Raw genomic sequence first — 922,746 nt, 5'->3', positions numbered from 1 at the left:
GCTCGCAGGCGTTCTGGGCGCGCGGGCCGGAGGCGCAGACGATCAGGATCTCGCCGTCCCTCGCCGCTTCGCGGAGGGAGGGCAGGGCCGAACGCACGCGGTTCAGGGGGATGTTCTGGGCGCCGGGGAGGTGGCCGGAGGCGTACTCCGCGGGGGTGCGGACGTCGATCACCGTGAACTCGTGCAGGCGGGCGCTCGCCTCGGCGGGGGGCAGGGTGTGGGTCATGGCTGTTTCCCTTCGTGGTCGACCTCCGTCCCAAAAGGGACGTACAGTACCCCTAGGGGTATCCGTGGAGGAGTGATCGTGGAGCTTGAGCTTGCGGGTGCGGAGCTGAAGGCCGTACTGAACCGGCTGCGCCGCGCACAGGGACAGATCTCCGGTGTGATCCGGATGATCGAGGAGGGACGGGACTGCGAGGACGTCGTCACGCAACTCGCCGCCGCCTCACGCGCCCTCGACCGGGCCGGGTTCGCGATCATCGCCACCGGGCTCCAGCAGTGCGTGGCGGACATCGAGTCCGGGCGGAAGACCGGTGAGGACACCGAGGCGATGCGCGCCCGGCTGGAGAAGCTGTTCCTGTCGCTGGCGTGAGGGCGTCACCATGCCGCCTCCGCGAGCATGAGTGCCGCCACCAGCAGCAGGACCGCCGCGAACGTGCGTTGGAGGGTCTGGGCCCTGATCCTCGTCGCCAGGCGTCCGCCGTCCCAGGCGGCCAGGATCGCGGCGGCGGTGAAGGGCGCCACCACGGACCAGTCCAGGCCGGTCAGTGTGTCCGCGCGGGTGGTGAGGGCGGCGAGTGAGTTGACGGTGATGACCAGCAGGCTGGTGCCCACCGCCGTCCGCATCCGCAGCCCCAGGACCCCGACCAGCGCGGGTACGGCGAGGAAGCCGCCGCCGACGCCGAGCAGGCCGGTGACGCCGCCGAGGCCCGCGCCCGCGCCCGCCGCCGGGAGCGGGCGGACCCGCGCCTCGGTGGTCGTCCGGGCGCGCAGCATCCGCAGGGCCGCCGCCCCGGCGAGCAGGGCGAAGCCCGCCGTCAGCAGCTCCCCGGGGACGCGGGCCGCGAGCGCGCCGCCCAGCATCGCCGGGACGATCCCGGCCGCCGCGAACAGCAGCCCCGTACGCCAGCGGACGTGGCCGTCGCGGGCGTGTGCGGTGAGCGCGGTGACGGAGGTGAGGGTGACGATGACCAGGCTCGCGGTGGTCGCCGCGACCGGGGTGAAGCCGAGCAGGTAGATCAGGGCGGGGACGGCCAGCACGCTGCCGCCGCCCCCGAGCGCGCCGAGCGCCAGGCCGATCACGGCCCCGGCGGTCAGGGCGAGGAGCAGCACACTCACGCGACGGCGCCGTTCCCGCCGTGGGCGTCCACCACCGGCAGCCCGGCCGCCGCCCAGTCCACCATGCCGCCGATCACGTCGACGGCGTGCGCGCCCCGGGCGGCGAGGATCTCCGCCGCGTGCTGGGAGCGGTGGCCGGAGCGGCAGACCACCAGCAGGGGGCGGGCCTGCGCGGCGGCGGGCAGCGGCGCGCCCGCGGTGAGGGCGGAGAGGGGGAGGTGGACGGCCGCGGGGGCGTGGCCCGCCCGCCATTCGGGGAGTTCGCGGACGTCCAGGAGTACGGCGTCGGTGGCCGTCGCCAGCCGGTCCGCCTCGCGGGCGGTGACCCGGCCGGGGGTCGGGGGCGTCATGTCGTCAGCCCCGCCCGCACCGCGGCGTCGAAGGAGTCGTCCACCGCGACGACGTCCCGTCCGGCGGCGTCCAGGAGTGAGGCGGCGATCGCCGCGCGCGTCCCGCCCGCGCAGTGCACCCACACCTCACCGGCCGGTATCTCACCGATGCGCTGGTGGAGGGTGTGCAGGGGGATGGAGAGCGACCCCGCGACGTGTCCGGCGGCGCGTTCGGAGGCGCGGCGGACGTCGAGGACGGTCACGTCGCCCGCGGTCGCCAGGTCGGCGAACGTCGCGCGGCGGAAGGCGGCCGGGGTCTCGCCGGGCCGCAGCCAGTCGGCGGGGGCGCCGGTCGCCGCGGCGGCGGGGCGGTCGATGCCGACCCGGGCCAGCTCGCGCTGCGCGGCGGCCACCTGCTCCGGGGACTCCGCGAGCAGCGTGACCGGCTTGCCCCACGGGATCAGCCAGGCGAGGTAGGTGGCGAGCTGGCCCTCCGCCTCGAAGTTGAGGGAGCCCGCGACATGGCCCTCCGCGAACGCGACGCGGTGGCGCAGGTCGACTACCCACTCCCCCGCCGCCAGCCGGGCGGCGATCTCGTCGGCGTCCGCGACGGCGGGCGGGGTGAGGTCGACGGGCGCGGGGCCCGCGGCGTTGGCGGGGCCCATGTGGGCGTAGTAGGCGGGGATGTCGTCGAGGGCGGCGAGGAGGTCCGCGACGAAGGTGTCCACGTCGCGGGTGAGGGCGTCGTTGGACGTCCTCTCCTTGCCGATGGTCGTGGCGTCCCCCTCGGCCTGGGTGGCGGAGCAGAAGCTGCCGAAGCCGTGCGTGGGCAGGACCGCCGTCTCCTCCGGCAGCTCGGCGGCGAGCCGGTGCGCGGAGGCGTGCTGGGCGCGCGCCAGGTGCTCGGTGAGCCGGGGTTCGACGAGGTCGGGGCGGCCGACGGTGCCGATGAGCAGGGAGCCGCCGGTGAAGACGGCGACGGCCGTGCCGTCCTCCTCCAGGACGTAGGAGGTGTGGTGCGGGGTGTGGCCGGGGGTGGCCAGGGCGCGCAGGGTGAGCGCGGTGTCGATCTCCGTGCGGTCGCCGTCGTGGACGGGCGTGCGGGCGAAGGAGACCCGGGCCCCGGCGGGGACCAGGTAGGCGGCGCCGGTGATCCGGGCGAGGTCGAGGCCGCCGGTGACGTAGTCGTTGTGGACGTGGGTCTCGACGACGTGGGTGATCCGCACGCCGCGGCGGGTGGCCGCCGCCAGCACCTGGTCGATGTCGCGGGGCGGGTCGACGGCGACGGCCGTGCGCGCGCCGCCCGCGAGGTAGCTCCGGTTGCCGAGGCCCGACACCTCGATCGTGTCGACGAAGAACACGAGGCACTCCCTTCCGTGGAGAATTACCCCAGGGGGTATGTACTCGACGGTAGCAGAGTACCCCCGGGGGTATCCAAACGGTCAGGGAGGCCCCTTCCACGGGCCTCGGGTGGGTTACCCCACGCGCTCCCAGCCCCGGCGCGGCGCCCGCGCCCCTAGCCGCGTGTCGCGGCTGCGATAGACGATGTACGGCCTGGTCAGGTAGCCGACCGGCGCGGTGAGCATGTGCACGAGCCGGGTGAACGGCCAGAACGCGAACAGCAGCAGGGCGCTGACGGCGTGGAGCTGGAACAGGACCGGGGCGCCGGTCATGCGGTCCGGCTCGGGCTGGAAGGCGAAAATCGAGCGGAACCAGAGCGAGATGGTCTCGCGGTAGTCGTAGCCCCCGCCGACGATGTTCGCGGCGACGGTCGCCGCCAGCCCGAGGCCGATGGTGACCACCAGCGAGAGGTACATCGCCTTGTCGTTGCGGGTGGTCGCGGAGAACACCGGGCCCACGGTTCGGCGGCGGTAGACGAGGATCGCGGCGCCGCCGAGCGTGCACACACCCGCGACGGTGCCGAGGGCGACGGCGACGACGTGGTACGCGTCCTCACCGACCCCGGCCGCCTCCGTCCAGCTCTTGGGGATGAGCAGGCCCACGACGTGGCCGACGAGCACGACGAGGATGCCGAAGTGGAACAGCGGGCTGCCGATCCGCAGCAGCCGGTTCTCGTAGAGCTGGGAGGAGCGGGTGGTCCAGCCGAACTTGTCGTAGCGGTAGCGCCAGACGTGGCCGAGCACGAAGACCGCGAGGGACACGTACGGCAGCACCACCCACAGCAGGACCCCGCCGGTCCCGGTCTCCGCCGCCGTCGTCATCGTCATCGTCAGGGTCGGTGGGGTCATCGCGGGCCTCCCGGAAAGACGGGGTCGGGCAGGAACAGCGGGGCGGACCCGGCCCCCGGGTACGCGGCCAGGCCGACCTGTTCCTCCGGTGGGCCCTCGGCGGCCAGTCGGGCCAGGGCCGCGCGGTCGTCGCCCTTCAGGGCGGGCAGGGTCGCGGCGACGGAGGTGAGGACGGCGGCCCACGGGGAGCCGTCGTCCGTGAGCGCGAGGCGCAGCAGTTCCAGGCCCGCGCGGTGTTCGGTGAGGAGCCGGTGGCCGGTGGCGGGTTCGGCGGCGGCGAACTCCAGGACCACGGCGAGGTGGTCGGGGAGTTCGTCGTCGGCCAGCCGCCAGCCCGCGTCGGCGTAGGTCCGCTTCAGCCGGAGCAGGGCGAGGCCGCGCTTGCGGGTGTCGCCGTGGCCGTAGTACGTGAGGTACGGGCAGCAGCGCTTGCGGTGGTCGAAGGTGGCGACGTAGGCGGCGGCCAGGTCGTCGGGCGGGGTGCGTTCGGCGTCCGTGAGGAAGGCGCGCAGGGGGTCGGCGACCGGGGCGGGCAGGGTGTCGGCGGCGCGGCGGGCCAGGGCGAGGCGGGCCGGGTGGTCGTCGTCGGGGTAGGCCAGCAGCAGGGACTGGGTCTGCCAGGCGTGGGGGGGCCAGCTCTCCGGGCCGCCCGGGTTCCTCCGCCACCTCATGGCGACTCCTTCTCCTCGTCCGGGCCGGGTGGGAACAGGCCCGGTGGTGAGCCCTTGCCGTCCCAGTTGAGGAGGTTGACGCGGGTCTCCTTGTCGACGGGCGCGGCGGGCGTCTCGGAGGTCTGGCGGTCGCGCAGGGCGCGGAAGTTCTCCACCGCGATGGGCGCCGCGCCCCCGGACGCCTCCCCGAAGGGCCCTGAGCCGCCCATGCCGGGGCCGCCCTCGTAGTCGAGGCTGCACTCGGTGGCCAGTTCCTCCAGGCGGTGCGCCTGTTCGGCGTGGGCGGGCGGGATGACGTACCGCTCGTCGTACTTGGCGAGGGCCAGCAGCCGGTACATGTCGTAGAGCTGTTCGCCGGTCATGCCGACGGCCTCGGGGATGGTGTCGTCGGGTTCCCGGCCGAGGTTGATGTCGCGCAGGTAGGAGCGCATGGCGGCGAGGCGGCGCAGCACCGTGTCGACGGGGACCGGGTCCCCGGCGGTGAAGAGCTGGGCGAGGTAGTCGACGGGGATGCGCAGGGCGTCGACGGCGGCGAAGAGGTTGCCGTGGTCCTCGGCGTCGTGGCCGGTGTCGCGCACGGCGTCGACGACCGGGGAGAGCGGCGGGATGTACCAGACCATGGGCAGCGTGCGGTACTCCGGGTGCAGCGGCAGCGCCACCTTGTAGGTGTTGATCAGGGCGTGGACCGGGGAGCGCTGGGCGGCCTCGATCCAGTCCCGGGGGATGCCGGAGCGTTCGGCGGCCTCGATCACGTCGGGGGCGTGCGGGTCGAGGAGGACGCGCCGCTGGGCCTCGTACAGGTCGGTGTCGTCGGGGGTGGTGGCGGCCTCCAGCACCCGGTCGGCGTCGTAGAGGACGAGGCCGATGTAGCGCAGGCGGCCGACGCAGGTCTCGGAGCAGACGGTGGGCAGGCCGACCTCGACGCGCGGGAAGCAGAAGGTGCACTTCTCGGCCTTGCCGGTGCGGTGGTTGAAGTAGACCTTCTTGTACGGGCAGCCGGTGACGCACATCCGCCAGCCCCGGCAGCGGTCCTGGTCGACGAGGACGATGCCGTCCTCCTCGCGCTTGTAGATGGCGCCGGAGGGGCAGGAGGCCGCGCAGGACGGGTTGAGGCAGTGCTCGCAGATGCGCGGCAGGTAGAACATGAAGGTCTGCTCGAACTCGAACCTGATCTTCTCCGAGACGTCGCGGAGCAGGACGTCCTTGTCGCCGTGGTCGGCGGAGCCGCCGAGGCTGTCGTCCCAGTTCGCGGACCAGGAGATCTTCATGTCCTTGCCGGAGATCAGGGACTTGGGCCGGGCGACGGGGGTGTGGTCCTGGAGCGGGGCGTTGGTGAGGGTCTCGTAGTCGTAGGTCCAGGGCTCGTAGTAGGCGTCCAGGGGCGGGAGCTTGGGGTTGGAGAAGATCTGGACCAGCTTCTTGAACCGGCCGCCCGCCTTCAGGGTGAGGCGGCCGTTCCTGTTCAGCTCCCAGCCGCCCTTCCACTGCTCCTGGTCCTCGTAGCGGCGGGGGTAGCCCTGACCGGGGCGGGTCTCGACGTTGTTGAACCAGACGTACTCGACTCCGGTGCGGTTGGTCCACGCCTGTTTGCAGGTGACCGAGCAGGTGTGGCAGCCGATGCACTTGTCGAGGTTCATCACCATCGCCATCTGGGCCATGACGCGCATCAGTACGTCACCTCCTGGTTCGTACGGCGCCGGATGACGGTCACCTCGTCGCGCTGGTTGCCGGTCGGGCCCAGGTAGTTGAAGGCGTACGACAACTGCGCGTAGCCGCCGATGAGGTGGCTCGGTTTGATGAGGAGCCGGGTGAGGGAGTTGTGGATGCCGCCGCGCCTGCCGGTGGTCTCGGTGCGGGGGACGTCGATGAGGCGGTCCTGGGCGTGGTGCATGTAGACGGTGCCCTCGGGCATCCGGTGCGAGACGACGGCGCGGGCGGCGACGACACCGTTGCGGTTGACGGCCTCGATCCAGTCGTTGTCGTGGACGCCGATCTTCGCGGCGTCCTGGGTGGACATCCAGATCGTGGGGCCGCCCCGGGACAGCGACAGCATGAACAGGTTGTCCTGGTACTCGGAGTGGATGGACCACTTGTTGTGCGGGGTGAGGTAGCGCACGGTCACGCCGAGTTCGCCGGTGTCCCCGACGCGTGGTTCGCCGAAGAGGGCGTCCATGTGCAGCGGAGGGCGGTAGACGGGGAGCTGTTCGCCGAGGGCGGCCATCCAGTCGTGGTCGAGGTAGAAGTGCTGGCGGCCGGTGAGGGTGTGCCAGGGCTTGGCGCGCTCGACGTTGACGGTGAACGGGGAGTAGCGGCGGCCCCCGGTCTCCGAACCCGACCACTCCGGTGAGGTGATCACCGGTACGGGCGCGGCCTGGGTGTCCGCGAAGGTGATCCGCTTGCCCTCGTGCTCGGCGGCGAGGTCGGCCAACCGGGTGCCGGTGCGGGCCTCCAGGGTGTGGAAGCCCTGGGTGGCGAGGTGCCCGTTGGTGGTGCCGGACAGGGCGAGGATCGCCTCGCAGACCTGGGTGTCCCGGGCGATCGACGGGCGCCCGGCGTTGACCCGGCCGCGTGCGGTGCCGTTCTTGTGGCGCAGGTACTCCAGCTCGCGGTCGAGCTTGAAGGTGACGCCCTTGGTGGTGGCGCCGAGGGTGTCGAGGAGCGGGCCGAGGGCGGCCATCTTCTCGGCCACGGCGCCGTAGTCGCGTTCGACGGTGACCAGCTTGGGCAGGGTGCGGCCGGGCTCGGGTTCGCACTCGCCCGTCTTCCAGTCGCGGACCCTGCCGTGCGGGGTGGCGAGTTCGTCGGGGGTGTCGTGCAGCAGCGGCGCGGCGACGACGTCGGTGCGGGTGCCGAGGTGGTCGGCGGCCTGGCGGCTGAACTCGGCGGCGAGGGTGTGGAAGGCGTCGAAGTCGGTGCGGGTCTGCCAGGGCGGGGGGATCGCCGGGTTGAAGGCGTGCACGTAGGGGTGCATGTCGGTGGAGGACAGGTCGTGCTTCTCGTACCAGGTCGCGGCCGGGAGGACGACGTCGGAGTAGACGGTGGTGCTGGTCATCCGGAAGTCGAGGGTGAGCAGCAGGTCGAGCTTGCCGACCGGGGCCTCCTCGTGCCAGACCACGTCCCGGGGGCGGGCGTCGGGGGGCGCCTCGGTGGCGCGCAGGTTGGAGTCGGTGCCGAGGAGGTGGCGCAGGAAGTACTCGTTGCCCTTGGCGGAGGAGCCCAGCAGGTTGGCCCGCCACACGGTCAGCACGCGCGGGAAGTTGGCGGGGTCGTCGGGGTCCTCGGCGGCGAACCTGAGGGTGCCCGACTTCAGCTCGTCGACGATGTGGTCGGGGACGCTCTTGCCGCGTTCGGCCGCCTCGGTGGCGAGGTCGAGCGGGTTGCGGTCGAAGGTCGGGTACGACGGCATCCAGCCGAGCCGCGCCGACTGGGCGATGACGTCGGCGGTGGCCTTCCCGGCGAACGGGCCGCCGCCGTCGCCGGGCCGGGCGGCGAGGGTGTTGGCGGAGAACGGGTCGTAGCGGAACTGGTCGCTGTGCAGGTACCAGTACGCCGTCTGGATCATCTGCCGGGCCGGGCGGTTCCAGTCGGCGGCGGTCGCGATCGCGGAGTAGCCGGTGATCGGGCGGACCTTCTCCTGGCCGACGTAGTGCGCCCAGCCGCCGCCGTTGACGCCCTGGCAGCCGGTGAGGGTGGTCAGGGTGAGGAAGGCGCGGTAGATGGTGTCGGAGTGGAACCAGTGGTTGGTGCCCGCGCCCATGATGATCATCGAACGGCCGCGGGACTCCTCGGCGTTCGCCGCGAACTCCCGCGCGATGCGGGCCGCCTTCGCCGCCGGGACGCCGGTGAGGGCCTCCTGCCAGGCGGGGGTGCAGAGCTCGGAGGCGTCCTCGTACGAGGCGGGCCATTGGCCGGGGAGGCCCGGGCGTGCGACACCGTACTGGGCCAGCAGCAGGTCGTAGACGGTGGTCACCAGGCGCCCGCCGACCCGACGCACCGGCACCCCGCGCAGGGTGCGGTCCGCGGTGCCGTCCGGGGCGTCGAAGCGGGGCAGTTCCACGGCGACCGGCGCCTCGGTGGAGCCCTCGGCCGACAGCAGCGGGTCGGTCGTGCCCAGGTCGAGGTTCCACTTCCCGGCGCCCGCGTCGGAGAAGCGGTCGCCGAGCGTGCCGTTGGGGACGACGGGCGCGCCGGTGGCCGCGTCGAGCAGGACGGTACGGAACTCGGCGTGCTCCTCGCCGCCCCCGAGGTCGGCGGCGGTGAGGAACTTGCCCGGCGTGTAGGTGCCCGGCTCGCGTTCGTCGAGGGTGACGAGGAAGGGCAGGTCGGTGAAGCGCTTGACGTAGTCCGTGAAGTACGGGGTGGCGCGGTCGACGAAGAACTCCTTGAGGACGACGTGCCCCATCGCCATCGCCAGCGCCCCGTCGGTGCCGGGCTGCGCGGGCAGCCACTCGTCGGCGAACTTCACGTTGTCGGCGTAGTCGGGGCTGACCGCGATCACCTTCTGGCCCCGGTAGCGGGCCTCCGCCATCCAGTGCGCGTCGGGGGTGCGGGTCACCGGCAGGTTGGAGCCCCACATGATCAGGTAGCCCGCGTCCCACCAGTCGCCCGACTCCGGTACGTCGGTCTGGTCGCCGAACACCTGCGGGGAGGCGACGGGGAGGTCGGCGTACCAGTCGTAGAACGACAGCATCACGCCGCCGAGCAGGGAGTAGAAGCGGGCGCCCGCCGCGTGCGACACCATCGACATCGCCGGGATCGGGGAGAAGCCCGCCAGCCGGTCCGGGCCGTGCTCCTTGATGGTGTGCACGTGCGCGGCGGCGACGAGTTCGACGGCCTCCTCCCAGCTCGCGCGGACCAGGCCGCCCTTGCCGCGCACCGACTTGTAGCGGCGGGCGCGCTCCGGGTCGGAGACGATGTCCGCCCAGGCCGCCACCGGGTCACCGAGGCGCTGCTTCGCCTCGCGGTACAGGCGCAGCAGCTCGCCGCGCACGTACGGGTAGCGGACCCGGGTCGGTGAGTAGGTGTACCAGGAGAACGCCGCCCCGCGCGGGCAGCCCCGCGGCTCGTACTCGGGGCGGTCCGGGCCGACGGAGGGGTAGTCGGTCTGCTGGGCCTCCCAGGTGATGATGCCGTCCTTGACGTACACCTTCCACGAGCAGGAGCCGGTGCAGTTCACGCCGTGCGTGGAGCGGACCACCTTGTCGTGCGACCAGCGGTCCCGGTAGAAGTCGTCGGCCTGCCGTCCGCCGCGCTTGCGCAGGGTGCGCAGGTCCTCGGAGACCTCCGCCCTACTGAAGAACCGGCGGGAGCGGACCAGGGCCTCCGCGAGTTCGCCGTCCATGCCCGCTCGTCGTTCGCCCGCCGCAGGTCCGGTCTCCGTGGCCACGGTGCCACCCCTTCCCGGGCCTGCACGGCCCTGTCGACACGGGGGTCACACCATCCGTACCCCGTCGGCCGGGGGCCCGCACGGCAGACGCGTCCGCCCGGCGCGGGGGTCGCGCCGGGCGGACGGGAAGCCGGGAGGGGAGAGCGGGGCTCAGGGGGAGGGCTGCGGTACGGCGCTGCCCACGCGGGCGCGGACCGCCTCCACCGCCTCCCACTGCTCGGGGTCCAGGAACGCCAGGGCGGCGGGGAAGACGCCGTCCTGCTCCTTGAGGATGTGCTCGCGCAGCAGGTTGAGGGTGTCGATCAGCCGTCCCGGCCAGGTCGGGTCGGCGAGGAACGGCCCCTCCGCCTCGGCCAGCACCGCCTCGACGCGGCGGTGCTCGGCCTCCAGGGCGGCGATCTGCTCGGGGAACTCGGCGGCCATCGCCGGGAACAGGCCGCCCTCCTCCACCTGCGTGTGCGGCACCAGGACCTCGGTGATGCGCCGGGCCAGCTCCGCCATGCGCGCGATGTGACCGTCCCGGTGGGCGTCACGCACCTGGGCGATGAGCCCGACGACCGTCTCGTGCTCCTGGGTGAGTTCGTCGATCGTGGTCAGGGACTGGCAGCCGCAGTACTCGCACATGGTGTGGGTCTCCCCCGGGTCTCGGCGGGTTTCAGTGGGACTGGACGGGCACCTGGCGCCGGGCGACGGCCTGCCGCACCCCGGTGCAGGTGAAGGCGAGCGCCGCCGCCGCGACCGCGGCCAGCAGCAGCAGGCCGATCGCGTAGCTGCTGAGGGCCCCGTACAGGGCGCCCATCACCAGCGGCGGTACGAAGCCGCCCAGGCCGCCCGCGGCGCCGACGACACCGGTGACCGAGCCGACCTTGTTCGCCGGGGCGAGCAGGGCGACCAGCGCGAACACGGCGCCGCTGGCCGCGCCGAGCGCGGCGGCCATGGTGAGGAAGGCGATCGTGCCGACCGGGGCGAGGGACGGGGTGAGGGACTGGATTAGGGCTCCGACGACCACCACGGCCAGCGAGCCGCCGAGCACCCGTACGGCGCCCACGCGGTCCGACAGCCAGCCGCCGACCGGCCGCATGGCGACCGCGAGGAGCACGAACCCGGCCATGCGGTTGGCGGCGTCCGCCTGCTCCAGGCTGTAGCCGGTCTTCAGGTAGGTGGGCAGGTAGACGGAGAAGGCGACGTACCCGCCGAACGCGACCGCGTACAGCGCGGCAGCCTGCCAGGTCACCCCGAGGTGCAGGGTGGCACCGAGGCGGCTGGTCAGCGGCTCGGTGGGCACGGCGCGGCCGGGAGCGTCCCGCAGCAGCAGCGCGGAGACCACCGCGAACACCGCGAGGACGGCGGCCGTGATCAGGAACGGGGTGGACATGCCGTGCGCGTCGACCAGCTTCACCGTGGACAGGGCGCTGATCGCGGTGCCGCCCATGCCGACGCCGAAGATGCCGATCGCCAGACCGCGCCGCTCGGGCGGGAACCAGGCGCTGACCATGGGCACGCCGACGGCGAAGGCGGTGCCGCCGATGCCGAGGAAGAAGCCGCCCACCAGGAGCGCGGCCAGCGAGTCGTGACCGGCGAGGCCGAGGAAGAGGACGGGGACGATGGTGACCGCGGACACGATCGGGAACATCACCCGGCCGCCGAAGCGGTCGGTCAGCGCGCCGACCGGTATCCGGCCGAGCGAGCCGACGATCACGGGCACCGCCACCAGGAGCGACTGCTCGAACGAGGAGAGGTCGAGGGACTCCTTGAAGCGCGGGCCGAGGGGGCTGAGCAGCGCCCAGGCCCAGAAGTTGACGGCGAAACCGACCGTGGCGAGGGTCAGCATCAGCCAGGCCTGCCGGGACACGGCCCCTGCCGGTGCCTCGCTCTGCTGTACAGACGGCTGGAGCATCCGTCCGTTCCTTCCTGTTCGAGTGGACGTCCCCGAGTGCGGGTGCCGGGGCCGCGGGCCCCCCGGTGGCGTGGTGCTCACCGGTGACCCTCAGCCAATATCGGCGCCGCGGTGGTCCGCCCGGGTGGGCCTAACGGTCCTAATCGGCGGGCCCGGCGGTCCCGGGTTGCCGGGACGCTTTCCGGGGTCCGCGTCACCCCGCCCGGGGCGACCGAAACGTCGCGGCCCGGGTCGGGCGGATCAGGGCCGTTGGGCCCTAACGCCGGGAGGGCCCCACGAGGGATGGTGGGGGGATGTTCGGCAACAACCGCTTCCGCGCTCTCGACCAGCAGGAGTGTCTGCGTCTGCTGGCCAAGGCCCCGGTGGGCCGCATCGTCTACACCCGGCAGGCACTGCCCGCGGTGCTCCCCGTCAACTTCGCCCTGGACACCGACGGCTCCGTGGTGCTGCGCACCGCGCCGGACTCCGACCTCGTGCGGGCCGTGGACGGCGTGGTGGTGGCGTTCGAGGTCGACGACTTCGACGCCGAGGCGCAGACCGGCTGGAGCGTCGTCGTCACCGGCCGTGCCAGCGTGGTCACGGACCCCGCGGAACACGAACGTCTGGTGCGCACGGGGCCCCGCTCCTGGGTGGCCGACCGGAACGGGATCTTCCTCCGCGTGGAGCCGGGGCTCGTCACGGGGCGGGAGATCGCCGGGGTGGTGGACGGCGGGGCGGAGGGGGACTGAGCCATTGCCGGGGGGGGAGGGACGGACGGGGGCGGGAGCGGGAGCCGCCCCCGTCCGGCGTTCCCGCTCCGGGCGGGTCCGTCCGGCGTTCCCGCTCCGGGAGCGTCCGTACGGCGTTCCTACTCCGGGAGCGTGGGGGGCGTCGGGTCCGGCATGTCGGGCTGGGGTTCCGCGCGGGGGGTGGGGGCGCCCTCGGGGCCGTAGCCGAAGCGGATGACGCCGTGCGGGGCGCAGCGGCGCTGCGGGAGGCGGGCTCCGGCGCGCAGGTCGGACCACTCCATCGCCTGGTGCAGCATCGAGGTGCGCACGCCGTGCGCGGTCGCCGTCAGCAGGACCCGCTCCAGGCCCTGCCCGGCGCGCAGCCAGTCCTCCGCGCGGTCCCGCGGGGTCCACAGCAGGCCGAGCTGGACGTGCCGCTCGAAGGGCAGCGCGGGCAGCCGCAGGGAGCGCAGCGGGCCGGTGAAGTCCCGCATCGGCATCCGTCCGGCCCGGTCCTGCGGGCCGAGGGCGGTGACGGGGATGCCGTAGTGCTGGTCGGGGTCGGGGGCGGTGATCCAGGTGCGGGCCTCGGCGGCGCGCTCGGGCAGGGTGCGGTTGCGGGCCTCGGCCGCGGCGGTGAGCCGCAGCAGCCTGCGGGTGCCGCTGATGTCGGGGAAGTAAAGCCGGGCGCCCTCGGCCCGGGCGGCGGCGGCCATGTCCATCACGACCGGCTCGGGCACCGGGCGGCCGGTGAACGGCAGCCTGCTGGTGTGCCGCCGGGCGATGGCCGGGTACAGCCCCGTGTAGTCGGGCGGGCCCTCCACGGCGGTGGCGAGCTGCACGGTCGCCAGCAGGTCGGGGTCCCGGTGGTCGGGCAGCAGCCGGACCAGCGGCTCCCAGCCGAGGTGGGCGACGGCGACCCGGAGGTTGAAGACGGCGGCGCCCACGGACAGGTACTGGGCGCGCCGGTCGGGGTCGATCAGCGGCAGCGCCCGCCGTCGGTCGACGCGCACCGTGACGGTCCGGGTGTGCGGCTCCATGCCGAACCGCCACGGCTGGGTGTTGTGGATCGACGGCGCCGCCACGGCCGCGGCCAGCAGCGTCTCCAGCACGGTGGCGTCTATCTCCCGGGTCTGCATGGTGACTCCCTAGCTCTGTCCTTCGGCCTCAAGGGTCCGCTGCGGGCCCTCTTTGGTGCGAGGGCCGTCCGGCCCCGGCTCGGGGCCCTGAGGGCCGGGATCGGGGCCGGGGTACCGGGCTCGGGTCCGCCTCACGTCGCGGGCAGCGCCGTCGCCAGGAGTACGACGCCCAGGGAGCCCACGAGGGACGCCACCGCAAGCGCCTTGGCCAGCTCGGGGCGGCCCTTGGCGTGGGCGAGGCCGTGCGCCGCGGCGGCGAGCATGACGAGGACGAACAGGGCGAGTTTGGTGGCGAGGGTGCGGCCGTAGCCGGGGTCGGCGAGGGAGGACCAGGTGACGCCCTTGTGGACGGCCATGGCCCAGCCGGTGCCGAGCTGTACGGGCAGGAAGAGGGCGCCGGTCAGGATGCCGAACCGGCGGCCCGCCTCCGCGGTGAAGCGGTCCTTCGCCTCGGGGGCGAGGGTGCGGCGGGCCAGCGGCAGGATCACCAGGGACAGCGCGAGCTGCCCGCCGACCCACAGGGCGGCCCCGGCGACGTGCAGGAACCGCACCACCGACCACCAGGTGACGGTGTCCATCACCCGCTCACCTCCACGACGCCGTGCGCGCCGGACTCGGCGTGGCGCATGTCGTGGTCGACGAAGGAGTAGTGGCCCGCCTCGGGGAACGTGGTCTCCACGAAGCCGCCCTGCGCGGGGGCCAGGTCGAGGACCTGCGCGCCGCCGGGCTGGTCGGGCTCCAGCAGGTAGGCGCCCTCCTTGTAGACGGTGTCGAAGACCGTGCCGACGACGTGGAACGCGATGCCGTCGCTGGGCCCCGCGGACACCACCCAGAAGCGTGCCCGCTCCCCCGCCCGCACCTTCAGCGGCTGCTTGGCGTACTGCGCGGCGACGCCGTTGAACGCCCACGCGTCCGGCGTGCCGTCGCGCATCTTCCCCACCTGGGCGGTGGAGCCGGGGGTGCCCAGGTACAGCTCGGAGGAGACGAGGACGTACTCGTGGTCGACCTCGGCCAGGTCCGGCGGGGCGATGACGACGGCGCCGTACATGCCGTTGCCGATGTGCTGGAGCATCGGGGCGGTGGAGCAGTGGTAGAGCCAGGCGCCCGCCCGTTCGGCGCGGAACCGGTAGACGAGGCTCTCGCCGGGCTGGAGGGTGCGCATCGGCCCGTCGGGGGCGAGGGACCCGGCGTGGAAGTCGATGCCGTGGCCCATGCCCGCGTCGTCGTTGACGAGGGTCACCTCGAACACGTCCCCGACCCTGCCGCGCAGGGTGGGGCCGGGTGCGGTGCCGCCGAAGGTCCACATCTGCTGGGTGACGCCGGGCGCGACCTCGACGTCGGTGTGCGCGGCGCGCAGGGTGACGCGGTGGACGGTGCCGCCGGGCGCGGGGGCGAGTTCCGCGTCGCGGGCCGCCAGCCGCCGGTGAAGTCGGCGGCGAGGTCCGGGCCGGTGCCGCTGTCCGCCATGGCGGCGTGTCCGTCGGCGTGCCCGGCGCTCCCCCCGCCGTCGTCCTTCACCACGATGTCCAGGGTCATCCCGGCCGCGCGGTGGCCCGGCAGGGTGCACCACGCCTGCCGGTCGGCGGTGACCGGGCCGAGGTCGAGGGTGCGGGACTGGCCGCGGGAGAGCAGCGGGGTGCCGGGGCCGTCCTCGACCTTGAGGTCGTGGCGCTGGGCGTCGTCGTTGCTGACCTTCAGGCGCAGGGCGGTGCCCGCGGTGACCTCGACACGGCTGGGCCGTACACGCATGGCGGCCAGGGTGACCTCGACGGTGCGGGTGGCGGTGGTGCCGCCGTGGCCCGCGCCCGCCGCGACGGACGGGGTGCCGCCGACGCCGCCGCTGTTGGCGACCACGACCGCCAGCACGGTCAGCACCGCCCCGGCCGCCGTGCCCAGCAGCACCGGCAGCCGCGTGGCCGTCGCCGTCGCCGACCGTCCGGCGCCCCGTGCCGCGCGGACCAGGACCGTCGCGGTGAGGGCGACGAACGCGCCGCCCGCGACGGCCGCGAGGACCAGCCCCGCCGGGCCGAACGGGCCGGGCAGCACCAGCAGGGCGACGCCCGCGTTGAGCGCCGTCAGCCGCAGCGGCCAGCCCCGTTCCAACACCGCCCGCAGCGGGCCGCGGTCCTGGGGGCCGGAGCCGAGCACGACCGGCAGGAGCTGGGTGAGCGCGCCGATGAGCACCTGGGCGACGAAGCCGACGAGCAGCGCCGGGACGAGGTCCCCCACGCCGTCCTGCGCCTCGGCGAGCGGCTGTGCGGCCAGGACGCCCGCGTCGGCGACGACGCCCACGCAGAGCCAGCCGACGGACGCGGCCAGCGTCCAGGCCGCCGCCGCGGAGACGGGGTCACGGCCCCGTAGCGTACGGGCGAACAGGTCGACGGCGACGGCCAGTCCGGCGGCGTACCCGGCGATCCCGGCCACCGCCGCCCAGCGCCAGCCGACCGCCAGCGCGACGACGGCGACGAGGAGACCGGCGCCGGTGAGGACCAGCACGCGCCGGACGACCCGGGGGGTGTGCTCGGCCATCCGGACGCCCAGCACGGTCGGCCAGAGCATGAACAGGGTGCCGAGGACGGGCAGGCCGATCCAGCCGAGCAGGGTGAGGTGCACATGGGCCAGCCGCAGCCCGGCGTACGTGCCGGTCCCGGCGTGCCCGGAGGCCAGCAGCCAGCCCAGGACCGCCCCGCCGAGCAGGGCCACGGTGGCGGCCCGGTAGAAGCCGACGACGGGCGCGAGCCGTCCGCCGAGCGCGCCGCGGCCCATCCGCGCCAGCACCACCAGGTGGGCGGTGACGGCGGCGACGAGCAGCGCGCAGGCGGCGCCGGTGAGCACCGGCAGGTCGGCCCAGACGCCGGTGAGGAGTCCGGCGACGGCGGTGTTGACGGCGGCGAGCCGGGCGGTGCTCCAGCGTGCGTCGGGGTACGGGGCGTGCAGCAGCGCGGTGGCGAAGTGCTCGCTCCAGATGACGAGGGCGGTGGTGGCGGCGCCGAGCAGGAACAGGTGGACGGCCAGCCAGCGGGCGATCGGCAGGTGCGGCTGGGCGAGGGCGGCGACCAGGGCCAGCGCCAGCCAGGCCACGACGAGGACGTGGGCGCGCAGGTGGCGGGCCTTCACGCCGGTCGGCCCGAACCCGCCCCCGCGGGCGGGCGGTGGTGCCAGGTCGAGGGGCTTGCCGGTCACTTCGCTCCTTGTGGGGGCGGCGGGCCAGCGGCCAGTACGGCGGCCAGCTCCCGCTGGTGGGGGAAGCTCCCGGGGCGGTAGCCGCACCAGGGCTCCTCGGCGTAGGGGTCGCCGGTGACGCCGTAGGCGCGGGACCGGGAGCCGCCGCAGACCCGGCGGAACTCGCACGCCCCGCACCTGCCACCGAGCCGGTCGGCGTCCCGCAGCCCGGTGAACAGCTCCGAGGTGCGGTAGATCTCCGGCAGCGGGGTGCGGCGGACGTTGCCCGCGCCCAGCGGGAGGAAGCCGCTGGGGTGGACGGTGCCGGTGTGCGAGACGAAGACGAAGCCGCGTCCGGCGTTGACGTCCAGCGGGGGCCTGCGGGCGCGCCGCCCTCCGCTGTCGAGGCCGAGGTCGGCGGCGCGCCACCGCAACTCCCGGTAGAGGGAGCCGAGTCCGAGCGCGCTCACGTGGTCCTCGCCGAGGTCGGTGAGGATCTTCCGCTGGAGGGCGACACGGCGGAAGTGGTGCGCCTCGGTGGTCTTGGCGGGGACGGTCAGGCCGACGTCGTAGACGAAGTTGAGGACGTCCTCGGCCTCCTGCGGGGTGAGCACGCCGAGTTGGCGGCCCCGGCCGGTGGGCACCAGGAAGAAGGCGCTCCACAGCATCGCGCCGTGTTCGTGGACGAGGCGGACGACGTCGGGCAGGTCGCGCAGGTTGCGCCGGTTGACGGTGGTGTTGATCTGCACCTTCATGCCGAGCGCGCGGGCGGCGTCCCAGGCGTCCAGGGTCCAGCGGTAGACGCCGGGCACGCCGCGGAAGCCGTCGTGGAGTGCGGCGGTGGAGCCGTCGAGGCTGAGGGAGAGGCCGACGGCGCCCGCCTCGTGCACCTCGCGCAGGCGTTCCGGGGTGAGGGTGGGCGTGCCGGACGGGGAGACGGCGACACGGACGCCCGCCTGCTCGCCGTACCCGATGAGTTCGAGGAGGTCGGGCCGCTGGAACGGGTCGCCGCCGGTGATGACGAAGATCGGGGCGGGGTGTCCGAACGCGGCGACCTGGTGGAGCAGGTCCTTGGCGGCGGCGGTGTCCAGCTCGCGCGGGTCGCGGTCGGGGACGGCCTCGGCGCGGCAGTGCAGACAGGCCAGCGGGCAGGCCCGGGTGGACTCCCAGATGACGATGAACGGCTTCTCGGCGACGTCCTGGTGCTGGCGGCGGATCGCCCGGACGGCGTTCACCGGTGCCACCGCGTGACCTGGGTGCGGGGGGTGTGTCCGGCCGCCCGGGAGGCCGGGCAGACGAGGTGGGCGGCCGGACGGTGACCGGCCCGGAGCCGGTACGGCGCCCGTCGCGGGGAGTGTCGGGGCAGACAGCCGCAGGGGCGCGGGTTGCGGTCGTACACGGAAAGGCTCCTCCGGGTCGGTCGTGGATCAGCCTCCGCCATGGGAGGCACACGGCGCGGCGGCCGATGAGCCCTCGGCGCTGGGCCGAAGGTCCCTCATCGGCCGCCGGGTGTGCTGGGCGGGCATGAGCCGGTGGGTGGGCGGGCGCGGACCGCTGTGGGCGGATCAAACGCGGGGTGGGCGCAGGGCCTTCGCCGTGGCCAGTGCCGCTGCGGCGTGGGCCGGTGGGTGGGCGGGCGCGGACCGCTGTGGGCGGATCAAACGCGGGGTGGGCGCAGGGCCTTCGCCGTGGCCAGTGCCGCCGCGGCGTGGGCCGGTGGGTGGGCGGGCGCGGACCGCTGTGGGCGGATCAGGCGCGGGGTGGGCGCAGGGCCTTCGCGGTGGCCAGGGTCGCCGCGCCGAGGCCGGTCAGGGCGGCGCCCAGGCCCGCGACCAGGGTGGTGATCTCCCACGCCTGGTAGGCGGAGAGCAGGGAGGCGCGCAGGGTCTCGCCCATGAACGCGGTCTGCCGCAGCCTGGTCAGCTTCTCGTCGTCGCCGCCGGTGGCGTGGAGTTCCTCGGTCACCTCGGCGTAGGTGCGGCCACCGGTCGCCTTGGCGACATGGTCCTTGATCAGCTCGGCGTAGGCGTGCGCCTGCGGTCCTGTCTCCACGGCCACGCCCGCGTACCGGCTCAGGTGGGCGGGCAGCCCGTGGAGCGGGAACGTGATCTTCTGGGCGGCGAGTTCGCCGCGGATCTCCCTGCGTCCGCCGCTGGCGCGCCACAGCATCACAGGACCGGCGGCGAGCAGTCCCGCGCCGACCGCGGTGGCCAGCACGCCGCTCCGGCCCCGGGCGGCGCTCATGACGTCACCTCCACGACACCGAGCGCGGCCCGGTGGGTGAACCGCAGCCGCCAGGACTCGGGGCCGCGCTCCAGGTACTCGGTGGCGAACACGCCGGGACGGCGCTCCTCCAACTGCGCGAGCAGCGGCAGCGGGTCGTGGGAGGCGACCAGCACCAGGGCGGCGTCCACGGGCAGGGTGTCCAGGGTGCGGAAGACGGTGGCGTGGCGGACGGCGTGCGGGACGGTCCGTACGTCGAGTTCGGGGTCGCCGGTCTCCCGCGCGCCGCAGCCGCAGCCGCCGCAGCCGTCCTGGTTGGTGGGGTCGTCGGTCATGTCCTCGGCTTTCGTGCGGGGGGCGGCGACCGTGGGGGCGCCGGATGGCGCGGTACGTTCCTGAACGTCCGCGAGCAGTGCGGGCAGCGGGACGTCCGGGGCCGCCGCGAGCAGCGGCAGGACCAGGCCGTTCTCCTTCGCCAGGTGTTCCTCGAAGAGGACCTGGAGCGCGCGGGCCTCGGCGGCGGCGAGGGCGAGGTCGCCGGAGTCGCGCAGCGCCTCGACCAGCGCGGCCAGACAGCGGTCCTCGCCGACGAGTCCCTCGATCAGCAGCCGGGTGTCGGGCAGCCGCCGGGCGACCGGGTAGAGCACGGCCTCCTTGGCCGCCGTGTGCGGCAGCAGCTCACGGTCGCAGAAGGCGACGAGCCCGGCGTGCAGCCGCTCGGCGGCGACGTGGTCGCGGCCGGTGGCGGTGAGCAGCAGCGCGACGCGTCCGGCCAGTTCCCCGGCCAGGCGCGCGTGGTGGGCCTCGGCGGCCTCCAGGGCCGTGGCGTCCTCGGGGGCCGACGCGAGGGTCAGTGCGCTCATCGAGGTCGTCTCCAGTGGGTCACGGCCGGTGCGGACCGGCCGGTGGCGGGGTTTTGTCCGCCACGCCCCGGAGGGAACCGGCGGCTGCGGCCGGGGCGGGCCAGGCGCCGGGGTGGGGCGTGGCGGACGGGTGTCCGGCCGTGTCAGTCGGGGGGCCGGACGGTGACCGTGCCGGGGGCGCGCCCCGCGGGCCGCGGCCCCGGGCAGAGAAGACGGGGCCCGGCGGCCGTGCGGCGGTCGTGGCGTCAGCTCCCGGCCGGTCGTGAACAGTCTCGTCGTACGGCGGTGGCGGGGGCGTGGGCCGGACGGTCCCCGCGTCCGCGCCCACCGGTCCCCGGGTGGCGGGGCGGACAGGGTCCAACGGCGGGGCGGGTGGGGCTGGTCGGCCCAAGCGGGGGTGTGGGGTGGCTGTCCTAGCGTCGCGTCCCATGGACTACGGCAGCCTGCCCCTTCTTCCCGGTCTGCGCGCGCGGCGACTGTTCCGCGGCGGCGGGCGGGCGCTGCGATGTCGCGTCCGCTCGGGTGGCGTTCTGTAGGCGCCCGTTCTCTTCACTGCCTCTCGCTGAGCGGCACCGCATGGGCGCGGCCCGGCTGCGCTGGCGCCGCGGGTGGGTCGCGCACCCGGCGCTGACAGGGTGCCGCTGCGCCCACCCTCCCCCAAGCTCTCGACTTCGCTCGAGCAGGGGGGACCCCCATCGCCCCAGCGGCACGACTGCCCGCAGCTAGGGGAACTGGCGGGCCCCTTACCCGCAGAAGGACGCGTATGTTGCTCGAAGATCTTCGGACCGCCTGTGCCAAGGACCCGGCGTTGCGGGGGGCGCGGCGGGTCGAGGTGTTGTTGTACCCGGGGCTGTGGGCCATCTGGTCGCACCGGGTCGCGCACCGGCTGCACCGGCTCGGACTGCCGTTCCTGCCGCGGCTGCTGTCGCAGACCGTCCGCTCGCTGACCGGCATCGAGATCCACCCGGGCGCGGTGATCGGCCGCCGCTGCTTCATCGACCACGGCATGGGCGTGGTGATCGGCGAGACGGCCGTTGTCGGCGACGACGTGATGCTGTACCACCGCGTCACCCTCGGCGGCACCGGCTGGTGGACGGACACCCCCACCGCGCGCCGTCACCCCAGCGTCGGGGACCGCGTCGTGCTCGGCGTCGGCGCCACCGTCCTCGGCCCCGTGCACATCGGCCACGACACGCTCGTCGGCGCCCACTCCCTCGTCCTGCGGGACGTCCCGGCGCACTCCACGGTCCGCTCCCCGCTGGCCACCCACCGACCGAAGCACCCACCGCACCTGAGCAGAAGGACTGACCATGACCTCGATACACCCCTCCGTGACCGCGTTGATCGGCCGCACCCCCCTGGTGGAGCTGCGCCGCTTCGGTGAGGGCCTCCCGGCGCGGCTGGTGGCCAAGCTGGAGTCCGCGAACCCGGGTGGCAGCGTCAAGGACCGGATCGCGCTGGCGATGATCGAGGACGCCCGGGACAGCGGCGCCCTCCGCCCCGGTCAGCGGATCGTCGAGCCGACCAGCGGCAACACCGGCATCGGCCTGGCGATGGTGGCCGCCGCGCTGGGCCACCCGGTGATGTTCACGATGCCGGAGAGCATGAGCGTGGAGCGGCGGGCGCTGCTGCGGGCGTACGGCGCGGACCTGGTCCTCACCCCGGCCGCGGCGGGGATGCGCGGGGCCGTCGAGCGGGCCGCCGAGATGGCGGAGGCCAACGGCTGGTTCATGCCGCAGCAGTTCCGCAACCCGGCCAACCCCGACGCCCACCGCCGCACCACCGCCCAGGAGATCTGGCAGGACACCGAGGGCCGGGTCGACGTCCTGGTGGCCGGGGTCGGCACCGGCGGCACGGTCACCGGCGTCGGGCAGGTGCTGAAGGAGAAGAAGCCGGAGGTGACCGTCGTCGCCGTGGAACCGGCGGAGTCGGCCGTGCTGTCGGGCGGCGACCCGGGCCCGCACCGCATCCAGGGCCTCGGCGCCGGGTTCGTCCCGGACGTCCTGGACACCTCCGTATACGACGCGGTCAGACGGGTCTCCCTCACCCAGGCCCAGGAGGCGGCCCGTCGGCTGGCCCGCACCGAGGGCGTCCTCGCCGGGGTGTCCGGTGGCGCCGCCCTGCACGCCGCCGCCGCCGTCGCCCGCGATCCCCGGCACGAGGGGGCCCTGATCGTCGTCGTCCTGCCGGACACCGGCGAGCGGTACCTCAGCACCGACCTGTACGCGTGAGGCGTGCCCCGTGTGAGCACCCTCACTGCCGAAGGCCCGGAGGACCCCTTCTCCGGGCCCGGGTTCGGGCCGGTAGGTCGCCCGACCAGGGACCTTCGGCCCCAGTTCAGAAACATCGCCGCAACCTACGGTCTTGCCTCATGGAGAACGACCAGAACGCTCGGCCGAAGCAGTCGCGCGTCGACCAGGACTGGCCGCTGGCGGCCCGGCGGCTGCTGACCCGTCGTGAGACGTCGGCCGACGGCCGCGCGGTGTTCGGTGAGAACGACGGCAAGTGGGAGGGTTTCTACCGCGACCGGTGGGCCCACGACAAGGTGGTGCGCTCCACGCACGGCGTGAACTGCACCGGCTCCTGCTCGTGGATGGTGTACGTCAAGGACGGGATCATCACCTGGGAGCACCAGGCCACCGACTACCCGTCGATCGGCTCGGACTGTCCCGAGTACGAGCCGCGCGGCTGCCCGCGCGGGGCGTCGTTCTCCTGGTACACCTACTCCCCCAGCCGGGTCCGCTACCCCTATGTGCGCGGCGCCCTGCTGAAGCTGTGGCGGGAGGCCCGCCGCAGGCTGGGCGACCCGGTCGCGGCGTGGGCGGAGATCACCGGGGACCCGGCGAAGGCGCGGGCGTACAAGCGGGCCCGCGGCAAGGGCGGCCTGGTGCGCGCCGACTGGGACGAGGTGTCCGAGATGGTCGCCGCCGCCCATGTGCACACGGTGAAGGAGTACGGGCCCGACCGCGTCGCGGGGTTCTCCCCGATCCCGGCGATGTCGATGGCGTCGTTCGCGTCGGGCGCCCGGTTCATGTCGCTGATCGGCGGCACCCTGCTGTCGTTCTACGACTGGTACGCGGACCTCCCGATCGCCTCCCCGCAGGTCTTCGGCGACCAGACGGACGTGCCGGAGGCCGCGGACTGGTGGAACGCGGGCTACCTGATCATGTGGGGCTCCAACATCCCGGTGACCCGCACGCCCGACGCGCACTTCCTCACCGAGACCCGCTACAACGGCACGAAGATCGTCGCCGTCAGCCCCGACTACGCCGACAACGTCAAGCACGCCGACGAGTGGATGGCCCCGCACCCGGGCACGGACGGCGCGCTGGCGATGGCGATGGGCCATGTGATCCTCAGGGAGTTCCTGGTCGACCGGGAGGTGCCGTACTTCCGCGAGTACCTGCGGAAGTTCACGGACGCGCCGTTCCTGGTCGCGCTGAAGAAGCGCGGCGACGGGCACGTGCCCGACGGCTTCCTGACGGCGGCCGACCTGGGCCGCGACGAGGAGCACGCCGACTCCAAGACCGTCCTGCTGGACTCGGTCACGGGTGAGCCCGTGGTGCCCAACGGCTCCCTCGGCCACCGGTGGGAGAAGGCCGAGCAGGGCCGCTGGAACCTCGACCTCGGCGACACCGTGCCGGAGCTGAGCCTGCTGGAGCGGGCCGAGGAGACCGTCGAGGTGACCCTGCCGCGCTTCGACGAGGGCGCCACCGAGGGCGGCTCCACGATGGTGCGCGGGGTGCCCGTGCGCCGGGTCGGCGGGCGGCTGGTGACGACCGTCTTCGACCTGATGCTGGCGCAGTACGGCGTCGTACGGCCGGGCCTGCCCGGCGTGTGGCCGACGTCGTACGACGACGCCTCGCAGCCGTACACCCCGGCCTGGCAGGAGACCATCACCTCCGTGCCCGCCGAGCAGGCGGCGCGGATCGGGCGGGAGTTCGCGCGCAACGCGGAGCGGACCAACGGGCGGTCGATGATCGCGCTGGGCGCGGGCACCAACCACTGGTTCCACTCCGACACCATCTACCGGGCGTTCCTGGCGCTGGTGACGATGACCGGCTGCCAGGGCGTCAACGGCGGCGGCTGGGCGCACTACGTCGGCCAGGAGAAGATCCGTCCGATCACCGGACTCCAGCACCTGGCGTTCGCCTTCGACTGGCAGCGGCCGACCCGGCACATGGCGGGCACCTCCTACTGGTACCTCAACACCGACCAGTGGCGGTACGAGGCGTTCGGGCCCGACGAGCTGGCGTCGCCGCTGGGCGAGGGCCGGTTCGCGGGCAAGGCGACCGCCGACGTGCTGGCACAGGCGGTCCGGCTCGGCTGGACGCCGGGCCAGCCGGGCTTCAACCGCAACCCGCTCGACCTCACCGACGAGGCGGCCGAGAAGGGCAAGAGCGTTCCCGAGCACATCGTCGACGAGCTGAAGTCGGGGAACCTGAAGTTCGCCGCCGAGGACCCCGACGACCCCGCCAACTTCCCGCGGGTGCTGACCGTGTGGCGGGCCAACCTGCTGGGCTCGTCCGGCAAGGGCAACGAGTACTTCCTGCGCCACCTGCTCGGCACCGACGCCGCCGTCCGCTCCGCGGAGACCCCGCCCGAGGGGCGCCCGCAGGACGTGGTGTGGCGGGACGAGGCGCCCGAGGGCAAGCTCGACCTGCTGGTCACCATGGACTTCCGGATGACGTCGACCAGCCTGATGTCCGACGTGGTCCTCCCGGCGGCCACCTGGTACGAGAAGGACGACCTGTCCTCCACGGACATGCACCCCTTCGTGCACGCCTTCACCCCGGCCATCGCGCCGCCCTGGCGCCCGCACCGACTACGACACCTTCCTCACCATCGCCGACCGGTTCAGCGAGCTGGCCGCCGACCACCTCGGCACCCGCACCGACGTCCTCGCCGTGCCGCTGCTGCACGACACCCCCGACGAACTCGCCCAGCCGGGCGGTGTCGTACGGGACTGGAAGACCGGCGAGTGCGAGCCCATCCCCGGCAAGACCATGCCGAAGCTCGTCGTCATCGAGCGGGACTACGCCGCCGTCGCGCAGAAGATCCGCGCCGTCGGCCCGCTGCTCGACAAGCTCGGCACGACCACCAAGGGCGTCACCGTCCACCCGGACAAGGAGATCGAGGAGCTGCGCCACCGCAACGGCACCGTCCGCGACGGCATCGCCGCCGGACGCCCGTCGCTGGCGACCGCCACCCACATGTGCGAGGCGATCCTCGCCCTGTCCGGCACCACCAACGGGCGCCTGGCCACCGAGGGCTTCCGGGAGCTGGAGCGGCAGACCGGCAGCGAGGGCCTGGTGGAACTCGCCGCCGAGCGGGAGGCCGAGCGGATCACCTTCGCCGACACCCGCACCCAGCCCAGGGCCGTCATGACGTCGTACGAGTGGTCGGGCTCGGAGACCGGGGGCCGCCGCTACTCGCCCTTCGTGATCAACGTCGAGCACCTCAAGCCCTGGCACACGCTCACCGGACGGCAGCACTTCTACGTGCAGCACGACTGGATCACCGAGCTGGGCGAGCAGCTGCCCGTCTACCGGCCGCCGCTCAACACGCCCCGGCACTACGGCGACGAGCAGCTCCACGACCGGGACCGGGCGGAGGTCACCGTCCGCTACCTGACCCCGCACTCGAAGTGGTCCATCCACTCGAACTACCAGGACAACAAGTACATGCTCGACCTGTCCCGGGGCGGCCCCACGATCTGGATGTCCGTCGAGGACGCCGAGAAGGTCGGCGTCAGGGACAACGAGTGGATCGAGGCGTACAACCGCAACGGCGTCGTCGCGGCGCGGGCCGTGGTCACGCACCGGATGCCCGAGGGCACGGTGTACATGTACCACGCCCAGGACCGCAACGTGAACGTGCCGAAGACCGAGGTCAGCGGCAGGCGCGGCGGCATCCACAACTCGCTGACGCGGCTGCTCCTCAAGCCCACTCACCTCGCGGGCGGCTACGCCCAGTTCACCTACGCCTTCAACTACTACGGCCCGACCGGAAACCAGCGAGACGAGGTCACGGTCATCCGTCGCCGCTCGCAGGACGTGGAGTACTGACATGCGCGTCATGGCTCAGATCGCCATGGTGATGAACCTCGACAAGTGCATCGGCTGCCACACCTGCTCGGTCACCTGCAAGCAGACGTGGACCAACCGCACCGGCGTCGAGTACGCCTGGTTCAACAACGTGGAGACCAAACCCGGCGTGGGCTACCCGCGCCGCTACGAGGACCAGGACCAGTGGAAGGGCGGCTGGACGCTGGACAAGAAGGGCCGTCTGGTCCTGCGCTCCGGCGGCCGGGTACGGCGCCTGCTGTCGCTGTTCTCCAACCCCGACCTGCCCTCCCTCGAGGACTACTACGAGCCGGTCACCTACGACTACGACAACCTCGTCAACGCCCCCGCGGGCAAGGACGTCCCCGTCGCCCGCCCGCGCTCCGTCCTCACCGGCAAGCCCACCGCGATCACCTGGGGCGCCAACTGGGAGGACGGCCTGGGCGGCGCGCCCGAGAACGCGGGCGGCGACCCGAACCTCAGCGGTGAGTGGGCGCAGAAGGTCAAGTTCGAGTTCGAGCAGACCTTCCTGTTCCACCTGCCCCGGCTGTGCGAGCACTGCCTCAACCCGGCGTGCGTGTCCGCGTGCCCGTCCGGCGCGATGTACAAGCGGGTCGAGGACGGCATCGTCCTGGTCGACCAGGACAAGTGCCGCGGCTGGCGGATGTGCGTGACGGCGTGCCCGTACAAGAAGGTGTACGTCAACCACGCCACCGGCAAGGCCGAGAAGTGCACGTTCTGCTTCCCGCGCATCGAGGCCGGACAGCCGACGGTGTGCTCGGAGACCTGCGTCGGACGGCTGCGCTACCTCGGCCTGCTCCTCTACGACGCCGACCGGGTGGGCGAGGCGGCGGCGACGCCGGACGAGAAGGACCTGCTGGACGCCCAGCGGAACGTCTTCCTCGACCCGTTCGACCCCGAGGTGATCGCCGCGGCCCGGGAGTCCGGCATCCCCGAGGACTGGCTGGACGCGGCCCGCCGCTCCCCGGTGTACGCGCTGGTGTCGAAGTACAAGGTCGCGCTGCCGCTGCACCCGGAGTACCGCACCCTGCCGATGGTCTGGTACGTGCCGCCGCTCTCGCCCGTCCTGGACGCGGTGACCAGCGCGGGCGGCAACCAGGACGACCCGGACCACGTGTTCGCGGCGGTCACCCGGCTGCGCATCCCGCTGGAGTACCTGGCGGAGCTGTTCACCGCCGGGGACACCGACGTCGTGGGCGGGGTGCTGATGAAGCTGACGGCGCTGCGCTCCTTCATGCGGGAGCGGACCCTCGGTGAGCCCGGCGACGAGACCGTCGTCAAGGCGGTCGGGATGACCGCCCGGGAGGCGGAGGACCTGCACCGGTTGCTCGCCGTCGCCAAGTACGAGGACCGGTACGTCGTCCCGGCCGCGCACAAGGAGGACGCGGCGGCGCTGTCCGCGATGGAGGACCGCTGCCCGGTGGAGACGTCCGGCGACCCGCAGCCCACCGACGGCCGCCGGGTGATGCTCGGCATCCCGACCCTGCGCCGCGCCTCGACCGGAGGGAACCCGTGACCCCGCTGCCGACCACCGTGCCCGGGATCGTCCGCACCCGCGTGAAGGCGGCCCTGCGCCGCCCGCACCGGGACGCCGCCCCGCTCCCCCCCGAGCAGGAGGAGACCCGCGCCCTGCTGCTGCGGCTGATGTCGCTGCTGCTCCAGTACCCCGACGACGCGCTGGCCGCCGCCCGCCCGGTGCTGACGGCCACCGTCGAGGCGCTGCCGCCGTCCCAGGCCGCGACGGAACTCGCCGAGTTCCTGCGCTGGTTCACCGGGGAGGAGCCGGACGCGCTGGAGCGGCACTACGTCGAGATGTTCGACCTGCGCCGCAAGAGCAGCCTCTACCTGACGTACTACCTGCACGGCGACACCCGCCGCCGTGGCATGGCGCTGCTCACCCTGGCCCAGCGGTACCGCGCCACCGGCTGGGACACCGACGGCGGCGAGCTGCCCGACCACCTGCCGGTGGTCCTTGAGTACGCCGCGCTGGCCGGGCCGCGCGCCGGTGAGGCGCCGCTGCGGCAGCACCGGCGCGGCATCGAGCTGATCCACCGGGCGCTGACCGACACGGACTCGCCGTACCGGCACGTCCTCGGCGCGCTGGTCTCGCTGCTGCCGCCGCCCACCGAGGCGGACCTCGCGGCGGTCGCCGAGCTGGCCGCGCAGGGCCCGCCGAACGAGGACGTCGGCCTGGACCCGTACGGGATGGGCGAGTTCGCGCCGCCGGACGCGTTCGTGCCGCCGGAGCAGGCCCCGCCGACCCTGATGCCGCCCCTGACGCCCCTGACGCCCCCGTCGCCCCCGACACCCTCGTCGTCCCCGTCGTCCCTGGAAGGCCCTCGATGAGCGCCGCAGAAACCGCCACCCTCTCCGCCGCCAGCGGCGCCGACCTGCTGCTGTGGGTCGCGGTGCCCTACATCTGCCTGGCCGTGTTCGCGGTCGGGCACGTGTGGCGCTACCGGCAGGACCAGTTCGGCTGGACCTCCCGCACCACCCAGCTCCTCGAACACCGCTGGCTGCGCTTCGGCAGCCCGCTGTTCCACATCGGCGCGTTCATGGTGATCGCCGGTCACGTGGTGGGCCTCGCCGTCCCCGCGTCCTGGACGGAGGCGGTCGGCATCACCGAGCACGCCTACCACACCACCGCCGTCTGGGCGGGCTCGGTCGCCGGGGTCGCGATGGTGGCCGGGCTCGGAATGCTCTGCGCACGCCGCCTGCTGACCCCGCGGATCCGCCTCGGCACCGACCGCAGCGACAAGCTCCTCTTCCCCCTCCTCTCGGCGACCGTGCTGCTCGGCATCACCGCGACCGCCGCGCACAACGTGTTCGGCGGGGGCTACGACTACCGCTCCACCGTCTCCGTCTGGTTCCGTGGCCTGTTCACGCTCCAGCCGCAGCCGGAGGCCATCGCGGGCGCGCCGCTGCTGTTCCAACTGCACGCGCTGACGGCGTGCCTGCTCTTCGCGGCCTGGCCGTTCACCCGACTCGTGCACGTGTGGAGCGCGCCGGTCGGCTACCTGGCCCGCCCGTACGTCGTCTACCGGCGCCGGGCGAGCACCCAGGGCACCACCCCGAACAGCCCTTCGCGAGCACGGCAGCACGGCCGCGCCGCATGAGAGCGCCGGGCGCCGCCGGGCCGGGGCGGCGCGTCGGCTGGCTGATGACGGTCACGGGCCTGATCGGCTGGCTGGCGTCGCTCCGGCTCACCATCGACGACTGGCGCGTGCTGCGGGACCCCGCCTACCACCCGTCCTGCGACATCAACCCGGTGATCGGCTGCGGCACGGCGATGGCCAGCCCGCAGGGCAACCTGCTCGGCTTCCCCAACATGCTGCTGGGCCTGGCCGCGTTCGCCGTGGTCGCCGCGCTGGGCGTGGCGGTGGTGACGGGGTCGCGGCTGCACCGGGCGCTGTGGCTGGCGCTGAACGCCGGGGCGCTGGCCGGGGTGGTCTTCGTGCACTGGCTGATCTGGCAGTCGCTGTACTCCCTGAACCGCCTGTGCCCGTACTGCGCGCTGGTGTGGGTCGTCACCATCGCCCTGTTCTGGTACCTGACCCTGTTCAACTTCCGGGACCGCGTGGGCGCGGTCGTCCGGGAGAGCCACTGGCTGATCCTGGCGGGCTGGTACGGCGTGATCGTGGTCCTCGTCGGCACCCGCTTCTGGACGTACTGGAGCAGTCTGCTGTGACCCGCGCCCCGACCCTGCCGACGCACGCGCCGGACACCGCGCCGGGGCCCGGCGGCACGCCGCTGACCCGCTGGCTCCTCGACGCCCTCGCCCCCGGCCCGGCCGACCGGGTGGTGGAACTGGGGGCGGGCCTGGGCACCACGGCCCGCCTCACGCTGGCCCGCCGTCCGGCCGCGTACACCGGGGTGGACCGGGACCCGGCGGCGGTGGCGGCGCTGAGCACGCTCACCACGGCCGGGCGGGCGGGGGTGCGGGCGGTCCGGTCGGACGTGACGGCGACGGGCCAGCCGTCCGGCTGGGCCACGGTCGTCTACGGCGAGGGCGCGCTGACGCCCCGGCCGGAGCGTGCCCGCCACCAGATCGTCCGCGAGGCCCACCGCCTCCTCGACCCGGCCACGGGCCGCTACGGCATCCACGAGCCGTGTCTGCTCCCCGACGGCCTCGACGCGGCGCTGGCCGCCGGGGTCGCCACCGGACTCGGCGCCCGCCTCCTGACCCCGGCCGGGTGGGCGGCGCTGCTGGCGGCGGAGGGCTTCACGGTCACCGCTCGGCACACCGCCCCGCTGCGGCCGAGGGTGCGGACGCGGGCGGTGTTGCGCCGTCACCGCGCCCGCCTGGGCGCCGTCGCCCTGGTCGCCGTACCCGCGCGCTGAGCTGACGGTGGGTCAGCTGCGGCTGAGGGTGACGTCCTGCTGCTGGCGGGCGTGGATGCGGGGCAGCGGGAGGCCCGTGTCCGTGGTCAGTTCGACGAGGGTGGCCTCGACGGTGGCGGTGCCCGGTTGGAAGGTCTTGTTCGAGGGCTGGCCGGTGTTGGTCCAGCGGCGCAGGGTGCCGTCGCAGACGGCGTGGCTGCCGTTGATGCCGTACCGGACCTCGTCGGTGCCCTGGCGCAGGGCGGAGCTGACGAAGACGGGGCCGGTGCCCGCGGTGCAGCGGTAGGTGCCGGTGAGGGTGACCGTGCCGTCGGCGGCGACCCGGGCGGCGGTGTCGACGGTGACCGTCTCGGAGGGGGCGGCGGAGACGGGGGCCGCGAGCAGGAGTGTCGCGGCGGCCGTGGCGAGCACGGCGGGTACGGCGCGGGCGGCGCGTAGGGGCATCGGGGGTCCTCCTGGGGTGGGGGAAGGGCGAGGGGGCTTCCACTGGTACCTCCCGCCCGCGCCGACCGCCGTGACCGTCACCCCTTCGGTGGCGAGTCCCGCGCCACCGGGCCCTACGGCAGCACCGCGAAGCCGTCGAGTTCCACCAGCGCCGCCGTGTCCCACAGGCGGACGACCTCCACGACCGCCATCGCCGGGTAGTCCCGGCCCGCCAGCTCCCGCCAGACGCGGCCGAGGTCGGCGGCGTGGGCGCGGTAGGCGGCGAGGTCGGTGGTGTAGACGGTGACGCGGGCCAGGTCGGCGGGCGTGCCGCCGGTGGCGCGCAGGGCGGTGAGGAGGTTGGCGAGGGCCCGCCGGAACTGCTCCGGGAGCGTCGCGCCGACGATCTCGCCGTGCTCGTCGAGCGCGGTCTGGCCCGCCAGGAAGGCGACGCGGCCTCCGGTGGCGACGACGGCGTGGGAGAAGCCCGTCGGCGGGGACAGGCCGGGCGGGTTGACGCGTTCGGCGGTCACTGTTCCTCCCGTTGGCTGGCGTACAGGTGACGGGCGATGATGTCGCGCTGGACCTCGCTCGCGCCCTCGTAGATGCGCGGGGCGCGGACCTCCCGGTAGAGGTGTTCGAGGAGGTGGCCGCGGCGCAGGGCGCGGGCGCCGTGCAGTTGGACGGCGGTGTCGACGACGTACTGGGCGGTCTCGGTGGCGAGGAGTTTCGCCATGGCGGCGCGGCGTGGCACGTCGGCGGCGCCCTCGTCGTACGCCGTCGCCGCCGCGTACACCAGCAGGCGGGCCGCCTCGGTGCGCAGGGCCATCTCGGCGACCTGGTGGGCCACCGCCTGGAGGTCGCTGAGGGTGCCGCCGAACGCCCCGCGGCGGGCGGTGTGGGCGACGGTCGCGTCGAGGGCGGCCTGCGCCATGCCGACGGCGAAGGCGCCGACGCTGGGGCGGAACAGGTTGAGGGTGCCCATCGCCACCCGGAAGCCGCGGTCGGGCTCGCCGAGGACGTCGGCGGCGGTGACCGGTACGGCGTCGAAGCGCAGGGTGCCGATGGGGTGCGGGGAGAGCATGTCGAGGGGGGTGCCGGTCAGGCCGAGGCGGTCGGCGGGGACGAGGAAGGCCGTTACGCCGCGGGCTCCGGCGTCGGGGGTGGTGCGGGCGAAGACGGTGTAGACGTCGGCCTCGGGGGCGTTGGAGATCCAGCACTTGTCGCCGTCGAGACGCCAGCGGCCGGGGCCGTCCGGTGCCGCGCGCAGCGCCAGGGCCGCCGCGTCGGAGCCCGCGTCCGGTTCGGTGAGGGCGAAGGCCGCGACCGCCGTGCCCGCGCTCACCTCGGGGAGCCAGCGGGCGCGTTGGGCGGCGGTGCCGTGGGCGTGCACCGGGTGGGCGCCCAGTCCCTGGAGGGCGAGGGCGGTCTCCGCCGCGGCGCAGACCCGGGCGAGGGACTCCCGCATCAGGCAGAGGTCGAGCGCGCCGGACGTGAAGAGCCGGGCGAGCAGCCCCTGTCGGCCGAGTTCGGTGAGGAGCGGGCGGTTGACGCGGCCGGGTTCGCCGTCGTCGACGAGGGGGCGCAGGTGGCGTTCGGCGAGGGCGCGCAGTTCGGCGCACCAGCGGACCTGGTCGGGGTCGAGCGAGAACGCGGACACTGCGAACTCCGTCCTCCCGCGAAGCGGGTTCCTACGGCCATCCGTACGCGGGTGGCGCGGTCTCGCGACCCGGCGCTCGGGCGGGCCGCCCGCACCGCGCACACCGCCCGTTCCGCCCGTCGGTTCCGCCGAACCGTTCGTACAACGGGCCTCCCCGACCGTATCGCGCTCCGTTGACTGTCGTCACCAACGCGCTACGCTCCAGTTGACCCCACGCCGCCCACCCGAGGGGGCGCACCCCATGGCCGGTCCCACCCGTTCCGCCCACGTCGACACCTTCGCGCGGGACCACCTCCCGCCCCCCGACCAGTGGCCCCGCCTCCACTTCGACCTGCCGGAACTGCGCTACCCGGAGCGGCTGAACTGCGCCGCCGAGCTGCTGGCGGGCGCCCCGCCCGACCGCCCCGCCTTCCGCACCCCCGCCGGTCCGACCTGGACCTACGGCGACCTGCGCGCCCGCGTCGACCGGCTCGCCCATGTCCTCACCGACGAACTGGGCGTCGTACCCGGCAACCGGGTGCTGCTGCGCGGCCCGACCACGCCGTGGCTGGCGGCGTGCTGGCTGGCCGTGCTGAAGGCGGGCGCGGTCGCGGTGACCGTGCTGGCCCAGCAGCGCCCCGGCGAGCTGCGCACGATCTGCGAGCTGGCCCGGGTCCGGCACGCCGTGTGCGACAGCCGCTTCGTCGACGACCTCGCCAAGGCGGAGGTGCCGGACCTGCGGATCGCCACCTACGGCGGCGACGGCCCCGACGACCTGCTCAACCAGGCCGTGCCGACGGCGCCGTACCGGGCCGTCGACACCGCCGCCGACGACGTCGCGCTGATCGCGTTCACCTCCGGCACCACCGGCCGCCCCAAGGGGTGCGCGCACTTCCACCGGGACGTCCTCGCGATCGCCGACACCTTCTCCCGGCACGTCCTCAGACCCCGCGCGGACGACGTGTTCGCGGGCAGCCCGCCGCTCGGGTTCACCTTCGGGCTCGGCGGGCTGGTCGTCTTCCCGCTGCGGGCCGGGGCCAGCGCGCTGCTGCTCGAACAGGCCGGTCCCGACCGGCTGTTGCCCGCGATCGCCGAGCACCGGGTCTCCGTGCTGTTCACCGCGCCCACCGCGTACCGGGCGATGCTCGGCGCACTCGACGGCCACGACCTGACGTCCCTGCGCCGCTGCGTCTCGACGGGCGAGAACCTGCCCGCCGCCACCTGGCACGCCTGGCACGAGCGCACCGGGCTGCGGATCATCAACGGCATCGGCGCCACCGAACTGCTGCACATCTTCGTCTCCGCCGCCGACGAGCGCATCCGCCCCGGCACCACGGGCCTGCCCGTCCCCGGCTGGCAGGCGCGCGTGCAGGACGCCGACGGGCACCCCGTGCCGGACGGGGAGCCCGGACTGCTGGCGGTGCGCGGGCCGGTCGGCTGCCGCTACCTCGCCGACCCCCGGCAGCGGGAGTACGTCCGCGACGGCTGGAACATCACCGGCGACACCTACGTCCGGGAACCCGACGGCTACTTCCGCTACGTCGCTCGCGCCGACGACATGATCATCTCGGCCGGGTACAACATCGCCGGTCCCGAGGTCGAGGACGCGCTGCTGCGCCACCCCGACGTCGTCGAGGCGGCGGTCGTCGGCCGACCCGACGAGGCCCGTGGCACGGCGGTCGTGGCGTACGTCGTCGTCCGGGACGGCGCACCGCGCGACGGCGACGCGCTGCGCGCCTTCGTCAAGGCGGAGCTGGCGCCGTACAAGTGCCCGCGCGAGGTCGTCTTCCTGGACGCGCTGCCCCGCACCGCCACCGGCAAGCTCCAGCGGTTCCTGCTGCGCACCCCGGATGACCAGCGGTGATCCGGACGTCAGGGCACACGCCGTAAGATGATCAACGTGTCCGACCACCCTGCTCCTCGGTCTCTCATCGTCACGCTCTACGGCGCCTACGGCCGGTTCCTGCCCGGCCCGATGCCCGTGGCGGAGCTGATCCGCCTGCTGGCGGCGGTGGGCGTGGACGCGCCCTCGGTCCGCTCCTCGGTCTCCCGCCTCAAGCGGCGCGGCCTGCTGGCACCCGCCCGCACCGCCCAGGACACCGCCGGGTACGAACTCTCCGCCGAGGCCCGGCAGTTGCTCGACGACGGCGACCGGCGCATCTACGCCACCGCCCCCGCGGACGACGAGGGCTGGGTGCTCGCCGTGTTCTCCGTGCCGGAGTCGGAGCGGCAGAAGCGGCACGTCCTGCGCTCCCGGCTGGCCGGGCTCGGCTTCGGCACCGCCGCGCCGGGCGTGTGGATCGCGCCCGCCCGGCTGCACGACGAGACCCGGCACACCCTGGAGCGGCTGCGCCTGGACGCCTACGTCGACCTGTTCCGCGGCGAGCACCTCGGCTTCACGCCGACCGTGGAGGCCGTCGCCCGCTGGTGGGACCTGGCCGCGATCGCCAAGCAGCACGAGGCGTTCCTCGACCGGCACGCGCCCGTGCGGGACGCCTGGCGGCGGCGGGCCGACACCCCGCCCGAGGACGCCTACCGCGACTACCTCCTCGCCCTCGACGCCTGGCGCCACCTCCCCTACGCCGACCCCGGCCTCCCGGCGCACCTGCTCCCCGCCGACTGGCCCGGCGCCCGCTCGGCCGCCGTCTTCCGGGAGCTGCACGAGCGGCTGCGGCACGCGGGGGCCCGGTTCGCCGGACTGTGACCCTGCCGACCTCAGTCCGGGCGGTCGGCGAGCGTCAGGCGGGGCTTGGGGGCGTCCGTGCGGCCGGTGCGGGGCGGGCGGCTGCCCGCGCGGTACGGGGCGGGCCAGACGGCGCCCGGACCCTCGTAGCCCTGCTCGGCCGCCGCGTGCAGGGTCCAGTGCGGGTCGTACAGGTGCGGGCGGGCGAGGGCGCACAGGTCGGCGCGTCCGGCGAGGACCAGGGAGTTGACGTCGTCCCAGGACGAGATCGCCCCGACCGCGATCACCGGGACGCCCGCCTCGTGCCGGATGCGGTCGGCGTACGGCGTCTGGTACGAGCGGCCGAACTCCGGGCGTTCGCCGGTGACGACCTGCCCGGTGGACACGTCGATCGCGTCGGCGCCGTGCGCGGCGAAGGCGCGGGCGACGGCGACGGACTCCGCCGCCGTCGTGCCGCCCTCGGCCCAGTCGGTGGCGGAGATCCGCACCGTCATCGGCCGGTCCTCGGGCCACACCGCGCGTACGGCGTCGAAGACCTCCAGCGGGAAGCGGAGCCGCCGCTCCAGTGAGCCGCCGTAGGCGTCGGTGCGGCGGTTGGTCAGCGGGGAGAGGAACCCGGAGAGCAGGTAGCCGTGCGCGCAGTGCAGCTCCAGCAGGTCGAACCCGGCGCGGGCGGCCCGGCGCGCGGCGGCGGCGAACTCCTCGCGCAGGTCGGTGAGCTGGGCGCGGGTCAGCTCGCGCGGGGTCTGGCTGTCCGGCCGGTACGGCAGCGGTGAGGCGGCGACCAGCGGCCAGTTGCCGTCGTCGAGGGGCTCGTCCATGCCCTCCCACATCAGCTTGGTGGAGCCCTTGCGTCCGGAGTGGCCGAGCTGGACGCCGATGGCCGTGCCCGGGGCGTGGGTGTGCGCGAAGTCGGTGATCCGCCGCCACGCCTCCGTCTGGCGGCCGTTCCACAGTCCGGCGCAGCCCGGGGTGATCCTGCCGTGCGCGCTGACGCACACCATCTCCGTCATCACCAGCCCGGCGCCGCCGAGGGCGCGGGCGCCGAGGTGGGCGAGGTGGAAGTCGCCGGGCACGCCGTCGACGGCCGAGTACATGTCCATGGGTGAGACGACGACCCGGTTGCGCAGGGTCAGGCCGCGCAGCCGGAACGGCGTGAACATCGGGGGCGTGCCGGGCGGGCAGCCGAAGGCGCGCTCCACGGACTCCGTGAAGCGGGCGTCGCGGAGCCTGAGGTTGTCGTGGGTGACGCGGCGGCTGCGGGTGAGCAGGTTGAACGCGAACTGCCGGGGCGGCTGGTCGACGTACCGGGCCAGGTCCTCGAACCACTCCAGGCTGGCGCGGGCGGCCCGCTGGGTGGAGGCGACGACGGGGCGGCGTTCGGCCTCGTAGGCGGCGAGCGCGTCGGCCGTCGTCGGCTGCTCCTGGAGGCAGGCGGCGAGCGCGAGGGCGTCCTCGACGGCGAGTTTGGTGCCGGAGCCGATGGAGAAGTGCGCGGTGTGGGCGGCGTCGCCCAGCAGGACGACGTTGCCGTGCGACCAGCGGTCGTTGACGACCGTGCGGAACGTCGTCCACGCCGAGGTGCCGACGCGCAGCGGGTGCCCTTCGAGGGCGTCGGCGAAGATCTTGGCGCAGCGGTCGACGGACTCCTGGACGCCGAGTTCCGCCAGGCCCGAGGCCCGCCAGACCTCCTCGCGCATCTCGACGATCACCGTGGAGGCGTCGGGGGCGTAGGGGTAGCCGTGCAGTTGGAGGACGCCGTGGTCGGTCTCCGCGATGTCGAAGCGGAACGCGTCGAACGGGAAGTCCGTGGCGAGCCAGATGTAGCGGCAGCGGTGCGGGGTGACCCGCGGCCCGAAGGCGTCGGCGTACGCCTCGCGGGTGCCGCTGTGCACGCCGTCGGCGGCGATGACGAGGTCGTGGGTCTCGGCCAGCCAGGTCGGGTACGGGGCCTCGGAGCGGAAGCGGAGGTCCACGCCGAGGGCGTGGCAGCGGTCCTGGAGGACCTTGAGGAGACGGTGTCGGCCCAGGGCGGCGAAGCCGTGGCCGCCGGAGGTGTGGTGGGTGCGGCGGTGGGTGACGTGGATGTCGTCCCAGCGGGTGAAGTGGGGCTGGAGGGCGTCGTGGACGGCGGGGTCGGCGTGTTCGATGCCGCCGAGGGTCTCGTCGGAGAGGACGACTCCGAAGCCGAAGGTGTCGGTGGGGGCGTCGCGTTCCCAGAGGGTGACGTGGCGGGTCGGGTCGAGTCGTTTCAGGAGGGCGGCGGCGTAGAGGCCGCCTGGGCCGCCGCCGATGACCGCTGTGCGGTGCGGGGTGGGCATCCCTACCGTCCCTGCCACTTGGGAGGGCGTTTCTCCTTGAACGCCCGGTGGAACTCCGCGTAGTCGTCGCCGTTCATCAGCAGCGCCTGGGTTGCCGCGTCCAGTTCGATCGCCGTCGCCAGCGGCATGTCCAGTTCCGCCGTCAGGAGGGCCTTCGTCTGGGCGTACGCCAGGGCCGGGCCCTGGGCCAGGCGGTGGGCCAGGGCCCGGGCACTCTCGTCGGCCCGGCCCTCCTGCGTCAGTTCGCTGATCAGGCCGATGCGCTCGGCCTCGGGGGCGTGCACCGGTTCGCCCAGCATCAGCAGGCGGGTGGCGTGGCCCAGGCCGACGACCCTCGGCAGGAGGTACGCCGCGCCCATGTCGCCGCCGGAGAGGCCGACGCGGGTGAAGAGGAACGTGAACCGGGCGGTGGGGTCGGCCACCCGGAAGTCGGCGGCGAGGGCGAGGACCGCCCCGGCGCCCGCCGCGATCCCGTGCACGGCGGCGATCACCGGGAACGGGCACTCCCGTACCGCGCGGACGACCTGCCCGGTCATGCGGTTGAAGTCGAGGAGCTGGGCGGTGTCCATGGCGAGGGTGGCGCCGATGATCTCGTCCACGTCGCCGCCGGAGCAGAAGCCGCGGCCCTCCCCGGCCAGCACCAGGGCGCGCACGGCCCGCTCCCGGGACAGCTCGGTGAGCAGGTCGCGCAGGTCGGCGTAGGCGCCGAAGGTGAGCGCGTTGAGCTTGTCGGGGCGGGCGAGGGTGACCGTGGCGACGGAGTCGGTGTGGTCGACGCGCAGGTGTTGCCAGCGGGGGGTGGGGGTGGCGGAGCCGGTGAAGGGACTCATGGCCTCTGCTCCTCGGAGTTGCCTGCTCCCTGAAGTTATCACCGGTTCGTGACTGTCGTCACGAGGGCGCGATACAGCCATTGTGCGGGGACAGCGGCCCGGCTTGTCACAACGTCACCGGACGTCAATAACGCCGTAACAGCGGGACCGGCCGGGCGAGGGCGGGCGTTCACCGGGGTAAGCCGCCGGGTGCGGGGCGCCCGTCGGGCGGTCAGGGCGACGGGCCCCGTACCATTCATCACGTTGAAGGCAAGGCGACACCCTGACCACGCCCTGCCGCCATGATCGGACCGCACCGTGCACGAACACCCCGCCGCCTCGGCCTCCTGGCGCATCGCACTGCCGCACACCGCGGCGGCGGTGCCGGTGGCCCGCGCCCTGGTCCGCACCGCGCTGACCGAGCTGGAGCACGGCGCCGACCGGGACACCGCCGAACTGCTGACGGCGGAGCTGGTGGCGAACGCCGTGGAGCACACCACAGGCGGGTCCCCGATAGAGCTGGTGGTCGAGCTGCTGCCGACCGGCTGCCAGGTGGAGGTGCACGACCCGGACCCGGCGCCGCCCGGCGACCTCACCCGGCCCTCCGGTGGCACCCCCGACCCCTGGCAGGAGCACGGGCGCGGGCTGCTGCTGATCCGCACCCTCAGCGCCTCCTGCGGGCACCGCCCCACCGGCAGCGGCAAGGCGGTGTGGTTCCGGCTGCCCGTCGTACCGCGGCAGCGGACGCGGCCCGCGTAGCGCCGGGGCCGCTCAGGCGAGCGTCGCGACCAGCAGGGCCTTGATGGTGTGCAGGCGGTTCTCCGCCTCGTCGAAGACGACCGAGTGGGCCGACTCGAAGACCTCGTCGGTGACCTCCAGGGAGTCCAGGCCGTGGGTCTCGAAGATCTCGCGGCCCACCTTGGTGCCGAGGTCGTGGAAGGCGGGCAGGCAGTGCAGGAACTTCACGCCGGGGTTGCCGGTGGCCCGCAGGACGTCCATCGTGACGGCGTACGGCGCGAGGGCGGTGATGCGCTCGTCCCAGACCTCCTTCGGCTCCCCCATGGACACCCACACGTCGGTGGCGACGAAGTCGGCGCCGCGCACGCCCTCGGCGACGTCCTCGGTGAGGGTGATCCGGGCGCCGCTGCCCTCGGCCAGCTCGCGGGCGCGGTCGACGATCTCCTGGGCGGGCCAGTACGACTTCGGGGCGACGATCCGGACGTCCATGCCGAGCAGGGCGCCGGTGACCAGGTAGGAGTTGCCCATGTTGAAGCGGGCGTCGCCGAGGTAGGCGAAGGCGACCTCGGGCAGCGGCTTGGCGGTGTGCTCGGTCATGGTGAGGACGTCGGCGAGCATCTGCGTGGGGTGCCAGTCGTCGGTGAGGCCGTTGTAGACCGGCACGCCCGCGTGGGCCGCCAGCTCCTCCACGGCCGACTGCTCGTCGCCCCGATACTGGATGGCGTCGAACATCCGGCCGAGGACGCGGGCGGTGTCCTTCACCGACTCCTTGTGGCCGAGCTGGGAGCCGGAGGGGTCGAGGTAGGTGGTGGAGGCGCCCTGGTCGGCGGCGGCGACCTCGAACGCGCAGCGGGTGCGGGTCGAGGTCTTGGCGAAGATGAGGGCGATGTTCCTGCCGCTGAGGTACCGCGTCTCCGTCCCGGCCTTCTTGGCGGCCTTCAGCTCGGCGGCCAGCTCGATCAGGCCGCGCAGCTCCTGCCCGGTGAAGTCCAGCTCCTTGAGGAAGTGGCGGCCGGTGAGGGCGGTCGGGACTGTCGCCATGAGAGGGCTCCGAGGGGGCGGGGGTGCAGTGACCTTGGAAGTCTATACGCACATCAGCATTTATATACAGCAGCAGGTGCGGTGCGGGCCGACCTCACACGGCGGCCCGCTCCACCGGGCAGCTCATGCAGCGCGGGCCGCCCCGGCCCCGGCCCAGTTCGCTGCCGGGGATCTCTATCACCTCGATGCCCTGCTTGCGCAGGTGCGTGTTCGTGGTGGCGTTGCGCTCGTAGGCGATGACGACGCCCGGCTCGACGGCGAGCACGTTGCAGCCGTCGTCCCACTGCTCCCGCTCGGCCGCGTGCACGTCCTGGGTGGCGGTCAGCACCCGGATCTCGCTCAGGCCGAGCGCGGCGGCGATCGCCCGGTGCATGTGCTCCGGTGGATGGTCGGTGACCTTCAGCTCCTTGTCCCCGGCGCCCGGCTCGATCGTGTAGGAGCGGAGCATCCCGAGCCCCGCGTACTGGGTGAAGACATCGCCGTCGACCATCGTCATCACTGTGTCCAGGTGCATCAGCGCCCGCCGCTTGGGCATGTCCAGCGCGACGATCGTGCGCGCGGAGCCCGCCGCGAACAGCTTGTGCGCGAGCATCTCCACGGCCTGCGGGGTGGTCCGCTCGCTCATGCCGATGAGGACGGCGCCGTTGCCGATGACCAGGACGTCCCCGCCCTCGATGGTGGAGGGGTAGTCGGCCTGCCCCTGTGACCAGAGGTGGAAGGTCTCCTCGCGGAACAGCGGGTGGTGCCGGTAGATCGCCTCGAAGTGCACCGTCTCGCGCTGCCGGGCGGGCCAGCGCATCGCGTTGATGGAGACGCCGTCGTAGATCCAGGCGGAGGTGTCCCGGGTGAACAGGTGGTTGGGCAGCGGGTCCAGCAGGAAGTCGTCCAGCTCCATGACGTGGAAGCGCACCGACACCGGCTCCGTGTGGCCCTCCAGGAATTCCCGCTTGGTCATCCCGCCGACCAGCGCCTCGGCCAGCTCCCGGGCGTCCAGGGCGTCGAAGGCGGCGCGCAGGTGCGCCGTGGCGAGCGGCCCGTACTCCTTCTCGTCGAAGACCCGGTCCAGGACCAGCGCACGCGCCGCGGGGACGGCCAGCGTCTCGGTGAGCAGGTCGCCGAAGAGGTGCACGGTGACACCGCGGTCGCGCAGGACGTCCGCGAACCCGTCGTGCTCCGCGCGCGCCCGCCGCACCCACAGCACGTCGTCGAAGAGCAGGGCGTCCTTGTTGCTGGGGGTGAGCCGCTTCAGCTCCAGGTCGGGTCGGTGCAGGATGACGCGGCGCAGCCGCCCGGCCTCGGAGTCCACATGGAATGCCATGCCTCCATCCTGACCAATCGGTCGCCTGTTCACCCCTGTATCGGGAGAGACCCGCTGTACCGGAAGGGGCCCGCGCCCCTCGGGCGCATCGGGGTCCGGGCCGCGCACGCCGCGGCCCGGTGACCGGCACGGCCCGCGGACCGTGCTCCCCGTGCCCCTGACGCAGTCCGCGTACGACGGTCAGTGAGACGTCACAGCGGGCCCCCGCCGCTCCTAGGCTCGGGGGGACGGACCGGGCGAGGTGCACGACGACGAGGGGAACCGGGTGGGTTCTGACGCGCTGATCAGCCATTTCGTGGGGGCCGCCGCCGTGGTCCTGGTGGCGGCCCACGCGGGCGGCTGGCTGGCCCGGCGGCTGCGGCAGCCGTACATCGTGGGCCAGTTGACGGCGGGCATCGCGCTCGGCCCGACCCTGCTCGGCACCCTGGCGCCCGGCGCGTACGACGCCCTGTTCCCCGCGGAGATCGGTCCGGCGCTGACCGGGTTCGCGCAGTTCTCGCTGGTGGTGTTCCTGTTCGCGGTCGGCTACGAACTGGACCTGCGGCTCCTCGGCGACCGGGCGCGTACGGCGGTGGGGGTCGCGCTGGCCGCGTTCCTGGTGCCGATGGCGGTGGGCGGCGGCTGCGCGCTGCTGTTCTCCGACTGGCTGCACGGGCTGGGGATGCCCCGGGAGCTGTCGCCGTCGATGGTGGTGTTCGCCGGGGTCGCGCTGTCGATCACGGCGGTGCCGGTGCTGACGGCGATCGTGCGGGAGAACGGGCTGGCGCCGACCGTGCCCGGCGTGGTCGCGGTCTCCGCCGCGGGGCTGCTGGACGTCATCGGCTGGACCGTGCTCGCCGGGACGCTGCTCGACGGGGGCGGCGGTGAGGGTGAGGGGCTCGGGTGGGCGGCGCGGGCGGGGCTCGCCGCCGGGTTCACGGCCCTGATGCTGCTGCTCGCCCGGCCGGTGCTGCGATGGCTGCTGTGGCGGCCCCGGGTGGACCCGTCGCTGCGGCTGGCGCTGCTGATCGGGTTCGCGCTCGGCTCGGCGTGGGTGACCCACTCGCTGGGCCTGCACGTCATCTTCGGCGCCCTGCTCGCGGGTGTCGTCACCCCCCGCGAGCAGGGCGGCACCCTGGACCCGGACCTCGTCCGGCCGCTGCACGAGGTGGGGCAACTGCTGCTGCCGTTCTTCTTCGTGCTGTCCGGGCAGTCCGTCGTGCTCACCGGGATCGACGGCGCCGGGTGGGCCACCCTCGCCGTGGTGACGGTGCTGGCGGTGGTGACCAAGGTGGGCAGCGGTACGGCCGCCGCCCGGCTCGGCGGGCTCGACCGGCATGACGCGCGGACCGTGGGGGTGCTGCTCAGCGCCCGCGGGCTGACCGAGCTGATCGCCCTCAACGCGGGCCTGCACGCGGGCCTGCTGAGCACCCCCCTCTACACGGTGCTGGTGTTCATGGCGCTCACCACCACGCTCCTCACCCAGCCCCTGCTCCACCTGGTCCGGCACCTCGCCGACCGCGACCGGCCGCTGACGGAACCGCACCCCGCGCACGCCCGCTCCCTGCCCAGCCAGCCCACGTCACGGACGCGGGCCGACTGAACGGACGCGGGGTCACGGCCGGGGGCGACCGGCCCCGGCTCCGGCGTCACAGCCGGGGGTCGACCGGCTCCGACTCCAGGGCGAGCACCCCGAACACCGCCTCGTGGACCCGCCACAGCGGCTCGCCCTCCGCCAGCCGGTCCAGGGCCTCCAGACCGAGGGCGTACTCGCGGACGGCGAGGGACCGCTTGTGGTTCAGGAACCGCTTGCGCAGGCGCTCGAGGTGGTCGGGGCGGGTGTACTCGGGGCCGTAGATGATCCGCAGGTACTCGCGGCCCCGGCACTTCACGCCGGGCTGCACGAGGCGGCCCTCCGGGGTGCGGACCAGCGCGCCGAGCGGCTTGACGACCATGCCCTCACCGCCCCGGCCGGTCATCTCCAGCCACCAGTCGACCCCGGCCGCCACCGACTGAGGGTCGCCGGTGTCGACGTACAGCCGCCGGGTGGTCTGGAGCAGACCGGTGCCGTCGTGCTCGACGAGGCGGTCGAGGAGCGCGAGCTGCTCGTCGTGCGGGAGGGCGGCGAGGCTGCGGCCCCGTACGGCGAGGATCTGGAACGGGGCCAGGCGGACGCCGTCCAGGCCGTCCGTCGTCCAGCAGTAGCGGCGGTACGCCTCGGTGAACGCGGTCGCCGCGTCCGCCCGCTCCCGCTGCCGGGCCAGCAGCCCGGCCACGTCGACGCCCCGCGCGGCGGCGCCCTCCAGCGCGGCCAGCGCGCCGGGGAACACCGCGCCGGACGCGGCGCCCACGGCGGCGTACTGCGACCGCAGCAGCCCGGACGCCTTCAGCGACCACGGCATCAGCTCCGCGTCGAGCAGCAGCCAGTCCGTGTCCAGCTCCTCCCACAGCCCGGCCTCGCCGACCGCCGTGCGGAGGCGGCCGAGGATCTCCTCGGTGACGGAGTCGTCGTCGAAGAACGGGCGCCCGGTGCGGGTGTAGAGGGACCCGCTGGGGCCGCCGTCCACGCCGAACCGCCGGGCCGCCGTCGCCGCGTCCCGGCACACCAGGGCCACCGCCCGCGAGCCCATGTGCTTCTCCTCGCACACGACCCGCGCGACCCCGTCCGCCGCGTACTGCGCGAACGCCTCCGCCGGGTGCTCCAGATAGCCGTCGACGTGCGAGGTCGGCGTGGGCGCCATGGTCGGCGGGAGGTACGGCAGCAGCCGCGGGTCGACCGCGAACCGGCTCATCACCTCAAGGGCCGCCGCCGCGTTCTCCTCCCGGATCGCCACCCGGCCCTGGTGCCGGGTCTCCACCACCCGGCGCCCGTGCACGTCCGCCAGGTCCAGCGGCCGTCCGTCGTGCCCGCCGGGCGCCTCCGCGCGCAGCGGCCTCACCGGCTCGTACCAGACCCGCTCGGCCGGTACGTCGACCAGCTCCCGCTCCGGCCAGCGCAGCGCGGTCAGCTTGCCGCCGAAGACGGCGCCGGTGTCCAGGCAGATGGTGTTGTTCAGCCAGCTCGCCTCCGGGACGGGCGTGTGCCCGTAGACCACGGCGGCGCGGCCCCGGTACTCCTCCGCCCACGGGTAGCGCACCGGCAGCCCGAACTCGTCGGTCTCGCCGGTGGTGTCGCCGTACAGGGCGTGGCTGCGGACCCGGCCCGAGGTGCGGCCGTGGTACCGCTCGGGCAGCCCGGCGTGGCAGACGACGAGGCGTCCGCCGTCCAGGACGTAGTGGCTGACGAGCCCGTCGATGAACTCCCGCACCTCGGCGCGGAACTCCTCGCTCTCCCCTTCCATCTGCGCGATGGTCTCGGCGAGCCCGTGGGTGTGCTGGACGTTGCGGCCCTTGAGGAAGCGGCCGTACTTGTTCTCGTGGTTGCCGGGCACGCACAGCGCGTTGCCCGACTTCACCATGGCCATCACGCGGCGCAGCACGCCGGGGCTGTCCGGACCGCGGTCGACGAGGTCACCGACGAAGACGGCGGTGCGGCCGTCCGGGTGCACGCCGTCGGTGTAGCCGAGCTTGCCGAGCAGCGCCTCCAGTTCGGACGCGCAGCCGTGGATGTCGCCGATGATGTCGAACGGGCCGGTGAGGTGGGTCAGGTCGTTGAACCGCTTCTCGGTGACGACGGTGGCGTGCTCGACCTCCTCGACGCCGCGCAGGACGTGCACCTTGCGGAAGCCCTCGCGCTCCAGGCCGCGTATCGAGCGGCGCAGTTCGCGGATGTGGCGCTGGATGACCCGGCGCGGCATGTCGGCGCGGTCGGTGCGGGCCGCGTTGCGCTCGGCGCACACCTGCTCGGGCACGTCGAGGACGACGGCGATGGGCAGCACGTCGTACCGCCGGGCCAGCTCGACGAGCTGGCGCCGGGAGTCCTGCTGCACGCTGGTGGCGTCGACGACGGTACGGCGACCGGCGGCGAGGCGCTTGCCCGCGATGTAGTGCAGCACGTCGAAGGCGTCCCTGGTCGCGCCCTGGTCGTTCTCGTCGTCGGAGACCAGGCCCCGGCAGAAGTCCGAGGAGATCACCTCGGTGGGCTTGAAGTGCCTGCGGGCGAAGGTGGACTTGCCGGAGCCGGAGGCGCCGACGAGCACCACGAGGGAGAGGTCGGTGACGGGCAGGACACGCCCCTCGGTGCGGTTCTCGCTCACGCTGCCTTCGCCTCCTTCGTGATCGTCTCGACGGTGAACACGGCCATCTGGGTGGGCGGGCCCACCTCGGGGTCGTCGGGGCCGACGGGCTGGAACGCGACGGCGTACCCGTGCCGGGCCGCGACCGCCTCGGCCCAGGCGCGGAACTCGGCGCGGGTCCACTCGAAGCGGTGGTCGCGGTGCCGGACGTGTCCGGCCGGGAGGGACTCCCAGCGGACGTTGTACTCGACGTTCGGGGTGGTCACGAGGACCGTGCGGGGGCGGGCCGCGCCGAACACCGCGTACTCCAGAGCGGGCAGCCGGGGCGGGTCGAGGTGCTCGACGACCTCGCTCAGCACGGCGGCGTCGTAACCCTTGAGGCGGCTGTCGGTGTAGGCGAGCGAGCCCTGGAACAGCCGTACGCGGGCGGCCTGCCGCTCCCCCATGCGGTCCAGCCTCAGCCGCCGGGAGGCGATGGTCAGCGCCCGCATCGACACGTCCACGCCGACGATCTCGGTGAACCGGGCGTCCTTCAGCAGCGCCTGCACCAACTGCCCCTGGCCGCAGCCCAGGTCGAGGACGCGGGCGGCGCCACAGGCGTGCAGCGCGGCGACGATGGCGTCCCGGCGCCGCACGGCGAGCGGCGTCGGCTTCTCCTCCGTCTCGGTCTCCGCCTCGACGGCGTTGTCGATCTCCGCGACGTCGGTGTCGTCGGTCTCGGCAAGCCGCACCAGCTCAAGCCGCTCCATCGCCTCCCGGGTCAGCGACCAGCGCCGGGACAGGTACCGGCTGGTGATCAGCTTCTGCTCCGGGTGGCCCGGCAGCCAGCCCTCGCCCGCCCGCAGCAGCTTGTCGACCTCGTCGGGCGCGACCCAGTAGTGCTTGGCGTCGTCGAGGACCGGCAGCAGCACGTACAGGTGCCGCAGCGCCTCCGCGAGGGTCAGCTCCGCCGACTCCAGGGTCAGGCTGACGTACCGCGAGTCCCCCCACTCCGGGAACGCGGTGTCCAGCGGCACCGGCTCGACGGTCACCGCCCAGCCGAGCGGCTCGAACAGCCGCCGTACGAGGTCCACGCCGCCGCGGGCGGGCAGCGCGGGCACCTCCACGCGCAGCGGCAGCGGCTCGGCGGCGCGCTCCGGGCGGGCCTTGCACACGCCGCGCAGCGCGCTGGAGAAGACGGCGCTGAGCGCCACCGCGAGCAGCGAGGAGGCCGCGTACGGGCGGTCGTTGACGTACTGCGCGAGCGCCGCGTCGGGCGCGCCGCCGCGGCCCTTGCCCTTGCCGCGCCTGACCAGCGCCACCGCGTCCACGTCCAGCAGCAGCGCCGCGGTGCAGCGTTCGGCGCGCGCCTCGGGGTAGAGGACGTGCGCCGTGCCGTAGGAGGTGGAGAACGCCTGCGCCCGATCGGGGTGCTTGTGCAGCAGGAAGCCGAGGTCGGTGGCGGGGCGTTCGGGGGTGCCGGTGGTGGTGAGGGTCAGGAACATGTGCTCGAGTGTTCCAGAGCCGGGGGCGGTGACCACCTGGTTTTTCCGGTGGTCACCGCCCCCGCCGGGTCAGCTCAACTGCGACTGGACCTGGGCGGAGATCAGCTCCAGGTGGTCCAGGTCGGACAGGTCGAGGAGCTGGAGGTAGATCCGCTGGGAGCCGGCCTCGGCGTAGCGGCCGATCTTGTCGACGACCTCGGCGGGGGTGCCCGCGAGGCCGTTGGCCTTCAGCTCGTCGACCTCGCGGCCGATCACGGCGGCGCGGCGGGCGACCTCCTGGTCGTCCTTGCCGACGCAGACGACGAGGGCGTTGGAGTACACCAGGTCGTCGCCCTTGCGGCCCGCCTTCTCCGCCGCCGCCCGGACCCGGCCGAACTGCCGCTCGGAGTCCTCGACCGAGGCGAAGGGCATGTTGAACTCGTCGGCGTACTGGCCCGCGAGGCGGGGCGTGCGGGTGGCGCCGTGGCCGCCGATCAGGACCGGGACCTTGCGCTGGGCGGGCTTGGGCAGCGCGGGCGAGTCGGTGAGGTCGTAGTGGGTGCCGTGGAAGTCGAAGGTCTTGCCCGGCTCGGTCGCCCACAGCCCGGTGACGATCGCGAGCTGCTCCTCCAGGCGGGCGAACTTCTCCTTCGGGAAGGGGATGCCGTACGCCGTGTGCTCCTCCTCGAACCAGCCCGCGCCGATGCCGAGTTCGACCCGGCCGCCGGACATCTGGTCGACCTGCGCGACCTGGATGGCGAGGACGCCGGGCAGCCGGAAGGTGGCGGCCGTCATCAGCGTGCCGAGCCGGATGCGCCGGGTCTCGCGGGCGAGCCCGGCGAGGGTGATCCAGGCGTCGGTGGGGCCGGGGAGGCCGTCCACGGACCCCATCCTCAGATAGTGGTCGCTGCGGAAGAAGGCGTCGAAGCCGAGGTCCTCGGTGGCCTTCGCCACGGTGAGCAGGGTGTCGTAGGTCGCGCCTTGCTGGGGTTCGGTGAAGATGCGGAGATCCATACCCCCATCCTGCACGCTGGCTCAGCTCATCTCCGGTTCCGGGGTCGTCTCCGGTGCGCAGGTCGGCTCGCCCTCGGGCGGGGTGGGCGTCGGGCTCGGTGACGGCGTGGCGCAGTCCGTGGGGTCGGCGGTCGTCGGGTCCGGGGTCGGCTCGGTGCTCGGGTCGGGGCTCGGATCGGGCGAGTCGGTGGGGTCCGGGGTGGGTGAGGGCGAGTCGCTCGGGGAGCCGGACGGGTCGGGCGTCGGGTCGGGCGAGCCACCGGACGGCGACGGCGTCGGGGACGTCGTGGGGGTGTGGGAGGGTGCCGGGGGCCTGGGCCCGGACGACGGGCTGGGGTCGGGTCCGACGACGATGCCGCCGCCCCCGCCGCCGGGTGCCTCGTCGACCGGCCGGGTCGCCGGGGTGGTGCCGCCCGCGCCGGGGGACGTCGGGATGACGCCCTTGCCGTCCGGGACGGGGTGCACGCCGCCGCGGTAGAACTCCAGCCAGTAGCGGACCAGTCGGAGGTAGGACTCGGAGTAGTTGTAGCTGAGGATCGCCCGGTCCAGGTCGGCGGCCCGGCCGAGGTTCCGGTCGCCCGCGCACAGGTAGTGTCCGGCGGCCAGCGCGGCGTCGAAGACGTTGTTCGGGTCGGCGCGGCCGTCGCCGTTGCCGTCGGTGCCCCAGTGGGCCCAGGTCGACGGCAGGAACTGCATCGGGCCCACCGCCCTGTCGTACACCGTGTCGCCGTCGTGGACGCCGCCGTCGGTGTCCAGGATCAGCGCGAAGCCGTCGCCGTTGAGGGCGGGGCCGGTGATCCGGCCGAGGGTGGTGCCGTGGCGGTCGACGGCGCCGCCGCGTGCCTGTCCCGACTCCACCTTCCCGATCGCGGCGAGCAGTTCCCAGGGCAGCGCGCAGCGCGGGTCGGTGCGGGCCACGGAGCGTTCCGCGGCGCGGTAGGCGCGCAGCACGGTGCCGGGGATGCCGGACTCGGCGCGGACGCGTTCCGCCTGGGCGGGGCGCGGCGGTAACTCCGGGGTGACCAGAGGCGGTAGTTCGGTGTGGTACGAGGAGTCGCCGGGCGGGTCGAGTTCGGCGAGCGGGATGTCCACCGCGGGGGCGGCGGGTTCGTCGTCGGCGGTCGGGCGGGCCTCGTGGCGCTGGGCCGGGTTCGGGGCCTGGGAGGCGGTGAGGGCGGCCACCGCGGCCACAGCGACGGCGGTGGTCCGCAGGCCCTGCCGCGTGCGGGCGTTGAGGCGTCGGGGGCGGGGTGCGGGCATGGCGGGCGGTCCCTCCTGGGTGCGGGCGGCTGTTGTCGCGGTCTCAGCGGCCGAAGGTGTCGATGCCGGAGACCAGCCAGCGGCCGTCGCGCCGTACGACGTCCACGGCGAGCATCGCTCCGGCGTACGTGCCGTCGTCGCTGGCCTTCTTCGTCTTGTCCCCGGCGGTGCTGACGCTGCTCTGGTCGGCGAAGACCAGCACCCGGGCGCGGTCGCCGTCGATGCGCTCGACGGCGCTGTCCGTGACGGTGGTGGTGATGACCGCCTTCTGCCGTGCGGCGTTGGCGCGGACGTCCCCGAGCAGGGCCTCGTGCTGGGCGACGGCCCCGCCGGTCAGCAGGTCCCGGGCGGCCTTCTCGAACGCGGCGGGGTGGGCGTGGTCGTAGGAGAACAGCGAGGCGACGGCCTTCGCGGTCTGGCCCTTGATCTCGCTGGTGCGGGCGATGTCGGTGAGCGCGGTGTTGCGTGCCGCCGGGTCGTCGCGCAGCGCCTCGGCGCGCCCGTGCGCCCAGCCCGCGAAGCCGCCGAGGAGCAGGGTGAGGAGGCAGAGCAGGGCGGGGAGGGGGACTCGGCGGGGGCGACGGGGGCGGCGGCGGTCCTCGGCCTTCGGGATGGAGGGGGGCGTGGGGGTGTCCGCTGGAGCCGGGGAGTCCACGCGATCGGCGGCGTCCGTGGGCTGCGGGCGGACCGCCTCGCGGGCCTGGCGGCGGCGACGGCTGTTGATGTGGTGGCGGGTGGTCGTCGGCATCGGTGTCGTCCTCTCCTGCGGTGGCCGGGTCAGCTGGCCGGGGTGCCGCCGACGGGGGCCTGCCCCAGGGCGCTGAGCTTCCAGTGGTCGCCGGTGCGGGTGAGTTCGCCGAGCAGACGGCTGTCCTTGTCGGTGCTCGGGCCGTCCGGCGCCTTGACGGTCACCCGCAGGGCGACGAGGACCCGGGCGCGGCCCGCCCGGTCGTCGAGTTCGGTGACGGCGCCGGAGAGCACCTTGGCCGTGGTGACCGTCTTCGCGGCCTTCACCTGGCTGGCGAACTCGTCGCGTCCCTCGACCAGTTGGTCATGGAGGTCGCCGGTCGTGGACGACTCCCAGAGGTCCAGGCCGTGGTCCAGGTCGCGGTGGTCGAGGGTGTTGAGGTTCTGGACGGCCTGCTCCCCGGCGGCGAGGGCGCGGTCGCGCTGGGTGGCGTAGGCCGTGGAGTCGTCGTGGGCGGCGGCGTACCAGTCCCAGCCCGCCCAGGCGGCGAAGCCGCCCGCGACGAGGGTGAGGGCGAGGGCGGCGGCGGACACCGCGCGGCGCGTACGGCTCATGGGGCTGTCTCCTCTCCCGGGCGTGGACGGGGTCAGCGGGGTGTGATGTCGACGATGTGCCACTCGTCCTGCTCCCATCGCGCGGTCACCGTGAGCTGGGCCGCGGCGGCGGTGGGCTTGTCCTCGCCGCGGCGGGAGATCTGGTCGAGGAAGACCAGGAGGCGGGCGCTGTCGCCGTCGAGTTCGATGACGCCGGTGCGGACGGGCTGGGTGCTGAGGGTGACGCCCTGCCGGGCGACGTCCTCGCGGACGCGGTCGATCAGCGCGGCGTACTGGCGTGCCGCCCGCCCGCCGAGGACGTCCCGCGCCGAGCGCTCCGTCGTCGCGAGCCCGTCCGGCGTGTACGAGAACACCCGCGCGAGCGCGCTGCCGACGTCCCCCTCGACCCGGGTCGTGGCCTCGGCGTCGGTCAGCGCGGTGTTCCGCGCGGAGGGGTCGGTACGGAGGTCGTGGGCGGCGTGGAAGAACCAGCCCCCGGCGACCAGCAGCACGGCACAGACCACCGCGACGGCGGCCACGCGGACCCGGTGCCGGGGGGTGCGGCGGGGCGGGTCGGCGTCGTCGGCGGCCTCGGGTACGCCGGTCGCCTCGGGAGCGCCGGTCGCCTCGGGAGCGTCGGGGACGTCGGACTGCTCGGCGGTGGCGGCCTCGTCGGGGGTCTCGACGGCGTCAGGCGCGTCGGACGACCCGGCGGCGTCAGGCGCCGTCGGCTCCTCGTCCGTGGCCCGTGGTCGTCTGCCGCGCAGCAAGTGGGCCATCAGCCGTCCTCCCCCTCCTCGACGCGGGCCAGTGGTATCGCGCTCAGGGCCTTGACCTTCCAGTCGTCCTCGGCGGTGCGGGTCAGGACGGCCTCCAGGCGTTTGCGGTCCGTCGTCGGGGACTTGGCGCCGGGGCGGGTGACCTCCACGCGGACGGTGGCGATCAGCTTGGCGGTGCCCGCGCGGTCGTCGAGGGCGGTGATCGCGGCCTCGGTGACGGTGCCCCGGGCGGACGCGCCCGCCGTCGGCTTCGTGCGGGCCAGTTCGTCGCGGAGCGGTCCGGTGGCGGCGGCGCGCCAGGCGCGGACGCCCGCGCGGGCGGTCTCCGCGGTGGAGGCGTCGAGGGTGTTGAGTACGGCGAGCCGCTCCCGCCCGTCGGCCAGCGCCTCGTCGCGGGCGTGGCCGTAGGCGAGGGAGTCGTCGCCGCGGGCCTGGGCGTAGGTCCACGCGCCGGTCCCGCAGAAGCCGAGCGCGAGGACGAGGGCCGCGGCGGTGAGGAGGCGGGGCCGGTTCATCGGGCGTCCTCCCGGAGCGTGGGGGCGCAGGGGTCCGGCGAGTCGGGCTCGGCGACGCGCGGAGGGAGTCCGGTCATCGGGCGTCCCCCCGCCCCGTGGGAGAGAGCAGGTCCGCCAGGTCCGGGCGTGCGGTGTCGCCCGTGCCGGGCAGGGCCAGCGCCCCCGGCAGGCCGCCGGACCCGGCGCTGGTGGTGGCCGTCGTGGCGCCGGACGGGAGGGACCCGGGGCGGGCCGGTTCCGGGACCGGGCCGCCCTTGGGCGCGTGGGCCGAGCCGCGGACGTTGACGCCGCTGGAGGCCGGGGCCGTGCAGGACGCCGCCGTGTTGAGGGCGGGCGTCGTGCCGAGGTCGAGGCCGTTGCGGTAGCGGGTGGCCTCGTAGCCGGACGTGCAGGGCAGCGGGTCGAAGAAGGTGACCGCGAGGCCGAGGTTCATCCGGCCGCCGTCCACGGCGGTGGACCCGGCGGAGATGGCCGCCGGGTAGGTGACGAGGAGTTCCTCCAGGCCGCGCTGGCGGGTGACGGCGACCTCGGAGGTGGTGAGCAGGTTGGCGAGGACGACGCCGAGGCTGGGGTCGAGGTCCCGCAGCAGGCCGCTGACCTGGGTGGCCGCGCCGGGGGTGACGGTGAGCAGGCGGCGCAGGTCGGCGTCGGAGCCCTTGAGGGTGCGGGCGAGTTCCGCGGCGCCGTCGGCGAAGCCGCGGATGGCGTCGGCCTCCTCGGCCTGGGTGCGCAGCACCGTCTCGCCGTCGGTGAGCAGCCGGGTGGTGGACGGCAGCGCCCGGTCCGCGGCGTCGACGAAGTCGCTGCCGCTGTCGAGGAGGACCTGGAGGTCGTCGCCGTGGCCCTCGAAGGCCTTGCCGAGTTCGTCGACGACCGTGCGCAGGTCGTCCAGGGGTACGGACTCGGTGAGGGCGTTGACGCTGGTGAGGACGTCGGTGACGGGCGCCGGGACCTCGGTGTCGGGGCGTTCGATGCGGGAGCCGTCCGCGAGGTAGGGGCCGGTGTCGCTGGCGGGGCGCAGGTCGATGTACTGCTCGCCGACCGCGGACAGTCCGGCGACGACGGCCCGGGTGTCTGCGGGGATGTCCGGCGCGGACTTCCTGATGCGCAGGTGGGCCACGACGCCGTCCGCGGTGAGGTCGATGGGGCCGACCCGGCCGACGGAGACGCCCCGGTACGTGACGTCGGAGTGGGTGAACAGGCCGCCGGTGGTGGGGAGTTCGACGTCGACCGTGTAGTAGTCGGAGACCCCGACGTAGCGGCCCAGGTCGGCGTAGCGGATGCCGACGAAGCCGAGGACGAGGACGGCGATGACGAGGAAGGCGAGGTTCTTCAGCCGGATCGCGAGGGTGATCACTGGGCCGCTCCCTCCGTCGCGGGCAGGGGCAGCGGGTCCGCCGTCGTCGCCGTCCGCGTCTCCGTGCCGTCGCCGTCGCCGGGGACGAGCGGCGGGATGACCTGGGTGCCGGGCACGGCGGTCATGTTCAGGTACACGTTGAGGTAGTCGCCCTTCACCCCGTTGAGCACCTCGTCGGTGAACGGGTAGGTGACCAGCGCCTGGAGGGAGTCCGGCAGGTCGGTGCCCGCGTCGGCGAGGGCCTTCAGGGTGGGGGCGAGGGCCTTGAGGTCCGCGACCATGTCGTCCTTGCTCGCGTCGACGGTGGTGACGGCGACGTCGGAGAGGGTGTCGAGGGAGCGCAGCATGGTCAGCAGGGAGCCGCGCTGTTCGTGCAGGGTCTTCAGGCCCGGTGAGAGCCCGGTGAGGACGGTGCGTACGTCGTCGTCGCGTCCGGCGAGGGTGGCGGAGAGCCGGTTGACGGCGTCGAGGGCGTCGGTGATGTCGCCGCGGTGCTCGTCGAGGTCGGAGACGAGTTCCTCGACCCGGCGCAGGGTGGAGCGGACCTGGGGTTCGCGTCCGCCGAGCGCGGCGTTGAGTTCGTGGGTGATGGTCTTGAGCTGGTTGACGCCGCCACCGTTGAGGAGCATCGACAGCGCCCCGAAGACCTCCTCGACCTCGGTGTTGCGGCCGGTGCGGGAGACGGGGATGACGCTGCCGTCGGAGAGGCGGGCTGTGGTGGTCGTCTTGGCGGGGGCGACGAGCTGGACGTACTTCTCGCCGAGCAGGCTGGACTGTTCGAGGCGGGCCCCGGCGTCGGCGGGCAGCGTCACATCGCCGTTGATCTTGAGGGTGACGCGGGCGGTCCAGTCGTCGTCGAGGCGGATGTCGGTCACCCGGCCCACGGCGACGTCGTTGACCTTCACGGCGGCGTGCGGGACGAGGCTGAGGGCATCGTCGAGTTCGGCGGTGACGGTGTAGGGGTGGGAGCCGAGGTCGGCGCCGCCGGGCAGCGGCAGGTCCTCCAGGCCGTCGAAGCGCGGCGGGGAGAGGGAGAACGCGCCCACCGCCAGGGTGAAGCCGAGGCCGAGGGCGAGCAGTCCGCCGAGTCCGGCGCCCACGCCCAGCGCACCGCGTTGGAGCAGTCTCACCGCGTCTCCTCCCCGGCCACCGGCAGCGGCAGCAGCGGTCCGCCGACGCTGATCTCGTTGAGGTTGGCGCGGCCGTCGATCCGGCCGGTGCCGAGGTCGTAGGCGCCGACGAGGTTGTCCGCGGCGAGCGGGGCGGTGTCGAGGGTCTCCGCGAGGGAGGCGCGCTGCCTGACGAGGGTCTGGGTGATGGGCACGAGGCGGTCGACGTTGTCCTTGAGTTCGCCGCGGTTGTCCTGGATGAAGGTCTTCACCTGGCCGAGGGCGGTGCCGAGTTCGTCGAGGGCGCCCGCGAGGTCGTCCTTGTTGTCCGCGAAGAAGGAGACGACGGTGTCGAGGCGTTCCTGCGCGGTGCGTACGTCGTCGTCCTTGTCCTTGAGCATGGTGGTGAAGGTCTGGAGCTGGCTGAGGGTGGTGAACAGGTCGTCGCTGGAGCCGTCGAGGGTGCGGGCGGCCTTGCCGAACTGCTCGACGCTGTCCCCGATGGCCTCGCCGTTGCCGTCGAGGTTGGCGGCGCCGGTGGTGAGCAGGTCGGACAGGGCGCCGGTGGAGTTGGCGCCGTCGGGGCCGAGGGCCTCGCTGAGGTCGATGAGGGAGGCGTAGAGCTGGTCGATCTCGACGGGGGTGCGGTTGCGGGAGGCGGGCAGCACGGCGCCGTCGGCGAGGGCGGGCCCGGACCGGTAGGCGGGGGTGAGCTGCACGAACCGGTCGGCGACGACGCTGGGGGCGACCACGACGGCGCGCGCTCCCTTGGGCACCCGTACGCCGTCGTCGAGGGCGAGGTCGACGCGGACGCGGGTGCCCTGCGGGTCCACCGACTCGACCTCTCCTACCTTGACGCCGAGGACGCGCAGGTCGGAGCCCGCGTAGATGCCGGTGGCGCGGTCGAAGTAGGCGGTCAGGCGCAGCCCGGGGTCGTCGAGGGCGCGGGCCGTGGCCAGTCCGGCGGCGACCACGGCGAGGGCGATCACGGCCGCGAGGAGCCTGCGGCGCTGGGTCATCGCTCACCTCCCGGCGAGGACTTGGGCGGAATGCATCCGTTCTCCGGCTGGGACCGCGCGGGCAGGTAGTCGCGGGGGACGACCCCGCACAGGTAGCTGTCGAACCAGTGGCCGTTGCCGACGGTGTTGCCGACGAGGCGGTAGTAGGGCCCGGCGAGGGCGAGGGTCCGGTCGAGCTGCTTGGTGTTCTTCTGGAGCACCTTGGTGACCCGGCCGAGCGCCTTGAGGGTGGGTTTGAGCTGGGCGTCGTTGTCCTCGACGAGGCCGCTGAGTTCGGTGCCGAGGTCGCGGCTGCCCTCCAGGAGGGCCTTGATGGCGTCGCGGCGGTCCTCCAGTTCGCCGAGCAGGGAGCCGCCGTCCTCGATGAGGGTCTCGAAGCTGGACTTCTGGTCCTTCAGGGTGCGGGTGAACTGGTTGCCGCCGCGCAGCAGCCGGGAGAGTTCGCGGTCGCGCCTGGAGACCGACTTCGACAGGTCGGACAGGCCGGTGGCGGCCTTGCGGACGTGCGGCGGGGAGTCCGCGAAGGTCTCCGAGATGGTCTCGAAGCTCTCCGCCATCTTCTGCGTGTCGAGGGCGTCGACGGTGCCGCTGAGGTCCTGGAACGCCTGGGTGACGTCGTACGGGGAGGTGGTGCGGGTCAGCGGGATGCGGGTGCCGGGGTCCTGGCGGGCGGTGCCGAGCGGGTCGAGGGCGAGGTACTTGTCGCCGAGGAGGGTCTTGATGGCGATGGCGGCGGTGGTGCGGTCCCCGATCCAGGCGTCCTCCACCTCGAAGGTGACCTTGACCCGGTCGCCGTCGAGGGAGACGCCGGTGACCTCACCGACCTTGACCCCGGCGACGCGCACCTCGTCGCCCGCGTCGAGCCCGGCGGCCTCGGAGAAGTCGGCGCTGTAGGCGGTGCCGCCGCCGAGCAGGGGCAGTCGTCCGGCGTTGTAGACGGCGACGGTGAGCAGGCCCAGCAGGAGCAGGCCGACGAGCGCGACGTGGACCGGGTTGCGTTCGCGGACGGGCTTGAGGCGTCTCATGCGCCGCACCTCGCTTCGGTGACCGCGATGCCGGTGGGCGGCCGGGAGCCGTCGGAGGTGGTCACGCCGTCCACCCGGGCCTCGCAGAGGTAGAGGTTGAACCAGGAGCCGTAGGACGACAGCCGGGCCAGGGCGGTCAGCTTGGCGGGGGTCCTGGCGAGGAAGTCCTCTATCTGCGGCGTGGCGTCACCGAGGTGGTCGGAGAGGCGGCCGAGTTCGCGGATGTCCTTCTTCAGGGGTTCCCGGCCGTCCTGGAGGAGGTCGGCGGTGACGGTGGTCAGGTCGCCCATGGCCTCCACGGCGCGGCCGAGGGGTTCGCGGTCCTCGTTGAAGCCGCTGACGAGCTTCTGGAGGGTGTCCACGAGGTCGTCGAAGTCGGCCTCGCGGTCGTTGAGGGTGGTCAGCACGGTGTTGAGGTTCTCCACCACCTCTCCGATGACCTCGTCCTTGGCGGCGACGGTGGTGGAGAGGGAGCCGATGTGCCGGATGAGGCTGTCGACGGTGGTGCCCTCGCCCTGGAGGACCCGCACGATGGAGCCCGCGAGGTCGTTGACCTCCTTCGGGTCGAGCCCCTCGAACAGCGGCTTGAAGCCGTTGAAGAGCAGGGTGAGGTCGAGGGCGGGCGCGGTGCGGTCCAGCGGGATGGTGTCGCCGCCGTGCAGGGTGCCGGTGAGGTCGCCGGTGCCGCGGTCGAGGGCGATGTAGCGCTGGCCGACCATGTTGAGGTACTTCACGGCGGCGGTGGTGGAGCGGGGCAGCGCCCGGTCCTCGCGGACGGTGAAGGTGACCTGCGCGAGCCGCCGGTCGACCACGCGGACGTCGGTGACCTCGCCGACCTCGACGCCGGAGATGCGGACGCTGTCGCCGTCGGTGACGCCGGTGGCGTCGCTGAAGACGGCCCGGTAGGTGAGGGTGTCGTCGCCGACGCCGGTGCCGGAGACGCTCAGCGCGAGGACGGTGGTGGCGAGCGCGGTGACCACCAGGAAGGCGAGCGACTTGAGCACCGGGCCGGTGAGCGGGCGGCGGCGGGTGTGCGGGTCGCGGCGGGGGCTCATCGCAGGGTCACCTCCGTGCCGCGCAGGGTGGGTCCGGCGAGCAGGCTGCTCCAGTCGGGCAGGTCGGCGTCCGGGCTCGCGGGGGCGAGGAGTTCGTTGACGAGGTCGTTCTCCTGCGGTGAGTTGGCCGGTCCGAGGTCCTGGTCGCCGGTGGCGGGGGCCTCGGCGGCGGGCCGGGCGGGCACGCCGAGGTAGGGCACGGGGTAGCAGCGCGGTCCGCCGGTGGCGTCGTACACCGGGGTGTCGCGGCCGGGGCGGTAGGCGCCGCGGGAGGTCACGGTGGTGACGTCGACGCGCAGCCCGGGGCGGTCGGTGCCCTTGCCGAGCGCCTTGTCCATCTTGGGGACGAACTCGGCGAGGGTGCGCAGCGTGCAGGGGAACGCGGAGGAGTACTCGGCGAGGAGTTCGAGGGTGGGGCGGGAGGCGGCGCTGAGGCGGATGATGTTGTCCTTGTTCTGCCGCAGGAAGGCGGTGGTGTCCTCGGCGGCCGTGGTGGTGGTGCCGAGGGTGGCGGCGAGGTCGCCGTCCTTCTCCGCGAGGGTGCCGCTGGTGGTGGTGAGGTCGGTGAGGGCGGTGAGGACCTCGGGGGCGGCGTCGGCGTAGAGGTGGCTGACCTTCACGAGTTCTTTCAGGTCGCGGTTGAGGGTGGGCAGTTGGGGGTTGAACTTCTTCAGGTGCGCGTCGAGTCGGGTGAGGGTGGCGCCGAGGTCGTCGCCGCGTCCTTCGAGGGCCTGGGAGACGGCGGAGAGGGTCGCGGCGAGCTTCTGCGGCTGCACGGCGGTGAGCGTGGGCAGCACGTTGTCGAGGACCTGCTGGAGTTCCACGGCGTTGGCGGACCGGTCCTGCGGGATGACGGTCCCGGCGGTGAGCGTCTCGCCGGACGCCCCGCCAGTGGGTACGAGGGCCACGAACCGCTCTCCGAACAGGGTGGTCGGCAGCATCTGGGCGCGCACGTCGGCGGGGATGTCGTCGAGGGAGCCGGGCTTCATGGCGAGGGTGAGGCGGGCGCCGTCGGGGGTGGCGTCGATCTCGCGGACCTCGCCGACGACGACGCCGCGCAGCTTCACCTCGGCGCCCAGGTGCATCTCGTTGCCGACGCTGCCGGTCTCGACGACGACCGGCGCGGAGTCGGTGAACTCCTTGTCGTAGACGGCGACGGCCAGCCACACCAGCAGGGCGAGGACCAGCCAGAACGCCACTCCGGCGAGCCGCCGGTTCACGGTCGCGGCACCGCGCATCTCAGCCCGCCACCTTCACGGTCGTGGTGGCGCCCCACAGCGCCAGCGACAGGAAGAAGTCGGTGACGCTGATCAGCACGATCGCGTTGCGCACCGACCGGCCCACGGCGACGCCGACCCCGGCCGGGCCGCCGGTGGCGCGGTAGCCGTAGTAGCAGTGGGCGACGATCACCATCACGCTGAAGAGGAACACCTTCAGTACGGACAGCAGGACGTCCGTGGGTGACAGGAACAGGTTGAAGTAGTGGTCGTAGGTGCCCGCGGACTGGCCGTTGAACCAGACGGTGACGTACCGGGAGGCCAGGAAGGACGACAGCAGCCCGATCGCGTACAGCGGGATGATGGCGACGACCCCGGCGATGATGCGGGTGGTGACGAGGTAGGGCATCGAGTGGACGCCCATCCCCTCCAGGGCGTCGACCTCCTCGTTGATGCGCATCGCGCCGAGCTGCGCGGTGAACCCCGCGCCGACGGTGGCGGACAGGGCGAGCCCGGCGACCAGCGGGGCGATCTCGCGGGTGTTGAAGTAGGCGGAGACGAACCCGGTGAACGCGGCGGTGCCGATCTGGTCGAGGGCGGCGTACCCCTGGAGTCCGACGACGGTGCCGGTGAACAGGGTCATCGCGACCATCACGCCGATGGTGCCGCCGACGACGCCGAGGCCGCCGGTGCCGAACGCGACCTCCGCGAGGAGGCGCTGCACCTCCCTGAGGTAGCGGTGCAGGGTGCGCGGCACCCAGAGCAGGGCGCGGGTGTAGAACAGGAGCTGGTCGCCGGAGCGGTCCAGCCAGACGAGCGGGGAGGCCACCGGCCTCAGCCTCCCTTCGGCGGGACGATCTGGAGGTAGACGCTCGTCATCACCATGTTGACGAAGAAGAGCAGCAGGAAGGTGATGACGACGGACTGGTTGACGGCGTCGCCGACGCCCTTGGGCCCGCCGCGCGGGTTGAGTCCGCGGTACGCGGCGACCAGGCCCGCGAGGAACCCGAAGACGAGCGCCTTGAGTTCGCTGACGTACAGGTCGGGCAGCTGGGCGAGGGCGGAGAAGCTGGACAGGTAGGCGCCGGGGGTGCCGTCCTGGAGGAAGATGTTGAAGAAGTACCCGCCGAGGATGCCCACCACCGAGACCAGCCCGTTGAGCAGCACGGCCACGCCCATGGTGGCCAGCACCCGCGGTACGACGAGGCGCTGCACCGGCGAGATGCCCATGACCTCCATGGCGTCGAGCTCCTCGCGGATCTTGCGGGAGCCGAGGTCGGCGCAGATCGCGGAGCCGCCCGCGCCCGCGATCAGCAGGGCGACGATGAGCGGGCTGGCCTGCTGGACGACGGCGAGGACGCTGGCGCCGCCGGTGAAGGACTGCGCGCCGAGCTGCTGGGTGAGCGAGCCGACCTGGAGGGCGATGACCGCGCCGAACGGGATGGAGACGAGGGCGGCGGGCAGGATGGTGACGCTGGCGATGAACCAGAACTGCTCGATGAACTCCCGGAACTGGAACGGCCGTCGGAAGATGCCCCGGGCCACCTCGGCGGCGAGCGCGAAGAGGTGACCGGTCTCCCGCAGCGCGGCGGTGATCATGCGCCGCTCCCGGCCGTGGGCAGCGGCGCGGTGGGGTGGGCGGCGTAGGACTGCCGGATGGCCTCCTGGGCGGCGGGCGGCAGGGTGTCGATCATGCCCCTGACCCGCTCCCGGTGGCGGGCGACGGCACGGCGCGGCGGCAGGCCCTCGGAGGGCTCCAACTGCGGGACGATCACGCGGGGCCGCGCCTTGACGAGGGTGGCGGGACCGGCGGCCTCGGCGGCGAGGGTGGCGGCGTCCTTCTCCTCGGACATCCCGATCGGGCCCTCGCGGCAGCCGTCGAGGAACTGCGCCACCACCGGCTCGTCGCTGGTCAGCAGCGCCTCACGGGGGCCGAAGGTGACCAGTTCGCGCCGGAAGAGCATCCCCATGTTGTCGGGGACCTGGGCGGCGATGTCGAGGTTGTGGGTGACGATCAGCATCGTCGCGTCGGTGCGCGCGTTCAGGTCGATCAGCAGTTGGGAGAGGTAGGCGGTGCGCACCGGGTCGAGCCCGGAGTCGGGTTCGTCGCAGAGGATGATCTGCGGGTCGAGGACCAGGGCGCGGGCGAGGCCGCCCGCTTGCGCATCCCGCCGCTGATCTCGCCGGGCAGCTTGCCCTCGGCGCCGAGCAGCCCGACGACCTCGATCCGCTCCATGACGATGCGGCGGATCTCGGACTCCTTCTTGCGGGTGTGCTCGCGCAGCGGAAAGGCGATGTTGTCGAAGACGGACATGGACCCGAAAAGGGCGCCGTCCTGGAACATGAGCCCGAATACCTTACGGGTCTCGTAAATGTCGCGGGCAGGGCTGTTCACCATGTCGACGCCATTGATGAGAACCCGGCCGTGCTGTGGTTTGAGCAGCCCGATGAGCGATTTCAGAAACACCGTCTTTCCGGTGCCGGACGGGCCCAGCATGACGCTGACCTCGCCGGGTGGCAGGGTGAGGGACACATCCCTCCAGATCGTCTGCTTGCCGAAGGACATGGTCAGCCCCTCGACCGCCACTTCGATTCCCACATCACCTCCAAAAAGGGTGCGTCGGCGTGCACGCGGAGCGCACGTTAAGCCGGTGCGCGGTGCACTGACAACAGGCCGGACCACACATTCGAGCCACCGTCGCGCTCTTTGTCACCGAGCAGACAAACAGCGCCCCGGCACTTGTCTCCCCGGTCACAGACCGGACGGGGCCTGACACCCGGACGCTACGGCTGAGTAACCTAGGCAGGCAAGAGCGGGTTCCGAGTTTTCCCTCGAAAATCGCCGGACGCCCGTGAACCTGTCACCGCGAACCCAAATCGGGGACCCGGTTTTGTCATCCAGTGCGAAAGTCGCGACGGCCGGTACCGGACGCCCGGAACCCCCGCCCTTAGCACCGGTCTGACTAAAGCCCGGCGCGGATCGCTCACCTGCGGGACAGGATTCTTACCCCGTACAAAGAATCATGGTCGGCGGCATTGTTCGGCTAAGTTTCCCGCAAGTAACGTCCCTGTTCGTCGGCCGGAGTTTTCCGCGCCGTGGACCTCTGCCCTCAATCCACAAGGAGAGTCCCCGAACCATGAAGAAAACCACGCAAAGAATCGCCGTCGTGGCGGGCGCGGGTGCGGCCGCGTTCGGTATGGCCGTCGCCCCGTCCTCCGCGGTGGCGTCCACCGTCTGGACCGTCACGCCGTCCCCGGCCAGCTTCACGGCACCCAACAGCGGCAACATCGTCATGACGGCCGGTATCCCGATGACGTGTACGACGTCGACGGCGTCCGGCACGATGCAGAGCGCCACGGGCAACCCCGCGACGGTCGCCACCATCAGCGCCATCAACTTCGGCACCGCCGCCCAGCCGTGCACCAGCGTCCTGGGCAACGTGACCACGGTGGCGACCCTGCCCTGGACCATCAAGGCGGTGGACTACAACGCCTCGACCGGGGTGACCACCGGCTACGTCGACAACATCTCGGCGAAGGTGACCGCCGGGACCTGCTCGTTCACCGTGACCGGCAAGGCGTCCGGCACCTACACCAACTCCACCGGCATCCTCGCGGTCAGCAGCGTCTCCGGTGAACTGTCCGTCTCCGCGCCCTCCGGTTGCGGCACGGTCGTCACCACCGCCACCAAGCCCATCTTCAAGGGCAACTACGCGGTCAAGGTGACCGGCACCACCACCATCCCGAAGGTGGTGGGCTCCAACCCTCCGTGATCGTAGCCCTCGCCAGCAACGCCCGGCCGGTGCCACCGGCCGGGCGCACGCGAGTTGCCCGCGCGTGCCCCACGACCGCCCGCGCGGACCGCCCGACGACCCAGCGGAGTACTCCATGACAGACCCTCGCCGCGCCCCGCGCCGCCCCGCCCGCGGCCGGGCGCGGAACGCGGTGGTCGCCGCGTTCGTGGTGCTGGCGGCCACCCTGCCCGCCCAGGCCCTCGCCGCGCAGTCGCAGCCGGTCGACGCCGCGCTGCCCTACGTCTGCGCCCTGCCGTCGGGTCAGCAGCCCGCCACCGTACGGGTCACGGCCGCGTTCCCCGCCCAGGTGGCGCCGGGTGAGCCGGTCCAGCCGACGGACGTCACCACCACCGTGGAACTGCCCGAGCAGGCGGCGGCCGACCTCGCCGCGCTCGGCGCGGCCAGCGCCCAGGCGGCGACCCGGCTCGACATCGGCGTGGCCCAGCGCGACACCACCGCCCAGGCGACCTGGCGGGGGACCGCCGAGCCGGTCACCGTGCCACCGTCCGGCCCGCTGACCCTGACCGCGACGGGCGACGTGGCCACGGTCACCGCGAACGGCGCGGGCGACCTGACCTTCACCGCCGGGAGCCTCACCCTCGACCTGGCCCCGGCCACCGCCGACGGCACCCCCACCGAGCCCGCCGCGGTCACCGTGGAGTGCGCCCTCGCCGAGGACGCCCCGGACGGCGGACGGCTGGCCACCGTGGCCGTCGGCACCGCGCCGGGCACCGGCACGGAGTCACCCAGCGGGACGCCGTCCGCCTCCCCCTCCGCCTCCGAGGCTCCCGAGGAGGAGGAACGGCAGGGCAACCGCGCCCCCGAGATCACCGAGACCGCGCCGGGCGGCGCGACGTCCACCGCCGAGGGGCCGACCTGCAAGTACGACGAGGCGCACCCCGCCACGCCGTCCTCGATGGTCGCGTACATCACCGGCTACTCCAACGTGCGCAAGCTCAAGGGCGCGTCCCTCATCCCGTTGTCGTGCACCATGCTCGAACAGGGCGAGCTGAACCTGGACTTCCTGCCCGACTTCTCCGGCGCCAAGCTCAGCCAGAAGTCCACGGGCGAGCTGTACGACGAGGGGCGCCAGCGCATCGGGCCCTTCAAGTCGACCTTCCTGACCTTCGACTTCACGCCGACGACGGCCACGATGGTGCTGGAGCAGACCGGCCCGATCACCATCGACTCGTCGGGGTTCTACGACTTCCTGCAGAACTTCATCAGCCTGGACACCTACGTCCGGGTGCCGGTGGTCCTCCGGGTCACCGCGCTGGAGGTGAACGGCACCCCGCTGGACGTCGGCCCCGACTGCCGTACCCGGGAAGAGCTCACGTCCGAGGAGCCGGACCCGGAGCAGCACCCCGGCAAGCACGTGGTGCTGTACGGCCGCGGCGAGCAGATCGGCGGCGAGGTCGCCACCGGCTATCTGCTGTCCTCCGGCGGCCCGCTGACCGGTGAGTTCGCCATCCCCGCGTTCACCGGCTGCACGGCGGGCGGCGAGAACCTCGACCGGCTGCTCACCGCCTCGGTCTCCGGCCCCGGCAACTACATCAAGCTGATCCAGGGCCAGACCTGCGCCCCGCTGGTGCCGAACCCGAACGAGTGCACCGAGGACCTCCAGCCCCGGATCGTCCCCAAGCCCGAACGCTGATCCGCTCCGCCCGCCCCCTCTCCTCCGGTCTCCTCCTTTCCCCTCCTTTCCCCTCCGACGACACGGAAGGCCACCACCCATGAACCGCACCGCCCTCGGCGCCCGACTCGCCACCGTCACCGCCCTCGGCACCGCCCTCACCGCCTTCGCCGCCACCGGCACCGCGACCGCCGCGGTCACGCCGAACGGCGCGTGGGCGCCGTTCACCCGCTGCCCCGTGGACGCCCCGGCGATGCTGGCCGCGGACGGCCTGGTGAAGACCCCGCAGTGCGTGGTCGCGTCCTCGCCCAGCGGCTCCATCAAGCTGGGCAACACCGTCGTCACCACCGGGAAGACCAACCTCCAGATGGGCGTGGTGCAGAACGACGACGGCACCAGCACCGTCATCGCCCCGTCCGGCGGCGCGCTCGTCGCGGACTCCGCGACCGTCCCCGGCGGACTGCTCGGGCTGATGTGCCCGAGCGACATCCCCTTCGTCACGGCCATCTGCGACCAGCTCACCAACAGCACGCTCAACAAGATCACCGCCACGGTGGAGTCCGTGGGCACGCCGTACGCGTTCAACCAGACCGCGGGCATCGTCACCGGCGAGCCGATCGTCGCCATACCGGTGCGGATCCACCTGGAGAACCCGTTCCTGGGCAGCAACTGCTACATCGGCACCCGCAGCGCGCCGATCGTGCTGCGCCCGCAGAACCTCACCTTCCCCGACTTCGGCATCTCCTTCTTCAACGGGGACGGCACCGCCGCCGACGACGGGGCGCTGACCCGGATCGAGCTGACCGGGTCCACCCAGAACGACAGCACCTTCGCGGTGCCCGGCGCGAGCGGCTGCGGCCTCGGGCTGCTGGGGCTGATCGACGCGGCCGTCAACGCCAAGACGGGCCTGCCCTCCGCCGCCGGGAAGAACAGCCTGACCCTCAACAACAGCCAGACCTACCTGGCCGGTCTGACGGCCCCCGGCACGGTCGCGCCGAACGCGGGCAAGGTGCTCTCCCAGGCATGGCACTCGGCCGTCGACTAATGGCCGCCCACGGGCGATTCTCAGCCGTCCCCGCAGTCCCGTCCCGTCCCTCCGCACCGAAATGTGCACAAGCTGTGTACGGGGAAAAGAAGTTGTTTTAACTTCATCAGCCCAGACAGGCAGCACCTGACGGCCGGTCGTGTGCCGCCGCCCACCGCGGTGGGCGGCGGCACACGGCCGGTTCCCCCCATCACGGGCGCAACGGAGAGCAAGGGGCACCTCATGTCTTCCATCACGCACCCGCCGGAGGTCGGTGAACCTATCGGGCCCCTCCCCAAGGAGTTCGCCGCCCTGATGAGACCGGAGTTACCCGGCCTCATCAAGGAGATCCGCACCGAGGTCACCCGGGCCTACCCCGTCTACGGCCGACTACTGAACGGCCCCAACTCGGGCGCCATCCGCCAGGGCGTGGAGCAGGCGTTGTCCGCCTTCGTCGACCGGGTCGCGGAGCCCGGCAAGAGTTCCGCCCTCCGCGACCAGCTCCTGCGCAAGTTCGGCCGCGTCGAAGCCTATGAGGGGCGCGAACTGGACACCCTCCAGGGGGCGTTCCGGCTCGGCGCGCGGATCGCGCTGCGCCGCGCCAAGGCGGTGGGCCAGCAGTACCAGCTCTCCCCCACCCTCGTCCTCGCCTTCGCGGACGCGCTGTTCGCCTACGTCGAGGAGTTGGAGGCGGTCTCCCGGGAGGGCTACGTGGAGGTGCTGTCACGGGCCAACTCGGAGGTGTCCGCGCAGCGCAGACGGCTGCTGCACCTCATCCTCGCCGCGCCGCCGCTGCCGCACGAGCTGCCCCGGCTCTGTGAGACCGCGGCCTGGGAGTTACCGGCCGAGGTCACCATGGTCGCCCTGCGCACGCCGGTGCCGGAGCACCTGGAGGCCGGGCTGGCCGGGGACGTCCTCGTGGACCTCGACGTCCCGCACCCGCACCTGCTGATCCCGGGCGCGCTGACCCCGGAGCGGCTGACGATGCTCCAGGCGGCGCTGTCCGGCACCCACGCCGCGGTGGGCCTGACGGTGCCGCTGACGCAGGCCGCCGACTCCATCCGCTGGGCGCGCCGGGTGCTCCAGCTCGTCGACGAGGGCGCGGTGGCCGACGCGCCCCTGGTCCGCTGCGAGGACCACCTGGTCACCATCTGGCTGCTGTCCGACGCGCCCCTGGTCTCCCAGCTCGCCGCCCGCGAACTGGCCCCGCTGGACGGGATGCCCGCCAGCCGCCGGGACCGGCTGGTGGAGACCCTGCGCGTGCACGTCTCCACCCGGGCACCGGCCGAGCAGGTCGGTGAGATGCTCGGCGTCCACGCCCAGACCGTGCGCTACCGCCTGCGCAACCTCGACGCCCACCTCGGCGACCGCCTGGCCGACCCGGACCACCGCTTCGCCCTGGAGGCGGCCCTGCGCGCCCTGCACCTCCAGAGCGGCGGCCCGGCGCCCCGCCGCCGCACCTAGGGCCTGTCGTTTGGATCATGCCGCAGACGCGGGGTCTGGCACGCACGTCTGCCGCGTTGTCGTCGGTTGCCGACGCTCCGCGTCGCCGCCCTCCTCCGCCTTGCAGCCGCACGCACCAGACCCCGCTCACCGGCACTGATCATCCACCGCCGATGCCCTGCGACCTGATCCAAACGACAGGCCCTAGGGCCGCCCACCGGGTCCACCGCGCGCCGCCGCGAGCGGGGGGACAGGAACCGGCCGCCGCCCGCGGCCGGTCGTCGTCATCCCGCCTCCCGCTCCGACAGCGCCTGCTGCCGTAACGCCTGCTCGCGGTCGGCGAGTTTGCTGAGCATCTCCACGACGCGGTCGCGGGACTCGTCCGCGGCGTCGATGGCCTCCATGCACTGCCAGTACGTGCCCTCGTCGGGCGCGGCGCAGGTGATGCCGACCAGGGCGATACCGACCTCGCCGAGCAGTCCGCCGAGGCGCAGCAGGGTCTGCCGGGCGTCGCCCAGCTCGGTGAGCTGGGCGGCGCGCAGTTCGCCGGGGGCCAGTTCGGGGGTGTCGAGCACGCCGCAGCCGCGGCCCGCCAGTTCGGTCAGGCCGAGGGCCTCGCCGCGCAGCTCGGGCGGGCCCGTGACCGCGAGGCGGCTGCCTATGGCCTGGGCCAGCGCCTGCGCCTGCCACACCTCCGTGAGGATGTGCGGCACCTCGCCGCTGCCCGCCAGGGCACGTCTGCTCGTCACGATGAGCCGCACCGCGTCCATGCGCTCGCCCCGTCGTCATGACACGCTCCCGCGCGTCCGCCCGAACTCCCTTGTTCACTACCCAGCGTGAGGGTGCTTGAGTCCAAATACCAGAGGAAGGCGGAAAATTATGGACAACAATTCGGACCCAGAGCCGATTTTCGATACGGAGAGTGAGAGTGGAGCCCATCGTTCCACCGGTTGTCGCCGTCCCGTCGCCCGCCCGTCACGTCGCTTCGGGCCCGCCACCGCCCGGCACCGGGAACCGCCGTTCGTTCCGCTCGATCTTCGCGGCGAGGGCGGCCAGCGGGTCGACGCCGAGGGTGGCGCAGAGCTGGAGCAGATAGGCGAGGACGTCCGCCACCTCGTCCGTGACCCGGTGCGCCGTACCGGGGTCGGACATCACCCGGGCCGACTCCTCCGGCGTCAGCCACTGGAAGATCTCCAGCAGTTCGGAGGCTTCCACGCTGAGCGCGGCGGCCAGGTTCTTGGGCGTGTGGTACGGCTGCCAGTCGCGGGCGGCGGCGAACTCGACCAGCCTGCGCTGGAGTCCCGCCACGTCAAGGGGTTCGGTCACGGCGTCAGGTGTACACCGCGGCCTCCCCTCACACCCCCGGCACCCCCACCCCCCGCATCAGCCCCTGCACCTCCGTGCCGGGCGGGGTGAGCAGGAAGACGTTCCGGTCCACCCGGTGCATCCCGCTGGACAGCCCGAAGACCACGCCGGTGCTGAAGTCGAGGACGCGCTTGGCGACCTCGGTCTCGGCACTGGAGAGGTCGAGGAGCACCGGGATGCCGGACATCAGCGTCTCGGCGACCTCCCGGGCGTCCGCGAAGACGTTGACCCGCAGCACGACGAACCGCCGCCGCGCCTCCGTCTCCGCCTCCGGGTGGGCGCGGTGGTCCACCGCGGACGGCCAGGCGTCCCGGCCGCGCAGCGGAACGACCTGGGCGAGCCCCTCCCACTGTTCATCGGTGACGTCGTGGCGTGGCACCGGCTCCCCCGATCTGACTCGCGCTCATCTCCTGCACCAGCCAATTCTTACGCCAAGTCACCCGTTCGGCCCAACAGCGACACGGTGTGCGACCGGCCACGGCCCAGGACAACCCGGCCTCCGGGCCACCTGTACGGAGTAATCCCGGGGCCGCCGTCCCGGCTACGCCCCCCGGGTGACCGTACCGGCCCCGCCCCCGGCGCTGGCGGACGGAAACCGGAGCCGCGACCTCTTACGGAGTCATGACGTGCCGGGCGCGGCCCTGCGGTCCGGCCGGGTCGCGGATCTAGCGTGGCCGTATGCGTGTACTGGTCACCGGCGGTGCCGGGTTCATCGGGTCCCATGTGGTGGAGGAACTGACGGCGCGCGGGCACGAACCCGTCGTCTACGACGTGCGGGCGGACGCCCGGTCCGACGTGCGCGACGGCGCCGCGGTCGCCCGCGCCCTGGCCGGGGTGGACGCGGTGTGCCACCAGGCCGCCATGGTCGGCCTCGGCACCGGCTTCGGTGACGCCCCGGACTACGTCTCCCACAACGACCTCGGCACCGCCGTCCTGCTCGCCGCGATGGCGGACGCGGGGGTACGGCGGCTGGTCCTCGCCGGGTCGATGGTGGTGTACGGCGAGGGCCGCTACGACTGCCCCCGGCACGGCCTGGTGCGGCCGGTCCGCGCGCCGTGGCCGACCTGGACGGCGGCCGGTTCGAGCCGCGCTGCCCCGCCTGCGGCGCCGACCTGACGCCCGGTCTGGTCGCGGAGGACGCCCCGGTCGACCCGCGCAACGTGTACGCCACCACCAAGCTGGCGCAGGAGCACCTGGCCGCCGCGTGGGCCCGCTCCACGGGCGGCGCGGCGGTGTCGCTGCGCTACCACAACGTGTACGGCCCGCGGATGCCCCGCGACACCCCGTACGCCGGGGTCGCCTCCTTCTTCCGCTCCGCGCTGGCCCGCGGCGAGGCCCCCCGCGTCTACGAGGACGGACGCCAGCGCCGGGACTTCGTGCACGTACGGGACATCGCGGCGGCGGGCGCGACCGCGCTGGAGGCCGACCTGCCGCCCGGCGCGCTGACCGCGTACAACACCGGCAGCGGCGAGCCGCACACCGTCGGGGAGATGGCGGCGGCGCTGGCCGCCGCGTGCGGTGGGCCCGCGCCCGTCGTCACCGGCGAGTACCGGCTCGGCGACGTCCGGCACATCACCGCCGACTCCGCGCGGCTCCGCGCCGAGCTGGGCTGGAAGCCGGAGGTCGGCTTCGAGGAGGGGATGCGCGAGTTCGCCCGCGCCGGGATGGCCGGGGAGCGGCGGTGAGCGCCGACGTCGACGTGGTCCTGCCCTGCCTGGACGAGGCCGACGCGCTGCCCTGGGTGCTGGAGCGCGTCCCCGCCGGGTGGCGGGCGCTGGTCGTGGACAACGGCTCCACCGACGGCTCCGCCCAGATCGCCCGCGAGCTGGGCGCGACGGTCGTCCACGAGTCCCGGCGCGGCTTCGGCGCCGCCTGCCACGCCGGGCTGACGGCGGCCACCGCCGAGATCGTCTGCTTCTGCGACTGCGACGCCTCCCTCGACCCGGGCCTGCTGGTGCCGTTCGTCGCGGAGGTCCGCGCGGGCGCCGCCGACCTGGTGCTCGGACGGCGCCGTCCCCAGGGCCGGGGCGCCTGGCCCGCGCACGCCCGCGCCGGGAACCTCGCCCTGTCCCGGATGCTGCGCCGCCGCACCGGGCTGCGCCTGCACGACCTCGGCCCGCTGCGCGCGGCCCGCCGTACGGAGCTGCTCGGCCTCGACCTCACCGACCGGCGCAGCGGCTACCCGCTCCAGATGGTGGTGCGGGCCGCCGACGCGGGCTGGCGGGTCACCGAGCACGACGTGCCGTACCTGCCGCGCACCGGCGCGTCCAAGGTGACCGGCACCTGGCGCGGCACCTGGCAGGCGGTGCGCGACATGAGCCGGGTGCTGGCCGAACCGCCCGCGGCACGACCCCTGACCACCACCCGGGAAGGCACAGCCAGTTGAGCACGTTGCTCGTCATCGCCAAGGAGCCGCGGCCCGGCCGGGTGAAGACCCGGCTGACGCCGCCGTTCATCCCCGAGGAGGCGGCGACGCTCGCCGCGGCGGCCCTCGCGGACACCCTGGCCGCCGTCGCCGCCACGCCCGCCACCCGGCGGGTCCTGGTCCTCGACGGGGCGCCGGGGCCGTGGCTGCCGCCCGGCTTCGACGTCGTACCGCAGGTGGCGGGCGGCCTGGACGAGCGGCTGGCCGCGGCCTTCGCCGGGTGCGACGGCGGCCCGGCCCTGCTGGTCGGCATGGACACCCCGCAGGTCACCCCGGACCTCCTCACCGTGGACTTCGCGGACTGCGACGCCTACTTCGGGGCCGCGGAGGACGGCGGCTTCTGGGCGCTCGGCCTGGCCGCCCCCGACCCCGCGCTGCTGCGGGGCGTGCCCATGTCGACGCCGGTGACGGGGGCCGTGCAGCGGGCGCGGCTGACGGACGCGGGGCTGCGGGTGCGGGAGCTGCCGCGGCTGCGGGACGTCGACACCGCCGCCGACGCCCGGGCGGTCGCCGCCGCCGCGCCGGGGAGCCGCTTCGCCGCGACGCTGGCCCGGCTGACCGCCGCGACCGCGACGACCGTGCCGACCGTGCCGACCGTCCGATGAGTACGGCCCACGACCTCACCGAGGAGCGCGCGGCCACCGCCTGGGACACCGCCCCGGCCCCCTGGCAGACCGGGGACCCCTACTCCGAGGCGCTGCGCGCCGGACGGGGGCCGCTGTTCCTTGAGCGGTCGGACGGCTGGCTGCTGCCGCTGGACGTGGAGCGGTGGTGCGCCGCCGCCGACCCGGTGGACCTGGCCGTCCTGGACCGCTGCGAGGGCGCCGTGCTCGACGTGGGCTGCGGGCCTGGGCGGCTGGTGGCGGCGCTGGTCGCCCGGCGGCGCCGCACCCTGGGCATCGACGTCAGCGAGGCCGCCGTCGCGCACACCGTCCGGCACGGCGGCCGGGCGCTGCGCCGCTCGGTCTTCGAGCCGCTGCCCGGCGAGGGCGGCTGGGACACGGCCCTCCTCATGGACGGCAACGTCGGCATAGGCGGCGACCCGCGCGCCCTGCTGGAACGCCTCGCCGCACTCCTCGCCCCCGGCGGCCTGCTGATCGCCGAGACCGCGCCCGTCGACATCGACGAACGCGTCCACGTCCAGGTCGTCCAACTGGCCGCCGCCCACCGCATCGCGGGCACCCCGTTCCCGTGGGCCCGGCTCGGCACCCCGGCCCTCCTCCGGCACGCCGACGCGACGGGCTGGCACGCCGTCGACCAGTGGTCGGACGGGGGGCGCCGCTTCGTCGCGCTGCGCACGTGAGGGGCGCGGCGCCCAGGGGGACGCTGCGCACGCGGGAGGCGCTGCGCACGCGGGCGCCGCGCACGCGGGGCGCCACGCATCCGGAGCGCCGCACACACGGAAGGCGCCGCACATCCGGGGCGCCGCACACACGGAAAGCGCCGCGCACCCGGGAATCCAGCGCTCGGCCAGGGGTTCAGCACCCGGCCAGGGATCCAGCACCCGGCCGGGGATCCAGCACCCGGCCAGGGATCCAGCACCCGGCCAGGGATCCAGCACCCGGCCGGGGTTCAGCGCCCCGCCGGAGGCCGCGCCGCCCTCGCCGCCCGCCGTAGCCGCCACACGAACAGCAGCGCCGACGCGGCGAACAGCGCGGCGCTGACCAGCAGCCACCGGCCGAGGAAGCCGTCGGCGGACATGCCGGTGGCGGCGTGGTAGCGGGCGTCGACCCGCCCGGTGATCAGCGGGAACCACACGAGCAGCAGCAGCGCGGAGAACGCCGCCGGAACCCGCACGTACGCCGTCCACTCCCGGCGCGCGCCCGCGCCGAACGCCCGTACCACCGCCCGGTCCGCCGTCGCGTACAGCGGCAGCAGCACCAGGTCGTGCAGGAGCGCCGCGCCCACGAACCACAGCAGCACCTGGAACCAGTCGCCCTCCAGCAGCCGTACGCCCGCGTACCCGGCGAGGGCGAAGGAGCAGGCCAGCAGAAGAATCCGCAGCGGGCTGCCCACCGGCAGCGGTGATGTCACCCGGACGCGCATGTCAGTCTCCTTCACAGGTCCCCGAACTCCAGCCGCCCCACCCACTTGGTGTTGAGCACCCCCGGCGCCGCCGGGACGATGATCCGCGCCGGGAAGCCGTGGTCGGGCGTGAGCGGCTCCCCGTTGACGTCCAGGGCGAGCAGCGACCGCCCGTCACGGACCTGGTTGGCACGGAGCGCGGCCTTCCGGAACGCCCCCGTGCGTTGCAGCGACTCCACCAGCACGTCGGGCGCCCGGTCGGGATCGTCGTAGCCGACGAGCGCCGCGAGGTCCCGCAGCCGTACGCCCCGCCACCACTGGTCGGACGTCGACCAGCCCTCCACGCACGCGATGGGCAGCGACGAGCTGTGCAGCGGCAGCCGGAGGAGGTCGGCGCGGGCGAGCCGGACCGTGCCGGTGGGTCCGGTGACGACCAGCCGCCAGGCGTCCTCGGTGGTCTCGGCCGGGCGGACGCCCCGGGACGCGGCCGTCTTGTTGATCTGGAAGCCGCCGGGACCGCCGCCCGGCTCCGGCCCGCCGTGCGGGGCGAGCAGGGCGGTCTGCCGCAGCGGCCCGTCGAAGGAGCGCCCCGCGCTGGTGACGAACAGCAGCGCCGAGCCACCGCCGACGAACCACAGCGCCCCGCGCCGCGACACGGTCGCCGGATCGGGCGCCGGAGCCACCAACGGGGCCTCCGCCTCCGCCGCCTCCGCCGCGTCCTCACCCTCCGCCGCCCCCTCCCGCATCCGGCGCAGATTGCGCAGCGCCAGCGGCAGCTTCAGCGCGACGTGCGCGAGGAACGCGGAGAGGAACACCCACGCCCCGTAGAAGTGCAGCGGGTAGAACGACCCGGGGAAGACGTAGTCCAACTGGACGTTGAGCACCCCGGTCACGAACTCGAACAGCGCCCCGCCGACGAGCAGCAGCAGCGACAGCCGCTCCAGCGCGTGGGCGAGCGACCGCACCGGGGGCAGCGCGAACAGCCGCGGGATGACGGACCACAGCTTGGCCAGCAGCACCGGGACCAGGGTGATCCCGAGCGTGACGTGGACGCCCTGGTTGAGCCGGTACAGCCAGTGCGGACTGGTCGGCCAGGAGAACAGGTAGAACCCCAGCAGCCCCTTGTCCGGCGTCTTGTCGTTGACCGGCGACAGGTTCGGGTTGTAGGCCGCGTACGACAGCAACCCGGTCAGCAGGAGCACCGAGATCCCGGCGAGCAGGACCACGCCGAGCACCGCGGTGAACCGGGTGCCGCGGACGGGGCTGCGCCAGAAGGCGGGGTTGGAGGGAGGAAACGGAGACCGTGCCATGCCCTGACCGTAGGCCCGCTCCGGCCGGGTCGGCGGCCCGTGACCGATGACGAAACGCTGACGTCCGCCGCGCGTACCAGCCGGTCCCGGGCGCGGCGGCCTAGCGTTCCGGTGTGACCCGCACTTCGCTCGGCCCCGAGACCGACCAGCGCACCCCGCCCGCCGCGCGCCGCGCGCCCGACCTGCTCGCGGCGGTGGCGGCGGTCGCGCTGTTCGTCGCGGCGGTCCTCGTCGGCCGCCACATCGAGGACACGTACCACACGCTGTCCGTCAACTGGCCGCCCCTGCTCGCCTCCTGGGACCCGCACCTCGGCCCCGGCACCCCGGCCGCGCTGCTGGTGGCGGTCGCGGTGGTGGCGTACGGCCCCACACTGGCCGCCCGGCTGCCGTGGCGGGCGCTGCTCGCCACGGCGTGGGCGACGGCGCTGGCGTGGACGTTCTCTCTCGCCCTGGTCGACGGCTGGCACCGCGGCGTCGCCCGCCGCCTGACCACCCGTTACGAGTACCTCCAGGTCATCGACCGGTTCCACGACATCCCCGCGGCCCTGGCCACCTTCACCGACCACATCCTCATCCAGCCCGGCACGGACCACTGGCCCGCCCACATCGCCGGGCACCCCCCGGCGGCGACGGTCACCTTCGTGCTCTTGGACCGGATCGGGCTGCGCGGCGGCGGCTGGGCGGGCGTGTGGTGCGTCACCGGCGGCACGACCGCCGTCCTCGCGGTGCTGGTCGCGGTGCGGGCGCTGGCCGGGGAGCGGCTGGCGCGGCGGGCGGCGCCGTTCCTGGTGCTGGCGCCGGGCGCGGTGTGGATGGGCACCTCGGCGGACGCCTACTTCGCGGCGGTGGCCGCCTGGTCGGTGGCGCTGCTGGCGCTGGCGGCGACCGCGCCGACGGCGGGGCGCAGGCGGGCGGCGCTGTTCGGCTCCGGCCTGCTGTTCGGCCTGACCTGCTACCTCTCCTACGGCCTCACGCTGGGCGCGGTGATCCTCGCGGGCGTCGTGCTCGTCACCCGGGACCGGGTGCGGGAGCTGCTCGCGGGGGCGCCGTTCCTGCTGGCGGGTCTGGTGGTCGTACCGACGGTGTTCACGCTCTACGGCTTCGACTACTGGGAGGCGTACCACCTCCTCGTCGACCGCTACAACCAGGGCGCGGGGGGCTTCCGCCCGTACGGCTACTGGGTCTGGGCCAACCTCGCCTGCACGGTCCTGGTGGTCGGCCTCGCCACGGTCGCGGGCCTGCGCCGCACCGGCGTGACGCTGCTGCGCCAGGGCGGGCCGCTGAAGTCGTCCCCGGCCGTGCCGGAGGTACGGCTGGCGCTGCTGGTGTGCGCGGCGCTGCTCGCGCTGCTGATCGCCGACCTGTCCGGCATGAGCAAGGCGGAGACGGAGCGGATCTGGCTGCCGTTCGCCGTGTGGCTGCTGCCCGCGTGCGCCTTCCTGCCCCGGCCGCGGCTCTGGCTCCCGGCGCAGGCGGTGGTGGCGCTGCTGGTCAACCACCTGTTGCGGACGGGGTGGTGAGGTGCGTGAACGTACCGCCCCCTACAGGTTCCCTGATGACACCATCAGAACTGGGATGCCCCACCACCCGGCGACTAGACTCACGGCATGACCGCGCAGTCCAGCCGTGAGACCACGTCCGCCGCGCCCCGGAACCGGTTCGAGCGCCGCCGCGCCGAGACCAGGCGGGCGCTGGTGCGCGCGGCGCGGCAGATCCTCGCGGAGACCGGTGACACCAGCGCGAGCATCCAGACCATCGCCGAGCGCGCGGACGTCGGCTTCGGCTCGTTCTACAACCACTTCGTCTCCAAGACGGAGCTGTTCGACGCGGCGGTCACGGACGCCCTGGAGGAGTTCGGCCGCGCCTTCGACGAGCGGCTGGACGGCATCGACGACCCGGCGGAGCTGGTCGCCGCCGGTTTCCGGCTCAGCGCCCGGATGGCGGACTCGCACCCGGAGCTGATGCGCGTCCTGCGCCACCGCGGCCTCGGCCACATCCACTCCGGCACCGGGCTCGCCCCGCGCGCCCTGCGCGACCTGGAACGCGGCACCGCGACCGGCCGCTTCACGCCCGTCGACGCCACCGTGGCACTGTCCGCGATGGGCGGTTCGCTGCTCTCCCTGGTGGAGCTGCGGTTCGCCCGCCCCGACCTGGACGGCGACGAGACGGCGGCCCGGATGGCCGAACTGGTCCTGCGGATGCTGGGCGTCGCCGCACCCGAGGCCCACGAGGTGGCACGCCGCCCGCTGCCCGGACCGGTCGGGTAGCGGGCGGATCAGCCGCGCACCAGGGCGGAATGGCCGGTCTCGGCCATGAACATGACCAGAACTGGTTGCCCGAGACACCCTTCCGGAGCATTACTTGGCCAGCCACACATTGAGTGCTACGGTCTTTATGTGGCTGGCCACCTACTAACGGTCGGCCGCCGCTCTCCGCACGGAGACGACCATGAACCGGAAGGAAGAGACCATGAAGGCCATCGCCTTTGACCACTTCGGCGGCACCGACGTCCTGCACGAGACGGACCTCGACATCCCCCAGCCCGGCCCCGGCCAGGTCCGCGTCCGGGTCCGCGCCGTCGGCGTCAACCCGGTGGACGGCAAGATCCGCTCCGGCGCGCTGACGGCGATCTTCCCCGTGCCGCTGCCCGCCGTCCCCGGCGGCGAGATCGCCGGGGTGGTCGACGCGGTGGGCGAAGGGGTCGACGGACTGAAGGCCGGTGACGAGGTGCTGGGCTGGTCCGACACCGGCGCCTACGCCGAGTACGCCCTCGCCGACGCCACCGCCCTCGCCCCGAAGCCCGCCGCCCTCGACTGGACGCACGCCGTCACGCTGCCGGTGGCGAGCGACGCCGCCGACCGGGTGCTCGACCTGCTGCACGTCGGCGCCGGGGACACCCTGCTGATCCACGGCGCGGCCGGGGCGGTCGGCACGGTCACCGTGCAGCTCGCCGTCGCCCGCGGCGCCCGTGTCATCGGCACCGCGGGGCCCGCCAACCAGGAGTACCTCACCGCGCTGGGCGCCACCGCGACGACGTACGGCGAGGGCCTGGTCGAGCGGGTCAGGGCGCTCGCCCCCGAGGGCGTGGACGCCGTGTACGACGCGGCCGGGAAGGGCGCCCTGGAGGACTCCATCACCCTGCGCGGCTCCACCGACCGCATCGTCACCACCGCCGACTTCCGCGCCGCCGAGCTGGGCGTCGTCTTCGCCGAGGGCCCGCAGCGCCGCTCCGGCGCCCGACTCGCGGAGCTGGCCGAGCTGGCCGCCGCGGGCGAGCTGACCACCACCGTCGGCGCCGTCTTCCCGCTCGCCCGCGCGGCCGAGGCCCAGCGGGTCAGCGACGCCGGACACGGCCGCGGCAAGCTCGTGCTCACGGTCGCCTGACCACCCCCTCCCCACCCCGACTCCCCCAGGAGAACCCCGTGCTCAACGCCCTGTGGACCCCGACGGCCCTCGGTGACATCGCCCTCCCGCACCGGCTGGTCATGGCCCCCATGACCCGCGACCGCTCCACCCCGGAGGGCGTGCCGACCGAGATGAACGCCGAGTACTACGCCCAGCGTGCCTCGCACGCGCTGATCATCACCGAGGGCACCCAGCCCTCCCCGGACGGCCAGGGGTACCTCCTCACCCCCGGCCTGCACTCGGCGGAGCAGGTCGCCGGGTGGCGCAAGGTCACCGACGCGGTGCACGCGGCGGGCGGACGGATCGTCGTCCAGCTCATGCACGTGGGCCGGATCGCGCACCCCGACAACACCCCGCACGGGCGGCAGCCGGTCGCCCCGTCCGCCGTCCGCCCCGCGGGCACCATGTTCACCGCGTCCGGCCCGCGGGAGATGCCGACGCCGCGCGCCCTGACCACCGCCGAGGTCACCGCGACGGTCGAGGACTTCCGCCGGGCCGCCGCGGCGGCGATGGACGCCGGGGCCGACGGCGTGGAGATCCACGGCGCCAACGGCTACCTCGTCCACCAGTTCCTGGCCAGCAACACCAACCACCGCACCGACCGCTACGGCGGCGCGCTGGAGAACCGCGTCCGCTTCGCCGTGGAGGTCGCGTCGGCGGTCGCCGACGAGATCGGCGCCGGACGCACCGGCATCCGCCTCTCCCCCGGCAACACCTACAACGACATCCAGGAGGACGACACCGACACCCTGTACCCCACACTGGTCCGCGAGCTGGCCCCCCTCGGCCTCGGCTACCTGCACCTGCTGCACTCGGGCGGCGGCGACGAACTGCTCGACACCCTGCGCGGCCTGTGGCCCGGCGCGCTGGTCCTCAACCGGGCGGGCGCCGACATCCCGACGCGCGCGAAGGACGTCGCTCAGGGCCGCGCCGACGTCGTGTCGGTCGGCGCGCTGGCCCTGGCCAACCCGGACCTGGTCGGGCGGGTACGCTCCGGAGCGCCGCTGAACACGCCCGACCCCGCCACGTTCTACGGCGGCGGGGCGGCCGGATACACCGACTACCCCACCCACTCCGGTTGAGGAACCACAGATGACCGCCGTACCCCCGACCCCGAACACGGCGCGCGACGGACGGCTCAGCTACGCCGTCTTCCAGCTCGCCCGCGTCCACCGCGCCCAGGCCGCCGCCATGCTCCGCGAGATGGAGCTGCACCCGGGGCAGGAGCTGCTGCTCATGCAGCTTTTCGACCGGGACGGCCAGACCCAGTCCGAACTCCTCGACAGCGTCGGCCTCGACCACTCCACGGTCTCCAAGTCGCTGCGCCGGATGCAGGACGCGGGCCTGCTCACCCGGGAACCGGCCGCGCACGACCGGCGGGTGATGGTCGTCCACCTCACGGAGAAGGGCCGCGCCCTGCGGGAGCCGATCGCGGCGATGTGGCGGACGCTGGAGGAGGCGTCCGTGCAGGGCCTGACGGCGGACGAGATCGAGACGTTCATCCGCATCGCGCGGAACATGGCGGGGGCGCTGGGCGCGCCGGGCGGCGGCACGGACCGCGCCTGAACGGCGTGCCCCGCACCGATCACCGGGATTTCGCACCATAGTGGGCGATATGAGCACGGATGCCACCGACACCGATCAGGCCCCTCCCGGTCCTCCGCCCGGCGCCCCGGAGTCCGACGCTCCGGACCTCGCCCTCGTCGGCATCGGGATGGCCGCCGTCGTGGGGGTCGTCCTGTGGGCGTGGATCGGGGACGACTCCTTCGACGACGTGTCGTCGTCGAGCCTGACCTGGGTGCTGGACAACTTCGGCTGGCTGTTCGTGGTGGCGGCGGACGTGTTCCTGGTCCTGTGCCTGGTCATCGCGTTCAGCCGGTTCGGCCGCATCCGGCTCGGCAAGGACGACGCGGAGCCGGAGTTCGGGAACCTCGCCTGGATCGCGATGATGTTCAGCGCGGGCATGGGCATCGGCCTGATGTTCTACGGCGTCGGGGAGCCGCTCACCCACTTCCTGACGCCGCCCCCGGCGAGCGGGGCACGGCCGGAGACGCCCGACGCGGCCCGTACGGCGATGGAGTACTCGTTCTTCCACTGGACGCTCACCCCCTGGGCGATCTACGGCATCGCGGGGCTCGCCCTGGCCTACGCCGGTTTCCGCAAGGGCCGCGGCAACCGGCTCAGCGCGGCGTTCGTCCCGCTGCTGGGCGCCCGGCGGGCGGCGGGCTGGCCGGGCAGGGTGATCGACCTGCTGGCGGTCTTCGCCACGGTCTTCGGCACCGCGACCAGCCTGGGCCTGGGCGCGCTCCAGGTGGCGGAGGGCCTGGACATCACGGCCGACATCGACGCGACCCGCACCTCCGAACTCGTCATCATCGCGGCCCTGTCGGCGGCGTTCGTGGTGTCGGCGTTCTCGGGCCTGCACCGCGGCATCAAGTGGCTCTCCACGCTGAACATCGTGCTCGCGGCGGCCCTGATGGTGTTCGTCTTCCTCCTCGGCCCCACGGTCTACGTCCTCGACACGATCCCGGCCTCGGTCGGCGGCTACCTCGACAACCTCCTCCCGATGGCGAGCCGCACCGGCGCCTTCTCCGACCACGAGTGGCTGGGCGCCTGGACGATCTTCTACTGGGCGTGGTGGCTGTCCTGGGCGCCCTTCGTGGGCACGTTCATCTCCCGCATCTCGCACGGCCGGACGATCCGCGAGTTCCTCATCGGCGTGCTGCTGGTGCCGAGCGGCGCGACGGTCATCTGGTTCTGCGTGATGGGCGGCACCGCGCTGCGGTTCCAGTCCACCGGCGAGGCGGACCTCGCGGGCGCCGTCGAGAACGGGGCCGAGGCGTCCCTGTTCGCGATGCTGGACGCGCTGCCGATCGGCACGGTGACGTCGTACGTGGCGATGGTCCTCGTCATGACCTACTTCATCACCAGCGCCGACTCGGCGTCCCTGGTGATGGGCTCCCTCACCAGCCGGGGCGCGCTGCACCCCCCGTCCTGGCTGGTCGTCATGTGGGGCGTCCTGATGGCGGCGGTGGCGGCGGTCCTGCTGGTGGTGGGCGGCCTGAACTCCCTCCAGACGGCGACGATCCTGGTCGCCCTCCCCTTCGTGGCCGTGATGCTGGTCCTGTGCTGGGCCCTCCTCCGCGAGCTCCGCGAGGACCCCGGCGCGGGCCCGGCCCGCCACCAGGCCCTCCACGGCCTCCGCGATGTCGTCCGCACGATGGTCGGCGACGCGGTCTCCGAACGCTCGGCCCGCCACCACCGCCTCCGCCGAGCGGCCCAGACCCGGAGGGACACGGACGGGGAGCTGTGACGGCCCGCACCTTCCACGAGCGTCGCCGCACCCCGTCTCAGGTCGCCTTTTCCCGGGCCACCGTGTACGCAGTGGGGCCGGTAAGCCCTGTCTCCGTGCCGTCGTTCATGTCCAGGACCTCGAACCCGGCGCTCTCCGCGTAGCGTTCCAGTTCCCGAGGGAACAGGACACGCCTGCGGATCTCGTCTCGGGCCTCGTCGCCCGAGGGGAACACCCAGTGCCGGTGCGTGGTGTTGATCTGGGTCCGCAGGTCCCATGTGTGGCAAACGGTGACGGTCGCAGGTCCCGTCGGGGTGTCGACCGTAGCGGTGGTCGGCTCGGTCCGGGCGATCGGGGCGACGGGGGAACAGAGCACGAGCAGCGCGCCCGGCCGGGCATGGGCGGCGAAGGTGGCGAAGACCCGGCCGATCTCCTCGTTGTCGTGCACGTAGGCGAGGCTGTTGCCCACACAGGTCACGACGTCCATGCGCGTGCCGAGCCGTACCGTGCGCATGTCGCCGGTACGGATGTCCAGCCACGGCCGGGCTTGGTGCGCGTAGTCGACCATGCCAGGCTGGAGGTCCACACCGACGCACTCGAAGCGCTGGGCCAGGATCTCCAGGTCACGGCCGGTACCGCATCCGAAGTCGACCAGGGTCCGGGCGTCCGGCCGGTGCCGCTCGATCAGGGTCTGGCACATCTCGGCGCCGGTGCTGTCGGACTGGACGGCGTCGTAGAGTGCCGGGTCGCGGTACAGGAGGTTGGTGGCTTCCACGGGCTCGGCTTCCGTGTCGGGGCTGGTCACGTGAGGCTTCGCAGCCCGACCTCCAAGGCGAGTACGTCGCACAGCAGATCGGGGACGACCGGCGTTGAGTCGGCATCCCTGCGCACCTGGGCGAGAGCCTTGCCGTCAAGGTAGCCGAGGTCCACCAGGATGGACTCCTTCACCATGTCGTCCAGGACGGGCAGACCGTAGGATCGCAGTCCCTCCTCCAGGACGGCCAGGAAGTTCTCCGGGTGGGTCGGCGCGGCCACCCACCCGGGTAGCCCGGCCCGTCTGATCCGTTCGCGGAACAGCTTCTTGCCGCGCTTGTACTCGTGCGGTAGCTGCTCCATGAACCGCACGATCCGTGGGTGCGCGAGCGGGCTCACGGGCCAGATTCCGGCCCGGAGGAATCCGGGGTTGTGCATCCCGAACGCCATCAGTGTCGGTACGGGCAGCACCGGAATAGGCGCCAGGTGCTCGTTGACCTCGGCAAGTGCTCGGATTGCTTCGTCGCCGAGCCACGGCACGGATTCCGGCGTCGGCAGTTCGGCCTGTGTCCTGGAGTGGTGGGCGTTGATCTCGTCCCCACCGCTGCCCGTGAACATGACCTCGCACCGCCGGGCGGCTGCCTGCTCGCGCACCACATCGAACGCCTCCTGGTAGAAGGCTCCCGCCGGATCGTGCGGATGGCCCAGGTCGCGCACGCCTCCGGCACAGAAGGGTGGGTGCTGCATGGCGGGGGTGGCCGTGTCGCGGAAGCCGCAGTGCTCCACAAGAGCCCGACGCCGCTCGTACTGCTGCCTGCCGGTGCTCCCGCCCACCAACAGGCCGAAGCTGTGGACCTCGGGGAAGCGGGCTGCTTTCACGGCCAGCGCGACGTTCCCGGAGTCCGCGCCGCCGGACAGCTCAACACCCACGCGTCCGGTTGCCGTCGGCGCCTGGTGAATGACGTCGGCCAGTAACTCGTCCAGAGCCATGAGCGGGTCCACGCCGGGCCGCAGCGTGCGTGACACAAGCACGTGTTCAGCGGGGTCGGGGTAGTGGATAGTGAGTCCCGAAGGGGTGAACGAGGCTGTTGCCCGTTCAGTGAGGCGGTGGACACCTGCGAAGAGCGTCTCGGACGTGTAGCGGTGCCGCCTCGTCAGCGTGCGGGCGACAACACGCGGCACCAAGCGGTCGGCCCGCAGATGCGGTCGCAGTTGTGTCAGGTCCCACGAGGCGTGCAGCTCGCCGGTCTCCTCTGCCAGATAGAGCGGGGCAGTGCCGAAGGCACCCGCCGACAGACGGACTTCCCCCGGCTCCATGGTGAGTGCGACGAAGTCGGCCTCGTCCCCCTTGCACTCCTTCACGCGAATCCGTACGCGTGGTGCCTGGTCGTCGTTGACCTCCACGACCAACGTGGACACGTTCGCCGGCTCGATCCAGCTCTTTCCGTTGACCCAACGACTCCCGTCTGATCTCCACTTGGGCTCCTGGAAATCGGCCAGACGCAGACACATCGACAGCATGTCATCCCTTTCCATGTCGCGTGACGGGGCGAGGCCGTACGCGGCCCCGCCCCGCCTGGTGTCAGCCCTGGATCACTTGCTGCAGTGGTCGCCGTTGTTGTCGCCGCCGCCCGGCATCTTGTCGAGCAGCGTGGCCTCGACGGCCGGGACGCCGGTGATCAGGTCGCCGGTGAACAGCTCATCCACGTTCATCGTTTTCTCCCTTACGGTTCTTAGTGGACTCCGCGGCTGATACTGCGGAGTTGGCCCTGTCCCGCTCCCGGGCCCTTGCGACGAAGGCAGCCGGACAGGGGTTCGGTGGGTGAGGGTGCGGCGGCCACGCCTAGGACGAAGCCGACGAGGACTCGCCGCTACCTGCAGCCCGCTGCCTCTACGTAACCGCACGGACACGATCAGCAGCACCGTTGCCGTAGCGTCAGGACTTGAAAGCCTTGAAAGTCCTCAAGAACACGTGGAGTTGAGATATGGCGAAGCGTGCACCGAACGCGGCGCTCGGGCGCCTGCTCGCCGAGAGCCGTTGGACTCACCGCCAGTTCGCGCGGACGGTGAACCGCGTCGGCACCGAGACCGGAATCCCCCTGCGCTACGACGAGTCGGCGGTGAGCCACTGGCTCGGCGGCACCGTCCCGCGCGGTGCGGTGCGCGCGTGCATCCTCGAAGCCCTCTCCCGCCGCCTCGGCCGCCCCGTCACCCATGCCGAGGCCGGGCTGCCCGTTCCACGGGATCGCTCCTCCACGGCTGTGGATACCGTGGAAGGGGTGATCGACCTGGGGAGGCTGGATATGGACCCGTCCCGCCGCAGTGTCCTGGGCGTCGGCCTGTTCTCCATGGCCGTCACTATTCCCGGCTGGCCTGATGTGGTCGGACGTGCCGAAGCCGTCCAGTCCGGCCGCACAGCACGCATCGGCATGAACGAAGTGGACATGGTCGTCGCCATGACCGAGCGCGTCTCGGAACTGGACGATGAGTTCGGCGGCCGTCACGCACGTCCCATGGCAGCCTCGTTCCTGGTCAACACCGTGGCCTCCTACCTGCGCGCCGACGCACCCGAGGACGTGCGCAAGGCAATGCTGTCCGCCGCCTCGGACCTGCTCTACCTGACCGGCTACATGGCCGTGGACGAAGGGCTGCACGGCCTCGCGCAGCGCTACTACGTCAAGGCCCTGGAGCTGGCGGGCGCTGCCGAGGACCACCTGACGTACTGCACCACCCTGCGCGGCATGAGCGTCCAGGCAGTCGACCTCCGTCACAGGGCGAAGGCCATGGAACTGGCCGACGCCGCTGCCGCAGCCTCTCCGAAAGCCGGTCCTCGGATGCTGGCCTTTCTCGTCGGCCAGCAGGCGCACGCCGCCGCACAGACAGGCGACCGGGCGGGAGCGCTGCGCTACATCCGCCAGGCCGAGGCGGCCATGGACCGTGCCGAGTCACGCGGCAGGACGTTCGGCTCGTATGACCCATCCTCGCTCAACTACCATGTCAGCCAGGTACGTTACGAACTCGGAGACAAGGCCGGAGCCGTCGACGCCATGCAACAGGCGGACCGGCTCCGCCCCAGCGCGTACCAGCGCACACGAGTACACCGCCGCGGTCTGCTGGCCGAGCGGCAACTGGAACTCGGCCACCTAGAAGCAGCGTGCGCCACCTGGCACCAAGCCCTCGACGAATACCCCAAGGTGCAGTCCGGCCGCGCCGACGACCGCGTGAAGACGATGCTCCGTCTTCTGCGCCCCTATCTGAAGAACGCGACGGCGCTCGGCTTGTACGACCGAGCACGGACGATCGCGTCGCCTTCGCTAATGACCTGATCCCGGTCGAACGGCGGAAGCCCAGAGTGACTCGCCTGCCACTCCGCTTGCTTCAGGACGTCGTGCACATCAGGCCATCTAGTCAGCAGTTCCCCCCGGCAGGGACCACGTCAGGGCTCGCGAGGAGGTCGCTGGTGTCGCCCTCGGCAAGGTGGTCGAAGATCTCCGCAGGGTCCCCGACCCCGTGCTTCCGGAAGCCGAAGTCGCTGCTCACTGGTCATCCTCAGCGTGGGTGAGACGGTTGATCACTTCGGGGACCGTGAAGTCCCAGCCCGTCAGGCGCTGCCCGGTCCAGTTGATGCCCACCCGGAAGTCGCCCTTCGCCAGATCCGGCAGAGCTGCGCTTCGCCAGTGGTCCAGTGGCATGGGGACGGCATGGAACCGCGGACCCCACAGTTGGGCGGCGCGGTGTGCGCGGGCCTCCGACGACCAGTAGGGGAAGGCTGGGCGCCCGGAGCTTGAGGGTGGGGTCGGGCTGCCGTCGTCGTCTCGGACCCACCAGACGATGCGCGTCTGAACGACCTCACGGAAGAAGGCCGTGGCCTGGGCCCCGCTGGTGCTCACCCCGAATTCCTCTCGCTCGTGCCTACTTGGGCTTCACGCACCATCGACATCAGCGAGGCGTGTGTCTCGGCGTCGGCGGTGGCTATCAGGCCGTGGGCTGACGTGCTCAGTGGGGCGCCGGTGGAACGGTGGGTCCAGGTTGACGTCCACCAAGCGGGTCGCGGGGGTGGGCGCCAGCAGTGAGTCGGCGGCGTCGTCCTGGCGTAGCCACGCCCGCTCGCCGTCGGTGAAGAAGATCTCGCCGGTGAACGGGTCGGCCACGGCCGCCGCGCCGCCGCGCAGGGCCACGTTGACGGCCACCAGCATGGTGCCGACGGCGTAGTTCAGCGTGCCGCACAAGGGGTCCACCAACCACTGGCGTACGGCGTCGGCGGCGCCCCGTTGGCCGCCTTCCTCGCCGAGCACCGCGTCATGGGGCCGTGCGGCGCGGAGGACGCCGAGGATCCTCTCCTCGGCGTCCAGGTCCGCGGCGGTGGCGAAGTCACCCGCGCCCTTGTCGACGCGGGTGACGTTCTGGCCGTACAGGGCACGGACCGCGTATGCGTTGGTCACGCCGTGCAGACTATCGAGGCGAGCCGGGGCACCGGTCGGCCGAGGCCGCCGCCCTGTCGCCCCGTCAGGGGGTTCGTGAGGGAGTCGCGGCCCTCAGGTGCCGGGTGAAGAACTGGTTCGCGGCCTCCCCGGCGTGCTGGGGGACGCCGGAGTGGCCGCCCATGTTGGCGTGCAGGGTCTTCTCCGCTGACCCGAAGGCGTCGAACAGGTCCAGGGCCGCCTGTCGGTCGTTCCCCTCGTCGTCCCACTGGAGCAGGACGTGTAGCGGGATGGTGACCTGGCGGGCCTCCTCGAACATGACGCGCGGCACGAGGCTCCCCGCGAAGAGACCGGCGGCGGCGATACGCGGCTCCACCACCGCCAGCCGGATACCGACGGAGATGATCCCGCCCGAGTACCCGACAGGACCGTCGATCTCGGGCAGTGACAGCAGGGCGTCCAGCGTGGCCCGCCACTCTGGGACCGCCCTCTCCACGAGCGGGAGGACGAGGGCGTCAACGATCTCGTCGCTGACCTGCTCCCCCGCCTCCATCACCCGGCGCAGGTCGGCGCGCGCCTGCTCCAGCGCGGGCCAACGGGGTCGGTCACCGCTCCCGGGGAGTTCGATGGTGGCGGTGGCCATCCCCTCCGCCGCGGCGGACCGCGCCCTCGCCACCAGCCGCGGGTACATCCTGCGCAGGCCGAGCGGAGGGTGCCCGAGGAGGATCAGCGGGACCGGTGCGGCGGCGGTGACGGACGGGGGCGTCCATACGACGCCGGGGATCTCGCCGAGGCTGAACTCCCGTTCCCGGGTGCCGTCGTCGAGCTGCTGTTCAGAGGTGAAGTACATGGTCGTACCTTTCGGGAGGCTCAGATACGGCGCTCCCGGACGACGACCTATCGCCCGACCGTGACTCCAGAGGAGAGCACCCAGGTGAATACGTTCACGGGTACCACCTCCTCGCTCTCTCGCACGGCCACCCGGAAGGTAGCAGGGGCGGGTACGCCCCCGCCAACGGATTTATCAGCCCCCGGCCGCGAACCTCACGAAACGGGTCCACCCGTCGCGCCGGACGGCGAGGGTAGGTCGGGCTATGTCCTTGGAATCGCGTACGTGGACCGCCTCTTCGGTGACAGCGATCTCGACGCAGTCGTCACCCTGGGTGCCGCTAAAGCTGGACTTGAACCAAGCGAGTTCCCTTGCGCTCACAGCTCTCCTCGCAGTCGCTCCAATAGGCCCCACGATTCTTTGGGGTTCAGGGCCTGCGAGCGCAGTCTGTCATAGCGCTGGTAGAGGAGGCTCACCTCTTTCGGGGCAGAGATCAGTCGTCCGTTCTGCTGCCCTTCGGAGTACGCCAGCCGCTTGCGCTCCGGCGTCTCCAGCAGTCGCATGGGACCGTCCAGGCATCCGTGGAACTCGCTGTCCAACGGCATCACTTGCAGCGCTACGTTGCGCAGGGTGCTCAGGTCCAGCACATGGTCGAACAGGCCCCTCATCACCTGCACTCCACCAAGCCGTCGCCGAAAGACGTGCTCCTCGACAATGAAGCTGAACGGCACGTCATGACGTTCGTACAACGCCTTCTGCCGTTCCATCCGCGCGGCGACCTGCGCTTCCACCTGGTCCTCCGTCAGCAGAGGAATGCTGTTGTCGAACACAGCCCGCGCGTAGCCCTCCGACTGCAAGAGCCCCGGTACCAACCGGCACTCGTACGTGCACAGGCTCGCCGCCGTACGCTCGCGGCGCGCCCACTCTCGGAACCACGTGGCCAGCCCCACCTCCCCCCGCGCCATATGACGCGCCGCCTTCCGCAGCGCCCCCGTGTTCCCAGTCGCCTCCTCTGCCCGCTCCACGAAGTCGTCGTCCGGCATCCGCCGCCCCAACTCCACGGACTCCACCGTGTGTTTGGAGAACCGGACCCGTTGGCCGAACTCCACCCTGCTGAGCCCTGCGTGTTCCCTCAGGGCCTGGACGACGGCCCCAAAGGTCCGCAGACTGTTCGACGGGTCGGGCTCGCCGCCGTTCTCGTGCTCGTTCGCGTCGCTGTACGCCATGCACCCAGCGTGACGACCCGATCGCCGTACTGTCCACCGATCGTGCCCGTACGCTGACGCAGCGTACGGGGCGTGCTCCTGGTGCACACCCCCGCGCGCCCGTCACCGTGGTCACATGACGTCGATCACCCCCCAACTGCCGACGACCGTGCGCGTGTTCGGCCAGCTCCTGTCCTCCACCCGTCGTGGCGCCCGCCTGGCGCGGCTGCTCGCCGTGGCGCAGCTCCAGGCGTGGGAGGTGTCACCCAGTGTCACTGACCGCGCGGCGCAGATCGTGGCCGAACTCGCCGCCAACGCGGCCCTGCACGGCCGGGTCAGGGGGCGGGACTTCAAGCTTGTCCTGGCGCTGGACCCTCGGGCGGGTGCGCTGCGGATCGCCGTCAGTGACGCGCGGGGTGAGGCGCTCCCGGTGGCGGCGGAGGAGGGGCCGCCGGGTGAGGCCGAGTCCGGGCGTGGGCTGTGCATCGTCACGGCGCTGGCCGACCGCTGGGGCACCCAGCCGTACGGGTGCGGCGGGAAGACCGTGTGGGCGGAGCTGGAGACCGCGCGCGCCTGAGAGGGCAACCATTCGGTCGGCTCGGTGGTCTTGTCATCGATCACGTGGGTGATCGCACTGACGAGGAGACCATCATCACCGCCATACGCAAGACCCTGACCGCCACCGCAGTCGTCGGCGCCGTCCTGGCGGGTACGGCCGCCTGCGGCACCGTGGAGCAGCTCACCGCCGGGCAGCAGCTCGACGCGGCGTTCGAGAAGCTCGGCAAGGAGAAGTCGCTCTCCGTCGAGCTGGACCTCGACACGGACGAGCGGAGCCTGAAGGCGCTGGACGCCTCGTCGGACCCGGAGCCCGGCGACGAGCTTCCCGACGAGGTCGCCGAGCTGCTCAGTGGCGTGAAGATCAGTTTCACCGTGCAGTCGAAGAAACCGCTCGACGTGTCCGAGGAGAAGGACTACGTCGGGATGGCCTTCAAGGTCAGCGCCGCGGACGGCGACCTCGTCGAGTACCGGATCATCGGGGACGACCTCTACATCCGGACCGACGCCGAGGCGCTCAGCGAGACGATGGGCTTCCCCCTGCCGTCGCCGGACGACCTGCCCCCGGAGGCGGACGGGCTGAAGAAGGCGCTCTCGGGTGAGTGGGTGACGCTCGACGGCAAGGAGATGGAGGACGCCACCGCGGGCCTCGGCGACGGCGAGGACGAGCCCTCGGCGGAACCCTCCCTGGACGCCAGGACGCAGAAGAAGCTGGTGAAGGCGCTCCGTTCGACCATCGCCCGCGAGGTGGAGTTCCGGACGTCCGACGGCGACGACGGCGCCGAGCACGTCACCGCGACCGCGCCGTTCCGCACGCTGCTCACGGAGCTGGTGGAGGAGATCGAGCCGCTCGCGGACAAGTTCCCGCCCGGCATGGAGCTGCCCACCGCCGACGACCTCAAGGACGCCCCGAACACCAAGGTCACCGCCGACTTCGCCCTCAACGACGGCGAGCTGACCGAGGTCCACGTCGACCTCGCCAAGCTGGCCGAGAACGCGAAGGTGAAGAAGCTGGGGCTCAAGGTGCGCTTCGAGGACGGCGGGACGGTCACCGCCCCGAGCGGCGCCACCGAGCTGGACGTCGAGGACCTGCTCGGCGGCTTCGCGGGCGCGATGATGGGCGCCGAGGACTTCTAGACCAGCGGATTCCTACATCAGACGGGGGCGCGGCCATGCTGCGAGTGACGGACGTGCACAAGTCGTACGGTCGCGGCCCCGGCGCCGTCCACGCGCTGCGGGGCGTCTCCTTCGAGGTGCCCCGCGGGGAACTCGTCGCCCTCAAGGGGCGTTCCGGCTCCGGCAAGACCACCCTGCTGAACATCGTCGGCGGTCTGGACGAGCCGGACGACGGCACCGTCACCGTCGAGGGGCAGCGGCTGCGGGACCTCGGGGAGGACGAACTGCTCGCGCTGCGCCGGGAGCGGATCGGGTTCGTGTTCCAGTCGTTCGGGCTCATCCCCATCCTCACGGCGGCCGAGAACGTGGGCGTGCCGCTGCGGCTGCGCGGCGCTGACCCGCGGGAGCGGCGGGAGCGGGTGGAACTGCTGCTGGCGCTGGTCGGGCTGGCCGAGCACGGCGCGCAGCGGCCCGGTGAGCTGTCGGGCGGGCAGCGGCAGCGCGTCGCCATCGCCCGCGCGCTGGCCAACAGCCCCGACATCCTCATCGCGGACGAGCCGACCGGGCAACTGGACGCGGAGACCGGGCACTCCGTGATGGAGCTGCTGCGGGCCGTCGTCCGCAGTGAGCGGATCACCGCGCTGGTGGCCACGCACGACACCAACCTCCTCGACCTCGCCGACCGCGTCCTGGAGCTGCGGGACGGCGAGATCAGCGAAGGGTCCTAGGAGTCCTGGGCGTCGTCCGGGCGGACCGTGATGTGGTCCGGCTCCAGCTCCAGGGCGACCCGGTCGCGCATCCCCAGCGCCCTGATGTACTCGGCGGGGAGCTGGAGTCGGCCCGCCCGGTCGAGCATCGCGTACTCGCGGGCGACCAGGTTCTCCTGGCCGGTGGCGGAGTCGACCTCGCTGCGGCGCAGCACCTCCGTGGACGTCCGGCCGTCCCGGATGGCGACCGTGCGGCGCACCTCGCCCGCCACGGACTGGTCGTGGGTGACGATCACGATGGTGGTGCCCAGCTCCTCGTTGACCGTGCGGAACGCGGTGAAGACCTGTTCCGCGGTGTGGGAGTCGAGTTCGCCGGTCGGCTCGTCCGCGAGCAGGACCGCCGGGCCGTTCGCGAGGGCGACCGCGAGGGCGACGCGCTGCTGCTGGCCGCCGGAGAGCTGGTGCGGGCGGCGGTCCCGGCAGTCCGCGACCTCCAGGAGGGTGAGGAGTTCCAGGGCGCGTTCGGCGCGGGCCCGGCGTCCGCCGCGGGAGCGGGCGAGTTGCAGGGGCAGGGCGACGTTCTGCGCGGCGGTCAGGTAGGGCAGGAGGTTGCGGGCGGTCTGCTGCCAGACGAAGCCGACGGTCTCGCGGCGGTAGGCGAGGCGTTCCCTGGCGGACATCGCGAACAGGTCGTGCCCGGCGACCCGGGCGGCGCCCGCCGTGGGCCGGTCCAGTCCGGCCAGGATGTTCATCAGCGTGGACTTGCCGCTGCCCGAGGCGCCGACCAGCGCCATCAGCTCCCCCTCCCGGACGAGGAGGTCGAGCCCTTGCAGCGCCTGCACCTCCACACCGTCGGCGGAGAAGATCCGTACCAGCCGGTCGCAGGTGATCAGGGCGTCGTGGCCGTAGACGGCGGCGTCGCGCGCGGCCAGGGCGCGGTCGGCGAGTTCGTCGAGGGTGGGACTGCTCGTCATCGGCTGCTCCAGGCTCGTAGTTCGGCGGGTGCGCGGTCTAGTCGTCGCCCAGGCGCAGTTCGCGTACCGAGCCGCGGCGGCTCGTCCACCAGGCCTGCGCGGCGGGTACGCCGACCGCCAGCAGCAGCACGGTGAGCGCCGGGACGGCCAGGGACAGCGGGTCGGTGCGCAGGACGGCGCCTTCCAGGGCGGACGGGGAGGCGAGGGCGATGGTCGTGAGGTCGACGCCGGGTGACAGCAGGTGGATGGCGGCCCAGCCGGTCAGGACGCCGCCCGCCGTGGCGAGGAACGCCTGCGGGAGGGCCGTCAGGATGAGCAGGCGGCGGCCCTGGGCGCGGGTCATGCCCATGGTGCGCAACCGGGCGAGCAGCGCGCGGCGTTCGGGCGCGGTGCGCAGCACGGTCAGCAGCAGGGCGAGGAGCGCGTACCCGGCGCTCGCGGCGACGGCGGCGCCGTACACGCGTTCCGCGCCGGACTGGAGCGGTGAGTCGGCGTGCCGTCCGCGTTCCTCGGCGCGCAGCCGGACGGCGGCCCCGGAGTCCTTCGCCGTCGCGCGCAGGGCGTGGGCGTCGATGCCGTCGCCGGTCAGCAGCAGGGTCGTCGTACGGGCCGCGGGGCGGGGCAGGGCGGCGCGGTCCACGAGGAGGAAGGCGTCGCCGGTGACGGCCGGGGTGCGGTCGCGGACCAGGGTGATCCGTACGGTGATCGAGGTGCCGTCCGGGAGTTGGACGGCGTAGGGGCCGGTGCCGTACTCCTCGGCAACGCTTGGGGAGGCCAGTGCGGGCAGGGGGCCGTCGCCCCGGTGCTTCAGGTCCGGCGCGTCGAAGGGGCCGAGGGCCGTGCGGTGGGCGAGGCGGGCGTAGGCGTCGGGGTCGATCCCGGCGAGCGGGACCGGCTGGGTGCTCTGCTGCGGGCGCGCCTCGTAGGTGACGCTCGCCTCCGTCGCGCCGCGCACGCCGGGGAGTCGGCGGGCGCGGTCGGGCAGGGACGGCGGGAGTGTGCCGGTGGTGGTCTCGACGCGGGCGTCCGCGCCGACGGCGAGCAGCGCGGCCTGGTCGCGGGCCGCGGTGACCCCGGCCAGGACCGAGCCGCCGAACGCGGCGGTGGTCAGGGCGGTGAGCAGGGCGAGCAGCGGCAGTACGGCGAAGCCGGGGGCGCGGGCGGCGTGGGCGACGGCGAGGGGCAGCACCAGGCCGCGCGTCCGGGCCGTCGCCCCGCTCAGCGCCCGGAGCGGCAGGGGGTGCAGGCGTACGAGGAGCAGGGCCGCGACGACGCCCGTCAGGACCGGCGCGGCGGCGACCAGGCCGGTGCTGCCGGAGCCCTGGCGGCGCAGGGCGACGACCGCGCCCGTCGCGATCACCAGCACGGTCAGTTCCGCCACCGTCCGGCGCCGGGACGGGCGGGCGGTGGCGAGGTCGGCGCGGGCGTCGTGCAGCCGTACCGCGCGGTGTGCCACGGCGGCGCGCAGCGGGAGCGCGGCGCAGGCGAGGAGGGTGACGGCGAGGGCGGCGGCGACGGCGGGCGCGGTGCGGGCGCCGGGCAGGACGAGCAGCGCGGCGGCCAGTCCGAGGGCGCCGGACGGCACGGCCACCGCCGCCGTCTCCGCCAGCAGCCGGGCGGCGAGGCCGGGCAGGGCGGCGCCGCGGGCCCGCAGCAGGGCCAGTTCCGCGCGGCGGCGGTCGGCGGCCACGCCACCGGCCATGGCCAGCACGATCACGGCGAGGCTGCCGGTCCCCACGGCGGCGAGCAGCAGCAACGGCTGGATGCCGGAGCGGAGTTGGGCGTGGGAGGCGAGGACCTCGTCGAGTGACGTCTCGGTCTCCAGGCGCTCGTCCACCGCCGTCCGCAGGGCCTGCGCTCCCGGGCCCGACTCCAGGGCGGCCACGGCGGACTCAAGGCCGTCGAGGTCGTGGCCGTGCAGGGCGGCGGTGTCGGGGGCGACGTGCCAGTAGCGCTGGGAGTGGCCGGGGGTGCCGAGGAGGGCGGGGCCCGCGTCGGGGGCGAGGAGCAGGCCGCCGGTCCAGAACACGTCCGTGGGCGCGCTGCCGGGCAGGCGGCTCAGGGCGGGGGCGCGCAGCAGCGGCAGCGTCGACCAGTAGGCGCCCTCGGGGTCGCGTGGGGCGACGATGCCGGTGATGCGGACGGCGAGCGGGCCGCGGGCCCAGCCGGGGACGTGGACCACCGAGCCCACCCGGGCGTGCAGGGCGCGGGCGGTGTCCGTGGTGACGGCGGCCTCGACGCGCGCCGTCGCCGCGGTGACCGGCTCGCCGTGGGTGCTCGGAAGTCGGCCCGCGGTGAGGCGGGCGTGGGCGGCCAGGTCCTGCTGGGCGGCGAGCATCAGTTGGGCGGGCAGCCCGGCGGGCCGGGGCAGCCACGGGGCGGACACCTTCAGGTTGACGGTCGTGCGGACGCCGTACGCGGACTGCGCGCGGTCGGGTACCAGCGGCGCCCGTACGGCGGCGAGCACCTCGGCCCGCGCGGCGGCCAGCGGGGCGGGGCGCAGCGCGGCCTCCGCCGCCTCGATCGACTCCGGCCCGGACAGCGGGGTCTGCAACCGCACGGTCGTCCGGTCGGGCTGGGCCTGCTCGACGGCCCGGCGCAGCCCCGCGTCGTCGTACCGGTCGACGGCGCGCGGGCAGGCGGCGGCGAGCGCGGCGGTCACCGCGACCAGCAGCGCGAGCGCGACGGACGTACCGGCGAAGGCCCGCAGCCGGGCGACTGTGGATGATGTGGTCACCGTGTCACCTCGTCCCTGAGGGTCGCCACGGGTCTGGCCCGGCGCAGGGCGAGGGCCACGGTCACGAGGGCGGGCCCGGCGGCGAGGGCGGCCAGCAGCACGACCAGCCGGGCGGGCGGGAGGTGGACCAGCACGGGTGGGAGCGGCCGGGTGGCCTCCCCGGTCAGGACGACGAGGGGGACCAGGGCGTGGGTCAGTACCGTGCCGAGGGCGGTGCCGACGAGCAGCGCCAGGGCGACCAGCACGCCGTGCTCCACGGCGACCAGCCGGGCCAGCCGTCGGCGCGGCGTGCCGAGGGCGCGCAGCACGGCGAACTCGCCGTCCCTGGCCCGGATCGCGCCCGCGGCGCTCACCGCGAAGCCGAGCGAGGCGAAGAGCACCGTGACGCCCGCCGCGGCGAGCAGCGCGGTCTCGGGGGCCGCTCCGAAGGGGTCGGCGCTGAGTCGCGCCGCGATCTCGTCGCGTACGACGACCTGTTCCGGGTCGACGTCGGGCAGCGCCCGCACGGCTGCCGCGGCGGCGCCGGGTTCGGCCGTGCGCAGCCACCACTCGGTGGGCGTCAGACCGGTCCCGTAGCGGGCGCGCAGCACCTGGTTGACGGCGCGCAGGTCGACCAGCAGGGCCCCGCCGTCCTCGGCGGTGGTCTCGGTCGTGGGCAGGGCGCTCGCGGTGCGGACGAGGCGTACGGGTACGGGGTGGCCGTCGAGCCGTACTTCCACGCGCTGGCCCACGCGGGCGCCCGACGCGGTGAGGAACCGGTCGGTGGCGACGGCGACGACCTCGGGCGCCGGGGGCCGCGCGACCTCCAGCCGCACCGCGACCGGCGTGGCGGGCCACGGGGCCTCCGGTGGCAGGTAGCCGGTGCCGTACGTCAGCGTGACGGGCGCCGTCGAGGTGAGCCGGGGCCGGGTCGGGCGGGCGCTGCCGTCCGGGGACACGGCGGCGTCGTCGGCCTCGACGGCGGTCGTCCACCGCGTCGGCAGCGCCACCCGCTGGTTGTCGCCGTCGGCCGTCGTGGCCGTGAGCGGGCCGAGGACCAGGCGGTGGCGGTGGGCGCGGCCGGTCGGCTGCGGGGTGCTGAGCCTGATGCCGGTGAGGGCCAACGCGCCCTGTCCGCCGCCTAGTTCGGGGGTGAGGGGGTGCGGGTGGCCGTCGGTGGGGAGGCGTCCGGCGGGCAGTTCGTAGGAGATGCCGTACCGGTCCCGCACGGTGAGGGTGACGTCGACGCCGGGGCTGGCGTCGGGGTCGGTGCTGTGGAGGGTGGCGGTGAGGGTGAGGCGGGTGGTGTGCGCGGGGATGTCACCGCGGGGGAGTTTCACGGGCCGCGCGAGCCCGCCGACCAGCGGACCGTCCGTCAGGTCGCCGCGCGCCAGGACCGTGCCCTCGGCGGCCTCCGCCGTGTCGAGCGCCAGGACGGTCGCGGTGCGGCCACCGGAGAGCGGGACCGTGCCCCGTACCGCCGGGGCGACGGCGTCGACGTGCGGGAGGTCGGCGTAGACGTCGGTACGGCCGACCCCGCCGCGCCCGGCCGTCAGGACGCGCACCTGCGCGCCCGCGCGGAAGTCGGCCTGGTCGTCCTGCGAGCGGTGCCAGGAGGCGCCCTGCCCGATGGCCACCACGCCCAGCGCCACGGAGATGACGAGCAGCAGCACCGGCCCCGCGCCGCGCATCGGGCGGCGGCTGAACTGCCAGCCGACCATGGCGCCGGTCAGCCCGCGCCCCCGGTCCAGGAGCCGTTCGGCGACGCGGGCCAGCAGGGGCAGCAGCCGCAGCACCAGGACCGTCCCGGCGAGCAGCACCAGGGCGGGCGCCACCACCAGCAGCGGGTCGACGCCGAGGACGCCGTCGCGGTCGGCGGTGACGGCGCCGGAGCGCTGGCTGCCGAGCAGCCAGAAGGCGACCCCGGCGACGGCGAGCAGCCCGACGTCCGCCCCGGCGCGCAACGGCGCGGGCAGCGCGGCGGCCCGCGCGCCGACGGTGAGCGACGCGCGCAGCGCCGGTACGGCCACGGCGACCGCGCAGAGTACGGCGACCCCCGCGGCGACCGCCCACACCTCGGGTCGGCCGCCGCCGGGCACCTCGACGCGCACGCCGGTGCGGCCCAGCGCGCCCTGCCCGGCCAGCAGCCGCGTCAACGGCCCGGACAGCGGCGGCGCGAGGAGGACCGCCGGTACGGAGATCAGCAGCGCCTCCAGCGCGGCCAGCCCCGCCAGCCGGGCCCGGGTGGCGCCGCGGGCCCGCAGCAGCGCGGTCTCGGCGGCGCGTTCGGAGCTGAGCAGCCGTGCGACCAACAGCAGGGCGCAGCCCGCGAGCAGCACGAGCTGCACGGCGACGATCAGCAGGCTGGACCGGGTGACGACGAGGGAGCGTTCGATCCGGTCCAGCACCGCGGGCAGCGCGGTCGTACCGACGGTCATCCCGCTGAGCACGGGCCGCTCGCGCAGCTCCGCGCTCCCCACGCGGACGGCCTCCCGCAGCGCGCCGATCCGCTCCGTCGGCAGCGCCGAGTAGTCCGCCGTCACCAGCCACCCCGACGCGCCGACGCTCACCCGTCCCGACCCGGGCACCCCGGGCGCGGTGAGCAGCGGCCCGTACGTCGTGAAGCCGGACGCCTTGACCCCACGGCCCCCGAGATCGTCCAACTGCCAGTAACCGGACCGGACATCGACAGGCTCGTAGACCCCCGTGACCAGGACACGCACCGCGGGCCCGTCCAGCCGGTCGGCGACGGTCAGCCGGTCGCCGGTCGCCAGCCCGAGCCGCCGCGCGGCGACGCGCGGCAGCGCGACCTCGACGGTCGAGCCGTCGGCCTCCCGCGGGAACCGTCCGGCGACGATGCGCACCTGGGTGCGGTCGAGGGCGGCGAAGTAGGTGAGGTCGGGGTTCCCGTCATCCGACCGCGACGACCCGCCCGGCAGGGCGTAGGGCCCGGACCGCAGCAGGGTCCGTACCCGCAGGGGCAACCCGTCGAAGACGGTACGGGCCCCGTCCCGCACGGCCTCGTCGGCGGCCTTCCGCTGCCCGCCCTCCACATCGGCCTTGACCACCAACGCGGCCTCGGCCGCCGTACGCCGCTCGGCGAGCGACCGCCGCAGCGCCGCATCCCCGACCGCGCCCGAGTAGGCGGTGAGCACGGCCAGCACGGACGTCGTCAGCAACACGGTGAGCAGCGCGGCCCCGACCAGCGCGCGGTACACCCACCCCCGCAGCCCGACGAACCGCAACACCCCCGCCACCACAGCCCGTTCCCCCACCAACGCCCCCGTTTCCCCCTGCCGCGCAGGAGGGCATTGTAGGGCGGGGGTACGACACACGAACGCGAGTGCGATCAGGTGGTACGGCAACTGTACGTCCGCCGGAGAACCACGAGCAGGCCGCCGGGCGTCTGTCCTACGGTGCCATCAGTGACCGAGGGTGAGGGAGGGGCCGTGGAGCGGGCGGGGACGGTTCTGGCCGAGCGGATCGCGGAGCGCAGGGCGGGGGTGGGCGATCCTCGGGCGTTGGTGGGTGAGATGCGGCGGGCGGTGCTGTTGGTGCCGGTCGTGGGCGGCGGGTTGTGGTCGGCGCACGAGGGTGGGGTGCGGTGGATCTGCGGGTTCACGGACGAGAGGGCACTGGCGCGGTTCGCGGTGCTGCACGGCCCCGGCGACCAGCCCATGGAGTACGCGGCGTTGCTGGGTGCGCGGATCGTGGACGAGATCGTGCCGTCGCTGGGTGAGCCCGCGGGTCTGGCGGTGGATATCGCGTCGGAGGGTGGGTCGATGTTCTTCCCGCCGGTGGTGGGGATCGTGCCGGATGCGGTGGCGGTGGACGCGGGGGAGGCGAGCGGTCGTGGGTGAGGACGGGGTGGACCTGAAGCTCGGCCGGGAGGCGGTGGCGAAGTTCACGCAGGGCGTGGGCGCGGTCATCGACCAGCTCGGGGACCTGGGCGGGGCGACCGGGTCGGTGATGGGCAAGGGGTTCTCGGAGCTGTCGATGACGGGGATGGAGGCCGGGCATCACGGTCTGTCGGTGGACTTCGAGGACTTCTGCGAGCGCTGGGAGTGGGGGGTTCGGGCCCTGGTCGCGGACGCGAGCGCCCTCTCGAACCGGCTGGGGTTGGCGGCGGGTACGCAGTGGGAGCACGACCAGTACGTGGCGGGCGCGTTGAAGGTCGGCGTCAACTCGGTGATGGGCGGTAACCCGCACGCGTCGGAGGAGGAGATCGCCCAGCAGGACTGGGGCGACGTCTTCACTCCCGACTACCTCAACCCGGACTACAGCCGGGAGTCGTTCGAGCAGTCGGGCCGGGACATCGAGCAGACGTGGAAGGACACCGGCCGCACCCTGATGACCGAGGGGCAGGGCGGCAGGCAGGCGGACCTGATGAACAACGCCCTCGGCATCTCCGACGACCAGTGGAACCAGGCGTTGGACGACACCTTCGGCCCGTCCCCCGAGGAACGCGCCTCCCAGCAGGAAGGTAACTAGCCATGGGTCTGGGCGACATCATCAGTGACATCACCCCGGACTCGGTGGAGAACGCCGTCGAGGACGGGGTGGAGTGGGTCGGCAACCGTGTCGAGGATGCCGGGAACTGGACCGCCGACCGCCTGGAGGACGTCGGCTGGGAGTCCGGTGCGGACTGGGTGCGTGAGCAGTCTCGCTCGGTCGCCAACCGGATGGGCGCCGAGGTCGAGGAGATGGACCTCGGCCAGACCGACGACAAGACCAAACTCATCTACGGCAGCCCCTCCAAAATCCGCTCCACCGCCAGCAAACTGCGTGCCTTCCAGACGGCGTTCGACGGCGCGGGCGAGGGCCTCAAAGCCATGGACTCCTCCCGCCTGAAAGGCGAGACCGCCGAGGCCCTGCGCACCGCCGTGCGCACCCAGCCGCCGAAGTGGTTCACCGGCGCGGACGCCTGCGAGGCGGCGGCGGGCGCGCTGGAAGCCTTCGCGGACACCGTCACCTGGGCGCAAGGCCAGGCCCAGCTCGCGATCGACAAGTGGAAGGAAGGCGTCAAAGCCTCCGAGGACGCCGCCGACGCGCACCGCAAGAAGGTCGACGACTACAACAGCGCCGTCGACCGCTACAACGCTCTACCGGCGGACAAACGCGACCCCGCCAGCCTGCCCCCGAAACCGGCCGCGACCTTCACCGACCCGGGCAAGAAGCTGATGCAGGACGCGCAGGACCTTCTTACCGAGGCCCGCAAGCAGCGCAACACGGCAGCCGAGACGGCCCGGTCGGCGGTGCGCGCGGCCCGCGACAAGGCCCCCGCGAAACCCTCCTACGCCCAGCAGCTCCGTGACGGCCTCAGCGAGGGCCAGATCATGGGCGACCACGTCGGCGGCGGCGTCATCAAGGGCACCGCCGGACTGCTGAACTTCGTGCGCAGCGTCAACCCGATGGACCCCTACAACCTCACCCACCCCGCCGAATACGCCACGTCTCTCAACAGTCTGGCCGCCGGACTCGTCGTCGCCGCCAACGACCCCGTCGGCACCGGCAAACAAATGGTCACCGACTTCATGAAAGACCCCGCCGAAGGCTTCGGCCGCCTGCTGCCGGACGTGGCGCTGACGGTGGCCACGGGCGGGGGCGGCGCCGCGGTGAAGGGCGTACGCATCGCCGAGGAGGCCGCCGACGCCGCCCGCCTGCGCCGCCTCGTCGACGACGCCCCCGACGGCACCCACAACCGCCCCGATCCCCACCGCACCACCGACGGCACCGACCCCGTCGACCTCGCCTCGGGCCGCATGTTCCTGCCCCAGACGGACGTGGTGATCCCCGGCATCCTCCCCCTGACCTTCACCCGCCGCACCGAATCCGGCTGCCTGGCTGGCCGTTTCATGGGCGCGTCCTGGACCACCACCGCCGACGAACGCCTGACCATCGACCCCGTCGGCGTCCTCCACATCACCGCCGACGGCCTCCTGATCCCGTATCCGCACCCGGTCCCCGGCGCCCCCACGGCTCATGGCCGCACCCTGCTGTCCCGCACCCCGGACGGCGACTACACCCTCACCGACGAAGACACCGGCCTGACCCGCCACTTCACTCCCCCACCCGGCACCGAACCGGGCGCGGACGGCACCGCCTGGCTGACGTCGATCACGGACCGCAACGGCCACACGATCACCCTCGACCGCACCGACGACGGCACCCCCCTGGCCCTGACCCACTCGTCAGGCACACAGCTGAAACTCACCACCACGGACGGCCTGATCACGGCCCTGCTGCTGACCGGCGCGGGCGAGGCGAGCACCGACCTCCCCCTGATGTCGTACGGCTACACCGACGGCAACCTCACCACGGTCACCAAACCCTCCGGCGCCACGACCCGCTTCACCTACGACGACCGCCGCCGCGTCACCTCCTGGACCGACTCCAACCACAGCCGCTACGACTACGCCTACGACGACCAGGACCGCGTCATCGCCGAAGGCGGCGAAGCGGGCCACATCCAGATCACCCTCACCTACTCCGACCCCCACCCCGACACAGGCCACCGCACCACCACCCTCACCACCCCCGACGGCCACACCACCCACCACCTCATCGACCACCACAGCCGCGTCATCGCCACCACCAACCCACTCGGCCACACCACCCGCACCACCTACGACACCCACGGCAACCCCCTCACCCACACCGACCCCCTCGGCCACACCACCACGCACACCTACGACGACGACGGCCGACTGATCCGCGTCACACGTCCCGACGGGACCGAACTACGCATCACACGCGGCCTCTTCGGACTGCCGACACAGGTCGTGGCACCGGACGGCGCCCGCACCACCTACACCTACGACGAACGCGGCAACCGCACCGCGGTCACCGACCCGGCCGGGCACACCACCCACTACACGTACGACGTCCACGGCCGCCCGACCTCCGTCACCGACGCCCTCGGGAACACGACGGTCGTGGTGAGTGACGCGGCGGGACTGCCCGTGGAGGTCACCGACCCGGTGGGTGCCGTCACGCGTACGGAGCGCGACCCCTTGGGCCGCCCTGTGCGCATCACGGACCCGCTGGGCGCGGTCACCCGCCTCACCTGGACCCCCGACGGGGAACTCGCCCGCCGCGCGGGCCCCGACGGCGCCACCGAGTCCTGGACCTACGACGGCGAGGGCAACTGCCTCACCCACACCGACCCGGTCGGCGGGGTGACCCACTTCGAGTACACCCACTTCGACCTGCTGGCCGCCCGCACCGGGCCCGACGGTGCCCGCCACGAGTTCGCACACGACCCATACCTGCGGCTGACCCGCGTCACCGACCCGCAGGGCCTCGCCTGGGCCTACGAGTACGACGCGGCCGGTCGGCTCGTCGCCGAGACCGACTTCGACGGCCGTACCCTCAGCTACCGCTACGACGCCGCAGGGCAGCTCACCACCCGCGTCGACGCCCTCGGCGGAATAGTCTCCTTCGAGCGCGACCAGCTCGGGCGGGTGGTCCGCAAGGACGCCAGCGGGAAGGTGACGACCTACGCCTATGACAAGGCGGGACGTCTGCTGGAGGCGGTCGGCCCGGACAGCGATCTGCGCTACCAGTACGACCGCCGCGGAAACGTGAAGACCGAACTGGTCGACGGCCGCCCACTCACCCACACCTACGACGTCCTCGGCCGCCGCACCCGCCGCACCACCCCCACCGGCCATGTCACCACCTACGCCTACGGGACCGACGGAACACCACACCGCCTGACCACCGGCCGTCAGCACGTCGACTTCACCCACGACGCCGTCGGCCGCGAACTCGCCCGCGTCCTCGGCGACGCCCTCACCGTGTCCTCCACCTGGGACGCGGCCGGACGGCTCACCGGTCAGGACATCACCGCCCAAGCAGGCTCCGTCAACAGCCGCGCCTACACCTACCGCGCCGACGGCCACCTGCTCGCCGTCACCGACCGCGCGTCGGGCACCCGCACGTTCGACCTCGACCCGGTCGGCCGGGTCACCGCGGTCCACGCGTCCGGCTGGACCGAGCGCTACGTCCACGACGCGAGCGGCAACCAGACCGCGGCGTCCTGGCCCGCCTCCCACCCGGGCCACGAAGCCACCGGGCCCCGGACGTACGACGGCACCACCCTCACCCGCGCCGGAGGCGTCCGCTACGAGCACGACGCCCTCGGCCGCATCGTCCTGCGCCAGAAGACCCGCCTGTCCCGCAAACCCGACACCTGGCGCTACGAGTGGGACACGGAGAACCGCCTCACCGCCGTCACCACCCCGGACGGAACCCGCTGGCGGTACCGCTACGACCCGTTGGGCCGCCGCACCGCCAAACAACGCCTGGCGCCCGACGGCGAAAACGTCGCCGAGGAGGTCCGCTTCACCTGGGACGGCCCGACCCTGTGCGAACAGACCAGCCACCAGCCGGACTCCCCGCACACCGTCGCCCTCACCTGGGACCACCGCGACCACGTGCCGCTCACCCAGACCGAACGCATCCTCACGGCCGACGACCGCCAGGCGGAGATCGACCGGCGGTTCTTCGCCATCGCCACCGACCTCGTCGGCACCCCCACCGAACTCGTCGACGAGACGGGCGACATCGCGTGGCGTACCCGCGCCACCCTGTGGGGAACGACCGCCTGGCCCCGGGACAGCAGCGCCTACACCCCACTCCGCTTCCCCGGCCAGTACTACGACCCCGAGACCGGCCTCCACTACAACTACTTCCGCCACTACGACCCCGAGACGGCGCGCTACGCCTCCCCCGACCCGTTGGGTCTTACCCCCGCGCCCAATCCGGTAACGTACGTCGACAATCCGCTGACCTGGAGTGATCCTCTCGGCCTGAGTCCGTATCCACCGCAACAGACGGTCGTCCAGACCCCCGAGGTGGTCGCACCGAAACCCCTCAAGCCGCATCAGGTCATGGACGAGTGGGAGAGGTTCCTCGGTGAGGGTCCGTACACGAACACCCATCCCCGCACCGGCCTGCCGGACCCGGACCGTCTGGTCTCCGCCGACGGCCAACGCAGTATCCGCATGGGGCCGCACGAGATGAACAGCAAGCCGACCAAGTTCCACTTCCACATGGAGACCTGGACATTCATCTCACCCTCGAACACCTGGATCGTGGACAACACCATGGTCCGCGTACCTCTGGGACTGAAGTAATGCGCATCGAGATCCTGAGCCTCCTCGACACCCGCGCACCGGGTATCACGTTCCGCAGTCCACTCGGACAAGCCTGGGCACAATGGTCGGGCACCGAAAGGCCGGGCGCCGGAGACATCGCGAACGTCGAGTTCGACATCCCTGACGAAGTCGGCAACTGGGCCCCGGCGGACGGCCCAGACACCCTGCACTCGCACGCACCAGAGGAACCTGTACGGATCAGAGGCGTCGTCACCAGCACCGACGAGGACGACCCCGTGGTGGCGGTCCGCTGCGGCACCGACATCCTCCTGGTGGAGTTCCCGCCCGCCCACAAGCCCCCACTCGGCGCCCGCATCGAGTTCACGACACCCCGCATCAACGCCTATCCCTACTCGCTCTGAGTCGCCTATGTCAGTGACTTCCTGGAACTCCGCGAGCGGCGGCTGGTGCGAAGCCAGCGAGCGGGTCCACTCGTCGTGGCGTCGGCTCTTCAACGGTGACTGGCGGGGGCCTCGGGTGGACGGTCCGTGCCCGGTCTGTTCGGCTGCCTCGCTGCACCGTTGGTACGTCCTGGAAAGCGGCCGGACGGTTGTCCGAGGAGGGCGTCGGTTCCTTGGGCATGGTCGTCTGTGGGAGTGGTGCGGCACGTGCCGTACCTTCGAGCACTGTCCGGACGCACTGGTCCCGGACTGGTGGGTGACGCCCTACGAGGTCGCGGCGGACGAACTGCGCTACGACCCCGGGCCGATCGAAGGGGCGCGGAGCGGTCAGGTGGTGGTCCCGGTGCCCGTCAGCACGCAGATCGACGCCGCGCTGGCCCGGCCATCGCGGTCGGCTGCCGTACCGTCGGCGCCCCGCGATTCCTCGTCACGGATCTCACCCACACTCCCGGTACGACCTCCCCACTGCCCGCCGACGCGGACTGCACGGGCATACGGCCGCCCGTGGTGCTGCGTACGCCCGGGTCGGAGGGAGTCGTCCTCTTCCTCGCGGAGGGCTACGCGCTGATCACCGGGACCACCGTGTTCATGACGGCAGCCGTCAGCGAGGGCGTGGACACCGCACGCGCACGGTTCGGCCGGTACGCGCGCACCCTTGGCGAGCGGCACCCCGCGCTGACGGCCGTGGCGTCCGCGCACCCGCCCCGGTACCGCGCCTGGTCCCACCCCGGCGAGGCCGATCCGGACAGCGGGGTGGCCCGGCAACTGGCGTTGCTGGGCGCGTTCGTCGACGGGGCGTGCGGAGCGGCGGAGTTCGCGCGGGGCTGGTGGGAAGCGAGGCGGGTCTCCCAGGCGAACGGGGAGCGGGCCCGGGGCGCGCTCGGTGATCTGCTGGACGAAGTGTTCAGGACTCTTGAGGACTACTCAGTCGACCCTGACCTCGCCGAACCCGGCGATCTCGACGACACCGGGCTCCGGACCGCCGTACGCGCGGTCTGGGCTGGAAGGAAGGGGACGGAGTGACGGCGACGACCATGAGGCTGGCGTTCGACGGTGGCTGGACCGCGACGGTCACGGGTGAACCGCTGTCTTTCACGCCCCGTTTCACGGGCACTTCCGTGGACCTCGCTCACCACGCGGACGTGAGGGAACGCGAGCGGTTCGTGGCGGCCACGTTCGGCAGCCAGCACTGGCTGTGGGACGACCCCGACGTCCTCCGGTTCGACCCGGACACCCGGAACCTGGTCGGGGCCGAGTTCCAGATGCCATACGTCTCCGCGTACGCCGACGAAACCATCCCCCACCTTCCCGTCCTGCCCGAGACACGTCCCGGAGGACTCCGCGCGGACGAGGTTCGCGACTTCCGGCACGAGATGTGCATGGTGCTGTGTCGCGCGCCTGGCGACACCGCACTGGCCTGCCTGCGCGACCTCGACGTCCTCGACGAGCCGCTGGATGCCCGTATCGGCATCGCGCCCGACGTGGCCCTCCTCGTCCAGGGCGGGGCCGTCGTCGGCTGGAGCCTCACCGACCCCGCCCGATACCTGACGCTGCCGTACTCCACGCCGAGCGGTACTCCCCCGTCCGCCACCACCAGGCGGCTCCTCAGTGCGGGCAGGCGGAGGACCCGCACCGGGTGGATGCCCTGCGCTCCCTTGTCGCCGACCTCGTTGAGGACTACGCGCGCCTCTGAGTGAGGGCCATGCGCCGAGCGCCCCGCGCCGACCCCGCGCAACCGTGAACACGCCGGGCGTGGAGTCAAGGCTTCCGCGCGCCATAACCGATCAGTCACCCAGTCTCAAGCCGCAACACAATTTCCACACATCCCCTCTCCACGGTGGCCCCCGATGGTCTAGATTGACCGTGCTTCGGGCGTTCGGACCAGACCGACCGTTAATGATCTTTAGGTCCGCGTCACACGAAGCCAGATGGGGGGCGGGGGCCCTCCAGGGGGAGAGGGGAAGGGGGCGGTGCTGCGCGGTTCGGGAGGCGGGGGCCTTCCGGGGGGAGCGAACAGGGTGCAGCGGAATGCGTCGTACCACTGGGGACCTGGGGGGGTTCTGTGCGGCAAGGGGGAACAGTCAGCCCGTTTCCGTCCGCGAACGGACGTCTGGGGAACGGGAGAACGAGCCAGCCCGCGAACGACTGGGAGCAGCGGTACCGCCGTACCGTGGTGATCAGCGACACCGTCGCCACCGCCTTCGTGGTGGCGGGGATCGGGAACTTCTTCGGCGTGCGGGACGCGGCCAACTGGCATGAGAAGTGGGGCATCCTCGCCTTCGGCACCGAGGTGCTGGTGCTGGGCTCGCTCGCCGTGAGCCGGGCGTGGGCCCCGGCCGTGCTCGGGCAGGGGGCCGAGGAGTTCCGTCGGCTCGGGCGGTCGCTGTTCATGGCGGTCGTCGTGCTGGCGCTCGGCGGGATCGCCCTGACCTCGCGCAACATCAAGCTCTGGATCTTCGTGGCGATCCCGGCGATCGCGCTGGTCACCATGGCGGCCCGGTATGTGCTGCGGCTGCGGCTGCACAAGCAGCGCAAGGCGGGGCGGTGTCTGAGACCCGTGCTCGCGGCGGGGAGTCCGGCGACCGTGCGGGACCTCATCAGCCGGACGCGGAAGTTCCCCCATCTGGGGTGGCGGGTGGACGCCGTGTGCACGACCGGGGGGCTCGGGCTCGACGGGGGGCGGCTGGACGGGGTGCCCGTCGTGGGGCGGCTCGCCGATGTCGCGCTGCACGTGCGGCGGGACGGGTACCGGGTCGTCGCCGTGACGCCCGATCCGCACTGGTCGCCCGACCGGTTGCAGCGGCTCGCCTGGAACCTGGAGGGCAGCGACGCCGAGATGGTCGTGGCGCCGGTGCTGATGGAGGTGGCCGGACCCCGGCTGCACGTCGACGCCGTGCTCGGGATACCGCTGCTGCGGGTCAGTATGCCGACGTTCACCGGGGGGCGCCGGGCCGTCAAGGGGGTCGTGGACCGGCTGGGCGCGGCGCTGCTGCTGCTGTTCTTCGCGCCGTTGATGGTGTGCGTCGGGCTGCTCGTCATGATGGACAGCCGGGGCGGGATGTTCTACCGCCAGCGCCGGGTCGGCAAGGACGGCCGCGAGTTCACCATGCTGAAGTTCCGCACCATGGTCGTCGGCGCCGACCGGACCGTGCCGAGCTGGCCGAACTCAACGAGGGCGCCGGGCCGATGTTCAAGCTCCGCCGGGACCCCCGGGTCACCCGGGTCGGCGGGGTGCTGCGCCGGTACTCGATCGACGAACTGCCGCAGCTTTTCAACGTACTCACCGGGTCGATGTCGCTCGTCGGGCCACGGCCCCCGTTACCGGAGGAGTGCGCCGCCTACGACCCGGACATCCGGCGGCGGCTGCTGGTCAAGCCCGGACTGACCGGACTGTGGCAGATCAGCGGACGCAGCGACCTGTCCTGGGAGGAGGCGGTCCGCCTGGACCTCCGCTACGTGGAGGACTGGTCGCTCGCCCTGGACACCGTCATCTTGTGGAAGACGCTGCGGGCGGTGCTCTACGGGCAGGGGGCCTACTGATGTGCCGACTGATACGCCGACAGCCGCCAATCAAGGGTCCCGTGCGGACCGCAGGCCGTCCCGGCCTGGTGTGGGGGAGGAACGGGTCATGAAGGTCAGCGTTTTCGGGCTCGGCTACGTGGGCTGCGTGTCAGCCGCGTGCCTGGCCAGCATGGGGCACGACGTCGTCGGGGTGGACGTCAACCAGGTGAAGGTCGACCTGGTCAACGACGGCAAGGCCCCGGTCGTCGAGGAGCGGATCGGTGAGCTGATCGCCGACGTCGTGCGGAGCGGCGCCCTGGTCGCCACCACCGACGTCCGGGAGGCCATCGCGGCGAGCGAGGTGTCGCTGGTCTGCGTGGGGACGCCGTCCGAGCCCAACGGGAGCCTGTGCACTACTTATCTGGAGCGGGTCACCGAGGAGATCGGGGCCGCGCTCGCCGAACGGGGCGGTCGGCACACCGTGGTGTACCGGAGCACCATGCTGCCGGGGACCTGCCTCAACCTGCTGGTGCCGATCCTGGAGAAGGCCGTCGGCGGCACCGCCGGGGTGGAGTTCGGGGTCGCCGTCAACCCGGAGTTCCTGCGCGAGGGCACCAGCGTGCGGGACTTCTTCGACCCGCCGAAGACCGTCATCGGGGAGCTGGACCCGGCCAGCGGCGACACCGTCCTCGCGCTGTACGAGGGGCTGCCCGGCGAGGTGTTCCGGGTGCCCGTGCCGACCGCCGAGGCGATCAAGTACGCCGACAACGCCTTCCACGGGCTGAAGATCGGCTTCGCCAACGAGCTGGGCGCGGTGTACCAGGCGCTCGGCGTGGACTCGCACCAGGTGATGGACGTCTTCCTCGCCGACCGCAAGCTCAACATCAGCCCCGCCTACCTGCGGCCCGGGTTCGCCTTCGGCGGCTCCTGCCTGCCCAAGGACCTGCGCAGCCTGGTGCACGCCGCGCGGCGGGCCGACGTGTCGGTGCCGATCCTGTCGCACGTGCTGCCCTCCAACGCCGACCACCTCCAGCGCGCGGTGGAGCTGGTGGAGCGCACCGGCAAGCGCCGGGCGGGGCTGTTCGGGCTGTCCTTCAAACCCGGCACCGACGACCTCCGTGAGAGCCCGCTCGTCGAGCTGGCCGAACGGCTCTTCGGCAAGGGGTACGACCTGAAGATCTACGACGCCAACGTGAGCCTGTCCCGGCTGCTCGGCGCCAACCGCGAGTACATCGAGACCCGGCTGCCGCACCTCGCGCAGCTCCTCGCGGACTCCGTCGAGGAGGTGCTCGACCACGCCGAGGTGTGCCTGGTCGGCACCAGGGACCCGGCCGTGGTGTCGGCGCTGCCGCACGGCGGCACCCCGGTGATCGTCGATCTCGTCCGCCTCCCCGACGCCGAGGCGCGCCGGGCCGAACCGGGATACATGGGCCTTGCCTGGTAAAACGCACAGCGACGTCCGTCGGCAACGACGCGCGCTGATCCTCGTGGAGAACCTCTCCGTGCCGTTCGACCGGCGCGTCTGGCAGGAGTGCACCACCCTGCGCGACGCCGGTTGGGAGGTGCACGTCATCTGCCCCCGGGGCACCAAGCGGGACACCGAGGCGGAGGCGGAGATCGACGGGGTGCGCATCCACCGGTACCCGTTACACGCGGCGACCGGCGGACCGGCGGGCTACCTGCGCGAGTACGGGGCGGCGCTGTGGCACACGGCGCGGCTGGCCCGCAAGGTCGGACCGGTCGACGTGGTGCACGCCTGCAACCCGCCCGACCTGCTGTTCCTGCCCGCCCTGTGGCTGAAGCGGCACGGCGCGCGGTTCGTGTTCGACCAGCACGACCTGGTGCCCGAGCTGTACCTGTCCCGGTTCGACCGCGGCGAGGACCTGCTCTACCGCGCCGTGTGCGCGCTGGAGCGGCGCACCTACCGGGCGGCGGACGTCGTCCTGGCGACGAACGAGAGCTACCGGGACGTCGCGGTGCGCCGCGGCGGGCGGCGGCCCGAGGACGTCTTCGTGGTGCGCAGCGCGCCCGACACCGACCGGTTCCACCCGGTGCCGCCGGAGCCGGAGCTGAAGGGCGGCAAGCCCCATCTGCTCTGCTACCTGGGCGTGATGGGCCCGCAGGACGGCGTGGACTACGCGCTGCGGGCGCTGGCGAAGCTGCGCGACGAGGTCGGGCGGACCGACTGGCACGCGGTGTTCGTCGGCGGCGGCGACACCTTCGACGCGATGGTGGAGCTGGCGGAGCGGCTCGGCCTGGCGGACCAGGTGCGGTTCACGGGGCGGGTGTCGGACGCCGACCTGGCGCGCTACCTGTCCACAGCGGACGTGTGCCTCTCCCCCGACCCGCGCAACCCGCTCAACGACGTGTCGACGATGAACAAGGTCCTGGAGTACATGGTGATGGGGCGGCCGATCGTGTCGTTCGAGCTGAAGGAGGCGCGGGTCTCCGCGGGTGACGCCGCCGTCTACGCGCCCGCGAACGACGAGTCCGAGTTCGCCAGGCTGATCGCGGTGCTCCTGGACGACCCGGACAGACGGGCCCGGATGGGCGAGATCGGCCAGCAGCGGATCGGCGGGGAGCTGTCCTGGCGGAACTCGCAGAAGGCGCTGCTCGCCGCGTACGAGGCCGCCACGGGCGACCAGGGTGACCACCGGGGCCGCGACCTGGACCGGAAACGGCACCGGGGGCGTACGGGGCGGAGGTCGCGTCCTTGAGCGATGACACCATACGCCTCGCCACCATAGGACGGATCCTGCGGCGGCGCTGGCGGCTGCTCGCCGTGCTCACCGTGCTGGGCGGCCTGGTCGGCTACGGCGTCTCCGAGCTGTTCCCGCCGCGCTACACCACGTCCGCGTCGGTCCTGCTGCCGGGGGCGTGGGAGGAGCGTGAGCTGCTCACCCAGGCGGAGGTGGCGCGGAGTTCGGTGGTGCTGGACCGCGCCGCGGACACCCTCGGCTGGGCCGGGGTCAGCGGCAGCGACCTGCGGGACCGGGTGACCGCCAAGGCCGCCGACGGCAACATCATCAAGATCTCCGGCCGGGCCGACACCCCGGAGCAGGCGCAGCGCCTCTCCGACGTGGTGGCCCAGCAGTTCGTCGCCTTCGCCGCGCGGATCGCGGGCGACGACCCCGACTCCGAGGCGTCCGTGCGGCCCGAGGAACTGCGCCAGCTCGTGGTGCGGACCAGCCGCCGCATCAGCGACCTGGCCAACGCCGCCGACCCCGGGCAGACCGTGGAGAGCGTGCAGGCCCGCACCGAGCTGGAGAAGTTGCGCACCACGCTCCAGGAGGCGGTCGACAAGCTGGAGGACGTCGACCCGGCGAGCAGCAAGGCCAACATGGTCGTGATGGGGCCCGCGGCCCGCCCGTCCGGCGAGGCGCCGCCGACCCGGACGCAGCTCATCGTCGCCGGGGCGCTGCTGTCCCTGCTGCTCACGGTCATCGGGCACCTCACCGCCGCGCGGATGAGCCGCCGACTGCGCACCGAACCGGAGATCGCCGCGGCGCTGGGCACGGTGCCGCTGGGCATCGTCGACGTACCGGACGAGCCGGGCGCGCGGCGGGCGAAGGACGGCGGCGCGCGGGCCCGCGTCCGGCGGCTGCTGGGCCTGGACGTCCGGTGGGACACCCCGGCCCCGCGCACCTCGGGCGACGAGGCGAGCCGCCGGGTCCGCTACCGGCGGGTGTGCGCCCGCGTCCGCGACCAACTGCCCGCTCCGCGGCGGCTGCTGGTCGTCGTACCGGACGGCGACGACACCGCCCGGGAGGCGGCGGGGCAACTCGCCGCCGAGGCCGGGAGCGACCCGGCGCTGCGGGTGGTGGGGGTCCCGACCGCCCAGCCCCTGGTGCCGGACCGCGATGACGAGTCCGGCGTCCTGGTCGTGCTCAGCGCGGGCCAGTGGACCGCCGTCGACCTCACCGGCATCGCCGAGGCGTGCGCGGACGCCGGGCACGAGGTCGTCGGCGTCGTCGTCGCGGGCACGGTCCGCGCGGCCCGGCCGACGCGGGCCTCGGGCCGCCCCCGGCACACCGCCGCACGGGCGCTCGCGGCGAGCGGCGACACGAGGGGAGGCGCCCGGTGATGACCGGTACGACGACGGGGACGACGCCGGAGCCGACATCCGCGACGCCCCTGCTCGACCTGCACGGCCTGGTGGTGTCGGTGCGCCGACGGCGCCGCCTGTGGGCGTCGGTGGCGCTGCTCGGGCTGCTCGTCGGCGTGGCGGTGGCGGTGCTGCTGCCGCCCGCGCCGACCGCGGTGACCAAGGTGCTGGTCGCCCACCAGGAGGACCAGCCGAACGACCCCGGCACGCTGATCCGCACCGACGTGGCGCTGCTGCACACCACGCGGATCGCGGACGCCGCCCTGCGGTCCCTCGACGAGTCCGGGACGCGGCCCGAGGACTTCATGGAGGAGTACGAGGGTCTCGGGCTGACCAACAACCTGCTCCAGATCACCGTCACCGGGGACAGCGACGCGGAGGCGGTGGCCCGCGCCCGGGCGATCGCGGACGCGTTCGTCGCGGACCACGTGCGGCGGATCAGGCAGGCCGCAAGCGCCGAGGCCAAGACGCTGCTGGAGCAGCGGGACCGGATGCGGGAGGAACTCGCCCAGGTCAACGAGGCGATCGGGGACGGCTCGACACCGCTGAACGACCCGAAGGCGTCGGCGGACATGGAGTCCCTGTTCGCCCGCCGGGCCGAACTCACCTCACGCATCACCGACTTCGACCAGCGGGCCGCCGAGGCCCGGGTCGGCACGCCGCAGCTCATCGCGGGCACGCAGATCGTGGACGAGCCGCGCGCGCTGACGAACTCCGTGCCGCGCAACGCCGCGACCAACGGCGCGATCGGCTGCGTCCTCGGCCTGTTCGTGGGGCTGGCGCTGGCTGCGGTCGGCACGGTGGTCGCGGACCGGCCGGTGCTGCGCCGGGACATCGCGGCGCACCTGGGCGCGTCCGTCATCGCCGAACTTCCGCCGCGCTCGGGGAAGTTGTGGCGGCGCCGCAGGACGCGCACGGCGCGCACCCGGCTCACCACGACGCTGGCCCGCGCGGTGCGGGGCTCGGTGGAGCCGGTGTCGCTGCTGGAGCTGGGCTGCGCCCGCGCCACCAGCGGGATCGCCCTCGACCTCGCCGGGGCGCTGGCGGCGGACGGGCCGGTGGCCGTCGTCGACGGGCTGCCGGGACCGCACCTGGCCCGGTACCGCCCCAAGCCGGGCGGGCCGACCGTGGTCAGCGGTGAGCGGGCGGCGAGCGTGGCGCAGGACATCAGGATCGGCGTCGGCTCGGTGGCGCCCGGCACCGCCTGGACCGACCTGCGGTACCTCGGCACCCAGACGGTGCTGGTGGTGCGCGCCGGGCACGGCAGCGCCGCCTGGCTGCACACCGTGGCCCGGCAGCTCGCCGACCAGCGGATACCGGTGCTCGGCGTGGTGCTGATCGACCCCGACCCACGGGACCGGACCGACGGCACCCTGTGGGACGGGCTGCACACCGCGCTGCGCGGCCACAGCGAGTGGCTGGCCCGGCAGAACGGGACCGGACGACGGCGTACGGAGCGACAGCCGATGTGGGCGGCCGGGGTCCCGGACAGCGACCAGGAGGCGCGGTAGGACATGTGTGGCATCGCAGGCACGTACCGGTGGCCGGACGGCAAGGCCGTCACCGACCGGCTCACCGACACCCTCGCCCACCGCGGCCCGGACGGCGCGGGCCGGTACAGCCATCCCGTGGGCGACGGCGAGGTGCACCTGGGGCACCGGCGGCTGGCCATCATCGACCTGTCGGAGACCGGCGCCCAGCCGATGGTCTCCGACGGCCTGGTCCTGACGTACAACGGCGAGCTGTACAACGCGCCCGAACTGCGGGCCGAGCTGGCGGCGGCCGGGGTGCGCTTCCGCGGGACCTCCGACACGGAGGTGCTGCTTGAGGCGTGGCGGCGCTGGGGCACGGACTGCCTGCCCCGGCTGCGCGGCATGTTCGCGTTCGGCGTCTTCGACGAGCGCACCGGTGAGCTGGTGCTCGCCCGGGACCAGCTCGGCGTCAAGCCGCTGTTCCTGCTCAGGCGCGGGCAGGGCGTGGTGTTCGCCTCGGAGCTGAAGGCGCTCGCCGCGGTGACCGGCGGGTCCCTTGAGGTGGACCACGCGGCGCTGGTGGCGTCGCTGCTGTACTACTGGGTGCCGGACTCGCGGTGCGCCTTCCGGGAGGCGGAGAAGCTGCCGCCGGGGAGCTGGCTGCGGCTGCGGCCGGACGGGCAGGTGGAGCGCGGGCGGTACTGGGACCTGCGGGACGTCGCCGCCGAGGGCCGCGAGCGGGCGCTGAGCGGGGACCTGCCGGACATCGCCGCCGTCGTGGAGGAGTCGACGCGGGCGCACCTGCTGTCCGACGTGCCCGTGGCGACGTTCCTGTCCGGCGGGCTCGACTCCAGCTACCTGACGGCGCTCGCCGCCCGCGACCGGCCCGGGATCTCCGCGTACACCATCGGGTTCCGCGCCGAGGACGCCCGGTTCGAGGCGATGCCGGACGACCTGCGCTACGCCCGGCAGGTCGCGGAGCGCTTCGGCGTCGACCTGAAGGAGATCGAGATCGCGCCGAACGTGCTCGACCTGCTGCCGGAGATGACGTACCACCTGGACGAGCCGATCGGTGACCCGGCCGCGATCAACACGTTCCTGATCTGCTCGGCCGCCCGGGAGGCCGGGGTGAAGGTGATGCTGTCGGGGATGGGCGCGGACGAGCTGTTCGCCGGGTACCGCAAGCACCTGGCCAACCTGCTCGCGCTGCGCTACCAGCGCGTCCCGCGGCCCCTGCGGCGCGGGCTGCACGCGGCGGTGGACCGGCTGCCGGTGGCGTCGGCGCGCCGCGGGTACCGGTCGGTGCGGTTCGCGAAGCGGTTCCTGTCCTTCGCGGACCTGCCGGAGGAGACCGCGTTCCGGCGCAGCTACACCATGTACGACCGCGGTGAGCTGCTCGGCCTGCTCAACCCGGACCTGGCGGGGACGGTGGAGGACGTGCTGACCGAGCACGCGGACGTCTACCGGGACAACGCCCTCGACGACTTCGTCAACCGGATGTGCCTGGCCGACGCGCGGCTGTTCCTGCCGGGGCTGAACCTCACCTACACCGACCGGTCGAGCATGGCCGCGTCGACGGAGGTGCGGGTGCCGTACGTGGACGTCGAGGTGGTCAGGGCGGCGTTCGCGGTGCCCGGGGACCGCAAGATCGTCGGGCGGCAGGGCAAGGCCGTGCTGAAGGAGGCGGCGACGTCCGTGCTGCCCCGGGAGATCGTCTACCGGCCCAAGGGCCTGTTCAGCGCCCCGCTGCGGGCGTGGATGAGCCGGGACCTGGCGCCCCTGGTGCGCGAGGTGGTCGAGGACGGTGTCCTGGTCAGCTCCGGGCTGCTGCGCCGGGACGCCCTCAAGCGGCTCGTCGCCGAGGACGCCGCCGGGCAGGCGGACTTCTCCAAGCACCTCTGGCACGTGCTGACCCTCGAGTACTGGTACCGCGGCGCGACCTCCGGGTCCGGCCAGAACGCTCACTTGGCTGCGTAGGAAATTAGGGGACTTCGGTGAAACAGGTCGTACAGAACTACAAGAGCGGCGAGCTGGCGCTGCTCGACGTGCCGGTGCCGGGGTGCAAGCCGGGCGGGGTGCTGGTGCGCAGCGCCTACTCGCTGATCTCCACGGGCACCGAGCTGATGAAGGTGTCCGAGGCGGGCATGTCGATGCTGGGCAAGGCCCGCTCCAGGCCGGACCAGGTGGCCAAGGTGCTCCAGAGCGTCGCCACCAACGGGGTGCCCGCCACGTACCGCAAGGTGATGGGCAAGCTGGACTCGTACACGCCGCTCGGCTACTCGCTGTGCGGGGTGGTCGAGCAGGTCGGCGCCGGCATCGAGGACGTGGCCGTGGGCGACCTGGTGGCGTGCGCGGGCAACGAGCACGCCCTGCACGCCGAGCTGAACTGGGTGCCGAAGAACCTCTACGCGCGCGTGCCGGAGGGTCTCGCGCCCCGGCACGCGGCCTTCGGCACGGTCGGCTCGATCGCGTTGCAGGGCGTCCGCCAAGGTGAGCCGCGGCTCGGTGAGGTGGCGCTGGTCATCGGGCTCGGGCTGATCGGGCAGTTGGTGACGCAGTTGCTGACCGCCTCGGGCGTCCGGGTCGTCGGCGTCGACCCGGACCCGGCGCGCTGCGAACTGGCCGAGCGGCTGGGCGCGGTGGCCTGCGGTGACCCCGCCTCGTCGGCGGTGGCGGGCGCGGTCGCGGACCTCACCGACGGGCACGGCGTGGACCAGACGTACCTGGCGGCCGGTGGCGGCAGCAACCAGCCGGTGGAGCTGGCGGCGAAGCTGAGCCGGGACCGGGGCCGGGTCGTCGACATCGGCAAGTGCCGTCTGGACCTGCCGTGGAACGCGTACTACGAGAAGGAGCTGGACGTCCGCTTCTCCCGCAGCTACGGCCCCGGTCGCTACGACCCGGAGTACGAACTCCAGGGGCGGGACTACCCGATCGGCTACGTCCGCTGGACCGAGCGCCGCAACCTGGCCTGCTTCCTCGACCTCGTCGCCCGCGGCCGGGTCGACGTGGAGCCGCTGATCTCGCACGTCGCGGACTTCGACGACGCGGTGGAGACGTACCAGAACCTGAAGGACGGCGGTCTGAAGGCCGTGGCGGTGCTGTTCCGGTACCCCGACGTCAAGGAGTCCGACCACCAGGAGGCGCCGTCCGTGGCCGTGCCCGCGGTGGCCGTCAAGCGGGCCCCGGCGCGTGCCGTCGCCGGGCCGGTGCGGCTCGCGTTCGTCGGCGCCGGGAACTACGCGACGTCGATGCTGCTGCCGCACCTGACGGGGCGCGAGGGCGTCGAGCTGTCGACGGTCGTCACCACGACGGCGCTGTCCGGAGCCAACGCCCAGCGGAAGTTCGGCTTCGGCGGGGCGACCACCGACCTGGACGCCGTCCTCGGGGACGACTCCGTCGACGCGGTGTTCGTGGTCACCCGGCACAGCTCCCACGCCGAGCTGACCCGCAGGGCGCTGCTCGCGGGCAAGACGGTGTTCGTGGAGAAGCCGCTGGCGCTCACCGAGGACGAGCTGGCCGGGGTCCTGAAGGCGGTCGAGGAGTCCGGCAACGACCGGCTCCAGGTGGGCTTCAACCGGCGGTTCGCGCCGCTGCTGACGGAGGCGAGGAAGCGGTTCGGCGCCCGGTCCGGTCCGGCGAACCTGCGCTACCTGGTCAACGCGGGCCGCCTGGAGCACGGGAGCTGGTACCTCCAGCAGGGCACCGAGGGCTCCCGGTTCGCGGGCGAGGGCGGGCACTTCATCGACACCGCGAGCTGGCTCCTGGGCGCCGACCCGGAGTCGGTGTACGCGGTCACCACGCCCGGCGACGAGGACCTCCAGGTCGTGCTGCGCTACCCGGGCGGCTCCACCGCCACCCTCAGCTACGTCACCAGCGGGCCGTCCGCGTTCCCGAAGGAGACCCTCGACCTGGTCGCGGACGGGCGGGCGCTGCGCCTCGACGACTTCGTGCGCGCCTCGGTGTACGGGCGGAAGCGGTGGGTCAGTTCCCGGCTGCCCAAGGCCCGGGACAAGGGGCAGAAGGCCGAGCTGGACGCGTTCCTGACGGCGGTGCGCACCGGTGGGCCGATGCCGGTGCCGCTGGCGTCGCTGGTCGCCACCACGGCGGCCACCCTCGCCGTGCGGGCCAGCCTGGCCAGCGGGGCGCCGGTGACGCTGGCGGGCCCGCGATGACGATGGGCGCGGGCTGGTACCTGCGGCGCCTGGCGGCGATGGGCCCGCGGGAGGTCGGCGGCCGGGTCGGGGACGCGGTGCGCCGACGGCGGTGGCGGTCGGCGCGGCCGGACGTCCCGGCGGTGACCGGCGCCCGCTTCACCGCCGTACTGCCCGCGGGGACGCTCGCCGCGGTGCCGCCGGACGCCGCGAAGCGGCTGGTCGCCGAGGCGGACCGGCTGCTCGCCGGGCACGCCGAGTTCTTCGGCGTGGCCCGCGCCGACCTGGCCGACCCCGACTGGTCGTACGACCCGAAGACCGGGCGGCGGACACCGGACGGGTACGCCTTCGACGTGCCGTACCGGGACGAGGAGACGGTCGGGGACATCAAGCAGATCTGGGAGCTGTCCCGGCACCAGTACCTGACCGTGCTCGCCGCCGCCTACGCGGTCACCGGGAACGAGCGGTACGCCGAGCGGGTGGCGGCGCACCTGCGGTCGTGGTGGGCGGCGAACCCGCCGCTGCGCGGGGCGCACTGGACCAGCGGCATCGAGCTGGGCATCCGGCTGCTGTCGTGGGTGTGGGTGCGGCGGCTGCTCGACGGCTGGCCCGGCGCGGGCGCGCTGTTCGAGGAGAACCCGGTGGCGTGGCGGCAGGTCTGGCACCACCAGCGGTGGCTGGCCGCGTTCCCGTCCCGGGGGTCGTCGGCGAACAACCACGTCATCGCGGAGACGGCGGGGCAGTCCGCGGCGGCGTGCGCGTTCGGGTGGTTCCCGGAGTCGGCGCGGTGGCGGGACGACGCGCTGCGGTCGCTGGCGCGGCAGTTGGACGCCAACACCTTCGGCTCGGGGCTGAACCGGGAGCTGGCGACCGAGTACCACGGGCTGGTGCTGGAGCTGGGCCTGGCGGCGGTCGCGGAGGCGGACGCGGCCGGGGTGCCGGTGCCGGTGGCGCTGCGGGGGACGCTGCTGCGGATGACGGACGCGCTCGCCGCCGTCGTCGACAACCGGCTGCGCCCGCCGCGCCAGGGCGACGCGGACGACGGGCACGGGCTGGTCGTGGACGGCGCGGGCACCGACCGCTGGGGCTCGCTGCTGGCCACCGGGGACGCCGTGTTCGGCCGCCTGGACTGGTGGCCCGCGGTGACCGGCACCGATGTGCGCACCGGGCTGCTGGCCGCGCTGATCACGCCGACGGAGCTGTCCGTGCCGCGTCCGGCGCGACGGCCGGGGCACTTCGCGGACGCCGGGATGACGATCCTGCGCGGACCCGGCGACGTGTGGTGCCGCTGCGACGGCGGGCCGCACGGGTTCCTGTCCATCGCCGCGCACGCGCACGCCGACGCGCTGTCGGTCGAGGTGCGGCAGGACGGCGTCGACATCCTCGCGGACCCGGGGACGTACTGCTACCACGGGCAGCCGGAGTGGCGGCGGTACTTCCGCTCCACCCTCGGCCACAACACCCTGGAGCTGGACGGCACCGACCAGTCGGTGTCCGGTGGCCCGTTCCTGTGGACCCGGCACGCGGTCAGCCGCGTCCTGACCGCGGACGACACGCGCTGGTCCGCCGAGCACGACGGCTACCGGCCGACGACGCACCGCCGCCAGGTGGAGCTGACGGCGGCGGGCCGCGAGCTGCGGGTGGTCGACGAGGTGCGCGGCGGCCCGCGCCGGGCCGTACGGCTGGCGTTCCACCTGGGGCCCACGGTCAGCGCGGAGCTGACGGGGCACCGGGCGCGGCTCACCTGGAGCCGGGACGGCGAGGACCGCTCCGCGACCCTCGACCTGCCCGAGCGGCTCGACTGGCGGGCGCACCGCGGCGAGACCGCGCCGCCGCTGGGCTGGTACTCCCCCGGCTTCGGCCGCAGGGAGCCCGCCACCACGCTGGTCGGCACCGGCTTCGCGGACGGGGCCGAGGAGTTCACCACCGTGCTCGGGTTCGGCGACTAGGCAGGCGACGGCCAAGAGACGAGACGGCCAAGGCAAGAGACGGCCAGGGAAGAGAGGGGAGGGAAGGCGTGGGGACCAAGTGGCGGGGTTGGGCGGTGCCCGTGGTGCCGCTGGCGCTGGTGCTGCTGGCGGTGACCGGCTGCGAGGACTCGTCGTCGGGTCCGCGGGCGAAGCCGACCGCCGCGCCGTCCCCGTCGGTGGCCCGGGTGTGCGACGAGCCCGCCGCCGGACCGGCGAAGGCGCCCGCGGGCGCGGTGCCGGTGGACCCCGACGTCCCCGGTGACCTGGCCGCGAAGACCAGGAGCAACCCGCCGTACACCACGTTCTGGCTCCGCCCCGGCACCCACCGCCTCGACCCGGACCGCTACGCCCAGGTCGTCCCGAAGCGGGGGAACACCTACCTCGGCGCGCCCGGCGCGGTCCTCGACGGCCGCAGGACCAACCAGTACGCGTTCGGCGGCACCGCGCCGGGCGTCACCCTCCGCTACCTGACGGTGCAGGGGTTCGTCGCGCCGCACAACGAGGGCGTGGTCAACCACGACTCCGCCGACGGCTGGGTGATCGAGCACACGACGATCCAGCACAACTCCGGCGCCGGTCTGATGGCCGGGGCCCGTCAGCAGATCCGCGCCAACTGCCTGCGCGGCAACGGGCAGTACGCCATCAACGCGTACAAGGGCGCTGGCCCCCTCACCGGTCTGGTGGTCGAGGGCAACGAGATCGTCGGCAACAACACCGGCGACTGGGAGCGGCGGCGGCCGGGCTGCGGCTGCACCGGGGGCGCCAAGTTCTGGGCCGTCGACGGCGCCGACATCCGCGGCAACTGGGTGCACGACAACCGCGGGGCCGGGCTGTGGGCGGACACCAACAACAACGACTTCCGCATCGAGGGCAACGTGCTGGAGGACAACGACGGCGCCGCGCTGATCTACGAGACCAGCTACAACGCGGTCATCCGGAGGAACACCATCCGGCGCAACAACTGGGTGGAGGGCCGCCGGTACGCCGACAAGGGCGACAACTTCCCCTTCGCGACGGTGTACGTGTCCGAGTCCGGCGGCGAGCCCCGCGTCCCGGCCCGCACGGACCGGATCGAGGTCTACCGGAACGTGCTGGAGAACAACTGGTCCGGGATCACCCTGTGGGAGAACGCCGACCGGTTCTGCAACAGCCCCGCCAACACGTCCTCCGGCGCCTGCACGTTACTCGTGAAGGACACCACCCGCTGCGCCCAGCCGGGCATCGGGACGCAGCCGCTGTACGCCGACTGCCGGTGGCGCACCCAGCGCGTGGACGTCCACCACAACCGCTTCGTCCTGGACAAGTCCGTCGTCGACTGCGCGGTGAAGTGCGACCGCATGGCGGTGCTGGCGAACTACGGCACCTACCCGGACTGGTCGCCGTACCAGGGCGACACGGTGGCCCAGGCGATCACGCGCGGGCAGCACAACCGCTGGCACCACAACGTCTACGTCGGCCCGTGGAAGTTCGTCGTCCAGGACCCGAGCCGCATCCTCGACCCCTGGCAGTGGCAGGGGCCGCCGTACGAGCAGGACGCGGGGAGCACCTTCCGCGCCCGGGGCGGGGGCTGACATGGCCGCTGACCGGCACCCGAAGGTCGTCGGGGCGGTGTGGGGGCTGCTCGTCCTCAACACGCTCGGCTCGGCGGGCGCGAAGACCATCGTGCCGCTGCCCCGCTCCCTGATCCAGATGGTCACCATGGGCTCCCTGGTCGCCGCGTTCGCGCTGGCCCTCGCGGTCAACCCGCGGCTGCGCATCCGGCCCAGCGCCTACGTGCTGCTGCTGACGCTGCTGCTGGTGCCGAGCCTGATCTCCAGCGTGGGCCTGGACTCCGGGTTCGGCGCGCTGTTCCGGTGCTTCCGGCTGGCCCTGTTCGTCGGCACGCTGTGGCTGCTCAGCCGCTGGTGGGACGGCGGTCTGACGTTCGTACGGCACCACATCCGGATGTACTACGCGGTGCTCGGGTCGGTCGCGGCGGGCCTGGCGATCTCGCCGGGGGCCGCGCTGCCCGACCTGTACGGGGGGCGGCTGGTCGGCGCGCTGTGGCCGCTGACGCCGCCGCAGATCGGCCAGTACGCCGCGGTGATCACCGGGCTGACGGCGCTGCTGCTGCTCGGCCGCCGCACCGACCGGGTCAGCGCGACGGTGGTGATCGTGCCCTCGCTGGTGCTGCTGGCGCTGACGCACACCCGCACGGCGACGGTCGGGCTGCTCGTCGGGCTGACGCTGGCGGTGTTCTCGCTGGTGCTGACCAGCGCCGCCGCGCGCCGGTTCTTCGTGGCGGCGGTGGTCTCCGCGACGGTGGTCGCGGTCGCGTTCGGCTCGCTGCTCCAGGCGTGGTTCCTGCGCGGGCAGAGCCAGGAGAACTTCACCAGCCTCACCGGCCGGGCCAAGGTCTGGGACGCGCTGCTGGCGGCGCCCCGCACCACGTCGGAGTACCTGTTCGGGGCGGGCCTGGGCGACAAGTCGTTCGGCGGGCTGCCGATCGACAACAGCTGGCTCGCCGTCTACCACGAGCAGGGACTGACCGGCGTCACCCTGGTCGCGGCGGCGCTCCTCGTCCTGGGCGCGGTGGCGCTGCTGCGTCCGCCGTCCCTGGCGCGGGCCTGCGCGATCTTCCTGATCAGCTACTGCGGGATCGCGTCGTACACGGAGGCCGGTCTCGGCGACGCCTCGCCGTACCTGCTGCACCTGGCGGTGGCCGCGTCGCTGCTCGCGGCGCCCACCGCGGACACCGCCCCGGCGACGCCCGAGGCCACCACCCGGCGCCGCGCACCGCGCTGGGCCCGCAGATCGGAGCTGACCTGACCATGCACGTGCTCGTGGTGCACAACCGCTACGCCTCGGCGCAGCCGAGCGGGGAGAACAAGGTCGTCGACCAGGAGGTGGCGCTGCTGCGGGAGGGCGGCCACCGGGTCGGCGTGTTCGAGCGGCGCAGCGACGACATCGCCGCCCGCTCCCTGCCGGGCAAGGCCGCGCTGCCGCTGCTGGTGCCGTGGAACCCTGCGGTGCGCCGGCAGTTGGCGGCGCGGCTGCGCGCGGAGCGGCCGGACGTGGTGCACGTGCACAACGTCTTCCCGCTGCTGTCGCCCGCGGTGCTGGCCGCCTGCGCCGACGCCGGGGTGCCCGCGGTGGCGACGCTGCACAACTACACGCAGGTCTGCCCGCCGGGCACGCTCCAGCGGGACGGGCGGCCGTGCTCGGAGTGCGTCGGCGGGTCGCCGCTGCCCGCCGTACGGCACGGCTGCTACCGCGACTCGCGGCTGGCGACGGTGCCGCTGGCGGTGAGCCTGTCGGTGAACCGGCGGCGCTGGTGGAGTGGCGTGACCCGGTTCCTGTGCATCTCGGCGGCGCAGCGGGAGGTCCTGGTGCGCTCCGGGATGCCACGGGAACGGCTGGCGGTGAAGCACAACTTCGTCCCCGACCCCGACGCCCGCCGCACCGGCCCCGGGGAGCACCTGCTGTACCTGGGCCGCCTCGCGGAGACCAAGGGCGTGCGGCTGCTGATGGCCGCGTGGGACGAACTCGCCGCGGCCGGTGGGGTCGGCGTGCCGCTGGTGATCGCCGGGACGGGGCCGCTGGAGCGGGAGGTGACCGCGTGGGCGGCGGGCCGCGACGACGTGCGGTACGTGGGCCTGTACGACCCCGCCCAGTGCCGCGCGGCCATCGCGCGGTCGGTCGCCGTGGTGGCTCCCTCGACGTGGCTGGAGGCGTTCGGGCTGGTGGTCGTGGAGGCGATGGCGGCCGGGGTGCCGGTCGTCGCCGCCGGGCACGGCGCCTTCGTCGAACTGGTCGAGGAGGGCGTGACCGGGCTGCTGCACCGGCCCGGCGAGCCCGCCTCGCTGGCGTCCAGCCTGCGCCGGATCAGCGCGGATCCGGCGCGTAACCGGGAGATGGGTGAGGCGGCCCGGCGCCGTTACGAGCAGGACTTCAGCCCGGCCGTCGGGCTGGAGCGCCTGGTGGACGAGTACCGCACCGCGATCAAGACCAATGGGGGGACTTAGATGTCACGATGCCGACTCTGCGGCTCGGCGGCGCTGGTGAGCGTCGTCGATCTGGGGGCGACGCCACCGTGTGAGAGCTTTCTCGCCGCGGACCAGCTCGACCAGCCGGAACCGGCGTACCCGCTGCACCTGAGGGTGTGCACCGACTGCTGGCTGGCGCAGTTGCCGCCGCTGATCACCCCGGAGGAGACGTTCAAGGAGTACGCGTACTTCTCGTCGTACTCGACGTCCTGGGTGGAGCACGCGCGGGTGTTCGTCGAGGACGCCGTGGCGCGGCTGGGCCTCGGGTCCGACGCGTTCGTGGTGGAGGTGGCGAGCAACGACGGGTACCTGCTGCGGCACGTGGTGGACCGGGGCATCCGCTGCCTGGGCGTGGAGCCGTCGGTGAACGTCGGCGCCGCGGCCCGCGACGCCGGGGTGCCGACGCTCACGGAGTTCCTGAGCCCGGACACCGGCGCCGCCGTGCGCGCCGAGCACGGCCCGGCTGACCTGGTGGTCGCCAACAACGTGTACGCGCACATCCCGGACGTGGTCGGCTTCACGCGGGGGCTGCGCGCCCTGGTCGCCGACGACGGCTGGGTCTCGGTCGAGGTGCAGCACCTGCTGACGCTGATCGAGGAGAACCAGTACGACACGATCTACCACGAGCACTTCCAGTACTACACGGTCGCCTCCGCGAGCCGGGCGCTGGCCAGCGGCGGACTCGCCCTGGTGGACGTGGAACTGCTGCCCACGCACGGCGGCTCGATCCGGCTGTGGGCCCGCCCGGCCGAGGTGGCCGGGGAGCCGACGGCGCGCGTCACCGACGTCCTGGCGCGGGAGAAGGCGGCCGGTCTTGAGGAGCTGTCCGGGTACACCGAGTTCGGCGCCCGGGTCGCGAAGGTGCGCCGGGACCTGCTGAAGTTCCTCATCGGGGCCGCCGAGCGCGGCGAGACGGTCGTCGGCTACGGCGCCCCGGGCAAGGGCAACACCCTGCTCAACCACTGCGGCATCCGCCCCGACCTGCTGGCGTACACGGTCGACCGGAACCCGTACAAGCACGGCAGGTTCACCCCCGGCACCCGCATCCCGATCCTGCCGCCCGAGCGGATCGCCGCCGACCGGCCGGACTACGTCCTCGTTCTGCCCTGGAACCTGCGGGCCGAACTGGTCGAGCAGCTCTCCTACGTGGGCGAGTGGGGCGGCCGACTCGTCTTCCCCATCCCGGAACTGAGCATTGTCGAGGTCAACTGATGAAGGTCGTCCTGTTCTGCGGCGGTTACGGGATGCGGATGCGCAACGGCACCGCCGACGACGTGCCCAAGCCGATGGCGATGGTCGGTCCGCGCCCGCTGATCTGGCACGTGATGCGCTACTACGCGCACTTCGGGCACACCGAGTTCATCCTGTGCCTGGGCTACGGCGCCCACCACATCAAGAACTTCTTCCTCAACTACGAGGAGACGACGTCCAACGACTTCGTGCTGCGCCGGGGTCAGACGGAGCTGCTGTCCACGGACATCTCCGACTGGACGATCACGTTCGCGCAGACCGGCATCGAGTCCCCCATCGGGGAGCGGCTGCGCCGGGTGCGGCACCACCTCGACGGTGACGAGATGTTCCTCGCCAACTACGCGGACGTGCTCACCGACGCCCCGCTGCCCGCGATGATCGAGAACTTCGCGCGGCGGGACGCGGGCGCGTCGATGATGGTGGTGCCGCCGCAGTCGTCGTTCCACTGCGTGGACCTCGGCGACGACGGCCTGGTCGGCGGGATCACCGCGGTGAGCGAGCTGCCGCTGTGGGAGAACGGCGGCTACTTCGTGCTCCGCCAGGAGGTCTTCGACCACATACCGCAGGACGGCGACCTGGTCGCGGACGGCTGCGGCCAGCTCGCCAAGCGCGGCCGGCTGCTGGCCTACCAGCACCGCGGCTTCTGGAAGCCGACCGACACCGTGAAGGAGCGGGCCGCGCTGGACGCCGCCTACGCCCGCGGTGACCGGCCGTGGGCCGTGTGGGAGCGGGACGGCGCCGCCGTGGGGACGGCGTGATCGGGCTCGGCGCCGGGCGCCTGGACCGGGTCGCCGCGGTGGGCGCGCACTGCGACGACATCGCCATCGGCGCGGGCGGCACTCTGCTGACGCTGTGTCAGGCGCGGCCGGGCCTGCGCGTCGACGCGCTGGTGCTGTCCGGCGGGGGCGGCGAACGGGAGCGGGAGGAGCGGGCCGCGCTCGCCGCGTTCTGCCCCGACGCCGACCTGCGGCTGACGGTGCTCAAGCTGCCGGACGGGCGGCTGCCCGCGCACTGGGAGGAGGCCAAGACGGCGGTCGAGGAGCTGCGCGAGCGCACCGACCCCGACCTGCTGCTGGCCCCGCGCACCGACGACGCGCACCAGGACCACCGCGGCCTGGCGAAGCTGGTGACGACCGCGTTCCGGGACCACCTCGTCCTCGGCTACGAGATCGTCAAGTGGGACGGCGACCTCGGCCGCCCCACGGCGTACCAGCCGCTGGCCCCGGAGACCGCCGAGCGGAAGGTGCGGCTGCTCCAGGAGCACTACCCCTCGCAGCGGCACCGGCCCTGGTACGACCGGGAGGCGTTCCTCGGGCTCGCCCGCATCCGCGGCATCGAGTGCCACGCCCGGTACGCCGAGGCGTTCGCCGTCACCAAACTCACTCTAAACCTGGGGGATTGAACCTTGCGCGTACTGCTGACCGGCCACCAGGGCTACCTGGGCACCGTGATGGCCCCGGTCCTCACCGCCGCCGGACACGAGGTCGTCGGCCTCGACTCCGGCCTGTTCGCCGACTGCGTCCTCGGCCCCATGCCCGCCGACCCGCCCGGCCACCGCGTCGACCTGCGCGACGTCACCACCGAGCACCTCGCCGGGGTGGACGCCGTGATCCACCTGGCGGCGCTGTCCAACGACCCGCTGGGCGCGCTGGCGCCCGACCTCACCTACGACATCAACCACCACGCGTCCGTGCGGCTCGCCCGGCTGGCCCGGGACGCCGGGGTGGAGCGGTTCCTGTACGCGTCGACGTGCTCGGTGTACGGCGCCGCGGGCGGTGACGAGCTGGTCGGCGAGGACGCCCCGCTGCGCCCGGTGACGCCGTACGCGGAGTCGAAGGTGCGGGTGGAGGACGACCTGCACCAGCTCGCGGACGGCGACTTCAGCCCCGTCTACCTGCGCAACGCCACCGCGTTCGGCTACTCGCCGCGGCTGCGCGCCGACATCGTGCTGAACAACCTCGTCGGGCACGCGCTGCTCTCCGGTGAGGTGCTGGTGCTCTCCGACGGCACGCCGTGGCGTCCGCTGGTGCACGCCGCGGACATCGCCCGCGCGTTCGCCGCCGCGCTGGTGGCGCCCCGGCGTGACGTGCACGACCGGGCGTTCAACATCGGCAGCGAGGCCAACAACGTCACCGTCGCGGAGATCGCCGAGCAGGTCGCGGAGGCGGTGTCCGGGTCCAAGGTGCGGATCACCGGGGAGAACGGCGCCGACCCGCGGTCGTACCGGGTGGACTTCTCCCGGTTCCGCGAGGCGGTTCCCGGCTACGACTGCGAGTGGACGGTGCGGCGGGGCGCCCTCGAACTCGCGGACGCCTACCGCGCGCACGGGCTCACCCAGGAGGACTTCGACCGGCGCTTCACCCGGCTCGCCGTGCTGCGCGCCGCCTCCGACGCCGGGACCGTCGACGACACCCTGCGGTGGCGCCGGTGACCGCGCCGGGCGAGGCCATGTACGCGCTGGTGGAGCGGCTGTACCCGCTGTGCCGCAGCATCACGGGCGACGGGGTGCGGGCCACCCTCGGCATCGTCGGCGAGTACCTCCCGCTGGACGTGCACGAGGTGCCGACCGGCACCCAGGTGCTGGACTGGACGGTGCCGCAGGAGTGGAACATCCGGGACGCGTACGTCGCGGACGCCGACGGCAACCGCGTCGTCGACTTCCGGGCGTCCAGCCTGCACGTCCTCGGCTACAGCGTGCCGGTGGACCGGACCATGCCCCTGGCCGAGCTGCGTCCGCACCTGCACACCCTGCCGGAGCACCCGTCGTGGGTGCCGTACCGCACCAGCTACTACCAGCCGGAGTGGGGGTTCTGCCTGGCGCAGGAGACCCTGGACGCGCTGCCGGACGGCGACTACGCGGTCCGCGTCGACTCCACGCTCGCCGACGGCCACCTCACCTACGCCGAGCACGTGGTCCCCGGGCAGGTCCCGGACGAGGTGATCGTCTCCTGCCACGTCTGCCACCCGTCGCTGGCCAACGACAACCTCGCCGGGATCGCGGTGGCGACGCACCTGGCGCGCTGGCTGGCGGACCAACGGCCCTACTACACCTACCGGTTCCTGTTCGCGCCCGGCACCATCGGGGCGATCACCTGGCTGGCCCGCAACGCGGAGCGGATCGACCGGGTCAGGCACGGCCTGGTGCTGGCCTGCGCCGGGGACCCGGGCCAGCTCACGTACAAGAAGAGCAGGCGCGGCGACGCGGAGATCGACCGGGTGCTGGCGCACGTCCTGGCCGCCTCCGAACGCCCGCACGAAATTCGGGAGTTCACGCCGTACGGCTACGACGAGCGGCAGTTCTGTTCCCCCGGGTTCGACCTCGGCGTGGGCTCGCTCAGCCGGACCCCGTACGCGGGCTACCCCGAGTACCACACCTCGGCGGACGACCTCGGCTTCGTCACCCCGGCGGCGCTGGCCGACACGCTCGCCGTCTGCCGGGAGGCGTTCGGCGTCCTGGACCGCAACCGGCGCTACGTCAACCTCAGCCCGTACGGGGAGCCGCAGTTGGGCCGCCGGGGACTGTACGACTCGCTCGGCGGGCGCAGCGACGCCAAGGAGGCCCAGATGGCGATGTTGTGGGTGCTCAGCCTCTCCGACGGCGAGCACACGCTGCTGGACGTGGCCGAGCGGGCCGGGCTGCCGTTCGACACCGTCGCCGCCGCGGCCGACGCCCTGCACGACGCCGGGCTGATCAAGGCATGACGCCGGTGACCGCCGAAGGGGGGAAGGCGACGCGTCCGGCCGGGTCCGCCCGGCGGGCCGTCGTCGGCCGCCTGTCCTGGGGACTGGCCGACCAGGCGGCGTCCAGCCTGACCAACTTCGCCGTGGGCATCTACGTGGCCCGCTCGCTGGGGCTGACCGCGTTCGGCGCGTTCAGCCTGGCCTGGGTGACGTACGGCGTGGTGCTCAGCGTCTCCCGGGGGCTCGCCACCGACCCGCTCGTGGTGCGCTTCAGCGGGGTGCCGGAGGGCTCCTGGCGTCCGGCGGTGGCCCGTTCCTCGGGCACCGCGCTCGGCGTCGGCGGCGCCGTCGGCGCGGGCTGCCTCGTCGCCGGGCTCGCGGTCGGCGGCCCGGTGGGCGACGCGTTCGCCTGCCTCGGCGTGGTGCTGCCGGGGCTGATGCTCCAGGACGCCTGGCGGTACGCGTTCTTCGCCGCCGGAGCCGGGCGCAAGGCGTTCGTCAACGACGTGGTGTGGGGCGTCGGACTGGTCCCGGCCATGGTGGTGGCGGACCGGGTCGGCACCGTCGCCGCGTTCGTGCTGGCCTGGGGCGCCTCCGCCGCGGTCGCCGCGCTGTACGGCGGCGTCCAGTCCGGGATCAGGCCCCGGCTGACCGGCGCGCGCGCCTGGGTCCGCGACCACCGCGACCTCGGCTACCGCTACCTCGTCGAGAACACCTGCGTCAGCGGCGCGAGCCAGCTGCGCGCCTACGGGCTCGGCGTGATCGTCGGGGTCGGCGCGGTGGGCGCGGTGCGCGGCGCCGAACTGCTGCTCGGCCCATTCCTGGCCATACTGATGGGGCTCTCGCTGGTCACCGTCGCGGAGGCGGCGCGGGTGCTGCGCCGGTCCCCGCACCGCCTGGGCGCGTTCTGCCTCCTGCTCGGCGGCGGGCAGGCCGTCGCCGCGCTGCTGTGGGGCGCGGCGCTGCTGCTGATGCCGGACCGGCTCGGTGAGCTGGTGCTCGGCGGCGACGTCTGGCCGTCCGCCGCCGACCTGATCCTCCCGGCCACCCTCGGGGTCGCGGGCGCCGGGCTCGGCACCGGCGCGGCGGCCGGACTGCGCGCGCTCGGCGCGGCCCGGCGCAGCCTGCGCGCCCAGTTGTTCAACTCCGCCTGCTACGTCGGCGGCGGCCTCGGCGGGGCGGCCGTGGGCGGCGTGGTCGGCTCGGCGTGGGGCGTCGCCGCCGCCACCGTCGGCGGCTCGGCCGTGTGGTGGCTGCACCTGCGGTCCGGCCTGCGCGAGCACCACCCCAACCCTTCCGAAGTGAGGACGTCATGACCGCCCACCCCAGGCTGAGCATCGGCCTGCCCGTCTACAACGGCGAGGAGTACCTCGCCGAGTCCCTCGACGCGCTGCTCGGGCAGACCTACGAGGACTTCGAGCTGGTCATCTCCGACAACGCCTCGACCGACGGGACCGAGGACATCTGCCGCCGGTACGCCGCGAAGGACTCCCGTATCCGGTACCTCAGGCTGCCGAAGAACATCGGCGCCGCCCCCAACCACAACTACGTCTTCACCGAGTGCCGTGGCGAGCTGTTCAAGTGGGCCTCGCACGACGACCTGTACGCCCGCGACCTGCTGCGCCGCTGCGTGGAGGCGCTCGACGAGCGTCCCGAGGTGATCCTCGCCCACGCCGAGCAGGCGGTCATCGACGGCGACGGACGGGTGAAGGTGCCGTACGCGTACACGCTCGCCACCGACTCCCCGCACGCGCCGGAGCGGTTCCGCAGCCTGCTGTTCGAGCCCGGCGGCGACGACTTCTACGGCGTGATGCGCGCGGACATGCTGCGCAGGGTGCGCCCGCACGACAGCTTCCACCACGCCGACCGCGTCTTCGTCGCGGAGATCACCCTGCACGGGCCGTTCCACCAGGTGCCGGAGCTGCTGTACTTCCGCCGCGACCACCCCACCCGCGCCGAGCGGGCCAACCCCTCCAAGCGCTCCCGGTGCGTCAACCTGGACCCGCGCCGCGCGGGCCCGCTGCACCCGACGCCGCGGCTGCTCGCCGAGTACGTGTGGGGGTTCGTGTCGGCGGTCCGGCGGGCGCCGCTGTCCCCGGCCGACCGGCGCGCCTGCTACCGCCACCTGGCGGCGTGGGCGACGAGCCGGGTCCGGCCGGGCGCGGGCGAGCGGGTCGAGGACCGCGCCCCGGTCGACCCGGCCAGGTTCGACGTCTCCGTCGACGCCCTGGTGGCGGGCCGCGAGGGGAGGCACGCGTGAGTTCGCCCGTGCGCGTCGGGGTGTTCGGGCTGCTCGGCTCCGGCAACCTCGGCAACGACGGGTCGCTGGAGGCCGTCCTCGGCTACCTGCGGGACGCGCACCCGGACGCGGTGGTGGACGCGCTGTGCGGCGGACCCGAGGCGGTCACCGCGCGGTACGGCATCCCCGCGACGCGGCTGCACTGGTACCGCGGGGAGTACCGCACGGCGTCCCGCGCGGGCGCGATCGTGGGCAAGGGCCTCGGCAAGCTCGTCGACGTCTTCCGCACCGCGGCCTGGGTGCGGAGGCACGACGTGGTGATCGTGCCGGGCATGGGCGTCCTGGAGGCCACGCTGCCGCTGCGGCCCTGGGGGTTCCCGTACGCGCTGTTCCTGCTCTGCGCGAGCGGGCGGCTGCTCGGCACCCGGGTGGCGCTGGTCAGCGTCGGCGCCGCCCGGATCGGCAACCGGTCGACGCGGGCCCTGGTGCGCTGGTCGGCGCGGCTGGCCGCGTACCGGTCCTACCGCGACGAGCTGTCCCGGGACGCGATGCGGGCGATGGGCGTCGACACCGCCCGCGACGAGGTCTACCCGGACCTGGCGTTCGCGCTGCCCACGCCGGACGCGCCCGAGCCCCGCCCCGGCGCTGTCTGCCTGGGTGTCATGGACTTCCACGGCGGCGACGACGACCGCGCCCGCGCCGCCGAGATCCACCGCCGCTACCTCGACGGCACGACCGCGTTCGTGCGCGCGCTGGTCGCGGAGGGCAGGCCGGTACGGCTGCTCACCGGGGACGGCTGCGACGCCCCGGTGGTCGCCGCGATCCGCGCCGCGGTGGACTCGCCGCTGGTCACCGCCGCCGAGGCGGGCTCGCTCGCCGACCTGATGCGGGAGACGGCGGCGGCCGACACCGTCGTCGCCACCCGGTACCACAACCTGGTCTGCGCGCTGAAGACCGGCACCCCCACGCTCGCCCTCAGCTACGCCGCGAAGAGCGACGCGCTCATGGCGCGGATGGGCCTGGCCGAGTTCCGCCACCCGGCCCGCGAGGTCGACGCCGACCGGCTCCTGGAGCGGTTCCGGGAGCTGGAGAAGCGGGCACCGGAGCTGCGCCGGACCCTCGCCGAGCGGAACGCGGCCACCACCCGGCACCTGGAGCGGCAGTTCGCCGCGCTCACGGCGGCGCTGTTCCCGGCGCCCGACACCACCCCGCGGGAGACGTCATGAAGGCCACCGAAGTCCCGGCGATCGACGGGGCCTACCTGTTCGAGCCGACGCCGTACGCCGACGAACGCGGCTTCTTCTCCCGCACCTTCGACGCCGAGGTGGTCCGCTCGGTGGGCCTCGACCCGGACGCCTTCGTGCAGGACAGCGTCTCCCGGTCGGCGCGCGGCGTGCTGCGCGGGCTGCACCTGCGGTCCGGCGCGGGCGAGGCCAAGCTGGTGCGGTGCTCGTACGGGCGGATCTTCGACGTCGTGGTGGACCTGCGGCCCGACTCCCCGACGTACCTGGGCCGGGCGTTCTTCGAGCTGTCCGACGCGACCCAGCGCAGCGTCTACATCCCGGCCGGGTGCGCGCACGGCTTCCAGGCGCTGACCGAGCCCGCCGACACCTCGTACCGGATCGACCGCCCGCACGACCCGGCCGAGGACGTGACCATCGCCTACGACGACCCGGACCTCGCCATCCCCTGGCCGCTGCCGGTGACGTCGGCGTCCCAGCGGGACCGGGAGGCGCCGAGCCTCGCCGCCGTCCTGAAGCGGCTGGACCTGGAACAGACGGAAAGGTAAGTCGGCATGGACACCGAAGAGTTCTCGCTCCCCCGGTCGCGGGCGGCGAACGAGCGGCTGCACGCCCTGGTCCCCGGCGGCGCGCACACCTACGCCAAGGGCGACGACCAGTACCCCGAGGGCCTGGCCCCGGTCATCAGCCACGGCCGGGGCGCCCACGTGTGGGACGTCGACGGCAACCGGTACGTCGAGTACGGCTCCGGGCTGCGGTCGGTCAGCCTCGGCCACGCCCACCCGCGGGTGAGCGAGGCGGTGCGGCGCGAACTCGACCGCGGCGGCAACTTCGTCCGGCCGTCCCTGCTGGAGGTCGAGGCCGCGGAACGCTTCCTGGCGACGGTGCCGACCGCGGAGATGGTGAAGTTCGCGAAGAACGGCTCCGACGCGACGACCGCGGCGGTGCGGCTGGCCCGCGCCGTAACCGGACGCGCCAAGGTGGCCCTCTGCGCCGACCACCCGTTCTTCTCGACCGACGACTGGTTCATCGGGACGACGCCGATGGACGCCGGTATCCCGGACACCGGCCTCACGGTGACGTTCCCGTACGGCGACCTGGCCGCCACGGAGGAGCTGCTCACCCGGCACGAGGGTGAGATCGCCTGCCTGATCCTGGAGGCCGCCACCCACACCGAGCCGCCGCCCGGCTATCTGGCGGGGCTGCGGGCGCTGGCCGACCGGCACGGCTGCGTCCTGGTCTTCGACGAGATGATCACCGGTTTCCGCTGGTCGGAGGCGGGCGCGCAGGGGCTGTACGGCGTCACGCCCGACCTGTCGACGTTCGGGAAGGCGCTGGGCAACGGGTTCGCGGTCTCCGCGCTGGCCGGGCGCCGGGAGCTGATGGAGCGGGGCGGGCTGCGGCACTCCGGCGACCGGGTGTTCCTGCTGTCGACGACGCACGGCGCGGAGACGCACGCGCTGGCCGCCGCGATGGCCGTGCAGGCCACCTACGTCGAGGAGGGCGTCACGGCGCGGCTGCACGCCCTCGGGGAGCGGCTGGCGGCCGGGGTGCGGGACGCGGCGGCCAGCATGGGCGTCGATGAGCACGTCGTCGTCCGGGACCGGGCCAGCAACCTGGTCTTCGCCACCCTCGACGAGCGGGGGCGGCCGTCGCAGGAGTACCGCACCCTGTTCCTGCGCCGCCTGTTGACCGGCGGGGTGCTGGCGCCGTCGTTCGTGGTGAGCGCCGCGCTCACCGAGGCCGACATCGACCACACCGTGGACGTGGTGGCCCAGGCGTGCGCGGTGTACCGCAAGGCCCTGGACGCGGCGGACCCGACGCCGTGGCTGGGCGGACGCCCGGTGAAGCCGGTGTTCCGGCGCCGGGCCTGACGTACCGTCAGCCGCGCTGGCGCCGACCGGTGTCCGCGAGCCGGTCGACGCACCACGCCGACGCCGGTACCAGCGCGAGCGCGGTGCACCAGCCGCCGAGGACGTCGGTCGGGTAGTGCGCGCCGAGGACGACCTGCGCCCAGCCCATGGCGGCCCCGGCGGCCACTCCCGCGCCGAGCACGAGCGCCGCCCCCGCGGCCCCGCCGAGGCCGAGCCGCCCGGCCGCGAGCAGCGCCAGCGTGAGGGCGACGGCGGTGAGGAAGGCGGTGTGCCCGCTCGGGTACGACAGGTTGTCGGCGCCGTGGATGGTGCGCCCCACCAGGTGCTTCAGCCCCGTCGCCGCGCCCACCGCCAGGGTGACGGCGACGACGAGGAGCACCGCGGCGCGCGGACGCCGCAGCAGCAGGCAACCGGCCCCGGCGACGGCGACCAGCGCCGCCGCGCCCACGGGCTCCCCGAGGAAGTCGACGGCGCGCGCGACGTCCCGCCACGGCGACGGCACCCCCTCAAGCGCCGACCAGACCCGCTCGTCCACCCTGCCCGCCTCGCCGTCGCCCGCGTACCGCCCCCCGAGCAGGGCGACCACCAGCGCGGCGAGGACCGCGACCGGCCCCAGCCACGCCCGCAACGCCGGGGACAGCACCGCGGGCCGCACGGCACCCGCCCGTAAGTCGCTGACCATGCGGCCACCCTAACGTCGGTCAGCGCGGCCCGGCCGCCCACGCTCACCCCTCGGACGGCACCCCGACCATCCGCCCACCCACCCGCGCGGCCGCCTCACCGCGGGGCGGCGCCGAGCCGTCGGAGAGCGGGGGCGGTCGAGCGGCATGTGACCGGCGTCTTCATGAAGCTGGGGCTCAGTCAGACGGCGACCGGGCGGCACCGGCGGGTCCTGGCGGTGCTGCGGTACCTCGGGCAGTAGGCGCGGCCCGTCTCAGGAACCGGCGGCGGGCGCGAACAGGCCCCGCAGGTCGGCGTCGAAGAGCCTGTCCTTGGCGACGAAGGACCTGATCCCGGCCCTCTCCAGCTCCTCCGGCGACCAGAACGACTTGTCGGTGGAGGTCAGTACGATCCGTGGCGGGTCGTCCTCCTCGGCCAGTCGGCGCGCCACGGTCAGTCCGTCCTGGTCGGGCAGGTGCAGGTCGAGCAGCAGCCCGTCGGGACGGTGGGTCCGCACCGCGGCCAGGGCCGAGGCGCCGTCCTCGGACTCCGCCACGACACGCAGGCCCCGCGCCGCCAGCAGCATCGCGGCGACGCGGCGGAACCCGGGGTCGTCGTCGACGACGACGATGTTGATGCACATGCCCCCAGGATGCCGAACCCTTTCGCGGCCGGACCATAGGGGGAGCCCTACGGTTTGCCGTAGCGCGTGCCGTAGGCGCCCCCACCGGGTCACTTGCCGAGGTGGGCGGTGAAGTGGTCGGCGAGTTTGTCGACGGCCTGGTCGACGTACTCGCGCTTGTCGTAGAGGTCGACGTGGCTGGCGCCGGGGATCCGGTACAGCTCCGCGGGGCCGGTGGCCGCCCGGTGCGCCTCGACCGCCATCCAGGCGGTCACCGCGCGCTCGCCGATGATCTGGAGGACGGGGCGCGGGCCGATCAGGGGGACGGCGCGGAAGACGTCGCTGGCGGCCATCTTGTCGACGCTGTCCCAGGTCAGGAACTTCGCGGAGCGCTCGTGGTAGCCGCGGGCACCGCAGTAGTACTCCCAGCCCTCGACGCCGTGCTCGCCGCCCAGGGCGCCCGCCTCCTCGGCGGTCTCGGGGAACATCGTCAGCACCCCGGGGTCCTCGCCGCGCGCGGCGCGGGTGCGGGCCTGGGCGGCGGCGTCCAGGAGGGCCTGGAAGACGGCCGGGTCCTGGGAGCCGTCGGCGCCGAAGCGGAACTGGCGGGCGGGCTCGGCGGTGGAGACGGTCGCGACGGCCCGGACGCGGTGGTCGCCGCCGGTCGCCGCCAGCGAGTAGCCACCGGAGGCGCAGACGCCGAGCAGGCCAATGCGGTCGGGGTCGACCTCCGCGCGGGTGGTGAGGTAGGAGACGGCGGCCTTGAAGTCCTCGACGCGCTGGGCGGGGTCCTCGAGCCCACGGAGGTCTGCTCCTTCACCCCGGTGCCGGGGTGTCCCACCACCAGCGCCGGACGGGGGCCGACGGCCGGGCCGTCGGGGACGTAGAGGTGGGCGGCGATCTCGATACCGGCGCTGTCGAAGCCGACGCGGGTCCTGGCCATGGGAAACACTCCTCAGGAAAGGTGACGTACGGGGTGTGGAGCGCCCGGTCTCCGCCGGGCACACCTCCACCATCCGGTGTCCGTCCCGTCCGCGGGAGAGACAGGTTTCTGCCTGGGAAAGAACCTTCCCCCTCACACCTGTGCGGAGGTCCGCCGATGACTTAGGTCAACCGGTGACGGCACCCGACCGTCAACTGACCGATGTGCGGGTGCCGTTCGCAAGGCGCGTTCCGCGCCCGAGTCCGTGCCCCCGCTGTCCCTGGACGTCGATCAGTTGCTCGACGAGTTCACGCCGCTGCCGATCCGCGCGGAGTTCCGCTTCGACCCGGCCACTCCCGCGGTGATCACCGTCGAGTTCCTGGCGGAGCGCGGGCCGGGCGTCAGCTGGCGCATCGGCCGGGAACTCCTGCACGGCGGCCTGACGGCGATGAGCGGCTGCGGCGACGTAAGGATGTGGCCCGCGCTGCCCAACCCTCGCAGTAGGCCGGGACGCCGGAGACCGAGCCGCCCAGGACGCCGGTGCCGGTGAGGGTGCCGCCTTCCTGGCTGGCCGCGGTCACCGACTCGACCCTGGTCCCGGTCGGCGCCTCCACCGACGGCGCCGAGCAGGAGGGCGGGGTGGTGGCGGAGGCGCCCTGCGTCTGCGCCGAGGCGGTCGGCAGACACACGGCGGCGGCGAGCGGCACACCCGCGGCGAGGACAGTCAGCAGTCGTCTCATGATTTCCCATCCAGAGGAGAAGTAGGTGTGCGGCAGACACATGGCGGCACACGTGTGCGGCGCTCGCGCCGTCACCGGTTTGACTGGTGACGATCCTTGCATGGGGCCATGGGGCTGTTCAACGACGCCTGAGAGCGGTCAACCGCCGTCAGTCGAGGCGGGTGTTAGCCTGGGGAAGACGTTGACCGTCGATCGAGGAGTCACAGACGTGGTGGGTGAAGACGACATCTCCGGATGAGATCCGGAGCTGACGGCCACCGGCGCGCACAGAGGCGCTGCCGAGGTGGTCGGGCTCGTCGTACCCGCTTCCCCCACGTCTGCCCAGGGCAGAGGTCCAAGCTCTGCCCTCGTCATCTCCGAGGTCACCTCACATGTCCCACGCCGCGATCGTCTGCTCCCACCTCACCTTCGCCTGGCCCGACGACACCCCGGTCTTCCACGACCTGTCCTTCACCGTGCCCACCGGCCGCACCGGCCTGGTCGCGCCCAACGGCTCCGGCAAGTCCACCCTGCTCAGGCTGATCGCCGGTGAACTGCGGCCCACCACCGGCTCGGTCTCCGTCACCGGCACCCTCGGCTACCTGCCGCAGAGCCTCCCCCTGACCGGCGACCTCACCGTCGCCGAGGTGCTCGGGGTCGCCGAGGTGATCCGCGCGCTGGACGCCGTGGAGTCCGGCGACGTCGACGAGAAGCACTTCGCCACCATCGGCGACGACTGGGACATCGAGGAGCGCACCCGCGCCCAGCTCGACCGCCTCGGCCTGACCGACCTCACCCTGGACCGCCGCCTGGGCACCCTCAGCGGCGGCCAGGTCGTCTCCCTCGGCCTCGCCGCCCAACTGCTCAGGCGCCCCGACGTCCTGCTGCTCGACGAGCCCACCAACAACCTCGACGCCGACGCCCGGCACCAGCTCTACGACGTGCTCACCGACTTCACCGGCTGTCTGCTGCTGGTCAGCCACGACCGCGCGCTGCTCGACCGCATGGAACGCGTCGCGGAACTCGGCAGCGACGAACTCCGCCTCTACGGCGGCGACTTCACCGCCTACGAGGAGGCCGTGCGCGCCGAGCGGGAGGTCGCGGAGAAGAACGTCCGCAACGCCGAGCAGGAGCTGAAGCGGGAGAAGCGGGAGGCGCAGCAGGCCCGCGAACGCGCCGAGCGCCGGATGAGCAACGCCTCCAGGAACCTCAAGAACGCCGGACTGCCCAAGATCTTCGCGGGCACCATGAAGCGCGGCGCGCAGGAGGCCGCGGGCAGGTCCGGCACCCTGCACGGCGCCCGCGTCAGCGAGGCCAGGGCCCGCCTGGACGAGGCCGGGCGCGCCCTGCGCGACGAGCAGCGCCTCACCCTGGAACTGCCCGACACCCAGGTGCCCGCCGGACGCAACCTGTTCCTCGGCACGGGGATGCGGGTCCGGCTCGGGGACCGGGACGTCTTCGCCCCGGCCGGGATCGACCTGACCGTCCGCGGCCCCGAACGCATCGCGCTGACCGGGCCCAACGGCGCGGGCAAGACCACCCTGATGCGGCTGGTCACCGGCGACCTCACCCCGTACGCCGGGGAGGTCAGGCGCAACGACGGGCGGATCGCCTACCTCTCGCAGCGCCTGGACCTGCTGGACCTGGACCGCAGCGTCGCGGAGAACTTCGCCGCGTACGCCCCCGAGCGGCCCGAGGCGGAGCGCATGAACCTGCTCGCCCGCTTCCTCTTCCGGGGCGCCCGCGCCCACCTGCCGGTCGGGGTGCTCTCCGGCGGCGAACGGCTGCGCGCCACCCTGGCCTGCGTGCTGTGCGCCGAACCGGCCCCGCACCTGCTGCTGCTCGACGAGCCGACCAACAACCTCGACCTGGTCAGCGCGGGCCAACTGGAGAGCGCGCTCAACTCCTACCGGGGCGCCTTCATGGTGGTCAGCCACGACGAGCGGTTCCTCGCCGAGATCGGGGTGAACCGCTGGCTGCGCCTGGCGGACGGCACACTCCAGGAGACGGGGGCGCCCGAGGTGTGAGCCGGTGACGTGTGCCCTGGCCCGCGTCCGAGGCGCCCGGCGCCCGGCGGGCCGTCCACCGCTCACCTCCTGGGGAACACCCGTGTCCGCACTGATCGCTCACGACGTCGTCCGCGCCCCGGGCGGCCGTCGCGTCCTCGACGGCGTCTCCCTGACCGCCGCCCCCGGCCACCGCATCGGCCTGATCGGGGAGAACGGCGTCGGCAAGTCCACCCTGCTGCGCGTCCTCGCGGGCGTCGACCAGCCCGACGCGGGCACCGTCACCCGCCCCGCCGACCTGGGCTTCCTCCACCAGGAGCTGCCGTACGACGCCCAGGCCACCCTCGCGGCGGTGCTGGACGAGGCGCTGCGCGAGGCCCGCGAGGACCTCGCCGAACTGGACCGGCTCGGCGCTGAGCTGGCCCGCGCCCCGGAGGACCCCGGCCTCCTCGACGCCTACGGCAGGCGCCTGGAGCTGGCCCAGCACCGCGAGTCCTGGGACGCCGACCGCCGCGCCGCCCTCGTCCTGGAGGGCCTCGGCCTCGGCGCCCTCGGGCCCGGACGCACCCTCGGTTCGCTCTCCGGCGGCCAGTGCGGCCGTCTCGCCCTGGCCGCCCTGCTCGTACGCCGTCCCGCGGCGCTGCTGCTGGACGAGCCGACCAACCACCTCGACGACGGCGCCGCCGCCTTCCTGGAGGAACAGCTCCGCGCCCTGCCCGGCACGGTGGTCGTCGCCAGCCATGACCGGGCGTTCCTCGACGCCGTCTGCACCGACCTGATCGACCTCGACCCGGCCGCCGACGGGCCGGTCCGGTACGGCGGCGGCTACAGCGCGTACCTGGCGGAGCAGGCCGCCGAGCGGGAGCGCTGGGAGCGGCGGTACGCCGAGGAGCAGCGGGAGCTGGCCGAGCTGCGGCAGGCGGCGGGGGTGACGGCGCACCGGGTCGCGCCGGACCGGGGCCGTACCGACAACGAGAAGATGGGCTACGGCCACCGGGCCGGGCGGGTGCAGCGGCAGGTCTCCCGCCGGGTCCGCGACGCCACCCGCAGGCTCACGGAACTGGAGCGCGTCCAGGTCGCCGAGCCGCCGCGCCCGCTGCGGTTCGCGGCCGGTGACCTGGCCGCGCCCGGCGAGGACGACCAGCGGCCCCTGGTCTTACTGGCCGACGTGCGGGTGCCGGGGCGGCTGGCGCTGGACGGCCTGGAGATCCCGTCGGCCGACCGGCTGCTGGTCACGGGCGGCAACGGCGCGGGCAAGTCGACGCTGCTCGCCGTGCTCGCCGGGCGGCTCCCGGCCGAGGGCGTGGTGCGTCGGCGGCGTCGGCTGACGGTGGGGCTGCTCACCCAGGACACCGTGTTCGCCCGCCCCGACCGCACGGTCCGCGACACCTACGAGCGGTCGCTCGGCGCCGAGCGCGCGGAGAAGGTGCCGCTGGCCTCGCTCGGCCTGCTGCCCGGGGCGGACCTGGACAGACCGGTCGGCCACCTGTCGGTTGGGCAGCGGCGCCGACTGGCGCTGGCCCTCCTGGTCGCCCGTCCGCCCCAGCTCCTGCTGCTCGACGAGCCCACGAACCACCTCTCGCCGCGCCTGTGCGACGAACTGGAGGCGGCCCTCGGACCGGGCGGCCCCGGCGCGATCGTCGTCGCCAGCCACGACCGCTGGCTGCGCCGCCGCTGGCAGGGGCGTGAGGTCCGGCTGGGGCTCTGACATCGGGTGAGGCCGGTGACCGTCCTTGCGCCCGCCACGAGTCACCTGTCAAGATGGTGATGTGAATCTTGACCATGTCTTCGTGTGCGGGCACCCGGCTCTCGACTTCGCGGCCACACTCCGGGCCCGGCGTTCGACCCGGTTCGAGATGTTCGTGACCCCGGAGCGGCTGAACGCCTGGTACCTGGAGTCCGGTCTGGTGGACACCATCACCGACGGCGGCGAGGACGACGTCCGCGAGGCGACGACCGTGCGCGAGGCGATCTACCGGCTCGTCACCGACCGTCGGCTGGGCGAGGAGTTCGACACCGCCGCACTCGATGTGCTGAACTCCGCCGCGCGCGGGACGCCGGTGACCCCCCAGCTCACCCCGGCCGGGCGCCACACGGAGGCGACGCCCGCCGAGGCGCTGGCGACGGTCGCCCGGCAGGCCGTGGAACTGCTCAGCGGCCCGGACGTGCCGCTGATGAAGGAGTGCGGCAACCCCGAGTGCACCCGGGTCTACATCGACCGCTCCCGGGGTATGCGGCGCCAGTGGTGCGGCATGGAGTCCTGCGGCAACAAGATCAAGGCGGCGGCGTACCGCGCCCGCAAGAAGTCCGCGCCCGCCACCGCCACCCGCTGACACCCTCGGACGGGTGCGCACACACCTACGTGGGTACCATGCGCACACGTCATCCATAGCGAGGGAGTGACCGGTTGTGACCAGCCAATCCGCCGCCACACTCCGGGCGCGGTACGTGGCACAGGCCGCGGCGGACCTGGAGGAGAACCGTCGGCGTCAGCGGGAGCTGGCGGAGCGGATCACCGCGCTGAAGCAGGAGGAGGCCCTCCTGTCGGACATCATCACCCTCGCCGAGCGGTACGAGGATGCCGCGGACCCCTCCCGGCCGCCCGAGCAGTCCCAGGACGAGCCGGACATGCCGAAGGCGGGCGCGAAGACGAAGTCGCGCCCGCCGCTGCTCGGTGACCTGCTGACGGAACTGCTGGCCCAGTACGAGGAACCCCGGCTGGCGAAGGAGCTGCGGGACGAACTCCTTCAGAAGCACCCGGACCGCAACCCCACCCCTCAGGTGGTGCGCAACACCCTGGAGTCCCTGGTCGCCAAGGGCCGCGTCCAACGCCACAAGCAGCAGCGCTCGGTCCTGTACACCGTGACGCCGTCGTAGGGGACGGTCACAGGAAGTCGTAGGGGACGGTCACAGGAAACGGGAGGCCGACGGGCCGTACCCCGAGAACACCACGCTCTCCGCCCAGTTCCACCAGCGCCACAGGGAGACGTGTGCCATGGCTCAGGCCGCCGCGCTGGCGTCGATGGTGACCGGGATGTTGCCGCGCGTGGCCTTGGAGTAGGGGCAGATCTGGTGGGCGGCCTCGGCGAGTTCCCGGGCGGTGGCCTGGTCGACGCCGCCGAGGACGGGACTGAGGACTGCGGCGAGGGAGAACTCGCCGTCGTCGCCGTGGGTGAGGGTGATCTCCGCGGTGATGCTGGTGCTGGTGAGCCGGACCTCACGGAGGGCGGCGGCGCGGCGCAGGGCGCCGAGGAAACAGGCGGCCCAGCCAGCGGCCAGGAGTTGCTCGGGGTTGGTCGCCGTACCGGCGCCGCCGAACTCCTTGGGGATGGCGAGGCCGGTCTCCAACAGGCCGTCCGAGGAACGGACGTGACCGCCGTTCCGGCCTTCCCCGTCGACGTCGACAACTGCCGTGTAGCTGACTGCCATGGCCGTACTCCCCATCTGTTCTGATCTTTCGTCACCGGTTCAGGTGGTGATGAAATCATGACGGCGCGACACGTCACCAGTCAAGGCGGTGACGGATGGGTATGCGGGGAGGAGTGTGTGATCCACGCCACCAGACGGGAGTGCATAGCGGGGTGGGGGCCAGCGTCTTTGTAGTAGGTGCAGGGGGCGTGTGCGCGGCGGCGGAGGACAAGGGGTCGACTCGATGGGGCGGTTGCCGACCGATGAGTTCGACCGGTTCGTGGCGGCACGCTGGTCGGCGCTGCTCCATCTGGCGCGGCTGCTCACGGGGGGCGACCGGCACCGGGCGGAGGACCTGCTCCAGGAGGCGCTGGTCAAGCTGTGGTTCGCCTGGCCGAGGGTGGCGGGGCAGGCGCCCGAGGCGTATGTGCGGCGGGTGCTGGTCCGGGCCGCGGCCCGGTCGGCGCGCCGACGCTGGTGGGGCGAGCAGCCGGTGGGGCAGTTGCCCGAGCCGCCCGGCGTGGACGACGAGGCCGCCGACGTGGCCGAACGCACCCGCCTTGAGGCCGTGTTGGCGCTACTGTCGGCGCGGCAGCGGGCCGCGGTGGTGCTGCGGTACTACCAGGACCTGCCCGAGCGGCAGGTGGCGCAGGCGCTGGGACGCCCAGTGGGGACGGCCCGCTCGCTCACGGCGCGGGGCGTGGCGCGGCTGCGGCAGCTGATGGCCGAGCCGGGCGATCCGGTCGGGCCGACCGAGGCGGTCGGACACGGCGACGCGCTCCAGCCCGTCGAGCCGGTTGAGTGAAGAGGGAGCCATGGATCACTTCGAGCGGGAGCTGAGCCGCCTGATGCGGGACGGCCAGCGGGAAGCGCCCTACGAGGAGCGGCACCGGGCCCGCCTGCGGGCCGGTGTCCGGGCCCGGCGGCGGGCGCGGCGGGTGTGGATGGCCACCGGCTCCGTGCTGACCGCCGCCGGGGTCGCCGTCGGACTGCTGCTGGCGGCGGGGCCGTTCGCGCAGGGCGGCTCCGGCGGTCCGCGGCCCCGCCCGGTCACCTCGACCGAGTCGGCCCCGATGCCGTCGACCGTCCGCCCCGGCGCCTCGGCCCAGGGTGTGCCGCTGCCGACACCCGCCTCCCGCGCGGCGGGCTGACGCCGTGGGTCCTCACACGTCCGCGTGCGGGCGGCTGGCGCGCTGGTCGGGGTGGGGCGGGCCGCTGCTGGTGGCGCTGCTCGCGGGGGTGCTGCGGTTCTGGCGGCTGGGCAGTCCACGGGCGGTGGTGTTCGACGAGACGTACTACGCCAAGGACGCCTGGGCCATGCTGCGGCTCGGCTACGAGGGCACCTGGCCGGACCGGAAGGTCGCCGACCCGCAGCTCCTGGCCGACCCGCAGGTGACGTCCCTCTCCGACACCGGGGCCTTCGTCGCACACCCGCCGACGGGCAAGTGGGTCATCGCCGTGGGTGAGTGGGCGTTCGGCCTCAACCCGTTCGGCTGGCGTGTCATGACGGCACTGCTCGGCACGCTGTCGGTGCTGATGCTGTGCCGCGTCGGACGCCGTCTGTTCCGCTCGACGCCGCTGGGCTGTCTGGCCGGGCTGCTGCTCGCGCTGGACGGGCTGCACCTGGTGATGAGCCGCGTCGCCCTGCTCGATCTCGTCGTGATGTTCTTCGCGCTGGCCGCGTTCGGCTGTCTGCTCGTCGACCGGGACGCCGTGCGGTCCGGCTCACGGCGGCCCTCCCGGTCGGCACGGACGGCCGGGTGCGCCCGGACGCGCACACCGGCGACCACGCCGGGACAGGTGTGCGGCCCTGGCGGCTCGCGGCCGGTGTCTGCCTGGGGCTGGCGGCCTCGACCAAGTGGAACGGCCTGTACTTCCTCGCCTTCTTCGTGGCGCTCACCCTGCTCTGGGACGTCGGCGCCCGGCGGGTGGCGGGCGCGTACCGGCCGTGGCGCGCGGTGCTGCGCCGGGACGCCGCCTGGTCGGTGACCTCCCTCGTCCCGGTCGCCGCCGTGACGTACCTGGCGACCTGGACGGGCTGGTTCCGCTCCGACGGCGGCTACGGGCGGCACTGGGCCGACGGCCGCGGCGGCACCTGGGCGTGGGTCCCGGCGCCACTGCGGAGCCTGTGGCACTACGAGCACGCGGTGTACGACTTCAACGTGGGGCTGCACACGCCGCACACGTATGAGTCGAACCCCTGGAGCTGGCTGGTCCTCGGCCGCCCCGTGCTGTTCCACTACGCGTCACCGCCGCCCGGCGTGGACGGCTGCCGCTCGACGGCCGACTGCTCGCAGACGATCCTCGCGCTGGGCACACCGGCGCTGTGGTGGTCGGCGTGCTGCGCGCTCGTCTACCTGCTCCACCGGTGGGCGCTGCGCCGCGACTGGCGCTCCGGTGCCGTCCTGTGCGGGGTGGGCGCCGGTTACCTGCCCTGGTTCCTGTACCAGGACCGTACGGTCTTCTCGTTCTACGCGGTCGTCTTCGTGCCGTACCTGTGCCTGGCCGTCACGGTGCTGCTGGGCGCGCTGTGGGGTTCGCCGCGCGCGTCGAGGGGACGGCGGGTGGGCGGTGCGCTGGCGGCGAGCGGGCTGGTGCTGCTGATCGCCTGGAACTTCGTCCACTTCTTCCCGCTGTACACCGGGCAGACGGTTCCGTACGCCGACTGGCACGCCAGGATGTGGCTCGACACCTGGGTGTGAGCGGTCTAGAGGCCCAGGTCGAGGGCGAGGCAGGAATAGAACTTCCACGAACCCGCGGGGTCGTACGACGCGTTCGCCCCGCCGGAGGGGGTGGCCTCGACGCCTTCGGTCATGTCCTCGAAGCGTATGCGCTCGGGGAGCGCGCCGAACCGCGCGTGCCGTACCGCCGCTTCGACGGCTTCCGTGCCGGGCCCCTCGTTCATGACCTTGCTGTTCATGACCGTGCTCCACTTCTTCGCTCGTGGACGGCGTCTCGTCGTCTGGGACGGCCTTCAGCATGACCCCTCTCGCGTCACCTGTCAAGCCGGTGACGCTCAGACGGTGATGGTCTGGTACTCGGTGTAGGTGCCGAGGCCGACCGCGCCGTACTCGCGGCCGACGCCGCTGGCCTTGAAGCCGCCGAACGGGCCGTCGAAGGCGACGGGGGCGCCGTTGACCGTGACGGTGCCGGTGCGGACGCGCCGGGCGACGGCGAGGGCGTGCTCCTCGTCGGCGGACCAGACGCCGCCGGAGAGGCCGTACTCGGAGTCGTTGGCGATGCGGACGGCGTCGTCCTCGTCGTCGTAGGGGATGACCACCAGGACCGGGCCGAAGATCTCCTCCTGCGCGATCCGCATGGAGTTGTCGACGTCGGCGAAGACCGTGGGGGTGACGTAGTTGCCCTTCTCCAGGCCCTCGGGGATCTGTGGGCCGCCGGTGACCAGGCGGGCGCCCTCCTCGATGCCGAGCCGGATGTAGTGGCGTACCCGGTCCTGCTGGTCGGGGCGGATCATCGGGCCGACGAAGGTGTCGGGGTCGCTCGGGTCGCCGACCTTGAGCGACTCCACCAGCGTCCTGAGTCCGGCCACGACCTCCTCGTACCGGCCGCGCGGCGCGAGGATGCGGGTCTGGGCGATGCAGGACTCGCCGTTGTTGAGCAGGGAGCCGAACTTCAGGCCCGCCACGGCCCGTTCGAGGTCGGCGTCCGGCAGGATGATCGCGGCGGACTTGCCGCCCAGCTCCAGGCTGACCCGCTTGAGCCGCTCGCCCGCGATCGCGGCGATCCGGCGCCCGGCCCGGGTGGAGCCGGTGAAGGCGATCTTGTCGACCTCCGGGTGCGAGACCAGGTACTCACTGGTCTCCCGGTCCGCGGGCAGCACGCTGACCACGCCCTCGGGAAGACCGACCCGCTCCAGCAGCCCGGCCAGGAAGCCCATGCTGAGCGAGTTCTCCGGGGACACCTTCAGGATCACGGAGTTACCGGCGAGCAGGGCCGGGATGATCTTCGAAGTGGCCGAGGAGAAGGGCGAGTTCCACGGGATGACGGCGGCGACGACACCGACCGCCTCGCGGCGCACCACGCTGCGCACCGGGGACGCCGGGTCGGAGGGGGCGAGCGTCTCCTCCCAGGGGAACTCCTCGGCCGCCTTCAGATAGGCGTTGGCCTGCCGGGTGAGACCGGGCTGACCGGCACGGGTGAACCAGCCCGCCGAGCCGTTCTCCAGCGAGATCAACTGGGCGATCCGCTCGGCGTCCTCCTCGCGCAGCGCGTTGAACCGGCGCAGCGTGGCGACGCGTTCCGCGGGCGGGGTCAGGCGCCACGCGCCCGCCTCGAAGGATTCCCGCGCCGCGGCGACCGCGCGGTCGACGTCCGCTGGCCGGGCCTGTGCGGCGCGGCCGACCACGGACCGGTCGTGCGGCGAGGCGATGTCGAGCAGCCCGGGGTCGCTCGGCTCGGTCCAGGCGCCTCCGATGAAGAGCCGGTCGTAGGTGATCATGCGGTGTTTCTCCTTCTCCATAACTGTCACTTTAATGTAGCACTTCACTCAACTATTCGCTCACTCTTGTGTGAGATCCACCGCATCCAGGTCCCTGATACCGAGAAACGCGAGCCACTCACACATAAGCTCAGGGCGTGCACACATGTGACGGGTCGCTCATGACGATGGTCGGCCGGGATGGCGAACTGGGCGTGCTGGCTGGGTTCGTGACGGCGGATCATGGGCAGTCCCTCGTCCTCAAGGGGGAGACGGGTGTCGGCAAGAGCGCCCTGCTCGACCATGTCGCCCAGCTCGCGGCGCGGTCCGGGCACATGGTCGTCCGGGCCGCGGGCATCGAGGCGGAGACCGGGCTCCCGTTCGCCGGTCTGCACCAACTGCTGTACTCCCTGCTGCCCTCCGTCGACGGCCTGGACCAGGTGCACCGCACCGTGTTCGCCACGGCCTTCGGGCGCAGCGAGGGGAAGCCCCCGTCGGTGATGTCGCTCGGCATCGCCGTCCTCGACCTGCTGTCCCTGGCCTCCTCGGCGCAGCCGCTGCTGCTGGTCCTCGACGACGGCCACTGGCTGGACGCCGCCAGCGTCGCGGTGCTCGGCTTCGTGGGGCGCCGTCTCACCGGCGGCTCGGTGCGGCTGGTGGTGGCGCTGCGCTCCGACGTCGCCTCGGACTTCGACACCGCCGCCCTGCCGGAACTCCCGGTCCCCGCCCTGTCGGACGCGGCGGCGGCGCAGTTGCTCGACCGGCGCCGCCCGGAGCTGGCGGCGCCCGGCCGCCGACTCGTGCTCGACCAGGCCCGGGGGAACCCCCTGGCCCTCCTCGAACTGCCCGCCCCGCCCGGCGCCGGGCAACCGGACCTCACGACCGCCGGGGCCCTCGGGCTGCGCGATGCCGCGCTGCCCCTGCCCCGGCGCCTCCAGCAGGTCTACGGCACACGTATCAGGCGGCTCGACGCCCAGGTCCGCGCGGAGCTGCTGCGCGGCGCCCTCGACGGTGCCGGTACGGCGCCCGGTACGGCGTCCGCCTCCCGCTCGGCGCGCTACCTGATGCGCGACGCCGACGAGGCGGTCACGGCCGGGCTGCTGGACGTCGACCCGCTCACCGGCGACTTCGTCTTCCGGCACCCGCTGGTGCGGTCCACCGTGGTGCAGACGGCCACCCCCAACGAGCGGCGCGCCGCCCACGCGGACCTGGCCCGCCTGCACCGCGACGACGTCGAGCGGCGGGCCACCCATCTCGCGGCCTCCACGGTCGACCCGGACGAGGAGGTGGCGGCGGCACTGGAAGCGGCGGCCACGTCCGCGACCCGGCGGGGCGGCGCCGCGGCGGCGGTCGCCTGGCTGACCCGCGCCGCGGAGCTGAGCGAGGGACAGGAGGACCGCTCCCGCAGGCTGGCCGACGCGGCCTTCGTCGCCGGGCACGCGGGCCTGTCCGACCAGGCGCAGCGGCTGGTCCGCTCCGACCGGGCGCCGGGCGCGGACGAGTCCCCCGCCTCCGTGGTCACCACCGCCTACCTGGCGCTGTTCGAGGAGGGCGACGTACGGCACTCGCACCGGCAGGTGACGGCGGCGATCGAGAAGCTGCACGCGGACGCGCCGCGGCGGGCGTCCACGACGCTCACCCGCCTGGTGAACCTGCTGCTCGCCATCGACCAGTACGCCAGCGACCCGGCCCAGTGGGAGGAGACCCGCGCGCTGCTGGACGCGCTGGGCGAGCTGGTTCCGGCGCGCTCGCTGATCTACCGCGACGCGTGGGGCGACGTCGTGCGGCACGGCGCCGGGGTGGCGGAGCGGGTGGACCGCGAGTTCACCGGCCTTCCGGACCTGGACCCCTGGGACATCACCCGGCTGGGGGTCGCCGCCTACCACGTGGACACCCTCGGCCGGTACCGGCCGTACCTCCAGCGCACCGGCCCGCCCCCGCGGCGTCGGCTTCCTCACCCACGTCACCGACACCATCGGCACCACCGCCGCCCTGGCCGAGGGCGACTACGAGGCGGCCTACCTGCACGCCATCGGCATCACACCGCCCGGCACCCTCACCCCGTACAACCACCAGGCCCCGCGGACCCTCCTCGACCTGACCGAGGCGGCCCTCCACACCGGACGCACCCACCAGGCGCACACCCACGCCCAGGCCGCCCACACCCACGGCCTGCACCGCCTCTCCCCCCGCCTCGACCTCCTCACCCACGCCGCCCTCGCGCTCACCACCTCCGACCCCGCGCACCACCAGCGCACCCAGGACCACCCCGCCGCCGCCACCCACCCCTACGAGACCGCCCGCATCCAACTCGCCCGCGCCACCCACCAACCGCACACCCCGGCCACCCGCCAGCACCTCACCGAGGCCCTCCGGACCTTCGAACGGCTCGGGGCGACCCCGTGGGCCGAGCGCACCCGGGCCGAACTCGGCGCCACCCGCGCGACCGGCGCCACCGGTCAGCCGACCCCGCACACCGCCCTCACCTGGCAGGAACGCCGCATCGCCGAACTCGCCGCCACCGGCCTCACCAACAAGGAGATAGGTGAACGCACCCGCCTGTCCCCCCGCACGGTCAGCTCACACCTGTACCGCGTGTTCCCCAAGCTCGGCATCACCTCGCGCGCCGCGCTCCGCGACGCGCTCGCCAGGGCTCAGTCGAATGACTGACCCCCAGGGCGCGTGACACATGTGCCCCGCCCTCCGCAGCCGACCGTCACATGACTGATGTGTCCGGTTTCGTGACGGACGAGAGTGTGGTCCGTCAACGGAATCGGAGACTCACCGCGGAGGGCTTCACATGATCAACAGGCGTACCTTCAGCAAGGCCGTCGGCCTGGGCACCGGCGCGGCGGCGGTCGCGCTGTCCGGCCTGCCGACCCACGCGTCTGCCGCGACCGGCGCCACCGGTCAGCCGACCGGCGCGCCCACCGGGTTCGGCACGCTCAAGCAGGTCAAGGCGGGGGTCCTGGACGTCGGTTACGCGGAGGCCGGTCCCGCGCACGGCCCGGTCGTCATCCTGCTGCACGGCTGGCCGTACGACATCCACAGCTACGTCGACGTCGCGCCGCTCCTCGCCGAACGGGGGTACCGCGTCCTCGTCCCCTACCTGCGCGGGCACGGCGGCACCCGCTTCCTGTCCCTGCACACCCCCCGCACCGCCGAGCAGTCCGCCATCGCGCTGGACGTCCTCGCGTTCATGGACGCGCTGAAGGTCGACAAGGCCGTCCTCGCCGGTTTCGACTGGGGTTCACGGACCGCCGACATCATCGCCGCCCTGTGGCCGGAGCGGGTCACGGCCCTGGTGTCGACCGGCGGTTACCTCATCACCCACCGCAAGGCGCAGTTGGAGCCCGCCGCTCCGGGCGTCGAGCACAACTGGTGGTACCAGTGGTACTTCGCCACCGACCGCGGGGTGAAGGCCATGGAGAACGTCGACGAGCGGATCGCCCTGTGCCGCTACACGTGGACGCTCGTCTCCCCCGACTGGGACTTCTCCGACGCAACCTTCGCGCGCACCGCCGAGGCGTTCACCAACCCCGACTACGCGGCGATCGTCCTCTACAACTACCGCTGGCGCATCAGCCTGATCGAGGGTGACCGGCGCTTCGACCGCTACGAGCGGCAACTGGCCGCCCAGCCGCCCATCGGCGTCCCCACCGTCACCCTCGACCCCGCCCTCGACCCGTTCACCGCGCCGGGCGACGGCGCCTCCTACCGCGGCCACTTCACGGGCCCGTACCTGCACCGCACGATCGCGGACATCGGCCACAACCTGCCGCAGGAGGCACCCGGCGCCTTCGCCCAGGCGGTGGTCGACGCGGCCCACCTCGCCAGCGTCGACCACGCCGACCGCTTCTGATCAGACCGTGTCGCGCTTGGGCAGGCGCCAGTTCGGGCGCGGGAAGTGGCAGGTGTAGCCGTCCGGGTAGCGCTGGAGGTAGTCCTGGTGCTCCGGCTCGGCCTCCCAGAACGGCCCGGCGGGCACCACCTCGGTCACCACCGGCCCCGGCCACAGCCCGGAGGCGTCGACGTCGGCGATGGTGTCCTCGGCGACGCGGCGCTGCTCGTCGTCGTAGTAGAAGATGGCGGAGCGGTAGCTGAGGCCGATGTCGTTGCCCTGCCGGTTCCTCGTGCTCGGGTCGTGGATCTGGAAGAAGTACTCCAGGATCGTGCGGTAGTCGGTCACCTTGGGGTCGTAGGTGATCTCGATCGACTCGGCGTGCCTGCCGTGGTCGCGGTAGGTGGCGTTGGGCTTGTCGTCGTCGCCGCTGTAACCCACCCGGGTGTGGGTCACCCCGGGCAGCGCCCGGATCAGCTCCTGCATACCCCAGAAGCAGCCGCCCGCCAGCAGCGCCTTCTCCTCGACGTCGCTCATGGCACCTCACCTTTCACTTCGCGTCGTTCGCGCAGGTCTCCAGGCTCGCACGTCAGCGGCCCGAGCAGCACACGACTCCACCCTCGTCACCGTATTGACAGGTGACGAGGCTCCTGCAAGATTCGTCACCGGCCAGAACCGTCACCAGTCAGACAAGTGACGATGGCCGGTAAGACCGGAACACCGTACGAACCGAGAACATTCCTGATCCTGGAAGGGTCTGTCGTGGTGAGCATCAAGGGTGGCCGCGGGCGGCTGCTGACGGGCGTGGTCGCGACGGCCACGGCGGGGCTCGCGCTCGGTGCGTTCGCCCTCAGCGGCACGGCCACCGGCGCGACCGGGGCGGCGGACGCCAGCAAGCACGTCAGGCCCACCGTCGTCCTGGAGCACGGCGCCTTCGCCGACGGCTCCAGTTGGAACGGCGTCATCGCCGACCTGCGCGCCGACGGCTACCCGGTCGTCGCCGCCTTCCTGCCCGCGCCGGGCGAGAGCGCCCTGGAGCTGACCAACAAGTACCCGGGCTCCACCCTCCCCGGCACCCTCGACCCGGTCACCTACCAGCAGGCCGACGGCTCCACCGCCACCGACCTCTACATCCGGCAGGACGAGTTCCCCCACCAGTTCGCCGCCGACGTCCCGGCCGCGCAGGCCGCCCTGATGGCCGCCGAACAGCGCCCCATCGCCCGGTCCGCGCTGGAGGAGAAGGCCACGACCGCCGCCTGGAAGACCATCCCGAGCTGGGACGTCATCACCACCGCGGACCTCAACGTCCCCCCGGCCGTACAGCGCTTCATGGCCCGGCGGGCGCCCGCCCACACCACCGAGGTCGCCGCCTCCCACTCGGTCGCCGTCTCCCACCCGCACCTGGTGGTAGACGTGATCGAACGCGCGGCCCGCGCGACCGTCCGCTAGCGCACCGGAGGGCGGCGGGCGACGACCTGGCCCCCGCCGCCCCGGCCCCACCGGCACCTCGCACACGTCCGCGCGCCGCAGGAGAATCGACGTCATGAGCCCGACAGCACCCGACCCCCATGCCCTCGGCGCCTTCCTCCGGGCCCGCCGGGCACAACTGGACCCACGGGAGTGCGGCCTGCCCGCCGCGGACTCCCCCCGCCGGGTGGCCGGGCTGCGCCGTGAGGAGGTCGCCCAGCTCGCCGCCATCAGCGTCGACTACTACACCCGCCTCGAACAGGGCCGCGTCCGCGCCTCCGCCCCGGTCCTCGCCACCCTCACCCGCGCCCTCCGCCTCGACGACGACCAACAGCGGTACCTCTACGAACTCGCCCACCGCACCCACGACCTCCCCCACCGACGCCCCACCCCGCAACGCGTACGGCCCGCCATGCGCCGCCTCCTCGACCAGCTCAAGCACACCCCCGCCCTCGTCCTCGGCAAACGCCTCGACGTCCTGGCCTGGAACCCCACCGCCACCGCCCTCTACACCGACTTCGCCGCCCTCCCCGCCGACCACCGCAACTACCTGCGCCTGATGTTCACCGACCCGGCGATCCGCGGACTGCACCGGGAGTGGGCGCATGACGCCCGGGACGCGGTGGCCGCGCTGCGGATGGAGGCGGCGGCCGACCCCGACGACCCGGACCTCGCCCGTCTGGTGGGCGACCTGGCCTTCCAGGACCCAGACTTCCGCACCTGGTGGGCCGAGCACCACGTCAACAGCGCGACGTACGGCACCAAGCGGTACCGCCACCCCCTGGTCGGCGACCTCACTCTGGACTGCGACACCTGGTCCGGCGACGACGGCTCCGGCCAGCGCCTGATGGTCCTGACCGCCGCCCCCGGCACCCCCTCGCACGACGCCCTGCGCATCCTCACGTCCTGGACGGCGCGGCGCCCGCAACCGGGTCCGGACCCGGACGCGCGAGTGGACCCGGACCCGGCACGGAGCACGCACCGCTAGCGTCGCCTACGAGGTCAGGCGGCGCGGGCGTCCTCCCTGACGGGCGCGGCACCGGAGTGCCCGGCACCGGTCCCCCGCGCGGGCCGCAGGAAGAGGGCGAGGACGACACCGACGGCGAGGGCGGGCGCGATCCACAGGTATCCCGTGGCCGTGGCGTGGGCGAAGGCGTCGAGGGCGGTGTCGCGCAGGGCGCCGGGCAGTCGGCCGACGGTGTCGGGACGGCTGGCGTCGAAGCCGCCGTCGGTCGGCAGGGCGTGGGTGCGGTCGGCGAAGCCGGTGTTGAGGAGGGTGCCGAAGACGGCGACCCCGAAGGCGGCGCCGATGGAGCGGGCGAAGGTGACGACGGCGCTGGCGGCGCCGAGGTCGGCGGTGGGCACGCTGTTCTGGACGGTGGTCAGCACGACCATCGGCACCATGCCGACGCCGACGCCGGTGAGCAGGAAGTAGCCGCTCAGGACGAGGGTGCCGGTGCCCGCCCCGATGGTGCCGAGCAGGAGCAGCCCGGCGAGGTTGGCGGCCAGCCCGGCCAGCAGGATCGCCCGCAGCCGGTCGGCGTGCGCGGCCCAGCGTCCGGCCAGCGACTGGCTGACGACCAGCCCGGCGACCAGCGGCAGCATGTGGACGCCGGAGAGGGTGGCCGAGACGCCGCGCACGATCTGGAGGTAGGTCGGCAGGTAGACCAGGACGGCGAACATCGCGGCGTTGGCGAGGAACCCGATCAGCGACGAGAACACCACGGTCCGGGAGCCGAACATCGCGGGCGGCAGGACCGGGGCGGCGGCGCGCCGCTCGACCGGCACCAGCAGCACGGCCAGCGCGACGGTGGCGACGACCAGGGTGACGATGGCCGGTGAGCCCCAGCCCCAGCGCTCACCGAAGGACGTGACGAGGACCAGCCCGGTGGCGAGGGCGGCCAGCAGGGTGGCACCGAGGTAGTCGATACGTGTCTGGGTGCCCCGGGTGTTCCGGTCGGCGGAGGGCAGCGCCCGCGCGGCGATCACCAGGGCGACGGCGCCGACCGGCAGGTTGACCAGGAACGCCCACCGCCAGGACAACTGGTCGGTGAAGACGCCGCCGAGCAGCGGGCCGACGATGCTGGCGACGCCGTAGACCGAGCCGAACATGCCCTGGTACCGGCCGCGTTCGCGCGGGGTGACGAGGTCACCGACGAGGGCAAAGGTCAGCACGATCATGCCGCCGCCGCCCACGCCCTGGAGCACCCGGGCGCCGATCAGTTCGGGCAGGTCCCGGGCGAGGCCGCAGGCCACGGAGGCGACCAGGAAGACCGAGGTGGAGGCGAGGTAGAGCCGCTTGCGGCCGAACATGTCACCGAGCTTGCCCCACAGCGGGGTGACCGCCGTCGACGCGAGCAGGTAGGCGGCGCTGACCCACGCGATGTCGTCGAACCCGTGCAGGTCCTCGGCGATCCGGGGCAGCGCGGTCGAGACGATCGTCTGGTCCAGGGCGGCGAGGAGGACCGCCAGGACCAGCGCGCTCATCGCGGCGGCGACACCCCCCGCCCTGGCTGAGGAGGAGTTGTCTACCTTGGACATCGAAGGACACCTTCCTAGAGGACTCATAAGCCTGGCGCTATCCGATTTAACTGTCACACAATCGTAGCGCTTACAGTTCAGTCTTCTACTCCCCCGAGACGCTAGATGTCTCAGGCATCACACTGCACGGCTAGATCCGCGGTTAGAATCGGTGCGGTGAGAGCTGACGCAGCGCGCAATCTGGAAGCCGTCCTGACCACCGGCGCACGTATGCTCGCCGCCGACCCCGGCGCGAGCATCGCGAGCATCGCCGCCGAGGCAGGCGTCGACCGGCGCACCGTCTACCGACGCTTCTCCTCCCGCGAGGAACTCCTCGCGGCCATCTACGAAGCCCGCCTCACCGCGATCGAGGCCGCCATCGCCGACGCCCGGCTACGCGAGGCCCCCGTCGCCGTCGCCCTGCACCGCTACGTCGAGAACATCATCGCCGTCAACCGCACCTGGCCCGTCGACCTCGCCCGGATGCTCGCCGACGAGAGCGTCCACGCCCGTCGGGACGCGGCCATCGCGGAGGTCGACGCCTTCCTGGGGCGCGCCACCGACGAGGGGCTCCTGCGCCCCGGCCTCCCGGAGGGCTGGGCGAGCGCGCTGCTGCCCCAGCTCATGCACCTGGTCTCCCGGCAACTCCCCGAGCTGAGCGCGGGCCGGGCGGCGGACGTCGTGGTCGACACCCTGCTCAACGGCCTCGGGGCGGCGTAGCCCTCCTATACGTGTCCCTGGCCCGTCGGGCACATGTGCCGGTGCCGGTGCGGATGTGCGGGGTACACGCCGAGGACACGTACCTCGGTGGAGAAGAACCGCAGTTCGTGCAGGGCGAGGGCGACGCGTCCGTCGTCGGGGTGGCCCTCGATCTCGACGTAGAAGCGGCTGGCGCCCAGCCCGGCGCCCATCTGGTAGCTCTCGATCTTGGTGAGGTTCACACCGCTGCTGGCGAACCCGCCGAGCGCCTTGTAGAGGGCGCTGGGGATGTTGCGGACACTGAAGAACAGGCTCGTCATCGTCGGTTCCGCGCTGTGCGGGGCCAGGACGGCGTCCCGGGAGAGGACGACGAACCGCGTGGTGTTGTCCGGGTCGTCCTCGACCCCGGCGCGCAGCACGTCCAGGCCGTACAGCCCGGCCGCGGCGGGCGGGGCGAGCGCCGCGTGCCGCGGGTCGCCCAACTCGGCCACCTCGCGCGCCGCCCCGGCGGTGTCGTCGCTGACGAGGGTGCGCCAGCCGCCCTCCCGCAGCACCTTCCGGCACTGCCCCAGCGCGTGCACATGACTGCGGACGCACTCCACCTGCTCGAAGGTGGCCCCGGGCACGCCCATCAGGTCGAACCGGATGGCGAGGAAGTACTCGGCGACGATGAACAGCCCCGACTCGGGCAGCAGGTGGTGTACGTCGGCCACGCGTCCGGCCGCGGAGTTGTCGACCGGGATCACGGCGACGTCGGCGTCGCCGAGCGTCACGGCGTCCAGGGCCTGCTCGAAGCTCGTGCAGGGTACGCCGTCGGCCTCGGGGTAGAGGGCGCGCGCGGCGGTGGCGGAGTTGGATCCGGGTTCACCCTGGTATGCGGCGGTCGTCACCGTGGTTCAGCCTTCCTGGCGCGGATGCGGGTCCTGTGGCGGGCAGCAGAGGCTCCGTCGCGTACCGCACCGGCTGAAGTATCGACGAAGACCACACCATCACGCACACCGCGACCAGGGGACGGACGTACCCCCTAGGTGTGGTGGGCGCGGTCCGCGAACGGCTTGAGGTCGGTGACGGCGGTGGAGTCGCCGTACTGCTTGTAGACGGCGCGCGTGGCGGAGTCGGGCACCAGCAGGTCCTCCTGCCCGGAGACCAGCAGCAGCGGACCGCGGTCGGCGTTGCGGACGTCGACCGGGAGCCGGGGAGGGCGTCCCGCGCCCGCGTCGCCGAGGTCGGTGAGGAGGGTGCGGGGCGCGGGGACGGCGTAACGCTCGAAGAGCCGGGCCGACTCCCGCGCCGTGGAGGTGTTGGCGATGACGGCGTGGAACCGCTCGGGGGACAGGGACACCAGTCGCCCGGCGGCGTCCTGCTCGCCGCCAGGAGTCCACGACCGGCCACCGCCGAGGGGGGGCGGGGGCGATGGCGACGGCGGCCCGGCCGATGTCGGCGGTGATGAGGTGCTGCGCGATGAGCCCGCCGACGGAGTGCCCGACGATCACGGGCGCCGTGTCAAAGGCCCTGACGATCCCGGCGTAGTGCTCCGCCAGCTCGTCCAGACGGAGCCCCGCGAACGCCCCGCCCGACGGCTCCGCCTCCCCGGGCCAGCCGGGCGTGAACGCGCGGAACCCCCGACTGGCGAAGCGCTCCGCCCAGGTCTCCCAGGACAGCGCGCGCAGCCAGGCACCGTGAATGAAGACGACGGGGGCGTGGTTCACAGGGGGGGCTCCTCCGAGCATGACGACCATCCGGCTACGGCACGCCGACGACCGCTTCAGGTTCGTGGAGCGGCGGGCCGGGGGCGACAGTCGAATGACTTAACACTTCAAGGCCCACGACCCGCTGTCCGGCCCTGCCCTACCCGGGATCGAGCACGGGCCGCACCGGAAGCCCACCGTTCTTCTCGCAGCGCAGCTCTTTGGCCATCGCCTGGGAGAAGGAGTGGGCGACGGTCACGTAGGCGTCTTTCAAGGCTTCGACATCACCCTCGGGCACCTTCGGCATACTCCAACGCTCGACGCCTATGAGGGTGTGGGCCGTTTTCCTCGCAGTGGGAAGCCTGTCGCTGCGGCACGCAAAGTGGACGGACGCCTTGTCCGCCGCCACCAAGGTCCGCTCCCCCATCTTCAGCACAGTGAACCTCGGGCCCAGAGCGCCCGTCGGAGGACCGTCGCCCACGCCCCAGGTGATGATGATCTGGACCCGCGGCGAACCGGACGTGAAGATACGGCAGGCAATGTCACGGCCCACGGTGGTTCGTGGCCACGTCTCGACCAGGTCTGAAGCGGTCTGCGCGACGGTGTACTTCTCCTCCGACGCCTCGAACCGCGACGACCCCGCGATCACCTCCAGCGCTTTGGACGCCTCGGCGGAAACAGCCTTGCCGCCGCAGAGTTCAGTCCCTGCCACGTCCTTGTCGGCCGGGGCTTCGTCGTCCCCTCCACAGCCGGTGGCCCCGAGAAGCAACGAGCCGACCACGACCGCAGCGAGGCGTCCGCAGCGTGCCGATCTACGCCTGATCACTGTTCGCATCCTTACGCTTCCTCGGCCATTCACTGACCTCAGCCGGTCTCCGGTCGGTTGCCCTGCTGATTCTCCCGGTCGTTACCGGTCCCGTACCCGTCCAGCATGGCTGAGTGCAGGTCCTCCCAGAGCGTGCTGCTGCGGCCCACGCCGTGCCGCTCTGTGAACTCCTCCATAGGGGCCTCGGCCATGCTCTCCCCGGCGGCGAAGACCCTCCTCCTTTCCGTGTCGGTGAGTTCCTCGATCTCCTCCTTGTGCTTCTCCACCGAGCTACCGGAGATGTCACCCACCATCTGGCCGATAACCTGCTCGGCCGCACCGCTGGCGGTGTCGGTCGCCAGCGGGATGAGCACCGCCGCCGTACCCACCGCAGCCGTCGCGGGCAGAAAGGCGACGCCCGCCGCGAGGCCCGCCGTGGCCCCGAACTCGACCCAGCCCGCCCGCTTGGCCACCGCCTTCTCATAATCCTCGTGGACCTTGAGGTTCGTCGCCTCGACCTGGTCGGCCCGCGACTGGTCGAGCATCCCCTGCACCTCGGCGCCCACCCGCACGGCCGCCCGCGCGGCGCCCTCCTGGATGCGCCCGTCCGGGCCTACTGTCCCCTCCAGCACGCTGCGGGTGTACGCCTGCTCCGCGGTCGAGAGCGTCGCATACGCGTCCGGGTGCTGGCCCAGGGTGCTGAGGAAGCCCCGGACGACGCTCCGCCCGTTCCCGTCCACGGTGTCCCCGAAGGTGAGGTGCCCGTCCACGTTCCACACTGGGGCGAACACGCTGCCCGTATGGTTCTTTTCCAGCGCCCAGTTGATGTCGTCGACATACCCGGCGCCCATGACGCCCAGGCTGTCGGCCATCGCCTCGTGGTGCTCCTTGAGCAGGCCCGGGTCGGCGGCGTACTTCTCCATGACCTGCCGCATGACGGCGGCGTTGTCCGCGTCCCGCACCATGTCGGCGTCCGGGTGCCCGGCCGGGTAGCCGAGGGTCGCCGCCTCCAGGGCGTGGCCGAGGGCGTCGGGCATCTGGTTGAGGGACGCCTCCAGCTCGTTCTGGTCGAGGGTATTGACGTCGGGGAAGGACTCCCACTCCTCGTTGGTGAAGAAGTCGAGGTAGTTGTTGATCGCCTCCCCGTACTTGTTCTTTCCGAGGTCGGCCGTGGCCTCGTAATTGACCGTTCCGTCCTCGTTGCACGCGGTCGGCGCGTCGGTGAAGAACTTCTTCGCCGCTTCCGGGCTGTTGCCGAGCGCTTCCAGCATGGCGATGGCCGGGTCATAGCCAGCCCCGTTGACGCCGGAGGGGTTGTACGGGTTCTTGAACGAACTGTTCACCACCTTGTTCCCGGCGAACAGGTCCGGCTGCTTCTGGTGCAGTTGCGCCACGTGCTGGGCGATCGGGTTGAGGAACTTGGCGTCGTAGTTCCCGTACCGCATGATTCCGCCGAGCAGTTGGTACCCGAACGGCCCGCCGTATTCGTGCTTGGCCAGCGGAATGTGCTCCGTACCCAGCCTGCGGAGTTCCGGCCCCCACTTGGCGGTGAACTCCTTGTCGTGTGAGGCGGTGGCCAGATTCAGGCCCAGGTTCTTCTGGAGTTCCTGGACATCCTTGAGTCGCTGCGCGTCGAGCTTGCCCAGGTCGTACGTGTCCGTGGAGAGCTGACCGAAGAACGCGAGCGACTTCTCGGGGCCGAGCTTCTCGTAGAAGCCCTTGGCGAACTCCATCGACGAACTGTTGTCCTTCAACAGATCGTTGAGTTGCCGAAGCTCCACGTGTGTGAGGTCCCGGCCCTTGGCCGCGAGAGCGGCGGCGCGGGCGGCCTCCTCCTGGTCCAGCTTCGTGTACTTCGGGGCGCTGAAGTCCTTGCGGTCGGTGACGTTGGCCTCAAGGGCGTTCTTGAGGGCGAGGTCGGCGTCGTTGCAGTTGTCGACGATGAGGTCGATCCTCTTCTGCCACGCCGCGATGTTCCGCCTCTCCTCCCGCAGGAGGTCGTTGTAGTCGGGGTCGCGCCGCGCCTCGGGGACCTCGGACAGCGGCTTCAGCGCCGTGACCCTGCCCTTGCCGTCCACGCGGACACCGGCCGCGTGCGCCTCGTGGTCCCGGATGCTGACCAGGTCGTCCCTGGCCTTCTTGATGGCCGCGTAGCCCTCTTCCAGGATCAGCCTCACGCCCTTGGCCTCGGCGGCGGCGTCCGCGAACTCCTTGGCCGTCTTGCCGATGAACGCCTTGGTGACGCCTGCGTTGACGCCCTCCCAGGACGCCTTGTCCGCCTTCGCCCTCATCCCGTCGGTGGCATCCGTGGCGAGTGTGTCCAGCTTCCGCGCCATGTCCGACCAGTCGTCGACGGCGGCCTTCAGCTTCGCCACCGGGGCGTCGATCAAGTCCTCGTACCTCAGCACGTCGAGCGCTTCCCCCTAGCCCTGCTCCATGTAGCCCTGTTTCAGTAGCCCTACTTCATGTATTCCGTGAGCACGGAGATCCGCGTCAGGTGCCCCTCGATCTTCGCCTCGTCCTTGGCGTGCTGGGCCTTGCTGAAATCGAGGTGGTTCGAGATCTGCGCGCAGGCGTCCAGCAGGGTCCTCAGGTGGGTCTGCCAGTAGTCATGCACCTTCAGCACGGCTGCCCCGCTCACGAAGTTCCCGTTGGTCAACGCCGTCGCCGCGTCGAACGTGGCGGGCCGGGCCATGTCGCCCTCCTTCGCCAACCGTCCGAGCAGGTCGTAGGCGTCATTGCCGATGGCGCCGAGGTCGTCCCGGTTGACGACCAGATCCCTCCCGTCGCCACCGCCTCCCTCGGCAGGGACGCTGTTGAGCCGCGTGGAGGTACGCTCGGCCGCCGCCGTGCGCAGCGCGGCCCACTCTTGCTCGAAGGTCATGAACTCCCTCACTCCCGCCCTCCGTCGGCCACGGCACGGCCTTCGCCGTACCCGCGGCAGGAACAGTGACTTTAGGGAAGAGCAACGCGCGGACGAGGGTTTCCAGCCATGCGGCAGCCCTTGAGCCGGGATGTTAATGACATCCATTTTCATGTATCGTCTGTCCCGCTCACCGATCACCCCCACCCGGAGGCCCCCATGGCCGTACCCAAAGGCAAGATGTCGCGCAGCAACACCCGGCACCGGCGCGCGCAGTGGAAGGCGGTCGCGCCGCAGCTCGTGTCGGTGACGGTGGACGGTGTGCCGCATCTGGTTCCGCAGCGGCTGGCCAAGGCGTACGAGCGTGGTCTGCTGCGGCCCGAGGGCTGATGGCGTCCTCGCCGCGCGGTGGCGAGGCGGCGCTGTCGGGCACCATGGAGCAGGGGCAGGAGCACTGTCACGGCGCCCTGCCCCTCTCCTCCGGCGCGGGGCCCGCTGAGCCGGGCCCGGTCGCGTGAGTCAGGCGTGCTTGTTCGTCACCCCGGCCGAGTCGAACGTGGCCATCTCGCGCAGCGCCCGCACCCCCGCCTGCACCAGCGGCAGGGCCAGCAGCGCACCGGTGCCCTCGCCGAGCCGTAGCCCCAGGTCGACCAGGGGGCGCAGGCCGAGGTGGTGCAGGGCGACGGTGTGGCCGGGTTCGACCGAGCGGTGTCCCGCCACGCACGCGGCCACGGCGTCCGGTGACAGCGCCGCCGCCACCAGGGCCGCCGACGAGGCGATCACCCCGTCCAGGATCACCGGCACCCGGCGCGCGGCGGCGCCCAGCACGAACCCGGCGAGCGCCGCGTGTTCGAGGCCGCCGACCGCCGCCACCACCCCCAACGGGTCCCGTGGGTCCGGCTGGTGCAGATCGAGGGCCGCGCGCACCACGCCCACCTTGCGCCGGCGCGCCGCCGCGTCGATCCCCGCCCCGTGACCGGTCACCTCGTCCGGGTCCACGCCCGTGAACGCGGCGATCAGCGCCGCCGAGGCCGTGGTGTTGGCGATGCCCATGTCGCCGGTGAGCAGGCACCGGCAGCCGTCGTCGACGAGTTCCCAGGCCACGCCGATGCCGACCTCCACCGCGCGGACCGCCTCCTCACGTGTCATCGCCGGTACGCGGGTCATGTCCGCGGTGCCCGCCCGGACCCGGCGTCGTAGCAGCCCGTCCGGGGTCGGGTCCGGGACCGGCAGGTCCGTCGCGACGCCCACGTCCACCACGACCACCCTCGCCCCCGCCTGGGCGGCCAGCGCGTTCACGGCGGCGCCGCTGGCCAGGAAGTTGGCGACCATCTGCGCCGTCACCTCCTGCGGCCAGACGCTCACGCCCTGGGCGTGGACCCCGTGGTCGGCGGCGAAGACGGCCACCGCGGCGGGCGTCGGCATCGGCGGCGGACAACTGCCCGCCACGCCCGCGAGCTGGACCGACACCTCCTCCAACAGGCCGAGCGAGCCGGGCGGCTTGGTCAGACGGTTCTGGCGGTCCCGGGCCGCCGCGAGGGCGCCCGGGTCCGCGGGGGTGATGGCGGCCAGCGCGCGTTCCAGCCACGAACCAACCGCAAGAGCAGAGGCAGAGGCAAAGGCAAAGGCAGCAGGGCCGCTAGAAGGGTCCGAGCCAGTCGAAGGCACCACGAAGGCAGTCCTTACTCTCTCGGCGGTTCTCCACGCCGCCGTGCACGAGCCGCACCCCGGGCAGGCAGCGCCCGGCTACGGGACGGCCGGAATATCCTGGCTCCCGGCTCTCGGCACCCCGCGCGTACGGCAGGGTTACCGGCGTCGGCTCCCGGCCTTCCCAGCCGCCGGTTCACACCGGCCGCCAGTGGCCATCAGCGGGAGACGGCTCCCCGGTCACAGTGGCGGGCCCGCCCCGGACTTGGACCCTCAGGTCCGCACCGGCGTTCCTCCGCATCCGTCCCCGGCATCCTGCCACACTCCGCCACCAGCCCCCACCACGGCTTTCAGGTACCGGTGTAGCGCCCCGGCCGGTGGTTGAGGGCGAGGACGGTGTTGAGGACGACCGCCCCGGCGACGGACAGCGGCACCTTCAGCGGCGGTACGACCGCCAGGGACGCGACCACGATGACGACGTCCAGGGCCATCTGCACGTATCCGGCCCGCAGACCGAACCGTTCCTGCGCGACCAGCGCGAGGATGTTGAAGCCGCCGAGGCTGGACCGGTGCCGGAAGAGGACGAGCAGCCCCACCCCGGCGAGCAGGTTCCCGGCGAGCGCGGCGTAGACCGGGTCGACGGCGAGTTCGGTGATCTCGGCGGGGTGGAGCGAGGCCATCAGGGAGACGACGCCGACCGAGAGCGCCGTACGGATCGTGAAGCTCCAGCCCTTGCGCCGGACGGCGAGCGCGAAGAAGGGCAGGTTCACGGCGAGGAAGACCACCCCGAACGGCACGTCGACCGCGTAGCTGAGCAGCAGCGCCAGCCCCGCGGTGCCGCCCGTGACGGTCCCGCTGGCCTGGAGGAGGAAGAGCCCGAGCGAGGCGAGGAAGGTGCCGGTGAGGATGCCCAGTACGTCCTCGACCACCCCGTGCTTCGTCGACGTGACGGCCGGAGCGGTGCGGTCGGCGGGCCGCCTGGGCCACCCCCACTGCCCCACGGCCCTCGTCGGTGTCTCCGGACTGCTCATGGGTCTCCAGCGGTTCACGTCACGGTCGGCCGGTTCGGGGGCGGCCCCCTGACCAGCCCCGGGCCGGTCCCACGCCAGCATGGCGATGCCGAACACCCACCCGCCTGGGCCGAACAGGCACGGCAGTAGGGCCCACCGGCCCCTGTCGCCACTCCTACGTCACCAGCGCCGACCCCTAAGTCACCGCGCCCCCACCTCCCGCACCCCCACCAGACCAGGATGGCGTCGGCGCAACTCCCGCTCCAGGCGCCGGTGCAGCGTGAGCCAGGCGGCGGGACAGCCGTGGCAGGCACCCGCGAGGCGGACGGTCACGACGCCCCCGTCCACGCCGACCAGTTCGATGCCGCCCCCGTGCGACCGGGCGAAGTCCCCCACGGCCCCGGCAAGAACCTCACGGACCGCACCGCGCAGCCGTACGTCATCGTCACGAGCGCCGTCGGTACCACCACCCCCGGCCACCCACCCCCCGGGATCGGCCAACGCGGCGTGCAGCGCCGTACGAACCGGGGCGACCTCCGTACCCCAACCACGCCCCGCACCCAGGCAGGTGACCACCGCCCCGGGCTCCACCACGACCCGGCCCAGCGTCCCGTCGGCCAGCAGCGCGGCCAGCGGCCCGGGAACCCCGGCCGGTACGCCGGTGCACGGCAGTGTCCCGGCGGGGATGATCCAGCGCAGCGCCTCGGGCTCACCCGGAACCCGCTGCGGGTGAAGGGGAATCACGCTCTCCTCACCCGCCCCCCAGCAGAACGGTCACCGTCCGGGCCAGGAAGGCCATCAGCCAGGCCAGCGCCGTGAGGTAGGCGAGGGCGATCCCCGGCCACTTCCACGTCCCGGTCTCGCGGCGCAGGACCGCCACCGTGGCCATGCACTGGAGGGCGTACACGAAGTAGACCAGCAGCGCGGCGATGGTGGGCGCGGTGAAGACCGGTTCCCCGGCGTGCGGCCCGTCGGCGTACGTCATGGTCCGCAGCGCCCGCGCCGGGTCCTCCGGGTCCTCGGCCGCCGCGACCTGCCCCAGGGTGGCGACGAAGGTCTCGCGGGCGCCCTGCGCGGACAGGACGCCGATGTTGATCCGCCAGTCGAAGCCGAGCGGCTCGAAGACGGGGGAGACGGAGCGGCCCAGGTCGGCGGCGTAGCTGTGGTCGACGGAGTACGCGGACACGGCGACGGGGTCGTCGGGGTCGACGCCCGCCGCGCGGAGCTGCGCGGCGGAGTGCAGCGGCAGGTTCAGCAGCAGCCACAGGACGACGGTGGTGGTGACGATGACGGTGGAGCACTTGCGCAGGAAGGCACGCGCGGACGACCACACCGCCACCAGCACCGCGCGCGGGGCGGGCAGTCGGTAGGGCGGCATCTCCATGTAGAACGGCACCGTCTGGCCGCGCCGGTCGCCGAGCCTCTTGAACACCCAGGCGGCCAGCAGCGCGGACACGGCGCCGAGCAGGTACAGGCCGAACATGACCAGGCCCTGCGCGCCGAACGGGCCGACCCGCCCGGACGGGTCGACGAGCAGCCCGATGAGCAGGACGTAGACCGGCAGCCGCGCCGAGCAGGTCATCAGCGGGGCGGCCATCATGGTGGCGAGGCGGTCCCTGGCCGAGGGCAGGGTGCGGGTGGCCATGATGCCGGGGATCGCGCAGGCGAAGGACGACAGCAGCGCCACGAACGCCCGCCCCTCCAGCCCGAACCGCCCCATCACCCGGTCCATCAGGAACGCCGCGCGGGCCAGGTAGCCGACGCCCTCCAGCAGGGCGAGGAGCAGGAACAGCAGCACGATCTGCGGTACGAAGACCACGACCCCGCCGACGCCGCCGATCAGGGCGTCGCCCAGCAGCCCGGCCAGCCAGGCGGGCCCGACGTGCTCGGCGACCAGGCCGGACAGCCGTACGAAGAGCGCCTCGACGGCGTCCTGGAGCGGGGCGGCCACGGTGAAGACCGTCTGGAAGAACAGCACCATCACCGCGAGGAACGTCACCGTCCCCCACACCGGGTGCAGCAGGACGGCGTCCACGCGCCGGGTGACCTTGTGCCGTTCCGGGGCGCGGTAGTCGGCGAAGGCCAGCACCGACCGCACCCAGGCGTCCCGTTCCCCCGGGTCGGTGGGCGGCGCCACGACCGGCGCCGTCCAGGCACGCCACTGGGCGAGCCGCTCCCGCAGCCGCTCGATGCCGTACCCCCGGTGGCCGACGACCGCCACCGTCGGCACACCGAGCGCCTGGCCCAAAGCGTCCACGTCCACCCGCCCCTGACGGCGCGCCAGTTCGTCGACGAACGTCACCACCACGCAGGTCGGCAGCCCACGGGCCAGCACCTGGGCGACGAAGGCGAGGGACCGCTGGAGTGTGGTGGCGTCCACGACGACGAGTACGGCGTCCGGGCGCGGCGTCCCCTCCAGGCGGCCCTCCAGCACGTCGACCGTGATCCGCTCGTCCGGGCTGACCGGCTCCAGGCCGTAGGTGCCCGGCAGATCCTCGACGAGGTACCTGCGCCCGCCCGCCCGGCAGCTTCCGACGAACCGGGCGACGGTCACGCCGGGGTAGTTGCCGGTCTTGGCGCGCAGCCCCGTCAGCCCGTTGAAGACGCTGGTCTTGCCCGCGTTGGGGCTGCCGACGAGGGCGATCCGCTCGACCTCGGCATCCTCGGCGCCTTCGGCCAGGGCCGTCCCGGCGGCGGCGTCCGGGGCGGGCTCGTGGCACCCCCCGCTCACGCTCCCGCCTCCGTGACGCGCACCCACGCGGACTGCGCCCGCCGCAGGCACACCTCGTAGTCCTGGACCCGGTAGACGACCGGGTCGCGCAGCGGGGCCCGCCGTACGACCTCCACCACCGCGCCGGGAACGAACCCGAGGTCGGCCAACCGGCGCGCCACGGTGGGCGCCTGCGCGCCCACGACCTCCGTCACCGTGGCCCGGGCCCCCGGCGCCAGGTCGGCCAGGGAAAGCGCCCCACGTGCCCCACGTGCCGCGACGGAGACCGTCCGGGCACCGGCCTCGCCACATTCCGGCTCCACGCTGCTCATCTGCCGCCTCTCCCACCACCACAAGTGATGGTGAGGCTAGCCTTGCCTTACTTCCCGAGCATGGGCACCTCGGCCCCACCCGCAGGACCAAAGACCCCTCCCGGACCTGCCACCGCCCGGACTCAAGGCCCACTAGAAACGGGACGCGGGATCACGCACGTCCCCTTGTTTTCAGGTGCATGTCAAGGGAAAGTTCCTCCAGCGCCACGCTACGCGCATAGCGTCACCCTCCGTTCGGCACGCAACTCCCTACGACCGTAGGGCCGTTCCCCCCAAGGCCACGCACCGCGACCCGGTGCACCCACGTGAGGAGTCCCATGCCCCGCACCGCGCTCAAGGGTCTGGTCGCCGCCGCCGTCACCTCGGCGACCATCTTCGCCACCGCCTCCACCGCCACGGCCGTCCCCGCCGACAAGGCCCAGGTCCTCGCCAGTTGGACCCAGACCACCGCCACCAGCTACAACGCCTGGGCCTCGGCCGAGGCCAACCGCTCCGCCTGGTCGGCGTACGCCTTCAACTGGTCCACCGACTACTGCAGCACCTCCCCCGACAACCCCTTCGGGTTCCCCTTCGCCAAGGCCTGCCAGCGCCATGACTTCGGCTACCGCAACTACAAGGAGATGGGCACCTTCTCCGCCAACAAGTCGCGCGTCGACAGCGCCTTCTACGAGGATCTCAAGCGCGTGTGCTCCCGGTACTCCGGCGCCACCCTGACCTCGTGCAACAGCACGGCGTGGACGTACTACCAGGCCGTACGCGCCTTCGGCTGAGGCGGGACGCGGACTCCCCCGCGTCACCCCCCACCGCCTCCGCCGCCCTCCCCACCCTCCCCGCCCTCCCTGGGGCTCGCTCCCCCACCTCCCCCCACCGTCACCTGGAGGCCCGTTGAGTAACGGCCCGTCCCGCCGCGCCGCGCTGCTCGCCGCAACCGGCTGCGCGCTGGTCCTGCCCGTCGTCCACCCCGCCACCGCGACCGCCCAGACCGACCCCGCCCCCGCGCCGCCGCGCGTGCCGCGCCCGGCCACCCACTCCCGGCACCCCGCCGCCCAGTACGCCCCCGAAGCGGCCCGCAGCGCGCACGCGGAACCCCTCAACGCCACGGTCGGCTGCGCCGTGGGCCAGGGGGAACGCGACTGATGGCCACCTTCGTCACCCGCGCCCAGTGGGGCGCCCGCGCGCCGCTGGAGGTGAGCGACAACATCACCCCCGCCCAGGGCGGCGTCGTCGTGCACCACGTCGACGCGGTCCGGGTCGCCCGGACCAACCACGCGGACTGCGCCGCCCAGGTGCGCGGCATCCAGAACCACCACATGGACACCCGCGGCTGGTCGGACATCGCCTACAGCCACCTCGCCTGCGTCCACGGCTACCTCTTCCAGGGCCGGGGCGAGTACGTCCGTACCGCCGCCCAGGGCACCACCCAGGGCAACGACGACTGGTACGCGGTGTGCGCGCTCACCGGCGGCACCTCCACCAACTACGACACCATCACCGCGCAGCTCATCGACGCCATCCGGTACGGCGTCAACCGGCTGCGGGTGTCGGGCGGAGCGGCCCGCGCCATCACCGGGCACCGCGACCACCACGCGACGGAGTGCCCCGGCGCCCTGTACGCGCGCGTGCTCAGCGGCGAGGTGAACCCCGGCGGCGGCCCGCTGCCGTACCCCGGGGTGAGCTTCCGGCAGCCGCCGACGTTCGTGCACGCGAGCGTGGCGACCTGGCAGTACCGGATGAACACCCGGTTCGGGTACACCCTGTCCGTGGACGGCCAGTACGGACCCGGCTCCGACGCCGCGTGCCGCGACTTCCAGGCCGACCGGGGCCTGACGGTGGACGGCGTCGTCGGCCCCCACACCTGGGGGGCGGCCTTCGCCTGACCGCTACCGGGCGACCACCCGCAGGGTCCCGGCCGTCCCGTCCGCCGCGTCGGGGAGGAACATGCCCGCTGCCGCCCCACTCGTCAGGTACTCCACGACCGGGGTGGTGATGACCTCACCGGGCACCACGACGGGCACCCCCGGCGGGTAGGGACTGATCATCTCGGCGGCGACGCGCCCGACGGCCTCCCGGGCCGGAACGTGCTCCGCGGCGGCGAAGAAGGCGTCGCGCGGGAGCATCGCCTGCTCCAGCTCCAGCTCGGGCGGTTCGGGAAGCCGTACGGGAGGCCGGGTCTCCAGCTCGTCGGCGTGCTTGACGAGACGCGTCAGGGAGTCGACGAACAGGCTCTCCGTCCGCTCGTCGTCGGCGTGGGTGACCTGTCCGTTGACGCGGCAGGTGTCGGAGGCGCCGAAGTCGACGTGGCAGTGGGCGCGCAGCCACTCGGCGGCCTGCATTCCGCTGATGCCCAGTTCCCGTACGTCCACGGAGATCTTCAGCGGGTCCAGCTCCGCCGCCATGCCCTCGTCGACGACCTCTGGGCCCATCACGCGCAGTCCGGGCAGGTCGGTGACGGCCTCGCGGATGCGTGCGGCGCGGCGCAGGGCCGCGTCCAGCAGGTCGTGGCCCTGCTCGACCATCTGGCGGCGCCAGCCGTCGAGGGTGGCGTACACCAGGGACGAGGAGCTGGTGGTGCCCAGCAGGTCCTCGCGCTGTTTGAGCACCTCCGGGGAGACCCGGTCCCCCTGGAGGTGGAACACGGAACTCTGCTCGATCGCCCCGCCCATCTTGTGCACGCTGGTGACGACCAGATCGGCGCCGACGTCCATGCCCCACGCCGGAAGCCCGGAGTGGAAGGGCAGGTGCGCCCCCCACGCCTCGTCGACGATCAGCGGCACGTCCAGCTCGTGGCAGACCTCGGCGACCCCGCGGATGTCCGCGCACGTGCCCCAGTCGGTGGGCGTGATCAGCAGCATCCCCTTGGCGTCCGGGTGCGCCCGCAGGGCACGTCGTACGTCGTCGGGCTCGGGCGGGTGCGCCAGGTGCCGCTGACGGTCGAACTTCGCGTGCACCCACACCGGTTGCACCCCGGCCACGATCACGGCGGAGACCACGGACTTGTGGGCGTTGCGCGAGATGAGCAGCTTCTCCCCCGGCCCCGCCACCGCCAGCATCGCGGTCTTCACCGACAGGGAGCTGCCGCAGGTGGAGAAGAACGTCCGGTCGGCGCCGACCGCGTCCGCCATCAGCTCCTCGGCCTGGGTGAGGACCCCTTGTGACTCACGGCGGTCGTCCAGCCCGTTGAGGGAGAGGACGTCCGAGGCGAACACCCCCTCGCCGACGACGTCGACCACCCGGGGATCGGCTCCCCGCCCCTGCTTGTGCCCGGGAGGCCCGTACACCACGTCACCACGGCGCCGGAACTCCTGGAGCGCCTCCAGCACAGGGACACGCGAGTGGTCCATCGCTGCTCTCCTCACTGACGGTCGTCGTCACACCCACAGGCTGGAGGCACCGAGTACCCACTCACGCCCCCGCTCAACGGTGCGCTCCGGCCCGGTGGACCGTGAGGTCGCCGTAGGCGCGCAGGGCGGCGGCCAAGCCCTCCGGTGCGTCGCGCAGCGTGGCATTGAGGAAGGCCAGGGACGCGGCGCTGGTGACGCGCGGTCCCTCGGTACGGCCCCGGGCGCCCACGAGCGACTCCACGGGCGGCAGGTGCAGCGGCGCGTCGGTGAACGTGAGGTGTGCCGCGCCGGGGACGCTGAGCCGGTAACTGGTGGCACCGCTCAGGGAGAGCACTCGGGTGAGGCGGGGCAGGTAGTCGGGATCGATGTCCGTCCGGACGTCCTGGGTCAGCGCCAGCACCGGTTGCGGGAACCGCGTCGGGGCGGGGCCGTGCGGGAAGCCGTCCAGGTCGATGACGGCGTCGAACCGGTCGTCCTGACGGGCCGCCAGCAAGGCGGCGGCCCCGCCGAGGGAGTGCCCGGTGGCGGCGACCCGCCCGGTGTCCATCCGCCCACCCACCGGCCCGGGTATCTCGCCCCGCGCGACGCGCTCCAACTGCCCGAGGACGAAGCTCAGATCGGCGGCCCTGACCGCGGTCCACCGGGCCGCCAGCTCCTCGTCCCGGTCGGCGTCACCCGTGGCGGCGACCTTCGTCCGGACGGTCCGCCCGTCGGCGAGGACGACGGCCGCGGAGTCGTAGGGATGGTCCAGGGCCGCGACGACGTAGCCATGACTGGCGAGTTCCTGCGCCCACGCCGAGTTCTGGGTGCGCACCCCGCCCAGCCCCGGGGAGAAGAGCACCACCGGGAACCGCCCGCCGCCGTCGGCCACCGGCGCGTCGACCACGGCGTGGGTACGGGCCCGGGTCAGGCCGTCGAGCAGGAACCCGGGTACGCCGAGGTAGTCGGCAAGCCCGTCGGCCACGATCCCCGCCTCCCGGTCGGTACGCCCGAGATAGACGGCACCCCGCGCGTCCGCCGGACTCTTCCGCGCCGGGTACCACACCTGCACGACGACGGTCCGCCGGTCACTCTCCTCCGGGGTCGCCCCCTCGGACCGAGCAGCGTCGGTCCACTGCACCACGCTGGTACCCACGGCGAACTCCCCGGACGGCTCCGGAAACACCGGCACGGGCAGCGCCCAGGCGCCGACCGGACCGACGGCGATGAGACACAGACACCCCACCGAAGCGGGCAGGGCCACCCACCACCGACTCCTGCGCGGCGCCCGCCCCCGCCGCGCCCGCACCTCACCCGCGACGGCGAACGGCACGACGAGCCCGGCCCCCACCAGCACGGGCACCATCTGCCACCGCAACGCCGTCCCCACCAGCACGACACCGGACAACACCACGAGCACCGACGCCCCGGACCCGACGGGCCGACGCACCCGCCGCGGCAGCCAGCGCGCGGCGACGAGCGCGACACCACTCGCCACCACCACGACCTCCAACCAGGACATCCCCACACCCGCCCCTGTCTCGACCACAGGGCCATGCTCGGCGCCCGCCCACCGCTCCCACATCAAACCCAGGTCGCGACCGCGTGCTACCTGAGGCTGACGAGCCGCGCCATGTTCGAGGACTCCTCCCCGACTTCGTCAATGACGTCAAGGAGCTGCCGGTCGAGAGGGCACTCACCTGAGCCGAGGGCCACCGACCGGCCGGGACAGTCCGAGGGACCCGAGGAGGGCCAGGGCCTGGGCGGAGGGGCTGCCCGGTTCCGCGTGGTAGATGACCAGTTGCTGGCCCGGAGCGTCACGGACGTCGAAGGACTGGTAGGTGAGGGAGAGGGGGCCGACGTCCGGGTGGAGGAGTCGCTTGGCGTCCTGGGTCTTGCCGCGCACACTGTGCCGCGCCCACAGCCGCCGGAACTCGGCGCTGTGCTCGGTCAGCGTGTCCACGAGGTCGCGCAGCCGCGGGTGCTCGGGGTCGAAGCCGCTCGCCTGGCGCAGGTTGGCGACGGCGGCCTGCGCGGCCCGGTCCCAGTCCTGGAAGAACTGCCGTCCGGCCGGGTCGAGGAAGGTCATGCGGGCCAGGTTGTCCGCGGGGGTGAAGGGCGCGTACAGCGCGTCGGCCAGCGCGTTGGCGGCCAGCAGGTCGAGGGTGCGGCTCATCACGAACGCCGGGGTGTGCGGGTAGCCGTCCATGAGCTGGCGCAGCGCGGGACTGACCCGTCCGGTGGTGTGGAGGGACCCCCGGACGTCCGGTGACACCCCGGCGAGGCGGTGCAGGTGGTCGCGGGCGTCCGGGTCGAGCAGCAGGGCCCGGCTGAGCGCGTCCAGCACCTGGGGCGAGGGGTGGCGTTCCCTGCCCTGCTCCAGCCGGGTGTAGTAGTCGGCGTTGACACCGGCCAGGACGGCGACCTCCTCACGGCGCAGTCCGGCGACCCTGCGCACACCGTGGCTCGCCATGTTGACGTCCTCCGGCAGCAGGCGGGCGCGGCACGCGCGCAGGAACTCGCCGAGGTGGTTGTCGTCCATGCCTCCAGGCTAGGCAGTGGCCGCCCGCGCTGCCTGGGTGTGTCGCACCCAGCCGGAGAGCACCCTGGTACCCCCTCGCTGACCTGCGCAGACTCGGTCGGGCAAGACCCCCGTACCCACCGAGGAAGACACTGCGATGACAGACGAGACACGGAACGATCGCGACCGCCGCAACGCCGACGTGGTCGGCGTGTGGGTGACCGCGGACGGGCACATCCGGCAGGAGCTGCTGCCGGACGGCCGCTACGACGAGGCCCGGGGGAACCGGCGCAGCGCGTACACCGGCCGGTACACGGTGACCGGCGACCACCTCGACTACGTCGACGACACCGGCTTCACGGCCACGGGCGACATCCGCGACGGCGTGCTCTACCACGAACACCTCGTGCTCTACCGCGAGGACCGGACGGAGAAGCCCTGATGCGGAAGCGCAACGGCATCCTCGCCCCCAAGCCCACGGAGCGGCCGGGGTTCGCAGAGCGCACGGGGCCTGCGGAGCCCACGAAGCCCACGGAGCCCGCCGCGGCCGGGTCCGCCGCGGGGGCCTCCCCGTCACCCGGCGCCCTGGCCCTGCTGGTGCTGTGCGCGGCCCACTTCATGGACGCCATCGACCTGTCCGACGTGGGCGTGGCCCTGCCCGCGATCCAGCGTGACCTGGGCATGGCCTCGGGCTCCCTGCAGTGGGTGGTGTCCGCCTACGCCCTCGGCTACGGCGGGTTCCTCCTCCTGGGCGGCCGGGTCGCCGATCTCTTCGGCCGACGCCGGGCCTTCCTGACCGCGACCGCCGTCTTCGGCGCGGTGAGCGTGCTGGGTGCGCTCGCCCCGACCGGTGATCTCCTGATCGCGGCACGCCTGGTGAAGGGGATCGCCGCGGGCTTCCTGGCCCCGGCGGCCCTCTCCCTGATCACCACCAACTGGCCGGAAGGCGCCCGGCGAGGCCGTGCCCTCGGCTGGTACGCCACCGCCGGTGCCTGCGGCTTCGTCGGCGGACTCGTCCTCGGTGGCGTCCTGACCGAGCTGTCGTGGCGGCTGGTCTTCGCGCTCCCGGTCCCCATCGCCGTGGGCGCGCTGCTCGCGGGACGGCGCCTGCTCCCGGCGGACCCCCGAGGCAACACCCGCGAGAGGCTCGACGTCCCCGGCGCCTTGACGGCCACGGCCGCGCTACTGCTCCTGGTCTACGCCCTCACCCAGGCCCCGGCACACGGCTGGCTGTCCGCCCGCACCCTCGTCCTCCTCGCCACCGCGACCGCCGTCCTCACGCTGTTCGTCCGGATCGAGTCACGCACGCGCAGGCCCTTGGTCCCGCTCCCCTTCCTCACCCGGCGCGCGACCGCGGGCGCCAACCTGACGATCTTCGCCATGTGGGGCGCGTACACGTCGTTCGCGTTCCTCGCGACGCTCTACCTGCAGAACGTACTGGACTGGACGCCGCTCCAGACCGCGGGCGCCTTCGTCCCCCTGGGCCTCGCCAACGGTGCGCTGGCGCCGTTCGCGGGGCGGCTCGCCGCCCGGTTCGGCGTGCACAGGATGATCACCGCCGGGATGCTGCTCCTCGCGCTGTCCTACGGGCTGTTCTTCCGGATCGGCCCCGACAGCCCGTTCCTCACCGTGGTCCTGCCCGTCATGGTCGTCAACGGCATCGGCACCGCGGCGACCTTCCCCGCGCTGAACATGAGCGCGGTGACCGGGGTGCCCGACCGGGACCAGGGCCTGGCGGGGGCCGTCCTCAACACCTTCATGCAGATCGGCGGCGCCGTCGTCCTCGCCCTGGTCACCGCGGTCGTCGAGGCCGGACGGCGGGGGGACGGGGCTGATCCCCTGGCGGGCTACGCCCTGGGTACCGGCGTCATCGTCGCCACCGTACTCGCGGGCCTGGCCGCCGCCGTCCTCATCCGACCCCGGTCCTGATCCCCTGGAGAGCACCGAATGACATCGACACCCGCGTCCACCGAACCCACCAAAGCCGCCGAGTTCGCCGGGAAGACGGCCCTCGTCACCGGCGCCGCACGCGGCATCGGCAAGGAGACCGTCGCCCTCCTCCACGCCCGGGGCGCGCACGTCGTCGCCCTCGACGCCCGTCCCGAGATCGCCCTGCTGGCCGCCGAGTTGCCCGGAGTCGTCACAGTGACCGGAGACGTCACCGCGGAAGAGACCGCCACCCGTGCGGTCGGGACCGCCGTCGACGCCTTCGGCGGGCTCGACATCCTGGTCAACAACGCGGGACGCACCCTGAACAAGCCCGTCACGCACACCACCGCCCAGGACTGGGACAGCGTGATGGACGTCAACGCCCGCGGCGCCTTCCTCTTCGCCCGCGAGGCGTTCCGGGCCATGGAGGGGAACGGCGGAGGCGCCATCGTCAGTACCGGTTCGTACGCGTCCACCGTCGGCCTGCCCCAAGGGATCGCCTACAGCGCGTCGAAGGGTGCCCTCGCCCAACTGACCAAGGTGCTGGCGCTGGAGGGCGGCCCGCTGGGCATCCGCGCCAACCTCGTCGCCGCGGGCGTCGTCGAGACGGACTTCCTCGACACCTTCCGCCCCGACAGCCGCGCCTACCTCGCGTCCTTCGCGAACGCCCACCCCCTGGGCAGGGTGGCGCAGCCCCACGAGATCGCGGAGGTCCTGTGCTTCCTGGCCTCCCCACGGTCCGCCTTCGTCACGGGCGCCGTACTCGCCGCGGACGGCGGCTTCACAGCGGCCTGACCGGCCACGGCGTACCACTCGACGGGACTGTGTGGATAGGGCGACCCGACGGTGTCCCTGGGAATCTGTCCCTTACTGTGGGTTCTCCGAGCTCCGCGCCGACGAGGCCAAGGACTTCCGGCACGAATCATCGACAAAGGGTGGCGCAGGATCACCACCGGCTGTCGCGCGGTGGGAGCCTCGTACCTTCTCGCCACGAGCCTCGGGGACGCTCCCGCCACGACATCCCGGCTTCCCGCCGACGCGGACTGCACGGGCATCCGCCCACCGGTCGTCCTGCGCACGCCCGACCTCCAGGGAGTCGTCCTCCTTTCCCGAGGAGGGCTACGCACTGATCGCGGGAAGTACCGCTTTCATGGCCTCGGCCGTCAGCGAGGGCGCGGACACGGCACGCGCACGCTTCGGCCGTTACGCACGCACTCTCCTCGAACGCGCGCGACAGCACAGCAACTCGCGCTGGTGGAGGCGTTCGCCGAGGGGACGTGCGCCGCACCGGACTTCGCCCATGGCTGGTGGGACGCCCGCCGGACCTCCCAGACGCCACACGGGAGACGCCACCGGACGCGTCGGTGCGGGCCCGGCAGGTGCGCTGGCCGTCATAGGTCACGACTGAGTGGCGCCGTCAGGCCGGTACGTCGGGCGAGTTGCCCGTCAGTCCCAAACGCAGGAAAACCGCAGCTCACAGACCCTTCGCGGCAGGCTCCAGAATCGCCACGCACTCCACGTGATGCGTCATCGGGAAGAGATCGAAAACCCGCAACACCCGCACCCGATACCCCCCCTCCCGGAAATACCCCAGATCCCGAGCCAACGCCGCCGGATCGCACGCCACGTACGCGATCCGGCGCGCCCCGAGCGACGCCAGGTGTGCCACCGTCGACCGTCCGGCGCCGGAGCGGGGTGGGTCGAGGACGATCAGGTCGACCTCGGTGATGCCGGTGCGGGGGAGGACGGATTCCACCTTGCCCTGTTCCACCCGGACCCGGGGGAAGTCGGCCAGGTTGTGCCGGGCGTCCTCGACCGCGCGCTTGCCGGACTCGATGCCGAGGACCGCGCCCGTCTCGCCGACCCGGTCGGCCAGGGCGCCCGCGAAGAGGCCGACCCCGCAGTACAGGTCGAGGGCCATCTCGCCCTTGCGCGGCAGCAGGCCCTGCATGACCGCGGTGACGAGGGTGTCGGCGGCCTTCGGGTGGACCTGCCAGAAGCCGCCGCTGCCGACCCGGTAGGTACGGCCGTCGGCGCGCTCGCGCACGAAGGGGCGGCCGTGGACGCGGTGCACGCCGCCGTCCTTCTCACCGACCCGCATCACCGACACCGGCCGGTCCAGGGAGACGATCGGCAGCCTCGCCCCCGGTCGCGGCGTGAGGATCACCTGTCGGTCCTGGGAGCCGGTCGCCGCGATCGCCTCCACGGAGGCCATGCCGGTCCAGTCCCGCCGCTCGATGCCCAGCTCGCTGACGCCCGCCGCGGCGATCATGCAGTGGTCGATCGGCTCGACCTCGTGCGAGCGGTGGCGGCGCAGGCCCGCGCGTCCGGCGGCGTCCACGGCGTACTGCACGCGCGTGCGCCACTGCGGGACCTCTCCGGCGGGCAGCTTGTCGCCCTCGGCGGGCATCACCGTGCCGTCCCACCCGGCCTCCTCGGGCGTGAGCCCGGCGAGCCGCCGCAGTTGCTCGGCGACGACCTCGCCCTTCAGGCGGCGCTGGGCGCCCGGCTTGGCGTGCTGCCAGTCGCAGCCGCCGCAGCGCCCGGGACCGGCGTACGGGCACGGCGCCTCGATGCGGTCCTTGGACGCCGACAGAACGGAGACCGCGTCGGCGCGCAGGAAGCGCGCGCCCTCCTCGCCCTCCGTGACCCGGGCCACGACCCGCTCACCGGGCAGGGCGTGCCGGACGAAGAGGACCTGGCCCTCCTCGGTACGGGCGATGCAGTGCCCGCCGTGCGCGACGGGCCCGACCTCGACCTCGAACTCGGTCCCCACCAGCGACCCCGCCTGCGATTTCTTCGGTTCTGCCTGCATGGCGAGCGTGCTCCAGACGGGGGGAGAGTACGTAGTGGACAACAGCCCACCAGTCTACGTGTTCGGCGCGCCCTCAGTTCCCGCGGTCCTTCGGCGGCGGCCCGGCCGGTCCCCGCCGTACCGAACCCGGCGCGTTCCACTCCTGCCGCTTGCGGGCGCGCTTCTTCGCCGCCTCCGAGGACGCGAGCTGGTACGGCACCGAGGTCACCATCACCCCGGGCGTGAACAGCAGCCGTCCCTTCAGCCGCAGGGCGCTCTGGTTGTGCAGCAGGTGCTCGTACCAGTGGCCGACGACGTACTCGGGGATGATCACGGAGACCGCGTCGCGCGGCGACTCACGGCGGATGCCACGGACGTACTCGACGACCGGGCGGGTGATCTCCCGGTAGGGCGAGTCCAGGACCTTCAGCGGTACGTCGATCCCGCGCCGTTCCCACTCCTCGCGCAGCGCCTTGGTCTCGGCGGCGTCCACGTTGACGCTGAGCGCCTCCAGGGTGTCCGAGCGCATCAGCTTGGCGTAGGCGAGGGCGCGCAGCGCGGGCCGGTGGATCTTGGAGATCAGGACGACCGAGTGGACGCGCGAGGGGCGCAGGCTGTCGTCGCTGGGGCCCTCGGGGGCGGCGAGTTCGCTGGAGACCAGGTCGTAGTGGCGGCGGATCGCGGTCATGGTGACGTAGAAGATCACCATGCCGAGCAGGGCCACCCAGGCGCCGTGCGAGAACTTCGTGATCAGGACGACGATCAGGACCAGGCCGGTGAAGAAGGCGCCGAAGGCGTTGATCGCGCGGGAGCGGTACATGTGGCGGCGCTTGGCCTGGTCACGCTCGGTGGTGAGGTGGCGGTTCCAGTGCCGGACCATGCCGATCTGGCTGAGCGTGAAGGAGACGAACACGCCGACGATGTAGAGCTGGATCAGGCGCGTGGAGTCGGCGCCGTAGATCCACACCAGCAGCGCGGCGGCCCCGGCCAGCAGCACGATGCCGTTGGAGAAGGCGAGCCGGTCGCCGCGGGTGTGCAGTTGGCGGGGCAGGTAGCGGTCCTGGGCGAGGATCGAGCCGAGCACCGGGAAGCCGTTGTAGGCGGTGTTCGCGGCGAGGAACAGCACCAGCGCGGTGGCCGCCGCCAGCAGCACGAAGAAGAAGCTGCCCTTGCCGAAGACGGCCTCGGCGACCTGGGTGATCACCGGGTTCTGCACGTAGTCGGCGCCGACCGGGACGCCGTTGGAGAGCAGGTCGTGGGCGGGGTTCTCGGCCATCCGCACATCGGTGGCGAGGGCGAGGCCGATGATGCCGCAGAACATCGTCACCGCGAACAGGCCCATCAGCGCCAGGGTGTTCGCGGCGTTCTTCGACTTGGGCTTGCGGAAGGCGGGCACGCCGTTGGAGATCGCCTCGACGCCGGTGAGGGCCGCGCAGCCGGAGGAGAAGGCGCGCAGCAGCAGGAAGACCAGCGCGAAGCCCGCGAGGCCCTGGTGCTCGGGTTCGATCTCCAGGTCGGCCGTCGGTGCCTTCATGGTGTCGCCGAGCACCAGTCCCCGGAAGGCGCCCCAGGCGATCAGCAGGAAGACGCCGCTGACGAAGACGTACGTCGGGATCGCGAACAGCTTGCCGGACTCCTTGACCCCGCGCAGGTTCATCAGGGTCAGCAGCACGATCACCGCCAGCGCCGAGAACACCTTGTGCTCGACGATGAAGGGGACGGCGGAGCCGAGGTTCTCGATGCCGGAGGAGATGGAGACGGCGACGGTCAGGACGTAGTCGACGAGCAGGGCGCTGGCGACGGTGAGGCCCGCCTTGGGCCCGAGGTTGGTGTTGGCCACCTCGTAGTCGCCGCCGCCGCTGGGGTAGGCGTGCACGTTCTGCCGGTACGACGCGACCACCGTGAACATCAGCACGACGACCGCGACGGCGATCCAGGGGCTGAAGTGGTAGGCCGACACGCCCGCGATGGACAGGACCAGCAGCACCTCGCCGGGCGCGTAGGCCACGGAGGACAGCGGGTCGGAGGCGAAGACGGGGAGTGCGATGCGCTTCGGCAGGAGCGTTTCGCCCAGCCGGTCGCTGCGCAGTGCGCGCCCGATGAGGATCCGTTTGGGCACGTCGGTCAGTTTGGACACAACAGAGGATCGTAAGCCTTCGAACAGGCTGCCGCCCACCGCCCCGCCCTCATCTGCCTCACGAGTGAAATCGCGTTCGGTCATGGCTGCGGATTCCACGCATCCCGCGCCAATCATGCCTATATGACAAAACGCTCCCCGGTTCCGAACAGAAACGCTCCCCCGCCCTGCCCCCACCACTCACCCCCGGAGGTCGTCCATGTCCGTCCCCGCAGAGCTGATCGGCGCCGCCGCCTCCCTCGTCGGCCTCGGCGTCCTGACGCTGTTCAGCGTGCTGAGCATCAGCCGCCGCTGAGCAGGGCGGACCGTGCACGGGGGTCCCCGGGGCGGACCGCGCGTGTGTAGCTTGGGCGGCGGTCTGAGACCCTGTTGACAGGTCTGGACAGGTCTGGGGCCAGGTCGACAACTCTTGACACCGGAAGGACGGTCGTGCACATCGTCATCATGGGCTGCGGCAGAGTGGGTTCCGCTCTCGCCCAGACCCTGGAGCAGCAGGGGCACACGGTCGCCGTGATCGACCAGGACCCCACCGCCTTCCGACGACTGGGTTCCTCGTTCGGCGGGCGCCGGGTCACCGGCGTCGGCTTCGACCAGGACACCCTGCGTGAGGCGGGCATCGAGGAGGCGGGCGCCTTCGCCGCCGTCTCCAGCGGCGACAACTCCAACATCATCGCGGCCCGGGTGGCGCGCGAGATGTTCGGCGTGGAGAACGTCGCGGCCCGCATCTACGACCCCCGGCGCGCCGAGGTCTACCAGCGGCTCGGCATCCCCACCGTGGCGACCGTCCGCTGGACGGCCGACCAGATGCTGCGCAGGCTGCTCCCCTCGGGCGCGGAGCCGCTGTGGCGCGATCCCACCGGCGGGGTGCAACTCGCCGAGGTGCACGCCTCGGCGGCCTGGGTCGGCCACAAGATCAGCAGGTTGCAGGAGGAGACGGGCGTCCGGGTGGCGTTCCTGACCCGGCTCGGTGAGGCGGTCCTGCCCACCTCGCAGACGGTGTTGCAGGAGGGGGACCTGGTGCACGTGATGATGCGCTCGGACGAGGTCGAGAAGGTCGAGGCGTCCTTCGCCGAGGGTCCGAAGGAGGGCGGTCACTGATGCGTGTCGCCATTGCCGGGGCCGGTGCGGTCGGCCGGTCGATCGCCGGTGAGCTGCTGGAGAACGGCCATGAGGTCCTCCTCGTCGACAAGGCGCCGACCGCGATCTCGGTCGAGCGCGTCCCGCAGGCGGAGTGGCTGCTCGCCGACGCCTGTGAGATCACCTCGCTGGACGAGGCGGCGCTGCAGCGCTGCAACGTCGTGATCGCCGCGACCGGCGACGACAAGGTGAACCTGGTCGTCTCGCTGCTCGCCAAGACGGAGTACGGCGTTCCGCGGGTCGTCGCCCGGGTGAACAACCCCAAGAACGAGTGGCTGTTCAACGAGTCGTGGGGCGTGGACGTCGCCGTCTCCACCCCGCGGCTGATGTCGGCCCTGGTGGAGGAGGCGGTGAGCGTCGGCGACCTGGTCCGGCTGCTGCGCTTCAGCCACGGCGACGCCAACCTGGTGGAGCTGACGCTGCCGGAGGAGTCGGCGCTGGCGGGCACCCGGGTCGGTGAGGTGGAGTGGCCCGAGGACACCTCGCTGGTCACCATCATCCGCGGCACGCGCGTGCTCACGCCGTCCCCGGAGGACTCCCTGGAGGCGGGCGACGAGCTGCTGTTCGTCGCGGCGCAGGCCCGGGAGGAGCAGTTGGAGGACCTGCTGTCGGTCCGCAGGGCGGACGCGCCGAGCTGAGCCTGGTCGCGGGTACGGCGGTGGGGTGCCGGGAGATCTCCGGGCACCCCACCGCCGTACTCATGAGGCTCGGGTACCCCACCGCCGTACTCATGAGGCTCGGGCACCCCACCGCCGTACTCACGACGCCTCCTGGCGTCAGCCGGTCATCCGGCGCTACTCGGCCGAGGCCGACCTCGCCGCGGCCTCCCGCGCCTTCTCCTCCGCCTCCATCTCCGCGAACACGTCGATCGGCGCGGGCGCCTTCGCCAGGAAGACCCAGGTCAGCCAGACGGCGAGCAGGAACGGCGGGATCTTCAGGGCGACCAGGACCCAGCCGAGCTGGGTGGTGTCGGCCCACCAGTACAGCGGGAAGAGGATCGCGCACTTGGCGAGCAGGATCAGGCCCCAGGCGTAGCTGGCCTTGGCGTACGCCTTCTTGCGGCCGGGGTTGCGGGTGCGCCAGGAGAGGTTCTCCTTGAAGACCGGGCCGAGGATCAGCCCGATCAGCGGGACCCCGCACAGGGTCGTGACGATGTACGCGAGGCCGAGGCCCAGCGTGTACAGCATCCCCGGCAGGTAGAAGTCCTTGGCGTTGCCGGTCATCATCGCGAAGACGACGCCGAAGGCCACGCCGAAGACGCCGCTGAAGGCGTGCTTGACGGTGTCCTTCATGGCCAGCCGGACGACCACCAGCAGCAGGGACACCGCGAGCGCGGCGATGGCCGAGGCGTGCAGGTCCTTGTTGATGGTGTAGATGGTCACGAAGAGCAGACCGGGCAGCACCGTCTCGGCCGTGCCCCGGATCCCGCCGAACGCCTCGAACAGGGCGGCCTCGGTCACCGCCCTGGAGTCATGCGCGCCGCCAGCGGCGTCTTCGGTGGCTTCGGTCGGCTTGTCCAACGACGTCACCGGCTACTCCCGTCCGAGGGGTCGGAGTTCGTACTTGGGATTGAACAGCACCCGGCGGCCCCGGCTCATCGAGATCCGGCCGGACGCTATCAGTTTGCGCCCTGGTTCTATCCCGTTGATGGAGCGGCGGCCGAGCCACACCACATCCAGCGCGGCGGAGCCGTCGAACAACTCGGCCTCCAGTGCCGGGACACCCGCGCGCGGCCGCAGGGTGACCGTGCGCAAGGTACCAGTAACGGTGACGATCTGCCGGTCGTGGCAGTCGCCGATGCGCGTACAGCCCGCGGTGTCGGCGTCCTCCCGCAGTTCCTCGGACTCCAGGTCCTCCTGCGACGAGGAGAGCCGGTCGAGCATACGCCGGAACCGGCCCACCGGCTTGTCGGAACGAGGAACAGCACTCATGTATGAAGCCTACCGGGGTGTACCGAGACGTACGTACCCCCTGGACTACCGTTCGAATCGGTAGCCCATGCCCGGTTCCGTGATGAAGTGCTTCGGGTGCGAGGGGTCGGCCTCCAGCTTGCGCCGCAGTTGTGCCATGTAGACCCGCAGGTAGTTCGTCTCCGTCCCGTACGACGGCCCCCACACCTCCTGGAGCAGTTGCCGCTGGCTGACCAGGCGTCCGGTGTTGCGCACCAGCACCTCCAGCAGGTGCCACTCGGTGGGGGTCAGCCGTACGTCCCTGCCGTCGCGGTGGACCTTCTTCGCGGCCAGGTCGACGGTGAACCCGTCGGTCTGGACCAGCACCTCGTCCTCGCCGCCGCCGGTCGGCTCGGCGCGGCGGACGGCGGCCCGCAGCCGGGCCAGCAGCTCGTCCATGCCGAAGGGCTTGGTGACGTAGTCGTCGGCCCCGGCGTCGAGTGCCTGGACCTTCTCGTCCGAGGAGTGCCGGGCGGACAGCACCAGGATCGGCACCCGGGTCCAGCCGCGCAGCCCGCGGATCACCTCGACGCCGTCCATGTCGGGCAGCCCCAGGTCGAGGACGACCACGTCGGGGTGGCGGGCGGCGGCGAGCCGCAGGGCGGTGGCCCCGTCGTGGGCGGCGTCGACGTCGTACCTGCGTGCCTTGAGGTTGATCACCAGCGCCCGCACGATCTGCGGCTCGTCGTCGACGACGAGCACCCTCGTCGGGGTCCGCTCGGGTCCCCCGGAGGAGGTCACCATGGAGTCCGCCTTTCTGCGGGTACGGGGGGAACGGGCGCGCTCTCCGCGGGTTCGGGGGGAACGGGCACGGGCCGGTCTCCCGCCGCGCGGAGCGTGAGCACCATGGTCAGTCCGCCGCCGGGGGTGTCCTCGGCGTTGAGGGTGCCGCCCATGGCCTCGGCGAAGCCGCGGGCGACCGCGAGGCCGAGGCCGACGCCGTTGCCGCGCGGGACGTCGCCGTGGCGCTGGAAGGGTTCGAAGATGCGGTCCCTCGCCTCCTCCGGGACGCCGGGGCCGCGGTCCACCACCCGCAGCTCCACCCGGTCCGCGATGGCGCTGGCGGAGACCAGCACGGGCGAGCCGTCGGGACTGTACTTGACGGCGTTCTCCACGACGTTGGCGACCGACCGCTCCAGCAGCCCGGCGTCGACGGCGACCATCGGCAGCGTCTCGGGGACGTCGAGCCGCACGCTGTCCTCGGGCACGCCGCCCAGCGCCACCGGCACCACCTCGTCGAGGTCGGTGGGGCGGATGGTCGGCGCGACCGTGCCGGTCTGGAGGCGGGACATGTCGAGCAGGTTGCCCACCAGGTGGTCGAGCCGGTCGGCGCCCTCCTCGATGCCCGCGAGCAGCTCCGCCTGGTCCTCCTCCGACCAGGCCACGTCGTCGGAGCGCAGGCTCGACACGGCGGCCTTGATCCCGGCCAGCGGGGTGCGCAGGTCATGGCTCACGGCGGCCAGCAGCGCCGTGCGGATGCGGTTGCCCTCGGCCAGCGCGCGGGCCTGGTCGGCCTCGGCCTTGAGCCGTCGGCGGTCCAGGACGACGACGGCCTGCGCGGCGAACGCGGCCAGCACCCGGCGGTCCTCCGCGGGCAGCACCCGGCCGGTCAGCGCCAGCGCCATCTGCCCGCCGACCGGCATGTCCACGTCGGCGTCCTCGGGCCGGTCCAGCGGCGGCCCCTCGCCCGCGCGGCCCACGCAGGTCCACGGCTGGAGGTCGTCGGCCCGTTCGAGGAGGGCCGCCGACTCCATGCCGAAGGTCTCCCTGACCCGTTCGAGCACCGCCTCCAGGCTGGTCTCGCCGCGCAGCACGTTGCCCGCGAGGAAGGAGAGGATCTCCGACTCGGCGCGCAGCCGGGCCGCCTGGTGGGTGCGCCGGGCGGCGAGGTCGACCACCGACGCCACCGACACCGCGACCGCCACGAAGATCACGATGGCGACGATGTTGCGCGGGTCGGAGATGAGGAAGCGGTGCTCGGGGTGGGTGAAGAAGAAGTTCAGCAGCAGCGAGCCCAGGGCTGCGGAGGCCAGCGCCGGGAGCAGCCCGCCGAGCAGCGCCGCCGCCACCACGAGGGTGAGGTACAGCAGCACGTTGTTGGCGAAGCCGAGGTCGAGGGCGTTCAGCACCACGGTGAGCAGGGCCGGGGCCACCAGCCCGACCAGCCACCCCCACACCGTCCGGTCCCGGCCGAGCCGCGCGCCCCGGGCGACGGGCAGTCCGCGGCCCTTGGCGGCCTCCTCGTGGGTGACGATGTGCACGTCCAGGTCGGGTCCGGACTCGCGGGCGACGGTGGCGCCGACGCCCGGTCCGAAGACGTACTGCCAGCCGGTGCGGCGCGAGGAGCCCAGCACGATCTGGGTGGCGTTCACCCCGCGCGCGAACGCCAGCAGCGCCGCGGGTATGTCGTCGCCGACGACGTGGTGGAAGGTGCCGCCGAGGTCCTCCACCAGGGTGCGCTGGACGGCGAGTTCCTTCGGTGAGGCGCTGGTCAGGCCGTCGCTGCGGGCTATGTAGACGGCGAGCACCTCACCCCCGGCGCCCTTCTCGGCCAGCCGGACCGCGCGCCGGATCAGGGTGCGGCCCTCCGGACCGCCGGTCAGCCCCACGACGATCCGCTCCCGGGAGCCCCAGATCCGCGACACCTGGTGGTCGGCGCGGTACCGCTGGAGGTACTCGTCGACGCGGTCGGCCACCCACAGCAGCGCCAGCTCGCGCAGGGCGGTGAGGTTGCCGGGCCGGAAGTAGTTGGACAGGGCGGCGTCGATCCTGTCGGGCTGGTAGACGTTGCCGTGCGCCATCCGGCGGCGCAGCGCCTCGGGCGACATGTCGACCAGCTCGATCTGGTCGGCGCGGCGCACGATCTCGTCCGGCACGGTCTCGCGCTGCCGCACCCCGGTGATCGACTCCACGACGTCGCCGAGTGACTCCAGGTGCTGGATGTTGACGGTGGAGACGACGTCGATCCCGGCCGCGAGCAGTTCCTGCACGTCCTGCCACCGCTTGGCGTTGCGGGAGCCGGGCACGTTGGTGTGCGCCAGCTCGTCCACCAGCGCCACCCGGGGCCGCCGGGCCAGCACGGCGTCCACGTCCATCTCGGCGAAGACCGCGCCGCGGTGGGTCAGCTCCCGGCGCGGGACCTGCTCCAGGCCGTGCAGCAGCACCTCGGTGCGGGCGCGGCCGTGGTGCTCGACGAACGCCACCACGCAGTCCGTGCCCCGCTCGACGCGGCGGTGCGCCTCGGAGAGCATCGCGTAGGTCTTGCCCACGCCCGGTGCCGCGCCGAGGTAGATCCGTAGCTTGCCGCGTGCCATGGCCCCAATTGTCCGTGTCTCGTTCCCTGTCGCTGACGCGGTATCGAGATTACGACCCATGTTCGGGACATATCGGACGGGCGCGGGGCGGGCGGGCGACTTTGACGCGCCCCTGACGCGCGCCCCGGCGCACACGTCAACGCACACTCCGACGCACACGTCAGGGGCCGCACCCTCTCGGGACGCTGTTGGTTTATTCGGCCCCTCGCGTGACGTCGGTCCCCACGACCCGGTTGTGGTCGTGGGGACCGACGTTTTTGCACGGGGGTGGGTGTCGATGTCGCTGCGGCCGAAGGGTCCGGGGGAGATTCCGGCGGAGACGGTGCGGGTGGCCCGTGCCGCGTTTCCGAAGGGCAGCCTGGCGATCCGGGTGCGGGACGAGTTGGGGCCGATGTTCCACGACGAGGACTTCGCGGATCTGTTTGCCTCACGCGGCCGGCCTGCCTGGTCTCCGGCCAGGCTGGCGCTGGTGTCGGTGCTCCAGTTCGTGGAGGGGCTGACCGACCGCCAGGCCGCGGAGGCGGTGCGGGCGCGGATCGACTTCAAGTACGCGCTCGGGCTTCAACTCGATGATCCCGGCTTTGATTTCTCGGTGCTGTCGGAGTTCAGGGACCGGTTGGCCGGGGCTGACGGCGGGCGCCGGGTCATGGACGGTGTGCTGGTCGCAGCCCGCGAGAAAGGGCTGCTCAAGAGCGCGGGCCGGGCCCGGACCGACTCCTCGCACGTGCTGTCGTCGGCGCGTGAGCTGTGCTGGCTGGAGCAAGTGGCCGAGACGCTGCGTGCGGCGCTGAACGCCCTCGCGCAGGCAGCTCCGGACTGGCTGACCGAGATCGCTGAGCCGAACTGGTTCCGTCACTACGCCACCAGGGCCGAGGATTCCCGGTTCCCCAAGGCCCGCGCGAAGCGGGACGAGGTGGGGTCACGGATCGGCCGGGATGGGACACGCCTGTTGGAAGCGGTCTTCGCTGCCGATGCCCCCGCAGAACTCCGCGCACTCGACGAGGTGGAGTTTCTGCGCCGGGTCTGGGTCCAGCACTTCCACCGGGTGGGCGGCGAGGTGACGCGCAGGGGCCCAAAAGACCGGCCGCCGGGCACGACGCGCCTGGTCAACCCCTATGACCCGGAGGCTCGTGTCGGCGTCAAACGGGACACCATGTGGGACGGATACAAGGTCCACCTCACCGAGACCTGCGGCGAGGTGGACGTTCCGAACCTGGTCACCAACGTGGCCACCACCGTGGCAACCGTCGCGGACAACGCGATGAACGAGGAGATCCACGCCTCCCTCGCCGCCCGGGACTGCCTGCCCGGCGAGCACTGGGTGGATGCCGGCTACCCCACCGCCGCCCACGTCCTCGCCGCCCGCACCCGGCACGGCGTCGAGCTGCACGGGCCACTGGCCGGCAACACCTCGTCCCAGGCCAAGGGCGCTTTCGGGCTGGACGCGTTCGCCGTCGACTGGGAACACCAGCAGGTGACCTGCCCAGGTGGTGCCACCGCCACGGACTGGTATCCCCGCAACGACTCCAAGGGCCTGCCGGTCATCCGCGTCAGGTTCCCCGCGAGCCGCTGCGGCCCCTGTCCCCACCTAAGCTCCTGCGTCAGCTCGGCCACCGGCCGCCGCCGGGAACTCATGCTGCGGCAACAGCAAGCTCAGCACGACGCCATCCGGCACATCCGCGCCGAACAGCAGACCGATGCGTGGAAAGAGCGCTACAAGATCCGGGCCGGGGTCGAAGGCACCATCTCACAGGCCGTCGGGCGTTGCGGCCTGCGCAGATCCCGCTACCGGGGCCTGGCAAAGACCAGCCTCCAGCACCAGCTCACCGGAGCCGCCCTCAACCTCGCCCGCATCGACGCCCACCTCACCGACACACCACGAGCCCGCACCCGCACCAGCCACTTCGCAGCACTGTGCCCCGCCGAGCTGACGCTCGACGGGGCACAAGCAGGGGCCGAATAAACCAACAGCGTCCCTCTCGGGTACGGCCCCTGTGCGACGTACGACGGTGGTGTACGCGTGCTCAGCGGACCTCGGTGATCTCCGGGCCGCGCTGGAGCTGGCCCATGCCGCCGGAGAAGCGGGAGGACGCCTGGTCCTCCTGTTGGACGCCCTCGGGGACCATCTGGGCGTCGTTCGGCAGCTTCAGGACGATCGGGTCGCGGGGCGCCATGGGGCCCTCGCCGCGGACCACGACCGTGTCGCGGAAGATCTGCTCAAGGAGCCCGGCCGCCTGCGGCTGCACCGCGCCCTGGCCGGAGATCACCCCGCGCAGGAACCAGCGGGGGCCGTCCACGCCGACGAACCGCACGACCTGGAAGCCGCCCGTGCCGTCCGGCAGCTTCACCGGCACCTGGGCGCGCAGCTCCCAGCCCAGCGGGCCCTCGACCTCGTCGATGATGCCGCCCTGCTGGGTGATGCCGGAGGCGATCTCCTCGCGGACCTCGCCCCAGATGCCCTCGCGCTTGGGAGCGGCGAACGCCTGGAGCTGGATGGCGCTGTCCCGCAGCACGACGGTCGCCGCGACGATCGCGTCACCGGCGACCTCGACCCGCAGCTCCATGCCGTCGACACCCGGCACGAACAGCCCGCCGAGGTCGACCCGGCCCTCGCCGGGCTCGCGCACCTCGGTGCTGTCCCAGGGCCCGTCGGGCCGGGGCTCCGGCTCCAGCCGCACCCGCTCGCGCTCGCCCTCGCCCGCCTCAGTGCCGACTCCGTCGACGACCTGCTCGGCCTCGCTCGCCGCGTCCGCCGCGCCGTCAGCGGAGCCCTTCTTCTTGCGACGTCCGAACACGTCACTGTCCTTCCCGGTCGGATACGACCGAAGCGTATCGATACCCACCCGCCTGGCCGCCCTCGGCGGCCCGACCGTTAGTACTGCTCTTACCTGCGGCCTCACCGGACCTACCGGACACACCCGTCCCACGGGGCGCGCCGGTCTCACCGGTCACGGCGGCATGGCCGCCGGTGGACCCGAAGCCCCCCTCGGCCCGCGCCGAGCCGGGAAGCTCCGCCACCTCCTGGAAGCGGACCCTCTCGACCTGCTGGACGACCAGTTGGGCAATCCGGTCGAAGCGCTCGAACCGCACGGACTCGCGCGGGTCGAGATTCACCACGATCACCTTGATCTCCCCACGGTACCCGGCATCAACCGTCCCCGGGGCATTCACCAGGGCCACACCGCAGCGGGCGGCGAGGCCCGACCGCGGGTGCACGAAGGCCGCGTACCCCTCCGGCAGCGCGACAGACAACCCGGTCGGCAGGACGGCCCGCTCCCCCGGCGCCAGTTCGCGTGCCTCGGTGGTGCGCAGGTCGGCCCCCGCGTCCCCCGGGTGCGCGTACGACGGCAGCGGTACGTCCGGGTCGACGCGCCGGATCAGCACGTCCACGGGGTCGCGGCTCACGGGTTCACCTCGAAGGCGCGGGCCCGCCTGACCTGGTCCGGGTCGTCCATGGCGGCGCGGATCTCCTCGGTGCGGCCGTGGTCGATGAAGTGGTCCACCTTGACCTCGATGAAGAGGGCGTCCGCGCGCACGGCCACGGGGCCGTCGGGGCCGCCGACGCGTCCGGTGGCGGTCGAGTAGATCTTCCGCCCGGCCACGGCGGTCACCTCGGCGGCCAGGTGCAGGGTGGTGCCGACGGGCACCGGCCGGACGAAGTCCGTCTCCAGCCGTCCGGTCACGGCGATCGTGCGCAGCAGCCAGTTCAGCGAGCCGAGGGTCTCGTCCAGGGCGCTGGCGAGCACCCCGCCGTGCGCGAGGCCGGGGGCGCCCTGGTGGGCGGGCCGCACGGTGAACTCGGCGGTGATCGACACGCCTTCACCGGCCCGCGCCGCCAGGTGCAGCCCGTGCGGCTGGTCGCCGCCGCAGCCGAAGCACTGGCCGTAGTGCGCGCCGAGGAGTTCGCCGGGGGCGGGGGCGTCGGGGTGCCGTACCGGCGCGACGGCGTCGGCCGGGGGCTGAAGAGCTGCGGAAGTACCACTCACAGGCGCAGACCTTACCCGCGCGTCGGCGATTCCCGGACACCGTGTCAAGCTAGGCCGTATGCAGCTCTCGGCCACCCCGTACGAAGAACGTCTCACCGCGCCCCGCTCCTGGTGGCTGATCAGTGTCCTGGTGGGGCTGTCCCTGGCGCTGATCCTGCTGCCGTTCGGCACGCTGCCGATGCTGGGCGGCCTCGCGGGCGGTACGGCGGTGGCGGCGACGATGGCCAGTTCGTACGGCTCGGTGCGGATCCGGGTGGTGGGCGGCTCGCTGATCGCGGGCGACGCGAAGATCCCGGTGGCGGCGCTGGGCGAGGCGGAGGTGCTGGACGCGGAGGAGGCGCGCGCCTGGCGCACGCACAAGGCGGACACCCGCGCCTTCCTGCTGCTGCGCGCCTACATCCCCACGGCGCTGCGGGTGGTGGTCACGGACCCCGAGGACCCGACGCCGTACCTGTACCTGTCGACCCGGGAGCCGGAGCGGCTGGCGGCGGCGCTGGCGGCGGCGAGGACGGCCGCCGCGTAGGGACCTGCGGGCGGCGCCGTCAGGGCCGCCGGTCTCCGGCCGCGTCGGGGGCGCCCTCGACGCTCAGCGGGTCGGCGGGGCGCTCCAGCGGGGGCAGCGCGGGCAGTTCGTCCCACGGCACCTGCATCTTCCGCAGCTCCCCCCGGATGCGCTCCGCGAGCTTCCTGGTGTCGCGGCGGTTCATCACCGCGCCGACCGCGGCGCCCACCAGGAACGGCATCAGGTTCGGCATGTTGCGGACCATGCGCTTCATGATCTGCTGCCGCAGTTCCCGTCTCATCTGCCCGCCGAGCGCGGTGTTGACGGAGGCGGGTTTCAGTACGTCGATCTCCCGCTCACCGGCCCAGGATCTGAGGTAGGCGGTGCTGCGGTCCTTGAGGTTGCCCAGTGGCCGGACGCCGTAGACCTCGTGGAGTTCCGCGATCAGCTTCAGCTCGACCGCGGCCACGCCGGTGATCTCGGCGGCCAGTTCGGTCGGCATCGCGGGCGGCACCGGCAGCATGGCCGCGGCGCCGACGCCCGCGCCGACCGTCGCCGACGCGTTCACCGCGCCCGCCACGAGCTTGTCGGCGAGTTCCTCGGGGCCGAGCCCGGGGAACTGCTTGCGCAGGGTCGCGAGGTCCCGTACGGGGATCCGCGGGGCGTTGTCGATGATCCGGTCGGTGAGGTGGGCCAGGCCCGCCCGCGCCCGGTCCGAGCCCCTGCGGACGCCTTCCTGGGCCAGTTGTCTGGCCCTGCCCCGGACCGCCGCCGCCCTTCTGCGGGCGACGGGTGCGGGCCGGGAGGCCGGTACCGGGGTGTGGCCCCCGTCTCCGGCCGGTTCGAGCGAGGCTGATCCCGCGGGTGGGATGCCCGCCGTGGATGAGCCCCGCTCGTCGTCACGCACGCCGTGAGGGCCGTCAGGCGGCCCCGAGTCCGCTCCCCGGGTGGGGGAACGGCGCTTCCAAGGTGGGGTCGAGCCAGTCACGGCCGACCCCGCCTCAGTCGCAGTCGCGGCAGATCGGCTGGCCGTTCTTCTCCCGGGCCAGTTGGCTGCGGTGGTGCACCAGGAAGCAGCTCATGCAGGTGAACTCGTCCTGCTGCTTGGGCAGCACCCTGACGGCCAGTTCCTCGTTCGAGAGGTCGGCGCCGGGCAGTTCCATGCCTTCGGCCGCTTCGAACTCGTCGACGTCGACGGTCGAGGCTGACTTGTCGTTTCGCCGAGCCTTCAGCTCTTCGAGGCTGTCCGAGTCGACGTCGTCGTCGGTCTTGCGTGGAGTGTCGTAATCGGTTGCCATGTCGCTCTCCCCCTCCGGGTGTCTGCGGTGTCTCCAGCGCACGTAACGCGTGAGAGGCCGGACTTGTGCCCGACCCGAGGCGGAGATTTTGCCTCACATCAAGGTCTGTTACTCAATCGACACCCAACCGGACTCCTCATGAGTGATCGGCTTGGATGGCGATCGGGACCGTACACGGTCCGAAGCGTGCACTACAAAGGGGTCTCACCGGGTACTTCCCGTGATCAAGCCACCGGAAAACCCGGATTTTCCCGGCTTTCCACCGCCCCGCATGATCACGGAGAGTAGATGGCCGGAAAATCGCCCCTGTGATCGATCACACACCACGTAGCAGACCGAGTGCCCAGAAAATTCCGCGCAAAGCGAACATCCTCGGTGTGTCCCGGGTGTGCGGCGAAAGGATCTCAGACCGGGAGGGTGACCCGCATCTCCAGCCCACCTCCCTCACGCGGCCGGGCGTAGATGTGGCCGCCGTGCGCCCGCGCCACCGACCGCACGATGGACAGCCCGAGCCCCACACCCTTGTCGCTGCCGGTGCGCTCGGTGCGCAGCCGCCGGAACGGCTCGAAGAGGTTGTCGATCTCGTACGCCGGGACGACCGGCCCCGTGTTGGACACCACGAGGACCGCGTGACCGGCCTGGACGTCCGTGGTGACCTCCACCCAGCCGCCCTCGGGGACGTTGTACCGCACGGCGTTCTGGACGAGGTTCAGCGCGATCCGCTCCAGCAGCACGCCGTTGCCCCGGACCACCGCGGGCTTCCGCTCGCCGTGGATCCGCACGCCCTTGGCCTCCGCCTCGGCGCGCACCTGGTCGACGGCCTGCCCGGCGACCTCGGCGAGGTCGACCGGCTTGCGCTCCACGATCTGGTTGTCGCTGCGGGCGAGCAGCAGCAGCCCCTCGACGAGTTGCTCGCTGCGCTCGTTGGTGGCCAGCAGCGTCTTGCCCAGTTGCTGGAGTTCCACCGGCGCGTCCGGGTCCGACAGGTGTACTTCCAGGAGGGTGCGGTTGATCGCCAGCGGGGTGCGCAGCTCGTGCGAGGCGTTGCCGACGAAGCGCTGCTGCGCCGTGAACGCCCGCTGGAGCCGCTCCAGCATGTCGTCGAAGGTGTCGGCCAGTTCCTTCAGCTCGTCGTCCGGGCCGTCCAGCTCGATCCGCCGGGACAGGTCGGACCCGGCCACCGCGCGGGCGGTGCGGGTGATCCTGCCGAGCGGCGAGAGCACGCGCCCGGCCATGGCGTACCCGAAGGCGAACGCGATCACCGCCAGGCCCAGCAGGGCCAGCAGGGAGCGGCTGAGGAGGTTGTCCAGGGCGGCCTGGCGCTGGTGGTCGATGCAGTCGCTGATCGCCTGGTTGAACTGGTCCAGCGGGATGCTGCTGACGTTGTTGATGGCCGGGCAGGCGTCACTCGTGACGCTGATCTCCTTGGCGCCGATGATCTTGAACGCGGGCTCGTTCCCCGTGTTCAGCGCCTGCGCCGCGAGCAGGTAGATGATCGACAGCAGCAGGATCCCGGCGATCAGGAACATGCCGCCGTACAGCAGCGTGAGCCTTATCCGGATGGTGGGGCGCAGCCAGGGCGGCTGGACGGGCCGCCTGGGGTCCCAGGTGGGCTTCGGGGGCGCCTGGGGCGGCGCCGGGGTGGCTGCCACGGGGCATCAGATCCGGTAGCCGGAGCCGGGCACCGTGACGATCACCGGCGGCTCGCCCAGCTTGCGGCGCAGGGTCATCACCGTCACCCGGACCACGTTGGTGAACGGGTCGGTGTTCTCGTCCCACGCCTTCTCCAGGAGCTGCTCGGCCGAGACGACCGCGCCCTCGCTGCGCATCAGGACCTCCAGGACGGCGAACTCCTTCGGCGCGAGCTGGACCTCCTTGCCGTCCCGGAAGACCTCGCGGCGGTTCGGGTCGAGCTTGATCCCGGCCCGCTCCAGCACGGGCGGCAGCGGGACGCTCGTACGGCGGCCCAGGGCGCGCACGCGGGCGGTCAGCTCGCTGAACGCGAAGGGCTTGGGGAGGTAGTCGTCGGCGCCGATCTCCAGCCCCTCGACCCGGTCGCTGACGTCGCCGGACGCCGTCAGCATCAGCACGCGCGTGGGCATACCCAGCTCGACGATCTTGCGGCAGACGTCGTCGCCGTGCACCAGGGGGAGGTCGCGGTCGAGGACGACCACGTCGTAGTCGTTGACGCCGATGCGCTCCAGGGCGGCCGCACCGTCGTACACGACGTCGACGGCCATGGCCTCCCGGCGCAGTCCGGTGGCCACCGCATCGGCGAGCAGTTGCTCGTCCTCGACGACGAGTACGCGCACGTCGCTGGTCCTTCCTCGTGTCCACCCGCGTAGCTCCAGGGCGCGCGCGGGCAGGGCTTCTCGGGGTGTGTTGCCTCCATCCTGCCCTTTTCGGCCATAAGTCGGCTGTAAGGCGGGAGATCCGCCCGCGGGGAGGTGCGCGGGGCGGATCGCGGGGCGCGCGGGAATGCCGGATTTTCTCCCTCGGTTGAGGTTTCCGCGGGAGGGAGTGGGGGGAGGACGCTTTACACCCCGCGATCACGCTCTGCTTGTACCGCAACACCATGCGGTACGCCGCGGCCGCTTCGCAGAGTGGGCGTGGGTGTCCGGCACCGTCGCCGCCCGGCTGGGCAGCGCTGGGCACCTACGGGAGACGTGATCGCCCCTTCCGAACGGCACACCCCCGTGCCATCGACCCACGACCCAGGACGAGGGGGCGCAGCATGGACGCATTCACGGCAGGACTTCTGCAGCGCATAAGGGCGACCGAGTCGGATCTGACGCGGGCTCGTGACGAAGGCGACGACTTCCTCGTCGAGGTGGAGCAGGGCGAGCTGGACGACCTCCGCCGCCTGGCCGCCGAGCACGGCGTGGAGGTCAGCGTCTTCAACGCGTGACCAGCGTTCCTTCAGGAGAAGGCGGGCCCCCGGCGAATCCAGCGCCGGGGGCCCGCTCCTCGTTCCTGTGCCGTCCGGTTCAGTCGTGCCAGGCGCCCAGGTCCTCCAGGAGCCGCTGGAGGGGTTCGAAGACGCCCGGGGTCGCCGCCACCGTCAGGTCCCAGGAGGGGCGCTCTCCGGGGCGGCCACCGGTCAGGGCGCCCGCCTCGCGGGCGATGAGGTCACCGGCCGCCAGGTCCCACGGGTGCAGGCCGCGCTCGTAGTAGCCGTCGAGGCGGCCCGCGGCCAGGTCGCACAGGTCGGCGGCGGCCGAGCCGCCGCGGCGGATGTCGCGCAACTGGGGGACCAGCTCCCGGGCGACCTCGGCCTGGTGGTCGCGGACCTTGGTGACGTAGTTGAAGCCGGTGGAGACCAGCGCCTGGTCCAGGGGCGGTGCCGGACGGCAGGTCAGCCTGCGCTCGCCGGTCCAGGCGCCGGTGGCGCGGGCGCCGCCGCCGAGGACGGCGGAGAAGGTCTCCCCGCGCATCGGCAGGGCGACCACGCCGACGACCGTCTCCCCGTGGTGCTCGGCCGCGATGGAGACGGCCCAGGTCGGCAGCCCGTAGAGGTAGTTCACGGTGCCGTCGAGCGGGTCGATCACCCAGCGGACGCCGGAGGTGCCCTCGGTGGCGGCGCCCTCCTCGCCGAGGAAGCCGTCGTCGGGGCGGTGGCCGGAGATCAGGTCGGTGATCAGCTTCTCGGCGGCGATGTCCATCTCGGTCACGACGTCGATCGGGCTGGACTTGGTGGCGGCGACCGCGAGGTCGGCCGGGCGGCCGTCCCGCAGCAGCGCGCCCGCGCGGCGGGCCGCCTCATGGGCGAGCCCCAGCAGTTCGGCGTGGAGGGGGTCGGTCATGGGGCTCCTCATGCGTAGGGACTGTCGGCGCCCGCGGCGGCGGGCCGGGGGGCGCGGGCCGGGCAGCAGCCGACGGGGCAGACGTCGTGGCTGGCGCCGAGGGCGCCGAGGGCGCACGGGGTGGTCCGCTGGCCGCTCTCGGTGGCGGCGCGCTCCAGGACCAGCTCGCGGACGGCGGCGGCGAAGCGGGGGTCGGCGCCGACGGTGGCCGAGCGGCGCACCGGCAGGCCCAGCTCCGCCGCCTTGGCGGTGGCCTCGGTGTCGAGGTCGTAGAGGACCTCCATGTGGTCGGAGACGAAGCCGATGGGGGCCATGACGACCGCCGGGACCCCGGCCGCGTGCCGCTCCTCCAGGTGGTCGCAGATGTCGGGCTCCAGCCACGGGACGTGCGGGGCGCCGGAGCGGGACTGGTAGACGAGCCGCCAGGGGTGGTCGACGCCGGTGCGCTCGCGGACGGCGTCGGCGATCAGGCGGGCGACGTCCAGGTGCTGGCGCACGTACGCCCCGCCGTCGCCGTGGCCCTCCACCGGGCCGGAGGTGTCGGCGGCGCTGTCCGGGATGGAGTGGGTCGAGAAGGCGATGTGGGCGCCGTCGCGGACCTCTTCGGGGAGGTCGGCCAGGGAGCGCAGGACGCCCTCGATCATGGGCTCGACGAAGCCGGGGTGGTTGAAGTAGTGCCGCAGCTTGTCGACCTTCGGCAGGTCGAGGCCCTCCGACTCCAGTTGGGCGAGGGCGTCGGCGAGGTTCTCCCGGTACTGGCGGCAGCCGGAGTAGGAGGCGTAGGCGCTGGTCGCCAGGACGAGGACCCGGTGGTGGCCGTCGCGGACGATGTCGCGCAGGGTGTCCGTCAGGTACGGGGCCCAGTTGCGGTTGCCCCAGTAGACCGGCAGGTCCAGGCCGTGGTCGGCGAAGTCCTTGCGCAGGGCCTCCAGCAGGGCGCGGTTCTGGTCGTTGATCGGGCTGACCCCGCCGAACTGGAAGTAGTGCTGGCCGACTTCCTTGAGTCGTTCCTTGGGGATGCCCCGCCCCCGCGTCACGTTCTCCAGGAACGGGACCACGTCGTCGGGTCCCTCCGGGCCGCCGAAGGAGAGCAGGAGGAGGGCGTCATAGGGAGTGGCGTCGGGGGTGGCGTCGAGCACGTCAGGCATGGCACCGATCCTGCCACCCGCCGCTGACAGCCGGACAACGGCGGGGTGGCCGATGCGGTCGCCGCTGGCCCGAACGGGTGCGTTAGGGTTGCCTAACTCGTAAGCTGTATCGGCCACGGTCGCGCCTTACCGACGCTTGCTCAGCGCTCGCTGACGCGGGTGCCGCCGCGGCACCGCGAACGAGCCGCCCCTTCACCGCCGTACCGCCGACTCCTCGGCCGCGGCGCGGACCCACCGGAGACTTCCGTGCCCAGCCCCTATCGCGCCCTGTTCGCCGCCCCCGGCGCCAAGGCGTTCGCCACCGCCGGGTTCCTCGGGCGGATGCCGCTGTCGATGATGGGCATCGGCGTGGTCACGATGGTCTCCCAGCTCACCGGGGAGTACGGCCTCGCGGGCGCGCTGTCGGCCACCATCGCGCTGTCGGCGGCGGTCGCGGGCCCGCAGGTGTCGCGGCTCGTCGACCAGTACGGGCAGCGGCGGGTGCTGCGCCCGGCCACCCTGTTCTCGCTGGCCGCGGCGGCCGTGCTGCTGTTCGCCGCGCACTACGCGTGGCCGGAGTGGGTGCTGTTCGCGGCCTGCGTCGGCATCGGGTGCGTGCCGAGCGTCGGCGCGATGGTCCGGGCCCGCTGGGCCGCGCTCTACCGGGGCACCCCGCAACTGCACACCGCGTACTCCCTCGAGTCCGTGATCGACGAGGTGTGCTTCATCTTCGGGCCGATCATCTCCATCGGGCTGTCGACCGCGTGGTTCCCCGAGGCCGGGCCGCTGCTGGCGGCCTGCTTCCTGGCGGTCGGCGTCTTCTGGCTGACCGCGCAGCGCGCCACCGAGCCGGAGCCGCACCCGCGCGAGCGGCACGGCGGCGCGGGCGGCGGCAGCGCGTTGCGCTCCCGGGGCCTGCGGGTGCTGGTGACGACGTTCGTGGCCACCGGGGCGATCTTCGGCGCCGTCGACGTGGTCACCGTCGCCTTCGCCGAGGAGCAGGGGCACAAGGGCGCCGCGAGCGTCGTCCTCGCGGTGTACGCGGCGGGCTCCTGCGTGGCAGGGGCCGTCTTCGGGCTGCTGCACGTCAAGGGTGCGCCGGAACGCCGGTGGCTGCTGGGTGTCTGTGCGATGGGCGTGAGTATGATCCCCCTCCTACTGGTCGGAAACTTGCCGTTTCTGGCCGTGGCGCTCTTCGTCGCGGGTCTCGCCATCGCTCCCACGATGATCACCACGATGTCCCTCATCGAAGAGCACGTACCACGCGCGCAACTGACCGAGGGCATGACCTGGGTGAGCACCGGACTCGCGGTGGGGGTCGCGGTCGGCTCCTCGGTGGCTGGCTGGGTGATCGACGCCGCTGGCGCGCGCGCCGGGTACGGGGTTCCGGCGGTGTCCGGGGCCGTCGCGGTCGCGGTCGGTTTCCTCGGTTACCGCCGGCTGCGCAGGCCGGCCCCAGGGCGGGGAGGCACCGTTGAGCACCACACTGAGCGGGAAGAGCGGCACCTGGCGTAACTGGGGCGGCAACGTGACCGCCCGTCCCGCGCGGGAGGTCACGCCCGCCTCCGTGGACGAGCTGGCCGACGCGGTGCGCCGGGCCGCCGAGGACGGGCTCACCGTGAAGGCCGTGGGGACGGGGCACTCCTTCACGTCCATAGCGGCCACCGACGGTGTGTTGATACGCCCTCAACTGTTGACCGGCATACGCCACATTGACCGTACGGCCATGACGGTCACCGTGGAGGCGGGCACCCCGCTCAAGAGGCTCAACACCGCCCTGGCCCGCGAGGGGCTGTCGCTGACCAACATGGGCGACATCATGGAGCAGACGGTCTCCGGCGCCGTCAGCACGGGCACGCACGGCACCGGCCGGGACTCCGCGTCCATCGCCGCGCAGATCAGGGGCCTTGAGCTGGTGACCGCCGACGGTACGGTGCTCACCTGCTCGGCGGAGGAGAACCCCGAGGTGTTCGCCGCCGCGCGCGTCGGCCTCGGCGCCCTCGGCGTCGTCACCGCGATCACCTTCGCCGTGGAGCCGGTCTTCCTGCTCACCGCCCGCGAGGAGCCGATGCCGTTCGCCCGGGTCCTCGCCGACTTCGACCAACTCTGGGCCGAGAACGAGCACTTCGAGTTCTACTGGTTCCCGCACACCGACCGGTGCAGCACCAAGCGCAACAACCGCAGCGCGGGCCCGGAGCAGCCCGTGGGCCGGTTCAGCGGCTGGCTGGAGGAGGAGTTCCTCTCCAACGGGGTGTGGCAGGTGGCCAATCTGGTCGGCCGCGGCGTCCCCGCCGCCATCCCCGGCATCGCCCGGATCGCCAGTCGCGCGTGGTCCGCGCGGACGTACACCGACATCCCCTACAAGGTCTTCACCTCGCCGCGCCGGGTGCGTTTCGTGGAGATGGAGTACGCCCTCCCGCGCGCGGCGGTGACGGACGCGCTGCGTGAACTGAAGTCCATGATCGAGCGGTCGGGGCTGCGGGTCAGCTTCCCGGTGGAGGTGCGCACCGCGCCCGCCGACGACATCACCCTGTCCACCGCCTCCGGCCGCGACAGCGCCTACATCGCCGTGCACCTGTTCAAGGGGACGCCCTACCGGGCCTACTTCACCGCCGCCGAGCGCATCTTCACCGCGCACGGGGGACGGCCGCACTGGGGCAAGGTGCACACGCGCGACGCGGAGTACTTCGCCGAGGTGTACCCCCGGTTCGGGGAGTTCACGGCGCTGCGGGACCGGCTGGACCCGGACCGGCGGTTCCAGAACGCCTACTTGAGGCGGGTGCTGGGGGCGTAGACCCGCGTAGACCCGCGTAGCCCGGTGGGTTCCGGTGGCGGTGACGGAAAGGCGGGAAGTCGGGAAACGTCCCCGGATCGCGTGAAGTACGCCACTTCCTTGATCGGGAAACCCGGCGAACACCGGCCCTTGTCAGAAGTTGGGCGGCGTGCCAATCCACGCACGTGGCCCGAATGGAGTACTGTTGCGAGCCCTGGGCCCGGACTCCCGCCAGGCTGTCCGGATCCATCAAGGACCGCCAGGAGGGGGCTTGTTGCACAGGGTGACGGAGTTGGTCACTTAGCGTTGCGAATAGGTAACCGTGCCATAACGGCGATCCAGGGCCCGCGCCCGACACGCCGGGCAACTCGGCAAGGTTGTGGCAGGCTGCACCCGGGCAGGCCACACTCGACTAGCGGAAGCAGCGACGCACGTGACGTCGGCAGGCACCACCCGGGAGGTCCCCATGCCCGAACTGCGTGTCGTGGCCGTCTCCAATGACGGCACACGGCTGGTGCTGAAGGCTGCGGACTCAACGGAGTACACGCTTCCGATTGACGAACGGCTCCGCGCCGCCGTGCGCGGCGACCGTCCCCGCCTCGGCCAGATCGAGATCGAGGTGGAGAGCCATCTCCGCCCCCGTGACATCCAGGCGCGTATACGCGCGGGTGCGACCGCGGAAGAGGTCGCCCAGATGGCGGGCATCCCCGTCGACCGCGTACGCCGCTTCGAGGGCCCCGTGCTCGCCGAGCGCGCCTTCATGGCCGAGCGGGCCCGCAAGACCCCGGTCCGCCGCCCCGGCGAGAACTCCGGTCCGCTGCTCGGCGAGGCCGTCCAGGAGCGGCTGCTGCTGCGCGGCGCCGAGAAGGACACCGTCCAGTGGGACTCCTGGCGCCGCGACGACGGCACCTGGGAGGTCCTGCTGGTCTACCGGGTCGCGGGCGAACCGCACTCGGCGAGCTGGACGTACGACCCGCCCCGGCGGCTCGTCCAGGCCGTCGACGACGAGGCGCGCGCGCTGATCGGCGAGTCCGACGACCTCGGCGCCCCGGAGCCCAGCTTTCCGTTCGTGCCACGCATCGCCCGGCTCCCGCGCGAGCGGACGCTGGACCGCGGCGCCGACCGCGAGCGGCCGAGCCTGCCCCCGCCGCCCGACCCCGTCGAGGAGCCCGGCGCGGCCGAACGGGACTCGCTGACCAGCCTGCTGGAGGCGGTGCCGAGCTTCCGCGGCGACCTGGTGGTGCCCGAGCGGCCCGCGCCGGAGCCCGTCGAGGAGCCGGAGGAGGAGCCCGCCGCGGAGGAACCCGCGGCGCCCGCGGCCTCGGCCGGTGCCGGATCGGCGTACGCGGACGTCCTCATGCCGCGCTCCGTCGGCAGCCACCGGGACCGGCTCATCGGCTCCACCGACCGCCAGGCCGAGGCGGACGGCGTCCGTCCGGGCCGCCGGGCGGCGGTGCCTAGCTGGGACGAGATCGTCTTCGGCACGCGGCGCAAGAAGCAGGAGTAGCGCGGGTGCGTGGGGTGGCACGGACTACCCCACGCACGCCGCCTCACGCGCGCCGCCCCACGCAGGCCACCTCGCGCGCCGCCCCCTACTGCGGATCCGCCCCCACGGCCACCGGCCGCTCCGGGTCCGAGGACCACTCCGACCACGAACCGACGTACAGCGCCGCCGGAATCCCCGCCACCGCCAGCGCCAGCGCCTCGTGGGCGGCGGAGACGCCCGAGCCGCAGTACACGCCGACCGCCGTGCCGTCGGTGGCGCCGAGGGCCTTGAAGCGGTCCCGCAACTCCTCCCTGGGGAGGAAGCGGCCGTCCGGGCCGACGTTCTCGGTGGTGGGCGCCGACACCGCGCCCGGGATGTGCCCGCCGACCCGGTCGATGGGCTCCACGTCACCCCGGTAGCGCTCCCCCGCGCGCGCGTCCAGCAGCACCCCGGTGCGGGCCAGCGCGGCGGCGCCGTCCGCGTCGAGGAGACCCTCCGACGCCGGAACCGGCTCGAAGTCGCCCTCCGGAGGCGACGGCTCACGCGTCGACAGCTCCCCCTGCCACGCGGGCAACCCGCCGTCCAGGACCCGCACGTCCGGGTGACCCGTCCAGCGCAACAGCCACCACGCGCGGGCCGCCGCCCAGCCCTGCCCGCCGTCGTAGACGACGACCGGCCGCCCGGCCGTCACGCCCGCGCGGCGCATCGCGGCACCGAACTGAGCCAGATCCGGCAGCGGGTGCCGACCCGCCGCACCCGGCGCCGAGGCCAGCTCCCGGTCCAGGTCGACGAAGACGGCGCCCGGAACATGCCCGGTCAGGTACTCGGCGTGGCCGTCGAAGGGCGGCGCCCCGGCCGACTTGGCCAGAGAGAGCTGCCAGCGGACGTCGAGCAGTACTGGCGGGTTCTCGCCCGCCAGGTCGCTCGCGAGTTCGGATGCGGAGATGATGGCGTTCATGGCCACCATCCTCGCGCACGGGGTGGCCGCATCGTCCGTGTCCGGCTACTCTGCCCGCCGGGCAGGTCTGGTCACCACGCGTACGGGATCGGGCACGTGCTGTGCAACAGGCCGACATCCGCAATCGCGCGTCAAGCGAAAAGCGGTCGCAGAACGGGCGCGGCGAGAGGCACGGCACGGGGACGGGCCGCGGCGGCGCGCCCGGAGCGCGTGACGCCGCGCGTGGTGCGAGCATCGGCACGGGGGTCGAAGGGCGGAAGCGACGCGGTCACCGCGAGGGGCCGAGAAGAGAGTGACGATGACCGAGGCACGGGGGCCGGTGGGCCGCAGCGGCGAAGCGCGCGCCCCGTACGCGCCCGGCACACCCTGCTGGGTGAGTCTGATGGTGCACGGGATGGCCACCACCCAGGAGTTCTACGGCGCCCTGTTCGGCTGGGAGTTCAGGCCGGGCCCCCGGCAACTCGGCCCGTACGTACGGGCGCTGCTGGACGGCCGGGAGGTGGCGGGCATCGGCCAGCTCCCGCCCGACCGGCACCTGCCCGTCGCCTGGACGCCCTACCTCGCCACGGACGACGCCGACCGGACCGCCGACCAGGTCCGGCTGTGCGGCGGCACCCTCGGTGTGGGCCCGCTGGACGCCGCCGACGACGGGCGGCTGGCGATCGGCTCCGACCCGTCCGGCGCGGTCTTCGGCGTCTGGCAGGCGGTGGCCCTGCCGGGCACGGCCGTCAGCGGCGTGCCCGGGACGCCGGTCTGGAACGAGCTGCTCACCTTCGAGACGGTCGGCGTCGCCAAGTTCTACGAGTCCGTCTTCGGCTACGACGAGGAGGCGGTCGTCTCCGCCGACTACGACTACGTCACCCTCCTCGTCGACGGCCGCCCCGTCGCCGGGATCCACGGCGTGGGCAACACCCTGCCGCGGGACCGGGGGCCGCACTGGGTGACGTACTTCGAGGTCGAGGACCTGGAGGAGGCGCTGTCCCGGGTCATCGACCTGGGCGGCCACGTCATCGCCCCGGCCCGCGACGGCGAGCACGGCCGGGTGGCCACCGTCTCCTGCCCGGAGGGCGCCCGCTTCGCGCTGCTGCGGCCGTCGTCGCGCTAGCCGGGCGGTACCGGCAGCACGTCCGGGGAGAGGGTGGCCGCGCGGGCGGTCGCCGCGGTCATGCGGCGGCGGTGGTGGCGGCGGCACAGCACCTCGTAGCCGACGGCGTCGGACTGGTTGACGTCCCCGACGACCACCTGGGCGCCCTCGACGACCATCTCGCCGCCTATCGTGCGGGCGTTGTGCGTGGCCCGCGCGCCGCACCAGCACAGCGCCTCGACCTGGAGCACCTCCACCCGGTCGGCCAGCTCCACCAGCCGCTGGGAACCGGGGAAGAGCTTGCTGCGGAAGTCGGTCGTGATGCCGAAGGCGTACACGTCCAGACCGAGGTCGTCGACGACCCGCGCGAGCTGGTCGATCTGCTCCGGCGCTAGGAACTGCGCCTCGTCCGCGATCACGTAGTCCGCGCGCCCGCCCTGCGAGAGGTGGTCGACGAGGTAGGCGTACAGGTCCATGCCGTCCTCGATCTCCACCGCGTCGGTGACCAGGCCGAGCCGGGAGGACAGTTTGCCCTCGCCCGCGCGGTCGTCCCGGGTGAAGATCATGCCCGCCAGGCCCCGCGCGGAGCGGTTGTGCTCTATCTGGAGCGCCAGCGTCGACTTCCCGCAGTCCATGGTTCCGGAGAAGAAGACCAGCTCGGGCATGGGGGGTTGGGCACCTTTCGGCGGTGGAGGTCGGAGCGGGTGGGCGTCAGGAGCGTACTTCGAGCAGCGGGACGAGCTGCTCGGCGGGGGTCATCGAACCGTGGTTGCCGACCATGGCCGACTCCTTGGGCTCCCGCTCCGAGGCGACGATGAGCACGTCGTCCCGGGCCGCCGCGACGACGTCGCCGATGCGTGCGTACACCCGCTCGTCGATCCGCGGGCCGAACCAGCCCGCCGCGATCGCCTCGTCCCGCGAGGCCACCCAGAACTGCTCCCCGAGCACCTCGCGCCAGCAGGTCAGCACGTCGTCGTGGGCGCCCGGCACGGCGTACACGTGCCGCGCCCGGCCCTCGCCGCCGAGCAGGGCGACCCCGGCGCGCAGCTCCCAGTCGGTGTCGAAGTCGATCCGGTGCTCCTCGTCGAACGGCACGTCGATCATGCCGTGGTCGGCGGTGACGTAGAGCGCGCTGCGCGGCGGGAGCTGCTCGGCCAGCCGCTGCACGAGCCGGTCGACGTACATGAGCTGGCCGCGCCAGGTGTCGGAGTCGACGCCGAAGCGGTGGCCCGCGCCGTCCACCTCGGCGTAGTACGTGTAGACGAGGGCGCGGTCGCCCGCGGCGAGCTGCTCGGCCGCGAGGTCCACGCGGTCCTCGCCGGACAGCCGCCCGTGGAACGTTCCGCCACTGAGCGCGACCTTGGTCAGCGGGGTGTTCTCGAAGGCGGGCGAGGAGACCTGCGCGGCGTGCACCCCGGCGTCGTGCGCGCGCTGGAACACGGTCGGGTACGGCTGCCAGGGGCGCGGCGGGGTGTAGGGCTGCCAGCGGAGCTGGTTCATCAGCTCGCCGGTGTCCGGGTTGCGCACGGTGTAGCCGGGCAGGCCGTGCGCGCCCGGCGGCAGCCCGGTGCCGACGGAGGCGAGGGACGTCGCGGTGGTCGCGGGGTAGCCGGTGGTCAGGGGGCGGCCGGTGCCGCCGCGCGAGCTGGCGAGCAGGGAGGTCATGAAGGGCGCCTCCTGCGGGTGCGCCCGCAACTGCTCCCAGCCGAGGCCGTCGATCAGGAAGACGCAGGCCCGGTCGGCGGGGGTCAGCTCCGGGATCGCCGCGGTGGCGCCGGGGACGCCCATGCCCGCGGCCAGGGTGGGCAGCAGGTCCGCGAGGGAGCCGCTGCCGTACTCGGGGCGCGGCGCGGAGTCGACGGGCAGGGGCTCGGGGTGCTCGGAGTGGTGCTCCCAGGCGGTGGGGTGGGCCATCAGCGGGTGATGTCCGCGGTCGCCTCGGAGATGGCCTGCGCGAAGACGAGCGCCTGGCGCACCGTCTCCGGGCCGTCCCCGGCCTCGCTGACGCGCAGGCTGAGGTCGTCGGCCGTGGAGTTGCCCGTGTAGCCGTGGTCGGCCTCGCAGTTGGGGTCGCCGCAGGCGGCGGGCTCCAGGTCGATGCGGGAGACGGCCCCCCAGCCGATGGTCAGCACGACCTCGCGCGGGAGCGTGCCCGGCTTGTACGACTCCGGGTTGGCGACGACGCGGCTGACCACGACGGACGAGATCCGGCCGAGCTTCACGGACTCCGTGGAGGTGGTGGCGTACGGCGTCGGGGAGGTGCTGTCGGCGGCCTGCTCGTCGGTGTGGCTGACGATGAAGCGGTTGGCCGTGAGGACCAGCACGGTCACGTGCCGCCGCACCTCGTTCTGGTCGAACGTCGTCTCCTGGTGGACCAGGTACGACCGCACGGGCTCACCACCCACGGCGGCCTCCACCGCCTCGGCCACGAGGGCCGGGTAGTAGCCACTGCGCTCGATCGCCGCGCGCAGCCCCTGGGTCGTCGTACTGGTCTTGGCCATGCCGTCCATCCTACGGGGGCCCACTGACTGCGAGGCACCGCTCGCGCGCATGGGTCGGGACCCTGTCAAGACGCCGGGAGGGTGCGCGCGTGTCGGTGCCTCCGGAGGGGCGCGCGTCAGTACGTCGGGGTTCCGCGGGCGTCAGTACACCGGGAGGGTGCGCGGGCCGAGGTCGTCGCGGGCGGGGGGCGGGGCGAGACGGACCGAGGCGCCGAGGACGCTCAGGCCGTCGGGGGCGACGACGACGGGTTCGAGGGTGACGGCGACGACCTCAGGGTGGTCGTCGACCAGCCGGGAGACCCGCAGCAGCAGCTCCTCCAGCGCGGGGGTGTCCACGGGCGCCGAGCCGCGCCAGCCGAACAGCAGGGGCGCCGTCCTGATCGACCTGACCAGCGAGGTCGCCTCCCGGTCGGTGACCGGGATCAGCCGGTGCGCCATGTCCCCGAGCAGTTGGGAGGCGGCTCCGGCGAGCCCGAACGACAGTACGGCACCGGCGGCCGGGTCGATCACGGCCCGTACGACGGTGTCGACCCCGCGCGGGGCCATGCCCTGGACCACCGGGCGCAGCTCCTCCGCCTTGCCGAACAGCCCCGTCAACTCGGCGTACGCCCGGCGCAGTTGCTCCTCGTCCGCGAGGTCGAGGCGGACGCCGCCGAGGTCGGCGCGGTGGCGCAGGTGCGGGGCGGTGGCCTTGAGGGCGACGGGGTAGCCGACGGCGTGCGCGGCGGCCACGGCCTCCTCGGGGGTGGCGGCGGGCAGCGCGCGGTGCACGTCGACGCCGTACCGCCCGAGCAGCGCGTACGTCTCCTCGGCGCCCAGGGTCAGGCCCTGCCCCCGCGCGAGCAGACCGCCGATCAGCTTCGCGGCGCCCTTCTCGTCGATGTCCTCGAACTCGGGCACCCGCCCGGGGTCGGCGGCCTCCCGCCGCCACTGCGCGTACTTCACGGCCTCGGCGAGGGCGCGGACGGCACGCTCGGCGGCGGGGTAGGCGGGGATGAGGTGGGAGTCGGTTTCCAGCTCCGTCGCGGGCAGTCGTTCCGCGGGGCGGACCGCGTGGGCACCGCCCTCGACGCCGGGTGCCTTGGTGCCGACGTCACCGCCCTTGCCCACCTGCGGAGCCGTACTCGTCGCCGCCGACAGCGCCTCCGCCAGCCCGCCCAACTCCACGTGCACCACCAGCACCGGCTTCGTCGGCACCGCCGCCACCGCCGCCCGCAGCGCCTCCGCCAGCGCCGCGTCCTCCGTGGACGTCTCCCCGATCGCCGGGATCGCCGTCACGACGACGGCGTCACACGTGTCGTCCGCCAGCGCCCGCGCCAGCGCCGCCCCGAAGTCCTCCGGCGTCGCCTGGGTCGTCAGGTCCAGCGGCGGGTGCGGGCGCAGCCCTTCGGCGAGGCAGGCGTCGTACGTCAGCAGCCCCAGCGACTCCGAGTTGCCGAGGATCGCCACCCGGGGCCCGCCGGGGAGCGGCTGCCGCGCGAGCAGCAGCCCGGCGTCGACCAGCTCGGTGATGGTGTCGACGCGGATCACCCCGGCCTGCCGGAGCAGCGCGGACACCGTGGCGTGCGGCAGCCGGGTGGCGCGTACGGCGTGGCCCTGGGGCGCGGCCCCGCGGTGGCGGGCGCCCTGCACGACGACGAGCGGTTTCGCCGCCGCCGTACGCCGGGCGAGGCGGGTGAACTTGCGGGGGTTGCCGATGGACTCCAGGTACATCAGGGCGACGTCGGTCTCCGGGTCGTCGTACCAGAACTGGAGGACGTCGTTGCCGGAGACGTCGGCGCGGTTGCCGGAGGAGATGAACGTCGAGACACCTGAGACGCCGGTCACGCCGGTGACGCCGCCGCCGCGCCGGTGCAGCCGGGACAGCAGGGCGATGCCGATGGCGCCGGACTGGGCGAACAGGCCGATGCGGCCTGGGCGGGGCATCTCGGGGGCGAGGGAGGCGTTGAGGCGTACGTCCGACGCCGTGTTGATGACGCCGAAGGCGTTGGGGCCGATGATGCGCATCCCGTACGCGCGCGCGTGGCGGACGAGTTCGCGCTGCCGTTCGCGTCCGTCGGGGCCGCTCTCGGCGTATCCGGCGGAGATCACGACGAGGCCCTGCACCCCGTGTTCGCCGCACTCGGTGACGACCTCGGGGACGTGTTCGGCGGGCACGGCGACGACGGCGAGGTCGACGTGGTCGGCGATGTCGCGGACGGAGCGGTGGGCCGGTACCCCGTCGACGTCCTGCCAGGTCTCGTCGAAGGCGCGGTTCACGGCGTAGAGGCGGCCGGTGTACCCGGCGTCCTTGATGTTGCGCAGGAGGCTGCGGCCGACCCCGCCGGGGGTGCGTCCGGCGCCGATGACGGCGACCGAGCCGGGCAGCAGCAGCCGTCGTACGGACCGCGCCTCGGCGCGCTGCTCGCGCGCGTACTGCACGGCGAGTGAGCGGTCGGTGGGTTCGAGGTCCAGCTCCAGGCGGACGACGCCGTCCTCGAAGCTGCGCTTCTGGGTGTACCCGGCGTCCGTGAACACCTTGATCATCTTGGTGTTGGCGGGGAGCACCTCGGCGGCGAACCGGCGGATGCCGCGCTCGCGCGCGACGGCGGCGATGTGTTCCAGGAGGGCGGAGGCGACGCCCCGGCCCTGGTGGGCGTCCTGGACGAGGAAGGCGACCTCGGCCTCGTCGGCGGGGGTGGAGGCGGGCGTCCCGTCGGGGCCGATGCGGTCGTAGCGTACGGTGGCGATGAACTCGCCTCCGATGGTGGCGGCGAGTCCCACCCGGTCCACGAAGTCGTGGTGCGTGAAGCGGTGGACGTCCTTGGCGGACAGGCGCGGGTAGGGCGCGAAGAAGCGGTAGTACTTCGACTCGTCCGAGACCTGCTCGTAGAAGCTGACCAGGCGCTCGGCGTCATCAACGGTGATGGGCCGTACGCGCGCGGTGCCGCCGTCGCGCAGCACCACGTCGGCCTCCCAGTGAGCTGGGTACTCCTGCCGGTCCGCCGAGTTCTGCATGGGCCCCAGCGTACGGCTCGCGTCTGACAACGGCGCGGGGCAGTCTGTGGGGGGCGTCAGCCGGTCCGAGGCCGCGGTCCGGCGTCACCGGAAGGGGCGGGCACGGTTCCGTTCCGGACATGCTTCACGTTGTGGGACACTGGTCTAGACAACCCTGAACACGAAGGGCAGCATCACATGGCTGAGCGCCGCGTCAACGTCGGCTGGGCCGAGGGCCTCCACGCCCGCCCCGCCTCCATCTTCGTCCGAGCCGCCACGGCCGCAGGCGTCCCGATGACGATCGCCAAGGCCGGGGCACCCCCGTCAACGCGGCCTCCATGCTGGCCGTCCTGGGTCTGGGCGCGCAGGGCGGCGAGGAGATCGTCCTCGCGTCCGACGCCGAGGGCGCGGACGCCGCTCTCGACCGGCTGGCCAAGCTGGTCGCCGAGGGCCTGGAAGAGCTGCCCGAGACGGTCTGACCGGCGCTCGACAGCACGCGGTGGAGCCGCGTCGCCCATTCCGGGCGGCGCGGCTCCACCGTTTTTTCCAGTCTCCACGTTTTCGTGCCCGCATTTACCCATGGGCGATAATTAACGCGCACGTTCACGGTCGGAAAAGGGCAGCAGAAAGAGCCCCCACCGAATATCCCCTCTTTGTATACGGCGCCCGTGTTAATGCCGCAGGCTCGGCATGTTTACGGGATGTTGCGAAGTCCTCACACGTTCCGCGCGGTCGGCGCCCACGGTGAAGCGCAGCCGGTGCGCGCCGGTCGCGCGCTCGGTGTGCAGGGCGGTGAGCGCACGCGCGCGTTCCGCGTCGCCGCGCGCCACCGCGTCCACGATGGCGCCGTGCTCCGCCCAGGACTCCACCGGCCCGGCGGGCACCTCCACGGTGTACATCCAGGCGATCTTGTGCCGCAACTGGGTCAGCATGGCGATCAGGGCGGGGCTGCCGGACGCCTGGGCGAGCGTCTCGTGGAACCAGCCGCCCAGGGAGCGCAGATCGTCGCTGTTGCCCCGCCTGGCCCGCTCCTGGCCCAGCCTGACCAGCCCGCGCAGCACCTTCAGATGGGCCTCGGTGCGCCGCTGGGCGGCCCGGGAGGCGGCGAGCGGCTCCAGGAGCATCCGCATCTCCAGCAGGTCGGAGGCCTCCTGCTCGGTCGGCTCGGCGACGCACGCGCCCGCGTGCCGCCGGGTCACCACGAAGCCCTCCGCCTCCAGGGTGCGCAGGGCCTCCCGGACGGGGACGCGGGAGACGCCGTAGCGGCGGGCGAGCAGTTCCTCGGTGAGCCGGCTGCCGCGCTCGTAGACACCCGCGACGATGTCGTCCCGGATCGCCGTGCACACCGAGTGCGCCGGAATACGCATGACCGACCTCCGTCTTAATCCCCGTGAAACGTCGACGATTGACGTGTGTTCAGTGACTCTATTGCAATGAGCCGGAATTTCCGACGGCGGCCTGGAAACCATGGATATTTTTTGGACAAACGAGCCCCTGAAACACCGAAAGCCCCGGCTCGTGGGCCGGGGCGGGGTGGGTGGGCCGAAGCCTGGCGGTGCCTGGCGGTGCCTGGTGGTGCTACACGCTCACGCCGTGCGCGCGCAGGTACGCGAGCGGGTCGATGTCCGTGCCGTAGTCGGCGGACGTGCGCGCCTCGAAGTGCAGGTGCGGTCCGGTGACGTTGCCGGTGGCGCCGGACAGGGCGATCTGCTGCCCCGGGGTGACCGTCTGGCCCACCGAGACGGCGATGGACGACAGGTGGCCGTACTGGGTGTACGTGCCGTCCACCATCTTGATCACTACTTGATTGCCGTACGCCCCGGCCCAGCCCGCCTCGACGACGGTGCCGGAGCCGACCGCGTGCACGGCGGTGCCGCTGGCGGCGTGGAAGTCGATGCCGGTGTGGCTGCCGGAGGACCACAGGGCGCCGCCGGAGCGGTAGCCGGTGGAGACATAGGAGCCGGAGATCGGCGACACGTAGGTGTTCAGGCGCTTGCGCTCGGCCTCGCGGGCGGCGCGCTCCTTGGCCGCGCGGGCCTTCTTGGCCGCGGCGGCGGCCTGCTCGCGCGCGGCCTCCTGCGCCTCGCGCTTGGCCTCGGCGAGTTCGGCGGCCTGCTGCTGCGCGGCGGCCTGGGCGTCCACCCGCTGGGCCACGGTGTCGTTGATGCTGACGACGGGGGTGAGCCCGGTCTGCTGCGCGACGGGCTCGGCGGCGAGGGCCGGGGCGGCGGCCAGGGTGCCGACGACGCCGGTGGTGGTGAGGGCCGCGACGCCCGCCGCGTGGGCGGTGGTGCGCTTGGTGCGGCCGGTACGGCGGTGCTTCCCGACGGGGCGGGTGAACGCCATGGAGTGGCTGGTCCTTTCCTTCCCTCTCGCCTACCGGGTTAGCTGACGGGTTCGGAGCAGGAAGGTCTCCTACGGGCCCCCTCGCGGCACGCGCGGGCGTCCGATTCACCCCAGGGACTGTGTGGTTGGGTCCCCGGCTCCCCTGGCTCGCGCCGTACGGGGACTCGGCGATGACTGTCCGGTGCCGCGGGCGCGGCGCACTGCCTGACGGACAGCCCGGATGACGCTAAGCGGGACGGCTTTCAATTCCCAAACAGAACCCGGTTTTTGTAGCGCATCCCACAGGGCAGACAGCCAGTCTTCCTACGAAAACGGGCATAAGCCGGGTATAGAGGAGCCCTGGTGACGGATCGGTCACCAGGGCTCCCACGCGCGCGTGCCGCTACTCGGCGGACACGACGGTGACTTCGCCGATGCCGAGCGCCGCGACGGGCTCCCTGATCTGCGCCGCGTCGCCCACGAGGACCGTCACGAGGCGATCCACCGGGAAGGCGTTCACGACCGCCGCGGTGGCCTCCACCGTGCCGGTCGCGGCGAGCTGCCGGTACAGCGTGGCCTGGTAGTCGTCGGGCAGGTGCTGCTCGACCTGGTCGGCCAGGGTGCTCGCGACGGCCGCCGCGGTCTCGTACTTCAGCGGGGCCACCCCGACGAGGTTCTGCACGGCGACGTCCCGCTCGGCGTCGGTCAGCCCACCCTCGGCGAGGGTGCGCAGCACCGTCCACAGGTCCTGGAGCGCGGGGCCGGTGTTGGGCGTGTCGACCGAGCCGCTGATGGCGAGCATCGCGGCGCCGGTGCCGTCGGGGGCGGAGCGCAGCACCTGGCTGAACGCCCGTACGCCGTAGGTGTACCCCTTCTCCTCGCGCAGGACGCGGTCCAGGCGGGAGGTGAGGGTGCCGCCCAGGCAGTACGTGCCGAGCACCTGCGCGGGCCAGACGCGGTCGTGCCGGTCGGGGCCGACGCGGCCGAGCAGCAACTGCGTCTGGACGGCGCCGGGGCGGTCCACGATGACGACGCGGCCGGTGTCGTCGGCGGTCACCGGGGGCGCCTGGCGGGGCTTGGCCGGGGCGCCGGTCCAGGCGCCGAGGGTGTCGCCGAGCAGGGCGTCCAGGTCGATGCCGGTGAGGTCACCGACGACGACCGCCGTGGCGGTGGCGGGGCGGACGTGCCGCTCGTAGAAGGCGCGTACGGCCGCGGAGTCGATGGCGGCGACGGTCTCCTCGGTGCCCTGGCGCGGGCGCGACATGCGCGAGTCGGCCGGGAACAGCTCCTTGGACAGCTCCTTGGCGGCCCGCCGGGAGGGGTTGGCCAGCTCGTGCGGGATCTCGTCGAGCCGGTTGCGCACCAGCCGCTCGACCTCGCTGTCGGCGAACGCGGGCGCCCGCAGCGCGTCGGCGAGCAGGCCGAGGCCCTTGGCCAGGCGGGAGGCGGGGACCTCCAGGCTGAGCCGGACGCCGGGGTGGTCGGCGTGCGAGTCGAGGGTGGCGCCGCAGCGCTCCAACTCGGCGGCGAACTCCTCCGCGGAGTGCTTGTCGGTGCCCTCGGAGAACGCCCGCGCCATGATGGTGGCGACGCCGTCCAGACCGGCGGGCTCGGCGTCCAGCGGCGCGTGCAGCAGCACCTCGACGGCGACGACCTGCTGGCCGGGGCGGTGGCAGCGCAGCACCGTCAGGCCGTTGCCGAGGGTCCCGCGCGTGGGCGCCGGGAACGCCCACGGCTTGGGCTCACCGGCCTGCGGCTGGGGGTGGAACTCCATGGTGGCCAGCTCGGTCACTGGGCCGCCTCCTCGGTCTCGTCGGCTTCGGTGTCGTCGGTGTCGGTCTCCGCCGGGGCGACGGGCTCGTAGACGAGCACCGCGCGGTTGTCGGGGCGCAGGCGGGCCTTGGCGACCTCCTGTACCTCCTCGGCCGTCACGTCCAGGACGCGCTGTACGGCGGTCAGGGCGAGCTGCGGGTCCCCGAACAGCACCGCGTACCGGCACAGTTCGTCGGCGCGGCCCGCGACCGTGCCGAGCCGGTCCAGCCACTCGCGCTCGAGCTGGGCCTGGGCGCGCTCCATCTCCTCGGCGGTGGGGCCCTCGGCGGCGAACCGCGCGAGTTCCTCGTCGATGGCGGCCTCGATGACGGGCACCTCGACGTCGCCGGAGGTCTTCACGTCCAGCCAGCCGAGCGAGGGCGCCCCGGCCAGCCGCAGCAGCCCGAACCCGGCCGCGACGGCCGTACGGTCGCGGCGCACCAGCCGGTTGTAGAGGCGGGAGGACTCGCCGCCGCCGAGGACGGTCAGCGCCAGGTCGGCGGCGTCGCACGCGCGCGTGCCGTCGTGCGGCAGCCGGTAGGCGGCCATCAGGGCGCGCGCCGGGACCTCCTCCTCGACGACCTCGCGGAGCTGCTCACCGATGATGTCGGGCAGCGTGCCCTCGCGCGGGGTGGGCTTGCCGTCGTGGGCGGGGATGGAGCCGAAGTACTTCTCGATCCACGCGAGCGTCCGCTCGGGGTCGATGTCGCCGACGACGGACAGCACCGCGTTGTTCGGCGCGTAGTACGTGCGGAAGAACGCGCGCGCGTCCTCAAGGGTCGCCGCGTCCAGGTCGGCCATCGAGCCGATCGGGGTGTGGTGGTAGGGGTGGCCCTCCGGGTAGGCGAGGGCGGTCAGCCTCTCGAAGGCGGTGCCGTAGGGCACGTTGTCGTAGCGCTGGCGGCGTTCGTTCTTCACGACGTCGCGCTGGTTCTCCATGGACTCCTCGTCCAGGGCGGCCAGCAGCGAGCCCATGCGGTCCGCCTCCAGCCACAGGGCGAGTTCCAACTGGTGCGCGGGCATCGTCTCGAAGTAGTTGGTGCGCTCGAAGCTGGTGGTCCCGTTGAGCGAACCGCCCGCGCCCTGCACCAGTTCGAAGTGGCCGTTGCCCTTGACCTGGGCGGAGCCCTGGAACATCAGGTGCTCGAAGAGGTGAGCCAGGCCCGTGCGCTCCTTGACCTCGTGGCGGGAGCCGACGTCGTACCAGAGGCACACCGCCGCGACCGGGGTCAGGTGGTCCTCGGAGAGCACCACGCGCAGGCCGTTGGCCAGGCGGTGCTCGGTCGCTGTCAGGCCGCCGGAGCCTGCCTCGGCTGTGGCCGTGTGACCCATGGGCATGTACGTCCCTTCGATCGCTGACGCGGTCCTTCGACCGCGGATTTCCTGCCGTCCTGCCACTGTATGCAAGCGCGCGGACCAGCGGTGAAGTTCCCGCGGGGCGTACGCCGACAGCGAGATCCCGTAGCCTCTCGACAGGCCACGGCGGCAGGCCCGCCGCCGGGCCGTCCGCTTGGGGCCGGGCGGCAGGAGCGTCCGCCCCGTCCGGTGTTGTCAGTGCCGCGGTCCACAATGGTCCGCGTCAGATCCGTTCCACGCTTCAGCACGAGCGAGCCGACGGGGGGGCGAGCGTGAGGCGCCCCCCGCAGGCGAGCGACCAGAAAAGAGGAGCCAGGCAGCGATGGCCCGCCGTAGCACGAAGACCCCGCCGCCCGACGACCCGTACGAGGAGAAGATCCTCGACATCGACGTCGTCGACGAGATGCAGGGCTCCTTCCTTGAGTACGCCTACTCGGTCATCTACTCCCGAGCCCTGCCCGACGCCCGTGACGGCCTCAAGCCGGTGCACCGGCGCATCGTCTACCAGATGAACGAGATGGGCCTGCGCCCCGACCGCGGCTACGTGAAGTGCGCGCGCGTCGTCGGCGAGGTCATGGGCAAGCTGCACCCGCACGGCGACTCCTCGATCTACGACGCCCTGGTGCGCATGGCGCAGCCGTTCTCCATGCGGGTCCCGCTGGTCGACGGCCACGGCAACTTCGGCTCCCTGGGCAACGACGACCCGCCCGCCGCCATGCGGTACACCGAGTGCCGGATGACCGAGGCCACCGGTCTGATGACGGAGTCGATCGACGAGGACACCGTCGACTTCGCCCCGAACTACGACGGCCAGGAGCAGGAGCCGGTGGCGCTGCCCGCCGCCTTCCCGAACCTCCTGGTCAACGGCGCCTCCGGGATCGCGGTCGGCATGGCCACCAACATGCCGCCGCACAACCTGCGCGAGGTCATCGCCGCCGCCCGCCACCTGATCCGCTACCCGAACGCCGACCTCGACGCCCTGATGCGGCACATCCCGGGCCCCGACCTGCCCACCGGCGGCCGGATCGTCGGCCTGCCGGGCATCCGGGACGCCTACGAGACCGGCCGCGGCACCTTCAAGATCCGCGCGACGGTCTCCGTGGAGGACGTCACCGCGCGCCGCAAGGGCCTGGTCGTCACCGAGCTGCCGTTCACGGTCGGCCCGGAGAAGGTGATCGCCAAGATCAAGGACCTGGTCGGCTCGAAGAAGCTCCAGGGCATCGCCGACGTCAAGGACCTCACCGACCGCGAGCACGGCCTGCGTCTTGTCATCGAGATCAAGAACGGTTTCGTGCCGGAGGCCGTGCTGGAGCAGCTCTACAAGCTGACGCCGATGGAGGAGTCCTTCGGCATCAACAACGTCGCGCTCGTCGACGGGCAGCCCCTCACGCTCGGCCTGAAGGAGCTGCTGGAGGTCTACCTCGACCACCGCTTCGAGGTCGTGCGGCGCCGCTCCGAGTACCGCCGCGGCAAGCGCCGCGACCGCCTGCACCTGGTCGAGGGCCTGCTCACCGCCCTGGTGGACATCGACGAGGTCATCCGGCTGATCCGCTCCAGCGACAACAGCGCGCAGGCCAAGGAGCGCCTGATGGGCCGCTTCGGGCTGAGCGACGTCCAGACGCAGTACATCCTGGACACGCCGCTGCGCCGTCTCACCAAGTACGACCGGATCGAGCTGGAGGCGGAGAAGGACCGGCTGACCTCGGAGATCGAGGAGCTGACCCGCATCCTGGAGTCGGACGCGGAGCTGCGCAAGCTGGTCTCCAACGAACTGGCCACGGTCGCGAAGAAGTTCGGCACCGACCGGCGTACGGTCCTGCTGGAGTCCGCGGGCGTCCCGGCCGCCGCCGTACCGCTCCAGGTCGCGGACGACCCGTGCCGGGTGCTGCTGTCGTCAACGGGCCTGCTCGCGCGTACGGCGAACGGCGAGCCCTTCGCGGCTGACCCGAAGGCCCGGCGCGTCAAGCACGACGTGATCATCTCCGCCGTCCCGGCGACGGCGCGCGGGGAGATCGGCGCGGTCACGTCGACGGGCCGCCTCCTCCGCCTGAACGTGATCGACCTCCCCCAGTTGCCGGAGACGCCCTCCGCGCCGAACCTCGCGGGCGGCGCGCCGCTGGCGGAGTTCGTCTCCCTGACCGACGGCGAGAGCGTGGTCTGCCTGACCACGCTCGACGAGTCCTCCCCCGGCCTCGCCATCGGCACCGAGCAGGGCGTCGTCAAGCGGGTCGTCCCGGACTACCCGGCCAACAAGGACGAGCTGGAGGTCATCACCCTCAAGGAGGGCGACCGGATCGTCGGCGCGGTGGAGCTGCGCACCGGCGACGAGGACCTGGTCTTCATCACGGACGACGCCCAGTTGCTGCGCTACCAGGCGTCGCAGGTCCGTCCGCAGGGCCGTCCGGCCGGTGGCATGGCGGGCATCAAGCTCGCGGAGGGCGCGCGGGTCATCTCGTTCACGGCGGTGGACCCGGCGGTGGACGCCGTGGTGTTCACGGTCGCGGGCTCGCGCGGCACGCTCGACGACTCCGTCCAGACGACGGCCAAGCTGACCCCGTTCGACCAGTACCCGCGCAAGGGCCGCGCCACGGGCGGCGTGCGCTGCCAGCGCTTCCTGAAGGGCGAGGACTGCCTCGCCCTGGCCTGGGCGGGCCCGGTCCCGGCCCTCGCCGCCCAGAGAAACGGCACCCCGGCCGACCTCCCGGAGCTGGACCCGCGCCGCGACGGCTCGGGCGTGTCCCTGCCGAAGACGGTGGCGGCGGTGGCGGGCCCGGTCTAGGAGCGCTCGGACGCCTCCGGTACGGCCGCTTCCGGTACGGCCGCTTCCGGTACGTAGCGCAGGACGCCCCACATGCCGTGCTCGTCGGCGGTGTGCGGGGCGTCGCTCTGGCAGGCCCGCAGTTCCTTCTCCAGGGCGTCGGCGTCGATCCCGGCCCCGATGAGCACGAGCTGACTGAGCCGCGCCTCACCGGCGCCCCACGCCTCCGGGTAGAACCGCAGGAACCTCCCCACGGCGTGCACGGCGTACCGGTTGCGCGCGTCGTGGGCGCCGAAGTCGACGTACCCCTTGATCCGGTACAGCCCGTCGGGACGGCTGTCGAGAAAGCTCATCAACCGCCGAGGATCGAGGGCCACCTCGGAAACGAACGACAAACTGTCGTACCCACAGTGCAGATGCCCGAGGTGCCCGTCCTCACTGCCCTCTTCCCGCAGATCATCGAAGGACAACTGCCCGACGCGCTCCGCGCTCGGACGGCAGTCGAAGAGGAACTCCGGGTCGATACGACCGTAGGAAGCCGGAACCACGGCGGCCCCGTCCGCGAGCGACCGCACGAGCTGGAGCACCCGCTCTCCCCCGTCCTCCGCCCGGTCGACCTTGTTGACCACGACGAGATCGGCGAGCGCCAGATGCCGGTCGATCCCGGGGTGCCGCGCGCGGGTGTCGTCGAACTCGGCCGCGTCCACGACCTCGACCAGACCGCCGTAGACGACCCGGGGGCTCTCACTGGCCAGCACCATCCGCACCAGCTCCTGCGGCTCGGCGAGCCCACTGGCCTCGATCACCACGACGTCGATCCCCAGCTCGGGCCGGGTCAGCCGCTCCAGATAGGCGTCCAGCTCACTCACGTCGACGGCACAGCACAGACACCCGTTGCCGAGGGACACGGTCGAGTCCCCGAGCACCCCGGCCACCGCCATGGCGTCGATCTCGACCGCCCCGAAGTCGTTGACGAGGGCGCCGATCCGGCTGCCGCCGCTGCGGTGCAGCAGGTGGTTGAGCAACGTCGTCTTCCCTGAGCCCAGGAACCCGGCGAGCACCACGACCGGGATCTGCTGCGGACTCGGCTCCTGCGCCACCGTGCGACCTCTCTCATGCCCACCTACGAAAAGGGAATGCCGCCCAGGATACGAGGCTCAAGAATCACTCAACAGTGAACGATTGTTAGCGCCCCGCGCGGGGCAGAGGACTCGGCAAGACGCCGGAGTGTGCGACCCTTGCTTCCCTCCGTGCGCCTCCTCTCCGCCTCCCTGCCGATCAGAGCCGCTCGGCACCCTGGAGGTGGCAAGCGCCGCCCATCGCTCGCCGGTCCCCGTCAGCCCACCCGCATTCGACGACCGGCAGATGGCCGCCTGAATCGGGGGTTGACATGGCCACACGAAAGAAGACCGCGGAGAGGTTCGGCTCCGCCGCAGCCGGTCTGCTGATCGCCGCTGCCGGGATCACGGTCGCCGCACGTCAGCGGCGGCTCGACGCCCACCGTCTCCAGATGCGCCGACTGGAACTGGAGGAGCTGGCGATCCGGCGCAAGGCCCTGGCCCACCAGCAGCGTATGCAGTGGGAGCTGCTGTCCAGGGCGCTCGACGACCCTTCCCTGGCGGAGGTGATAGACACCTACGACGAGAGCATCCCGGCGGAGCGGCGTCGGCAGTTCTTCTACGCCAACGTCTGGTACATCCACCTCTACCACCTCCACCGCGCGGGGCTGTTGGACCGGGAGGAGATGTACCGGCATCTGCGGGAGTTCTTCCAGAGCCCCATCTTCCGCGAGTACTGGGAGGCGTCACGGCACATGCGCGCGTCGCTCAACGAGACCTCGGTGGAGGCGCAGTTGGGCAAGATGGTCGACGGTCTCGTCAGCGACCTGGACGAAGCCGACTCGGATGAGTGGTGGGTGGTCGGAACACCGCCGACGGACTGACCGCGCGACCCGCCGACCGCCAGCTCAAGCCCTCAGGTCAACAGACGGATATCAGCGACTCGAACGGGGGTTTCTCCCCCGTTCAGCCACTCAGAACACACCTGCACCGATACCCTTTTCTCGCCACCACCGTAACTGTTTGTGGCTGACCAGTCTGCCTGTGGGGTTCAACCTGCATTCCTGTCTGTAAGGATCGGTACCTTTGAAGATCGTGCGCCGCATCGGTGTGCCTCCCAGCGCCCGAGGCAGTAACTCAGGATCCACCTGCCCGGACGTCTTCGAGCTGAGCGACGGAAACTTCGCCGTGATCGGCACCGAGGCCACCGAGGCGCTGGAGGGTGAGCTACCCGCCGACGCCGCCCGCGCTGACTACGAGCGCATCGTCATCGTCAGCCGGGAGACCCTGATCCGCGCCAAGGCGGACATCCCCGACGCCTGACGCCCCGCACGAGCACGCGTCCACCCAGACCGTCCGTCACTCACGCCTCCGGCCTCCATCACCGTTGACCGAGCCGGACGGCCGACCCGCGAGCACCCGGCACCCCGTCCCTGCTCGACGCCCCCGATGCGGCCTGGCGCCAGAACGGCACCAGGCCACACGCATGTCCGCAGGGCGTGCGCCGCGGTCGGCGCCTCAGACCACCTCAGGCACCTTCACCGGCACCCGCGGCCCCACATACCGCGCCGCCGGGCGGATGATCTTGGAGTCCTCCGCCTGCTCCAGCACATTGGCGCTCCACCCCACCATGCGCCCCGCCGCGAACGTCGGGGTGAACATCTCGCGCGGGAGGCCGCAGAGTTCCATGACCAGGCCCGCGTAGAACTCGACGTTGGTGTGGAGTTCACGGCCGGGCTTCAGTTCGGCGAGGATCGCCTCGACGCGGCGTTCCACCTCGACGGCGAAGTCGACGCGAGGACCGCCGAAGTCCTGGGCGATCTCCCGGAGCATCCGGGAGCGGGGGTCCTCGGTGCGGTAGACGGCGTGGCCGAAACCCATGATGCGGTCACCGGCAAGGACGCGGTCACGCACCCACGGGTCGATGCGGTCGGGGGTACCGATGGCGTCGAGGGTGTCGAGGGCCCGGCTGGGGGCGCCGCCATGCAGGGGGCCGGACAGCGCGCCCACCGCCCCCGCGAGGCAGGCGGCCACGTCGGCGCCGGTGGAGGCGATCACGCGGGCCGTGAAGGTTGATGCGTTGAACCCGTGGTCAATGGTGGAGATCAAGTATTGCTCGATGGCCCGGGCCCGCCGGGCGTCGGGTTCCTCGCCCGTCAACATGTAGAGGTAGTTCGCCGCGTACGACAGGTCCTCGCGCGGTTCGACCGGGTCGAGGCCCTGGCCGAGCCGGTGCAGCGCGGTGAGCAGGGTGGGTACGGCCGCGGTTACGGTGACCGTGTCCGCCCGGCGGCGGTCCGCGTCGATGTCGTAGACCGGCTGGAAGCCGTGCGCCGCGCCGAGAAGCGACAGCGCGGTGCGCATCCCGGCGAGGGGGCCGGAGCCGCCCCCGGCCGCCGCGATGGCGGGTAGCGCGGCCCGGACCCCGGCGGGCAGCTCGCGTAGCGCCGCGGTCTCGGCGGCGAAGGCGGCGGAGCGGGCGGCGTCCGGCAGTTCGCCGTGGACCAGCAGGTGCCAGACGTCCTCGAAGCCTCGGGTGCGGGCGAGTTCGACGGCCGAGTACTGGCGGTAGTGGTAGAAGCCCTCCCGTCCCCGGACGTCACCGATCTGGGTCTCGGCGACGACGACCCCCGCGAGTCCGCGCGGTACGTCGACGAGGGTGGTTTTGGACCTGTTGACGGACATGATTTCCTCCCTGCACTTGATTCGACTGTCCATGGTTGACTTATTCTCTGTCAATATTGATTGAGTCAACATGAAGGGAGGGCTTATACGGTGGTCTCCATGCGCGATCAAGAACCCGGGCCCGGCCATCCGGAGCGGCGGCTGAGCACCAAGGAGGCCGCCGAACGGCTCGGGGTGAAGCCCGAGACCGTCTACGCGTACGTCAGTCGCGGCCAGCTCAGCAGCAGACGTGCGCCCGGCGGGCGGGGCAGCACCTTCGACGCGGCCGAGGTCGAGACGCTCGCGCGGCGCAACAGGCGGGATGGCGGGGCGGGACCGGGCGGTTCAGGCGGTCCGGGCGGTTCGGCCGGTTCCGGTGGTGAACTCGCGGTGCGTACCCGGATCACCCTCATCGACAAGGACCGGTACTACTTCCGCGGCGTCGACGCGACCGAACTCGCCACCCGGCACTCCTACGAGGAGGTCGCCGAGTGGCTGTGGACGGGCAGGCTGCGGCCCGGCGCCACCTTCACCGCCCCGGAGACCGCCGTCGCCGTGGCCCGCCGCGCGGTCGACGCGCTGCCCGAACACACCACACCCACCGACCGGTTGCGGGTCGCCGCGATCGCCGCCGCTGCCGCCGACCCGCTGCGCTTCGACCTGTCGGAGGAGGCCGTGCTCGGCACCGCGCGCGTGCTCATCCCCACGCTCGTCGCGGCGCTGCCACCGGTGCGGCTCACCCACCGCGACGAGGGCCCGCTGGCGCACCGCCTGTGGGGGCGGCTCAGCGGACGCCCGGCCGACGAGGCGTCCCTGCGCGTCCTGGACACCGCCCTCGGCCTGCTCGGCGACCACGACCTGGCCGCCTCGACACTCGCGGTGCGCGTCGCGGCGTCGGCCCGCTCGCACGCCTACGCCGCCGTCTCCGCCGGGCTCGGCGTGATCGAGGGACCGCTGCACGGCGCGGCCAGCGGACTCGCGCACCGGCTGCTGCTCGACGTACTGGACCACGGCGACGCGGCACCCGTGATCGCCGAGGAGTTGCGGGCCGGACGCCGCATCCCCGGACTCGGCCACCGGCTCTACCCCGGCGAGGACCCACGCGCGCGTGCCCTGTTCGCCCTCCTGGACGACCTGCCCCACGCCGCGCCCGCGCTCGCCGCGGCCCGCGACATCGAGGCCACCGCCGCCCGCCACCACCCGCTGCACGCCAACGTGGACCTCGCGCTCGCCGTCCTCACCGCCTCCAGCGGGATGCCCGCCACGGCAGGCGAGACGATCTTCGCCGTGGCCCGTACCGCGGGGTGGATCGCCCACGCCCTGGAGGAGTACGGCGAGCGCCCCCTGCGGATGCGGCCCAGCGGGCAGTACGTGGGACCGCGGCCACCGCAAACCATGCCTTAACCGGGCGGGAGCGGGAAACCGGGAACTGGACACGGAGGCATCAGGAAGTCACTCCCGAACAACTCAGGTTAGGCTCACCTCTGTGAGTACGTGCGCGACTGACTCCCGCGACCTCGACGAGCCCGTTTCCGGCACCGCGGCCACGGCGACCACCTGGCTGCTGCTGGAACAGCCCGGCCCGTGGGGTCCGCGAGCGCTCACCTCCAGCCATCTGGACCCCGCGCTCGGCCGCGCCCTCGAAGCCGCCGCCAAGGGCACGGGCGTACGCGTGGCGCTCATCCGCCGCCCCGGCCGCCACGCCGACCCCGGCACCCCCGCCGTACGCCAGGTGTACGCGGCGCACACCCGGCCCGGCGACGCGTGGCTGCGCTCCGCCACGACGACCGACCCGCGCGAGCTGCTCGACATCGACTTCGCCGCCCTGGGCAGGGGCGAGCACCGCACCTTCGACCGGGCCCTTGAGGGCCGCCCCCACACCGGCGACCCGCTCGCGCTGGTGTGCACCAACGGCAGGCGCGACCGCTGCTGCGCCCTGCTCGGCCGCCCGCTGGCCGCCGAACTCGCCACGTCCGGGGTGCCGGGGGTGTGGGAGGTCACCCACCTGGGCGGGCACCGGTTCGCGCCGACGGTGCTCGTGCTGCCGTACGGGTACGCCTACGGGCGCGCGGAGGCGCACACCGTCAAGGAGGCCCTGCACGGCGTCCGGGAGGGCCGGATCGTGCTGGAGGGGTGCCGGGGCAGTTCCGCGTGGGAGCGGCCCGGCCAGGCGGCCGAGCTGGCCGTGCGGACGGCGGCGGCCGAGTACGCGGCGGGCGCGCTGAGCGTCGTACGCACCGAGAGCGTCGTACGGCCGGACGGCGCGGCGCCGCGCTGGGTGGTGACCGTGGCGCACGTCGACGGGCGGCACTGGCGCGTCCTGGTCGCCCAGGGGGCGTCCCTGCCGCCGCGTCCGGAGAGCTGCGGCACGTCGGTGCTTGGCGCGCCCGCGCGGATGGACGTGCTCTCGGTCCGCGAGCTGGCACCGGCGGCGCTCGCCTGCTGACAGCCGCCTGCTGACGGCCGGGCGCGCGGAACCGTTCGTTCAGGGATCCGCGCCACATCCTCTTCGACCACGCGCGGGCAGCACGTACCGTCAATGCCTATGAGCCGCACCACCGCCGTACGCCGCCTGCGCCTCGGTCTGCCGCGCCGGGTGTTCTCGCAGGTGCTGCTGATGCAGGTGGCGATCGCCGCGGGGGTCGCGGTGCTCGCGACCGGGCTGTTCCTCGCGCCCCTCAGCGACCAGCTCGACGACCAGGCCATGCGCCGCGCCCTGGCCATAGCCCAGACCACCGCGGCCCAGCCACGGCTCGCCGAGGAGGTCGCGAGCACCCCGCCGACCGCCGACGGGCCGGTGCAGCGCGAGGCGGAGCGGATCCGCAGGGCCACCCGGGCCGAGTACGTCGTCGTGATGGACACGCGGGGCGTGCGCTGGTCGCACACCGAGCCCGCGCGGATCGGCGGGCACGTCTCGACCGACCCCGGCCAGGCGCTCGCCGGGCGGGAGGTCATGCAGATCGACGAGGGCACCCTCGGCCGCACCGCCCGCGGCAAGGTGCCGCTGCGGGACGGCGACGGCGCCATCGTCGGAGCGGTCTCGGTCGGCATCGCCTACGACAGCGTGCGCGCCCGGCTGATCCACGCGATCCCCGAGCTGCTGGCGTACGCCGGGGGCGCGCTCGCGGTCGGCGCGCTCGCGGCCTGGCTGATCTCCCGCCGGGTGCAGCGGCAGACCCGTGACCTGGCCTTCTCCGATATCGCGGGGCTCCTCGCGGAGCGCGAGGCGATGCTGCACGGCATCCGGGAGGGCGTGGTGGCCCTGGACCGCGACGGCAGGGTCCGGCTGCTCAACGACGAGGCGCAACGTTTGCTCAGCCTCGGGGAGGAGGCCCTGGGCCGCTCCCCGGAGGAGGCGCTCGGCACCGGACGCACCGCTGACGTGCTGACCGGGCGGGTGACCGGCACCGACCTGCTCACCGTGCGCGGCCAGCGCGTCCTGGTCGCCAACCGGATGCCCACCGACGACGGCGGCGCCGTCGTCACCCTGCGCGACCGCACCGAGCTGGAGCAACTCGGCCGGGAACTGGACTCCACGCGCGGGCTGATCGACGCCCTGCGCGCCCAGGACCACGAGCACGCCAACCGGATGCACACCCTCCTCGGGCTGCTGGAGCTGGAGATGTACGACGACGCCGCCGAGTTCGTCGGGGAGGTGGTCGGCGCGCACCGGGCGACGGCGGAGGAGGTCGCCGAGCGAATCGGGGACCCGCTGCTCGCCGCGCTGCTGGTGGGCAAGGCCACCGTCGCGGCGGAGCGCGGGGTCGCGCTGCGCGTGTCGGACCGCACCCGGCTGCCGGACCGGCTGGTCGACCCACGCGGGCTGGTCACGATCGTCGGCAACCTGGTGGACAACGCCCTCGACGCCGTGGCGGGCACACCGCACGCGCGCGTGGAGGCCGAGTTGTGCACCGAGGGTCGTACGGCCGTCCTGACGGTGCGGGACACCGGGCCCGGGGTTCCGGCCGGGCAGCGGGAGGCGATCTTCACGGAGGGGTGGTCCACGAAGCGGTCGCCCGCGCACCGGGAGCGCGGTCTCGGACTGTCCCTGGTGCGCAGGCTCGCCGAGCGGCAGGGCGGCACCGTGACGGTGGGCGCGGCGGACGGTGGGGGCGCCGAGTTCACCGTCGTCCTGCCGGAAGCCCTGGCCGAGCCGGGCCCTGAACCCGTGCTCGCCGTACCGTCGACTGGCCCTGGGGCCGCCGAGGAGGAGTCGGGATGATCGAGGTCCTGGTCGTGGACGACGACGTCAGGGTCGCGCGGGTCAACGCCGCGTACGTCGGGAAGGTGCCCGGGTTCCGGGTCGCCGCTCAGGCGCACAGCGCGGCGGAGGCGCTGCGGAAGCTGGCCGAGCTGCCGCGCGTGGACCTGGTCCTCATGGACCACTACCTGCCGGACGGGACCGGTCTCGGGGCCGTCCAGGAGATGCGACGGCGCGGCCACCAGACCGACGTGATCATGGTGACGGCGGCCCGGGACGTGGCGACCGTACAGGCGGCGATGCGGTACGGGGCGCTCCAGTACCTGGTCAAGCCGTTCGCGTTCGCGGGGCTGCGGGCCAAGCTGGAGGCGTACGCGCGGCTGCGCCGGACCCTCGACGGCGGTGGCGAGGCCGAGCAGGCGGAGGTGGACCGCATCTTCGGCGCCCTGGCCGCGCCCACCGAGCCCGGACTGCCCAAGGGGCACTCCCCCACCACCGCCGAACTGGTCCGGCAGTCGCTGATGCACGCCGACGGCCCGCTGTCCGCCCAGGAGATCGCCGAACGCACGGGGGTGAGCCGCCAGACCGCCCAGCGCTATCTGAAGCTCCTGGAGCGCACGGGACGGGCCACGCTGACCCTGAAGTACGGCGACGCGGGCCGCCCGGAACACCGTTACGTGTGGGCGACCCGCGCCTGAGGGCACGGCCCCGGGGGCGGGGGGAAGGAACCGTGCCCTCCTTCCCTACGGATGCCGGGCCACTGTTTCTCGCGTTCCGGGAGTGCGAGTTCTCGCGCTGCGGGGGTCGGAGTGCTCGCGCTGCGGGGGTCGGAGCGCTCACGCTGCGGGGGTCGGAGTGCTCGCGCTCCGGCGTTCGGGTCCGCACTTCGCTACGCCGCCCCCGCCCCCGTCAGCGACCGCACCTCCGTCTCCGCGTGCTTGGCCTCGTCGGGCGCCTCCGTCGAGGTGACCGTGCCGAGCCAGCCCGCCGCGAAGCCCAGCGGGATCGAGACCAGGCCGGGGTTCTGGAGCGGGAAGAGCTGGAAGTCGAGCCCCGGGAAGAGCGCGTCGGGGCTGCCCGACACCACCGGTGACAGGACGACGAGCAGGACGGCCGGGACGAGCCCGCCGTAGACGGCCCAGACGGCGCCCCGGGTGGTGAAGCCGCGCCAGAACAGCGAGTAGAGCAGCACGGGCAGGTTGGCGGACGCGGCGACGGCGAAGGCGAGGCCGACCAGGAAGGCGACGTTCAGGTCCCGGGCGAGCAGCCCGAGGCCGATGGCGACGACTCCGACGCCGACCGCGGCGACCCGGGCGACGGCGACCTCGCTGCGGGGCTCGGACCGGCGGCGCCGCAGGGACGCGTACAGGTCGTGGGCGACGGAGGCGGAGGAGGCGAGGGTGATCCCGGCGACCACGGCGAGGATGGTGGCGAAGGCGACGGCGGCGACCACCGCGAAGAGAACCGTTCCGCCGGTGGAATCCGCGCCTCCGCCCAGGTCGAGCGCCAGCAGCGGAACCGCCGTGTTCCCGGCCACGTTGGAGCCGCGCACCGTCTCTGGACCGACGATCGCGGCGGCGCCGAAGCCGAGGACGATCGTCATCAGGTAGAAGCCGCCGATCAGCCCGATCGCCCAGACCACCGAGCGCCGAGCGGCCCGCGCGGTCGGCACGGTGTAGAAGCGCGACAGGATGTGCGGCAGCCCGGCGGTGCCCAGCACCAGCGCCAGTCCGAGGCTGATGAAGTCGAAGCGGGCGGTCCAGTCCCCGCCGTAGCGCAGCCCGGGCGCCAGGAACGCCGAGCCGTGCCCGCTGCGCTCGGCCGCCGTGGTGAGCAGCCGGTTGATGTCGCCGTGGAACCGCGCCAGGACGAGCGCCGTCAACGCGATGGTGCCGCCGATCAGCAGCACCGCCTTCACGATCTGAATCCAGGTGGTGGCCCGCATCCCTCCCCACGACACATAGATCACCATGAGCGCGCCGACGCCGATCACGGTCCAGGTCCGTGCCGCGTCGCTGCTCCCGCCCAGCAGCAGCGCGACCAGGCTGCCCGCGCCCACCATCTGCGCCACCAGATACAGAACGGACACGGTCACCGAGGAAGTTCCCGCCGCGATCCGCACCGGCCGCTCCCGCATCCGCGCGGCGACGACGTCGGCGAGGGTGAACCGGCCGCAGTTGCGCACCAGTTCCGCGACCAGGAACAGCACGACCAGCCAGGCCACCAGGAAGCCCACCGAGTACAGCATCCCGTCGTAGCCGTAGAGGGCGATGAGCCCGGAGATGCCGAGGAAGGAGGCGGCGGACATGTAGTCGCCCGCGATGGCAAAACCATTCTCCAAGGGGGTGAAGAGGCGTCCCCCGGCGTAGAACTCCTCCGCGGAGCCGTGCCGGTCGCGGCTCACCCAGGTGGTGATCCCGAGGGTGACGGCGACGAACGCGCTGAACAGCAGCAGCGCCAGCGTCTGGTGATCGCCCGTCACGCCGCACCGCCGCGTGCGTCCGCCGCGTCCCGCGCGTCCCGGGTCAGTTCCTGGGTGTCCCAGCGCAGTTCGAGCGCGGCCCGGTCCCGGCGCAGCCGCGCGTGCCGCGCGTAGGCCCAGGTCAGCAGGAAGGTGGTGAGGAACTGGCCGAGCCCGGCCAGCATCGCCACGTTCACCGCGCCGACCACGGGCCGGGCCATCAGGCCGGGCGCGGTGGTGGCGGTCACGACGTAGGCCACGTACCAGACGAGGAAACCGGCGACCGCGGGCACCACGAACCGCCGGTACCGGCCGCGTACTTCCTGGAAGGCCGCGCTGCGCCACACCTCGACGTAGACATCGGCCGCGGTGTCCCGCGCGCCTCCCGCGCGGGCGGGCGGCACGGACGCGGCCGGTACGTGCGTCCCACTCGTCTCGCCCCAGCCGGAGGCGAGCGCGTCATACCAGGGATCGCCGTACCTAGCGTTGCTTGAGTGCATGTCCAAGCATGGACAGACTGGGAAGATCCCTGACTCTTCTTCCTCCCGCTCTCACCCCATCAGGTGACGAGGCGAGAGCGGGGCGGGAAGCGGGGTTGCGGGCGCGGTCACGCGTCGATACGGGACCGGTCCAACGTCGCCGCCGAGTTGGAGATGAACTCCTTGCGCGGGGCGACCTCGTTGCCCATCAGCAGGTCGAAGACGCCCTCGGCGGACTCCAGGTCGGAGAGGTTGATCCGGCGCAGGGTGCGGTGGCGGGGGTCCATGGTCGTCTCGGCGAGCTGGTCGGCGTCCATCTCGCCGAGGCCCTTGTAGCGCTGGATGGAGTCCTTGTAGCGGATGCCCTTGCTCTGGAACTCCATGAGCTTGTCGCGCAGTTCCCGGTCGGAGTACGTGTAGACGTACTTGTCCTGGCCCTTCTTGGGCTGGATGATCTCGATCCGGTGCAGCGGCGGCACCGCGGCGAAGACCCGGCCCGCCTCGACCATGGGCCGCATGTAGCGGTGGAACAGCGTCAGCAGCAGGGTGCGGATGTGGGAGCCGTCCACATCGGCGTCGGTCATCATGATGATCTTGCCGTAGCGGGCCGCGTCGATGTCGAAGGTGCGGCCCGAGCCCGCTCCTATGACCTGGATGATCGCGCCGCACTCGGCGTTCTTGAGCATGTCCGTCACGGACGACTTCTGGACGTTGAGGATCTTGCCGCGGATCGGCAGCAGCGCCTGGAACTCGGAGTTCCGGGCCAGCTTGGCGGTGCCGAGCGCGGAGTCGCCCTCGACGATGAACAACTCGCTGCGCTCGACGTCGTCACTGCGGCAGTCGGCGAGCTTGGCGGGCAGGGAGGAGGACTCCAGGGCCGTCTTGCGGCGCTGGGCGTCCTTGTGCTGGCGGGCCGCGATGCGCGTGCGGGCGGCGGCGACCACCTTCTCCATGACCACGCGGGCCTGCTGGGCGGCGTCCCGCTTGGTGGCCGTCAGGAACGCCTTCAGTTCCTTGGTGATCACGGTGTTCACGATCCGGCGGGCCGCCGAGGTGCCGAGCACCTCCTTGGTCTGCCCCTCGAACTGCGGCTCGGCCAGCCGGACGGTGACGACCGCGGTGAGGCCCTCCAGGGCGTCGTCCTTGACGATGTCGTCCTCGGCGACGCGCAGCAGCTTCTTGGCGCGCAGCACCTCGTTCATCGTCTTGGCGACGGCCTGCTCGAAGCCCGCGACGTGGGTGCCGCCCTTGGGCGTGGCGATGATGTTGACGAAGGAGCGGAGCGTGGTGTCGTAGCCGGTGCCCCAGCGCAGCGCCACGTCGACGCCCAGCTCGCGCGTGACCTCGGTGGGCGTCATCTGGCCGTGCTCGTCGAGGACGGGGACGGTCTCCTTGAAGGTGCCCTGTCCGGAGAAGCGGAGGACGTCGCAGATCGCCTTGTCGGTGGCCAGGTACTCGCAGAACTCGCTGATGCCGCCGTCGAAGCGGAAGGACTCCTCGCCCTTGCTGCCGCCCTCGCCGAGGCCGTACTCGTCACGGACGACGATGGTGAGGCCGGGGACCAGGAAGGCGGTCTGGCGGGCGCGCTGGTGGAGGTTCTCCAGGGAGAGCTTGGCGTCCTTGAGGAAGATCTGGCGGTCGGCCCAGTAGCGCACGCGCGTGCCGGTGCGGGTCTTGGGGATCTTCTTGGCCTTGCGCAGGCCGCTCTTGGCCTCGAACTTCGCGTCCGGGCCGAGCGCGGCGAAGGCACCGGGCACGCCGCGCCGGAAGCTGATCGCGTGGGTGTGCCCACCGCGGTCGACCTCGACGTCGAGGCGGGCGGAGAGGGCGTTGACCACGGAGGCGCCGACGCCGTGCAGACCGCCGGAGGCGGCGTAGGAGCCGCCGCCGAACTTGCCGCCCGCGTGCAGCTTGGTCATGACGACCTCGACGCCGGAGAGGCCGGTCTTGGGCTCGACGTCGACCGGGATGCCGCGGCCGTTGTCCCGGACCTCCACCGAGCCGTCGTCGTGCAGGACGACCTCGATGTGGTCGCAGTACCCCCCGAGGGCCTCGTCGACGGAGTTGTCGATGATCTCCCAGAGGCAGTGCATCAGGCCTCGACTGTCCGTCGAGCCGATGTACATTCCCGGGCGCTTGCGGACGGCCTCCAGCCCTTCCAGGACGAGCAGGTGCCGCGCGGTGTAGTTGGAACCGTCCCGGTCTGCTCCTGCCAGCAGCGCTGTGGACGGCACGGACGTCTCGGCGGTCACGCGGTTCGCTCCTCGCTGAATTTCAGGTGAGGCCCTGGTGGGTACGGGCCCGGCTTCGGTCGCCGCTCAGAGGGTACCGAGCCCTGGTAGAGCCGTTGTAACGCCACCCTCGTCTGCGGTTTCAGCCTAGTGCACCATCGCATACCTGTTCGATCCCTCGATGGGGTGAAGTACATATCACGTTCCCTTCGAGGCATGAACCATTTAGGCTCCGGGCACGTCCTCATGAACAAACCGGCAACCCAGCCGGGAGGACCGATGATGACCGACAGCGCGAAACCGTAAGACACACAGACACGTAATACGGCACATTCGCCGCCAACCGGCAGCAGACGGCCGGCCTCGGAAAGATTTTTCGAGGAAAAGCCCCGAGCGGGAACGTTTTGGGCCTGGTTGGATGTTGACCCTGGTACGACAGCTCGTCGAGCTAGAGAAGAGGCGACGTGACTACTGTTCTGACCCCCGCGAGCCCGCTGACGGCCGCTGACCGCTGCGACCGCTGCGGCGCACAGGCGTACGTGCGCGTCGTCCTGCTCAGCGGCGGAGAGCTGCTCTTCTGCGCCCACCACGGCCGCAAGTTCGAGCCGGAACTCAAGAAGATCGCCGCTGAGATACAGGACGAGACGGAGCGGCTGACGACCGTTCCGGCTTCCGCTTCGGAAGAAGAGCGCTGACACCTCGGATCAACGACGAGCCGATCTGGCACAGGCCGGAGTGCGGGCGGCCCCCCTGCCCTCAGGGGTGGCCGCCCGTCCTCGTGTCCGTGTCCGTGGGCTCCGGTCAGGCCCCGTCGCGCGGCGCCCGCGCCGTCGTGCCCCAGCCCAGCTTGGTGAGCACGTCGGACACCCTCGTGTAGACCCCGGGGCTGCCGGACCGCCCGCAGCCGCTCCCCCAGGACACCAGCCCCACCAGCCGCCCCCGCGCGACCAGCGGCCCGCCGCTGTCGCCCTGGCAGGCGTCCCGCCCGCCCAGCACCTCACCGGCGCACAACATGCTCTCCGCCCGGTACTCCCCGTCGCCCCCGCCCGGGTAGGCGCGCTCGCACAGGGCGTCCGACAGCACGTGCAGCCGTGCCCCCCGCAGTCCGGTGGCGTAGTCCCCGGTGCCGCTGGTGTCCCCCCAGCCGTAGACGACGGCCGCCGTGCCGGGTTCGTAGGCGGGGTCGCCCGCGGGCGCCATCTGGATGGCCGAGTTCTCCGGCAGTGACTCGGCGAGGCTGAGCACCGCAAAGTCCCCGGCGTTGCTGTCACGGTCGTAGTCCGGGTTCACCCACGCGTCCTGGACGGCTATCTCCCGCCCTTCCCGCGCGCGCAGGTCCGTGCGGCCCGCGATGACCTTGAGGTCGCGCACCTGCTCCACGGGGCCGCTCAGCACCTCCTCGTCCAGGCAGTGGGCCGCCGTGAGCACGGTGGTCGGGCCGACCGCCACCCCGTCGCAGAACTGACCCGCCCGCGTACCCCCGAACCGGTCACGGCTGGACAGGGCCACCGTCCAGGGGCTCTGGGAGACGTCCACGGGGAATCCGCCGATGACGATGCTGTCGGCGGCGGCGGGGGCGGCGGAGACCAGTGGCAGCACGGCCGCGGCAGCGGCCAGGACCAGCGGTCGGGACAGTGCCCGGACAACAGACCGACGCATACAAGCTCCTCACTCTGGGGCGGTCATGGAACACCCAGAGTGATCCACCTGGCGGCACCCCGCACCCCGCGCGGGCACGCGGAAGGCCCGGTTCCCACTCGGGGAACCGGGCCTTCACCGTCGTACCGCAGGGGCGGCGCGACCTAGTCGAGGTAGTCGCGCAGCACCTGGGAGCGGGACGGGTGACGCAGCTTCGACATGGTCTTGGACTCGATCTGGCGGATGCGCTCACGCGTGACGCCGTAGACCTTGCCGATCTCGTCGAGGGTCTTCGGCTGACCGTCGGTGAGGCCGAAGCGCATGGAGACGACGCCCGCCTCGCGCTCCGAGAGGGTGTCCAGGACCGAGTGCAGTTGCTCCTGGAGGAGGGTGAAGCTGACCGCGTCGGCCGGGACGACGGCCTCGGAGTCCTCGATGAGGTCACCGAACTCGCTGTCGCCGTCCTCACCGAGCGGGGTGTGCAGGGAGATGGGCTCGCGGCCGTACTTCTGCACCTCGATGACCTTCTCCGGGGTCATGTCGAGTTCCTTGGCCAGCTCCTCCGGGGTGGGCTCGCGGCCCAGGTCCTGGAGCATCTGGCGCTGCACACGCGCGAGCTTGTTGATGACCTCGACCATGTGCACCGGGATACGGATGGTGCGGGCCTGGTCGGCCATGGCGCGGGTGATCGCCTGACGGATCCACCAGGTGGCGTACGTGGAGAACTTGTAGCCCTTGGTGTAGTCGAACTTCTCCACCGCGCGGATGAGACCGAGGTTGCCCTCCTGGATGAGGTCCAGGAAGAGCATCCCGCGGCCGGTGTAGCGCTTGGCCAGGGAGACCACCAGGCGGAGGTTGGCCTCCAGCAGGTGGTTCTTGGCGCGGCGGCCGTCCTCGGCGATGATCTCCAGCTCGCGCTTGAGCTTCGGCGCCAGCTTGTCGGAGTTGGCGAGCTTGTCCTCGGCGAAGAGACCGGCCTCGATGCGCTTGGCCAGCTCGACCTCCTGCTCTGCGTTGAGCAGGGGGACCTTGCCGATCTGCTTGAGGTAGTCCTTGACCGGGTCGGCGGTGGCACCGGCGGCGGCGACCTGCTGGGCGGGGGCGTCGTCCTCGTCCTCGTCGGAGAGCACGAAGCCCGCGTTCTCGGTGCCCTCGGGCTCGTCGCCCGCCTTGGGCTCCTCCAGCACCTCTTCTTCGACCAGCTCGGCGTCGTCCTTCTTGGCGGCCGTCTTCTTCGCGGTCGTCTTCTTGGCGACGGTCTTCTTAGTGGCCGCCTTCTTGGCGGTCGTCTTCTTCGCGGCGGCCTTCTTGGCGGGCGCGGTCTCCTCGGCGGACTCGGCGACTGCGGGGTCGGACTGTGCGGCCGGGGCGGCGGTGCTGGCGGTGGCCTTCCTCGCGGACACCGTCTTCGCCGCGACCGTCTTGGTGGCGGTGCGCTTGGCCGGACTCTTCGCTGCGACGCTCTTTCGGGTGCGCTTGGGCTCCGCGGCACTGACCATCAGCGTCACACCCTCTTCCTCGAGGATCTGGTTGAGGCTGCGCAGTACGTTCTTCCACTGAGTGGCCGGAATCTGGTCAGCTTCGAAGGCCCGACGCACGTCATCGCCGGCGATCTGCCCCTCAGCCTTTCCCCGCTCAATGAGCGCCATGACAGAGACGGACTCGGCGATCTCCGGCGGGAGCGTACGGGATGTGCTGGCCGACACGAACAACCTCTCGGAACGTTGGAAAACGACTTCCGGCCCCGTCCATTGCGGACAGGAGCCGACCACCGGCTTGGGGATGGGCCGACGGCGCGGGCGGGGCCGGGGAAGATGCACAGCGCCTTGTACGGCGTCCGTATTCCCTCCGCGGCTGTCACCTCTTAGGTCATCGCGCTGCCTCCACGAGCGTTACGCCCATTCCGCGTGGCCCGAGTCACACCCCGTAAGCACTCAAAAACGGTCAGACACGGGCAGATGGTTTCACCCTTGTACGACCATTGTCCGCCAGGCCGCCCGATTGGCCGCTGTTCCCGATCGACCGCTGCCCCCGATCGCCGACGGTCGCTCGCGCCGTCGGACCCCGCAGGTCGGGAGGATCCCTGCGGGGTCCGGCGGAAGGGGGCGCCAGCCGGGCGGTGGCGCAGGAGGAGGAACGCCTCCCGACCGTGGCGCCCCCGCGGGATGCCGGTCAGCGCCCGCACGGAATGCGGTCAGGGTCCGCGGCGCCCGCGCGAGAGGCGGTCAGCGAGGTTCGGGGCGGCAGCCGCCAGTGCTCGGGAAGGCGGCCGTCGGCGCTCGCGCGGGAGGACGGGATGCGGGCCGACGCTCGCGCGGGACGCCGGTCAGTGCTCGCGCGGCGCGGGCACCACGCGCTCCACCTCAGGATGGACGGTGAGCAGTTGCCGCATGGCGGCCTCGGCGCCCGCGCCGTCGCTCGCGGCGAGGGCGTCGACGATCCTGGCGTGGTGCGCCAGCGAGGTCTCGTTCGGCCGGTCACAGCCCGTGACCGGGCCGCCGGAGACCTGGAGGGCCGCGGAGACGATCCCGGAGAGGTGCTCCAACATGCGGTTGCCCGCGATCTGGATCAGCAGCGAATGGAACTCGGCGTCGGCGCGGGAGAAGGTGAGCGCGTCACCCTGCCCCATGGCGTGGCCCATGATCCCGACCATGTCGGAGAGCCGCTGCTGGACGTCCTCCCGGCCGTGCCCGGCGGCCAGCCGCGCGGCGAGCGGTTCGATGGTCCACCGCAGCTCGCTCAGCTCACGGCGCTGGTCGTCGCGCTGCGGCCCGAAGGCCCGCCATTCGATGATGTCCGGATCAAGGAGGTTCCAGTCGCTGACGGGGCGCACGCGCGTGCCGACGTTCGGACGGGCGCTGACGAGGCCCTTGGCCTCCAGGACGCGGAGCGACTCACGGACGACGGTGCGGGAGACCTCGAAGCGCTGGCCGATCTCTTCGGGCACCAGCGGACGGTCGGCACCCAGGTCGCCGGAAACGATCATCTGGCCGAGTTGTTGAACGAGTTGGCCGTGCAGGCCGCGGCCACGGCTGCCCGTGGCGCGCCGTCCCGCGCGGCCCAGCTCGGGGTCGGCGCCCTCCCACGCGGGGACTCCGACGCGGTCGACGGCCGGGGCCTCGGCGTAGGGGTAGCGGTCGATTTCGCCCGGACCGGAGAGACCGGAGTCAGCGGAGCGGGCGGAGGTCATCATGGTGTGCGCAAGGGTACTCACGCATCCTTTGTCGGCGCCGTCTCCAACTCCCTTGAGGTCTTTGGTGAAAAGCACACGAAAGGGTGATCGCTCACTTCGTCCCAATTGACGCCTTATCGGAAAGAAATGGGCGTTCCCTGGGGAGTTGCGCACAGCCCACGACCGGAAGGGGGCGAACCGCGGTCACCGGACCCTGCTCCGCAGGGTCGTGAGCAGATACGCGCAGAGCAGCGCGGTCAGCGACAACGTCAGTGCGCTGCCCACGGGTTGGGCGACCATCCGCGCCAGCGCTGCCAGGTACCGCTCCCCGCCGAACGGCCACTGCGACAGGAGCACCTCCCGGAACCGCACCGGCCACCCCGTCGCGGCCCGAACGGACGGCCCCTCCAGAACCCTGTGTACGACGGGTACGACGAGCACCGGCACACCGACCACCGCCGCCAGCCCCGCGGTCGTGGACCGGAACACCCCCGCGGCCAGCACCCCCGACCAGGCACACCCCACGACCAACCCCACCCAACCGGCACCCAGCGGAAGCCAGTCAGCGGGAACCTCCGCCAGCTCCCGTCCGTAGAACAGGTAGAGCACCTCGGCGTCGCAGCCCACGGTGAGGACGGCCAGGGTCAGCGCGGTGACCGCGGCCACGAGGAGCTTCGCGACCAGCAGCCCCAGCCTGCGGGGCACGGTGCCGCGATCCGCCGCCAGCGCGGGGTGGCGGAACTCGTCACCGAAGGCCAGCGCGCCCAGCAGCCCCGCCCCGAGCGCCGCGGGCGGCAACGGCAGTTCCCGAGGCCACGCCGCCAGCAGACGCGGCTGCGGGGTGTGCCCGACCCGCGCGAGCACCACGGCGGTGACGGCGGACACGACGAGTACGGCGGCCCCCGTGAGAAACCCGGTACTGATCCCGAGGGCCCGCCGTACCTCGTACCGCAGGGGGCGCAGGGGGCTGGGGGCGGGGCGCACGGAGATGGGGGGCGGGAGAGCGGGGAGGGCGGGGGAGGCTTCGAGGGGGCGGCTCTGGGGGGCGGGGGCGGGGTGGGGAGGGGGGAGGGAGGGGCGGGGGGATCTTCGGGAAGTGGCTCAGAGGCGAGGGGGCGAGGCTCCTGCGGCTGCTGTGTGCCCGCGGCGGCGTCCTTCCCGGCACCGGGACCCATGTCCCCAATCTCGTCGGCGAGTTGGTGTACGAGGATGCCGTGCCGGAACGCGGTCTCGCCGACGTCGGCGCAGCTACCGCCGTACACGGAGAGGCGGTTGCCGCCCTCGCGTACGACCTCGACCGAACGGTGCGTGGTGCGGGCCTCCTTGGTCAGCAGGGCGGCGAGACGGGCGGCGTGCGGGCTGCGTACGGCGACCCGAGGGCGCAGTCTGGTGCGCGCGAAGTCGGTGGCGTCCTGGTCGGCGACGAGTCGGCCGTGGTCCAGCGTCACGATCCGGTCGGCGGTGCGGGCGGCCTCCTTCGGGTCGGCCGTGGTGAACAGGACCGTGCCGCCCTGGGCGGCGTGCGCGCGGAGCGTGCTGTGCAGCCAGCGGCTCTCGCGGGCGGAGAGCCCGTCGGCCGGTTCGTCGAGGACGAGGGTGTGCGGGTCGGCCAGCAGCGCGCAGCCGAGGCCGAGGCGGCGGTCCATGGCGCGTGAGAGCGTGCCGAGGCGTTCGTCGCGCAGGCTGACGAGGCCAACGGCCTCCAGGACCTCGTCGGCCCTGCGGACGGGGACGCCCGCAGCCGCGCACAACATGCGCAGATGGCCCCGGACGGGGCGGGCCGGGTGGCCCGGCACATCGCCGAGGAGGACGCCGACCTCGCGTGAGGGGTGGGCGATGCGGTGCAGCGGGCGGCCTCTGAAGTAGGTGATTCCCCGGCCCTGTTGAAGCTCAAGCATGAGCCGGAGTGCCGTCGTCTTACCCGCGTCGGCCGCTCCGAGCAGCGCGGTGACCTGGCCCGCGCACGCTTCGAAGGAGAGGTCGTCGACGGCGGGGGCAAGGCCCTTGCGGGGGTTGCTGGTCAATCCGATGGCCTGGATCACTCTCAGCAAGATAGCGTGCTATATCCGGTTTTTCGGGCACCGTGGGGTCCGCCCCCCGGGCCCGTTCCGGCGTCGGGGTGTGGGGGGCGGGCGGGCGGTCCTCGGCGGCGCCTAGCGCCCCGGTGCTACACCTCGGGCCGCAGCATCGGGGGGTTGAGCAGTGTGGCTCCGCCCGCCCGGAAGAGCTGGGCGGGTCGGCCGCCCTGGCGTGTGGTGGTGCCGCCCGTGGGGACGAGGAAGCCCGGGGTGCCGGTGACCTTGCGGTGGAAGTTGCGCGGGTCGAGCGCCACGCCCCACACGGCCTCGTAGACGCGGCGCAGCTCACCGACGGTGAATTCCGGTGGGCAGAACGCCGTGGCCAGCGAGGAGTACTCGATCTTGGAGCGGGCCCGCTCCACGCCGTCCGCGAGGATCTGGGCGTGGTCGAAGGCGAGGGGTGCCAGTGGTTCGCTGTCCCGCCCGTAGCCGCCGTGCTGCAACAGTTCCTCGACCGGTGCCCAGCGCGCGTTGCTGGCGTCGCCTCCGGCCCGGGGTGCGGGCAGGTCGGGGGCGAGTGCCAGGTGGGCGACGCTGACCACGCGCATCCTGGGGTCACGCTTGGGGTCGCCGTAGGTCGCGAGTTGTTCCAGGTGGGCGCCGTTGTCCTGGGCTGGGACGGCGGGGTCGTGGACGCGCAGCCCGGTCTCCTCGGCCAGTTCCCGTGCCGCCGCCTGCGCCAGGTCCTCGTCAGCCCGTACGAAGCCGCCGGGGAGCGCCCAGCGCCCCTGGAAGGGGGGCTCACCGCGGCGCACGGCCATCGCGCAGAGGGCGTGGCGGCGAACGGTCAGCACGACCAGGTCCACGGTGACGGCGAAAGGCGGAAAGGCTGACGGGTCGTAGGGCATGTGGCGATCATAGTCGTCTGCCTGACGATAAACACTCCCTTCACCAGCCTCGTCAGTGGCCGGTCCGCGTGCCCCCGGAAGCGGGCAGCGGCTCGCCTCGATCTGTCGTCCGTTGTCGTGTCATACGAGGTCATAGGGCTGTTGTCGGGCGGTCACGCGCCCAGTTGCAGCCCGTCCGCCGCCTCCTCGACCATGGCGAGGCCGAGTCGGCTGACCCGAACGGAGAAGGGGGCGCCCGCGACTCTGAGGCCCCGCAGTCCGATCTCGCCGAGGGGTGCGCTGCGTATGGGGCGCAGAGTGACCGTGCCGCCCGGGGCGTCCGGGCGGATGCCCGCGAGGGAGGTCAGCAGCAGGGTCGCGGCGGCTGCCGAGATGGCGGCGGGGCGGCAGGCCGCCGGGTGGGGCAGCGGCGCGCCGCCTTCGGTGCACTGCTCCCCCGCGTACATCTCGGGCAGTCGGTAATCGAAGGCCTCGGCCGCCGACAGGATGCCCCGCAGCAGGCCGCTCGCTTCGCTCTCGTAGCCTGCCGCGGCCAGGCCCGCGACGGCGGTCGCGGTCTCCTGCACCCGCACGGCCCCGCCGCGGTGGCCGAACGGGTTGTAGGCCGTCTCCTTCGCGCCCAGACCGCGCAGTCCCCAGCCCGAGTCCATGGCCGGGCTGCCGAGCAGCCGGGCCAGTTGCCCGGTCTGCGCGCCGTCGAGCAGCCCAGGCGCGTAGGTGCCACCGCCCAGCAGGCCGGTGTCGAGGAGGTGGACGGCAGCCGAGCTGAGCTGGGGCAGGAGACGCCCGCCGGGGGCGCGGGCGGCGGCGGGGCGTCCGCCTCCCGGTGTGTCGATCCAGAAGTCCTCCCGGAACGCCGACCGCAGTGCCTGGGCCCACTGCCGCAGCCCGGTGGCGCCCGGTCTGCCATGGACGTCGAGGAGGTCGGCGCCGAGCAGGGCGGCCCGATGGGCGTGCGCCTGGATTTCACACCGAGCCGGTCCGCCGGGCCACGGGTCGCACAGGTACGTGCCGTCGCCCACCGTGGCCAGCAGCCAGCGGAGACAGCGTTCGGCCGTGGGCAGCAGGTCCTCGGTGTCGGAGTCGGGCAGGCCCCAGCGCCGGGCCTCGGCGAGGAGTACCGGGAACAGCAGGGTGGCCTCCGTCCCCGTGCAGCCGGGCGGCAGGTGAGGGCCCGCGTCCCGGCGGGGGCCGGGGATCATGCCGGACTCTTGTCCGTCGCTGCCGGTGCGCTGGCTGCGGGCGAGGGTGCGCAGGGTGCCCGCGGCGAGGCGGGTGCCGAGGGGCAGCACCATCCGGGCCGCGGCCAGTGCCTCGGCGGGGGCCAGGCCGCAGCGCCAGGGTGCCCCGGCCGCGAGGTGGGTGTCCGCGGGGTGGGCGGGGTCGCGGACGATCAGCCCTTGGAGATCCGCGATCCCGGCGCGCAGCAGTGCCTCGGCTCTGTGGTCGTCACCTGCCGCTCGGGCGGGGGCCAGCGGACTGGTGGCCGTGTGCCCGGCCGCCCGGAGGGGCCCGGCGCCCTCCGGACGGGCCCGGAGTTCGACGCTGGCGCTGCCGTGCGGGGGCAGTTCCAGCTCCCAGCGCAGCAGTCCGGCGGAGGCGAGGGCATCGGTGGGTGGCGGGTCGGCCGTGACGGACGCGGCCCCGGTGGGGCAGGACCAACGCAGGCCGGAGTCATGGACGCTGGCGGGCAGTTCGGGTCCCGCGCCGCCGGACGCGATGGCGCCCAGGGCGGCCAGGTCCGTGCCGAGGGCGACTTCGACGGGCAGGCGCAGCGGGCGCGAGACGGCGCTGTGCACGGTGATCCGCTCGGTGCCGTCGGCGTGACGGGTCCGCTCGACGAGGAGGTCAGGGTCCGGACCGGTGTGCGGCGAGGCACGCACCGTTCCCACGAAGCGGGCGCGGTCGGCTCCGGCCATCCGGGCCTGCACGGCGAGCGGCTCCCGCCCGGCCACCCGGACCTGGCAGCGGGAGAGCACCCGTCGTCCGGCCCGGTAGAAGCCCTCGAGTCCGCGGCCCGTCAACTGTCCGTGCTCGGTGGAGACCGCCAGCCCTGGAAGGGCGACGCAGATCATGGCGGTGTGGGTGGGGGGCAGGTCGGTGGCGCGGGGCGGGAACGCTTCCCGTCGGGTGTCCGCGGTGACCGCTGCCGCGGAGAACTCCTTGACCGCCGCCGCGGAGGGCTCCGTGACGGCTGCTGCCGAGGGCTCCTTGACCGCTGCCGCAAAGGGCCCCGTGACCGCTGCCGCAGTGGAGCCCGTGACCGCTGCCGCGGAAGGCTCCGTCACCGCTGGCGCGGAAGGCTCCGGCACCGCCGCTGGGTATCCGCCGACGAGGGCGCGGTCGCCGTCGGTGGCGGAGGGCTGAGTCGGCTGGTGCATGGGGCGGCTTCCTCTGCGCTCGGTGCGCCTCGGGCACGATCGGTGCCTGGCGGAGGCTCCGGAAGGACATGGGCGGTGCGGCGGCCCGCCCTGCTGAGGCGTTCCGCCACTCAGGTGAACGGAGCCGCGCTCCTGCGGGTCACGGCCACACCACGGCACGCCGACCGAATGGCGGCACCGCAGCGTCTGGCCTTCGCCGCTGACCGCCTCGCCGCTGCCCACCGGCCTCCGTGCGGAGTCGCGTCGGCGGCGATGCCGTGATCCGGCAAGGATGGCCACCGCCTCCACGATCAACCGTCGGCAACCGCTCCTCCCGGCGCGACCGTGGCCTCGTGGTTCGCGCCACCTCATGCGTCCTCCTCAGTGCCGCCGCTCGCCGCCGGGCGCCCGTCTCCGGTACGGCTGCCACGACGCCGTGCCGTCTCCTCCCCCAGGGCTCCGGGGCGGGCCCCACTGGGGCGGCCGTCGCCGGGCCGGGTCCTTCCGGGCCGTCCGTCGCCCGGGCGGGTGCTTCCCGACGGTTTCGGAAGGGGCCTGGCCACGCTCGTCCCCGACGCGGGGGTGCCAGGGCGGGTGCGCCGTCGCAGAGTCGTACTCGCCGCCGGTACCGGAGCCGGTGCGGGCCGCGCCACGCTGCCGCTAGGTGGCGCGTCGTCGGTGCCGCGGTCAGCGCCCGAGTCGAAGCCACTGCTGGTGCTGGAGCCGTTCCGGCTGCCGTCCGGCCCCGCCTCGTCGTCCTGTGCGCGTTCCTCCCGTTCGGCGCGCAGGCAGCGTCGGAGCGACTCCGGGTCGAGTCCTTCGTTGACCGCCTGGTGCAGCAGCCGGGCGAAGAGGTAGTCCGGGTCGGCGCCCAGGGCCATGGCGAGGGCTTCCCGGGCCTCGATGTCGTCGCCGGTGGACCAGGCGACCCATCCGACGAGGGTGAGGGGCGCGGCGGCGTGTTCGCCGTAGGAGCCGACGCAGCGCCTGGCCAGGGCCCGCCAGAGCCGGATCGCGGGAGCCGCGTCGTCTCCCTCCATCCACTCGGCCGCGCGGTCGCGGGTCGTACGGTCCTGGAGCCCGAGGATCAAGGTCGCGGCTTCGTCGTGGGTGAGCAGTTCGTCGTCCCGCAGGTCGGCTGGGGCGGTGCTCTCGGCGGGTGGCGCCGCTGCGAGGCGGCCCATGAGCCGCTCAGCCAGCTCCAGGGTCTCCTCGGCGACCTGCGCGCGGCTCGTCTCGTCGAGGATACGCCGCACCACGGTCAGGCTGGCGGTGTCGAGCGCCGCTTCCTGGTCCGGTACGGCGGCGGTCTCCCACGGAATCAGCCGGGCCCGGAGTTCCCGCAGTGTGCCGCGTACCTGGAGCCCGGCGTACGTAGCAGCCGCGGCCAGGACGGAGGTCCCCGGCAGGCCCATCGGTGTTCCCCCGGCCGGACAGCAGCCCTTGATGTCGCAGCAGTAGGACCAGAAGCGGCCGTCGGAGATGCAGAGAGCGTCGATCACGGGGACGTCGAGCAGGCCGCATTCGACGCGGAGTTGCTGGACGAGTGGTCGCAGGCGTTCCATGACCTGCTGGCCGGTCTCGCCCGCCGACGGTTCCTGGCAGACGTAGGCGACCATCTGCTCGGGCCGTGCTCCCCTGCGCTCGCTGCCCTTCACCAGGCCCTGCGCCAACTGCCGGGCCACGGACGGCCAGTCGTCCGGGTTCGCCGGGATGCCGAGGCGGGCCCGGCCGCCGAATCGTCCGCGTCCGTCGCGGTCGTGGAGGCAGACCAGCACGATGCTGTCCTCGGGGCGGTATCCGAGCAGGTACGGCAGGGCGTCGGCCAGTTCGGCCGGGGTGCGCAGGGTCACCTGCTGGGCGCTGAGGTCGCCACCGTAGGCGCTGGGGGCGAGGTGCTGTACGGGAGTCGTGGGTGTGGGGTGGGCGGAGCGCGCTGCCGGGCGGTTGCTTCCCTTCCGTCCGGCAATGTCGTCGTTGTTAGAGGATCCTGTGGTTTCGCCATGATGCGTCATGCCTTGACGATCTCGCGGATCGCGAAATCCCGCTTGGGGCTGTGGATAACTCCGGTCAGGGTCACATCAATTGGCGTCAACAGGACATCAGCCAGCGGCTGCCAGGACCAGCGGAAGTACCGCCTTGGCGCCCGCCTGCCGGAGGAGTCGGGCGGCGATGGCGAGCGTCCAGCCGGAGTCGGTGTAGTCGTCCACGAGCAGTACGGGTCCCGGGGAGCCCTTCAGGGCCGCGGCCAGCTCCTCGGAGACGGCGAACGCGCCGGAGAGCGCCCTGACGCGTTGGGCGGAGTTGCTGCGGCGTGCCGTGTGCGCGCCGCCCGGCCCGGTGTGGGTCAGTGCGCCCAGGAAGGGCAGGCGGCCGATGTCCGCGATGCCCTGGGCGAGGGAACCGACGAGCTGGGGCCGGGCCAGGGAGGGGACGGCCACGACGCCGACTGGTCGGGCGGAGGCGTTAGGGACGTTCGGCGCCCAGCCGCCCGGGGAACGGGCCCAGTCGGCGAGGACCGCCACCGCGGCGCGCAGGACGTCATCGGGGACCGGCGTGTCCGGCGCGTTCTCGGCGAGCAGGGGCCGCAGCCGGTTGCCCCAGCCGATGTCGGAGAGCCGCCCCAGGGCGCGTCCGGTGGCGCACTGCTCCCCGGCCGGGATACGCCCCTTGAGGTCGATGCCCAGCGCGGGCAGTCCCGTGGGCCACATCCGGCGTGGTTCGACCTCCACCCCTGGCCGGTCCAGTTCCTTCGTCGCTCCCGTGAGCGTCTCCGCCGAGACCGAGGTGTCGGCCCAGGCTCCCGCGCAGTTGTCGCAGCGTCCGCAGGGGGCGGCTCCCTCGTCGTCCAGTTGCTGGCGCAGGAACTCCATACGGCACTGGTCCGTGCTCACGTACTCGCGCATGGCCTGCTGTTCGGCGGCCCGCTGCCGGGCGACCCAGGCGTACCGCTCGGCGTCGTACACCCATGGCTGGCCGGTGGAGATCCAGCCGCCCTTCACCCGCTTGACCGCGCCGTCCACGTCGAGCACCTTCAGCATGGTCTCCAGACGGGTGCGCCGGAGGTCGACCAGGGCCTCCAGCGCGGGCGCGGACAGCGGCCGTCCGGCGTCGGCGAGTGCCGCGAGGGTCTGCCGTACCTGCGTCTCGGGCGGGAAGGCGGTGTCGGCGAAGTAGCGCCAGATGGCCTCGTCCTCCTTGCCCGGCAGGAGCAGCACGTCGGCGTGCGCGACGCCGCGTCCCGCCCGCCCCACCTGCTGGTAGTAGGCGATCGGCGAGGACGGCGAGCCGAGGTGCACGACGAAGCCCAGGTCCGGCTTGTCGAAGCCCATCCCGAGGGCTGATGTGGCCACCAGCGCCTTGACCCGGTTGGCCCGCAGGTCGGCCTCGGCCTGGAGCCGGTCGGCGTTCTCCGTGCGCCCCGTGTACGACGCCACGGGGAAGCCGCGCTGCCGCAGGAAGGCGGTGGCCTCCTCGGCCGCGGCGACCGTGAGCGCGTAGATGATCCCGGAGCCGGGCAGCTCGTCCAGGTGTTCCGCGAGCCAGCCCAGACGGTGCGCGGCGTCGGGCAGCCGGACCACTCCGAGCCGCAGGCTCTCGCGCTCCAGCGGTCCGCGCAGCACCAGCGCCTCGCCCGCGCCGGTGCCCAGTTGCTCGGCGACATCGGCGGTCACGCGCGCGTTGGCCGTCGCCGTGGTGGCGAGCACCGGGACACCGGGGAAAGCTCAGCGAGCATCGCCCGCAGCCGCCGGTAGTCGGGGCGGAAGTCATGACCCCAGTCGGAGATGCAGTGCGCCTCGTCGACGACGAGCAGGCCGGTCGTGGCGGCGAGCTTGGGCAGCAACTGCTCGCGGAAGTCGACGGAATTGAGCCGCTCCGGACTGACCAGGAGGACGTCGGTCTCACCGCGCTCCACCTCGTCGTGGATGGCGTCCCACTCCTCCGGGTTGGCCGAGTTGATGGTGCGCGCCCGGATACCGGCCCGCGCCGCCGACTCGACCTGGTTGCGCATGAGCGCCAGCAGCGGCGAGACGATCACCGTGGGACCGGCCCCCCGGCGGCGCAGCAGGGCGGTGGCGACGAAGTACACCGCCGACTTGCCCCAGCCGGTGCGCTGCACCACCAGCGCGCGCCTGCGGTCCTTCACCAGCGCCGCCACGGCCTGCCACTGGTCCGCACGCAGCCGCGCCGGGCCTCCCGGGTCGCCGACCAGCTCGGCGAGGATGGCGTCGGCCTCGGTGCGCAGTTCCAGATCGTCCATGCCCCCATGCAACCCGATGGCACTGACAATCGGCCACCTCACCGGTGATCGGCGCCGACGCGTCACCCGGGGCACCAACGGGTAGGGATATAAGCCACTCAACACCCGATAAGGACCAGTGACATCAATTGCTCGTTGCCGCATCTCAGTTCGACAGGAAGAATTGAAGTCCGCTCCCCGCACGGCTGGGCCGTGATCCGGCAGAGCTTCGCTGCGGTGTGCGCTCCCCCGAACCCCATGGCGCCCGCAGTGTGGGCGCGTAGCCGAAGGGAGGATCGTGACCTTCGGATTCGCTCCGTCCTCCGCGGCATCCACGTCGACGTCCGCCGACCTGTCCGCCGCATCCGCCAACCCTGTGGCCCGTATGCTCGAACCCGCGGAGTGGGCGGCGGCAGGGATCCCTCTGCTGCGCAACCCGCGCGAGGTGGTCAGCGGACTGCACGCGCGACATCGCCCCAGGCCGCACACCGCGATCGTGGCGGTCCTCGACCCGGACGAGCGACTGCGGGCCAGCGCCTCGTTCCTGCGCCGTCCCGCCCCGGCCGACGGCTGGATGTTCCGTAACGCGCTGCTCTCCCAGCTCCGCCGGGTCATACCCCACGACCTGCGCCGCCGCACCCCGGTGCGGACGGCCGTGCTGCTCTACTGCCGTGAGGGTGACGCGCGTTGGACGGAGGAGGACGGCGCGTGGATGTGGGGGCTGCGGGACGCGTGCACGCTGCACGGCCTGCGCTGCGGGGCGTACATCACGCTGACCCGCGACGGCTGGCAGGTCCTCGGCGAGGGCCGGGGCGGACGGCGACCGAGCGCGGACTCCGCGCCGGAGCCCTTCGCCACCGCGGAGGCACCGCCCCCGCCGCTGCGTACCGGCGGCGCCGCCTCTGAGGTCCTGCGCCGCGCGGCGGCCCGCTGAGAGCCCGGAACTGCCCGCCGGACGCCGTTCACGCGGAAGGCGCTCGCCCTGCCGCGGGCATCAAGGAGAAACGCACCGGCCGCGCGCGTGGCCGGTCACGGGCGTACGACCGTCCCGAAGCGGCACCGACCCGGACAGCCCCCGCCGCGGGCGCGCGCGTGGGCATGTACGGCTGGTGAGACCAGGCAGGCGTGACCGCCTACCTGACGCCACGGCCCGGCGCTGGCCCACGCGGTACGACGCCTGGGTGCGAGCAAGGGGCGTGCGCTCCGTCCGGCCGCTTCAGCGCACGCCGAAGCGACCACTGTGCGCGCCTGCCGCAACCCGCCCCGCAGCCGCCGGTCGGCCTGTTCGAACCCGCCGGAACGGGCTCAGACGCCCGCGCCCAGCACGGCGTTGATCTGCTGCGGGTCGCCGCAGACGATCAGCAGGGCACCGGCCCGGCTGAGGGCCAGCGGGAGAGCGGTCGCCGCAGCGGCGTCGGAGCCGCCGTTGACGGCGACGACCACGACCGGACGGGAGGCGGCCCGACCGGCGGCGGTGGCGTCCGCGTAGAAGACGTCGTCGCCCGCGTCGTGCTGCGCCCAGTACGACGCTTCTCCGAAGGACAGTTCGTGGGTGGCCCACGGGTGCGGCTCGCCGGTGGTGATCACCAGCACGTCGCCGGGGGCGCGCCCGGACTCCAGCAGCAGGTCCACGGCCTCCTCGGCGGCGTCGAGCGCACCGGTGCGGGTGGCCGGGATGAGCTGGATCTGCGGGGTCTGCGCGGCTCCGCCCGAGGGGGCGGGGGCAGCGGGACCCGACGGCCCAGGCTTGGCCGGGGCCACGTCGCGTGGCGTCCGCTGCACCGGCGGCGCGGGCCGGTGCGGACCGGGACGACCGGGGCGGGGCGGAGCCGCGGGGCGGGGGCCGGGTACGGGACGGGGGGTCGGCGCGGTACGGCCACTGGCCGGAGTGGCGCGGGGACCCTGGGCACTCTCGTAAATCTGAGGCTCCTCGGGGATGAGAGGCATGAGCTGATATTTATCAAACGTTGGTGCGGCTCGCGTCAGCGGGTGGCACATACGTGCGAGCGGAATCGTCAGAAGTCGAAGCCGAGCTGACCCTCGATCTCCGGAACGTTTCCCTCCACCCAGCTACGGACCTTCTTGAGGTGCCGCCACCGGGGCAGCGCATCAAGATACGCCCACGACAAACGGTGGTGCGGGGTGGGCCCCCACTCCGCCAGTGCGGCCTTGTGCACGGGTGACGGATACCCGGCGTTGTCCGCAAAACCGAAGTCTGCATGGTCGATACCCAGTTCGGCCATCATTTTGTCGCGCTGCACCTTGGCGATCACCGACGCCGCCGCGACCGCCACACACGACTGGTCACCCTTGATCACCGTCCGGACCCGCCACGGCGTTCCGAGGTAGTCGTGCTTGCCGTCGAGGATCACCGCGTCCGGGCGGACCGGAAGGCCCTCCAGGGCCCGCCCCGCCGCGAGGCGCAGCGCCGCCGTCATGCCGCGCTCGTCGATCTCCTCCGGGGAGGCGTGCCCGAGGGCGTACGACGTCACCCACGACTGGAGTTCCAGGGCAAGCGCGGTGCGACGCTTGACGGTGAGGAGCTTGGAGTCGGTGAGGCCCTCGGGCGGGCGGCGCAGTCCGGTGACCGCCGCACAGACGGTCACGGGACCAGCCCAGGCCCCGCGGCCCACTTCGTCGACACCGGCAATGATCTTCGCTCCGGTCGTGGCCCGCAGGGAGCGTTCGACGGTGTGAGTAGGCGGTTCGTACGGCATGGCGCCCTTAGCGTACGCCGCCCGGATCCCCCGGCGACACCCCGGTTCGTCGTAGCCGCCGCGCAACCGGGACGGCGCGCTCTCAGCCCCCCGTCGGCCGCAGCAGGGGAACCATCAACTGGTCGACCATTTCCTCGATTTCCCGATCACTCCATTCGCTGTCGCACACCTTCGATCGGTACATCATCATGGCCGGTACGGCGTCACAGACGTATGCGTTCGCCGCGTCGGGCCGCACCTCTCCCCGCTCGACTCCACGGTTGATGACATCGCGCAGGTGCCTGACCGTGGGCTCCACGACACCGTCGACGATCACGCTGTGAAACCGCTCCGCCTGAAGCGAGTCGCATTCGTGAATGACCGACCGCAGAGCCTGTCCGGTACGCGAGTACATCGCCTCGCGCATCTGCCGACACAGCGCCAGCAGGTCCTCGCGGACGTCGCCCAGGTCCGGCGCCGCCTCCAGCCGCGGCAGCCCCGCCTGCAACGCGTCCGCCACCAGGTCCTCCTTGGACGGCCAGCGGCGGTACACCGCGGCCTTGCCGGTCTGGGCACCGGTGGCCACGCCCTCCATCGTGAGGCCGTTCCAGCCGACCGTGCTGAGCTGCTCCAGCGCGGCGTCGAGGATCGCGCGTTCGAGCACGGCACCGCGCCGACGGGGAGTGGCCGCCTGAGCGCGGGCGGCCGTCCAGCGCGAAGTAACCATTCGATTGTCTCCAGCGAGCAGGGTGAGCGGGAATTCCGGGGACGGAGCGTATGCCGGACGGCGGCGGCGAGGGACACGCAGGACGAGGACAACTAAAGTGAACGGTTGCGTTCCCTACCGGGGACTCACTACCGTTGACGCCACAGTGAACGCCACCGTTCACTAAACGGTTCGTGGGGGACCCATAGTGACAACCTCTCAGTTGATCAAAGACACACAGCCGGGTGCGGCTCGACGACCGGGACGGCCCGGCATCGCCCTCACCGTCATAGCGGCCTGCCAGCTCATGGTCGTACTCGATGCGACGATTGTGAACATCGCGCTGCCTCACATTCAAGCCGCGCTCCAGTTCAGCACTACCGACCTGACGTGGGTGGTCAGCGCCTACACCCTCACCTTCGGCGGTCTGCTCCTGCTCGGTGCCAGGGCCGGTGACATCCTCGGTCGCCGCCGGGTCTTCATGACCGGCATCCTGCTGTTCACCTTCGCCTCGCTGCTCGGCGGACTCGCCCAGGAGCCCTGGCAACTGCTGGCCGCGCGCGCCCTGCAGGGCGTGGGCGGTGCCATCGCGTCGCCGACCTCGCTGGCCCTCGTCACCACCACGTTCCGCGAGGGGCCGGAGCGAAACCGCGCCTTCGGTGTCTTCGCCGCCGTCTCCGCGGGCGGTGGCGCCATCGGGCTGCTCGCGGGCGGGATGCTCACCGACTGGCTCGACTGGCGCTGGGTGCTCTTCGTCAACGTGCCGATCGGTGTGCTGATCGCCGTGCTCACTCCCCTCTACATCAGCGAGTCCGAGCGGCACCCAGGCCGCTTCGACATCGCGGGAGCGATGACCTCGACCCTCGGCATGGCCGCGCTCGTGTACGGGTTCATCCGGGCGGCGGAGGACGGCTGGCGGGATGGCATGACCGTCGGGTCCTTCGGCGCCGCGCTCGTACTCCTGCTGGCCTTCGTGTTCATCGAGGTCCGGGCCAAGGAGCCCATCACTCCGCTGAAGATGTTCGCCGACCGCAACCGGTCGGGGACGTACGTGATCATGCTGAGCCTGGCGGCGGCCATGTTCGGGATGTTCTTCTACATCGTGCTGTTCGTGCAGAACGTGCTCGGCTACAGCCCGATCAAGGCTGGTCTCGCCTTCCTGCCCGTCACGGTGGCGATCGCGATCGGCGCGGGGCTGTCGCAGCGGTTCCTGCCCACACTGGGCCCCAAGCCGTTCATGCTGGTCGGCTCGGCGCTGGTGGCGGTCGGACTCACCTGGCAGATCTTCATCAGCCCCGACAGCTCGTACCTGAGCGGCGTACTCGGCCCGATGCTCGTGTTCGGCTTCGGCATGGGACTGAACTTCGTCACGGCGACGGTCACGGCGGTCTCGGGCGTGGCCCCGCACGAAGCGGGTGCGGCGTCCGGCCTGCTCAATGCCACGCAGCAGGTCGGCGGGTCGCTCGGGCTGTCGATCCTCACGACCGTCTTCGGCACCGCGAGCAGGGACGAGGCGGAGAAGCAGATCCCGCGGTTCCTCGCCGAAGGCACCGCGCAGCAGAAGGCGGAGTTCGCGCGGACGCAGCAGTTGCCCGCGCCCTGGGGGCACGAGGTGCTCACACAGGGCATTTCGACGGCCTTCATTCCAGCCGCCGCGATGGCGGTGCTCGCCCTCGGCACCGCATGGCTGGTGATCCGGATACGCGCGAGCGACATGGAAGCCCTGTCTGGCACGACCGGTCCCATGGTGGGGTGACAGACCCGCGCCCCCGAAAGACCCTGGCGGCTCACACAAGGGCACCACTGGTGGCGTCCCGCCACCGTGACCGTGACCGCCGGGTCGGCCTGGGATGAGCAGCGGGCGGATGATGGCGGCGGCGCACGCCAGCGGCATCCCGCCCGCTGTCAGTGCGGTCGCCGCGGCACCGACGGCCACGAGCAGCGCGACCACAGCCACCCAGCTCTCCATGACACCCCCCGTCACTCACTCCGTGCCCGCCGGTCGCTCTCGTCGCACAGCGGTTGTGATGACAACGGGCGGGCGGTCACGGAGAGTTCCCGTCATTCACGGAAAGTCGCAAGACGCCTGCCGCCCGGCGCGCCTGACCCGCGCCGACCCGATCGAGCGGCCAGTCCGAGCGGTCACGTCGTCCGGACGCGTGAGGCTCAGAGGAGCCCCGGACCCGCCCCCAAGACCTGCTCCACGCCACGCAAACCCTTACGCAGAGGTCGGCGTCCACCCGGGCAGCGACTCGGTCCGCTCCACCCACGAGGCGGGCGGCGCCCCCGCCTTGCCCGCGGCGACGATGCCTCCGACGATGGCGCAGGTCGTGTCCACATCGCCGCCGACCTGGGCGGTCGTCCAGAAGGCGGCCTCGTAGTCGGCCAACGACCGGGCCGCCGACCACAGCGCGAACGGCACCGTGTCATGCGCCGTCGTACGCCGCCCGCAGCCCAGCACGGCCGCGACCGTGGCCGCGTCACCGTAGTCGAGCATGTCCCGGGCGCGGCGCAGTCCGGCGCCGACGGCGCTCTTCGGGACGAGTGCGATGACCCCGTCGAGCAGCGCCTCGGCGCTCGGCGGTCCGCCGGGGGCGGCGGCCAGCGCGGCAGCCGCGGCGACGGCCATGGCACCGACGACGGCCTCCCGGTGCTGGTGCGTGGGGTAGGCCGAGATCTCGGCCTGGTGCGTGGCCTGCTCCGGGTCGGACGCGTACCAGGCGCCCAGCGGTGCGATCCGCATCGCCGCGCCGTTGCCCCAGGACCCCTGACCGTTGAAGAGCGCGGCGGCCAGCTCCCGCCAGTCGCCGCCCTCCCTGACGAGGCGCAGCAGCCGGTTGACCGCGGGGCCGTACCCGCGGTCGAAGTCATGGTGCTGGGCGAAGGAGTGAGCGAGGGCGTCCTGGTCGATGCGGTGGTGGGCGGCGAGGACGGCGACGACGGAGCACGCCATCTCCGTGTCGTCGGTCCACTGCCAGGGGCCGGGCGGCAGCTCGCGGCGCTTCAGCAGCGGGTAGTGCGCCGGGACGAAGAACTGGGAGCCCAGCGCGTCCCCCACCGCGAGTCCGCGCAGGCTGGTCAGGGCGCGGTCCAGGCGCCCGTCGGGTGAGGAGTCAGCGGTCATCGCCCTGCCACTCTATCCGGTGATCCCGTACGGCTCCGGATTACGCCAGCGTTCGAATGGCCTGTCCAGGACGTACTTGTCGTCGTCTCCGAGAACGAGCATCCGCATCTCACCGTTCCCGGGATTGGACAGCGACTCGAATTCGGCGACCGTCCAGTGGAACCAGCGCATACAGAACAGCCGCATCGCCAGGCCATGGGTCACGATCAGTACGTTCGGCGGGTGGTCGGGGGCCTCGAAGCTGCGGAACAGGCTCTCCAGGAAGCCGCCGACCCGGTCGTAGACGTCGGCGCCGCTCTCCCCCTGGGCGAAGCGGTAGAAGAAGTGCCCGTAGGCGTCGCGGTACGCCTTCTGGAGCCGTACGTCCTCGCGGTCCTGCCAGTTTCCCCAGTCCTGCTCGCGCAGGCGCGGTTCCTCCCTCACCCGTATCCGCTCGGGGTCGAGGTGGAAGCCGCGCAGGGTCTCGTGCGTACGGCGGTAGGGGGAGACGTACACGCTGACGCGTTCCCGTCCGAACAGCTCCCGCAGCTTCTTGCCGGTCTCCTCTGCCTGCCGCCAGCCGCGCTCGGTCAGGGCCAGGGCGTGGTCGGGCTCGCGCTCGTACACGGAGTCGTCGACATTGCCCCTTGACTCGCCGTGCCGGACAAGGACGATGCGCCGTGGTCGTGCCATGCCAAAACCCTAGATCGGGTGACGGCCGTTCGAGCACTCGTGCGGGCTCCATACGGCGTAGGTCACACATTTTCTGCACCTCGGACCACAGCGGCCACACGGGGCGCGGTGTCCCACAGGTGCCGGGCGTCAGACGGTCCAGCTCGGCTCCAGGTCCACGATGTCGCCCGTGAGGGCGGCGATGTCCGCCTCGGTCTGGGCGCGCAGGGCGAGCCTCTCCACCCGCTCGGTGCGGTACTTGCCGTGCTCCGCGGCCGACTGCCACATCGACAGGATCAGGAACTCGCTGCCGGGTGCCTCTCCGAACAGCCCGCGGACCATGCCGGGCGATCCGGCCATCGCCGGGTTCCACACCTTCTCCTGCATGAGCGTGAAGTGCTCGGCGCGCTCCTCATGGACACGGCAGTGCGCCACGCGGACCAGGTCCGAGTCCGTGAAGCGCGGCTCGAAGCCCGTCTTGACGTCGAAGCGGTAGTCGAACAGTTTGACCTGGGCGTCCTTGAAGGTGCCCGACTGGGCCGACGCGAGCCGGTCATGGGAGCGGGCCATGAACGAGTCGTAGAAGGCCCGGCTCTCCCAGAAGGCGAAGACGTGCGCCACCCCGGGCCGCCCCCGGCTCCAGCCACCGCCCTGCCCCCGGAATCCCGGCTCCCCCAGGAGTCCCGCCCACTTCCGCTGCCCCCGCTCGAAACCGCGGCGGTCCACCACGGTGCAGCGAATCCACTTGACCAGCACCGCGCCATCGTACGGCCAGGGAGCGTGGCGTCGGTCACGTCGGGTGGAGATCACACACGCGGGACGGCACGCGCGCGTGGCACGATGGACAACCAGCCTTGACGAACCGCCAGTTGGCACCGAGGCACACGGAGAAGGGGGAAGTCCGGTGAACGGCCTCATCAAGGGGATCCACAAGGCCGAGATCGCGCTGAAGTGGGATCCGAGTCCGGCGGGGCAGCCGCCCACCGATCTGGACATCATCGCCGCGACCTATCTCGCCAGCGATCCGTACGGCGATCCCGCCCATGTGGTGCACTTCGACAGCCGCTCCCCTGACGGGACGATCCATCTCAACCGCGACAGCAAGGACGGCCTGGGCTTCGGCTGGGACGAGGTCATGACGGTGGAGTTCGACCGGATCGACAAGCGGTACGCGCGCGTGGTGGTCGGTGTCGTCATCCAGCAGCGCCCCGGCCCGCGGACGTTCGTCAGTGTCATCAACCCCGCCCTGCGCATCCGTGAGGGGTACACCGACCTCGCCACGGACGACTTCGGCGCCGTCCTCGGCGCGACCGCGGCGACGGTCGCGGAGTTCGTCCGCGAGGACACCGGGGCGTGGGACTTCCACCCGGGCGTCCACGGCTTCGAGGACGACCCCGTCGCCTTCGCCCAGGTCATGGGGGCGACCCGCCGCGCCTGACGGTGAACGGCTGCGACAGTGAACAGCGCCGAGGAGGGCACCGGCCATGTGGCCGGTGCCCTCCTCCTCAGGTACTACTGGACGCCACCCGTCGGGCGGTCAGTCCGGCAGGACGTCAGCTACAACCGCTGGTGGAGCCGCAGCCCTCGCAGATGTAGCAGGAACCGGCCCGCTGCATCTTCGTGCCGCAGGAGAAGCACAGCGGGGCGTCCGCCTGGATGCCCAGTTGCATCTCCACCAGTTCGGCGCTGGTGTGGGCCTCCTGCGGGGCGGGCTTGGCCGCCTCGACCTCGGCCCTGGGGGTGGCGACGGCCTTCAGGTCGGTCTGCCGGGGCGCCGACTGGGCCAGGCCCTCGACGTCCATGTCCTCGTCGTCGAGCGGCTCGTAGGAGCCGGTCTCCAGGTGGCGCTGGCGCTCCTCGGCGGAGTGGATGCCAAGGGCGGAGCGCGTCTCGAAGGGCAGGAAGTCCAGCGCCAGGCGGCGGAAGATGTAGTCGACGATCGACTGCGCCATCCGCACGTCCGGGTCGTCCGTCATACCCGCGGGCTCGAAGCGCATGTTGGTGAACTTCGAGACGTACGTCTCCAGCGGCACGCCGTACTGGAGGCCCACCGAGACGGCGATGGAGAAGGCGTCCATCATGCCCGCGAGGGTCGAGCCCTGCTTGGACATCTTCAGGAAGACCTCGCCGAGGCCGTCGTCCGGGTAGGAGTTGGCGGTCATGTAGCCCTCGGCGCCGCCGACCGTGAAGGACGTGGTGATGCCGGGGCGGCCCTTGGGCAGGCGCTTGCGGACCGGGCGGTACTCGACGACCTTCTCGACCTTGGTGGGCTCGACGGCCGTGGACGCCTCGGCCTTCTCCTCCTTGGTGTCCTTCTTCTTGGCGGAGAGCGGCTGGCCGACCTTGCAGTTGTCGCGGTAGATCGCGAGCGCCTTGACGCCCATCTTCCACGCCTCGAAGTAGATCTCCTCGACCTCCTCGACGGTCGCCGTCTCCGGCATGTTGACCGTCTTGGAGATGGCGCCGGAGATCCACGGCTGGATCGCGGCCATCATGCGGACGTGGCCCATCGGGGAGATGGCGCGCTCGCCCATGGCGCAGTCGAACACCTCGTAGTGCTCGGGCTTGAGGCTGGGGGCGTCGATCACGTTGCCGTGCTCGGCGATGTGGGCGACGATCGCCTCGATCTGCTCCTCCTGGTAGCCCAGGCGGCGCAGGGCCTGCGGGACGGTGCCGTTGACGATCTGCATCGAGCCGCCGCCGACCAGCTTCTTGAACTTGACCAGCGCGAGGTCGGGCTCGACACCGGTGGTGTCGCAGGACATCGCCAGGCCGATGGTGCCGGTCGGCGCGAGGACGGACGCCTGGGAGTTACGGAAGCCGTTCTTCTCGCCGAGCCGGATCACGTCCTGCCACCTCCGTGGCGGCGGCCCAGACCGGGGTGTCCAGGTCGTCCATGCGGACGGCCTTGCCGTTGGCGTCGGCGTGCTGCCTCATGACGCGCTTGTGGGCGTCGGCGTTGCGGGCGTACCCGTCGTACGGGCCGACGACCGCGGCGAGTTCGGAGGAGCGGCGGTAGGCCGTGCCCGTCATCAGGGAGGTGATGGCACCGGCGAGGGCGCGACCGCCGTCGGAGTCGTACGCGTGGCCCGTCGCCATCAGCAGGGCGCCGAGGTTGGCGTAGCCGATGCCGAGCTGGCGGAACGCGCGCGTGTTCTCCCCGATCTTCTGGGTGGGGAAGTCCGCGAAGGAGATGGAGATGTCCATCGCGGTGATGACCAGCTCGACGACCTTCTGGAAGCGCTCGGTCTCGAAGGACTGGTTGCCCTCGCCGTCGTCCTTCAGGAACTTCATCAGGTTCAGCGAGGCCAGGTTGCAGGACGTGTTGTCCAGGTGCATGTACTCGCTGCACGGGTTCGACGCGGTGATGCGGCCGGACTCGGGGCAGGTGTGCCAGGTGTTGATGGTGTCGTCGTACTGGATGCCGGGGTCGGCGCAGGCCCAGGCGGCCTCGGCGATCTTGCGGAAGAGCCCCTTGGCGTCGACCTCCTCGATGACCTCGCCGGTCATGCGGGCGCGCAGCCCGAACTGGCCGCCCTGCTCCACGGCCGTCATGAACTCGTCGTTCACGCGGACCGAGTTGTTGGCGTTCTGGTACTGGACCGACGTGATGTCGTCGCCGCCCAGGTCCATGTCGAAGCCCGCGTCGCGCAGGACGCGGATCTTCTCCTCTTCCTTGACCTTGGTCTCGATGAAGTCCTCGATGTCCGGGTGGTCCACGTCGAGGACGACCATCTTGGCGGCGCGGCGGGTGGCGCCACCGGACTTGATGGTCCCGGCGGAGGCGTCGGCGCCCCGCATGAAGGAGACCGGGCCGGAGGCGTTGCCACCGGAGGACAGCAGTTCCTTGGAGGAGCGGATCCGGGAGAGATTCAGGCCGGCGCCGGAACCGCCCTTGAAGATCATGCCCTCTTCCTTGTACCAGTCGAGGATCGACTCCATGGAGTCGTCGACGGACAGGATGAAGCAGGCGGAGACCTGCTGCGGCTGGGTCGTACCGACGTTGAACCAGACAGGGCTGTTGAAGCTGAAGATCTGGTGCAGGAGGGCGTACGCCAGCTCGTGCTCGAAGATCTCGGCGTCGGCGGGCGAGGCGAAGTACTTGTGGTCCTCACCGGCCTTCCGGTACGTCTTCACGATGCGGTCGATGAGCTGCTTGAGGCCGGTCTCGCGCTGCGGGGTGCCGAGGGCACCGCGGAAGTACTTGCTGGTGACGATGTTGACCGCGTTCACCGACCAGAAGTCGGGGAACTCGACGCCACGCTGCTCGAAGTTGACCGAGCCGTCGCGCCAGTTGGTCATGACGACGTCACGGCGCTCCCAGGCCACCTCGTCGTACGGGTGCACGCCGGGGGTGGTGTGGATGCGCTCGATACGCAGTCCCTTGGTGGCCTTCGCTCCCTTTGCCCGGGAACCTCGTGCTGCCGGACCGCTCGCCGTCTCTGTCATGCCGCCTCCCTGTACGGGCTAAAACGCCCTGAAGTGCCCCGATGTTCCCGTGGCACGGTGTTCTGTCTGGTGTCGCGGGCACCCTCTGGCTGCCGCCCGCGACAGGTCTTCGATCGCCGCCGGCTGACCGGTGGCCCGAGCCCGCACGTCTCGCGCGGCCCCGGCCCGCCGGTCAGTCGGCGGCGCCCGCGGGCTCGGGGACCTGCCCGGCTCCCCCGGGTCCGCGGTCGTCTCGCTGGCCCCCGTCGGCCACGTCTTCGTCGTCCGTGGCGGGGCGTCCCGTGTGTTCCCTCAGTTCCGCGATCGCGGCCTCGAAGTCCTCGAGCGAGTCGAACGCCCGGTAGACGGAGGCGAACCGCAGATACGCGACGAGATCCAGTTCCTGCAAGGGACCGAGTATGGCCAGCCCCACCTCGTGGGCGGCCACCTCGGCGCTTCCGCTGGCCCGCACCGCCTCCTCGACCCGCTGGCCGAGCTGGGCGAGCGCGTCCTCGGTGACAGGCCGCCCCTGACATGCCTTGCGCACGCCGTTGATGACCTTGGTACGGCTGAAAGGCTCGGTGACTCCGGACCGCTTCACCACCATGAGCGAGCACGTCTCCACGGTCGTGAAACGACGGGAGCAGTCGGGGCACTGGCGGCGCCTGCGGATCGACGTGCCGTCGTCGGTCGTACGGCTGTCGACGACGCGGCTGTCGGGGTGCCTGCAGAAGGGGCAGTGCATGTTCTCCAACCCTCCTCACAGCAGACTCAATAGCCTCGCTGGGCCACATGGGCCCCTCGAAGCAGCCACCAGCATAGGCGATCGATCTGGGCCTCAAGACCCGGGGGACCACAACTTCTGGGCTGCTGTTGTCATCCAACCACTAGATGTGGGGATTGGCCCGTACATCCACAGCTATCGCGCGTGTCGCACGCGCGTGAACCCTCACCACGGGTGGCGTACGGCCACAACGCCGCACGCGCGCGTGGACGGACCGGCGGCCGGGCCGCGGAAACGGACCCGCGCGGGCGTACCGCGGAGGCGCTTACGGAGATACCGTGAGCGCCACCGGGAAGAGCCGTGGGGCTCTCGCGCAGATCTTCCGCGCGGGCGAGAGCCGGTGCCCGGTTGACGGGACGCCGGATGGCAGACTGGGGCGCGCCCCCACAGGGGCGCCGCCTCGGCGGTGAAGCCTACAGCAATGAGCCCTTTTGTCTGCGCGACAACGCGTCAGCCATACACCTGGACACGAGATCACGTCAGGCGATTCGCGTTTTTTCACTCGAACGTGTGTTTGGCGCAACCTTTCGAAAGCAACTACCGTTGTCCAGCAGGGAGACCATCGAGAGGGGCCGACGTGACCACCACCGCAGACAGTGCCACCATTACCGCCCAGGACCGCTCCCAGGGCCGACTTGAGCCGGTGCATGTGATGAACGAGACCGCGAATCCCGAGGGACACAAGCGCTCCCTGCCGGGCCGACCTCCAGGCATCCGGGCGGACAGCTCGGGACTCACCGACCGGCAGCGCCGGGTGATCGAGGTCATCAGGGACTCCGTGCAGCGACGCGGTTACCCACCGTCCATGCGCGAGATCGGCCAGGCGGTCGGCCTGTCCAGCACGTCCTCGGTCGCACACCAGCTCATGGCACTGGAGCGCAAGGGCTTCCTGCGCCGCGACCCGCACCGCCCGCGCGCCTACGAGGTCCGGGGCTCCGACCAGGCCGCCACCGCGCAGCCCACGGACACCGCGGGCAAGCCCGCCGCGTCGTACGTCCCGCTGGTCGGCCGGATCGCCGCCGGTGGCCCGATCCTCGCCGAGGAGTCCGTCGAGGACGTCTTCCCGCTCCCCCGGCAGCTCGTGGGCGACGGTGAGCTGTTCGTCCTGAAGGTCGTGGGTGACTCCATGATCGAGGCCGCCATCTGCGACGGCGACTGGGTCACCGTCCGCCGCCAGCCCGTCGCCGAGAACGGCGACATCGTGGCCGCCATGCTGGACGGCGAGGCCACCGTCAAGCGGTTCAAGCGCGAGGACGGCCACGTCTGGCTCCTCCCGCACAACGCCGCATACGAGCCCATCCCGGGCGACGACGCGACCATCCTCGGCAAGGTGGTGGCCGTTCTGCGGCGCGTCTGACGCCACGACCGGCGGGCCAGCGACCCGCCCCTCCTGACCAGGCCCCGGGACCCCTGCGCCGGTTCCGGGGTCCTGCCGTGCGCGTCTCCCGACTCACGGTGGCCCGGCAGCACACCTGACACCGGCCTCGTCGCTGACGGCGGTGCGTGCGCGACGGCCGAGGCGGTCACGTCACGCACGCACCGCCGTCGGCCATCCACCGGCCCGCTGTCGGCCCCCTGCCCTCAGCCGTCCTCCGACGTCTCGCTCTGAGCGCTCTCAGCCTTCTTGGCCGCCGCGTCGATGGCCGCCAGGGACTTACGGACCTGCTGACCGTCCGTCGTGTACCAGAAGTCGGGCATGGACGCCTTGAGATAGCTGCCGTAGCGGGCGGTGGCCAGACGCTGATCCAGTACGGCGACCACACCCCGGTCCCCCGAGGCCCTGACGAGGCGACCGGCGCCCTGGGCCATCAGCAGGGCCGCGTGCGTGGCGGCCACCGCCATGAAGCCGTTACCCCCGGCCTCCTCGACGGCCTTCTGGCGGGCGCTCATCAGAGGGTCGTCGGGACGCGGGAAGGGGATCTTGTCCATTACGACCAGCTGACAACTGGGGCCCGGGACGTCGACGCCCTGCCAGAGCGACAGCGTGCCGAACAGGCACGTCTTGGGGTCGGCGGCGAAGTTCTTGATCAGTTCCCCGAGGGTCTCCTCGCCTTGCAGGAGGATCGGGAACTCGGGGACGCGCGAGCGCAGCTCCTCGGCGGCGAGCTGGGCCCCCCGCATCGAGGAGAACAGCCCCAGGGTCCGGCCGCCCGCCGCCTTGATCAGTTCCGTCAGCTCGTCCAGCATGTCCGCCCGGTCGCCGTCCCGCGCGGGCCGCGACAGATGCCGGGCGACGTAGAGGATGCCCTGCCTGCGGTAGTCGAAGGGGGAGCCGACGTCGACCCCCTTCCACTGCGGGACGTCCTCGCCCTCCGTCCCCTCGGGGGCGAGTCCCAGGGAGGCGCCCACGCCGTTGAAGTCGCCGCCCAGCTTCAGGGTGGCCGAGGTCAGCACCACCGAACGGTCGGTGAAGAGCTTCTCCCGGAGCAGGCCCGAGACGGACATCGGGGCGACGCGCAGGGAGGCGCCGAAGCGGTCGTGGCGCTCGTACCAGACGACGTCCCACTCCGAGCCGTTCACGATCCGCTCCGAGACGTCATGGACGCTCTCCACGGAGGCGAGCGCCTGCTTGCGGACCGCGTCCTCGTCCTGGACGGACTTGTCGCGGGTCGAGCCGATGGCCGAGATCACCGTGCGGCAGGCGTCGCGCAGCGCCATCAGGGCGTAGGCGAGGTCTTCGGGGATCTCTTCGAGACGGCCCGGCAGCGCCAGCTCCATCAACCGCTCGAAGCCCTCGGCGGCGGTCTGGAGCTGGTCGGCGGCCTTCTCGTTGACCAGCTTGGCGGCCCGGCGCACCGCACGGTTGACCTGGCCGGGAGTCAGCTCGCCGGTGGCGACGCCGGTGACCCGCGAGACCAGTTCGTGGGCCTCGTCGACGATCAGGACCTCGTGCTGTGGCAGCACGGGCGCGCCCTCGATGGCGTCGATCGCGAGCAGGGCGTGGTTGGTGACGACGACCTCGGCGAGCTTGGCCCGCTCACGGGCCATCTCGGCGAAGCACTCGGCGCCGTAGGCGCACTTCGAGGCGCCCAGGCACTCCCGGGACGACACCGAGACCTGTGCCCACGCGCGGTCGGAGACGCCGGGGGTGAGGCCGTCGCGGTCGCCGGTGTCCGTCTCCTGGGACCAGTCACGCAGACGTAGCAGGTCCTGCCCCAGCTTGCTGGTCGGCGCGGCTGCCTCGAACTGGTCGAACAGGCCCTCCTCCTCGTCCTGCGGGACGCCTTCGTGCAGACGGTGCAGACAGAGGTAGTTCGATCTGCCCTTGAGCATCGCGAACTCCGGGCGGCGGCGCAGCAGCGGATGCAGGGCGTCGACGGTCCGCGGCAGGTCCCGCTCGACGAGCTGGCGCTGGAGGGCCAGGGTCGCGGTCGCCACGACGACCCGCTCCCCGTGCGCGAGCGCGGGCACCAGGTAGCCCAGCGACTTTCCGGTGCCGGTTCCGGCCTGCACCAGCAGGTGCGAGCCGCCGTCGATCGCCTCCGCGACGGCTTCGGCCATGGTCACCTGGCCGGTGCGCTCCGTGCCGCCGACGGCGGTGACGGCAGCGTGCAGGAGTTCAGGGAGTGAGGGCTTCGTCATAGCGCGACCACCCTACGGCCCGGCACTGACAAACGGGTGATCGTCGCGGGTGGAGGGGGTGGGATCACGTCTCACTGTTGACGCCATGGACGAGTGGGACGAGCGCGGAGGCGGTTCGGGGCTGGTGCCGTCGATCCCACCATGCCCGTCGATCTCGCGGTACGACAGGAAGGTCCGGCCGCCGCGACGTAGGTGCCGTCGACGATCTCGCCCATGGCGGTGTGCGGGACCGCGTCGGTGTCGCCGAGGACCAGCGGCAGCGAGTCCGTGTGCGCGTCGGTCAGCTCCGACCCGCTGACCGCGCCCTCAGCCCCCCCACCCAGACCTCCGGTCCCACCCCCGGACCCCGCCCCACCTCGCGGAGCGACCCACCGACATGAAAGGCCGTCAATGCGCCAAAGACCGCCAAACCCCGGACGATTGCCAGGTCAGACGCCTTGTAGCCGAACCGTTGCCGTTCCGTCGGCAGTCACCCACAGCGAGCGCATAGTGTGGGGGGCCGTTCCCAGGCACTGGTGATCCTGGCGAGTTCGGCGCCCGCGCGGTGCCGGGTTACCGCGGGGATCACGGCCGCAGCGCCGAGACCGTTCACCCCAGGGGGAGTCACACCATGCGATCCATACGGCCGTCGTTCACCGCTCGCCGGGCCAGGAGCACGCGCCGCAGAACGTCCCCCGTGCTGGCCGCGGTCGCCCTCGTCTCGGCGGTCGCGCTGACGGCCACGGCGTGCGAGTCGGGCGACACGGACGTCGACGCGGCGGCGTCCGCGGCGGCCGGGGCCGACGACAAGTTCCCGTTGCCGGACGACATCAAGGACCGGCTCAAGGAGCACGGGATCGACATCGACAAGTGGCGGGACGGCGCCTGGAAGGACTGGAACAAGGACGACTGGCTGCGCGAGGCCGACGACTTCATCAACCCGATCATCGAGAACCTCTGGGACCCGGACCGGATGCGGGACGCCGAGGAGCCCGACCGGGAGGTCGACAACGACATCTCCGGCGACCAGGGCGTGACGGACCCGACCCCGGCGCCGGTGGAGGCCGAGGCCGTCCCGGCGTCGTACCACTCCAACGCGCCCGAGGCGGGCAAGGTGTTCTTCGACTCCCCCGAGGGCACGATGGTCTGCTCGGCCACGGTGGTGCAGGACCCCGCGAACCCGGGCAAGTCGAACACGGTCTGGACGGCGGGCCACTGCGTGCACGCGGGCAAGAGCGGCGGCTGGTACCGGAACATCGCGTTCGTGCCGTCGTACAACGACTCGGGCCTGTCCACCGAGGAGTTGGCGAACGCCACCCCGGAGGAGGTCGCTCCGTACGGCGTCTGGTGGAGCGACTGGGCGCAGACCTCGGACCAGTGGATCGAGCAGGGCGGCGCGACCGGCGGTGACGGTGCCTCGTACGACTTCGCGGTGCTGCATGTGACGCCGGAGGAGGGCGCCGGGGGCAAGTCGCTGGAGGAGACGGTCGGTTCGGCGCTGCCGGTGGAGTTCAACGCCCCGGCGGTGCCGGAGATCGAGAGCATCAAGGCGATCGGCTACCCGGCGGCGCCGCCGTACGACGGTCAGACGCTGTACCAGTGCCAGGACAAGCCGGGGCGGCTGTCGCTGAACGAGGCGGACCCGACGATGTACCGGATCGGCTGCACGATGACGGGTGGTTCGTCGGGCGGTGGCTGGGTGGCCACCGGGTCGGACGGCAAGCCCGCGCTGGTGTCCAACACCTCGATCGGCCCGGTCACGGCGGGGTGGCTGGCGGGTCCGCGGCTGGGTGAGGAGGCCAAGGGCGTGTTCGACTCGGTCAGCGAGAAGTTCGCAGGCCAGTGACCGTCCGGTAGGCGCGGCCAAGCCAGCACGGCGGCGGGTGTCTCACGGAAACCTTCACCGTCCCGCCGCCGTTCGGCCCCAGGCCGTACGGCAGGATGACCTGGCACGAGCATGACACCAGCACCACCAACACCCCGAGCACCACCAACACCCTGAGCACCACCAACACCCTGAGCACCACGGAACAACATCAGCACCACCAACACCATCAGCACCGTCACAGGACAACGTGACACCACCGACGTGACGCCGACGCGTTCACGTCAGCGTTCCCACGGGGGTTACCGCACCATGCGTTCACCATCTACGTCCTTCGTCGCGCCCGGCGGGAGGCGGCGGCGCCGACTGCTCGCCGCGACCGGGCTCGTCGCCGCGCTCGCGCTCACCGCGACCGCCTGCGGCGGCTCCGACGAGGACACCGCCAACGGCGATCCCGGCGCCGCGGCGTCGGCGTCCGGGGCCGCGGACGGCGGCGACAAGCTCCAGATCCCCGCCGACCTCAGTGACCGGCTCAAGGAGCACGGCATCGACGTCGACGACTGGAAGGACGGCGGCTGGAAGGACTGGGACAAGGACAAGTGGCTCAGTGAGGCCAAGGACTTCGTCAACCCGGTCATCGAGGGCCTCTGGAAGCCGGAGCGGATGATGTCCGCCCAGGAGGCCGACAAGACGATGTCGGTCAAGGACGCCTCCGCCGTCCAGGACGTCAGCGACCCGGAGCCCGCGCCCGTGGAGGCGGAGGCCGAGCGGACGCCGTACCACGAGAACGCGGCGCCGGTCGGGAAGATCTTCTTCGACTCCCCCGAGGGCTCGATGGTCTGCTCGGGCACGGTGATCAAGGACGTCAACCACCCGGGCAAGTCCAACCTGGTGTGGACGGCCGGCCACTGTGTGCACGCGGGCGCGGGCGGCGGCTGGTACCGCAACATCGCCTTCGTCCCGGCGTACAACGACTACGGCAGGTCCGAGGCGGACCTGACCAACGCCAACCCGCAGGAGATCGCCCCCTACGGCAACTGGTGGGCGGACTGGGCCGCGACCTCGAACGGCTGGATCGACGGCGGCTCGGAGTCCGGCGGCGCGGGCGCGGCGTACGACTACGCGGTGCTCCATGTGAAGCCGGAGCAGGGCGCGAAGTCGCTGGAGGAGACCGTCGGCGCGGCGCTGGACGTGGACTTCTCCGCCCCGGCGGCGGCCGAGGCCGGGCAGATGGGCGCCTGGGGATACCCGGCGGCACCGCCGTACAACGGCCTGAAGATGTTCAAGTGCCTCGACGAGCCGGGCAGGCTGTCGCTCGACGCGTCGCTGCCGACGATGTACCGCATCGGCTGCACCATGACCGGCGGCTCCTCCGGCGGCGGCTGGTTCCGGGTGGTCGACGGTGAGACCAAGCTGGTCTCCAACACCTCGATCGGCCCGCTGGACAACACCTGGCTGGCCGGACCCCAGCTCGGCCAGGACGCGCAGGCGCTGTACGAGAACATGAGCGAGACCTACGGCGGTCAGTGACCGCGCACCGGCACGCGGAACGGCCCGCCCCTCACACCGAGGGGCGGGCCGTTCTCCGTGGTGACTCTCGGCTCAGACGGCCGAGGCGGGGGCGTACGGCGTCAGTTCCGCCGCCAGTTCCTCGTGCACCCGCACCTTGAGCAGGGTGCCCTCCGGGGTGTGCTCCTCGGAGATCACCTCGCCCTCGTCATGGGCGCGGGCGACCAGCTTGCCGTGGGTGTACGGCACCAGCGCCTCGATCTCGACGCTCGGCCGCGGCAGCTCGCTGTCGATCAGGGCGAGCAGCTCCGCGATGCCCTGGCCGGTGCGGGCCGAGACCGCGAGGGACCGCTTCTCGATCCGCAGCAGCCGCTGGAGGACCAGCGGATCGGCCGCGTCCGCCTTGTTGACCACGACGATCTCGGGGACGCCGGTGGCGCCGACGTCACTGATCACCTCGCGTACGGCGGCCAACTGCTCCTCCGGGTCCGGGTGCGAACCGTCGACCACGTGCAGGATCAGGTCGGCGTCGCCGACCTCCTCCATCGTGGAGCGGAACGCCTCGACCAGGTGGTGCGGCAGGTGCCGGACGAAGCCGACGGTGTCGGTGAGGGTGTAGAGCCGCCCGCTCGGCGTCTCGGCCCGGCGCACGGTCGGGTCGAGGGTGGCGAACAGGGCGTTCTCCACCAGCACGCCCGCGCCGGTGAGGCGGTTGAGCAGGGAGGACTTGCCCGCGTTGGTGTAGCCCGCGATGGCGACCGAGGGCACCTTGTGGCGACGGCGCTCCTGGCGCTTGATGTCGCGCCCGGTCTTCATCTCCGCGATCTCCCGGCGCATCTTCGCCATCTTCTCGCGGATCCGCCGCCGGTCCGTCTCGATCTTGGTCTCACCGGGGCCACGGGTGGCGAGGCCGCCGCCCTTGCCGCCGCCCATCTGCCGGGACAGCGACTGGCCCCAGCCGCGCAGCCTCGGCAGCATGTACTGCATCTGCGCCAGCGAGACCTGCGCCTTGCCCTCGCGGGACTTGGCGTGCTGGGCGAAGATGTCGAGGATCAGGGCCGTACGGTCGATGACCTTGACCTTGACGACGTCTTCGAGGTGGATGAGCTGGCCCGGGCTCAGCTCACCGTCGCAGATGACGGTGTCCGCGCCGCTCTCCAGCACCACGTCCCGCAGCTCCTCGGCCTTGCCGGAGCCGATGTACGTGGCCGCGTCGGGCTTGTCGCGGCGCTGGATCACGCCGTCGAGCACCATGGCGCCCGCGGTCTCGGCGAGGGCGGCCAGCTCCGCGAGGGAGTTCTCCGCGTCGTGCACGGTCCCCGAAGTCCAGACGCCCACGAGGACGACCCGCTCCAGTCGGAGCTGGCGGTACTCGACCTCGGTGACGTCCTCGAGCTCGGTGGAGAGGCCCGCGACGCGGCGCAGGGCCGCGCGCTCGGAGCGGTCGAACTGGTCGCCGTCCCGCTCTCCGTCGATCTCGTGGCTCCAGGCGACGTCCTCTTCCATCAGGGCATCGGCCCGAAGACCTTCGGGGGAGGTGTGCGCGGCGCGCTGAGTGTCCTGGGAAGGGGAAGAAGAGGAGGTCATTGGGTCCTTACGTCGATGGGGTTCCGTTTCCGACGACGGGGGCCGGAGCCGCGGGGCTCCGGAGCTGGTCCGTCACCCCTCACAACGCACGAGCGCCCCGGGAGATTCCCGTGGCCCGTGGCCCGAGCGGGGCTGGACCGCGCCGCCGACCTGACGATGGTCGCACGGGACGCCCCGTCTCGTCACCGTGTTATCGCCCGCCCGCCGACCGCGTCATCGGCCCCCGTGCGGGGCACCGGCGTGCGGCCCCGCCTCCGGCCGCGTCTTCGGCGCCTTGGCGGGCACCCCCGGTTTCCAGTCCGGGTGGCCCGGCATCGGCGGGGTCTTGGCGCCGTACAGCCAGCCCTTCATGAAGCCGTTCAGGTCGCGCCCGGCGATGTCGGAGGCGAGCTGGACGAAGTCGGCCGTGGTGGCGGTGCCGTCCTGGTGGCGGCTGACCCAGGCGCGTTCCAGACGCTCGAACGCGGTGCGGCCGATCTCCTGGCGCAGCGCGTAGAGGACGAGGGCGCCGCCGTCGTAGACGTTGGGACGGAAGATGCCGAGCCGGTCGCCGTCCTCGGGCGCCTTGGGGGCGGCGGGCGGCCCCCCGGCCCTACGCCACAGGTCGGAGGCCCCGTAGGCCGCCTTCATCCGGGTGGCGAGGGTGCGCTCGCCCTTCTCCTCGGCGTAGAGCGCCTCGTACCAGGTGGCGTGCCCCTCGTTCAGCCACAGGTCGGACCAGGTGCGGGGGCTGACGCTGTCGCCGAACCACTGGTGGGCCAGCTCGTGCACCATGATCGAGTCGACGTACCACTCGGGCAGGGCGTCGTGGGTGAACAGGTCCTTCTCGAAGAGCGAGAGGGTCTGCGTCTCCAGTTCGAAGCCGGTGGAGGCGTCGGCCACGAGGACGCCGTAGGTCTCGAAGGGGTAGGGGCCGACCTTCTCCTCCATCCAGGCGACGTGCTCGGGCGTCTTCTTCAGCCAGGGCTCCAGCTTCGCGCGGTGCGCGGTGGGCACCACGTCGCGGATCGGCAGCCCGCGCGGGCCGGTGCGGTGCAGGACGGTGGAGCGGCCGACGGAGACCTGGGTCAGCTCGGTGGCCATGGGGTGCTGGGTGCGGTACGTCCAGGTGGTGGCCTTGCCCGCCCGGTTCACGGCGCCGCGCAGACCGTTGGCGACGGCCGTGTAGCCCTGCGGGGCGGTGACCCGGATGGTGAACATCGCCTTGTCGGAGGGGTGGTCGTTGCAGGGGAACGCCAGATGGGCGGCGTCGGCCTGGTTGGCCATGGCGAGACCGTCCGCGGTGCGCACCCAGCCGCCGCCCCGGCCGCCCTTGGGGGGCACGGGATGGCTGGTGTGCCGCACGGTGATCCTCATCCAGCTACCCTCCGGCAGCGTGGTCGGGGGCGTGACCACCAGGTCCTCCCCCGCGTCGACGTACTCGGCGGGCAGCCCGTTGACCTCGACCGAGCGGACCTCGCCGCGGCCGAAGTCCAGGTTGACGCGGTCCAGCGAGGCCGTGGTCCAGGCGTCGATGGTGGTGACGGCCTGGAGGGGCTTGCTGTTGCTGCCGGGATAGGTGAAGGCGAGGTCGTACGACGCCACGTCGTACCCCGGGTTGCCGAGGTGCGGGAAGAGCGCGTCGCCCACGCCCAGCGGCGTCGGCGGGGCGCTCGCGGCGACGAGGCAGACGGAGACGGCCGAGGCGAGCAGCGCCGCCTTCAGCCGTCGGGAGGACGTGCGGAGCCCGGTACGGGAGGTGAGCAGCATGTCCCACGGCTACCAGCGCGCGCGTACCGTACGTCGACGGCGCGCGCCGGGCGCACCCGAACGAGGTGCGCGGGCCGGGTCAGGAGGCCGACACCGGGTGCTGCGCGCGGCTCACGTCGTACACGCCGGGCACGTTGCGCATGGCGCGCATCAGGGCGGGGAGCAGGGCGGCGTCGGGGAGTTGCAGGGTGTAGGTGTGGCGGACCCGCTGCTGGCTGGGGGGTTCCACGGTGGCGGAGACGATCTCGGCGCCCTCCAGGGCGATGGCCTCGGTGAGGTCGGCCAGCAGGTGCGGGCGGCCGAACGATTCAGCGAACAGGGTGACCCGGCAGCCGGTCGTCCCGTCCGCGGTGGGCTCGTCCCAGCGCGCGCCGACCTCCGCGCGCCCCGCGTTCTTCATCCGCGCCACCGCCGCGCACTCCACGCGGTGCACGGTCACCGCGCCCCCGCGTACGGCGAAGCCGGTGACCTCGTCGGGGGGTACGGGGGTGCAGCAGCGCGCGAGGCGCACGCTGGCGCCGGGCAGGTCCACGATCGCGCTGGCGGAGGCGGAACGGGGGGTGGTGGGGTGCGCGTCGGGGCGCCCGGTCCGCTGGGCGGTGGCGGCGGGGGCCGCGTCGTCCGGGCTGGCCGTTGACGGGGGTGGGGGCGCGGTCTCCGTGGTCGCGTGCGTCGCGAGCCAGCGTTGGATGGCAATCCGCGCGGCGGGCGTGTGGGCGTGCTCCAGCCACTCCCTGGACGGCTCGGAGGCCGGGTCCTGCCCCATGAGGAGCTGGACGGTGTCGCCGTCCCGGAGCACCGTGCTGAGCGTCGCCAGACGGCCGTTCACGCGGGCGCCGATGCAGGCGTGCGCGTCCTCGCCGTACTGCGCGTACGCCGCGTCCACGCACGTCGCGCCCTCGGGGAGGCCGAGGGTGCCGCCGTCGGGGCGGAAGACGGTGATCTCCCGGTCCTGGGCGAGGTCCTCGCGCAGGGTCGACCAGAAGGTGTCGGGATCGGGGGCCGCGCGCTGCCAGTCGAGGAGGCGGGAGAGCCAGCCGGGCCGGGTCGGGTCGGCGCGCTCGCCGTCGCCCGGTTCGTCGGTGACGGGGGGCGCGTACGGGTTGCCGAGCGCCACGACGCCCGCCTCCGCGACCTTGTGCATCTGGTAGGTGCGGATGAGGACTTCGGCGACCTGACCGTCCGGGCGGGCGACGGCGGTGTGCAGCGACTGGTAGAGGTTGAACTTGGGTACGGCGATGAAGTCCTTGAACTCCGAGACGACCGGCGTCATGCACGTGTGCAGCTCGCCCAGGACGCCGTAGCAGTCGGCGTCCTCGTTCACCAGCACCAGCAGCCGCCCGAAGTCGGCGCCGCGCAACTGCCCGCGTTTGCGGGAGACGCGGTGCACGGAGACGAAGTGCCGGGGCCGGATGAGGACTTCGGCGGGGATGTCGGCCTCGCGCAGGACGGCGCGCGTCTCGTCGGCGATCGCGGTGAGGGGGTCGTCGGCGCGTGCCGCGTTCTCCGCGATCAACTCGCGCGTGTGCGCGTACTCCTCGGGGTGGAGGATCGCGAAGACCAGGTCCTCCAGCTCCGTCTTGAGGGCCTGGACGCCGAGGCGCTCGGCGAGCGGGATGAGGACGTCGCGGGTGACCTTGGCGATGCGGGCCTGTTTCTCGGGGCGCATCACGCCGAGGGTGCGCATGTTGTGCAGCCGGTCGGCGAGTTTGATCGACATCACGCGGACGTCGTTGCCGGTGGCGACGAGCATCTTGCGGAAGGTCTCGGGCTCGGCGGCGGCGCCGTAGTCGACCTTCTCCAACTTCGTGACGCCGTCGACGAGATAGCGGACCTCCTCACCGAACTCGTCCCGCACCTGATCCAGCGTCACGTCGGTGTCCTCGACGGTGTCGTGGAGCAGGGAGGCGGTCAACGTCACCGTCTCGGCGCCAAGTTCGGCGAGGATCAGGGTGACGGCGAGCGGGTGGGTGATGTACGGCTCGCCGCTCTTGCGCATCTGGCCGCGGTGCGAGGACTCGGCCAGGACGTAGGCGCGGCGCAGCGGTTCGAGGTCGGCGTCGGGGTGGTGGGCGCGGTGCGCGTCGACGACGTGGCCGATGGCGTCGGGCAGCCGGTCGCGGGCGCCCGGCCCGAGCAGCGCGGCGCGGCCCAGGCGGCGCAGGTCCAGTCGTGGGCGAGCCCGCCTGCGGGGGGCTGTGGGCACCACGGGGCCTGGGGTCGCTGGGTTCGTGGCCTCCGCACTCATGGGCACCTCCGGCTGCTGGACCGGCGGACGCGGTGCCCCATGGCGGACACGGCTCAGGAGATGGCGACTTCTCCCCCGTCCGGGCCGGTGCTTGATGCTATCGAGCCCACCACGCGCGACTGACCGCCTCTCGTCGAGCGTGAAACGGATCACCCATTCGAGCGAAGGTTTGAACGTTTACGACCGTTCTGTCGTGCCACGGAAAGGCCGCGGGCCGAACTCGTATGCGGCCCGCGCCGCTCGACGGGCCGCCCCGCGCCCCCTTCAGCGTCTGTCGCGTACGGCGTCCGCCAGCCACTCCGCGTCGATCTCGCCCGCGGCGACGATCACCGCGGGACCGGTCATCTCGATCTCGCCGTCCGGCCGCTCGGTGATCGTCAGACGTCCGCCGGGGACGTCGACGGTGTACGTCGCCGGGGTGCCCGTGGCGGCCGGGTCGGCGCCGTCGCGGCGGGCGGCGGCGACCGCCACGGCGCACGCGCCGGTGCCGCAGGAACGGGTCTCACCGGCGCCGCGCTCGTGCACGCGCATCGCCACGTGCCGTGGGCCGCGGTCGGCCACGAACTCGACGTTGACGCCGTCGGGGTAGGCCGCGGCCGGGCTGAACGGCGGCGCCTCGTGCAGGTCCCCGGCGTGGGCGAGATCGGCCACGAAGGCGACCGCGTGCGGGTTGCCCATGTTGACGTTGACCGCGGGCCAGCTCCGCTCACCGACGCGCACGGTGACGTCGCCCTCGGGGAGCCGCGCCCTGCCCATGCCCACGGTGATGTCGCCGTCCTTGGCGATGTGCACGGTCTTGACGCCCCCGCGCGTGGCGACGGCGAGGTCCCCCTCGGTGACCTGTCCGGCGTGCTGGAGGTAGCGCGCGAAGACGCGGACGCCGTTGCCGCACATCTCGGCGATGGAGCCGTCGCCGTTGCGGTAGTCCATGAACCACTCCGCCTCGGCCGCCATCCCCCGGGCCTCGGGGTGGGCGGCGGACCGCACCACGTGCAGCAGTCCGTCACCGCCGATGCCCGCGCGGCGGTCGCACAGGGCGGCGACGGTGGCCGGGGGCAGGTCGATGGCGTTCTCGGGGTCCGGGACGATCACGAAGTCGTTCTCCGTGCCGTGCCCCTTGAGGAAGGCGATCCGCGTGCTCATTCCTCGATCGTACGGGGTGGGTACGACAGCGACCGTGCCGCTGAGCCGTGGGTGCGGACGTCCGGTCAGCGCAGGCGGGCCACGCGCCACACGGCGAGGACGACCACCGCGGCGACCACCACGACGTACGCGAGGACGACCCGCCAGTCCAGGCGGCGGCCGGAGCCGCGCTGGGGCAGGCCGGGCCAGGTGTAGCCGACCCGGCGGGCGGCCATCATGCCCCAGCCCGCCGCGCAGGAGCAGATCAGCAGGCCCAGCATCGCGATCATGGCCCCGCTGTCGCCGAAGTCGAAGGCGAGCGGGAAGGCGAACATCAGCGAGCCGAGCGCGCCCAGGCCGACGATCGGCGCGAGCTGCCAGATCCGCATCCGGCGCTGCGGACGCAGTTCGACCTCGACCTCGGGTCCGCCGACGAAGATCTCGTCCGGTTCGGGGCCGTCGGCGGTCACGCCGTCGTGCGTGTCGTCCGGACCGTCGGGGCTCAACCGGTCGTCGTCCCGCTCGGGTCCGTCACCCTCCGCCGCGGCGGCGCTGACGTGCTCGGCGAGGTGTTCGGCGTTCTGCGCCGTGTCCTGTGCGGTGTCGCGAGGGCTGGCCTCCATCGCCACGCGCCCTCCCAACTTGGACTCCACTGGTCGATCGAAGGTCGATGATGGCACGGCACCACAGGCGCCGATGACGGCCGGAGCGTCCCGATGCCATGACGTGATCAGGCTGTAACCGGTCGTTCGACCAACGTCAGTGCCCGTCGCGGAAGTTCCGGGAGGTCCGTCGCGGCCCCACTCAGCCAGTGCACGCGCGGGTCACGCCTGAACCACGAATCCTGACGGCGCGCGAAGCGCTTGGTGGCACGGATGGTCTCCGCGCGGGCCTCGTCCAGGGTGCACTCACCGGCGAGCGCCGCGAGGACCTGCTGGTAGCCGAGCGCGCGGCCCGCCGTACGCCCCTCGCGCAGGCCCTGCGCCTCCAGGGCGCGCACCTCGTCGACGAGACCCCGGTCCCACATCCGGTCGACGCGGCGGGCGATGCGCTCGTCCAGTTCGGGCCGGGCCACGTCGACGCCGATCTGGAGGGTGTCGTAGACGGAGTCATGGCCGGGGAGGTTGGCGGTGAAGGGCTGGCCGGTGATCTCGATCACTTCCAGCGCGCGGACGATGCGGCGGCCGTTGCTGGGCAGGATCGCCCGTCCGGCCTCCGGGTCGGCGGCGGCGAGGCGGGCGTGCAGGGCGCCGGGGCCGCGCAGCGCGAGTTCCTCCTCCAGGCGGGCCCGGACCTCGGGGTCGGTGCCGGGGAACTCCAGGTTGTCGACGGCCGCGCGGACGTAGAGGCCGGAGCCGCCGACGAGGACGGGCCAGCGTCCGGCCGCGAGCAGGGCGTCGATGCGCTCCCGCGCGAGCCGCTGGTACTCGGCGACGGAGGCCGTGACGGTGACGTCCCAGACGTCGAGGAGGTGGTGCGGGACGCCGCCGCGCTCGGCGGGCGTCAGTTTGGCGGTGCCGATGTCCATCCCACGGTAGAGCTGCATGGAGTCCGCGTTGACGACCTCGCCGCCGAGTTGTCGGGCGAGGAAGACGCCCAGATCGGACTTTCCGGCCGCGGTCGGTCCGACGACGGCGATGACTCGGGGGGCGGGGGCTGCGCTGCTCACCGCACCAGTCTCCCAAACCTGCGCGTGTGCCCTCGAACGAGTTACGTGACAGCGCGGGTCCGGTCTCGTTGCCCGTTGCGAGGTTCTCGCTGCCGGTTCGGGCTGGCGGTTCGCACGGGTGGTTCGCGCAGGCGGGCCCGGGCGACGCGGGATTTCGCTCACACGAGTAACGTATGGAGCTGATATGGGCGTTTTTGCACGGCTTTTCCGGAGGTCGAAGGCTACGGAGGAGGCGGCGGAGACCGCTGAGACCCGCACCGGGGCGGCTGAGACCGGCGCCGGGGCCTCGGAGGCCGGATCGACGGCGGCCGAGGCGGCGGAGACCACGGAGGCGGCGGTGACGGAGGAGTCCACCGGGGCCGACGCGGGTACGGGCACGAAGGGGACGACGACGGACGGTGCCGAGGGCAGCGGTGCCGACGTCGAGATCCCCAAGCAGCAGTCCGCCGAGGCGGCGGCCGACAACGAGGCCGGTGAGGGCGCCCGCACGTAACTGCCCGCGAGGGAAGGTGAACGATGGGTCTGTTCGACAACTTCAAGGCCAAGCTCAGCCCTGCCAGGGACAAGGTCTCGGGCCTCGCGCAGCAGCACGGGGACAAGATCCAGCACGGTCTCGACAAGGCGGCGAAGGCCGTCGACGAGAGGACCAAGGGCAAGTACAGCGACAGGATCCAGACGGGGACGGGCAAGGCCAAGGACGCCATGGACCGGCTCGCGCACAAGGACGACACCGGTTCGGGCGACGGGCCCGGCACGCCGCCGCCGGCCTCCTGACGCACGCGTCCCCCACGTCCCACGGCGGACGACCGGGAGCCCCGGCTCCGCGGTCGTCCGCCGTCGTGCGTGTCCGCTACGACCAGGTGACCACCAGGTACCCCACGCCGTAGGGCGCGGCCTCGTACAGCAGGGCACCGGCGAGGTCCGCCGTCTCGCCCGCGCCCGCGAGGACCTGCCAGGCGGGGCGGCCCGCGGCCTTGAGGGTGTGGGCCAGGGCCGGGTCCAGGGTGGTGAGCGCTGTGGTGTCCGCCGTCGCCAGGGCGTGCGCGACCGCGGTGTCGAAGGGCTCCGCGCGCTGGTCGAGGTAGCCCGGTGCCTTCAGGGTGCGGCAGGCGCTGGCGTCGGCCATCACCAGCAGTGCCACCCGGGCGGCTCGGGCGGCGACTTCCCTTCCGACTGTGATACACCGGTCGACCTCGATCGGTTCCCGGACCGCGAGTCCCTCGATCGGGGCGTCCGACCAGCCGGTGTGCTCCAGGAGCCACGCGCCCACCGCGAGCGACGTCGGGAGGGCCGGGGAGGGCTGGGCGCCGGGCTCGGCGGCCGGGCGCCCGAGGCGTACGTCGACATCGACCCCGAAGCCGCGGAAGGTGCCGGGCGCGCCCTGGGCGTACCGACGGGTGTCGGTGCCCGCGTCGGTGTCGGTGTCGTCCGGGCCGATCACGACCAGCAGGTCCGGGCGGGCGGCGGCGAGCACGCCCAGCGCGTCCACGCAGGCCGCTCGCGCGGCGTCCAGCTCGGGGGCGGCACCGGCGGCGACCTGGGGCACGAGGAGGGGCGGGCAGGGACAGACTGCGGCGACGACAAGCATGATCCGCAGCGTAACGCCAGGCCAGCCGCGGGCTGCCCCCCACACAGGACGGACCAGGCACAGCCCACGCCCGGTCACCCGCGACGCGCAACCCTGCCCAGGCCCGGCCACCACCGACGCCGGTCACCGCCGACGCCCAACGCCGCCCAGGCCCGGTCACGGCAGACACCCGTCACCGCTGACGCACAGCCACCGCCGACGCCGGTCACCAGCGCCCAACGCGCCCCAGGCCCTCGGTCACCGCCCAGACCCTGTCCCCCCGACGCCGGTCACCGCCCACGCGCCGTCATCATCGACGCCCGTCACCGCCACGCCCGGCCACCCCCGACACCGGTCAGGCCCCGCCTAAGACGCACCCCACCTCACCGCACCCCCCCTCAGTCGCACCCACACCCCCCGCCCGCCGGAACCGCCTGCGGGGCCGGGGCGCCGATCGTGGGCAGGCCCAGCAGGACGCCCTTCGGCTTGGTGGTCTCCAGGTTGCGCTTCTCCCAGGCGTCGCCCGCGCGGGTGCGCCGGACGTCGAGGACCCGGCCCTCGGCGAGGAGGTGGTGCGGGGCGGCGTACGTCACCTCGACGGTGACCACGTCGCCGGGGCGTACCTCCTGGTCGGGCTTGGTGAAGTGGACCAGGCGGTTGTCGGGGGCGCGGCCGGAGAGGCGGTGGGTGGCGCCGTCCTTGCGGCCCTCGCCCTCGGCGACCATCAGCTCCAGCGTGCGGCCGACCTGCTTCTTGTTCTCGTCCCAGGAGATCTCCTCCTGGAGGGCGACGAGACGCTCGTAGCGCGCCTGCACGACCTCCTTGGGGATCTGGCCGTCCATCTCGGCGGCCGGGGTGCCCGGGCGCTTGGAGTACTGGAAGGTGAACGCCTGCGCGAAGCGGGCCTCGCGGACGACGTGCAGGGTCTGCTCGAAGTCCTCCTCGGTCTCGCCGGGGAAGCCCACGATGATGTCGGTCGTGATCGCGGCGTGCGGGATGGCCGCGCGGACCTTCTCGATGATGCCGAGGTAGCGGTCCTGGCGGTAGGAGCGGCGCATCGCCTTCAGGACGGTGTCCGAGCCGGACTGGAGCGGCATGTGCAGTTGCGGCATCACGTTCGGCATCTCGGCCATCGCGGCGATCACGTCGTCGGTGAAGTCGCGCGGGTGCGGCGAGGTGAAGCGGACGCGCTCCAGGCCGTCGATCCGGCCGCAGGCCCGCAGCAGCTTGCTGAACGCCTCGCGGTCGCCGATGTCGGAGCCGTAGGCGTTGACGTTCTGGCCGAGCAGGGTGATCTCCGAGACGCCCTCGGCGACCAGCGCCTCCACCTCCGCGAGGATGTCGCCGGGCCGTCGGTCCTTCTCCTTGCCGCGCAGCGCCGGGACGATGCAGAAGGTGCAGGTGTTGTTGCAGCCGACGGAGATCGACACCCAGGCCGCGTAGGCGCTCTCGCGGCGGGTGGGCAGGGTGGAGGGGAACGCCTCCAGGGACTCCGCGATCTCGACCTGCGCCTCGTCCTGGACGCGGGCGCGCTCCAGCAGGACGGGCAGCTTGCCGATGTTGTGGGTGCCGAAGACGACGTCCACCCAGGGCGCCTTCTTCACGATGGTGTCGCGGTCCTTCTGCGCCAGGCAGCCGCCGACCGCGATCCGCATCCCGGGCCGCCTGGCCTTCTTCGGCGCGAGGTGGCCGAGGTTGCCGTAGAGCCGGTTGTCGGCGTTCTCGCGGACGGCGCAGGTGTTGAAGACGACCACGTCCGCGTCGCCGTCCGAGCCCTCGGGGGCGCGCACGTACCCGGCGTCCTCCAGCAGTCCGGCCAGACGTTCGGAGTCATGGACGTTCATCTGGCATCCGTAGGTGCGGATCTCGTACGTCTGGGTGCTGGGAACGTCCACTGCCGGGCTCCGGTGGCTGCTGCTGGTCATGGCTCAAGGGTAAGGGGGTGCCGGGAGCGCCCCGGCCCACGGTGAGTTCGCCGGAGCGGACGCCTCTCCGGTCGCCCTCCCGCGCGGGCGCGCGCCCCGTGTCACGGCGGCGTCACCTAATTGTTATGGCGGATGACAAATGGCCGCCGCCTACCTCTGGCGCACCGACGGAGGAGCGCCGTAAGTTCCCGCTCACAACATTCAGCCGGGCGGATCATCCGAGATCCGGCATTCCTCCCGAGAGCACCCTTCTCGGTCTTCTCCTCATCTCCGTGCGTCCGGTCGTCCGGCCGTAACACCAGAAAGGACCCTGCCCATGCGCAAGGGACTCCTGCTCATCACCGCCTCGGTGGCGCTGGCCAGCTCGCTCACCGCCTGCGGTTCCGACGACGGCTCCTCCGGCTCCGCCGGCGACAAGCCGAAGATCGGCGTGATCCTCCCGGACAGCAAGTCCTCGGCGCGCTGGGAGACCGCGGACCGCAAGTACCTCAGCGAGGCGTTCAAGGCCGCGGGGGTGGACTACGACATCCAGAACGCGCAGGGCGACAAGCAGCAGTTCCAGACCATCGCCGACCAGATGATCACCAACGGCGTCAACGTCCTGGTGATCGTGAACCTCGACAGCGGCACCGGCAAGGCCGTGCTGGACAAGGCGAAGGCGCAGGGCGTCGCCACGATCGACTACGACCGGCTCACCCTCGGCGGCTCCGCGCAGTACTACGTCAGCTTCGACAACACCCAGGTCGGCAAGTTGCAGGGCGAGGGCCTCAGCAAGTGCCTGGGCGACATGAAGGCCAAGAAGCCGATCATCGCCACGCTGAACGGCTCGCCGACCGACAACAACGCCACCCTGTTCGCCGAGGGGTACAACGGCGTCCTCGACCCGAAGTACAAGTCGGGCGAGTTCGTCAAGGGTCCGGACCAGTCGGTCCCGGACTGGGACAACGCGCAGGCCGGGACCATCTTCGAGCAGATGCTCACCAGCGAGCCCAAGATCGGCGGCGTGCTCGCCGCCAACGACGGCCTGGGCAACGCCGCCATCGCCGTGCTGCGCAAGCAGAACCGCAACGGCGAGGTCCCGGTCACCGGGCAGGACGCCACCGCGCAGGGGCTGCAGAACATCCTGGCGGGCGACCAGTGCATGACGGTCTACAAGGCGGTCAAGAAGGAGGCGGACGCCACCGCCAAGCTGGCCATCTCGCTCGCCAAGGGCGAGAAGGGCGAGACGAACGCGACCGTCCAGGACCCCGAGGGCAAGCGCGAGGTCGCGGCCGTGCTGGAGACCCCGGTGGCCATCTACAAGGAGAACGTCAAGGACGTCGTGGACGACGGCTTCGTCACCAAGGACGAGCTGTGCACGGGCAAGTACGCCGCCCTGTGCGCCGAGGCCGGCATCAAGTAGCTCCCCTGACGGGCGGGTTCGAACCGTAGGCGGATGTTCGGACCAGCCGACCGCGGGCCGCGGGACCTGACCCCCGCGGCCCGCGACCTCACGACCGTAAGGAGCCGTCTTCCATGACAGCGACCCCGATCCTCCGACTGCGCGGGATCGACAAGAGTTTCGGCCCGGTGCAGGTGCTGCACGACGTGAACTTCGACGTCCACGAGGGCGAGGTGACCGCCCTCATCGGCGACAACGGCGCCGGGAAGTCGACCCTCGTCAAGTGCATCGGCGGCATCCATCCCATCGACGGCGGCGAGTACTGGTTCGAGGGCGAGCAGGTCCAGGTGCACAACCCGCGCGACGCGGCGGCCCTGGGCGTCGAGATCGTGTACCAGGACCTGGCGCTCTGCGACAACCTCGACATCGTCCAGAACATGTTCCTCGGCCGTGAGAAGCGCCGCGGACTCGTCCTGGACAACGCGACGATGGAGGAGATGGCGGCCAGGACCCTCGAAGGGCTCTCCGTCCGCACCGTCAAGTCCATCCGCCAGCAGGTCTCCAGCCTCTCCGGCGGCCAGCGGCAGACCGTCGCCATCGCCAAGGCCGTGCTGTGGAACAGCAAGGTCGTCATCCTCGACGAGCCGACCGCCGCGCTCGGCGTCGCCCAGACGGCACAGGTCCTCGAACTGGTCCGGCGGCTCGCCGACAACGGCCTCGCCGTGGTCCTGATCTCGCACAACATGAACGACGTCTTCGCCGTGTCCGACCGGATCGCCGCCCTCTACCTGGGCCGGATGGCCGCCCAGGTCAAGGCGTCCGACGTGACGCACTCCCAGGTCGTCGAACTCATCACCTCGGGCCGCAGCGGAGACCTCGGCCTCGCCACCACCAACGGAGCCACCGCATGACCGCCGCCGTCGCCCCCGAGAAGCCGGACATGCCGGACGACCCCAGAACCCCCGGCAAGACCGCCACGACCGACCCCGCGAGCCTGCGCTCCATCGCCCACGGCTACGTCGAGCGGCTGCGCGGCGGCGAGTTGGGCGCCCTGCCCGCCGTACTCGGCCTGATCGTGCTGTGCGTGTTCTTCGCCGCGCTGCGCCCGGTCTTCCTGTCCGAGCTGAACTTCGCCAACCTGCTCACCCAGGGCGCGGGCAGCATCGCCATCGCCATGGGGCTGGTCTTCGTCCTCCTCCTCGGCGAGATCGACCTGTCCGCGGGGTACGCCAGCGGGGTCTGCGCCGCCGTACTGGCCATCCTGCTCACCGACCACGGCTGGCCCTGGTACGGCGCCGTGGGAGCGGCGATCGTCACCGGCTCGGTCATCGGCCTGCTCCTCGGCGTCCTGGTCGCGAAGGTCGGCATCCCCTCCTTCGTGGTCACCCTGGCCGCCTTCCTCGGCTTCCAGGGCGTCGTGCTGATGCTGCTGAAGGAGGGCACCAACGTCTCCGTGCGGGACCAGACGATCCTGGCCATCGCCAACGACAACCTCTCCCCCGCCCTCGGCTGGGTGTTCCTGGCGCTCTGCGTCGCGGGCTACGCGGCCATCCAGTTGAGGCAGAACCTCAACCGCCGCCAGCGCGGGCTCTCCACCGCCCCGCCCGCGCTGCTCGCGGTGCGGATCGGCGGCCTCGCGGTGCTGGGCGCGGTCGCCGTCCACCTGCTCAACCAGGAGCGCAGCCGCAACGTCATCGTCGACTCGCTCAAGGGCGTCCCGGTCGTGGTGCCGGTCATCACCGCCCTGCTCGTCGCCGGTACGTTCGTGCTCCAGCGCACCTCGTTCGGGCTGCACTTCTACGCCGTGGGCGGCAACCCCGAGGCGGCTCGGCGGGCCGGGATCAACGTGGCCGCCGTACGGATCGCCGCGTTCGTCATCTGCTCGTCGCTGGCCGCGGTCGGCGGCATCATCGCCGCGTCCCGGGGCAACTCGGTCGACCCCAACACCGGTGGCAGCAACGTGCTGCTGCTCGCGGTCGGCGCGGCGGTGATCGGCGGAACGAGCCTGTTCGGCGGGCGCGGCCGGGTCGTGGACGCGGTGCTCGGCGGCATGGTCGTCGCGGTCATCCAGAACGGCATGGGTCTGATGGGGTACAGCTCGGGGGTCAAGTACGCTGTCACGGGTTCGGTGCTGCTCGTGGCCGCGGGCGTGGACGCGCTGTCCCGTCGCCGCGCCCCACAACGATGAGATTCGGGGGACCATGAAAGCCGGTCCCTCGCAGGAAGAGATCCGTCGGCACAACCTCGGCACCCTGCTCCGCCACGTGCACATCGACGGCGCCCTGTCCCGGGCGGTCCTGGCCGACCGCATGGGCCTCAACCGCAGCACGATCCTGGGGCTGGTCAGCGATCTGGCCTCGGCCGGACTCGTCCGCGAGGAACTCCCCCGGGACACCGGCAGGGCGGGGCGGCCGTCCCTGGTCGTACGGTCGGAGCACGACCGGGCGTACGTCCTCGCCTTCGACGTCGGCGTGGACCGGCTGACCGCGGCGCGCGTCGGCCTCGGCGGGGTCTTCCTCGACCGGCGGGAGGCCGCCCTGTCCGCCGGTCACCGCGGCGTCGGTGAGGTGACCGAGGTCCTCGCGGGGTTCGCCGGTGAGCTGACGGACAGCGCGCGGCCGGGCACCGTCTGCGTCGGTGTGGGGGCCGCCGTGCGCGGGCTGGTCCGCGAGCCCGACGGCCTGGTCCGCGCCGCCTTCCACTTCGACTGGGAGGACGAGGAGTTCGGGGAGGACCTCACCCGTCGGCTGGACCTCGGCCTGCCCGTGGCGGTCGGGAACGAGGCCAGCCTCGGTGCCCTCGCCGAGCACCTGCGCGGCGCGGGCACCGGCTGCCAGGAGCTGCTGTACCTGCACGGCGACATCGGCATCGGCGGCGGCGTCATCTCCGGCGGCCGACTGCTGGGCGGTGACGCCGGGTACGGCGGGGAGGTCGGGCACCTCGTCGTCAACCCGCGCGGCGGCAGGCCCTGCGGCTGCGGCGCCCGGGGCTGTCTGGAGGCCGAGGCCGGGGAGCGCGCCCTGCTGGAGGGCGCCCGACGGGACCCCTCGGCCACCGGGCGGGAGGCCGTGCGCGCCGTCGTCGAGGCCGCCGACCGGGGCGACATCGCCGCCCGCGCGGCCCTGCACGACGTCGGTGACTGGCTCGGCATCGGCGTGGCCAGCCTGGTGAACGTCCTCAACCCGCGCACCGTCGTCTTCGGCGGCACGCTCCGCGAGGTGTTCCTCGGCGCCGCCGCGCAGATCCGCAGCCGTATCAACACCCACGCCCTCACGCCCGCGCGGGAGCACCTGCGGCTGCGCGTCGGGGAGCTGGGCGACAACGCCGCCCTCATCGGCGCCGCCGAACTCGCCTTCTCCCGCATCCTGGACGGCCCGCTGGAGGCGTTGGCCCACGCGGGTCCGACGCCGGAACCGCGGGGCCGACGGTAGGACGGCCGCGTCGCGGGGACCGCCGGTCACGCGGTGCGTCCCAGCGGCACGGTGGAGCGGTGCAGGACGGGGTCCTGGCTGAGCAACTGGCGGAACAGTCGGCGCAGCTTCGGGGACGGCTCCCTGCCGAGTTCCTCGGCGAGCCGCCGCCGGGCCGCGTGGTAGACGCCGACCGCCTCGGCCTGCCGACCGCTCTGGCAGAGCGCCACCATCAACAGCTCGGTGATCCGCTCCCGCCCCGGGTGGGCGAGGCTCATCCGCTTCAGCTCGCCGACCGCCCGCATCGCCTCCCCGGCGCGGACGCGCAGCCCGAGGGCGTCCTCCCGCGCGGCCAGGTGCTCCTCCTCCCACTCCGCCACGGCGCCCCGGCACAGCGGCCCCACCGCCGCGTCCCCCAGGGGCGCGCCCTGCCACAGCGCGAGGGCCCGGTCAAGGAGCGCCCGTGCGGCGGGCAGGTCGTTGCCCGCCAGCGCCCGGCGGGAACGGCGGACGTACTCACGGAAGCGGTTGAGGTCGACGGCGTCCGGCGCCACGTCCAGGCGGTAGCCGGAGCCCTGGGTGCGCAGCGCGTCCCCCGCCGCCGGGTCGCCGGTCGCGTGGACCAGGGTGCGGCGCAGCCGTGAGACGTGTGCCTGGAGCGCGTTCTCGACGTTGACCGGCGGGTTCCGCGGCCACAGTTCGTCGTACAGCGTCGAGGCGGGCACGACGGCGGGCGCCTGGATGAGCAGGCTCGCCAGCAGACCGCGCTGACTCCGCCCCGGGACGGTGTGGTAGGCACCGCCCGTACCGACCGCGACGGTGCCCAGAATCCGGAACCGCATGATTACCCCCGTAGGGTCGCGACCTGCGCCATGACGTCGCATTGTGCGGGTCCGCCCTCGACTCCGGCTGGACAGCGCGCGTTGGCCCGGGTCAGCCGCCGTCCGGAGCTGGCCGCGCGGCCACCGACAGCACCGGGCCGCCCGGGGCCGCCCGCGTTGCGGTGTGACAACGGCCCTGGTCACCACGGCGCACCGGCTGGCAGGATCGCGCGCATGTCCAAGGTGTTCCCCCGGTTCGGCGGGCGCTGGGCCCTGCGGGGCGCGGCCGTCGGCGTCGTGGTGCTCGGGCTGCTGCTGTGGTGGCTGCTGCCGCTGGGCGAGACACCGCCGAGCGGCACGATCACCTTCAGCACCGGCACCCCGCGCGGGGTGTACCAGAAGTACGGCACCCTGCTGCGCACCGAGCTGGACAAGGACATGCCGGACCTGACGGTGGAGCTGGTCACGAGTGACGGCTCGCAGCAGAACATCGCGCGCGTGGCGACCGGCGAGGCCGACTTCGCGATCGCGGCGGCGGACGCCGTGGAGACGTACCAGCTCGACGGCGGGGAGGGCGCCGACCGGCTGCGCGGGGTCGCCCGGCTGTACGACGACTACGTGCACCTCGTCGTCCCGCACGGCTCGGACATCGAGTCCGTCGCGGACCTGAAGGGCAAGCGGGTCGCCGTCGGGCTGCCGCGCTCGGGCGTACGGCTGATCGCGGAGCGGGTGCTGCGGACGGCGGGCATCAGCCCGCAGCACGACATCACCCCGCTGCCCGACGGCATCGACACCGGCCCCGACCGGCTGCGGGACGGGGAGATCGACGCGTTCTTCTGGTCCGGCGGACTGCCCACGGACGGGCTGCGGGAGCTGTCCGAGACGTTCGACTTCCGGCTGGTGCCGATCGACGCCGAGTTCGTCACCCGGCTGCACCGCCAGGGCCCCGGCACCCTCTACTACCGCGCCACCAACATGCCGCAGTCGCCCTACCGCTCCGGCCAGCGGGAGGCCGGGACGGTGCCCACCATCGCGGTGTCCAACGTGCTGATCACCCGCAAGGACGTCGACCCGACGCTGATCGAGTGGGTCACCCGCACCGTCCTCGACAGCCGCGACGGCATCGGCAGGCACGTCCACCCCGCCCAGCTCGTCGACCTGCGCACCGCGATCTACACCGACCCGCTGCCCCTGCACGACGGCGCCCGGCGCTACTACCGCTCGGTCAAGCCGTAGGCGCCCGCCCGGCCGGCCCGACCGGGGCACCGTCACCGTCACCCGCAGCCCCCGCGGCCCGTCGGTGCCCTCCGGCAGGTGGTGGTCGTAGGCGATCCGCCCGCCGCCCGCCGCGAGGAGGGCGCGGGAGATGGACAGGCCGAGGCCGGAGCCCTTGACGTTCTGGTGGCGCCCGCTGCGCCAGAAGCGGTCGCCCACGCGGGACAGCTCCTCGTCGGTCAGACCGGGCCCGTGGTCCGCGACCACGATGGTCGAGGTGTCGCCGTGGGAAGCGACCGCGACCTCGACGTCCGCGCCCTCCGGCGTGAACTTCACCGCGTTGTCGATCACCGCGTCCAGGGCGCTGGACAGCGCCACGGGGTCGGCCCAGGCGGTCGTCGGCGGGCAGTCCCCCACCAGCCGTACGCCCTTGGCCTCGGCGGTCGGCGCCCAGGCGGCGACGCGCTCGGCGGTCAGCGCGCCGATGTCGGTCAGCTGGAGGTCGGCCGCGGAGTGCTCGGCCAGCGCCAGGTCGAGCAGGTCGTCCAGGACCTGGGCCAGGCGGCGGCCCTCGGTCCGGACGGAGGCGATCTCCTCGTTGCCCTCCGGCAGTTCCAGGGCGAGCAGTTCGATGCGCAGCAGCAGCGCCGAGAGCGGGTTGCGGAGCTGGTGCGAGGCGTCGGCGACGAAGGCGCGCTGCTGCTCCAGGACGTCCTCGACGTTGTCCGCCATCTCGTTGAACGACCGGGCCAGCCGTCTGAGTTCCGGCGGCCCGCTGCCGACCGCGACACGGGACTTCAGGCGTCCGGTGGCGATGTCGTGCGTGGTGGCGTCCAGGATGCGCACCGGCCGCAGCACCCACCCGGTCAGCCGCAGCGCCGCCCCGACCGCCAGCAGCATCGCGGCGATCTCACCGACACCGATGACCAGCCAGCCGTACAGGGTGCGCGAGCGCATCTGCCCGGTGGGCGAGTCGGTGACGACGACGGCGACGACGTCCCCGTCCCGGATCACCGGCGACGCCACCACCAGGCGCCCCCGCTGCCAGGGCCACACCTGCTCGGGGTCGTCGCTGCGGCGGCTCAGCAGCGCCTCGTCGAAGGCGTCCCGCACCTCACCCGACTGGGGGAGGAGCCACTCCACCGGGGCGTTGGCCATGGGGGTGCGGTTGCGGTAGAAGACGCCGACCCGGATGCCGTAGACCTTGTGGTAGCTGTCGAGTTCCCGGCTGAGGGTCTCCAGCCGCTCGTTCGGGGGCGCGGGCGGCGCACCGCCGGGGGTGTCGGTGACGAACTGGGCGAGCGCCGCGAAGAACGCCGTGTCGTCGATCCGGTCGACGACCACCCGCTGCTGCTGGGCGGCGGCGACGCTGACGGCGAGCGGCACGCCGAGGGCCAGCAGGACGGCCGCCATCAGGATGATCAGCAGCGGCAGCAGACGTGTGCGCACCGAGCCCCGCTAGGCGGCGGGCTCGACGAGCCGGTAGCCGACGCCCCGCACGGTCTCGATCAGCGCGGGCATCCGCAGCTTGGCGCGCAGCGAGGCCACGTGCACCTCCAGGGTGCGCCCGGTCCCCTCCCAGCTCGTGCGCCACACCTCGCTGATGATCTGCTCCCGGCGGAAGACGACGCCGGGGCGCTGCGCCAGCAGGGCGAGCAGGTCGAACTCCTTGCGGGTCAGTTGGACGACCAGACCGTCCACGGTGACCTGCCGCGTCGGCAGCTCGATGTGCACGGAGCCGAGCCGCAGCGCGGCCGAGCCGCCCCCGCCGGGATCCTCCGGCACGGTGCGTCTGCTGACGGCGTGGATCCGCGCGAGCAGCTCCCCGGTGTCGTACGGCTTCACCACGTAGTCGTCGGCCCCCAGGTTGAGGCCGTGGATGCGGGAGCGGACGTCGGCACGCGCGGTGACCATGATCACCGGGACGGTGGTGCGCTTGCGGATCTTGCCGCACACCTCGTAGCCGTCCTGGTCGGGCAGGCCGAGGTCGAGCAGCACGACCCCGAACCCGGCGCCCTCGGGGACCAGCGCCTGGAGGGCCTCCTCCCCGCTGCGCGCGTGGGTGACGTCGAAGCCGTGCCGCGCGAGGACCGCGGACAGGGCGGCGGCGACATGGTCGTCGTCCTCGACGAGGAGCAGTCTCACCCTGGCCTCCTTCGGTTCATCGCTGGTACGGAACGGGGTCACCGGCCGGACCGGTCCCACGGGTAGGGCACACGCACGCGCGCGTGTGCACATGGCAGTCACGCTGATGGACGACGACGGCGTCAAGGGAGTTCCGCTCCCCGGGCGGGTTCCGTTATCCGGCCGATACCGGCGCAGGTCAACGGGGGCTACCAGCCGTGTCCGGCTGCTATCGGATCGTGATACTCAAATTCGCCTCAGATGTAATGACGCAGGTCGCGTAGGGTAGCTACTGTCCTCCGAAACCGAGGAGGACGGAGCCAGTAAGCGATGACCGAAGTATCGGTGGCCAAGGAAGACGTGGCCGCGACCGGCGAACTGGTCGTCCTGAAGGGCGTCAACAAGCACTTTGGCGCGTTGCACGTGCTCCAGGACATCGATCTGACGATCGCCCGCGGCGAGGTCGTCGTGGTCATCGGGCCCTCCGGGTCCGGCAAGTCCACCCTGTGCCGCACCATCAACCGCCTGGAGACGATCGACTCGGGCGCGATCGCGATCGACGGCAAGCCGCTGCCCGACGAGGGCAAGGCGCTGGCCCGGCTCCGTGCCGACGTGGGAATGGTCTTCCAGTCGTTCAACCTCTTCGCGCACAAGACCGTGCTCGAGAACGTGATGCTCGGCCAGATCAAGGTCCGCAAGGCCGACAAGAAGAAGGCCGAGGAGAAGGCGCGCGCCCTGCTGGACCGCGTCGGTGTCGCCACCCAGGCGGACAAGTACCCCGCCCAGCTCTCCGGCGGCCAGCAGCAGCGCGTCGCGATCGCGCGGGCGCTCGCCATGGACCCCAAGGTCATGCTCTTCGACGAGCCGACGTCGGCCCTCGACCCCGAGATGATCAACGAGGTCCTGGAGGTGATGCAGCAGCTCGCCCGGGACGGCATGACGATGATCGTGGTCACCCACGAGATGGGCTTCGCCCGATCGGCCGCCAACCGCGTGGTGTTCATGGCGGACGGCCGCATCGTCGAGGAGGCTGCGCCCGACCAGTTCTTCAGCAATCCGCGCAGTGACCGTGCCAAGGACTTCCTGTCGAAGATCCTGCACCACTGACGGCGTCGGCCGCCCCCGGCGGCCCGCCCACGTCACCCGCACCGACGGTTCCCTCTTCATCAGGCAAAGGATGTTCACCATGAAGCTCCGCAAGGTCACCGCCGCGGCCGCCGCCGCCCTCGTCCTCTCCCTGACCGCGACCGCCTGCGGCGGCGACGACGACAGCGACAGCACCGGCTCGGGCTCCGGTGGCGGCGACAAGATCAAGATCGGTATCAAGTACGACCAGCCGGGTCTGGGCCTGAAGGAGCCCGACGGCTCCTTCTCCGGCTTCGACGTGGACGTGGCCACGTACGTCGCCAAGGAGCTGGGCTACGACGCCGACCAGATCGAGTGGGTCGAGACCAAGAGCGCCGACCGTGAGAACGCCCTCGCCCGCGGTGACGTGAAGATGATCGCGGCGACCTACTCCATCACCGACGAGCGCAAGCAGAAGGTCGACTTCGCCGGTCCGTACCTGCTGGCCCACCAGGACCTGCTGGTCAAGACGGACTCCGACATCACTGAGGCCACGGACCTCAACTCGAAGAAGCTGTGCTCCGTGACCGGCTCGACCTCGGCGCAGAACGTCTCCGACAAGTTCGCCCCGAAGGCCCAGCTCAAGGAGTACGGCACCTACTCGGAGTGCATCGCCGGTCTGCAGAGCGGTGCCGTGGACGCGGTGACGACCGACGACTCGATCCTCGCGGGCTTCGCCGCCCAGGACCAGTACAAGGGCCAGTTCAAGCTCGCCGGTCTGAAGCTGAGCAACGAGAACTACGGCATCGGTGTGAAGAAGGGCGACACCGAGACCCTGGACAAGATCAACAAGGCGCTGGAGAAGATGGTCAGCGACGGCGCCTGGGACACCGCCGTGAAGGACAACTTCGGCCCGGCGAACTACAAGAACGAGCCCGCCCCGAAGATCGGCGACATCGTCCAGTAACGGAGTCCGTCCAGGGCGGCGTTCCAGCGCGGACGCCGCCCTGTCACGCGGGGTCCCCACGGCGCGCCGCCGCCCGCCGCGATCACGGCGGCGGCCCGCCCGTCCGCCACCACCCACCCGGAAGCGCGGGAGATCGTGTTCGACTTTCTTTCTGAGTATGACAATCCAACCCTGTTGGGTGCCTTCTGGGTGACGGTGCAGCTCACCGTGTTCTCGGCCATCGGCTCCCTGGTCTGGGGCACCATCCTCGCGGCGATGCGGGTCAGCCCGGTGCCGCTGATGCGCGGCTTCGGGACGGCGTACGTCAACATCGTCCGCAACATCCCGCTGACCGTCATCATCGTCTTCACCTCCCTCGGCCTCGCCGACATCTTCGGGGTGACGATGGGCGCCCCCGACGACTTCGAGCTCCAGGGCTTCCGGCTCGCGGTGCTCGGCCTGGTGGCCTACACCGCCGCGTTCGTCTGCGAGGCGCTGCGCTCCGGCATCAACACCGTCCCCGTCGGCCAGGCGGAGGCGGCCGCGCGATCGGGCTGAGCTTCACCCAGGTGCTGTCGCTCATCGTGCTGCCGCAGGCGTTCCGCTCGGTCATCGGCCCGCTGGCCAACGTACTGATCGCGCTGACGAAGAACACCACGGTGGCGGCGGCGATCGGCGTGGGCGAGGCGGCCCTGCTGATGAAGGAAATGATCGAGAACGAGGCCCAGACCGTGCTGATCGGCGCCGTCTTCGCCTTCGGTTTCGTGGTACTGACCCTGCCGACCGGTCTGTTCCTCGGCTGGCTGAGCAAGCGACTGGCGGTGAAGCGGTGACCTCCGTCCTCTACGACGCCCCCGGCCCCAGGGCCAAGCGGCGCAACGTCATCTTCTCGGTGGTCTTCTTCGTCCTGCTCGCCCTGGTGCTGTGGTGGGTCTGGCGGGTCATGGACGACAAGGGCCAGCTCAAGTGGGCCCTGTGGAAGCCGTTCACGCAGTCGGAGGCGTGGACGACGTACCTGCTGCCCGGACTCGGGGAGACCCTGAAGGCCGCCGCGCTGGCGATGGTCATCGCCCTGCCGCTCGGCGCCGTCTTCGGCATCGCCCGGATGTCCGACCACCGCTGGGTGCGCGTCCCCGCGGGCGCGGTGGTCGAGTTCTTCCGCGCCATCCCGGTGCTGCTGCTGATGCTGTTCGCCAACGAGTTCTACGCCCGCTCCACGGACGTCGAGAGCGCGGACCGGCCGCTGTACGCCGTCGTCACCGGCCTGGTGCTCTACAACGCCTCCGTCCTCGCCGAGGTCGTCCGGGCGGGCATCCTGGCCCTTCCCAAGGGGCAGACGGAGGCCGCCCAGGCGATCGGGCTGCGCAAGAGCCAGACGATGACCAGCATCCTGCTGCCGCAGGCGGTCACCGCGATGCTCCCGGCCATCGTCAGCCAGTTGGTCGTCATCGTGAAGGACACCGCGCTCGGCGGCGTGATGATCGGCTTCACCGAGCTGCTGAACGCCCGCGGCACGCTCGCCGCCAACTACGCCAACGTCATCCCGAGCTTCATCGTGGTGGCGATCATGTACATCATCCTCAACTTCCTCCTCACCAGCTTCGCGAGCTGGCTGGAGGCCAGGCTGCGGCGCAGCAAGCGCAGCACGGGGGCGGTGCTCGGCGTGGAGGACGTGGACGAGCTGAACGCCGCCGAGGTCCCCGGCAGCTACGGCACCGGCGCGGAGAAGTGACCCGTCGAGTGACCTGAGGGACCCCAGGGGCGACATCGGAGGCAGTGGCATGATCGCCGCTGCCTCCGTCGCTTGACGCAGGCAGCGGCAATGGGTTGCATACGTTCTGTGATCGTGCACCCTGCTCCAACCTCTTGTTCACATTCGTCCCTGTTGGGGACACCGCCGCGGGCAGGGGGCGCCGCGCCGTGGACCCGGTGATCATCGTCGGGGCGGGGCCCGTGGGGCTCACGCTCGCACTGGCGCTGGCCCGCCAGGAGGTGCCGTCCGTGGTCCTGGACGAGGGTCCGGGGAAGGACGAGCCACGGCTCGCGCGCACGGTCGTCCTGCCCGAGGACACCGCCGCCCTGCTGACGCGGCTGACCGGCACACCGCTCGCCGACGCGGGCGCGCACTGGGCCGGATGGCGGTCGATGCGGCGCAAGCAGGTGATGCGCGCCGTCGACTTCGACACCGCCGACGACGCGGAGGCGCGGGAGTACGACTTCGGCTTCGGCGCCGCCGAGGAGGAGCCCGGCGAGCAGCCCGCCGAGGCGGCCGGGCCCTCCCCGCTGCACCTCGCCCAGCACGTCCTGACCGGCGCCCTGCGCGCCGCCCTCGCCCGCCAGCACCTGGCCAGGGTCGTCGTCGACAGCCGTGTCGACGCCATCGAGCAGGAGCCGTCCGGCGTCACCGTCCACACCCGCGGCCCCGAGGGCACCTGGTGGCGCGGCAGCTATCTGGTCGGCTGCGACGGCCCCCGCTCCACCGTCCGCAAGCTCCAGGACATCCGCTTCCCCGGCCGTACGGCGGTGGAGCGGCACGCCGTCGCCGCGCTGCGCACGGAACTTCCCTGGCCCGGCCGTGCGTTGCTCCATAGGACGCCCCCGTGGCGGACGTCGGGTCCCTCGGGCGGGGAGGTGACCGCGCGTCCGCTGCCGGACGGCGTCTGGCGCCTGGACTGGCTGCTGCCGCCCGGCAAGGACCTGGTCACGCCCGACCTGCTGGTGGCGCGCATCCGGGAGACGCTGATCGGCTGGACGGGCGAGCCCTCACCGTCGTACGAACTGCTCGACACCGGCGTGCACACCGTCCACCACCGGCTGGCGCGGCGCTGGCGGGCGGGGCGGGTCCTGCTCGCCGGGGACGCGGCGCACTGCCTGGGCGCGCTCGGCACGCAGGGCCTCGACGAGGGGCTGCGGGACGCCGACAACCTCGCCTGGAAGCTGGCGCTGGCCTGGCACCACGGGCCCAGGGAGACGCTCCTGGACAGCTACCAGAGCGAGCGGCGCGGCGCGGTCGCCGCCCGGCTGCGCGCCGCCGACCAGGCGCTGCCGATACTGCGCGGCGGCAAGGGCCTGCGCGCCTACGTCCCCGGCACCGCCCGGGGCCATGACGCGCTGCTCACCGACGGCCACCTGGGGCGCGGGGCGCTGGGCGCGCCGGGGTCGTACGCCGCCTCGCCGCTGACGCCCCGGGGGCTGGAGGGCTCGGTCCCGGTCGGCACGGCGCCGGGGGCGCCGGTCACGGACGTGCGGGTGACGGCGGAGGACGGCACGTTCGTACGGCTGCGGGACCGGCTCGGCCGCGGGGCGCTGCTCGTCGTCCTGGTCGCGCCGGGGACGGGCGTGTGGGAGCGCAAGCACTGGGTGACCGCCGGGGTCATGCCCCGGCTGGCCGCCGCGGTGGCGGCGCTGCCGCTCCCGGCCGAGCTGCTGGTCGCCGAGAGCTATCCGGGCGCGGCGGCGCACACCGTGCTGCTCGTGCGCCCCGACGGCCACCTGGTCACCGCGCTCGGCGGCGTGCGCCCGGCCGACCTCTACACGGCGGCCGAGGCGGCCCTCGGGGGCGCGACGGTGGGCGGGGCGACCGCGGCGCCGGAGGCGGAGGCCGCGGCCGGATCGCGCTGACTTCCGGCCGCTGACGCCGAGTTGACCATCCGGGGCCGCCGTGGTGTACTCCGGCCCATGACCGACACCTGTGTGCGCCTGTGGCGGAGGGTCCATATGGACCTGGTCCGCTACGCGGGCTGCGTGTGTCGTCCGTCCTGCTGAACTCGCACTCTCCCACCGCGCCGCCGCGCGCCCTTTCGCGAACGCTCACAGGACGGTACCCATGTCTGTCTCTCCCGCCACCCCCGCCTCCGCGACCCCTGCCGCCGCCTCCCCCACGCAGGCGGACCTCCTCGACTTCGTACGGCGCACCGCCGCCGACGCCGAGCTGATCGCCTCACTCCCCCTGGACCCCGAGGGCCGCACCTGGGTGCGGCTGGACGGGCCGGGCGGCAGCGAGGCGTGGCTGATCGGCTGGCCGCCCGGCTCCGGCACCGGCTGGCACGACCACGCCGACTCCATCGGCGCCTTCACCACCGCCGCCGGGGCGCTGCGGGAGTTCTCGCTCGCCGCGCGGCTGCCCACCGACGGCTGGCGGACGCTGGAACTCACCGAGGGCGTGGACCGCGAGCGGGTGCTCCCGGCCGGGCGGGGCCGCTCCTTCGGCAGGCACCACGTCCACGAGGTCCTCAACGACTCCACCGACCGACACGCCGTCTCCGTGCACGCCTACTACCCGCCGCTGCCACGCATCCGTCGTTACAGTCGCAGCGGATCGGTCCTGCGCCTGGAGCAGGTCGAGCGTCCGGAGGACTGGCAGTGAGCGGCTCCCCTGAACAGGCCGTCGGCATCGACACGTTGCTGGAGCGGGTGCGCGCCGGGTACGACCGCGTGGACCCGCACGCCGCGTACCGCGCGGCCCGCGCCGGTGAGGCCCTGTTGGTGGACATCCGGTACGCGGCCCTGCGGGAGCGGGACGGGCTCATCCCCGGCGCGCTGGTCGTGGAGCGCAACGAACTGGAGTGGCGCCTCGACCCGCTCGGCGACCACCGGCTCCCCGAGGCCACCGGGCATGACCTGCGCATCATCGTGATCTGCAACGAGGGCTACGCCTCCAGCCTCGCCGCGGAGTCCCTCCACCGCCTGGGCCTGCACCGCGCGACCGACCTGATCGGCGGCTTCCAGGCCTGGCGCTCGGCGGGGCTGCCGGTGGCGGGGTAGGACGACGGGGACGCGACGGCCAGCGGCCGGGGCCACGGGGGTGCGGATCGTGACGATCAACGGCACCGACGAGACGCTGGCCGCGCGGACCGGCACCGGCCAGCGAGGCGAGCAGGGGTCTTCGTGCGCGGGCAGGCAGGAACACGGAGTGCGCAGCCCTTCAGGCCGTACGACGGGACCGGCCGAAGCCAACCCCGCTCCAGACCGGCCGACCCCCGCCCGGCGCGCACCCTAGGCCTGCACAACGCGTCCCCCGCGCCCGCGTCAGTACTCCTCGCCGTCCAGGAACCCGGCGTCCTCGCCCTCCTCCTCCAGCGCCTGCCGTACGACCCGCAGGGCCATGCCCTCGGGGTAACCCTTGCGGGCGAGCATCCCGGCGAGCCGCCGTATCCGCTTGTCGCGGTCGAGGCCGCGGGTGGCGCGCAGCTTGCGGGCGACGAGTTCGCGGGCGGTGGCCTCCTCCTGCTCGGAGTCGAGCTGGGCGACGGCCTCGTCGATCAGTGCGGAGTCGACGCCCTTGGTCCGCAGCTCCCGGGCGAGCGCGCGCCGGGCCAGCCCCCGGCCGTGGTGCCGGGACTCCACCCAGGCGTCCGCGAACGCGCTGTCGTTGATCAGCCCGACCTCCTCGAACCGCGACAGCACCTCCTCGGCGACCTCGTCGGGGATCTCCCGCTTGCGCAGCGCGTCCGCGAGCTGCTTGCGGGTGCGCGGGGTCCCGGTGAGCAGGCGCAGGCAGATCGCCCGTGCCCGCTCACCCGGATCCCCAGAGGACGCCGCCTCCTCGGCCCTCGACAAGGGGGCGGCGTCCCCGCCTTGAGCGTCCGCCTCGCCGAAGCCACGCTTACGGCGCCCACGGACCCCCCGTGCCCCACCGCCACCGCGACGCCGACCACCGCCCACGTCCGGGCCGTGCGAACCGCCGGAGACATCGCCGTCGGGAGGCGGGCCGTCTCCGTCATCCCCGTACACCGGGTCCGTACCGTCCGTACCGTCCCCGATGCCCCTCCCCCGTGGGGCACCGGAGGCCGTGTACGCGTACTCGGCCCAGTCGGTTCGTCGTGTCACGGTCAGCTCTTGGCTGCGGCGGCCTTGGTCTTGGCCGTCTTGGTCGCCGCCGGGGCCGTGACCGGCTTGGCGGCATCACCCGTGGCGGTGGTGACCGCGGCGTCCGCGCCCGGCTCGGCGGCGGGCTCCTCCGGCCGTACGCCGACGCCCAGCTTCTCCTTGATCTTCTTCTCGATCTCGTTGGCCAGGTCGGGGTTGTCCTTCAGGAAGTTGCGCGCGTTCTCCTTGCCCTGGCCGAGCTGGTCGCCCTCGTACGTGTACCAGGCACCGGCCTTGCGGACGAAGCCGTGCTCCACGCCCATGTCGATCAGACCGCCCTCGCGGCTGATGCCCTGGCCGTAGAGGATGTCGAACTCGGCCTGCTTGAAGGGCGGCGCGACCTTGTTCTTGACGACCTTGCAGCGAGTGCGGTTGCCGACCGCCTCCGTGCCGTCCTTCAGGGTCTCGATGCGCCGGATGTCGATGCGCACCGAGGCGTAGAACTTCAGCGCCCGGCCACCGGTCGTGGTCTCCGGGGAGCCGAACATCACGCCGATCTTCTCGCGGAGCTGGTTGATGAAGATCGCGGTGGTCTTGGACTGGTTGAGCGCGCTGGTGATCTTCCGGAGCGCCTGGCTCATCAGCCGGGCCTGGAGACCCACGTGCGAGTCGCCCATCTCGCCCTCGATCTCCGCGCGCGGGACGAGCGCGGCGACGGAGTCGATGACGATGAGGTCGAGCGCGCCGGAGCGGACCAGCATGTCCACGATCTCCAGCGCCTGCTCGCCGTTGTCGGGCTGGGAGAGGATCAGGTTGTCGATGTCGACGCCGAGCTTCTTCGCGTACTCGGGGTCGAGGGCGTGCTCCGCGTCCACGAAGGCGACCTGGCCCCCGGCCTTCTGCGCGTTGGCCACGGCGTGCAGGGTCAGGGTCGTCTTACCGGAGGACTCCGGTCCGTAGATCTCCACGACACGGCCACGCGGCAGGCCGCCGACGCCGAGGGCCACGTCGAGGGCGGTCGACCCGGTCGGGATGACCTCGATGGGCTCCTTCGACCGCTCGCCCATGCGCATGACCGCGCCCTTGCCGAATTGCCGTTCAATCTGTGCGAGCGCGGCGTCGAGCGCCTTCTCGCGGTCGGTTCCTGCCATGGGTTCCACCCGGTTTGCTTGAGTCGATCGCTTCACGTCAAAGACGCTAACGCCTGCCACTGACAATGCGCCCCGACGCGGGTCCGGCCTGTGGATAACTCCCGGACATCCCGCCCCGGACCGGGACAGAACCCCCGTCGAGAACCTCGCCGGAGCCTCCATAAGAATGGATGTTCGATTTTCATGTCAAGCGCACCACGGGGCACTTCACCCCCGTGCGGACCGGCCCCACACCCCCATGCCCCATCCTCAGGCAGGCCCCTCCTCGGACCCCGCCGCCGGACCCCGCGCCCCCCACAGCCGCCGCACCCGCTCGGCCACCCCCGGCCCCGGCACGCGCTGCCGATGCCCCTGCACCCGGGGGTCGTCGGTCACGTCGTACCGCTTCACGTACGCCCCGAGGAACGCCTGGAGCGTGGCGACCGCCGGGATGGCGATCAGCGCGCCGACGGCGCCGAGCAGCGCGGTGCCCGCGATGACCGAGCCGAAGGCGACCGCGGGATGGATGTCGACGGTCCGCGACGTCAGCTTCGGTTGCAGCACGTAGTTCTCGAACTGCTGGTAGATCACGACGAAGACCAGTACCCACAGCGCGTACCAGGGGTCCACGGTGAAGGCGATCAGCATCGGCAGGGCGCCCGCCATATACGTGCCGATGGTCGGGATGAACTGCGAGACCAGCCCCACCCAGACGGCGAGCACGGGCGCGTACGGGATGTCCAGCGCCGCCAGCAGCACATAGTGCGCGACGCCGGAGATCAGCGCCATCAGCCCGCGCGAGTACAGGTACCCGCCGGTCTTGTCGACGGCGATCTCCCACGCGCGCAGCACCTCGGCCTGCCGCGCGGGCGGCAGCACGGAGCACAGCGCGCGCCGCAGCCGGGGCCCGTCGGCGGCGAAGTAGAACGAGAACAGCGCGACCGTCAGCAGCCGGAACAGCCCGCCCAGCACCTGCGCGGAGATGTCCAGCACGCCGGTGGCGCTGTTCTGGACGTACTTCCGCAGCCAGTCGGAGTGCAGCAGGCTGTCCTGGATGTCGACGCGCCGCAGCTCGGTGTGGAAGGTCGTGTTGACCCAGTTGATGACGGAGTCCAGGTACTCCGGGAACCCCTCGATCATCCGGACGATCTGCCCGGCGAGCATCGAACCGAGCAGCGTGACGAACCCCGCGACCGCGATGACCAGCCCCAGGAAGACCAGGAAGGTGGCGAGCCCCCGGCGCATCCCCCGGGAGGCCATCCAGCTCACCGCCGGTTCGATGGCCAGCGCCAGGAAGAACGCGATGAGTACGTTGATCAGCAGGCCGATGAGCTGATGGAAGGCCCAGCTACCGAGCTGAAAAAGCGCGACGAGCGCGAGCGCCAGCACCATCGCGCGCGGCAGCCAGCGCGGCATACGCGCGCCGGGCGCGACGGCGTCGTCAGCGCGCGCGGAGGACGCCGCCGGGGTCTGGGGACGGTCGGACACGGTCTCGTCTGTGGATGCCACGGAGCAAGTCTCACCCACCCGGCCCACATCCGGGACCGTCCCGGGAGCTTGGTGACGGCTCAGCGCCTTTCCTGTGGCACGTTCATCACCGTGCACACCACACGCCATACGTCCTTGGCCTCCCAGCCAGCGTTGAGCGCCTCGTTCACCGTGCGTTCGCCCAGCTCCGACATCACGTGATCGCGCGCGAAGGTGTCGGCGTACCCCGCACCGAAGTGCTCCGCCATCCGCTCCCAGAAGACCGTCAACCGCATGACCCCAGTATCCCGCGCCTGAGTGGGCGCCCCCGCGCGGACCGCCTGTCGGCCGCCGCCACCCCCTACGGTCGCTCCATGGCCGAAACAGGAGCATCCCCACTCCCCCCGGCGCGCTCCCCGCTCACGCGTGCCGAACACTTCGTCTGGCTCACCGCACGGGTGCTGGAGCAACGTCTGTTCGCCCACCACTTCCGCGACGGCGCCGCGGACCCCGTGGAGACCGCGCTGGACGCCTACCGCAACGACGACGGCGGCTACGGCCACGCCCTGGAGCCCGATCTGCGCGGCCCCGTCAGCCAGCCGCTGCACACCGCGCACGCCCTGCGCGTCCTGGACGCCCTCGGGCGCTGCACCGGACAGCGCGTGGAGCGCGTGTGCCGCTACCTGACCGCCGTCTCCACTCCGGAGGGCGCGCTCCCGGCCGTCGACCCGAGCCAGCGCGGCTACCCGGCGGCCCCGTTCATCCCCGTAGTCGACGACCCGCCCGGCGCGCTGCTGGCCACCGGCCCGGTGGTCGGTCTGCTGCACCGCAACGAGGTCTGGCACGCCTGGCTGTTCCGCGCCACGGACTTCTGCTGGCAGGCGGTCGAGTCCCTGGAGCGGTCCCACCCCTACGAGGTCGAGGCCGCCGTGGCCTTCCTCGACGCCGTCCCCGACCGCCCCCGCGCCGAGGCCGCCGCCGACCGCCTGGGCCGCCTGGTCCGCGAACACCGCCTGGCCGTCCTCGACCCGGACACCCCCGACGCCTTCCCCGTCGCCCCCGGCTACGCCCCGGGCGAGCACCACTACCCGCACGACTACGCGCGCACCCCGCGCTCCCTCGCGCGCGCGTGGTTCACCGACGACGAGATGACCCGCTCCCTGGACTTCCTCGCCGCCACCCAGCAACAGGACGGCGGCTGGCCCATCCGCTGGCACCAGTGGGCCCCCGCCACCGCCATCGAGGCCCGCCCCATGGTGACGATCGAGTCCCTGCGCACCCTGGAAGCCCACGGCCGCCCCCTCGACTGAGGGCCCGCGGGAGCCGCGACGACGCGAGGCCGCCGTACGACGGAAGGGGACGGGTCGGGGGTGTCCGCCCGCAGCGGTTGGCGCGTCAACGCGGGCACCTCACCCCCAACCGATTCCGCGCCGTTCCGAGGACGGACACCCCCGACCCGGCCCCGCCCCACCCGGCGAGCAGGCGCACCCCGCACCCCCACAAACCGAAACGGGCCGCCGCAGGCACCGCATCCCCGCGCACCCCCACAAACCGGAACGCAGGCACCGCACCCCGGGCCCGCCACAAACCGAAACAGGCCGCCGCAGGCACCGCATCGCACCGCATCCCCCCAGCTCAGCCCACATGTCAGTGCCGAGGTGCAGGATAGAAACCATGGTCAGCGACGCACACCAGGCCCTGGACGGCTTCTCCCCCGCGACCCGCGGCTGGTTCACGGGCGCCTTCGACGCGCCCACCGCCGCCCAGGCGGGCGCGTGGCAGGCCATCCGCGAGGGCTCGGACGTCCTCGTCGTCGCCCCCACCGGCTCCGGCAAGACCCTCGCCGCCTTCCTCGCCGCCCTGGACCAGCTCACCTCCACTCCCCCACCCGCCGACCCCAAGAAGCGCTGCCGCGTCCTGTACGTCTCCCCCCTCAAGGCCCTGGCCGTCGACGTGGAGCGCAACCTCCGCAGCCCCCTCACCGGCATCCGCCAGGAGTCCGTCCGCCAGGGCCTGCCCGAACCGGAGGTCAAGGTCGGCATCCGCTCCGGCGACACCCCCGCCGCCGAGCGCCGCGCCCTGTCCACCCGCCCCCCGGACATCCTCATCACCACCCCCGAGTCGCTCTTCCTGATGCTGACGTCGGCCACCCGCGACGCCCTGACCGGCATCGAGACGGTGATCCTCGACGAGGTGCACGCGGTGGCGGGCACCAAGCGCGGCGCCCACCTCGCCCTCACCCTGGAGCGCCTGGACGAACTCCTCCCGAGGCCAGCCCGCCGCATCGGCCTCTCCGCCACCGTCCGCCCCGTCGACGAGGTGGCCCGCTTCCTCTCCCCCCACCGCAAGGTGGAGATCGTCCAGCCGAAGTCGGGCAAGGAGTTCGACCTCTCCGTGGTCGTCCCCGTGGAGGACCTCGGCGAACTGGGCGGCTCCCCGGTCTCCGACGCCGCGGCCAGCGGCCCCGACGACCCCACCCGCGCCGAGCGCCCGTCGATCTGGCCGCACGTCGAGGAGCGCATCACCGACCTCGTGCAGTCCCACCGCTCCACGATCGTCTTCGCCAACTCCCGCCGCCTCGCGGAGCGCCTCTGCAACCGCCTCAACGAGATCGCCTACGAGCGGGCCACCGGCGAGACGCTCGACGAGCACCACGCCCCGGCGGAACTGATGGGCGGCTCGGGCGCCGCCCAGGGCGCCCCGCCCGTCATCGCCCGCGCCCACCACGGCTCGGTCTCCAAGGAGCAGCGCGCCCTCGTCGAGGAGGACCTCAAGGCGGGCCGCCTCCCCGCGGTGGTCGCCACCTCCAGCCTGGAGCTGGGCATCGACATGGGCGCCGTGGACCTGGTCATCCAGGTGGAGTCCCCGCCCTCCGTCGCCTCCGGCCTCCAGCGCGTCGGCCGCGCGGGCCACCAGGTCGGCGCGGTCTCCACCGGCGTGGTCTTCCCGAAGTACCGCGGCGACCTCGTCCAGTCGGCGGTTGTCACCGAACGGATGCGCACCGGCGCGATCGAGTCGCTCAGGATCCCCGCCAACCCCCTCGACGTCCTCGCCCAGCAACTGGTCGCCATGACCGCGATGGACACCTGGCACTTCGACGACCTGCTCGCCCTGGTCCGCCGCGCCGCCCCCTTCGCCGCCCTGCCCGAGTCCGCGTTCACCGCGGTCCTCGACATGCTCGCGGGCCGCTACCCGTCCGACGCGTTCGCCGAGCTGCGCCCGCGCGTGGTGTGGGACCGCGTCACCGGCACGATCACCGGCCGCCCCGGCGCCCAGCGCCTCGCCGTCACCTCCGGCGGCACGATCCCCGACCGCGGCCTCTTCGGGGTCTTCCTCGCCGGGGCCGACCCCAAGAAGGGCGGCGGCCGGGTCGGCGAACTCGACGAGGAGATGGTCTACGAGTCCCGCGTGGGCGACGTCTTCACCCTGGGCACCAGCTCCTGGCGCATCGAGGACATCACGCGCGACCGGGTCCTGGTCTCCCCCGCGCCGGGCGTCCCGGGCAGGCTGCCCTTCTGGAAGGGCGACCAGTTGGGCCGCCCGCTGGAGCTGGGCCGCGCGGTCGGCGCGTTCCTGCGCGAGGTCGGCTCCCTCACCCCGGAGGACGCCCGCCTCCGCCTGCTCACGGCGGGCCTGGACGCGTGGGCGGCGGACAACGTCCTGTCCTACCTGGACGAACAGCGCACGGCCTGCGGCCACGTCCCCGACGACCGCACCATCGTCGTCGAACGCTTCCGCGACGAGCTGGGCGACTGGCGCGTCGTAGTGCACTCCCCGTTCGGCGCCCAGGTCCACGCCCCGTGGGCGCTCGCCCTGGGCGCCCGCCTCTCCGAGCGGTACGGCATGGACGCGCAGGTCATGCACGCCGACGACGGCATCGTGCTGCGGCTCCCGGACGCCGACCTGCTGAGCCTGGACCTCCTCGACACCGACCCCGTACACAAGGGCACGGAGTACGACACCGAGCAGGCCCCGGTCGGCGCCGCGGACGTGGTCTTCGACAAGGGCGAGGTCGACCAGGTCGTCACCGACCAGGTGGGCGGCTCGGCCCTGTTCGCGTCCCGGTTCCGGGAGTGCGCCGCCCGCGCGCTGCTGCTGCCGCGCCGCAACCCGGGCAAGCGCACCCCGCTGTGGCAGCAGCGCCAGCGCGCCTCCCAACTGCTCCAGGTGGCAGGCGAGTTCGGCTCGTTCCCGATCGTCCTGGAGGCGGTCCGCGAGTGCCTCCAGGACGTCTTCGACGTCCCCGGCCTCGTCGAGCTGATGGGCGACCTGGAGTCCCGCAAGGTCCGCCTGGTCGAGGTCACCACCCCCGAGCCGTCCCCCTTCGCCCGCTCCCTCCTCTTCGGCTACGTCGCCCAGTTCCTGTACGAGGGGGACTCCCCGCTCGCCGAGCGCCGCGCCGCCGCCCTCTCCCTGGACTCCCGGCTGCTGGCGGAGCTGCTCGGCCAGGCGGAGCTGCGGGAACTGCTCGACGCCGAGGTGCTCACCGAATTGGAGCGGGAACTCCAGTGGCTCACCGAGGACCGCCGCGTCAAGGACGCGGAGGGCGTCGCGGACCTGCTGCGGCTCCTCGGCCCGCTGACCGACGCCGAGCTGGCCGAACGGGGCGCCGAACCGCGGTGGGCCGGGGAGCTGGCCGGGGCTCGCCGCGCCATCCGGGTCCGGATCGCGGGCGCCGACCACTGGGCGGCCGTGGAGGACGCGGGCCGTCTGCGCGACGCCCTCGGCACCGCCCTGCCGGTGGGCGTCCCGGAAGCCTTCACGGAACCGGTGAAGGACCCCCTGGGCGACCTCCTCGCCCGCTACGCCCGCACCCACGGCCCCTTCACCTCCGCCACCGCCGCGGCCCGCTTCGGCCTCGGCGTCGCGGTCACCGACGGCGCCCTCCAGCGGCTGGCCGCGAGCGGCCGAATCGTCCAGGGCGAGTTCCACCCGGCGGGCATCGGCCAGGAGTGGTGCGACGCGGCGGTGCTGCGCCGACTGCGGCGCCGCTCCCTGGCCGCGCTCCGGCACGAACTCGAACCGGTGCCGCCCCCGGCGCTCGCCCAGTTCCTGCCGCAGTGGCAGCACATCGGCAAGGGCCACACCCTCCGCGGCCCCGACGGCCTGGTCCGCGCGGTGGAGCAGCTCCAGGGCGCCTCCGTGCCCGCCTCCGCCCTGGAAAAGCTCGTCCTGCCGTCCCGCGTCATGGACTACACCCCGGCGATGCTGGACGAACTCACCGCGTCCGGCGAGATCCTCTGGGCCGGTGCGGGAGCCCTCCCCGGCAAGGACGGCTGGGTCTCCCTCTACGTGGCGGACGCCGCGCCCCTGCTCCTGCCGCCCCCGCACCCCCTGGAGCTGACGGCACTGCACCAGTCCGTCCTGGACGCCCTCTCCGGCGGCTATGGCCTGTTCTTCCGTCAGATCGCCGACCAGGTCCGCGCCACCACCCACCCCGACGCCACCGACCCCCAACTCGCCGACGTCCTCTGGGACCTGGCCTGGTCCGGGCGGCTCACCAACGACACGCTCACACCGATGCGCTCCCTGCTGGGCTCCGGCCGCACCGCGGGCTCCACGGCCCACCGCGCCAAGCGCACGGTCCCGCGCGGGCGTTACGGCTCCCTCACGGCCGCCGCCCGCCCCACGTCCCGCAGCGGCCCGCCGACCGTCGCCGGACGCTGGTCCCTGCTGCCCGCCCGCGAACCGGACACCACCGTGCGCGCCCACGCCCTGGCCCGCACCCTCCTCGACCGGCACGGCGTGGTCACCCGGGGCGCCGTCGCCGCCGAGGGCGTCGAGGGCGGCTTCTCCGCGACGTACCGGGTGCTGTCCGCCTTCGAGGAGACCGGTCAGGCCCGCCGCGGCTATGTGGTGGAGGGCCTGGGCGCGGCCCAGTTCGCGATGGACGGCGCGGTGGACCGCCTCCGCGCGGTCGCCAACGCCCGCGACCGCGGCGCCGCCCCACCCGTCCCCGACTACGGCGACGGCTTCCCCGCAGGCGCGGCCGAGGCCGCGAGCGCGTTCCCCACCCACGACTTCGGTGACCCGGACCCCTTCGCCTCGCTCGACGGCGGCTACGACACCCCGTCCACCCACCCGGCACCGTCCCCGGGCGACTACGTCTCCCCGCGCGACCGCGCACCGCAGACCCCACCGCCCTGGCAGCACAACCCGCGAGCCCCGTACGACACCCGCGGGGGCCGCCCGTCGCCCACCTCCCGCGCGGTCGTGCTGGCCGCCGCCGACCCGGCCAACGCCTACGGCGCCGCCCTCCCCTGGCCCGAGCCACCGGACGGCGCGAGCCACAAGCCGGGCCGCAAGGCGGGCTCCCTGGTGGTCCTCGTCGACGGCGACCTGGCCCTCTACATGGAGCGCGGCGGCAAGACCCTCCTGGCCTGGCCCGCCGACCCGCACGGCACACCCGCCGACGACACCCGTCTGCGAGACGCCGCGGAGGCCCTCGCCACCGCAGCCCGCGCGGGCTCCCTGGGCACGGTCACCGTCGAACGCGTCAACGGCGCCCCTGCCCTGACCTCCCCCTTCGGCGCCCTCCTGGAAGGAGCGGGCTTCATCGCCACCCCGCGCGGCCTGCGCCTGCGCGCCTGACGCGGACCGTCCGTGCCACCCTTGACCCATGCCCGAAGGAGACACGGTCTGGCAGGCCGCGAAGCGGCTGCACGACGCGCTCGCGGGCAAGACGCTGACCCGCTCCGACCTCAGGGTCCCCAGGTTCGCCACCGCCGACCTCACCGGCCGCACCGTCCTGGACGTCACCCCGCGCGGCAAGCACCTCCTCACCCGCGTCCAGGGCGGCCTGACCCTGCACTCCCACCTGCGCATGGACGGCGCGTGGAAGGTGTACGCCCCCGGCCAGCGCTGGTCGGGCGGCCCCGCCCACCAGATCCGCGCCATCCTCGGCACCGCCGACCGCACGGCCGTCGGCTACCGCCTCCCCGTCCTGGAACTCCTGCGCACCACCGACGAGGACCGCGCCGTGGGCCACCTCGGCCCCGACCTGCTGGGCCCCGACTGGGACCCGGACCGGGCCCTCGCCAACCTCCTCAGGGACCCCGGCCGCCCCCTCGGCGAGGCCCTGCTGGACCAGCGCAATCTGGCGGGCATCGGCAACGTCTACAAGAGCGAGCTGTGCTTCCTGCTCGGCGTCACGCCCTGGCTCCCCGTCGGCGGCCTCCCCGCCGACCGCGCCGCACGGCTCGCCCCGCTCGCCAAGAAGCTCCTGGAGGCCAACCGGGAGCGCCCAATCCGCACCACCACGGGCACGGGCCGCCGCGGCCAGGACCTGTTCGTGTACGGCCGCGCACCCCGCCCCTGCCTGCGCTGCGGGACCCCGGTCCGGGTCGCCGACCAGGGCGACGGCTCCCGCCAACGCCCCACCTACTGGTGCCCCACCTGCCAGCCGGGCCCGACCCCCTGACAAGCGACCCCCACGGCACACGCAGGCCGTACGACCTCACCGGACGTACCGCCTCCACCGGGACCCCACCGGCCCCCCACCAGCCGCCCGCACACTCGCACCGCCGTCCCCACGGAAGGCACCCCCATCCCCACCAGCACCGCCGTCCCACCGCCAGACCGCCACCCATCGCCGCCACCCCACGGCCCCCACGGCCCGCCCCTTGTCCACGCAGTGCACCGGCAAGAGGCTCAAGCCCCACCCCCCGGCCGCCGCCACCGCCTCCAGCAGCCCGGCGTCCGGTGCCACCGCCAGCCGCAGCACGGCCCACCACCACACCGCCCCGAGCCCTGCGACGGCCCCCCAGCGCGCTATCCGCCCGACCACGGCACCGTCACCTCCAGCCCGACGCCAGTAAGCCGTCCTCGCCCACCAGGACGACGCTAGAGAGCCGCCTGACCGCACGGGAGGGCGCATCAGCGGCACAAGGGCGCACCGCTCACCACTGGCCGCCGACCGGCCTCAGGACGGCACCCGCCTCACGCGTGCTCCGCCTGGAACATCCAGTGGTGCTTCTCCAGATCGGCGGTGATCCCGATGAGCAGGTCCTGCGACACCGGGTCCGCCTCCGCCGTCGCCGTCACCCGCCCGCGCATCCGCGTGATCACCGCGCCCAGCGCCTCCACCAGCACGCCGACCGCGTCGCTGTCCCTCACCCAGCCCGACGCCACGGCCCCGATCCCGCTGTCGGCGGCGACCGTCGAGGCCCGCCCGTCGGGGGAGACGCCCAGCGCCGCGGCCCGCTCGGCCACGGTGTCGGAGTGGGTCCGCGCGGTGTCCACGACCTCGTCGAGCTGGAGGTGCACGGACCGGAACCGCGGCCCGACGATGTTCCAGTGGATCTGCTTGCCGACCAGCGCGAGGTCCACCAGGTCGACCAGGGCGCCCTGCAGGGCCTCGGCGACGGTCTTCAGGTCCGATTCGGGCAGCGGGCTCTTCACGACGTACATCCGCACCTCCAGTGGCCGGGCCGTTCGGTCACTCCACGATGACCGCGGCCCCCTGATCCGGCAACGCGAAAACCCCGACCCAGCCCCTCCGGGTCCTCCCGGAGAAGCCCCGGCCGGGGCCTCACAGTCGTCGTCGGTCAACCGCTCACCGGCATCCGCGGCGCGGCGATCCCTACGCCGCGACCACGTCCACCGCTTCCGCGGGCGCCTTGATGGTCACCCGTTCCGGTGGCACACCGGCCACCGAGACAGAGCCCAGCATCGGACGAACCGGCGTGGGCACGGGCTCGCTCGGTGTGGCCGCAGCGGACTGGGCCAGCTCGGCGAGGGCGAGTTCGTCGCTCACTTCCCGCATCAGTTCGGACATCCGTACGTCCAGCGCGTCGCAGATGGCGGAGAGCAGTTCGGAGGAAGCCTCCTTCTGCCCCCGCTCCACCTCGGAGAGATAGCCGAGTGAGACTCGGGCGGACGAGGAGACTTCGCGCAGAGTACGGCCCTGGCGTTGGCGCTGCCGACGCAGCACGTCACCCAGCAGGCGACGGAGCAGAATCATCGGTGGCTCCCTCCTCGGACCGCGTAGCCGCATCCTTCACGCCCCACCGTACCGCCTCGCGCCGCGGCCGTGCGGGGAGCGATGTCGTGTTCACTCAGGGCTGCAAACATCAAAACCCCCCGTTCTGTTCCGTATCCTGTGCCCGCTCATTCCCGGTCTGTTCGCCCGTAAGCTCTTCGATCAACAGGGCGAGTACGCTCCGTACACTCTCTCTACGAATTTCCGCCCGGTCGCCGTTCAACCGCAGCGCCCGCACTTTTCCGCCACCGGCGGAACCGGAATCCGGTCCCACGGGCCCCGCCACGGCGACGAAGACCGTGCCGACGGGCTGCCCGTCCTGCGGGTCGGGACCGGCCACGCCGGTCGTCGCCAGACCCCAGTCGGCGCCGAGGAGCTTCCGCGCTCCGGCGGCCATCTGGGCCGCGACCTGCGCGTCCACCGCCCCGCGCCGCTCCAGCAGGTCGGCGTCGACCCCGAGCAGCTCGTGCTTGAGGGGGGTGGCGTACGCGGTCACCGAGCCCCGGAACACCTTTGACGCCCCCGGCACCGCGGTGATCTCCGCGGCCACCAGGCCCCCCGTCAGCGACTCGGCGACGGCGACCGTGCCGTCCTTCACGCTGAGTAGTCGCACGACGTCGGCGGCCGTGGAACTCACCCTTCCGTCTCCTCCAACGCGGCCTTGCGCTCCGCGATTCCCCGCCTGCGCAGCACAATGGCCTGTCTCACATAGTCAAGCCCGGTGACGACCGTCAGGACGACCGCCGCGGCCATCACCCAGAACCTCAGGGTCGCCAGCCACCCCGTCAGTGCCAGCACGTACATCCCCACGGCCACGCCCTGGGTGAGGGTCTTGAGCTTGCCGCCCCGGCTCGCCGGGATGACGCCGTACCGGATGACCAGGAAACGCAGCAGCGTGATCCCGAGTTCCCGCCCGAGGATCACCGCCGTGACCCACCACGGCAGATCACCGAGGGCGGACAGGCAGATCAGCGCCGCGCCCATGATCGCCTTGTCGGCGATGGGGTCCGCGATCTTGCCGAAGTCGGTGACGAGGTTGTACGTCCGCGCGAGGTGACCGTCGAACAGGTCGGTGATCATGGCGATGGCGAAGGCCGCCCACGCGAACGACCGCCAGGCCGGGTCGTACCCGCCGTCGGCCAGCATCAGCGCGATGAAGCCGGGCACGAGCAGCAGCCGGAGCATGGTCAGCAGGTTGGCGATGTTCCAGACGCTGGCCTGGTTGACCGCGGCGGCGGCCAGCTTCGCCCCCCGCGCCGGACGCCCGTCGTCCTGCGCACCAGCAGCAGCACCAGCACGAGCACCAGCACCAGCATCAGAAGCACCAACACCAGCAGCACCGGCCCCGGCATCAGAAGCGGCAGCCCCCTGCACGGCCTCCGCGGCAGCCGCCCCCTTGGCCTTGGCGGCTGCCTTCGACGCCCCGCCGCCCCCCGAGGTCCCGCCCGCCTTCGGCGACCCGCCGACGGACTGCGCCCGCGAGGAGCCGCCCGCGGCGGACGCCGGTACTCCGGTCATCTGCCCGCCTCCTCACTGCCGCCGGGCCCGCCGACGAGCGTGCCCCGCAGGGGCTCGGCCACCAGGTCGACGCCCTCCGTGCCGACCACCTTCGCCTCGACCATACGGCCGACGCGCAGGCCCGCGCCGCTGGTGAGCAGCACCTGCCCGTCCGTCTCCGGCGCCTGGTGCGCACCCCGGCCGTACACACCCTCCTCGGGGTCGACGGACTCCACGAGCACCCGCACGGTTTCCCCGAGGCGCTCCTCGGCGCGCTGCGAGACCAGTTCCTCGGCCAGCCGGGAGATGTGGGCGAGCCGCTCGGCGACGACGTCCTCGTCGAGCTTGTTGTCGTACGTCGCGGCCTCGGTACCCTCCTCGTCGGAGTAGCCGAAGACACCGATGGCGTCCAGCCGCGCGCCGTTCAGGAAGCGCTCCAGCTCGGCCAGGTCGGCCTCGCTCTCGCCGGGGAAGCCGACGATGAAGTTGGAGCGCACCCCGGCGTCGGGCGCCTTGGAGCGGATGGTGTCCAGCAGCTCCAGGAAGCGGTCGGTGTCACCGAAGCGGCGCATGGCGCGCAGCACGCCGGGCGCGGAGTGCTGGAAGGACAGGTCGAAGTAGGGGGCGACCTTCGGGGTGGAGGTCAGTACGTCGATCAGGCCGGGCCGCATCTCGGCGGGCTGGAGGTAGCTGACCCGCACCCGCTCGATGCCGTCGACGTCGGCCAGCTCGGGCAGCAGCGACTCCAGCAGGCGGATGTCGCCGAGGTCCTTGCCGTAGGAGGTGTTGTTCTCGGAGACCAGCATGATCTCCTTGACGCCCTGCTCGGCCAGCCAGCGCGTCTCGTTCAGGACGTCGCTGGGGCGGCGGGAGATGAAGGAGCCGCGGAAGGACGGGATGGCGCAGAAGGAGCAGCGCCGGTCGCAGCCGGAGGCCAGCTTCACGGAGGCGACGGGTGAGCCGTCCAGCCTGCGGCGCAGGGGCGCGCGCGGGCCGGAGGCCGGGGCGACACCCTCGGGGAGGTCAAGCGGGCCGTGCCCGGGGAGCGCGACCTCCGCCGCCGACTCCTGCCGCTCGGCGGGGCTGATCGGCAGCAGCTTGCGCCGGTCGCGCGGGGTGTGCGCGGCGTGGATGCCGCCGTTCAGGATGGTCTGGAGCCGGTCGGAGATGTCGGCGTAGTCGTCGAAGCCGAGCACGCCGTCCGCCTCGGGGAGGGCCTCGGCCAGCTCCTTGCCGTACCGCTCGGCCATGCAGCCCACCGCCACGACGGCCTGGGTTCTGCCGTGGCCCTTGAGGTCGTTGGCCTCCAGGAGGGCGTCGACGGAGTCCTTCTTGGCGGCCTCGACGAATCCGCAGGTGTTGACGACGGCGACGTCCGCTTCCTCGGCGTCCTCGACGAGCTGCCAGCCGTCCGCCTCCAAACGGCCTGCCAGCTCCTCCGAGTCCACCTCGTTACGGGCGCAGCCAAGGGTGACCAGTGCGACGGTACGGCGTTCAGGCATGGGCTCAAGACTACTTTGTCCGACTGACAGCCCACGTCGACGGGGCTGGCCCGCCCTCAAGAGCGCGTCCAGCCCCGCGTCGCGGACCACGGGCTAGCCGACCTGCGGGTCGCCCTTGGTGTACGTCAGCCGCTCGACGGCGCCGGGCTGGAAGTCGTCCTCGATCTTCTTGCCGTTGACGTGCAGCTCGATCGCCCCGGCGTCGCCGAGGACGAGGTTGACCTTGGAGCTGTCCTGGAAGGTCTTGGAGTCGCCCTGTTCGAGCAGTCCGTCGAAGAGGAGTCGGCCGTTGTGGTCCTTGGCCGAGATCCAGCTACGGCCGTCGACCGCGGCGACCTGGACGGTGACCTTGTCGCGGGGCGCCGCGGCGATGGCGCTCTCGGTCGGGTCCGGCTTGGGGTCGGCGGGCTTCTTGGTCGTGGCGCTCGGCGACGGCGAGGTGCTCTGCTCGGGCGCGCCGCCCTCAGCGACCTGCTGGTTTGAGCCGCCGCCGTCGGCGTCGCCCTTGAACGCGGTGAACGCAACGAAGCCCACGACGGCGACGATCGCCGCGACCATGGCCGCGGTCCAGTTCGGTCCCCGGCGCTCGGGACGGATGCGCTCCGCCTCGAACATGGGTGCGGCCGGGGTGGGTGCGGGGCGCCCGCCGTGGTCGGCGTCGTACTGCTCTAGCAGCGGGCCCGGGTCGAGGTGGACGGCCTTGGCGAGGGTCCGGATGTGACCGCGGGCGTAGACGTCCCCGCCGCAGGGGGCGAAGTCGTCGGCCTCGATCGCGTGCACGATGACGATACGGACCCGGGTGGCGGCACTGACGTCGTCGACGGTCAGCCCGGCCGCGAGGCGCGCCTGCTTCAGGGTATGGCCGATGGAGGGGCGGGCTTCTTCCTGGGGAACGCCTTCGAACGGACGCTCGTCTTCAGGGGAGTTGCCGATGGACACGGGGGCGCCTTTCGAGCGTGTAGCCACCTGCTGGAGGTTCAGTCTAGGGGGGGTGCGAAAGGGTGGGGCAACCGGGCGGAGGGACTTTGTACGCCATCGGAATGGCCGGTCATGCCGATGGTGCGTGAGATGCTTTTCGCTTCCCTCAACTTGACGTGCGACCCAGGGAAACGGTTGCTCACTACTCCCTTACGGGTGAGTCACGATCCCGCATCCGGCCGAAACCCCGTCCGCCGTTCGCGCGACCGCCCCGCCACGCGACCCGGGCCGGGCAACCGTCTCCCTACGCACCATCCTCCCCACGGATGACCGCCAGCACACCGTCCAGCTCGTCGGGCTTGACCAGAACGTCACGCGCCTTGGACCCCTCGCTGGGCCCGACGATGTTCCGCGACTCCATCAGGTCCATCAGCCGCCCGGCCTTGGCGAAGCCGACCCGCAGCTTGCGCTGGAGCATGGAGGTCGACCCGAACTGCGTGGAGACCACCAGCTCGGCCGCCTGGCACAGCAGGTCGAGGTCGTCGCCGATCTCCTCGTCGATCTCCTTCTTCTGCTTGGTGCCCACGACGACGTCGTCCCGGAAGACGGGCGCCATCTGGTCCTTGCAGTGCTGGACGACCACCGCGACCTCTTCCTCGGTCACGAAGGCGCCCTGCATCCGGGTCGGCTTGTTCGCGCCCATCGGCAGGAACAGGCCGTCGCCCTTGCCGATCAGCTTCTCGGCGCCGGGCTGGTCGAGGATCACGCGCGAGTCGGCGAGCGAGGAGGTGGCGAACGCCAGCCGGGACGGCACGTTCGCCTTGATCAGACCGGTGACCACGTCCACCGACGGCCGCTGCGTGGCCAGCACCAGGTGGATACCGGCCGCCCGCGCGAGCTGCGTGATCCGCACGATCGCGTCCTCGACGTCGCGCGGCGCGACCATCATCAGGTCGGCCAGCTCGTCCACGATGACCAGCAGGTACGGGTACGGCTGCAGCTCCCGCTCACTGCCCTCCGGGGGCTTGACCTTGCCCTCGCGCACCGCGCGGTTGAAGTCGTCGATGTGCCGGTAGCCGTAGGCGGCCAGGTCGTCATACCTGAGGTCCATCTCGCGTACGACCCACTGGAGCGCCTCGGCGGCCCGCTTCGGGTTGGTGATGATGGGCGTGATCAGGTGCGGGATGCCCTCGTAGGCGGTCAGCTCGACCCGCTTGGGGTCGACGAGGATCATCCGGACGTCCTCCGGGGTCGCCCGCATCATCACCGAGGTGATCAGGCAGTTGATGCAGGACGACTTGCCGGACCCGGTGGCACCGGCGACCAGCATGTGCGGCATCTTCGCCAGCGAGTGCATGACGTAGCCGCCCTCGACGTCCTTGCCGAAGGCGACCAGCATCGGGTCGTCGTCCTCGGCGGACTCCGCGAGCCGCAGCACGTCACCGAGGTTGACCATCTCGCGGTCGGTGTTGGGGATCTCGATGCCGACCGCGGACTTGCCGGGGATGGGGCTGATGATGCGTACGTCCGGGCTGGCGACGGCGTAGGCGATGTTCTTGGTCAGCGCGGTGATCCGCTCCACCTTCACGGCGGGGCCCAGCTCCACCTCGTAGCGGGTGACCGTCGGCCCGCGCGTGAAGCCGGTCACCCGGGCGTCGACCTTGAACTCGGTGAAGACGGTGGTGAGCGACTCGACGATGGCGTCGTTGGCGGCGCTGCGCGCCTTGCCGGGGCCCCCGCGCGTGAGGAGGTCCAGGGACGGCAGCGCGTAGGTGATGTCGCCGGAGAGCTGGAGCTGCTCGGCGCGCGGCGGCAGTTCGCGCGTGTCCGGCGGCGGGGTCTTGGTGAGGTCGGGGACCTCCGCCTTGAGCTGGCGCGGCTTCAGCTTCTCCTGCTGGGGGCGCGCGGCCGGGACGGGCGTCGGCGTCGGGGTGGTCTCCTCGCGGTCGCCGGCGCCGACCCCCTGGGTGAGGTCGGCGACGACCGGGGAGGGCGGCATCCCGTGCAGCACCGCCCCGTCGAGCGCGGCGGCGGCAGCCGCGGCGACGTCCACGGCGTCCATCTGACGCTCCATGTCGGGCTGCGGTACCGCGGACCTCCGGGGGCGGCCGCGACGCCGCGAGAGGGCCTCCTGCTCGGCCTGGTCGGGGTCGTGGACCTCCGGGGCCGGGGCACGTCGACGGCCGCGCGCGGGCAGCGCCTCGCGCCACTGCTCGTCGTAGCGCGCGTCGTCCTCGCCGAGCGGGTCGTCGTCCGCCGCCTCGGGGTCGGGCAGCAGCCCGAGCCGCACCCCGAGCTGGCGCAGCCGCTGCGGGATGGCGTTGACCGGGGTGGCCGTGACGACCAGCAGTCCGAAGACCGTCAGCAGCACCAGCAGCGGTACGGCGAGCACCTCGCCCATGGTGAAGTTCAGCGGGGTGGCCGCGGCCCACCCGATGAGCCCCCCGGCGTCCCTTATGGACTGCATCCCGTCGCTGCGGGCGGGCGAGCCGCAGGCGATGTGCACCTGCCCGAGGACGCCGATGACGAGCGCGGACAGGCCGATGACGATCCGCCCGTTGGCCTCGGGCTTCTCCGGGTGCCGGATGAACCGTACGGCGATCACCGTGAGCAGGATCGGCACCAGCAGGTCGAGCCGTCCGAAGGCGCCGGTGACCAGCATCTCGACGAGGTCGCCGACGGGGCCGCGCAGGTTGGACCAGGTGCCCGCGGCGACGATCAGGGACAGCGCGAGCAGCAGCAGCGCGACGCCGTCCTTGCGGTGCGCGGGGTCGAGGTTGCGGGCGCCCTGCCCTATGCCGCGGAACACCGCCCCGACGGCGTGCGCGAGGCCGAGCCAGACGGCGCGTACGAGGCGGTAGACGCCGCCGGTCGGGTTCGGCGCCGGTTTCGGCGGGGCCGCCTTCTTGGCCGCGGCCTTCTTGGCGGGCGCCTTCTTCGCGGGGGGCTTCTTGGCGGCGGCCTTCTTCGCCGGAGCCTTCGGGGAAGCGGCGGCCTTCTTCGCGGGCTGCTTCTTGGCTGCGGAGGGACGTGAGGCCATAGGTGTGAGGTTACCGGTGCGCCCGCGACCCGACACCGCTTCACCCATTCGTGTCGCACCCCCGGCGCCCCGAAGCTGACGCCCACCCACCACGACGCCCCCGGACGCCCGCCCGACCAACGCGTGGGCGGGCGGCGCCGGTTCCGCGACGGCGGCTAGGCGGTGCCGCCGACGCCGGGCTCCAGTGCGTCCAACGCCCGCCGCAGGCCGGTGAGTTTACGCTCCAGGTGCGCGGCCGTCGCCACCGCCGCCGCGTCCGCCGACTCGTCGTCGAGCTGCTTGGACAGCGCCTCGGCCTGCTCCTCGACCGCCGCGAGGCGCGCCGACAGCTCGGCCAGCAGACCGGCCGACTGCTCCTTGCTGCCGCCGCCGACGCCTGTCTTGCCGCCGCCCTCCAACTGCAGCCGCAGCAGCGCCGCCTGCTCGCGGAGCTGGCAGTTCTTCATGTACAGCTCGACGAACACGGAGACCTTGGCCCGCAGCACCCACGGGTCGAACGGCTTGGAGATGTAGTCGACCGCGCCCGCCGCGTAGCCGCGGAAGGTGTGGTGCGGTCCGTGGTTGATCGCGGTGAGGAAGATGATCGGGATGTCCCGGGTCCGCTCCCGCCGCTTGATGTGCGCGGCGGTCTCGAAGCCGTCCATCCCCGGCATCTGCACATCCAGCAGGATGACCGCGAAGTCGTCCGTGAGCAGTGCTTTGAGCGCTTCCTCCCCGGACGATGCCCGCACCAGCGTCTGATCGAGCGCAGAGAGGATCGCCTCCAGCGCCAGCAGATTCTCCGGCCGGTCATCGACCAGGAGGATCTTGGCCTTCTGCACCATGGCCCGCCCTCCTCGCCCCGGCGTGGGGCCTCCCCTGTCCGCAGGACTTGGCGCGGCACCGCCCGGCGCCACCCCAGGGGACGACTCCCTTGCGCCGCCCGTCCTCGTGCCGGTCATCGTAGCCGCACCCCGCCTGTCGCCACACCCTGTCACCGCGATGTCACTGTGCACGTAGCAGAAACGTAGCGGGAGACCAGAAGGTTCCCCGAATCACGCGCTTCCACACACCCTCCACCACACTGAGTCAACAACTTCGCGCACTTGTCGAGGGTTTCCGCCGCACCTGCACCGACCCCGAACGGCACCTTCACTCCTGCCGCATCCACGTCGTCATCACGGACAGCAGGTGGTCCGGGTCGACCGGTTTGGTCACGTAGTCCGAGGCGCCGGACTCGATGGCCTTCTCCCGGTCGCCCTTCATCGCCTTCGCGGTCAGCGCGATGATCGGCAGCCCGGCGAACTGCGGCATCCGCCGGATCGCCGTGGTCGTCGCGTAGCCGTCCATCTCCGGCATCATGATGTCCATCAGGACGACCGCCACGTCGTCGTGCTGCTCCAGCACCTCGATGCCCTCGCGCCCGTTCTCGGCGTACAGCACCGACAGGCCGTGCTGCTCCAGGACGCTGGTCAGCGCGAACACGTTGCGGATGTCGTCGTCGACGATGAGCACCTTCTCGCCGCCGAACCTCATGCCCCGCACCGACTGCGGCTCCCCCTCCAGCTCGCCCTCGGCCCACTGCTCGGGCTGCCCCTGCGGCAGCGCGAGGGGCTCGGCCGCCGCCGCCCGGCGCCGCCGCCGGAACAGGGCCGCCGCGCCGTTCTGGGTCTCGCGGTACGACTTCACCTCGGCCGGGGTCTCGATCTCCACGCCGGACAGCCCCTGGGGCACGATCAGGTCCCCGGGGTCCAGGGCCGCGACGGGCTGCTGGTAGCCGTGCGGGGGCAGCTCGCTCGGGTGCAGCGGCAGGTACAGCGTGAACGTCGAACCGCGGCCCGGCTCGCTCTGCGCGTGGATCTCGCCGCCGAGCAGTTGCGCGATCTCGCGCGAGATGGACAGTCCGAGGCCGGTGCCGCCGTACTTGCGGCTGGTGGTGCCGTCGGCCTGCTTGAACGCCTCGAAGATCACCCGCATCTTGCTGGCCGCGATGCCGATCCCGGTGTCCGTCACCGAGAACGCGATCAGCTCCGCCTCCGGGTCGGTCAGCGAACCGGCCTCCAGCAACTGCTCCCGGATCGCCTGCGGAACGTCGTCCCGCGCGGGCCTGATGACCAGCTCCACCGACCCGGAGTCGGTGAACTTCACCGCGTTCGACAGCAGGTTGCGCAACACCTGGAGCAGCCGCTGCTCGTCAGTGTGCAGGGTGGCGGGCAGCTCCGGGGAGACCCGCACCGACAGGTCCAGGCCCTTCTCCGCGGTCAGCGGCCGGAAGGTGGCCTCCACGTAGTCCACGAGCTGGACGAGCGCGATCCGCGTCGGGGAGACGTCCATCTTGCCCGCCTCGACCTTCGACAGGTCGAGGATGTCGTTGATGAGCTGGAGCAGGTCGGAGCCCGCGCCGTGGATGGTCTCGGCGAACTCCACCTGCTTCGGGGTGAGGTTGCCGTCCGCGTTGTCGGCGAGCAGCTTGGCGAGGATCAGCAGCGAGTTCAGCGGCGTACGCAGCTCGTGCGACATGTTGGCGAGGAACTCGCTCTTGTACCGCATGGAGACGGCCAGTTGCTCGGCGCGCTCCTCCAGGACCTGCCGGGCCTCCTCGATCTCGGTGTTCTTCACCTCGATGTCGCGGTTCTGCTGGGCGAGCAGCTCGGCCTTCTCCTCCAGCTCCGCGTTGGACGCCTGGAGGGCCTTCTGCCGCTGCTCCAGCTCCGCCGAGCGCAGCCGAAGCTGCTCGGTCAGCTCCTGCGACTGCTTCAGCAGCACCTCGGTCTTGGTGTTCACGGAGATGGTGTTGACGCTCGTCGCGATCATCTCGGCGATCTGGTTGAGGAAGTCCTTCTGGATCTGCGTGAACGGCGTGAACGACGCCAGCTCGATGACGCCGAGCACCTTCCCCTCGAACAGCACCGGCAACACGATCACCTGCGCGGGCGGCGCCTCCCCGAGCCCCGAGGAGATCTTCAGGTAGCCGCTGGGCGCGTTGTCCACCAGGATCGTGCGCTTCTCCTCGGCCGCCGTGCCCACGAGCGCCTCACCCGGCGCGAACGACGTCGGCATGGACCCCATGGAGTAGCCGTACGACCCCAGCATCCGCAGCTCGTAGCGGTCGTCGCCGTCCGTGCCCTGGTCCTGGCCGTCGCCCGTCGTCATGGCGACGAAGAACGCGCCGTGCTGCGCGGACACCACCGGCGTCAGCTCGCTCATGATCAGCGAGGCGACGTCCTCCAGGTCCCGGCGGCCCTGCATCAGGGCGGAGATCCGCGCGAGGTTGCCCTTCAGCCAGTCCTGCTCCTTGTTGGCGATCGTGGTGTCGCGCAGGTTGGCGATCATCTTGTTGATGTAGTCCTGGAGTTCCTGGATCTCCCCGGAGGCGTCCACATCGATCTTGAGGTTGAGGTCGCCCCGGGTCACCGCGGTCGCCACGCGCGCGATGGCGCGCACCTGCCGGGTCAGGTTCCCGGCCATCTCGTTCACGGACTCGGTCAGGTCCCGCCAGGTGCCGTCCACGTCACGCACGCGTGCCTGTCCGCCGAGCTGTCCCTCGGTGCCCACCTCACGGGCCACGCGGGTGACCTCCTCGGCGAACGAGGAGAGCTGGTCGACCATGGTGTTGATGGTCGTCTTGAGTTCGAGGATCTCCCCGCGCGCGTCGATGTCGATCTTCTTCGTCAGGTCACCCTTGGCGATGGCCGTGGTCACCATGGCGATGTTGCGCACCTGACCGGTCAGGTTGGACGCCATCTGGTTCACCGACTCGGTGAGGTCCTTCCAGGTGCCCGCCACGCCCGGTACGTGCGCCTGCCCGCCCAGGATGCCGTCCGTGCCCACCTCGCGGGCCACCTTGGTGACCTGCTCCGCGAACGAACTCAGCGTCTTCACCATGGTGTTGAAGGTGTCGGCGAGCTGCGCCACCTCACCGCGCGCCTCGATCGTCACCGTCCGCGTCAGATCGCCGTTGGCGACCGCCGCCGCGACCTGGGAGATGTTCCGCACCTGCACGGTCAGGTTCTTGGCCATCAGGTTGACGTTGTCGCTGAGGTCCTTCCAGATGCCCACGACGCCGGGCACGTGCGCCTGCCCGCCGAGGATGCCCTCGGTGCCCACCTCGCGCGCCACGCGCGTGACCTGCTCCGCGAAGGACGAGAGCTGGTCGACCATCGTGTTGACGGTCGTCACCAGTTCGAGGATCTCGCCCTTGGCGTCGACAGTGATCTTCTTCGACAGGTCGCCCTTGGCGACCGCGGTCGTGACCTCGGCGATGTTGCGGACCTGGATGGTCAGGTTGTTCGCCATGAAGTTCACGGACTGCGTGAGGTCCTTCCAGGTGCCGGAGACCCCCTGCACCTCGGCCTGACCGCCGAGGATGCCCTCGGTACCCACCTCACGGGCCACCCGCGTGACCTCTTCGGCGAACGACGAGAGCTGGTCCACCATCGTGTTCAGGGTGTTCTTCAGCTCCAGGATCTCCCCGCGCGCGTCCACGGTGATCTTCTGGGACAGGTCACCGCGCGCCACCGCGGTGGCGACCTGCGCGATGTTGCGGACCTGACCGGTCAGGTTGGACGCCATGCCGTTCACGGAGTCCGTCAGGTCCCGCCACACGCCCGCGACGCCCGGCACCTGCGCCTGCCCGCCGAGGCGCCCCTCGGTGCCCACCTCACGGGCCACCCGGGTCACCTGGTCCGCGAAGGCGGAGAGCTGGTCGACCATCGTGTTGATGGTGTTCTTCAGCTCCAGGATCTCCCCGCGCGCGTCGACGTCGATCTTCTGCGACAGGTCACCGCGCGCCACCGCCGTCGTCACCTGGGCGATCTGCCGCACCTGGGACGTGAGGTTTCCGGCCATGAAGTTGACCGAATCCGTCAGTTCCTTCCAGGTGCCGGACACGCCGTCCACCCGCGCCTGCCCGCCGAGGCGCCCCTCGGTGCCCACGTCCCGCGCCATCCGCGTGACCTGCTCCGCGAACGACGAGAGCTGGTCCACCATCGTGTTCACGGTGTTCTTGAGCTGGAGCATCTCGCCGGACACGTCGACGGTGACCTTCTGCGACAGGTCGCCGTTGGCCACCGCCGTCGTCACCTGGGCGATGTTGCGCACCTGACCGGTGAGGTTGCGGAACGCGGTGTTGACGGAGTCCGTCAGGTCCTTCCACGTCCCCGCCGCCCCCGGCACCTGCGCCTGACCGCCCAGCTCACCCTCGACACCGACCTCGCGCGCCACGCGCGTGACCTCGGCCGCGAACGCGGAAAGCTGGTCCACCATCCCGTTGACGGTGTTCTTCAGCTCCAGCATCTCCCCGGCCACGTCCACGGTGACCTTCTGCGACAGGTCACCGCCCGCGACCGCCATGGTGACCGTGGCGATGTCCCGCACCTGCGTGGTCAGGTTCCGGAAGACGGTGTTGACGGAGTCCGTCAGGTCCTTCCACGTCCCGGCCGCCCCCGGCACGTTCGCCTGCCCGCCGAGCCGCCCCTCGCCACCGACCTCGTTGGCCACCCGCGTGACCTCGTCCGCGAAGATCCGCAGCGTCTCGGTCATCTGGTTGATCGTCTCGGCGAGCTGCGCGACCTCGCCCCGCGCGGGCACGGTCACCTTCCGCGACAGATCACCGCTGGCCACCGCCGTCGTCACCTCGGCGATCCCGCGCACCTGGGCCGTCAGGTTCCCGGCCATGGTGTTGACGGAGTCGGTCAGCTCCTTCCACACCCCGGCCACCCCGGGCACCTGCGCCTGACCGCCCAGCTCACCCTCGGTGCCCACCTCGCGCGCGACCCGGGTCACCTCGGAGGAGAACGCCGAGAGCTGGTCCACCATCGTGTTGACGGTTTCCTTCAGCTCCAGCATCTCCCCGGCCACGTGAACCGTGACCTTCCGGGACAGATCACCCTTCGCGACCGCCGTCGTCACCAGCGCGATGTCCCGCACCTGCGCCGTCAGCCGGTACGCCATCGTGTTGACGGACTCGGTCAGGTCCTTCCACGAACCCGACATCCCGCGCACCCGGGCCTGCCCGCCCAGCTTGCCCTCGGTGCCGACCTCGCTGGCCACCCGCGTGACCTCGTCGGTGAACGTCGACAACTGGTCGACCAGGTTGTTGACCGTCCGCCCGACCTTCAGGAACTCGCCCCGCAGCGGATGCCCGGTCCCGTCCGGCGCCTGCGTCCGCAGGTCCATCCGCGGCGACAGATCACCGTCCGCGACCGCCGACAGCACCCGGCTGACCTCGGACACCGGCCACACCAGGTCGTCGACCAGCGCGTTGGACGCGTCGATCGCCGCCGCCCAGGACCCCTCACTGGCGCCCGTCTCCAGCCGCTCCGTGAGTTTTCCCTCACGCCCCACCATGCGACGTACGCGCGACAGCTCACCCGTGAGGTGGAGATTGCGGTCCGCCACCTCGTTGTACACGGCGGCGATCTCCGACATCACGCCGTCGCCTGACACCGTGAGGCGCTTGCGGAAGTTGCCGTCCCGCATCGCCACCAGAGCCGCCAGCAACCGGTTCAGGGAAGCCGTGTCGACCTCGGTGGTCCCGTTCCGACCGCCCAGGGACCGTCCGCCCTTCGCGCGCGCCTTCGTGCCCCGCGTCGCTGCGCCAGACTCCACTGTGTCCCTCCCGCAGGGGTCGACCATCACTGCTGTGCTCGGGTGCTGCTGCCCGCCGTACACGGCTCACACTCGGTCCGCCCGGACCTTCACCGGAAGCCTGCCCAGTGTTTCACCCATGCTGAACCCGGCCATAACAGTTCGGCAGCTTCGCACATCGTCCGCACACCCTCCGGACGGAAACACTGGTGACCGGCATCCGCATGGACGGCGAAGGTAAGTAACCTTGCATGAGGCTGTCCAGCCACGCCGGTCCGGTCCGGCCTGGGCGGTGGCACGGAGTACGAGCGGGCATCGGAGGGGCGGCCGCACACATGACCACCGGACTGATCCCGGGGGACAGCCCCCGGACCCCCGGCCGACGGGCGTCCTGCCGTCGCAGACGCGACGCGAGCCGGTCGATCCGGGGGGCCAGCACGTCGAAAGCAGGTCGAGGAGTTCCGTGATCACCGCGCGCGCGACCGCCAGCTTCGAGCCCGTGGGGCGTTCGGTCGCGTCGGCCCGCTCCTTCGTCCGCGACACGCTCCAGGGCTGGGGCTTCGGCGACATCGTCGACGACGCCGTCGTCCTCACCAGCGAACTGGTCACCAACGCCGTCGTCCACGCGGGCACCGCCGCGGACGTCCTGTGCCTGCGCTCGGGGGACGGCGTCCGCATCGAGGTCGCCGACCGCTACCCCGAGCGCGAGGTTCCCCTCCAGGGCTCCCCCGTCAACATGGGCAGCCCCGACCGGGAAGGCGGGCGCGGCCTCCAGCTCTGCGCCGCCCTCGCGGGCCGCTGGGGCGTCGAGTACACCCCGACCCACAAGCAGGTCTGGTTCCAGCTCGACCTCCCCCAGCGCTCCGTCGGCACCCGCACCGCGGGCCCCTCCCTCCCCGCCAACCTCCTCCCCCTCGCCGACGGCCGCGTCCGCGTCGCCGTCATCCAGATCGACCGCGGCGGCGCCATCACCGCCTGGAACGACGACGCCGAGGACCTCTTCGGCTACCCCGCCGAACTGGTCATCGGCAAGCCCCTCACCGACCTCGCCGCCTGGCCGCACACCCCCGGCACCAGCACCGGCATCGCCGAGGCCCTGCGGCTGTCCCGCTGGGAGGGCAGCTACGGCATCCGCGCCGCCAACGGCCGCGTGACCCCCGTCTACGCCTCCCACCTGCGCGTCCGCGACACCTCCGGCGACCCCTCCACCGTCTGCCTGCTGGTACGGGACCATGAACGCGCCGTCCTCCAGACGCCCACGCGGGTGACCGCCGCCTCCGACTCAGGTAGTACGTCCGAGGGGCAGAGCACCGACCCCTTCGAGGTCTTCATCGGCTCCCCCGCCCCCGACGACCTCGACGGCCTCCTCCAGCGCACCGTGGAACGCGCCCGCGACATGCTCGACGGCGACGCCGCCTTCCTGCTGCTCGCCACCGACGACGAGACCGAACTGGAGGTGCGCGCCTCCACCGGCCTGCCCTCGGCCCGCCAGCGCTTCGCCCGCGTCCCCGTCGAAGGAGGCTCGGGCCGCTACGGCTCGGCCCGGATGCCCGCCGTCCACGACGACCTCACCGCCGTCTCCGGAGCCGTCCCCCTCCTCAACGGCACCGGGATGCGCTCCGTCGTCACCGTCCCCCTCAAGGTGGAAGGCCGCCTCACCGGCTCCCTCGGCGTCGCAGCGGAGGCCCCCGGCCGCTACTCCAACGAGGAGGCCCTCCGCCTCCAGTTCGCCGCCGACCGCATCGCCCTCGCCGTCGAGTCCGCCCGCCTCGGTGAGCTGGAACGGCTGCGCCGCGGCTCCCTCAGCTTCCTCGTCGAGGCGTCCGACCTCCTCGCGGGCACCCTCGACCGCGACCAGACCCTCGCCCTGATGGCGCAGATGACGGTCCCGACCCTGGCCACCTGGTGCGCGGTCTACACGATCGCGGACCAGGCGTCGGAGCCGTACCTGTCCTACGTCCTCCACGAGGACGAGGAACTCATCGACGGCATCAAGTCCCTCCTCTCCAAGATCCCCCCGCCGGACCCGGTCCCCACCCCCGGCGCCCGCGTCTGGTCGGCCCCGGCCGAGGTCGCCCACCAGGCCGCCCTGCGCACCTCCATGCGCAGCCTCGGCCTCGGCGAACCCGCCACCGTCAGCTCCGGCATCGGCACCACGCTCGCGACCGCGGGAGCCGTCGGCGGCGAGACCGTCGTCCTCCCGCTGGTCGCCCGCAACCGCGTCATCGGCATGTTGACCCTCGGCAAGCCCACCGACGAACACTTCCGCCAGGAGATCCTGGAACTCGCCGAGGACCTCTCCCGCCGCGCCGCCCTCGCCCTGGACAACGCCCGCCTCTACTCCGAGCGCACCGCCATCAGCCAGTCCCTCCAGCGCAGCCTCCTGCCGCCCGAGCTGCCCCAGATCGACGGCGTCGAGGTCGAGGTCATCTACCGCGCCGCGGGCGAGGGCAACGAGGTCGGCGGCGACTTCTACGACGTCTTCCCCATCCGCGACGGCGCCTACGGCTTCGCCATCGGCGACGTCTGCGGTACGGGCCCCAACGCGGCGGCCGTCACGGGCCTCGCCCGGCACGCCCTGCGCCTGCTCGCCCGCGAGGGCCTCAGCGGCCCCGCCGTCCTCCAGCGCCTCAACTCCGCGATCCTCGACGAGGGCGCCCGCAGCCGCTTCCTGACCCTCCTCTACGGCGAGATGCGCCCGCAGGAGGACGGCAGCGCCGAACTGAAGGTGGTCTGCGCGGGCCACCCCCTCCCGCTCCGCCTCCGCCAGGACGGCACGGTCGAGGCAGCCGCCGAACCCCAGCCGCTCCTCGGCGTCCTGGACGACCTGGAGCTGTACGAGCAGACGGTCACCCTGGAGCCGGGCGACGTCCTCCTCTGCGTCACGGACGGCGTCACCGAACGCCGCGAGGGCACGCGCATGTTGGGCGACGACGGCCTCGCCGACGTCCTCACGACCTGCACGGGCCTCACCGCGGGCGCGGTGGCCGCCCGCATCATGCGCGCCGTGGAACGCTTCGCCTCCGACGCCCCGTCCGACGACATGGCCATCCTGGCGATGCGGGTGCCGGGCCCGCACAACTCCTGAGCACACGAAGAAGGCCCCGCCCAACCGGGCGGGGCCTTTCGCAATCTTCGAGCCCCCAAACGGAATCGAACCGTTGACCTTCTCCTTACCATGGAGACGCTCTGCCGACTGAGCTATAGGGGCCTGTCACTCGCGCGGTTTCCCCCGCAGCAACGGAATAGATCATACCCCGAACATCCGCGTGCTCCTAACCCACCTGCAAGAGCCCACCGAGGGCATTGCACGCGGAGGCGATCCGCTGCATGTCCCGCTTGGTCAACGACGCGTCCACCGGCAGCGAAAGCGTCTCGTCCGCCGCCCGCTCCGTCTCCGGCAGGGACACGCACTGCCGGAATTCCGGCAACCGGTGCACCGGCGTCTTCACCGGCACCCGGCAGTCAACTCCCCTGACCCGCAAGGCCCGCGCGAAAGCATCCCGATCCGGCCGCCCATTACCGGGCACCCGCACCACGTACTGCTGATAGGTGTGGCCCACGCCCCCTTCGGGCGTGCGCACCCCCTTCAACTTCCCATCGAGATAAGCGGCCCGCTGCCTACGCTGAGCCACCTCGTCATACGGCGCCTCGGACTCCCCCTGCTCCAACACCAGAAGCCCGCGCCGCTGCCCCACGGCCCGCAGCAGCCCCACATCGGCGGGCCGCCCGAACCGGTGTACGGCTATGACAGCCGACGTCCGTGGACCCACGACGGCATCGACCGCCGAGGCGTCCAGGCAGTACGTCACCGGATCCACCTCGGCGAACACCGGCCGCGCTCCGGCCAGCGCCACGGCCCGGGCGACCTCCACGTTCCCGAAGGCCGGAACCACGACCTCGTCGCCGACTCCGATACCGGCGGCCCTGAGTATTGCAGCAGTACCCATGCTGGGGATGCTGGGCGCGGAACGTGAACGCCAAGTGACGGAACGCAAAAAAGGGTTGGACCCGAAACCGAAGTTCCGGGTCCAACCCTTCTAATAATTGTTCGGCGGCGTCCTACTCTCCCACAGGGTCCCCCCTGCAGTACCATCGGCGCTGTAAGGCTTAGCTTCCGGGTTCGGAATGTAACCGGGCGTTTCCCTCACGCTATAACCACCGAAACACTATGAAACAGACAACCGGAAACGGCTGTTCGTGGTTTCAGAACCAACACAGTGGACGCGAGCAACTGAGGACAAGCCCTCGGCCTATTAGTACCGGTCACCTCCACACGTTACCGTGCTTCCAGATCCGGCCTATCAACCCAGTCGTCTACTGGGAGCCTTACCCCATCAAGTGGGTGGGAGTCCTCATCTCGAAGCAGGCTTCCCGCTTAGATGCTTTCAGCGGTTATCCCTCCCGAACGTAGCCAACCAGCCATGCCCTTGGCAGAACAACTGGCACACCAGAGGTTCGTCCGTCCCGGTCCTCTCGTACTAGGGACAGCCCTTCTCAAGACTCCTACGCGCACAGCGGATAGGGACCGAACTGTCTCACGACGTTCTAAACCCAGCTCGCGTACCGCTTTAATGGGCGAACAGCCCAACCCTTGGGACCGACTCCAGCCCCAGGATGCGACGAGCCGACATCGAGGTGCCAAACCATCCCGTCGATATGGACTCTTGGGGAAGATCAGCCTGTTATCCCCGGGGTACCTTTTATCCGTTGAGCGACGGCGCTTCCACAAGCCACCGCCGGATCACTAGTCCCGACTTTCGTCCCTGCTCGACCCGTCGGTCTCACAGTCAAGCTCCCTTGTGCACTTACACTCAACACCTGATTACCAACCAGGCTGAGGGAACCTTTGGGCGCCTCCGTTACCCTTTAGGAGGCAACCGCCCCAGTTAAACTACCCATCAGACACTGTCCCTGATCCGGATCACGGACCCAGGTTAGACATCCAGCACGACCAGACTGGTATTTCAACGACGACTCCACAACCACTGGCGTGGCCGCTTCAAAGTCTCCCAGCTATCCTACACAAGCCGAACCGAACACCAATATCAAACTGTAGTAAAGGTCCCGGGGTCTTTCCGTCCTGCTGCGCGAAACGAGCATCTTTACTCGTAGTGCAATTTCACCGGGCCTATGGTTGAGACAGTCGAGAAGTCGTTACGCCATTCGTGCAGGTCGGAACTTACCCGACAAGGAATTTCGCTACCTTAGGATGGTTATAGTTACCACCGCCGTTTACTGGCGCTTAAGTTCTCAGCTTCGCCTGGACGAATCCAAGCTAACCGGTCCCCTTAACGTTCCAGCACCGGGCAGGCGTCAGTCCGTATACATCGCCTTACGGCTTCGCACGGACCTGTGTTTTTAGTAAACAGTCGCTTCTCGCTGGTCTCTGCGGCCACCCCCAGCTCAGGAAGCAAGTTCCCTCACCGGAAATGGCCCCCCTTCTCCCGAAGTTACGGGGGCATTTTGCCGAGTTCCTTAACCATAGTTCACCCGAACGCCTCGGTATTCTCTACCTGACCACCTGAGTCGGTTTAGGGTACGGGCCGCCATGAAACTCGCTAGAGGCTTTTCTCGACAGCATAGGATCATCCACTTCGCCACAATCGGCTCGGCATCAGGTCTCAGACTTAATGGCGTGCGGATTTACCTACACACCGTCCTACACCCTTACCCCGGGACAACCACCGCCCGGGATGGACTACCTTCCTGCGTCACCCCATCACTCACCTACTAACCGCTTGGTTCAGCGGCTCCACCACTCCCAGAAACAGCAAAGCTGAAACCGGGCGGCTTCACGGCCTTAGCATCACGATGCTCGATGTTTGACGCTTCACAGCGGGTACCGGAATATCAACCGGTTATCCATCGACTACGCCTGTCGGCCTCGCCTTAGGTCCCGACTTACCCTGGGCAGATCAGCTTGACCCAGGAACCCTTAGTCAATCGGCGCACACGTTTCTCACGTGTGAATCGCTACTCATGCCTGCATTCTCACTCGTCAACCGTCCACAACTCGCTTCCACGGCTGCTTCACCCGGCAGACGACGCTCCCCTACCCATCACAGCGGGCGTTAGCCCTCATGCTGCAATGACACGACTTCGGCGGTACGCTTGAGCCCCGCTACATTGTCGGCGCGGAATCACTAGACCAGTGAGCTATTACGCACTCTTTCAAGGGTGGCTGCTTCTAAGCCAACCTCCTGGTTGTCTCTGCGACTCCACATCCTTTCCCACTTAGCGTACGCTTAGGGGCCTTAGTCGATGCTCTGGGCTGTTTCCCTCTCGACCATGGAGCTTATCCCCCACAGTCTCACTGCCGCGCTCTCACTTACCGGCATTCGGAGTTTGGCTAAGGTCAGTAACCCGGTAGGGCCCATCGCCTATCCAGTGCTCTACCTCCGGCAAGAAACACACGACGCTGCACCTAAATGCATTTCGGGGAGAACCAGCTATCACGGAGTTTGATTGGCCTTTCACCCCTAACCACAGGTCATCCCCCAGGTTTTCAACCCTGGTGGGTTCGGTCCTCCACGAAGTCTTACCTCCGCTTCAACCTGCCCATGGCTAGATCACTCCGCTTCGGGTCTTGAGCGCGCTACTGAATCGCCCTATTCGGACTCGCTTTCGCTACGGCTTCCCCACACGGGTTAACCTCGCAACACACCGCAAACTCGCAGGCTCATTCTTCAAAAGGCACGCAGTCACGAGAGTGAAGCAAGCTCCACTCCGACGCTCCCACGGCTTGTAGGCACACGGTTTCAGGTACTATTTCACTCCCCTCCCGGGGTACTTTTCACCATTCCCTCACGGTACTATCCGCTATCGGTCACCAGGGAATATTTAGGCTTAGCGGGTGGTCCCGCCAGATTCACACGGGATTTCTCGGGCCCCGTGCTACTTGGGTGTCGCACAAGCAAGCCGCTAATGTTTCGACTACGGGGGTCTTACCCTCTACGCCGGACCTTTCGCATGTCCTTCGCCTACATCAACGGTTTCTGACTCACCGACCAGCCGGCAGACTGATCAAGTGCGATCCCACAACCCCGTATGCGCAACCCCTGCCGGGTCTCACACACATACGGTTTAGCCTCATCCAGTTTCGCTCGCCACTACTCCCGGAATCACGGTTGTTTTCTCTTCCTGCGGGTACTGAGATGTTTCACTTCCCCGCGTTCCCTCCACACTGCCTATGTGTTCAGCAGCGGGTGACAGCCCATGACGACTGCCGGGTTTCCCCATTCGGAAACCCCCGGATCAAAGCCTGGTTGACGACTCCCCGGGGACTATCGCGGCCTCCCACGTCCTTCATCGGTTCCTGGTGCCAAGGCATCCACCGTGCGCCCTTAAAAACTTGGCCACAGATGCTCGCGTCCACTGTGCAGTTCTCAAACAACGACCAGCCACCCACCACCCCACCCTGAACAGGCGAGTTCACTGGGACCGGCACTGAAGGAAAAATCATTCCCTCAGACACCCAACAGCGTGCCCGACACGTCCTCTCAGCCCTCCCTGTGTTCCACGCCGAAGCAGTACTAACAGAAGAAGCCTTCAAGACCGTGCCGAGTAGTCAACGTTCCACCCATGAGCAACCGTGCAAGACATGCGCTTGCAGTCGGCTATGTGCTCCTTAGAAAGGAGGTGATCCAGCCGCACCTTCCGGTACGGCTACCTTGTTACGACTTCGTCCCAATCGCCAGTCCCACCTTCGACAGCTCCCTCCCCGCAAGGGGGTTGGGCCACCGGCTTCGGGTGTTACCGACTTTCGTGACGTGACGGGCGGTGTGTACAAGGCCCGGGAACGTATTCACCGCAGCAATGCTGATCTGCGATTACTAGCGACTCCGACTTCATGGGGTCGAGTTGCAGACCCCAATCCGAACTGAGACCGGCTTTTTGAGATTCGCTCCACCTCACGGTATCGCAGCTCATTGTACCGGCCATTGTAGCACGTGTGCAGCCCAAGACATAAGGGGCATGATGACTTGACGTCGTCCCCACCTTCCTCCGAGTTGACCCCGGCGGTCTCCTGTGAGTCCCCATCATCCCGAAGGACATGCTGGCAACACAGAACAAGGGTTGCGCTCGTTGCGGGACTTAACCCAACATCTCACGACACGAGCTGACGACAGCCATGCACCACCTGTACACCGACCACAAGGGGGACCCTGTCTCCAGAGTTTTCCGGTGTATGTCAAGCCTTGGTAAGGTTCTTCGCGTTGCGTCGAATTAAGCCACATGCTCCGCCGCTTGTGCGGGCCCCCGTCAATTCCTTTGAGTTTTAGCCTTGCGGCCGTACTCCCCAGGCGGGGAACTTAATGCGTTAGCTGCGGCACCGACGACGTGGAATGTCGCCAACACCTAGTTCCCACCGTTTACGGCGTGGACTACCAGGGTATCTAATCCTGTTCGCTCCCCACGCTTTCGCTCCTCAGCGTCAGTAATGGCCCAGAGATCCGCCTTCGCCACCGGTGTTCCTCCTGATATCTGCGCATTTCACCGCTACACCAGGAATTCCGATCTCCCCTACCACACTCTAGCCAGCCCGTATCGACTGCAGACTCGGAGTTAAGCCCCGAGCTTTCACAATCGACGTGACAAGCCGCCTACGAGCTCTTTACGCCCAATAATTCCGGACAACGCTTGCGCCCTACGTATTACCGCGGCTGCTGGCACGTAGTTAGCCGGCGCTTCTTCTGCAGGTACCGTCACTTGCGCTTCTTCCCTGCTGAAAGAGGTTTACAACCCGAAGGCCGTCATCCCTCACGCGGCGTCGCTGCATCAGGCTTTCGCCCATTGTGCAATATTCCCCACTGCTGCCTCCCGTAGGAGTCTGGGCCGTGTCTCAGTCCCAGTGTGGCCGGTCGCCCTCTCGGTCGGCTACCCGTCGTCGCCTTGGTGAGCCGTTACCTCACCAACAAGCTGATAGGCCGCGGGCTCATCCTTCACCGCCGGAGCTTTCCACCATCAAAGATGCCCAAGATGGTCGTATCCGGTATTAGACCCCGTTTCCAGGGCTTGTCCCAGAGTGAAGGGCAGATTGCCCACGTGTTACTCACCCGTTCGCCACTAATCCACCCCGAAGGGCTTCATCGTTCGACTTGCATGTGTTAAGCACGCCGCCAGCGTTCGTCCTGAGCCAGGATCAAACTCTCCGTGAATGTTTACCCGTAATCGGGTGCAACACCACGAGAGCGGTGCAAGAGGAGGAATGATCCTCTCGCACACAGCGTCCTCGCTGTGTTTTTTCAAAGGAACCTCGCCCCAACTCATACGAGTCGGAGACGGGGTATCAACATATCTGGCGTTGACTTTTGGCACGCTGTTGAGTTCTCAAGGAACGGTCGCTTCCTTTGTACTCACCCTCTCGGGCTTTCCTCCGGGCGCTTCCCTTCGGTCTTGCGTTTCCGACTCTATCAGATCTTTTCTCGACCCGATTTCCTCGGCGCTTTCCAGGTGTTCGCTTTCGCGTTTCCCTTTCCGGCGGTTCCGACTTTATCAGAAGTTCTGCGTCGGAATTTCCACCCGCTCCGGGCAACGTGCTCCGGTGCTTGAGGCGACCGGGTTCCCGGGTGGGCGGAGCCGTAAACGTACTGGAGCGGGGCGCCAGGATGCAAATCGAGGCGCCCCGCTCCGGAGTTGACGCGTGGCCAGGGCCGTACGCCGGGTCAGACCTCGACGACGACGGGCAGGATCATCGGCCTGCGGCGGTAGGTGTCGGAGACCCACTTGCCCAGCGTGCGGCGGACCAGTTGCTGGAGTTGGTGGGGTTCCACGATGCCGTCCTGGGCCGAGCGTTCCAGGGTCTCGGTGATCTTGGGGATCACCGCCTCGAAGGCGGCGTCCTCGATGCCCGAGCCGCGGGCCTGGACATGGGGACCGGCGTTGATCTTGCCGGTGGTGGAGTCGATGACGACGAAGACCGAGATGATGCCCTCGTCGCCGAGGATTTTGCGGTCCTTGAGGGCCGGTTCGCCGACGTCGCCGACGGAGAGGCCGTCGACGTAGACGTAGCCCGCCTGGACCTTGCCCGAGATCTTCGCCTTGCCCCCGACGAGGTCCACGGCGATGCCGTCCTCCGCGATGACGATGCGGTCGTGCGGGACGCCGGTCATGGCGCCCAGCTCCGCGTTGGCGCGCAGGTGGCGCCATTCGCCGTGGACGGGCATCAGGTTCTTCGGGCGGCAGATGTTGTAGAAGTACAGCAGCTCGCCCGCCGAGGCGTGGCCGGATACGTGCACCTTGGCGTTGCCCTTGTGGACGACGTTGGCGCCCCAGCGGGTGAGGCCGTTGATGACGCGGTAGACCGCGTTCTCGTTGCCGGGGATCAGCGACGAGGCCAGGATCACCGTGTCGCCCTCGACGATCCGGATCTGGTGGTCGCGGTTGGCCATCCGGGACAGGGCCGCCATCGGTTCGCCCTGGGAGCCGGTGCAGACGAGGACCACCTGGTGGTCGGGGAGGTCGTCGAGGGTCTTGACGTCGACCACCAGGCCCGGGGGGACCTTCAGATAGCCGAGGTCCCTGGCGATGCCCATGTTGCGGACCATGGAGCGGCCGACGAAGGCGACCCGGCGGCCGTACTCGTGGGCGGCGTCCAGGATCTGCTGGATGCGGTGGACGTGGCTGGCGAAACTGGCCACGATGATCCGCTTGCGGGCGGCCCCGAAGACCTGGCGCAGGACGCCGGAGATGTCGCGCTCGTGCGGCGTGAAGCCGGGGACCTCGGCGTTCGTGGAGTCGGAGAGGAGGAGGTCGATGCCCTCTTCGCTCAGCCGGGCGAACGCGTGCAGGTCGGTGAGGCGGTTGTCCAGCGGGAGCTGGTCCATCTTGAAGTCGCCGGTGTGCACCGCCATGCCCGCGGGGGTGCGGATGGCGACGGCCAGGGCGTCCGGGATGGAGTGGTTGACCGCGACGAACTCGCAGTCGAAGGGGCCGATGCGCTCGCGGTGGCCCTCGGCGACTTCGAGGGTGTACGGGCGGATGCGGTGTTCCTGGAGCTTGGCCTCGATGAGGGCGAGGGTCAGCTTGGAGCCGATCAGGGGGATGTCCGGCTTCTCCCGCAGGAGGAAGGGGACGCCGCCGATGTGGTCCTCGTGCCCGTGGGTGAGGACGATGCCCTCGATGTCGTCGAGACGGTTCCGGATGGACGAGAAGTCCGGCAGGATCAGGTCGATTCCGGGCTGCTCCTCCTCGGGGAAGAGCACTCCGCAGTCGACGATCAGCAGACGGCCCCCGTACTCGAAGACCGTCATGTTCCGGCCGATTTCGCCGAGGCCGCCGAGCGGGGTGACGCGCAGGCCACCGTCGGGGAGCGGCGGGGGCGGGCCCAGTTCAGGATGCGGATGACTCAAAAGACTCTCCTCACCACACACGCCACGTACCGGTAGGGCACGTGGCGCGCGTGACGTTCGTGCAGAAGCAGTTGTCGTGTGGATGCGGGCACCGGTGGCCCGCCTATTCAGTTGTGAAGTCACTGCCCGGCGCGGCGGGCGAAGTCTGTTGTCAGATCTGTACCCCGCCAGCGGCAAGATCGATCTTGAGTTGCTCGATCTCCTGTGCGGTCAGCTCCACCATGGGCGCGCGCAGCGGGCCGCCGGGCAGGCCCTTGAGGGCGAGGGCGGCCTTGGTCGTCATGACGCCCTGGGTGCGGAACATGCCGGTGTAGACCGGGAGCAGCTTCTGGTGGATCTCGGTGGCCTTCTGGACGTCGCCCGCGGTGAACGCGTCCACGAGGTCGCGCAGCTCGGGGGTGACGACGTGGCCGACGACCGAGACGAAGCCGACCGCTCCGACGGAGAGCAGGGGCAGGTTCAGCATGTCGTCGCCGGAGTACCAGGCGAGGCCGGAGCGGGCGATGGCCCAGCTCGCGCGGCCGAGGTCGCCCTTGGCGTCCTTGTTGGCGACGATGCGGGGGTGCTCGGCGAGGCGGACGAGCGTCTCGGTGTTGATGGGGACGCCGCTGCGGCCGGGGATGTCGTAGAGCATCACCGGGAGGTCGGTGGCGTCGGCGATGGCGGTGAAGTGGCGGTACAGGCCCTCTTGCGGGGGCTTGTTGTAGTACGGCGTGACGACGAGCAGGCCGTGTGCGCCGGTCTGGGCGGCGGCGTGGGCCAGCTCGATGCTGTGCCGGGTGTCGTTGGTGCCGACTCCGGCCACGATGTGGGCGCGGTCGCCGACGGCCTCCAGTACCGCTCGCAGCAGGTCCGATTTCTCCGCGTCGCTGGTGGTGGGCGACTCGCCGGTGGTGCCGTTGATGATCAGGCCGTCGTTGCCCGCGTCGACCAGGTGGGTGGCGAGCCGCTGGGCGCCGTCGAGGTCAAGTGCGCCGTCCGCCGTGAAGGGCGTGACCATGGCGGTGAGGACCCGCCCGAAGGGGGTCTGCGGAGTGGAGGTCGGAGCCATGGGTTACACGCTACTCGTTGCTCATCCGTGGGTCTGCCCTCGGGGGGCGCGAAAAGTCCGGACAAAGTCCGGATAAAGGGGAGCCCGGCACTGCCTGCTCGGGGGTTCAAGCAGTGCCGGACCCGTTTGATCAGGCTAGATGAACTTCACTTAATGCCGCAATACGGACACTTCATGCGGCTGAACCGCACATCTGTCCCGGCTGGTGAAACCGGTGTGCGCTACGGCGCCACACGACCGTTCGCGTTGAAGGCGGCGTGGGTGAGGGGCATGAGGCGCGCCCACTCGGCCTCCATCTTCTCGCCGACCATCTCGATCTCCCGCTGCGGGAAGGACGGCACCTTGGCCAGCTCGTGCTGGGTGCGCAGGCCGAGGAAGTGCATCAGCGAGCGGGCGTTGCAGGTGGCGTACATCGAGGAGAACAGGCCGACCGGGAGGACGGCGCGGGCGACCTCGCGGGCGACGCCCTCCGCCAGCAGCTTCTGGTAGGCGGCGTACGCCTGCTGGTAGGAGTCGGACAGGACGTCGCGGACCGTCGCGTGCTGCGACGGGGTGCCCTCGACGAAGACGTACTTGCCGGGGCGGCCCTCCTGGACGAGCTTCCTGGACGCGTCCGGGGTGTAGAAGACCGGCTGCAGCTCGCGGTAGCGCCCGGACTCCTCGTTGTACGACCAGCCCACCCGGTGCCGCATGAACTCCCGGAAGACGAAGATCGGGGCGCTGACGAAGAAGGTCATCGAGTTGTGCTCGAAGGGGCTGCCGTGCCGGTCCCGCATCAGGTAGTTGATCAGACCCTTGGACCGCTCGGGGTCCTTCCGCAGCTCGTCCAGCGAGTGCTCACCGAGCGTCGAGACCCGGGCGGCGAACAGGACGTCGGCGTCCGAGGCGCTGGACTTCACCAGCTCGACGGTCACGTCGCTGCGCGTCTCGACGTCACTGTGGGGGGTCGGGTTCCGATCGTGGTCGGCGGCGGTCACAGGGGTCCTTCCGATCGCGTCCTGCGTGCGCGCCCACTTTACGGGCTGACTCGTACGGGCCCCCGGAGGTGGTGGGCATGGACACGGCTCGATAGCCTCACCGGGCACCACCCGTGGATGGAACGAGTGAGGACCAGCCGTGCCCCTGCCCTTCCTGACGGCCGACCGCGCCTTTGACGCCGCGGACGACGTCGCGTTGCCGTTCGACGACCGAGACCGCTGGCGGCGCCCCTACCGCCCGGGTCCCTGGCGGGTCGGCGCCGCCGCGATCACGCTGCTGCTCGCCTCGTACGTGCTGTTCGCGGGGGTCATCATCGCGCTGACCGACACCGTGTCCGCCGCGGGCACCGTGTTCGTGATCGCCCTGGTGATGATCGTCGCGGCGCTGCGGATGCTGCGCATGGGCGTGTGGGTGAGCGCGCACGGGCTGCGCCGCGTGGGCTTCCTGGCCACGCGGACGGTGCCCTGGGACCGGGTGGTCGCGGTGCGGACGGTGCAGCAGCCGGTGCGCTGGCTGGGGCTGCCGCGCACGGTGCAGGGGCAGGCGGTGCTGCTGACCCAGCGGGACCGGTCGGAGCAGGACACGCCGCCGCTGCTGACCACCCACAACGCCGACTTCCTGGCCCGGCCGGAGTCCTTCGACCGGGCGGCGGACTCGGTGGAGGTGTGGGCCGACGAGTACCGGCGGGGCTGAGCCGCGGCGCTTGACGGACGAAGGGGCCGCCCGCGATGTCGCGGGCGGCCCCTTCGCCGTCCGTCAGACCTCGACGGGCTTGCCGTCGTGCAGGGCGATGGCGCGCTGCATCGCCTTGCGGGCGCGCGGGGTGTCGCGGGCGTCGTGGTAGGCGACGGCGAGGCGGAACCAGGTGCGCCAGTCCTCGGGGGCGTCCTCCGTCTCGGCCTTGCGGCGGGCGAAGACCTCGTCGGCCGAGTCACGGTCGATCCGGCCGCTGGGCAGGCGGCGCAGCTCGTCGACGGGCAGCCCGCCCTCGGCCTCCAGCTCGGCGGCGAGCTGGTTGGCCCTGCGGACGAACTGGGTGTTCTTCCACAGGAACCAGAGCCCGATCACCGGCAGGATCAGCACCGCCACCCCGAAGGTGACGGTCAGGAGCGTGCCGGTGCGGATGAGCAGGACGCCGCGGCTGCCGACCAGGACGAAGTAGAAGACGAGGACGGCGGCCGTGACGGTGTAGGTGATCTTCGCGCGCATGGTGGTGTGGTCCCGGGCTCGGTCGAGGTGGCTCAGTCGAGGTCCAGGAAGTGCTCCAGGCCGAAGGTGAGGCCCGGAGTGGTCACCACCCGGCGGACGCCCAGCAGGATGCCCGGCATGAAGCTGCTGTGGTGCAGGGAGTCGTGGCGGATGGTGAGGGTCTCGCCCTCGCCGCCGAGCAGGACCTCCTGGTGGGCGAGGAGACCGCGCAGCCGCACCGCGTGCACGGGGACGCCGTCGACGTTCGCGCCGCGGGCGCCGTCCAGGGCGGTCACCGTGGCGTCCGGCGCGGGGGCGCTGCCCGCCCTGGCGCGGGCCTCGGCGATGAGCTGGGCGGTGCGGGTGGCGGTGCCGCTGGGGGCGTCCACCTTGTTCGGGTGGTGCAGTTCGACGACCTCGACGGACTCGAAGTAGGGCGCCGCGAGCTGGGCGAACCTCATGGTGAGGACGGCGCCGATGGAGAAGTTGGGGGCGATCAGTACGCCCGTCTCCGGGGACTGGGCGAGCCAGGTCCGCAACTGTGCGAGGCGGTCGTCGGTCCAGCCGGTGGTGCCGACGACGGCGTGGATGCCGTGCCGGACGCAGAAGTCGAGGTTGCCCATCACCGAGGCCGGTGTGGTCAGCTCGACGGCGACCTGGGCGCCGGTGTCGGCCAGCGTCTCCAGCTTGTCGCCGCGGCCGAGGGCGGCCACCAGCTCCAGGTCGTCGGCGGCCTCCACCGCCCGTACCGCCTCGGACCCGATCCGGCCCTTGGCGCCGAGGACCGCCACGCGCAGCTTGCTCATCTTCTTGCTTCCAATCGGAGGAACGGGAGGTACGGCAGGGGTCAGGCGACGGCGTCGTGCAGCCGGGACGCCTGGCGGTCCTTCAGCGGGCCGATGACCGACAGGGACGGCCTGCGGCCCAGGACGTCGCGGGCGACCGAGCGGACGTCGTCCGGCGTGACCGAGGCTATCCGGGCGAGCATGTCGTCGACGGACATCTGCTCGCCCCAGCACAGCTCGCTCTTGCCGATGCGGTTCATCAGCGCGCCGGTGTCCTCCAGGCCGAGGACGGTGGAGCCGCGGAGCTGGCCGATGGCGCGGTCGATCTCCTCGTCGGACAGGCCGTGCTCGGCGACCTGGTCGAGTTCGTCGCGGCAGATCTTCAGCACGTCGTGGACCTGCGACGGACGGCAGCCCGCGTAGACGCCGAACAGGCCGCAGTCGGCGAAGCCCGAGGTGTACGAGTACACGCTGTAGGCCATGCCGCGCTTCTCGCGGACCTCCTGGAACAGGCGCGAGGACATGCCGCCGCCGAGGGCGGTGTTCAGCACGCCGAGCGCCCAGCGGCGGTCGTCGGTGCGGGACAGTCCCGGCATTCCGAGGACGACGTGCGCCTGCTCGGTCTTGCGGCCGATCAGCTCGACGCGGCCCGCGGTGCGCAGGGCGCGGCTGCCCGCGCGCGGGGCGATGGGCTGGGCGGCCGGGTCCTTCAGGGCGCCCGCCTTCTCGAAGGCCGCGCGGACCTGCCGTACGACCTTGTTGTGGTCGACGTTGCCCGCGCAGGCGACCACCAGGTGGGTGGGGTCGTAGTGCTTCTTGTAGAAGCGGCGGATGCGGTCGGCGGTGAGGGCGTTGACGGTGTCGACCGTGCCGAGCACGGGGCGGCCGAGGGCGTTGTCGCCGAACATCGTGTGCGCGAACAGGTCGTGCACGCAGTCGCCGGGGTCGTCCTCCGTCATCGCGATCTCCTCGAGGATGGCGCCGCGTTCGACGTCGACATCCTCCTCACGGATGAGGGAGCCGGTCAGCATGTCGCAGACGACGTCGATGGCGAGCGGCAGGTCGGCGTCGAGCACGCGCGCGTAGTAGCACGTGTACTCCTTCGCCGTGAACGCGTTCATCTCGCCGCCCACGGCGTCGAGCGCCGAGGAGATGTCGAGGGCGCTGCGCCGAGCGGTGCCCTTGAAGAGGAGGTGTTCGAGGTAGTGGGTGGCGCCGTTCAGGGCCGGGGTCTCGTCGCGGGAGCCGACGTGCGCCCAGATGCCGAAGGTCGCGGAGCGCACGGACGGCAGGGTCTCGGTGACGACGCGCAGGCCACCGGGGAGGGTGGTCTTGCGGACGGTGCCGATGCCGTTGGTGCCCTTGATGAGGGTTTGGGTACGGGCGACGGCCCGCGCCTCCGAGGAGGAGCGGGCCGTCACCTTGGGGCTACGGGACGTCACTTGTCGGCGTCGTCCTTCTTGTCGTCCGCGGCGGCGTCGTCCTCGCCCTCGATCACGGGGATGAGGGAGAGCTTGCCGCGCGAGTCGATCTCGGCGATCTCGACCTGGACCTTCTGGCCCACACCGAGCACGTCCTCGACGTTCTCCACGCGCTTGCCACCGGCGAGCTTGCGGATCTGCGAGATGTGCAGCAGGCCGTCCTTGCCGGGGAGCAGGGAGACGAACGCGCCGAACGTGGTCGTCTTCACGACCGTGCCCAGGTAGCGCTCGCCGACCTCCGGCATGGTCGGGTTGGCGATCGAGTTGATCGTCGTACGGGCGGCCTCGGCGGAGGGGCCGTCGGCGGCGCCGATGTAGATGGTGCCGTCGTCCTCGATCGTGATCTCGGCGCCGGTGTCCTCCTGGATCTGGTTGATCATCTTGCCCTTGGGGCCGATGACCTCACCGATCTTGTCGACCGGGATCTTCACGGTGATGATCCGCGGCGCGTTCGGGGACATCTCGTCGGGCCGGTCGATGGCCTCCATCATCACGTCGAGGATGTGGAGACGCGCGTCGCGGGCCTGCTTGAGGGCGGCGCCCAGGACGGAGGCCGGGATGCCGTCCAGCTTGGTGTCGAGCTGGAGGGCGGTGACGAACTCCTTGGTGCCGGCGACCTTGAAGTCCATGTCGCCGAAGGCGTCCTCCGCGCCGAGGATGTCGGTGAGGGTGACGTAGTGCGTCTCGCCCTCGACCTCCTGGGAGATCAGGCCCATGGCGATACCGGCGACGGGGGCCTTCAGCGGCACACCGGCGTTCAGCAGCGACATGGTGGAGGCGCAGACGGAGCCCATGGACGTCGAGCCGTTGGAGCTGAGCGCCTCGGACACCTGGCGGATCGCGTAGGGGAACTCCTCGCGGGTCGGCAGGACCGGCACCAGGGCGCGCTCGGCGAGGGCGCCGTGACCGATCTCGCGGCGCTTCGGGGAGCCGACGCGGCCGGTCTCGCCGGTGGAGTACGGCGGGAAGTTGTAGTTGTGCATGTAGCGCTTGCGGGTCACCGGGGAGAGGGTGTCGAGCTGCTGCTCCATGCGGAGCATGTTGAGGGTGGTGACGCCCAGGATCTGGGTCTCGCCACGCTCGAACACGGCGGAGCCGTGCACCCGCGGGATGGCCTCGACCTCGGCGGCGAGCGTACGGATGTCCGTCAGCCCGCGGCCGTCGATGCGCTTCTTCTCCTTGATCACGCGCTCGCGGACCAGGGTCTTGGTGAGCGAGCGGTACGCGGCGGAGATCTCCTTCTCGCGGCCCTCGAACTCCGGCAGGAGCTTCTCGGCGGCGAGCGCCTTGACGCGGTCCAGCTCGGCCTCGCGCTCCTGCTTGCCCGCGATGGTCAGCGCGGAGGCCAGCTCCGGGCGGACGGCGGCGGTCAGCGCCTCCAGGACGTCGTCCTGGTAGTCGAGGAAGATCGGGAACTCGGCGGTCGGCTTGGCGGCCTTCGCGGCGAGGTCGGCCTGCGCCTTGCACAGCACCTTGATGAAGGGCTTCGCGGCGTCCAGACCGGCCGCGACGACCTCCTCGGTGGGGGCCTCGGCGCCGCCCTCGACCAGCTTGATGGTCTTCTCGGTGGCCTCGGCCTCGACCATCATGATCGCGACGTCGCCGTCCTCCAGGGTGCGGCCCGCGACGACCATGTCGAAGACGGCGTCCTCCAGCTCGGTGTGGGTCGGGAACGCCACCCACTGGCCGCGGATCAGCGCGACGCGGACGCCGCCGATCGGGCCGGAGAAGGGCAGACCGGCGAGCTGCGTGGACGCGGAGGCGGCGTTGATCGCCACGACGTCGTACAGGTGGTCGGGGTTGAGGGCCATGATCGTGGCGACGACCTGGATCTCGTTGCGCAGGCCCTTCTTGAAGGACGGGCGCAGCGGGCGGTCGATCAGGCGGCAGGTGAGGATGGCGTCCTCGGAGGGGCGGCCCTCGCGGCGGAAGAAGGAACCGGGGATCTTCCCGGCCGCGTACATCCGCTCCTCGACGTCGACCGTGAGCGGGAAGAAGTCGAGCTGGTCCTTGGGGTTCTTGGAGGCGGTGGTGGCCGACAGCACCATGGTGTCGTCGTCCAGGTACGCCACGGCGGAACCGGCGGCCTGCTTGGCCAGGCGGCCCGTCTCGAAGCGGATGGTGCGGGTGCCGAAGGAGCCGTTGTCGATGACGGCCTCGGCGTAGTGGGTCTCGTTCTCCACTAGCGTTTTCTCCGTTACTTGTCGTCTTTTGTCCCGGCCGCCCGTGTGGCGGGGGACGGTGTCGGAGAAGCGCCGCTCCTGGTGCAAGCCGGTCTTCGATCGAAGCTCCCGGGATTCGGTCTTCCCGGGGGCCACTACCGAGGACCGGCGGCGGCGAGGTGCGCTTCTCCTCGTTCTGGTACCACTTCGTTCGTGGTGCTACCACACTACAAAGGGGCGGTGACACTCCGCACGTACAGCAAAGGGAGCGGTCCCCGAACTGCGGGAACCGCTCCCTCCACGGCGTCTTACTTGGCGCCCGCCGCACCCCGGCGGATGCCGAGACGGTCGACCAGCGCGCGGAAGCGCTGGATGTCCTTCTTGGCGAGGTACTGGAGCAGGCGGCGGCGCTGACCGACGAGGATCAGCAGGCCACGGCGGGAGTGGTGGTCGTGCTTGTGGGTCTTGAGGTGCTCGGTCAGGTCGGAGATCCGACGCGACAGCATGGCGACCTGGACCTCGGGGGAGCCGGTGTCACCCTCCTTGGTGCCGAACTCGGAGATGATCTGCTTCTTCGTGGCGGCGTCGAGCGACACGCGTACTCCTCTATGGTCTGGAAAGGGCCACCGAGTGCCCCCGGTCTGTGTCTCGGGGGAGCTTCCGTGACTCGGAAGGCGGGGATCCGCTGGGCGCGGCCTCCAGGGCACGGGGCTCCGGGGGCGCGTACACAAACGGCCGTCACCCAGAGTACCAGCAGGTTCGCCCGCCTCTTACCGCGGTCGGCGAAGGGCCCGGGGGGAGGGGGCGCGGCCACTAGGGTGACGGGTTGGACTGTACGTGCGTCTGGAAGGGGTCGCCCAGCGATGGCGGAGACGGAAGCCGAGATGAAGGCACGCAAGGAACGGGAGCGGGACGAGCTGTACGCGCTCGACATCTCCGGCGTCGAGTGGCACAGCGCGCCGGGCACCGAGGAGCACGAGGAGCGGGTCGAGATCGCCTACCTGCCCGAGGGCGCGGTGGCGATGCGGTCGTCCCTGGACCCCGACACCGTGCTGCGGTACACGGAGGCGGAGTGGCGGGCCTTCGTGCTGGGGGCGCGGGACGGGGAGTTCGATCTGGAACCGGAACCGGAGCCGGAGCCGAAGGCTGACTGAGTGCCGTCATAGAAAACGGGGGCGGGACGCACGCGCGCGTGGGTCCCGCCCCCGTTTGTCCGTTCGTCCTGGGGCCGTCAACTGGTCAGTGAGCGCACCGTCGCGTAGACGTCGAAGACCGCGAGCGCCAGCGGCACCAGGGTGAGCAGGACGAAGCCCTCGGCGATCTCCAGGAAGCGGCCCCAGAAGGGGGTGAGCCCGCTGCGGGAGGCGACCAGGCCGAGGCCGGTGATCAGGGCGGCTGCCGCCGCGATCGCCGCGACCAGCCAGACCGTGCGCATGTCGAGGTCGGCGCGGTCCCCCGTCAGCGCGTCGCGGACCAGGGCGCCGGGCGGGTTGAGCGCCAGGCCGAGGCCGAGCGCGACCAGGGAGCCGAGCCCGGCGGCCAGCAGGGCGGCGACCTGCGCGGTGTAGCGGAAGAGCTGGGCCCGCATCAGTGCCGCGACGCCGGTGGCCAGGGCGAGGAGCTGGGCCCAGAGGTCGTCGGTGAAGCCGAGGACGAGGGCGGAGCCCACGGCGACGAGGGAGCAGCCGCCGACGAGGCCGACGAGGAGTTCGTGGCCGCGCCGGGCCTGGGCCTCGATGCGTTCGGCGTCCACCGGCTCGGGTGGTTCGGGGTCGGCGCCGTAGACGCTGCGCGGGGTGGTGTCCGGGGCCTCGAAGCCGATGGGCAGCCGGGCGAAGCGCATGGACATGCCCGGCAGGAAGGCGAGCGCGCCGATGGCGACGGGGGCGCACAGGGCGGCGATCTCGGCCGGGGTCCAGTGCTTGTAGAGCGCGACGCAGGTGGTGACGAGGCCGAGGCCGGAGGCGACGGCGAAGGCGACGAAGGGGCCGTCGCCGCGCGGTGAGCACAGGGTGAGGATCACCGAGGCCACCAGCACCGCCGCGCAGGCCAGCAGGAACTGGAGCTTGCCGATGCCCTGCCCCTCGGACAGCGACAGCAGCCCGGACCCGGCCACGCCGACGTTCGGCAGGGCGCCCAGGCCCAGCGCGACGGCGGAGGCGCGGTCGTCGTAGACCCGGGCGCGGACGCAGCCGAGGACGACGAGGAGCACCCCGGCGACGCCCGCGAGGATGCCGGGCAGGCTGTGCATGTCGTGCCGTGGGTCGGCGGTCCAGGCGACGAAGGCGAGCAGCGCGGGCAGGACGGCGCCGCCGGTCAGGCCCGCGGCGCGGGTGAGGTCGGCGTGCCACAGGGAGCGGTCGCGGGTGACCGCGGAGGCGACGGCCTCGGAGACGTCGTCGAAGACGGCGGGCGGCAGCGACTCGGAGAACGGGCGCAGGGTGAGGAGTTCGCCGTCGAGGATGCGCTGCGCGGTGAAGGACCGGGAGCTGTCCAGGACGGTGCCGTCGCGGCGTACGAGGTGGTAGCCGACCGGGGCGCCCTCGGCGGCGGTCTGCCGGGAGAGCCGGAGGATCTCGGGGTAGAGGTCGGCGACCGGGATGTCGTCGGGCAGCGCCACGTCGATCCGGCTGTCCGGGGCGACGATGGTGACCCGGCAGAAGCCGAGGCCGGTGATCGCCGCGCCGCCCGTTCCCGGTGTGGCCGCCTGGCCGGGTCCGCCCGGTCCGCCGGGTCCGCCCGCGCCGGTGGCCGCCGTGGAGGCCGTGATGCTCACCTGGTGCTCCCCCTCAGTTCCGCTGCTGTCTCATCGGTCCGGTGTCTTCGGTCCGCTGTCTTCGATTCGCTGTCTTCGGTTCGGTGACGCTCCGGTTCGGTGTCACTCGTGTGGTGGCGGCGTGAAGGTTCCGCGCCGGTTCCGCCGGTGCCCGTCGCCGGGCGGGCGGCGGGGCGACCGTCCGGCCGTACCGGGCGTACCGCGCCGCGCCACATCGCACGGAAAGTCCCGTATGTACGCCGTGTGTGTCCCGTATCTCCGGCCGGGTCCCCCTGTGCTCACGCGAACATCCGGCACCCTACCGCCCGCCGGTGTGTGGTGGGATCAGTAGGATCGCGCGGCGGCCCCCGTTCGCCTGACACGGGGAGGCGGACGGAAACGGCGCGGGCCGACAAGGGAATTGGTGAGCAGTGAGCCAGATCGTCGTGAAGCGCCCGCCGCGGGCGCTGCCGCCGGAGGTGCCCACGGGCGACGTCGTCGTACAGCCGCCGCCCGAGCTGCCACGGGGTCACCAGGACAGCGTCATGATGCAGTTGCTGCCGACGCTGGGCATGGGCGGCTCGGTGGTGTTCTTCTTCACGAGCGGGCAGCCGTTCATGCGGATCATGGGCATGATCATGATCGCGTCGACGATCGCCATGTCCATCGCGATGGTGGTCCGCTTCCGCCGCGGCTCCCAGGGCCAGTTGGCGGACCTGCGCCGCGACTACCTGAGCTACCTCTCCCAGACCCGCCGCGCCACGCGGGACACCGCGCGGGCGCAGCGTGACGCGCAGTACTACCTGCACCCCTCCCCCGAGCAGCTCTGGGCGCTGGTCGCCGAGGGCAGCCGGGTGTGGGAACGGCGGCCCGGCGACGAGGACTTCGCGCAGGTCCGCATCGGCCTCGGCCCGCAGTCCCTCGCGACCGCGCTGGTCGCGCCCGACACCGGTCCCGTGGAGCAGTTGGAGCCGCTCACCGCGAGCGCGATGCAGCGCTTCCTCGCCGCCCACGCCACCCTGGACGACCTGCCGATGGCGGTGTCCCTGCGCGCCTTCTACCACGTCACCCTCAGCGGCGAGCCGGAGTCGGTACGCTCCTGCGCCCGCGCCCTGACCGGTTCGCTGGCCGCGCTGCACTCCCCCGAGGACCTGGTCGTCGCGGTCGCGGCGGGCCGCGAGTCGTGGGCGCACTGGGAGTGGGCCAAGTGGCTGCCGCACGTGCAGCTCCCCGGCGTCACGGACGGCGCCGGATCGCGCCGTCTGATCAGCGCCGACCCGCGTGAGCTGGAGGACCTGCTGTCCTCCCGGCTGACCGGCCGCCCGCGCTTCCACCCCGACGCCGCGCCGCTGCCGGACACCGCGCACCTGGTCGTCGTACTCGACGGGGTGTCCCTGCCGCAGGACTCGATGCTGGCGAGCCCGGAGGGGCTGCAAGGGGTGACGGTCGTCGAGATCGTGCCCGGTGAGCAGGCGGGGGTCCGCGGGGACCTGTCGATCGCCGTACGGCCGCAGGCGCTGCGCCTTGAGTCGGCGCACGGGGTCGTCTACGAGGGGACGCCGGACGCGCTGTCGCAGGAGTCGGCGGAGGCGCTGGCCCGGCAGCTCGCGCCGCTGCGGATGGCCTCCGGCGGGGACGACGACGAACCGCTGCTGGCGAACCTGGAGTTCACCGACCTGCTGAACCTGGGCGACGCGGCCTCCATCGACACCCGGCGCACCTGGCGGCCACGGTCGCAGGCGGAGCGGCTGCGGGTGCCGATCGGCGTCGGTGAGGACGGCCGTCCGGTGATGCTGGACATCAAGGAGGCCGCGCAGGAGGGCATGGGCCCGCACGGGCTGTGCGTCGGCGCCACCGGTTCCGGCAAGTCGGAGCTGCTGCGCACGCTGGTGCTCGGGCTCGCGGTGACGCACTCCTCCGAGACGCTGAACTTCGTCCTCGCGGACTTCAAGGGCGGTGCGACGTTCGCCGGGATGGCGCAGATGCCGCACGTCGCGGCGGTGATCACCAACCTGGCGGACGACCTCACGCTCGTCGACCGCATGGGCGACTCCATCCGCGGTGAGCTGAACCGCCGCCAGGAGCTGCTGCGGGACGCGGGCAACTACGCCAACATCCACGACTACGAGAAGGCGCGCGCGGCGGGCGCGCCGCTGCAACCGATTCCGTCGCTGCTCCTGGTGATCGACGAGTTCAGCGAACTGCTGACGGCCAAGCCGGACTTCATCGACATGTTCGTGCAGATCGGCCGCATCGGCCGGTCGCTGGGCGTGCACCTGCTGCTGGCCTCGCAGCGCCTGGAGGAGGGCCGACTGCGGGGTCTGGAGACGTACCTGTCGTACCGGATCGGTCTGCGGACCTTCTCCGCCGCCGAGTCGCGGGCCGCGCTGGGGGTGCCGGACGCCTACGAGCTGCCGAACGTGCCGGGTTCCGGGTTCCTGAAGTTCGGCACGGACGAGATGGTGCGGTTCAAGGCGGCGTACGTCTCCGGTGTCTACCGCTCTGGTGCCCAGCGGTCGTCGTCGACGGACGGCGCGCTGCCGGTGGACCGGCGGCCGGTGCTGTTCACGGCGGCGGAGGTGCCGGTGACGTTGGTACCGCAGCAGCCGACGCGGGCGCGGGGCTCTGGCTCCGACGAGGTGGACGACGCGCTCGCGGACACCGTGCTGGATGTCGTCGTACGGCGTCTGGAGGCACAGGGTCCGGCGGCGCACCAGGTGTGGCTGCCGCCGCTGGACAGCCCGCCGTCGCTGGACGCGCTGCTGCCGGGTCTGACCGGGGTGGCGGGCCGCGGGCTGACCCAGCCCGGCTACGAGGGCGCGGGACGGCTGGTCGTCCCCGTCGGCATCGTCGACAAGCCGTACGAGCAGCGCCGGGACCCGCTGTGGGTGGACTTCTCGGGCGCGGCGGGCCACATGCAGGTCCTGGGCGGCCCGCAGTCCGGCAAGTCGACGCTCCTGCGCTCCCTGATCTGCTCCTTCGCGCTGACGCACACCCCGCAGGAGGTGCAGTTCTACGGCCTGGACTTCGGCGGCGGCGGCATGTCGGCGGTGGCCGGACTCCCGCACGTCGGCGGGGTCGCCTCCCGCCTGGACCCCGAGAAGGTGCGGCGTACGGTCGCGGAGGTCTACGGCATCCTGGCGCGCCGTGAGGAGTACTTCCGGGCGTCGGGCATCTCGTCCATCGCGGAGTTCCGCACCCGGCGCGCGCGGGGCGACATCTCCGTCACGGACCAGCCGTGGGGCGACGTGTTCCTGGTCATCGACGGTTGGGCGAACTTCCGTGCCGACTACGAGGCGCTGGACCAGGTCGTCCTGGACATCGCGGCGCGCGGTCTCGGCTACGGCATCCACCTGGTGATCTCGGCGTCCCGTTCGATGGAGGTGCGGGCGGCGCTCAAGGACAACCTGCTGAACCGGCTCGAGCTGCGGCTCGGCGACACGATGGACTCCGAGCTGGACCGCAAGGTCGCCGCGAACGTGCCCACGGGCGTGCCGGGTCGCGGTCAGGCCCCGCAGAAGCTGCACTTCATGGCGGCGGTGCCGCGCATCGACGGCCTCACTTCCGACACCGACCTCGCGGAGGCGACGGCGGCGCTGGCGACGGAGGTGACCCGGCACTGGGAGGGGCCGGGGGCGCCCAAGGTGCGGCTGCTGCCGCGCGCGTTCCCGGCGGAGCAGTTGCCGCCGGGCGACCGCTTCCCGCGCCAGGGCGTCGCGTTCGCCCTGGACGAGAACAACCTGGAGCCGGTCTTCGTCGACTTCGACCAGGACCCGTTCTTCCTGGTCTTCGGCGAGAGCGAGTCCGGCAAGTCGAACCTGCTGCGGCTGCTGATCAACCAGCTCACGCGGCGCTACTCCGGTGACGAGTGCAAGCTGTTCGTCGTCGACAACCGGCGTTCCCTGCTCGGCGTCACCCCGGACTCCCATCTCGCCGAGTACATCCCCATGTCCAACGCCATGGAGCACCACATGGTCGCCCTGGCGGACCTGATGAAGCGCCGGACGCCGACCGCGGAGGTGACCGCGCAGCAGCTGCGGGAGCGGAGCTGGTGGCAGGGCCCGACGGTGTTCGTCGTGATCGACGACTTCGATCTCGTCTCCACGTCCAGCGGCAATCCGCTCAGCGGCCTGACGGAACTCCTCCCCTTCGCCCGCGACGTCGGCGTCCGCTTCATCATCGCCCGCTCCTCGGCGGGCGCGAGCCGGGCCTCCTACGAGGCGTTCATGCAGCGGATCAAGGAACTGGGCGCCCAGGGCGTCGTCCTCGCGGGCGACCCGGCCGAGGGCGACATCCTCGGCGGGGTCCGCCCCCGCCCGATGCCCGCGGGGCGCGGTGTGTTCGTGTCGCGGCGGCGGGGGCGGCCGTTGGTGCAGGTGGGGTTGGTGGCGGAGGAGACCGACTGACGCGGGTCGATGACGGCAGCTCGGTGTCACCGGCCCGGACAGGATCCGAAGGCGAGGAAGCGGAGGTCCCGGATGGGATGGGACGAGCGACAGGAGTCAAAGGCTCAGGCCGCCGCTCGGCAGCCGACACGGACGTGGTTGAACCAGGTGTCCGCGGAGGGCCAGGGCGCCGGTGGCGGACGCGGATCTGGTCGTACGACAGGACGATCTCGGTGCCGTGGGGCACGAAGCCTTCGTCCTCCACGGTGACCTGGTGAAGAAGGTGGACATCGCGGGCGCCGGCATGAACTCCGACCACGCGGGCTCCACCCACCAGGCGGCAGCGGCGCTCTCCCGCTCCAACTTCCGCATGGGCGACGAGCTCATGACCACGTTGTCGGTCTGGGAGAGCCAGGTGAAGGCGGTCCGTCAGCCATGTGCCCACATCTCGAACCACCTGGACTTCAGCAAGAAACCGCACGCCAACGACGACACCGAGATCGCCGCCGAGATCGCGCAGCGAGACGGTTCCGCACTGCCCGCGTCCGAACTCGGCAAGTACTTCACGTAGGCGCGGGGGAGCTTGGGGGGTGCCGTCCATCACGTATCACGACCTGATGCAGGTCGATCTGGGACCACTGGACACCGCGGTGGCCGACTGGAAGAAGGCGGTCGACGCTCTGAGGCAACTGGAGACCGACGCCCGGGACGGACTAGACCGCCAAGGAGTGCGCGGACCTCCACACCGAGGCGACCGGCATCTACCAGGTCCTCGACGACGCGCACTTCGCCCACCATGAGGGCTACGACGCCGAGACCCAGGACGCCATCGAACGAGGGGTCCGCACCCAGGCGGGTGTCAGCCTCCTCCTCGGACGGCGGCCTGTCGTATCCCGTCCCGGACAACATCCGCGGGGTCCCCGCGGACAAGGTCCTCCTGGAGGCCCTGCTCGACGAGGGCGACGAGTTGAAGCAGGGCCCCGGCTTCTTCGACCTGAAGGACGGTCGGTTCTGCCATATGTACGTCGACGGAAACGAGTCAGTGGTCAGCGACGGCCAGTGGCATGAGCGTGGATACAGGTACGCCTGACCCGTGCTGGAGGAGTTCGTTCCTGACTATTTCGACGCATACAAGGAAAAGCTCGGCTGTCGATCGTGATCACCCTGCGGGCAAGGAGTGGCCTGCGGAAAAGACGTTCGACGGTGGGTCGGGTGGCCACGGGGCGCATCCCCCGCGCCCCCGAGATCCGGCCAAGTTGTTAGCCTGGCGGGTGCACGCCAATCAACTGGACGGGGGCAGGAAGACATGACAGAGCCGGTCGGTATGCGACTCAACCAGTATCCGGCCGACCCTGGCGGCTCGCCCGGCGGATCCACGGGGCCGGGCCCGGGCGGGCTGCCGGACTTCGGGTCCAGCCCCACGGAGAAGAAGGCCGCGGCCAAGGCCATCGAGGACCACATCGAACCCGACACCAAGAAGGCCGGTGACGTGGCGGACGAGGAGACGAACGCCGCGGTCAAGGCGTTCGCCGCCAAGGACGGGCACGGTTGGGTCACGTCGTCAGCGCTGAAGAAGGCGCACAAGACGTGGGGTGAGCAGGTGCAGAACCTGATGAACCGGCTGGGGTCCGAGAAGACGGCGCTGCGCAGCACGAACACCCTGTTCCTGAACACCGACATCGGCGTCGGGAACGGTGTGCGCAAGTCATCCAGCCTCGACGGCTTCTGAGTCGCCGTCCGCCAGCCACCGACCCTTTCCGCCAGCGCGTACCAACGGGGACCCATGCCGACGTACCACGAGATCATGACGACCGATCTGGCCACGCTCACCACGGCTGCCGAAGCCTGGGACGACATGGCGAAGAAGTTCCACGAGCAGGAGACCGCGTACAAGCGGGACGTGCACGGCATCTCCATCGGGCCGCTCTGGCTGGGGCTCAGCGCGGACGCCGCCAACCGGCGGTTCGACGTGACGCTGAAGGAGTACCAGAACGCCCAGGTCGAGGCGAAGGCGATCGCCTCGCTGCTGCGCGACGCGCACACGCAGTTCGTGGACATGCAGGGCAGGCTCAAGACGGCCCGGCAGGAGGCGATCGACGCCGGGATGGCCGTGTCCGAGCAGGGGCGGGTCTCCTTCGACACGGCGCGGCTGGACGAGGGCACCCGGACCGCGTACCACCATGACCCGGACTACCAGGAGAGCGTGCGCAAGTCGGTCAGCTCCTGGCAGGCGCGCATCGACGGCGTCGTCGCGGACGTCACCGACGCCGACAAGGGCGTGGAGATCGCGTTCAACGCGGTCGTCGTGGACTCCAACCTCATGGACGGCACGAGCAACGGCTTCAACGGGCAGGCGCAGGGCGACATCGAGAAGTACGAGGCGGAGAACGCCGAGGACATCGCGAGCCGCCTCGCGGACGGCAAGAAGGTCTCCGCCGCCGAACTCGCCGAGCTGGACCGGGCGTTCCGGGACAACTCCGGCAACAAGGTGTTCACCCAGTCGCTGCTGACGGGGCTCGGTCCGGACGGCACCATCAAGCTGACCAACGAGCTGAACGACCTCGCCTACGACGACGACAAGAAGAACAAGGCCCAGTACCTGGAACTCCAGGGCGGCCTCGCGGACACCGTCGCCAACGCCACCCACGTGCCCGGCTCGGTCGCGGACGCGCCGCCGGGGTCGCAGAAGTTCAAGGACTGGCTGGCCAGCGACGACGGCAGGTTCTACCGGCAGTTCACCGAGGGCCTCGACAAGTACGGCACCAAGAACTACGGCTCCAACACCCAGCCGATGTACGGCTACCAGTCGTTCGTCAGCATGATGCAGCACGCCGACGCCAAGTACGACGACCAGTTCCTCTACGAGCTGGGCGACGACCTGATAGCCGCCGAGAAGAAGCAGCCCAGCATCTTCACCGAGTGGGGCGCGGGCCACGACGGCATCCGCGCGGACGCCCTCGACGGGCTCCTCGGCGTCATGAGCAAGAACCCCGACGCCGCCACCGCCTTCTTCGACCCGGCGGGCAACGGCTCCGGCTCCGACCACGTCTCCAACGACCACCTGAAGTACCTGCTGCACGAGCGGGAGTGGCCGCAGCACAGCACTGTCGCCGGTCCCTCCGTCATCACCATGGACGACCCGCTCAACCGCACCGGCCTCGGCGCGGCCCTGGAGGCGGCGACCACCGGACGCGAGCCCAACTCCGAGGGCGCCGCCTTCGACCACCACACCGAGGCCCAGGCCCGCGTCATGCAGGAGACCATCACCCAGCTCGACAAGGACGGCAAGGGCGACTCCATCCCGCAGAACCTGAAGGTACCCCTCGGCCGCGCCCTCGCCGACTACACCGTCGACACCCACGCCATCCTCAGCGGCATCGAGCCGAGCAGCCCCGAGGGCGGCTCCGGCATCAACGCCAACGGCGACGACTCCAGCATCACCAACAGCAAGCACAGCCTGCTGCGGGTGATGCGCGGGGTCTCCGACGCGGCGTACGGGACGACGGCCGACGGGGAGCCCGTCCTCGTCTACGACATGCTGTACGAGAACCAGAAGCTGTACTCCGCCGAGTACCTGGACTCCACCCGGGCCGCCACCCCCGACCAGCAGGCCAACGTCGTCGGCGACTGGGACAACAAGGCCCGTCACGTCGGCGAGGTGTACGGCTCCATGACCGCCATCGGGTCCGACATGATCCTCGACGACCGGGACACCAAGGTCGGCACGATCAGCGACCAGATGCGCTACACGTACCACGGGGTCGGCGGTCTGTTCACCCAGATCCCCGTCGTGGGCGACCCGGTGCAGCGCATGGTCGACGCGGCCACGTACGAGTACCAGAAGGACGTCACGGCCGCCGCGGAGGACGTCGCCCGGTCCCAGGACAGCACCGCCACCTCCGCCGGGATCGGCGGTACGAACGCCCTCCTGGACGCCTGGGGCGGCGAGCACGGCATCAGCGGCAGCGAGGCGCACGAGCACGCCAAGGGTGAGGCGAAGCAGAGCTTCATCACGGGGCGCGAGGACGCGTACTCCGCGCTGCGCACGAGGAAGTGAGATGACGAACGGAAGTCGCCGGGCACGTCTCGGACGGAAGATCATCGCACCGGCCTTGGCGGTCGTCGTCCTGGCGGTGGGTGCGCACCTGTGGCTGAACACCAACCTCTTCGGCGACGACGACGTGTGCGGCGGGCTGGTCTCCGCCGACACGGCCGGGGACGTGTTCTCCCACTCCGGGCGGATCTCCGACCGGGACGGCCTGGACGACCGGCCCGGCGACCGGCTCGCTTTCACCTGCCGGGTGGAGACGTCGTCCTTCCTCCCGGGTGCCGACGACGAGCACCTGACGATCTCGGCGACCCGCGAGCGCGGCGACTTCCCGTTCACCGACGACGGCCGGTGGCCGAACCCGGCCACCATGTCCTTCTTCCCCGACGGCGACACGGACGGCAGCGGTGCCACGGGGGCCATCGGCTCCGACCACGGCTGGGTGCTGCTGCCCGACGCCTGTACGACGGCCGACGGGCCCGCGATCATCGAGGGGTACGCCCCCGAGGGCTCCGACCCGGTCCGGGTCGCCCGGCTCCTGACCGAGGTCGCCAACAAGGCGGCCGAGCGGGCGGACTGCGCGGCCGAACGGCCCCTCACCGCGCCCACCGCCCTCACCTCGGCCCCGAAGGCACGCCAGGTGGACGCCGGGACGGTCTGCGGTCTGAGGGGGCTGAGGTTCCCCGGGCCGGACGGGGTGACCGGAGCGCGGGAGACGGTCCAGGACGGCACCGGTCCCACCTGGGCCTGCGCGGTCCACGACTACGCCACCTACACCGTGACCCAGGAGCCGCACATCGTCGCGGGCATCCGGTCCTCCTCCGGGTACGAGGAGCAGCCGCGGGTGGCCGGACACCAGGTGTCGGGCTTCGACCCCCAGCACGTCGTCGCCGACTGCGCGGGCACACCGACGTACTTCTCCCTCGCGGCCGGGCGTGACTACCTCTCCGCCCTTGAGGGACCGGGCGCCCCGCGCCTAGGGGAGCTGTTCGAGAACTTCGTCGACGTCGCCGAAGAGCGGTTCGGCTGTACCGCACCCTGACCCCACCCCGAGAGCACTGAGGACACGAGACACGTGACACACGTACGACACCGGCTGGCGATCGCCGCCGCCCTGACGGCCGCGGCCGTCCTGATGACCGGCTGCCAGAGTGACGGTGACAGTGAGGGTGACAGCGGTGGTGGGGGTGCGGCGGCGCTGAGTCTGGACGGGCTGGTCGCGACCGCGGACGGCGTTCCGGAGGACGGCGCGGACACCTGTCCGCTGCCCTACGACATCGCGGCGGCGGCGAAGGCCGCGGGCGTGGACGGCGAGGCCGGTCCCGGGCCGGTACGCAAGGACGCGGAGACGCCCGTCGCCACGGGTGAGGGGGGCAAGCGCGCCGAGGGCAAGGAGGCTTTGGCGGAGAACCCCGGTGCGCTGGTGAGCTGCACCTTCCACATCGGTCAGGACGACGTGCGGGTGCACACCATCGCCACGGAGAAGCGCAACGCGGTCACCATCCTGGCGCCGGTGGTCTCCGAGTTGACCCAGGTGGCCATCGACGACGTGGTCGCCTTCACGAACGAGGCCGCCACGACGGAGGAGACGGGCAAGGTCGTCACCGCCGACACCGGCAGTGTCGCGACGGTACGGCTTGAGCTGGACGGTGAGGGGGACGCGGCCCTGCTGGTCGGTACCGTCGACGGGGAGTCCGGGGAACCGGACGCGGCGCTGGACCGGAAGCAGCTCGCCGCGCTGACCGAGGCACTGGCCGGGCAGGTGCAGGAGTAGGGCGGCTCGGCGCCGCCCTACCGCAAGACAGCGGCAGGGTGGACACCTCCCGCGCGTGTCCACCCTGTGCGTGCCGCCCTGCCGTCGGTGCTACATGAAGTAGCTGGCGCCCTTCAGGTCGCCGCCGCGGTAGTCGCCGCCCGCGGTGTGGACGCGCTGGGAGATGTTCACCAGGGCCTGGTGGATGCCCGTCGCGTGACGGTCCCACTCCTTGGTCTTCTTGGTGAACTCCTCGTACGCCTCGCCGCCCCAGCCCGAGGCGGCGTCGAGCACGGCCTTCTTCAGGGCCTCAAGGTCCTCTTCGAGCTTCTTGGCCTGGTCGCCGAGTTCGGTGGCGAGGGCGTCCATGGTGCCGTAGGAGACGGCCAGTTCGTCGTAGTGGGCTCCGGACATGGTTTCCTCGTTTCTTGGAGGTCAGCAGGTGGTGGTCGGTGGCGCGTCGGTGTTGAGCGGCTCGTCAGTAGCTGCTGAGCGCCGAGGTCTTGCCGCCGAGGTCCTCCACCGAGATCTTGGTGATGTCGGCGTCGATCTGGCCTTCGAGGTTCTGCTTGTCCTTGCGGTTCAGGTCGATGCCCTGGAGGAAGTCGTCCAGCATCCGGCCGATGGCGGCCATGTGGCTGTTGATCTCCGACTGCTTCTTGTCGAAGGCGAGGGCGCCCTGGCCCGTCCAGCTCTTCTCGATCATGTCGATCGTGCCCTGGAGGCGGGCGAGAGACTGCCGGATGGAGTCGTACCGGTCGATGACGTTCGTCTGGAGCTTCTGTACCTGGGCCTCGTAGAGCTTGCGGTCCATGGCCATGTCGGCAGTCCCTTTCGTGTGGTGGTCAGTGGTGGTGTCGGTGTCGGTGTCGGTGTACGGGGGTCATGCGCGGCGGCGGGAGCGGACCACGGCGACTGCGCCGCCCCCGATCACCAGCACCGCGGCGGCGGCTCCCAGGGCCACCCAGAGGGTGGTGTCGTCGGAGGCGTCCGGCTCGGCCGCCGCGGAGGTCTGACCGCCTGCGGTGTCCTTGCCGGACGGTTCGGTGGACGGGGACGTGGACGGGGCCGCGGACGTGGCGGGGGTCGCCGGGTTGCCCTCCTCGTCGACGACTCCCGCGGCGTTCTCCCTGGCGAGGGGGTCGGTGTCCGCGGCGCCCGGGTTGTAGTCGCTGTCCTCCAGCACCTTGCGGGGGCGGATCAGGCCGTACCCGAGGTACGTACTCGGGTCGTCCTTCGCCCAGTCCCGCCCGGCGGTGTCGATGAGGCTGGCGAGGACCTGGTTGGCGGTCCAGTCGGGGTGAGCGGACCAGACGAGGGCGGCGGAGGCGGAGGCGATGGCGGTGGCCATACTCGTACCTTGGCCAACGCAGTAGGAACGAAGTGTTTCGTCGCACCAAGTGGGCACGTCGAGCCCGGGGGCGGCCAAGTCGACGTAGTTGCCGTGCTCGGAGAACTTGCCGACCGCGCCTGACTCGTCGGATGCGGCGATTCCGATGACGTAGGGGTAGGCGGCCGGATAGCCGATGAAGTTCTTCGTCTCAGCGTCGTTGCCGGTACCCGCGAACATCAACTTGCCCTTGCTGTGGGCGTAGTCGATCGCATCACGGACCGCCGAGTGGTCAATGCTCGTGGTGAAGGACATGTTGATGATGTCGACATCACTGTCGGCGATGGCCCTGATGACCGCAGCCAGGTCAGGTGCCTTCGCCCGCTCGGACTTGTTGTCGAAGCCGTCCATCGCGATCCGGTAGGGCACGATCTTGGCGTCCGGAGCCAGTCCCTTCAAGGAGCTGTCGGCGCCGGTCCCTGCGATCAGCTCCGCCATGCTGGTTCCGTGGCCGTCGTAATCCTCGGTGGCCTTGTATCCCAGATCCTGTGGAATACCCTCAGTGGTGACCCTGCCCTGCAACGACGGGGTGTCACTGACTCCGGTATCGACGACCGCGACCTCGACGCCCTCGCCAGTACTGACCTTCCACATCTCGCTGGCCTGCATCGCTGACAGGTACCACTGCTGCGACTGGACGTCTGCGGCTACGGCACCGGGAGCAAGACCTGCCGACAAGACGGAGGCAGCGCCAAGTGCCGCACAGATGGTCGCGGCCCTTCTCGCGTACCGCCCCGCGAGCGTGCTCGACCTGTCGCCCCGCCTGATCCCTGACACCATGCTCTGCTCGTCCTCGCTTCTGTCCTGTCAGTCGGTCGTCGGCGCCTCGCCACGCCGCTCATCGCGACGCGGACGGTTCGTACCGGACCCTCGGTTGCCTACGGCACCACGCGGCGTGCCAGCGCCGTCAGTGGCACCGCCGTTCGCAGTGCGCGGAGTTCGGCCGCTCGGAGTGCCCACCACACCGTGGGAGCCGCCGGTAGGACGGCGAGCGGTCGGCGCCGCGCCCGATGTGGTGGGAGGTGTCCCGATCACCCCACGCTGGCCGGGCCTCTGCGCTGTCGAACTGGAGCCCCGTGCGCCCTCGGCGCCGACGACCGTGCCGCGCGGCAGCTTGGATCCATTGCCGCCAGGAGTGGGCCCTGTGACAGGGCGCCCGCCGACGACCCCGTTGGGCGCACGCCCAGTGCCCGCGCCACCGCGACCAGCGGCGGGCGGTGCACCGACGACGCCCTTCGGCGCCCGGGCGGCACCGTTGACGGGTCCGGTCGGCAGTGGCTTCCCACCGACGATGCCACGCTGCACAGGAGCGGCGCCGCGGTTGCCGGTAGGCGTGGGTGCGACCGTGCGCCCCGGTTGTCCCAGGGGGCCCACGGGGCCGACCCTGCGGCCTCCCGCCTGCGCGGGAGGGGTGACACGCCCCGCCTGACTCGTAGGACCGATGCCTGGACGCCCTGTCTGGCTCGTGGGGCCCGGGGGAGCCCCGGTGCGCCCTTGAGCCATGGGCGGCACCTTCGGCACGTTGATACCACCGGGACGTGTGGTGCGGCCGGTGGCCTGCCTGATGGCGGGCGGCGTCGCGCTCGGCACCATCGGAGGGACGGGCCCCGGCGGGGTAGCGGGGGGAGCGGTCGTCGGTGGCGGAGTGACCGTGATCGGTCTCACGGTGTCCTGAGATGGCAGCGTCCCCACACTGTCGATCTCTGTGCCGACAGGCTGTCGCGGCGTCGTGACGTTCCCGTCGGCGGTCTGCTGCGGCGCCAGCACCTCCGCCGGACGTTCCCTCTCCGCGGCAGCGGTCACCGGGCCCTGGTGGGAAGCCGACGTCTCACTGACCGACGTGAGCGAAGCCGGGGTAGTGGGGCGTTCCTTGATCGGACCGAAGCCCGGCGGCGGTTCCGGCACCCCCACATCCGGCATCTTCGGAAACACCGGCTCCTCGGCCGACTGCATCGTGCCTGCTGACACCGTGTAGAAGGACGCCAGGCGGTACATCTGGTTGATGGCCTCCTGGCGGTGGGCCTCTGCCTTGACCGCTGCCGTGTACTCGTCGTTGGAGTCGACGCGCTTGGCCTCGGGGATGTCGTCGACGGACTTGGGGTCGGTGCGGTTGTCGCGCGGTGGCATGGACTTGCGGACGGAGGCGAGGCCGGAGCCCGCGGCCAGGACCTGGGTGCCGATGGTGTCGGCGTAGGCGGCGATGCCCTGGGCGGTCTTGATGAGGCTGTCGCCCCAGTCGGTGAACGCGGTGTGGGCCTCGCCCTGCCAGTCGATCTGGCCGAGGTTCTGGCTCAGTTCCTCCGCGGCGTCGTTGATGGCGTCGCGGGCGTCGACGAGGGCCGTGCCCGCGGTCTCCAGGAGTTCGGGGTTGGCGGACTCGACGATGTCGATCATTTGGTTGAGGTCGTAGCCCTCGAAGTTCGTCGAGCCGAAGTGGATGCCCCGGCTGGAGCCGAACGGACTGAACAGGCGGGTCATGTTCATGACCGCGTCCAGCGTGCCGTTCTGGCTCGCGGCCTCCTGGCGCTCCGCCGCGTGCAGGTCCGGCTTGTTCTTGTCCCCGTGGCCGCTCATCAGTACCCCGCGTCCGTGTGGTCGGCTCGGTTGTCGCGCTTGTTGTGCTCGTTCAGCATCTCTTCACGCGTCTGGTTGACCTCGGCCCGGATCTCGTGGAACCGGTAGCGCTGCTCGTCCTCGAGGTTGTCGAAGGTGACGTCGACGCCGTGCACCGCGATCTGCATGGCCTCCAGTTGCAGGCCCAGCGACTTGGACAGCGCGGTGATGCGCTCGTGGACGCGCTCGTACTCCAGGTGGAGCTGCTTGCCCTCGGGAAACGCCCCGCCGCCGAAGGCGGACTCCGGCAGGCTGTGGGACGCCACCTTGGACGCGCCGCCCGCCGAACCCTCGAACGCCGCGAGCAGATCGTCCACGCGCTTCTTGAAGGTCGACAGCGCCATCACGCCCCGGCGCACGTCCGCCGCCGACGCACCTCCGCCCATGTCCGCAGGAAGCACGAAGTCATCCCTCCCCGTTGTCCCCGTCGTCCCCGTTAACGCCTTGCAAGCGTTCATGACGGCGGTTCATGACCGCAATCACCACCACTCTAGTGACTCGCACCGACAGTCCCAACTGGCATATGGGCCACCGGCTTCGCCACGCCACTCCTTACACGACGGTACGTGCGCCGCCCGGGTTGCGGGAACCGGGTGACAATCGAGCGGCGTTTGTCACATCCCGGCGACTCACGTTGCGGCGTGGCCACTGCGAACCCCCGCGCCGCGCGCCCGTCTGCGGGCGTCCCGGATCGCCACCGCCGTACCGCCGAGGCCCGCTACGAGGATCGCCGCGCCGACGGCCACGTACGTCGCGAGGCGGGCGTTGCGCTCGTCGGGCGTCTCGCCCTGCGGGAACGGGGCGGCGGCCGGTGTCCTGGCACCGCCCAGGCCCTCCTGCGGGTTCGGCGACTCGACCGGCTCGGCGTCCGCCGTCAGCGCGCGCACCGGGTCGACCACCCCCCAGCCGACCAGGCGGTCGTGCGTGGCGACGGTGCGCTCCGCGGTCTGTTCGATCTGGGCGACGATCTGCCGCTGCGTCCACTCGGGGTGCTTGGCCTTCAGGAGCGCCGCGACGCCCGCGACGTACGGCGCCGAGAAGCTCGTACCGTTGTCGGAGCAGTGGCCCCCGCGCGGGACGGTCGAGATCATGTCGACGCCGGGTGCCGCCACGTCGACGAAGTCGCCGGACTGGGAGAACGACGCCCGCTCGTTGTTGCGGTCGGAGGCGGCGACCGCGAGGACGCCCTCGTACGACGCCGGGTAGGTCTTCTTGACGTTGCCGCCCAGGCCGTCGTTGCCCGCCGACGCCACCACCACGATCTGCTCGGCCAGCGCCTCGTCCACCGCCGCCTCCAGGTCGGGGTCGGGCTCGACGGCGTCCGAGGTGTCCTGGGAGATGTTGATGACGTCGGCGCCCGCGTCGATGGCGTACCGGATCGACTTGGCGAGGGTCTCCGTGGTGCCGTGGCCCTCGGCGTCGTTCTGCTGGATCGGGATGATGGTCGCCTTGGGGGCCAGGCCCACGAAGCCGGTGTTCCTCGCCGGGCGCGCGGCGATGATGCCCGCGACCTTGGTGCCGTGGCCGACGGTGTCGGTGGTGCCGTTCTCCTTGCCGCGTTCGATCGGGTCGCCGTTCTCGTCCTTCAGGCCCCTGGGCAGGTAGTTGCGGCCGCTCTTGACGTCCACGGCATCCTTCAACTGCGGGTTCTTCACGTCGACGCCCGTGTCGATGACCGCGACGCGCACGCCCTTGCCCTGGGACTCGCTCCACAGTTCGTCCAGGAGGACGCGCTGGAGGGCCCAGGGGCGGCCGGGGTAGCTGGCGTTGGGGTACTCGCACTGGTTGGAGAAGTCGTCCTCGGCACCGGCCGGGGACGCCGTCAGGAGGGTCGCCGCGGTCGCCAGGCAGAGGGCGGCGGTCAGGCGCGTCGTCATCCCGGTCACCCCTTACGAGCCCTGCGGCTGGCGTGCCGCCGCCGTCGACAGCCGTGGCCCCGTCGGCAGGAACGCCGACCAGACGTCCGGGATCGGCGCCGGGTCCACGTCGGCGTAGCCGAGGCGCGACTGAGCCTGCTGGGCCTCCTGCTCCAACTGCTTGCGCTCCTCGGGCGACATGCCGATCCCGGCGTCGTCGGTGGCGCTGTCGGAGTTGGACTGCAGGACGTAGCGCAGCCCGGTGTCGGTGACCAGGAAGACGGGGCCGTCCTTGGTCTGCGCGCCCTTGAACTGCCGGTAGAGCTGGCCGGAGCCGGGCGTCACGTAGGCGCTGGAGGAACCGGCGGGCAGGTCGGCCGGGAAGTCGGTGCCCGCCCAGGTGCTCAGGGTGGTGGCGCCGTTCGCGCTGACGCCGCGCAGGACGTTGCAGACGGTGTTGCGGCTGCCCTTGGCGTCCGACGCCTCGTTGACGGCCTCGGGGGTGCCGGTCGGCCAGCGGTGCTCGGTGCCGAAGGGCTTGCCCGGCACGATCGCGCCGGGGCTCATCTCCAGCGCCTGACCGGCCTGTCCGACCTGCGCCAGCTCCTTGCTGAACAGCAGCAGTTGGGCGACGAACGCCGAGACCGGCGCGACCCGGCCGGGCAGGACGACGTAGTACTGCTCCTCGTTGTTGTCGAACGCCTTCAGGACCGTGCCCACCTTGTCGGCCGCCGCGCCGAGCTGGCCGGGGGCGTTCGCGGGCGCGCCCGGGGTGCCCTCGATCTCGGGGAAGGTGACCGGGTCGCCCTGGTGGAGGGTGTTCAGCCACTCGGTCGAGACCCGCTGCGGCTCGCGGCCAGAGCCGACGACCGTACGCAGCAGCAGTTCCAGGTCGTCACCGGTGTCGATCTTGTCGACCTGGTACGCCGTGCCGCCCGTGTCCACGATGTAGCGGTCGCCCTTGGGGTCGACGACGTAGAGCAGTTCGCCGCCGGTCAGCTTCTGCCTGCCCTCGGTCAGGTCGCGCTCGCGGTCGGCGAGGACCAGCGCCGCCTTCTGGATGGACCGGCCGCCCGCGCCCGGGCGTTCGCACACGACCCACCGCTTGGCCGCGCCCGCCTCCTCGTCGGAGGGCAGGCGGTCGGGCGCGTAGGGGATGCCGATGGTCACGCCGTGCGGGATCTCGCCGTTGTCGAGGAGCGACTCCTTGACGGTGACCACGTCGCCCTTGTTGGGGGCGAGGAGGAGCTTGGCGGACGCCATGTTGAGGACGGGGTGGAGCTGCACCTCGTCGCCGGTCTTCAGGATGACGTACCGGGTGGTCGACTCGCTGGCGATGATCACCTTCTCGGCGGGAGTGTCCCAGCCGGAGGGCGCGGTGGGCCGGAACATGCCCCAGGCACCGAAGACGGCCATCACGATCACGCCGATGACCAGCCCCGGCACGATCCCGCGCAGCGGGCGCGGCGCGCCCTCCTCCGAGCCGTGCGGGGACGACAGCACGAAGGCCGCGAGCAGGCGGCGCTTCGCGAAGGTGTAGGCGTTGAGCTGGTCCCGCCGAGATGCCATGGGTCCGTGTCTCTCCCCGTTGTGCGCGGTTGTCCGTGCCTCGTCCGCGTCGTTCACTTCGTGCGCGGGGCCGTCGTCCCCCGACCGCCGATGTCAGACCGGGCCCCTACTATGCCTGGTGTCGGGAGTGGTGCGCGGAGCGGGTAGGGTGCCTGGGCCTTCACGGGCCGGTGCGGTGCTGGGATTGCCGCGAGTTGTGAGCGAATTGGGGGGATCGAGTGATGGCTTCCGCGACGCGGACCTCGGGGAGGGGCCGGACCCGGGCGCGCCGCTCGGCCGAGCCCGCCGGGCGTGCGGCACGGCAGCCGTCCGCGCGTGGCGGTCTCCACCTCAAGGTGCGCGGCGGGCGGCCCGGTTCGTCCCGGCTGCAACGGCTCGTGCTGGTGGAACTCGCCGCCGCCGTCCTCGTCACGGGCTATGTGATCGGCACGCTCGCGATGGTGCCCGCCGCCGTCGTCGCCGTGGTCCTGGTCCTGCTGGCCTTCGTACGACGCCGGGGCCGCTCCCTGCCCGAGTGGCTGGCCACGGCACGGGCCCTACGCGCCCGGCAGAAGCGCGCCGCGGAGCGGGTGGTGCCGCCCGGCACGGAACCGGGGCTGGCCCCGGCCGTGGAGTGCGACCCCAGCCTGCGCACCTACGCCTACGGCGGCCGGGAGCGGCGCCCGGTCGGCATCATCGGGGACGGCACCTTCGTCACGGCGGTGGTGCAGGTGGAGGCCGACGCCACCGCGCTGCGCGCCGAGCGCGGCAGACGTCCGCTGCCGCTGGCCCTGGTGCGCGACGCCCTCGAAGTGGACGGCATCCGCCTGGAGTCGGCGCAGGTCGTGCTGCACACCCAGCCCGCGCCCGCGCTGCACCTGCCGCGGCAGTCCGTCGCCGTCACCAACTACGCGCCGTTGCAGGAGCAGACCGGCGCCCCCGCGGTGCGCATCACCTGGATCGCGCTGAAGCTGGACCCCGAGCTGTGCCCGGAGGCGGTGGCGGCGCGCGGGGGCGGTCTGACGGGCGCCCAGAAGTGCGTGGTCCGGGCCGCCGACCACCTCGCCAGCAGGCTCACCGGCGCCGGGTTCCGCACCACGGTGCTGGACGAGGAGCAGCTCACCGCCGCCATCGCCACCTCCGCGTGCGCCAACCCGCTGGTGACGGCGGAGGCCGGGCGGACCGACCGGCAGGAGCGGCGCACCGAGGAGTCCAGCCGGAGCTGGCGCTGCGACAACCGCAGGCACACCACGTACTGGATTCGCAAGTGGCCCCAACTGGGCGGTGACCGGGCGCCGTCGCTGCCGCAGTTCGTGGCGCTGGTCACGGCGATACCGGCGCTCGCGACCACCATCAGTCTCACCCTCGCGCGCGCCGACCGGCAGGAGATGGCGCTCACCGGTCATCTGCGGGTGACCGGGCGCAGCGCCGAGGAACTGACCGCCGCCAGGCGCGCGCTGGAGGGCGCCGCACGGCACGCGGGCGCCGCCCTGGCCCGGCTGGACCGGGAGCAACTGCCCGGTGTACTGGCCACCCTGCCCCTCGGAGGTGTTCGGTGACGGCCATGACCACCCACACGGCTGACGGACCGGGCGGCGGACGCGGCGCCGGGTACGGCACACCGGCGGGCACCGTCCCGGGCGGCGGCACCCCGGACTCGGCGGGCCGCCGCGCCGCCGACCTGCTGCGCACCGGCTTCGGGCTGCTCGGCCCGCGCCACGGGCGGCACACCCTGCCCGCGGCCGAACTGGACACGCTGGCGCTGCCCATCGGGGACGACGGCGTCGTCATCGGCGTGGACGCCGAGGGCCAGCCCGCGGTGCTCGGGTTGAACCGTCCGACGCCGTACGACGTCGTGCTGATCGGCGGTCTGTGGACGGCGCAGGTGCTCGCGCTGCGCGCCGCGGCGACGGGGGCGCGGGTGGCCGTGGAGACGGGCCGCGCGCAGTCCTGGACGCAGATGGTGCACGCCATGGGCGGCGGGCAGAACGGGCTCGCGGTGTACGACGTGGGGCGCGTGCCCCCACAGGGCGCCTCGGCCGGTACGCCGGTGCTGGTGGTGCGGGACTGCGGGATGCGGCCCCCGCGCGGGCGGGTGGTGTCCGGGCCCTGGCAGTCGGTGCTGACGCTGCTGCCGTACCTCAGCCCCGTCGCGCCCCGGCTGGTGCGGCAGGCGCGACTGGTCGGCGTACAGCGGATATCGCCGGACGAGGCGGCGGAGCTGGGGCGCACGATGGCGCTGCCGCGGGCCGACGTGGACTCGCTGCCGACGCTCGCCGACGGTGTCACGCTGTGGTGCGCCGACCGCGACCGGCAGTACGTGATGACCCAGCCGACCGACGCCGAGGTCGGGTTGCTGGGGACGCCGCGGCGGATGGACTGACGTCCCGGTCTGGTCTTCTTGTCGCACCGAGCGGTGGATGGGCCTGCCGGGGTGCCGGTGGTGATGACTAGTCTGGGAGCGGGGGCGCGTCGCCAGAACCCGTGGACCGGGCGTCGGCGTCCCACGAGAGGGCCCAGGGCACCTCGAACGACTTCGGACGACAGCACATGGTCGCCACCGGCACGGCACGACGGTGCTCGACCACACCAGGAGGAATTGTGAGCAGCGATCGGGACGGGATCCGCGGGGGCTGGGCGACGCCCGGCGACGACCAGCCCGACGCGGAGTCCTCCGTCGAGGCGACGGGCGAGTTCACCATCGACTACGCGCCGCCCGCCTGGTACACGCAGAACTCCTCGGGAGCGGCGGAGCCGGGGGCGGCACCGCCCGCGCCACCGGTGGGCCCACCGGTCGCCGTGCCCGGCCTGCCGGTGGGCAGCGGGTTCGAGCCGCAGCCTTCCGGGGAGACCAGGGAGACCGGGGGTGCCGGAGAGGCCACGGGTGCCGAGGGTCCCGAGGGCGCCGGGGGTGCCCCCTCCGGGGAGCCTTCCGCGCCGGTCGCCGCGCCGGTCGCGCCGCCGGTGGCCCCGCCCGTTGCACCGCCCGTTGCACCGCCCGTCGCCGCGCCGGTGGGCTCCGTCGAGGACGGTGATGCCGGTGACGCCGAGGGGCCCGGGAACGGGGATCTGGAGAGCGGTGCGACCATGCGCTTCTCCGCGGTCGCCCTGAAGCGGGAGATCGCGGAACGTACGGCTGAGGCGGAGGCGGAAGCTGCGGCAGCGGCGGCACCCACGGAGCCCTCGGCCGACCCCGCCGACGAGACGGACGAGGCGGACGAGGCGGACGAGGCGGACGAAGCCCACGCGACCGACGCACCGGACGCCGTCGCCGCCGAGGAGACCGGTGGTGACGTCGACGACGCCGTGACCGAGGCGCCGGAGGCGGTGGACGCCGAGGCTGAGGCCGGGGACGACACCGACGAGAGTGACGACGACGCCGTGGCGTCGGAGGCCGACGTTCCGGGTGACGACGCCGTCGAGCCCGCGGACGCCGTGGGTGCTGAGGAGAGTGGGCCGCAGGACGCGCCGTCCGGCTGGACCGCGCCGCCGCTGCCGCAGGGTATGCCGCCGCTGCCGCCGTCGTACCAGCCCGCGGCCCCGGCATCGGCGGCCCAGTGGCCCGCGCAGCCCCAGCCCCAGCCTCAGGCACCCGCGCAGCCGGCGCCGTCCGCCCAACCCGAGGCCCCCGCACAGCCCGTGGCGCCCTTGCCCACGCCACCGCAGCCCCAGCCGACGGCCGCGCCGGTCCAGCCGCCCGTGCAGCCACAGCAGCCGACCTTCCAGCCGCAGGCACCGCAGCCCGCCCCGGCAGCGTGGCAGCAGAACCCGGCCGTCCCCCAGCAACCGCAGCCGCAGCCGCAGGCACAGGCCCAACCGCAGGCACAGCCGCAGCCGCAACCCGGCGCCTACGGCTTCCCCCAGCAGGGCCCCACTCCGACGCCCCCGGCACCCCAAGCACCCCAGGCCCCTCAGGTCCCCCAGACCCCCACCCCCCAGCCCGGCTACGGCTTCCCGCAACCCCCCGCGCCCACTCCGGACGCCCCGCCCGCCCAGCCAGGCCCCACTCCCCCGGCGCAGCCCGTCAGCTACGGCTACCCGCACCCCGCGGCCCCGCAGGCGCAGCCCCCCGTACAGCCGCAGGCACAGCCGCAGCCCCAGGCCCAGCCCCAGGCACAGCCGCCCGTGGACCCCCGTACCGGTGCCGCCTGGCCGCAGCCCATCCAGCACGACCAGCGGCAGCCGACCAACCCCGGTGCCGCGCCGCTCGGTTACACGGCGGCCGTGGAGCTGTCCTCCGACCGGCTGCTCAACAACAAGAAGCAGAAGGCGAAGAGCGGACGGCCCGCCGCCGCGCCCTCCCGCTTCAAGCTCGGCGGCAAGAAGGAGGAGGCCGAGCGACTGCGGAAGCTGGAGCTGATCCGCACCCCAGTGCTGTCCTGCTACCGCATCGCCGTCATCAGCCTCAAGGGCGGCGTCGGCAAGACCACGACGACCACGGCCCTCGGCTCCACCCTCGCCAGCGAGCGGCAGGACAAGATTCTCGCGATCGACGCCAACCCGGACGCCGGTACGCTCGGCCGCCGGGTGCGCCGCGAGACCGGCGCGACCATCCGTGACCTCGTCCAGGCGATCCCGTACCTGAACTCGTACATGGACATCCGCCGCTTCACCTCGCAGGCGTCGTCCGGTCTGGAGATCATCGCCAACGACGTCGACCCGGCGGTCTCGACGACGTTCAACGACGAGGACTACCGGCGCGCGATCGACGTGCTCGGCAAGCAGTACCCGATCATCCTCACCGACTCCGGCACCGGTCTGCTCTACAGCGCCATGCGCGGCGTGCTCGACCTCGCCGACCAGCTCATCATCATCTCCACGCCGTCCGTGGACGGCGCGAGCAGCGCCAGTACGACGCTGGACTGGCTGTCCGCGCACGGGTACGCGGATCTGGTCTCACGCTCGCTCACCGTGATCTCCGGGGTCCGCGAGACCGGCAAGATGATCAAGGTCGAGGACATCGTGGCGCACTTCCAGACGCGCTGCCGGGGCGTGGTCGTCGTGCCGTTCGACGAGCACCTCGCCGCCGGTGCGGAGGTCGACCTCGACATGATGCGGCCGAAGGTGCGGGAGGCGTACTTCAACCTCGCGGCGCTGGTCGCGGAGGACTTCGTCCGCCACCAGCAGGCGCACGGCCTGTGGACGTCCGACGGCAACCCGCCCCCGGTCGCCGCCCCGCCGCTGCCCGGCCACCCCTACCCCGGCCAGCCGATGCCGGGCGCCCAGCCCATGCCGGGCCAGCCACCGGTCCCGGGCCAGGGCCCCCAGCCGGGCCAGCCCGGACAGCCCGGACAGCCGGGCCAGCCCGGCCAACCCCCCGTGCCCGGCCAGTACGCACCAGCGCCCGGCCAGCCGCCCCAGCCCTACCCCGGCCAGCCGTACCCGCAACAGCACCCGCAGCAGCCGTACCCGGGCCAGCCGTACCCGCAGCCGGACGGCACCCAGCCGCCCCCGCCGCCGCCCCAGCAGTAGTAGGACACGAACGCGGCCGGTGCCTCACAGGCACCGGCCGCGCCGTCGTCACCCACTGCCGGGAACTACTCCGCGGCCTCCGCCGCCCCCACCAACTCCCGGCACTTCCGCACATCGTCGGCCATCTGGTCCAACAGCGCCTGGAGCGTGTCGAACCTGGCCTGCCCCCGCACGAAGGCGAGGAAGTCCACGGCGACGTGCAGGCCGTACAGGTCCAGGCCCACCCGGTCGATGGCGTACGCCTCCACCGTCCGCTCGGTGCCGTCGAACTGCGGGTTGGTGCCGACGGAGATCGCCGCGGGCATCGCCTCCCCCGCGACGTGCAGCCAGCCCGCGTACACCCCGTCGGCCGGGATCGCGGTGTGCGGCAGGGTCTCCACGTTGGCGGTCGGGAAACCGAGTTCGCGCCCGCGCTGCGCGCCCCGTACGACCACGCCCTCCACCCGGTGCGGACGGCCGAGGATCTCGGCGGCGCCCCCGACGTCGCCCTCGCTCACCAGGCGCCGGGTCAGGGTCGAGGAGAACGGCTCGCCGCCGCCCGCCTCGCCGGTCACGTACAGGTCGACGACCTCGACCTCGAAGTCGTACACCTTGCCCTGCTCGGTGAGGAACTCCACGTTGCCCGCGGCCCGGTGGCCGAAGCGGAAGTTGGGGCCCTCGACGACCGCCTTGGCGTGCAGCTTGTCCACCAGCACCTTGACGACGAAGTCGGCCGGGGACAGCTTCGAGAACTCGGTGGTGAAGGGCAGGATCAGCACCGCGTCCACGCCCAGTTCCGCCATCAGTTCGGCGCGGCGGTGGTGCGGCGCGAGCAGCGGCGGGTGGCTGCCGGGGCGGACGACCTCGCTGGGGTGCGGGTCGAAGGTGACGACGACCGCGGGGACGCCCAGCTCGCGGGCGCGGTCCACGGCGTGCCGAATGATCAACTGGTGTCCGCGGTGGACTCCGTCGTAGGAGCCGATGGTGACGACGCTGCGCCCCCAGTCCTGGGGGATGTCCTCCAAGCCACGCCAGCGCTGCACTGTGACCGCTCCTCGAACCCGTGTCGGTACTTGCCGTCTGCCTCTGATGCAGGACTAAGGGTGCCATGCCGGGTGCCGTCGCCCCGCATCGGCGTCCTGAGCTGTGATCCGGCGCACGCGACGCCCACGTCCCGAGGCCCCACGCCCCTCACGCGGGTACCCGCACCCCCGCCAGGTTCTCGATCATCCGGCGTGCGCTGGGCCCGACCACCGCCGCCCACTCCCCCGGCTCCCGCGCCAGCCACCCCGCCAGCCGGACCGCGAACCCGGCGTCCCCGCGGGCCAGCTCCACCAGCGCACGGTCGTACCGCGCGGCCCCCCGCGGAGTCCGCACGAGCAGCAGCCCGACCCGACGGACGAGATCACGCAGAGACTCCACACACTCGCCCCCCTCACCGGCCCACCGCACAGCCTCCCGCAGCACGCTCTCCAGCACCGCCGGTGACTCCTCCCGCGCCAGCAGCCCTCCGCACAGTTCCCGCCGCAGCCCGCGCGAGCCCGCCGTCCCCGGCGCCACCAGCACCCCCGCCAGCGCGCACCGCAGCGCCTCCGGGGCCGAGCCGTCCAGCAACCCGCCGACCAGCGCGCGGACCCCGGCGAGCGGCCCGTCGTCGAGGCGCCGGTCGACGTACGCGGCGAGAGCCCCGGCGATCTCCGGCCGCCGTGCCGCCACCTCCCGCACCAGCGCCACCGCCCGCCACTCCGCCCCGGGCACGAGCGCGTCCAGCGCGACGCCCAGCACCGTGTCCGCGTCCGCCCGGTCCCCCGAGGACAGCCGGGCCCGGAACGCGTCCAGGACCGCTTCGGGGTGCGTGGCGAGGGCGTCGACCAGCGCGCCGGGCGGCACCTGCGGATCGCCCGCCGTGAAGTGGCCGAGGGCGCGCGGCAGGTGGCGGTCACGGGTCTGCGGGTCGCGGACGAGGAGGGCGAGGGCGCCGCCGTGCAGGCTGGCGTCGGCGGGGCGGGCGAGCAGCGCGAGGGCGGCCTGCCGCAGCAGCTCACGGTCGGCATCGCCGCGCGCGTGCGGCGCGGCGCGCAGGCCGTGCACGACGGCCGCCACCCGCCGGGCGGGCCGCTCGTCCCGCGCCCACCGGTCGACGGCCCGGCACACGGCGGAGGGCTCCTCCTCGGCCAGCGTGGCGAGCAGCTCGTCGGCGTGCCGGTGCGCGCTGTCGACCAGAGCCTCCGTCAGGCCGTCGACGGCCCGGTGCCGGTGGGTGTGCAGCAGCGCCTGCGCGGCCGTCGCCACGGTCGCGTCCGGGGCGGCGGGCAGCGGCCTCCCGTCCGCGAACCAGCGCACGAGGTGCGGCTGTACGGCGGCGGGATCGGCGTCCAGGAGCCGGGCGGCGGCGTCCAGGTAGCGGGGTCCTGGGGCGTGCGGCGGCCCGTCCGCGACGACGAGACGCCCGAGGAGCGCGCAGCGGTCTCCGGTGGACAACGCCAGGTTGTTCCAGAACTCCGGCCCGAACTCCGCCACGAGGGGTGCCTGCCCGCCGCCGACGACATCGGCGAGCACCCACAGCACGTCCGTGTACGGCGTCGCGTCCGGCAGCCGCCGCAGCGTGCCGGACAGCAGCCGCGCCGCCCACCAGGAGCGCGGCTCGGCGGCCAGCGCCCGCACCAGCTCGGCCAGCCGGACGGTGAGCCGCTCGGGTCCGCCGTACGGTGGCCGGGCGAGCAGCAGCAGCGCCTCGACGACGGGGCCGATACGGTGGCGCGGCACCGGCACCGCGGGACCGCCGCCCGCGCCGCCGGGGCGGTGCACCAGGGCGTGCAGGGCCCCGTCCAGATCGAGGTGCAGCCCTTGGAGCCAGTCGGCCAGCTCCTCGTGGGCGAAGCGGTAGCCGCCGCCCGCCGGGACGAGGAGGCCCTCGGCGAGGACGGCGGACGCCCAGCCGGTGCCGCCGCCGAGCCGGTCCGGGGCGGTCCCCCAGGGGAACACCGCCTCGAACGCCTCCCGGTCGAGACCGCCCTGCCCGGGGCCGAGGCTGCGCCGGGCGGCCTCGTGGACCTGCCCGGCGACCTTCGCCGCGAGACGGCGTACGGCGGTGCCGCGCAGGCCCTGTACGGCGGCGAGGCGGACGGCGATCCGCAGGCACATCAGGTCCAGGTGGGCGGAGAAGACCTCGTAGCGGTCGGGCCGCGCGCCGCCGAGGTGCACGCCGGGCAGGGCGGCCCGCACCTCGGCGGCCAGCCGGAGGGTGAGGGGGTGCCGGGCGTCGCGCGGGTCGAGGTCCCGTTCGTCGAGACCGTAACGCGCGCGTGCCACGAGGGCCTCGCCCGCACCGAGGTCACCGAGCGGAACACCACCGGCCCGAGCGCGGTCCACGCCTCCTCCCCCGCCGTACACCGCCTCCGCCGGGAACCCCGCCCCCTCCCAGTACTCCTCCCGGCACGCCACCACCAGCCGTACGCCGCTCTCCCGCAGCCACCGCACTGTGCGGTCGGTCCAGTCGGCCAGCCGGTGGGCGAGCACGGGCGGCATCTCCTCGGGGCCGTCCAGGAGCAGCAGCAGCGGACGGCCGACGGAGCGGGCGAGGCGGGCGACGCGTTCGGGGGTGAGGTCGCGGGGTTCGACGGCGGCCGGGGTGTGGGGCGAGGCGGCCAAGACGCGCGCGGCGCGGTGCAGTGCCCGGCGCGCGGCGTCGGCCACGGAGGCGTCGTCGTCCCGCAGGTCGGCGCCGCGCAGCCACAGCGTGGGCGCCGGTTCCGCGCCCCGGGCGCGGCGGGCGGCGAGGGCGGCGAGTTCCGTCGTACGACCGCTGCCGGGCGGTCCGACGAGACCGAGCACGACGGCCGGTCCCGTGACCGGTCCCGCGGTGAACGCGGCGAACTCCCGTGCTGGTTCCGCCCGCTCGACCGGCGCCACCGGCCCCGGTTCCGGCACGCCGTCGCAGCCCAGGGAGGTGGCCGTCAGCTCCAGCGCTCCGGCGAGATTGAGGTCGGCGCCGTACGCGGGGACGGTCGCGGCGTTACGGGAGAACAGCTCCGCGAGCGGCCCCCGCCCCGCACACGACACCGACAGCGGCACGGCGAACCCCCCGTCGCGCTCCCCTGACGGCGGTACGGTCCCCAGGACGGCGACCACCGCACCGGTGGCGGCGTCCACCACCGGCCCCCCGGCCATCCCGGCGCCCCCCATCCGCAGCGCGTCCCGCGCGGCGGTGCCCATGGCCAGCTCCAGCACGGCGTCGGGCAGGTGACCGCCGCCCGTGGCCATCCCCAGCACCCGCGCCTCCCACCACCGGCCCGCGAAGAACCGCACGTAGCGGCCGGGTTGGGCGGCCCCTTCCCGCACGCTGAGGGGCAGCGGGTCGAGCCCGAGGCCCTCGGCGCGGACGACGGTGAGACCGAGGCCGGTCAGCGGGGTGACCGCGGCAGCGGTGAGGGTGACGGTACGACCGCCGCCCCTGGCGGCGCACAGCGTCACCCGCGACAGGCCGTCCACGGCCCCGTGGCTGGTGAGGACGGTGCCGTGATGGTCCACCGCGAAGCCGGTGCCGCGCGGCCGACCGGCCGGATCACGGACGTACACGAGGGCGTCGTCGGCCACCATGGTCGAACCCCCTGCCCTGCACCCGTACACCCGCGCTGTGTCCTCGACACCGTCGACGTTAGGCGCGGGATGATCAGGGCGACAGATCGCCGGGCGAACGCGCCCCCTTCCGCTCCCCCGGTTCACTCCGAGCGCCTGCCCGGACGGGTGAAAGGGCGGTGACCGGTGGATACACCCTAGGGGTGGGGGAACCGAGGGGGGACCGTGGAGCGGCGACAGGCGAACCCCGTGATCGCCGCTCCACGGGCGGACCCGCGACAAGGCACGAGCCGAGCCCCGCTAGCCGAACACCGCGAGGCTCTTGGCCTTCCCCCGCTGCTCCTCGACCAGGGCCAGCAGGACACCGCCGGGACCGAACACGGCCACCGGCCCGCCCCCCGCGTACTCGTCCGGCATCTCCAGCCGCACCCCGTTGGTCAGCAGCCGGGCGCGCCGCTCGTCGACGTCCCAGCGGCGGAACGCGGCTCCGGCCGCCTCCGCGACCAGCATCACGGTCAGCTCCTGCTGGAGCTGGTCGAGGGTCCGCGCGGCGTCCAGCTTGTACGGGCCCACGCGGGTGCGCCGCAGCGCGGTGAGGTGGCCGCCGACGCCGAGGTCGGCGCCCAGGTCGCGGGCGAGGGCGCGGATGTAGGTGCCGGAGGAGCAGACCACCGACACCACCAGGTCGAGCACGGGGGTGCCGTCGTCGGCGACGGCGTCGCGGATGTCGTACACCGCGAAGGACGAGACGGTCACCGGCCGGGCGGGGATGTCGAACTCCTCGCCCTCCCGCGCCCGCTTGTACGACCGCACGCCGTTGATCTTGATGGCGCTGACCTTGGACGGCACCTGCATGATGTCGCCGGTCAGCTTGGCGATCCCGGCGTCGATGGCTTCCCGGGTGATCCGGGAGGCGTCGGTGGAGGCGGTGACGTCGCCCTCGGCGTCGTCGGTGACCGTGGTCTGGCCGAGCCGGATCGTGCCGAGGTACTCCTTCTCGGTGAGGGCGAGGTGCCCGAGGAGCTTGGTCGCCCGCTCCACCCCGAGGACGAGGACGCCGGTCGCCATCGGGTCGAGGGTGCCCGCGTGGCCGACGCGGCGGGTGCGGGCGATGCCGCGCATCTTGGCGACCACGTCGTGCGAGGTGAAGCCCGACGGCTTGTCGACGATGACGAGGCCGTCGGGCGTGGAGTGCTGCTGGGTCATGCGGTGCTGTCGTCCGTCTCGTCGGCGTCGTCGGCCTCGTCGGTGCCGTCTTCGGAGTCCGGCTTGCGGTACGGGTCCGCCTCACCGGCGTAGCGGGCGCCCGCGGACGCCTCGCGCACCTTGGCGTCGGACTGCCGCGCCTTGTCGAGGAGGTCCTCGATGGTGCGGGCGGTGTCCGGGAGGGCGTCGGCGACGAAGGTGAGGGTGGGGGTGAACTTCACCCCGGCCGCCCGGCCGACCTCGGAGCGGAGCACACCCTTGGCGCTCTCCAGGCCCGCGGCGGCTGCCGCGCGCTCCTCGTCGTCGCCGTACACCGTGTAGAAGACGGTCGCCTCCCGCAGGTCGCCCGTCACCCGGGTGTCGGTGATGGTGACGTGCGAGCCGAGCCGCGGGTCCTTGATCCCGCGCTGCAGCTTCTGGGCCACCACCTCTCGGATGAGGTCCGCCAGCCTCTTAGCCCGCGCGTTGTCGGCCACTGGTCCGTCTCCCGTTCTTTCCTGTCATTACGTTCTGTGGTCAGTCGTCGTCGTCACCGTGGAAGCGGCGTCTCACGGACAGCAGCTCCACCTCGGGACGCCCGGCGACCAGCCGTTCACACCGGTCGAGCACCTCGGTGAGGTGCCCGGCGTCACCGGACACCACCGCCAGTCCGATGCCCGCGCGGCGGTAGAGGTCCATGTGGTCCACCTCGGCCGCGCTGACCGCGAACTTCCGCTGGAGTTCCGCGACGATCGGGCGGACGACGGAGCGCTTCTCCTTCAGCGACCGTACGTCGCCGAGGAGGATGTCGAAGGACAGTGTCCCCACGTACATGTGTGTGTCCGGATGTCCCGCCGGTCCGGGGTACGGGCGTCACGCGTCGACGCCGATACGGGAACCGTACACGCAACGGCCGGGGCCGATCGACGGAAATAACTCCCGCCGACCGGCCCCAGTCGCGTGTCAGGTCACGCGCGCGGCTTCTCGCGCATCTCGTACGTCGCGATGACGTCGTCGACCTTGATGTCGTTGAAGTTGCCGAGGTTGATACCGCCCTCGAACCCTTCGCGGATCTCGGTCACGTCGTCCTTGAAGCGACGCAGGCCCTCGATGGTGAGGTTCTCCGCGATGACCTTGCCGTCGCGGATGAGGCGCGCCTTGGTGTTGCGCCGCACCTCGCCGGAGCGGATGAGCACACCCGCGATGTTGCCCAGCTTGGACGAGCGGAAGACCTCGCGGATCTCCGCCGTGCCCAGCTCGACCTCTTCGTACTCCGGCTTGAGCATCCCCTTGAGGGCCGCCTCGATCTCCTCGATCGCCTGGTAGATGACCGAGTAGTAGCGGACGTCCACGCCCTCGCGCTCGGCCATCTGCGCCGCGCGGCCAGCCGCCCGGACGTTGAAGCCGATCACGATGGCGTCCGAGCCCATCGCCAGGTCGATGTCGGACTCCGTGACCGCACCGACGCCGCGGTGCAGGACGCGGATGTCGACCTCTTCGCCGACGTCGAGCTGGAGCAGCGAGGACTCCAGGGCCTCGACCGAACCAGAGGCGTCACCCTTGATGATCAGGTTGAGCTGCTGGACCTCACCGGCCTTCAGCACCTTGTCCAGGTCCTCAAGGGACACGCGGCGCGTGCGCTTCGCGAAGGCCGCGTTGCGCTCACGGGCGGCGCGCTTCTCCGCGATCTGGCGGGCCGTGCGGTCCTCGTCGACCACGATGAAGTTGTCACCGGCGCCGGGCACGTTGGTGAGACCGAGCACCTGGACCGGGGTGGACGGACCGGCCTCGGCGACGTTGTTGCCGAGGTCGTCGTGCATGGCACGGACGCGGCCGTAGGCGTCGCCGACGACCATCGTGTCGCCCACGCGGAGGGTGCCTCGCTGCACGAGGACCGTCGCCACGGCACCACGGCCGCGGTCGAGACGGGACTCGATGGAGATGCCCTGCGCGTCCTGGTGGGGGTTGGCCCGCAGGTCGAGCGACGCGTCGGCGGTCAGGATGACCGCTTCCAGCAGGTCGTCGATGTGCAGCCCCTGCTTGGCGGAGATGTCGACGAACATGGTGTCGCCGCCGTACTCCTCGGCCACCAGGCCGTACTCGGTGAGCTGGCCGCGCACCTTGGTCGGGTCCGCGCCCTCGACGTCGATCTTGTTGACCGCGACGACGATCGGGACGTCGGCCGCCTTGGCGTGGTTGAGCGCCTCGACCGTCTGCGGCATGACGCCGTCGTTGGCCGCGACGACCAGGATCGCGATGTCGGTCGACTTCGCACCACGGGCACGCATGGCGGTGAACGCCTCGTGACCCGGGGTGTCGATGAAGGTGATCTTGCGCTCTTCGTCGTTGACCTGGGTCGCGACCTGGTAGGCACCGATGTGCTGGGTGATGCCGCCCGCCTCGCCCGCGATGACGTTCGTCTTGCGGATGGCGTCCAGGAGCCGGGTCTTACCGTGGTCGACGTGACCCATGACGGTGACGACCGGCGGGCGGACCACCAGGTCCTCCTCGTCGCCCTCGTCCTCGCCGAACTCGATGTCGAAGGACTCCAGCAGCTCGCGGTCCTCCTCCTCCGGGCTGACGATCTGAACCGTGTAGTTCATCTCGTCGGCGAGGAGCTGGAGGGTCTCGTCGGAGACCGACTGCGTGGCGGTGACCATCTCGCCGAGGTTCATCATGACCGCGACGAGCGACGCCGGGTTGGCGTTGATCTTCTCCGCGAAGTCCGTGAGCGACGCGCCGCGGGAGAGACGGATGGTCTCGCCGTTGCCGCGCGGCAGCATCACGCCGCCGACGCTCGGGGCCTGCATGGCCTCGTACTCCTGGCGACGCTGCCGCTTCGACTTGCGGCCACGACGCGCGGGACCACCGGGACGGCCGAAGGCGCCCTGCGTGCCACCACGGCCACCGGGACCGCCGGGACGACCGCCGAAGCCGGGACGGCCACCGCCGCCACCGCCGAAGCCGCCACCGCCGCCGGGACCACCGGGACGACCGGCGAAGCCGCCGCCACCCGGACGGGCACCGCCGCCACCGCCACCGGGACGACCGGCGAAGCCGCCGCCGCCACCGGGACGACCGCCGCCGGGACGACCGGCACCGGCCGGACCGCGACCGCCGCCGGGACCGGGACGCGGACCCGCGGCCGGACGCTGCGGCATCATGCCGGGGTTCGGACGCGGACCGGCGCTACCGTCACCGGGACGCGGGCCGCCGCCCTGCGGACGGGGCATCGAGCCGGGGCTCGGACGACCGCCACCGGGAGCCTGGGGACGGGGACCGCCGCCCTGGGCGCCGGGCGCCTGCGGACGGGGACCGCCACCGGGGGCACCGGGGCCGCCGGGACGCGGGGCGCCCTGCGGACGCGGCGCCTGGGGACGGGCCATGCCGGTGGAGCCACCGGAGGTGAAGGGGTTGTTACCGGGGCGCGGACCAGCCGGACGGCCACCGGGACGCGGCGCGGCACCACCGGGACGCGCACCCTGGCCACGGCCCTGACCGCCGCCGCCCTGCTGACCCGGGCCGGGACGGCCACCGGGCTTGGGGGCGCCGGGGCGCGCGCCGGGACGCGGCGCGGCCGGGGACGGGGCGGGAGCCGACGGCGGCGCCGTGAACTCCGGGGTGGTCGGCGCGGCCGGGGCCGGACGCGGCGCGGGCGCGGGCTTGGGGCCCGGCGTCGGACGCGGACCGGGGGACGCCGCCGGTGCGGCGGGGGCCGCGGGCTGCTGGGCCGCCGGAGGCTGTGCCACCGGGGGCTGCGCCGTCGGGGGCTTGGGGGCGCCCGGCTTCGGGGCACCCGGACGGGCCGCCTGCGCCGGGGAGGGCGCGGCGGGCCTGGGGGAGGCCTTCCGGGGGGCGGGCTTCGCGGCGGACTTGCCGTTGCCGCTGCCCGCCTGGAAGGCGTCGGTCAGTTTGCGTACTACGGGCGCCTCGATCGTCGAAGACGCCGATCGGACGAATTCACCGAGTTCCTGGAGCTTGGCCATGACGACCTTGCTCTCCACACCGAACTCCTTGGCGAGTTCGTAGACCCGGACCTTAGCCACTTCGCTCCTTTGAGGTCCGGGTTGCGGCCGGACCGTCGCTAGTTCATGGGCGTACTCATCGCGTACTCATCGAGTGCTCATCGCAATCTCGACCTGCTTTCGACTCGCGAGGTACCAGACCGCACGGGGTTCCGTACGGCATGTCTTTCTACCGTGTTGCCTGCTCGGCAACTGTTGCCCGCTCGACGTACCGGCGCAACGCCTTTGTGTCGAGCGCTCCCGGGGCGCGCAGTGCCCGCGTGAACGCCCGGCGGCGTACCGCCTGGTCGAGACAGACCGGTGCCGGGTGCACATAGGCACCCCGGCCGGGCAGCGTACCGCGAGGATCAGGGACGCATTCGTCCTTGATCGCCACGATGCGCAGCAGATCAGTCTTGGCCGCTCGCTCCCGGCACCCCACACAGGTGCGTTCCGGGCAGGGGCGGGCCTGCGTCCGGCCAGACACTCCTCAGTCTACCTCCCCGCACCGACCTCACCCCTTTGGGGCAAGAATCGAACGGCTGTTGTCAGGGGGTTGTCGTGATCTCAGCGCCGTACGGCCTGGATCTATTCCCCGGACCGGTTCCCGGACCGGTTCCCGGCCCCGTTCCCGGTTCGCTCCCCGGCCTCGTCGCCGTTCCCGGCCGGTTCGGTGTCCGGCCGGATGTCGATCCGCCAGCCGGTCAGCCGGGCCGCGAGCCGGGCGTTCTGGCCTTCCTTGCCGATCGCCAGGGAGAGCTGGTAGTCCGGGACCGTCACCCGCGCGGAGCGGGCCGCCAGGTCCACGACCTCCACCTTGGAGACCCGGGCCGGGGAGAGCGCGTTCGCCACCATCTCGGCCGGGTCGTCCGACCAGTCGACGATGTCGATCTTCTCTCCGTTGAGTTCGCCCATGACATTGCGGACTCGGCCGCCCATCGGGCCGATGCAGGCGCCCTTGGCGTTCAGTCCGGAACGGGTGGAGCGGACCGCGATCTTCGTACGGTGACCGGCCTCACGCGCGATGGCGGCGATCTCCACCGACCCGTCGGCGATCTCCGGCACCTCAAGGGCGAAGAGCTTCTTCACCAGATTGGGGTGGGTACGGGAAAGCGTGACCGAGGGACCGCGTACGCCCTTCGCCACCCGGACGACGTACGACCGCAGCCGCATCCCGTGCGGGTAGGTCTCGCCGGGCACCTGCTCCTGCACCGGCAGGATGGCCTCCAGCTTGCCGATGTCGACGAGCACGTTCTTCGGGTCGCGGCCCTGCTGGACCACGCCGGTGACGATGTCGCCCTCGCGGCCGGCGTACTCACCGAGGGTCGCGTCGTCCTGGGCGTCGCGCAGTCGCTGGAGGATGACCTGCTTGGCGGTGGTCGCGGCGATCCGTCCGAACCCGGACGGGGTGTCGTCGAACTCGCGCGACTCCTGGCCTTCCTCCAGGTCCTCGGGGTCCTCCTTCGCCCACACGGTCACGTGCCCGGTCTCCCGGTTCAGCTCCACGCGCGCGTGGCGGCGGCTTCCCTCGGTGCGGTGGTAGGCGATGAGGAGGGCCGATTCGATCGCCTCGACCAGCAGGTCGAAGGAGATCTCCTTCTCCCGCACCAGGCCCCGCAGGGCGCTCATGTCGATGTCCACGGCTACGCCTCCTCCTCTTCCTTGTCGTTCTCGCTGCTCGTGCTGCTGTTCTTGTCGTCCTTGCGGCCGAACTCGACCTGGACCCGCGCCTTGGCGATGTCCTCGAAGGTGAGTCTGCGTGCCGTGGGCCTGCGCCCCTTCACCCCGGGCACCTCCAGGTCGACGCCCTCGGCGTCGACGGTGAGGATCCTGGCGACCAGTTCCCCGCCCTGGGCGAGCTGGAACTTCGCCAGCCGTCCGGTGGCGCGTTCGTAGTGCCGTGGTTCGGTGAGGGGGCGCTCCGCGCCCGGGGTTCCGACCTCGAGGGTGTACTCACCCGCGCCCATCGCGTCCGTCTCGTCGAGCTTCGCCGAGAGCGCGCGGCTCACATCGGCGATCCGGTCCAGGTCCGCTCCGGTGTCGGAGTCGACGACGACGCGCAGCACCCGCTTGCGTCCGACCGAGTCCACCGCGATCTCTTCCAGATCCAGGCCATGAGCGCTGACGAGCGGTTCCAGCAGTTCTCGCAGCCTCTCGCTCTGGGTGGTGCTCATCCGGGTGACTCCTCGGCCGCGTGTGCTGTTGTGGGATGGGTCGTGTGTCTGGCTCAAAGGGTATCCGGTCCCAGGGGGTGTTGCCGTCCACCCGGCGCCCCGCCGGTGGGTGCGCCGGGCGGGGGCGCGGGTACCGTGATCACGGGCGTGCCGCCCGACCCCTCATCCGTACGAGCCCTCCGAGGACGTCCGCCGTGCCGTTTTCCCCACCGCAGCGCACCCCCTCGGGGCCGCGCAGAAGGAGCCTGCTCGCCTCGGCGGCGGGCACCGCCCTCCTCGTCGGCTGCTCCGGCGGGTCCGAGGACGCCGGGGACGCGCGGAGCGCCCGCCCGTCGGCCGCCGACCGGGCACGCGCGCGTGCGGCGCGGGAGAGCCAGGCGCTGGCCGAGCGGTACGACGCCGTACTGGCCGCCCATCCGGCGCTGGCCGGGCGGCTGCGTCCGCTGCGGGAGGAGGTCGTACGGCACGTGAAGGCGTTCGGGGGCGTGCCGGGCCCGTCGGCGTCCGCGTCGCCGTCGGAGTCGCCGTCCGCGTCGTCCACCGGGCGGGCCGCCGTGCCCGGCACCGAGGAGGCCGCGCTCGCGGAGCTGGCCGCCGTCGAGCGGACGCTGGCGGACCGGCGCGCGGAGGCGCTGCTCGAACTGCCAGGCGAGACGGCGCGGCTGCTGGCCTCCGTGGCGGCGGCCGGGTCGGCGCACGCGTATCTGCTGACCGGGACGCCGAAGGAGGACGACGCCGGATGAGCGGGGCGAAGGACAAGGACGAGGACGGGGAGCTGACGGCGCTCCAGGCGGCGCTGGCCGCCGAGCACGCGGCGGTGTACGGCTACGGGGTGGTCGGCGGCCGGATCGGCGAGGGTCGGCGCGCCGAGGCGCGGGCGGCGTACGACGCCCACCGGGCACGCCGGGACGCGCTGGCGCGGGACCTGCGGGACCTGGACGCCGAGCCGGTCGCGGCCGCCGCCGGGTACGCGCTGCCGTTCCCGGTGTCGGACACCGCGACGGCGGTACGGCTCGCGGTGGTGCTGGAGGAGCGGGTCGCCGGGGTCTACTCGGATCTGGTGCGGGCGGCGTCGGGCGCGCAGCGGGCCGCCGCGGTGGAGGCGCTGCGGGAGGCGGCGGTGCGGGCGGTGCGCTGGCGCGGCGGGAGCGTAGCCTTCCCTGGTCTCGCCGAGCGGTCCGCGGCCTCGGCGTCGGCGGGACCGCCCGGGTGACGGCCCCCCGCCCGGCCGTACCCGGCCCGTGGTCCTCAGGAGAAGGGAACGACTCGCGCATGGCTTTCGAACCGCCGCGGCGTCTGGTCAGGGCGCTCGGTGAGACGGCACCGGACGGTGACGACTGGTTGGAGAAGCTGCCGGAGGCGGTCCACCAGGCCGCCGCGCTACGCGGGTTGACCGTCGAGCGGGTGCAGGTGCCGGGCGGCCGGAGCAGCCTGGTGGCGCTGGTGCGGCGGGCGGACGGCACGCCCGCGGTGCTGAAGCTGGCGCCGCCGCGGGCCCGTCCGGCGAGTGAGCGGGCGGCGCTGGCGCACTGGGGCGGGCGGGGTGCCGTACTGCTCCTGGAGGCGGTCTCCGAGGACGGGGCGCTGCTGCTGGAGCGACTGCATCCGGATGTGTCGGTGCGGTCGCTGCCGGAGGCGAAGGCGCTGCTGGAAGCGGCGGGGACGTTGCGGCGGCTGTGGGTCGAGCCGCCGCGGGGGCCCGAGTTCGAGACGGTCGCCGGGCGGACCGGGCGGCAGGCGGCGGCGATGCGCGCGGACGCCGACGCCTATCCCGAGCTGCGCCCGCTGGTCGACGCGGCGCTGGCGGCCCGCGACGAGCTGCTGGTGGCGCCGCCTGAGCACCGGCTGCTGCACGGCACGTTCCGGCAGAGCAAGGTGCTCGGCGCGGAGCGGATGCCGTGGCTGGCGGTGGGTCCCGACCCGGTGGTCGGTGAGTGCGCCTTCGACCTGGCGCGGCTGGTGCGGGACCGGGTGGAGGACCTCATCGCCTCCCCGTCCGGCGCGTCGACGACCCGCCGCCGCGTCAAGCGGCTCGCGGAGTCCCTGGAGGTCGACCAGGAACGCCTGCGCGGCTGGACCCTGTTCCGCGCGGTGGAGTCAGGCGTCCGCGCGCGCCGGGTGGGCCGCCCCCAGGACGCGGAACTCCTCCTGGAGTTCGCGGGCTGGCTGTAGCCCGGCGACAATCCGTCCCGGCGGAAAGCGGTCCGGGGCGCCCCGGTGATCCAGGGCGCCCCCAAGCAGGAACCGTCGTTACGCCGTCAGGCGGGCGACGGCGTCGGCCACGGGGAGTTCCTCGCGGTCGCCCGTGCGGCGGTCCTTCAGCTCGACGATGCCCTCCGCGGCGCGGCGGCCCGCGACGAGGATCTTCGGTACGCCGATCAGTTCCGCGTCGGTGAACTTCACACCCGGCGAGACACCCGCCCGGTCGTCGACCAGGACGCGCACGCCCGCGGCGGCCAACTGCCCGGAGACGTCGAGGGCCAGCTCGGTCTGGAGGGCCTTGCCCGCGGCGACCACGTGCACGTCGGCCGGGGCGACCTCCTTGGGCCAGCACAGGCCCTTGTCGTCGGCGCTCTGCTCGGCGAGGGCGGCGACCGCGCGGGACACGCCGACGCCGTAGGAGCCCATGGTGACGCGGACCGGCTTGCCGTTCTGGCCGAGGACGTCCAGCTTGAGGGCGTCGGCGTACTTGCGGCCGAGCTGGAAGATGTGGCCGATCTCGATGGCGCGGTCCAGCTTCAGACCGGTGCCGCAGAGGGGGCAGGGGTCGCCCTCCTCGACGACCACGACGTCGACGTACTCGTCGACCTCGAAGTCCCGGCCCGCGACCACGTTCCTGGCGTGCGTGTTCACCTTGTTCGCGCCGGTGATCCAGGACGTGCCGGGCGCCACGCGCGGGTCGGCGAGGTAGGTGACCTTCTCCAGGCCCTGCGGGCCGACGTAGCCGCGCACCAGGTCGGGGCGGGTCGCGAAGTCCGCCTCGGTGACCATCTCGACCACCGCGGGCGCGAAGTGCGCCTCGACCTTGTCCAGGTCGACCTCACGGTCCCCGGGCACGCCCACGGCGACGATCTCGCCGTCCACCTTCACCAGCAGGTTCTTCAGCGTGGCGGAGGCCGGGACGCCGAGCGAGGCGGCGAGGGTCTCGATGGTCGGGGTGTCGGGGGTGTCGATGTCCTCGGCGGCGGGCACACCGGTGGCGTCCACCGGCTTCAGCGCGTACGAGATCGCCTCGGTGTTCGCGGCGAAGTCGCAGTTCGGGCAGTCCGCGAAGGTGTCCTCGCCCGCCTCCGCCGGGGCCAGGAACTCCTCCGACTTTGAGCCGCCCATCGCGCCCGCGGTCGCCGCGCAGATGCGGTAGTCGAGGCCGAGGCGCTCGAAGATCCGCTGGTAGGCCGCGCGGTGCAGGGCGTAGGACTCGGCGAGGCCCTCGTCGGCGGTGTCGAAGGAGTAGGAGTCCTTCATCAGGAACTCCCGGCCGCGCAGGATGCCCGCGCGGGGCCGGGCCTCGTCACGGAACTTGGTCTGGATCTGGTAGAGGATCACCGGCAGGTCCTTGTACGAGGACGCCTGGTCTTTCACCAGCAGGGTGAAGATCTCCTCGTGGGTAGGGCCGAGGAGGTAGTCGCCGCCCTTGCGGTCCTGGAGGCGGAACAGTTCGGCGCCGTACTCGTTCCAGCGGCCGGTCGCCTCGTAGGGCTCGCGCGGCAGCAGGGCGGGGAGGCTGACCTCCTGGGCGCCGATCGCGTCCATCTCCTCGCGGACGATCCGCTCCACGTTGGCGAGGACCTTCTTGCCGAGCGGCAGCCAGCTCCAGATCCCGGCGGCGGTACGGCGTACGTAGCCCGCGCGGACCAGCAGCTTGTGGCTGAGCACCTCGGCGTCCGCCGGGTCGTCGCGCAGCGTCTTCGCCATCAACTGGGACATGCGCTGGACCGGTGCGTTCGCCATGGTTGTCGTATCTCCTGCTGCGTGAGTGTGATGCCAGGAGGTTAGCCGGGCGGTGCGCGGCGGCGGAAATCGGTTAGGGCCTGTCGCCCCGGCGGCGCAGCGGCAGTGGGGCGCCCATCACGGCGTACGGCTTGGGGGCGCTGGGGAACAGGACGCGGCGGGCGAGGTCCCGGTAGCCGAGGGAGTGGTAGAGGCCGCGGGCCGGGCTGTCGGTGTCGATCGCGGAGAGGATCGAGCGGGGTTCGGTCGCGGTGTCCGTGATGGTGGTGATCAGGGCGCGGCCGATGCCGCGGTTCTGGTAGCCGGGGTGGACGTGCAGTTCGGTGATGACGAAGGAGTCGTCGAGCCAGGCGTCGTGGCCCTCGGCGCGGAGGTACGGCTCCACGACCGTGGACCACCAGTGGGCGCGGCTGTTGGGCATCCCGTAGACGAACCCGACGAGGGCGCCGTCGGCGGTGGTGGCGCCGTAGGCCCGTGCGCCGGGGTAGGTCATGTGGCGCAGGACGATCTGGCGGCGTACGGCAATCTCGTCGGCGCCGAGGCCGAAGGCCAGGGCCTGCACGGTGAGTGCTTCGTCGACGTGGGTCGGCAGATCGAGGGTGCTGATCACGGTGTCGCGAAGCATGTGCGGAGCCTACAGGGGTGTTCTCGGTGTTCGCCGGGTGTAGCGGGAGTGTGGCCGATCAGAACGCCCGAGGCAGGTCGTCCGAGGCAGGACGTCCGAGGCAGGACGTCCGATCGGAACAGCCGACTAGAACAGCACGCTCATGAACGCGCCGACTTCCTGGAACCCCACCCTCTGGTACGTCCTTCTCGCCGCCGTGTTGTAGTCGTTGACGTAGAGGCTGGCCACGGGGGCGACGTCCGCGAGGGCGTAGCGCAGGACCGCGGCCATGCCGGGGGCGGCGAGGCCCCTGCCGCGGTGCTCGGGGGCGACCCAGACGCCCTGGATCTGGCAGGCGCGGTCGGTGGCGGCGCCGATCTCCGCCTTGAAGACGACCTTGCCGTGCTCGTCGAAGCGGGCGAAGGAGCGGCCGGAGCCGACCAGTTCGGCGACGCGGGCCTGGTAGAGCAGTCCGCCGTCACCGGCGAGCGGGGAGACGCCGACCTCCTCGGTGAACATCGCCACGCACGCGGGCATGATCGTCTCCATCTCGTCCTTGCGGACGCGGCGGACGTAGGGGTCCGGGGTGATGTCGGACGGCAGCCGGTCGGTGACCATGAGGGGCTGGTGGGCGCGGATCTCGCGGGGCGGGCCCCAGTGCGGTTCGAGCAGGCGCCACAGCAGGGCGGTGGGCTCGGCGGGGCCGACGACGGAGGAGCAGCGCCGTCCGGCGCGGCGGGCGCGGTCGGCGAAGGCGCGCACGGCGCGCGGGGTGGCGCAGATGGGGACGAGGTTGGCGCCCGCGTAGCACAGGGACGTCAGCATCCCGTGTTCGTAGAAGCCCCACATCTCGCCGCCGAGGCGCCAGGGGTCGAGCCCAGCGATCTGGACCCGGGAGGCCACGAAGGCGTTCGCGACCGGCTCGCGGTCGAGGACGGCGAGCGCGGCGTCCAGGTCGCTCGGTTCGAGGACCCGGGAGGTCGTCTGGGTCAACACGGTGCGGGGCCTCACAGGGGGATCTGCCGATCTCCGCACTGTACCTGCCGAATTCCCACGGCGTCGTCCCCGAGGACTGGCTCCCGCCTTCCCGGGGGGCAGGCCCCCAGCTCACCCCGGGGGGCGGGCCCCGGCTTCTCCCGGGGAAGCGCACTCCGGCTTGCCCCGGGCGGCGGCCCCGACTTCCCCCGGGGGGCGGGCCCGACTCCCCCCGGGGGCGGGCCCCGACTTGGCCACGAGGGGCGGGCTCCCGCTTCCTCAAGGGCGGGCGCTTAGCCGAGGGCTGGCTCCCGCCTCCCCGGAGGGGGGCTCCGACTTGCCCCGAGAGGCAGGCCCCGGCCTCTCCCAGAGGACGGGGCCCGTCTTGGCCCCGAGAGGCGGGCTCCGACTTCCCCGAGAGGCGGGCTCCGACTTCCCCCGAGGAGCGGGCTCCCGCCTCCTCAAAGGCGGGCGCCTCGCCCAGGGCTGGCTCCCGCCTCCCCGGAGGGGGCCCCGACTTGCCCCGAGAGGCAGGCCCCGGCCTCTCCCAGAGGACGGGGCCCGACTTGGCCCCGAGAGGCGGGCTCCGACTTCCCCCGAGGAGCGGGCTCCCGCTTCCTCAAAGGCGGGCGCCTCGCCCAGGGCGGGCTCCCGCTTCGCTTCCCGTGGTCCGGCGGAGGTTCGCGCCGCTCAGCCCGCGACCGACACCGAAGGCTCGCCGGAGGCGGTTCCCGCGGCTTCCATCTGCTCGGCGAGCTTCATCGCCTCTTCGATGAGGGTCTCGACGATCTTGGACTCGGGGACGGTCTTGATGACCTCGCCCTTGACGAAGATCTGACCCTTGCCGTTGCCGGAGGCGACGCCGAGGTCGGCCTCGCGGGCCTCGCCGGGGCCGTTGACGACGCAGCCCATGACGGCGACGCGGAGCGGGACCTCCATGCCCGTCAGGCCCGCGGTGACCTCCTCGGCCAGCTTGTAGACGTCGACCTGGGCGCGACCGCAGGACGGGCAGGAGACGATCTCCAGGCCGCGCTCCTTGAGGTTCAGCGACTCCAGGATCTGGATGCCGACCTTGACCTCCTCGGCGGGCGGCGCCGACAGGGAGACCCGGATGGTGTCGCCGATGCCCTGGGAGAGCAGCGCGCCGAAGGCGACGGCCGACTTGATCGTGCCCTGGAAGGCCGGGCCCGCCTCGGTGACGCCGAGGTGGAGGGGGTAGTCGCACTGCGCGGCGAGCTGCTTGTACGCCTCGATCATGATCACGGGGTCGTTGTGCTTGACCGAGATCTTGATGTCCCGGAAGTCGTGCTCCTCGAAGAGCGACGCCTCCCACAGCGCCGACTCCACCAGCGCCTCCGGGGTCGCCTTGCCGTACTTCTGGAGCAGGCGGCGGTCCAGGGAGCCCGCGTTCACGCCGATGCGGATCGGGGTGCCGTGGTCCTTGGCGGCCCGCGCGATCTCCTTGACCTTGTCGTCGAACTGCTTGATGTTGCCGGGGTTGACGCGGACCGCGGCGCAGCCCGCCTCGATCGCGGCGAAGACGTACTTCGGCTGGAAGTGGATGTCCGCGATGACCGGGATCTGCGACTTGCGGGCGATGGTGGCGAGGGCGTCGGCGTCGTCCTGGGTGGGGCAGGCGACGCGGACGATCTGGCAGCCGGAGGCGGTGAGTTCGGCGATCTGCTGGAGGGTGGCGCCGATGTCGGACGTACGCGTCGTCGTCATCGACTGCACCGACACCGGGGCGTCGCCGCCGACCGCCACGGTTCCGACCTGGATCTGCCGACTCTTGCGGCGCTCGGCGAGCTTGGTCGGAACGGACGGCATACCGAGAGAAATCGCAGTCATCTGCTGTGCAACCCCAAGTCGTGGATCAAGGTCCGGTTCCGTCAGCGGCGGACTCCGGAGTCCGAGATTACGGCACGGGCAGCACGCCGGGCACATCACGCCCCGCGAAACCCACCCGATGGAAGGCGGCCCGGCACCGAGGGTGCCGGGCCGCCTGGAACGGCGTGTGGCTACGAGATTCTCACCGGGTTAACCACGTCCGCGATCAGTACCAGGATCGTGAAGCAGACGAAGATCCCGGCGACCACGTAGGCGACGGGCATGAGCTTCGCCACGTCGAAGGGGCCGGGGTCGGGACGGCGCAGCACCCGGGCGATGTTGCGCCGCACCGACTCCCACACCGCGCCCGCGATGTGCCCGCCGTCGAGTGGGAGCAGCGGGAGCATGTTGAACAGGAACAGGGAGAGGTTGAACCCGGCGACCAGCATCAGGGCCATGGCCAGTTGCTGGGTGGGCGGGATGTCGAGGGTGAAGATCTCACCGCCGACGCGGGCGGCGCCGACGACGCCCATCGGGGAGTCCGGTTCGCGTTCGGCGCCGTCGAAGGCGGCGTTCCACAGGGCGGGGATCTTGCCGGGGAGGGCGGCGAGGGCGTCGGCGGCCTCGCTGACGCGGTCGGTCATCCAGACCACGGAGTCCCCGAAGTCCAGCTTGACGACGCCGGTGGCGGCGCTGAAGCCGAGGAAGCCCGCGGTGACGTACTCGCCCTGGACGATCTGGCCGTGGGAGTCCTTCTTGGCGACCTGGTTGGTGGCGATGGTCGCCTGGAGGGTGCGCTCCTGCCCGTCGCGCTCGACGACGATCGGCACGGACTCGCCGGGGTGGGCGCGGATCAGGTCGGAGAGTTCGTTCCAGTCGTCGGTGCGGACGCCGTCGAAGGCGACGATCTTGTCCCCGGCCTTGAGGCCCGCGGCGGCGGCCGGGGAGGCGGGGTCGCCGTCCTGGCACTTGTCGCGGTTCTCGCTCTGGGCGATGACGCACTTCGAGACGGAGCTGACGGTGGTGATCTGCTGGGTGATGCCGAAGCCCATCAGCACGGTGAGGAACAGCGCCACCGCGAGGACCAGGTTCATGAACGGGCCCGCGAACATCACGATGACCCGCTTCCACGGCTTGCGGGTGTAGAAGAGGCGGGTCTCGTCGCCGGGGCGCAGCTCCTCGAAGGCGGCGGAGCGGGCGTCCTCGATCATGCCGCGCCACGGGGAGGTGGAGCGGGCCTCGATCTTGCCGTCCGGGCCGGGCGGGAACATGCCGATCATGCGGATGTAGCCGCCGAGCGGGACGGCCTTGACGCCGTACTCGGTCTCGCCCTTCTTGCGGGACCAGATGGTGGGGCCGAAGCCGACCATGTACTGGGGCACGCGGATGCCGAAGAGCTTGGCCGTGGAGAGATGCCCCAGCTCGTGCCAGGCGATCGAGAACAGCAGGCCGACCGCGAAGACGACTATGCCGAGGATCATCATCAAGCTCGTCATGCACGCGCCTCCACCGTCAGTGCCGTCAGTTCCCTGGCCCGGGTGCGGGCCCAGGTCTCCGCTTCGAGGACGTCCGACACGGTCAGGGAAGTTCCCGTGCGGGGGGTGCCGTGCTCCTCCACCACCCGGGTCACGGTCTCCATGATCCCGTTGAAGGGCAGGGCCCCGCGCCGGAACGCGTCCACGCACTCCTCGTTGGCGGCATTGAACACCGCCGGGGCGGTGCCCGCGAGCGTACCGACGTGCCGGGCGAGGTCGACCGACGGGAACGCGTCGTTGTCGAGGGGGAAGAACTCCCAGGTGGAGGCGGTGCTCCAGTCGAAGGCGGGCGCGGCGTCGGGCACCCGCTCCGGCCAGCCGAGGCCGATGGCGATCGGCCCGCGCATGTCGGGGGGCGTGGCCTGCGCGAGCGTGGACCCGTCGGTGAACTCCACCATCGAGTGGACGTACGACTGCGGGTGGACGACGACCTCGATGCGGTCGAAGGGGATGTCGTACAGCAGGTGCGCCTCGATGACCTCCAGGCCCTTGTTGACGAGGGTCGCGGAGTTGATGGTGATCACCGGGCCCATCGCCCAGGTGGGGTGGGCGAGGGCGTCCTCGACGGTGACGTGCGCGAGGTCGGCCTTGGTACGGCCGCGGAAGGGGCCGCCGGAGGCGGTGACGACCAGTTTGCGCACGTCGGCGCGGGTTCCGGCGGCCAGCGCCTGGAAGAGGGCGGCGTGCTCGGAGTCGACGGGGATGATCTGGCCGGGCTTGGCGAGCGCCTTGACCAGCGGGCCGCCCACGATGAGCGACTCCTTGTTGGCGAGCGCGAGGGTGCGGCCCGCCTCCAGGGCGGCGAGGGTGGGGGCGAGTCCGATGGAGCCGGTGATGCCGTTGAGGACGGTGTGGCAGTCCGAGGCGGCGACCCGCGTGGCCGCGTCCGGGCCCGCGAGGATCTCGGGCAGCGGCTCCCCGGCGCCGTACTCGGCCCGCAGGGCTTCCCGGAGGTCCGGTACGACGTCCTCGCGGGCGACGGCGACGGTCCGCGCCCGCAGCCGGTACGCCTGCTCGGCGAGGAGGGCGACCCGGCCGCCGTTGGCGGAGAGTCCGGTGACCCGGAACCGGTCCGGGTTGCGCAGCACCAGGTCGATGGCCTGGGTGCCGATCGACCCGGTGGACCCGAGGATCACCACGTCCTTCGGGCCGCCGCCCGCTACGGGGTCGTAGACGAGATGCGGGTCGGCGAGGGGGGATGGGCTGTCGCTCATCCCCCCATTGTGGCCGCAAGGACGGTGTGCACAGGACAGGGCGTCCCGTCCCACGTCACCTGATCGGACGGCGCACGTTCTCCTTCGTGGCGGGTCCTGGGGTCGCGTCGGCGATCCACGGGCCGTCGTCCGAGGGGTCGAGGACGCCCTGTTCCAGCCAGGTGTAGGTGCCGGAGAGGACGCCCTTGACGACCTTGCGGTCCAGGTCGTCGGTGTTGGTCCACAGGCGGCCGAAGAGTTCCTCGACGCGGATGCGCGCCTGGTGGCAGAAGGCGTCGGCGAGCTGGTAGGCCTCGCGGCCGTGGTCGCCCTGGGAGCGGAGCAGTTCGGCGCGGACGCACGCCGCGCTCATCGCGAAGAGTTCGGCGCCGATGTCGACGACCCGGCCGAGGAAGCCCTGCTTGGTCTCCATGCGGCCCTGCCAGCGGGACATGGCGTAGAAGGTGGAGCGGGCCAGCTTGCGGGCGGTGCGTTCCACGTAGCGCAGGTGCGCGGAGAGGTCGACCTCCCGCTTGAACTCGGTGTACGACGTCGGGAGCTGGCCGGGGCCCGCGATGAGCCTCGGCAGCCACTTGGCGTAGAAGACGCCCGCCTGGGCGCCCGCCTTCGCCTTGTCCTGGAGGGACTTGTCGGGGTCGATGAGGTCCCCGGCGACGGAGAGGTGGGCGTCGACCGCCTCGCGGGCGATCAGCAGGTGCATGATCTCGGTGGAGCCCTCGAAGATGCGGTTGATGCGCAGGTCGCGCAGGACCTGCTCGGCGGGCACCGCCCGCTCACCGCGCGCCGCGAGGGAGGCGGCCGTCTCGAAGCCCCGGCCGCCGCGGATCTGGACCAGTTCGTCGGCCATCAGGCAGGCCATCTCCGAGCCGTAGAGCTTGGCGAGGGCGGCCTCGATGCGGATGTCGTTGCGGTCCTCGTCGGCCATCTGGGAGGACAGGTCGAGGACCGCCTCCAGGGCGAAGGTGGTGGCCGCGATGAACGCGATCTTCGAGCCGACCGCCTCGTGCAGCGCGACCGGCTTGCCCCACTGCTCGCGGGCGCCCGACCACTCCCGGGCGATCTTCAGGCACCACTTCCCGGCGCCCACGCACATCGCGGGCAGCGAGAGGCGGCCGGTGTTGAGGGTGGTCAGGGCGATCTTGAGGCCAGCGCCCTCGGGGCCGATGCGGTTCGCGGCCGGGACGCGGACCTGGTGGAAGCGGGTGACGCCGTTCTCCAGGCCGCGCAGGCCCATGAAGGCGTTGCGGTTCTCGACGGTGACGCCCTCCGAGCCCGCCTCCACCACGAAGGCGGTGATGCCGCCCTTGTGGCCCTCGGACCTGGGGACGCGGGCCATGACCACGAGCAGGTCGGCGACGACGCCGTTGGTCGTCCAGAGTTTCACCCCGTCGAGGACGTAGTCGTCGCCGTCGGGGACCGCCGTCGTCGCCAGCCGGGCCGGGTCGGAGCCGACGTCCGGCTCGGTGAGCAGGAAGGCGGAGATGTCGGTGCGGGCGCAGCGCGGCAGGAACGCGTCCTTCTGCTCCTGGGTGCCGAAGATCTTCAGCGGCTGCGGGACGCCGATGGACTGATGGGCGCTCAGCAGCGCGCCGACGGCGGGGCTGACGGAGCCGACCAGGGCGAGGGCCTTGTTGTAGTAGACCTGGGTGAGGCCGAGGCCGCCGTACCTGGTGTCGATCTTCATGCCGAGGGCGCCGAGTTCCTTGAGGCCGTCGATGACCTCGTCGGGGATCTGCGCGTCCCGCTCGATGCGGGCCGGGTCGATCTTCGTCTCGCAGAAGTCGCGGAGTTTGGCGAGGAACTCCTCGCCGCGCTGGACGTCCTCGTCGGCCGGGAGGGGGTGCGGGTGGATGAGGTCGAGCCGGAAGCGGCCGAGGAACAGTTCCTTGGCGAAGCTGGGCTTGCGCCAGTGCTGTTCCCGGGCGGCCTCCGCCACCTGGCGGGCCTCACGTTCGGTGACGGTGGGTCGGGTGGTGGGAGCTGCGGACATGAGGCTCACCTCGCCGCGAATCGGGATCATGGACCGTTTTGGTTACCGACGGGTGCTACCCGATCGTATGTACCCGATCCCGGGCGAGGCCACCACCCCGCGCGCAGCCGTTCGGCGGATTCGGCACGCGTGTCGGTACGGATGTCGGCGGACGGTGCGCCGGGGTCCGGCCGCCCGCTTACTTTGAGGAGCGCGAGGCGCGTCGACGGTGAGAAAGTCATCGAAGCGCTTCGACGGCTATGGACACCCACTCGCACTGAAGCTACTGTCGAACCACCCTCACCGCCCGTCATCGGCCACGCGCCACTGTCGAAGCGCTTCACAACCCTTGGAGAGCCGGATGGTCACCCTCGCCGAGGTCGCCCAGCACGCCGGAGTGTCGGCGAGCACGGTGAGCTATGTCCTCAGCGGCAAGCGGTCCATCTCCGCGACCACCCGGCTGCGGGTCGAGCAGAGCATCCGCGAGCTGGGCTACCACCCGAACGCCGGTGCCCGCGCCCTGGCCAGCAGCAGGTCGAACATCATCGCGCTGATGATCCCGCTCCGCACCGACCTGTACGTGCCGGTGATGATGGAGATCGCCATCGCCGTCGCCACCACCGCCCGCACCCACGGCTACGACGTCCTGCTGCTCACCGGTGAGGAGGGCCCGGACGCCGTGCGCCGGGTCACCGGCAGCGGGCTCGCGGACGGCATGATCCTGATGGACGTCGAACTGGACGACGAGCGGCTGCCCTTGCTGCGGGCGACCGACCAGCCGTCCGTGCTGATCGGGCTGCCCGCCGACACCGCCGGGCTGACCTGCGTCGACCTGGACTGGTCGGCGACGGGCGCGCTGTGCGTGACGCACCTGGCGCGGCTCGGGCACCGCGACGTCGCCGTCATCGGGGAGGCCCCGGCCGTCTACGAGCGGCACACCGGCTTCGCCGAACGCACCCTCGACGGACTCCGCTCCCAGGCCCGTGAGCTGGGCGTACGGCTGCTGCACCGGCCCTGCGAGGGCGGGTACGACGCGATGGCCGTGACGCTCGCCCGGGTCCTCGACGAACGGCCCGGCACCACCGGGTTCGTGGTGCAGAACGAGTCGGCGGTGGAGCCGCTGCTCGCGCTGCTGCGCCAGCAGGGCCGGGCGGTGCCGGAGGACATGTCGGTGGTCGCGATCTGCCCCGACCAGGTCGCCACCCAGGCGTCGGTGCGGCTGACGTCGGTCGCCATCCCGGCGCAGGAGATGGGCCGCAACGCCGTGGAGCGGCTGGTCGCCAAGCTCGACGGCCGGGGCACGGACGAGGTCGTGCTGATCGCCCCGGAGCTGACGGTCCGCGCCAGCTCGGGCCCTGCGCCGACCGCGTCCTGAGTCCCGCCCTCCCCCGTACGGCCCGCCCGGGCCACCCCTGCCCAGGAGCACCCACGTGAACCAGCCCAAGGTCAGCCTCGCCCAGTCGTCCCCCACCGTCGGCACGATCCGTGAGCGGGACGGCGCGTTGGAGTGGAGCGGCCGTCAGGAGACCGTACGCGTCGAGCCCTGGGGGCCGGACGCGGTCCGGGTGCGGGCCCGGCTCGGCGGCCCGGTGCTCGACGACCTGCCCGGCGCGCTGCTCGCGCAGGCGCCGCCGACCGAGGCCACCGTCAAGGTCGAGGACGGCCACGGGCGGCTGACGGTCGGGGCGCTGACCGTCACCGTCGACGCCGAGGGCCTGGTCCGCTTCCTGCGCACGGACGACGGCGGGGAACTCCTCGCCGAGGAGCGGGCGCACTTCTGGTGGCCGGGCCCGCGCCTGTACACGGCGGTCGGAGGCGGCCACCACCGCCTTGAGCAGCGGTTCGCCGCCTACGACGACGAGAAGCTGTACGGCCTCGGCCAGCACCAGCACGGGTTCCTGGACCAGAAGGGGCTGGTCGTCGACCTGGTGCAGCGCAACGCCGAGGTGTCCATCCCGGTGCTGACGTCCAGCCGCGGCTACACCCTGCTGTGGAACAACCCGGCGATCGGCCGCGTGGAGCTGGCCCACAACGGGACGCGGTGGGTGGCGGACTCGGCCCGCCAGATCGACTACTGGATCACCGCGGGCTCCCCCGCCGACGCCCAGCGCCGCTACAGCGCGGTGACCGGCCGCACGCCGATGCTGCCGGAGTGGGCGGCGGGCTTCTGGCAGTGCAAGCTGCGCTACCGCACCCAGGACGAACTGCTCGCCGTCGCCCGGGAGTACAAGCGGCGTGGCCTGCCGATCTCGGCGATCGTGTGCGACTTCTTCCACTGGACCCACCTCGGCGAGTGGAGGTTCGACCCGAAGGAGTGGCCCGACCCCGCCGCGATGGTCCGCGAGCTGGAGGAACTGGGCATCAAGCTCGTCGTCTCGGTGTGGCCGTCGGTGTCCCCGCTCTCCGAGAACCACCCGGTGATGGAACAGCGCGGCTACTTCATCGGCACCCAGTACGGCCCGCTCGCGCACGCCGACTGGCCGGACAAGGAGGTGGCGTCCACGGTCCAGGTGGCCTTCTACGACGCCACCAACCCGGAGGCCAGGGAGTTCGTGTGGTCGAGGATCAAGGAGAACTACCTGGACCCGTACGGCATCACCGCGTTCTGGCTGGACGCCTGCGAGCCGGAGCTGAAGCCGGGCTTCCCGGAGAACCTGCGCTACTGGGCGGGCCCCGGCCTGGAGGTCGGCAACCTCTACCCGGCCGAGAACGCCCGCACCTTCGACGAGGGCCTGCGCGCGGCGGGCGTCGACGAGGTGATCACGCTGAACCGCTCGGCGTGGGCGGGCAGCCAGCGGCACGGCGCCGCGCTGTGGTCCGGTGACATCGGCACCGACTTCGCCACCCTGCGCCGCCAGATCGCGGCCGGGCTGAACACGGCCCTGTCCGGCATCCCCTGGTGGAACACCGACATCGGCGGTTTCCACGGCGGCGACCCGGACGACGAGGCGTACCGCGAGGTACTGGTCCGCTGGTTCCAGTTCGGCGCGCTGTCCCCGCTGATGCGGCTGCACGGCTTCCGCGACCCGGGGATGCCGCTCGGCCCGGAGATGACGGGCGGCCCGAACGAGGTGTGGTCCTACGGCGAGGCGGCGTACCCGGTGCTGGAGAAGTACCTGCGGCTGCGCGAGCGCCTGCGGCCGTACGTGCTGGACGTGATGCGCGAGGCCCACGAGCAGGGGCTGCCGGTCATGCGCCCGCTGTTCCTGGAGTTCCCGGACGACCCCGCCGCCTGGCGGGTCGACGACGCCTACCTCCTGGGCCCCGACCTCCTGGTGGCCCCGGTCCTGACGGCGGGCGCGACGACCCGCACGGCCTACCTCCCCGCGGGCGCGCGCTGGACGGACGCGTGGACCGGGGAGTCGTACGAGGGCGGTACGACGGTCACGGTCGACGCGCCCCTGGACCGCATCCCACTGTTCCTGCGGGACGGGGCGAGCCTGCCCGTAGCGGAGTAGGGCGGCCCAACGCCCCGACGTGGGGCCCCGGTTAAGGTCCCTGTGTGGAGAGGAGCCGCCCCGTGACCACCGTCCCCCGTCCCCTCGCCCTGGCCAATGTGCTGGTGCGGCCGATGTTCCGGTCCCGTCGGGATCCCGACCAGGTCTTCGAGCGGCTGCTCGCGGAGGCGGGGCGGACCGTGCGGCGGGAGGCCGGGCGGACGCTCGGGGAGGAGCTGGGGGGTGACGAGGAGTTCACCGAGGGGTTCCGGCTGCTGCTGCGGCACTGGGCGGCGGCCGACGGCCTCACCCCGGTGGGCTGGCAGTCGGCGCAGGCGCACGTGCGCAGGCACCTCACCAACCGGGCCCGCGTCCGGCGACTGGTCGCCGAGCACCCGGCGATCGCGCGGGAGCCGATCGAGCGGCCGGTGTTCGTGGTCGGGCTGCCGCGCACCGCGACGACGCTCACGCACGGCGTGCTGTCGCTGGCTAAGGCGCACCGCGGCCCGCTGCTGTGGGAGCTGCTCACCCCCGACCTGCACACCACGCCGGTGCGGCAGCGCAAGGCGGTGGCGACGGCGCGCCGGATGGTGCGGGGCACCGACCTGTTCGTACCGCGCTTCCGGGACATCCACCCGATGGTCGCGGAGGGCCCCGAGGAGTGCACCTTCGCCCTGCCGCACGCCCTGATGCCGCTGTCCCAGGCCCGCATACCGGCGTACCAGGAGTGGCACTGCGGCCGGGACTTCACCGCCGACTACGAGCACCTCAAGCGGGTCTACCAGGTGCTCCAGTACGGCCGTCCCCGGCGCCGCTGGGTGCTGAAGTCGCCGATGCACCTGGAGAACCTGGACGCGCTGCTGCGGGTGTTCCCGGACGCGACCGTCGTGTGGACGCACCGCGACCCGGTCACCGTCCTGGCGTCGTTCTGCTCGCTGGTCGAGCACGGCATGACCGTCAGCACCGACCCCGTCGACCCGCACGCCATCGGCGCCACCTGGCTGGAGCTGCTGGGCCGGGCCATGCGCCGGGCGCTCGCCGCGCGGGCCGCGATCCCGGCGGAGCAGCTCGTGGACGTGCCGTACTCATGGCTGGGCACCGACCCGGCCGCGGGCGCCCCGAAGCTGTACGCGGCGGTCGGCGCCCGCTGGACGGACGCGGACGCCGCGCGGCTGCCGGAGGTGGCGGCCCGCCCCAGGGGCGCCCGGCCGCACGGCTACGACCTGGCCCGGTACGGCCTCGACCGCGCCGCCGTCGAGTCGGTGTTCGCCGAGTACGACGCCCTGCGGGCCGAGGTCGACCGGGCCTGAGCGGCGTGCTCAGCCGCCGCTGACCGTCAGGTTGTGGGTGACGAAGTCCAGGCCGCCCGAGGACGAGGTGATCTCGTAGCCGAACTGGACGTCACCGATGGTCTCGTTGCCCATCCAGCCCTTGGTGTCCTTGATCCACTTCAGGATCGGGAGGATGTTGACGGTGCCGGAGCTGGAGTCCGAGGTGCGCAGGAACGAGAAGACCTCGTTGTTGCCGTTGCTGCCCTTGTAGACGTTCCAGGTGTGCCCGCCGAGGCTGACGCTGCCCTGCGCGGTGCCGAGCGGGCCGACCGCGCCGTTGTAGTTGACCCACAGCATGATCTCGTAGTCGTAGTCCGTGTCCCAGATGTCGTACGAGGTGTTGTACGCGCCCGCCGACGGGACCGTGACGTTGTAGCTGCTGGTCAGCGAGGTGAGGGAGGTGATCGGCTTGTTGATCACCTTCTTGGCGTTGGGGTAGGACTTGATGCCGCCGGTGTTGGGGTGGTTGGCCCACACGCCCCAGTTGGTGCCGGAGTTGGCCCACACGCACTGGCCGCCCGCGCCGGAGCCCCAGATGTTGTTGTAGAGGGTGTAGCCGTTCAGGGTGGTGTTGCCCCACTGGTCGCAGGTGCTCCAGATCGCGGCGTGCGCGGGCGCGGAGGCCAGGCCGAGCGTCACGCCGAGCGCGAGCGCCGGGGCCAGCAGGGCCTTGGCGGCCCTGCTCAGGGTGCTGGTTGCCATGGTGTCCCTTCCATGGGTGGGGGGATGGTGCGGGGGGTTTACCGCGCCCCGAGGGTCAGGACGCGGTCCTCCCCGGCGACGAGGTCGAGCATCTCGGCGCCGGAGGAAGTCCTGAGTTCGACGCGGTGGGTGCGGCGCGGGCGGAGGAGCGCCGTGGCGCCCTCCGGGGTCCAGGTGAGGTCGAGCTCCGCGCCGAAGCGGGTGCGCACGCCGTGCAGCGCGCCGCGCGGGCAGGGCGGCGCGGGCAGCAGCACCAGCCGGTCCGGCGTGGACTGGACGAGCGCCTCGATCAGCAGCGCCGGGAGGGTGTGCGCGGCGTCCGCGTTGTAGACGTCGCGGTGGGGGTAGTGGGCGCTCATCAGGGAGGCGTGGAAGAAGTCGCCCTCCAGGACCCGGGCGAGGGCGGCGGTGACCCGGTCGCGGTCGCGCAGCCGGGCGGCGATCAGGGCGTGGTGGAGGTGGCCGTGCGCGGAGTCGTTCTCGGGGCCGCGCAGCGCGAGGGCGCGGTGGGCGGCCGCCGCGAGGGCGGGGGTGTCGTAGGGGTTGATCTCGTCCAGCGGCCAGACGCCGTAGAGGTGGCTGAGGTGCCGGTGGTCGTAGGAGTCGTCGAGTCCCGGCCAGGCCCACTCCGCGAGCGCGCCGTCGGCGTTGACGCGGTGCGGGGGGAGCCGGTCGGCGAGGGCATGCCAGCGGTCGGCGCGCTCGGGGTGGTAGGCGGCGGCGGTGCGCAGGGCGTGCCGGGCGGCGGAGAGGTCCATGGCCGCGTTGACCGCGCCCCAACTGGCGTTCGCGGGCCGGTTCTCGGGTGAGTAGGAGGGCACGACAACGAGGTGGCCGTCGTGGTCGGCGCGGGTGAGGAAGTCCTCGTAGAACTCCGCGACCTCGGCGAGCGCGGCGGCGGTGCGCGGGTCGCGCCCGCCGTGGGTCTCGTCGTGGTCGACGAGGGGCTTGAGCAGCCAGTCGGCGCCCGCGGTCCACAGGTGCAGCGGGTACGCGCGGCTGAAGTGGTACGAGTGTCCCGACTCGCCGTCGCTGTGGCCGGGGGCGACGACGCCTCGGGCGCCGAAGACCTCGCGGGCGTTGTCGCGCCAGTCCGGGAGCTGCCGCTGGACGAGCGCGGCGTGCGCCTCGGTCACCTCGGGGAGGGCGGCGCAGGCGGCGGAGGCGGTCTGGAGGTTGAGGTTGGCGTCGTAGGTGAGGGCGCCGGACCAGGCGGTGTTCCACTCGCCGGTCCACAGTCCGGTCAGGCGGGGCGGGTGGTGGCCGCTGGCGGAGAGCAGGTGGTAGCGCCCGGCGGCGAAGAGGCGTTCCAGGAGCGCGGGGCTCCGCGGGCGCTTCAGCAGCTCCGAGCCGGGCAGCGCGCGCTCGGCCGGGTCGGCGGCGAGGTCGAGGGTGACGCGGGTGTAGGCGGTGCGGTGGGCGGTCAGGTGCCGGGCGAGGAGCGTGTCGTACCCGGCGGCGAGGTCGCGCAGGGCGCGGGTCTCGGCGACGGCGTCCAGTTCGCCGGTGTGGCGGCGCACCCGGGTGAGCAGCAGCACGGACCCGGCGCCGGTGACGCGCACGCCGGGCGGGGTGAGCGTGGTCCGGCCGCCGTCGACCACGGCGAGGGTGACGCCGGTGTACGCGAGGTCGCTGTTCGGGTACCCGGCACGCAGGCTCAGGACGGCGCCCTCGGGCGTGCGCAGCACTCCGTTGCCGACGCCCAACCCGAGCGGCGCACCGGCGAGTTGGTGGTCCAGGCGGACCCGCAGGTCGAGTCCAGGACCGGCGATCTCGTGCACGAGCACGTCGTCCGCGCGGGAGACGAACAGGCGGCTGGTCCAGTCGCCGGTGCGGGCGGTGACCTCGCCGGATGTGAAGTCGACGGCCCGGCGGTAGTCGCGGGTATCCCCGTCGGGCCGGTCGAGGCGGAGCTGGAAGGCGGGGTGGAAGGCGCGCACCCAGTGCAGCTCCCGCCCGTCCGTGAACTCCTCGGCGGCGGCGGCGTCCCCGGCCAGCAGCCGGTCCTGGAGTTCCCGCAGCCGCCCGGCGAGCCGCGGGGGCCCGGGGTGCGGGCCGGTGGGGCGTACGAGGGTGTGGTGCGTGACGATGACACGGTCGGCGTTCGGGTCGCCGAACACCAGGGCGCCGTGGTGGCCGTTGCCGCTCAGGAAGGCGTCCTCCCAGCGGGCGGCGGGGTGCGGCTCCCAGGTTCCGTGCACGGGTCCGCCAGGGCTGACGGGGCTGACAGGTCCGCACGTCATGGTTTCAGCACCGCCACTCCGAAGCGTTCGAGCCGGACCTCGCCTTGGACGTCCGCGCCGGTCAGCAGCTCCCGGTACGCCCCCGGCACGGCGACGGTGACCGGCTCGCGCCCGTGGTTGAGGACGAACAGCAGCTCACCGCGCCGCACCGCCTCCACGCCCTCCGGCAGCGCGTCGAGCACCGGCCGCACGCCCGCCGCCGTGGCGATCCGCGCGAGCAGCGCCCGCAGCGCGTCCGGTTCCGGGAGCGTGGAGACGTACCAGGCGCGCCCCCGGCGCAGCACGGCGGGCAGTCCGTCGAGTTCGCCGCCCCGGTAGTCGATCCGCTCGTCGACGTCGTCGGCGGCCTCGATCTCCTCCGACCAGAGCGTGCCGCGGAAGCCGTCGCAGTCGGCGGCCTCCCCCTCGTCCAGCGGCCACCACTCGTGCAGGGTGCGGATGCCGAACAGCGCGCGCAGCCGGGGGTCCATGCCGCCGGGGCGCACCCGGTCGTCCTGGTCGGCCGTGCCGGTGAGGAAGCCGCAGACGAGGGTGCCGCCGCCGTCGACGTGGGCGCGCAGGTTCTCGATCGCGGCGTCGGTGAGCAGGTAGGACTGCGGTACGACGACCAGCTTGCGGCCGGTGAGGTCGTGCTCGGGGTGGGCGAGGTCGGTGGTGAGACCGGCCTCCCACAGCGCCCGGTGCCAGGCGGCGAGCAGGGTCGGGTGGTCGGCGCGGGTGGAGAGGCGGCCGTCCTGCTCCGCGGCCCACCAGGCGTGCCAGTCGTGCAGGACGGCCACCTCGGCGGTGACGTCCCGGCCGACGACCTCGCCGCCGATCCGGGCCAGTTCGGCGCCGAGCTGTCTGACCTCCTGGAACGTCCGCCCGTGCTCCCCCGCGTGACCGACCATCCCGGAGTGGAACTTCTCCGCGCCCTGCCGGGACTGCCGCCACTGGAAGTAGCAGACGGCGTCCGCGCCCCGGGCCACGGCCTGCCAGGACCACAGCCGGTTCAGGCCGCGTGGCCTGGGGTGGTTGACGCCCCGCCAGTTGACCGCCCCGGCCGCCTGTTCCATCAGCATCCACGGGCCGCGCGCCTGCGACCGGGTGAGGTCCTGCACCAGGGCGCCGTGCCGGGCGCCCCCCACGGGATCGCGCGGGTCGGGGTACAGGTCCACGGAGACGACGTCCTCCTCCTCGGCCCAGCGCCAGGCGTCCTGGCCGAAGAAGAGCGGCATGAAGTTGGTGGTGACCGGCAGGTGCGGGGTGTGGCGGCGGACGATGTCCCGTTCGGCGGTGAAGCACTCCAGGAGCATGTCGGAGGTGAAGCGCCGGAAGTCCAGCACCTGGGCGGGGTTCTTCAGGTAGTGGGTGTGCCGGGCGGGCAGGATCTCGGCCCAGTCGTCGTAGCGCTGGCTCCAGAAGTCCGTGCCCCACGCCGTGTTGAGGGCGTCGATCGTCCCGTACCTGGCGCGCAGCCAGCCGCGGAAGCGGGCGGCGGCCTCGTCCCCGTGGTCGGGCGTGCAGTACTCGTTGTTGATGTGCCACAGGGTGAGCGCCGGGTGGTCCGCGTACCGGGCGGCGAGGTCCTCGGTGATGGCGGCGGCGTGCCGCCGGTAGACGGCGCTGGAGTGCGAGAAGTGCTGCCGCCCGCCCCACCACTCCACCCGCCCGTCGGCGTCCCGGGGCAGCGTCTCCGGGTGCAGCCTGCCCAGCCAGGGCGGCGGCGCGGAGGTGGGCGTGGCGAGGACGACGCCGATGCCGTGCGTGTGCAGCAGGTCAAGGAGCCGGTCCAGCCACCCGAACTCCCGTGCCCCGGGGCGGGGTTCGAGGCGTGCCCAGGAGAAGACGCCGACCGTGACGGAGTTGACCCCGGCGTCCTTCATCAGCCGGACGTCCTCGTGCCAGGTCTCCTCCGGCCACTGCTCGGGGTTGTAGTCCCCGCCGAAGAGCAGCCGACCGCGCGTGGCGTCGCCGAGTCCGGGCATCAGACGGGCTCCCCGTACTGGATGCCGCGCCCGTTGGTGCCGAGGTAGACCCGGCCGTACACGCGCGGGTCGCCGGTGATGACCTCGCCGGTCCAGCCCCACTGGTGCCGGTCGTCGTTGATCCGCGTCCAGCTCGCGCCCGCGTCGTCGGAGCGCAGCACGGCGGTGGTGGCGTCGGTGGCGCCGACCTGGTAGACGGCCGGGTAGTCGGCGGCGCCCTTGCCGAAGCCGAGGGTGTACGACGCCCAGCAGCTCGTCAGCTTGGTGAAGCCGACGCCGCCGTCCGTGGACCGGTACAGCCCGTTCCACTTGGCGCTGAGCCAGAGGTCACCGACGCGCCCGGGCGCCGCGACCACCTTGAACTGGCTGTCGCCGGACGGCAGCCCGTCGGCCCGCGCGGCGAAGGTGCGCCCGCCGTCGGTGCTGGCGTACAGGGTCCCGGCGTCGGTGTCGTAGGCGTAGAAGCGCGCCGGGTCGACCGGGTCGGCGACGGGCGTGGCGCCCTTGGGGAAGGTGCCGACCTCGGCCCAGCTCGCGCCGCCGTCGTCGCTGCGGTGGGCGGCGTACCGGGTGCCGTCCCCGTGCACGAAGCTCCACAGCAGCACGGCGCCGTCCGCGCTGACGGCGATCGGGCCGGGCGCGTCCTTGGCGAGGGCGGGCTGCGCGGCGAAGGGCGCCCAGGTCTGCCCGCCGTCGGTGGAGGAGGCGCCGTTGCCGCCGTCGCCCCAGCCGGTGCGGACGACGTACGACGGCTCGGCGGCGGCCTGGGCGAGGCCGGTGGCGGTGCCGAAGACGGGGTTGGCGGCCATGCCCCGGGACGGGGACGACGTCAGCCGCTCGTGGTACATCACGCCGATGTCCCCGAGCCCGCTGAGCAGGTGCGCCCGCCCGCTCGGCGGCGACACGAGGTGCCGTACGGACGCCTCCTCCAGGCCCCTGACCCGCGGCGCCCAGTGGACGAGGTCGCGGGTGCCGTAGAGGGTGGCGCCGGTGCCGTAGACGAGGTGGCGGGAGTCGTACGGGTCGAGGGCGAGCGCCTGGATCCACCAGCCGAACTTGGGCGCGTCGCCGCCCCACCTCAGGTACGGCGTCTCGGAGACGTCGAGGACGGCGGAGTCCTTCAGGGACGTCCAGGTGCGCCCGGCGTCGGTGGACCGGTACAGGGTGTCGACGGCGGCCCAGCGGTTGTTGGTGGAGACGACGACCGTGCCGGGGCGGCGGGCGTCCACGGCGACGCCGCCGTAGCCGAAGGTGTCCCCGGCGCCCGGGGCGGCCGGGGTGACGTCCGTCCACCGGCCGCCGACGGTGTCGAGCCGGTGCACGCTGCCGTCCAGTTGGCCGTTGGGGCCGGGGGCGTCGGCGTAGGTGACGTAGAGGGCGCGGGTGTGGCGGTCGTACGCCGCGCGCACGGGGACCCGGGCGGCGGTGCCGGTGGGCTGGCCGGGGACGGGTTCCCAGGTGCTGCCGTCGAGGGTGCGGTAGAGGTTCGGCGCGCCGTCGCCCCACCCGGCGTACAGGGCCCGTCCGGCGGCGACGAGGAGGGTGACGCCCTGGCCGGGGTCCCGCGCCGTGGCCGGGAAGCCGGTCGCCGGGGTCCAGGTGGCGCCCCGGTCGGTGGACCTCAGCAGGCCGTCGTGGCGGGTGCCGAGCCAGAGGGTGTCGCTGTCGCGCGGGTCCACGAGGAGGCGTTCGCCGGTGCCGCGCCCGTCCTCGTTGGCGCCGAGCTTGACGGTCAGGTCGGTGCGGGCCCAGGTCGCGCCCCGGTCCTCGGAGCGCAGGACGGCACCGTTCCCGGCCCAGGACTGCGCGTAGGTGCCGACGGCGAGGTAGAGCCGGTCGGGGTGCGCGGCGTCGACGGCCATCGCCTCGACGCCGAGGAGGTTCCAGTCGTCCCACCCGATGTGGTCGGTGAGCGGGGTCCAGCGGGCGCGCCGCTCGTCCCACCGGTAGGCGCCCCCGATGTCGGTCCGGGCGTAGGCGAGCCCGGGGACGGCGGGGTGGAAGAGGACGCCGGTGATGAACCCGGTGCCGCCGATGGTGACGTTGCGCCAGCGGTAGGCGCCCCCGGCTGGGGCGGCGGACACCGGGGACGCGCCGAGGAGCGGCAGAGTGGAGACGGCGGCGACTCCACCGAGAACGGCTCGCCTAGACATGCGCATGACATACCTCGCCTTGTAAGAGAGAGAACAACGCACCCGCACCCAGGGCTCAGCCCTTGACCGCCCCCGTCAACATCCCCTTCTTGAAGTGCCGCTGCACGAACGGCGACAACACCGCCACCGGCAACAACGCCATCACCATCACGGCCATCTGCACCGCCAGCCCCGACAACTGCCCCGTCTTGATCGCCTGCCCGAGCCCCACCGGCGCCTCCTGCTTCTGCACCAGTTGGATCATGACGTTCTGGAGCGGCATCATCTCCTGGTCGTTGAGGTACAGCGACGCGTTGAACCAGGCGCTCCAGTACCCGACCGCGTAGAACAGCGTGATCACCGCGATCACCGCCCGCGACAGCGGCAGGACGATCTGCCACAGGATGCGGAAGTCCCCGGCCCCGTCGATCCGCGCGCTGTCGGTGAGTTCCGGCGAGATGCCCATGAAGAACCCGCGCAGCACGAGGATGTTGAACACGCTGATCGCGCTCGGCAGGATCAGCGCGAGATAGCTGTCCGTCAGCCCCAGCGTCTGCACCAGCAGGTACGTCGGGATGAGCCCGGCGCTGAAGAACATCGTCGCCAGCAGCGTCATCAGGATCCAGCGGTGTCCCAGCGAGCCGCTGCGGGACAGCCCGTAGGCGCACAGCACGGACACCGTCATGGAGAACGCCGTACCGACGGCGGTGACCAGCACGCTGATGACCGCCGCGCGGGTGACCTGGCCGCCGCTGAGCAGCTCCTGGTACGCCACGAAGGTGACGCCCTTCGGCACCATCACCAGGCCACCGGCCTCGTCGATGGTCTGCCGGGAGGACAGGCTGGTGACGACGACGATCCACAGCGGGAAGAGGATCGCGAGGCAGGCGAGTCCGAGGACGAGTCCCTTGGCCGCGAGCCCGGCCTTCCCGGGCGGCTCCTCCCAGACCGGCCGGGGCGGCGCGGCCCACCGTGAAGGGCGGCTCGCCGGTTTGTCGATCACGGCGGTCACTTCTTGTACACCCCCTGCTCGCCCATCAGATGGGCCACCTTGTTCGCGGCCAGGACGAGGCCGATGCTGATGACGCCCTTGACGAGTCCGGCCGCCGCGGCGTAGCCGAAGTCCTGGTTGCGGACGCCGTTCCACCACACGAAGGTGTCCAGCACCTCCGCGGCGCCCGGTCCGACGGCGTCCCGTTGCAGCAGGATCTGCTCGAAGCCGACGGTGAGGGCGTCACCGACGCGCAGCACCAGCAGCAGGGCGATCACCGGCCGCAGCGCGGGCAGGGTGACGTGCCACATCCGGCGCCAGCGTCCGGCGCCGTCCATCGCGGCGGCCTCGTACAGGTCGGGGCTGACCGAGGCCAGCGCGGCGAGGAAGACGATGATCCCCCACCCGGCGTCCTTCCAGACGCTCTGCGCGGTGAGCAGGAAGGGGAAGGTGTCCGGGTTGGTCATGATGTTCAGGCCGTCGTAGCCGTTCTCCCGCAGCAGTTGGGAGAGCATCCCGGCGCCGCCGAACATCTGCTGGAAGACGGCGATGACCAGCACCCAGGAGAAGAAGTGCGGCAGGTACAGCACGGCCTGGGCCACGGCCCGCACCCGGGGCCTGACCACGCTGTTGATGAGCAGCGCGAGCAGGACGGGGATGGGGAAGAACAGCACGAGCTGGAGGAAGAACAGCACCAGCGTGTTCCGCACCGCCTGCCAGAACGCGGAGTCCGCGAAGATCCGCTCGAAGTTCTCCACGCCCACCCAGAGGCTGTGCAGCATGGAGACGACGCCGTTGTCGCTGATGTACGGGTCGTAGTCCTGGAAGGCGACGACGTTGCCGAGGATCGGCACGTAGTTGAAGAGCAGGAGCAGCACGACGGCTGGCAGGGTCATCAGCAGCAGCACGCGGTCGCGCCGGAACCGGTGCCGCAGGCTGAGCTTGGCCGCGGGGGGTCTCCTCCCGGGGCCGGGGGCGCCCTCGGGCATCCCCGCTGGCTGCTCCGTCGTATCGGCCTCGGACCTGCTCCGAGGCACCGTGCTGTGGGACACGGCCGTTCTCCTCGCCTCGATTGCCCGGTCAGTTGGCCGCGGAGCCGTTCTCGTCGAGGATCTTCTGGTACCAGTCGCGGAGCTTGTCCCCGCCCTTGCTCTTCCAGTCGGAGACGGCCTGCTGCATGTCGCTGATCTTCTTGCGGCCGCGGGTGATGTCGTCCTCCAACTGCTCGAAGTTGGAGGAGAGGTTGGCGTACCGGCTGGGCTCGGTGATCTGCATCCCGAAGAACGGGGTCTTGCGGGTGAAGGCGCCCATCCGCTGCTGCCACTCGACCTGGCCCCGGGCGACGTCGGGGAAGTCGGGGTGGGCGACGGTCGGGGCGGGGCTCGCCACCATGACGTAGGCGTTGAGGACGTCGAGGTTGCCCTGGTCGGTCTTGGTGGGGACGCCGTCCTTGACGGTGTAGTGGGTGCCCTCCACACCGTAGTTGGTCATCATGAACTCCTTGGTGCCGTACGGCGCCGCGGTGACGTTGGCGACGGCGAGCACCTCCCGGACGACCTCCTCGGACGCCTTCTTGTTGACGAAGGACCAGATTCCGGCGGGCTGTTCGGCCCAGAGCACCGGGTCGCCGCCGTCGTGGCCGAAGATGTCCATGCCCCAGACCTTGAAGTCGGGGTTCTGGACGGCCTGTTCGGCGGTGCGGCTCCACCACTGGCTCATGTTGTTGGCGTAGACGAGGAACTCGCCCTTGGCGAACTTGGGGCCGGGGTCGGTGGCCTGGCTCTTGCCCAGTTCGGCGTCGGGGTGGACGACACCGGCGGCGAACAGCTTGCGGGTCCACTCCAGCGCTTCGAGGAACTCCTCGGTCTCGACGCGGTTGACCAGCTTGCCGTCGACGAGGTTCCAGCCGAGCGGCTTCTCGTTGCCGGACAGCACGCCGAAGGACTGGAACGCCGTCCACTTCATGTCCATGCAGGCCCAGCGCTTGGCCCGGGCGTTGGTGGCGTCCTTCGCCCAGGCCATGAACGCGTCGGCGGAGGTGGGGACCTCGTAGCCCTCGGCTTCGAAGATGTCCTGCCGGTAGAGCGGGACGATGCCGGTGACGATCGGCTGCGGCATGGGCAGGCCGCGCAGGGCGCCGCCGAAGATCGAGCGCTGCCAGGCGTCCGTGGGGATCGCCGCGAGGTTGGGGTACTCCTTGACCGCGTCGCCGGAGAGGTAGGGGCCGAGGTCGGCGAACTTGCTGATGATGGCGCTGGGTATGCGGCCGTTGAGGTTCCAGCTCGGGACGACCACGACGTCCGGGACGTCGCTGGAGGCGAGCACCGCGCCGAGCTTCTGCTCGTAGGTGTTGCCGTCCTGGTTCTGCCAGTGGACGTCGGTGCCGATCAGGTCGTTCATCGCCTTGTAGTAGGCGTTGTCGCTCTTGGGCGGCGAACCCCAGAACGGCGACATGATCGTCACCTTGCCGCCCTTGCCGAGCTTCTTCGGCACCGAGGTCTTCAGGTCCGCGAGGGCGAGCTTGCGGGTGAACCCGGCCGCCGAACCGTTCTTCGCGGGGATGTCCGGCGCGACCACGTTGCTGGCCACGAAGGCGGGCAGCAGCTTCTTCGCGTCCTTGCCCGAGGTGGTCCCCTCTCGCGAACCGCTGTCCGAGCCGCCGCAGGCGGTGAGCAGCGGGGCTCCCCCGCCGACCGCGACGGCGGCGACCGCCGTGGAGGCGAGGAAACTTCTCCGGCTGGGGGCGGAGGGGGCGGAAGCGGCGTTCGGCGTCATTGCGTCAACCCTTCGTGGCGCACCAGGACACCCGGCGGTGGAGCCGTCGGCTGAGGTGTCTTCATGGGAACTGGCCGATGCGAAGCGGCTGTCGACGGTCGCCCCGCCGAGTCCGTCGAGGCTGTCGAAGCGCTTCGATGTTGCTGCGAGGTTAAGTGAACGCCGGGGGGTACACAAGGGCCGATTGCCAGATTCCTCGGATGTTTGGCGGCGCCGTGGCCGATCCGAACGGGCCGATCCATCCCCCGAGATAACAGCGAGGGCACGGACTTGTTGCGGTGGGATGTCTTGACACCCACCCTCTCGTCGAACCAGCATCGAAGCGCTTCGAAAGCGTCTCGCCGCTCCACGCCAAGGGGAATCCCACGTGACCGCTCAGCCGCCGTCCACGCCGCCGCTCCGCCACCCTTTCCGCGATCGGACGCTGCCGTTCGCCAAGCGCGTCGACGACCTGCTGTCGCGGCTCACCCTGGACGAGAAGGTCTCCTTCCTGCACCAGTTCGCCCCGGCCGTCGAGCGGCTCGGCGTCGCCGCCTTCCGCACCGGCCAGGAGGCCCTGCACGGCGTGGCGTGGATGGGCCCCGCGACGGTGTTCCCGCAGGCGGTGGGCCTGGGCGCGACCTGGAACCCGGAGCTGGTGCGCCGGGTCGGTGACGCGGTGTCGAAGGAGGCCCGCGCGATGCGCGCCCGTGACGACCGGGTCGGCCTCAACGTCTGGTCCCCGACCGTGAACCTGCTGCGCAACCCCCTGTGGGGCCGCAACGAGGAGGGCTACTCCGAGGACCCCGGGCTGACCTCGGCCATCGCGACGGCGTACACCCGGGGCCTGCGCGGTGATCATCCGACGTATTGGCGCACCGCGCCCGTCCTGAAGCACTGGCTCGCCCACAACAACGAGACCGACCGCGACACCTCCTCCGCCTCGGTCCGCCCCCGCGTGCTGCGCGAGTACGACCTGCGCGCCTTCCGGGAGACGGTCGAGGCGGGCGCGGTGGCCGGGGTGATGCCCGCGTACAACCTGGTCAACGGCCGCCCCAACCACCTCTCCCCGTATCTGCGCGAGCACCTGCGCACCTGGACCGACGAGGACCTGCTGATCTGCTCCGACGCCGGGGCGCCGTCCAACCTGGTCGACTCCGAGCGGTACTTCGACACCCACGAGGAGGCCACCGCCGCCGCGCTGCTCGCGGGCGTCGACAGCTTCACCGACCACGGCACGGACAGCTCGAAGATCGCCGCCCGGCTGCACGGCGCCCTGGAGCGCGGCCTGCTCACCGAGGCGGACGTCGACACCGCCGTCCGCCACCAGCTCTCCGTCCGCTTCCGCCTCGGTGAGTTCGACGACCACGACGAGCCCGGCGCCTTCGACACCCCCGAACACCGCGCCCTCGCCCTGGAGGCGGCGGAGCAGGCGGTCGTCCTGCTGAAGAACGACGGCCTGCTGCCGCTGGCCCCCGGCACCCGCGTCGCGGTGGTCGGCCTCCTGGCCGACGAGTGCAAGCTCGACTGGTACAGCGGCTCCCTGCTGCACCGCACCACCCCGCTGGAGGGGATCTACGACCGCTTCGGCGCCGACCACGTCACGTTCGCGGAGGGCGTGGACCGGGTCCGCCTGCGCACCCCGGACGGCACCTACCTGCACGTGCTCCCCGCCCCCGAGGACCCCGCGTCCGTGCCGTCCGGAGTGGCCGCCCTCGACCCGGCGCTGGTCGCGGGCCGCACCGACCTGCCCCCGCTGACCCACGACCCGGTCGGCACGGAACTCGCCCTGGTCGACTGGGACGGCGGCGTCCTCACCCTGCGCGCCCCGGACGGCCGCTACCTCTCCGTCGCCGAGGACGGCTACGTCCGCGCCTCCGCCGACCAGCCCGGCGGCTGGGTGGTCCAGGAGACGTTCCGCCTGGAGCCGTACGGCCATGGCCACCTCCTCCGGCACCTCGGCACGGGCCACCACGTCCAGGTCGCCGCCGACGGCGTGAAGGTTGCCGAGGCCGACCCGACCGTCTTCGAGCTGGTGGTCGCCGAGCGCGGCGAGGAGGCGGTCACCCGGGCCGCCGCCGGGGCCGACGTGGTCGTGGTGGTCGCGGGCAACGACCCGCACATCAACGGGCGGGAGACGGAGGACCGTACGACGCTGCGCCTGCCCCCTCACCAGGAGCGCCTGCTCCGGGCGGCCCGCGCCGCCAACCCGCGCACGGTGCTGGTCCTGACCTCGGCCTACCCCTACGCGTTCGACCCGGCCCCGCTGTCCGCCGCCCTGTGGACCGCGCACGGCGGTCAGTCCGCGGGCACCGCCCTGGCCCGCGTCCTCGCCGGTGACGTCTCCCCCTCGGGGCGCCTCCCGCAGACCTGGTACGCCTCCGACGCGGACCTGCCCGGCCTCCTCGACTACGACGTGATCGGCTCCCGCCAGACGTACCTGTACTTCGAGGGCACCCCGCTCTACCCCTTCGGCCACGGCCTGTCGTACGCGTCCTTCGGCTACGGCGACCCGAGAGCGGAGGTGGACGGCGACTCGGTGCGGGTGAGCTTCACGGTCACCCACACCGGCGACCGGCGGGCGGCCGAGGTGGCGCAGCTCTACGCCCGGGCGGCACAGGAGTCACCGACGCCGCGCCCGCGCCGGGAACTCCTCGCCCACGAGAGGCTGTCGCTGGCACCCGGCGAGAGTCGCACGGTGACCTTCGAGGTCCCGCTCACGGCCCTCGCCTTCTGGGACGTCTCCCACTCCCGCTGGCGCCTTGCCCCCGGCCCCTACGACCTCCTGATCGGCGCCTCCAGCGAGGACGTCCGCCTCCGTCTGACGCTTCACCTGGACGGCGAGCCGTCCACCCCCCGCCCGGTCCTCGAACGCGGCCTGTCCGCCGCCGACTTCGACGAGCAGGGCGGCATCGAGATCGTCGACCGCTCGAAGGTGTCCGGCGACGCGGTGACCCCGGTGGGCGGCGGCACCGGTGAACTCCTCTACCGGGATTGCGACTTCGGCGCCGGGGCCGCGGGGCTGACGGTGTCGGTGGCGGGCGGGGGCTCCCTGGACATCGCCCTCGACGGCACCGAACCGCTGGCGACCCTGTCACCGACCGCCCCGACGTCCAGCCCCTACGACTACACCACTCTCACGGCCCCGATCACGGCCGCGGGTGTCCACGACGTCCACGTCAGACTGCGCGGCCCCCTGCGGCTGGCGCACGTCGGCTTCTCCGGTGGGGGGTCCAAGGCGGCCGACGACGGTGACGGGGTCAGAGCGCGAGACCGGTGAGCACCAGCACCCGCTCGTAGGTGTAGTCGTCCATCGCGAACTTCACGCCCTCGCGGCCGACGCCGGACTGCTTGGCGCCGCCGTACGGCATCTGGTCGGCGCGGTAGGAGGGGACGTCACCGATGACGACGCCGCCGACCTCCAGCGCGCGGTGGGCGCGGAAGGCGGCCTGGAGGTCATGGGTGAAGACGCCCGCCTGGAGGCCGTACTTGGAGTCGTTGGCGGCGGCGAAGGCGGCCTCCTCGCCGTCGACCTTCTGCACGCTGAGGACCGGGCCGAAGACCTCCTCGCAGGCCAGGGTGGTACCGGCGGGCAGGTCGGTCAGGACGGTCGGCGCGTACGCGGCGCCGTCGCGCTTGCCGCCGGTGAGCAGCGTGGCGCCCGCGTCCACGGCCTCCCGCACCCACGCCTCGACGCGCTTGGCGGCGTCCTCGCTGACCAGCGGGCCGACGTCGGTGGCGTCGTCGTTCGGGTCGCCGGTGACCTGGGCCTCGACGGCGGCGACGATCCGCGGCAGCAGCCGGTCGTACACGGACGCGTCCGCGATGACGCGCTGCACGGAGATGCAGGACTGGCCGCCCTGGTAGTTGGAGAAGGTGGCGATGCGCTGCGCCGCCCAGTCCAGGTCGGCGTCGCTGGCGTAGTCGGCGAGGACGACCGCCGCGCCGTTGCCGCCCAGCTCCAGGGTGCAGTGCTTGCGCGGCACCGAGTCCATGATCGCGTAGCCGACCTTCTCGGACCCGGTGAAGGAGATCACCGGCAGCCGCTCGTCCTGGACGAGCGCGGGCATCCGGTCGTTGGCGACCGGCAGGACGCTCCAGGACCCGGCGGGCAGCTCGGTCTCGGCGAGCAGTTCCCCGATGAGCAGCCCGGACAGCGGGGTGGCCGGGGCGGGCTTCAGGATGATCGGGGCGCCCGCGGCGATCGCCGGGGCGACCTTGTGCGCGCACAGGTTCAGCGGGAAGTTGAAGGGCGCGATGCCGAGCACGACGCCCTTGGGGAAGCGGCGGGTGAGCGCGAGCCGTCCCTGGCCGCCGAGGTCGGTGTCCAGCCGCTGCGCCTCGCCGCCGTTGAAGCGGCGGGCCTCCTCCGCCGCGAACCGGAACACGGACACGGCCCGGCCGACCTCGCCGCGCGCCCACTTGACCGGCTTGCCGTTCTCCGCCGAGATCAGCCGCGCGATCTCCTCGGTGCGCTCCGCCAGACGGCGGCTGACGTGGTCGAGCGCGGCGGCGCGCACGTGCGCGGGCGTCGCGGCGAACGTGTCGCGGACGGCGTACGCGGCGGCCACGGCCTCCTCGACCTGGGCGTCCGTCGGCACGCTGACCGTGCCGACGAGGCGACCGTCCCACGGGGAGGTGACGTCGATGCTGTCCTCGCCGGTGGCCTGGCGCCCGGCGAGCCAGAAGGCGTGGGTGGAGGTCATGGGATCCCGGCCCTTCCGCGTTGGAGGAGTGCTGCTGTGCTGGTCCCACGGTAGGGGCGGGCGGCGGGGCCGTCGGTTGTCCGATCCGTAGCAGTGGGGGGCGCGCCCGCGCCAGATTGGCGCTCCACCGGCAGTCGTGCGCAAACGCCTGAAGGGCCAGCGCAAGGGGGGGTTTGCGCTGGCCCTTCAGTGGGCGGCGCCGAGGCGGCCGTCCGGATCGGAACGTCGCGCGCCCCGGGGGGTCTGGGGCGGGCGACCGTCCGATCGGTGAGGAGACCCGGAGCCGACAGCCCCGGTTGTGTGCGCGAGGCACGACCAGGTCGAAGCTGGGGAGGCCCCGGCCTGATGCCGCCCACGGTGCCCCGTGAGCGGGTGTATCTCTCATCTGGGGAGAACCTACGGCAGGGGGTGGACCCAGCACAGCCGGATCGGCGTCCTCACATCCACCCCGCACACGTTCTTCACATGGTCCGCCAGAGAAGAGGCCCTGCTCAGATCCCCGCGAGCGCCTGCTCCAGGATGTCGAGGCCCTCGTTCAGCAGGTCCTCCCCGATCACCAGCGGGGGCAGGAAGCGCAGCACGTTGCCGTACGTGCCGCAGGTGAGGACGAGCAGGCCCTCGGCGTGGCACGCCTTGGCGAGGGCGGCGGTGGCCTCCGGGTTCGGCTCCTTGGTCGCGCGGTCCTTGACCAGCTCGATGGCGATCATCGCGCCCCGGCCGCGGACGTCGCCGATGACGTCGTACTTCTCCGCCATGGCGGTCAGGCGGGCCTTCATGGTCGCCTCGATGGCCTTGGCCCGCGCGTTGAGGTCCAGCTCCTTCATCGTCTCGATGGCGCCGAGCGCGCCCGCGCAGGCGACCGGGTTGCCGCCGTAGGTGCCGCCGAGGCCGCCGGAGTGGGCGGCGTCCATGATCTCGGCGCGGCCGGTGACGGCGGCGAGCGGCAGGCCGCCCGCGATGCCCTTGGCGGTGGTGATCAGGTCGGGGACGATGCCCTCGTCCTCGCAGGCGAACCACTGGCCGGTGCGGCAGAAGCCGGACTGGATCTCGTCGGCGACGAAGACGATGCCGTGGGCGGTGGCGAACTCGCGGATCGCGGGCAGGAAGCCCTTGGCGGGCTCGATGAAGCCGCCCTCGCCGAGCACCGGCTCGATGATGATCGCGGCGACGTTCTCGGCGCCGACCTGCTTGCTGATCTGGTCGATGGCCTGCGCGGCGGCCTCCGGACCGGCGTTCTCCGGGCCGGTGGGCCAGCGGTAGCCGTAGGCGACGGGGACGCGGTACACCTCGGGCGCGAAGGGGCCGAAGCCGTGCTTGTACGGCATGTTCTTCGCCGTCAGCGCCATGGTGAGGTTGGTGCGGCCGTGGTAGCCGTGGTCGAAGACGACGACCGCCTGCCGCTTGGTGTGGGCGCGGGCGATCTTGACGGCGTTCTCGACGGCCTCGGCGCCGCTGTTGAACAGCGCGGACTTCTTGGCGTGGTCGCCGGGCGTCAGCTCCGCGAGGGCCTCCGCGACCTCGACGTACCCCTCGTACGGGGTGACCATGAAGCAGGTGTGGGTGAAGTCGGCGAGTTGCGCGGCGGCGCGGCGTACGACGGCCTCGGCGGAGGCGCCGACGCTGGTCACGGCGATGCCGGAGCCGAAGTCGATGAGCCGGTTGCCGTCGACGTCCTCGATGATCCCGCCGCCCGCGCGCGCGGTGAACACCGGCAGCACGGAGCCCACGCCCTGGGCGACCGCGGCGGTACGGCGGGCCTGAAGCTCCTGCGACTTCGGACCGGGGATGGCGGTGACGACGCGGCGCTCCTGCGGAAGTGCGGTCATGCGGGGCTCCTGGGGGTGTTACGGACGCTTGCTTCCTCTTTTCGCAGGCTAGGGCGGGCGGCGGGGGGTGGGGATGCTCCATCTGGGCGTTGTGCGGGAGGGTGGTTGTCCGTGGTGGACATAGCCGTACCCGGTCCATCGGGGTGGGACCGGCCGCGTAAGCGGTGAACTCCCTTGCGGACGGCGTTAGATTGACTCGCGGATGACTCACGGACGGGTCACGCACCGCACGGAACGGCTGGTCAGGGGGCAACCGCGATGGACACCGACGGGAACCGGGACGCACGGGGCACACAGGCGAACGCCGTGCCGCGTCCGGCGGGACCTCCCGAGATGCCCGCGGTGCCGCCACGGCCCCCCGTGGCACCCACGGCGCCCGGGACCCCGCCCGTGCCGCAGCGCCCCCCTGCCGCCAGGGCCACGGTCGCGGAGTGGCTCAACACCCCGCGGCCCGCGGCCGAGCCCGGCGTGTGGCGGTTCGGGTACACCCCGCGCCAGCCGGACGGGGAGTCGCGGCGGCTGGACACCACCTCCCTGGTCGGCGCGCTGATCCCGCTGGCCGTGTCGCTGCTGCTGTGGACGATGTGGCGCCAGGGCACGGTCCCCAAGCAGTGGCTCCTGCTGCACTGGCTGACGCCGACCGACTGGTGGTACCGGGGCACGGTGTGGCCCACGGACTGGCACGGCTACGAGGCGCGCATCCTCTACGACGGGGTGTTCTTCGTCCTGATCTTCTGGACGGCGGGCCGCCTCGGGAGCTGGCCGAAGGCGATCCGCTTCTACCTCGACCGCCTCTCCCCCGCCCGCCGCGCCGCCGTGACGCTCCTGGCCGCGCTCGCCGCGCTGGGCTTCGTCTGGCCGGACGTGGTGCCCGGCGAGCCCTGGGACGCGCTGCCCGTCGCGGACCCCGTGCTGTCCCTGGTCACCCTGCTCGCGGGCGGCTACGACATCTTCCAGAGCGAGGCCCTCACCTACGGCCTCTACGCCCTGATCACCGCGGCGGTGCTGTGGCCCTTCGCCCGGCTCGGTGACTGGAGGGGCTTCGCCCGGCAGCGCCGTGCCGAGCGCGCCGCCGAGCCGCGGCCCGCCCCGGCGGTCCCCGAGGCGCACTGGCCGCGGCTCAGGGAGGCCGGGCAGTACGAGGCCGCGGACCTGCTCTCCGCCGAGGTGCTCAGCGGCCGGATGAACGACGTGGACTGCGCGCGCGTCCGGCACGCCTGGAGCGCGGCGCGCCGGGACGCCGGAGGCGCGGCGTCCTTCACGGACACGGTGCTCCGCGAGGGCGCCGCCGCCTGGACGCACCCCTCCGGCGACCGGGACCTGCCCGCGCGGACCGCCCCGCACGACCTCGTCGTGGGCCAGGTGCGGATCGGCGCGTGCGCCGAGGCCGAGCCCAACCCGCCCGCGCGGCAGGGGGTCGGCGTCGCGCTCGAACCGGCGGCGCTGGGCACCTCCCTCCTCGCCGTCGGCCCGTCCGGTGCGGGCAAGACGCGCTGCCTGGTCCGGCCCGTCGCCGAGTCGCTCGCCCTCCAGGCGCTCACCGGGAGCTGCGCGGTCGTCGTGGTCGGCGCGGCGGGCGCGGCCCTGGGCCCCGACGGGGCGTACGACGTCGTCGTGCGCGTCGGTGACCCGGCCTCCGTGCACGACCTGGACCTGTACGCCGACGCCACCGACCCCGACGAGGCCGCCTCCTTCCTCGCCGAGGGCCTGGTCGGTGACCTGGCCGCCGTGGACAGCCGACGGGCGGCCACGGTGCTGGCCCAGTTGCTCGGGCCGTACCGGGCGGTGCACGGGCGCTTCCCCACCGTGCCCGCGCTGCGGGAGCTGCTGGAGGGGGTGCCGGACGCGCTGGACGCGCTGCGGGGGGCGCTGGACGCCGGTGAGCACCCGGCGATGCGGCGTGAGCTGGAGGCGCGGATCCGGCAGATGGGCGGCGCGGCGGACCCCGGGCCGGTGCTCGCGGACCGGCTGGCGCTGCTCGACCGGCCCGTGTTCGCCGGGTTCTTCGGGGCGGGCGGCGGCGCGCGGCACTTCTCGTTGCGGGCGATCGCCCACCATCCGCTGCGGGTCCGCATCGACCTGCCGGAGCGAGGCCACGAGGAGGCGTCCCGGCTCCTCACCCGTCTGGTCCTGGCGCAGTTCACCACGGTGGCCCGGGCGAGCGGCGGCACCCGGGGCCACTTCGCCGGGCTGGTCCTGGACGACGCGACGGGCGCGCTGACCACGGAGACCGTCCGGGGCGTGCAGCGGCTGCGGTCGCTGAACGCCGGTGTGGTCCTCACCCTGCGCACCCTGGGCGACGTACCCGAGCCGCTGCACGGGCCGCTGCTCAGCGCGGTCGGCTGCCGGATGGCGTTCTCCGGCGTCACCACCTGGGACGGCCGGGGGTTCGCGGAGGCGTGGGGTACGGAGTGGATCGAGACGGAGGAGGTCGCCAAGCACACCGTCTTCGCCGACCAGCCGATGACACGCGCCCTGCACGCGCTGCGCAAGATGGTCACGGGCAAGGCGGTGACGCGGGACGCCGTGACCGTACGGACGGTCGAGCGCGAACGCTGGTCCGCCTCCGAGCTGGCGCACTCGGTACCGCCGGGGCACGCGGTGCTGTCCGTGACGCACGTGACGGGTGAGCACGCCCCGCCCCTGCTGGTCGATCTGCGGGACAACCGGGCGTGACACGTGCCGGTGAATGGCCGGTAAGTGACGCCCGGGTGGGTTCGTGGTCTCGTGGGGACCGTACGGTGAGGCAGAATCGGGGCAGGTCGTTCATACACGGCGGCCAAAGGATCACATCGACCTGAAGGTCCCATGCCCCCCACGCTCGCCTCCCTCGTCCACCACTCCGCGCTGAAACTGAGGGTGCGGGCGGGCGGGGACCGTCTGGACGTGCCCGTGCGCTGGGCGCACGTCAGTGAGCTGGCCGACCCCGTGCCCTACATGGAGGGCGGGGAGCTGCTGCTGATCACCGCGCTGAAGCTGGACGCGGAGAACCCCGAGGCGATGCGCCGGTATGTGAAGCGCCTGGTGGGGGCGGGGGTCGTCGGGCTCGGGTTCGCGGTCGGGGTCAACTACGAGGACATCCCGGCGGCGCTGGTCGAGGCGGCGGAGGCGGAGGACCTGCCGCTCCTCGAGGTACCGCGTCGCACCCCCTTCCTCGCCATCAGCAAGGCCGTCTCCGCCGCCATCGCCGCCGACCAGTACCGGGCGGTGACCGCGGGCTTCGCCGCCCAGCGCGAGCTGACCCGGCAGGCGCTCGCCGAGGGCCCGGAGGGCCTGCTCACCGCGCTCGCCGCGCAGGTCGACGGCTGGGCGGCGCTGTACGACGCCTCGGGCGCCGTCGTCGCCACCGCCCCCGAGTGGGCGGGCCGCAGGGCGGCGCGGCTGACGGCCGACGTGGAGCGGCTGCGCGAACGCCCGGCCCCCGCCTCGTCCGTCGTCGGCGGTCCCGACCACGAGGACCGCGTCGAGCTGCACTCCCTCGGCACCGGCCGCCGCCCCCGCGCCGCGCTCGCCGTCGGCACCGCCGCCGCCCTCGGCACCGCCGAGCGCTACGCCGTCCACTCCGCCATCGCCCTGCTCACCCTCACCACGGAACGCTCCCGCTCCCTGCACGCCGCCGAGCAGCGCATCGGCGCGGCGGTCCTGCGGATGCTGCTCGCCGGACAGCCGGACCACGCCCGCGCCGTCGCCGGTGACCTGTACGGCGGTCTCCTCGACGCCCCCTTCCGGATCATGGTCGCGGAGAGCGACGCCGCGCAGGCGGGCCTGGTCGCCCTCACCGAGGCGGTGGAGGCCGCCGCGGCCCGCGCCGGTGAGGCGGTGCTGGTCGTGCCCGAGGGCGACCGCCTGGTGGTGCTGGCCGCGGACGGCGGCGCGGCGGTGGCGTCCTGCGGCGAGTACGCGGCCGACCGGGAGGCCGCCCGCAAGGCCACCACCGAGGAGGACGACGTGGTCCTCGGCCTCTCCGCCCCCGCGGGCCCGATCGCGGCGGCAGCCGCCTACAAGCAGGCCGAGCAGTCCCTGTCGGTGGCCCGCCGCCGGGGCCGCGTCCTGGTCGAGCACGACCAGCTCGCCGCGGGCTCGGTGCTGCCCCTCCTCGCCGACGACGCCGTACGCGCCTTCGCGGACGGTCTGCTGCGCGCGCTCCACGAGCACGACGCCACCGGCCGCGGCGACCTCGTCGCCTCCCTGCGCGCCTGGCTCTCCCGGCACGGCCAGTGGGACGCCGCCGCCGCGGACCTCGGCGTGCACCGGCACACCCTCCGCTACCGGATGCGCCGCGTGGAGGAGATCCTGGGCCGCTCCCTGGACGACCCGGACGTCCGGATGGAGCTGTGGCTGGCGTTGAAGGCGACGGGCTCGGAGTAGTGGACGGCGTGGCAGGGACAGTGCGCGGGCGGGTTCCGGTGCTCGTCGTCGCCGTCGCCCTGGTCGTCTTCGCCGTCGTCACCTGGCAGGTGGCCGTCGACGGCGCCCTGGTGGGCGTGGACGAGCGGGTCGGGCGGCACTTCGTGCGGCGGGGCTGGCTCGCGGAGCTGTTCGCCGACCTGGGGGCCGTGTACGTCGCCGTGCCCGTGGTCGTCGCGGTCGCCGTGGCCGTCGGCTGGTGGGCCCGGCGGCGGGGCGCCCTGCGGTGGTGGGTGCCGGGGGCGGTGGCCGTGGGGATGACGGGGCTCGTGCCCGCCGTCGTCGTACCGCTCAAGGAGTTGCTCGACCGGCCCGGGACGGCGGTGACGCCCGGGACCGGGTTCTATCCGTCCGGGCACACCGCCACCGCCGCCGTCGCCTACGGCTGCGCCACCCTGCTGGTGCTGCCGTGGGTGCGCGGCGGTGGTCGGTGGGTGCTCGTCGGGGTCTGCTCGGTGGTGAACCTCGGGGTCGGGGTGGGGCTCGTGCGGCAGGGCTACCACTGGCCCCTGGACGTGGTGGGGAGCTGGTGTCTCGGGGCCGTGCTACTCACCGCCTACGCGGGGCTCGTCAGCCGAAGTAGCCGTCGAACGTCCGCTGGAACTCCCAGCCGCCGAACCGGTCCCAGTTGACCGACCAGGTCATCAGGCCGCGCAGGTCGGGCCAGGTGCCGTGGGTGGCGTAGGAGCCGCAGTTCTGCTTCCTGGTGAGGCAGTCGAGGGTCTTCACCACCTCGGCGGGGGCCACGTGGCCGTTGCCCGCGTTGGTCGTCGCGGGCATACCGATGGCGACCTGGTCGGGGCGCAGCGGCGGGAAGACGTTCTTGGCGTTGCCCGCGACGGGGAAGCCCGTCAGGAGCATGTCGGTCATCGCGATGTGGAAGTCCGCGCCGCCCATCGAGTGGTACTGGTTGTCCAGGCCCATGATCGGGCCCGAGTTGTAGTCCTGGACGTGGAGGAGCGTGAGGGCGTCGCGCATCGCGTGGATGACCGGGAGGTAGGCGCCCGCCCTCGGGTCCTGGCCGCCCCACGGACCGGTGCCGTAGTACTGGTAGCCGAGCTGGACGAAGAAGGTCTCCGGGGCCATCGTCAGCACGAAGTCGTCGCCGTACCTGGCCTTCAGGGTCTTCAGGGCCGATATGAGGTTCACGATCACGGGCGTCTTCGGGTTCCTGAAGTCCGTGTCGTCGGCGTCCAGGGAGAGGGAGTGGCCCTCGAAGTCGATGTCCAGGCCGTCCAGGCCGTACTCGTCGATGATCTTCGAGACCGAGGAGACGAAGGTGTCGCGCGCCGCCGCCGTCGTCAGACGGACCTGGCCGTTCTGGCCGCCTATGGAGATCAGGACCTTCTTGCCCGCGGCCTGCTTCGCCCTGATCGCCGCCTTGAAGTCGGCGTCGCTCTCCACGCCGGGGCACTCCGTCGCCGGGCAGCGGTTGAAGCGGATGTCGCCCGAGGTGACCGAGGTGGGTTCGCCGAAGGCGAGGTCGATGACGTCCCAACTGTCGGGGACGTCGGCCAGGCGGGTGTAGCCCGAGCCGTTGGCGAAGCTGGCGTGCAGATAGCCGACCAGGGCGTGCGGCGGGAGGTCGGAGGAGCCGCCACCGGTGGTCGGGGGCGTCGTCGCCGTCACCGTCGCGGAGCGCGCCGACTCGCCCGCGTCGTTCAGCGCCGTCACCTGGAACGCGTACGACGTCTGCGGGGTCAGGCCGGTCACGGTCGTGGAGGTGCCGGTGACCGTGCGCAGCCGGGTGCCGTCGCGGTAGACCGCGTAGCCCGTGGCGCCCGGTACCGGGGACCAGGACAGGGCGACGCTGGTGGAGGTGACGGTGCCGGTGGTCAGGCCGGTGGGCGGGGCGGGCGGCTGGCCGGGGTCGGCGGACGGGCCGACCAGGGAGACGTCGTCGGCGTGGTAGGCGCCGGTGCCGTACCAGCCGTGGGTGTAGACGGTGACCCGGGTGGTGTTCGGGCCGGTGCGGAAGGTGGTCGTGAGCTGCTGCCAGGTCGGGGCCGACTGGGTCCAGGTGGAGACGTCGGTGGTGCCGGTGCCGGTGGCGCCGAGGTAGACGTACGTGCCCTGGACGTGCGCGGTCAGGGTGTACTGGGCGTCCGGGCGTACCGTCACGGTCTGCGCGCACCGGGCGTTGTCGCTGCCCGCCGGGGTGGCCTTCAGCGCCGCGGTGCCGGTGCGGACGGGGGAGGTGACCGTGGTGGCGGCGGCGCAGGTCCAGCCGTCGAGGCCCGTCTCGAAGCCGCCGTTGCGGACGAGGTCCGCGTCGGCCGCACGGGCGGCCGACGAGAGCGCGGTGAGGCCGGGCAGGGCCAGGACGGTCGCCGTGAGCAGGGCGACCAGGGGTCTGCGGTTCACAAGTGCCTCCGGGCATGGGGGAATTGGAGGACTGAGCGCTCACAGCTTGGTCCAGACCAATTTAGGGGTCAAGACCTCCGGCGTCCCCGGTCCGGCCGTCCGCCCGACGCGCCGCCAGGCCCGCCGCCGCCTCGTGCATGGCCAGTTCCAGCAGGGCGGGGTCGGTGAGGGTGCCGGAGCCGTCCGGCGGAATCAGCCAGCGCACCCCGCCGGTGGAGCGGCCGGGGTACGGGACGACGATCCAGGTGCCCGCACCGGCCGCGCGGATACCGGTGCCCAGCCAGCGGGCCGCGGTGCCCGGCGGCACGAAGAAGCCCATGCGGGCGTCCCCGAAGTCGACGAGCACCGGGCCCGGTTGGTCGAGGAAGCGGGTGAGGACGTCGAGGGTGGGGTAGCCGAGGTCGCCCGGCAGGATCAGCACGTCCCAGGCCCGGCCCGCGGGCAGCAGCACCACCCCGTGGGGGTTGCGTTCCCACTCCCAGCGGCAGCCCTCCGGGTCCGGCGCTACGGATGCCAGCCACTCGACGGCCGTCTTCGTCCCGGTCATACGGGACCTCCCTTTCTCTCCGTGGGCGCGGCGGTCGCGCCGGGAGGGAGAGGGAGGTCACGGGGTCCGCATTACGCGGGTTCACGAAGAGGTGACGTAGGTCACAGCCACATGAGCTGTGCAAAGGTCACAGCCGCGTTAGCTGTCGAAGCCCAGGCCCAGGCGGTCCAGCGCGCGCAGCCACAGGTTGCGGTGGCCCTGGTGGGCGTCCGCGCGGGCCAGCGACCACTTGGTGAGGGCGATGCCGGTCCAGGCGAACGGCTCCGGCGGGAACGGCAGCGGCTTGGTGCGCACCATCTCCAGTGCGGTGCGCTCGGTGCGCTCCCCCGCCAGCAGGTCCAGCATCACGTCGGCGCCGAACCGGGTGGCGCCGACGCCGAGCCCGGTGTAGCCCGCGGCGTAGGCGACCCGGCCGCCGTGGGCGGTGCCGAAGAACGCCGAGAAGCGGGAGCAGGTGTCGATGGCGCCGCCCCAGGCGTGCGAGAAGCGGACGCCCTCCAACTGCGGGAAGCAGGTGAAGAAGTGCCGGGCCAGCTTGGCGTAGGTCTCCGGACGGTGGTCGTACTCGGCGCGCACCCGGCCCCCGTAGGGGTAGATCGCGTCGTAGCCGCCCCACAGGATGCGGTTGTCGGCGGAGAGGCGGAAGTAGTGGAACTGGTTGGCGCTGTCGCCGAGGCCCTGGCGGTTCTGCCAGCCGACCGACGCCAGTTGGGCGTCCGTCAGGGGCTCGGTCATCAGGGCGTAGTCGTAGACGGGGACGGTGTACGGGCGGACCCGGCGGACGAGGTTCGGGAAGACGTTGGTGCCGAGCGCGACCTGGCGGGCGCTGATCCGGCCGTACGGGGTGGTGACGGCCATCCCGCCGCCGTACGCCTTCAGGGTGAGCGCGGGGGTGTGCTCGTAGAGGCGGACGCCGAGGCGCAGGCAGGCGCGCTTCAGGCCCCAGGCCAGTTTGGCGGGGTGCAGCATGGCGACGCCGTCGCGGTCGTACAGGCCCGCCTGGAAGGTGGGGGAGGCGACCTGTTCGCGCACGGCGTCGGCGTCCAGGTACTCCACGCCGCCCGCGAGGCCGTGGCGGCGCGTCTCCTCGTGCCACTCGCGCAGTTCGCGGGCCTGGTAGGGCTCGGTGGCGACGTCGATCTCGCCGGTGCGTTCGAAGTCGCAGTCGATGCCGTGCCGGGCGACCGCCGCCTCGATCTCGTCGAGGTTGCGGGCGCCCAGCTCCTCCAGCTTGTGGATCTCGCCGGGCCAGCGGGTGAGCCCGTTGGGCAGCCCGTGGGTGAGGGAGGCGGCGCAGAAGCCGCCGTTGCGGCCGGAGGCGGCCCAGCCCACCTCGCGGCCCTCGACCAGGACGACGTCCCGCCCCGGGTCGCGCTCCTTGGCGTTGAGGGCGGTCCACAGCCCGCTGTAGCCGCCGCCGACGACCAGCAGGTCGCAGGTCTCGGTGCCTGTGAGCGCGGGTTCGGGGCGGGGCCTGCCCGGGTCGTCCAGCCAGTACGGGACCGGCTGGGCGTCGGACAGGGCGGTCGTCCAGTGGTGCTGTGCGTTGCGGCTCATCTCACGCGTTCTGTTTGTTGCGGCGGTTGCCGACAACCATGGAGACGACCACCAGCAGGACGGCGATCAGGAACATGGCCGTGCCGACGACGTTGATCTGCACGGGCGTACCGCGCTGCGCCGAGCCCCAGACGAACATGGGGAAGGTGACGGTGGCGCCCGAGTTGAAGTTGGTGATGATGAAGTCGTCGAAGGAGAGCGCGAAGGCGAGCAGCGCGCCCGCCGCGATGCCCGGCGCCGCGATCGGCAGGGTCACCCGCAGGAACGTCTGCACCGGACCGGCGTAGAGGTCCTGCGCGGCCTGTTCGAGGCGCGGGTCCATCGACATCACGCGCGCCTTGACGGCGACGACGACGAAGCTGAGGCAGAACATGATGTGGGCGATCAGGATCGTCCAGAAGCCGAGCTGGGCGCCCATGTTGAGGAACAGGGTGAGCAGCGAGGCCGCCATGACGACCTCGGGCATCGCCATCGGCAGGAAGATCAGCGAGTTGATCGGGCCGCGGGCGCGGAACCGGTAGCGGACCAGCGCGAAGGCGATCATCGTGCCGAGGACGGTGGCGCCGAGGGTGGCCCAGAAGGCGAGCTGGAGGCTGAGCGTGAGCGAGTCGCACAGGCCCGAGACCCCGCAGGGGTCCTTCCAGGCGTCCAGCGAGAACTCCTGCCACTCGTAGTTGAAGCGGCCCTTGGGGTTGTTGAAGGAGAAGACCGTGACGACGACGTTCGGGAGGAGCAGGTAGCCGAGCGTGCACAGTCCGGCGATGACGACGAGGTGGCGCCTGAGCCAGTTGACGAAGGGCATTTAGACCAGGTCCTCCGTCCCCGACCTGCGGATGTAGAGCGTGACCATGATGAGGATCGCGAACATCAGGATGAACGAGAGCGCCGCCGCCGTCGGGTAGTCCAGGATGCGCAGGAACTGCGACTGGATGACGTTGCCGATCATTCTGGTGTCGGTGGAGCCGAGCAGGTCGGCGTTGACGTAGTCGCCGGTGGCCGGGATGAAGGTCAGCAGCGTGCCGGAGACCACGCCGGGCATCGACAGCGGGAAGGTGACCCGGCGGAAGGTGGTGGCGGGGCGCGCGTACAGGTCGTGCGCGGCCTCGTGCAGCCGGGGGTCGATGCGCTCAAGGGAGGTGTAGAGCGGCAGGATCATGAACGGCAGGAAGTTGTACGTCAGACCGCAGACCACCGCCAGCGGGGTGGCCAGCACCCGGTCGCCCGCCGTCATGCCGAGCCAGCTCGTGACGTCGAGGACGTGCAGCGAGTTCAGCGCGCCGACGACGGGGCCGCCGTCCGCGAGGATCGTCTTCCAGGCGAGGGTGCGGATCAGGAAGCTGGTGAAGAACGGCGCGATCACCAGGATCATGATCAGGTTCCGCCAGCGGCCCGCGCGGAAGGCGATCAGGTACGCCAGCGGGTAGCCGAGCAGCAGGCACAGGAAGGTGGCGGTCCCGGCGTACAGCACCGAGCGCAGGAACTGCGGCCAGTAGTCGGTCAGGGCGTCCCAGTAGGTGGCGAAGTGCCACGTGACCTCGTAGCCCTCCTCCAGGGAGCCCGTCTGCACGGAGGTGGACGCCTGGTAGATCACCGGCAGGGCGAAGAAGACCAGCAGCCACAGGATGCCGGGGAGCAGCAGCAGGTACGGCGTCCAGCGGCCCCGCTTGCGGGGCGGCTTGGCCTCCGGCGCGGTGGGGCTGAGCGGCGGTGGCGCCTCGGTGAGGGTCGTCGTCATCACACCGCCTCTTCCACTCCGGCCGCGTCCTCTTTGCCAGCAAGAACGGACTGGCTGGCGTCCAGACCGAAGGTGTGCGCCGGGCTCCAGTGCAGGACGACGTCGGCGCCGGGCACGAGGCGGGCGTCGCGGTCGACGTTCTGCACGTAGACGGCGAGTTCGGCACCGGCCGGGCTGTCCACGACGTACTGGGTGGAGACGCCGATGAAGCTGGCGTCGGCGATCTTCCCGGTGACGCGGTTGCGGCCCGCGGGGATCTCGCCCGCGTCGTCGGCGTGGGTGAGGGAGATCTTCTCCGGGCGCACGCCGACCAGCACCTTGCCGCCGGTCGTGGTGGGCGCGGCGCAGCGGCCGGTGGGCAGGGCGAGCTTGCCGCCGCCCGCCTTGAGGACGATCTCGTCGCCGCTGGTGGTGTCGACCTCGGCCTCGATCAGGTTGGAGGTGCCGAGGAAGTTGGCGACGAAGGTGGTGGACGGGTTCTCGTAGAGGTCGGCGGGGGCGCCGAGCTGCTCGACGCGGCCCGCGTTCATCACGGCGACGCGGTCGGCCATGGTCATGGCCTCCTCCTGGTCGTGCGTGACGTGGATGAAGGTGATGCCGACCTCGGTCTGGATGCGCTTCAGTTCGAGCTGCATCTGGCGGCGCAGCTTCAGGTCAAGGGCACCGAGGGGCTCGTCGAGGAGGAGCACCTTGGGGTGGTTGATCAGCGCGCGGGCGACCGCGACGCGCTGCTGCTGGCCGCCGGAGAGCTGGTGCGGCTTCTTGCGCGCCTGCTCACCGAGCTGCACCAGGTCGAGCATCTCCTCGACCTGCTTCTTCACGCTCTTGATGCCGCGGCGGCGCAGCCCGAAGGCGACGTTCTCGAAGATGTCCAGGTGCGGGAAGAGCGCGTAGGACTGGAAGACGGTGTTCACCGGCCGCTTGTACGGCGGCAGCCGGGTCACGTCCTGGTCCCCGAGGTGGACGGTGCCCGCGCTCGGCTCCTCCAGGCCCGCGATCATCCGCAGGGTGGTGGTCTTGCCGCAGCCGGACGCGCCGAGCAGGGCGAAGAACGAGCCCTGCGGGACGGTCAGGTCGAGCGGCTGTACGGCGGTGAAGGCGCCGTAGGTCTTGCTGATACCGGAGAGGCGGACGTCGCCGCTGTTGTCTGTCGTCGTCATCTCGTCACGCCCCTGTGAGCTTCGCGAACTTCTCTTCGTACGCCGTCTCTTCCTTCGCGGTGAGCGAGCGGAAGGCACGGGACTTGGCGGCCATCTCCTTGTCGGGGAGGATCAGCGGGTTGTTCGCCGCGTCCTCGTCGATCTTCGCCAGCTCCTCCTTCACCCCGTCGACGGGACACACGTAGTTGATGTACGCGGCGAGCTGCGCGGCCGGGCCGGGCTCGTAGTAGAAGTCGATGAGGCGTTCGGCGTTGGTCTTGTGCCGGGCCTTGTTGGGGACCAGCAGGTTGTCCGACGACGTCATGTAGCCGCTGTCGGGGATGAGGAAGTCCACGTCGGGGCTGTCCGCCTTGAGCTGGACGACGTCACCGGCCCACGCGAGACAGGCGGCGAAGTCGCCCTTGGTGAGGTCGGCGGTGTAGTCGTTGCCGGTGAAGCGGCGGATCTGGCCCTTGTCGACGGCCTTCTGGAGGCGGGCGATCGCCGCGTCGAAGTCGTCGTCGCCGAACTCGCCGGGGTCCTTGCCCATGTCGAGCAGGGTCATGCCGACGCTGTCGCGCATCTCGGAGAGGAAGCCGACCTTGCCCTTGAGCTTGGGGTTGTCGAGCAGGTCGGAGACCGAGGTGACCTCCACGCCGTCGAGCGCCTTCTTGTTGTAGGCGATGACGGTGGAGATGCCGGTCCACGGGTAGGAGTACGCCCGTCCCGGGTCCCAGTCGGGGCTGCGGAACTGCTGGGAGAGGTTGGCGTACGCGGTCGGCAGGTGGGACGGGTCCAGCTTCTGGACCCACCCGAAGCGGATCAGCCGGGCGGCGAGCCAGTCGGTGACGCAGATCAGGTCGCGTCCGGTGTCCTGGCCCGCGGCGAGCTGCGGCTTGATCTTGCCGAAGAACTCGACGTTGTCGTTGATGTCCTCGGTGTACTTGACCGTGACGCCGGTCCGCTTCCGGAACGCGTCGAGCGTGGGGTGGTGCTTCTCGCTCTCGTCGACGTCCATGTACTCGGTCCAGTTGGAGAAGCTGACGGTCTTCTCCTTGTCCGAGTGGTCCTCCGCGGAGACGCCGCCCTGCGACTGTCCGGCCGCGGGGATGCCGCAGGCGCTCAGCGCGCCCAGGCCGCCGACCGTGAGCGCGCCGCCAGCGGAGGCGCGCAGCAGCGAACGGCGGGTCAGGGAGGCCCTGCCACGTCGGAAACTGCGCCGCATGGCGGCCACTTGGGCCGGGGACAGGCGGTCGGGCTCGTACTGCTCCATACCGTGGTGCCCTTTCGGGAGGGTAGGCGGCCGTGGGTCAGACGGCCTAGTTGCTATCGGTCCCCGAAGATCGTGCGGTGCCAGTCCTTCCTGGCGACCGCCGTGTTGTCGTACATGACGTGCTTGATCTGCGTGTACTCCTCGAAGGAGTAGGCGGACATGTCCTTGCCGAAGCCGGACGCCTTGTACCCGCCGTGCGGCATCTCGCTGATGATCGGGATGTGGTCGTTGACCCACACGCAGCCCGCCTTGATCTCGCGGGTGGCGCGGCCCGCCCGGTAGACGTCCCGGGTCCAGGCGGAGGCGGCGAGGCCGTACGGGGTGTCGTTGGCGAGGGCGAGGCCCTCGTCGTCGCCGTCGAAGGGGAGGACGACGAGGACCGGACCGAAGATCTCCGACTGGACGATCTCGCTGTCCTGGGCGGCGTCCGCGACGAGGGTGGGCCGGTAGTAGGCGCCGTCCTTCAGCCCCTCCCCCGGTGCCTCCCCACCGGTGACCACGCGCGCGTAGCCGCGCGCCCGGTCGACGAAGGCGGCGACGCGGTCCCGCTGGGCGTGCGAGATCAGCGGGCCGAGGTCGGTGCCGGGGGCGAACGGGTCGCCGAGCCGGACGGTCTCCATCAGCGCGGCGGTCCGCTCCACGAAGGCGTCGTAGAGGGGACGCTGTACGTACGCGCGCGTGGCGGCCGTGCAGTCCTGCCCGGTGTTGATGAGCGCGCCCGCGACCGCGCCGTGTACGGCGGCCTCCAGGTCGGCGTCGTCGAAAACCACGAAGGGCGCCTTGCCGCCCAGCTCCAGGTGGAGCCGCTTGACGGTGGCGGTGGCGATCTCGGCGACGCGCCTGCCGACGGCGGTGGAGCCGGTGAAGGAGGTCATGGCGACGTCGGGGTGGCCCACGAGGTGCTCGCCCGCCTCCTTGCCGGTGCCGGTGACGATGTTGACGACCCCGTCCGGGATTCCGGCGTCGGTGGCGGCCTGCGCGAAGAGCAGCGAGGTGAGCGGGGTCAGCTCGGCGGGCTTCAGGACGATGGTGTTGCCCGCGGCGATCGCCGGGAGGATCTTCCAGGCGGCCATCTGGAGGGGGTAGTTCCAGGGCGCGATGGAGCCGACGACGCCGATGGGCTCCCTGCGGACGTACGAGGTGTGGTCGCCTGAGTACTCACCGGCCGACTGGCCCTGGAGGTGCCGGGCGGCGCCCGCGAAGAACGCGGTGTTGTCGATCGTCCCGGGGACGTCGAACTCGCGGGTCAGCTTCAGCGGCTTGCCGCACTGGAGGGACTCGGCGCGGGCGAGGTCCTCGGCGCGGTCCGCGAGGACGGCGGCGAACCGGTGCAGGGCGTCGGAGCGCTCGCCCGGGGTGGCCCCGGACCAGCCCGGGAACGCCGCGCGGGCGGCGGCGACGGCGGCGTCCACGTCGGCGGCCGCGGCGAGTTCGTAGCCGTACACCTCCTCGCCGGTGGCCGGGTCGACGACCGCGTGGGTGCGGCCGGAGGTGCCTTTCGTCAGGCGTCCGGCGATGTACTGCGCGCCCGCCGCGAAGCGTTCCCCCGCGGGAAATCGTTCCGGGGTCGGTGTGCCCGGGTTGTGCATGTCGCTCTCCTCCGCCGTCGCCCCGTGACCGGGGACGGGTGGCGTAGCTCCAGCTCGATTTGAGTGCCGATCCTGACAGAGGAGTGCCACTCCAACAAGGGATTCCGTTGTTGCCTTTTGGTTACGCGACGGAATCTGTCGACCAGGTGTCGAGTGAGGGTGGAAAAGGAGGGACGGACTGTCAGTGGCGCCTGCCACACTCGGCTGCATGGAGAAGATCGGTTCACGGGAAGCCCTGGTCAGGGCGGTCCGCGCGGGGGCGGCGATCAAGTACCTGCACTTCTGGGGGCACCGGCCGACCGCCGACGGGCGGGTGGGCGCGAGCTGTCTGAGCCAGTGGTGGCCATCGCCGTTCGAGGTGGACGGCGTGCGGTACGCGACGGCGGAGCACTGGATGATGGCCGCGAAGGCCCGCCTCTTCGGCGACGCCGACGCGGAACGGGCGGCGCTGGCCGCGGGGCATCCGTCGGAGGCGAAGAAGGCGGGGCGGCTGGTGCGCGGCTTCGAGGAGGCCGTGTGGCGGCGGGAGCGCCTCGCCCTCGTGACGGAGGGCAACGTCCACAAGTTCGCGGCCCACACCGAGCTGCGGGAGTACCTGCTGCGCACGGGCGACCGGGTGCTGGTGGAGGCGAGCCCCGTGGACCGGGTGTGGGGGATAGGACTCGCGGCCACCGACGAGGGGGCGTCGGACCCGGAGCGGTGGCGCGGGGAGAACCTGCTGGGGTTCGCGCTGATGGCGGCGCGTGAGCGGTTGCGGGGCGACCGGCCCTAGGACCGCTGTTCGGACAGGCTGGTCGGGTCCGGGGTGCGGAGGAGGCGGAGGAACGCCTTGACGCCCGCGATGAGTTCCCGGTTGTCGGTGAGGCGGTTGACCGTGGCCTCGAACTCGCGGCCCAGCGCCACCACCTTGCGGTCGGTCTCCTCGGCGCGCTGGTGGGTGCTCAGGGCCAGCGCGTCCACGGTGCGGCGCAGTTCCGCGAGGGCCCGGTACTGTTCCTCGGCCTTCTCCTCCAGCACCCGCGTGCCGTGCTCGGCCCGGCCCAGCCGGGAGCGCAGCTCGACCACGTCGTCCCGAGGGTGGGTGACGTCCTTCAGCAGGGTGCCGAGGCGCTGCCTGAGCTGCCCGAAGTAGGCCCCGGCCGGGCGGAAGAAGGTGCTCAGCAGGAAGAACGCGGCGAACCAGTACCCGGTGAACTCCCCCGTCGCCCAGGTCACCGCGAGCACCAGCCCCGCCGTCAGGACGTGGCCCGCGACGGCCGCCCGCAGCATCGTGCGGGCGATGCGCGCGGCCTCGTCGTCCCGGGCCTCGGACACCACGATGCCCTTCTCCCGGCTCACGGCGATCTCCGCGAGCACCGCGTGCGCACGGAAGTACAGGTTCCACGGCAGGGTGAGCAGGAGCAGCAGCCACAGCAGGCTCAGGACGCCCGCGCCCGCGGCGAACACCACCTCGGGCGGCGCCCCCGCCGCGTGGGCGACGACCAACGCGGCTCCCGCCGCCCCCACGGCCACCGGCGCGGCCAGGAACTTGCCCATGCCCCCACCCCCAGGGTCGGTCCGTCCGTGTACGGGCACGGACCATGGTTCCCGGCGTGGGCGGGGGGCGTCATGAGTAGCCGTACTCAGGACGGCGGTGCGGCGGTGCGGCGGCAAGCGGCAAGCGGCAAGCGGCAAGCGGCAAGCGGCAAGCGGTAAGCGGTAAGCGGTAAGGGTCAGGGGACGAAGATCACTACCGCGCCCAGGCCCACCGCCAGCACCATGCCCACCACGCCGCAGATGATCCCGGCGAGGGCCTGGCCGCCGTTGTCGGCCTCGCCCCGCGCCGCCTTCTTCCGGCCGATCGCGCCGAAGACCACGGCGAGCAGCCCGAGGATGAAGGCCAGCGGCCACAGACAGAAGAGGACCGAGGCGACGATGCCGAGCACGAGACCGGCCGTGCCCATGCCGTTGCTGAGCATCGGGGGCGTACCGGGCCAGCCCGGATAGCCCGGGTACCGGGCGGAGTACCCCGAGCCGGGCGGCGGGTACGGGACGCCGGGACCGGGTTGGCCGGGGTAGCCGGGTGCGGCGGGGTGGCCGGGGAGTGGCTGGCCGGGCGGGGCGGCCTGGTAGCCGTAGGCGCCGGGATAGCCGTACCCCGGGGCCCCGGGGCCTCCCGGACCCGCGGGAATGCCCGGACCGCCGGGTGCGACGGGCGGCGGCGGGACCGGTGGGTCCTGCGCCGGGGGCGCGAACGGGTTGGCGGGAGCGGGCGGCGGCCCGGGGTAGCCCGTCCCGGCACCACCGGTGCCCGCACCCGGCATCGACGTGATCGTGAGCTGGTCGTGGACGGAGGGCGGCACCGGGCCGCCGCCGGGCGGGGTGTCCTCGGTGGGCGGTGCCCAGGGGTCCGGAGTGGCGCCCGGCCCCTGCGGGGAAGCGCCGTCGGCGGACGGCCGCGGGTCGTCGGACATACGTGGGCCCCCTCTGTCATCGGTGCCGTCAGCTTACGGCGCGGCACGCACTCGGGCGGGCCCGGCCTACGATGATCCCGAGTCACCGATCAGCCGATCATCCGCGCCGCCCGGCCCCCAGTGCGCCCGGGGCGGCGCCGTTCCCGGGGAGGAACCTTGACCGACCGTCTCGTCGAGCCGCGCGTCCCGCGCGACCTGCACGCCTTCATCGCCGGACTGCCCAAGGCCGAACTGCACGTGCACCACGTCGGTTCCGCCTCCCCGCGCATCGTCTCCGCCCTGGCCGCCCGGCACCCCGACTCCAAGGTGCCCACCGACCCCGAGGCCCTGGCCGACTACTTCACCTTCACCGACTTCTCGCACTTCATCGACGTGTACCTGTCGGTGGTCGACCTGATCCGCACCCCGGAGGACGTCCGCCTCCTGACGTACGAGGTGGCGCGGGAGCTGGCCCGGCAGCAGGTGCGGTACGCCGAGCTGACGATCACGCCGTACTCCTCCACCCGGCGCGGCATCGACGAGGCGTCCTTCATGGACGCGATCGAGGACGCCCGCAAGGCGGCGGAGGCCGAGTTCGGGACCGTGCTGCGCTGGTGCTTCGACATCCCCGGCGAGGCCGGTCTGGACGCCGCCGAGGAGACGACGCGGCTCGCGACCGACGACCGGCTGCGCCCCGAGGGCCTGGTCTCCTTCGGGCTCGGCGGGCCGGAGATCGGCGTACCGAGACCGCAGTTCAAGCCGTACTTCGACCGGGCGATCGCGGCGGGGCTGCGGTCGGTGCCGCACGCCGGGGAGACGACCGGCCCGGAGACGGTGTGGGACGCGCTGACGCACCTGCGCGCCGAGCGGATCGGCCACGGCACCAGCTCCGCGCGGGACCCCAAGCTGCTGGCGCACCTCGCCGAGCACGGCATCCCGCTGGAGGTGTGCCCCACGTCGAACATCGCCACCCGGGCGGTGACCAGCCTCGACGAGCACCCGATCAAGGAGTTCACCCGGGCCGGGGTCCTCGTCACGGTCAACTCCGACGACCCGCCGATGTTCGGCACCGACCTGAACAACGAGTACGCGGTCGCCGCCCGGCTGCTGGAGCTGGACGAGCGCGGCCTCGCCGACCTGGCGAAGAACGCCGTGACGGCGTCCTTCCTGGACGAGGCGGGCAAGGCGCGGCTGGCCGCCGAGATCGACGCCTACACCAAGGACTGGCTGACCGACTGATGCCCGTACGCACGCTGACCGCGGTGGGCCACCGCGGCGACCCCTACCGCTTCCGCGAGAACACGCTCGCGTCGCTGGCCTCGGCGCTTGACCGGGGCGCGGACGCCGTGGAGATCGACGTACGGCTCACCCGGGACGGCGTGCCGCTGCTGCTCCACGACGGCACCCTGAAGCGGCTGTGGGAGCACGACCGTCCGCTGCTGGCGCTGTCCGCCGCCGAGGTGGACGGGCTGACGGCGGGCCGGGTGCCGACGCTGGCGGACGCGCTCGCGGCGACCGAGGGGCACCGGGTGATGGTCGACCTGCCCGGCGCCCCCGACCTGAGGGCGGCCCGGCAGGTGGTGGGCGCGGTGCGCGAGGCCGGGGCGGCGGACCGCGTCTACTACTGCGCGGGCGCCGCGGCGATGCTCGCGGTCCGCGCCGCCGACCCGGCCGCCGAGATCGCCCTGACCTGGACGACCCTCGCCCCGCCCCGCCCGGCCCTGCTGACGGCGGTCCGCCCGCGCTGGCTCAACTACCGCTTCCCGCTGGTCGACCGCGCCCTCGCGGACCGCGTCCACGCCGACGGCTACCTGCTCTCCGTCTGGACGGCGGACACGGCCCGCACGATGCGCCGTCTGATCGCGGCGGGCGTCGACTCGATCACCACGAACCGGGTCGACGTCCTGTGCGCCCTGCGGGACCGCCTCACGCCCCGGCCCTGAACCCGCGCAGCCGCAGCGAGTTGCCCACCACGAAGACCGAGGAGAAGGCCATGGCCGCTCCGGCGATCATCGGGTTGAGGAGGCCCGCGGCGGCCAGCGGCAGGGCGGCGACGTTGTAGGCGAAGGCCCAGAACAGGTTGGACCTGATGGTGGTCAGCGTGCGGCGGGCGAGGCGGATCGCGTCGGCCGTCGCCCGGAGGTCGCCGCGGACCAGGGTCAGGTCGCCCGCCTCGATCGCGGCGTCCGTGCCGGTGCCCATGGCGAGGCCGAGGTCGGCCTGGGCGAGGGCGGCGGCGTCGTTGACCCCGTCACCGACCATGGCGACCGAGCGGCCCTCGGCCTGGAGGCCCTTGACGACCGCGGCCTTGTCCTCGGGCAGCACCTCCGCGATCACCTCCTCGATGCCGACCTCGGCCGCGACCGCCTCCGCGACGCTCCGGTTGTCGCCGGTGAGCAGGACCGGGCGCAGACCGAGCGCCCTCAGCTCGGCGATGGCCTCGGCGCTGGTGTCCTTGACCGCGTCGGCGACCTCCAGGACGGCGCGTGCGCCACCGTCCCAGGCGACGGCGATCGCGGTGCGCCCGGCGCGTTCGGCCGCCGCCTTCGCCGCCGCGAGGTCGGCGGGCAGCTCGATGGCCCACTCCGCGAGCAGCCTCTCGCGGCCTACGAGGACGGCGTGGCCGTCGACGACGCCCTGCACGCCGAGTCCGGGCACGTTCGCGAAGTCCTCCGGCACCGGCAGGGCGGCGCCGGTGCGCTCCGCCGCGCCGGTGGCGACGGCGCGGGCGACGGGGTGCTCGGAGGCGTGCTCCAGGGCCCCGGCCAGGCGGAGCACATCGGTCTCGGTCACGCCGTCGGCGGTGTGGACGGCCAGGAGGGTCATGCGGCCGGTGGTCACGGTGCCGGTCTTGTCGAGGACGACGGTGTCGACCCGGCGCGTGGACTCCAGCACCTCCGGGCCCTTGATCAGGATGCCGAGCTGGGCGCCGCGCCCGGTGCCGACCAGCAGCGCGGTCGGGGTGGCCAGGCCGAGCGCGCACGGGCAGGCGATGATCAGTACGGCGACGGCGGCGGTGAACGCCGCGGTGAGCCCGGCGCCGTTGCCGAGCCAGAAGCCGAGCGTGCCGAGGGCGAGCGCGATGACGACCGGCACGAACACCCCGGAGATCCGGTCGGCGAGCCGCTGGGCCGCCGCCTTGCCGTTCTGCGCGTCCTCGACCAGCCTGGCCATCCGGGCGAGCTGGGTGTCGGCGCCGACCCGGGTGGCCTCGACGACCAGTCGGCCGCCCGCGTTGACCGTGGCGCCGGTGACCGCGTCCCCGACGCCGACCTCCACGGGAACGGACTCGCCGGTCAGCGTGGAGGCGTCGACGGCGGAGGAGCCCTCGACCACCGTGCCGTCGGTGGCGATCTTCTCGCCGGGGCGGACCAGGAAGCGGTCCCCGGCCTTCAGCTCGGCTGTCGGTACCCGCGTCTCGCCGCCGTCCCGCAGCACGGTGACGTCCTTGGCGCCCAGCTCCATCAGCGCCCGCAGGGCCGCGCCCGCCCGGCGCTTGGAGCGGGCCTCGAAGTAGCGCCCGGCGAGGATGAAGGCGGTCACCCCGGCCGCGGCCTCCAGGTAGATGTTCCCGGCGCCGTCGCCGCGGGCGATGGTCAGCTCGAAGGGGTGCTTCATGCCGGGCGTGCCCGCGGTGCCGAGGAACAGCGCCCACAGCGACCACAGGAACGCCGCCGAGGTGCCGACCGAGATCAGCGTGTCCATGGTCGCGGCGCCGTGCCGGGCGTTGGTCCAGGCGGCGCGGTGGAAGGGCCAGGCGGCGTAGGTGACGACGGGCGCGGCGAGGGTGAGGGACAGCCACTGCCAGTACGTGAACTGGAGCGCCGGGACCATCGCCATGGCGATCACCGGGACGGCGAGGACGACGGCGGTGACGAGGCGGTCGCGCAGCGGCCCGAGTTCGTCGGGGGCCGCGGTGTCCGGGGGGTCCGCCCTCGGGGGTTCCGGCTCGCGCGCGGTGTAGCCGGTGGCCTCGACGGTGGCGATGAGGTCGGAGACGGACACCTCCCCGGCGTACGACACCTTCGCCTTCTCCGTCGCGTAGTTGACGGTGGCGGTCACGCCGTCCATGCGGTTGAGCTTCTTCTCGATGCGGGCCGCGCAGGAGGCGCAGGTCATGCCGCCGATGGCCAGTTCCACCTGGGCGGGGGCGGTGGTGGCGGGGGCGCTGGTCACTGCCTCATCACTCCTCATCGGTTCTCCTCTTCACTTCATACCCCCGAGGGGTATAAGCTGCGGCCATGTATACCCCCTCCGGGTATGTAACGCAAGCAGTCACGGCCACCCCGACGACCCCAGGAGCCCGCCATGAACTCCCTCACGAAGATCGGCGCCTTCGGCACCGCGCTCGCCGCGACCTTCGCCGCCGCGTACGGCGTCGGTACCGCCGTCTCCCCGGTGGACACCGCCCCGGAGCAGGCGGCCCACGCCTCCTCCGGGCACGGCGGCGGCGCTGACCGGAAGGCCGCGGCGGCGCCGGAGACCCCCGGCGGGCTACAGATCGCCGCCGACGGCTACGCCCTCGACCTGGAGACCCCGCGGGTGCGGGCGGGCGAGAAGACCGGGCTGCGGTTCGTGATCCGGGACGCGGACGGGCGCCCGGTCACCGACTACCGGCGCGAGCACGAGAAGGAGCTGCACCTCATCGTGGCCTCCCGGGACCTCACGACCTACCGCCACCTGCACCCCGTACGCGCCGCCGACGGCACCTGGAGCACCACCACCACGCTGCCCGAGCCCGGCGGCTACCGCGTCCTCGCCGACTTCACGCCCGCCGCCGGGCGGGACGGCCTGACGCTCGGCGCCGACCTCGCCGTCTCCGGCGCGTACGCACCGGCCGCGCTGCCGCCCGCGTCCACGACGGCCACCGTGGACGGCTACACCGTCGAGCTGGACGGCGAGCTGACCGCGGGCCGGGAGAGCGACCTGACGTTCACCGTCCGGCGCGACGGCCGCCCCGTCACCACCCTCCAGCCCTACCTGGGCGCCTACGGCCACCTCGTCGCCCTGCGCTCCGGCGACCTCGCCTACCTGCACGTCCACCCGCACGAGGAGGCCCACGGCGCCGCCACCTCCGGACCCGGGGTCGCCTTCGCCAGCACCGCGCCCAGCGGCGGCGGTTACCGGCTCTTCCTGGACTTCAAGGTGGACGGCGAGGTCCACACCGCCGCCTTCACGGTGCACGTCGGGGGCGGGGACCGGACGCACGAGGACCAGACCCACGAGGAGGAGGGCGCTCCCGGGTCCGCCCACGGCCACGGAGACTAGGAACTCAGCGGTGGCAGGTCCGCGTGGAAGCGGCGCTCGCCCATCAGGTAGGCCGAGTGCGGTGCCAGGTAGGAGCGCTGGCGGCGGCCGTGCACGATGTCGTCGGCCGTCGCCACCAGCACACCGTGCTCCGCCGGGTCCGCGGCCAGCGCCGTCAGGGCGTCCCGCAGGTGGGCCGCCTCGGCGGTGTCGAGGCTCAGGTCCCACACGTCGAAGAGCCGGACCACCCGGTACGGCCGCCCCGGCACCCGCAGCGGTCCGTCCACGACCTGCCGTACGTGGGTGAAGTGCAGCCGGTCCAGGCCGGACGCCAGCTCCGGGTGGCCGATCTCGCCCAGTTCCTCGGCGAGTTCACGGCGCACGCACTCCAGCGCCGACTCCCGGTCCTCCTGCCGGTCGAGCCAGCGCACGAACCCGGGCAGCGCCCGGCCCGGCAGGAAGCCCCGCAGGTCGCCGCGCATCCGCTGGTCCACCCGCAACTCCTCGCGGAACCCCAGCCGGTCCAGGGCCGCGCGGGCCGCCGGGTGGTACTTGACGACGCCGCCGGGTGGGCCGTACGAGTCGGGACGGTAGGGCGAGTGCACCAGCACGTACCGGTCGTCGTCCTGGACGCGCAGCAACGACGCGACGGAGACGCGCACTTCACCGGAGAGCCGCAGGGCGGCGAGGAGTACGGGCAGTCTGCGCCGGTTGTTCCAGAACACCGACGCGACCCAGCCCAGCAGTGCGACCAGCAGGCCGGTCCAGATGGCTTCCAGCACGTGCGTCCCCGTCCCCCCGTGCCCGCCCGCGATGCCAAACTACAGTCAACCGACTGTTCTGGGGGGCGGGCAACAGGTGGAGGTGCGATTTCCGCCCGGCTGCGGGATACCGGCGGAGAAGGAGCCCGAGATCGAGTGGCTGCTCCTCGGCATCGGCACGGGCGACGGCCCCGGCCGTCTGCCGTCCCCGGTGCACGGCGTGGAGGTCGTACGGCAGATCTCCGGCGGGCGCAGCGGGGCGCAGGTCCTGGAGATCAAGGTGCTGCGCGGCAGCCCGGAGTCCGAGGTGTGGTACGTCGTGAAGCTCCAGGACGCCGGGGTGGCGTGGGCCGAGTGGCGGGCCTACCGCGCCCACATGTCGGAGCTGAAGGCCGCGTACCTCACCGAGATCACCGCCGTGAGCGAGTCGCTGCTCGACGACGCCGAACCGGACGCCGGGGAGCGCGCCGCGGTCGTCTACCTGCACGTCAGTGAGCGGATGGGGGAGCCGGGGCTGCCGCTGGTCACCCTGGAGCAGCTCGCGCACCGGGCCATGGCGGGGTCGCCGGACGCGGCGCGCCGCGCGGAACTGCTGGTCGACCGGCTGCTGCGGCGGCTGCGCGCGACCCTCTCGCGGGCGGCGCGGCCCCACCCGACGAGCAGGCGGCTACGGCGGCTCAACCCCCGGCTCGGCACCGACCTGGTGGTGGAGCTGGACCCCGACGCCAACCCCGGTGACGCGGTGCGGAACGTGTTCCCGGCTGACCTGGTCGCGGCGTCCTGCTCGGCCGGTCCGGGCACCGACGACCCCCGGTTCGCGGTCGGCTCCTGGATCTCCGTACCGGTGCGCGGCGGTCGGCACAAGGACGGGGTGCTGGTGGTGCACCCCTCGGAGGACACCCGGATCGAGGTGCGCCCGGCCGCTGAGGCCGCCAGGGCGCTGGCCGTCTCCGACGTGCGGCCGGACGGGACGTGCCAGGTGCGGGGGCCGCTGCGGGCCCGGGTGGTGAGCACCCGCGCCCTGCGCCACTGGGACCTCGTCCGCGAACTGCTCGGCGACGGGGAGGTGTCGCGGGAGGCGCGCGGGCTGCGGCTCGGGGAGCAGCTCATCGGGCATCCCTTCGCCCGGCTGTGGTCGATCCTGTGCGACGACACGGACGGCTGGGTGTCCGCCACCGTCCACGACGACCTCAATCCGCGCAACGTGCTCACGGCCGACGACGAGGGCGCCGACCGGAAGGTGTCCAAGGCCGACGACCAGCCGTTCCTCATCGACCACGCGCGCGCCGACGGCGATCTGCCCCTCCTCGGCGACCCGGCCTGGCTGGAGGTGAACCTGCTGCGCACCGTGGTGGCGCCGGTGCTGAGCCGGGCGGAGCTGGTCCGGCTGAACCGGCGCCTCGCGGTCGCCTGCCGCTACGGCGGGACCGACGGGACCAACGGGGAAGCCACGCCGGACGACGGGGAGTCGGACGCCTTCCGGGTGGCGTTCGGGCTGCTGTGGCGGGTACGGGCCGCCGCCCGTGACGGCTACCCGCCCGAGGGACGGCAGCCGTGGTGGCGGGAGTACCTGGCGCAACTGACGCTCGCGGCCTGCCGGACCCTGAAGTGGTCCCGCGCGGACCAGGACGCGCACGGCGTGACGGCGGCGCTGGTCGCGGCGGGCGTGGCCGGTGAGTTCCTGGGCGGCGAGGCGGACCGCTTCGCCTACTGGCCGCCCGGGGAGCTGTACGACGTGGCCGCGCGGGTGCTGCCCGGCCTCGACCCCGAACGCCCCGACGAACTCGGACTGTTGCTGGAGCTCCTCGCCGCCCTCGACCAGCGGCCCGGTGGCCGCTCCCAGGCCACGGTGCGGGAGGCGGTGCGGGCGGCCTGCGACCGGGCGGTGCGCGTGCTGTGCGCCGCGGCCGGGGAGCAGCGGCTGCACCGGCTGCTGCTCGGCAGGACGGCGTACATCGCGCTGCACGGCTCCGTGACGGGCCCGGAACCCGGGCCGCCGTCGCCCGGCGACGCCCTGCGGCTGGCCGCCGCCCACGAGTCGGTGACCGTGGTCGGCCGGGCCGGGGCCGGGAAGTCGACACTGCTCGGCGAGCTGGAGTACCTGTACGTGCGCGCCGTCACCGGCGAGACCACCGACCCCGCGCTGCCGCCGCGGATGCCGCTGTCGACGCACGCCGCGGACCTCGCGGCGGCGCTCGGCACGCCCGGCGGGTACGGCGAGGTGCTGGCCCGCGCCTGCACCGCCGGGGCCCAGCTCGGCGCCGCCACCTGCGCGCGGCTGCTGGTCCTGCGCGGCATCCAGCTCCTGGTGGACGGCCTGGACGAGGTGCCGCCGCCCCGGCGCGCGGCGGTGCTGCGCTGGCTGCGGGAGCTGCGTACGGCGCACCGGGACACCCCGGTGGTGCTGTGCCAGCGGACGTCGGCGTACGCCACCGCGGCGGCGGCCGGTCCGCTGCCCGTGCCCGTGCTCACCCTGCACCCGGTCACCACGGAGCAGGCGCGGCGCTACGCGGCGGAGCGGCTGCCGGGCGGGACGGCCGCCCCCTGGTTCGCGTCGCTCCTCGACGACGGGCGCCGGGGCGGCGGCACCGGAGGCAGCGGCACCGGAGGCGGCGGCACCGGCGAGGGCCTGGCCGCCAGCGGGCTGCCGGAGCTGCTGCACACGCCGCTGTTCCTGTGGATGGCCGTCGAGTCGCACGGTCAGGCCGAGGCGCCGCCGGGCACGGCCGGTGATCTGTTCGCCGTCTTCACGACGTGGTATCTGACAGAGCGACACCACCGGCACCAGACGGGCGCGGGCCCGGACTCCCGGTTCACGGCGGAGGAGAGGCTCGACGTGCTGGAATCGGTCGCCGAGCAGCTCGTCGAGCACGGCCCGGTGCCGCTGGCCCGCATGGCGCCCCGGCTGGCCGAGGTGCGCCCGGACTGGCGGGACGTCCTGGACGAGGTGGTCGCCACCCAGTTCCTCGACGTGTCCCACGGGCTGGTGCGGTTCCGGCACGAGCTGTTCCAGGCGTACTGCGCGGGCCGCGTCCTGGCCCGCCTCGCGGCGCGGGACGAGGCGGAACTGCTGCGCCGCGTGCTGCGGTTCGAGTGGCAGGAACCGGCGCGCATGTTGGTCGGCCTCCCGGACGTCGGCGCGGACGTCCGCGAGCGGGTGTGGCGGTGCGCCGCCCGCGCGGACGCCCGGTACGCGGCGTGGCTGATGCGCGAGGCGCCCACCGTGCCGGACGAGCTGACGCGGGAGTTCCTCGCCCGGCAGCGCGCCGTCCTCGGTACGGCGTCGGCGGCGGTCGAGGAGTGGGACCGGGCCGCCGTCGCGCTCACCCTGCTGCGCACGGACGCCGCCTGGTCGGCGCTGGGCGAGGTGGCGGGGTCCGCCGACGCCGCGCCCGGGGCCGCGGTGGCGTGCCTGCGGGCCATGGGCGCCGCCGTGCGCGGCGACGGGGCGCCCCCCGGGCGCGGTGACGGCGGGGACGCGGCGCGGGCGGCGCTGCGCGGTGCCGTCGCGGCGGTGCTGGGGCGGGCGGCGCCGGTCGCGGTGGAGGCCGCCGCCGTGCGCGCGGTCGGGCAGGGGCGGCTGGTCGCGCTCTCCGGCTATCTGACCGAGCGCGTCGACGCGGGGCGGCCCTGGCCGGTCGTACGGGAGGCCGCGGCGGCGCTGGAGGCGCTCGGCGTCGAACTCACCCCGGTCGCCCGCGCGGCCCGGGACGCCGCCTGCCGCGCCCGGCTCGCCGCCGCGGACCGGGAGGCGCGGGAGGCGACCCGGCTGACCGACGGGGCGGCACTGGCGCGGGAGCGCGGCGAACTGCTCGCCGTCGTCGCCCGCTCGGACGCTCCGGACGCGCTGGAGCTGCTCCTTGAGCACCGGTTCCAGCCCGGCCTCGCCGATCTGCCGCACTGGTCACGGCTGCTGTCCGACGCGGCCCGCCAGCGCCGGGCGACCGCCGCCGCCGACCCCCTCGCCGGGCTGCTGCTCACCGACACCCGGGGGGACGGCCAGCGCCGGGCACTGGACGCGTTCGCGCAGGGGTCGGACCGGGAGGCGGTGGCCGCCGCGCACCGGCTGCTGTCCGACGGCGAGGTCCCGCCCCGGGACCTGCTGGACGTCGTCGGCCCCGACTCCTCCGGGCCCCGGCTGCTCGCCGCCGCCGCCGTGGTGGAGGGCCTCGCCGCCGCGGAACTGGGCCTGGCGGAACAGCTCGTACGGGGTCTGGTGGACCGGCCGCGGGCGGCTGACCCGCAGTGGCTGGAGGGGCTGGCCGCGCTGGTCGGGGCGGTGGGGCAGCAGTCGCGGGTGCTGCACGTGCGGTTGCTGCACGCCGCGGCCCGGGTGGTGGCGGCGGGCGGCCCGGCGCTGGCGATGCGCGGGCCGTGGGCCCAGGCGTACTACGCCGCCGACATCGACCACGAGGTGCTGGCCGCCCTCCTGGAGCACGACGACGAGGACGGCCACCAGCTCGCCCTCGACCACATGAGCGGCATGGACTTCCTGCTCACGGCGGTGGGACGCCCGGAGCCGCTGACGCTCACTCCCGGGGCCCGCGCCCGCGTGCTGGCGTACCAGCCGGACGCCTCGGCCGCCTCCCCCGCCGACGTGCTGCGCTTCGTGCAGGCCGTGGCCTACGCCGGGATCACCGAGGCGGAGCCCTTCGTGGCGGCGGTGGCCCGGTCCGAGGAGGCGGCGCGGACGCTGGTGACGTTCGGGCACTCGCACCACGGCGTCGTCGAACTGGCGCTGTCCGCGCACGCCGTCACCGCGGTGGGCTGGTTCGGGCGGCTGGCGGGAGAGCGGCGGCAACCGGACGTCATGCGGCGGGCCCACTCCTGGCTGCGGCAACTGGACACCCGGGGCCGCCACCCCAGCGTGGAGCGGGCCCGGCTGGTCGGGCTCGGGCTGCTGGGCGACTGGCTGCCGGTGCTGCGCGGCCTGGAACCCGGGGACCCGGTGCTGCACGAGGCCGCCACGGCGGTGGTGCTGCACTGGCTGCCGGTGCCGTGGGAGACCAGCCCGCCGGACGATCCCCGGAGCGTGGCCGCCTGGCTGACCGAACGGCTCGCCTCCGGCGAGGTCACCAGCGGTGAGGTCAAGGACGTCCTGGCGGGCATGGTGACGGCGCTGAGCAGACGGCTCGGCCGGTACATCGAGGAGCCGTCGGGGCGTGCCGGGGACGGGCGGTGGTCACGGTGAGCGGCGAACCGCCCCCGAAGGGCTACCAGTTGACGGGCGGTTCGCACGTGCGCCTCGCCGTCGAGGTGGTCGACGTGCTGCTGGCGGACGCCGTCCTCGCCAGCCACGGGCCCGCGCTGGTGGCCGAGCTGCCCGACTACCTGGGGCAGCACGTCGCCGCCGCCGTCCCGCGCGGGGTGTCCGCGCGCGCGGGCCTCGTCGGCATCGTCCGGACCTGCATGGAGCAGCCCTTCGGGCTGACCGACCTGGTGGGCGGCCTGGAGTTCATGGGGGCCTCCGACCGGACCACGGACGCCGTGCGGCGGCTCGCGGAGGAGTGGCAGGCGGTGGCGTTCTACCCGGACGCCGACTGGGACGCCCTGCGCCCGCTGCTCACCGGCCTCGCCCCGGCCGAACTGCCCCGGCTGGTCAGCAGGGCGACGGAGGGCAGGCTCGCGCCCGGTGAGCGGCCCCCCGGCGACACGGCCTGGCACGCCCTGGTGCACCTGACGACGTGGAACGCCCCGCCCACCGGCCTGCCCCCGGCCCTCGCCTTCCTGCTGCTGCTCGCCCACTCCCCCGCCGTCCGCGCCGAACTGGGCCCCGACCACCACCGGCGGCTGGAGACCTGGGCCCGCACCTGGGCCCGGCAGTGCGGTCTCACGGAGGAGTACGACCGTCAGCGGGACGCCTACGACGAGGAGCCCGCCGTCGACCGGCCCGGGCCGCTGGCCCAGGCGATCGTCCTCCAGATCGCCCCCGACGCCCTGGACGCCGACCGCTTCCACCTGACCTGCTGGGCGCAGACGGACCCCGAGCAGTGGGCGCCGCAGCGGCTGCGGGAGACCGTGACCCACCGCGCCGACCTGGAGCGGACGGTGTCCCGAGCCCTGGCCGAGGCGGAGGAGCGGGTGCGCTGGCAGGCGTCGGACGTGGCGCTGGAGTTCATCCTGCCGACGGAGCTGCTCAACTCGCCCGTCGAGGAGTGGCACGACGGCGAGGGCCCCGCGCTCCCGGACTCCACGGGGGTGCGTCTGGTCGTCGTACGGAGTCTGGAGCGGATGCGCGCCCGCCAGCTGCACCGCCCCTGGCACGACCGCTGGGCGCGGCTGGCGCGCACCGAGGAGAACGAGGAGCACGTGCTGTGGAGCGCGTCCAACGGGCGCGGCAGCGTCGAGCGGATGAGGGACGCGCTGCGGAGCGACCCCACCCTGGTCGGGTGCGTCCTGAGCAGACCGCCCGGCACCGACGACGGGGTGGGGACGGCGGAGGTCCACGCGGCGCTCCACCACGGGCTGCCGGTGCTCGTGTGGGACCGGAACGACTGCCTGCGGCCGGAGTTCCGCGCGGCGGCGCGGGCGCTGCTCGCGGACGGGCGGCTGGCCGAGCTGCCCGAGCGGGTGGCCCGGCTGCGCCGGGAGGGGCACCTTGACCGGCACCTCGTCGTCTTCTGGGACGACCCGAACCGGCTGCCCGACGCGGGTGGCCCCCTCGGGATGCTCTGGAGCGGTGCGTGAACACGACGACGGCACAGCCGGAGGAGCCAGAGGAAACCGAGGAGCCGGACGGTCCGGACGGACCGGGCGGACCGAACGGGCCGGAGCACCCAGGCGGACCTGAGGACCCAGGCGGACCTGAGGACCCGGACGGACCTGAGGACCCGGACGGGCCCCGGCCGTGGGTGATGGCGCGGGCGCTGCGCCGCCCCGCCTGGGTCGCGCCGGACACCTCCCCGGCGGCGGCGCTGCTGGTGGAGCGCCGGATCGCCGCCGCGCTCCAGCCGCTGCTGCCCCAGCCGACCGGACCGCCCGCCCTGGGCGCGGCGCCGCGCGAGGTCGGCTGGCCGTCCTGGCCGTCCGCACCGGGCCCGGCCTGGCAGGCGGAGGAGCGGCACGCCGCCGAGTCGGCCGCCTGGGACATCACCGTGGTGGCCGACGGCGGGCTGTCGATGGAGTTCTGGCGCCCGGTGGTGGAGGAACTCGTCGTCCTGCTGCGCCGGGTGGGGCTGTGCCGTCAGGAGTCCATCCCCACCCTGGACACGGAGTCCGCGGCCCCGGAGACCGACGTACCCGTCCCAGAGGGCGACGGCACGGCCACCGCGTCCCGGCCGGTGCTCCTGCTCACCGACGGGCTGGCGATGGCCTGGCGCACCAGCGAGGTGCTCCCCCGGCTGCACGCGTGGGCGCTGCGGAACCCGGTCGTCGTCGTCCACTTACTGCCGGAGAAGCTGTGGCCCAGCACCGCGCTCGTGCCCCGGCTGCGGGCGCTGCGCTCCCCGCTCGTGGGCGCCCCGGCCGCCGACGTCGACTGCGAGGGCGCGCCGCCGGGGGCGGTCGCCGTGCCGGTGCTGGCCCTGCACGAGGAGCACGTGCACCGCTGGGCGCGGTTCCTGGCGCGGGGTCCGGAGGGCTGGACCAGCCTGCCGACGGTCCTGGTCTCCGCGGACGCCCCCGGACCGCCCGGCCCGCCGACCCGGCCCGCCGAGCCCGCGGCCACCGCGCAGGACCTGCTGCGGGACTTCGCGTCGGCCTCACCGGGCGCGCAGGCGCTGGCGACCCGGCTGTCCGGGGTGCCGCTGAACCTGCCGGTGATGCGCCGGACGCAGTCCCGGCTGCTGCCGGGTTCGGCGCCCGACCTGCTGTCGGAGATCTTCATCGCCGGTCTGCTGGTGCCCGTCGTCGACCGCGCCGAGATCCGCGGCCACGACCGGGTGACCTTCGACTTTCCGGAGGGCGTACGGGAGTTGCTGCTGGCGTCGCTGCACAAGTCGACCACGGCGGAGGCGTTCCGGGACGCCGCCCACTTCCTCGAACACGACCTGGGCGTCCCGGAGGTGCAGGGCTGGGACCGGTTGCTGCGCGCCCCGCAGGCCGTGGAGACCGGCCCGGTGACGGAGCGCAGCGAGCCGTTCCTGCGGGTCCAGCTCGCGGTGCTCAAGGCCCTGTCCGGACAGCCCTACGAGGCCCACGCTCGCCGTCTTGAGGGGGAGTTGGCGCGGTGGTCCGCGGGTGACGGGGCGTGATCCTTTTCCGCACGGGTGGTCGCTGACCGTTCTTCTCGGGAAGGATGGAGGGTCCGAGCGCCTCCGCCGGTCGGCGGGGGCGGACTCGCGCAGCCACACCGCTGGCAGGGGAGGAACCCGTGACCGCGCCCATCTCAGACGACACCACCGGGCCACGGCGGCCCGCCCGTGAGTGGCGGGTCTTCCACGGCGACGGCGTGGCCCGGCCGCACGCGGCCACCGCGCTGCCCCCGCCGCCGCCCTGGCGGACGTTCCACGGCGGCCCGCCGCTGCCCCCGCGGTACCCCGAGGAGCGGGACGCCGCCCGCAGGCTCGGCGGGCACGCGCAGGCGTCGCCGCTGGACCCGGCGGGCGTGGACGTCGTCAACGCGGCGCTGTGTCTGCGCCGTCCGCTGCTGGTGACCGGACCGCCCGGCTCCGGCAAGTCCACGCTGGCCTACCAGATCGCCCATGAACTCGGCCTCGGCCGGGTGCTGTACTGGCCCATCAGCAGCCGCACCACCCTGCAACAGGGCCTGTACGCCTACGACGCCATCGGCAGGGTCCAGGACACCGCCGTCCTGCGGGCCTCCACGGAGGCGCCCGGCGGCCCCGGCCAGCCCGCCGAGCCGCATCCCGTCGGCGACTACATCGCCCTCGGCCCGCTGGGCACCGCCCTGCTCCCCTACGAGCTGCCCCGGGTGCTGCTGGTCGACGAGCTGGACAAGAGCGACATGGACCTGCCGAACGACCTGCTGAGCGTGTTCGAGGAGGGCACGTACACGATCCCGGAACTCGTCCGCGTCCGGGCCCGGGAGCCGAGGGTGGAGGTCCGGACCGACGACCCCGACGCCCAGGCGCCGGTGTGGGAGGGCCGGGTCCAGTGCCGGGCGTTCCCCGTCGTGGTCATCACCAGCAACGGGGAGCGGGAGTTCCCGGCCGCGTTCCTGCGGCGCTGTCTGCGGCTTGAGCTGCCCCACCCCGAGCCCCCGCAGCTCGCGGCCATGGTGGCGGCCCACTTCTCCGCGGAGGTCGCCGAGGAGGCCCTGCCTCTGATCACCGCCTTCCACGAACGCAGCCTGGACAGCGGCACCCTGGCCATCGACCAGCTCCTCAACGCCGTCCACCTCATGACCAACGGGGGCCCGGAGCCGCAGGGCGCCCCCTGGGACGAGCTGATGGCCTCGGTCTGGCGGCGGCTGAACGGCTCCTGAGACACCCACTATGGTCCGCCGCGGAGCGCGCCCCATGCGAAAGTCGCTGACGCACCGACACAGACCGGGAGGCACTTGGTGAACGAGCGGCAGCCCGTGCCCCCGGGCGACCTGACGGCCACGGAGATCGCCGACGTCCTGTGGCTGGCGGCGCTGGCGGGACCGGCCCCCGCCCCGCCCGTGGACGGCCTCCCCGACGCCGAGCCGCCCGGCCCCGCGCCCGGCCCGGAGCCCGAGTCCCCGGACGCCCTCGAACCGCCGCCCCCGCCGCCTCCGTCCCGCGCGGTGGACACCGCTCCCGGGCGCCCGCCCGGCGTGCGGCCGTTCCCCTCCCCCTCGCCGGGCGCGGCGCCCGGCGCCGACGCGCTGGCCGGACCGCCCCGGCCGCTCACCGACGCCCTCGTGCTGGAGCGGGCGCTGCGCCCGCTGCGCGGGCGGGGCTCGGCGACGGGCAGGCTGCTCCTTGACGAGGACGCGACCGCCGAGCGCGCCGTGGAGGCGGGGCTGTGGCTGCCGGTGTTCCGTCCCGAGTACGACCGGGCCTGGTCCGAAGTGGTGCTGATCGTGGACGACAGCCCGTCCATGCTGTGGTGGCGGGACACCGTCCGGCAGCTCACCGGTCTGCTGGCGCGCGTCGGCGTCTTCCGCTCCGTGCGCACCGTCCGGGTGACGACCGGCCCCGACGACACCGCCGCCGACTCCGCGCCCAGGCTGCGCGGGCCCACCCGCGACCTGCCGCCGGAGGCGCTGAGCTCCCCGGCGGGCAGCAGGCTCACCCTCGTCGTCACCGACGGCCTCGGCCCGGCCTGGCTCACCGGCGCCATGACCCCGCTCCTGCACCAGTTGGGCCGCTCCCAGGCGCTGGCGGTGCTGCACCTGCTGCCGCAGGGGCTGTGGCGCCGCACCGGCGTGGCCACCACCCCGGCCCGGCTGAGCACCGACAGGCCCCCGGCCAGCAACGCCTCCCTGACCGTCCGGACCGGAACCGGCGTGGAGCCCACCGGAACAGCGGACCAAGCACCCGTCCCCGTGCCGGTCCTGGAGGTCGACGCCCGCTGGCTGCACCGGTGGGCGCGGCTGATGGCGGGGCGGAGCGTCACCGGCCCCGAGCCGCTGCCGGTGATCATGGCGTCCGGCGGGGCGCCGCCGCCGTCCCCCGTCGCCGAGCAGCCGGTGCTCTCCGGCCGGGAACTCGTCCGGCGGGCCCGCGCCGACCTGTCACCGACCGCGTTCCAGCTCGCCGTCCAGCTCGCGGCGGTGCCGCTGACCGCGGGGCCCGTCCAGCGCGTGCAGGGCGCCCTGCTGCCCGGCTCGGCCCCGCACCACCTCAGCGAACTGCTCGCGGGCGGCCTGCTGCGGTACGCGCCCAACGGCGCCCCGGCGCCCTTCCCGTTCGACTTCCGGGACGGCGTCCGCGAGGAACTCCTCTCGCACGGCACCCGTCTGGGCACCACCCGGGCCGTCCGGGCGGTGAGCCGCCTGCTGCCCGCCGAGCGGTGGAGCGACGGCCAGCGCTTGCTGATCGAGGCGCTCGACGGCCGGGAGCCCTCCATGCCCGAGATCACCGACGCCAACCGGGATTCGGTCGCGGTGGCGGCGGTGGTGCTGAACGCCCTGTCCGGGCCGTACCGCCAGGCCGCGCTGCGCACCCGGGACGCCCTCACCGCGGCCCGTCCCACCTTCTACCGCCAGTTCCCGGACGCCCTCACGTCGGCCCGCCTCACCACGGACCCCCAGTTCCCGGACGCCCTCACCACGGCCCACCCCACCTTGGACCCCCAGTTCCCGGACACCCTCAGCGTGGCCACGGTCCGCGAGACGCTGCCCCGCCCGGACACCGCACCCGAGCCCCGTCCGAGCGGCCCGCCGCCCACGGTCTGGGGCGGCGTCCCGCCCCGCAACCCGCACTTCACCGGGCGGGAGGGCCTCCTGCGGACCCTGCGCGAGCGGCTGACCGCCGACGGGGCGGCGGAGATCCCCCAGGTGCTGACGGACATGGGCGGCGTCGGCAAGACCCAGACAGCCGTCGAGTACGTGTACCGCCACGCCCACGACCACGACCTCGTCTGGTGGTTCGGCGCCCACGAGCGCGCGGGACTGGTCTCCGGCTTCCGGGAGCTGGCCACCGCGCTGGGCCTGCCGACCCCGCCCGGCCGCGACGACGCGGTGCCCCGCGTGCGGGAGGCGCTGCGCGCGGGCGACCTCTACCGGCGCTGGCTGCTGGTCTTCGACAACGCGGAGGACATCGAGACGGTCCGCCCCTTCCTGCCGCTCGGCGGCCCGGGAGCCGTCCTGGTCACCTCGCGTTCCCCGCAGTGGGCGCATGTGGCGCGGACCCTGGACGTCGGCGTCTTCTCCCGCGCGGAGAGCGTCGCGCTGCTGCGCCACCGCACCCCCCGGATCGACGCGGACGCGGCCGACGCCCTGGCCGAGACGCTCGGCGACCTCCCGCTCGCCCTGGAGCAGGCGGCGGTCTGGCTGCACGACACCGGGATGCCGGTCAGCGAGTACCTCGCCCTGTTCGAAGCGCGGCGCTCGGAACTCCTCGACGCGACACCGTCGTACGACTACGGCACCACCGTCAGCGCGGCGTGGCGGCTCTCCGTGGAGCGGTTGCGCCAGGACGACCCGCGCGCCGTACGACTGCTGCACGTGCTCGCCTGGCTGGCGCCCGAACCGGTGCCCAGGGACCTGTTCACCCGCGCGACCGCGGGCGACGCCCTGCTCCTGTCCCGCGCCATCCGCGCCCTCAACCGGCACTCGCTCGCCCGCGTCGACCACCGGGCCGGGACCCTCCAGGTGCACCGCCTGGTGAGCACCCTCCTGCGCGACTCCATGTCGGCCGAGGAACGCGCCACCTCCCGGCACACGGCCCGCGCCCTGACCACCCTGATGCCGCCCGACCGGACCCGCACCGCCCACCTGCTCGCCTGCCAGGCGGCGGAGTCGTCCGACCCGGCGGTGCGGTCCGCCGTCCTGGAGCAGTTGCGGTGGCTGGCGGAGAACGGCATGACCGAGGACGGCCACCGCCTGGCGGAGGCGGCGCGCGAGAACTGGCCGTCCTCCGCCCTTCCGTGAGGCGGAAGGGCGGCGCCGCCCCGGGCCGGGCTGGCCCGGGGGCCCGGGAACGGGACCGTCAGCCGTCCAGCGACGTCATCACGTGCTTGACGCGGGTGTAGTCCTCGAAGCCGTACGCCGACAGGTCCTTGCCGTAGCCGGACTTCTTGAAGCCGCCGTGCGGCATCTCCGCGACCAGCGGGATGTGGGTGTTGATCCACACACAGCCGAAGTCGAGCTTCTTGGACATCCGCATGGCGCGGGAGTGGTCCTTGGTCCACACCGAGGAGGCGAGGGCGTACTCGACGCCGTTGGCCCACTCGACGGCCTGGTCCTCGTCGGTGAAGGACTGCACGGTGATGACCGGGCCGAAGACCTCGTTCTGGATGATCTCGTCGTCCTGCTTCAGGCCGGAGACGACGGTCGGGGCGTAGAAGTAGCCCTTCTCCCCGACCTGCTGGCCGCCGGTCTCGACCTTGGCGTGCGCGGGGAGGCGCTCGATGAAGCCCGCGACCTGCTTGAGCTGGTTGGGGTTGTTCAGCGGGCCGTAGAGGACGTCCTCGTCGTCGGGCTGGCCGGTCTTGGTCTCGGCGGCGGCCTTGGCGAGCGCGGCGACGAACTCGTCGTGGATGGACTCCTGGACCAGCACGCGGGTGGCGGCGGTGCAGTCCTGCCCGGCGTTGAAGTAGCCCGCGACGGAGATGTCCTCGACGGCCTTGGCGATGTCGGTGTCCTCGAACACGACGACCGGCGCCTTGCCGCCCAGCTCCAGGTGGACCCGCTTGACGTCCTTCGCGGCGGACTCGGCGACGGACATGCCCGCGCGCACCGAGCCGGTGATGGAGGCCATCGCCGGGACGGGGTGCTCGACCATCAGGCGGCCGGTGTCACGGTCGCCGCAGACGACGTTGAAGACGCCCTTGGGCAGGATCTCCCCGAGGATCTCCGCGATCAGCACGGTCGACGCGGGGGTGGTGTCGGAGGGCTTCAGCACGACCGTGTTGCCCGCGGCGATGGCCGGGGCGAACTTCCACACGGCCATCATCATCGGGTAGTTCCACGGCGCGACCTGGGCGCAGACGCCGACCGGCTCGCGGCGGATGATCGAGGTCAGGCCCTCCATGTACTCACCGGCGGAGCGGCCCTCCAACATCCGCGCGGCGCCCGCGAAGAACCGGATCTGGTCGACCATCGGCGGGATCTCCTCCGAGCGGGTGAGCCCGACCGGCTTGCCGGTGTTCTCGACCTCGGCGGCGATCAGGTCCTCGGCGCGCTCCTCGAACGCGTCCGCGATCTTCAGGAGGGCGCGCTGCCGCTCGGCGGGGGTGGTGTCGCGCCAGGCGGGGAACGCCGCCTCGGCCGCCGCCATGGCGGCGTCGACGTCGGCCTGCCCGGACAGCGGCGCGGTCGCGTACGCCTCACCGGTGGCGGGGTTCACCACCTCCGTGGTCCGTCCGTCGGCGGCGTCCCGGAACTCTCCGTCGATGTAGTTGCGCAGACGACGCAGTTCGGTGGTCACTGCCCGGCCCTCCTGTAGGTGTCCAATCCTTGAGATGCCCACCCTAATCGCTCCCCCGACGGTTTCAACACCCCCCACCGCGCCAGATCTGCGAAATCCGCAAGCCTCAATCTCGTAAACGACGGATTTCATTGATCCGACCTTGCGAAACTGACGAGTCCTCGTGCAGAGTGAGGTCGTGGCCAGTCGAAGCGCAGACCCGAGGAACGGCAGTCCCCAGTTGGACGCCGTCTCCCTCGCCATCATCGAGCAGCTCCAGGAGGACGGCCGCCGTCCGTACGCGGCCATCGGCAAGGCCGTCGGCCTGTCGGAGGCGGCCGTGCGCCAGCGCGTCCAGAAGCTGCTCGACCAGGGCGTGATGCAGATCGTCGCCGTCACGGACCCGCTGACCGTGGGTTTCCGCAGGCAGGCGATGGTCGGGATCAACGTCGAGGGCGACACGGAGTCCGTGGCCGACGCGCTGACCGACATGCCGGAAGTCGAGTACGTGGTGATGACCGCGGGCTCGTTCGACCTCCTCGCGGAGATCGTCTGCGAGGACGACGACCACCTGCTGGACGTCATCAACAAGCGCATCCGGGCGCTGCCCGGCGTCCGCTCCACCGAGAGCTTCGTCTACCTCAAGCTCAAGAAGCAGACCTACATGTGGGGAACCCGATAACCATGAGGACCCGATAACCGTGAGCAGCAAGGACCTCAGCCGCACCGCGTACGACCACCTGTGGATGCACTTCACCCGCATGTCCTCGTACGAGAACTCCCCCGTCCCGACCATCGTCCGGGGCGAGGGCACCTACATCTACGACGACAAGGGCAGGCGCTACCTCGACGGCCTCGCGGGCCTGTTCGTGGTCCAGGCCGGGCACGGCCGCACGGAACTCGCCGAGACCGCCTCCAAGCAGGCCCAGGAACTGGCGTTCTTCCCGGTGTGGTCGTACGCCCACCCCAAGGCCGTGGAGCTGGCGGAGCGGCTCGCGCACGAGGCGCCCGGCGACCTGAACAAGGTCTTCTTCACCACCGGCGGCGGCGAGGCCGTGGAGACCGCGTGGAAGCTGGCCAAGCAGTACTTCAAGCTGGTCGGCAAGCCCACCAAGCACAAGGTGATCTCGCGCGCCGTCGCCTACCACGGCACCCCGCAGGGCGCCCTGTCCATCACCGGCCTGCCCGCCCTGAAGGCCCCGTTCGAGCCGCTGGTCCCCGGCGCCCACAAGGTCCCGAACACCAACATCTACCGCGCCCCGATCTTCGGTGACGACCCCGAGGCGTTCGGCCGCTGGGCCGCCGACCAGATCGAGCAGCAGATCCTCTTCGAGGGCCCCGACACGGTCGCCGCGGTCTTCCTGGAGCCGGTGCAGAACGCGGGCGGCTGCTTCCCGCCCCCGCCCGGCTACTTCCAGCGGGTCCGCGAGATCTGCGACCAGTACGACGTGCTGCTCGTCTCCGACGAGGTCATCTGCGCCTTCGGCCGCCTCGGCACGACGTTCGCCTGCGACAAGTTCGGCTACGTCCCGGACATGATCACCTGCGCCAAGGGCATGACCTCGGGCTACTCCCCGATCGGCGCCTGCATCATCTCCGACCGCCTGGCCGAGCCGTTCTACCAGGGCGACAACACCTTCCTGCACGGCTACACCTTCGGCGGCCACCCGGTCTCCGCCGCCGTCGGCCTCGCCAACCTCGACCTGTTCGAGCGCGAGGGCCTCAACCAGCACGTCCTCGACAACGAGGGCGCCTTCCGCGCCACCCTGGAGAAGCTGCACGACCTGCCGATCGTCGGCGACGTCCGCGGCAACGGCTTCTTCTACGGCATCGAGCTGGTCAAGGACAAGGCGACCAAGGAGTCCTTCAACGAGGAGGAGACCGAGCGCGTCCTGTACGGCTTCCTCTCCAAGGCGCTGTTCGACAACGGCCTGTACTGCCGCGCCGACGACCGCGGCGACCCGGTCGTCCAGCTCGCGCCGCCGCTGATCTCCAACCAGGAGACCTTCGACGAGATCGAGCAGATCCTGCGCGCCACGCTGACGGAGGCGTGGACCAAGCTCTGATCATCCGATGCCCTGATCAGATCCCGGCCCCGGACCGCCGTTCGAGTGAGAAACGGCGGTCCGGGGCCGTGTGCTGTCCGGCCACCCGGCGCCCACTGCCTAGCGTGCCAGTGACCGATCGGCCCTGCCTTCGTTCCCCCGGACGGGGGAACGGCACGGGAACTACGGATCTGAACCGAGGTGTACGCCCATGGAGGCTCCGCCGGACAACGACGTGCTCTGGGCACGCTCCCTGCACCACACCCACGCCGACGGCTCCCCGGGCCTGAACGGCGTCTCGCTCGGCGTCCGCGAGGGCGAGATCCTCGCCGTCAGCGGACCGCGCGGCAGCGGCAAGAGCACGCTCCTCGGCTGTCTGTCGGGGCTGCTGCGGGCCCAGCGGGGCGAGGTCTGGTTCAACAGCGTCCCCGTGCACACCATGGGCCAGTTCGCCCGGGAACGGCTGCGCCGCGACCGCTTCGGCTGGATCGACCCGCTGCCCGTCCTGGTGCCCGAGCTGACCGTCTGGGAGAACGCCGCCCTGCCGCTGATGCTGCGCGGCACCGGACGCCGACGGGCCAGGGCCGCCGCGCTGGAGTGGCTCAAGCGCCTCGACGTCGACGACGCCGCCCGCAGGCGCCCGCACGAACTCCCGCTCGCCGCCCGCCAACGGGTCTGCCTCGCCCGCGCCCTGGCGCCCGCGCCGGCGGTGCTGTTCGCCGACGAGCCGACGGCGCCGCTGCACCGCGCCGACCGCGCCCATGTGCTGCGCACGCTCACCGCGGCGGCCCGCTCGCACGGCTTCACCGTGGTCCTCGCCACCCACGACGCGGAGACGGCGGCGCTCGCTGACCGCACGGTCGCGCTGCTCGACGGACGCCGGGTGAACACCGTCCACCTGCCCGCGGTCAGCGAGACGGAAGGCCGGGCCGCGTGCTCGCTCTCCGTCTGACCCGCGGCGCCCAGCCCGCCGTCCACCTGCGCCGCCTGCTGGTGACGGCGGCCTCGGCGGGCACCGGCTTCCTGCTGCTGTGCGCGCTGGGCCACGCCCTGAGCCACCCGGAGGACCCGACCGCGTCCCTCACCCGCCTCGCCTGGTGCACCCCGCCGCTGGCGGCCACGGTCTACCTCTCCCTCGCCGTCGCCCGCACCGACCCCGGCACGACCCCACGCCCCGGACTCTCGGCGATCGGCCTGGGTCCGGCCCGCCTGATGCTGGTCTCCGCCACGACGACGGCCCTGGCCACCACCCTGGGCTCCGCCGCCGCCCTCCTGCTCTACCTCCACCTGCGCACCACCGCGACGGCCCCGGACTTCCTCACCCCCCACCAGCCCCTCCCCATCCCGGCCACCCTCACCCTGCTGGCCATCGTTCCCACCACAGCCTCAACAGCGACGGCCTGGACGTTGCGCCCCCGCCAGGACCGCCCCGCCAGTCGTGCCACGGGGACGGCTCCCGCCCCACAGAAGAACGGCACCCCACCAGCGCCGGTCACCGCCCGATCCCCCCGTCAATCCGCGGGCAGCCGTGCCGCCTGGACGGCTGCCGACCCAAACCAGGGCGGCACCCCTCCAGCGCGGGGCGGCGCGACCCACCCGCCCGCACCCACGCCGGGCACCCCCGAAACCCCCGCCGCCGCCAACCCCGTAGCCACCCTCCCCTGGGGCATCGCCACCCTCGCCGCGGGCCTGGCCGTGGAGACGTACGCCAGCAGCCGTACGAACACCCCCGTCCACCTCCCCGGCGGCCTCACCGCCAGTCCCACCACCCTCCTCACCGGCTGGCTCCTCACCACCCTCGGCCTCGCCCTCACCGGCCCCGGCCTCACCCACCTCACCGGCCGCCTCCTCCAGGCCGCCCGCCCCGGCGCCCTCCGCCTCCTCGCGGGCCGCATCCTCATGACGGAGGCCCCCCGCATCGGCCGCCCCCTGGGCGTGGCCTGCGCCGTGGCCTCCGCCGCCTACGCCACCACCGCCCTGTACGACCCCGCCGCCACCCCCTTCGGCCCCCTCACCACCCTCGGCGCCGTCGTCGTGGCGGGCTGCACGGTCGCCACCCTGCTCACCGCCGCCGTGGAGACGAAGCAGACCCGCGCCGACACCACCGCGGCCCTGCTCCGCATCGGCGCCCCCGCCACGATGCTCCGCACGGCCGCGGCCCTGCGCACCGCCGCCCTGCTCGCGGTCTTCGCCCCCCTCACCCTGCTGGTGGCCGAACTGGCGACCCAGCCCCTGCGGGCCTGAACCAATTCGAAAAAAGTCTCCCGAGGACCGATGAGTCCACGGACCCTCCGGCGTCTACCCCACGAACACGTTGGAACACAGCGCACGCACCGAGGGAGAGCCCCATGACCACCACCCCCCAGTACCAGCAGATGATCTTCATCAACCTCCCCGTGAACGACCTCGACGCGTCGAAGAAGTTCTTCACGGAGCTGGGCTACACGATCAACCCCCAGTTCAGCGACGAGAACGCCGCCTCGGTCGTGATCAGCGACACCATCGTGACGATGCTGCTCACCAAGCCGTTCTACGCCACCTTCACCGACAAGGAGATCGCGGACGCCACGAAGACCAGCGAGGTCCTGGTCTGCCTGAGCGCCGAGAGCCGCGAGAAGGTCGACGAACTGGTGGAGAAGGCCGTCGCCGCGGGCGGCACCGCCTCCGAGAAGATCCAGGACATGGGCTTCATGTACGGCCGCGCCTTCGACGACCTCGACGGCCACACCTGGGAGGTCGTCTGGATGGACCCGGCCGCGGTGCAGGGCTGACGCACACCCGTGCCAGCATGGGCGCGTGCAGACGATGCCCGCCCATGCCGCCCACCACGACGACCGCGAGATAGAGACGCTGGAGGAGTTCGACGCGACGGTCACCGCGCGGGGCTCCCTCGCCGGATACCGCGTCCAGGCCGTCGACCTGACGGACCGTACCCGCGAACTCCTCACCACCCCCACCACCGGCGCCGTCTTCCTCGGCTGCCCGATGCGCGAGAACGCCGCCGCGAAGGTCCGCGCCGACGGCGCCCTGGTCTTCCCGCCCGTCCCGGACCTGCCGTTCGACCCGTACCGCGGCCTGGTCTACTCCCCGGACGAGCTGTTCGCGTCCCTCGCGGACGGCGGCTACGAGGCCACCCCCGACGCCCGCGCCTACGCCTGGTTCCAGCGGACGAAGGCGGACCGCGACATCTACGCCTCCACCCTGCGCGCCCTCCACGACGACGCGATCTCCGACGCCCTGGACGAACTCCTCGTCGGCGCCCGCGTCGTCGGTGTCATGGGCGGCCACGCCATGGCGCGCGGCACGGAGGCGTACGCCGGTGCCGCCCACCTCGGCCGCGCACTCGCCCGCGCCGGGCTGACGGTGGCGACCGGCGGCGGCCCCGGCGCGATGGAGGCCGCCAACCTGGGCGCGTACGCCGCCCCGCACGACGACGAGATGCTCCCGGCCGCCCTCGAACTCCTCGCCGCCGCCCCCAAGTTCACCCCGTCCATCACCGACTGGGCGCGGGCCGCGTTCGAGGTGCGCGCCCGCTGGGCGCGGGGCGGCCTCTCGGTCGGCATCCCGACCTGGTTCTACGGCCACGAGCCGCCGAACCCGTTCGCCTCGCACATCGCCAAGTACTTCGCCAACGCCACCCGCGAGGACGGCCTGCTGGCCCGCTGCACCGCGGGCGTGATCTACCTGCCGGGCGCCGCCGGGACCGTACAGGAGATCTTCGACAACGCCACGCCGAACTACTACGCGTCACGCGGCGAGCCCACGCCCATGGTGCTGGTGGACCGCGCGCACTGGACGGAGCGGCTGCCCGCCTGGCCGCTGCTGCGGGCGCTGGCGCGGGAGCGGTCGATGGAGGCGCGCATCGCCCTGGTCGACCGGATCGATGAGGTTCCGGAGGCGTTGAAACGTCTCGGCGGTTAATAACCGGGCAAAGCCAACGCCGCTGTTGCGGTTGCGCATTGACACTGCTTATGGAGCGCTTATAGACCTGAGTGTTCCTGGAGGCGTGGGACGCGCACCGACGTGTCACACCGAGGTGTCGCCCCAACTCCTCCGTAGCCCCCCGCATTTGCAACTTGTGAAGGACAAACGTGTCCATATTCCGCCACAACGCACGTAGCGACACCCGCCGCACGACCGGCCGTTCCGTGCGTGCCCTCGGTGTCGCCGCCACCTCCGCCGCCCTGGTCCTCGGGATCACGGACAGCGCGCTCGCCTGCAACATCAGCGAGTTCTCCGCCGAAGCCCTGTGCGACGGCACCAACGGCGTCATCGCGGTCACCGACAAGGACCCGAGCGGGGTCCCGGCGACCGTCACCGTCTACGAGCAGAACGCGGGCTCCGGCGAGCGCGAGGTCGGCAGCCAGGTGGTCAAGGGCTCCCGCGAAGGTGTCACCATCACCTTCCAGGAGGACTGGAAGCCGGGCGCCACCTACCGCGTGCACGTCAAGGCCGGGAACCAGGTCGACGAGGACATCAAGCCGAACCTCACCACCCCGGAGAAGGGCTGCGCCAAGGACGAGTCCCCGAGCCCGTCCCCCTCGGAGTCCTCCCCGGAGCCGTCGGGGAAGCCCTCGGAGACCCCCTCCGAGAGCTCGCCCGCGCCGGAGTCCCCGTCGGCCCCGGAAGAGGGGACCACCGCCCCCGCGGACACGGGCAGCAACGCGCCCTCCCCCGCGGCCGGTAAGTCCAACCTCGCCGAGACCGGCGCCAACTCCAACACCGGCATGATCGCCGGGATCGCTGGCGCGCTGGTCGTCGCCGGTGGTGGAGCGGTCTTCTTCGGCCTGCGCCGCCGCAACAGCAACCGCTAGCACGGAGCACACGCACCACACACGACGGCCGGGTGGCTCACCGCCACCCGGCCGTCACGTCTGCCAGGACCGACGACGCGTCACCCCAGCACCACGACCTCCCCCACGTCGAACTCCACGCCCACCACGTCCCCCACGCCCGGCGCCCCCCGCAGCGCGCACGCCGCCTCAAGCCGCGGCGCGTCGTCCTCCGGCTGGAGGTGCACGGCGACATGGGTGCCCTGGAAGGTGCGCCCGACGACCGTGCAGCGCAGCCCGGTGTCCGCGGACGCGAGCCGGACCCCGCCCGGCCGGACGAGCAGGGTGCGCGTGCCCTGCGGAGCGCCCTCGGGGACGGGCAGCTTCCCCCATGGCGTGGCCGCGGCCTGCCCGGTGACCGTCGCACCGGTCACGTTGGCGAAGCCGAGGAAGCGGGCGACGAACTCGTCGGCGGGCCGCTGCCACACCTCAAGCGGCGTACCGGTCTGGGCGATCCGCCCGTCCCGCATCACCACCACCCGGTCGGCCAGCGCGAACGCCTCCCCCTGGTCATGGGTGACCGCCAGCACGGTCGTCCCCAACGCGCCGAACAGCTCCCGCAGTTCCACCACCAGCCGCTCCCGCAGCGAGCGGTCGAGCTGCCCGAGCGGCTCGTCCAGCATCAGCAGCCGGGGCCGGGGAGCGAGCGCCCGGGCGAGCGCGACGCGCTGCTGCTCCCCGCCGGACAGCCCGGCGACGGCCCGCCCGGCGGCCCCCGGCAGCCCCACGAGGTCGAGCAACTCCCGCACCCGCTCCCGCTGTCCGGCCCGCCCCACGCCGTGCATCCGCAGCCCGAAAGCGACGTTCCCGCCGACATCCCGCTGCGGGAACAACTGATGGTCCTGGAACATCAGCCCGACCCCGCGCCGGTGCGCGGGCAGCCCCGTCTGGTCGAGCCCGTCGAGCAGCACCCGCCCCTCGTCCAACGGCTGGAGCCCGGCGACGGCCCGCAGCAGCGTCGACTTGCCGCTGCCACTGGGCCCGAGCACACACACGATCTCGTGCTCGGCGACCTCCAGGCCGACACCGTCCAGCACCGCCCGCCCGCCGAAGCGGACGGTCGCGGACTCCACGCTCAGCAGCATCAGAACTCCCCCGTCCGGTCCGGCACCCGCACCCGCTCAAGGACCAGCAGGGCCACCGCGCACACCACCATCAGGATCGTCGAGAGGGCCATCGCCTGCCCGTAGTTGAGATCGCCGGGCCGCCCGAGCAGCCGCGCCACGGCGACCGGCAGCGTCGGGTTGTCGGGACGGGCGATGAAGACGGTCGCCCCGAACTCCCCCAGCGACACCGCGAACGCGAACCCGGCCGCCACCAGCAGCGCCCGCCGCACCAGCGGCAGGTCCACCTCGCGCCAGGCCGCCACGGCGACGCCCCGAGCACCGCCGCCGCCTCCCGCAGCCGTACGTCGACCGCCCGCAGCACCGGCAGCATGGTCCGTACGACGAACGGCACCCCGACCAGCGCCTGGGCCAGCGGCACCAGGATCCAGGTGGCGCGCAGGTCGAGCGGCGGCTCGTCGAGCGCGATCAGGAACCCGAACCCGACCGTCACCGCCGACACCCCGAGCGGCAGCATCAGCAGCGCGTCGAACCCGCGCACCAGCCGCCCCGCGTCCCGCCGCGTCAGCGCCACAGCCGCGAGCCCGCCGACGAGGACGGCGATGGCGGTCGCGGCGAACGCGTACGACAGCGAGTTGCCGACGGCCTCGATGGGCGCGACCAGGAAGACCCCGCCGTCGTCCTCGGTCAGCGCCCGGTAGTAGCCGAGGTCGGGCGCGCCCAGCGACCGCCGCACCAGCACCGCGGGCGGCAGCACCAACAGCACCGCCACCGACACCAGCACCCCGCCGAGCAGCGCCCACTGCCCGGCGCCCCGGGGCCGGCGCGCGGTGCTGGCGGCGTCCACGAGGCGCAGCGCGCTCTCCCGGCGCCGTACGGTCCAGGCGTGCACGGCGAGGACCGCGCCGACCGCCGCGAACTGGACGAGCGTCAGCACGGCGGCGGTGGACAGGTCGAAGATCTCGGAGGTCTGCCGGTAGATCTCCACCTCCAGGGTGGAGAAGGTGGGCCCGCCGAGGATCTGCACCACCCCGAAGGAGGTGAAGGTGAACAGGAACACCATCAGCGCGGCGGCGGCCACCGCGGGCCCCAGCGCGGGCAGCGTCACCGTCCGCCACGCCCGCAGCGGCGAGGCGCCGAGCATCCGCGCCGCCTCCTCCTGCCGTGGGTCGAGCTGCGCCCACAGCCCGCCCACGGTCCGTACGACGACGGCGTAGTTGAAGAAGACGTGCGCGAGCAGGATCGCCCAGACGGTGGTGTCCAGGCGTACGCCCCACAGCTCGTCGAGCGGCCCGCCGCGCCCGACGAGCGCGAGGAACGCCGTGCCGACGACGACGGTCGGCAGCACGAACGGCACGGTGACGACGGCCCGCAGGACCTGCTTGCCGGGGAAGTCCAGGCGGGCGAGGACATAGGCGCCGGGCAGCGCGACCAGCAGCGTCAGCGCGGTGGAGACCGCCGCCTGCCAGGTGGTGAACCACAGCACCTGCCGGATGCCGGAGTCCCCGAGCACGTCCCACAGCCGCCCGAACTCCCAGCCGCCGCCCCCGGCGCGCAGCCCGCGCGAGACGATGGCGACGACCGGGTAGGCGAAGAAGACGCCGAAGAACGCGACGGGCAGGGCCAGCAGTCCCAGCCGCGCCGCGCCGCTGCGCACGCGCGGACTCACTGCCGTCACTTCAGGACGAGCGAGGTCCACGACTTGACCCACGGGTCACGGTTGTCGGCGATCTTCGCCGGGTCCATGGTGTGCGGGTCCTCCGCCTGGGGCCCGTACTCGACGAACTCCTCGGGCACCTGGGCGCCCTCCCGCACCGGGTACACGAACATGTTCAGCGGCATGTCCTCCTGGAACTCCTTCCCCACCAGGAAGTCGATGAGCGCCTTGCCGCCCTCGCTGTTGCGGGCGTTGCTGAGCAGCCCCGCGTACTCGACCTGCCTGAAGCAGGTGTCGGCGGCGACCCCGGTGGGCGCGGTCTCGGGCCGCGGGTCGGCGTAGATCACCTCGGCGGGCGGCGAGGAGGCGTAGGACACGACCAGCGGCCGGTCCCCGCCCGCCTCCTTGCCACCGGCGGACCCGGAGAACTCCTCGTTGTACGCCTGCTCCCAGCCCTCGACCACCTTCACGCCGTTGGCCTTGAGCTTCTCCCAGTAGTCGGCCCAGCCGTCGTCCCCGTACTCGGCCGCGGTGCCGAGCAGGAAGCCGAGCCCCGGCGAGGACGAGGAGGCGTTCTCGGTGACGAGGAGGTCCTTGTAGGCGGGCTTGACCAGGTCGTCGTACGACGTCGGCGGGGCGAGGTCGTGCTTCTCGAAGTACGCCTTGTCGTAGTTGACGCAGATGTCCCCGGTGTCGATCGGGGTGACCCGGTCCGCGCCCTCGGCGGGCCGGTACTCGGCCTTGACCTGGTCGGCGCCCTTCGCCTCGTACGGCTGGAACAGCCCGTTGTCGAGGGCGCGCGACAGCAGCGTGTTGTCGACGCCGAAGAGGACGTCGCCCTGCGGGTTGTCCTTGGTCAGGATCGCCTTGTTGACGGCCTGCCCGGCGTCGCCGTCGGTGAGAACCTTCACCCGGTAGCCGGACTGCTTCTCGAAGGCGGCGAGGACGTCCTTGGACACGGCCCACGAGTTGTGGCTGACGAGCGTGACGGTCTTGCTCCCGGAGCCCGACTCGTCGTCGGACGACGACCCGCACCCGGTGACCGCGACGAGCCCGAGCCCGAGCCCGACGGCCAGGGCCCCTACGTACTTCCTGTTCACTGGATTCCTCCTGGGATGGACCAGGAGAAGACGCGGCCCCGCCCGGGACCTCGGAGGGTTCCCGGGCAGGGCGCAACAGCTTGAGTGGTGACCGATCTCCCTACCCAGAATGACCTGGGCCAGGTTCGGAGGGTCTGCGGCCGTGTGCCGCACTCTCAGCGCTGTGGCGCTCCCCTGTCGGAATATGAAGATGTGTTCCTACGGCGGTCAGATTACCGTTCGGTGGCGGCGAGCTGTCCACACGCCCCGTCGATCTCCTGCCCCCGGGTGTCCCGGATGGTCACCGGCACCCCGTGCGCGGCGATCGCCTCGACGAACGCCTTCTCGTCCTCGGGCCGCGAGGCGGTCCACTTCGACCCCGGAGTCGGGTTCAGCGGAATCAGGTTCACGTGCACGGGCTTGCCCCGCAGCAGCCGTCCGAGCCGGTCCCCACGCCACGCCTGGTCGTTGATGTCCCGGATCAGCGCGTACTCGATGGACAGCCGCCGCCCGGTCTTCGCCGCGTACTCCCACCCGGCGTCCAGCACCTCCCGGACCTTCCACCGCGTGTTCACGGGTACGAGCGTGTCCCGCAGCTCGTCGTCCGGGGCGTGCAGCGAAATGGCCAGCCGACACTTGAACCCCTCGTCGGCGAACCGGTGGATGGCGGGCACCAGCCCGACCGTCGACACGGTGATCCCGCGCTGCGACAGCCCGAGCCCGTCCGGCTCGGGGTCGGTGAGGGCGCGGATGGCGCCGACGACGCGCTTGTAGTTGGCGAGCGGCTCCCCCATCCCCATGAAGACGATGTTCGACAGCCGCGCCGGGCCCCCGGGGATCTCCCCGTCCCGCAGCGCCCGCATCCCGTCCACGATCTGGTGCACGATCTCGGCGGTCGACAGGTTCCGGTCGAGCCCGGCCTGCCCGGTCGCGCAGAACGGGCAGTTCATCCCGCACCCGGCCTGCGAGCTGATGCACATGGTCACCCGGTCCGGGTACCGCATCAGCACCGACTCGACGAGCGTCCCGTCGAACAGCCGCCACAGCGTCTTGCGGGTGGTGTCCGCGTCCGTCGACAGATGCCGTACGACGGTCATCAGCTCCGGGAACAGCGCGTCCCGCAGCTTCTCGCGCGACGCGGCGGGGATGTCCGTCCACTGCTCCGGCGTGTGCGCGTACCGCGCGAAGTAGTGCTGCGAGAGCTGCCGGGCACGGAACGGCTTCTCCCCGACCGCGGCCACCGCCTCCCTCCGCTCGGCGGGCGACAGATCAGCGAGATGCCGCGGCGGCTTCTGGGCTCCGCGCGGCGCGACAAAGGTGAGTTCTCCGGGCTTGGGCATGGTCCATCCAGTGTCGCAGATCCACTGGGGTGGCCCGCCCGGCGTCCGTCAGGCGACCATCCGCTCCACCTGCTCCTTGAGCTGCTGCTCGTTGCGGGGCAGCTCACGGCGGACCTGGGGCCGGACGACGAGGGGGACGAGGGCCTTGCCGATGCCGTGGCCGACGAAGTGCATCTCCATCGTGACCCGGGAGCGGCGACCGCCGTCGAGGGGTTCGATCTCGCCGTGGAAGAAGGCGCGGACGGGGCCGTCGATGGTCTGGACCCGCCAGCTATGGGGCGGCTGGTACTCGGTGACCTCCATGGTCATCGGCATCTCGCGGCTGCCGACGCGCCGGGTGACCCTGACCCGGGAGCCGGTGCCCATCGGGCCCTCGTCCAGGGGCTCCGCGTGCAGGGCGCTGAGCTGCCAGTCGGGCAGGTGGGCGGGGTCGACGGCGTAGGCGTAGACGTCCTCGGGGCTGCGGTCGACATCGATCTGTTCGCGTATGGCGTGCATGTCTGCCCCCTTTGTCCGGGCTCATCTTGCATCGTCTCACCGGGTCAGCGGACCCGCCAACGACGCCGAAGCCCCCGCCCCGGGAGGGGGACGGGGGCTCCGTGATGAGCCGGGGCGGGCACGTCGGGTGCGTCAGGCGCGTCAGGCGCGTCAGGCGCGTCAGGCGCGTCAGGCGCGTCAGGCGATCCTCAGGTGGAGCCGACGAACGCCACCATCAGCAGCCACACGATCGGCGCCGTCGGCAGCAGCGAGTCGAGCCGGTCCATGATGCCGCCGTGGCCCGGCAGGAGCGTGCCCATGTCCTTGATGCCGAGGTCCCGCTTGATCATGGATTCGCCGAGGTCGCCCAGCGTGGCGCTGGCCGCGACCGCGAGGCCGAGCAGCAGCCCCTGCCACCAGGCGCCGTCGTCGACCAGGAACTGCATACACAGCGCGCCCGCCACCATCGCGAAGCTCACCGCGCCGAGCAGGCCCTCGCGGGTCTTGCCGGGACTGATCCGCGGCGCCAGCTTGTGGCTGCCGAACCGCCACCCGACGGCGTACGCCCCGGTGTCGCTGACCACCGTCAGCAGCAGGAACGTCAGCACCCGGTACGGCCCGTCGTCCGCGGCCAGCAGCAGCGCCACGAACGTCGCCAGGAACGGCACGTAGAACGCGGCGAAGACACCCGCCGTGACGTCCTTGAGGTAGCCCTCCGGCGGTTCCGTCATCCGCCAGACGAGGACCGCGAGCGCGGTGAGCGCCATCGCGACCCAGGCACCCTCGGCACCCCGCACGTACCCGGCGACGACCATCGCCGCGCCGCCGACCGCGAGCGGCACCAGCGGCGCCTTGATGCCCTTGCGTTCGTCGAGCCGCTTGGTCAGCTCCCACAGGCCCACGACGACGGCGACCGCGATGACGCCGACGAAGACGGCCTTGACGACGAACAGCGAGGCGATGATCACCACGCCGAGGCCGACGCCGACCCCTATCGCGGCGCCCAGGTCGCGCCCCGCGCTCTTCTTCTGCCGGGAGACCGGCTGCGGGGCGTCGGACATGGGCTCCGGATTCTGCGGCACTGCCCCGGGTGTCGCGTAGGGCTGTGCCGCTGGTGTTTCGTCGCGGAACAAGGGGCCGCCCAGCCGAGCGGCCCCCCGGTCCCGGTCGTCATCCTGGTCTCCGCCTGCTGCGGACACGTCGGGCACGAACGGCATGGGGCGAGTCTGCTGCGCGTCATGCGCATCGTACGTGGGACCCGCCGGGACGGCTCCCGGAACAGGTCCCTGTCCGGACGGCCCCCAGTACCCGGCTGGCGGCGGCGTCCCCCAGGAAGAGTCGTTCATCAGACCTCGAGCAGCTCCGACTCCTTGTGCTTGAGCAGCTCGTCCACCTGGGCGACGTACTTCGCCGTGGTGTCGTCCAGCTCCTTCTCCGCGCGGCGGCCCTCGTCCTCGCCGACCTCGCCGTCCTTGATCAGCTTGTCGATGGCGTCCTTGGCCTTGCGGCGCACGGAGCGGATCGAGATCTTGGCGTCCTCGCCCTTGCCGCGGGCCACCTTGATGTACTCGCGGCGACGCTCCTCGGTCAGCTCGGGGAACACCACCCGGATGATGTTGCCGTCGTTGCTCGGGTTGACGCCCAGGTCGGAGTCGCGGATCGCCTGCTCGATGTTGCGCAGCGCGCTCTTGTCGAACGGGGTCACCACGGCCATGCGCGGCTCGGGCACGGAGAACGAGGCGAGCTGGTTGATCGGCGTCGGCGCGCCGTAGTAGTCGGCCACGATCTTGTTGAACATCGCCGGGTGCGCACGGCCGGTGCGGATCGCGGCGAAGTCCTCCTTGGCGACCACGACGGCCTTCTCCATCTTCTCCTCGGCCTCGAGGAGGGTCTCTTCGATCACCACTTGCTCCTGCGTGTCTTGAGTAGGCCCGGCTGCGTCTCTTGGCTGCGGTCGGCGGCCGGCTGCGTCGCGTCTTCTTCCTGCACGGTTCCCGACCGGCAGGACATTGTCCATCCCCCGGTCAGCGTCCGGGGTGTCCTTCGGTCAGACCCGGCCGTCCTGGTCACCGACCAGCGTGCCGATCTTCTCACCCTTGACGGCGCGGGCGATATTGCCCTCCTTCAGGAGCTCGAAGACGACGATCGGCAGCTTGTTGTCGCGGCACAGGGTGACGGCGGTGGCGTCGGCGACCTTCAGGTCACGGGTGATGACCTCGCCGTAGCCGAGCGCGTCGAACTTCACGGCGTCCGGGTTGGTCTTCGGGTCGGAGTCGTAGACCCCGTCGACCCCGTTCTTGCCCATCAGCAGCGCCTCGGCGTCGATCTCCAGGGCGCGCTGGGCGGCGGTGGTGTCGGTGGAGAAGTACGGCATCCCCATACCGGCGCCGAAGATGACCACGCGGCCCTTCTCCAGGTGGCGCACGGCGCGCAGCGGGATGTACGGCTCGGCGACCTGCCCCATGGTGATGGCGGTCTGCACCCGGCAGTCCACGCCCTCCTTCTCCAGGAAGTCCTGGAGGGCGAGGCAGTTCATCACGGTGCCCAACATGCCCATGTAGTCGGAGCGGGCCCGGTCCATGCCGCGCATCTGGAGCTCCGCGCCGCGGAAGAAGTTGCCGCCGCCGATGACGATCGCGATCTGGGCGCCGTCCCGGACGACGGCGGCGATCTCGCGGGCGATGGCGTGCACCACGTCGGGGTCCACGCCCAGACCCCCGCCGCCCGAGAAGGCTTCTCCGGACAGCTTCAGCAGAAACCGGCGGCGTCCTTTGCCGTCGTCGCTCTTCTCGGCCTTGGTGGTCATGGCAATCCCGCCTCTGTTACGTGTTGCACATACCAAGAAGGCCATTGCCGGTGGGGCGTGGTTCGCATCCCATGCTCGGCAATGGCCTCCTTGTCAGATCTGCTGTCGTCCGCCACGCGCGCGTACGTCTCGGTCATGACGTGCGCGGTGCCAGCGGCCGACTGCGTTCGACCCTAGCGGGTTTCCGCCCGGGGTCGCGCGTCGATCGCGGTACGGACTCAGATGCCGACCTTGATGCGCGTGAAGCGCTTCAGGGTGACACCGGCCTCGTCCAGCACCTTCTGGACCGACTTCTTGTTGTCCAGCGCGTACGGCTGGCCCAGCAGCGTGGCGTCCTTGAAGAAGCCGTTGAGGCGACCCTCGACGATCTTCGGCAGGGCGGCCTCGGGCTTGCCCTCGGCGCGGGTGGTCTCCTCGGCGATGCGGCGCTCGGCCTCGACCACGTCGGCCGGGACGTCGTCCTTGGAGAGGTACTTCGGCGCGAACGCGGCGATGTGCTGCGCGACGCCCTTGGCGACCTCGGCGTTGGGCTTGTCGAACTCGACGAGGACACCGATCTGCGGGGGCAGGTCGGGCATCGTGCGGTGCATGTACGCGGTGACGTAGCCGTCGGCGAACTGCGCGAAGCGGTCCAGGACGATCTTCTCGCCGAGGTTGGCGTTGGCCTCGTCGACGTACGCCTGGACGGTCTTGCCGGGCTCGATCTCGGAGGCGAGCAGGGCCTCCAGGTCGGCCGGGGAGGTCTTCGCGACGTGCTCGGCGATGGTCTTGGCCACGGCCTGGAACTTGTCGCCCTTGGCGACGAAGTCCGTCTCGCACTTCAGCTCGACGAGGACGCCGGAGGAGTTGTCGTCGGCGATGATCGAGACCACGGCGCCGTTCTCGGCGGAGCGGCCCTCGCGCTTGGCGACGCCCTTCTGGCCCTTGATGCGGAGCGCCTCGACGGCCTTCTCGACGTTGCCGTCGGCCTCGTCCAGCGCCTTCTTGCAGTCCATCATGCCGGCGCCGGTCAGCTCGCGGAGCTTCTTGACGTCGGCGGCGGTGTAGTTCGCCATGAGTCTGTGAGTCTTTCTCGAAGTCTGGAAGATCGAAGATCTGCGGGGTACGGCCTCCATTGGGGCAAAGGCCGCTGTCCTGCCACTGACCTACGGGTGAACGGCGGGAGCGGGGTTCACGGCGCCGGGGGCGCTGTGAGCTGCGGTACCGCTCCCGCCGTCAACGGCTGACGCTGACGGTCAGGCCTGCTCGCCCTCGGCGGCCGGGGCCTCGGTGGCGGGGGCTTCCTCGGCGGCCGGAGCCTCGGCGGGCTTCTCGGCCTCCGGGGCGGCCTCGGCGGCGGGGGCCGTCTCCTCGGAGTCGGCCTTCTTCTCGCCCTCGAGCAGGTCGCGCTCCCACTCGGCCAGCGGCTCGCCCGCGGCCTTCTCGCCCTTGCCCTCACCGGCGCCACCGGAGCGGGCGATGAGGCCCTCGGCGACGGCGTCGGCGATCACGCGGGTGAGCAGGGTGACGGAGCGGATCGCGTCGTCGTTGCCCGGGATCTTGTAGTCGACCTCGTCGGGGTCGCAGTTGGTGTCGAGGATCGCGACGACCGGGATGTTCAGCTTCCGGGCCTCACCAACGGCGATGTGCTCCTTCTTGGTGTCCACGATCCAGACGGCGCTGGGCACCTTCTGCATCTCGCGGATACCGCCGAGGGTCTTCTCCAGCTTGGCCTTCTCGCGCGAGAGCACGAGAAGCTCCTTCTTGGTCAGACCGGACGCGGCGACGTCCTCGAAGTCGATCTGCTCGAGCTCCTTCAGGCGCTGCAGACGCTTGTAGACGGTCGAGAAGTTGGTGAGCATACCGCCCAGCCAACGCTGGTTGACGTAGGGCATACCGACGCGGGTGGCCTGCTCCGCGATGGCCTCCTGCGCCTGCTTCTTCGTGCCGACGAACATGACCGTGCCGCCGTGGGCGACGGTCTCCTTGACGAACTCGTAGGCGCGGTCGATGTACGACAGCGACTGGAGCAGGTCGATGATGTAGATGCCGTTGCGCTCGGTGAAGATGAAGCGCTTCATCTTCGGGTTCCAGCGACGGGTCTGGTGACCGAAGTGGACGCCGCTCTCCAGCAGCTCCCGCATCGTGACGACGGCCATGGCCGTTCTCCTCGTGTTTCTCGGTTGTGCCGCGGACACCGGTCGGCGTCCGCGCCTGACGCCCACGTGCGCCGTGCCACAAGGGACCGAGGGGCGCTGACTTCGAAGGACCGACCGCTGTCGGCCTCTCGATGTCGGGGCGTGCGAAGTCGACCCGGTGGCCCGGGTCGCCACCAGAAGTGTACGGGACCGACGGAGCACCGGGTGACGCCGCTGTCCACAACCGGGCGGTACTCCACAGCCCCACGCCCTGCTCAGCGTCACCGCGGGACGCTACGACCATGCACCCACGCCTGCTGCTCGCCCTGTTCCTGCCCCTGCTCGCGACCCTGCCGCTCCTCCCGGCGCCGACACCCCCGGTCGCCACGACGTGGCCCCTGACCCCACGCCCACCGGTCCTCCGCGGCTGGGACCCGCCCCCGACCCCGTACGCCCGCGGCCACCGCGGCGTCGACCTCCGCGCCACCCCGGGCGCCCCGGTGCGCGCGGTGGCCCCGGGCCGCGTCACCTACGCGGGCCGGGTGGCGGGCCGGGGCGTGATCACGGTGGAACTCCACGCCACCGGCAACCCACCGCTCCGCACGACGTACGAGCCGGTGACGCCAACGGTCCACAAGGGCGACGAAGTATCCCCAGGCCAACCCCTGGGCACCCTCACCCCCACCACCCCTCACTGCCCGACCTCATGCCTCCACTGGGGCCTACGCAGAGGCGCCACCTACCTGAACCCCTTGACCCTGCTCCCCCCGCATCTAAGGGGCAGCGGCGCATCAAGGCTCTTACCGCTCTCTTAGCTGCGGGCAGTCGTGCCTTCGCCGTCGCCGCCATAGCCGCGGGCAGTCGTACCGCTGAGGCGGAGCCCACCCAGCAGCGGCTTGGCACTGGGACTGCCGTCCGCCATAGCCGCGGGCAGTCGTACCGCTGAGACGGAGCCCACCCAGCAGCGGCTCGGCACTGGGACTGCCGTCCGCCATAGCCGCGGGCAGTCGTACCGCTGAGACGGAGCCCACCCAGCAGCGGCTTGGCACTGGGACTGCCGTCCGCCATAGCTACGGGCAGTCGTGCCGCTGGGGCGGCACGGGTGGGCGCAGCGGCACCCCGCCGCGCCGGGCGCGCGGCCCACCCCGCAGCACGCGCATCGGCCGCACCACACCAGCGCCGGGCCGCGCAAACGCCCCGCAACAGCCACCCGCAGAAGGGTCAGCGCCCCCCGCCAGCAACCCCCCGCAACGCCATGGACACAGCCACCTCAGTGATCGCCGACGGCACCTCCGCCGCCCCCAGCTCAATCCTCCGCACCGCCGCGTCCACAACCCCCTGAAGCAACATCGCCGCCAGCCGCGGCTCCCCGTGCCCCATCTCCCCCAGCGCCGCGACGATCATCGCCACCAGCGACCCGTGCGCGGCCCGGATCTTCTCCCGCGCCCCGGCGTCCAGCTCACTCGCGGAGATCGCGACGACGGCCCGGTGCCGCCGGTCCCCGACCAACGCCAGTTGCTGCCGCACATACGCCTCGACCTTGCCCTCGGGCGTCGCGGCGCGCGACATCGCCGCCTCCACCTCCGCCGCCCACACGGGGAAGTCGACCTCGCACAGTTCCTCCACGACCGCGGCGCGCGACCGGAAGTACTCATAGACGGACGACCGGGCGAGCCCGGTCCGCTCGGCGAGGGCCGGGAAGGTCAGCGCCTCCGTCCCACCCTCGGACAACAGGGAGCGGGCCGCGTCCAGCAGGGCGGCTCGCTGCATCGACCGGTGCTCGGCCACGGAGGCCGCTCGAATCCTTGGCACGTCAACCACTCTACGGACGCTTCACCCCCAACGGGAACGACTCCCCCGGCTCCCCCTGTCCTCCGCGTCCCCACCCCCTCACCCCGGCCCACGCCCTCAGCGTCCGAAACTCGCCAGCTTCGCCCGCAACTGCAGCACCGACTTGGTGTGGATCTGGCTGACCCGGCTCTCGGTCACCCCGAGCACGTTGCCGATCTCCGCGAGGGTGAGCCCCTCGTAGTAGTAGAGCGTCACCACCGTCTTCTCCCGCTCGGGCAGCGTGTTGATCGCCCGCGCCAGAAACCTCCGCAGCTCCCGGTCCTCGGCCACCTCCACCGGGTTGTCCGCGGCGGTGTCCTCCAGCGTGTCCATCAGGCTCAGCCGGTCCCCGCTCTCCCCGCCGACGTGCAGCAGCTCCTCCAGGGCCACCACGTTGGCGAGCGACAACTGACTGAAGACCGCGTGCAGTTCGTCCACCGCGATCCCCAGCTCCCTGGCCACCTCACCCTCCGAAGGGGTGCGCCGCAGCCGGGCCTCCAGGGTGGCGTACGCCCGCTCCACGTTGCGCGCCTTCTGCCGCACCGACCTGGGGATCCAGTCCAGCGCCCGCAGCTCGTCGATCATCGCGCCCCGGATCCGGGTGATCGCGTACGTCTCGAACTTGATCTCCCGGTCGACGTCGAACTTCTCGATCGCGTCGATCAGCCCGAAAACGCCCGAGGAGACGAAGTCGGCCTGTTCCACATTGGGCGGCAGCCCCACGCTCACCCGTCCCGCCACGTATTTCACCAGCGGCGAGTAGTGCAGGATGAGCTGCTCGCGCAGCCGGTCGTCTCCTGTCGCCTTGTATGACCGCCACAGCTCGTCGAGCGTCGAAGGAGCCTGCGGCCGTACGCTGCCACCGTCGCGGGCGGCTGGGGGGAGCGCCGCCCGGTCGGACCCGGAGGTGTGCTGGGGCATTCGTCGCCTTGTGCCGTTCTGCCGTGAAGGATGGTTCCTGGGTGAGCTGTCGGTGTGGTGCGGAAGTTGCCGGTCTGTGTCTAGATCCCGTGAGCGTAGCGTGACTGCGGTGTCGCAGTGTGCGAAGAACGTGCCTGACCCCGTACGCAGATACGTTCCTCTTGCCGCCCCACCGGGTCCCACCCGTCGCTGTGAGTGACCACCGGTTGCCGTCAACTGCCAGATTTCCCAAGGGTTTCGGCGTTCCCCCGGACGGCCGAACACCGTCGGTCAGCACGCCCCCCTTCCGCCCCGCGCGGAGATCATCGCCTGGCGTGTCAACTTCCAGTCATCGCCATGTCGTTCGACGTATCCAAGTGCCCTCAGTTCGTACAGTCTCGCGATCGTGTCGTCCTCGCTGGTCTGCGCGCCGCACGCGATGTCCGGCACCGCCGCGGACCCGCGCCCCGGCAGCGCGGCCAGGACCCGCCGGGCGGCCGGTTCCAGCAGGTCCCGCGGCAGCACGGGACCGCGCCGGTCGGGGGCCAGCTCGCCCATGTCACCGACCAGTTCCACCACGTCCGCCGCGTCCGTGACCAGCACGGCGTCCTGCCGCAGCAGTTCGTGCACGCCGCCCGACAGCCCGCTGGTCGCCGGTCCCGGTACGCCCATGGTGTGGCGGCCCAGCCGCTGGGCGGCCCGCGCCGTCACCAACGAGCCGCTGCGGTAGGCGGCCTCGACGACCACGGTGCCCCGGGTCAGCGCGGCGATCACCCTGTTGCGCAGCACGAACCGGCTCGGCGTCGGATGGTCCCCGGGCGGCAACTCCCCCACCAGCAGCCCCTGTTCCCCGATCCGCTCGATCAACTGGACGTGCCCGCGCGGATAGGGCCGGTCGAGACCGCAGGCGAGGACGGCGACGGTCGCCCCGCCCGCCCCCAGCGCCCCCCGGTGCGCGGCCCCGTCGACGCCGTAGGCACCACCGGACACCACCACCCAGCCGCGCTCGGCGAGCCCGGCGGCGAGCGTGACCGCCATATGGGCGCCGTACTCGGTGCAGGCCCGCGCGCCCACGACCGCGACCGATCTGAGCGCCCAGGTACGCAGACTGGGCCGCCCCCGCACCCAGAGCCCGACCGGCCGCGCGTCCCCGAGGTCGTCGAGCTGGCCGGGCCACTCCACCTGCCCGGGCCACACGAACCGCACCCCGGCCGCCGCCGCGACCGCGAGGTCCCGCTCCGGCTCGGCCCGCCGGGCCCGCGCCCGCAGCCCGCCCCACCGCTTCGGACTCGCCCCCGGCAGGGCGGCCCCGTCCGCGGCGCGCAACCGCCGCACCACCTCCCCCGCCCCGTACTCGCGCACCCACCGCCCGCCGATCTCGTCCCCCGGCTCGATCACCCGCGTCAGCAGCACCCGGTCGAGCAGCTCACCGTCGCCGCCGTGCTGGCTCATGTCAGCGCCCCGATGGCCATCGGCACCCCGCGCGGCACACCCGTCCGCAGTTGCAGGGCGAGGGCGACGTCCCCGGCGTCGGGCTGGTCATGGCCCACGAGGTCAGCGACGGTCCAGGCGACGCGCAGCACCCGGTCCACCCCCCGGGCGGTCAGCGCCCCCCGCTCCAGGCTCCGCTCGGCCTCGTCCATCGCGCCGCTCACGGCACGCCAGCGGCCGCGCAGCTCACGCCCGGGCACCTCGCTGTTCGTCCGCCACGGAGTGCCCGCGAGACGGACCGCCGCCCGCTCCCGCGCGGCCCGCACCCGGTCGGCGACCGTCGCCGTGGACTCACCCCGGGAACCGAGGTCGGCGAACTCCGCGCGGGTGACCCGGTCGACCTCCACCCGCAGGTCGACCCGGTCAAGGAGCGGCCCCGAGAGCCGGGCCTGGTAGCGGCGGATGGCCGCGGGCGGGCACTCGCAGAAGTCGTCCGTCCGGGAGAACCGGCCGCAGGGGCAGGGATTCGCCGCGAGCACCATCAGGAAGGCCGCCGGGAACCGCACCACCCCGGCGCTGCGCGCGATCACCACGTGCCCCGCCTCCAGCGGCTGCCGCAGCGCGTCGAGGGCGTGACTGCTGAACTCTGGGGTCTCGTCCAGGAACAACACGCCCCGGTGGGACAGCGACACCGCGCCGGGCCGGGCGATGCCCTGACCGCCGCCGACGAGGGCCTGCATGGTGGCCGAGTGGTGCGGGGCGCAGTAGGGGGCGGTGTCGATGAGGGGTTTGCCGGGCGGCAGCAGGCCCGCCACCGAGTGCACGGCGGTCACCTCAAGGGACTCCTGCCGGGTGAGCGGCGGCAGCAGTCCGGGCAGCCGCTCCGCGAGCATCGTCTTGCCCGCGCCCGGCGGACCCTCCAAGAAGAGGTGGTGCCCCCCGGCCGCCGCCACCTCCACGGCGGTCCGCGCCGACAACTGGCCGACGACGTCCGCGAGGTCGTGCCCCTGGTCGTGCTGGGCGGCCCCGACGCTGTGCATCCCGGTGGCGGCGCCGGTGCCGGGCACGCGCAGCCCGGCGAGCAGCGGGTCGGGGCGGCCGGGCTCGTCCGGTTCCTCGTCGGGCACGGGCTCGTCGGCCAGGACGGCGATCAACTGCCGCAGACTGCGCACCCCGAGCACGGACACCCCGGGCACCAGGGCGGCCTCGGCGGCGGCGCACTCCGGCACCACCACCTGCTCGTAGCCCGCGTCCGCCGCGGCGAGCACCGCGGGCAGGATGCCCCGCACCGGCCGCACCCGGCCGTCGAGGCCCAGCTCCCCGATCATCACGATGTCGGCGAGCACCCGCGGATCGATGCGCTCCCCGGCACCGAGCACCGCGCAGGCCACGGCGAGATCGAACCCGCTGCCCGCCTTGGGCACCGACGCCGGGCTCAGCCCGACGGTGAGCTTCTTCTGCGGCCACTCGGCGCCGGAGTTCACCACCGCCGCCCGCACCCGGTCCCGGCTCTCGGTGAGGCTCTTGTCGGGCAGCCCGACCAGGGTGAACGCGGCGACGCCGGGTTCCAGGTCGGCCTGCACCTCGACGACCACGCCCTCGACGCCGACGAGGGCCACGGAGCACGTACGCGCGAAGGCCATCACGCCACCGCCCGGGCGTGCTCGACGACGGGGGCACCGCGCGGCGGCAGCACCACTCCGACCAGGTCGATGCGGACGCCGCCGGGTGGCGCTCCGCCATGGGTCTGGATCCAGCGTTGGGCGAGGTCGCGCAGCCGCTCCGCCTTCTCGGGGGTCACCGCGGCCATCGGGTGCTCGAACCGGCCGCCGCTGCGGGTCTTCACCTCGCAGACGACCAGGACGTCCCCGTCGCGGGCGACGATGTCGATCTCACCAGACCGGCCGCAGCGCCAGTTGCGCTGCAGGACCGTCATCCCGGCCTGGGCCAGCCGCCGTGCGGCCAGCGTTTCGCCGTACCTGCCGAGTGCGCCGCGTGCCAGATGCGTGTTCATGTGGGCACCACCTCCGGCACCCACGATGAAGGCGGCTCAGCACGCTAGTGGATCTTGGTGGACAGCCCGGCGGATGTGGACAAACCCATCACCCACACGAGTCAGACCCAGGGAAACCCATCGAGAGCCCGCCCTCGCGGAGACGGCCCTCACCCGCCCGGCAACTCCAGATCACTCTTGTTCAGCTCCTCGATGTTCACGTCCTTGAACGTCAACACCCGGACCTGCTTCACGAACCGCGCGGGCCGGTACATGTCCCACACCCACGCGTCCGCCATGGAGACCTCGAAGAACACCTCGCCCTGAACCGAGTGCACCTGCATCTCGTAGTCATTGGTGAGATAGAAACGCCGCTCGGTCTCGATCACGTATTTGAACAGACCGACGACATCGCGGTACTCCCGGTAGAGCTTCAGCTCCATCTCGGTCTCGTACTTCTCGAGGTCCTCGGCGCTCATGGCATGTTCCCCTTCAGCCGTGCGATCCCACCATTGTGCGCCAGTCCCGTGCGCCCCTAGACGATTTCCGTGTTAAGGACCTCCGGACCGGCGGGGGGACCTTCGTCGAGCAGTCTGCGCAGCAGCTCGGCGAGTCTGGTCGGGTACACCGTCTCATGCGCCCGGGCCAGTTCCTCACAGGTCCACCACCGCGCTCCCACGACACTGCGCCGCTCCAGCTCGGTCAGCGCCACCGCCTCGGTCGCCGTCTGGGTGGTGCGGGCCAGGTAGTACCACTCGTCCTGGTCCCAGCGCCGCCCGGCGAACGGGAACGAACACGTCCGCCGCCACACCACCGGACCCAGCTCGACCTCGGTGATCCCGGTCTCCTCGGCGAGTTCCCGCAGCGCCGCATCCTCACGGGTCTCGTCGCCCTCCAGACCGCCGCCCGGCGTGAACCACCAGTCGTCGGCCGGATCGTCCGGCTCGTGCCCGTGCAGCAGCAGGATGCGGTCCTCGAGGTCGAGCAGCACCACCCGGGCGACCCTGCGCAGCGGCCGTCCGTCCAGCTCCTCCGCCCCCGCCGTGACCTCAGCCGACACCGGCGGTCCCCGTCCGCGCCCGACGGCGGGCGCCCAGTCGCTTGGCCACCGGCCCGTAGGCGGCGCCGCCCAGCACCAGCGCCGCACCGCCGACGACCAGCGCGCCGATGGTCCGCAGCGGCCCGGGACCCGAGACCGGGCCCAGCGCCTCGAAGCCGTCGGCGGGCTCCAGCACCCCGTCCATGGGCCAGACCACGGCGTCGACCTTCGCGGTGACGGCCGAGCGCGCCACCGTGCCCTGGGCGGCGTCGGCGAGGTGGGCCGTGGAGTCCAGCGAGCCGTGCCGCTCGTCACCGAGCAGGAACAGCCGCCCCTTCGGCACCGTGACCTCGGGGAAGTTCCCGGTCTCGGCGGCCTGCCCCGCGGGCAGGTAGGGCTCGTCGATCTGCTTGCCGTTGACGGTCAGCTTGCCGTCCGTGCAACAGCCGACCGTGTCACCGCCGATCGCGACGACCCGCTTCAGCACGGGCGCGTCGGCCCAGGTGGCGTCCTTGAAGACGACGACGTCCCCACGGCGCACCTCACCGCCGTCGACCCGCTGCGCCAGCACCCGGTCGCCCGCGCCGATGGTCGGCGACATGGACGTGGTGGGCACGGTGTACGGCCGGTAGACCACCGCCCCCCAGACGAAACCGCCGAGGAACAGCGCGAGGCCCAGCGCCACCGCCAGCCCGGACAGCACCTGTCCGGTCCGGCGGCCCGCCGGGCCCGCCTCGCCTGTGCCCCCGCCGCGCGGGGCCGTCCGTGTCGCGCTCTCGCCACCCATGGGTCCGCACCCTACCCGGCGGTACGGTCCCCGGTCAGCCCTCCGCCCGACCCCGGACCGCCGCGCTCAGCGCGTACGGACCACCTGGCTCCGCTTGCGCCGCCACAGCGCCACCGGCACCACACCGGCGAGGGCGAGCGCGTTCGACGCGTTGGTCAGGGCCGCGGCGGACGGCGCCGGGTCGCCCAGACCGGGCTGGTCGAAGGTGTCCGGGACGGGCAGCGTGCCCCAGCGGTTGATCGGCCACGCCTTGACGATGGCGCGCCCGACGACCTCGTCCACCGGGACCATGCCCTTGTTCTTGTCGCCCTGGTTGTACCGCGAGTCGCGGGAGTTCTGCCGGTGGTCGCCCATCACCCAGACGTAGCCCTCGGGGACCTTCACCTTGAACTGGCCGCCGTTGTCGTCCTGGCTGCACGGGGTGTTGCCCGGGTACACGTACGGCTCGTTGAGCGCCTTGCCGTTGACCTTCAACGGGCCGGTGCCCTTGCACTCGACCGTGTCACCGCCGACCCCGATGACCCGCTTGATCAGGTCCTTCTCCTCCGCGGACGGCATCAGGCCGATCCAGCTCAGGAACGTCTGCAGGGCGTTCGGGTCGAGCGTGGGCTCACCCGCCAGCCAGTCCGCGGGGTCGTGGAAGACGATGACCTCGCCGCGGTCCGGCTCCGAGCCGAACCAGGGGGTGAGCTTGTCGACGAGGACGCGGTCACCCTCCTGGAGGGTGTTCTGCATCGAGTCGGAGGGGATGGAGAACGCCTGCACCAGGAACGTCTTGATCAGCAGCGCCAGCACCAGCGCGATACCGATCAGGATGGGCAGTTCCTTCCAGAAGGAGCGCTGCTTGCGCTGCGCCCGCTGCCCGTCCGCCGCGCCTTCCGGCTCCTGGTCCGGCTCCCGCTCCGGTTCCTGATCCCCGGTCTGGCCGCCGCTCGGCCGCGGGCCCTGGCCCTGTTCGTCCGTCACCTTGCCGTCCTCGGTCGCCCGGGTGTCACTCCCGGGGGTTCCGGCGCCGTCCGCGGCCGGGGCCGCCGCCACGGGATGTCCGCGGTGCTCCTCGCCGTCGTGCCCGGACCGTGCGCCAACCGCCACATCCCCCACGCCAACTCCTCACTCTCTGCCGCCTGCCACCCCATACCCGGCGCAGGCCCACCACTCCCATAACGAGCGGGAGTTCCGCAGGGCTCGGGAGCTGCATCATTCCGTCCGGGGTCGTCCCCGGGTCGGGGGCAACCCTATGCGACGGCCGGGGAGCCGCGGTCGAGCCGGGCGACGCGTCGGACACCGACGCATAGGTGTTCGGTTCCTCCAGCGTGCTCCAGCGGCCCAGCGGCCAGGCGATGACGACGGCCCGCCCGACCACCTCGTCGACGGACACGGTGCCGCCGTAGTCGGTGGCCTGGTGCGAGCGGGAGTCCGCGGAGTTGCCCCGGTGGTCGCCCATCACCCACAGCCGCCCCTCGGGGACGGTGATGTCGAACTCCTCCCGGGAGGGCTCGTCGCCGGGGAAGAGATAGTCCTCGTTCAGGGGAACGCCGTTGACGGTGACTCGCCCTTGCGGGTCACAGCACGTGACGTGGTCCCCGCCGACGCCGACGACCCGCTTGATGAGGTCCTTCTCGTTGTCGGACGGCAGCAGCCCGATGAAGGTGAGCCCCGCCTTGATCTGCTTGATGACGACGGGGTCGTCCTTCTTCTGGGTGGTCTGCTCGTCCTTCAGCCAGCCACCGGGGTCCTTGAACACGACGACGTCCCCGCGCTCCGGCTCCGAGCCGAACCAGGGCGTGAGCTTGTCGACCAGGACCCGGTCACCGATCCGGATGGTCTGCTCCATCGAGCCGGACGGGATCACGAACGCCTGCACCAGGAACGTCTTCAGCACGAGCGCTATCAGGACGGCGACACCGACGAGGAGCGGGATCTCCTTGATGGCGGAGCGGCGCCTGCGCCGCTTGACCTTGCGCTGCAGCTTGCGCCGCTCCGCGCGGCTGCGGCCACCGGACGGCGCCGCCGCGCGCCGGGTGCCGGTGGGCAGCAGGTTGTCGGCGTTGCCACCCGACCCGCGCGGTTTGCCACGGCTACCCATGGGCGCCGTCCGCCGCGGGCACGCGCGCGTAGGCGCCGGGACGCTCCAGCCGGGTGAGGTGGTCCAGCGGCCACACGATCCACTCGGCCCGGCCGATCACCTGGTCCACCGGGACCATGCCGCCGCCGGGTGAGCCGAGGTGGTCGCGGGAGTCGCTGGAGGCGGCACGGTGGTCACCGAGGACGAACAGCGCGCCGTCCGGCACGACGACGTCGAAGCGGACCGCGGACGGGCTGTCACCGGGGTACAGGAAAGCCGACTCGTCGACGGACTCCCCGTTCACCTCGATCCTCCCCTTCCGGTCGCAGCACACCACGCGGTCTCCCCCCACGCCCACGACGCGTTTGACGTAGTCGGCGTTCCCGAAGTACCCCGTGCCGTCGAACACGACGACATCACCGCGCCGCGGCTCGGCACCAAAACGGTACGCCAACTTGTTTACGACGACGCGGTCCCCGATCCTCAATCCGCTTTCCATGGATCCGCTGGGGATCTGGAACGGCTGGGCCACGAACGCGTGCAGGAACAGCAGGAAGAGCAGGCAGAACAGCGCGGTCAGCGTGGTCCGCCCGCCGGGGAGCCAGTCGCCGAGCCGCTTCGGCAACGCGAAGCGCGACCGCCCCTCCGGCTCCCCCGGCTCCGAGTCCTGCTCGGGTCCGCCGGGGTGGGAGGAGCGGTCGCGCTCCGTCGGCTGTGCTTCGGTGTCCATCGAGGCCAGATGCTATCCGGCCCCGACGAGCACCTCTCAGGCGCGCTCAGTTCTCGCGCTTCTCCTTGATCTTGGCGGCCTTGCCGCGCAGCTCGCGCAGGTAGTACAGCTTGGCGCGACGCACGTCACCGCGGGTGACCAGCTCGATCTTCTCGACGATCGGGGTGTGCACCGGGAACGTACGCTCGACGCCGACGGAGAACGACACCTTGCGGACCGTGAAGGTCTCACGGACACCGGAGCCCTGGCGGCGGATCACCACGCCCTTGAACTGCTGCACACGCGAGCGGTTGCCCTCGATGACGCGGACGTGGACGTTGACGGTGTCACCCGGGCGGAAGGCCGGGATGTCGCTGCGCAGCGACGCGGAGTCGACGGTGTCGAGCAGGTGAGACATGAGGTCTGCTTTCCTCGCTGATGCCACAGGTCATCAACGGAAACTAGGTGTTTCGGTAGAGGGGCCGTGCGCGTCGGGGCGGGCGTCGTGTCCCCCTGTGGCAGGGGCGCACGCCGGACGGCGCACAACAGCGGCCTATTCTTCCACGTCCCCGACCCTGCGCCAAAATCGGCCGTACGGCTCACCCTGCGGGTCAGGTGCCCAGCCCAGGATGGAGAGCATCTCGCGGTCCTTCTTGTCGAAGGCCTTGGGGTCGCACCGCTCGATCAGGTCGGGCCGGTGGGCGGTGGTCCGGCGCAGCGCCTCGTCGCGCCGCCAGCGGGCGATCTTCCCGTGGTGGCCGCTGAGCAGCACCTCGGGGATGCCCCGCTCCCGCCAGAGCGGCGGCTTGGTGTAGACGGGCCCCTCCAGGAGGTTCGCCATGGCGCCGGGCGCGAAGGAGTCGTCGCGGTGCGACTCGGCGTTGCCGAGGACGCCGGGCAGCAGCCGGGCCACGGCCTCCGTGATGACGAGGACGGCGGCCTCGCCCCCGGCGAGGACGTAGTCGCCGATGGACACCTCGTACACCGGCATCCGGGTGGCGTACTCGTCGATGACGCGGCGGTCGATGCCCTCGTAGCGGGCGGGCGTGAAGACCAGCCAGGGCCGCTCGGACAGCTCGACGGCGAGTTCCTGGGTGAAGGGGCGGCCACTGGGCGTGGGGACGACCAGGACGGGCTGCCGGGCGCCCCGCTCGTAGCCGTCGGCCAGCACGTCGTCGAGGGCCTCGCCCCATGGCTCGGTCTTCATGACCATGCCGGGACCACCGCCGTAGGGCGTGTCGTCGACCGTGTTGTGGCGGTCGTGGGTCCACCCGCGCAGGTCGTGGACGCGCACGTCGAGCTGGCCACGCGCGCGTGCCTTGCCGACGAGGGAGACGTTCAGCGGGTCCAGGTACTCGGGGAAGATGGTGACGACGTCGAGCCGCATCACGCCTCGTCCCTGTCGGAGGCGGTCTCCGCGCGGTCGTCGATCAGTCCCGGCGGCGGGTCGATCACGGCCCGCTGCTCCGCCAGGTCGACCTCGGTGACGATCTCCTCGACGAACGGGATGAGCACCTCGCTGCCGTCGGGCCGCTCGACGATGAACAGGTCCTGGGAGGGCAGATGCGAGATCTCGGTGATCCGGCCGATCCCGGTGCCGTCCGTGGTGACCACGTCGAGGTCGATGAGCTGGTGGTCGTAGTACTCGTCCTCGTCCTCGGGCGTCTCGTCCGGGTCGACGTCGGCGATGAGCAGGGTGTTGCGCAGCGCCTCGGCGCCGGTGCGGTCCCGGACGCCCTCGAAGCGCAGCAGCAGGCGCCCGCTGTGCACCCGGCCCGTCTCGATGGTCAGCGGCCCCACCGCGGCGGGGTCGGTGGCGAGGACGGCGCCGGGGGCCAGCCTCAGCTCCGGTTCGTCGGTGCGTACCTCCACGGTGACCTCGCCCTTGATGCCATGGGCACGACCGATCCGCGCGACTACGAGCTGCACTGTCCTAGATCTCCTGTCATACGACCACGGGCCGGGGACGGCCCAGAGTGGCCCTCCCCGGCCCGAGCCGGTGCTGTTTGTGACGTCAGCGAACGTCGTCCACGTCGACGAGGTCGACACGGACACCGCGGCCGCCGATGGCGCCCACGACGGTGCGCAGGGCACGGGCGGTGCGGCCGTTGCGGCCGATCACCTTGCCGAGGTCGTCGGGGTGGACCCGGACCTCGAGCACCCGCCCGCGACGCAGGTTGCGCGAGGCGACCTGTACATCGTCAGGGTTGTCGACGATGCCCTTAACGAGGTGCTCAAGAGCCTCCTCGAGCATCATCAGCCCTCGGTCGACTCGGACTCAGCCGCGGCCTCGTCCTTCTTGTCGGCCTTCTTCTTCTGGGTGATGGCCTCACCCTTGCCCTCGTCGTCACCGGCGAGCGCCTCGAACGACGGACGCGCGGACTTCGGCTCGGCGACGAGCAGCGGCGCCGGGGCGGGCTCGCCCTTGAACTTCTGCCAGTCGCCGGTCTTCTTCAGGATGGCGAGCACGGGCTCGGTCGGCTGGGCGCCGACGGAGAGCCAGTACGCCACGCGCTCGGCGTCGACCTCCATCACCGACGGGTTGTACGTCGGGTGGTACTTGCCGATCTCCTCGATGGCCCGGCCGTCACGGCGGGTACGGGAGTCGGCGACGACGATGCGGTAGTGAGGCGAACGGATCTTGCCCAGACGCTTCAGCTTGATCTTGACTGCCACGGGAGTGGGTTCTCCTGGATTTGACGTGGGTGGGCACGGCGGAACTGCCGCGTGGGGTTGCGGTACCCGAGTGCCCGATGGACGCGTCAGCCGGAGGAGAGAGGGGTCCTGTGCGGCTGTCGAGTACAGCCGCCCATTCTGCCACACCCCGGGGCGGGATTCCGACCGAGGGCCGCCGAGGGCACGCCTGACCCGCACGCGGCGCCGCCTGAACCGGCGCCGCGTGCGCGGCCTGGCGTCCGGGACGGAGCCGACGCGGCTGCCACGAGCAGCCGCGTCCTCAGCCCGCCGCGGCGCCCACGACCTCCGGGATGCGGAACGGCTTCCCGCAGCCCCCGCACACGATCGGCGCCTGGGCGAGCACCGACGGCACGACCCGCACGTTGCGGCCGCAGTCGCACACCGCCTTGACCCGGACGCCGCCCCCGGAGGAGCCGTGCCGGGCCGCCGGACCGCGGAAGCTGCGGGCCGTGTCGGCGGAGGTGGCCGCGGTGTGCGCCTTCAGCGCGCGCTGGAGGCGCTCGATCGTCGGGCGGTAGCGCCGCCTCGCCTCGGGGTTGAGCGTGACCAGCGAGAAGCCGCTGCTGGGGTGCGGCTCCTCGGGGTGGTCGAGGCCCAGCTCCTCGGCGATCGCGAGGAATCTGCGGTTGTGGTACCGGCCCGCCCGGGAGGTGTCGCGGATTCCGCGGGCGGCGGCGATGCCATGGACTGCCTCATGGAGCAGTCGCTCGAAGGAGAGTTCGTGACCGCAGGCGGACGACGACTCTCCGATCAGTGACTCGGGCGCGGCAAGATCCGGCAGCTCGGGGTGGTACCGCTGAATGTCGGCCCACGCCTGCGCCAGCTCTGCGGCGAGAACAGGTGGTGTCGTGCTCACGTAATGACAACGAGCCGGGGGCCCGCTGTGTTCCTATTCCGGGCCATCCCAAATAATTTGCACGTACCCGTCAGTTGCCGCTGATGCGTGCCGACGAGGGCGGGTGCGCTGATCTGCGGAGAAGCGGCGCAGCTCCTCCCAAGGTGGTACGTAGCCTGACGTACGAACCGGCGCGTGAATGACGTACCCGCGCCGGGAGGCGTGCGGTGCGCGCGGGCGCAAGAGGCGTTTCGGTCGCACTCGTCCGCGCCCCGGCACCTCAATAAGCGCGCGCGACAACCGCGACGTTACCGGGCGCGTCATCGGCGTCCGGCACCGACCCGTCCTCGGCGACCAGACACCGCACCGTCACCCCCTGCTCCGCCAGCCTGGCCTCGCCCTCCTCGCCGAGCACCGCCCACGGGATCCGCGCCCAGCCCCCGGCGGCAGCCGCCGCCACGGCCTCCTCGACCGTGCGCACGTCGGCCGTCCGCGCCTCGCGCCGCTCCCGGGACTGCCGCAGGAGCAGCGCCTGGTCCTCCTCAAGGACGACGGGCAGCAGCCCGGCGAGCGCGTCGACCGCCACCGGCTCCTTGCCCCCGGGCACGCGCCGGGCCAGCATCGCGGTGCCGCCCTCCAGGTCACGGGGCCCGATCTCGACCCGCACCGGCACGCCCTTCAGCTCCCAGTCCACCGCCCGCCGCCCGAACGGCGTGTCGGTGCGGTCGTCCACCCGCACCCGCAGCCCCGCCGCCGAGAGCCGCTCGCCCACCTCGCGGACCTTGGCCAGAACCGCCTCGTCCTCCTTGATCGCGAGGACGACCACCTGCACGGGCGCCAGCCGCGGCGGCACCCGCAACCCGCTGTCATCACCATGCGCCATGATCAGGCCACCCACCATCCGCGTGGACGACCCCCAGGACGTCTGCCAGACGTGCTCCTGCTGGCCGTCCCCCGACAGGTACTGGATGCCGAACGCCTTGGCGAAGTTCTGCCCCAGCTCATGGCTGGTGCCCATCTGGAGGGCCTTGCCGTCGCCCATCATCCCCTCCAGCGTGAGGGTGTTGATCGCCCCCGCGAACCGCTCCCGCGCGGTCTTGCGGCCCAGGACGACATCGATGCCGAGGACGTTCACCATGAAGTCGGCGTACACCTCCCGGTGGATGTACTCCGCATACGCACGCGCCTCTTCGTACGTGGCGTGCGCCGTGTGGCCCTCCTGCCACAGGAACTCCGTCGTACGCAGGAACACGCGCGGGCGCATCTCCCAACGCACCACGTTCGCCCACTGGTTGATCAGCAGCGGCAGGTCCCGGTAGCTCTGCACCCACTTGGCGAAGGAGGCGTTGACGATCGTCTCGGAGGTGGGCCGCACCACGACCGGCTCCTCCAGCTCCTTGCCGCCGCCGTGCGTGACCACCGCCAGCTCGGGCGCGAACCCCTCGACGTGCTCGGCCTCCCGGGTCAGGTACGACTGCGGGATGAACAGCGGGAAGTAGGCGTTGGAGGCGCCCGCGCGCTTGATCCGCGCGTCCATCTCCTGCTGCATCCGCTCCCACAGGCCGTACCCGTACGGTCGGATCACCATGGTGCCGCGCACCGGGCCGTTGTCGGCCAGCTCGGCCTTGCCGATCAGATCCTGGTACCAGCGCGGGAAGTCGTCCGCCCGCGGCGTGAGAACGGGTGCCTTGGCCATGGCGCGATGGTACGGGCCCACGTTGCCGGAATGTGAAATCTCGCCACATGGCGCCGGAACGCCCAAACCAGCCCCCTCCAGCACTGGACGCCACCGCGAGCCCGGAGTTTCCTGGCAGTACGGGGGGAGTTGCGAGCGCACGTCACGGGGGCCAGACAGACCGGCACTACGGCAACACATGGCGGATTGGGGCGCTATCGATGACACCTACGCTCGTGCGGCAGCACCTGCAACACGCGGGACCGGCGTCCCCCGTGGACCTGTGTGCACGCGCGCGTGACTGGTCGGAAATCCAGGAGCGGATGCTCGTCCCGCTCTACGAGGCCGTCTACGAGCGACTGGAAGTGGACCCTGGCACCCGGCTGCTGGGGCTCGGCTGCGGCAGCGGACTCGCCCTGCTGATGGCGGCCTCCCGGGGCGCGGCCATCACCGGCGTCGAACCCTCCTCCCCCGAACGGCTCGCCCTCGCCCGGGAGCGGCTGGCCCCCGGGCCCGCCGACACGCGGGGCGCACGCGCGCGTGAGGCACGCGTCCGGCTCGTGGACGGGCCGCCGCACGCCGCCGCCGACGCCCCGGAGCGGGCCGACGCGCCGCGGGCGCCGTACAACCTCGTGACCGCCTTCGAGCCGATCGGCTGTCTCGCGGGCGACGCGGAGGGGCTCGGTGAACTGCTCTCCGCCGCGGTGCCGCTCGCCGAGCGGGGCGCCCCGGTGGTGCTCGCGGGCTGGGGTCCGCCGGAGCGGTGTGCCACCGCCTCGGTGCTGCGGGTGGCCGCGAAGCTCGCGGACCCGGTGCGCGCGGCGGGCAACTGGCGCCCGGCGCTCCGCGACGACCTGGAGGAGGTCGCCCAGCGCGCCGGACTCGCCCCGGACGGCTCCGGACGCGTGGCCTGCCCGTTCGGCTACGCGGACCTCGACAGCGCGGTACGGGGTCTGCTGTCGACCGGCCTGTTCGACGCGGCGATCACCGCGACCGACCGGGAGCAGGTCGACAAGGAACTCACCGAGGCCCTGCACCCGCACCAGCGGAGCGACGGGACGGTGTGGATGCCGAACGTGTTCCGCTACCTGATCGCCCGCGTGCGCTAGGCGGCACGACTCGACGTGGTACGACGCCGGGAACGCCCGGCGTCGTCACCCTGCGGGCTGTCAGCCCATGAACTTCTTGAACTCGTCCGGCAGTTCGAAGTCCTGACCGGCCTGCTGGCCCGGGACGCCGAAGGCGTTGCCCTGGGCCGCCGCCGCGCGGCGGGCGGCCTCCTCCTGCTCCTGCTGCTTGCGCTTCATCGGGTTGCCGGAGCGCTGCTTGCCCTTGGCCTTCTTCGGCTGCTTCTTGGTGCGGCCGGGGCCGCCACCCATGCCCGGCATCCCGGGCATTCCCGGCATCCCGCCGCCCTGGGCCATCCGGGACATCATCTTGCGGGCCTCGAAGAACCGCTCGACCAGGCCCTTGACCGCGCTGACCTCGACACCGGAACCCTTGGCGATACGGGCGCGGCGCGAGCCGTTGATGATCGTCGGGTCCTGGCGCTCGCCCGGCGTCATGGACTTGATGATCGCGGCGGTGCGGTCGACGTCCCGCTCGTCGAGGTTGTTGATCTGGTCCTTGATCTGCCCCATGCCGGGCAGCATCCCGAGCAGCTTGCTGATGCTGCCCATCTTCCTGACCTGCTCCATCTGGGCCAGGAAGTCGTCCAGGGTGAAGTCCTGGCCCTTCTTGGAAGCCAGCTTGGAGGCCATCTTCTCGGCCTCTTCCTGGCTGAACGTCTTCTCCGCCTGCTCGATCAGGGTGAGCAGGTCACCCATGTCGAGGATGCGGGAGGCCATCCGGTCCGGGTGGAAGGCGTCGAAGTCGTCGAGCTTCTCGCCGTTCGAGGCGAACATGATCGGCTTGCCGGTGATCTGCCGGATCGACAGCGCGGCACCACCGCGGGCGTCACCGTCGAGCTTGGAGAGCACCACGCCGTCGAAGCCGACGCCGTCGCGGAACGCCTCGGCGGTGTTGACGGCGTCCTGACCGATCATGGCGTCGACGACGAAGAGGATCTCGTCGGGGCTGACGGCGTCCCGGATGTCCGCCGCCTGCCGCATCATCTCCTGGTCGATGCCGAGGCGACCGGCGGTGTCGACGATGACGATGTCGTGGACGCGGGTCCGCGCGTGCTCGATGGAGTCCTTGGCGACCTTGACCGGGTCACCGACGCCGTTGCCCGGCTCGGGCGCGTAGACCGCGACCCCGGCGCGCTCGGCGACGACGCTGAGCTGGTTCACGGCGTTCGGCCGCTGGAGGTCGGCGGCGACCAGCATGGGCGAGTGCCCCTGGTCCTTGAGCCACTTGCCGAGCTTGCCCGCGAGGGTGGTCTTACCGGCACCCTGGAGACCGGCGAGCATGATCACGGTGGGCGGGTTCTTGGCGAACCGCAGCCGCCGGGTCTCACCACCGAGGATGGTGACCAGCTCGTCGTTGACGATCTTGAGGACCTGCTGGGCCGGGTTCAGCGCCCGGGACACCTCGGCGCCGAGGGCCCGCTCCTTGACGTTCTTGATGAACGTGCGGACGACGGGGAGCGCCACGTCCGCTTCGAGCAGGGCGATGCGGATCTCGCGCGCGGTGGCGTCGATGTCCGCCTCGCTCAGACGCCCCTTGCCGCGCAGGTTCTTGAAGGTCGCTGAGAGGCGGTCGGAGAGAGTATCGAACACGGCGACGTCGGTCCTCGGGAGTAGGGGGCAGTCTGAGCGTCTTCCAGGGTATCCCGGCTCCACAAGTCGCCGTATCCGCTCAGCCGCGCAAAGTCTCCTCCAGCTTCCGCGCCACCGTGGCCGCCTCGTCGCCCGGCAGGGGGGTGCCCTCGGGGCCGGTGACGTAGAACGCGTCCACCGCGTTCGCGCCCAGGGTGCTGACGTGGGCGCTGCGGACGCGTACCGCCGCGTCCTCCAGGGCGCGGCCGATGCGGAAGAGGAGGCCGGGGGCGTCCTGGGCGCGGACCTCGATGACCGTGGCGAGGCGGGAGGCGGCCGGGTGGACGGTGACCCGCGCGGGCGGGGCGACGACGCCCCGGCGCCGCGGGTAGGCCGCGTCCCGCTCCGCGAGGCGCCCGGCGATGTCCAGGGAGCCGTCCAGGGCGCGCACCAGGTCGGCGCGGAGCCGGGCGGCCTGCGGCAGGGAGCCGTACTCGGCGGCGACCCGCCAGTTCAGCAGCAGGACGGAGCCGTCGACGCCGTCCGGCAGGTCAAGGGCGCGCAGCTCGGCGGTGCGGACGGTGAGCCGGTGCATGGCGAGGACCCCGGCGACGGCGGGCAGCACGCCCGACTGGTCGGGTACGGCGATCAGCAGCTCGACGCCGAGGGGTTCCGGTGCGCCGGACGCGGTCGCCTGCTCCTCCGTCGGCGGTTCGGTCTGGGCGCGCAGCGCGAGCACGGGTCCGCCGGTGGCGACGGCCTCGATGGCGAGCCGTTCCTGCTCGGCGGTGGGCGCGGCGGCCTCGGGTTCGTCGAGGTCGTCCCCGGCGAGCACCGCGGCGACGCGTTTGACCAGGTCGGCGACGAGTGAGCCGCGCCAGGAGGACCAGGCGGCGGGGCCGGTGGCGAGGGCGTCGGCCTCGGTGAGGGCGTGCAGCAGCTCCAGCGTGGACGGGGTGCCGACGGCCTCGGCGACGGACCGCACGGTGGCGGGGTCCTCCAGGTCGCGCCGGGTGGCGGTGTCGATGAGGAGCAGGTGGTGGCGGACGAGCGTGGCGAGCACGGTGACGTCCTCGCGGTCGAAGCCGATGCGGGCGGCGACGTCCTTGGCGATGATCTCCCCGGCGACGGAGTGGTCGCCGGGCCAGCCCTTGCCGATGTCGTGCAGCAGCGCGGCGACGAGGAGCAGGTCGGGGCGGCTGACGCGGCGGGTGAACTCGGAGGCGCGTACGGCGGTCTCGATGAGGTGCCGGTCGACGGTCCAGATGTGCACGGCGTTGCGCTGCGGTCGGCAGCGCGCCCGCTCCCAGTCGGGGAGGAGCTGGGTGATCAGCCCCTCCGCCTCCAGCGCCTCCCAGACCTCGATGGTGGGCCGTCCGGAGCCGAGCAGGGTGACGAGCTGTTCGCGGGCCTCGGCGGGCCAGGGCGTGGGCAGGGGGCGCACGGTGGCGGCGAGGCGGCGTACGGCGTGCAGGGAGAGCGGGAGTCCGGCCTGGGCGGCGGCGGCAGCGGCGCGCAGCGGCAGCACGGGGTCGCGGTCGGGGCGCGCGGCGCGGGCGAGCACCACCTCGCCGTCCTGCTCGACGACGCCCTCGGCGAGCGGGGAACGGTCGGCGACGGGTTTGCCGCCGCCCAGCATGGCGCGCAGCCGTGGCCGCACGGCGCGTGAGCGCAGCACGCGCCCCACTTCACGCCAGGTGACATCACTGGCGTACGAGATGACGCGGGCGGCCTCGTACACCTGGCGCAGCAGGGTGTCGGCGTCCAGCAGCCCCAGTTCGGCGGCGACCTGGTCCTGTTCCTGGAGGGCGAGCCGGTCGGTGGCGCGTCCGGTGGCCAGGTGGAGGGCGTCGCGGACGTCGAGGAGGCGGCGGCGGGCGTCGTCGAGGCCCTCGCGCGGGGCGTCCGCGAGCCAGGAGGCGGCGACGGCGCGCAGGGCGGTGGCGTCGCGCAGTCCGCCGCGGGCCTCCTTGAGGTCAGGTTCGAGGAGGTACTGCAGCTCGCCCTGGCGTTCGGCGCGTTCGGCGCAGAGTTCCTGGAGTTCGGGGAGGCGTTTGGGCGCCTGGTTGCGCCAGTCCGCGAGGACGGCGGTGCGCAGCGCGGTGGTCAGGCCGAGGTCTCCGGCGAGGTGGCGGGCGTCGAGGAGGCCGAGCTGGACCTTCAGGTCCTCCCCGGCGGTCCTGCGGGCCTCGGCGGGGGTGCGCACGGAGTGGTCGAGGGCGAGGCCGAGGTCCCACACGGGGTACCAGAGGCGGTCGGCGAGGGCGGCGATGGCCTTGCTGTCGGCGCCGTCGTGCAGCAGGAGCAGGTCGAGGTCGCTGCGGGGCGACAGCTCGCCGCGGCCGTAGCCGCCGACGGCGACCAGGGAGACCCCGCGCAGACCCTCGGCCGCGGCGGTGAACAGGCCGGTCAGCCATTCGTCGGTCAGTTCGGAGAGGGCGGCACGGCGCGGCGGCCCGGACCGCGCCCCCTCGGTGAGGAGGCGCAGCCGGGCCGCCGCGTAGCCGCTGGGTCCCGAGTCCTCTGCTTCGTTGTGCACGTCCGTACTCGTCACCCAGCGACTCCTGTTCTCGCGTGTCAGAGCGCGTCCGGGCCGCGCTCACCGGTCCGGACCCGTACGGCCGTGTCGACCGGGAGGGACCAGACCTTGCCGTCACCGATCTTGCCGGTGCGGGCGGCCTTGACGATGACGTCGATGAGCTGCTCGGCGTCGTCGTCCTCGGCCAGCACCTCGATGCGGATCTTGGGCACCAGGTCGACGGTGTACTCGGCACCGCGGTAGACCTCGGTGTGGCCTCGCTGTCGACCGTAACCGCTGGCTTCGGTGACCGTCAGTCCGTGGACTCCGAAGGCCTGAAGGGCCTCCTTGATCTCGTCGAGCCGGTGGGGCTTGACGACGGCGGTGATGAGCTTCATGCCTCAACCTTCTTGCTCTCAGCAGCGTTGCTGCTCGGGGCGGGCGCCGTGGCGGCGGAGATGTGCGCGGCGGCGGCGCTGCTGAAGTCGTATGCAGTCTCGGCGTGGGCGCTCTGGTCGATGCCGGTGACCTCGTCGTCCTCGGAGGCCCGGAAGCCGATCGTCTTCTGGATGGCGAAGGCGAGGATGTAGGTGACGACGAAGGTGTAGCCCATGACGGAGAAGGCGCCGATGGCCTGGGAGAGGAACTGGTCCCCGCCGCCGGTGCCGTCGATGGCGAGGAAGCCGACCATCAGGGTGCCGAGGACACCGCCGACCAGGTGAACGCCGACGACGTCGAGGGAGTCGTCGTAGCCCAGCTTGTACTTGAGGCTGACGGCCCAGGAGCAGACCGCGCCGGCGACGACGCCGATGAGCAGGGCGCCGAAGACGTTGACGTTGCCGCCGGAGGGGGTGATGGCGACCAGGCCGGCGACCGCGCCGGAGCAGGCGCCCAGCGTGGTGAAGGCGCCGTGCCGGATGCGCTCGTAGATCAGCCAGCCGAGCATGGCGGCGCCGGTGGCGACCTGGGTGTTGATGGCCATCTGGGCGGTGACGCCGTCGACGCCCAGCTCGGACCCGGCGTTGAAGCCGAACCAGCCGAACCACAGCAGGGCGGTGCCGAGCAGGACCAGCGGGAGGTTGTGCGGGCGCATCGGGTCCTTCTTGAAGCCGACGCGCTTGCCGACGACGAGGACCGCGGCGAGGGCGGCGATACCGGCGTTGATGTGGACCGCCGTACCACCGGCGAAGTCGATCACGGCCGGGTCGAGCTGGGAGAGCCAGCCGCCGCCCCAGACCCAGTGGGCTACGGGGAAGTAGACGACGGTGACCCAGACGCCGATGAAGAGCATCCAGGCGCCGAACTTGATCCGGTCGGCGAGGGCGCCGCTGATGAGGGCCGCGGTGATGACCGCGAACAGCATCTGGAAGAGCGAGAAGGCGAAGAGGGAGATGTCGTTGCCGGTGAAGGACTCCATCGTGGAGTCGGCGTCGACGCCCTTCAGCCCGATCATGTCGAGGTTGCCGATGAACCCGCCGGAGTCACCGCTGAACGCGAGGGAGTGTCCGTAGAGCACCCACATCACGCTGACGATGCCCAGTGAGATGAAGGACATCATCAGCATGTTGAGGACGCTCTTGGACCGGACCATGCCGCCGTAGAAGAGGGCCAGGCCGGGCGTCATCACCATGACGAGCGCCGCGCTGATCAATACGAATCCGGTATCTGTGCCGTTCAATGCCGGTATCTCCTCGTCTTGGATACGGCCCCGTGCGGGCGAAGCCTGAGCGGACTGCGGGGGGCGGGCCGGTTATGCGGCACGAGATTGGCGTAGCGCCGTTTCGATGGAGGCCACGCGTTGTTTCGCGGGCGTGACAAGGGCACCTGACGTGTTACGCGTCGATGAACTGCCTGATGTTCGGCGACCGGATCGTTATCGTGGCGCAACCTTCTCCGCCGCGGGCGCGCGAAACGCGGAAACCGGCCGCGGGCGGCCTTCCGATGACCTGGCGCGGGGGAGCCGAGTCGGGCAGTTCGGGAAGGCCGGCCGCGGCCGGGGTCTGGTGGCGGTGGTCAGACCGCCTCGGCGGTCTCGGGCAGCTCCACGGCGAGTTTCTCGGTGAGGTCGACGACCTCGGCGAGATCACCGAAGTCGCGGGCGGCGGTGTCGACGGTCTTTCGGATACGGGTGTTCACGCGCTCGGAACGAACCTTCTTGGCCACGCGCATGGCGCGCTCGGCGTAGACCGTGCTCTGCTCCGGTTCGCGCTGGAGCAGGTGCACGGTGGCCACGCCGATGAGGTTGAGCGCATACGACCGCTGGTGCTCGCCGTCCTCCGCGAACAGCTCCACGGCGCGCCGCATCAGCGGCTCGGCGAGGGAGGCGTAGGCGGGGCTGCGACCGGCGACATAGGCGAGGTCGCGGAAGGAGTGGCTGTTCTCGCCGTACAGCTCGGCCTCGGAGAAGAAGCGGATCCAGTCGGGGTCGGGCTCGTCCCACTCGTCGGCGTCGGCGAAGGTGTCCTCGGCCATCCGCACGGCGCGCTTGCACTTGCCGGGCTGGCCCATGTTGGCGTACGCGCGGGCCTCCATCGCATACAGCATCGCCTGGGTGCGCGGGCTGGCGCAGTCCCGGCTGCCGTACTGGGCGAGGTGGATCAGTTCGAGGGCGTCGTCGGGCCGCCCGAGGTGGATCATCTGGCGGCTCATGCTGGAGAGCACATAGGAGCCGAGGGGGCGGTCACCGGCCTCCTTGGCGGCGTGCAGGGCGAGGACGAAGTACTTCTGGGCGGTGGGCTGGAGGCCGATGTCGTAGCTCATCCACCCGGCCAGTTCGGCGAGTTCGGCGGCGACCTTGAAGAGCCTGCGGGTGGTGGCCTCGGGCTGGGGTTCCTGGAGGAGGTCGGTGACCTCGTGGAGCTGGCCCACGACGGCCTTGCGGCGCAGGCCGCCGCCGCACTGGGCGTCCCACTGGCGGAACATCACCGTGGTGGACTCCAGCAGGTCCAGCTCGGGCTTGGACAGCCGCCCGCGCGCGCGACTGGTGGGCACCGGCTCGGGGTCGGGGCGGTGCGGGGAGGGCGGCGCGGGGACGAGCCAGCGCTGCATGGGCTCGATGAGGGCCGGGCCCGCGGACAGCACCAGCGACGTCCCGAGGAAGCCGCGCCGCGCCAGCATCAGGTCGCTGCGCGAGAACTCGCTGAGCAGGGCCACTGTCTGCGGGCCCGTCCACGGCAGGTCCACGCCGGTGGTGGACGGGGTGGCGCGGGCGGTGCGCAGGCCGAGGTCCTCGATGGAGACGACGCAGCCGAACCGCTCGGAGAACAGCTCGGAGAGGATCCTGGGGATCGGCTCGCGCGGGTTCTCGCCATCGAGCCAGCGGCGTACGCGGGAGGTGTCGGTGGAGATGTGGTTGGCGCCCAACTGGCGTGCTCTGCGGTTGACCTGACGGGCCAGCTCGCCCTTGGACCAGCCGCTGCGCACGAACCATGAGCCCAGCAGCTCGTTCGGGCGCTTGTCAGCGTTCGCGCCGCCGCCGTTGCCGCCCACTGGAACGCCCCCATCCCCTTGTGTCGACCGCCTGCCGCCGAGTGCGCCAAGCCCTATCAGAATGCCCGTCAAACCAGCCGCCCGTATGGCACTTGCCACACTTCGAACGGGGAGCCGACTTGCCTCCGGCATACCCGGGCGAGCATGTGCCTCCAGGGTCCGTGCACTCAAAGTAATCCTACGATCACCCATCCAGCCACGGCGAACGCCGAATCGCCACCATTCGCCACCCCTTCGAATGAACTCCCGGTGGCCTGCTCGCGATTCACTTGACACAGGACGGTGGGAAGTGAGCGGAGCGGTGCACAAAAGGGCGCGCACGGCCGAGCACACCCCCCGAGGCGCTTCAACGCGCCGCATGGATCGGTCGCCTGGTTCGACCGCCAACGGGAAGGCGGGAACGCAGCGTCACGTTCCGCGTCCGTCTCGTAACCACCGGTGCGTCGGACCCGTTGGAGGGGGCATGGGCTTCACGATCGGCAGCAGTCGGGGCATCCGCGACATCCGGTCCACCACTCGGCGCCGCGGTCGCACCTCGGAGTGCACCGCGGTCGCGGAGTACACGGGCCTGTGGGGCTGGGCCGTGGCGCCGGGCGCGCGGGCCGCCGCGGGCGTCTGCTCGTGCGGGCGCCCGGACTGCCGCGCGCCGGGCGCGCACCCCCTGGACTTCGCCCCCGAGGTGCCCGCCGGGGCCACCCTGGACGAGGTGACGCGCGCCTGGGGCGAGACGCCGGGCGCCGCGGTGATGCTGCCGGTCGGCCGGGCGTTCGACGTCATCGAGGTCGCCGAGCCCGCCGGGCGGCGCGCGCTGGTCCGCCTGGAGCGCATGGGCCTGCCGCTGGGCCCGGTGACCGTCACGCCCGAGGGCCGCGCCCAGTTCCTGGTCGCCCCCGGCGCCGCCGCCGAGCTGCCCGCGCTGCTGTACCGCATGGGCTGGGACGACCCGGCCCTCGACCTGCGCGCCCTGGGCGCCGGTACGCACATCACCGCCCCGCCCTCCGACCGCGCGGGCCTCGGCCCGGTGCGCTGGCTGCGCCCGCCCGCGCTGGACTCGGCCACCAGGCCCCCGGCGGCACGGCTGCTGCTGGGCACGCTGGCGTACGTCGCCCACCGGTCCCCCGCGCAGCCCTGGGCGTAGCCCCGGGTACGACGAGGCGCCCGTCCCCTTCTTTGTCAGGGGGCGGGCGCCTCTTCTTTGTCAGGGGCGGGCGCCTCGTCGTACGCGCTCTTCCGGGGCCTCTCCGGTCCGTCAGTCGCCGATCAGGGCGTCCACGAACGCCTCCGGCTCGAACGGCGCGAGGTCGTCCGCGCCCTCCCCGAGCCCGACCAGCTTGACCGGCACGCCCAGCTCGCGCTGGACGGCGACGACGATGCCGCCCTTGGCGGTGCCGTCGAGCTTGGTCAGCACGATGCCGGTGATGTCGACGACCTCGGCGAAGACGCGGGCCTGGACGAGGCCGTTCTGCCCGGTGGTGGCGTCCAGGACGAGCAGCACCTCGTCGAGCGGGGCGTGCTTCTCGACGACGCGCTTGACCTTGCCCAGCTCGTCCATGAGGCCGGTCTTGGTGTGCAGCCGTCCCGCGGTGTCGATGAGCACCACGTCGGTGCCCATCTCCTTGCCCTCCTTGACGGCGTCGAAGGCGACGGAGGCGGGGTCGCCCGCCTCGGGGCCGCGCACGGTGTGGGCGCCCACGCGCTCGCCCCAGGTCTGGAGCTGGTCGGCGGCGGCGGCGCGGAAGGTGTCGGCGGCGCCGAGGACGACGGTGCGGCCGTCGGCGACCAGGACCCGGGCGAGCTTGCCGGTGGTGGTGGTCTTGCCGGTGCCGTTGACGCCGACGACCATCACGATGCCGGGCTTGCGGCCCTCGGGCTCGGTCTTCACGGTGCGGTCGAGGTCGGGGCCGACGAGCGTCAGCAGCTCCTCGCGCAGCAGGCCGCGCAGCTCCTGCGGGGTGCGGGTGCCGAGCACCTTGACGCGTTCGCGCAGCCGTTCGACCAGTTCCTGGGTGGGCTGCACGCCGACGTCGGCGGTGAGCAGGGTGTCCTCGACCTCCTCCCAGGTCTCGTCGTCCAGGTGCTCGCGCGACAGGAGCGTGAGCAGCCCCTTGCCGAGGGCGTTCTGCGAGCGGGAGAGACGGGCGCGGAGGCGGACCAGCCGCCCCGCGGTGGGCTCCGGTACCTCGATGACGGGTACCGGCAGCTCTTCGACGGGGGGTTCCTCCACGGTGACGGGCGCGCCGCCCTCCGGGAGGTCCACCTCCTCTATGGTGCGGCGCGGTTCCTCACGCGGCGTCTCGGCCTCGTCGCCGACGTGCGGCTCGGCCGGAGGGGCGGTGAGGTCGGGGGTCGTGGGCGGCGGCGGGGGCAGGGCCTTCTTCCGCCGGGTGCCGACGACGAGCCCGCCGATCGCGCCGAGCACGACCACGGCGATGACTACAGTAAGGATGACGATGTCCATAACGCGTCCAGTATCAGCCATGGGGGTCGGCCGGACCCAGCTTGTGGGTTCCTCCAAGGGGTACGGGTCGCGTCTCTGAGCATCTGACGCAGTGTCCGCTACGGTCCCCGCGCGCACGGCGCACACCACCCGCCGCCGAAGGGAACCCCCATGCCCGTCACGGTCGTACGCTTCGACCTCGTCGCCCCCGACGCCTCCCCCGCCGTGCGGACCGACGAGCACCAGGGCGCCGCGAACAACTGGCCGCCGTCGCACGGTCGAGGAGCTGCGCGCGGAGGGCGTGCACCGGGTGCTCACGCCGGACGAGTGCGTCGCACGCGGACTCGACCACCTCGTACCGCGTCCGCTGTGCGGCGGGCTGACGGTGGCGGAGGGGTGGCGCTGTCTACGGCTGTTCCGCGACGGCGTACTGCCCCGGATCAGCGGGTGATCCGGGGCAGTACCCCTTACGGGGACGAGGAGAGGGGCAGCGGGGACTTGGCCCTTCTCCTCGGGCTCGGGGGGCCGGTCAGCCCATCTCCTCCAGGCGCTTGCCCTTCGTCTCCTTGACGAACCTCAGGACGAACGGGATGGAGAGCGCGGCGAAGACCGTGTAGATCACGTAGGTGGCGGACAGGTTCCAGTCGGCCAGCGACGGGAAGCTCGCGGTGATGGCCCAGTTGGCGATCCACTGCGCGGCGGCGGCGACACCGAGCGCGGCGGCGCGGATCCGGTTGGGGAACATCTCGCCGAGCATGACCCAGACGACCACGCCCCAGCTCAGGGCGAAGAAGAGCACGAACACATGGGCGGCGATCAGGGCGACCCAGCCCTGGGTGGCGGGGAGCTGCCCGTCGACCAGGTCGGAGGAGAACGCCCACGCCTCCAGCGCCAGGCCGATCACCATGCCGACCGAGCCGATGATGGCCAGCGGCCTGCGGCCGATCCGGTCGACGAAGATCATCGCGATCACGGTGCCGACGATGTTGATGATCGACGTGGTGAAGGAGTAGAAGAACGAGTCCGACGGGTCGACGCCGACCGACTGCCACAGGGTGGCGGAGTAGTAGAACGCGACGTTGATGCCGACGAACTGCTGGAAGACCGACAGGCCGATGCCGACCCAGACGATCGGCTTGAAGAAGAAGCTGCCGCCGAGCAGGTCCCGGAAGCTGGACCTGGTCTCGCTCCGCATCCCCTGCTCGATCTCGTCGACGCGGGCGTCCAGGTCGACGTCCTGGCCCTCGACCTCGGCGAGGATCGCGCGGGCGCGCTCGCGCTTGCCGACGGAGAGCAGGTAGCGGGGGGACTCGGGGATAGCGAAGGACAGCAGGCCGTACAGGACGGCCGGGATGACCATGACGCCGAGCATGACCTGCCAGGCTTCCAGGCCCAGCAGCTCACCGCGCTGGTCGCCGTCGGCGGCGTTCAGGATGCCCCAGTTGACCAGTTGCGACACGGCGATGCCGACGACGATCGCGGCCTGCTGGAAGGAGCCGAGACGGCCGCGGTACGCGGGCGGGGCGACCTCGGCGATGTAGGCGGGGCCGATCACGGAGGCCATGCCGATGGCGAAGCCGCCGACGACCCGCCAGAAGGCGAGGTCCCACAGCGCGAACGGCAGCGCGGAGCCGACGGCGCTGACGGTGAACAGCACGGCGGCGATCTGCATACAGCGGATCCGGCCGATGCGGTCGGCTATCCGGCCCGCGGTGGCGGCGCCGATGGCGCAGCCGATCAGGGCGATGGCGATGACCTGGGCCAGCGCCGCGGAGCCGATGTCGTACCGGCCCCGGATGGCCTCGACGGCGCCGTTGATCACGGAGCTGTCGTAGCCGAAGAGGAAACCGCCCATCGCGGCCGCCGCCGCGATGAAGATGACGTGCCCGAGGTGGTCGGGCGGAACCGTGGGGGCTCCTGACTTGGATGCTGCCTGCGCAGTGCTGGTCACGTGTACTCCTCGGGCCGCCCGGCGTCGCTGCCGGGCGTGGGGATCGGCCCTTCGAGGCGCTTGGTCCTGAAGGTAAAAGCAACGTTGCAGAGACTATGCCTTCAAGTTTCGAAGTCAATAGGGCCTAACGACTCAGTTCAGGGCGAGGGGATGGAGGTGTTAGTTCAAGAGTTGAAGTGAGTGGCTCTATCGTCAGACAAAAGCGCAGGTCGCGGTACGTGTAGAGGGCACCGGTTTCTAGCGCAGCCGCTGACTGATGACCTTCGACACACCGTCGCCCTGCATGGAGACGCCGTAGAGGGCGTCGGCGACCTCCATCGTCCGCTTCTGGTGCGTGATGACGATGAGCTGCGAGGCTTCCTGGAGCTCCTGCATGATCCGGATCAGCCGCTGGAGGTTGGTGTCGTCGAGCGCCGCCTCGACCTCGTCCATGACGTAGAACGGGCTGGGCCGCGCCTTGAAGATCGACACCAGCAGCGCGACGGCGGTCAGCGACCGCTCCCCGCCGGACAGCAGCGACAGCCGCTTGACCTTCTTGCCCGGCGGCCGGGCCTCGACGTCCACACCGGTGGTGAGCATGTTGTCCGGGTCGGTCAGCAGCAGCCGCCCCTCACCGCCGGGGAACAGCCTGCCGAAGACGCCCTCGAACTCGCGCGCGGTGTCCCGGTACGCCTCCGTGAAGACCTGCTCGACCCGCTCGTCGACCTCCTTGACGACCTGGAGCAGGTCCGCGCGGGTCTTCTTCAGGTCCTCAAGCTGCTCACTGAGGAACTTGTGCCGCTCCTCCAGCGCCGCGAACTCCTCCAGCGCCAGCGGGTTGACCTTGCCGAGCTGCTGGTACGCCCGCTCGGCCGCCCTCAGCCGCTTCTCCTGCTCGGCCCGCACGAACGGCCGGGGCCGGTTGCGCGGGTGCTCCGGGTCCTCGGGCAGCTCCTCGCCCTCGGCGGGGGGCGAGGGGGGCACCGGCTGGTGCGGTCCGTACTCGGAAACGAGCCCCGCCGGTTCCACACCGAGTTCCTCCAGCGCCTTGGTCTCCAGCTGCTCGATCCGCAGCCGCTTCTCGGCGCCGAGTACCTCCCCGCGGTGGACCGAATCCGTCAACTTGTCGAGTTCCGCCTTGAGATCGCGCCCCTCGGCGCGGGCCTGGGCCAGCTCCCGCTCCCGCAGCGCCTTCGCCGCCTCGGCCGCCGTCCGCTCCCGGTCGGCCCGCGCGAGCGACACCTCGACGTGCGCGAGCAGTTGCCGGGCACCGGAAGCGACGGCGCCCGCGACGGCGGCCTCGTGCCGCAGCCGGGCCCGCCGCTGCTCCGCACGCGCGCGTGCCTCACGCTCCGCGCGGGCGGCCCGGTCGAGCGAGTCGGCCCGTCCGGCGAGCCCCTTCACCCGCTCCTCGTGCGTACGGACCTGGAGGCGGGCCTCCATCTCGGTCTGCCGCGCGTTGGCGCCGTCGGCCGCCAGCCGGTCCCGCACCGAGGTGTCCGGCTCCTCCTCGACCGGCATCTCCTCGGCGACGGCGAGCCGTTCCGCGAGCACCTCGACGTCCTCAAGCGCCTTGTCGAGCGCCTCCTGCGCCCGCGCCGCGGCGGCGACGGCGCGCCCGGCCTCCCCGGCGGCGCCCCTGGCCTGCCCGGCGAGCCGACCGAGCTGCTGGGCGACGGAGGACTTCTCCCGGTCGGCGGCGCGGCGCCGCTCGGCCAGCTCCTCGACGGTGGCGGCGGCCTCCCGGCGCCGCTCCTGCGCCGCGCGCTGGGCCTCGGCCAGCTCCTCGCACCGTACGGCCAGCTCCGCCAGCTCGGCGGCGGCCTCGTCCACGGACGCCTGCACCTCCAGCAGGCTGGGGGCGCCCGCGGAGCCGCCGTGCGCGTAGTGGGCGCCGAGGAGGTCGCCTTCGGCGGTGACGGCGGTGAGGTGGGGGTGGGCGTAGACGAGGTCCTCGGCGTCTTCGAGGGTGTCGACCACGACGGTGCCGTGGAGCAGTCGTCGTACGGCGGGCATGAGGTCCGCGGGGGCTCGGACGAAGTCCGCGGCGAGGGGTGCCCCGCTGGCTTGTACGGCGTCTGCGGGTGTGTCGTGGCTGGTCGCGCGGTTCCCCGCGCCCCTCAGGTCGGCGGGGGTGCCCGCGAGGAGAAGGGCTGCCCTTCCGCCGTCCTGCTTGCGGAGGAGGCGGATCGCCTCGGCCGCCGCGGAGGGGGAGGTGACCGCCAGGGCGTCCGCCGCCGCTCCGAGGGCCGCCGCGAGCGGGATCTCGTATCCCGGGGTGATGGTCAGCAGTTCCGCCGCCGGGCCCAGGAGGCCGGAGAGACGATCCTGCGCGGAGAGGAGGGCGCCGGTGCCGTCCTTGCGGCGCAGGCCCAGGGCCAGGGCGTCGTGGCGGGCCTGGGTGGCGGCACGCGCGCGTTCCGCCGCGGTGACCGCCTCGCGGGCGGCGGAGTGGGCGGCCTCCGCCTCGGTGAGCGCCTCCTTGGCGGCGCGGTGCCTGTCGGCCAGGTCCGCGTCGTCGGCGTCGAGGCCGTCGACCTCGGCCTTGAGGGTCTCGTACTCCTCCTGCGCGGTGACCGCGCGCTGCTGGGCCTCGTCGCGGGCGGCGGCCAGGCGGTCGATCTCGGCCTGGGCGGAGGCGGCGCGCGAGCGGGCGGCGCCGACCTGGCCGTTGAGCCGGGCCAGCCCCTCGCGGCGGTCCGCGATGGCGCGGGCGGCGTCCTTCAACCGCCGCTCCTCGGCGGCGAGTTCGCGCTCCAGTTCGGCACGGTGGGACACCGTGTCCTCCAGCGCCCGCTGCGCCGCCTCCAGGGCGGCCTCCAACTCGGCCTCCTGCTCGCGGACCCGGGCGGCCTCGCGCTCCAGGTCCTCGGGGTCCCGGCCGCGCCGCTCGTCGGGCGGGGCGGAGGTGGCGCTCTTGACGCGGGCGTCGGCCAGCGAGACGGTGCCGCGCACCCGCTCCGCGAGCTGGGACAGCTCGTACCAGGTCTGCTGGGCGCGCTGGAGGCGGGGGGCGAGCCGCCGTACCTCGTCCTCCAGGAGGGCCTCGCGCTGGAGCGCCTTCTTCAGCTCCTGCTCGGCGGCCTCCTTGCGCTCCTTCAGCGCGGCCTCGTCGGCGACCTCCGTCTGGAGCGCCTCCCGCAGCCGTACGAGGTCGTCGGCGAGCAGGCGCAGCCGGGCGTCGCGCAGGTCGGCCTGGATGACGGCGGCCCGGCGGGCGACGGCGGCCTGGCGGCCCAGCGGCTTGAGCTGGCGGCGCAGTTCGTCGGTGAGGTCCTGCACGCGCGCGAGGTTGGCCTGCATGGCGTCGAGCTTGCGGAGCGCCTTCTCCTTGCGCTTGCGGTGCTTGAGGACGCCCGCGGCCTCCTCGATGAAGGCGCGGCGGCCCATGGGGTCGGCGTGCAGGACGGAGTCGAGCTGGCCCTGGCCGACGATGACGTGCATCTCGCGGCCGATGCCGGAGTCGGAGAGGAGTTCCTGGATGTCCAGCAGGCGGCAGGTGTCGCCGTTGATCTGGTACTCGCTGCCGCCGTTGCGGAACATGATCCGCGTGATGGTGACCTCGGCGTACTCGATGGGCAGCGCCCCGTCGGAGTTGTCGATGGTCAGCGACACCTCGGCGCGGCCGAGCGGCGGGCGGCCGGTGGTCCCGGCGAAGATGACGTCCTCCATCTTGCCGCCGCGCAGCGACTTGGCGCCCTGCTCGCCCATGACCCAACTGAGCGCGTCCACGACGTTGGACTTGCCCGAGCCGTTCGGTCCGACGACACACGTGATGCCCGGTTCGAACCGGAGTGTGGTCGCCGAGGCGAACGACTTGAACCCTCGGAGGGTCAGGGCCTTGAGGTGCACGGCGCTGGACTCTACCTTCCGGGGTTGTCTCACTCCATGAACCGGCGGTTTCGCCCTGGGAGTCGCAGGGCACACCAAAAGTTAAACAGGGTGAAAGGATGCGCGGGTCAAGGAGACCGCGGGCGACCGGGGGCCGGGGAAGAAGAAGGGACGCCGAAGCGTCCCTTGCCATTTCTGACAACTGAGCGGTTGATTACGGGCGGCCCAACCACTGCTGTCGTGGTGCGATGCAGTGATCAGGTGAGCGCAGGCTCCGCCTGGTGTGCGTCAACGCTCTCCATGATCCTGTCGTGAGAAGCGGCAGCCGTCAGGGCGTCGTTCTCGGCCTGGATCCGTACGAGCTCGGATTCCAGGTCCTGGACGCGCTGCTGGAGCCGTCGCATCTCGGCGAGGAGTCGAGGGTCGGAGCCGCCGACGTAACCGAGAAGCGCCTTTGCCATGATGGATGGTCCTCCACACTGAGTGACCGACCGATGCGGTGTGGGTCGTGAGGGATTCGCACCCGCGGTGCTTGGCACTGTGGAGTTGTGCTGCCGGTAATCCATGCCAAACAGCTAAGGTGCGCGGGGCTTTCAGCGTCTCACCAAAAAGTTTGACGGTCAACACGATCACGCCCCGTATTGGGGGGCGAACCGGGGGCACGCGGCCGGGTGACGGCGGCGCTGCGACTCCTACGGGGCCCTGGGGCGTGGCGATCATCTTTGCGCGCGAGGACCGGCCGCGCAAGCGGTTCTCGGCAACCACCAGCGGTTTTCTTCCCGCGCGGGCGCGCGAGCACCGCCCCGGCGGTGGCGCCGGTGGGTGCCGGGCGGTCGTGGGTCAGCGGATCGCGAAGCCGTCGTAGCCGCCGCGGGGTGTGTCCCAGATCTCGGTGACCCCGTCCACGCGGCCGGGCGTGTCGCCCTTCTGGAGCCAGTCGAGGAGCGTCTCGCAGCCCTTGCGCGGACCCTCGGCGACCACCTGGACCCGACCGTCCGCCAAATTGAGAGCAAAGCCACTCAGGCCGCCGATCTCCAGCGCCTTGGCCCGCGTGAACCAGCGGAAACCCACACCCTGGACGCTTCCCCGCACCCAGGCCACCAGCCGTACATCCTCGCTCATGGGTGCAACCTAACGGGCCAATGTCTCTCGGAGCACTTCCGCATCGCGCGCCATGCGGTACCGTCCCCACCCAATGAATCTCATATGAAACTCACTCGATCGTGTGAGTGTGAGTCTGGTGGGCCGTGGGGGGACGCGCCGACCGCAAGGACGAGGAAGGCCAGGACATGGGACGCCACCGACGCATCGCCGCCGGCCGCGCCGCCACGGGCCGCGCCGGGGAGGTCGCACCACCGCACGGCTCGTCCACGCGGGAGTACGACCCGCGCGATCCGCACGCCGCCGAGTACGGCACCACCGGGATCGCCCCCTACCTCCACCCCGAGGCGTACGCCGACGCCCGCGCCCGCAGCGAGGCGTACCTCTACGCCCCGGACGCGTACATGACGGACGGCGGGGGCTACCCGGCCGCCGCGGAGACCGTGGGCTTCCCGGCCGACGGCTACCGGGCCGGTGGGTTCCCGGCCGGTGGACGCCGGGTCGGCGGGCCCGCGCCGGACCGGTTCACGACCGAGGCGCTCGCGTCCCACGACTTCGCGACCGGCGACCACCTGTCCAGCGACCGGCCGTCCGCCGACTACCGCCCCCACGGCTTCCCGGCCGACGACCGCCTGTCCCACGACTTCTCTGTCGACGACCGCCTGTCCCACGACTTCGCCACCGACGACTTCACGGCCGCCGACGGCCTCACCACCACCGCGTTTGCCTCCGACGGGTTCACGCCCGACGAGGGCGCCCGGCGCGCCGGGACGCACCGGCGCCGTAAGAAGAAGGCCGGGGCGCCGGTCCGCAACGGCCTGCTCGGGGTCTCCGCCGCGGTCGCCCTCGGCACCGTCGCGGTCGCCACCGGCGTGATCCCCGGCACCGAGAACTACCAGCTCGGCGGTGGCGGCGGGGACAAGGTGCAGTCCGCCGACACCCCGGGCAACTCCGCGACCCAGCAGGGCGGCGCCTCGGGCAGCGCCGAGTACCCCGAGGGCACCGCCACCAGCCCCGGCGGCCAGCGCTCCGGCACCGGCTCCGCCTCCAGCGGCGCGTCCGACTCCGCCAAGCCGTCGCCCTCGACGTCGTCGGCCGCGCCGACGGAGGCCCCGGCGAAGGAGAAGGAGCCCCAGGCCAACCCGTCGAAGACCAAGCAGCCGAAGCCGGTGACCCCGCCGTCCAACGCGGCGACGCAGGCGCCGGAGGAGAGCAGCGCGCCGGTGACGGTCTCCCGCGAGGCCGCCGCCGAGGCCGAGGTGCTCAAGCTCGTCAACCAGGAGCGGGCGCAGGCCGGTTGCAGCCCCGTCGCCGCGAACAGCGCCCTCGCCTCGCTGGCGGGCGCCTTCAGCGCCGACATGGCCGCGCGGGACTTCTTCGACCACACCGACCCCAGCGGCGCCACCCCGTGGGACCGCGCGGAGGCGGCGGGCATAGACAACCTCGGCGGCGAGAACATAGCCCGCGGCCAGGCCGACGCCGCCGCGGTCATGGACGCCTGGATGAACAGCCCCGGCCACCGCGCCAACATCCTGAACTGCGACTTCACCACACTGGGCGTGGGCGTCCACTTCGGGGACGGCGGCCCGTGGTGGACGCAGAACTTCGGCTACTAGCCCCCGGCCCACTCCCCCTGCGCTCCCGTACGCTGGGGGCATGACCACCACGCCGGAGCGCGCCGCGGAGCGGGATCTCGCGTATGACGTGTTCTCGCGGGCCTGCCCGTCGCGCGGGACGCTGGAGCATGTGACCGGGCGCTGGGGCGCGCTCACGCTGGGCGCGTTGTACGACGGGTCGTTCCGGTTCAACGAGTTGCGGCGGCGGGTCGACGGGGTCAGCGAGAAGATGCTGTCGCAGACGCTGCACGCGCTGGAGCGCGACGGCCTGGTGCACCGGGAGGCGCACCCCACGAACCCGCCGCGGGTGGACTACGAACTGACCGAGCTGGGCCGGGGCGTCGCCGAGCGGCTGATGGCGCTGATCGAGTTCGTGGAGGGCCGGATGGACGACGTCCTCGCGGCCCGTGGCCGTTACGACGAGACGCGCGGCGGGCGCTGACAGCGCGGGCAGTAGTAGCTGGAGCGGTTCATCCACGGGCGGCGGCGCATCGGCGTACCGCAGCGGCGGCAGGGTTCGCCCTCGCGGCCGTAGGCGTCCAGGGAGCGGTCGAAGTAGCCGGACTCGCCGTTGACGTTGACGTAGAGGCTGTCGAAGCTGGTGCCGCCGACCGCGAGGGCCGCGTTCATGACGTCCCTGATGTGGCCGAGGAGTTCCCGGGTGCGGGGGCGGGTGAACGTCGACGTCGGGCGGTCGTAGTGGAGGCGGGCGCGCCACAGCGCCTCGTCGGCGTAGATGTTGCCGACGCCGCTGATCAGGGACTGGTCGAGCAGGGCGCGCTTGATGGTGCTGCGCTTGCGGCGCAGGGCCTGGTGGAAGGCGTCCTCGTCGAAGCGCGGGTCGAGCGGGTCGCGGGCGATGTGCGCGATGACGTCGGGCAGCCCGTCGGGGGTGTTGTCGTGCAGGGACAGGCCGCCGAAGGTGCGCTGGTCGACGAAGCGGAGTTCGGTGCCGAGGGCGTCCGAGAAGCGGACCCGGATGCGCAGGTGCTTCTCGTCTGGCGCCGTGTGCGGCTGCACCAGGAGCTGGCCGCTCATGCCGAGGTGGGCGAGGACGGACTGGTCGGTGTCCTCCAGCGGCAGCCACAGGTACTTGCCGCGGCGGCGCGGGGTGCCGATCCGGTGGCCCTTGAGACGGTGCGCGAAGTCCTCGGCCCCGGCGGCATGGCGGCGTACCGCGCGCGGGTGCAGCACCTCGACGTCGGCGACGGTGCGGTGGGCGGCCCACCGGTCCAGGCCGCGGCGTACGACCTCGACCTCCGGCAGCTCGGGCATGTGTGCTCCGCAGGGTGAATGAGCCGAGCGCCCGCCCCGGGGCGGGACGGGCGCTCAGACGCGGTGTGACGGGGCCCGGCGGTCAGACGGAGGGGACCTGCGGCTCGGCCGAGCCGTCCTCGTCCGGGTCGTCGGGCTTGGTGTCGTCGTCGGTGGCTCCCGTGACCGGGGAGCCGTCCGCGGCGGCCCGTTTGGCGCGCTCGTCAGCCGCCGCGCGGATCGCGCGCCAGGCGGACTCGGCGGCCTGCTGCTCCGCCTCCTTCTTGCTGCGGCCGGTGCCGGTGCCGTACGAGACGCCTCCGACGCGGGCGGCAGCAGTGAAGGTCTTCTCGTGGTCGGGGCCGGTCTCCGTGACCAGGTACTCGGGCACGCCGAGCCCCTCGGTCGCGGTGAGCTCCTGGAGGCTGGTCTTCCAGTCCAGTCCGGCTCCGAGGTTGGAGGACTTCTCGATCAGCGGGTCGAACAGGCGGTGCACCAGCTCCGCCGCCGAGTCCAGGCCCTGGTCGAGGTAGACCGCGCCGATCACCGCTTCGAGGGTGTCGGCGAGGATGGACGCCTTGTCCCGGCCGCCCGTGCCCTCTTCACCGCGGCCGAGCCGGATGAAGGAGCCGAGTTCCAGCGAGCGTCCCACCTGTGCCAGCGCACGCGAGTTGACCACCGCGGCCCGCAGCTTGGCCAGTTGGCCCTCGGGCAGGTCGGGGTGGGTGCGGTACAGCGTGTCGGTGACGACGAGGCCGAGCACGGAGTCCCCGAGGAACTCCAGCCGCTCGTTCGTCGGCAGACCGCCGTTCTCGTACGCGTAGGAACGGTGGGTCAGCGCTCGCACCAGAAGGGCGGACTCGACCTGGTAGCCGAGCCGCCCTTCCAGAAGCGTGTGGGACGAGGCATGGTTGTCGCCAGAGTTCTTCTTCGGCGTGGACACAGTGCCTCTCACCAGCCGCTCAGACCTCGAGGACCTGGCGCTTGTTGTAGGTGCCGCACGACGGGCACGCGATGTGCTGCTGCTTGGGCTCGTGGCAGCGCTCGCACGCGACCAGGGTGGGGACCGCAGCCTTCCACTGCGACCGGCGGTGGCGCGTGTTGCTGCGCGACATCTTCCGCTTCGGAACAGCCACGGCTACTTCTCCTGCTTCTCGTCGACGCCCGTCTCGGCGCCGCTCGTGTCGTCCTTGTCGCCAGGTTCGAGCGAACCGGCGAGTCCCTGCAATGCCGCCCAACGGATGTCGACGGCGTCGTGGTGGTGGTCCGGGTCGTCCAGGAGCCGTGCCCCGCACTCGGCGCACAGACCCGGGCAGTCCTCCCGGCACACCGGCTGCATCGGCAGTGCGAGCACCACCGCATCGCGCAGCACGGGTTCGAGGTCGAACAGGCCGTCCTCGATGAAGAGCCTGTCCTCGTCTTCCTCGGCGTCGTCGGCCGGTTCCGCCTTCACGCGGCCCCGGTCGTCGGCGTCAGGGTACGAGAACATCTCCTGGAAGTCCGCTTCCAGCTCCTGCTGGAGCGGCTCCAGACACCTTACGCACTCCCCCTCGGCGCGGGCACGGGCGGTGCCGGTGACGAGCACACCCTCCATGACCGACTCCAGGCGGAGGTCCAGCTCCACCGGGGCGCCCTCGGGCACTCCGATGACGTCCTTCAGACCGAGGTCCTTGGGGGCGTCGACCGTGCGGGAGAGCCGCTGGAGCGCGCCGGGCCGCCTGCCCAGCTCGTGCGTGTCGAACACGAGGGGGTTGCGGTGGTCGAGGCGGGCGTTGGAGGCCATTCCTGCTTTCGATCTGTGAGCTGGGGGGACACTGCCCGTCCTTGCTGTGCGGGCAGCGCTGATCGCGGACGCCTGCGGACCCTGTGAAAAGGCGTGAGCGCACGCGCGACCGAAGAGCCAGGATACTGGACCTTTCCCATACGGCCCAATCGGCACCCTCAGCCGTTGCCGCGGCCCTGCTCGTACGCCCGTAGCTGCTCGGCGCTGATCATGCTGGTGTCGAAGAGGCTGGTCTCGTCGAGCGCCTGCGGGTCCTGCGCGTAGCCCTGCTGGGGCTGCTGGGGCTGCTGGGGCGGGTAAGCGGGCTGCTGCGGGTAGCCCGCGTACGGGTCGGCCTGCTGGTAGCCGTAGGGGTCCTGCTGCTGGGCGTACTGCTGCTGGTAGCCGTACGGGTCGGCCTGCTGGGCCTGCTGCTGGTAGGCGTAAGCGTCCTGGTAGGGCTCGGCCTGGGTGCCGTAGGAGTCGTCGCGGCTGGCGTAGCCGTCGTCCTGGGCGGCGTACGACGGCTGGGCGGGGACGGTGGCGGACTGCTGCTGCTCGGCGGCGGTCTCGCGCTGGGACAGGGCCGCGAGGTCGGCGAGGTAGTCGGCGTCGCTGCTGTGCTGGACGGTGCTGGTGTCGTCGGCGAGGGCACCGAGGTCGTCGGTGGCGATCCGGCCGTGCAGCTTCTGTCGGCCGCGGCCGACCGCGTCCAGGGTCTTGGCGAGGACCGCCTCGAAGGCGCCGAGCTTCACGTCGACGTACTCGTCGGCGGTGCGGCGCAGGGTCTCGGGGTCGTGGCTGCGCTCGGGGGCGTCCTCGTCCTCGTAGCCCTGCTCGTCGAGGCCCGGGCCGGTGCCGAGGAGCTTCTCGCGGCCCCGGCCGACGGAGCCGAGGGTCTTGGTGAGGACGACCTCGAAGTTGGCGAGCTTGGAGTCGACGTAGTCGTCGGCCTCGGCGCGGATGTCCTCGGCCTCCTTGCGGGCCTCGGCGAGGATCCGGTCGGCCTCGGCCTGGGAGCGGCGGGCGATCTCGGTGTCGGAGATCAGCGAGCCGCGCTCGGCGTGCGCGCCGGAGATGATCCGCTCGGCCTCCTGGCGGGCCTGCTCGACGAGCTGCTCCCGGCCGCCGATCAGCTCCTGGGCCTCGGCGAGGGAGTCGGGCAGGGCCGCGCGCAGCTCTTCGAGCATCGAGAGCAGTTCGGCGCGGTTGACCACGCACGACGCCGACATGGGCATCGACCGGGCACTGGAGACCGAGGCGACGATCTCGTCGAGCTTCTTCTGCACGTCCACCGTGTGCTCGCCACTCTCTACAGCTGTGATGGAGACCAACGGGACGACTGTACGGCCATGGGGCGCCCGGGGGACACCGAGTGACGGCCCGTCAGCCGTTCAGTCCCCGCGCAGCCGCTCGGCGAGGGCGGCCAGGACCTGCGGCGGCACCAGGTGGGAGACGTCGCCGCCCCACTGCGCGACCTCCTTGACCAGGGAGGACGACAGGAAGCTGTAGGTGGGGTTGGTGGGCACGAAGAGCGTCTCGACGCCGGTGAGGCCGTTGTTCATCTGGGCCATCTGGAGTTCGTAGTCGAAGTCGCTGACGGCGCGCAGGCCCTTGACGATGGCGGGGATGTCGCGCTGCTTGCAGAAGTCCACCAGCAGGCCGTGGAACGCCTCGACGCGCACGTTGCCGTACTCGCTGGTGACCTGGCGGATCAGGTCGATCCGCTCGTCGATGTCGAACAGGCCCTTCTTGGACTTGTTGATCATCACCGCGACGTAGACCTCGTCGTACAGACGGGAGGCGCGGGCGATGATGTCGAGATGTCCGTTGGTGATCGGGTCGAACGACCCGGGGCAGACGGCGCGGCGCACTTGTGATCCCTCGCTCTCCGGTCCGGTCATCGTGCGTCTTCGCACGTAGAGGCGGCGCGACCGTACCAAAACGTTCCCTCGCCGTAGCGGCGGGCCCGGATCGGTTCGAAACCGTCGGGCCACCGGAATTCACCGCCTCTGGTGCTGCGCTCCACGGTGACGAGGGCGTCGGCCGTGAGCCACCCCTCCGTGCGGAGTGTGAGGAGGATCTCCCGAAGATCGTCGTCGGTTACGGCGTACGGCGGATCGAGGAAGGCCAGGTCGTACGGCCGCTCGGGTGGGGCGGCGCGGATGATCTGTTCCGCTTTGCCCGCTCTGACCTCGGCGCCGGGCAGGCCCAGCGACCTGACGTTGTCCCGGACGGTGCGGGCGGCGCGGGCGTCGGCCTCGACCAGCAGGGTGTGACCGGCGCCACGGGAGAGGGCCTCCAGGCCGACGGCGCCGGAACCGGCGTACAGGTCGAGGACGCGTTCGCCGTCCAGGGGGCCGCCGAGGAGGGACTGCCAGGTGGAGAAGAGGCCCTCGCGGGCGCGGTCGGAGGTGGGGCGGGTTCCGGTCCCCGGGGGACGGCGAGGCGGCGTCCGCCGGCGGTGCCAGCGATCACGCGGGTCATCTGTGGTCCTTGGTCGTGGGCGGCTTCCGGTATCAGTGTGGCTGGTCGCGGGGTGCCCCGCGCCCTCGGGGTCGGGCCCGTTCACCCCTTTTCCAGGTACTGCTCCCTCTCCTCGTCCAAGAGGGCGTCCAGGGCGGTGCGCAGGCCGGGGAGCTTGGTCAGCTCCGGGTCCGCCGCCACCACCGCCGTGGCCTCCTCGCGGGCCTCCGCGATGATCTCCTCGTCCTCGATCACGGCGAGCATCCGCAGGCTGGTGCGGGCGCCGGACTGGGCCTGGCCGAGGACGTCGCCCTCGCGGCGCTGCTCCAGGTCGATGCGGGAGAGCTCGAAGCCGTCGAGGGTGGCGGCGACGGCGTTCAGCCGCTGCCGGGCCGCGCTCGCCTCCGGCGCCTCGCTGACCAGCAGGCACAGGCCGGGCGCGGCGCCCCGGCCGACGCGTCCGCGCAACTGGTGGAGCTGGGAGACGCCGAAGCGGTCGGCGTCCATGATCACCATCACCGTGGCGTTCGGCACGTTGACGCCGACCTCGATGACGGTCGTGGCGACCAGGACGTCGGTGTCGCCCGCGGCGAAGCGGCGCATCACGGCGTCCTTGTCGTCGGGCGGCATCCTGCCGTGCAGCACCTCCACCCGCAGGCCGTGCAGCGGGCCCTTGGCGAGCTGGTCGGCGACGTCGAGGACGGCGAGCGGCGGGCGCTTGTCGGCGTCGTCCGGGGCGGGCTTCTTCCTGCCCTTGCCTGGCGTGTCCTCCTCGTCCCCGATCCGGGGGCAGACGACGTACGCCTGGTGGCCCTTGCCGACCTCCTCGCGCAGCCGCTCCCAGGCGCGGGCGAGGAAGTGGGGCTTGTCGGCGGCGGGGACGACATGGCTGGCGATCGGGGAGCGACCGGCGGGGAGCTGGTCGAGGACGGAGGTCTCCAGGTCACCGAAGACGGTCATGGCGACGGTGCGCGGGATGGGGGTGGCGGTCATCACCAGCAGGTGCGGGGTCTGCCTGCCCTTGCCGCGCAGGGCGTCGCGCTGCTCGACGCCGAAGCGGTGCTGTTCGTCGACGACGACCAGGCCGAGGTCGTGGAACTGCACCTTGTCCTCGATGAGCGCGTGGGTGCCGATCACGATCCCGGCCTCGCCGGTGACGAGGTCGAGCATCGCCTGCCGTCGCGCGGCGGCGCCCATGGACCCGGTGAGCAGCACCACCTTGGTGGCCCGCTCCGCGCCGCCGAGCATCCCGCCCTCGGCCAGCTCGCCCATCATCTCCACGATCGACCGGTGGTGCTGCTGCGCGAGCACCTCGGTCGGCGCGAGCATCGCGGCCTGCCCGCCCGCGTCGACGACGGCGAGCATGGCGCGCAGGGCCACCATCGTCTTGCCCGATCCGACCTCTCCCTGGAGGAGCCGGTGCATCGGGTGGTCCGTCGCCAGGTCGGTGAAGATCTCCTCGGAGACCTTGCGCTGGCCGTCGGTGAGGGTGAACGGGAGGCGGTCGTCGAAGGCGGTGAGGAGGCCGTCGGGGCCGGGGCGGCGGGGGGTGGCGGGGAGCAGGGCGTCGGTGTGGCGGCGGCGGGCGAGGGCGACCTGGAGGACGAACGCCTCGTCCCACTTCAGGCGGGCGCGGGCGTCGGCGATGTCGGCCTTGGTGTGCGGGCGGTGGATCTTGAGCAGGGCCTCGGGGAGGGGGACCAGGCCGCGGCCCGCGCGGAGGGTGTCCGGCAGCGGGTCGACGGCCTCCTGGGCGCTGGGCAGCACCGTCTGGATCGCCTTGCCGATCTTCCAGGACTCCAGCTTGGCGGTGGCCGGGTAGATCGGGATGAGGGCGCCCGCCCACGCGTCCACGGCCTCCTCCGCGCCGTCGCCGCGCAGGAGTTCGTAGGCCGGGTGGGCGAGTTGGAGGCGGCGGTTGAAGACGGAGACCTTGCCCGCGAAGAGCGCGCGGGTGCCCGGCAGGAGTTCCTTGTGGGGCTTGTGCACGCCGTTGCCGAAGAAGACGAGCTGGAGCCTGCCGCTGCCGTCGGTGATGGTGACCTCCAGGCGCTGGCCCTTGCCGCGCGGGGCCTTGCTGGAGGCGAAGGTGTGCAGGCGGGCGTCGGCGACCATCGCGACCACCGTGACGTGCTCGTCCATGGGGAGGTCCGCGAGGTGGGTGAGCTGGCCGCGCTCCTCGTATCTGCGGGGGTAGTGGTGCAGGAGGTCGCCGACGGTGTGCAGGCCGAGGTGCTCGGCCATCACCTTCGCGGTGGCGGGGCCGAGCACCTTCTTGAGGGGTTCTTCCAGTGCGGGCACGAGATCCATTGCACACCACGCCACTGACATCGCCGTATACGTCTCGGGAAACCCCTGGTCAGGCGGCTGGTTGGGGCCCTAGGATGGCGCGCTCCGGCCATCCTTCCCGCGGTCACCGCCTCACCGGGGCCGCCCGACCCCGCGCCGTCGCCCGTCCCCCCACCGGCGCAGCGACGATGGACTCCCAGACCTCACAGTCATCCCAGGCACCCCAGTCACCTCACACGTTCCAGGTCGACCTGCGCGGCCTGGTGGACCTGCTCTCCCACCACCTCTACTCCAGTCCCCGGGTCTACCTGCGGGAGCTGCTCCAGAACGCCGTGGACGCCGTCACGGCCCGGCGGGCCATACAGCCCGACGCCCCGGCCCGGGTGCGGCTGGTCGCGGAGGGCGGCGCGCTGCGGGTGGAGGACTCCGGTGTCGGGCTCACCGAGGCCGATGTGCACAGCCTGCTGGCGACGATCGGCCGCAGCTCCAAGCGCGCCGACGCCGCGGATGGGCTCCAGGAGGCCCGCGCCGACTTCCTCGGGCAGTTCGGCATCGGGCTGCTGGCGTGCTTCGTGGTGGCCGAGCGGATCCGCGTCGTCAGCCGCAGCGCCCGTACGCCGGACGCCCGGCCCGTGGAGTGGACGGCGACCGACGACGGCTCGTACACCGTGCGGACGCTGCCGGACGACGCCCGCCCGGAACCCGGCACCACCGTGCACCTGGTGGCGCGCGCCGGTGCCGGGGAGTGGCTCACCGAGGAGCGGGTCCTCGCCCTGGCGCGGGACTTCGGCTCACTGCTGCCGTACGACGTCCGGGTGGGCGAGGAGGCGGTCACCGACCTGCCCGCGCCCTGGGACCGCCCGTACCCCTCCCCCGCCAACCGCAGGGTGGCCCTCGCCCGGCACTGCCACGAGCTGTTCGGGTTCACCCCGCTGGACTCGATCGAGCTGGACGTGCCGCTCGCCGGTATCCGCGGCGTGGCGTACGTGCTGCCCACCGCGGTCAGCCCCGCGCAGCGGGCCAGGCACCGGGTGCACCTGAAGGGCATGTTGCTGACCGAGCGGGCCGAGCAGTTGCTGCCCGACTGGGCGTTCTTCGTGCGCTGCGTGCTGGACACGGACAGTCTGCGCCCCACCGCCTCGCGCGAGTCGCTGTACGAGGACGAGACCCTCGCCGCCGTGCGGGAGGCGCTCGGCGAGCGCATCCGCGGCTGGCTGACCGGTCTCGCCGCCGGTGACCCGGAGCGGCTGGCGGCGTTCCTGGGCGTGCACCACCTGGGCGTGAAGTCGCTCGCGCGGCACGACCGGGAGATGCTGCGCACGATGCTGCCGTGGCTGCCGTTCGAGACGACGGACGGGCGGCTGTCCCTGGAGGAGTTCGCACGGCGCCACCCGGTGGTGCACTTCACGCGGACCGTGGAGGAGTTCCGGCAGGTCGCGCCGATCGCCTCCGCGCAGGGCATCGGCGTCGTCAACGGCGGCTACACCTACGACACCGAGCTGGTGGAGGCGCTGCCCTCGGTGCGTCCGGGTACGGCGGTGACGGAGCTGGACGCCGACACCGTGACCGCGCACCTGGACGCCGTGGACCCGGCGGAGGAGCTGGCCCTGTCCGGCTTCCTGGCCGCCGCGCGGGCCGCCCTCGACCCGCTGGGCTGCGATGTCGTCCTGCGCGCCTTCCACCCGCTGTCGGTGCCCGCGCTGCACCTGGACGACCGGGCGGCCCGGCACGAGCAGGCGCGGGCGGCGGCCGAGGAGCAGGCGGACGACCTGTGGGCGGGCATCCTGGGCTCGCTGCGCGGCAGCGCCCCGCGCGCGCGGCTGGTGCTCAACCACCTCAACCCGCTGGTCCGCAGGATCAGCTCGCTCAGCGACCGGGAACTGGTCGGCACCGCCACGGAGTCCCTGTACGGGCAGGCCCTGCTGATGGCGCAGCGCCCGCTCAGGCCCGCCGACTCGGCGCTGCTGAACCGCGCCTTCATCGGCCTGCTTGAGTGGGCCACCCACAGCGACTCTGACTCCACGGGGGGCGGTCAGGCATGAGTGAGATCACGGACTTCGACGCGCTGCGCAGGGCGATGGCGGAGAACTCCGAGCAGCCGGAGGGACCGGCCCGCAACGCGCGCGCGGAGCAACTGCTCGGCGAGGCCGAGAAGCTGGGCGTCCCGCTGGCGGTGATCGAGGCGCTCGGGCACCAGTTGCAGGTCTACAACTACAGCTCCGAGAAGGACAAGATGTTCGTCCCCTTCGCGCGGCTGCTGCGCATGTGGGACGAGAGCCCCGAGGACTTCGACGAGTACGAGACGCATTCCCTGCACTGGGTCTTCAAGTGGATGACGGCGGGCATGGTGAGCCAGCCGCACATCCCGCTGGCGTCCATCGAGAAGTGGCTCGCCGAGATGGAGCACCGCTACCGGCTCGCGGGGCACTCCGAACGGGCTGTGCGGAGCGCCGAGTTCGGGGTGGCCGCCCACGTGGGCGACGTCGCCCGCGCGGAGCGCGCCTACGCGGCATGGCTGGCCGCGGACCGGGACTCCATGTCCGACTGCCACGCGTGCGAGCTGCACTCGCAGGGCTGGTGGCAGGCGGAGCGGGCCCGGGACGAGGAGGCGCTGCGGCTGTGGGCGCCGGTCCTCCAGGGCGAGTACACCTGCGCCCACGAGCCGCACGCGGCGCTGGCGTCGTCGCTGCTGCCGCTGCTGCGGCTCGGCCGTCTGGAGGAGGCGCGCGCCAACCACCTGCGGGGTTTCCGGCTGGTGCGGGCCATGGAGAGTATGCGCGAGGCGTACGCGGACCACGTGGAGTTCTGCGCGCTGACCGGCAACGAGGCGCGCGGCCTGGAGCTGCTCGCGGAGCGCCCGGCGTACTTCACCGACACCGGCAACCCGCGCAGCCGGATGGAGTTCCTGAGCGTGGTGGCCCTGCTCATGGACCGGCTGACGGAGCTTGGCCTCGCCGAGCGGCGGGTGCCGGGGCCGCCCGGCCGGGACTGGACCGCCGCCGAACTCGCCGTCCACGCGCGCGGGGAGGCCCTGGAGCTGGCGGCCCGGTTCGACCGGCGCAACGGCACGCCGTACGTGGGTGAGCAGGCACGCGCGCGGATGGACCGGCGTCCGCTGGCCGACCGGCTGCCGCTGGGGGTGCGCGCGACGCGTCCGGCGACCGTGGCCCCGGCGCCGCCGCCCGCCGCCGCGGAGCCCGCCGGAGGCGAGGTGCCCGCCCTGCTGGCGAAGGCGCGGGAGCTGTCGGAGAACCTGCGGCCGCACGCCGTCGAGGCGTGGGCGGCGCTCGCGCGGGCGGCCGAGGGCACCAAGCTGGACGCCCGTGCCCGCGCGGAGATCGCCGACCACCGGGCGATGGGCCTCGGCCCCGAGGGCGTCGGGGAGTTCGAGCGGGCCGCCGCCCTGTACGCCGAGGCGGGCGACCCGGGCGAGGCTCTGGCGGCACGCGCGCGTGGGGCGTTCGTGCGGGCCCTCGCCGGTGACGTGGACGCGGCGCTGACGGCCGTCGCGGAGCCGTACGAGGAGATCCTCGGCCTGTACGCGGAGGGCGCGACGGGGCTGCGGCAGACCGCGTCGGTGCTGATGGGCCGCGCCCGGATCCTGCTGCGGGCGGCGCACGCGCGCGGCGACGACCCGCCCGCCGTGGCGGACGCCGAGGCCGCCGCGCGGGAGGTGCTGGCCCTCGTCGACGGCTACGGCGGGGACGACGTGCGGCTCGCCGCGCGGGCCGCCGAGGCGCGCGCCATGCTGGGCGAGCTGGCGGCGCTCGGCGGGGACCCGTCCACCGCCGTGGAGCGGCTCACGCGGGCGGCGGCGGACTTCGTGGCCGCGGGCCTGCCCTGGTTCGCCGTGGAGTACGAGGCCCAGCTCGCCGCCCTCCACCAGCAGCTCGGCGCCCTCGACGGCGCGGAGCGGGCGCTGCGGTCGGCGCTGGAGCACGGCGGCCCGTACGTCGAGCCGCCCGGCCGGGCGCAGTTGCACCTGCAGTTGGCGGAGGTGCTCGGCGCCACGGGACGGCCCGGGGAGGCCGCGGAGCACGCCCTGGAGGCGGCGCACTGGGCCGACGAGGCGGGCGGCGGCCCGGCGCTCGGGGCGTGGGCGCGGCACCTGCTGGGCGGGTTCCTGCTGCGGCAGGGCCGCTGGGCGGAGGCCGCCGAGGTGCTGGAGTCGGCGCTGCCCGACCTGAGCGCCGAGACGCACGGGGACGGCGCGGTCGTGCAGACGCAGTGGTGGCTCGGGGACTGCCTGAGCGAGCTGGGCGAGCACCGCGCGGCGGCCGAGCGGCGCCTGGAAGCCGCCGAGATCGCCCGGCACTGGCCGGAGCAGCAGGACCACGCCACCCTCGCGCACCTCGCCGCCGAGTCCCTCGGGCACGCCGGGGAGACCGCCGCCGCGGACCGGGCGTACGCGCGCGCGGGCGAGCTGTGGCGTTCCCTGGGCAATGTGCACGGCCTGGTCCGCTCGCTGCGGGCCCGCGCGTGGCTGGCGCTGCGCACACCGGACGGGACGGACGGCGCGCGGGAGCTGATGGCGGACGCCCTCGGGGTGTGCGCGGCAGCGCTGGCGGACGCGGCCGACGAGGAGGCCCGGCAGCGGCTCACCGAGGAGTTGGGGCACACCCACCGCCAGTTCGGTGACCTGCTGGCCCGCTCGTCCGCCGAGGACGCGGAGGACGGCTCGATCCAGGAGGCGTTCGAGGGGGCCCTGGCGCAGATGACGCGGGCGGCGGAGGCGTTCGCCGCGCTCGGCCCGGACGCCCTGCACAGCCGCACCGGCGCCGAACTCGCCGCGGGCTGGCTGGAGGCCGACCTGGGCCGCCCGGCGGACGCGACGGCACGCGCGCGTACGGTGCTCCAGGTCTACGCCGGTGCCCCGGACGACGACGAGACGGTACGGTCCCGTCGCGCCGAGGCGGAGCAGATGCTCCAGCTCACGACGGAGCAGGGGGCGTGAGGATGGCCGTGAGGGCCCTCACTCCACCCCGATGAGCAGCAGCGCCCCCTGCCGTCCGCCCCGGTAGACCACGGTGTCGACGGCGAGGTACGCCTCCCGCACCCGGTTCTCCAGGTGCTCGGCGACGGACTCGGGGGCCTCGTCGCCGAGCACGATGGTGACCAGCTCGCCGCCCGCCGCGAGCATCCGGTCCAGGACGGTCCCGGCGGTGGCGGTGACGTCCGCGCCGATGACGGCGACGTCCCCGTCGATGAGGCCGAGGACGTCCCCGGCCTGGCAGATCCCGGCGGTGGTCCAGGACTGCCGTTCGGCGACGGTCACCTCGGCGTAGCGGGTGGCGCCCGCCGCGGAGGTCATGGACACCACGTCCTCGTCGAACCGGCGCCCCGGCTCGTGTACGGCGAGCGCGGCGATGCCCTGCACCGCGGACCGGGTCGGGATCAGCGCCACCCGGACGCCCTCCTCGCGGGCCTGCTCGGCCGCCGCGGCGGCGGTGTGGCGCAGGTCGGCGTCGTTGGGCAGCAGCACGACCTCGCGCGCGTGGGCACGTCGTACGGCCTGGAGGAGTTCCCCGCTGGCGGGCGGCTCCCCGGGCCGCGCCAGTACGGTCGTCGCCCCCGCCTCGGCGTAGAGCCCCGCCAGCCCCTCCCCCGGCACGACCGCGACCACGGCCCGCTGGGCGCGCTCGCGGGGCGTGCGTTCACCCCGCGCGGTGTGCACGTCCCCGGCGCCGAAGTGGGTGATGCGGATGCGGTAGGGCCGTCCGGCCTCGACGCCCGCCTCCACTGCGGCGCCCGCGTCGTCGACGTGCACGTGGACGTTCCACAGCCCGTCGCCGCCGACCACGACGAGCGAGTCACCGAGCGGGTCGAGCCGCTCCCGCAGCCGGGCCACGGCGTCGTCGTCGGCCTCCAGCAGGTAGATGACCTCGAAGGCGGGCCCGTCGCCGTCGGGGTCCGCCGCGCACTCCTCCTCGTCGTCGACGTCGTCGGCCACGCGCGCGTGGCCGTTCGCGGCCGCCGCACCGGCCCCCGTCACGCTCCCCGGCGCCTCCCCCGTGAACGTCTCCACCAGCGCCCCCAGCACCGCCACGAGACCCCGCCCCCCGGCGTCCACCACGCCCGCCCTGGCCAGCACGGCGAGCTGCTCAGGCGTCGCGGCGAGGGCGTCCCGCGCCCCCCGGTAGGCGGCCCGCGCGACCGTCCCGCAGTCCCCGACGGCGGCGGCGAGCGCCTCCGCGGCGTCGGCGGCGGCGGACGCGACGGTCAGGACCGTGCCCTCCACGGGGTGGGCCACCGCCTGCCGGGCCGACTCGGCGGCGTGCCGCAGCGCCTGCCGCAGCCCGTGCCCGTCGGTGTGCGGGGTGTCGTCGTCGGCGGCGAGGACCTGCGCCATGCCGCGCAGCAGTTGCGCGAGGATCGTCCCGGAGTTGCCGCGGGCACCGATCAGCGCCCCGTGCGCCATCGCCCGCGCGGCCTCCGCCACCGAGGGCTTCCCCGGCCCGGCTGCCGCCTCCGCCCTGTCCACCTCGTGGGCCGTGAACACCGCCTCCACCGCGGCGGCGGCCGACTCGACGGTCAGGTACAGGTTGGTGCCGGTGTCGCCGTCCGCGACGGGATAGACGTTGATCGCGTCGATCTCCTCGCGCGCCCGGCCCAGCGCGGCGAGCGCCAGACCGCACCAGGTACGCACCGCGAGAGCATCGAAGAACGTCTGCGGCACCTGCGCCACCTGCGCCTCCCTGAGCTGGCTGGACGTGGGACGCAGCGTAGCCCCGTCATGGTAGTTTCGTTGTACGGGCGCAGCCGTTGTATGCTGCTCCGGTTGCCCGATCCTGATCGGGCCATTCCCCCTGGCAGCGCCACTCAGATCGCCACGGTCTCCGCGAGTCCGTGATCCTGATTCCGGCCATGCCGGGATCCACCGTAAGTGCATCTGAAGTCTTTGGAGTGACCCGTGGCTGCCAACTGCGACGTCTGCGGCAAGGGGCCGGGCTTCGGCAACAACATCTCGCACTCGCACCGCCGTACGTCCCGCCGCTGGAACCCGAACATCCAGCGTGTGCGTACCGTGGTCGGCGGGACGCCGAAGCGCGTGAACGCTTGCACCTCGTGCATCAAGGCCGGCAAGGTCTCGCGCTGACGCCCAGTTAAGCGCGCGACCACCGTCGGTTCGCTGTAAGAGCCGGTCCACGGAACGTGGACCGGCTTCTTGCTGTGTTCAGCCCCGCAGCCGCCACCCGTGGTCCACCGGCCCGATCCCGCCGCCGAGCGCGAACCCGGCCGCGATCGCCCCGGTGACGTACTCCTTCGCCGCGGTGACCGCCTCCGGCACGGGCCGCCCCTTCGCCAGCTCCGCGGCGATCGCGGAGGCGAGGGTGCAGCCGGTGCCGTGGGTGTGCCGGTTGTCCAGGCGCGGGGCCCGCAGCCAGTGCTCCTCGGTGCCGTCGGTGAGCAGGTCGACGGCGTCCCCGGACAGGTGCCCGCCCTTGATCAGCGCCCACTGGGGGCCGTACGCCAGCACGGCCGCGGCGGCCTCCCGCAACTGCTCCTCCGACTCCACGCGGACGCCCGTGAGCTGTGCCACCTCGTCCAGGTTGGGCGTGGCCACGGTGGCGAGCGGCAGCAGCCTGGTGCGGACGGAGTCCAGGGCGGACGCGGCGAGCAGGGAGTCGCCGTGCTTGGAGACGCCCACCGGGTCCACGACGACGGGCGCCTCCGTGCCGCCGACGAGGTCCGCGACCGCCTCGACGAGTTCCGCCGAGGCCAGCATCCCGGTCTTGACCGCCTGTACGCCGATGTCGTCGACGACGCTGCGGTACTGGGCCCGCACCGCCTCCACCGGCAGCGGCCAGGCGCCCCGCACCCCGAGGGAGTTCTGCGCGGTCACCGCGGTGATCACGCTCATGCCGTGGGTTCCGAGCGCCAGCATCGTCTTCAGGTCGGCCTGGATTCCCGCGCCGCCGCCGGAGTCGGACCCGGCGACGGTGAGCACGCGGGGCGGGGCGGTCATGACTCGATGTCCCCGAAGTGGTCCCAGCCGCCCTTGCGGGTCCAGGGCGCCCCGTCGACGGTCACCTGGGGCAGCGCGGAGGGGTTGAGGACCTCCCCGATGACCTTCCAGCGGGCGGGCAGCTTCACGTCCGGCGGGAAGGTCGCCACGATCGCGTGGTCCTCTCCCCCGGTCAGCACCCACTGCATGGGGTCGACGCCGACGGCCTGCCCGATGTCGTTCATCTGGGAGGGGATGTCGATCGCGGCGGAGCGGACGTCGATGCGGACCTTGCTGGCCTCGGCGATGTGCCCGAGGTCCGCGATCAGCCCGTCGCTCACGTCGCACATGGCGGTGGCGCCGAGCCCGGCCGCGGCGGGGCCCGCGTGGTACGGCGGTTCGGGGCGGCGGTGCGCCTCGACGAAGGCGCGCGGGGAGCGGAAGCCGCGCGACAGCACCGCGTACCCGGCGGCGGACCAGCCCAGCCAGCCGGTCACGGCGACCAGGTCGCCGGGCTGGGCGCCCGCGCGGGTGACCGGCTCCTGGTTGCGCAGGTCACCGAGGGCGGTGATGGAGATCATGATGGTGTCGCCGCCGACGACGTCACCGCCGACCACCGAGGCGCCCGCGACCTGGCACTCGTCACGCAGCCCGTCCATCAGCTCGGTCGGCCAGGTCACCGGCAGGTCGGCGGGCACGACGAGACCGAGCAGCAGCGCGGTCGGTACGGCGCCCATGGCGGCGATGTCCGCGAGGTTCTGCGCGGCGGCCTTGCGTCCGACGTCGTAGGCCGTGGACCAGTCGCGGCGGAAGTGCCGCCCCTCCAGCAGGATGTCGGTGCTGGCGACCACCCTGCGGTCGGGCGCGGCCACCACCGCGGCGTCGTCGCCGGGACCGACCCGGACCGCGGGGGTGGTGGTGAGACGGGAGGTCAGCTCCCTGATGAGCCCGAATTCCCCCAGCTCACCAACAGTGCCCTTCATCGCCCTTTCGCCCCTTCTATACCAGTCATCCAGGTCCATCCCCATGGCGTCCGCACCCCGGCGCGCCCGTCCCGGTGTCCGCGGGTCTCCCCGCGGCGAGCGGCGACGCGATACCGTGGCGTTCCTTTTCCCCACATGATCCTCGTGGCCGCCCTGGAGGTTCCGTGGTACAGGCGTACATCCTGATCCAGACGGAGGTCGGCAAGGCGTCGACCGTCGCCGAGACGATCAGCAAGATCCCTGGGGTGATCCAGGCCGAGGACGTGACAGGACCCTACGACGTCATCGTGCGCGCCCAGTCCGACACCGTCGATGACCTGGGTCGGATGGTGGTCGCCAGGATCCAGCAGGTGGACGGCATCACCCGCACCCTGACCTGCCCGGTCGTCCATCTGTAGCCCCCGTCTACCCTTGGCCGGTGAAGTCCTTCCGTCACCGGCGCCCCAGTCTGCCCGCGCTCGCGCTGCTGATCGCCGTCGCGGGCTGCTCCTCAAGCGACGACAGCACCGCCACCGCGGTTCCCAGCCCGGACACGGAGGTCACCGAGCTGTGCCAGAACCTGGACAAGGCGCTGCCGCGCGAGGTCGCCGGTGTGGAACGCCGTGATCCCGAGCCCCGGTCCGCCCTGACGGCGGGCTGGGGAAACCCGGCGATCATACTGCGCTGCGGTGTCGTCCGGCCGCCGAAGATGACCGACCCGAAGGTGGCGCAGGGCCGTGATCCGGACGCGGTCGCGGGCGGGGTGAACGGGGTGGACTGGCTCCAGGAGGACGCGGGCGACGGGGCGTTCCGCTTCACCACGGCGAACCGGAAGGCGTACGTCGAGGTGACCGTGCCGAAGGGGCGGGACAGCGCGGCGGTGCTCGTCGGTCTCGCCGGAGCGGTGAAGAAGGCGATCCCTTCTGGGATCGCCGACTAGCCGCCGTGGGGTGGGAGCGTCAGCGCAGTCCCGTCGGGCGGCGCAGGGCCGCCTGGATCAGGCGGTCCACCAGTTCGGGGTAGCTCACGCCCGTGGCCTGCCACATCTGGGGGTACATCGAGATGGGGGTGAAGCCGGGCATCGTGTTGATCTCGTTGATGACGAACTCGCCGTCCTCGGTGAGGAAGAAGTCCGCGCGGACCAGCCCCTCGCAGGACGCCGCCTCGAACGCCTCGACGGCGAGGGCGCGCACCTCGGCGGTCTCCTCGTCGGTGAGCGGGGCGGGCACGATGCCGGGGGTGGAGTCGATGTACTTGGCCTCGAAGTCGTAGTACGCGTGCGCGTCCGGCGGCGGGATCTCCGCGGGGACGGAGGCGCGCGGGCCGTCCTCGAACTCCAGCACCCCGCACTCGATCTCGCGGCCCCGCAGCGCGGCCTCCACCAGGATCTTCGGGTCGTGCCGCTGGGCCTCCGCGATCGCCTCGTCCAGGCCGTCGAAGGAGTCCACCTTGGTGATGCCGATCGACGACCCCGCGCGCGCGGGCTTCACGAACAGCGGCCAGCCGTGCTCCCCGGCGAAGTCGGCGATCCGGCGCCGGGCGGCGGACTCGTCGCGCGCCCACTCGCGCGGGCGGATCACCAGGTAGGGGCCGACCTTGAGCCCGAAGGAGGTGAACACCCGCTTCATGTACTCCTTGTCCTGGCCGACGGCCGAGGACAGCACGCCCGAGCCCACGTACGGCACCCCGGACAGCTCAAGCAGCCCCTGGAGGGTGCCGTCCTCGCCGTAGGGTCCGTGCAGCACCGGGAAGACCACGTCGACCTCGCCGAGCGCCTTGGGCACCGAGCCCGGCTCGGTGTAGACGACCTCGCGGCTGGCCGGGTCGACGGGGAGCACCACGCCGCCCTCACCGGACTCGGCGAGTTCGTCGACGCTGGGCGTACGGCGTTCGGTGATCGCCATCCGCTCCGGTTCGTCGGCGGTGAGCGCCCAGCGGCCGTCCTGGGTGATGCCGATCGGCAGCACCTCGTAGCGGCTGCGGTCGATGGCCCGCAGGACGGCGCCGGCGGTGACCACGGAGATCCCGTGTTCGGAGCTGCGGCCACCGAACACGACGGCCACACGCGGCTTGCGGGGCTGCTGCTCGGGGCTCTGGGGGAGGTTCTCGGTGCTCATATCGGGTTGAGAGTACCCGGTGGTAGGACGCCGAGACAGCGTGCGCGGCGCTCGCGTCGCCGGGCGTCGCTCAGTGTCGTTCGGGCTTCGCGCTGCGCGACATCAGCTCCTTCACCGCGACCACGGGGGACTTGCCCTCGTGCACGATCGCGACGACCGTCTCGGTGATCGGCATGTCGACGCCGTGGCCGCGGGCCAGATCCAGCACGGACTCACAGGACTTGACGCCCTCGGCGGTCTGCCGGGTGACCGCGATGGTCTCCTCCAGGGTCATGCCCTTGCCGAGGTTGGTGCCGAAGGTGTGGTTGCGCGACAGCGGCGAGGAGCAGGTGGCCACCAGGTCACCGAGCCCGGCGAGCCCGGAGAAGGTCAGCGCGTCGGCGCCCATGGCGAGCCCGAGCCGGGTGGTCTCCGCGAGCCCGCGCGTGATGAGCGAGCCCTTGGCGTTGTCCCCGAGGCCCATGCCGTCCGCGATGCCGACGGCGAGCCCGATGACGTTCTTGACGGCGCCGCCGAGTTCACAGCCGACGACGTCGGTGTTGGTGTACGGGCGGAAGTACGGCGTGTGGCAGACGGCCTGGAGGCGCCGGGCGACCTGCTCGTCCGTGCAGGCCACGACGGCGGCGGCGGGCATCCGGGCGGCGATCTCGCGGGCCAGGTTGGGTCCGGTGACCACGGCGACCCGCTCCGGGCCGACGCCGGTGACGTCCTGGATGACCTCGCTCATCCGCATCGTGGTGCCGAGTTCGACGCCCTTCATCAGGGAGACGAGGACCGTGCCGGGCGCCAGCAGCGGCGTCCACGCGGCGAGGTTGGCGCGCAGGGTCTGCGACGGCACCGACAGCACGGTCCAGTCGGCTCCGGCGGCGGCCTCGGCCGGGTCGGTGGTCGCGCGCAGGTTCTGCGGGAGCTCCACGCCGGGGAAGTAGTCCGGGTTCGTACGGGTGGAGTTGATCGCGTCGGCGACCTCCGGGCGGCGCGCCCACAGGGTGACCTCGCACCCCGCGTCGGCGAGCACCATGCCGAACGCCGTGCCCCACGAACCCGCGCTGAACACCGCCGCCTTGACGGGCTTGCTCACTTGCCGCTCTCCCCTGTTCCGCTGCCCTGGCTGTCCCGGACGGTCCGCGCCCGGGCCTTGCGCCGCTGCTGGATGCGCACCTCGCGCGGGTCGTACACCGTCTCCGGCGCCTTCTCGCCGCGGATCTCCTCCAGCTGGCGGGTGATGGCGGCCATGATGACCTCGGTGGCCTCCTTCAGCACCTCCGCGGTCATCTCCTGGTCGTAGAAGCGGGAGAGGTCCACGGGCGGGCCCGCCAGCACGTGGGAGGTCTTGCGGGGCAGCAGGTGCGGCTTCTTGGCGTACGGCGGCAGCAGTTCGTTGACGCCCCACTGGGCGACCGGGATGACCGGGCAGCGGGTCTGGAGGGCGACGCGCGCGGCGCCGGTCTTCCCGGTCATCGGCCAGCCGTCCGGGTCGCGGGTGAGGGTGCCCTCGGGGTAGAAGGCGACGCACTCGCCGCGCTCCACGGCGTCGATGGCGGCCCGGAAGGCGCTCAGCGCGTCGGTGCTCTCGCGGTAGACGGGGATCTGTCCGGTGCCGCGCATCGCGGCCCCGACGAATCCTTTCTTGAAAAGCCCGCTCTTCGCCAGGAATCGCGGAACCCGTCCGGTGTTGTACTGGAAGTGCGCGTACGCGAAGGGGTCGACGTGGGAATTGTGGTTCACCGCGGTGATAAATCCGCCCTCGGCCGGAATGTGCTCCATTCCACGCCAGTCCCGCTTGAGCAGAACCACCAGCGGCGGTTTGCAGATCACCGCGGCGAAGCGGTACCAGAAGCCGATTCTGCGGCGGGGCACGCGAACACCTTCCTCTAGGGCCTGGGGGGCCGCACAAGTGTCGCCCCAGGCCGCCGGTCTGTCGAGAACACCGTACGCCCCGGCGCGCGGGCGCCCGTGGGGGCCGGGTGACAATGGCCGCGACAAGAGAGGGACGGAGCGCCCGTGCAGTGGACCCTGGTCATCCCCCTGAAGCCGTTGGCGCGGGCCAAGAGCAGGCTCGCGGACACCGCGGCGGACGGCGTGCGCCCGGGCCTCGCCCTCGCGTTCGCGCAGGACACGGTGGCGGCGGCGCTGGCCGCGGCGGCGGTGCGTGATGTGGCCGTCGTCACGGACGACGCGCTGGCCGGGCGGGAGCTGGCGGCGCTGGGCGCCCGGATCGTCCCCGACGAGCCCGCGGGGGGTCTCAACGCCGCGCTGGCGCACGCCGCGAGGGTGGTCCGCGGGCCGCGGGCCGACCGCGCCGTCGCCGCCGTCAACGCCGATCTCCCGGCGCTGCGCCCGGCGGAATTGGCCCGGGTCCTGGACGCCGCCGCCACATTCCCGCGCGCTTTTCTGCCCGATGCCGCCGAGGTCGGTACGACGCTGCTGGCGGCGGCCCCGGGGCAGGAATTGCGCCCGGCGTTCGGCGTGGATTCCCGGGCCAGGCACCGCGCCTCGGGGGCGGCGGAACTCCGGCTGCCGGGGGTGGATTCCGTACGCCAGGACGTGGACACCGGCGAGGATCTGCGTGCGGCGCTGGCGCTGGGAGTGGGTCCCCATACGGCGGCGGTGAGCGCGCGGCTGCTCATTCCCGGGCAGTAGGCTGGCCGTCATGCACGCCACCGCATACACGTACGACGCCGGGACGCGCAGCGGACAGGTGCTGCTCGACGACGGCACGCCCGTCCCCTTCGACGCCGCCGCGTTCGACGCGGGCGGGCTGCGGCTGCTGCGGCCCGGTCAGCGGGTGCGGATCGAGACGGAGGGCGAGGGCGAGGCCCTGCGGATCACGCTGGTGACGCTCCAGACCCTGTAGGCAGACCCTAGGCAGACCCTGTCAGCGCCGCGAAAGACCCTGTCAGCGCCGCGAACAGGCCGCGGGCCGGGCTCCCGAGGGAGTCCGGCCCGGCGCGTGAGTGCCCTGTGCCCGTGCCCGTCACTTCTTGCGGGCGGTGGCCTTCTTGGCGGTGGTCTTGCGGGCCGTCGACTTCTTGGCGGGCGCCTTCTTGGCGGTCGCCTTCTTCGCCGGGGCCTTCTTGGCGGTGGTCTTCTTCGCGGCGGTGGTCTTGGCGGTGGCCGTGGTCTTCTTGGCCGGGGCCTTCTTCGCCGTCGTCGCCTTCTTCGCCGCCGCCGTGGTGGTCTTCTTGGCGGGCGCCTTCTTGGCCGTGGCCTTCTTCGCCGCGGCGGCCTTGGTGGTCTTCTTCGCGGCGGCCTTCTTGACCGTCGCGGAAGCACCGCCGGTCAGGCTGCCCTTCGGCGCCTTCTTGACGGCGATGTCACCCTTCGGGAGCTTCTTCGACCCGCTGACCAGGTCCTTGAACCCCTGGCCCGCGCGGAACCTCGGCACCGAGGTCTTCTTGACCCGAACCCGCTCCCCCGTCTGGGGATTGCGGGCGTAACGGGCCGGACGGTCCACCTTCTCGAAGGAACCGAAGCCGGTGACCGAGACCCGGTCACCCGCGACGACCGCGCGGACGATGGCGTCCAGTACCGCGTCGACAGCATCGGCGGCCTGCTGGCGGCCACCCATCTTGTCGGCAATCGCTTCTACGAGCTGCGCCTTGTTCACGTCTTCCCCTTCGGAGACATCGCCAGAACGAAACTGTTCAAGCTTTTTCGCACGTTAGGCAGATATATACCGCAAATCAAACACGAAACGGGCTAATCACCCTTGTGCCGCAACCGACTCGGTCGTTCCGGACTTGTTCAGCCGTCCTCTTCGGGGAATCGCCCCGCGTCGAGGTCCGCGTTGAACCGCTCCAGACGCCTTGTCGCGCCGGCGAGATCGTGCTTGGCCGCGGCCGTAATGACCAGCAGCTTCCGGGTCAGCGCCATCCGTACGCCCTCCGGGACTTGCAGTGCGCGCACCCTTGCGTGCGCTTCCTTGAGTTGGCTCGCGACCGCCGCATACAGCTTGAGTTGGCCGTCGTGTTCCATGCACAGATTGTGCCATCTGGGGCGAGTTGTCGCCTGCTCGGGGTGCAACTGCCGCCTCAACGGGCCCTCCCGAGCGGCGCGGCGGCCTTCGGGTCAGACCACACGTACCCCGTCAACACCCGCTCTAACGTGGGACGTTGCGCACCACCGACCGGGCGGGCGGGGCGAGACGGGCCCAGACATAGCTGTACCCCCGATCGGACCGATCGGGGGTACAGCGTAGATCTCCGGTGGCCGAAACTCGACCTTGCGGAACCGTGGATTCACCCGGCCCGCGCGCCGGTGGCTCAGACCTGGACGGTCCGCGGCTTGTAGGCGGGGCGCTCCGCCTCGTACGCGGCGATGTCCGCCTCGTTCTGGAGGGTGATGGAGATGTCGTCCAGCCCGTTCAGCAGCCGCCAGCGGGAGTTCTCGTCCAGCTCGAAGGAGGCGGTGACGCCCTCGGCGCGCACCTCACGGCTCTCCAGGTCGACGGTGATCTCGGCCTGCGGGTCGCGCTCGGTCAGCTCCCACAGCGCGTCCACGACCTTCTGCTCCAGGACGACCGTGAGCAGGCCGTTCTTCAGCGAGTTACCGCGGAAGATATCGGCGAAGCGGGAGGAGATGACCGTCTTGAAGCCGTAGTTCTGGAGCGCCCAGACGGCGTGCTCACGCGAGGAGCCGGTGCCGAAGTCGGGCCCGGCGACCAGCACCGTGGCGCCCTGCCGCTCGGGGCGGTTGAGCACGAACTCGGGGTCCTTGCGCCACGCCTCGAACAGCCCGTCCTCGAAGCCGTCCCGCGTGACCTTCTTGAGCCAGTGGGCGGGGATGATCTGGTCGGTGTCGACGTTGCTGCGGCGCAGCGGAACGGCCCGGCCGGTGTGGGTGGTGAAGGCTTCCATGGTTGATCAGACTCCAGCGGGCGTACGGTCGGCGGCGTCGGACAGGTCGGCCGGGGAGGCGAGGTGGCCGAGGACCGCGGTGGCCGCCGCGACCTGCGGCGACACCAGGTGGGTACGGCCGCCCTTGCCCTGCCGTCCCTCGAAGTTGCGGTTGGAGGTGGACGCCGAGCGCTCACCGGGGGCGAGCTGGTCGGGGTTCATGCCCAGGCACATCGAGCAGCCCGCGTGCCGCCACTCGGCCCCGGCCTCCTTGAAGACCACGTCCAGACCCTCGGAGACGGCCTGCAGACCGACCCGCGCGGAGCCCGGCACGACCAGCATCCGTACGCCGTCGGCGACTTTGCGGCCCTTGAGGATCTCCGCCGCGGAGCGCAGGTCCTCGATGCGGCCGTTGGTGCAGGAACCTACGAAGACGGTGTCCACACCGATCGACCGCAGCGGCTGCCCGGCGGTCAACCCCATGTACTCCAGCGCCTTTTCGGCGGCCAGGCGCTCCGAGGCGTCCTCGTACGAAGCCGGGTCGGGGACGGCGGCCGAAAGCGGTGCGCCCTGGCCGGGGTTGGTGCCCCAGGTGACGAACGGCGACAGCGCGGCGGCGTCGATGACCACCTCGGCGTCGAAGACGGCGTCGTCGTCGGTGCGCAGCGTGCGCCAGTACTCCACGGCGGCGTCCCAGTCGGCGCCCTCGGGGGCGTGCGGGCGGCCCTTGAGGTAGGCGAACGTGGTGTCGTCGGGGGCGATCATGCCCGCGCGGGCACCGGCCTCGATGGACATGTTGCAGATGGTCATCCGCGCTTCCATCGACAGCTTCTCGATGGCCGGGCCGCGGTACTCCAGGACGTAGCCCTGGCCGCCGCCGGTGCCGATCTTCGCGATGATCGCCAGGATCAGGTCCTTGGCGGTGACGCCCTCGGGCAGCTCGCCCTCGACGGTGATGGCCATGGTCTTCGGGCGGGCCATCGGCAGCGTCTGGGTGGCCAGCACGTGCTCGACCTGCGAGGTGCCGATGCCGAACGCCAGCGCGCCGAACGCACCGTGCGTGGAGGTGTGCGAGTCGCCGCAGACCACGGTGGTGCCGGGCTGGGTCAGCCCGAGCTGCGGGCCGACGACGTGCACGACGCCCTGCTCGACGTCGCCGAGCGGGTGCAGGCGCACCCCGAAGTCGGCGCAGTTCTTGCGCAGCGTCTCCAGCTGCACCCGCGAGACCGGGTCGGCGATCGGCTTGTCGATGTCGAGGGTGGGGGTGTTGTGGTCCTCGGTGGCGATGGTCAGGTCCAGGCGACGCACCGTCCGGCCGCTCTTGCGGAGCCCGTCGAACGCCTGCGGGCTGGTCACCTCGTGCAGCAGGTGCAGATCGATGTAGAGGAGGTCGGGCTCGCCCTCGGCGCGCCGGACGACATGGTCGTCCCAGACCTTCTCCGCGAGTGTCCTACCCATCGCTTTCCCTCCGGTCGGCATGGTGCGCCGACCCAACTAGAGACTGTGAGGAGGCGGGCCCGTGCCCCTGTTCCGGGCATCCGCCGCCGAGCCCGCCGCTGGGCGGGCCGCTGTGTCTTCCAGAGTGGCGCGTTCCACGGAAAATTGAACTTGCGTTTCACAGAGTGAGACGCGAATATCGTTGCATGGACAACAGTAGCGGCGTCGGCGTTCTGGACAAGGCGGCCCTCGTCCTGAGCGCTCTGGAGTCCGGTCCGGCCACCCTCGCGGGTCTGGTCGGGGCCACCGGACTGGCACGACCCACGGCCCACCGCCTGGCCGTGGCGCTGGAACACCACCGTATGGTGGCGCGCGACATGCAGGGCCGTTTCATCCTCGGCCCGCGCCTGGCCGAACTCGCGGCGGCGGCGGGCGAGGACCGCCTGCTGGCGACCGCGGGCCCGGTGCTCACCCACCTCCGCGACGTCACGGGCGAGAGCGCGCAGCTCTACCGCCGCCAGGGCGACATGCGCATCTGCGTCGCGGCGGCGGAGCGGCTGTCCGGCCTGCGGGACACCGTCCCGGTCGGCTCCACGCTCACCATGAAGGCGGGCTCCTCCGCCCAGATCCTGCTGGCCTGGGAGGAGCCGGAGCGGCTGCACCGCGGCCTCCAGGGCGCCCGCTTCACGGCCACGGCCCTGTCCGGGGTACGGCGCCGGGGCTGGGCGCAGTCGATCGGCGAGCGCGAGCCGGGCGTCGCGTCCGTCTCCGCGCCGGTGCGCGGCCCGTCGAACCGGGTGGTGGCCGCCGTCTCGGTCTCCGGTCCCATCGAGCGCCTCACCCGGCACCCCGGCCGGATGCACGCCCAGGCGGTCATCGACGCCGCGGGCCGGCTCTCGGAGGCGCTGCGCCGCACGGGCTGAAACCTTCAGTCACCCTCCGTCCGGAGAGCACCGGCCCCAACGCCGCGGCAGGTGCTCCCCGACGGAGCCGCACTCCGGGGGCGCACACGACGAAGGGGCCCCGCCGAAGCGTGGGCCCCTTGTGACACGTACCCCCGACCGGATTCGAACCGGCGCTACCGCCTTGAGAGGGCGGCGTGCTAGGCCGCTACACAACGGGGGCGTGGACTCTGCGTTTCCGCAGGTCCGAGCTGGTCTACCTGGACTCGAACCAAGACTAACTGAACCAGAATCAGTCGTGCTGCCAATTACACCATAGACCAATGTGGTTTAGACCAGTCAGTACCCCCGACCGGATTCGAACCGGCGCTACCGCCTTGAGAGGGCGGCGTGCTAGGCCGCTACACAACGGGGGCCCTAGCGATCACCATGGGTGAGATCACCGTACCCCCGACCGGATTCGAACCGGCGCTACTGCCTTGAGAGGGCAGCGTGCTAGGCCGCTACACAACGGGGGCTTTGCGGACTGGTATCCGCGGTGCAGATCAAGCTCTGCGAGCTGGCCTACCTGGACTCGAACCAAGACTAACTGAACCAGAATCAGTCGTGCTGCCAATTACACCATAGGCCACTGGAACGCAAGCCCCTGAGGGGTTCTTGTTCTAGTTTGACGCTGGGGGGTTCCGGCCTTCCGGCCCGCTCCCCGCGGCGCAGGAAGAACATTACCCGAAGGTGGACGGGGCTCCAAAACGAGTATCCCCGCCGAGCAGGGCGGGCAGTTCGGCGAGGGACGCGATGCGGTGCGGGCCACCCGGCGGGGCCACCGTGGCGGACGCGTCCGCCCGGTCGATCCACACCGACAGCAGCCCGGCGTCCGCCGCGCCCCGGCCGTCGATCTCCGGGTGGTCACCGACGTACGCCACCTCGTGCGGGGCGAGGCCGAGGGCGTCGCAGGCGGCGCGGAAGGCGGCGGCCTCCGGCTTGGAGACGCCGAGTTCGGCGGCGCACAGGATGGTCTCGAAGCGGTGGTGGACACCGAGGACGCGCAGCTTGCGGTCCTGCACGGTGAGGCTGGAGTTGGAGAGCACCGCGTGCCGGTGGCTGGCGGCGAGGGCGTCGAGGACCGGCAGCACGTCGGGGAAGAGCGCCCAGGCGGCCTCGTAGTGCGCGAGGTAGCGGTCGAACCAGTCGTCGGCCTCGGCGTCCGTGAGGTCCCGGCCGAGGAAGACCCGGGTGCGGTCCCGGCGCTGGGTGACGAAGTCCACCTCACCGGCGGCGAACCGGGCCCACTGGGCGTCGGTGATCTCCCGCCAACGCGCGAGGGCCTGCTCCACGGAGGCGTCTCCGTGGAGCAGGCCCTCGGTCACGAGGTGCGCCCGCATCCCCTCGCGGTCGGCGGTGGTGTAGTCGAAGAGGGTGTCGTCGACGTCCCAGACGACGGCGTGGATGACCATGGCACCGACGGTAGCGCGTCGACTCCGCCGTGCGTCAGCCCGCGAGCCTCGCGAGGGCGGCGTCGATCCGGGCCAGGGTGGTGTCCTTGCCGAGGATCTCCAGGGACTCGAAGAGCGGCAGGCCGACCGTGCGGCCGGTGACGGCGACCCGGACCGGGGCCTGGGCCTTGCCGAGCTTGAGGCCGTGCGCCTCACCGGCGGCGAGGACGGCCTCCTTCAGGGACTCAGGCGAGGTCCAGTCGGCCGCCGCCAGCTTCTCGCGGGCGGTGCGCAGGAGCGCGTCGCTGCCCTCCTTCATCGCCTTCGTCCAGCTCGGCTCGTCGAAGACCGGCTCCGGCAGGAACAGGAAGTCGACGTTGTCGGTGATCTCGGAGAGCACCTTCAGCCGGGTCTGCGCGTGCGGGGCGATGGCGTGCCACTTGGCCTGGTCGAAGTCCTCCGGCGCCCAGGGCGCGAACGGGGCCTTCAGCCAGGGCTCGCAGCGGGCCGTGAAGTCCTTCACGTCCAGCAGGCGGATGTGGTCGGCGTTGATCGCCTCGCACTTCTTGAGGTCGAAGCGGGCCGGGTTGGGGTTGACGTCCGCGACGTCGAAGGCCGCGACCATCTCCGCCATGGTGAAGATGTCCTGGTCGGCGGAGAGGGACCAGCCGAGCAGGGAGAGGTAGTTGAGCAGGCCCTCGGGGAGGAAGCCGCGCTCGCGGTAGAGGTTGAGGCTGGACTGCGGGTCGCGCTTGGAGAGCTTCTTGTTGCCCTCGCCCATCACGTACGGCAGGTGCCCGAAGGCGGGGATCTCCTTGGCGACGCCCAGCTCGATCAGCGCCTTGTAGAGGGCGATCTGGCGGGGGGTGGAGGAGAGCAGGTCCTCGCCGCGCAGGACGTGGGTGATCTCCATCAGGGCGTCGTCGACCGGGTTGACCAGCGTGTAGAGCGGGGCGCCGTTGGCGCGGACGATGCCGTAGTCCGGGACGTTCTCCGGGGTGAAGGTCAGCTCGCCGCGGACCAGGTCGGTGAAGGTGATCGTCTCGTCGGGCATCCGGAAGCGGACGATCGGCTCGCGGCCCTCGGCCTGGTAGGCGGTGACCTGCTCGGCGGTCAGGTCGCGGCAGTGGCCGTCGTAGCCGGAGGGCTTGCCGGCGGCGCGGGCGGCCTCGCGGCGGGTGTCCAGCTCGGCCTGCGAGCAGTAGCAGTGGTAGGCGTGCCCGGCTTCCAGGAGCTTGGCGGCGACGTCCTTGTAGAGGTCCATGCGCTGCGACTGGCGGTACGGCGCGTGCGGGCCGCCGACCTCGGGGCCCTCGTCCCAGTCGAAGCCCAGCCAGCGCATCGAGTCCAGGAGCTGCTCGTAGGACTCCTCGGAGTCGCGGGCCGCGTCGGTGTCCTCGATGCGGAAGACGAGCGTGCCCTGGTGGTGGCGGGCGAACGCCCAGTTGAACAGGGCGGTGCGGACCAGGCCCACGTGCGGGTTACCGGTGGGCGAGGGGCAGAAACGGACGCGTACGGGGGAGCCGGGTGCGCTAGCCACGCTTGACAACCTTGTTGGTGAGAGTGCCGATGCCTTCGATGCTGACGGAGACCTCGTCGCCGACAGCGAGCGGGCCGACGCCCGCGGGGGTGCCCGTGAGGACCACGTCGCCGGGGAGCAGCGTCATGGCCTCGGTGATGTGGACGATCAGGTCCTCGATGGGGTGGATCATCTCGCTGGTGCGGCCGAGCTGGCGCTGCTGGCCGTTGACCGTGAGCTGGATGGTCAGGTCCGCCGGATCGAGGTCGGTCTCCACCCAGGGGCCGAGCGGGCAGGAGGTGTCGAAGCCCTTCGCCCTGGCCCACTGCTTCTCGCGCTTCTGCACGTCGCGGGCGGTGACGTCGTTGGCGCAGGTGTAGCCGAGGATGACGTCCTTGACGCGCTCGCGCGGGACCTCGCGGCACATGCGGCCGATGACGACGGCCAGCTCGGCCTCGTGGTGCAGGTCCGCGGAGAAGGAGGGGTACTGGATCTCGTCGCCGGGGCCGATCACCGAGGTGGACGGCTTGAAGAAGGCGAACGGGGCGTCGGGCACCTCGTTGCCCAGTTCACGGGCGTGCTCGGCGTAGTTGCGGCCGTAGGCGACGACCTTGTTGGGGAGCACCGGGGGCAGCAGCCGGACCTTGCTCACCGGCACCTTCGTCCCGGAGAGTTCGAAGTCCGCGAACGGGATGCCCTTGATGATGTCGAGGACGAGCTCGTCCGGCTTGTCACCCTCGACCGCGCCGAAGGCGACGTTCCCGTCGATGGAGAACCTGGCGATGCGCACGGGTTGCTTTGCCCCTTGACTGAAGAGCGGCTGGAGTCTGACGCCTCAGGCTATCGCCCCAAAAGGACGGGCGCCTCGCGCGTCAACGCGGGGCGCCCGGTCGGCCTGGTGCGGGGGCCGTGTGCTACTACTGCGCGGCGGCGGCCGGTTCCGGGGTGTGCATCAGGACCGTGCGCCGGGGGTTGGCCGTCTGCGTGGGCAGCTCGACGGAGTTCTCCTCGCGGACCGGGGTCCGCAGCGCGTCGGCGTCGGTGAGGTGCGCCAGCGTGGTGCGTCGCGGGTTGGCCGTCGTACGGAACATCGTCGTCGTCTTCACGGTTGTACGGAACCTTGTCGTGTACGGGGCGCGGGGGCGCCGGTTGACAGAATGTCGCCTGATGTAAAGCGTCAGGCTAAACATCCCGTTCCCCACCGAAGACAAGAAGCTCCCCTGAATTCGGTGTGAGTTTGCTCACGATCCTGAGATCAAAAAGGGCAATTCAGGCGGCTCCGCCATACCGGCGAAAGGGACAATAGCCACCTGAACCCAACATTCCGCTCCTGATCATGGCGACTGGGACACGACACCGCCCACGGCCCCACCCTGGCGACTCGCGGTGATACGCCCGGTATCAGCGGAACCTCCGTCTACCACCCGTGACCCGCCCCTCACGAGCAGTCACGTAGGTCACAGCCTGACCAACTGGCCTTGTTGGAGATCCTGCACTGTGCTGGAATTCCACGGACCGCCGCAGGATCGAGCCGGCGCGCAGGGGGCGCTACAGCGCCGAGTGGCGGCGAGATAGGGGGAACCAGCGCCGGTCACTCACGACCACCCGGGAACGTATTCAGGGCGTTCCCGACAACGCCGACACCGTCCTTCCGTTCACGCGGAGGGGCGCCTGGTCCAGAGGTTGCGACGCTAGTGCAGGGACGTTTCAAGAGGGATGGCAGTGCTTCGGCGGAGCCGGAGCCGCACGGCGGGACTGGCTCCATGGCCGGCAGCTCCTCGCCCCAGCACGCCCAGAACCAGGGTCCGGCCCCGACCGGTGACGGCGGTGCCCGCTCCGGGCGCCCCGGCGCCCCGGCGTCGCCCAAGGCCCCGAGCCCGGACGTGAAGCCGCCGCAGGGCCCGGTGGGCCCCGGCCCGCGAATAGCCCTGCGCAACTGGCGCATCTCGACCCGACTGGTGTCGCTGCTCGCGCTGCCGGTGGTCGCGGCCACCTCGCTGGGCGCACTGCGGATCAACCAGTCCATGGACGACATCCAGCAGCTCGACAACATGAAGCTGCTGACGGACATGACCAAGCAGGCCACCGAGCTGGCCGCCGCCCTCCAGGAGGAGCGCGACAACTCCGCCGGACCGCTGGCGCACGGCTCGACCACCAGCGCCGTCCTGGTCAAGGGCTACCGGGACCGCACCGACCGGGCCCTGGACAACTTCCTCACCGCCTCCGAAGAGGTCGACGCGGCCAGCAAGGAGGGCAACCTCCAGGGCGTCCGCGACAGCCTCGTGGGCCTCGCGAGCGACCTGAACGGCCTCAACAAGATCCGCAACACCGCGTACGAGGCCGAGGGCAACTCCACCCAGACGGTCGAGGCGTACCACCGGCTGATCACCCACCTGCTGGACCTCTCCCAGGACATGGCCGAGGCCACCAGCAACCCCGACATGATCCAGCGGACCCGTTCGCTGGCGGCGTTCTCCTCCGCCAAGGAGTACGCGTCGGTGCAGCGCGCGGTGCTCGCCGCGGCGCTCCCGGCGAGCAACACCACCTTCGGTGAGCTGTCCGACAACGACCGCCTGTACGCCGAGGCGGCCCTGCAGAGCCAGGCGTCCGAGCTGCGCAGCTTCAGCAGCATCTACGGCGACGCCACCGACGAACTCCTGCGGCCCATCGACCAGGGCAACGCGATCATCGAGGCCACCGACCTGTTCGCCAAGCGCGCGCTGAGCGGCTCGGACGGCCTCGAGGGCCTGGAGAAGCGGTCCTACCGCGACTGGCTGGACGACAGCTCCACCAAGATCCAGCAGATGAAGAACATCGAGCGCCGCCTCCTGGAGGAGATGGAGCAGAAGGCCCGCGAACTCCGCAAGGAGTCCGAGCAGGAAGCCATCATCTCCGGTGCGCTGATCCTGATCGTGCTCGGCGTGTCACTGGTCGGCGCGTTCGTCGTGGCCCGGTCCATGATCCGCTCGCTGCGCCGCCTGGAGGACACGGCCACCAAGGTCGCCCAGGAACGCCTGCCCGAGCTGGTCAAGCAGCTCTCCGAGACCGACCCGCAGGACGTCGACACCTCGGTGGAGTCGGTCGGTGTGCACTCCCGGGACGAGATCGGCCGCGTGGCCGCGGCCTTCGACGACGTGCACCGCGAGGCGGTCCGCCTCGCCGCCGAGCAGGCCCTGCTGCGGGGCAACGTCAACGCGATGTTCACCAACCTCTCGCGCCGCTCCCAGGGTCTGATCCAGCGCCAGCTCTCGCTGATCTCCGAACTGGAGTCCCGCGAGGCCGACCCCGACCAGCTCGCCTCGCTGTTCAAGCTGGACCACCTCGCGACCCGTATGCGCCGGAACGGCGAGAACCTCCTCGTCCTCGCCGGTGAGGAGCCCGGCCGCCGCTGGACCCGCCCGGTCCCGCTGGTCGACGTGCTCCGCGCCGCCGCCTCCGAGGTGGAGCAGTACGAGCGCATCGAACTCGCCGCCGTGCCGACCACGCAGGTCGCCGGTCGTGTCGTCAACGACCTCGTGCACCTGCTCGCCGAGCTGCTGGAGAACGCGACCTCGTTCTCCTCCCCGCAGACCAAGGTCAAGGTCACCGGTCACGCCCTGCCCGACGGGCGGGTGCTGATCGAGATCCACGACACCGGTATCGGTCTGTCGCCGGAGGACCTGGCCGCGATCAACGAGCGGCTCGCCTCGCCGCCCACGGTGGACGTCTCCGTCTCCCGCCGCATGGGTCTGTTCGTGGTCGGCCGTCTGTCGCAGCGCCACGGCATCCGCATCCAGCTCCGCCCGTCCGACTCCGGTGGTACGACCGCGCTGGTCATGCTGCCCGTCGACGTCGCCCAGGGCGGCGCCAAGCCGCAGCCCAAGCAGGGCCAGGGCGCCGGTGGCCCCGGTGGCGGTTCGGCCGCCGCGGCGGCCTCCGCCGGTGTCGCCGCCGCGCGTCGCAACGCCGGTGCCGTGGGCGCCGGTGCCCAGGCGGGCGGCGGTCTGCTCGGTGCCGGTCAGGGGCCGCGGGCCGCGCTGCCCGGCGCGGGTGGCCGTCCGGGGGCGGGTCCCGGTGCGCCGGGTGGCGCGCGGGGTCCGCAGGGCGGTCCCCAGGGTGCTCCCGGTGGCAGGCCCGCTCCGGTGGGCGCGGGCTCCGGGTTCGGTCAGCCGTCGCAGGCGGCGCCGCAGGGCTTCCAGCCGCCGTCCGACACGGGCGCGCCGCAGCAGGGCCAGGACAACCGCGGGGGTGTGCCGCCGCAGCGCGGCAACCTCGGTGGCGGGCGGCTCCGGCGCGGTCAGCAGCAGGGCCAGCAGCCGCAGCTCCCGCCGCGCGGCGGGCCGCGGGCCGAGCTGCCGGGCGGCAGTGACCAGCAGTCCCGGCCGAGCTGGAGCGACGAGAACGCCCAGCCGCCGGTGCCGCGCGCCTCGCTGGACGCGCCGCGCGGCCACGACGAGCCGGACGTCTCCCAGAACGGGCGGGCGCCTCGCTACGACGACCGCCAGGGACCGGGCTCGACCTCGGAGTTCCCGCGGATCGACGACCGCCAGGGTCCCGCCTCGACGTCGGAGTTCCCCCGTATCGACGACCGCCAGGGACCGGCCGCCACCTCGGAGTTCCCGAGGGTCGACGACCGCCAGGGCCCGGGCTCGACCTCCGAGTTCCCGCGGATCGACGACCGCCAGGGTCCCGCCGCCACCTCGGGCTTCCCCCGGATCGACGACCGGCAGGGTCCGGGCTCGACCTCGGAGTTCGCCCGCCCCGACTTCGACGCCCCGCGTCCCGGCGCGGTCGGCAGGCAGGACTCGGGCCAGTTCCCCCGGCCGGGTGGCCAGGACGCCGCCGACCCGTTCCGGCGCGCCGACCTCTTCGGTGCTCCGGGCGGCCAGCAGGACCCGTCCGGCACCGGCCAGTTCGCGACGCCGCAGGCGCCGCAGGGCTACGACAACGGCTCCACCGGCCAGTTCCCGGCCCCGCAGCAGCCGCAGGCCCCGCACTACGACAACAGCTCCACCGGCCAGCACCAGATGCCGGGCCGCCAGAGCCACGCCAACCCGGCCGCCCCCGGGTCCGACTTCGGCGCCCCGCGCCCGTCGGCCCCGCAGCGGCCGCAGCGTCCCGCCCGCCCCGAGCCGGAGGCCCTGCCCCCGGCGCCGGGTGCCGGGGACGGACGTACCCCCTTGTACGACACGCTGGAGACCAACTGGTTCCACGGCCAGCGCGGCGGTCAGCAGAGCACCGACTCCGCTCCCGCCCCGCAGGCGCCGCAGAGCCCCGCGGCCCCCCAGCGGTCCACCGCCGCCTGGCGCAGCTCGCCGAACGACGATCTCGTCCGGCAGGCAGAGCGCGTACGGCAGCCCGCCGCGGGCGGTGTCACCACCTCCGGCCTGCCGCGCCGGGTGCCCAGGGCGAACCTCGTCCCGGGCACGGCTCAGCAGCAACAGCACCAGAGTGGTCCGCAGGTCTCGCGCGCTCCTCAGGACGTTCGCGGCCGGTTGACCAATCTCCGTCGGGGCATCGCCCAGGGACGCCAGGCCGGATCCGGCCAGACGGGCAGCTTCCCCAGCCCCACTCACCAGCAGGAGCGTTAGTTGAGCCCGATGAGCCAGGCGGCACAGAACCTGAACTGGTTGATCACGAATTTCGTGGACAACACCCCCGGGGTGTCCCACACCGTCGTCGTGTCCGCCGACGGCCTCCTGCTGGCGCTGTCCGAGGGCTTCCCCCGTGACCGCGCGGACCAGCTCGCGGCCGTCGCCTCCGGACTGACCTCGCTGACGGCCGGGGCGTCCCGCATCTTCGAGGGCGGCACGGTGGCACAGACCGTCGTCGAGATGGAGCGGGGTTTCCTCTTCCTCATGTCCATCTCGGACGGCTCGTCGCTGGCCGTCCTCTCGCACCCCGAGTGCGACATCGGCCTGGTCGGCTACGAGATGGCCCTGTTGGTCGACCGCGCGGGCGCGGTGCTCACCCCCGACCTGCGCGCCGAGCTCCAAGGCAGTCTGCTTCACTGACCGGCCCCGGATCCACCCGTCTCACCAAATCACCGTCCGGCCGCCACAATCCCCCCACCGGCCCCGTCCGACGGCTCGACTGACCGACTTGCTGTCCGCCCGGAGGATTCATGACCCCGCCCACCGCCTCTCATGATCCGTACTCAGATCCGTACGGAGACGAGGGCGACCAGCCGCTGGTCCGTCCCTATGCGATGACCGGCGGCCGGACCCGGCCGCGCTACCAGCTCGCCATCGAGGCACTGATCAGCACCACGGCCGACCCGGCAGCGCTGATGGGGCTCCTCCCGGAGCACCAGCGCATCTGCCATCTCTGCCGTGAGGTGAAGTCCGTCGCCGAGGTGTCGGCGCTGCTGGCCATGCCGCTCGGCGTGGCCCGGATCCTGGTCGCCGACCTGGCGGAGGCCGGACTCGTCGCCATCCACCAGCCAGGCGGCGACGAAACCACCGGTGCGCCGGACGTGACACTGCTCGAAAGGGTGCTCAGTGGACTTCGCAAGCTCTAGCGGCGGGCAGGTTGCCGCCTCCCGCTCCACCACCTCCGCGAAGATCGTGGTGGCGGGCGGCTTCGGCGTGGGCAAGACCACGTTCGTCGGAGCCGTGTCGGAGATCAACCCGCTGCGCACGGAGGCCGTCATGACGTCCGCCAGCGCGGGCATCGACGACCTGACCCACACCGGGGACAAGACCACCACCACGGTGGCCATGGACTTCGGCCGCATCACGCTCGACCAGGACCTGATCCTGTACCTGTTCGGCACGCCCGGGCAGGACCGCTTCTGGTTCATGTGGGACGACCTGGTGCGCGGCGCGATCGGCGCGGTCGTGCTGGTCGACACCCGGCGCCTCGCGGACTGCTTCCCGGCGGTCGACTACTTCGAGAACAGCGGCCTGCCGTTCGTGGTCGCCCTCAACGGCTTCGACGGCCACCAGCCGTACACGCCGGAGGAGGTGCGCGAGGCGCTCCAGATCGGACCGGACGCCCCCATCATCACCACGGACGCCCGGCACCGGTCGGACGCCAAGTCCGCGCTGATCACCCTGGTGGAGCACGCGCTCATGGCGCGCCTGCGGTAACCCCGCGGCGGGCCGCAAATGATCAGCCGCCTACGGCAGTTGCCGTAGGCGCCCCGGAGCCGACTGTGGCCTTTGACACGGTCGGCTCCGCTGTTCATAACGTTTCGGCAGAGGAATCGGGTGATGCCACCACGCGTCGCGGTCGTGCGGTGTCGCTGCGCGCACGAATGCCCCGTCTTTTGCCGGGGCTCGTTCTGTATGACCGTTTTATCTGGGACTTACATCGAACGGAACCAGCGCTTTCCCATGTTTGGAAGAGCGCTGACTGACGTGCTGGAATGCCTGAACTGCCCAATAGTCAAAGACGTACTCCTTGGTCGATGGCGCACTGGGCTCTGAGACACTGCGGCACAACGTTGGTGCCCGCCGCCGAGAGGTTGTTGGTCGAGTGAGGCGAAGCAAGAACGGTCCCGAGCCGCCCGCGCGGGGCAACTTCACCCCGCCGCCGCGCGGAGCGGCGCCCGCCCCCGTGCCCGGCCCGGAGCCGACGGCCGCCCCCACGCCCAGCGGCGGCCGGTTCTCGCCGCGCAACTGGCGGGTGCCGACCCGGCTGAACGCGATCCTGCTTATACCCGTGCTGGTCGGCCTCGTCATGGGCGGCTTCCAGGTGAAGAGCTCGATCGACACCTGGCAGGAAGCCGAGGACGCCAAGAAGACCGCCCGGCTGGTGCAGGCCGCCCTGACCTACGCCGACGCGCTCTACACCGAGCGCGACGTGACCGCCGCCCCGCTGCTCCTCGAATCCAAGAGCAACGAGGACCAGGCCACCGTCAGCAAGGCCCGCGCGACCACCGACGAGGCGGCCGACGCCTTCGACCAGGCCGCGCAGAACATGCCCTCCAAGCCCGGCCTCGAACGCCGACTGAAGCTGTTCCGGGAGGCGGAGACCACCCTCCCGACGCTGCGCCAGGGCGCCTACGTCTCCCCCAAGCTCACCGGGGTGATGACGGAGGAGGGCTACCTCAACGTCGCCCACCCGCTCCTTGAGTTCGCCAACGAGCTGGGTCTCGGCACCGGCAACATCACCAGCTACGGCCGTACCGTCTACGCGATCTCGCTGACGAAGTCGGCGCTGTCGCTGGAGCGGTCCATCGGGATGCACCTGCTGGTCAAGCCGGGCCCCGGTGAGGGCAGCCTGGCCAGCCAGAAGGTCGCGCTCACCTCGTACGCCTACCTGGAGCGCATCGCCATCGAGGAGTACCGGGGCGGTGGCACCGAGGCCGACGTGCGGAAGCTGGAGGAACTCCAGGAGAAGCTGAAGGCCGACGCCAAGGAACAGGCCAAGGAAGCCCTCGCGCAGAACCCGGACTACCAGGCGCCGCCGTCCGACCCGGCCAAGATGGTCGCCGCCGTCGCGGGCCTGAAGTCGGTCGACCCCACCGAGCGCGCCGCCCTCGCCGAGCAGGGCGTCACGGCGGAGAACTGGTGGGCGGTCAACACCCTCAAGTACGACGCCTACCGCACCATCGAGTCGGACATGGCCGAGGCCGCGGTGACCGAGGCGTCCGGCATCGCCGACGACGCCAAGCGGGACGCGTTCATCACCGGTGCCGCCGTCGTCATCGCGCTGCTCGCCGCGTTCGTGCTCGCCGGCATGGTGGCCCGCCAGATGAGCCGCGCCATGCGCCAGCTGCGCAACGCCGCCTTCGGCATCGCCGAGCAGCGCCTGCCGATGCTGGTCGACCAGCTCTCCCGGACCGACCCGGGCCGCGTGGACACCCGCGTCCAGCCGATCCCGATCACCACCCGGGACGAGATCGGCGAGGTCGCCCGCGCCTTCGACCAGGTGCACCGCGAGGCCGTCCGGCTCGCCGCCGAGCAGGCCCTGCTGCGGGGCAACATCAACGCGATCTTCACCAACCTCTCGCGCCGCAACCAGTCGCTGATCGAGGGCCAGCTCACCCTCATCACCGACCTGGAGAACAACGAGGCCGACCCGGACCAGTTGGAGAACCTCTTCCGCCTGGACCACCTGGCGACCCGTATGCGCCGCAACGGCGAGAACCTCCTGGTCCTCGCGGGCGAGGAGCCCGGCCGCCGCTGGGACCAGCCGGTGCCGCTCGTCGACGTGCTGCGCGCCGCCTCCTCCGAGGTGGAGCAGTACGAGCGCATCGAGCTGTCCGGCGTCCCCGAGGCGGACATCCACGGCCGCGCCGTGACCGACCTCGTGCACCTGCTGGCCGAGCTCCTTGAGAACGCCACCACGTTCTCCTCCCCGCAGACCAAGGTCCGCGTCACCGCGACCCGGCTGCCCGACGGCCGGGTGATGATCGAGATCCACGACAAGGGCATCGGCCTGACCGCCGAGGACTTCGCGGACATCAACCACAAGCTGGCCAACCCGCCGACCGTGGACGCCGCGATCTCCCAGCGCATGGGCCTGTTCGTGGTCGGCCGCCTCTCCGACCGGCACGGCATCCGCGTCCAGCTCCGCCCCTCGGGCGAGCAGGCGGGCACCACCTCGCTGGTCATGCTGCCGGACGCGATCACCCACGGCGGCGGTGGCGAACAGCCGCTGGAGCGCGAGGAGTTCACCGTCTCGCAGATCATCCCGGAGCAGCAGTTCCAGGGTGAGAACCTCGGGGTGCAGCAGCAGCCGCAGCAGCAGCAACTGCGCACGGCCGCGGAACTCGGCTTCGACGACAGCCGCTACGCCGAGATCCCGGACGACATCCGCGAGCTGGACCCGGTCGGCCGCTCCCTGATGCGCGAGGAGCGCCGGGCGGCGCTGGAGGCCCAGACCCACCAGCCCGAGCAGCAGTCCCCGGAGTCGGCCGCCTACGCGGACGGCTTCCCGGACGCCCAGCCCTCCTACGACGACGGCGGTACCGGCTACCCCGAGCAGTCGGCGTACGGCCAGCAGGCCGGGTACGAGGAGCCGCGGCAGCAGGCGTACGACGAGCAGTACTACGCGCCGGACGACGGCCTGCCGCAGAACGACGGATTCACCTCGGACAACGGCTTCCCGACGACCGGCGGCTACCCGGAATCCGGTTATCCGGAGTCGGCCCCGGAGGGTACGCAGGCCGCGCCCGCCGCCGCGGCGGACGGCTTCCAGGGCTACGACGAGCAGTCCTACCAGCAGAACTGGCAGCAGACGTCCGGCTACCAGAACGGCTACCCGGACGAGTACGCTCCCCAAGCGGAACCCACGCAGGCCGCTGACGCCGGTGAGCGGGACAGCGTAGGCTTCGACCGTCCGGAAGCGGGCCAGACGCAGGGCCACGAGCTGACCGACGCCGGTCTCCCCCGCCGCGGATCCACCGCGGGCGGCGCGAGCGGCACGGGCGGCGCGGGCTCGGAACGGCCCACGGCCCAGGCGGCGCCCTCCCCGTCGGCGAACACCGAAGACGGCTGGCGCTCGGCCAACGACGAGCGCTGGCAGCAGGCATCACGCCTGAAGAAGCCCAAGGCGGGCGGAGTGACAGCCTCCGGCCTGCCGCGCCGGGTGCCCAAGGCCAACCTGGTCGAGGGCGCCGCGGAGTCGACCCCGCAGGGCGGCCCCCAGGTCTCCCGCGCTCCCGAGGACGTCCGGGGCAGGCTGAGCAACCTGCGCCGGGGCGTCCAGCGGGGACGCAGCGCGGGAAGTGAAACGAACGGCCAGGGCTTCGGTCCTGACAGCACCTACAACCAGGAGCGTTAGTGTGAGCCCGATGAGCCAGGCGGCACAGAACCTGAACTGGTTGATCACCAACTTCGTGGACAACACCCCCGGTGTGTCCCACACGGTGGTGGTCTCCGCCGACGGACTCCTTCTGGCGATGTCCGAAGGCTTTCCCCGCGACCGCGCCGACCAGCTCGCGGCCGTCGCCTCCGGTCTGACCTCGCTGACCGCGGGTGCCTCGCGGATCTTCGAGGGCGGCAGCGTGAACCAGACGGTTGTGGAGATGGAGCGGGGATTCCTCTTCATCATGTCCATCTCCGACGGTTCCTCGCTCGCCGTTCTCGCACACCCCGAAGCGGACATCGGTCTCATCGGGTACGAGATGGCCCTTTTGGTCGACCGTGCGGGCACGGTCCTGACCCCGGATCTCCGTGCGGAGCTCCAGGGGAGCCTTCTCAACTAACAGACAGACGGTGCGTTTTCGGGTCCCGGGGCCGTAAGGTTTCGGGACGCGGCCTCACAGGGATGGGTGCCCGGCACAGTCGGAGGAGGAGAGAAAGTGGCAACACCCCCAGGCGGTTCATCTACGGGCGACTGGTCGTACGGCTCTGCCCAGGGCCAGCACGACGGGTCCCAGAACCGGTACAACTTCCCCTCCACCCCCAGCCACCGGCAGCCGTACGCGCCCCAGGGTCCCGGCCCCGGCCCGTACGACCAGCCGCAGGCGCCGCGCATCCAGCCCGTGCAGCCGCACCGCCGCACCCCTGAGCCAGCGCCCGCCGGGGCGTCGAACAACCCCCTGGTGCGCCCGTACGCCATGACGGGCGGTCGTACCAGGCCGCGGTACCAGCTCGCCATCGAGGCGCTGGTGCACACCACAGCGCAGCCGCACCAGATGCAGGGCCAGTTGCCCGAGCATCAGCGGATCTGCAACCTGTGCCGGGAGATCAAGTCGGTGGCGGAGATCTCCGCCCTGCTCACGATCCCTCTCGGCGTGGCCAGGATCCTCGTCGCCGACTTGGCGGAGGCGGGACTGGTCGCCATCCATCAGCCCGGCGGCGACGAGAACGCCGGCGGCCAGCCAGACGTGACACTGCTCGAAAGGGTGCTCAGTGGACTTCGCAAGCTCTAGCGGAGGGCCTTCCCGCTCCACCACGTCCGCGAAGATCGTGGTGGCTGGCGGCTTCGGCGTGGGCAAGACCACGTTCGTCGGCGCCGTCTCGGAGATCAATCCGCTGCGCACGGAGGCCGTCATGACGTCTGCTTCGGCAGGCATCGACGACCTCACCCACACCGGGGACAAGACGACCACGACGGTCGCCATGGACTTCGGCCGCATCACCCTGGACCAGGACCTGATCCTGTACCTCTTCGGTACGCCCGGCCAGGACCGCTTCTGGTTCATGTGGGACGACCTCGTGCGCGGTGCCATCGGCGCGGTGGTGCTCGTGGACACCCGGCGCCTCGCCGACTGCTTCCCGGCGGTCGACTACTTCGAGAACAGCGGGCTGCCGTTCGTGATCGCGCTGAACGGGTTCGACGGGCAGCAGCCGTACCAGCCGGAAGAGGTGCGGGAGGCGTTGCAGATCGGGCCTGACACGCCGATCATCACGACGGACGCGCGGCACCGGGCGGATGCGAAGTCGACGTTGATCACGTTGGTTGAGCACGCGCTCATGGCGCGGTTGCGGTAGGTCTGCCGAGGCGGCCACTGGGCTGCCCCGGGCGGTTTCATCGCCGGCTGCGGGCAGTCTGTGGCTTGTCGCGCAGTTCCCCGCGCCCCTCAGGTGTGCGAATGGGCCCCTCTCCGAGAAGGAGAGGGGCCCATTCGTGTGCTTGTCCTCAGCGCCAGCTGTGCGGGGCGCGGAAGCCGTTCTCGCGTTCCAGGCGACGCCACGGGGCCCTGGCCCGGCCCCGGTGGGCGGGGGTCGGCGTGGCGCTGTGGGCGGCGGCGCGGGCCAGGAGGATGGCCGTGAGGGCGGCGACCTCCTCGGGCTCGGCGTGGCCCTTCTCTACGCGGATGTCAGGGGCGTTCATGGATGTCAGTCTCCGGGAGTCAGACGTCTGAGGGGTTGCCGTGCTGGGAACGTCCGGTTACTGCGGCGGGTTGCCGTGCTTGCGGGACGGCAGGTCGGCGTGCTTGCTGTGCAGCATCGCCAGCGACCTGATGAGCACCTCGCGGGTCTCGGCCGGATCGATGACGTCGTCCACCAGGCCGCGCTCCGCCGCGTAGTACGGGTGCATCAGCTCGGACTTGTACTCCTTGACCATCTTCTGGCGCATCGCCTCGGGGTCCTCGGCGGAGGCGATCTGACGGCGGAAGATGACGCCCGCGGCGCCCTCGGCGCCCATCACGGCGATCTCGTTCGTCGGCCAGGCGAAGGTCAGGTCCGCGCCGATGGACTGGCTGTCCATCACGATGTACGCACCTCCGTACGCCTTGCGCAGGATCAGCGAGATCCGCGGCACGGTGGCGTTGCAGTAGGCGTACAGCAGCTTCGCGCCGTGCCGGATGATCCCGCCGTGCTCCTGGTCGACGCCGGGGAGGAACCCGGGGACGTCCAGGAACGTGACGATCGGAATGTTAAAAGCGTCACACATCTGGACAAAGCGCGCAGCTTTTTCCGACGCCTCGATGTCCAGGACGCCCGCGAGGACCTGGGGCTGGTTGGCGACGATGCCGACGACCTGGCCGTCCATCCGGGCCAGCGCGCAGATGATGTTCCGCGCCCAGCGCTCGTGGACCTCCAGGTACTCGCCGTCGTCGACGATCTCCTCGATGACCTTGGCCATGTCGTACGGCCGGTTGCCGTCCGCCGGGACCAGGTCGAGCAGGACGTCGGAGCGGCGGTCGGGGGCGTCGTGGGACTCGGCGCGCGGCGGGTTCTCGCGGTTGTTCTGCGGGAGCAGGGAGAGGAGGTACCGCACCTCGGCGATGCAGGTCTCCTCGTCGTCGTAGGCGAAGTGCGCGACGCCGGAGGTCTCGGCGTGCACGTCGGCGCCGCCGAGGCCGTTCTGGGTGATCTCCTCGCCGGTGACCGCCTTGACGACGTCCGGGCCGGTGATGAACATCTGCGAGGTCTCGCGGACCATGAAGACGAAGTCGGTGAGGGCGGGGCTGTAGGCCGCGCCGCCCGCGCACGGGCCGAGCATCACGGAGATCTGCGGGATCACGCCGGACGCCTTGGTGTTGCGCTGGAAGATGCCGCCGTACCCGGCGAGGGCGACGACGCCCTCCTGGATGCGGGCGCCCGCGCCGTCGTTGAGGGAGACCAGCGGCGCCCCGGCCGCGATGGCCATGTCCATGATCTTGTGGATCTTCTTGGCGTGGGCCTCGCCCAGCGCGCCGCCGAAGATGCGGAAGTCATGGGCGTAGACGAAGACGGTGCGGCCCTCGACGGTGCCCCAGCCGGTGATGACGCCGTCCGTGTACGGCTTCTTGGCCTCCAGGCCGAAGCCGGTCGCCCGGTGCCGCCGCAGTTGCTCGACCTCCTGGAAGGTGCCGGGGTCCAGCAGCAGCTCGATGCGCTCACGGGCGGTCAGCTTGCCCTTGGCGTGCTGCGCCGCCGTCGCCTTCTCGCTCGGACCGGCCAGCGCCTGCGCACGGATCTCGTGCAGCTCGGCCACCCGCCCGCGCGCGTCCGTCGGCTCACCCGGTGCCTCATCCAAAACGGTCATGTAGCGACCTTACGAAGCAGAGCAAGGAAAGGGGGCCGTCGACTCTGTACAGTCTCCGGCCTCTTTTCCTGGTACGACTGAACAGAACCACCCAGAGACAGTGCTGTTTCGACTGGTCAGGGGGGTCTGCGGTTGTAGGAGCCGCACAAGGAACGGGATCGAGCCGCAATCGAGGCGCCCTGGACCACCCGGTCAGCCGAACCGGTGCAGCAGCCGACGGTACAGGGCGGGTGCGAGACCACGCACCCGCCCCGGCAGGGCGAGCCAGCCGGGCACGTAGACATCGTCCCGGTCGTGCCGTACCGCGTCCCAGACGGCGCCCGCGACCCGGGCCGCGGAGGTGGGGCGGGGCCGGGAACGCAGGTAGGGGGTGCCCCGCCGGTCGAAGAACGCGGTGTCCACCGGCCCGGGTACGACGAGGGTGACGCCGACGCCGGTGCCGCGCAGCTCCTGGCGCAGCGCCTCGGCGAACGCGGCCATGCCCGCCTTGGCGGCGGAGTACACCGCCTCGTCGCGCACGCCGACGCTGCCCGCGACGGAGCCGACCAGCACGACCCGCCCGCGCCCGGCGGCGACCATGGCCGGGAGCACCTCGCGGACCAGGTGGAGGGTGGCGTTGAGGTCGACGTCGAGGACGTGGTCGATGTCCGTGTGCCGCATCGTCAGGAACGGCCCCGCCCAGCCGATGCCCGCCCCCGCCACCAGCACGTCGATCCGCCCCGCGGCCCCGAGCGCCTCGCGGGCGACCCGCCGCGGCCCCGCCGGCTCGGTGAGGTCGGCGGGCAGCACGACGGCGCCGGTGCCCTGGGCGGTCTCCGCGAGCCGCCCGTGGTGCCGCCCGGTCAGCACCAGCCGCCAGCCCTCGGCGGCGAACCGCCGCGCGGTGGCGGCCCCGATGCCGGAGGAGGCGCCGGTGACCAGCGCCACGGGGGTGTCGGGGGGCGGCGGCGGGGGCGGTCCGGGGGCGCGGCCCGGCAGTCGGGTGGCGCTGGTGCCCGATTCGGGGAGGGGGCCGGGGCCGGAGCCGGTGTGGGTCACTTGGCGATCTCCCTGGCTGTTGGTCCGGTGGGGCGGCCGGGGCGGGGGGTGGGGTCGTGCCCGAGGTGTCCCGGATACGGGCCCCCCGCTTCCCAGGACACCGCCACCGGGGCGCCCGGCGCCAGCGGTGGAGCCGTTGGTACGAATATCGGCCACCCGGCCGGGTCCCGCGACCGAAGCGCCGCGGGCGCCGGACCACCCCTGCGGGCCGCGCGGTGCCGCCAGGCGGCGGTACGGGCGGTGCGGGGGCCCGCCCACCGGGATACGAAGGGGAGACCCTTCCGTCGGCCCCCGTGGCGAGGTGACCATGCGCGTGCTGCTCGTCCACCCCAGCGCCCTGATGTACTCCGAGATCTTCCTGCGGCTCGAACCGCTCGGCCTCGAACGGGTGGCGGGCGCGGCCCGCGACGCCGGGCACACGGTGCGGGTGGTGGACCTCCAGGTGGCCGGTGAGGACCGACTGCGCCGTGAGGTGATGTCGTTCCGGCCGCAGGCGCTCGGCATCTCGCTCAACTACCTGGCGAACATCCCCGAGGCGATCGAGCTGGCCGCCCGGGTGAAGCGGGTGGTGCCGGGCTGCTTCGTCTTCTTCGGCGGGCACAGCGTGTCCTTCGTCGCCGAGGAGGTGCTCCAGCAGGCGGACGGCGCCGTGGACGCCGTGGTGCGCGGCGAGGGCGAGCCGGTCATCGCGCCGCTGCTGGACGCCGTACGCGACGGCGGGGTGGACGGGGTGCCGGGCGTCGTGACGGCGGCGGGGCGGGGGCCCGCGCCGCTGATGCTGCACAGCATCGACTCACCGCTCCCGGCCCGGGACCTGATGCGCAACCGGCGGCGGTACTTCATCGGCGAGCTTGACCCGTGCGCGTCGATCGAGTTCACCCGGGGCTGCCCGTGGGACTGCTCGTTCTGCTCGGCGTGGACGTTCTACGGCCGCAGCTACCGCAAGGCGTCGCCGGAGGCCGCCGCGGCGGAGCTGGCGGGCATCCGGGAGCCGAACGTGTTCATCGTCGACGACGTGGCGTTCATCCGGCCGGAGCACGGCAACGCGATCGCCGCGGAGGTGGAGCGGCGCGGCATCCGCAAGCGGTACTACCTGGAGACCCGCAGCGACGTGCTGCTGCGCCACCCGGAGGTCTTCGAGCGGTGGGCCCGGCTGGGGCTGCGCTACATGTTCCTCGGCATGGAGGCCATCGACGCGGCCGGTCTCGACCTGTACCGCAAGCGGATCAGCCCCGACGAGAACATCAGGGCGCTGGAGACGGCCCGCAAGATCGGCATCACGGTCGCCATCAACCTCATCGTCGACCCCGCCTGGGACGAGGAGCAGTTCCGGGTGGTGCGGGAGTTCGCGCTGGCCGTGCCGGAGATCGTGCACTTCACGGTGATGACGCCGTACCCGGGCACGGAGATCTGGCACACCGAGTCGCGGCGGCTGACCACCCGCGACTACCGGCTCTTCGACATCCAGCACGCGGTGGTGCCGACGACGCTGCCGCTGGGGAGGTTCTACGAGGAGCTGGTGCGCACCCAGGCGGTGATCAACCGCAAGCACCTGGGGCTGCGCACGGCGTTCGGGGCGGCCCGGGTGCTCGGGCGGAACCTGCTGCACGGGCAGACCAACTTCGCCCGGATGCTGTGGAAGTTCAACAAGGTCTACAACCCCGAGCGGCAGCTCGCCGACCACCGGATGCCGGTGCACCACGAGTTGCCGCTGCCGAAGCGGCTCGACGTGGGCGACCGGCGGCAGTTGTACGTCCACACGCGCGGGGCGACGCAGGGCGCGCCGAGCCGTCGGGTCGCCGAGTAGCGCCAGCGGTGCTGTCGGTCGCCGTCCCGGCGTCGCTCGCGGCGGGCGGCTGCTTCGCCGTCGCGGGCGTGCTCCAGCAGTGGGCGGCGGCGGCGCGTCCGGACGACGAGGCGCTCTCCCCGCGGCTGCTCGGCCGGTTGGCGCGGGACCGGCGGTGGCTGTGCGGCATCGGCCTCGCGGTGCTCGCGTACGGCTTCCAGTCGCTGGCCCTGGCGTTCGGGCCGCTGAGCCTCGTCCAGCCGTTGATCGTGGCGGAGCTGGTGTTCGCGGTGCCGTTGTCGGCGCGGCTGTACCGGATGCGGCTGGGGCGCCGGGAGTGGCTGGGCACGCTGGCGGTGGCCGGGGGGCTGGCGCTGGCGCTGGCGTCGGCGCGGCCACGGGGCGGGCGTCCGGAGGCGGCGGGGTGGGCGTCGTGGCTGCTGGTGCTGGGGGCGACCGGGGCGCTGGTGGTGCTGGCGCTGGCGGTGGGGCGGGCGCTGTCCGGGCCGTGGCGGGCGTCGGCGACGGCGCTGGCGGCGGGGGCGGTGATGGGCACCCAGTCGGTACTGCTCGCGGCGACCGTCGACCGGCTGCGGCACGGGCTCCTCGCGGCGCTGGCCGCCTGGCAGACGTACGCCCTGGTCGTCGCCAGCGTCGGCGGGCTGCTGCTGATCCAGAGCGCGTTCCAGCAGGGGCCGCTGGCGGCGAGCGTGCCGGTCATCGACGCGACCGAGCCGGTGGTCGCGGTGACCGTCGGGACCCTGCTCTTCGAGGAGACGGTCAGCACCGGGTGGCCGGTGAGCGCGGTGACGGTGGCGGGGCTGGTGGGGGTGGCGGTGGGGGTGGTCGCCCTGGACACCTCGCGGCTGATCGCGGCGTTGCACGGGCGGGGCGCGGGCCCCGGGGTCACGCCGCGTCGGCCGGGGGCGTGACGCGGGTGCGGGGCGGGGGCGTCCAGTGCGGCAGGAGGTCCTCGGTGAGGACCTGGGTCCAGGTGGGATGGTGGCGGCGGGCGGTGCTGGCGGCGGCCCGGCGGACCGTGGCCAGGCGGTGCGGGTCGGTGACGAGCGCGGCCAGGGCGTCGGCCCAGGTGCGGGGGTCGTCGCCGGGTACGACGACGCCGTCCCGGCCGGGGGCGCGCAGCCACTGGGTGGTGGCGGCGCCCTCGGGGAGCAGCACCGCGAGGCCGCTGGCCATCGCCTCGGCGACGACGTTGCCGCAGGTCTCGGTGCGGGACGGGAAGGCGAAGACGTCGCAGCCCGCGTACACCTCGGCCAGCCGGTCCTGCGGGAGCGGGCCGAGCAGCGTGGCGCCGGGGCCGAGCAGCCGGTGCACGGCGTCGGTCTCCGCGCCGGCGCCCGCCATCACCAGGTGCGCGCCCGCGCCCCGGTCGCGCAGCAGCCGCAGGGCGTGCGCCAGCGCGGGCAGGCCCTTGGAGGCGTCCAGGCGGCCCGCGAACAGCACCAGCGGGCGGTCGGCGGGCAGGCCGTGGCGCCGGAGAAGCCGGGCGCGGGCGGCGGGGTCGGGGCGGAAGCGGTCGTGGTCGGTGCCGCGGCGCAGCAGGAAGACCCGCTGCGGGCCGAGCAGCGGCGCGAACTCGGCGCGTCCGGCCGGGGTGGGGACGAGGACGCGTTCGCAGGCGTTGAGCAGCCGGTCGCGGCGGCGCCGCAGCCAGCGTTCGGCCTGGTCGGCGAGGAGGTCGCCGACGAGGGGCAGCCGACGGTCGGTGAGGTAGCGGGTGTAGACCGAGGCCAGTCTGGGGACGTCGGTGTGCACCGACACCACCAGGCGCGGCACCCGGTCGCCCTTGCGGGCGGCGGCGCGGGCCAGTCGTACGGCGGTGGTGGCGAAGGCGAAGCTGTGGGTGAGGTGCCAGACGTCGTGCTGGGGCAGCAGGGCGGCGAGCCGGTGGTGGTACGGCGCGAGGTCGGAGGCGTCCGCCGCCCCCTCGGACGTCAGCGCGGCCGTGCTCAGCACCGGCCGCAGCATCACGAACCGGACGTGCGGGGACAGGGCCTCGACCTGGTTCCGCTCTCCCAGGAAGTAGACGGTGAGGTCGGGCACCGGGCCGTCCGGGAGCCGCGCGGCTGCCTCCGCGAAGCGTTCCCAGCACTTGACCTGGCCGCCTGACAGGGGGCTTCGCATCAGTTCGACCAGGACGGCGACCGAATGCACGAGCACTGGGTACCACCGCGCCGGGTGGCCCAATCGCGACACTCGCTCGATGACGTTGAAAGCTGAAGGGAATAGGTCTACGGTCGACCGTGTTGGGCTCGTTGAATGTTCAACTTACTGGGCCCGCGGTTCTCCCCCGAACCGCCCGCAACCCCCTTGGAGACATCATGAGCGACCAGAACCTCACCTCGCTGACCGGCGACTACACCATCGACCCCGCCCACACCACCATCGGCTTCGTCGCCCGGCACGCCATGGTCACCAACGTCAAGGGCAAGTTCCTCGACTTCAGCGGCACCCTGCACCTGGACGGCGACGACCCGGCCAAGTCCACCGCGTCCATCGACGTGACGATGGACAGCATCGACACCGGCAACGCCGACCGCGACGGCCACCTGAAGAGCGCCGACTTCTTCAAGACCGACGAGTTCCCGACCATGACCTTCCGGTCCACCTCGGCCGAGGCGCTGGGCGGCGACGACTACCGCATCACCGGCGACCTGTCGCTCCTCGGCGTCACCAAGCCGATCACCATCGACCTGGAGTTCAACGGCGCCGCGAAGGACCCGTTCGGCAACGAGCGCGTCGGCTTCGAGGGCAAGGCCACGATCCTGCGCTCCGAGTGGGGCCTGACCTGGAACGCGGCGCTGGAGACCGGCGGCTTCCTGGTCTCCGACAAGATCAAGCTGAACTTCGACATCTCGGCGATCAAGAGCGCCTGATCCCGGGGCCGGGTCCCGAGGGGGCTTCAGAAGCCGCCGCCGAAGTCCCCTCCCCCGAACCCGCCGCCGAAGTCGCCGCCCCCGCCGAACCCGCCACCGAAGTCACCTCCGCTGAAGTCCGCGCCGGAGACGTCACCGCCCTCGTAGCCGCCGAAGTCGCCGTACCCGGAGCCGTAGTCGGCCGCGTACGCGGACGTCGCCATCATGTTGCCGAGCAGGGTGCCGACGAGCAGCGCCGGGAGCAGGCCACTGCCGTAGTAGCCACCCGCCCAGGGGCCGTAGGCGGGGCCCGCCTCCCAGTACGGGCGGCGGGCGCCGGAGGCGGTGACCACCTCGCGGGCCAGCGGGTCCCGGCCGTCCGCCAGCCGGACCTGGTCGGCCGCGCACACCGGTACGTCACGGGGGGTGCCGCCCGGCGGGGCCCACTCGGCGTCCGCGACCGACAGTCCGTGCCGTGGGTCGAAGAAGCACGGCGGACGGCGCCGCGGCAGCGGGCGGTGCTCACGGCGGGCGGCCAGCTCGGCCAGCGCGAAGCGGCCGTCGTCCAGGCACTGGGTGACCGGGCGGACGTCCTCCGGTTTGCTCGCCGCCGCCATGTGCGACTTCGCCTTCTCATAGGCGTCGAGGGCGTGCTTGTAGTCCTCGCGCATCGGGTCGGTGGCGCCCTGCTCACCGGGGTGGAAGTCGAGGCGCTCCAGCTCCTCGCCGAACGCGGTGATGTCCTCGTCGACCACCACCCGCAGCTTCTCCAGCGCGATCCGCTGCTCCTCCGCGTGCCGACGGCGGTTGCGGCGCACCAGCGTGTACGCGCCCGCGCCACCGGCCACCAGCACCGCGCCGAGCGTGATCAGGCCGCCGGTGGAGACGCCCTCGGCGTCGCCGCCGCCGCTCCAACTGCTCGGCGCCGAGCCGCCGACGTTGCGCAGCGCGCTGTCGACGAAGTCGTTGAGCTGGGCCTTGGCGTCCCCCGCGCCCCGCACGGAGGTGACCAGGTTGGACACGCCCTGGTGGCTCAGCACGGCGCTGTCGGCGCGGGCGTCGAACTGGTCGCCGAGCCTGATGGCGTACAGGCCGGTGACGCCGGTCTCCGTGCGGAGGTTCTGGAAGAGGTTCTGGGTCGGGTAGCCCTCGGGGAGGACCGCCACGAAGACCGGCTTGTCGGCGTCCTCGATCTTGTCGGCCAGGGCGTCCGCGTCGGCGGACGAGAGCTGGTCGGTGGCGGCGGGGTCGACGTAGACGGGGCCGTCGCGGAGGGCCCTGGCCACGTCGGAGAGGTCGGTGGCGGCGTGTGCGGGCGGCGCACCGGCCGTCGTCAGGGCCACCACGGCGGCCAGGGCGGCCAGGGTTGCCAGCAGGGCGGCGAGCGGCGCGAGCAGGGTGCGCACCAGTGCGGCCTTCATGTATTCGAAGCTACCCGAATGTGGGGGGAAACGGGCGTGCCCCCGGCGCGGGATTGTGCGCTTCGCGCCGGGGGGTCGGGGGTGGGTGCCGTCGCGTTGCCGGGTGCGGGCTGGCGGTGGCTGGTCGCGCAGTTCCCCGCGCCCCTAGGGCGACTGCGCCACCGCACCTTGCAAGCCGAGGTCACTCCGCTCAAGCCGAGGTCACTCCGCGGGCTGTACGCCCGCCCTCAGCAAGCCGTACGTGTAGGCGTCCTCCAGGGCCTGCCAGGACGCGGCGATGACGTTCTCCGCGACGCCGACCGTGGACCACTCCCCCGTGCCGTCGCTCGTGGAGATCAGGACGCGGGTGGTGGACTCGGTGCCGTGGACGCCCTCCAGGATGCGGACCTTGTAGTCGACCAGGTCGAGCTTGGCGAGCTGGGGGTAGATCTTCTCCAGGGCCACCCGCAGCGCGCGGTCGAGGGCGTTGACGGGGCCGTTGCCCTCGGCGGTGGCGACGATGCGCTCGCCCTTGGCCCAGAGCTTGACGGTGGCCTCGTTGGCGTGGGTGCCGTCGGGGCGGTCCTCGACGATGGCCCGCCAGGACTCGACCTCGAAGTACCGCGGCGGCCTGCCGCCCTGGACCTCGGCGCGGAGCAGCAGCTCGAAGGAGGCGTCGGCGGCCTCGTAGGTGTAGCCCCTGAGTTCGCGGTCCTTGACGCGCTCGACGACCCGGCCGACGAGTTCGCGGTCGCCGCCGAGGTCGATGCCGAGTTCCTTGCCCTTCAGCTCGATCGAGGCGCGGCCCGCCATGTCGGAGACCAGCATCCGCATGGTGTTGCCGACCTGCTCGGGGTCGATGTGCTGGTAGAGGTCGGGGTCGACCTTGATGGCGGAGGCGTGCAGGCCGCCTTGTGGGCGAACGCGGAGACGCCGACGTAGGGCTGGTGGGTGGAGGGGGTGAGGTTGACGACCTCGGCGATGGCGTGCGAGACCCGGGTCATCTCGCGCAGTCGGCCGTCGGGGAGGACCTTCTTGCCGTACTTCAGCTCCAGGGCCGCGACGACCGGGAAGAGGTTGGCGTTGCCGACGCGCTCGCCGTAGCCGTTGGCCGTGCACTGCACGTGGGTGGCGCCCGCGTCGACGGCGGCAAGGGTGTTGGCGACGGCGCAGCCGGTGTCGTCCTGGGCGTGGATGCCGAGCCGGGCGCCGGTGTCGGCGAGCACCGTGGAGACGACGGCCTGTACCTGCGCCGGGAGCATCCCGCCGTTGGTGTCGCAGAGGATCACCACGTCGGCGCCCGCCTCGGACGCGGTGCGCACGACGGCCTTGGCGTACTCGGGGTTGGCGCGGTAGCCGTCGAAGAAGTGCTCGCAGTCGACGAAGACCCGGCGGCCCTGCTCGCGGAGGTGGGAGACGGTGTCGCGGACCATGGCGAGGTTCTCGTCGAGGGTGGTGCGCAGGGCCAGCTCCACATGCCGGTCATGGGACTTGGCGACCAGCGTGATCACCGGGGCGCCGGACTCCAGCAGCGCCCTGACCTGTGGGTCCTCGGCCGCCGTGGTGCCCGCGCGGCGGGTCGCGCCGAAGGCGACGAGCTGGGCGTGCCGGAAGTCGATCTCCTGCTGGGCGCGGGCGAAGAACTCGGTGTCCCGCGGGTTGGCGCCGGGCCAGCCGCCCTCGATGAAGCCCACGCCGAAGTCGTCCAGGTGCCGTGCGATGGTCAGCTTGTCCGCGACGGTGAGGTTGATGCCCTCCCGCTGCGCGCCGTCGCGCAGGGTGGTGTCGAAGACGTGGAATGAGTCGTCCAGCTCGCTGGTTGCCGTCTCGGTCATGGTGTGAAGGCTCCTGAGTTGATCTCGGTCTACCGGAATGACCGGCTCCACCGTCCTTCTATGGTCCCGTACGCTCCTCACCCGGTATGTGGTGGTCCGGGCAAAAGAAAAACCCCTCGCGGGTGCGAGAGGTCTGCGCGCGGGTCGAGGACGACGGTGGCCGCCCGTACCTGGTCGTACGAGGCGGTCACTGCGGACCGGCGCGCCTGCTGCCAATAATCATGGCGAACGAGAGCACGGGGGCAGTCTGGCACAGACGGTCACCGGATCTCACCGCTGTCTCAGGATGCGGGCGCCTGTCTCGGACCGCTCGACACCGCCGACGGCGACTGGGGCGTGGCCTACTCCAGCCCGTGGTGGCTCCCGGGCTGAGTGGTCAGCGCCTCGTCGAGGAACTCCCGTACGTGTTCCAGGACCCGCGTGCGGTCCGTGCCGCGCAGGCCGATGGCGACGTGAATGGAGAAGCCGTCCAGGAGCGCGCGCAGCCGGGTGGCGAAGCGGTCGGGGTCGACCGGGCGGAACTCGCCGCCCGCGACGCCCTCGGTGAGCAGCGCCACCAGGTCGCGGTGCCAGGCCCCCTCGATGGCGGCCTGGCGCTCGCGGGCGGTGTCGTCGGCGTTCTGCGAGCGGTTCCACACCTCGAGCCACAGCGTCCAGTGCGGGTCGCGGTGGCCGTCGGGCACGTACAGGTCGACGTAGGCGGCGAGCCGTTCCCGGGCGGGCGCGGCGCGGGTCAGCAGCCGTCCGCGCTCGGCGCCGAGGCGTCCCTCGCTCCACTCCAGGGTGCGCAGCAGGAGTTCGTCCTTGGAGCCGAAGTAGTACAGCAGGTGGCCGCTGCTCATGCCGACCTCGCGGCCGAGCGCGGCCATGGTCAGCTTCTCCAGGCCGCGTTCGGCGATCATCGCCATGGCGGTGGCGAGGACGTCCTCGCGGGGCGGGGCGGGCCTGCGCCGCACACCGGCCATCTCGCTCGCTCCTAGGTCTTCGGCTGCTGCTGGGTGACGCAGTGGATGCCCCCGCCACCGGCGAAGATCGTACGCGCGTCGACGAGGGTCACCTCCCGGTCGGGGAAGAGGCGCCGGAAGATGTCCGCGGCGGTCTCGTCGCGGGGGTCGTCGAAGCCGCAGAGCACGACGCCGCCGTTGCAGAGGTAGTGGTTGATGTAGGAGTAGTCGGCCCAGTGGCCGTCGGCCTCAAGCACGGTCGGGGCGGGCACCTCCACCACCTCGAGCGGGCGGCCCCGGGCGTCGGTCTGCGCCCGCAGCAGGCCGATGACCTCCCGCGTCACCTCGTGGTCGGGGTGCGCCGGGTCGGGCTGGTGGTGGGCGACCACCACGCCGGGGCGGGCGAACGCGGCGACGATGTCGACGTGGCCGAGGGTGCCGTAGCCGTACGGGGGATAGTCGGCGGTGAGGCCGCGTGGCAGCCAGATCGCCTTGGATGTGCCGAGCCGGGCGTGGATCTCGGCCTCGACCTCCGCCTTCGTCCAGCCGGGGTTGCGCTCCGGGCCGAGCTGCACGGTCTCCGTCAGCAGGACCGTGCCCTCGCCGTCGACGTGGATCGCGCCGCCCTCGTTGACCAGCGGTGAGGTGTACGTCGTCGTGGCGCCCGCCAGGTCCGCGACGTACGCGGCGATCTTCGCGTCGTGCTCCCAGCGGGCCCAGTGCTGCGCGCCCCAGCCGTTGAACGTCCAGTCGACGGCGGCGAGTTCCCCGCGTCCGTTGGTGAGGAAGGTGGGGCCGATGTCCCGCATCCAGGCGTCGTCGAGTTCGCGTTCGACGGTGTCGACGCCGTCGCCGAGGAGGGCGCGGGCGTCCGCCGACTGTCCGGGCCCGCAGACCACGGTCACCGGCTCGAAGCGGCGGACCGCGCGGGCGACGGCGGCCCAGGCGGCGCGGGCGTCCGCCAGCCCGGCGGGGTCGTCGAAGGTCGGGTTGGCGCCGGGCCAGGCCATCCAGGTGCGCTCGTGCGGCGCCCACTCGGGGGGCATACGGAAGGTCATCAGCGGTCCTAGAGGAAGGAAGGGCGGTTGCGGCCCTAGAGGAAGTAGAGGCGGTTCAGGGCGACCGAGTCGGCCGGTTCCGAGCGCAGCGGCTCCCCGTCCAGCGTGACCAGGCCGGTGCGCTGGTCGACGTCGACCGCTCCGGTACGGGAGTTGCGCCGCAGGTCGGCCGGTCCGATGGAGCGGGTGCCGCGCACGGCGACCCGGCGGCGGCGGGTCGGCAGGCGGTCGTGGCCCTGGTCCAGGGCGGCCTGGGCGACGAAGGCGACGGAGATCTCGGCGGGGGTCGCGCCGTGCGCCCCGAACTGCGGTCCGAGGACGAGGGGTTCGCAGGTGTCGGTGGCGGCGTTCGGGTCACCGACCACGCCGTACGCCGGGAACCCCGACTTCAGCACGAGCTGCGGCTTGGCGCCGAAGTACTCCGGCCGCCACAGCACCAGGTCGGCCAGCTTGCCGACCTCGATCGAACCGACCTCGTGGGCGAGGCCGTGCGCGATGGCCGGGTTGATCGTCAGCTTGGCGATGTAGCGCAGGACGCGTTCGTTGTCGTGGCCGTCGTCGGGGGCGCCGAACTCGGCCTTCATCTTCCCCGCCATGGCGAACGTACGGCGGACGGTCTCGCCCGCCCGGCCCATGCCCTGCGCGTCGGAGGAGGTGATGCCGATCGCGCCCAGGTCGTGCAGCACGTCCTCGGCGCCCATGGTCCCGGCGCGGATGCGGTCGCGGGCCAGCGCGGCGTCGCCCGGCAGGTCGGTCTTCAGGTCGTGGACGGAGACGATCATGCCGTAGTGCTCCGCGACCGCGTCCCGGCCGAACGGCAGGGTCGGGTTGGTGGAGGAGCCGATGACGTTCGGGACGCCCGCCATCTTCAGCACGTTCGGGACGTGTCCGCCGCCGCAGCCCTCGATATGGAAGGCGTGGATCGTGCGGCCCTCCAGGACGCGCAGGGTGTCCTCCACCGACAGGCACTCGTTCAGGCCGTCGCTGTGCAGGGCGACCTGGACGTCGTACTCCTCGGCGACGCGCAGCGCCGTGTCCAGGGCGCGGGTGTGGGCGCCCATGTCCTCGTGCACCTTGAACCCGGACGCGCCGCCCTCCGCGAGGGCCTCCACCAGGGGCGCCGGCTCGGACGACGAACCCCGCCCGAGGAAGCCGATGTTGACCGGCCAGGCGTCGAAGGCGCCGAACGCGTGCCCGAGCGCCCACGGCGAGTTGACGCCGACGCCCCACACCGGCCCGAACTCCTGCCCGATGATGGTGGTCACCCCGGACGCCAGCGACGCCTCCATGATCCGCGGTGACAGCAGGTGGACGTGGGTGTCGACGGCCCCGGCGGTGGCGATCAGCCCCTCGCCGGAGACGATGGAGGTGCCGGTGCCGACCACGACGTCCACGCCGTCGAGGGTGTCGGGGTTCCCGGCCCGGCCGATGGCGTGGATGCGGCCCTCGCGGATGCCGATGGACACCTTGCGGACGCCCTGCACGGCGTCGATCACGACGACGTTGCTGATGACGACGTCACAGGTGTCGCGCACGGCGGCGGCCTTGAGGTGCAGTCCGTCCCGGGCGGTCTTGCCGAACCCGGCCAGGAACTCGTCGCCGGGGCGCTGCGCGTCCGACTCGACGCGGACGACCAGCCCGGAGTCCCCGAGCCTGATCCGGTCCCCGGCGCGCGGTCCGTGCACGGAGGCGTACTCGTACGGGTCCACGCTCACGCTCCCAGGTATCCGCAGGCGGCGGCCCTGCGCAGGGCCTCTCGCTTGGCGCCGGGCGCGTCCAGCGGCCCGTCGACCAGCCCGGCGAAGCCGATGGCGACCCGGGCGCCGCCGATGGGCACGAGCCCGACCTCGACGCTCTCCCCCGGCCCGAACCGCACCGACGACCCGGCGGGCACCGCGAGCCGCATCCCGTAGGCGCGTTCGCGGACGAAGTCCAGGCGCGGGTTGGCCTCGAAGAAGTGGAAGTGGGAGGTGACGGAGACCGGCACGGTCGCGGTGTTGGTGACGGTGAGCCGCACCGCCGCGACCGGCTCCTCGTGCGCGGGCCCCGGCAGCAGCGCGCCCGGCGCCGCCGCGCCCCGCCCGCCGCCGATGGGGTCGCTGACGACCGCGAGCCGGGAGCCGTCGTCGAAGACGGCCTCCACGTGCACCTCGGTGACCACGTCCGCGACGCCCGGCAGCACGTCGTCGGGCCCGAGCACCGACCGGGCGGCCTCGACGGCCTCGGCGAGCCGCCGTCCGTCGCGGGCCGCCTCGCAGACGGTGTCCGCGATCAGCGCGGTCGCCTCCGGCACGTTCAGCCGCAGCCCCCGGGCGCGGCGGGCGCGGGCCAGCTCGGCGGCTCCGAAGAGCAGCAGCCGGTCCCGCTCGGTGGGGGTCAGTCGCATCGGGTGGGCACCTCCCTCGGTGTTAGAGCAGCACTCTAAACGACGTTAGAACGTTGCTCTAAACCCGCCCCCGCACAGCGCCGAGGCCCGCACCCCTCTTCCGGGTGCGGGCCTCGTCAGCGGTGTGGCGGTCAGCCGAGCTGGTGCATCCAGCCGTGGGTGTCCTCGGCGGTGCCGCGCTGGATGTCCAGCAGCGCGGTGCGCAGCCGGGTCGTCGTCGCGCCCGGCTGGCCGTCGCCGTGGGTCCACTCCGCGCCGGTGCGCTTGACCGTGCCGACCGGGGTGATCACGGCGGCGGTGCCGCAGGCGAAGACCTCGGTGAGGGTGCCGTTCTCCGCGTCGCGCTGCCACTGGTCGATGGAGACGCGGCCCTCCTCGGCCTCGTAGCCGAGGTCGCGGGCGACGGTGAGGAGGCTGTCGCGGGTGACGCCCTCCAGGATGGAGCCGGTGAGGGTGGGGGTGACGATCTTGTTGCCGTACACGAAGTACAGGTTCATGCCGCCGAGTTCCTCGACCCACTGGTGCTCGACCGCGTCGAGGTAGCAGACCTGGTCGCAGCCCTTGGCGGCGGCCTCGGCCTGGGCGAGCAGGGAGGCGGCGTAGTTGCCGCCGGTCTTGGCGTCGCCCATGCCGCCGGGGACGGCGCGGACGCGGTCCTCGGAGAGCCAGATCGAGACGGGCTTGACGCCGCCGGGGAAGTAGGCGCCCGCCGGGGAGGCGATGACGATGAACAGGTACTCGTTGGCGGGCTTCACCCCCAGCCCGACCTCGGTGGCGATCATGAAGGGCCGCAGGTAGAGGGACTCCTCGCCGCCGTGCGCGGGCACCCACGCCTGGTCCTGGCGGACGAGGGCGTCACACGCCTCGATGAACGTCTCGACCGGCAGCTCCGGCATCGCCAGACGGCGGGCGGAGCGCTGGAAGCGCAGCGCGTTCTGGTCGGGGCGGAAGGTGGCGACCGAGCCGTCGGGGCGGCGGTACGCCTTCAGGCCCTCGAAGATCTCCTGCGCGTAGTGCAGGACGTTGGTGGCCGGGTCGAGCGGGATCGGCGCGTACGGGACGAGCTGCCCCTCGTGCCAGCCGCGGCCCTCGGTCCACTTGATCGTCACCATGTGGTCGGTGAAGTGGCGGCCGAAGCCGGGGCTGGCCAGTATGGCCTCCCGCTCGGCGTCGGAGAGCGGGCTGGCGGAGGGCTTGAGCTCGATCGTGGGCGTCGTCATGAGTGGTTGTCCTTCACCGGTTGTAGTGACGGGCCGCGCTCACGCCCGTACTGCCAGTGGCCAGTGCTAGGACGTCCGAGCATTCCCTCATTCCGCGGCTCCGCGTTCGATTATCGCGCGCGGCCCGCCGCGGAAGAAACGGGGGAGAAAGGGTGTGAATGCGGCCCAGGGGTTGATGGTGGCACCCGGCGGGGACATGCGGAAGCCGCCGGGTGCGGATGCGACCCGGCGGCTTCGAGGAGGAACCGACGGGTCAGCCGGTTACTCGTACGGCGAGGGCGTCGCCGATCTCGGCGGTGGAGCGGGCCGGTCGGCCGACGCGTTCGGCGAGGTCGGCGGCGACCGCGTCCTCGATCCGGGTCGCCTCGGCGTCGAGGCCGAGGTGGCGCAGGAGCAGCGCGACGGACAGGACGGTGGCGGTCGGGTCGGCCTTGCCCTGCCCGGCGATGTCCGGGGCCGAGCCGTGCACCGGCTCGAACATGGACGGGAACGCGCCGGAGGGGTTGATGTTGCCGCTCGCGGCGACGCCGATGCCGCCGGAGACGGCCGCGGCGAGGTCGGTGATGATGTCGCCGAAGAGGTTGTCGGTGACGATGACGTCGAACCGCTCGGGCTGGGTGACGAGGTAGATCGTCGCCGCGTCGACGTGGATGTACTCGGTGGTGACCTCGGGGTACTCGGCGGCCACCGCGTTGAAGACGTTCGTCCACAGGTGGCCCGCGAAGGTCAGCACGTTGTTCTTGTGGACCAGCGTGAGCTTCTTGCGCGGGCGGGCCTGGGCGCGGGCGAACGCGTCACGGACGACGCGCTCGACGCCGTAGGCGGTGTTGACGGACACCTCGGTGGCGACCTCGTACTCGGTGCCCTTGCGGATGGTGCCGCCGTTGCCGGTGTACGGGCCCTCGGTGCCCTCGCGGACCACGACGAAGTCGATCTCCGGCTGGCCCTTCAGCGGCGTCTCGACACCCGGCAGCAGCCTGCTCGGCCGCAGGTTGACGTGGTGGTCGAAGGCGAACCGGAGCTTCAGCAGGAAGCCGCGCTCCAGGACGCCGGAGGGGACGCTCGGGTCCCCGATGGCGCCCAGCAGGATGGCGTCGTGCTGCTTGAGGGCGTCGAGGTCGGCGTCGGTGAGGGTCTCGCCGGTGGCGTGGTAGCGCCGGGCGCCGAAGTCGTACTCCTTGGTCTCCAGCTTCATGTCCTGCGGGAGGACGGCGGAGAGGACCTTGAGGCCTTCGGTCACGACCTCCTGGCCGATGCCGTCACCGGGGATCACTGCGAGATTGATGCTGCGAGACATGACCGGCACCCTACTCTCCGTCCCATGGGATGACACGCACCGTCCGCGATACGGACAGGCGGACCGCGGGACCTCCGGTCAGTGGCCGGTGGAGCCGCCGTTGTCGCGGCGGTCGAGGGCGCGCTGGAGGGCGGCGGCGGCGTTCTTGCGGTCGGAGTCGGTGGTGCGGGAGAGGTGACGGACTCGGCGGCGGACGGTCGTCTCGGCCATGGGGAATCGACTCCTTCGAGGAACCGGGAAGGGCGGGTTACGAGACGCCGGAAGGGGCGGGGAGCGGCGGGACCGCAGGGGTGACCTGCGTGGGGTCCGGCTCACAACCGCCATTCGCTGGGTCCAGCGAGACGTTCGGCTCCTACAAAGCTAAGCGAGGAGACCGCTTCTGTCTCCACAATTACTCGGACTTCCTACTATCTGAGACGGCGGGCGTAGCAAGGGCATAGAAAAGGGCCGGATTCCCGGAGGAACCGGCCCTTTTCACCCGGGCGGTCAGCCCATGTGCGGGTAGGAGTAGTCGGTCGGCGGGACCAGCGTCTCCTTGATGGCGCGGGTCAGCGTCCAGCGCAGCAGGTTCTGCGGGGCGCCCGCCTTGTCGTTGGTGCCGGAGGCCCGGCCACCGCCGAAGGGCTGCTGGCCGACGACGGCGCCGGTCGACTTGTCGTTGATGTAGAAGTTGCCCGCGGCGTAGCGGAGCTTGTCCATCGTGTACGCCGCCGCGGCGCGGTCGCCCGCGATGACCGAGCCGGTGAGGGCGTAGTCGGAGACGGACTCCATCTGCGTCAGCATCTCGTCGTACTTCTCGTCCTCGTAGACGTACACGGCGAGGAACGGGCCGAAGTACTCGGTGGTGAAGACCTCGTTCTCCGGGTCGGTGCACTCGACGACGGTCGGGCGGACGAAGTAGCCCACCGAGTCGTCGTAGCTGCCGCCCGCGACGATCGTGCAGGTCGGGTCGGCCTTGGCGCGGTCGATCGCGGCCTTGTTCTTGGCGAAGGCGCGCTCGTCGATGACGGCGCCGATGAAGTTCGACAGGTCGGTGACGTCGCCCATGGTGAGGTAGTCGACCTCGGCGGCGAACTCCTCCTTGAACCCGGAGTTCCAGATCGAGGCGGGGATGTACGCGCGCGAGGTGGCCGAGCACTTCTGGCCCTGGTACTCGAAGGCGCCGCGGGTCAGCGCGGTCTTGAGCACCGCGCGGTCGGCGGACGGGTGGGCGACGAGGAAGTCCTTGCCACCGGTCTCGCCGACGAGGCGGGGGTAGGTGCGGTACTTCTCGATGTTGGCGCCGACCGTCTTCCACAGGTACTGGAAGGTCCTGGTCGAGCCGGTGAAGTGGATGCCCGCGAGGTCCCGGTGCTCCAGGGCGACCTTGGAGACCTCGATGCCGTCGCCGGTGACCAGGTTGATGACGCCCTTGGGCAGCCCGGCCTCCTCCAGCAACTGCATCAGCAGCACGGCGGCGTGGGTCTGCGTCGGGGACGGCTTCCACACCACGACGTTGCCCATCAGGGCGGGGGCGGTGGGCAGGTTGCCCGCGATCGCCGTGAAGTTGAACGGCGTGATCGCGTAGACGAAGCCCTCCAGCGGGCGGTGGTCGAGGCGGTTCCAGACGCCCGGGGAGTTGGCCGGGGGCTGCTCGGCGAGGATCTTGCGGGCGTAGGAGACGTTGAAGCGCCAGAAGTCGACCAGCTCGCAGGGCGTGTCGATCTCGGCCTGCTGGGCGGTCTTGGACTGGCCGAGCATGGTGGAGGCGGCGAGCGTCTCGCGCCACGGCCCGGCCAGCAGCTCGGCGGCGCGCAGGATGATCGCGGCGCGGTCGTCGAAGGACATCGCCCGCCAGGCCGGGGCGGCGGCGAGGGCCGCGTCGATGGCGTCCTGGGCGTCCTGCTGGGTGGCGTTGGCGTAGGTGCCGATGCGGGCCTTGTGGTTGTGCGGCTGCACGACGTCGAACCGCTCGCCGCCGCCCATCCGCTTCTCGCCGCCGATGGTGCAGGGCAGGTCGATCGGGTTGTCGGCCAGCTCCTTCAGCTTGGCCTCGAGCCGGGCGCGCTCGGGCGTCCCCGGGGCGTAGCCGTGCACCGGCTCGTTGACGGGGGTGGGGACCTGGGTCACAGCGTCCATGAGATCCGTAACTCCTTGTACGTGAGCGGGTGTTCGGGTCAGCCCTTGCTGGCCATCGAGCGCAGGAAGAACCGCAGGTTGGCGGGCTTCTCCGCGAGGCGGCGCATGAAGTAGCCGTACCAGTCCGTGCCGTAGGCCGTGTAGACGCGCATCCGGTGGCCCTCGGCGGCCAGGCGCAGGTGTTCGTCGCCGCGGATGCCGTACAGCATCTGGAACTCGTACTCGTCCGGCTTGCGCCCGGCGCGGCGGGCCAGTTCCTGGGTGATGGAGATCAGGCGCGGGTCATGGGACCCGATCATCGGGTAGCCCTCGCCGTCCATCAGGACCTTCAGGACGCGGACGTACGCCTTGTCGATCTCGTGCTTCTGCTGGTACGCGACGGAGGCGGGCTCCTTGTACGCGCCCTTCACCAGCCGCACCCGGCTGCCGCTCTCGGCGAGGCGGCGGGCGTCGGCCTCGGTGCGGAAGAGGTACGCCTGGATGACGCAGCCGGTCTGCGGGAAGTCCTTCCGCAGCTCGTCGTGGATGGTGAACATCGAGTCCAGGGTGGTGTGGTCCTCGGCGTCCAGCGTCACCGTCGTACCGATCTCGGCGGCGGCCTCCACCACCGGGCGGACGTTCGCCAGCGCCAGCTCGTGGCCGCCCTCCAGCGCCTGTCCGAACATCGACAGCTTCACCGACATCTCGGCGCGGGTGCCGAGGTCCAGCGGCTTCAGCCGGTCGACCAGCTCCAGGTAGGCGTCCCGGGCGGCGGCGGCCTGCGCCGGGGTGGTGATGTCCTCGCCGACGACGTCGAGCGTCAGCTCCAGGCCCCGGTCGGTGAGGTCCCGCACCACCGGCAGGATCTCGTCGACCGTCTCCCCGGGGATGAAGCGGTCGACGACCTGCTTGGTCCCGGGCGCCGCCGAGATCAGGCGTCGCATCCGGTCGCTGCGCGAGGCGGCGAGAATCACGGGACCCAGCACGGGGCACCTCCACTGACACAGGTACGAAAGGGCCGTTCCCGACGATTCGGGTACGGCACGGAGAACCACCGTGAAACCTAAGGATGACTCCGATCGTCGGCCATCGACACCTGTCACGCATCCGTGCCACGGATCTCAGACAGATGTATGAAAGCCGCCGGGGGATGGGGGAGAATGCCCGGGTGACGCCGGAATTCAGGGCCGACTACCAGGAGCTGGTCGACGAGATCTCGGAACTGCTGGGCGCCCCGGCGACCCTGGAGAACCGCGACTTCGAGCTGATCGCCTTCGGGGCGTACGACAGCGAGGGCGACCTCGACCCCTCCGCCCTGGACCCGGTGCGCACCCGCTCGATCCTCACCCGGCGCTCCACGGCCGCCGTCCGCGCCTGGTTCGAGGGCTTCGGCATCACCCGCGCGACCGGCCCCGTGCGCATCCCGCGCACCCCCGAGGCCGGGGTGCACCGGGGCCGCATCTGCCTGCCGGTACGGCACCGGGGCGTCGTCCTCGGCTACGTCTGGCTGCTCGACAGCGACCCCGGCCCGACCGCGCCGCAGCTCGCGGCGGCGATGGAGGTGACGGTGCGGATCGGCGCGCTGCTCGCGGACGAGGCCCAGCACGGCGCCGACCTCAGCCGGGAGCTGCGGGCGGCGCTCGGCGCCGAGCGCGGCTGGCAGCAGGACATGGCCGTCGCCGAGCTGCGCACCGCCCTCGGCGCCCGCGCGGACGCCCCGCACACGGTGGTGTGCGTGGCCCCCTGGCCGTCCGCCGACCCGGACGACGCGCCCTCGGTGCGTACGGTGCCGGGCGCGACGGCGCTGTGCACGGTGCCGTGGGGAGCGGCGGGCACCGCCCTCGCCCTGCTGATCCGGCTCCGCTCGACGGACGTGACGACCCCGGCGACCTCGGCGGCGGGACGGCTGCTGGCGCGGGCGCGGGGGCTGGCGGGGGGGCCGTCGGCGAGGGCGGCCGGACAGGCGGGTGCGCTGCCGGACATGGCGGCCGGGCGGGCGGGGGCGTCGCCGGGTCCCGCCGCCGGGGTCGCCACCGCCCGTGGCGGGCTCGCGGAGCTGGGGGCCGCCTGGCGGGAGGCGTCGGCGGCGGCGCGGGCCGCGCTGGCCGAGCCGGTGCTCGGACCGGTCGCCGAGTGGGCGTCGATCGGCCCGTTCCGGCTGCTGACGGCGCTGCCCCCGGAGGTGGCCCACGACCCCGTCGTACGCGACCTGCTCTCCCCCGCCCACCGCGAGCTGGCCCGGACGGCGGAGACGTACCTCGACTGCGCGGGCCAGGCCACCCGCACCGCCGCCGAACTGGGCGTGCACCGCCAGACCCTGTACTACCGCCTCTCCCGCGTCGAACAGCTCACCGGCCTCGACCTGGACGACGGCGAGGACCGCCTGCTGCTGCACATGGCCCTGAAGGGCGCCCGGCTCTGACCGCCCAGTCGCTCCCGGCACGACAAACGCCGGACGAGCCGAGGGGGACTCAGCTCGTCCGGCGCTGGGTGAGACGCGTCAGACCAGGTTGACCGAGCGGGCCGACGTCGCGCCGATCTCGGCGGCGACCTCGGCCAGCACGCCCGCGGGCACCGTGTCGTCGACGGTCAGCACGGCGAGGGCCTCGCCACCGGCGACGGCGCGGGCCACCTGCATCCCGGCGATGTTGATGCCCGCCTCGCCGAGGACGCGGCCGACGGTGCCGACGACGCCCGGCCGGTCCTCGTAGCGCAGGACGGCCATGTGGTCGGCGAGGGCGAGGTCGACGTCGTACTCACCGACGGCGACGATCTTCTGGACGTGCTTGGGACCGGCGAGGGTGCCGGAGACCGAGACCTCCTCGCCGCCCGCGAGGGTGCCCCGCACGGTGACGACGTTGCGGTGGTCGGCCGACTCGGAGCTGGTGGTCAGCCGCACCTCGACGCCGCGCTCCTGGGCGAACAGCGGGGCGTTGACGTAGCTCACCGTCTCGTCGACGACGTCCTCGAACACGCCCTTGAGCGCGGAGAGTTCGAGCACCTTCACGTCGTGCTGGGTGATCTCGCCGTAGACCTCGACGTCCAGGCGGACGGCGACCTCACCGGCGAGCGCGGTGAAGATGCGGCCGAGGCGCTCGGCGAGCGGCAGGCCCGGCTTGACGTCCTCGGCGATGACACCGCCCTGCACGTTCACCGCGTCGGGGACCAGCTCACCGGCGAGGGCGAGGCGGACCGAGCGGGCGACGGCGATACCGGCCTTCTCCTGCGCCTCGTCGGTGGAGGCACCGAGGTGCGGGGTGGCGACGACCTGGTCGAACTCGAACAGCGGGGAGTCCGTGCAGGGCTCCTTCGCGTACACGTCCAGGCCCGCCCCGGCGACACGGCCCTCCTTCAGCGCCGAGTACAGCGCCTCCTCGTCGACGATGCCGCCGCGCGCGGCGTTGACGATGCGCACGCTCGGCTTGACCTTGCGCAGCGCCTCGTCGCCGATCAGGCCGACCGTCTCGGGGGTCTTGGGCAGGTGGACGGTGATGAAGTCGGAGACCTCGAGCAGCTCGTCCAGCGACAGCACCTTCACGCCCATCTGCGCGGCCCGCGCGGGCTGCACGTAGGGGTCGTAGGCGACGACCTTCATCCCGAACGCGGACATCCGCTGCGCGACCAGCGCGCCGATGCGGCCGAGGCCGACGACGCCGAGGGTCTTCTCGGCCAGCTCGACGCCGGTGTACTTGCTGCGCTTCCACTCGCCGTTCTTCAGCGCGGCGTTGGCCTGCGGGATGTTGCGGGCGGTGGCGAGGATCAGACCGCAGGCCAGCTCGGCGGCGGTCACGATGTTGGAGGTCGGGGCGTTGACGACCATCACACCGGCCTTGGTGGCGGCGGAGACGTCCACGTTGTCCAGGCCCACGCCCGCGCGGGCGACGACCTTCAGTTTGTTCGCGGCGGCGATGGCCTCGGCGTCCACCTTGGTGGCGGAGCGGATCAGGATCGCGTCGACATCGGCGATGGCAGGGAGCAGTTCGGCTCGGTCCGCTCCGTTGCAGTGCCGGATCTCGAAGTCCGGGCCAAGCGCGTCCACGGTCGCGGGCGACAGCTCTTCAGCGATGAGTACGACAGGTTTCGAGCTCACGTGAGTCCTCACAAGTCCAGAACATGCGGACGGCCGTCCCGACGGCCGCAGGCGGAGGAGGTTGGCTAGCCGCGTGGAAGACGCACGACGCTGTGGGCCTGACGCGTATGTAGTACGGCAGTGTAGTGGCGCGGCGTAGGGCGTTATGCGCCTCAGCGGAAGGATCACCCGTCCGTGGCCGGACAGGTTGGACAACGCCCTGGGTGGCGCGCCGCCCGGTATCCCACGAAGGGGCTGTCGCCCACGCGGCGACAGCCCCTCGACGTGAGGCTTACGCCTCCTCGTTCACCCAGCTCATGAGCTTGCGCAGCTCCTTGCCGGTGGTCTCCAGCAGGTGCTCGGAGTCCTGCTTCTTGTACTCGTTGTACTTCTTCAGACCGCTGTGGTACTCCTCCATCCAGGCTCGAGCGAAGGAGCCGTCCTGGATCTCGGCGAGGACCTTCTTCATCTCGGCCTTGGTGGCGTCGGTGATGATCCGCGGGCCGGTGACGTAGTCGCCCCACTCGGCGGTCTCGGAGATCGACCAGCGCATCTTCTCCAGGCCGCCCTCGTACATGAGGTCCACGATCAGCTTCAGCTCGTGCAGGCACTCGAAGTAGGCGATCTCCGGCTGGTAACCGGCCTCGGTCAGCGTCTCGAAGCCCGCCTTCACCAGCGCGGCGGTGCCACCGCAGAGCACGGCCTGCTCACCGAACAGGTCGGTCTCGGTCTCCTCGGTGAAGGTCGTCTTGATGACGCCCGCGCGGGTGCCGCCGATGCCCTTGGCGTAGGACAGGGCCAGCGCGAAGGCGTTGCCCGTGGCGTCCTGCTCGACGGCGGCGATGCAGGGCACGCCGCGGCCTTCCTCGTACTGGCGGCGGACCAGGTGGCCGGGGCCCTTGGGGGCGACCATGCAGACGTCGACACCGGCCGGGGGCTTGATGAAGCCGTAGCGGATGTTGAGGCCGTGGCCGAAGAACAGCGCGTCGCCGTCCTTCAGGTTGGGGGCGATGTGCTCCTCGTAGACCTGGGCCTGGATGGGGTCCGGGACGAGGATCATGATGACGTCGGCCTCGGCGGCGGCCTCGGACGGGCTCACCACGCGCAGGCCCTGCTCCTCGGCCTTCGCCTTCGACTTGGAGCCCTCGTGCAGACCGACGCGCACGTCGACGCCGGAGTCGCGCAGCGACAGGGCGTGGGCGTGGCCCTGGCTGCCGTAACCGATGACCGCGACCTTGCGGCCCTGGATGATGGACAGGTCGGCGTCGGCGTCGTAGAACAGCTCGGCCACTTTGGGTTCTCTCCTTGGGTGCAGGTGTTGCGTCCCACCGTATGCCGGTGGGGAGGGGGGAAGTTCGGGGGTCTCGGCATACGGGCGGTCGCGTGCGCGGCGACCGCCCGTTCTCGTCGGTTACGCCGACCGGTCGAGGGCGCGCAGCGATCGGTCGGTGATCGAACGGGCGCCACGGCCGATCGCGATCGTTCCGGACTGGACCAGTTCCTTGATGCCGAACGGCTCCAGCATCTTCAGCATCGCCTCCAGCTTGTCGCTGGAACCGGTGGCCTCGATGGTGACGGCCTCCGGGGAGACGTCGACGGTCTTGGCACGGAACAACTGGACGATCTCGACGATCTGGGAGCGCGTCTCGTTGTCCGCGCGCACCTTCACCAGAACGAGTTCGCGCTGCACGGCCGCCGAGGGTTCGAGCTCGACGATCTTCAGCACGTTGACCAGCTTGTTGAGCTGCTTGGTGACCTGCTCCAGCGGCAGGTCGTCGACGCTCACCACGATCGTGATGCGGGAGATGTCGGGGTGCTCGGTGACGCCGACGGCGAGCGAGTCGATGTTGAAGCCGCGGCGGGAGAACAGGGCGGCGATCCGGGCGAGGATGCCGGGGGTGTTCTCCACCAGGACGGAGAGCGTGTGCTTGGACATGTCTCGTTGCGTCTCTCTCGCTCAGTCGTCTTCGTTGTCGCCGAAGTCGGGGCGGACGTCACGGGCGGCCATGATCGTGTCGTTGGAGGTGCCCGCGGCGACCATCGGCCACACCATGGCGTCCTCGTGGACGATGAAGTCCACGACCACGGGGCGGTCGTTGACGGAGTTCGCCTCCTCGATGACCTTGTCCAGGTCGGCCGGGTCCTCGCAGCGGATCGCGTAGCAGCCCATGGCCTCGGCCAGCTTCACGAAGTCGGGGACCCGGGTGCCCGCGCTCGGCTGCTTGCCGTCCGCGTCCGGTCCCGAGTGCAGCACGGTGTTGGAGTAGCGCTGGTTGTAGAACAGCGTCTGCCACTGGCGGACCATCCCGAGGGCGCCGTTGTTGATGATGGCGACCTTGATCGGGATGTTGTTCAGGGCGCAGGTGGTCAGTTCCTGGTTGGTCATCTGGAAGCAGCCGTCGCCGTCGATCGCCCAGACCGTGCGGTCCGGGACCCCGGCCTTGGCGCCCATGGCGGCCGGGACCGCGTAGCCCATCGTCCCGGCGCCGCCGGAGTTCAGCCAGGTGGCGGGCTTCTCGTACTGCACGAAGTGCGCCGCCCACATCTGGTGCTGGCCGACGCCGGCCGCGAAGACCGTGCCCTCGGGGGCGAGCTGGCCGATCCGCTCGATGACCTGCTGCGGGGAGAGCGAGCCGTCCTCGGGCTGGTCGTAGCCGAGCGGGTACGTCTCGCGCCAGCGGTTCAGGTCGGTCCACCAGGCGCTGTAGTCGCCCTGCTGCCCCTCACTGTGCTCCTTCTGCACGGCCTGGATCAGGTCGGCGATCACCTCGCGGGCGTCCCCGACGATCGGCACGTCCGCGGCGCGGTTCTTGCCGATCTCCGCGGGGTCGATGTCGGCGTGCACGATCTTGGCGTACGGGGCGAAGCTGTCCAGCTTGCCGGTGACGCGGTCGTCGAAGCGGGCGCCGAGGGCGACGATCAGGTCGGCCTTCTGGAGCGCGGTGACGGCGGTGACCGAACCGTGCATACCCGGCATTCCCACGTGCAGCGGGTGGCTGTCGGGGAACGCGCCGAGCGCCATCAGGGTGGTGGTGACGGGCGCTCCGGTGAGTTCGGCGAGGACCTTCAGCTCGGCGGTGGCCCCCGCCTTGAGGACGCCGCCGCCGACGTACAGCACCGGGCGGCGGGCGGCGGTGATCAGCTTGGCGGCCTCGCGGATCTGCTTGGCGTGCGGCTTGGTGACGGGCCGGTAGCCGGGCAGGTCCATGACGGGCGGCCAGGAGAACGTGGTCTGCGCCTGGAGGATGTCCTTGGGGATGTCGACCAGGACCGGCCCGGGGCGGCCGGTGGAGGCGATGTGGAACGCCTGCGCGATCGCCCGGGGGATGTCCTCCGCCTTGGTGACCAGGAAGCTGTGCTTGGTGATCGGCATGGTGATGCCGACGATGTCCGCCTCCTGGAAGGCGTCGGTGCCGATCGACTTGGAGACGACCTGCCCGGTGATCGCGACCAGCGGCACGGAGTCCATGTGCGCGTCCGCGATCGGGGTCACCAGGTTGGTGGCGCCGGGTCCCGAGGTCGCCATGCAGACGCCGACCTTGCCGGTGGCCTGGGCGTAGCCGGTGGCGGCGTGCCCGGCGCCCTGCTCGTGGCGGACCAGCACGTGGCGCACCCGGGTGGAGTCCATCAGCGGGTCGTACGCCGGGAGGATGGTGCCCCCTGGAATGCCGAATACCGTGTCGGCGCCGACCTCCTCAAGCGAGCGGATGAGGGACTGCGCACCCGTGACGCGCTCGGGGGCGGAGTGGTGTCCTCCGGATCGGGGCCGCGGCTGCGGGTGATGGGCCCCGGTGGCCTGCTCGGTCATCGGCATTCTCTTCTCGATGCTGAGGGTCTGTGCGGTTTTTGTACGGTCTGCGGCTGCCGCACGGCAGGTGCCTGTGCAACAAAAAACCCCTCGTGCCATAAGGCAAGCGAGGGGAGCGCGCCGGGTGGGGTCGCTGGGAGTTCCGGGTCCGTCCGGACGTCACCAGCTTCAGCCGACGCGCTTTCCAAGTACGAGAATTCGGGTGCGCATGGCACAGACCCTCCCCCCGGCACGCACCGACTGTCAAGTGGGTGGGACGGGAGTCTCATCATGTGAGCGCAGGGGGGTGCTGAGGGTCGGTCCGGCGCTGAGCAGACTGGCCCTGCCGCCGGTCATGCCGCCGCCGATTCCGCTGGTCACGCTGGTGGCGAGGCCGGTGACCGCGCCGCCCACGCCGGTGGCGTACACCCCCGCGCCGCCGCCCGCGTAGGCGGGCTCGGCCGGTGGGTGCGGCAGCGGGCAGTGGCCGGAAGTGAGCGCCCGGCGCAGCCGGTACTCGTCCAGCGGACCGGAGAACGCCATGCCCTGCCCGTGGGTGCAGCCGAGCGCGCGCAGGGCGGCCACCTGCTCCGGGAGATCCACCCCGTCGGCCACGGACGGCAGTCCGAGGTCGGCGGCGATCCGCAGCAGCCCGCCGGTGATCTTGGCGAGCCGGGCGGACTCGACGACGCCGTCGACCAGCGAACGGTCGATCTTCAACACGTCGACGGGGAGCCTGCGCAGCGCCGCGAGGACCGCGCAGCCACCGCCGAAGCCGTCCAGCGCGATCCGTACGCCGAGCCGCCTGAGGCCCGTCACCCGGCGCTCCAGGTCGTCCATGCTGACCCGGGGGTCGATGTCGGACAGCTCGATGACCAGCGCCCCGGACGGCAGCCCGTGCCGGGTGAGCAGCGCCTCCACGGAGCCCAGCGGCAGGGAGCGGTCCAGCAGACGGCGGGCGGTCATCCGGACCACCACGGGTACGGCGAGCCCGGTCGCGGTGCGCTCGGCGGCCTGCTCCACGGCCTCCTGGAGCAGCCAGCGGCCCAGCTCGGCGGTCTTGTCGCTGTCCTCGGCCACCCGCAGGAACTCGGCGGGCGTGAACAGCACGCCCTGCGAGGACCGCCAGCGCGCCTGGGCGGCGACCGACGTGATCCGGCCGTCCGCCAGGGACACCACCGGCTGGTGCAGCAGCGTGAACTCGCCGTCGTGCAGCGCGGCCCGCAGCCGGGTGGCCAGCTCCGCCTTGCGTACGACGTCCTGCTGCATCTGTGGCGCGTACAGCTCGACCCGGCCCTTTCCGGCCGCCTTCGCGCGGTACATCGCCAGGTCGGCGTTGCGCAGCAACTCGCCCGCGCCGAGGCCCGGTTCGGCGAAGGCGACGCCGATGGAGGCGGCCACGCGGACGTCGTTGCCGTCGATGGCGTACGGCTGGGACAGGGTGATCCGCAGCCGGTCGGCCAGTTCCAGGATGTGCCGTTCGCGGGCCGCGCGGTCGCGGGCGCCGTCCGAGACGATCAGGGCCGCGAACTCGTCGCCCCCGAGCCGGGCGGCGGTGTCGCCCTGCCGGACCGCGTCCTGGAGCCGCCGGGCGGCGTGCACCAGGAGTTCGTCCCCGGCCTGGTGGCCGATGGTGTCGTTGACGGCCTTGAAGCCGTCGAGGTCGATGAAGAGCACCGCCGTGCCGCGCAGGGCGGCCCCGCGGTCGGTGGCGCGGCGCCCGGACAGCGCCTGCTGCACCCGCCGGGTGAACAGGGCGCGGTTGGGCAGGTCGGTGAGCGGGTCGTGCTCGGCGTTGTGCTGGAGCTGCGCCTGGAGGCGCACGCGCTCGGTGACGTCCCGGCTGTTGAAGATCAGTCCGCCCTGGTGGCGGTTGACGGTGGACTCCACGTTCAGCCAGCCTCCCGCGCCGGAGCGGAAGCGGCACTCGATGCGGGTGGTGGGTTCCTCCAGCGGGCTGGCGGCGAGGAAGCGGCGCACCTCGTGCACCACGCAGCCCAGGTCCTCCGGGTGGATGAGGTCGGCCAGTTCGGTGCCCACCAGCTCCTCCGCGGGGCGGCCGTAGACCCCGGCGGCGGCCGGGGAGACGTACCGCAGGATGCCGTTGGGCGCGGCGATCATGATGACGTCGCTGGAGCCCTGCACCAGGGAGCGGAAGTGGTTCTCCTTCTGGGCCAGTTCCTGGGTGAGGGTGATGTTGTCGAGCAGCATGATGCCCTGCCGGACCACGAGGGCCAGCACGACGGTGCCGCCGGTGAACAGCACCACGCGGTCGACGCTGTGGCCGTTGAGAACGTTGTAGAGGATCCCCAGGGTGCACACGGCGGCGGCGAGGTACGGCGTGAGGGCGGCCAGCGAGCCGGTGATGGGCCGGGTGGCGGGGTACCGGCTGTGCTCGCCCGGTGGGCCGGGTGGTGCGTCGGGTGGTGTGCCGCCCGGTCCGGCGCCGGGTACGACGCTGGGCGCGGCGCCCGGCGCGGGTACGGGCCTGCGGGCGCCGGGGGTGTGCTGGAGGGGGTGCGCCGGGCGCTGTCCGGGCACGTGCTCGTGCACCACGCGCGTGTGCTGCTCGTCCGCGCCGTGTCCGTGCCGGGGCGCGGCCCAGGGGGCGTACGCCAGGAGCAGGGATCCGGCGAACCAGCCCGCGTCCAGGAGCTGACCGGAGCTGTAGTTGTTGTGCAGCAACGGTGAGGTGAACAGCGCGTCGCACATCACGGTCAGGGCCAGCGCGCCGATCGCCGTGTTGACGGCGGTGCGGTTGGTCCCGGTGCGCCGGAAGTGCAGCGCGAGGACCATGCTGACCAGGGCGATGTCGAGCAGCGGGTAGGCCAGCGACAGCGCGGTGTGCGAGACGCTTGAGCCCTCGACGCGGGCCGCCTGGGCCAGTGCCAGACTCCACGACAGCGTCAGCAGCGAGCCGCCGATCAGCCAGGCGTCCAGTGCCAGGCAGCCCCAGCCCGCCTTCGTCACCGGCCGCTTGGCCAGCACCAGCAGGCCCACGATGGCGGGCGGCGCGAAGCACAGGAAGAACAGGTCGGCGTAGCTGGGGCTGGGCATCTCGCGGCCCAGCACGACCTCGTACCAGCCCCAGACCGCGTTGCCGAGGGCTGCCATCGCGGAGGAGAGCGCGAACAGCAGCCAGGCGGTACGGAAGGGGACCCGGCGGCTGCGGGCGTACAGCAGGCAGGACACGGCTGCGGTGGCCGCGGCGGCGCTCAGCCCGAAGTCGCCCATGACCAGCGCGAGTCGCTCCGATCCCCAGCCGAGCGCGGCGCCGACGGCGTATCCCGCGCAGACCAGGGCCAGCAGCAGTTGGGGGACCACGCCCGATCCGCCCCGGGTGCCGCCGCCGGTCCGGCCGCCCCGTCCGCCGAGGGCGGACGGACGGCGCGGCGGCGCGGCCCCGGTGGCCGGGTGGGCGCGCGGTGTCGTGTCGAGGGTGGTGACGGTCGGCGGCGAGTTCACCGGGGCCTCCCGGTCCGCACCGCTGTCCGGTCGCGCTGGTCCCGGGCGACCGGGCGCGCGTGCCTCCTGCGGCTGCTGTGCCTGCGGTGCTGACTGTGGTGCTGCTGGCTGTGGTGCTGACTGTGGTGGCCCGTGTGCTGGTGTGGTCCGCACCGGTACGGGCCCTGGAGGCCGTCGGCGGCCGGGTGCGGGCCGCGTCTGCGCGCGGCCGTGCGCCAGGGTCGTCGTCGGCGGTCCTGCCGCGTCGGATCGTTGGTCCATAGGCCGTGCATCGCCCGTCGCCCCCCTCGCAGTCTGAAATGTCCATCCCCGGCGCCGAACGGGTCACGGCGCATCCCCTGTCGGGACGATACACCAGTCTCGTCACTCAGGGACATAGCTTCTCTACGCTCCGTGACCATCAGCGGGAACGCGGGCACGGACCGCACCCGGAGGGTTGCGGACTGTGCCCGTAGCGGATGGTCCGACCGCCGCGTCCCGCGCCTACTCGTCCATTGCGCCCGTCGTAAGGATCACGTTGCCCAGCGGCTCCCGGTTCAGAAAACGTCGTAGCTGGGCGACCAGGAGCCGCTGGGCGCGCGGCAGGAACGCGGACGTGGGCCCGCCGACATGCGGGCTGATCAGCACGCCCGGCGCACGCCAGAGCGGATGGTCGGCGGGCAGCGGCTCCGGGTCGGTCACGTCCAGGGCCGCGGTGAGGCGCCCGCTTTCCAGCTCGGCGAGCAGCGCCTTGGTGTCGACGACAGCGCCGCGGGCCACGTTGACCAGCAGCGCGCCGTCCTTCATCCGGGCCAGGAACTCGGCGTCGACGAGGTGGCGGGTGGCCTCGGTGAGGGGCGTGGAGAGCACGACGACGTCCGCCTCGGGGAGCAGTGAGGGCAGATCGGTGAGCGGGTGCACCGGCCCGCGCGCCGTGGTGCGCTGGGAGCGCGCCAGGCGCGCCACCCGCGCGAGTTCAAAGGGCGCGAGCCGGTCCTCGATGGCGGCGCCGATGGAGCCGTATCCCACGATGAGGACGTTCTTGTCCGCGAGCGCGGGCCGGAAACCGCCGCGCCACTCGCCGCGGTCCTGGGCCCGCACGAAGTCGGGGATGCCGCGCAGCGAGGCGAGGATCAGCGCCAGCGCCAGCTCGGCGGTGCTGGCCTCGTGCACCCCGCGCGCGTTGCACAGCAGGACCCCGGGGCGCAGGTGCCTGAGCCCCGGCAGCACGTGGTCGACGCCCGCCGAGAGCGTCTGCACGACCTCCACGGAACGCATGTCCGGCAGCGGCCGCACGCTGACCCCGACGGGCTTCATGTACGGCACGGCGTAGAAGACGCAGTCGGCGGGGTCCGCGGGGAACTCCTCGGCACCGTTCCAGAACAGGTAGTTCGGCCCCTCCGGAAGCCCCTCGATCTCCTCCGGCGGGATGGGCAGCCACACGTCAGCAGTCATGGCCAGGAGGCTATGTCAGGGGCGCGTGGGCGCAGAGGTTAGGTTGGGGGGCCAGCAGAGGGAGGGTTACGGCCAGGTGGAGCGCAGGACGATCGGCGCGGCGGCGCTCTCGGTGGGGGCCGTCGGACTCGGGTGTATGCCGATGAGCTGGGCGTACAGCACGTCCCGGCAGCGGGGTGACGAGTCGCTCCGGGCGGTGCACCGCGCTCTCGACCTCGGCGTGAACTTGCTGGACACCGCCGACATGTACGGCCCGTTCACCAACGAACTGCTGGTGGGGCGGGTGTTGAAGGAGCGGCGCGAGGACGCGTTCGTGTCGACGAAGGTCGGGCTTCTGGTGGGCGAGCAGCACATCGTCGCCAACGGCCGCCCCGGGTACGTCAGACGGGCCTGCGACGCGTCCCTGCGGCGGCTCCAGACCGACGTCATCGACCTCTACCAGTTGCACCGCGCCGACCCCGAGGTGCCGGTCGAGGAGACCTGGGGCGCGATGGCCGACCTGGTACGGGCCGGGAAGGTGCGGTCGCTGGGGCTGTGCGCGGTCGGCGCGCGCGGTGGACGGCGGTCCGGTGGGCGGCTGTACGACCCCACGATCCGGCAACTGGAGCGGGTGCAGCAGGTGTTCCCGGTGAGCGCGGTGCAGGCGGAGCTGTCGGTGTGGTCGCCGGAGGCGCTGGACGCGCTGCTGCCGTGGTGCGCGGCGCGCGGCGTCGGCTTCCTCGCCGCGATGCCGCTCGGCAACGGCTTCCTGACCGGCACGCTGACGCCGGGCGAGGGCTTCGAACCGGACGACATGCGTGCCCGCCACCCTCGCTTCACCGCCGAGATGATGGCCGCGAACCAGCCCATCGTCGCCGGTCTGCGCCGCGTGGCCGCCCGCCACGGCCCGGACGTCACCCCGGCCCAGGTGGCCCTCGCCTGGGTCCTGGCCCAGGGCGCCCACGTGGTCCCGATACCGGGCACGAAGCGGGCGCGCTGGGTGACGGAGAACGCGGGGGCGGCGGGAGTGCGGCTGACGCCGGAGGATCTGGAGGCGGTCGGGGGGCTGCCGGGGGCGCAGGGGTCGTGGGAGTGACGGGCGGTCGGTCGGGCTGGGTTCGGTGGCGGGTGGGGCGCGGTCGGTGGGGCGGGCGCGGTCGGTGAGTGTGGCGGGCCATGGCGGGCGGTGGCCGAAAACGGGCGGTGGCGAGGGGCGCTGGCCGTAGAGCGGGCGGCAGCCGCTGGTGCGCGTCGTGGCCGGAAACGTACGCCCCGCCACGCCCGCCCACGCCGGTCCCCCGCCCCTCGCCGGAGCGTGCCGCGCCGCCCCGCTGATTTGCGTTCCGGTGATCGGGAACCTGGGAGGCGCGGGCGGTGTATGACAAGTAGAACCCGCCGCTGGACGCCCGCGTCGAAGGGACCCTGATCGTGCTACGTCGAGTTGTGCCGACCGTGCTGGCCACGGCCGCCCTCCTGCTCACAGCCGGTTGTTCCGGCGACGACGAGGGCGGGGACCGCCCTTCGGCGGCAGCGCGTCACCGGACCGTACGGCGACGGGGGCCTCGCCGTCCGGCGAGGAGTCCGCGGAGGAGACCCCGCCCGCGAAGGGCTCGGCCAAGGTCGTGCGGACGGTCGCCGAGGGCCTGAACAGCCCATGGGGCCTGGCCGTCCTGCCGGACGACGACCTGCTGGTCTCCTCCCGCGACGAGGCGACGATCACCCGGGTCGACACCGAGACCGGCAAGAAGACCGTGCTGGGCGAGGTGCCCGGCGTCTCCCCCGCCGGTGAGGGCGGCCTGATGGGCCTGGCGCTCTCCCCCGACTACGCCTCGGACCACATGGTCTACGCCTACTTCACCTCGGCCTCCGACAACCGCGTCGTCCGGATGCTCTACGACGCCGAGCGGCCCTCCGGCGAGCAGTTGGGCGCCCCGGACACGGTGTTCAGGGGCATCCCCAAGGGCTTCATCCACAACGGCGGCCGGATCGCCTTCGGCCCCGACAAGATGCTGTACGCGAGCACGGGTGAGAGCGGCGAGAAGGGCCTCTCCCAGGACAAGGAGTCGCTGGGCGGCAAGATCCTCCGCCTGACCCCGGAGGGCGAACCGGCCCCGGGCAACCCGTTCGACTCCCCGGTGTACTCCTACGGCCACCGCAACGTGCAGGGGCTGGCCTGGGACAACCGACAGCGCCTGTTCGCGGCGGAGTTCGGCCAGGACACCTGGGACGAGCTGAACGCGATCAAGCCGGGTGACAACTACGGCTGGCCGGAGGTGGAGGGCAAGGCCGACGAGTCCGGTTTCCACGACCCGATAGCCCAGTGGTCCACCGACGACGCCTCCCCCAGCGGTATCGCCTACGCGGAGGGTTCCATATGGATGGCGGGCCTGCGCGGCGAGCGCCTGTGGCGCATCCCCCTCAAGGGCACGGAGGCCTCGGCCGACCCGCAGTCCTTCCTGGAGGGCGAGTACGGCCGACTGCGCACGGTGGCCGCCGCGGGCGGCGACAAGCTCTGGCTGATCACCAGCGAGACGGACGGCCGGGGCTCCCCGGAGAACGGCGACGACCGCATCCTGGAGGTGGAGGTGAGCTAGCAGCTCCCGTCACCGCACGCCCACACCCGTCACCGCACGCCCACACCCGTCACCGCAAGCCTCCGCCCGCCCGTCACCGCACACCCCACCCGTCACCGTGCGGCCAGACGGTCGTCCGCCCCGGCCGGGAACAGCCCCAGCCGGTGGGCCACCGCCGCCGCCTCGCCCCGCCCGGAGACGCCCAGCTTGGCGAGGATGTTGGAGACATGGACGCTGGCGGTCTTGGGGGAGATGAACAGTTCCTCGGCTATCTGGCGGTTGGTGCGGCCCGCCGAGACCAGCCGCAGGACATCGCGCTCGCGACTGGTGAGGCCGAGGGCGGTGACCGGGTCCGCGGCGGGCGCCGGGCCGGGGTCGGCGGCGGGCCGCAGGGCGAGGCGGGCACGCTGGGCGAGCTGGGTGGCGGCCTCGGCGAGGGGCCGGGCGCCGAGGTGCGCGGCGACGGCGTGGGCGAGGCGCAGCAGCTCCGTGGCGCGGTCGCGGTCGTCCTCGGTGCCGGAGGCGCGGCCGGGGCCAGGGGTGAGCAGGGCCTCGGCCAGCCGGTAGCGGACGCGGGCGAGGTCGTAGGGCCGCTCCAGTTGCTCGAAGGCGGCGACCACCGGTGACCAGACGTCGGCGGTGGCGGAGCCCTGGGCGCGCTGGAGTTCGGCCCGGACCCACTGCTCGTGGGCGAGCCAGATGGGGGCGTCGGTGGTGAGCGTCCTGACCGTCGACCAGAGCTGTTCGAGGAACTCCTCGCGGCCGGGCTGGGCGGCGGGCAGGGTGCGGGTGTCGGCCTCGGCGGTGGCGGCGGCCAGCAGCAGGGGCCAGCCGTAGCGGTGGGTCCCCAGGGGCACACCGCCGTCGAGGGCGTCGGTCGCCGCCGCGCGCAGGTCGGTGACCCGGCCCTCCGCGGCGGCGATGCCCACGACGATGCGGGCGAGCGGCAGCCGCTGCTGGGGCATGGGGTCATGGGAGCCGAAGTAGTCGCGGGCGGCGCGGAGTTGGCGCCCGGCCTCGGCGATGTCGCCACGGGAGAGGGCGACATGGGCCAGGCACAGCGCGCCCATGCCCTGGGGCTTGGCGCTGTGGCCCCGGCGCAGCGCCTTCGTCGCGGCCTCGACGGAGCCCTCCCAGTCGCCCAGGGAGTACAGCGAGTCGGAGAGGTTGCCCCACACCCACGCCTCGGCGTCGAGCTGGCCGTACCTGCGGGTGAAGTCGACGCCTTCGCGGAGCAGGGCGGCGGCTTCCTTGGAGCGGCCGACGGATTCGAGTTCGGAGGGGAGGTTGACGTAGGCGCGGCCCGCGACGCCGGTGACGCCCTCGGCGAGGGCCTGCTCCATGGCCTGCCGGGTCTGGGCGAGTCCGGCCTCGTGGTCACCGGAGTCGACGACGAGGCCGCCGAGGGTGACGCGGGCGTTCAGCTCGATCTCGCGGGCGCCGATCATCCGGGCGTACTCCACCGCGCGTTCGGCGGCGGCGAGGGCCTCGGGGCCGGGGCAGTGCAGCATCGACCAGTTGGCGGCGGTGGTGAGGACCTCGGCGTGCACCTCGGAGGGCGGCAGGCCGCGTACCAGGTCCTGGGCGATGCCCAGTTCGCGCCAGCCGTCGCCGCGGGCGAGGGCCTGGACGAGGCGGGAGCGCTGGGTCCAGAACCAGGCGGCGCGCAGTGGGTCGCCGTCGTCCTCCAGGAGCCGTAGCGCGCGCTTGGTGATCTTCAGGGCGCGTTCCCGCTCCCCGCACAGCCGTCCGGCGACGGCGGCCTCGGCGAGCAGGTCGAGGTGGCGCAGCGGGGTGGTCGCCGGGTCGCAGCCGCAGGGCGGGTAGCCCTCGGTGTAGTCGGCGGGGCGCAGGGTGGCGCGGACCTCCTCGGGGGCGCTGTCCCACAGCTCCATCGCGCGTTCCAGGAGCCCGAGCTGTTCGGCGTAGGCGTGGCGGCGGCGGGCGGCGGCGGAGGCGTCGAGGACGGCGGGGAGGGCCTTGGCGGGGTCGTGGGCGTGGTACCAGTAGCTGGCCAGCCGGGTGACGCGCTCGTCGGCGGGGACGAGTGTGGGGTCGGCCTCCAGGGCCTCGGCGTAGCGGCGGTTGAGCCGGGAGCGTTCGCCGGGGAGCAGGTCGTCGCTGACGGCCTCGCGGACCAGGGAGTGCCGGAAGCGGTAGCCGTCGCCGCTGGGCGTGGCGAGCAGCAGGTTGGCGCCGACGGCGGCGCGCAGCGCCTCGATGAGGTCGTCCTCGGAGAGCCGGGCGACGGCGGCGAGCAGCCGGTACTCGACGGTGGAGCCGCCCTCGGCGACGATCCGGGCGACCCGCTGGGCGCTCTCGGGCAGCGCCTCGACCCGGACGAGGAGGAGGTCGCGCAGGGAGTCGGTGAGGCCGGTGCAGCAGCCCTCGTGGGCGGCGACGGCGAGTTCCTCGACGAAGAAGGCGTTGCCGTCGGAGCGGTCGAAGATGTCGTCGACCTGGGCGGGGTCGGGTTCCTCGGCGAGGATTCCGGCGATCTGGCGGGCGACCTCGGCGCGGTTGAAGCGGTCGAGTTCGATGCGGCGGACGGTGCGCAGCCGGTCCAGTTCGGCGAGGAGCGGGCGCAGCGGGTGGCGGCGGTGGATGTCGTCGGAGCGGTAGCTGGCGAGGACGACGAGGCGGCCGGTGTGCAGGGTGCGGAAGAGGTAGGCGAGGAGGTGGCGGGTGGAGGTGTCGGCCCAGTGCAGGTCCTCCAGGGCGACGACCACGGTGCGGTCGGCGGCGACCCGTTCCAGCAGTCGCGCGGTGAGTTCGAAGAGGCGGGCCATGCCCTCCTCGTCGTGGCGCCCGGTGGGTGCCTCGCCCAGTTCGGGCAGGAGCCGGGACAGCTCCTCCTCCTGGCCCTCGGCGGCGGCGGCCAGTTCGGCGGGGAGTTCCCGGCGCAGGGCGCGCAGGGCGGTGGAGAACGGGGCGAACGGCAGTCCGTCGGCGCCGATCTCGACGCAGCCGCCGACCACGACGACGGCGCCCGCGCGGCAGGCGGTGGCGGCGAACTCCTCGATCAGGCGGGACTTGCCGACGCCCGCCTCGCCGCCCACCAGCAATGCCTGCGGCTCGCCCGCGGTGGCGCGGGCGAGCGCGTCCTGCAAGGTGTTCAGCTCTGCGGTGCGGCCGACGAACACGGGGCTGACTGACCTGGTCTCCACAGCCGAGAGCATCGCACGGGGGTCTGACAGCGCGGCACCGGTTTTCGCCGGGTGCGGTGCGCGGCCGACCGCGGTCATGCGGTGCGCGGGAAGCGGAGGCGTCTGGTCCGGCCGGTATGGCTCTCGCTCTCGGCGGTGCGTACCGTCGCGCGACGTCCCTGGACGGCCTCGCGGGCCAGCCGCTCCTGCTCGGCGCGGCGGAGCAGTTCGGCGGCGCGGAGCTGGTGGAGGTCGTACTCAAGCATGGCTTCTCCCGGTCTGGAGGGGGTTTCGGTTTCGCGGTTTCGCGATGCCTCAACCTTCGTCTCCAAGGCGGGTGGGCCGCATTGGGAGAGTTCCGCATCTTGGGTGGGGGTGGGGCCTTAGATGCGGGTGAGGGGTCTCAGGTGCTGGACCTAAGACCCCTCAGGCGGTGGCTCACTCAGCTCGTGGCGGGCAGTCCGAGCAGGACGTCGGTGTACTTCAGTACGGCCAGCAGCAGGCCGATGACGCCGAGGGAGACGCCCGCCCAGGCGACCGACTTGATCCACGGCGCCTGCGGCCTGCCGGGGACGCCGAACGCGGGCCGGGCGAGGACCACGACGCCGACGACCAGCGCGGCCAGCGCGAACAGTCCGGCCCACAGGGCGTTGGCCTGCCAGGCGTCGCCGTAGCCGCGCCGCACCATCTCCGCGACGTCGGACGACTGCGAGGTCTCCAACTGCCCGATGAGGGACTGGCGGGCGGAGGCCACCGTGCCGACCCAGCTCCCGGTGAGCGAGACGACGCCGAGCGCGGCGGAGACGACGGCGCCCGCGCCCTGCCCGACACCGGAGGCACCGGCGCCGGAGACGGCGTCGGCGTCGGCGTCGGCGTCGGGAGCGCCGTCCTCGTCGGCGGCTTCCGTCGCATCATCCCCGCTGGCCGAATCGTCCACGGCCGTCTCGGCCACGGTGGTCTCGTCCGCCGCGGTCTCGCCGACGGTGGTCTCGCCGACGGTGGTTTCGTCGACGGTCTCGGTGCCGGTCTCGTCGTCAGTCTTCGTACCCATGCCCCGCACCGTACGGACGCTGTCTGAGAGGTGTCTTAATGATCGCTGTGCGCGGCACGCGCGCGTGCGTCACGCCACTCGGGCGCGAGGACGGCCCAGATCTCGTAGTCCTGGCGCCCGTCGCGCCAGGGGTAGCTCTGCCGCAGCACGCCCTCGCGGGTCATGCCGAGCCGCCGCGCGACATTGATGCTGGGCGTGTTCTCGGCGGCGGCGTGCCACGCCACGCGGTGCATCCCGCGCTCGTCGAAGGCCCAGTCGATCAGGACGCGCGACGCGCGCGTGATGAGCCCCCGCCCGGCCGCCGCGGGCTCCAGCCAGCAGCCGATCTCGCAGCAGCCGGTCGCGGCGTCGAAGGAGACGAACAGCACACCGCCGACGAGCGTGCCGTCCAGCCAGATGCCGTGGATGGAGCCGCGGTCGGCGGCGCGCTTGTCGGCGTACGCCTGGATGACCTCCCGCGCGGAGTCGACGTCGGTGGCCTTCGCCCCGAACGGGATGTGCCGGTTGATGAACTCCCGCCCCCGGTCCAGGTGGGCCAGGAACTCCTCGGCGTGCCAGGGCTCCAGCGGGCGCAGTTCGGCTCCGTCATCGCCCAGAGGTATCGCGTACATCCGCCTGCCGCTCCTTCTCGAGTACGTCCACGACGTCCGAGAGCCTCTCATGATCGGCGAGGGCGGCACGGCACTCGGGCGGCTCGATGCTGATGCGCGGCATCCGGCGGTCCAGCCAGCCCGGCAGCCACCAGTTGGCGCCGCCGAGCAGGTGCATCAGGGCGGGCACCAGCAGGGTGCGCAGTACGAAGGCGTCCAGGGCGACGGCGGCGGCGAGCGCGATGCCGAACATGGCGATCACGCGGTCCCCGCTGAGCACGAAGGCCAGGAAGACCGAGATCATGATCACGGCGGCGGAGTTGATGACCCGGCTGGTCTCGGCGAGTCCGACGCGGACCGCGCGCCGGTTGTCGCCGGTCTCCAGCCACTCCTCGTACATCCGGCTGACCAGGAAGACCTGGTAGTCCATGGAGAGCCCGAACAGCACCGACACCATGATCACGGGCAGGAACGGTTCGATGGGGCCCGCGCGGCCGAGGCCGAGCAGGTCGCTGCCCCAGCCCCACTGGAAGATCGCGACGACGACCCCGAAGGCGGCGGCGACGGCGGCGACGTTCATCGCGGCGGCCTTGAGCGGGATGCCGACCGACCGGAAGGCGAGCAGGAGCAGCAGACAGCCGAGCCCGATGACGACGCCGACGAACAGCGGCAGCTTGCCGACGATCACGTCCGCGAAGTCGTCGTAGCCCGCCGTGACGCCTCCCACGTGCAGGTCGAGCGAGGTGCCGGACTCGGCGCGCGGCAGCACATCGTCACGCAGCCGCTCGACGAGGTCGCTGGTCCGCTGCGACTGCGGCGAGGACTCCGGTACGACGGTGAGGTACGCGGTGTCGGCGCCGGAGTTGTAGACGACGGGGGTCACCGACGCCACGCCCTCGGTGGTGCGCAGGGTGCTGTCGAGGTTGTCGAGGGCGAGCCGGTCGGAGCCGCCGTGCACCTCGGTGACGAGGGTGAGTGGCCCGTTCACGCCGGGTCCGAAGCCGTCGGCGAGCAGGTCGTACGCCTGCCGGGTGGTGGAGGTCTCGGGGTTGTTGCCCTGGTCGGAGGTGCCGAGGTGGAGCGAGAGGGTGGGCAGGGCGAGCAGCGCCATGACGGCCAGCGCGAGCGCGCCGAGCTTCTTGGGGTGCCGCTCGACGAAGGCGGACCAGCGCGCGGCGAACCCCGTGGGCAGCTCCGGCTCGGGTCCGTGCTCGGCGAGGTGGCGGCGTTCGCGGCGGCTGAGCGCCCGCATCCCGATGAGGGAGAGCAGGGCGGGCAGCAGGGTCACGGAGGCCGCGACGGTGAGGACCACGGTCAGCGAGGCGGCGATGGCGACGCCGTTGAGGAAGCTCAGTCGCAGTATCAACATGCCCAGCAGGGCGATGCACACCGTCGCACCCGCGAACACCACCGCGCGTCCGGTGGTGGCGACGGCGTTGGTGACCGACTCCGTGACGCCGAGCCCGCGCTTCAGTCCGCGCCGGTGCCGGGTGACGATGAACAGGGCGTAGTCGATGCCGACGCCGAGCCCGATCAACATGCCGAGCATGGGCGCGAAGTCCGCGACGGTCATGAAGTGCCCGAGGAGCACTATCCCGGCGTAGGCCGTGCCGACGCTGACCAGCGCGGTGGCGATGGGCAGCAGGGAGGCGGCGAGCGAGCCGAAGGCGAGGAACAGCACGACGGCGGCGACGGCCACGCCGACCACCTCCGCGACGTGCCCGCCGGAGGTCTCGGTGAGCCCTATGGCGCTGCCGCCCAGCGCCACCTGGAGTCCGTCGCCGCTGGCCGCCTCGGCGGTGTCGACCAGCGCCTGCGCCCGGCCCGCGTCGACGTCCCCGGCCTGGTCGGCGAAGGTGACCGTGGCGTAGGCGGTGTGGCCGTCCGCGCTGATCTGGGCGGCGTTCTGACCCTCGTAGGGGCTGGTGACGGCGGCGATGCCGGGCAGTTCCGCGATCTCGTCGAGCGTGCGGGTCATCGTCTGTTCGACGTCGGCGGCGCGGACGGTGCCGGAGTCGGTGTGCCAGACCACGCGGTCGCTGTCGCCGCCGAGGCCGGGGAAGCCGTGCTGGAGCAGGTCGCCCGCGCGGCCGGACTCGGTGCCGGGCACCTTGTAGTCGTTGGAGTACGCCGATCCGGCGACGGAGGCGGCGGCGGTGGCCCCGCCGAAGGCGAGCAGCCACAGCAGGACGGCGACCAGTCGGTGCGTGACGCACCAGCGTGCGAGGACTGCCACGTGCCAGCTCCCAAGGTGACTCTTGTGGATCTTTGTCCGGGAACAGTCGAACAGTCGTCCATGTACTGAAAGCCCGCAAAGAACGCTTGAGCAATGCCCTGCCACTCTTGCAGTCGAAAATGATCGTTTGTGGCATTCGTGGGCCGATTCACAACAGCGGGAGGCGGTTCACAGGACAATCAGGTGAAATCTGTAGGTCAATCGAGCCGATCGGTCCCACCGCAAAAGCGGGTGCGGCGCGGCGCGGGCCCCTGTTAGCGTCCGCGCGTGTCCGACGACCTCGCGAACGACCTCACCCACCGGCTGACCCACCCCCGCTACCCCCGCAGCAACGCCTACGACGCCCGCTGGACCATCGAGAACCAGATGGGCCCGCACGCCCTGTGGCTCCTTGAGTGGCTCGCCCCGGCGCTCGGCCTGGACGCCCTGGGCCCCGGCGCCCGCGTCCTCGACCTGGGCTGCGGACGCGCGATGACCTCGGTCTTCCTGGCCCGGGAGTACGGCGTCCAGGTCACCGCCGCCGACCTGTGGATCAAGCCCGACGACAACGCCGGGCGGCTCGCCGAGGCGGGGGTCGCCGACCGGGTGCTGCCGGTCTCCGCCGAGGCCCACGAGCTGCCCTTCGGGGAGGGCACCTTCGACGCGATCGTCTCCATCGACGCCTACCAGTACTTCGGCACCGACGACCTCTACCTGCCGACGCTGACCCGGCTGCTCAGGCCGGGCGGGCGGATCGGGGTGGTCGTCCCGGCGGTGCGGGAGGAGATCGACGGCACCGAGCCGCCGGAGCCGCTGGAGCCCTTCTGGGAGCCCGCGTTCTGGTGCTTCCACTCCCCCGCCTGGTGGCGGCGGCACTGGACGCGCAGCGGCGCGGTGGAGGTCGAGGCGGCCGACTGGCTGGACGACGGCTGGCGCGACTGGCTGCTGTGGAGCGAGGTGTGCGCCGAGGAGAGTCCGAGCGAGTTCATGGCGGGCATGGCGCGGCAGTCGGCGGAGATGCTGCGCGTCGACCAGGGCGCGAACCTGGGCTTCGCGCGGGTCGTGGGACGCCGGGTCTGAACACGCAGAGGGGGCCGCCCCGACGCCGGACACTGTTGGTGCAGGGCAGTGTCCGACGCCGGTGCGGCCCCCTCGGGCGTACGGGTCTCAGCCCTCGCTGACGCCCAGCTTCTGGAGGATCAGCTCCTTCACGCGGGCCGCGTCGGCCTGGCCGCGGGTCGCCTTCATGACGGCGCCGACCAGCGCACCGGCCGCGGCCACCTTGCCGCCGCGGATCTTGTCCGCGACGCCCGGGTTCCCGGCGATGGCCTCGTCGACGGCGGCACCGAGGGCGCCCTCGTCGGAGACGACCTTCAGACCGCGCTTGTCGACGACCTCGTCCGGGGTGCCCTCACCGGCGAGGACGCCCTCGATGACCTGGCGGGCCAGCTTGTCGTTCAGGTCGCCGGAGGCCACCAGCTCGCTGACCCGGGCCACCTGCTCCGGCGTGATCGCCAGCCCCTCCAGCGTCGTACCGGACTCGTTGGCGCTGCGGGCCAGTTCACCCATCCACCACTTGCGGGCGGACGCGGCGTCGGCCCCGGCGTCGATGGTGGCGACGATCGGGTCCAGCGCACCGGCGTTCAGGATCGCCTGCATGTCGGTGCCGGAGATCCCCCACTCCTCGCGGAGCCGGTTACGGCGCACCAGCGGCAGCTCGGGCAGGCCCGCGCGGAGTTCCTCGACCCACTCGCGCGAGGGGGCCACCGGCACCAGGTCGGGCTCCGGGAAGTACCGGTAGTCCTCGGCCTCCTCCTTCACGCGGCCCGAGGTCGTCGACCCGGTGTCCTCGTGGAAGTGCCGGGTCTCCTGCACGATCGTGCCGCCCGAGGAGAGCACGGCGGCGTGCCGCTGGATCTCGAAGCGGGCCGCGCGCTCCACGGACCGCAGCGAGTTGACGTTCTTCGTCTCGGAGCGGGTGCCGAACTTCTCGGCGCCCTTCGGCATCAGCGACAGGTTCACGTCGCAGCGCATCTGGCCCATCTCCATCCGGGCCTCGGAGACGCCGAGCGCGCGGATCAGCTCGCGCAGCTCCCGCACGTACGCCCGCGCGACCTCCGGAGCGCGCTCCCCGGCACCGGTGATCGGCTTGGTGACGATCTCGATGAGCGGGATGCCCGCGCGGTTGTAGTCGAGCAGCGAGTGCGACGCGCCGTGGATGCGGCCCGTCGCGCCGCCGACGTGCGTCGACTTGCCGGTGTCCTCCTCCATGTGGGCGCGCTCGATCTCCACACGGAAGGTCTCGCCGTCCTCCAACTGCACGTCGAGGTAGCCGTCGAAGGCGATCGGCTCGTCGTACTGGGAGGTCTGGAAGTTCTTCGGCATGTCCGGATAGAAGTAGTTCTTCCGGGCGAAGCGGCACCATTCGGCGATCTCGCAGTTGAGCGCGAGGCCGATCTTGATGGCGGACTCGACGCCGGTCGCGTTGACGACGGGGAGCGCGCCGGGCAGGCCGAGGCAGACCGGACAGGTCTGGGTGTTCGGGTCGGCGCCGAGGGAGGTCGAGCAGCCGCAGAACATCTTGGTGGCGGTGCCGAGTTCGACATGGACCTCAAGGCCCATGACGGGGTCGTAGGACGCGAGCGCGTCCTCGTACGACACCAGGTCGGTCGTGGTGGTCACGGTGAAAACTTCCCTCTCAGCCCAGCAGGACGTCGTCGTCGCCCAGCCGCTTCAGCTCGCGGTAGAGAATGGCGAGGTTGGTCACGACGGCGGCGCCGGTCAGGACGGCGTCCAGCAGCCGCAGCGTGTCGCTCTCGCCCCGGGCCTTCTTGATCTGCTTGTAGACACCGACGGCGCCGAACGCCGAGGTGGCCATCGAGACGTACAGACCGGACTTGGACTTCTTGAAGTCCTTGGCCTTGTTCAGTGCACTCACAGCGACGGAGCCTCCTCCAGGAGCGGGTGCCCCCACTTTTCCACGAAGGCGGCCTCGACCGCGGCGCCGACCTTGTAGAGCCGGTCGTCCTGCATCGCGGGGGCGATGATCTGGAGGCCCACCGGCAGGTTGTCCTCCGGCGCGAGGCCGCAGGGCAGGGACATCGCGGCGTTGCCCGCCAGGTTGGTCGGGATGGTGCACAGGTCCGCGAGGTACATCGCCATCGGGTCGTCGGCGCGCTCACCGATCGGGAAGGCGGTGGTCGGCGTCGTCGGCGACACGATCACGTCGACCTGCTCGAAGGCACGCTCGAAGTCCCGCGTGATCAGCGTGCGGACCTTCTGCGCGGAGCCGTAGTAGGCGTCGTAGTAGCCGCTGGACAGCGCGTACGTGCCGAGCATGACGCGGCGCTTGACCTCGGCCCCGAACCCGGCCTCGCGGGTCAGGGAGGTGACCTCCTCGGCGGAGCGCGTGCCGTCGTCGCCGGTGCGCAGGCCGTAGCGCAGGCCGTCGAAGCGGGCCAGGTTGGAGGAGCACTCGGAGGGCGCGATCAGGTAGTACGCCGACAGCGCGAGGTCGAAGGACGGGCAGTCCAGCTCGACGATCTCGGCGCCCAGTCCCTTCAGCAGTTCGACGGACTCGTCGAAGCGCTGGATGACACCGGCCTGGTAGCCCTCGCCGCGGAACTGCTTGACCACGCCGACGCGCATCCCGGCGACGCTGCCGTTGCGGGCGGCCTCGACGACCGGCGGGACCGGGGCGTCGATGGAGGTGGAGTCCATCGGGTCGTGACCGGCGATCACCTCGTGCAGCAGCGCCGCGTCCAGGACCGTACGGGCGCACGGCCCACCCTGGTCCAGGGAGGACGAGAACGCCACCATGCCGTACCGCGACACCGCGCCGTACGTCGGCTTCACGCCGACCGTGCCGGTGACGGCGGCGGGCTGGCGGATGGAGCCACCGGTGTCGGTGCCGATGGCGAGCGGGGCCTGGTACGAGGCCAGGGCCGCGCTGGAGCCGCCGCCGGAGCCGCCGGGGATGCGGGTGAGGTCCCACGGGTTGCCGGTCGGGCCGTAGGCACTGTTCTCGGTGGAGGACCCCATGGCGAACTCGTCCATGTTGGTCTTGCCGAGGATGACGACGTCGGCGGCCTTCAGCCGCTTGGTGAGGGTGGCGTCATACGGCGGAATCCACCCCTCCAGGATCTTGGAGCCGACGGTCGTCGGGATGCCCTCGGTGGTGAAGATGTCCTTCAGGGCGAGCGGCACACCGGCCAGCGGCCCGAGCGTCTCGCCGCGCTCCCGCTTGGCGTCCACGGCGCGGGCCTGGGCGAGGGCGCCCTCGCGGTCGACGTGCAGGAAGGCGTGCACCTTCTCGTCGACGGCCTCGATCCGGGCGAGGTGGGCCTCGGTGACCTGGACCGCGGTCAGCTCGCCGGAGGCGATCTTGTCGGCGATCTCGGCCGCGGTCAGCTTGATGATGGGGTTGTCCGTCATCGTGGGTTACTCCTCCCCCAGGATCTGCGGCACCTTGAAACGCTGCTGCTCCTGGGCCGGGGCGCCGGAGAGCGCCTGCTCGGGGGTGAGCGAGGGGCGGACCTCGTCCGGGCGCATGACGTTCGTCAGCGGGAGCGGGTGCGAGGTCGGCGGTACGTCTTGGTCGGCGACCTCGCTGACGCGGGCGACCGCGCCGATGATGTCGTCCAGCTGGCCAGCGAAGTGATCGAGCTCTTCGGGCTTCAGCTCCAGACGCGCCAGCCGGGCGAGGTGGGCGACCTCCTCGCGCGTGATGCCAGGCATTCAGCGGTCCTCTGGGGTGAGTGTGAGTGGTTCGGGGCCCAATCCTATGGGGCGGGGGGCGGTGGCCGTGAAACGGATTCGACGCGCCCGCTCACGCCGACGGCGTGGGAGAGGCGTGTCCGGCCCACGGACCCGCAGCCGCCGACGTCGGTCAGCCCAGGTCACTCGTCGGTCGCCGCCGCGGGCAACGCGGCGGCGGGCCGCTGCCACCCCCGCGACCCCCGCGCCAGCAACCACGCCGTCATCTCGTCCGGCGGCATCGCGGCGGCCACCAGCCACCCCTGTACGGCGTCACACCCCAGGTCCCGCAGCCGCTCCCACGTCTCGTCGTCCTCCACGCCCTCCGCGACGACCAGCAGCCCCAGCGAGTGCGCGAGGTCGACCGTGCACCGCACGATCTCCGCGTCCTCGGTGTCCACGGCCAGCCGCGCCACGAACGACCGGTCGATCTTCAGCTCGCTCACCGGCAGCCGCCGCAGGTGCACCAGCGAGGAGTAGCCGGTGCCGAAGTCGTCCAGCGACATCTTCACGCCGTGCCCGGTGAGCCCGGCGAGGGTGTCGGCGGCCCGCTGCGGGTCCTCCAGCAGGACGTGCTCCGTGATCTCCAACTGGAGCGCGCCCGCCGGGACCCCGTGCCGGGCCAGGCGCGCGGCGACGGAGCCGGCGAAGCCGGGGGTGTGCACGTCGCGCGGGGAGACGTTCACCGCGACCGGCACGAACAGCCCCTGCGCACGCCACTTGGCGACCTGCCCGAGCGCCGTCTCCAGGACGTACTCGGTGAGGTGCTGCATCAGCCCGGAGGACTCGGCGATCGCTATGAACTCGTCCGGCGGCACCTTCCCGCGCTCCGGGTGCACCCACCGCACCAGCGCCTCAAGACCGGCCACCTTGCCGTCGAAGCGCACCTTGGGCTGGTAGTGCAGTTGCACCTCGTGCGCGTCGAGCGCCCGCCGCAGGTCGGCCAGCAGGCCGAGGCGGTCGGGGGTGTTGGAGTCGCGCTTGGACTCGTAGACCTCCACGCCCGTGCGGTCCCGCTTGGCCTGGTACATCGCCACGTCGGCGCGGCGCAACATGCCCTCGGCGTCGTCGGCGTGGTCGGGGAAGACGGCCACTCCGGCGCTGGCCTCCAGGACCAGGGTGAGCCCGTCGAGGTCGAGGGGGGAGCTGAGTTCCGCGACGAGGGCGCGGGCGATGCGGGTCGCGGACGTGGTGGAGTCGGCGACCGGCAGTAACACCGCGAACTCGTCACCGCCGAGCCGCGCGGCCTCCGCCCCGCGCGGCAGCGCGAGCCGCAGCCGGTCGGCGGTCTGGAGCAGCAGCCGGTCACCGGCGAGGTGGCCGAGGGTGTCGTTGACGGACCGGAAGCGGTCGAGGTCGATCAGCATCAGGGCGGAGCGGGCACCGATGCGTTCGGCGTCGTCCAGGGCCGTCCAGATCCGTTCGAGCAGCCACTGCCGGTTGGGCAGGCCGGTCAGCGGGTCGCGCAGTTGCTCCTCGGCGCGGGCGCGGGCCATCCACAGGGTGGAGTCGAGGGCGATGAGCGGGATGGCGAACAGCGGCAGCAGGATCGGCTTGGCGACGGCGACGACGCAGACCAGCGGCGCGATGCCGAGCAGCGCGACGGCGACCAGGCCCTGTCTGACCAGGGCGGTGCGGGCGATGGTGGGCAGTCCGCGGCTGGTGCGGGGCGCCTGGAGGTACCACAGCAGGGCGCGGGTGACCGCGAGGTAGGCGACGGCGACGAGGACGACGCCGGGGGCGGTGTAGACGGTCCAGGTGTCCGGCGGCCAGGGGCGCTCGACGGACGGCACCCGGCCGAAGGCGGCGAGGATCAGCGCGCCGACGCCGATGCCGAGGATGTCCACCGCGCCGTGCAGCACGCCCTGCCGCCAGCGGTGCCGCCTGGCGACGCCGACCAGCACGACGACGGTCAGCGAGACCATCCCGGCGGCGACCCAGCCGTACAGCAGCAGGACGGCGAGGGTGAGCGCGGCGCCGGAGCCGGTGCCGCCCCACCAGCGGGCGCGGCCGAGGGCGACGAGGTGGCCGACGATGATGCCGGTGAGGACGGCGAGGGACCAGCCGACCGTGCCGGACGGGAAGAGCGCGTGGTTGCCGGTGAAGGCCCGCAGGAACCCGGCGCCGAGCACGAAGGCGGCGGCGGCCACGACGGCGGCGGGCAGCGCGGGCCAGGACATCTGGCGGTCGGCGTCGCCGCCCGGACCGGCGCCGTGCGCGCCGCCGGGGTGCCCGGCGCCGTGGTGTCCGATGACGTGCCCGCCGAAGCCGCCGTGCACCGCGCCCACGCGGCCGGGCCCGGCGTGCCCGGGTCCGCCGTGACCGGGCCGGACGTGCCCGGGTCCGGCGTGCGGCGGCGCCGCGGCCGTACGGCCCTCCGCGCCCGTCCGCCACAGCGGGCGGCGGCCCGCACGCCACGCGCCCGCCATCCGGCGCAGCGTCGAGTCCGGCGCGGCGCTCTCGGTCGGTTCCATTCCCGTCCCTCTCACAGCCGGCGGTGCCCACGCCACGCGGCCCGATGCCCGACAACCATCCTTGGCGCCGCGTTGGAAAACCCTTTCCCGTGCCCTTCAAGGCCCTTCATGAGCACGGAGGTGCCCCAACCGCAGCGGGGCACGGCAGGCGCACACCTCAACAGTAGGCCGCAGAAGCCTTCCACGGGCAGCGGTCGACGGCGGTCGCCCGATTGCGCCCACGCCACCCTTATGCATCTGATATGCGCCGATCGGGTGGCCTTCAACCGCTACTCCTCGGCCGGAAGTGCGGCGTCCGCGGCGGCCTCCGGGCCCTGTTCGAGCAGGATGTCGAACCCGTCCTCGTCCAACACCGGAACCTTCAGCTGCATCGCCTTGTCGTATTTCGATCCGGGGTTGTCACCCACAACGACGAACGCCGTCTTCTTCGACACCGAACCGGTCACCTTGGCGCCTCTGCTCTGGAGTGCCTCCTTGGCGCCGTCCCGGGTGAAGCGCTCCAGCGTCCCGGTCACGACGACGGTGAGCCCTTCCAGCGGGCGCGGCCCCTGGTCCTCTCCGGAGCCCTCCTCCTCCATCCGGACCCCGGCCGCCCGCCACTTGCGGAGGATCTCCTGGTGCCACGGCTCGGCGAACCACTCCTTCAGCGAGGCGGCGATGATCGGCCCGACGCCCTCGGTCGCCGCCAGCTCCTCCTCGCTGGCCTGCTCGATCCGCTCCACGGAACGGAACTCCCTGGCCAGCGCCTCGGCCGCGACCGGACCGACATGACGGATCGACAGCCCGGTCAGGACCCGCGCGAGCGGGCGCTCCTTGGCCGCCGCGATGTTCTCCAGCATGGCCAGGGCGTTCTTCTTGGGCTTGCCCTCCTGGTTGGCGAAGACCGTGACGACCTTCTCCTCGCCCGTCTTCGGGTCCCGCTTGGGCAGCCCGCTGTCCTGGTCGAGGACGTACGCCTTGATGGGCAGCAGCCGCTCCACCGTGAGGTCGAACAGGTCGCCCTCGTCGGCCAGCGGCGGGGTGTCCGGCTCCAGCGGCTTGGTGAGCGCGGCGGCGGCCACGTACCCGAAGTGCTCGATATCCAGCGCCTTGCGGCCCGCGAGGTAGAACAGCCGCTCCCGAAGCTGCGCCGGGCAGGCGCGGGCGTTGGGGCAGCGCAGGTCGACGTCGCCCTCCTTCATGGCCTTCAGCGGCGTACCGCACTCGGGGCACTCGGACGGCATCACGAACTCGCGCTCGCTGCCGTCGCGCAGGTCGACCACCGGACCGAGGATCTCCGGGATGACGTCACCGGCCTTGCGCAGCACCACCGTGTCACCGATGAGGACGCCCTTGGCCTTGACGACGTCCTGGTTGTGCAGGGTGGCGAACTCCACCTCGGAGCCCGCGACGGTGACCGGCTCGACCTGCGCGTACGGCGTGACCCGGCCGGTGCGGCCGACGCCCACGCGGATGTTGACCAGCTTGGTGTTGACCTCCTCCGGCGCGTACTTGTACGCGATCGCCCAGCGCGGCGCGCGGGAGGTCGACCCGAGGCGGCCCTGGAGCCGGATCTCGTCCAGCTTGACGACCACGCCGTCGATCTCGTGGGCCACCGAGTGCCGGTTCTCGCCGTAGTGGGCGATGAACTCGCGTACGCCGTCCAGGTCGTCGACCACGCGGTTGTGCGGGGAGGTCGGCAGCCCCCACTCCTTCAGCAGGTCGTACGCCTCGGAGAGCCGGGTCAGGCCCTCGAACCCCTCCAGGGCGCCGATGCCGTGGACGACCATGTGCAGCGGCAGCGTCGCCGTGACCTTGGGGTCCTTCTGGCGCAGCGAACCCGAGGCGGAGTTGCGGGGGTTGGCGTACGGCTTCTCACCGGCCGCGACCCGGCGGGCGTTGAGGTCCTGGAAGGCCTCCATCGGGAAGTAGACCTCCCCGCGGATCTCGACGAGCCGGGGCACGCGGTCGCCGTTGAGGCGGTGCGGGATCTCCCCGATCGTCATCACGTTGGGCGTGACGTCCTCACCGGTCAGGCCGCTGCCCCGGGTGGCCGCGCGGACGAGCCTGCCGTCCTCGTAGGTCAGGTTGATGGCGAGGCCGTCGACCTTCAGCTCGCACAGCAGGTGGTAGTCGGTGCCGCCGACGTCCCGCGCCACCCGCTCGGCCCAGGCGGCGAGCCCGTCGTCGTCGAAGACGTTGTCGAGGGAGAGCATCGGCTGGCGGTGCTCGACCTCCGCGAGGTCCGTCTCGTACGCCACCGCCACCTTCTGGGTGGGCGAGTCGGGCGTGCGCAGCTCCGGGTACTCCTCCTCCAGCGCCTCCAGGGAACGCAGCAGTTCGTCGAACTCGGCGTCGCTGATGACGGGCGCGTCCTCCCCGTAGTACCGGCGGCGGTGCTCCTCCACCTCCTGGGCGAGCCGTGCGTGCCTGTCCCGCGCCTCGGCGGGCGCCGTCGTCTCCGCTTGCTTGTCCCCGGCCACCGTGTTGTCCTCCCGTTACTCAGGGTTGTCCGCGAGGGATCTCGCCGCCCGGACGCAGTGGGCGAGCGCCCGGCGGGCGTACTCGGGGGACGCGCCCGCGAGTCCGCACGCCGGGGTGACCGTGACGGCATCCGCGAGAAGACCCGGATGCAGCCCCAGCCTGCGCCAGAGCGTCCTGACACCACTGACGCTACCGGCAGGGTCTGACAATGGGCCGTCGGTGCCCGGCACCACACCGGCGAGCAGCCGGGTACCCGCTTCCACGGCCTCACCGATCACCTCGTCGTCACGCTCGGTGAGGAGCGCGAAGTCGAAGGAGACGCCCTTGACCCCGGCCCGGCGCAGCAGCGCGAACGGAACGTCCGGCGCGCACGAGTGCACCACGGTGGGCCCGTCCCCGTGCACCCCCAGCACCTCCCGCAGTCCGGCCTCCACGACCTGCCGGTCGACGGCGCGGTGCGTGCGGTAGCCGCTGGCGGTCCTCACCTGTCCGCGCAGTACGGCGGTCAGGGACGGCTCGTCGAGTTGCAGCACGACGCGTGCGCCGGGGACCCGGCGCCGTACCTCGGCCAGGTGCTCCCGGAGCCCCTCGGCGAGGGAGGCGGCGAGGTCGCGGCAGGCCCCGGCGTCGGAGAGCACGGCCTCGCCGTTGCGCAGCTCCAGCGCGGCGGCGAGCGTCCAGGGCCCCACCGCCTGCACCTTCAGCGGCCCCTCGTAGTCCTGGGTGTACTCCTCCAGGGCGTCGAGGTCCTCCCCCAGCCAGGAGCGGGCGCGCCGGGTGTCCCGCCCCGGCCGGTCCCCGAGCCGCCACCCGCTGGGCTCCACGCGCGCGTACAGCTCGACGAGCATCCCCGCGGTCCGCCCGATCATGTCGGCGCCGGGCCCGCGGGCGGGCAGCTCGGCGAGGTACGGGAAGTCCTCGAAGGACCCGGTGACGGTCTTGGCGGCCTCCCGGGCGTCCGTGCCGGGCATGGACCCGACGCCGGTGGCGGCACCGAAGCTGGTCTGGCTGTTTTCGCTCACCGGAGCAGCCTACGCAGCCCTGTCGGGCCGGTCAGCGCCCCCGGGCTGGTCAGCGCCCCCGGGCCGGTCCAGCGCCCCCGACCGGTCAGCGGCCCGGACGCACGGTCAGGTCGTTGACCTCCGCGTCCCGGGGCAGGTCGAGCGCCATGAGGATCGTGGTGGCGACGGACTCGGGGTCGATCCACTTCCCGGGCTCGTACTCCTTGCCCTCCTGCTGGTGGACCTTGGCCTGCATCGGGCTCGCGGTGCGGCCCGGGTAGACGGAGGTGACGCGGACGCCGTGGGCGTGCTCCTCCTGGCGCAGGGAGTCGGCGAGGGCCTTCAGACCGTGCTTGGAGGCCGCGTACGCCGACCAGCCCGCGTGGGCGGCCAGTCCCGCGCCGGAGTTCACGAACAGGACGTGGCCGCGGGCGGTGCGCAGCTGGGGCAGGAAGTGCCGGGTCAGCTCGGCGGGGGCGAGCAGGTTGACGTTGAGCTGGTGCCGCCAGTTCTTCGGCGTCAGGTCCCCCACCGGACCCAGGTCGACCACACCCGCGACGTGCAGCAGCGAGTCGACCCGGTCGGGCAGGGTCTGGTGGGAGAAGGCCCAACTGAGCCGGTCCGGTTCGGCGAGGTCCCCGACGAGCGTGCGGGCGCCGGGGAACCGCGCGGCCAGCTCCTTCGCGCGGCCCGCGTCGCGCGCGTGGAGCACGAGTTCGTCCCCGCGCGCGTGCAGGCGGCGGGCGACGGCCGCGCCGATGCCGGACCCGGCCCCGGTGATCACATGTGTAGCCATGCCCGCCATGCTCGCACCCCGGGCGGCTCACTCGATGCCGAGGCTCTCCTCCAGGTAGGCCATGGCGCCCACCGGCTCCTCCGCGAAGAACACCAGGTCGGCCAGCGGCCGGGGCAGGAAGCCCTCGTCCTCCATGCGCCGGAACTGCTCCTTCAGCCCGTCGTAGAAGCCCGCGGTGTTCAGCAGGACCACCGGCTTCTCGGTCCTTCCGTGCTTCTTCAGCTCCAGGATCTCGGTCGCCTCGTCCAGCGTGCCGGTCCCACCGACCATGATCACCACGGCGTCGGCCTTGTCGAGCAGCAGCTTCTTGCGCTCGGCGAGATCCCGCGCGATCACCATCTCGTCGGCGCCGGGCCGGGCCTTGGCGGAGAGGAAGTCCACCGAGACCCCGACGAGCCGCCCGCCCGCCTCCTGCACCCCGTCGGCCACCACCTTCATCAGCCCGACGTCGGAACCGCCCCACACGAGCGCGTGCCCGCCCTTGCCGATCAGCTTGGCGAACTCCCGCGCGGGACGCGTGTAGCGCTCGTCGAGGTCGGCGGCGGAGAGGAAGACGCAGATGTTCATGGGCCCACCGTACGTGGGAACAAACCGCGCCCGCGGCGGCGCTGTCCCGGTATGGCCGAAGGACACACGATCACCATCGAGCAGGGCACGCAGCACGTCAGGGCCGTCCACGAGGGACAGGTCCTGGCGGAAAGCCACCGCCCGTTGATCCTCCGTGAGACGGGCTGTCCGCCCCGCTACTACATCCCCCCGGAGGACGTACGCCTCGACCTCCTGACCCCCTCCGACACCCACACCTACTGCCCCTTCAAGGGAACCGCCTCCTACTGGTCCCTGCCGGACGCCCCGGACCTCGTCTGGGCCTACCCCGAGCCGAAGCCGGACGTCACCCAGATCAAGGACCACCTCTGCTTCTACGAGGTCGACGTGTTGTAGGCGATTGAGTTCCATGCCGCGTGGCAGTCTCCACCGCATGGACAAGCAGACCATCTCGCGCGACGGCACACCGATCGCGTACGAACGCTCCGGGGACGGCCCCGCCGTGATCCTGGTCAGCGGTGCGATGTCGACGGGGGCCACGGTGGCACCCCTGGCCGGGCCCCTGTCGGACCGCTGCACCGTCCTGGCCTACGACCGCCGAGGCCGCGGCGCGAGCGGCGACACGGCACCGTACGCGGTGGACCGTGAGATCGAGGACCTCGCGGCCCTGATCGACGCGGCGGGCGGCGAGGCGGCCCTCTACGGCGTCTCCTCGGGCGGCGCGCTCGCCCTGCGCGCGGCGGCCAGCGGACTGCCGGTCCGTCAGGTCGCCGTCTACGAGGTGCCGTACGCCCTGGACGACACGTCCGCGCGGGAGCGCGCCGAGTACACCGAAAGTCTGACGGCGGCCCTCAGGGACGGTCGCCGGGGCGACGCGGTCGAACTGTTCCTCTCCCTCACGGGCTTGGCCCCCGCCCTGATCCAGGGCGCCCGCCAGTCCCCCATGTGGGCCGAGATGGAGACCATCGCCCCCACCCTCGCCTACGACGACCAGGTCATGTCCGACGGGCGCGTACCGCACGGCCTCCTCGCCTCGGTGACCTGCCCGGTCCTCGCCCTCGCGGGCGGCGCGAGCGAGGAGTGGATGCGCCAGTCGGCCCGAGCGGTCGCGGAGGCGGTCCCCCAGGGCACGTACCGCGTCCTCACCGACCAGAACCACATGGTGGAACCGGCCGTACTGGCACCGGTGCTGGCGGAGTTCTTCGCGGGGTAGCTCCCGCGGGCACTAGACCCCCGCCGTCGCCCGTACCGTAGACGCGATCGTCGCCGAGCCCACCACGCGCGTGTCGTCGTACAGGACGATCGCCTGGCCGGGGGCCACGCCGCGGACGGGGGCGGTGAAGGTGACCTCCAGGGTGCCGTCGACCAGTTCGGCGGTCACCGGGGTCTCGTCGCCGTGGGCGCGGAGCTGGGCCGTGTAGGTGCCGGGGCCGGTGGGGGCCGCGCCGCACCAACGGGGGTTGACGGCGCGCAGGGCGGTGACGTCCAGGGCGGTGGCCGGGCCGACCGTGACCGTGTTGGTGACCGGGGAGATGTCCAGGACGTAGCGCGGCTTGCCGTCGGGGGCCGGGGTGCCGATGCGCAGGCCCTTGCGCTGGCCGATCGTGTAGCCGTAGGCGCCCTCGTGGGTGCCCAGCTTGTTGCCCGCCTCGTCGACGATGTCGCCCTCGGCCCGGCCCAGGCGGCGGGCGAGGAAGCCCTGGGTGTCGCCGTCCGCGATGAAGCAGATGTCGTGGCTGTCGGGCTTCTTCGCCACCGCCAGGCCGCGGCGCTCCGCCTCCGCGCGGATCTCGTCCTTCGTCGTCACCGTGTCGCCCAGCGGGAACATCGCGTGGGCGAGCTGGCGGTCGTCCAGGACGCCGAGGACGTACGACTGGTCCTTCGCCAGGTCGGAGGCGCGGTGCAGCTCGCGCGTGCCGTCCGCCGTGACGATCACCTTCGCGTAGTGGCCCGTGCAGACCGCGTCGAAGCCCAGCGCCAGCGCCTTGTCCAGCAGCGCCGCGAACTTGATCTTCTCGTTGCAGCGCAGGCACGGGTTCGGGGTGCGTCCCGCCTCGTACTCGGCCACGAAGTCCTCCACGACGTCCTCGCGGAAGCGGTCGGCGAGGTCCCACACGTAGAACGGGATGCCGATCACGTCGGCGGCGCGGCGCGCGTCCCGGGAGTCCTCGATCGTGCAACAGCCCCGCGCGCCCGTGCGGAACGACTGCGGGTTCGCGGAGAGCGCCAGGTGGACGCCGGTCACGTCGTGGCCCGCCTCGGCCGCGCGGGCGGCGGCTACGGCGGAGTCGACCCCGCCGGACATGGCGGCGAGGACGCGGAGGGGGCGGGAGGGCTGCGGGGTGTCAGTCATAACGCATCCAGGGTACGGGGAGGCGGGAACCGGAGCCCGCGAGTATCCGTTGTGGATCACATGGGGCAGACGGAGGGCGGCTCGGGCCGCGGCATCGGGCGGCGCTCGCTGATCGTCGGCGGGGTGGCCGCCGCCGGGCTCGGCACCGCCGGGGCGCTGGCGTGGGACGAGCTGTCGCGGCTGTGGTGGCGGATGCCCGGCGTGGAGAAGCCGCGCGTCGAGGGCGCCGTCGACTACGGCGGCGCCCGCTGGGTGGCGGCCTCCTCCGCGAACTGGCGGCGCGCGGACCGGCCGGACGACTACGCCATCGACATGGTGATCATCCATGTGACACAGGGCAGCTTCGACAGCGCGGTCCAGGTCTTCCAGGACCCGGCGCACGGGGCCGCCTCCCACTACGTCGTCCGCGAGGACGGGCACATCACCCAGATGATCCGCGAGTTGGACGTGGCCTTCCACGCGGGCAACCGGGAGTACAACGAGCGCAGCGTCGGCATAGAGCACGCCGGTTTCGTCGACCGGCCGCGGGACTTCACCGACGCCATGTACGCCGCCTCCGCCCGGCTCACCGCCGGGATATGCCGCCGCTACGACATACCCGTCGACCGCGAGCACATCATCGGGCACGTGGAGGTGCCGGGGACCGACCACACCGACCCCGGGCCGCACTGGGACTGGGAGCGGTACATGCGGCTGGTGCGGCGGGCTCGTACGGCGCCCACGGCTCCCACCTCCGCCACGCCCACCTAGGGCGTGTTGCGAAAGTCCCGTCGTCCGCCCGGAGGGCGGGCCGAGCGGCGTCCGGTGCGTGCTCTCGGCGTGCCGGGCGGAAGCCCTCGTACTGGTTGTACGTGGGCTTTCGTCCGGTGCGGCGAGAGTGCGTGCCGGGCGTCGGGCGGCAGGCGGGACTTTCGCAACACGCCCTAGGTCAGGCCCGCCGCCCTCGCGCGCTCCACGGCCGGGCCGATCGCCTTCGCCACCGCCTCCACGTCCGCCTCCGTGGACGTGTGGCCCAGGGAGAAGCGCAGGGTGCCCCGCGCCAGGTCCGGGTCGGTGCCGGTGGCCAGCAGGACGTGGCTGGGCTGCGCCACCCCCGCCGTGCACGCCGAGCCCGTGGAGCACTCGATGCCCTGGGCGTCGAGCAGGAGCAGCAGGGAGTCGCCCTCACAGCCGGGGAACGTGAAGTGCGCGTTCGCCGGGAGCCTGCCGCCGGGTGCCGGGTCGCCGCCCAGGATCGCGTCCGGTACGGCGGTCAGGACCGCGTCGGCCAACTGGTCCCGCAGGGCGCCGATCTCGCGGGCGAACCACTCGCGCTGCTCGGCGGCGAGCCGTCCGGCGACCGCGAAGGAGGCGATCGCGGGCACGTCGAGGGTGCCGGAGCGGACGTGGCGTTCCTGGCCGCCGCCGTGCAGCACGGGGACGGGGGTGTGCTCCCGGCCGAGGATCAGCGCGCCGATGCCGTACGGGCCGCCGATCTTGTGGCCCGAGACCGTCATCGCGGCGAGTCCGGACGCGGCGAAGTCGACCGGCGTCTGGCCGAACGCCTGGACCGCGTCGGAGTGCAGGGGGATCTCGAACTCGGCGGCCACCGTCGCCAGTTCGCGGACGGGGAGGATCGTGCCGATCTCGTTGTTCGCCCACATCACGGTGGCCAGGGCCACGTCGTCGGGGTCGCGGGCGATGGCCTCGCGCAGGGCGTCGGGGTGGACCCGGCCGTACTTGTCCACCGGGAGGTACTCGACCGTGGCGCCCTCGTGTTCGGCCAGCCAGTGGACGGCGTCCAGGACGGCGTGGTGCTCGACGGGGCTGGCGAGGACCCGGGTGCGGGCCGGGTCGGCGTCGCGGCGGGACCAGTACAGGCCCTTCACCGCGAGGTTGTCGGCCTCGGTGCCGCCGGAGGTGAAGACGACCTCGCTGGGGCGGGCGCCGAGGGCTTCGGCGAGGGTCTCGCGGGCTTCCTCTACCGTGCGGCGGGCTGCGCGGCCGGAGGCGTGGAGGGAGGAGGCGTTGCCCGTGCTGCCTAGGTGGGCGGTGAGGGCCTCTGCCGCCTCCGGGAGCATGGGGGTGGTCGCGGCGTGGTCGAGGTATGCCATGGTGTCGCCGATTCTACGGCGGTCTGTTCGTCGGCCTTGAGCGCGGCTTGACCGCGGTGCGGTGCCGGGGGTGCCGGGGCACCCGGCGTCGGTGGCCGCGCCCTCTCAGAGGCTCCAGGACACCGTGTTGTCCGCCTGCATGAAGGCGACGAGGACCAGGAGGTCCGCCACGCCCAGGCCCAGGCCCAGGTACGCGCGGCCCGGGCGGGTCGTGCCGCGCCACAGGGCGATCGTCGCCAGGGTGATGGCGACGGGGCCCAGGAACACGTTCAGGACCAGGAGGCCCAGCAGGCCCAGGACGAAGGAGGCGACGGCCATGCCGTCGGTGTCGCGCTTGCCGGTGTCGCTGGTGGCCGGTGCGGTCAGTTGCATGGTGGTCAGCTCCCGGTGGTCGGGGTGCGGTGACTGCGGTCGTGGCGCTCGCGCAGGGCGAAGACGGCCAGCCAGACGGCGATGACGGCGCCCATGGCCACGCTGAACGTCAGGGGCGCGTGGGCGACGGTGCCCAGCACGAGGCCGAGGAGCAGGAGTGCGGCGACGAGAAACAGCATCGGATCGGTCCCCCAGAGTCTTGCCTTCTGGTGTGGTAACAACTGTTCACTGACTATCCAGTCTAGCTCGCGCGACACCTTCCCCATTCGAGAGAACAGTTGTTAACTGCATGGCATGAGTCACACCCTCGGCATCCGGCAGGCCCAGAAGCAGAAGACCCGGCGGGCGCTCCTCGACGCGGCGCTCGAACTGCTGGAGGAGCAGAGCCTGAGCAGTCTGGGACTCCGTGAGGTCACCCGGGCCGTGGGGATCGCCCCGACCGCCTTCTACCGGCACTTCCGCTCCACCGCCGACCTCGGCGTGGTGCTGGTGGAGGAGGCGCTCGGCAGCCTGCACGCCACCATCCGCACGATCGTCGCCACCTCGGGCGACAGCGACGAACGCATAGTGCGCAGCGTGGAGTTGATCGCCCGGCACGTGGCGGCCCACCCCGCGCACGTCCGGTTCATCGCCCGCGAGCGGCACGGCGGGGTGCAGTCGGTGCGGGAGGCCATCCGGGGTCAGCTCGCGCTGTTCGGCGAGGAGGTGCGGGCGCAGTTGGCCACGGACCCGGAGTCGGCGGGCTGGAACGCGGACGACCTGCTGATGCTCGCGGGTCTCTACGTCGACCAGATGCTGATCACGGCCTCGCAGTTCCTGGAGGCCCTGGACGCCCCGGAAGACGAGAAGCGGCGGGTCGCCCAGCTCGCGACCCGCCGCCTACGGCTCATCAGCATCGGCCGCGTCCACTGGCTGGACTGACGGCCGACGCGTCCAGGGACCCCCTCAGGACAGCCGCACCCGCGCCAACTGGCGGGACTGCGCCACCAGGCGGTCCTCGCTGTCCCAGACCTCCGCGTCCTCCTCAAGGAAGCCGCCCGCGAGGTTGCGGGTGGAGATGGCGACGCGCAGGGGGCCGGGGGCCGGGCGGCAGCGGATGTGGACGGTCAGCTCGACCGTCGGGACCCAGCCGGTCAGGCCCAGTTCGAAGGCGGTGGGCGGGAGCGCGTCTACCGCCAGGAGGAGCGAGAAGGGGTCCGCGTCGCGGCCGTCGGCCAGGCCGAACCAGGCCCGCATCTCGCCCTTGCCGGAGGGCGCGCCGAGGGCCCAGCCGAGGGTGGCGGGGTCCAGCTTGAGCATCAGGCGGTCGGTGATGGCGGAGCTGCCGGGGACCGGGGCGGGGCCGTCCTCGGGGCCGAAGCACTGGTCCATCGGCGGGATCGCGGGCGGGCGCGCGGAGGTGCGGACGTCGTCGGGGAGGGCGCCCAGGTCGCCGTAGGAGGCGAGGACGCGGATGCGTTCGACTTCGGCGCCCTGGTCGTCGTACTGGAAGAGCGACGCCTGGCCGGTGGAGAGGGTGCGGCCGGTGCGGACGGTCTCCGTGCGGACGACCGCCGGGCCGGGCTGGGAGGCGGTGAGGTAGTGCGCGGAGATGGTGAAGGGGTCCGGGTGCGGCAGGGCGTCCGCGAGGGCGCGGCCCAGGACGGCCAGCAGGTAGCCGCCGTTGACGGCGTTGATGATGGTCCAGCCGTCGGACAGGTCGATGTCGTAGACGCCGGGTGCGCGGCGGGTGACGGCGGTGTCGCGGTCGAACTCGCTGCTGCCGATGCTCGCCGGTGTTGCCTGGAATGCCTGGGACATGGCGGTACCGTACAACAAGAAAATACTAAGCGGTAGCTTTGGTGGGCGGCCCGGGCGGCCCGGGCGTCCCGGGCGTCCCGGGCGGCGTCTGGTCCGGCGGTGCCTCCCGCACCGTCGACCTGCGGTTCCACGCCCGCGGCGCCCGCCAGTGGTACCGCATCGCCAGCAGCCGCAGCACGAAGGCCACGACGGCGGCCAGCGCGCTGGTCAGCGGGTTGAGGGCGTCGTAGCCGACGCACAGCGCGGTCAGCGTGGCGCCGACGATCGCGGGGACGGCGTACAGGTCGCGGTCCCAGCGCAGCAGCGACGGCACCTCGTTGGCGAGGACGTCCCGGACCACGCCGCCGCCCACCGCGGTGACCAGGCCGAGGGCGGCGGAGGCGGTGAGGCCGAGGCCGTACTCGTACGCCTTCGTCGTGCCCGCGACGCAGAACAGGCCGAGGCCCGCCGCGTCGAAGACGTTGACGCCGACCTGGATGCGCTCCACCTGCGGGTGCAGGAAGAACACCAGGAGGGTGGCGAGGAGGGGGGTGAGGAAGTAGCCGAGGTCGGTGAAGGCCGCGGGGGGTACGGCGCCGATCACCAGGTCCCGGAACAGCCCGCCGCCGAGCGCGGTGGCCTCGGCGAGGACGGCGATGCCGAACACGTCGAAGTTCTTGCGGACGGCCAGCAGCGCGCCGGAGATGGCGAAGACGAAGATGCCGACCAGGTCGAGCGTGTGCTGGACGGACGGGCTGAAGATTTGCTGGAGCACCCGAACATTCTGACGTGCCGAAGGGTGTGCACCTTGCGAACAAAGGTGCACACCCTCACGGAGTACCGGTTACGCGGTCTTCTCGGGCGCCTTGTCGGCCGTCTCGTCCGCCACCGTCTCCTCCTCCGGCAGCCGCTCCTCCGCCAGTTCCTCGCGCGCCGCCGGGACCACGTCGCCCATGGTCCGGTTCAGCGTCCCGGCGGCGATCTCGGCCGCGTAGTGGCAGGCCACCCGGTGACCGCCGCCGACGTCGGTCAGCACGGGGCGTTCCGTCGCGCACAGCGTCTCCTGCACCCACGGGCAGCGGGTGTGGAAACGGCACCCGGCGGGCGGGTTGGCGGGCGAGGGCAGGTCGCCGGTGAGCAGGATGCGCTCGCGCTGGTCCTCCACGTCCGGGTCGGGCACCGGCACCGCCGACATCAGGGCCTTGGTGTAGGGGTGCTTCGGCTCCGCGTACAGCGCGTCGCTCGGGGCCTCCTCCACCAGCGCGCCCAGGTACATCACGCCGATCACGTCGGAGATGTGCCGGACCACGGCCAGGTCGTGGGCGATCACCACGTAGGTGAGGCCCAGCTCCTCCTGGAGCTCCTCAAGGAGGTTGATCACCTGGGCCTGGATGGAGACGTCCAGCGCGGAGACCGGCTCGTCGCAGATGATCACGTCCGGCTCCAGGACCAGCGCGCGGGCGATGCCGATGCGCTGGCGCTGGCCGCCGGAGAACTCGTGCGGGTAGCGCGAGAGGGCGTTGGACGGCAGTCCGACCTTGGCCAGGATGGCCTTGATCTTCTCCCGGCGCTCCTCCTGGGTGGCGCCGATGCCGTGGGCGAGCATCCCCTCGGTGAGGATCGACTCGATGTTCTGCCGGGGGTTGAGGGAGCCCAGCGGGTCCTGGAAGACCATCTGGAGGCGGCGCCGGAAGCGGCGCATCTCCTCGTCCGGCAGCTTCGCCAGGTCGGTGCCGTCGAGCACGACCTCGCCCTCGGTGATGTCCACCAGGCGCAGCACGGCCCGCCCGAGGGTGGTCTTGCCGCAGCCCGACTCACCGACCAGGCCGTACGTCTGGCCCGCCTCCACCTTGAGAGAGACGCCGTCGACGGCGTGGACGTGGCCCACGACACGGTCGAAGATCACGCCCCTCTTGACCGGGAAGTGGACCTTCACGCCGTCCAGTTCGAGCAGGCTCATGCGGGGACCTCCTCGGCCCGGGGGGCGTCGTCGAGTACGGGGTGGACGCAGCGCACCTGGTGCCCTGCCGCGCGCGGCTCGGTGAGCGCGGGCGTGCCGGTCAGGCAGTCCACCTCGTAGCGGTCGCAGCGGGGCGCGAAGGCGCAGCCGTCGGCCCAGGCGATCCGGTCGTTGATGGAGCCGCGCACGGGGGTGAGCGGCTCGCCGCGCGGGGCGTCGAGGCGGGGGATGGAGCCCAGCAGCCCGTGCGCGTAGGGGTGGGTGGGGTGGGCGAAGAGTTCACGGCGCCCGGCGGACTCCACGACCTTGCCCGCGTACAGGACGTTCACCTGGTCGCAGAGGCCCGCGACCACGCCCAGGTCGTGGGTGATCATCAGCAGGGCGGTGCCCTCCTGGTCCACGAGTTCCTTGAGCAGTTCGAGGATCTGCGCCTGGATGGTCACGTCCAGGGCGGTGGTCGGCTCGTCGGCGATCAGGAGCCCCGGCGCGCAGGCGACGGCCATGGCGATCAGCGCGCGCTGGCGCATACCGCCGGACATCTGGTGCGGGTACTCCTTGAGCCGCCGGGTCGGGTCGGGGATGCCGACCCGGTCCAGTAGGTGCGCGGCCTCCTTGCGGGCGGCCTCGCCCTTGAGCCCCCGGTGCCGTTCGAGGATCTCGGTGACCTGGACGCCGATCGGGACGACCGGGTTCAGGGACGACAGCGGGTCCTGGAAGATCATGGCCATCTTGCTGCCGCGCAGGTCGCGCAGGGCACCGCGGCTCATGGTCAGCAGGTTGGCGCCGTCCAGGTCGGCCCGGCCGCCGACGGTGACGCCCTTGCGCGGCAGCAGCCCCATCAGCGCCAGGGAGGTGACGGACTTGCCGCAGCCGGACTCGCCGACCAGACCCACGACCTGGCCCTGGTCGACGGAGAACGAGACACCGTCGACCGCGCGGGACTCCTTGCGGCCGTGCTGTCCGCCGAAGGTGACGGTCAGTTCGTCGACTGTGAGAAGTGGCATGGTGGTTCAGCCTCGCAGCTTCGGGTCGAGGGCTTCCCGCATGGCCTCGCCGAGCAGGGTGAAGCCGAGGGCGGTGATGATGATGCCGACCGCCGGATAGACCGCCATCATCGGTGCGTTGTCGAAGAAGCGCTGCGCCTGGGAGAGCATCACGCCCCACTCTGGCACCGACGGGTCGGGGTTGCCGAGACCCAGGTAGGACAGGGCCGCCGCCTCGATGATCGCGGTGGCCAGGGAGAGCGTCGCCTGGACGATCACCGGGCTGAGCGAGTTGGGCAGCACCTGGGTGACGACGATGCGCTTCCTGCGGACACCGAGGGCGCGCGCGGCCAGTACGTAGTCGGTGCCGCCCTGGGCGAGCATCGAACCGCGCAGCAGCCGGGCGAAGATCGGCACCTGGACGACACCGACGGCGATCATCACCGTGGTCAGCGACTGGCCTAGGACGGCGGCCACGGACACCGCGAGGAGCAGCGACGGCAGCGCCAGCATCATGTCCGTGACGCGCATGATCACGGAGTCGACGCGCTTGCCGGTGGCGCCGCCGAGGGTGGCCGCGGCGCCCGAGAAGCCGCCGATGAGGAAGCCGACGGTGAGGCCGATGAGGGTGGAGACGACACCCACGAGCAGGGTCTGCCGGGCGCCGATCAGCATCCGGGAGAACATGTCGCGGCCGAGGTGGTCCAGGCCCAGCCAGTTCTCGCCGCGCGGTCCGACGAACTTGCCCTGGTTGATCAGGACCTCGTCACGCCAGGTCTGCGCGGTCGGCGAGTGCGGGGCGACCCATGGCCCGATGATGGCGAGCACGACGAAGACGGCGATGATGACCGCTCCGACGATCGCCATCTTGCTGGATTTCAGGCGCCGGAACGCCTCCCGCCAGAGGCTCAGTCCGGTCGTGGTCTCGGTCTGTGCGGTGAGCTGCGCGAGGCGCTCGATCTTCTCGGTTTTCGTGGTGCTCACGTCAGTGCACCCGCACTCTCGGGTCGATGAGGCTGTACGCCACGTCCACCAGCAGGTTGATCAGGACGTACACGATCGCGATGAACATGATGAAGCCGACGAGGACCGGGTAGTCACGGCCGTCGATCGCGGTCCGGATGAAGGAGCCGATGCCGCCGAAGGAGAACACCGACTCGGTGAGGACGGCGCCGGACAGCAGCGAGCCGGTGAGCAGGCCGACCGCGGTGACCACCGGCAGCATGGCGTTGCGCAGGACGTGACGGCCGCGCACGGTGGAGCGCTTGAGGCCCTTGGACTCGGCGGTGCGGATGTAGTCCTCGCCCAGCACCTCCAGCACGCTGGCGCGGGTCATCCGGACGATGACGGCGAGCGGGATGGACGCCAGGGTGATCGCTGGCAGCACCAGGTGGGTGATCGCGTCCCAGGAGGCGTCGAACTCCCCGGTGAGGATGCCGTCCAGGACGGCGAACCCGGTGATGTCGGTGGCGTTGATCCCGGTGGACTGGCGGCCGTAGCTGGGGAAGATGCCCAGGTTGACGGCGAAGATGCCCTTGAGGATCAGGGCGAGGAAGAACACCGGGATGCAGATGCCGACCAGGGAGCCGGAGACGGCGGTGACGTCGAGCCAGCCGCCGCGCTTGCGGGCCGCGAAGTAGCCCAGCGGGACACCGACGGCGACGGCGATGACCATCGCGGCGATGGACAGTTCGACGGTGGCGGGGAAGCGCAGCGTGAACTCGTCCCACACCGGCTGTCCGGTCTGCACCGAGGTGCCCAGGTCGAGTTGGGCGATCCGCTTCAGGAACCGCCAGTACTGGACGTACAGGGGCTGGTCGAGCCCCAACGCACGGTTGATCCGTGCCACTTCGGCCTCGGTGGCCCGCTCCCCCAGGATCGCTGAGGCGGGTCCGCCGGGCAGCCGGTTGAGCCAGAGGAACAGCAGAACCGACAGGCCGAGCAGGGTGGGAATGAGTTGGAGCAGTCTTCGTACGACGAGACGCAGCACCCCGCAGCCCCTTTCTTACGTGTGTGCCTTCTCATGAACAGGTCCGTCCGGCCGCCGAGGTGCAGCAGCCGGACGGACCGTGTGCGTATGCCTGTCTTGCTTACTTGAAGGAGACTTCGGCGAAGTTCTCCTGCGTCAGCGGCGAGACGTTCGGCGGGTTGACGTTCTTGCCGAAGGCGATGGCGGGCGGCGAGGACGAGATCGGGACACCCGGCAGGTAGTCCATGATGACCTCGTTGGCCTTCTCGTAGGCGGCGGTGCGCGCGGCCTCGTCACCGACCTTGGAGCCCGCGTTCACCGCGTCGAACAGCTCCTTGTTCTTGAAGCCCCACTGCTTGTCGAAGCCCGCGAACCAGGTGCCGATGAAGTTGTAGCCGTCGTTGAAGTCACCGGTCCAGCCGAGCATGTGCAGGGCGCAGGAACCGGCCTCGGTGGCGTCCAGGTAGTCCGGGGCCCACTTCATCGGCTTCGGGGTGACGGTGATACCGGCCTTCTCCAGGTCGGCCTTCATCAGCTCGAACAGGTCCTGCGGCGAGGGCATGTACGGGCGGGTGACCTCGGTCGGGTAGCAGAACTCGATCTTGAGCTTGCTCTCCTTGGCGTCCGCGAGCAGCGACTTCGCCTTGGCGGTGTCGTACGCGTAGGTCTTCACCTTGTCCGAGTAACCGGCGACGGTGTCCGGCATGAACTGCGTCGCGACCTTGCCGCCCTCGGGGAGCTGGGTCTTGACCAGGTTCTCCCGGTCGATGGCGTGCGCGATGGCCTCGCGGACTTCCTTCTTCTTCAGCGCCGGGTTGGCGGTCTGCGTCATGCCGACGTAGAAGAGGTTGAAGACGTCACGCGTCGGGACCTTGAAGCCGTCGTTCTCCAGGGTCTTGACGTCGGCGGGCGCGACCAGGTCGTAGCCGTCGATGTCACCGGCCTGGAGGGCCTGGCGGCGGCCGTCCTCGGTGTCGATGGTGCGGATGACCAGGTTCTTGACCTTGGCCTTCTCACCCCAGTAGTCGTCGAAGCGGGTCAGGGTGACTTCCTTGTTGCCCTTGTTCCACTTGGCGATCTTGTACGGGCCGGTACCGGCGACCGTGCCGGCCTCCTGGCTGTACTTGGGGTACGTGATGGCGTCGCCCTTGGCGGTCGCCTCCTGCTTCTCGTACTCCGCGATGGCCTTCGGCGAGTGGATCGCCAGGGCCTGCAGGGAGAAGCCGCCGGGGAGGTTGGCGGAGGGCTCCTTGACCTCGATGACGGCGGTGTTGTCGTCCTTCGCGGTGCAGGACTTGTAGTTCGCCTCGGGCGTCTCCTTGTCCTCGTTCTTCGCGAAGCCGCCCATGATGGTCTGCCAGTAGTACGAGACCGCGCTGGACTGGTAGGTGCCCTTCCAGTTGAACCAGTGGTCGTAGTTCGTGCAGACCGCCGCGGCGTTGAACGTCTCGCCGTCGTGGAACTTCACGCCCTTGCGGAGCTTGAAGGTCCAGACCGTGCCCTCGGGGTTGCTCTCCCAGCTCTCGGCGAGGCCGCCGACGAGCTTGCTGCCGCCCGACTCGTGCTCCAGCAGAGCCTCGAAGGCCTGCCGCGTGACGCGGAAGGTCTCGCCGTCGCTCGCGAGCGCCGGGTCGAGCGAGCTGGGGTCGCCTGGGGCACCGAACACGAACGTGTCCTTGGCACCGCTGCTGTCTTCCTCGTCTCGCTCACTGGCGCAGCCGGTGACGATCAGACCGACCGCCAACGCGGCCGTGATCGCCCTGGCGGCACGGGATCTGGGTATGCGCATAGGGAGGACACTCCGGGTTCCGCTGGAAAAAGGGAATGCACTACTGACCGCCAGAACACTACAGACCGCGACGGGCCGCGGAGAACAGTCCGCATAGCGGTGATACCTAGTCGAGATCTGAACAGTCGATAAATCGGAGAGTACTGGTACATCGCGGGTGCGAAAGTTAACTTGCCTGATACACCCAGCAGTTCAGGGCCCGTCCGCCAAGTGCGTTTGCGCAGGCCAGAGGTGATGGGGCGACTGCGCTCAGTAAGCGTGCGGGGCCGTCGCGCCGGGCTGGTGGCCGGGGGTGGGCGGGTAGCCGTAGCCGCTGACCGGGGCGGGCGCGGACGGGGCGGCGTGCGCCTCGCGGTCGTAGAACGGACGGGCGTTGGCCCGCATCCACATCGCGACCGGGTCGTGCTCGTCGGAGAGCGCGACGGTGGAGACGGGGAGTCCGTCCGGTACGGCGCTGACGGACTGCCGCATCATCGCGCGCACCGCGTCCACGGCGGGCGGCGAGGTGTCGTACACGTCCAGGCCGATGGCGAGGTACGGCGCGCCGAGCGCGGGCTGCACCCAGGCGCGGCGCAGCGAGCGGACGGCGGGGGTGCGGTGGGCGTTCTGCGCGAGCAGGGCGTAGAACTGCGGGACCTCGATGCCGGGCTCGGACAGTCTCAGGGGTCCGGCGGGCTGGCGGTCCAGGCCGGTGGCGATCCGGCGCAGATCCAGCCACGGCACGCCGACGCCGCCGCCGGGGGCGTGCGGATTCAGCCACAGTCCGCAGTGGTCGGGGTAGAGGGCGCGGGCGACGTCGATGCCGTCGATGACCTCGTACGAACGGTTCCAGCCGCTGGCCGACAGCTCCTGTGCGGAGGTGACGCACGGGGCGTAGCCGAAGCCGTCGACGTCCATGTTGCCGTACTGGGCGTCCGGGGAACCGGACTGGCCGTGCCACAGGAGCATCCAGATCCGGCCGGTGGAGGGGGTGGCGAGGGCGCGCAGGAGGGCCTCGTAGGCGTCGTAGCGCCCGGGTGTCACCTGGCGCAGCATGTGCTCGACCTGACCGGCCGCGGCGGTGCCAGCGCTCACCTTTTTACGCCCCTCTGTACAACGCCGATTCAGCTTGTGACCCTAGCGTAAGCCTCCGACGGCGGTGCGGGGCCGGGGCGTGCGCGGGTTGGCCGTCCGGCCCGGCGCGGCTACTGACCCGTTGTATAGAACGGCCGGACCTTTTCCCTCAGCCAGGTGATGACGGGGTCGTCGGAGACGTCCATCAGGACCAGGTTGACCGGCCACTTGACGGGGGTCCGGCCGAGGGCGCGGCCGAGGGCGTCCATGGGGCGCAGGCGGAGGTCGCCCTCCCACTGGGAGAGTTCGACGCCGACGAACATCACCGGATCGCCGGTCTCGACGGCGGCGAGGCAGCGGCGGGCGGTGCGGACGACGCCGGTGGCCTCGAACTCGGCGGACGCGGCGGCGAGGAAGTCGACGGGGTCGTCCTGCCAGTCGGGCTCGAAGAGCCGGACCCGGCCGCCGCTGGCGAAGCCGTCGAGCGGGGTGCGCCCGGCCCGGCACAGCTCGGCCACGGCCTGCGGCGGCAGCGGGACGCCGACCACGCCGTCCGGGTTGACGGCGAGGCCGACCTGCGGCGGCAGCCCGCGGGCGAACTCCACGGCGGGGGCGACGGTGAACGACATGTGCGCACCGGTGACCTGGCGGAGCTGCTCCTCGGAGCTGAAGACGGGGACGTACGCCTGGCCGTCGATCTCCAGGGTGGGCAGGTCGAGGGGGCCACTGTGCGGACCCCCGCCGTTGGGCAGCGGCACCCACAGGGAGCTGCGGCCGAGGACCTCGACGATGCGGGCCCCCGCCGAGGGCACGCCGAGGGAGGCGGAGAGCACCTCCTCCAGTTCGTTGCCGGGCCATCCGCCGTGCGGATGGGGGTGCGCCTGCGCCGGGATGTCCATCTGTTACCGCCTGCTCCGTACTGCCGTGTGGCTGGAAAGGCTAGCGGCACCCGTCGTGCGGTCCCTCACCCGGTGAAGCCGATGCGGCGCAGCGCGTTCGCCGCGTCCCGGTCAAGGAGGACCGCCGAGCCGCAGCCGTCGGGCAGTTCGCCGCGCTCCACCCGGCGCAGCAGCCGGGCGGCGGCGCCGCGGTGGCGCAGGAACGCGTACCGGGAGACGCCGCGCCCGCGTTCGCGCTGGCCCGCGAGGGCCTCGCGCGGGGTGACGTCGAGCATGACCAGGTGCAGGGCGCCGCCCCGGCGACGGGCGGCGCGGGCCAGCCAGCCACGCACCCACGCCTGGGTGCCGCAGTCGTGCACGACGACGGCCTCCCCACGGCGCAGGGCGCGGCGCAGCCCGGCGTAGTGCGCGGCGCGGACGAGGGGGCGGTAGACGGCGTACGGCAACCAGGACGGCGTACGGCTCTCCCAGCGGTCGCGGGCGTCCTGGGAGTCGATGCGCGTGGCGCGGACCGTGCGGCGCATCAGGGTGGACTTGCCGCTGCCGGGCAGGCCGGTGACGACGACGAGGTCGCGGGGGCCGAAGAGCAGGGCGTGCGGGCTGCGGCCGCCGCGCTCGCGCAGGTCGCGGACGACGGGTGCGGGCAGTGCGGGGGCGGTGGCCTGTCCGGGCAGTGCGGGACCCGAGGTGGTGGCGTACGCCGCCGTGGTCCTGTTCACCGTGATCGTCCTCCCCGTGGGCGGTTCACGTGCTCCCGCCCGTCGACTGTAAAGCGAAGGTAATACTGGGTCTCCCCAGTTTTCGTGCGCTTCCCGCAACAAGCCCGCTACAGAGCGCTGCGCACCGGTTCCCCCTGCCGCCCGGGGTCGATGCGTGCAATGATGTGCCCGCCAACTGCATACCGGCCGTTTGAATCCGCGCGGGAGAGTCCCCAGCCAGCCGCTGGGGCGCCGAAGGAGCAAGTCCCTCCCTTGAATCTCTCAGGCCCCGTTACCGCGCGGGCGAGGCACATCTGAAAAGCGGGCCGCCCCTGCCGGTGGCCCCACCCAAGGTGCAAGTCATGTCGTACGCGCCGCTCGCGCGCGGTCATGACGAACCTCTCAGGTTCCGATGACAGATGGGGAGGACCGACCTCGCCCCCGCCGTCATGCCCTGGGAGACGACCGACCGATGAGCAGTACCGAACCCCGCCGTACCGCGCTGGACGCCGTGCACCGCGCGCTGGGCGCCACCATGACCGACTTCGCGGGCTGGGACATGCCGCTGCGCTACGGCTCCGAGCGCGACGAGCACAACGCCGTGCGCACGCGGGCCGGGCTGTTCGACCTCTCCCACATGGGCGAGATCACGGTGACCGGTCCGCAGGCCGCGGCCCTGCTGAACTACGCGCTCGTCGGCAACATCGCCTCCGTCGGCGTCGGCCGGGCCCGCTACACCATGATCTGCCAGGAGGACGGCGGCATCCTGGACGACCTGATCGTCTACCGGCTGGCCGAGACCGAGTACATGGTCGTGGCCAACGCCTCCAACGCCCAGGTGGTGCTGGACGCGCTGACCGGGCGCGCCGCGGGCTTCGACGCCGAGGTGCGCGACGACCGGGACGCCTACGCGCTGCTCGCCGTGCAGGGCCCCGAGTCCCCGGCGATCGTGAAGTCGCTGACCGACGCCGACCTGGACGGCCTGAAGTACTACGCCGGGCTGCCCGGCACGGTCGCGGGCGTCCCGGCGCTGATCGCGCGCACGGGGTACACCGGTGAGGACGGCTTCGAGCTGTTCGTGCGGCCGGAGCACGCGGTGGAGCTGTGGCAGGCGCTGACCAAGGCGGGCGAGGCGGCCGGTCTGGTGCCGTGCGGGCTGTCCTGCCGGGACACGCTGCGCCTGGAGGCGGGTATGCCGCTGTACGGCAACGAGCTGACCACGTCCCTGACGCCCTTCGACGCCGGTCTCGGCCGGGTGGTGAAGTTCGAGAAGGAGGGCGACTTCGTCGGGCGTACGGCGCTGGCCCAGGCGGCGGAGCGGGCCGCGGCCAACCCGCCGCGCGTCCTGGTCGGCCTGGTCGCCGAGGGCCGCCGGGTGCCGCGCGCCGGGTACCCGGTCGTCGCCGACGGCGCGGTGATCGGCGAGGTCACCTCGGGCGCCCCCTCCCCCACCCTCGGCAGGCCGATCGCGATGGCGTACGTCGACGCGGCGCACGCGGCGCCGGGCACGGCCGGGGTCGGCGTGGACATTCGAGGCAGCCACGAGCCGTACGAGGTTGTGGCGCTGCCGTTCTACAAGCGCCGGAAGTAGACACACCGGGCGTCGGACCGTTGGCTGGACGTGCACGTGTCCGGCCTGCTCACCAGCGCCGCCAGCAGTCCCCCTCATCATCAGCACTCACCCTCGTACAGGAGAATTCAGGCCATGAGCAACCACCCCAAGCAGCTTCGTTACAGCAAGGAGCACGAGTGGCTGTCGGCCGCCGAGGACGGCGTCTCGACGGTCGGCATCACCGAGTTCGCGGCCAACGCGCTCGGCGACGTCGTCTACGCCCAGCTCCCCGACGTGGGCTCCACGGTGACCGCGGGTGAGACCTGCGGCGAGCTGGAGTCGACGAAGTCGGTCAGCGACCTGTACTCGCCGGTGTCCGGTGAGGTCACCGAGGTCAACGACGACGTGGTGAACGACCCGTCGCTGGTGAACTCGGCCCCCTTCGAGGGCGGCTGGCTGTTCAAGGTACGGGTCTCCGACGAGCCCGCCGACCTGCTCTCCGCCGACGAGTACGCCGCGCACACCGCGGGCTGAGGAGTCGTATCCGGATGTCTGTCCTCAACACCCCCCTGCACGAGCTGGACCCGGCGGTCGCCGCCGCGGTCGACGCCGAGCTGCACCGCCAGCAGTCCACGCTGGAGATGATCGCCTCCGAGAACTTCGCGCCCGTCGCGGTGATGGAGGCGCAGGGCTCGGTCCTCACCAACAAGTACGCCGAGGGCTACCCGGGCCGCCGCTACTACGGCGGCTGTGAGCACGTCGACGTGGTCGAGCAGATCGCCATCGACCGGGTCAAGGAGCTGTTCGGCGCCGAGCACGCCAACGTGCAGCCGCACTCGGGCGCGCAGGCCAACGCGGCGGCGATGTTCGCGCTGCTGAAGCCCGGCGACACGATCATGGGCCTGAACCTCGCGCACGGCGGGCACCTGACCCACGGCATGAAGATCAACTTCTCCGGCAAGCTCTACGACGTGGTCGCCTACCACGTCGGCGAGGACGGCCGGGTCGACATGGCCGAGGTCGAGAAGCTGGCCAAGGAGAGCAGGCCGAAGCTGATCGTGGCGGGCTGGTCGGCCTACCCGCGCCAGCTCGACTTCGCCGCGTTCCGCCGGATCGCGGACGAGGTCGGCGCGTACCTGATGGTCGACATGGCGCACTTCGCGGGCCTCGTCGCGGCCGGGCTGCACCCGAACCCGGTGCCGCACGCGCACGTCGTCACGACCACCACCCACAAGACCCTGGGCGGTCCGCGCGGCGGTGTGATCCTCTCCACGGCCGACCTCGCCAAGAAGATCAACTCCGCGGTCTTCCCTGGTCAGCAGGGTGGTCCGCTGGAGCATGTGATCGCGGCGAAGGCGGTCGCGTTCAAGGTCGCGGCCAGCGAGGACTTCAAGGAGCGCCAGCGCCGTACCCTGGACGGCGCCCGCATCCTCGCCGAGCGCCTGGTGCGGGACGACGTCAAGGCGGTCGGCGTGGACGTGCTGTCCGGCGGCACGGACGTGCACCTGGTCCTGGTGGACCTGCGCCACTCCGAGTTGGACGGCCAGCAGGCCGAGGACCGCCTCCACGAGGTCGGCATCACCGTCAACCGCAACGCCATCCCGAACGACCCGCGGCCCCCGATGGTCACCTCGGGACTGCGGATCGGCACGCCCGCCCTCGCGACCCGCGGCTTCACCGCCGAGGACTTCGCGGAGGTCGCGGACGTGATCGCGGAGGCGCTCAAGCCGTCCTACGACGTCGAGTCCCTGAAGTCCCGAGTGAAGGCCCTGGCGGACAAGCACCCCCTGTACCCGGCCTGACCAAGTAAGTCCCAGGCGGCGCGCCCGGTCCGAGACCCGGACCCCGGACGCGCCGCCGCCCCGCCCCTGAGGAGTGACCGTGGCCATCTCGGTCTTCGACCTGTTCTCGATCGGCATCGGCCCGTCCAGCTCCCACACGGTGGGCCCGATGCGGGCCGCCCGGATGTTCGCCCGCCGCCTGCGCAACGAGGGCCTGCTGCCCTCCGTCGCCTCCGTCCGCGCCGAGCTGTACGGCTCCCTCGGCGCCACCGGCCACGGCCACGGCACGCCCAAGGCGGTGCTGCTCGGCCTGGAGGGCGCCTCGCCGCGCACGGTGGACGTGGAGACGGCGGACGACCGGGTCGAGGCGATCAGGACGCGGCGGCGACTGCGTCTGCTCTCGGAGCACGAGATCCCCTTCGACTTCGACAAGGATCTCAAGCTCCACCGCCGCAAGGCGCTCCCCTACCACGCCAACGGCATGACGCTGTGGGCGTACGACGCCGCGGGCGCCGAGCTGCTGTCGAAGACGTACTACTCGGTGGGCGGCGGGTTCGTCGTCGACGAGGACGCGGTGGGCGCGGACCGGATCAAGCTGGACGACACGGTCCTGAAGTACCCCTTCCGCACCGGCGACGAGCTGCTCCGGCTCACCGAGGAGACCGGCCTGTCGATCTCCGCCCTGATGCTGGAGAACGAGCGCGCCTGGCGCACCGAGGAGGAGATCCGCGCGGGCCTGCTGGAGATCTGGCGGGTGATGCGGGCGTGCGTGGACCGCGGCATGTCCCGCGAGGGCATCCTGCCGGGCGGCCTGCGGGTACGCCGCCGCGCCGCCGTCACGGCCCGCCAGCTCCGCGCCGACGGCGACCCGCTCGCGCACGCCATGGAGTGGATCACCCTCTACGCGATGGCGGTGAACGAGGAGAACGCGGCGGGCGGCCGGGTCGTCACCGCCCCCACCAACGGCGCGGCGGGCATCATCCCGGCGGTCCTGCACTACTACATCAACTTCATCCCCGGCGCCGACGAGGAGGGCGTGGTCCGCTTCCTCCTCGCCGCCGGCGCGATCGGGATGCTCTTCAAGGAGAACGCCTCCATCTCCGGCGCCGAGGTCGGCTGCCAGGGCGAGGTCGGCTCCGCCTGCTCGATGGCCGCGGGCGCCCTCGCCGAGGTGATGGGCGGCACGCCGGAGCAGGTCGAGAACGCCGCCGAGATCGGCATGGAGCACAACCTCGGCCTCACCTGCGACCCGGTCGGCGGCCTCGTCCAGATCCCCTGCATCGAACGCAACGGCATGGCCGCGGTGAAGGCGGTCACCGCCGCCCGCATGGCCCTGCGCGGCGACGGCTCCCACAAGGTCTCCCTCGACAAGGTCATCAAGACCATGAAGGACACCGGCGCCGACATGAGCGTCAAGTACAAGGAGACGGCCCGGGGCGGGCTGGCGGTGAACATCATCGAGTGTTGAACACCGCTCGGCGCGCGCCCGGTCAGCGGTCCCGCTTCGCCTCCGCGAGGGCCCGCTCGACCTCGGTGACGCCGCCGCGCAGGCCGTAGACGGGGGTGTCGGGCTGCTGGCGCCAGGAGTCGTCGATGGTGCCCGCGTCGACGGTGTCGAAGCCGAGGTCCTCGATGAGGGCGCGGACCTTGGCCTTGGCGTTCTCGTCGTCGCCCGCCACGGGCAGGGCGATGCGGTCGGGGGCGCCGACCGGGCGGTGGCGGTCCAGGATGTCCTGGGCGTAGGTGCCGTTGAACGCCTTGATCACGGGGTGGCCGATCTGCCGCTCGACCCAGCGGCTCTCGGTGAGGCCCTCGTCCTCGATGCCGCTGATCCGGCCGTCACGCTGCGCCGGGTAGTAGTTGTTGGTGTCGATGACCGCGACGCCGTCCGCGGCCTCCTTGAGCAGGCCCGGCGGGAGGTCGGGCACCGCCTTGAGCGGGACGGTGATCACGACGACCTCCGCGCCCCGGGCGGCCTCCTCGGCCCGTACCGGGGTCGCGCCCGTCTCCGCCGCCAGCTCCTGGAGGGTGTGCGGGCCGCGCGAGTTGGCCACGGAGACGTCGTGGCCGAGGGCGGTGAGCCGCCGGGTGAGGTTGCCGCCGATGTTGCCCGCGCCGATGATGCCGATCTTCACGACTGACCCTTTCGGAGTAGATGCATGTGCATTCACTGCTTGTGAAGGGCGTCAACCCCGGGGCAGCGCGGGCTATTCCGGGGCGTGCGGCATCCGGGTGACCGGCGGGGAAAAAGGGAGGGGGCGCCCCTGACACCGGGCGCCCCCTCCGTCGTGCGTCACTTGTCCAGGTGCGCCCAGAACTCGTCGAACGACAGCACCTTGTCGCCGTTCAGGTCGCGGTCGGCGATGACGGCCTCGGCGACCGCCTCGGTGACGTTCCAGTCGCCGCCCTGCGCCAGGGCGGTCTTGAACTCGGCGGCGGTGATGACGCCGTCCCCGTCCGTGTCGATCCGCTCGAACTGCCTGCGCGCTTCCTCGATGTCCGCCACCGATGTGCCCCTTTTTATCCCGTCAATCTGACCGTCTGGATGACGGTGATCAGATTAACCGCCGGTCCTGAACCGCAGTGCGGCGACCACCCAGGCGAAGTCCTCGGCGTGCGCGGGCTGCGGCTCACGCCCGTTGACCAGGGCGATCAGCTCCCGGTAGCGGTTGGCCTCGGCGTGGAAGGTGGCCTCAAGGCGTTCCCGTACGGCGGCCAGGTCGGCGTCCGGGCCGAGGAGTTCGGTGAGGAACGGCTCCGCCTCCTCGGACTCCGGCGCGACGCCCTCCGCGCGGGCGCGTCCGGCCAGCTCCACCAGGCGCTTGAAGAACCACATCGTGGCGCCCGGCGGGGTGTCCGGGCCGCGGCCCCGCGCGTTGAACTCCACCATCTGCCGCATCCGGGCCCGGAACCCCGGGTCCCGCACCAGCTCCGCCAGTTCCACCCAGGCGTCGACCCGCCGCGGGGTGGGGTCGTCCGGCAGGTCGACGACGGTGTGCCGCAGCCGGTGCTCGACGTCCGGGTCGACGGTGGCGTCCACGTCGCGGAACACCTCCTCCGCGAACTCGTCCATGATCCGCCGCCGTTCGGCGGCCGACAGCCGTGCCAGCCTGTTCATCAGGGTCATCTCCTCGGTGGTCGAACCACGTCGCGCCACGGTCGACAGCACCGCGCGGGTCACCTTCAGGGAGCGGATCTGCGCGTCCAGCGCCACGACGTGCGCCGCCGCGACCTCCGCGACCGTCCGCTCCCCGGCCAGCACCGTGCGGACGTCGTCCAGGCCGAGGCCCAGTTCGCGCAGGGTGCGGACGAGTTCCAGCCGGGCGGCGGACTCGGCGCCGTAGAGCCGGTAGCCGCCCGGGGAACGGGTGACCGGGGGCAGGACGCCCTCGTCGGACCAGTAGCGGATGGTGCGCACGGTCAGTCCGGTGGCGCGGGCCAGCTCCCCGATGGTGAGAAGTCCGGTGCCGTCGTCGATCATGTCTGCGAGTCTGGGCCTTCCAGTCGGTGGAGACTCAAGCGCGGTGCGGAGGGGTGCGGTGGCGGGGCTGAGGGACATTCTGGACGCGGCGGCGCGCGGGGTCTTCCCGCCCGCGGACGGCCGTACGACCGTCGTGCCGCAGGACTCGCCCCGGGACGCGGGGGTGCTCGCCTTCACCGCGCACTCGGTCGTCTTCACGGACGAGGACCCGGAGTGGGTGTACGACACCCTGCGGGCCCTGGACTGCGACGCGCTGGCCGCGACGATGAACCCGCGGTTCCTCGCCGCCTTCATGGCGCGGACGGGGCGGCGGACCGACACCATCGACGTGATGACGGTCGCTGCCGCGCTGCCGGGGGCGCCGTCCCTCGCGCTGCGTGAGATCGCGGACCCGGACCATCCCCGGGTCGTCAGCTCCCGCAAGCGGCGCGACGAGGTGCGGGTGTGGGCCGCCGACGGCGGTGTGCTGGTGCTGGGGCGCGGGATCGCCGGGCGGCTGGAGGCGGCGGTGGAGGTGGACGAGGCGGTACGGCACCGGGGGCTGGGGCGGGCGCTGGCGACGGCGGCGCGGCAGTTGGCCGGGGGCGAGGCGGTGTGGGCGCAGGTGTCGGCGGGGAACGCCCGCAGTCTGCGGGCGTTCCAGGCGGCCGGGTACCGTCCGGTGGGGTCGGAGGCGCTGTTCGTGGCCCGCTGACCTGGGCGGCCGGGTCGGCCGGGTCAGCGGAAGACGCCGGTGTGGCCGAGGGAGTAGCGGCCCGGCTGGGGGTAGACGGCGAGGCCGTGCGGGGCGCTGCCGACGGGGATGCGGGCGAGCTGGGTGCCGGTGCGGGTGTCGAGGGCGTACACCTCGTCGTCGTAGCGGCCGGAGAGCCACAGGACCTTGCCGTCGGCGGAGACGCCGCCCATGTCGGGGCTGCCGCCGCCGGGCAGGTGCCACTTCCTGGTCAGCTTGCCCTGGGTGAAGTCGTAGACGGAGACGGTGCCCTCGCCGCGGTTGGAGACGTACATCTCGCGTGAGTCGCGGCTGACGTAGAGGCCGTGGCAGCCCTCGCCGGTGGGGAGCAGGGTCGGCTCGTCGAAGCTGTCGCCGTCCAGCACCCACATGCCGTCGGCCATCATGTCGGCGACGTAGAACCTCCTGCCGTCCGGGGAGACCTTCACGTCCTGCGGCATCGCGCCCTCGAACGGCAGCTTCCGCTCCCCGACGACCTCCATCCTCTCGTTGTCGACCTTCAGCAGCTCGCCGCTGAACTCGCAGGAGACGATGAAGTAGCGGCCGTCGAGGGAGAAGTCGGCGTGGTTGACGCCGTAGCAGTCGACCGGTTCGGTCTTGACGGGCTTCATGGTGTGCGGGTCCCGGAAGACCAGTTCCCGGTCGAGGGACGCCATCACGACGGCGTGCTTCCCGTTGGGCGTGAAGTAGAGGTTGTACGGGTCGTGCACGTCCACCGGGGCGCCCGCCTCGCCGGTCGCGGGGTCGATGGGGGTGAGGGTGTGCCCCCGGTTGTTGTTCACCCAGAGGGTCTTGAGGTCCCAGGACGGGACGACGTGCTGCGGCTGGCGGCCTACGGGGATGGTGTCGACGACCTCGTACGTCTCCGGGTCGATGACGGAGACCGTGTCGGCCTCGGAGTTGGGGACGTAGACCCGGGACGGGAAGTCCCTGACGACCGGCGAGAGGTTGTTCGGCCGGTCGGCGGCGTAGACGTCGGTGGGGTCCAGGACGGGGGGCATCCCGGGGAGGCCCTTGATGAGCGGCTTCTTGGGCGGCGCGGGGACGACGGGGTGGCGGGTCGCGGTGGGGGCGGAGGGCCTGGGGGCGGGGGCGCAGGCGGCGAGGGCGGTGGCGAGGAGGAGGCTCGCCGCGAGGAGGAGACGGATCACCCGCACCATTTAAGGGACACGGATGGGGACTTACCGGTCCGCCACTCTCATTTCGAACCAAGTCGTCTTGCCTCGGGGGAGGAGGTCGACGCCCCAGCGGTCGGAGAGTTTGTCGATCAGGTAGAGGCCGCGGCCGGTGGTGTCGAGTTCCTGGACGGGCAGCAGGCAGGGCAGGCCGCGGGAGGGGTCGCGGACCTCGATGCGGATCATGCCGCGGCGGCGGCGCATCCGGAGGCCGAAGACGCGGGCGCCGGTGTGGCGTACGGCGTTGCCGACGAGTTCGGAGACGAGCAGGACGGCGTCCTCGGTCATCTTGGGGGTCAGGCCCCACTGGCGGAGGACGACCACCTGGGCCAGTCGCCGTGCCGTGGCCGCCGATTCGGGGCGGGACGGCAGGGTGACCTCGGCGTCGGCCGGGTTGCCGTACAGCTCCAGGGCCCTGAGCGCTCGTTCGTCCTCGACCGCGGGCGACCAGCGCGCCGCGGGCGCACGGCTGTGTCCCCGTGGCTGTTCGATGCCCTCCAGCCCCGCCATGCCCCCATCATGGCCGCCGAGCGGTCCCTTCGTGGCCGTTCCGGACGAATACACCCCCCGGAAGCTGACGTTCCGTTGGATTCGCCCGGCATATACCGATGGCACTTCGGGATCCTCCGCGGCCTCGTTGAGCTGCGGAAACGGGTCGGCTGGCGGCAATGGACCGACTCCCTCGACGGCACCGGCTCAAGGTTGCCTCAAGGCTTCCACAAACCGCCCCATCGAGGGAACCGGATCAGACACCGCGTCAATGGCAAGGGCCAAGGGGGGGTGGTTTCAGGAGAACTTCGCCTTGCCCGGGCCCTCCTCCACGAAGCTCCTCATGCCGCGCTCGCGGTCCTCCGTGGCGAACAGGCCCGCGAACCAGTTCCGCTCCACCGCGAGACCGGTGTCGATGTCGGCCTCCAGGCCGGTGTCGACGGCCTCCTTCGCGGCGCGCAGCGCGAGCGCCGGGCCCTGCGCCAGCCGTGCCGCCCAGGCGTGCGCCGTCGGGTAGACCTCGGCGGCCGGGACCACCTGGTCGACCAGGCCGATCGTCAGCGCCTCGGCGGCCTTGACCATCCGGCCGGTGAAGATCAGGTCCTTGGCCTTGGAGGGGCCGATCAGCCGCGGCAGCCGCTGGGTGCCGCCCGCGCCGGGGATCAGGCCGAGCAGGATCTCCGGCTGGCCCAGCTTGGCGTCCTCCGCGGCGATCCGGTAGTCCGCGCAGAGCGCCAGCTCGCAGCCGCCGCCCAGGGCGTAGCCGGTGACGGCCGCCACCACCGGCTTGGGGATGCGGGCGACGGCGGTGAAGGCGTCCTGGAGGCCGCGGGCGCGCAGGACCATCGCCGTGTGGTCCATGGCCTGCATCTCCTTGATGTCCGCACCCGCCGCGAACACCTTCTCCCCGCCGTAGAGCACCACCGCGCGCACGTCCGTGCGGCGGGTGGCCTCCTCGGCGAGTTCCTTCAGCCGGTCCTGCGTCGCGATGTCCAGCGCGTTCATGGGCGGGCGGTCGAGGCGGATCGTGCCGACGCCCTCGGCGACTTCGAGATTCACGGTCATGCCAGCAGGTTAACGGCCACTAACGACATCGGCCCCGGTGCCGTACCTCACAGGGCGGAGGAGCGGGCGCCGGGGCCGGGGCCGGTTCAGCGGGGGCTACGACTTCCACTCCTCCCACGGCATGTTCCAGCCGTTGAGGCCGTTCTCCGGGGCCACCACCGCGTCGTTGGAGTTCTTCACCTCGACCACGTCACCGACCAGCGAGTTGTCGAAGAACCAGGCCGCCGGGGCCTTCTCGTCCCAGCCGCCGCGCACGTCGCGCAGGCCGATGCAGCCGTGGCTGGCGTTGTAGTTGCCGAAGGCGTCGCCGCCCCAGTAGTTGCCGTGGATGAAGGTGCCGGACGTGGTCAGGCGCATGGCGTGCGGGACGTCCTTGATGTCGTACTCGCCGCCGTAGCCGACCGTCTCGCCGTTCATCCGGGTCACCGGCAGCCGCTCGGTGATGACCATCTTGCCGTTCCAGGTCTCCATGCCCGCCTGACCGGTGGTGACGGGGATGGTCTTGATGACCTCGCCGTCGCGCTTGACCGTCATCGTCAGCTTCTTGACGTCGACGACGGAGACCTGGCCACGGCCGATGGTGAAGCTGACGGTCTTGGACTGCTCGCCGTAGACGCCGTCGCGGCCCTCGACGCCGTCGAGGTTGAGGTTGACGGTGACCTTGGTGCCAGGCTCCCAGTAGTGCTCGGGGCGGAAGTCGAGGCGGTCGTTGCCGAACCAGTGGCCCTCGACCTCGACGGCGGGCTCGGTCTTGATCTCGATGGCCTTCTCGACGTCCTCGGGGTTGGTGATGCCCCGGGTGAAGTTGAGGGAGAAGGTCATGCCGACGCCGACCTTGGCGCCGTCCTCGGGGGTGAAGTAGCCGACGAACGTGTTCTGCGGGGTCAGGGTGGTGAAGGAGGAGTCCTCGGCGGCCTCCCGGCCCTCGGCGTCCTTGGCGACCGCGTGCACCTGGTACTTCGTCGACGCGGCGAGGTGGGTGGACGGCGTCCAGCTCGCGCCGTCCTTGGCTATCTCCCCCGCTATCTCCTTGCCCTTGGCGTCCTTGACGACGACCTCGGTCAGCTCGCCCTTGGCCGCGGTGACCTTCAGGGCGCCGCTGGTGTCGACGGACTCGGCGCCGTTCTCTGGGGCGATGGAGACGACGGCCTCCGACTGCGCGCTCTGCGTGCTGGTCGAGTCCCCGTTCTTGCCCTTGCCGCCGTTCGCGGAGTCGGAGCCGGACCCGGAGCCCGATCCTCCGCCGCCGCAGGCGGTGACGGCCAGCAGCAGCGCGCCGAGCAGCAGCGCCAGCAAGCCGTTTCTCCCGACACGCCCCCCGCGCGCGTCAACCGACGCCCCCGATATCGGTCGCACGTTCACGTCGTTCTCCCCTCCGCGGGCCCGGGATCATCCGGACCCTCTCGGGCCCGAACAGGCCCGGTCCCCAGCGCCGTACACGCGGCGCGTTCCGCGCTACTCACGCGTCCGCGCATATTAACCAGATGATCGGAGGGGTCTGTGTCGCGCGTTTGTCACTGTTTCGTACCGAGATCCATGACCTGGTTCCCGGGGTCGTCCCAGGTCACCCCAGCGCGCTGCCCGCCTTCCACTCCGCCCAGCCCATGTTCCAGCCGCCGAGCCCGTTGTCGGGGTCGACCGTCCGGTCCTCGCTGCCGACGACCTCCACCACGTCGCCGACCAGACTGCGGTCGAAGAACCAGCCCGCCGGGGTGTCCGAGCCGCCGCCCTTGTCATCCCTGAGGCCGATGCAGCCGTGGCTGACGTTGGTCTGTCCGAACACGCTCGCGGGCGCCCAGTAGTTGCCGTGCAGGAAGGTGCCGGACTCGGTCAGCCGCATGGCGTGCGGCACGTCGGGGATGTCGTACTCGCCCTTGCCGTCCTTCTTCTTGAAGCCGACCGTGGCGCCGTCCATGCGGGTCATCTCCAGCATCTCGGTGACGACCATCTTGCCGTTGTACGTCGTCGTCCTCGGGGCGCCCGCCGTGATGGGCACGGTGCCCAGCAGCTCCCCCTCGCGGCGCACCCGCATGGTGTGCCGGGCCGCGTCCACCACGGAGACCTGGTCGCGGCCGACGGTGAAGGTGAACGTGCGGTCCTGGAGGCCGTAGACGCCGGGGGCGCCCTCGACGTCCCGGAGGCGGAGGTCGACCGTCACGCGCGTGCCGGGCTTCCAGTAGTGCTCGGGGCGGAAGTCGAGGCGGCCGTTGCCGAACCAGTGCGGGCGGATCTCGACGGCGGGGCGCGCGCTCACGCGTACGGCCCGTTCGACGGCCGCGCGGTTCTCGACCTCCCGGTTGAACTCCAGCGAGACGATCATGCCGGTGCCGACCGTGGCGCGGTCCTCGGGGGTGACGTAGCCGATGAAGCGCTCCTCGGGGACGGCGGTGGTGAAGGTGGTGTGCCGGGCCGAGCGGCGGCCGTGGCCGTCGAGGGCGACCACGTCGACGGTGTACTCGGCGGCCAGCGACAGGCGCTCGTCGGCGGGTTCCCAGCGCAGTCCGTCGTCGGAGATCCGGCCCGCCACCGGCGTCTGCCGGGCATCCTGCGAACGGACCACACGCACCGACTCAAGGCGCCCGCTGGGGACGCGTACCAGCAGCTTCTCGTCGGGCCCGACGTCCTTGACGCCGTCGCCGGGGGTGACGCGGATGACGTCCTCGGCGGCGGGCGGCGCGCCCAGCGCGCCGATGCCGGACGGTCCGCCCTCGGCGGTACAGGCGGTTCCGGCCAGCAGTCCTGCCCATGTCACTACGGCGGCCAGAGCGGCCCTCGCGCGCCGCGCGCGCCCATGTTCGTGCCTCACAAACGAACCCAACGACGCGCCCCGCCCTGGGGAAACGTGAGTGCGAGCCACGCTCTGGGCAGAACAGTGGGAGGACGACGCGACGGGAGCCACGGACGGGACACCGACGGCCCCTCACGGTGTCATGCCCACGAGCCGCGGGAGGCCGACAGGTGTCGAGCGCAGCCGAACAGGAGACGGCGCCCGGAGGGGGCCGTCCGGCCGCCGTGGTGAACGGCGCACCGCCCCCCGCGCCGTCCGCCGCCGGGCCGGTGTGGCCCGGCGCGCCGACGCCGCTGGGGTCCCGGTACCGGGTGGGCCCGGACGGTGTGGCGGGCACCAACTTCGCGCTGTGGGCGGGCGGGGCGGAGGCGGTCGAACTGTGCCTGTTCGACCCGGACGGCGCCGAGCGGCGGCTGCCGCTGACCGAGCTGACCCACGAGATCTGGCACGGCTTCGTGCCGGGCGTGCTGCCCGGCCAGCGCTACGGCTACCGGGTGCACGGCCGCTGGGACCCGTGGACCGGCGGGCGCTGGAACCCGGCGAAGCTGCTGCTCGACCCGTACGCGCGCGCGGTGGACGGCGACTACGGCACCCACGGGCTGCCCCCGGAGGTGTACGGGCACGTCCGGGACTGGCCGCAGCAGCACGTCGCCGACACCGTCCGCGACGACCGCGACTCGGCGCCGTACGTCCCCAAGGGCGTCGTCGTCCACGATGACGACGACTGGGCCGACGACCGCCGCCCCAAGACGCCGTGGGCGGACTCCGTCATCTACGAGCTGCACGTGCGCGGCTTCACCAAGCTGCACCCCGGCGTACCCGAGGAGCTGCGCGGCACGTACGCCGGGCTCGCGCACCCGGCGGCCATAGCGCACCTGACCCAACTGGGCGTCACGGCGGTGGAGCTGCTGCCGGTGCACCAGTTCGCGCACGAGGACCACCTGCTCCGCCGCGGCCTGCGCAACTACTGGGGCTACAACTCCATCGGCTACTTCGCCCCGCACGCCGCCTACGCCGCCACCGGTACGGCGGGCCAGCAGGTCGGCGAGTTCAAGCGGATGGTGCGCGCGCTGCACGCCGCCGGGATCGAGGTCATCCTCGACGTGGTCTACAACCACACCGCGGAGGCGGGCGAGCTGGGCCCGACGCTCTCCCTGAAGGGCGTCGACAACCGCGGCTACTACCGCCTCCAACCGGACGCCCGCCGCTACGCCGACTACACCGGCTGCGGCAACACCCTGCACGTCGTCCAGCCGCACGTGCTGCGCCTCATCACGGACTCCCTGCGCTACTGGGTCACCGAGATGGGCGTCGACGGCTTCCGCTTCGACCTCGCGGCGGCGCTGGCGCGCTCCATGCACGACGTCGACATGCTCTCCCCGTTCCTCGCGGTCATCGCCCAGGACCCGGTGCTGCGGCGCGTCAAGCTGATCGCCGAGCCGTGGGACGTGGGCTCCGGCGGCTACCAGGTGGGCGCCTTCCCGCCGCTGTGGACGGAGTGGAACGACCGCTACCGGGACGCCGTACGCGACTTCTGGCGGCACGCGCTGCCCGACGTGCGGGAGATGGGGTACCGGCTGTCCGGCTCCAGCGACCTGTACGCCTGGGGCGGGCGGCGGCCCTACGCCTCCGTCAACTTCGTCACCGCGCACGACGGCTTCACCCTGCGCGACCTGGTGTCGTACGAACGCAAGCACAACGAGGCCAACGGCGAGGGCAACCGGGACGGCTCCGCCGACAACCGCGCCTGGAACTGCGGCGCCGAGGGCGAGACCGACGACGAGCGGATACGGGCGCTACGGCGTCGGCAACTGCGGAACCTGCTGACGACGCTGCTGCTGTCGACGGGCGTGCCGATGCTGGTCGCCGGGGACGAGCTGGGCCGCACGCAGGGGGGCAACAACAACGCCTACTGCCAGGACAACGAGATCAGTTGGCTGGACTGGGGGCTGCTGGCCGACCCCGGTTGGCGGGCGCTGACCGACCTGACCGCGCGGCTGATCGCGCTGCGCCACCGCCACCCGGTGCTGCGGCGCCGGGCGTTCTTCTCCGGGCGGGCGCACTCGGCGGACGGGCTGCGGGACCTGGCCTGGTTCACCGCGCGGGGCACGGAGATGACGGAGGGCGACTGGTACGCGCCCGCCGCCACGCTGGGCATGTACCTCTCCGGACGGGACATCCCCGGGCGGGACGAGCGCGGGGCGCCGGTCCTCGACGACAGCTTCCTCGCCGTGCTGCACGCCGGGGAGGCGCCGGTGCGCTTCGTGCTGCCGGGGGCGCCGTGGGCGGAGCGGTACGAGGTGGTCGTCGACACCTCGCGGGAGGAGCAGTCGGCGGCGCCGGGCGTTCGGTTCGCGGCGTGGGCGGAGGTGACGGTACCGGCGCGGACGGTGCTGCTGCTGCGCGTGCTGGCGTGACCGTGGCGAGGGCCCGGTGACCGCGGTGACCTGCGGGTGCCCGGAAACTCGGTGGGCAGTGTCAGTGGCAAACCGTAGGCTCGCCCCTGATGCCCACGACACCCGCCACCGCCGACCAACCCGTCCGCTCCGACCGCTCCGCCGTCCGCACCCTGCTGCGGCTGTGGCCGTACGTCCGTCCCGTGCGGGCGCGGTTGTTCACCGCCGCGTTCATCGCCATCGTCGCGTCCTGTACGGGCCTGGTGATCCCGCTCGTCCTGAAGTGGATCGTGGACGGCCCGGTCGCCGACCGGGACCCGGCCGGGGTGTGGCTCGGCGCCCTGTACCTGCTGCTGCTCGGCTTCGCGGAGGCGCTGCTGTTCGGGCTGCGGCGCTGGCTGGTGGCCCGGCCGCTGGCCGGGGTCGAGGCGGAGATGCGGGCCGACCTGTACCGCCACCTCCAGCGGCTGCCGGTCGCCTTCCACGACCGCTGGGCGTCGGGCCAGTTGCTGTCCCGGGCCACCACGGACCTGATGCTGCTGCGGATGTTCCTCGCCTTCCCGCTGACGTTCCTGCTGGTCAACGGCGTCACCATCCTCGTCGGCGTGGTCATCATGCTGGTGCAGGACTGGACGCTGGGGCTGGTCGTCCTGATTCCCGCGGTACCGGTGCTGGTCACCTGCGTGATCTTCGAGCGGCGGTACGCGGACGTGGCGCGCCGGGCGCAGGACCAGGTGGGCGACCTGACGACCGTCGTCGAGGAGAGCGTGCTCGGCATCCGGATCATCAAGGGCTTCGGCCGGCACCGCAGCCAGGCGCACGCGTTCCGCGAGCTGTCCCGCACGCTGCGGGGGACGGAACTGCACAAGGCGCGGCTGCTGGCGACGATCTGGGGGGTCATCGTCGCCCTGCCCGAGCTGGCCATCGGGGCGGCGCTGGTGGTGGGCGTGGTCATGGTGGCGGACGGCGGGCTGTCCGCGGGCACCCTGGTCGCCGTCCTCTCCACGGCGCTCGCGCTGCGCTGGCCGGTGGACTCCATCGGCTTCCTGCTGGCGATGAGCCAGGAGGCGGCGACGGCGACGGAGCGGTACTTCGAGGTGATGGACGAGGAGGTCGAGGAGACAGCCGGGGCCTCCCGTAGGACGGCGTCCGTGCGCGCGGCGGACACCCCGGACCTCCGGGGCCTGCGCTTCCACGACGTCAGCTTCCGCTACCCGGACGCGCCGCCCGACTCCCCGCCCCTCCTCCACCACATCGACCTGCACATCCGCCCCGGCGAGTCCATGGCCCTGGTCGGCGCGACCGGCAGCGGCAAGACGACCCTCACCGCGCTGATCCCGAGGCTGCACGAGGTCACCTCCGGCCGGATCACGCTGGACGGCACCGACATCCGGGACCTCAGCCGCGAGGAGCTGCGCGCCAGGGTCGCCGTCGCGTTCGAGGAGCCGACGCTGTTCTCGGCGAGCGTCGGGGAGAACGTCCTCATGGGCGCCGGTGACGGCGGGAGCGCCGCCGAGCTGAACCGGGCGCTGTCCGTCGCGCAGGCCGAGTTCGCGCACGCGCTGCCGCACGGCACCGACACCCAGGTCGGTGAGCAGGGCCTCAGCCTGTCCGGCGGGCAGCGGCAGCGGCTCGCGCTCGCCCGGGCGGTCGTCGGGCAGCCGGAGTTCCTGGTCCTCGACGACCCGCTGTCCGCGCTGGACGTGCACACCGAGGCCGCCGTGGAGGCGGCGCTCAGACAGGTCCTCGCGGACACCACCGCGCTGATCGTGGCGCACCGCCCGTCGACGGTGCTGCTGGCCGACCGGGTGGCCCTGCTGTCCGGCGGCCGGATCACCGCCGTGGGCACCCATCACGAACTGCTGCACGGCAACGCCGAGTACGCCCACCTGATGTCCGGGGAGGACGACGACCGATGACGGCCCCGACGACATCCGCGCCCGTCACGGACGAGGAACCGAACGACCGCCGCACACCCGGCACCGCCACCCCCGGCGGCGACCCCTTCGACCAGGACACCCTGCCCACCCCGCCCGGCGCCACCGGCACGCTGCTGCGCTCCCTGCTCGGCCCGCGGAAGGCGCGGGTGGCGGTGACGACACTCCTGCTGCTGCTCCAGCAGGCGGCGGTGCAGGCGGGCCCGCTGCTGGTGGCGTACGCCATCGACCACGCCGTACCGGCGTTCCGCGACCACGACCGGGGTCCGCTGGTGGCGGTGGGCGTGGCCTACCTCCTGTGCGCGCTGGCGTCGGGCGTCCTCCAGTACGGCTTCATCGTGTCCGCGGCGCGCGTGAACCAGGACGTGCTGCTGGACCTGCGCGGCCGGATCTTCCGCCACGCGCAGGCGCTCAGCGTCGACTTCCACGAGCGCTACACCTCGGGCAGGCTGATCTCCCGCTCCACCACGGACGTGGAGTCCCTGCGCGAGCTGCTGGACGAGGGCCTCCAGGAACTCGTCACCGTCATCCTGTCGTTCGTCTACATCGCGGCGCTGCTGCTCTGGCTCGACCTGGGCCTCGGCGCGGTCGCGGTGGCGTCGTTCGTGCCGCTGTACGGGCTGGTGCGGCTGTACCAGCACCGGGCGCGGCGGGTGTACCGGACGCGGTCCACGGCGATCGCGGCGGTGATCGTGAAGTTCGTGGAGACGATGAACGGCATCCGCCCGGTGCGCGCGTTCCGCCGGGAGGCCGCCAACGACGCCGACTTCCGGGTGCTGAACCGGCGGCACGAGCGCTCCAACGGTGACGCGCTGCTTGAGATGGCCCGCTATGTGGTGGGCTCCCGGCTGGTCGCCAACACGGCGGTCGCGGGGATCGTGCTGTGGGGCGCGTACCGGGTGGCGGACGGCACGCTGGCGCTGGGTGTGCTGGCGGCGGCGGTGCTGTACCTGCGGCGGCTGTACGACCCGATCGACCGGCTCGGCATGTTCCTGAACTCCGCCCAGTCGGCGGCGGCGTCGCTGGAGAAGATAGCGGGGCTGCTGGCGCAGACGCCGTCGGTGCCGGAGCCGTCGGCGCCGCGCCAGCTCCCGGAGCGGCGGTCCGGGGAGCCGGGCCGCGAGGTGGTCTTCGAGTCGGTCCGCTTCGCGTACCGCACCGGCGGTGAGGTGCTCCCCCGCTTCGACCTCACCCTCCCGGCCGGGCAGACGGTCGCGGTGGTCGGCTCCACCGGCGCGGGCAAGTCGACGCTGGCCAAGCTCCTCGCCCGGTTCTACGACCCCACGGAGGGCCGGGTCCTCCTCGACGGCGTGGACCTGCGCGACCTGCCCGTGCCGGAGCTGCGGCGCGGGGTGGTCATGGTGACCCAGGAGGCGTTCCTGTTCTCCGGCACGGTCGCGGAGAACATCGCCATCGGCCGCCCGGAGGCGACCCGTGAGGACATCGAGCGGGCGGCGAAGGCCATCGGCGCCCATGACTTCATCGCCTCCCTCCCGGACGGCTATGACACGGACGTCCGCAAGCGCGGCGGCCGCATCTCGGCGGGCCAGCGCCAACTGGTCGCGTTCGCGCGGGCGTTGCTGGCCGACCCGGCGGTGCTGATCCTCGACGAGGCGACCAGCTCCCTCGACGTGCCCGGCGAACGCGCGGTCCAGCGCGCGATGGCGACGGTCCTGAGGGGCCGTACGGCGGTGGTGATCGCGCACCGCCTCTCCACGGTGGAGATCGCCGACCGCGTCCTGGTCATGGAACACGGCCGAATCGTGGAGGACGGCACCCCGGCAGACCTGATCAACGACACGGGCCGCTTCGCGGACCTGCACCGGGCTTGGCGGGACAGCCTGGCCTGAGGTCAGCGGACGCCGGGGTACAGGTCCAGGCTCCGGGTGGGTGCCGTGGCCCCGCGCGCGTCCACCGGGACGACCCGCAGACGCTCACCGGGCCGCACGGCGACGAGGACCACGCGGGTCGGCACGCCTTCGGGGACGACCGTCGTCACCGTGGCCGGTGAACACCCTGGACTCGGACGCCGACAGCACCACCACCGCGGCCGCTGCGGGGCTCTCCAGGTCGAAGCCGACGATCCCCCCGGAGAGTTGTTCGGCGTCCGTCCACCGATGGTCCCCTCCCCGGAGGGAGTGGTACACCTGGCTGGTGACGCACCCGTCACCCCTGCGGTGCAGCGGGAGCGCGAACCCGAGGTCACCGTCGGTCCGGACGTCGACGGCGACGGGGCCCGCGCCGAGGTGCGGCAGCCGTCCGCTAACGCTCGCGGGGAGCCTCGCTGGCGTCGTAGGGGGGCAATTGGTCGGGCCAGGTGCGGTCGTCCTGGCATTCGGCGAGCTTGTAGACGTGCTGGGCTATGCGGTAGCCGATGTCGGTGAGGGCCTGGCGTAGGGGGGCGCCGGTGATCGCGGTGTCACCCCAGGCGTCCACCCTGGCGACGAGCGCGTACTCGTCGTCGGAGGGGTCGGTGACGGGAGGGGTGCAGGGGACATAGACGTAGGTGGACTTGTCGCTGGCCGCGTACGCCTCTATGCCGTCGGCGGAAGCGCGGATGAGCCGGGCATTGGGGGGCCGGTTCTTGAGCATGTCCTCGAAGGTGGAGGAGCTGATTTCGACCGTGCTCCAGACCCGCGCGTCATTGCTGGTCGCGACCGAGCAGGAATACCTGGTCTGGTGGCCCGCATCGACGCCGTGGGAGTACTCGTCCGCGTATCGGGCCGGTGGCAGCACCTGGGTGACCATGTCCCGCTCCACCGTGCCGTCGCACAGCGTCGCAGGAAGACGCTCAAGCCCTTTGGTGAAGAACTGTGTGTAGCCGAACCAGACGGCGGCTCCCAGGCCGCAGAGAACGCCCGCTCCCAGGCAGAACTGCCTCAGCGTCTCCCAGGTCCACAGCCATTCCCGCGCCTTAACCATTCGGCCGCTCCTTGCTCTGCCTCAGAAGTGCGCTGGCGTTGTCCCAGCCCTCGTTGACGGCGACGCGAATGCTGTTCTTCGCAGAGTCCACCGGGAGGTCGACGTCGTAACGAGCGATGCTCTCCTCCGCCGCCCACTGAGTCAGCGTGTTGGCGGAGTCGCGGGCGGCGAAGACGTCCTTGGAGCTCTGGTACAGGGCTTCGTCCAGTGCGCCGCTCATGGTCTGCCCTTGCAGCACACGGTCGATGGCGGCTCCCGCGACTGCTCCGACGCCCCCGCCGACAACGGCTCCCATGGCGGCTCCCCCATAGGCTTCCGGGATCTGGACGAAGGTCACACCGACGGCGATCCAGGTCTTGGCGAAGTCACCCTTGGCCTTCAGGGCTTCGTTGTAGCTCGCCTCTCCTTCGACAGCGGCGCGCACGTCGTTGTCAGCAAGGGACTGAGCCACGATGCCCTCTACGATCCCCGCATTCCTTCCGATCGTCTCCAGGGCTTTCACATCCGGACCGTCGAACAGAGTCGGATCGGCAAGATGCGCCTCGATCAGGCCACTGGTGTACATGCCCTCGCCGAAAACGATTCCGGCCCTCCCAAGGGGGTCCTCAGACACGGCTGAGAGGAATCGGACGACATCGGTTGCGTCCTCCGGGGCAAGGTGCTTCTCACTGTTCGTGAGGAAGACCGAGTCACCGCCGCTACCGCCCAGGACATTGCTGATCTCCGGCATATAGGCGGCTGCCATGTTACCGAAGGCTTCCCCCAGCCCTTGGTGCACCAGGTTCGCACTCGACCCGGGTTGGGCCACCGCCCGCATGACGTTGGTCATGATGTCCACCTGCTCCGCACTGTGCGGCGGAGCGACCGACGTCGTGTCACCGTTGGCAACTCCGGTCACCGCCGCCTGCAGGGCCCGGCCGAGCGACTCACCCCGGTCCGTGTACACCGTCGTGCCCAGCAGGTGGTCCAGATCCGATGGGGAGGTGAACGCATGGGTCGCCGCCTCGGGGTTGTGGGAGAGGCCCTCGAACAGCCCTTCCAGCGGGTCGCGGCCGTTGCCTTCACCGAAGACCAGGTCCACCGCGTCGTACCCCTTCACCCACAACGCGTCCGTGCTCGACTCCCCCGCCCCCTTGTCGGCCTTGAAGAGCCGCTCCCGGTAGTCGTCGAGGAACTCGGTGTCGTACCGGCCCTGGCGCATCAGGCTGCTGAGGACCTGGGAGCCCAGTGCGCCCACGGGGCTGTGGGAGGTGCTGGCGTGGAAGCTGGTGTTGGTTGAGGCGAGGAGGTCGCGTTTCCATGCCCGCATGGCGTCGGAGTCCGAGAAGGAGGCGGTGGCGAGGGTCAGGCCCAGGTTCTTCTGGAGGGACCGCATCGTGTCGAGTTCCGCGCCCCGGGCGCCCGCGTGGGCGTGGGACATCTCGGTCCAGAACTGGAGGGTGGCCTTCGGCCCCAGGCGGCTGGCGAACTGTTCCGCGAAGAGCGGGTCCGCGTGGTACTTGGTCAGGGTGCGGGTGAACTTCTCCACTTCGTCGAGGGTCATCTCCGAGGGGTCCCCGGCCGTCCTCGCCAGTCGTTCCGCCGCCGCGACCGCCTCGGCCGCCGAGTCGCGGTCGGCGTAGCGGGCGTCGGTGAAGCCGTACTTCGCCTGGTCGACCAGGAGGGTCAGGACCTTCGCGGCGCTCTGGTCGCTCTCCGTGGCCTTGGTCAGGACGTCCTGGATCTCGTCGCGGAGGGCGTTGACGGCGGATGAGGCGACGGGGCTCGTCCCGCCGGTCGGGTCGGTCGCCCAGTCGGGGCGGGTGTTCGCGGTGACCGTGAACGTGCCCGCCCCGGTGTCGACCACGGTCAGGTGCTGTCGGGCGGCCCGGTCGAGGGCGTCGTTCAGGCGGGCGCGGTAGTCGACGAGTTCGGAGCGGGTGTCGCTGAGGATCTTCGTGATGGAACTGGCCTGGGTGTGCGCGTCCGCGAACTCCGCGGCCGTCTTGTCGACGAACTCGCGGGTGACGGTGGCGTTGGCCCCGGCCCACTTGGCCTTGCGGGCCTTGGCCCTGAGGTCGTCCTCCGCGGACTTCTTCAGCTCCGCGAGCTTCTTCGTCAGTTGTTCCCAGTCGGTGACCGCCTCGCCGAGCTTGGCGAAGTCGCCGTGGCGCAGTGCGTCGAGGTCCATCGGGGTCAGGAGCCCTTCCGGTCGTCGAAGCCCTCGTCCAGGAGGGTGATGGAGCTGACCGCGCCGGCGATGTACGTGTCGTCGGCGGCGTGCTGGGTGCGGGTGAAGCGCAGGTGGTTGGAGATGTGGGCGCAGGCGTCCAGGAGGGTCCGGGTCTGTTCGGTCCAGCGCTCGGCGACGTGGGACAGGGCGGGGCCCAGGGCGAAGCCCTCGGCGCGCAGGCCGCCCGCCGCGGCCTCCGTGGCGACGCGGGCGTGGCCGCTGTAGGCATGGAAGTCCTCGAACAGGTCGTGGGCCGCCTTGCCCACGGCCGCCAGGTCCTTCTGGCCCGCCACCAGGTCGCCCCGGGGGGCCTGGTCCCCGGCGTCGGTCTGGCCTGATGTGGTCTTGAGCCGTTCCCATTCCTCCCACGCCATGCGTGGTTCCTCCCCCGTTGTCCGTCCTGCGGCGGCTCGAAGGGTACGGGGCGCCCCGTGGCGACTGTCTCGCTCGTCGCGTTCCGTCGTGGTGGAAATTGCGTTGTGGCTGGTCAGAGGGGGCTCTTAGGGTGGCGGGACCGGGTGGGCAGCCCGTTTCGGTGAGTTGGTGGTGGCCCGTCGTCGTCCCTGAGGAGAGTCGTGATCGACGCGTACGAGGAGCCCGGCACGCCCGACTGTCGTAGTGGGGGGCGGTATCTGTGGTGGCTGGTGCGGGCTCAGGCGGGGCGGTCGGTGGGGGCCGCGGTGCTGGGGGTGGCGTCGCTGGCGCTGGCGGCGGTGGCGCCGTACCTGCTGGCGCGGGCGATCGATGACGGGCTGACGCCGGGGGACATGGGGGTGTTGGGCCAGTGGGTTGGCGCGCTGGTGGGGGCGGGGATCGTGACCTCCTGGCTGGACATCTCGCGGCACCGGACCATGACCCGGGTGCGGATGGACGCCAACTTCCGGACGGTGAAGGTGGTGGTGGCGCAGGCGGTGCGGCTCGGGGCGTCGTTGCGGGGGCAGGTCGCGGCCGGGGAGGTCGTGACCATCGGCGTGGGGGACGTGCAGACCATCGCCACCGCGCTGACGGTGATCGGGCCGGGGGTCGGCGCGGTCGTCACGTACGCGCTGGTGGCCGTGGTGCTGCTGACGGTGTCGCCGCTGCTGGCCGCGGTGGTGTTGCTGGGGGTGCCGGTGATCGCGGTGGCGGTGGGGCCGTTGATGGGGCGGTTGCAGGCGGTGGAGGGCGTGTACCGGGAGCGGCAGGGCGTGTTGGCCGCGCGGATCGGTGATCTCGCCGGTGGGCTGCGGGTGCTGAACGGGCTGGGCGGGAAGCGGCTGGTGGCCGACGCCTTCCGGCGGGACTCGCGGCGGCTGCGGGACGAGGGGTACCGGGTCGGCGCCGTGACGAGCTGGATCCAGGCGCTGGGGATCGGGCTGCCGATGGTGTTCCTCGCGGTGGTGACCTGGCTGGCGGCGCGGCTGGTGGCGCGCGGCGACATCACGGTGGGCGAACTGGTGTCGGTGTACGGGTACGTCGCGGTGCTGGTGGTGCCGGTGTCGTACCTGCTGGAGTTCGGCAACCAGGTCAGCCGGGGGCTGGTCGCCGCGCGGCGCGTCGTGGGCTTCCTGCGGCTCGAACCGGCGCCGGACACCGGTGCGCGGGACGCCCCCGCCGAGCCCGCCGCGCTGTACGACCCGGCGTCGGGTGTGCGGGTGCTCCCGGGGCGGCTGACGGCGCTGGCCTGCGCCCGGCCCGCGGACGCGGCGGAGGTCGTCGACCGGCTCGGGCGGTACGCCCCCTCGGACGCGGTGTGGGGTGAGGTGCGGTTGGACGAGGTCGCGCTGGCGCGGGTGCGGGAGCGGATCCTCGTCGCCGACCACGAGGCCGACCTGTTCGCGGGGACCTTGCGGGAAGTGGTGAGCGGCAGACGGCGGCCCGACGACGCCGCCGTCGAGCGGGCCGTGCGCGCCGCCGCCGCCGAGGACGTCGTGCGCGGGCTGCCGGACGGTCTGGACTCGCGGATCGACGCGCAGGGCCGGAACCTCTCCGGTGGGCAGCGGCAACGCGTGCGGCTGGTGCGGGCGCTGCTGGCGGAGCCGGAGGTGCTGCTCGCCGTGGAGCCGACGTCCGCGCTGGACGCGCACACCGAGGCGACGGTGGCGCGGCGGCTGCGGGTCGCGCGGGAGGGTCGTACCACCGTGGTGACGACCACCTCGCCGCTCGTGCTCGACCAGGCCGACGTCGTGTACCACCTCGTCGACGGCAAGGTGGCGGCGAGCGGCAGCCATGAGGGGCTGTTGGCGTACGACCCGGGCTATCGGGGGCTCGTCGCGCGGGACTCCGACGACAACGGCGACAACGGCGACAACAAGGCCAAGGACAAGGACGCCGACGCCGACGCCGAGGAGGCCGTGTCGTGAGTGGCTTCGACGGGAAGCTGCCCGTCGCCGGGCGGCGGGACGTACGGCGGGCCGCGGGGCGGCTGGTGCGGGCCGACGGCCGGGCGTTCGCCGGGGTGCTGGCGCTGAACGCGGCGGCGGCCGGGGTCGGGCTCGTCGGGCCGTGGCTGCTGGGGCGGATCATCGACGAGGTGCGCGGCGGGGCCGGGGTGGGCGTCGTGGACCGGCTGGCGGTGGGCCTCGTCGCCTGTGCGCTGGCGCAACTGCTGCTGGCGCGCTGGGCGCGGTACGCGGGGCACCGGTTCGGGGAGCGGACGCTCGCTCGTATCCGGGAGGAGTTCGTCGACCGGGCGCTGCGGCTGCCCGCGTCGGTGGTGGAGCGGGCCGGTACCGGTGACCTGACGGCGCGCGGCACCGCGGACGTGGCGACGGTCGGCACGACGCTGCGTGACGCCGGTCCCGAGCTGCTGATCTCCACCGTCCAGGCGGCGTTCCTGCTCGGCGCGGTCGTGGTGATCGATCCGCTGCTGGCCGCGGTCGCCGCGGTCACCCTGACGCCCGTGTGGTTCGCGGTGCGCTGGTACACGCGTCGGGCGCGCACGGCGTATCTCGCGGAGGGTGCGGCCACCTCCGACGTCGCGGAGATCCTCGCGGCGACGGCGGCGGGCGCGCGGACGGTCGAGGCGTTCGGGCTCCAGCGGGAGCGGACGGCGGCGAGCCGGGCGGCGCTGGAGACCGCCCGGCGCACCCGGCTGCACACGCTGTGGCTGCGCAGCGCGTTCTTCCCCGCGGTGGACTTCAGCTACGTCCTGCCGGTGTCCACCGCGCTGCTGTTCGGCGGCTGGCGGTACACCGAGGGGGCGCTGAGCCTCGGCGCGGTGGTGGCGTCGGCACTGTACCTGCGGCAGTTGACGGAGCCGCTGGACCAACTGCTGATCAGGATCGAGCAGTTGCAGGCGAGCGCGGCGTCCTTCGCGCGGGTGGAGGGGCTGGCGGGGGTGCCCTCGGCGGCCGGGGCGCCGGGTGCCCCCGTCCCGGCGGACGACCGGATCGACGTGCGCGGGGCGCGCTTCGCCTACGACCGTGGCGGTGACGTCCTGCACGGCGTGGACCTCACCGTGCGTCCCGGGGAGCGGCTCGCGGTGGTCGGGCCGTCCGGCGCGGGCAAGTCCACGCTGAGCAGGCTGCTGGCGGGGGTGGACGCGCCGACCGGGGGCGCGGTGACGGTGGGCGGGGTGCCGGTGGCGGCGCTCGGCCCGGAGCAGCTGCGCCGTCAGGTCGTACTGGTCACCCAGGAGCACCACGTCTTCCTGGGCACCGTACGGGACAACCTCCTGATCGCCGAGCCGTCCGCCACGGACGACCGGCTGTGGGCTGCGCTCACCGCGGTCGGCGCGGACGACTGGGTGCGCGAGCTGCCGGGCGGGCTGGACGCCGACCCGGGGGCGGAGGGCCACCGCGCCGACGGCTCGCAGGCGCAGCAGCTCGCGCTGGCCCGGGTGGTGCTGGCCGACCCGCACACGCTGATCCTCGACGAGGCGACCGCCCTGCTGGACCCGGCCACCGCCCGGCACACCGAGCGCGCCCTCGCCGCCGTACTGCACGGCCGTACGGTCATCGCGATCGCGCACCGGCTGCACACCGCGCACGACGCGGACCGGGTGGCGGTGATGGAGGACGGGCGGCTCACCGAACTCGGCACGCACGAGGAGCTGGTGGCGGCGGACGGGGCGTACGCGCGGCTGTGGCGGACGTGGCACGGGGAGCCGTCCTAGGACCCGACGCGGTCGGTTCCGTTTATCGAACGTGAACTCCCGGACAACGGACGATATCCAGCCAATCTCTTGACGCGCCCCTGACAGAAACCGCGGTCTCCTGACACGCTTCCCCACGGCCCCGCACCCCACGCACCACCGTTCTGCCCGGACGGCCCACCTGTCGTCCGGTCTCCCCCTGGCCGCGCGACCCGCGGCCACGCAGAAGGAGCCAGTGTGAGCAGCCACCCCCACAGACCCACCTCCGCGCGCCCGCGCCGCCGCGCCGCCGCCGTCGCCCTCGCCGGTGTCGCCGCGCTCGTCGCCACCGCCGTCCAGGCGGGCGCCGCCACCGCCGCCCCCGAGCAGGCCGGACAGGCCCGCCCGGTCGCGGGCAAGGCCGACCCGGGCGCCCTCCCCGTCAAGCTCAGCCCCGCCCAGCGCGCCGCGCTGATCCGCGAGGCCGAGGCGGGCAGCGCGGAGACCGCCGGGGAACTGAACCTCGGCGCCAAGGAGAAGCTCGCCGTCAAGGACGTCCTCAAGGACCGCGACGGCACCCTGCACACCCGCTACGAGCGCACCTACGCCGGGCTGCCCGTGCTCGGCGGTGACGTCGTCGTCGAGACTGACGCGTCCGGCGAGGTCGAGAACGTCGCCCGCGCCACCCGCGCCACCCTCAAGGTGCCCACCCTGACCCCCGAGGTCGGCACCGCGCACGCCGAGCGGCAGGCCCTGAACGCCGCGAAGGCCGAGGACGCCAAGAGCCCCGACGTCAGCCGCGCCCCCCGCAAGGTCGTCTGGGCCGCCGACGGCAAGCCGGTCCTCGCCTACGAGACGGTGGTCGGCGGCTTCCAGCACGACGGCACCCCGCAGGAGCTGCACGTCGTCACCGACGCCGCCAGCGGGGCCAAGCTGTACGAGTGGGAGGCCATCGAGACCGGCACCGGGCACACCGTCTACAGCGGTACGGTACCGCTCACCACCACCCAGTCCGGGTCGTCGTACAACCTCACCGACGGCGCCCGCGGCAACCACCGCACGTACAACCTCAACCGGGGCACCTCCGGCACCGGCACCCTGTTCTCCGGCCCCGACGACGTCTGGGGCGACGGCACCGCCGCCAACGCCGAGTCGGCCGCCGCCGACGCCCACTACGGCGCGGCCCTGACCTGGGACTACTACAAGAACGTGCACGGCCGCACCGGCATCCGCGGCGACGGCGTCGGCGCCTACTCCCGGGTCCACTACGGCAACAACTACGTCAACGCCTTCTGGTCCGACAGTTGCTTCTGCATGACCTACGGCGACGGCTCGGGCAACGCCAACCCGCTCACCGCGATCGACGTCGCCGGGCACGAGATGACCCACGGCCTGACCTCGAACACCGCGGGCCTGAACTACAGCGGCGAGTCCGGCGGCCTGAACGAGGCCACCTCGGACATCTTCGGCACCTCGGTGGAGTTCTACGCGGCCAACTCCTCCGACGTCGGTGACTACCTCATCGGCGAGGAGATCAACATCCGCGGCGACGGCACCCCGCTGCGCTACATGGACAAGCCCAGCAAGGACGGCTCGTCCAAGGACAGTTGGTACTCCGGGATCGGCTCGATCGACGTGCACTACTCCTCGGGCCCGGCGAACCACTTCTTCTACCTGCTCAGCGAGGGCAGCGGCACCAAGACCATCAACGGGGTCACGTACAACTCCCCCACCTCCGACGGTCTGCCGGTGACCGGCATAGGCCGCGCCAAGGCCGAGCAGATCTGGTTCAAGGCGCTCACCACGAAGTTCACGTCCACCACCAACTACGCCGCCGCCCGCACCGGCACCCTCGCGGTCGCCGGTGAGCTGTACGGCGCCACGAGCGCGGAGTACAAGGCGGTGCAGGACGCCTGGGCCGCCGTGAACGTCGGCACCCGCTCCGGTGGCGGGGGCGGCGGGGGCACGTCCTACGAGTCCACCACCGACGTGTCCATCCCGGACAACGGCGCCGCGGTGACCTCGTCGATCTCCGTGACCGGCCGCACGGGCGCCGCGCCCGCCAACCTCCAGGTGTCCGTGGACATCGTGCACACCTGGCGCGGTGACCTGGTGATCGACCTGCTCGCCCCGGACGGCACGCCGTACCGCCTGAAGGACTTCTCGTCCTCCGACTCGGCGGACAACGTCCAGGAGACCTACACGGTCAACGCCTCCTCCGAGACCGCCAACGGCACCTGGCAACTGCGGGTGCAGGATCAGGCGCGCTACGACACGGGCTACATCAGCGGCTGGAAGCTGACGTTCCCGTAAACCCCCACCGCAGCGCGCCCGGCGGCAGCCGGGGTCCCCGGGCCCCGGCTGCCGCCGTAGTCTTGGGTCCCATGTCAGCCACGGACGGGGCGGATTTCACCTACGACCACGTCGGCGCGACCCGGGACGCGGACTTCTGTCCGCCCGGGTTCCACCGGCTCCACGTGCGCGCCCGGATAGGAGAGGGCGAGGCGGTGTTCCGCCGGGCCGCCGAGGCGCTCGGCACCTGGGAGATGCACCGCACGGTCGGCGTCGGCATGGACACCGGCGCCGACCGGGCGGCCCCCGGCGTCGACGTCACCGTCCGGCTCGCCGGGCTGGTGAAGGCGCCCTGCCGGGTGGTGTGGACAGTGGACGAGGACCGCCGCTCGGGCTGGGCCTACGGCACGCTGGACGGCCACCCGGAGTGCGGCGAGGAGGCGTTCGTGGTGGACCGCACCGGGGACGGCACGGTCTGGCTGACCATAAGGGCGTTCAGCCGCCCGGCGAAGTGGTACACCCGCGCGAGCGGCCCCGCGACCCGCGGCCTCCAGCACGCCTACGCCCACCGCTGCGGCACGGTCCTGCGCCGCCTGTGCGCCCCGCACACGGAGTTCTGACCAGCGGACGGGCGCCCGGCGGGCCGCGCCCTCACCGCATCAGCACCCCCGCCCCCTCCGCGACCTCCTCCGAGGGCACCGTCACCAGGCCCACCTCCGTCGGGGAGGCCAGCAGGCGGTGGGCGGGGAGGATGCGGACCGTGTAGCCGTACGGGCCGGTGCGGTCCAGGGCGAGGGGGCCCTCGTAGACCCAGCGGCCCTCCAGGTCGGGGCCGCCCGCGGCCTTCAGGGCGACGGTCGTCGCGTCGGCGATGCGGTCCTCCGGGTCCACGCGGCCGGAGACGGCCTGCACCTCCACGTCGTCCGGCCCCAGGTCACCGAGGCCGACCCGGACCCGCAGGGTGAGCGTGGTGCCCAGCTCCGCGGTCGCCGCCGTCGCCGAGGTCTCCACGTGGTCGACGGTGACCCGCGGCCACGCCGCCCGCACCCGCGCCTTCCACCCCGCCAGCTCGCGCGCCGCGTCGGGGCCGACGGCCCGGTGGGCGCGGGCGGCGGGCGCGTAGAGCCGCTCCACGTACTCCCGGACCATCCGCCCCGCCAGCACCTTCGGCCCCAGCAGGCTGAGCGTCTGCCGGACCATCTCGATCCAGCGGTCCGGCAGCCCGCCCGTGCCCCGCTCGTAGAACCGCGGCGTCACCCGCTGCTCCAGCAGGTCGTACAGCGCCGCCGCCTCTATGTCGTCGCGCCGGTCCGCGTCCGTCGCGGAGCCGTCGGCGGTGGGGATCGCCCAGCCGAAGTCGGGCTGGAACCACTCGTCCCACCAGCCGTCCAGGACGGACAGGTTGAGGCAGCCGTTCAGCGCGGCCTTCATCCCGCTCGTCCCGCACGCCTCCAGGGGCCGCAGCGGGTTGTTCAGCCAGATGTCGCAGCCGGGGTAGAGCTTCTGCGCCATCGCCATGCCGTAGTCCGGCAGGAAGACGATCCGGTGCCGCACCCGCGGGTCGTCGGCGAAGCGGACCAGCTCCTGGATGAGCCGCTTGCCGCCGTCGTCCGCCGGGTGCGCCTTGCCCGCGACGACGATCTGCACCGGCCGCTCGGGGTGCAGCAGCAGGTCCATCAGCCGGTCCTGGTCCCGCAGCATCAGCGTCAGCCGCTTGTACGACGGGACGCGGCGCGCGAACCCGATGGTCAGCACGTCCGGGTCGAGCACGCCGTCGATCCAGCCCAGCTCGGCCGTGCCCGCGCCGCGCTGCCGCCAGGACGCCCGCAGCCGCTCGCGCACCTCCTCCACGAGCTGTTCCCGCAGCGACCGCCGCAGCTCCCAGATGTCCTGGTCCGCGATGTCGGCCACCGCGTCCCAGCGCTCCGAGCCGCCCACGGTCAGCGCGTCCTCGGCGCGCTGCGCGCCGACCTGCCGGGCGCCGAGCCGGAACACCTCCGGCGCCACCCAGGTGGGCGCGTGCACCCCGTTGGTGACGGAGGTGATCGGCACCTCTGCGGGGTCGAAGCCCGGCCAGAGCCCGGCGAACATCTCCCGGCTGACGTCGCCGTGCAGCAGGGAGACCCCGTTGGCGCGCTGCGCGAGCCGCAGCCCCATCACGGCCATGTTGAAGAGGTTGGGCTCCCCGCCCGGGTACGTCTCCATGCCCAGGTGCAGGATGCGCTCGACGTCGATCCGGGGCAGTTCGGCGTCGGCGCCGAAGTGCCGGGCGACCAGCTCACGGTCGAAGCGGTCGATCCCGGCCGGGACGGGCGTGTGCGTGGTGAACACCGTCCCGGCGCGCACCGCCTCAAGCGCCGCGTCGAACTCCAGCCCGCCGTCGCACAACTCCGCGATCCGCTCCAGGCCGAGGAAGCCCGCGTGCCCCTCGTTGGTGTGGAACACCTCGGGCGCCGGATGGCCGGTCAGACGGCAGTACGTCCGCACCGCCCGCACCCCTCCTATGCCGAGCAGCATCTCCTGGAGCAGCCGGTGCTCGCTGCCGCCGCCGTAGAGCCGGTCGGTCACCCCGCGCTCGCTGGCGGCGTTCTCCTCCACGTCGGAGTCGAGCAGCAGCAGCGGGATCCTGCCCACCTGGGCCAGCCAGATCCGGGCCCGCAGCGACCGGCCGCCGGGCAGCGCCAGGGAGACCTGCGCCGGGGTGCCGTCCGCCTCCTTGACCAGGGCGAGCGGCAGTTCGTTGGGGTCGAGGACGGGATAGTGCTCCTGCTGCCAGCCGTCCCGGGACAGGCTCTGCCGGAAGTAGCCGTGCCGGTAGAGCAGCCCCACCCCGATCAGCGGTACGCCGAGGTCGCTGGCCGACTTCAGGTGGTCACCGGCGAGGATGCCGAGGCCGCCGGAGTACTGGGGCAGCGCGGCGGTGATGCCGAACTCGGGGGAGAAGTAGGCGACGGCGGCGGGCAGTTCCGCGAACTGCGGCTGGTTCTGGTACCAGCGGTCGCCGGTGACGTAGTCGTTGAGGTCGGCCGCGGCCGTGCCGAGGCGGCGCAGGAAGCGGCGGTCCTCGGCCAGCTCCGCGAGCCGCTCCGGCGCCACGTTCCCCAGCAGCCGTACCGGATCGCCGCCCGAGGCGGCCCAGCACTCGGGGTCCACGGACTGGAAGAGGTCGCGGGTCTCCGGGTGCCAGGACCAGCGGAGGTTGCGCGCGAGATCGCTGAGGGGCTGGAGGGGCTCGGGGAGTACGGGACGGACGGTGAATCGACGGATCGCCTTCACATTCCACCTCGGTGGTTGTGGATAAGACCGCCGGGGGCGGTCTCGTCGTCTGACCGAGAACGGTACCGGCGCGGGCACCGCTCCCGCTGGGAGTGCCACCCGGCAGTTCGTCTGGAAATCACCGCAAACCTCACCCCGCCCACGAGACTGCCCAGCCACCCGCGGGTTACGCCGGACGTATACGGCGCCGGGCCCCGCCGAAGCCGCCGACGGCACGCACGAGTTCCAGCCGTTCTCACGCCCCCGGCGCACGCCCCGGGGCCCACCAGGGCGGATACCATCTGACGGACTTCTCCCAATACCGTCCTGTTCGTGGCACAGTCCCCTTACCGGCTCCGCGCCTCTCGGAGAGGGCCGGTCTTGTGTGTAGACATAGGCGTGAGGAGTTAACAAAGTGCCTGATTGCTCACCCGAATAGGGTGGGAAGGCTCCAGCGGAACGCCCGGCAGACACCTCACGCACGACATCCCGCAGACCCACCTCCCCACATGCCATCCGCCCACCCACGTTGACGCGGACAGGAGCGGTGATGCCCGCAACGCACCACTCGTCAGCACCCCCGACAGCCAGCGCGGAAGGCCACGACGCCTTCCCCACGCGCCCCGTCGACGCCGGTCCCGCCGCCCCGGAGCCACCCTCCGCGGGCGATGACACCGCTGTCGGGCGCATACCGGTCCTGGACGTCCGCCCGGTCGTCCAGCACGGACGCAGGCCCGCCAAGGCGGTCACCGGCGAGGCGTTCGAGGTGTCGGCGACCGTGTTCCGCGAGGGACACGACGCCGTCGCCGCCAATGTCGTACTGAAGGACCCCGAGGGACGGCCAGGACCCTGGACGCCGATGCGGGAACTCGCCCCCGGCACCGACCGCTGGGGCGCCACCGTCACCGCGGGCGCGCCCGGCCGATGGACGTACACCGTCGAGGCGTGGGGCGATCCGGTCACCACCTGGCGGCACCACGCGCGCATCAAGGTCCCCGCGGGCATCGACACCGAACTCGTCCTGGAGGAGGGCGCGCGCCTGCACGAGCGGGCCGCCGCCGGGGTGCCCGAGCAGGACGGCGCCCGCGCCACCGTCGAGGCCGTCGTCGACACCCTGCGCGACGAGTCCCTCCCCGCGTCGTCCCGTCTGGCGGCGGCGTTGACGCCGGAGGTGGACGCGGTCCTGGCCCGCTATCCGCTGCGGGACCTGGTGACCCGTTCGGCGGAGATGCCGCTGCTGGTGGAGCGGGAGCGGGCGTTGTACGGCGCGTGGTACGAGTTCTTCCCGCGTTCCGAGGGCACCCGTGAGGAGCCGCACGGCACGTTCCGTACCGCGGCGCGGCGGTTGCCCGCGATCGCCGCGATGGGTTTCGACGTCGTCTATCTGCCGCCGGTCCATCCGATCGGTACGACGTTCCGCAAGGGCCGCAACAACACCCTCTCCCCCGGTCCGGACGACGTGGGTGTGCCGTGGGCGATCGGCTCGCCCGAGGGCGGCCATGACGCCGTGCACCCGCGGCTGGGCACGATGGAGGACTTCGCCTGGTTCGTGCGGCGGGCGGGTGAGCACGGTCTGGAGGTGGCGCTGGACTTCGCGTTGCAGTGCTCGCCGGACCATCCGTGGGTGGAGAAGCATCCGGAGTGGTTTCACCACCGCCCCGACGGGACGATCGCGTACGCGGAGAACCCGCCGAAGAAGTACCAGGACATCTACCCGATCGCGTTCGACGCGGACATGGACGGTCTGGTCGCGGAGACGCTGCGCATCCTGCGGCTGTGGATGGGGCTGGGGGTGCGGATCTTCCGGGTGGACAATCCGCACACCAAGCCGGTGGTGTTCTGGGAGCGGGTCCTGGCGGACATCGGCCGCAGTGACCCGGACGTGATCTTCCTGGCGGAGGCGTTCACCCGTCCGGCGATGATGCACACCCTGGCGCAGATCGGGTTCCAGCAGTCGTACACGTACTTCACCTGGCGCAACAGCAAGCAGGAGCTGACGGAGTACCTGACGGAGCTGTCGGGTGAGGCGGCGGCCTATATGCGGCCGAACTTCTTCGTCAACACCCCCGACATCCTGCACGCCTACCTCCAGCACGGCGGACGGCCCGCGTTCGAGGTGCGTGCCGTCCTCGCCGCGACGCTGTCGCCCACCTGGGGGGTGTACTCGGGTTACGAGCTGTGTGAGAACACCCCGCTCAAGGAGGGCAGCGAGGAGTACCTCGACTCGGAGAAGTACCAGCTCAGGCCCCGCGACTGGGCGGCGGCCGAACGCGAGGGCCGCAGCATCGCCCCCCTGATCACCCAGCTCAACACGATCCGCAGGCAGAACCCCGCCCTGCGGCAGCTACGCGACATCCACTTCCACCACGTGGACCAGGAAGCGGTGATCGCGTACAGCAAGCGGGCCGGGTCGAACACGGTTCTCGTGGTCGCCAACCTCGACCCTCACCACACCCAGGAGGCCACGGTCTCGTTGGACATGCCGCAACTCGGCCTTGACTGGCACGAGTCGGTGCCGGTGCGCGACCAGCTCACCGGCGAGACCTATCACTGGGGCAGGGCCAACTATGTGCGCCTTGAGCCGGGCCGACGGCCCGCGCACGTCTTCACCGTCCTGCGACCGTCCAACCCGCAGATCGGAGGGTCACCCACACCATGATCGTCAACGAGCCCGTTCACGACACCTTCGAGGACACCCCCGCCAAGGACCGCGACCCGGACTGGTTCAAACGAGCCGTCTTCTACGAGGTCCTGGTCCGCTCCTTCCAGGACAGCAACGGCGACGGCATCGGAGACCTGAAGGGCCTCACCGCCAAGCTGGACTACATCCAGTGGCTGGGCGTGGACTGCCTCTGGCTGCCGCCGTTCTTCAAGTCCCCGCTGCGGGACGGCGGCTACGACGTCTCCGACTACACCGCCGTCCTGCCGGAGTTCGGTGACCTGGCCGACTTCGTCGAGTTCGTGGACTCCGCGCACCAGCGCGGGATGCGCGTGATCATCGACTTCGTCATGAACCACACCAGCGACCAGCACCCGTGGTTCCAGGAGTCCCGCCGCGACCCCGACGGCCCCTACGGGGACTACTACATGTGGGCCGACGACGACAAGCAGTACCAGGACGCCCGGATCATCTTCGTCGACACCGAGGCGTCGAACTGGACCTTCGACCCGGTGCGCAAGCAGTACTTCTTCCACCGGTTCTTCTCCCACCAGCCGGACCTCAACTACGAGAACCCGGCCGTCCAGGAGGAGATCATCTCGGCCCTCCGCTTCTGGCTGGACCTCGGCATCGACGGCTTCCGCCTCGACGCCGTGCCGTACCTGTACGCGGAGGAGGGCACCAACTGCGAAAACCTTCCGGCAACCCATGAGTTCCTGAAGCGGGTCCGCAAGGAGATCGACGCCCAGTACCCGGACACGGTGCTGCTGGCCGAGGCCAACCAGTGGCCCGAGGACGTCGTCGACTACTTCGGGGACTACGCCTCCGGCGGCGACGAGTGCCACATGGCGTTCCACTTCCCCGTCATGCCGCGCATCTTCATGGCCGTGCGCCGCGAGTCCCGCTACCCCGTCTCGGAGATCCTCGCCAAGACCCCGGCGATCCCGTCGGGCTGCCAGTGGGGCATCTTCCTGCGCAACCACGACGAGCTGACCCTCGAAATGGTCACCGACGAAGAGCGCGACTACATGTACGCGGAGTACGCCAAGGACCCGCGGATGCGCGCCAACATCGGCATCCGCCGCAGGCTCGCCCCGCTCCTGGACAACGACCGCAACCAGATCGAGCTGTTCACGGCCCTCCTGCTCTCCCTCCCCGGCTCTCCGATCCTGTACTACGGCGACGAGATCGGCATGGGCGACAACATCTGGCTCGGTGACCGGGACGCCGTCCGCACGCCCATGCAGTGGACCCCGGACCGCAACGCGGGCTTCTCGTCCTGCGACCCGGGACGGCTCTACCTCCCGACGATCATGGACCCGGTCTACGGCTACCAGGTCACCAACGTCGAGGCGTCGATGGCGTCGCCCTCGTCGCTGCTGCACTGGACCCGCCGGATGATCGAGATCCGCAAGCAGAACCCGGCCTTCGGGCTCGGCTCCTACACCGAACTCCAGTCCTCCAACCCGGCCGTGCTGGCGTTCCTGCGCGAGCACGGCGACGACCTGGTGCTCTGCGTCAACAACTTCTCCCGCTTCGCCCAGCCCACCGAGCTGGACCTGCGGGAGTTCGCCGGACGCCACCCGGTCGAGCTGATCGGCGGGGTGCGGTTCCCCGCCATCGGCGAACTGCCGTACCTGCTGACCCTGGCGGGCCACGGCTTCTACTGGTTCCGGCTCCGCAAGGACGCCGTGTAGAACCCGGGCGCGGGGCGGTTTCCACCGTCCCGCCCTGGGCACGCAGGAGTAACCCCCGACCTCGCCCCCGGGGAAAGGACGTACGCCATGTCGGACGCCGTCACCCGCCCCGTCCCGACGCCCAGCCCCGCCCTCCTCGCGTCCCTCGACCCGCTGTTGCGGGAGTGGCTGCCACGGCAACGCTGGTTCGCGGGCAAGGGCCGTCCGATCGCCGGGTTCTCGCTGGTGGCGGCGACCGAGCTGCTCCCGGCCGGGGGCAAGCTGGGCCTGTACCACCTCCTGGTCCGGGTCCACCAGCAGCTCACGCCGGGGCACGGCGCCGCGTCCGCCGTCCCGGGTGACTGCTACCAACTGCTCATAGGGGCGCGCGAGGCGCTGCCGCCCCGGCTGGCGCCCGCGCTGATCGGCCATGTGACCGACGGCCCGCTCGCCGGACGCACGGTGTACGAGGCCCTGTACGACGCCCGGCCCGCCGACGTGCTCCTGGAGGCGCTGCGCACCCGGGCCAGCATCGGCGCGCTGCGCTTCGACCGGGACGAGGGGGAGGACATCCGCACCGGCCTGGTCCCCCGGGTCGGCACCGCCGAGCAGTCCAACTCCTCCGTGGTCTACGGAGATACGTTCATCCTGAAGCTCCTCCGCCGGGTCGTGCCCGGCGTCAACCCCGACCTGGAGCTGCCGCTCGCGCTGGCCCGCGAGGGCTGCCCCCGGGTGCCGCCGCCGACGGGGTGGCTGTCGGCCGAGCTGGCCGGGGAGTCGTACGTCCTCGGGGTGCTCCAGCCCTACCTCCAGGGCGCGGCGGACGGCTGGGAGCTGGCGCTGCGGGAGCTGGCCAAGGGCGAGGACTTCGGCGCGGAGGCGCGGGCGCTGGGCCGGGCCACGGCCGAGGTGCACACGGCGCTGGCGCGCGCGCTGCCCACGGTGACGCTGGGGCCGCCGCAGTTGGACGTCCTGGTCGGCGGCATGACCGAGCGCCTTGAGGCCGCCGTGCGGGCGGTGCCCGCGCTACGGCCGTACGCCCCCGGGCTGCGCAGCGTGTTCACGGCGCTGGCGGACCTGGCCGCGGAGGGCTGCACGTGGACCGCCCAGCGCATCCACGGCGACCTGCACCTCGGGCAGTGCCTGCGGTCGCCGTCCGGGCAGTGGTGGCTGATCGACTTCGAGGGCGAGCCCGCCAGGCCGCTCGCCGAACGCCGGATGCCGCAGCCGGTGGCGCGGGACATCGCCGGGATGCTGCGGTCCTTCGACTACGCGGCCCACTCGGTCAAGCCCGGGGTGCCCGGCTGGGCGGACACCTGCCGGGCCGCCTACTGCTCGGGGTACGCCGAGGTGACCGGCCGCGACCCGCGCACCGACCCGGTGCTGTTGCGCGCCCACGAGACCGACAAGGCGGTGTACGAAGTGGTCTACGAGGCCCGGCACCGCCCCGACTGGCTCCCGGTACCGCTGTCGGCGGTACGCCGCCTGGCCGCACCGCAACTGACCTGATCCCCTAGGAGGCTCCGTCCGTGACCCCCCGCCCCCCGTCCAGCGGTTCGAGCCCGAACTCCCCGGCCGACGAGAAGGCCGTACAGCCACCCGCCGAGAAGCCGAAGGTGCCCGCGCAGGCGTCCGCGAAGAAGGCCACCGCGAAGAAGGCGGCGACCAAGAAGGCGACGGCGAAGAAGGCGACCGCGGCCGCCAAGAAGACCACCGCGAAGACCGCCGCGAAGAAGACCGCGACGGCCAAGAAGGCGACGCCCGCCAAGAAGGCCACGCCGAAGGCGGCGGCGAAGAAGGCACCGGCACCCGCGAAGAAGGCACCCGCGTCAGCGAAGAAGGCACCGGCCGCGCGGAAGGCGCCCACGAAGAAGGTGCCCAAGCCCTCACCGACCGCCGCCCCCGCCGCCCCCGCCTCCCCCGTCTCCCCCGCCCTAGCCTCCTCCGACCGCGACCGCCTCCTCACCGGCACGCACCACGACCCGCACGCCGTGCTCGGCGCGCACCCGGTGGCCGACGGGGTGGTGTTCCGGGCGTTCCGCCCGTACGCGCTGTCGGTGACGGTCGTCGCCGGGGAGCTGCGGGCGGAGCTGAACGACGACGGCGATGGCTTCTTCTCCGGGCTGCTGCCCCTACGGGAGGTCCCGGAGTACCGCCTGCTGGTGGCGTACGAGGGGACGGTCCAGGAGACGGAGGACGCGTACCGCTTCCTGCCCGCGATCGGTGAGCTGGACCTGTACCTGATCGGTGAGGGGCGCCACGAGGAGCTGTGGCGGGCGCTGGGCGCGGAGCCGATGACGCACCAGGGCGTGACGGGCACCCGGTTCACGGTGTGGGCGCCGAACGCGCGGGGCGTGCGGCTGGCGGGCACCTTCAACTTCTGGGACGGCACGGGCTTCCCGATGCGCTCGCTCGGCTCCTCCGGGGTGTGGGAGCTGTTCGTGCCCGCGATCGGTGAGGGCGAGCTGTACAAGTTCGAGATCACCCGCCCGGACGGCACGAAGACGCTGCGCGCGGACCCGATGGCGCGCCGTACGGAGGTCCCGCCCGCCACGTCGTCGATCGTGTGCGCGGCGCACCACGAGTGGCGGGACGAGGAGTGGATGGCGGCGCGCGCCGCCCGCCCCGCGCACGAGGCGCCGTTCTCGGTGTACGAGGTGCACCTGCCGTCGTGGCGGCCCGGCCTGACGTACCGCCAACTGGCGGAGCAGCTCCCGGCGTACGTCAAGGACCTGGGCTTCACGCACGTGGAGCTGATGCCGGTGGCGGAGCACCCGTTCGGCGGCTCGTGGGGCTACCAGGTCACCGGCTTCTACGCGCCGACGGCCCGCCTGGGCACGCCCGACGACTTCCGGTACCTGGTGGACGCGCTGCACCGGGCGGGCGTCGGGGTGCTGATGGACTGGGTGCCCGCGCACTTCCCGCGCGACGACTGGGCGCTGGCGGAGTTCGACGGGCGACCGCTGTACGAGCACGAGGACCCGCTGCGGGCCGCGCACCCCGACTGGGGGACGCTGGAGTTCGACTTCGGCCGCCGCGAGGTGCGCAACTTCCTGGTCGCGAACGCCGTGTACTGGTGCGAGGAGTTCCACATCGACGGCCTGCGCGTCGACGCCGTCGCCTCGATGCTGTACCTGGACTACTCACGCGAGCCGGGCCAGTGGGTGCCGAACGAGCACGGCGGCCGGGAGAACCTGGACGCGGTGGCGTTCCTCCAGGAGATGAACGCGACGGTGTACCGCAGGGCGCCCGGCGTGGTGACGATCGCGGAGGAGTCGACGGCCTGGGACGGCGTCACGCGCGCCACCCACCACAAGGGCCCGAGCGGCTTCGGCGGCCTGGGCTTCGGGCTGAAGTGGAACATGGGCTGGATGCACGACTCGCTGCAGTACATGGCCCACGAGCCGGTGCACCGCAGGTACCACCACCACGAGATGACGTTCTCGATGGTGTACGCGTACAGCGAGAACTACGTCCTGCCGATCTCCCACGACGAGGTGGTCCACGGCAAGCGCTCCCTGGTGTCGAAGATGCCGGGCGACTGGTGGCAGCAGCGCGCCAACCACCGTGCCTACCTGGGCTTCATGTGGTCCCACCCGGGCAAGCAGCTCCTCTTCATGGGGCAGGAGTTCGCGCAGGGCGCCGAGTGGTCGGAGGCGCACGGCCCGGACTGGTGGCTCCTGGACCCGGCGTACGGCGCCGAAGCGGACCACCGCGGCGTCCGCGACCTGGTGCGCGACCTGAACACCGCCTACCGCGCGACCCCGGCCCTCTGGCAGCGCGACACCCACCCGGAGGGCTTCCAGTGGGTGGTCGGCGACGCCGCGGACGACAACGTCCTCGCCTTCCTCCGCTACGACGAGGAGGGCAACCCCCTGCTGGCCGTCTCCCACTTCTCCCCGGTCGTCCGCGAGGACTACCGCCTCGGCGTCCCGGACGACGTCCCCGCCTGGCACGAGGTCCTGAACACCGACGCGGCCCGGTACGGGGGCAGCGGCGTCACGCACCCCGACCCGGTCAAGCCCGAGCCGGTGCCGTGGCACGGACGGGCGGCGAGCGTCCGCCTGACACTGCCCCCACTGGCGACAGTGTGGCTGAGGCCCGTGTAATGGTGCCCATTCCGTCGGCGGACGACGCCATTCCGGGGCAACACACATCACCGGAATGACTCGGAAGTGACACGAACGAAAATGTTCTATCACCGGAGGTTTGTGCGACCAAAAAGCCGAGCGGTGCGCCATACGCTGCGTGACTCAAAGGACAGAACTTTGGAGCGCAGATCATGCCTGACGCGTTTGATTGTGTAGCAGCACACGTTCGGTCCGCTTGCAAGAATGAACTGATCTGCGTTCATGTGGACAATGCACAGCAGTGTGAGGTCAAGCGGCACCCTTCTTATGAGGAGTTTCGCCATAAGGCCGTAGCTTCACGAGCATCGCGCGCGACCAAGTCCCGCCTATGGGACTCCATGGTGGCCATGGGGCGACTGTCAGACATGCGTGGCGATGACAAGTGGCGAATGATTCTTCTGGACTGTCTTACTCCGTTCCTGCGTAAGCGTTCAGAAATGATCTCCCGCACCTTCTATGCCGACCTGCACGACATCCGTAGCGAAATGATCACAACCGCGATGGACACCTGGAAGCAAACGGCAACGGGAGTGGCGCCAAGGGAAGTTCCCACTCTCATGGTTAAGGCGTCGGTCACTGCGGCCTACCGGAGCGCGAAGATTCACAGCAGCGAGTACGAGTTCGAGAATCTGGACGAATTACACGTGCCGGAAGACACCACAAGGACATTCGCTGTCACGAGGTCGGCCATCATTCATAACGCCGACCTCCGGGATCCCGCTATCGCTGAGCAAGTCCGAGGCGAGGCTCACGGAGCCAGACTTCAGAAGTTCGTACCACAGGAAGTCTTAACGGCGTTTCATGAAGAGGTCCGGGCCGGTACTCGCTCTCGTTCGGCGAGCATCCTCACCACGCCAACCATGCTCGCACGAACTTTCGTTACAGGCGGAGACCACTACTATCATGTCTCCGACTTCTACCCTGCATTCATTGGTCTGCCAGTGGCCGCAGAAGCCCTCGATATACCTCCGTCTTCGGCATATCGAATGGTGCGAGCGGGCTCGTTCCCCTGCCCAACGACATACATGGGCCGCAAGCTGCAAGTGCACACGAGGGCGCTGATGCATCACATGGGCGTTCCGGACATCATCGTGCACCCCGACGACGTGGAGAATGGGGCAGCTCATGCCCGTGGCGGTTCTGTCTGACCGCTGACATCAGCGGTCAGACAGAACCTCATCGCGCGTCAACCGTTCACGAGCCCCGGCGGCAGCGTGCCCGTGTGCAGGACGCCGAGCCGTTGCGTGGCGCGGGTGAGGGCGACGTACAGGTCGCTGGTGCCGTAGCGCGACGGTTCGACGACCAGCACCGAGTCGAACTCCAGGCCCTTCGCCTGGCGGGGGTCCAGGAGGACGACGGTGTGGGTGAGGTCGGGTTCGGTGTCGGCGGTGACGCCGTCCAGGCGGGCGGCGAGGGCGCGGTGGAGGTCGCGGGGGGCGATGATCGCCAGGCGGCCCTCCGCCGGGGTGAGTTCCGCCGTCGCCTTGGCGACCGCGCCCGGCAGGTCGTCGGTGGCGCGGACCCAGGGGTGTACGCCGGTGGAGCGTACGGAGCTGGGGGGTTCGAAGTCGGGCTGCTCCGCGCGGACCACCGCCGCCGCGAGGTCCATGATCTCGGCGGGCGTGCGGTAGTTGACGCCCAGGCGGGTGTGCTCCCAGCGGTCCTCGACGTAGGGGGCGAGGATGTCCGACCAGGAGCCGACCCCGGCCGCCTCCGCCGTCTGGGCCGGGTCGCCCACCAGGGTCATCGAGCGGGTCGGGCTGCGGCGCATCAGCAGCCGCCAGGCCATCGGGGAGAGTTCCTGCGCCTCGTCGACGATGATGTGGCCGAACGCCCAGGTGCGGTCGGCGGCGGCGCGCTCGGCGGCGCTGCGGTGGTCGTCCTCCTCCTGGCGTTCCGCGAACCGCTCCGCGTCGATGATGTCGTGCGCGGACAGCACCTCCGACGCCTCCGGGTCGTCCTCCTCCTTGTCGTCGAACTCGTAGGTGCGGGAGGCGTAGGAGACGTCGAGGACGCCCTGCGCGTAGGCGACCTGCGTCTCCCACTCGCGGGCCGCGCGGGCACGGGCCCTGCGGTCGTCCTCGCCCAGCAGCTCGGCCGCCTCGTCCAGCAGCGGTACGTCAGCAACCGTCCAGCGGCGGGTCACGGGGCGGCGGATCGCCGCGGCGGCGGCCTCGTCGACGTAGCCCTCCGGGGCGGCCAGGAAGTCCGCGACCAGGCGCTGCGGGGTCAGCACCGGCCACAGTTGGTCCACGGCCGACCAGACCTCCGGGTTCTCCGCGAGTTCGTCGCGGATCTGGGTGAGGTCGGCGGCGTCCAGGAGGCTGGAGCCGTCGTAGGGGTCGGTGCCGACGCGTTCGGCGTACAGCTCGGTGAGGGTGTTGAGGATGTGACCCTCGAAGTGCTCGCGGGCGGCGTTGTGCGGGAGCTTGGTGGCGCGGGTGCGTTCCCGGGCGACACGGACCAGGCCGTCGTCGAGCATCAGGACCTCGCGGTCGTGCTCGATCGCGATCACCGGGTCGGGCAGCGCCTGCCGGTCGCGTACGACGGCGGCGAGCACGTCGGCCATCTCCGCGCCGCCCTTCACCGCGGCGGCCTCGGGCGTGTCCGTCGCCGTCGCCCGCACCCCGGGGAAGAGTTCACCGACCGTCGCCAGGAGCACGCCGGTCTCGCCGAGGGAGGGCAGCACCTCACCGATGTAGCCGAGGAACGCCGGGTTGGGGCCGACGATCAGGACGGCGCGCTTGGCGAGGAGTTCGCGGTGCTCGTAGAGCAGGTAGGCGGCGCGGTGCAGCGCGACGGCCGTCTTGCCGGTGCCGGGGCCGCCCTCGACGACCAGGACGCCCTGGTGCGGGGCGCGGATGATCTCGTCCTGCTCGGCCTGGATGGTCTGCACGATGTCGCTCATCCGGCCGGTGCGCGCGGAGTTCAGCGCGGCCAGCAGGACGGCGTCCCCGGTCGGGTCCTCGTGGCCGGTGCGGGTGGCGTCGCCGAGGTCGAGGATCTCGTCGTGCAGGGCGGTGACCCGGTGGCCGTCGGTGGAGATGTGACGGCGTCGGCGCAGGCCCATCGGGGTGTGGCCGGTGGCGAGGTAGAAGGGGCGGGCCACCTCCGCGCGCCAGTCGATCAGGATCGGCGTGCGGTCGGCGTCGTCGGCGCGCAGCCCGATGCGGCCGATGTGGTGGTCCGTTCCGGAGGTGAGGTCGATCCGGCCGAAGCAGAGGGAGCCGTCGACCGCGTTGAGCGCGGCGAGCAGCATGGAGCGCTCGGCGACGCGGATGTCCCGCTCCAGCCGGGACTGCATGGGCTTGTCCCCCTGCGCCAGCGCCTCGGTGACCGCGCTCTCGGCCTCGCCGCGCAGCACGTCCACGCGCGCGTACAGCCCGTCGATGAATTCCTGCTCCGTGCGCATTTCATCGTCGCGAAATTCGGGGTTTGACTCGACGTTTGACAATTCCGCTCCCGGCCGGATATACTCTGCATTACTCAGGCTGTGTCGCGACGAGAATTCCCAGGTCGCGAACTGCTGAATATACGCAGAGAAATCCCCCGGGCGCAATTGCCCGGGGGATTTCTTCATGTACCGCCTACGGTCGCAGCGCCTCCGCCAGTTCCTCCAGCAGCCTGCGCTTCGGTCGCGCCCCGACCATCGAGCGCACCGGCTCACCGCCCTGGAAGACCATGAACGTCGGCATCGACAGCACCTTGTAGGCGTTGGTCGTCTCCGGATTGTGGTCCACGTCCAGTTGCACCACCTTCAGCCGCCCCGCCTCCTCCGCGGCCAGCGCGCTGAGCACCGGCGCCATCTGGCGGCACGGCGGGCACCAGTCCGCGGTGAACTCCACCAGGACCGGGAGGTCCGCGCCGATCACCTCCGCCTCGAAATCCGCGTCCGTCACCTCGGCCACACCCGTCGCCTTGCTCACGGTTCCCGCCCTCCCAGTTCGCACAACGGTGACACGTCCTCGGCCATGGCCAGCCGCAGCCCGATCTTCGCCCGCACGGCCCGCAGCTCGTCGATCAGCCCGTCCAGTTCGGCCAGCTTGCGCCGGTAGACCGCGAGCGAGGCGGGGCACAGGTCGCCCTCGGGGTGACCGGCCCGCAGACACTCCACGAAGGGCCGGGTCTCCTCCAGGTCGAACCCGAAGTCCTGGAGCGTGCGGATCTGCCGCAGCAGCTTCAGGTCGTGCTCGTCGTAGGTCCGGTGGCCCTTGCCGTCGCGCCGCGCGGGCAGCAGGCCACGGGACTCGTAGTACCGCAGCGTCCGCGTGGTGGTCCCGGCCCGGGCGGCCAGTTCGCCGATTCGCATACCGACGAACGTACGGCTTGACGCCGACGTCAGGGCAAGACGTCGGCGTCACACCGCTCCCGTGGGGGGAGGCTCAGGTCTTGGCCAGCTCCTTCTCGCCAGGCCCCGGCTGTCCGGGCACGTCGGACGCGGGGGCGGCGCCGTGGCCGTCGTCCAGCAGGGTCTGCTCGTCGAACGGGGCGTGACCGGCGAGGACCTGGTCCACCCGGGCCCGGTCGATCTCCTTGGTCCAGGTGCCGATCAGCACCGTGGCGACCGCGTTGCCCGCGAAGTTGGTCAGGGCGCGGGCCTCGCTCATGAACCGGTCGATGCCGACGATGAGGCCGACGCCGTCGACCAGGGCGGGCTTGTGGGACTGGAGGCCACCGGCGAGCGTCGCCAGGCCCGCGCCCGTGACACCGGCCGCGCCCTTGGAGGCGACCAGCAGGAACAGCAGCAGCGGGATCTGCTCACCGACCGACATCGGCGTGCCCATGGCGTCGGCGATGAACAGGGACGCCATGGTCATGTAGATCATGGTGCCGTCGAGGTTGAAGGAGTAGCCGGTCGGCACGGTGATGCCCACGACCGGCTTGCTGACGCCCAGGTGCTCCGTCTTCGCGATCAGCCGCGGCAGCGCCGACTCCGATGACGAGGTGGACAGGATCAGCAGGAACTCGCGGCCCAGGTACTTGAACAGGCTGAAGATGTTCAGGCCGGAGACGATCCGCAGCAGCGCGCCGAGCACCACGAAGACGAACAGCACACACGTGACGTAGAAGCCCAGCATCAGCACGGCGAGGCTCTTGAGGGCGTCCACGCCCGCGGAGCCGGTGACGGCGGCGATGGCGCCGAACGCGCCGACCGGCGCGGCCCACATGATCATCGCGAGGATGCGGAAGACCAGGCGCTGAATGTGCTCGATGCCGCGCAGGATCGGCTGCCCGGCGTTGCCCATGGCCTGCAGCGCGAACCCGGCGAGCAGCGCGAACAGCAGGGTCTGGAGCACCTCGCCCGAGGTGAACGCCGACACGATCGTGGTCGGGATGATGCCGAGCAGGAACTCGGTGGTGTCCTTGGCCTCGGCCTCCACCTGGGCCTGCCCGGTCTCGCGCACCGCGTCGGTGAGGGCCAGGCTGCTGCCGGGCTCCAGGATGTTGCCGACGACCAGGCCGATGCCCAGCGCCACCAGGGACATCACCAGGAAGTACACGAGCGCGATGCCGCCGACCGCGCCGACCTTGGCGGCCTTGCGGACCGATCCGATACCCAGCACGATCGTGCAGAAGATGATCGGCGAGATCATCATCTTGATCAGGTTCACGAACCCGGTGCCGATCGGCTTCAGCTCGACCGCGAAGTCCGGCGCGGCCAGGCCCACGGCGATGCCGAGCGCCACCGCGATGATCACCGCGATGTAGAGGTAATGGGTGCGGTCCCGCTTCGCGCGGGGTGCGGCAGGTGCCGTATCGGGGGTGCTGGCGGTCACGGCTGCCCTCCTTGACGTCTTCGTCGGCATCACCGGCGTGCGGCTCACGTCCGGGGGATGGCTCGGGGAGATGGGGAACGCGGTGACTATGTCGCGCCCTGTGAGGCCGGTCACCCTTCCGTTCATTGAGTTCATGCTCCGGCCACCGTGCACACTGAACGACATGCGCCTTCCCGTCGCCCGGCCCCGCAGCCTCGCAGGTCAGCTCTTCGCCATGCAGGCGGTGCTGATCGCCGTGGTCGTCGCCGGGTGCGCGCTGTTCACCTACGTCAGCGACCGCAGCCAGGCCGAGGAGGCCGCGGGCCGCCAGGCCATGTCCGTCGCCCGCTCCGTCGCCGACTCCCCGTCGGTGCGGGCGGCGATCGCCACCCCGGACCCGACGGCCGTCCTCCAGCCGTACGCCGTGGACGTGATGCGCGACACCGACGTGGACTTCGTCACGATCATGGACCCGGACGGCATCCGCTGGACGCACCCCCGCGAGGAGGAGATAGGGCAGCGGTTCCTCGGGCACACCGCGCCCGCGGTGGCGGGCACGGCGTTCACCGAGACCTACACCGGCACGCTCGGCCCGTCCGTCCGCGCGGTCGTGCCCGTCCTGGACGGCGGGCGGGTCGTCGGGATGGTCAGCGCCGGGATCAAGGTGGAGGCGATCAGCAAGCGGGTGCAGGGCCAGCTCACCGCCCTGATCTGGGTGGCGGCGGGCGCCCTCGCCATCGGCGCGGTCGGCACGTACGTCGTCAACGCCCGGCTGCGGCGCCACACCCACGGCATGAACGCGGCCGAGCTGAGCCGGATGCACGACTACCACCAGGCCACCCTGCACGCCGTCCGCGAGGGGCTGCTGATGCTGGACGGGCAGTACCGGGTGGCGCTGATCAACGACGGCGGCCGGGAGCTGCTCGGCGTCGCCGGGGACGTCGTCGGCCGGTCGGTCGCCGACCTCGGGCTGCCCGCACCGCTGACCGGGGCGCTGCTGGCCTCCGAGTCCCGGGTGGACGAGGTGCACCTCACGGCGGACCGGGTGCTGGTCGTCAACACCTCGCCGGTGTCGGGCGGGGAGCGGCGCGGTACGGTCGTCACCCTGCGGGACGTCACCGAGCTGCAGTCCCTGATGGGCGAGCTGGACTCCGAACGCGGCTTCACCCAGGCGCTGCGCTCCCAGGCCCACGAGGCGGCCAACCGGCTGCACACCGTCGTCTCCCTGATCGAGCTGGGGCGGGCGGCGGAGGCGGTCGAGTTCGCCACCGCCGAGCTGGAGCTGGCGCAGGCGCTGACCGACCAGGTGGTGGCCGCGGTCAGCGAGCCGGTGCTGGCCGCGCTGCTGCTGGGCAAGACGGCGCAGGCCCACGAGCGGGGCGTGGAGCTGGTGGTGTCCGGGGAGAGCTGTCTGGACGACGGGGTGCTCCCGGCCGACCTGCCGCCCCGGGACCTGGTGACGATCCTCGGGAACCTGATCGACAACGCCGTGGACGCGGCACAGGGCAGCGTGGGAGCGAGGGTGACGGTGACGGCGTACGCGGAGGAGCGGGAGCTGGTGCTGCGGGTGACGGACACCGGCGCGGGCGTCGACCCGGCCCACGCCGACCTGGTCTTCCAGCGCGGCTTCACCACCAAGACGGCGGGACAGGGCGGTCGCGGGCTGGGGCTCGCCCTGGTCCGGCAGGCGGTACAGCGACACCAGGGCGTGCTGACGGTGACGGGGGCGGACGGCGGCGGGGCGGAGTTCGAGGCACGGTTGCCGTTGGGGGCTGCGGGAGCCGCAGGAGCTGCGAGGGCTCCGGGATCTGCGGGAGCCGCGGGGGCTCCGGGATCTGCGGGAGCCGCAGGGGCTCCGGGATCTGCGGGGGCCGCGGGATCTGCGAGGGGGGCGGGAGCCGAGGGCGCCGCGCCGACGCGGGCCCAGCCGCAGGCGGCGGGAGCCGCGGCTGCCGACACCGCCTGGGCGACGGGAGCCGAGGGCGCCGTGCCGACGCAGGCCCACAGCGCCCTGCCCCCGCAGGCGGCGGGAGCCGACAGATGACCGCCGACGCCTCCGCACCCATCCGCGTCCTGGTCGTCGAGGACGACCCCGTCGCCGCCGACGCGCACCTGCTGTACGTCGGCCGCGTCCCCGGCTTCGTCGCCGTCGGCAAGGCGCACACCGGCGCGGAGGCGCGGCGGGCGCTGGAGCGGACGCCGGTCGACCTGCTCCTGCTCGACCTGCACCTGCCGGACGTGCACGGGCTCCAGCTCGCCCGGACGCTGCGGGCCGCCGGATACCACGCGGACGTCATCGCGGTGACCTCGGCGCGGGACCTGGCGGTGGTGCGGGAGGGCGTCTCCCTCGGGGTCGTGCAGTACGTGCTGAAGCCGTTCACCTTCGCGACCCTGCGCGACCGCCTGGTGCGGTACGCGCGGTTCCGGGCGGCGGCCGGGGAGGCGAGCGGTCAGGCCGAGGTCGACCGCGCCCTCGCGACCCTGCGCGCCCCGGGCCCGGTGGCCCTGCCGAAGGGGCTGAGCGGACCGACCCTTGAGCGGGTCACGGGCGCGCTGCGCGACCGCCCCGAGGGCCTGACCGCGTCGGCGCTCGCGGAGGACGTCGGCATCTCCCGGATCACCGCCCGCCGCTACCTGGAGCACCTGGTGGACGCGGGCCGCGCGGACCGCAGCCCGCAGTACGGCCAGGTGGGGCGGCCGGAGCTGGTGTACCGGTGGGTCCGGGAGCAGACGCCCTGACCTTCACGCCCGTGGCGGCGCGGGCCTCATGTAGAGCAGGATCTGCGCCGCCAGCCCCGCCACCGTCAACGCCTCCAGCACCGACAGCGCGACCAGCGGCCCCCCGGCGTCGCCGCTCGCCCAGAACACCGTCAGCGCCGCCAGCGGCACCGCGCAGAACGCGGTCAGGTCCACCGCCGCCTGGATCGTCTTGCGCGCCCGGCGCCGGGTGTCCCCGCGGTGGTACGCCTCCCAGCCGAACGTCGGGAACGTGTCGTCCGCCGCGGCCAACCGGGCCAGCCGGGGCCCGAGTTCGTCCCGCACGTAGTGCCCGATCGCGGTGATCTTCTCGTCGTTGACGAGGTAGGTCCACCCGAGGACGACGCACACCGGCGGCAGCGCGAGCAGCATCGCGGCCCGCTCCGCCTGCGCCGCCGCGGCGACGACGGCGGCGACGACCGCGAGGGTGACGTACAGCAGGTTGTCGCGGAAGCCGATACGGGCCTTCTGCTCGTCCTTGACGGTCTGGTACTCGGCGAGGAGCAACTCCCCGACTGTGATGCCGCCTTGGTCAGGCACGTGCGTCGCGTCCCCCTCGTGTCGTTCCCGCCTCACGGCCAACGCACGGTCCACGCTGGCCACTTGGACGTACCTTAGAGGCAGGCGGGCAGGGGGGAGACGGACGGCATGGACAGCGCGGAGTACGGAGACGGCCCGGTGCCGGTGGCCACGGTCGAACTGCCGCCGGTACCGGCCGGGTTCACCGGGCGGGCGGAGGACCTGACGCGGCTGGTCGCGGTACTGGACCCGCAGGCCCCGCCGGTGCCCGTCCGCGTCGTGTCGGGGCTCGGCGGCGTCGGGAAGACCTCGCTGGTGCTGTGCGCCGCGCACCGGGCGGTCGCGGCGGGCTGGTTCCCCGGCGGCACCCTGTTCGTGAACCTGCGCGGCTACGACGACGATCCCGTGACCGCGGACCAGGCGCTGACCGCCCTGCTCGACGGGCTGGGCGTGCGGGGGGCCGAGCTGCCGCCGACGACGTCCGCGCGGTACGCGCTCTACCGGCGGCTGCTGGCCGAGCGGCAGCCGGTGCTGCTGGTCCTGGACAACGTCTCGCATCCGGCCCAGGTCGCCCCCCTCGTCCCGGACAGCGACCGGCACCGGGTGCTGGTCACCTCACGGGACCGGCTGGCCGGCCTGGACGCGGGGCCGCTCGGCCTGGACGTGCTGACGCCCCCCGACGCGGCCGAGGTCATCGACCGGTCGCTGCGCCTGGGCGAGGCCGACGACGACCGGGCCGCCCGGGAGCCGGAGGCCGTGGCGGAGCTGGCCGCGCTGTGCGGCCGTCATCCGCTGGCGCTGCGGATGGCGGTGGGGATGCTGCGCAACGACCGCCACCGCACGGTCGCCTCCCTGGCGGCGGAGTTGCGGCAGGCCGACGACCGGGTGGACGACCTCGGGTTGCGGCCGGTGATCGAGCGGGCGTTCGGGAACCTGTCGCCGGTGCAGGCGTGGGTGCTGCGGCACATATGCCTGGCGCCGACGGCCGAGATGACCGACATGGCGGCGAGCGCGCTGGCGGGGCTCGCGCTGCCGCAGACCGTCGAGGTGCTGGCGGGGCTCGCGTCGTCGCACCTGGTGACGCGCGTGCCGACGGGCGGGGAGACGCGGTGGCGGGTGCACGACCTGGTGCGGGAGTTCGGGGCGCGGGCGGTGGCCGCGGATCCGCGGGCGCGGGAGGAGGGGGAGGCGGCCCGGCGGCGGCTGCTGGAGGGCTACACGATGGCCGCGAACGCCGCCGACGACCGGCTGCGCTGGCTGCCGGGGATGCCGGAGACCCCGCCGTTCCCCACCCGGGCGCTGGCGCTGGCGTGGCTGGACAGCGAGCGGACGCTGCTGGTGGCGGCCGTGCGGTGGGCGGAGGAACCGCAGTTCGCGCGCACGGCGGTACGGCTGGCGTCGTACCTGGCGTCGTACCTGAACTGGCGGCGGTACTTCGACGACTGGATCACCGTCGCGCGGATCGCGCGCGAGGCCGCCCACCGGCTCGGCGACCCGGTGTCCGAGGCCATCGCCTGGACCAACCTGGGCGGTGTCCTCCAGCAGGCGGGCCGGACCGAGGAGGCGATCGACGCCCATGTCCAGGCCCGCGACCTGCACCGGCGCACCGGGAACGTGCAGAACGAGGCGCACACCTGGAACAACCTCGGCCTCTGCTTCCAGCAGGCGGGCCGGGTCACGGAGGCGATCGAGGCCCACTCCAACGCCCGCGACCTGCATGAACGTATCGGCAACCCGCGGTACGTCGCGCTCTCCTGGAACAACCTGGGCCTCGCCCTCCAGGCCGCGGGCCGGACCGACGAGGCGGTCGACGCCCACGTCCGCGCCCGCGAGCTGTACGAGGTCGCCCAGGACCGGCAGGGCGAGGGCACGGCGTGGCACGACCTGGCGCTCGCGCTGCAGAAGGCGGGCCGGACCGCCGAGGCGATCGAGGCGTTCGGCGTGGACGTGGAGATCTGCCGGGAGTTCGAGGACTGGTACGGCCTCGGCCACGCCCTGGCGAACCTGGGCCGCGCCCACCACATCGCCGGTCACCGCGCCGAGTCCCGCGACCACTACCTGCGCTCCGCCGAGGCGTACACGAGGGCGGGCGCCGCCGAGGAGGCCGCCAAGGCCCAATCCGCGGCGGACTCATTGACCTGACCAGGCACGGCTCCTACGTTCACCGGGCAGTTGTCTCTCGGCCACAACGACGTGCGTCCGCTGGAGGTCATGCCCGTGCGCCCCACCGCAACCCCGGCCCTGATCCTCGCCTCCGCCACCCTCGCCGCGACCGCCCTCACCGCCTGCGGCGGCGGCTCCGGCAGCGATCCCGACACCGTGAGGGTCTCCTTCAAACAGTCCACGGACAACAACATCAAGGTGCTGGACACCTTCCTGACGGACGTCAAGAAGGAGTTCGAGGCCAAGTACCCGGACAAGAAGGTCGAGTTCGTCCCCATCAAGGCCCCCGACTCGGAGTACTACACCAAGCTCCAGCAGATGCTCCGCTCCCCCAGGACCGCCCCCGACCTGGTCTACGAGGACACCTTCCTCATCAACTCCGACATCACCAGCGGGTACCTGAAGCCCCTCGACCCGTACCTCGCCGACTGGCCGGACTGGAACCAGTTCGTCGACACGGCGAAGGCGGCGGCCCGCGGCCAGGACGGCAGGACGTACGGCGTCCCGGACGGCACCGACACCCGCGGCCTCTGGTACGACAAGGGCGTCTTCGCCAAGGCCGGACTGCCCGCCGACTGGCAGCCGAAGACCTGGGACGACGTCCTCGACGCGGCCCGCACCATCAAGGAGAAGGTCCCCGGCGTCATCCCGCTCAACGTCTACACCGGCAAACCGGCGGGCGAGGCGGCCACCATGCAGGGCTTCCAGATGCTGCTGTACGGCACCGGCGACGGCACCAGCGACCCGCTCTACGACGAGGCGTCGAAGAAGTGGATCGCGGGCGGCCAGGGCTTCAGGGACGCCCTCGCCTTCGTGGAGACGGTGTACGGGGAGAAGCTCGGCCCCGAGGTCTCCGACGCCCTCGACCCCAACTTCGGCACCCGGGTCCGCGGCGAACTCCTGCCGCGGGGCAAGCTCGGCATCGACCTCGACGGCTCCTGGCTGCCGCAGGACTGGCTGGAGGGCAGCGGCCACGAGTGGCCCGAGTGGTCGGAGAAGCTGGGCCTGGCCGCGATGCCCACCCAGCACGGGCAGGCGCCGGGCAGGGTCAGCATGTCCGGCGGCTGGACCTGGGCGATCCCGGCCAAGGCGGCCAACCCGGACCTCGCCTTCGACTTCGTCAAGACGATGCAGACGAAGGAGAACGCGCAGAAGTGGTACGTCGCCAACTCCGGCATCGCCGTCCGTGAGGACGTCGCGAACGACCCCGCGTACGCCGACGCGCAGCCCGGCATCAGGTTCTTCACCGAGCTGGTGGGGAGCACCCACTACCGGCCCGCGTACCCGGCGTACCCGAAGGTCTCCACGGCCATCCAGGAGGCGATGGAGGGCGTGACGACGGGTGACGTGTCGGTCGAGGACGCGGCGCGCGGCTATGACGAGACCCTCAGGGAGGTCACCGACGGCCAAGTGATCGAAAAGTGAGCGCCCCGTCGACCGCCCGCAGGAGGGCCACCCGGCTCCTCCCCCTCACCCCCGCCGTCGTCCTGCTGCTGCTCTTCCTCGCCGGACCGATCGCGTACTGCGCCTCCATCGCCTTCACCGACCTCCAGCTCACCGGCCAGGCCGAGGAGTCCTACGTCGGCTTCGAGAACTTCCGCACGGCGTTCGGGGACGAGGCGTTCCTGAACGCCGTATGGCTCACCCTCGTCTTCACGGTCGTCTCGGCGCTGATCGGCCAGAACACCCTGGGCCTGGCGCTGGCGGCGCTGATGCGGCGGGCGTCGAAGCCGGTGCGCACGCTGACGGGCGGGATCGTGATCGCGGCGTGGGTGCTCCCGGAGGTGGTGGCGGGCTTCCTGCTCTACGCCTTCTTCCGCCGCGAGGGCACCCTGAACGCGATCCTGGACTGGCTCCACCTCCCCGCCCAGAACTGGCTGTTCACCCTGCCCATCCTCGCGGTGTCGTTCGCCAACGTGTGGCGGGGCACGGCGTTCTCGATGCTGGTCTACTCGGCCGCGCTGAACGAGGTCCCCCAGGAGATCACCGAGGCCGCCGAGGTCGACGGCGCGGGCGGCTGGCGCCGGATGTGGCACATCACGCTCCCGATGATCCGCCGCTCCATCGGCACCAACCTGATGCTGATCACGCTCCAGACGCTGTCCGTCTTCGGCCTGATCTGGGTGATGACCCGCGGCGGCCCCAGCGGCAAGAGCCAGACGCTCCCGCTGTTCATGTACGAGGAGGCGTTCCAGAAGAGCATGATCGGCTACGGCACGGCGGTGGCACTGCTGCTGTTGGTGGTCGGCTCGTTGTTCTCGGCGGTGTACCTCCGCCTGCTGCGGACGGAGGTCTGAACCCGGTGGCACCCCGTACCCTCTCCGCCCGCCGCACCACCCGCCGCCTGGCCGCCGACGCGGGCCTGCTGACCCTGGCCGCCGCGTTCCTGCTCCCGCTGGCGTGGGTCCTCCTGTCCGCCGTGGACCCGAACGCCGACCTCCGGGTGAGGCTCCCGGACGGGCTGACCGTGGACAACTTCTCCGCGGTCCTCACCGACGAGATCACCTTCACCCCCCTCCTCAACAGCCTGCTGCTGTGCGGCGGGGGCACGTTGCTGACGGTGGTGTGCGCGGCGCTGGCGGCGTACCCCCTGTCCCGCTTCCGCTCCCGCCTGAACCGCCCGTTCCTCCTGACGATCCTCTTCGCCACCTGCCTCCCGGTCACGGCGGTGATGGTCCCCGTCTACGCCCTCTACGTACAGGTCAACCTGATCGACACCATGCGCGGCACGATCTTCTTCTTCGCCGCCTCCCAACTCCCGTTCGCCATCTGGCTGATGAAGAACTTCATGGACGGCGTCCCGAGGGAGCTGGAGGAGGCGGCCTGGACGGACGGGGCGTCGTCGCTCCAGTCCCTGCTGCGGATCGTGCTGCCGCTGATGGGGCCGGGGGTGGCGGTGGTGACGGTCTTCTCGTTCGTGATGATGTGGGGCAACTTCTTCGTCCCCTTCATGCTGCTGCTGACCCCGGACCAGATGCCCGCCGCGGTCAGCATCAACGAGTTCTTCGGCAACCGCGGCTCGGTGGTGTACGGCCAGCTCGCGGCGTTCTCGATCATCTACTCGACACCGGTGGTCCTGCTGTACGTCCTGGTGGCCCGGCGGCTGGGCGGGGGGTTCGCGCTGGGCGGGGCGGTGAAGGGATGAGGGATCACGCCGGACCGTCAAGGGGAGACCGGACGGTAACCCTCCGCACCGACCAAAACCGTATCTTCCTACGATCTGTGATTGTGTCCGGACAGACCGTAGCCACCGCCTCCGCGCGCCCCCTAGCTTGTGGCCGTGCGCCAACCCCCCACCGAACCGAACCAGTCCCCGCCCTTCGACGCCCTCGCCGCCCGCAGACTCCGCGCCGGACTCGGCATGGACCCGGAACACGTCGCCCACGGGATGCGGACCTCGTACGGGCTGCCGTACGTCACCCCGGACCTCGTCGTCGCCTGGGAGCGCGGGGCGGCGAGCCCTCACGGAGCCGAACTCACCGCGCTCGCGGGCGTGTTGTGGTGCTCCCCCGGTGACCTCATCGGCCGCCCGCGCACCCTGCGCGAACACCGCATCGCCCGCGCGCTCGCCCCGGAGGACGTGGCGCGGGCGGTGGGCGTGGAGATCCAGACGTACCTGCGGATGGAGGAGCGCGACGCCTGGCGCGGCAACGACCGCCAGTCCGCCGCGCTCGCGGACGTGCTCTCGCTCGCCCTGCCCGACTTCGTCGCCGTCACCGGCCGCGAGCCGAAACTCGCGGAACTGCTGCGCGGCGCGGTCACCACCCGCTGGCAGGGGTACGTACGCCCGGTGAGCAAGACGGTCCCCCTGGACCGGGCACTCCTGGAGGGGGTCCTCCAGGAACTGCACGGCACCTACCAGGGCCAGATGACCGCGACCCTGAGCTGGGGCGGCGGCGACAGGGACACGGGCGAGCGCGGCCGTGACTTCCTGGACCGCGTCGTCGACCACTTCTGGGACGCGGTGTCCCGCTCCGGCGGCTGACCGGCCGCCGGGGAGGGGACCTAGAAGACCGACTCCGCCTCGTCCATGCGGTCCTTCGGGACCGTCTTCAGTTCGGTGACCGCCTCCGCGAGGGGGACCATCTCGATGTCCGTGCCGCGCAGGGAGGTCATCTTGCCGAACTCGCCGCGGTGGGCGGCCTCGACCGCCTGCCAGCCGAAGCGGGTGGCGAGGACGCGGTCGTACGCGGTGGGGGTGCCGCCGCGCTGGACGTGGCCGAGGATGACCGGGCGGGCCTCCTTGCCGAGGCGGCGCTCCAGCTCGTGGGCGAGGGCGGTGCCGATGCCCTGGAAGCGCTCGTGGCCGAACTGGTCGATCTCGCCCTTGCCGTAGTCCATCGTGCCCTCGGCGGGACGCGCGCCCTCGGCGACGCAGATGACGGCGAACTTCTTGCCGCGGGCGAACCGCTCCTCGACCATCGACACCAGGTCGGACGGGTCGAACGGACGCTCGGGCAGGCAGATGCCGTGCGCACCGGCGGCCATGCCGGACTCCAGGGCGATCCACCCCGCGTGACGGCCCATGACCTCGACGACCATCACGCGCTGGTGGGACTCGGCGGTGGTCTTCAGCCGGTCCATCGCCTCGGTGGCGACGCCCACCGCGGTGTCGAAGCCGAAGGTGCGGTCGGTGGAGGAGATGTCGTTGTCGATGGTCTTCGGGACGCCGACCACCGGAAGACCGGCGTCGGAGAGCATCCGGGCCGCGGTCAGGGTGCCCTCGCCGCCGATCGGGATGAGCGCGTCGATGCCGAAGTCACGGGCTATGTCGGGGGCGTTCTCGCAGGCCTCGCGGAGCCGGTCGCGCTCCAGCCGGGAGGAGCCGAGGATGGTGCCGCCGCGGGCGAGGATGCCGCTGACGGCGTTCAGGTCGAGGGTGCGGTAGCGACCGTCCAGGAGACCGCCGTAGCCGTCCTCGAAGCCGATCACCTCGTCGCCGTAGTGCGTGACGGCGCGGTGCACGACCGACCGGATCACTGCGTTCAAGCCTGGGCAGTCGCCGCCTGCGGTGAGGACTCCGATACGCATCGTGCTGTGTCTCCTGCTCGGTGTCGATGCCGGTGAGCCGGTGCCGATTGTTACATGCTCGGAGCCCGGTGCGGCGCAGCACCTGACGCGTGCCTTATCCATCGGCGGGGGTATTGTCAAGGAAATTCTACTCACCTCGGTGGGCGATTCTCGCAACCCTGGATACCGGCAACGCGGCCGAAACACCTCCAGAACACCTCGAATCCACCTCGAATCCACCTCGAAGTCCACCAGGGACGCAACGTCCACCAGAGACGGAACGGAGAGCACGCGTGACGCGCAGCGTGTACGTGACCGGTATCGACCGCGGCGACGGCCGTCAGGTCGTCGAGCTGGGGGTCATGGAACTGCTCACCCGGCAGGTCGACCGGGTGGGCGTCTTCCGGCCGCTGGTCCACGACGGCCCCGACCGGCTCTTCGAGCTACTGCGGGCCCGCTACCGGCTGGCCCAGGACCCGGCGACGGTCTACGGCCTGGACTACCAGGAAGCCTCCGCCCTCCAGGCCGAGCGCGGCACCGACGAGCTGGTGTCGACCCTCGTCGACCGGTTCCACCTGGTCGCGCGGGACTACGACGTCGTCCTCGTCCTCGGCACCGACTACGCCGACACCCAGTTCCCGGACGAGCTGGCGCTGAACGCGCGGCTCGCCAACGAGTTCGGCGCCTCGGTGCTGCCGGTCGTCGGGGGCCGCCGCCAGCCCGCCGCGGCGGTGCGCGCCGAGACCCGCAACGCCTACCGGGCCTACGACGGCCTGGGCTGCGACGTGCTGGCGATGATCGTCAACCGGGTGGCGCGCGAGGACCGCGACGAGATCGCGGAGCGGCTCACCTCCCGGCTGCCGGTGCCCTGCTACGTACTGCCCGACGAGCCCGCGCTCTCCGCGCCGACGGTGTCCCAGATCAGTCAGGCGCTCGGCGCGAAGGTCCTGCTCGGCGACGACTCCGGGCTGGCCCGGGACGCGCTCGGGTTCGTGTTCGGCGGGGCGATGCTGCCCAACTTCCTGGCCGCGCTGACTCCGGGCTCGCTGGTGGTCACCCCGGGCGACCGGGCCGACCTGGTGGTGGGCGCCCTCGCCGCGCACAGCGCGGGCACCCCGCCGATAGCGGGCGTGCTGCTGACGCTGGGTGAGGCGCCCAGCGACGACGTGCTGACGCTGGCCGCCCGCCTCGCGCCCGGCACGCCGGTGCTGTCCGTGCCCGGCAACAGCTTCCCCACCGCCGAACAGTTGTTCTCCCTGGAGGGCAAGCTGAACGCCGCCACCCCGCGCAAGGCGGAGACCGCGCTCGGCCTGTTCGAGCGGTACGTCGACACCGCCGACCTGCTCACCCGGGTGAGCGCGCCGTCCACCGACCGGGTGACGCCGATGATGTTCGAGCACAAGCTGCTGGAGCAGGCCCGCTCCGACCGGCGCCGGGTGGTGCTGCCGGAGGGCACCGAGGAACGGGTGCTGCACGCGGCGGAGGTGCTGCTGCGGCGCGGTGTGTGCGATCTCACGCTCCTCGGCCCGGTCGACGCGATCCGCAAGAAGGCCGCGGACCTCGGCATCGACCTCGCCGACGCCCAGCTCATCGACCCGGCCACCAGCGAGCTGCGGGACGGCTTCGCGGAGAAGTACGCCGCCCTGCGCGCGCACCGCGGGGTGACGGTGGAGCTGGCCTACGACGTGGTCTCCGACGTGAACTACTTCGGCACCCTGATGGTCCAGGAGGGCCTCGCGGACGGCATGGTCTCGGGGTCGGTGCACTCCACGGCCGCGACCATCCGCCCCGCCTTCGAGATCATCAAGACCAAGCCGGACGTCTCCATCGTGTCGTCGGTGTTCTTCATGTGCCTCGCCGACAAGGTGCTGGTGTACGGCGACTGCGCGGTCAACCCCGACCCGAACGCCGAGCAGTTGGCGGACATCGCCATCCAGTCGGCGTCCACGGCCGCCCAGTTCGGGGTGGAGCCGAGGATCGCGATGCTGTCGTACTCGACCGGCACCTCCGGCACCGGCGCCGACGTCGACAAGGTGCGCACGGCGACCGAGCTGGTGCGCTCGCGCCGCCCCGACCTGCGGACCGAGGGCCCGATCCAGTACGACGCCGCGGTGGAGCCGACGGTCGCGGCGACCAAGCTGCCGGGGTCGGAGGTCGCCGGGCAGGCGAGCGTGCTGATCTTCCCGGACCTCAACACCGGCAACAACACCTACAAGGCCGTGCAGCGCTCGGCGGGCGCGATCGCGGTCGGCCCGGTCCTCCAGGGCCTGCGCAAGCCGGTCAACGACCTGTCCCGGGGCGCGCTCGTCCAGGACATCGTCAACACCGTCGCCATCACGGCGATCCAGGCCCAGTCCCCCCTCGTCGAGAAGGCGTCCCAGCAGTGAGTGCAGTCAGTCCCTCCCGCGTCCTCGTTCTCAACTCCGGCTCCTCGTCGGTGAAGTACCAGCTCCTCGACATGAGCGACAACGCCCGGCTGGCCGTCGGCCTCGTCGAGCGGATCGGTGAGGAGACCTCCCGGCTGAAGCACACCCCGCTGCACGGCGGCGGGGAGACCCGGGAGTGGAACGGGCCGATCGCCGACCACGAGGCCGCCCTGAAGGCCGTATCGGCGGAGCTCGCCAAGGACGGCCTCGGCCTCGACTCGCCGGAGCTGGCCGCGATCGGGCACCGGGTGGTGCACGGGGGCCGGCACTTCACCGAGCCGACCGTCATCGACGACGCCGTGCTCGCGGAGATCGAGCGGCTGATCCCGGTCGCCCCGCTGCACAACCCGGCCAACCTCACCGGCATCCGCACCGCGCAGGCGCTGCGGCCCGACCTGCCGCAGGTCGCCGTCTTCGACACCGCCTTCCACACCACCATGCCGGAGTCGGCGGCCCGTTACGCCATCGACGTGAAGACCGCCGACGAGCACCGCATCCGGCGCTACGGCTTCCACGGCACCTCGCACGCGTACGTCTCCCGGGCGACCGCCGAGCTGCTGGGCAAGGACCCGTCCGAGGTGAACGTGATCGTGCTGCACCTGGGCAACGGGGCGTCCGCCTCCGCGGTGCGCGGCGGGCGGTGCGTGGACACCTCCATGGGGCTGACGCCCTTGGAGGGGCTGGTGATGGGTACGCGGTCGGGGGACCTCGATCCCGCCGTCATCTTCCATTTGGCACGCGTTGGCGGAATGTCCACGGACGAGATCGACACTCTGCTCAACAAGAAGAGCGGGCTGATCGGGCTCTGCGGGGACAACGACATGCGGGAGATCCGCCGCCGGGTGGACGAGGGTGACGAACAGGCGCGACTCGCCTTCGACATCTACATTCATCATTTGAAGAAGTACATCGGCGCCTATTACGCGGTGCTCGGCACGGTGGACGCGGTGGCCTTCACGGCGGGGGTCGGGGAGAACGCCGCGCCGGTCCGGCAGGCCGCCGTCGCCGGTCTGGAGCAGCTCGGCCTCGCGGTCGACGAGGAGCTGAACGCCGCACGCGGCGACCGGCCGCGGCTGATCTCGCCGGAGTCCGCGCGGGTGGCGGTCGCGGTGGTGCCGACCGACGAGGAACTGGAGATTGCCACACAGACCTATGCACTGGTCGGAAAGAACAACTGAGAACAACTGAGCACCCACAAACTCACTTGTACCTTCCGCCAGATGGAAAATTCCGCGGCGAAACAAACGATAGGATCGCCCCATGCGCCGTTCGAAAATCGTCTGTACTCTCGGCCCTGCGGTCGACTCCCATGAACAGCTTGTCGCGCTGATCGAGGCGGGCATGAACGTTGCCCGTTTCAACTTCAGCCATGGCTCGCACGCCGAGCACCAGGGCCGGTACGACCGCGTCCGGGCCGCCGCGAAGGAGACCGGCCGCGCCGTCGGCGTCCTCGCCGACCTCCAGGGCCCGAAGATCCGGCTGGAGACCTTCGCCGAGGGGCCGGTCGAGCTGGTCCGCGGTGACGAGTTCACCATCACCGCCGAGGACGTGCCCGGGGACAAGACGATCTGCGGCACCACCTACAAGGGCCTGCCCGGCGACGTCGCCCGCGGCGACCAGATCCTGATCAACGACGGCAACGTCGAGCTGAAGGTCCTGGACGTCGAGGGCCCGCGGGTCAAGACGATCGTGATCGAGGGCGGCGTCGTCTCCGACCACAAGGGCATCAACCTGCCCGGCGCGGCGGTGAACGTCCCGGCGCTCTCCGAGAAGGACGTCGAGGACCTGCGGTTCGCGCTGCGCATGGGCTGCGACATGGTCGCCCTGTCCTTCGTCCGGGACGCCAAGGACGTCACCGACGTGCACCGCGTGATGGACGAGGAGGGCCGCCGGGTCCCGGTCATCGCCAAGGTGGAGAAGCCGCAGGCGGTGGCGAACATGCAGGACGTCGTGATGGCGTTCGACGCCGTCATGGTGGCCCGCGGCGACCTCGCGGTGGAGTACCCGCTGGAGAAGGTCCCGATGGTGCAGAAGCGGCTCATCGAGATGTGCCGCCGCAACGCCAAGCCGGTGATCGTGGCGACCCAGATGATGGAGTCGATGATCACCAACTCCCGGCCGACCCGCGCCGAGGCGTCCGACGTCGCCAACGCCATCCTGGACGGCGCGGACGCGGTCATGCTGTCGGCGGAGTCCTCGGTCGGCGCCTACCCGATCGAGACCGTCAAGACGATGTCGAAGATCGTGCAGGCCGCCGAGCAGGAACTGCTCTCCAAGGGCCTCCAGCCGCTGGTGCCGGGCAAGAAGCCGCGCACGCAGGGCGGTTCGGTGGCGCGCGCCGCCGCCGAGATCGCCGACTTCCTCGGCGGCAAGGGCCTGGTCGCCTTCACCCAGTCCGGTGACACCGCCCGGCGGCTCTCCCGCTACCGGGCCAGCCAGCCGATCCTCGCCTTCACCACCGACGAGGCCACCCGCAACCAGCTCACCCTGAGCTGGGGCGTGGAGCCGCACGTGGTGCCGTTCGTCAACAGCACGGACGAGATGGTCGACCTGGTGGACCAGGAGATCGCCAAGCTCAACCTGTTCGACACGGGCGACACCCTGGTCATCACCGCCGGTTCGCCCCCCGGCGTCCCCGGCACCACCAACATGGTCCGCGTGCACCACCTGGGCGGCGACACCCGCGCCTGAGACCTGGTCACCGACGCGCCGAGGGCGCCCCCGTCCGGTCGGACAGGGGCGCCCTCGGCTGTGTGCGGCTCCCGGATGGGCTCTGGGGGACCGTCCGTCAGCGACGTCAGCCGGTGACGTACTGGTGCAGTCCCGGCACGTGCAGGGTGCCGCCGAACTGACCGGCCTGCACCACCTTCACCTTGGTGAAGTAGATCAGCGGGATGTCCAGCGGCGGCGGGTTCTCCGGGTCGAAGGTGATCGGTATCAGCCCGAGCAGGTTGCCCGAGATGCTCTCCGTGTACATCACCGTGTCGCCGTCGCGGATCGTGGACGTCGAGCCCTCGGCCGCCTGCACGTGGTACGTCTTGCCGGACTGCGCGTCCTTCACCGTCTGGTGCAGGTCACCTATGTCGGTGCCGCCGGATATGACGTACTTCAGCACCTTCTTGACGGTGCCGTTGGCCGTCCTCACCTCGACGATGCCCTCGTACTTGGCGCCCTTCAGCAGCAGCGAGCTGGCGTTCAGGTACCAGGGGTCGTCGGGCAGCGGGACGGTGTTGTCGACGCCGCCCTCCGCGTCCGTGGCGACCGGGCAGTCGTCCAGGTCGGTCGTCTCGCTGGCGGACGGCGACGGCGTGGGGGACGCGGTGGCCTCGCCCGCCGCCTCCTCGACCGCGTCACCGGCGTCCTCGGCGGCGCCGGTGACGTCCTCGGCGGTGTCCTCCACCGCGCCGGTGACCTTCTCGGCGGTGTCCTTGACGGGGCTGGAGGCGTCCTCGCCGTCGTCGGCGGTGCCGGACTCCTCCGTCGTCCCGGTGTCCGCGGGGGCGGACTCGGTGGGCGTCGGGGACGCGGACTCCTCGTCGCCGCCGCCGGTGATGCCGTTGACGACACCGTCGACGACGCCGGTGATGGCGTCCCCGATGCCCTCCAGGACGCCCTTGTCGGTCTCGGAGGCGGACGGTTCGGGCGCGGTGGCCGCGTCGCCGTCCTCCGTGGCCGTACCGGAGGAGCCGCTCCCGGAGGAGCCGGTGCCGGAGGACTGGGCCGCGCCGGTGGGCGACCCGGCGGACTCGGGCTCGGGCTCGGCCCCGTCGTCGGAACCTGAATCCGACGAAGGGGTGTCGCCCCCGTCCGAGGTGTCCTTCGACCCGGTCTCGCTCGCCGACGGCGTCGGCGTCACGGACTCGGTCGCGGACGGTGTCGGTGAGGTCTCCGCGGAGTCGCCCTTCTCGGCGTCCTCCAGGGCCTGTACGCAGTCCTTGTACTCGTCGGCCGTCAGGCTCCGCGGCGCGGGCTGGTCCTCGGCCAGGGCGAGCTTCGGGGTGAAGCCCAGCCCCATCAGGACCGCGGTGGGCATCGCCGCGAGGGCTATCGCCTTCCCCGCGGGCATGTGGAACCTGGTGAACAGCGGCTTCTTGGGTGCCGCGTGGCGCGGCCCGGTTCTCACACGGGACTCGTCCACCTCAGTCCCGTGGGTCACCTCGTCAGCCGGCACTGTGCCTCCCGTTCGCCTCGTTGGCCGGGCTCTTGGACAGGTAGTCGCTCTCCCGCACCTCGTCACGCGCGGTGCCGGTGTCCACGGCCTCGGGGGCGTCGTCCTCCGGTCCCGGCGCGGACGGCTGCGCCGCCTGCGGCTGCTTCGGCACGCCCTCGGCCCAGGACACGGCCATCGCGCCGCCGATGAGGGCGAAGAGGAAGCCGATGACGAAGCCGCCGAAGTTGGACACGGGGATGGAGACCAGCGCCAGCAGGATGGCCGCGACGCCCGCGAAGACCCGGACGTGCTTCTGGAACCAGAGGCTGATCCCGAGGACCACCAGCAGTACGCCGATGATCAGGGAACCGGCGCCCGCGGTGGTCGCCATCGCCAGCGTCAACTGGCCGACCTGGAGGTTCGCGTACGGGAAGTACATGATCGGCACGCCGCCGAGCAGGACGAACAGACCGGCCCAGAACGGCCGTGTACCCCGCCAGTCCCGGAAGTGGCGCCGGAAGACCTTGAGGTAGTGCTCGTCTCGGCCGGGCGCGGCAGGATTCTCGGCGCTCATGGAAAACAGCTCCCTGGAACGGCGTTGCTGTGGTGGAGAGAGGTACTGCGGTTGCCGACGCGCGGGCGCGTCAGCGGAAGTGGGGGATGCCGATGGGGAGAGAGCGGGCGGGGGCGCCGGTGTCAGCGGCTCCCCCGCCCGTCAGCGAGTGCTTAGTAGCACTCCTTGACACCCGTCGACAGCGACATCTTCAGGCCGCTGAGCTTGAAGGTTCCGGCGGTGGTCGCCCACGCCGTCTGCTTCACGTTCTTCAGGGTCACCGAGTCGGCCTGCTGCGCGAAGCCGTACGGGTTGGCCTGCTTGTTGGCCACCTCGCCCGACTTCATGCCCGGACCCTTGTTGGCGTCCTTGGCGGCCACGCCGATGTCGATGCCCCGGAACGTCGCGTCGGCCTCGAGCTGGGCGACGTCGATGTACAGGTTCTCGGCCTTGACCGGGGTCTCACCCTCGCCCGCCCGCAGGATCAGGCTGACGTTCCCGAACACCGGGACGTTCGGGGTGACGACGGACTGACACAGGCTCTGGATGGTCGCGCTCTTGAAGCCAGAGACCGCGACGGGGTGCAGAGTCTTGTCACCGGTGAGCGTGTAGCCCTCGTCCATGGCCCCGTACTGCACGAAGCCTTCGCCGTCGAGCTGCTTGGTCGTGACCTTGAAGGACTGACCGGAGACGCTGAACGACGCTGCGAGAGCGCCCTGTGCCAGGGCGACGCCTATTGCTGCCGTGGCGGCGACGCTGGGCACCATGACCACAGCGAACCGCTTCCATCTGGTCCCACCACGCACCTGGGACTGCATATTTCCTCCTTCTCGGACGTACATCTCCTGTCCTGACCGACCCCCGGAAGGCGGCCCGGCCGGGCAGGGATGGGAGAAGTGCTCCGTCCTCGGGAAGGAGAGCGCCCGCGCTCGGTGGCGCGAACCGCGCCCGAATCACCGGCGATCACCCCCGAGCGACAACCACTGGTCGCGCCTGACACGCATCACGCACAACCTTGCCGGACAGGCTTCGCCACGCGGCGAAGACCCCCCTGTCCAAGAGCCGGTGCCACCGGGCCCCGGCTCTGCTCGGTGGGGACCCTGGAAGACCCGCGCCCCGATTGGCTGTCGGGGAGAGGGGAACGGACCGAGCGTGGCCGATCGTGGTGCATTCTCGCCGCGCGCACAAGGGGGTTCGTTACTCGCTAGTAACGGACGGATAACCGCCCCACGACGCAGACGACCCGACCGGCGACGCTGGGTGTCCTGAGGGGGGAGGACAAAACATTTGATCGATGGACAGAATCCGACAGAACCCCGGCCTCGACTTACTTGAAGTAACAGCGGCCGCGATTACCAAGTTTTGGCAAAGCGCGGCCGCTTTGAGGCCCCGTCGACCGGTTCCGTCACTCGGACACCGTCATGACGACGCCCTAGAACAGCGCCCTCGCGAGCGCCCGGCGGGCGGCGGCCACCCGGGGGTCGTCCGCCCCGATGACCTCGAACAGCTCCAGCAGCCGCACCCGTACGGCGTCCCGCTCCTCGCCCGCGGTCCGCCTGACGGTGTCGATGAGCCGCCCGAAGGCGTCCTCGACGTGCCCGCCGACCAGGTCCAGGTCGGCGGCGGCGATCTGCGCCGCGGCGTCACCGGGCCGCTCGGCGGCCTCCTTGCGCACCCTCTGCGGGTCCAGGTCCTGCACCCGGCGCAGCAACTCGGCCTGCGCCAGGCCCAGTTTGGCCTCCGGGTGGGCCGGGTCGTCGGAGAGCACGTTCTGGTACGCGCGGATGGCGCCGTCCAGGTCCCCGGCGTCCAGCGCCTCGGCGGCGGCGTTCAACGCGGACTCGTGCGGACCGGCGGGGACCTCGGGTGCCTGCTCGGCACCGGCACCGCCGCCGCCCGGCTCGGCGTCCGGGTCGACGACCAGACCGGTCAGCCCGAAGCGCTGCTCGGCGACCGACACCAACTGGTCCAGCGTCTGCCGGATCTGGGCCTCGCCCGCGGCACCCTGGAAGAGGGGCAGCGCCTGCCCCGCCACGACGGCGAAGACGGCCGGGATCCCCTGGATCCCGAACTGCTGCATCAGCATCTGGTTGGCGTCGACGTCGATCTTGGCGAGGAGGAAGCGCCCGTTGTACTCGACGGCCAGCCGCTCAAGGACGGGGCTGAGCTGCTTGCAGGGCTGACACCACTCGGCCCAGAAGTCGAGGACGACGGGGACCTCGGCGGAGCGCTGGAGGACGTCACGCTCGAAGGTGGCCTCGTCGACGTCGATGACGAGGTCGGCCGGGGAGATCGCCCCGCCCCCGCCCTGCCGGGCCGCTTCGGCGCGCGCCTGCTCGGCCTTGGCCTTGGCCTCCTGGGCCGCCTTCACCGCGGCGAGGTCGACGACGCCGCTCATGGACATGTTCCGTGGCTGCATACGCCTATCCTCCCCCGTTCCCGCGCATGAGTGAAAAACGCCGTGAAATCCGGTCCGGCGGCACGGCCGGACCGGTACTGACTCGCGGTACTGCGTGGCGCCGGGTCCCCACCCCACGCCGTGTGGTTGCCGCCCGCGGGCACCGCACGCGGACTGCTTTCGCTACGGGTCGTAGCGTATTACGGACAGGCGTACGACGCACAGGGGTCGCCGGTGAGATGGCTCACTCGCGACCCCTCACGCCTCCTCGCCGAGGGCCGGTTATGGTCGGGAAATGCCCACCCCCGCCGCCCCCGCCGGACGTGCCGGACGTCCGCGCAGCGCCGCCGCGGACGCCGCCATCCTGGCCGCGACGCGGGCGGCACTGGTCGAACTGGGCTGGTCCAAGCTGACGCTGGGCGATGTCGCGACGCGGGCCGGGGTCGCCAAGACGACCCTCTACCGGCGCTGGCCCGGGAAGAACGAACTCGTCGTGGACGCGGTGGCCGAACTCTTCGACGAACTGCGCCTGCCGGACCGGGGGACGCTGGCGGCGGACATCGAGGGCGTGGTCCTCCAGTTCGCCGCGATCCTGGCCCGCCCGGAGGCGCGCAGCGGCCTGATGGCCGTCGTCGCGGAGTCCACCCGCGACGACGCCCTGCGCGAGCGCATCCGCGCGTCGATCGTCGACCGCCAGAAGCGCCTCGTCCTGGAGGGCCGCGCCCGCGCCCAGGCCCGCGGCGAACTCCCCCCGGAGTCCGACCCGGTGGAGTCCTCCCGCGCCGTCGACCTCATCTTCGACATGGTCGCGGGCGCGGTGGTCCACCGCTGCCTGATCAGCGCGGGCCCGGTGGACGAGACGTGGGTACGCGGCTTCACGGAGGTACTGATCTCGGGGCTGGCGGGGGCGGGCGGACGCCGTTAGCCACCGCAGCCGCCATAGCTGCGGGCAGTCGTGCCGCTGGGGCGGCACGGGTGGGCGCAGCGGCACCCGTTAGCGCCGGGCCGCGCACACCCACCCCGCTCCCTCCAGGGCGTGTCAGAAGCCCGCGGGCTCGGTGTAGACGCCCCACTCCTCCCGCAGCACCCCGCAGATCTCCCCGAGCGTGGCCTCCGCCCGCACCGCGTCCAGCATCGGCTCGATCATGTTCCCCCCGCTCCGCGCCGCGGCGATCATCACGTCCAGCGCGGCCCGCACGGCGGCGTCGTCCCGCTCGCCCCGCCGCTCCCCGAGCACCCGCTTCTGCTCCCGCTCCACCTCATGGCTGACCCGCAGTATCTCCAGGTCCCCGGTGACGGAGCCGGTGTGGGCGTTGACGCCGACCACCCGCTTGTCACCCTTCTCCAGGGCCTGCTGGTACCGGAACGCGGACTCCGCGATCTCCCCGGTGAACCACCCGTCCTCGATCCCCCGCAGGATGCCGGAGGTGATCGGCCCGATGGGGTGCCGCCCGTCGGGGTGCGCCCGCAGCCCCCGCTCCTTGATCTGCTCGAAGATCTTCTCCGCGTCCGCCTCGATCCGGTCGGTGAGCTGCTCGACGTACCAGGACCCGCCCAGCGGGTCGGCGACGTTGGCGACCCCGGTCTCCTCCATGAGCACCTGCTGCGTACGGAGCGCGATCTCCGCCGCCTGCTCGGAGGGCAGCGCGAGGGTCTCGTCGAGGGCGTTGGTGTGCAGCGAGTTCGTCCCGCCGAGGACGGCGGCCAGCGCCTCCACCGCCGTACGGACGACGTTGTTGTACGGCTGCTGGGCGGTCAGCGAGACGCCCGCGGTCTGGGTGTGGAAGCGGAGCCACTGCGCCTTGTCGGTCTGGGCGCCGTACACGTCCCGCATCCAGCGCGCCCAGATGCGGCGGGCGGCGCGGAACTTGGCGATCTCCTCGAAGAAGTCGACGTGGGCGTCGAAGAAGAAGGAGAGTCCGGGCGCGAAGACGTCGACGTCGAGCCCGCGGGAGAGCCCCAGCTCGACGTACCCGAAGCCGTCCGCGAGGGTGTACGCCAGCTCCTGCGCCGCCGTCGAACCGGCCTCGCGGATGTGGTAGCCGGAGACGGAGAGCGGCTTGTAGGCGGGGATGCGCTCGGCGCAGTACTCCATGAGGTCGCCGATGAGGCGCAGGTGCGGCTCGGGCCGGAAGAGCCACTCCTTCTGGGCGATGTACTCCTTGAAGATGTCCGTCTGGAGCGTGCCGTTGAGGACGGCCGGGTCGACGCCCTGCCGCTCGGCGGCGACGAGGTACATGCAGAAGACCGGTACGGCCGGTCCGCTGATCGTCATCGAGGTGGTGACGTCCCCGAGGGGGATGTCACGGAACAGCACGTCCATGTCGGCGGCGGAGTCGATGGCCACCCCGCAGTGCCCGACCTCACCGAGCGAGCGCGGGTCGTCGGAGTCGCGGCCCATCAGCGTCGGCATGTCGAAGGCGACGGAGAGCCCGCCACCGCCGTTGCGCAGGATCATCTTGTAGCGCTCGTTGGTCTGCTCGGCGTTGCCGAACCCGGCGAACTGCCGGATGGTCCACGTGCGCCCCCGGTAGCCGGTCGGGTACAGCCCGCGCGTGAACGGGTACTCCCCCGGCCACCCGATCCGCTCGAACCCCTCGTAGACGTCCCCGGCCGCGGCCCGTACACCGGCTCCACGGGATCCCCGGACAGCGTGGTGAAATCCGCGTCGCGCTTCCGCGCACCGTCATACCGGGCCTGCCACCGCCGGCGGCCTTCCTCAATCGCGTCAGCGTCCATGCTTTCGAATTTACTAGGACGTCCTAATAAATGACAGCGGGGCTGGTCAGGACGCGCTCGCGGAACGCTGGAGAGCACCCGTTACGCTCGACGCCATGAAGAAGAGCGTCCTGACCCGCTACCGGGTGATGGCCTACGTCACCGCGGTGCTGCTGATCCTGCTGACGGTCGGCGTGATCGGAAAGCGCCTGCTGCACCTGGACGGCTTCGACGGCTTCACCACCGCCGTCGGCATCGCCCACGGCTGGCTCTACGTCGTCTACCTGGTCTTCGCCTTCGACCTCGGGAGCAAGGCGAAGCTGCCGGTGGGGCGCCTGGTGTGGCTCCTCCTCGCGGGCACCATCCCGACCGCCGCGTTCTTCGTGGAGCGCCAGGTGAGCCGGGAGGTCCAGCCGCTCCTCGAGAAGGAGACCGACGCCAGTCCCGCCGCGGCCTGACGCGTCCCCGCGTCAGGGCAGCTCGCCGGTCACCTGGTGATGTAGTGGCACTGCACGCCCCGCAACTTGCCGTTGACGTAGAACTTCGCGCACGCCTTGCCGTACTTCGGCAGCGTCTGCGGAGCCACCTTCCGCAGCGGGTTCCCGATGCACTCGTGGTGCGTCGCCCCACGTGACGTGCGGTACGTCCTGTTGTCGCTGTCCGCGTAGGCGAAGTCGATGCGCCAGTTGCAGAACTGGGTGAAGGTGACCGCCAGCCCCGCGCAGTCCACACCGGCGAACTGCGTGGTGATCCGCTTGCCGGAGCCCTTGATGGTGTGCGTCAGGAAGCAGCCCGTAGGCACCCGCACGTTGGCTCCGCGCAGGTCGTAGTCGAAGGTCCCGAGGGGCGTGGTCCCCGTCGCGCTGGCATGACCGGGCCCGGCGCCGCCGAGGACCCCGAGGGCGGTCAACGCCGCCGTACAGACGACGGCCGCCAGGCCACGGACACGCTGCGCAGTACTCACGGGACTCCCTCACCATCACTCAACATCCGGACGTCGATCATCCGGATAGTGAACGGGTCACATAATCCCAGCAGGAACCGGCCGTCCCGGCGCTCAGGGCCCGCAGCGGGCGAGAACCACCGTGAAGTGGGAAGAGGCGTTCCGGCTTGACGGCTGTCAGCCCTCGTCCTCGAAGTCCCGCGCCGCCACCCGCAGCGGGCGCAGCATGGCGAAGATCTCCTGGCATTCCTCCGCGTCGTACGCGCTCAGGCCGAAGTTCATGGTCATCAGGTCGCGGGTGGCGGCGTCGACGACCTCGCGGCCCTTGTCGGTGATGGAGGCGAGGGTGCCGCGGCCGTCGTTGGGGTTGGGGCGCTTGGCGACCAGGCCGGAGCGGACCAGGCGGTCGACGGTGTTCGTGACCGACGTCGGGTGGACCATCAGGCGTTCGCCGATCTTGGACATCGGCAGCTCGCCCGCCTTGGAGAAGGTGAGCAGCACGAGCGCCTCGTACCGCGCGAACGTCAGGCCGTACGGCTTGACCACCGCGTCGACCTCGGCGAGCAGGATCTGCTGGGCCCGCATGATCGAGGTGATCGCGGCCATGGCCGGAACGCTGCCCCAGCGCTGTTTCCAGAGTTCGTCGGCGCGGGCGATGGGATCGAACGGGAGGCTGAGCGGCTTCGGCACGTCACCAGACCTTACCGGCCGGTCATATGTCGGTCAGCCCTGTCTCGCGTTTCGGTCAGCGGGTGGGTTGGGGTGTTGTGTCACGATTGGTGATTGATTGTTGGCGTTTCGTCATCCATAGCTCGTCGCGTCCACTGCCCCGCCCCAAGGGAGCGTCATGCCCCGCGTCATGCCCCGCGTGCCCCGGCTGATCCACACCCTCGCGGCCCTCTGTGCCCTCTCCCTCCTCGCGGGCTGCTCGTCCTCCTCCGACGTCGACGAGGCGTCCGTCGCCGGGGCCGCCTCCAAGGGGGAGCCCGCCGCGGCCGACTCCCCCTTCTGGGTCGAGCCGGACAGTCCCGCCGTACGGCAGGTACGGCAGTGGCAGCGCCAGGGCCGCGCCGCGGACGCCGCCCTCCTCAACCGCATCGCCCAGCGGCCCGCCGCCCTCTGGCCCGCCGGGGAGATCGACCCCGCCCCGCTCGTCGGCGCCGCCGTCGCGGGGGCCCGGCGCAGCGGGCGCACGGTGGTGTTCGCGGCGTACAACATCCCGCACCGCGACTGCGGCCAGCACTCCGCGGGCGGCGCCGCGAGCGCGGGCGCCTACCGGCAGTGGATCGGCAGGTTCGCCGACGCCATCGGTGACGCCAGGGCCCTGGTGGTGCTGGAGCCCGACGCGGTCGCGCACATCGTCGACGGGTGCACCCCGGGCGAACTGCACGCCGAGCGCGAGCAGTTGCTCAGTGAGGCGATCCAGCGGCTCAAGGCGCAGCCCCACACCCAGGTCTACCTGGACGCCGGGAACCCCGACTGGATCCGGGAGCCGTCCAAGCTCGTCGAGCCGCTGCGGCGGGCCGGGATCGCCCAGGCCGACGGCTTCGCGCTCAACGTCTCCAACTTCCAGACCAACGACACGACGACGGCGTACGGGCTGCGGCTCTCCGAGGCGCTCGGCGGCAAGCACTTCGTCGTCGACACCAGCCGCAACGGCAAGGGCCCGCTGCCCGGTGTCTGGTGCAACCCGCCGGGGCGGGCGCTCGGCACCGCGCCGACCACCGACACCGGGCTGCCCGCCGTGGACGCCTACCTGTGGATCAAGCGGCCCGGCGAGTCGGACGGCCCGTGCCAGGGCGGGCCCGCGGCGGGGCGGTGGTGGGCGGAGTACGCCTTGGGCCTCGCCCGGAACGCGTCGGGGAGCTGAGGGCCCCCGTCAGCGTCGCCGGGCTGACGGTCCCCGTCACGTCACCTGCAGCCACTTCGCCTCCGACGGGGTGCCCTTGCCGTCCGTCACGAACAGCATGTACCAGCCCGGCGGCACCAGCGTGCGGTCCTTGGGCACCTCCACCGTGACCGACCTGCCCTTCTTGGACACGGTCAGTTCGATCGAGCGCTGCTCGACGTCCGTGGTGTGCGTGACCGCGCTGGGGCGCATCAGCCGGGCCTTCGCCACCCGTTCGGGGTGGTTCGTGCGGTACGTCACCCGGTGGTCGGCGGGCAGCTTCCGCGGGCCGTCCTGGAGCGCGGGGCGCGCCGCGGCGTTCTTGTGCAGCGCGGGGGGCGTGAAGATCTCCATGCGCTGCTCGAAGTGGCCGAGCTTGGTGTTCTGCTGGTCGTCGAAGAGCGGGTCCGAGCCGAACGTGACGACCCTGCCGTCCGGCAGCAGCAGCGCCTCGGAGTGGTAGTTGCGGCCCACCGTGGGCGCGGCGGCCTCCTGGAAGGCGTTGGCCTTCGGGTCGTAGAACTGCGCCTTGAGGACGTTGCTCGCGCTGCGGCCCCGGTAGTCGACCGAGCCGTTGGTGGTGAAGACCCGGTCGTCCGGCATGATCACGCTGTTGAGGTAGCGGGTGCCCTGGGGGAGGTCGGGGCCGTCCTCGAAGACGGGGTTGTCCTTCTTCAGGTCGACGACCGCCGTGCGCGCCGTGGACTTCTTCGACTCGCCGACGCCCCCGCCGCCCAGCAGCATCACCTTCTGGTCCTGCGCCGGCGGCAGCAGGACCGATGACGCGGTCTCCGTCTGGTCGGCGTCCCTCAGGCCCGGGACGCGCTGGAAGGTGTTGGTCCTCAGGTCCCACAGGCCCGGGACGCGGCCCTTGTCGGCGGGGCCGTAGCCCGCGTTCGCGGCGGGGTAGAACAGCTTGCCGCCCTTGGTGAGGAAGAGGGCGGGGTAGGTGGGGAAGTACCGCTTGGGGCCCGGCGTCCACTTCTTCGTCTCCGGGTCGTAGTACTCGTTGTCGCCCGGGTCGATCATGCCCACGTCGTCCAGGCCGGACACCGCGAGGACGCGGCCGTCGGGCAGGCCGACCAGGGTCGGGTACCAGCGGGCCTTGTCCATCGGCTCGACGGGCACGTACTTCTCCGCCACCGGGTCGAACTCGTAGGCGGCGCGGATGCCCTGGTAGTCCTGCTTGTCCAGGGTGATCTTCTCGGAGAGGCCGTAGGTGTTGGCCGCGTCCTTGCCCTTCAGGCCGACGATCTCGTACTGCGCCTGCCGCTGGGTGACGGAGAGGGGGCCCTCCTCCACCGCCTCCACGAACACCCGCGCCTCGCTCGCGGTGACCTTGGTGCGCCAGGGCTGCATCTCGCCGCGGCTGTTGTACGTGACCCGGAAGCCGCGTTTGGCCTTCGGGACGGTGACGTCGAACTTCGTCTCGTACTCGACGCCCGCCGGGGAGCGGAAGCGGGTGCCCTTCTTGAGGAAGACCGCCTTGTCCGGGTTCTCGTTCTTGACCCGCATCCCGCCGCCCGCGCGGGTCACCTCGCCGTCGAGGAGTTCGTAGCGCGCGGTGCCGCCCGCGACCAGGAGGCGGCCGTCGGGGAGTTGGGCGTGGCCCGCGCAGAAGAAGTCCTCGGGGGTCCTGATCTTCTTGAAGGTGTTCTTCTCCGGGTCCCAGAGGACGGTCTCGAACTCGCCCTTGTCGAACTTGCGCTGCTCGTTGCCGGAGCCCGCGACGATCAGCACCTTGCCGGTGTGCAGGAGGGCGGCGTGGATGGCGTTGGTGCGGTACTCCTCCGGGATGTCGACCCGGGCCCAGGAGCCGTAGCGGGCCTTGTAGCCGGGCTGGGAGATCTTGTAGGCGTGGTACTTGTCGCCCGCGAAGTCCAGCGCGGCGGGGGCGTTGAGGCTGGCCAGGATGGCGACGCCGCCGATGCCGAGGACGGTCTTCTTGGTCTTCTTCGAGGGGCGGTAGGCCATGGCCTAGTTACCTCCTGTGGTGGTGCTGGAGACCGGGGCCGAGAGCGGGGTGGGGGCCGGTTTGACGATGGGGGGCGGAGGCGCGGAGGGGGCGGGGCCGGGGGGTGCCTGCTGGACCTGCGGGGGCTGATGGACCGGCTGGACCTGCTCGGCCTGCTCGGCCTGGGCTTGGGTGTGGCGGGTGAGGAGCCAGACCGTGGGCGGGGCCAGGGAGATCAGCAGGGCCAGGGTCGCCCAGGTGCGCATCGCCGCGTGGGTGTGGCCGAAGGCGACGGACGCGGCGAGGGAGGCGGCGAGGAGGGCCGCCCAGGCCAGGTGGATGCGGAAGGTGAGCAGCCGGTCGGGGCTGGCGTCGCCGCCCTTGGGGGTGACGACGAAGCGGCTGGGGCGGCGCAGGGCCGCCTCCGCGAGGGACTTGAGGTAGATCGGGGCGGAGAGGGCGGACATCGCCATGCCCGCGAGGCCGCCGGAGCCCTCCGGTTCGTGCGGGGAGACGTTGTGGCGGCGGTTCCAGAGGTAGAGGCCGACCTGGAGGGCCGCGGCGTCGCTGTAGAGCATCAGCCAGACGGAGGCGGCGACCTGGGTGCCGGAGGCGCCGAACCAGAGGAAGAGGAAGCAGGACAGGATGCCGAGCAGCCAGTTCACGGCCGTCATCGGGTAGTAGACGAGCATCAGGGTGTAGGAGAGGAGACGGCCCGGGGGCATCCGGAACGGGGCCTTCCAGTACTGCTTGATGATCGTCTCGTAGGTGCCGCGGGACCAGCGGAGCTGCTGGGTGAAGAAGTCCGTCCAGGAGGCCGGGCCCTCGCCGACGGCGAGCACGTCGGGGGTGTAGACCGAGCGCCAGTGGTTGCCGGTACGGGGGTTGCGGGTGCGGTGCAGTTCGAAGCCGGTGGCCATGTCCTCGGTGATGGAGTCGTACAGGCCGCGGATCTGCTTGACGGCGGCGATGCGTACGACGTTGTTGGTGCCGACGAACATGGGGGCGCGGTAGCGGTTGCCCGCGCGCTGGATCAGGGCGTGGAAGAGGAACTGCTGGGACTCGGCGGCCTTGGTGACGGGGTTGTGGTAGTTGCCGTAGACCTGGGGGCCGACGACGAAGGCGACGTCCGGGTCGCGGAAGTAACCCATCATCCGGGTGAGGAAGTCGGGGAGCGGCACGTGGTCGGTGTCGACGGAGGCGAAGAAGTCGTACGCGTCGCCGTGCATCGCGATCCACGCGTTGTAGTTGCCGTGCTTGGTGCGCGCCTTGTGGACGCCGGTGGGGCGGTTCCACTCGGGGACGCCGTGGCGGGTGAAGTGGCGTACGCCGAGTTCGGCGCAGAGGGCCTTGGCGGCGGGGTCGTCGCCCTCGTCGAGGAGCCAGACGTCCAGCGGGCCGGTGTGCTCGATCCGGGTGGCGCCCTCCAGGGTGGCCCGGACCATGGCGAGGGGTTCCTTGCCGGGGACGTACGTGGTGAGGAAGGCGACGCGGGTGCCCGGCTCGGGCGTCACGGGGACGGGGTCGCGGGCGACCATGGTGGCGTGGGCGACGGAGACGACGTTGACGAGCATGAACAGCTCGATGCACCCGATGGCCACCAGCATGGTGGTGTCCAGGCCGACGAGCCAGCGTTCGCCGCCCTCGCGCTCGACCCAGTGGGTCGGCCAGACCAGGTAGACGAGCAGCGCGCCGGTGAGGATCGGCGCGAGGGACATCAGGAGGACGGCTCGTATTCGGCGGGGCTCCTGGGAGAGCAGTGACGTGTACCCCACCCGGTACGGCTCGCCGGACGGCTCGGTGAGCGGTCCGGCGAGCTGGCTGTGGGTGTCGTAGTCGTAGCCCTCCGGCCGCACAGCGCCCTCCAGTGGTTGATCGAACGAGTCGATACCGCCACGAAAGTGCACTTTTGAGGGCGTGTCGAACTGGGCGCGTCCAGGTGGGTGTGGCCGCGAGCGCTACGCCCGCCCGGCCGCGGGCCGTCGTACGCCGTGGCCCGTCACGTGGACAGTGCCGCGTGGCCCGTCACGGGGACAGGTGGCGTTCCACCGTCTCCACCTTGGAGGTGAGTCCGTCCGTCACGCCGGGGCGGATGTCCGCCTTGAGGACGAGGGAGACGCGGGGCGCGCGTGCCTCGACCGCGGCGACCGCGCGGCGGACGACGTCCATGACCTCGTCCCACGAGCCCTCCACGGACGTGAACATCGCGTCCGTGCGGTTGGGCAGCCCGGACTCCCGGACCACCTGGACCGCGTCCGCCACGTACTCCCCCACGTCCTCGCCGACCCCCAGCGGCGTCACGGAGAAGGCGACGATCACGCGTTCACGATCCCTTCCTTGCGGGCGCGGGAGGCGATGACCGCGCTCTCGGCCTCACGGCGCAGCCGCCGGTCGGCGAAGAAGCCGCCGGTGGGCAGGACGGAGAGGACGAAGTAGAGCGCGGCGGTCCCGAGGGGCCACTTCGCGCGGTTCCAGGCGTCCGCCCAGAAGATCACGTAGATGACGAAGAGGAGCCCGTGGATCGCGCCCATCACGGGCACCGCGTTGAAGTCCGTGGTGCGCTTGAGCACCGAGCAGACCAGCAGCAGGAGGAAGGACACGGCCTCGGGGGTCGAGACCAGGCGGAGCCTGCGGAGGGCGGAGGCGGTCTTGAGGTCCACGGGTCACCTTCGGGGTGGGAGGAGAGTCTCGGCGATGCCTTGTGAAGGGGTGCACAAAGGTTCGTTCATTGTGGCAAACGCCCCCGGGACGGTGCCCCTAGGGGGGTGGTCAGGGCGGAGACAGGGTCGTGGGCCCTGTTGGCGGGGGGTCCGCTGGGGCTACCGTCACAACGTGGCGATGTTCCGACTTCAGGGCAGCAAGGTGCTGGCCGTCGAGATGACCGGTGACGCCGTGAAGGCGAAGAACGGCTCGATGGTGGCGTACGACGGCCAGATGGCGTTCAAGAAGATGAGCGGGGGCGGGGAAGGGCTACGGGGGATGGTGACCCGGCGGCTCACGGGTGAGCAGATGACGGTGATGGAGGTGAAGGGGCACGGCACGTGCTGGTTCGCGGACCGCGCCTCGGAGATCAACCTGGTCAGCCTCCAGGGGGACAAGCTGTACGTCGAGTCGAGCAACCTGCTCGCCGCCGACGCCGGGCTGCGCACGGGCACCGAGTTCACGGGGCTGCGCGGCGCCTCACAGGGCAACGGGCTGTTCACGACGACCGTCGAGGGACACGGGCAGGCGGCGATCATGTCGGACGGCCCGGCGGTGGTGCTGCGGGTCAGCGCCCAGTACCCGCTGACCGTGGACCCGGGGGCGTACGTGGCGCACCAGGGGAACCTGCGGCAGTCCTTCCAGTCGGGTGTGACGTTCCGCACCCTGCTGGGCGAGGGCGGCGGCGAGCCTTCCAGATGCGGTTCGAGGGGGACGGGCTGGTCTACGTCCAGCCCAGCGAGCGGAACACGATCGCGGGGGATGTGTGAGATGGCGTTCCGTGAGATCAACTCGAAGATGATCGAGGCGACCGTCGTCCCGGGGCAGCGGCTGTTCAGCCAGCGCGGCGCGATGCTCGCCTACAAGGGCGAGGTGTCGTTCACGCCCAACATGCAGGGCGGCCAGGGCGGCGTGATGTCCATGATCGGGCGGCGGGTGGCCAACGAGGACACCCCGCTGATGACCGTGGAGGGCAGCGGCACCGTGTTGTTCGGGCACGGCGGGCACCACATCGAGGTGATCAACCTCAGCGGCGACACCCTGTACGTGGAGGCGGACCGGCTGCTCGCCTTCGAGGGCACGCTCCAGCAGGGGACGATGTTCATGGGCTCGCAGGGCGGGGTCATGGGCATGGTCCGGGGGCAGGTGACCGGGCAGGGGCTGTTCACCACCACCCTGAAGGGGCAGGGCGCCGTCGCGGTGATGGCGCACGGGGGCGTGTTCGAGGTGCCGATCACCCCGCAGCGGCCGGTCCACGTGGACCCGCAGGCGTACGTCGCGCACTACGGCGACGTACGCAACAAGCTCTCCACCGCGCTGGGCTGGCGCGACATGGTGGGGCGCGGGTCGGGCGAGGCGTTCCAGCTCGAACTGAGCGGGAGCGGTTCGGTGTTCGTGCAGGCGTCCGAGGAGAAGCTGTGACACCCGTGATCCATGACCCGGCCAGCCTGCCGGTCGACGACAACGTGAACTCGTACACCTTCTGTGTGGAGCTGAAGGGGAGCCAGTGGTTCCTGCAGAAGGGGAAGATGATCGCCTACTACGGGTCGATCGAGTTCAACGGCATCGGGCACGGGCGGCTGGACCGGCTCGTGCGGACTTCCTTCCATTCGCCGTTGCACGCGAGCGACTGGGTGGTGGCCGAGGGCTCGGGCAAGATGCTCCTCGCTGACCGGGCCTTCGATGTGAACTCGTACGACCTGGAGGACGGCAACCTGACCATTCGCTCGGGCAATCTGCTCGCTTTTCAGCCAAGTCTCGCGCTGAAGCAGTCGATCGTGCCGGGCTTTCTGACGCTGATCGGAACCGGCAAGTTCGTGGCCGCATCCAACGGGCCGGTGGTGTTCATGGAACCCCCGATCCGGGTGGACCCGCAGGCGCTCGTCGGCTGGGCCGACTGCCCGTCCCCGTGCCATCACTACGACCACGGGTACATGACGGGTGTGATGGGCGGTCTACGTGCGCTGACGGGCCTGGGCGGGGCGTCCGGAGAGGAGCATCAGTTCGAGTTCGTCGGGGCGGGCACCGTACTGCTCCAGTCGACGGAGACGTTGATGGCCGAGCAGTCCGTCGGGGCGACTCCGCAGCAGGCGGGGGTGCCGGGCGGAGGGCCCGGCGGAGGGCATGGATCGCAGCCGGGGACACCGCGCCTTCCCGGACAGCTGGGGGACCTCCAGCGTCGCTTCGGGCTGTGAGCGGTAGTCTGCGGAGTGTGACATCGAACGCGTGCGCACTGTCACACCACCCTCATTAGTTCGCCTTTCAACCTCTTAGGTAGACTTCATTCATGGAGACCGAGACGGCCACGCGCTGGCTGACCGATGCGGAGCAGTGTGCCTGGCGCACTCATCTGGAGGTCAACAGACTGTTGACCTACCAGCTCGAAAAGGACCTCCAGCCGTTCGGCCTGACGATGAACGACTACGAGATCCTGGTGAATCTCTCCGAGTCGGAGGACCTGCGGATGCGGATGAGCGACCTCGCCTCCGCCACCCTCCAGTCCAAGAGCCGCCTCTCCCACCAGATCACCCGTATGGAGAACGCGAATCTGGTCCGCCGGGAGAACTGCGAGTCCGACCGGCGCGGGCTCTACGCCGTGCTCACCGAGCACGGCATGGAGACGATGAAGAAGGTGGCGCCCCATCATGTGGCGTCGGTGCGCAGGCACTTCATCGATCTGCTCAACCCGGACGCCCTCAGCCAGCTCGACAAGGCCCTCAAGCCCATCGCCGAGCACCTGCGGGGCCAGCGCGGCAGGCCCTGACCCGAGGGCCCTGACCGATCGGCGGGCGGAGCGCGCGCAGCGCTCCGCCCGCCGGGCTCGCCCGCCCCTACGCCCCCGACTCCGTCAGTCCCGCCACCAGTTCGTCCGCCGCCCGGTACGGGTCCAGCTCCCCCGCCACGATCCGTTCCGCCAGGGTGCTCAGGCGGCGGTCGCCGTGCAGGTCGCCGATGCGTTCGCGCAGGGCCGTGACGGCGATGGTCTCCACCTCGCGGGCGGCGCGGGCGCGGCGGCGCTCGGTGAGGACGCCGTGCTCCTCCATCCACGCGCGGTGCTTCTCCAGCGCCTCCACGACCTCGTCGACGCCCTCGGCGCGGGCGGCGACCGTCTTGACGATCGGCGGGCGCCAGTCGCCGGGGGCGCGGGCCTCGCCCAGGCCGAGCATGTGGTTCAGCTCGCGGGCGGTGGCGTCGGCGCCGTCGCGGTCGGCCTTGTTGACGACGTAGACGTCACCGATCTCCAGGATGCCCGCCTTGGCGGCCTGGATGCCGTCGCCCATGCCGGGGGCGAGCAGGACGACGGAGGTGTCGGCCTGGGAGGCGATCTCCACCTCCGACTGGCCGACGCCGACCGTCTCGACGAGGATCACGTCGCAGCCCGCCGCGTCCAGGACGCGGATCGCCTGCGGCGCCGCCCAGGCGAGGCCGCCCAAGTGGCCCCGGGTCGCCATGGAGCGGATGTAGACGCCGGGGTCGGAGGCGTGCTCCGACATCCGGACCCGGTCCCCGAGCAGCGCGCCGCCCGAGAACGGCGACGACGGGTCGACGGCCAGGACGCCGACCCGCCTGCCCTGCTTGCGGTACGCCGTCACCAGCGCCGACGTGGAGGTGGACTTGCCGACGCCGGGCGAACCGGTCAGGCCGACGACATAGGCGTTGCCCGTCAGCGGGGCCAGTGTCGCCATGACCTCCCTGAGCTGCGGGGACGCCCCCTCCACCAGGGAGATCAGCCGGGCCACGGCCCGTGGCCGACCCTCCCTGGCCTGGGCCACCAGCGTGGAGACGTCCTGCATCACAGCTCCGTTCACGAGGTCACGAGTTCATCACGAGAGGGTCTACAGCGAGGCGGCCGGGACGGCGCTCACGCCTTGGGTACCCGGACGATCAGCGCGTCACCCTGACCGCCGCCGCCGCACAGCGCCGCCGCGCCCACGCCACCGCCGCGCCGCTTCAGCTCCAGGGCGAGGTGGAGCACCAGCCGGGCGCCGGACATGCCGATCGGGTGTCCGAGGGCGATCGCGCCGCCGTTCACGTTCACCTTTTCCGTGGACACGCCGAGGTCCTTCATTGACTGCGCGGCGACCGCGGCGAACGCCTCGTTGATCTCGATGAGGTCGAGGTCGGAGACGTCCAGGCCCTCCTTCTTCAGGGCGTGCAGGATCGCGTTCGACGGCTGCGACTGGAGGCTGTTGTCGGGGCCCGCGACATTGCCGTGGGCGCCGATCTCGGCGATCCAGTCCAGGCCCAGCTCCAGCGCCTTGGTCTTGCTCATCACGACCACGGCGGCGGCACCGTCGGAGATCTGCGAGGAGGTGCCCGCGGTGATCGTGCCGTCCTTGGTGAAGGCCGGGCGCAGCCTGCCGAGGGACTCGGCGGTGGTGTCGGCGCGGATGCCCTCGTCCTGGCTGAACAGGACCGGGTCGCCCTTGCGCTGCGGGATCTCCACCGGGGTGATCTCGGCCTCGAAGGTGCCGTTCTTCTGGGCGGCGGCGGCGCGCTGGTGGGAGAGCGCGGCGATCTCGTCCTGCTCGGCGCGGGTGAGGCCGAGGCGGGCGTTGTGCCTCTCGGTGGACTCGCCCATGGGGATGTTCTCCCAGGGGTCGGTCAGCCCGTCGTACGCCATGGCGTCGAGCATCTGCACCGCGCCGTACTTGACGCCCTCGCGGGACTTCGGCAGCAGGTGCGGGGCGTTGGTCATGGACTCCTGGCCGCCCGCGACGACGATCTCGAATTCGCCCGCGCGAATGAGCTGGTCGGCGAGCGCGATGGCGTCGAGGCCGGAGAGGCACACCTTGTTGACGGTGAGTGCCGGCACGTTCATCGGGATGCCCGCCTTGACGGCGGCCTGGCGCGCCGGGATCTGCCCTGCCCCGGCCGTGAGCACCTGCCCCATGATGACGTACTGCACCTGGTCGCCACCGATCCCCGCACGGTCGAGGGCGGCCTTGATCGCGAAGCCGCCGAGGTCGGCTCCGGAGAAGGACTTCAGCGAGCCGAGCAGCCGCCCCATCGGGGTGCGGGCACCCGCGACGATGACGGACGTCGTGCCGTTCGTTGCAGAAGACATGAGCTGCGATCCCCTTACCGGCTGCACAGCCGAGGAGTGAACGAGGGTTTACTTCGAATGTACTGATGGCACTCCGTGCCGTCACCGGGCCGTCGGTGTGATCGCTGGCACGTTGCGTAACCACCCCGACAGCGCTGCACTGAATCCATGCTGACGCGAATCGACCACATCGGAATCGCCTGCCACGACCTCGACGCGACCGTCGAGTTCTACCGGGCGACGTACGGCTTCGAGGTGTTCCACACCGAGGTCAACGAGGAGCAGGGCGTGCGCGAGGCCATGCTCAAGATCAACGATACGTCGGACGGCGGCGCCTCCTACCTCCAGTTGCTGGAGCCGACCCGCGAGGACTCCACGGTCGCGAAGTGGCTGGCCAAGAACGGCGAGGGGGTGCACCACATCGCCTTCGGTACGGCGGATGTGGACGCCGACGCCGACGCCATCAGGGAGAAGGGCGTACGCGTCCTGTACGACGAGCCCCGGCGCGGTTCCATGGGGTCCCGGATCACCTTCCTGCACCCCAAGGACTGCCACGGCGTTCTCACGGAACTGGTCACTTCGGCGCCGGTTGAGTCACCTGAGCACTGATGCTCGTACATAAGGGCCGGTAGGGTTGGGTGCGGTCGCCGCCCACCCAGCGGTGGCCGCATTCCGGGGTCCGGGTTTCGGGGGACGAGCGCCGGGGCAACAGCCCGTGCTCCGCCGTTGATCTGACACCATTCCCCGGGGGCCCCGTTCGGCGGATGGACGGTGCTCGTTGGAGAGACCTGCGACCAGGGGACGGATGGGACCGCGCAGTGCGGGGCTACGAGAGCCAGGAGCGAGAGCCGGCGGCTGACGTCGACCACCTCACTCGGTTCGAAGCCGAGATGAAGCGGCTGAAGACCGAGCGGGAAAAGGCGATCCAGCACGCCGAGGACCTCGGCTACCAGGTCGAGGTGCTGCGGGCCAAGCTGCACGAGGCGCGCCGCACCCTGATGACCCGGCCTGCCTACGACAGCGCCGACATCGGCTACCAGGCCGAGCAGCTCCTGCGCAACGCGCAGATGCAGGCCGACCAGATCCGCGCCGACGCCGAGCGCGAGCTGAGCCAGGCCAGGGCGCAGACCCAGCGCATCCTCCAGGAGCACGCCGAGCAGGCCGCCCGCCTCCAGGCCGAGCTGCACCAGGAGGCGGTGGCCCGGCGCCAGCAGCTCGACCAGGAGCTGGCCGAGCGGCGGCAGACCGTCGAGTCGCACGTCAACGAGAACGTGGCGTGGGCCGAGCAGTTGCGGGCCCGCACCGAGTCGCAGGCGCGGCGCCTGCTGGACGAGTCGCGGGCCGAGGCCGAGCAGGCGATGGCGGCGGCGCGGGCGGAGGCCGAGCGGCTGACCGCCGAGGCGCGCCAGCGCCTCCAGAGCGAGGCGGAGGCCGCGCGCGCGGAGGCCGAGCAGTTGCTGCGGCGGGCCCGCGCCGACGCCGAGCGGCTGCTGAACGCGGCCTCCACGCAGGCGCAGGAGGCCACCGACCACGCCGAGCAGTTGCGCAGTACGACGGCGTCCGAGTCGGACGCCGCGCGCCGTCAGGCGCAGGAGCTGAGCCGGGCCGCCGAGCAGCGGATGGCGGCGGCCGAGGAGGCGCTGCGCAAGGCGCAGTCCGAGGCGGAGAAGCTGGTCACCGAGGCCAAGGAGGCCGCGAGCAAGGCCCTCTCCAGCGCCGAGGCCGCCAACGAGACGCGCACCCGCACGGCGAAGGAGCAGGTCGCCCGGCTGGTCTCGGAGGCCACCAAGGAGGCCGAGACCACCAAGGCCGAGGCCGAGCAGCTCATCGCCGACGCCCGCGCGGAGGCCGAGAAGATCGTCGCGGAGGCCGCCGAGAAGGCCCGTACGATCACCGCCGAGGAGACCGCCAGCCAGCTCGCCAAGACGGCCAGGACCGCCGAGGACGTGCTGAACAAGGCGTCCGAGGACGCCAAGAAGACCACCAAGGCCGCCGCCGAGGAGGCCGAGCGGATCCGCAGCGAGGCGGAGGCCGAGGCGGACCGGCTGCGCGCCGAGGCGCACGACATCGCCGAGCAGCTCAAGGGCGCCGCGAAGGACGACACCGCGGAGTACCGCGCCAAGACCGTCGAACTCCAGGAGGAGGCCCGGCGGCTGCGCGGCGAGGCCGAGCAGTTGCGCGCCGACGCGGTCGGCGAGGGCGAGAAGATCCGCGCCGAGGCCCGCAAGGAGGCCGTGGCGCAGATCGAGGAGGCCGCGAAGACCGCCGAGGAGCTGCTCGCCAAGGCGAAGGCGGACGCCGACGAGCTGCGGCAGGCCGCGACCACGGACAGCGAGAAGGTCCGCACCGAGGCCATCGAGCGGGCGACGGCGCTGCGCCGTCAGGCCGAGGAGACCCTGGAGCGCACCCGCGCCGAGGCCGAGCGGCACCGCGCCGAGGCCGCCGAGCAGGCCGAGGGCATCACCGCGGATGCCGAGCGGGCCGCGCGTGAGCTGCGCGAGGAGGCCGAGCAGGCCGTCGAGGCGCGGCGCGCGGAGGCGGCCGAGGAGCTGACCCGGCTGCACACCGAGGCCGAGGAGCGGCTCGCCGCCGCCGAGCAGGCGCTGAGCGACGCCCGCGAGGAGGCGGCGCGGATCCGCCGGGAGGCCGCCGAGGAGACGGAGCGGCTGCGCACCGAGGCCGCCGAGCGCATCCGGGCGCTCCAGCAGCAGGCCGAGACCGAGGCCGAGCGGCTGCGCGACGAGGCCGCCGCGGACGCGTCCGCCTCCCGCGCGGAGGGCGAGGCCGTCGCCGTACGGCTGCGTTCGGAGGCGGCGGCGGAGGCCGAGCGGCTGAAGTCGGAGGCCCAGGACAGCGCCGACCGGGTGCGGGCGGAGGCGCAGGCCGCCGCTGAGCGGCTGGCGACGGAGGCGTCGGAGACGCTGGCCGCCGCGCAGGAGGAGGCCGCCCGGCGCCGCCGGGAGGCGGAGGAGCTGCTGGGCGCGGCCCGGCAGGAGGCCGACCAGGAGCGGCAGCGGGCCCGCGAGCAGAGCGAGGAGCTGCTGGCGTCGGCGCGCAAGCGCGTGGAGGACGCCCAGGCCGAGGCCGTACGGCTGGTCGAGGAGGCGGACCGGCGGGCCACCGAGATGGTGTCGGCGGCCGAACAGCACGCCCAGCAGGTACGGGACTCCGTGGCCGGGCTGCACGAGCAGGCGCAGGACGAGATCCAGGGCCTCAGGTCGGCCGCCGAGCACGCGGCGGAGCGCACCCGACGGGAGGCCGAGGAGGAGGCGGACCGGGTCCGCGCCGACGCCTACGCCGAGCGGGAGCGCGCCAGCGAGGACGCGGGCCGGGTGCGGCGGGAGGCGAGCGAGGAGGCCGAGGCCGCGAAGGCGCTCGCCGAGCGGACGATGGCGGAGGCGGTCGCCGAGGCGGAGCGGCTGCGGTCGGACGCCTCCGAGCACGCCCAGCGGGTGCGCACCGAGGCGTCGGACACCATCGCGCGGGCCGAGCAGGACGCGGCACGCACGCGTGCGGACGCCCGGGAGGACGCCAACCGCATCCGTTCGGACGCGGCGACCCAGGTGGACACCCTCATCACGGAGGCCCGCGCCGAGGCCGAGCGGCTGACGACGGACACGGCGGCGGAGACCGAGCGGCTGCGCGCCGAGGCGCAGGCCCGCGCGGAGAAGCTGGTCGGGGACGCCACCGACGAGGCGGAGCGGCTGCGCGCCGAGGCCGCCGAGACGGTCGGCTCCGCGCGCCAGCACGCCGAGCGGACGCGCGCTGAGGCCGAGCGGGTCAGGGCGGCGGCGGCCGACGAGGCGGAGCGGCTGACGTCGGCGGCGCGCGCGGAGGCCGAGCGGACCCTGGACGAGGCGCGGCGGGACGCCAACAAGCGGCGTTCGGAGGCGGCCGAGCAGGTCGACAAGCTGATCACGGAGACCACCGCCGAGGCGGACAAGCTGCTCACCGAGGCACAGGAGCAGGCGCAGAAGACGACCGCGGACGCGGAGGCGCAGGCCGACACCATGGTGGGCGCGGCCCGCACCGAGGCCGAGCGGCTGGTCGCCGAGGCCACCGTCGAGGGCAACACGCTGGTGGAGAAGGCCCGTACGGACGCGGACGAGCTGCTGGTCGGCGCCCGCCGGGACGCCACCGCGATCCGGGAGCGCGCGGAGGAGCTGCGCGCCCGGATCACCGGCGAGATCGAGGAGCTGCACGAGCGGGCCCGCCGGGAGGCGGCGGAGACGATGAAGTCGACCGGCGACCGCTGCGACGCGCTGATCAAGGCCGCCGAGGAGCAGCTTGCCAAGGCCCAGGCGAAGGCGAAGGAGCTGGTGTCGGAGGCCAACTCCGAGGCGGGCAAGGTCCGCATCGCCGCGGTGAAGAAGGCCGAGGGCCTGCTGAAGGAGGCCGAGCAGAAGAAGGCCACCCTCGTCCGGGAGGCCGAGGAGCTGAAGGCCGAGGCGATCCGCGAGGCGAAGCGCACGGTCGAGGAGGGCAAGCGGGAGCTGGAGGTGCTGGTGCGCCGCCGCGAGGACATCAACGCGGAGATCTCCCGTGTCCAGGACGTGCTGGAGGCGTTGGAGTCCTTTGAGGCCCCGCCCGCGCCCAAGGACGGTGTGAAGGCGGGCGCGACGGTGGGCGCCCCACGATCGGGTGGCAAGTCGTCGGACGGCTAGCGTCGAGGTCCGATTCCGGTGTTTTATGGAGCATTTGACCGACTCTTTGGCAAGCGATCCGCGGCCCAGCCACCCAAAAGGGGTGTCATTCTCCAGATCAAACACGTATCCGCTCGATGACACGCCGTTCTGACCCCTAGGATTCCACCTATCACCTCACCGGTCTCATTCGACAGGAACCCCATGAGCGACACTTCCCCCTACGGCTTCGAGCTTGTGCGGCGTGGATACGACCGCGCTCAGGTGGACGAACGTATCTCCAAGCTCGTCTCCGACCGTGACAGCGCTCTCGCCCGCATCACCGCTCTGGAGAAGCGCATCGAGGAACTGCACCTCGAAACGCAGAACGCCCAGGCCCAGGTGACCGACGCCGAGCCGTCGTACGCCGGTCTCGGCGCTCGGGTCGAGAAGATCCTGCGCCTGGCCGAGGAAGAGGCCAAGGACCTGCGCGAGGAGGCCCGCCGCGCGGCCGAGCAGCACCGCGAGCTGGCCGAGTCGGCCGCCCAGCAGGTGCGCAACGACGCCGAGTCGTTCGCCGCCGAGCGCAAGGCCAAGGCGGAGGACGAGGGCGTCCGCATCGTCGAGAAGGCCAAGTCCGACGCCTCCCAGCTCCGTGCCGAGGCGCAGAAGGACGCGCAGTCCAAGCGCGAGGAGGCCGACGCGCTCTTCGAGGAGACCCGCGCCAAGGCCGCGCAGGCCGCCGCCGACTTCGAGACCAACCTCGCCAAGCGCCGCGAGCAGTCCGAGCGTGACCTGGCGTCGCGTCAGGCCAAGGCCGAGAAGCGCCTCGCCGAGATCGAGCACCGCGCCGAGCAGCTCCGCCTGGAGGCGGAGAAGCTGCGCACCGACGCCGAGCGCCGGGCCCGCCAGACGGTGGAGACCGCGCAGCGCCAGGCCGAGGACATCGTGGCCGACGCCAACGCCAAGGCCGACCGCATCCGTTCGGAGTCCGAGCGCGAGCTGGCCGCCCTCACCAACCGCCGCGACTCCATCAACGCCCAGCTCACGAACGTGCGCGAGATGCTCGCCACGCTCACGGGCGCCGCGGTGGCCGCCGCCGGTACCCCGGCCGAGGACGAGCCGATCTCCCGTGGGGTGCCCGCCCAGCAGTCCCGGTAACCAGCCCGGGTACGGCTGACGAACACCTGCGAAGCCCTCTGTCACTGCGGTGGCAGAGGGCTTTGTCCCGTTCTAGCGTGGGCCGCATGATCGAGCTGGCGGGGCTGACCAAGCGGTACGGCGAGAAGGTGGCCGTCAACAACCTCACCTTCACCGTCCGGCCGGGCATCATCACGGGGTTCCTCGGCCCCAACGGCGCGGGCAAGTCCACCACCATGCGGATGATCCTCGGCCTGGACCACCCCACCGCCGGTGACGTCCGCATCGACGGCAGGCACTACGACGAGCTGCGCGACCCGCTGACGTACATCGGCGCCCTGCTGGACGCCAAGGCGGTGCACGGGGGCCGCAGCGCCTACCACCACCTCCTCTGTCTGGCGCAGAGCAACGGCATCCCCCGGCAGCGGGTGCGGGAGGTGCTGGACACCGTGGGTCTGACGGCGGTCGCGCGGAAGAAGGCCAAGGGGTTCTCCCTCGGCATGGGGCAGCGGCTCGGCATCGCGGGCGCGCTGCTCGGGGACCCGCGCATCCTGATGTTCGACGAGCCGGTCAACGGACTCGACCCCGAGGGCATCCACTGGATCCGCAACCTGATGAAATCGCTGGCCGCGCAGGGCCGCACCGTCTTCGTCTCCTCCCACCTGATGAGCGAGATGGCGCTGACCGCCGACCACCTGGTGGTGATCGGGCAGGGACGGCTGCTCGCCGACACCTCCATGGCGGACTTCATCGCCGCCAACTCACACAGCTACGTGCGGGTGCGCAGCCCGCAGCGCGAGCGGCTGCTCGACGTGCTGCACGGCGCCGGGATCACCGTCGTGGAGGCCGGTGGCGGCAGCCTGGAGGTGGACGGCGACAAGGCCGAGCTGATCGGTGAGCTGGCCGCCCAGCACCACCTGGTCCTGCACGAGCTGAGCCCGCAGCGGGCCTCGCTGGAGGAGGCGTTCATGCGGCTGACGGCGGAGTCGGTGGAGTACCACGCGCACGACGGGACGCCCGCCGCCGCCGAGCAGCCGCAGGCGCGGGCGCAGTGGGGCGAGGACTGGAGGAGGGGCTGACATGGCGGCGACCCAGGTGGTGCGGTCCGAGTGGACCAAGATCCGGTCAGTGGCGTCCACCGTGTGGACGCTCTCCCTCGCGGTACTGGTCACCATCGCCCTCGGCATGTTGATCTCCGCACTGTCGGAGAACGAGTTCGACAACCTCAGCGAACGCGACCAGCTCTCCTTCGACCCCACCTTCATCAGCTTCGCCGGGATGAGCCTCGGTCAGCTCGCGATGATCGTGTTCGGGGTGCTCGTCGTCTCCAACGAGTACTCCTCCGGCATGATCCGCACCTCGCTGGCCGCCGTACCGCAGCGCGGCACCCTGCTGTTCAGCAAGGTCGCCGTCGCCACACTGCTCGCGCTGGTGGTCTCCATGGCCACCAGCTTCGCCACCTTCTTCCTCGGCCAGGCGATGCTCGGCGACCTGCGGGCGCACCTCGGGGACCCGGGCGTGCTGCGCGCGGTGCTCGGCGGCGGCCTCTACATGACCCTCATCGCGGTGTTCTCCATGGGGGTCGCCGCGATGCTGCGCTCCCCCATGCTGTCGCTCGGCATCCTGATGCCGTTCTTCTTCCTCATCTCCAACATCCTCGGGAACGTCTCGGCCACCGAGAAGATCGGCCGCTACCTGCCCGACCAGGCGGGCAGCAAGGTCATGCAGGTGGTCACCCCGATCGACGACGACACCCCCTACGGCCCCTGGGGCGGCCTCGGCATCATGGTGCTGTGGGTGGTCGCCGCCCTGGTCGGCGGTTACGTGCTGCTCAAGCGCCGGGACGCATAGCGACGGCGCGAACGGGACGGGTTTTACCCGCCCTTGGCTGGAACCGTCAGCGCCTCGATATCCTCCTAACCCTTACGGGGGCGTGTGCCCCGCTGTCCTGAACCTTTCGATGGGTGCGGAGCATGATCGAAGCAGTCGGCCTGACCAAGCGCTACGGCGACAAGACCGCTGTGTACAACCTTTCCTTCCAGGTACGGCCCGGCGCCGTCACCGGCTTCCTCGGCCCCAACGGCTCCGGCAAGTCGACGACGATGCGGATGATCCTCGGCTTGGACAACCCGACCTCGGGCCAGGTGACGATCGGCGGCTACCCGTACCGCAGGCTGCCGAACGCGCCCCGCCAGGTCGGCGCGCTGCTCGACGCCAAGGCGGTGCACGGCGGCCGGTCGGCCCGCAACCACCTGCTGTCCCTCGCCCAGCTCTCCGGCATCCCGGCCCGCCGGGTGGACGAGGTGCTCGGCGTGGTCGGCCTCCAGGACGTCGCCAAGCGGCGCTCCAAGGGCTTCTCCCTCGGCATGGGGCAGCGGCTCGGCATCGCCGCCGCGCTGCTCGGCGACCCCCAGGTGCTGCTCTTCGACGAGCCGGTCAACGGCCTCGACCCCGAGGGCATCCTGTGGGTGCGGAACCTGATGAAGGCGCTCGCGGCGGAGGGCCGTACCGTCTTCGTCTCCTCCCACCTGATGAGCGAGATGGCGCTGACCGCCGACCACCTCATCGTCATCGGGCGCGGTCAGCTCCTCGCCGACATGAGCGTGCAGCAGTTCATCGCCGCCAACTCCGCCGGGTTCGCGCGCGTGCGCACCCCGGACAGCGAGCCGCAGGTGCGCGAGAAGCTGACGGCCGCGCTGACCGAGGCGGGCGGGCAGGTGCTGTCCGAGCAGGACGGCGCGCTGCGGGTGACCGGGCTGCCGCTGCCCCGCATCAGCGACATCGCGCACGAGGCTGACGTACGGCTCTGGGAGCTGTCGCCGCACCAGGCCTCCCTGGAGGAGGCGTACATGCGGATGACGCAGGGCGCGGTGGACTACCGCTCCACGGTCGACCAGAAGGCGGGACTGATGCAGGCGCCGCCGCCCGGCGCGCAGCCGGTGCCGGGTTCGGTGCCGGTCCCCGGGCAGGGGCAGCCCGGCTGGTACGCGCCGCCGCCGCCCCAGCAGGGCGGGCAGCCGTTCGCGGCGCCGGGTGGGCCGGGTGGGCCCGCGGGCGGTAATCCGTACCTCCAGGCCCCGCAGCCGCCGATGCCGCCGCAGGCTCCGGCCCCCGCCGCCCCGGCCCCCGCCACTCCCGCCGCGCAGACGGCCCCCGCCGCGCAGTCGGCGCCCGCGCCCGCCGCTCCGACGGCACCCGCCCCCCAGCAGAGCGCCCCGCAGAGCACCCCGCAGAGCGCCCCCCAGGACGCCCCGCCGCAGGACACCGCAACCGCCGCCACCGTCGACACGAACAAGCCCGAGGACGTTCGATGAGCACGCCGCAGACTCCGATGCCGCAGGCCCCGCCCGAGTGGCAGGGGGCGCCCGGGGCGTCGTACCACCCCGGCTACACCTCGCCCATCCCCGTCAGGCCCACGCACCTGGGGCACGCGCTCGCCTCCGAGTGGACCAAGATCCGGTCGGTGCGCTCCACGATGTGGACGCTGGGCGTGTTCGTGCTGCTCGTGGTCGGCATCGGCCTGCTCACCGGGGTGCTGGTGGGCGACTCCGACGACGGTGACCTCGGCGGGGAGAGCGCGCTCGCCCTGGGCTTCTTCGGGCTGCTGCTCGGCATCATGTGCATCATCACGCTCGGCGTGCTGACCACCGCGTCCGAGTACGGCACCGGCATGATCCGGACCACCATGACGGCGTGCCCGTCCCGGGGCCGGGTGCTCATGGCGAAGGCGATCGTGTTCTTCACCCTGTCGTTCACGGTGACGCTGCTGTCCGCCGGGTTCGTCGCCATGGTGCAGGTGAGCCTGGTGACCCAGGCCAGGGAGCCGTCCGGCGCCGAGTGGCTGAAGGGCACGGTCGGCGTCTCGCTCTACGTCGCGCTGCTCGGCCTGATCTCGCTGCTCATCGGCTCGGTTATCCGGCACTCCGCGGGCGCGATCACCATCATGATCGCCGCGGTGCTCGCCCCGCTGGTGATCGCGCTGTTCATGTTCTCGTCGTCGCTTCAGGGCCTGCGCGACGCGCTGTTCGAGTACTCGATCCCCAACCAGCTCAGCGTCTTCTACGCCAACTCGCTGTCGGAGTCCGGCCCGTCCGGCTGGGACCCGCTGTGGATCATCCTCGGCGTCACCGCGGTGGTGTTCGCGGGCGCCCTGTTCCTCCAGGAGCGGCGGGACGTGTAGACCCCGTCAGAACCTCGGCGCGTTACGGGACCGCCGTACCGATGAGGTACGGCGGTCCCGCGCGTTCCAGCACGCCTTGTGCCAGTGCCTGCGGTCGTCGACGCCCGCGTGCTCCGGCCAGGCCACCACGTGCGGTACGGCGGAGGGGATCAACTGGTCGCAGCCGGGGCAGCGGTACGTCTTGCCCGCCGCGCTCGCGCCCGCCACGTGCCGCACGCTCCACTCCTCGCCCCGCCAGCTCTCCGTGGACTGCCAGCCGCCGTAGCGGCCCGGCATGTCGTCCTCGGCGGTCCGGCCGGGGGAGCCGGAGCCCTTGGGTCGGTTGCGACGCGGGGACACGGGACACCTCACGGAGCTATACAGGGAACGGGCCTCTTCAAGCCTACGCGGGCCCGACACGGGTACGCGGGCACGGTGATCCGCGCAAGTCCCGCCCTCCCGCCAGGCATTTGGCAGACAATCCGCAAATCCCTCCGGTCAGACCGTGTCCTCGGCACGTGTCAGACGGTTATGCCGAGCGGGGGAGCTCCGTGTCGGAGCCGAGGAAGATGGAAGTGCGATGCGCGTAGGAAGTTTCGTGTTGGCGGCCCGGTTCCCGGGTCAGGGCCAGGGGGAGGCGCTGCACCGCGCGGTCCGCTCCGCCGAGGTGGCCGAGGAGGCGGGGCTCGACACGGTCTGGCTGGCCGAGCACCATTTCGTGCCGTACGGCAGTTGCCCGTCGGCGGTCACCCTGGCCGGGTTACTCCTCGGCCGCACCGACCGCATCCGGGTCGGTACGGCGGTCAGCGTGCTGTCCACCCAGCACCCGGTGGCGCTCGGCGAACAGGCGGCCCTGCTGCACGTCGCGAGCGGCGGGCGGCTGTCCCTGGGCGTCGGCCGGGGTGGCCCCTGGGTCGACCTGGAGGTGTTCGGCACCGGTCTTGACGCCTTCGAGAAGGGGTTCCCGGAATCACTCGATCTGCTGGTGCGCTGGCTGCGCGAACCGTCCGTCGCGGCCACCGGGGAGCGGTTCCGCTTCCGCGAGGTGCCCGTGGTGCCCCGGCCGTCGGAGGCGCTGTCGGCCGCCGAGGGGCCCGAGGTGCTCGTCGCCTGCACCTCACCGGCGAGTGTGCGGCTCGCGGCGGAGCGGGGGCTGCCGATGCTGCTCGGGATGCACGTGGGCGACGAGGAGAAGGCGGAGATGGTCGCGCTGTGGCGGCGGCACGCGCGCGCCACCGGCCGGTCGCCGGAGGAGGTCGCCCGCGCCGCCCATGTCTCCGCCGGTGTCTGCCAGATCGCCGACCGCCGCACCGACGCGGTGGAGACGCTGACGAAGGCGCTGCCCGGCTGGCTGAAGCAGGGCCTGGAGGCCCATGTCACGGTGGACGGCCGGGAGCGCCGGATGCGCGACCCGCTGACGTACACCGAACTGCTCTGCGGGCTGCACCCGGTGGGCACCCCGCGGCTGTGCGCCGACCGGCTCGCGGCGTCCAGCGAGCGCACCGGCATCTCCCGCTTCGCCCTCATGGTCGAGGGCTCCGGCGACCTCGCGGCGACGGAGGAGAACGTACGACGGCTCGGCGCGGAGGTCCTGCCGCATCTGACCTGAGCGGGCCCTGGCCCTGGGCCCGTGTCAGCGTCCGTGGCGGCGCGGTGCCGGTGCTGTGCCGGTGCTGGTGCCGCGAGGAGCTTGCCGCTCCGGTACGAACTGCACCTCCCGCGTACGGAGCGGCAAGCCGGGCGGCTCATCGCGTCAGCAGTCCCGCAGTTCCGGGGACTGGTTCAGCAGTTGTCCGCGGACCGACGTGAATCGGGCCAGCCTCTCGTCCGCCGAGGCGTCCAGCGGGAAGACCGCCACACGGTGGCAGTTCTGGAAGGCCAGCCGTACACCGAAGTGCCGCTGCAGCGCACCGCGGATGGCGTCACTCGCGAGCGCACGCAGCAACTGACCGCGTGCCCGCTCGTCCGGCGGGGGCGTCTGGTTGTCGGCGAACTCTCCGCCGTCCACCTTCAGCTGGGCCACCAGGGAGCTGATCATCTCCCATGCGTAGGGCAGGGAGGTCCGGACGCAGTCGACGAAGTCAGCTTCGTCGACCTCGCCTCGCTCGGCCTGTTCGAGTAGGGCCGGTGAGACGTCGAGCGACATGGGTTCTCCTCTCGCACCCCCAAACGGCAGGGGTTGCCGGACAGGTAGGGGAGAACGCGACCACGCTCAGTACACACATCGCGACCTCCCGTTTAATACGGTAGGCAACTGCCGATGGCCGCACCAGGAAAACGCGAACACAGGCAGTCCCTGGTAGGCGCACAATCAGCCACGAACGAACAGGAGTGTTCCGGGAGAACTGGGGCGTCGCGCGGGTCGCCGGGGGCGTGGCGGAGCGGGTGGGAGGCAGGCGAATCGCGTGCGGCGGGGGGCGTCGAGTAGCGTTGCCGACCATGCGTCTCGTCATTGCCCGATGCTCCGTCGACTACGCGGGCCGACTCACCGCCCACCTTCCCTCGGCGCCCCGTCTGATCCTGGTCAAGGCGGACGGCAGCGTCTCGATCCACGCGGACGACCGGGCCTACAAGCCCCTCAACTGGATGTCGCCGCCCTGCACGCTGAAGGAGGGGACCGGTGACGAGGAGGGCGTCTGGACCGTCGTCAACAAGGCGGGCGAGAAGCTCATCATCACCATGGAGGAGGTCCTCCACGACTCCTCGCACGAACTCGGCGTGGATCCTGGCCTGATCAAGGACGGCGTGGAGGCCCACCTCCAGGAACTGCTGGCCGACCGCATCGAGACCCTCGGTGACGGCTACACCCTGATCCGGCGCGAGTACATGACGGCCATCGGGCCCGTGGACATCCTGTGCCGGGACGCCGAGGGGCAGACCGTCGCGGTGGAGATCAAGCGGCGCGGTGAGATCGACGGCGTCGAGCAACTCACCCGCTACCTGGACCTGTTGAACCGCGACCCGCACCTCGCGCCGGTCCGGGGCATCTTCGCCGCCCAGGAGATCAAGCCGCAGGCCCGCGTCCTCGCCACCGACCGCGGCATCGGCTGCCAGGTGTTGGACTACGACGCCCTGCGCGGCATCGAGGACGACAAGCTGCGGCTGTTCTGACGCCGGAGGTGGTGCCGGGCGCCTCTTGGGGTGCCCGGCACCGCGCTGTTCACATCACCGGCTCGGACGCGCTCGGGCTGGTCTCCTCCGCGCTGGCCTCGATCGGGCCGCTGGCCGAGGTGGACATCGTCGGCGGCTCAGGCGACGTCTCCGTACCGCTGGGCGAGGGGCTGTCCGAGTCGCTCGGGGTCGGGTCCGGCGACGTGGACCCGGTCGGCTGCGTCGGCGGCCTGGACGTCGTGGACGGCGACTTCGTGGGCGACTTGGTCGGAGGGCTGGACGGACGCCCCCCGCCCGTGCCCTGGGTCCCGCTCGGCGTCCCGGACGGCCGGGGCGCCATGGGGCCCGAGTAGGTCGGCGCCGGGTCGTCGGCGGTGCCGAGGGTGCCGTCGGGTCCCGGGCTGGACGGCCTGCTGGTGGCGTCGCCGGTGTCGGCGTCGCCGTCCTGGCCGGTCTCCTCGGCCCCGAGGTCGTCGTCGGTGCCCTGGCTTGCGGGCGGGTTGCCGCCCACCTGGTCGGAGGGGCTGTCGGCGTCGTTGCTGGACGTCGCCCCGAGCGTCACCACCGTACCGAGGACGGCGGCGAGCAGCGCGCCCGCGCCCGCGGCGACGAGGTTGCGCTTGGCGACCCGGCGCAGCCCGCCCCGGGTGTGCCGGGCGCCGGGGCCGGTGGGGAGCTGGTGGGTGACCACGGGGTCGGCGGGCGGCTGGAGCGCCGGGAAGGAACCCGGGGCGGCGGGGACGCCGCCCGCAGGTGACACGGACTCCTCGTGCGGCGCGGCGGGCACCTCGTCGCCCCCGGTGCCGCCCGGCAGCGCCAGGGCCGTGCCGCCGGAGCGGTCGGTGACCAGGGCGAGGGCGCGGCGGCCCGCGACGGTGCCGCGCTTGTCGGCGACGGCGCCGCGCAGCCCGATGGCGGCCTCCAGCTCGGCGCGGGCCCGGTCGAGCTGTCCCTCGCAGAGCGCGAGGACACCCAACTCATGATGGAAGTACGCCTGTTCGGCGACCTCACCGGCGAGCCGGGAAGCCTCGGCGCCGGACCGCAGCGCGCGTTCCCAGGCGCTCCAGTGCAGCCCGGCCGCGAACGCGGGCGCCGCGTTGCGGGCCAGCCGCACGGTGGTGCTCTCCTCGCCCTCGGCGGGCGGCGTGGTGCCGGGTACGAGGACGGCGAGCGCGGCGAGCACGGCGTCCGCCTCGGCGCACACCCGCTCCGGGGTGACCGAGGGGTGCCCGGCCCACCAGGCGTAGTGCTGGGCGGCGGTGCTGGCCCGCTCCGTGAGGTCGGAGTCGTACCCGGCGGCCTCCAACTGGGTCCGTACCCCGGCGGCGAGCCGGTAGCGGGAGCCGACCGGGGAGACCAGCGCGCAGTCGAGCAGCTCGCGCAGGGCGGCGTCGGCGTGGGTGTCGCCGACGAGGGCGGGCAGGTGGGCCTGGTGCGGCACCTCGCCGCCGAGGGCGACGGCGAACCGCAGGGTGGCGCGGGCCGACGCGCTCAGCCGGGCGGCGAGCAGTTCGGCGGGCGCGGCGCCCTCCGCGAGGGAGGGCAGCGGCACGTCGTCGGCGACGGTGGGGTCGACGGGCGCGTGCGGTACGGCCTCGACGGGCGGGGCGTCCTCGAAGACGCCGAACTCGTCGACGGCGTCCACGCCCGCCAGCAGCCGGTCGCGCTGTCGGAGCAGCGCCCCGGCCTGCACGAAGCGCAGCGGAAGGCCCTCGGACTCGAACCACAGGTCGCCCGCCCAGTTGGCCTCCTCCTCGGTGAGCGGGCGGCCGACGGCCCGTTCGAGGAGGTCGAGGCCGCCCGCGCGGTCGAGGCCGCTGAGGGCGACCTCTTCGAGGTCCGCGTCGGCGGACGGGGCGGGCGTGTCCGGGGTGGCGGCGAAGAGGAAGGCGCACTCGGGGGTGGCGTCGAGCAGGTCGTCGAGGGCGGTGCCGCCGGTCTCCAGGTCGTCCACGACGACGACGGCGCCGATCTCCCGGACCAGTTCGCGCAGTTCGTCCCGGGTGGGGCGGTGCAGCGGGGCGTCGTGGACGGCGTAGAAGAGGTCGTGCAGCAGGTCGTCGGCGGTGCGGCGGTAGCCGTTGAGGCGGACCACGCCGTCGGGGGCGAGGTCGGCGCAGTCGTCGGCGACGAGGTCGAGGAGCCGGGTGCGGCCGGAGCCCGCGGGGCCGGTGAGGCGTACCGAGCGGCCCCGGGCGAGGAGCCGTACGAGCTGCTCGCGTTCGTCCTGGCGGCCGAGGAGCGGCAGCGGGGGCCCATCCGGTCCGGCGGGGACCGGCGGGCGGGCGGCGCGGGCGGTCTCGGCGCGTTCGTCGGGGGTCAGTTTCCGTGGCCGCGCGGGGCGTTCACCGGGCGGGCAGGGCTCGATCTCGCTGCCGTCGACGGGGTTGACGGTGAGCAGCAGCTCGCCGGTGACGAGTCGCACCGTACGGGCCAGGGCGGGCGTGTGCGGGACGATCTCGGGTGTGCGGGAGTCCCTGGGCGGACGCGGGCGCGGTGCGGTGCGGTCACCGTCGTGGCCGTAGTCCTCGGGCCCCCGGGTGTTCGGGTCCATGGGTTCCTAGCCCCCCAAAAGCGTCGTGTGCTCGTCCAGCCCCTCCCGGCCGCGCCGCCGCCGCACACCGCGCTGTCGCTGCTGGTCCGGTGCCCGCTCGCAGGGGTGTCGGTCAGAGGGGTTCCGGGCGGCGGGCAGTCGAACCGTAAACCTTGGCTCAGTATCTACGACAGCCCGGGGTACCGGACCGTCCGAGAGGTCACGGTCTCGTGAGGATTGTGCGGGGTGCGCGGGCGCGCCCGGGGCGCGGCGCGGTCACACCCGGGGCAGTGACTCCACGCCGATGCCGCCCTCGATGGCGAGGATGCGGTGCAGCCGGGTGGCCACCAGCAGGCGCTGCATCTGGGGTGGTACGTCGCGCAGTACCAGCCGTCGGCCGCAGCGCCCGGCCCTGCGGTGGGCTCCCATGATCACCCCGAGTCCGGTGGCGTCCCAGGAGTCCAGTTCGGACAGGTCGAGCACCAGGTCGCCGACTCCGTCGTCGACGGCCGAGTGCAGGACCGCACGGGCGTCCGCCGCGCTGCGGACGTCGAGGCGGCCCCCGACGACCAGCTCGGCGTGGTCGCCCCTGATGTGCATATGCGCTCCCGTGCGTGCGTCTCGTTGCCTCGCGTCGTCATGTCTGGTGGTACGCCCCGGCGCGCGGGTGACCGCGCGACCGGGGATACCGGGGGTGTTACCGCGTGTTCCGGGGTGGTGCTGCCCGTTCTGGGGTGTTACTGCAACCAGGTGTTGCATCCTCTGACGGCCGCGCGCCCCCGGAGGTTGCCGTCTGTAAGCGAACCGATACCGAATTCACCCCGGCGTGTGACCCTTCGGGGCGCGTTGACGGCGATCAGTGCTTGTAGAAGCCCTGCCCGCTCTTGCGGCCGATGTCACCGGCGTCAACCATCCGGCGCATCAGCTCCGGCGGGGCGAACTTCTCGTCCTGGCTCTCGGTGTAGATGTTGCCGGTGGCGTGCAGCAGGATGTCGACGCCGGTGAGGTCGGCGGTGGCCAGGGGGCCCATCGCGTGACCGAAGCCCAGCTTGCAGGCGAGGTCGATGTCCTCGGCGGTGGCGACGCCCGACTCGTAGAGCTTGGCCGCCTCGACGACGAGCGCCGAGATCAGCCGGGTGGTGACGAACCCCGCGACGTCGCGGTTGACGACGATGCAGGTCTTGCCGACCGACTCCGCGAACTCCCGCGCGGTGGCGAGGGTCTCGTCGCTGGTCTTGTAGCCGCGTACCAGCTCGCAGAGCTGCATCATCGGCACCGGCGAGAAGAAGTGGGTGCCGACGACGCGCTCCGGGCGCTCGGTGACCGCCGCGATCTTGGTGATCGGGATGGCGGAGGTGTTGGAGGCGAGCACGGCCTCGGGGCGCGTGATCTTGTCGAGGGCGCGGAAGATCTCGTGCTTGACCTCCAGCTTCTCGAAGACGGCCTCGACGACGAGGTCGGCGTCCGCGGCGGCGTCCAGATCGGTGGTGGTGGTGATCCGGGCGAGCGCGGCGTCGGCGTCGTGCGCCTCCATCCGGCCCTTGCTGACGAACTTGTCGTAGGAGGCCTTGATGCCGTCGGTGCCCCGCTTCAGCGCCTCGTCGGTCACATCGCGCAGGACGACGTCCCAGCCCGCCTGGGCGGAGACCTGGGCGATGCCGGAACCCATGAGACCGGCCCCGATGACGGCGAGCTTCCCTGCCACTGTGCGACTCCCCTGATACGCGCTGTCGTTGTGCTCTCACGCGGACACTAGCGGCAGTGAGCGGCCCTGTGACCGCTAAGTAATACGCGTCACGTCTCACATGACGGACATCACACCGCCAGCGGGCACGCGAGCCCGCAGACGGCCTAGTTGAGCCGGACGCGCGGGGGCTCACTACCCTGGCGGCATGGTCAATCTGACGCGCATCTACACGCGGACCGGCGACAAGGGCAGCACCGCCCTCGGGGACATGAGCCGGGTCCCCAAGACGGATCTGCGGATCGCGGCGTACGCCGACGCCAACGAGGCGAACGCGGTGCTGGGCACGGCGATCGCCCTGGGCGGCCTGGACGAGGAGGTCGTCAAGGTGCTCACCCGGGTGCAGAACGACCTGTTCGACGTGGGCGCCGACCTGTCGACGCCCGTGGTGGAAAACCCCGAGTACCCGCCGCTGCGGGTGGAGCAGTTCTACGTGGACCGCCTTGAGGCGGACTGCGACCGCTTCAACGAGCGGCTGGAGAAGCTGCGCTCGTTCATCCTGCCCGGCGGCACCCCGGGCGCGGCCCTGCTGCACCAGGCGTGCACGGTCGTCCGCCGCGCCGAGCGCTCCACCTGGGCCGCCCTGGAGGTGCACGGCGAGACCATGAACCCGCTGACGGCGACCTACCTCAACCGGCTATCGGACCTGCTGTTCATCCTCGCGCGGACGGCGAACGCCGGGGTCGGGGACGTGCTCTGGGTCCCGGGCGGGGAGCGCTGACCCGGCGTCCCCCGGGGCCCTCTTCGGCCACACCAGGTACGTCAGCGCGATCACGCCGTGGATACCGGCGACCCGGAGCGCGGTCCACTGGAACGACCGCAGCGAGGAGGTGTCGCCGCCGTCACCGACGTACCACACCGCGCCCTGGAGCAGCGCGCAGGCGACCGCGGCGGCCAGCACGGTGCGCAGCCACAGCCGCCCCTCGTGCGCGGCGCGGGCCAGCCCGTGGCGCGGCGGGCCCACCGGCCTCGGCGCCCCGGCGAGGCGGTGCGCGGCGTGGCCGTCGAGCCAGCGGATCGTGTAGTGGCCGTACGCCACCGTGAAGCCGATGTAGAGCGCCGCCAGGCCGTGCTCCCAGCCCGGCTCGGCGCCGTTCCTGAGGTCGACCGCGGTGGCGACGAACAGCACCAGTTCGAGCACCGGCTCGCACAGCAGCAGCGCCACGCCCAGGCGCCGCCGCCCCAGCAGGTAGCGGACGGCCAGGCCCAGCGCCAGCAGCACCCAGAAGCCGACCTCGCAGACGACGATCAACGCGACGATCACGGCTCGCTCCTCTCGTTCACCCTTCCAGGCTCCCGTCGGACCGGGCCGGTTTCGTCGTCGCCGGTGACGAACCCGGGGTACATCGAAGGATGCAGTCGCACACCCTCCCCGGGCATCAGGCGACGGGCGCCCGCCGCGTGTTGGATGGGGTCATGGCCGTACGACTCCCCCGCCCGCACCGCTTCGACGGGTACGTCGCGCTGGGCGGGCTGCTCGGCGGGGTGCTGCTGTGGGCCGTCGGGCTGTTCCCCCGGGTGCCGGACGACTCCCTGGTGCTGTGGTCGCCGGGCTGGGCGGCGCTGGTGCCCCTCGCCGTGGTCGCGGGCTGTGAGCTGCTGCGCCGGTCCCGGCCGCGCACGGGGGTGCTCATCGGGACGGTGGCGCTGGCCGCGGACACGATCACCCGGGGCAGTGTGGTCACCGTCCTGCTGTACACGGACCTGATGTACGCCGCCGTCCTGTACGGCACGCCCGCCGCGGCCCGCCGTATCCCCTGGATCACCGGGCTGCTCACGGTCGCCGGTGCCGTGGTGCCGTTCGCGGTGTGGCGGGTGCCGGAGGCGCTGCTGATCGGGGTCGGGGTGGGGATCGTGTCGTTCGGGCCCGCCTCCACCGGCCTGATCGTGCGCAACCACCGGGACGCGGCCGACGCCGCCCGGCTGCGCGCCGAGCAGACCGCGCTGCTGGCCGAGATGGACCGGGCGCAGGCGGTGACCGCGGAACGGGCGCGGATGGCGCGGGAGTTGCACGACATGGTCGCCAACCACCTGTCCGCGATCGCCATCCACTCCACCGCCGCGCTCTCCCTGGACGATCCGGCGACCTCCCGGCAGGCGCTCGGCGTGATCCGGGAGAACAGCGTGGCGGGACTAGCCGAGATGCGCCGTCTGATCGGGCTGCTGCGGGACGCGGGCGCCGGGACCGAGCCGTCCGCGGCGCCCACCCTCGCCGGGCTCGGCGCGCTGGTCGGCACCGCCCGCGCCAACGGCCTCGACGTCCACCTGGACGCCGGGCACGGCGACGGGGCGCTGCCCGCGCCGGTGGAGCTGGCGGCGTACCGGATCGTGCAGGAGTCGCTGACCAACGCCCTCAAGCACGCGGGCCCCGGCCGGGTGCACGTCGTCCTGCGCCGCCAGGACGGCTCCCTCACCCTCACGGTCACCAGCCCGTACGGCGGCCACGACGGCCCGCGCGCACCCGGTTCCGGCGCCGGTCTGGTCGGGATGCGGGAGCGGGCCACGCTGCTGGGCGGCACGCTGGACGCCGGTCCGCAGGGCAGCCCGAACGGCAGGGTCTGGGCCGTGCGGGCGCGGCTGCCCCTCACCGCCCTCACCGAAGGAGAACCCGAATGATCCGCGTCCTCGTCGCGGAGGACCAGTCCGCCGTGCGGGCGGGGCTGGTGCTCATCCTGGGCAGCGCGCCCGACATCAAGGTGGTCGGCGAGGCGGCGGACGGGGAGCGGGCGGTGGCGCTCGCCCGTCAGCTCCGCCCCGACCTGGTGCTGATGGACATTCAGATGCCGCTCCTCGACGGGGTGGCGGCGACCCGTCAGGTGGTGGCCGAGGGCCTCGCCGACGTGCTGGTGCTGACCACCTTCGACCTCGACGAGTACGTCTTCGGCGCGCTGCGCGCGGGCGCCGCCGGTTTCCTGCTGAAGAACACCGACGCGGCGGACCTGTTGGCGGCGGTGCGGACGGTGGCGCGCGGCGAGGGGCTGATCGCCCCGGCGGTCACCCGGCGGCTGATCGCGGAGTTCGCGGCCGGGTCGGCGCGGCAGCCGAAGGCCGATCCGGCGGCCCTCGACGGTCTGACGCGGCGCGAACGCGAGGTGTTGTCCTGCCTCGGTGAGGGGCTGTCGAACGCGGAGGTCGCGGTGCGCCTGGACATGGCGGAGGCGACGGTGAAGACGCACGTCAGCCGGTTGCTGGGGAAGCTGGGGCTGCGCAGCCGGGTGCAAGCGGCGGTGCTCGCGCAGGAGTTGGGGATCTAGCCAGCGGAAGCCCGGGAACTTGTCAAGTGGTCCAGACCTATTGACCCGTGGTCCAGACCTTTCTATTCTCGCGGCACCGTGGGCGTGAAGGCTCAGTCATGCCCCCCACACCCCCATAAAGGAGGCGCATCATGCGCTTCAGGCACAGAGCGGCGGCAGGCTTCGCGACCCTGCTGCTCCCCCTCGCCGGACTGGTCGGGCTCGCCAGCCCCGCCCAGGCGGCCACCGAGGCCACCGCCACCTACGTCAAGACCCAGGACTGGGGCACCGGCTTCGAGGGCAAGTGGACGGTGAAGAACACCGGCACCACCACCCTCAGCACCTGGACGGTCGAGTGGGACTTCCCCTCCGGCACCTCCGTCACCTCCGCCTGGGACGCCGACGTGACGTCCTCCGGCAACCACTGGACCGCCAAGAACAAGTCCTGGGGCGGCAACCTCGCCCCCGGCGCCTCCGTCTCCTTCGGCTTCAACGGCACCGGCTCCGGCGCCCCCAGCGGCTGCAAGATCAACGGCGGTAGCTGCGACGGCGGCCCGAGCGTCCCCGGCGACACCCCGCCCTCCGCGCCGGGCACCCCGACCGCCTCCGACATCACCAACACCTCGGTGAAGCTCAGCTGGAGCGCCGCCACCGACGACAAGGGCGTCAAGAACTACGACGTCCTGCGCGGCGGCACCAAGGTCGCCACGGTCACCGGCACCAGCTACACCGACACCGGCCTGACCGCGGGCACCGACTACTCGTACACCGTCCAGGCCCGGGACACCGCCGACCAGACCGGCCCGGTCTCCGGCGCCCGCGCCGTGCGCACCACCGGCGGCTCCACCGACCCCGACCCGCAGCCCGGGTCCAAGGTCAACCTCGGCTACTTCACCGAGTGGGGCGTCTACGGCCGCAACTACCACGTCAAGAACCTGGTCACCTCGGGTTCCGCGGCCAAGATCACGCACATCAACTACGCCTTCGGCAACGTGAAGAACGGCCAGTGCACGGTCGACGACACCTACGCCGCGTACGACAAGGCGTACACCGCGGACCAGTCGGTGAGCGGCACCGCCGACACCTGGGACCAGCCGCTGCGCGGCAACTTCAACCAGCTCCGCCAGCTCAAGGCCAAGTACCCGCACATCAAGGTGCTGTACTCGTTCGGCGGCTGGACCTACTCCGGCGGCTTCGGCCAGGCCGCGGCCAACCCGGCCGCGTTCGCCAAGTCCTGCAAGGCCGTCGTGGAGGACCCGCGCTGGGCCGACGTCTTCGACGGCATCGACATCGACTGGGAGTACCCGAACGCCTGCGGTCTGACCTGTGACACCTCGGGCCCGGCCGCGTTCAAGAACCTCAGCCAGGCGCTGCGCGCCGAGTTCGGCTCGGACTACCTCATCACCGCCGCCATCACCGCCGACGGCTCCAACGGCGGCAAGCTCGACGCGGCCGACTACGGCGGCGCCGCGCAGTACCTCAACTGGTACAACGTGATGACGTACGACTACTTCGGCGCCTGGGCCAACACCGGCCCGACCGCCCCGCACTCCCCGCTGACCTCGTACTCCGGCATCCCGACCGCGGGCTTCAACTCCGCTGACGCGATCGCCAAGCTCAAGGCCAAGGGCGTGCCGTCCGCCAAGCTGCTGCTCGGCATCGGCTTCTACGGCCGCGGCTGGACCGGCGTCACCCAGTCCGCCCCCGGCGGCACGGCGACCGGCGCGGCACCCGGCACCTACGAGGCGGGCATCGAGGACTACAAGGTCCTCAAGAACTCCTGCCCCGTCACCGGCACCGTCGCGGGCACCGCGTACGCCCACTGCGGCACCCAGTGGTGGTCGTACGACACCCCGTCGACGATCGCCGGGAAGATGACCTGGGCCAAGAACCAGGGCCTGGGCGGCGCGTTCTTCTGGGAGTTCAGCGGCGACACCAGCAACGGCGAGTTGGTGAGCGCCATCAGCAACGGCCTGAAGTAGGCCCGTAGTACCGACCGGTGAGAGAGCCGCGCCGCGGACAGACCCCACGTCTGTCCGCGGCGCACTCGTACGCTACGCGCCCCCGGCGTGCGCGAACCAGGGCCCTTCGGCTCCCACCGACGGGGCCGAACGGCCGGTGCCCGGCCCCCGGCCCCTGGGAAGACTTCAGCTCACCCAAAGAGATTGAGACTTCAACCGGGGGAGCACCATGAAACGCAAGCCCAGCAGGTCCGCGCGCCGCACCGCCTGCCTCGGCGGCTGCGCGGCGGCGTTCGCCGCACTGCTGTCGGCGTGGCCCGCCACGGTCACCGTGAACATAGCCACCCAGGAACAGCGGACGGTCGTGATCGAGCGGAGCACCACCCCGCCCGCGCCCTACCAGGGCGAGATCTGCCCCGCCTGACCGGCCTCCGTCAGGCCACGTTGACGCGCTGCCCGGGGGGCGCCGCCTCCAGCCAGGCGAGGAAACCGGTCAGCGCGTCCTCGCTCATCGCCAGTTCGAGGCGCGTACCGCGGTGCACACAGGTCAGGATCAGCGCGTCGGAGAGCAGCGCCAGCTCCTCCTCACCCGCGGGGACCCGGCGTCCGGCCACCTCGATGGCGGACCGCTCCAGGGTGCGGCGCGGGCGGGGGGCGTACGAGAAGACGCGGAACCACTCCACGCGGTCCCCGTTGTAGCGGGCCACGCCGTAGGCCCAGCCCTTGCCGGTGTCGTCCTGCTCGGGGGCGTCCCAGCGCAGGGAGCAGTCGAACGTGCCGCCCGAGCGCTGGATCAGCCTGCGCCGCAGACCGAACACGAACAGCCCGAGCACCACCACGGCGACGACCGATCCGCACACAGCCAGAGCGAGGACCATCGACACCGACCTCCTCGTCTCCTAGGTAACGGAACGGAAATACTTCCATATCTGCCTCAGCCGCGACCGGCGCCGGATTGCTCCGGTGCCGACCGCGGCTGAGTGACGTCAGCCGACGACGCCCTGGTTCAGTGCGCCGCCGCCGCCCGCAGACGGACCTCGGCCCGGCGCTGCGCGAAGGCGTCCGCCTCCGACTGCGCCCGGTCGAGCGCCCGCTCCGCGCGCTGGACATCGATCTCGTCCGACAGCTCGGCGATCTCCGCCAGCAGCGACAGCTTGTTGTCCGCGAACGAGATGAAACCGCCGTGCACCGCGGCGACGACCGTTCCACCTTCACTCGTACGGATGGTCACCGGGCCCGACTCCAGCACACCGAGCAGCGGCTGGTGACCGGGCATGACGCCGATGTCGCCGGACGTGGTGCGCGCGACGACCAGGGTGGCCTCGCCGGACCAGACCTTTCGGTCGGCGGCGACCAGCTCGACGTGCAGCTCAGCAGCCAAGGGTGGCTCCTCGGGTCACCACCCGGCGGGTCTGCCGGGTGTGGGTTACAAGTCTAGTAGGCGTGAAAGAGGGGGCGGGACGCACCCGCCCCCTCAGTCGAACTCAGCGAGTTCAGGAGACGCCCAGCTCCTTGGCGTTGGCCTTGAGGTCCTCGATGCCACCGCACATGAAGAACGCCTGCTCCGGGAAGTGGTCGTACTCGCCGTCGCAGATCGCGTTGAACGCCGCGATCGACTCGTCCAGCGGCACGTCCGAACCGTCCACGCCGGTGAACTGCTTGGCGACGTGGGTGTTCTGGGACAGGAAGCGCTCCACGCGACGGGCACGGTGGACGACGAGCTTGTCCTCCTCGCCCAGCTCGTCGATACCGAGGATCGCGATGATGTCCTGGAGGTCCTTGTACTTCTGCAGGATGTTCTTGACGCGCATCGCGGCGTCGTAGTGCTCCTGCGTGATGTAGCGCGGGTCCAGGATCCGGGACGTGGAGTCCAGCGGGTCCACGGCCGGGTAGATGCCCTTCTCCGAGATCGGACGGGAGAGCACCGTCGTCGCGTCGAGGTGGGCGAAGGTGGTGGCCGGGGCCGGGTCGGTCAGGTCGTCCGCGGGGACGTAGATCGCCTGCATCGAGGTGATCGAGTGACCACGGGTCGAGGTGATGCGCTCCTGGAGGAGACCCATCTCGTCGGCCAGGTTCGGCTGGTAGCCCACCGCGGAGGGCATCCGGCCGAGCAGGGTCGACACCTCGGAACCGGCCTGGGTGAAGCGGAAGATGTTGTCGATGAAGAACAGCACGTCCTGCTTCTGGACGTCGCGGAAGTACTCCGCCATCGTCAGACCGGCCAGGGCCACGCGCAGACGGGTGCCCGGGGGCTCGTCCATCTGACCGAAGACCAGCGCGGTCTTGTCGATGACGCCGGAGTCCGACATCTCCTCGATCAGGTCGTTGCCCTCACGGGTGCGCTCACCGACACCGGCGAACACGGAGACACCGTCGTGGTTGTTGGCGACGCGGTAGATCATCTCCTGGATGAGCACCGTCTTGCCGACACCGGCACCACCGAACAGACCGATCTTGCCACCCTTGACGTACGGGGTGAGCAGGTCGATGACCTTGACGCCGGTCTCGAACATCTCGGTCTTCGACTCGAGCTCGTCGAAGTTCGGGGCCTTGCGGTGGATGGACCAGCGCTCGCCCTCGTAGGTCTCGTCGACGTTCAGCACCTCACCGAGGGTGTTGAACACCTTGCCCTTGGTGAAGTCGCCGACCGGGACGGTGATGCCCGTGCCCGTGTCGGTGACCGGGGCCTGGCGGACCAGACCGTCGGTCGGCTGCATGGAGATGGTGCGGACCAGGCCGTCACCCAGGTGCTGGGCGACCTCCAGGGTCAGCGTCTTCAGCTCGCCCTCGTTCGCCGGGTCGGCGACGCTGACGTGCAGCGCGTTGTAGATCTCCGGCATCGCGTCGACGGGGAACTCCACGTCGACGACCGGGCCGATGACCCGCGCGACGCGGCCAGTGGCCACGCCAGCAGGAGCGGTCGGCTCAACAGTGGTGGTCATTAGTTGTCACTCCCCGCGGTCGCGTCGGCCAGGGCGCTCGCGCCACCGACGATCTCGCTGATTTCCTGGGTGATTTCGGCCTGGCGGGCCGCGTTGGCAAGACGGGAGAGCGTGTTGATCAGCTCACCCGCGTTGTCGGTGGCCGACTTCATCGCACGCCGGGTGGCGGCGTGCTTCGAAGCGGCCGACTGGAGCAGCGCGTTGTAGATCCGGCTCTCGACGTACCGCGGCAGCAGCGCGTCGAGCACGTCCTCCGCCGACGGCTCGAAGTCGTACAGCGGAAGGATCTCGCCCTTCGGCTGCGCCTCCTTCGCCACCTCGTCGAGGCTCAGCGGCAGCAGACGGGCGTCGAGCGCGGTCTGCGTCATCATCGAGACGAACTCGGTGAAGACGATGTGCAGCTCGTCGACGCCGCCGTCCGCCGTGTCCTTCTCGATCGCCTCGATCAGCGGGGCCGCGACCTTCTTGGCGTCCGCGTACGACGGCTCGTCGGTGAAGCCCGACCACTGCTCCGCGATCCTGCGCTCACGGAAGTTGTAGTGGGCGACACCACGGCGGCCGACGATGTACGTGTCGACCTCCTTGCCCTCGCGCTCCAGCCGTGCGGTCAGCTGCTCCGCCGCCTTGATGGCGTTGGAGTTGAACGCGCCGGCCAGACCACGGTCGCTGGTCAGCAGCAGCACCGCGGACCGGGTGACCGTCTCGGCCTGGGTGGTCAGCGGGTGCTTGGTGTTCGACCCGGTGCCGACCGCCGTGACCGCGCGGGTCAGTTCCTGCGCGTACGGCGTGGACGCCGCCACCTTGCGCTGCGCCTTGACGACGCGCGAGGCGGCGATCATCTCCATCGCCTTGGTGATCTTCTTGGTCGCGGTGACGGATCGGATGCGACGCTTGTAGACCCGGAGCTGGGCTCCCATGAGTCAGGTCCCTTCCTTACGTCACTTGGAGGCGCTGGTCGCCTTCGGACCCGTCGTGGTGTCCTCGCCGAGCAGCTTGCCGTCCGAGGTCTCGAACTGCTTCTTGAACTCCGCGACGGCGTCCGCGATGGCCTGGATGGTGTCGTCGGACATCTTGGCGCCCTCCTTGATGGAGGTCATGAGGCCCTGCTCCTTGCGGTGCAGGTACTCCAGCAGCTCCTTCTCGAAGCGGCGCACGTCGGCGACGGGCACCTCGTCCATCTTGCCGTTGGTGCCGGCCCAGATGGAGACGACCTGGTCCTCGGTGGCCATCGGCTCGTACTGCGCCTGCTTCAGCAGCTCGACCATGCGCTGGCCGCGCTCGAGCTGCGCCTTCGACGCGGAGTCCAGGTCGGAACCGAAGGCGGCGAACGCCTCCAGCTCACGGAACTGGGCGAGGTCCACGCGGAGACGGCCGGACACCTGGCGCATCGCCTTGTGCTGGGCGGAGCCACCGACGCGGGAGACCGAGATACCGACGTTCAGGGCCGGACGCTGACCGGCGTTGAACAGGTCGGACTCCAGGAAGCACTGGCCGTCGGTGATGGAGATGACGTTGGTCGGGATGAACGCCGAGACGTCGTTGGCCTTGGTCTCGACGATCGGCAGACCGGTCATCGAACCGGCACCCATGTCGTCGGAGAGCTTGGCGCAGCGCTCAAGGAGACGGGAGTGCAGGTAGAAGACGTCACCCGGGTAGGCCTCACGGCCCGGCGGGCGGCGCAGCAGCAGCGACACGGCGCGGTAGGCGTCGGCCTGCTTCGACAGGTCGTCGAAGATGATCAGGACGTGCTTGCCCTCGTACATCCACTGCTGGCCGATGGCCGAGCCGGTGTAGGGGGCGAGGTACTTGAAGCCGGCCGGGTCGGACGCCGGGGCGGCGACGATGGTCGTGTACTCCAGCGCGCCGTTCTCCTCCAGCGCGCGGCGGACCGACGCGATGGTGGAGCCCTTCTGGCCGATGGCGACGTAGATGCAGCGGACCTGCTTCTTCGGGTCGCCGGTGCGCCAGTTGTCACGCTGGTTGATGATCGTGTCGACGGCCAGGGCGGTCTTGCCGGTCTGGCGGTCGCCGATGATGAGCTGGCGCTGACCACGGCCGATCGGGGTCATGGCGTCGACGGCCTTGTAGCCGGTCTCCATCGGCTCGTGCACCGACTTGCGCTGCATGACCGTGGGAGCCTGCAGCTCCAGGGCGCGGCGACCGCTGGTCTCGATCTCGCCGAGGCCGTCGATCGGGTTGCCGAGCGGGTCGACGACGCGGCCGAGGTAGCCCTCGCCCACCGCGACGGAGAGGACCTCGCCGGTGCGGGTGACCGGCTGACCCTCCTCGATGCCGCTGAACTCACCGAGGACGATGGCGCCGATCTCGCGCTCTTCCAGGTTGAGCGCGAGGCCGAGGGTGCCGTCCTCGAACTTCAGCAGTTCGTTGGCCATGGCCGAGGGCAGACCCTCGACCTTCGCGATGCCGTCGCCGGCAAGGGTGACCGTACCGACCTCCTCGCGCGAGGCCGCGTCCGGCTTGTACGACTGGACGAAGGTCTCCAGTGCGTCCCGGATCTCCTCCGGCCGGATCGTGAGCTCCGCCATCTGGGTTCCCTGCTCTCCTTGTTGGGCCCGAAGTTTCACTTGGGGGGAATGGGGACTCCCCCCGTTAAGAGGTGAATCCTCTGCACGGCCCAACCAGGGCCGTAGGTACGTACTACGTGTTCAGTTGCTGGTCGGCTAACCGGCCAGTCGGCGCTCGGCGTCCTCAAGCCGGTCCGCGAGGGAGCCGTTGATGACCTCGTCACCGACCTGCACCCGGATGCCCCCGACGACCGCCGGGTCCACTTCCAGGTTGAGGTGCATCTGACGGCCGTAGAGCTTGGCGAGGGCGGCGCCGAGGCGCTGCTTCTGGCCGTCGCTCAGCGGCACCGCCGAGGTGACGACGGCGACCACGCGGTCCCGGCGGTCGGCGGCGAGCTTGGACAGGGACTCCAGTCCCGCTTCCAGGCTACGTCCCCGCGGCGCGGTCACAAGACGCGTCACCAGACGCTCCGTGGCCTGCGCGGCACGGCCGCCGAGCAGGCTGCGCAGCAGCTCGCCCTTGGCCGCGGTGGTGGCCTTGCGGTCGGTCAGCGCGGCGCGCAGCCCGGTGTTCGAGGCGACGATCCGGCCGAACCGGAACAGCTCGTCCTCGACGTCGTCGAGCGTGCCCGCCCGCTGGGCGGCGGTGAGGTCGGCGGTGTTCGCCAGTTCCTCCAGCGCGTCCACCAGGTCGCGGGACTGCGACCAGCGGGCGCGGACCATGCCGGACACCAGGTCGGCGGCGGACCCGCCGATCTGACCGCCGAGCAGGCGCTGGACCAGGTCGGCCTTGGCCTCTCCGGACTGCGCCGGGTCGGTCAGGACCCGACGCAGCGACACCTCGCGGTCGAGCAGCGCGGTGACGGCGGCCAGCTCGTCGGCGAGGGCGCCGGCGTCCACGGACGTGGCGTCCGTCAGCGCGTCGAGACGCTCGCGTGCGGCTGCCAGGGCCTCGCGGCTCGCTCCGTTCATCGAGACGCCTCGGCCTTCTCCTCAAGTTCGTCGAGGAAGCGGTCGATCACGCGGCTCTGGCGGGCGTGGTCCTCAAGGGACTCGCCGACCAGCTTTCCGGCCAGGTCGGTGGCGAGCTTGCCGACGTCCTGGCGCAGCGCGGAGGCGGCGGCCTTGCGGTCGGCCTCGATCTGGGCGTGGCCGGCGGCGACGATCTCCTCGCGCTGACGCTGGCCCTCGGCCCGCATCTCCGCGATGAGCGCGGCACCCTGCTCCTGCGCCTCCTGGCGCAGGCGCGCGGCCTCGTGCCGGGCCTCGGCGAGCTGGGCCTTGTACTGCTCAAGGACGCTCTGGGCCTCGGTCTGCGCGGCCTCGGCCTTCTCGATACCGCCCTCGATGGCCTCGCGACGCTCTTCCAGGACCTTGTTGATGGTCGGAAGGAGCTTCTTGGCGAGGAAGCCGAAGACGATGACGAAAGCGATGAGGCCGATGACAACTTCCGGCCACGGCGGAATGAGGGGATTCTCCTTCTCCCCCTCAGCCGCCAGGAAAACCAGGGCGGATGTCACATCAGTGCCTTTCGTCGAAAGGGTCGGTCGTCAGGGCTCGTCTTAGTAGACGAACGGCATGACGAGACCGATCAGGGCGAGCGCCTCACAGAAGGCGAAGCCCAGGATCTGGTTGGCACGGATCAGGCCGGCGGCCTCGGGCTGGCGGGCGAGGGCCTGGGTGCCGTTACCGAAGATGATGCCAACGCCGACGCCCGGGCCGATGGCCGCGAGACCGTAACCGACGGAACCGAGGTCACCGGTGACAGCAGCAAGGTTGGACATGCCAGTTCTTCCTTCTCTTTACGGACCGGTGGGGGTTGGCCACCGGACGAGTGCGGGGTGGAGATGCGGGGTGCTCAGTGGTGCTCGGCGAGCGCGCCCTGGATGAAGGTGCAGGTCAGCAGGACGAAGACGTACGCCTGGACGGCCTGGATGAAGAGTTCGAAGGCGGTCATGATGATGACCATCACGAACGAGACCCCGGCGTACGCGATGCCGATGCCGTTCAGCATGTACCAGGAGGCGATGGTGAACAGCAGCAGCAGGGTGTGACCCGCGAACATGTTGGCGAAGAGCCGGACCGCGTGCGTGAACGGGCGGACCAGCAGGTTCGAGAAGAACTCGATGGTCATGGCCAGCGGCAGCACCGGGCCGAGCGACTTGTCGTAGCCGGTGAAGTTCTTGAGGGCACCGACGAAGCCGTGGCGCTTGAAGGTCAGGGAGACCCAGGTGATGTAGACGATCAGGGCCAGGATGGCCGGGTAGGCGATGATCGACGTCACCGGGAACGCGGCGACCGGGACGATCGACCAGAGGTTCATCATCCAGATGAAGAAGAACAGGGAGACGGCGAGCGGTACGTACTTCTCGCCTTCCTTCTTGCCGATCGTCTCGTAGACGATGCCGCGGCGTACGAAGTCGTACCCGGCCTCGGCGACCATCTGGAGCTTGCCCGGGACGACCTTCGGCCGGGCGAACGCGGCCCAGAAGAAGCCGACCACGATGATCGAGCCGAGCAGCGCGAGCAGCATCGGCTTGTTGAAGTAGAAGCCGTTGCCGTCGGCGTCTCCCAGGAGCGGCTCGAAGAGGAAAGAGTGCAGGCCCGGAGCCGGGAAGCCACACCCGTCGAAGAGGTGGCAGTCGGTCTCGAAGGCGAGCACCTGCGTCGGGTCAGCACTCACCGCGGGCTCCTTCATCGTGGCGCATGGAAACGGCAACCTCGTTGTGTCGGCGCGGCGCGGGGCCGCGGTTCGGCACGGGACTGGTGTTACGGATGTGGGGGCGGCTGTGGGGCATCTCGCCTCGCGATTGAGCAGGCGTCAGCTCGGATGCCCGCGCCCGCGATGCCGCAGTTGGCACCGGACGATAGCAGGATCTCTCATGCGCCTTTATCCCGGCCCTACCCCTCACGACGAGTGCCCCGACTTGTCGGGCTCGACGTAGAGGATCTTGGACTTCATGTGCGCCCGCGTCTGCGCGGCGATCCACGCGAGGGTGGCGGCGACCAGCGTGAGCGCGAAGGCCCTGGGGTGGAAGAGCGTGGTGTTCTTGAACGCGGCGACGAAGACGAACAGCAGCAGAATTTGTGCCGCGTAGAGCATCAGGCCCATCGCCTGGAAAAGGTGCGGAAGCGATTTGGCGGTGCGCTGGAGAACATAGAGACCGATTCCCATGAACAGGGTCACGATCACGGTCGCGACGACCGCCCCGATTGCCCCCTTGCCACCGGCGACCACTCCGCTGACCACGGCGGCGACCGCGCCGACGGCGGCTGTGGGCACAGCGGCCTGAGCGAGGATCCGGGCGTCATTGGACGGCATGGCGGCAACTCCGCTTTCACAAAAGGGGGCAGGGTGTCGTCATGGACGAGCGTAGTCCCGGGCTGAGAGCGAACCTCACACCAATGGACCCTCGCACTAGGGTCCTTCGGCTCTATCCGGGGGTTCTCGTGAACGGTATCACAAACTATTTGATGAGGTCTTTACCTGAGCGTGTGCTCACTGTCACACATGAGAGTGAAAGCGCGCGCCTGAGCAAGAACCCAGCCGACTTGTCTGGTATTGGGATGCTTTGCTCCCCCATCACAGCCCCACGGGTTGGCAATGCTTTAGTCAGATTCTTACCTTCGGTGTCCCACGGCGGTCGCGCCGTTGACCCGTGACGCCCCGGCCGCCACCGGCTCACGCGGCTCCTCCCGCGCGGCCACCGGCTCGGCCGCCTCCTCCACCGCCACCGCGAGGGCGCGACGGCGGCGCCGGTAGCGCGGCGGCACGAACCGCTCCGCCCACCGCGGGGCGCGCGGCGTGAAGCGCGGCAGCAGGAGCAGGATCAGCCCGATCGCGCTGAGGAAGACCACACCCAGCACGATCCACATCGACGCCGAGTTCACCGAGTAGGCCAGCGCCCCGAAGGCGATCAGCGCCGACCAGAAGTACATGATCAGCACCGCCCGGCTGTGCGAGTGCCCGATCTCCAGCAGCCGGTGGTGCAGGTGCCCCCGGTCCGCCGCGAACGGCGACTGACCGCGCCAGGTGCGCCGGACGATCGCCAGCACCAGGTCGGCAGCCGGGATCGCGATGATCGTCAGCGGCATCACCAGCGGGATGTAGACCGGCACCATCTGGTGCACCGCGTTGCGCTCGGAGCCGGAGAACAGCTTCATCACGTCGGGGTCGATCTGCCCCGTCACCGAGATCGCGCCGGCGGCCAGCACCAGCCCGATCAGCATCGACCCGGAGTCGCCCATGAAGATCCGCGCCGGGTGCATGTTGTGCGGCAGGAAGCCCAGGCACATGCCCATCAGGATCACCGCGAACAGCGTCGCCGGGGCGGCGGCCTCGATGTTGTAGCCGTACCAGATCCGGTAGGCGTACAGGAAGAACGCGCACGCGGCGATGCACACCATGCCCGCCGCGAGGCCGTCCAGGCCGTCGACGAAGTTCACCGCGTTGATGGTGATCACCACCAGCGCGACCGTGAGCAGCGTGCCCTGCCACTGGGTCAGCGCGACCGTCCCGACACCGGGGACCGGCAGCCACAGGATCGTCAGACCCTGCACCACCATCACACCGGCCGCGATCATCTGCCCGCCCAGCTTGATCAGGGCGTCGATCTCGAACTTGTCGTCCAGCACCCCGATCAGCCAGATCAGCGCCGCCCCGGAGAGCAGCGCCCGCGGTTCGTTCGACTTCTCGAAGACCTCGTTGAGGTTGGTCAGGTGGTCGGCGACCAGCAGACCCGCGCACAGCCCGAAGAACATGGCGATCCCGCCGAGGCGCGGAGTCGGCTCCCGGTGCACGTCCCGGGCCCGGATCTCCGGCATCGCCCCCGCCACGATCGCGAACTTGCGTACCGGCCCGGTCAGCAGATACGTCACCGCGGCCGTGACGCAGAGCGTCAGCAGGTATTCACGCACGGGCTTCCCCACAGGTCTCGCTGGCCATCTCAGCCCACACCCTAGCGACGGACTCGTCCGTGACGCATATACGTAGGGACTTCCGGGTAGCGACGATGGTTGCACGCCAGGCTGTGCGAGCGGTGCCGTGGGTGCCGCCTACCCCCGCTCAGGCGGGATACGACGCCGGATGGGCCGCCGGATACGGCGGGAAGCCCAGCGTCAGCTCCCGCACCTCGCCCCTGGCCCGCGCCCCGTCCACCTCCCCCCGCACCACCGCCGCGAGGAGCGCGGCGATCCGGCCCATCTCGGCCTCCCGCATCCCCTGCGTGGTCACCGCCGCCGTGCCCAGCCGCAGCCCGCGTGCGTCGCCGTGCGGCAGGGCGCAGCAGTCCAGCACCAGCCCGGCCGCGGCGAGCAGGTTCCGCGCGGTGCGGCCGTCGGCGCCGAGCGGCGTCGGGTCGGCGGTGATCAGGTGGGTGTCGGTGCCGCCGGTGGTGACGACGAGCCCCTCGGCGGCCAGCCCCGCCGCCAGCACCCGGGCGTTGGCGACCACCTGGTGCGCGTACGCCGCGAAGTCCGCCGTGGCGGCCTCGCCGAACGCGACGGCCTTGGCGGCGATGGTGTGCATCTGCGCGCCGCCCTGGGTGAACGGGAACACCGCCCGGTCCACCCGCTCGGCCAGCTCGCTCCCGCACAGCACCATCCCGCCGCGCGGCCCGCGCAGCACCTTGTGCGTGGTGGCGCAGACGATGTCCGCGTACGGCACCGGACTGGGCGCCGCTCCCCCGGCGACCAGCCCCATCGGGTGCGCGGCGTCCGCGATCAGATAGGCGCCGACCTCGTCGGCGACCTCGCGGAAGAAGGCGTAGTCGAGGTGGCGCGGGTAGGCGATGGACCCGCACACGATCGCCTTCGGCCGCCGGGTCCGCGCCAGCGTCCGCACCTGGTCGTGGTCGACGAGCCCGGTCTCGGCGTCGACGCCGTAGCCGACGAAGTCGAACCAGCGCCCGGAGAAGTTCGCGGGCGACCCGTGCGTGAGGTGCCCGCCGTACGGCAGCCCCAGCGCGAGGACGGTGTCCCCGGGCCTCAGCAGCGCCGCGTACGCCGCCAGCACCGCCGACGAGCCCGAGTGCGACTGCACGTTCGCGTGCTCCGCCCCGAACAGCGCCCTCGCCCGGTCCACCGCCAGCCGCTCGGCGACGTCGACGACCTCGCAGCCCCCGTGGTGCCGGGCCCCCGGATACCCCTCCGCGTACTTGTTGGCGAGCGCCGAGCCGAGCGCCGCCAGCACGGCCGGGGACGTGAAGTTCTCCGCGGCGCTCAACTGGAGCGTGGTCGACTGCCGCGCCAGCTCCCCGAGCAGCACGTCCGCGAGCTGGGGGTCCTGCCGACGCAGCACCTCGGCGGCATCGACGGTGGGGGCGGGGGTGACCGACATGGTGGACTCCCGGGGCGTCTGCGGTGACCTATGCCCCAAATGTAGGCCCCTGACGGGGCCGCCGCCCGGCGGTCAGGGCCCTAGGTTCGCGCGGGGACCCCGGTCAGCGCCGTCACCACCGGATCCAGCGCCTCGTGTATCTCGTCCCCGATGGACCGGAAGAACGGCAGCGGCGCCCCGTACGGGTCGTACACCTCGTCCGCCTCGGCGGTGGGCGCGAGGAGCCACCCCCGCAGCGCCGCCGCCGCCCGCACCAGGGCGCGGGCGCGGATCACCACCCCGTCGTCCAGCGGCGGCAGCGTCGCCGGGTCGATGGCCTTCACCAGCCGGGTGAACTCCTTCAGCGTGAACGTCCGCAGCCCCGCCGAGTGCCCCATCGAGATCACCTGCGCCCGGTGGTCCCGCGTGGCCGTCAGCACCAGGTCGGCCCGGATGACGTGCTCGTCCAGCAGCTCACGCCCGGTGAACCCGGACGCGTCCGCGCCGAAGTCGGCCAGCACCGTCTCGGCGTTGGCCTCCATGGGCGCGCCCTCGTGGCCCCAGGTGCCCGCGCTCTCCACGATCAGCCCGCCGCCCAGGATGCCGAGCCGCTCCTTGACGAAATGACGGGTCAGCCGCTCGGTGATGGGCGAGCGGCAGACGTTTCCGGTGCTGACGTGGAGGATGCGGAAGGTGTCGCGCGGCAGCCCCACGAACGTCGTCGTGATCTCCGCCGCGCTCTCCCCGTTGCCTATGCCACGCCCCGACCCAGGGGCGGTCAATTGGCCACCTCGAGGTCGGGTACGACCTTCCGCAACTCCTCCGGCGACAGCGCGCCCTCCCGCAGCAGCACCGGCACCTGGCCGGTGACGTCGACGATGGAGGACGGCACGATGCCCGGCGTCGGACCGCCGTCGAGGTAGACGGAGACGGAGTCGCCGAGCATCTGCTGGGCGGCGTCGCAGTCCTCCGGCGCCGGGTGCCCGGTCAGGTTGGCGGAGGAGACCGCCATCGGGCCGACCTCGGTGAGCAGCTCGATGGCGACGGGGTGCAGCGGCATCCGCACGGCGACCGTGCCGCGGGTGTCACCGAGGTCCCACTGGAGGGACGGCTGGTGCTTGGCGACCAGCGTCAGCGCACCCGGCCAGAACGCGTCGACCAGCTCCCAGGCCAGCTCGGAGAAGTCGGTGACCAGGCCGTGCAGGGTGTTCGGGGAGCCGATGAGGACGGGCGTGGGCATGGTGCGGCCCCGTCCCTTGGCGGCGAGCAGGTCGGCGACGCCCTCCGAGGAGAAGGCGTCGGCGCCGATGCCGTACACGGTGTCGGTCGGGAGGACCACCAGCTCGCCACGGCGGACGGCGGACGCGGCCTCGCGCAGACCCGTCACGCGGTCGGTCGCGTCGTTGGTGTCGTATCGCCGTGCCATATCAGCGGGCCTCCTCGTACACGAAGTACACGTACTGCGGGATGGAGTGGTTCGGGGCGGTCACGGCAGCGCCTTGCGCGCGGTGGCGAAACGCGGCCGGTTGTTCAGGTCGGGGTGGTCGGCCGCGTCGGTCCAGCCGCGGTCCTCGGCGAAGATCCACGGCACCTGCCCGCCCTGGGTGTCGGCGTGCTCGACGACGACGAGCCCGCCGGGCCGCAGCAGCCGGTGCGCGGTGCGCTCCAGGCCGCGGATCAGGTCGAGGCCGTCCTCGCCGGAGAACAGCGCCAGCTCGGGATCGTGGTCACGCGCCTCGGGCGCCACGTACTCCCACTCCGTGAGCGGGATGTACGGCGGGTTGGAGATGACCAGGTCCACCTGGCCGTCGAGGTCGGGGAACGCGGTCAGGGCGTCGCCGTGGCGCAGGTCGACCCTGGACCCCTCCATGTTCTTGCGGGTCCACGGCAGCGCCTCCTCCGACAGCTCCACGGCGTGCACGCGGGAGCGCGGCACCTCCTGCGCCATGGCGAGGGCGATGGCGCCGGAGCCGGTGCACAGGTCGACGATGCACGGCTCGACGACGTCCATGGCCCGGACGGCGTCTATCGCCCAGCCGACTACCGACTCCGTCTCCGGCCGGGGCACGAACACCCCCGGCCCCACCTGGAGTTCCAGGTAGCGGAAGTAGGCGCGGCCGGTGATGTGCTGGAGCGGTTCGCGGGCCTCGCGGCGGGCGACGACCTCCCAGTACCGGGCGTCGAAGTCCGCGTCCCGGACGGTGTGCAGCTCGCCGCGCTTGACGCCGTGCACGAACGCGGCGAGTTCCTCCGCGTCGGTGCGCGGCGAGGGCACGCCGGCGTCGGCCAGCCGCTGGGTGGCCTGCGCCACCTCCGCGAGCAGCAGGTTCACGCTGGTCCTCCGAGCTGTCCGAGCTGTCGTGGGAAATTACGCGGCGGCGAGCTTGGCGGCCGAGTCCGCGTCGACGCACGCCTGGATCACCGCGTCGAGGTCGCCGTCCAGGACCTGGTCCAGGTTGTACGCCTTGAAGCCGACGCGGTGGTCCGAGATGCGGTTCTCCGGGAAGTTGTAGGTGCGGATCTTCTCGGAGCGGTCGACGGTGCGGACCTGGCTGCGGCGGGCGTCGGCGGCTTCCCGCTCCGCCTCCTCCTGCGCCATGGCGAGCAGCCTGGACCGCAGGATACGCAGGGCCTGCTCCTTGTTCTGGAGCTGGCTCTTCTCGTTCTGGCAGGAGGCGACGACCCCGGTCGGGAGGTGCGTGATGCGCACCGCGGAGTCGGTGGTGTTCACCGACTGCCCGCCGGGCCCGGAGGACCGGTAGACGTCGATCCGCAGGTCGTTGGGGTTGATCTCGACGTCCACCTCCTCGGCCTCGGGGGTGACCAGCACACCGGCGGCGGAGGTGTGGATGCGGCCCTGCGACTCGGTGGCGGGCACCCGCTGCACGCGGTGCACCCCGCCCTCGTACTTCAGCCGCGCCCACACGCCGTGCCCCGGCTCGGTCTGCCCGCGGGTCTTCACGGCGACCTGGACGTCCTTGTAGCCGCCCAGCTCGGACTCGGTGGCGTCGATGATCTCGGTCTTCCAGCCGACCCGCTCGGCGTACCGCAGGTACATGCGCAGCAGGTCACCGGCGAACAGGGCGGACTCGTCGCCGCCCGCGCCCGCCTTGATCTCCAGGATCACGTCCTTGTCGTCGCTGGGGTCGCGCGGGACGAGCAGCAGGCGCAGCTTCTCGGTCAGCTCCTCGCGGTGCTTCTCCAGCTCCTTGACCTCGGCGGCGAACTCCGGGTCGTCCGCGCCGAGTTCGCGCGCGGTCTCGATGTCGTCGCCGGTCTGCTTCCAGGAGCGGTAGGTGGCGACGATCGGGGTCAGCTCTGCGTAGCGCTTGTTGAGCTTGCGCGCGTTGGCCTGGTCGGCGTGGACCGACGGATCGGCGAGCTGCTTCTCCAGATCGGCGTGCTCGGCGACGAGGTCGTCAACGGCCTCGAACATCTTGGGCTCCTGAGATGACGGACGTACGACGGTAAGACGGGCGAGGCGCCCCACGGAGGGGTCCGGGCGGCGCGACCAAAAACGCCGGTCCCCGGCGCGCCCCCGGGGTGCGGGGGCGCTGCCGTGGACCGGCGCTGGCGGCTCGCTACTTCTTGCCGGCGGCCTTGCCGAAGCGGGCCTCGAAGCGGGCCACACGGCCACCGGTGTCGAGGATCTTCTGCTTGCCCGTGTAGAACGGGTGGCACTCGGAGCAGACCTCGGCACGGATGGTGCCGCTCTGGATCGTGCTGCGAGTGGTGAACGACGCGCCACAGGTGCAGCTGACCTGCGTCTCGACGTACTCGGGGTGGATGTCGCGCTTCAAGGTGTCTCCTAGGTTTCGGGAGGGCGCCGGGTCGCTGCCGCGGGGTGCGGGGGCGTGAACCGGAGCCGACGTACCAGTCTGCCAGGACTGGGGCCATCCCCCAAAACCGGGGGTTGCGCTGGTCTATTCCCGCGCGGGCCGCCCGGGGTCCTCAGGGGGCGCTGACCACGCCCTTGGCCTCGCCGGTCGCCGTGCCCTCGGTGGCCGACTCGGGGATGGGCCGGTCCTTCTTCAGGGCCTTCCACACCCGGTCCGCCTGCTTCTCCGCGATGATGACGCGGTTGGGGTCGGCGGGGTCGTACTGGACCGGCATGGTGACCATGGTCATGTCGTCGGGGCCGATGCCCTTGAGGCTGCTGGCGAAGGACATCAGGGAGTTCACCGAGCCCAGGTCGGAGTCGGCGGTGACGGCCTTGGTGGCGGTGTCCGCGAGGTCGTAGAGCTTCTTGGGGCTGGTGAACAGGCCGACGTCCTTGATCTGGTCGACCAGGGCCTTGAGGAACGCCTGCTGGAGCTGGATGCGGCCGAGGTCGGAGCCGTCCCCGACGCCGTGCCGGGTGCGGACCAGGCCGAGCGCCTGCTCGCCGGTGAGCTGGTGCGTCCCGGCCCTGAGGTCGAGGTGGCTCTCGGGGTCCTGGATGTCCTCGGTGGTGGTGACCCTGACGCCGCCGAGTTCGTCGACGAGCTTCTGGAAGCCGCTGAAGTCGACCTCCAGGTAGTGGTCCATGCGGATGCCGGTGAGCGACTCGACGGTCTTCACGGCGCAGGCGGCGCCGCCGGTGGAGTAGGCGCTGTTGAACATCACGCCGGACGCGGCGGGGTGCTCGCCGCCGTCGGTGTCGGTGCAGGCGGGCCGGTCGATGATGGTGTCGCGGGGTACGGAGACCACGCTGGCCTCCTTGTGGCCCTCGTGGACGTGCACGATCATCGCGGTGTCGGAGCGTGCGGTGCCGTCGTCGGTGCCGCCGCCTAGCTTGTCGTTGCCGCCGGAGCGGGTGTCGGAGCCGAGGACGAGGATGTTCTGGGAGCCGTCGTCGACCTTCTCGGGCCGGTCGGCGCCGAGGGCGTGGTCGATGTCGACGCTCTCCAGGTTGCCGTTGAGCTTGAGGTAGACGTACCCGGCCCCGGTGCCGCCGAGGACGACGACGCCCGCCGCGGCCCAGGCGGCGACGAGGACGCCCGTACGGCGTCTGCCGCGGGGTCTGCGACGGCGGCCCCGGGCCCGGTGGCGCGGGCCGGTGGGGCCGGGGGTGCCCGGTATGCCGGTTCCCGGCGTGCTCTCGGCAGCCATGTGCTCCTCAGCTCTCGTCCGGTCGGTTACCCCCTGCGATGAGGCGCGGACATGGTCGGTGGCCCGTGCGGGCCGCTCCCACCATGGTCCCTCTGGGGCCGAGACGGGGAAACCGGAGACAGGGTCGCACAACGCGCTGTGCCCACCGCCGGGGCGATGGGCACGCTGCGTAGTCGTACGGGGGCCCGGAGCACCGGGCCTCACCTGGGGCTTTCGTGACCGTCAGCCCCAGATGTCGTATCCCTGGTAGCCGGTGCCGACGTTGATCCGTGTGGCGAAGATCTCGCTGGTGGCCTTGCCGGTGCCCTTGTAGAGGTAGAGCGTGCCACCGGGGGTGCGGGCGAGCAGGTCGGCGCGGCCGTCGCCGTTGATGTCACCGACGGCGTCGAGCTTGTCGTAGCCGGTGGTGCTCCAGGTGCGCACCTTGACCCGGGACGAGAAGGGCGAGGTGGCGGAGCCGGTGCCCTTGTAGAGGTACACGTAGCCGTTGCTGCGGGTGCGCGCGATCAGGTCGGTGTGCCCGTCGCCGGTGAGGTCACCGTGGCCGACGATGGCGTCGTACTGCTTCCAGCCGGTGCCGCCGACCGCGACGCGGCCCGAGAAGGAGCCGGTGCCGGTGCCCTTGTAGACCCACATCTGGCCGGTGGAGTCGACGCACAGCAGGTCGGGCAGGTAGTCGCCGGTGACGTCGCCGGGCGCGCTGATGCGGGTGCGGCTCTTCCAGTCGTCGCGGATCTTGGTGGTGGCCCAGGAGCCGCTGGCGGGCACCCAGTGCAGCCAGAACACGTCGCCGTCCGAGACGCGCCGGACGATCAGGTCCTGGTAGCCGTCCCGGTCGAAGTCGGTCTGCAGGACGGTGTTGAAGCCCTTGAAGCTGCCCCAGGACTGCCGGGCGCCGAACGAGGTGCCCTGGGAGTCCTTCTCGTAGCCGGTGTAGGTGGAGCCGCTGCGCACCCACAGGTCGGCCCGGTGGTCACCGCTGAGGTTGGTGTCGTCGACGCGCGGGTAGGTGGCGCCGACGTACGTCCTGACCTTGCTGAAGACGCTGTAGGCGCCCTGCGCGACACAGTCCGTCACGCCCCAGGAGACGACGCCCACGATGCGGTTGTTCACGACGAGCGGGCCGCCGGAGTCGCCGTTGCAGGGGCTCGTGGTGCCGGTGTCGCTGCCGGTGGCGGGGTTGCCCGCGCAGACCATGTGGCCCTTGACGAAGTCGGCGCCGTAGAAGCCGGAGCAGGTGGTGTCGGACTGGATCGGGAGCGTGGCCACCTTCAGGGCCTGGGAGATGTCCTGGGAGGTGGAGCTGGTGCGGCCCCAGCCGTAGACCTTGGCCTGCGTCCCGGCGGCGTAGGACGCCGTGTCGCTGGCCGTCGTCATCCGGATCGGGGTGGCCTTTACCGGGTTGGGCAGGGTGAGCACCGCGATGTCGTTGTCGATGGTGCGGGCGCTGTAGGACGGGTGGCTCCACTGCCGCCAGACGCCGCTGACGGTCCCGCCGTACAGGTCGTCGTCGGCGAGCTGCGCGGTGCCGGTGACGACCGCGCCGTTGGCGTACCAGTCGTAGCCCTGCACGCAGTGGGCGGCGGTGAGGATCTTCGTCGGGGCGACGACGGCGCCGCCGCAGAAGAAACCGAAGTCGTTCGCCTCGTCGTAGTACCAGAGCTGGGCCATCCACGGCGCGCTCGTGATGCTGGTGGTGGTACCACCGATGATCTTCGCGTCGACACCGCTGGAGGCGCTGTAGGAGGACTTGGCGGCCTCCCCCGCGGTGTCGTCGCTGGCCGCGGCCCCGGCGACGCGCTGCTTCAGCTCGTCGAGCGAGGGAGAGGCGTGCTGCGTCACGGCGGGCGGGCTGGGCTCCGCGGGGGTCGCGCTGGCGGACGAGGTCAGCAGCGCGGCGGCGACGGCTGCCGCGACACCGGCGGCGGCGACGGGCAGGCCGAACCGTATCCGGCGTCTGCGCCGACCGCCCCCGGACATGGGTGTACCCATGGAAGTCCCCCCTAGGGATCACGAGTTCGAGGAAGACCGTGATCCTACCCCTGGACGCGGAAAGGGCCGCCCCGGAGGGCGGCCCTTTCCTTCACGCGTGCCGTTCTCAGTCGCCGTTGCCGGGCGTCGGCGTCGTCTTCTGGATCTGCATCAGGAACTCGACGTTCGACTTGGTCTGCTTCATCTTGTCCAGCAGCAGCTCGATGGCCTGCTGCTGGTCGAGCGCGTGCAGCACCCGGCGCAGCTTCCATACGATGCCCAGTTCCTCGGCGCCCAGCAGGATCTCTTCCTTACGGGTGCCGGAGGCGTCCACGTCGACCGCCGGGAAGATGCGCTTGTCGGCGAGCTTCCGGTCGAGCTTCAGCTCCATGTTGCCGGTGCCCTTGAACTCCTCGAAGATCACCTCGTCCATGCGGGACCCGGTGTCCACCAGGGCGGTGGCGAGGATGGTCAGCGAGCCGCCGTCCTCGATGTTGCGGGCCGCGCCGAAGAAGCGCTTCGGGGGGTACAGGGCGGTCGAGTCGACACCACCGGAGAGGATGCGGCCCGAGGCGGGCGCGGCCAGGTTGTAGGCGCGGCCCAGACGGGTGATCGAGTCCAGCAGGACGACCACGTCGTGGCCCAGCTCCACCAGCCGCTTGGCCCGCTCGATGGCGAGTTCGGCGACCGTGGTGTGGTCCTCGGCCGGGCGGTCGAAGGTCGAGGAGATGACCTCGCCCTTGACCGACCGCTGCATGTCGGTGACCTCTTCCGGACGCTCGTCGACGAGGACGACCATCAGGTGGCACTCGGGGTTGTTGTGGGTGATCGCGTTGGCGATCGCCTGCATGATCATGGTCTTGCCGGTCTTCGGCGGGGCCACGATCAGACCGCGCTGGCCCTTACCGATCGGCGACACGAGGTCGATGATGCGGGTGGTCAGCACGCCCGGGTCGGTCTCCAGGCGGAGCCGGTCCTGCGGGTACAGCGGGGTCAGCTTGTTGAACTCCGGGCGGCCACGGCCGTGTTCGGGCGCCATGCCGTTGACGGAGTCCAGGCGGACCAGCGCGTTGAACTTCTCGCGCCGCTCGCCCTCCTTGGGCTGCCGCACGGCACCGGTCACGTGGTCGCCCTTGCGCAGGCCGTTCTTGCGGACCTGGGCGAGGGAGACGTACACGTCGTTCGGACCGGGCAGGTAGCCGGACGTACGGATGAAGGCGTAGTTGTCGAGGATGTCCAGGATGCCCGCGACCGGGATCAGGACGTCGTCCTCGGTGATCTGCGGCTCCTGCACCTCGTCGCGGCCACGGCGGCCACGGCGGTCGCGGTAGCGGCCACGGCGGCCCCGGCGGCCACCCTCGAAGTCGTCGTCATCCTGCTGCTGACCGCGGTCCTGACGACCACCGCCCTGCTGCTGGCCCTGCTGCTGGCCGCCGCGCTGCTGGTCGTCGCCCTTGCGGCGGTCACCCCGGTCCCCGCGGTCACCACGGTCGCCGCGGTCCCGGTCCCGGCCGCGCTCGCGGCGGTCACGGCGGCGGCCCTCGCCACCGTCCCCGGCGTCGCCCCTGGCCTCGCCCTGCTGGGCCTGGCCCTGCTGCTGGGCGTGTGCGGGCGTCTCGGCCTTCGGCTCGGCCTTGGCCTCGGCGGTGACCGTCTCGGGGCTGCCCGCCTCGGCGGTGGCACGGCGACGGCGGCGCTCGGCGGGGGCCTCGTCGCGGGAGGTGTCCCCGGCGGGCTGGCCCGGGATCTCGATCTGCTGCTGGGCCACGGCCTGCTCGGCCTTGGCGGCGGCGGGCTTCTCGGCGGGGGCCTCGGTGGCCGTCTCGGCCTTCTTCCCGGCCTTCTCCGCGCCGTCGCCGGTACGGGTCCGCGCGGTGGCCCGGCGCTTCGGCTTGGTCTCGGTGGCGGTGTCGGCGGCCTTGGCCGGGGCGCCGCCGGACGCCTGCGCCTCCTTGATGACCTCGATCAGCTGGCTCTTGCGCATCCGCGCGGTGCCCCTGATGCCGAGGCCGGATGCGACCTGTTGCAGCTCGGCCAGCACCATGCCCTCAAGGCCGGTACCGCGGCGCCGCCGGGAGCCGGCACCGGTGGCAGGCGCGGAGGCGTCCGTGGCGGGCGCGGCAGCGGTCTCCTCGACACGTGCGCCCATCAGATCGGTGGTGTCGCTCACGAAGGGTCCTTCCCTGGAGCGGACGTCGGCCTGTCTGGCTCGGCGACCGGTTGTGCTGTCCGGCTAGGTCCTCGCTGTGTGGACCATGCCGGGGCGGTGGTCCGCCAAAGAGGCGGAAGAGATATCTGGTGATGGCGCAACCTCGACGAGCCGTGGCACCCAGTGTCACGTGGCGTGGTCGCACCGGTTCCGGAGCGTGCCCGCAGATCCGCTCAGTGTCGACGTACGACGTACTGCCCGCGTACGAGGTACAGAACACAGTGCGGCTTGGGGAGCTCCCGGAAGAATGTCTGTCCCGGACGGGGACACGAGGCACCTCGCCATGGTGGGGTCGGGTGCAGACTTGAGGTTAACACTACCGGATCCAACAAACATTCCCCCTCTCGAAATCCGGCAACCGCCCGCTTTATTTGCCGGGGCTGGCTTCACCGGCCGCGCCACGGCCGCTGTCAGCGTCGGCGTTCTCGCTGGTGGCACCGGTTTTTGTGCTGGTCGCGAGCGGCAGCACGCTCGCGCCCTCGATATCGAGCCCGAGCCGGTTGGCGGCCCAGCCCGATCCGGCCAGCGCCTCGACCTTGTCGGCGCTGTCCGCGTCCGCCAGCGCCATCACGGTGGGTCCGGCGCCGGAGATCACCGCCGGGATGCCGTCGGCGCGCAGCCGCTCCACCAGCGCGGCGCTCTCCGGCATGGCGGGGGCGCGGTACTCCTGGTGGAGACGGTCCTCGGTGGCGGGCAGCAGCAGCTCGGGGCGCCTGGTGAGGGCCTCGACGAGCAGGGCGGCACGGCCCGCGTTGGTGGCGGCGTCGACGTGCGGGACGGTGCGCGGGAGCAGTCCGCGCGCGGTCTCGGTGAGGACCGGCTTCCCGGGTACGAAAACCACCGGAACGATGGAATCGGCGGGCTCCATCCTGATCGCCCGCGCGGCGCCCGCCTCCATCCAGGACAGGGTGAAGCCGCCGAGCAGACAGGCGGCGACGTTGTCGGGGTGGCCCTCGATCTCGGTGGCCAGCTCCAGCAGGGCGGCGTCGTCGAGGCGGGCCTCGCCGCCTATGGTCACGGCGCGGGCGGCGACGATCCCGGCGCAGATGGCGGCGGAGGAGGAGCCGAGGCCCCGGCCGTGCGGGATGCGGTTGGCGCAGACGATCTCCAGGCCGCGGGGCTGGCCGCCGAGGAGGTCGAAGGCGGTGCGCAGGGAGCGGACGAGGAGGTGGCTCTCGTCGCGCGGGAGGGTCTCGCTGCCCTCGCCCGCGATGTCGATGTGCAGCCCGGAGTCGGCCACCCGGACGACCACGTCGTCGTACAAGCCCAGCGCGAGGCCGAGGGCGTCGAAGCCCGGACCGAGGTTGGCGCTGGTGGCGGGGACGCGCACCCGGACGGCGGCGGCGCGGAACGCTGGACCGGCCATCGCTCGCTGACTCTCCTTGCGCTGCGTGATTGTCGAAGACATTCGAAGTCGATACGTACGGGAATCCCGGCCCTCGACGAGCCGGCCCTCGGGCCGCTCGGCACCGTGCCCTCGACGGGCATATGCGGGAGGCGGGTTCAGTACAGCTTATCGAAGGAAGGTTCTGTGGCGACATAGGGCGCACAGGAGGCGCACGATGCGTGTCGTAAGCCCCCTGTGCCCCCTCCGTAGGGATTGACCTCGGTGGACGTGTTTCCCGCCCACGGGAGGTTTACACCAGTCGCCCGGGGTACCCGGCCCGGCTCGGTGTGCGCCGGGTACCCGCCGGGCTCAGGCCAGGCCCAGGCGTTCGGCCGCCGTCGCCGCGTCGACGGGGACGGTGACGGGCTGCGGGGCGCCCGCGACGGCCCAGTCGGGGTCCTTGAGGCCGTTGCCGGTGACCGTGCACACGATGCGCTGGCCGGGGTCGACCTTGCCCTGCTCGGCGGCCTTCAGCAGGCCCGCGACGGACGCGGCGGAGGCGGGCTCCACGAAGACGCCCTCCTGTGCGGCCAACAGCCGGTAGGCGCGCAGGATCTCACGGTCCGTCACCTCGTCGATGAACCCGCCGGACTCGTCACGGGCGGCGAGCGCGTACTGCCAGGAGGCCGGGTTGCCGATGCGGATGGCGGTGGCGATCGTCGACGGGTCCTTGACGACCTCACCGCGCACGATGGGCGCGGAGCCGGACGCCTGGAACCCCCACATGCGCGGGGTCCGCGTGGCGACGCCGTCGGCGGCGTACTCCGTGTAGCCCTTCCAGTAGGCGGTGATGTTGCCCGCGTTGCCGACGGGCAGGACGTGGATGTCGGGGGCGTCGCCGAGCATGTCGACGATCTCGAAGGCGGCGGTCTTCTGCCCCTCGATCCGTACCGGGTTGACCGAGTTGACCAGCGCCACGGGGTAGTTCTCGCTCAGTCCGCGCGCGAGCGTCAGACAGTCGTCGAAGTTCCCGTCGACCTGGAGGATCTTCGCGCCGTGGACGAGGGCCTGCCCCATCTTGCCGAGGGCGATCTTGCCCTGCGGCACGAGGACGGCCGAGACCATCCCCGCGCGCACGGCGTACGCCGCGGCGGAGGCGGAGGTGTTGCCGGTGGAGGCGCAGATGACGGCCTTCGCGCCCTCCTCCTTGGCCTTGCTGATGGCCATGGTCATGCCGCGGTCCTTGAAGGACCCGGTGGGGTTGGCGCCCTCCACCTTGAGGTGGACCTCGCAGCCCGTGCGCTCGGAGAGCACCTGCGCGGGCACGAGGGGCGTGCCGCCCTCACGGAGCGTCACGACCGGCGTGGTGTCGGAGACGGGCAGCCGGTCCCGGTACTCCTCGATGATTCCGCGCCACTGGTGGGTCATTGCTGGTTACTCTCCTTCAACCCGCATGATGCTGGCGACACCCCGCACGGTGTCGAGCTTGCGCAACGCCTCGACGGTCCCGGTGAGGGAGGCGTCGGACGCGCGATGGGTGACGACGACGAGGGACGCCTCGCCGTCCTTGCCCTGCTGACGGACGGTGTCGATCGACACCCCGTGCTCGGCGAACACGGTGGCCACCTGGGCGAGCACACCGGGTTTGTCCGCCACGTCCAGACTGATGTGGTACCGCGTGACGACCTCGCCCATCGACGACACCGGCAGCGCGGCGTACGCCGACTCACCGGGCCCGGTGGCGCCGTTGAGCCGGTTGCGGCAGACGGCGACGAGGTCCCCGAGCACCGCGGAGGCGGTGGGGCTGCCGCCCGCGCCGGGCCCGTAGAACATCAGCTGCCCGGCGGCGTCCGACTCCACGAACACGGCGTTGTACGCGCCGCGCACGGAGGCGAGCGGATGCGTGAGCGGGATCATCGCCGGGTGCACGCGCGCGGTCACCGACCCCCCGTCCTCGGCCCGCTCGCAGATGGCGAGCAGCTTGATGGTGCACCCCATCTCCCGCGCGGAGGCGAAGTCGGAGGCGGTCACCTCGGTCATGCCCTCGCGGTAGACGTCGTCCAGGCGCACGCGCGTGTGGAAGGCGATCCCGGCGAGGATGGCGGCCTTGGCGGCGGCGTCGAAGCCCTCGACGTCGGCGGTCGGGTCGGCCTCGGCGTACCCGAGCGCGGTGGCCTCGTCGAGGGCCTCCTGGTAGCCCGCCCCCGTGGAGTCCATCTTGTCGAGGATGAAGTTGGTGGTGCCGTTGACGATCCCGAGCACCCGGTTGACCTTGTCGCCCGCGAGGGACTCGCGCAGCGGCCGGATCAGCGGGATGGCACCGGCGACGGCGGCCTCGTAGTACAGGTCCCGCCCGTGCTGCTCGGCGGCGGCGTGCAGGTCGGCGCCTTCCTGGGCGAGCAGCGCCTTGTTGGCGGAGACGACGGAGGCGCCGTGCTCGAAGGCGGTGGTGATGAGCCCACGGGCGGGCTCGATGCCCCCGATGACCTCCACCACGACGTCGATGTCCCCGCGTTTGACGAGGGCGGTGGCGTCGGTGGTGATCAGCTCGGGGGCGATCCCCGCACGCGCCTTCCCGGCCCGCCGTACGGCGACCCCGGCCAGCTCCACGGGCGCCCCGATCCGGGCGGCGAGGTCGTCGGCGTGCGTCGTCATGATGCGCGCCACCTCTGAGCCGACAACCCCACAGCCCAGCAGCGCCACCTTCAGCGGACGCGTACGCATCATCCGACCTCGTTTCCTCATACCGTCTACGGTCGCTCCAGTCTCACTCACCGGACCGGAGTTTCTGTGCTTGGTCCGGATCGTGAGACATTGATTTCATTTCCATGGAACGGAAGAACCGAAGATCTTCCGCCCCCTAGCCGGATCTACCCGACGTCGAGACGCAGGAGGTCCTCCTCCGTCTCCCGACGCACGATGACCCGCGCATCCCCGTCCCGCACGGCCACCACCGGCGGTCGCAGCACGTGGTTGTAGTTGCTGGCCATGGACCGGCAGTAGGCCCCGGTCGCCGGTACGGCGATCAGGTCGCCCGGCGCCAGGTCCTCGGGCAGGAACGCGTCCCGGACCACGATGTCGCCGCTCTCACAGTGCTTGCCGACGACACGCGAGAGCATCGGCGGGGCGTCGGAGGCACGGGAGACGAGCGCGACGCTGTACTCGGCGTCGTAGAGCGCGGTGCGGATGTTGTCCGACATGCCCCCGTCGACGGAGACGTAGGTGCGCAGCCCGTCGAGCGGCTTGACGGTGCCGACCTCGTAGAGGGTGAAGGCGGTGGGCCCGACGATGGCCCGACCGGGCTCGACGGAGATCCGAGGCGTCCGCAGCTTCGCACTCTCGCACTCACGCGTGACGATCTCACTCAACGCCTTGGCGATCTCATGCGGCTCGCGAGGATCATCATCGCTGGTGTACGCGATCCCGAGCCCACCCCCGAGATCGATCTCGGGCAGCTCGACCCCGTGCTCGTCCCGAATCTCCTTCAAGAGCCCCACGACCCGGTGGGCGGCGACCTCGAACCCGGACATGTCGAAGATCTGCGACCCGATGTGCGAGTGGATCCCGATCAGCTCAAGCCCGTCGAGCCGCAGCGCCCGCCGCACGGCCTCGGCGGCCTGCCCCCCGGCCAGCGGAATCCCGAACTTCTGGTCTTCATGGGCGGTGGCGATGAACTCATGCGTATGCGCCTCGACCCCCACCGTGATCCGGATCTGCACCCGCTGCCGCTTACCGAGCGACTCGGCGATGTGCGCGACCCGCACGATCTCCTGGAAGGAGTCGAGCACGATCCGCCCCACCCCGGCCGTCACGGCGCGCGTGATCTCCTCGACGGACTTGTTGTTCCCGTGGAAGGCGATGCGCTCGGCGGGCATCCCGGCGGAGAGGGCGGTGGCCAGCTCCCCCCCGGAACACACGTCCAGATTGAGCCCCTCCTCGTCCAGCCACCGCACGACGGCCCGCGACAGGAACGCCTTACCGGCGTAGAAGACGTCGGCGTCCGGCCCGAAGGCGGTCCGCCAGGCGCGGGCGCGGGACCGGAAGTCGGCCTCGTCGAGGATGTAGGCGGGGGTGCCGAACTCCTCGGCCAGCGCGGTCACGTCGACACCGCCGACGCTCAGCACCCCCTCCGGGGTCCGCGTGACGGTCTCGGCCCACACCTTGGGGTCGAGGGAGTTGAGGTCGGCGGGCGGCGCGGAGTAGTGCCCTTCGGGCAGGACGTCGGCGTGCCGGGGCCCGGCGGGGTGTGCGGAACGGCTCATGTCTTCGCTGGCTCTCTCGCTGGCTCGTCAGCCCGTGGACCGCGCGGTGCTACGGCCGCTCTGGGCTGGTCATAGGTGGTCGGGTGCATCGATGCCGAGCAGGGACAGGCCGCCAGCCAGCACCGCACCGGCGGCTTCGGCGAGGGCCAGCCGGGCACGGTGGGCGGCCGAGGGTTTCTCCGCACCGCGCGGCAGCACGGTCGGCAGCAGGGGCAGCACGGCATCGGCGACGTTGACGAGGTGCCGGGCGAGACGGTCGGGGGCACGGTGGGTGGCGGCGGCGCTGAGGACGCGGGGGTAGTCAGCGAGTACGACGACCAGCCGCTTCTCTTCTCTTACGGCACCGGCCTCCGCGCTGAACCCGAGATCGGCGGCGTTGCGGGTGAGGGCGCGGGTGCGGGCGTGGGCGTACCGCACCCGGAAGAGGGGGTTGTGCTCACGCTGCACGAGGTGGTCGGCGGTGATGCGGGGCCGGTCGTGGAGGGCGGGGTGGAGGAGGGCCCACTGGGCGGCGTCGGGCCCGAGGAAGCGGGGATCGGCTGGGGCGGGCACGGGCCGAAGACCGACGGCCTCCCCGTCGCCGACATACCGGACGTCAACGACCCCGCCCTGCGAGGCGACGATCCGCCCCAGGGCCTCCGCGACGACGCGGGCACGCAGGTCACGGGTGAGGCGCAACTCGACGACCTGCCCGTCAAGGACGCGGGAACGCCCGTACGCCTCCCCCTCCTCCAGGACCCGCCGCACCAGCTCAAAACTGGCGTCGGTGGCGAGCTGAAGGTTGAGGAACCCACCCCCGGTGACCCACACGTCCCGAATCCCGTCGAAGCCCCGCAGATACTCACCCACCACATCGGCCACACGCACGGCGGGCTGCCCGGCCTCCCGCGCCAGTCGAAAGGCGATGTTGGTGGCGTAGTCCCCCCGCCCCCCGGGCCGGGGAGGCGTCACGACGGCCCGCTCAGGGACGGTTACGCTCAGTTCCCCGTCGTCCACGGCGCGACGCACGGCGTGCAGCACGGTGCGGGAGAGCTCGACGGGGGTCACGGGACAAGCGTAGGGGAGGAGGGGGGTGGGTAGGCGAGCCGGTTTGGGGATGGTTCCGGCATGTGGACGGCCGGGTACGCGATCAGCTCGCCGACTCGGAAACGGAGGGATCGCCGTCGGCGGCAGCGGCGAGGGAGGCGGGCGCGCCACTCGCGTCGGCCCCGACGCCGGACACGGCCCCGACGGACCCACCGGACCCCCGCTCGGCCAGCCTCCTCCCCTCCACCAACCCGCGCACCACCCGCACCAGCTCCTCCGGCTCGAACGGCTTGGCGAGGAAGGCGTCCACACCGATATCGAGGCCGCTCTCGACCTCGTACTGCGTACAGGCGCTGACGACGACGAGGGGCAGGTCCTGGGTACGCGGGTCACTGCGCAGCCGGGCGGCGGTCCGCAGCCCGTCCAACCTCGGCATGACGACATCGAGGGTGACCACGTCGGGCCGCACCTGATGCACGACCTCCAGACATTCGGCACCATCGGCCGCGGTCACGACCTCGATGCCCTCCAGCTCGAGATTGACCCTGATCAGCTGCCGGATGACCTTGTTGTCGTCCACAACAAGCACCCGGCCCGACGCGCCTGGCACAACTTGAGAGTAGGTCCGCACCGGCCACCGCGTCCGGGTTTTCCCCACTTCCACCCCGTCCGGGGGACCCACCCGCACCCCTGCCCCCATCCCGACCCCACCGGAAACCCGTTCATGAACACCCCACCGGAGCTGGTAGTGTTCTACCCGTCGCCGCGAGCACACCACCGCGACCGACACGCCCCCGTAGCTCAGGGGATAGAGCAACGGCCTCCGGAGCCGTGTGCGCAGGTTCGAATCCTGCCGGGGGCACTCGCAGCGCAGCAGCGTGAGTGCCTGACGGACCCCGTCACCAGCGGAAACGACTGGTGCGGGGTCTTCGCGTATGTGCCGCCAGATGCAGCGCTCCGCGGCCGGACAAGTGATGACGTCGGCTGCCAGGCCCTCCGGCGGCTGCGTCAGGAATCCGTGCCGCTGGGCTTCAGGATGCTTTCCAGGTTTTCGAGGAGCCATTCCTCGACGGGGACACCGGCGGTCGCGGCGGCGGCGCTCGCCTGGTCGTAGAGGTGTACGTGGTCGCCTTGGAAGGTGATGGCCATCCTGCGCTCTGGTTTACCGGCGATGTGGTCGTACGTGTTAGGGCTTGACCAGAGGCAGGAAGCGCACGTCTGCTTGTCCCGGGGTTCCCAGTTGGGGCAGTTCTCGCAGGTCCAGGACTTTGCCCTGTTGCAGGAGGCACACAGGGGCATGAACTCGTCCAGGAGGAGTTCTCTGGAGTCTCCGGCGATTCTGAACGGTATGCGGTGGTCCGCCTGGAGTTCGCGACTGGTGTAAGAGCCGCCGCAGACGGCGCATTTGTGGTCGTGCAGGGCGTAAAGGTCCTCGCGGAAACGCTTGGACAGGGTCTTTCGGCCGACGCCGGACGCATCGGAGTTCACCTGGTCCTGGAGGGCGTACCGCGCCATTCGGCGCCCGTCGACCGTGACCATCTCTTTCACGACCGTCACGCCGGCGTCCTTGATGTCACCGATGGCGCGGGGCGGGTGGTCGTAACCCATGTCGTTCAGTTCGGCCGTGGTGACCGATCCGTGCTCCAGGATGTGCTCCAGTGCTCTTTGCGCTCGCCGGGAGAACTGCAGGCTGCGGACCCAGGCGACGAACTCGGCACTGTATGTGGTGGACATGGACGGTGAGTGTAGGCCACCTGGTGCGGGGTCAGAGCAGTGACGGTTGGGAGTAGTCGGGTTTCAGGGCTGCCAGAACCGCGGGTTCGCCTCCCAGGCGCTTCACGAGTGCGGGTGAGAGGTACAGCGACTCGATCGTGACGTGGTCAAGGCCCTGGAGGGTTGCCTGGGACGAGCGTCCCGCATGGAGATGCAGATGCAGCATTCCGAGAGACTCCGGCAGAGGCGTCCCATAGCTTTTCGCTCCCGTGGCTCCGTCGTAGGAGAGGATGAAGGAAACGTCTCGCTTTATGGCGGCAGCGAGGCTGTCCTCGAACTCGGAGCGGAGCAGGCCCTGCATATAGCGGCGGTCGGGTACGTTCGTCACGCCCTCGTAGGGAGGGTCCATGTAGACGACATCGCCGGGCTGGGCCAAATCGAGGATGGCTTGGTAGTCGCCGGTGCGGATGATCGTGCCCGTCATCGTGGCGGACGTGTCCAGCAGGCGCTTGCGCATTGCGGCAGGTTTCGTGCCCAGCCTTCGGTGGTCTGCTCCCTGGTTGAATTCACCCTGTCGGTTGTAGCGGACCGCTGATTTCACGCAGCGGGCCAGCAGGTACAGGAAGTACTCGGGTTCCTGGGTCGCGTTGAATTTCTGCCGCACCTGCTCGTAGTAAGAACGTGGGTCATCTAGTTGTTCGGTCCACAGGCGTTCATATGCATCGGCCAGGGAAGAAGGGTCTTGCAGTATGGACCGCCATAGCGTCATCAGCGGCTCGTTGACATCGCCGATGATCGTCGAGTCGACGGCGGAGACGTATCTGACTGCGATGCTGATCGCGGCGGAACCGGCAAAGGGCTCAAGGAGCCTTGGGGCGTCGCTGGGGATCAGGGGAAGAATGGTGTGGGCAAGCTGCCGTTTACTCCCTTGATAGGGAAAAGCGTGAGGCACGCGCGCGAGGCTCGCGAGCTTGCTGATCGTGATCAAGGGCGGCGTCATGGCGGTCATTATGCCTGAGTCGCGTCGCTATTCCCCTCGGCTCCGGAGTCGTACGGGTGGGGTGCGGGAGGCTCGCCGGGTGTGGTGTGCTGGGGGCCGTGGCTGGTGTTCTGTCTGCTCTGATCGCGGTGCTGGGGACGTTGCTCGGTGTTGCCGTGTCGCATCTGTTCCAGCAGCGGTCTGCTGCTCGGGAGCAAGTGTTCATGGCTCAGCAGCAGCTTCGGGGGGAGCGTATGGCTGTTTACAGTGACTTCGCGGGGGCTTTGACCGAGTTTCGGCGGGGGCAGCACGATCGTTGGCATCGGAGGGATGAGGATCCGGACGGGGACGCTCACTTCGAGGCTCGGGTTGAGGCATATCGGCTTCGGGGGGTTGCCCTGCACGCGCTGTTTCGGGTGCAGCTCATTGCCAGTGGGCCGGTTGTGGTTGATGCCGCCAAGAACGCCTATGACATGGCCAACGTCGTGCACAAGGCCGGTGACAGGGGTGAGTTGAGTGCCTTGGGGGCGCGGGCTCGGGAGGCTCTTGAGGAGTTCGTGCGGGTGGCCAGTGGGGATGTGCGGTAGGGGCCCTGGAGTCTGGAGCCTGGTGTCAGTGGGGGGTTAGTTGGCCTTTCAGGCGGGATCGCATGGTTGCGCTGGGGGCGTTCAGGCCCGTGAACGTGACCTTGAGGCCAGCCAGTCGGGTTCGGGGGTGCGGGGCGGCGAGCGCGCGGGTCGCCAGGCGTCATTGGGGCGCGGTCATGGGCCAAGGGCACGCGGTCGGTGAGGTGGCCGAGCGGACCGGGCTGTCGCCGCGCATCATCCGTCATGACGAGGAGGTCGGTCTTGTTGGCCCCTCCGCCCGAAGCAAGGGCGGCTTCCGGCTCTACACCGAGTCCGATGTCGACCGGCTGATGGTCATTCGTCGGATGAAGCCCCTCGACTTCTCCCTTGAGGAGATGCGTGACCTCGGACTCCTATCGGCGGGTCGCCGATGAGCGGTGCGAGACGCTTCGGGCGCGGCTTGAGATGGCCGAGGAGTTCGCCGGGACCCTGCGTCGCCGGTTGCAGGAGGACGCGCTAGGTGGCGGTCGTGCACAGGAGCGGTGACCAGGTTCTCGTGGCCGTGAAGTCCACGCCGTGCCTGGGGATGGCGTCCAGGACCACGCGGTCGGGGCGGAGTAGGACCGCGTCCGCGCCGCCTCGGCGGAGCCAGGTGGTCAGGGTGGCGTTCGCCCGTGTCACCCGGGCGTCGAGGGCGTCCGCGAGTGCCTGTGCCGTGGGGGGTAGGGGTACGGCGGTCAGGACGGCGAAGCTGTTGGCCAGTACGTCGTCCAGGCGGGCGTGGGTGCCGTCGTCCCCCCTCACCCACGGTTGGGGGCAGTGGGTGCCCGCCAGGCGGGCGTGCGTCACCAGTGGGCCCGGGGGGAGCGGGCGGACCAGGTCGCGGGTCGCGGGGCGGGTCACCCCGGGCACCCGGCAGACCGCGCCCACCGCGGCGCGGCGCAGGGCGGCGGCACGGTCCTGGCCGCCGGTCATCGCCCAGCCGACGGTCACGGCGAGGCGGATGGCTCGGCGGGCGTGCGGTCGGCGTTCGCTCTCGTAGGTGTCGAGGAGCCGGTCGTCGGTGGCCGAGAGCCGGTCGTCGGCGCCCTGTCGGAGGAGGGCCCGCGCCAGTTTCCACGTCAGGTTGTGCGCGTCGCGCAGGCCCGTGCACAGGCCCTGGCCGATGAACGGTGGGGTCTGGTGGGCGGCGTCGCCCAGGAGGAAGACGCGGCCCCGGCGCCAGCGGTCGGCCAGGCGGGCGCGGAAGGTGTAGTTGGCCTGGCGGAGGATCTTGAAGTCGGGGGTGGAGGTCGCGTCGGTCCAGGGGGACAGCAAGGACGGGAGGTCCGGGGCGCCGTCCGGTAGGCGGAACTCCCAGCGGTAGCGGTCCTCCGCGATGCGCATGAAGGTGGCCGGGTGGTGGGGGTCGCAGACCTGGTCGACGCCTCCCCAGCCGCGTACGGGGGCGGTGGTGCGGACGTCCACGACGGTCCAGTCCTCCTCGAAGTGGAGGTCCTCCCAACCGGCGCCGATGGCCTCGCGCGTGCGGCTGCCCGCGCCGTCGCAGCCCAGGACCGCGGCGGCGACGACGGTCGTGTGCTGGCCGTCGTCCGCGTCGCGGTACGTGACCTGGACGGGGCCCCCTTCCTCGTCCTGCTTGATCGACGTCACCTCCGCTCCCGTGCGCAGCTCGCACTCGGGGTGGCGGGTCAGAGCCTCGCGGAGCAGGCGTTCCAGCTCCGGCTGGTCGAACATGCTGGTCTGGGGGTAGCCGTGGTGGCCGTACGGGAGGCGCCGGAACTCGGCGATCACACGGTGCCGGGCGTCGAGGAGCCGTAGGCCGCGGGCCGGGCGGGCTACGGCGGTGAACTCGACGTCGATTCCGGCGGCCTGGAGGATGCGGCGGGCCTCGTCGTCCGCGGCGACGGCCCTGGGGAGGGGATAGACCTCGCGGTGGCGTTCGAGGAGCAGACTCGGGACGCCGTGGCGGGCCAGGAGGAGGGCGGCGGTGACGCCCACCGGGCCCGCGCCGACGATCACCACGGGGGCGCCGGTCATGGCGCGGGGGCGTCCGTGACGGGGGTGCGTTGCTCGCCCAGGTCGATACGGCGGTCCGGGGTGGCGATGGTCGCGGTGATCACGTCGCCGTGGTGGAGGTAGCGGGGGTTGCGGGACTGGGCGCCGAAGAACGCCTTCCAGCGCAGGGTGGGGGGCAGTAGGGCGCCCAGTCTCTCCACCGGCTTCGGCGGCGCCTTGAGCGCGGTGCCGCCGGGGGTGCCGGTGAGCAGCAGGTCGCCGGGGGCGAGGTTCTGGAAGCGGGCCAGCAGGGTCAGCGCCCGCGCCGGGCGGACGATCATGTCGGCGAGGGTGCGGTCCTGGCGCTCCACCCCGTTGACGGAGAGCCGTAGCCGCAGGTCGGTCAGGTGGTCGAAGTCGTCCGGCGTCAGCAGGCTCAGGTACGGCCCGGTGGGCGTGAAGGTCGGGTACGACTTGCTCTCGTAGAACTGCGCCTTGGTGAGCTGGACGTCGCGGGCGCTGACGTCGTTCGTGAGCACCAGCCCGGCGACGTACGACGGCAGGTCGGCCTCCGTCACCACCGTGCCGACGGGCAGCGGGGCGCCCATGACGAGGCCCAGTTCCACCTCGTAGTCGAGGAACCGGACGTGCGCGGGGCGGACGACGCTGTCGTACGGGCCGCTGACCGAGCCGGACGCCTTACGGAAGAAGGTCGGCGGGATGTCGCCGGTGAAGCCCGAGTCGCGGGCGTGGCTGCGGTAGTTGACCATCTGGGCGACCACCCGGCAGGGCGTCGTGACCGGGGAGAGCGGTGCCAGGTCGGTCAGCGGGGTGCCGGGGGCGGTGGACGCCGCGGCCTCCGTGAGCGGGGCGCGGTCGGCGAGCAGGTCCGCGGTGGTGAGGGCCTTCGTATCGACCTGGACGGCGTGCTGGTCGGCGCGCGCCACCCACCAACCCTCGGCCGTCCGCAGCACGTTGATGCTCATGGGTCACCGCTCTCCGGGTGCCGGTCGGGAAACATCTCCGTAATGAGGAAATCATCAGCTCTGATGTGTACATCGTCAATACGTCCAGCACGCGTGAGCGGCCCCCGCCTGGGGAGGCGGGGGCCGCTCGGGTCGAGGGGGCGGGTGCCGGTCAGTCCTGGAGGACCGCCTGCATCACGCTGCGCGCGATGGGTCCGGCCAGGCTGCCGCCGGAGATCTGGTCGCGGGAGATGTCCATGTCCGTCGGGTCGATGAAGACGGCCACCGCCACCGACTCGCCGTCGGGCTTCATGCCGTAGGAGACGAACCAGCCGTACGGCACCTCGTCCTGGACGTTCACGCCGCGCTGGGCGGTGCCGGTCTTGCCGCCGACCGTGATGCCGTCGATCTGGGCGCGCTGGGCGCTGCCCTCGCGGGCGGTGTGCTCCATCATCTCCCGGACCTTGGCGGCCGTTTCGCTGGAGACGGCCTCGCTCATCACCTCGGGCTCGTTCTTCTCCAGGGTGTCGGAGTTCGGGGAGCGCACCTCGTCGACGATGTACGGCTGCATGACCTTGCCGTCGTTGGCCATCGCGGCGGTGACCATGGCCATCTGCATCGGGGTGCTGGTGAGGCTGCCCTGTCCCATGCCGGTCAGCGCGGTGCCGGGCTTGTCGAGGCCCTCGGGGTACAGGCTCTTGACGGCGCGCAGGTCACCGAAGTCGGAGGAGTAGACGTCCTCGTTGAAGCCGAACTTCTCGGCCGTCTCGCGCATCTTGTCGGCGCCGACCTTCAGGGCGGCGTCCAGGAAGACGTTGTTGCAGGAGTACTGCATGGCGGTCTTCATCGACGCCTTGTCGCACACCCGGTCACCGGCCTGGCTGCCGATCTTGTTGCTCGACTGCGGGAGCTGGTACGGGGAGGCGGCGTCCGTACGGGCGTTGACGTCCGTCACCACGCCGTGCTCCAGGGCCGCCGCGGCGGTGAGGATCTTGAAGGTGGAGCCGGGCGGGAAGGTCTCGCGCATCCCGCGGTTGGCGAGCGGCTTGCTCTTGTCGTCCGCGAGCTTCCCGAACAGCCCGCTCTCCTTCAGGGAGTTGCCCGCGAAGGTGCCGGGGTCGGCGGACGGGGTGGAGACCAGGGCGAGGACCTTGCCGGTGCGCGGGTCGAGGGCGACGACCGAGCCACGGGCGCCGAGGTCGGTGAGCCCCTTGTAACCGGCCTTCTGGGCGCCGGGGTCGATCGTGGTGATGATGTCGCCGCCGCGCCGCTCCTTGCCGGTGACCACGTCGGTGACCCGTTCGAACGCCAGCCGGTCGTCCTGTCCGCTGAGCACGCTGTCGTAGGTGCTCTCCAGCAGGGTCATGCCGACGGCCTGGGAGGCGTACCCAGTGACGGGCGCGTACATCGGGCCGTCCTTGTAGGTGCGCTTGTACTGGAGGTCGGAGCCCTCGACCTTCACGGAGCCGGTGATGGGTTCTCCGGCGACGATGATGTCGCCGCGGGGCACGGCGTACTGGTTGATCAGTACGCGCCGGTTGCGGTCGTCCGTCGCCAGGTCCTCGGCCTTCACGTACTGGAGCCAGTTGGTTCGGACCAACAGGGCCAGGATGAGCAGACCGCAGAAGATGGCTATGCGCCGCAGCGGCTTGTTCACGCGTCACCACCTAAACGGGCGTGAGTCGGATCGGAGTGCAGAACAGTCCCTACGAGGATGCCTCATGATCAACGGCCGTCGTGCCACAGGGCTGTCACAAAGCCCCTCCCCCGCGACTCAGTGAAGGCGTGCACTCAGTGAAGGCGTGCTCAGTGGAAGGCGTGCACCACGGCGTGCCCCTTGCCGCGGCCGATCATCCACTTGTTGACCGGGGTGGTGAGGGCGAAGGCGACCGCGAAGCCGCCGAGCAGGGCGTACCAGAACAGGCCCTCGGAGAGGTGGGCGTCCATCGCGCCCGGGGTGACGGCGATGATCGCGTTGTCGACCAGTTCCATCACGGCGATGGAGACGGTGTCGGCGGCCAGCGCCACCTTGATCGCGGCCCGGAGGTCGAGACCGGCCCGCAGGACCGCGAACAGGGTGAGGGAGTAGCCGAAGACGAACGCCAGGGCTATCGCGAGCACCATCGTCGGTACGTTGCCCCAGCCCAGGGCGGTGCCGATCACCATGCCGAGGATCTCGCCGATGGCGCACCCGGTGAGGCAGTGCAGCGTGGCCTTGACGGCCATGGGCCAGGAGGCGCCCCCGGCGCCGTGTCCGCGTCCGTGACCGTGGCCGTGAGCGGTGTGGTGGTGCGCGTGGTCGTGGGCTGCGTGGTCGTGCGCGGTGTGGTCCATGGCCGGAACTATATACCCCCGGGGGGTATGAGGCAAGGCTCTTTCGGTGGGGAGTGGGTCTCGGTCAGGCCGAGCGCTTGCGCGGCGGCGACGTCTTCTTGGTGCTCACCTTCTTGCCGGTCGACTTGGTGGCGGTCGTCTTCTTCGCGGGGGTCTTCTTGGCAGGCGTCTTCTTCGCCGTGGACTTCGCCGCAGCCGTGGACTTCGCCGCAGCCGTGGGCTTCTCCGCCGTCGCGGACTTCCCCGTCGCCGTGGACTTCTTCGGTGCCGCCGTCTTCTTCGCCGCCGCCTTCCCCGCCGTGGACGTCGACTTCTTGCCGCCCGTCTCCTTTGGCGTGGCGGGGCCGCGTTGCGCGAGGTGTCTGACCTCGGCCTCGGTGTCCTCGCCGCGGGACTCCTTCGCGGCGCGGACGCTGCTCTCCAGGGCGGCCATCAGGTCGAGGACCTTGCCGCCCTTCGCGGGCTCGGGCGCCTCGGGCGGCGCCTCACCGGCGGCCTTCGCGGCGATGACCTCCTCGACGGCCTCCCGGTACTCGTCGTGCAGGTCGTCGAGGTCGACCTCGCCGAGGGTGTTCATCAGGGCGTCCGCGAGGTCGAGCTCCTGGTCGCGGACCGTGACGCCGGTGTCCGGGGCGACGCCCTCGGGGGCGCGCACCTCGTCGGGCCAGAGCAGCCCGTGCATGGCGATGGCGTCCCCGACCACCCGGAGCATCCCGAGCCGTTCCCGGCCGCGCAGCGCGAACTTGGCGATGGCGACCCGGTTGCTGCGCTTGAGCGCCTCGCGCAGCAGGGTGTACGGCTTCGCGGCGGGCGCGCCGCTCGCGGCGAGGTAGTACGCGGCGTCCATCTGGAGCGGGTCGATCCGGTCGGCCGGGACGAAGGCGACGATCTCGATGGTCCTGGCGGTCGGCAGCGGCAGGTGGGCGAGGTCGTCGTCCGTGATCGGGATGATCGTGCCGTCCGCGTCCTCGTACCCCTTGCCGATCTCCGACTGGGTGACCTCGCGCTCCTCCAGTTCGCAGACCTTGCGGTAGCGGATCCGACCGCCGTCCTCGGTGTGGATCTGGCGGAACGAGATCGAGTGGCTCTCCGTGGCGTTCACCAGCTTGATCGGGATGCTGACCAGGCCGAACGAGATGGCGCCGTTCCAGATGGACCGCACGAGCAGCACCCCTTTCACGTGGTTTGCACGATTTGCGTGAGATTCTCATCGTATGGCTCCCATCACCGACGTGGCGGGGCGGCGGATCGCGCTCAGCAACCTGGAGAAGGTCCTCTATCCGGCGACCGGGTTCACCAAGGCCGAGGTGCTGCACTACTACGCGACGGCCGCCGAGGTCCTGCTGCCCCATCTGCGCGATCGGCCCGTGTCCTTCCTGCGCTACCCGGACGGCCCCGACGGTCAGGTCTTCTTCACCAAGAACGTGCCGCCGGGCACGCCCGACTGGGTCACGACCGCCGAGGTGCCCCGGGTGGAGGGGCCCTCGCGGATGGTCCTGGTGCAGGACCTGGCGTCGCTGATGTGGGCGGCCAACCTGGTGACGGAGTTCCACACCCCGCAGTGGCTGGTCGGCACGCCCGGCGAGGCCGACCGGCTGGTGTTCGACCTCGACCCCGGCTCGCCCGCGACGGTCGTCGAGTGCTGCGAGGTCGCGCTGTGGCTGCGGGAGCGGCTGGCGGCGGACGGGATCGAGGCGTACCCGAAGACCTCGGGGTCCAAGGGGCTGCACCTGCTGGCGGCGGTGCGCGCGGCCTCCTCCGAGCGGGTGACGGAGTACGCCAAGGCGCTGGCCGTCGAGGCGGAGCGGGCGCTGCCCCGGCTGGTGGTGCACCGGATGACGCGCAGCCTGCGGCCGGGGAAGGTGTTCGTCGACTGGAGCCAGAACGCGGCGCGGAAGACCACCGCCGCCCCCTACACCCTGCGGGCCCGCCCGCGGCCGCTGGTGTCGGCTCCGGTGACCTGGGAGGAGGTCGAGGAGTGCCGGGCGCCGGGGCGACTGGCGTTCACGGCGTCCGACCTCGGGCCGCGGGTGCGGGACTACGGCGACCTGCTGGCGCCGCTGCTCGATCCGGAGCGGGCGGCGGCGCTGCCCTGAGCGCGCCGCCCGGCCGTGGGGTCCCGCTGACGGGGCTCACAGCCTCGCCCAGGTGGCCCGGTCGCGGGCCATCGCGTGCAGGGCCTCCACGTCGGCGGGCTTGAGGACGCCGCCGAGGCGGGCCAGCGCGCCGAGGTCGGCGTCGGTGAGGACGCGGATGTCGCGGGGCGGCAGCGTGAAGGTGACGGCGCTGGGCTGGACCACCGCCAGCACCGGGTGCACCTCGGCGGTCAGGGCGTAGGAGGCGCGGGCGGCGTCCGCGCGTACCCGGCGCAGCAGGGGGCGCGGCTCGCGGCGGCCCGGCACCACCAGGGGGTCGGCGATCCGGACGCGCTGCTTGCGGGCGTACAGGGTGTGGACGGCGAACAGTCCGCCGGGGCCGATCAGCAGGTGGTGGACGCGGTCGCCGCCGGGCAGCGGGACGGAGTGCAGGGCGTGCCAGCCCGCGCCGTCCATCCGGTCCAGCGCCTCCCCGACGGTCTGCTCGGCGAGCAGGGCCTGCCGCCGTGGGTCGGGGCGGAGCCTGCGGGCGGGGCCGGGGTCCCGGTCGAGGGCGACCAGGAGGGACTCGCCGGGGCGGTTGGGCGCCAGGTCGTCGTCGGGGTGCAGGGAGAGGCGGGCCAGCTCGGCGGGGGTCGGCACGGGGGGCGGGCCGATGGTGACCTGGCCGCTCAGGAAGGGGGCGAGGGCTTCGAGTACGTCGTCCCTGCGGTCGTCGCTGAGGAGGTTCACCCGGGCCGCCTCGCGGTCGTACCAGGCGAGGTTCCTGCCGTCGGTGAGACAGACGTAGAGCCGTTCCTGGCCGTGCCGCCAGGTCGGTATGACGCGCAGGCCGCTCGTTCCGCTCATGCACCATCACCCCACGACCATGGGAACAGGCGGGGTGCTGCGCGGGCAAGAACCCGGCTACCTTTGTAAGGAGTTGGGTGGTGCGGTTGGGGAGGCGCCGTTGCGTACCCGCGGTCAGGAAGGCGATGTTCCGGCTCCGGACAGCCCGTGGAACGAGATCGTGCCGGGGCTGTGGATGGGTGGGCACCAGTTCGCGAGGGGCACCGGGCGGCTGGAGTTCGCGGTCGTGCGGGACGAGTTCGATCTGGTGCAGAGTCTGCTGCGGCTGCCCGGTCACGGGCCTGACCCGGGCGTCGAGCACCAGGTGTGGCCGATTCCGGACGGGCCACTGGACGGCACGCAGCTCGCGGGCGTGATCCGGCTCGCCGAGGCCGTCTGCACGGCGCTCGACCAGGGGCGGCGGGTGCTCGTGCGGTGCTTCCACGGGTACAACCGCTCCGGGCTCGTGGTCGCGCACGCGCTGATCCGCCGGGGGCGGTCGGCGGAGGAGGCGGTACGGCTGATCCGCGCCCGGCGCTCGCCGTGGGCGCTGCACAACGACCTGTTCGTGGAGTACCTGCGGGCCGGGCTGCCGACGGCGCGGCTGCTGGAGGAGCTGACCGAGTAGCGCGGGCGGGCGGGGCGGCGAGGTGTTCTGCCGGGCCAGGTGGGAGGGCCGTGGTCGGCCGCCACGCATAAGGTTTGAGGGGCCACCCTTGACCACGCCAGCGGGCTCACCCGTGACCACGCCCACGGGGCCGCCCGTGACCACCACGCCCACGGGGCCGCCCGTGACCACCACGTCCACGGGGCCGCCCGTGACCACCACGTCCACGTCCACGCCCCAGGAGCCGCGCGCCGTGCAGCCCACCCGTCGTCCCCGCCGTGGCGCCGCCGTGCGCCGTGCGGCGTTCACCGCCGTCGTCGCCGGGGTGCTGGTGTCGGCCGCGACGGGGTGCGGGGACGCGGGCGGCCTGGTGCGGGACGGGCGGACGCCCACCGCCGTGAGCCCCGACCGGCTGTGGCCGGACCTGACGCCCGCGTCGAGCCCGGCGTTCGACATCGGGGAGGTCGACCGGGAGGTCGTCAAGGGCGTGCCCGTGCCCGGCGACGACATCCGCGAGGCGGACCCGGTGGCGGTGGTACGGGCGGAGATCGCCGCGCACCCGGACGACTACTCGGGCGCCAAGGCGCCGTACCGCGAGACCGGCCCCCGCGTCGAGGGGTGCGGGCACGCCGGGGAGGGCGGCCGGTGCCCCGTGCTGCGGCCGTACTACCGGGATCTCACCGGCGACGGGCGGCCCGAGCTGACCCTCGGCTTCCGGCTGCCCCCGGAGCAGCTGACCGCCGTCCGCGTCTACACCGTGGACGAGCACCGGCTGACGCGGATCATGGCCTACGAGGACGCCGTGAGCGGGGTCGAGCTGGCCGACCGGTCGGTGATCATCCGGGCGCCCTCGGAGGTCGCGGGGTACGAGTACCGGCTCCAGTGGACCTGGGCCGAGGACCAGCGGGCGATGCTCCTCACCCACGACGAGATGCTCCGCACGAACAGCGCCGGACACCACCTGCCCCGGACCACCCACACCCCCTCCGCGAGCCCACGATGACCAGCGCGCCGCGGTGGACGAGCCGCGCCCGACGGTGGATGAGCCGCGCGCCACACGAGACAGGTCCCGCGCCACGCGAGACGGGCCAGGCGCCACGCGAGACGAGCCCCGCGCCCCGCGAAACCGAACGCGCCCCACACCGGCTGAGCCGGGAGCCGCGCCGGATGGGCCGCACGCCGCCCCGGAGGACCCCGGCCCCGCCCCGGACGGCCCCGGCGCCGCGCCGGACGCCCCCCGCCCCGCGCCCCGCGCGGCTCCCGCTCCCCCGCTGGACCCGCACCCTCGCCGGTAAGGCCGCCGTGTTCATCACGGTGATGTGCTGTGGGCTGGCCGCGCTGCTCGGGGCGCTGGTGCATGTCTCGGTGACCAATCAGACCGTCGGGCAGGCCCGTGAGCAGGCGCTGGAGCGGTTGACGGAGGCGGCGCGGGCCTACCAGGCGGGGGACTCGCTGATGGCGGGCGCCGGGATCGACCCGGAGGGGCTGCCGCCCGCGCTGCGCGCGCTGGCGGTGCGCGGGGAGCGCGGCACGGTGGTCGCCGACCGCCGCGGTCGGCCCACGATGTGGGCGGCGGGCCCCGCGGGCGACGGGCGGGCCATCGCCGTGGCCGTCGACTACTCCCAGCAGGCCCGCACCATCGACGGCCTGGACCGGGCGATCGTGTGGTCCGCGGTGCCCGCGATCGGCACGACACTGCTGGTGGGCGCGTTCGCGGTGACCCGGGTGACCCGGCGACTCGACGCCACGGCCCGGATCGCGCGCCGGATCAGCGCGGGTGACCTGGACGCCCGCGTCGACGACCACCGGGCGCGGGAGCCGCGGGGGCGCGACGAGGTCGCCGCGGTCGCCGCCGCGCTGGACTCGATGGCGGCCTCGTTGCAGGGCAAGCTGCTCAGCGAGCAGCGGTTCACCGCGGACGTCGCGCATGAGCTGCGCACCCCGCTGACCGGTCTGCACGCGGCGGCGGAGCTGCTGCCGCCGGGCCGTCCGACCGAGCTGGTGCGGGACCGGGTGGCGGCGCTGCGCACGCTCACCGAGGACCTGCTGGAGATCTCCCGGCTCGACACCGGCCGGGAGCGCCTGGAGGTGGACACCGAGGAGCTGGGCGCGCTGGCGCGCCGGGTGGTGCGCGCGGCGGGCGGCGGCACGGAGGTGCGGGTGGTGCGCGACGCGCGGGTGGAGACCGACCGGCGCCGGCTGGAGCGGGTGCTCGGGAACCTGGTCGCCAACGCCCACCACCATGGCCGTCCGCCGGTGACGCTGACGGTGGACGGGCCGGTGATCACCGTACGGGACCACGGTGACGGCTATCCGGAGTACCTCGTGGCGCACGGGCCGCAGCGGTTCCGTAGCGACGGGGGCGCCAAGGGGCACGGGCTGGGGCTGACGATCGCGCTCGGCCAGACGGAGGTACTGGGCGCCCGGCTGGAGTTCGCCAACCCGGCGGACGGCGGGGCGCTGGCCCGGCTGACGCTGCCTCAGCGGCCGCCGGTCCAGGGGCCGCGCTCCGATGGCCCAGTGTGACGGGCGGCGCCCGGACCCCCCTCTTAATGTGGCGATTAGTCAGCTTCGCCCCCTTCAGGGAGGTACCACCCATGTCCGTGCGCACCGCGCTCACCCGCCTCGCCATAGCCACCGCCGCCGGTGCCCTCGCCACCGCCGCCGCCGTCACCCCCGCGGTCGCCGGGGACGAGTGGAGCGACGAGGGTCTCGACGGCGGCGCCGTCGCCAGCGAACAGGGCACCCTCAGCGAACCGAGCGCCCTGAGCGACCAGTTCGACCCGCGCCACGACGGCTCGGGCCACCACGGCGGCCACAAGCCACGCCTCTACAAGGGCGTCGTCACCGCCAGCACGCTGCTGCTGCGCAGCGCGCCCAACCGGGGCAGCCAGGTCATCCGGACCGCCCACCGGGGCGAGATCGTCAAGATCTACTGCAAGACGGTGGGCCAGAACGTCAACGGCAACCCGCTGTGGTACCTGCTCACGGACGGCACCTGGGCCTGGGGCGCGGCCCGCTACATCGACAACATCGGCCCCGCGCCGCGCTGGTGCTGACACACCGGGCACAACAGGTTGCATTTAGGTAGGTTCCGGACATGAACCAGGCCGGAACCAACCAGGCCAGAACCCCCCAGGCCGGACACCTCGTCACGGCGGACCCTCCCCCGCCCGCCGTACGCCTCCCCCGGCGCCGTGGCGTCGAACTCGCCCTGATCCTCGTCGCCGTACTCCTCTCGGTGTACGGCTACTGCGCGGTCGGGCTGGCCCGGCACGGCGCCGTCCCGCCCGGCGCCGCCGGTTACGGCGCCGGGCTCGGCGTGCTCGCCCTGCTGGCGCACGGCGCGGTACGGCTGCGCGCCCCCTACGCCGACCCGCTGCTGCTGCCCATCGGGGTGCTGCTCAACGGCCTGGGCCTGGTGCTGATCTACCGCCTGGACCTGGAGACGCCGGGGGACCGGGCGGCCCCGGCCCAGCTCGTCTGGTCGACGCTCGGCGTGGCGCTGTTCATCCTGGTCGTCCTCGTGCTGCGCGACCACCGGCTGCTCCAGCGGTACGCCTACGTCTGTGTGGCCGCCGCGCTGGTCCTGCTGACGCTGCCGATCCTGTTCCCCGCGGTGAACGGCGCCCGCATCTGGATCAGGGTCGCCGGGTTCTCCATCCAGCCCGGCGAGTTCGCGAAGGTGCTGCTCGCGGTGTTCTTCGCCGCGTACCTGGCCGCCAACCGCACCGCGCTGGCGTACACCGGGCGCCGGATCTGGCGGCTCCAACTGCCCACCGGCCGGGTGCTCGGGCCGGTGGTGGCGATCTGGCTGGTCAGCGTCGGGGTGCTGGTGGTGGAGCGGGACCTCGGCACCTCGCTGCTGTTCTTCGGCCTCTTCGTCGTCCTGCTCTACGTCGCCACCGGCCGCACCGGCTGGATCGCGGTCGGGCTGCTGCTCGCGGTGCTCGGGGCGGTGGCGGTCGGGCACCTCGAACCGCATGTCGCCGCCCGCATCGAGGACTGGCTGCACCCGTACGCGTCGATCGACGCGGGCCAGGGCCCGAGCCAGCTCGCGCAGTCGCTGTTCGCCTTCCGCGCGGGCGGGCTGCTGGGCGCCGGTCTCGGGCTCGGCCACTCGGTGCTGATCGGCTTCGCCGTCAAGTCCGACTTCATCCTGGCGACGGCGGGCGAGGAGCTGGGCTGGCTGGGCCTGTCCGCGATCTTCCTGCTCTACGGCCTCCTCGTGGAGCGCGGGCTGCGCGCCGGGCTCGCCCTGCGCGACCCGTTCGGACGGCTCCTCGCGGTGGGCCTCGCCTCGATCGTGGCGCTCCAGGTCTTCGTCATCGCGGGCGGGGTGACCGGGCTGATCCCGCTGACCGGGATGGCGATGCCGTTCCTGGCGCAGGGCGGCTCGTCGGTGGTCACCAACTGGGCGATCCTCGCGCTCCTGATCCGCGTCAGCCACTCGGCGCGGCGGCACTACGACCCACGGCGCGAGGTGTCGTACGACGGGGGGCACGGGGTGGTCGCGTGAGCGGGAACCGGGAGCGGCCGATGAGCGGTGCCGAGCGGCGGGCGATGACCCGCTGCATCCGGCACACCACCGTCTTCAGCGGCGTGCTGCTGGCCGCCCTCCTCGTCAACGCCGCCCGCGTCCAGGTCGTCCAGCCCGCCGTGGAGGACGGCAACCCGGCCGACCGGCGCCCCACCATCGCCCGGTACGGCCAGCCGCGCGGCGACATCCTGGTGGGCGGCCGGGCGGTCACCGGGTCGGAGGACACCGGCGAGCACCTGCGCTACGAACGCACCTACACCGACGGCCCGTTGTACGCCCCCGTCACCGGCTTCGCCTCCCAGCGGTACGGCGAGACGCTGCTCGAACGCACCGAGGACCCGGTGCTCTCCGGCACCGACCCGATGCTGTCGGCGCTGCCCCTCTGGAGCGACCTGGCCCGCTCCCGCGGCGACGGCGGCGACGTCGTCACCACGCTGGACCCGGCCGCGCAACGGGCGGCGTTCCGGGGCCTCGGCGACCGCACCGGCGCGGTCGCCGCGATCGAGCCGTCCACCGGGCGCGTCCTCGCCCTGGTCTCCACACCGTCGTACGACCCCGGCCTGCTGTCGGGCAACGACGCGGCGGTGGCCCGGGCCTGGGCGCGGCTGAACGCGGACCCGGACCGGCCGATGCTGAACCGGGCGGCCCGGCAGACGTACCCGCCGGGCTCGACGTTCAAGGTGGTCACCGCGGCGGCGGCGCTCGACGCGGGCGTGGTCAGGGACCTGGACGCCCGCACCCGCTCCCCCGACCCGTACACCCTGCCCGGTACGACGACCCGCCTGACCAACGAGTCGGACGGCTGCCGGGACGTCTCGCTGCGGGACGCGTTCACCTGGTCGTGCAACACGGTCTTCGCCAGGCTGGGCGTGGAGACGGGGGCGCGCGCGATGGCGGCCACGGCCGAGGCGTTCGGCTTCAACGACACCGGGCTGCGCATCCCCTACCCCGTCGCGCCGTCCACCTTCGACACCACGGTGGACCGGGCGCAGCTCGCCCTGTCGTCCATCGGGCAGTACAACACCCGGGCGACGCCGCTCCAGATGGCCATGGTGGCGGGGGCGGTCGCGAGCGGCGGGCAGTCGCGCGCGCCCTATCTGGTGGAGCGGAGGGTGACGGCGCACGGCACGACGCTCTCGACGACCGGTCCGCGCCACGCCCGGCAGGTCATGAAGCCGTCCACGGCCGCCAGGCTGCGCGACCTGATGCGCGACGTCGTCGACCGGGGCACCGGCCGCAACGCCGCCCTCCCGCACGCCACCGTCGGCGGCAAGACCGGCACCGCCCAGCACGGCCTGGGCAACACCGGCACCCCGTACGCCTGGTTCGTCTCCTGGGCGCAGGCCGACGGCGCGGTGGAGCCCGCGGTGGCGGTCGCGGTGGTGGTGGAGGACGCGTCGGCCCGGCGCGGGCGGATCACCGGGGGCGGGATGGCGGCGCCGATCGCGCGCTCGGTGATGGAGGCGGTGCTCAGGTCCCGGTGACCGGCGTCACCCCTCCCGCCCCGCCGCTATCGCCTCCGTCACCTCCGCCACCCGCTCCTGCTCCTCCGTCGCGAACCGTTCCGCGTCCAGGCGTTCCGCGATCTCCTCGTCCTCGCGCATCAGCAGGTCGAGGTTGGAGTCGCCCAACTCCAGGACGCCCATGTCGACGTACGCCTGCTGGAGGCGCTTGCCCCACAGGCCGATGTCCTTGACGCACGGGACGATGCGGGAGAACAGCAGCTTGCGGAACAGGGCGAGGAACTCGGACTGCTCGCTGTACTCCTCCGCCTCGGCGGTGGGGATGCCGAAGTTCTCCAGGACCTCGACCCCGCGCAGCCGGTCCCGCATCAGGTAGCAGCCCTCGATGACGAACTCCTCGCGTTCGCGCAGTTCGGCGTCGGTGAGCTGCTTGTAGTAGTCGCGCAGCGCCATCCGGCCGAAGGCGACGTGGCGGGCCTCGTCCTGCATCACGTAGGCGAGGATCTGCTTGGGCAGCGGCTTGTCGGTGGTGTCCCTGATCAGGCCGAAGGCGGCCAGGGCGAGCCCCTCTATCAGGACCTGCATCCCGAGGTAGGGCATGTCCCAGCGGGCGTCGCGCAGGGTGTCGCCGAGCAGCGACTGGAGGTTGTCGTTGATCGGGTAGACCATCCCGACCTTGTCGTGCAGGAAGCGGGCGTAGATCTCGGCGTGCCGGGCCTCGTCCATCGTCTGGGTGGCCGAGTAGAACTTGGCGTCCAGGTCGGGGACGGACTCCACGATCCGCGCGGCGCACACCATCGCGCCCTGCTCGCCGTGCAGGAACTGGCTGAACTGCCAGGAGGCGTAGTGGCGGCGCAGCTCGCTCTTGTCCTTCTCGCTGAGCTTGGCCCAGTAGGGGGTGCCGTGCAGCGCGAGCGCCTCGTCGGGGGTGCCGAGGGGGTCGTAGGGGTCGACCTCCAGGTCCCAGTCGATGCGCTTGGCGCCGTCCCACTGCTTGTCCTTGCCCTTCTGGTAGAGGGCGAGGAGACGTTCGCGGCCGTCGTCGTACTCCCAACTGAAGCGCGCCGCTCCGGTCGCGGGCACCTGCCAGTGGGGATCTCCGGGGTCCATGACGTACACGTCTGAGGTCGGCATGTCTCGCAGGGTCACACGTAGACGCGAAGTCAACAAGATGCCGCGCAGGGGATTGACGAGCTTGCTGACAAGCAGTCTCATAAGACGGTGACCCGCGAGTAACTCCCGCGGGGTGCCCTGCCTTTCCCATGCCCTCCCGTACGACGAGGTGGACAGCCATGACGACCCTGACGGAAGCCGACGCGCTGGAAGGGCTGCGCGACGCGCTCGGCCTGCTCAAGGACCGCGAGCAGGTGGCCGAACGGCTGCTCGAGTCCTCCGCGAAGCACTCCTTCGACCCGGACAAGGAACTCGACTGGGACGCCCCCTTCGAAGAGGGCAAGTGGTTCTGGCCGCCGGAGCTGGTCTCCCTGTACGACACCCCGATGTGGAAGCGGATGAGCGAGGAGCAGCAGATCCTGCTCTCCCAGCACGAGGCCGCCGCGCTCGCCTCCCTCGGCATCTGGTTCGAGCTCATCCTGATGCAGCTGCTGGTCCGGCACGTCTACGACAAGTCGGCCACCAGCGCCCACGTCCGCTACGCCCTCACCGAGATCGAGGACGAGTGCCGCCACTCCAAGATGTTCGCCCGGCTGATATCCCGCGGTGAGACGCCCTGGTACCCGGTCAACAGGACCCACCAGCACCTCGGCCGCCTCTTCAAGACCATCTCCACCACCCCGGGCTCCTTCACCGCCACCTTGCTCGGCGAGGAGATCCTCGACTGGATGCAGCGGCTGACCTTCCCGGACGAGCGCGTCCAGCCGCTGATCCGCGGCGTCACGCGCATCCACGTCATCGAGGAGGCCCGGCACGTGCGGTACGCCCGCGAGGAGCTGCGCCGCCAGATGGTCACCGCCCCGAAGTGGTCGCAGGAGTTCACCCGGATCACCTCCGGCGAGTTCGCCCGCGTCTTCTCCGTCGCCTTCGTCAACCCCGAGGTGTACACCAACGTGGGCCTTGACAAGCGCGAGGCGATGGCGCAGGTCAAGGCCAGCGGCCACCGCCGGGAGATCATGCAGACCGGCGCCAAGCGGCTGACGGACTTCCTCGACGACATCGGCGTCCTGCGGGGCGTCGGACGACGGCTGTGGCAGTCCTCGGGCCTGCTGGCCTGATCGCCGCGCCCCACCGCTGGCCGGAATCATGAGCCGTCGCGCGGACGCCGACCGCCCGCCCCAGCGGGCGGTTACGCTGCTGGTCATGAGCCCGCAGGCCGCCACCCCCGCCTACCGTCGCCTCAGCGTCGAGGAACGCCGCAGCCAACTCCTCAACGCCGCCCTCACCCTCTTCGCGCACCGCGCGCCCGAGGAGGTCTCGCTGGACGACGTGGCGGAGGCGGCCGGGGTCTCCCGCCCCCTGGTGTACCGGTACTTCTCCGGCGGCAAGCAGCAGCTCTACGAGGCCGCCCTGCGCTCCGCCGCCGAGGAGCTGCGCAACTGCTTCGACGAGCCCAGGAAGGGCCCGCTGCTCCCCCGGCTGCGCCGCGCCCTCGACCGCTACCTCACCTTCGTCGACGGCCACGACGCCGGGTTCAGCGCCCTGCTCCAGGGCGGCAGCGTCGTGGAGACGTCCCGGACGACGGCCATCGTCGACGGCGTACGGCGGGCCGCCGCCGAGCACATCATGCGCCACCTCGACGTCACCGACCCGGGTCCCCGGCTGCGGATGACCGTCCGGATGTGGATCACGGCGGTCGAGGCGGCGTCCCTGATCTGGCTGGACGAGGACAAGCAGCCGCCCGCCGACGAGCTGCGGGACTGGCTGGTCGAGCAGTTCGTGGCCGTCCTCACGGTCACCGCGGCCCGCGACCCCCAGACGGCGGCGGTGGTGGCGGCCCTCGGCGCGGCGGCGGCCGACTGAGGCACCGGCCGCCCGATCACCGACACTGGTGCCGTGAAGAGCGAAGACACCCCGTTCGAGGGCGGCCCCATGGACGGCCGGGTCCTGCCGGTGCTGCTCGGCATCACCGGGCACCCGCCCAAGACGTACCGCATCCCGGTCCCCGCCCCCGACGGCGGCCAGCCCACGGTGCTGGTCTACCGCCGGGTCCCCCGCGTCGAGGGCGGACGCCCCGGCCTCACCCGCCGCTGGAAGTACGCCTACGACCCGACCGGCGAGCGGGGCGGCGGCACAGGCGGCGTCCGCTGGCCCTGGTCGAAACCACGCCCGGCGCCCCCGGGCCCCGGCGCCACGCCGGGCGGCAGGCCCGACGACGCCGACGGGTGACCCCGTTACGCCGTCCCGCGCACGCTCGCCGAGCGGACCGCGCCCGACCGTCTGATCCTCGCGGTGCGGGGCGGAGACGCCGCTCCGAGCACCGGAGGTGATGGCATGTCAGGCAGGCTCCTACGACTGGTGTGCACGGCGACCGTGGCGGCCCAGGCTGCGGTCGTCCCCACGGCGGCGCCCGCGACCGCCGCGCCCGAACCGCGCGCGCTCCCCGACCTGCTGACGGACCTTCGGCAGCGGTACCGGCAGGTCGAGCGGGCCACCGCGACCTACCGGGCCACGGACCGCAGGCTGCGCGCCCAGCGCGCCGAGGTCGCCCGCCTGGACGGCGCGCTGGCCCGCGCCCGCCTCGCCCTCCAGGACAGCCGGGGCGCGGCCGGGCGCCTGGCCCGACAGCAGTACCAGGCCACCAGCGACCTCTCCCCGTACGTACGCCTGCTGCTGGCCCGCGACCCGCAGCACGCGCTCGACCAGGGCCATGTGGTCGCCCGCCTGGCCCGCCACCACGCGGCGACCCTGCACCGCCTCACCGGCACCGCCCACAAGGCCGACGAACTGGCCCGCAAGTCCCGCGAGGCCCTGGACCGCCAACTAACCCTGGCCCGCCAGCACCGCAAGCAGCGGGACGAGGTCCGCAACCGCCTGACGGACGTGGAGAAGCTCCTGGCGTCCCTGACTCCAGAGCAGCTCACGGCCATCAGGAAATCCACGGCGGGGGACCCACCTGAAGGGGCGCGGGGAACTGCGCGACCAGCCACGACGAACCCGCAGCCGCCAGCCCTCCGCACCCCCCACGGCGACTAGGCCCCGGCGGCAACGGCCCCCAGATACGCCTCCGCCTTCGACGGCTCGTAGAAGAACTCCTCGAAGTCCGCCGGATTGTTGAACCCATTGGCGAACCGGTCAGCCACCGGCGGCAACTGCCCCGCCGCCCCGATCAGGTTCAGCACATGCTCAGGCGGCGGCGCCAGCATCGCGTTGGTCCACTTCGTGACGTGCCGCGCCGTCTCCCAGTACCGGTCGAACGTCGCCCGCATCCAGTCCTCGTCGAACGGCTTCTCCCCCTGCTCCAGGATGGACGCGAGGTAGCTGGCCGCGCACTTGGAGGCGCTGTTGGAGCCCTGCCCGGTGATCGGGTCGTTGGCGACGACGACGTCCGCGACGCCCAGCACCAGACCGCCGCCGGGCAGCCGCCCGATCGGGTTGCGGACGGTGGGCGCGTAGCGTCCGGCCAGCGTGCCGCCCGCGTCGGTCAGCTCGACCTTGGTGGCGCGCGCGTACTCCCAGGGCAGGAACTTCTCCATCAGCTCCAGGGTGAGGGAGAGGTGCTGGGCCGGGTCCTTCACGTCGCGGAAGACGTCGAGCGGGCCGCCGGGGATGCCCTCCCAGAAGAGGATGTCGGCGCGGCCGGAGGTGGTCAGCGTCGGCATGATGAACATCTCGCCGACACCGGGCACCAGGTTGCAGCGCACGGCCTCCATGTCGGGGTGCTCGGGGCGCGGGCCGAGGCCGTGCACATAGGCGACGGCGAGGGCGCGCTGCGGCTCGCTGTACGGGGAGCGCTCGGGGTCCCGGGCGAACATCTGGACGAGTTCGCCCTTGCCCGCCGAGACCAGCACCAGGTCGTACGTGCGGGAGAAGTAGTCGAGGTCGCCGACCGCCGCGCCGTGGATGACGAGCTGTCCGCCGCGCTGGGCGAAGGTCTCCATCCACCCGGCCATCTTCACCCGCTGGTCCACGGACTGCGCGTACCCGTCGAGCTTGCCCACCCAGTCGATCGCGCGCTGCGAGGGTCCCGGGTCGAACGAGCCGGGCGCGGCGACGGAGACGCCGAGCCCCTCGATCTTGGGGGCCTGGGACTCCCAGAAGTTGATGCCCAGGTCACGCTCGTGCTGGAGGGCGGTGTCGAACATGCACTGCGTCGACATGACCCGCCCGGAGCGGATCTCGTCCGCCGTCCGGTTCGACATGAGGGTGACCTCGTAGCCGTGGGACTGGAGGCCGAGGGCGAGCTGAAGCCCGGACTGCCCGGCTCCGACGACGAGTATCTTCCGCATACGAAGTCCGTCTCTACTCGGGGGTTTCGTCGAGCGCGTGGCCGACCAGGGCGAGGAGGGTCTCGATCGCGGAGATCCGGCGACGCGCATCCATGATCATGACAGGTATATGGCGCGGGATGGTCAGCGCCTCCCGTACGTCCTCCGGTTCGAACAGCTCGCTGCCGTCGAAGTGGTTGACCGCGACGACGTACGGCAGCCCGCAGCTCTCGAAGTAGTCGAGGGCGGGCCAACTGTCCTTCAGACGGCGGGTGTCGACCAGGACGACGGCCCCGATGGCGCCGCGCACCAGGTCGTCCCACATGAACCAGAACCGCTGCTGGCCCGGCGTGCCGAACAGGTAGAGCACCAGGTCGTCGTCGAGCGTGATGCGGCCGAAGTCCATGGCGACGGTGGTGCTGACCTTGCCGGGCGTGGCGGTGAGGTCGTCGGTCTCCTCGCTCGCCTCGGTCATCAGCGCCTCCGTCTGGAGGGGCGTGATCTCCGAGACGGCGGTGACCAGGGTGGTCTTGCCGACGCCGAAGCCTCCCGCGATCACGATCTTGGTGGCGACGGGGGCGCGGCTGCGGTCCGTCTGCCAGGACCTCAGGTCCTCGTCGGTGTCTTCAAAGACGACGGAGTCCACTCAGCACCCTTTCGAGCAGAGCGCGGTCCGGACGGCCGGTGCCGTGACCGGTGCCGGTGCCGTACACACGGATCTTTCCCTGGTCCGCGAGGTCGCTGAGGAGTACGCGGACCACGCCGAGCGGCATCTTCAGCAGCGCGGCGATCTCGGCCACCGTGCGCATACGGCGGCACAGTTCGACGATGGCCCGCATCTCCGGCATGATCCGGGCGGTCACGGAACCGTTCATCAGTTCCCTGCGCTCCTCGGGCGCCTCGATCGCCGCGACGAACGTCTCGACCAGCAGGACGTGGCCGAAGCGGGTACGGCCGCCGGTGAGCGAGTAGGGGCGGACGCGGGCGGGTTTGCGGTCACCGCCGCGGACGGGGAGGTGGGGCCTGTCGGTCATCGGGTGCTCCCCGTCGACTCGGACTCCAGGGACTTGCGCAGCTCGCTGCGGAGTTCGGGGGTGAGCACGTGTCCGGCGCGGCCGACGAAGAGCGCCATGTGGTACGCCACCACGCTCATGTCGCAGTCCGCGGAGCCGTGCACGCCGAGCAGCGAGCCGTCGCTGATCGACATCACGAACAGGCTGCCCTCCTCCATGGCGACCATGGAGTGCTTGACGCCGCCGAAGTCCATCAGCTTGGCGGCGCCCACGGTGAGGCTGCCGATGCCGGAGACGATGGTGGCCAGGTCGGCGGCGGAGCCGCGCGGGCCGCTGGGGCGGCCCTCGGTGGACTGGCGGGCCGCCTCGTTCCGCCCGGGGTCGGAGGAGAGCAGCAGCAGGCCGTCGGAGGAGACGACCGCGACCGAGAGGATGCCGGGCACCTCCTCGACCAGGTTGGTCAGCAGCCAGTGCAGGTTGCGGGCTTCACTGCTCAGTCCGAAGGTACTGGGCGCGGTCAACTGCTTGCCTCCTCGACTGTGCCCCCCGTGGCGTTTTCGGCGTGGTCGTTGATCTCCGCCTCCACATCGCGCCGTCCGGCCTCCGCCCCCCGGCGGAAGCCTCCCAGACGGCGCCGGAGCGCGTCGGCGTCGACGGAACCCGACCTCGGGCGCGGGGCCGAGACGGGGGAAGTGATCTTCGGGGTGCGCTTGGGCAGCCCCTTGTCGGTGACCGGCTCAGCGCCCTCGTCGGGGGTGCGGTCGTGGGCGTCGGGGCCGATGGCGTAGGGGCTGGGCTGGGCTACGGGCTCCGCGGGTGCTTCGGGTTCCTGCCGTGCCGCGGGTTCTTCCCGCGCTTCGGGCTCTGCGGGCTCCTCGGGGCCCTCCGGCTCGGTGGGCTCCGCGGGTGCCTCCGGGAGGAGGAGTTCCATGGTGGTCTCGGCGGGCCGCTCGGCAGCCGCGGAAGGTGCCTCGGAGGGCGCCTCGGAGGGCGCCACGGAGGGTGCCTCCTCCGCCGTACCGCCCGTGTCCTCCGTACCGTCCGTACCGTCCGTACCGTCCGCGCCGTCCGCCGCCGCCTCGCCGCGCTCCCGTACGGCCTTCTCCGCCAGCGCCACCAGCGGGTCGCCGTCCCCGCTGGTCCTGCCGTGCAGGACGTTGGAGTTGGCCTCGGCGTCGGCGCCGGGGAGGCTGAAGGTGCCGGTGGCGTCGGACGCCGGGGCGGCGGGGGGCGCAGTGGCGAGCAGGGCGTCCGGCAGGACCACGACGGCCGCGACGCCGCCCTGCTTCTGCTCGCGGAGCTGCACCCGCACCCCGTGCCGGTGGGCGAGCCGGGCGACGACGTACAGGCCGAGCCCGAGACCGTCCTCGCCCTCCTGGTCGTAGGGCGCGTCCGGGTCGAAGTCACCGAGCCGGGCGTTGAGGCGGCTCATGCGCTCGTCGGTCATGCCGATGCCCTCGTCCTGCACGGAGAGCATCACCTCGCCGTTCTCCAGCAGCCAGCCGGAGACCTCGACGGGCAGCTCCGGCGGCGAGAACGAGGTGGCGTTCTCCATGAGTTCGGCGAGCAGGTGTGACAGGTCGTCCGCGGCGAACCCGGCGACGTGCGCGTGCGGCGGCAGCGCGGCGATCCGCACCCGCTCGTAGCGCTCGATCTCGCTGACCGCGGCGCGGACGACGTCGACCAGCGGCACCGGTCCGGCGCTCTGCTGGACGTGCTCGGTCCCGGCGAGGACGAGCAGGTTCTCGCTGTGCCGCCGCATGACGGTGGCGAAGTGGTCGAGCTTGAAGAGGGTGGCGAGCCGGTCGGGGTCCTGCTCGCGCTCCTCCAGGCCCTCGATGACGGCGAGCTGCCGCTCCACCAGGCCGAGGGTGCGCAGCGCCAGGTTGACGAAGGTGGAGCCGATGCTGCCGCGCAGCCGCTCCAGTTGGGCGGCGGCGTCGTCGAGTTCGGTGCGCAGCTCCTCGCGGGCGTCGGCCATCTTCTGCCGCTGCCCGACCAGGTGCTTGCGGTCGGACTCCAGGGTGTTGACGCGCTCGTGCAGGGCGGCGGCGTGCGCGTGCAGGGCGTTGACGGAGCGGACGACCTGGGCGAACTCGTCGTTGCGGCCGGTGAACTTGACGGGTTCCTCGGCGAGCGGGTCCTCGGCACCGGCGAGCCGCGCCGAGCCGATCCGCAGCACGGCGAGCGGCCGGGTGAGGGTGCGGGCCATGGCGGTGGCGACGCCGACGGCGAGCAGCATCAGCGCGCCGAGTACGGCGATCCGGATCTCCAGCGCGGTGACGTCGTCGTCGCGGAGCTGGGCGAGGTCCTTGGCGCGCCGGTCGTAGAGGGCGGACTCGGCGCCGCGCATGGAGTCGACGCGGGCGGAGAGCGCGGCGTCCAGCTTCTTGGCGTCGGTGCCGAGTTCGTCGTCGGTGAGGCTCGGCTGGTCGGTGAGGGCGGCGAGGTACTTCTCGGCGGAGTTGACCTCGGGGCCGGTGACGGTGGAGTCGTACGACGTCTTGGCGGCCTGGGGCGCGCTCGCGCGGAAGTCGGCGAGGGCGGCGTCGGAGCGCAGCCGGGCCTGCTGGGCGGCGGCGGTGAGCGCGGCGCGCTGCTTGGCGTCGGCCTCGGAGGTGGCGGTGGTCTCCGAGGGCAGGCCGGTGATCGGGTCGTAGACGGTCCGGGTGGTGCTCGGCACGCTGAGCGCGGCGAGCAGGAGTCCGCGGACGGCGGCGGCCTGCTGGACGGCGGAGTCGAGTTCGGCGAGGGCGTGGTCGCCTGAGCCCGCGCGCGGCGGGGTCAGCTCGGCGAGTTCCTCGGCGAGCCGGTGGAGTTCGGTGATGGCCGCCGAGTACGCCTCGTGCGCTTCGAGGGCGGTGCTCTTGCCGGTGAGGGCCGCCCGGCGGACGGCGGCGATGTCCTCCAGGTCGGCGCGGAGCGCGGCGGGGGTGTCCGGGTCGGTGCGCAGCTCCTCCACCTGCCGGTCCACGCGGGCGCTGCGCTCCTCGGCGGGCGCCTTGGACTTGGGGCGCCCGGCGGCGACGTAGGAGGTGACCTCGTCGCGCTCGTCGGCCAGCGCGTGGGCCAGCATGAGCGCGTCGCGGGTCTGCTCGGCGAGCGTCACCAGTTCCTGGGAGTCGCCCAGTTCGCCGGAGGCGGCGATCACGGAGGGCGCGCCCGCCCCGGCGATGGCGGCGGCCACCACGGCCACGGCCACGATCAGCCGGTTGCGTACGTGCGTGGGGCGGCCCTTGCCGACGGGGGGGCCGACGGGGGGCTGTGCCGTGCCCCCTTCCGGGGCCGTCTGCTTGCCTTTGCGCCGAGGCCGCGTCTTCTGCACCGGTGCTCGCATTCCTGACTCGTGTACCCATGGGCCCGGGTGAGGCGCCGTCAACTGGTGCGCGTACCTCCCCCGGCTGCTGACCGCGGTCGGGCGGAGGGACCCCCACCGGTGACGAACCCTCCCAGTGGCGGTGGGCGGTGGTCGCGCATCACCTGACCCGCCACTCGAAGGAGTGAATACCGTGGGGGAGTTGGTGGGCAAGTCACCGCGGCGCGTCCGAGGGCCTTGTGCGGCGGGCCGGTTGGACGTCTGCGGCGGGCTTTGGCAGTATTCGCCGCCACGCGTTGCCGGAGTGCGCCATTCCCTCCCAAAACCGGCACCTGACCTGCGGTGGTGCGCTGGACCCCGGTGGCTTGCCAGCCTTTTGCGGACGTTGTGAAGGGCTGGTGCAGACTGACCGGATGCGAACGGAACTTGTCTCGGAGCCCGGTGACCCGGACCGCCCCAACGAGGACTTCGCCGCCGTCGGACTACCGGCTTCCGGGCAGGGCGGTTCGCTCGTCGTGCTCGACGGGGTGACGCCGCCGGTGGGCGGGACGGGGTGTCTGCATTCCGTCCCCTGGTACACCGCGCGGCTCGGCGGTGCGCTGACCGAACTGACCGTTTCACTCCCGGATGTTCCCCTGTCCGACGCGCTGTCCCGGGCGATCACGCGTACCGCCGCGGCCCACACGCGAACCTGTGACCTTTCTCACCCGCGTACGCCGCAGGCGACGGTGACCCTGGCCCGCTGGACGCCGGACACGGTCGAGTACCTGCTGCTGGCCGACTCGGCGCTGCTGGTGGAGTCCACCGACGGCACGGTGACGCCGTACCTGGACGAGCGGCTGTCGCTCATCCCGCGCGCCGAGCGCGCCTCGGACGCGGTGGTGGACGCCCGGTTCCGGAACCGGGAGGGCGGTTTCTACACGGCCGCCGCGGACCCCTCGGTGGCGTCCCGCGCGGTCACCGGCACGCTGCCGCGCGCGGGGGTGCGTTCCCTGACCGCGCTGACGGACGGGGCGGCGCGCTGGGTGGAGAAGTTCGGCGAGGGCGACTGGGCGCGGTGCCTGGACGTCGTACGCAAGGAGGGCGCGCGGGCGCTGGTGGAGCGGGTGCGGGCGCTGGAGGACGCCGACCGGGAGCGGCGGGCGTACCTGGGGCGGAGCAAGACGCACGACGACGCGACGGTGGTGTTCGCGGAGCTGTGAGGGGCGCTCCCGGGCGGCGGGTCACTTCTCCATGCCGCGGTTGAGCTGGTGGAGCAGCCGGGCCAGTTCGGCGACCTCGGCGCGGTCCCAGTCGGCGAGCTTGTCGACGTACCGGGCGCGGCGGGCCTCGCGGACGCGCTGGACGCGGGTGCGGCCCTCCTCGGTGAGGTGGACGAGCCAGGCGCGGCCGTCCGCCGGGTCGGGTTCCCTGGCGACCAGGCCGAGGCCCTCCAGGGCGCGCAGTTGGCGGGACATGGTGGCCTTGCCGACGCCGATGTAGGCGGCGAGTTCGGTGGCCCGCTGGCGTCCGCACTCGTCGAGCCGTACGAGCAGTCCGTACGCGGCGGACTCCAGCTCCGGGTGGACCTCGCGGGCCATCTCGCCCTGGTTGGCGCGGGCCCGGCGCAGGAACACCGTCAGCTCGCGCTCCAGCGCCAGGAACTCCTGGTCCGCGCCCAGCGCCGACGCACCGGGCGCGCCCCGGTGTCCCTCGCCGTTTCCGTCCTCGTGCACGTCAGCACCCCTGCCCGGTTTCCCGTTCCTGAAAGTTTCCGCCCTGGGCGGCCATCACCCCAGCTCCGTCAGTATTTCGCAGGCTTAGACCAACGGCAGCTTTCGGAACCCTTCCTTCCGTGTCATCTACGTGCGTAGCGTCGACGAGTGAACGGGTGGTGGCATGAGCACGCCACACCGCCCACGCCACCGGCGCACCCCCCCCCACCCCCCACGGCCTTCCCCGTTCCCCCCACCGAGCACCACCGAGTCCAGAGAGGCACGCCATGTTCGTGCACAGACCCGGAACCACCCGGTCCCGCCGCCTCACGCTCGCCGGGATCCTGCTCGCCGCCCTCTCCCTCACCCTTACCACCCCCGCCGCCGCCGCGGACGTCCCGCCCCGCGGCTCCGCCCACATGGGCATGGGCGTCGTCCCGAACGACGGCCAGCACGGCACCCCCACCCCCGGCGACGCCACCCAGACCGAGGGCGTCGACGTCAGCAGCCACCAGGGCAACGTCGCCTGGACGACCCTGTGGAACAGCGGCGTCCGCTGGGCCTACGCCAAGGCGACCGAGGGGACGTACTACACGAACCCCTACTTCGCCCAGCAGTACAACGGCTCGTACAACGTCGGCATGATCCGCGGCGCGTACCACTTCGCCACCCCGGACACCACCAGCGGCGCCACCCAGGCCAACTACTTCGTCGACCACGGCGGCGGCTGGTCCCGCGACGGCAAGACCCTGCCCGGCGCCCTCGACATCGAGTGGAACCCGTACGGCGCCACCTGCTACGGCAAGACCCAGAGCGGGATGGTCTCCTGGATCCAGGACTTCCTGAACACCTACAAGGCCCGCACCGGCCGGGACGCCGTCATCTACACGGCGACGAGCTGGTGGACCCAGTGCACCGGCAACTACGGCGGCTTCGCGGCCTACAACCCGCTGTGGATCGCCCGGTACGCCACCACCGTCGGGACGCTCCCGGCGGGCTGGTCGTACTACACGATGTGGCAGTACACCTCGACCGGCCCGACGGTCGGTGACCACAACCGCTTCAACGGCGCCCTGGACCGCGTCCAGGCCCTCGCCCTCGGCTAGGAACCGCACGGCGGAGGCCCGGGCCTCCCTCACGAGAACCCGGGCCTCCTCCTCATCCGGCCGCGTCCGTCACGCCGCGGCCGGAATCCTCTGCGCCGCCCCGCTGGTGGCGGGCGTCAGCGCCAGCTCCAGGACCTGGCGGACGTCGGTGACGGCGTGCACGTCGAGCTTGTCCAGCACCTCCGCCGGGACGTCGTCCAGGTCGGGTTCGTTGCGCTTGGGGATGATGACGGTGGTCACCCCGGCGCGGTGGGCGGCGAGCAGCTTCTGCTTCACCCCGCCGATCGGCAGCACCCGGCCGGTCAGCGAGACCTCGCCGGTCATCGCCACGTCCGTGCGGACCAGCCGCCCCGACAGCAGCGACGCCAGCGCCGTGGTCATCGTGATGCCCGCGCTCGGGCCGTCCTTCGGCACCGCGCCCGCCGGGAAGTGGATGTGCACGCCCCGGTCCTTCAGGTCCGCGACCGGCAGCTCCAGTTCGGCGCCGTGCGAGCGCAGGAAGCTCAGCGCGATCTGCGCCGACTCCTTCATCACGTCACCGAGCTGACCGGTCAGGGTCAGCCCCGCCGCGCCCGTCTCCGGGTCGGCCAGGGACGCCTCCACGAAGAGCACGTCACCGCCCGCGCCGGTCACCGCGAGGCCGGTCGCCACGCCCGGCACCGCCGTGCGCCGCTCCGCCGGGTCCTGCGCGGACTCGGGCACGTGGTGCGGCCGTCCGATCAGGCCCCGCAGGTCGTCGGGGGTGACGGTGAACGGCAGCTTCCGCTCGCCCAGTTCGTGCTGGGCCGCGACCTTGCGCAGCAGCCGCGCGATGGACCGCTCCAGGGTGCGCACGCCCGCCTCACGGGTGTACTCGCCCGCGAGCTTGCGCAGCGCGCCCTCGTCGATGGTCACCTCGTCGTCGTCGAGCCCGGCGCGCTCCAACTGCCTCGGCAGCAGGTGGTCGCGGGCGATGACGACCTTCTCGTCCTCGGTGTAGCCGTCGAGGCGGACCAGCTCCATCCGGTCCAGCAGCGCCTCGGGGATGGCCTCCAGGACGTTGGCGGTGGCGAGGAAGACCACGTCGGACAGGTCGAGTTCGACCTCCAGGTAGTGGTCGCGGAAGGTGTGGTTCTGCGCCGGGTCCAGGACCTCGAGGAGCGCCGCCGCGGGGTCGCCGCGGAAGTCGGAGCCGACCTTGTCGATCTCGTCCAGCAGCACCACCGGGTTCATCGACCCGGCCTCCTTGATGGCCCGCACGATCCGGCCGGGCAGCGCGCCGACGTACGTACGGCGGTGGCCGCGGATCTCGGCCTCGTCGCGGACGCCGCCGAGGGCGACGCGGACGAACTTGCGGCCCATGGCGTGCGCCACGGACTCCCCCAGGCTGGTCTTGCCGACGCCGGGCGGGCCGACGAGCGCGAGCACGGCACCGCCGCGCCGCCCGCCCACGATCCCCAGGCCCCGGTCGGCGCGCCGCTTGCGCACCGCCAGGTACTCGGTGATCCGCTCCTTCACGTCGTCGAGTCCGGAGTGCTCGGCGTCGAGCACGCCCCGGGCGCCCTGGATGTCGTACTCGTCCTGGGTGCGCTCGTTCCACGGCATCTCCAGGACCGTGTCCAGCCAGGTGCGGATCCAGCCGCCCTCCGGGGACTGGTCGGAGGACCGCTCCAGCTTGTCGACCTCCTTGAGCGCGGCCTCACGGACCTTCTCGGGCAGGTCGGCGGCCTCCACGCGGGCGCGGTAGTCGTCGGACTCCTCGCCGTCCTTCTCGCCGTTCAGCTCGCGCAGTTCCTTGCGTACGGCCTCCAACTGGCGACGCAGCAGGAACTCCCGCTGCTGCTTGTCGACGCCTTCCTGAACGTCCTTGGCGATGGTCTCCGCGACGTCCTGCTCGGCGAGGTGGTCGCGCAGTTGCTGGGTGGCGAGGCGGAGGCGGGCCACCGGGTCGGTGGTCTCCAGCAGCTCCACCTTCTGTTCGGTGGTCAGGAACGGTGAGTAACCGGAGTTGTCCGCGAGCGCGGAGACGCCGTCGATGGCCTGGACGCGGTCCACGACCTGCCAGGCGCCGCGCTTCTTCAGCCAGGCGGTGGCGAGCGCCTTGTACTCCTTCACCAGTTCGGCGACCTGGCCGGGCAGCGGTTCGGGCGTCTCCTCGTCGATCCGGGTGCCCTCGACCCACAGCGCCGCGCCGGGTCCGGTGGTCCCGGCCCCGATGCGCACCCGGCCGCGCCCGCGGATGAGGGCGCCGGGGTCACCGTCGGCCAGTCGGCCGACCTGCTCCACGGTGCCGAGCACGCCGATGCGCGCGTATGTCCCGTCGATGCGTGGCACCAGCAGCACCCTGGGCTTTCCGGGTTCCGTCCGGGCGGCGGCCTGCGCGGCCTCCACCGCGGCCCGCACCTCGGAGTCGCTCAGGTCCAGCGGGACCACCATCCCGGGCAGCACGACCTCGTCGTCGAGCGGCAGCACGGGCAGGGTGAGCGGTGTGAACGCCGTGGACTCAGCAGCCATGATCTCCCCTTCGGCAGTCAAGTTGAGCTATGCCGACTCAATGCTCGGGGGTCCTTGAATGTTCCCCGACCTTCCGGGCGTTCGCTGTGGGCGATCACCCCTGGTGGGCGGGGCCCGGCCCGCATACGGTCTCGACGTAATAGGCAGTGTGCCTTAGCAGTCATTACGGAGGCAGTGTGGAGAGCGTCGTGGGGACCTGGGTCGGCGGCTGGGTCGTCTCGCGCGGGGCCGCCCCGCCGCGGGCGGAGCCCTGGGGCTGGACCATCGACGTCGGCCAGGCCACGCACGTCACCCGGCACATCCTCGCCGCCACCGGTGACGCCGTCGAGGAGAGCACCGTCCGCGAGGTGGCCGACGCCGTGACCGGCGCCGGGGTCTGGCTGAAGGTCTTCGACGACCCCGCGCGCGTGGGCGGCTGGCTGGGCGCGGGCTGGTGGGTCGACCCCGAGCCGGGCTACCTGATGACCTACCGGGTACCGGACGACGCCCCCGCCGTCCCGGCCGTCCCCGAGGGCTTCCGACGGCGCGTGTGGACCCGCGCGGGCGTCACGCGCGTGCTGCTCGCCGCGCCGGACGGCTCCCTCGCGGCGCGCGGCCAGCTCGCCGTCAGCGGCGCGACCGGCGTCGTCGACCAGATAGAGACGGCACCCGCGCACCGGCGCCGGGGACTCGGCAGTCAGGTGATGACCGCGCTGCACCGCGCCGCCGCCGACCGGGGCGTCAGGACCGCGGTCCTCGCCGGGACCCCGGCGGGGCGGGCGCTGTACGAGCACCTGGGCTGGCGCACGGAGGCGCCGCTGACCTCCGCCAGGTTCACCGGCCGCGCCACCTGAGAGGCGCCCGCCTGGACGCCGTACGCCGGTTCCCCGCCGGTAATTCCCCCGCCGCCCGGTGAACACCGGTGTCAGGATGGCCCCATGGCCACCGCATACGACATCCCCGAAGTCCTGGACCGGCGCGAGGGCCCCTACGGCGAGGTGGTGCTGCGTCGGCACGGCGAGCTGCTCCAGATCATCGCCAACGGCTGCTTCCTGATGGACACCTCCGACGGCCGCTCGGAGAGACTGCTGGTCGACGCCGCCCTCGACGCCCTGGACGGACGCCCGCTCCCCCACGTCCTCATCGGCGGACTCGGCGTCGGATTCTCACTCGCACATGCCACGGGCAACCCGCGCTGGGGCCGGATCACGGTGGTGGAGCGCGAGCCCGCCATCATCGACTGGCACCTCGACGGACCACTGTCCGACCTCTCGCGCGAGGCACTCGCCGACCCGCGCGCGCGGATCGTGCGGGCCGATCTGATCGATTACGTCAATGAGACATCCGCCACGTTCGACGCCCTCTGCCTCGACATCGACAACGGCCCCGACTGGACCGTCACGGAAGCCAACGACAGCCTCTACTCACCCGCCGGACTGGCAAGCTGCGCAAGGGTGTTGAGGCCCGGTGGCGTCCTGGCCGTGTGGTCGGCCAAGCCCTCCCCGGAATTTGAAGGAACCTTGCGGAATGCCGGATTCCAACAAGTGCGTACCGAAGAGATCCCGGTTGCCCGGGGCGTTCCGGACGTCATTCACCTCGGCGTCCGACCTGGATAGCCGAGGCGTGGTGACTCCCCGTACCCTGCTTGCCTGACGCGGATCATTCAAGCGTCAAGCGCAGTCATGGGATCACCCCACGGATTCCGGAAAGCACACCTCAGGGGCGGGCGATGGAGCAGACACACACCTCCCACAACGGCACGGCGGCGACCACTCCGGGCGCGCAGCGCCGGGTGCTGGTGGTCGAGGACGACGCGACGATCGTCGACGCCATCGCGGCCCGCCTGCGCGCCGAGGGATTCCTCGTACAGACCGCCGGTGACGGACCGGCCGCCGTCGACACGGCCGAGGCCTGGCAGCCCGACCTGCTGATCCTCGACATCATGCTGCCCGGCTTCGACGGCCTGGAGGTCTGCCGCCGCGTGCAGGCCGCCCGCCCGGTGCCGGTGCTGATGCTCACCGCCCGCGACGACGAGACGGACATGCTGGTCGGGCTCGGCGTCGGCGCCGACGACTACATGACCAAGCCGTTCTCCATGCGGGAGCTGGCGGCGCGCGTGCACGTGCTGCTGCGCCGCGTGGAGCGGGCCGCGATCGCCGCCTCGACGCCGCGCAGCGGCATCCTGCGCCTGGGCGAGCTGGAGATCGACCACGCGCAGCGCAGGGTGCGGGTGCGCAGCGAGGACGTGCACCTCACGCCGACCGAGTTCGACCTGCTGGTGTGCCTGGCGAACACCCCGCGCGCGGTGCTCTCGCGCGAGCAGTTGCTGGCGGAGGTGTGGGACTGGGCGGACGCCTCCGGCACCCGCACCGTCGACAGCCACATCAAGGCGCTGCGCCGGAAGATCGGCGCCGAGCGGATCCGCACGGTGCACGGCGTCGGGTACGCCCTGGAGACGCCGACGCCATGAGCGACGGTCCGTCCGGCCGACGCGGCTCCGGGGGCCCGCCCTGGGTCCGGGTGCGGCCGTTCTCGATCAGGACCAAGCTGGGCGTCCTGGTCGTCATCGCGGTGCTGATCACCACCGGTCTGTCGGTGAACGCGGTGCGCTTCCAGACGGAGGTGCGCTTCATCATGGTCTTCTCCATGATCGCCACCCTGCTGGTGACCCAGTTCGTGGCGCAGTCGCTCATCGCGCCGCTGGACGAGATGAACGCCGTGGCCCGGTCCATCTCGCACGGCGACTACACCCGCCGGGTGCGGGAGAACCGCTGGGACGAGCTGGGCGACCTGGCCGTCACCATCAACCGCATGGCCGACGAGCTGGAGGCGCAGGACCGCCAGCGCAAGGAGCTGGTGGCGAACGTCTCGCACGAGCTGCGCACCCCCATCGCCGGGCTGCGCGCCGTCCTGGAGAACGTCGTCGACGGCATCGCCGAGGCCGACCCCGAGACCATGCGCACGGCGCTGAAGCAGACCGAGCGGCTCGGCCGCCTGGTGGAGACGCTGCTGGACCTGTCCCGCCTGGACGACGGCGTCGTACCGCTGCGGCAGCGCCGGTTCGAGGTGTGGCCGTACCTCTCAGGGGTGCTCAAGGAGGCCAACATGGTCGCCTCCGCGCGCGCGGGCATCGCCTCCGGCTCCGGCAGCCACACCCGTACGGACGTCCATCTGCGCCTCGACGTCTTCCCGCCCGACCTGACCGCGCACGCCGACCCGGAGCGCATCCACCAGGTCGTCGCCAACCTGATCGACAACGCCGTCAAGCACAGCCCGCCGCACGGCCGGGTGACGGTGAAGGCGCGGGCCGGGGACCGGCCGGGCTCGCTGGAGCTGGAGGTCCTGGACGAGGGGCCCGGCATCCCGCGCTCGGAGTGGCACCGGGTGTTCGAGCGGTTCAACCGGGGAGCGGTGAACCGTCCGCACGGTCCGGGCGGCGACGGCGGCACCGGACTGGGCCTGGCGATCGCCCGCTGGGCGGTGGATCTGCACGGCGGCCGGATCCGGGTGGCCGAATCCGAACGCGGCGCCCGGATCCTCGTCACCCTTCCGGGACTGCCGTCCGTCCCAAGTTGACGTAAAGTTCGAAGCGGAGCCACAAGATCCACGGGCGTCGACGCTGACGGACACGTGTGATCAGGCAGAGGCCAGCGCCGCCAGCGCGCCGGGCCGGAGTCGTCGTACCCGTTGTACGCCTTTGAAACCGAAACCCCGCTTGTTTCCCGCCATTATCGGCACCGAAACACGGTCTTGGATGTGACTTACACGACGATGAACCGGCCGGGCCTGACCTTCTCGGTCATGGGGGCGTAGCCTTTATTCCCGCTGTCCATCACCTTGTGAAGCGGAAGAGGGCGGTTGCCGCCGTGTCGCCACAGTCCCCCAGTAACGCATCGAGCATCTCGACCGACGCAGACCAAGCGGGCAAGAATCCCGCTGCCGCGTTCGGTCCGAACGAGTGGCTCGTCGACGAGATCTATCAGCAGTACCTCCAGGACCCGAATTCGGTAGACCGCGCCTGGTGGGACTTCTTCGCCGACTACAAGCCGGGGGCGCCCGCCGCCCCGGCTCAGGCGGGTACGGCGGCCCAGGGGGGCACGGGCACCACCGGTGCCGCCCCGGCCGCCCCCGCCGCCGCTCCGGCTCAGGCGCCGACGCAGGCCGCGGCTCCGGCTCCGGCCCCCGCTCCGGCTCAGGCGCCGACGCAGGCCGCGGCTCCGGCTCCGGCCCCCGCTCCGGCGAAGCCGCAGGCGCAGTCCGCTCCGGCCGCCCAGGCCGCTCCCGCCGCCCCGGCGGCGAAGCCCACCGTCGCTGCCCCGGGCCCGGCCCCGGCCGCCGCCGCGCCGAAGAAGGCCGAGCCCGCCGCCGAGGCCCCCGAGGGCCCCGAGCTGGTGACCCTGCGCGGCCCCTCCGCCGCCGTGGCGAAGAACATGGACGCCTCGCTGGAGATGCCCACGGCCACGTCCGTGCGCGCCGTCCCGGTGAAGCTGCTGTTCGACAACCGCATCGTCATCAACAACCACCTCAAGCGGGCCCGCGGCGGGAAGATCTCCTTCACGCACCTCATCGGGTACGCGATGGTGCAGGCCATCAAGGCCATGCCGTCCATGAACTGGTCCTTCCAGACCAAGGACGGCAAGCCCACCCTGGTCAAGCCGGAGCACGTCAACCTCGGTCTCGCCATCGACCTGGTCAAGCCCAACGGCGACCGCCAGCTCGTCGTCGCGGCGATCAAGAAGGCCGAGACGCTGAACTTCTTCGAGTTCTGGCAGGCCTACGAGGACATCGTCCGCCGCGCCCGCGACAACAAGCTGACGATGGCCGACTTCACCGGCGTCACGGTCTCCCTGACCAACCCCGGCGGCCTCGGCACCGTCCACTCGGTGCCGCGCCTGATGCCCGGCCAGTCGGTGATCATGGGCGTCGGCGCCATGGACTACCCGGCGGAGTTCCAGGGCACCTCGCAGGACACCCTGAACAAGCTCGGCATCTCCAAGGTCATGACGCTCACGTCGACCTACGACCACCGGGTGATCCAGGGCGCCGCCTCCGGCGAGTTCCTCCGCCAGGTCGCCAACCTGCTCCTCGGCGAGAACGGCTTCTACGACGACGTCTTCGAGTCGCTGCGCATCCCCTACGAGCCGGTGCGCTGGCTGAAGGACATCGACGCCTCCCACGACGACGACGTCACCAAGGCCGCCCGCGTCTTCGAGCTGATCCACTCCTACCGGGTCCGCGGCCACGTCATGGCCGACACCGACCCGCTGGAGTACCAGCAGCGCAAGCACCCCGACCTGGACATCACCGAGCACGGGCTCACCCTGTGGGACCTGGAGCGCGAGTTCGCCGTCGGCGGCTTCGCGGGCAAGTCGATGATGAAGCTGCGCGACATCCTCGGCGTGCTGCGCGACTCGTACTGCCGCACCACCGGCATCGAGTTCATGCACATCCAGGACCCCAAGCAGCGCAAGTGGATCCAGGACCGCGTGGAGCGCCCGCACGCCAAGCCGGAGCGCGAGGAGCAGCTCCGCATCCTGCGCCGCCTGAACGCGGCGGAGGCGTTCGAGACGTTCCTGCAGACGAAGTACGTCGGCCAGAAGCGCTTCTCCCTGGAGGGCGGCGAGTCCGTCATCCCGCTGCTGGACGCCGTACTGGACTCCGCCGCCGAGTCCCGTCTCGACGAGGTCGTCATCGGCATGGCCCACCGTGGCCGCCTGAACGTCCTCGCCAACATCGTCGGCAAGTCGTACGCGCAGATCTTCCGTGAGTTCGAGGGCAACCTCGACCCGAAGTCGATGCACGGCTCCGGCGACGTGAAGTACCACCTGGGCGCCGAGGGCACCTTCACCGGCCTGGACGGCGAGCAGATCAAGGTCAGCCTGGTCGCGAACCCCTCCCACCTGGAGGCCGTCGACCCGGTCCTGGAGGGCGTCTCGCGCGCCAAGCAGGACATCATCAACAAGGGCGGTACGGACTTCACCGTGCTGCCGGTGGCGATCCACGGCGACGCGGCCTTCGCGGGCCAGGGCGTGGTGGCCGAGACCCTGAACATGTCGCAGCTCCGCGGCTACCGCACCGGCGGCACGGTCCACATCGTCATCAACAACCAGGTCGGCTTCACGGCGGCCCCCGAGTCCTCGCGTTCCTCCATGTACGCCACGGACGTGGCCCGCATGATCGAGGCCCCGATCTTCCACGTGAACGGCGACGACCCGGAGGCGGTCGTGCGCGTCGCGCGCCTGGCCTTCGAGTTCCGCCAGGCGTTCAACAAGGACGTGGTGATCGACCTCATCTGCTACCGCCGCCGCGGTCACAACGAGTCGGACAACCCGGCCTTCACCCAGCCGCTGATGTACGACCTGATCGACAAGAAGCGCTCGGTGCGCAAGCTGTACACCGAGTCGCTGATCGGCCGGGGCGACATCACGCTGGAGGAGGCCGAGCAGGCGCTCCAGGACTACCAGGGCCAGTTGGAGAAGGTCTTCACCGAGGTCCGCGAGGCCACCTCGCAGCCCGCCGCGGTGCAGACCCCCGACACCCAGGCCGAGTTCCCGGTCGCCGTGAACACGGCGGTGTCCTCGGAGATCGTCAAGCGGATCGCCGAGTCCCAGGTCAACATCCCCGACCACATCACCGTCCACCCGCGGCTGCTGCCGCAGCTCCAGCGCCGGGCGGCGATGGTCGAGGACGGCACGATCGACTGGGGCATGGGCGAGACCCTCGCGGTCGGCTCCCTCCTCCTGGAGGGCGTCCCGGTCCGCCTGTCCGGGCAGGACTCCCAGCGCGGCACGTTCGGCCAGCGGCACGCGGTCATCATCGACCGCGAGACGGGCGAGGAGCACACCCCGCTCCTGTACCTGTCGGAGGACCAGGCCCGCTACAACGTCTACAACTCGCTGCTCTCCGAGTACGCGGTGATGGGCTTCGAGTACGGCTACTCGCTGGCCCGTCCCGACGCGCTGGTGATGTGGGAGGCGCAGTTCGGCGACTTCGTCAACGGCGCGCAGACGGTGGTGGACGAGTTCATCTCGTCGGCGGAGCAGAAGTGGGGCCAGACGTCCGGCGTCGTCCTGCTCCTCCCGCACGGCTACGAGGGCCAGGGCCCGGACCACTCCTCGGCCCGCATCGAGCGGTTCCTCCAGCTCTGCGCCCAGAACAACATGACGGTGGCCGCGCCGACCTCCCCGGCGAACTACTTCCACCTGCTGCGCTGGCAGGTGCACAACCCGCACCACAAGCCGCTGGTCGTCTTCACCCCGAAGTCGATGCTGCGTCTGAAGGCGGCGGCGTCGAAGGCGGAGGAGTTCACCACGGGCCAGTTCCGCCCGGTCATCGGCGACGCGTCGGTGGACCCGGCGGCGGTGCGCAAGGTCGTCTTCACCTCCGGCAAGGTCTACTACGACCTGGAGGCCGAGCGCGTCAAGCGCGGCGTCACGGACACGGCCATCATCCGCATCGAGCGCCTGTACCCCCTGCCGGGTGCGGAGCTCCAGGCGGAGATCGCCAAGTACCCCAACGCCGAGAAGTACCTGTGGGCCCAGGAGGAACCGGCGAACCAGGGCGCCTGGCCCTTCATCGCCCTCAACCTGATCGACCACCTGGACCTCGCGGTCGGCGCCGACGTCCCGCACGGCGAACGCCTGCGCCGCATCTCCCGCCCGCACTCGTCGTCCCCGGCGGTGGGCTCGGCGAAGCGCCACCAGGCGGAGCAGGAGCAGTTGGTGCGCGAGGTGTTCGAGGCGTGAGCCGGTAGCGAGCGGTACGCGTGACGAGGGGGCTCCGCCTGGCGGGGCCCCCTTCGCGTGTGGCTCAGCTCGGTTGCGGTTCGAAGTCCCAGAGGGGGCGGGTGCGGGTGCGGGCGGCGCGGGTTCGGGGGTGCTCGTCGCCCAGGTCGTCGGCGAGGTCGGAGACAGCCTTCCGCTCCAGCGCCTCAGCGTCCGCCCGCCTGCCCAGCGCCCGCCAGTCGGCGGCCACGGCGATCGCTGTGGAGAGGGCCAGGGGATGGAAGCGGCCCAACGTCTTCACGGCCCGTGCGGCCGTGTCATGGCTCAGCGCCGCCGCGCCTTCCGGATCACTGTCGAGGCCGCGCAGGGCCGAGACGTTGAGGGCGCAGCCAAGTGTCCAGGGGTGGTCACGGCCCACCGTCTCGGTCATCCGGGTGAGTGCGTCGGCACCGAGGCGGAGGGCCTCCGCGTGCGCGCCGGTCGCGCTCAGCGCCAGGCTGAGGTTGCCGAGGGCACCGGCCGTGAAGGGATGGTCGTCGCCGTAGGCCGTCCGGTACGCGTCCACGAGGTCCCGGGCGTTCTCCGACGCGGCGCGGACGTCGCCCTCAGCACGGTCGTAGCAACTGAGGTCCATGGCCACGGCGAGGGTCTCGGGGTGGGTGGCGCCCAGGACGTCCTCGCAGAGGTGCAGCAGCGAGGTGAAGGGCGAGTCCTTGGTCTTCCGGCCCTGGTCGCGGTAGGCCCAGAGGGCGAGCTGCCGTTCCGCGCGCAGGGTGTGGGGGTGGTCAGGTCCCAGCAGGGCGACCAGATCCTGCAGGTTCGTCGTCAGGACCTCCCCCGCCGCCGCGTACTCACCCATCATGCGCAGGTCGATGGCGTACGAGGTGGTCTGCCGGAGCGTCACGGGATGCCGGGCTCCGAGCATCGAACGGCAGAGGTTGAGGGCGCGCCGGTCGACGTCCTTGGCGCCGTCGTACTCACCGGCCAGCCGCAGCGAGAAGGCGAGGCCGCTCGGCGCGTCCACGGCCACCTCGGAATCCTGGCCGAAGCGCCGCTCCGCCCGGGCGGCGGCCCCGCGGGCGATTCCCAGCGCCTCCCGGTACCTGCCGAGGCCCCGCAGATCGGCGGCGAGGCCGCAGACCGCGGCGAACGCTGCCTCGCTCGTCTCCGTTCCCAGCTCCTTGACGACCTCCCGGTCGAGGCCAGCGGCCCGCCGGTGATCGCCCACCGCGCGGAGCAGGGCCGCGTGCCGCAGCGACAGCTCCCGTGCGTCGGGGGCGGGCCAGTGCCGCGCGGCGGGCACGGCAGCCTTCGCCAGCCGGACCCCGTCGCCGTACCGGCCCGCCATCCGGAGGTACGTCAGAGAGTCGAGCACCAGGTGCCGTGCCCCGGGCTCGGCGCTGCTCAGGACGCCGGTACCGGCCAGGTGCGGGACGATCTCGGCGTACCGGCGCCAGCGGGCCGGGTCCGAGGGCCGGCCGGGGTGACTCGCCAGCACGGCCTGCCGGGCGACCTCCGCGCAGGCGCGCTTGTCCTCGGGGGACAGGCGGGCGAGGGCCAGCCGCCGGACCACCGGAGGGATCCGCAGGCTCTCTCCCGCGCCCTCGGCCGTGTCGGGCTCCACGGAGGCGAGGCCGTACCGGTCCAACTGCACCAGCGCCCGGTCGTACCGCTCGGAGTCGTCCAGCACCTTCTCCAGCAGCCACCTCGGGAGTGAGCCCGCCGAGAAGGCCGCGAAGACGCCCAGCAACGGCAGGGAACCGGGGATGTGGTGGAAGAGGTCGTCGTAGACCCTCGTTACCGGATCCGGGTCGTCGGGGGAGGAACCGGTCGCGTGCTGGGCGGTGTTCTCGAGGAGCGACAGGTACTCCACCACGCTGAGGCCGGTGTCCGTAAGCGAGCGGGCTGACTGGTCCAGCGCCAGCGGGAGGTCCCCCATCGCCTCCGCGAGCTGGTCGGCGTCCGTCTCCGACAGCCCGAGGACGCGGCTCATCAGGAAGGCGACCGAATCCTGCCGCTCGAACACCGGTAGCGGGACGAGCGCGCCGCCGTCGATGCCCCACCAGGAGTCGCGGGAGGTGATGAGGACATGGCGGCCAGCGGCGTGGAACCCCCCGACACTCACCGGTTCGTCCGCCCCGTCCACGACCACCAGCCAGCGCCCGCCCTCCCCGGCCAACCGCTGCTGGAACTCGGTCCACGATTCGGCGGGCACCCACCACACCGCGTCGTACTCGGCCTGGAAACGGTGCAGGTACTCGATGGCAAGCTCGGTCTTGCCCACTCCTGGCATCCCGCACACGGTGACCAGGCCCCGCTCCCGCAGGCCCGCACGGACCGCGGACAGGGCGGACGCGCGCCCCGTGAAGAGTGCGTTGCGTTGCGGCGCGTCGCGCAGGACATCAGCTTCCCGGGTTCCTCGGCCACCGACGTCCGGAAGGCCGAGCCGGGCCAGCAGCTCCCGTTCGAGCGCGTCGACGGTGACGTCACGCCCGTCCACCGCGGCCAGCCCGACGGCTACCCGAGGCAGCGGTCCGGCACCGACGTGGACGGCGGCGAAGCGGGCGTTGCCCCGCGCGGTGAGCTGGCTGAACGCTGCCCGCCACTCCTCGTCCGGGTGACGGCTCACCCGGAAGCAGGACGCACTCAGTACGAGGATGACACGGGCTGTCGTGACCAGCGGGACCCGCAGTTGCGCGGTCAGTGAAATGTCGGACCGCGGGTTCAACGCCTGCCGGGTGACGCGCAAGCCACGTTCCAGCAGGCGCTGCCTGATCGCCGCCGCGATGTCCGTGTCGGCCGGGGAGTGCAGCACCGCGATGTCAGCCTGGTCCGCGACATCCGCCCACTGACGGGTCAGGGTGTCCAGCACGGAGGGCCCGTCGACGACCTCGGGCTCGCGTTCCTCCGCGTCCGCCGCCTGCGCACGCGCCACCTCCGCGTGTCTCCGCTCCTCCTCCGCCCGCAGTCGCTCCACCTCCGCGCGCAGGAGCTCCAACTCCCGTTCCTGCCGCTCCCGCGCCTGCTGTGCCCGCTGCTCCTCGTGTCGTTCCTCGGCGGCGGCGGCCTCGTCCGCGGCGAGCAGTTCCTGTTCCAGTTCCGCGCAGCGTTGCTCGGCCCGCGCAACACGCCGCTCGGCCACCTCCAGCGCCGTTTCCAGGTCGGCGACCCGCTGGCGCAGCGCGTCGCGCTCGTCGCCGACCCGGTGTTGCTCCGCGCGCAACACCTCCAACTGGACCTCGGTGGCGCCGTGCGCCGCGACGGCCTGGGCGAGTTCCTGCCGCTCGGCCTCCAGACCGGCGGCGCGCTCGCGTTCCGCGTGCAGGGCCACGGCCACCGCGTCGGCCTGGGTCCGCGCCACGTCCGCTTCCTGGAGGGCCGCGGCGAGCTTGTCCTCCAGGTCCTGGATGTGCCACGCGCGCGTGTCGGTGGCTTTCAGCGCCGCGCGTTGGAGGCTGGTCAGGCGTCGGCGGGCCTCGGGGGACATCGGGCGGCCGAGTCTGCTGCCGAGGTCCTCCATCAGGCCGGTGACGAAGTGGTCCGGAGCGACCGTCTCGCCGCTGAGGTAGCGGCTGACGCTGCTCGCGCTGTAGCTGCGCCTGGCCGCGTAACCGCGTACGGAGATCCGCAGCTCCACGAAGCACCGCCGCAGCGCTACGGCGAGCTGGCGCCGCTCACCCGGCAGGTCCTCCGCGAGGGGGGAGAGGCGTATCCCTACGGCGACGGCCCGCACGTCTTCCTCATAGGAGACCAGTTCCCCGGTGACCACCTCGTCCATCTCGTCCGGCTCGCGCGCCTCGCCGGTGTCGTCCCTGCCGGGTCGTTCGTCCACGCGTGCTCTCCCCCGCCGTGCCGCAGCCGTGTCCCACAGCATCCGCAACACGTAGAGCTTGGCGCAACGCCTCCTGACAAACAGAGAGTTGGGGCAATCGAGACACCGATCACCCCAGGGGGCGACCATGCATCGCAAGCACACTCTCAAGGCGGCGCTCACGCTGCTGGGCGCGGCCGTGTCGGGTGCCGTCCGGGCCGTCGTCGCGTGGTTCCTGGACGACGGGGCGGGCGGGGCCTGACACCGGGCGGGGGCTGGCGGGCGCGGTGCCTATCCTGGGGGTATCGCGTTCCGGCAGCCCCGGCTGTCACCATCCCGACGGAGAGCACGTTGTACTTCACCGACCGAGGCATCGAGGAACTGGAGAAGCGGCGCGGCGAGGAAGAGGTCACCTTCGAGTGGCTCGCCGAGCAGTTGCGTACGTTCGTCGATCTCAACCCTGACTTCGAGGTGCCGGTGGAGCGGCTGGCGACCTGGCTGGCACGGCTGGACGACGAGGACGACGAGTAGGCGAGTCAGCGAGTAGGCGCGTAGCGCGTTCAGTCGCGTGTGGGGGCGTGGGCCGTCGACACGCGACTCAACGCGAGGGCAATTTGTCCGCGTTTGCGCCGGTAGATGGCCGTCGCGGAGCTGGCCAGGGTCAACTTCACCCCCTCCGCCCGTCACCGAAACGAGTGTCTTGACTTCCCCTCGCCACGATATATCGTGAATGACACGAGACGCGATATGGCGCGTTGCGTCGCCCGTGGAGGTCGGAGGTCTTCACCATGTCCGAGTGGTCCGTCAGCGAGCCCAGCAAGCTCACCTTCGACGCACCCGTGAGCGAGCTCCACGTACGCATCGTCAACGGAACGGTGAACGTGGTGGGCACGGAAGAAGGTTCCCCCCGTCTGGAGGTCTCCGAGATCGACGGCCCGCCCCTGCTGGTCACCCAGCGGGACGGCGTCCTGACGGTGGCGTACGAGGACCTGCCCTGGAAGGGCTTCCTCAAATGGCTCGACCGCAAGGGCTGGCGGCGCAGTGCCGTCGTCTCGCTCGCCGTCCCGGCGCGCACCCGCGTCGAGGTGGGCGTGGTCGGCGCCGCCGCGGTCGTCTCCGGGATCGAGGGCCGGGCGGACGTGAAGGGCGTCTCCGGCGACACCACCCTGGTCGGCCTCGCCGGACCGGTGCGGGCGGACACGGTGTCCGGGAGCCTGGAGGCCCAGGCGCTCACCGGGGACCTGCGGTTCAACTCCGTCTCCGGGGACCTGACCGTCGTCGAGGCGGGCTCCTCAGTGCGGGCCGACTCGGTGAGCGGCTCGATGATCATCGACCTCGACCCCACCAGCCGCCCCACCGACATCACCCTCAACAACGTCTCCGGCGAGATCGCCATCCGCCTCCCCCACCCGGCCGACACCAAGGTGGAGGCGAACACGGCGAGCGGGTCGGTCTCCAACGCCTTCGAGGACCTCCGGGTCAACGGCCAGTGGGGCGCCAAGCGCATCACCGGCCGCCTGGGCGCGGGCAACGGCAGGCTGAAGGCCACCACCGTCTCCGGTTCCATCGCCCTGCTGCGCCGCCCGCAGTCGGACGAGGGGGTGTGGGACGTGGAGTCGGAGGACGGTCCACGGCACGACCCGGGGGAGAATTCCGCTGCCGCCGCGGGCGAGGGCACCCCCTCGACCAGCGACCCGGCCGACGGTACGACCGACAAGAAGGTGCTCTGACATGGCCCCCGTCTTCGCGCACGGCCGCCTGCGGCTCTATCTGCTGAAGCTGCTGGACGAAGCCCCGCGCCACGGCTACGAGGTGATCCGCCTCCTGGAGGAACGCTTCCAGGGGCTGTACGCCCCCTCGGCGGGCACGGTCTACCCCCGGCTCGCCAAGCTGGAGGCCGAGGGCCTGGTCACCCACACCACGGAGGGCGGCCGCAAGGTCTACGCCATCACGGACGCGGGCCGCGCCGAGCTGTCCGACCGCAGCGGTGAACTGGCCGACCTGGAGCTGGAGATCCGCGAGTCCGTCGCGGAACTCGCCGCCGAGATCCGCGCCGACGTCCGGGGTGCCGCGGGCGACCTGCGCCGTGAGATGCGCGCCGCCGCGACCGCCGCCCGGCACACCGGCGCCACCGACGACGCCACGGACGCCTTCGGCGACAAGGAGGCGTGGCGCACCGCCAAGGAGGAGATGCGCCGCGCCAAGCAGGAGTGGAAGGAGCAGGCCCGCCGCGCCAAGGACGAGAGCCGCCGCGCCCGCGAGGAGGCCCAGCGGGCCCGCCGTCAGGCGAAGGAGGCCCAGGAGCAGGCGCGCGTCCTGGCCCAGGAGGGCATCCAGCGCATCGCCCGCCGGGTCCAGGAGCAGGTGCAGGACCACTTCGCGCGCGGCGACTGGCCGACGGGCGTACGGGAGGGCCTGACGGAGCTGGCCAAGGAGTTCGGCGAGTTCGGCCTGGACTTCGGCAAGGAGTTCGGCAAGGACCTGGGCCGTGACTTCGGCTTCGGCCGCGCCGGTGCTGCCCAGGCCAACCAGGCCAACCAGGCCAACCAGGAGCCGGAGTTCTCCCAGACCCCGGAGGACTTCCCGGCCCACTACCAGCCCTCCTGGGCCCACGAGGACCCCTCCACCGGCGACCCGGCCCGCGATCTGGACCGCCTGCTCGACCGCTTCCGGGACGACATCCGCGACGCGGCCCGGGACCACGGCGTCACCCCCGACCAGCTCCGTGACGCCCGCCGCCATCTGTCGACGGCGGCGGCGCACATCGGGGCGCTGCTGCGCACGCCGAAGGCGTAGCGCCTTGGAGACAAGGGGAGGGCAGAGGGTGAGTGCTCAGCCCGCCTTCGCCTCCCCTCCCCCTCCGTACAGCACCCGGGACACCGACTCATACGTCACCCCGTGGTCGGCGAGCACCTCGGCCGCGAGTCCCGGGAGGGCCGTCAGGGCGAGGAGCAGGTGCTCGTCACCGATATGGCGGTCGCCGTGGGCCAGCGCCATCCGCAGGGAGTTCTCCAGCACCTTCTTGGCCCCGCGGCTGAAGGGCCGGTGCCCTCCCCGCCAGCCCTTCCCCCCGGCCACGGGCTCACCCGCCGCGGGGTCGCCCGCCGCGGGGTCGCCCGCCATCGCGCCGACGCCGTGCGTCTCCTCCACCCGGGACACGATCGCCGACACGTCGATGCCCAGCCCGGCCAGCGCCTCGGTGTCGGCCTGCGACAGCCCGGCCCGGCGCCGCGCCTCGGCCAGCGCCCGCGCCACCCGCTCCCGGCGCTCGGACAGCCCGAGGGAGGCCAGGGCGAAGGACGCCCGGCTCGCCTCCCGGTCCAGGAGGGCGAGCAGCAGGTGCTCGGGCTCCACGGTCCGTGCGCCCGTCCGTGCGCAGTGCTCGACCGCCCCCTTCACCACCGCACGGGCGTCCTTGGTGAACCGTTCGAACATCATCGCCTCCCGTACTTCTTGTGCACGGCCTGCCTGCTCACGCCCAGCTCCGCGGCGATCTCCTGCCACGACCAGCCCTGATTGCGCGCACTGCGCACCTGCACGGCTTCCAGTTGCTCCAGCAGCCTCCGCAGCGCGGCGACGGCACGGAGTCCGACCCGGGGGTCCCGGTCACCCGCGCGCTCGGCGAGATCCGTTGCTTCGGTCATGATGTCAACCTACGTTGACGCACGCCGCCCGTCAACCGAAGTTGACGCAGCAGGCGCGAAAAGCGGCCGGTCCGAAGAAGCCAGGACCGGCCGCTGTAGGCGCGGAGAAGAACTCAGGCGTTCGTCAGCACGATCTTCCCGAACTGCTCCCCCGCCGCCATCCGCTCGAAGCCGTCGCGCGCCCGTTCCATCGGCAGCACCTCGTCGATGACGGGCCGTACGCCGGTCGCGGCGCAGAAGGACAGCAGGTCCTCCAACTCGTCCTTGGTGCCCATCGTCGAACCGACGACCTTCAGCTCCAGGAAGAAGATCCGGGTCAGCTCGGCGTGCGAGGGCCGGTCGCCGCTGGTGGCACCGGAGATGACGAGCGTGCCGCCGGGTCGCAGGGACTTCACGGAGTGCGACCAGGTGGCCGCGCCCACCGTCTCGATCACGGCGTCCACCCGCTGCGGCAGCCGCGCCCCCGACTCCACCGCCTCCACGGCCCCCAGCTCCAGCGCCCGCTTGCGCTTGGCCTCGTCCCGACTGGTGGCGAAGACCCGCAGCCCCGCCGCCTTGCCGAGCACGATGGCCGCCGTGGCGACCCCGCCCCCGGCGCCCTGCACCAGCACGGAGTCCCCGGGCCGCACCCCGGCGTTGGTGAACAGCATCCGGTACGCCGTCAGCCAGGCCGTCGGCAGACAGGCGGCCTCCTCGAAGGACAGTTCCTTCGGCTTCGGCAGCACGTTCCACGTGGGTACGGCGACCTTCTCGGCGAAGGTCCCCTGGTAGCGCTCGGTCAGGATCGAGCGCGGCTCCCTGGGGCCGACGCCGTGACCGGTCTGCCCGATGACGGAGTGCAGGACGACCTCGTTGCCGTCCTCGTCGATCCCGGCGGCGTCACAGCCGAGGATCATCGGCAGCCGGTCCTCGGGCAGACCGACGCCGCGCAGGGACCAGAGGTCGTGGTGGTTGAGGGAGGCGGCACGGACGTCGACGGTGCTCCAGCCGGGCCGGGCCTCGGGGGCCGGACGCTCCCCCAACTCAAGTCCGTTCAGCGGCTGGTCACGGTCGATACGGGCGGCGTAGACGGCGAACATGCCCCCGACCCTAGGCGCAGCAGTCACCCGGCGAAACCGCTCCCGCCTGTGACACACACCCTCTTGCATGACGCCGCGACGCCGGTACGGGCAGCATCCCCAGGGGCGCGGGGAACCGCGCGACAAGCCACCCACCACCCGCACCCGCCACCCGCACCCGCCACCCGCACCCGCTACCCGCACCCGCTACCCGCACCCGCTACCCGCCGTACGACCGGATCCACCCAGTCGGCCCAGCGCCCAGAAAGACGGCCCCGCCCCCAAAGGAGGGCGGGGCCGTCAACGGGCTCTCAGCGCCGCGCAACGCCCTCGGCTCGCGCCGCCGCCGCCACCGCCGCCGTAACCGCCGGGGCGACCCGCTCGTCAAAGGGCGAGGGGATGACGTAGTCAGCCGCGAGGTCGTCCCCGACGACCCCCGCCAACGCCTCCGCCGCCGCGATCTTCATGCCCTCGGTGATCCGGGAGGCCCGCACCTGGAGCGCGCCCGCGAAGATGCCCGGGAACGCCAGCACGTTGTTGATCTGGTTGGGGAAGTCCGACCGCCCGGTGGCCACCACCGCCGCGTACTTGTGCGCGACGTCGGGGTGCACCTCGGGGTTCGGGTTGGCCATGGCGAACACGAACGCGCCCTCGGCCATGGAGGCGACCGCCGCCTCCGGGACCGTACCGCCGGAGACGCCGATGAACACGTCGGCACCCGCGAGGGCGTCCTCCAGGGAGCCGGAGAGCCCGGCCTTGTTGGTGAACCCGGCGAGTTCCCGCTTGACCGGCGTGAGGTCGTCGCGGTCGGCGGAGACGACGCCCTTGCGGTCGGTGACCGCCACGTCCCCGATCCCGGCCTCGACGAGCATCCGCGCGATGGCGACCCCGGCCGCGCCCGCGCCGGAGATGACGGCGCGCAGGTCACCGACGGCCCGGCCGCTGAGCCGGGCGGCGTTGCGCAGCGCGGCGAGGGTGACCACGGCGGTGCCGTGCTGGTCGTCGTGGAAGACCGGGATGTCCAGCTCCTCCTGGAGCCGACGCTCGACCTCGAAGCACCGCGGCGCCGAGATGTCCTCCAGGTTCACACCGCCGAAGGAGGGCGCGAGGCGCACCACCGTCTCGACGATCTCGTCCACGTCGGTGCAGTTCAGCGCGATCGGGACGGCGTCCACGCCGCCGAACTGCTTGAAGAGGATGGCCTTGCCCTCCATCACCGGGAGGGACGCCTCGGGCCCGATGTCCCCGAGGCCGAGCACCGCCGTACCGTCCGTCACGACGGCGACGACGGATGACTTCCACGTGTAGTCGTGGACCAGCTCCGGCTGCTCGGCGATCGCGGTGCACACTTTCGCGACGCCGGGCGTGTACGCCAGGGACAGGTCGTCCTTGTCGCGGACCGGCACGGTGGCCTGCACGGCCATCTTGCCGCCGCGGTGCAGAGCGAACGCCGGGTCGAAGGAATCGAGGGGCTCGGCCCCGCCGTCCTGGTCCGTACTGGCGTCGCTGTCGCTGCGAGGATTGACGATCTCCGCTGCCACTTCGTTTTACCCCTTAAATGTTTATAGGTTGAGGGTGAGCCACTCCTGGTGAGGGGTGGGCGGGCACCGCGTACTCCCTGGCCTCCGGCACGTTCGGGGGCCTGACGGGTATTACGCGACGGGCGCGCCGCACACGCGCCCTGAGCCCCGGATGAGGGGTGTAAAGAACCTTCTTACCGGACGCACGTCGGCTTGGACGAGCCCATAACGCGAAGGTCACACGCCGGTGGCATGACTCTTCCCACGAAATCAGGACAAGGACTGGACAAACCCTTGACTAGCGCTCAAGCCGGATGAAAGGCCGATGATCGATCATCCATATCGTGAGATATGCCGAAGATCTTCCGGTGGGAGATGGGGAAGCCCGCAGATGGTCCGGTCGTGATGTACCGGATAGTGCGGTTCGGGGGTGTCCCGTTATCCGATTTTGACATAGCCGGTCACCTGAATGGTTCCGTCCGAATGGCAAGATGCGGTCATCACACAAGGTCGCGACACTCGAAGGCGTGTGTTCTCGTCGACCGAGACCCAGACCATCGGCAACTCCACCCATCCGCCGGAGGAACCCACCATGACCGCAAGCACCACCCGTCGTACGACCGCCAAGCGCTCCCGGCTGGCAGCGGTCGGCTCGATCGCGGTCGCAGGCGCCCTGCTTCTCACCGGCTGCGGTGACCAGACCGAGGGCGGCGGCTCGGACGAGGGCAACGAGACCGCGAGCCAGAGCCAGAGCGCGGCCCCGCTGGCCGACAAGCTCCCGCAGGCCATCCGCGACAAGGGCGTCATCAAGGTCGGCTCCGACATCGCCTACGCCCCGGTCGAGTTCAAGGACGACTCCGGCAAGACCGTCGGCATCGACCCCGACCTGGCCGACGCGCTGGGCAAGCAGCTCGGCGTGAAGTTCGAGTTCGAGAACGGCACCTTCGACACCCTGCTCACCGGTCTGCGCTCCAACCGGTACGACATCGCCATGTCCGCGATGACCGACACCAAGGAGCGCCAGGAGGGCATCGACTCCGAGACCGGCAAGAAGGTCGGTGAGGGCGTCGACTTCGTCGACTACTTCACCGCCGGTGTCTCGATCTACACCAAGAAGGGCGACGACCAGGGCATCAAGACCTGGTCCGACCTGTGCGGCAAGAAGCTCGTGGTGCAGCGCGGCACGGTCTCCGAGGACCTCGCCAAGGACGAGGCCAAGAAGTGCACCGGCGGCAAGAAGATCTCCATCGAGTCCTTCGACAACGACCAGCAGGCCCAGACCCGCCTGCGCGCGGGCGGCGCCGACGCCGGTTCCTCGGACTTCCCGGTCGCCGCGTACGCCGTGAAGACCTCCGGCGGCGGCAACGACTTCCAGCTCGTCGGCGAGCAGGTCGAGGCCGCGCCGTACGGCATCGCGGTCGCCAAGGACGACACCGAGCTGCGCGACGCCATCAAGGCCGCGATGGACGCGATCATCGCCAGCGGCGAGTACACCAAGGTCCTGGAGAAGTGGGGCGTCACCGAGGGCGCCGTGGACGAGGCCGTCGTCAACGGCGGCAAGTGATCGCTCGGCACACCCGGCCAGCGGCCACTGAAAGGCAACACCCGTGACTGTTGACATCGACAAGACGACGGGTCCGGCCGACACTCCCCCGGCCGGACCGGAGGCCATCAAGGCCATCCCGGTCCGGCACTACGGGCGCTACGTGTCCGCCGTCGTCGTGCTCGCCCTGCTGGGCGCCGTCATCTACGCGTTCTCCCAGGGCCGGATCAACTGGGGCGCGATCCCGGACTACTTCTTCAACGACCGCGTCCTCAGCGGCGTCGGCAAGACGCTGCTGATCACGGTCCTCGCCATGCTGATCGGCGTGGTGGGCGGCATCCTGCTCGCGGTGATGCGGCTCTCGAAGAACCCGGTGACCAGCGCGATCGCCTGGTTCTACATCTGGTTCTTCCGCGGTACGCCGGTGCTGGTGCAGCTCGTGGTCTGGTTCAACCTGGGCCTGGTCTTCGAGTACATCAACCTCGGACCGGTCTACAAGGACGAGTGGTCGCAGTTCATGACCCCGTTCCTGACGGCGCTGCTCGGCCTCGGTCTGAACGAGGCCGCGTACATGGCGGAGATCTGCCGCGCCGGTCTGCTCTCGGTCGACGAGGGCCAGACCGAGGCGGCGCACGCGCTGGGCATGAGCCACTCCAAGACCCTGAGCAGGATCGTCGTACCCCAGGCGATGCGGGTGATCGTGCCGCCCACGGGCAACGAGGTCATCAACATGCTGAAGACGACCTCGCTGGTGTCGGTCGTCCAGTACTCCGAGCTGTTCCGGGTCGCCCAGGACATCGGCCAGACCTCCGGCGCCCCGGCGGAGATGCTGTTCCTCGCCGCCGCCTGGTACCTCGTCCTGACGTCGGTCTTCAGCGTCGGCCAGTACTACCTGGAGCGCTACTACGCCCGCGGCTCCACCCGCCAGTTGCCGCCCACCCCCTGGCAGAAGATCAGGAAGAACGTGCTCTCCCTGTCGAACCGGACCCAGTCGAGCCGGAAGGGAGCGGCGGCATGACCGAGACGAACAAGCGGGCCACCGTGCCGATGGTCAAGGCGGAGGGCGTCCACAAGTCTTTCGGCCCGGTCGAGGTCCTCAAGGGCATCGACCTGGAGGTGAGGACCGGCGAGGTGTTCTGCCTCATCGGCCCCTCGGGCTCAGGCAAGTCGACCTTCCTCAGGTGCATCAACCACCTGGAGAAGATCAACGCCGGACGGCTGTACGTCGACGGCGAGCTGGTCGGCTACCGCCAGAAGGGCGACAAGCTGTACGAGCTGAAGGACAGCGAGGTCGCGCTGAAGCGCCGGGACATCGGCATGGTCTTCCAGCGCTTCAACCTGTTCCCGCACATGACGGCCGTCGAGAACGTCATGGAGGCCCCGGTCCAGGTCAAGGGCGTCGGCCGCAACCAGGCCCGGGAGCGGGCGATGGAGCTGCTGGAGCGCGTCGGCCTCGGCGACAAGGCCCGCAACTACCCCTCGCAGCTCTCCGGCGGTCAGCAGCAGCGCGTCGCCATCGCGCGGGCGCTGGCCATGGACCCGAAGCTGATGCTCTTCGACGAGCCGACCTCGGCGCTCGACCCGGAGCTGGTCGGTGACGTCCTCGACGTCATGCGCGACCTCGCCGAGTCCGGGATGACGATGGTCGTCGTCACCCACGAGATGGGCTTCGCCCGCGAGGTGGGGGACAGCCTGGTCTTCATGGACGGCGGTGTCGTGGTCGAGTCCGGCCACCCGCGCGATGTCCTGACGGACCCGCAGCACGAGCGCACGAAGTCGTTCCTGTCGAAGGTCCTCTAGCTGCTAGCTGGGTCGAAGCTCCTGGAGCTGGTATGAACCTACGAAGGGGCGGTACGGATGTCCCGTACCGCCCCTTCGCCATGCGTACCCGGCTCACCTCAGGGCGAGCAGCAGGGTGTCCGCGGGCGAGCACCACACCGGCCGCACCTCCGCGAACCCCTGCTCGCGCAGGACGCGCGCGTGCCAGGCGGCGGGCGGCATCTCGCCGTCGGCGTGGGAGCCGTAGATCTCGAACCGTCGGGCGGTGGGCCCGGCGAGGACGGGGTCCGCGGCGGCCAGCTCCCACCACTGGTCCCAGTCGAGGGCGCCGTCGCGCACGGCACGCTCGCGGCGGGCGGCGCGCAGGGCGGACTCGGCGGCGTTGACGCGCGGGGTGGTGTCGTCGGGCATGTGGTCGGCGTTGAGGAAGACCCCGCCGGGCCGGACGAGCCCGGCGAGCCGCCCGTACAGCTCCGTCAGCGGCTCGCGGCGCAGCCAGTGCAGGGCGGTGGCGGTGACCACGGCGTCGTACGCGTCGTGCGGCAGCCGCGCGGTCCACTCCGGCTCGGTGAGGTCGGCCTCGACGAGGGTGACGCGGTCGTCGTCGGCGAAGGTGCCGCGGGCGATGGTGAGCAGCGCGGGGTCGAGGTCGACGCCGGTGCTGGTGGCGTGCGGGAACCGCCGGAGCAAGCGGGCGGTGATGCTGCCGGTCCCGCAGGCGAGGTCGAGGACGCGGGGCGCGGTGCCGACCAGCGCCTCCACCATGTCGAGCATGACCCGGAACCGCTCCTCACGGTCGGGCAGGTACCACTCCTGCTGCCGGTCCCAGCTCTCCTGCCAGGCGTTCCAGTCGGTGCCCCCGGTGGCACCCGGCCCGTCCGTCCGCAGATCCGTCATCGCCGCCCCCTTGTCCGAGTCACCGCGTCCGGGACACCGCACCCGGGGCCCGTCGCGTAATACCCTGGAAACACGATCAGCCATTACTCAACCGTACGCACGACCATAGACCACCCCCGTAAGGACCACAAGTGGAACTGGCCTATTACTCGGACTACGCCGTACGTCTGGTCAACAGCGAGGAGCCCACGCGCGGCAAGGACGCGCTGACCTCGGTCGAGGCCGTGCGCGACCTGTTCGGCGGCAACCAGTCAGCGGCCCGCCGCGCCACCGACGCGGACGTCACGCGGTTCCGCGCGGTACGGGCCAGGCTGCGCGCGGTCTTCGAGGCGGCGGACGAGGGCGACGAGACCCTCGCCGTGGACCTGCTCAACTCGCTCCTCCTGGAGTTCCCGGTCAGCCCGCAGATCTCGGGCCACGACTTCCGCGACGAGGACGGCCGCCCGCTGTGGCACATGCACCTGGCGGACCACCCGTCCAACGCGACCGCGGGCTACGCGGCCATCGCGGCGATGGGCCTGGCGTTCCACCTCACGGAGTACGGCGTGGACCGCCTCGGCCTGTGCGAGGCGGCGCCGTGCCGCAACGCCTACCTGGACACCTCCACCAACCGCTCGCGCCGCTACTGCTCCGACCGTTGCGCCACCCGGGCGAACGTGGCCGCCTACCGGGCCCGCAAGCGCCTGGAGGCCGACCGCTCGGAGAAGACGGGCCTGGCGGCCGACAGCGCCCAGCGCAGCACGGCCAGCGGCGAGCGCTGACCCGGCTTGAGCGGCCGGAACCGCAGCCACACCCGCCCCAGCACCAGCTCGTCGGGGACGGCGCCGTAATCCGTGCTGTCCCCTCCGGCGTACGGGTTGTCGGCCAGCACCCACCACCCGCTCTCCCGCCGCTCGGCGACCCGCTTGACGACGAGCAGATCCTGCTGGAACGGATGCCGCAGCACGATGACGTCCCCCGGCCGGATCCGGGCCCGGTGCCGCAGCACCAACCGGTCCCCGTGGTACAGCGTCGGCACCATCGACGGCCCCGTCACCTCGGCCAGCCCGAACGGCGGGACGCCCCTGCCCCGCTCGCCCTCCTGCGACAACTCCGGCATCCCGGCACCTCCCCGGTCGGATCCTCCACCAGTCTCAGTCTCACCCCGGACTTTTGTCCTAAGCCCAAGGGGGCACCCGCGAAATCCCGTGCCCCAGGGAGTAATGTCCCACCTGAGAAGACGATCACGAGGAAGGAATGCTTCATGCTTTCCCGCCTGTTTGCCCCCACGGTCAAGGTCAGCGCACACTGCGACCTGCCCTGCGGTGTGTACGACCCGGCCCAGGCCCGCATCGAGGCGGAGTCGGTGAAGGCCATCCAGGAGAAGATGGCCGGCAACGACGACCCGCACTTCCAGGCTCGTGCCACCACCATCAAGGAGCAGCGCGCCGAGCTGGCCAAGCACCACGTCTCGGTGCTCTGGAGCGACTACTTCAAGCCCCCGCACTTCGAGAAGTACCCCGAGCTGCACCAGTTGGTCAACGACACCCTGAAGGCCCTCTCGGCCGCCAAGGGCTCGACCGACCCGGCGACGGGCCAGAAGGCGCTGGACTACATCGCCCAGATCGACAAGATCTTCTGGGAGACCAAGAAGGCCTGACCCGGCCCTCCCCCGCTCCCCGACCGCACCCGGCCCGCTGGCCGCCGTCGACGACGGTGGCCGTGACGGTCCGGGTGCGGTCGTGTCTCATGAGGTCTGGGCCATGCTGACCGTATAGACGAAGCCCTGGCGAGAGACCGCGTAGAGATGGTCTCGGGTGGCCATGACAGGGGATGGGCGCCATGCGTCGGTCGAGTATCCCTCGTGCTTGGGAAGGTGGGCCCAGAGCCGTTCTCCGCTGTTGGCGTCCAGGGCCACCACGCTGCCGAATCCCGTGGCCAGGTAGATGTGGTCGCCTCTCCGCGCGTCCCAGGAGGAGGGCGCCGCGGACCGCGTTCAGGCAGTGACTCACCCTCAGTCCGGCTACCGAGGCGAACAGTTCGTCTCGGCCTGCCTTCGGGCTGTGGACCAAGGTCGCCGACAGAGAAGGAGCAGGGAGAGGGGCATCCTCGCGCGCGGCGCGGTCCGCGCCCGGCGGTGATGCCGTCCAGGCGTCCCAGGGGGGAGCGCCGCCGCCCCTTCCTCCCCCACTGGTGGCGCGCCAGTTGGCTGCGCAGGTCGTCCCGCAGCCGCCGCGCCGTGCCCTGGTCAGCCGCCCGCGCGGGTTCTCCGGAACGTCAGTCGCAATCGTTCTCGGCGCTCAGCTCAGGGTTTTCCCGTGGTTCCCGCGGGGGGTTCGGTCCGCTGTGGCCCCTCCGGCGGAGGGGGATGCTCCCCTTCGGGCTCGGCGTGCTGTTCCGGGTACGCCGCGCAGTCGGGGTTCCGGCACGGGCCCGCGACCCACGTGGGGACCCAGGCGCCCAGTGTCTTGTGCCGCTTGACCACGGTGTCGACGGGCTGTCCGCAGACGGGACAGACGTCGTGTTCGCTGCCCATGACCCCAGCGTAGGGCGGGCCGGGGCTCAGCGCTTCCGGTCGTACGCGCGGATCACCACGCCGTTGCCGAAGGCGCGCACCGAGGTCAGGCGGAAGTCGGTGACGGCGAAGGCGGCGCCGCCGAACATCGGCATCCCGGAGCCGTACACCTGCGGATAGCTCTTGATGACGAGTTCGTCGACCTCGTCCAGCAGCGCACCGGCGATCCCGGAGCCGCCGCAGAGGTAGATGTCCAGGGCGCTGTCCTCGGCCTTCAGGGCGCGCACCCGGCCCACCAGGTCCTCGGCGATGATCTCGACGTCCGGGTCCGGGGACTCGGTGAGGGTGCGCGAGGCGACGTACTGACGCAGGTGGGCGTAGGGGCTGGTGATGCCGTCCTTGAGGGCCAGGTCGTAGCTGGCGCGGCCCTGGATGATCGTGTCGAAGCGGGTGTTCGGTGCGTCGTCGACGCCGAGTCCGCGGCGTGCCTGGGTCGGCAGGGTGTCGGCGTGCTCGGTGGCGAGGTGGCCGAGGTACTCCTCGTCCAGGTAGGTGAGCATCGACGTGGCGTCGCCCGCGGGGTCGCCGATGTAGCCGTCGAGCGAGCAGGCGACGAGGTAGGTGAGCTTTCGCAAGCTGGTCTCTTTCCGTAGGCTGCGGTCGTTCCGCGACCACTTCGGTTGTAGTAGCACTGCGCGTGTAGTGCTTCAGTTGTAGTACTTCGGGTGTAGTGGTGGCAAGAGGTTTGGAAGAGAGGGTTTCGTCATGGCGGGGAATCCTGAGCGCCGGGCGGCGCTCGTGGACGCGGGGATCGAGGTGCTCGCGCGGGACGGGGCCCGCGGGCTGACCTTCCGCGCGGTCGACACCGCGGCGGGGGTGCCGGTGGGCACCGCCTCGAACTACTTCGCCTCCCGCGACGACCTGCTGCGGCAGATCGACGCCCGGGTGCACCTGCGGCTCGCCCCCGACCCGGAGGCGCTCGCCGGGCTGATGAGCCTGCCGAGGGACCGGTCGCTGGTCACGGCCCTGATGCACGATCTGATGGCCCGCGCCGTCCGGGACCGCACCGGCCACCTGGCCCTGCTGGAGCTACGGCTGGAGGCCACCCGGCGGCCCGAACTGCGCGCCTCCTACACCGCGTCGGTGCGCGGGCAACTGGAGTACGGCATGGAGTTCCACCGGGACGCCGGGCTGCCCGGGGACGACACCACCGTCGCGGTGCTCTACCTCGCCATGCTCGGGCTGATCGTGGAGCACCTGACGCTGCCGGGGGTGCTGCACGGCGTACTGCCCGGGGCGAGCGTGCCCGAGGGGCTGGTGGAGCGGATCGTGGCGGCGGTGGTGCCGGAGGAGGAGCGGCGGCCCTGAGTTCAGGGCCGCCGGGGCTCGCGCCACATCGGCCACATCAGCGGGCCGTCGGGCAACCGCAGGGCGGCACCGTGCTGGGCGAAGCCGAGCCGCTCGTACAGGGCGCGGCTGCGCTCGCTGCTGGCCTCCAGGTAGGCGGGCAGGCCCTCGCGGTCGCAGCGCTCCAGGACCGAGGCGATGAGCGCGGTGCCCAGGCCCTGGCCCTGGCGGTGCGGGGAGACGCCGATCATCCACAGGTACTCGTGGGCGCGGCCGGCGGGGTGGATGTCGGCCGTCAGCTTGGCGATCAGCTCGACGCGTTCGTTGTCGGGGTCGATGGCGGCGCGGAGCTGGGCGGGGCCGTCGTCGTCCTCCGCGTGCGGCTCGGCGGGGGTCGGGAGCCAGAGGGCGCAGGCCGCGCCGTCGTCCGCGAGGTCGATCCGGCCGTCCGCCAGCACGATGTCGGTGAACGCGGCCATCAGCTTGTGGTGGTGCGTACGGCGGTACTCCGCGCCGGGGAAGACCCAGCCGCTGACCGGGTCGTCCTGGAAGGCCGCGTCCAGCAACCGGACGATCAGCTCCCGGTCGTCCGGCACCGCCGTGCGTATCGCCACACCCATGGTTCCGCCGCCTTTTCGCCGTCCACGCCAACCAACCACGTATTGACGGGAGTTGAGCCTAACGGGTGCGGAACTCCGTACGGCGAAGGGGTGGGCCCCGGCCGCACGGGGTCAGGGACCGCGCGACCGGGGCACCGGACTCGGCTGACTCGCCGAGGACTCAGCCGGTCTGCGGGGGACTCGGCTCGTACGCCGGGGACTCGGCTCGTACGCCGGGGACTCAGCTCGTACGCCGGGTCACGTACTCCGCGAGGGCCAGCAGACCGCCCGCCGACTCCGGGGACGGGACCGCGCGGGACAGCTCCTGCACCGCCCGCGCCATCCGGTCGGCCGCCTGGACCTGCGCCCAGTCACGACCGCCCGCCCGCTCCACGGCCAGCACCGTGCGCTCCAGGTCACCCTTGTCGTACGGCGCCTCGTACAGCTCGGCGAGTTCCTCGGCCGCCGGGGTGCCGGAGGCGAGGGCGGCGACGACCGGCAGGGTCTTCTTGCGGGCCGCGAGGTCCGCCCCGGCCGCCTTGCCCGTGCGGCCCGGGTCGCCCCACAGGCCGATCACGTCGTCGATGAGCTGGAAGGCGAGCCCGGACTCCCGCCCGAACGCGTCCAGCGCCGCCACCTCCCGCGGGGACGCGCCCGCGTAGAGCGCGCCGATCGCGCAGGCGCACCCGAGGAGCGCCCCCGTCTTGGCCTCGGCCATCGCGAGCACCTCGTCGAGGGTGACCTCGGCGGGCGGGCACCCTTCCAGCGCGGTGTCGGCCTGCTGACCGGCGCACAGCTCCACGACACAGGACGCGAGCCGGGCGGCGGCCTCCGTGGCCGCCGGGTGCGGGTCCTCGGCGAGCAGCCGCTGGGCCACCGCCTGGAGGGCGTCCCCGGCGAGGATGGCATCCGGGACGCCGAACACCGTCCACACGGTGGGCCGGTGTCTTCGGGTGGTGTCGCGGTCCATCACGTCGTCGTGCAGCAGGGTGAAGTTGTGGATCAGCTCCACCGCCGCGGCGGCGGGCACGGCCGCCGTGCGGGCCTCGGGTCCGCCGAGGGTGGCGGCGGCGGTCAGCACCAGGGCGGGCCGGACCGCCTTGCCCGGGTTGTCCGCCGCCGGGGTGCCGTCCGCCTGCTCCCAGCCGAAGTGGTAGCGGGCGATGCGGCGAAGGGGGGCGGGCAGCGACCCGACGGCCGTGCGCAGCTCGGGGTCGACGACCGCCCTGGTCTCCGCCAGGATCGCCGCCGCCTCCTGCGCGTCGGCCGGGGAGGCGCCGTCCGTGCTCTCGGTGGGGATGGGGATGGAGGGCCACCTTTCAGGGGCGTCGGCGCGCCCCACCGCGTGTTCCCGCCCGCCGCTGGGGCGGGAACGCGGCAGACCTGTCGGGAGGGTCACCGCCAGCGGCCGATCTCGACGTTCTCCAGCACCCCGAGCGCGTCCGGGACGAGGACCGCGGCCGAGTAGTACGCCGTCACCAGGTACTTGATGATCGCCTGTTCGTTGATGCCCATGAACCGCACCGACAGGCTCGGCTCGATCTCGTCCGGGATGCCGGACTGCCGCAGCCCGATGACGCCCTGGTCCTCCTCGCCGAGCCGCATCGCGATGATCGAGGTGGTACGGACCTCGGTGACCGGGATCTTGTTGCACGGGAAGATCGGCACACCCCGCCAGGTGGGGATGCGGTTCCCGGCCATGTCGATGGTCTCCGGTACCAGACCGCGCTTGTTCAGCTCCCGCCCGAACGCGGCGATGGCGCGCGGGTGGGCGAGGAACAGCTTGGTGCTGCGCCGCCTGCTGAGCAGCTCGTCCATGTCGTCCGGGCCGGGCACGCCGTCGTGCGGCTGGATCCGCTGGTCGTACTCGCAGTTGTGGAGCAGCCCGAACTCGCGGTTGTTGACCAGCTCGTGTTCCTGACGCTCCTTCAGCGCCTCGACGGTGAGCCGCAACTGCTGCTCGGTCTGGTTCATCGGCTGGTTGTAGAGGTCGGCCACGCGCGAGTGGATGCGCAGCACGGTCTGGGCGATGCTCAGTTCGTACTCACGGGGCCGGGGTTCGTAGTCGACGAAGGTGTGCGGGATGTCCGGCTCGCCCTCGTGACCGGCGGCGAGGTCGATCTCCTTCTCACCGAACTTGTTGGTGCGCTGCTGCGGGATGGCCCGGGTGAACTCCAGGTGCTCGCGCAGCGAGTCGGAGCGCTCCGCGACCTGCTCGACGTCCTGCCGGGTCAGCACCAGGACGGTGCACGCGGTGATCGCGCGGGCCGTGTACTCCCAGATGGCCTCCGGGTCGATCAGCGCCCGCTCCCCCAGGTGGGCGCCGTCGGCGAGGACGCCGAGGCTCTCGTCGCCGCCGTAGGGGCCGGTGCCGATCTTCTCCACCCGGCCGTGCGCCAGCAGGTACACCTCGTCGGTCTGGTTGCCGAAGTCGGCGAGCACCTCGCCCGCGGCGATCTCGCGCTGCTCGCAGCGCCGGGCCAGCTCCGCGAGCACCTCCTCGTCCTCGTACCCGCGCAGGGCGGGGATCTCGCCCAGTTCGGCGGGGATGACCTCGACGCGGTCACCGGTCTTCACGAAGGTGATACGGCCATCGCCCACGGCGTAGGTGAGGCGCCGGTTCACCCGGTACGTACCGCCCTTCACGTCCACCCACGGCAGCATCCGCAGCAGCCAGCGGGAGCTGATCTCCTGCATCTGCGGGACGGACTTGGTGGTGGTGGCCAGGTTCCGCGCGGCCGCCGTGCCAAGGCTCTGCTGGGGCCTGGTCTCTTCCGTGCGGACCTCTTCGCCTACCGACATATGGAACTGCCCTCCCGGTTGTGCGCCCGGCGGCGGTCTGTGCCGGACGCCGATCTCACGTAAGAGCCTTCCATCACTCAACGTATCTGTGCTATTACCCGAAAGAGCGGGAATGGATCTCCGCCCGCCGGGGCAGACTGGGGTCCCCCTCCAGCGCCGCACGGCCTCCGCGCCCTTCCCGCGCCCCGTCCGCGCCCGCCCGCGCGCCGTCCGCATCGTGTCCGAATCGGCTCGCACGCTGTACGAACGAAGGGTTCCGCCCGCTTCCGCTTCGGTACATCCAGCGGTACGAGACGGTCGCGCGGGGCGGCCGTCGCGCACCTGTGAGGGAGGCGGGGCCATGGCCTCACCGATGTCCGCGGCCAGGTTCCTGGCGCGGCTGCGGGCCGAAGGGCTCACGGTCGTCGAGGTGGGCGACTGGAGACACCACAACCGCGACCACAAGGGGCCGTGGGGCCCCGTGCACGGCGTGATGCTCCACCACACGGCGACCAAGGGCACCCGGAGGACCGTGAAGCTGTGCCGCAGGGGCCGCGACGGCCTGCCGGGACCGCTCTGCCACGGCGTGATCACCAAGGACGGCCGGGTGCACCTCGTCGGCTACGGCCGCGCCAACCACGCGGGCGACGGCGACGACGACGTGCTGCGCGCGGTGATAGCGGAGAAGGGGCTGCCGCCCGACAACGAGGCGAACACCGACGGCAACCGGCACTTCTACGGCCTGGAGTGCGAGAACCTCGGCGACGGCGCGGACCCGTGGCCCGAGGTGCAGTTGGAGGCCATCGCGAAGGCCGCCGCCGCGATCTGCCGCCACCACGGCTGGTCGGAGCGGTCGGTCATCGGGCACCTGGAGTGGCAGCCCGGGAAGGTCGACCCGCGCGGGTTCTCGATGAACCGGATGCGGGAGCGGGTCCGCGCACACCTCAAGTAAGCCGGTCCGCCCACCCCCGACCGGCGGGTCATCGGCCCCAGCCATGACCCCGGCCCCCTGGCCAGCGGCCCCCGGTCACCGACAATGGACCCGTGTCCAGCCAGCCCCAGGAAGCCCCCGGCCCCGATGTCCTCCGCCCCCGCCTGCCGTCCCCCCTCCAGGAGGTGGCGGACGACCGTTTCGGGCGGTACGGCGTCGGGCTGGTGCTCAAGCGGGACGATCTGATCCACCCGGAGCTGATCGGCAACAAGTGGCGCAAGCTCGCGCCGAACCTGCGCGCGGCACGCGGGCGTACGGTCCTCACCTTCGGCGGCGCCTACTCCAACCACCTGCGGGCCACCGCCGCCGCGGGCCGACTGCTCGGGCTGCCCACGGTGGGCGTGGTCCGCGGCCACGAGCTGGCCGACCGCCCGCTCAACGCCTCCCTGGCCCGTTGCGCCGCCGACGGGATGCGACTGCACTTCGTCGACAGATCGACGTATCGCCACAAGACGGAGCCCGGCACCCTGGCGGCCGTCCTGCGCGCGGCGGACGCCGAGGAGGCGTACGTCGTCCCCGAGGGCGGCAGCAACGCCGAGGCCGTCCGCGGCTGCCGGGCCCTCGGTACGGAGCTGCGCGACCGTGCCGACGTGGTGGCCCTCGCCTGCGGCACCGGCGGCACGCTGGCCGGTCTCGCCGCGGGACTCTCCCCCGGCCAGCGGGCTCTGGGCGTGCCGGTCCTCAAAGGCGGCTTCCTCGGCTCCGAGACACGCGCGCTCCAGGAGCGGGCGTTCGGCGGCCCGCGCGGCGCCTGGTCGCTGGGCGAGCGCTTCCACTTCGGTGGCTACGCCCGCACGACCCCGGAACTCGAGGCGTTCGCCGTGGACTTCGAACAGCGCCACGCCCTGCCGGTGGAACGTCTCTATGTCGCCAAATTGCTGTACGGCCTCACGGTGCTCGCCGCGGAGGGCGCCTTCCCGCGCGGGAGCACCGTGGCGGCCGTGATCACCGGCCGCCCCTTCCCCTGAACCCGCCTGTCCGCGCGCGCGTCAGGTGTGCGTCTCCCGGTAGGCGGCGGCCTCTTCCAGGTCCAGTCGGCGCAGCAGGGAGCGGAGCATCTCGTCGTCTATGTAGCGGGCGTCGCGGAGCCGGACGAAGACCTCGCGCTCGGCGCCGATCATCTCGCGCGACAGCCGCCGGTAGGTGTCGTCGGCGGTCTCGCCGGTGATCGGGTTGGCCTGGCCGAGGCGTTCCCAGACGGCGTTGCGGCGGCGCTCCAGGACGGCGCGCAGCCGGTCGGCGAGCGGTTCGGGCAGGGCGTTGCGCTCGTCGGCGAGGAGTTCGTCGAGGCACTGCTCGGCGGCCCGGGACGCCTGCGCCTGGGCGTTGGCCTCGGCGAGGGTCTCGGCCTGCGTGTCCCGCCCGGGGAGTCTCAGCAGCCGGATCAGCGCGGGCAGCGTCAGGCCCTGGAGGACGAGGGTGCCGATGACGGTGGTGAAGGTCAGGAAGAGGATCAGGTTGCGGCCGGGGAAGGGCTCCCCGTGGTGCGTCGTCACCGGGATGGAGAAGGCGATGGCCAGGGAGACCACGCCGCGCATCCCCGCCCAGGAGATGATGAACGGCGCCTTCCAGGTGGGGTCCTCCTCCCGTTCGCGGATCCGCGCCGACAGCAGCCGCGGCAGATAGGTCGCCGGGAAGACCCACACGAACCGGGCCACGACGACCACGAGGAAGACGGCGACCGCGTACCAGAGGGCCGAGCCGCCCTCGAACTCGCCCAGCTCGCGCAGGACGACCGGCAGTTGCAGTCCGATGAGGGCGAACACCGCCGACTCCAGGACGAAGGCGACCATCTTCCACACCGCGTCCTCCTGGAGCCGGGTGGCGAAGTCGACCTGCCAGGCGCGGTGGCCGAGGTAGAGCGCCACGACGACGACCGCGAGGACACCGGAGGCGTGCACCTGCTCGGCGACGGCGTAGGCGACGAAGGGGATCAGCAGGGACAGGGTGTTCTGGAGCAGCGCCTCCTTCAGGTGGATGCGCAGCCAGTGGATCGGCACCATCAGCACCAGCCCGATGCCGATGCCGCCGATCGCCGCGAGCAGGAACTCGCGGATGCCGCCCGCCCAGGTGGCGCCCTCCCCGACGGCGGCGGCCAGGGCCACCCGGTAGGCGGTGATCGCGGTGGCGTCGTTCACCAGGGACTCGCCCTGCAGGATGGTGGTGATCCGGGACGGCAGCCCGACCCGGCGGGCGACGGCGGTGGCCGCCACCGCGTCCGGCGGCGCCACCACCGCGCCGAGCACCAGGGCGGCGGTCAGCGGCAGATCCGGCACGATCAGGTGGACGGCCCAGCCGACGGCGACCGTGGCGAACAGCACATAGCCCACCGACAGCAGCGCGACCGGCCGGAGCTGGGCGCGCAGGTCGAGGTAGGAGCTGTCGATCGCCGCCAGGTGCAGCAGCGGGGGCAGGATCAGCGGCAGGACCACGTGCGGGTCCAGGTGGTAGTCGGGCACCCCGGGGACGTACGAGATCGCCAGCCCGGCCGCCACCAGCAGCAGCGGCGCGGGCACCGGCGTCCTGCGGGCCGCCCCCGCGACCACGGCGCTGCCCGCCACCAGCAACAACAGCGGCATCACGTCCATGTGCCCTCGCCCCCAGCTCTTTCCGTACGGTCCCCCGCACGCCCGTCGTAATCTGGCAATCATGAAACAGTGCACGCACGCCGACGCGCTGCCACACCCCGAACCCGCGCCGCTCAGCGACACGTGCCTGGTGTGCCTCGCGGACGGTACCCACCCGGTGCAGCTACGGCTGTGCCTGTCCTGCGGCCACGTCGCCTGCTGCGACTCCTCACCGGGCCGCCACGCCACGGAGCACCACAAGGAGACCGGCCATCCCGTGATGCGGACCTTCGAGCCCGGCGAGAGCTGGCGCTGGTGCTTCGTGGACCACGTCCTGGCCTGACCGGGGCCGACCGGGGCTGACCGAGCCTGACCGACCGTGGGACGGTTCGACCGTCTGACGTCTGGGTACGTCAACCCGGCGCGCGCTCTTCCCAATTGGGCCCGCAGACCCCCTAGCCACTGTGCGTATATGTATGTTTACTATGAGTGACAGCACAGGGTCGGGGTCCCGGGGACAGGATCGCCGGGGGCGCGGTAGCGTCACCGCTGAACCACATCGTGTTCCCCGGGGAGACCCCCGGCCCGAACAGCATGTACCACCTTGGAGGTGAGGGTGTCCCAGATCGCAGGCGAGCCCGCGACCCAGGACTTCGTGGAAGTCCGGCTGCCAGCCGCGGGTGCCTACCTGTCGGTGCTGCGGACGGCCACGGCCGGTCTCGCGGCCCGTTTGGACTTCACCCTCGACGAGATCGAGGACCTGCGCATCGCGGTGGACGAAGCCTGCGCGATCCTGCTCCAGCAGGCCGTCCCCGGCTCGGTGCTCAGTTGCGTCTTCCGCCTCGTCGACGACTCGCTGGAGGTGACCGTCTCGGCGCCGACCACCGACGGCCACGCCCCCTCGCGGGACACCTTCGCCTGGACCGTGCTGTCCGCCCTCGCGGGCAAGGTCTCCTCCGCCGTGGACGAGGACAAGACCGTGTCGATCAGCCTCTACAAGCAGCGCGGCGCGGGACCTGGTCCGGCGTGAGGGACGGGGACGGGCCGGTGCGGGACGAAGAGCGCGGCACACGTGAGCTGCCGGCCAAGGGCGGAATTCCACCTTCCAGCGGAGCCAGGCACATGGCGGACGGCATCCCCGAGCAGGCCCGGCCGCACCCGGAGGACCACACCGGCGACCCGGCGGAGTCCCCGGTCGGCGGGGAGCGGGATCAGGGAGGTGCCGGACAGGGCGCGCCTCTGGGACGGCGGAGCGGGGTCACCCCTGTCCGAGCTGCGGCGCGGGCACGGGGAAGGGCAACGGGCGGGACGATGAGCGAGCACGAGCGAGACTCCGAGCAGGACGCGCTGCGCGCACCGAGCGCGCAGGGCACGCAGCACGAACCGCCGGACCGCAGCGGGGCGCGCGCCATGTTCGTCGAGCTGCGCCAGTTGCCGGACGGCAGCCCGCAGTACGCGGAGCTGCGCAACCAACTGGTCCGGATGCACCTGCCGCTCGTCGAGCACCTCGCGCGCCGCTTCCGCAACCGCGGCGAGCCGCTCGACGACCTCACCCAGGTCGCCACCATCGGCCTGATCAAGTCCGTCGACCGCTTCGACCCGGACCGCGGCGTGGAGTTCTCCACCTACGCCACCCCGACCGTCGTCGGCGAGATCAAGCGGCACTTCCGCGACAAGGGCTGGGCGGTGCGGGTACCGCGTCGCCTACAGGAGCTGCGGCTCGCGCTCACCACGGCGACGGCGGAGCTGTCCCAGCTGCACGGCCGCTCGCCCACGGTGCACGAGCTGGCCGAGAAGCTGGCGATCTCCGAGGAGGAGGTCCTGGAGGGCCTGGAGTCCGCCAACGCGTACTCCACGCTGTCCCTGGACGTCCCCGACACGGACGACGAGTCCCCGGCGGTCGCCGACACGCTCGGCGCGGAGGACGAGGCGCTGGAGGGCGTGGAGTACCGCGAGTCCCTCAAGCCGCTCCTTGAGGATCTCCCGCCGCGGGAGAAGCGGATCCTGCTCCTTCGCTTCTTCGCGAACATGACGCAGTCGCAGATCGCCCAGGAGGTCGGCATCTCGCAGATGCACGTCTCCCGGCTGCTGGCGCGGACGCTGGCGCAGTTGCGGGAGAAGCTCCTGGTGGAGGAGTAGCGGAGCAGCAGCCGAGGAGACCCGGCGGTCACTTCCCGGCGTTGCCGGTCTTGCCGGTCTTGTCGGCGTCGTCGGCGCGGCCGGGTCCGCGGATGCCGAGGGCGCGGGCCGTCGCGGGGTTCATCAGCAGGACCAGCGCGGTGACGGCCACGACGGCGAGGGCGATGCCCGCGGGGATGGACGCGCTGTCGGTCTGGAGCAGGTTGTAGGCCACCGGCAGCGCCAGGAGCTGGGTGATGACGGCGGGGCCGCGGCTCCAGCCGCGCCGGGCGAGCAGGCCGCGGGCGGCGAGCATGGGGAGCAGGGCGAGGACGGCGAGGGTGATGCCGCCGGTCACGGCCTGCCGTTCGTTGTCGGGGTTCCCGGCCAGCCCGTAGACGAGCATCCAGATGCCGCCGCCGAACAGCACCAGGCCTTCCAGGCCGGTGAGTGCGGCGGCGCCCACCAGCCGACGGGGGCGGTCATCGTCAGGGGTCTGCGGCTCACTGCTCACCCGAGCAGGGTAGCCGTCGGTGCGCGCCGGGGCGGGGGTGGGTGCGCTGCCCGGCGCCACGGGGTGCCGCTCCCCCGGGTCGGGAGCCGCCCCAGCAGCACGACTGCCCGCAGCTACGGCAAGTGCGTCGAGGGGCTGATCCTTGGTCCGGGGTTCGCGTGGTACCCCTCAGTAGGTACGCTGCCCTCCATGCGTGCACTTCTCGTGGTCAATCCGGCGGCAACCACCACAAGCGCACGTACGCGCGACGTGCTGATCCACGCGCTCGCGAGTGAGATGAAGCTGGAGGCGGTCACCACCGAGTACCGCGGGCACGCGCGGGACCTCGGTCGGCAGGCGGCGGAGAGCGACGACATCGACCTCGTCGTGGCGCTCGGCGGCGACGGCACCGTCAACGAGGTCGTCAACGGCCTGCTGCACAACGGCCCCGACCCCGAGCACCTTCCCGGCCTCGCCGTCGTCCCCGGCGGTTCCACCAACGTCTTCGCCCGCGCCCTCGGCCTCCCCAACGACGCCGTCGAGGCCACCGGCGCCCTGCTCGACGCGCTGCGCGAGGGCAGTGAGCGCACGGTGGGCCTGGGTCTCGCCTCCGGAACGCCGGGCACCGAGGACGAGGCGGTCCCCGCCCGCTGGTTCACCTTCAACGCGGGCCTCGGCTTCGACGGCGGCGTCGTCGGCCGTGTCGAGCAGCAGCGCGAGCGCGGCAAGAAGTCGACCCACGCCCTCTACGTCCGCCAGGTCGTCCGCCAGCTCCTCGGCGAGACCAACCGACGGCACGGCACGATCACCCTCGAACAGAACGGCGAGGACCCGATCGAGGGCCTGGTCCTCTCCATAGTCTCGAACACCGCCCCGTGGACGTTCCTCGGCAATCGCCCCATGTACGCGTCGCCTAAGGCCTCGTTCGATACCGGCCTCGACGTGTTCGGCCTCAGCCGTCTCTCCACCGCCGCGGTTGCCCGGTATGGCACCCAGTTGCTCACTTCGTCCCCCGAGCGCGGACCCCGTGGCAGGCACGCCACCTCCCTGCACGACCTGACCGACTTCACCTTGCATTCGAAGGCGCCGCTCCCCCTCCAGATGGACGGTGACCACCTGGGGCTGCGTACGAGCGTGACGTTCACAGGCGTACGCCGTGCACTGCGTGTGATTGTGTGAGCAGAAGGGGCTAAAGTCCTTTCACTCGAACGTTTAGGCCAGGATCCACCCCATGGAAGTACGGCTGTGACCTAGTCGACACCGAGGAATCAAAAAAAACTTTTCGGAAGGGGTTGTATCCGCCGCTGAGGTTTGCGAGTCTCTACGTGGCGATCGGGACGGCCCCACACACCGGCCCCCACAGATCACCAGAACCCCTCTCCAACACACAGGACCACGCCAGGGAAACCTGACGGTCGGCCCTTCACTTGTTGAGGGATTCGTGAAAGCGTTCACATTCACAAGCAATCAGCATGTAATACCAAGGAGAGGTAGCAGCCATGGACTGGCGTCACCGCGCCGTTTGCCGCGAGGAAGACCCCGAGCTGTTCTTCCCCATCGGCAACACCGGTCCTGCGCTGCTGCAGATCGAGGAAGCCAAGGCTGTCTGCCGTCGCTGCCCGGTTATCGAGCAGTGCCTGCAGTGGGCGCTTGAGTCCGGTCAGGACTCCGGCGTCTGGGGTGGTCTCAGCGAGGACGAGCGCCGCGCGATGAAGCGCCGCGCCGCCCGCAACCGGGCCCGTCAGGCCTCCGCCTGACACACCCACCCCGCTGACAGTCTGAGCCTGGCGGCGCGTACAGCGAGTACGCATCTCCCGCCACCCGAGTCGCAGCGCGCAGTACCCCCGATGCGCTAGAGCACTTACAGCAGCAGCGAGCACTGGCCTCGGACCCGAGAAGGGTCCGGGGCCCTTTGCTTTCCCGGCCCCGCCGCCACGCCCTACTTCTGTGACCGCACCGGCACGTCCAGGATCACCCGTGTCCCCCGCTCCGGCGCCGGGACCATGTCGAAGGTGCCGCCCAACTCGCCCTCCACCAGCGTGCGTACGATCTGGAGGCCGAGGTTCCCCGAGGTGTGCGGGTCGAAGCCCTCGGGCAGCCCCACCCCGTCGTCCTGCACGGTGACCAGCAGCCGCGCCTCCTTCGACGTGCCGCCCCGCACGGCCGACACCTCGACCGTGCCGGTGTCGCCCTCCCGGAAGCCGTGCTCCAGCGCGTTCTGGAGGACCTCGGTCAGCACCATCGACAGCGGTGTGGCGACCTCGGCGTCCAGGATGCCGAAGCGTCCGGTGCGACGGCCGGTGACCTTGCCCGGGGAGATCTCGGCGACCATCGCCAGCACCCGGTCGGCGATCTCGTCGAACTCCACCCGCTCGTCCAGGTTCTGGGACAGCGTCTCATGCACGATCGCGATGGAGCCGACCCGCCGTACCGCCTCCTCCAGGGCCGCGCGCCCGCGCTCGGACTCGATGCGCCGGGCCTGGAGCCGCAGCAGGGCGGCCACGGTCTGGAGGTTGTTCTTCACCCGGTGGTGGATCTCCCGGATGGTGGCGTCCTTGGTGATCAACTCACGTTCTCGGCGGCGCAGTTCGGTGACGTCCCGGAGGAGGACCAGGGAGCCGATGCGGGTGCCCTTGGGGCTGAGCGGGATCGCCCGGAACTGGATGACCCCGTCGTTGGCCTCGATCTCGAACTCGCGCGGCGCCCACCCGCTGGCCACCTTGGCGAGCGCCTCGTCCACCGGCCCCCGGGACGGGGCGAGTTCGGCGGTGGTCTGGCCGAGGTGGTGGCCGACGAGGTCGGCGGCGAGACCCATCCGGTGGTAGGCGGACAGGGCGTTCGGGGAGGCGTACTGCACGGTGCCGTCGGCGTCGAGGCGGATCAGGCCGTCGCCGACGCGGGGCGAGGCGTCCATGTCGACCTGCTGGTTGGGGAACGGGAACGACCCGGCCGCGATCATCTGCGCGAGGTCGGAGGCGGACTGGAGGTAGGTCAGCTCCAGTCGGCTCGGCGTGCGCACGGTGAGCAGGTTGGTGTTGCGGGCGATGACGCCCAGGACGCGGCCGTCGCGCCGTACCGGGATGGACTCGACGCGGACCGGCACCTCCTCGCGCCACTCCGGGTCGCCCTCCCGCACGATCCGGCCCTCGTCGAGGGCGGCGTCCAGCATGGGCCGTCGGCCGCGCGGGACGAGGTGGCCGACCATGTCGTCCTGGTAGGAGGTGGGGCCGGTGTTCGGCCGCATCTGGGCGACGGAGACGTAGCGGGTGCCGTCGCTGGTGGGGACCCACAGCACGAGGTCGGCGAAGGAGAGGTCGGAGAGGAGCTGCCACTCCGAGACCAGCAGGTGGAGCCACTCGAGGTCGGAGTCGTCGAGGGCGGTGTGCTGGCGGACCAGTTCGTTCATGGAGGGCACGTGGTGAGCGTACCTGGGGGTCTGCCGGGGCCCCAACGCCCGCGGGAGCCCGGAAACACCCGCGGGCCGCGGCGCCTGGGAGGGACCCTCAACCCTCCCGGCACCGCAGCCCGGAGCAGCAACGGCCGCGGGGTGTGCGGTCCCGGTCGGCCGAAGGAGAGGAGCCGGAGCAGTCAGGGCAGAGAGCGCCGGTTCCTCGATCCGCCTTCCTGTGCGGGGAAGACGGAAGTTTTCCACGTTCACCCGATTGTGGACTAGACCAGTGGAGTGTGTCCATGCGCGGGCGGTATTTGTTGTTGGAGACTGACTGGACTTGACGCGCGGCAAGCCTAACCCGCAGGCGTCGGCCATGGGGCCGGAAGGCCGGGCCAATTTCCGCCAACGCGCCGGTGCGCCCCCCTGCTCCACCCGCCCTTGAGCCGGTCTCCGCTCAGCCGTGGCGACCGCCGCTCAGGTGGCCCCTCAACTGGTCTCCGTGACCTTCGCCAGCGCCCGGGGCGCGTCCGGGTCCTGGCCGCGGGCGATGGTGACCTCGTGGGCCAGCAACTGGAGGGGGATGATCTCCAGGACCGGCTGGACCTCCTCGGCGACGCCCTCGGTGGGCAGCACGAACCCGGCCGAGGCCCGCTCCACGTGCTCGCGCGGGCCGATGACGACCAGGTCGGCACCCCGGCCCCGGAGCCGGTCCAGGACCGGCCGCAGCGCCTCGCCGCCCTTGCCGTCGGTGACCACCGCGATCACCGGGGAGACGTTGTCGACCATGGCGAGCGGACCGTGCAGCAGATCGGCGCCGGAGTAGGACAGGGCCGGGATGTAGCTGGTCTCCATCAGCTTCAGGGCGGCCTCTTTAGCGGTCGGGTAGCCGTAGCCGCGGGAGGTGATCACCATGCGCTCGGCGAACCGGTACCGGGCGGCCAGGGCGCGCACCTCGTCATGCCGGGCGAGGAGCTGTTCGGCCAGGTCGGGCAGGGCCCGCGCGGGGGCGCCGTCGCCGCCGCGCAGGCCCTCGACGAAGAGGTAGAGGGCGAGCAGGGAGGCGGTGTACGTCTTGGTGGCGGGCAGGGCGCGCTCGGGCCCGGCGAGGATGTCGATGTGGTGCTCGCAGACCCCGGCCAGCGCCGAGTCGGGGTTGTTGGTGACGGCGAGGGTGAGGGCCCCGGCCTCGCGGGCCGCCCGGGTGGAGGCGACCAGGTCCGGGGAGCCGCCAGACTGGCTGACGGTGACGACCAGCACGTCGGTGAGGTCGGGGCGGGCGCCGTACGTCGTGGTGGTCGACATGGAGGCGAGTCCGCAGGGCAGGCCGAGCCGGATCTCGATCAGGTACTTGGCGTACAGCGCGGCGTTGTCGGAGGTGCCGCGGGCGGTCAGCAGGACGAAGCGGGGCCTGCGGGCGGCGATCTCCCGGGCCACCCGCCCGATCGGCCCGGCGCCCTCGTCGAGGATGCGCCGGAGCACGGCGGGCTGCTCGGCCATCTCGCGGGCCATGATCCGCCCCGGGGCGTCACCCCGGGGACCGAGGCGCGACGCGCTGCTCATGAGGGGCCTCCACTTCGTCCCGGTCAACCCGGCGTCTTCCCTCCCATTGCACTCCCCCACGGCGTGCCGCGCCTGTTAGATTGGAACCCGGATTGGTCTAAACCACATGGGGAGATCGTCCGCATCCCTTGCCCGTGACACCCCCTCTTCAGAACGGCAGGCCCAGCGTGGAAGTTGTCATCGTCCCGGACGCCAAGGCGGGCGGCGAGCTGATAGCCGAGGCCATGGCGAAGCTGCTCGGGCGCAAGCCCGACGCCGTCCTCGGAGTGGCCACCGGGTCCACCCCGCTGCCCGTGTACGAGGCGCTGACGGCCAAGGTGCGCTCCGGTGCCGTGGACGTCTCGCGCGCCCGGATCGCCCAGCTCGACGAGTACGTGGGGCTGCCCGCCGCACACCCCGAGTCCTACCGTTCGGTGCTGCGCCGCGAGGTGCTTGAGCCGCTCGGCATCGGGATGGACGCCTTCCTCGGTCCGGACGGCGAGGCGGCCGACGTGCGGGCGGCGTGCGAGGCGTACGACCGGGCGCTGGCCGCGGCGGGCGGGGTCGACCTCCAGTTGCTGGGGATCGGCACGGACGGACACATCGGGTTCAACGAGCCGTGCTCGTCGCTGGCCTCGCGGACCCGGATCAAGACGCTGACCGAGCAGACCCGTGTGGACAACGCGCGCTTCTTCGACGGGGACGTCGAGCAGGTCCCGCACCACGTGATCACGCAGGGCATCGGGACGATCCTGGAGGCCCGGCACCTGGTGCTGCTCGCCACGGGCGAGGGCAAGGCGGACGCGGTCGCCGCGACCGTCGAGGGCCCGGTGGCCGCCGTCTGCCCGGCCTCCGCGCTCCAGTTGCACCCGCACGCCACGGTCGTCGTCGACGAGGCCGCCGCGTCGAAGCTGAAGCTCGCGGACTACTTCCGGCAGACCTACGCCGCCAAGCCGGAGTGGCAGGGCATCTGAGCCCACACGGTGAACGCCGGGCACCCCCGTCAACGCGAGGGTGCCCGGCGTTCACCGTTTCCAGAAGCCAGCGACGCCGGGCGCCCTCGGCAAGAAGGCGCCCGGCGTTCGCCGTCCCCCGTGGGTCATCCCCCCGTGACGACCCCCGCGAGGACCTCCGCCGCCGCGCGTCCGCACACCCGTGCCGCGCCGTAGGTGGCGATGTGCGGGGCGCCCCGGGGCGGTGCCTGGGGTACGCCCATCTCGACGACAACGGTGTCAGGACGGGCCGCGAGCAGGGTGGCGACGGCCGCCGCCATCCAGGGGTGCCGGTGCTCGTCGCGGACGACGGCGACGATACGGCGCTCCCCCGCCGCCGCCAGCACCGCGCCGCCCGCCACGCTGCCGGTGAAGCTGCCCGACTCGGTGCCGGGCAGCAGTTCCGCCAGCTCGGCGGCGACGCCCCAGGGCGTCTCGTCCCCCACCGCGATGTTGGCGACCGGCGCGAGCGCGGCGACGTACGGCGCCGACGTCAGCGGGGCGAGGTCGCCGGTGACCCGCAGGGCGCGGCGGGCGGCGCGCAGGCCCACCTCGTCCAGCGAGGAGTCGGCGACGGCGGGCCGGGACACCCCCGCCGTCCACTGGGCGAGCTTGCGCACGCGTTCCGCCGCGTCCGCGAGCCGCTCCTCGGCCAGCTCACCGGCGCGCACGGCGGCCACGAGGGCGTCCCGCAGCCGTCGTACCGTGTCGTCGTCGGCGAGGCCGCCGCCCACGCAGATGGCGTCGGCGCCCGCGGCGATGGCGAGGACGCTGCCGCGTTCGATGCCGTAGGTGCCCGCGATGGCCTGCATCTCCATGCCGTCGGTGACGATCAGGCCGTCGTAGCCGAGTTCGCCGCGTAGCAGCTCGGTGAGGACGCGCGGCGAGAGGGTCGCCGGGCGGTCCGGGTCCAGGGCCGGGACCAGGATGTGGGCGCTCATCACGGCCCGTGTCCCGGCGGCGATGGCGGCCCGGAACGGCGCCAGTTCGCGCTCGGCGAGGACCGCCGGGCCGACGTCGATGCGGGGCATCGCGTGGTGGGAGTCGACGGCGGTGTCACCGTGCCCGGGGAAGTGCTTGGTGCAGGCGGCGACCCCGGCCGCCTGGAGGCCGGTGACATAGGCGGCGGTGTGCCGGGCGACCAGGTCGGGGGCGGCGCCGAAGGAGCGTACGCCGATGACCGGGTTGTCCGGGTTGGAGTTGACGTCCGCGGACGGCGCCCAGTTGAAGTTGACCCCGCAGGCGGCGAGGCGCTGGCCGAGCGCGTACGCCACGGCGTGCGTCAGCTCGGTGTCGTCGACCGCGCCGAGTGCGTGGTTGCCGGGGTAGGAGGAGCCGGTGCGCACCTCCAGACGGGTGACGTCGCCGCCCTCCTCGTCGATGGCGACCAGGACGTCGTCCCGCTCGGCCCGCAGTTGGGCGGTGAGCGCGGCGAGCTGGGCCGGGGAGGCGATGTTGCGGCCGAACAGGCCGACGGAGGCGAGGCCCTCGCCCAGGCGGCGCAGCAGCCAGTCGGGGGCGGTGGTGCCGGTGAAGCCGGGCTGGAGAACGGTGAGGGCGTCACGCGTGAGGGTGTCCGTGCCGCTCGCGAATGTGGTCATCGGGTGGCGTTATCCCTTCACGGCGCCCGCGGTCAGGCCACTGACGGCCCGGCGCTGGAGGTAGACGAAGAGGATCAGGATGGGGATGGCGAACAGGGAGGAGGCGGCCATGGTGGCGCCCCAGTCGTCGCCGAAGGCGGTGCGGAAGCTGGACACCCACAGGGGCAGGGTCTGCGCCTCGGCGTCCTTGTTGAGGACCAGGACCAGCGGGAACTCGTTCCAGGCGGTGATGAACCCGAACATCGAGGTGGACATCAGGCCGGGCGCGAGCAGCGGCAGGATCACCCTGCGGAACGCGCTGAGGCGGGTGCAGCCGTCGACCATCGCCGCCTCCTCCAGTTCCTTCGGCACGGCGGCGACGAAGCCGCGCAGCGTCAGGATGGTGAAGGGCAGGATCATCATCATGTAGAAGACGGTCAGCGGGATCAGGCTGTTGAGCAGGGAGGCGTCCCGCACGATCATGTAGATCGCGATGACCATGACCTCCCAGGGCGCCATCTGGGCCAGCATGAACCCGACGATGAAGCCGCGCCGTCCCCTGAACCGCATCCGGGCCAGCGCGAACGACCCGGCGAGCGCGATGACCAGCGAGAAGACCACCGCGAGCACGGTGACGATCAGCGAGTTCGTGACGTACGTCCAGAAGTGGTCGACGCTGGTCGCGGTCTTGAAGTGCTCGAAGGTGACGTCGGTGGGGAACCAGACGGGGTCCTCGGAGATGATGTCGCCGGTCGGCTTGAAGGCCGTGGAGAACATCCAGTACACGGGGAAGACGCAGCCGAGGAAGAGGACCACGGCCGTGACGTTGGGCCAGAGGCGGCCGAAGAGCGTGCGCTTCACAGCAGTCCCTCCTCGTCCTGCTTGAGCACGAGGCGCAGGTAGTAGGCGGTGATCCCGAGCAGGATCAGGATGGTCAGGACGGCGATGGCCGCGCCCATGCCGTAGTGCTGGTTGCCGACGCCCTCGATGTAGGCGTACACGGGCAGGATCTCGGTGAGCCGGTCGGGGCCGCCCGCGTTGATGACGTAGACCTGCACGAACGCCTTGAAGATCCAGATGACTTCGAGGAACGTCGTGGCGTAGAGGAAGGGCCGCAGGAACGGCAGGGTGACGGTGGTGAAGCTCTTCCAGCCGCCCGCGCCGTCGAGGGCGGCGGCCTCGTACAGCTCGCTGGGGATGGTGGTGGTCGCCGCGTAGAGGTTGATGGCGACGAACGGGATGGACATCCACACGATGAGCACGGTGACGACGAAGAACGTCGACATCTGGCTGCTGGTCCAGCTGTAGTCGGCCATGGAGTGCCAGCCGAGCTTGTCCAGCACCCAGTTGACGACGCCGAAGCGCTCGGCGAACAGCCACTGGTAGACCGTGGTCGCCGCGATGACGGGCATCGCCCAGGCCAGCACCAGGCCGATCATCAGCAGCAGCCGCATCCGCTTGCCGAGGCGGGCGAGCAGCAGGCCGACCAGGGAACCGCAGACCATGGTCAGGGCGACGTTGACGGCGGTGAACAGGACCGAGCGCAGGGTCACGCGCCAGAAGTCCTCGCCGGTGAGGACCTCCTTGTAGTTGTCGATGCCGTTCCACTCGGTGGCGTGCTGGATCAGCTGCGCCATGTTGAGGTTCTGGAACGACAGCAGGACGTCCTTCAGCAGCGGCCAGCCCAGCAGCAGCACGGTGGCGGCGCAGGCGGGCAGCAGCAACAGGTACGGTCCCAGCGCGCCGACGCGCGACGCGGCTCGCGACGCCCCCCGGTCGGATGCCCCGCCGTCCGCCCCCTTGCGGACGTCGGCCGGGCCGGAGGGCGGCCGTTCGGTCTGCACGGTCATGCTCGCGTTCTCTCTACTCGACCTGTTCGACCTACTCGACGTGACGGAACGCGGGGCGGGGGCCCGAGTCGGAACCGGGCCCCCACCCCCGTGCCGTTACTGCTGCTGCGCCAGGCGCTTGTTGAACTCGTCCTCGACCTGCTTGGCGGCCTCGGCCGGGGACTTACCGTTGAGCACGGCGGTCATGTAGGTCTTGACCGGGTTGGGGGCGTTCTCCACCGCGGCCCACTCGGGGATCAGCGGCGTGGTGCCACCGCCCGCGGCGGCCGGGGCGGCGGCCTCGGCGGCGGCGTTGCCCGCCAGGTTGCTCTGGAGGGCCTCCTTGTTCGGGATGACGCCGTTGGCCTTGGCGAGCTTGCCCTCGAACTCGTCGGACAGGGCGATCTTCAGGAACTCCTTGGCGAGGTCCTGCTTCTTGCTGCCCGCGGCGACGGCGAGGTTGGAGCCGCCGAGGAAGACGCCCTCGGGCTTGTCGGCCGTGGCACCGGGGATGGTGAAGTAGCCGATCTGCTCCTCGATCTCCTTGTTGGCCTCGATCGCGATCCCGGCTTCCCAGCCCATGCCGATGAACGCGCCGACGTCGCCCTTGCCGAAGACCTGGCCCTGCTGCGGGGTGGCCTCGTCCTTGTCCTTGGGGGCCTTGGACAGGGCCTGGAACTTCTTGTAGGTCTCCATGGCCGCGGCGACCTTCGGGTCGTCCAGGTTGGAGACGTACTTGTCGCCGTCCTTCTTGACCAGCTCGCCGCCCTCGCCGATGACCAGGCCGACGAAGTGGTACCAGTTCTGGCCGGGCAGGTAGATCGGCTCGGCGTCGGTCTTCTCGCCGATCGTCTTCAGGTCGGCGTAGAACTCGTCGCGGGTCTTCGGGGTGTCCTTGATCCCGGCGTCGGCCCAGATCTTCTTGTTGTAGAGGACCACGCGGTTGGCGAAGTACCAGGGCGCCGCGTACTGCTTGCCCTCGTAGATCGAGGACTCGTTGAGCGCCTCGGTCCACTCACCGCCGATCTCGGTCTTCAGGTCCGCGAGGTCGGCGAGGCCGCCGGTCTTGGCGTAGGCCGGGGTCTGGGTGTTGCCGATCTCGAAGACGTCCGGCGGGTTCTCCTCGGACAGGGCGGTGGTCAGCTTCTGCTGGATGCCGTTCCACTGCTGGACCTCGAACTTGACCTTCGCCTTGGTCTTCTTCTCGAAGGCGGTGGCCAGCTCGGCCTGCCAGTCGTCGGGCGAGGAGCCGTCCATCACCCACACGGTGAGGGTCTGACCCGCGTAGCCGTCCGCTCCGGCCTTGCCGCCGTTGCCCTCGTCGCCGTCGTCGCCCCCGCACGCCGCGATGGAGACCATCATTGCCGCGACACCGATCGCGGATATCAGCTTGCGCTTCACGCCACCCTCCTCAGGGATGCCACAAACCCCCCTCGTCCCCGCGGTGACCGTCAACGCGTGCTGTCCGTGGGGCCTGGGACCTGGACCAATGGTGTAGACCAGTACCCGGAGCTTGGCCCAGACCAAATGGCCTGTCAAGGGCCCGGAAGTAGGGCCCTACCAGCCGTTATGGGACCTACATATGCAGGAACCATTACTAAAGAAGGCCGCGAAAACACCGCCAGACGGGGCCCACTTCGGGTAGACCACTGGGGTACCGGTCGAGAGGGCTGGACTAGACCAACGATGGGCACGGGGGTATACAGAGGGGATCACGGACCGTACGGAACCCCCGTATGGACAGCCGTGTCACGATGTGAGCCGCGGCCGACACGACGTCGGCCGTGTCGGACCCGGAGCCGGGAAGGCGGAGCATGAGCACCGACGTCAGCAGTGCGGAGAACGAGGGCGGGGCAGGCGTCCGTACCGCACGCGTGCCCAAGTACTACCGCCTGAAGAAGCACCTGCTCGACATGACGGAGACCCAGGCACCCGGCACCCCGGTACCGCCCGAGCGCACGCTCGCCGCCGAGTTCGACACCTCCCGCACCACCGTCCGCCAGGCCCTCCAGGAACTCGTCGTCGAGGGGCGTCTGGAGCGCATCCAGGGCAAGGGCACCTTCGTCGCCAAGCCCAAGGTCTCCCAGGCGCTCCAGCTCACCTCCTACACCGAGGACATGCGCGCCCAAGGGCTGGAACCGACGTCCCAGTTGCTGGACATCGGCTACATCACCGCCGACGACACGCTCGCCTCCCTGCTCGACATCACCACCGGCGGCCGGGTGCTGCGCATCGAGCGCCTGCGCATGGCCAACGCCGAGCCGATGGCCATCGAGACCACGCACCTGTCCGCCAAGCGCTTCCCCGCGCTGCGCCGCTCCCTGGTGAAGTACACGTCCCTCTACACCGCCCTCGCCGAGGTGTACGACGTCCACCTGGCCGAGGCCGAGGAGACCATCGAGACCTCGCTGGCCACCCCGCGCGAGGCCGGACTGCTCGGCACCGACGTGGGCCTGCCGATGCTGATGCTCTCCCGCCACTCACTGGACCGCGACGGCCAGCCGGTGGAATGGGTGCGCTCGGTGTACCGCGGAGACCGCTACAAGTTCGTGGCGAGGTTGAAGCGTCCACAGGAGTAGTGCCCGTGGTGTAGCGCGCCCGCTGTTCCTGCTCTACGTTCCTGGCGTCAATGACCGTCTTGGCCTACGCCATGGCAGTGACGGGAGGACGACCCGGTGCGTACCGCGAACGCTCGAACCATCGTCATCTGGACCCTCGTAGCACTGGTAGGCGCCAGCGGCTGGGCCGTCCTCGCGCTCTCCCGCGGTGAGGAGGTCTCCGCCGCCTGGATGGTCGCGGCGGCCCTCGGCTCGTACGCCATCGCCTACCGCTTCTACGCCAAGTTCATCGCGCGCCGGGTGCTGAAGGTGGACGGCACCCGGGCCACCCCCGCCGAGCGCCTCAACAACGGCATCGACTTCCACCCCACCGACCGGCGGGTCCTGCTCGGCCACCACTTCGCCGCGATCGCCGGGGCCGGTCCGCTGGTCGGGCCGGTGCTCGCCGCCCAGATGGGCTATCTGCCCGGCACGATCTGGATCATCGCCGGCGTCATCTTCGCCGGCGCCGTGCAGGACATGGTGGTGCTGTTCTTCTCCACCCGCCGCGACGGGCGCTCGCTCGGCCAGATGGCCCGCGAGGAGATCGGCCCGTTCGGCGGGGCGGCGGCCCTGCTCGCCGCCTTCGCCATCATGATCATCCTGCTCGGGGTGCTCGCCCTGGTCGTCGTCAACGCCCTCGCCGAGTCGCCGTGGGGCACCTTCTCCATCGGCATGACCATCCCGATCGCCCTGCTGATGGGCTTCTACCTGCGCGTCCTGCGCCCCGGCAGGGTCCTGGAGGTCTCCCTCATCGGCGTGGCCCTGCTGCTGCTCGCGCTGGTCGCGGGCCGCTGGGTGGCCGAGTCGTCCTGGGCGGACACCTTCACCCTCGCCCCGTCCACGCTGGTCATCTGGCTGGTGGCGTACGGCTTCATCGCCTCGGTCCTGCCGGTGTGGATGCTGCTGGCGCCCCGCGACTACCTCTCCACCTTCATGAAGATCGGCACCATCGGACTGCTCGCCCTCGGCGTGGTCGTAACCGTGCCGACGCTGAGGATGGACGCCGTCACCGACTTCGCCTCCCGCGGCGACGGCCCGGTCTTCGCGGGCTCCCTCTTCCCGTTCGTGTTCATCACCATCGCCTGCGGCGCGCTGTCCGGGTTCCACGCCCTGATCTCCTCCGGCACCACCCCGAAGATGATCCAGAAGGAGACCCAGGTCCGGATGATCGGCTACGGCTCCATGCTGATGGAGTCGTCGGTCGCCGTGATGGCGCTGGTCGCCGCGAGCATCATCGACCCCGGGCTGTACTTCGCCATGAACGCGCCCGCCGGGGCCATCGGCGGCACCGTGGAGAGCGCCTCGCAGGTGGTCACCGGCTGGGGCTACCAGATCACCCCGGAGGACCTCGCCGCCGCCGCGCGGAACGTCGAGGAGTCCTCGCTGCTGTCCCGCACCGGCGGCGCGCCCACCCTCGCCGTCGGCGTCTCGCAGATCTTCTCCGAGGTGACGGGCGGGAGCCTGAAGGCGTTCTGGTACCACTTCGCCATCATGTTCGAGGCGCTGTTCATCCTGACCGCGCTCGACGCGGGCACCCGCGTGGGCCGGTTCATGCTCCAGGACACCCTCGGCAACGTCTACAAGCCGTTCCGGAACGTCAGTTGGAAGCCCGGCCTGGTCATCACCAGCGCGCTGGTGTGCGGGCTGTGGGGGTACTTCCTCTGGGTGGGCGTCCACGAGCCGCTCGGCGGGATCAACCAGCTCTTCCCGATCTTCGGCATCTCCAACCAGTTGCTGGCCGCCGTCGCGCTGGCCGTCTGCACCACCCTGCTGGTGAAGTCCGGGCGCCTGAAGTGGGCCTGGGTCACCGGCGTCCCGCTCGTCTGGGACGCCACGGTCACCCTCACCGCGAGCTGGCAGAAGGTGTTCTCCAGCGACCCGCGCGTCGGCTTCTTCGAGCAGCGCGGTGTCTACCAGGCCGGGATCGACCGCGGCGAGGTCATCCCGCCCGCCAAGGACATGGACGACATGCACACCATCGTCACCAACTCCACGGTGGACGGCGTCCTCTCCGCCGTCCTCGCGCTCCTGATCGTCGTCGTGGTCGTCGACGCGCTCCGGATCTGCGTCCGGCACGTCCGCCGCCCCGCACTGTCCACGCTCAGCGAGGCGCCGTACGTCGAGTCGAAGATCGTCGCCCCGGCCGGGCTGTTCCCGACCAAGGAGGAGAAGGAGGAGGCCCGTGACGCCGTCGGCACTGACACGCGCGTTTAGGGGCGTGCGCTGGTACCTGCGGGAGCTGACCGACGAGTCGGCGTACGAACGCTACGTGGCCCATCTGCGCGAGGGCCACCCGGAGGCGGAGGTGCCGTCCCGGCGCGCGTTCGAGCGGATGCGGACGGACCGGCGGGAAGCGGACCCACGGCAGGGCTTCCGCTGCTGCTGAGCCGCCACTACCTGCACGAGTGCCGACCGATATCCGGACGAGGGGTTCCGTTTGCGCCATCCCCTGACCTAGATTGCCTGCGCGTTACACCGGTGATCAGTGAGGGGACGGAGTCGCCAGATGTCACAAGCACCACCTGAAGCGAACAGAACGGCGGTGGTGACGCCCGTGCGCGTCGTCATCGCCGTCTGTCTGATAGCACCCTTCGTATCGATGCTGTGGGTCGGCTCCTACGCCAAGACCGACCCGACCCTGATCGGCATCCCGTTCTTCTACTGGTACCAGATGGCCTGGGTCGTGCTCTCGGCCGGGCTGACCTCGCTGGCGTACCAGCTCTGGCACCGCGACCAGCGTGCCCGCAGGCAGCGGCAGGGGGGTGACGGGGCATGAAGGACGGCGTCAACGGCGTAGCGCTCACCGTCTTCGTCCTGTTCTTCGTCGCCGTCACGGTGATGGGGTTCCTCGCCGCGCGCTGGCGGAAGGCGGCCAACGAGCACAGCCTCGACGAATGGGGGCTGGGCGGCCGGTCCTTCGGCACCTGGATCACCTGGTTCCTGCTCGGCGGCGACCTGTACACGGCGTACACCTTCGTGGCGGTCCCCGCGGCGATCTACGCGGCGGGCGCGTCCGGGTTCTTCGCGGTGCCGTACACGATCCTCATCTACCCGATGATGTTCGTGTTCCTGCCCCGGCTGTGGTCGGTCTCCCACAAGCACGGCTACGTCACCACCTCGGACTTCGTCCGCGGCCGGTTCGGTTCCAAGGGGCTGTCGCTGGCGGTCGCCGTCACCGGCATCCTCGCCACCATGCCGTACATCGCGCTCCAGCTCGTCGGCATCCAGGCCGTCCTGGACGTGATGGGCGTGGGCGGCGGCGAGAACACCCACTGGTTCGTCAAGGACCTGCCGCTGCTGATCGCCTTCGGCGTGCTGGCGGCGTACACCTACTCCTCGGGGCTGCGCGCGCCCGCGCTGATCGCGTTCGTCAAGGACACGCTGATCTACCTCGTCATCGCGGTCGCCATCATCTACATCCCGATCAAGCTGGGCGGCTTCGACGACATCTTCGCCGCGGCCAGCCAGAAGTACGAGGCGGCGGGCGCGGGCGGCCTCACGCCGACGGCCGCCTCCCAGTGGACGTACGCCACGCTGGCGCTGGGTTCGGCGCTCGCGCTGTTCATGTACCCGCACAGCGTGACCGCCGTGCTGTCCAGCCGCAGCCGTGAGGTGATCCGCCGCAACTCCACCATCCTGCCGCTGTACTCGCTGATGCTGGGCCTGCTCGCCCTGCTGGGCTTCATGGCGATCGCGGCCGGGGTCCAGGTGGACAACGGGCAGCTCGCGATCCCGCAGCTCTTCGAGAACATGTTCCCGGACTGGTTCACGGGCGTCGCCTTCGCCGCCATCGGCATCGGCGCGCTGGTCCCGGCGGCCATCATGTCCATCGCGGCGGCCAACCTCTTCACCCGCAACATCTACAAGGACTTCCTGAAGCCGGACGCCACCCCGGCCCAGGAGACCAAGGTGTCCAAGCTGGTGTCGCTGCTGGTGAAGGTGGGCGCGCTGGTCTTCGTCCTCGGCATGGACAAGACCGTCGCCATCAACTTCCAGCTCCTCGGCGGCATCTGGATCCTGCAGACCTTCCCGGCCCTGGTCGGCGGTCTGTTCACCCGCTGGTTCCACCGCTGGGCGCTGCTCGCGGGCTGGGCGGTCGGCATGGTGTACGGCACGGTCGCCGCGTACGGCGTCTCCTCGCCGACGCAGGCGCACTTCGGCGGCTCGTCGAAGGAGATCCCGGGCATCGGGGAGATCGGCTACATCGGCCTGACGGCGTTCGTCCTGAACCTGGTCGTCACGATCGTCCTGACCTTCGTCCTCAAGACCCTCAAGGCCCCCGAGGGCGTGGACGAGACGAGCCCGGAGGACTACTCGGCGGACGCGGGTGACCCGGGAGTACAGGTCGAGCTGCCCCCCGCGACGGCGGACACCGCACGCACCTAGGGGTCGACCAGCCACGACCACCCCGCGGCGGGCCGCCAAAAGCAAGTGCTACGGCGGCCCGCTGTCGTCCACACTCCCCGCATGGACATCCAGATCCGGCCCATCGAGCCCACCGAACACACCACCCTCGGCGACATCACAGCCACCGCCTACCTGGACGACGGCCTCCTCGACTTCGGCGAAAGCGACGCCTACCTCCACGAACTGAGGGACGTCACCAAGCGCGCCGCCTCCGCGGAGGTCCTCGTCGCCGCCGCCGAAGGCCGGGTCCTCGGCGGCGTCACCTTCGTGCCGGGCCCCGGCCCCATGTCCGACATCGCCCGCCCCGGCGAGGCCGAGATCAGGATGCTGGCCGTCGCCCGCGAGGCCCGCGGACGCGGCGCGGGCGAGGCCCTGGTGCGCGCCTGCCTCGACCGCGCCCGCGCCACCGACGGCTGCACGGGCGTCGTCCTGTCCACCCAGCGCACCATGCGCGCCGCCCACCGCGTCTACGAACGGCTGGGCTTCACCCGGGCCCCGGAGCGTGACTGGAACCCGCTCCCGGAGCTGGACGACATCTCCCTGCTCGTCTACGAACTGACGCTCTGAAACCGGCCCGACACAACATCTGGGGGTGGCACGCCGCCCCGGCACAAGATGTATGCTCATGCTCGCTGTCGCCGCAGGGGAATCCGGTGCGAATCCGGAACTGTCCCGCAACGGTGTACATGCGTGTTTCCGCACGCCTGGTCAGTCCGAGGACCTGCCGACAGCGCGCCCGGCCGACCGGTCCGGGTGCCATGACGTCCGGGCCTCGTGGAATGGGCCGGTGGACGCGACGCCACGCGCGCTCGTGAGCTGCCCCCTGCCCTCCACAGGGCCCAGGCCCCGTGCCGAGCGAGGGAGAGCCCCACGTGACCATCGCGCCAGCGGATCCCGCTTCAGCGACCCCGGTGGACACCGGCGGTCCCGGTACCGCGCTGCTGCGGACCCTGACCGAGCTGACCGCCGACCTGCCCGACGCCGACCCCGGCCGGGTCGCCGCCGCCGCGCTGCGCGGCCGGTCCGCGCGGGCCGACGAAAGGGAGCTGCGCGAGCTGGCCACCGAGGCCGCCGCCGGGCTGATCTCGGAGGACCCCGCGTACTCCCGGCTCGCGGCCCGGCTGCTGACCCTCGGCATCCGCGCCGAGGCGGCCTCGCAGGGCGTCACGTCGTTCACGGAGTCCGTCGCGACCGGGCACCGCGAGGGCCTGATCGCCGACCGCACCGCGGACTTCGTCCGCGTCCACGCCGACCGCCTGGACGCGCTCGTCGACCCGGACGCCGACGACCGCTTCGGCTACTTCGGGCTGCGCACCCTGCACTCCCGCTACCTGCTCCGGCACCCGGTCACCCGGCAGGTCATCGAGACGCCCCAGCACTTCCTGCTGCGGGTCGCCGCCGGGCTCGCGGAGGACGACAGCCGCCGCTCGGTGGACGAGGTCGCCGCGCTGTACGCGCTGATGAGCCGCCTCGACTACCTGCCGTCCTCGCCCACCCTGTTCAACTCCGGCACCCGCCACCCGCAGATGTCGTCCTGCTACCTCCTGGACTCCCCCAAGGACGAGCTGGACTCCCTCTACGAGCGCTACCACCAGGTCGCCCGGCTCTCCAAGCACGCGGGCGGCATCGGACTGTCGTACAGCCGCGTCCGCTCGCGCGGTTCGCTGATCCGGGGCACCAACGGGCACTCCAACGGCATCGTCCCGTTCCTGAAGACGCTGGACGCCTCGGTGGCCGCGGTGAACCAGGGCGGGCGTCGCAAGGGCGCGGCGGCGGTCTACCTGGAGACCTGGCACTCCGACATCGAGGAGTTCCTGGAGCTGCGGGACAACACCGGCGAGGACGCCCGCCGCACCCACAACCTCAACCTGGCGCACTGGGTGCCGGACGAGTTCATGCGCCGGGTCGCCGAGGACGGCACCTGGTCGCTGTTCTCGCCGTCCGACGTGCCCGAGCTGGTCGACCTGTGGGGCGCGGAGTTCGACGCCGCCTACCGCGCGGCCGAGGCGGCGGGCCTGGCGCGGAAGACCGTCCCGGCCCGTGAGCTGTACGGCCGGATGATGCGCACCCTCGCGCAGACCGGCAACGGCTGGATGACCTTCAAGGACGCCGCCAACCGCACCGCCAACCAGACCGCCGAGCCGGGCCACGTCATCCACTCCTCCAACCTCTGCACGGAGATCCTGGAGGTGACGGACGACGGTGAGACCGCCGTGTGCAACCTGGGCTCGGTCAACCTCGGCGCGTTCGTCGACGTCGGGGACGGCGGGGACGGCGGGGACATCGACTGGGAGCGCCTGGACGCCACCGTCCGCACCGCGGTCACCTTCCTGGACCGCGTGGTCGACATCAACTTCTACCCGACCGAGCAGGCGGGCCGCTCCAACGCCCGCTGGCGGCCGGTGGGCCTGGGCGTGATGGGCCTCCAGGACGTCTTCTTCCAGCTCCGGCTGCCCTTCGACTCCGCCGAGGCGAAGGGCCTGTCCAGCCGGATCGCCGAGCGGATCATGCTCGCCGCGTACGAGGCGTCCGCCGACCTCGCCGAGCGCAACGGCCCGCTTCCGGCCTGGGCGAAGACCCGCACCGCGCGGGGCGTGCTGCACCCCGACCACTACGACACCGAGCTGACCTGGCCGGAGCGCTGGGCGGCGCTGCGCGAGCGGATCGCGGCGGTCGGGATGCGCAACTCCCTGCTCCTCGCCATCGCGCCGACGGCGACGATCGCCTCCATCGCGGGCGTCTACGAGTGCGTCGAACCGCAGGTGTCCAACCTGTTCAAGCGCGAGACCCTCTCCGGTGAGTTCCTCCAGGTCAACTCCTACCTGGTACGGGACCTGAAGCGGCTCGGCGTCTGGGACGACCGCACCCGGGAGGCGCTGCGCGAGGCGGGCGGCTCGGTGCAGGGCTTCTCCTGGATCCCGGAGGACGTACGACGCCTGTACCGCACGGCGTGGGAGGTCCCGCAGCGCGCCCTGATCGACATGGCGGCGGCCCGGACCCCGTTCCTCGACCAGGCCCAGTCCCTGAACCTGTTCATGGAGACGCCGACCATCGGCAAGCTCTCCTCGATGTACGCGTACGCCTGGAAGTCCGGGCTGAAGACGACGTACTACCTGCGCTCCCGCCCGGCGACCCGGATCGCCCGAGCCGCCCAGGCCGCCACCCAGGCCACCATCCCCGCCCCCGAGGCGGTCGCCTGCTCCCTTGAGAACCCCGAGTCCTGCGAGGCCTGCCAGTAATGACCAGCCGTACCACCAACCTGCTCGACCCGGGCTTCGAACTGACCCTGCGCCCCATGCGCTACCCGGACTTCTACGAGCGCTACCGGGACGCCATCAAGAACACCTGGACCGTGGAGGAGGTCGACCTCCACTCCGACGTCGCCGACCTGGCGAGGCTGACGCCGGGCGAGCAGCACCTGATCGGCCGTCTGGTCGCCTTCTTCGCGACGGGCGACTCGATCGTCGCGAACAACCTGGTGCTCACCCTCTACAAGCACATCAACTCCCCCGAGGCGCGGCTGTACCTGTCGCGGCAGCTCTTCGAGGAGGCCGTGCACGTCCAGTTCTACCTGACGCTGCTTGACACCTACCTGCCCGACCCGGAGGACCGCACGGCCGCGTTCGCCGCCGTCGAGAACATCCCCTCCATCCGCGAGAAGGCCGAGTTCTGCTTCAGGTGGATGGACTCGGTGGAGGAGATCGACCGCCTGGAGACCCAGGCCGACCGCCGCCGCCTCCTGCTCAACCTGATCTGCTTCGCCGCGTGCATCGAGGGCCTGTTCTTCTACGGCGCCTTCGCGTACGTCTACTGGTTCCGCAGCCGGGGCCTGCTGCACGGCCTGGCGACCGGCACCAACTGGGTCTTCCGGGACGAGACCATGCACATGTCCTTCGCGTTCGACGTCGTGGACACCGTCCGCAAGGAGGAGCCGGAGCTGTTCGACGACGCGCTCCAGCGGCAGGTCACCGACATGCTGAAGGAGGCCGTCGAGGCGGAGCTGCAGTTCGGGCGCGACCTGTGCGGTGACGGGCTGCCGGGGATGAACACCGACTCGATGCGGCAGTACCTGGAGTGCGTCGCCGACCAGCGCCTGACCCGCCTGGGCTTCGCCCCGGTGTACGGCTCCGAGAACCCGTTCCCCTTCATGGAGTTGCAGGGCGTCCAGGAACTGACCAACTTCTTCGAGCGCCGCCCGTCCGCGTACCAGGTCGCCGTGGAGGGCACGGTCGACCTGGACGAGGACTTCTAGGTCGGCTACCCCAACGCCACGTAGTCCCCGGCCGACGCGGCCCGCGCGGTCGTCGTCGTGCCGGGGAAGTACCAGCGCCAGGTGCCCGCCGAGGAGACGGTCACCTTGGTGCGCAGCAGGCCGGAGCCGTCGGCCGTGACGGTCTTGACCGTGCGGTAGTCGGAGGAGCCGCTGGGGCGGTGCTGGAGCAGCACCGTTCCGGCGAAGCCGTAGTACTTCAGGCTCTCCCAACTGGCCCGCGACAGCTTCCCCGCCACGGTGAGCGTGCCGCCCTTGGCGACCGGCTCGGGTCCGGCGTTGACGGTGGGCGCGGAGGCGCGCTTGACCTTGAACAGGGCGATGCGGTCGTGGATCCAGTAGTCGCCGTCGTTGGCCTTGACGGTGGCGGCGGCCTGCCAGGTCCCCGCGATGTTGTTGGAGTTGATGTCGTCGCTGTTCGGGATCCAGGCCGGGTCGACCTTCATCGTCCCCGTGCACACGGACGTGGTCGAGGTCTTCTTCACACAGGTGGTGCCGGTCCAGTCGAAGAAGCCGTAGCCGTTGGACGAGTTGAAGGCGCTGAGGTCGGTGACCCCCTTCACCCCCGAGTCGTCCTGAACGGTCATGGCGATCGGGAACGTGACGACCGCCTTCGTCCCGACCTTGACGTTCTTGCCGCCGTTGACGACGGTGCTGGTGACGCGGACGTCGCCGCGGCCCTCCGCGTGCGCGCCGGTCGCGGTGAGCAGGACGAGCGCGGTGGCCCCGCCCGTGACCGCCCACGCCGTGCGCCGCGCGGAGCGCGTGATGTGTTCCATGATCCTCCCCTGGTGTCCGGGAGAGGTTACACACGCGCTCCGGCGGTGCGGAACGGGACGGTCACCGGGGTACCGGGCGCAGCAGCAGCCGGTGCGGGCGCAGGGTGATGCCGACGCGGGTGGTGTCGTTGGAACCGGGGACCTGCTCCAGGCGGAAGGCGGTGGCCACCGCGGCGGTGATCAGCGTCAACTGGGCCATGGAGAAGTGGTCGCTGGGGCACTTGCGGTTGCCGACGCTGAACGGGCTCATGGCGTACTTCGGCACGTCCCTGACGCGTTCCGGAAGCCAGCGGTCGGGGTCGAACTCCAGGTTGTTGGCGTATGAACGCGCATCGCGTTGGATCGCGTACGGACTGTAGACGAGGTCGGCCCCGGCCGGAATGCGATAGCCACCGAGTGCGGTGTCGGTGACCGCCCGCCGGGTGAGAATCCAGACGGCGGGCCGCAAACGCATCGCCTCCGTGACGACATTGTTGGTGTGGCCGAGCTTACGGACGTCGTCGAATGCCACGGGTCGGCTGCCCGTCACGGATTCAACCTCGTCCCGGACCTTGTCCGCGTGTTCCGGGTGTTCCGCGAGAACCTGGAGCAGCCACATGATCGTGGAAGCCACGGTTTCGCTTCCGGGGGTGAGTATCGCCACGACCTGGTCGTGGATCTCCTGCTCCCCGATGGGCTCGCCATTCTCGTCCTTCGCCGCCAGCAAAGCCGTCAGCAAATCGTCCGGCCTTTGCCCGGAGGCCCGCCGCTCGGCCACGATCTCGTCGACGAGGAGATGCAAATCGGCCAGTGCGCGGTTGAATTCGCGGTTGGCCGGAAGCGGCAGCCGGTACAGCGGCCCGAGCGGCACGACCATCCGCCGGTACATGCCCCGGAAGACGGTGGCGAGCGCGACGCACAGCCGCTCCGCCCGCTCGTCCATGTACTGGCCGCGCAGCAGGCAGCGGGCCGCGACGCGCACGGCGATCCGGAACGACTCCGAGGTGCAGTCGACGGTCGCGCCGGTCCGCCACCGCTCGACGAGGGCGTGCGCCTCCTCCTCCATGACCGGCCCGTACGCCGGGATGGCGTCCAGCCGGAACGCGGGCTGGATGGTGCGCCGTTGGCGCCGGTGCCGGGGGCCGTTGGCGGTGGCGACGCCCTCCTTGCCGAGCAGGCCCTCCAGTGACTCCCACAGCGGCCCGTCGATCTCGTAGTCGGGGTCGAGCGCCAGCGCGCCGGTGAGCGCGGGGGTGGTGACGGCGTACACCGTCTTGGGGCCGAGGCGCAGCCGGACCACGTCGCCGTGGTCGCGCAGTTGGGCCATGAAGGCCAGCGGGTCGCGGAGCAGCCGCCAGCCGTGGCCGAGGAGCGGCAGACCGCCGCCCGCGAGGGGTGGTTCCCGCAGTTCCCGGGCCGGGGTGGTGGCGCCCGCCCCGGGCCGCACCGACTCGACGGTCATTTCTCACCTGCCGCTTCGTTGTTGACGTACGGGGGCGTCGACCGGTCGTCCCAGCTTTCGACCCGGTAACGGCCGGACTCGTGGTGGAACCAGTAGACGGAACTGAACCAGTTCCGCATATTCGCGAGGCAGGCCCGCACGGCAACGCTCAATTCCTTTCCGCGCTGTGTGCCGTCGGCGAGGTCGTCGGCGAAGCGTACGGCGTCCTTCTCGGCTGTCAGGAATTCCGCTATGCAATTCTCGACCCGTCGCCGTACCTCGGCGATTGCCTCTTCCAGGCTCAGCCCTTCATGGGTGATGAGGCTGATGCCGAGATTGTGTACCTCGTCGCCCGCGATTTCCTTGGGCAGTGAGCAGAGGTCGTTGTACCAGGCGGCGAATTCCTGACTGAGCAGCGCCGCCCGCCGAAATGCCGGATGTGTGCGCACCGGGTCCGGGAGTTCGCATTCCGCGCTCGGCTCCAGCAGGTCGGTCCAGATCCAGTGGGCAAAGGTGAGACGGCGTAGCGCCAGATACTCCTCGACCGTGGGGACGTTTCCCTCGGTACGGTTGTGGAACTCCCGGTCGTACGCCTCTATCACCGCGTGGAAATGGCGCGCGAACCGTGCGTTCCAGGTCCGCGACAGGAACGAGTAAAGGCGCAGCACACTGTCCGCGAACCCCGCGACCAAGGGGTCCTCGTGGCGCAGGTGGTGCTGGGGGGAGTCGAGCGCCGTGTGCAGCCGCTCCTTGAGGCGCCGCCACGCTGCCGGACGGCGGTGGACGATGTCACGGTCGTGCCGGTCGTCCCAGACGAAGAACCACGCGCTGTAGTCCGCAATCGCCTGCATGACGTCATCGGGGGCGCCGATGTAGTACCCCGCCATGAGATCGGTGTAGCACAGTCCATCGGCATATTCCGCCACCTTCTCCGCGGGCATGAGTCGCTTTTCCAGCAACCATGCGCGGGTGGTCTCCTGAAGCCGTGGCCAATACGGGTGCAGTTGCCGTGGAAAGGCCGCTTCGATCACCGGCAGAGAGAGCGACGGTGGGACCGCGACCGCCGTCGCGGTCGATGTGGTGCTGGGTGGGAAAGCGTGCAAGACGAACCCCTTTCAGCCGCCGATGACGCACGCCCCTGCCGCTGTGCCGGGCGTGCGCCGTTGCGTATCCCGCACTCCCATTCAGCACCACAACTGACCGGTCTGGGAATGGATTTGCTCCATTCACTACCCCAACGTGCCGAGAATCTCCCCCCGTGTGACTGGTTATGGATCACTGGCCCGCTCATTGCGATCGAACGTGCGTCGGACACACGAACGGCGCCCGGCGGGGGGCTCACCTGGCTCACCCCGGCCGGACGCCGTTCGGTACGTGTCGGGTCGCGCTCTCGTCAGTCGTTGGCGACCACGGGGTAGCGCGGCTCGTTCTCCGCCATCTGCCGCAGCGCGTCCTTGCGTTCCCGCTTGGAGAGGCGGTCGATGTAGAGGTAGCCGTACAGGTGGTCCGTCTCGTGCTGGAGGCAGCGGGCGAAGTAGCCGGTGCCGCGCACCCTGATCGGGTTGCCCTTCTCGTCCTGCCCGGTGACCTCGGCGTAGTCGGGGCGGGCGAGCGAGGCGTACGCGGTCGGCACCGACAGGCAGCCCTCGTTGCTGTCGTCGAGGCGGCGCTTGTCGGCGGGCAGTTCGACCAGCCTGGGGTTGCAGACCACGCCGACGTGCCGGACACCGGCGTCGTCCTGGCAGTCGTAGACGAAGACCTTCAGGTCGACGCCGATCTGGTTGGCGGCCAGGCCCACGCCCTCGGCGGTGCGCTGGCTGGCGAACATGTCCGCGACCAACTGGTCCAGCTCGGCGCCGAACTCGGTGACGTCCTTGCACTCCTTGTGGAGCACGGGGTTCCCCACCACCGTGATCGGCCGCGAGGTACCGCGCTCGCGCCAGGCGGTCTCACGCTCCTCGCAGTCCTCCGTGTCGACGACGAAGCCCTCGTCGTCGACGGGGAGCACGCCCACGTGCTGCTGATCGGTGTCCTGCTGGGCCATGACCGACGTACGCCTTCCTGCACAAAACCAAGAACAAAGGGGATGTGGTGCTGATCCAGGGTACGGGGACCGTTCAGCACACCTCTTCCAGATCCCGCCAGTCCCGCGTCTCCGGACTGTCCGCGACCCACCCGTCCAGCAGCCCCCGCACCAGGGACGCCGGGGCCGCGAGGCCGCACTCCCGCTCCGGCACCCAGAGCTGCCCGTCCGTACGGTGCCCCAGCGGCCCCGGATGGCCCGGCTCGCTGTGGTCGTGCGGGTCGAGGTGCTCGCCGTCGCCCTCGTCCGCGGGCATCCGCGACTCCGAGCACATCCGGCACAGCAGCCGCACCGACGACGACCAGTCCTCCGCGGCGAACCCGGCGTCCGCGGCGAGCTGCTCCAGCGCGTCCCGGTCGTCCTCGGTCTCCGCCTCAAGCAGGACCACCCAGGTCGGCACGGGCGACGGCGCCCACAGCTCGATCTCGTCGAACACGGGGTAGCTGTGCCCGGCGGCGGTGGTCCGCTCGCCGTGCGGCACCCCGTCGTGCAGGACGACCTCGCCCCAGCGCCGCCCGGACGACGGCAGCGGGATCGACAGCACCTCGATCCGGGCGGGGTCGAGCCGCCGCCCCCACACCACCTCGGCCTCCCCCTCGGGCGACAGCCGTACGGCCGCGCTGCCGAGGTCCATGCCGACGGGCTCACCGGAGACGGCGGCGCCCCCGGGCACGTCCAGGCCGTACGCCTGCCAGGCGCGGCGGGCCAGCGGCCAGTCCTGGAGGGCGGTGGCGGCGATGCCGACGTTCCACCAGTCGGGGGCGCCGGTCTCCCGGTCCAGCAGGGCCACCGCCCGCAGCCCGGCCGCCCGCGCCTGCTCCCAGTCGTGCCGGAACTTGTGCAGCAGCGCCAGGTTGAACCAGGACTCCGACAGCCAGGGCTCCAGATCGGCGGCCCGTGTCAGCAGCGCGCCCGCGTCCTCGTAGCGACCGTCGCCGATCAGGGTGAACGCGCGGTCGGTGGCCTGCCGCCAGGAGGCGGAGGGCCGGTGCCGTCCCTTGCCGAAGATCCTCACGATTCCCGCCTGCCAGTTCCGTTCAGTGGGCTGGCTGTGCCTTTCGCGCCCCCGTACACCTTCTCCTGGGCATCAAACCACGTGCGACTGGAGAGGCGCCCATTACCCATGGGTTACCCAGCCTCCCCCGGGGTCAGACTCCCGGCCCAGCGCGCGGGCCAGTGACTCCACCACCTCCGGAGCGTAGTCACCCGCGGCGCCCAGCCGCAGCTCCTCCAGCGCCGTCAGGGCCCCACCGGGACCGGCTTCCCGCACCCGCTCCTCATAGGCGTTCACGACCCGTACGATCCGGGCGGCCAGCGGCTGCTCCGCGCACGGGTCGGCCTGCCGCTCCACGACCACCGCGACGGCCGGGTCCACGCCGGTCTGCCGTACGACGGCCCCGCCGAGCAGCGCGATGCGCCGCTGCTCGGCGGCCGGGAGGCGGGCGGTGGCCCCGGCCGGTACCGGGTCCACGAGGCTGAGCTGTCCGATGTCGTGCATCAGGGCCGCGTGCTCCAGCACGGTCAGCTCCGGCTCCGTCAGCCCCAGCTCCCGCCCCACCGCCCGGCTGAGCGCCGCCACCCGCCGCGCGTGCCCGGCCGGGGTGTACCCGGCGACCTCGGTGGCGCGGGCGAGGGAGGCGATGGTCTGCCGGTAGGTGGCCCGCACCGCCGCGTACCGCCGGAACGCGAGCTGGACGAGGGAGAGCGGCACGCAGAACACCGGCAGCGCCCACAGCCCCACCACGGCCACCGCCAGCGCCACCACCGCGCCCGTGGCGCACACCGCGGAGCCGATGCCGAGCAGCCCGCGCAGCTCGTCCCTGAGCAGCGGGCCGAAGGGCCAGCCGGTGCGGGAGCGGGCCGCCGCGGCGGCGAGCACGGCGTCGCAGAGCGCGGTGAGCGCCAGCAGGGCGAGCAGCAGCGGGGCGTAGGCCGGTCCGATCCACGCGTCGAACACCCCCCGGTTGTAGAGCGGCTGGAAGCAGACGGCGGCGAAGCCGACGGTGAGCACCCGGCGCGCCAGGTGGTCCGCGGTGCCGCGCTCCCCGCGCGCGAGGTGCGGCACGCAGCCGACCAGCGAGGCGGCCAGCACCACGGCGACGACCTGCGCGACCCCGTGCCGGGTCGGCTCCCCCGCCGCCTCCCCGAGCAGCGCGTACGCCAGCGCCCCGGCGGCCCCGAGCGGCGCCGCCTCCCGTGGCGGGCAGCCGGTCCACCGGCTCAGCTCCCCGGCAGCGACGAAGACCCCGAAGGCGAGCGCCACGCCCCGGTCCGCCAGCCCGTGCCAGAGGGTGAGCCCGAGACAGACGGCGCCGAGGACGGCGGCACAGAGCTGGATGAGCCGGTGAGCGCTCACGGGCTCTCCCGCAGGGCACGGGGGGCGTGGTCGTCGGCCGCTTCCGGAGCGGGTACGGCACCCTTCACGTCGTCGGCCGGTTCCGGAGCGGGTCCGGCACCCCTCACGTCGTCCGCCGTCACCGTGCGCCCCCACCCCCACCGCCGTACCACCCGCACCAGCGCCCCCACCATCCGCGGATCGAACTGCGCCCCCGCGCACCGCTCCAGCTCCCGCAGCGCCACCGGCACCGGCCGCGCCCGCCGGTAGGCGCGGGTGGACGTCATGGCGTCGAAGGCGTCCGCGACGGCGACCACGCGGGCGGACTCCGGGATCTGGGCGCCGACGAGCCCGTAGGGGTACCCGCTGCCGTCCAGCCGTTCGTGGTGGTGCAGCACCGCCGCCCTGGCCTCGCCGAGGAAGGCGATGCCGCGCACCATCTCGTGCCCGTACTCGGGGTGCAGCTCGATCACCCGGCGTTCCTCGGGCGTCAGCGGCCCGTCCTTGCGCAGCAGCCTGGTCGGTACGCCGAGCTTTCCCACGTCGTGCAGGATTCCGGCGAAGCGGAGCGTCTCCACGCGGTCGTCGTCCATGCCCAGCTCGCGGGCGATCATCATGGACGCCTGGCCGACCCGCTCGCTGTGTCCGCGGGTGTACCCGTCCTTGATGTCGACGGCCTGCACCAGCGCCCGGATGGTCGCCCGGTGCGCGGCCCGCTCCCGGTGGTACTGGGCGAAGACCCACCAGGACACCCACATCGGCAGCAGCACGAGCAGCGCGGCGACGGGCCCGTACGGGCTGCGCCACAGGACGGCCATCATCAGCCCGGCGAGCCCGTGCACGGCGACCGCGGCCAGCGACCGCGCGAAGAGCCCCCGCCAGGCCCGGCGCACCGGCACCCGCTCGGCGAGCACGAGGACACCCCCGTCGAGCGCGGTGAGCACCAGGCAGAAGACCAGCACCGCCGCCCCCGCGGGCAGCAGCGCGTAGGGGAAGTGCGGCGCCACCACCGCGTCCCGGCCGCCGAGCGCCCAGTGCGCGCGGGCGGCGGCCCACACGGCGAGCGCGAGCTGCGCGGCCCGCCAGATCCGCCGCAGCCCGGCGGGGCGCTGTCCGACGTACGACAGCAGCGCCCCCGGCACCGCCACGAGCGTGGCGGCGGGCGGGGGCAGCAGAAACGCTCCGGCGAGCAGGACGGGGTAGCAGGTCCCGGCGACACCGCGCCGGGTGATCAGCTCGCCGCCCGCGTACAGCACCGCGAGCAGGCCGACGGCCCACCAGGGCGTGTGCAGGGTGGTCAGCGGGCGCAGACAGAACAGGGCGGCGAGGGCGACACAGGCGACGTACACGCGTGCCCGCCCCGGTACCGCCTCCATCGCGAAGCGCCCCTTCCCCGCCGCCCGGCCGTCGGTTCAGGCTCGAACCTAGGCGGGCACAGGCGGGCTCCGGGGCGGGTTACGCCTCGGATTAGCACCTTCGGGTGATACGGGGGACGGTCAGGATTCCTGGGCGGTGGCCGGACCGGCGGTCACGTCGTGGTCGGGGACGGCCTGTCCGGAGCGGATGACGTCGATCCGCTGCATGACCTTGGCGCGCAGGTCGGTGGGCACGTCGTCATGTCCGCAGCACCGCTTGACCAGCTTCTTCACCGCCTGCTCAAGACCGTACTTCTCCAGACAGGGCGAGCACTCCTGGAAGTGCTGCTTGAACTTGGCGCGATCGACGTCCGGCATCTCACTGTCGAGGAACTCGTACAGATGGTCGAGTACCTCACCGCAGTCCGTCTCGTGCGGCTCTCCGCAGCTCATGAGCCCGAGCCTTTCGCTTCGTTCGACTCTCCGGCGCCGGCCGGGACCAGACCCCGCTCGCGGGCGTAGTCCTCCAACATGCCGCGCAGTTGACGACGGCCCCGGTGCAGCCGGGACATCACCGTACCGATGGGTGTCCCCATGATGTCCGCGATCTCCTTGTACGCAAAGCCCTCTACGTCGGCGAGATAGACGGCGATGCGGAATTCCTCGGGGATCGCCTGCAACGCCTCCTTCACGTCCGAGTCGGGCAGGTGGTCGAGCGCCTGCGACTCGGCGGAGCGCAGACCGGTCGACATGTGCGACTCGGCGCGGGCGAGCTGCCAGTCCTCGATCTCCTCGGCCGCGCTGCGCTGCGGTTCACGCTGCTTCTTGCGGTACGAGTTGATGAAGGTGTTGGTGAGGATCCGGTACAGCCACGCCTTGAGGTTGGTGCCCTCGCGGAACTGGTGGAAGGACGCGTACGCCTTGGCGTACGTCTCCTGCACCAGGTCCTCGGCGTCGGCCGGGTTGCGCGTCATGCGCAGCGCGGCCGAGTACATCTGGTCGAGGAATTCGAGCGCGTCCCGCTCGAAGCGCGCGCTGCGCTCCGCGGTCGTCTCCGCGCCCGTACCGCCCAGGCCCTCGGGCTGCTCCGCCTGGCCGTTGTCGGTCCCTGCGTCGGTACCGGGAACCGGACCCACCTCCTCCAGTGTCCGCGTGGGACCGAGATCGGTCCCACCAGAATCGGAGGATAGACGACGATCCGGTCCGCCCGCCGCCCGAATAGGGGCGGTCGACGCCGCGTGCAGCACTGTCCAGTCAAGCTCGGTACGGCTGCTGCGGCTCGGGCAGAAAGTCGAACCCATGCGGCGGTCATCCTCTCCCACGAATTGCTTCCGACCGCCATAACAGGAGCGGGGCCTCCCGCATTCCCGAGCCCTACCCGAGCCTGCGGACCCAGTCGAGCACCCCGTCGGTGACCAACCGGACCGCCTCCTCCTGCCCGATCTCCGCGCGCTTCGGTACGGCGAACCCGTGATCGCCGTACGGCACCTCGACGAGTTCGTGGTCGCCCTCGGGGAACTCCCCCGGCCGCCCGAAGGGGTCGTTGCCGCCCTGGACGACGAGGGTGGGCACCCCGGCGCCGAGCAGTTCGTCGGCGCGGGACCTCTCGGGCCTGCCCGGCGGGTGCAGCGGGAAGCTGAGCGCGAGGACGGCGTGCGCGCCCAGCTCGCTGGCGGTGCGGCAGGCGACCCGCGCGCCCGCGCTGCGCCCGCCGGAGATCACCGGCAGGCCCGGCGCGGTGACCGCGGGCCAGATGCCGCGCCAGCCGACGTCGAGGGTCTTCGGCGCGGGCGCGACCTTCTTCCCGGCGACCCGCCAGGGCTGCTCCACCAGCGCCACGCTCACCCCGTGCTCGGGCAGCACGGCGGCGAGGGCCTGGAGGTCGCGGGCCTCGATGCCGCCGCCCGCGCCGTGGCTCACCGCGAGGACCAGCCGGGCGGTCCGCGCCGCCCGGTGCCAGGTGACACGGGCGTCCCCCGCGTCCGTGCTGATGATCTCGGTGCTGGTGATCTCGGTCGTCACGCTAGAAAAGTGTGCCCTCTTCCGGGCCCGACAGCTCCTTCAGCAGCTCCGGTCCGTTGTTGCGGACGTTGCTGACGGCGGTGGACACCGGGTAGGCGCGCATCAGCCCCGCGGGCGGCGGCGCGAGGAGTTCCCGCAGGTCGTCGGGGTCGGTCCGGGACGGGTCGAGCCAGGCGTCCCAGCGGTCCGGGGTGAGCATCAGCGGCATCCGGGGGTGGATCTCGGCGAGGGCGTGCGGCCCGTCGGCGGGCGCGACGGCGAGCGGGGTGGTCTCCGCCTCGGTGGTGATGACCGAGCAGGTCGCCCACCAGGCCCGCGGGTGGTCGTCGGGCAGCGTCCGGTCCCGCCAGAACTCGTACAGCCCGGCCATCGCGAACACCGACCCGTCGGCCGGGAGCACGAAGTACGGCTGCTTGCGGGGCCGCTTCTTCTTCCCCTCGACCTCCAGGTCCCGCTCCTGGTTGCCGGTGACCCACTCGTAGTAGCCGTCGGCGGGGATGATGCAGCGCCGGGTGGTGAAGGCGCGGCGGTACGACGGCTTCTCGTGCACCGTCTCGGCCCGCGCGTTGATCATCCGGGCGGCGCCCTCGGGCGTCTTGGACCAGGAGGGCACCAGCCCCCACTTCAGCCTGCGCAACTGCCGAACCGGCCGCGGATCGTCCGCGTCCTTCACAGGACGGTCGAGGACGGCGTAGACGTCCTTGGTCGGGGCCACGTTGTAGTCGGGAGCGAGGGTCTCCTCCGGCTCCCACTTCTCGATTTCAAAGATTCCCGCGAGATCCTCGGGCCCACGACTCGATGCATACCGTCCACACATACGTGCCACACTGCCAGACTCCACCCGACCAGAGGGAGCGCCCCGGACACATGGACAGCACGACAGCCACCTCCCTCTGGGACGAACTGACCGGCGTCCAGCCGGAGCCCGACCTGTGGGTGATGGTCGCCACGCTGGGCGCGGCGCTCGCCGTGATCGTCCCGCACGGTGTGTGGCGCGTCTCGCGCAACGCCATCACCATCGCCCACGAGGGCGGCCACGGCCTGGTCGCCCTGCTCACCGGCCGCACCCTGACCGGCATACGGCTGCACTCCGACACCAGCGGCCTGACGGTCAGCCGGGGCAAGCCGCACGGCCTCGGCATGATCCTGACGGCCGCCGCCGGGTACACGGCGCCCTCGCTGCTCGGCCTCGGCGGGGCGGCGCTGCTCGGCGCCGGGAGGATCACGCTGCTGCTGTGGCTGGCGACGGCGCTGCTGCTCGCGATGCTGGTGATGATCCGCAACGCCTACGGGGCGCTCACGGTGGTCGTCACGGGCGGCACGTTTTTGCTGGTGTCCTGGCTGACCGGGCCGCAGGTGCAGGCGGCGTTCGCGTACGCGGTGGTGTGGTTCCTGCTGCTCGGCGGGGTGCGCCCGGCCTTCGAACTCCAGGGCAAGCGGCGGCGCGGCGGCGCGGGCGACTCGGACGCGGACCAGTTGTCCCGCCTCACCCACACGCCCGCGGGGCTGTGGCTGTTCCTCTTCCACGCGGTGTCCCTGTGCTCGCTGATGGGCGGGGGACGGTGGTTGCTGGGGCTGTGACGCCGTGGCCCCGGTGAGCGGCGGGGGCTGTGACGCCGTAGCCCCGGTGAGCAGCGGGGGCTGTGACGCCGTGGCCCCGGTGAGCGGCGGGGGCGCGGGGCCGCGCCCGGCGTGCGAGCTCGACCAGCCACAACGCGCCCGGCGTCGGTCCACAAGCGCGTTCCCCGGCCGAACCCCGGAGGGCCAACCCCCACTAAAGTGGGGCGCATGACCGTTCACCCCGCCCACACCGCCCTCTGGCCCGCCCCGCACGCGAGCGGAGCCGTCGACGCGACGGTCCACGTGCCCGGGTCCAAGTCGGTCACCAACCGGGCCCTGGTGCTGGCCGCGCTGGCCTCCGAGCCCGGCTGGCTGCGCCGCCCGCTGCGTTCGCGCGACACCCTGCTGATGGCGGGCGCCCTGCGCGCCATGGGCGTCGGCATCGAGGAGACGGTGTCCTCCGCCTCCTCCGTCTCGGGCGAGCGCGTCACCGGTGAGGCGTGGCGGGTGCTCCCCACCGATCTGCACGGCCCGGCCACGGTCGACGTCGGCAACGCGGGCACGGTGATGCGCTTCCTGCCGCCGGTCGCCGCGCTGGCCGACGGCCCGATCCGCTTCGACGGCGACCCGAGGTCGTACGAGCGTCCCCTGAACGGCGTCATCGACGCGCTGCGCGTGCTCGGCGCCCGGATCGACGACGACGGCCGGGGCACGCTGCCGCTGACGGTGCACGGCGGCGGCGCGCTGGACGGCGGCCCGGTGGAGATCGACGCCTCGTCGTCGTCGCAGTTCGTGTCGGCGCTGCTGCTGTCCGGCCCGCGCTTCAACCAGGGCGTGGAGGTGCGCCACACCGGCTCCTCGCTGCCGTCCCTGCCGCACATCCGGATGACGGTCGACATGCTGCGCTCGGTCGGCGCGCAGGTGGACACCCCGGAGTCGGGCGGCGAGCCGAACGTCTGGCGGGTCACGCCGGGCGCGCTGCTCGGCCGGGACCTGACCATCGAGCCGGACCTGTCCAACGCGCAGCCGTTCCTCGCGGCGGCGCTGGTGACCGGCGGCAAGGTCCTCATCCCCGACTGGCCCGCGCGCACCACCCAGCCCGGCGACCGGCTCCGGGAGATCTTCACCGAGATGGGCGGTTCCTGCGAACTGACCGACTACGGCCTGGAGTTCACCGGTTCGGGTGCCGTGCACGGCATCGACGTGGACCTCAGCGACGTGGGCGAGCTGACCCCCGGCATCGCGGCCGTCGCCGCGCTGGCCGACTCCCCGTCCACCCTGCGTGGTGTGGCGCACCTGCGCCTGCACGAGACGGACCGGCTGGCCGCCCTCACCAAGGAGATCAACGAACTCGGCGGCGACGTCACCGAGACCGCCGACGGCCTGCACATCCGCCCGCGCCCGCTACACGGGGGCGTCTTCCACACCTACGAGGACCACCGCATGGCGACGGCCGGTGCGGTCATCGGCCTGGCGGTCGAGGGAGTGAAGATCGAGAACGTGGCGACCACGGCCAAGACCCTGCCGGACTTCCCCGACCTGTGGACCGGGATGCTCGGGGCGGCGTAGGACGCGGGGACCAGTCATGCGCCGCTACGGCAAGCACACCGACGAGGACGACATCCGCAGCCGCCCGGGCCGCCGGAACACCCGTCCACGGACGAACATCCGCCCGAAGCACGAGGACGCCGCCGAGGGCATGGTCCTCACCGTCGACCGGGGCCGCCTGACCTGCCTCGTCGAGGACCGCGTGGTCATGGCCATGAAGGCCCGCGAACTGGGCCGCAAGGCGGCGGTCGTGGGTGACCGGGTGGCCCTGGTCGGTGATCTGTCCGGCAAGAAGGACACCCTCGCGCGGATCGTCCGCATCGCGGAGCGCACCTCGGTGCTGCGCCGCACCGCGGACGACGACGACCCCTACGAGCGGGTCGTCGTCGCCAACGCCGACCAGCTCGCGATCGTCACCGCCCTCGCGGACCCCGAGCCACGCCCGCGGCTGATCGACCGCTGCCTGGTCGCGGCGTTCGACGGCGGCCTGACCCCGCTGCTGGTCCTCACCAAGTCCGACCTCGCCCCACCCGACAAGCTCCTTGAGCTGTACGGCGACCTGGACATCCCCTACGTCGTCACCAGCCGCGAGGAACTGGCCGACGGCGGCGCGGCCGACCGGGTGCGCGCCGAACTGGACGGCAAGGTCACGGCGTTCGTCGGCCACTCCGGCGTCGGCAAGACGACGCTGGTGAACGCGCTGGTACCGGAGGAGCGACGGCGTACGACGGGCGTGGTGAACGCGGTCACGGGCCGCGGCCGTCACACCACCACCTCCGCCCTGGCGCTCCCCCTCGCCGACGCGGCGGGCTGGGTCGTCGACACCCCTGGCGTACGGTCCTTCGGCCTGGCCCACGTCGACCCGTCCCGGGTGATCCACGCCTTCCCCGACCTGGAGCCCGGCACGGAGGGCTGCCCCCGCGCGTGCAGCCACGACGAGCCGGACTGCGCGCTGGACGACTGGGTGGCCGAGGGCCACGCGGACCCGGCCCGGCTGTACTCCCTGCGGCGACTGCTGGCGACGCGGGAGGCGACGGAAGGTGACTGATCTTCACGGGGTTTGCCGTTACGCGGTCCCGGTAAGGGCATAATCGCAAAGCCGGAACCAAGCCTGAGCAAAAGCTGACATGCAGTCACCGAAGGTGTGCGCGTACGGGGAGGACAGCCATGGCGTGGCTGCTGGTCATCGTTGCCGGGTTGCTCGAAACCGGCTTCGCCGTCTGTCTGAAGCTGTCCCACGGCTTCACCCGGCTCTGGCCGACGATCGCGTTCGCCGCGTTCGCGCTCGGCAGCTTCGGTCTCCTCACCCTCTCCCTGCGCAAGCTCGACGTGGGCCCGGCGTACGCGGTGTGGACCGGCATCGGGGCGGCGGGCACGGCGATCTACGGCATGATCTTCCTGGGTGACCTGGTCTCCACGCTGAAGATCGTCTCGATCAGCCTGGTCATCATCGGCGTCATCGGCCTGCAACTGTCGGGCTCGGCGCACTGAGCGCGCTGCGCACCAGCTCACCGACGCCGCACTCGTCGGGCGGGGCGGCGACGCAGGACAGCGCGAGCCGGACGGCGAGTTCGCAGGACCTCGCCAGGTCCCGGCTGCCGGACCCGGACCCCGGCGCGGAGATCACCGCGACGGCGCGGTCACGCACCATGGAGACCAGGTCGCCGGGCGAGGGCAACGGCCCGTCCGCCCGCCGCTGCGCGGGCACGGACGAGGAGGACGGCACGGACGACAGCGTCGGCGCGGGCAGCCGCTCGCCCCAGCAGCCGGTGAGCATCGCCCGCACCAGGGCGTTGTCGCGGGCGACGGCGGTCGTCCACTCGGCCGTCGCGGTCAGCCGCTCCCGCGCGTCACCGTGCGCGCCGAGCGCCCGGTCGACGCCGGCGAGATAGCCGTCCGCCTCCCGGCGCACGAGCGCCCGCGCGAGGCCCTCCTTGCTGCCGAACTCGTTGTACAGCGTCTGCCGGGACACCCCGGCCGCGGCGGCCACGTCCACCATCCGCACCGCGGACCACGGCCGCCGAAGCAACGCCGTATAGGCGGCATCCAGCAGAGACTCCCGCGCAGCAGGCATCATCGCCTCCCTCAGGGCGCCCAACCCTGAGCCCAGATTTGACGCCCCCAAACCCACTGTCAAGGGGCCTCGCAGCCCCCACGCTCCGACTCAGCCACGGACAGCCGCACCGCCGTAGCCGCCGTAGCCGCCGTGGCTGCCGTAGCCGCCATAGCCGCCATAGCCGCCATAGCCGCCATAGCCGCCATAGCCGCGGGCAGCCGTACCGCCGTGGCTGCCGTAGCCGCCATAGCTGCGGGCAGTCGTGCCACTGGGGCGGCACGGGTGGGCGCAGCGGCACCCCGTAGCGCCGGGCCGCGCGACCCACCCCGCGGTGCGCGCACCGACAGCACTCCGCGGCGCCGGGCCGCGCAACGCCCCACCCACCAGCACCGGGCCCCCAATCCGCACCGCCCACCTCACCCCCGCCCCCGTGGCCCCGCCCCACCCCCGCCATATACCGTTCCCACATGCCCGACTACCGCGATGACCTCCGCCTCGCCCACGTCCTCGCAGACGCCGCCGACGCCGCGACCACCGCCCGCTTCAAGGCCCTCGACCTCAAGGTGGAGACCAAGCCGGACATGACCCCGGTCAGCGAAGCGGACAAGGCCGCCGAGGAACTCATCCGCGGCCAGCTCCAACGCGCCCGCCCCCGCGACGCGATCCTCGGCGAGGAGTACGGAGTGGAGGGCACCGGCCCCCGCCGCTGGGTCATCGACCCCATCGACGGCACCAAGAACTACGTACGCGGCGTCCCCGTCTGGGCCACCCTCATCTCCCTGATGGAGGCGGGCGAGGGCGGCTACCAGCCCGTCGTCGGCGTCGTCTCCGCCCCCGCCCTCGGCCGCCGCTGGTGGGCCGCGAAGGGCCACGGCGCCTTCACCGGCCGCAGCCTCTCCGCCGCCACCCGCCTGCACGTCTCCGCCGTGTCCAGGCTCTCCGACGCGTCGTTCGCCTACTCCTCCCTCTCCGGCTGGGAGGAGCGCGGCCGACTCCGCGGCTTCCTGGACCTCACCCGCGAGGTCTGGCGCACGCGCGCGTACGGCGACTTCTGGCCGTACATGATGGTCGCCGAGGGCGCGGTCGACCTGTGCGCCGAACCGGAGCTGTCCCTCTGGGACATGGCGGCCAACGCCATCATCGTCACCGAGGCGGGCGGCACCTTCACCGGCCTCGACGGACGACCGGGCCCGCACAGCGGCAACGCGGCGGCGTCGAACGGCGTCCTGCACGACCAGCTCCTGGACTACCTCAACGAGCGCTACTAACGCCCCCGCGCCCCCTTGTTGACCCCCTCTTTGCCTGCCACTCTGAGAATCCCCCACTTGTGAATTTGTGAATCGATGAACAAGGGGCGGGACACTCTCACAGGAGGTGGCTCCAACCCATGCTTGTCCGCGACGCCATGAGCACCGTGGTCCTCACCATCGGTCCCACCCACACCCTCCGCCAGGCCGCCGAACTCATGTCCGCCCGCAGCGTCGGCGCGGCCGTGGTCCACGACCCCGACGCCGACGGCATCGGCATCCTGACCGAGCGCGACATCCTCAACTCCCTCGGCCTCGGCCAGAACCCCGACACCGAACCCGCCCACGCCCACACCACCACGGACGTCGTCTTCGCCGCCCCGGCCTGGACCCTGGAGGAGGCGGCCCGCGCCATGACCCACGGCGGCTTCCGCCACCTGATCGTCCTCGACGCCCGCGAACCCGTCGGCATCGTCTCGGTCCGCGACATCATCCGCTGCTGGGTCCCGGCACGGCAGCAGGTGCCCGCCTGACCCCGCCGGACATGCCAGGAGGCCGGACCCCGAAGGGACGCTGTTGGTTTATTCGGCCCCTGCTTGTGCCCCGTCGAGCGTCAGCTCGGCGGGGCACAGTGCTGCGAAGTGGCTGGTGCGGGTGCGGGCTCGTGGTGTGTCGGTGAGGTGGGCGTCGATGCGGGCGAGGTTGAGGGCGGCTCCGGTGAGCTGGTGCTGGAGGCTGGTCTTTGCCAGGCCCCGGTAGCGGGATCTGCGCAGGCCGCAACGCCCGACGGCCTGTGAGATGGTGCCTTCGACCCCGGCCCGGATCTTGTAGCGCTCTTTCCACGCATCGGTCTGCTGTTCGGCGCGGATGTGCCGGATGGCGTCGTGCTGAGCTTGCTGTTGCCGCAGCATGAGTTCCCGGCGGCGGCCGGTGGCCGAGCTGACGCAGGAGCTTAGGTGGGGACAGGGGCCGCAGCGGCTCGCGGGGAACCTGACGCGGATGACCGGCAGGCCCTTGGAGTCGTTGCGGGGATACCAGTCCGTGGCGGTGGCACCACCTGGGCAGGTCACCTGCTGGTGTTCCCAGTCGACGGCGAACGCGTCCAGCCCGAAAGCGCCCTTGGCCTGGGACGAGGTGTTGCCGGCCAGTGGCCCGTGCAGCTCGACGCCGTGCCGGGTGCGGGCGGCGAGGACGTGGGCGGCGGTGGGGTAGCCGGCATCCACCCAGTGCTCGCCGGGCAGGCAGTCCCGGGCGGCGAGGGAGGCGTGGATCTCCTCGTTCATCGCGTTGTCCGCGACGGTTGCCACGGTGGTGGCCACGTTGGTGACCAGGTTCGGAACGTCCACCTCGCCGCAGGTCTCGGTGAGGTGGACCTTGTATCCGTCCCACATGGTGTCCCGTTTGACGCCGACACGAGCCTCCGGGTCATAGGGGTTGACCAGGCGCGTCGTGCCCGGCGGCCGGTCTTTTGGGCCCCTGCGCGTCACCTCGCCGCCCACCCGGTGGAAGTGCTGGACCCAGACCCGGCGCAGAAACTCCACCTCGTCGAGTGCGCGGAGTTCTGCGGGGGCATCGGCAGCGAAGACCGCTTCCAACAGGCGTGTCCCATCCCGGCCGATCCGTGACCCCACCTCGTCCCGCTTCGCGCGGGCCTTGGGGAACCGGGAATCCTCGGCCCTGGTGGCGTAGTGACGGAACCAGTTCGGCTCAGCGATCTCGGTCAGCCAGTCCGGAGCTGCCTGCGCGAGGGCGTTCAGCGCCGCACGCAGCGTCTCGGCCACTTGCTCCAGCCAGCACAGCTCACGCGCCGACGACAGCACGTGCGAGGAGTCGGTCCGGGCCCGGCCCGCGCTCTTGAGCAGCCCTTTCTCGCGGGCTGCGACCAGCACACCGTCCATGACCCGGCGCCCGCCGTCAGCCCCGGCCAACCGGTCCCTGAACTCCGACAGCACCGAGAAATCAAAGCCGGGATCATCGAGTTGAAGCCCGAGCGCGTACTTGAAGTCGATCCGCGCCCGCACCGCCTCCGCGGCCTGGCGGTCGGTCAGCCCCTCCACGAACTGGAGCACCGACACCAGCGCCAGCCTGGCCGGAGACCAGGCAGGCCGGCCGCGTGAGGCAAACAGATCCGCGAAGTCCTCGTCGTGGAACATCGGCCCCAACTCGTCCCGCACCCGGATCGCCAGGCTGCCCTTCGGAAACGCGGCACGGGCCACCCGCACCGTCTCCGCCGGAATCTCCCCCGGACCCTTCGGCCGCAGCGACATCGACACCCACCCCCGTGCAAAAACGTCGGTCCCCACGACCACAACCGGGTCGTGGGGACCGACGTCACGCGAGGGGCCGAATAAACCAACAGCGTCCCCGAAGGGTCCGGCCTCCCGTCCACGGCAAGCGGTCCAGTGCTGGAGTTCAGCCGCGCAGGGCCTGGACCGCGGCCTCCAGCCGCTTGCCGAAGTCCTCGTCCGCCTGAGCGAAGTTGCCGATCGCGCGCTCGATGACGTCCTCGCGCGAGACCTTGGAGACAAAGCCCGCCAGGTTCTCGATCAGGCGCCCCTTCTCGTCCTCCGACATCAGCCGGTACAGGTTGCCCGCCTGCACGAAGTCGTCGTCCTCGGCGTGCACGGGAGCCGGGTGGTTGCCGGTGCCGACGGCGTACCCGTCGAACGGCTGCCACAGCGGACGCCCGGTCTGCCGCGGCCCGCCGAAGCTGTTCGGCTCGTAGTTCTTCGCCGCGCCGTGGCGGCCGTCGTACAGGAAGCCGTCCCGCGAGTTGGTGCGCGCCTCGGTGGCGTGCGGACGGTTCACCGGCAGGTGGTCGGCGTTGACGCCGACGCGGTACCGGTGGGCGTCGCCGTAGGCGAACAGCCGCCCCTGGAGCATCTTGTCGGGCGACGGGCCGATGCCCGGCACGAAGTGCGCGGGCGAGAAGATGCTCTGCTCGACCTCGGCGAAGACGTTCCGCGGGTTGCGGTTCAGCTCCAGCTTGCCGATCTCGATCGGCGGGTAGTCCGCGTGCGGCCACACCTTGGTGAGGTCGAACGGGTTGAAGCGGTACGTCGCCGCGTCCGCCGCGGGCATGATCTGCACCTGCACGGTCCAGGTCGGGAACTCCCCGCGCTCGATCGCCTCGCGCAGGTCACGCTGGTGGGAGTCGGGGTCCTCACCGGCGAGCTTGTTGGCCTCGGCCTGGGTGAGGTTCCTGATCCCCTGGTCGGTCTTGAAGTGGTACTTGACCCAGAAGACCTCACCGGCCTCGTTGTTCCATTGGTACGTGTGCGAGCCGTACCCGTTCATGTGCCGGTACGAGGCGGGAATGCCCCGGTCCCCGAACAGCCACGTCACCTGGTGCGTGGACTCCGGGCTCAGGCTCCAGAAGTCCCAGACGTTGTCCGCCTCCGTCGAGCCCGTGTACGGGTCGCGCTTCTGGGTGTGGATGAAGTCGGGGAACTTGATGGCGTCCCTGATGAAGAACACCGGGGTGTTGTTGCCGACGAGGTCGTAGTTGCCCTCCTCGGTGTAGAACTTCAGCGCCCATCCGCGCGGGTCACGCACGGCGTCGGCGGCACCGAGGTTGCCCGCCACGGTCGAGAACCGCAGGAACGTCTCGGTCTGCTTGCCGACCTCGGAGAGGAACGCGGCCCTGGTGTACGGCGTCACGTCCGCGGTGACCGTGAAGGTGCCGTAGGCGCCCGCGCCCCGGGCGTGCACGACGCGCTCCGGAATGCGCTCGCGGTTGAAGTGCGCCAGCTTCTCCAACAGGAGCTGGTCCTGGACGAGCACGGGGCCGCCGACGCCCGCCGTCTCGCTGTTCTGGTTGTCGGCAACCGGGGCACCGGCCTCCGTGGTGAGCGGTCCCTGGGTCACGTGGGCCTCCTGCGCCATTTCCGTACTGTTCCTGTCCCTTGGCTAAAACCAGCCTCGATCCTACAATAGACAATGTCTAAGTCAAGCAATGATCCAAAGTCACACCCGTTCGGGACCTGGTCCCCCTGCTGTTAGGCTGGACGCCATGAGTGACCTTCTGGAACGGCTGCGCGGACGCGGATGGCGCATGACCGCACAGCGGCGTGTCGTCGCCGAGGTCCTCGACGGCGAACACGTCCACCTGACGGCCGACGAGGTCCACGCACGGGCCGTCGCCAAGCTGCCCGAGATCTCCCGGGCGACCGTCTACAACACCCTCGGGGAACTGGTCTCCCTCGGTGAGGTCCTGGAGGTCGCCACGGACAAGCGCGCCAAGCGCTACGACCCGAACGCGCACCGGCCGCACCACCACCTGGTCTGCGCCCAGTGCGGCGCCATCCGCGACGTCCACCCCACCGGCAACCCGCTGGCCGACCTCCCGACCTCGGAGCGCTTCGGCTTCACGGTCTCGGACGTCGAGGTCACGTACCGGGGCCTGTGCCCGAACTGCGCCTCGGCCTGACCGCCGCCGCCCCCGAACACACCACAGAGGGCCGGGACCCTGAACTACTCCAGGATCCCGGCCCTCTGCTCTTGGTAGCGGGGACAGGATTTGAACCTGCGACCTCTGGGTTATGAGCCCAGCGAGCTACCGAGCTGCTCCACCCCGCGTCGGTAAACACAACCCTACGCCACCGCAACGACAAGAAGCAAACGACCCCTTACGGGCGGCTGCGGGCACACCCACCCGCTTAGCTGCAGGCACCCACACCGCCCTAGCTGCCCTACATAGCTGCGGGCAGTCGTGCCGCTGGGGCGATGGGGGTCCCCCTGCTCGAGCGAAGCCGAGAGCTTGGGGGAGGGTGGGCGCAGCGGCACCCCGCCGCGCCGGGCCGTGCAACGCCGCCGCACCAGCACCAACGCCGGTCACCCAGCAAACCGGCGAGCACGGCAGCGCAGCGTCAGGCCGACAGCTCCTCCCCCAGCGCATCCCGCAACCGAGCCGCCCGCTCAGCCACCTCCCCCGGCCCCAGCTCCACGGCCCGCCCAGCCCACCGCTGCCCCTCCACCAGCTCCCCCCGCCGCGCGTACACCAGCGCCAACCGCAACGCCGCCCGCCCGTGCCCCGCGTCAGCCGCCCGCGTCCACCACACCGCCGCCTCCGGCTCGCTCCCCTCCCGAGCCAGCAGCAGCCCCAGGTTGAACGCCCCGTTCCGCGACCCGGCCTCCGCCGCCGACCGGTACCACCGCGCCGCCTCCACCACGTCACCCCGCGCCGCGGCGAGCATCCCGACCCGCACCTGCGCACGCCGGTGCCCCTGGGAGGCCGCCCGCTCGTACCACTCCTCGCACTCGGTCTTCTGGTGCACGGACTCCCCCAGCTCGTGCCCCGACGTCCGGGGCCGCCGCGCGTCCAGGACCGTCGCCAGCCGGTACGCCGCCTCCGCGCTGCCGCCCCCCGCCGCGCACCGCAGGTGCCGTTCGGCCGCCCGCTCGTCCCCCTCGCGCAGCCGGGCGATGCCGACCTGCAACGCCGCCTCGGTGTGCCCGGCCGCCGCGGCACGCTCGTACCAGCGCAGCGCGTCCCGCTCCTCGCCGCGCCCGGCGTAGAGGATGCCCAGGTTGAACGCCGCGTCGACGCTCCCGGCCTCGGCCGCCTTGGAGAACCACGGCTCGGCGCCCGTCGCGTCCCCGCCCTGGAGCAGCAGGATCGCCAGCGCGTTCGCGGCCTCCCGGTGCCCGGCGTACGCCGCGCGCCGGTACCACTGCTCGGCCTGCGGGGTGCGTCCCTGCTCGGCGCAGAGCAACCCCAGGTTGTACGCCCCGTTGACGTCCCCGGCGTCCATCGCGGCCCGGTACCACCGCTCGGCGGTCTGGGTCTCCCCGCGCTCGGCGTGCAGCGCGCCCAGCGCGTTGGCCGCGTTGCCGTCGCCCTCCTGCGCGGCACGCAGCCACCACACGGCGGCGTTCTCGGTGTCCCCGGCGTCGCGCAGCAGGAAGCCGAGCGCGCAGGCGGCGCGCGTCTCCCCGTCCTTCGCGGACGTCAGGTACCAGCGCCCGGCCTCCTTCAGCTCCCCACGCTTCTCCAGGATCGCCCCGAGGTGCAGCGCGGCCCGCCGGTGCCCGCGCGCGGCGGCCTGCCGGTACCACTGCTCGGCCTCGGCGGCCACGGCGAGCGACCCGTCACCGGCGCCGCCTCTGGCACCACTGCCACCCCCGGCCTCGCGCGACGCCCTGCGGTCCAGCGCGCGCGCCAGCCGGTACGCCGCCTCCCGGTGCCCCCGCTCGGCCGCGGCCCGCATCCAGCGCTCGGCCGCCGCGTCCGCGCGGTGGTCGAGCAGATCGGCGAGGGCGTAGGCACCCAGCACGTGTCCCTGTTCGGCGGACTGCCGCAGCCAGTACTCGGCGGCGGGCTCGTCCCCGCGCTCACGGTGGTGGCGCCCCAGCGCGTGCGCCGCCGCGGCGGACCCGGCGACGGCGGCGATCCGCCACCATCCGGCGGCCTCGTCGGCGTAGCCGCGCTGGTGCAGCAGGACTCCGAGGTTGTTGGCGGCGGCGCGGTCGCCCGCGGCGGTGGCGGCACGCAGATGGGGCTCGGCCCCGTCGAGATCTCCACGGCGCAGCAGCATGGCGCCGAGGACGCTCATCGCCTCGACGTCACCGGCCTCGGCGGCGAGCCGCTGGCGCAGTTCCTCCGCGGCCTGCTCGGCGGCCTCCGTCGTCTCGTCCGGCGTCTCCGGGGTCAGCGGAGTGTCCGGGGTCTCCGAGGTTCCCGGGATCTCGGCGCGGGGTGCGTCGAGCACCTCGTACCGCCCCGAAGAGTGCACAAATCGCCCTGTCTCGAACAGAGTTGCCTTGTCCCCCATAACGTCCATCGTCGCACCACCTGCAACCTGGGTACACCTGGTATACCGCAGCCAGTGAGGTCACTTCAGCGTTTTGTCGACATGCCCACAGAGAGACAAGTCAAACACAGATCCCCCAACTCCCCACGGCGGCACGGCGATCCCCCACCCCGGCACATGCGTTCGCACATCACAAAGGCCCGGATCCTGATCAGGATCCGGGCCTCTGCTTCAAGTAGCGGGGACAGGATTTGAACCTGCGACCTCTGGGTTATGAGCCCAGCGAGCTACCGAGCTGCTCCACCCCGCGCCGTTGTGATGCAACCGTACCACGGCGCGGGACGAGCCCCTCACGCGGCTCTCGTCGCTCAGCTCTGGGAGCTGCCGCCCCCCTCACCGCCTCCGCCTCCGGTGCCGTCCGGCTGCGACTGGGCCTTCTCGGCCCGCTCCAGCGCGTCCTGGAGATCCTCCTGCGCCCGGCCGTACGCCTCCCAGTCGCCCTTCTTCAGGGCCTCCTGCCCGGCCTCGAACGCCTTCTGGGCGTCGTCGAGGGCGTCCTGGACGGTCGGGTTCTCGGTCGTCGGCGGTGGTGTGGTCCCGCCGCCGTCGTCCTCACCGGTGCCCTCGTCCTCGCCCGGTGGCGTCGGCTGCGTCGCGCCGTCCGCTCCGAAGACCTTGTCGAGGGCTTCGTCCAGGGTGTCCTCGAAGGCGATGGCACCTCCGTAGGTCACCAGCACCTTCCGCAGGAGCGGGTACTTGAGTCCACCACCCCGTACGTAGACCGGCTCCACGTACAGCAGCCCTCCGTCAAGTGGCACGGCCAGCAGATTGCCGTACTCGATGTCGGAGTCGCCGCCACCTTTCAGCAGCCTGATGGTCTCGGCGATGTTCTGCTCGGAGTTGAACTGGGCCTGGACCTGTTTGGGTCCGGAGACGGTCGTACTGGTCGGCAGTTTCAGGATTCTGATCTGGCCGTACCCCTCGGTGCCCGCCTCGGCGTCGACCGCCATGAACGCGCTGAGGTTGTCACGCCCGTTGGGTGTGAACGTGGTCGTCAGCGAGAACGCCTGTTCCTTCTGGTCCGGCATCCTCATGCTGAGGTAGTACGGCGGCACCGACTCGCCCGCCTTGTTGGTCGGGTCGTCCGGCACCTGCCAGACCTCGCTGCCGCTGAGGAACGTCGTGGCGTCCTTCACGTGGTAGCGGCTGAGCAGTTCGCGCTGCACCTTGAACAGGTCCTGCGGGTAGCGCAGATGGGCCATCAGCTCGTCGCTGATCGCGCTCTTGGGCTCCACCGTGCCGGGGAACGCCTTCTTCCACGTCTTCAGGACCGGGTCCTGGGTGTCCCACTCGTAGAGCTTGACCTCGCCGGTGTACGCGTCGACGGTCGCCTTCACCGAGTTGCGGATGTAGTTGACCTGGTTCTGCTGGGCGACCACCGCGCGCTGGTTGTTGGTCGCGGTCAGCGAGTCGGCCGTGGTGTCCCCGAGGGTCGTCCGCGAGGAGTACGGGTAGCCGTTCGTCGTCGTGTAGGCGTCGACGATCCACTGGATACGGCCGTCCACGACCGCCGGATAGGCGTCACCGTCGATGGTCAGCCATGGGGCGACGGCCTCGACGCGGTCCTTCGGCGTGCGGTTGTAGAGGATCCGCGAACCCTCGCCGATCGCGCCGGAGTACAGGATCTGCGGCTCGCTGAACGCCACCGCGTACGCGGCCCGGTTGATCGGGTTGGACAGGTTGACGCCGCTGTTGCCCTGGTAGCTGTAGGTCTTCTCACCGCTGTCGTCGGAGTAGTCGACCTCCTTCTGGGGGCCGCCGACGATCGAGTACATGTTGGTCTTCTCGCCGTAGTAGACCCGCTGTTCGTAGGTGCCCAGGTCACCCTTGGACGGCAGGTCGGACTCGGTGAAGTCCGGGCGTCCCCCGGAGTCGGCGCTGGTGCCCTCGGCCGCTACGACGCCGTAGCCGTGGGTGTACCGGAAGTGGTCGTTGATCCAGTTGTTCTTCGGGATGCCGCTGAGGTTGATCTCGCGCAGACCGATGACCGTGTCTTGTTCCTTGCCGTCCTTGCTGTAGCGGTCGACGTCCAGGTTGGTCGGGAACGCGTAGTAGTTCCTGATCTGCTGGAGCTGCTGGAACGTCGGCGAGACGATGTTCGGGTCCATGATGCGGATGCTGGCCGTCTGACCGACGTCGTCGCGCAACTGGCTCCGGTCCTCGGTCTGGCTCGAACCCGGGTAGTCCGTGACCTTGGCGCCGTCGATCCCGTACGCCTGCCGCGTCGCCGCGAGGTTCTTCTCGACGTACGGCGCTTCCTTGGCCTGCTCGTTGGGCTGGACCTGGAACTTCTGCACGATCGCCGGGTACAGCCCGCCGATCAGGATCGCCGACAGCACCATCAGGCCGAAGCCGATGACGGGCAGTTGCCAGGTGCGCCGCCAGATGGTGGCGAAGAACAGCAGCGCGCAGATGACGGCGATGCAGAACAGGATGGTCTTGGCCGGGAGGTAGGCGTTGGCGTCGACGTACCGCAGGCCGGTCCAGTTGTCCGTCGCCTTGAAGTCACTGGACTTCACCGCGAGGCCGTAGCGGTCGAGCCAGTAGGCGACCGCCTTCAGCGCGACGAAGATGCCGATGAGCACCGACAGGTGGCCGGTCGCGGCGGCCGTCGCGCGCGCGCCGGGGCTGGTGACGCGCAGCCCGCCGTACAGGTAGTGGGTCAGCGCGGCGGCGATCACGGAGAGGATCGCGGCGGCGAAGCCGAAGCCGAGCAGGAACCGGTACCAGGGCAGGTCGAAGGCGTAGAAGGAGACGTCCAGGTGGAACTGGGGGTCCTTCTGGCCGAAGGAGACGCCGTTGACCCACATCAGCCAGGTCCGCCACTGACCGGAGGCGGAGGCGCCCGCGATCAGGCCGACCAGGGCGGTGATGCCGAACAGCAGCCACTTCTTGTAGGGCGCGATGCCCAGGCGGTACCGGTCGAGGTTCTGCTGCTCCATCGACATCGCGCTCAGCGGCGGTCGCAGCCGGTGCGCCAGCCAGATGTTGAAGCCCACGGCGAGTGCCATCAACAGGCCGAAGACGAAGAACAGTCCGATCTTGGTCCACAGGGTGGTGGTGAAGACGGACGAGTAGTGCACCGACCGGTACCAGAGCCAGTCCGTCCAGAAGCCCGCGAACATGGTGAACGCCATGCCGAGAACGGCCAGCACGCCCAGTGTCATGAGCAGGGTCCGGACACGCCGGGACGGGCGGCCCACTCTGATCCGTGGCCCCGTCGGGCCTCCGCCGCGGTCCGGCATCTGGAAAGCCAAGGTGGCACCTCGAAGTTCGCTGTTGGTCTGTCAGGCGCCCGTGTCCGCGGGCCCCCGTCGGGCCCCGTGATCGTAGGGCCTCACCTATGCAACTTACCTACGCTTTACTCAGTTCCCGATTCGGGGTGCGAACGAGGCAGGATTGTGACCATGTCCAACACTCCCATGGCGGCGAGCCCGCTCACCCGGGCCGTACTCGAGATCGACGAGTACGCCTCCGGCCTCGGCTGGGACCAGCCCGCCCGCCTCTTCGCCCTCGTAGACACCGCTCGGCTGCGGACCCAGGAACCCTCCCTCGCGGCGCAGCTCGGCCTGGATGAGGAGCAGGAGACCACCGGCCTCACCCCGATCGAGCAGGACGAGATTCCAACGGACCGGGCCCTCGACGAGTTCCTCGGCACGATCGCCTGGCCGGACGCGGTGGCCGGGTGCGCCCTGACGGTGGAGCGGCTGATGCTCCCGCCGTCCGCGGAGGCCCAGGTTCCGCAGGACCTCGACGAGGCGCAGCTCGCGAAGTGGGTCGCCGGGCACCCCGAGCGCCAGGAGGTCCGCATGACGGTCGCCGTGCTGCGGGACGGGTCCCGTGAGTCGGCGCTGCGGCTGCGGGAGAAGGACGCCGCGACCGAGGTCCTCACGGGCGCCGACCTGGTGCCGGGCCTGGCCGAGGCGCTGGCGGCGACGTTCGAGGACTGAGCTTCCTGAGCCCGGGGCTGTCCCGCCGCCGCGGCGCGGGTCAGCCCTTGGTGTCGCACCCCGGGAGGTCGTCCGTGTCGCCCGCGCGGATGTCCTCCAGCGCGCCGAGGGCGTCGTCGATGGTGTTCACCTTGACGAGGGTCAGGCCGTCCGGGGTGTCCTTGGCGGCCGACGCGCAGTTGTCGGCGGGCGTCAGGAAGTACTCCGCGCCCTTGTCCCGGGCGCCGACCGTCTTCATCTCGATGCCGCCGATCGGACCCACCTTGCCGTCGTCGTCGATGGTGCCGGTGCCCGCGACGAAGGCCCCGCCGGTGAGGCTGCCGGGGGTGAGCTTGTCGTAGATGCCGAGCGCGAACATCAGCCCGGCGCTCGGGCCGCCGACGTCCGCGAGCTTGATGTCAATGTGGAACGGGAACGTGTGGTCCGTCCCGGCGGAGATGCCGACGATGGCGCGCTTCTCGCCGGTGTCGTCGGACGTCGTCGTGGTGATCGTGACGTCCTTGGTGACGGTGGCCGAACGGTTCTCCTTCTCCGCGGCGGCCTGCTCCTTCGCGGGCACGATGGTGAAGACCACGTCCTCGCCGGGCTTGTGCTTGGTCACCAGCTCCGCGACGTCGGCCGGTTCCTTCACCGTCGTCCCGTCGACGGACTTGATGACGTCCCCGGCGTGCAGGGCGCCCTCGGCCGGGGAGTCCTTGACGACGGTGGAGACGACGACCCAGGACCTGACCGAGATGCCGAGTTCCTTCAGGGCGGCGACCTTCGCGCTCTCCTGGGACTGGCTGAACTCCTCGGCGTTCTCCTGGGTCGACTCCTCCTCGGTCTTGCCGTCCGGGTAGAGCGTGTCGTGGGGCACGACCTTGTTGTCGTGTGAGAGCCAGCCGTAGACGGCCTCGACGAGGTTCATCTTGTAGTCGGCGCTGGTGACGCGGACCGTGGTCATGTTCAGGTGACCCGTCGTCGGGTACGTCTTGCGGCCCTCGATCTGGAGGACCGGCTCACCGTCGTGCTCGGCGAGGGTGTTCACCGTCGGCCCCGGGGACATCTCCGAATACGGCACGGGGATGAGCACTCCCGCGCACAGGAGCGCGATCAGCATCAGGGTGGAGGCGAGCATCGTCGCGGTGCGGCGTGGCATGACTCGACAGTACGGGACGGCTCTGTCAGCGCACCGTCAGGGCCGTCCGTCCGGGGACGCCCCCCGTGACCTCGGGGGACACCGACCGCCGGGGCGGTCAGCCGCCCGAGTGGGACTTCTCCATCGCCGCGCGGAAGCGGGCGTACCCGTCGAGTTCGGGGCCGTCGCTGCGGGCCTTGCGGGTGCGGTTGGCCCAGCTTCCCCACAGGCCGCCGCCGACCGCGGCCACAAGCGGAATCAGCAACCAGGCGAGCGCCCCCATGCCGACCTCCCACGCACACGCGTCCGCAACTGACTGATCAGCAGATTAAACCTCCGCACGGACAACGCTGGCGCCAGGGGTGCGGTTACGCAACCGGAATGTTCAGCAGGCGCCGACGGAATGTTCAGCAGGCGCCGACCCATTCCTCCGTACCATCGGAGAACTTCTGGTGCTTCCAGATCGGCACCTCGTGCTTGAGGTCGTCGATCAGCTTCCGGCAGGCCTCGAACGCCTCCCCCCGGTGCGGACACGAGACGGCCACGGCGACGGCGAGGTCGCCCACCCTGAGGTCACCGATCCGGTGGACGGCGGCGAGCGCGCGCACCGGGTACTCGGCGACCACCTTCTCGGCGATCCGCCGCATCTCGGCCTCGGCGGTGGGGTGACAGGAGTACCCCAGCTCGTCGACGTCCGCCCCGCCGTCGTGGTTGCGCACGGTCCCGACGAACAGCGCCGTCCCCCCGGCCGCGTCGTCCCCGACCGCGCGGAAGACCTCGTCGAGGGAGAGCGGCGCCTCCCGGATCCCGATCAGCTTGATGGGGTCCTGGGCGCCCTGCTCACCGGGGTGGTCCTTAGTGTCTGCCATACCTCCATCGTGCCTTACGCCCGGACGGCCGACCCAGCCCGTCCGGGGTTCGCGGAGGCGGCGCGGAACCTCAGATCCGGCGCCGCGCCTTCCGGGCCCGCCGTACCACCGCCGCCGCGCCCAGCAGCGCCACCGTCGCCCCGGCCGCGCCCGCCGCCGTCGCGTCCTTCCGGCCCAGCCGCCGCCCGGCGACGGTGTGCCGCCCGGACACCTCCTCCAGCAGCTCGGCCAGCACCTCCTCGTTGGTCCACTGCGCCCGCCACCCGGCGTCGTGCAACCGGCTCCCGCTGACCACCCACGGGTACATCGTGTACGCCAGGTCCCCGGCCGGGGACGGCGTGAGCCCGATGCGGTGCAGCCGCGCCGCCGCGCCCAGCGCCACCGCGCTCGGCAGCTCCATGCGCCGGATGCCGCTCAGCTCCTCGACCTCCTCCTGCTCCAGCCACCCGTCGCAGCCCACGGCCAGCTCGCCCTCGACCTTCTCCAGGACGGCGTACTCCAGGGCGCTGCACAGGTCCTCGACGTGGCAGAACTGCCAGGCGGGCCGCGAACCGGCCACCACCAGCAGCCGCGGCGACTCGAAGTACCGGGTCAGCGCGGTGTCGGTGCCGCCGACGAGGACGGCGGGGCGCACGACGGTGACGTTGAGCCCGGGGTGCGCGCGGGGCGCCCGGCGCGCGAGCCGTTCGATCTCCAGCAGGTCCCCGACCCCGGTGGCCTCCGCGGTGGCCCGCAGCTCGGCGTCCTCGGACAGCGGCAGCTCGTTGTCCGGCAGCGCGCCGTAGACCATCGCCGAGGTGCACAGCACCACCCGGTGCACCCCGGCCGCCGCGGCGGCCGTCAGCACGGTCTGCGTCCCCCGGACGTTGTAGGCCGTCCGGGCGGCGGCGTCGGTCTCCAGGTCGAGGTCGACGGCCAGGTGCACGACGACGTCCGCGCCGCGCAGCTTCTCCGCGATCGCCGGATCGCGCACGTCGAGGATGTGCCACTGCGCCGCCGCGCACTCCCCGCGCCGCTCGTCGACGGCGACGACCTGCCTGATCTCCTCCGACGCGGCGAGCCGCTCGGTGAGCAGGGCCCCGATGCCGGACGCGGCGCCGGTGACCGCGACGACGGGCCCGCGCGGGGCGGACGGGGTTGAGTGGTTTCGCGCTGCGCGAACCTGCGGATCTGGGGAACTCACCGGGTGTCTCCAGCGGTTGTCTTCACATACGAGCGCGAGTGACGCGTACGTACCAGGTGGCATCCATCCTGCCGCAGGCCATGCGTCGGCGAAGCACCGAGGCCCGAACCGCCCGTGGTGTCTACGCTGGAGGGTGTTGTCGGGCAGCCGCGCCGCCGGAAAGAACCGGTGGCCTTACCAGCCGAGGAATCCCGTGAGTGACACCCCATTCGGATTCGGCCTTCCGCCGGAGGAGCCGGACGACGGCGACGAGGGCAAGAAGAAGGACCAGCAGAGCGGTGGTGGGCAGGGACCGGCCAACCCGTTCGGTTTCGGAGGTCTGCCCGGCGCCGGAGGCTTTGGCGGCCCCGGTGCGGACAACCCGCTCGCTGCCATGTTCGGTTCCCTGAACCCCACCGACCTGGGCGCCGCGTTCCAGCAGCTCGGCCAGATGCTCTCCTACGAGGGCGGCCCGGTGAACTGGGACATGGCCAAGCAGATCGCCCGCCAGACGGTCAGCCAGGGCGCCCCTGACGGCACCAAGGACTCAAGCGTCGGCCCCGCCGAGCGCACCGCCGTCCAGGAGGCCGTCCGCCTGGCCGACCTGTGGCTGGACGACGTGACGTCCCTGCCGTCCGGCGCCGGTTCCGCCGTGGCCTGGAGCCGCGCGGAGTGGGTCGAGGCGACCCTGCCCGCCTGGAAGGAACTGGTCGACCCGGTCGCCGAGCGGGTCGGCGGCGCCATGGGCGACGTCCTGCCGGAGGAGATGCAGGCCATGGCGGGCCCGCTGATCGGCATGATGCGCTCCATGGGCGGGGCGATGTTCGGCACGCAGATCGGGCAGGCCGTGGGCGTGCTCGCGGGCGAGGTCGTCGGCTCCACCGACATCGGCCTGCCGCTCGGCCCGGCGGGCAAGGCCGCGCTGCTGCCGGTGAACGTCGACGCGTTCGGCAAGGACCTGGGCGTCCCCAAGGAGGAGGTGCGGCTGTACCTCGCCCTGCGCGAGGCCGCCCACCAGCGCCTCTTCGCCCACGTGCCGTGGCTGCGCTCGCACCTGTTCGGCGCCGTCGACGGCTACGCGCGCGGGATCAAGGTCGACACCGCCAAGCTGGAGGACGTGGTCGGCCAGTTCGACCCGCAGAACCCCGAGCAGTTGCAGGACGCCCTCCAGCAGGGCATGTTCCAGCCGGAGGACACCCCCGAGCAGAAGGCCGCCCTGGCCCGTCTGGAGACGGCTCTGGCCCTCGTCGAGGGCTGGGTGGACGCGGTGGTCCACGCCGCCGCCAAGCCGCGCCTGGGCTCCGCGGACGCCCTGCGGGAGACGCTGCGCCGCCGCCGCGCCTCGGGCGGGCCCGCGGAGCAGACGTTCGCCACCCTGATCGGCCTGGAGCTGCGCCCGCGCCGCCTGCGGGACGCCTCCCGGCTGTGGGCGTCCCTCACGGACGCGCGCGGCGTCGACGGCCGGGACGCCCTGTGGGCCCACCCGGACATGCTCCCGAACGCCTCCGACCTGGACGACCCGGACGGCTTCGTGCACCGTGAGCACGCCGACTTCTCCGAGCTGGACAAGATGCTCGGCGAGGCGGCGGGCGGCTCCCCCGGCAAGCCCGACCTGAGCAAGGAACCCGAGAAGGACGACGACAGCGAGTGACCCTGTACGACGACGCGGTCCTCGTGCTCAAGGGGTACGAGGACCAGCCAGAGCTGCGCCAGAGCTACCTGGACCACCTGGCGGCCCACCCGGACGGCGTATGGAAGTCCTGCGGCGACGGCCACGTCACGGCCAGCGCCCTGGTGGTCGACCCGGGGCGCGGCCGGGTGCTGCTGACCCTGCACCGCAAGCTGCGCATGTGGCTGCAGATGGGCGGCCACTGCGAGCCCACGGACGCCTCCCTCGCGGAGGCGGCGCTGCGCGAGGCCAGGGAGGAGTCCGGCGTCACCGGGCTCACCCTGCTCCCGGGCGGCCCGGTGCGGCTGGACCGCCATCCCATCCCGCCGCCGTGCCACTGCCACTACGACGTGCAGTACGCGGCGATCGCCCCGCCCGGCGCCCTGGAGGCCATCAGCGACGAGTCACTGGACCTGCGCTGGTTCGCCTACGACGAGGTGGCGGACGTCGCGGACGACTCGGTCGTACGACTGCTGGAAGCGACACGCGCGCGGCTGTGAACGGGTGACGGGTAAGGGCGACAGGTAAGGGGTGACCGCCATGGACGGTCACCCCTTACCCGCGCTTCCGCGCGGTCAGCTCCAGACGTTGCCCTGGTTCTGTCCGCGCGCCCCCTGCTGGCCCATGCCGTACTGCGCGGCCAGCCCGGAGCCGATCTGGGCGTTCTGCGGCGGCAGCAGTTCGCTGGGCTGGACGAGCGCGTAGCCGGTGCCCATGAAGCTCAGCTCCCAGCCCTCACCGGTGTTGCCGCGCCGCCGCCACACGCCCGAGGAGTGCGTCTGGGCCTGCATCTGCACCCGCAGCCCGGTGGACCAGGCGACGATCGCGTCCGCGTCGCAGTTGACGTACTTGTCCGGGGTGACCTGGAGCAGCAGCGGCGCGCCGGAGGTCATCAGCGCGACCTTGCCGCTGCCGGTGATGTTGAGCTGGTACTTCCCCGAGCCGGAGATGCCGTAGAGGCTGTCGACGGCGATGACCTCGTGGTGCAGCGAGGAGTCCATGGCGAGGACGTAGCTGCTGTCGACGGTGAGCCCCTCGTGGTCCACGTCCATGAGGTGGACGTGCTGCTTGAGGTTGGCCAGGTAGACCGTGCCCTGCCCGTGGCAGCGCATCAGGTCCAGGCCCTCACCGGTGTGCGCACGCGCGCGTGAGGCGCTGTTGCCCTGGTACTCGGCGTCGAACTCGACCATCCCCTGGTAGGCGACCATGGTGCCCTTGCGGGCGAGGATGTCGTCGTGGCCCGCCAGGGTGACCCGGAGCATCTGCTTGTTCTGCAGCGCCCAGCGTTCCTGGGTCTGCTGGTCGTGGTAGGCGAAAAGCGGACTCTGCATGGTGTGGTGCTCCCCCTCAGCCCCGGAACCGGAGGCGGTCGGTGCTGTCCTCGCTGGGCTGGACGACGACGATGCCCTGGCCGGAGAAGGCCATCTGGTACGCCTCACCGCTGCCCCGGCCGATCAGCGACTGCGCCTTGAAGCTGCGCTTGCCCTTCACCTTGAGGTTCGGGGACCAGGCGACGAGCGCGTCCGGGTCGACGTAGGTCTCGTCCTCGCCGCCGCCGCAGTCGACGACGATCGGCTTGCCCCGGGAGGTCAGCGCGACCCAGCCCTGCCCGGAGATCCTGGTGTTCCACAGGCCCTGACCGGCGAACTTGGCCAGCCCCTTGACCCGCTCGACGCCCCACGTCAGATGGGCGTCGAAGGCGAGCAGGTTGGTGGCGTTGACGGAGATCCCGTCGCCGTTGAGGTTGATCACGACGACGTTGGCGCCGTAGTCCGCGAGGTAGAGCAGTCCGTCGCCGGAGCACTTCATCAGCGGCGCGCCCTCGCCGGTCATCCAGTCCTTGGCGATCTGGCGGACGGCGGGCGGGTTGGGCTCGTACTGGACGAACCCCTCGTAGGCGACCATCGACCCCACGCGCGCGAGGAGGTCGTTCCCGGTCTGCATGGCGACCTTCAGCATGTGGTTGCCGTGGTTCTCCATGCGGGCGGTGACGGGTGCGGGGGCGTGGCCCGCGAGTGGCTGGTTCATGACGGGCTCCCCTTAGACCTCGTAGGGCTGGACGACGACGAAGTTGCCGGGCGCGGCCCGGAACTGGAGGTTCACGCTCTCGCCGGTGTCGCCCGCGTAGGCGTTGCGGCGCATCCGGACCTGGCTGGAGACGATCACCTGGGCGGCGGACGACCAGGCGACGACGGCGTTGCTGTCCGCGAACGTCGTGGGCGTCACCGGGAGCACCACGGGCGTGCCGTGCGTCTTGACGACGATCGTGCCGGTGCCCTGGAACTGCATCGTGAACAGGGCGCCGCCGGGGATGCCGTGGCCCTCGACGCGGCGGACCTCGTAGGTGAGGCTCTCGTCGAAGGCGAGGACGTTCTCGGCGGAGACGCAGATGCCGTCGCCCTGGAGTTCGATGGGGTGCAGCATCGTGGAGTTCTCCGCGAGGAACACCTGGCCCTGGCCGGTGCAGCGCATGAGCTGCATCTCCTGGCCGGTGGCGTTGCCCACGATGCGCCCGGCGAACCCGGCGCCCTTGTAGCTGAAGTCGACCTTGCCCTGGTAGAGCACCATGCTGCCCTGCCGCGCGAGCACCGGCTGACCGCCGATGCCGAGGTCGACGCGGACCATCTTCTTGTTCTGCTGCGTCCAGCGCTGCCCGGTCGGCGTCTCCTTGAACTGCTGGAGCGCACCGGCGACACCGGGCGCCTGGGGTGCGCCCTGGGGTGCGGCCTGCGGGATGCCCTGGGGTGCGCCGTAGGGGGCCTGTTGGCCGTAGCCGGGCGGTGGCGGTGCGGTCGGCTGGCCGTAGCCCGGGGGTGGTGCGGGGGCCTGCGGTGCGGTCGGCTGTGGGTAGCCGGGGGGCGGCGGGGCGGTCGGGGCCGGGGGCTGCCCGTAGGGGGCCTGCTGCTGGGGCGGCTGGCCGTACGGCGCGGGGGCCGGGGGCGGCACCGTGCCGCCGGGCGGGGTCATCGGCGCGACGACGGTGGGCGCGGCGTGCATCTGGGGCGCGGGCGCCGGGGGCGGGGTGGCACCTTGCGGGGGCGCGAACCCCTGCGCGGCGGGCTGCGGGGTGGGGGCGGGCGGCGCCGGGGCGGGGGCCACGGGCGTGGTGGGGGCCGGGGCGGGCGCGGCCGGGGCGCCGAACGCGGGCGGGGTCGGTGCCGGAGCCGGGGTGGCCGGGGCGCCGAACGCGGGCGGGGCGGCGGTCTGGGCGGGCGGCGCGAAGCCGGGCGCGGCACCGGCCTGCGGCTGCTGCGCGGCGGGCGGCTCCTCCTCGGCGACCTCGCCGCCGAAGTTCTTCAGCAGCGCGTCAAGACCGCCGTCGAAGCCCTGGCCGACGGCCGCGAAGCGCCATACGTCCTTCAGGTAGAAGTCGCCCAGCATCACGGCCCGCTCGGTGGTGAACTCCGAGCCGTTGAACGCGTACCGGGCCACCTCCTCACCGCCCGCGACGATGCGGAGGTATCCGGGGCCGACCTGCGACATCTGTCCCGCGCCGTCGATCGTGGCGGTGAACGACAGCTTCTGGATCTGCGCCGGGATCCGGTCGAGCGTGACCCGGAACGACTCCGTGTCGCCCGCCTGGGCGCCGAGAAGCTGGATGGCCTCCTCGGGGGACTTCGGCTGGTTGAAGAAGACGAAGTACCGGTCGTCCGAGAGCCGTTCGTCGGCGTCGAGCCCGAAACAGCTGATGTCGAAGCTCAGTCCGGGGCCGGAGATCTGCACGCCTACGTACAGATCCGTGCCCGCGGTGAGGTCACTGATCCTGGCCTTGTGGCCGCGTTGGAATTCCCTGGCCATGCGTTACGACCGTCCCCCATCCCGAATGCGAGTGCGTCGCGTCAGGCTAACGGCAAACGCTGACAGCGGCGGATCTCGGTACAGACCCGGTACACAACCGGCGCGACGGGGTGGTGGTGGGCGCGCTCCCGCGCGGGCGCCCGGCCGGGGCGCGTCAGCGCGCGCCGGGCAGATGGGGCAGCCGTTCGGCGGCGACCACCCCTTCGAGGTAGCCACGCGCCCGCTCGGTGCGCGGGTAGGCGTCCAGCAGCCGCCAGAAGCGGGGCCCGTGCCCGGGGACCAGCAGGTGCGCCAGCTCGTGCAGCAGGACGTAGTCGACGACGTACTCCGGCATCCCCTGGAGCCGGTGCGACAGACGGATGCTGCCCTCGGCCGGGGTGCAGGAGCCCCAGCGGGTGTTCTGGTTGGTGACCCAGCGCACCGACGATGGCCGGGCCCGGCCGTCGAGGTACTGTGCCGAGAGCCGCTCGGCGCGCTCCGCCAGCTCGGTGTCCCCGAGCACCCGTTTGCTCTCCTGGGCGGCCAGCTTGTCGAGCATGACGTTCACCCAGCGTTGCTCCTCCGCCTCGGACATCCGGGCGGGGATGAGCACGACGGTGCGGTCGCCCTCGCGGTACGCGGAGACCGTCCTGCGTCGACGCGCACTTCTGCGCACCTCGATCGCGCTCGTCCCCGAGCCGCTGGGCGGCGGGCTCGTCGTGCTGCGCTGTGGCGTTCCGGCACGGTGCAGTGGGTCGGCGGACACGCCCCGACGTTACCCGCTGCACACGGGGGAAGTCCCGACTCCGGGACGGGTTCCGTTCCGATCCCCCGCCGACCGTTTGATTTGTACGACGCACGACCCACCCGACACACCGATTTATACGATGAATCCCCCCGCCTGTGGACAACCTCCGGCAGCCCTCCCGCCGCCCCCGCCATGCTGGCATCCGCGACGACACACTCGCACGGACCGGGACACGGGGGATCTGACATGCATCCGATGGTGAAGCCCGCGCTGCGGCGCGGCTGGCGCGACCTCAACACCGTCCAGTTCGGCATGACACCGGCGCACGCGCTGACGCTGGGGCCGATGGACCTGGCGACGGGCAGCTTCCTGGACCTGCTCAACGGCACCCGCGGCCTCCCCCTGCTACGGGACGAGGGACGCCGCATGGATCTGCCGGACGGCCACGTGGACGCCCTGCTGAACCGGCTGGCGCGGGCCGGTCTGCTGGACGACGCCCGGGGCGGCGGCCCGGCCGCCGACGCCCTGCGCGCGAAGAAGGAGGTCCTCGACCGGCTGCGCCCCGACCTCGCCTCCCTCTCCCTGACCAGGTCGGAGCCGGGTGATCCGATCCGGCGGCTCGCCGCCCGCCGCTCGCTGCGGGTCCAGGTGCGCGGCGCGGGCCGGGTCGGCAGCGTGCTGGCGTCGCTGCTGTCGGCGGCGGGCGTGGGCGAGGTCGACGTGCGCGACGGCGGCTGCGTGGAGCCGTGGGACGTCGCACCGGGCGGCCACCCCGCCGAGGCCGTCGGCGAGCGCCGGGAGGAGTCCGCCCGCCGTGCCGTGCGCCGGGCGGCACCGGACCGCCCGCCCCGCCGCGGCCCCGAGTCACCACCGCTGGACAGCTCGGGCCACACCCTGGTGATCCTCGCCCCATGGGACGACGTCGCCGTGTACGCCCCCTCCCCGGCCACGGCGGAGCCGCTCATCGCCTCCGGCACCCCGCATCTGTACGCGGGCGTGGTCGAGGGCACCGGCATGGTCGGCCCGCTCGTCCTGCCCGGTGAGACGGCGTGCGCCCGCTGTCTGCACGAGGGGCGCACCGACCGCGATCCGGTCTGGCCGCGCCTGGTCGCCCAGTGGCACTCGGGCAGGCAGCCCCAGGTCCGGCCGTGCGATGTGACGCTCGCCACCACCGTCGCCGGGCTCGCCGCCGCCCACGCGCTCGCCTTCCTCGACGGTCAGGTGCCCTCCAGCGCGGGCGCCCGCTGGGAGGTCTCCCTGCCCGGTCTCCAGTGGCACGCCCGGCCCGTCTGGGCCCACCCGGCATGTCCCTGCTCGGCGGCGGAGAGAGTCCCGGAAGAGGCCGGGACGGAAACGAAAGAGGAGCAGCCCTCCAAGGACGGGGAGTCGCACGAGACAATGGCGGAGCAAGGGTCGTCAACGGAGGTATGCCGTAGGTCAGCCGCGGCGCGGCCGGCTGGCACTTGGAGGGCGCATGTCTGATCTTCCCCGCAAGGCGGTCACCCGCACCGCCAAGCTGGCCGCGCTCCCGCTCGGCTTCGCCGGGCGGGCGACCTGGGGGCTGGGCAAGAGAATCGTCGGCGAGTCCGCGGAACTCGTCGGGCGCGAGCTGCAACAGCGCACCGCGGAGCAGTTGTTCAAGGTGCTCGGCGAGCTGAAGGGCGGTGCGATGAAGTTCGGGCAGGCGCTGTCCGTCTTCGAGTCGGCGCTGCCCGAGGAGGTCGCCGGTCCCTACCGGGCGGCCCTGACGAAGCTCCAGGAAGCCGCTCCCCCGATGCCGACGCGGACCGTGCACTCCGTGCTCGCGGAGCGGCTCGGCGCGGACTGGCGCGAGCTGTTCGAGGAGTTCGAGGACAAGCCCTCGGCGGCGGCCTCGATCGGCCAGGTGCACCGCGGGGTGTGGCACGACGGGCGTGAGGTCGCGGTCAAGGTCCAGTACCCGGGCGCCGGTGAGGCGCTGCTGTCGGACCTGAACCAGCTCAGCCGCTTCGCCCGCCTGCTGGGCCCGCTGGTCCCCGGGATCGACGTCAAGCCGTTGATCACCGAACTCAAGGACCGGGTCTCCGAGGAGCTGGACTACAGCCTGGAGGCGCAGGCGCAGGAGGTCCACGCGGAGGAGTTCGCCGACGACCCGGACGTCGTGGTGCCCGCCGTGGTCCACCAGTGCGAGCAGGTCCTGGTCACCGAGTGGATCGAGGGCGTACCGCTGTCGGAGATCATCTCGGACGGCACCCAGGAGCAGCGGGACCGCGCGGGTCAGTTGCTGGCCCGGTTCCTCTTCTCCGGCCCGGCCCGCACCGGCCTGCTGCACGCCGACCCGCACCCGGGGAACTTCCGGCTGCTGCCCGGCAGCCCGGACGGCGAGGACGACTGGCGGCTCGGCGTCCTGGACTTCGGCACGGTCGACCGTCTCCCCGCGGGCCTGCCGACCCCGATCGGCGACTCCCTGCGGATGACGCTGGACGGTGACGCGGAGGCCGTCTACGACCTGCTGCGCGCCGAGGGGTTCGTCAAGGAATCGATAGAGCTGGACCCGGACGCGGTCCTCGACTACCTCCTGCCGATCATCGAACCGGCGCGCGCCGACGAGTTCACCTTCACCCGGAGCTGGATGCGCAGCCAGGCGGCGCGCATCGCGGACCCGCGCTCCCCCGCCCACCAGTTGGGCAAGCAGCTCAACCTCCCCCCGGCCTACCTGCTGATCCACCGGGTCACCCTCAGCACGATCGGCGTCCTGTGCCAGCTCGGCGCGACGGTGCGGCTGCGGGAGGAACTGGAGGAGTGGCTGCCGGGCTTCGTGCCCCTGGAGGAGGAGTCGGAAGCCCCCGAGGCCGAGGTGGACGAGGCGGAAGGGCCGGAGGAGTCGGTGGCCGGGGCCTGAGCGCGGGAGGCAGGCGAGGCCAGGCGTAGGCGCCCGGCGAGGCCAGGCCTAGGCACCCGGCGAGGCCAGGGCGCAGGCGGCAGACGCGGCCGGGGCGTAGGCGGCGGGCGAACGCCTCACGACGCGGCGGGGGCCGGTCCGTCGGACGGACCGGCCCCGGTGGGAAGTTCCCGGCTGCTGACTACTGCATGACCGCGATGGCCAGCGCGCGGCGAGCGCGGCGCGAGGCGCGCTCGGCGCGGCGCTGCATCCGGCGGGCGGTCACCAGGCTCATGGCCTGGCGCTCCCGCTGCGCCTCGTGCAGCCGGTCGTGCATATGCGCACGAGCCAGGGCTTCTGGGATGAGTTGCATCTCTCGGGTCCTGTTCTGACGCGAGTCGTTCGCGTCGGTGGTGGTGACGTCTGAGGTCGCGGAGCCGGTGGGCTCATGAGTGGACGGCTTCATCGGGGCCTGCTTCTGGGGGTCGTGCGTGAGGGGGCGGTCGATCGTTCCTGCGGTGTTCATGCCGTGACCGGGTTCTTGCGCGGGCGGCCACGGGGCCGCTTCCGGGCGACGACGACACCCTGGACGAACAGCTCGCCACCCCAGACGCCCCAGGGCTCACGCCGCTCCTTGGCCCCAGCGAGGCACGCCTCCATCAGCGGGCAGGTGCGGCAGAGGGACTTGGCGTACTCGACATCCGCCGGCGACTCCGCGAAGAAGACCTCCGGGTCGTAGGAACGGCAGGGTACGGGCACGCCGAGGTTCTCGATGGCGTCGTCGAGCGCGGTGAGCGCGGTGAGCGGGGTCAAGGTGGAGTCCTCCGTGAGGCCGGGCTTGGGGATCGTGTCGGAAGGCGGTACGGACGGGGCGTGCGCTTCGAGTTGCACGGATGTCTTCCTCGTCTGGTCGTGCCGGTCGGGTTGACCGGTTGGCGGCTGGTACCGGGTTCTTTTCTTGTCCCGAGGCCCCTTCGCTCCGTCGTCCCGTGTTTCGGGGACAAACAGAAGGGCCGCGGATCCCGGATGGGGTTCCGCGGCCCTGAAGGCGCCGGCCTGATCGACGATCAGGCTGGATCACTCCAGGGTTCTGGCCCACGGAAGGCCCACATCAGGTGGTGCTGCGTCGTCTGCTTCCGGCTGGCGGCACCGGTCGCCGTAAAGGCATAGGCCTGCGCCTGTGCCACTACTGCCGCTTCCAGTGCCTTGGTCGGTCGCTCATTGCGCTCTCGGACGGGAAGACCCGCGAGGGACACGGAGGACGCCGGACGGACGGCACGAATGCCGGACAGACCGGTGCCCGGGATCGAGGCGCCAAGGGTGCACAGGGAGACGGCCGAGGGATCGGTCATTTTGGCCGCGCTGTTGAAGCTGGTGTTGATGCTGATCACTGGACTCGCCTCCTCTCGGCGTCTCATGGACTGGATGAACCAGTCCGTCGGGTATGCAAGTACAACACGGAATCGGGGCCTCAGGAAGGCCGCTGTCCCCGTGGCTTAGAACCTATGGGGATTCCTGGGGCGGGCGCAAACTATTTTTTCGACGAGTTCGCATCAGTCCGATTCGTCCCCCGTGCCGGGGTCCTGGCCTGCGCAGATGGCCAGCACTTCGGCGCCGTAGCGGTTGAGCTTGCGGACGCCGACGCCGGGGATCCGGGCCAGTTCACCCTCGTCGTCCGGCGCGGCCTCGGCGATCGCCATCAGGGTCTTGTCTGTGAAGACGCAGAACGCGGGCTGGCCGCTGCGCCGCGCCTGGACCGCGCGCCAGTCGCGCAACCGTTCGTAGAGGCCCTCGTCCATGTCGGACGGGCAGTCCTCGCAGCGCATCAGCTTCATCTCACCGGCGTCGGTGAGGGTGCGCCCGCAGACCCGGCAGCGGGCGGGGGTGCGCTGGGCGCGCCGGGGGGTCGCGATGCTGCCGCGTCCGGGGATGCCGCGCTCGATGCCGCCGGGGGCTGCGGCCCCGGTGCGGCCCGTACCGCTCCCGGAACCGGGCCGCAGTCCGTCGAGGAAGCGGCTGGGGCGGCGGTTGGGGCAGCTTCCGGGTGAGCGGGCCAGGGACCAGGAGAGCTGGAGGTGGGAGCGGGCGCGGGTGACCCCGACGTAGAGGAGACGGCGCTCCTCCTCTATCTGCTCGTCGGTCCGGGCGTAGCTGATCGGCATCATGCCCTCGGCCACGCCGACCAGGAAGACGGCGTCCCACTCCAGGCCCTTGGCCGAGTGCAGGGAGGCGAGGGTGACGCCCTGCACGGTCGGGGCGTGCTGGGCGCCCGCCCGCTCGTCGAGTTCCGCGACGAGGTCCCCGAGGGTGGCGCCGGGGCGGGCGGCGGCGAAGTCCTGGGCGAGGTTGACCAGCGCGGCGAGGGACTCCCAGCGCTCCCTGACGGCTCCGGAGCCCGCCGGTGGCTGGGGTGTCCAGCCCTCCCCGGAGAGCACGGCGCGGACCTGGGAGGGCAGGTCGACCGCCTCGTCGAGGAGGGCGTCGTTGCCGCCGAAGCGGGCGGCGCCGCGCAGGGCGATGCCCGCCTTGCGCACCTCGGGCCGGTCGAAGAACCGCTCGGCACCGCGGAGCTGGTAGGGGATCCCGGCGTCGGCGAGGGCCTGCTCGTAGGTCTCGGACTGGGCGTTCGTGCGGTACAGGACGGCGATCTCGCTGGCGGGGACGCCGGAGTCGAGGAGGGCGCGGATGCGGCGCGCGGCGCCCTCGGCCTCGGCGGGCTCGTCGGGGTACTCGGTGTAGCCGGGCTCGGGTCCGGGGCCGCGCTGGGAGACGAGTTCCAGCCGGTGGTCGGCGGCGCGCCCGCGGGCCTGGGAGAGCAGTCCGTTGGCGAGGTGGACGACCTGGGGGCTGGAGCGGTAGTCGCGGACCAGCTTGACGACGGTGGCCTTGGGGTGGCGGACGCGGAAGTCGAGCAGGTGGTCGGGCGTTGCTCCGGTGAACGAGTAGATGGTCTGGCTGGCGTCCCCGACGACGCACAGGTTGTCGCGGTCCCCGAGCCAGAGGTCCAGCAGCCGCTGCTGGAGGGGGCTGACGTCCTGGTACTCGTCGACGACGAAGTGCTGGTACTGGGCGCGGACCTGGTCGGCGATGTCGTGCCGGTCCTGGAGGACGGCGACGGTCAGCAGCAGCACGTCCTCGAAGTCGATGACCGCGCGGTCGCGTTTGAGGTCCTCGTAGGCGGCGTAGAGCTGGGCGATCTCCGCCGGGGAGCGGGGGGCTTCACGGCCCGCCTTCGCGGCTGCGAGCGCGTAGTCGGCGGGGACGGTCTGGGTGACCTTGGACCACTCGATCTCCGCGGTGACGTCCCGCAGCTCGCCGCGGTCGAGGCGGATGCGGCAGGCCGCGGCGGCGTCGGCGACGAGCTGGACCTTGCGGTCGACGAGCCGGGGCATCGAGCCACCGATGGCTTTCGGCCAGAAGTACTGGAGCTGGCGCAGGGCGGCGGAGTGGAAGGTGCGGGCCTGCACCCCGCCCGCGCCGAGCTGGCGGAGACGGCCGCGCATCTCGCCCGCGGCGCGGTTGGTGAAGGTGACGGCGAGCACGCTGGAGGTCGGCAGGATCCCGGCGCGCACGCCGTAGGCGATGCGGTGGGTGATGGCGCGGGTCTTGCCGGTCCCGGCACCGGCCAGGACGCACACCGGGCCGTGCAGCGCGGTGGCGACCTCGCGCTGCTCGGGGTCGAGCCCTTCGAGCACCGCGTCGGCCGAGTCCGGTACCCGCGGGAAGAGGGTGGAGTGCGTTGCTGCTGTCACACCGCCATGCTGCCAGGTCGTGTGAGGCTGCTGAGCCGGTTGTCCACAGGCATCGCCTCGCAGTCGTACTAATGCGGCAGGCGTCACACGCGGGCCTCCCCGCGGATACCCCCGGCGGGAATGGCGGCCGGGTCGGATACGTTCACCCACTGCGACGCGCGCACCTATCCGAGCCGCCGAAGGAGAGCGAAAGAGATGCTGGGTTCTGTGACGATGTACAGCACCACGTGGTGTGGCTACTGCCGCAGGCTGAAGAGCCAGATGGACCGCGAGGGCATCGCGTACACCGAGATCAACATCGAGCAGGACCCGGAGTCCGCGAAGTTCGTGGAGAAGGCGAACGGCGGCAACCAGACGGTCCCGACCGTGCTCTTCCCCGACGGCTCGACGCTCACGAACCCGTCGCTGGCCCAGGTGAAGCAGAAGATCGGCGCCTGAGCGGACCGCTCGGCGGGCGATGAGGGGCGGGTTCCCCGACCAGGCCACTGGGCCACGGGTCGGGGAACCCGCCCCTCACTTCGTCGTCACATGAGGCCGCGCGTCGGCAGCGGCTTGCCGTACCACAGCTCGATGAGGCGGGCGGCGATGGAGATGCCGTACGGCGGCAGCACCTCGCCGCTGTCGAAGGCGGCGCCCAGTTCGTCGCGGGAGAACCAGCGGGCCTCGTGGATCTCGTCGCCGTCGACCTCGACGTCCGTGGAGGTGGCGCGGGCCATGAAGCCCAGCATGAGGCTGGACGGGAAGGGCCAGGGCTGGCTGGCGACGTACTCGACCTGGCCGACGGTGATACCGGCCTCCTCGAACACCTCGCGGCGCACGGACTGCTCGATCGACTCGCCGGGCTCGACGAAACCGGCCAGCGTGGAGAAGCGGCCCTCGGGCCAGTGGACCTGGCGGCCGAGCAGGATGCGGTCGTCCTCGTCGGTGACGGCCATGATCACGGCCGGGTCGGTGCGCGGGTAGTGCTCGGCGCCGCAGGCGGAGCAGCGGCGGATGTGGCCCGCCGCGGCGATGACCGTGCGCTCGCCGCAGCGGGAGCAGAAGCGGTGGGTGCGCTGCCAGTTCTCCAGCCCGACGGCGTGCACCATCAGGCCCGCGTCGCGCGGGGAGAGCAGCAGCCCGGCCTCGCGCAGGCCCGCGGGGCGCGCGGACTGGTCCATGCGACCGGGCAGCGCGTCCTTCTGGAGGGCGAAGTAGCTGACGCCGTCCTCGTCGATGCCGAGGAAGTAGCGGTGGGCCTCGGTGAGGGGGGCCTCGAACGAGGGCGTCATGACGAGTTCGGTGCGCCCGTCGGACGTCTCGTCGATGAGGACCTGACCGCCGGAGACCACGAAGCAGCGGGTGGTGGGGTGGCTCCACGCCGCCGCGAGCCATGCCTCGTCGAGCCGGTGGTGTGCGGCGCGGTCGATGCCGCTCGGGGCGGTGAGCGAGATGGGTCGGTCGGCGGTGTGGTCGGTCCAGGTGGTCACGGGTGCTTCCATCTCCCCCGGTAAAACGGTGGTTTCGGCGGCGGTTCGGCTGTTCGTACGGCGGGTGGTGACCGGGTGCGGGGCTCGGTGGTCCCGGGCTTCGTCGTGCGGGGCCCGGTGGTTCGGGGCGGTGCTTCCAGTGTGCCCCGTGGGGAGTACCGCTCCGGACGGTCCTGGGGGGTCAGGGCGCATGGTGCCAGTTCTCGGCCAGGTCGCCCCAGAGGTGGGCGGTGGTCTCGACGCCTTTGAGGAGGAGGCCGAGTTCCACTTTCTCGTTCGGGGCGTGCCAGCCGTCGGAGGGCACGGAGATCCCCAGGAAGAGGACGGACGCTCCGAGGACGTCCTGGAGGTCGGCGGCGGGTCCGGAGCCGCCCTCGCGGGTGAAGCGGACCGGGGCGTCGAAGGCGCGGCCCATGGCGCGCACCAGGGACTCAAGCGCCGGGTGGTCCAGCGGGGTCAGACAGGGGCGGGTGGCGGGGGCGAAGGTGATCTCGCAGCGGATGCCGTCGGGCACCTGGTCCAGCGCCCAGGCGCGGACGACCCTTTCGATGTGGTCGGGTTCCTGGCCCATGACCAGCCGGAAGGACAGCTTCACCATGGCGCTGGACGGGATGATCGTCTTGCTGCCGGGGCCCTGGTAGCCGCCGCCGATGCCGTTGACCTCGGCGGTGGGGCGGGCCCAGACGCGTTCCAGCGTGGTGTGACCGGCCTCGCCGTGGGTGGCGTGGGAGTGCGCGGTGCGCAGCCACCGCCGCTCGTCGAACGGCAGTTCGGCGAAGAGTGCCCGCTCGCGGTCGGTGAGTTCCACGATGCCGTCGTAGAAGCCGGGAACGGTCACGCGCGCGTGCTCGTCGTGCAGGGCGGCGACGAGGCGGGCGGCGGCGGTCGCCGGGTTGGGTACGGCGCCGCCGAAGGCGCCGGAGTGGATGTCCTGGTCGGGGCCGTGGAAGCGGATCTCGCACTCGGCGAGGCCGCGCATCCCCGTACAGACCGTGGGGGTGTCCTCGGACCACATGCCGGTGTCGGAGACGATCACGGCGTCCGCGGCGAGCCGGTCGGCGTGCTCCTCGACGAGCGCCCGGAAGTGCGGGGAGCCGGACTCCTCCTCGCCCTCGATCAGCAGCTTCAGGTGGACGGCCGGGGTGTCCCGGCCGGTGGCGGCGAGGTGGGCGCGGACGCCGAGTGTGTGGAAGAACACCTGCCCCTTGTCGTCAGCCGCCCCGCGCGCGTAGAGGCGGTCTTGCCGGATGACGGGGTCGAAGGGGTCGCTGTCCCAGCCGTCCTCGCGGGCGGCGGGCTGGACGTCGTGGTGGCCGTAGACCAGGACGGTGGGCGCCCCCGGGTCGGCGGAGGGCCACTCGGCGTAGACGGCTGGTGCCCCGGGCGTGGGCCACACCTCGGCGGTGGGGAAGCCGGTCTCCTTGAGCTTGGCGGCGAGCCAGTCCGCGCTGCGGCGCACGTCCGGCGCGTGGTCGGGCTGGGCCGACACGGACGGGATGCGCAGCCACTCGGCGAGATCGTCGAGGAAGGCGGCGCGGTGCCGCTCGATGTACGTACGGACGGCGCTGACGGCACTGTCAACGGGGTGGCTCATGGTCACGAGCCTATCGGCCGCCGGTGACAGTCCGATCGTGCGATTCGTCACCGGACGGCTCCTCCAGCAGCAGCCGTTCCAGCGCGGCCCGGTCCGGCAGCTCGCGCGGGTGGACGACGTCGCCGGTGCGCACGTACAGGAAGGCGGCGGTGACCGACTCCAGGGGGACGCCCTGCTGCTCGGCCCAGGCGAGCCGGTACAGGGCGAGCTGGAGCGGGTCGGCGGTACCGCCACGGCCGGTCTTCCAGTCGACGATCTCGTACGTCGTCGTATCGCCGTCGCCGGACCTGTACACGGCGTCGATGCGGCCCCTGACGACGCGGCCCGCTATGGAGAGCTGGAAGGGCGCCTCGACGCGGTAGGGCGTGCGCCGGGCGTACTCGGTGCGTTCGAAGGCGTCCTTGAGGGCCTCCAGGTCCCGTTCGTCGGCGATCTCGGCGTCGCTGCCTGGGAGGTCGTCCGGTTCCAGCAGGGGCAGCGTCAGCGCCTCGAAGCGGGCTTCGACCCAGGCGTGGAAGCGGGTGCCGCGGCGGGCGGCCGGCTGCGGCGGGCGCGGCATGGGGCGGGCCAGTTCCTGGGCGAACCCGTCGGGGTCGGCGGCCAGATGCAGGAGCTGGGTGGCGGTCAGGGAGGCGGGCAGCGGGACCTCCGTGACGCGTTCACGCGCGCGCAGGAGTTCGCCGGTGAGGGCGTCGAGGTCGCGGTCCCAGGAGGCGACGGTGCGGGCCTCCTCCGGGGTGAGGGGAGCCCGGGTCTCGGGGGAAGGGGCGGTCGCCTGGTGGGGCACGGTGGGGCGCTGGGTGGTCAGGGAGTCCCAGTCGTCGTCGGTGAGGAGGGGGCCGTCCTCCTCGTCCTCGGGTAGGGGTTCGTCGTCCTCCGGTGGCGGGGGCCAGTCCGGGTCCTCGTAGGCGGTGGGGTCAGGCACGGTCGGGCTGGCGGCGAGCGCGTCGAGCTGGGCGAGGACGGTCTCGGCGGCGGCCCGGCGTCGGGTGAGCGCCTCCTCGTCCAGGGGCAGCGGCCACACCTCGTCGGCGGCGGTCTGGTGGAGGGCGGGGTTCTCCTCGTCGTCGGCGGGTGCGTCCGCCCACACCTCGATCTCCCCGTGTCCGGCGGCGCAGTGGTCGTGGAGGGCGATGAGGAAGTCGGAGGGGCCGCGGGGCTTCTTCTGGGTGGGGCCCCACCAGTGGCCGGAGCCGAGCAGCAGGGAGCGGGGGCGGGTGAAGGTGACGTAGCCGAGGCGGAGTTCCTCGGTGTGCTGGTGGTCCTTCATGGCCTCGTGGAAGGCCTTCATCCCGCGCGAGTCCCACGCTTCGACGTCGGGCAGGGTGTCGGCGTCGCCGCGCAGCTCGTGCGGGAGCACCTTGGCCTGCGCGGTCCACTTCTCGCGGCCCTGGGCGCTGGGGAAGGTGCCGGTGACCAGCCCGGGGACGGCCACGACGTCCCACTCCAGGCCCTTGGACTTGTGCGCGGTGAGCACCTTGACGGTGTTCTCGCCGCCGGGGAGCGCGTTGTCGAGGCCCTTCTCGTACTGGGCGGCGGTGCGCAGGAAGCCCAGGAACGCCAGCAGGCTCGCCTCGCCGTCGCCCGCGGCGAAGGACGCGGCGACGTCGAGGAAGTTGGAGAGGGTCTCCCGGCGCCGGGCGGCCAGGGCGTGCGGTGAGGCGGACAGCTCCACCTCCAGGCCGGTGACGGCGAGGACGCGGTGCAGTACGTCCATCAGCGGGTCGGCGAGGGAGCGGCGCAGGTCGCGCAGTTCGGCGGCGAGGCGGGCGAACCGCACGCGCGCGTCCGGCGAGAACGGCAGCCCGTCGTCGTCCCCGCCGCCCTCCATGGGCGTCTCCAGGAAGGTGTCGAGGGCGTCCGCGAGGGAGACCACCTCCGCCGGGTCGACCCCCTCGACGGCCTCCGCGAGCCGCAGGTCGGGGTCGTCGCCGCGCTCCACGCGCGCGTGCGCGACGAGCAGCCGTGCGCGGCGGCCCAGCAGGGCGAGGTCGCGCGGCCCGATGCGCCAGCGTGGTCCGGTCAGCAGCCGGACCAGGGAGGCGTTGGCGCCGGGATCCTGGAGGACCTCGCAGACGGCGACCAGGTCGGCGACCTCGGGCAGGTGCAGCAGCCCGGAGAGCCCGACCACCTCCACCGGCACGTCCCGGGCGACCAGCGCGCCCTGGATCTGCGCGAAGTCACCGGCCGTGCGGCACAGGACGGCGATCTCACCGGGCGCCTTGCCGGTGTTCACCAGGTGGGCGACGGAGTCCGCGATCCAGTCGATCTCCTCCGCGTGGGTGCGCAGCAGGGCGCAGCGCACCACGCCGTCCCGCTCGGCGCCCGGCGCGGGGCGCAGGGCCTGCACGCCCGCGTGCATGGCGCGCAGGGGCTCCGCGAGGCCGTTGGCGAGGTCGAGGAGGCGACCGCCGCTGCGCCGGTTCTCGCTGAGGGCCTGGCGGGTGGCGGGGCGGCCGTCGGCGTGGGCGAAGTGCTCGGGGAAGTCGTCCAGGTTGGCGACGGAGGCGCCGCGCCAGCCGTAGATGGCCTGGCAGGGGTCACCGACGGCGGTGACGGGGTGGCCGGTGCCGCCGCCGAAGAGGCCCGCGAGCAGGACGCGCTGGGCGACGGAGGTGTCCTGGTACTCGTCGAGGAGGACGACGCGGAACTCCTCGCGCAGGTGGCGGCCCACTTCGGGGAGCTGTCCGAGTTCGGCGGCGAGGGCGATCTGGTCGCCGAAGTCGATCAGGTCGCGTTCGCGTTTGGCGGCGCGGTACCGCACGACGAGTTCGGTGAGTTCGCGGCGGGCGGCGGCGGTGTCGGGGACCTTGCGCAGGTCGGCGTTGCTGAGCTTGGCGCCGTCCAAGGCGAGCAGCAGCCCGGCGTCCCACGCGCGCAGCCGCTCGGGCCGCACGAGGTGCTCGGAGAGTTCCGCGTCGAGGGTGAGCAGGTCGCTGACCAGGTCGGGGAAGGAGCGGGTGAGCGCCGGGTAGGGGCCGGGGGCCTCGCGCAGCACCCGCGCGGCCAGCTGGTAGCGGGTGGCGTCGGCGAGGAGCCGGGAGGTGGGCTCCAGGCCGATGCGCAGGCCGTGGTCGGCCAGCAGGCGGCCCGCGAAGGCGTGGTACGTGGAGATCACGGGCTCGCCCGGGGGGTTGTCCGGGTCGATGACGTCGGGGTCGGTGACGCCTGCCCTGACCAGGGCCTTGCGGACGCGCTCGGCCAGCTCTCCGGCCGCCTTGTTGGTGAAGGTCAGGCCGAGCACCTGTTCGGGGGCGACCTGGCCGGTGCCGACCAGCCAGACCACGCGCGCCGCCATCACCGTCGTCTTGCCGGAACCGGCTCCGGCCACGATCACCTGCGGGGCGGGCGGCGCGGTGATGCAGGCCGTCTGCTCCGGGGTGAACGGGATGCCGAGCAGCTCTTTGAGCTGTTCGGGGTCGGTGATACGGGCGGGCACGTGAGAGAGGCTAGCGGCGGGCACTGACAGCGGAGGCCACGATCGTCGTCTGAGGCCATCAGTGGCGGAAGAAGCGCAGGTCAGCGCATGGGGTGCGACCTGTCACAACGGACGTTCACGGAGTGACCCTCACTCCACCACGTGACGGCCTTCCGGGCGGGCGCCGCACGAGGCGCGGAAGGCGCAGTGCGTGCAGTGCTGGCCGGTGCTCGGCGTGAAGCGCTCGTCGAGCACCTTCCCGGCGGCGGTGGCCAGCAGCTCACCGACCCACTCCCCCTCCAGGGGCTCCTGCGCCTGCACCTTCGGCAGGGTCTCGCCGCCGTCCCGTTTCGCGGCGCCCTGCCGTAGCTGGACGAGTTCGGCGCCGCCCGGCTCGGGGCGCGCCCCGTCGAAGACGTCGTCGACGGCGCCCTCGCGGACGGCGAGCTGGTAGACGGCAAGCTGGGGGTGGCGGGCCACCTCGGCGGCGCTGGGCGCCTGTTTGCCGGTCTTGAAGTCGACGACGTAGGCGCGGCCCTCGGCGTCGGTCTCGACACGGTCCATGGAGCCGCGGATGCGCACCTCGTACTCCCCCGCCTCCAGGGTGACGTCGAAGTGGTGCTCGCTGGCCACCGGGGTGCGTCCGGTGCGGTCCATGACGTGCCACTTCAGGAAGCGTTCGAGCGCCACGCGCGCGTGCTCCTTCTCCTGGGCGGACTTCCACGGCGCGTCGAAGGCGAGCGCGTTCCACACCGAGTCCAGCCGCTCCATCAGCACGTCGAGGTCGGCCGGGGTGTGCCCGGAGGCGACCTCGTCGGCGAGGACGTGCACGACGTTGCCGAAGCCCTGCGCGGCGGTCGCCGGGGTGTCCGCCTTCACCTCGCGGCTGAGGAACCACTGGAGGGCGCAGGTGTTGGCGAGCTGGTCGAGGGCGCTGCCGGAGAGCGTGACGGGCTGGTCGCGGTCGCGCAGCGGCACCTTGCTCTCGGTCGGCTCGAACATGCCCCACCAGCGGTAGGGGTGCGCGGACGGCACCAGCGGGCGGCCGTCCTCGTCGGTGAGCGCGGCGAGCCGGGCCAGCCGCTGGGCCGCGGCCTGGCGCAGGGCGGCCGACACGCGCGGGTCGACGGTGGTGGCCCGCAGCTCCGCGACGAGCGCGGCGACGGACAGCGGGCGGCGCGGGCGGCCGGTGACGTCCTTCGGTTCGACGCCGAGTTCGGTCAGGAAGCGGGAGGGCTGGTCGCCGTCGTCGGCGGGCGCCTTCACGGCGGTGACGACGAGCCGCTCACGCGCGCGCGTGGCGGCCACGTAGAACAGGCGGCGCTCCTCCGCGAGCAGGGCGCCCGGGGTGAGCGGCTCAGCGAGCCCGTCGCGGCCTATGCGGTCGGCCTCCAGGAGGGAGCCGCGGCGGCGCAGGTCGGGCCACAGGCCCTCCTGGACGCCCGCGACGACGACCAGGCGCCACTGGAGGCCCTTGGCACGGTGCGCGGTCATCAGACGGACGGCGTCGGGGCGTACCGCGCGGCGCGTGAGGGTGTCGGCGGCGATGTCCTCGGCGTCGATCTCCGCCAGGAAGTTCAGGGCGCCCCGGCCGCCGGTGCGCTCCTCCGCGCGGGCGGCCGTCGCGAACAGCGCGCATACGGCGTCCAGGTCGCGGTCGGCGTTGCGTCCGGCCGCGCCGCCGCGCCGGGCGGCCCGCTCCAGGCGCGCGGGCCACGGGGTGCCGTCCCAGAGGTCCCACAGCGCCTCCTCGGCGGTGCCGCCGCCCGCGAGGCGCTCCCGGGCCTTGCGCAGCAGCGCGCCGAGGCGTTGGGCGCCGCGCGCGTACGCCGGGTCGTGCGCGACCAGGCGCTCGGGCTCCGCGAGCGCCCGCGCGAGCAGGTTGTCGGAGGGCGGCGGTACGGGGTTGCCCGCGGCGCGCTCCTCCTCCCGCAGGGCGCGTCCCAGACGGCGCAGGTCGGCGGTGTCCATCCCGGCGAGGGGGGAGGTGAGCAGGGTGAGGGCGGTCTCGGTGTCGAGCCAGGTGGTGCCTCCGTCCGGTTCGGAGCCGCCGCCAGCGCTCACGTCACCTTCCGGGCGCCCATCGCCAGCGCTCGCGTCACCGCCCGGTTCCGAGCCGTGCCCGGCGCCCACATCGCCGCCCGCGCGCCCGTCCCCGACTCCCGGGCGCCCGTCTCCCCCGCCCCGTCCCGCCTCCGCCGTGGCGACCGCGCGTAGGGCCGTCAGCAGGGGGGCCACCGCGGGCTCGTGGCGCAGGGGCAGGTCGTCGCCGTCGATGTCCAGGGGGACGCCCGCGGAGGTGAGGGCGCGGCGGAGGGTGGGAATGGTGCGGGACCCGGCGCGCACCAGGACGGCCATCTCGCCCCACGGGACGCCGTCCTCCAGGTGGGCCCGGCGGAGGATGTCGGCGACGTTGTCCTGCTCGGTGCCCGCCGTCGGGTAGGTGAAGACCTCGACGCGGCCACCGTCCCGCGCGGGGGCGAGGTCGCGGTGCGCGCGTGCCTGCTCGGCGGGCAGGCGGGGCAGCGGCATCCGCTGGGTCAGCAGCCGGGTAGTGGCGAGCAGGGCGGCGCCGGAGCGGCGGGAGGTGCGCAGCACCTCGACGGGCGCCGGGCGGCCGTCCCCGCGCGGGAAGGCGTGCGGGAAGTCGAGGATGCCGTTCACGTCGGCGCCGCGGAAGGCGTAGATCGACTGGTCGGGGTCGCCGAAGGCGACGAGGGTGCGGCCACCGCCCGCGAGGGCGTCGAGCAGCCGTACCTGCGCGGGGTCGGTGTCCTGGTACTCGTCGACGTACACGGCGTCGTACTGCGCGGCCAGCCGTTCGGCGACGGCGGGGCGGCGGGCGAGGAGCACCGCGCGGTGGACCAGTTCGGCGTAGTCGATGACGCCCTGGAGGTCGAGCACGTCGAGGTACTCGGCGAGGAAGGCGGCGGCGGCCCGCCAGTCGGGGCGGCCGATGCGGCGGGCGAAGGCCTCCAGGGCGTCCGGGCCGAGGCCCAGCTCACGGCTGCGGGCGAGGACGGCGCGGACCTCGTCGGCGAAGCCGCGTGTGGTCAGGCAGGCGCGCAGCTCGTCCGGCCAGCGCACGTGGGTGAGGCCCAGCCGCTCCAGGTCGGGCTGGCCCGCGAGCAGCTCGCGCACGGTGACGTCCTGCTCGGGGCCGGACAGCAGCCGTAGCGGTTCGACGAACAGGCCGCTGTCCTGGTGGGCGCGGACCAGGGCGTACGAGAAGGAGTGGAAGGTGGTCGCGCGGGGCGCGCGGGCGGCCCCGATGCGCAGTGCCATGCGGTCGCGCAGGTCGACGGCGGCCTTGCGGCTGAAGGTGAGCACGAGGATCCGCTCGGGGTGGGCGCCGCGCGCGATGCGGGCCGCCACGGACTCCACGAGGGTGGTGGTCTTCCCGGTGCCGGGACCGGCGAGGACGAGCAGCGGACCGGCGCCGTGGTCAACCACGGCGCGCTGTGCGGCGTCCAGACGAGGGGGATCGGGTCGGTCCGGCGGGGTACGTACCAGTCGGTAAGCGCCACGGCTCCCCTGCCGCGCCTCGTGGTGCGGCAGGCGACTGGTGGAGGAAGGGAAGCTCACGTGGTTCGCCGGTCCTGGTGGGTGTGCTGGTGGGGCGACCGCCGTGCGTGGCGGACGGTGGCCGCGGGATGAGGGGGACGCGCGCAGCCGACGCTACGCCGACGAATGGCACGGAAGCAGGGCTTCCGCTTCTTCCCACCGGGCTCTCACACCCCGCGTGTCCCTTGTCCCTCGAACGTACGTCATGTCACGGACGTGCCCTGTTTCCCCCGTACGGATCACGTGTACCCCACGGGCCGGGCCGATGGCGGAAGCTGTCAGGTGTGAGCCTTCGCGCTTTCGCCGCCGTCCCACCGCGCGCGTCTGACGTCGACGCGTGGCAGGTGGCCCTCGGCCGCCCGCCCGGCGCCCTTCAGCGGAGTGCCCTCCGCGCGGTAGGCGTCCAGCGCCTGGAGCTCATGACCGGCGAGCAGCACGCCGTCCGCGCGGACGACCCGCCACCAGGGGACCGCGCCCCCGTAGAGGGACATCACGCGGCCGACCTGACGGGGGCCGCCCTCCTCCAGGTACTCGGCGACGTCCCCGTACGTCATGACACGCCCGGCCGGGATCCGCTCGGTCAGGTCGAGGACCCGCTCCGCGTACTCCGGCAGCGCGTCGGCGTACTCCGGGCGGGCGTCCTCGGGAAGGCTCTGCTCGCTCATTCACCCCATCCTGCCCGACCCCACCGACAATGTGACGGCCCCGCCACCGTGCGTGCGCCTCGCCCGGGAGCAGCGCTTCGGGCAGACTGTGCGCCCCGTGTTCGCACCCTGATGCCCCCGTGTGTCGGTGGAACATGCCACCATCGTGCGGGCGGTGACTGGTGATACGAGATCAAGAAGAGACGATGAAGCAGCAGGGTGTGCACCCCGACGACGCGGAGGGCACCTCTGATGCTTCGGCGCGCCCGGACACCGCGGACCCTGACCGGACGGGCGGGGCGACGACCCCCTTCGCGGACGCGACCGCGATGAACGACGACCCGCGCGGCGACGACGCCCCCACCGACGCCGTGGAGGGCGACGAACCGCTGCTCCCCGCGCGCGTGCACCGTCCCTCCGACCTGATGCGGCTGCTGGTGGGCGTGCTCGCCATCGCCGTACTGCTCGCCATCGCCGCCTTCGCGCACGGCACCACCTCGGGCCTGGAACAGGACATCAACAAGGGCACCGGCCAGGCGCCCGACCTCCTGATCAAGATCGCGGGACTGGCGTCCAGCATCGCGATCCTCCTCGTCCCCGTCGCCTTCGCGATCGAGCGGCTGATCAAACGCGACGGGCTGCGGATCGCCGACGGCGTCCTGGCGGCCGTACTCGCCCACGGAGTGACGCTCGCCACGGACCTGTGGGTGGCCAAGGCCGCCCCCGACTCCATCCAGGAAGCGCTGACCCAGCCCTCCCCCGGCGACATCACCGCCCTGACCGACCCGGTGCACGGCTATCTGGCGCCCGTCATCGCCTATATGACGGCCGTCGGCATGTCCCGCAGACCACGCTGGCGCGCGGTGCTGTGGATCGTGCTGACGCTGGACGCGTTCTCGATGCTCGTCACCGGCTACACGACGCCGTTCTCGATCATCCTGACCGTCCTGATCGGCTGGAGCGTCGCCTACGGCACGCTGTACGCCGTCGGCTCCCCGAACGTCCGCCCCACCGGCCGCACCCTCATGGCGGGCCTGCGGACGGTCGGCTTCCGCCCCGTGAGCGCCTCCCGCGACGACACCATGGACGCCGCCGACGGCGACCGCGGGCGGCGCTACTTCGTCACCCTGGAGGACGGCCCGCCGCTGGACGTCACGGTCGTCGACCGCGAGCAGCAGGCGCAGGGCTTCTTCTACCGGGTCTGGCGCAACCTCACCCTGCGCGGCTTCGCCACCCGCCGCAGCCTCCAGTCGCTGCGCCAGGCCCTGGAGCAGGAGGCCCTGCTCGCCTACGCCGCCATCGCCGCGGGCGCCAACGCGCCCAAGCTGATCGCCACCTCCGAACTCGGCCCCGACGCCGTGATGCTCGTCTACGAGCACAGCGGCGGGCGCACGCTGGACTCGCTGGCGGAGGACGAGATCACCGACGAGTTGCTGCGGCACACCTGGGACCAGGTGCGGGCGTTGCAGTCCCGGCGCATCGCGCACCGCAGGCTCGCGGGTGACGCGGTTCTGGTGGATCGTTCCGGCACGGTGGTCCTCACCGACCTGCGCGGCGGCGAGATCGCGGCCGGTGACCTCCTGCTGCGGATGGACGTCGCCCAACTGATGACCACGCTGGCGCTGCGGGTGGGCGCCGAGCGTGCCGTGGCCTCCGCCGTCGCCGTACTCGGGCCCGACGCCGTCGCCGACTGCCTGCCCATGCTCCAGCCCATCGCGCTGACGCGCTCCACGCGCGCGACCCTGCGCAGGCTGGCCCGGGAGCGCGCGGAACGCGAGCGTGAGGCGGTGCTGGAGGCGTCCCGGCAGGACCGGCAGACCCGCCCCGACGCCGCCGGTCACGGCAGCACCGTCGTCCTGGAGAAGCCCGGCAAGAAGGCCGAACGCGCACAGGCCAGGGCGGAGAAGCGGGCCGTCGAGGAAGCCCTGGAAGAGGCCCGCGAGGACGACCTGCTCACCCAGATCCGCCACGAGGTGCTGCGCATCCGCCCGCAGGCGCCGGTGGAACCGGCCCGTCTTGAGCGGATCCGCCCGCGCACCCTGATCAGCTTCATCGCGGGTGCCATCGGCGCCTACTTCCTGCTGTCGCAGCTCACGCACATCGAGTTCGGCACCCTCTTCGCCGAGGCCGAGTGGGGCTGGGTCGCGGCGGCGGTGCTGTTCTCCGCGCTGAGCTACCTCGCCGCGGCGATGGCCCTGCTGGGGTTCGTGCCCGAGCGGGTGCCCTTCCCGAGGACGGTGCTGGCGCAGGTCGCCGGGTCGTTCGTGAAGATCGTCGCTCCGGCCGCGGTGGGCGGCGTCGCGCTCAACACGCGCTTCCTCCAGCGCTCGGGCGTGCGGCCCGGCCTCGCGGTGGCCAGCGTCGGCGCCTCCCAGTTGTTCGGGCTCGGCGCGCACGTCCTGATGCTGCTGTCCTTCGGCTATCTGACCGGCACCGAGAAGACGCCGTCGCTGTCGCCGTCCCGGACGGTCATCGCCGGGCTGCTGACGGTGGCGGTGCTGGTGCTCGTGGTGACCTCGGTGCCGTTCCTGCGGAAGTTCGTCATCACGCGCGTGCGGTCGCTCTTCGCCGGAGTGGTGCCGCGGATGCTCGACGTCCTCCAGCGCCCGCAGAAGCTCGTCACCGGCATCGGCGGGATGTTGCTGCTCACCGCCTGCTTCGTGATGTGCCTGGACGCCTCCATCCGGGCCTTCGGCGACGAGAACTCCTCGATCAGCATCGCCAGCGTCGCGGTCGTCTTCCTCGCCGGTAACGCGCTCGGTTCCGCCGCGCCGACGCCGGGCGGTGTCGGCGCGGTCGAGGCGACCCTGACCGTCGGCCTCATCGCCGTCGGCCTGCCCAGCGAGGTCGCCGCCCCGGCCGTCCTGCTGTTCCGCCTGCTCACGCTGTGGCTGCCCGTGCTGCCGGGCTGGCTGGCGTTCAACCACCTCACCCGCAAGGGCGCCCTCTAGCCACGCGAGCGCGTGTGTGCCCCGTACAGCCCGCGAGTGTGTGTACCTCGTACGGCCCGTGCCCCGCGCGGGTGGTCCGGTGCGGTCGCAGGATGGGTGTATGCCGAACCCGTCCCGCCCGCGCGCCGCCGCCCTGACCGCCACCGCCGTGCTGCTGGCCTCCGTGCTGGCGGGGTGCGGCGGTGACGACTCCGGGGACGAGGACCTGTCGGCCCAGGAACTCGCGTGGGAGGACTGCCCGGCCCCGGACCAGGCACAGGGCGGCGGCGCCAGCCCGTCGCCGCTGCCGGGCGGTGCCGCCTGGCAGTGCGCCACCATGAAGGCGCCCCTCGACTGGGACGACCCCGAGGGCGACACCATCGACCTCGCCCTGATCCGGGCCAGGACCAGCGGCAAGGAGGGCGAGCGCATCGGCTCCCTCGTCTTCAACTTCGGCGGCCCCGGCGGCTCCGGTGTCACCACGCTGCCCGCCTTCGGCGAGGAGTACGAGACCCTGCGCACCCGCTACGACCTGGTCAGCTTCGACCCGCGCGGGGTCGGCCGCAGCGCCCCCGTGTGGTGCGAGAGCGACCGGCGGCTCGACGTCTACTTCCAGTTGGACTCCACCCCCGACGACGCCGCCGAACGCCGCGAACTCCTCGACGGGATCAAGGACTTCAACGACGCCTGCGAGGACCGCTCGGAGCGGATGCTGCCGCACGTGGCCACCACCGACGCCGCCCGCGACATGGACCTGATGCGCCAGGTCCTCGGCGACGACAAGCTGCACTACTTCGGCATCTCCTACGGCACCGAACTCGGCGGCGTCTACGCCCACCTGTTCCCCAAGCGCGTGGGCCGCGCCGTGTTCGACGCCGTCGTCGACCCGACGCAGAGCCCCGAACAGGGCTCCCTCGGCCAGGCCAAGGGCTTCCAGCAGGCGCTCGACAACTTCGCCGAGGACTGCGCGTCGAAGGAGGAGGACTGCCCGATCGGGGACAGCGCGCAGGACGTGAAGGACCGCGTCGCCAAGCTCCTCAAGGACCTCGACGCCCACCCGATCCCCGGCGTCCTCACCCGTCGGCTGACCCAGACCGCCGCGACCAACGGCATCGCACAGGCGCTGTACTCGCAGGACTTCTGGCAGTACCTCACCGACGGTCTGCAACAGGCGTACGACGGGGACGGCCAGATCCTGATGCTGCTGTCGGACTCGCTGAACGGCCGCGGCGAGAACGGTGAGTACAGCAACCTGGTCCCGGCCAACGTCTCCATCAACTGCGCCGACGACCGGCCCCGGTACACCGAGGAACAGGTGCGGCAGCGGCTGCCCGAGTTCCGGGCCGCCTCACCGCTGTTCGGTGACTTCCTGGCGTGGTCCATGCTGAGCTGCACCGACTGGCCCGTGAAGGGCGCCGCCGACCATCCCGACGTCAGCGCGTCCGGGGCGGCGCCGATCCTCGTGGTCGGCAACACCGGCGACCCGGCGACGCCGTACGAGGGGGCGCGGAAGATGGTGGACGCGCTGGGTGAGGGCGTCGGGGTCGAGCTGACGTACAAGGGGCAGGGGCACGGCGCGTACGACAGCGGGAACACGTGCGTGCGGGGTGCGGTGGACGGTTATCTGCTGGACGGCAAGGTGCCCGCGGCGGGGACCGTTTGCTCGTGACACCTCAAGATGAGGGGTAAAGTCGCTGGTCAGAGGGTTATCCACAGGCTCCAGCGAGATCACGACGTTGCGCATAGCATGGCCTGACTGCGGTCCGCGGCGCGGAAGCGGACGGCCTGTGAGGGGGGATGTGCGACATGGCGCGGTTTGTACGGTGCGCGGCGCTCGGCGTTGCCGCGGTGCTGCTGGGGACGGGGTGCAGCGGCGGCGGTGACGACGACTCGACAGGGGACGGGCCCACGCCCAGTGACCGGTCGGCCGCCTCCGGGAGCGCCTCCGCGCCGGTCGTCGAGGACCTGGACTGGGAGCGGTGCGAGGGCACCGACGACAGCCCGGCGCCCGGCGGCGACTGGCAGTGCGCCACGCTCAAGGCACCCCTCGACTGGTCCAAGCCGCGGGGCGAGACGATCGAGCTGGCCCTGATCCGCGCCAAGGCCACGGGCGACGACCGCATCGGCTCCCTGCTGTTCAACTTCGGCGGGCCCGGCGGGTCGGGCGTCTCGACCCTGCCCGCGTACGCCAGCACGGTCTCCGAACTGCACGAGCGCTACGACCTGGTGAGCTGGGACCCCCGTGGCGTGGGCGCCAGCGGGGGCATCCGCTGCCGGGACGACAAGGAGATCCAGGCCGCCGAGGCGATCGACGTCACCCCGGACACCCCGGCCGAGGAGCGCGCCTACCTCCAGGACGCCGCCGACTTCGGCAAGGGCTGCGCGCGGGACGCCGGGAAGCTGCTGAGGCATGTGTCCACCACGGACACGGCCCGGGACATGGACCTGATGCGCCAGGCCCTCGGCGACGACGAGATGCACTACTTCGGCATCTCCTACGGCACCGAGCTGGGCGGTGTGTACGCCCACCTCTTCCCCGACAAGGTGGGGCGGATGATCCTGGACGCGGTCGTCAACCCGGCCGCCGACAGCGTGGGCCACGCCAGGAACCAGACCACGGGCTTCCAGCGCGCCCTGGAGGACTACCTGGAGTCCAGGGGGAAGGACCCCGAGCAGGGCACGCGGGAGATCGCCGACCTGCTGGAACGGATCGACGCCGAGCCGCTGTCGACCTCGTCGGGGCGTGAGCTGACGCAGACCCTCGCCGTCACCGGCATCGTCCTGCCGCTGTACAGCAAGACGAGCTGGCCCACCCTGACCAGCGCCCTCGACGCGGCCGAGCGGGGCGACGGCTCCGGGCTGCTGGCGCTCGCCGACGGCTACAACGACCGTGATCCGTCCGGGCACTACGGCACGACGACCCACTCGCAACGGGTCATATCGTGCCTGGACGACAAGCAGCGGCCGACGCCCGCCGAGGCGAAGGCGCTGCTGCCCGAGTTCGAGCGGATCTCGCCGGTGTTCGGGGCGTTCCTGGGCTGGGACACGGCCGGGTGGTGCCACCAGTGGCCGGTGGCCGGGCAGTACGACACCCCGGAGGTGAGCGCGTCCGGCGCGGCGCCGATCCTCGTCGTCGGCAACACCGGCGACCCGGCGACGCCCTACGAGGGCGCCCGCACGATGGCGGACGAGCTGGGCGACGGCGTGGGTGTGGTCCTCACCTGGAAGGGCGAGGGGCACGGCGCGTACGGCAGTGGCAGCAACTGTGTCGACTCGACGGTGGACGCGTATCTGCTCAAGGGCGCGGTGCCGGAGGACGGCAAGGTCTGTTCCTGACGGCGGCGGGGGCTCAGAGCGCCTGTGACGCCCCGAGCCCTCGCTCCCGCTGTTCGGGCTGGTGTGAAGTCGGTTCAGTAGACCGGCTTGTTCGGTCAGTAGACCGGCTTGTCCGGCTCGATCTGGTTGACCCAGCCGATGACACCGCCGCCGACGTGGACGGCGTCCGAGAAGCCCGCGGACTTCAGGACCGCGAGGACTTCCGCACTGCGGACACCCGTCTTGCAGTGCAAGACGATCTTCTTGTCCTGCGAGAGACCCTCCAGAGCGGTGCCCATCAGGAACTCGTTCTTCGGGATCAGACGGGCGCCCGGGATGGAGACGATCTCGTACTCATTGACCTCGCGGACATCGATGATGTCGATGTTCTCACCGTCGTCGATCCACTCCTTGAGCTGCTTGGGAGTGATCGTGGAGTCGGCCGCCGCCGCCTGGGCCTCCTCGGACACGACGCCGCAGAAGGCCTCGTAGTCGATGAGTTCCGTGACGGTCGGGTTCTCGCCGCAGACCGCGCAGTTCGGGTCCTTGCGGACCTTGACCTGGCGGTACTGCATCTCCAGGGCGTCGTAGATCATCAGTCGGCCGACCAGCGGCTCGCCCGTGCCGGTCAGGACCTTGATGGCCTCGGTGACCTGGATGGAGCCGATGGACGCGCACAGCACGCCCAGGACGCCGCCCTCGGCGCAGGAGGGGACCATGCCGGGGGGCGGGGGCTCCGGGTAGAGGCAGCGGTAGCAGGGGCCGTGCTCGGACCAGAAGACGGACGCCTGGCCGTCGAAGCGGTAGATCGACCCCCACACGTACGGCTTGTTCAGCAGCACGCACGCGTCGTTGACGAGGTAGCGGGTCGCGAAGTTGTCGGTGCCGTCGACGATCAGGTCGTACTGGCTGAAGATGTCCATCACGTTGTCGGCTTCGAGCCGCTCCTCGTGAAGGACGACGTTGACGTACGGGTTGATGCCGAGCACGCTGTCGCGGGCCGACTCGGCCTTGGAGCGGCCGATGTCCGCCTGGCTGTGGATGATCTGGCGCTGCAGGTTCGACTCGTCGACCTCGTCGAACTCCACGATGCCGAGGGTGCCGACGCCCGCGGCGGCGAGGTACATCAGCGCCGGCGAGCCCAGGCCGCCGGCGCCCACACAGAGCACCTTGGCGTTCTTCAGCCGCTTCTGCCCGTCCATCCCCACGTCGGGGATGATCAGGTGGCGGGAGTACCTGCGGACCTCGTCTACGGTGAGCTCGGAAGCGGGCTCGACCAGGGGTGGCAGCGACACGGGGACTCCGTTGGTCGGTCAATCACTACGGTTGTTCTGCCTGTAACACTGCCATGGCCTTTTTCATTCCGAGACACCTGTCCCGACCCGCGAGACGAATTCGTCCCAGTAGCCGGGCACCGTCTCCCAGGGGCTGGTGCCGGTGCGGGGGACGCGGTCGGTGAAGTAGATCGTCGCGGCGCCCTGCCAGCGCGCGAGGCGCAGGGCTTCTTCGAGGTGGCCGCGGGGCACTCCGTGCACGAAGTGGCAGAAGCGCTCGGGCGGGTGGTCGGCGGTCCACTCCGCCACCTGCGACCAGCGGTAGTCGCTCCAGGGGCCGCGGTAGGTGACGAGCTGGTCGGCGAGGTCGGCGTAGCCGGGGTGCGGGTGGCTGTCGTGGCCGAGGACGATGTGGGCATCGTCACGCAGGGCGCGGAGCGCGGTGATCGTGCGGCGGATCTCCGGGAGCGTGGCGCGGTCGGTGGGGCAGTGGTCGAGGTAGAAGCCGTCCACGTCGTACCAGTCGAGGTAGGGGGAGGCGGTGGAGCGGGTGGAGAGGGGGGTGCGGGTAGGGGGCAGGTGGCCGAGTACGCGGACTCCCGCTGTGCGCAGGCGGGTCGTTGCCTGGAGGCAGGCCGGGTCGAGGCGGGTGCCGGGGCCGTTGGCGACGTTCAGGACGACCCAGTGCAGGGGGGCTCCCGGGCGGGCCAGGTCGGCCCACTCCCTGGGGGCCAGCAAGGGGTGCGCGTAGCCGGGGACGCCTACCCCGGTGCCGGTGACGCGTCCGGCGGTGGTGGACTTCGGGCTGGTCAGATGCGACATGCGGCCTCCATCCAGATGTCGGCCAGGGACTCTTCGAGGTTGATCCGGGGGCGCCAGCCGAGCCGGTCGCGGGCGGTGCGGACGTCTGCCTGCTGCCAACTGCCGCAGCCGTCGGGGTACGGGTACGCGGCCGGGGGGAGGGGCGGTGGCGGGGCCGTGGGGTGCGTGGGGTGCGTGGGGTGGTCCGGGTCGTGGCGGGGGTGGCCGACCGTGTGGGCCAGGGCCGCGGAGTGGGGTCCGCCGGTGGTTGGGTGGCCGAGGCTGTGGGCCAGGGGGGACCTCAACGGGGGCGGGCCGTCCAGTTCGTGGAGGGCGCCGCCGTATCCGGCCACCCGGGCGAGGATGGCGGCGGCGTCGCGCAGGCGGACCGCGCGGCCGGAGCCGATGTTGATGACGCCCTGGGCGGCGGAGAGCGAGGCCGCGTGTACGGCGCGGGCCACGTCGCGGACGTCGATGAAGTCGCGCTGGACGCCGAGTCCGCCGAGCTTGAGTTCGCCGTCGCCGGTCTGCATGGCGCGGCGCATGGCCTCGGCGAGGCGGCCCAGGGGGGAGCCCGCGGGGGTGCCGGGGCCCGCGGGTGAGAAGACGCGCAGGACCACGGCGTCCAGGCCGGAGCCGAGGACCAGTTCGGTGGCGGCGAGCTTGCTGACGCCGTACGGGCCGCCGGGGCGGGGGACGGCGTCCTCGGCCGTGGAGGAGCCGGGCTGGCTGGGGCCGTACTCGGCGGCGCAGCCGATCTGTACGAGGCGGGCGCCGCAGCGGCTGCGGCGGAGGGCCTCGCAGACGGTGGCCACGGCGACGGTGTTGTGGCGGGTGAGGTCGCGGGCGCCGCCGCGGGTGGTGCCCGCGCAGTTGATGACGACGCCGGGGTGGACGGCGTCGAGGAAGCGGGTGAGCGCGCCGGGGCTGCCGGAGGCCAGGTCGAAGCGGACGTCGGCGTCGTCGCCGCGGCCCAGGGCGGTGAGCTGGACGGCCGGGTCGGCGAGGAGGCGGTCTGCCACGAAGCGGCCGAGGTAGCCGTTGGGGCCGATCAGCAGGACTCTCATCGTGCGGCTCCCGGGGTGAGGAGGGTTCGTGCGTGGGTGGTGGGAGTGGGGGGTTGGCGGGTGGTTCTCATGGTGTTCTCCTGCGGAGACCCTTGGGCTGGGCGTGCCTGCGGCAGCCCGTTTCGGTTCGTGGGGGTGCGCGGTGCGCTTTTCCGTCGTGGGGGGGTCGGGGCCGGGTCGGGGGTGTCCGTCCTCGCAACGGCGCGGGATCGGTTGGGGGTGAGGTGCCCGCGTTGACGCGCCAACCGCTGCGGGCGGACACCCCCGACCCGTCCCCTTGCGTCGTACGGCGGCTGCGGGCGTCAGCACGGTCCGTCCGGGTGTGCGTGGGCGCTCGCCCGGGTCAGCGTGCGGGTCGCGTGGAGGAGGAGGGTCAGTGCCGCCGTCCCGGAGACGAGGGCGGGGATGGCTCCCGGGCCCCAGGCGGCTACGACCGTTTCCACCGGGGTCGCCAGGAACGCGCAGTGTGGGAGGCGGGCCGTGAAGAGGGTCGCCAGGGCGAGGGTCTGGGTGGTGGCCGCGGCGGTGAGGGCCAGGGTGGGGGCGTGGGGGTGGCCGTGGGTCGCCAGGAGGCGGGAGAGGAAGAGGAGGGCGCCCAGGGTGATGGTCTGGGCGTAGGTCGCGGGGGTGTCGAGGAGGGTGGTGCAGGCGGCCAGGAGGGCCGTGAGGGAGGTGAGGTAGAGGGCGACGGTGGCCAGGAGGAGGGGGCGGACCGCGCTGGTGAAGTCCCCCAGGCGTGGGCTGGCCGTCAGTCGGCGGCGGGCGGCTGACGTGAAGCGGTGAGTGCACCAGGCGGCGGGGGCGCAGGCCAGGGCCAGGGTCAGGAGGGGGGTGGTGGTGATCGGCCAGGGGGGCTGGGGCAGTCCGGTCGGTGGGGTGTCCGGGCCGCCCGTGAGGGCCGTTTGGAGGAGGCCGTCGCCGAGTGCCGCGTAGGTGAGGAGCCAGAAGGTGGGGGTTGGCGAGAGGGGGCCCCTGAGGGCCAGGGTGACCGCCAGGAGGGCCGCCGCCGTCATGAGCAGGCGGGTGGAGCCGCCCTGGGGTAGGTGGGAGGCGGTCACCGCCGCTGCCGCCAGGGTGGCAGGGAGGAGGGCGCGGAGGGGGTGGGGGGCGGGAGCTGGCTGCGGTTGGGGGGTGGAGGGCGTCGTTTCGCGGGGGGAGCGGGCGTACATCTCTTCCGCCAGGGAGAAGACGTCTCGGTGGCGGAAGCGGGCCGCGGTGCGGTCGGTGATGCCGTGGGCCTCCAGGGCGGCGGCGATCTCCAAGGGGTCCACGGCGCGTTCGCACAGGTCGCGGTGGCGGTGCAGCAGGGTTCTGACCGGGTCCGCGGCGCTTCGGTGGGGGGTGGCTGCCGTCTGGTCGTTCATCGGGCTCCCTCCGTGGCCGTTGCGCGTACCGGTGGGCCCGGGGCCCAGGTGGGGGTGGCGCGGGCCTTGCGGTCGGTCCAGCGGCCGGGGAGGTGGGCCTCGGCGGGGACGGCGAACGGGAGGGGTTCGCCGGTGGCACCGAGGACGACTCGGCGGACCGGGCTGTGCGACACGATGTCGAGGTAGATGCCGTGGAAGGCGGCGATGTTCTGCTCCACGGTGAACAGTTCGAGGGCGCGGGCGCGGGCGGCGGCACCGAGGCGCGCACGGCGTCCGGCGTCGCGCAGCAGTGCCACGCAGGCTTCGGCGAGCGCCCTCGGGTTGCGCGGGGGGACGACCAGTCCGGTGCCGCCGATGACCTCCACCACGGCGCCGACGTCGGTGGAGACGGTGGCGCGACCGCAGAGCATGGCCTCGACCAGGCCGACCGGGAAGCCCTCGACGACGCTGGAGAGCACGCTCACGGCGCCCGAGGCATAGGCGTCCGCGAGGCTCGGGAAGTCGCCGGTCTCCTCGAAGGCCACGGGGTTGTCGCCGACGGCGTGCCGTCCCTCGGCCTCGTCCGGGAAGAGGTGGGCGGCGAGGGTCTTGCAGTGGGTGAGGTAGGCCGTGTTCGCGGTGGACGTGCCGATGACGCGGAGGCGGGTCCTCGGCTCGGCCTTGCGGACCTCCGCGAAGGCGTGCAGCAGGGAGACCAGGTCCTTGGCCGGTTCCACCTGGCCGACCCACACCAGCGTCCTGGGGTCGCCGCTGTGCGGTGCCTCTCCCACCTCGGCGAACGGCGTCGCGTCCAGGCCGGGGTAGACGGTGCGCAGTTTGGCCCGGTCGGCGCCGCAGCGTTCCTGCCAGCGGCGGGCGTGCCCGTTGCCCGGGGTGACGCAGGCGGCCTGCCGGTACACCTCGGCGGCGAGCCTGCCCTGGTAGGCGGCGAGCAGGGCGCGTACGGCCGGGGCGGTGTCCCCGGCGCCGGAGGTCAGGTGGTGGGCGCGCAGCCGGACGCCGTACTCGGTGACCAGCAGGGGTACGCCGGTGAAGTGCCGGGCGAGCAGTCCGGGCAGCGCGGCCGGGCCGCCGGAGGCCGCGTGGCACAGGTCCACGGCGCCGAGCGCGTCGTCCTCGTACCAGTCGAGGGAGAGGGGGCGCAGGGCGCGTTCCAGCCGCGCGGCCACGGCGAGCAGGTCCGGTACGCGCGCCGCCCGCACGGTGCGCCGGGCGCCCGGTGCGCGGCAGGCGCGCTCCAGGGTGCGTACGGCGGTCTCGGAGCGGAGGGCCGTGGGCAGGCCGCCGGTGTCGCGGGCCAGGTCCGCCAGCCCGTAGAGGGCGCTGGCGAAACGGTCCGCCTGAGAGGCGGAGACATCCAGGGTGGGAGTGGTCAGGACCGTCGCCAGGTCGCCGTAGTGCTCGGTGAAGCGGCGGCGGGCGCGCCTGCCGAGGGCCGGTCCGTCGTCCTCCGTCCGCCACAGCGGTACCGTGCGGACCGCTCGGACCTGCGGTGGCAGCGGGGGCCAGCCCTCGTTCTCCTGGCGCTTGCTGCGGCTGAGCGCGTAGACGTCGAACTCGTGCTGTCCGAGCCCGCGCACGAGCCGGTCGCACCAGAGCCTGGCCTCACCGTTCAGGTACGGATAGCCACCCTCCGTCAGCAGTCCGATGCGCACGAGTGCACCCCCGATCTCCCATATGAGGAGCCGCCGTTGGTTTCGACGGCTCGCGGCGGGACGAACGTATGCGGACAAGGCGGTGGTGCGACGGACGGTTGTCCGTCGCACCACCAAAAGGGGTGAACGGTCGTAACTTTCCCGTGCGGGCCGCGTTCGTCGCGCTACGGGTTCGGCTGCTTACGCACGGCTACCGGGGGTCAGCCCTTGGGGTACGGCCAGGCGTTGGGGCGGCAGCGGATGCCGTTGTACTCCAGGAACTTGGTCTGCTGCTGCATGACCGGCGCGAGGTCGCCCTCCTTGTCGCAGGTCACGTGCGAGTAGCCGAGGCGGTGGCCGACCTCGTGGTTGATCAGCATCTCGCGGTAGGCGTAGATCTGGTCGCCGTAGGTCTTGGCGCCGCGCGCCCACCGGTAGGCGTTGATCATCACGCGTTCCGTGGCGGCGGAGTCGCAGGAGACGTTGTCGATCGTGGTGTCCAGGCCGGACTTCGCACACCAGTCCGCCGTGGTGCCGGGGCTGGCCAGGGTGATCACGAAGTCGGGGTCGCCGGAGTGGATGCGCTCGAAGGTCCGGCCGCCGTTGTGGGCCCAGCTCCGGTTGTCGTTGAGGGTCTTCTGCACGGCCTGGGCGAAGAGTTCGCCGTCGAGGCCGAGTCCGTTCTCCACGTCCACCCGATAGGTGTACTTCTGGCCCTTCCCCGGCGCCTTGTCGATGCCCGGGATCGCCTCGAAGGTGCCCGGACCGTCGAGCTTGGGGCTGAGCGCGTACATCTTGCCCATCTTCTGCTCGTACGTCAGCGGGGCCGCGCTCGGTGACTCGGAGGGTGCGGGACGTCCGTCCGCCCGCGCCGGGGTCTCGCGCGTGTCCCGCGTCTGGGCCTGGCTCCCGGCGGCGCCGTCCTCGCCCCTGTCGGTGACCTGTCCGGCCACGACCACGGCCAGCACGGTCGTCACCGCGGCGGCGGCGACGCCCGTGAACGTCCGTCCCTTGCCGCCGCCCTTGACCGGCGCGGGCGCGCCGGTGGGCGGGGCGTCGTCGAGGTCCGTTTCCGTCTCCCAGCGGGTTGCCTTGGCGTACGGGTCCTTGGTGGCGACACCAGCCGAGGCCAGCGCGGACTCGTGAGCCCCCCGGGGCGCGAACAGGTCGTCGTCCTCGCCGTCGTCGAAGGCGTCTACGTACTCCTTGCGTGGTCCGCTCGGCGGCGTCTGCCGCGGGCGGGGTATGCCCGCGCCGGGTCTGCCGACCGGGCCAGCCGCCACCGGGCCCCTCAACTCGCCCCAGGCCCCGCCCTGTTCACGCTGCTCGGGATGCCCACCGCGCACCTGCGGACCACCGGGAACCCGGGGGGTGCCGCGCACCGGGGTGCCGTCGGGGAGCCGCGGAAAGCCGTGCGCGGGAGTGCCGTCCGCCAGCCGGGGCATCCCGTGCGCCGGGGTGCCGTCCGGCAGCCGCGGAAAGCCGTGCGCGGGAGTGCCGTCCGCCAGCCGGGGCATCCCGTGCGCCGGGGTCCCGTCCGGCAGCCTCGGGAAGCCGTGTGCGGGCGTCCCGTCCGGGAGTCTCGGGCCTCCGTGGGCCGGGCCGAACGCCTGCCCGTAAGCCGGGCCGTGTGTGGGGCCCTGCGCCGGGCCCGGTGTCGGTGCGTACGGCGCCCCGCCGCCCCCCTCCGGCGGCGCCGGTCGGCCACGGCCCTGGGCCGGGGCCGCGGGTGCGGCTGGCGTGGAACCTGGCGCCCCGCGCCGGTCCTTCGCCTCCGTGGTGCCGCCCTTGGGGGCTGGCCCCCGACGGCTGTGGCGTCCCACGTCGCGCCTCAGCTCCCCGAGTTGGCGGATTCGACCTGGTCGCCCGAGCGTACTGCACTCCGCGGGTGCCGCTCGGATACTGCCGTGTCCCCCGCCTCCGCGAGGAGTTCGCGGAACGCCGTGGCGACCGTGCGCGGATACTCCATCATCGCCACGTGCCCGGCCTCCGGCAGGGTGACCAGCCGGGAGTCGCGGAAGGCGCGCGCGGCCTTCTGGGCCATGCGGAAGCCGACGAGCTGGTCACGCCCGCCGTAGATCAGCAGCGTCGGCGCGAGCACCCGCTCGGCCTGCCGCCACAGGGCGTGCTGGCCGCCCAGTGTGTACGCGTTGACGATGCCCCGCGCGGAGCGGGCCATCGCGTCCCAGAAGTACGGCAGCCCCAACCGCCGTTCCATCTCCTCGACGGCGTGCCGGAACCCCTCGGGCGTCACCCGCGCGGGGTCGCCGTAGCAGAGCCCCAGGACGCCGCGGACGCGCTGCTCGGCCGTCCACTCCCGGGTGAGCCGGGTGAACAGTCCGGCCACGCCGGGCAGCGCGAGCAGCGCCGTGGGCACGGCGGTGCGCTGGACGCGGATCTCGGGCAGGGCGGGGGACACGAGGGTCAGCGTACGGACGAGATCGGGCCGTACGGCGGCGACACGGGTGGTGATGGCACCGCCGAGGGAGTTGCCGAAGAGGTGAACGGGTCCCCGGCCGGAGGCGTCGAGGTAGCGGATGACCGCACGCGCGTGTGCCGTGACCGAGTAGTTGCCGTCGTCCGGGGGCGGGGAGTCGCCGAAGCCGGGCAGGTCGATGGCCTCGCTCTCGACGACGTCGTCCAACAGGGGCATCAGCGCCGACCAGTTCTGCGAGGAACCGCCGAGGCCGTGGACGTACAGCGCGGGCGGCAGGCCCTCGCGCGCGGGTGGTCTCGAACGGACCGTCAGCGTGATGCCCGGCAGCCCCACCGACCTCAGCCGCTCGCCCTCCGCGACCCTGACGGGCGCCACCTTCGGCAGGACGTTTGCGGGCGGCGCGGGCGGCAGCTCGGTCGAAGACATGCGGCAATGTTACGAGACGATCACGTACTGGTTCATGTGTTCGCCCTCACAAGGTGCCACTGAGGGTCGCGAGGCGTCACGCCGCGTACGCGGGTCGCCGCCCCCTTTCCCGCCCGCCGCCGGATGCGCAGCCTGTGACGTCCCGTGCGCGGACCGCATGGCGTCCGGATCGGGTGTCTCCTACGCTCGTACAGAGGGCACCCGCATGTGGCCCCTGCATCTTTCGGGGACCTTAGGTAGGACGGGGACGTTAGTTCAGGCAGGAAGGGAGCCCCATCATGGCCGTCGACCCCACCGATCCCGAGACCTTCGAGGACGACGACGTACAGGAAGAGCCGGACTTCGACGTGGAGGCACCGGAGCCGGACGCGGCCGAGCAGCAGAAGAACGTCGCCCCCGACCGGGACGATCCGCTGACCGGCGTGGACCCCGCGCGGGCCAACGAGGCCGACCTCGCGGAGCAGGCCCGGGTCGTCCCGCTGGACGAGGACGACTACCGATGATCCGTTCAGTGTGCAAGCACCGCTGAACAGCAGGACGAACAGGAACGAGGAGCTTTTTGCCCGCTTCGCACCCGTTCAAAGCCCTTGGTATGGCTCTCGCCGCAGTCCGGTCCGTGAAATTCTGCCTGCGCACCGCGCACAGCACGGTTACCGAAAAGTACGATGGCGGCGCGGCGCACACCGCATGTGGACGATCTTGGGAGGCGGCGTGACAGCCATCGAGCAGACAGAGGCGGCACGCCCGCGAGGTACGCGCCTGCCGCGCCGTGCCCGTCGGAACCAGTTGCTGGGCGCCGCCCAGGAGGTCTTCGTGGCGCAGGGCTACCACGCCGCCGCGATGGACGACATCGCCGAGCGCGCGGGCGTCAGCAAGCCGGTGCTCTACCAGCACTTCCCCGGCAAGCTGGACCTGTACCTCGCCCTGCTGGACCAGCACTGCGAGTCGCTGATCCAGTCCGTACGCCACGCGCTGGCCTCGACGACCGACAACAAGCAGCGCGTCCGCGCGACCATGGACGCCTACTTCGCGTACGTCGAGGACGACGGCGGCGCCTTCCGGCTGGTCTTCGAGTCCGACCTGACGAACGAGCCCGCCGTGCGCGAGCGCGTCGACAAGGTCACGACCGAGTGCGCGGAGGCCATCTGCGACGTCATCGCCGAGGACACCGGCCTCTCGCGCGCGGAGTCGATGCTGCTGGCCTCGGGCCTCGGCGGGCTCGCGCAGGTGGTGGCCCGCTCCTGGCTGCACAGCGACCGCAGCGTCCCGCGCGACGAGGCGGTCCAGTTGCTGGCCTCGCTCGCGTGGCGGGGCATCGCGGGCTTCCCGCTGCACGGCACCGACCAGCCGCAGCACTGACCCCCGCGCGGGGGGGGCGCGGCTTTGTTCCCGCCCGCTGTTCACTCCTAGCGTTCTCGCGCGGAGCGTGCGCGTCCCCTCACCGGGCTAATGTGTGCACCGTACGGCGCGGAGGTCCGCGCACTTCACTGACCGTCGGAGGGACATAGCCGTGGAGGTCAAGATCGGCGTGCAGCACGCGCCCCGCGAGATCGTTCTGGAGAGCGGTCAGAGCGCCGAGGAGGTCGAGCAGGTCGTCGCCGAGGCGCTCGCCGGGAAGTCGCAGTTGCTGAGCCTGGTGGACGAGCACGGCCGCAAGCTCCTGGTCCCGGCCGACCGGCTCGCCTACGTGGAGATCGGCGAACCGGCCCCCCGCAAGGTGGGGTTCGGCGCGCTCTAGGCACATCGCTCGCGGAGGGCGGGGCCCGGCGGCCAGCACAGGCTGCCGCACCCCGCCCTCCGTCGTTCCCGGACCGTCCCGCACGGGCCGCTGGACGCCGCCCCCCCCGGTCGCTGAACCCCGCCCCCGGTCGATGCCGCGGGCGCCCGCCGTCGCTCACACCACGCGCACAGGTCCCCCACAGAAGAGGATTGCGTTCCGCAGGTCAGGGGTAAGACGGGCTACGACCGTTAGGGCAGGACGGCCGCGTGGGAGGACCCCGACATGCTCTTGGTAGCGATCAGCTCCGCGATCCTCGGCCTGGCACTGGCGTGGGCCGCCGCCCACCGCCTGCCGCACCGGCTGCCCGCCCGTCCCCTGGTCCTGTCCACCGGTGTCGCCGGGGCCCTGTTCGGCGCGTTCGTCACGCACAGCGCCGTCGACGCCGGGGGCTTCCTGACCGTCCTCGTCGGCGCGGCGATCCTGTCCGCCGCGTCCCTGTCCCTGCTGCTGCGCCCCGCGGGCAGACTGCGCCGCCGCTCGGCGACCGCCTGAACCACCGCCGGGCGCGGCGCTCACGGCGCGGACGGCACCGGCGGCGGAACCCCGGGCGCTGACGGCGGCGGGTCAGGCGGCGAGCCCCAGCGCCGCCATCCGCTTGGTGTGCGCCTCCGTGATCCGGGAGAACATCCTGCCGACCTCCGCGAGGTCGAAGCCGTCCGCGACGCCGCCCACCAGCATCGTCGACAGCGCGTCCCGGTCGGCCACCACCCGCTGGGACTGCGACAGCGCCTCCCCCATCAGCCGCCGCGCCCACAGCGCGAGCCGCCCGCCCACGCGCGGGTCGGCGTCGATCGCCGCCCGCACCTTCTCCACGGCGAAGGTGGCGTGCCCGGTGTCGTCGAGGACGGCCAGCACCAGGCCCCGGGTGTCGGAGTCCAGGCGGGCCGCGACCTCACGGTAGAAGTCGCTGGCGATCGAGTCACCGACGTACGCCTTGACGAGGCCCTCCAGCCAGTCCGAGGGCGCCGTCTGCTTGTGGAAGCCGTCGAGCGCGGCCACGAACGGCTCCATCGCGCTGGTGGGCTCCTCGCCGATCTCGGTGAGCCGGTCCCGCAACCGCTCGAAGTGGTGGAACTCCGCCGACGCCATCTTCGCCAGCTCCGCCTTGTCCGCGAGGGTCGGCGCCAGCTTGGCGTCCTCCGCCAGCCGCTCGAACGCCGCCAGCTCGCCGTACGCGAGCGCCCCGAGCAGGTCCACGACCGCGGCCCGGTACTGCGGATCGGCGGCGGCAGCGGCCCAGTCCTGGGCGGCGACGCCGGTGTGCTCGGCCCGGGCGTCGGGAGCGGGGGACGTACCGGTGGCCGTCGTCTTCTCGGCGGCCTTGTCAGGCTTGTCAGAGCTGGTCATGCAGCGCACAATAGCCCGCTCACGGCGGCCCGGAAGGCCCTGGTCAGTCACTGTGACCACGACGACCCGGACCGATGTGACGACCACTACATGACCGAATCGGCCATCGCATATGCGCGATTCCGGGGTATGGTGGTAATGCGCCTGCTGAGTACGCCGTCGTATCTCGACGTACCTCGACAGGCGGTACGTATGAGGATGCCCGGTCGGTGGCCCGATCGGCTCCGACCCGACAGCCCTCCCTGACCGTACGCCCCTGTGCGTACGACGATCGGAGGGAACCCTCAGCGGTACGAGTGCTAGAGCGTCGGCAGAGGTCCCGTGCTCTACGGCCGCCGTAAGGCGGCCGTCGTCCCCGGCACGGTCCGACACGACCCCCGCGCTCGCCTCGCACCGCGCACACAGAAGAGGCAGCACCCTGACTACGACGTTTCGACAGCTCGGAATCCTCCCCGAGACCGCCGAGGCCCTTGACGCCGTCGGCATCACCACCCCCTTCCCCATCCAGGAGATGACGCTCCCCGTGGCCCTCTCGGGCACGGACGTCATCGGCCAGGCCAAGACCGGCACCGGCAAGACGCTCGGCTTCGGTCTTCCGCTCCTCGAGCGCGTCACCGTCCCCGCCGACGTGGAGGCGGGCCGCGCCCGCCCCGAGGACCTCACCGACGCCCCCCAGGCGCTCGTCGTCGTGCCCACCCGCGAGCTGTGCACCCAGGTCACCAACGACCTCCTCACCGCGGGCAAGGTGCGCAACGTCCGGGTCCTCGCGATCTACGGCGGCCGGGCCTACGAGCCCCAGGTCGAGGCCCTCAAGCAGGGCGTCGACGTGGTCGTGGGCACCCCGGGCCGACTGCTGGACCTCGCCGGGCAGAAGAAGCTCGACCTCAAGCACGTGCGCTGCCTGGTCCTCGACGAGGCCGACGAGATGCTCGACCTGGGCTTCCTGCCCGACGTCGAGAAGATCATCAACATGCTCCCGGCCAAGCGCCAGACCATGCTGTTCTCGGCGACCATGCCGGGCGCGGTCATCGGCCTGGCCCGCCGCTACATGTCGCAGCCGACCCACATCCGCGCCACCGCGCCGGACGACGAGGGCGCCACGGTCGCCAACATCAAGCAGCACATCTACCGCGCGCACTCCATGGACAAGCCGGAGATGGTCGCCCGCATCCTGCAGGCCGAGGGCCGCGGACTGGCGATGATCTTCTGCCGCACCAAGCGGACCGCCGCCGACATCGCCGACCAGCTCCAGCGCCGCGGTTTCGCCGCCGGCGCGGTCCACGGCGACCTCGGCCAGGGCGCCCGCGAGCAGGCGCTGCGCGCGTTCCGCAACGGCAAGGTCGACGTGCTGGTCTGCACCGACGTCGCCGCCCGCGGCATCGACGTCGAGGGCGTCACCCACGTCATCAACTACCAGACGCCGGAAGAGGAGAAGACGTACCTGCACCGCGTCGGCCGCACCGGTCGCGCGGGCAACAAGGGTACGGCGATCACGCTGGTCGACTGGGACGACATCCCGCGCTGGCAGTTGATCAACAAGGCCCTCGGCCTGGACTTCAACGACCCGCCGGAGACGTACTCCACCTCCCCGCACCTCTTCGCCGAGCTGGGCATCCCCGAGGGCACCAAGGGCGTCCTGCCGCGCTCGGAGCGCACCCGTGCCGGGCTGGCGGCGGAGGAGCTGGAGGACCTGGGCGAGCCAGGTGCGCGCACCGCGCGCCGTGGTGGCCGCCGTGGCGACTCCCGCCCCGCCGACGGCCGCTCCGGCAGGCGTGACCGCTCCGGTGACGCCGCCCCGGACGCGGGCGACGGCGACCGTTCCTCCCGTACGCCGCGGCGCCGCCGCCGGATGCGCGCCGGGGCCCCGGTCGACGCCACCGCCGCCGCGACGCCGACCGCGCAGTCCCCGGACGCGCTCGACGCCGCCGAGGCGGAGACCGTCCCGGCGCCGCGCACCCCGCGCCGCCGTCGCCGTACCCGTGGCGGGGCGCCCTCGGAGACGGCCGCCGCCGAGGCCGCCGTGACGCGGGCGGAGGGCCCGGCCGTCCTGGACGACCAGCCCGAGACCCCGCTCGCCCCGGTGCCGGACGACGCGGAGGAGGCCGCCGCCAAGCCGCGCCGCCGCCGCACCCGCAAGAGCGCCGCCAGCGAGGTCACCGCCGAGGTGGAGACCACGGCCACCGCCGAGATCCCGGCGCAGGCCACCGTCACGGCCGAGTCCGAGGCCGCCGAGGCCAAGCCCCGTCGGCGTACGACGCGCAAGACGGCGGCGTCGGCCGAGGCCGCCGTGGACACCGCCGAGGGCACGGAGGCCAAGCCCCGCCGCACCCGCAAGAAGGCCACCGCCGCCGAGGTGACGGAGGCGACGGAGGCCCCGGAGGCGACGGAGGAGCAGCCCAAGCCCCGCCGCCGCACCCGCAAGACCGCGGAGGCCCCTGAGGCGACGACGGCGACGACGGCCACGACCGCCACGACGCCCGCTGACACCGTCGAGACGGTCACCGAGGCCAAGCCCAAGCGCACCCGCAAGGCCGCCACGACCGCCGCGACCGCCGAAGCCGCGGTGGACACCGCCGAGGGCACCGACGCCAAGCCGCGCCGCACCCGCAAGAAGGCCACCGCCGCCGAGGTCGCGGAAGCCCCGGAGGTGACGGAGGAGCAGCCCAAGCCCCGCCGCACCCGCAAGACGGCCGTCAAGAAGGCCACGGCGTCCGCCGAGATCCCGGCCCAGGCGGCCGGGCAGGAGCCGGAAGCCGCCGAGGCCAAGCCGAAGCGCACCCGGACCCGCAAGACGGCGGCCCCCGCACCGGAGGCCGAGGCCGCGTCCGGGGCCGAGGTCAAGCCGCGGACCCGCCGCACCACCCGCAAGGCCACGGTCGCCGCGGAGTCCACGGACGCCTGACCGGCGCGGCACGCGGTCACGGCGCCGCGCGCATCCGATGGCCCGGCCCCCAGCTCGTCTGGGGGCCGGGCCATCGGCGTACCCTCACCCCGTGACCGCTCCCTCGCCCTCCCCCTCCCCCTTCTTCACCCCGCCGCCCGCCGCCCGCGCCTACGCGCTCGCCACCGACCGCGGCGAGTTCGCCGTCGTGGACCACCCGGCGGCGTCCGGCACCGAAGTCCGTGGGGTCGCGTTGCTGCTGCCCGGGTTCACCGGCAGCAAGGAGGACTTCCACCTCGTGCACGAACCGCTCGCCGCGCGCGGGTACCGCACGGTGGCCGTGGACGGCCGGGGGCAGTTCGAGTCGGACGGTCCCGCGGACGACGAGACGGCGTACCTGCGGCGCGAGTTGGCCCGGGACGTGCTCGCCCAGGCGGCGGCCCTGGCACCGGACGCGGACGGCGTCCCGCTGCACCTGCTCGGGCACTCCCTCGGCGGTCAGATCGCCCGTGCGGCGGTCCTGCTCGACCACGCGCCGTTCCGTTCGCTGACGCTGGTGTCGTCCGGTCCGGCGCGGATCTCCGTGTCCCAGCAGCAGCGGGTGAAGCTGCTGCACGACGCGCTCGCCGGGCTGTCGATGGCCGAGGTGTGGGAGGCGATCCAGGCGATGGGCCCGCCCGAGGAGGTCGGCGGCCCGGCCCGTGGCCTCGGCGGCACCGACCATCTGCGGCGCCGCTGGCTGGGCCACAAGCCCGCCCAACTCCTCGCGACCGGGCGTCAGTTGTGCACCGAGCCGGACCTGGTCGACGAGCTGGCCGCCGTGCCGCTGCCGTACCACGTCCTGTCGGGTGAGCGGGACGACACCTGGCCGCTGCCGCTGCTGGACGACATGGCGGTACGGCTGCGCGCCCGCCGCACGGTCGTCCCGGGCGCCGAGCACTCCCCCAACGTGGACCAGCCGCTGCCCACCGCCGAAGCCGTCGCCGACTTCTGGGACACGGTGACCGGCTGACCCCGAACACCGTCAGTACTGCGTCTGCAGGTGGTCCCAGAACCCGTCCCGCAGCGCCCGCCGCAGGTCCGCCTGGCCGCGCAGGGAGTACTGGAGCATCCCCTCCGCCTCCACCAGCAGGTCCTGGTCGACGGGTCCAGGGAGGTAGGGGTGGCCGGGCATCAGCTCCACCAGCGCCTCGCGGCCCCGGTCGGCCAGCCACTTGGCGGCGATCTGGGCGCCCACGAAGCGGACGTCCTCGCGGGTGGGCCGGGTGGCACCGGCCTCGTAGGCGGGGACGGTGCGCCGTGCGACGTACGGCTTGAAGAAGTCCAGGTCGAGGGTGCGCTGGCTGTCGACCTCCCAGAGCAGCGGCTCGGCCTGGTTGCGGCCCTCCGGCGCCTCGATGCCCCACAGGTGCACCCGGGCGCCGTACCCCTGTGCCGCCTCGACCGCCGACACCAGGTCCTCGTCGCCGCCGAGCAGGGCAGCGTCGCTGATGGCGCGGTGCCGGGCGAGGGACTCCAGGTCGGTGCGGATGAGGGAGTCGACGCCCTTCTGCTGGTTGTTGGCGTTGAGGTTGCCGAGGCGGACCTTCACGTCGGGCAGTTCGGCGATGGTCTGCTGCTCGGCGGTGTGGATGCGGCGCCGGGCGCCGTCGTACCAGTAGACGCGCAGCAGCCTGCTGTCGGCGAAGATCGTGCGGGCCCGGTCGATCAGGGCGTCGATCAGGCCCTCGGCGTCCAGGTCGAAGGCGCGGCGGTCCTCGGTTCCGGCGACGAGTCGGCCCGCGGCCGCGTAGAGGTACCCGGCGTCGACGAAGATCGCATGGGTGGACGGGGTCTTCGCCACCTCGGCGAGCATCCGTTCCAGCAGCTCGTTGGTGCGGTCGATGCGGGCGTTCAGGGCCGCGAGGTCATCGTTCATCAGCTCCATTGTCCCGGCGGTCACGCTATGAACACAACCGGTCCCGATCGGTCCTCAATCGATCACGCCCAGAGACACTTACCGGTCAGTAATTAGCCGTTCGAAAAATTTCTTTAGCGTAGGGAATGTTTGTAACAAGCGAAGAGTTGCATACGTAAGTGAACAACGCAGACCGGACGAAGGGAGAAGTCATGCGCTTCGAGATCATGCGACTCGACGACGTCGACGGCACGCCCGTGGACACCACCGTCGTGGACGCCGCCTCCGTCAACCGGATCGTCCAGCAGGCCGCCGCGATAGGCCAGCGGCTGTGGATCCGCCCCGCCGACCCCACGGCGTCGTAAGGACGCTCAGGCCCCCTGGATCACCTGGGTGACCCCGTTGATGATCTGCTGCACGGCGATCGCCGACAGCATCATCCCCGCCAGCCGGGTCACCAGCACCACCCCGCCGTCCTTGATGACCCGGATGATCAGCAGCGAGTAACGCATCACCAGCCACAGCACCACGTGGATGGCGAGGATCGCGACCCACACGGACACCTGCGACCCGACACTGTCCGCCTTCTGCACGGCCAGGATGACCGACACGATCGCCCCCGGCCCGGCCAGCAGCGGCATACCCAGCGGTACGAGCGCCACGTTGACGTCCTTGGTCGCCTTCGGCTCGTCGTTCTTGCCGGTGAGCAGGTCGAGCGCGATCAGCAGGAGCAGCAGCCCGCCCGCGATCATGAGGGCGGGCACGCTGACGTGCAGGTAGTCGAGGATCTGGTGACCGAGCAGGCCGAAGACGGCGATCACCCCGGCGGCGACGCAGACGGCCTGGAAGGCCATCCGCTTCTGCGCCTTGGCGGGCCGCCCCGCGGTCAGACCGAGGAAGATCGGGGTGATCCCAGGGGGATCCATGATGACAAAAAGGGTCAGGAACAGAGAGCCGAAGACGGCAACGTCGAACATGGGGGTACTGGCCTTGCGGTGAAAGAGGAAGAAGCAGAAGAAGAAGAGGAAGGGAAAGGAACCGGGGCTACGGCGCTCAGGCCGCCCCGCCGGTCCCCGGCACCGGGAACGCCCCCGTCGCCCGCCGGGTGATCTCGCCGTAGACCTCGGGGTCCGTGGTGTACTCACCGAGCACGCAGGTCTTGCGGCTGCCGTGGTAGTCGCTGGAGCCGGTGACGAGCAGTCCCAACTCCTTCGCCAGCCCGCGCAGCCGCGCCCTGGTGTCGAGGTCGTGGTCCATGTGGTCGACCTCGATGCCGTCCAGGCCCGCGGCGGCCAGCTCGGCGATCGTGGACTCGGGGACGGTGCGCCCGCGCTTGGCGGCGCCCGGGTGCGCGAAGACGGCCACACCGCCCGCGCCCTTGATCAGCCGGATCGCCTCGAAGGGGTCCGTCTCGTGCTTCTCCACGAAGGCCCGGCCGCCGTCGGCCAGCCAGTCCTGAGTGAAGGCGTCGCCCACGGTCGGTACGACACCCAGCTCGACCAGCGCGGACGCCACGTGCGGGCGCCCCACCGAGCCGTCGCCCGCGATCCGCGCGACCTGCTCCCAGGTGACCGGCACGCCCAGCGCGTTCAGCTTGGCGATCATGCCCTTGGCCCGCGGTGTGCGGTCGTCGCGCACCAGCTCGCGCTCCGCGAGCAGCGCGGGCTCCTCGGCGTCGAAGAGGTAGGCGAGCATGTGCATACTCACGCCGTCGACGCGGCAGGACAGCTCGGCCCCGGTGACGAGGGTGACCCCCTCGGGCAGCGCGGCGATCGCCTCGGCGTGCCCCCGGGTGGTGTCGTGGTCGGTCAGCGCGACGACGTCGAGCCCGGCCGCGGCGGCGCCGCGCACCAGCTCGGCGGGGCTGTCGGTGCCGTCGGAGGCGTTGGAGTGGGTGTGCAGATCGATGCGCACGACACGGACTCCAAGCGACGACGGACCAGACGAGGACAATTGATACTAACGGTTCCCCGACCCCCCTTGTCACACCCGAACCTGGCGTTCACCCCCTACTAACGTCGGGGTAACGCCGGACAGGGCGGGGCGCCCTACGGCTCGAGCAAGCGCGGCGACAGCGCCCCGCAGGGCACCAGCTCCACCTCCGCGCCCGCGTCCCGCAGGTCCGTCAGCACCAGTTCGTCGTACATCAGCAGCCCGGACTGCTCGGGCCAGACGACCGCCCACAGCCACATCCCGAGCGCCTCGCCCGCGAACACGGCGCGGTCGTCCGGGGTGCCGGAGACCAGCCAGAGCGGGGTGGGGCGGCCCGCGGCGAGGACCTTGGCCTGGGCGGGTTTCTCGACGTTCATGTACGGCCCCGGGTCCGGACCGTCTATGCCCGCGTAGCGGGCGCCGAGGCCGACGCCGAGTTCCTCGGCGACGAGGATCAGCTCACCGACCCCGCCCAGCGGCCCCGGCCCGGTGCAGGCCACCGCCGAGGCGCGGCCGCCGCTGCGGTCGTCGCCCGCGCTGGCCACGCCGGTGAAGAGCCAGCCGACCGGCAGCGGCCACGGCATCCACACGGGGACCTGGGTGCGGTGCACGACGACGCTGAGGGCCTCGACGCTGGGCGGGATCACGGGCTGCACCGGATGCACCGTGCCATGGGCATCACACTGCCAGGAATCGGCGAAGAGACCGGGAGCCCTGACCCGGCCACCACACTTCGGGCAACTGGGTTCGCCCCTCATAGGGCCCCACGGTCCTACCCGCGCCCCGCCACGTCAAGGACGATCACCCGTCCGGAGGGAACGCCTCCGGAACGTGTCCGCGAGACAAGTGCATGTATGTTACATTAATTAGCCGAGCTAACTTACTGCGTGCATACACCACCGATCCGAACGGGAGCACACATGGACCCCCTCGACGCGGGAGCGGGCGGCATCCTGCGGCAGCCGAAGGCCGTCTGGGCGACGGCGGGCGCGTCCGTCGTCGCCTTCATGGGCATCGGACTCGTCGACCCGATCCTGCCGTCCATCGCCACCGGCCTGGACGCCACCGCCAGCCAGGTCTCCCTGCTGTTCACCTCGTACTTCCTGATCACCGCCGTGGCGATGCTGGTCACCGGCTTCGTCTCCAGCCGCGTCGGCGGTCGCAGGACCCTGCTGCTCGGTCTCGCCCTGGTCGTCGTCTTCGCCGGACTGTCCGGCACCTCCGGCTCGGTCGGGGAACTCGTCGGCTTCCGGGCGGGCTGGGGCCTCGGCAACGCGCTGTTCGTCTCCACCGCCCTCGCGGTCATCGTCGGCGCGGCGGCCGGGGGCAGCGCGGCGGCGATCCTGCTCTACGAGTCCGCCCTCGGCCTCGGCATGGCCTGCGGTCCGCTGCTGGGCGCGCTGCTCGGGGACGCGAGCTGGCGCTACCCGTTCTTCGGCACCGCGTTCCTGATGGCGGTCGGGTTCCTGTGCGTCACGGCGTTCCTCCGGGAACAGCCCAGGCCCGCCAGGAAGACCTCGCTGCTCGACCCGCTCAGGGCGCTCGGCCACGGCGGTCTCGCGTCCGCCGCGGCCTCGGCGTTCTTCTACAACTACACGTTCTTCACCGTGCTGGCCTTCACCCCGTTCGTCCTCGACATGAGCCCGTACCGGTCGGGCGCCGTGTTCTTCGCCTGGGGTGTGCTGCTCGCCGTGTTCTCCGTGCTGGTCGCCCCGCGCCTCCAGGAGCGGTTCGGCTCGCTGGCGGTGCTCGGCGGCTCGCTGCTGCTGCTCGCCGCCGACGTGCTCGTCCTCGGCTACGGCGACCACACCACCGCCGTCGTCTGCACCGTCCTGTCGGGCGCGTTCATCGGCGTGAACAACACCGTCTACACCGAACTGGCGCTCGGCGTGTCGGACGCGCCGCGCCCGGTGGCGAGCGCGGGCTACAACTTCGTGCGCTGGTTCGCCGCGGCGGCGGCGCCCTACCTCGCGCCGAAGATCGAGGAGTGGACCGACGCGCGCGTGCCGTTCGTGGTCGCCGCGGTCACCGCCGTGCTCGGGGCGCTCATCGTCGTCGTACGGCGGCGGGCGCTCACCCTGGAGGCGGAGCGGCTCCAGACGCGGCACGCGGCCGAGGACAGGGTGGGCGTCTTCGCCAACTGACCGCTGTCACACGGTGAGATGGGTCACTCCAGCGGTACGGAGGCGCGGGCGGGGTCGCGCAGGTCCGTGCCGTGGGTCAGCCAGCGCTCCTGGAGGGCCGCCGCGCCGTGCACCCGCTTCCAGGCGGCCTCGTTGGGCGTCATCGGCAGCAACGGCAGGAAGCGCACGGGGTCCAGCGGCTCGTCCAGCTCCAGGTCCTCGACCAGACCGCCCGGCTCCGCGACCAGCACCGAGGTGAACGCGGCGCCGGGCCACAGCGGTTCACCCGTGTCCAGGGAGGCGCCGGGCGCCACCACGACACCCTCGACCTGCGGGGACGCGGCCAGCACCGCGAGCGGGCGGAGCACCTTGTCGGTGTCGGCGCGCCCGGCGCGCACCGACAGCAGCAGCTCGGCGCGCGGCCCCCTGACCGGGTCGGCGAGCATCGCCGTGGGGTCGGCCATGGGCTGCGCGGACATGCCGAGGGTGGCGTAGCGGACGATGTCTCCCCCGTCCCCCTGCTGGAACCGGAGCACCTCGATACGGTCCGTACCGAGGAAGGTGACCGCGGCGCGGGCGTCCGGTTCACCGAGCGCGGTGCGCAACCGGGCCTCGACAAGGGGAAGAACATCAGTCATGCGGCGAGCATAGATCTCGTCAGTACCAGGCAAAGCAGCGTCTTGACACTTCTGTCGGCTGATACTCTTGGCCGGTGGTCGGGCAGCCCGCGGCAGCGTCGCGCATCAGCCCGACGCCGAAGGAACTCCCTTACGAGGGACCGGCCGGAGGAGGTGGGGCTGTCATGGATCGAAGTCGACCTGGTAGTACCACTCGTTCTTCCGGCTGCTGAACCCCGCTGCTCTCGCTGCCCCTGGCCTTCCCGCCTCTCGCGGCTCTCCGCTCGCCTTCGCTCCGGAAGAGCACTTCGTTTCGCCTTGCTCGAGTCTTGCCTGATCTGCCTGATCTCAGTCAGCAGCGAAGCTCGCCACCGTGACGGTGCGGTGCTCCCCGCTTTGTGGACGTGCCAAACATCCCGAAGTCAGGACGTCCCCATTCCGGGCAGTTCCACCCGTCGAGGCGACCTTGCGTTGCTCGCTCGCGAAGGAGCCCGCCATGTCGATGATCCGCGACCTGCGTGCCGTGGTCCGTCCGTCCCGTCCCGTCACGCGCCAGGACCCGGGCGAGTACGACACCACCCGTGACCCCGCGAGTTCCTCCGCCGTCGTGGACTGTGCCGTCTACCGCGACGGCGCCCGGCTGGAGTCCGCCAAGCCGCTGACGCCGCAGGAGGCGATGCGTCAGGTGCGCCGGGACGGGGGGTTCGTCTGGATCGGGCTGCACGAGCCGACCGAGGCCGAATTCGCGGACATCGCCACCGAGTTCGGGCTGCACCCGCTGGCCGTGGAGGACGCCGTGCAGGCGCACCAGCGGCCCAAGCTGGAGCGGTACGACGACTCCCTGTTCACGGTCTTCAAGACCGTGCACTACGTCGAGCACGACGAGCTGACCGCCACGAGTGAGGTCGTGGCCACCGGCGAGGTCATGTGCTTCACCGGGCGGGACTTCTTCATCACCGTCCGGCACGGCGGGCAGGGTTCGCTGCGGGCGCTGCGGCACCGGCTCCAGGACGACCCCGAACTGCTGGAGAAGGGCCCGTCGGCGGTGCTGCACGCCATCGCCGACCATGTCACCGACGGGTACATCGCCGTCGCGGACGCCCTCCAGGACGATGTCGACGAGGTCGAGACCGAGGTCTTCTCGCCGGGCCGCAAGGGCAGTCCGCGCGGCACCGACGCCGGGCGGATCTACCAGCTCAAGCGTGAGGTGCTGGAGTTCAAGCGGGCGGTGGCGCCGCTGCTGCGGCCGATGCAGCTCCTGAGCGAGCGGCCGATGCGGCTGATCGACCCCGACATCCAGAAGTACTTCCGGGACGTCGCCGACCACCTCGCCCGGGTGCAGGAGCAGGTCACCGGCTTCGACGAGCTGCTCAACTCCATCCTCCAGGCCAACCTCGCGCAGGCGTCCGTCGCCCAGAACGAGGACATGCGGAAGATCACCTCATGGGCCGCCATCATCGCCGTACCGACCATGGTGTGCGGGGTGTACGGCATGAACTTCGAGCACATGCCCGAACTGGGCTGGCGGTACGGCTATCCCCTGGTCCTCGGCGTCACGGCGGTCATCTGCGTCGGCATCCACCGCACCCTGAAGCGCAACGGCTGGCTGTAGGGGTTCTACGCTGGGCGCATGACTGGAGAGCTGCTGGAGCGGGCGCTCGTGGAGGAGGCCACCAAGAAGTCCGGCCTGGTCTGGGTGCGGGGCGCTGGTGCCCCCGCCGCCCGGGGGCTGTGGCACGTGTGGCACGAGGGCGCGGCCTGTGTGATCGGGGACGGCCCGGGCGAGCAGCCGCTGCCGGGGCTGACCGACGGCGCCGAGGCCGAGGTGACCGTCCGCAGCAAGGACAAGGGCGGACGGCTCGTGAGCTGGACGGCGCGGGTGGTGGAGCTGGCGCCGGGCTCGCAGGCGTGGGCGGCGGCGGTCGCGGAGCTGAAGGGCAAGCGCCTCAACGCGCCCGACGGCGAGGCCATGCCCGACCGCTGGCGGCGTGAGTGCCGGGTGCTGCGGCTGGAGCCGACCGGCGGCACCGCGCCGCTGCCGGACGGTCCGCTGGCCGAGGCGCCGCTGCCGAGCCCGGCGACGACCCGGCGGCCGATCCCGGCCGGGCTGCCGCGGCTGCTGTTCAAGAGGCGCGGGAAGCGGTCATAGGCGGCGCTCTCAGGATGTCGGGAGCTGCTGGCCGTAGTCGACCGTCTCGTCCTTCGCGGGCTCCTTGAGGGCGAAGTCCTTCCCCCACTCGGAGAAGCTCAGGGTGCCCGCGTTGCCGCCGCGGACCAGGCGCAGCGGGTACGGCTTGCCCTCCAGGGAGACGTCGAGGGTGCCGCCGGTGCCCTGGTCGCCGGTGATGCGGATGGTGCGGACGCCGGACTGCTCGTGGTGGCCGTCGGTCGCCAGGGTGCCGTGCAGGGTCAGCAGGCTGTCCAGGAGCACGTCCTTGTCGGTGAACGTGCTGAACCTCTGGTACGAGGGGTCCTTCTCGGGCACCTTCACGTACTTGCCGCCGAGCTTCTCGCCGGTGGCGGCGTCGTCGGAGCCGCCCTTGCCGTCACCGCCGTCGCCGTCCTCGCTGTTCCAGAAGTCCGCGTCGGCCATCAGGAACAGTTGGTCGCCCACCCGCAGCAGCCGGAAGGTGGCCCCCTGGGCGGTGACCGAGCCGGTGCCGCCGTCCGGCTTCAGGCGCATGTCCAGCTCATAGGTGCGCCCGCTGGCGACGACCGTCCCGGCCAGGTGCACGGCGTCCACGGAACCGGCGGCGGCGAGGGTCTTGGCCTGGATCTTCTCGGGGGGCAGCTTGCCGACCCCGTTGGTGCCCGCGTCCGGGTCGTCGTCGCCGCCGCACCCCGTCAGCAGCGTGCCCGCCACGGCCAGGGCGCACATCCCGCCCGCCAGGGCGCTACGGCCGCGGTGACGGCCCTGGGGAATCGCAGTCACAGGTGAGGCTGCCTTTCCGACGTCTCGTTCAGCGGCGTACGCAGCGTACCGGTGCGCCGCGCCGCAGCCGGAGCCAGTCCGTCCGGACCGCTCACCGAGGCGGAGCCGATCGGGACGGGCTAGCCTGAAGCCCACACCAGGGGGCAAAAGGGAAAAGACGGAAGGTACGCCAGGAACACTCCAGGAAAAGGAGGCGCGGTACATGGCAGCGGGCGCCCCCCGGATCTTCGTCTCCCACCTCGCCGCGGTCCCCGTCTTCGATCCGAACGGCGACCAGGTGGGCCGGGTCCGCGACCTCGTCGTCATGCTGCGCGTCGGCCGACGCCCGCCGCGGGTGCTCGGACTGGTCGTCGAACTCGCCACCCGCCGCCGGATCTTCCTGCCCATGACCCGGGTGACCGGCATCGAGTCCGGCCAGGTCATCACCACCGGCGTGCTCAACGTCCGGCGCTTCGAGCAGCGCCCCACCGAGCGGCTGGTCTTCGGGGAGCTGCTGGACCGGCGCGTCCGCCTCGTCGAGACCGGCGAGGAGGTCACCGTCCTCGACCTGTCGGTGCAGCAGCTCCCGGCGCGCCGGGACTGGGAGATCGACCGCGTCTTCGTGCGCAAGGGCAGAAGGGGCGGCGCCTTCCGCCGCGCCAAGGGCGAGACGCTCACCGTCGAGTGGTCGGCGGTCAGCGGCTTCTCCCTGGAGGAGCACGGGCAGGGCGCCGAGAGCCTGCTCGCCACCTTCGAGCAGCTCCGCCCCGCCGACCTCGCCAACGTCCTGCACCACCTCTCCCCCAAGCGCCGCGCGGAGGTCGCCGCCGCCCTCGACGACGACCGGCTGGCCGACGTACTGGAGGAACTCCCGGAGGACGACCAGATCGAGATCCTCGGCAAGCTGAAGGAGGAGCGCGCCGCGGACGTCCTGGAGGCGATGGACCCCGACGACGCCGCCGACCTGCTGGCCGAGCTGCCCACCGACGACCAGGAGCGGCTGCTGAGCCTGATGCAGCCCGGCGACGCGGCCGACATGCGGCGGCTGATGGCGTACGAGGAGCACACCGCGGGCGGGCTGATGACGACCGAGCCGGTCGTGCTGCGGCCGGACGCCACCGTCGCCGACGCCCTCGCCCGGGTCCGCAACCGCGACCTCTCCCCCGCGCTCGCCGCCCAGGTGTACGTCTGCCGCCCGCCCGACGAGACCCCGACCGGCAAGTACCTCGGCACCGTGCACTTCCAGCGGCTGCTGCGCGACCCGCCGTACACCCTGGTCAGCTCGGTCATCGACGACGACCTCCAGCCGCTCGCGCCGGACGCGCAACTGCCGCTGGTCGCCGGGTTCTTCGCGGCGTACGACATGGTCGCGGCGCCCGTCGTGGACGAGTCGGGGTCGCTGCTCGGGGTGGTGACCGTGGACGACGTACTGGACCACATGCTGCCCGAGGACTGGCGGGAGACGGAGTTCCACCTGGACGAGGGGGTCGACGCCGGTGGCTCCTGAGCGCGACACCGGCCGCGAGCGCGCCCCGGCCGGGGCCACCGCCAGCACCCGGGGCCGACCCCGTCTCGACCAGCCGCGCCCGCCCAGGCGGCGGCTGCTGCCGGAGTGGGACCCGGAGGCGTTCGGGCGGCTGTCGGAGCGGATCGCCCGGTTCATCGGCACCGGGCGGTTCCTGGTCGGGATGACGATCGTCATCATCACCTGGGTGCTGTGGAACATCGTCGCCCCGCCCAGCGTGCGCTTCGACGAGTACCCGTTCATCTTCCTGACCCTGGCGCTCTCCCTCCAGGCGTCGTACGCCGCCCCGCTGATCCTGCTGGCGCAGAACCGGCAGGACGACCGCGACCGCGTCAACCTCGAACAGGACCGCAAGCAGAACGAGCGGTCCATCGCCGACACCGAGTACCTGACCCGGGAGATCGCCGCGCTGCGCATCGGACTGGGCGAGGTCGCCACCCGCGACTGGCTCCGCTCCGAGTTGCAGGACGTGGTGAAGGAGCTGGAGGAGCGCACCAACGGGCACCACGGACAATCCGGGCAGCGCGTATTCCCGGCGGAACGGTCACCGGGACGTGACGTACGCGACCGCTGACGGGGCTCTCGGGGCACGCGCGGGGCGCCGTACCATCGTCCTTATGGCTACGGAAGACGCGGTGCGCGAGGCACTGGCGACGGTGAACGACCCCGAGATCAACCGCCCCATCACCGAACTCGGGATGGTCAAATCGGTGGAGATCGGCGCGGACGGAGCGGTCGCGGTCGCCGTGTACCTGACGGTCTCCGGCTGCCCCATGCGCGACACCATCACCCAGCGCGTGACCGACGCGGTCTCGCGGGTCGAGGGCGTCACGCGGGTCGACGTCACCCTCGACGTGATGAGCGACGAGCAGCGCAAGGAGCTGGCGAACGCCCTGCGCGGCGGCCAGACCGAGCGCGAGGTCCCGTTCGCCAAGCCTGGCTCGCTCACCCGGGTGTACGCGGTCGCGTCCGGCAAGGGCGGCGTCGGCAAGTCGTCGGTGACGGTGAACCTGGCGGCGGCGATGGCGGCCGACGGCCTGAAGGTCGGTGTCGTGGACGCCGACATCTACGGCCACTCCGTGCCGCGCATGTTGGGCGCCGACGGCCTGCCCACCCAGGTCGAGAACATGATCATGCCGCCGTCCGCGAACGGCGTGAAGGTCATCTCCATCGGGATGTTCACACCGGGCAACACGCCGGTGGTGTGGCGCGGTCCGATGCTCCACCGGGCGCTCCAGCAGTTCCTGGCGGACGTGTACTGGGGCGACCTGGACGTCCTGCTGCTCGACCTGCCGCCGGGCACCGGCGACATCGCCATCTCCGTGGCGCAGCTCGTGCCCAACGCCGAGATCCTGGTCGTGACGACGCCGCAGCAGGCCGCCGCCGAGGTGGCGGAGCGGGCGGGTTCCATCGCCGTGCAGACCCACCAGAAGATCGTCGGCGTGGTCGAGAACATGTCGGGGCTGCCGTGCCCGCACTGCGGTGAGATGGTCGACGTCTTCGGCACGGGCGGCGGTCAGACGGTCGCCGACGGCCTCACCCGCACCACCGGCGCCACCGTGCCCGTCCTCGGCTCCATCCCGATCGACGTCCGCCTCCGCGAGGGCGGCGACGACGGCAGGCCGGTCGTCCTCACCGACCCCGACTCCCCCGCGGGCTCGGCCCTGCGCGCCATCGCGGGCAAGCTGGGCGGACGGCAGCGGGGCCTGGCGGGGCTGTCGCTGGGGATCACGCCGCGGAACAAGTTCTAGGGTTCCTGGGGGGCGCGGGCGCACGGTAGGCCCGGGGAAGCCCCCACGGTGAGGGGCGCCGAGCATTCAGACCGGCGCCCCGGAGAACTACGCGTACTGCTCGATGTCCTTCACCACGGCGAAGCCGATCCCATACGCGCTCATCCCCCTGCCGTACGCCCCCACGTGCACCCCCTGCTCGGTGGACCCGGCCAGCACCCAGCCGAACTCCGACTCCCGGTAGTGGAACGGCGTGGGAACGCCGTCCACCGGCAGGGAGAGCGTCGACCACTCCGGGCCCGCGAGGTCGTCGGCGAGCGCCCACGCCGTCTCGGTCTGCTGGTCCAGCCAGTCGTCACGCAGGGTGTGGTCCATCTGGCCGGGCCAGGTGAAGGACAGCAGCCCCACCCCGGCCAGCCAGGCCGCCGAGGACACCGAGGTGGCCTCCAGCAGCCCCGTACCGTCCGCGCTGCGGCGCACGGGGTTGGCGGCGACCGTCACCACGACCGCGAACCGCTCGCGCTCCTCCGCCGTCACCTCGGCCCGCACCACGGGCTCGTCGCCGTGCCCGATCGCACCGTGCTCCACGGCCCCGTCCGCCGCCGTACCGACCTGCATCAGCCAGCGCGGCCCCGTGAACGCCTCGTCCAGGCCGTACCACGGGAAGGGCGCGCGCAGGTAGCCGTCGACCGTGCGCCGCGCGGAGAGGGCCCGCTGGCCGCCCTCCGCGGTCGGCGCCTGCTCGACCGCCTGACTCGTCGTCTCCATCTGCCCGGACGCCTCCTCGCTCTCGTCGGACCGGGCGGCCCGCCCCCCTTCGGGCGGCGTCGCTCCTCGGAGTACGGTCCGCACAACAACTCGGCAGCATATCCACACCACTGAGGGCAGCCAGGAAACCGCCCGGCGCGTGGAGCGTCCGGGCGGCGGGTTCCGGCCTGACGCGCGCCGGAGCAGGGGTGGGTGGGCTCAGGTGGCGTCGGCGTCGAAGGGCGGGCGCTCGTCGGGCTTCTTGGTCATGTCGACCTTGTCACCGGAGGACGAGGAAGGCGGAGCGGACGGCGACGCCGGGGCGGACGTGGAGGACGTCGACGTGTCGCTGTCGCGGCCGTGCACCGCGTCCGTGACCTCGGCCATCTCCTTCTTCAGGTCGAAGCCGTTGCGGATCTCCTTGAGCCCCAGGTCGTCGTTGTCCAACTGCTTGCGGAGGAACGTCTTGGGGTTGAGGTCCTCGAACTCGAAGTCCTTGAACTCCGGACCCAGCTCCTGCCGGATGTCCTGTTTGGCGCTCTCGGAGAAGTCGCGGATCTTCCGGATCGTGCGCGTCACGTCCTGGATGACCTTGGGGAGCTTGTCCGGACCGAAGACGAGCACGGCGAGGACGATGAGCGTCACCAGCTCTAGCGGTCCTATGTCATTGAACACCTGAAGCTCCTTGCCATGTCCCGGGCGGGAACCACGGTACCCGGCGATCCCGTCCGACCGGTACCGTCCCGTGACCTCCGAAGGCGTGTATGTGAGCGGTTTTCCGGATGTTTGCCTTGTCGGAAGGGGCGCGGAGCGGGGCCGGACGGTGTGGCTGTGAGGTTGCTGTGACTTCGCCCGGCCTTGCGCCCCGTCGCCGCCGGAAGCCGTCAGTCACCGTCGGAGGAACCCAGCACCAGGGAGATCGTCCGCTCCTCGCCGTCCCGCTCCACGGTCAGTTCTAGCTGGTCACCGGGGCGGTGGGCGCGGGTCTTGACGATCAGTTCCTCGCCGGAGTGGACGCGCTGGCCGTCGACCTCGGTGATGACGTCGCCCGGCTCGATCCCGGCCCGGTCGCCGGGGCCGCCGGGGGTGACCGGGGCGCCGCCGTCGCGGCCCTCGGTGCCGACCCGGGCTCCGTCGCCGCTGTAGTCCATGTCGAGGGTGATGCCGATGACGGGGTGCGTGGCCCGGCCGGTGTTGATCAGTTCCGTGGCGACGCGGCGGGCCTGGTTGACCGGGATGGCGAAGCCGAGGCCGATGGAACCGGCCTGTCCGCCGTCCAGGTCGGCGCCGTTGTCGGCGCTGCGGATGGCGGAGTTGATGCCGATGACCCGGCCGCGGGTGTCGAGCAGGGGGCCGCCGGAGTTGCCGGGGTTTATCGGGGCGTCGGTCTGGAGGGCGTCGACGTAGGAGATGTCGCTGCCGTCGCCCTTCTCACCGCCCGCCGTGATGGGGCGCTCCTTGGCGCTGATGATGCCGGAGGTGACGGTTCCGGCGAGGTCGAAGGGGGCGCCGATGGCGACGACCGGGTCGCCGACCTGGACGTTGTCCGAGTTGCCGAGCGGCATCGGCTGGAGGTTCTTGACGCCGCGCACCCGGACCACGGCGAGGTCGTAGCCGCTGTCGGCGCCGACGAGTTCGGCCTCGGCGGTGTCGCCGCTGTGGAAGGTGACGGTTATCTCACCGTCGTCGCCCGCGGGTTCCACGACGTGGTTGTTGGTGAGGATGTGCCCCTGGCCGTCGAGGACGAAGCCGGTGCCCGTGCCGCCCGAGTCGTCGCCGGTGACGTGCAGGGTGACGACGCTGGGCAGGGCCCGCGCGGCGATCCCGGCGACGCTGCCCGGGTCGCGGTCCGCGGGCTCCTTCCCGGCCTGCGGCAGCTCTACGGTCCCGACGCCGCCGTTGCGCTCCAGATACGTCCCCACGACGCCGCCGACGCCCCCGGAGACGAGGGCGAGCAGCACGGCGCCGAGCACGAGCGGCTTCCGCACCTTCCGGCGGGGGCGCGGCTCGCTCTCCACGACGGTGGGAGCGGCGGCTCCCGCGCCGCCGACGGCCCAGGGGTCGTAGCGACGCCAGGGGTCCTCCGGGGGCCCGTCAGCGGCGGCCGGGGGCGGTACGGGGGTGGCGGGGGCGGTGGTCTGGGGCGGTACGAGAGGGCCGGTGGCGGTGCTCTGGGGTGGTACGGGGGTGCCGGGGGCCGCCGGTGCCGGTGCTGGCGCCTCCAGGCCGGGCGCCGGGCCGTGCGGCGGGAGCGGTGCCGGTGCCTGTGTGGGCCCCGGCGTCGGCATCGGGGCCGTCGTCGTGCCGTGGGCCGGTGTCGCCGGGTGCTGCACCGGGGGTGCGGGGGCCCACGGGCCCGGCTCGCCGTACGGAGGGGTGCTGTAGGGGTCGGGGTCGTGCAGGGGACGGGGGGCGTCGGCGGGTGCCGCCGGGGCCGTCTCCGCCGTGGGCTCCTCCGGCTTGCGCAGCTCGAAGTCGCCCCCGGGCGGAACCGGGTGTTCCAGCTCGAAGTCGCCGTCCGTCAGCGCGCCCGGACCCGTGTCGGCCCCCTCAGGGCGGCTGGCCGGGCTCTGCGTGGGCTTCCCCTCGTTCATGCTCTCCCCACAGCTGGCCGCGGCACGGCTCGTCGGTGGTGGCCGCGGTTCGTCGACTCCGCGCCCGGCGATCATGCCAGGGGCGCGGCCCACCCTGGATTCAACCAGGTTCACGCACGGACGCGCAGGGGCCGGTCAGCGGGCGGTGCCACCGGACGACGCAACGGGCGACGCGACGGGCGAGGAAACAGGTGACGCGACAGTCGACGAGGCGGACGACGACGGGACGGACGTCACCGCGGGCCCCGGCGCGGCGAGCAGGCCGGACGTGGCGAACCCGGGCGTGGTGGCCCATGAGGTCAGCTCGACCGGCGGGGTGCTCGCCAGCGGGCGTATCAGCGGGGAGATCGCGGCGGCACCGGCCACCACGGGCGCCGTGAGGTGGTGCAGCGTGCGCTCCTGCCCGGCGGCGGCCGTCGGCGTACCCGGCAGCAGCGGCGCGGACACCGTGGTCGGGGCGGACGGCGTCTCCCCGAGGGACCGCTGGCCGCCCTGGCCCAGGGCGAACAGCGGGCTCGAAGCGCGCCGCCGCTGGTTCTCGGGGACGGTCGCGGCGCCGGTGCCGGGGCTGCGCAGCGGCGTGACGTTGCTGCCGCCCGCGCCGGAGCGGGCGTCGGTGGTGTCGCCGGGCACGCCGGTGGTGACCCCGCCGAGGGCGATCGCGGCCAGCGACACCGCACCGGCGGCGACGAAGGCGAACCGGCGCCCGCGCGACGCGGCCCGCTCGGCCTCGTGCCGACTGACGTCATGGATGCGGAAGCCCCGCTGGGCGGACGTACCGGACGGCAGCAGCGGGTCGTGGCCGTGCGGACGGGCGGGCACGTACCCGAACTCGAACCGCTCCCCCCGCCTCACACCGAAGATCCCGGTGGCGCCCGGCGCTCCGGGCAGTCCACCGGGGAGGTCTGCCCCCCGCGGCGGCGCGCCCGTGACGTCGGTGTCACCTCCCCCGGGCAGCCCCTGGAGGCGGGCCAGGAGGCTCTCGGAGGGCGGCGGCGGGGCGGCCTCCGCGAAGACGTTCTTCAGACGGCGCTGGGCGTCGACCTCCGCCTTGCACTTCGCGCAGGTCGCCACGTGCGCCAGCACGCGCTCACGCGTGTCATGACCGAGTTCGCCGTCGACGAGGGCGGCGAGCCGGTCTCCCAGATGCTGGTCCGCGAGGCGCTGCCCGGCGGATTTCGGCCGTGATCCACTCACGCGGACGCGCCCCCTCCTCCCAGTGCGGGAACACGGGCCGCGAAGGAGCGGCGCTCGGCACGCGCCTTGGGTGACCGGTGCGCGAGGGCCTTGCGGAGCTGCGAGCGGCCACGGTGGATCCGGGACCGGACGGTGCCGAGCTTGACGCCGAGGGTCGCGGCGATCTCCTCGTACGACAGCCCTTCGATGTCGCAGAGGACGACCGCGGCGCGGAACTCGGGGGCGAGGGTGTCCAGGGCCTGCTGGACGTCGGCGTCGAAGTGGGCGTCGTTGAAGACCTGCTGGGGGGAGGGCTCGCGGCTGGGCAGGCGCTCCGCCGCGTCCTCGCCGAGGGCGTCGAAGCGGATGCGCTGCTTGCGGCGGACCATGTCCAGGAACAGGTTGGTGGTGATGCGGTGCAGCCAGCCCTCGAACGTCCCCGGCGAGTAGGTCGACAGGGAGCGGAAGACACGGACGAAGACCTCCTGGGTGAGGTCCTCGGCGTCGTGCTGGTTGCCAGTGAGGCGGTAGGCCAGGCGGTAGACCCGGGCGCTGTGCGTGCTGACGATCTCCTCCCAGGTGGGCGGAGTCCACGCCTGCCCGTCCGCGTCGGTGGAGAAGGTCGCGGTCCGGTCGCGGTCGGCGGCGTGGCCGGGGTCAGCAGCGGTCTCAGTCACGGATTTCGGCCTGCCCGCCGATCCGAGAAAGCGCCGCAGCACTCCTCCCCGATCCCCAGGCGCAGCCGCACCTCCCCTGTTGGCTCTGGTGGTGTCCAGTGGAGCCCCTACCATAGCCACCTCGTCCGTTAGCTCCGGATAAGCGGTTTTACGAGAATTTGATCTGCGCTGGTCCCGCTGATGCGGCTGCGTCAGCACTTGCTCGCGGCCCCGCTCCATGTCGTGATCCAACCGTGTCCCCCGCTGTCGTCTCCTGCCCCTTTTAACGCCCGGTCCCATCTGCGGGTTCCCGGCGGCAACGGATACAGTCACGCCCAGGCAACCACGGGGACAGGAGAGGGTCATTACCGGCAACGGGCAGACGGGCTGGGCGGCGTTCGCCGACGCCTTTCTCGCCGAGGACGAGGCGCTGCGCTGGGCCCGGGACCGGGCCCGGGAGGCAGGCTTGCGTTCGGTGTCGCCCGGCACGGGCGCCGCGCTGCGGCTGCTGGCCGCCTCCGTGGACGCCAAGGCCGTCGCGGAGATCGGCACGGGCACCGGGGTCTCCGGCATCCACCTGCTGCACGGCATGAGGCCGGACGGCGTGCTGACCACCGTCGATCCCGAGCCGGAGCACCAGCAGTTCGCCCGGCAGGCGTTCCGCGCCTCCGGCTTCGCCAGCAACCGCGCCCGCTTCATCCCCGGCCGCGCGCTGGACGTCCTGCCGCGGCTGGCGGACGCCGGGTACGACCTCGTCTTCTGCGACGGTGACCGGCACGAGGTACTGGACTACCTCGCTGAATCGTTGCGCCTGCTGCGGCCCGGCGGCCTGGTGGTCTTCGAGGGCGTCTTCGCCAGCGGCCGTACGGTCGACTCGGGTCCGCAGCCCACGGAGGTGCTGCGGCTGCGGGAGCTGCTGCGCACGGTGCGGGAGAGCCAGGAGCTGACGTCGTCGCTGCTGCCGGTGGGCGACGGCCTGCTGTGCGCGGTCAAGCGCTGACCTGCGCCGCCCGGGGGGAACGACTGGCACAAACAGCCGCCCCGGCACCGAATTCCGTGTTTCGGTGCCGGGGCGGCTGAAAGGGTGTGGTCGCCTGTGTGCGTCAGCCCACGACCTTCTTGAGGGCGTCGCCCAGTGCGTCGGCCTCGTCAGGGGTCAGCTCGACGACGAGTCGACCGCCGCCTTCGAGCGGAACGCGCATGACGATGCCCCGCCCCTCCTTGGTCACCTCGAGCGGGCCATCGCCC

761 protein-coding genes, 9 tRNA genes, 3 rRNA genes, 24 pseudogenes and 6 riboswitches (2 of these 803 cut by a window edge) are annotated in these 922,746 nt (G+C 72.1%); of the genes and pseudogenes, 321 read left to right on the top strand and 476 right to left on the bottom strand.

The annotated features are described in order from the left end of the window. A protein-coding gene (locus tag ACFQZ6_RS27505; protein WP_381613972.1) for a rhodanese-like domain-containing protein crosses the window boundary here: on the bottom strand, positions 1-226 show its beginning. 299 nt of this gene lie to the left of the window's left edge; the window shows 226 of its 525 coding nt (coding positions 1-226); its start codon is at positions 224-226; the stop codon falls past the left edge of the window. A gap of 78 nt (positions 227-304) precedes the next feature. Between ACFQZ6_RS27505 and ACFQZ6_RS27500 the strand changes: the two genes are divergently transcribed. Continuing rightward, the gene (locus tag ACFQZ6_RS27500; RefSeq protein ID WP_360212735.1) at positions 305-592 is read left to right on the top strand and encodes a metal-sensitive transcriptional regulator; all 288 of its coding nucleotides are present in this window, start codon (positions 305-307) and stop codon (positions 590-592) included. Between the two features lie 5 nt (positions 593-597). On the opposite strand, the gene ACFQZ6_RS27495 is transcribed toward ACFQZ6_RS27500, so the two are convergent. The 9 genes from ACFQZ6_RS27495 to ACFQZ6_RS27455 form a co-directional block, all read right to left on the bottom strand. Then, positions 598-1,338, bottom strand: a complete 741-nt coding sequence (locus ACFQZ6_RS27495; RefSeq protein WP_381613968.1) for a sulfite exporter TauE/SafE family protein — start codon at positions 1,336-1,338, stop codon at positions 598-600. Next, the gene (locus ACFQZ6_RS27490; protein ID WP_381613965.1) at positions 1,335-1,688 is read right to left on the bottom strand and encodes a rhodanese-like domain-containing protein; all 354 of its coding nucleotides are present in this window, start codon (positions 1,686-1,688) and stop codon (positions 1,335-1,337) included. Before ACFQZ6_RS27490 ends, ACFQZ6_RS27495 begins: the two co-directional genes overlap by 4 nt. Then, positions 1,685-3,028 carry an MBL fold metallo-hydrolase gene (locus ACFQZ6_RS27485; protein WP_381613962.1) on the bottom strand — a complete coding sequence of 448 codons (1,344 nt, stop codon included), beginning with the start codon at positions 3,026-3,028 and terminating at the stop codon, positions 1,685-1,687. Before ACFQZ6_RS27485 ends, ACFQZ6_RS27490 begins: the two co-directional genes overlap by 4 nt. A 114-nt stretch (positions 3,029-3,142) precedes the next feature. Continuing rightward, on the bottom strand, positions 3,143-3,916 hold the full coding sequence (gene narI / locus ACFQZ6_RS27480) for a respiratory nitrate reductase subunit gamma (RefSeq protein ID WP_381613959.1): 774 nt from the start codon (positions 3,914-3,916) through the stop codon (positions 3,143-3,145). After that, on the bottom strand, positions 3,913-4,587 hold the full coding sequence (gene narJ / locus ACFQZ6_RS27475) for a nitrate reductase molybdenum cofactor assembly chaperone (protein WP_381613955.1): 675 nt from the start codon (positions 4,585-4,587) through the stop codon (positions 3,913-3,915). The genes narI (ACFQZ6_RS27480) and narJ (ACFQZ6_RS27475) overlap by 4 nt, the downstream gene beginning before the upstream one ends. Continuing rightward, a complete protein-coding gene (narH, locus tag ACFQZ6_RS27470) occupies positions 4,584-6,254 on the bottom strand; it encodes a nitrate reductase subunit beta (RefSeq protein ID WP_381613952.1) in 1,671 nt (556 codons plus the stop codon). Before narH (ACFQZ6_RS27470) ends, narJ (ACFQZ6_RS27475) begins: the two co-directional genes overlap by 4 nt. Beyond that, positions 6,254-9,928: a nitrate reductase subunit alpha gene (locus tag ACFQZ6_RS27465; RefSeq protein WP_381618688.1), complete on the bottom strand. Its 3,675-nt coding sequence runs from the start codon at positions 9,926-9,928 to the stop codon at positions 6,254-6,256. Before ACFQZ6_RS27465 ends, narH (ACFQZ6_RS27470) begins: the two co-directional genes overlap by 1 nt. A 195-nt stretch (positions 9,929-10,123) precedes the next feature. After that, on the bottom strand, positions 10,124-10,597 hold the full coding sequence (locus ACFQZ6_RS27460) for a hemerythrin domain-containing protein (protein ID WP_381613949.1): 474 nt from the start codon (positions 10,595-10,597) through the stop codon (positions 10,124-10,126). 31 nt (positions 10,598-10,628) lie between these two features. Beyond that, positions 10,629-11,870: an MFS transporter gene (locus tag ACFQZ6_RS27455; protein WP_381613946.1), complete on the bottom strand. Its 1,242-nt coding sequence runs from the start codon at positions 11,868-11,870 to the stop codon at positions 10,629-10,631. 293 nt (positions 11,871-12,163) lie between these two features. Here ACFQZ6_RS27455 and ACFQZ6_RS27450 point away from each other — a divergent pair, with 293 nt between their 5' ends. Then, entirely contained in the window at positions 12,164-12,598 is a 435-nt protein-coding gene (locus ACFQZ6_RS27450) for a pyridoxamine 5'-phosphate oxidase family protein (protein WP_381613943.1), read from the top strand. A gap of 119 nt (positions 12,599-12,717) precedes the next feature. Here the strand turns inward: ACFQZ6_RS27450 and ACFQZ6_RS27445 are convergent, their stop codons facing one another. From ACFQZ6_RS27445 to ACFQZ6_RS27415, 7 genes are all read right to left on the bottom strand, one after another. Then, a complete protein-coding gene (locus ACFQZ6_RS27445) occupies positions 12,718-13,716 on the bottom strand; it encodes an Acg family FMN-binding oxidoreductase (protein WP_381613940.1) in 999 nt (332 codons plus the stop codon). 131 nt (positions 13,717-13,847) lie between these two features. Then, on the bottom strand, positions 13,848-14,294 hold the full coding sequence (locus tag ACFQZ6_RS27440; RefSeq protein WP_381613937.1) for a hypothetical protein: 447 nt from the start codon (positions 14,292-14,294) through the stop codon (positions 13,848-13,850). Beyond that, positions 14,294-15,022 (bottom strand): multicopper oxidase domain-containing protein, encoded by a 729-nt coding sequence (locus ACFQZ6_RS27435; RefSeq protein WP_381613934.1) that lies wholly within the window; start codon positions 15,020-15,022, stop codon positions 14,294-14,296. The genes ACFQZ6_RS27440 and ACFQZ6_RS27435 overlap by 1 nt, the downstream gene beginning before the upstream one ends. Beyond that, complete coding sequence (locus tag ACFQZ6_RS27430) at positions 14,953-16,899, bottom strand: cupredoxin domain-containing protein (protein ID WP_381613931.1); 1,947 nt, start codon at positions 16,897-16,899, stop codon at positions 14,953-14,955. The genes ACFQZ6_RS27435 and ACFQZ6_RS27430 overlap by 70 nt, the downstream gene beginning before the upstream one ends. Then, a complete protein-coding gene (locus ACFQZ6_RS27425; RefSeq protein WP_381613929.1) occupies positions 16,896-18,122 on the bottom strand; it encodes a TIGR04053 family radical SAM/SPASM domain-containing protein in 1,227 nt (408 codons plus the stop codon). The genes ACFQZ6_RS27430 and ACFQZ6_RS27425 overlap by 4 nt, the downstream gene beginning before the upstream one ends. Before the next feature lie 505 nt (positions 18,123-18,627). Beyond that, the gene (locus ACFQZ6_RS27420) at positions 18,628-19,122 is read right to left on the bottom strand and encodes a hypothetical protein (protein ID WP_381613926.1); all 495 of its coding nucleotides are present in this window, start codon (positions 19,120-19,122) and stop codon (positions 18,628-18,630) included. Next, entirely contained in the window at positions 19,119-19,964 is an 846-nt protein-coding gene (locus ACFQZ6_RS27415; RefSeq protein ID WP_381613924.1) for a DUF2249 domain-containing protein, read from the bottom strand. The genes ACFQZ6_RS27420 and ACFQZ6_RS27415 overlap by 4 nt, the downstream gene beginning before the upstream one ends. 763 nt (positions 19,965-20,727) lie before the next feature. Here ACFQZ6_RS27415 and epsC point away from each other — a divergent pair. The 8 genes and pseudogenes from epsC to ACFQZ6_RS27375 all read left to right on the top strand — a co-directional run bounded on the left by epsC (position 20,728) and on the right by ACFQZ6_RS27375 (position 30,391). Continuing rightward, the gene (gene epsC, locus ACFQZ6_RS27410) at positions 20,728-21,348 is read left to right on the top strand and encodes a serine O-acetyltransferase EpsC (RefSeq protein ID WP_381613921.1); all 621 of its coding nucleotides are present in this window, start codon (positions 20,728-20,730) and stop codon (positions 21,346-21,348) included. Then, a complete protein-coding gene (gene cysK / locus ACFQZ6_RS27405) occupies positions 21,275-22,195 on the top strand; it encodes a cysteine synthase A (protein WP_381613919.1) in 921 nt (306 codons plus the stop codon). Before epsC ends, cysK begins: the two co-directional genes overlap by 74 nt. Positions 22,196-22,335: 140 nt before the next feature. Then, a pseudogene (locus ACFQZ6_RS27400) lies at positions 22,336-26,032 on the top strand (nitrate reductase subunit alpha). 1 nt (position 26,033) lies between these two features. After that, positions 26,034-27,566, top strand: coding sequence for a nitrate reductase subunit beta (narH, locus tag ACFQZ6_RS27395; RefSeq protein WP_381613916.1), 1,533 nt, complete (start codon positions 26,034-26,036; stop codon positions 27,564-27,566). Beyond that, complete coding sequence (gene narJ, locus ACFQZ6_RS27390; RefSeq protein WP_381613913.1) at positions 27,563-28,396, top strand: nitrate reductase molybdenum cofactor assembly chaperone; 834 nt, start codon at positions 27,563-27,565, stop codon at positions 28,394-28,396. The genes narH (ACFQZ6_RS27395) and narJ (ACFQZ6_RS27390) overlap by 4 nt, the downstream gene beginning before the upstream one ends. Then, a complete protein-coding gene (narI, locus tag ACFQZ6_RS27385; protein ID WP_381613910.1) occupies positions 28,393-29,166 on the top strand; it encodes a respiratory nitrate reductase subunit gamma in 774 nt (257 codons plus the stop codon). The genes narJ (ACFQZ6_RS27390) and narI (ACFQZ6_RS27385) overlap by 4 nt, the downstream gene beginning before the upstream one ends. Then, on the top strand, positions 29,163-29,738 hold the full coding sequence (locus ACFQZ6_RS27380) for a vitamin K epoxide reductase family protein (protein ID WP_381613907.1): 576 nt from the start codon (positions 29,163-29,165) through the stop codon (positions 29,736-29,738). Before narI (ACFQZ6_RS27385) ends, ACFQZ6_RS27380 begins: the two co-directional genes overlap by 4 nt. Then, on the top strand, positions 29,735-30,391 hold the full coding sequence (locus ACFQZ6_RS27375; RefSeq protein WP_381613904.1) for a class I SAM-dependent methyltransferase: 657 nt from the start codon (positions 29,735-29,737) through the stop codon (positions 30,389-30,391). The genes ACFQZ6_RS27380 and ACFQZ6_RS27375 overlap by 4 nt, the downstream gene beginning before the upstream one ends. A gap of 12 nt (positions 30,392-30,403) precedes the next feature. Here the strand turns inward: ACFQZ6_RS27375 and ACFQZ6_RS27370 are convergent, their stop codons facing one another. The 3 genes from ACFQZ6_RS27370 to ACFQZ6_RS27360 form a co-directional block, all read right to left on the bottom strand. Further along, positions 30,404-30,835, bottom strand: a complete 432-nt coding sequence (locus ACFQZ6_RS27370) for a DUF6299 family protein (RefSeq protein WP_381613901.1) — start codon at positions 30,833-30,835, stop codon at positions 30,404-30,406. A 113-nt stretch (positions 30,836-30,948) separates the two neighbouring features. Continuing rightward, a complete protein-coding gene (locus tag ACFQZ6_RS27365) occupies positions 30,949-31,347 on the bottom strand; it encodes a RidA family protein (RefSeq protein ID WP_381613898.1) in 399 nt (132 codons plus the stop codon). Further along, positions 31,344-32,474 (bottom strand): acyl-CoA dehydrogenase family protein, encoded by a 1,131-nt coding sequence (locus ACFQZ6_RS27360; protein ID WP_381613895.1) that lies wholly within the window; start codon positions 32,472-32,474, stop codon positions 31,344-31,346. Before ACFQZ6_RS27360 ends, ACFQZ6_RS27365 begins: the two co-directional genes overlap by 4 nt. Before the next feature lie 241 nt (positions 32,475-32,715). Between ACFQZ6_RS27360 and ACFQZ6_RS27355 the strand changes: the two genes are divergently transcribed. After that, positions 32,716-34,317, top strand: coding sequence for an AMP-binding protein (locus ACFQZ6_RS27355; RefSeq protein WP_381613892.1), 1,602 nt, complete (start codon positions 32,716-32,718; stop codon positions 34,315-34,317). A 27-nt stretch (positions 34,318-34,344) separates the two neighbouring features. Continuing rightward, entirely contained in the window at positions 34,345-35,157 is an 813-nt protein-coding gene (locus ACFQZ6_RS27350) for a PaaX family transcriptional regulator (protein WP_381613889.1), read from the top strand. An 11-nt stretch (positions 35,158-35,168) separates the two neighbouring features. Here ACFQZ6_RS27350 and ACFQZ6_RS27345 read toward each other — a convergent pair whose 3' ends face one another. Together ACFQZ6_RS27345 and ACFQZ6_RS27340 are read right to left on the bottom strand one after the other, a co-directional pair. Then, complete coding sequence (locus tag ACFQZ6_RS27345; protein WP_381618685.1) at positions 35,169-37,457, bottom strand: bifunctional salicylyl-CoA 5-hydroxylase/oxidoreductase; 2,289 nt, start codon at positions 37,455-37,457, stop codon at positions 35,169-35,171. 2 nt (positions 37,458-37,459) lie between these two features. Then, positions 37,460-38,287 carry an enoyl-CoA hydratase family protein gene (locus ACFQZ6_RS27340; RefSeq protein ID WP_381613886.1) on the bottom strand — a complete coding sequence of 276 codons (828 nt, stop codon included), beginning with the start codon at positions 38,285-38,287 and terminating at the stop codon, positions 37,460-37,462. A gap of 297 nt (positions 38,288-38,584) precedes the next feature. Here ACFQZ6_RS27340 and ACFQZ6_RS27335 point away from each other — a divergent pair, with 297 nt between their 5' ends. Beyond that, positions 38,585-39,025, top strand: coding sequence for an ATP-binding protein (locus tag ACFQZ6_RS27335; RefSeq protein ID WP_381613883.1), 441 nt, complete (start codon positions 38,585-38,587; stop codon positions 39,023-39,025). Between the two features lie 12 nt (positions 39,026-39,037). Here ACFQZ6_RS27335 and argF read toward each other — a convergent pair whose 3' ends face one another. Together argF and ACFQZ6_RS27325 are read right to left on the bottom strand one after the other, a co-directional pair. Then, a complete protein-coding gene (gene argF, locus ACFQZ6_RS27330) occupies positions 39,038-40,045 on the bottom strand; it encodes an ornithine carbamoyltransferase (protein ID WP_381613880.1) in 1,008 nt (335 codons plus the stop codon). A 94-nt stretch (positions 40,046-40,139) separates the two neighbouring features. Then, positions 40,140-41,363 carry an arginine deiminase gene (locus ACFQZ6_RS27325; protein ID WP_381613878.1) on the bottom strand — a complete coding sequence of 408 codons (1,224 nt, stop codon included), beginning with the start codon at positions 41,361-41,363 and terminating at the stop codon, positions 40,140-40,142. A 265-nt stretch (positions 41,364-41,628) separates the two neighbouring features. Between ACFQZ6_RS27325 and ACFQZ6_RS27320 the strand changes: the two genes are divergently transcribed. Then, positions 41,629-42,945, top strand: a complete 1,317-nt coding sequence (locus tag ACFQZ6_RS27320) for a cation:proton antiporter (RefSeq protein WP_381613875.1) — start codon at positions 41,629-41,631, stop codon at positions 42,943-42,945. A gap of 46 nt (positions 42,946-42,991) precedes the next feature. Here the strand turns inward: ACFQZ6_RS27320 and ACFQZ6_RS27315 are convergent, their stop codons facing one another. The 17 genes and pseudogenes from ACFQZ6_RS27315 to ACFQZ6_RS27235 all read right to left on the bottom strand — a co-directional run bounded on the left by ACFQZ6_RS27315 (position 42,992) and on the right by ACFQZ6_RS27235 (position 61,210). After that, positions 42,992-45,538, bottom strand: coding sequence for a polynucleotide kinase-phosphatase (locus tag ACFQZ6_RS27315; RefSeq protein ID WP_381613872.1), 2,547 nt, complete (start codon positions 45,536-45,538; stop codon positions 42,992-42,994). Then, the gene (locus ACFQZ6_RS27310) at positions 45,535-47,001 is read right to left on the bottom strand and encodes a 3' terminal RNA ribose 2'-O-methyltransferase Hen1 (protein ID WP_381613869.1); all 1,467 of its coding nucleotides are present in this window, start codon (positions 46,999-47,001) and stop codon (positions 45,535-45,537) included. Before ACFQZ6_RS27310 ends, ACFQZ6_RS27315 begins: the two co-directional genes overlap by 4 nt. A 69-nt stretch (positions 47,002-47,070) precedes the next feature. Further along, positions 47,071-47,994 (bottom strand): LLM class F420-dependent oxidoreductase, encoded by a 924-nt coding sequence (locus ACFQZ6_RS27305; RefSeq protein ID WP_381613866.1) that lies wholly within the window; start codon positions 47,992-47,994, stop codon positions 47,071-47,073. Between the two features lie 21 nt (positions 47,995-48,015). Then, positions 48,016-49,254 (bottom strand): lytic transglycosylase domain-containing protein, encoded by a 1,239-nt coding sequence (locus ACFQZ6_RS27300; RefSeq protein WP_381613863.1) that lies wholly within the window; start codon positions 49,252-49,254, stop codon positions 48,016-48,018. A gap of 43 nt (positions 49,255-49,297) precedes the next feature. Then, positions 49,298-50,002: a hypothetical protein gene (locus ACFQZ6_RS27295; RefSeq protein WP_381613860.1), complete on the bottom strand. Its 705-nt coding sequence runs from the start codon at positions 50,000-50,002 to the stop codon at positions 49,298-49,300. Positions 50,003-50,031: 29 nt separating this feature from the next. Then, positions 50,032-50,556 (bottom strand): nuclear transport factor 2 family protein, encoded by a 525-nt coding sequence (locus ACFQZ6_RS27290; RefSeq protein WP_381613858.1) that lies wholly within the window; start codon positions 50,554-50,556, stop codon positions 50,032-50,034. Between the two features lie 32 nt (positions 50,557-50,588). Next, positions 50,589-51,314, bottom strand: coding sequence for a hypothetical protein (locus tag ACFQZ6_RS27285; protein WP_381613855.1), 726 nt, complete (start codon positions 51,312-51,314; stop codon positions 50,589-50,591). Continuing rightward, positions 51,314-51,829, bottom strand: coding sequence for a hypothetical protein (locus ACFQZ6_RS27280; protein WP_381613852.1), 516 nt, complete (start codon positions 51,827-51,829; stop codon positions 51,314-51,316). Before ACFQZ6_RS27280 ends, ACFQZ6_RS27285 begins: the two co-directional genes overlap by 1 nt. 73 nt (positions 51,830-51,902) lie before the next feature. Next, positions 51,903-53,186 carry an MCE family protein gene (locus tag ACFQZ6_RS27275; RefSeq protein ID WP_381613849.1) on the bottom strand — a complete coding sequence of 428 codons (1,284 nt, stop codon included), beginning with the start codon at positions 53,184-53,186 and terminating at the stop codon, positions 51,903-51,905. Further along, positions 53,183-54,316, bottom strand: a complete 1,134-nt coding sequence (locus ACFQZ6_RS27270; RefSeq protein WP_381613846.1) for an MCE family protein — start codon at positions 54,314-54,316, stop codon at positions 53,183-53,185. The genes ACFQZ6_RS27275 and ACFQZ6_RS27270 overlap by 4 nt, the downstream gene beginning before the upstream one ends. Continuing rightward, a complete protein-coding gene (locus tag ACFQZ6_RS27265) occupies positions 54,313-55,314 on the bottom strand; it encodes an MCE family protein (protein WP_381613843.1) in 1,002 nt (333 codons plus the stop codon). The genes ACFQZ6_RS27270 and ACFQZ6_RS27265 overlap by 4 nt, the downstream gene beginning before the upstream one ends. Beyond that, positions 55,311-56,339 carry an MCE family protein gene (locus ACFQZ6_RS27260; RefSeq protein ID WP_381613841.1) on the bottom strand — a complete coding sequence of 343 codons (1,029 nt, stop codon included), beginning with the start codon at positions 56,337-56,339 and terminating at the stop codon, positions 55,311-55,313. The genes ACFQZ6_RS27265 and ACFQZ6_RS27260 overlap by 4 nt, the downstream gene beginning before the upstream one ends. Continuing rightward, positions 56,336-57,394 (bottom strand): MCE family protein, encoded by a 1,059-nt coding sequence (locus tag ACFQZ6_RS27255; RefSeq protein WP_381613838.1) that lies wholly within the window; start codon positions 57,392-57,394, stop codon positions 56,336-56,338. The genes ACFQZ6_RS27260 and ACFQZ6_RS27255 overlap by 4 nt, the downstream gene beginning before the upstream one ends. After that, positions 57,391-58,632: an MCE family protein gene (locus ACFQZ6_RS27250; RefSeq protein ID WP_381613835.1), complete on the bottom strand. Its 1,242-nt coding sequence runs from the start codon at positions 58,630-58,632 to the stop codon at positions 57,391-57,393. Before ACFQZ6_RS27250 ends, ACFQZ6_RS27255 begins: the two co-directional genes overlap by 4 nt. A gap of 1 nt (position 58,633) precedes the next feature. Beyond that, positions 58,634-59,440 carry an MlaE family ABC transporter permease gene (locus tag ACFQZ6_RS27245; protein ID WP_381613832.1) on the bottom strand — a complete coding sequence of 269 codons (807 nt, stop codon included), beginning with the start codon at positions 59,438-59,440 and terminating at the stop codon, positions 58,634-58,636. A 5-nt stretch (positions 59,441-59,445) separates the two neighbouring features. Next, complete coding sequence (locus tag ACFQZ6_RS27240) at positions 59,446-60,210, bottom strand: MlaE family ABC transporter permease (RefSeq protein ID WP_381613829.1); 765 nt, start codon at positions 60,208-60,210, stop codon at positions 59,446-59,448. Continuing rightward, positions 60,207-61,210 (bottom strand): annotated as a pseudogene (locus ACFQZ6_RS27235) (ABC transporter ATP-binding protein). The gene ACFQZ6_RS27240 and the pseudogene ACFQZ6_RS27235 overlap by 4 nt, the downstream one beginning before the upstream one ends. Before the next feature lie 538 nt (positions 61,211-61,748). On the opposite strand from ACFQZ6_RS27235, the gene ACFQZ6_RS27230 reads away from it, so the two are divergent. The 4 genes from ACFQZ6_RS27230 to ACFQZ6_RS27215 all read left to right on the top strand — a co-directional run bounded on the left by ACFQZ6_RS27230 (position 61,749) and on the right by ACFQZ6_RS27215 (position 66,526). Continuing rightward, positions 61,749-62,384 (top strand): hypothetical protein, encoded by a 636-nt coding sequence (locus ACFQZ6_RS27230; RefSeq protein ID WP_381613826.1) that lies wholly within the window; start codon positions 61,749-61,751, stop codon positions 62,382-62,384. A 115-nt stretch (positions 62,385-62,499) separates the two neighbouring features. Further along, positions 62,500-64,059: a DUF6801 domain-containing protein gene (locus ACFQZ6_RS27225; protein ID WP_381613823.1), complete on the top strand. Its 1,560-nt coding sequence runs from the start codon at positions 62,500-62,502 to the stop codon at positions 64,057-64,059. A 79-nt stretch (positions 64,060-64,138) separates the two neighbouring features. Then, positions 64,139-65,083: a hypothetical protein gene (locus ACFQZ6_RS27220; protein WP_381613820.1), complete on the top strand. Its 945-nt coding sequence runs from the start codon at positions 64,139-64,141 to the stop codon at positions 65,081-65,083. A gap of 222 nt (positions 65,084-65,305) precedes the next feature. Next, the gene (locus ACFQZ6_RS27215) at positions 65,306-66,526 is read left to right on the top strand and encodes a helix-turn-helix domain-containing protein (protein ID WP_381613817.1); all 1,221 of its coding nucleotides are present in this window, start codon (positions 65,306-65,308) and stop codon (positions 66,524-66,526) included. 263 nt (positions 66,527-66,789) lie between these two features. On the opposite strand, the gene ACFQZ6_RS27210 is transcribed toward ACFQZ6_RS27215, so the two are convergent. The 3 genes from ACFQZ6_RS27210 to ACFQZ6_RS27200 form a co-directional block, all read right to left on the bottom strand. Further along, complete coding sequence (locus ACFQZ6_RS27210; RefSeq protein WP_381613814.1) at positions 66,790-67,275, bottom strand: DUF6099 family protein; 486 nt, start codon at positions 67,273-67,275, stop codon at positions 66,790-66,792. A gap of 205 nt (positions 67,276-67,480) precedes the next feature. Continuing rightward, on the bottom strand, positions 67,481-67,831 hold the full coding sequence (locus ACFQZ6_RS27205) for a nucleotide pyrophosphohydrolase (protein WP_381613811.1): 351 nt from the start codon (positions 67,829-67,831) through the stop codon (positions 67,481-67,483). A 28-nt stretch (positions 67,832-67,859) separates the two neighbouring features. Then, a complete protein-coding gene (locus ACFQZ6_RS27200; RefSeq protein ID WP_381613808.1) occupies positions 67,860-68,249 on the bottom strand; it encodes a cell division protein SepF in 390 nt (129 codons plus the stop codon). Positions 68,250-68,548: 299 nt separating this feature from the next. Between ACFQZ6_RS27200 and ACFQZ6_RS27195 the strand changes: the two are divergent. The 4 genes and pseudogenes from ACFQZ6_RS27195 to ACFQZ6_RS27180 all read left to right on the top strand — a co-directional run bounded on the left by ACFQZ6_RS27195 (position 68,549) and on the right by ACFQZ6_RS27180 (position 71,598). Continuing rightward, positions 68,549-69,555 (top strand): annotated as a pseudogene (locus tag ACFQZ6_RS27195) (NAD-dependent epimerase/dehydratase family protein). Further along, positions 69,552-70,256, top strand: a complete 705-nt coding sequence (locus ACFQZ6_RS27190) for a glycosyltransferase family 2 protein (RefSeq protein ID WP_381613805.1) — start codon at positions 69,552-69,554, stop codon at positions 70,254-70,256. Before ACFQZ6_RS27195 ends, ACFQZ6_RS27190 begins: the two are co-directional and overlap by 4 nt. Next, entirely contained in the window at positions 70,253-70,900 is a 648-nt protein-coding gene (locus tag ACFQZ6_RS27185) for a TIGR04282 family arsenosugar biosynthesis glycosyltransferase (protein WP_381613803.1), read from the top strand. The genes ACFQZ6_RS27190 and ACFQZ6_RS27185 overlap by 4 nt, the downstream gene beginning before the upstream one ends. Next, positions 70,897-71,598, top strand: a complete 702-nt coding sequence (locus tag ACFQZ6_RS27180; RefSeq protein ID WP_381613800.1) for a methyltransferase domain-containing protein — start codon at positions 70,897-70,899, stop codon at positions 71,596-71,598. The genes ACFQZ6_RS27185 and ACFQZ6_RS27180 overlap by 4 nt, the downstream gene beginning before the upstream one ends. Before the next feature lie 269 nt (positions 71,599-71,867). Here the strand turns inward: ACFQZ6_RS27180 and ACFQZ6_RS27175 are convergent, their stop codons facing one another. Next, the gene (locus ACFQZ6_RS27175) at positions 71,868-72,341 is read right to left on the bottom strand and encodes a hypothetical protein (RefSeq protein ID WP_381613798.1); all 474 of its coding nucleotides are present in this window, start codon (positions 72,339-72,341) and stop codon (positions 71,868-71,870) included. Positions 72,342-72,352: 11 nt separating this feature from the next. Beyond that, positions 72,353-73,630 (bottom strand): molybdopterin-dependent oxidoreductase, encoded by a 1,278-nt coding sequence (locus tag ACFQZ6_RS27170; RefSeq protein ID WP_381613795.1) that lies wholly within the window; start codon positions 73,628-73,630, stop codon positions 72,353-72,355. A gap of 182 nt (positions 73,631-73,812) precedes the next feature. Here ACFQZ6_RS27170 and ACFQZ6_RS27165 point away from each other — a divergent pair, with 182 nt between their 5' ends. The 6 genes from ACFQZ6_RS27165 (at position 73,813) to ACFQZ6_RS27140 (ending at position 80,348) form a co-directional block, all read left to right on the top strand. Further along, positions 73,813-75,150: a hypothetical protein gene (locus tag ACFQZ6_RS27165; RefSeq protein ID WP_381618683.1), complete on the top strand. Its 1,338-nt coding sequence runs from the start codon at positions 73,813-73,815 to the stop codon at positions 75,148-75,150. 87 nt (positions 75,151-75,237) lie between these two features. Further along, the gene (locus tag ACFQZ6_RS27160) at positions 75,238-75,897 is read left to right on the top strand and encodes a TetR/AcrR family transcriptional regulator (RefSeq protein ID WP_381613792.1); all 660 of its coding nucleotides are present in this window, start codon (positions 75,238-75,240) and stop codon (positions 75,895-75,897) included. Between the two features lie 202 nt (positions 75,898-76,099). Continuing rightward, positions 76,100-77,014, top strand: a complete 915-nt coding sequence (locus tag ACFQZ6_RS27155; protein ID WP_381618680.1) for an NADP-dependent oxidoreductase — start codon at positions 76,100-76,102, stop codon at positions 77,012-77,014. A 38-nt stretch (positions 77,015-77,052) separates the two neighbouring features. After that, positions 77,053-78,117, top strand: coding sequence for an alkene reductase (locus ACFQZ6_RS27150; RefSeq protein WP_381613789.1), 1,065 nt, complete (start codon positions 77,053-77,055; stop codon positions 78,115-78,117). 10 nt (positions 78,118-78,127) lie between these two features. Next, positions 78,128-78,601 carry a MarR family winged helix-turn-helix transcriptional regulator gene (locus ACFQZ6_RS27145; protein WP_381613786.1) on the top strand — a complete coding sequence of 158 codons (474 nt, stop codon included), beginning with the start codon at positions 78,128-78,130 and terminating at the stop codon, positions 78,599-78,601. Between the two features lie 49 nt (positions 78,602-78,650). Beyond that, on the top strand, positions 78,651-80,348 hold the full coding sequence (locus ACFQZ6_RS27140; RefSeq protein ID WP_381613782.1) for a BCCT family transporter: 1,698 nt from the start codon (positions 78,651-78,653) through the stop codon (positions 80,346-80,348). Between the two features lie 37 nt (positions 80,349-80,385). On the opposite strand, the gene ACFQZ6_RS27135 is transcribed toward ACFQZ6_RS27140, so the two are convergent. Both ACFQZ6_RS27135 and ACFQZ6_RS27130 read right to left on the bottom strand, forming a co-directional pair. Continuing rightward, positions 80,386-81,132 (bottom strand): class I SAM-dependent methyltransferase, encoded by a 747-nt coding sequence (locus tag ACFQZ6_RS27135; RefSeq protein ID WP_381613779.1) that lies wholly within the window; start codon positions 81,130-81,132, stop codon positions 80,386-80,388. Beyond that, on the bottom strand, positions 81,129-82,601 hold the full coding sequence (locus ACFQZ6_RS27130) for an asparagine synthase-related protein (protein WP_381613776.1): 1,473 nt from the start codon (positions 82,599-82,601) through the stop codon (positions 81,129-81,131). Before ACFQZ6_RS27130 ends, ACFQZ6_RS27135 begins: the two co-directional genes overlap by 4 nt. Before the next feature lie 464 nt (positions 82,602-83,065). Between ACFQZ6_RS27130 and ACFQZ6_RS27125 the strand changes: the two genes are divergently transcribed. Continuing rightward, entirely contained in the window at positions 83,066-84,406 is a 1,341-nt protein-coding gene (locus tag ACFQZ6_RS27125; protein WP_381613773.1) for a tetratricopeptide repeat protein, read from the top strand. Positions 84,407-84,488: 82 nt separating this feature from the next. On the opposite strand, the gene ACFQZ6_RS27120 is transcribed toward ACFQZ6_RS27125, so the two are convergent. The 6 genes and pseudogenes from ACFQZ6_RS27120 to ACFQZ6_RS27095 all read right to left on the bottom strand — a co-directional run bounded on the left by ACFQZ6_RS27120 (position 84,489) and on the right by ACFQZ6_RS27095 (position 87,556). Then, the gene (locus tag ACFQZ6_RS27120; protein ID WP_381613770.1) at positions 84,489-84,620 is read right to left on the bottom strand and encodes a hypothetical protein; all 132 of its coding nucleotides are present in this window, start codon (positions 84,618-84,620) and stop codon (positions 84,489-84,491) included. After that, the gene (locus ACFQZ6_RS27115) at positions 84,617-84,970 is read right to left on the bottom strand and encodes a DUF2750 domain-containing protein (protein ID WP_381613767.1); all 354 of its coding nucleotides are present in this window, start codon (positions 84,968-84,970) and stop codon (positions 84,617-84,619) included. Before ACFQZ6_RS27115 ends, ACFQZ6_RS27120 begins: the two co-directional genes overlap by 4 nt. A gap of 111 nt (positions 84,971-85,081) precedes the next feature. Next, positions 85,082-85,531, bottom strand: a pseudogene (locus ACFQZ6_RS27110) (inositol monophosphatase family protein); the annotation flags it as partial. Positions 85,532-85,586: 55 nt separating this feature from the next. Then, complete coding sequence (locus tag ACFQZ6_RS27105; RefSeq protein WP_381613764.1) at positions 85,587-86,351, bottom strand: dienelactone hydrolase family protein; 765 nt, start codon at positions 86,349-86,351, stop codon at positions 85,587-85,589. A gap of 174 nt (positions 86,352-86,525) precedes the next feature. Further along, a complete protein-coding gene (locus tag ACFQZ6_RS27100) occupies positions 86,526-86,711 on the bottom strand; it encodes a DUF397 domain-containing protein (protein ID WP_381613761.1) in 186 nt (61 codons plus the stop codon). Then, positions 86,708-87,556 carry a helix-turn-helix domain-containing protein gene (locus ACFQZ6_RS27095; RefSeq protein ID WP_381613758.1) on the bottom strand — a complete coding sequence of 283 codons (849 nt, stop codon included), beginning with the start codon at positions 87,554-87,556 and terminating at the stop codon, positions 86,708-86,710. Before ACFQZ6_RS27095 ends, ACFQZ6_RS27100 begins: the two co-directional genes overlap by 4 nt. A gap of 115 nt (positions 87,557-87,671) precedes the next feature. Here ACFQZ6_RS27095 and ACFQZ6_RS27090 point away from each other — a divergent pair, with 115 nt between their 5' ends. The 3 genes from ACFQZ6_RS27090 to ACFQZ6_RS27080 are packed head-to-tail and all read left to right on the top strand — an operon-like array spanning position 87,672 to position 89,934. After that, positions 87,672-88,112: an ATP-binding protein gene (locus ACFQZ6_RS27090; protein WP_381613755.1), complete on the top strand. Its 441-nt coding sequence runs from the start codon at positions 87,672-87,674 to the stop codon at positions 88,110-88,112. Positions 88,113-88,156: 44 nt separating this feature from the next. Then, positions 88,157-89,227: a hypothetical protein gene (locus tag ACFQZ6_RS27085; protein WP_381613752.1), complete on the top strand. Its 1,071-nt coding sequence runs from the start codon at positions 88,157-88,159 to the stop codon at positions 89,225-89,227. Between the two features lie 35 nt (positions 89,228-89,262). After that, a complete protein-coding gene (locus ACFQZ6_RS27080; protein WP_381613749.1) occupies positions 89,263-89,934 on the top strand; it encodes an ABC transporter ATP-binding protein in 672 nt (223 codons plus the stop codon). Here the strand turns inward: ACFQZ6_RS27080 and ACFQZ6_RS27075 are convergent. From ACFQZ6_RS27075 to ACFQZ6_RS27065, 3 genes are read right to left on the bottom strand one after another with little or no spacing between them, the layout of a single operon-like run. After that, the gene (locus ACFQZ6_RS27075; protein ID WP_381613746.1) at positions 89,931-90,887 is read right to left on the bottom strand and encodes an ATP-binding cassette domain-containing protein; all 957 of its coding nucleotides are present in this window, start codon (positions 90,885-90,887) and stop codon (positions 89,931-89,933) included. The two genes, ACFQZ6_RS27080 and ACFQZ6_RS27075, sit on opposite strands and share 4 nt — an antisense overlap. 37 nt (positions 90,888-90,924) lie before the next feature. Then, positions 90,925-93,624, bottom strand: coding sequence for an ABC transporter permease (locus ACFQZ6_RS27070; protein WP_381613742.1), 2,700 nt, complete (start codon positions 93,622-93,624; stop codon positions 90,925-90,927). Next, entirely contained in the window at positions 93,621-96,878 is a 3,258-nt protein-coding gene (locus tag ACFQZ6_RS27065; protein WP_381613739.1) for an FtsX-like permease family protein, read from the bottom strand. Before ACFQZ6_RS27065 ends, ACFQZ6_RS27070 begins: the two co-directional genes overlap by 4 nt. 150 nt (positions 96,879-97,028) lie before the next feature. On the opposite strand from ACFQZ6_RS27065, the gene ACFQZ6_RS27060 reads away from it, so the two are divergent. The 27 genes and pseudogenes from ACFQZ6_RS27060 to ACFQZ6_RS26930 all read left to right on the top strand — a co-directional run bounded on the left by ACFQZ6_RS27060 (position 97,029) and on the right by ACFQZ6_RS26930 (position 132,675). Then, positions 97,029-97,463, top strand: coding sequence for a hypothetical protein (locus tag ACFQZ6_RS27060; protein WP_381613737.1), 435 nt, complete (start codon positions 97,029-97,031; stop codon positions 97,461-97,463). Then, on the top strand, positions 97,456-98,094 hold the full coding sequence (locus tag ACFQZ6_RS27055; protein ID WP_381613734.1) for a hypothetical protein: 639 nt from the start codon (positions 97,456-97,458) through the stop codon (positions 98,092-98,094). Before ACFQZ6_RS27060 ends, ACFQZ6_RS27055 begins: the two co-directional genes overlap by 8 nt. A 2-nt stretch (positions 98,095-98,096) precedes the next feature. Continuing rightward, positions 98,097-102,743, top strand: coding sequence for a putative T7SS-secreted protein (locus tag ACFQZ6_RS27050; protein WP_381613732.1), 4,647 nt, complete (start codon positions 98,097-98,099; stop codon positions 102,741-102,743). Then, positions 102,743-103,126, top strand: a complete 384-nt coding sequence (locus ACFQZ6_RS27045; RefSeq protein ID WP_381613730.1) for a hypothetical protein — start codon at positions 102,743-102,745, stop codon at positions 103,124-103,126. Before ACFQZ6_RS27050 ends, ACFQZ6_RS27045 begins: the two co-directional genes overlap by 1 nt. A 543-nt stretch (positions 103,127-103,669) precedes the next feature. Continuing rightward, complete coding sequence (locus ACFQZ6_RS27040) at positions 103,670-104,188, top strand: colicin immunity domain-containing protein (protein WP_381613727.1); 519 nt, start codon at positions 103,670-103,672, stop codon at positions 104,186-104,188. Positions 104,189-104,307: 119 nt separating this feature from the next. After that, positions 104,308-104,862: a hypothetical protein gene (locus ACFQZ6_RS27035; protein ID WP_381613724.1), complete on the top strand. Its 555-nt coding sequence runs from the start codon at positions 104,308-104,310 to the stop codon at positions 104,860-104,862. Positions 104,863-105,227: 365 nt separating this feature from the next. Further along, positions 105,228-106,705: pseudogene (locus ACFQZ6_RS27030) on the top strand (sugar transferase). A gap of 88 nt (positions 106,706-106,793) precedes the next feature. Continuing rightward, positions 106,794-108,110 carry a nucleotide sugar dehydrogenase gene (locus ACFQZ6_RS27025; RefSeq protein ID WP_381613721.1) on the top strand — a complete coding sequence of 439 codons (1,317 nt, stop codon included), beginning with the start codon at positions 106,794-106,796 and terminating at the stop codon, positions 108,108-108,110. Beyond that, positions 108,100-109,383 (top strand): glycosyltransferase family 4 protein, encoded by a 1,284-nt coding sequence (locus tag ACFQZ6_RS27020; RefSeq protein ID WP_381613718.1) that lies wholly within the window; start codon positions 108,100-108,102, stop codon positions 109,381-109,383. Before ACFQZ6_RS27025 ends, ACFQZ6_RS27020 begins: the two co-directional genes overlap by 11 nt. Beyond that, positions 109,380-110,750 (top strand): Wzz/FepE/Etk N-terminal domain-containing protein, encoded by a 1,371-nt coding sequence (locus ACFQZ6_RS27015; protein ID WP_381613715.1) that lies wholly within the window; start codon positions 109,380-109,382, stop codon positions 110,748-110,750. The genes ACFQZ6_RS27020 and ACFQZ6_RS27015 overlap by 4 nt, the downstream gene beginning before the upstream one ends. After that, positions 110,750-112,282: a Wzz/FepE/Etk N-terminal domain-containing protein gene (locus ACFQZ6_RS27010; RefSeq protein ID WP_381613712.1), complete on the top strand. Its 1,533-nt coding sequence runs from the start codon at positions 110,750-110,752 to the stop codon at positions 112,280-112,282. The genes ACFQZ6_RS27015 and ACFQZ6_RS27010 overlap by 1 nt, the downstream gene beginning before the upstream one ends. 3 nt (positions 112,283-112,285) lie before the next feature. After that, positions 112,286-114,220 carry an asparagine synthase (glutamine-hydrolyzing) gene (asnB, locus tag ACFQZ6_RS27005; protein ID WP_381613709.1) on the top strand — a complete coding sequence of 645 codons (1,935 nt, stop codon included), beginning with the start codon at positions 112,286-112,288 and terminating at the stop codon, positions 114,218-114,220. A gap of 17 nt (positions 114,221-114,237) precedes the next feature. Continuing rightward, positions 114,238-116,415 carry a bi-domain-containing oxidoreductase gene (locus ACFQZ6_RS27000; protein WP_381613706.1) on the top strand — a complete coding sequence of 726 codons (2,178 nt, stop codon included), beginning with the start codon at positions 114,238-114,240 and terminating at the stop codon, positions 116,413-116,415. Continuing rightward, positions 116,412-118,343, top strand: a complete 1,932-nt coding sequence (locus tag ACFQZ6_RS26995) for a heparinase II/III family protein (RefSeq protein WP_381613703.1) — start codon at positions 116,412-116,414, stop codon at positions 118,341-118,343. Before ACFQZ6_RS27000 ends, ACFQZ6_RS26995 begins: the two co-directional genes overlap by 4 nt. 68 nt (positions 118,344-118,411) lie before the next feature. Beyond that, a complete protein-coding gene (locus tag ACFQZ6_RS26990) occupies positions 118,412-119,935 on the top strand; it encodes a right-handed parallel beta-helix repeat-containing protein (protein ID WP_381613699.1) in 1,524 nt (507 codons plus the stop codon). Between the two features lies 1 nt (position 119,936). Further along, positions 119,937-121,172 carry an O-antigen ligase domain-containing protein gene (locus tag ACFQZ6_RS26985; RefSeq protein WP_381613696.1) on the top strand — a complete coding sequence of 412 codons (1,236 nt, stop codon included), beginning with the start codon at positions 119,937-119,939 and terminating at the stop codon, positions 121,170-121,172. A gap of 2 nt (positions 121,173-121,174) precedes the next feature. Next, entirely contained in the window at positions 121,175-122,368 is a 1,194-nt protein-coding gene (locus ACFQZ6_RS26980) for a glycosyltransferase (RefSeq protein ID WP_381613693.1), read from the top strand. Next, complete coding sequence (locus ACFQZ6_RS26975) at positions 122,369-123,601, top strand: class I SAM-dependent methyltransferase (protein ID WP_381613690.1); 1,233 nt, start codon at positions 122,369-122,371, stop codon at positions 123,599-123,601. Continuing rightward, positions 123,601-124,398 (top strand): glucose-1-phosphate cytidylyltransferase, encoded by a 798-nt coding sequence (locus ACFQZ6_RS26970; RefSeq protein ID WP_381613688.1) that lies wholly within the window; start codon positions 123,601-123,603, stop codon positions 124,396-124,398. The genes ACFQZ6_RS26975 and ACFQZ6_RS26970 overlap by 1 nt, the downstream gene beginning before the upstream one ends. Then, positions 124,395-125,042 (top strand): PIG-L deacetylase family protein, encoded by a 648-nt coding sequence (locus ACFQZ6_RS26965; RefSeq protein ID WP_381613685.1) that lies wholly within the window; start codon positions 124,395-124,397, stop codon positions 125,040-125,042. The genes ACFQZ6_RS26970 and ACFQZ6_RS26965 overlap by 4 nt, the downstream gene beginning before the upstream one ends. A 3-nt stretch (positions 125,043-125,045) precedes the next feature. Beyond that, on the top strand, positions 125,046-126,071 hold the full coding sequence (locus ACFQZ6_RS26960) for an NAD-dependent epimerase/dehydratase family protein (RefSeq protein WP_381613682.1): 1,026 nt from the start codon (positions 125,046-125,048) through the stop codon (positions 126,069-126,071). Then, positions 126,059-127,342 carry a DUF4910 domain-containing protein gene (locus ACFQZ6_RS26955; RefSeq protein ID WP_381613679.1) on the top strand — a complete coding sequence of 428 codons (1,284 nt, stop codon included), beginning with the start codon at positions 126,059-126,061 and terminating at the stop codon, positions 127,340-127,342. Before ACFQZ6_RS26960 ends, ACFQZ6_RS26955 begins: the two co-directional genes overlap by 13 nt. Next, on the top strand, positions 127,339-128,637 hold the full coding sequence (locus tag ACFQZ6_RS26950; protein WP_381613676.1) for a hypothetical protein: 1,299 nt from the start codon (positions 127,339-127,341) through the stop codon (positions 128,635-128,637). The genes ACFQZ6_RS26955 and ACFQZ6_RS26950 overlap by 4 nt, the downstream gene beginning before the upstream one ends. Next, the gene (locus ACFQZ6_RS26945) at positions 128,634-129,581 is read left to right on the top strand and encodes a glycosyltransferase family 2 protein (protein WP_381613673.1); all 948 of its coding nucleotides are present in this window, start codon (positions 128,634-128,636) and stop codon (positions 129,579-129,581) included. The genes ACFQZ6_RS26950 and ACFQZ6_RS26945 overlap by 4 nt, the downstream gene beginning before the upstream one ends. Continuing rightward, positions 129,578-130,786, top strand: a complete 1,209-nt coding sequence (locus ACFQZ6_RS26940; protein WP_381613670.1) for a polysaccharide pyruvyl transferase family protein — start codon at positions 129,578-129,580, stop codon at positions 130,784-130,786. The genes ACFQZ6_RS26945 and ACFQZ6_RS26940 overlap by 4 nt, the downstream gene beginning before the upstream one ends. Further along, positions 130,783-131,349 (top strand): dTDP-4-dehydrorhamnose 3,5-epimerase family protein, encoded by a 567-nt coding sequence (locus tag ACFQZ6_RS26935; RefSeq protein WP_381613667.1) that lies wholly within the window; start codon positions 130,783-130,785, stop codon positions 131,347-131,349. Before ACFQZ6_RS26940 ends, ACFQZ6_RS26935 begins: the two co-directional genes overlap by 4 nt. A gap of 6 nt (positions 131,350-131,355) precedes the next feature. After that, the gene (locus ACFQZ6_RS26930; protein ID WP_381613664.1) at positions 131,356-132,675 is read left to right on the top strand and encodes a glutamate-1-semialdehyde 2,1-aminomutase; all 1,320 of its coding nucleotides are present in this window, start codon (positions 131,356-131,358) and stop codon (positions 132,673-132,675) included. 7 nt (positions 132,676-132,682) lie between these two features. On the opposite strand, the gene ACFQZ6_RS26925 is transcribed toward ACFQZ6_RS26930, so the two are convergent. Beyond that, entirely contained in the window at positions 132,683-133,357 is a 675-nt protein-coding gene (locus tag ACFQZ6_RS26925; protein WP_381613661.1) for a phosphatase PAP2 family protein, read from the bottom strand. A 129-nt stretch (positions 133,358-133,486) separates the two neighbouring features. Here ACFQZ6_RS26925 and ACFQZ6_RS26920 point away from each other — a divergent pair. Next, positions 133,487-133,597: pseudogene (locus ACFQZ6_RS26920) on the top strand (DNA-binding response regulator); the annotation flags it as partial. 12 nt (positions 133,598-133,609) lie between these two features. Here ACFQZ6_RS26920 and ACFQZ6_RS26915 read toward each other — a convergent pair. Continuing rightward, positions 133,610-133,978, bottom strand: a complete 369-nt coding sequence (locus ACFQZ6_RS26915) for a LytR/AlgR family response regulator transcription factor (RefSeq protein ID WP_381613658.1) — start codon at positions 133,976-133,978, stop codon at positions 133,610-133,612. 89 nt (positions 133,979-134,067) lie between these two features. Then, positions 134,068-134,900, bottom strand: a pseudogene (locus ACFQZ6_RS26910) (alpha/beta hydrolase). 244 nt (positions 134,901-135,144) lie between these two features. Between ACFQZ6_RS26910 and ACFQZ6_RS26905 the strand changes: the two are divergent. The 6 genes from ACFQZ6_RS26905 (at position 135,145) to ACFQZ6_RS26880 (ending at position 140,481) form a co-directional block, all read left to right on the top strand. After that, positions 135,145-135,429: an SsgA family sporulation/cell division regulator gene (locus ACFQZ6_RS26905; protein WP_381613655.1), complete on the top strand. Its 285-nt coding sequence runs from the start codon at positions 135,145-135,147 to the stop codon at positions 135,427-135,429. After that, positions 135,426-135,644, top strand: a complete 219-nt coding sequence (locus ACFQZ6_RS26900; protein WP_381613652.1) for a hypothetical protein — start codon at positions 135,426-135,428, stop codon at positions 135,642-135,644. The genes ACFQZ6_RS26905 and ACFQZ6_RS26900 overlap by 4 nt, the downstream gene beginning before the upstream one ends. Positions 135,645-135,990: 346 nt before the next feature. After that, entirely contained in the window at positions 135,991-137,625 is a 1,635-nt protein-coding gene (locus tag ACFQZ6_RS26895; protein WP_381613649.1) for an ABC-F family ATP-binding cassette domain-containing protein, read from the top strand. Between the two features lie 82 nt (positions 137,626-137,707). Further along, positions 137,708-139,312: an ABC-F family ATP-binding cassette domain-containing protein gene (locus ACFQZ6_RS26890; protein ID WP_381613646.1), complete on the top strand. Its 1,605-nt coding sequence runs from the start codon at positions 137,708-137,710 to the stop codon at positions 139,310-139,312. Between the two features lie 61 nt (positions 139,313-139,373). Continuing rightward, positions 139,374-139,937, top strand: a complete 564-nt coding sequence (locus tag ACFQZ6_RS26885) for a CGNR zinc finger domain-containing protein (RefSeq protein ID WP_381613643.1) — start codon at positions 139,374-139,376, stop codon at positions 139,935-139,937. Between the two features lie 76 nt (positions 139,938-140,013). Then, positions 140,014-140,481 (top strand): hypothetical protein, encoded by a 468-nt coding sequence (locus ACFQZ6_RS26880; protein WP_381613640.1) that lies wholly within the window; start codon positions 140,014-140,016, stop codon positions 140,479-140,481. A 123-nt stretch (positions 140,482-140,604) separates the two neighbouring features. Here the strand turns inward: ACFQZ6_RS26880 and ACFQZ6_RS26875 are convergent, their stop codons facing one another. Continuing rightward, positions 140,605-141,033: an Ohr family peroxiredoxin gene (locus tag ACFQZ6_RS26875; RefSeq protein WP_381613637.1), complete on the bottom strand. Its 429-nt coding sequence runs from the start codon at positions 141,031-141,033 to the stop codon at positions 140,605-140,607. A gap of 223 nt (positions 141,034-141,256) precedes the next feature. Between ACFQZ6_RS26875 and ACFQZ6_RS26870 the strand changes: the two genes are divergently transcribed. From ACFQZ6_RS26870 to ACFQZ6_RS26860, 3 genes and pseudogenes are all read left to right on the top strand, one after another. Next, positions 141,257-141,817: a SigE family RNA polymerase sigma factor gene (locus tag ACFQZ6_RS26870; RefSeq protein ID WP_381613634.1), complete on the top strand. Its 561-nt coding sequence runs from the start codon at positions 141,257-141,259 to the stop codon at positions 141,815-141,817. Positions 141,818-141,827: 10 nt separating this feature from the next. After that, entirely contained in the window at positions 141,828-142,163 is a 336-nt protein-coding gene (locus ACFQZ6_RS26865; RefSeq protein ID WP_381613631.1) for a hypothetical protein, read from the top strand. A gap of 4 nt (positions 142,164-142,167) precedes the next feature. Beyond that, positions 142,168-143,714, top strand: a pseudogene (locus ACFQZ6_RS26860) (dolichyl-phosphate-mannose--protein mannosyltransferase). A 5-nt stretch (positions 143,715-143,719) separates the two neighbouring features. On the opposite strand, the gene ACFQZ6_RS26855 reads toward ACFQZ6_RS26860, so the two are convergent. Continuing rightward, on the bottom strand, positions 143,720-143,917 hold the full coding sequence (locus ACFQZ6_RS26855) for a hypothetical protein (RefSeq protein WP_381618677.1): 198 nt from the start codon (positions 143,915-143,917) through the stop codon (positions 143,720-143,722). Positions 143,918-144,028: 111 nt separating this feature from the next. After that, a complete protein-coding gene (locus ACFQZ6_RS26850) occupies positions 144,029-145,471 on the bottom strand; it encodes an aldehyde dehydrogenase (protein ID WP_381618674.1) in 1,443 nt (480 codons plus the stop codon). 137 nt (positions 145,472-145,608) lie between these two features. On the opposite strand from ACFQZ6_RS26850, the gene ACFQZ6_RS26845 reads away from it, so the two are divergent. The 3 genes from ACFQZ6_RS26845 (at position 145,609) to ACFQZ6_RS26835 (ending at position 149,312) form a co-directional block, all read left to right on the top strand. Then, entirely contained in the window at positions 145,609-147,999 is a 2,391-nt protein-coding gene (locus tag ACFQZ6_RS26845; RefSeq protein WP_381613628.1) for an AAA family ATPase, read from the top strand. Further along, positions 147,953-148,120 (top strand): response regulator transcription factor, encoded by a 168-nt coding sequence (locus ACFQZ6_RS26840; RefSeq protein WP_381618671.1) that lies wholly within the window; start codon positions 147,953-147,955, stop codon positions 148,118-148,120. Before ACFQZ6_RS26845 ends, ACFQZ6_RS26840 begins: the two co-directional genes overlap by 47 nt. Positions 148,121-148,250: 130 nt before the next feature. Next, positions 148,251-149,312: an alpha/beta fold hydrolase gene (locus ACFQZ6_RS26835; RefSeq protein ID WP_381613626.1), complete on the top strand. Its 1,062-nt coding sequence runs from the start codon at positions 148,251-148,253 to the stop codon at positions 149,310-149,312. Here the strand turns inward: ACFQZ6_RS26835 and msrA are convergent, their stop codons facing one another. Beyond that, positions 149,313-149,828 carry a peptide-methionine (S)-S-oxide reductase MsrA gene (gene msrA, locus ACFQZ6_RS26830; RefSeq protein ID WP_381613623.1) on the bottom strand — a complete coding sequence of 172 codons (516 nt, stop codon included), beginning with the start codon at positions 149,826-149,828 and terminating at the stop codon, positions 149,313-149,315. It abuts the gene before it with no gap. Between the two features lie 225 nt (positions 149,829-150,053). Between msrA and ACFQZ6_RS26825 the strand changes: the two genes are divergently transcribed. Together ACFQZ6_RS26825 and ACFQZ6_RS26820 are read left to right on the top strand one after the other, a co-directional pair. Continuing rightward, on the top strand, positions 150,054-150,740 hold the full coding sequence (locus tag ACFQZ6_RS26825) for an alpha/beta fold hydrolase (protein ID WP_381613620.1): 687 nt from the start codon (positions 150,054-150,056) through the stop codon (positions 150,738-150,740). Positions 150,741-150,834: 94 nt separating this feature from the next. Then, positions 150,835-151,746 carry a helix-turn-helix domain-containing protein gene (locus ACFQZ6_RS26820; RefSeq protein ID WP_381613617.1) on the top strand — a complete coding sequence of 304 codons (912 nt, stop codon included), beginning with the start codon at positions 150,835-150,837 and terminating at the stop codon, positions 151,744-151,746. Between the two features lie 14 nt (positions 151,747-151,760). Here ACFQZ6_RS26820 and ACFQZ6_RS26815 read toward each other — a convergent pair whose 3' ends face one another. Beyond that, positions 151,761-153,299 carry an MDR family MFS transporter gene (locus ACFQZ6_RS26815; protein ID WP_381613614.1) on the bottom strand — a complete coding sequence of 513 codons (1,539 nt, stop codon included), beginning with the start codon at positions 153,297-153,299 and terminating at the stop codon, positions 151,761-151,763. Between the two features lie 210 nt (positions 153,300-153,509). Between ACFQZ6_RS26815 and ACFQZ6_RS26810 the strand changes: the two genes are divergently transcribed. Then, positions 153,510-153,998, top strand: coding sequence for a TetR/AcrR family transcriptional regulator (locus tag ACFQZ6_RS26810; protein WP_381618669.1), 489 nt, complete (start codon positions 153,510-153,512; stop codon positions 153,996-153,998). A 5-nt stretch (positions 153,999-154,003) separates the two neighbouring features. On the opposite strand, the gene ACFQZ6_RS26805 is transcribed toward ACFQZ6_RS26810, so the two are convergent. The 6 genes and pseudogenes from ACFQZ6_RS26805 to ACFQZ6_RS26780 all read right to left on the bottom strand — a co-directional run bounded on the left by ACFQZ6_RS26805 (position 154,004) and on the right by ACFQZ6_RS26780 (position 159,354). Continuing rightward, on the bottom strand, positions 154,004-154,867 hold the full coding sequence (locus ACFQZ6_RS26805; RefSeq protein WP_381613611.1) for a prephenate dehydratase: 864 nt from the start codon (positions 154,865-154,867) through the stop codon (positions 154,004-154,006). 134 nt (positions 154,868-155,001) lie between these two features. After that, entirely contained in the window at positions 155,002-155,319 is a 318-nt protein-coding gene (locus ACFQZ6_RS26800) for a hypothetical protein (protein WP_381613608.1), read from the bottom strand. 55 nt (positions 155,320-155,374) lie between these two features. After that, a pseudogene (locus tag ACFQZ6_RS26795) lies at positions 155,375-155,707 on the bottom strand (esterase/lipase family protein); the annotation flags it as partial. A gap of 118 nt (positions 155,708-155,825) precedes the next feature. Further along, positions 155,826-156,500, bottom strand: a complete 675-nt coding sequence (locus ACFQZ6_RS26790) for a hypothetical protein (RefSeq protein ID WP_381613605.1) — start codon at positions 156,498-156,500, stop codon at positions 155,826-155,828. A 29-nt stretch (positions 156,501-156,529) separates the two neighbouring features. Then, positions 156,530-158,878: a hypothetical protein gene (locus tag ACFQZ6_RS26785; RefSeq protein WP_381613602.1), complete on the bottom strand. Its 2,349-nt coding sequence runs from the start codon at positions 158,876-158,878 to the stop codon at positions 156,530-156,532. Positions 158,879-158,928: 50 nt separating this feature from the next. Continuing rightward, a complete protein-coding gene (locus tag ACFQZ6_RS26780) occupies positions 158,929-159,354 on the bottom strand; it encodes a hypothetical protein (RefSeq protein WP_381613600.1) in 426 nt (141 codons plus the stop codon). Between the two features lie 198 nt (positions 159,355-159,552). Between ACFQZ6_RS26780 and rpmF (ACFQZ6_RS26775) the strand changes: the two genes are divergently transcribed. Both rpmF (ACFQZ6_RS26775) and ACFQZ6_RS26770 read left to right on the top strand, forming a co-directional pair. Beyond that, complete coding sequence (gene rpmF / locus ACFQZ6_RS26775; protein WP_381613597.1) at positions 159,553-159,723, top strand: 50S ribosomal protein L32; 171 nt, start codon at positions 159,553-159,555, stop codon at positions 159,721-159,723. After that, the gene (locus ACFQZ6_RS26770; RefSeq protein ID WP_381613595.1) at positions 159,723-159,851 is read left to right on the top strand and encodes a hypothetical protein; all 129 of its coding nucleotides are present in this window, start codon (positions 159,723-159,725) and stop codon (positions 159,849-159,851) included. The genes rpmF (ACFQZ6_RS26775) and ACFQZ6_RS26770 overlap by 1 nt, the downstream gene beginning before the upstream one ends. A gap of 1 nt (position 159,852) precedes the next feature. On the opposite strand, the gene cobT is transcribed toward ACFQZ6_RS26770, so the two are convergent. The 5 genes from cobT to ACFQZ6_RS26745 form a co-directional block, all read right to left on the bottom strand. Beyond that, entirely contained in the window at positions 159,853-161,001 is a 1,149-nt protein-coding gene (gene cobT / locus ACFQZ6_RS26765) for a nicotinate-nucleotide--dimethylbenzimidazole phosphoribosyltransferase (protein ID WP_381618667.1), read from the bottom strand. 93 nt (positions 161,002-161,094) lie between these two features. Continuing rightward, a riboswitch (cobalamin riboswitch) is annotated at positions 161,095-161,275 on the bottom strand. Positions 161,276-161,330: 55 nt separating this feature from the next. Then, positions 161,331-162,011: a YitT family protein gene (locus ACFQZ6_RS26760; protein WP_381613592.1), complete on the bottom strand. Its 681-nt coding sequence runs from the start codon at positions 162,009-162,011 to the stop codon at positions 161,331-161,333. 180 nt (positions 162,012-162,191) lie between these two features. Continuing rightward, on the bottom strand, positions 162,192-162,734 hold the full coding sequence (locus tag ACFQZ6_RS26755) for a NifU family protein (RefSeq protein ID WP_381613589.1): 543 nt from the start codon (positions 162,732-162,734) through the stop codon (positions 162,192-162,194). A 7-nt stretch (positions 162,735-162,741) separates the two neighbouring features. Then, positions 162,742-164,721, bottom strand: coding sequence for a ferrous iron transporter B (gene feoB, locus ACFQZ6_RS26750; protein ID WP_381613586.1), 1,980 nt, complete (start codon positions 164,719-164,721; stop codon positions 162,742-162,744). Next, a complete protein-coding gene (locus tag ACFQZ6_RS26745) occupies positions 164,718-165,032 on the bottom strand; it encodes a FeoA family protein (protein WP_381613583.1) in 315 nt (104 codons plus the stop codon). Before ACFQZ6_RS26745 ends, feoB begins: the two co-directional genes overlap by 4 nt. Positions 165,033-165,349: 317 nt before the next feature. On the opposite strand from ACFQZ6_RS26745, the gene ACFQZ6_RS26740 reads away from it, so the two are divergent. The 3 genes from ACFQZ6_RS26740 to ACFQZ6_RS26730 all read left to right on the top strand — a co-directional run bounded on the left by ACFQZ6_RS26740 (position 165,350) and on the right by ACFQZ6_RS26730 (position 166,909). Next, the gene (locus tag ACFQZ6_RS26740) at positions 165,350-165,802 is read left to right on the top strand and encodes a phospholipase (protein ID WP_381613580.1); all 453 of its coding nucleotides are present in this window, start codon (positions 165,350-165,352) and stop codon (positions 165,800-165,802) included. Between the two features lie 115 nt (positions 165,803-165,917). Further along, positions 165,918-166,169, top strand: a complete 252-nt coding sequence (locus tag ACFQZ6_RS26735; RefSeq protein WP_381613577.1) for a hypothetical protein — start codon at positions 165,918-165,920, stop codon at positions 166,167-166,169. After that, the gene (locus tag ACFQZ6_RS26730; protein WP_381613574.1) at positions 166,169-166,909 is read left to right on the top strand and encodes a peptidoglycan recognition protein family protein; all 741 of its coding nucleotides are present in this window, start codon (positions 166,169-166,171) and stop codon (positions 166,907-166,909) included. The genes ACFQZ6_RS26735 and ACFQZ6_RS26730 overlap by 1 nt, the downstream gene beginning before the upstream one ends. Positions 166,910-166,912: 3 nt before the next feature. Here ACFQZ6_RS26730 and ACFQZ6_RS26725 read toward each other — a convergent pair whose 3' ends face one another. The 3 genes from ACFQZ6_RS26725 to ACFQZ6_RS26715 all read right to left on the bottom strand — a co-directional run bounded on the left by ACFQZ6_RS26725 (position 166,913) and on the right by ACFQZ6_RS26715 (position 170,894). Continuing rightward, the gene (locus tag ACFQZ6_RS26725) at positions 166,913-168,373 is read right to left on the bottom strand and encodes an aminotransferase class I/II-fold pyridoxal phosphate-dependent enzyme (protein ID WP_381613571.1); all 1,461 of its coding nucleotides are present in this window, start codon (positions 168,371-168,373) and stop codon (positions 166,913-166,915) included. A gap of 73 nt (positions 168,374-168,446) precedes the next feature. Further along, positions 168,447-169,874, bottom strand: coding sequence for an alpha/beta hydrolase family protein (locus ACFQZ6_RS26720; RefSeq protein WP_381613569.1), 1,428 nt, complete (start codon positions 169,872-169,874; stop codon positions 168,447-168,449). A 174-nt stretch (positions 169,875-170,048) separates the two neighbouring features. Then, positions 170,049-170,894 (bottom strand): helix-turn-helix transcriptional regulator, encoded by an 846-nt coding sequence (locus ACFQZ6_RS26715; protein ID WP_381613566.1) that lies wholly within the window; start codon positions 170,892-170,894, stop codon positions 170,049-170,051. Between the two features lie 136 nt (positions 170,895-171,030). On the opposite strand from ACFQZ6_RS26715, the gene ACFQZ6_RS26710 reads away from it, so the two are divergent. From ACFQZ6_RS26710 to ACFQZ6_RS26700, 3 genes are read left to right on the top strand one after another with little or no spacing between them, the layout of a single operon-like run. Next, positions 171,031-171,315 (top strand): Atu4866 domain-containing protein, encoded by a 285-nt coding sequence (locus tag ACFQZ6_RS26710; RefSeq protein WP_381613564.1) that lies wholly within the window; start codon positions 171,031-171,033, stop codon positions 171,313-171,315. Next, positions 171,315-172,802 carry an MFS transporter gene (locus ACFQZ6_RS26705; RefSeq protein WP_381613561.1) on the top strand — a complete coding sequence of 496 codons (1,488 nt, stop codon included), beginning with the start codon at positions 171,315-171,317 and terminating at the stop codon, positions 172,800-172,802. Before ACFQZ6_RS26710 ends, ACFQZ6_RS26705 begins: the two co-directional genes overlap by 1 nt. A gap of 18 nt (positions 172,803-172,820) precedes the next feature. Continuing rightward, a complete protein-coding gene (locus tag ACFQZ6_RS26700) occupies positions 172,821-173,597 on the top strand; it encodes an SDR family NAD(P)-dependent oxidoreductase (protein WP_381613558.1) in 777 nt (258 codons plus the stop codon). Between the two features lie 679 nt (positions 173,598-174,276). On the opposite strand, the gene ACFQZ6_RS26695 is transcribed toward ACFQZ6_RS26700, so the two are convergent. Together ACFQZ6_RS26695 and ACFQZ6_RS26690 are read right to left on the bottom strand one after the other, a co-directional pair. Next, positions 174,277-175,617: a class I SAM-dependent RNA methyltransferase gene (locus ACFQZ6_RS26695; RefSeq protein ID WP_381613555.1), complete on the bottom strand. Its 1,341-nt coding sequence runs from the start codon at positions 175,615-175,617 to the stop codon at positions 174,277-174,279. Positions 175,618-175,690: 73 nt separating this feature from the next. Then, positions 175,691-177,733: an APC family permease gene (locus ACFQZ6_RS26690; RefSeq protein WP_381613553.1), complete on the bottom strand. Its 2,043-nt coding sequence runs from the start codon at positions 177,731-177,733 to the stop codon at positions 175,691-175,693. Positions 177,734-178,162: 429 nt separating this feature from the next. On the opposite strand from ACFQZ6_RS26690, the gene ACFQZ6_RS26685 reads away from it, so the two are divergent. Together ACFQZ6_RS26685 and ACFQZ6_RS26680 are read left to right on the top strand one after the other, a co-directional pair. Then, on the top strand, positions 178,163-178,831 hold the full coding sequence (locus tag ACFQZ6_RS26685; RefSeq protein WP_381613550.1) for a potassium channel family protein: 669 nt from the start codon (positions 178,163-178,165) through the stop codon (positions 178,829-178,831). After that, positions 178,831-179,508 carry a potassium channel family protein gene (locus ACFQZ6_RS26680; protein ID WP_381613547.1) on the top strand — a complete coding sequence of 226 codons (678 nt, stop codon included), beginning with the start codon at positions 178,831-178,833 and terminating at the stop codon, positions 179,506-179,508. Before ACFQZ6_RS26685 ends, ACFQZ6_RS26680 begins: the two co-directional genes overlap by 1 nt. Before the next feature lie 156 nt (positions 179,509-179,664). Here the strand turns inward: ACFQZ6_RS26680 and ACFQZ6_RS26675 are convergent, their stop codons facing one another. The 4 genes from ACFQZ6_RS26675 to ACFQZ6_RS26660 are packed head-to-tail and all read right to left on the bottom strand — an operon-like array spanning position 179,665 to position 184,133. Beyond that, the gene (locus tag ACFQZ6_RS26675) at positions 179,665-180,399 is read right to left on the bottom strand and encodes a DUF3159 domain-containing protein (RefSeq protein WP_381613544.1); all 735 of its coding nucleotides are present in this window, start codon (positions 180,397-180,399) and stop codon (positions 179,665-179,667) included. A gap of 3 nt (positions 180,400-180,402) precedes the next feature. Continuing rightward, the gene (locus ACFQZ6_RS26670) at positions 180,403-180,801 is read right to left on the bottom strand and encodes an OB-fold nucleic acid binding domain-containing protein (protein WP_210920952.1); all 399 of its coding nucleotides are present in this window, start codon (positions 180,799-180,801) and stop codon (positions 180,403-180,405) included. A gap of 45 nt (positions 180,802-180,846) precedes the next feature. Continuing rightward, positions 180,847-181,563, bottom strand: a complete 717-nt coding sequence (locus ACFQZ6_RS26665; RefSeq protein WP_381613541.1) for a response regulator — start codon at positions 181,561-181,563, stop codon at positions 180,847-180,849. Beyond that, on the bottom strand, positions 181,557-184,133 hold the full coding sequence (locus ACFQZ6_RS26660) for an ATP-binding protein (RefSeq protein WP_381613538.1): 2,577 nt from the start codon (positions 184,131-184,133) through the stop codon (positions 181,557-181,559). Before ACFQZ6_RS26660 ends, ACFQZ6_RS26665 begins: the two co-directional genes overlap by 7 nt. Positions 184,134-184,410: 277 nt before the next feature. Between ACFQZ6_RS26660 and ACFQZ6_RS26655 the strand changes: the two genes are divergently transcribed. Next, entirely contained in the window at positions 184,411-186,096 is a 1,686-nt protein-coding gene (locus ACFQZ6_RS26655; RefSeq protein ID WP_381612280.1) for an IS1182 family transposase, read from the top strand. A gap of 61 nt (positions 186,097-186,157) precedes the next feature. On the opposite strand, the gene ACFQZ6_RS26650 is transcribed toward ACFQZ6_RS26655, so the two are convergent. Genes ACFQZ6_RS26650 through ACFQZ6_RS26640 form a run of 3 tightly spaced genes read right to left on the bottom strand, consistent with a single transcriptional unit; the run spans position 186,158 to position 188,119 of the window. Further along, positions 186,158-186,928, bottom strand: coding sequence for a DUF3710 domain-containing protein (locus tag ACFQZ6_RS26650; RefSeq protein ID WP_381613535.1), 771 nt, complete (start codon positions 186,926-186,928; stop codon positions 186,158-186,160). 1 nt (position 186,929) lies between these two features. After that, positions 186,930-187,538: a dUTP diphosphatase gene (gene dut / locus ACFQZ6_RS26645; RefSeq protein ID WP_381613532.1), complete on the bottom strand. Its 609-nt coding sequence runs from the start codon at positions 187,536-187,538 to the stop codon at positions 186,930-186,932. Then, complete coding sequence (locus ACFQZ6_RS26640; RefSeq protein ID WP_381613529.1) at positions 187,535-188,119, bottom strand: PaaI family thioesterase; 585 nt, start codon at positions 188,117-188,119, stop codon at positions 187,535-187,537. The genes dut and ACFQZ6_RS26640 overlap by 4 nt, the downstream gene beginning before the upstream one ends. Positions 188,120-188,177: 58 nt before the next feature. On the opposite strand from ACFQZ6_RS26640, the gene ACFQZ6_RS26635 reads away from it, so the two are divergent. After that, the gene (locus ACFQZ6_RS26635) at positions 188,178-188,642 is read left to right on the top strand and encodes a DUF3093 domain-containing protein (RefSeq protein ID WP_381613526.1); all 465 of its coding nucleotides are present in this window, start codon (positions 188,178-188,180) and stop codon (positions 188,640-188,642) included. Between the two features lie 19 nt (positions 188,643-188,661). Here the strand turns inward: ACFQZ6_RS26635 and ACFQZ6_RS26630 are convergent, their stop codons facing one another. From ACFQZ6_RS26630 to ACFQZ6_RS26615, 4 genes are all read right to left on the bottom strand, one after another. Continuing rightward, a complete protein-coding gene (locus ACFQZ6_RS26630; protein ID WP_381613523.1) occupies positions 188,662-189,609 on the bottom strand; it encodes a hypothetical protein in 948 nt (315 codons plus the stop codon). Positions 189,610-189,622: 13 nt separating this feature from the next. Beyond that, a complete protein-coding gene (locus tag ACFQZ6_RS26625) occupies positions 189,623-189,919 on the bottom strand; it encodes a DUF4193 domain-containing protein (RefSeq protein WP_210920960.1) in 297 nt (98 codons plus the stop codon). Positions 189,920-190,323: 404 nt separating this feature from the next. Then, positions 190,324-191,571: a sensor histidine kinase gene (locus ACFQZ6_RS26620; RefSeq protein ID WP_381613520.1), complete on the bottom strand. Its 1,248-nt coding sequence runs from the start codon at positions 191,569-191,571 to the stop codon at positions 190,324-190,326. Between the two features lie 6 nt (positions 191,572-191,577). Continuing rightward, complete coding sequence (locus ACFQZ6_RS26615; RefSeq protein WP_007385219.1) at positions 191,578-192,231, bottom strand: response regulator transcription factor; 654 nt, start codon at positions 192,229-192,231, stop codon at positions 191,578-191,580. Positions 192,232-192,653: 422 nt separating this feature from the next. Between ACFQZ6_RS26615 and ACFQZ6_RS26610 the strand changes: the two genes are divergently transcribed. After that, complete coding sequence (locus ACFQZ6_RS26610) at positions 192,654-192,827, top strand: hypothetical protein (RefSeq protein ID WP_381613516.1); 174 nt, start codon at positions 192,654-192,656, stop codon at positions 192,825-192,827. 79 nt (positions 192,828-192,906) lie between these two features. Here the strand turns inward: ACFQZ6_RS26610 and ACFQZ6_RS26605 are convergent, their stop codons facing one another. Together ACFQZ6_RS26605 and ACFQZ6_RS26600 are read right to left on the bottom strand one after the other, a co-directional pair. Continuing rightward, positions 192,907-193,722, bottom strand: a complete 816-nt coding sequence (locus tag ACFQZ6_RS26605; RefSeq protein WP_381613513.1) for an inositol monophosphatase family protein — start codon at positions 193,720-193,722, stop codon at positions 192,907-192,909. An 8-nt stretch (positions 193,723-193,730) separates the two neighbouring features. Beyond that, positions 193,731-194,870, bottom strand: coding sequence for a ferrochelatase (locus ACFQZ6_RS26600; protein WP_381613510.1), 1,140 nt, complete (start codon positions 194,868-194,870; stop codon positions 193,731-193,733). A 246-nt stretch (positions 194,871-195,116) separates the two neighbouring features. On the opposite strand from ACFQZ6_RS26600, the gene ACFQZ6_RS26595 reads away from it, so the two are divergent. The 3 genes from ACFQZ6_RS26595 to sepH all read left to right on the top strand — a co-directional run bounded on the left by ACFQZ6_RS26595 (position 195,117) and on the right by sepH (position 199,129). Then, positions 195,117-196,364: an MFS transporter gene (locus tag ACFQZ6_RS26595; RefSeq protein WP_381613507.1), complete on the top strand. Its 1,248-nt coding sequence runs from the start codon at positions 195,117-195,119 to the stop codon at positions 196,362-196,364. After that, a complete protein-coding gene (locus ACFQZ6_RS26590; protein ID WP_381613504.1) occupies positions 196,324-197,643 on the top strand; it encodes a D-arabinono-1,4-lactone oxidase in 1,320 nt (439 codons plus the stop codon). Before ACFQZ6_RS26595 ends, ACFQZ6_RS26590 begins: the two co-directional genes overlap by 41 nt. 445 nt (positions 197,644-198,088) lie before the next feature. Continuing rightward, positions 198,089-199,129 (top strand): septation protein SepH, encoded by a 1,041-nt coding sequence (gene sepH / locus ACFQZ6_RS26585; RefSeq protein WP_381613501.1) that lies wholly within the window; start codon positions 198,089-198,091, stop codon positions 199,127-199,129. A gap of 85 nt (positions 199,130-199,214) precedes the next feature. Here sepH and ACFQZ6_RS26580 read toward each other — a convergent pair whose 3' ends face one another. Then, the gene (locus ACFQZ6_RS26580; RefSeq protein WP_381613498.1) at positions 199,215-200,066 is read right to left on the bottom strand and encodes a sulfurtransferase; all 852 of its coding nucleotides are present in this window, start codon (positions 200,064-200,066) and stop codon (positions 199,215-199,217) included. A 298-nt stretch (positions 200,067-200,364) separates the two neighbouring features. Here ACFQZ6_RS26580 and ACFQZ6_RS26575 point away from each other — a divergent pair, with 298 nt between their 5' ends. After that, positions 200,365-201,171 (top strand): VOC family protein, encoded by an 807-nt coding sequence (locus ACFQZ6_RS26575; RefSeq protein ID WP_381613495.1) that lies wholly within the window; start codon positions 200,365-200,367, stop codon positions 201,169-201,171. On the opposite strand, the gene ACFQZ6_RS26570 is transcribed toward ACFQZ6_RS26575, so the two are convergent. The 4 genes from ACFQZ6_RS26570 to ACFQZ6_RS26555 all read right to left on the bottom strand — a co-directional run bounded on the left by ACFQZ6_RS26570 (position 201,168) and on the right by ACFQZ6_RS26555 (position 206,648). Then, positions 201,168-201,815, bottom strand: coding sequence for a thymidine kinase (locus ACFQZ6_RS26570; RefSeq protein WP_381613492.1), 648 nt, complete (start codon positions 201,813-201,815; stop codon positions 201,168-201,170). The genes ACFQZ6_RS26575 and ACFQZ6_RS26570 overlap by 4 nt on opposite strands. Positions 201,816-201,861: 46 nt before the next feature. Further along, entirely contained in the window at positions 201,862-203,064 is a 1,203-nt protein-coding gene (locus ACFQZ6_RS26565; protein ID WP_381613490.1) for an alkaline phosphatase family protein, read from the bottom strand. Continuing rightward, a complete protein-coding gene (locus ACFQZ6_RS26560; protein ID WP_381618664.1) occupies positions 203,064-203,660 on the bottom strand; it encodes a DUF5998 family protein in 597 nt (198 codons plus the stop codon). The genes ACFQZ6_RS26565 and ACFQZ6_RS26560 overlap by 1 nt, the downstream gene beginning before the upstream one ends. A 132-nt stretch (positions 203,661-203,792) precedes the next feature. Beyond that, positions 203,793-206,648, bottom strand: a complete 2,856-nt coding sequence (locus ACFQZ6_RS26555; protein WP_381613488.1) for a bifunctional acetate--CoA ligase family protein/GNAT family N-acetyltransferase — start codon at positions 206,646-206,648, stop codon at positions 203,793-203,795. A gap of 177 nt (positions 206,649-206,825) precedes the next feature. Here ACFQZ6_RS26555 and ACFQZ6_RS26550 point away from each other — a divergent pair. Continuing rightward, positions 206,826-207,106, top strand: a pseudogene (locus ACFQZ6_RS26550) (HPr family phosphocarrier protein). A 192-nt stretch (positions 207,107-207,298) separates the two neighbouring features. Here ACFQZ6_RS26550 and ACFQZ6_RS26545 read toward each other — a convergent pair. From ACFQZ6_RS26545 to ACFQZ6_RS26530, 4 genes are all read right to left on the bottom strand, one after another. Next, entirely contained in the window at positions 207,299-207,994 is a 696-nt protein-coding gene (locus ACFQZ6_RS26545) for a GntR family transcriptional regulator (RefSeq protein WP_381613486.1), read from the bottom strand. 211 nt (positions 207,995-208,205) lie between these two features. After that, positions 208,206-208,973, bottom strand: a complete 768-nt coding sequence (locus tag ACFQZ6_RS26540; RefSeq protein WP_381613484.1) for a M23 family metallopeptidase — start codon at positions 208,971-208,973, stop codon at positions 208,206-208,208. A 12-nt stretch (positions 208,974-208,985) separates the two neighbouring features. After that, positions 208,986-209,153, bottom strand: a riboswitch (cyclic di-AMP (ydaO/yuaA leader). A 202-nt stretch (positions 209,154-209,355) separates the two neighbouring features. Beyond that, on the bottom strand, positions 209,356-210,744 hold the full coding sequence (locus tag ACFQZ6_RS26535; protein WP_381613483.1) for a M16 family metallopeptidase: 1,389 nt from the start codon (positions 210,742-210,744) through the stop codon (positions 209,356-209,358). Beyond that, positions 210,741-212,096 carry a M16 family metallopeptidase gene (locus ACFQZ6_RS26530; protein ID WP_381613480.1) on the bottom strand — a complete coding sequence of 452 codons (1,356 nt, stop codon included), beginning with the start codon at positions 212,094-212,096 and terminating at the stop codon, positions 210,741-210,743. Before ACFQZ6_RS26530 ends, ACFQZ6_RS26535 begins: the two co-directional genes overlap by 4 nt. Before the next feature lie 346 nt (positions 212,097-212,442). Between ACFQZ6_RS26530 and ACFQZ6_RS26525 the strand changes: the two genes are divergently transcribed. Further along, positions 212,443-214,899, top strand: coding sequence for a DNA gyrase/topoisomerase IV subunit A (locus ACFQZ6_RS26525; RefSeq protein WP_381613477.1), 2,457 nt, complete (start codon positions 212,443-212,445; stop codon positions 214,897-214,899). On the opposite strand, the gene ACFQZ6_RS26520 is transcribed toward ACFQZ6_RS26525, so the two are convergent. Beyond that, complete coding sequence (locus tag ACFQZ6_RS26520; RefSeq protein ID WP_381613474.1) at positions 214,896-215,978, bottom strand: CobW family GTP-binding protein; 1,083 nt, start codon at positions 215,976-215,978, stop codon at positions 214,896-214,898. The two genes, ACFQZ6_RS26525 and ACFQZ6_RS26520, sit on opposite strands and share 4 nt — an antisense overlap. Before the next feature lie 290 nt (positions 215,979-216,268). On the opposite strand from ACFQZ6_RS26520, the gene ACFQZ6_RS26515 reads away from it, so the two are divergent. Together ACFQZ6_RS26515 and ACFQZ6_RS26510 are read left to right on the top strand one after the other, a co-directional pair. Continuing rightward, a complete protein-coding gene (locus tag ACFQZ6_RS26515) occupies positions 216,269-216,820 on the top strand; it encodes a DUF6082 family protein (protein WP_381613471.1) in 552 nt (183 codons plus the stop codon). Between the two features lie 202 nt (positions 216,821-217,022). Then, positions 217,023-217,259 (top strand): hypothetical protein, encoded by a 237-nt coding sequence (locus tag ACFQZ6_RS26510; RefSeq protein ID WP_381613468.1) that lies wholly within the window; start codon positions 217,023-217,025, stop codon positions 217,257-217,259. A gap of 195 nt (positions 217,260-217,454) precedes the next feature. On the opposite strand, the gene ACFQZ6_RS26505 is transcribed toward ACFQZ6_RS26510, so the two are convergent. Beyond that, positions 217,455-218,621 carry a citrate synthase/methylcitrate synthase gene (locus ACFQZ6_RS26505; protein WP_381613466.1) on the bottom strand — a complete coding sequence of 389 codons (1,167 nt, stop codon included), beginning with the start codon at positions 218,619-218,621 and terminating at the stop codon, positions 217,455-217,457. A 99-nt stretch (positions 218,622-218,720) separates the two neighbouring features. Between ACFQZ6_RS26505 and ACFQZ6_RS26500 the strand changes: the two genes are divergently transcribed. From ACFQZ6_RS26500 to ACFQZ6_RS26485, 4 genes are all read left to right on the top strand, one after another. After that, on the top strand, positions 218,721-220,004 hold the full coding sequence (locus tag ACFQZ6_RS26500; protein ID WP_381613463.1) for a citrate/2-methylcitrate synthase: 1,284 nt from the start codon (positions 218,721-218,723) through the stop codon (positions 220,002-220,004). Positions 220,005-220,086: 82 nt separating this feature from the next. Continuing rightward, a complete protein-coding gene (locus ACFQZ6_RS26495) occupies positions 220,087-221,046 on the top strand; it encodes a sucrase ferredoxin (RefSeq protein WP_381613460.1) in 960 nt (319 codons plus the stop codon). 99 nt (positions 221,047-221,145) lie between these two features. Continuing rightward, positions 221,146-222,822: a sensor histidine kinase gene (locus ACFQZ6_RS26490; protein ID WP_381613457.1), complete on the top strand. Its 1,677-nt coding sequence runs from the start codon at positions 221,146-221,148 to the stop codon at positions 222,820-222,822. Next, positions 222,819-223,499 (top strand): response regulator, encoded by a 681-nt coding sequence (locus ACFQZ6_RS26485; protein WP_381613454.1) that lies wholly within the window; start codon positions 222,819-222,821, stop codon positions 223,497-223,499. The genes ACFQZ6_RS26490 and ACFQZ6_RS26485 overlap by 4 nt, the downstream gene beginning before the upstream one ends. 191 nt (positions 223,500-223,690) lie before the next feature. Here ACFQZ6_RS26485 and ACFQZ6_RS26480 read toward each other — a convergent pair whose 3' ends face one another. The 3 genes from ACFQZ6_RS26480 to ACFQZ6_RS26470 all read right to left on the bottom strand — a co-directional run bounded on the left by ACFQZ6_RS26480 (position 223,691) and on the right by ACFQZ6_RS26470 (position 227,993). Further along, a complete protein-coding gene (locus ACFQZ6_RS26480; protein WP_381613451.1) occupies positions 223,691-225,283 on the bottom strand; it encodes a solute symporter family protein in 1,593 nt (530 codons plus the stop codon). After that, the gene (locus ACFQZ6_RS26475) at positions 225,280-225,762 is read right to left on the bottom strand and encodes a DUF485 domain-containing protein (RefSeq protein WP_381613448.1); all 483 of its coding nucleotides are present in this window, start codon (positions 225,760-225,762) and stop codon (positions 225,280-225,282) included. The genes ACFQZ6_RS26480 and ACFQZ6_RS26475 overlap by 4 nt, the downstream gene beginning before the upstream one ends. Before the next feature lie 107 nt (positions 225,763-225,869). Next, positions 225,870-227,993: a DNA gyrase/topoisomerase IV subunit B gene (locus ACFQZ6_RS26470; protein WP_381613445.1), complete on the bottom strand. Its 2,124-nt coding sequence runs from the start codon at positions 227,991-227,993 to the stop codon at positions 225,870-225,872. Between the two features lie 443 nt (positions 227,994-228,436). Here ACFQZ6_RS26470 and ACFQZ6_RS26465 point away from each other — a divergent pair, with 443 nt between their 5' ends. Continuing rightward, on the top strand, positions 228,437-228,667 hold the full coding sequence (locus ACFQZ6_RS26465) for a DUF7455 domain-containing protein (RefSeq protein WP_030790025.1): 231 nt from the start codon (positions 228,437-228,439) through the stop codon (positions 228,665-228,667). Positions 228,668-228,773: 106 nt separating this feature from the next. On the opposite strand, the gene ACFQZ6_RS26460 is transcribed toward ACFQZ6_RS26465, so the two are convergent. The 8 genes and pseudogenes from ACFQZ6_RS26460 to ACFQZ6_RS26425 all read right to left on the bottom strand — a co-directional run bounded on the left by ACFQZ6_RS26460 (position 228,774) and on the right by ACFQZ6_RS26425 (position 242,329). Then, the gene (locus ACFQZ6_RS26460; RefSeq protein ID WP_381613442.1) at positions 228,774-229,631 is read right to left on the bottom strand and encodes a serine protease; all 858 of its coding nucleotides are present in this window, start codon (positions 229,629-229,631) and stop codon (positions 228,774-228,776) included. Between the two features lie 143 nt (positions 229,632-229,774). After that, the gene (locus ACFQZ6_RS26455) at positions 229,775-231,316 is read right to left on the bottom strand and encodes an RNA polymerase sigma factor (RefSeq protein WP_381613439.1); all 1,542 of its coding nucleotides are present in this window, start codon (positions 231,314-231,316) and stop codon (positions 229,775-229,777) included. A 620-nt stretch (positions 231,317-231,936) separates the two neighbouring features. Further along, a complete protein-coding gene (locus ACFQZ6_RS26450; RefSeq protein WP_381613436.1) occupies positions 231,937-232,824 on the bottom strand; it encodes a FadR/GntR family transcriptional regulator in 888 nt (295 codons plus the stop codon). 162 nt (positions 232,825-232,986) lie between these two features. Then, positions 232,987-234,824: pseudogene (locus tag ACFQZ6_RS26445) on the bottom strand (ABC transporter ATP-binding protein). 125 nt (positions 234,825-234,949) lie between these two features. Beyond that, positions 234,950-235,708 (bottom strand): NUDIX hydrolase, encoded by a 759-nt coding sequence (locus ACFQZ6_RS26440; protein ID WP_381613433.1) that lies wholly within the window; start codon positions 235,706-235,708, stop codon positions 234,950-234,952. Positions 235,709-235,860: 152 nt separating this feature from the next. After that, positions 235,861-237,783 (bottom strand): glycogen debranching N-terminal domain-containing protein, encoded by a 1,923-nt coding sequence (locus ACFQZ6_RS26435; protein WP_381618662.1) that lies wholly within the window; start codon positions 237,781-237,783, stop codon positions 235,861-235,863. Positions 237,784-238,436: 653 nt separating this feature from the next. Further along, positions 238,437-240,083 (bottom strand): DUF4192 domain-containing protein, encoded by a 1,647-nt coding sequence (locus ACFQZ6_RS26430; RefSeq protein ID WP_381613431.1) that lies wholly within the window; start codon positions 240,081-240,083, stop codon positions 238,437-238,439. An 87-nt stretch (positions 240,084-240,170) separates the two neighbouring features. Beyond that, positions 240,171-242,329: pseudogene (locus tag ACFQZ6_RS26425) on the bottom strand (RecQ family ATP-dependent DNA helicase). Positions 242,330-242,606: 277 nt separating this feature from the next. Between ACFQZ6_RS26425 and ACFQZ6_RS26420 the strand changes: the two are divergent. Next, complete coding sequence (locus ACFQZ6_RS26420) at positions 242,607-243,242, top strand: hypothetical protein (protein ID WP_381613428.1); 636 nt, start codon at positions 242,607-242,609, stop codon at positions 243,240-243,242. A gap of 371 nt (positions 243,243-243,613) precedes the next feature. Here ACFQZ6_RS26420 and ACFQZ6_RS26415 read toward each other — a convergent pair whose 3' ends face one another. From ACFQZ6_RS26415 to ACFQZ6_RS26405, 3 genes are all read right to left on the bottom strand, one after another. Then, positions 243,614-244,255, bottom strand: a complete 642-nt coding sequence (locus ACFQZ6_RS26415; RefSeq protein WP_381613425.1) for a hypothetical protein — start codon at positions 244,253-244,255, stop codon at positions 243,614-243,616. Between the two features lie 68 nt (positions 244,256-244,323). Continuing rightward, positions 244,324-245,025 (bottom strand): ribonuclease HII, encoded by a 702-nt coding sequence (locus tag ACFQZ6_RS26410; RefSeq protein WP_381613422.1) that lies wholly within the window; start codon positions 245,023-245,025, stop codon positions 244,324-244,326. A gap of 82 nt (positions 245,026-245,107) precedes the next feature. Beyond that, positions 245,108-245,731: a TetR/AcrR family transcriptional regulator gene (locus ACFQZ6_RS26405; RefSeq protein ID WP_381613419.1), complete on the bottom strand. Its 624-nt coding sequence runs from the start codon at positions 245,729-245,731 to the stop codon at positions 245,108-245,110. Positions 245,732-245,918: 187 nt separating this feature from the next. Between ACFQZ6_RS26405 and ACFQZ6_RS26400 the strand changes: the two genes are divergently transcribed. Beyond that, a complete protein-coding gene (locus ACFQZ6_RS26400; RefSeq protein ID WP_381613416.1) occupies positions 245,919-247,466 on the top strand; it encodes an MFS transporter in 1,548 nt (515 codons plus the stop codon). A 462-nt stretch (positions 247,467-247,928) separates the two neighbouring features. On the opposite strand, the gene ACFQZ6_RS26395 is transcribed toward ACFQZ6_RS26400, so the two are convergent. The 3 genes from ACFQZ6_RS26395 to ACFQZ6_RS26385 all read right to left on the bottom strand — a co-directional run bounded on the left by ACFQZ6_RS26395 (position 247,929) and on the right by ACFQZ6_RS26385 (position 250,241). Beyond that, positions 247,929-248,834, bottom strand: coding sequence for an ADP-ribosylglycohydrolase family protein (locus tag ACFQZ6_RS26395; protein WP_381613413.1), 906 nt, complete (start codon positions 248,832-248,834; stop codon positions 247,929-247,931). A 12-nt stretch (positions 248,835-248,846) separates the two neighbouring features. After that, the gene (locus ACFQZ6_RS26390) at positions 248,847-249,506 is read right to left on the bottom strand and encodes a histidine phosphatase family protein (RefSeq protein WP_381613411.1); all 660 of its coding nucleotides are present in this window, start codon (positions 249,504-249,506) and stop codon (positions 248,847-248,849) included. Positions 249,507-249,635: 129 nt separating this feature from the next. Beyond that, a complete protein-coding gene (locus tag ACFQZ6_RS26385; protein ID WP_381613408.1) occupies positions 249,636-250,241 on the bottom strand; it encodes a YdbC family protein in 606 nt (201 codons plus the stop codon). 148 nt (positions 250,242-250,389) lie between these two features. Here ACFQZ6_RS26385 and ACFQZ6_RS26380 point away from each other — a divergent pair, with 148 nt between their 5' ends. Further along, positions 250,390-250,923: a TerD family protein gene (locus tag ACFQZ6_RS26380; RefSeq protein ID WP_381613406.1), complete on the top strand. Its 534-nt coding sequence runs from the start codon at positions 250,390-250,392 to the stop codon at positions 250,921-250,923. Between the two features lie 115 nt (positions 250,924-251,038). Here ACFQZ6_RS26380 and ACFQZ6_RS26375 read toward each other — a convergent pair. Together ACFQZ6_RS26375 and nrdR are read right to left on the bottom strand one after the other, a co-directional pair. Next, a pseudogene (locus ACFQZ6_RS26375) lies at positions 251,039-253,934 on the bottom strand (vitamin B12-dependent ribonucleotide reductase). A gap of 172 nt (positions 253,935-254,106) precedes the next feature. Further along, positions 254,107-254,658 (bottom strand): transcriptional regulator NrdR, encoded by a 552-nt coding sequence (gene nrdR / locus ACFQZ6_RS26370; protein WP_381613404.1) that lies wholly within the window; start codon positions 254,656-254,658, stop codon positions 254,107-254,109. A 616-nt stretch (positions 254,659-255,274) separates the two neighbouring features. On the opposite strand from nrdR, the gene lexA reads away from it, so the two are divergent. Next, a complete protein-coding gene (gene lexA, locus ACFQZ6_RS26365) occupies positions 255,275-256,054 on the top strand; it encodes a transcriptional repressor LexA (protein ID WP_381613401.1) in 780 nt (259 codons plus the stop codon). A 224-nt stretch (positions 256,055-256,278) separates the two neighbouring features. Here the strand turns inward: lexA and ACFQZ6_RS26360 are convergent, their stop codons facing one another. After that, the gene (locus ACFQZ6_RS26360) at positions 256,279-258,279 is read right to left on the bottom strand and encodes an ATP-dependent DNA helicase (protein WP_381613393.1); all 2,001 of its coding nucleotides are present in this window, start codon (positions 258,277-258,279) and stop codon (positions 256,279-256,281) included. A gap of 610 nt (positions 258,280-258,889) precedes the next feature. Here ACFQZ6_RS26360 and ACFQZ6_RS26355 point away from each other — a divergent pair. Further along, the gene (locus ACFQZ6_RS26355) at positions 258,890-260,104 is read left to right on the top strand and encodes a trypsin-like serine peptidase (RefSeq protein WP_381613390.1); all 1,215 of its coding nucleotides are present in this window, start codon (positions 258,890-258,892) and stop codon (positions 260,102-260,104) included. A 291-nt stretch (positions 260,105-260,395) separates the two neighbouring features. Continuing rightward, positions 260,396-261,613: a trypsin-like serine peptidase gene (locus tag ACFQZ6_RS26350; RefSeq protein ID WP_381613387.1), complete on the top strand. Its 1,218-nt coding sequence runs from the start codon at positions 260,396-260,398 to the stop codon at positions 261,611-261,613. Between the two features lie 72 nt (positions 261,614-261,685). Here ACFQZ6_RS26350 and hflX read toward each other — a convergent pair whose 3' ends face one another. The 6 genes from hflX to miaA all read right to left on the bottom strand — a co-directional run bounded on the left by hflX (position 261,686) and on the right by miaA (position 269,967). Then, positions 261,686-263,179, bottom strand: a complete 1,494-nt coding sequence (hflX, locus tag ACFQZ6_RS26345; protein WP_381613384.1) for a GTPase HflX — start codon at positions 263,177-263,179, stop codon at positions 261,686-261,688. 213 nt (positions 263,180-263,392) lie between these two features. After that, on the bottom strand, positions 263,393-264,928 hold the full coding sequence (locus ACFQZ6_RS26340; protein ID WP_381613381.1) for a M1 family metallopeptidase: 1,536 nt from the start codon (positions 264,926-264,928) through the stop codon (positions 263,393-263,395). Positions 264,929-265,007: 79 nt separating this feature from the next. Continuing rightward, positions 265,008-267,176: a RelA/SpoT family protein gene (locus tag ACFQZ6_RS26335; RefSeq protein ID WP_381613378.1), complete on the bottom strand. Its 2,169-nt coding sequence runs from the start codon at positions 267,174-267,176 to the stop codon at positions 265,008-265,010. 264 nt (positions 267,177-267,440) lie between these two features. Beyond that, on the bottom strand, positions 267,441-268,319 hold the full coding sequence (gene dapF / locus ACFQZ6_RS26330; protein WP_381613376.1) for a diaminopimelate epimerase: 879 nt from the start codon (positions 268,317-268,319) through the stop codon (positions 267,441-267,443). Positions 268,320-268,384: 65 nt separating this feature from the next. After that, positions 268,385-268,921, bottom strand: a complete 537-nt coding sequence (locus tag ACFQZ6_RS26325) for a hypothetical protein (protein ID WP_381613374.1) — start codon at positions 268,919-268,921, stop codon at positions 268,385-268,387. A gap of 107 nt (positions 268,922-269,028) precedes the next feature. Continuing rightward, entirely contained in the window at positions 269,029-269,967 is a 939-nt protein-coding gene (miaA, locus tag ACFQZ6_RS26320; protein WP_381613371.1) for a tRNA (adenosine(37)-N6)-dimethylallyltransferase MiaA, read from the bottom strand. 184 nt (positions 269,968-270,151) lie between these two features. On the opposite strand from miaA, the gene ACFQZ6_RS26315 reads away from it, so the two are divergent. Both ACFQZ6_RS26315 and ACFQZ6_RS26310 read left to right on the top strand, forming a co-directional pair. Next, the gene (locus ACFQZ6_RS26315; RefSeq protein WP_381613369.1) at positions 270,152-270,460 is read left to right on the top strand and encodes a hypothetical protein; all 309 of its coding nucleotides are present in this window, start codon (positions 270,152-270,154) and stop codon (positions 270,458-270,460) included. A 23-nt stretch (positions 270,461-270,483) separates the two neighbouring features. Beyond that, positions 270,484-270,741, top strand: a complete 258-nt coding sequence (locus tag ACFQZ6_RS26310; RefSeq protein WP_381613366.1) for an antitoxin — start codon at positions 270,484-270,486, stop codon at positions 270,739-270,741. 76 nt (positions 270,742-270,817) lie between these two features. Here the strand turns inward: ACFQZ6_RS26310 and ACFQZ6_RS26305 are convergent, their stop codons facing one another. Then, positions 270,818-271,555 carry a class III extradiol dioxygenase subunit B-like domain-containing protein gene (locus tag ACFQZ6_RS26305; protein WP_381613363.1) on the bottom strand — a complete coding sequence of 246 codons (738 nt, stop codon included), beginning with the start codon at positions 271,553-271,555 and terminating at the stop codon, positions 270,818-270,820. Between the two features lie 377 nt (positions 271,556-271,932). Then, the gene (gene miaB, locus ACFQZ6_RS26300) at positions 271,933-273,459 is read right to left on the bottom strand and encodes a tRNA (N6-isopentenyl adenosine(37)-C2)-methylthiotransferase MiaB (protein WP_381613360.1); all 1,527 of its coding nucleotides are present in this window, start codon (positions 273,457-273,459) and stop codon (positions 271,933-271,935) included. Between the two features lie 316 nt (positions 273,460-273,775). Here miaB and ACFQZ6_RS26295 point away from each other — a divergent pair, with 316 nt between their 5' ends. From ACFQZ6_RS26295 to ACFQZ6_RS26280, 4 genes are all read left to right on the top strand, one after another. Then, positions 273,776-274,861 carry a sugar ABC transporter substrate-binding protein gene (locus ACFQZ6_RS26295; RefSeq protein ID WP_381613357.1) on the top strand — a complete coding sequence of 362 codons (1,086 nt, stop codon included), beginning with the start codon at positions 273,776-273,778 and terminating at the stop codon, positions 274,859-274,861. Between the two features lie 113 nt (positions 274,862-274,974). Then, positions 274,975-275,751 (top strand): ATP-binding cassette domain-containing protein, encoded by a 777-nt coding sequence (locus tag ACFQZ6_RS26290; protein WP_381613354.1) that lies wholly within the window; start codon positions 274,975-274,977, stop codon positions 275,749-275,751. Further along, positions 275,748-277,028, top strand: a complete 1,281-nt coding sequence (locus ACFQZ6_RS26285) for a sugar ABC transporter permease (RefSeq protein WP_381613351.1) — start codon at positions 275,748-275,750, stop codon at positions 277,026-277,028. Before ACFQZ6_RS26290 ends, ACFQZ6_RS26285 begins: the two co-directional genes overlap by 4 nt. A 13-nt stretch (positions 277,029-277,041) precedes the next feature. Then, positions 277,042-278,271 (top strand): ROK family protein, encoded by a 1,230-nt coding sequence (locus ACFQZ6_RS26280; RefSeq protein ID WP_381613349.1) that lies wholly within the window; start codon positions 277,042-277,044, stop codon positions 278,269-278,271. Between the two features lie 26 nt (positions 278,272-278,297). Here ACFQZ6_RS26280 and ACFQZ6_RS26275 read toward each other — a convergent pair whose 3' ends face one another. Then, positions 278,298-279,092: an AfsR/SARP family transcriptional regulator gene (locus ACFQZ6_RS26275; RefSeq protein WP_381618659.1), complete on the bottom strand. Its 795-nt coding sequence runs from the start codon at positions 279,090-279,092 to the stop codon at positions 278,298-278,300. Between the two features lie 213 nt (positions 279,093-279,305). On the opposite strand from ACFQZ6_RS26275, the gene ACFQZ6_RS26270 reads away from it, so the two are divergent. Next, the gene (locus ACFQZ6_RS26270; RefSeq protein ID WP_381618656.1) at positions 279,306-280,307 is read left to right on the top strand and encodes a TAXI family TRAP transporter solute-binding subunit; all 1,002 of its coding nucleotides are present in this window, start codon (positions 279,306-279,308) and stop codon (positions 280,305-280,307) included. A 15-nt stretch (positions 280,308-280,322) separates the two neighbouring features. Here ACFQZ6_RS26270 and ACFQZ6_RS26265 read toward each other — a convergent pair. Together ACFQZ6_RS26265 and ACFQZ6_RS26260 are read right to left on the bottom strand one after the other, a co-directional pair. Continuing rightward, positions 280,323-281,735 (bottom strand): annotated as a pseudogene (locus ACFQZ6_RS26265) (ATP-binding protein); the annotation flags it as partial. 9 nt (positions 281,736-281,744) lie between these two features. After that, positions 281,745-282,431 carry a response regulator transcription factor gene (locus ACFQZ6_RS26260; protein ID WP_381613346.1) on the bottom strand — a complete coding sequence of 229 codons (687 nt, stop codon included), beginning with the start codon at positions 282,429-282,431 and terminating at the stop codon, positions 281,745-281,747. A gap of 309 nt (positions 282,432-282,740) precedes the next feature. On the opposite strand from ACFQZ6_RS26260, the gene ACFQZ6_RS26255 reads away from it, so the two are divergent. The 8 genes and pseudogenes from ACFQZ6_RS26255 (at position 282,741) to ACFQZ6_RS26220 (ending at position 289,185) form a co-directional block, all read left to right on the top strand. After that, complete coding sequence (locus ACFQZ6_RS26255; RefSeq protein WP_381613342.1) at positions 282,741-283,517, top strand: amino acid ABC transporter ATP-binding protein; 777 nt, start codon at positions 282,741-282,743, stop codon at positions 283,515-283,517. Positions 283,518-283,596: 79 nt separating this feature from the next. Continuing rightward, entirely contained in the window at positions 283,597-284,442 is an 846-nt protein-coding gene (locus tag ACFQZ6_RS26250) for a glutamate ABC transporter substrate-binding protein (RefSeq protein WP_381613338.1), read from the top strand. 135 nt (positions 284,443-284,577) lie between these two features. Then, positions 284,578-285,254: pseudogene (locus ACFQZ6_RS26245) on the top strand (amino acid ABC transporter permease). Then, positions 285,251-286,153: an amino acid ABC transporter permease gene (locus ACFQZ6_RS26240; RefSeq protein ID WP_381613335.1), complete on the top strand. Its 903-nt coding sequence runs from the start codon at positions 285,251-285,253 to the stop codon at positions 286,151-286,153. The pseudogene ACFQZ6_RS26245 and the gene ACFQZ6_RS26240 overlap by 4 nt, the downstream one beginning before the upstream one ends. Before the next feature lie 188 nt (positions 286,154-286,341). Continuing rightward, positions 286,342-288,042, top strand: a complete 1,701-nt coding sequence (locus ACFQZ6_RS26235; RefSeq protein WP_381613332.1) for an FAD-dependent monooxygenase — start codon at positions 286,342-286,344, stop codon at positions 288,040-288,042. A 57-nt stretch (positions 288,043-288,099) separates the two neighbouring features. Next, positions 288,100-288,186, top strand: coding sequence for a putative leader peptide (locus tag ACFQZ6_RS26230; protein ID WP_313960178.1), 87 nt, complete (start codon positions 288,100-288,102; stop codon positions 288,184-288,186). A gap of 61 nt (positions 288,187-288,247) precedes the next feature. After that, on the top strand, positions 288,248-288,787 hold the full coding sequence (locus ACFQZ6_RS26225; protein WP_381613329.1) for a cysteine dioxygenase: 540 nt from the start codon (positions 288,248-288,250) through the stop codon (positions 288,785-288,787). Continuing rightward, the gene (locus ACFQZ6_RS26220) at positions 288,784-289,185 is read left to right on the top strand and encodes a rhodanese-like domain-containing protein (protein ID WP_381613326.1); all 402 of its coding nucleotides are present in this window, start codon (positions 288,784-288,786) and stop codon (positions 289,183-289,185) included. The genes ACFQZ6_RS26225 and ACFQZ6_RS26220 overlap by 4 nt, the downstream gene beginning before the upstream one ends. 264 nt (positions 289,186-289,449) lie before the next feature. Here the strand turns inward: ACFQZ6_RS26220 and recX are convergent, their stop codons facing one another. The 4 genes from recX to ACFQZ6_RS26200 form a co-directional block, all read right to left on the bottom strand. Next, complete coding sequence (gene recX, locus ACFQZ6_RS26215; protein WP_381613323.1) at positions 289,450-290,250, bottom strand: recombination regulator RecX; 801 nt, start codon at positions 290,248-290,250, stop codon at positions 289,450-289,452. A 2-nt stretch (positions 290,251-290,252) separates the two neighbouring features. Further along, on the bottom strand, positions 290,253-291,380 hold the full coding sequence (gene recA / locus ACFQZ6_RS26210; RefSeq protein ID WP_381613320.1) for a recombinase RecA: 1,128 nt from the start codon (positions 291,378-291,380) through the stop codon (positions 290,253-290,255). 249 nt (positions 291,381-291,629) lie between these two features. Continuing rightward, the gene (locus ACFQZ6_RS26205) at positions 291,630-292,775 is read right to left on the bottom strand and encodes an AI-2E family transporter (RefSeq protein ID WP_381618653.1); all 1,146 of its coding nucleotides are present in this window, start codon (positions 292,773-292,775) and stop codon (positions 291,630-291,632) included. A gap of 152 nt (positions 292,776-292,927) precedes the next feature. Next, positions 292,928-293,122, bottom strand: coding sequence for a DUF3046 domain-containing protein (locus ACFQZ6_RS26200; RefSeq protein ID WP_381613317.1), 195 nt, complete (start codon positions 293,120-293,122; stop codon positions 292,928-292,930). Positions 293,123-293,200: 78 nt separating this feature from the next. Here ACFQZ6_RS26200 and ACFQZ6_RS26195 point away from each other — a divergent pair, with 78 nt between their 5' ends. From ACFQZ6_RS26195 to ACFQZ6_RS26185, 3 genes are all read left to right on the top strand, one after another. Beyond that, on the top strand, positions 293,201-294,136 hold the full coding sequence (locus tag ACFQZ6_RS26195; protein WP_381613314.1) for a hypothetical protein: 936 nt from the start codon (positions 293,201-293,203) through the stop codon (positions 294,134-294,136). 364 nt (positions 294,137-294,500) lie between these two features. Next, positions 294,501-299,417, top strand: coding sequence for an ATP-dependent helicase (locus ACFQZ6_RS26190; RefSeq protein ID WP_381613311.1), 4,917 nt, complete (start codon positions 294,501-294,503; stop codon positions 299,415-299,417). A gap of 28 nt (positions 299,418-299,445) precedes the next feature. Continuing rightward, complete coding sequence (locus tag ACFQZ6_RS26185; protein WP_381613308.1) at positions 299,446-300,246, top strand: Fpg/Nei family DNA glycosylase; 801 nt, start codon at positions 299,446-299,448, stop codon at positions 300,244-300,246. 518 nt (positions 300,247-300,764) lie between these two features. On the opposite strand, the gene ACFQZ6_RS26180 is transcribed toward ACFQZ6_RS26185, so the two are convergent. The 9 genes from ACFQZ6_RS26180 to ACFQZ6_RS26140 all read right to left on the bottom strand — a co-directional run bounded on the left by ACFQZ6_RS26180 (position 300,765) and on the right by ACFQZ6_RS26140 (position 315,351). After that, complete coding sequence (locus ACFQZ6_RS26180; RefSeq protein ID WP_381613305.1) at positions 300,765-301,235, bottom strand: Dps family protein; 471 nt, start codon at positions 301,233-301,235, stop codon at positions 300,765-300,767. A gap of 172 nt (positions 301,236-301,407) precedes the next feature. Further along, positions 301,408-301,788: a helix-turn-helix domain-containing protein gene (locus ACFQZ6_RS26175; RefSeq protein ID WP_030044087.1), complete on the bottom strand. Its 381-nt coding sequence runs from the start codon at positions 301,786-301,788 to the stop codon at positions 301,408-301,410. A gap of 109 nt (positions 301,789-301,897) precedes the next feature. Beyond that, on the bottom strand, positions 301,898-302,443 hold the full coding sequence (locus ACFQZ6_RS26170) for a CinA family protein (RefSeq protein ID WP_381613302.1): 546 nt from the start codon (positions 302,441-302,443) through the stop codon (positions 301,898-301,900). Next, entirely contained in the window at positions 302,440-303,324 is an 885-nt protein-coding gene (gene pgsA / locus ACFQZ6_RS26165) for a CDP-diacylglycerol--glycerol-3-phosphate 3-phosphatidyltransferase (protein ID WP_381613299.1), read from the bottom strand. The genes ACFQZ6_RS26170 and pgsA overlap by 4 nt, the downstream gene beginning before the upstream one ends. Then, positions 303,321-304,805: a 30S ribosomal protein S12 methylthiotransferase RimO gene (gene rimO, locus ACFQZ6_RS26160; RefSeq protein ID WP_381613296.1), complete on the bottom strand. Its 1,485-nt coding sequence runs from the start codon at positions 304,803-304,805 to the stop codon at positions 303,321-303,323. Before rimO ends, pgsA begins: the two co-directional genes overlap by 4 nt. Positions 304,806-304,898: 93 nt before the next feature. Then, positions 304,899-305,744, bottom strand: coding sequence for a helix-turn-helix domain-containing protein (locus tag ACFQZ6_RS26155; protein ID WP_381613293.1), 846 nt, complete (start codon positions 305,742-305,744; stop codon positions 304,899-304,901). A 283-nt stretch (positions 305,745-306,027) separates the two neighbouring features. Then, positions 306,028-308,763, bottom strand: a complete 2,736-nt coding sequence (locus ACFQZ6_RS26150; protein WP_381613290.1) for a DNA translocase FtsK — start codon at positions 308,761-308,763, stop codon at positions 306,028-306,030. 155 nt (positions 308,764-308,918) lie between these two features. Next, positions 308,919-309,587: a response regulator gene (locus ACFQZ6_RS26145; RefSeq protein WP_381613287.1), complete on the bottom strand. Its 669-nt coding sequence runs from the start codon at positions 309,585-309,587 to the stop codon at positions 308,919-308,921. A 307-nt stretch (positions 309,588-309,894) separates the two neighbouring features. Beyond that, positions 309,895-315,351: a HAMP domain-containing protein gene (locus tag ACFQZ6_RS26140; RefSeq protein ID WP_381613284.1), complete on the bottom strand. Its 5,457-nt coding sequence runs from the start codon at positions 315,349-315,351 to the stop codon at positions 309,895-309,897. Between the two features lie 314 nt (positions 315,352-315,665). Here ACFQZ6_RS26140 and ACFQZ6_RS26135 point away from each other — a divergent pair. Beyond that, positions 315,666-318,418: pseudogene (locus ACFQZ6_RS26135) on the top strand (SpoIIE family protein phosphatase). A gap of 50 nt (positions 318,419-318,468) precedes the next feature. Here ACFQZ6_RS26135 and ACFQZ6_RS26130 read toward each other — a convergent pair. From ACFQZ6_RS26130 to thyX, 8 genes are all read right to left on the bottom strand, one after another. After that, positions 318,469-318,541 (bottom strand) — tRNA-Thr (locus tag ACFQZ6_RS26130). Between the two features lie 64 nt (positions 318,542-318,605). Beyond that, positions 318,606-319,265: a DegT/DnrJ/EryC1/StrS family aminotransferase gene (locus tag ACFQZ6_RS26125; protein ID WP_381618650.1), complete on the bottom strand. Its 660-nt coding sequence runs from the start codon at positions 319,263-319,265 to the stop codon at positions 318,606-318,608. A 114-nt stretch (positions 319,266-319,379) separates the two neighbouring features. Further along, positions 319,380-319,496 (bottom strand): 5S ribosomal RNA (rrf, locus tag ACFQZ6_RS26120). A 70-nt stretch (positions 319,497-319,566) separates the two neighbouring features. Then, positions 319,567-322,690, bottom strand: a 23S ribosomal RNA gene (locus ACFQZ6_RS26115). Between the two features lie 274 nt (positions 322,691-322,964). Continuing rightward, positions 322,965-324,491, bottom strand: a 16S ribosomal RNA gene (locus ACFQZ6_RS26110). The 16S, 23S and 5S rRNA genes sit together here, the layout of an rRNA operon. 507 nt (positions 324,492-324,998) lie before the next feature. Next, positions 324,999-326,684, bottom strand: a complete 1,686-nt coding sequence (locus tag ACFQZ6_RS26105; protein WP_381613281.1) for a ribonuclease J — start codon at positions 326,682-326,684, stop codon at positions 324,999-325,001. A gap of 151 nt (positions 326,685-326,835) precedes the next feature. Then, entirely contained in the window at positions 326,836-327,735 is a 900-nt protein-coding gene (gene dapA / locus ACFQZ6_RS26100; RefSeq protein WP_381613278.1) for a 4-hydroxy-tetrahydrodipicolinate synthase, read from the bottom strand. A gap of 221 nt (positions 327,736-327,956) precedes the next feature. Next, positions 327,957-328,712, bottom strand: coding sequence for an FAD-dependent thymidylate synthase (gene thyX / locus ACFQZ6_RS26095; protein WP_381613275.1), 756 nt, complete (start codon positions 328,710-328,712; stop codon positions 327,957-327,959). Between the two features lie 139 nt (positions 328,713-328,851). Between thyX and ACFQZ6_RS26090 the strand changes: the two genes are divergently transcribed. Beyond that, on the top strand, positions 328,852-329,406 hold the full coding sequence (locus ACFQZ6_RS26090; RefSeq protein ID WP_381613272.1) for a hypothetical protein: 555 nt from the start codon (positions 328,852-328,854) through the stop codon (positions 329,404-329,406). Between the two features lie 63 nt (positions 329,407-329,469). On the opposite strand, the gene ACFQZ6_RS26085 is transcribed toward ACFQZ6_RS26090, so the two are convergent. From ACFQZ6_RS26085 to rpsO, 5 genes are all read right to left on the bottom strand, one after another. After that, positions 329,470-329,922: a hypothetical protein gene (locus ACFQZ6_RS26085; protein WP_381613269.1), complete on the bottom strand. Its 453-nt coding sequence runs from the start codon at positions 329,920-329,922 to the stop codon at positions 329,470-329,472. A 32-nt stretch (positions 329,923-329,954) separates the two neighbouring features. Further along, entirely contained in the window at positions 329,955-330,707 is a 753-nt protein-coding gene (dapB, locus tag ACFQZ6_RS26080; protein ID WP_381613266.1) for a 4-hydroxy-tetrahydrodipicolinate reductase, read from the bottom strand. 41 nt (positions 330,708-330,748) lie between these two features. Continuing rightward, on the bottom strand, positions 330,749-332,128 hold the full coding sequence (locus ACFQZ6_RS26075; protein ID WP_381613263.1) for a M16 family metallopeptidase: 1,380 nt from the start codon (positions 332,126-332,128) through the stop codon (positions 330,749-330,751). Next, entirely contained in the window at positions 332,125-334,350 is a 2,226-nt protein-coding gene (locus tag ACFQZ6_RS26070; protein ID WP_381613260.1) for a polyribonucleotide nucleotidyltransferase, read from the bottom strand. The genes ACFQZ6_RS26075 and ACFQZ6_RS26070 overlap by 4 nt, the downstream gene beginning before the upstream one ends. Positions 334,351-334,637: 287 nt before the next feature. Then, entirely contained in the window at positions 334,638-334,925 is a 288-nt protein-coding gene (gene rpsO, locus ACFQZ6_RS26065) for a 30S ribosomal protein S15 (protein WP_030041128.1), read from the bottom strand. Between the two features lie 267 nt (positions 334,926-335,192). On the opposite strand from rpsO, the gene ACFQZ6_RS26060 reads away from it, so the two are divergent. Next, positions 335,193-335,483, top strand: a complete 291-nt coding sequence (locus ACFQZ6_RS26060) for a DUF397 domain-containing protein (RefSeq protein WP_381613257.1) — start codon at positions 335,193-335,195, stop codon at positions 335,481-335,483. A 77-nt stretch (positions 335,484-335,560) separates the two neighbouring features. Here the strand turns inward: ACFQZ6_RS26060 and eccD are convergent, their stop codons facing one another. After that, the gene (gene eccD / locus ACFQZ6_RS26055) at positions 335,561-337,105 is read right to left on the bottom strand and encodes a type VII secretion integral membrane protein EccD (protein ID WP_381613254.1); all 1,545 of its coding nucleotides are present in this window, start codon (positions 337,103-337,105) and stop codon (positions 335,561-335,563) included. Between the two features lie 410 nt (positions 337,106-337,515). On the opposite strand from eccD, the gene eccCa reads away from it, so the two are divergent. The 7 genes from eccCa (at position 337,516) to ACFQZ6_RS26020 (ending at position 347,291) form a co-directional block, all read left to right on the top strand. Then, on the top strand, positions 337,516-341,490 hold the full coding sequence (gene eccCa / locus ACFQZ6_RS26050) for a type VII secretion protein EccCa (protein ID WP_381613251.1): 3,975 nt from the start codon (positions 337,516-337,518) through the stop codon (positions 341,488-341,490). A 172-nt stretch (positions 341,491-341,662) separates the two neighbouring features. Further along, positions 341,663-342,040, top strand: a complete 378-nt coding sequence (locus ACFQZ6_RS26045; RefSeq protein ID WP_381613248.1) for a hypothetical protein — start codon at positions 341,663-341,665, stop codon at positions 342,038-342,040. 285 nt (positions 342,041-342,325) lie between these two features. Then, positions 342,326-342,559 carry a hypothetical protein gene (locus tag ACFQZ6_RS26040; protein WP_381613245.1) on the top strand — a complete coding sequence of 78 codons (234 nt, stop codon included), beginning with the start codon at positions 342,326-342,328 and terminating at the stop codon, positions 342,557-342,559. 216 nt (positions 342,560-342,775) lie between these two features. Continuing rightward, the gene (locus ACFQZ6_RS26035) at positions 342,776-343,198 is read left to right on the top strand and encodes a hypothetical protein (protein WP_381613242.1); all 423 of its coding nucleotides are present in this window, start codon (positions 342,776-342,778) and stop codon (positions 343,196-343,198) included. Positions 343,199-343,273: 75 nt separating this feature from the next. Next, complete coding sequence (locus tag ACFQZ6_RS26030; protein ID WP_381613239.1) at positions 343,274-345,526, top strand: hypothetical protein; 2,253 nt, start codon at positions 343,274-343,276, stop codon at positions 345,524-345,526. A gap of 1 nt (position 345,527) precedes the next feature. Continuing rightward, entirely contained in the window at positions 345,528-346,559 is a 1,032-nt protein-coding gene (locus tag ACFQZ6_RS26025; protein ID WP_381613236.1) for a hypothetical protein, read from the top strand. Positions 346,560-346,592: 33 nt separating this feature from the next. After that, positions 346,593-347,291, top strand: coding sequence for a hypothetical protein (locus tag ACFQZ6_RS26020; RefSeq protein WP_381613233.1), 699 nt, complete (start codon positions 346,593-346,595; stop codon positions 347,289-347,291). A gap of 90 nt (positions 347,292-347,381) precedes the next feature. Here ACFQZ6_RS26020 and ACFQZ6_RS26015 read toward each other — a convergent pair whose 3' ends face one another. The 7 genes from ACFQZ6_RS26015 to eccB form a co-directional block, all read right to left on the bottom strand. Further along, the gene (locus ACFQZ6_RS26015) at positions 347,382-347,684 is read right to left on the bottom strand and encodes a WXG100 family type VII secretion target (protein WP_381613231.1); all 303 of its coding nucleotides are present in this window, start codon (positions 347,682-347,684) and stop codon (positions 347,382-347,384) included. Positions 347,685-347,748: 64 nt separating this feature from the next. After that, complete coding sequence (locus ACFQZ6_RS26010) at positions 347,749-348,090, bottom strand: WXG100 family type VII secretion target (protein WP_381613228.1); 342 nt, start codon at positions 348,088-348,090, stop codon at positions 347,749-347,751. 63 nt (positions 348,091-348,153) lie between these two features. Next, positions 348,154-349,254, bottom strand: a complete 1,101-nt coding sequence (locus ACFQZ6_RS26005) for a S8 family serine peptidase (RefSeq protein ID WP_381618647.1) — start codon at positions 349,252-349,254, stop codon at positions 348,154-348,156. Positions 349,255-349,467: 213 nt separating this feature from the next. Further along, entirely contained in the window at positions 349,468-351,144 is a 1,677-nt protein-coding gene (locus tag ACFQZ6_RS26000) for a WXG100 family type VII secretion target (RefSeq protein ID WP_381613226.1), read from the bottom strand. An 89-nt stretch (positions 351,145-351,233) separates the two neighbouring features. Further along, the gene (locus ACFQZ6_RS25995) at positions 351,234-351,674 is read right to left on the bottom strand and encodes a hypothetical protein (RefSeq protein ID WP_381613223.1); all 441 of its coding nucleotides are present in this window, start codon (positions 351,672-351,674) and stop codon (positions 351,234-351,236) included. Between the two features lie 228 nt (positions 351,675-351,902). Next, complete coding sequence (gene mycP, locus ACFQZ6_RS25990; RefSeq protein ID WP_381613220.1) at positions 351,903-353,150, bottom strand: type VII secretion-associated serine protease mycosin; 1,248 nt, start codon at positions 353,148-353,150, stop codon at positions 351,903-351,905. Positions 353,151-353,162: 12 nt separating this feature from the next. Then, the gene (gene eccB, locus ACFQZ6_RS25985; RefSeq protein WP_381613217.1) at positions 353,163-354,698 is read right to left on the bottom strand and encodes a type VII secretion protein EccB; all 1,536 of its coding nucleotides are present in this window, start codon (positions 354,696-354,698) and stop codon (positions 353,163-353,165) included. Between the two features lie 221 nt (positions 354,699-354,919). Here eccB and eccE point away from each other — a divergent pair, with 221 nt between their 5' ends. The 3 genes from eccE (at position 354,920) to ACFQZ6_RS25970 (ending at position 360,149) form a co-directional block, all read left to right on the top strand. Further along, positions 354,920-356,236 carry a type VII secretion protein EccE gene (gene eccE / locus ACFQZ6_RS25980; RefSeq protein ID WP_381613214.1) on the top strand — a complete coding sequence of 439 codons (1,317 nt, stop codon included), beginning with the start codon at positions 354,920-354,922 and terminating at the stop codon, positions 356,234-356,236. Between the two features lie 5 nt (positions 356,237-356,241). Continuing rightward, positions 356,242-357,060, top strand: a complete 819-nt coding sequence (locus ACFQZ6_RS25975) for a hypothetical protein (protein WP_381613211.1) — start codon at positions 356,242-356,244, stop codon at positions 357,058-357,060. A gap of 218 nt (positions 357,061-357,278) precedes the next feature. Next, positions 357,279-360,149, top strand: a complete 2,871-nt coding sequence (locus ACFQZ6_RS25970) for an SCO5717 family growth-regulating ATPase (protein WP_381613208.1) — start codon at positions 357,279-357,281, stop codon at positions 360,147-360,149. Positions 360,150-360,214: 65 nt separating this feature from the next. On the opposite strand, the gene ACFQZ6_RS25965 is transcribed toward ACFQZ6_RS25970, so the two are convergent. The 9 genes from ACFQZ6_RS25965 to rimP all read right to left on the bottom strand — a co-directional run bounded on the left by ACFQZ6_RS25965 (position 360,215) and on the right by rimP (position 372,069). Further along, positions 360,215-361,171 carry a bifunctional riboflavin kinase/FAD synthetase gene (locus ACFQZ6_RS25965; RefSeq protein ID WP_381613206.1) on the bottom strand — a complete coding sequence of 319 codons (957 nt, stop codon included), beginning with the start codon at positions 361,169-361,171 and terminating at the stop codon, positions 360,215-360,217. Positions 361,172-361,319: 148 nt separating this feature from the next. Beyond that, positions 361,320-364,727, bottom strand: a complete 3,408-nt coding sequence (locus ACFQZ6_RS25960; protein WP_381613203.1) for a serine protease — start codon at positions 364,725-364,727, stop codon at positions 361,320-361,322. Between the two features lie 279 nt (positions 364,728-365,006). Then, on the bottom strand, positions 365,007-365,912 hold the full coding sequence (gene truB, locus ACFQZ6_RS25955) for a tRNA pseudouridine(55) synthase TruB (protein ID WP_381613201.1): 906 nt from the start codon (positions 365,910-365,912) through the stop codon (positions 365,007-365,009). Next, positions 365,909-366,388, bottom strand: coding sequence for a 30S ribosome-binding factor RbfA (rbfA, locus tag ACFQZ6_RS25950; protein ID WP_381613198.1), 480 nt, complete (start codon positions 366,386-366,388; stop codon positions 365,909-365,911). The genes truB and rbfA overlap by 4 nt, the downstream gene beginning before the upstream one ends. Positions 366,389-366,428: 40 nt before the next feature. Then, positions 366,429-366,725, bottom strand: a complete 297-nt coding sequence (locus ACFQZ6_RS25945) for a DUF503 domain-containing protein (protein WP_381613196.1) — start codon at positions 366,723-366,725, stop codon at positions 366,429-366,431. 134 nt (positions 366,726-366,859) lie between these two features. Further along, positions 366,860-369,937, bottom strand: a complete 3,078-nt coding sequence (infB, locus tag ACFQZ6_RS25940) for a translation initiation factor IF-2 (protein ID WP_381613194.1) — start codon at positions 369,935-369,937, stop codon at positions 366,860-366,862. A gap of 148 nt (positions 369,938-370,085) precedes the next feature. Further along, positions 370,086-370,382, bottom strand: coding sequence for a YlxR family protein (locus tag ACFQZ6_RS25935; protein ID WP_381613191.1), 297 nt, complete (start codon positions 370,380-370,382; stop codon positions 370,086-370,088). A 101-nt stretch (positions 370,383-370,483) separates the two neighbouring features. Further along, a complete protein-coding gene (gene nusA, locus ACFQZ6_RS25930; protein ID WP_381613188.1) occupies positions 370,484-371,536 on the bottom strand; it encodes a transcription termination factor NusA in 1,053 nt (350 codons plus the stop codon). 2 nt (positions 371,537-371,538) lie between these two features. After that, on the bottom strand, positions 371,539-372,069 hold the full coding sequence (gene rimP, locus ACFQZ6_RS25925; RefSeq protein WP_381613186.1) for a ribosome maturation factor RimP: 531 nt from the start codon (positions 372,067-372,069) through the stop codon (positions 371,539-371,541). Positions 372,070-372,263: 194 nt separating this feature from the next. Here rimP and ACFQZ6_RS25920 point away from each other — a divergent pair, with 194 nt between their 5' ends. From ACFQZ6_RS25920 to ACFQZ6_RS25910, 3 genes are read left to right on the top strand one after another with little or no spacing between them, the layout of a single operon-like run. Further along, positions 372,264-372,812, top strand: a complete 549-nt coding sequence (locus tag ACFQZ6_RS25920; RefSeq protein WP_381613183.1) for a hypothetical protein — start codon at positions 372,264-372,266, stop codon at positions 372,810-372,812. Next, on the top strand, positions 372,809-373,282 hold the full coding sequence (locus ACFQZ6_RS25915) for a ferritin-like domain-containing protein (RefSeq protein WP_381613180.1): 474 nt from the start codon (positions 372,809-372,811) through the stop codon (positions 373,280-373,282). Before ACFQZ6_RS25920 ends, ACFQZ6_RS25915 begins: the two co-directional genes overlap by 4 nt. Before the next feature lie 59 nt (positions 373,283-373,341). Then, positions 373,342-374,241 (top strand): aminoglycoside phosphotransferase family protein, encoded by a 900-nt coding sequence (locus ACFQZ6_RS25910; protein ID WP_381613177.1) that lies wholly within the window; start codon positions 373,342-373,344, stop codon positions 374,239-374,241. A gap of 78 nt (positions 374,242-374,319) precedes the next feature. On the opposite strand, the gene ACFQZ6_RS25905 is transcribed toward ACFQZ6_RS25910, so the two are convergent. From ACFQZ6_RS25905 to ACFQZ6_RS25875, 7 genes are all read right to left on the bottom strand, one after another. After that, positions 374,320-376,020: a proline--tRNA ligase gene (locus ACFQZ6_RS25905; protein ID WP_381613174.1), complete on the bottom strand. Its 1,701-nt coding sequence runs from the start codon at positions 376,018-376,020 to the stop codon at positions 374,320-374,322. Between the two features lie 73 nt (positions 376,021-376,093). Further along, a complete protein-coding gene (locus ACFQZ6_RS25900) occupies positions 376,094-376,645 on the bottom strand; it encodes a GNAT family N-acetyltransferase (protein WP_381613171.1) in 552 nt (183 codons plus the stop codon). Positions 376,646-376,771: 126 nt separating this feature from the next. Further along, positions 376,772-377,620: a GNAT family N-acetyltransferase gene (locus ACFQZ6_RS25895; RefSeq protein WP_381613168.1), complete on the bottom strand. Its 849-nt coding sequence runs from the start codon at positions 377,618-377,620 to the stop codon at positions 376,772-376,774. Positions 377,621-378,289: 669 nt separating this feature from the next. Continuing rightward, on the bottom strand, positions 378,290-379,447 hold the full coding sequence (gene ispG, locus ACFQZ6_RS25890; protein WP_381613164.1) for a flavodoxin-dependent (E)-4-hydroxy-3-methylbut-2-enyl-diphosphate synthase: 1,158 nt from the start codon (positions 379,445-379,447) through the stop codon (positions 378,290-378,292). 170 nt (positions 379,448-379,617) lie between these two features. Then, positions 379,618-380,910, bottom strand: coding sequence for a M50 family metallopeptidase (locus ACFQZ6_RS25885; protein WP_381618644.1), 1,293 nt, complete (start codon positions 380,908-380,910; stop codon positions 379,618-379,620). An 8-nt stretch (positions 380,911-380,918) separates the two neighbouring features. Next, positions 380,919-382,175: a 1-deoxy-D-xylulose-5-phosphate reductoisomerase gene (gene dxr, locus ACFQZ6_RS25880; protein WP_381613161.1), complete on the bottom strand. Its 1,257-nt coding sequence runs from the start codon at positions 382,173-382,175 to the stop codon at positions 380,919-380,921. A 55-nt stretch (positions 382,176-382,230) separates the two neighbouring features. Then, the gene (locus tag ACFQZ6_RS25875; RefSeq protein ID WP_381613158.1) at positions 382,231-384,165 is read right to left on the bottom strand and encodes an acyl-CoA dehydrogenase family protein; all 1,935 of its coding nucleotides are present in this window, start codon (positions 384,163-384,165) and stop codon (positions 382,231-382,233) included. Positions 384,166-384,505: 340 nt separating this feature from the next. On the opposite strand from ACFQZ6_RS25875, the gene ACFQZ6_RS25870 reads away from it, so the two are divergent. The 3 genes from ACFQZ6_RS25870 to ACFQZ6_RS25860 all read left to right on the top strand — a co-directional run bounded on the left by ACFQZ6_RS25870 (position 384,506) and on the right by ACFQZ6_RS25860 (position 388,891). Next, positions 384,506-385,519: a LacI family DNA-binding transcriptional regulator gene (locus ACFQZ6_RS25870; RefSeq protein ID WP_381613155.1), complete on the top strand. Its 1,014-nt coding sequence runs from the start codon at positions 384,506-384,508 to the stop codon at positions 385,517-385,519. A 55-nt stretch (positions 385,520-385,574) separates the two neighbouring features. Further along, positions 385,575-387,602, top strand: coding sequence for a glycoside hydrolase family 31 protein (locus tag ACFQZ6_RS25865; RefSeq protein WP_381613152.1), 2,028 nt, complete (start codon positions 385,575-385,577; stop codon positions 387,600-387,602). Between the two features lie 62 nt (positions 387,603-387,664). Further along, positions 387,665-388,891, top strand: a complete 1,227-nt coding sequence (locus ACFQZ6_RS25860) for a sulfotransferase family protein (protein ID WP_381613149.1) — start codon at positions 387,665-387,667, stop codon at positions 388,889-388,891. A gap of 9 nt (positions 388,892-388,900) precedes the next feature. Here ACFQZ6_RS25860 and ACFQZ6_RS25855 read toward each other — a convergent pair whose 3' ends face one another. From ACFQZ6_RS25855 to ACFQZ6_RS25825, 7 genes are read right to left on the bottom strand one after another with little or no spacing between them, the layout of a single operon-like run. Next, positions 388,901-389,614, bottom strand: coding sequence for a glycoside hydrolase family 12 protein (locus tag ACFQZ6_RS25855; RefSeq protein ID WP_381613147.1), 714 nt, complete (start codon positions 389,612-389,614; stop codon positions 388,901-388,903). Positions 389,615-389,652: 38 nt separating this feature from the next. Then, complete coding sequence (locus ACFQZ6_RS25850) at positions 389,653-391,857, bottom strand: glycosyl hydrolase family 95 catalytic domain-containing protein (protein ID WP_381613144.1); 2,205 nt, start codon at positions 391,855-391,857, stop codon at positions 389,653-389,655. Continuing rightward, positions 391,854-393,824, bottom strand: coding sequence for a beta-galactosidase (locus tag ACFQZ6_RS25845; protein ID WP_381613141.1), 1,971 nt, complete (start codon positions 393,822-393,824; stop codon positions 391,854-391,856). Before ACFQZ6_RS25845 ends, ACFQZ6_RS25850 begins: the two co-directional genes overlap by 4 nt. Further along, a complete protein-coding gene (locus ACFQZ6_RS25840; protein ID WP_381613138.1) occupies positions 393,824-395,983 on the bottom strand; it encodes a WD40/YVTN/BNR-like repeat-containing protein in 2,160 nt (719 codons plus the stop codon). The genes ACFQZ6_RS25845 and ACFQZ6_RS25840 overlap by 1 nt, the downstream gene beginning before the upstream one ends. Positions 395,984-396,032: 49 nt before the next feature. Further along, positions 396,033-396,968, bottom strand: a complete 936-nt coding sequence (locus tag ACFQZ6_RS25835; RefSeq protein ID WP_381613135.1) for a carbohydrate ABC transporter permease — start codon at positions 396,966-396,968, stop codon at positions 396,033-396,035. Continuing rightward, positions 396,965-397,999 carry an ABC transporter permease gene (locus tag ACFQZ6_RS25830; protein ID WP_381613132.1) on the bottom strand — a complete coding sequence of 345 codons (1,035 nt, stop codon included), beginning with the start codon at positions 397,997-397,999 and terminating at the stop codon, positions 396,965-396,967. The genes ACFQZ6_RS25835 and ACFQZ6_RS25830 overlap by 4 nt, the downstream gene beginning before the upstream one ends. Positions 398,000-398,027: 28 nt before the next feature. Then, positions 398,028-399,722 (bottom strand): extracellular solute-binding protein, encoded by a 1,695-nt coding sequence (locus ACFQZ6_RS25825; RefSeq protein ID WP_381613129.1) that lies wholly within the window; start codon positions 399,720-399,722, stop codon positions 398,028-398,030. Between the two features lie 367 nt (positions 399,723-400,089). Here ACFQZ6_RS25825 and ACFQZ6_RS25820 point away from each other — a divergent pair, with 367 nt between their 5' ends. Beyond that, entirely contained in the window at positions 400,090-402,981 is a 2,892-nt protein-coding gene (locus tag ACFQZ6_RS25820; protein ID WP_381613126.1) for a glycoside hydrolase family 3 C-terminal domain-containing protein, read from the top strand. Here ACFQZ6_RS25820 and ACFQZ6_RS25815 read toward each other — a convergent pair. Both ACFQZ6_RS25815 and gabT read right to left on the bottom strand, forming a co-directional pair. Beyond that, positions 402,962-404,407, bottom strand: a complete 1,446-nt coding sequence (locus ACFQZ6_RS25815) for an aldehyde dehydrogenase family protein (RefSeq protein WP_381613123.1) — start codon at positions 404,405-404,407, stop codon at positions 402,962-402,964. The two genes, ACFQZ6_RS25820 and ACFQZ6_RS25815, sit on opposite strands and share 20 nt — an antisense overlap. A 491-nt stretch (positions 404,408-404,898) precedes the next feature. Further along, positions 404,899-406,233, bottom strand: a complete 1,335-nt coding sequence (gabT, locus tag ACFQZ6_RS25810) for a 4-aminobutyrate--2-oxoglutarate transaminase (RefSeq protein ID WP_381613120.1) — start codon at positions 406,231-406,233, stop codon at positions 404,899-404,901. A gap of 258 nt (positions 406,234-406,491) precedes the next feature. On the opposite strand from gabT, the gene ACFQZ6_RS25805 reads away from it, so the two are divergent. The 3 genes from ACFQZ6_RS25805 to ACFQZ6_RS25795 all read left to right on the top strand — a co-directional run bounded on the left by ACFQZ6_RS25805 (position 406,492) and on the right by ACFQZ6_RS25795 (position 411,272). After that, positions 406,492-408,909, top strand: a complete 2,418-nt coding sequence (locus ACFQZ6_RS25805) for an ATP/GTP-binding protein (protein WP_381613117.1) — start codon at positions 406,492-406,494, stop codon at positions 408,907-408,909. 132 nt (positions 408,910-409,041) lie between these two features. Next, positions 409,042-410,601, top strand: coding sequence for a PucR family transcriptional regulator (locus ACFQZ6_RS25800; RefSeq protein WP_381613114.1), 1,560 nt, complete (start codon positions 409,042-409,044; stop codon positions 410,599-410,601). An 8-nt stretch (positions 410,602-410,609) separates the two neighbouring features. Further along, positions 410,610-411,272 (top strand): phosphatase PAP2 family protein, encoded by a 663-nt coding sequence (locus ACFQZ6_RS25795; RefSeq protein ID WP_381613111.1) that lies wholly within the window; start codon positions 410,610-410,612, stop codon positions 411,270-411,272. Here ACFQZ6_RS25795 and ACFQZ6_RS25790 read toward each other — a convergent pair. The 8 genes from ACFQZ6_RS25790 to ACFQZ6_RS25755 all read right to left on the bottom strand — a co-directional run bounded on the left by ACFQZ6_RS25790 (position 411,211) and on the right by ACFQZ6_RS25755 (position 420,844). Next, positions 411,211-413,004, bottom strand: coding sequence for a chitinase (locus ACFQZ6_RS25790; RefSeq protein WP_381613108.1), 1,794 nt, complete (start codon positions 413,002-413,004; stop codon positions 411,211-411,213). The two genes, ACFQZ6_RS25795 and ACFQZ6_RS25790, sit on opposite strands and share 62 nt — an antisense overlap. 61 nt (positions 413,005-413,065) lie before the next feature. Continuing rightward, a complete protein-coding gene (locus tag ACFQZ6_RS25785; protein ID WP_381613106.1) occupies positions 413,066-413,551 on the bottom strand; it encodes a hypothetical protein in 486 nt (161 codons plus the stop codon). Positions 413,552-413,689: 138 nt separating this feature from the next. Further along, positions 413,690-415,108 carry an NAD(P)/FAD-dependent oxidoreductase gene (locus ACFQZ6_RS25780; protein WP_381613103.1) on the bottom strand — a complete coding sequence of 473 codons (1,419 nt, stop codon included), beginning with the start codon at positions 415,106-415,108 and terminating at the stop codon, positions 413,690-413,692. Between the two features lies 1 nt (position 415,109). Continuing rightward, positions 415,110-415,910 carry an ABC transporter permease gene (locus ACFQZ6_RS25775; protein ID WP_381613100.1) on the bottom strand — a complete coding sequence of 267 codons (801 nt, stop codon included), beginning with the start codon at positions 415,908-415,910 and terminating at the stop codon, positions 415,110-415,112. Then, on the bottom strand, positions 415,911-416,843 hold the full coding sequence (locus ACFQZ6_RS25770) for an ABC transporter permease (protein ID WP_381613097.1): 933 nt from the start codon (positions 416,841-416,843) through the stop codon (positions 415,911-415,913). Beyond that, complete coding sequence (locus ACFQZ6_RS25765; protein ID WP_381613094.1) at positions 416,843-418,003, bottom strand: ABC transporter ATP-binding protein; 1,161 nt, start codon at positions 418,001-418,003, stop codon at positions 416,843-416,845. Before ACFQZ6_RS25765 ends, ACFQZ6_RS25770 begins: the two co-directional genes overlap by 1 nt. A 4-nt stretch (positions 418,004-418,007) precedes the next feature. Beyond that, a complete protein-coding gene (locus ACFQZ6_RS25760; protein WP_381613091.1) occupies positions 418,008-419,255 on the bottom strand; it encodes an ABC transporter substrate-binding protein in 1,248 nt (415 codons plus the stop codon). Positions 419,256-419,308: 53 nt separating this feature from the next. Continuing rightward, entirely contained in the window at positions 419,309-420,844 is a 1,536-nt protein-coding gene (locus tag ACFQZ6_RS25755; RefSeq protein ID WP_381613088.1) for a gamma-aminobutyraldehyde dehydrogenase, read from the bottom strand. A gap of 208 nt (positions 420,845-421,052) precedes the next feature. Here ACFQZ6_RS25755 and ACFQZ6_RS25750 point away from each other — a divergent pair, with 208 nt between their 5' ends. Further along, entirely contained in the window at positions 421,053-421,616 is a 564-nt protein-coding gene (locus ACFQZ6_RS25750) for an NADAR family protein (protein ID WP_381613085.1), read from the top strand. On the opposite strand, the gene ACFQZ6_RS25745 is transcribed toward ACFQZ6_RS25750, so the two are convergent. Beyond that, positions 421,613-422,380, bottom strand: a complete 768-nt coding sequence (locus ACFQZ6_RS25745) for a hypothetical protein (protein ID WP_381613082.1) — start codon at positions 422,378-422,380, stop codon at positions 421,613-421,615. The two genes, ACFQZ6_RS25750 and ACFQZ6_RS25745, sit on opposite strands and share 4 nt — an antisense overlap. A 176-nt stretch (positions 422,381-422,556) precedes the next feature. Then, positions 422,557-423,297, bottom strand: a complete 741-nt coding sequence (locus ACFQZ6_RS25740) for a DUF4190 domain-containing protein (RefSeq protein ID WP_381613079.1) — start codon at positions 423,295-423,297, stop codon at positions 422,557-422,559. A 156-nt stretch (positions 423,298-423,453) separates the two neighbouring features. Between ACFQZ6_RS25740 and ACFQZ6_RS25735 the strand changes: the two genes are divergently transcribed. Both ACFQZ6_RS25735 and ACFQZ6_RS25730 read left to right on the top strand, forming a co-directional pair. After that, positions 423,454-424,515 (top strand): adenosine deaminase, encoded by a 1,062-nt coding sequence (locus ACFQZ6_RS25735; RefSeq protein ID WP_381613076.1) that lies wholly within the window; start codon positions 423,454-423,456, stop codon positions 424,513-424,515. Next, positions 424,515-425,219 carry a glycerophosphodiester phosphodiesterase gene (locus ACFQZ6_RS25730; RefSeq protein ID WP_381613073.1) on the top strand — a complete coding sequence of 235 codons (705 nt, stop codon included), beginning with the start codon at positions 424,515-424,517 and terminating at the stop codon, positions 425,217-425,219. The genes ACFQZ6_RS25735 and ACFQZ6_RS25730 overlap by 1 nt, the downstream gene beginning before the upstream one ends. Here ACFQZ6_RS25730 and ACFQZ6_RS25725 read toward each other — a convergent pair. Then, positions 425,203-427,452, bottom strand: coding sequence for a heavy metal translocating P-type ATPase (locus ACFQZ6_RS25725; protein ID WP_381613070.1), 2,250 nt, complete (start codon positions 427,450-427,452; stop codon positions 425,203-425,205). The two genes, ACFQZ6_RS25730 and ACFQZ6_RS25725, sit on opposite strands and share 17 nt — an antisense overlap. Before the next feature lie 132 nt (positions 427,453-427,584). Here ACFQZ6_RS25725 and ACFQZ6_RS25720 point away from each other — a divergent pair, with 132 nt between their 5' ends. Next, positions 427,585-428,544, top strand: a complete 960-nt coding sequence (locus tag ACFQZ6_RS25720) for a hypothetical protein (RefSeq protein ID WP_381613067.1) — start codon at positions 427,585-427,587, stop codon at positions 428,542-428,544. Here ACFQZ6_RS25720 and ACFQZ6_RS25715 read toward each other — a convergent pair. After that, complete coding sequence (locus tag ACFQZ6_RS25715; protein WP_381613064.1) at positions 428,541-429,305, bottom strand: SMODS-associated NUDIX domain-containing protein; 765 nt, start codon at positions 429,303-429,305, stop codon at positions 428,541-428,543. The genes ACFQZ6_RS25720 and ACFQZ6_RS25715 overlap by 4 nt on opposite strands. Before the next feature lie 76 nt (positions 429,306-429,381). Between ACFQZ6_RS25715 and ACFQZ6_RS25710 the strand changes: the two genes are divergently transcribed. The 5 genes from ACFQZ6_RS25710 (at position 429,382) to fxsT (ACFQZ6_RS25690) (ending at position 441,747) form a co-directional block, all read left to right on the top strand. Continuing rightward, positions 429,382-434,475 (top strand): hypothetical protein, encoded by a 5,094-nt coding sequence (locus tag ACFQZ6_RS25710; protein WP_381613061.1) that lies wholly within the window; start codon positions 429,382-429,384, stop codon positions 434,473-434,475. After that, a complete protein-coding gene (locus tag ACFQZ6_RS25705; protein ID WP_381613058.1) occupies positions 434,472-435,971 on the top strand; it encodes a VMAP-C domain-containing protein in 1,500 nt (499 codons plus the stop codon). The genes ACFQZ6_RS25710 and ACFQZ6_RS25705 overlap by 4 nt, the downstream gene beginning before the upstream one ends. Next, on the top strand, positions 435,968-437,476 hold the full coding sequence (locus tag ACFQZ6_RS25700) for an SAV_2336 N-terminal domain-related protein (RefSeq protein WP_381613055.1): 1,509 nt from the start codon (positions 435,968-435,970) through the stop codon (positions 437,474-437,476). Before ACFQZ6_RS25705 ends, ACFQZ6_RS25700 begins: the two co-directional genes overlap by 4 nt. Before the next feature lie 119 nt (positions 437,477-437,595). Then, a complete protein-coding gene (locus tag ACFQZ6_RS25695; protein WP_381613052.1) occupies positions 437,596-438,669 on the top strand; it encodes an AAA family ATPase in 1,074 nt (357 codons plus the stop codon). A 78-nt stretch (positions 438,670-438,747) separates the two neighbouring features. Beyond that, the gene (gene fxsT / locus ACFQZ6_RS25690) at positions 438,748-441,747 is read left to right on the top strand and encodes an FxSxx-COOH system tetratricopeptide repeat protein (protein ID WP_381613050.1); all 3,000 of its coding nucleotides are present in this window, start codon (positions 438,748-438,750) and stop codon (positions 441,745-441,747) included. A gap of 58 nt (positions 441,748-441,805) precedes the next feature. Here the strand turns inward: fxsT (ACFQZ6_RS25690) and ACFQZ6_RS25685 are convergent, their stop codons facing one another. After that, positions 441,806-443,245, bottom strand: coding sequence for a gamma-aminobutyraldehyde dehydrogenase (locus tag ACFQZ6_RS25685; protein ID WP_381613047.1), 1,440 nt, complete (start codon positions 443,243-443,245; stop codon positions 441,806-441,808). A gap of 163 nt (positions 443,246-443,408) precedes the next feature. Between ACFQZ6_RS25685 and ACFQZ6_RS25680 the strand changes: the two genes are divergently transcribed. The 7 genes from ACFQZ6_RS25680 (at position 443,409) to ACFQZ6_RS25650 (ending at position 450,083) form a co-directional block, all read left to right on the top strand. Continuing rightward, positions 443,409-443,906 carry an Lrp/AsnC family transcriptional regulator gene (locus tag ACFQZ6_RS25680; RefSeq protein ID WP_381613044.1) on the top strand — a complete coding sequence of 166 codons (498 nt, stop codon included), beginning with the start codon at positions 443,409-443,411 and terminating at the stop codon, positions 443,904-443,906. Positions 443,907-443,925: 19 nt separating this feature from the next. After that, on the top strand, positions 443,926-445,290 hold the full coding sequence (locus tag ACFQZ6_RS25675) for an aspartate aminotransferase family protein (protein ID WP_381613041.1): 1,365 nt from the start codon (positions 443,926-443,928) through the stop codon (positions 445,288-445,290). Positions 445,291-445,480: 190 nt separating this feature from the next. After that, positions 445,481-446,221 (top strand): ABC transporter ATP-binding protein, encoded by a 741-nt coding sequence (locus ACFQZ6_RS25670; protein ID WP_381613039.1) that lies wholly within the window; start codon positions 445,481-445,483, stop codon positions 446,219-446,221. Continuing rightward, positions 446,203-447,513, top strand: coding sequence for a hypothetical protein (locus tag ACFQZ6_RS25665; RefSeq protein ID WP_381613036.1), 1,311 nt, complete (start codon positions 446,203-446,205; stop codon positions 447,511-447,513). Before ACFQZ6_RS25670 ends, ACFQZ6_RS25665 begins: the two co-directional genes overlap by 19 nt. 104 nt (positions 447,514-447,617) lie before the next feature. Then, complete coding sequence (locus ACFQZ6_RS25660) at positions 447,618-448,040, top strand: VOC family protein (protein ID WP_381613034.1); 423 nt, start codon at positions 447,618-447,620, stop codon at positions 448,038-448,040. Between the two features lie 25 nt (positions 448,041-448,065). Beyond that, positions 448,066-449,190 (top strand): LOG family protein, encoded by a 1,125-nt coding sequence (locus tag ACFQZ6_RS25655; RefSeq protein WP_381613031.1) that lies wholly within the window; start codon positions 448,066-448,068, stop codon positions 449,188-449,190. Between the two features lie 176 nt (positions 449,191-449,366). Further along, positions 449,367-450,083: an LAETG motif-containing sortase-dependent surface protein gene (locus ACFQZ6_RS25650; protein WP_381618641.1), complete on the top strand. Its 717-nt coding sequence runs from the start codon at positions 449,367-449,369 to the stop codon at positions 450,081-450,083. 80 nt (positions 450,084-450,163) lie between these two features. Here the strand turns inward: ACFQZ6_RS25650 and ACFQZ6_RS25645 are convergent, their stop codons facing one another. The 10 genes and pseudogenes from ACFQZ6_RS25645 to rpsB form a co-directional block, all read right to left on the bottom strand. Beyond that, positions 450,164-451,186 carry an ABC transporter ATP-binding protein gene (locus tag ACFQZ6_RS25645; protein WP_381613028.1) on the bottom strand — a complete coding sequence of 341 codons (1,023 nt, stop codon included), beginning with the start codon at positions 451,184-451,186 and terminating at the stop codon, positions 450,164-450,166. Then, positions 451,186-452,864, bottom strand: a pseudogene (locus tag ACFQZ6_RS25640) (ABC transporter permease). The gene ACFQZ6_RS25645 and the pseudogene ACFQZ6_RS25640 overlap by 1 nt, the downstream one beginning before the upstream one ends. Further along, a complete protein-coding gene (locus tag ACFQZ6_RS25635) occupies positions 452,840-453,922 on the bottom strand; it encodes a thiamine ABC transporter substrate-binding protein (RefSeq protein ID WP_381613025.1) in 1,083 nt (360 codons plus the stop codon). The pseudogene ACFQZ6_RS25640 and the gene ACFQZ6_RS25635 overlap by 25 nt, the downstream one beginning before the upstream one ends. A 79-nt stretch (positions 453,923-454,001) precedes the next feature. After that, positions 454,002-454,108: riboswitch (TPP riboswitch) on the bottom strand. Between the two features lie 26 nt (positions 454,109-454,134). Then, entirely contained in the window at positions 454,135-455,241 is a 1,107-nt protein-coding gene (gene rlmN, locus ACFQZ6_RS25630) for a 23S rRNA (adenine(2503)-C(2))-methyltransferase RlmN (protein WP_381613023.1), read from the bottom strand. Between the two features lie 48 nt (positions 455,242-455,289). Beyond that, complete coding sequence (locus ACFQZ6_RS25625; protein ID WP_381613020.1) at positions 455,290-455,739, bottom strand: SRPBCC family protein; 450 nt, start codon at positions 455,737-455,739, stop codon at positions 455,290-455,292. A gap of 188 nt (positions 455,740-455,927) precedes the next feature. Continuing rightward, the gene (locus ACFQZ6_RS25620; protein ID WP_381613018.1) at positions 455,928-457,064 is read right to left on the bottom strand and encodes a phosphatidate cytidylyltransferase; all 1,137 of its coding nucleotides are present in this window, start codon (positions 457,062-457,064) and stop codon (positions 455,928-455,930) included. Beyond that, positions 457,064-457,621: a ribosome recycling factor gene (frr, locus tag ACFQZ6_RS25615; RefSeq protein WP_210924549.1), complete on the bottom strand. Its 558-nt coding sequence runs from the start codon at positions 457,619-457,621 to the stop codon at positions 457,064-457,066. The genes ACFQZ6_RS25620 and frr overlap by 1 nt, the downstream gene beginning before the upstream one ends. A 144-nt stretch (positions 457,622-457,765) precedes the next feature. Continuing rightward, complete coding sequence (pyrH, locus tag ACFQZ6_RS25610; protein WP_381613014.1) at positions 457,766-458,524, bottom strand: UMP kinase; 759 nt, start codon at positions 458,522-458,524, stop codon at positions 457,766-457,768. A gap of 218 nt (positions 458,525-458,742) precedes the next feature. After that, positions 458,743-459,579, bottom strand: a complete 837-nt coding sequence (gene tsf / locus ACFQZ6_RS25605; protein ID WP_381613011.1) for a translation elongation factor Ts — start codon at positions 459,577-459,579, stop codon at positions 458,743-458,745. Between the two features lie 180 nt (positions 459,580-459,759). After that, positions 459,760-460,662 carry a 30S ribosomal protein S2 gene (gene rpsB, locus ACFQZ6_RS25600; RefSeq protein ID WP_381613008.1) on the bottom strand — a complete coding sequence of 301 codons (903 nt, stop codon included), beginning with the start codon at positions 460,660-460,662 and terminating at the stop codon, positions 459,760-459,762. 131 nt (positions 460,663-460,793) lie between these two features. Here rpsB and ACFQZ6_RS25595 point away from each other — a divergent pair, with 131 nt between their 5' ends. Then, positions 460,794-461,456, top strand: a complete 663-nt coding sequence (locus tag ACFQZ6_RS25595) for a murein hydrolase activator EnvC family protein (RefSeq protein WP_381613006.1) — start codon at positions 460,794-460,796, stop codon at positions 461,454-461,456. 406 nt (positions 461,457-461,862) lie between these two features. Here ACFQZ6_RS25595 and ACFQZ6_RS25590 read toward each other — a convergent pair whose 3' ends face one another. The 18 genes from ACFQZ6_RS25590 to proS all read right to left on the bottom strand — a co-directional run bounded on the left by ACFQZ6_RS25590 (position 461,863) and on the right by proS (position 476,623). Next, positions 461,863-462,429 (bottom strand): TetR/AcrR family transcriptional regulator, encoded by a 567-nt coding sequence (locus tag ACFQZ6_RS25590; RefSeq protein ID WP_381618638.1) that lies wholly within the window; start codon positions 462,427-462,429, stop codon positions 461,863-461,865. A 120-nt stretch (positions 462,430-462,549) separates the two neighbouring features. Then, on the bottom strand, positions 462,550-463,392 hold the full coding sequence (gene whiG / locus ACFQZ6_RS25585; protein WP_381613003.1) for an RNA polymerase sigma factor WhiG: 843 nt from the start codon (positions 463,390-463,392) through the stop codon (positions 462,550-462,552). 270 nt (positions 463,393-463,662) lie between these two features. Beyond that, positions 463,663-464,823 (bottom strand): DNA-processing protein DprA, encoded by a 1,161-nt coding sequence (dprA, locus tag ACFQZ6_RS25580; protein WP_381613000.1) that lies wholly within the window; start codon positions 464,821-464,823, stop codon positions 463,663-463,665. Beyond that, entirely contained in the window at positions 464,820-466,445 is a 1,626-nt protein-coding gene (locus ACFQZ6_RS25575) for a YifB family Mg chelatase-like AAA ATPase (protein WP_381612997.1), read from the bottom strand. Before ACFQZ6_RS25575 ends, dprA begins: the two co-directional genes overlap by 4 nt. Further along, the gene (locus tag ACFQZ6_RS25570; RefSeq protein WP_381612994.1) at positions 466,445-466,816 is read right to left on the bottom strand and encodes a YraN family protein; all 372 of its coding nucleotides are present in this window, start codon (positions 466,814-466,816) and stop codon (positions 466,445-466,447) included. Before ACFQZ6_RS25570 ends, ACFQZ6_RS25575 begins: the two co-directional genes overlap by 1 nt. Positions 466,817-466,965: 149 nt before the next feature. Beyond that, a complete protein-coding gene (locus ACFQZ6_RS25565; protein ID WP_003965949.1) occupies positions 466,966-467,274 on the bottom strand; it encodes a DUF2469 domain-containing protein in 309 nt (102 codons plus the stop codon). A 56-nt stretch (positions 467,275-467,330) separates the two neighbouring features. Beyond that, positions 467,331-467,855, bottom strand: coding sequence for an NUDIX hydrolase (locus ACFQZ6_RS25560; protein WP_381612992.1), 525 nt, complete (start codon positions 467,853-467,855; stop codon positions 467,331-467,333). Next, complete coding sequence (gene lepB / locus ACFQZ6_RS25555) at positions 467,845-468,621, bottom strand: signal peptidase I (protein WP_381612989.1); 777 nt, start codon at positions 468,619-468,621, stop codon at positions 467,845-467,847. The genes ACFQZ6_RS25560 and lepB (ACFQZ6_RS25555) overlap by 11 nt, the downstream gene beginning before the upstream one ends. Positions 468,622-468,687: 66 nt before the next feature. Beyond that, positions 468,688-469,722: a signal peptidase I gene (lepB, locus tag ACFQZ6_RS25550; RefSeq protein WP_381612987.1), complete on the bottom strand. Its 1,035-nt coding sequence runs from the start codon at positions 469,720-469,722 to the stop codon at positions 468,688-468,690. Continuing rightward, positions 469,613-470,707 (bottom strand): signal peptidase I, encoded by a 1,095-nt coding sequence (gene lepB / locus ACFQZ6_RS25545; RefSeq protein ID WP_381612984.1) that lies wholly within the window; start codon positions 470,705-470,707, stop codon positions 469,613-469,615. The genes lepB (ACFQZ6_RS25550) and lepB (ACFQZ6_RS25545) overlap by 110 nt, the downstream gene beginning before the upstream one ends. Continuing rightward, a complete protein-coding gene (lepB, locus tag ACFQZ6_RS25540) occupies positions 470,700-471,416 on the bottom strand; it encodes a signal peptidase I (protein ID WP_381612981.1) in 717 nt (238 codons plus the stop codon). The genes lepB (ACFQZ6_RS25545) and lepB (ACFQZ6_RS25540) overlap by 8 nt, the downstream gene beginning before the upstream one ends. 46 nt (positions 471,417-471,462) lie before the next feature. Continuing rightward, positions 471,463-471,813, bottom strand: coding sequence for a 50S ribosomal protein L19 (gene rplS / locus ACFQZ6_RS25535; protein ID WP_132855959.1), 351 nt, complete (start codon positions 471,811-471,813; stop codon positions 471,463-471,465). Positions 471,814-471,948: 135 nt separating this feature from the next. Further along, positions 471,949-472,782, bottom strand: a complete 834-nt coding sequence (gene trmD, locus ACFQZ6_RS25530) for a tRNA (guanosine(37)-N1)-methyltransferase TrmD (protein WP_381618635.1) — start codon at positions 472,780-472,782, stop codon at positions 471,949-471,951. Continuing rightward, positions 472,782-473,324, bottom strand: coding sequence for a ribosome maturation factor RimM (rimM, locus tag ACFQZ6_RS25525; protein ID WP_381612978.1), 543 nt, complete (start codon positions 473,322-473,324; stop codon positions 472,782-472,784). Before rimM ends, trmD begins: the two co-directional genes overlap by 1 nt. 85 nt (positions 473,325-473,409) lie before the next feature. After that, positions 473,410-473,649: an RNA-binding protein gene (locus ACFQZ6_RS25520; RefSeq protein ID WP_030612780.1), complete on the bottom strand. Its 240-nt coding sequence runs from the start codon at positions 473,647-473,649 to the stop codon at positions 473,410-473,412. 2 nt (positions 473,650-473,651) lie between these two features. After that, positions 473,652-474,071 carry a 30S ribosomal protein S16 gene (rpsP, locus tag ACFQZ6_RS25515; RefSeq protein ID WP_381612975.1) on the bottom strand — a complete coding sequence of 140 codons (420 nt, stop codon included), beginning with the start codon at positions 474,069-474,071 and terminating at the stop codon, positions 473,652-473,654. A gap of 280 nt (positions 474,072-474,351) precedes the next feature. Continuing rightward, positions 474,352-474,948: a hypothetical protein gene (locus ACFQZ6_RS25510; RefSeq protein WP_210924515.1), complete on the bottom strand. Its 597-nt coding sequence runs from the start codon at positions 474,946-474,948 to the stop codon at positions 474,352-474,354. A 259-nt stretch (positions 474,949-475,207) separates the two neighbouring features. After that, on the bottom strand, positions 475,208-476,623 hold the full coding sequence (proS, locus tag ACFQZ6_RS25505; RefSeq protein ID WP_381612972.1) for a proline--tRNA ligase: 1,416 nt from the start codon (positions 476,621-476,623) through the stop codon (positions 475,208-475,210). 200 nt (positions 476,624-476,823) lie between these two features. On the opposite strand from proS, the gene ACFQZ6_RS25500 reads away from it, so the two are divergent. Further along, positions 476,824-477,711, top strand: coding sequence for an SAM-dependent methyltransferase (locus ACFQZ6_RS25500; RefSeq protein ID WP_381612969.1), 888 nt, complete (start codon positions 476,824-476,826; stop codon positions 477,709-477,711). Between the two features lie 60 nt (positions 477,712-477,771). On the opposite strand, the gene ffh is transcribed toward ACFQZ6_RS25500, so the two are convergent. The 5 genes from ffh to nsdA all read right to left on the bottom strand — a co-directional run bounded on the left by ffh (position 477,772) and on the right by nsdA (position 485,308). After that, the gene (gene ffh, locus ACFQZ6_RS25495; RefSeq protein ID WP_381612967.1) at positions 477,772-479,322 is read right to left on the bottom strand and encodes a signal recognition particle protein; all 1,551 of its coding nucleotides are present in this window, start codon (positions 479,320-479,322) and stop codon (positions 477,772-477,774) included. Positions 479,323-479,401: 79 nt separating this feature from the next. Beyond that, positions 479,402-481,855 (bottom strand): [protein-PII] uridylyltransferase, encoded by a 2,454-nt coding sequence (locus ACFQZ6_RS25490; protein ID WP_381612964.1) that lies wholly within the window; start codon positions 481,853-481,855, stop codon positions 479,402-479,404. 23 nt (positions 481,856-481,878) lie between these two features. Then, positions 481,879-482,217 (bottom strand): P-II family nitrogen regulator, encoded by a 339-nt coding sequence (locus ACFQZ6_RS25485; RefSeq protein ID WP_055725071.1) that lies wholly within the window; start codon positions 482,215-482,217, stop codon positions 481,879-481,881. Then, a complete protein-coding gene (locus ACFQZ6_RS25480) occupies positions 482,214-483,497 on the bottom strand; it encodes an ammonium transporter (protein WP_381612962.1) in 1,284 nt (427 codons plus the stop codon). The genes ACFQZ6_RS25485 and ACFQZ6_RS25480 overlap by 4 nt, the downstream gene beginning before the upstream one ends. A gap of 335 nt (positions 483,498-483,832) precedes the next feature. Further along, positions 483,833-485,308, bottom strand: coding sequence for a transcriptional repressor NsdA (gene nsdA / locus ACFQZ6_RS25475; RefSeq protein WP_381612959.1), 1,476 nt, complete (start codon positions 485,306-485,308; stop codon positions 483,833-483,835). Positions 485,309-485,771: 463 nt separating this feature from the next. Here nsdA and ACFQZ6_RS25470 point away from each other — a divergent pair, with 463 nt between their 5' ends. Beyond that, on the top strand, positions 485,772-486,446 hold the full coding sequence (locus ACFQZ6_RS25470; protein ID WP_381612956.1) for a bifunctional DNA primase/polymerase: 675 nt from the start codon (positions 485,772-485,774) through the stop codon (positions 486,444-486,446). 111 nt (positions 486,447-486,557) lie between these two features. Here ACFQZ6_RS25470 and ftsY read toward each other — a convergent pair whose 3' ends face one another. Beyond that, positions 486,558-487,766, bottom strand: a complete 1,209-nt coding sequence (gene ftsY / locus ACFQZ6_RS25465) for a signal recognition particle-docking protein FtsY (RefSeq protein WP_381612953.1) — start codon at positions 487,764-487,766, stop codon at positions 486,558-486,560. Between the two features lie 253 nt (positions 487,767-488,019). On the opposite strand from ftsY, the pseudogene ACFQZ6_RS25460 reads away from it, so the two are divergent. After that, positions 488,020-488,196, top strand: a pseudogene (locus ACFQZ6_RS25460) (LLM class flavin-dependent oxidoreductase); the annotation flags it as partial. Between the two features lie 78 nt (positions 488,197-488,274). On the opposite strand, the gene ACFQZ6_RS25455 reads toward ACFQZ6_RS25460, so the two are convergent. From ACFQZ6_RS25455 to ACFQZ6_RS25440, 4 genes are all read right to left on the bottom strand, one after another. After that, the gene (locus tag ACFQZ6_RS25455) at positions 488,275-489,786 is read right to left on the bottom strand and encodes a sugar porter family MFS transporter (RefSeq protein ID WP_381618632.1); all 1,512 of its coding nucleotides are present in this window, start codon (positions 489,784-489,786) and stop codon (positions 488,275-488,277) included. Between the two features lie 147 nt (positions 489,787-489,933). Continuing rightward, a complete protein-coding gene (gene smc, locus ACFQZ6_RS25450) occupies positions 489,934-493,527 on the bottom strand; it encodes a chromosome segregation protein SMC (protein ID WP_381612950.1) in 3,594 nt (1,197 codons plus the stop codon). Positions 493,528-493,763: 236 nt separating this feature from the next. Continuing rightward, entirely contained in the window at positions 493,764-493,967 is a 204-nt protein-coding gene (locus ACFQZ6_RS25445) for a hypothetical protein (RefSeq protein ID WP_142192916.1), read from the bottom strand. A 379-nt stretch (positions 493,968-494,346) separates the two neighbouring features. Next, on the bottom strand, positions 494,347-494,628 hold the full coding sequence (locus ACFQZ6_RS25440; protein WP_381612946.1) for an acylphosphatase: 282 nt from the start codon (positions 494,626-494,628) through the stop codon (positions 494,347-494,349). A gap of 167 nt (positions 494,629-494,795) precedes the next feature. On the opposite strand from ACFQZ6_RS25440, the gene ACFQZ6_RS25435 reads away from it, so the two are divergent. Beyond that, entirely contained in the window at positions 494,796-496,223 is a 1,428-nt protein-coding gene (locus tag ACFQZ6_RS25435) for a CAP domain-containing protein (protein ID WP_381612943.1), read from the top strand. 40 nt (positions 496,224-496,263) lie between these two features. After that, positions 496,264-496,665 carry a winged helix-turn-helix transcriptional regulator gene (locus ACFQZ6_RS25430; RefSeq protein ID WP_381612941.1) on the top strand — a complete coding sequence of 134 codons (402 nt, stop codon included), beginning with the start codon at positions 496,264-496,266 and terminating at the stop codon, positions 496,663-496,665. Here the strand turns inward: ACFQZ6_RS25430 and mutM are convergent. The 8 genes and pseudogenes from mutM to recG form a co-directional block, all read right to left on the bottom strand. Further along, positions 496,638-497,498, bottom strand: coding sequence for a bifunctional DNA-formamidopyrimidine glycosylase/DNA-(apurinic or apyrimidinic site) lyase (gene mutM / locus ACFQZ6_RS25425; RefSeq protein ID WP_381612938.1), 861 nt, complete (start codon positions 497,496-497,498; stop codon positions 496,638-496,640). The genes ACFQZ6_RS25430 and mutM overlap by 28 nt on opposite strands. Before the next feature lie 82 nt (positions 497,499-497,580). Continuing rightward, positions 497,581-498,432: a ribonuclease III gene (gene rnc, locus ACFQZ6_RS25420; protein WP_381612936.1), complete on the bottom strand. Its 852-nt coding sequence runs from the start codon at positions 498,430-498,432 to the stop codon at positions 497,581-497,583. 7 nt (positions 498,433-498,439) lie between these two features. Next, on the bottom strand, positions 498,440-498,613 hold the full coding sequence (gene rpmF / locus ACFQZ6_RS25415; RefSeq protein ID WP_003951102.1) for a 50S ribosomal protein L32: 174 nt from the start codon (positions 498,611-498,613) through the stop codon (positions 498,440-498,442). Positions 498,614-498,615: 2 nt separating this feature from the next. Further along, positions 498,616-499,260 (bottom strand): YceD family protein, encoded by a 645-nt coding sequence (locus ACFQZ6_RS25410; protein WP_381612934.1) that lies wholly within the window; start codon positions 499,258-499,260, stop codon positions 498,616-498,618. Between the two features lie 158 nt (positions 499,261-499,418). Continuing rightward, positions 499,419-500,534, bottom strand: a complete 1,116-nt coding sequence (locus ACFQZ6_RS25405; RefSeq protein ID WP_381618629.1) for an ATP synthase F0 subunit B — start codon at positions 500,532-500,534, stop codon at positions 499,419-499,421. Positions 500,535-500,633: 99 nt separating this feature from the next. Beyond that, positions 500,634-501,113 carry a pantetheine-phosphate adenylyltransferase gene (gene coaD / locus ACFQZ6_RS25400; RefSeq protein WP_381612932.1) on the bottom strand — a complete coding sequence of 160 codons (480 nt, stop codon included), beginning with the start codon at positions 501,111-501,113 and terminating at the stop codon, positions 500,634-500,636. Between the two features lie 26 nt (positions 501,114-501,139). Next, positions 501,140-501,726 (bottom strand): annotated as a pseudogene (gene rsmD / locus ACFQZ6_RS25395) (16S rRNA (guanine(966)-N(2))-methyltransferase RsmD). Between the two features lie 81 nt (positions 501,727-501,807). Then, positions 501,808-504,015 carry an ATP-dependent DNA helicase RecG gene (gene recG, locus ACFQZ6_RS25390; protein WP_381612930.1) on the bottom strand — a complete coding sequence of 736 codons (2,208 nt, stop codon included), beginning with the start codon at positions 504,013-504,015 and terminating at the stop codon, positions 501,808-501,810. 167 nt (positions 504,016-504,182) lie between these two features. Between recG and ACFQZ6_RS25385 the strand changes: the two genes are divergently transcribed. Further along, positions 504,183-506,036 carry an HSP90 family protein gene (locus ACFQZ6_RS25385; protein ID WP_381612928.1) on the top strand — a complete coding sequence of 618 codons (1,854 nt, stop codon included), beginning with the start codon at positions 504,183-504,185 and terminating at the stop codon, positions 506,034-506,036. Beyond that, on the top strand, positions 506,033-508,948 hold the full coding sequence (locus tag ACFQZ6_RS25380) for a tetratricopeptide repeat protein (protein ID WP_381612926.1): 2,916 nt from the start codon (positions 506,033-506,035) through the stop codon (positions 508,946-508,948). Before ACFQZ6_RS25385 ends, ACFQZ6_RS25380 begins: the two co-directional genes overlap by 4 nt. Before the next feature lie 18 nt (positions 508,949-508,966). Here the strand turns inward: ACFQZ6_RS25380 and ACFQZ6_RS25375 are convergent, their stop codons facing one another. Next, positions 508,967-510,679 (bottom strand): DAK2 domain-containing protein, encoded by a 1,713-nt coding sequence (locus tag ACFQZ6_RS25375; RefSeq protein WP_381612923.1) that lies wholly within the window; start codon positions 510,677-510,679, stop codon positions 508,967-508,969. A gap of 225 nt (positions 510,680-510,904) precedes the next feature. Between ACFQZ6_RS25375 and rpmB the strand changes: the two genes are divergently transcribed. Then, a complete protein-coding gene (rpmB, locus tag ACFQZ6_RS25370; protein WP_003993230.1) occupies positions 510,905-511,090 on the top strand; it encodes a 50S ribosomal protein L28 in 186 nt (61 codons plus the stop codon). A gap of 78 nt (positions 511,091-511,168) precedes the next feature. Here rpmB and thiD read toward each other — a convergent pair whose 3' ends face one another. Next, a complete protein-coding gene (gene thiD / locus ACFQZ6_RS25365) occupies positions 511,169-511,960 on the bottom strand; it encodes a bifunctional hydroxymethylpyrimidine kinase/phosphomethylpyrimidine kinase (RefSeq protein WP_381612920.1) in 792 nt (263 codons plus the stop codon). Next, entirely contained in the window at positions 511,957-512,922 is a 966-nt protein-coding gene (locus ACFQZ6_RS25360; protein WP_381612917.1) for a thiamine-phosphate kinase, read from the bottom strand. Before ACFQZ6_RS25360 ends, thiD begins: the two co-directional genes overlap by 4 nt. 164 nt (positions 512,923-513,086) lie before the next feature. On the opposite strand from ACFQZ6_RS25360, the gene ACFQZ6_RS25355 reads away from it, so the two are divergent. Continuing rightward, the gene (locus ACFQZ6_RS25355) at positions 513,087-513,320 is read left to right on the top strand and encodes an Lrp/AsnC family transcriptional regulator (protein ID WP_381612914.1); all 234 of its coding nucleotides are present in this window, start codon (positions 513,087-513,089) and stop codon (positions 513,318-513,320) included. A gap of 20 nt (positions 513,321-513,340) precedes the next feature. Further along, positions 513,341-513,841 carry a DUF3515 domain-containing protein gene (locus ACFQZ6_RS25350; protein ID WP_381612911.1) on the top strand — a complete coding sequence of 167 codons (501 nt, stop codon included), beginning with the start codon at positions 513,341-513,343 and terminating at the stop codon, positions 513,839-513,841. 19 nt (positions 513,842-513,860) lie between these two features. On the opposite strand, the gene ACFQZ6_RS25345 is transcribed toward ACFQZ6_RS25350, so the two are convergent. The 3 genes from ACFQZ6_RS25345 to ACFQZ6_RS25335 form a co-directional block, all read right to left on the bottom strand. Further along, positions 513,861-515,018 carry a D-alanine--D-alanine ligase family protein gene (locus ACFQZ6_RS25345; protein ID WP_381612908.1) on the bottom strand — a complete coding sequence of 386 codons (1,158 nt, stop codon included), beginning with the start codon at positions 515,016-515,018 and terminating at the stop codon, positions 513,861-513,863. A 70-nt stretch (positions 515,019-515,088) separates the two neighbouring features. Next, a complete protein-coding gene (locus tag ACFQZ6_RS25340; RefSeq protein ID WP_381612905.1) occupies positions 515,089-516,099 on the bottom strand; it encodes an NAD(P)H-dependent glycerol-3-phosphate dehydrogenase in 1,011 nt (336 codons plus the stop codon). After that, complete coding sequence (locus tag ACFQZ6_RS25335; protein ID WP_381612902.1) at positions 516,096-516,878, bottom strand: lysophospholipid acyltransferase family protein; 783 nt, start codon at positions 516,876-516,878, stop codon at positions 516,096-516,098. Before ACFQZ6_RS25335 ends, ACFQZ6_RS25340 begins: the two co-directional genes overlap by 4 nt. 144 nt (positions 516,879-517,022) lie before the next feature. On the opposite strand from ACFQZ6_RS25335, the gene cofC reads away from it, so the two are divergent. Both cofC and ACFQZ6_RS25325 read left to right on the top strand, forming a co-directional pair. After that, on the top strand, positions 517,023-517,661 hold the full coding sequence (gene cofC / locus ACFQZ6_RS25330) for a 2-phospho-L-lactate guanylyltransferase (RefSeq protein ID WP_381612899.1): 639 nt from the start codon (positions 517,023-517,025) through the stop codon (positions 517,659-517,661). A 10-nt stretch (positions 517,662-517,671) separates the two neighbouring features. Further along, the gene (locus ACFQZ6_RS25325; RefSeq protein ID WP_381612896.1) at positions 517,672-517,875 is read left to right on the top strand and encodes a hypothetical protein; all 204 of its coding nucleotides are present in this window, start codon (positions 517,672-517,674) and stop codon (positions 517,873-517,875) included. 120 nt (positions 517,876-517,995) lie between these two features. On the opposite strand, the gene ACFQZ6_RS25320 is transcribed toward ACFQZ6_RS25325, so the two are convergent. The 4 genes from ACFQZ6_RS25320 to leuC form a co-directional block, all read right to left on the bottom strand. Next, a complete protein-coding gene (locus ACFQZ6_RS25320; protein ID WP_381612893.1) occupies positions 517,996-518,628 on the bottom strand; it encodes an HU family DNA-binding protein in 633 nt (210 codons plus the stop codon). A 137-nt stretch (positions 518,629-518,765) separates the two neighbouring features. Continuing rightward, positions 518,766-518,996, bottom strand: coding sequence for an SCO5555 family protein (locus tag ACFQZ6_RS25315; RefSeq protein WP_381612890.1), 231 nt, complete (start codon positions 518,994-518,996; stop codon positions 518,766-518,768). Positions 518,997-519,283: 287 nt separating this feature from the next. Beyond that, on the bottom strand, positions 519,284-519,877 hold the full coding sequence (gene leuD / locus ACFQZ6_RS25310; protein ID WP_381612887.1) for a 3-isopropylmalate dehydratase small subunit: 594 nt from the start codon (positions 519,875-519,877) through the stop codon (positions 519,284-519,286). A 6-nt stretch (positions 519,878-519,883) separates the two neighbouring features. Continuing rightward, positions 519,884-521,314 carry a 3-isopropylmalate dehydratase large subunit gene (gene leuC, locus ACFQZ6_RS25305; protein WP_381612884.1) on the bottom strand — a complete coding sequence of 477 codons (1,431 nt, stop codon included), beginning with the start codon at positions 521,312-521,314 and terminating at the stop codon, positions 519,884-519,886. Between the two features lie 185 nt (positions 521,315-521,499). On the opposite strand from leuC, the gene ndgR reads away from it, so the two are divergent. Beyond that, the gene (ndgR, locus tag ACFQZ6_RS25300; RefSeq protein WP_010044585.1) at positions 521,500-522,216 is read left to right on the top strand and encodes an IclR family transcriptional regulator NdgR; all 717 of its coding nucleotides are present in this window, start codon (positions 521,500-521,502) and stop codon (positions 522,214-522,216) included. 129 nt (positions 522,217-522,345) lie between these two features. Here ndgR and ACFQZ6_RS25295 read toward each other — a convergent pair. The 9 genes from ACFQZ6_RS25295 to ACFQZ6_RS25255 form a co-directional block, all read right to left on the bottom strand. Further along, positions 522,346-522,418, bottom strand: a tRNA-Glu gene (locus tag ACFQZ6_RS25295). A gap of 28 nt (positions 522,419-522,446) precedes the next feature. Beyond that, positions 522,447-522,518, bottom strand: a tRNA-Gln gene (locus tag ACFQZ6_RS25290). A gap of 20 nt (positions 522,519-522,538) precedes the next feature. Continuing rightward, positions 522,539-522,611 (bottom strand) — tRNA-Glu (locus tag ACFQZ6_RS25285). A gap of 29 nt (positions 522,612-522,640) precedes the next feature. Continuing rightward, a tRNA-Glu gene (locus tag ACFQZ6_RS25280) sits at positions 522,641-522,713 on the bottom strand. Between the two features lie 41 nt (positions 522,714-522,754). Beyond that, positions 522,755-522,826: transfer RNA gene (locus ACFQZ6_RS25275), tRNA-Gln, on the bottom strand. A 91-nt stretch (positions 522,827-522,917) separates the two neighbouring features. Further along, entirely contained in the window at positions 522,918-523,649 is a 732-nt protein-coding gene (locus tag ACFQZ6_RS25270) for an HAD family hydrolase (protein ID WP_381612880.1), read from the bottom strand. Between the two features lie 34 nt (positions 523,650-523,683). Further along, a complete protein-coding gene (gene gltX / locus ACFQZ6_RS25265; protein ID WP_381612877.1) occupies positions 523,684-525,168 on the bottom strand; it encodes a glutamate--tRNA ligase in 1,485 nt (494 codons plus the stop codon). After that, positions 525,161-525,937 carry a fumarylacetoacetate hydrolase family protein gene (locus ACFQZ6_RS25260; RefSeq protein ID WP_381612874.1) on the bottom strand — a complete coding sequence of 259 codons (777 nt, stop codon included), beginning with the start codon at positions 525,935-525,937 and terminating at the stop codon, positions 525,161-525,163. Before ACFQZ6_RS25260 ends, gltX begins: the two co-directional genes overlap by 8 nt. 127 nt (positions 525,938-526,064) lie before the next feature. Further along, the gene (locus tag ACFQZ6_RS25255; RefSeq protein ID WP_381612871.1) at positions 526,065-526,253 is read right to left on the bottom strand and encodes a hypothetical protein; all 189 of its coding nucleotides are present in this window, start codon (positions 526,251-526,253) and stop codon (positions 526,065-526,067) included. Positions 526,254-526,841: 588 nt separating this feature from the next. On the opposite strand from ACFQZ6_RS25255, the gene ACFQZ6_RS25250 reads away from it, so the two are divergent. The 8 genes from ACFQZ6_RS25250 (at position 526,842) to ACFQZ6_RS25215 (ending at position 537,515) form a co-directional block, all read left to right on the top strand. Further along, positions 526,842-530,717 carry a sensor histidine kinase gene (locus ACFQZ6_RS25250; protein ID WP_381612868.1) on the top strand — a complete coding sequence of 1,292 codons (3,876 nt, stop codon included), beginning with the start codon at positions 526,842-526,844 and terminating at the stop codon, positions 530,715-530,717. Positions 530,718-530,726: 9 nt separating this feature from the next. Further along, complete coding sequence (locus tag ACFQZ6_RS25245; RefSeq protein ID WP_037764993.1) at positions 530,727-531,140, top strand: roadblock/LC7 domain-containing protein; 414 nt, start codon at positions 530,727-530,729, stop codon at positions 531,138-531,140. A 110-nt stretch (positions 531,141-531,250) separates the two neighbouring features. Next, positions 531,251-531,646 (top strand): DUF742 domain-containing protein, encoded by a 396-nt coding sequence (locus tag ACFQZ6_RS25240; protein ID WP_210924408.1) that lies wholly within the window; start codon positions 531,251-531,253, stop codon positions 531,644-531,646. Next, positions 531,627-532,217 carry a GTP-binding protein gene (locus tag ACFQZ6_RS25235; protein ID WP_210924405.1) on the top strand — a complete coding sequence of 197 codons (591 nt, stop codon included), beginning with the start codon at positions 531,627-531,629 and terminating at the stop codon, positions 532,215-532,217. The genes ACFQZ6_RS25240 and ACFQZ6_RS25235 overlap by 20 nt, the downstream gene beginning before the upstream one ends. A gap of 388 nt (positions 532,218-532,605) precedes the next feature. Continuing rightward, positions 532,606-535,860, top strand: a complete 3,255-nt coding sequence (locus tag ACFQZ6_RS25230) for a nitrate- and nitrite sensing domain-containing protein (protein ID WP_381612863.1) — start codon at positions 532,606-532,608, stop codon at positions 535,858-535,860. A 10-nt stretch (positions 535,861-535,870) separates the two neighbouring features. Beyond that, the gene (locus tag ACFQZ6_RS25225) at positions 535,871-536,284 is read left to right on the top strand and encodes a roadblock/LC7 domain-containing protein (protein ID WP_004983065.1); all 414 of its coding nucleotides are present in this window, start codon (positions 535,871-535,873) and stop codon (positions 536,282-536,284) included. Between the two features lie 96 nt (positions 536,285-536,380). Then, positions 536,381-536,953 carry a DUF742 domain-containing protein gene (locus ACFQZ6_RS25220; protein WP_381612860.1) on the top strand — a complete coding sequence of 191 codons (573 nt, stop codon included), beginning with the start codon at positions 536,381-536,383 and terminating at the stop codon, positions 536,951-536,953. After that, the gene (locus ACFQZ6_RS25215) at positions 536,934-537,515 is read left to right on the top strand and encodes a GTP-binding protein (RefSeq protein ID WP_159535964.1); all 582 of its coding nucleotides are present in this window, start codon (positions 536,934-536,936) and stop codon (positions 537,513-537,515) included. Before ACFQZ6_RS25220 ends, ACFQZ6_RS25215 begins: the two co-directional genes overlap by 20 nt. A gap of 148 nt (positions 537,516-537,663) precedes the next feature. Here ACFQZ6_RS25215 and ACFQZ6_RS25210 read toward each other — a convergent pair whose 3' ends face one another. From ACFQZ6_RS25210 to ACFQZ6_RS25200, 3 genes are all read right to left on the bottom strand, one after another. Continuing rightward, positions 537,664-537,858 carry an acyl-CoA carboxylase subunit epsilon gene (locus ACFQZ6_RS25210; RefSeq protein WP_381612857.1) on the bottom strand — a complete coding sequence of 65 codons (195 nt, stop codon included), beginning with the start codon at positions 537,856-537,858 and terminating at the stop codon, positions 537,664-537,666. Positions 537,859-537,915: 57 nt separating this feature from the next. After that, the gene (locus tag ACFQZ6_RS25205) at positions 537,916-539,499 is read right to left on the bottom strand and encodes an acyl-CoA carboxylase subunit beta (RefSeq protein ID WP_381612855.1); all 1,584 of its coding nucleotides are present in this window, start codon (positions 539,497-539,499) and stop codon (positions 537,916-537,918) included. A 192-nt stretch (positions 539,500-539,691) separates the two neighbouring features. Beyond that, positions 539,692-540,477: an SDR family NAD(P)-dependent oxidoreductase gene (locus tag ACFQZ6_RS25200; RefSeq protein WP_381618626.1), complete on the bottom strand. Its 786-nt coding sequence runs from the start codon at positions 540,475-540,477 to the stop codon at positions 539,692-539,694. Positions 540,478-540,844: 367 nt separating this feature from the next. Between ACFQZ6_RS25200 and hpnR the strand changes: the two genes are divergently transcribed. Next, complete coding sequence (gene hpnR, locus ACFQZ6_RS25195) at positions 540,845-542,344, top strand: hopanoid C-3 methylase HpnR (RefSeq protein ID WP_381612852.1); 1,500 nt, start codon at positions 540,845-540,847, stop codon at positions 542,342-542,344. A gap of 8 nt (positions 542,345-542,352) precedes the next feature. Then, a complete protein-coding gene (locus tag ACFQZ6_RS25190; RefSeq protein WP_381612850.1) occupies positions 542,353-543,255 on the top strand; it encodes a DMT family transporter in 903 nt (300 codons plus the stop codon). On the opposite strand, the gene ACFQZ6_RS25185 is transcribed toward ACFQZ6_RS25190, so the two are convergent. Next, on the bottom strand, positions 543,230-544,498 hold the full coding sequence (locus ACFQZ6_RS25185) for a glycosyltransferase (protein ID WP_381612847.1): 1,269 nt from the start codon (positions 544,496-544,498) through the stop codon (positions 543,230-543,232). The two genes, ACFQZ6_RS25190 and ACFQZ6_RS25185, sit on opposite strands and share 26 nt — an antisense overlap. 167 nt (positions 544,499-544,665) lie before the next feature. Between ACFQZ6_RS25185 and ACFQZ6_RS25180 the strand changes: the two genes are divergently transcribed. Next, positions 544,666-545,220 carry a YceI family protein gene (locus ACFQZ6_RS25180; RefSeq protein ID WP_381612845.1) on the top strand — a complete coding sequence of 185 codons (555 nt, stop codon included), beginning with the start codon at positions 544,666-544,668 and terminating at the stop codon, positions 545,218-545,220. Positions 545,221-545,246: 26 nt separating this feature from the next. Here the strand turns inward: ACFQZ6_RS25180 and ACFQZ6_RS25175 are convergent, their stop codons facing one another. From ACFQZ6_RS25175 to ACFQZ6_RS25125, 11 genes and pseudogenes are all read right to left on the bottom strand, one after another. Beyond that, positions 545,247-546,620, bottom strand: coding sequence for a hypothetical protein (locus ACFQZ6_RS25175; protein WP_381612842.1), 1,374 nt, complete (start codon positions 546,618-546,620; stop codon positions 545,247-545,249). A 201-nt stretch (positions 546,621-546,821) separates the two neighbouring features. Further along, positions 546,822-548,434 (bottom strand): annotated as a pseudogene (cimA, locus tag ACFQZ6_RS25170) (citramalate synthase). Positions 548,435-548,775: 341 nt separating this feature from the next. Next, positions 548,776-549,399 carry a TetR/AcrR family transcriptional regulator gene (locus ACFQZ6_RS25165; RefSeq protein ID WP_381612839.1) on the bottom strand — a complete coding sequence of 208 codons (624 nt, stop codon included), beginning with the start codon at positions 549,397-549,399 and terminating at the stop codon, positions 548,776-548,778. Positions 549,400-549,410: 11 nt separating this feature from the next. Then, the gene (locus tag ACFQZ6_RS25160) at positions 549,411-550,436 is read right to left on the bottom strand and encodes an agmatine deiminase family protein (RefSeq protein ID WP_381612836.1); all 1,026 of its coding nucleotides are present in this window, start codon (positions 550,434-550,436) and stop codon (positions 549,411-549,413) included. Positions 550,437-550,471: 35 nt separating this feature from the next. After that, a complete protein-coding gene (locus ACFQZ6_RS25155) occupies positions 550,472-552,151 on the bottom strand; it encodes an urease subunit alpha (RefSeq protein WP_381612833.1) in 1,680 nt (559 codons plus the stop codon). After that, positions 552,148-552,822, bottom strand: a complete 675-nt coding sequence (ureA, locus tag ACFQZ6_RS25150) for an urease subunit gamma (RefSeq protein ID WP_381612831.1) — start codon at positions 552,820-552,822, stop codon at positions 552,148-552,150. The genes ACFQZ6_RS25155 and ureA overlap by 4 nt, the downstream gene beginning before the upstream one ends. 131 nt (positions 552,823-552,953) lie before the next feature. Next, positions 552,954-554,042, bottom strand: coding sequence for a branched-chain amino acid aminotransferase (locus tag ACFQZ6_RS25145; protein ID WP_381612828.1), 1,089 nt, complete (start codon positions 554,040-554,042; stop codon positions 552,954-552,956). 253 nt (positions 554,043-554,295) lie between these two features. After that, entirely contained in the window at positions 554,296-555,339 is a 1,044-nt protein-coding gene (locus ACFQZ6_RS25140; protein ID WP_381612825.1) for a 3-isopropylmalate dehydrogenase, read from the bottom strand. 78 nt (positions 555,340-555,417) lie between these two features. Beyond that, positions 555,418-555,549: a hypothetical protein gene (locus ACFQZ6_RS25135; protein ID WP_381612822.1), complete on the bottom strand. Its 132-nt coding sequence runs from the start codon at positions 555,547-555,549 to the stop codon at positions 555,418-555,420. A gap of 276 nt (positions 555,550-555,825) precedes the next feature. Next, positions 555,826-557,457, bottom strand: a complete 1,632-nt coding sequence (pruA, locus tag ACFQZ6_RS25130) for an L-glutamate gamma-semialdehyde dehydrogenase (protein ID WP_381612819.1) — start codon at positions 557,455-557,457, stop codon at positions 555,826-555,828. A 38-nt stretch (positions 557,458-557,495) separates the two neighbouring features. Next, entirely contained in the window at positions 557,496-558,422 is a 927-nt protein-coding gene (locus ACFQZ6_RS25125; protein WP_381612817.1) for a proline dehydrogenase family protein, read from the bottom strand. Between the two features lie 164 nt (positions 558,423-558,586). On the opposite strand from ACFQZ6_RS25125, the gene ACFQZ6_RS25120 reads away from it, so the two are divergent. After that, entirely contained in the window at positions 558,587-559,858 is a 1,272-nt protein-coding gene (locus ACFQZ6_RS25120) for a PucR family transcriptional regulator (protein WP_381612814.1), read from the top strand. A gap of 78 nt (positions 559,859-559,936) precedes the next feature. Here ACFQZ6_RS25120 and serA read toward each other — a convergent pair whose 3' ends face one another. The 6 genes from serA to ACFQZ6_RS25090 all read right to left on the bottom strand — a co-directional run bounded on the left by serA (position 559,937) and on the right by ACFQZ6_RS25090 (position 570,191). Continuing rightward, entirely contained in the window at positions 559,937-561,526 is a 1,590-nt protein-coding gene (gene serA, locus ACFQZ6_RS25115) for a phosphoglycerate dehydrogenase (RefSeq protein ID WP_381612811.1), read from the bottom strand. A gap of 271 nt (positions 561,527-561,797) precedes the next feature. Continuing rightward, positions 561,798-562,796, bottom strand: coding sequence for a ketol-acid reductoisomerase (gene ilvC / locus ACFQZ6_RS25110; protein ID WP_381612808.1), 999 nt, complete (start codon positions 562,794-562,796; stop codon positions 561,798-561,800). 120 nt (positions 562,797-562,916) lie between these two features. Next, on the bottom strand, positions 562,917-563,441 hold the full coding sequence (gene ilvN, locus ACFQZ6_RS25105) for an acetolactate synthase small subunit (RefSeq protein ID WP_360211873.1): 525 nt from the start codon (positions 563,439-563,441) through the stop codon (positions 562,917-562,919). Positions 563,442-563,462: 21 nt separating this feature from the next. After that, on the bottom strand, positions 563,463-565,313 hold the full coding sequence (locus ACFQZ6_RS25100) for an acetolactate synthase large subunit (protein ID WP_381612805.1): 1,851 nt from the start codon (positions 565,311-565,313) through the stop codon (positions 563,463-563,465). A gap of 243 nt (positions 565,314-565,556) precedes the next feature. Further along, positions 565,557-568,757, bottom strand: coding sequence for a putative bifunctional diguanylate cyclase/phosphodiesterase (locus tag ACFQZ6_RS25095; protein ID WP_381612803.1), 3,201 nt, complete (start codon positions 568,755-568,757; stop codon positions 565,557-565,559). A 483-nt stretch (positions 568,758-569,240) separates the two neighbouring features. Next, on the bottom strand, positions 569,241-570,191 hold the full coding sequence (locus tag ACFQZ6_RS25090; RefSeq protein ID WP_381612800.1) for a 2-hydroxyacid dehydrogenase: 951 nt from the start codon (positions 570,189-570,191) through the stop codon (positions 569,241-569,243). A gap of 76 nt (positions 570,192-570,267) precedes the next feature. Here ACFQZ6_RS25090 and ACFQZ6_RS25085 point away from each other — a divergent pair, with 76 nt between their 5' ends. Next, entirely contained in the window at positions 570,268-571,266 is a 999-nt protein-coding gene (locus ACFQZ6_RS25085) for an aldo/keto reductase (RefSeq protein WP_381612797.1), read from the top strand. A gap of 326 nt (positions 571,267-571,592) precedes the next feature. Beyond that, a pseudogene (locus ACFQZ6_RS25080) lies at positions 571,593-572,764 on the top strand (PQQ-dependent sugar dehydrogenase). A gap of 92 nt (positions 572,765-572,856) precedes the next feature. Here ACFQZ6_RS25080 and ACFQZ6_RS25075 read toward each other — a convergent pair. From ACFQZ6_RS25075 to ACFQZ6_RS25055, 5 genes are all read right to left on the bottom strand, one after another. Next, on the bottom strand, positions 572,857-575,922 hold the full coding sequence (locus ACFQZ6_RS25075; RefSeq protein WP_381612794.1) for a helix-turn-helix transcriptional regulator: 3,066 nt from the start codon (positions 575,920-575,922) through the stop codon (positions 572,857-572,859). A 62-nt stretch (positions 575,923-575,984) separates the two neighbouring features. Continuing rightward, the gene (locus ACFQZ6_RS25070) at positions 575,985-576,155 is read right to left on the bottom strand and encodes a hypothetical protein (RefSeq protein WP_381612791.1); all 171 of its coding nucleotides are present in this window, start codon (positions 576,153-576,155) and stop codon (positions 575,985-575,987) included. Between the two features lie 176 nt (positions 576,156-576,331). Further along, on the bottom strand, positions 576,332-576,940 hold the full coding sequence (locus ACFQZ6_RS25065; protein WP_381612788.1) for a hypothetical protein: 609 nt from the start codon (positions 576,938-576,940) through the stop codon (positions 576,332-576,334). Between the two features lie 35 nt (positions 576,941-576,975). After that, positions 576,976-577,551 (bottom strand): GNAT family N-acetyltransferase, encoded by a 576-nt coding sequence (locus ACFQZ6_RS25060; RefSeq protein WP_381612785.1) that lies wholly within the window; start codon positions 577,549-577,551, stop codon positions 576,976-576,978. After that, complete coding sequence (locus ACFQZ6_RS25055) at positions 577,526-579,766, bottom strand: MMPL family transporter (RefSeq protein WP_381612783.1); 2,241 nt, start codon at positions 579,764-579,766, stop codon at positions 577,526-577,528. Before ACFQZ6_RS25055 ends, ACFQZ6_RS25060 begins: the two co-directional genes overlap by 26 nt. 267 nt (positions 579,767-580,033) lie before the next feature. Here ACFQZ6_RS25055 and ACFQZ6_RS25050 point away from each other — a divergent pair, with 267 nt between their 5' ends. Continuing rightward, complete coding sequence (locus ACFQZ6_RS25050) at positions 580,034-580,825, top strand: SAM-dependent methyltransferase (protein ID WP_381612780.1); 792 nt, start codon at positions 580,034-580,036, stop codon at positions 580,823-580,825. An 87-nt stretch (positions 580,826-580,912) separates the two neighbouring features. Here ACFQZ6_RS25050 and gatB read toward each other — a convergent pair whose 3' ends face one another. The 9 genes from gatB to ACFQZ6_RS25005 all read right to left on the bottom strand — a co-directional run bounded on the left by gatB (position 580,913) and on the right by ACFQZ6_RS25005 (position 591,801). Further along, positions 580,913-582,427 (bottom strand): Asp-tRNA(Asn)/Glu-tRNA(Gln) amidotransferase subunit GatB, encoded by a 1,515-nt coding sequence (gene gatB, locus ACFQZ6_RS25045; RefSeq protein ID WP_381612777.1) that lies wholly within the window; start codon positions 582,425-582,427, stop codon positions 580,913-580,915. Between the two features lie 16 nt (positions 582,428-582,443). Then, positions 582,444-582,683, bottom strand: coding sequence for a hypothetical protein (locus ACFQZ6_RS25040; RefSeq protein ID WP_381612774.1), 240 nt, complete (start codon positions 582,681-582,683; stop codon positions 582,444-582,446). Further along, positions 582,680-584,179 carry an Asp-tRNA(Asn)/Glu-tRNA(Gln) amidotransferase subunit GatA gene (gene gatA / locus ACFQZ6_RS25035; protein ID WP_381612771.1) on the bottom strand — a complete coding sequence of 500 codons (1,500 nt, stop codon included), beginning with the start codon at positions 584,177-584,179 and terminating at the stop codon, positions 582,680-582,682. Before gatA ends, ACFQZ6_RS25040 begins: the two co-directional genes overlap by 4 nt. Positions 584,180-584,185: 6 nt before the next feature. After that, the gene (gatC, locus tag ACFQZ6_RS25030) at positions 584,186-584,482 is read right to left on the bottom strand and encodes an Asp-tRNA(Asn)/Glu-tRNA(Gln) amidotransferase subunit GatC (protein WP_004925108.1); all 297 of its coding nucleotides are present in this window, start codon (positions 584,480-584,482) and stop codon (positions 584,186-584,188) included. A 161-nt stretch (positions 584,483-584,643) separates the two neighbouring features. Continuing rightward, entirely contained in the window at positions 584,644-586,974 is a 2,331-nt protein-coding gene (locus ACFQZ6_RS25025) for a putative bifunctional diguanylate cyclase/phosphodiesterase (RefSeq protein ID WP_381612768.1), read from the bottom strand. A gap of 269 nt (positions 586,975-587,243) precedes the next feature. After that, positions 587,244-589,436, bottom strand: a complete 2,193-nt coding sequence (ligA, locus tag ACFQZ6_RS25020; protein ID WP_381612765.1) for an NAD-dependent DNA ligase LigA — start codon at positions 589,434-589,436, stop codon at positions 587,244-587,246. Between the two features lie 15 nt (positions 589,437-589,451). After that, a complete protein-coding gene (locus ACFQZ6_RS25015; protein WP_381612762.1) occupies positions 589,452-590,459 on the bottom strand; it encodes a methionine synthase in 1,008 nt (335 codons plus the stop codon). A gap of 85 nt (positions 590,460-590,544) precedes the next feature. Next, positions 590,545-591,243 (bottom strand): SDR family oxidoreductase, encoded by a 699-nt coding sequence (locus tag ACFQZ6_RS25010; RefSeq protein WP_381612760.1) that lies wholly within the window; start codon positions 591,241-591,243, stop codon positions 590,545-590,547. Between the two features lie 18 nt (positions 591,244-591,261). Then, on the bottom strand, positions 591,262-591,801 hold the full coding sequence (locus tag ACFQZ6_RS25005; RefSeq protein ID WP_381612757.1) for an LOG family protein: 540 nt from the start codon (positions 591,799-591,801) through the stop codon (positions 591,262-591,264). Positions 591,802-591,852: 51 nt separating this feature from the next. Between ACFQZ6_RS25005 and ACFQZ6_RS25000 the strand changes: the two genes are divergently transcribed. Further along, entirely contained in the window at positions 591,853-592,176 is a 324-nt protein-coding gene (locus ACFQZ6_RS25000) for a DUF427 domain-containing protein (RefSeq protein ID WP_381612754.1), read from the top strand. Positions 592,177-592,213: 37 nt separating this feature from the next. Next, a complete protein-coding gene (locus ACFQZ6_RS24995; protein ID WP_381612751.1) occupies positions 592,214-592,993 on the top strand; it encodes an alpha/beta fold hydrolase in 780 nt (259 codons plus the stop codon). 12 nt (positions 592,994-593,005) lie between these two features. On the opposite strand, the gene mnmA is transcribed toward ACFQZ6_RS24995, so the two are convergent. Beyond that, a complete protein-coding gene (mnmA, locus tag ACFQZ6_RS24990) occupies positions 593,006-594,133 on the bottom strand; it encodes a tRNA 2-thiouridine(34) synthase MnmA (protein WP_381612748.1) in 1,128 nt (375 codons plus the stop codon). A 60-nt stretch (positions 594,134-594,193) separates the two neighbouring features. Here mnmA and ACFQZ6_RS24985 point away from each other — a divergent pair, with 60 nt between their 5' ends. After that, the gene (locus ACFQZ6_RS24985) at positions 594,194-594,883 is read left to right on the top strand and encodes an N-acetylmuramoyl-L-alanine amidase (protein WP_381612745.1); all 690 of its coding nucleotides are present in this window, start codon (positions 594,194-594,196) and stop codon (positions 594,881-594,883) included. Positions 594,884-595,056: 173 nt separating this feature from the next. Here ACFQZ6_RS24985 and ACFQZ6_RS24980 read toward each other — a convergent pair whose 3' ends face one another. The 3 genes from ACFQZ6_RS24980 to ACFQZ6_RS24970 all read right to left on the bottom strand — a co-directional run bounded on the left by ACFQZ6_RS24980 (position 595,057) and on the right by ACFQZ6_RS24970 (position 596,777). Next, complete coding sequence (locus tag ACFQZ6_RS24980; RefSeq protein WP_381612742.1) at positions 595,057-596,226, bottom strand: cysteine desulfurase family protein; 1,170 nt, start codon at positions 596,224-596,226, stop codon at positions 595,057-595,059. Between the two features lie 105 nt (positions 596,227-596,331). Continuing rightward, complete coding sequence (locus ACFQZ6_RS24975; RefSeq protein ID WP_381612739.1) at positions 596,332-596,598, bottom strand: DUF4190 domain-containing protein; 267 nt, start codon at positions 596,596-596,598, stop codon at positions 596,332-596,334. Between the two features lie 5 nt (positions 596,599-596,603). Next, positions 596,604-596,777 carry a hypothetical protein gene (locus tag ACFQZ6_RS24970; RefSeq protein ID WP_381612736.1) on the bottom strand — a complete coding sequence of 58 codons (174 nt, stop codon included), beginning with the start codon at positions 596,775-596,777 and terminating at the stop codon, positions 596,604-596,606. A gap of 115 nt (positions 596,778-596,892) precedes the next feature. On the opposite strand from ACFQZ6_RS24970, the gene ACFQZ6_RS24965 reads away from it, so the two are divergent. Further along, the gene (locus ACFQZ6_RS24965; RefSeq protein ID WP_381612733.1) at positions 596,893-597,519 is read left to right on the top strand and encodes a TetR family transcriptional regulator; all 627 of its coding nucleotides are present in this window, start codon (positions 596,893-596,895) and stop codon (positions 597,517-597,519) included. 24 nt (positions 597,520-597,543) lie between these two features. Here the strand turns inward: ACFQZ6_RS24965 and ACFQZ6_RS24960 are convergent, their stop codons facing one another. The 10 genes from ACFQZ6_RS24960 to ACFQZ6_RS24915 form a co-directional block, all read right to left on the bottom strand. Next, on the bottom strand, positions 597,544-598,398 hold the full coding sequence (locus tag ACFQZ6_RS24960; protein WP_381612730.1) for a thioesterase family protein: 855 nt from the start codon (positions 598,396-598,398) through the stop codon (positions 597,544-597,546). Between the two features lie 25 nt (positions 598,399-598,423). Beyond that, positions 598,424-599,152, bottom strand: coding sequence for a trimeric intracellular cation channel family protein (locus tag ACFQZ6_RS24955; protein ID WP_381612727.1), 729 nt, complete (start codon positions 599,150-599,152; stop codon positions 598,424-598,426). A 69-nt stretch (positions 599,153-599,221) separates the two neighbouring features. Then, entirely contained in the window at positions 599,222-600,337 is a 1,116-nt protein-coding gene (locus ACFQZ6_RS24950; RefSeq protein ID WP_381612724.1) for an ABC transporter ATP-binding protein, read from the bottom strand. Beyond that, positions 600,334-601,341, bottom strand: coding sequence for an ABC transporter ATP-binding protein (locus tag ACFQZ6_RS24945; protein ID WP_381612721.1), 1,008 nt, complete (start codon positions 601,339-601,341; stop codon positions 600,334-600,336). Before ACFQZ6_RS24945 ends, ACFQZ6_RS24950 begins: the two co-directional genes overlap by 4 nt. A gap of 6 nt (positions 601,342-601,347) precedes the next feature. Then, complete coding sequence (locus tag ACFQZ6_RS24940; RefSeq protein ID WP_381612719.1) at positions 601,348-602,304, bottom strand: ABC transporter permease; 957 nt, start codon at positions 602,302-602,304, stop codon at positions 601,348-601,350. A 1-nt stretch (position 602,305) separates the two neighbouring features. Then, positions 602,306-603,310, bottom strand: coding sequence for an ABC transporter permease (locus ACFQZ6_RS24935; RefSeq protein ID WP_381612716.1), 1,005 nt, complete (start codon positions 603,308-603,310; stop codon positions 602,306-602,308). Between the two features lie 100 nt (positions 603,311-603,410). Then, on the bottom strand, positions 603,411-605,078 hold the full coding sequence (locus ACFQZ6_RS24930; protein ID WP_381612713.1) for an ABC transporter substrate-binding protein: 1,668 nt from the start codon (positions 605,076-605,078) through the stop codon (positions 603,411-603,413). Positions 605,079-605,327: 249 nt separating this feature from the next. Next, positions 605,328-606,152, bottom strand: a complete 825-nt coding sequence (locus tag ACFQZ6_RS24925) for an enhanced serine sensitivity protein SseB C-terminal domain-containing protein (RefSeq protein WP_381612710.1) — start codon at positions 606,150-606,152, stop codon at positions 605,328-605,330. A gap of 110 nt (positions 606,153-606,262) precedes the next feature. Beyond that, a complete protein-coding gene (locus ACFQZ6_RS24920; protein WP_381612707.1) occupies positions 606,263-607,030 on the bottom strand; it encodes an enhanced serine sensitivity protein SseB in 768 nt (255 codons plus the stop codon). Between the two features lie 65 nt (positions 607,031-607,095). Then, positions 607,096-607,755 carry an AAA family ATPase gene (locus tag ACFQZ6_RS24915; RefSeq protein WP_381618624.1) on the bottom strand — a complete coding sequence of 220 codons (660 nt, stop codon included), beginning with the start codon at positions 607,753-607,755 and terminating at the stop codon, positions 607,096-607,098. A 185-nt stretch (positions 607,756-607,940) separates the two neighbouring features. After that, a riboswitch (glycine riboswitch) is annotated at positions 607,941-608,036 on the top strand. Beyond that, positions 608,037-608,157, top strand: a riboswitch (glycine riboswitch). Between the two features lie 43 nt (positions 608,158-608,200). Here ACFQZ6_RS24915 and gcvT point away from each other — a divergent pair. The 4 genes from gcvT to ACFQZ6_RS24895 all read left to right on the top strand — a co-directional run bounded on the left by gcvT (position 608,201) and on the right by ACFQZ6_RS24895 (position 612,529). Next, positions 608,201-609,319 (top strand): glycine cleavage system aminomethyltransferase GcvT, encoded by a 1,119-nt coding sequence (gene gcvT / locus ACFQZ6_RS24910; RefSeq protein ID WP_381612705.1) that lies wholly within the window; start codon positions 608,201-608,203, stop codon positions 609,317-609,319. A 114-nt stretch (positions 609,320-609,433) separates the two neighbouring features. After that, entirely contained in the window at positions 609,434-609,814 is a 381-nt protein-coding gene (gene gcvH, locus ACFQZ6_RS24905) for a glycine cleavage system protein GcvH (RefSeq protein ID WP_381612703.1), read from the top strand. A gap of 14 nt (positions 609,815-609,828) precedes the next feature. Continuing rightward, positions 609,829-611,082: a serine hydroxymethyltransferase gene (gene glyA / locus ACFQZ6_RS24900; protein ID WP_381612700.1), complete on the top strand. Its 1,254-nt coding sequence runs from the start codon at positions 609,829-609,831 to the stop codon at positions 611,080-611,082. 79 nt (positions 611,083-611,161) lie between these two features. After that, positions 611,162-612,529: an L-serine ammonia-lyase gene (locus ACFQZ6_RS24895; protein ID WP_381612697.1), complete on the top strand. Its 1,368-nt coding sequence runs from the start codon at positions 611,162-611,164 to the stop codon at positions 612,527-612,529. A 22-nt stretch (positions 612,530-612,551) separates the two neighbouring features. Here ACFQZ6_RS24895 and ACFQZ6_RS24890 read toward each other — a convergent pair whose 3' ends face one another. The 3 genes from ACFQZ6_RS24890 to ACFQZ6_RS24880 all read right to left on the bottom strand — a co-directional run bounded on the left by ACFQZ6_RS24890 (position 612,552) and on the right by ACFQZ6_RS24880 (position 614,542). Further along, a complete protein-coding gene (locus tag ACFQZ6_RS24890) occupies positions 612,552-613,196 on the bottom strand; it encodes an NADPH-dependent F420 reductase (protein WP_381612694.1) in 645 nt (214 codons plus the stop codon). Positions 613,197-613,354: 158 nt separating this feature from the next. Further along, positions 613,355-613,567: an EF-hand domain-containing protein gene (locus ACFQZ6_RS24885; protein ID WP_381612691.1), complete on the bottom strand. Its 213-nt coding sequence runs from the start codon at positions 613,565-613,567 to the stop codon at positions 613,355-613,357. 54 nt (positions 613,568-613,621) lie between these two features. Beyond that, positions 613,622-614,542 carry a MerR family transcriptional regulator gene (locus ACFQZ6_RS24880; protein WP_381612689.1) on the bottom strand — a complete coding sequence of 307 codons (921 nt, stop codon included), beginning with the start codon at positions 614,540-614,542 and terminating at the stop codon, positions 613,622-613,624. Between the two features lie 58 nt (positions 614,543-614,600). On the opposite strand from ACFQZ6_RS24880, the gene ACFQZ6_RS24875 reads away from it, so the two are divergent. Then, a complete protein-coding gene (locus ACFQZ6_RS24875; RefSeq protein WP_381612686.1) occupies positions 614,601-615,236 on the top strand; it encodes a GNAT family N-acetyltransferase in 636 nt (211 codons plus the stop codon). Positions 615,237-615,259: 23 nt separating this feature from the next. On the opposite strand, the gene ACFQZ6_RS24870 is transcribed toward ACFQZ6_RS24875, so the two are convergent. From ACFQZ6_RS24870 to ACFQZ6_RS24850, 5 genes are all read right to left on the bottom strand, one after another. Further along, positions 615,260-616,426: a YncE family protein gene (locus ACFQZ6_RS24870; RefSeq protein WP_381612683.1), complete on the bottom strand. Its 1,167-nt coding sequence runs from the start codon at positions 616,424-616,426 to the stop codon at positions 615,260-615,262. Positions 616,427-616,456: 30 nt separating this feature from the next. Next, positions 616,457-616,960, bottom strand: a complete 504-nt coding sequence (locus ACFQZ6_RS24865; RefSeq protein WP_381612680.1) for an ATP-binding protein — start codon at positions 616,958-616,960, stop codon at positions 616,457-616,459. 276 nt (positions 616,961-617,236) lie between these two features. After that, positions 617,237-618,004, bottom strand: a complete 768-nt coding sequence (locus ACFQZ6_RS24860; RefSeq protein ID WP_381612678.1) for an enoyl-CoA hydratase/isomerase family protein — start codon at positions 618,002-618,004, stop codon at positions 617,237-617,239. Positions 618,005-618,100: 96 nt separating this feature from the next. Further along, complete coding sequence (locus tag ACFQZ6_RS24855; RefSeq protein WP_381612675.1) at positions 618,101-619,366, bottom strand: L,D-transpeptidase; 1,266 nt, start codon at positions 619,364-619,366, stop codon at positions 618,101-618,103. 202 nt (positions 619,367-619,568) lie between these two features. After that, positions 619,569-620,810 carry a L,D-transpeptidase gene (locus tag ACFQZ6_RS24850; RefSeq protein WP_381612672.1) on the bottom strand — a complete coding sequence of 414 codons (1,242 nt, stop codon included), beginning with the start codon at positions 620,808-620,810 and terminating at the stop codon, positions 619,569-619,571. Between the two features lie 152 nt (positions 620,811-620,962). Between ACFQZ6_RS24850 and glgX the strand changes: the two genes are divergently transcribed. The 3 genes from glgX to ACFQZ6_RS24835 all read left to right on the top strand — a co-directional run bounded on the left by glgX (position 620,963) and on the right by ACFQZ6_RS24835 (position 626,975). After that, on the top strand, positions 620,963-623,209 hold the full coding sequence (gene glgX, locus ACFQZ6_RS24845) for a glycogen debranching protein GlgX (RefSeq protein ID WP_381612670.1): 2,247 nt from the start codon (positions 620,963-620,965) through the stop codon (positions 623,207-623,209). 89 nt (positions 623,210-623,298) lie between these two features. Next, complete coding sequence (locus ACFQZ6_RS24840) at positions 623,299-625,107, top strand: ABC transporter ATP-binding protein (protein WP_381612667.1); 1,809 nt, start codon at positions 623,299-623,301, stop codon at positions 625,105-625,107. Then, positions 625,104-626,975, top strand: a complete 1,872-nt coding sequence (locus ACFQZ6_RS24835) for an ABC transporter ATP-binding protein (protein ID WP_381612664.1) — start codon at positions 625,104-625,106, stop codon at positions 626,973-626,975. The genes ACFQZ6_RS24840 and ACFQZ6_RS24835 overlap by 4 nt, the downstream gene beginning before the upstream one ends. Positions 626,976-626,977: 2 nt before the next feature. Here ACFQZ6_RS24835 and ACFQZ6_RS24830 read toward each other — a convergent pair whose 3' ends face one another. The 4 genes from ACFQZ6_RS24830 to ACFQZ6_RS24815 form a co-directional block, all read right to left on the bottom strand. Further along, entirely contained in the window at positions 626,978-627,124 is a 147-nt protein-coding gene (locus tag ACFQZ6_RS24830; protein WP_381612662.1) for a hypothetical protein, read from the bottom strand. A gap of 263 nt (positions 627,125-627,387) precedes the next feature. After that, on the bottom strand, positions 627,388-628,047 hold the full coding sequence (locus tag ACFQZ6_RS24825; protein ID WP_381612659.1) for a hypothetical protein: 660 nt from the start codon (positions 628,045-628,047) through the stop codon (positions 627,388-627,390). Next, entirely contained in the window at positions 628,040-630,217 is a 2,178-nt protein-coding gene (locus ACFQZ6_RS24820; protein ID WP_381612657.1) for a hypothetical protein, read from the bottom strand. The genes ACFQZ6_RS24825 and ACFQZ6_RS24820 overlap by 8 nt, the downstream gene beginning before the upstream one ends. Positions 630,218-630,222: 5 nt before the next feature. Next, positions 630,223-630,633: a hypothetical protein gene (locus ACFQZ6_RS24815; RefSeq protein ID WP_381612655.1), complete on the bottom strand. Its 411-nt coding sequence runs from the start codon at positions 630,631-630,633 to the stop codon at positions 630,223-630,225. Between the two features lie 201 nt (positions 630,634-630,834). Between ACFQZ6_RS24815 and ACFQZ6_RS24810 the strand changes: the two genes are divergently transcribed. The 4 genes from ACFQZ6_RS24810 to ACFQZ6_RS24795 all read left to right on the top strand — a co-directional run bounded on the left by ACFQZ6_RS24810 (position 630,835) and on the right by ACFQZ6_RS24795 (position 637,225). Further along, positions 630,835-632,601, top strand: coding sequence for an ABC transporter transmembrane domain-containing protein (locus ACFQZ6_RS24810; RefSeq protein ID WP_381612652.1), 1,767 nt, complete (start codon positions 630,835-630,837; stop codon positions 632,599-632,601). Then, entirely contained in the window at positions 632,598-634,355 is a 1,758-nt protein-coding gene (locus ACFQZ6_RS24805) for an ABC transporter ATP-binding protein (protein WP_381612649.1), read from the top strand. Before ACFQZ6_RS24810 ends, ACFQZ6_RS24805 begins: the two co-directional genes overlap by 4 nt. A 216-nt stretch (positions 634,356-634,571) precedes the next feature. After that, positions 634,572-636,626 carry a M4 family metallopeptidase gene (locus tag ACFQZ6_RS24800; protein WP_381612646.1) on the top strand — a complete coding sequence of 685 codons (2,055 nt, stop codon included), beginning with the start codon at positions 634,572-634,574 and terminating at the stop codon, positions 636,624-636,626. Positions 636,627-636,697: 71 nt separating this feature from the next. Further along, positions 636,698-637,225: a DUF1990 domain-containing protein gene (locus ACFQZ6_RS24795; protein ID WP_381612643.1), complete on the top strand. Its 528-nt coding sequence runs from the start codon at positions 636,698-636,700 to the stop codon at positions 637,223-637,225. A 31-nt stretch (positions 637,226-637,256) separates the two neighbouring features. On the opposite strand, the gene ACFQZ6_RS24790 is transcribed toward ACFQZ6_RS24795, so the two are convergent. Further along, complete coding sequence (locus ACFQZ6_RS24790; protein ID WP_381612640.1) at positions 637,257-639,881, bottom strand: glycosyltransferase family 1 protein; 2,625 nt, start codon at positions 639,879-639,881, stop codon at positions 637,257-637,259. 529 nt (positions 639,882-640,410) lie between these two features. Here ACFQZ6_RS24790 and ACFQZ6_RS24785 point away from each other — a divergent pair. The 5 genes from ACFQZ6_RS24785 (at position 640,411) to ACFQZ6_RS24765 (ending at position 649,473) form a co-directional block, all read left to right on the top strand. Beyond that, positions 640,411-642,519, top strand: coding sequence for an alpha-1,4-glucan--maltose-1-phosphate maltosyltransferase (locus tag ACFQZ6_RS24785; protein ID WP_381612637.1), 2,109 nt, complete (start codon positions 640,411-640,413; stop codon positions 642,517-642,519). Beyond that, the gene (gene treS / locus ACFQZ6_RS24780) at positions 642,516-644,216 is read left to right on the top strand and encodes a maltose alpha-D-glucosyltransferase (protein ID WP_381612634.1); all 1,701 of its coding nucleotides are present in this window, start codon (positions 642,516-642,518) and stop codon (positions 644,214-644,216) included. Before ACFQZ6_RS24785 ends, treS begins: the two co-directional genes overlap by 4 nt. An 87-nt stretch (positions 644,217-644,303) precedes the next feature. Continuing rightward, a complete protein-coding gene (locus tag ACFQZ6_RS24775; protein WP_381612631.1) occupies positions 644,304-645,704 on the top strand; it encodes a maltokinase N-terminal cap-like domain-containing protein in 1,401 nt (466 codons plus the stop codon). 20 nt (positions 645,705-645,724) lie between these two features. Beyond that, complete coding sequence (glgB, locus tag ACFQZ6_RS24770) at positions 645,725-648,304, top strand: 1,4-alpha-glucan branching enzyme (protein ID WP_381612629.1); 2,580 nt, start codon at positions 645,725-645,727, stop codon at positions 648,302-648,304. A gap of 173 nt (positions 648,305-648,477) precedes the next feature. After that, positions 648,478-649,473: a hypothetical protein gene (locus tag ACFQZ6_RS24765; RefSeq protein ID WP_381612626.1), complete on the top strand. Its 996-nt coding sequence runs from the start codon at positions 648,478-648,480 to the stop codon at positions 649,471-649,473. 38 nt (positions 649,474-649,511) lie between these two features. Here ACFQZ6_RS24765 and ACFQZ6_RS24760 read toward each other — a convergent pair whose 3' ends face one another. The 4 genes from ACFQZ6_RS24760 to ACFQZ6_RS24745 all read right to left on the bottom strand — a co-directional run bounded on the left by ACFQZ6_RS24760 (position 649,512) and on the right by ACFQZ6_RS24745 (position 654,132). After that, positions 649,512-651,737: a HelD family protein gene (locus ACFQZ6_RS24760; RefSeq protein ID WP_381612623.1), complete on the bottom strand. Its 2,226-nt coding sequence runs from the start codon at positions 651,735-651,737 to the stop codon at positions 649,512-649,514. A gap of 175 nt (positions 651,738-651,912) precedes the next feature. Beyond that, complete coding sequence (locus tag ACFQZ6_RS24755; RefSeq protein WP_381612620.1) at positions 651,913-652,251, bottom strand: thioredoxin family protein; 339 nt, start codon at positions 652,249-652,251, stop codon at positions 651,913-651,915. Continuing rightward, positions 652,248-652,634 carry a MerR family transcriptional regulator gene (locus tag ACFQZ6_RS24750; RefSeq protein ID WP_381612617.1) on the bottom strand — a complete coding sequence of 129 codons (387 nt, stop codon included), beginning with the start codon at positions 652,632-652,634 and terminating at the stop codon, positions 652,248-652,250. Before ACFQZ6_RS24750 ends, ACFQZ6_RS24755 begins: the two co-directional genes overlap by 4 nt. Before the next feature lie 73 nt (positions 652,635-652,707). Next, entirely contained in the window at positions 652,708-654,132 is a 1,425-nt protein-coding gene (locus ACFQZ6_RS24745) for a cation:dicarboxylate symporter family transporter (protein ID WP_381618621.1), read from the bottom strand. A gap of 133 nt (positions 654,133-654,265) precedes the next feature. Between ACFQZ6_RS24745 and ACFQZ6_RS24740 the strand changes: the two genes are divergently transcribed. Together ACFQZ6_RS24740 and ACFQZ6_RS24735 are read left to right on the top strand one after the other, a co-directional pair. Further along, the gene (locus ACFQZ6_RS24740; RefSeq protein WP_381612614.1) at positions 654,266-656,125 is read left to right on the top strand and encodes a sensor histidine kinase; all 1,860 of its coding nucleotides are present in this window, start codon (positions 654,266-654,268) and stop codon (positions 656,123-656,125) included. Then, on the top strand, positions 656,122-656,820 hold the full coding sequence (locus ACFQZ6_RS24735; RefSeq protein WP_381612611.1) for a response regulator: 699 nt from the start codon (positions 656,122-656,124) through the stop codon (positions 656,818-656,820). The genes ACFQZ6_RS24740 and ACFQZ6_RS24735 overlap by 4 nt, the downstream gene beginning before the upstream one ends. A 3-nt stretch (positions 656,821-656,823) precedes the next feature. Here ACFQZ6_RS24735 and ACFQZ6_RS24730 read toward each other — a convergent pair whose 3' ends face one another. Then, complete coding sequence (locus ACFQZ6_RS24730) at positions 656,824-657,378, bottom strand: hypothetical protein (RefSeq protein WP_381612609.1); 555 nt, start codon at positions 657,376-657,378, stop codon at positions 656,824-656,826. A gap of 108 nt (positions 657,379-657,486) precedes the next feature. Here ACFQZ6_RS24730 and ACFQZ6_RS24725 point away from each other — a divergent pair, with 108 nt between their 5' ends. The 5 genes from ACFQZ6_RS24725 (at position 657,487) to ACFQZ6_RS24705 (ending at position 663,505) form a co-directional block, all read left to right on the top strand. After that, positions 657,487-659,499, top strand: a complete 2,013-nt coding sequence (locus ACFQZ6_RS24725; RefSeq protein WP_381612606.1) for a tetratricopeptide repeat protein — start codon at positions 657,487-657,489, stop codon at positions 659,497-659,499. Between the two features lie 69 nt (positions 659,500-659,568). Next, complete coding sequence (locus ACFQZ6_RS24720; protein WP_381612603.1) at positions 659,569-660,945, top strand: extracellular solute-binding protein; 1,377 nt, start codon at positions 659,569-659,571, stop codon at positions 660,943-660,945. After that, positions 660,942-661,817, top strand: a complete 876-nt coding sequence (locus tag ACFQZ6_RS24715) for a carbohydrate ABC transporter permease (protein ID WP_381612600.1) — start codon at positions 660,942-660,944, stop codon at positions 661,815-661,817. The genes ACFQZ6_RS24720 and ACFQZ6_RS24715 overlap by 4 nt, the downstream gene beginning before the upstream one ends. Before the next feature lie 5 nt (positions 661,818-661,822). After that, on the top strand, positions 661,823-662,665 hold the full coding sequence (locus tag ACFQZ6_RS24710) for a carbohydrate ABC transporter permease (protein WP_381612597.1): 843 nt from the start codon (positions 661,823-661,825) through the stop codon (positions 662,663-662,665). A gap of 135 nt (positions 662,666-662,800) precedes the next feature. Then, positions 662,801-663,505, top strand: coding sequence for a helix-turn-helix domain-containing protein (locus ACFQZ6_RS24705; RefSeq protein ID WP_381612594.1), 705 nt, complete (start codon positions 662,801-662,803; stop codon positions 663,503-663,505). A gap of 20 nt (positions 663,506-663,525) precedes the next feature. On the opposite strand, the gene ACFQZ6_RS24700 is transcribed toward ACFQZ6_RS24705, so the two are convergent. Further along, positions 663,526-664,551: an ATP-dependent 6-phosphofructokinase gene (locus tag ACFQZ6_RS24700; protein ID WP_381612592.1), complete on the bottom strand. Its 1,026-nt coding sequence runs from the start codon at positions 664,549-664,551 to the stop codon at positions 663,526-663,528. Between the two features lie 272 nt (positions 664,552-664,823). Here ACFQZ6_RS24700 and pta point away from each other — a divergent pair, with 272 nt between their 5' ends. From pta to pyk, 3 genes are all read left to right on the top strand, one after another. Further along, a complete protein-coding gene (gene pta, locus ACFQZ6_RS24695; RefSeq protein ID WP_381612589.1) occupies positions 664,824-666,917 on the top strand; it encodes a phosphate acetyltransferase in 2,094 nt (697 codons plus the stop codon). After that, positions 666,914-668,134, top strand: a complete 1,221-nt coding sequence (locus tag ACFQZ6_RS24690; protein ID WP_381612586.1) for an acetate kinase — start codon at positions 666,914-666,916, stop codon at positions 668,132-668,134. Before pta ends, ACFQZ6_RS24690 begins: the two co-directional genes overlap by 4 nt. Positions 668,135-668,216: 82 nt before the next feature. Next, positions 668,217-669,647 (top strand): pyruvate kinase, encoded by a 1,431-nt coding sequence (gene pyk / locus ACFQZ6_RS24685; RefSeq protein ID WP_381612583.1) that lies wholly within the window; start codon positions 668,217-668,219, stop codon positions 669,645-669,647. 106 nt (positions 669,648-669,753) lie between these two features. On the opposite strand, the gene ACFQZ6_RS24680 is transcribed toward pyk, so the two are convergent. The 4 genes from ACFQZ6_RS24680 to ACFQZ6_RS24665 all read right to left on the bottom strand — a co-directional run bounded on the left by ACFQZ6_RS24680 (position 669,754) and on the right by ACFQZ6_RS24665 (position 674,078). After that, a complete protein-coding gene (locus ACFQZ6_RS24680) occupies positions 669,754-671,127 on the bottom strand; it encodes a hypothetical protein (protein WP_381612580.1) in 1,374 nt (457 codons plus the stop codon). Next, entirely contained in the window at positions 671,117-671,680 is a 564-nt protein-coding gene (locus tag ACFQZ6_RS24675) for a DUF6114 domain-containing protein (RefSeq protein ID WP_381612577.1), read from the bottom strand. Before ACFQZ6_RS24675 ends, ACFQZ6_RS24680 begins: the two co-directional genes overlap by 11 nt. A gap of 152 nt (positions 671,681-671,832) precedes the next feature. After that, positions 671,833-672,477 carry a DUF6230 family protein gene (locus tag ACFQZ6_RS24670; protein ID WP_381612574.1) on the bottom strand — a complete coding sequence of 215 codons (645 nt, stop codon included), beginning with the start codon at positions 672,475-672,477 and terminating at the stop codon, positions 671,833-671,835. 614 nt (positions 672,478-673,091) lie between these two features. Beyond that, positions 673,092-674,078, bottom strand: coding sequence for a tetratricopeptide repeat protein (locus ACFQZ6_RS24665; RefSeq protein WP_381612571.1), 987 nt, complete (start codon positions 674,076-674,078; stop codon positions 673,092-673,094). Between the two features lie 274 nt (positions 674,079-674,352). Between ACFQZ6_RS24665 and ACFQZ6_RS24660 the strand changes: the two genes are divergently transcribed. Continuing rightward, a complete protein-coding gene (locus tag ACFQZ6_RS24660; protein ID WP_381612568.1) occupies positions 674,353-674,982 on the top strand; it encodes a TetR/AcrR family transcriptional regulator in 630 nt (209 codons plus the stop codon). Positions 674,983-675,096: 114 nt separating this feature from the next. On the opposite strand, the pseudogene ACFQZ6_RS24655 reads toward ACFQZ6_RS24660, so the two are convergent. Next, positions 675,097-676,796, bottom strand: a pseudogene (locus ACFQZ6_RS24655) (acyl-CoA mutase large subunit family protein). 95 nt (positions 676,797-676,891) lie between these two features. On the opposite strand from ACFQZ6_RS24655, the gene ACFQZ6_RS24650 reads away from it, so the two are divergent. Continuing rightward, complete coding sequence (locus tag ACFQZ6_RS24650; RefSeq protein ID WP_381612565.1) at positions 676,892-677,233, top strand: DUF3817 domain-containing protein; 342 nt, start codon at positions 676,892-676,894, stop codon at positions 677,231-677,233. A gap of 29 nt (positions 677,234-677,262) precedes the next feature. On the opposite strand, the gene ACFQZ6_RS24645 is transcribed toward ACFQZ6_RS24650, so the two are convergent. Both ACFQZ6_RS24645 and ACFQZ6_RS24640 read right to left on the bottom strand, forming a co-directional pair. Further along, on the bottom strand, positions 677,263-677,739 hold the full coding sequence (locus ACFQZ6_RS24645) for a hypothetical protein (protein ID WP_381612562.1): 477 nt from the start codon (positions 677,737-677,739) through the stop codon (positions 677,263-677,265). A 156-nt stretch (positions 677,740-677,895) separates the two neighbouring features. Continuing rightward, entirely contained in the window at positions 677,896-678,408 is a 513-nt protein-coding gene (locus tag ACFQZ6_RS24640; RefSeq protein WP_381612559.1) for a MarR family winged helix-turn-helix transcriptional regulator, read from the bottom strand. Positions 678,409-678,565: 157 nt separating this feature from the next. On the opposite strand from ACFQZ6_RS24640, the gene ACFQZ6_RS24635 reads away from it, so the two are divergent. Further along, positions 678,566-679,588, top strand: a complete 1,023-nt coding sequence (locus tag ACFQZ6_RS24635) for a glycoside hydrolase family 6 protein (protein ID WP_381612556.1) — start codon at positions 678,566-678,568, stop codon at positions 679,586-679,588. Positions 679,589-679,624: 36 nt separating this feature from the next. Here ACFQZ6_RS24635 and ACFQZ6_RS24630 read toward each other — a convergent pair whose 3' ends face one another. From ACFQZ6_RS24630 to ACFQZ6_RS24615, 4 genes are all read right to left on the bottom strand, one after another. Beyond that, complete coding sequence (locus tag ACFQZ6_RS24630; RefSeq protein WP_381612553.1) at positions 679,625-681,580, bottom strand: galactose oxidase-like domain-containing protein; 1,956 nt, start codon at positions 681,578-681,580, stop codon at positions 679,625-679,627. Positions 681,581-681,583: 3 nt separating this feature from the next. Further along, the gene (locus ACFQZ6_RS24625; RefSeq protein ID WP_381612550.1) at positions 681,584-683,416 is read right to left on the bottom strand and encodes a glycosyltransferase family 2 protein; all 1,833 of its coding nucleotides are present in this window, start codon (positions 683,414-683,416) and stop codon (positions 681,584-681,586) included. 169 nt (positions 683,417-683,585) lie between these two features. Then, positions 683,586-683,879 (bottom strand): MTH1187 family thiamine-binding protein, encoded by a 294-nt coding sequence (locus ACFQZ6_RS24620; RefSeq protein ID WP_381612547.1) that lies wholly within the window; start codon positions 683,877-683,879, stop codon positions 683,586-683,588. Continuing rightward, entirely contained in the window at positions 683,876-684,220 is a 345-nt protein-coding gene (locus ACFQZ6_RS24615; RefSeq protein WP_381612544.1) for a DUF3817 domain-containing protein, read from the bottom strand. Before ACFQZ6_RS24615 ends, ACFQZ6_RS24620 begins: the two co-directional genes overlap by 4 nt. A gap of 178 nt (positions 684,221-684,398) precedes the next feature. On the opposite strand from ACFQZ6_RS24615, the pseudogene ACFQZ6_RS24610 reads away from it, so the two are divergent. The 4 genes and pseudogenes from ACFQZ6_RS24610 to ACFQZ6_RS24595 all read left to right on the top strand — a co-directional run bounded on the left by ACFQZ6_RS24610 (position 684,399) and on the right by ACFQZ6_RS24595 (position 687,024). Continuing rightward, positions 684,399-685,030 (top strand): annotated as a pseudogene (locus ACFQZ6_RS24610) (AIM24 family protein). A gap of 1 nt (position 685,031) precedes the next feature. Continuing rightward, positions 685,032-685,682: an AIM24 family protein gene (locus ACFQZ6_RS24605; RefSeq protein WP_381612541.1), complete on the top strand. Its 651-nt coding sequence runs from the start codon at positions 685,032-685,034 to the stop codon at positions 685,680-685,682. Next, complete coding sequence (locus ACFQZ6_RS24600; protein WP_381612538.1) at positions 685,679-686,455, top strand: AIM24 family protein; 777 nt, start codon at positions 685,679-685,681, stop codon at positions 686,453-686,455. The genes ACFQZ6_RS24605 and ACFQZ6_RS24600 overlap by 4 nt, the downstream gene beginning before the upstream one ends. A 92-nt stretch (positions 686,456-686,547) precedes the next feature. Continuing rightward, a complete protein-coding gene (locus tag ACFQZ6_RS24595; protein ID WP_381612535.1) occupies positions 686,548-687,024 on the top strand; it encodes a MarR family winged helix-turn-helix transcriptional regulator in 477 nt (158 codons plus the stop codon). Between the two features lie 67 nt (positions 687,025-687,091). On the opposite strand, the gene meaB is transcribed toward ACFQZ6_RS24595, so the two are convergent. Both meaB and ACFQZ6_RS24585 read right to left on the bottom strand, forming a co-directional pair. Next, on the bottom strand, positions 687,092-688,054 hold the full coding sequence (gene meaB, locus ACFQZ6_RS24590) for a methylmalonyl Co-A mutase-associated GTPase MeaB (protein ID WP_381612532.1): 963 nt from the start codon (positions 688,052-688,054) through the stop codon (positions 687,092-687,094). Positions 688,055-688,122: 68 nt separating this feature from the next. Then, positions 688,123-689,328, bottom strand: a complete 1,206-nt coding sequence (locus ACFQZ6_RS24585) for an acetyl-CoA C-acetyltransferase (protein WP_381612529.1) — start codon at positions 689,326-689,328, stop codon at positions 688,123-688,125. A gap of 147 nt (positions 689,329-689,475) precedes the next feature. On the opposite strand from ACFQZ6_RS24585, the gene mce reads away from it, so the two are divergent. The 7 genes from mce to ACFQZ6_RS24550 all read left to right on the top strand — a co-directional run bounded on the left by mce (position 689,476) and on the right by ACFQZ6_RS24550 (position 699,249). After that, positions 689,476-689,916: a methylmalonyl-CoA epimerase gene (gene mce, locus ACFQZ6_RS24580; protein WP_381612526.1), complete on the top strand. Its 441-nt coding sequence runs from the start codon at positions 689,476-689,478 to the stop codon at positions 689,914-689,916. 209 nt (positions 689,917-690,125) lie between these two features. Further along, complete coding sequence (gene scy / locus ACFQZ6_RS24575) at positions 690,126-693,971, top strand: polarized growth protein Scy (RefSeq protein ID WP_381612523.1); 3,846 nt, start codon at positions 690,126-690,128, stop codon at positions 693,969-693,971. 183 nt (positions 693,972-694,154) lie between these two features. Beyond that, positions 694,155-695,090 carry a cellulose-binding protein gene (locus ACFQZ6_RS24570; protein WP_210924660.1) on the top strand — a complete coding sequence of 312 codons (936 nt, stop codon included), beginning with the start codon at positions 694,155-694,157 and terminating at the stop codon, positions 695,088-695,090. A gap of 86 nt (positions 695,091-695,176) precedes the next feature. Continuing rightward, a complete protein-coding gene (locus ACFQZ6_RS24565) occupies positions 695,177-696,148 on the top strand; it encodes an ABC transporter ATP-binding protein (RefSeq protein ID WP_381612519.1) in 972 nt (323 codons plus the stop codon). A gap of 1 nt (position 696,149) precedes the next feature. Next, on the top strand, positions 696,150-696,920 hold the full coding sequence (locus ACFQZ6_RS24560; RefSeq protein ID WP_381612516.1) for an ABC transporter permease: 771 nt from the start codon (positions 696,150-696,152) through the stop codon (positions 696,918-696,920). A gap of 122 nt (positions 696,921-697,042) precedes the next feature. Beyond that, positions 697,043-698,383 (top strand): ABC transporter ATP-binding protein, encoded by a 1,341-nt coding sequence (locus ACFQZ6_RS24555; protein WP_381612513.1) that lies wholly within the window; start codon positions 697,043-697,045, stop codon positions 698,381-698,383. After that, positions 698,380-699,249 carry an ABC transporter permease gene (locus ACFQZ6_RS24550; protein ID WP_381612510.1) on the top strand — a complete coding sequence of 290 codons (870 nt, stop codon included), beginning with the start codon at positions 698,380-698,382 and terminating at the stop codon, positions 699,247-699,249. Before ACFQZ6_RS24555 ends, ACFQZ6_RS24550 begins: the two co-directional genes overlap by 4 nt. Before the next feature lie 6 nt (positions 699,250-699,255). On the opposite strand, the gene ACFQZ6_RS24545 is transcribed toward ACFQZ6_RS24550, so the two are convergent. Then, a complete protein-coding gene (locus tag ACFQZ6_RS24545; protein WP_381612508.1) occupies positions 699,256-699,588 on the bottom strand; it encodes an ATP/GTP-binding protein in 333 nt (110 codons plus the stop codon). A 220-nt stretch (positions 699,589-699,808) separates the two neighbouring features. On the opposite strand from ACFQZ6_RS24545, the gene ACFQZ6_RS24540 reads away from it, so the two are divergent. Next, complete coding sequence (locus ACFQZ6_RS24540; RefSeq protein ID WP_381612506.1) at positions 699,809-700,837, top strand: LLM class flavin-dependent oxidoreductase; 1,029 nt, start codon at positions 699,809-699,811, stop codon at positions 700,835-700,837. Between the two features lie 144 nt (positions 700,838-700,981). Here ACFQZ6_RS24540 and ACFQZ6_RS24535 read toward each other — a convergent pair whose 3' ends face one another. Beyond that, positions 700,982-701,374 (bottom strand): SCO5389 family protein, encoded by a 393-nt coding sequence (locus ACFQZ6_RS24535; protein ID WP_381612504.1) that lies wholly within the window; start codon positions 701,372-701,374, stop codon positions 700,982-700,984. A gap of 293 nt (positions 701,375-701,667) precedes the next feature. On the opposite strand from ACFQZ6_RS24535, the gene nucS reads away from it, so the two are divergent. After that, the gene (gene nucS, locus ACFQZ6_RS24530) at positions 701,668-702,339 is read left to right on the top strand and encodes an endonuclease NucS (RefSeq protein ID WP_381612503.1); all 672 of its coding nucleotides are present in this window, start codon (positions 701,668-701,670) and stop codon (positions 702,337-702,339) included. A 49-nt stretch (positions 702,340-702,388) separates the two neighbouring features. Here nucS and ACFQZ6_RS24525 read toward each other — a convergent pair whose 3' ends face one another. The 3 genes from ACFQZ6_RS24525 to ACFQZ6_RS24515 all read right to left on the bottom strand — a co-directional run bounded on the left by ACFQZ6_RS24525 (position 702,389) and on the right by ACFQZ6_RS24515 (position 706,577). Beyond that, positions 702,389-704,893, bottom strand: coding sequence for an ATP-binding protein (locus tag ACFQZ6_RS24525; RefSeq protein ID WP_381612501.1), 2,505 nt, complete (start codon positions 704,891-704,893; stop codon positions 702,389-702,391). Between the two features lie 255 nt (positions 704,894-705,148). Next, complete coding sequence (locus ACFQZ6_RS24520) at positions 705,149-705,472, bottom strand: STAS domain-containing protein (RefSeq protein ID WP_381612499.1); 324 nt, start codon at positions 705,470-705,472, stop codon at positions 705,149-705,151. A 256-nt stretch (positions 705,473-705,728) separates the two neighbouring features. After that, a complete protein-coding gene (locus tag ACFQZ6_RS24515; RefSeq protein ID WP_381612497.1) occupies positions 705,729-706,577 on the bottom strand; it encodes a 3-hydroxyacyl-CoA dehydrogenase family protein in 849 nt (282 codons plus the stop codon). A 187-nt stretch (positions 706,578-706,764) separates the two neighbouring features. On the opposite strand from ACFQZ6_RS24515, the gene ACFQZ6_RS24510 reads away from it, so the two are divergent. Continuing rightward, positions 706,765-707,337 carry a cob(I)yrinic acid a,c-diamide adenosyltransferase gene (locus tag ACFQZ6_RS24510; RefSeq protein WP_381612495.1) on the top strand — a complete coding sequence of 191 codons (573 nt, stop codon included), beginning with the start codon at positions 706,765-706,767 and terminating at the stop codon, positions 707,335-707,337. On the opposite strand, the gene ACFQZ6_RS24505 is transcribed toward ACFQZ6_RS24510, so the two are convergent. Further along, positions 707,254-707,880, bottom strand: coding sequence for a hypothetical protein (locus ACFQZ6_RS24505; protein ID WP_381612493.1), 627 nt, complete (start codon positions 707,878-707,880; stop codon positions 707,254-707,256). The genes ACFQZ6_RS24510 and ACFQZ6_RS24505 overlap by 84 nt on opposite strands. A 152-nt stretch (positions 707,881-708,032) precedes the next feature. Here ACFQZ6_RS24505 and ACFQZ6_RS24500 point away from each other — a divergent pair, with 152 nt between their 5' ends. The 4 genes from ACFQZ6_RS24500 (at position 708,033) to ACFQZ6_RS24485 (ending at position 712,234) form a co-directional block, all read left to right on the top strand. Next, complete coding sequence (locus ACFQZ6_RS24500; RefSeq protein WP_381612491.1) at positions 708,033-709,232, top strand: sensor histidine kinase; 1,200 nt, start codon at positions 708,033-708,035, stop codon at positions 709,230-709,232. Beyond that, a complete protein-coding gene (locus tag ACFQZ6_RS24495) occupies positions 709,229-709,870 on the top strand; it encodes a response regulator (protein ID WP_381612489.1) in 642 nt (213 codons plus the stop codon). The genes ACFQZ6_RS24500 and ACFQZ6_RS24495 overlap by 4 nt, the downstream gene beginning before the upstream one ends. 131 nt (positions 709,871-710,001) lie before the next feature. Beyond that, positions 710,002-711,831 (top strand): glycosyl hydrolase family 18 protein, encoded by a 1,830-nt coding sequence (locus ACFQZ6_RS24490; protein WP_381612487.1) that lies wholly within the window; start codon positions 710,002-710,004, stop codon positions 711,829-711,831. 208 nt (positions 711,832-712,039) lie between these two features. Continuing rightward, the gene (locus ACFQZ6_RS24485) at positions 712,040-712,234 is read left to right on the top strand and encodes a hypothetical protein (RefSeq protein WP_381612486.1); all 195 of its coding nucleotides are present in this window, start codon (positions 712,040-712,042) and stop codon (positions 712,232-712,234) included. A gap of 10 nt (positions 712,235-712,244) precedes the next feature. Here ACFQZ6_RS24485 and ACFQZ6_RS24480 read toward each other — a convergent pair whose 3' ends face one another. The 26 genes from ACFQZ6_RS24480 to ACFQZ6_RS24355 all read right to left on the bottom strand — a co-directional run bounded on the left by ACFQZ6_RS24480 (position 712,245) and on the right by ACFQZ6_RS24355 (position 740,179). After that, the gene (locus ACFQZ6_RS24480; protein ID WP_381612484.1) at positions 712,245-712,688 is read right to left on the bottom strand and encodes a DUF2550 domain-containing protein; all 444 of its coding nucleotides are present in this window, start codon (positions 712,686-712,688) and stop codon (positions 712,245-712,247) included. Positions 712,689-712,816: 128 nt separating this feature from the next. After that, positions 712,817-713,191, bottom strand: coding sequence for a F0F1 ATP synthase subunit epsilon (locus ACFQZ6_RS24475; protein WP_381612483.1), 375 nt, complete (start codon positions 713,189-713,191; stop codon positions 712,817-712,819). 112 nt (positions 713,192-713,303) lie between these two features. Continuing rightward, on the bottom strand, positions 713,304-714,752 hold the full coding sequence (gene atpD, locus ACFQZ6_RS24470) for a F0F1 ATP synthase subunit beta (RefSeq protein WP_381612481.1): 1,449 nt from the start codon (positions 714,750-714,752) through the stop codon (positions 713,304-713,306). Further along, entirely contained in the window at positions 714,752-715,669 is a 918-nt protein-coding gene (locus ACFQZ6_RS24465; RefSeq protein ID WP_381612479.1) for a F0F1 ATP synthase subunit gamma, read from the bottom strand. Before ACFQZ6_RS24465 ends, atpD begins: the two co-directional genes overlap by 1 nt. Positions 715,670-715,690: 21 nt before the next feature. Then, positions 715,691-717,298, bottom strand: coding sequence for a F0F1 ATP synthase subunit alpha (atpA, locus tag ACFQZ6_RS24460; protein ID WP_381612477.1), 1,608 nt, complete (start codon positions 717,296-717,298; stop codon positions 715,691-715,693). Positions 717,299-717,433: 135 nt separating this feature from the next. Further along, positions 717,434-718,249, bottom strand: coding sequence for a F0F1 ATP synthase subunit delta (locus ACFQZ6_RS24455; RefSeq protein ID WP_381612476.1), 816 nt, complete (start codon positions 718,247-718,249; stop codon positions 717,434-717,436). After that, positions 718,246-718,797, bottom strand: a complete 552-nt coding sequence (locus ACFQZ6_RS24450) for a F0F1 ATP synthase subunit B (RefSeq protein ID WP_381612474.1) — start codon at positions 718,795-718,797, stop codon at positions 718,246-718,248. The genes ACFQZ6_RS24455 and ACFQZ6_RS24450 overlap by 4 nt, the downstream gene beginning before the upstream one ends. Positions 718,798-718,839: 42 nt before the next feature. Next, complete coding sequence (gene atpE / locus ACFQZ6_RS24445) at positions 718,840-719,061, bottom strand: ATP synthase F0 subunit C (protein ID WP_004925497.1); 222 nt, start codon at positions 719,059-719,061, stop codon at positions 718,840-718,842. Between the two features lie 74 nt (positions 719,062-719,135). After that, positions 719,136-719,975, bottom strand: coding sequence for a F0F1 ATP synthase subunit A (atpB, locus tag ACFQZ6_RS24440; protein WP_381612472.1), 840 nt, complete (start codon positions 719,973-719,975; stop codon positions 719,136-719,138). 210 nt (positions 719,976-720,185) lie between these two features. After that, entirely contained in the window at positions 720,186-720,599 is a 414-nt protein-coding gene (locus ACFQZ6_RS24435) for a hypothetical protein (protein WP_381612470.1), read from the bottom strand. Between the two features lie 299 nt (positions 720,600-720,898). Next, a complete protein-coding gene (locus ACFQZ6_RS24430) occupies positions 720,899-722,194 on the bottom strand; it encodes an MraY family glycosyltransferase (RefSeq protein WP_381612468.1) in 1,296 nt (431 codons plus the stop codon). A 148-nt stretch (positions 722,195-722,342) separates the two neighbouring features. Continuing rightward, positions 722,343-723,614, bottom strand: a complete 1,272-nt coding sequence (locus ACFQZ6_RS24425) for a serine hydroxymethyltransferase (RefSeq protein ID WP_381612467.1) — start codon at positions 723,612-723,614, stop codon at positions 722,343-722,345. An 80-nt stretch (positions 723,615-723,694) separates the two neighbouring features. Next, positions 723,695-724,375, bottom strand: coding sequence for an arsenate reductase/protein-tyrosine-phosphatase family protein (locus tag ACFQZ6_RS24420; protein WP_381612465.1), 681 nt, complete (start codon positions 724,373-724,375; stop codon positions 723,695-723,697). Then, complete coding sequence (locus ACFQZ6_RS24415) at positions 724,372-725,019, bottom strand: L-threonylcarbamoyladenylate synthase (protein WP_381612463.1); 648 nt, start codon at positions 725,017-725,019, stop codon at positions 724,372-724,374. Before ACFQZ6_RS24415 ends, ACFQZ6_RS24420 begins: the two co-directional genes overlap by 4 nt. Before the next feature lie 60 nt (positions 725,020-725,079). After that, entirely contained in the window at positions 725,080-725,925 is an 846-nt protein-coding gene (gene prmC, locus ACFQZ6_RS24410; protein ID WP_381612461.1) for a peptide chain release factor N(5)-glutamine methyltransferase, read from the bottom strand. Positions 725,926-725,961: 36 nt separating this feature from the next. Continuing rightward, positions 725,962-727,029 (bottom strand): peptide chain release factor 1, encoded by a 1,068-nt coding sequence (gene prfA, locus ACFQZ6_RS24405; protein ID WP_381612460.1) that lies wholly within the window; start codon positions 727,027-727,029, stop codon positions 725,962-725,964. A 145-nt stretch (positions 727,030-727,174) separates the two neighbouring features. Continuing rightward, entirely contained in the window at positions 727,175-727,393 is a 219-nt protein-coding gene (rpmE, locus tag ACFQZ6_RS24400; RefSeq protein ID WP_381612458.1) for a 50S ribosomal protein L31, read from the bottom strand. Between the two features lie 151 nt (positions 727,394-727,544). Further along, entirely contained in the window at positions 727,545-728,684 is a 1,140-nt protein-coding gene (locus ACFQZ6_RS24395; RefSeq protein ID WP_381612456.1) for an LCP family protein, read from the bottom strand. A gap of 222 nt (positions 728,685-728,906) precedes the next feature. After that, complete coding sequence (locus ACFQZ6_RS24390) at positions 728,907-730,676, bottom strand: trypsin-like serine protease (protein ID WP_381612454.1); 1,770 nt, start codon at positions 730,674-730,676, stop codon at positions 728,907-728,909. A gap of 106 nt (positions 730,677-730,782) precedes the next feature. Next, positions 730,783-732,825: a transcription termination factor Rho gene (gene rho, locus ACFQZ6_RS24385; RefSeq protein WP_381612452.1), complete on the bottom strand. Its 2,043-nt coding sequence runs from the start codon at positions 732,823-732,825 to the stop codon at positions 730,783-730,785. Between the two features lie 406 nt (positions 732,826-733,231). Beyond that, positions 733,232-734,230 carry a homoserine kinase gene (gene thrB / locus ACFQZ6_RS24380; RefSeq protein WP_381612450.1) on the bottom strand — a complete coding sequence of 333 codons (999 nt, stop codon included), beginning with the start codon at positions 734,228-734,230 and terminating at the stop codon, positions 733,232-733,234. A 330-nt stretch (positions 734,231-734,560) separates the two neighbouring features. Then, the gene (thrC, locus tag ACFQZ6_RS24375; RefSeq protein ID WP_381612448.1) at positions 734,561-735,619 is read right to left on the bottom strand and encodes a threonine synthase; all 1,059 of its coding nucleotides are present in this window, start codon (positions 735,617-735,619) and stop codon (positions 734,561-734,563) included. A 6-nt stretch (positions 735,620-735,625) separates the two neighbouring features. Continuing rightward, positions 735,626-736,918 (bottom strand): homoserine dehydrogenase, encoded by a 1,293-nt coding sequence (locus ACFQZ6_RS24370; RefSeq protein WP_381612446.1) that lies wholly within the window; start codon positions 736,916-736,918, stop codon positions 735,626-735,628. Positions 736,919-737,061: 143 nt separating this feature from the next. Next, positions 737,062-738,453: a diaminopimelate decarboxylase gene (gene lysA, locus ACFQZ6_RS24365; protein ID WP_381612444.1), complete on the bottom strand. Its 1,392-nt coding sequence runs from the start codon at positions 738,451-738,453 to the stop codon at positions 737,062-737,064. 69 nt (positions 738,454-738,522) lie between these two features. Further along, the gene (gene nrtL, locus ACFQZ6_RS24360) at positions 738,523-739,500 is read right to left on the bottom strand and encodes an ArgS-related anticodon-binding protein NrtL (RefSeq protein ID WP_381612443.1); all 978 of its coding nucleotides are present in this window, start codon (positions 739,498-739,500) and stop codon (positions 738,523-738,525) included. A gap of 82 nt (positions 739,501-739,582) precedes the next feature. After that, the gene (locus ACFQZ6_RS24355) at positions 739,583-740,179 is read right to left on the bottom strand and encodes a response regulator (RefSeq protein ID WP_381618619.1); all 597 of its coding nucleotides are present in this window, start codon (positions 740,177-740,179) and stop codon (positions 739,583-739,585) included. A 90-nt stretch (positions 740,180-740,269) separates the two neighbouring features. On the opposite strand from ACFQZ6_RS24355, the gene ACFQZ6_RS24350 reads away from it, so the two are divergent. Beyond that, positions 740,270-740,341: transfer RNA gene (locus ACFQZ6_RS24350), tRNA-Arg, on the top strand. Positions 740,342-740,487: 146 nt separating this feature from the next. Here the strand turns inward: ACFQZ6_RS24350 and ACFQZ6_RS24345 are convergent. Both ACFQZ6_RS24345 and ACFQZ6_RS24340 read right to left on the bottom strand, forming a co-directional pair. Continuing rightward, positions 740,488-741,213, bottom strand: coding sequence for an HNH endonuclease (locus tag ACFQZ6_RS24345; RefSeq protein ID WP_381612441.1), 726 nt, complete (start codon positions 741,211-741,213; stop codon positions 740,488-740,490). 31 nt (positions 741,214-741,244) lie between these two features. Beyond that, positions 741,245-742,192 (bottom strand): DNA adenine methylase, encoded by a 948-nt coding sequence (locus ACFQZ6_RS24340; protein ID WP_381612439.1) that lies wholly within the window; start codon positions 742,190-742,192, stop codon positions 741,245-741,247. 98 nt (positions 742,193-742,290) lie between these two features. Here ACFQZ6_RS24340 and ACFQZ6_RS24335 point away from each other — a divergent pair, with 98 nt between their 5' ends. Then, a complete protein-coding gene (locus ACFQZ6_RS24335; protein WP_381612437.1) occupies positions 742,291-742,758 on the top strand; it encodes a hypothetical protein in 468 nt (155 codons plus the stop codon). Positions 742,759-742,934: 176 nt separating this feature from the next. Beyond that, positions 742,935-743,283: pseudogene (locus ACFQZ6_RS24330) on the top strand (MerR family transcriptional regulator). Here ACFQZ6_RS24330 and mhpA read toward each other — a convergent pair. The 5 genes from mhpA to ku form a co-directional block, all read right to left on the bottom strand. Continuing rightward, on the bottom strand, positions 743,254-744,777 hold the full coding sequence (mhpA, locus tag ACFQZ6_RS24325; protein ID WP_381612435.1) for a bifunctional 3-(3-hydroxy-phenyl)propionate/3-hydroxycinnamic acid hydroxylase MhpA: 1,524 nt from the start codon (positions 744,775-744,777) through the stop codon (positions 743,254-743,256). The pseudogene ACFQZ6_RS24330 and the gene mhpA overlap by 30 nt on opposite strands. Then, a complete protein-coding gene (locus ACFQZ6_RS24320; protein WP_381612433.1) occupies positions 744,774-745,721 on the bottom strand; it encodes a fumarylacetoacetate hydrolase family protein in 948 nt (315 codons plus the stop codon). Before ACFQZ6_RS24320 ends, mhpA begins: the two co-directional genes overlap by 4 nt. Positions 745,722-745,872: 151 nt before the next feature. Next, positions 745,873-747,357: a peptidoglycan D,D-transpeptidase FtsI family protein gene (locus ACFQZ6_RS24315; protein WP_381612431.1), complete on the bottom strand. Its 1,485-nt coding sequence runs from the start codon at positions 747,355-747,357 to the stop codon at positions 745,873-745,875. A 149-nt stretch (positions 747,358-747,506) separates the two neighbouring features. Then, positions 747,507-748,034 (bottom strand): DUF4396 domain-containing protein, encoded by a 528-nt coding sequence (locus ACFQZ6_RS24310; RefSeq protein WP_381612429.1) that lies wholly within the window; start codon positions 748,032-748,034, stop codon positions 747,507-747,509. Between the two features lie 64 nt (positions 748,035-748,098). Continuing rightward, positions 748,099-749,196 (bottom strand): non-homologous end joining protein Ku, encoded by a 1,098-nt coding sequence (gene ku / locus ACFQZ6_RS24305; RefSeq protein WP_449334078.1) that lies wholly within the window; start codon positions 749,194-749,196, stop codon positions 748,099-748,101. A gap of 52 nt (positions 749,197-749,248) precedes the next feature. On the opposite strand from ku, the gene ligD reads away from it, so the two are divergent. Further along, entirely contained in the window at positions 749,249-750,130 is an 882-nt protein-coding gene (gene ligD / locus ACFQZ6_RS24300) for a non-homologous end-joining DNA ligase (protein ID WP_381612426.1), read from the top strand. Between the two features lie 36 nt (positions 750,131-750,166). Here the strand turns inward: ligD and ACFQZ6_RS24295 are convergent, their stop codons facing one another. After that, on the bottom strand, positions 750,167-750,979 hold the full coding sequence (locus ACFQZ6_RS24295) for a nuclease-related domain-containing protein (protein ID WP_381612424.1): 813 nt from the start codon (positions 750,977-750,979) through the stop codon (positions 750,167-750,169). Between the two features lie 100 nt (positions 750,980-751,079). On the opposite strand from ACFQZ6_RS24295, the gene ACFQZ6_RS24290 reads away from it, so the two are divergent. The 6 genes from ACFQZ6_RS24290 to ACFQZ6_RS24265 all read left to right on the top strand — a co-directional run bounded on the left by ACFQZ6_RS24290 (position 751,080) and on the right by ACFQZ6_RS24265 (position 757,589). Further along, positions 751,080-751,586: a protein-tyrosine phosphatase family protein gene (locus ACFQZ6_RS24290; RefSeq protein WP_381612422.1), complete on the top strand. Its 507-nt coding sequence runs from the start codon at positions 751,080-751,082 to the stop codon at positions 751,584-751,586. 232 nt (positions 751,587-751,818) lie between these two features. Then, positions 751,819-752,568, top strand: a complete 750-nt coding sequence (locus ACFQZ6_RS24285) for a hypothetical protein (RefSeq protein ID WP_381618616.1) — start codon at positions 751,819-751,821, stop codon at positions 752,566-752,568. A gap of 164 nt (positions 752,569-752,732) precedes the next feature. Further along, positions 752,733-754,091, top strand: coding sequence for an ATP-binding protein (locus tag ACFQZ6_RS24280; protein WP_381612420.1), 1,359 nt, complete (start codon positions 752,733-752,735; stop codon positions 754,089-754,091). Positions 754,092-754,162: 71 nt separating this feature from the next. Further along, entirely contained in the window at positions 754,163-754,624 is a 462-nt protein-coding gene (locus ACFQZ6_RS24275; protein WP_381612418.1) for an SH3 domain-containing protein, read from the top strand. Positions 754,625-754,665: 41 nt separating this feature from the next. After that, complete coding sequence (locus ACFQZ6_RS24270; protein WP_381612416.1) at positions 754,666-756,084, top strand: FtsW/RodA/SpoVE family cell cycle protein; 1,419 nt, start codon at positions 754,666-754,668, stop codon at positions 756,082-756,084. Between the two features lie 44 nt (positions 756,085-756,128). Next, positions 756,129-757,589 carry a penicillin-binding transpeptidase domain-containing protein gene (locus tag ACFQZ6_RS24265; RefSeq protein ID WP_381618613.1) on the top strand — a complete coding sequence of 487 codons (1,461 nt, stop codon included), beginning with the start codon at positions 756,129-756,131 and terminating at the stop codon, positions 757,587-757,589. 6 nt (positions 757,590-757,595) lie between these two features. On the opposite strand, the gene ACFQZ6_RS24260 is transcribed toward ACFQZ6_RS24265, so the two are convergent. Continuing rightward, positions 757,596-758,702 carry a ferritin-like domain-containing protein gene (locus ACFQZ6_RS24260; protein WP_381612414.1) on the bottom strand — a complete coding sequence of 369 codons (1,107 nt, stop codon included), beginning with the start codon at positions 758,700-758,702 and terminating at the stop codon, positions 757,596-757,598. 158 nt (positions 758,703-758,860) lie between these two features. Between ACFQZ6_RS24260 and ACFQZ6_RS24255 the strand changes: the two genes are divergently transcribed. The 4 genes from ACFQZ6_RS24255 (at position 758,861) to ACFQZ6_RS24240 (ending at position 761,717) form a co-directional block, all read left to right on the top strand. Then, on the top strand, positions 758,861-759,799 hold the full coding sequence (locus ACFQZ6_RS24255) for an AurF N-oxygenase family protein (RefSeq protein ID WP_381612412.1): 939 nt from the start codon (positions 758,861-758,863) through the stop codon (positions 759,797-759,799). Between the two features lie 85 nt (positions 759,800-759,884). Then, positions 759,885-760,544 carry a TetR/AcrR family transcriptional regulator gene (locus ACFQZ6_RS24250; protein WP_381612410.1) on the top strand — a complete coding sequence of 220 codons (660 nt, stop codon included), beginning with the start codon at positions 759,885-759,887 and terminating at the stop codon, positions 760,542-760,544. A gap of 33 nt (positions 760,545-760,577) precedes the next feature. Beyond that, complete coding sequence (locus ACFQZ6_RS24245; RefSeq protein ID WP_381612408.1) at positions 760,578-760,910, top strand: hypothetical protein; 333 nt, start codon at positions 760,578-760,580, stop codon at positions 760,908-760,910. A 105-nt stretch (positions 760,911-761,015) separates the two neighbouring features. Beyond that, positions 761,016-761,717 carry a coiled-coil domain-containing protein gene (locus ACFQZ6_RS24240; RefSeq protein WP_381612406.1) on the top strand — a complete coding sequence of 234 codons (702 nt, stop codon included), beginning with the start codon at positions 761,016-761,018 and terminating at the stop codon, positions 761,715-761,717. Here ACFQZ6_RS24240 and ACFQZ6_RS24235 read toward each other — a convergent pair. From ACFQZ6_RS24235 to ACFQZ6_RS24215, 5 genes are read right to left on the bottom strand one after another with little or no spacing between them, the layout of a single operon-like run. Next, positions 761,714-762,970 carry a styrene monooxygenase/indole monooxygenase family protein gene (locus ACFQZ6_RS24235; RefSeq protein WP_381612404.1) on the bottom strand — a complete coding sequence of 419 codons (1,257 nt, stop codon included), beginning with the start codon at positions 762,968-762,970 and terminating at the stop codon, positions 761,714-761,716. The two genes, ACFQZ6_RS24240 and ACFQZ6_RS24235, sit on opposite strands and share 4 nt — an antisense overlap. Before the next feature lie 13 nt (positions 762,971-762,983). After that, positions 762,984-763,595, bottom strand: coding sequence for a GTP-binding protein (locus ACFQZ6_RS24230; RefSeq protein WP_360214697.1), 612 nt, complete (start codon positions 763,593-763,595; stop codon positions 762,984-762,986). Beyond that, entirely contained in the window at positions 763,576-763,983 is a 408-nt protein-coding gene (locus ACFQZ6_RS24225) for a DUF742 domain-containing protein (RefSeq protein ID WP_381612402.1), read from the bottom strand. The genes ACFQZ6_RS24230 and ACFQZ6_RS24225 overlap by 20 nt, the downstream gene beginning before the upstream one ends. Next, positions 763,980-764,483 carry a roadblock/LC7 domain-containing protein gene (locus ACFQZ6_RS24220; protein ID WP_381612400.1) on the bottom strand — a complete coding sequence of 168 codons (504 nt, stop codon included), beginning with the start codon at positions 764,481-764,483 and terminating at the stop codon, positions 763,980-763,982. Before ACFQZ6_RS24220 ends, ACFQZ6_RS24225 begins: the two co-directional genes overlap by 4 nt. After that, positions 764,480-767,287: a sensor histidine kinase gene (locus ACFQZ6_RS24215; protein ID WP_381612398.1), complete on the bottom strand. Its 2,808-nt coding sequence runs from the start codon at positions 767,285-767,287 to the stop codon at positions 764,480-764,482. The genes ACFQZ6_RS24220 and ACFQZ6_RS24215 overlap by 4 nt, the downstream gene beginning before the upstream one ends. Positions 767,288-767,691: 404 nt before the next feature. On the opposite strand from ACFQZ6_RS24215, the gene ACFQZ6_RS24210 reads away from it, so the two are divergent. Then, on the top strand, positions 767,692-768,480 hold the full coding sequence (locus ACFQZ6_RS24210) for a protein phosphatase 2C domain-containing protein (protein ID WP_381612396.1): 789 nt from the start codon (positions 767,692-767,694) through the stop codon (positions 768,478-768,480). 21 nt (positions 768,481-768,501) lie between these two features. Here ACFQZ6_RS24210 and ACFQZ6_RS24205 read toward each other — a convergent pair whose 3' ends face one another. Continuing rightward, positions 768,502-768,993 (bottom strand): MarR family winged helix-turn-helix transcriptional regulator, encoded by a 492-nt coding sequence (locus ACFQZ6_RS24205; protein WP_381612394.1) that lies wholly within the window; start codon positions 768,991-768,993, stop codon positions 768,502-768,504. Between the two features lie 266 nt (positions 768,994-769,259). On the opposite strand from ACFQZ6_RS24205, the gene ACFQZ6_RS24200 reads away from it, so the two are divergent. After that, positions 769,260-770,078, top strand: coding sequence for a lysozyme (locus tag ACFQZ6_RS24200; protein ID WP_381612392.1), 819 nt, complete (start codon positions 769,260-769,262; stop codon positions 770,076-770,078). Between the two features lie 69 nt (positions 770,079-770,147). Here the strand turns inward: ACFQZ6_RS24200 and lon are convergent, their stop codons facing one another. Then, positions 770,148-772,571, bottom strand: coding sequence for an endopeptidase La (lon, locus tag ACFQZ6_RS24195; protein ID WP_381612390.1), 2,424 nt, complete (start codon positions 772,569-772,571; stop codon positions 770,148-770,150). Between the two features lie 176 nt (positions 772,572-772,747). On the opposite strand from lon, the gene ACFQZ6_RS24190 reads away from it, so the two are divergent. The 5 genes from ACFQZ6_RS24190 to ACFQZ6_RS24170 all read left to right on the top strand — a co-directional run bounded on the left by ACFQZ6_RS24190 (position 772,748) and on the right by ACFQZ6_RS24170 (position 780,295). Further along, complete coding sequence (locus tag ACFQZ6_RS24190) at positions 772,748-773,404, top strand: GNAT family N-acetyltransferase (RefSeq protein WP_381612388.1); 657 nt, start codon at positions 772,748-772,750, stop codon at positions 773,402-773,404. An 84-nt stretch (positions 773,405-773,488) separates the two neighbouring features. Continuing rightward, a complete protein-coding gene (locus ACFQZ6_RS24185; protein ID WP_381612386.1) occupies positions 773,489-774,166 on the top strand; it encodes a spermidine synthase in 678 nt (225 codons plus the stop codon). A 113-nt stretch (positions 774,167-774,279) separates the two neighbouring features. Beyond that, the gene (locus ACFQZ6_RS24180; protein WP_210923949.1) at positions 774,280-775,020 is read left to right on the top strand and encodes a response regulator transcription factor; all 741 of its coding nucleotides are present in this window, start codon (positions 774,280-774,282) and stop codon (positions 775,018-775,020) included. After that, positions 775,017-776,126, top strand: coding sequence for a HAMP domain-containing sensor histidine kinase (locus ACFQZ6_RS24175; RefSeq protein WP_381612383.1), 1,110 nt, complete (start codon positions 775,017-775,019; stop codon positions 776,124-776,126). Before ACFQZ6_RS24180 ends, ACFQZ6_RS24175 begins: the two co-directional genes overlap by 4 nt. Positions 776,127-776,416: 290 nt before the next feature. Beyond that, positions 776,417-780,295, top strand: coding sequence for a multifunctional oxoglutarate decarboxylase/oxoglutarate dehydrogenase thiamine pyrophosphate-binding subunit/dihydrolipoyllysine-residue succinyltransferase subunit (locus ACFQZ6_RS24170; RefSeq protein WP_381612381.1), 3,879 nt, complete (start codon positions 776,417-776,419; stop codon positions 780,293-780,295). Positions 780,296-780,359: 64 nt separating this feature from the next. Here the strand turns inward: ACFQZ6_RS24170 and fxsT (ACFQZ6_RS24165) are convergent, their stop codons facing one another. After that, on the bottom strand, positions 780,360-784,106 hold the full coding sequence (gene fxsT, locus ACFQZ6_RS24165; RefSeq protein WP_381612379.1) for an FxSxx-COOH system tetratricopeptide repeat protein: 3,747 nt from the start codon (positions 784,104-784,106) through the stop codon (positions 780,360-780,362). A gap of 330 nt (positions 784,107-784,436) precedes the next feature. Between fxsT (ACFQZ6_RS24165) and ACFQZ6_RS24160 the strand changes: the two genes are divergently transcribed. From ACFQZ6_RS24160 to ACFQZ6_RS24150, 3 genes are all read left to right on the top strand, one after another. After that, complete coding sequence (locus ACFQZ6_RS24160) at positions 784,437-784,616, top strand: DUF6104 family protein (protein WP_003992906.1); 180 nt, start codon at positions 784,437-784,439, stop codon at positions 784,614-784,616. A gap of 257 nt (positions 784,617-784,873) precedes the next feature. Further along, a complete protein-coding gene (locus ACFQZ6_RS24155) occupies positions 784,874-785,815 on the top strand; it encodes a DUF4097 family beta strand repeat-containing protein (RefSeq protein ID WP_381612377.1) in 942 nt (313 codons plus the stop codon). Between the two features lies 1 nt (position 785,816). Further along, positions 785,817-786,881, top strand: a complete 1,065-nt coding sequence (locus ACFQZ6_RS24150; protein WP_381612375.1) for a PadR family transcriptional regulator — start codon at positions 785,817-785,819, stop codon at positions 786,879-786,881. A 36-nt stretch (positions 786,882-786,917) separates the two neighbouring features. On the opposite strand, the gene ACFQZ6_RS24145 is transcribed toward ACFQZ6_RS24150, so the two are convergent. From ACFQZ6_RS24145 to ACFQZ6_RS24130, 4 genes are all read right to left on the bottom strand, one after another. Continuing rightward, entirely contained in the window at positions 786,918-787,520 is a 603-nt protein-coding gene (locus ACFQZ6_RS24145; RefSeq protein WP_381618610.1) for a Clp protease N-terminal domain-containing protein, read from the bottom strand. Beyond that, the gene (locus ACFQZ6_RS24140; RefSeq protein WP_003997975.1) at positions 787,520-787,729 is read right to left on the bottom strand and encodes a helix-turn-helix domain-containing protein; all 210 of its coding nucleotides are present in this window, start codon (positions 787,727-787,729) and stop codon (positions 787,520-787,522) included. Before ACFQZ6_RS24140 ends, ACFQZ6_RS24145 begins: the two co-directional genes overlap by 1 nt. Before the next feature lie 113 nt (positions 787,730-787,842). Then, complete coding sequence (locus ACFQZ6_RS24135) at positions 787,843-788,808, bottom strand: zinc-binding dehydrogenase (RefSeq protein WP_381612373.1); 966 nt, start codon at positions 788,806-788,808, stop codon at positions 787,843-787,845. Positions 788,809-789,098: 290 nt separating this feature from the next. Beyond that, positions 789,099-790,328 (bottom strand): NAD(P)-dependent malic enzyme, encoded by a 1,230-nt coding sequence (locus ACFQZ6_RS24130; RefSeq protein ID WP_381612371.1) that lies wholly within the window; start codon positions 790,326-790,328, stop codon positions 789,099-789,101. Positions 790,329-790,899: 571 nt separating this feature from the next. On the opposite strand from ACFQZ6_RS24130, the gene ACFQZ6_RS24125 reads away from it, so the two are divergent. From ACFQZ6_RS24125 to ACFQZ6_RS24115, 3 genes are read left to right on the top strand one after another with little or no spacing between them, the layout of a single operon-like run. Next, positions 790,900-791,871, top strand: a complete 972-nt coding sequence (locus ACFQZ6_RS24125) for an ABC transporter substrate-binding protein (protein ID WP_381612369.1) — start codon at positions 790,900-790,902, stop codon at positions 791,869-791,871. A gap of 43 nt (positions 791,872-791,914) precedes the next feature. Continuing rightward, the gene (locus tag ACFQZ6_RS24120; RefSeq protein WP_381612367.1) at positions 791,915-792,868 is read left to right on the top strand and encodes an amino acid ABC transporter permease; all 954 of its coding nucleotides are present in this window, start codon (positions 791,915-791,917) and stop codon (positions 792,866-792,868) included. Positions 792,869-792,897: 29 nt separating this feature from the next. Continuing rightward, a complete protein-coding gene (locus ACFQZ6_RS24115) occupies positions 792,898-793,650 on the top strand; it encodes an amino acid ABC transporter ATP-binding protein (protein WP_381618607.1) in 753 nt (250 codons plus the stop codon). Positions 793,651-793,743: 93 nt separating this feature from the next. On the opposite strand, the gene ACFQZ6_RS24110 is transcribed toward ACFQZ6_RS24115, so the two are convergent. Then, complete coding sequence (locus ACFQZ6_RS24110; protein ID WP_381612365.1) at positions 793,744-794,526, bottom strand: class I SAM-dependent methyltransferase; 783 nt, start codon at positions 794,524-794,526, stop codon at positions 793,744-793,746. Between the two features lie 131 nt (positions 794,527-794,657). On the opposite strand from ACFQZ6_RS24110, the gene ACFQZ6_RS24105 reads away from it, so the two are divergent. Continuing rightward, positions 794,658-795,287 carry a CGNR zinc finger domain-containing protein gene (locus ACFQZ6_RS24105; RefSeq protein WP_381612363.1) on the top strand — a complete coding sequence of 210 codons (630 nt, stop codon included), beginning with the start codon at positions 794,658-794,660 and terminating at the stop codon, positions 795,285-795,287. Here the strand turns inward: ACFQZ6_RS24105 and sodX are convergent. After that, positions 795,191-795,625, bottom strand: a complete 435-nt coding sequence (sodX, locus tag ACFQZ6_RS24100) for a nickel-type superoxide dismutase maturation protease (RefSeq protein ID WP_381612361.1) — start codon at positions 795,623-795,625, stop codon at positions 795,191-795,193. The two genes, ACFQZ6_RS24105 and sodX, sit on opposite strands and share 97 nt — an antisense overlap. A gap of 144 nt (positions 795,626-795,769) precedes the next feature. Between sodX and sodN the strand changes: the two genes are divergently transcribed. Further along, positions 795,770-796,165 carry a superoxide dismutase, Ni gene (gene sodN / locus ACFQZ6_RS24095; protein WP_381612359.1) on the top strand — a complete coding sequence of 132 codons (396 nt, stop codon included), beginning with the start codon at positions 795,770-795,772 and terminating at the stop codon, positions 796,163-796,165. Positions 796,166-797,067: 902 nt separating this feature from the next. Here sodN and ACFQZ6_RS24085 read toward each other — a convergent pair. After that, positions 797,068-797,655, bottom strand: a complete 588-nt coding sequence (locus ACFQZ6_RS24085; RefSeq protein WP_381612358.1) for a dihydrofolate reductase family protein — start codon at positions 797,653-797,655, stop codon at positions 797,068-797,070. Between the two features lie 130 nt (positions 797,656-797,785). Here ACFQZ6_RS24085 and ACFQZ6_RS24080 point away from each other — a divergent pair, with 130 nt between their 5' ends. Further along, positions 797,786-798,388, top strand: coding sequence for a TetR/AcrR family transcriptional regulator (locus ACFQZ6_RS24080; protein WP_381612356.1), 603 nt, complete (start codon positions 797,786-797,788; stop codon positions 798,386-798,388). A gap of 2 nt (positions 798,389-798,390) precedes the next feature. On the opposite strand, the gene ACFQZ6_RS24075 is transcribed toward ACFQZ6_RS24080, so the two are convergent. The 3 genes from ACFQZ6_RS24075 to ACFQZ6_RS24065 all read right to left on the bottom strand — a co-directional run bounded on the left by ACFQZ6_RS24075 (position 798,391) and on the right by ACFQZ6_RS24065 (position 801,768). After that, a complete protein-coding gene (locus ACFQZ6_RS24075; protein ID WP_381612354.1) occupies positions 798,391-798,987 on the bottom strand; it encodes a GNAT family N-acetyltransferase in 597 nt (198 codons plus the stop codon). 220 nt (positions 798,988-799,207) lie between these two features. After that, complete coding sequence (locus tag ACFQZ6_RS24070; RefSeq protein ID WP_381612352.1) at positions 799,208-800,308, bottom strand: family 2 encapsulin nanocompartment cargo protein polyprenyl transferase; 1,101 nt, start codon at positions 800,306-800,308, stop codon at positions 799,208-799,210. A 53-nt stretch (positions 800,309-800,361) separates the two neighbouring features. Beyond that, positions 800,362-801,768, bottom strand: coding sequence for a family 2B encapsulin nanocompartment shell protein (locus ACFQZ6_RS24065; protein ID WP_381612351.1), 1,407 nt, complete (start codon positions 801,766-801,768; stop codon positions 800,362-800,364). A 340-nt stretch (positions 801,769-802,108) separates the two neighbouring features. Here ACFQZ6_RS24065 and ACFQZ6_RS24060 point away from each other — a divergent pair, with 340 nt between their 5' ends. Together ACFQZ6_RS24060 and ACFQZ6_RS24055 are read left to right on the top strand one after the other, a co-directional pair. Further along, positions 802,109-802,699, top strand: coding sequence for an N-acetylmuramoyl-L-alanine amidase (locus ACFQZ6_RS24060; protein WP_381612349.1), 591 nt, complete (start codon positions 802,109-802,111; stop codon positions 802,697-802,699). A gap of 92 nt (positions 802,700-802,791) precedes the next feature. Next, entirely contained in the window at positions 802,792-803,706 is a 915-nt protein-coding gene (locus ACFQZ6_RS24055; RefSeq protein ID WP_381612347.1) for a 1-aminocyclopropane-1-carboxylate deaminase/D-cysteine desulfhydrase, read from the top strand. Positions 803,707-803,727: 21 nt separating this feature from the next. Here ACFQZ6_RS24055 and ACFQZ6_RS24050 read toward each other — a convergent pair whose 3' ends face one another. Continuing rightward, positions 803,728-805,326, bottom strand: a complete 1,599-nt coding sequence (locus tag ACFQZ6_RS24050) for a Na+/H+ antiporter (protein WP_381612345.1) — start codon at positions 805,324-805,326, stop codon at positions 803,728-803,730. Positions 805,327-805,387: 61 nt separating this feature from the next. Here ACFQZ6_RS24050 and ACFQZ6_RS24045 point away from each other — a divergent pair, with 61 nt between their 5' ends. The 3 genes from ACFQZ6_RS24045 to ACFQZ6_RS24035 all read left to right on the top strand — a co-directional run bounded on the left by ACFQZ6_RS24045 (position 805,388) and on the right by ACFQZ6_RS24035 (position 807,444). After that, complete coding sequence (locus ACFQZ6_RS24045) at positions 805,388-805,648, top strand: UBP-type zinc finger domain-containing protein (RefSeq protein WP_381612343.1); 261 nt, start codon at positions 805,388-805,390, stop codon at positions 805,646-805,648. Positions 805,649-805,921: 273 nt separating this feature from the next. After that, positions 805,922-806,335: an ATP-binding protein gene (locus ACFQZ6_RS24040; protein WP_004925829.1), complete on the top strand. Its 414-nt coding sequence runs from the start codon at positions 805,922-805,924 to the stop codon at positions 806,333-806,335. Next, a complete protein-coding gene (locus ACFQZ6_RS24035; RefSeq protein WP_381612341.1) occupies positions 806,332-807,444 on the top strand; it encodes an RNA polymerase sigma factor SigF in 1,113 nt (370 codons plus the stop codon). The genes ACFQZ6_RS24040 and ACFQZ6_RS24035 overlap by 4 nt, the downstream gene beginning before the upstream one ends. A gap of 28 nt (positions 807,445-807,472) precedes the next feature. Here ACFQZ6_RS24035 and ACFQZ6_RS24030 read toward each other — a convergent pair whose 3' ends face one another. Continuing rightward, positions 807,473-807,937 carry a hypothetical protein gene (locus tag ACFQZ6_RS24030; protein WP_381612340.1) on the bottom strand — a complete coding sequence of 155 codons (465 nt, stop codon included), beginning with the start codon at positions 807,935-807,937 and terminating at the stop codon, positions 807,473-807,475. A gap of 189 nt (positions 807,938-808,126) precedes the next feature. On the opposite strand from ACFQZ6_RS24030, the gene ACFQZ6_RS24025 reads away from it, so the two are divergent. Continuing rightward, positions 808,127-809,095 carry a diacylglycerol/lipid kinase family protein gene (locus ACFQZ6_RS24025; RefSeq protein ID WP_381612338.1) on the top strand — a complete coding sequence of 323 codons (969 nt, stop codon included), beginning with the start codon at positions 808,127-808,129 and terminating at the stop codon, positions 809,093-809,095. Between the two features lie 320 nt (positions 809,096-809,415). Next, positions 809,416-809,673: a WhiB family transcriptional regulator gene (locus tag ACFQZ6_RS24020; RefSeq protein ID WP_029383210.1), complete on the top strand. Its 258-nt coding sequence runs from the start codon at positions 809,416-809,418 to the stop codon at positions 809,671-809,673. 182 nt (positions 809,674-809,855) lie between these two features. Here the strand turns inward: ACFQZ6_RS24020 and ACFQZ6_RS24015 are convergent, their stop codons facing one another. Together ACFQZ6_RS24015 and ACFQZ6_RS24010 are read right to left on the bottom strand one after the other, a co-directional pair. After that, a complete protein-coding gene (locus tag ACFQZ6_RS24015; RefSeq protein ID WP_381618600.1) occupies positions 809,856-811,322 on the bottom strand; it encodes a sensor histidine kinase in 1,467 nt (488 codons plus the stop codon). Positions 811,323-811,793: 471 nt separating this feature from the next. Continuing rightward, positions 811,794-812,867: an SIS domain-containing protein gene (locus ACFQZ6_RS24010; protein ID WP_381612337.1), complete on the bottom strand. Its 1,074-nt coding sequence runs from the start codon at positions 812,865-812,867 to the stop codon at positions 811,794-811,796. Between the two features lie 167 nt (positions 812,868-813,034). Here ACFQZ6_RS24010 and nagB point away from each other — a divergent pair, with 167 nt between their 5' ends. Beyond that, on the top strand, positions 813,035-813,820 hold the full coding sequence (gene nagB, locus ACFQZ6_RS24005) for a glucosamine-6-phosphate deaminase (RefSeq protein ID WP_381618597.1): 786 nt from the start codon (positions 813,035-813,037) through the stop codon (positions 813,818-813,820). Positions 813,821-813,945: 125 nt separating this feature from the next. Here nagB and ACFQZ6_RS24000 read toward each other — a convergent pair whose 3' ends face one another. From ACFQZ6_RS24000 to ACFQZ6_RS23985, 4 genes are all read right to left on the bottom strand, one after another. Further along, positions 813,946-815,439 carry a glycoside hydrolase family 3 protein gene (locus ACFQZ6_RS24000; protein ID WP_381612336.1) on the bottom strand — a complete coding sequence of 498 codons (1,494 nt, stop codon included), beginning with the start codon at positions 815,437-815,439 and terminating at the stop codon, positions 813,946-813,948. A 9-nt stretch (positions 815,440-815,448) separates the two neighbouring features. Next, complete coding sequence (locus ACFQZ6_RS23995; RefSeq protein WP_381612334.1) at positions 815,449-816,279, bottom strand: carbohydrate ABC transporter permease; 831 nt, start codon at positions 816,277-816,279, stop codon at positions 815,449-815,451. Continuing rightward, positions 816,276-817,268: a carbohydrate ABC transporter permease gene (locus tag ACFQZ6_RS23990; RefSeq protein WP_381612332.1), complete on the bottom strand. Its 993-nt coding sequence runs from the start codon at positions 817,266-817,268 to the stop codon at positions 816,276-816,278. Before ACFQZ6_RS23990 ends, ACFQZ6_RS23995 begins: the two co-directional genes overlap by 4 nt. 96 nt (positions 817,269-817,364) lie before the next feature. Continuing rightward, positions 817,365-818,648 (bottom strand): extracellular solute-binding protein, encoded by a 1,284-nt coding sequence (locus ACFQZ6_RS23985; RefSeq protein WP_381612330.1) that lies wholly within the window; start codon positions 818,646-818,648, stop codon positions 817,365-817,367. Positions 818,649-819,061: 413 nt separating this feature from the next. Between ACFQZ6_RS23985 and ACFQZ6_RS23980 the strand changes: the two genes are divergently transcribed. The 8 genes from ACFQZ6_RS23980 (at position 819,062) to ACFQZ6_RS23945 (ending at position 828,506) form a co-directional block, all read left to right on the top strand. Next, on the top strand, positions 819,062-819,826 hold the full coding sequence (locus ACFQZ6_RS23980) for a GntR family transcriptional regulator (RefSeq protein ID WP_381612329.1): 765 nt from the start codon (positions 819,062-819,064) through the stop codon (positions 819,824-819,826). 96 nt (positions 819,827-819,922) lie between these two features. After that, complete coding sequence (locus ACFQZ6_RS23975) at positions 819,923-822,061, top strand: carbon starvation CstA family protein (RefSeq protein WP_381612327.1); 2,139 nt, start codon at positions 819,923-819,925, stop codon at positions 822,059-822,061. Next, positions 822,030-822,233 carry a YbdD/YjiX family protein gene (locus tag ACFQZ6_RS23970; RefSeq protein ID WP_381612326.1) on the top strand — a complete coding sequence of 68 codons (204 nt, stop codon included), beginning with the start codon at positions 822,030-822,032 and terminating at the stop codon, positions 822,231-822,233. Before ACFQZ6_RS23975 ends, ACFQZ6_RS23970 begins: the two co-directional genes overlap by 32 nt. Positions 822,234-822,353: 120 nt before the next feature. Further along, positions 822,354-822,623 carry a DUF3311 domain-containing protein gene (locus ACFQZ6_RS23965; RefSeq protein WP_381612324.1) on the top strand — a complete coding sequence of 90 codons (270 nt, stop codon included), beginning with the start codon at positions 822,354-822,356 and terminating at the stop codon, positions 822,621-822,623. After that, the gene (gene mctP / locus ACFQZ6_RS23960; RefSeq protein ID WP_381612322.1) at positions 822,620-824,233 is read left to right on the top strand and encodes a monocarboxylate uptake permease MctP; all 1,614 of its coding nucleotides are present in this window, start codon (positions 822,620-822,622) and stop codon (positions 824,231-824,233) included. The genes ACFQZ6_RS23965 and mctP overlap by 4 nt, the downstream gene beginning before the upstream one ends. Positions 824,234-824,314: 81 nt before the next feature. Then, positions 824,315-824,821, top strand: a complete 507-nt coding sequence (locus ACFQZ6_RS23955) for a GNAT family N-acetyltransferase (RefSeq protein ID WP_381612320.1) — start codon at positions 824,315-824,317, stop codon at positions 824,819-824,821. A gap of 52 nt (positions 824,822-824,873) precedes the next feature. Beyond that, positions 824,874-824,997: riboswitch (cobalamin riboswitch) on the top strand. 129 nt (positions 824,998-825,126) lie between these two features. Next, positions 825,127-827,493 (top strand): ribonucleoside-diphosphate reductase subunit alpha, encoded by a 2,367-nt coding sequence (locus ACFQZ6_RS23950; protein WP_381612318.1) that lies wholly within the window; start codon positions 825,127-825,129, stop codon positions 827,491-827,493. Beyond that, the gene (locus ACFQZ6_RS23945) at positions 827,493-828,506 is read left to right on the top strand and encodes a ribonucleotide-diphosphate reductase subunit beta (RefSeq protein WP_381612316.1); all 1,014 of its coding nucleotides are present in this window, start codon (positions 827,493-827,495) and stop codon (positions 828,504-828,506) included. Before ACFQZ6_RS23950 ends, ACFQZ6_RS23945 begins: the two co-directional genes overlap by 1 nt. 5 nt (positions 828,507-828,511) lie before the next feature. Here ACFQZ6_RS23945 and ACFQZ6_RS23940 read toward each other — a convergent pair whose 3' ends face one another. From ACFQZ6_RS23940 to ACFQZ6_RS23890, 11 genes are all read right to left on the bottom strand, one after another. Further along, a complete protein-coding gene (locus tag ACFQZ6_RS23940; protein WP_381612314.1) occupies positions 828,512-829,303 on the bottom strand; it encodes a hypothetical protein in 792 nt (263 codons plus the stop codon). A 61-nt stretch (positions 829,304-829,364) separates the two neighbouring features. Continuing rightward, positions 829,365-830,744, bottom strand: coding sequence for a bifunctional albaflavenone monooxygenase/terpene synthase (locus ACFQZ6_RS23935; protein ID WP_381612312.1), 1,380 nt, complete (start codon positions 830,742-830,744; stop codon positions 829,365-829,367). Further along, the gene (cyc1, locus tag ACFQZ6_RS23930) at positions 830,741-831,826 is read right to left on the bottom strand and encodes an epi-isozizaene synthase (protein ID WP_381612310.1); all 1,086 of its coding nucleotides are present in this window, start codon (positions 831,824-831,826) and stop codon (positions 830,741-830,743) included. The genes ACFQZ6_RS23935 and cyc1 overlap by 4 nt, the downstream gene beginning before the upstream one ends. Positions 831,827-832,116: 290 nt before the next feature. Then, entirely contained in the window at positions 832,117-832,767 is a 651-nt protein-coding gene (gene def / locus ACFQZ6_RS23925) for a peptide deformylase (RefSeq protein ID WP_381612308.1), read from the bottom strand. Positions 832,768-832,840: 73 nt separating this feature from the next. Continuing rightward, positions 832,841-833,821, bottom strand: a complete 981-nt coding sequence (locus tag ACFQZ6_RS23920) for a tetratricopeptide repeat protein (RefSeq protein WP_381612306.1) — start codon at positions 833,819-833,821, stop codon at positions 832,841-832,843. Between the two features lie 102 nt (positions 833,822-833,923). Continuing rightward, positions 833,924-835,162 (bottom strand): HD-GYP domain-containing protein, encoded by a 1,239-nt coding sequence (locus tag ACFQZ6_RS23915; protein WP_381612304.1) that lies wholly within the window; start codon positions 835,160-835,162, stop codon positions 833,924-833,926. Next, entirely contained in the window at positions 835,159-836,517 is a 1,359-nt protein-coding gene (locus tag ACFQZ6_RS23910) for an HD-GYP domain-containing protein (RefSeq protein WP_381612302.1), read from the bottom strand. Before ACFQZ6_RS23910 ends, ACFQZ6_RS23915 begins: the two co-directional genes overlap by 4 nt. A 120-nt stretch (positions 836,518-836,637) precedes the next feature. After that, on the bottom strand, positions 836,638-836,949 hold the full coding sequence (rsrA, locus tag ACFQZ6_RS23905) for a mycothiol system anti-sigma-R factor (protein WP_381612301.1): 312 nt from the start codon (positions 836,947-836,949) through the stop codon (positions 836,638-836,640). Next, complete coding sequence (gene sigR, locus ACFQZ6_RS23900; RefSeq protein ID WP_381612299.1) at positions 836,946-837,632, bottom strand: RNA polymerase sigma factor SigR; 687 nt, start codon at positions 837,630-837,632, stop codon at positions 836,946-836,948. The genes rsrA and sigR overlap by 4 nt, the downstream gene beginning before the upstream one ends. Positions 837,633-837,870: 238 nt before the next feature. Continuing rightward, positions 837,871-838,518, bottom strand: a complete 648-nt coding sequence (locus ACFQZ6_RS23895) for an alpha/beta hydrolase family protein (RefSeq protein ID WP_381612297.1) — start codon at positions 838,516-838,518, stop codon at positions 837,871-837,873. Position 838,519: 1 nt separating this feature from the next. After that, complete coding sequence (locus ACFQZ6_RS23890; RefSeq protein ID WP_381612295.1) at positions 838,520-839,335, bottom strand: SOS response-associated peptidase; 816 nt, start codon at positions 839,333-839,335, stop codon at positions 838,520-838,522. A gap of 50 nt (positions 839,336-839,385) precedes the next feature. On the opposite strand from ACFQZ6_RS23890, the gene ACFQZ6_RS23885 reads away from it, so the two are divergent. From ACFQZ6_RS23885 to ACFQZ6_RS23870, 4 genes are all read left to right on the top strand, one after another. Further along, complete coding sequence (locus ACFQZ6_RS23885) at positions 839,386-840,099, top strand: M50 family metallopeptidase (RefSeq protein ID WP_381612293.1); 714 nt, start codon at positions 839,386-839,388, stop codon at positions 840,097-840,099. 207 nt (positions 840,100-840,306) lie between these two features. Then, on the top strand, positions 840,307-841,647 hold the full coding sequence (gene aroA, locus ACFQZ6_RS23880; protein WP_381612291.1) for a 3-phosphoshikimate 1-carboxyvinyltransferase: 1,341 nt from the start codon (positions 840,307-840,309) through the stop codon (positions 841,645-841,647). 16 nt (positions 841,648-841,663) lie between these two features. Next, on the top strand, positions 841,664-842,674 hold the full coding sequence (gene rsgA, locus ACFQZ6_RS23875) for a ribosome small subunit-dependent GTPase A (RefSeq protein ID WP_381612289.1): 1,011 nt from the start codon (positions 841,664-841,666) through the stop codon (positions 842,672-842,674). Positions 842,675-842,793: 119 nt separating this feature from the next. Next, complete coding sequence (locus ACFQZ6_RS23870; RefSeq protein ID WP_381612287.1) at positions 842,794-843,117, top strand: DMT family transporter; 324 nt, start codon at positions 842,794-842,796, stop codon at positions 843,115-843,117. On the opposite strand, the gene ACFQZ6_RS23865 is transcribed toward ACFQZ6_RS23870, so the two are convergent. Further along, entirely contained in the window at positions 843,083-843,703 is a 621-nt protein-coding gene (locus ACFQZ6_RS23865; protein WP_381612285.1) for a TetR/AcrR family transcriptional regulator, read from the bottom strand. The genes ACFQZ6_RS23870 and ACFQZ6_RS23865 overlap by 35 nt on opposite strands. Before the next feature lie 446 nt (positions 843,704-844,149). On the opposite strand from ACFQZ6_RS23865, the gene hisN reads away from it, so the two are divergent. Both hisN and ACFQZ6_RS23855 read left to right on the top strand, forming a co-directional pair. After that, positions 844,150-844,950 (top strand): histidinol-phosphatase, encoded by an 801-nt coding sequence (hisN, locus tag ACFQZ6_RS23860; protein ID WP_381612284.1) that lies wholly within the window; start codon positions 844,150-844,152, stop codon positions 844,948-844,950. Between the two features lie 119 nt (positions 844,951-845,069). After that, on the top strand, positions 845,070-845,462 hold the full coding sequence (locus ACFQZ6_RS23855) for a CBS domain-containing protein (protein ID WP_381612282.1): 393 nt from the start codon (positions 845,070-845,072) through the stop codon (positions 845,460-845,462). Positions 845,463-845,510: 48 nt separating this feature from the next. Here ACFQZ6_RS23855 and ACFQZ6_RS23850 read toward each other — a convergent pair whose 3' ends face one another. Together ACFQZ6_RS23850 and ACFQZ6_RS23845 are read right to left on the bottom strand one after the other, a co-directional pair. Then, positions 845,511-847,196 carry an IS1182 family transposase gene (locus ACFQZ6_RS23850; protein WP_381612280.1) on the bottom strand — a complete coding sequence of 562 codons (1,686 nt, stop codon included), beginning with the start codon at positions 847,194-847,196 and terminating at the stop codon, positions 845,511-845,513. Positions 847,197-847,341: 145 nt separating this feature from the next. Further along, the gene (locus ACFQZ6_RS23845; protein WP_381612278.1) at positions 847,342-848,814 is read right to left on the bottom strand and encodes a catalase; all 1,473 of its coding nucleotides are present in this window, start codon (positions 848,812-848,814) and stop codon (positions 847,342-847,344) included. 127 nt (positions 848,815-848,941) lie between these two features. Here ACFQZ6_RS23845 and ACFQZ6_RS23840 point away from each other — a divergent pair, with 127 nt between their 5' ends. Next, entirely contained in the window at positions 848,942-849,358 is a 417-nt protein-coding gene (locus tag ACFQZ6_RS23840; RefSeq protein WP_381612276.1) for a Fur family transcriptional regulator, read from the top strand. Positions 849,359-849,430: 72 nt separating this feature from the next. On the opposite strand, the gene ACFQZ6_RS23835 is transcribed toward ACFQZ6_RS23840, so the two are convergent. From ACFQZ6_RS23835 to ACFQZ6_RS23820, 4 genes are all read right to left on the bottom strand, one after another. Continuing rightward, positions 849,431-849,507, bottom strand: a tRNA-Met gene (locus ACFQZ6_RS23835). Positions 849,508-849,797: 290 nt separating this feature from the next. Continuing rightward, positions 849,798-851,711 carry a sel1 repeat family protein gene (locus tag ACFQZ6_RS23830; protein WP_381612274.1) on the bottom strand — a complete coding sequence of 638 codons (1,914 nt, stop codon included), beginning with the start codon at positions 851,709-851,711 and terminating at the stop codon, positions 849,798-849,800. Between the two features lie 206 nt (positions 851,712-851,917). Continuing rightward, positions 851,918-851,991, bottom strand: a tRNA-Met gene (locus ACFQZ6_RS23825). A 58-nt stretch (positions 851,992-852,049) separates the two neighbouring features. Continuing rightward, positions 852,050-854,986 carry a UPF0182 family membrane protein gene (locus ACFQZ6_RS23820; protein WP_381618594.1) on the bottom strand — a complete coding sequence of 979 codons (2,937 nt, stop codon included), beginning with the start codon at positions 854,984-854,986 and terminating at the stop codon, positions 852,050-852,052. 162 nt (positions 854,987-855,148) lie between these two features. On the opposite strand from ACFQZ6_RS23820, the gene ACFQZ6_RS23815 reads away from it, so the two are divergent. Continuing rightward, positions 855,149-855,691, top strand: coding sequence for a PPA1309 family protein (locus tag ACFQZ6_RS23815; RefSeq protein ID WP_381612272.1), 543 nt, complete (start codon positions 855,149-855,151; stop codon positions 855,689-855,691). Between the two features lie 40 nt (positions 855,692-855,731). Here the strand turns inward: ACFQZ6_RS23815 and ACFQZ6_RS23810 are convergent, their stop codons facing one another. The 4 genes from ACFQZ6_RS23810 to ACFQZ6_RS23795 all read right to left on the bottom strand — a co-directional run bounded on the left by ACFQZ6_RS23810 (position 855,732) and on the right by ACFQZ6_RS23795 (position 858,860). Continuing rightward, positions 855,732-856,829, bottom strand: coding sequence for a YlbL family protein (locus ACFQZ6_RS23810; protein WP_381612270.1), 1,098 nt, complete (start codon positions 856,827-856,829; stop codon positions 855,732-855,734). A 97-nt stretch (positions 856,830-856,926) separates the two neighbouring features. Further along, complete coding sequence (locus ACFQZ6_RS23805) at positions 856,927-857,073, bottom strand: hypothetical protein (RefSeq protein ID WP_381618919.1); 147 nt, start codon at positions 857,071-857,073, stop codon at positions 856,927-856,929. A 142-nt stretch (positions 857,074-857,215) separates the two neighbouring features. Next, a complete protein-coding gene (locus tag ACFQZ6_RS23800) occupies positions 857,216-857,677 on the bottom strand; it encodes a molybdenum cofactor biosynthesis protein MoaE (protein WP_381612268.1) in 462 nt (153 codons plus the stop codon). Between the two features lie 70 nt (positions 857,678-857,747). After that, positions 857,748-858,860, bottom strand: a complete 1,113-nt coding sequence (locus ACFQZ6_RS23795; RefSeq protein ID WP_381612266.1) for an SDR family oxidoreductase — start codon at positions 858,858-858,860, stop codon at positions 857,748-857,750. 193 nt (positions 858,861-859,053) lie between these two features. On the opposite strand from ACFQZ6_RS23795, the gene ACFQZ6_RS23790 reads away from it, so the two are divergent. Together ACFQZ6_RS23790 and ACFQZ6_RS23785 are read left to right on the top strand one after the other, a co-directional pair. Next, the gene (locus tag ACFQZ6_RS23790) at positions 859,054-860,490 is read left to right on the top strand and encodes a zinc-dependent metalloprotease (RefSeq protein ID WP_381612264.1); all 1,437 of its coding nucleotides are present in this window, start codon (positions 859,054-859,056) and stop codon (positions 860,488-860,490) included. Further along, positions 860,487-861,008 (top strand): NUDIX hydrolase, encoded by a 522-nt coding sequence (locus ACFQZ6_RS23785; protein WP_381612262.1) that lies wholly within the window; start codon positions 860,487-860,489, stop codon positions 861,006-861,008. Before ACFQZ6_RS23790 ends, ACFQZ6_RS23785 begins: the two co-directional genes overlap by 4 nt. Positions 861,009-861,083: 75 nt before the next feature. On the opposite strand, the gene ACFQZ6_RS23780 is transcribed toward ACFQZ6_RS23785, so the two are convergent. From ACFQZ6_RS23780 to ACFQZ6_RS23765, 4 genes are all read right to left on the bottom strand, one after another. Continuing rightward, positions 861,084-861,839 (bottom strand): AIM24 family protein, encoded by a 756-nt coding sequence (locus ACFQZ6_RS23780; protein ID WP_381612260.1) that lies wholly within the window; start codon positions 861,837-861,839, stop codon positions 861,084-861,086. A gap of 16 nt (positions 861,840-861,855) precedes the next feature. Next, a complete protein-coding gene (locus ACFQZ6_RS23775; RefSeq protein ID WP_381612258.1) occupies positions 861,856-862,536 on the bottom strand; it encodes an AIM24 family protein in 681 nt (226 codons plus the stop codon). Positions 862,537-862,548: 12 nt separating this feature from the next. Beyond that, positions 862,549-864,306: a TerD family protein gene (locus ACFQZ6_RS23770; protein ID WP_381612256.1), complete on the bottom strand. Its 1,758-nt coding sequence runs from the start codon at positions 864,304-864,306 to the stop codon at positions 862,549-862,551. 154 nt (positions 864,307-864,460) lie between these two features. After that, positions 864,461-865,051, bottom strand: a complete 591-nt coding sequence (locus ACFQZ6_RS23765) for a M48 metallopeptidase family protein (protein WP_381612254.1) — start codon at positions 865,049-865,051, stop codon at positions 864,461-864,463. A gap of 228 nt (positions 865,052-865,279) precedes the next feature. Here ACFQZ6_RS23765 and ACFQZ6_RS23760 point away from each other — a divergent pair, with 228 nt between their 5' ends. Further along, the gene (locus ACFQZ6_RS23760; protein WP_381612252.1) at positions 865,280-866,515 is read left to right on the top strand and encodes a TOMM precursor leader peptide-binding protein; all 1,236 of its coding nucleotides are present in this window, start codon (positions 865,280-865,282) and stop codon (positions 866,513-866,515) included. Then, positions 866,508-867,914 (top strand): ABC1 kinase family protein, encoded by a 1,407-nt coding sequence (locus ACFQZ6_RS23755; RefSeq protein ID WP_381612250.1) that lies wholly within the window; start codon positions 866,508-866,510, stop codon positions 867,912-867,914. Before ACFQZ6_RS23760 ends, ACFQZ6_RS23755 begins: the two co-directional genes overlap by 8 nt. Positions 867,915-868,095: 181 nt before the next feature. Here the strand turns inward: ACFQZ6_RS23755 and ACFQZ6_RS23750 are convergent, their stop codons facing one another. The 4 genes from ACFQZ6_RS23750 to ACFQZ6_RS23735 form a co-directional block, all read right to left on the bottom strand. After that, the gene (locus ACFQZ6_RS23750) at positions 868,096-868,419 is read right to left on the bottom strand and encodes a hypothetical protein (protein WP_381612248.1); all 324 of its coding nucleotides are present in this window, start codon (positions 868,417-868,419) and stop codon (positions 868,096-868,098) included. Next, on the bottom strand, positions 868,416-868,784 hold the full coding sequence (locus ACFQZ6_RS23745; protein WP_019754617.1) for a WhiB family transcriptional regulator: 369 nt from the start codon (positions 868,782-868,784) through the stop codon (positions 868,416-868,418). Before ACFQZ6_RS23745 ends, ACFQZ6_RS23750 begins: the two co-directional genes overlap by 4 nt. A gap of 176 nt (positions 868,785-868,960) precedes the next feature. Continuing rightward, complete coding sequence (locus ACFQZ6_RS23740; protein WP_381612246.1) at positions 868,961-869,284, bottom strand: hypothetical protein; 324 nt, start codon at positions 869,282-869,284, stop codon at positions 868,961-868,963. 162 nt (positions 869,285-869,446) lie between these two features. Beyond that, positions 869,447-871,645, bottom strand: coding sequence for an ATP-dependent DNA helicase UvrD2 (locus tag ACFQZ6_RS23735; protein ID WP_381612244.1), 2,199 nt, complete (start codon positions 871,643-871,645; stop codon positions 869,447-869,449). Positions 871,646-871,840: 195 nt separating this feature from the next. On the opposite strand from ACFQZ6_RS23735, the gene ACFQZ6_RS23730 reads away from it, so the two are divergent. Continuing rightward, a complete protein-coding gene (locus tag ACFQZ6_RS23730) occupies positions 871,841-872,083 on the top strand; it encodes a mycoredoxin (RefSeq protein WP_381612242.1) in 243 nt (80 codons plus the stop codon). 86 nt (positions 872,084-872,169) lie between these two features. Here the strand turns inward: ACFQZ6_RS23730 and nudC are convergent, their stop codons facing one another. The 5 genes from nudC to ACFQZ6_RS23705 form a co-directional block, all read right to left on the bottom strand. Then, a complete protein-coding gene (gene nudC / locus ACFQZ6_RS23725) occupies positions 872,170-873,114 on the bottom strand; it encodes an NAD(+) diphosphatase (protein WP_381612240.1) in 945 nt (314 codons plus the stop codon). Between the two features lie 181 nt (positions 873,115-873,295). Continuing rightward, the gene (locus ACFQZ6_RS23720) at positions 873,296-874,708 is read right to left on the bottom strand and encodes a dipeptidase (protein ID WP_381612238.1); all 1,413 of its coding nucleotides are present in this window, start codon (positions 874,706-874,708) and stop codon (positions 873,296-873,298) included. Positions 874,709-874,718: 10 nt separating this feature from the next. Beyond that, positions 874,719-878,147 (bottom strand): UvrD-helicase domain-containing protein, encoded by a 3,429-nt coding sequence (locus ACFQZ6_RS23715; RefSeq protein ID WP_381612236.1) that lies wholly within the window; start codon positions 878,145-878,147, stop codon positions 874,719-874,721. 129 nt (positions 878,148-878,276) lie between these two features. After that, positions 878,277-881,711, bottom strand: a complete 3,435-nt coding sequence (locus tag ACFQZ6_RS23710; protein WP_381612234.1) for an ATP-dependent helicase — start codon at positions 881,709-881,711, stop codon at positions 878,277-878,279. Between the two features lie 257 nt (positions 881,712-881,968). Further along, the gene (locus ACFQZ6_RS23705; RefSeq protein WP_381612233.1) at positions 881,969-882,355 is read right to left on the bottom strand and encodes an MGMT family protein; all 387 of its coding nucleotides are present in this window, start codon (positions 882,353-882,355) and stop codon (positions 881,969-881,971) included. Positions 882,356-882,540: 185 nt separating this feature from the next. On the opposite strand from ACFQZ6_RS23705, the gene ACFQZ6_RS23700 reads away from it, so the two are divergent. The 3 genes from ACFQZ6_RS23700 (at position 882,541) to ACFQZ6_RS23690 (ending at position 888,600) form a co-directional block, all read left to right on the top strand. Next, positions 882,541-885,285 (top strand): lysylphosphatidylglycerol synthase transmembrane domain-containing protein, encoded by a 2,745-nt coding sequence (locus tag ACFQZ6_RS23700; protein ID WP_381612231.1) that lies wholly within the window; start codon positions 882,541-882,543, stop codon positions 885,283-885,285. 100 nt (positions 885,286-885,385) lie between these two features. Continuing rightward, complete coding sequence (locus ACFQZ6_RS23695) at positions 885,386-886,933, top strand: alpha/beta hydrolase (RefSeq protein ID WP_381612229.1); 1,548 nt, start codon at positions 885,386-885,388, stop codon at positions 886,931-886,933. 137 nt (positions 886,934-887,070) lie between these two features. Continuing rightward, positions 887,071-888,600, top strand: a complete 1,530-nt coding sequence (locus ACFQZ6_RS23690) for an alpha/beta hydrolase (protein WP_381612227.1) — start codon at positions 887,071-887,073, stop codon at positions 888,598-888,600. Positions 888,601-888,695: 95 nt separating this feature from the next. Here the strand turns inward: ACFQZ6_RS23690 and moeZ are convergent, their stop codons facing one another. From moeZ to ACFQZ6_RS23655, 7 genes are all read right to left on the bottom strand, one after another. Then, the gene (gene moeZ, locus ACFQZ6_RS23685; protein WP_210927760.1) at positions 888,696-889,874 is read right to left on the bottom strand and encodes an adenylyltransferase/sulfurtransferase MoeZ; all 1,179 of its coding nucleotides are present in this window, start codon (positions 889,872-889,874) and stop codon (positions 888,696-888,698) included. A 63-nt stretch (positions 889,875-889,937) separates the two neighbouring features. Then, positions 889,938-890,675 (bottom strand): spherulation-specific family 4 protein, encoded by a 738-nt coding sequence (locus ACFQZ6_RS23680; RefSeq protein WP_381612225.1) that lies wholly within the window; start codon positions 890,673-890,675, stop codon positions 889,938-889,940. Next, positions 890,663-891,721: an NAD-dependent epimerase/dehydratase family protein gene (locus ACFQZ6_RS23675; RefSeq protein ID WP_381612224.1), complete on the bottom strand. Its 1,059-nt coding sequence runs from the start codon at positions 891,719-891,721 to the stop codon at positions 890,663-890,665. The genes ACFQZ6_RS23680 and ACFQZ6_RS23675 overlap by 13 nt, the downstream gene beginning before the upstream one ends. A 302-nt stretch (positions 891,722-892,023) precedes the next feature. Further along, on the bottom strand, positions 892,024-893,085 hold the full coding sequence (locus tag ACFQZ6_RS23670; RefSeq protein ID WP_381612223.1) for a hypothetical protein: 1,062 nt from the start codon (positions 893,083-893,085) through the stop codon (positions 892,024-892,026). Then, on the bottom strand, positions 893,082-894,740 hold the full coding sequence (locus ACFQZ6_RS23665; RefSeq protein ID WP_381612221.1) for a DUF3492 domain-containing protein: 1,659 nt from the start codon (positions 894,738-894,740) through the stop codon (positions 893,082-893,084). The genes ACFQZ6_RS23670 and ACFQZ6_RS23665 overlap by 4 nt, the downstream gene beginning before the upstream one ends. A 200-nt stretch (positions 894,741-894,940) precedes the next feature. Then, complete coding sequence (locus ACFQZ6_RS23660) at positions 894,941-896,542, bottom strand: DUF3152 domain-containing protein (protein ID WP_381612219.1); 1,602 nt, start codon at positions 896,540-896,542, stop codon at positions 894,941-894,943. An 8-nt stretch (positions 896,543-896,550) separates the two neighbouring features. Further along, on the bottom strand, positions 896,551-897,582 hold the full coding sequence (locus ACFQZ6_RS23655) for an alpha/beta fold hydrolase (protein WP_381612218.1): 1,032 nt from the start codon (positions 897,580-897,582) through the stop codon (positions 896,551-896,553). A 278-nt stretch (positions 897,583-897,860) separates the two neighbouring features. On the opposite strand from ACFQZ6_RS23655, the gene ACFQZ6_RS23650 reads away from it, so the two are divergent. From ACFQZ6_RS23650 to ACFQZ6_RS23635, 4 genes are all read left to right on the top strand, one after another. Then, on the top strand, positions 897,861-898,085 hold the full coding sequence (locus tag ACFQZ6_RS23650; protein ID WP_381612216.1) for a hypothetical protein: 225 nt from the start codon (positions 897,861-897,863) through the stop codon (positions 898,083-898,085). A gap of 208 nt (positions 898,086-898,293) precedes the next feature. Next, positions 898,294-898,941 carry a TetR/AcrR family transcriptional regulator gene (locus tag ACFQZ6_RS23645; RefSeq protein WP_381612214.1) on the top strand — a complete coding sequence of 216 codons (648 nt, stop codon included), beginning with the start codon at positions 898,294-898,296 and terminating at the stop codon, positions 898,939-898,941. A gap of 151 nt (positions 898,942-899,092) precedes the next feature. Next, complete coding sequence (locus ACFQZ6_RS23640; protein ID WP_210923027.1) at positions 899,093-899,320, top strand: DUF3107 domain-containing protein; 228 nt, start codon at positions 899,093-899,095, stop codon at positions 899,318-899,320. Positions 899,321-899,584: 264 nt separating this feature from the next. Further along, positions 899,585-899,854, top strand: coding sequence for a hypothetical protein (locus tag ACFQZ6_RS23635; protein WP_381612212.1), 270 nt, complete (start codon positions 899,585-899,587; stop codon positions 899,852-899,854). A 72-nt stretch (positions 899,855-899,926) separates the two neighbouring features. On the opposite strand, the gene ACFQZ6_RS23630 is transcribed toward ACFQZ6_RS23635, so the two are convergent. Continuing rightward, positions 899,927-900,709, bottom strand: coding sequence for a ferritin-like fold-containing protein (locus tag ACFQZ6_RS23630; RefSeq protein WP_381612210.1), 783 nt, complete (start codon positions 900,707-900,709; stop codon positions 899,927-899,929). Between the two features lie 511 nt (positions 900,710-901,220). Between ACFQZ6_RS23630 and ACFQZ6_RS23625 the strand changes: the two genes are divergently transcribed. Beyond that, positions 901,221-903,611 carry a DEAD/DEAH box helicase gene (locus ACFQZ6_RS23625; protein ID WP_381612208.1) on the top strand — a complete coding sequence of 797 codons (2,391 nt, stop codon included), beginning with the start codon at positions 901,221-901,223 and terminating at the stop codon, positions 903,609-903,611. Between the two features lie 91 nt (positions 903,612-903,702). Further along, the gene (locus tag ACFQZ6_RS23620) at positions 903,703-904,602 is read left to right on the top strand and encodes an alpha/beta fold hydrolase (RefSeq protein WP_381612206.1); all 900 of its coding nucleotides are present in this window, start codon (positions 903,703-903,705) and stop codon (positions 904,600-904,602) included. Positions 904,603-904,614: 12 nt separating this feature from the next. Here ACFQZ6_RS23620 and ACFQZ6_RS23615 read toward each other — a convergent pair whose 3' ends face one another. Continuing rightward, positions 904,615-905,508 carry an NYN domain-containing protein gene (locus ACFQZ6_RS23615; RefSeq protein WP_381612205.1) on the bottom strand — a complete coding sequence of 298 codons (894 nt, stop codon included), beginning with the start codon at positions 905,506-905,508 and terminating at the stop codon, positions 904,615-904,617. 191 nt (positions 905,509-905,699) lie between these two features. On the opposite strand from ACFQZ6_RS23615, the gene ACFQZ6_RS23610 reads away from it, so the two are divergent. Continuing rightward, positions 905,700-905,852 carry a hypothetical protein gene (locus ACFQZ6_RS23610; protein ID WP_360215009.1) on the top strand — a complete coding sequence of 51 codons (153 nt, stop codon included), beginning with the start codon at positions 905,700-905,702 and terminating at the stop codon, positions 905,850-905,852. Between the two features lie 6 nt (positions 905,853-905,858). Here ACFQZ6_RS23610 and ACFQZ6_RS23605 read toward each other — a convergent pair whose 3' ends face one another. The 3 genes from ACFQZ6_RS23605 to ACFQZ6_RS23595 all read right to left on the bottom strand — a co-directional run bounded on the left by ACFQZ6_RS23605 (position 905,859) and on the right by ACFQZ6_RS23595 (position 908,177). Further along, entirely contained in the window at positions 905,859-906,464 is a 606-nt protein-coding gene (locus ACFQZ6_RS23605) for a MarC family protein (RefSeq protein WP_381612203.1), read from the bottom strand. A 76-nt stretch (positions 906,465-906,540) separates the two neighbouring features. After that, the gene (locus ACFQZ6_RS23600) at positions 906,541-907,401 is read right to left on the bottom strand and encodes a PHP domain-containing protein (RefSeq protein ID WP_381612202.1); all 861 of its coding nucleotides are present in this window, start codon (positions 907,399-907,401) and stop codon (positions 906,541-906,543) included. A gap of 134 nt (positions 907,402-907,535) precedes the next feature. Next, positions 907,536-908,177, bottom strand: coding sequence for a DUF6758 family protein (locus tag ACFQZ6_RS23595; protein ID WP_381612200.1), 642 nt, complete (start codon positions 908,175-908,177; stop codon positions 907,536-907,538). A gap of 162 nt (positions 908,178-908,339) precedes the next feature. On the opposite strand from ACFQZ6_RS23595, the gene ACFQZ6_RS23590 reads away from it, so the two are divergent. After that, positions 908,340-909,563 carry an MFS transporter gene (locus ACFQZ6_RS23590; protein WP_381612199.1) on the top strand — a complete coding sequence of 408 codons (1,224 nt, stop codon included), beginning with the start codon at positions 908,340-908,342 and terminating at the stop codon, positions 909,561-909,563. Positions 909,564-909,586: 23 nt separating this feature from the next. Here ACFQZ6_RS23590 and ACFQZ6_RS23585 read toward each other — a convergent pair whose 3' ends face one another. Further along, positions 909,587-910,180: a suppressor of fused domain protein gene (locus ACFQZ6_RS23585; protein ID WP_381612197.1), complete on the bottom strand. Its 594-nt coding sequence runs from the start codon at positions 910,178-910,180 to the stop codon at positions 909,587-909,589. A 475-nt stretch (positions 910,181-910,655) separates the two neighbouring features. On the opposite strand from ACFQZ6_RS23585, the gene ACFQZ6_RS23580 reads away from it, so the two are divergent. Next, a complete protein-coding gene (locus ACFQZ6_RS23580) occupies positions 910,656-911,771 on the top strand; it encodes a magnesium and cobalt transport protein CorA (RefSeq protein ID WP_381612195.1) in 1,116 nt (371 codons plus the stop codon). An 18-nt stretch (positions 911,772-911,789) separates the two neighbouring features. After that, complete coding sequence (locus tag ACFQZ6_RS23575; RefSeq protein ID WP_381612193.1) at positions 911,790-912,308, top strand: hypothetical protein; 519 nt, start codon at positions 911,790-911,792, stop codon at positions 912,306-912,308. Positions 912,309-912,317: 9 nt separating this feature from the next. Here the strand turns inward: ACFQZ6_RS23575 and ACFQZ6_RS23570 are convergent, their stop codons facing one another. Beyond that, complete coding sequence (locus ACFQZ6_RS23570; protein ID WP_381612191.1) at positions 912,318-913,091, bottom strand: hypothetical protein; 774 nt, start codon at positions 913,089-913,091, stop codon at positions 912,318-912,320. A gap of 202 nt (positions 913,092-913,293) precedes the next feature. On the opposite strand from ACFQZ6_RS23570, the gene ACFQZ6_RS23565 reads away from it, so the two are divergent. From ACFQZ6_RS23565 to ACFQZ6_RS23555, 3 genes are read left to right on the top strand one after another with little or no spacing between them, the layout of a single operon-like run. Further along, entirely contained in the window at positions 913,294-914,577 is a 1,284-nt protein-coding gene (locus ACFQZ6_RS23565; protein ID WP_381612189.1) for a magnesium transporter MgtE N-terminal domain-containing protein, read from the top strand. Continuing rightward, complete coding sequence (locus tag ACFQZ6_RS23560) at positions 914,567-915,169, top strand: DUF1003 domain-containing protein (protein WP_381612187.1); 603 nt, start codon at positions 914,567-914,569, stop codon at positions 915,167-915,169. The genes ACFQZ6_RS23565 and ACFQZ6_RS23560 overlap by 11 nt, the downstream gene beginning before the upstream one ends. Positions 915,170-915,212: 43 nt before the next feature. Next, positions 915,213-916,346, top strand: coding sequence for an Mrp/NBP35 family ATP-binding protein (locus ACFQZ6_RS23555; RefSeq protein ID WP_381612185.1), 1,134 nt, complete (start codon positions 915,213-915,215; stop codon positions 916,344-916,346). Between the two features lie 87 nt (positions 916,347-916,433). On the opposite strand, the gene ACFQZ6_RS23550 is transcribed toward ACFQZ6_RS23555, so the two are convergent. From ACFQZ6_RS23550 to sigE, 5 genes are all read right to left on the bottom strand, one after another. Next, a complete protein-coding gene (locus ACFQZ6_RS23550) occupies positions 916,434-917,093 on the bottom strand; it encodes a hypothetical protein (protein ID WP_381612183.1) in 660 nt (219 codons plus the stop codon). Between the two features lie 198 nt (positions 917,094-917,291). Next, complete coding sequence (locus tag ACFQZ6_RS23545; protein ID WP_381612182.1) at positions 917,292-917,747, bottom strand: sec-independent translocase; 456 nt, start codon at positions 917,745-917,747, stop codon at positions 917,292-917,294. Positions 917,748-917,956: 209 nt separating this feature from the next. Then, on the bottom strand, positions 917,957-919,666 hold the full coding sequence (locus tag ACFQZ6_RS23540; RefSeq protein ID WP_381612180.1) for a S1C family serine protease: 1,710 nt from the start codon (positions 919,664-919,666) through the stop codon (positions 917,957-917,959). Between the two features lie 135 nt (positions 919,667-919,801). Next, on the bottom strand, positions 919,802-920,863 hold the full coding sequence (locus tag ACFQZ6_RS23535) for an anti-sigma factor family protein (protein ID WP_381612178.1): 1,062 nt from the start codon (positions 920,861-920,863) through the stop codon (positions 919,802-919,804). After that, positions 920,860-921,633: an RNA polymerase sigma factor SigE gene (gene sigE, locus ACFQZ6_RS23530; RefSeq protein WP_381612176.1), complete on the bottom strand. Its 774-nt coding sequence runs from the start codon at positions 921,631-921,633 to the stop codon at positions 920,860-920,862. The genes ACFQZ6_RS23535 and sigE overlap by 4 nt, the downstream gene beginning before the upstream one ends. Before the next feature lie 163 nt (positions 921,634-921,796). Here sigE and ACFQZ6_RS23525 point away from each other — a divergent pair, with 163 nt between their 5' ends. Beyond that, a complete protein-coding gene (locus tag ACFQZ6_RS23525; RefSeq protein WP_381618591.1) occupies positions 921,797-922,498 on the top strand; it encodes an O-methyltransferase in 702 nt (233 codons plus the stop codon). A gap of 103 nt (positions 922,499-922,601) precedes the next feature. Here ACFQZ6_RS23525 and ACFQZ6_RS23520 read toward each other — a convergent pair whose 3' ends face one another. Next, positions 922,602-922,746: the 3' portion of a DUF3117 domain-containing protein gene (locus ACFQZ6_RS23520; protein ID WP_003966491.1), read on the bottom strand. It continues 23 nt past the right edge of the window; 145 of the gene's 168 nt are visible here — the last part of the coding sequence; its start codon lies beyond the right edge, outside the window — the gene reads right to left on this strand; its stop codon occupies positions 922,602-922,604.

It is taken from the genome of Streptomyces flavalbus (assembly GCF_042674625.1).
Taxonomy (GTDB): Bacteria; Actinomycetota; Actinomycetes; order Streptomycetales; family Streptomycetaceae; genus Streptomyces; species Streptomyces flavalbus.
The sequence above is the reverse complement of the archived record's forward strand: the minus strand, read 5'-3'. Positions and strand labels throughout refer to the sequence as shown.

Coding starts and splice junctions, on each gene's coding strand:
- ACFQZ6_RS26725 (WP_381613571.1), bottom strand. CDS start 168,373: ATGGACCACTCGCGTGTCCCTGTGCTGGAGGCGCTCCAGGAGTTCCGG.
- ACFQZ6_RS26180 (WP_381613305.1), bottom strand. CDS start 301,235: ATGTACGTCGTGAAGAGCCCGCTGCCCGAATCGGACCTGAAGACCGTC.
- ACFQZ6_RS24950 (WP_381612724.1), bottom strand. CDS start 600,337: ATGAGCCTGCTCGAACTGGACGGCGTGAAGGTCCACTTCCCGGTCAAG.
- ACFQZ6_RS27415 (WP_381613924.1), bottom strand. CDS start 19,964: ATGAGCGCACTGACCCTCGCGTCGGCCCCCGAGGACGCCACGGCCCTG.
- ACFQZ6_RS27355 (WP_381613892.1), top strand. CDS start 32,716: ATGGCCGGTCCCACCCGTTCCGCCCACGTCGACACCTTCGCGCGGGAC.
- ACFQZ6_RS24260 (WP_381612414.1), bottom strand. CDS start 758,702: ATGCCGACCTCAGACGTGTACGTCATGGACCCCGGAGATCCCCACTGG.
- ACFQZ6_RS25500 (WP_381612969.1), top strand. CDS start 476,824: ATGACACCTACGCTCGTGCGGCAGCACCTGCAACACGCGGGACCGGCG.
- ACFQZ6_RS25430 (WP_381612941.1), top strand. CDS start 496,264: ATGACCACCACGCCGGAGCGCGCCGCGGAGCGGGATCTCGCGTATGAC.
- ACFQZ6_RS26780 (WP_381613600.1), bottom strand. CDS start 159,354: ATGACCTTCGAGCAAGAGTGGGCCGCGCTGCGCACGGCGGCGGCCGAG.
- ACFQZ6_RS26005 (WP_381618647.1), bottom strand. CDS start 349,254: ATGTGGAAGGTCAGTACTGGCGAGGGCGTCGAGGTCGCGGTCGTCGAT.
- ACFQZ6_RS24340 (WP_381612439.1), bottom strand. CDS start 742,192: ATGACGCCGCCCTTGATCACGATCAGCAAGCTCGCGAGCCTCGCGCGC.
- ACFQZ6_RS25850 (WP_381613144.1), bottom strand. CDS start 391,857: ATGACGTGCGGACCTGTCAGCCCCGTCAGCCCTGGCGGACCCGTGCAC.
- ACFQZ6_RS24945 (WP_381612721.1), bottom strand. CDS start 601,341: ATGCCACTTCTCACAGTCGACGAACTGACCGTCACCTTCGGCGGACAG.
- ACFQZ6_RS24835 (WP_381612664.1), top strand. CDS start 625,104: ATGACGGCCCCGACGACATCCGCGCCCGTCACGGACGAGGAACCGAAC.
- ACFQZ6_RS24465 (WP_381612479.1), bottom strand. CDS start 715,669: ATGGGAGCCCAGCTCCGGGTCTACAAGCGTCGCATCCGATCCGTCACC.
- ACFQZ6_RS23675 (WP_381612224.1), bottom strand. CDS start 891,721: ATGAGAGTCCTGCTGATCGGCCCCAACGGCTACCTCGGCCGCTTCGTG.
- ACFQZ6_RS26030 (WP_381613239.1), top strand. CDS start 343,274: ATGACGACCGATCTGGCCACGCTCACCACGGCTGCCGAAGCCTGGGAC.
- ACFQZ6_RS25975 (WP_381613211.1), top strand. CDS start 356,242: ATGACCACCCACACGGCTGACGGACCGGGCGGCGGACGCGGCGCCGGG.
- ACFQZ6_RS26545 (WP_381613486.1), bottom strand. CDS start 207,994: ATGCGTATTCCGGCGCACTCGGTGTGCACGGCGATCCGGGACGACATC.
- ACFQZ6_RS26295 (WP_381613357.1), top strand. CDS start 273,776: ATGCGCAAGGGACTCCTGCTCATCACCGCCTCGGTGGCGCTGGCCAGC.
- ACFQZ6_RS24370 (WP_381612446.1), bottom strand. CDS start 736,918: ATGATGCGTACGCGTCCGCTGAAGGTGGCGCTGCTGGGCTGTGGGGTT.
- ACFQZ6_RS24145 (WP_381618610.1), bottom strand. CDS start 787,520: ATGTTCGAACGGTTCACCAAGGACGCCCGTGCGGTGGTGAAGGGGGCG.
- ACFQZ6_RS26190 (WP_381613311.1), top strand. CDS start 294,501: ATGGTCAGCGACGCACACCAGGCCCTGGACGGCTTCTCCCCCGCGACC.
- ACFQZ6_RS25225 (WP_004983065.1), top strand. CDS start 535,871: ATGAGCCAGGCGGCACAGAACCTGAACTGGTTGATCACCAACTTCGTG.
- ACFQZ6_RS23820 (WP_381618594.1), bottom strand. CDS start 854,986: ATGCCGGACCGCGGCGGAGGCCCGACGGGGCCACGGATCAGAGTGGGC.
- ACFQZ6_RS27280 (WP_381613852.1), bottom strand. CDS start 51,829: ATGAACCGGCCCCGCCTCCTCACCGCCGCGGCCCTCGTCCTCGCGCTC.
- ACFQZ6_RS24555 (WP_381612513.1), top strand. CDS start 697,043: ATGATCGAAGCAGTCGGCCTGACCAAGCGCTACGGCGACAAGACCGCT.
- ACFQZ6_RS26085 (WP_381613269.1), bottom strand. CDS start 329,922: ATGCGCGCGAAGATCACCTACACCGTCACGGCCGCCGTCCTCGTCTTC.
- ACFQZ6_RS25645 (WP_381613028.1), bottom strand. CDS start 451,186: ATGCTGCTGAGCGTGGAGTCCGCGACCGTCCGCTTCGGCGGGCGGGCG.
- ACFQZ6_RS25485 (WP_055725071.1), bottom strand. CDS start 482,217: ATGAAGCTCATCACCGCCGTCGTCAAGCCCCACCGGCTCGACGAGATC.
- narH (WP_381613916.1), top strand. CDS start 26,034: ATGCGCGTCATGGCTCAGATCGCCATGGTGATGAACCTCGACAAGTGC.
- sodX (WP_381612361.1), bottom strand. CDS start 795,625: ATGCCGGAGTTGTCGCAGGAGGGCGAGCGGGGCAGGGGCGTCCCGCCG.
- meaB (WP_381612532.1), bottom strand. CDS start 688,054: ATGCAGGACGTCTCCACGCTGGTGGCCCAGGCCAGGGAGGGTCGGCCA.
- ACFQZ6_RS27265 (WP_381613843.1), bottom strand. CDS start 55,314: ATGACCCAGCGCCGCAGGCTCCTCGCGGCCGTGATCGCCCTCGCCGTG.
- ACFQZ6_RS26460 (WP_381613442.1), bottom strand. CDS start 229,631: ATGCGTCGGTCTGTTGTCCGGGCACTGTCCCGACCGCTGGTCCTGGCC.
- nrdR (WP_381613404.1), bottom strand. CDS start 254,658: ATGCACTGCCCCTTCTGCAGGCACCCCGACAGCCGCGTCGTCGACAGC.
- ACFQZ6_RS23890 (WP_381612295.1), bottom strand. CDS start 839,335: ATGTGTGGACGGTATGCATCGAGTCGTGGGCCCGAGGATCTCGCGGGA.
- ACFQZ6_RS27215 (WP_381613817.1), top strand. CDS start 65,306: ATGTCTTCCATCACGCACCCGCCGGAGGTCGGTGAACCTATCGGGCCC.
- ACFQZ6_RS24820 (WP_381612657.1), bottom strand. CDS start 630,217: ATGGACCTCGACGCACTGCGCCACGGCGACTTCGCCAAGCTCGGCGAG.
- ACFQZ6_RS26440 (WP_381613433.1), bottom strand. CDS start 235,708: ATGCCCTACGACCCGTCAGCCTTTCCGCCTTTCGCCGTCACCGTGGAC.
- ACFQZ6_RS24785 (WP_381612637.1), top strand. CDS start 640,411: ATGCCCGCAACGCACCACTCGTCAGCACCCCCGACAGCCAGCGCGGAA.
- pyrH (WP_381613014.1), bottom strand. CDS start 458,524: ATGACCACCAAGGCCGAGAAGAGCGACGACGGCAAAGGACGCCGCCGG.
- ACFQZ6_RS23865 (WP_381612285.1), bottom strand. CDS start 843,703: ATGATGCCTGCTGCGCGGGAGTCTCTGCTGGATGCCGCCTATACGGCG.
- ACFQZ6_RS25240 (WP_210924408.1), top strand. CDS start 531,251: ATGACCCCGCCCACCGCCTCTCATGATCCGTACTCAGATCCGTACGGA.
- gcvH (WP_381612703.1), top strand. CDS start 609,434: ATGAGCAACCACCCCAAGCAGCTTCGTTACAGCAAGGAGCACGAGTGG.
- ACFQZ6_RS26705 (WP_381613561.1), top strand. CDS start 171,315: ATGCGGAAGCGCAACGGCATCCTCGCCCCCAAGCCCACGGAGCGGCCG.
- ACFQZ6_RS27080 (WP_381613749.1), top strand. CDS start 89,263: ATGCTGCGAGTGACGGACGTGCACAAGTCGTACGGTCGCGGCCCCGGC.
- ACFQZ6_RS24825 (WP_381612659.1), bottom strand. CDS start 628,047: ATGGTTAAGGCGCGGGAATGGCTGTGGACCTGGGAGACGCTGAGGCAG.
- ACFQZ6_RS25845 (WP_381613141.1), bottom strand. CDS start 393,824: ATGCCCGGACTCGGCGACGCCACGCGCGGTCGGCTGCTCTTCGGCGGG.
- narH (WP_381613952.1), bottom strand. CDS start 6,254: ATGCGCGTCATGGCCCAGATGGCGATGGTGATGAACCTCGACAAGTGC.
- proS (WP_381612972.1), bottom strand. CDS start 476,623: ATGGCCAAGGCACCCGTTCTCACGCCGCGGGCGGACGACTTCCCGCGC.
- ACFQZ6_RS26340 (WP_381613381.1), bottom strand. CDS start 264,928: ATGCTGCTCACCTCCCGTACCGGGCTCCGCACGTCCTCCCGACGGCTG.
- ACFQZ6_RS25520 (WP_030612780.1), bottom strand. CDS start 473,649: ATGCTCGAGGAGGCTCTTGAGCACCTCGTTAAGGGCATCGTCGACAAC.
- ndgR (WP_010044585.1), top strand. CDS start 521,500: ATGGACAACAGTAGCGGCGTCGGCGTTCTGGACAAGGCGGCCCTCGTC.
- ACFQZ6_RS27240 (WP_381613829.1), bottom strand. CDS start 60,210: ATGATCACCGCCGCGCTGCGGGAGACCGGTCACCTCTTCGCGCTCGCC.
- ACFQZ6_RS26625 (WP_210920960.1), bottom strand. CDS start 189,919: ATGGCAACCGATTACGACACTCCACGCAAGACCGACGACGACGTCGAC.
- ACFQZ6_RS24225 (WP_381612402.1), bottom strand. CDS start 763,983: ATGACCGACAGGCCCCACCTCCCCGTCCGCGGCGGTGACCGCAAACCC.
- ACFQZ6_RS25060 (WP_381612785.1), bottom strand. CDS start 577,551: ATGTACGCGATACCTCTGGGCGATGACGGAGCCGAACTGCGCCCGCTG.
- ACFQZ6_RS25360 (WP_381612917.1), bottom strand. CDS start 512,922: ATGAAGGGCACTGTTGGTGAGCTGGGGGAATTCGGGCTCATCAGGGAG.
- ACFQZ6_RS24280 (WP_381612420.1), top strand. CDS start 752,733: ATGGGCCGCACGCCGCCCCGGAGGACCCCGGCCCCGCCCCGGACGGCC.
- trmD (WP_381618635.1), bottom strand. CDS start 472,782: ATGCGGCTCGACGTCGTCACCATCTTCCCCGAGTACCTGGACCCGCTG.
- ACFQZ6_RS25740 (WP_381613079.1), bottom strand. CDS start 423,297: ATGTCCGACGACCCGCGGCCGTCCGCCGACGGCGCTTCCCCGCAGGGG.
- dxr (WP_381613161.1), bottom strand. CDS start 382,175: ATGAGCGACAGCCCATCCCCCCTCGCCGACCCGCATCTCGTCTACGAC.
- ACFQZ6_RS23720 (WP_381612238.1), bottom strand. CDS start 874,708: ATGAGCCACCCCGTTGACAGTGCCGTCAGCGCCGTCCGTACGTACATC.
- ACFQZ6_RS24970 (WP_381612736.1), bottom strand. CDS start 596,777: ATGCTGTTTCTCGTCGCCGCACTCCTGCTCCTCGGCCTCGTGCTGGGC.
- ACFQZ6_RS26810 (WP_381618669.1), top strand. CDS start 153,510: ATGCTCGCCGCCGACCCCGGCGCGAGCATCGCGAGCATCGCCGCCGAG.
- ACFQZ6_RS27285 (WP_381613855.1), bottom strand. CDS start 51,314: ATGGCCCACTTGCTGCGCGGCAGACGACCACGGGCCACGGACGAGGAG.
- ACFQZ6_RS24390 (WP_381612454.1), bottom strand. CDS start 730,676: ATGGGTACACCCATGTCCGGGGGCGGTCGGCGCAGACGCCGGATACGG.
- ACFQZ6_RS27300 (WP_381613863.1), bottom strand. CDS start 49,254: ATGCCCGCACCCCGCCCCCGACGCCTCAACGCCCGCACGCGGCAGGGC.
- ACFQZ6_RS26970 (WP_381613688.1), top strand. CDS start 123,601: ATGAAGGTCGTCCTGTTCTGCGGCGGTTACGGGATGCGGATGCGCAAC.
- recA (WP_381613320.1), bottom strand. CDS start 291,380: ATGGCAGGAACCGACCGCGAGAAGGCGCTCGACGCCGCGCTCGCACAG.
- ACFQZ6_RS27450 (WP_381613943.1), top strand. CDS start 12,164: ATGTTCGGCAACAACCGCTTCCGCGCTCTCGACCAGCAGGAGTGTCTG.
- rpmF (WP_381613597.1), top strand. CDS start 159,553: ATGGCCGTACCCAAAGGCAAGATGTCGCGCAGCAACACCCGGCACCGG.
- ACFQZ6_RS27025 (WP_381613721.1), top strand. CDS start 106,794: ATGAAGGTCAGCGTTTTCGGGCTCGGCTACGTGGGCTGCGTGTCAGCC.
- ACFQZ6_RS26200 (WP_381613317.1), bottom strand. CDS start 293,122: ATGCGGTTGACGGTCTTCTGGGAGCGGATGGCGGAGCACTTCGGTGCG.
- lepB (WP_381612989.1), bottom strand. CDS start 468,621: ATGGGTGGCGAGAGCGCGACACGGACGGCCCCGCGCGGCGGGGGCACA.
- ACFQZ6_RS26305 (WP_381613363.1), bottom strand. CDS start 271,555: ATGCTTGTCGTCGCCGCAGTCTGTCCCTGCCCGCCCCTCCTCGTGCCC.
- ACFQZ6_RS24065 (WP_381612351.1), bottom strand. CDS start 801,768: ATGTCGGTAGGCGAAGAGGTCCGCACGGAAGAGACCAGGCCCCAGCAG.
- ACFQZ6_RS27045 (WP_381613730.1), top strand. CDS start 102,743: ATGCGCATCGAGATCCTGAGCCTCCTCGACACCCGCGCACCGGGTATC.
- asnB (WP_381613709.1), top strand. CDS start 112,286: ATGTGTGGCATCGCAGGCACGTACCGGTGGCCGGACGGCAAGGCCGTC.
- ACFQZ6_RS24920 (WP_381612707.1), bottom strand. CDS start 607,030: ATGGACATCCCGGCGCAGGCGCACCCCCATCCGCACGGCGGATGGCCC.
- ACFQZ6_RS24675 (WP_381612577.1), bottom strand. CDS start 671,680: ATGAGCGCCGAGAATCCTGCCGCGCCCGGCCGAGACGAGCACTACCTC.
- ACFQZ6_RS24650 (WP_381612565.1), top strand. CDS start 676,892: ATGAAGAAGAGCGTCCTGACCCGCTACCGGGTGATGGCCTACGTCACC.
- ACFQZ6_RS26815 (WP_381613614.1), bottom strand. CDS start 153,299: ATGTCCAAGGTAGACAACTCCTCCTCAGCCAGGGCGGGGGGTGTCGCC.
- thrC (WP_381612448.1), bottom strand. CDS start 735,619: ATGACCCACCAGTGGCGCGGAATCATCGAGGAGTACCGGGACCGGCTG.
- ACFQZ6_RS24520 (WP_381612499.1), bottom strand. CDS start 705,472: ATGCACATCAGGGGCGACCACGCCGAGCTGGTCGTCGGGGGCCGCCTC.
- ACFQZ6_RS26870 (WP_381613634.1), top strand. CDS start 141,257: ATGGGGCGGTTGCCGACCGATGAGTTCGACCGGTTCGTGGCGGCACGC.
- ACFQZ6_RS24320 (WP_381612433.1), bottom strand. CDS start 745,721: ATGAGCATCAACGTGCTGCGGACGGCCGAGGGTTGGTGGGTGGCGCGC.
- ACFQZ6_RS26475 (WP_381613448.1), bottom strand. CDS start 225,762: ATGCACTCAAGCAACGCTAGGTACGGCGATCCCTGGTATGACGCGCTC.
- ACFQZ6_RS26930 (WP_381613664.1), top strand. CDS start 131,356: ATGGACACCGAAGAGTTCTCGCTCCCCCGGTCGCGGGCGGCGAACGAG.
- ACFQZ6_RS24630 (WP_381612553.1), bottom strand. CDS start 681,580: ATGGCCTACCGCCCCTCGAAGAAGACCAAGAAGACCGTCCTCGGCATC.
- ACFQZ6_RS23770 (WP_381612256.1), bottom strand. CDS start 864,306: ATGGCCAGGGAATTCCAACGCGGCCACAAGGCCAGGATCAGTGACCTC.
- leuC (WP_381612884.1), bottom strand. CDS start 521,314: ATGGGTAGGACACTCGCGGAGAAGGTCTGGGACGACCATGTCGTCCGG.
- ACFQZ6_RS23775 (WP_381612258.1), bottom strand. CDS start 862,536: ATGAACCAGCCACTCGCGGGCCACGCCCCCGCACCCGTCACCGCCCGC.
- gatA (WP_381612771.1), bottom strand. CDS start 584,179: ATGACGGACAACCCCATCATCAAGCTGACCGCGGCCGAGATCGCCGAC.
- ACFQZ6_RS26525 (WP_381613477.1), top strand. CDS start 212,443: ATGGCCCGCCGTAGCACGAAGACCCCGCCGCCCGACGACCCGTACGAG.
- ACFQZ6_RS24235 (WP_381612404.1), bottom strand. CDS start 762,970: ATGCGGAAGATACTCGTCGTCGGAGCCGGGCAGTCCGGGCTTCAGCTC.
- mnmA (WP_381612748.1), bottom strand. CDS start 594,133: ATGACTGACACCCCGCAGCCCTCCCGCCCCCTCCGCGTCCTCGCCGCC.
- ACFQZ6_RS24665 (WP_381612571.1), bottom strand. CDS start 674,078: ATGCAGCCACGGAACATGTCCATGAGCGGCGTCGTCGACCTCGCCGCG.
- ACFQZ6_RS25070 (WP_381612791.1), bottom strand. CDS start 576,155: ATGCTTGAGTACGACCTCCACCAGCTCCGCGCCGCCGAACTGCTCCGC.
- ACFQZ6_RS25270 (WP_381612880.1), bottom strand. CDS start 523,649: ATGGTCATCCACGCCGTCGTCTGGGACGTCGACGACACCCTCTTCGAC.
- ACFQZ6_RS27145 (WP_381613786.1), top strand. CDS start 78,128: ATGACCGCCGTACCCCCGACCCCGAACACGGCGCGCGACGGACGGCTC.
- ACFQZ6_RS27460 (WP_381613949.1), bottom strand. CDS start 10,597: ATGTGCGAGTACTGCGGCTGCCAGTCCCTGACCACGATCGACGAACTC.
- ACFQZ6_RS24425 (WP_381612467.1), bottom strand. CDS start 723,614: ATGTCGGTCACCCCCGCCCCCACCGTCGATGCCGCCGAGGTGCTGCGT.
- lepB (WP_381612981.1), bottom strand. CDS start 471,416: ATGGACACCGAAGCACAGCCGACGGAGCGCGACCGCTCCTCCCACCCC.
- ACFQZ6_RS26570 (WP_381613492.1), bottom strand. CDS start 201,815: ATGCCCGAGCTGGTCTTCTTCTCCGGAACCATGGACTGCGGGAAGTCG.
- ACFQZ6_RS24025 (WP_381612338.1), top strand. CDS start 808,127: ATGCGTGCACTTCTCGTGGTCAATCCGGCGGCAACCACCACAAGCGCA.
- ACFQZ6_RS25160 (WP_381612836.1), bottom strand. CDS start 550,436: ATGACCTTCCGTATGCCCCCCGAGTGGGCGCCGCACGAGCGCACCTGG.
- ACFQZ6_RS24015 (WP_381618600.1), bottom strand. CDS start 811,322: ATGAACGAACTGGTCCGCCAGCACACCGCCCTCGACGACTCCGACCTC.
- ACFQZ6_RS24635 (WP_381612556.1), top strand. CDS start 678,566: ATGCCCCGCGTCATGCCCCGCGTGCCCCGGCTGATCCACACCCTCGCG.
- ACFQZ6_RS26925 (WP_381613661.1), bottom strand. CDS start 133,357: ATGGTCAGCGACTTACGGGCGGGTGCCGTGCGGCCCGCGGTGCTGTCC.
- ACFQZ6_RS23695 (WP_381612229.1), top strand. CDS start 885,386: ATGCCGAACCCGTCCCGCCCGCGCGCCGCCGCCCTGACCGCCACCGCC.
- ACFQZ6_RS26600 (WP_381613510.1), bottom strand. CDS start 194,870: ATGCCTGACGTGCTCGACGCCACCCCCGACGCCACTCCCTATGACGCC.
- ACFQZ6_RS25210 (WP_381612857.1), bottom strand. CDS start 537,858: ATGAACGCCCCTGACATCCGCGTAGAGAAGGGCCACGCCGAGCCCGAG.
- ACFQZ6_RS26665 (WP_381613541.1), bottom strand. CDS start 181,563: ATGGTGACCTCCTCCGGGGGACCCGAGCGGACCCCGACGAGGGTGCTC.
- ACFQZ6_RS26995 (WP_381613703.1), top strand. CDS start 116,412: ATGACGATGGGCGCGGGCTGGTACCTGCGGCGCCTGGCGGCGATGGGC.
- ACFQZ6_RS27180 (WP_381613800.1), top strand. CDS start 70,897: ATGAGTACGGCCCACGACCTCACCGAGGAGCGCGCGGCCACCGCCTGG.
- ACFQZ6_RS27250 (WP_381613835.1), bottom strand. CDS start 58,632: ATGCGCGGTGCCGCGACCGTGAACCGGCGGCTCGCCGGAGTGGCGTTC.
- ligD (WP_381612426.1), top strand. CDS start 749,249: ATGGCTCCCATCACCGACGTGGCGGGGCGGCGGATCGCGCTCAGCAAC.
- ACFQZ6_RS24175 (WP_381612383.1), top strand. CDS start 775,017: ATGAGCGACGGTCCGTCCGGCCGACGCGGCTCCGGGGGCCCGCCCTGG.
- ACFQZ6_RS26985 (WP_381613696.1), top strand. CDS start 119,937: ATGGCCGCTGACCGGCACCCGAAGGTCGTCGGGGCGGTGTGGGGGCTG.
- ACFQZ6_RS24525 (WP_381612501.1), bottom strand. CDS start 704,893: ATGGACCCGAACACCCGGGGGCCCGAGGACTACGGCCACGACGGTGAC.
- ACFQZ6_RS26850 (WP_381618674.1), bottom strand. CDS start 145,471: ATGATCACCTACGACCGGCTCTTCATCGGAGGCGCCTGGACCGAGCCG.
- ACFQZ6_RS23550 (WP_381612183.1), bottom strand. CDS start 917,093: ATGGAGACGACGAGTCAGGCGGTCGAGCAGGCGCCGACCGCGGAGGGC.
- ACFQZ6_RS25165 (WP_381612839.1), bottom strand. CDS start 549,399: ATGGCCGGTGTGCGGCGCAGGCCCGCCCCGCCCCGCGAGGACGTCCTC.
- ACFQZ6_RS25140 (WP_381612825.1), bottom strand. CDS start 555,339: ATGTCTCGCAGCATCAATCTCGCAGTGATCCCCGGTGACGGCATCGGC.
- ACFQZ6_RS24550 (WP_381612510.1), top strand. CDS start 698,380: ATGAGCACGCCGCAGACTCCGATGCCGCAGGCCCCGCCCGAGTGGCAG.
- hflX (WP_381613384.1), bottom strand. CDS start 263,179: ATGACCTCCTCTTCTTCCCCTTCCCAGGACACTCAGCGCGCCGCGCAC.
- ACFQZ6_RS26060 (WP_381613257.1), top strand. CDS start 335,193: ATGGCGGAGACGGAAGCCGAGATGAAGGCACGCAAGGAACGGGAGCGG.
- ACFQZ6_RS27210 (WP_381613814.1), bottom strand. CDS start 67,275: ATGGACGCGGTGCGGCTCATCGTGACGAGCAGACGTGCCCTGGCGGGC.
- rsgA (WP_381612289.1), top strand. CDS start 841,664: ATGCGCCGCTACGGCAAGCACACCGACGAGGACGACATCCGCAGCCGC.
- argF (WP_381613880.1), bottom strand. CDS start 40,045: ATGGCGACAGTCCCGACCGCCCTCACCGGCCGCCACTTCCTCAAGGAG.
- ACFQZ6_RS26700 (WP_381613558.1), top strand. CDS start 172,821: ATGACATCGACACCCGCGTCCACCGAACCCACCAAAGCCGCCGAGTTC.
- ACFQZ6_RS24985 (WP_381612745.1), top strand. CDS start 594,194: ATGGGGCAGACGGAGGGCGGCTCGGGCCGCGGCATCGGGCGGCGCTCG.
- ACFQZ6_RS25090 (WP_381612800.1), bottom strand. CDS start 570,191: ATGACTGCTGACGTGTGGCTGCCCATCCCGCCGGAGGAGATCGAGGGG.
- ACFQZ6_RS24270 (WP_381612416.1), top strand. CDS start 754,666: ATGAACCAGGCCGGAACCAACCAGGCCAGAACCCCCCAGGCCGGACAC.
- ACFQZ6_RS26490 (WP_381613457.1), top strand. CDS start 221,146: ATGAGCCGCACCACCGCCGTACGCCGCCTGCGCCTCGGTCTGCCGCGC.
- ACFQZ6_RS25565 (WP_003965949.1), bottom strand. CDS start 467,274: ATGAGCGCCGAGGACCTCGAGAAGTACGAGACCGAGATGGAGCTGAAG.
- eccB (WP_381613217.1), bottom strand. CDS start 354,698: ATGGCATCTCGGCGGGACCAGCTCAACGCCTACACCTTCGCGAAGCGC.
- ACFQZ6_RS27345 (WP_381618685.1), bottom strand. CDS start 37,457: ATGCCCACCCCGCACCGCACAGCGGTCATCGGCGGCGGCCCAGGCGGC.
- msrA (WP_381613623.1), bottom strand. CDS start 149,828: ATGAGCGACGTCGAGGAGAAGGCGCTGCTGGCGGGCGGCTGCTTCTGG.
- ACFQZ6_RS24930 (WP_381612713.1), bottom strand. CDS start 605,078: ATGCGCATACCCAGATCCCGTGCCGCCAGGGCGATCACGGCCGCGTTG.
- ACFQZ6_RS24740 (WP_381612614.1), top strand. CDS start 654,266: ATGCGCCTTCCCGTCGCCCGGCCCCGCAGCCTCGCAGGTCAGCTCTTC.
- ACFQZ6_RS23590 (WP_381612199.1), top strand. CDS start 908,340: ATGGACCCCCTCGACGCGGGAGCGGGCGGCATCCTGCGGCAGCCGAAG.
- ACFQZ6_RS26655 (WP_381612280.1), top strand. CDS start 184,411: ATGTCGCTGCGGCCGAAGGGTCCGGGGGAGATTCCGGCGGAGACGGTG.
- ACFQZ6_RS27440 (WP_381613937.1), bottom strand. CDS start 14,294: ATGGACACCGTCACCTGGTGGTCGGTGGTGCGGTTCCTGCACGTCGCC.
- ACFQZ6_RS25770 (WP_381613097.1), bottom strand. CDS start 416,843: ATGACGACGACCCTCACCGAGGCGCCACCGCCGCTCAGCCCCACCGCG.
- ACFQZ6_RS26835 (WP_381613626.1), top strand. CDS start 148,251: ATGATCAACAGGCGTACCTTCAGCAAGGCCGTCGGCCTGGGCACCGGC.
- ACFQZ6_RS24395 (WP_381612456.1), bottom strand. CDS start 728,684: ATGGCTGCCGAGAGCACGCCGGGAACCGGCATACCGGGCACCCCCGGC.
- ACFQZ6_RS26225 (WP_381613329.1), top strand. CDS start 288,248: ATGTCTGTCTCTCCCGCCACCCCCGCCTCCGCGACCCCTGCCGCCGCC.
- pruA (WP_381612819.1), bottom strand. CDS start 557,457: ATGGACGCTGTGACCCAGGTCCCCACCCCCGTCAACGAGCCGGTGCAC.
- ACFQZ6_RS23760 (WP_381612252.1), top strand. CDS start 865,280: ATGCATCCGATGGTGAAGCCCGCGCTGCGGCGCGGCTGGCGCGACCTC.
- dapF (WP_381613376.1), bottom strand. CDS start 268,319: ATGAGCACGCGGATCGCCTTCCTCAAGGGGCACGGCACGGAGAACGAC.
- ACFQZ6_RS26350 (WP_381613387.1), top strand. CDS start 260,396: ATGCGTTCACCATCTACGTCCTTCGTCGCGCCCGGCGGGAGGCGGCGG.
- ACFQZ6_RS26670 (WP_210920952.1), bottom strand. CDS start 180,801: ATGAGTGCTGTTCCTCGTTCCGACAAGCCGGTGGGCCGGTTCCGGCGT.
- ACFQZ6_RS24995 (WP_381612751.1), top strand. CDS start 592,214: ATGGACAAGCAGACCATCTCGCGCGACGGCACACCGATCGCGTACGAA.
- ACFQZ6_RS25760 (WP_381613091.1), bottom strand. CDS start 419,255: ATGGAGCAGTACGAGCCCGACCGCCTGTCCCCGGCCCAAGTGGCCGCC.
- ACFQZ6_RS26335 (WP_381613378.1), bottom strand. CDS start 267,176: ATGAGTGCGGAGGCCACGAACCCAGCGACCCCAGGCCCCGTGGTGCCC.
- ACFQZ6_RS25180 (WP_381612845.1), top strand. CDS start 544,666: ATGAGCGACCAGAACCTCACCTCGCTGACCGGCGACTACACCATCGAC.
- ACFQZ6_RS25905 (WP_381613174.1), bottom strand. CDS start 376,020: ATGGCGAACGCACCGGTCCAGCGCATGTCCCAGTTGATGGCGAAGACG.
- ACFQZ6_RS24765 (WP_381612626.1), top strand. CDS start 648,478: ATGCCTGACGCGTTTGATTGTGTAGCAGCACACGTTCGGTCCGCTTGC.
- ACFQZ6_RS25875 (WP_381613158.1), bottom strand. CDS start 384,165: ATGTCCGCAGCTCCCACCACCCGACCCACCGTCACCGAACGTGAGGCC.
- mycP (WP_381613220.1), bottom strand. CDS start 353,150: ATGACGACGCGCCTGACCGCCGCCCTCTGCCTGGCGACCGCGGCGACC.
- ACFQZ6_RS23610 (WP_360215009.1), top strand. CDS start 905,700: ATGCGCTTCGAGATCATGCGACTCGACGACGTCGACGGCACGCCCGTG.
- ACFQZ6_RS26975 (WP_381613690.1), top strand. CDS start 122,369: ATGTCACGATGCCGACTCTGCGGCTCGGCGGCGCTGGTGAGCGTCGTC.
- ACFQZ6_RS25345 (WP_381612908.1), bottom strand. CDS start 515,018: ATGAGCACCGAGAACCTCCCCCAGAGCCCCGAGCAGCAGCCCCGCAAG.
- ACFQZ6_RS26310 (WP_381613366.1), top strand. CDS start 270,484: ATGGGTCTGTTCGACAACTTCAAGGCCAAGCTCAGCCCTGCCAGGGAC.
- ACFQZ6_RS25815 (WP_381613123.1), bottom strand. CDS start 404,407: ATGACCTCCACCCACGCCTTCTGGCTCGCCGGGCGCCAGGCCACCGGC.
- ACFQZ6_RS23655 (WP_381612218.1), bottom strand. CDS start 897,582: ATGTCTTCGACCGAGCTGCCGCCCGCGCCGCCCGCAAACGTCCTGCCG.
- ACFQZ6_RS24725 (WP_381612606.1), top strand. CDS start 657,487: ATGGACAGCGCGGAGTACGGAGACGGCCCGGTGCCGGTGGCCACGGTC.
- recG (WP_381612930.1), bottom strand. CDS start 504,015: ATGGATCTCGTGCCCGCACTGGAAGAACCCCTCAAGAAGGTGCTCGGC.
- ACFQZ6_RS26935 (WP_381613667.1), top strand. CDS start 130,783: ATGAAGGCCACCGAAGTCCCGGCGATCGACGGGGCCTACCTGTTCGAG.
- ACFQZ6_RS27225 (WP_381613823.1), top strand. CDS start 62,500: ATGACAGACCCTCGCCGCGCCCCGCGCCGCCCCGCCCGCGGCCGGGCG.
- rlmN (WP_381613023.1), bottom strand. CDS start 455,241: ATGCCCAAGCCCGGAGAACTCACCTTTGTCGCGCCGCGCGGAGCCCAG.
- dapB (WP_381613266.1), bottom strand. CDS start 330,707: ATGAGCAAGCTGCGCGTGGCGGTCCTCGGCGCCAAGGGCCGGATCGGG.
- mhpA (WP_381612435.1), bottom strand. CDS start 744,777: ATGACCGGCGCCCCCGTGGTGATCGTCGGCGCGGGCCCGGTGGGCGTC.
- ACFQZ6_RS24115 (WP_381618607.1), top strand. CDS start 792,898: ATGGTCAAGGCGGAGGGCGTCCACAAGTCTTTCGGCCCGGTCGAGGTC.
- ACFQZ6_RS27435 (WP_381613934.1), bottom strand. CDS start 15,022: ATGTGGACCTTCGGCGGCACCGCACCCGGCCCCACCCTGCGCGGCAGG.
- ACFQZ6_RS27295 (WP_381613860.1), bottom strand. CDS start 50,002: ATGCCGACGACCACCCGCCACCACATCAACAGCCGTCGCCGCCGCCAG.
- ACFQZ6_RS24700 (WP_381612592.1), bottom strand. CDS start 664,551: ATGCGTATCGGAGTCCTCACCGCAGGCGGCGACTGCCCAGGCTTGAAC.
- ACFQZ6_RS23750 (WP_381612248.1), bottom strand. CDS start 868,419: ATGAACACCGCAGGAACGATCGACCGCCCCCTCACGCACGACCCCCAG.
- ACFQZ6_RS23855 (WP_381612282.1), top strand. CDS start 845,070: ATGCTTGTCCGCGACGCCATGAGCACCGTGGTCCTCACCATCGGTCCC.
- ACFQZ6_RS24735 (WP_381612611.1), top strand. CDS start 656,122: ATGACCGCCGACGCCTCCGCACCCATCCGCGTCCTGGTCGTCGAGGAC.
- ACFQZ6_RS26945 (WP_381613673.1), top strand. CDS start 128,634: ATGACCGCCCACCCCAGGCTGAGCATCGGCCTGCCCGTCTACAACGGC.
- ACFQZ6_RS23705 (WP_381612233.1), bottom strand. CDS start 882,355: ATGAGCGAGCAGAGCCTTCCCGAGGACGCCCGCCCGGAGTACGCCGAC.
- ACFQZ6_RS26315 (WP_381613369.1), top strand. CDS start 270,152: ATGGGCGTTTTTGCACGGCTTTTCCGGAGGTCGAAGGCTACGGAGGAG.
- ACFQZ6_RS25825 (WP_381613129.1), bottom strand. CDS start 399,722: ATGACGCCGAACGCCGCTTCCGCCCCCTCCGCCCCCAGCCGGAGAAGT.
- ACFQZ6_RS26660 (WP_381613538.1), bottom strand. CDS start 184,133: ATGGCACGCGGCAAGCTACGGATCTACCTCGGCGCGGCACCGGGCGTG.
- ACFQZ6_RS25470 (WP_381612956.1), top strand. CDS start 485,772: ATGGGCTTCACGATCGGCAGCAGTCGGGGCATCCGCGACATCCGGTCC.
- ACFQZ6_RS24560 (WP_381612516.1), top strand. CDS start 696,150: ATGGCGGCGACCCAGGTGGTGCGGTCCGAGTGGACCAAGATCCGGTCA.
- ACFQZ6_RS24720 (WP_381612603.1), top strand. CDS start 659,569: ATGCCCGTGCGCCCCACCGCAACCCCGGCCCTGATCCTCGCCTCCGCC.
- ACFQZ6_RS24250 (WP_381612410.1), top strand. CDS start 759,885: ATGAGCCCGCAGGCCGCCACCCCCGCCTACCGTCGCCTCAGCGTCGAG.
- ACFQZ6_RS26580 (WP_381613498.1), bottom strand. CDS start 200,066: ATGAACGCCATCATCTCCGCATCCGAACTCGCGAGCGACCTGGCGGGC.
- ACFQZ6_RS26430 (WP_381613431.1), bottom strand. CDS start 240,083: ATGACGCATCATGGCGAAACCACAGGATCCTCTAACAACGACGACATT.
- hisN (WP_381612284.1), top strand. CDS start 844,150: ATGCCCGACTACCGCGATGACCTCCGCCTCGCCCACGTCCTCGCAGAC.
- ACFQZ6_RS26250 (WP_381613338.1), top strand. CDS start 283,597: ATGAAGCTCCGCAAGGTCACCGCCGCGGCCGCCGCCGCCCTCGTCCTC.
- rplS (WP_132855959.1), bottom strand. CDS start 471,813: ATGTCTCACCTGCTCGACACCGTCGACTCCGCGTCGCTGCGCAGCGAC.
- ACFQZ6_RS27220 (WP_381613820.1), top strand. CDS start 64,139: ATGAACCGCACCGCCCTCGGCGCCCGACTCGCCACCGTCACCGCCCTC.
- ACFQZ6_RS25840 (WP_381613138.1), bottom strand. CDS start 395,983: ATGCGCATGTCTAGGCGAGCCGTTCTCGGTGGAGTCGCCGCCGTCTCC.
- ACFQZ6_RS26255 (WP_381613342.1), top strand. CDS start 282,741: ATGACCGAAGTATCGGTGGCCAAGGAAGACGTGGCCGCGACCGGCGAA.
- ACFQZ6_RS24495 (WP_381612489.1), top strand. CDS start 709,229: ATGATCCGCGTCCTCGTCGCGGAGGACCAGTCCGCCGTGCGGGCGGGG.
- tsf (WP_381613011.1), bottom strand. CDS start 459,579: ATGGCGAACTACACCGCCGCCGACGTCAAGAAGCTCCGCGAGCTGACC.
- ACFQZ6_RS24965 (WP_381612733.1), top strand. CDS start 596,893: ATGAGTCACACCCTCGGCATCCGGCAGGCCCAGAAGCAGAAGACCCGG.
- ACFQZ6_RS24595 (WP_381612535.1), top strand. CDS start 686,548: ATGGAGACCGAGACGGCCACGCGCTGGCTGACCGATGCGGAGCAGTGT.
- sigE (WP_381612176.1), bottom strand. CDS start 921,633: ATGGTAGGGGCTCCACTGGACACCACCAGAGCCAACAGGGGAGGTGCG.
- ureA (WP_381612831.1), bottom strand. CDS start 552,822: ATGCGACTGACCCCCACCGAGCGGGACCGGCTGCTGCTCTTCGGAGCC.
- ACFQZ6_RS26285 (WP_381613351.1), top strand. CDS start 275,748: ATGACCGCCGCCGTCGCCCCCGAGAAGCCGGACATGCCGGACGACCCC.
- ACFQZ6_RS26010 (WP_381613228.1), bottom strand. CDS start 348,090: ATGGCCATGGACCGCAAGCTCTACGAGGCCCAGGTACAGAAGCTCCAG.
- ACFQZ6_RS25440 (WP_381612946.1), bottom strand. CDS start 494,628: ATGAGCGAGGATGTACGGCTGGTGGCCTGGGTGCGGGGAAGCGTCCAG.
- ACFQZ6_RS25775 (WP_381613100.1), bottom strand. CDS start 415,910: ATGCCCTTCGTCAACTGGCTCAGGCGCCACCTCGTCGTCATCGCCGGA.
- ACFQZ6_RS23565 (WP_381612189.1), top strand. CDS start 913,294: ATGGCAGCGGGCGCCCCCCGGATCTTCGTCTCCCACCTCGCCGCGGTC.
- sodN (WP_381612359.1), top strand. CDS start 795,770: ATGCTTTCCCGCCTGTTTGCCCCCACGGTCAAGGTCAGCGCACACTGC.
- ACFQZ6_RS25005 (WP_381612757.1), bottom strand. CDS start 591,801: ATGAACATCTGCGTCTTCCTCTCCGCCGCCGACCTCGACGAGCGCTAC.
- hpnR (WP_381612852.1), top strand. CDS start 540,845: ATGCGCGTGCTGCTCGTCCACCCCAGCGCCCTGATGTACTCCGAGATC.
- ACFQZ6_RS23815 (WP_381612272.1), top strand. CDS start 855,149: ATGTCCAACACTCCCATGGCGGCGAGCCCGCTCACCCGGGCCGTACTC.
- ACFQZ6_RS23730 (WP_381612242.1), top strand. CDS start 871,841: ATGCTGGGTTCTGTGACGATGTACAGCACCACGTGGTGTGGCTACTGC.
- ACFQZ6_RS27155 (WP_381618680.1), top strand. CDS start 76,100: ATGAAGGCCATCGCCTTTGACCACTTCGGCGGCACCGACGTCCTGCAC.
- ACFQZ6_RS23630 (WP_381612210.1), bottom strand. CDS start 900,709: ATGACCAGCTCTGACAAGCCTGACAAGGCCGCCGAGAAGACGACGGCC.
- ACFQZ6_RS24140 (WP_003997975.1), bottom strand. CDS start 787,729: ATGACCGAAGCAACGGATCTCGCCGAGCGCGCGGGTGACCGGGACCCC.
- ACFQZ6_RS25625 (WP_381613020.1), bottom strand. CDS start 455,739: ATGCACGCCATACGCGAACAGATCGATGTCGACCGCAGCCCCGAGGAC.
- ACFQZ6_RS26530 (WP_381613480.1), bottom strand. CDS start 212,096: ATGGGTCACACGGCCACAGCCGAGGCAGGCTCCGGCGGCCTGACAGCG.
- ACFQZ6_RS25595 (WP_381613006.1), top strand. CDS start 460,794: ATGTCGGGGCGTGCGAAGTCGACCCGGTGGCCCGGGTCGCCACCAGAA.
- ACFQZ6_RS24585 (WP_381612529.1), bottom strand. CDS start 689,328: ATGTCTTCTGCAACGAACGGCACGACGTCCGTCATCGTCGCGGGTGCC.
- ACFQZ6_RS26025 (WP_381613236.1), top strand. CDS start 345,528: ATGACGAACGGAAGTCGCCGGGCACGTCTCGGACGGAAGATCATCGCA.
- ACFQZ6_RS26715 (WP_381613566.1), bottom strand. CDS start 170,894: ATGGACGACAACCACCTCGGCGAGTTCCTGCGCGCGTGCCGCGCCCGC.
- ACFQZ6_RS26150 (WP_381613290.1), bottom strand. CDS start 308,763: ATGGCCTCACGTCCCTCCGCAGCCAAGAAGCAGCCCGCGAAGAAGGCC.
- ACFQZ6_RS23755 (WP_381612250.1), top strand. CDS start 866,508: ATGTCTGATCTTCCCCGCAAGGCGGTCACCCGCACCGCCAAGCTGGCC.
- ACFQZ6_RS26205 (WP_381618653.1), bottom strand. CDS start 292,775: ATGCCGCGCTGGCTGCCGCGCGCGATGGTGCTGGCGCTCGCGCTCGTC.
- ACFQZ6_RS26290 (WP_381613354.1), top strand. CDS start 274,975: ATGACAGCGACCCCGATCCTCCGACTGCGCGGGATCGACAAGAGTTTC.
- ACFQZ6_RS25945 (WP_381613196.1), bottom strand. CDS start 366,725: ATGTACGTGGGGACACTGTCCTTCGACATCCTCCTCGGCGACGTACGG.
- leuD (WP_381612887.1), bottom strand. CDS start 519,877: ATGGAAGCCTTCACCACCCACACCGGCCGGGCCGTTCCGCTGCGCCGC.
- ACFQZ6_RS27075 (WP_381613746.1), bottom strand. CDS start 90,887: ATGACGAGCAGTCCCACCCTCGACGAACTCGCCGACCGCGCCCTGGCC.
- ACFQZ6_RS23585 (WP_381612197.1), bottom strand. CDS start 910,180: ATGACTGATGTTCTTCCCCTTGTCGAGGCCCGGTTGCGCACCGCGCTC.
- ACFQZ6_RS26875 (WP_381613637.1), bottom strand. CDS start 141,033: ATGGCAGTCAGCTACACGGCAGTTGTCGACGTCGACGGGGAAGGCCGG.
- rimO (WP_381613296.1), bottom strand. CDS start 304,805: ATGCCTGAACGCCGTACCGTCGCACTGGTCACCCTTGGCTGCGCCCGT.
- ACFQZ6_RS24975 (WP_381612739.1), bottom strand. CDS start 596,598: ATGCAACTGACCGCACCGGCCACCAGCGACACCGGCAAGCGCGACACC.
- ACFQZ6_RS26195 (WP_381613314.1), top strand. CDS start 293,201: ATGGCCGAAACAGGAGCATCCCCACTCCCCCCGGCGCGCTCCCCGCTC.
- ACFQZ6_RS26895 (WP_381613649.1), top strand. CDS start 135,991: ATGTCCCACGCCGCGATCGTCTGCTCCCACCTCACCTTCGCCTGGCCC.
- ACFQZ6_RS25325 (WP_381612896.1), top strand. CDS start 517,672: ATGCACGCCACCGCATACACGTACGACGCCGGGACGCGCAGCGGACAG.
- ACFQZ6_RS26360 (WP_381613393.1), bottom strand. CDS start 258,279: ATGACGAAGCCCTCACTCCCTGAACTCCTGCACGCTGCCGTCACCGCC.
- ACFQZ6_RS26610 (WP_381613516.1), top strand. CDS start 192,654: ATGGACGCATTCACGGCAGGACTTCTGCAGCGCATAAGGGCGACCGAG.
- ACFQZ6_RS24310 (WP_381612429.1), bottom strand. CDS start 748,034: ATGGACCACACCGCGCACGACCACGCAGCCCACGACCACGCGCACCAC.
- ACFQZ6_RS26605 (WP_381613513.1), bottom strand. CDS start 193,722: ATGACCGACCCCCTCCACGCCGAACTGCTGGGGCTCGCCCATGAGGCG.
- ACFQZ6_RS27130 (WP_381613776.1), bottom strand. CDS start 82,601: ATGCTGTCGATGTGTCTGCGTCTGGCCGATTTCCAGGAGCCCAAGTGG.
- ACFQZ6_RS23840 (WP_381612276.1), top strand. CDS start 848,942: ATGAGTGACCTTCTGGAACGGCTGCGCGGACGCGGATGGCGCATGACC.
- rimP (WP_381613186.1), bottom strand. CDS start 372,069: ATGAGCACCACCCAGAGCGAGAGGCTGCGAGAACTGCTGGAACCGCTC.
- ACFQZ6_RS24415 (WP_381612463.1), bottom strand. CDS start 725,019: ATGGCACGGCGATACGACACCAACGACGCGACCGACCGCGTGACGGGT.
- ACFQZ6_RS27420 (WP_381613926.1), bottom strand. CDS start 19,122: ATGAGCGCCGCCCGGGGCCGGAGCGGCGTGCTGGCCACCGCGGTCGGC.
- ACFQZ6_RS24485 (WP_381612486.1), top strand. CDS start 712,040: ATGAAACGCAAGCCCAGCAGGTCCGCGCGCCGCACCGCCTGCCTCGGC.
- ACFQZ6_RS23625 (WP_381612208.1), top strand. CDS start 901,221: ATGACGCTCCCCGTGGCCCTCTCGGGCACGGACGTCATCGGCCAGGCC.
- ACFQZ6_RS27095 (WP_381613758.1), bottom strand. CDS start 87,556: ATGGCGTACAGCGACGCGAACGAGCACGAGAACGGCGGCGAGCCCGAC.
- ACFQZ6_RS24510 (WP_381612495.1), top strand. CDS start 706,765: ATGGTCAATCTGACGCGCATCTACACGCGGACCGGCGACAAGGGCAGC.
- ACFQZ6_RS26035 (WP_381613242.1), top strand. CDS start 342,776: ATGACAGAGCCGGTCGGTATGCGACTCAACCAGTATCCGGCCGACCCT.
- ACFQZ6_RS25745 (WP_381613082.1), bottom strand. CDS start 422,380: ATGGGCAAGTTCCTGGCCGCGCCGGTGGCCGTGGGGGCGGCGGGAGCC.
- ACFQZ6_RS26415 (WP_381613425.1), bottom strand. CDS start 244,255: ATGCCTCTCATCCCCGAGGAGCCTCAGATTTACGAGAGTGCCCAGGGT.
- ACFQZ6_RS24660 (WP_381612568.1), top strand. CDS start 674,353: ATGCCCACCCCCGCCGCCCCCGCCGGACGTGCCGGACGTCCGCGCAGC.
- ACFQZ6_RS26720 (WP_381613569.1), bottom strand. CDS start 169,874: ATGTCCTGGTTGGAGGTCGTGGTGGTGGCGAGTGGTGTCGCGCTCGTC.
- ACFQZ6_RS27230 (WP_381613826.1), top strand. CDS start 61,749: ATGAAGAAAACCACGCAAAGAATCGCCGTCGTGGCGGGCGCGGGTGCG.
- ACFQZ6_RS24775 (WP_381612631.1), top strand. CDS start 644,304: ATGTCGGACGCCGTCACCCGCCCCGTCCCGACGCCCAGCCCCGCCCTC.
- ACFQZ6_RS24860 (WP_381612678.1), bottom strand. CDS start 618,004: ATGACCGTGAATCTCGAAGTCGCCGAGGGCGTCGGCACGATCCGCCTC.
- atpB (WP_381612472.1), bottom strand. CDS start 719,975: ATGAAGGAGCCCGCGGTGAGTGCTGACCCGACGCAGGTGCTCGCCTTC.
- ACFQZ6_RS25010 (WP_381612760.1), bottom strand. CDS start 591,243: ATGGCGGGCATGGCTACACATGTGATCACCGGGGCCGGGTCCGGCATC.
- ACFQZ6_RS25175 (WP_381612842.1), bottom strand. CDS start 546,620: ATGAAGGCCGCACTGGTGCGCACCCTGCTCGCGCCGCTCGCCGCCCTG.
- thiD (WP_381612920.1), bottom strand. CDS start 511,960: ATGACCGCCCCGCCCCGCGTGCTCACCGTCGCCGGGTCCGACTCCGGC.
- ACFQZ6_RS25805 (WP_381613117.1), top strand. CDS start 406,492: ATGGACACCGACGGGAACCGGGACGCACGGGGCACACAGGCGAACGCC.
- ACFQZ6_RS24435 (WP_381612470.1), bottom strand. CDS start 720,599: ATGCCGTCCAATGACGCCCGGATCCTCGCTCAGGCCGCTGTGCCCACA.
- ACFQZ6_RS24795 (WP_381612643.1), top strand. CDS start 636,698: ATGTCAGCCACGGACGGGGCGGATTTCACCTACGACCACGTCGGCGCG.
- ACFQZ6_RS25075 (WP_381612794.1), bottom strand. CDS start 575,922: ATGCTCTCGGCTGTGGAGACCAGGTCAGTCAGCCCCGTGTTCGTCGGC.
- lepB (WP_381612984.1), bottom strand. CDS start 470,707: ATGGGTAGCCGTGGCAAACCGCGCGGGTCGGGTGGCAACGCCGACAAC.
- ACFQZ6_RS24535 (WP_381612504.1), bottom strand. CDS start 701,374: ATGTCGCTCGACGTCTCACCGGCCCTACTCGAACAGGCCGAGCGAGGC.
- ACFQZ6_RS24240 (WP_381612406.1), top strand. CDS start 761,016: ATGTCAGGCAGGCTCCTACGACTGGTGTGCACGGCGACCGTGGCGGCC.
- ACFQZ6_RS23580 (WP_381612195.1), top strand. CDS start 910,656: ATGTCGATGATCCGCGACCTGCGTGCCGTGGTCCGTCCGTCCCGTCCC.
- dprA (WP_381613000.1), bottom strand. CDS start 464,823: ATGAGCCAGCACGGCGGCGACGGTGAGCTGCTCGACCGGGTGCTGCTG.
- ACFQZ6_RS25750 (WP_381613085.1), top strand. CDS start 421,053: ATGGAGAAGATCGGTTCACGGGAAGCCCTGGTCAGGGCGGTCCGCGCG.
- ACFQZ6_RS26015 (WP_381613231.1), bottom strand. CDS start 347,684: ATGTCCGGAGCCCACTACGACGAACTGGCCGTCTCCTACGGCACCATG.
- ACFQZ6_RS24745 (WP_381618621.1), bottom strand. CDS start 654,132: ATGCCGACGAAGACGTCAAGGAGGGCAGCCGTGACCGCCAGCACCCCC.
- ACFQZ6_RS24540 (WP_381612506.1), top strand. CDS start 699,809: ATGCGCGTAGGAAGTTTCGTGTTGGCGGCCCGGTTCCCGGGTCAGGGC.
- ACFQZ6_RS24490 (WP_381612487.1), top strand. CDS start 710,002: ATGCGCTTCAGGCACAGAGCGGCGGCAGGCTTCGCGACCCTGCTGCTC.
- ACFQZ6_RS26275 (WP_381618659.1), bottom strand. CDS start 279,092: ATGCGGTTCCGGATTCTGGGCACCGTCGCGGTCGGTACGGGCGGTGCC.
- ACFQZ6_RS25025 (WP_381612768.1), bottom strand. CDS start 586,974: ATGGAACCGACCGAGAGCGCCGCGCCGGACTCGACGCTGCGCCGGATG.
- ACFQZ6_RS25620 (WP_381613018.1), bottom strand. CDS start 457,064: ATGAACGACTCTTCCTGGGGGACGCCGCCGCCAGCCGGGTACTGGGGG.
- ACFQZ6_RS24605 (WP_381612541.1), top strand. CDS start 685,032: ATGGCGTTCCGTGAGATCAACTCGAAGATGATCGAGGCGACCGTCGTC.
- ACFQZ6_RS27350 (WP_381613889.1), top strand. CDS start 34,345: ATGATCAACGTGTCCGACCACCCTGCTCCTCGGTCTCTCATCGTCACG.
- ACFQZ6_RS23965 (WP_381612324.1), top strand. CDS start 822,354: ATGTCACAAGCACCACCTGAAGCGAACAGAACGGCGGTGGTGACGCCC.
- ACFQZ6_RS23955 (WP_381612320.1), top strand. CDS start 824,315: ATGGACATCCAGATCCGGCCCATCGAGCCCACCGAACACACCACCCTC.
- ACFQZ6_RS24265 (WP_381618613.1), top strand. CDS start 756,129: ATGACCCGCTGCATCCGGCACACCACCGTCTTCAGCGGCGTGCTGCTG.
- ACFQZ6_RS26760 (WP_381613592.1), bottom strand. CDS start 162,011: ATGAGCAGTCCGGAGACACCGACGAGGGCCGTGGGGCAGTGGGGGTGG.
- ACFQZ6_RS26740 (WP_381613580.1), top strand. CDS start 165,350: ATGCCCCGCACCGCGCTCAAGGGTCTGGTCGCCGCCGCCGTCACCTCG.
- ACFQZ6_RS26325 (WP_381613374.1), bottom strand. CDS start 268,921: ATGGAGGCCAGCCCTCGCGACACCGCACAGGACACGGCGCAGAACGCC.
- ACFQZ6_RS24345 (WP_381612441.1), bottom strand. CDS start 741,213: ATGTCCACCACATACAGTGCCGAGTTCGTCGCCTGGGTCCGCAGCCTG.
- atpA (WP_381612477.1), bottom strand. CDS start 717,298: ATGGCGGAGCTCACGATCCGGCCGGAGGAGATCCGGGACGCACTGGAG.
- ACFQZ6_RS27010 (WP_381613712.1), top strand. CDS start 110,750: ATGACCGGTACGACGACGGGGACGACGCCGGAGCCGACATCCGCGACG.
- ACFQZ6_RS25660 (WP_381613034.1), top strand. CDS start 447,618: ATGACCACCACCCCCCAGTACCAGCAGATGATCTTCATCAACCTCCCC.
- ACFQZ6_RS26355 (WP_381613390.1), top strand. CDS start 258,890: ATGCGATCCATACGGCCGTCGTTCACCGCTCGCCGGGCCAGGAGCACG.
- ACFQZ6_RS26485 (WP_381613454.1), top strand. CDS start 222,819: ATGATCGAGGTCCTGGTCGTGGACGACGACGTCAGGGTCGCGCGGGTC.
- ACFQZ6_RS25100 (WP_381612805.1), bottom strand. CDS start 565,313: ATGACCGAGCAGGCCACCGGGGCCCATCACCCGCAGCCGCGGCCCCGA.
- ACFQZ6_RS23615 (WP_381612205.1), bottom strand. CDS start 905,508: ATGAACGATGACCTCGCGGCCCTGAACGCCCGCATCGACCGCACCAAC.
- ACFQZ6_RS24455 (WP_381612476.1), bottom strand. CDS start 718,249: ATGAACGGAGCGAGCCGCGAGGCCCTGGCAGCCGCACGCGAGCGTCTC.
- ACFQZ6_RS25765 (WP_381613094.1), bottom strand. CDS start 418,003: ATGACGACGACAGACAACAGCGGCGACGTCCGCCTCTCCGGTATCAGC.
- ACFQZ6_RS23595 (WP_381612200.1), bottom strand. CDS start 908,177: ATGAGGGGCGAACCCAGTTGCCCGAAGTGTGGTGGCCGGGTCAGGGCT.
- ACFQZ6_RS23830 (WP_381612274.1), bottom strand. CDS start 851,711: ATGGACGTTATGGGGGACAAGGCAACTCTGTTCGAGACAGGGCGATTT.
- ACFQZ6_RS23575 (WP_381612193.1), top strand. CDS start 911,790: ATGACTGGAGAGCTGCTGGAGCGGGCGCTCGTGGAGGAGGCCACCAAG.
- ACFQZ6_RS26575 (WP_381613495.1), top strand. CDS start 200,365: ATGACCGAGGCACGGGGGCCGGTGGGCCGCAGCGGCGAAGCGCGCGCC.
- ACFQZ6_RS26270 (WP_381618656.1), top strand. CDS start 279,306: ATGTCCAAGGTGTTCCCCCGGTTCGGCGGGCGCTGGGCCCTGCGGGGC.
- ACFQZ6_RS24180 (WP_210923949.1), top strand. CDS start 774,280: ATGGAGCAGACACACACCTCCCACAACGGCACGGCGGCGACCACTCCG.
- ACFQZ6_RS25000 (WP_381612754.1), top strand. CDS start 591,853: ATGGCCGAAGGACACACGATCACCATCGAGCAGGGCACGCAGCACGTC.
- ACFQZ6_RS26145 (WP_381613287.1), bottom strand. CDS start 309,587: ATGGTGCAGAAGGCCAAGATCCTCCTGGTCGATGACCGGCCGGAGAAT.
- ACFQZ6_RS26185 (WP_381613308.1), top strand. CDS start 299,446: ATGCCCGAAGGAGACACGGTCTGGCAGGCCGCGAAGCGGCTGCACGAC.
- ACFQZ6_RS24200 (WP_381612392.1), top strand. CDS start 769,260: ATGTTCGTGCACAGACCCGGAACCACCCGGTCCCGCCGCCTCACGCTC.
- ACFQZ6_RS26980 (WP_381613693.1), top strand. CDS start 121,175: ATGCACGTGCTCGTGGTGCACAACCGCTACGCCTCGGCGCAGCCGAGC.
- ACFQZ6_RS26680 (WP_381613547.1), top strand. CDS start 178,831: ATGCGTGTCGCCATTGCCGGGGCCGGTGCGGTCGGCCGGTCGATCGCC.
- ACFQZ6_RS24080 (WP_381612356.1), top strand. CDS start 797,786: ATGGCGGGGAATCCTGAGCGCCGGGCGGCGCTCGTGGACGCGGGGATC.
- ACFQZ6_RS27160 (WP_381613792.1), top strand. CDS start 75,238: ATGACCGCGCAGTCCAGCCGTGAGACCACGTCCGCCGCGCCCCGGAAC.
- ACFQZ6_RS26540 (WP_381613484.1), bottom strand. CDS start 208,973: ATGGCGTTCACCCGCCCCGTCGGGAAGCACCGCCGTACCGGCCGCACC.
- ftsY (WP_381612953.1), bottom strand. CDS start 487,766: ATGGACATCGTCATCCTTACTGTAGTCATCGCCGTGGTCGTGCTCGGC.
- ACFQZ6_RS24000 (WP_381612336.1), bottom strand. CDS start 815,439: ATGACCACATTCGCGAGCGGCACGGACACCCTCACGCGTGACGCCCTC.
- ACFQZ6_RS26565 (WP_381613490.1), bottom strand. CDS start 203,064: ATGGCCCACCCCACCGCCTGGGAGCACCACTCCGAGCACCCCGAGCCC.
- ispG (WP_381613164.1), bottom strand. CDS start 379,447: ATGACTGCGATTTCTCTCGGTATGCCGTCCGTTCCGACCAAGCTCGCC.
- ACFQZ6_RS26745 (WP_381613583.1), bottom strand. CDS start 165,032: ATGAGCAGCGTGGAGCCGGAATGTGGCGAGGCCGGTGCCCGGACGGTC.
- ACFQZ6_RS25730 (WP_381613073.1), top strand. CDS start 424,515: ATGCCCGTACGCACGCTGACCGCGGTGGGCCACCGCGGCGACCCCTAC.
- epsC (WP_381613921.1), top strand. CDS start 20,728: ATGTTGCTCGAAGATCTTCGGACCGCCTGTGCCAAGGACCCGGCGTTG.
- ACFQZ6_RS26280 (WP_381613349.1), top strand. CDS start 277,042: ATGAAAGCCGGTCCCTCGCAGGAAGAGATCCGTCGGCACAACCTCGGC.
- narJ (WP_381613955.1), bottom strand. CDS start 4,587: ATGAGGTGGCGGAGGAACCCGGGCGGCCCGGAGAGCTGGCCCCCCCAC.
- ACFQZ6_RS25915 (WP_381613180.1), top strand. CDS start 372,809: ATGAGCGGGGCGAAGGACAAGGACGAGGACGGGGAGCTGACGGCGCTC.
- ACFQZ6_RS24840 (WP_381612667.1), top strand. CDS start 623,299: ATGCCCACGACACCCGCCACCGCCGACCAACCCGTCCGCTCCGACCGC.
- ACFQZ6_RS25205 (WP_381612855.1), bottom strand. CDS start 539,499: ATGACCGTTTTGGATGAGGCACCGGGTGAGCCGACGGACGCGCGCGGG.
- ACFQZ6_RS24045 (WP_381612343.1), top strand. CDS start 805,388: ATGAAACAGTGCACGCACGCCGACGCGCTGCCACACCCCGAACCCGCG.
- ACFQZ6_RS25575 (WP_381612997.1), bottom strand. CDS start 466,445: ATGGCCTTCGCGCGTACGTGCTCCGTGGCCCTCGTCGGCGTCGAGGGC.
- ACFQZ6_RS25435 (WP_381612943.1), top strand. CDS start 494,796: ATGGGACGCCACCGACGCATCGCCGCCGGCCGCGCCGCCACGGGCCGC.
- ACFQZ6_RS24500 (WP_381612491.1), top strand. CDS start 708,033: ATGGCCGTACGACTCCCCCGCCCGCACCGCTTCGACGGGTACGTCGCG.
- ilvN (WP_360211873.1), bottom strand. CDS start 563,441: ATGTCCAAGCACACGCTCTCCGTCCTGGTGGAGAACACCCCCGGCATC.
- atpE (WP_004925497.1), bottom strand. CDS start 719,061: ATGTCCAACCTTGCTGCTGTCACCGGTGACCTCGGTTCCGTCGGTTAC.
- ACFQZ6_RS27325 (WP_381613878.1), bottom strand. CDS start 41,363: ATGGCATTCCATGTGGACTCCGAGGCCGGGCGGCTGCGCCGCGTCATC.
- ACFQZ6_RS25755 (WP_381613088.1), bottom strand. CDS start 420,844: ATGCACAACCCGGGCACACCGACCCCGGAACGATTTCCCGCGGGGGAA.
- ACFQZ6_RS26505 (WP_381613466.1), bottom strand. CDS start 218,621: ATGTCCGTCAACAGGTCCAAAACCACCCTCGTCGACGTACCGCGCGGA.
- ACFQZ6_RS26635 (WP_381613526.1), top strand. CDS start 188,178: ATGCAGCTCTCGGCCACCCCGTACGAAGAACGTCTCACCGCGCCCCGC.
- ACFQZ6_RS27170 (WP_381613795.1), bottom strand. CDS start 73,630: ATGGCACGGTCTCCGTTTCCTCCCTCCAACCCCGCCTTCTGGCGCAGC.
- ACFQZ6_RS27105 (WP_381613764.1), bottom strand. CDS start 86,351: ATGTACTTCACCTCTGAACAGCAGCTCGACGACGGCACCCGGGAACGG.
- ACFQZ6_RS26410 (WP_381613422.1), bottom strand. CDS start 245,025: ATGCCGTACGAACCGCCTACTCACACCGTCGAACGCTCCCTGCGGGCC.
- ACFQZ6_RS24020 (WP_029383210.1), top strand. CDS start 809,416: ATGGACTGGCGTCACCGCGCCGTTTGCCGCGAGGAAGACCCCGAGCTG.
- ACFQZ6_RS23810 (WP_381612270.1), bottom strand. CDS start 856,829: ATGCCACGCCGCACCGCGACGATGCTCGCCTCCACCCTGATGCTGATC.
- ACFQZ6_RS24480 (WP_381612484.1), bottom strand. CDS start 712,688: ATGGTCCTCGCTCTGGCTGTGTGCGGATCGGTCGTCGCCGTGGTGGTG.
- ACFQZ6_RS26560 (WP_381618664.1), bottom strand. CDS start 203,660: ATGGACGGCATGGCCAAGACCAGTACGACGACCCAGGGGCTGCGCGCG.
- ACFQZ6_RS24185 (WP_381612386.1), top strand. CDS start 773,489: ATGGCCACCGCATACGACATCCCCGAAGTCCTGGACCGGCGCGAGGGC.
- ACFQZ6_RS23945 (WP_381612316.1), top strand. CDS start 827,493: ATGACCAGCCGTACCACCAACCTGCTCGACCCGGGCTTCGAACTGACC.
- ACFQZ6_RS25900 (WP_381613171.1), bottom strand. CDS start 376,645: ATGCTTCGCGACACCGTGATCAGCACCCTCGATCTGCCGACCCACGTC.
- ACFQZ6_RS27445 (WP_381613940.1), bottom strand. CDS start 13,716: ATGCAGACCCGGGAGATAGACGCCACCGTGCTGGAGACGCTGCTGGCC.
- ACFQZ6_RS23800 (WP_381612268.1), bottom strand. CDS start 857,677: ATGGCAGACACTAAGGACCACCCCGGTGAGCAGGGCGCCCAGGACCCC.
- eccE (WP_381613214.1), top strand. CDS start 354,920: ATGGCTTCCGCGACGCGGACCTCGGGGAGGGGCCGGACCCGGGCGCGC.
- ACFQZ6_RS24960 (WP_381612730.1), bottom strand. CDS start 598,398: ATGTCCCAGGCATTCCAGGCAACACCGGCGAGCATCGGCAGCAGCGAG.
- ACFQZ6_RS24815 (WP_381612655.1), bottom strand. CDS start 630,633: ATGGCGTGGGAGGAATGGGAACGGCTCAAGACCACATCAGGCCAGACC.
- ACFQZ6_RS27125 (WP_381613773.1), top strand. CDS start 83,066: ATGGCGAAGCGTGCACCGAACGCGGCGCTCGGGCGCCTGCTCGCCGAG.
- ACFQZ6_RS23670 (WP_381612223.1), bottom strand. CDS start 893,085: ATGAACGACCAGACGGCAGCCACCCCCCACCGAAGCGCCGCGGACCCG.
- ACFQZ6_RS26710 (WP_381613564.1), top strand. CDS start 171,031: ATGACAGACGAGACACGGAACGATCGCGACCGCCGCAACGCCGACGTG.
- atpD (WP_381612481.1), bottom strand. CDS start 714,752: ATGACCACCACTGTTGAGCCGACCGCTCCTGCTGGCGTGGCCACTGGC.
- mce (WP_381612526.1), top strand. CDS start 689,476: ATGCTGACGCGAATCGACCACATCGGAATCGCCTGCCACGACCTCGAC.
- ACFQZ6_RS24355 (WP_381618619.1), bottom strand. CDS start 740,179: ATGGGGGCAGGGGTGCGGGTGGGTCCCCCGGACGGGGTGGAAGTGGGG.
- ACFQZ6_RS27340 (WP_381613886.1), bottom strand. CDS start 38,287: ATGAGTCCCTTCACCGGCTCCGCCACCCCCACCCCCCGCTGGCAACAC.
- ACFQZ6_RS23635 (WP_381612212.1), top strand. CDS start 899,585: ATGCTCTTGGTAGCGATCAGCTCCGCGATCCTCGGCCTGGCACTGGCG.
- treS (WP_381612634.1), top strand. CDS start 642,516: ATGATCGTCAACGAGCCCGTTCACGACACCTTCGAGGACACCCCCGCC.
- ACFQZ6_RS26000 (WP_381613226.1), bottom strand. CDS start 351,144: ATGAACATGACCCGCCTGTTCAGTCCGTTCGGCTCCAGCCGGGGCATC.
- mutM (WP_381612938.1), bottom strand. CDS start 497,498: ATGCCCGAGCTGCCGGAGGTCGAGGTCGTACGCCGCGGCCTGGACCGG.
- ACFQZ6_RS26555 (WP_381613488.1), bottom strand. CDS start 206,648: ATGCAGAACTCGGCGGACCGGCAGGAGTACCCAGCTCACTGGGAGGCC.
- ACFQZ6_RS26500 (WP_381613463.1), top strand. CDS start 218,721: ATGCGCGATCAAGAACCCGGGCCCGGCCATCCGGAGCGGCGGCTGAGC.
- ACFQZ6_RS23910 (WP_381612302.1), bottom strand. CDS start 836,517: ATGGAGGCGGTACCGGGGCGGGCACGCGTGTACGTCGCCTGTGTCGCC.
- ACFQZ6_RS26770 (WP_381613595.1), top strand. CDS start 159,723: ATGGCGTCCTCGCCGCGCGGTGGCGAGGCGGCGCTGTCGGGCACCATG.
- gcvT (WP_381612705.1), top strand. CDS start 608,201: ATGAGCAGTACCGAACCCCGCCGTACCGCGCTGGACGCCGTGCACCGC.
- miaB (WP_381613360.1), bottom strand. CDS start 273,459: ATGACCAGCAGCAGCCACCGGAGCCCGGCAGTGGACGTTCCCAGCACC.
- ACFQZ6_RS24050 (WP_381612345.1), bottom strand. CDS start 805,326: ATGGACGTGATGCCGCTGTTGTTGCTGGTGGCGGGCAGCGCCGTGGTC.
- ACFQZ6_RS25065 (WP_381612788.1), bottom strand. CDS start 576,940: ATGGGTACGAAGACTGACGACGAGACCGGCACCGAGACCGTCGACGAA.
- ACFQZ6_RS25855 (WP_381613147.1), bottom strand. CDS start 389,614: ATGGCAACCAGCACCCTGAGCAGGGCCGCCAAGGCCCTGCTGGCCCCG.
- ACFQZ6_RS25245 (WP_037764993.1), top strand. CDS start 530,727: ATGAGCCAGGCGGCACAGAACCTGAACTGGTTGATCACGAATTTCGTG.
- ACFQZ6_RS25785 (WP_381613106.1), bottom strand. CDS start 413,551: ATGACCGGGACGAAGACGGCCGTCGAGTGGCTGGCATCCGTAGCGCCG.
- ACFQZ6_RS24150 (WP_381612375.1), top strand. CDS start 785,817: ATGGCCCCCGTCTTCGCGCACGGCCGCCTGCGGCTCTATCTGCTGAAG.
- ACFQZ6_RS24210 (WP_381612396.1), top strand. CDS start 767,692: ATGCGAACGGAACTTGTCTCGGAGCCCGGTGACCCGGACCGCCCCAAC.
- ACFQZ6_RS24880 (WP_381612689.1), bottom strand. CDS start 614,542: ATGATCGACGACGGCACCGGACTTCTCACCATCGGGGAGCTGGCCCGC.
- nucS (WP_381612503.1), top strand. CDS start 701,668: ATGCGTCTCGTCATTGCCCGATGCTCCGTCGACTACGCGGGCCGACTC.
- ACFQZ6_RS27050 (WP_381613732.1), top strand. CDS start 98,097: ATGGGTCTGGGCGACATCATCAGTGACATCACCCCGGACTCGGTGGAG.
- glyA (WP_381612700.1), top strand. CDS start 609,829: ATGTCTGTCCTCAACACCCCCCTGCACGAGCTGGACCCGGCGGTCGCC.
- ACFQZ6_RS26390 (WP_381613411.1), bottom strand. CDS start 249,506: ATGGCACGACCACGGCGCATCGTCCTTGTCCGGCACGGCGAGTCAAGG.
- ACFQZ6_RS25120 (WP_381612814.1), top strand. CDS start 558,587: ATGGGGGAGAATGCCCGGGTGACGCCGGAATTCAGGGCCGACTACCAG.
- ACFQZ6_RS26695 (WP_381613555.1), bottom strand. CDS start 175,617: ATGCAGGCAGAACCGAAGAAATCGCAGGCGGGGTCGCTGGTGGGGACC.
- ACFQZ6_RS23940 (WP_381612314.1), bottom strand. CDS start 829,303: ATGGAACACATCACGCGCTCCGCGCGGCGCACGGCGTGGGCGGTCACG.
- whiG (WP_381613003.1), bottom strand. CDS start 463,392: ATGCCCCAGCACACCTCCGGGTCCGACCGGGCGGCGCTCCCCCCAGCC.
- ACFQZ6_RS27370 (WP_381613901.1), bottom strand. CDS start 30,835: ATGCCCCTACGCGCCGCCCGCGCCGTACCCGCCGTGCTCGCCACGGCC.
- ACFQZ6_RS26950 (WP_381613676.1), top strand. CDS start 127,339: ATGACGCCGGTGACCGCCGAAGGGGGGAAGGCGACGCGTCCGGCCGGG.
- ACFQZ6_RS24670 (WP_381612574.1), bottom strand. CDS start 672,477: ATGCAGTCCCAGGTGCGTGGTGGGACCAGATGGAAGCGGTTCGCTGTG.
- ACFQZ6_RS27175 (WP_381613798.1), bottom strand. CDS start 72,341: ATGCGCGTCCGGGTGACATCACCGCTGCCGGTGGGCAGCCCGCTGCGG.
- ACFQZ6_RS23700 (WP_381612231.1), top strand. CDS start 882,541: ATGAAGCAGCAGGGTGTGCACCCCGACGACGCGGAGGGCACCTCTGAT.
- ACFQZ6_RS24110 (WP_381612365.1), bottom strand. CDS start 794,526: ATGACGGATCTGCGGACGGACGGGCCGGGTGCCACCGGGGGCACCGAC.
- ACFQZ6_RS23935 (WP_381612312.1), bottom strand. CDS start 830,744: ATGACCGTCGAGTCGGTGCGGCCCGGGGCGGGCGCCACCACCCCGGCC.
- cysK (WP_381613919.1), top strand. CDS start 21,275: ATGACCTCGATACACCCCTCCGTGACCGCGTTGATCGGCCGCACCCCC.
- ACFQZ6_RS26915 (WP_381613658.1), bottom strand. CDS start 133,978: ATGTGCATCAACATCGTCGTCGTCGACGACGACCCCGGGTTCCGCCGC.
- ACFQZ6_RS24980 (WP_381612742.1), bottom strand. CDS start 596,226: ATGGCATACCTCGACCACGCCGCGACCACCCCCATGCTCCCGGAGGCG.
- ACFQZ6_RS26820 (WP_381613617.1), top strand. CDS start 150,835: ATGAGCCCGACAGCACCCGACCCCCATGCCCTCGGCGCCTTCCTCCGG.
- truB (WP_381613201.1), bottom strand. CDS start 365,912: ATGACCCAGCAGCACTCCACGCCCGACGGCCTCGTCATCGTCGACAAG.
- ACFQZ6_RS25720 (WP_381613067.1), top strand. CDS start 427,585: ATGAACTCCCTCACGAAGATCGGCGCCTTCGGCACCGCGCTCGCCGCG.
- aroA (WP_381612291.1), top strand. CDS start 840,307: ATGACCGTTCACCCCGCCCACACCGCCCTCTGGCCCGCCCCGCACGCG.
- ACFQZ6_RS27090 (WP_381613755.1), top strand. CDS start 87,672: ATGACGTCGATCACCCCCCAACTGCCGACGACCGTGCGCGTGTTCGGC.
- ACFQZ6_RS24570 (WP_210924660.1), top strand. CDS start 694,155: ATGAGCGACACTTCCCCCTACGGCTTCGAGCTTGTGCGGCGTGGATAC.
- ACFQZ6_RS27380 (WP_381613907.1), top strand. CDS start 29,163: ATGAGAGCGCCGGGCGCCGCCGGGCCGGGGCGGCGCGTCGGCTGGCTG.
- ACFQZ6_RS23540 (WP_381612180.1), bottom strand. CDS start 919,666: ATGAACGAGGGGAAGCCCACGCAGAGCCCGGCCAGCCGCCCTGAGGGG.
- ACFQZ6_RS26175 (WP_030044087.1), bottom strand. CDS start 301,788: ATGATTCTGCTCCGTCGCCTGCTGGGTGACGTGCTGCGTCGGCAGCGC.
- ACFQZ6_RS24255 (WP_381612412.1), top strand. CDS start 758,861: ATGACGACCCTGACGGAAGCCGACGCGCTGGAAGGGCTGCGCGACGCG.
- ACFQZ6_RS23680 (WP_381612225.1), bottom strand. CDS start 890,675: ATGTCGCATCTGACCAGCCCGAAGTCCACCACCGCCGGACGCGTCACC.
- gatC (WP_004925108.1), bottom strand. CDS start 584,482: ATGCCTGGCATCACGCGCGAGGAGGTCGCCCACCTCGCCCGGCTGGCG.
- ACFQZ6_RS27260 (WP_381613841.1), bottom strand. CDS start 56,339: ATGAGACGCCTCAAGCCCGTCCGCGAACGCAACCCGGTCCACGTCGCG.
- ACFQZ6_RS27255 (WP_381613838.1), bottom strand. CDS start 57,394: ATGAGCCCCCGCCGCGACCCGCACACCCGCCGCCGCCCGCTCACCGGC.
- ACFQZ6_RS24565 (WP_381612519.1), top strand. CDS start 695,177: ATGATCGAGCTGGCGGGGCTGACCAAGCGGTACGGCGAGAAGGTGGCC.
- sepH (WP_381613501.1), top strand. CDS start 198,089: ATGCCCGAACTGCGTGTCGTGGCCGTCTCCAATGACGGCACACGGCTG.
- ACFQZ6_RS23555 (WP_381612185.1), top strand. CDS start 915,213: ATGGCTACGGAAGACGCGGTGCGCGAGGCACTGGCGACGGTGAACGAC.
- ACFQZ6_RS26790 (WP_381613605.1), bottom strand. CDS start 156,500: ATGCGAACAGTGATCAGGCGTAGATCGGCACGCTGCGGACGCCTCGCT.
- ACFQZ6_RS24750 (WP_381612617.1), bottom strand. CDS start 652,634: ATGCGAATCGGCGAACTGGCCGCCCGGGCCGGGACCACCACGCGGACG.
- ACFQZ6_RS27465 (WP_381618688.1), bottom strand. CDS start 9,928: ATGGACGGCGAACTCGCGGAGGCCCTGGTCCGCTCCCGCCGGTTCTTC.
- thrB (WP_381612450.1), bottom strand. CDS start 734,230: ATGGCCGGTCCAGCGTTCCGCGCCGCCGCCGTCCGGGTGCGCGTCCCC.
- ACFQZ6_RS23990 (WP_381612332.1), bottom strand. CDS start 817,268: ATGACCGTGCAGACCGAACGGCCGCCCTCCGGCCCGGCCGACGTCCGC.
- ACFQZ6_RS26855 (WP_381618677.1), bottom strand. CDS start 143,917: ATGAACGAGGGGCCCGGCACGGAAGCCGTCGAAGCGGCGGTACGGCAC.
- ACFQZ6_RS27310 (WP_381613869.1), bottom strand. CDS start 47,001: ATGTTCCTGACCCTCACCACCACCGGCACCCCCGAACGCCCCGCCACC.
- ACFQZ6_RS25570 (WP_381612994.1), bottom strand. CDS start 466,816: ATGAACACGCATCTGGCACGCGGCGCACTCGGCAGGTACGGCGAAACG.
- narI (WP_381613959.1), bottom strand. CDS start 3,916: ATGACCCCACCGACCCTGACGATGACGATGACGACGGCGGCGGAGACC.
- ACFQZ6_RS25410 (WP_381612934.1), bottom strand. CDS start 499,260: ATGGCCTCCAACGCCCGCCTCGACCACCGCAACCCCCTCGTGTTCGAC.
- pgsA (WP_381613299.1), bottom strand. CDS start 303,324: ATGACCGGAGTACCGGCGTCCGCCGCGGGCGGCTCCTCGCGGGCGCAG.
- ACFQZ6_RS27490 (WP_381613965.1), bottom strand. CDS start 1,688: ATGACGCCCCCGACCCCCGGCCGGGTCACCGCCCGCGAGGCGGACCGG.
- ACFQZ6_RS26405 (WP_381613419.1), bottom strand. CDS start 245,731: ATGGTTACTTCGCGCTGGACGGCCGCCCGCGCTCAGGCGGCCACTCCC.
- ACFQZ6_RS25380 (WP_381612926.1), top strand. CDS start 506,033: ATGAGTGAGATCACGGACTTCGACGCGCTGCGCAGGGCGATGGCGGAG.
- lysA (WP_381612444.1), bottom strand. CDS start 738,453: ATGAGCCGTTCCGCACACCCCGCCGGGCCCCGGCACGCCGACGTCCTG.
- ACFQZ6_RS23850 (WP_381612280.1), bottom strand. CDS start 847,196: ATGTCGCTGCGGCCGAAGGGTCCGGGGGAGATTCCGGCGGAGACGGTG.
- ACFQZ6_RS23650 (WP_381612216.1), top strand. CDS start 897,861: ATGGCCGTCGACCCCACCGATCCCGAGACCTTCGAGGACGACGACGTA.
- ACFQZ6_RS25960 (WP_381613203.1), bottom strand. CDS start 364,727: ATGGTGGCCGACGACGCCCTCGTGTACGTCCGTGATCCGGCCGGTCGG.
- ACFQZ6_RS23980 (WP_381612329.1), top strand. CDS start 819,062: ATGAGCACCGACGTCAGCAGTGCGGAGAACGAGGGCGGGGCAGGCGTC.
- ACFQZ6_RS24010 (WP_381612337.1), bottom strand. CDS start 812,867: ATGAGCAGCGCGTCGCGCCTCGGTCCCCGGGGTGACGCCCCGGGGCGG.
- ACFQZ6_RS23870 (WP_381612287.1), top strand. CDS start 842,794: ATGGCGTGGCTGCTGGTCATCGTTGCCGGGTTGCTCGAAACCGGCTTC.
- prfA (WP_381612460.1), bottom strand. CDS start 727,029: ATGTTCGAGGCCGTTGACGACCTCGTCGCCGAGCACGCCGATCTGGAG.
- ACFQZ6_RS25780 (WP_381613103.1), bottom strand. CDS start 415,108: ATGAGCCGCAACGCACAGCACCACTGGACGACCGCCCTGTCCGACGCC.
- ACFQZ6_RS23690 (WP_381612227.1), top strand. CDS start 887,071: ATGGCGCGGTTTGTACGGTGCGCGGCGCTCGGCGTTGCCGCGGTGCTG.
- ACFQZ6_RS24075 (WP_381612354.1), bottom strand. CDS start 798,987: ATGGGTGTGGCGATACGCACGGCGGTGCCGGACGACCGGGAGCTGATC.
- ACFQZ6_RS25315 (WP_381612890.1), bottom strand. CDS start 518,996: ATGGAACACGACGGCCAACTCAAGCTGTATGCGGCGGTCGCGAGCCAA.
- ACFQZ6_RS26230 (WP_313960178.1), top strand. CDS start 288,100: ATGACCGACACCTGTGTGCGCCTGTGGCGGAGGGTCCATATGGACCTG.
- ACFQZ6_RS25885 (WP_381618644.1), bottom strand. CDS start 380,910: ATGATGATCCTCGGCATAGTCGTCTTCGCGGTCGGCCTGCTGTTCTCG.
- narI (WP_381613910.1), top strand. CDS start 28,393: ATGAGCGCCGCAGAAACCGCCACCCTCTCCGCCGCCAGCGGCGCCGAC.
- ACFQZ6_RS23780 (WP_381612260.1), bottom strand. CDS start 861,839: ATGCAGAGTCCGCTTTTCGCCTACCACGACCAGCAGACCCAGGAACGC.
- ACFQZ6_RS23885 (WP_381612293.1), top strand. CDS start 839,386: ATGGACAGCACGACAGCCACCTCCCTCTGGGACGAACTGACCGGCGTC.
- ACFQZ6_RS24155 (WP_381612377.1), top strand. CDS start 784,874: ATGTCCGAGTGGTCCGTCAGCGAGCCCAGCAAGCTCACCTTCGACGCA.
- lon (WP_381612390.1), bottom strand. CDS start 772,571: ATGGCTGCTGAGTCCACGGCGTTCACACCGCTCACCCTGCCCGTGCTG.
- ACFQZ6_RS24125 (WP_381612369.1), top strand. CDS start 790,900: ATGACCGCAAGCACCACCCGTCGTACGACCGCCAAGCGCTCCCGGCTG.
- ACFQZ6_RS26730 (WP_381613574.1), top strand. CDS start 166,169: ATGGCCACCTTCGTCACCCGCGCCCAGTGGGGCGCCCGCGCGCCGCTG.
- ACFQZ6_RS25445 (WP_142192916.1), bottom strand. CDS start 493,967: ATGGCAAAGGCGCTTCTCGGTTACGTCGGCGGCTCCGACCCTCGACTC.
- ACFQZ6_RS24275 (WP_381612418.1), top strand. CDS start 754,163: ATGTCCGTGCGCACCGCGCTCACCCGCCTCGCCATAGCCACCGCCGCC.
- ACFQZ6_RS25870 (WP_381613155.1), top strand. CDS start 384,506: ATGGTCACCCTCGCCGAGGTCGCCCAGCACGCCGGAGTGTCGGCGAGC.
- ACFQZ6_RS25135 (WP_381612822.1), bottom strand. CDS start 555,549: ATGGCCGAGACGACCGTCCGCCGCCGAGTCCGTCACCTCTCCCGCACC.
- mctP (WP_381612322.1), top strand. CDS start 822,620: ATGAAGGACGGCGTCAACGGCGTAGCGCTCACCGTCTTCGTCCTGTTC.
- ACFQZ6_RS24865 (WP_381612680.1), bottom strand. CDS start 616,960: ATGGCGGGGCTGGAGGGCATCGAACAGCCACGGGGACACAGCCGTGCG.
- ACFQZ6_RS24295 (WP_381612424.1), bottom strand. CDS start 750,979: ATGAGCGGAACGAGCGGCCTGCGCGTCATACCGACCTGGCGGCACGGC.
- ACFQZ6_RS25670 (WP_381613039.1), top strand. CDS start 445,481: ATGGAGGCTCCGCCGGACAACGACGTGCTCTGGGCACGCTCCCTGCAC.
- ACFQZ6_RS25800 (WP_381613114.1), top strand. CDS start 409,042: ATGCCCCCCACGCTCGCCTCCCTCGTCCACCACTCCGCGCTGAAACTG.
- rsrA (WP_381612301.1), bottom strand. CDS start 836,949: ATGAGCTGCGGAGAGCCGCACGAGACGGACTGCGGTGAGGTACTCGAC.
- ACFQZ6_RS25145 (WP_381612828.1), bottom strand. CDS start 554,042: ATGACGACGCCCACGATCGAGCTCAAGCCCTCCGCCAGCCCGCTCTCC.
- ACFQZ6_RS24760 (WP_381612623.1), bottom strand. CDS start 651,737: ATGCGCACGGAGCAGGAATTCATCGACGGGCTGTACGCGCGCGTGGAC.
- def (WP_381612308.1), bottom strand. CDS start 832,767: ATGGCCCAGCAGGACACCGATCAGCAGCACGTGGGCGTGCTCCCCGTC.
- ACFQZ6_RS23845 (WP_381612278.1), bottom strand. CDS start 848,814: ATGGCGCAGGAGGCCCACGTGACCCAGGGACCGCTCACCACGGAGGCC.
- ACFQZ6_RS26395 (WP_381613413.1), bottom strand. CDS start 248,834: ATGACCGCTGACTCCTCACCCGACGGGCGCCTGGACCGCGCCCTGACC.
- rpsB (WP_381613008.1), bottom strand. CDS start 460,662: ATGGCCGTCGTCACGATGCGGGAGCTGCTGGAGAGCGGCGTCCACTTC.
- ACFQZ6_RS25385 (WP_381612928.1), top strand. CDS start 504,183: ATGGACTCCCAGACCTCACAGTCATCCCAGGCACCCCAGTCACCTCAC.
- ACFQZ6_RS27140 (WP_381613782.1), top strand. CDS start 78,651: ATGAGCACGGATGCCACCGACACCGATCAGGCCCCTCCCGGTCCTCCG.
- ACFQZ6_RS24135 (WP_381612373.1), bottom strand. CDS start 788,808: ATGTTCGCCGTCTACGCCGCCCGTATCGACCGTGACCAGCCGCTGAAC.
- ACFQZ6_RS26435 (WP_381618662.1), bottom strand. CDS start 237,783: ATGATCTGCGTCGCCCTTCCAGGGCTGGCGGTCTCCACCGAGCACGGA.
- ACFQZ6_RS27455 (WP_381613946.1), bottom strand. CDS start 11,870: ATGCTCCAGCCGTCTGTACAGCAGAGCGAGGCACCGGCAGGGGCCGTG.
- gabT (WP_381613120.1), bottom strand. CDS start 406,233: ATGACCGCACTTCCGCAGGAGCGCCGCGTCGTCACCGCCATCCCCGGT.
- ACFQZ6_RS26515 (WP_381613471.1), top strand. CDS start 216,269: ATGGCCACACGAAAGAAGACCGCGGAGAGGTTCGGCTCCGCCGCAGCC.
- ACFQZ6_RS27305 (WP_381613866.1), bottom strand. CDS start 47,994: ATGGATCTCCGCATCTTCACCGAACCCCAGCAAGGCGCGACCTACGAC.
- ACFQZ6_RS26865 (WP_381613631.1), top strand. CDS start 141,828: ATGGATCACTTCGAGCGGGAGCTGAGCCGCCTGATGCGGGACGGCCAG.
- pyk (WP_381612583.1), top strand. CDS start 668,217: ATGCGCCGTTCGAAAATCGTCTGTACTCTCGGCCCTGCGGTCGACTCC.
- ACFQZ6_RS25910 (WP_381613177.1), top strand. CDS start 373,342: ATGGCTTTCGAACCGCCGCGGCGTCTGGTCAGGGCGCTCGGTGAGACG.
- ACFQZ6_RS23605 (WP_381612203.1), bottom strand. CDS start 906,464: ATGTTCGACGTTGCCGTCTTCGGCTCTCTGTTCCTGACCCTTTTTGTC.
- dapA (WP_381613278.1), bottom strand. CDS start 327,735: ATGGCTCCGACCTCCACTCCGCAGACCCCCTTCGGGCGGGTCCTCACC.
- ACFQZ6_RS27290 (WP_381613858.1), bottom strand. CDS start 50,556: ATGAGCCGTACGCGCCGCGCGGTGTCCGCCGCCGCCCTCGCCCTCACC.
- ACFQZ6_RS24060 (WP_381612349.1), top strand. CDS start 802,109: ATGGCCTCACCGATGTCCGCGGCCAGGTTCCTGGCGCGGCTGCGGGCC.